The 922,746-nt window shown below is 33.6% G+C and carries 813 protein-coding genes, 19 tRNA genes, 1 other RNA gene, 21 pseudogenes, 3 CRISPR repeat arrays, 3 riboswitches and 1 other annotated feature (2 of these 861 running past the window's edge); of the genes and pseudogenes, 564 read left to right on the top strand and 290 right to left on the bottom strand.

Annotation, left to right across the window (positions count from 1 at the left end; translation table 11 throughout):
- From RAM17_RS11920 to RAM17_RS11900, 5 genes are all read left to right on the top strand, one after another.
- On the top strand, positions 1 to 1,200 hold the 3' portion of the coding sequence (locus tag RAM17_RS11920; protein WP_220000017.1) for an extracellular solute-binding protein. The gene continues 756 nt to the left of window position 1, outside the view; only the last 1,200 of its 1,956 coding nucleotides appear in the window; its start codon lies off the left edge, out of view; the stop codon is at positions 1,198 to 1,200.
- A 1-nt stretch (position 1,201) separates the two neighbouring features.
- Positions 1,202 to 2,290, top strand: coding sequence for a microcin C ABC transporter permease YejB (locus tag RAM17_RS11915; protein WP_110447102.1), 1,089 nt, complete (start codon positions 1,202 to 1,204; stop codon positions 2,288 to 2,290).
- Positions 2,290 to 3,321, top strand: coding sequence for an ABC transporter permease (locus tag RAM17_RS11910; protein ID WP_110447103.1), 1,032 nt, complete (start codon positions 2,290 to 2,292; stop codon positions 3,319 to 3,321). The genes RAM17_RS11915 and RAM17_RS11910 overlap by 1 nt, the downstream gene beginning before the upstream one ends.
- Positions 3,318 to 5,087, top strand: a complete 1,770-nt coding sequence (gene yejF, locus RAM17_RS11905) for a microcin C ABC transporter ATP-binding protein YejF (RefSeq protein WP_110447104.1) — start codon at positions 3,318 to 3,320, stop codon at positions 5,085 to 5,087. The genes RAM17_RS11910 and yejF overlap by 4 nt, the downstream gene beginning before the upstream one ends.
- Positions 5,088 to 5,160: 73 nt before the next feature.
- The gene (locus RAM17_RS11900) at positions 5,161 to 6,021 is read left to right on the top strand and encodes a hypothetical protein (RefSeq protein ID WP_110447105.1); all 861 of its coding nucleotides are present in this window, start codon (positions 5,161 to 5,163) and stop codon (positions 6,019 to 6,021) included.
- A 65-nt stretch (positions 6,022 to 6,086) separates the two neighbouring features.
- Here RAM17_RS11900 and frdD read toward each other — a convergent pair whose 3' ends face one another.
- The 3 genes from frdD to RAM17_RS11885 all read right to left on the bottom strand — a co-directional run bounded on the left by frdD (position 6,087) and on the right by RAM17_RS11885 (position 7,674).
- Entirely contained in the window at positions 6,087 to 6,440 is a 354-nt protein-coding gene (gene frdD, locus RAM17_RS11895) for a fumarate reductase subunit FrdD (protein WP_110447106.1), read from the bottom strand.
- A 14-nt stretch (positions 6,441 to 6,454) separates the two neighbouring features.
- The gene (locus RAM17_RS11890; protein ID WP_110447107.1) at positions 6,455 to 6,892 is read right to left on the bottom strand and encodes a hypothetical protein; all 438 of its coding nucleotides are present in this window, start codon (positions 6,890 to 6,892) and stop codon (positions 6,455 to 6,457) included.
- Positions 6,893 to 7,089: 197 nt separating this feature from the next.
- Complete coding sequence (locus tag RAM17_RS11885; protein ID WP_110447108.1) at positions 7,090 to 7,674, bottom strand: hypothetical protein; 585 nt, start codon at positions 7,672 to 7,674, stop codon at positions 7,090 to 7,092.
- Between the two features lie 149 nt (positions 7,675 to 7,823).
- Here RAM17_RS11885 and tmk point away from each other — a divergent pair, with 149 nt between their 5' ends.
- The 7 genes from tmk (at position 7,824) to yciH (ending at position 14,441) form a co-directional block, all read left to right on the top strand.
- Positions 7,824 to 8,450, top strand: coding sequence for a dTMP kinase (gene tmk / locus RAM17_RS11880; RefSeq protein WP_110447109.1), 627 nt, complete (start codon positions 7,824 to 7,826; stop codon positions 8,448 to 8,450).
- Positions 8,451 to 8,461: 11 nt separating this feature from the next.
- Positions 8,462 to 9,460, top strand: coding sequence for a DNA polymerase III subunit delta' (gene holB / locus RAM17_RS11875; protein ID WP_181414615.1), 999 nt, complete (start codon positions 8,462 to 8,464; stop codon positions 9,458 to 9,460).
- A gap of 62 nt (positions 9,461 to 9,522) precedes the next feature.
- Positions 9,523 to 10,923 carry an MBOAT family O-acyltransferase gene (locus RAM17_RS11870; RefSeq protein WP_110447111.1) on the top strand — a complete coding sequence of 467 codons (1,401 nt, stop codon included), beginning with the start codon at positions 9,523 to 9,525 and terminating at the stop codon, positions 10,921 to 10,923.
- An 18-nt stretch (positions 10,924 to 10,941) separates the two neighbouring features.
- Positions 10,942 to 12,213 carry an SGNH/GDSL hydrolase family protein gene (locus tag RAM17_RS11865; RefSeq protein WP_110447112.1) on the top strand — a complete coding sequence of 424 codons (1,272 nt, stop codon included), beginning with the start codon at positions 10,942 to 10,944 and terminating at the stop codon, positions 12,211 to 12,213.
- Positions 12,206 to 13,381 (top strand): GDSL-type esterase/lipase family protein, encoded by a 1,176-nt coding sequence (locus RAM17_RS11860; protein WP_181414616.1) that lies wholly within the window; start codon positions 12,206 to 12,208, stop codon positions 13,379 to 13,381. Before RAM17_RS11865 ends, RAM17_RS11860 begins: the two co-directional genes overlap by 8 nt.
- Positions 13,382 to 13,411: 30 nt before the next feature.
- Positions 13,412 to 14,119: an orotidine-5'-phosphate decarboxylase gene (gene pyrF / locus RAM17_RS11855; RefSeq protein ID WP_110447114.1), complete on the top strand. Its 708-nt coding sequence runs from the start codon at positions 13,412 to 13,414 to the stop codon at positions 14,117 to 14,119.
- 1 nt (position 14,120) lies between these two features.
- Positions 14,121 to 14,441, top strand: a complete 321-nt coding sequence (gene yciH, locus RAM17_RS11850; protein ID WP_110447115.1) for a stress response translation initiation inhibitor YciH — start codon at positions 14,121 to 14,123, stop codon at positions 14,439 to 14,441.
- Positions 14,442 to 14,490: 49 nt separating this feature from the next.
- On the opposite strand, the gene tmaR is transcribed toward yciH, so the two are convergent.
- Positions 14,491 to 14,811 (bottom strand): PTS system regulator TmaR, encoded by a 321-nt coding sequence (gene tmaR / locus RAM17_RS11845; RefSeq protein ID WP_065577725.1) that lies wholly within the window; start codon positions 14,809 to 14,811, stop codon positions 14,491 to 14,493.
- A gap of 304 nt (positions 14,812 to 15,115) precedes the next feature.
- Here tmaR and accD point away from each other — a divergent pair, with 304 nt between their 5' ends.
- From accD to RAM17_RS11740, 21 genes are all read left to right on the top strand, one after another.
- The gene (accD, locus tag RAM17_RS11840) at positions 15,116 to 16,006 is read left to right on the top strand and encodes an acetyl-CoA carboxylase, carboxyltransferase subunit beta (protein WP_110447116.1); all 891 of its coding nucleotides are present in this window, start codon (positions 15,116 to 15,118) and stop codon (positions 16,004 to 16,006) included.
- 6 nt (positions 16,007 to 16,012) lie between these two features.
- Positions 16,013 to 17,284, top strand: coding sequence for a bifunctional tetrahydrofolate synthase/dihydrofolate synthase (gene folC, locus RAM17_RS11835; RefSeq protein WP_110447117.1), 1,272 nt, complete (start codon positions 16,013 to 16,015; stop codon positions 17,282 to 17,284).
- A gap of 12 nt (positions 17,285 to 17,296) precedes the next feature.
- The gene (locus RAM17_RS11830; RefSeq protein ID WP_110447118.1) at positions 17,297 to 17,839 is read left to right on the top strand and encodes an SPOR domain-containing protein; all 543 of its coding nucleotides are present in this window, start codon (positions 17,297 to 17,299) and stop codon (positions 17,837 to 17,839) included.
- A gap of 60 nt (positions 17,840 to 17,899) precedes the next feature.
- Positions 17,900 to 18,385, top strand: a complete 486-nt coding sequence (locus tag RAM17_RS11825; protein ID WP_110448014.1) for a CvpA family protein — start codon at positions 17,900 to 17,902, stop codon at positions 18,383 to 18,385.
- Between the two features lie 18 nt (positions 18,386 to 18,403).
- Positions 18,404 to 19,921: an amidophosphoribosyltransferase gene (gene purF, locus RAM17_RS11820; RefSeq protein WP_306240231.1), complete on the top strand. Its 1,518-nt coding sequence runs from the start codon at positions 18,404 to 18,406 to the stop codon at positions 19,919 to 19,921.
- A gap of 470 nt (positions 19,922 to 20,391) precedes the next feature.
- A complete protein-coding gene (locus RAM17_RS11815; protein ID WP_306240229.1) occupies positions 20,392 to 23,115 on the top strand; it encodes an inverse autotransporter beta domain-containing protein in 2,724 nt (907 codons plus the stop codon).
- Between the two features lie 121 nt (positions 23,116 to 23,236).
- The gene (locus RAM17_RS11810) at positions 23,237 to 24,343 is read left to right on the top strand and encodes a hypothetical protein (RefSeq protein WP_306240226.1); all 1,107 of its coding nucleotides are present in this window, start codon (positions 23,237 to 23,239) and stop codon (positions 24,341 to 24,343) included.
- Between the two features lie 176 nt (positions 24,344 to 24,519).
- Positions 24,520 to 24,726 carry a YheU family protein gene (locus tag RAM17_RS11805; protein WP_110447122.1) on the top strand — a complete coding sequence of 69 codons (207 nt, stop codon included), beginning with the start codon at positions 24,520 to 24,522 and terminating at the stop codon, positions 24,724 to 24,726.
- A gap of 84 nt (positions 24,727 to 24,810) precedes the next feature.
- Entirely contained in the window at positions 24,811 to 25,443 is a 633-nt protein-coding gene (crp, locus tag RAM17_RS11800; RefSeq protein WP_110448015.1) for a cAMP-activated global transcriptional regulator CRP, read from the top strand.
- Positions 25,444 to 25,489: 46 nt separating this feature from the next.
- Positions 25,490 to 26,215, top strand: coding sequence for an isoprenyl transferase (locus RAM17_RS11795; RefSeq protein ID WP_110447123.1), 726 nt, complete (start codon positions 25,490 to 25,492; stop codon positions 26,213 to 26,215).
- Positions 26,215 to 27,057: a phosphatidate cytidylyltransferase gene (locus RAM17_RS11790; protein ID WP_110447124.1), complete on the top strand. Its 843-nt coding sequence runs from the start codon at positions 26,215 to 26,217 to the stop codon at positions 27,055 to 27,057. Before RAM17_RS11795 ends, RAM17_RS11790 begins: the two co-directional genes overlap by 1 nt.
- Before the next feature lie 13 nt (positions 27,058 to 27,070).
- Positions 27,071 to 28,393, top strand: a complete 1,323-nt coding sequence (gene rseP / locus RAM17_RS11785) for an RIP metalloprotease RseP (RefSeq protein WP_181414617.1) — start codon at positions 27,071 to 27,073, stop codon at positions 28,391 to 28,393.
- A 25-nt stretch (positions 28,394 to 28,418) separates the two neighbouring features.
- Positions 28,419 to 30,842 (top strand): outer membrane protein assembly factor BamA, encoded by a 2,424-nt coding sequence (bamA, locus tag RAM17_RS11780; protein ID WP_110447126.1) that lies wholly within the window; start codon positions 28,419 to 28,421, stop codon positions 30,840 to 30,842.
- Positions 30,843 to 30,881: 39 nt separating this feature from the next.
- A complete protein-coding gene (locus RAM17_RS11775) occupies positions 30,882 to 31,370 on the top strand; it encodes an OmpH family outer membrane protein (RefSeq protein ID WP_181414618.1) in 489 nt (162 codons plus the stop codon).
- The gene (gene lpxD, locus RAM17_RS11770) at positions 31,370 to 32,398 is read left to right on the top strand and encodes a UDP-3-O-(3-hydroxymyristoyl)glucosamine N-acyltransferase (RefSeq protein ID WP_110447128.1); all 1,029 of its coding nucleotides are present in this window, start codon (positions 31,370 to 31,372) and stop codon (positions 32,396 to 32,398) included. The genes RAM17_RS11775 and lpxD overlap by 1 nt, the downstream gene beginning before the upstream one ends.
- Before the next feature lie 108 nt (positions 32,399 to 32,506).
- Positions 32,507 to 33,808, top strand: coding sequence for a trigger factor (gene tig, locus RAM17_RS11765; protein ID WP_110447129.1), 1,302 nt, complete (start codon positions 32,507 to 32,509; stop codon positions 33,806 to 33,808).
- A 92-nt stretch (positions 33,809 to 33,900) separates the two neighbouring features.
- Positions 33,901 to 34,503: an ATP-dependent Clp endopeptidase proteolytic subunit ClpP gene (gene clpP, locus RAM17_RS11760; protein ID WP_294882269.1), complete on the top strand. Its 603-nt coding sequence runs from the start codon at positions 33,901 to 33,903 to the stop codon at positions 34,501 to 34,503.
- A gap of 20 nt (positions 34,504 to 34,523) precedes the next feature.
- Complete coding sequence (clpX, locus tag RAM17_RS11755) at positions 34,524 to 35,789, top strand: ATP-dependent protease ATP-binding subunit ClpX (protein WP_146208308.1); 1,266 nt, start codon at positions 34,524 to 34,526, stop codon at positions 35,787 to 35,789.
- A gap of 172 nt (positions 35,790 to 35,961) precedes the next feature.
- Positions 35,962 to 38,373 (top strand): endopeptidase La, encoded by a 2,412-nt coding sequence (gene lon, locus RAM17_RS11750; protein ID WP_110447131.1) that lies wholly within the window; start codon positions 35,962 to 35,964, stop codon positions 38,371 to 38,373.
- Between the two features lie 149 nt (positions 38,374 to 38,522).
- Complete coding sequence (locus tag RAM17_RS11745; protein WP_110447132.1) at positions 38,523 to 40,391, top strand: SurA N-terminal domain-containing protein; 1,869 nt, start codon at positions 38,523 to 38,525, stop codon at positions 40,389 to 40,391.
- Positions 40,392 to 40,543: 152 nt separating this feature from the next.
- Positions 40,544 to 40,846 carry a ComEA family DNA-binding protein gene (locus RAM17_RS11740; protein ID WP_110447133.1) on the top strand — a complete coding sequence of 101 codons (303 nt, stop codon included), beginning with the start codon at positions 40,544 to 40,546 and terminating at the stop codon, positions 40,844 to 40,846.
- Positions 40,847 to 40,886: 40 nt separating this feature from the next.
- Here RAM17_RS11740 and priA read toward each other — a convergent pair whose 3' ends face one another.
- On the bottom strand, positions 40,887 to 43,055 hold the full coding sequence (gene priA / locus RAM17_RS11735; protein WP_110447134.1) for a primosomal protein N': 2,169 nt from the start codon (positions 43,053 to 43,055) through the stop codon (positions 40,887 to 40,889).
- A 188-nt stretch (positions 43,056 to 43,243) separates the two neighbouring features.
- Here priA and moaC point away from each other — a divergent pair, with 188 nt between their 5' ends.
- The 5 genes from moaC to RAM17_RS11710 all read left to right on the top strand — a co-directional run bounded on the left by moaC (position 43,244) and on the right by RAM17_RS11710 (position 47,170).
- Entirely contained in the window at positions 43,244 to 43,735 is a 492-nt protein-coding gene (moaC, locus tag RAM17_RS11730) for a cyclic pyranopterin monophosphate synthase MoaC (protein ID WP_110447135.1), read from the top strand.
- A 4-nt stretch (positions 43,736 to 43,739) separates the two neighbouring features.
- Positions 43,740 to 43,985: a molybdopterin synthase sulfur carrier subunit gene (moaD, locus tag RAM17_RS11725; protein ID WP_110447136.1), complete on the top strand. Its 246-nt coding sequence runs from the start codon at positions 43,740 to 43,742 to the stop codon at positions 43,983 to 43,985.
- A gap of 4 nt (positions 43,986 to 43,989) precedes the next feature.
- A complete protein-coding gene (moaE, locus tag RAM17_RS11720) occupies positions 43,990 to 44,433 on the top strand; it encodes a molybdopterin synthase catalytic subunit MoaE (protein ID WP_110447137.1) in 444 nt (147 codons plus the stop codon).
- Between the two features lie 53 nt (positions 44,434 to 44,486).
- Complete coding sequence (locus RAM17_RS11715; RefSeq protein ID WP_110447138.1) at positions 44,487 to 45,185, top strand: Bax inhibitor-1/YccA family protein; 699 nt, start codon at positions 44,487 to 44,489, stop codon at positions 45,183 to 45,185.
- Positions 45,186 to 45,349: 164 nt separating this feature from the next.
- Entirely contained in the window at positions 45,350 to 47,170 is a 1,821-nt protein-coding gene (locus RAM17_RS11710; RefSeq protein ID WP_110447139.1) for a DUF3413 domain-containing protein, read from the top strand.
- Positions 47,171 to 47,209: 39 nt separating this feature from the next.
- Here the strand turns inward: RAM17_RS11710 and sppA are convergent, their stop codons facing one another.
- The 6 genes from sppA to pcnB form a co-directional block, all read right to left on the bottom strand.
- Positions 47,210 to 49,027, bottom strand: coding sequence for a signal peptide peptidase SppA (gene sppA / locus RAM17_RS11705; RefSeq protein ID WP_110447140.1), 1,818 nt, complete (start codon positions 49,025 to 49,027; stop codon positions 47,210 to 47,212).
- Positions 49,028 to 49,049: 22 nt separating this feature from the next.
- On the bottom strand, positions 49,050 to 49,865 hold the full coding sequence (gene apaH / locus RAM17_RS11700) for a bis(5'-nucleosyl)-tetraphosphatase (symmetrical) ApaH (protein WP_110447141.1): 816 nt from the start codon (positions 49,863 to 49,865) through the stop codon (positions 49,050 to 49,052).
- A 4-nt stretch (positions 49,866 to 49,869) separates the two neighbouring features.
- On the bottom strand, positions 49,870 to 50,667 hold the full coding sequence (gene rsmA / locus RAM17_RS11695; RefSeq protein WP_110447142.1) for a 16S rRNA (adenine(1518)-N(6)/adenine(1519)-N(6))-dimethyltransferase RsmA: 798 nt from the start codon (positions 50,665 to 50,667) through the stop codon (positions 49,870 to 49,872).
- On the bottom strand, positions 50,660 to 51,973 hold the full coding sequence (gene surA, locus RAM17_RS11690) for a peptidylprolyl isomerase SurA (protein ID WP_110447143.1): 1,314 nt from the start codon (positions 51,971 to 51,973) through the stop codon (positions 50,660 to 50,662). The genes rsmA and surA overlap by 8 nt, the downstream gene beginning before the upstream one ends.
- A gap of 60 nt (positions 51,974 to 52,033) precedes the next feature.
- Positions 52,034 to 54,415 (bottom strand): LPS assembly protein LptD, encoded by a 2,382-nt coding sequence (gene lptD, locus RAM17_RS11685; RefSeq protein WP_110447144.1) that lies wholly within the window; start codon positions 54,413 to 54,415, stop codon positions 52,034 to 52,036.
- Positions 54,416 to 54,489: 74 nt separating this feature from the next.
- Entirely contained in the window at positions 54,490 to 55,791 is a 1,302-nt protein-coding gene (pcnB, locus tag RAM17_RS11680) for a polynucleotide adenylyltransferase PcnB (RefSeq protein WP_372339515.1), read from the bottom strand.
- Positions 55,792 to 56,212: 421 nt separating this feature from the next.
- Here pcnB and oxyR point away from each other — a divergent pair, with 421 nt between their 5' ends.
- The 4 genes from oxyR to RAM17_RS11660 all read left to right on the top strand — a co-directional run bounded on the left by oxyR (position 56,213) and on the right by RAM17_RS11660 (position 58,996).
- On the top strand, positions 56,213 to 57,139 hold the full coding sequence (gene oxyR, locus RAM17_RS11675) for a DNA-binding transcriptional regulator OxyR (protein ID WP_110447146.1): 927 nt from the start codon (positions 56,213 to 56,215) through the stop codon (positions 57,137 to 57,139).
- A 33-nt stretch (positions 57,140 to 57,172) separates the two neighbouring features.
- Complete coding sequence (fabR, locus tag RAM17_RS11670; protein ID WP_110447147.1) at positions 57,173 to 57,817, top strand: HTH-type transcriptional repressor FabR; 645 nt, start codon at positions 57,173 to 57,175, stop codon at positions 57,815 to 57,817.
- Between the two features lie 147 nt (positions 57,818 to 57,964).
- Entirely contained in the window at positions 57,965 to 58,252 is a 288-nt protein-coding gene (locus tag RAM17_RS11665; RefSeq protein ID WP_110447148.1) for a hypothetical protein, read from the top strand.
- Between the two features lie 318 nt (positions 58,253 to 58,570).
- Positions 58,571 to 58,996 carry an alpha/beta hydrolase family protein gene (locus RAM17_RS11660; protein ID WP_110447149.1) on the top strand — a complete coding sequence of 142 codons (426 nt, stop codon included), beginning with the start codon at positions 58,571 to 58,573 and terminating at the stop codon, positions 58,994 to 58,996.
- A 64-nt stretch (positions 58,997 to 59,060) separates the two neighbouring features.
- Here RAM17_RS11660 and pntB read toward each other — a convergent pair whose 3' ends face one another.
- Together pntB and pntA are read right to left on the bottom strand one after the other, a co-directional pair.
- Positions 59,061 to 60,449, bottom strand: coding sequence for a Re/Si-specific NAD(P)(+) transhydrogenase subunit beta (pntB, locus tag RAM17_RS11655; RefSeq protein WP_065650792.1), 1,389 nt, complete (start codon positions 60,447 to 60,449; stop codon positions 59,061 to 59,063).
- Between the two features lie 15 nt (positions 60,450 to 60,464).
- Positions 60,465 to 61,997: a Re/Si-specific NAD(P)(+) transhydrogenase subunit alpha gene (pntA, locus tag RAM17_RS11650; RefSeq protein WP_110447150.1), complete on the bottom strand. Its 1,533-nt coding sequence runs from the start codon at positions 61,995 to 61,997 to the stop codon at positions 60,465 to 60,467.
- Between the two features lie 363 nt (positions 61,998 to 62,360).
- Here pntA and rbsK point away from each other — a divergent pair, with 363 nt between their 5' ends.
- The 9 genes from rbsK to RAM17_RS11605 all read left to right on the top strand — a co-directional run bounded on the left by rbsK (position 62,361) and on the right by RAM17_RS11605 (position 77,943).
- Positions 62,361 to 63,554, top strand: coding sequence for a ribokinase (gene rbsK / locus RAM17_RS11645; protein ID WP_110447151.1), 1,194 nt, complete (start codon positions 62,361 to 62,363; stop codon positions 63,552 to 63,554).
- 24 nt (positions 63,555 to 63,578) lie between these two features.
- Positions 63,579 to 64,532 carry a uridine-preferring nucleoside hydrolase UriH gene (gene uriH, locus RAM17_RS11640; protein WP_370527995.1) on the top strand — a complete coding sequence of 318 codons (954 nt, stop codon included), beginning with the start codon at positions 63,579 to 63,581 and terminating at the stop codon, positions 64,530 to 64,532.
- A complete protein-coding gene (uriT, locus tag RAM17_RS11635; protein WP_110447152.1) occupies positions 64,529 to 65,917 on the top strand; it encodes a uridine transporter UriT in 1,389 nt (462 codons plus the stop codon). Before uriH ends, uriT begins: the two co-directional genes overlap by 4 nt.
- Before the next feature lie 535 nt (positions 65,918 to 66,452).
- Positions 66,453 to 67,775 (top strand): chromosome partition protein MukF, encoded by a 1,323-nt coding sequence (mukF, locus tag RAM17_RS11630; RefSeq protein WP_086353907.1) that lies wholly within the window; start codon positions 66,453 to 66,455, stop codon positions 67,773 to 67,775.
- Between the two features lie 43 nt (positions 67,776 to 67,818).
- The gene (mukE, locus tag RAM17_RS11625) at positions 67,819 to 68,550 is read left to right on the top strand and encodes a chromosome partition protein MukE (protein WP_081298793.1); all 732 of its coding nucleotides are present in this window, start codon (positions 67,819 to 67,821) and stop codon (positions 68,548 to 68,550) included.
- 2 nt (positions 68,551 to 68,552) lie between these two features.
- Positions 68,553 to 72,971: a chromosome partition protein MukB gene (gene mukB, locus RAM17_RS11620; RefSeq protein ID WP_110448016.1), complete on the top strand. Its 4,419-nt coding sequence runs from the start codon at positions 68,553 to 68,555 to the stop codon at positions 72,969 to 72,971.
- A 930-nt stretch (positions 72,972 to 73,901) separates the two neighbouring features.
- Complete coding sequence (locus RAM17_RS11615; protein ID WP_110447153.1) at positions 73,902 to 74,150, top strand: hypothetical protein; 249 nt, start codon at positions 73,902 to 73,904, stop codon at positions 74,148 to 74,150.
- Between the two features lie 396 nt (positions 74,151 to 74,546).
- Positions 74,547 to 75,839 carry an HlyD family secretion protein gene (locus RAM17_RS11610; RefSeq protein ID WP_181414619.1) on the top strand — a complete coding sequence of 431 codons (1,293 nt, stop codon included), beginning with the start codon at positions 74,547 to 74,549 and terminating at the stop codon, positions 75,837 to 75,839.
- Positions 75,832 to 77,943, top strand: coding sequence for a peptidase domain-containing ABC transporter (locus tag RAM17_RS11605; RefSeq protein ID WP_306240211.1), 2,112 nt, complete (start codon positions 75,832 to 75,834; stop codon positions 77,941 to 77,943). Before RAM17_RS11610 ends, RAM17_RS11605 begins: the two co-directional genes overlap by 8 nt.
- Before the next feature lie 234 nt (positions 77,944 to 78,177).
- Here the strand turns inward: RAM17_RS11605 and lepA (RAM17_RS11600) are convergent, their stop codons facing one another.
- A complete protein-coding gene (lepA, locus tag RAM17_RS11600; protein WP_110448018.1) occupies positions 78,178 to 79,974 on the bottom strand; it encodes a translation elongation factor 4 in 1,797 nt (598 codons plus the stop codon).
- A gap of 133 nt (positions 79,975 to 80,107) precedes the next feature.
- Here lepA (RAM17_RS11600) and RAM17_RS11595 point away from each other — a divergent pair, with 133 nt between their 5' ends.
- Positions 80,108 to 80,539, top strand: coding sequence for a MerR family transcriptional regulator (locus RAM17_RS11595; RefSeq protein ID WP_158092448.1), 432 nt, complete (start codon positions 80,108 to 80,110; stop codon positions 80,537 to 80,539).
- 268 nt (positions 80,540 to 80,807) lie between these two features.
- On the opposite strand, the gene RAM17_RS11590 is transcribed toward RAM17_RS11595, so the two are convergent.
- The 4 genes from RAM17_RS11590 to secG form a co-directional block, all read right to left on the bottom strand.
- A complete protein-coding gene (locus tag RAM17_RS11590) occupies positions 80,808 to 82,145 on the bottom strand; it encodes a 5-methylcytosine restriction system specificity protein McrC (RefSeq protein ID WP_110447155.1) in 1,338 nt (445 codons plus the stop codon).
- Positions 82,142 to 83,953 carry an AAA family ATPase gene (locus RAM17_RS11585; RefSeq protein ID WP_110447156.1) on the bottom strand — a complete coding sequence of 604 codons (1,812 nt, stop codon included), beginning with the start codon at positions 83,951 to 83,953 and terminating at the stop codon, positions 82,142 to 82,144. The genes RAM17_RS11590 and RAM17_RS11585 overlap by 4 nt, the downstream gene beginning before the upstream one ends.
- Before the next feature lie 903 nt (positions 83,954 to 84,856).
- A tRNA-Leu gene (locus RAM17_RS11580) sits at positions 84,857 to 84,942 on the bottom strand.
- 8 nt (positions 84,943 to 84,950) lie between these two features.
- Complete coding sequence (secG, locus tag RAM17_RS11575; RefSeq protein WP_065651629.1) at positions 84,951 to 85,346, bottom strand: preprotein translocase subunit SecG; 396 nt, start codon at positions 85,344 to 85,346, stop codon at positions 84,951 to 84,953.
- Between the two features lie 178 nt (positions 85,347 to 85,524).
- Here secG and thiI point away from each other — a divergent pair, with 178 nt between their 5' ends.
- The 4 genes from thiI (at position 85,525) to trmL (ending at position 89,727) form a co-directional block, all read left to right on the top strand.
- Positions 85,525 to 86,973 carry a tRNA uracil 4-sulfurtransferase ThiI gene (thiI, locus tag RAM17_RS11570; protein WP_110447157.1) on the top strand — a complete coding sequence of 483 codons (1,449 nt, stop codon included), beginning with the start codon at positions 85,525 to 85,527 and terminating at the stop codon, positions 86,971 to 86,973.
- A gap of 126 nt (positions 86,974 to 87,099) precedes the next feature.
- Positions 87,100 to 87,819 (top strand): response regulator, encoded by a 720-nt coding sequence (locus RAM17_RS11565; RefSeq protein ID WP_110447158.1) that lies wholly within the window; start codon positions 87,100 to 87,102, stop codon positions 87,817 to 87,819.
- A gap of 30 nt (positions 87,820 to 87,849) precedes the next feature.
- The gene (gene cpxA, locus RAM17_RS11560; protein WP_110448019.1) at positions 87,850 to 89,223 is read left to right on the top strand and encodes an envelope stress sensor histidine kinase CpxA; all 1,374 of its coding nucleotides are present in this window, start codon (positions 87,850 to 87,852) and stop codon (positions 89,221 to 89,223) included.
- A gap of 21 nt (positions 89,224 to 89,244) precedes the next feature.
- The gene (gene trmL / locus RAM17_RS11555; RefSeq protein WP_110448020.1) at positions 89,245 to 89,727 is read left to right on the top strand and encodes a tRNA (uridine(34)/cytosine(34)/5-carboxymethylaminomethyluridine(34)-2'-O)-methyltransferase TrmL; all 483 of its coding nucleotides are present in this window, start codon (positions 89,245 to 89,247) and stop codon (positions 89,725 to 89,727) included.
- A gap of 205 nt (positions 89,728 to 89,932) precedes the next feature.
- On the opposite strand, the gene efp is transcribed toward trmL, so the two are convergent.
- Positions 89,933 to 90,499 carry an elongation factor P gene (efp, locus tag RAM17_RS11550; protein WP_034901106.1) on the bottom strand — a complete coding sequence of 189 codons (567 nt, stop codon included), beginning with the start codon at positions 90,497 to 90,499 and terminating at the stop codon, positions 89,933 to 89,935.
- Between the two features lie 32 nt (positions 90,500 to 90,531).
- Here efp and epmB point away from each other — a divergent pair, with 32 nt between their 5' ends.
- From epmB to nudC, 6 genes are all read left to right on the top strand, one after another.
- Complete coding sequence (gene epmB, locus RAM17_RS11545; protein WP_110447159.1) at positions 90,532 to 91,557, top strand: EF-P beta-lysylation protein EpmB; 1,026 nt, start codon at positions 90,532 to 90,534, stop codon at positions 91,555 to 91,557.
- Between the two features lie 160 nt (positions 91,558 to 91,717).
- Positions 91,718 to 91,858 (top strand): 50S ribosomal protein L34, encoded by a 141-nt coding sequence (rpmH, locus tag RAM17_RS11540; RefSeq protein ID WP_025314679.1) that lies wholly within the window; start codon positions 91,718 to 91,720, stop codon positions 91,856 to 91,858.
- Between the two features lie 11 nt (positions 91,859 to 91,869).
- A complete protein-coding gene (gene rnpA / locus RAM17_RS11535; RefSeq protein ID WP_110447160.1) occupies positions 91,870 to 92,226 on the top strand; it encodes a ribonuclease P protein component in 357 nt (118 codons plus the stop codon).
- Positions 92,227 to 92,273: 47 nt separating this feature from the next.
- Positions 92,274 to 92,516 (top strand): membrane protein insertion efficiency factor YidD, encoded by a 243-nt coding sequence (yidD, locus tag RAM17_RS11530; protein WP_232350107.1) that lies wholly within the window; start codon positions 92,274 to 92,276, stop codon positions 92,514 to 92,516.
- Complete coding sequence (gene yidC / locus RAM17_RS11525) at positions 92,516 to 94,141, top strand: membrane protein insertase YidC (protein ID WP_110447162.1); 1,626 nt, start codon at positions 92,516 to 92,518, stop codon at positions 94,139 to 94,141. Before yidD ends, yidC begins: the two co-directional genes overlap by 1 nt.
- Before the next feature lie 60 nt (positions 94,142 to 94,201).
- A complete protein-coding gene (gene nudC, locus RAM17_RS11520) occupies positions 94,202 to 95,005 on the top strand; it encodes an NAD(+) diphosphatase (RefSeq protein WP_110447163.1) in 804 nt (267 codons plus the stop codon).
- A gap of 23 nt (positions 95,006 to 95,028) precedes the next feature.
- On the opposite strand, the gene RAM17_RS11515 is transcribed toward nudC, so the two are convergent.
- Positions 95,029 to 95,943, bottom strand: a complete 915-nt coding sequence (locus RAM17_RS11515) for a hypothetical protein (protein ID WP_110447164.1) — start codon at positions 95,941 to 95,943, stop codon at positions 95,029 to 95,031.
- 427 nt (positions 95,944 to 96,370) lie between these two features.
- Positions 96,371 to 97,381 carry a porphobilinogen synthase gene (gene hemB, locus RAM17_RS11510; protein ID WP_110447165.1) on the bottom strand — a complete coding sequence of 337 codons (1,011 nt, stop codon included), beginning with the start codon at positions 97,379 to 97,381 and terminating at the stop codon, positions 96,371 to 96,373.
- 182 nt (positions 97,382 to 97,563) lie between these two features.
- On the opposite strand from hemB, the gene rpsU reads away from it, so the two are divergent.
- The 14 genes from rpsU (at position 97,564) to RAM17_RS11440 (ending at position 113,429) form a co-directional block, all read left to right on the top strand.
- The gene (gene rpsU / locus RAM17_RS11505) at positions 97,564 to 97,779 is read left to right on the top strand and encodes a 30S ribosomal protein S21 (RefSeq protein ID WP_034882800.1); all 216 of its coding nucleotides are present in this window, start codon (positions 97,564 to 97,566) and stop codon (positions 97,777 to 97,779) included.
- Between the two features lie 133 nt (positions 97,780 to 97,912).
- On the top strand, positions 97,913 to 99,694 hold the full coding sequence (dnaG, locus tag RAM17_RS11500) for a DNA primase (protein WP_110447166.1): 1,782 nt from the start codon (positions 97,913 to 97,915) through the stop codon (positions 99,692 to 99,694).
- A gap of 82 nt (positions 99,695 to 99,776) precedes the next feature.
- A complete protein-coding gene (gene rpoD, locus RAM17_RS11495; protein WP_110447167.1) occupies positions 99,777 to 101,615 on the top strand; it encodes an RNA polymerase sigma factor RpoD in 1,839 nt (612 codons plus the stop codon).
- A gap of 63 nt (positions 101,616 to 101,678) precedes the next feature.
- Positions 101,679 to 102,650, top strand: a complete 972-nt coding sequence (locus RAM17_RS11490) for a bile acid:sodium symporter family protein (RefSeq protein WP_110447168.1) — start codon at positions 101,679 to 101,681, stop codon at positions 102,648 to 102,650.
- Between the two features lie 68 nt (positions 102,651 to 102,718).
- Positions 102,719 to 104,233 (top strand): inorganic phosphate transporter PitA, encoded by a 1,515-nt coding sequence (gene pitA / locus RAM17_RS11485; protein ID WP_110447169.1) that lies wholly within the window; start codon positions 102,719 to 102,721, stop codon positions 104,231 to 104,233.
- A 64-nt stretch (positions 104,234 to 104,297) separates the two neighbouring features.
- On the top strand, positions 104,298 to 104,750 hold the full coding sequence (uspA, locus tag RAM17_RS11480; RefSeq protein ID WP_034901127.1) for a universal stress protein UspA: 453 nt from the start codon (positions 104,298 to 104,300) through the stop codon (positions 104,748 to 104,750).
- Between the two features lie 122 nt (positions 104,751 to 104,872).
- On the top strand, positions 104,873 to 105,625 hold the full coding sequence (locus RAM17_RS11475; protein ID WP_110447170.1) for an SDR family oxidoreductase: 753 nt from the start codon (positions 104,873 to 104,875) through the stop codon (positions 105,623 to 105,625).
- A 143-nt stretch (positions 105,626 to 105,768) separates the two neighbouring features.
- Positions 105,769 to 106,098, top strand: a complete 330-nt coding sequence (locus tag RAM17_RS11470; RefSeq protein WP_034901131.1) for a hypothetical protein — start codon at positions 105,769 to 105,771, stop codon at positions 106,096 to 106,098.
- 323 nt (positions 106,099 to 106,421) lie between these two features.
- Positions 106,422 to 108,878: a bifunctional aspartate kinase/homoserine dehydrogenase I gene (gene thrA, locus RAM17_RS11465; RefSeq protein WP_110447171.1), complete on the top strand. Its 2,457-nt coding sequence runs from the start codon at positions 106,422 to 106,424 to the stop codon at positions 108,876 to 108,878.
- Positions 108,879 to 109,817 (top strand): homoserine kinase, encoded by a 939-nt coding sequence (gene thrB / locus RAM17_RS11460; RefSeq protein ID WP_110447172.1) that lies wholly within the window; start codon positions 108,879 to 108,881, stop codon positions 109,815 to 109,817. It begins immediately after the preceding gene.
- Between the two features lie 77 nt (positions 109,818 to 109,894).
- Positions 109,895 to 111,184, top strand: a complete 1,290-nt coding sequence (gene thrC, locus RAM17_RS11455) for a threonine synthase (protein WP_110447173.1) — start codon at positions 109,895 to 109,897, stop codon at positions 111,182 to 111,184.
- A 161-nt stretch (positions 111,185 to 111,345) separates the two neighbouring features.
- On the top strand, positions 111,346 to 111,798 hold the full coding sequence (nrdR, locus tag RAM17_RS11450; protein WP_086363835.1) for a transcriptional regulator NrdR: 453 nt from the start codon (positions 111,346 to 111,348) through the stop codon (positions 111,796 to 111,798).
- Positions 111,799 to 111,818: 20 nt separating this feature from the next.
- Positions 111,819 to 112,922, top strand: coding sequence for a bifunctional diaminohydroxyphosphoribosylaminopyrimidine deaminase/5-amino-6-(5-phosphoribosylamino)uracil reductase RibD (gene ribD / locus RAM17_RS11445; protein ID WP_110447174.1), 1,104 nt, complete (start codon positions 111,819 to 111,821; stop codon positions 112,920 to 112,922).
- Between the two features lie 33 nt (positions 112,923 to 112,955).
- Positions 112,956 to 113,429 carry a hypothetical protein gene (locus tag RAM17_RS11440; protein ID WP_110447175.1) on the top strand — a complete coding sequence of 158 codons (474 nt, stop codon included), beginning with the start codon at positions 112,956 to 112,958 and terminating at the stop codon, positions 113,427 to 113,429.
- A gap of 244 nt (positions 113,430 to 113,673) precedes the next feature.
- Here RAM17_RS11440 and RAM17_RS12645 read toward each other — a convergent pair.
- Together RAM17_RS12645 and RAM17_RS11430 are read right to left on the bottom strand one after the other, a co-directional pair.
- A pseudogene (locus RAM17_RS12645) lies at positions 113,674 to 114,594 on the bottom strand (1-phosphofructokinase family hexose kinase).
- A gap of 8 nt (positions 114,595 to 114,602) precedes the next feature.
- Entirely contained in the window at positions 114,603 to 115,457 is an 855-nt protein-coding gene (locus tag RAM17_RS11430; protein WP_110447176.1) for a tagatose bisphosphate family class II aldolase, read from the bottom strand.
- Positions 115,458 to 115,792: 335 nt separating this feature from the next.
- On the opposite strand from RAM17_RS11430, the gene RAM17_RS11425 reads away from it, so the two are divergent.
- Complete coding sequence (locus tag RAM17_RS11425) at positions 115,793 to 116,611, top strand: DeoR/GlpR family DNA-binding transcription regulator (RefSeq protein ID WP_110447177.1); 819 nt, start codon at positions 115,793 to 115,795, stop codon at positions 116,609 to 116,611.
- A 5-nt stretch (positions 116,612 to 116,616) separates the two neighbouring features.
- Complete coding sequence (locus tag RAM17_RS11420) at positions 116,617 to 117,582, top strand: sugar kinase (protein ID WP_110447178.1); 966 nt, start codon at positions 116,617 to 116,619, stop codon at positions 117,580 to 117,582.
- 229 nt (positions 117,583 to 117,811) lie between these two features.
- Here RAM17_RS11420 and hemW read toward each other — a convergent pair whose 3' ends face one another.
- Positions 117,812 to 118,945: a radical SAM family heme chaperone HemW gene (hemW, locus tag RAM17_RS11415; RefSeq protein ID WP_110447179.1), complete on the bottom strand. Its 1,134-nt coding sequence runs from the start codon at positions 118,943 to 118,945 to the stop codon at positions 117,812 to 117,814.
- Between the two features lie 187 nt (positions 118,946 to 119,132).
- On the opposite strand from hemW, the gene RAM17_RS11410 reads away from it, so the two are divergent.
- The 21 genes from RAM17_RS11410 (at position 119,133) to yfbR (ending at position 141,847) form a co-directional block, all read left to right on the top strand.
- Positions 119,133 to 120,005: a D-hexose-6-phosphate mutarotase gene (locus tag RAM17_RS11410; protein ID WP_110447180.1), complete on the top strand. Its 873-nt coding sequence runs from the start codon at positions 119,133 to 119,135 to the stop codon at positions 120,003 to 120,005.
- Positions 120,006 to 120,191: 186 nt separating this feature from the next.
- Positions 120,192 to 120,476, top strand: a complete 285-nt coding sequence (gene rplY, locus RAM17_RS11405; RefSeq protein ID WP_034901157.1) for a 50S ribosomal protein L25 — start codon at positions 120,192 to 120,194, stop codon at positions 120,474 to 120,476.
- A gap of 192 nt (positions 120,477 to 120,668) precedes the next feature.
- Entirely contained in the window at positions 120,669 to 122,129 is a 1,461-nt protein-coding gene (gene zwf / locus RAM17_RS11400; RefSeq protein ID WP_110447181.1) for a glucose-6-phosphate dehydrogenase, read from the top strand.
- Between the two features lie 13 nt (positions 122,130 to 122,142).
- On the top strand, positions 122,143 to 122,841 hold the full coding sequence (gene pgl, locus RAM17_RS11395; protein ID WP_110447182.1) for a 6-phosphogluconolactonase: 699 nt from the start codon (positions 122,143 to 122,145) through the stop codon (positions 122,839 to 122,841).
- 381 nt (positions 122,842 to 123,222) lie between these two features.
- Positions 123,223 to 123,669: a division/cell wall cluster transcriptional repressor MraZ gene (mraZ, locus tag RAM17_RS11390; protein ID WP_110447183.1), complete on the top strand. Its 447-nt coding sequence runs from the start codon at positions 123,223 to 123,225 to the stop codon at positions 123,667 to 123,669.
- Positions 123,670 to 123,684: 15 nt separating this feature from the next.
- Positions 123,685 to 124,620 carry a 16S rRNA (cytosine(1402)-N(4))-methyltransferase RsmH gene (rsmH, locus tag RAM17_RS11385; protein ID WP_110447184.1) on the top strand — a complete coding sequence of 312 codons (936 nt, stop codon included), beginning with the start codon at positions 123,685 to 123,687 and terminating at the stop codon, positions 124,618 to 124,620.
- Positions 124,613 to 124,993, top strand: coding sequence for a cell division protein FtsL (gene ftsL, locus RAM17_RS11380; RefSeq protein WP_110447185.1), 381 nt, complete (start codon positions 124,613 to 124,615; stop codon positions 124,991 to 124,993). Before rsmH ends, ftsL begins: the two co-directional genes overlap by 8 nt.
- Positions 124,993 to 126,771: a peptidoglycan glycosyltransferase FtsI gene (gene ftsI / locus RAM17_RS11375; RefSeq protein WP_110447186.1), complete on the top strand. Its 1,779-nt coding sequence runs from the start codon at positions 124,993 to 124,995 to the stop codon at positions 126,769 to 126,771. Before ftsL ends, ftsI begins: the two co-directional genes overlap by 1 nt.
- Positions 126,772 to 126,784: 13 nt before the next feature.
- Positions 126,785 to 128,332, top strand: a complete 1,548-nt coding sequence (gene murE / locus RAM17_RS11370) for a UDP-N-acetylmuramoyl-L-alanyl-D-glutamate--2,6-diaminopimelate ligase (RefSeq protein ID WP_110447187.1) — start codon at positions 126,785 to 126,787, stop codon at positions 128,330 to 128,332.
- The gene (gene murF, locus RAM17_RS11365; RefSeq protein WP_110447188.1) at positions 128,329 to 129,693 is read left to right on the top strand and encodes a UDP-N-acetylmuramoyl-tripeptide--D-alanyl-D-alanine ligase; all 1,365 of its coding nucleotides are present in this window, start codon (positions 128,329 to 128,331) and stop codon (positions 129,691 to 129,693) included. The genes murE and murF overlap by 4 nt, the downstream gene beginning before the upstream one ends.
- A 4-nt stretch (positions 129,694 to 129,697) precedes the next feature.
- A complete protein-coding gene (gene mraY, locus RAM17_RS11360; RefSeq protein ID WP_065578128.1) occupies positions 129,698 to 130,780 on the top strand; it encodes a phospho-N-acetylmuramoyl-pentapeptide-transferase in 1,083 nt (360 codons plus the stop codon).
- A 24-nt stretch (positions 130,781 to 130,804) separates the two neighbouring features.
- Complete coding sequence (gene murD / locus RAM17_RS11355) at positions 130,805 to 132,139, top strand: UDP-N-acetylmuramoyl-L-alanine--D-glutamate ligase (RefSeq protein ID WP_110447189.1); 1,335 nt, start codon at positions 130,805 to 130,807, stop codon at positions 132,137 to 132,139.
- Positions 132,136 to 133,287 carry a cell division protein FtsW gene (gene ftsW, locus RAM17_RS11350; RefSeq protein WP_198200847.1) on the top strand — a complete coding sequence of 384 codons (1,152 nt, stop codon included), beginning with the start codon at positions 132,136 to 132,138 and terminating at the stop codon, positions 133,285 to 133,287. The genes murD and ftsW overlap by 4 nt, the downstream gene beginning before the upstream one ends.
- Positions 133,287 to 134,339 (top strand): undecaprenyldiphospho-muramoylpentapeptide beta-N-acetylglucosaminyltransferase, encoded by a 1,053-nt coding sequence (gene murG / locus RAM17_RS11345; protein ID WP_110447190.1) that lies wholly within the window; start codon positions 133,287 to 133,289, stop codon positions 134,337 to 134,339. The genes ftsW and murG overlap by 1 nt, the downstream gene beginning before the upstream one ends.
- Positions 134,340 to 134,481: 142 nt before the next feature.
- Complete coding sequence (gene murC, locus RAM17_RS11340; protein WP_110447191.1) at positions 134,482 to 135,930, top strand: UDP-N-acetylmuramate--L-alanine ligase; 1,449 nt, start codon at positions 134,482 to 134,484, stop codon at positions 135,928 to 135,930.
- Between the two features lie 2 nt (positions 135,931 to 135,932).
- Positions 135,933 to 136,841, top strand: coding sequence for a D-alanine--D-alanine ligase (locus RAM17_RS11335; protein WP_306240176.1), 909 nt, complete (start codon positions 135,933 to 135,935; stop codon positions 136,839 to 136,841).
- A 14-nt stretch (positions 136,842 to 136,855) separates the two neighbouring features.
- Positions 136,856 to 137,689, top strand: coding sequence for an FtsQ-type POTRA domain-containing protein (locus RAM17_RS11330; protein WP_110447193.1), 834 nt, complete (start codon positions 136,856 to 136,858; stop codon positions 137,687 to 137,689).
- A gap of 21 nt (positions 137,690 to 137,710) precedes the next feature.
- The gene (gene ftsA / locus RAM17_RS11325) at positions 137,711 to 138,964 is read left to right on the top strand and encodes a cell division protein FtsA (RefSeq protein ID WP_110447194.1); all 1,254 of its coding nucleotides are present in this window, start codon (positions 137,711 to 137,713) and stop codon (positions 138,962 to 138,964) included.
- Between the two features lie 80 nt (positions 138,965 to 139,044).
- On the top strand, positions 139,045 to 140,193 hold the full coding sequence (ftsZ, locus tag RAM17_RS11320; protein WP_110447195.1) for a cell division protein FtsZ: 1,149 nt from the start codon (positions 139,045 to 139,047) through the stop codon (positions 140,191 to 140,193).
- Positions 140,194 to 140,258: 65 nt separating this feature from the next.
- Positions 140,259 to 141,173, top strand: coding sequence for a UDP-3-O-acyl-N-acetylglucosamine deacetylase (gene lpxC / locus RAM17_RS11315; RefSeq protein ID WP_110448021.1), 915 nt, complete (start codon positions 140,259 to 140,261; stop codon positions 141,171 to 141,173).
- A gap of 80 nt (positions 141,174 to 141,253) precedes the next feature.
- Entirely contained in the window at positions 141,254 to 141,847 is a 594-nt protein-coding gene (gene yfbR, locus RAM17_RS11310; protein ID WP_110447196.1) for a 5'-deoxynucleotidase, read from the top strand.
- Positions 141,848 to 141,911: 64 nt separating this feature from the next.
- Here the strand turns inward: yfbR and RAM17_RS11305 are convergent, their stop codons facing one another.
- From RAM17_RS11305 to RAM17_RS11275, 6 genes and pseudogenes are all read right to left on the bottom strand, one after another.
- Positions 141,912 to 142,583, bottom strand: a complete 672-nt coding sequence (locus RAM17_RS11305; protein WP_110447197.1) for a response regulator — start codon at positions 142,581 to 142,583, stop codon at positions 141,912 to 141,914.
- 4 nt (positions 142,584 to 142,587) lie between these two features.
- Entirely contained in the window at positions 142,588 to 144,147 is a 1,560-nt protein-coding gene (dcuS, locus tag RAM17_RS11300; protein WP_181414620.1) for a DcuS/MalK family sensor histidine kinase, read from the bottom strand.
- A gap of 174 nt (positions 144,148 to 144,321) precedes the next feature.
- Entirely contained in the window at positions 144,322 to 145,479 is a 1,158-nt protein-coding gene (locus RAM17_RS11295) for an NAD(P)-dependent malic enzyme (protein ID WP_110447199.1), read from the bottom strand.
- 120 nt (positions 145,480 to 145,599) lie between these two features.
- Positions 145,600 to 146,893, bottom strand: a pseudogene (locus tag RAM17_RS11285) (2-hydroxycarboxylate transporter family protein).
- Between the two features lie 681 nt (positions 146,894 to 147,574).
- Positions 147,575 to 148,159 carry a hypothetical protein gene (locus tag RAM17_RS11280; RefSeq protein ID WP_110447201.1) on the bottom strand — a complete coding sequence of 195 codons (585 nt, stop codon included), beginning with the start codon at positions 148,157 to 148,159 and terminating at the stop codon, positions 147,575 to 147,577.
- A gap of 190 nt (positions 148,160 to 148,349) precedes the next feature.
- Positions 148,350 to 149,054 (bottom strand): lipopolysaccharide core heptose(II) kinase RfaY, encoded by a 705-nt coding sequence (locus RAM17_RS11275; protein WP_110447202.1) that lies wholly within the window; start codon positions 149,052 to 149,054, stop codon positions 148,350 to 148,352.
- 268 nt (positions 149,055 to 149,322) lie between these two features.
- Here RAM17_RS11275 and RAM17_RS11270 point away from each other — a divergent pair, with 268 nt between their 5' ends.
- Positions 149,323 to 149,628 (top strand): GIY-YIG nuclease family protein, encoded by a 306-nt coding sequence (locus RAM17_RS11270; RefSeq protein WP_110447203.1) that lies wholly within the window; start codon positions 149,323 to 149,325, stop codon positions 149,626 to 149,628.
- A 13-nt stretch (positions 149,629 to 149,641) separates the two neighbouring features.
- Here the strand turns inward: RAM17_RS11270 and RAM17_RS11265 are convergent, their stop codons facing one another.
- The 3 genes from RAM17_RS11265 to argD all read right to left on the bottom strand — a co-directional run bounded on the left by RAM17_RS11265 (position 149,642) and on the right by argD (position 152,528).
- Positions 149,642 to 150,628 (bottom strand): serine/threonine protein kinase, encoded by a 987-nt coding sequence (locus tag RAM17_RS11265; RefSeq protein WP_110447204.1) that lies wholly within the window; start codon positions 150,626 to 150,628, stop codon positions 149,642 to 149,644.
- A gap of 9 nt (positions 150,629 to 150,637) precedes the next feature.
- A complete protein-coding gene (gene yihA, locus RAM17_RS11260) occupies positions 150,638 to 151,240 on the bottom strand; it encodes a ribosome biogenesis GTP-binding protein YihA/YsxC (protein WP_086358306.1) in 603 nt (200 codons plus the stop codon).
- Between the two features lie 76 nt (positions 151,241 to 151,316).
- Complete coding sequence (gene argD, locus RAM17_RS11255) at positions 151,317 to 152,528, bottom strand: bifunctional acetylornithine/succinyldiaminopimelate transaminase (protein ID WP_110447205.1); 1,212 nt, start codon at positions 152,526 to 152,528, stop codon at positions 151,317 to 151,319.
- A gap of 193 nt (positions 152,529 to 152,721) precedes the next feature.
- Between argD and RAM17_RS11250 the strand changes: the two genes are divergently transcribed.
- The 5 genes from RAM17_RS11250 (at position 152,722) to pflA (ending at position 158,481) form a co-directional block, all read left to right on the top strand.
- Positions 152,722 to 152,991: an oxidative damage protection protein gene (locus RAM17_RS11250; RefSeq protein ID WP_110447206.1), complete on the top strand. Its 270-nt coding sequence runs from the start codon at positions 152,722 to 152,724 to the stop codon at positions 152,989 to 152,991.
- Between the two features lie 8 nt (positions 152,992 to 152,999).
- Entirely contained in the window at positions 153,000 to 154,070 is a 1,071-nt protein-coding gene (gene mltC / locus RAM17_RS11245; protein WP_110447207.1) for a membrane-bound lytic murein transglycosylase MltC, read from the top strand.
- 193 nt (positions 154,071 to 154,263) lie between these two features.
- Positions 154,264 to 155,112: a formate transporter FocA gene (focA, locus tag RAM17_RS11240; RefSeq protein ID WP_232351491.1), complete on the top strand. Its 849-nt coding sequence runs from the start codon at positions 154,264 to 154,266 to the stop codon at positions 155,110 to 155,112.
- 64 nt (positions 155,113 to 155,176) lie between these two features.
- The gene (pflB, locus tag RAM17_RS11235; protein WP_086364102.1) at positions 155,177 to 157,459 is read left to right on the top strand and encodes a formate C-acetyltransferase; all 2,283 of its coding nucleotides are present in this window, start codon (positions 155,177 to 155,179) and stop codon (positions 157,457 to 157,459) included.
- Positions 157,460 to 157,704: 245 nt separating this feature from the next.
- Positions 157,705 to 158,481 carry a pyruvate formate lyase 1-activating protein gene (gene pflA / locus RAM17_RS11230; protein ID WP_220000025.1) on the top strand — a complete coding sequence of 259 codons (777 nt, stop codon included), beginning with the start codon at positions 157,705 to 157,707 and terminating at the stop codon, positions 158,479 to 158,481.
- 48 nt (positions 158,482 to 158,529) lie between these two features.
- Here pflA and rarD read toward each other — a convergent pair whose 3' ends face one another.
- Both rarD and serS read right to left on the bottom strand, forming a co-directional pair.
- Positions 158,530 to 159,426, bottom strand: a complete 897-nt coding sequence (rarD, locus tag RAM17_RS11225; protein ID WP_306240167.1) for an EamA family transporter RarD — start codon at positions 159,424 to 159,426, stop codon at positions 158,530 to 158,532.
- 71 nt (positions 159,427 to 159,497) lie between these two features.
- The gene (gene serS / locus RAM17_RS11220; protein ID WP_110447209.1) at positions 159,498 to 160,790 is read right to left on the bottom strand and encodes a serine--tRNA ligase; all 1,293 of its coding nucleotides are present in this window, start codon (positions 160,788 to 160,790) and stop codon (positions 159,498 to 159,500) included.
- 757 nt (positions 160,791 to 161,547) lie between these two features.
- Between serS and RAM17_RS11215 the strand changes: the two genes are divergently transcribed.
- Positions 161,548 to 161,817 carry a DUF4190 domain-containing protein gene (locus tag RAM17_RS11215; RefSeq protein WP_110447210.1) on the top strand — a complete coding sequence of 90 codons (270 nt, stop codon included), beginning with the start codon at positions 161,548 to 161,550 and terminating at the stop codon, positions 161,815 to 161,817.
- A 628-nt stretch (positions 161,818 to 162,445) separates the two neighbouring features.
- Here RAM17_RS11215 and RAM17_RS11210 read toward each other — a convergent pair.
- The 8 genes from RAM17_RS11210 to recA all read right to left on the bottom strand — a co-directional run bounded on the left by RAM17_RS11210 (position 162,446) and on the right by recA (position 167,663).
- Positions 162,446 to 162,522: transfer RNA gene (locus RAM17_RS11210), tRNA-Arg, on the bottom strand.
- A gap of 19 nt (positions 162,523 to 162,541) precedes the next feature.
- Positions 162,542 to 162,618 (bottom strand) — tRNA-Arg (locus RAM17_RS11205).
- 18 nt (positions 162,619 to 162,636) lie between these two features.
- Positions 162,637 to 162,713, bottom strand: a tRNA-Arg gene (locus tag RAM17_RS11200).
- Between the two features lie 17 nt (positions 162,714 to 162,730).
- A tRNA-Ser gene (locus tag RAM17_RS11195) sits at positions 162,731 to 162,823 on the bottom strand.
- A 123-nt stretch (positions 162,824 to 162,946) separates the two neighbouring features.
- A complete protein-coding gene (gene csrA, locus RAM17_RS11190) occupies positions 162,947 to 163,147 on the bottom strand; it encodes a carbon storage regulator CsrA (protein WP_110447211.1) in 201 nt (66 codons plus the stop codon).
- Between the two features lie 144 nt (positions 163,148 to 163,291).
- Positions 163,292 to 165,925, bottom strand: coding sequence for an alanine--tRNA ligase (gene alaS / locus RAM17_RS11185; protein ID WP_110447212.1), 2,634 nt, complete (start codon positions 165,923 to 165,925; stop codon positions 163,292 to 163,294).
- Positions 165,926 to 166,116: 191 nt separating this feature from the next.
- Positions 166,117 to 166,578 (bottom strand): regulatory protein RecX, encoded by a 462-nt coding sequence (locus tag RAM17_RS11180; RefSeq protein WP_181414621.1) that lies wholly within the window; start codon positions 166,576 to 166,578, stop codon positions 166,117 to 166,119.
- A 38-nt stretch (positions 166,579 to 166,616) separates the two neighbouring features.
- Positions 166,617 to 167,663, bottom strand: coding sequence for a recombinase RecA (gene recA, locus RAM17_RS11175; RefSeq protein WP_110447214.1), 1,047 nt, complete (start codon positions 167,661 to 167,663; stop codon positions 166,617 to 166,619).
- Positions 167,664 to 168,099: 436 nt separating this feature from the next.
- Between recA and RAM17_RS11170 the strand changes: the two genes are divergently transcribed.
- From RAM17_RS11170 to RAM17_RS11160, 3 genes are read left to right on the top strand one after another with little or no spacing between them, the layout of a single operon-like run.
- Positions 168,100 to 169,344 carry a PqiA/YebS family transporter subunit gene (locus RAM17_RS11170; RefSeq protein ID WP_181414622.1) on the top strand — a complete coding sequence of 415 codons (1,245 nt, stop codon included), beginning with the start codon at positions 168,100 to 168,102 and terminating at the stop codon, positions 169,342 to 169,344.
- A gap of 15 nt (positions 169,345 to 169,359) precedes the next feature.
- Complete coding sequence (gene pqiB, locus RAM17_RS11165) at positions 169,360 to 170,997, top strand: intermembrane transport protein PqiB (protein WP_110447216.1); 1,638 nt, start codon at positions 169,360 to 169,362, stop codon at positions 170,995 to 170,997.
- Positions 170,997 to 171,581, top strand: a complete 585-nt coding sequence (locus RAM17_RS11160) for a PqiC family protein (protein ID WP_110447217.1) — start codon at positions 170,997 to 170,999, stop codon at positions 171,579 to 171,581. The genes pqiB and RAM17_RS11160 overlap by 1 nt, the downstream gene beginning before the upstream one ends.
- A gap of 61 nt (positions 171,582 to 171,642) precedes the next feature.
- Here RAM17_RS11160 and pabB read toward each other — a convergent pair whose 3' ends face one another.
- Positions 171,643 to 173,382 (bottom strand): aminodeoxychorismate synthase component I, encoded by a 1,740-nt coding sequence (pabB, locus tag RAM17_RS11155; RefSeq protein WP_181414623.1) that lies wholly within the window; start codon positions 173,380 to 173,382, stop codon positions 171,643 to 171,645.
- A 1-nt stretch (position 173,383) separates the two neighbouring features.
- The gene (locus tag RAM17_RS11150; RefSeq protein ID WP_110447219.1) at positions 173,384 to 173,956 is read right to left on the bottom strand and encodes an anthranilate synthase component II; all 573 of its coding nucleotides are present in this window, start codon (positions 173,954 to 173,956) and stop codon (positions 173,384 to 173,386) included.
- A gap of 300 nt (positions 173,957 to 174,256) precedes the next feature.
- Between RAM17_RS11150 and manD the strand changes: the two genes are divergently transcribed.
- The 5 genes from manD (at position 174,257) to yccX (ending at position 179,595) form a co-directional block, all read left to right on the top strand.
- The gene (manD, locus tag RAM17_RS11145; protein ID WP_034902860.1) at positions 174,257 to 175,471 is read left to right on the top strand and encodes a D-mannonate dehydratase ManD; all 1,215 of its coding nucleotides are present in this window, start codon (positions 174,257 to 174,259) and stop codon (positions 175,469 to 175,471) included.
- A 22-nt stretch (positions 175,472 to 175,493) separates the two neighbouring features.
- On the top strand, positions 175,494 to 176,828 hold the full coding sequence (locus RAM17_RS11140) for an MFS transporter (protein ID WP_110447220.1): 1,335 nt from the start codon (positions 175,494 to 175,496) through the stop codon (positions 176,826 to 176,828).
- A gap of 51 nt (positions 176,829 to 176,879) precedes the next feature.
- A complete protein-coding gene (locus RAM17_RS11135) occupies positions 176,880 to 178,391 on the top strand; it encodes a mannitol dehydrogenase family protein (protein ID WP_110447221.1) in 1,512 nt (503 codons plus the stop codon).
- Positions 178,392 to 178,549: 158 nt separating this feature from the next.
- Positions 178,550 to 179,233: a GntR family transcriptional regulator gene (locus tag RAM17_RS11130; RefSeq protein ID WP_110447222.1), complete on the top strand. Its 684-nt coding sequence runs from the start codon at positions 178,550 to 178,552 to the stop codon at positions 179,231 to 179,233.
- A gap of 83 nt (positions 179,234 to 179,316) precedes the next feature.
- Positions 179,317 to 179,595 carry an acylphosphatase gene (gene yccX / locus RAM17_RS11125; protein ID WP_110447223.1) on the top strand — a complete coding sequence of 93 codons (279 nt, stop codon included), beginning with the start codon at positions 179,317 to 179,319 and terminating at the stop codon, positions 179,593 to 179,595.
- A 98-nt stretch (positions 179,596 to 179,693) separates the two neighbouring features.
- Here yccX and RAM17_RS11120 read toward each other — a convergent pair whose 3' ends face one another.
- Complete coding sequence (locus tag RAM17_RS11120) at positions 179,694 to 180,287, bottom strand: CHAP domain-containing protein (protein ID WP_110447224.1); 594 nt, start codon at positions 180,285 to 180,287, stop codon at positions 179,694 to 179,696.
- A 419-nt stretch (positions 180,288 to 180,706) separates the two neighbouring features.
- Between RAM17_RS11120 and lptC the strand changes: the two genes are divergently transcribed.
- The 4 genes from lptC to RAM17_RS11100 are packed head-to-tail and all read left to right on the top strand — an operon-like array spanning position 180,707 to position 183,979.
- Positions 180,707 to 181,273, top strand: a complete 567-nt coding sequence (gene lptC / locus RAM17_RS11115) for an LPS export ABC transporter periplasmic protein LptC (RefSeq protein ID WP_110447225.1) — start codon at positions 180,707 to 180,709, stop codon at positions 181,271 to 181,273.
- 3 nt (positions 181,274 to 181,276) lie between these two features.
- Complete coding sequence (lptA, locus tag RAM17_RS11110; protein ID WP_110447226.1) at positions 181,277 to 181,831, top strand: lipopolysaccharide transport periplasmic protein LptA; 555 nt, start codon at positions 181,277 to 181,279, stop codon at positions 181,829 to 181,831.
- Positions 181,832 to 182,557 (top strand): LPS export ABC transporter ATP-binding protein, encoded by a 726-nt coding sequence (gene lptB / locus RAM17_RS11105; protein ID WP_110447227.1) that lies wholly within the window; start codon positions 181,832 to 181,834, stop codon positions 182,555 to 182,557. It abuts the gene before it with no gap.
- Positions 182,558 to 182,563: 6 nt separating this feature from the next.
- Complete coding sequence (locus RAM17_RS11100) at positions 182,564 to 183,979, top strand: RNA polymerase factor sigma-54 (RefSeq protein ID WP_110448024.1); 1,416 nt, start codon at positions 182,564 to 182,566, stop codon at positions 183,977 to 183,979.
- A 38-nt stretch (positions 183,980 to 184,017) separates the two neighbouring features.
- Here the strand turns inward: RAM17_RS11100 and RAM17_RS11095 are convergent, their stop codons facing one another.
- The 6 genes from RAM17_RS11095 to RAM17_RS11070 form a co-directional block, all read right to left on the bottom strand.
- The gene (locus RAM17_RS11095) at positions 184,018 to 184,782 is read right to left on the bottom strand and encodes a class I SAM-dependent methyltransferase (RefSeq protein ID WP_110447228.1); all 765 of its coding nucleotides are present in this window, start codon (positions 184,780 to 184,782) and stop codon (positions 184,018 to 184,020) included.
- Between the two features lie 39 nt (positions 184,783 to 184,821).
- Entirely contained in the window at positions 184,822 to 185,424 is a 603-nt protein-coding gene (gene leuD, locus RAM17_RS11090) for a 3-isopropylmalate dehydratase small subunit (protein WP_110447229.1), read from the bottom strand.
- 10 nt (positions 185,425 to 185,434) lie between these two features.
- Complete coding sequence (leuC, locus tag RAM17_RS11085) at positions 185,435 to 186,844, bottom strand: 3-isopropylmalate dehydratase large subunit (protein WP_086363823.1); 1,410 nt, start codon at positions 186,842 to 186,844, stop codon at positions 185,435 to 185,437.
- A 65-nt stretch (positions 186,845 to 186,909) separates the two neighbouring features.
- Positions 186,910 to 187,989, bottom strand: a complete 1,080-nt coding sequence (gene leuB, locus RAM17_RS11080; protein WP_086363822.1) for a 3-isopropylmalate dehydrogenase — start codon at positions 187,987 to 187,989, stop codon at positions 186,910 to 186,912.
- Positions 187,990 to 188,058: 69 nt separating this feature from the next.
- Positions 188,059 to 189,606: a 2-isopropylmalate synthase gene (leuA, locus tag RAM17_RS11075; RefSeq protein ID WP_110447230.1), complete on the bottom strand. Its 1,548-nt coding sequence runs from the start codon at positions 189,604 to 189,606 to the stop codon at positions 188,059 to 188,061.
- A 283-nt stretch (positions 189,607 to 189,889) separates the two neighbouring features.
- Positions 189,890 to 191,536, bottom strand: a complete 1,647-nt coding sequence (locus RAM17_RS11070; RefSeq protein ID WP_110447231.1) for a hypothetical protein — start codon at positions 191,534 to 191,536, stop codon at positions 189,890 to 189,892.
- A gap of 369 nt (positions 191,537 to 191,905) precedes the next feature.
- Here RAM17_RS11070 and nfsB point away from each other — a divergent pair, with 369 nt between their 5' ends.
- Positions 191,906 to 192,550, top strand: coding sequence for an oxygen-insensitive NAD(P)H nitroreductase (gene nfsB, locus RAM17_RS11065; RefSeq protein ID WP_110447232.1), 645 nt, complete (start codon positions 191,906 to 191,908; stop codon positions 192,548 to 192,550).
- A gap of 56 nt (positions 192,551 to 192,606) precedes the next feature.
- Here the strand turns inward: nfsB and RAM17_RS11060 are convergent, their stop codons facing one another.
- Positions 192,607 to 193,476, bottom strand: a complete 870-nt coding sequence (locus tag RAM17_RS11060) for a YcxB family protein (RefSeq protein WP_110447233.1) — start codon at positions 193,474 to 193,476, stop codon at positions 192,607 to 192,609.
- Positions 193,477 to 193,697: 221 nt separating this feature from the next.
- Between RAM17_RS11060 and ettA the strand changes: the two genes are divergently transcribed.
- Entirely contained in the window at positions 193,698 to 195,365 is a 1,668-nt protein-coding gene (ettA, locus tag RAM17_RS11055; protein ID WP_086320926.1) for an energy-dependent translational throttle protein EttA, read from the top strand.
- A 71-nt stretch (positions 195,366 to 195,436) separates the two neighbouring features.
- On the opposite strand, the gene RAM17_RS11050 is transcribed toward ettA, so the two are convergent.
- The 4 genes from RAM17_RS11050 to RAM17_RS11035 form a co-directional block, all read right to left on the bottom strand.
- Complete coding sequence (locus tag RAM17_RS11050; RefSeq protein ID WP_110447234.1) at positions 195,437 to 197,059, bottom strand: DUF2813 domain-containing protein; 1,623 nt, start codon at positions 197,057 to 197,059, stop codon at positions 195,437 to 195,439.
- A 15-nt stretch (positions 197,060 to 197,074) separates the two neighbouring features.
- A complete protein-coding gene (rfaP, locus tag RAM17_RS11045; RefSeq protein WP_110447235.1) occupies positions 197,075 to 197,878 on the bottom strand; it encodes a lipopolysaccharide core heptose(I) kinase RfaP in 804 nt (267 codons plus the stop codon).
- On the bottom strand, positions 197,871 to 198,992 hold the full coding sequence (locus tag RAM17_RS11040) for a glycosyltransferase family 4 protein (RefSeq protein WP_110447236.1): 1,122 nt from the start codon (positions 198,990 to 198,992) through the stop codon (positions 197,871 to 197,873). Before RAM17_RS11040 ends, rfaP begins: the two co-directional genes overlap by 8 nt.
- Positions 198,993 to 199,524: 532 nt before the next feature.
- Entirely contained in the window at positions 199,525 to 200,451 is a 927-nt protein-coding gene (locus RAM17_RS11035; RefSeq protein WP_110447237.1) for a TIGR01212 family radical SAM protein, read from the bottom strand.
- A gap of 370 nt (positions 200,452 to 200,821) precedes the next feature.
- Between RAM17_RS11035 and glyA the strand changes: the two genes are divergently transcribed.
- Complete coding sequence (gene glyA / locus RAM17_RS11030; protein WP_110447238.1) at positions 200,822 to 202,078, top strand: serine hydroxymethyltransferase; 1,257 nt, start codon at positions 200,822 to 200,824, stop codon at positions 202,076 to 202,078.
- 60 nt (positions 202,079 to 202,138) lie between these two features.
- Here glyA and RAM17_RS11025 read toward each other — a convergent pair whose 3' ends face one another.
- Positions 202,139 to 204,310, bottom strand: coding sequence for a MerC domain-containing protein (locus RAM17_RS11025; protein WP_110447239.1), 2,172 nt, complete (start codon positions 204,308 to 204,310; stop codon positions 202,139 to 202,141).
- Between the two features lie 199 nt (positions 204,311 to 204,509).
- Here RAM17_RS11025 and RAM17_RS11020 point away from each other — a divergent pair, with 199 nt between their 5' ends.
- Positions 204,510 to 206,444, top strand: coding sequence for an ABC transporter ATP-binding protein (locus RAM17_RS11020; protein WP_110447240.1), 1,935 nt, complete (start codon positions 204,510 to 204,512; stop codon positions 206,442 to 206,444).
- Between the two features lie 27 nt (positions 206,445 to 206,471).
- Here RAM17_RS11020 and RAM17_RS11015 read toward each other — a convergent pair whose 3' ends face one another.
- On the bottom strand, positions 206,472 to 207,638 hold the full coding sequence (locus RAM17_RS11015; protein WP_372339529.1) for a sugar transporter: 1,167 nt from the start codon (positions 207,636 to 207,638) through the stop codon (positions 206,472 to 206,474).
- A gap of 245 nt (positions 207,639 to 207,883) precedes the next feature.
- Here RAM17_RS11015 and RAM17_RS11010 point away from each other — a divergent pair, with 245 nt between their 5' ends.
- Both RAM17_RS11010 and RAM17_RS11005 read left to right on the top strand, forming a co-directional pair.
- Entirely contained in the window at positions 207,884 to 208,186 is a 303-nt protein-coding gene (locus RAM17_RS11010) for a DMT family protein (protein ID WP_110447242.1), read from the top strand.
- Positions 208,187 to 208,454: 268 nt separating this feature from the next.
- On the top strand, positions 208,455 to 209,195 hold the full coding sequence (locus RAM17_RS11005; RefSeq protein ID WP_110447243.1) for an acid phosphatase: 741 nt from the start codon (positions 208,455 to 208,457) through the stop codon (positions 209,193 to 209,195).
- A gap of 76 nt (positions 209,196 to 209,271) precedes the next feature.
- Here the strand turns inward: RAM17_RS11005 and apbC are convergent, their stop codons facing one another.
- Positions 209,272 to 210,339 carry an iron-sulfur cluster carrier protein ApbC gene (gene apbC, locus RAM17_RS11000; protein ID WP_110447244.1) on the bottom strand — a complete coding sequence of 356 codons (1,068 nt, stop codon included), beginning with the start codon at positions 210,337 to 210,339 and terminating at the stop codon, positions 209,272 to 209,274.
- A gap of 253 nt (positions 210,340 to 210,592) precedes the next feature.
- Between apbC and metG the strand changes: the two genes are divergently transcribed.
- Together metG and RAM17_RS10990 are read left to right on the top strand one after the other, a co-directional pair.
- Positions 210,593 to 212,620, top strand: coding sequence for a methionine--tRNA ligase (metG, locus tag RAM17_RS10995; protein ID WP_110447245.1), 2,028 nt, complete (start codon positions 210,593 to 210,595; stop codon positions 212,618 to 212,620).
- An 851-nt stretch (positions 212,621 to 213,471) separates the two neighbouring features.
- A complete protein-coding gene (locus tag RAM17_RS10990; RefSeq protein WP_110447246.1) occupies positions 213,472 to 214,962 on the top strand; it encodes a hypothetical protein in 1,491 nt (496 codons plus the stop codon).
- A 436-nt stretch (positions 214,963 to 215,398) separates the two neighbouring features.
- Here RAM17_RS10990 and RAM17_RS10985 read toward each other — a convergent pair whose 3' ends face one another.
- Positions 215,399 to 216,178 (bottom strand): SDR family NAD(P)-dependent oxidoreductase, encoded by a 780-nt coding sequence (locus RAM17_RS10985; protein ID WP_110447247.1) that lies wholly within the window; start codon positions 216,176 to 216,178, stop codon positions 215,399 to 215,401.
- A 231-nt stretch (positions 216,179 to 216,409) separates the two neighbouring features.
- Between RAM17_RS10985 and RAM17_RS10980 the strand changes: the two genes are divergently transcribed.
- Entirely contained in the window at positions 216,410 to 217,300 is an 891-nt protein-coding gene (locus tag RAM17_RS10980) for a LysR substrate-binding domain-containing protein (protein WP_110447248.1), read from the top strand.
- 112 nt (positions 217,301 to 217,412) lie between these two features.
- Here the strand turns inward: RAM17_RS10980 and tolC are convergent, their stop codons facing one another.
- Positions 217,413 to 218,759, bottom strand: a complete 1,347-nt coding sequence (tolC, locus tag RAM17_RS10975) for an outer membrane channel protein TolC (protein ID WP_110447249.1) — start codon at positions 218,757 to 218,759, stop codon at positions 217,413 to 217,415.
- Between the two features lie 140 nt (positions 218,760 to 218,899).
- Here tolC and nudF point away from each other — a divergent pair, with 140 nt between their 5' ends.
- On the top strand, positions 218,900 to 219,529 hold the full coding sequence (nudF, locus tag RAM17_RS10970; protein WP_110447250.1) for an ADP-ribose diphosphatase: 630 nt from the start codon (positions 218,900 to 218,902) through the stop codon (positions 219,527 to 219,529).
- Between the two features lie 172 nt (positions 219,530 to 219,701).
- On the top strand, positions 219,702 to 220,520 hold the full coding sequence (gene cpdA / locus RAM17_RS10965; RefSeq protein WP_181414624.1) for a 3',5'-cyclic-AMP phosphodiesterase: 819 nt from the start codon (positions 219,702 to 219,704) through the stop codon (positions 220,518 to 220,520).
- Between the two features lie 33 nt (positions 220,521 to 220,553).
- On the opposite strand, the gene cls is transcribed toward cpdA, so the two are convergent.
- From cls to fldA, 5 genes are all read right to left on the bottom strand, one after another.
- A complete protein-coding gene (gene cls / locus RAM17_RS10960; protein ID WP_110447252.1) occupies positions 220,554 to 222,017 on the bottom strand; it encodes a cardiolipin synthase in 1,464 nt (487 codons plus the stop codon).
- Between the two features lie 5 nt (positions 222,018 to 222,022).
- Positions 222,023 to 222,481 carry an acyl-CoA thioester hydrolase YciA gene (gene yciA / locus RAM17_RS10955; RefSeq protein ID WP_110447253.1) on the bottom strand — a complete coding sequence of 153 codons (459 nt, stop codon included), beginning with the start codon at positions 222,479 to 222,481 and terminating at the stop codon, positions 222,023 to 222,025.
- A gap of 27 nt (positions 222,482 to 222,508) precedes the next feature.
- Complete coding sequence (locus tag RAM17_RS10950) at positions 222,509 to 223,051, bottom strand: inner membrane-spanning protein YciB (protein ID WP_110447254.1); 543 nt, start codon at positions 223,049 to 223,051, stop codon at positions 222,509 to 222,511.
- 68 nt (positions 223,052 to 223,119) lie between these two features.
- Positions 223,120 to 223,578: a ferric iron uptake transcriptional regulator gene (gene fur / locus RAM17_RS10945; RefSeq protein WP_086364310.1), complete on the bottom strand. Its 459-nt coding sequence runs from the start codon at positions 223,576 to 223,578 to the stop codon at positions 223,120 to 223,122.
- Positions 223,579 to 223,656: 78 nt separating this feature from the next.
- Complete coding sequence (gene fldA / locus RAM17_RS10940) at positions 223,657 to 224,169, bottom strand: flavodoxin FldA (protein WP_110447255.1); 513 nt, start codon at positions 224,167 to 224,169, stop codon at positions 223,657 to 223,659.
- A 176-nt stretch (positions 224,170 to 224,345) separates the two neighbouring features.
- On the opposite strand from fldA, the gene sucC reads away from it, so the two are divergent.
- The 11 genes from sucC to hslU all read left to right on the top strand — a co-directional run bounded on the left by sucC (position 224,346) and on the right by hslU (position 234,157).
- Positions 224,346 to 225,518: an ADP-forming succinate--CoA ligase subunit beta gene (gene sucC / locus RAM17_RS10935; RefSeq protein WP_110447256.1), complete on the top strand. Its 1,173-nt coding sequence runs from the start codon at positions 224,346 to 224,348 to the stop codon at positions 225,516 to 225,518.
- A 24-nt stretch (positions 225,519 to 225,542) separates the two neighbouring features.
- Positions 225,543 to 226,409, top strand: a complete 867-nt coding sequence (gene sucD, locus RAM17_RS10930) for a succinate--CoA ligase subunit alpha (protein ID WP_110447257.1) — start codon at positions 225,543 to 225,545, stop codon at positions 226,407 to 226,409.
- A 107-nt stretch (positions 226,410 to 226,516) separates the two neighbouring features.
- Entirely contained in the window at positions 226,517 to 228,088 is a 1,572-nt protein-coding gene (locus RAM17_RS10925) for a cytochrome ubiquinol oxidase subunit I (RefSeq protein ID WP_110447258.1), read from the top strand.
- Positions 228,089 to 228,107: 19 nt separating this feature from the next.
- A complete protein-coding gene (gene cydB / locus RAM17_RS10920) occupies positions 228,108 to 229,244 on the top strand; it encodes a cytochrome d ubiquinol oxidase subunit II (protein WP_110447259.1) in 1,137 nt (378 codons plus the stop codon).
- Positions 229,245 to 229,253: 9 nt separating this feature from the next.
- Positions 229,254 to 229,364 (top strand): cytochrome bd oxidase small subunit, CydX/CbdX family, encoded by a 111-nt coding sequence (locus RAM17_RS12640; protein WP_110447260.1) that lies wholly within the window; start codon positions 229,254 to 229,256, stop codon positions 229,362 to 229,364.
- A gap of 183 nt (positions 229,365 to 229,547) precedes the next feature.
- Positions 229,548 to 229,943 carry a tol-pal system-associated acyl-CoA thioesterase gene (ybgC, locus tag RAM17_RS10915; protein WP_110447261.1) on the top strand — a complete coding sequence of 132 codons (396 nt, stop codon included), beginning with the start codon at positions 229,548 to 229,550 and terminating at the stop codon, positions 229,941 to 229,943.
- 51 nt (positions 229,944 to 229,994) lie between these two features.
- Positions 229,995 to 230,615, top strand: coding sequence for a protein TolQ (gene tolQ, locus RAM17_RS10910; protein WP_232350151.1), 621 nt, complete (start codon positions 229,995 to 229,997; stop codon positions 230,613 to 230,615).
- 2 nt (positions 230,616 to 230,617) lie between these two features.
- A complete protein-coding gene (gene tolR, locus RAM17_RS10905) occupies positions 230,618 to 231,037 on the top strand; it encodes a colicin uptake protein TolR (RefSeq protein WP_086364301.1) in 420 nt (139 codons plus the stop codon).
- Positions 231,038 to 231,060: 23 nt separating this feature from the next.
- A complete protein-coding gene (tolA, locus tag RAM17_RS10900) occupies positions 231,061 to 232,107 on the top strand; it encodes a cell envelope integrity protein TolA (RefSeq protein WP_110447263.1) in 1,047 nt (348 codons plus the stop codon).
- Positions 232,108 to 232,273: 166 nt separating this feature from the next.
- Positions 232,274 to 232,801: an ATP-dependent protease subunit HslV gene (gene hslV, locus RAM17_RS10895; protein ID WP_025316169.1), complete on the top strand. Its 528-nt coding sequence runs from the start codon at positions 232,274 to 232,276 to the stop codon at positions 232,799 to 232,801.
- A gap of 27 nt (positions 232,802 to 232,828) precedes the next feature.
- A complete protein-coding gene (gene hslU / locus RAM17_RS10890) occupies positions 232,829 to 234,157 on the top strand; it encodes an HslU--HslV peptidase ATPase subunit (protein WP_110447264.1) in 1,329 nt (442 codons plus the stop codon).
- A gap of 76 nt (positions 234,158 to 234,233) precedes the next feature.
- On the opposite strand, the gene asmA is transcribed toward hslU, so the two are convergent.
- From asmA to mltA, 3 genes are all read right to left on the bottom strand, one after another.
- Positions 234,234 to 236,138 carry an outer membrane assembly protein AsmA gene (gene asmA, locus RAM17_RS10885; protein WP_110447265.1) on the bottom strand — a complete coding sequence of 635 codons (1,905 nt, stop codon included), beginning with the start codon at positions 236,136 to 236,138 and terminating at the stop codon, positions 234,234 to 234,236.
- Between the two features lie 33 nt (positions 236,139 to 236,171).
- A complete protein-coding gene (dcd, locus tag RAM17_RS10880; RefSeq protein ID WP_065650757.1) occupies positions 236,172 to 236,753 on the bottom strand; it encodes a dCTP deaminase in 582 nt (193 codons plus the stop codon).
- Between the two features lie 68 nt (positions 236,754 to 236,821).
- Entirely contained in the window at positions 236,822 to 237,901 is a 1,080-nt protein-coding gene (gene mltA / locus RAM17_RS10875) for a murein transglycosylase A (protein ID WP_110447266.1), read from the bottom strand.
- Positions 237,902 to 238,101: 200 nt separating this feature from the next.
- Between mltA and cycA the strand changes: the two genes are divergently transcribed.
- The gene (cycA, locus tag RAM17_RS10870; RefSeq protein WP_306240139.1) at positions 238,102 to 239,475 is read left to right on the top strand and encodes a D-serine/D-alanine/glycine transporter; all 1,374 of its coding nucleotides are present in this window, start codon (positions 238,102 to 238,104) and stop codon (positions 239,473 to 239,475) included.
- 48 nt (positions 239,476 to 239,523) lie between these two features.
- On the opposite strand, the pseudogene RAM17_RS10865 reads toward cycA, so the two are convergent.
- Positions 239,524 to 240,547: pseudogene (locus tag RAM17_RS10865) on the bottom strand (TerC/Alx family metal homeostasis membrane protein).
- 179 nt (positions 240,548 to 240,726) lie between these two features.
- Here RAM17_RS10865 and dacB point away from each other — a divergent pair.
- Positions 240,727 to 242,160, top strand: a complete 1,434-nt coding sequence (dacB, locus tag RAM17_RS10860; RefSeq protein WP_110447269.1) for a serine-type D-Ala-D-Ala carboxypeptidase — start codon at positions 240,727 to 240,729, stop codon at positions 242,158 to 242,160.
- Positions 242,161 to 242,209: 49 nt separating this feature from the next.
- Here dacB and RAM17_RS12635 read toward each other — a convergent pair.
- A pseudogene (locus RAM17_RS12635) lies at positions 242,210 to 244,044 on the bottom strand (ABC transporter ATP-binding protein).
- A 258-nt stretch (positions 244,045 to 244,302) separates the two neighbouring features.
- Positions 244,303 to 244,986 carry a LexA family transcriptional regulator gene (locus RAM17_RS10845; protein WP_110447271.1) on the bottom strand — a complete coding sequence of 228 codons (684 nt, stop codon included), beginning with the start codon at positions 244,984 to 244,986 and terminating at the stop codon, positions 244,303 to 244,305.
- Between the two features lie 655 nt (positions 244,987 to 245,641).
- Between RAM17_RS10845 and tatA the strand changes: the two genes are divergently transcribed.
- Entirely contained in the window at positions 245,642 to 245,818 is a 177-nt protein-coding gene (gene tatA, locus RAM17_RS10840) for a Sec-independent protein translocase subunit TatA (RefSeq protein WP_081300038.1), read from the top strand.
- 12 nt (positions 245,819 to 245,830) lie between these two features.
- On the top strand, positions 245,831 to 247,015 hold the full coding sequence (locus RAM17_RS10835) for an FAD-dependent monooxygenase (protein ID WP_110447272.1): 1,185 nt from the start codon (positions 245,831 to 245,833) through the stop codon (positions 247,013 to 247,015).
- 43 nt (positions 247,016 to 247,058) lie between these two features.
- Here the strand turns inward: RAM17_RS10835 and RAM17_RS10830 are convergent, their stop codons facing one another.
- From RAM17_RS10830 to raiA, 5 genes are all read right to left on the bottom strand, one after another.
- Positions 247,059 to 248,099, bottom strand: coding sequence for an NADH:flavin oxidoreductase/NADH oxidase (locus RAM17_RS10830; RefSeq protein ID WP_110447273.1), 1,041 nt, complete (start codon positions 248,097 to 248,099; stop codon positions 247,059 to 247,061).
- Between the two features lie 134 nt (positions 248,100 to 248,233).
- Positions 248,234 to 249,430 (bottom strand): MFS transporter, encoded by a 1,197-nt coding sequence (locus RAM17_RS10825; RefSeq protein WP_110447274.1) that lies wholly within the window; start codon positions 249,428 to 249,430, stop codon positions 248,234 to 248,236.
- Between the two features lie 74 nt (positions 249,431 to 249,504).
- Positions 249,505 to 250,542 (bottom strand): A/G-specific adenine glycosylase, encoded by a 1,038-nt coding sequence (mutY, locus tag RAM17_RS10820; protein WP_110448025.1) that lies wholly within the window; start codon positions 250,540 to 250,542, stop codon positions 249,505 to 249,507.
- An 8-nt stretch (positions 250,543 to 250,550) separates the two neighbouring features.
- The gene (gene pheA, locus RAM17_RS10815) at positions 250,551 to 251,702 is read right to left on the bottom strand and encodes a bifunctional chorismate mutase/prephenate dehydratase (protein WP_110447275.1); all 1,152 of its coding nucleotides are present in this window, start codon (positions 251,700 to 251,702) and stop codon (positions 250,551 to 250,553) included.
- A 96-nt stretch (positions 251,703 to 251,798) separates the two neighbouring features.
- Complete coding sequence (gene raiA, locus RAM17_RS10810) at positions 251,799 to 252,131, bottom strand: ribosome-associated translation inhibitor RaiA (protein WP_110447276.1); 333 nt, start codon at positions 252,129 to 252,131, stop codon at positions 251,799 to 251,801.
- 308 nt (positions 252,132 to 252,439) lie between these two features.
- On the opposite strand from raiA, the gene trmJ reads away from it, so the two are divergent.
- On the top strand, positions 252,440 to 253,120 hold the full coding sequence (trmJ, locus tag RAM17_RS10805) for a tRNA (cytosine(32)/uridine(32)-2'-O)-methyltransferase TrmJ (protein WP_232350150.1): 681 nt from the start codon (positions 252,440 to 252,442) through the stop codon (positions 253,118 to 253,120).
- A gap of 56 nt (positions 253,121 to 253,176) precedes the next feature.
- Here the strand turns inward: trmJ and cysS are convergent, their stop codons facing one another.
- The 5 genes from cysS to mog form a co-directional block, all read right to left on the bottom strand.
- A complete protein-coding gene (gene cysS / locus RAM17_RS10800) occupies positions 253,177 to 254,568 on the bottom strand; it encodes a cysteine--tRNA ligase (RefSeq protein WP_110447278.1) in 1,392 nt (463 codons plus the stop codon).
- A gap of 226 nt (positions 254,569 to 254,794) precedes the next feature.
- Positions 254,795 to 255,037 (bottom strand): GlsB/YeaQ/YmgE family stress response membrane protein, encoded by a 243-nt coding sequence (locus RAM17_RS10795; RefSeq protein WP_065578554.1) that lies wholly within the window; start codon positions 255,035 to 255,037, stop codon positions 254,795 to 254,797.
- Between the two features lie 342 nt (positions 255,038 to 255,379).
- Entirely contained in the window at positions 255,380 to 256,741 is a 1,362-nt protein-coding gene (lysC, locus tag RAM17_RS10790; protein WP_110447279.1) for a lysine-sensitive aspartokinase 3, read from the bottom strand.
- A gap of 75 nt (positions 256,742 to 256,816) precedes the next feature.
- Positions 256,817 to 256,991: riboswitch (Lysine riboswitch) on the bottom strand.
- Between the two features lie 111 nt (positions 256,992 to 257,102).
- The gene (gene argR / locus RAM17_RS10785) at positions 257,103 to 257,561 is read right to left on the bottom strand and encodes a transcriptional regulator ArgR (RefSeq protein ID WP_034905059.1); all 459 of its coding nucleotides are present in this window, start codon (positions 257,559 to 257,561) and stop codon (positions 257,103 to 257,105) included.
- 192 nt (positions 257,562 to 257,753) lie between these two features.
- Positions 257,754 to 258,332, bottom strand: a complete 579-nt coding sequence (gene mog / locus RAM17_RS10780; RefSeq protein WP_110447280.1) for a molybdopterin adenylyltransferase — start codon at positions 258,330 to 258,332, stop codon at positions 257,754 to 257,756.
- Positions 258,333 to 258,482: 150 nt separating this feature from the next.
- Here mog and RAM17_RS10775 point away from each other — a divergent pair, with 150 nt between their 5' ends.
- Both RAM17_RS10775 and RAM17_RS10770 read left to right on the top strand, forming a co-directional pair.
- Positions 258,483 to 259,427 carry an ABC transporter ATP-binding protein gene (locus tag RAM17_RS10775; RefSeq protein ID WP_110447281.1) on the top strand — a complete coding sequence of 315 codons (945 nt, stop codon included), beginning with the start codon at positions 258,483 to 258,485 and terminating at the stop codon, positions 259,425 to 259,427.
- Positions 259,420 to 260,190: an ABC transporter permease gene (locus RAM17_RS10770; protein WP_110447282.1), complete on the top strand. Its 771-nt coding sequence runs from the start codon at positions 259,420 to 259,422 to the stop codon at positions 260,188 to 260,190. The genes RAM17_RS10775 and RAM17_RS10770 overlap by 8 nt, the downstream gene beginning before the upstream one ends.
- Before the next feature lie 55 nt (positions 260,191 to 260,245).
- Here the strand turns inward: RAM17_RS10770 and RAM17_RS10765 are convergent, their stop codons facing one another.
- From RAM17_RS10765 to accB, 3 genes are all read right to left on the bottom strand, one after another.
- A complete protein-coding gene (locus RAM17_RS10765; protein ID WP_110447283.1) occupies positions 260,246 to 260,884 on the bottom strand; it encodes a bifunctional 4-hydroxy-2-oxoglutarate aldolase/2-dehydro-3-deoxy-phosphogluconate aldolase in 639 nt (212 codons plus the stop codon).
- A gap of 66 nt (positions 260,885 to 260,950) precedes the next feature.
- Positions 260,951 to 262,297 (bottom strand): acetyl-CoA carboxylase biotin carboxylase subunit, encoded by a 1,347-nt coding sequence (gene accC, locus RAM17_RS10760; RefSeq protein WP_110447284.1) that lies wholly within the window; start codon positions 262,295 to 262,297, stop codon positions 260,951 to 260,953.
- 41 nt (positions 262,298 to 262,338) lie between these two features.
- Complete coding sequence (accB, locus tag RAM17_RS10755) at positions 262,339 to 262,794, bottom strand: acetyl-CoA carboxylase biotin carboxyl carrier protein (protein WP_110447285.1); 456 nt, start codon at positions 262,792 to 262,794, stop codon at positions 262,339 to 262,341.
- A gap of 371 nt (positions 262,795 to 263,165) precedes the next feature.
- Between accB and RAM17_RS10750 the strand changes: the two genes are divergently transcribed.
- From RAM17_RS10750 to RAM17_RS10720, 6 genes and pseudogenes are all read left to right on the top strand, one after another.
- The gene (locus tag RAM17_RS10750; protein ID WP_065562215.1) at positions 263,166 to 264,209 is read left to right on the top strand and encodes a rod shape-determining protein; all 1,044 of its coding nucleotides are present in this window, start codon (positions 263,166 to 263,168) and stop codon (positions 264,207 to 264,209) included.
- A gap of 115 nt (positions 264,210 to 264,324) precedes the next feature.
- Positions 264,325 to 265,167 (top strand): rod shape-determining protein MreC, encoded by an 843-nt coding sequence (gene mreC / locus RAM17_RS10745; RefSeq protein ID WP_110447286.1) that lies wholly within the window; start codon positions 264,325 to 264,327, stop codon positions 265,165 to 265,167.
- On the top strand, positions 265,154 to 265,645 hold the full coding sequence (gene mreD / locus RAM17_RS10740) for a rod shape-determining protein MreD (RefSeq protein WP_110447287.1): 492 nt from the start codon (positions 265,154 to 265,156) through the stop codon (positions 265,643 to 265,645). Before mreC ends, mreD begins: the two co-directional genes overlap by 14 nt.
- Positions 265,646 to 265,657: 12 nt before the next feature.
- Positions 265,658 to 267,133, top strand: coding sequence for a ribonuclease G (gene rng, locus RAM17_RS10735; protein ID WP_110447288.1), 1,476 nt, complete (start codon positions 265,658 to 265,660; stop codon positions 267,131 to 267,133).
- 101 nt (positions 267,134 to 267,234) lie between these two features.
- Positions 267,235 to 268,693 (top strand): annotated as a pseudogene (tldD, locus tag RAM17_RS12630) (metalloprotease TldD).
- 30 nt (positions 268,694 to 268,723) lie between these two features.
- The gene (locus RAM17_RS10720; RefSeq protein WP_110447290.1) at positions 268,724 to 269,413 is read left to right on the top strand and encodes a DedA family protein; all 690 of its coding nucleotides are present in this window, start codon (positions 268,724 to 268,726) and stop codon (positions 269,411 to 269,413) included.
- A 2-nt stretch (positions 269,414 to 269,415) separates the two neighbouring features.
- Here RAM17_RS10720 and rnpB read toward each other — a convergent pair.
- The 3 genes from rnpB to RAM17_RS10705 all read right to left on the bottom strand — a co-directional run bounded on the left by rnpB (position 269,416) and on the right by RAM17_RS10705 (position 270,841).
- Positions 269,416 to 269,804, bottom strand: an RNA gene (gene rnpB / locus RAM17_RS10715) — RNase P RNA component class A.
- A 184-nt stretch (positions 269,805 to 269,988) separates the two neighbouring features.
- The gene (gene bamE / locus RAM17_RS10710; RefSeq protein ID WP_110447291.1) at positions 269,989 to 270,351 is read right to left on the bottom strand and encodes an outer membrane protein assembly factor BamE domain-containing protein; all 363 of its coding nucleotides are present in this window, start codon (positions 270,349 to 270,351) and stop codon (positions 269,989 to 269,991) included.
- A gap of 217 nt (positions 270,352 to 270,568) precedes the next feature.
- Positions 270,569 to 270,841, bottom strand: coding sequence for a helix-turn-helix domain-containing protein (locus tag RAM17_RS10705; RefSeq protein WP_110447292.1), 273 nt, complete (start codon positions 270,839 to 270,841; stop codon positions 270,569 to 270,571).
- A gap of 178 nt (positions 270,842 to 271,019) precedes the next feature.
- On the opposite strand from RAM17_RS10705, the gene RAM17_RS10700 reads away from it, so the two are divergent.
- The 8 genes from RAM17_RS10700 (at position 271,020) to RAM17_RS10670 (ending at position 277,236) form a co-directional block, all read left to right on the top strand.
- Positions 271,020 to 271,376: a DNA-binding protein gene (locus RAM17_RS10700; RefSeq protein WP_110447293.1), complete on the top strand. Its 357-nt coding sequence runs from the start codon at positions 271,020 to 271,022 to the stop codon at positions 271,374 to 271,376.
- A 66-nt stretch (positions 271,377 to 271,442) separates the two neighbouring features.
- Entirely contained in the window at positions 271,443 to 271,979 is a 537-nt protein-coding gene (gene proQ / locus RAM17_RS10695) for an RNA chaperone ProQ (protein ID WP_110447294.1), read from the top strand.
- A 9-nt stretch (positions 271,980 to 271,988) separates the two neighbouring features.
- Positions 271,989 to 274,061 (top strand): carboxy terminal-processing peptidase, encoded by a 2,073-nt coding sequence (prc, locus tag RAM17_RS10690; RefSeq protein ID WP_110447295.1) that lies wholly within the window; start codon positions 271,989 to 271,991, stop codon positions 274,059 to 274,061.
- A 29-nt stretch (positions 274,062 to 274,090) separates the two neighbouring features.
- On the top strand, positions 274,091 to 274,180 hold the full coding sequence (cydH, locus tag RAM17_RS12625) for a cytochrome bd-I oxidase subunit CydH (RefSeq protein ID WP_110447296.1): 90 nt from the start codon (positions 274,091 to 274,093) through the stop codon (positions 274,178 to 274,180).
- A gap of 67 nt (positions 274,181 to 274,247) precedes the next feature.
- A tRNA-Ser gene (locus tag RAM17_RS10685) sits at positions 274,248 to 274,335 on the top strand.
- 150 nt (positions 274,336 to 274,485) lie between these two features.
- Complete coding sequence (prmB, locus tag RAM17_RS10680) at positions 274,486 to 275,379, top strand: 50S ribosomal protein L3 N(5)-glutamine methyltransferase (protein ID WP_110447297.1); 894 nt, start codon at positions 274,486 to 274,488, stop codon at positions 275,377 to 275,379.
- Between the two features lie 34 nt (positions 275,380 to 275,413).
- Positions 275,414 to 276,481, top strand: a complete 1,068-nt coding sequence (gene aroC / locus RAM17_RS10675) for a chorismate synthase (RefSeq protein WP_110447298.1) — start codon at positions 275,414 to 275,416, stop codon at positions 276,479 to 276,481.
- A 2-nt stretch (positions 276,482 to 276,483) separates the two neighbouring features.
- Entirely contained in the window at positions 276,484 to 277,236 is a 753-nt protein-coding gene (locus RAM17_RS10670; protein ID WP_110447299.1) for a TSUP family transporter, read from the top strand.
- 280 nt (positions 277,237 to 277,516) lie between these two features.
- Positions 277,517 to 278,024: a CRISPR direct-repeat array (repeat unit 28 nt; unit sequence GTTCAACGCCGTATAGGTGGTTTAGAAA).
- A 52-nt stretch (positions 278,025 to 278,076) separates the two neighbouring features.
- Here the strand turns inward: RAM17_RS10670 and RAM17_RS10665 are convergent.
- Entirely contained in the window at positions 278,077 to 279,441 is a 1,365-nt protein-coding gene (locus tag RAM17_RS10665) for an MFS transporter (protein WP_181414625.1), read from the bottom strand.
- 319 nt (positions 279,442 to 279,760) lie between these two features.
- On the opposite strand from RAM17_RS10665, the gene RAM17_RS10660 reads away from it, so the two are divergent.
- The 14 genes from RAM17_RS10660 to RAM17_RS10595 all read left to right on the top strand — a co-directional run bounded on the left by RAM17_RS10660 (position 279,761) and on the right by RAM17_RS10595 (position 298,296).
- Positions 279,761 to 280,615, top strand: a complete 855-nt coding sequence (locus RAM17_RS10660) for an AraC family transcriptional regulator (protein WP_110447301.1) — start codon at positions 279,761 to 279,763, stop codon at positions 280,613 to 280,615.
- Positions 280,616 to 280,985: 370 nt separating this feature from the next.
- The gene (cas1f, locus tag RAM17_RS10655; protein WP_110447302.1) at positions 280,986 to 281,939 is read left to right on the top strand and encodes a type I-F CRISPR-associated endonuclease Cas1f; all 954 of its coding nucleotides are present in this window, start codon (positions 280,986 to 280,988) and stop codon (positions 281,937 to 281,939) included.
- A complete protein-coding gene (cas3f, locus tag RAM17_RS10650) occupies positions 281,936 to 285,259 on the top strand; it encodes a type I-F CRISPR-associated helicase Cas3f (RefSeq protein ID WP_110447303.1) in 3,324 nt (1,107 codons plus the stop codon). Before cas1f ends, cas3f begins: the two co-directional genes overlap by 4 nt.
- A 439-nt stretch (positions 285,260 to 285,698) precedes the next feature.
- Complete coding sequence (locus RAM17_RS10645; RefSeq protein ID WP_144063943.1) at positions 285,699 to 286,022, top strand: hypothetical protein; 324 nt, start codon at positions 285,699 to 285,701, stop codon at positions 286,020 to 286,022.
- Between the two features lie 68 nt (positions 286,023 to 286,090).
- Positions 286,091 to 287,011 carry a type I-F CRISPR-associated protein Csy1 gene (gene csy1 / locus RAM17_RS10640; protein ID WP_306240109.1) on the top strand — a complete coding sequence of 307 codons (921 nt, stop codon included), beginning with the start codon at positions 286,091 to 286,093 and terminating at the stop codon, positions 287,009 to 287,011.
- On the top strand, positions 286,929 to 287,471 hold the full coding sequence (locus RAM17_RS10635; protein WP_306240994.1) for a type I-F CRISPR-associated protein Csy1: 543 nt from the start codon (positions 286,929 to 286,931) through the stop codon (positions 287,469 to 287,471). The genes csy1 and RAM17_RS10635 overlap by 83 nt, the downstream gene beginning before the upstream one ends.
- Positions 287,471 to 288,388, top strand: coding sequence for a type I-F CRISPR-associated protein Csy2 (csy2, locus tag RAM17_RS10630; protein WP_110447305.1), 918 nt, complete (start codon positions 287,471 to 287,473; stop codon positions 288,386 to 288,388). The genes RAM17_RS10635 and csy2 overlap by 1 nt, the downstream gene beginning before the upstream one ends.
- A 35-nt stretch (positions 288,389 to 288,423) precedes the next feature.
- Positions 288,424 to 289,437: a type I-F CRISPR-associated protein Csy3 gene (gene csy3, locus RAM17_RS10625; protein WP_110447306.1), complete on the top strand. Its 1,014-nt coding sequence runs from the start codon at positions 288,424 to 288,426 to the stop codon at positions 289,435 to 289,437.
- Positions 289,438 to 289,441: 4 nt separating this feature from the next.
- Positions 289,442 to 290,011 (top strand): type I-F CRISPR-associated endoribonuclease Cas6/Csy4, encoded by a 570-nt coding sequence (gene cas6f / locus RAM17_RS10620; RefSeq protein ID WP_110447307.1) that lies wholly within the window; start codon positions 289,442 to 289,444, stop codon positions 290,009 to 290,011.
- A 272-nt stretch (positions 290,012 to 290,283) separates the two neighbouring features.
- Positions 290,284 to 290,551: a CRISPR direct-repeat array (repeat unit 28 nt; unit sequence CTTCAAGGCTGCATAAGCCGTTTAGAAA).
- A 981-nt stretch (positions 290,552 to 291,532) separates the two neighbouring features.
- A complete protein-coding gene (locus RAM17_RS10615) occupies positions 291,533 to 292,456 on the top strand; it encodes a LysR family transcriptional regulator (RefSeq protein ID WP_065651727.1) in 924 nt (307 codons plus the stop codon).
- Between the two features lie 147 nt (positions 292,457 to 292,603).
- Complete coding sequence (rpsO, locus tag RAM17_RS10610; RefSeq protein WP_065578587.1) at positions 292,604 to 292,873, top strand: 30S ribosomal protein S15; 270 nt, start codon at positions 292,604 to 292,606, stop codon at positions 292,871 to 292,873.
- A gap of 317 nt (positions 292,874 to 293,190) precedes the next feature.
- A complete protein-coding gene (pnp, locus tag RAM17_RS10605; protein WP_110448026.1) occupies positions 293,191 to 295,305 on the top strand; it encodes a polyribonucleotide nucleotidyltransferase in 2,115 nt (704 codons plus the stop codon).
- A 24-nt stretch (positions 295,306 to 295,329) separates the two neighbouring features.
- Positions 295,330 to 296,181, top strand: a complete 852-nt coding sequence (nlpI, locus tag RAM17_RS10600) for a lipoprotein NlpI (RefSeq protein WP_110447308.1) — start codon at positions 295,330 to 295,332, stop codon at positions 296,179 to 296,181.
- A 348-nt stretch (positions 296,182 to 296,529) separates the two neighbouring features.
- Complete coding sequence (locus tag RAM17_RS10595; protein WP_110447309.1) at positions 296,530 to 298,296, top strand: DEAD/DEAH family ATP-dependent RNA helicase; 1,767 nt, start codon at positions 296,530 to 296,532, stop codon at positions 298,294 to 298,296.
- Positions 298,297 to 298,346: 50 nt separating this feature from the next.
- On the opposite strand, the gene RAM17_RS10590 is transcribed toward RAM17_RS10595, so the two are convergent.
- Positions 298,347 to 299,744, bottom strand: coding sequence for an MFS transporter (locus RAM17_RS10590; protein ID WP_110447310.1), 1,398 nt, complete (start codon positions 299,742 to 299,744; stop codon positions 298,347 to 298,349).
- Between the two features lie 151 nt (positions 299,745 to 299,895).
- Here RAM17_RS10590 and RAM17_RS10585 point away from each other — a divergent pair, with 151 nt between their 5' ends.
- The 4 genes from RAM17_RS10585 (at position 299,896) to RAM17_RS10570 (ending at position 306,632) form a co-directional block, all read left to right on the top strand.
- Complete coding sequence (locus RAM17_RS10585; protein ID WP_065651730.1) at positions 299,896 to 300,192, top strand: YfcZ/YiiS family protein; 297 nt, start codon at positions 299,896 to 299,898, stop codon at positions 300,190 to 300,192.
- Between the two features lie 25 nt (positions 300,193 to 300,217).
- Positions 300,218 to 300,661 (top strand): phosphohistidine phosphatase SixA, encoded by a 444-nt coding sequence (gene sixA / locus RAM17_RS10580; protein ID WP_220000029.1) that lies wholly within the window; start codon positions 300,218 to 300,220, stop codon positions 300,659 to 300,661.
- Positions 300,640 to 304,125, top strand: coding sequence for an exodeoxyribonuclease V subunit beta (gene recB / locus RAM17_RS10575; protein WP_110447312.1), 3,486 nt, complete (start codon positions 300,640 to 300,642; stop codon positions 304,123 to 304,125). Before sixA ends, recB begins: the two co-directional genes overlap by 22 nt.
- Positions 304,126 to 304,889: 764 nt before the next feature.
- Positions 304,890 to 306,632, top strand: coding sequence for a carbohydrate porin (locus RAM17_RS10570; protein ID WP_110447313.1), 1,743 nt, complete (start codon positions 304,890 to 304,892; stop codon positions 306,630 to 306,632).
- Between the two features lie 98 nt (positions 306,633 to 306,730).
- Here the strand turns inward: RAM17_RS10570 and RAM17_RS10565 are convergent, their stop codons facing one another.
- Positions 306,731 to 307,735 (bottom strand): substrate-binding domain-containing protein, encoded by a 1,005-nt coding sequence (locus tag RAM17_RS10565; RefSeq protein ID WP_110447314.1) that lies wholly within the window; start codon positions 307,733 to 307,735, stop codon positions 306,731 to 306,733.
- Positions 307,736 to 308,751: 1,016 nt separating this feature from the next.
- Between RAM17_RS10565 and RAM17_RS10560 the strand changes: the two genes are divergently transcribed.
- From RAM17_RS10560 to RAM17_RS10535, 6 genes are all read left to right on the top strand, one after another.
- On the top strand, positions 308,752 to 309,366 hold the full coding sequence (locus tag RAM17_RS10560; RefSeq protein WP_110447315.1) for a TIGR04211 family SH3 domain-containing protein: 615 nt from the start codon (positions 308,752 to 308,754) through the stop codon (positions 309,364 to 309,366).
- Positions 309,367 to 310,464 carry a multifunctional CCA tRNA nucleotidyl transferase/2'3'-cyclic phosphodiesterase/2'nucleotidase/phosphatase gene (locus RAM17_RS10555; RefSeq protein WP_110447316.1) on the top strand — a complete coding sequence of 366 codons (1,098 nt, stop codon included), beginning with the start codon at positions 309,367 to 309,369 and terminating at the stop codon, positions 310,462 to 310,464.
- Between the two features lie 117 nt (positions 310,465 to 310,581).
- A tRNA-Met gene (locus RAM17_RS10550) sits at positions 310,582 to 310,658 on the top strand.
- Between the two features lie 37 nt (positions 310,659 to 310,695).
- A tRNA-Leu gene (locus tag RAM17_RS10545) sits at positions 310,696 to 310,780 on the top strand.
- A 26-nt stretch (positions 310,781 to 310,806) separates the two neighbouring features.
- A tRNA-Gln gene (locus RAM17_RS10540) sits at positions 310,807 to 310,881 on the top strand.
- Positions 310,882 to 311,012: 131 nt separating this feature from the next.
- A tRNA-Gln gene (locus RAM17_RS10535) sits at positions 311,013 to 311,087 on the top strand.
- Between the two features lie 251 nt (positions 311,088 to 311,338).
- Here the strand turns inward: RAM17_RS10535 and RAM17_RS10530 are convergent.
- From RAM17_RS10530 to RAM17_RS10520, 3 genes are all read right to left on the bottom strand, one after another.
- Positions 311,339 to 312,844 carry a hypothetical protein gene (locus tag RAM17_RS10530; RefSeq protein WP_110447317.1) on the bottom strand — a complete coding sequence of 502 codons (1,506 nt, stop codon included), beginning with the start codon at positions 312,842 to 312,844 and terminating at the stop codon, positions 311,339 to 311,341.
- Positions 312,845 to 313,077: 233 nt separating this feature from the next.
- Entirely contained in the window at positions 313,078 to 313,878 is an 801-nt protein-coding gene (locus RAM17_RS10525; protein WP_181414626.1) for a YdgH/BhsA/McbA-like domain containing protein, read from the bottom strand.
- 300 nt (positions 313,879 to 314,178) lie between these two features.
- Positions 314,179 to 314,802 carry an NUDIX hydrolase gene (locus RAM17_RS10520; protein WP_110447319.1) on the bottom strand — a complete coding sequence of 208 codons (624 nt, stop codon included), beginning with the start codon at positions 314,800 to 314,802 and terminating at the stop codon, positions 314,179 to 314,181.
- A 108-nt stretch (positions 314,803 to 314,910) separates the two neighbouring features.
- Between RAM17_RS10520 and RAM17_RS10515 the strand changes: the two genes are divergently transcribed.
- The 20 genes from RAM17_RS10515 to RAM17_RS10420 all read left to right on the top strand — a co-directional run bounded on the left by RAM17_RS10515 (position 314,911) and on the right by RAM17_RS10420 (position 355,261).
- On the top strand, positions 314,911 to 317,382 hold the full coding sequence (locus RAM17_RS10515; protein WP_110447320.1) for a class I adenylate cyclase: 2,472 nt from the start codon (positions 314,911 to 314,913) through the stop codon (positions 317,380 to 317,382).
- A gap of 201 nt (positions 317,383 to 317,583) precedes the next feature.
- Positions 317,584 to 318,156, top strand: coding sequence for an RNA polymerase sigma factor RpoE (gene rpoE / locus RAM17_RS10510; RefSeq protein ID WP_086362192.1), 573 nt, complete (start codon positions 317,584 to 317,586; stop codon positions 318,154 to 318,156).
- 35 nt (positions 318,157 to 318,191) lie between these two features.
- Positions 318,192 to 318,752 carry an RseA family anti-sigma factor gene (locus RAM17_RS10505; RefSeq protein ID WP_110447321.1) on the top strand — a complete coding sequence of 187 codons (561 nt, stop codon included), beginning with the start codon at positions 318,192 to 318,194 and terminating at the stop codon, positions 318,750 to 318,752.
- A gap of 99 nt (positions 318,753 to 318,851) precedes the next feature.
- Positions 318,852 to 319,760, top strand: coding sequence for a MucB/RseB C-terminal domain-containing protein (locus RAM17_RS10500; RefSeq protein ID WP_181414627.1), 909 nt, complete (start codon positions 318,852 to 318,854; stop codon positions 319,758 to 319,760).
- 127 nt (positions 319,761 to 319,887) lie between these two features.
- Positions 319,888 to 321,684 carry a translation elongation factor 4 gene (lepA, locus tag RAM17_RS10495; protein WP_065578602.1) on the top strand — a complete coding sequence of 599 codons (1,797 nt, stop codon included), beginning with the start codon at positions 319,888 to 319,890 and terminating at the stop codon, positions 321,682 to 321,684.
- A 20-nt stretch (positions 321,685 to 321,704) separates the two neighbouring features.
- Positions 321,705 to 322,706 (top strand): signal peptidase I, encoded by a 1,002-nt coding sequence (gene lepB / locus RAM17_RS10490; protein WP_110447323.1) that lies wholly within the window; start codon positions 321,705 to 321,707, stop codon positions 322,704 to 322,706.
- A gap of 11 nt (positions 322,707 to 322,717) precedes the next feature.
- Positions 322,718 to 323,392, top strand: coding sequence for a ribonuclease III (gene rnc / locus RAM17_RS10485; protein WP_110448027.1), 675 nt, complete (start codon positions 322,718 to 322,720; stop codon positions 323,390 to 323,392).
- The gene (gene era / locus RAM17_RS10480; RefSeq protein ID WP_110447324.1) at positions 323,389 to 324,294 is read left to right on the top strand and encodes a GTPase Era; all 906 of its coding nucleotides are present in this window, start codon (positions 323,389 to 323,391) and stop codon (positions 324,292 to 324,294) included. Before rnc ends, era begins: the two co-directional genes overlap by 4 nt.
- Before the next feature lie 174 nt (positions 324,295 to 324,468).
- Positions 324,469 to 326,061 carry a bifunctional phosphoribosylaminoimidazolecarboxamide formyltransferase/IMP cyclohydrolase gene (gene purH / locus RAM17_RS10475; protein ID WP_110447325.1) on the top strand — a complete coding sequence of 531 codons (1,593 nt, stop codon included), beginning with the start codon at positions 324,469 to 324,471 and terminating at the stop codon, positions 326,059 to 326,061.
- 27 nt (positions 326,062 to 326,088) lie between these two features.
- A complete protein-coding gene (gene purD / locus RAM17_RS10470; protein WP_110447326.1) occupies positions 326,089 to 327,378 on the top strand; it encodes a phosphoribosylamine--glycine ligase in 1,290 nt (429 codons plus the stop codon).
- Positions 327,379 to 328,420: 1,042 nt separating this feature from the next.
- On the top strand, positions 328,421 to 343,303 hold the full coding sequence (locus RAM17_RS10465) for a non-ribosomal peptide synthetase (protein ID WP_110447327.1): 14,883 nt from the start codon (positions 328,421 to 328,423) through the stop codon (positions 343,301 to 343,303).
- 63 nt (positions 343,304 to 343,366) lie between these two features.
- Positions 343,367 to 344,032, top strand: a complete 666-nt coding sequence (locus RAM17_RS10460; protein WP_110447328.1) for a 4'-phosphopantetheinyl transferase family protein — start codon at positions 343,367 to 343,369, stop codon at positions 344,030 to 344,032.
- A gap of 185 nt (positions 344,033 to 344,217) precedes the next feature.
- A complete protein-coding gene (gene aspT, locus RAM17_RS10455; protein ID WP_110447329.1) occupies positions 344,218 to 345,918 on the top strand; it encodes an aspartate-alanine antiporter in 1,701 nt (566 codons plus the stop codon).
- Positions 345,919 to 345,947: 29 nt separating this feature from the next.
- The gene (locus tag RAM17_RS10450; RefSeq protein WP_086363303.1) at positions 345,948 to 347,549 is read left to right on the top strand and encodes a bifunctional aspartate transaminase/aspartate 4-decarboxylase; all 1,602 of its coding nucleotides are present in this window, start codon (positions 345,948 to 345,950) and stop codon (positions 347,547 to 347,549) included.
- Between the two features lie 221 nt (positions 347,550 to 347,770).
- The gene (locus RAM17_RS10445; protein ID WP_181414628.1) at positions 347,771 to 347,944 is read left to right on the top strand and encodes a hypothetical protein; all 174 of its coding nucleotides are present in this window, start codon (positions 347,771 to 347,773) and stop codon (positions 347,942 to 347,944) included.
- A 205-nt stretch (positions 347,945 to 348,149) separates the two neighbouring features.
- Positions 348,150 to 349,364: an MFS transporter gene (locus tag RAM17_RS10440; protein WP_086359347.1), complete on the top strand. Its 1,215-nt coding sequence runs from the start codon at positions 348,150 to 348,152 to the stop codon at positions 349,362 to 349,364.
- 59 nt (positions 349,365 to 349,423) lie between these two features.
- Complete coding sequence (locus RAM17_RS10435; protein ID WP_086363302.1) at positions 349,424 to 350,188, top strand: ABC transporter ATP-binding protein; 765 nt, start codon at positions 349,424 to 349,426, stop codon at positions 350,186 to 350,188.
- Positions 350,185 to 351,093, top strand: coding sequence for an iron-siderophore ABC transporter substrate-binding protein (locus tag RAM17_RS10430; RefSeq protein WP_086363301.1), 909 nt, complete (start codon positions 350,185 to 350,187; stop codon positions 351,091 to 351,093). Before RAM17_RS10435 ends, RAM17_RS10430 begins: the two co-directional genes overlap by 4 nt.
- Positions 351,094 to 351,097: 4 nt before the next feature.
- Positions 351,098 to 353,071, top strand: coding sequence for a Fe(3+)-hydroxamate ABC transporter permease FhuB (gene fhuB / locus RAM17_RS10425; protein WP_110447331.1), 1,974 nt, complete (start codon positions 351,098 to 351,100; stop codon positions 353,069 to 353,071).
- A 153-nt stretch (positions 353,072 to 353,224) separates the two neighbouring features.
- Positions 353,225 to 355,261: a TonB-dependent siderophore receptor gene (locus RAM17_RS10420; RefSeq protein WP_110447332.1), complete on the top strand. Its 2,037-nt coding sequence runs from the start codon at positions 353,225 to 353,227 to the stop codon at positions 355,259 to 355,261.
- Between the two features lie 144 nt (positions 355,262 to 355,405).
- Here the strand turns inward: RAM17_RS10420 and RAM17_RS10415 are convergent, their stop codons facing one another.
- Positions 355,406 to 355,993 (bottom strand): hypothetical protein, encoded by a 588-nt coding sequence (locus RAM17_RS10415; RefSeq protein ID WP_110447333.1) that lies wholly within the window; start codon positions 355,991 to 355,993, stop codon positions 355,406 to 355,408.
- Positions 355,994 to 356,325: 332 nt separating this feature from the next.
- Here RAM17_RS10415 and RAM17_RS10410 point away from each other — a divergent pair, with 332 nt between their 5' ends.
- The 3 genes and pseudogenes from RAM17_RS10410 to RAM17_RS12620 all read left to right on the top strand — a co-directional run.
- Entirely contained in the window at positions 356,326 to 357,681 is a 1,356-nt protein-coding gene (locus tag RAM17_RS10410) for an SWIM zinc finger family protein (RefSeq protein ID WP_110447334.1), read from the top strand.
- On the top strand, positions 357,671 to 361,066 hold the full coding sequence (locus tag RAM17_RS10405; RefSeq protein WP_110447335.1) for a hypothetical protein: 3,396 nt from the start codon (positions 357,671 to 357,673) through the stop codon (positions 361,064 to 361,066). The genes RAM17_RS10410 and RAM17_RS10405 overlap by 11 nt, the downstream gene beginning before the upstream one ends.
- Before the next feature lie 564 nt (positions 361,067 to 361,630).
- Positions 361,631 to 361,792: pseudogene (locus RAM17_RS12620) on the top strand (KilA-N domain-containing protein); the annotation flags it as partial.
- Positions 361,793 to 361,820: 28 nt separating this feature from the next.
- Here RAM17_RS12620 and RAM17_RS10400 read toward each other — a convergent pair.
- On the bottom strand, positions 361,821 to 362,639 hold the full coding sequence (locus RAM17_RS10400) for a helix-turn-helix domain-containing protein (protein WP_110447336.1): 819 nt from the start codon (positions 362,637 to 362,639) through the stop codon (positions 361,821 to 361,823).
- 337 nt (positions 362,640 to 362,976) lie between these two features.
- Here RAM17_RS10400 and RAM17_RS10395 point away from each other — a divergent pair, with 337 nt between their 5' ends.
- Entirely contained in the window at positions 362,977 to 363,456 is a 480-nt protein-coding gene (locus RAM17_RS10395) for a 4'-phosphopantetheinyl transferase family protein (RefSeq protein ID WP_110447337.1), read from the top strand.
- A gap of 16 nt (positions 363,457 to 363,472) precedes the next feature.
- Here the strand turns inward: RAM17_RS10395 and RAM17_RS10390 are convergent, their stop codons facing one another.
- Positions 363,473 to 365,002: a DHA2 family efflux MFS transporter permease subunit gene (locus RAM17_RS10390; RefSeq protein ID WP_110448028.1), complete on the bottom strand. Its 1,530-nt coding sequence runs from the start codon at positions 365,000 to 365,002 to the stop codon at positions 363,473 to 363,475.
- An 8-nt stretch (positions 365,003 to 365,010) separates the two neighbouring features.
- Positions 365,011 to 366,186: an HlyD family secretion protein gene (locus RAM17_RS10385; RefSeq protein WP_110447338.1), complete on the bottom strand. Its 1,176-nt coding sequence runs from the start codon at positions 366,184 to 366,186 to the stop codon at positions 365,011 to 365,013.
- 627 nt (positions 366,187 to 366,813) lie between these two features.
- On the opposite strand from RAM17_RS10385, the gene RAM17_RS10380 reads away from it, so the two are divergent.
- Positions 366,814 to 367,065, top strand: a complete 252-nt coding sequence (locus RAM17_RS10380) for a hypothetical protein (RefSeq protein WP_146208310.1) — start codon at positions 366,814 to 366,816, stop codon at positions 367,063 to 367,065.
- A gap of 167 nt (positions 367,066 to 367,232) precedes the next feature.
- Positions 367,233 to 368,003 (top strand): MBL fold metallo-hydrolase, encoded by a 771-nt coding sequence (locus tag RAM17_RS10375; protein WP_110447340.1) that lies wholly within the window; start codon positions 367,233 to 367,235, stop codon positions 368,001 to 368,003.
- Between the two features lie 797 nt (positions 368,004 to 368,800).
- Here the strand turns inward: RAM17_RS10375 and RAM17_RS10370 are convergent.
- From RAM17_RS10370 to RAM17_RS10270, 21 genes are all read right to left on the bottom strand, one after another.
- Positions 368,801 to 369,817, bottom strand: coding sequence for a tyrosine-type recombinase/integrase (locus RAM17_RS10370; RefSeq protein WP_110447342.1), 1,017 nt, complete (start codon positions 369,815 to 369,817; stop codon positions 368,801 to 368,803).
- A 2-nt stretch (positions 369,818 to 369,819) separates the two neighbouring features.
- Positions 369,820 to 370,038 (bottom strand): DUF4224 domain-containing protein, encoded by a 219-nt coding sequence (locus RAM17_RS10365; protein ID WP_110447343.1) that lies wholly within the window; start codon positions 370,036 to 370,038, stop codon positions 369,820 to 369,822.
- A 12-nt stretch (positions 370,039 to 370,050) separates the two neighbouring features.
- Positions 370,051 to 370,665, bottom strand: a complete 615-nt coding sequence (locus RAM17_RS10360; RefSeq protein WP_110447344.1) for an MT-A70 family methyltransferase — start codon at positions 370,663 to 370,665, stop codon at positions 370,051 to 370,053.
- The gene (locus RAM17_RS10355; protein WP_110447345.1) at positions 370,655 to 371,443 is read right to left on the bottom strand and encodes a polymer-forming cytoskeletal protein; all 789 of its coding nucleotides are present in this window, start codon (positions 371,441 to 371,443) and stop codon (positions 370,655 to 370,657) included. Before RAM17_RS10355 ends, RAM17_RS10360 begins: the two co-directional genes overlap by 11 nt.
- Before the next feature lie 11 nt (positions 371,444 to 371,454).
- Positions 371,455 to 371,751: a hypothetical protein gene (locus RAM17_RS10350; protein WP_110447346.1), complete on the bottom strand. Its 297-nt coding sequence runs from the start codon at positions 371,749 to 371,751 to the stop codon at positions 371,455 to 371,457.
- A gap of 1 nt (position 371,752) precedes the next feature.
- Positions 371,753 to 372,499, bottom strand: coding sequence for a DNA-methyltransferase (locus RAM17_RS10345; protein WP_110447347.1), 747 nt, complete (start codon positions 372,497 to 372,499; stop codon positions 371,753 to 371,755).
- A 5-nt stretch (positions 372,500 to 372,504) separates the two neighbouring features.
- On the bottom strand, positions 372,505 to 373,104 hold the full coding sequence (locus RAM17_RS10340; RefSeq protein ID WP_110447348.1) for a hypothetical protein: 600 nt from the start codon (positions 373,102 to 373,104) through the stop codon (positions 372,505 to 372,507).
- A 9-nt stretch (positions 373,105 to 373,113) separates the two neighbouring features.
- Positions 373,114 to 373,338, bottom strand: coding sequence for a hypothetical protein (locus RAM17_RS10335; protein WP_110447349.1), 225 nt, complete (start codon positions 373,336 to 373,338; stop codon positions 373,114 to 373,116).
- A 32-nt stretch (positions 373,339 to 373,370) separates the two neighbouring features.
- Positions 373,371 to 373,595 (bottom strand): hypothetical protein, encoded by a 225-nt coding sequence (locus RAM17_RS10330; RefSeq protein ID WP_110447350.1) that lies wholly within the window; start codon positions 373,593 to 373,595, stop codon positions 373,371 to 373,373.
- Positions 373,582 to 374,001 (bottom strand): hypothetical protein, encoded by a 420-nt coding sequence (locus tag RAM17_RS10325; RefSeq protein ID WP_110447351.1) that lies wholly within the window; start codon positions 373,999 to 374,001, stop codon positions 373,582 to 373,584. Before RAM17_RS10325 ends, RAM17_RS10330 begins: the two co-directional genes overlap by 14 nt.
- A gap of 61 nt (positions 374,002 to 374,062) precedes the next feature.
- Complete coding sequence (locus RAM17_RS10320; protein ID WP_110447352.1) at positions 374,063 to 374,443, bottom strand: single-stranded DNA-binding protein; 381 nt, start codon at positions 374,441 to 374,443, stop codon at positions 374,063 to 374,065.
- Between the two features lie 3 nt (positions 374,444 to 374,446).
- Positions 374,447 to 374,710 (bottom strand): hypothetical protein, encoded by a 264-nt coding sequence (locus RAM17_RS10315; protein ID WP_110447353.1) that lies wholly within the window; start codon positions 374,708 to 374,710, stop codon positions 374,447 to 374,449.
- 4 nt (positions 374,711 to 374,714) lie between these two features.
- The gene (locus RAM17_RS10310) at positions 374,715 to 374,897 is read right to left on the bottom strand and encodes a hypothetical protein (RefSeq protein WP_110447354.1); all 183 of its coding nucleotides are present in this window, start codon (positions 374,895 to 374,897) and stop codon (positions 374,715 to 374,717) included.
- A gap of 18 nt (positions 374,898 to 374,915) precedes the next feature.
- A complete protein-coding gene (locus tag RAM17_RS10305; protein WP_110447355.1) occupies positions 374,916 to 375,596 on the bottom strand; it encodes a ribonuclease H-like domain-containing protein in 681 nt (226 codons plus the stop codon).
- Positions 375,583 to 376,458, bottom strand: coding sequence for an ATP-binding protein (locus RAM17_RS10300; protein WP_110447356.1), 876 nt, complete (start codon positions 376,456 to 376,458; stop codon positions 375,583 to 375,585). The genes RAM17_RS10305 and RAM17_RS10300 overlap by 14 nt, the downstream gene beginning before the upstream one ends.
- Positions 376,445 to 376,606, bottom strand: coding sequence for a hypothetical protein (locus RAM17_RS10295; protein ID WP_181414629.1), 162 nt, complete (start codon positions 376,604 to 376,606; stop codon positions 376,445 to 376,447). The genes RAM17_RS10300 and RAM17_RS10295 overlap by 14 nt, the downstream gene beginning before the upstream one ends.
- 180 nt (positions 376,607 to 376,786) lie before the next feature.
- The gene (locus tag RAM17_RS10290; RefSeq protein ID WP_110447357.1) at positions 376,787 to 377,452 is read right to left on the bottom strand and encodes a hypothetical protein; all 666 of its coding nucleotides are present in this window, start codon (positions 377,450 to 377,452) and stop codon (positions 376,787 to 376,789) included.
- A complete protein-coding gene (locus RAM17_RS10285; protein ID WP_110447358.1) occupies positions 377,445 to 377,684 on the bottom strand; it encodes a hypothetical protein in 240 nt (79 codons plus the stop codon). Before RAM17_RS10285 ends, RAM17_RS10290 begins: the two co-directional genes overlap by 8 nt.
- A 93-nt stretch (positions 377,685 to 377,777) precedes the next feature.
- Positions 377,778 to 378,419 carry a DUF3560 domain-containing protein gene (locus RAM17_RS10280; protein WP_110447359.1) on the bottom strand — a complete coding sequence of 214 codons (642 nt, stop codon included), beginning with the start codon at positions 378,417 to 378,419 and terminating at the stop codon, positions 377,778 to 377,780.
- A gap of 39 nt (positions 378,420 to 378,458) precedes the next feature.
- Positions 378,459 to 378,740: a hypothetical protein gene (locus RAM17_RS10275; protein WP_110447360.1), complete on the bottom strand. Its 282-nt coding sequence runs from the start codon at positions 378,738 to 378,740 to the stop codon at positions 378,459 to 378,461.
- 654 nt (positions 378,741 to 379,394) lie between these two features.
- Positions 379,395 to 380,072 carry a S24 family peptidase gene (locus tag RAM17_RS10270; protein WP_306240078.1) on the bottom strand — a complete coding sequence of 226 codons (678 nt, stop codon included), beginning with the start codon at positions 380,070 to 380,072 and terminating at the stop codon, positions 379,395 to 379,397.
- 123 nt (positions 380,073 to 380,195) lie between these two features.
- On the opposite strand from RAM17_RS10270, the gene RAM17_RS10265 reads away from it, so the two are divergent.
- The 10 genes from RAM17_RS10265 (at position 380,196) to RAM17_RS10220 (ending at position 384,403) form a co-directional block, all read left to right on the top strand.
- Positions 380,196 to 380,396 (top strand): transcriptional regulator, encoded by a 201-nt coding sequence (locus RAM17_RS10265; protein WP_110447362.1) that lies wholly within the window; start codon positions 380,196 to 380,198, stop codon positions 380,394 to 380,396.
- A 50-nt stretch (positions 380,397 to 380,446) separates the two neighbouring features.
- Positions 380,447 to 380,896 (top strand): YmfL family putative regulatory protein, encoded by a 450-nt coding sequence (locus tag RAM17_RS10260; RefSeq protein ID WP_306240076.1) that lies wholly within the window; start codon positions 380,447 to 380,449, stop codon positions 380,894 to 380,896.
- Between the two features lie 5 nt (positions 380,897 to 380,901).
- Positions 380,902 to 381,126, top strand: a complete 225-nt coding sequence (locus RAM17_RS10255; protein WP_110447364.1) for a helix-turn-helix domain-containing protein — start codon at positions 380,902 to 380,904, stop codon at positions 381,124 to 381,126.
- Complete coding sequence (locus RAM17_RS10250) at positions 381,126 to 381,845, top strand: replication protein (protein WP_110447365.1); 720 nt, start codon at positions 381,126 to 381,128, stop codon at positions 381,843 to 381,845. The genes RAM17_RS10255 and RAM17_RS10250 overlap by 1 nt, the downstream gene beginning before the upstream one ends.
- The gene (locus RAM17_RS10245) at positions 381,845 to 382,528 is read left to right on the top strand and encodes a replication protein P (protein ID WP_110447366.1); all 684 of its coding nucleotides are present in this window, start codon (positions 381,845 to 381,847) and stop codon (positions 382,526 to 382,528) included. The genes RAM17_RS10250 and RAM17_RS10245 overlap by 1 nt, the downstream gene beginning before the upstream one ends.
- 168 nt (positions 382,529 to 382,696) lie before the next feature.
- Positions 382,697 to 382,885: a hypothetical protein gene (locus RAM17_RS10240; protein WP_110447368.1), complete on the top strand. Its 189-nt coding sequence runs from the start codon at positions 382,697 to 382,699 to the stop codon at positions 382,883 to 382,885.
- Between the two features lie 72 nt (positions 382,886 to 382,957).
- Positions 382,958 to 383,401, top strand: coding sequence for a recombination protein NinB (locus tag RAM17_RS10235; protein WP_110447369.1), 444 nt, complete (start codon positions 382,958 to 382,960; stop codon positions 383,399 to 383,401).
- Complete coding sequence (locus RAM17_RS10230) at positions 383,398 to 383,700, top strand: hypothetical protein (protein WP_110447370.1); 303 nt, start codon at positions 383,398 to 383,400, stop codon at positions 383,698 to 383,700. The genes RAM17_RS10235 and RAM17_RS10230 overlap by 4 nt, the downstream gene beginning before the upstream one ends.
- Positions 383,697 to 384,050, top strand: a complete 354-nt coding sequence (locus RAM17_RS10225; protein WP_110447371.1) for a RusA family crossover junction endodeoxyribonuclease — start codon at positions 383,697 to 383,699, stop codon at positions 384,048 to 384,050. Before RAM17_RS10230 ends, RAM17_RS10225 begins: the two co-directional genes overlap by 4 nt.
- Positions 384,050 to 384,403 carry an antiterminator Q family protein gene (locus tag RAM17_RS10220; RefSeq protein ID WP_110447372.1) on the top strand — a complete coding sequence of 118 codons (354 nt, stop codon included), beginning with the start codon at positions 384,050 to 384,052 and terminating at the stop codon, positions 384,401 to 384,403. Before RAM17_RS10225 ends, RAM17_RS10220 begins: the two co-directional genes overlap by 1 nt.
- Positions 384,404 to 384,515: 112 nt before the next feature.
- Here the strand turns inward: RAM17_RS10220 and RAM17_RS10215 are convergent, their stop codons facing one another.
- Entirely contained in the window at positions 384,516 to 384,704 is a 189-nt protein-coding gene (locus tag RAM17_RS10215) for a ribbon-helix-helix protein, CopG family (protein ID WP_110447373.1), read from the bottom strand.
- A 281-nt stretch (positions 384,705 to 384,985) separates the two neighbouring features.
- Between RAM17_RS10215 and RAM17_RS10210 the strand changes: the two genes are divergently transcribed.
- From RAM17_RS10210 to lysC (RAM17_RS12690), 6 genes are all read left to right on the top strand, one after another.
- On the top strand, positions 384,986 to 385,681 hold the full coding sequence (locus tag RAM17_RS10210; protein ID WP_110447374.1) for an endonuclease: 696 nt from the start codon (positions 384,986 to 384,988) through the stop codon (positions 385,679 to 385,681).
- A gap of 57 nt (positions 385,682 to 385,738) precedes the next feature.
- On the top strand, positions 385,739 to 386,428 hold the full coding sequence (locus RAM17_RS10205) for a hypothetical protein (RefSeq protein ID WP_110447375.1): 690 nt from the start codon (positions 385,739 to 385,741) through the stop codon (positions 386,426 to 386,428).
- A gap of 225 nt (positions 386,429 to 386,653) precedes the next feature.
- Complete coding sequence (locus RAM17_RS12615) at positions 386,654 to 386,878, top strand: HP1 family phage holin (protein WP_220000030.1); 225 nt, start codon at positions 386,654 to 386,656, stop codon at positions 386,876 to 386,878.
- Positions 386,838 to 387,362, top strand: coding sequence for a lysozyme (locus RAM17_RS10200; protein WP_110447377.1), 525 nt, complete (start codon positions 386,838 to 386,840; stop codon positions 387,360 to 387,362). Before RAM17_RS12615 ends, RAM17_RS10200 begins: the two co-directional genes overlap by 41 nt.
- A 76-nt stretch (positions 387,363 to 387,438) precedes the next feature.
- The gene (locus RAM17_RS10195) at positions 387,439 to 387,759 is read left to right on the top strand and encodes a DUF2570 domain-containing protein (RefSeq protein WP_110447378.1); all 321 of its coding nucleotides are present in this window, start codon (positions 387,439 to 387,441) and stop codon (positions 387,757 to 387,759) included.
- The gene (gene lysC, locus RAM17_RS12690) at positions 387,680 to 387,928 is read left to right on the top strand and encodes an Rz1-like lysis system protein LysC (RefSeq protein WP_444848745.1); all 249 of its coding nucleotides are present in this window, start codon (positions 387,680 to 387,682) and stop codon (positions 387,926 to 387,928) included. The genes RAM17_RS10195 and lysC (RAM17_RS12690) overlap by 80 nt, the downstream gene beginning before the upstream one ends.
- Positions 387,929 to 388,592: 664 nt before the next feature.
- On the opposite strand, the gene RAM17_RS10190 is transcribed toward lysC (RAM17_RS12690), so the two are convergent.
- Entirely contained in the window at positions 388,593 to 388,835 is a 243-nt protein-coding gene (locus tag RAM17_RS10190; RefSeq protein ID WP_110447380.1) for a hypothetical protein, read from the bottom strand.
- A 618-nt stretch (positions 388,836 to 389,453) separates the two neighbouring features.
- Between RAM17_RS10190 and RAM17_RS10185 the strand changes: the two genes are divergently transcribed.
- The 19 genes and pseudogenes from RAM17_RS10185 to RAM17_RS10095 all read left to right on the top strand — a co-directional run bounded on the left by RAM17_RS10185 (position 389,454) and on the right by RAM17_RS10095 (position 403,783).
- A complete protein-coding gene (locus RAM17_RS10185) occupies positions 389,454 to 390,155 on the top strand; it encodes a KilA-N domain-containing protein (protein WP_110447381.1) in 702 nt (233 codons plus the stop codon).
- 29 nt (positions 390,156 to 390,184) lie between these two features.
- A complete protein-coding gene (locus tag RAM17_RS10180; RefSeq protein ID WP_110447382.1) occupies positions 390,185 to 390,706 on the top strand; it encodes a terminase small subunit in 522 nt (173 codons plus the stop codon).
- Positions 390,707 to 392,224, top strand: coding sequence for a terminase (locus tag RAM17_RS10175; protein ID WP_110447383.1), 1,518 nt, complete (start codon positions 390,707 to 390,709; stop codon positions 392,222 to 392,224).
- On the top strand, positions 392,224 to 393,606 hold the full coding sequence (locus tag RAM17_RS10170) for a DUF4055 domain-containing protein (protein WP_110447384.1): 1,383 nt from the start codon (positions 392,224 to 392,226) through the stop codon (positions 393,604 to 393,606). Before RAM17_RS10175 ends, RAM17_RS10170 begins: the two co-directional genes overlap by 1 nt.
- Before the next feature lie 3 nt (positions 393,607 to 393,609).
- Positions 393,610 to 394,668: pseudogene (locus tag RAM17_RS12610) on the top strand (hypothetical protein); the annotation flags it as partial.
- A gap of 658 nt (positions 394,669 to 395,326) precedes the next feature.
- Positions 395,327 to 395,512 (top strand): hypothetical protein, encoded by a 186-nt coding sequence (locus RAM17_RS10160; protein ID WP_110447385.1) that lies wholly within the window; start codon positions 395,327 to 395,329, stop codon positions 395,510 to 395,512.
- Positions 395,513 to 395,585: 73 nt separating this feature from the next.
- Positions 395,586 to 396,356: a hypothetical protein gene (locus RAM17_RS10155; RefSeq protein ID WP_110447386.1), complete on the top strand. Its 771-nt coding sequence runs from the start codon at positions 395,586 to 395,588 to the stop codon at positions 396,354 to 396,356.
- Positions 396,357 to 396,370: 14 nt separating this feature from the next.
- Positions 396,371 to 397,399, top strand: coding sequence for an Ig domain-containing protein (locus RAM17_RS10150; RefSeq protein WP_258334354.1), 1,029 nt, complete (start codon positions 396,371 to 396,373; stop codon positions 397,397 to 397,399).
- Between the two features lie 30 nt (positions 397,400 to 397,429).
- The gene (locus tag RAM17_RS10145) at positions 397,430 to 397,909 is read left to right on the top strand and encodes a DnaT-like ssDNA-binding protein (protein ID WP_110447387.1); all 480 of its coding nucleotides are present in this window, start codon (positions 397,430 to 397,432) and stop codon (positions 397,907 to 397,909) included.
- Positions 397,909 to 398,262, top strand: a complete 354-nt coding sequence (locus tag RAM17_RS10140; RefSeq protein ID WP_110447388.1) for a hypothetical protein — start codon at positions 397,909 to 397,911, stop codon at positions 398,260 to 398,262. The genes RAM17_RS10145 and RAM17_RS10140 overlap by 1 nt, the downstream gene beginning before the upstream one ends.
- A complete protein-coding gene (locus RAM17_RS10135) occupies positions 398,263 to 398,712 on the top strand; it encodes a hypothetical protein (protein WP_110447389.1) in 450 nt (149 codons plus the stop codon).
- A gap of 3 nt (positions 398,713 to 398,715) precedes the next feature.
- Positions 398,716 to 399,120, top strand: a complete 405-nt coding sequence (locus RAM17_RS10130) for a phage tail terminator-like protein (RefSeq protein WP_110447390.1) — start codon at positions 398,716 to 398,718, stop codon at positions 399,118 to 399,120.
- Positions 399,121 to 399,133: 13 nt separating this feature from the next.
- Entirely contained in the window at positions 399,134 to 399,793 is a 660-nt protein-coding gene (locus tag RAM17_RS10125) for a phage tail protein (RefSeq protein WP_110447391.1), read from the top strand.
- A 10-nt stretch (positions 399,794 to 399,803) separates the two neighbouring features.
- Positions 399,804 to 400,115, top strand: coding sequence for a phage tail assembly chaperone (locus tag RAM17_RS10120; RefSeq protein WP_220000034.1), 312 nt, complete (start codon positions 399,804 to 399,806; stop codon positions 400,113 to 400,115).
- Between the two features lie 113 nt (positions 400,116 to 400,228).
- Entirely contained in the window at positions 400,229 to 400,420 is a 192-nt protein-coding gene (locus RAM17_RS12605; protein WP_372339514.1) for a DUF1799 domain-containing protein, read from the top strand.
- 331 nt (positions 400,421 to 400,751) lie between these two features.
- A complete protein-coding gene (locus RAM17_RS10110; RefSeq protein WP_110448029.1) occupies positions 400,752 to 401,912 on the top strand; it encodes an AAA family ATPase in 1,161 nt (386 codons plus the stop codon).
- Positions 401,913 to 401,915: 3 nt separating this feature from the next.
- Positions 401,916 to 402,641 carry an HNH endonuclease gene (locus RAM17_RS10105; protein ID WP_065578853.1) on the top strand — a complete coding sequence of 242 codons (726 nt, stop codon included), beginning with the start codon at positions 401,916 to 401,918 and terminating at the stop codon, positions 402,639 to 402,641.
- A gap of 101 nt (positions 402,642 to 402,742) precedes the next feature.
- Entirely contained in the window at positions 402,743 to 403,318 is a 576-nt protein-coding gene (locus RAM17_RS10100; protein WP_110447394.1) for a hypothetical protein, read from the top strand.
- Positions 403,319 to 403,351: 33 nt separating this feature from the next.
- The gene (locus RAM17_RS10095; protein ID WP_110447395.1) at positions 403,352 to 403,783 is read left to right on the top strand and encodes a hypothetical protein; all 432 of its coding nucleotides are present in this window, start codon (positions 403,352 to 403,354) and stop codon (positions 403,781 to 403,783) included.
- Between the two features lie 51 nt (positions 403,784 to 403,834).
- Here RAM17_RS10095 and RAM17_RS10090 read toward each other — a convergent pair whose 3' ends face one another.
- Entirely contained in the window at positions 403,835 to 404,236 is a 402-nt protein-coding gene (locus RAM17_RS10090) for an Arc family DNA-binding protein (protein ID WP_086362147.1), read from the bottom strand.
- Between the two features lie 121 nt (positions 404,237 to 404,357).
- Here RAM17_RS10090 and RAM17_RS10085 point away from each other — a divergent pair, with 121 nt between their 5' ends.
- The 14 genes from RAM17_RS10085 (at position 404,358) to RAM17_RS10020 (ending at position 420,804) form a co-directional block, all read left to right on the top strand.
- A complete protein-coding gene (locus RAM17_RS10085) occupies positions 404,358 to 404,540 on the top strand; it encodes a hypothetical protein (RefSeq protein WP_306240056.1) in 183 nt (60 codons plus the stop codon).
- Entirely contained in the window at positions 404,527 to 405,381 is an 855-nt protein-coding gene (locus RAM17_RS10080) for a phage antirepressor KilAC domain-containing protein (RefSeq protein ID WP_220000035.1), read from the top strand. Before RAM17_RS10085 ends, RAM17_RS10080 begins: the two co-directional genes overlap by 14 nt.
- Positions 405,382 to 405,449: 68 nt before the next feature.
- Positions 405,450 to 405,635, top strand: a complete 186-nt coding sequence (locus RAM17_RS10075) for a hypothetical protein (RefSeq protein ID WP_110447397.1) — start codon at positions 405,450 to 405,452, stop codon at positions 405,633 to 405,635.
- Between the two features lie 95 nt (positions 405,636 to 405,730).
- Positions 405,731 to 406,003: direct repeats of the CRISPR family, unit length 29 nt; unit sequence GTGTTCCCTATACATATAGGGATAAACCG.
- 281 nt (positions 406,004 to 406,284) lie between these two features.
- Positions 406,285 to 406,758 carry a hypothetical protein gene (locus RAM17_RS10070; RefSeq protein ID WP_065578852.1) on the top strand — a complete coding sequence of 158 codons (474 nt, stop codon included), beginning with the start codon at positions 406,285 to 406,287 and terminating at the stop codon, positions 406,756 to 406,758.
- Between the two features lie 627 nt (positions 406,759 to 407,385).
- Positions 407,386 to 408,210, top strand: coding sequence for a phage antirepressor N-terminal domain-containing protein (locus RAM17_RS10065; protein ID WP_181414633.1), 825 nt, complete (start codon positions 407,386 to 407,388; stop codon positions 408,208 to 408,210).
- 365 nt (positions 408,211 to 408,575) lie between these two features.
- Positions 408,576 to 409,016 (top strand): hypothetical protein, encoded by a 441-nt coding sequence (locus RAM17_RS10060; protein WP_110447398.1) that lies wholly within the window; start codon positions 408,576 to 408,578, stop codon positions 409,014 to 409,016.
- 70 nt (positions 409,017 to 409,086) lie between these two features.
- Positions 409,087 to 412,128: a phage tail tape measure protein gene (locus RAM17_RS10055; protein WP_110447399.1), complete on the top strand. Its 3,042-nt coding sequence runs from the start codon at positions 409,087 to 409,089 to the stop codon at positions 412,126 to 412,128.
- A 4-nt stretch (positions 412,129 to 412,132) separates the two neighbouring features.
- Complete coding sequence (locus tag RAM17_RS10050) at positions 412,133 to 412,471, top strand: phage tail protein (RefSeq protein WP_110447400.1); 339 nt, start codon at positions 412,133 to 412,135, stop codon at positions 412,469 to 412,471.
- Positions 412,472 to 412,533: 62 nt separating this feature from the next.
- The gene (locus RAM17_RS10045) at positions 412,534 to 413,268 is read left to right on the top strand and encodes a phage minor tail protein L (protein ID WP_110447401.1); all 735 of its coding nucleotides are present in this window, start codon (positions 412,534 to 412,536) and stop codon (positions 413,266 to 413,268) included.
- Between the two features lies 1 nt (position 413,269).
- Positions 413,270 to 413,992 (top strand): C40 family peptidase, encoded by a 723-nt coding sequence (locus RAM17_RS10040; RefSeq protein WP_110447402.1) that lies wholly within the window; start codon positions 413,270 to 413,272, stop codon positions 413,990 to 413,992.
- Positions 413,982 to 414,599, top strand: coding sequence for a tail assembly protein (locus RAM17_RS10035; protein ID WP_110447403.1), 618 nt, complete (start codon positions 413,982 to 413,984; stop codon positions 414,597 to 414,599). Before RAM17_RS10040 ends, RAM17_RS10035 begins: the two co-directional genes overlap by 11 nt.
- Positions 414,600 to 414,606: 7 nt before the next feature.
- Positions 414,607 to 418,638, top strand: coding sequence for a TipJ family phage tail tip protein (gene gpJ, locus RAM17_RS10030; RefSeq protein ID WP_306240049.1), 4,032 nt, complete (start codon positions 414,607 to 414,609; stop codon positions 418,636 to 418,638).
- Positions 418,639 to 418,679: 41 nt separating this feature from the next.
- Positions 418,680 to 420,266, top strand: coding sequence for a hypothetical protein (locus RAM17_RS10025; RefSeq protein ID WP_220000036.1), 1,587 nt, complete (start codon positions 418,680 to 418,682; stop codon positions 420,264 to 420,266).
- 1 nt (position 420,267) lies between these two features.
- The gene (locus RAM17_RS10020) at positions 420,268 to 420,804 is read left to right on the top strand and encodes a tail fiber assembly protein (protein WP_110447405.1); all 537 of its coding nucleotides are present in this window, start codon (positions 420,268 to 420,270) and stop codon (positions 420,802 to 420,804) included.
- Between the two features lie 210 nt (positions 420,805 to 421,014).
- Here the strand turns inward: RAM17_RS10020 and RAM17_RS10015 are convergent, their stop codons facing one another.
- From RAM17_RS10015 to RAM17_RS10000, 4 genes are all read right to left on the bottom strand, one after another.
- Positions 421,015 to 421,572 (bottom strand): MucR family transcriptional regulator, encoded by a 558-nt coding sequence (locus tag RAM17_RS10015; protein ID WP_110447406.1) that lies wholly within the window; start codon positions 421,570 to 421,572, stop codon positions 421,015 to 421,017.
- The gene (locus tag RAM17_RS10010) at positions 421,569 to 421,916 is read right to left on the bottom strand and encodes a hypothetical protein (RefSeq protein WP_110447407.1); all 348 of its coding nucleotides are present in this window, start codon (positions 421,914 to 421,916) and stop codon (positions 421,569 to 421,571) included. Before RAM17_RS10010 ends, RAM17_RS10015 begins: the two co-directional genes overlap by 4 nt.
- A 32-nt stretch (positions 421,917 to 421,948) precedes the next feature.
- The gene (locus RAM17_RS10005) at positions 421,949 to 422,155 is read right to left on the bottom strand and encodes a hypothetical protein (protein ID WP_110447408.1); all 207 of its coding nucleotides are present in this window, start codon (positions 422,153 to 422,155) and stop codon (positions 421,949 to 421,951) included.
- A gap of 313 nt (positions 422,156 to 422,468) precedes the next feature.
- A tRNA-Ser gene (locus RAM17_RS10000) sits at positions 422,469 to 422,556 on the bottom strand.
- A 193-nt stretch (positions 422,557 to 422,749) separates the two neighbouring features.
- Between RAM17_RS10000 and RAM17_RS09995 the strand changes: the two genes are divergently transcribed.
- The 6 genes from RAM17_RS09995 to RAM17_RS09970 all read left to right on the top strand — a co-directional run bounded on the left by RAM17_RS09995 (position 422,750) and on the right by RAM17_RS09970 (position 426,253).
- Complete coding sequence (locus tag RAM17_RS09995) at positions 422,750 to 423,067, top strand: TusE/DsrC/DsvC family sulfur relay protein (protein ID WP_034902173.1); 318 nt, start codon at positions 422,750 to 422,752, stop codon at positions 423,065 to 423,067.
- A 21-nt stretch (positions 423,068 to 423,088) separates the two neighbouring features.
- Positions 423,089 to 423,379 (top strand): cell division protein FtsB, encoded by a 291-nt coding sequence (gene ftsB, locus RAM17_RS09990; protein ID WP_110447409.1) that lies wholly within the window; start codon positions 423,089 to 423,091, stop codon positions 423,377 to 423,379.
- A 68-nt stretch (positions 423,380 to 423,447) separates the two neighbouring features.
- Positions 423,448 to 424,086 carry a 2-C-methyl-D-erythritol 4-phosphate cytidylyltransferase gene (gene ispD, locus RAM17_RS09985; RefSeq protein ID WP_220000075.1) on the top strand — a complete coding sequence of 213 codons (639 nt, stop codon included), beginning with the start codon at positions 423,448 to 423,450 and terminating at the stop codon, positions 424,084 to 424,086.
- Between the two features lie 12 nt (positions 424,087 to 424,098).
- A complete protein-coding gene (gene ispF / locus RAM17_RS09980) occupies positions 424,099 to 424,572 on the top strand; it encodes a 2-C-methyl-D-erythritol 2,4-cyclodiphosphate synthase (RefSeq protein WP_065614554.1) in 474 nt (157 codons plus the stop codon).
- Between the two features lie 26 nt (positions 424,573 to 424,598).
- Positions 424,599 to 425,621: a tRNA pseudouridine(13) synthase TruD gene (gene truD / locus RAM17_RS09975; RefSeq protein ID WP_110447411.1), complete on the top strand. Its 1,023-nt coding sequence runs from the start codon at positions 424,599 to 424,601 to the stop codon at positions 425,619 to 425,621.
- Between the two features lie 5 nt (positions 425,622 to 425,626).
- Positions 425,627 to 426,253, top strand: a complete 627-nt coding sequence (locus RAM17_RS09970; RefSeq protein ID WP_110447412.1) for a protein-L-isoaspartate(D-aspartate) O-methyltransferase — start codon at positions 425,627 to 425,629, stop codon at positions 426,251 to 426,253.
- 71 nt (positions 426,254 to 426,324) lie between these two features.
- Here RAM17_RS09970 and pnuC read toward each other — a convergent pair whose 3' ends face one another.
- Both pnuC and nadR read right to left on the bottom strand, forming a co-directional pair.
- The gene (gene pnuC, locus RAM17_RS09965) at positions 426,325 to 427,029 is read right to left on the bottom strand and encodes a nicotinamide riboside transporter PnuC (RefSeq protein ID WP_110447413.1); all 705 of its coding nucleotides are present in this window, start codon (positions 427,027 to 427,029) and stop codon (positions 426,325 to 426,327) included.
- Positions 427,030 to 427,034: 5 nt separating this feature from the next.
- The gene (gene nadR / locus RAM17_RS09960) at positions 427,035 to 428,267 is read right to left on the bottom strand and encodes a multifunctional transcriptional regulator/nicotinamide-nucleotide adenylyltransferase/ribosylnicotinamide kinase NadR (protein ID WP_065614557.1); all 1,233 of its coding nucleotides are present in this window, start codon (positions 428,265 to 428,267) and stop codon (positions 427,035 to 427,037) included.
- A 231-nt stretch (positions 428,268 to 428,498) separates the two neighbouring features.
- Here nadR and RAM17_RS09955 point away from each other — a divergent pair, with 231 nt between their 5' ends.
- Together RAM17_RS09955 and recD are read left to right on the top strand one after the other, a co-directional pair.
- Positions 428,499 to 430,076 (top strand): DUF4139 domain-containing protein, encoded by a 1,578-nt coding sequence (locus tag RAM17_RS09955; protein WP_110447414.1) that lies wholly within the window; start codon positions 428,499 to 428,501, stop codon positions 430,074 to 430,076.
- Positions 430,077 to 430,100: 24 nt separating this feature from the next.
- A complete protein-coding gene (gene recD / locus RAM17_RS09950) occupies positions 430,101 to 431,957 on the top strand; it encodes an exodeoxyribonuclease V subunit alpha (protein ID WP_110447415.1) in 1,857 nt (618 codons plus the stop codon).
- 75 nt (positions 431,958 to 432,032) lie between these two features.
- Here recD and RAM17_RS09945 read toward each other — a convergent pair whose 3' ends face one another.
- From RAM17_RS09945 to rsfS, 9 genes are all read right to left on the bottom strand, one after another.
- Entirely contained in the window at positions 432,033 to 432,758 is a 726-nt protein-coding gene (locus RAM17_RS09945) for an amino acid ABC transporter ATP-binding protein (protein ID WP_110447416.1), read from the bottom strand.
- Positions 432,755 to 433,456: an ABC transporter permease subunit gene (locus RAM17_RS09940; RefSeq protein ID WP_110447417.1), complete on the bottom strand. Its 702-nt coding sequence runs from the start codon at positions 433,454 to 433,456 to the stop codon at positions 432,755 to 432,757. Before RAM17_RS09940 ends, RAM17_RS09945 begins: the two co-directional genes overlap by 4 nt.
- A 1-nt stretch (position 433,457) precedes the next feature.
- Positions 433,458 to 434,192 (bottom strand): amino acid ABC transporter permease, encoded by a 735-nt coding sequence (locus RAM17_RS09935; protein ID WP_110447418.1) that lies wholly within the window; start codon positions 434,190 to 434,192, stop codon positions 433,458 to 433,460.
- Positions 434,193 to 434,274: 82 nt separating this feature from the next.
- Positions 434,275 to 435,183, bottom strand: a complete 909-nt coding sequence (locus RAM17_RS09930; protein ID WP_110447419.1) for a glutamate/aspartate ABC transporter substrate-binding protein — start codon at positions 435,181 to 435,183, stop codon at positions 434,275 to 434,277.
- A 226-nt stretch (positions 435,184 to 435,409) separates the two neighbouring features.
- Positions 435,410 to 436,951, bottom strand: a complete 1,542-nt coding sequence (lnt, locus tag RAM17_RS09925; protein WP_110447420.1) for an apolipoprotein N-acyltransferase — start codon at positions 436,949 to 436,951, stop codon at positions 435,410 to 435,412.
- Complete coding sequence (gene corC / locus RAM17_RS09920) at positions 436,944 to 437,816, bottom strand: CNNM family magnesium/cobalt transport protein CorC (RefSeq protein ID WP_110447421.1); 873 nt, start codon at positions 437,814 to 437,816, stop codon at positions 436,944 to 436,946. The genes lnt and corC overlap by 8 nt, the downstream gene beginning before the upstream one ends.
- 86 nt (positions 437,817 to 437,902) lie before the next feature.
- On the bottom strand, positions 437,903 to 438,367 hold the full coding sequence (gene ybeY, locus RAM17_RS09915) for an rRNA maturation RNase YbeY (protein ID WP_110447422.1): 465 nt from the start codon (positions 438,365 to 438,367) through the stop codon (positions 437,903 to 437,905).
- A 13-nt stretch (positions 438,368 to 438,380) separates the two neighbouring features.
- Positions 438,381 to 438,851 carry a 23S rRNA (pseudouridine(1915)-N(3))-methyltransferase RlmH gene (rlmH, locus tag RAM17_RS09910; RefSeq protein ID WP_110447423.1) on the bottom strand — a complete coding sequence of 157 codons (471 nt, stop codon included), beginning with the start codon at positions 438,849 to 438,851 and terminating at the stop codon, positions 438,381 to 438,383.
- A gap of 4 nt (positions 438,852 to 438,855) precedes the next feature.
- Positions 438,856 to 439,170, bottom strand: coding sequence for a ribosome silencing factor (gene rsfS, locus RAM17_RS09905; RefSeq protein WP_232351485.1), 315 nt, complete (start codon positions 439,168 to 439,170; stop codon positions 438,856 to 438,858).
- 664 nt (positions 439,171 to 439,834) lie between these two features.
- On the opposite strand from rsfS, the gene RAM17_RS09900 reads away from it, so the two are divergent.
- Positions 439,835 to 441,079 (top strand): hypothetical protein, encoded by a 1,245-nt coding sequence (locus RAM17_RS09900; RefSeq protein WP_110447425.1) that lies wholly within the window; start codon positions 439,835 to 439,837, stop codon positions 441,077 to 441,079.
- Positions 441,080 to 441,247: 168 nt separating this feature from the next.
- Here the strand turns inward: RAM17_RS09900 and cydC are convergent, their stop codons facing one another.
- The 5 genes from cydC to RAM17_RS09875 form a co-directional block, all read right to left on the bottom strand.
- Positions 441,248 to 442,879, bottom strand: a complete 1,632-nt coding sequence (gene cydC / locus RAM17_RS09895; RefSeq protein ID WP_110447426.1) for a heme ABC transporter ATP-binding protein/permease CydC — start codon at positions 442,877 to 442,879, stop codon at positions 441,248 to 441,250.
- Complete coding sequence (cydD, locus tag RAM17_RS09890) at positions 442,873 to 444,612, bottom strand: heme ABC transporter permease/ATP-binding protein CydD (protein WP_110447427.1); 1,740 nt, start codon at positions 444,610 to 444,612, stop codon at positions 442,873 to 442,875. The genes cydC and cydD overlap by 7 nt, the downstream gene beginning before the upstream one ends.
- A gap of 15 nt (positions 444,613 to 444,627) precedes the next feature.
- Complete coding sequence (gene trxB, locus RAM17_RS09885; RefSeq protein WP_110447428.1) at positions 444,628 to 445,581, bottom strand: thioredoxin-disulfide reductase; 954 nt, start codon at positions 445,579 to 445,581, stop codon at positions 444,628 to 444,630.
- A gap of 545 nt (positions 445,582 to 446,126) precedes the next feature.
- Complete coding sequence (locus RAM17_RS09880; protein ID WP_181414634.1) at positions 446,127 to 446,780, bottom strand: NAD(P)H-dependent oxidoreductase; 654 nt, start codon at positions 446,778 to 446,780, stop codon at positions 446,127 to 446,129.
- An 8-nt stretch (positions 446,781 to 446,788) separates the two neighbouring features.
- Positions 446,789 to 448,051, bottom strand: coding sequence for an AmpG family muropeptide MFS transporter (locus RAM17_RS09875; RefSeq protein WP_110447430.1), 1,263 nt, complete (start codon positions 448,049 to 448,051; stop codon positions 446,789 to 446,791).
- A gap of 266 nt (positions 448,052 to 448,317) precedes the next feature.
- Between RAM17_RS09875 and RAM17_RS09870 the strand changes: the two genes are divergently transcribed.
- From RAM17_RS09870 to RAM17_RS09845, 6 genes are all read left to right on the top strand, one after another.
- Entirely contained in the window at positions 448,318 to 449,307 is a 990-nt protein-coding gene (locus tag RAM17_RS09870) for a 2-hydroxyacid dehydrogenase (protein ID WP_110448032.1), read from the top strand.
- Between the two features lie 55 nt (positions 449,308 to 449,362).
- On the top strand, positions 449,363 to 450,436 hold the full coding sequence (gene mltB, locus RAM17_RS09865; RefSeq protein ID WP_110447431.1) for a lytic murein transglycosylase B: 1,074 nt from the start codon (positions 449,363 to 449,365) through the stop codon (positions 450,434 to 450,436).
- Between the two features lie 766 nt (positions 450,437 to 451,202).
- The gene (locus tag RAM17_RS09860) at positions 451,203 to 452,537 is read left to right on the top strand and encodes a hypothetical protein (RefSeq protein WP_110447432.1); all 1,335 of its coding nucleotides are present in this window, start codon (positions 451,203 to 451,205) and stop codon (positions 452,535 to 452,537) included.
- A gap of 607 nt (positions 452,538 to 453,144) precedes the next feature.
- Positions 453,145 to 454,527, top strand: coding sequence for a hypothetical protein (locus RAM17_RS09855; RefSeq protein WP_110447433.1), 1,383 nt, complete (start codon positions 453,145 to 453,147; stop codon positions 454,525 to 454,527).
- A gap of 497 nt (positions 454,528 to 455,024) precedes the next feature.
- Entirely contained in the window at positions 455,025 to 456,353 is a 1,329-nt protein-coding gene (locus RAM17_RS09850) for a hypothetical protein (protein ID WP_110447434.1), read from the top strand.
- Positions 456,354 to 456,906: 553 nt separating this feature from the next.
- The gene (locus tag RAM17_RS09845; protein ID WP_306240027.1) at positions 456,907 to 458,394 is read left to right on the top strand and encodes a hypothetical protein; all 1,488 of its coding nucleotides are present in this window, start codon (positions 456,907 to 456,909) and stop codon (positions 458,392 to 458,394) included.
- 141 nt (positions 458,395 to 458,535) lie between these two features.
- Here RAM17_RS09845 and RAM17_RS09840 read toward each other — a convergent pair whose 3' ends face one another.
- On the bottom strand, positions 458,536 to 459,342 hold the full coding sequence (locus RAM17_RS09840; RefSeq protein WP_110447436.1) for a sulfite exporter TauE/SafE family protein: 807 nt from the start codon (positions 459,340 to 459,342) through the stop codon (positions 458,536 to 458,538).
- Between the two features lie 276 nt (positions 459,343 to 459,618).
- Between RAM17_RS09840 and RAM17_RS09835 the strand changes: the two genes are divergently transcribed.
- The 3 genes from RAM17_RS09835 (at position 459,619) to RAM17_RS09825 (ending at position 462,812) form a co-directional block, all read left to right on the top strand.
- Positions 459,619 to 460,038: an OsmC family protein gene (locus tag RAM17_RS09835; protein ID WP_110447437.1), complete on the top strand. Its 420-nt coding sequence runs from the start codon at positions 459,619 to 459,621 to the stop codon at positions 460,036 to 460,038.
- A gap of 112 nt (positions 460,039 to 460,150) precedes the next feature.
- Positions 460,151 to 461,497 (top strand): APC family permease, encoded by a 1,347-nt coding sequence (locus RAM17_RS09830; protein WP_110447438.1) that lies wholly within the window; start codon positions 460,151 to 460,153, stop codon positions 461,495 to 461,497.
- Positions 461,498 to 462,185: 688 nt separating this feature from the next.
- On the top strand, positions 462,186 to 462,812 hold the full coding sequence (locus RAM17_RS09825) for a LysE/ArgO family amino acid transporter (protein ID WP_173795321.1): 627 nt from the start codon (positions 462,186 to 462,188) through the stop codon (positions 462,810 to 462,812).
- Positions 462,813 to 462,848: 36 nt separating this feature from the next.
- Here the strand turns inward: RAM17_RS09825 and RAM17_RS09820 are convergent, their stop codons facing one another.
- The gene (locus RAM17_RS09820) at positions 462,849 to 463,805 is read right to left on the bottom strand and encodes a tetratricopeptide repeat protein (protein WP_146208311.1); all 957 of its coding nucleotides are present in this window, start codon (positions 463,803 to 463,805) and stop codon (positions 462,849 to 462,851) included.
- 395 nt (positions 463,806 to 464,200) lie between these two features.
- Here RAM17_RS09820 and RAM17_RS09815 point away from each other — a divergent pair, with 395 nt between their 5' ends.
- Entirely contained in the window at positions 464,201 to 466,162 is a 1,962-nt protein-coding gene (locus RAM17_RS09815) for a glycoside hydrolase family 3 protein (RefSeq protein ID WP_110447440.1), read from the top strand.
- A 115-nt stretch (positions 466,163 to 466,277) separates the two neighbouring features.
- On the opposite strand, the gene RAM17_RS09810 is transcribed toward RAM17_RS09815, so the two are convergent.
- From RAM17_RS09810 to RAM17_RS09795, 4 genes are all read right to left on the bottom strand, one after another.
- Positions 466,278 to 466,895 carry a tetratricopeptide repeat protein gene (locus tag RAM17_RS09810; protein ID WP_110447441.1) on the bottom strand — a complete coding sequence of 206 codons (618 nt, stop codon included), beginning with the start codon at positions 466,893 to 466,895 and terminating at the stop codon, positions 466,278 to 466,280.
- A gap of 784 nt (positions 466,896 to 467,679) precedes the next feature.
- A tRNA-Lys gene (locus RAM17_RS09805) sits at positions 467,680 to 467,755 on the bottom strand.
- A 16-nt stretch (positions 467,756 to 467,771) separates the two neighbouring features.
- Positions 467,772 to 467,847: transfer RNA gene (locus RAM17_RS09800), tRNA-Val, on the bottom strand.
- 35 nt (positions 467,848 to 467,882) lie between these two features.
- Positions 467,883 to 467,958: transfer RNA gene (locus tag RAM17_RS09795), tRNA-Val, on the bottom strand.
- Positions 467,959 to 468,158: 200 nt separating this feature from the next.
- On the opposite strand from RAM17_RS09795, the gene RAM17_RS09790 reads away from it, so the two are divergent.
- The 6 genes from RAM17_RS09790 to tusA all read left to right on the top strand — a co-directional run bounded on the left by RAM17_RS09790 (position 468,159) and on the right by tusA (position 472,442).
- Positions 468,159 to 469,106 (top strand): PilN domain-containing protein, encoded by a 948-nt coding sequence (locus RAM17_RS09790; protein WP_110447442.1) that lies wholly within the window; start codon positions 468,159 to 468,161, stop codon positions 469,104 to 469,106.
- The gene (locus RAM17_RS09785) at positions 469,099 to 469,572 is read left to right on the top strand and encodes a hypothetical protein (RefSeq protein WP_110447443.1); all 474 of its coding nucleotides are present in this window, start codon (positions 469,099 to 469,101) and stop codon (positions 469,570 to 469,572) included. Before RAM17_RS09790 ends, RAM17_RS09785 begins: the two co-directional genes overlap by 8 nt.
- The gene (locus tag RAM17_RS09780; RefSeq protein ID WP_110447444.1) at positions 469,569 to 469,940 is read left to right on the top strand and encodes a hypothetical protein; all 372 of its coding nucleotides are present in this window, start codon (positions 469,569 to 469,571) and stop codon (positions 469,938 to 469,940) included. The genes RAM17_RS09785 and RAM17_RS09780 overlap by 4 nt, the downstream gene beginning before the upstream one ends.
- Before the next feature lie 29 nt (positions 469,941 to 469,969).
- Entirely contained in the window at positions 469,970 to 471,262 is a 1,293-nt protein-coding gene (locus RAM17_RS09775; protein WP_110447445.1) for a secretin N-terminal domain-containing protein, read from the top strand.
- Positions 471,263 to 471,378: 116 nt separating this feature from the next.
- Positions 471,379 to 472,185, top strand: a complete 807-nt coding sequence (locus RAM17_RS09770; protein WP_110447446.1) for a Cof-type HAD-IIB family hydrolase — start codon at positions 471,379 to 471,381, stop codon at positions 472,183 to 472,185.
- 26 nt (positions 472,186 to 472,211) lie between these two features.
- Complete coding sequence (tusA, locus tag RAM17_RS09765) at positions 472,212 to 472,442, top strand: sulfurtransferase TusA (RefSeq protein ID WP_110447447.1); 231 nt, start codon at positions 472,212 to 472,214, stop codon at positions 472,440 to 472,442.
- A 39-nt stretch (positions 472,443 to 472,481) separates the two neighbouring features.
- Here the strand turns inward: tusA and RAM17_RS09760 are convergent, their stop codons facing one another.
- A complete protein-coding gene (locus RAM17_RS09760; protein ID WP_110447448.1) occupies positions 472,482 to 472,886 on the bottom strand; it encodes a protein YgfX in 405 nt (134 codons plus the stop codon).
- 446 nt (positions 472,887 to 473,332) lie between these two features.
- Here RAM17_RS09760 and RAM17_RS09755 point away from each other — a divergent pair, with 446 nt between their 5' ends.
- The 5 genes from RAM17_RS09755 (at position 473,333) to RAM17_RS09735 (ending at position 477,859) form a co-directional block, all read left to right on the top strand.
- On the top strand, positions 473,333 to 475,873 hold the full coding sequence (locus RAM17_RS09755) for a penicillin-binding protein 1A (RefSeq protein WP_220000037.1): 2,541 nt from the start codon (positions 473,333 to 473,335) through the stop codon (positions 475,871 to 475,873).
- Between the two features lie 13 nt (positions 475,874 to 475,886).
- The gene (gene rsmD / locus RAM17_RS09750) at positions 475,887 to 476,450 is read left to right on the top strand and encodes a 16S rRNA (guanine(966)-N(2))-methyltransferase RsmD (protein WP_110447449.1); all 564 of its coding nucleotides are present in this window, start codon (positions 475,887 to 475,889) and stop codon (positions 476,448 to 476,450) included.
- Positions 476,450 to 476,707, top strand: a complete 258-nt coding sequence (locus RAM17_RS09745; protein ID WP_086364237.1) for a DUF1145 domain-containing protein — start codon at positions 476,450 to 476,452, stop codon at positions 476,705 to 476,707. Before rsmD ends, RAM17_RS09745 begins: the two co-directional genes overlap by 1 nt.
- Before the next feature lie 71 nt (positions 476,708 to 476,778).
- A tRNA-Gly gene (locus RAM17_RS09740) sits at positions 476,779 to 476,854 on the top strand.
- A 729-nt stretch (positions 476,855 to 477,583) separates the two neighbouring features.
- On the top strand, positions 477,584 to 477,859 hold the full coding sequence (locus RAM17_RS09735) for a hypothetical protein (protein ID WP_110447450.1): 276 nt from the start codon (positions 477,584 to 477,586) through the stop codon (positions 477,857 to 477,859).
- 797 nt (positions 477,860 to 478,656) lie between these two features.
- On the opposite strand, the gene RAM17_RS09730 is transcribed toward RAM17_RS09735, so the two are convergent.
- The gene (locus RAM17_RS09730) at positions 478,657 to 479,586 is read right to left on the bottom strand and encodes a LysR family transcriptional regulator (RefSeq protein WP_110447451.1); all 930 of its coding nucleotides are present in this window, start codon (positions 479,584 to 479,586) and stop codon (positions 478,657 to 478,659) included.
- 111 nt (positions 479,587 to 479,697) lie between these two features.
- On the opposite strand from RAM17_RS09730, the gene RAM17_RS09725 reads away from it, so the two are divergent.
- The 3 genes from RAM17_RS09725 to RAM17_RS09715 all read left to right on the top strand — a co-directional run bounded on the left by RAM17_RS09725 (position 479,698) and on the right by RAM17_RS09715 (position 481,596).
- Positions 479,698 to 480,444 (top strand): SDR family NAD(P)-dependent oxidoreductase, encoded by a 747-nt coding sequence (locus RAM17_RS09725; protein WP_110447452.1) that lies wholly within the window; start codon positions 479,698 to 479,700, stop codon positions 480,442 to 480,444.
- A 189-nt stretch (positions 480,445 to 480,633) separates the two neighbouring features.
- A complete protein-coding gene (locus RAM17_RS09720) occupies positions 480,634 to 481,155 on the top strand; it encodes a DUF2867 domain-containing protein (protein WP_110447453.1) in 522 nt (173 codons plus the stop codon).
- A 159-nt stretch (positions 481,156 to 481,314) separates the two neighbouring features.
- A complete protein-coding gene (locus RAM17_RS09715; RefSeq protein WP_110447454.1) occupies positions 481,315 to 481,596 on the top strand; it encodes a YciI family protein in 282 nt (93 codons plus the stop codon).
- Between the two features lie 113 nt (positions 481,597 to 481,709).
- Here RAM17_RS09715 and RAM17_RS09710 read toward each other — a convergent pair whose 3' ends face one another.
- Genes RAM17_RS09710 through RAM17_RS09700 form a run of 3 tightly spaced genes read right to left on the bottom strand, consistent with a single transcriptional unit; the run spans position 481,710 to position 485,659 of the window.
- Positions 481,710 to 483,134 (bottom strand): hypothetical protein, encoded by a 1,425-nt coding sequence (locus tag RAM17_RS09710; RefSeq protein ID WP_110447455.1) that lies wholly within the window; start codon positions 483,132 to 483,134, stop codon positions 481,710 to 481,712.
- Positions 483,135 to 483,137: 3 nt separating this feature from the next.
- Positions 483,138 to 484,508, bottom strand: coding sequence for a DUF6384 family protein (locus tag RAM17_RS09705; protein WP_110447456.1), 1,371 nt, complete (start codon positions 484,506 to 484,508; stop codon positions 483,138 to 483,140).
- Positions 484,508 to 485,659: a merozoite surface protein 3b gene (locus tag RAM17_RS09700; protein WP_110447457.1), complete on the bottom strand. Its 1,152-nt coding sequence runs from the start codon at positions 485,657 to 485,659 to the stop codon at positions 484,508 to 484,510. Before RAM17_RS09700 ends, RAM17_RS09705 begins: the two co-directional genes overlap by 1 nt.
- Before the next feature lie 724 nt (positions 485,660 to 486,383).
- Here RAM17_RS09700 and RAM17_RS09695 point away from each other — a divergent pair.
- Positions 486,384 to 491,492 (top strand): autotransporter outer membrane beta-barrel domain-containing protein, encoded by a 5,109-nt coding sequence (locus tag RAM17_RS09695; protein ID WP_110448034.1) that lies wholly within the window; start codon positions 486,384 to 486,386, stop codon positions 491,490 to 491,492.
- Between the two features lie 105 nt (positions 491,493 to 491,597).
- Here the strand turns inward: RAM17_RS09695 and RAM17_RS09690 are convergent, their stop codons facing one another.
- A complete protein-coding gene (locus RAM17_RS09690; protein ID WP_110447458.1) occupies positions 491,598 to 492,446 on the bottom strand; it encodes an aldo/keto reductase in 849 nt (282 codons plus the stop codon).
- 670 nt (positions 492,447 to 493,116) lie between these two features.
- Between RAM17_RS09690 and RAM17_RS09685 the strand changes: the two genes are divergently transcribed.
- From RAM17_RS09685 to acuI, 6 genes are all read left to right on the top strand, one after another.
- Entirely contained in the window at positions 493,117 to 494,352 is a 1,236-nt protein-coding gene (locus RAM17_RS09685; protein ID WP_110447459.1) for an NRAMP family divalent metal transporter, read from the top strand.
- Between the two features lie 8 nt (positions 494,353 to 494,360).
- Positions 494,361 to 495,143, top strand: a complete 783-nt coding sequence (locus RAM17_RS09680) for a LamB/YcsF family protein (protein WP_306240011.1) — start codon at positions 494,361 to 494,363, stop codon at positions 495,141 to 495,143.
- A gap of 102 nt (positions 495,144 to 495,245) precedes the next feature.
- Positions 495,246 to 496,853, top strand: coding sequence for a 5-oxoprolinase/urea amidolyase family protein (locus tag RAM17_RS09675; protein ID WP_110447461.1), 1,608 nt, complete (start codon positions 495,246 to 495,248; stop codon positions 496,851 to 496,853).
- Positions 496,846 to 498,594: an acetyl/propionyl/methylcrotonyl-CoA carboxylase subunit alpha gene (locus RAM17_RS09670; RefSeq protein WP_220000038.1), complete on the top strand. Its 1,749-nt coding sequence runs from the start codon at positions 496,846 to 496,848 to the stop codon at positions 498,592 to 498,594. Before RAM17_RS09675 ends, RAM17_RS09670 begins: the two co-directional genes overlap by 8 nt.
- A 483-nt stretch (positions 498,595 to 499,077) precedes the next feature.
- Positions 499,078 to 500,310, top strand: coding sequence for a serine/threonine transporter SstT (gene sstT, locus RAM17_RS09665; protein ID WP_110447462.1), 1,233 nt, complete (start codon positions 499,078 to 499,080; stop codon positions 500,308 to 500,310).
- Positions 500,311 to 500,466: 156 nt separating this feature from the next.
- The gene (acuI, locus tag RAM17_RS09660) at positions 500,467 to 501,459 is read left to right on the top strand and encodes an acrylyl-CoA reductase (NADPH) (RefSeq protein WP_110447463.1); all 993 of its coding nucleotides are present in this window, start codon (positions 500,467 to 500,469) and stop codon (positions 501,457 to 501,459) included.
- 64 nt (positions 501,460 to 501,523) lie between these two features.
- Here acuI and RAM17_RS09655 read toward each other — a convergent pair whose 3' ends face one another.
- Positions 501,524 to 502,648 (bottom strand): DUF3829 domain-containing protein, encoded by a 1,125-nt coding sequence (locus tag RAM17_RS09655; protein ID WP_110447464.1) that lies wholly within the window; start codon positions 502,646 to 502,648, stop codon positions 501,524 to 501,526.
- 293 nt (positions 502,649 to 502,941) lie between these two features.
- Between RAM17_RS09655 and RAM17_RS09650 the strand changes: the two genes are divergently transcribed.
- The 13 genes from RAM17_RS09650 to ggt all read left to right on the top strand — a co-directional run bounded on the left by RAM17_RS09650 (position 502,942) and on the right by ggt (position 513,262).
- A complete protein-coding gene (locus tag RAM17_RS09650; protein ID WP_110447465.1) occupies positions 502,942 to 503,169 on the top strand; it encodes a ChaB family protein in 228 nt (75 codons plus the stop codon).
- Positions 503,170 to 503,282: 113 nt separating this feature from the next.
- A complete protein-coding gene (locus RAM17_RS09645; protein WP_110447466.1) occupies positions 503,283 to 503,567 on the top strand; it encodes a YciI family protein in 285 nt (94 codons plus the stop codon).
- 261 nt (positions 503,568 to 503,828) lie between these two features.
- Complete coding sequence (locus RAM17_RS09640; RefSeq protein WP_198220647.1) at positions 503,829 to 504,005, top strand: hypothetical protein; 177 nt, start codon at positions 503,829 to 503,831, stop codon at positions 504,003 to 504,005.
- On the top strand, positions 503,969 to 504,064 hold the full coding sequence (locus RAM17_RS12600) for a hypothetical protein (RefSeq protein WP_372339513.1): 96 nt from the start codon (positions 503,969 to 503,971) through the stop codon (positions 504,062 to 504,064). The genes RAM17_RS09640 and RAM17_RS12600 overlap by 37 nt, the downstream gene beginning before the upstream one ends.
- A gap of 102 nt (positions 504,065 to 504,166) precedes the next feature.
- Complete coding sequence (locus RAM17_RS12595; protein WP_370547565.1) at positions 504,167 to 504,358, top strand: sigma factor-like helix-turn-helix DNA-binding protein; 192 nt, start codon at positions 504,167 to 504,169, stop codon at positions 504,356 to 504,358.
- A 222-nt stretch (positions 504,359 to 504,580) separates the two neighbouring features.
- A complete protein-coding gene (locus RAM17_RS09635) occupies positions 504,581 to 504,919 on the top strand; it encodes a carboxymuconolactone decarboxylase family protein (protein WP_110447468.1) in 339 nt (112 codons plus the stop codon).
- A gap of 246 nt (positions 504,920 to 505,165) precedes the next feature.
- A complete protein-coding gene (locus tag RAM17_RS09630) occupies positions 505,166 to 506,602 on the top strand; it encodes a 6-phospho-beta-glucosidase (RefSeq protein WP_110447469.1) in 1,437 nt (478 codons plus the stop codon).
- A gap of 25 nt (positions 506,603 to 506,627) precedes the next feature.
- A complete protein-coding gene (locus tag RAM17_RS09625; protein WP_110448036.1) occupies positions 506,628 to 506,945 on the top strand; it encodes a PTS cellobiose transporter subunit IIB in 318 nt (105 codons plus the stop codon).
- A 148-nt stretch (positions 506,946 to 507,093) separates the two neighbouring features.
- Positions 507,094 to 509,103, top strand: coding sequence for a BglG family transcription antiterminator (locus RAM17_RS09620; RefSeq protein ID WP_110447470.1), 2,010 nt, complete (start codon positions 507,094 to 507,096; stop codon positions 509,101 to 509,103).
- A 2-nt stretch (positions 509,104 to 509,105) separates the two neighbouring features.
- A complete protein-coding gene (locus RAM17_RS09615) occupies positions 509,106 to 509,447 on the top strand; it encodes a PTS cellobiose transporter subunit IIA (protein WP_110447471.1) in 342 nt (113 codons plus the stop codon).
- 11 nt (positions 509,448 to 509,458) lie between these two features.
- Positions 509,459 to 509,956 carry a hypothetical protein gene (locus RAM17_RS09610; RefSeq protein ID WP_086364132.1) on the top strand — a complete coding sequence of 166 codons (498 nt, stop codon included), beginning with the start codon at positions 509,459 to 509,461 and terminating at the stop codon, positions 509,954 to 509,956.
- 14 nt (positions 509,957 to 509,970) lie between these two features.
- Positions 509,971 to 511,308, top strand: a complete 1,338-nt coding sequence (gene celB, locus RAM17_RS09605; RefSeq protein ID WP_110447472.1) for a PTS cellobiose transporter subunit IIC — start codon at positions 509,971 to 509,973, stop codon at positions 511,306 to 511,308.
- Positions 511,309 to 511,558: 250 nt separating this feature from the next.
- Positions 511,559 to 513,262: a gamma-glutamyltransferase gene (gene ggt / locus RAM17_RS09600; RefSeq protein ID WP_110447473.1), complete on the top strand. Its 1,704-nt coding sequence runs from the start codon at positions 511,559 to 511,561 to the stop codon at positions 513,260 to 513,262.
- Positions 513,263 to 513,387: 125 nt separating this feature from the next.
- Here the strand turns inward: ggt and rplI are convergent, their stop codons facing one another.
- Genes rplI through rpsF form a run of 4 tightly spaced genes read right to left on the bottom strand, consistent with a single transcriptional unit; the run spans position 513,388 to position 514,770 of the window.
- Positions 513,388 to 513,837 carry a 50S ribosomal protein L9 gene (gene rplI, locus RAM17_RS09595; protein WP_065579335.1) on the bottom strand — a complete coding sequence of 150 codons (450 nt, stop codon included), beginning with the start codon at positions 513,835 to 513,837 and terminating at the stop codon, positions 513,388 to 513,390.
- Between the two features lie 22 nt (positions 513,838 to 513,859).
- Positions 513,860 to 514,087 (bottom strand): 30S ribosomal protein S18, encoded by a 228-nt coding sequence (gene rpsR / locus RAM17_RS09590; RefSeq protein WP_025314965.1) that lies wholly within the window; start codon positions 514,085 to 514,087, stop codon positions 513,860 to 513,862.
- Positions 514,088 to 514,091: 4 nt separating this feature from the next.
- Entirely contained in the window at positions 514,092 to 514,418 is a 327-nt protein-coding gene (priB, locus tag RAM17_RS09585; protein WP_372339512.1) for a primosomal replication protein N, read from the bottom strand.
- A complete protein-coding gene (gene rpsF / locus RAM17_RS09580; protein WP_065579333.1) occupies positions 514,387 to 514,770 on the bottom strand; it encodes a 30S ribosomal protein S6 in 384 nt (127 codons plus the stop codon). The genes priB and rpsF overlap by 32 nt, the downstream gene beginning before the upstream one ends.
- Before the next feature lie 370 nt (positions 514,771 to 515,140).
- On the opposite strand from rpsF, the gene RAM17_RS09575 reads away from it, so the two are divergent.
- The 23 genes and pseudogenes from RAM17_RS09575 (at position 515,141) to RAM17_RS09465 (ending at position 534,501) form a co-directional block, all read left to right on the top strand.
- Positions 515,141 to 515,488, top strand: coding sequence for an HIT domain-containing protein (locus RAM17_RS09575; RefSeq protein WP_065579332.1), 348 nt, complete (start codon positions 515,141 to 515,143; stop codon positions 515,486 to 515,488).
- Positions 515,489 to 515,493: 5 nt separating this feature from the next.
- A complete protein-coding gene (locus RAM17_RS09570) occupies positions 515,494 to 516,111 on the top strand; it encodes a penicillin-binding protein activator LpoB (RefSeq protein ID WP_110447475.1) in 618 nt (205 codons plus the stop codon).
- Positions 516,111 to 517,157: a beta-N-acetylhexosaminidase gene (nagZ, locus tag RAM17_RS09565; RefSeq protein WP_110447476.1), complete on the top strand. Its 1,047-nt coding sequence runs from the start codon at positions 516,111 to 516,113 to the stop codon at positions 517,155 to 517,157. The genes RAM17_RS09570 and nagZ overlap by 1 nt, the downstream gene beginning before the upstream one ends.
- A gap of 352 nt (positions 517,158 to 517,509) precedes the next feature.
- Positions 517,510 to 518,379: pseudogene (locus RAM17_RS09560) on the top strand (sigma 54-interacting transcriptional regulator); the annotation flags it as partial.
- 154 nt (positions 518,380 to 518,533) lie between these two features.
- Entirely contained in the window at positions 518,534 to 519,613 is a 1,080-nt protein-coding gene (locus tag RAM17_RS09555) for an acyltransferase family protein (RefSeq protein WP_181414636.1), read from the top strand.
- A gap of 200 nt (positions 519,614 to 519,813) precedes the next feature.
- Positions 519,814 to 520,236 carry a sugar 3,4-ketoisomerase gene (locus tag RAM17_RS09550; protein WP_110447479.1) on the top strand — a complete coding sequence of 141 codons (423 nt, stop codon included), beginning with the start codon at positions 519,814 to 519,816 and terminating at the stop codon, positions 520,234 to 520,236.
- Positions 520,229 to 520,465, top strand: a complete 237-nt coding sequence (locus RAM17_RS09545; protein ID WP_110447480.1) for an acyl carrier protein — start codon at positions 520,229 to 520,231, stop codon at positions 520,463 to 520,465. The genes RAM17_RS09550 and RAM17_RS09545 overlap by 8 nt, the downstream gene beginning before the upstream one ends.
- Positions 520,466 to 520,469: 4 nt before the next feature.
- Positions 520,470 to 522,071, top strand: coding sequence for an HAD-IIIC family phosphatase (locus RAM17_RS09540; protein WP_110447481.1), 1,602 nt, complete (start codon positions 520,470 to 520,472; stop codon positions 522,069 to 522,071).
- The gene (locus RAM17_RS09535) at positions 522,064 to 522,486 is read left to right on the top strand and encodes a VOC family protein (protein ID WP_181414637.1); all 423 of its coding nucleotides are present in this window, start codon (positions 522,064 to 522,066) and stop codon (positions 522,484 to 522,486) included. Before RAM17_RS09540 ends, RAM17_RS09535 begins: the two co-directional genes overlap by 8 nt.
- A 7-nt stretch (positions 522,487 to 522,493) precedes the next feature.
- Entirely contained in the window at positions 522,494 to 523,570 is a 1,077-nt protein-coding gene (locus RAM17_RS09530) for a 3-oxoacyl-[acyl-carrier-protein] synthase III C-terminal domain-containing protein (protein ID WP_110447483.1), read from the top strand.
- Entirely contained in the window at positions 523,563 to 524,693 is a 1,131-nt protein-coding gene (locus RAM17_RS09525; RefSeq protein WP_110447484.1) for a 3-oxoacyl-[acyl-carrier-protein] synthase III C-terminal domain-containing protein, read from the top strand. Before RAM17_RS09530 ends, RAM17_RS09525 begins: the two co-directional genes overlap by 8 nt.
- A gap of 5 nt (positions 524,694 to 524,698) precedes the next feature.
- The gene (locus RAM17_RS09520) at positions 524,699 to 524,917 is read left to right on the top strand and encodes an acyl carrier protein (RefSeq protein ID WP_110447485.1); all 219 of its coding nucleotides are present in this window, start codon (positions 524,699 to 524,701) and stop codon (positions 524,915 to 524,917) included.
- Between the two features lie 3 nt (positions 524,918 to 524,920).
- Positions 524,921 to 525,664 (top strand): SDR family NAD(P)-dependent oxidoreductase, encoded by a 744-nt coding sequence (locus RAM17_RS09515; protein ID WP_110447486.1) that lies wholly within the window; start codon positions 524,921 to 524,923, stop codon positions 525,662 to 525,664.
- Positions 525,657 to 526,187, top strand: a complete 531-nt coding sequence (locus RAM17_RS09510) for a GNAT family N-acetyltransferase (RefSeq protein ID WP_181414638.1) — start codon at positions 525,657 to 525,659, stop codon at positions 526,185 to 526,187. The genes RAM17_RS09515 and RAM17_RS09510 overlap by 8 nt, the downstream gene beginning before the upstream one ends.
- 66 nt (positions 526,188 to 526,253) lie before the next feature.
- A complete protein-coding gene (locus RAM17_RS09505; protein ID WP_110447488.1) occupies positions 526,254 to 527,669 on the top strand; it encodes a glycosyltransferase family 2 protein in 1,416 nt (471 codons plus the stop codon).
- Between the two features lie 11 nt (positions 527,670 to 527,680).
- A complete protein-coding gene (locus tag RAM17_RS09500; RefSeq protein WP_110447489.1) occupies positions 527,681 to 528,769 on the top strand; it encodes a DegT/DnrJ/EryC1/StrS family aminotransferase in 1,089 nt (362 codons plus the stop codon).
- On the top strand, positions 528,756 to 529,730 hold the full coding sequence (locus tag RAM17_RS09495) for a glycosyltransferase (RefSeq protein WP_110447490.1): 975 nt from the start codon (positions 528,756 to 528,758) through the stop codon (positions 529,728 to 529,730). The genes RAM17_RS09500 and RAM17_RS09495 overlap by 14 nt, the downstream gene beginning before the upstream one ends.
- 4 nt (positions 529,731 to 529,734) lie before the next feature.
- Positions 529,735 to 530,091 carry a holo-ACP synthase gene (locus RAM17_RS09490; protein ID WP_110447491.1) on the top strand — a complete coding sequence of 119 codons (357 nt, stop codon included), beginning with the start codon at positions 529,735 to 529,737 and terminating at the stop codon, positions 530,089 to 530,091.
- A 40-nt stretch (positions 530,092 to 530,131) separates the two neighbouring features.
- The gene (gene rfbB / locus RAM17_RS09485) at positions 530,132 to 531,199 is read left to right on the top strand and encodes a dTDP-glucose 4,6-dehydratase (RefSeq protein ID WP_110447492.1); all 1,068 of its coding nucleotides are present in this window, start codon (positions 530,132 to 530,134) and stop codon (positions 531,197 to 531,199) included.
- Positions 531,200 to 531,207: 8 nt separating this feature from the next.
- Positions 531,208 to 532,077 carry a glucose-1-phosphate thymidylyltransferase RfbA gene (gene rfbA / locus RAM17_RS09480; protein ID WP_110447493.1) on the top strand — a complete coding sequence of 290 codons (870 nt, stop codon included), beginning with the start codon at positions 531,208 to 531,210 and terminating at the stop codon, positions 532,075 to 532,077.
- Between the two features lie 2 nt (positions 532,078 to 532,079).
- Entirely contained in the window at positions 532,080 to 532,613 is a 534-nt protein-coding gene (gene rfbC, locus RAM17_RS09475; RefSeq protein WP_110447494.1) for a dTDP-4-dehydrorhamnose 3,5-epimerase, read from the top strand.
- A 4-nt stretch (positions 532,614 to 532,617) separates the two neighbouring features.
- A complete protein-coding gene (gene rfbD, locus RAM17_RS09470) occupies positions 532,618 to 533,475 on the top strand; it encodes a dTDP-4-dehydrorhamnose reductase (RefSeq protein WP_110447495.1) in 858 nt (285 codons plus the stop codon).
- Between the two features lie 18 nt (positions 533,476 to 533,493).
- Positions 533,494 to 534,501 carry a hypothetical protein gene (locus tag RAM17_RS09465; protein WP_110447496.1) on the top strand — a complete coding sequence of 336 codons (1,008 nt, stop codon included), beginning with the start codon at positions 533,494 to 533,496 and terminating at the stop codon, positions 534,499 to 534,501.
- Positions 534,502 to 534,510: 9 nt separating this feature from the next.
- Here RAM17_RS09465 and RAM17_RS09460 read toward each other — a convergent pair whose 3' ends face one another.
- Positions 534,511 to 535,533: a glycosyltransferase gene (locus RAM17_RS09460; RefSeq protein ID WP_110447497.1), complete on the bottom strand. Its 1,023-nt coding sequence runs from the start codon at positions 535,531 to 535,533 to the stop codon at positions 534,511 to 534,513.
- 249 nt (positions 535,534 to 535,782) lie between these two features.
- Between RAM17_RS09460 and msbA (RAM17_RS09455) the strand changes: the two genes are divergently transcribed.
- Entirely contained in the window at positions 535,783 to 537,519 is a 1,737-nt protein-coding gene (msbA, locus tag RAM17_RS09455) for a lipid A export permease/ATP-binding protein MsbA (protein WP_110447498.1), read from the top strand.
- A 13-nt stretch (positions 537,520 to 537,532) separates the two neighbouring features.
- The gene (gene msbA, locus RAM17_RS09450; protein WP_220000040.1) at positions 537,533 to 539,299 is read left to right on the top strand and encodes a lipid A ABC transporter ATP-binding protein/permease MsbA; all 1,767 of its coding nucleotides are present in this window, start codon (positions 537,533 to 537,535) and stop codon (positions 539,297 to 539,299) included.
- 105 nt (positions 539,300 to 539,404) lie between these two features.
- Here msbA (RAM17_RS09450) and RAM17_RS09445 read toward each other — a convergent pair whose 3' ends face one another.
- Entirely contained in the window at positions 539,405 to 540,685 is a 1,281-nt protein-coding gene (locus RAM17_RS09445; RefSeq protein ID WP_110447499.1) for a phosphoethanolamine transferase, read from the bottom strand.
- Positions 540,686 to 541,030: 345 nt separating this feature from the next.
- A complete protein-coding gene (locus RAM17_RS09440; protein WP_110447500.1) occupies positions 541,031 to 541,981 on the bottom strand; it encodes a glycosyltransferase family 8 protein in 951 nt (316 codons plus the stop codon).
- A gap of 153 nt (positions 541,982 to 542,134) precedes the next feature.
- Here RAM17_RS09440 and RAM17_RS09435 point away from each other — a divergent pair, with 153 nt between their 5' ends.
- The 4 genes from RAM17_RS09435 (at position 542,135) to tsaB (ending at position 547,037) form a co-directional block, all read left to right on the top strand.
- Positions 542,135 to 543,112, top strand: a complete 978-nt coding sequence (locus tag RAM17_RS09435; protein WP_181414639.1) for a glycosyltransferase family 8 protein — start codon at positions 542,135 to 542,137, stop codon at positions 543,110 to 543,112.
- 35 nt (positions 543,113 to 543,147) lie between these two features.
- Positions 543,148 to 544,134 (top strand): glycosyltransferase family 8 protein, encoded by a 987-nt coding sequence (locus RAM17_RS09430; protein ID WP_110447502.1) that lies wholly within the window; start codon positions 543,148 to 543,150, stop codon positions 544,132 to 544,134.
- A gap of 291 nt (positions 544,135 to 544,425) precedes the next feature.
- Positions 544,426 to 546,360 (top strand): ATP-dependent DNA helicase, encoded by a 1,935-nt coding sequence (locus RAM17_RS09425; RefSeq protein ID WP_110447503.1) that lies wholly within the window; start codon positions 544,426 to 544,428, stop codon positions 546,358 to 546,360.
- Complete coding sequence (gene tsaB / locus RAM17_RS09420) at positions 546,357 to 547,037, top strand: tRNA (adenosine(37)-N6)-threonylcarbamoyltransferase complex dimerization subunit type 1 TsaB (RefSeq protein WP_110447504.1); 681 nt, start codon at positions 546,357 to 546,359, stop codon at positions 547,035 to 547,037. Before RAM17_RS09425 ends, tsaB begins: the two co-directional genes overlap by 4 nt.
- Positions 547,038 to 547,089: 52 nt before the next feature.
- On the opposite strand, the gene RAM17_RS09415 is transcribed toward tsaB, so the two are convergent.
- Positions 547,090 to 547,356 (bottom strand): GrxA family glutaredoxin, encoded by a 267-nt coding sequence (locus tag RAM17_RS09415; protein WP_065579308.1) that lies wholly within the window; start codon positions 547,354 to 547,356, stop codon positions 547,090 to 547,092.
- A gap of 281 nt (positions 547,357 to 547,637) precedes the next feature.
- Here RAM17_RS09415 and RAM17_RS09410 point away from each other — a divergent pair, with 281 nt between their 5' ends.
- The 4 genes from RAM17_RS09410 to RAM17_RS09395 all read left to right on the top strand — a co-directional run bounded on the left by RAM17_RS09410 (position 547,638) and on the right by RAM17_RS09395 (position 550,559).
- A complete protein-coding gene (locus RAM17_RS09410; RefSeq protein WP_181414640.1) occupies positions 547,638 to 548,330 on the top strand; it encodes a DUF2884 family protein in 693 nt (230 codons plus the stop codon).
- A gap of 71 nt (positions 548,331 to 548,401) precedes the next feature.
- A complete protein-coding gene (gene folD, locus RAM17_RS09405) occupies positions 548,402 to 549,253 on the top strand; it encodes a bifunctional methylenetetrahydrofolate dehydrogenase/methenyltetrahydrofolate cyclohydrolase FolD (RefSeq protein ID WP_110447506.1) in 852 nt (283 codons plus the stop codon).
- A 69-nt stretch (positions 549,254 to 549,322) separates the two neighbouring features.
- Positions 549,323 to 549,814 (top strand): peptidylprolyl isomerase B, encoded by a 492-nt coding sequence (gene ppiB, locus RAM17_RS09400; protein ID WP_110447507.1) that lies wholly within the window; start codon positions 549,323 to 549,325, stop codon positions 549,812 to 549,814.
- Positions 549,807 to 550,559 carry a UDP-2,3-diacylglucosamine diphosphatase gene (locus RAM17_RS09395; RefSeq protein ID WP_110447508.1) on the top strand — a complete coding sequence of 251 codons (753 nt, stop codon included), beginning with the start codon at positions 549,807 to 549,809 and terminating at the stop codon, positions 550,557 to 550,559. The genes ppiB and RAM17_RS09395 overlap by 8 nt, the downstream gene beginning before the upstream one ends.
- On the opposite strand, the gene modC is transcribed toward RAM17_RS09395, so the two are convergent.
- Genes modC through modA form a run of 3 tightly spaced genes read right to left on the bottom strand, consistent with a single transcriptional unit; the run spans position 550,538 to position 552,679 of the window.
- Positions 550,538 to 551,218: a molybdenum ABC transporter ATP-binding protein gene (gene modC / locus RAM17_RS09390; protein WP_086364029.1), complete on the bottom strand. Its 681-nt coding sequence runs from the start codon at positions 551,216 to 551,218 to the stop codon at positions 550,538 to 550,540. The two genes, RAM17_RS09395 and modC, sit on opposite strands and share 22 nt — an antisense overlap.
- Before the next feature lie 6 nt (positions 551,219 to 551,224).
- The gene (gene modB / locus RAM17_RS09385; RefSeq protein ID WP_110447509.1) at positions 551,225 to 551,914 is read right to left on the bottom strand and encodes a molybdate ABC transporter permease subunit; all 690 of its coding nucleotides are present in this window, start codon (positions 551,912 to 551,914) and stop codon (positions 551,225 to 551,227) included.
- A gap of 12 nt (positions 551,915 to 551,926) precedes the next feature.
- Complete coding sequence (modA, locus tag RAM17_RS09380) at positions 551,927 to 552,679, bottom strand: molybdate ABC transporter substrate-binding protein (protein WP_110447510.1); 753 nt, start codon at positions 552,677 to 552,679, stop codon at positions 551,927 to 551,929.
- Positions 552,680 to 552,887: 208 nt separating this feature from the next.
- Here modA and RAM17_RS09375 point away from each other — a divergent pair, with 208 nt between their 5' ends.
- The 9 genes and pseudogenes from RAM17_RS09375 to amtB all read left to right on the top strand — a co-directional run bounded on the left by RAM17_RS09375 (position 552,888) and on the right by amtB (position 563,060).
- Entirely contained in the window at positions 552,888 to 553,664 is a 777-nt protein-coding gene (locus RAM17_RS09375; protein WP_181414641.1) for a TOBE domain-containing protein, read from the top strand.
- A gap of 15 nt (positions 553,665 to 553,679) precedes the next feature.
- Positions 553,680 to 555,140: a molybdate ABC transporter ATP-binding protein ModF gene (modF, locus tag RAM17_RS09370; RefSeq protein ID WP_110447512.1), complete on the top strand. Its 1,461-nt coding sequence runs from the start codon at positions 553,680 to 553,682 to the stop codon at positions 555,138 to 555,140.
- Positions 555,141 to 555,535: 395 nt separating this feature from the next.
- A pseudogene (gene uvrB, locus RAM17_RS09365) lies at positions 555,536 to 557,538 on the top strand (excinuclease ABC subunit UvrB).
- A 24-nt stretch (positions 557,539 to 557,562) separates the two neighbouring features.
- Positions 557,563 to 557,913 (top strand): RidA family protein, encoded by a 351-nt coding sequence (locus RAM17_RS09360; RefSeq protein ID WP_086359936.1) that lies wholly within the window; start codon positions 557,563 to 557,565, stop codon positions 557,911 to 557,913.
- A gap of 201 nt (positions 557,914 to 558,114) precedes the next feature.
- Entirely contained in the window at positions 558,115 to 558,615 is a 501-nt protein-coding gene (gene purE / locus RAM17_RS09355) for a 5-(carboxyamino)imidazole ribonucleotide mutase (RefSeq protein WP_110447513.1), read from the top strand.
- A 7-nt stretch (positions 558,616 to 558,622) separates the two neighbouring features.
- The gene (purK, locus tag RAM17_RS09350; RefSeq protein WP_110448038.1) at positions 558,623 to 559,687 is read left to right on the top strand and encodes a 5-(carboxyamino)imidazole ribonucleotide synthase; all 1,065 of its coding nucleotides are present in this window, start codon (positions 558,623 to 558,625) and stop codon (positions 559,685 to 559,687) included.
- Between the two features lie 23 nt (positions 559,688 to 559,710).
- Entirely contained in the window at positions 559,711 to 561,195 is a 1,485-nt protein-coding gene (gene dgt, locus RAM17_RS09345) for a dGTPase (protein ID WP_110447514.1), read from the top strand.
- 225 nt (positions 561,196 to 561,420) lie between these two features.
- On the top strand, positions 561,421 to 561,759 hold the full coding sequence (gene glnK / locus RAM17_RS09340; RefSeq protein WP_086359933.1) for a P-II family nitrogen regulator: 339 nt from the start codon (positions 561,421 to 561,423) through the stop codon (positions 561,757 to 561,759).
- Positions 561,760 to 561,779: 20 nt separating this feature from the next.
- Positions 561,780 to 563,060, top strand: a complete 1,281-nt coding sequence (amtB, locus tag RAM17_RS09335; RefSeq protein WP_110447515.1) for an ammonium transporter AmtB — start codon at positions 561,780 to 561,782, stop codon at positions 563,058 to 563,060.
- An 81-nt stretch (positions 563,061 to 563,141) separates the two neighbouring features.
- On the opposite strand, the gene RAM17_RS09330 is transcribed toward amtB, so the two are convergent.
- Positions 563,142 to 563,618 (bottom strand): hypothetical protein, encoded by a 477-nt coding sequence (locus tag RAM17_RS09330; protein ID WP_110447516.1) that lies wholly within the window; start codon positions 563,616 to 563,618, stop codon positions 563,142 to 563,144.
- A 1,056-nt stretch (positions 563,619 to 564,674) separates the two neighbouring features.
- On the opposite strand from RAM17_RS09330, the gene dsdC reads away from it, so the two are divergent.
- Positions 564,675 to 565,616: a DNA-binding transcriptional regulator DsdC gene (gene dsdC / locus RAM17_RS09325; RefSeq protein ID WP_110447517.1), complete on the top strand. Its 942-nt coding sequence runs from the start codon at positions 564,675 to 564,677 to the stop codon at positions 565,614 to 565,616.
- Between the two features lie 61 nt (positions 565,617 to 565,677).
- On the opposite strand, the gene RAM17_RS09320 is transcribed toward dsdC, so the two are convergent.
- The 4 genes from RAM17_RS09320 to fdhD all read right to left on the bottom strand — a co-directional run bounded on the left by RAM17_RS09320 (position 565,678) and on the right by fdhD (position 570,083).
- Entirely contained in the window at positions 565,678 to 566,577 is a 900-nt protein-coding gene (locus RAM17_RS09320; protein ID WP_110447518.1) for an EamA family transporter, read from the bottom strand.
- Positions 566,578 to 566,752: 175 nt separating this feature from the next.
- Complete coding sequence (locus RAM17_RS09315) at positions 566,753 to 567,991, bottom strand: nucleoside permease (protein ID WP_110447519.1); 1,239 nt, start codon at positions 567,989 to 567,991, stop codon at positions 566,753 to 566,755.
- Between the two features lie 75 nt (positions 567,992 to 568,066).
- Complete coding sequence (locus tag RAM17_RS09310; RefSeq protein WP_306239975.1) at positions 568,067 to 568,885, bottom strand: purine-nucleoside phosphorylase; 819 nt, start codon at positions 568,883 to 568,885, stop codon at positions 568,067 to 568,069.
- 385 nt (positions 568,886 to 569,270) lie between these two features.
- The gene (fdhD, locus tag RAM17_RS09305) at positions 569,271 to 570,083 is read right to left on the bottom strand and encodes a formate dehydrogenase accessory sulfurtransferase FdhD (RefSeq protein ID WP_110447520.1); all 813 of its coding nucleotides are present in this window, start codon (positions 570,081 to 570,083) and stop codon (positions 569,271 to 569,273) included.
- A gap of 198 nt (positions 570,084 to 570,281) precedes the next feature.
- On the opposite strand from fdhD, the gene RAM17_RS09300 reads away from it, so the two are divergent.
- Positions 570,282 to 570,812 carry a DedA family protein gene (locus tag RAM17_RS09300; protein ID WP_065651821.1) on the top strand — a complete coding sequence of 177 codons (531 nt, stop codon included), beginning with the start codon at positions 570,282 to 570,284 and terminating at the stop codon, positions 570,810 to 570,812.
- On the opposite strand, the pseudogene mscM reads toward RAM17_RS09300, so the two are convergent.
- Positions 570,809 to 573,292: pseudogene (gene mscM / locus RAM17_RS09295) on the bottom strand (miniconductance mechanosensitive channel MscM); the annotation flags it as partial. The gene RAM17_RS09300 and the pseudogene mscM sit on opposite strands and share 4 nt — an antisense overlap.
- A gap of 138 nt (positions 573,293 to 573,430) precedes the next feature.
- A pseudogene (asd, locus tag RAM17_RS12590) lies at positions 573,431 to 574,280 on the bottom strand (archaetidylserine decarboxylase).
- Positions 574,281 to 574,505: 225 nt separating this feature from the next.
- Here asd and rhaB point away from each other — a divergent pair.
- From rhaB to rhaM, 6 genes are all read left to right on the top strand, one after another.
- Positions 574,506 to 575,915, top strand: a complete 1,410-nt coding sequence (gene rhaB / locus RAM17_RS09280; protein WP_372339528.1) for a rhamnulokinase — start codon at positions 574,506 to 574,508, stop codon at positions 575,913 to 575,915.
- A 10-nt stretch (positions 575,916 to 575,925) separates the two neighbouring features.
- Positions 575,926 to 577,179, top strand: coding sequence for an L-rhamnose isomerase (locus RAM17_RS09275; protein WP_306239966.1), 1,254 nt, complete (start codon positions 575,926 to 575,928; stop codon positions 577,177 to 577,179).
- A 10-nt stretch (positions 577,180 to 577,189) separates the two neighbouring features.
- The gene (rhaD, locus tag RAM17_RS09270) at positions 577,190 to 578,014 is read left to right on the top strand and encodes a rhamnulose-1-phosphate aldolase (RefSeq protein WP_110447525.1); all 825 of its coding nucleotides are present in this window, start codon (positions 577,190 to 577,192) and stop codon (positions 578,012 to 578,014) included.
- 31 nt (positions 578,015 to 578,045) lie between these two features.
- Positions 578,046 to 579,080, top strand: a complete 1,035-nt coding sequence (gene rhaT / locus RAM17_RS09265) for an L-rhamnose/proton symporter RhaT (protein WP_110447526.1) — start codon at positions 578,046 to 578,048, stop codon at positions 579,078 to 579,080.
- A gap of 16 nt (positions 579,081 to 579,096) precedes the next feature.
- A complete protein-coding gene (fucO, locus tag RAM17_RS09260) occupies positions 579,097 to 580,251 on the top strand; it encodes a lactaldehyde reductase (RefSeq protein ID WP_110447527.1) in 1,155 nt (384 codons plus the stop codon).
- Positions 580,252 to 580,319: 68 nt separating this feature from the next.
- Entirely contained in the window at positions 580,320 to 580,634 is a 315-nt protein-coding gene (rhaM, locus tag RAM17_RS09255) for an L-rhamnose mutarotase (protein WP_110447528.1), read from the top strand.
- Positions 580,635 to 580,704: 70 nt separating this feature from the next.
- Here rhaM and RAM17_RS09250 read toward each other — a convergent pair whose 3' ends face one another.
- The 3 genes from RAM17_RS09250 to RAM17_RS09240 all read right to left on the bottom strand — a co-directional run bounded on the left by RAM17_RS09250 (position 580,705) and on the right by RAM17_RS09240 (position 584,677).
- Complete coding sequence (locus tag RAM17_RS09250) at positions 580,705 to 581,550, bottom strand: helix-turn-helix domain-containing protein (RefSeq protein ID WP_110447529.1); 846 nt, start codon at positions 581,548 to 581,550, stop codon at positions 580,705 to 580,707.
- A 17-nt stretch (positions 581,551 to 581,567) separates the two neighbouring features.
- Positions 581,568 to 582,386, bottom strand: a complete 819-nt coding sequence (gene rhaS / locus RAM17_RS09245; protein ID WP_110447530.1) for an HTH-type transcriptional activator RhaS — start codon at positions 582,384 to 582,386, stop codon at positions 581,568 to 581,570.
- Positions 582,387 to 583,258: 872 nt separating this feature from the next.
- Positions 583,259 to 584,677: a sodium:proton antiporter gene (locus RAM17_RS09240; protein ID WP_110447531.1), complete on the bottom strand. Its 1,419-nt coding sequence runs from the start codon at positions 584,675 to 584,677 to the stop codon at positions 583,259 to 583,261.
- Positions 584,678 to 584,879: 202 nt separating this feature from the next.
- On the opposite strand from RAM17_RS09240, the gene rlmF reads away from it, so the two are divergent.
- The 3 genes from rlmF (at position 584,880) to RAM17_RS09225 (ending at position 587,626) form a co-directional block, all read left to right on the top strand.
- Positions 584,880 to 585,839 carry a 23S rRNA (adenine(1618)-N(6))-methyltransferase RlmF gene (gene rlmF, locus RAM17_RS09235; protein ID WP_110447532.1) on the top strand — a complete coding sequence of 320 codons (960 nt, stop codon included), beginning with the start codon at positions 584,880 to 584,882 and terminating at the stop codon, positions 585,837 to 585,839.
- Between the two features lie 406 nt (positions 585,840 to 586,245).
- Positions 586,246 to 587,034 carry a siderophore-interacting protein gene (locus RAM17_RS09230; protein ID WP_181414642.1) on the top strand — a complete coding sequence of 263 codons (789 nt, stop codon included), beginning with the start codon at positions 586,246 to 586,248 and terminating at the stop codon, positions 587,032 to 587,034.
- Positions 587,035 to 587,050: 16 nt separating this feature from the next.
- Positions 587,051 to 587,626 carry an acyl carrier protein phosphodiesterase gene (locus RAM17_RS09225; protein ID WP_110447534.1) on the top strand — a complete coding sequence of 192 codons (576 nt, stop codon included), beginning with the start codon at positions 587,051 to 587,053 and terminating at the stop codon, positions 587,624 to 587,626.
- Positions 587,627 to 587,782: 156 nt separating this feature from the next.
- Here the strand turns inward: RAM17_RS09225 and RAM17_RS09220 are convergent, their stop codons facing one another.
- A complete protein-coding gene (locus tag RAM17_RS09220; protein ID WP_306239959.1) occupies positions 587,783 to 589,753 on the bottom strand; it encodes a 3-hydroxybutyrate oligomer hydrolase family protein in 1,971 nt (656 codons plus the stop codon).
- Between the two features lie 63 nt (positions 589,754 to 589,816).
- Entirely contained in the window at positions 589,817 to 590,719 is a 903-nt protein-coding gene (ilvY, locus tag RAM17_RS09215) for an HTH-type transcriptional activator IlvY (protein WP_110447536.1), read from the bottom strand.
- Between the two features lie 199 nt (positions 590,720 to 590,918).
- Here ilvY and prfC point away from each other — a divergent pair, with 199 nt between their 5' ends.
- The 12 genes from prfC to RAM17_RS09155 all read left to right on the top strand — a co-directional run bounded on the left by prfC (position 590,919) and on the right by RAM17_RS09155 (position 606,170).
- Positions 590,919 to 592,511: a peptide chain release factor 3 gene (prfC, locus tag RAM17_RS09210; RefSeq protein WP_110447537.1), complete on the top strand. Its 1,593-nt coding sequence runs from the start codon at positions 590,919 to 590,921 to the stop codon at positions 592,509 to 592,511.
- A gap of 338 nt (positions 592,512 to 592,849) precedes the next feature.
- The gene (ptrA, locus tag RAM17_RS09205; protein ID WP_110447538.1) at positions 592,850 to 595,729 is read left to right on the top strand and encodes a pitrilysin; all 2,880 of its coding nucleotides are present in this window, start codon (positions 592,850 to 592,852) and stop codon (positions 595,727 to 595,729) included.
- 100 nt (positions 595,730 to 595,829) lie between these two features.
- Entirely contained in the window at positions 595,830 to 596,702 is an 873-nt protein-coding gene (locus tag RAM17_RS09200) for a helix-turn-helix domain-containing protein (RefSeq protein WP_110447539.1), read from the top strand.
- A gap of 27 nt (positions 596,703 to 596,729) precedes the next feature.
- On the top strand, positions 596,730 to 598,013 hold the full coding sequence (gene aroA / locus RAM17_RS09195; protein ID WP_110447540.1) for a 3-phosphoshikimate 1-carboxyvinyltransferase: 1,284 nt from the start codon (positions 596,730 to 596,732) through the stop codon (positions 598,011 to 598,013).
- Position 598,014: 1 nt separating this feature from the next.
- Positions 598,015 to 598,695, top strand: coding sequence for a (d)CMP kinase (cmk, locus tag RAM17_RS09190; protein ID WP_110447541.1), 681 nt, complete (start codon positions 598,015 to 598,017; stop codon positions 598,693 to 598,695).
- Between the two features lie 127 nt (positions 598,696 to 598,822).
- Positions 598,823 to 600,505 (top strand): 30S ribosomal protein S1, encoded by a 1,683-nt coding sequence (gene rpsA, locus RAM17_RS09185; RefSeq protein WP_110447542.1) that lies wholly within the window; start codon positions 598,823 to 598,825, stop codon positions 600,503 to 600,505.
- Between the two features lie 99 nt (positions 600,506 to 600,604).
- Positions 600,605 to 600,874 carry an HU family DNA-binding protein gene (locus RAM17_RS09180; RefSeq protein ID WP_306239954.1) on the top strand — a complete coding sequence of 90 codons (270 nt, stop codon included), beginning with the start codon at positions 600,605 to 600,607 and terminating at the stop codon, positions 600,872 to 600,874.
- Between the two features lie 242 nt (positions 600,875 to 601,116).
- Positions 601,117 to 603,402, top strand: a complete 2,286-nt coding sequence (locus RAM17_RS09175) for a DNA internalization-related competence protein ComEC/Rec2 (RefSeq protein ID WP_181414644.1) — start codon at positions 601,117 to 601,119, stop codon at positions 603,400 to 603,402.
- A gap of 90 nt (positions 603,403 to 603,492) precedes the next feature.
- Positions 603,493 to 604,506 (top strand): tetraacyldisaccharide 4'-kinase, encoded by a 1,014-nt coding sequence (gene lpxK, locus RAM17_RS09170; protein WP_110448039.1) that lies wholly within the window; start codon positions 603,493 to 603,495, stop codon positions 604,504 to 604,506.
- On the top strand, positions 604,503 to 604,688 hold the full coding sequence (locus RAM17_RS09165) for a Trm112 family protein (RefSeq protein ID WP_086359461.1): 186 nt from the start codon (positions 604,503 to 604,505) through the stop codon (positions 604,686 to 604,688). Before lpxK ends, RAM17_RS09165 begins: the two co-directional genes overlap by 4 nt.
- Positions 604,689 to 604,709: 21 nt before the next feature.
- Entirely contained in the window at positions 604,710 to 605,474 is a 765-nt protein-coding gene (kdsB, locus tag RAM17_RS09160; protein WP_110447544.1) for a 3-deoxy-manno-octulosonate cytidylyltransferase, read from the top strand.
- Positions 605,475 to 605,477: 3 nt separating this feature from the next.
- Positions 605,478 to 606,170, top strand: coding sequence for a DUF2461 domain-containing protein (locus RAM17_RS09155; protein ID WP_110447545.1), 693 nt, complete (start codon positions 605,478 to 605,480; stop codon positions 606,168 to 606,170).
- 44 nt (positions 606,171 to 606,214) lie between these two features.
- Here the strand turns inward: RAM17_RS09155 and RAM17_RS09150 are convergent, their stop codons facing one another.
- On the bottom strand, positions 606,215 to 606,877 hold the full coding sequence (locus RAM17_RS09150; protein ID WP_133052222.1) for a MarC family NAAT transporter: 663 nt from the start codon (positions 606,875 to 606,877) through the stop codon (positions 606,215 to 606,217).
- 111 nt (positions 606,878 to 606,988) lie between these two features.
- On the bottom strand, positions 606,989 to 607,885 hold the full coding sequence (locus tag RAM17_RS09145; RefSeq protein ID WP_110447547.1) for a DMT family transporter: 897 nt from the start codon (positions 607,883 to 607,885) through the stop codon (positions 606,989 to 606,991).
- Positions 607,886 to 608,060: 175 nt separating this feature from the next.
- Between RAM17_RS09145 and RAM17_RS09140 the strand changes: the two genes are divergently transcribed.
- On the top strand, positions 608,061 to 608,795 hold the full coding sequence (locus tag RAM17_RS09140) for a helix-turn-helix domain-containing protein (RefSeq protein ID WP_220000043.1): 735 nt from the start codon (positions 608,061 to 608,063) through the stop codon (positions 608,793 to 608,795).
- Between the two features lie 101 nt (positions 608,796 to 608,896).
- On the opposite strand, the gene RAM17_RS09135 is transcribed toward RAM17_RS09140, so the two are convergent.
- The gene (locus RAM17_RS09135) at positions 608,897 to 609,412 is read right to left on the bottom strand and encodes a single-stranded DNA-binding protein (RefSeq protein WP_110447548.1); all 516 of its coding nucleotides are present in this window, start codon (positions 609,410 to 609,412) and stop codon (positions 608,897 to 608,899) included.
- Between the two features lie 216 nt (positions 609,413 to 609,628).
- Here RAM17_RS09135 and corA point away from each other — a divergent pair, with 216 nt between their 5' ends.
- The 4 genes and pseudogenes from corA to RAM17_RS09115 all read left to right on the top strand — a co-directional run bounded on the left by corA (position 609,629) and on the right by RAM17_RS09115 (position 612,418).
- A complete protein-coding gene (gene corA, locus RAM17_RS09130; RefSeq protein WP_110447549.1) occupies positions 609,629 to 610,570 on the top strand; it encodes a magnesium/cobalt transporter CorA in 942 nt (313 codons plus the stop codon).
- A 198-nt stretch (positions 610,571 to 610,768) separates the two neighbouring features.
- Positions 610,769 to 611,728, top strand: a pseudogene (locus tag RAM17_RS09125) (glucokinase).
- Positions 611,729 to 611,750: 22 nt separating this feature from the next.
- Complete coding sequence (locus RAM17_RS09120) at positions 611,751 to 611,999, top strand: YcgL domain-containing protein (protein WP_086363790.1); 249 nt, start codon at positions 611,751 to 611,753, stop codon at positions 611,997 to 611,999.
- Positions 611,996 to 612,418: a YcgN family cysteine cluster protein gene (locus tag RAM17_RS09115; RefSeq protein WP_086363791.1), complete on the top strand. Its 423-nt coding sequence runs from the start codon at positions 611,996 to 611,998 to the stop codon at positions 612,416 to 612,418. Before RAM17_RS09120 ends, RAM17_RS09115 begins: the two co-directional genes overlap by 4 nt.
- 27 nt (positions 612,419 to 612,445) lie before the next feature.
- Here RAM17_RS09115 and RAM17_RS09110 read toward each other — a convergent pair whose 3' ends face one another.
- Complete coding sequence (locus tag RAM17_RS09110) at positions 612,446 to 613,003, bottom strand: YggT family protein (protein WP_110447551.1); 558 nt, start codon at positions 613,001 to 613,003, stop codon at positions 612,446 to 612,448.
- 36 nt (positions 613,004 to 613,039) lie between these two features.
- Positions 613,040 to 613,741 (bottom strand): YggS family pyridoxal phosphate-dependent enzyme, encoded by a 702-nt coding sequence (locus tag RAM17_RS09105; protein ID WP_110447552.1) that lies wholly within the window; start codon positions 613,739 to 613,741, stop codon positions 613,040 to 613,042.
- Positions 613,742 to 613,777: 36 nt separating this feature from the next.
- On the opposite strand from RAM17_RS09105, the gene RAM17_RS09100 reads away from it, so the two are divergent.
- The 5 genes from RAM17_RS09100 (at position 613,778) to cspE (ending at position 618,674) form a co-directional block, all read left to right on the top strand.
- Entirely contained in the window at positions 613,778 to 614,722 is a 945-nt protein-coding gene (locus RAM17_RS09100) for a type IV pilus twitching motility protein PilT (protein ID WP_110447553.1), read from the top strand.
- A gap of 464 nt (positions 614,723 to 615,186) precedes the next feature.
- Positions 615,187 to 616,596: a hypothetical protein gene (locus RAM17_RS09095; RefSeq protein ID WP_110447554.1), complete on the top strand. Its 1,410-nt coding sequence runs from the start codon at positions 615,187 to 615,189 to the stop codon at positions 616,594 to 616,596.
- A 141-nt stretch (positions 616,597 to 616,737) separates the two neighbouring features.
- The gene (locus RAM17_RS09090; RefSeq protein WP_110447555.1) at positions 616,738 to 617,292 is read left to right on the top strand and encodes a hypothetical protein; all 555 of its coding nucleotides are present in this window, start codon (positions 616,738 to 616,740) and stop codon (positions 617,290 to 617,292) included.
- Positions 617,293 to 617,363: 71 nt separating this feature from the next.
- Positions 617,364 to 618,173, top strand: coding sequence for a pyrroline-5-carboxylate reductase (gene proC / locus RAM17_RS09085; protein ID WP_110447556.1), 810 nt, complete (start codon positions 617,364 to 617,366; stop codon positions 618,171 to 618,173).
- Between the two features lie 291 nt (positions 618,174 to 618,464).
- Positions 618,465 to 618,674, top strand: a complete 210-nt coding sequence (gene cspE, locus RAM17_RS09080) for a transcription antiterminator/RNA stability regulator CspE (protein ID WP_065579252.1) — start codon at positions 618,465 to 618,467, stop codon at positions 618,672 to 618,674.
- A gap of 417 nt (positions 618,675 to 619,091) precedes the next feature.
- Here cspE and RAM17_RS09075 read toward each other — a convergent pair whose 3' ends face one another.
- The 4 genes from RAM17_RS09075 to RAM17_RS09060 all read right to left on the bottom strand — a co-directional run bounded on the left by RAM17_RS09075 (position 619,092) and on the right by RAM17_RS09060 (position 622,104).
- Positions 619,092 to 619,574: a thermonuclease family protein gene (locus tag RAM17_RS09075; protein WP_110447557.1), complete on the bottom strand. Its 483-nt coding sequence runs from the start codon at positions 619,572 to 619,574 to the stop codon at positions 619,092 to 619,094.
- A 93-nt stretch (positions 619,575 to 619,667) separates the two neighbouring features.
- Positions 619,668 to 620,189, bottom strand: coding sequence for a bifunctional 3-hydroxydecanoyl-ACP dehydratase/trans-2-decenoyl-ACP isomerase (gene fabA, locus RAM17_RS09070; protein ID WP_065579250.1), 522 nt, complete (start codon positions 620,187 to 620,189; stop codon positions 619,668 to 619,670).
- A 138-nt stretch (positions 620,190 to 620,327) separates the two neighbouring features.
- Positions 620,328 to 621,599 (bottom strand): Lon protease family protein, encoded by a 1,272-nt coding sequence (locus RAM17_RS09065; RefSeq protein ID WP_306240989.1) that lies wholly within the window; start codon positions 621,597 to 621,599, stop codon positions 620,328 to 620,330.
- 46 nt (positions 621,600 to 621,645) lie between these two features.
- Complete coding sequence (locus RAM17_RS09060; RefSeq protein ID WP_306239945.1) at positions 621,646 to 622,104, bottom strand: hypothetical protein; 459 nt, start codon at positions 622,102 to 622,104, stop codon at positions 621,646 to 621,648.
- Between the two features lie 190 nt (positions 622,105 to 622,294).
- Here RAM17_RS09060 and RAM17_RS09055 point away from each other — a divergent pair, with 190 nt between their 5' ends.
- Positions 622,295 to 624,067, top strand: a complete 1,773-nt coding sequence (locus RAM17_RS09055) for a DUF3413 domain-containing protein (RefSeq protein ID WP_110447559.1) — start codon at positions 622,295 to 622,297, stop codon at positions 624,065 to 624,067.
- A gap of 25 nt (positions 624,068 to 624,092) precedes the next feature.
- Here RAM17_RS09055 and lipA read toward each other — a convergent pair whose 3' ends face one another.
- Positions 624,093 to 625,052, bottom strand: coding sequence for a lipoyl synthase (lipA, locus tag RAM17_RS09050; protein ID WP_110447560.1), 960 nt, complete (start codon positions 625,050 to 625,052; stop codon positions 624,093 to 624,095).
- Positions 625,053 to 625,062: 10 nt separating this feature from the next.
- Positions 625,063 to 625,683 (bottom strand): lipoyl(octanoyl) transferase LipB, encoded by a 621-nt coding sequence (gene lipB / locus RAM17_RS09045; protein ID WP_110447561.1) that lies wholly within the window; start codon positions 625,681 to 625,683, stop codon positions 625,063 to 625,065.
- Positions 625,684 to 626,059: 376 nt separating this feature from the next.
- On the opposite strand from lipB, the gene aceE reads away from it, so the two are divergent.
- The 7 genes from aceE to RAM17_RS09010 all read left to right on the top strand — a co-directional run bounded on the left by aceE (position 626,060) and on the right by RAM17_RS09010 (position 636,263).
- Positions 626,060 to 628,726 (top strand): pyruvate dehydrogenase (acetyl-transferring), homodimeric type, encoded by a 2,667-nt coding sequence (aceE, locus tag RAM17_RS09040; RefSeq protein ID WP_110447562.1) that lies wholly within the window; start codon positions 626,060 to 626,062, stop codon positions 628,724 to 628,726.
- Positions 628,727 to 628,739: 13 nt separating this feature from the next.
- Positions 628,740 to 630,329 (top strand): pyruvate dehydrogenase complex dihydrolipoyllysine-residue acetyltransferase, encoded by a 1,590-nt coding sequence (gene aceF / locus RAM17_RS09035; protein ID WP_110447563.1) that lies wholly within the window; start codon positions 628,740 to 628,742, stop codon positions 630,327 to 630,329.
- Between the two features lie 15 nt (positions 630,330 to 630,344).
- Positions 630,345 to 631,769 (top strand): dihydrolipoyl dehydrogenase, encoded by a 1,425-nt coding sequence (lpdA, locus tag RAM17_RS09030; RefSeq protein WP_306239942.1) that lies wholly within the window; start codon positions 630,345 to 630,347, stop codon positions 631,767 to 631,769.
- 583 nt (positions 631,770 to 632,352) lie between these two features.
- The gene (locus tag RAM17_RS09025; RefSeq protein WP_110447565.1) at positions 632,353 to 633,654 is read left to right on the top strand and encodes a PTS sugar transporter subunit IIC; all 1,302 of its coding nucleotides are present in this window, start codon (positions 632,353 to 632,355) and stop codon (positions 633,652 to 633,654) included.
- A 27-nt stretch (positions 633,655 to 633,681) separates the two neighbouring features.
- The gene (locus RAM17_RS09020; RefSeq protein ID WP_110447566.1) at positions 633,682 to 635,109 is read left to right on the top strand and encodes a glycoside hydrolase family 1 protein; all 1,428 of its coding nucleotides are present in this window, start codon (positions 633,682 to 633,684) and stop codon (positions 635,107 to 635,109) included.
- 10 nt (positions 635,110 to 635,119) lie between these two features.
- On the top strand, positions 635,120 to 635,440 hold the full coding sequence (locus RAM17_RS09015) for a PTS sugar transporter subunit IIB (protein WP_110447567.1): 321 nt from the start codon (positions 635,120 to 635,122) through the stop codon (positions 635,438 to 635,440).
- Positions 635,441 to 635,507: 67 nt separating this feature from the next.
- The gene (locus RAM17_RS09010; protein WP_110447568.1) at positions 635,508 to 636,263 is read left to right on the top strand and encodes a GntR family transcriptional regulator; all 756 of its coding nucleotides are present in this window, start codon (positions 635,508 to 635,510) and stop codon (positions 636,261 to 636,263) included.
- Between the two features lie 116 nt (positions 636,264 to 636,379).
- On the opposite strand, the gene RAM17_RS09005 is transcribed toward RAM17_RS09010, so the two are convergent.
- From RAM17_RS09005 to RAM17_RS08990, 4 genes are read right to left on the bottom strand one after another with little or no spacing between them, the layout of a single operon-like run.
- Positions 636,380 to 637,204, bottom strand: coding sequence for a PTS system mannose/fructose/sorbose family transporter subunit IID (locus tag RAM17_RS09005; RefSeq protein ID WP_086359482.1), 825 nt, complete (start codon positions 637,202 to 637,204; stop codon positions 636,380 to 636,382).
- A gap of 14 nt (positions 637,205 to 637,218) precedes the next feature.
- Positions 637,219 to 638,049, bottom strand: coding sequence for a PTS mannose/fructose/sorbose/N-acetylgalactosamine transporter subunit IIC (locus tag RAM17_RS09000; protein WP_110447569.1), 831 nt, complete (start codon positions 638,047 to 638,049; stop codon positions 637,219 to 637,221).
- Between the two features lie 24 nt (positions 638,050 to 638,073).
- The gene (locus RAM17_RS08995) at positions 638,074 to 638,565 is read right to left on the bottom strand and encodes a PTS system mannose/fructose/N-acetylgalactosamine-transporter subunit IIB (RefSeq protein WP_110447570.1); all 492 of its coding nucleotides are present in this window, start codon (positions 638,563 to 638,565) and stop codon (positions 638,074 to 638,076) included.
- A 27-nt stretch (positions 638,566 to 638,592) separates the two neighbouring features.
- Positions 638,593 to 639,012 (bottom strand): PTS sugar transporter subunit IIA, encoded by a 420-nt coding sequence (locus RAM17_RS08990; RefSeq protein ID WP_110447571.1) that lies wholly within the window; start codon positions 639,010 to 639,012, stop codon positions 638,593 to 638,595.
- Positions 639,013 to 639,193: 181 nt separating this feature from the next.
- On the opposite strand from RAM17_RS08990, the gene deoC reads away from it, so the two are divergent.
- Complete coding sequence (gene deoC, locus RAM17_RS08985; protein ID WP_110447572.1) at positions 639,194 to 639,904, top strand: deoxyribose-phosphate aldolase; 711 nt, start codon at positions 639,194 to 639,196, stop codon at positions 639,902 to 639,904.
- A 56-nt stretch (positions 639,905 to 639,960) separates the two neighbouring features.
- Here the strand turns inward: deoC and RAM17_RS08980 are convergent, their stop codons facing one another.
- Positions 639,961 to 640,689 (bottom strand): GntR family transcriptional regulator, encoded by a 729-nt coding sequence (locus tag RAM17_RS08980; RefSeq protein WP_110447573.1) that lies wholly within the window; start codon positions 640,687 to 640,689, stop codon positions 639,961 to 639,963.
- A 111-nt stretch (positions 640,690 to 640,800) separates the two neighbouring features.
- Positions 640,801 to 641,988, bottom strand: coding sequence for a mannose-6-phosphate isomerase, class I (gene manA / locus RAM17_RS08975; protein WP_110447574.1), 1,188 nt, complete (start codon positions 641,986 to 641,988; stop codon positions 640,801 to 640,803).
- A gap of 776 nt (positions 641,989 to 642,764) precedes the next feature.
- Here manA and prfA point away from each other — a divergent pair.
- From prfA to RAM17_RS08950, 5 genes are all read left to right on the top strand, one after another.
- Complete coding sequence (gene prfA / locus RAM17_RS08970) at positions 642,765 to 643,850, top strand: peptide chain release factor 1 (protein WP_086359489.1); 1,086 nt, start codon at positions 642,765 to 642,767, stop codon at positions 643,848 to 643,850.
- Positions 643,847 to 644,683, top strand: a complete 837-nt coding sequence (gene prmC, locus RAM17_RS08965) for a peptide chain release factor N(5)-glutamine methyltransferase (protein WP_065579243.1) — start codon at positions 643,847 to 643,849, stop codon at positions 644,681 to 644,683. Before prfA ends, prmC begins: the two co-directional genes overlap by 4 nt.
- Positions 644,684 to 644,700: 17 nt before the next feature.
- Positions 644,701 to 645,555: a 3-deoxy-8-phosphooctulonate synthase gene (gene kdsA / locus RAM17_RS08960; protein WP_110448040.1), complete on the top strand. Its 855-nt coding sequence runs from the start codon at positions 644,701 to 644,703 to the stop codon at positions 645,553 to 645,555.
- Positions 645,556 to 645,986: 431 nt separating this feature from the next.
- Entirely contained in the window at positions 645,987 to 647,411 is a 1,425-nt protein-coding gene (locus RAM17_RS08955; protein ID WP_110447575.1) for an OprD family outer membrane porin, read from the top strand.
- 9 nt (positions 647,412 to 647,420) lie between these two features.
- Positions 647,421 to 650,099 carry a beta-N-acetylhexosaminidase gene (locus RAM17_RS08950; protein WP_110447576.1) on the top strand — a complete coding sequence of 893 codons (2,679 nt, stop codon included), beginning with the start codon at positions 647,421 to 647,423 and terminating at the stop codon, positions 650,097 to 650,099.
- Positions 650,100 to 650,166: 67 nt separating this feature from the next.
- Here RAM17_RS08950 and rraB read toward each other — a convergent pair whose 3' ends face one another.
- On the bottom strand, positions 650,167 to 650,562 hold the full coding sequence (gene rraB / locus RAM17_RS08945) for a ribonuclease E inhibitor RraB (protein WP_110447577.1): 396 nt from the start codon (positions 650,560 to 650,562) through the stop codon (positions 650,167 to 650,169).
- Between the two features lie 28 nt (positions 650,563 to 650,590).
- Between rraB and rnm the strand changes: the two genes are divergently transcribed.
- The 6 genes and pseudogenes from rnm to RAM17_RS08910 all read left to right on the top strand — a co-directional run bounded on the left by rnm (position 650,591) and on the right by RAM17_RS08910 (position 657,482).
- A complete protein-coding gene (gene rnm, locus RAM17_RS08940) occupies positions 650,591 to 651,463 on the top strand; it encodes an RNase RNM (RefSeq protein WP_220000045.1) in 873 nt (290 codons plus the stop codon).
- 102 nt (positions 651,464 to 651,565) lie between these two features.
- A pseudogene (locus tag RAM17_RS12585) lies at positions 651,566 to 652,185 on the top strand (L-threonylcarbamoyladenylate synthase).
- A gap of 71 nt (positions 652,186 to 652,256) precedes the next feature.
- A complete protein-coding gene (rluB, locus tag RAM17_RS08925) occupies positions 652,257 to 653,261 on the top strand; it encodes a 23S rRNA pseudouridine(2605) synthase RluB (protein WP_110447578.1) in 1,005 nt (334 codons plus the stop codon).
- Positions 653,262 to 653,544: 283 nt separating this feature from the next.
- Entirely contained in the window at positions 653,545 to 654,930 is a 1,386-nt protein-coding gene (locus RAM17_RS08920; protein ID WP_110447579.1) for a hypothetical protein, read from the top strand.
- A gap of 25 nt (positions 654,931 to 654,955) precedes the next feature.
- Entirely contained in the window at positions 654,956 to 656,122 is a 1,167-nt protein-coding gene (locus tag RAM17_RS08915; protein WP_146208312.1) for a hypothetical protein, read from the top strand.
- Positions 656,123 to 656,147: 25 nt separating this feature from the next.
- Complete coding sequence (locus RAM17_RS08910; RefSeq protein WP_110447581.1) at positions 656,148 to 657,482, top strand: hypothetical protein; 1,335 nt, start codon at positions 656,148 to 656,150, stop codon at positions 657,480 to 657,482.
- Between the two features lie 97 nt (positions 657,483 to 657,579).
- On the opposite strand, the gene RAM17_RS08905 is transcribed toward RAM17_RS08910, so the two are convergent.
- Entirely contained in the window at positions 657,580 to 658,596 is a 1,017-nt protein-coding gene (locus RAM17_RS08905) for an amidohydrolase family protein (RefSeq protein WP_198200306.1), read from the bottom strand.
- A gap of 443 nt (positions 658,597 to 659,039) precedes the next feature.
- Here RAM17_RS08905 and RAM17_RS08900 point away from each other — a divergent pair, with 443 nt between their 5' ends.
- Positions 659,040 to 659,333 (top strand): putative quinol monooxygenase, encoded by a 294-nt coding sequence (locus RAM17_RS08900; protein WP_110447582.1) that lies wholly within the window; start codon positions 659,040 to 659,042, stop codon positions 659,331 to 659,333.
- A 59-nt stretch (positions 659,334 to 659,392) separates the two neighbouring features.
- Here RAM17_RS08900 and argS read toward each other — a convergent pair whose 3' ends face one another.
- Positions 659,393 to 661,126 carry an arginine--tRNA ligase gene (gene argS, locus RAM17_RS08895; protein ID WP_110447583.1) on the bottom strand — a complete coding sequence of 578 codons (1,734 nt, stop codon included), beginning with the start codon at positions 661,124 to 661,126 and terminating at the stop codon, positions 659,393 to 659,395.
- 161 nt (positions 661,127 to 661,287) lie between these two features.
- Positions 661,288 to 661,396, top strand: a riboswitch (TPP riboswitch).
- Positions 661,397 to 661,436: 40 nt separating this feature from the next.
- On the opposite strand from argS, the gene thiB reads away from it, so the two are divergent.
- From thiB to dinB, 6 genes are all read left to right on the top strand, one after another.
- Positions 661,437 to 662,435 carry a thiamine ABC transporter substrate binding subunit gene (gene thiB / locus RAM17_RS08890; RefSeq protein ID WP_110447584.1) on the top strand — a complete coding sequence of 333 codons (999 nt, stop codon included), beginning with the start codon at positions 661,437 to 661,439 and terminating at the stop codon, positions 662,433 to 662,435.
- Between the two features lie 13 nt (positions 662,436 to 662,448).
- The gene (thiP, locus tag RAM17_RS08885) at positions 662,449 to 664,029 is read left to right on the top strand and encodes a thiamine/thiamine pyrophosphate ABC transporter permease (RefSeq protein WP_110447585.1); all 1,581 of its coding nucleotides are present in this window, start codon (positions 662,449 to 662,451) and stop codon (positions 664,027 to 664,029) included.
- Positions 664,007 to 664,702, top strand: a complete 696-nt coding sequence (gene thiQ, locus RAM17_RS08880; protein WP_110447586.1) for a thiamine ABC transporter ATP-binding protein ThiQ — start codon at positions 664,007 to 664,009, stop codon at positions 664,700 to 664,702. Before thiP ends, thiQ begins: the two co-directional genes overlap by 23 nt.
- Positions 664,703 to 664,951: 249 nt before the next feature.
- The gene (locus tag RAM17_RS08875) at positions 664,952 to 666,682 is read left to right on the top strand and encodes a hypothetical protein (RefSeq protein WP_306239914.1); all 1,731 of its coding nucleotides are present in this window, start codon (positions 664,952 to 664,954) and stop codon (positions 666,680 to 666,682) included.
- 1,234 nt (positions 666,683 to 667,916) lie between these two features.
- Positions 667,917 to 669,623, top strand: coding sequence for a phosphoethanolamine transferase CptA (gene cptA / locus RAM17_RS08870; RefSeq protein WP_110448043.1), 1,707 nt, complete (start codon positions 667,917 to 667,919; stop codon positions 669,621 to 669,623).
- Positions 669,624 to 669,703: 80 nt separating this feature from the next.
- Entirely contained in the window at positions 669,704 to 670,759 is a 1,056-nt protein-coding gene (dinB, locus tag RAM17_RS08865; protein ID WP_110447588.1) for a DNA polymerase IV, read from the top strand.
- A gap of 129 nt (positions 670,760 to 670,888) precedes the next feature.
- On the opposite strand, the gene RAM17_RS08860 is transcribed toward dinB, so the two are convergent.
- Both RAM17_RS08860 and RAM17_RS08855 read right to left on the bottom strand, forming a co-directional pair.
- A complete protein-coding gene (locus tag RAM17_RS08860; RefSeq protein WP_110447589.1) occupies positions 670,889 to 672,325 on the bottom strand; it encodes a 6-phospho-beta-glucosidase in 1,437 nt (478 codons plus the stop codon).
- A 13-nt stretch (positions 672,326 to 672,338) separates the two neighbouring features.
- The gene (locus RAM17_RS08855; RefSeq protein ID WP_110447590.1) at positions 672,339 to 674,210 is read right to left on the bottom strand and encodes a glucose PTS transporter subunit IIA; all 1,872 of its coding nucleotides are present in this window, start codon (positions 674,208 to 674,210) and stop codon (positions 672,339 to 672,341) included.
- 173 nt (positions 674,211 to 674,383) lie between these two features.
- On the opposite strand from RAM17_RS08855, the gene RAM17_RS08850 reads away from it, so the two are divergent.
- The gene (locus RAM17_RS08850) at positions 674,384 to 675,088 is read left to right on the top strand and encodes a GntR family transcriptional regulator (RefSeq protein WP_110447591.1); all 705 of its coding nucleotides are present in this window, start codon (positions 674,384 to 674,386) and stop codon (positions 675,086 to 675,088) included.
- Positions 675,089 to 675,174: 86 nt separating this feature from the next.
- Here RAM17_RS08850 and RAM17_RS08845 read toward each other — a convergent pair whose 3' ends face one another.
- The 3 genes from RAM17_RS08845 to rph form a co-directional block, all read right to left on the bottom strand.
- The gene (locus RAM17_RS08845) at positions 675,175 to 676,281 is read right to left on the bottom strand and encodes an SIMPL domain-containing protein (RefSeq protein WP_110447592.1); all 1,107 of its coding nucleotides are present in this window, start codon (positions 676,279 to 676,281) and stop codon (positions 675,175 to 675,177) included.
- A 144-nt stretch (positions 676,282 to 676,425) separates the two neighbouring features.
- Positions 676,426 to 677,073 (bottom strand): orotate phosphoribosyltransferase, encoded by a 648-nt coding sequence (pyrE, locus tag RAM17_RS08840; RefSeq protein WP_086354000.1) that lies wholly within the window; start codon positions 677,071 to 677,073, stop codon positions 676,426 to 676,428.
- Between the two features lie 13 nt (positions 677,074 to 677,086).
- A complete protein-coding gene (gene rph, locus RAM17_RS08835; protein ID WP_086363570.1) occupies positions 677,087 to 677,803 on the bottom strand; it encodes a ribonuclease PH in 717 nt (238 codons plus the stop codon).
- 163 nt (positions 677,804 to 677,966) lie between these two features.
- Here rph and RAM17_RS08830 point away from each other — a divergent pair, with 163 nt between their 5' ends.
- From RAM17_RS08830 to RAM17_RS08820, 3 genes are all read left to right on the top strand, one after another.
- A complete protein-coding gene (locus RAM17_RS08830) occupies positions 677,967 to 678,833 on the top strand; it encodes a YicC/YloC family endoribonuclease (RefSeq protein ID WP_110447593.1) in 867 nt (288 codons plus the stop codon).
- Positions 678,834 to 678,844: 11 nt separating this feature from the next.
- A complete protein-coding gene (locus tag RAM17_RS08825) occupies positions 678,845 to 679,732 on the top strand; it encodes a DMT family transporter (protein WP_110447594.1) in 888 nt (295 codons plus the stop codon).
- 257 nt (positions 679,733 to 679,989) lie between these two features.
- On the top strand, positions 679,990 to 680,676 hold the full coding sequence (locus RAM17_RS08820; protein WP_110447595.1) for a tetratricopeptide repeat protein: 687 nt from the start codon (positions 679,990 to 679,992) through the stop codon (positions 680,674 to 680,676).
- Between the two features lie 146 nt (positions 680,677 to 680,822).
- On the opposite strand, the gene RAM17_RS08815 is transcribed toward RAM17_RS08820, so the two are convergent.
- Complete coding sequence (locus RAM17_RS08815; protein WP_110447596.1) at positions 680,823 to 682,202, bottom strand: MATE family efflux transporter; 1,380 nt, start codon at positions 682,200 to 682,202, stop codon at positions 680,823 to 680,825.
- Between the two features lie 183 nt (positions 682,203 to 682,385).
- Between RAM17_RS08815 and yejK the strand changes: the two genes are divergently transcribed.
- From yejK to RAM17_RS08790, 5 genes are all read left to right on the top strand, one after another.
- Complete coding sequence (gene yejK / locus RAM17_RS08810; RefSeq protein ID WP_110447597.1) at positions 682,386 to 683,393, top strand: nucleoid-associated protein YejK; 1,008 nt, start codon at positions 682,386 to 682,388, stop codon at positions 683,391 to 683,393.
- A gap of 13 nt (positions 683,394 to 683,406) precedes the next feature.
- Complete coding sequence (gene nfo, locus RAM17_RS08805) at positions 683,407 to 684,252, top strand: deoxyribonuclease IV (protein WP_110447598.1); 846 nt, start codon at positions 683,407 to 683,409, stop codon at positions 684,250 to 684,252.
- Positions 684,253 to 685,216: 964 nt separating this feature from the next.
- The gene (locus RAM17_RS08800; RefSeq protein ID WP_181414645.1) at positions 685,217 to 688,954 is read left to right on the top strand and encodes a DUF4132 domain-containing protein; all 3,738 of its coding nucleotides are present in this window, start codon (positions 685,217 to 685,219) and stop codon (positions 688,952 to 688,954) included.
- Positions 688,948 to 689,226: a hypothetical protein gene (locus tag RAM17_RS08795; protein ID WP_110447600.1), complete on the top strand. Its 279-nt coding sequence runs from the start codon at positions 688,948 to 688,950 to the stop codon at positions 689,224 to 689,226. Before RAM17_RS08800 ends, RAM17_RS08795 begins: the two co-directional genes overlap by 7 nt.
- A 458-nt stretch (positions 689,227 to 689,684) precedes the next feature.
- Positions 689,685 to 690,140 (top strand): hypothetical protein, encoded by a 456-nt coding sequence (locus tag RAM17_RS08790; protein WP_110447601.1) that lies wholly within the window; start codon positions 689,685 to 689,687, stop codon positions 690,138 to 690,140.
- 10 nt (positions 690,141 to 690,150) lie between these two features.
- Here the strand turns inward: RAM17_RS08790 and yccS are convergent, their stop codons facing one another.
- Positions 690,151 to 692,229 (bottom strand): YccS family putative transporter, encoded by a 2,079-nt coding sequence (yccS, locus tag RAM17_RS08785; RefSeq protein ID WP_220000046.1) that lies wholly within the window; start codon positions 692,227 to 692,229, stop codon positions 690,151 to 690,153.
- Between the two features lie 355 nt (positions 692,230 to 692,584).
- On the opposite strand from yccS, the gene RAM17_RS08780 reads away from it, so the two are divergent.
- Genes RAM17_RS08780 through hisM form a run of 3 tightly spaced genes read left to right on the top strand, consistent with a single transcriptional unit; the run spans position 692,585 to position 694,795 of the window.
- On the top strand, positions 692,585 to 693,373 hold the full coding sequence (locus RAM17_RS08780) for a lysine/arginine/ornithine ABC transporter substrate-binding protein (RefSeq protein WP_110447603.1): 789 nt from the start codon (positions 692,585 to 692,587) through the stop codon (positions 693,371 to 693,373).
- A 3-nt stretch (positions 693,374 to 693,376) separates the two neighbouring features.
- Entirely contained in the window at positions 693,377 to 694,060 is a 684-nt protein-coding gene (locus RAM17_RS08775; protein ID WP_110447604.1) for an ABC transporter permease, read from the top strand.
- Between the two features lie 12 nt (positions 694,061 to 694,072).
- Positions 694,073 to 694,795 (top strand): histidine ABC transporter permease HisM, encoded by a 723-nt coding sequence (gene hisM / locus RAM17_RS08770; RefSeq protein ID WP_110447605.1) that lies wholly within the window; start codon positions 694,073 to 694,075, stop codon positions 694,793 to 694,795.
- A gap of 48 nt (positions 694,796 to 694,843) precedes the next feature.
- On the opposite strand, the gene RAM17_RS08765 is transcribed toward hisM, so the two are convergent.
- A complete protein-coding gene (locus RAM17_RS08765; protein WP_110447606.1) occupies positions 694,844 to 695,218 on the bottom strand; it encodes a hypothetical protein in 375 nt (124 codons plus the stop codon).
- 50 nt (positions 695,219 to 695,268) lie between these two features.
- Entirely contained in the window at positions 695,269 to 695,895 is a 627-nt protein-coding gene (lexA, locus tag RAM17_RS08760) for a transcriptional repressor LexA (RefSeq protein ID WP_110447607.1), read from the bottom strand.
- Between the two features lie 359 nt (positions 695,896 to 696,254).
- On the opposite strand from lexA, the gene coaE reads away from it, so the two are divergent.
- From coaE to tsaD, 4 genes are read left to right on the top strand one after another with little or no spacing between them, the layout of a single operon-like run.
- Positions 696,255 to 696,869, top strand: a complete 615-nt coding sequence (coaE, locus tag RAM17_RS08755; RefSeq protein WP_110447608.1) for a dephospho-CoA kinase — start codon at positions 696,255 to 696,257, stop codon at positions 696,867 to 696,869.
- A complete protein-coding gene (gene zapD / locus RAM17_RS08750; protein WP_181414646.1) occupies positions 696,862 to 697,599 on the top strand; it encodes a cell division protein ZapD in 738 nt (245 codons plus the stop codon). Before coaE ends, zapD begins: the two co-directional genes overlap by 8 nt.
- A gap of 24 nt (positions 697,600 to 697,623) precedes the next feature.
- Entirely contained in the window at positions 697,624 to 697,842 is a 219-nt protein-coding gene (yacG, locus tag RAM17_RS08745; RefSeq protein WP_110447610.1) for a DNA gyrase inhibitor YacG, read from the top strand.
- Positions 697,842 to 698,870 (top strand): tRNA (adenosine(37)-N6)-threonylcarbamoyltransferase complex transferase subunit TsaD, encoded by a 1,029-nt coding sequence (gene tsaD, locus RAM17_RS08740; protein WP_110447611.1) that lies wholly within the window; start codon positions 697,842 to 697,844, stop codon positions 698,868 to 698,870. The genes yacG and tsaD overlap by 1 nt, the downstream gene beginning before the upstream one ends.
- A gap of 73 nt (positions 698,871 to 698,943) precedes the next feature.
- On the opposite strand, the gene RAM17_RS08735 is transcribed toward tsaD, so the two are convergent.
- Complete coding sequence (locus RAM17_RS08735) at positions 698,944 to 699,270, bottom strand: DUF4282 domain-containing protein (protein ID WP_110447612.1); 327 nt, start codon at positions 699,268 to 699,270, stop codon at positions 698,944 to 698,946.
- A 124-nt stretch (positions 699,271 to 699,394) separates the two neighbouring features.
- On the opposite strand from RAM17_RS08735, the gene ycaO reads away from it, so the two are divergent.
- Entirely contained in the window at positions 699,395 to 701,158 is a 1,764-nt protein-coding gene (gene ycaO, locus RAM17_RS08730) for a 30S ribosomal protein S12 methylthiotransferase accessory factor YcaO (RefSeq protein WP_110447613.1), read from the top strand.
- A 362-nt stretch (positions 701,159 to 701,520) separates the two neighbouring features.
- Positions 701,521 to 702,477 (top strand): carbohydrate kinase family protein, encoded by a 957-nt coding sequence (locus RAM17_RS08725; RefSeq protein WP_181414647.1) that lies wholly within the window; start codon positions 701,521 to 701,523, stop codon positions 702,475 to 702,477.
- 488 nt (positions 702,478 to 702,965) lie between these two features.
- Here RAM17_RS08725 and RAM17_RS08720 read toward each other — a convergent pair whose 3' ends face one another.
- Positions 702,966 to 703,796 carry a shikimate 5-dehydrogenase gene (locus RAM17_RS08720; protein WP_110447615.1) on the bottom strand — a complete coding sequence of 277 codons (831 nt, stop codon included), beginning with the start codon at positions 703,794 to 703,796 and terminating at the stop codon, positions 702,966 to 702,968.
- A 72-nt stretch (positions 703,797 to 703,868) separates the two neighbouring features.
- Between RAM17_RS08720 and RAM17_RS08715 the strand changes: the two genes are divergently transcribed.
- The 6 genes and pseudogenes from RAM17_RS08715 (at position 703,869) to tkt (ending at position 710,957) form a co-directional block, all read left to right on the top strand.
- Positions 703,869 to 704,210, top strand: coding sequence for a nitrous oxide-stimulated promoter family protein (locus RAM17_RS08715; protein WP_086363911.1), 342 nt, complete (start codon positions 703,869 to 703,871; stop codon positions 704,208 to 704,210).
- A gap of 234 nt (positions 704,211 to 704,444) precedes the next feature.
- On the top strand, positions 704,445 to 704,684 hold the full coding sequence (locus tag RAM17_RS08710; protein ID WP_110447616.1) for a FeoA family protein: 240 nt from the start codon (positions 704,445 to 704,447) through the stop codon (positions 704,682 to 704,684).
- A pseudogene (gene feoB / locus RAM17_RS08700) lies at positions 704,681 to 707,007 on the top strand (Fe(2+) transporter permease subunit FeoB). Before RAM17_RS08710 ends, feoB begins: the two are co-directional and overlap by 4 nt.
- A gap of 31 nt (positions 707,008 to 707,038) precedes the next feature.
- Positions 707,039 to 707,275, top strand: coding sequence for a FeoC-like transcriptional regulator (locus RAM17_RS08695; RefSeq protein ID WP_110447618.1), 237 nt, complete (start codon positions 707,039 to 707,041; stop codon positions 707,273 to 707,275).
- Between the two features lie 610 nt (positions 707,276 to 707,885).
- Positions 707,886 to 708,836 carry a transaldolase gene (gene tal, locus RAM17_RS08690; RefSeq protein WP_065613207.1) on the top strand — a complete coding sequence of 317 codons (951 nt, stop codon included), beginning with the start codon at positions 707,886 to 707,888 and terminating at the stop codon, positions 708,834 to 708,836.
- A 114-nt stretch (positions 708,837 to 708,950) separates the two neighbouring features.
- A complete protein-coding gene (gene tkt / locus RAM17_RS08685; protein ID WP_110447619.1) occupies positions 708,951 to 710,957 on the top strand; it encodes a transketolase in 2,007 nt (668 codons plus the stop codon).
- Positions 710,958 to 711,039: 82 nt separating this feature from the next.
- Here the strand turns inward: tkt and RAM17_RS08680 are convergent, their stop codons facing one another.
- The 5 genes from RAM17_RS08680 to RAM17_RS08660 all read right to left on the bottom strand — a co-directional run bounded on the left by RAM17_RS08680 (position 711,040) and on the right by RAM17_RS08660 (position 717,772).
- Entirely contained in the window at positions 711,040 to 712,614 is a 1,575-nt protein-coding gene (locus tag RAM17_RS08680) for a phosphoethanolamine transferase (RefSeq protein ID WP_110447620.1), read from the bottom strand.
- 208 nt (positions 712,615 to 712,822) lie between these two features.
- On the bottom strand, positions 712,823 to 714,211 hold the full coding sequence (locus RAM17_RS08675) for an MATE family efflux transporter (RefSeq protein WP_110447621.1): 1,389 nt from the start codon (positions 714,209 to 714,211) through the stop codon (positions 712,823 to 712,825).
- A gap of 9 nt (positions 714,212 to 714,220) precedes the next feature.
- Positions 714,221 to 715,543, bottom strand: coding sequence for a 30S ribosomal protein S12 methylthiotransferase RimO (gene rimO, locus RAM17_RS08670; RefSeq protein WP_110447622.1), 1,323 nt, complete (start codon positions 715,541 to 715,543; stop codon positions 714,221 to 714,223).
- A 542-nt stretch (positions 715,544 to 716,085) separates the two neighbouring features.
- Positions 716,086 to 716,667, bottom strand: coding sequence for a hypothetical protein (locus tag RAM17_RS08665; protein WP_110447623.1), 582 nt, complete (start codon positions 716,665 to 716,667; stop codon positions 716,086 to 716,088).
- Between the two features lie 184 nt (positions 716,668 to 716,851).
- A complete protein-coding gene (locus RAM17_RS08660; RefSeq protein WP_110447624.1) occupies positions 716,852 to 717,772 on the bottom strand; it encodes an ABC transporter substrate-binding protein in 921 nt (306 codons plus the stop codon).
- Between the two features lie 170 nt (positions 717,773 to 717,942).
- Between RAM17_RS08660 and RAM17_RS08655 the strand changes: the two genes are divergently transcribed.
- The 3 genes from RAM17_RS08655 to RAM17_RS08645 all read left to right on the top strand — a co-directional run bounded on the left by RAM17_RS08655 (position 717,943) and on the right by RAM17_RS08645 (position 721,659).
- Positions 717,943 to 719,940 (top strand): TonB-dependent receptor domain-containing protein, encoded by a 1,998-nt coding sequence (locus RAM17_RS08655; RefSeq protein ID WP_110447625.1) that lies wholly within the window; start codon positions 717,943 to 717,945, stop codon positions 719,938 to 719,940.
- A 193-nt stretch (positions 719,941 to 720,133) separates the two neighbouring features.
- Positions 720,134 to 720,427, top strand: coding sequence for a PRKR-interacting protein 1 (locus RAM17_RS08650; RefSeq protein WP_146208314.1), 294 nt, complete (start codon positions 720,134 to 720,136; stop codon positions 720,425 to 720,427).
- A gap of 260 nt (positions 720,428 to 720,687) precedes the next feature.
- A complete protein-coding gene (locus tag RAM17_RS08645; protein ID WP_110447627.1) occupies positions 720,688 to 721,659 on the top strand; it encodes a sugar-binding transcriptional regulator in 972 nt (323 codons plus the stop codon).
- Positions 721,660 to 721,723: 64 nt separating this feature from the next.
- Here the strand turns inward: RAM17_RS08645 and pssA are convergent.
- Together pssA and ydiK are read right to left on the bottom strand one after the other, a co-directional pair.
- Positions 721,724 to 723,080 (bottom strand): annotated as a pseudogene (pssA, locus tag RAM17_RS08635) (CDP-diacylglycerol--serine O-phosphatidyltransferase).
- A gap of 138 nt (positions 723,081 to 723,218) precedes the next feature.
- On the bottom strand, positions 723,219 to 724,271 hold the full coding sequence (ydiK, locus tag RAM17_RS08630; RefSeq protein WP_110447629.1) for an AI-2E family transporter YdiK: 1,053 nt from the start codon (positions 724,269 to 724,271) through the stop codon (positions 723,219 to 723,221).
- Positions 724,272 to 724,375: 104 nt separating this feature from the next.
- Between ydiK and eco the strand changes: the two genes are divergently transcribed.
- The 8 genes and pseudogenes from eco to RAM17_RS08590 all read left to right on the top strand — a co-directional run bounded on the left by eco (position 724,376) and on the right by RAM17_RS08590 (position 734,172).
- Positions 724,376 to 724,870 carry a serine protease inhibitor ecotin gene (gene eco, locus RAM17_RS08625; protein WP_258334356.1) on the top strand — a complete coding sequence of 165 codons (495 nt, stop codon included), beginning with the start codon at positions 724,376 to 724,378 and terminating at the stop codon, positions 724,868 to 724,870.
- 312 nt (positions 724,871 to 725,182) lie between these two features.
- Entirely contained in the window at positions 725,183 to 726,292 is a 1,110-nt protein-coding gene (locus tag RAM17_RS08620; protein WP_110447630.1) for an extracellular solute-binding protein, read from the top strand.
- A 143-nt stretch (positions 726,293 to 726,435) separates the two neighbouring features.
- The gene (gene potG, locus RAM17_RS08615) at positions 726,436 to 727,530 is read left to right on the top strand and encodes a putrescine ABC transporter ATP-binding subunit PotG (protein WP_110448045.1); all 1,095 of its coding nucleotides are present in this window, start codon (positions 726,436 to 726,438) and stop codon (positions 727,528 to 727,530) included.
- A 327-nt stretch (positions 727,531 to 727,857) separates the two neighbouring features.
- Positions 727,858 to 728,727 (top strand): annotated as a pseudogene (gene potH / locus RAM17_RS08610) (putrescine ABC transporter permease PotH); the annotation flags it as partial.
- A 243-nt stretch (positions 728,728 to 728,970) separates the two neighbouring features.
- Positions 728,971 to 729,729 (top strand): ABC transporter permease subunit, encoded by a 759-nt coding sequence (locus RAM17_RS08605; protein ID WP_110448047.1) that lies wholly within the window; start codon positions 728,971 to 728,973, stop codon positions 729,727 to 729,729.
- A gap of 106 nt (positions 729,730 to 729,835) precedes the next feature.
- A riboswitch (FMN riboswitch) is annotated at positions 729,836 to 729,974 on the top strand.
- A gap of 147 nt (positions 729,975 to 730,121) precedes the next feature.
- Positions 730,122 to 730,760 (top strand): 3,4-dihydroxy-2-butanone-4-phosphate synthase, encoded by a 639-nt coding sequence (gene ribB, locus RAM17_RS08600; RefSeq protein WP_110447631.1) that lies wholly within the window; start codon positions 730,122 to 730,124, stop codon positions 730,758 to 730,760.
- 131 nt (positions 730,761 to 730,891) lie between these two features.
- Positions 730,892 to 731,821, top strand: a complete 930-nt coding sequence (locus RAM17_RS08595; RefSeq protein ID WP_110447632.1) for an alpha/beta hydrolase — start codon at positions 730,892 to 730,894, stop codon at positions 731,819 to 731,821.
- A gap of 116 nt (positions 731,822 to 731,937) precedes the next feature.
- Entirely contained in the window at positions 731,938 to 734,172 is a 2,235-nt protein-coding gene (locus tag RAM17_RS08590; protein WP_110447633.1) for a TonB-dependent siderophore receptor, read from the top strand.
- A gap of 47 nt (positions 734,173 to 734,219) precedes the next feature.
- Here the strand turns inward: RAM17_RS08590 and RAM17_RS08585 are convergent, their stop codons facing one another.
- From RAM17_RS08585 to RAM17_RS08575, 3 genes are read right to left on the bottom strand one after another with little or no spacing between them, the layout of a single operon-like run.
- Positions 734,220 to 735,320 carry a M20 peptidase aminoacylase family protein gene (locus RAM17_RS08585; protein WP_110447634.1) on the bottom strand — a complete coding sequence of 367 codons (1,101 nt, stop codon included), beginning with the start codon at positions 735,318 to 735,320 and terminating at the stop codon, positions 734,220 to 734,222.
- A 14-nt stretch (positions 735,321 to 735,334) separates the two neighbouring features.
- Entirely contained in the window at positions 735,335 to 735,808 is a 474-nt protein-coding gene (locus RAM17_RS08580) for a YjiG family protein (protein WP_110447635.1), read from the bottom strand.
- On the bottom strand, positions 735,801 to 736,457 hold the full coding sequence (locus tag RAM17_RS08575; RefSeq protein ID WP_110447636.1) for a nucleoside recognition domain-containing protein: 657 nt from the start codon (positions 736,455 to 736,457) through the stop codon (positions 735,801 to 735,803). Before RAM17_RS08575 ends, RAM17_RS08580 begins: the two co-directional genes overlap by 8 nt.
- Before the next feature lie 613 nt (positions 736,458 to 737,070).
- Between RAM17_RS08575 and RAM17_RS08570 the strand changes: the two genes are divergently transcribed.
- The 5 genes from RAM17_RS08570 (at position 737,071) to RAM17_RS08550 (ending at position 739,887) form a co-directional block, all read left to right on the top strand.
- Positions 737,071 to 737,394 carry a DMT family transporter gene (locus RAM17_RS08570; RefSeq protein WP_110447637.1) on the top strand — a complete coding sequence of 108 codons (324 nt, stop codon included), beginning with the start codon at positions 737,071 to 737,073 and terminating at the stop codon, positions 737,392 to 737,394.
- A gap of 24 nt (positions 737,395 to 737,418) precedes the next feature.
- On the top strand, positions 737,419 to 737,733 hold the full coding sequence (locus RAM17_RS08565; protein WP_110447638.1) for a DMT family transporter: 315 nt from the start codon (positions 737,419 to 737,421) through the stop codon (positions 737,731 to 737,733).
- A gap of 105 nt (positions 737,734 to 737,838) precedes the next feature.
- Positions 737,839 to 737,914 (top strand) — tRNA-Lys (locus RAM17_RS08560).
- Positions 737,915 to 738,106: 192 nt separating this feature from the next.
- Positions 738,107 to 739,342, top strand: coding sequence for a tyrosine-type recombinase/integrase (locus tag RAM17_RS08555; RefSeq protein ID WP_110447639.1), 1,236 nt, complete (start codon positions 738,107 to 738,109; stop codon positions 739,340 to 739,342).
- Positions 739,343 to 739,386: 44 nt separating this feature from the next.
- On the top strand, positions 739,387 to 739,887 hold the full coding sequence (locus RAM17_RS08550; protein ID WP_181414648.1) for a helix-turn-helix transcriptional regulator: 501 nt from the start codon (positions 739,387 to 739,389) through the stop codon (positions 739,885 to 739,887).
- Between the two features lie 47 nt (positions 739,888 to 739,934).
- On the opposite strand, the gene RAM17_RS08545 is transcribed toward RAM17_RS08550, so the two are convergent.
- Positions 739,935 to 740,321, bottom strand: a complete 387-nt coding sequence (locus tag RAM17_RS08545) for a hypothetical protein (RefSeq protein ID WP_110447641.1) — start codon at positions 740,319 to 740,321, stop codon at positions 739,935 to 739,937.
- Between the two features lie 17 nt (positions 740,322 to 740,338).
- Positions 740,339 to 740,779 (bottom strand): hypothetical protein, encoded by a 441-nt coding sequence (locus tag RAM17_RS08540; protein WP_110447642.1) that lies wholly within the window; start codon positions 740,777 to 740,779, stop codon positions 740,339 to 740,341.
- Between the two features lie 302 nt (positions 740,780 to 741,081).
- On the opposite strand from RAM17_RS08540, the gene RAM17_RS08535 reads away from it, so the two are divergent.
- The 3 genes from RAM17_RS08535 to RAM17_RS08525 all read left to right on the top strand — a co-directional run bounded on the left by RAM17_RS08535 (position 741,082) and on the right by RAM17_RS08525 (position 743,684).
- The gene (locus tag RAM17_RS08535) at positions 741,082 to 741,318 is read left to right on the top strand and encodes a hypothetical protein (RefSeq protein WP_110447643.1); all 237 of its coding nucleotides are present in this window, start codon (positions 741,082 to 741,084) and stop codon (positions 741,316 to 741,318) included.
- A gap of 136 nt (positions 741,319 to 741,454) precedes the next feature.
- The gene (locus RAM17_RS08530; protein ID WP_110447644.1) at positions 741,455 to 742,012 is read left to right on the top strand and encodes a 3'-5' exonuclease; all 558 of its coding nucleotides are present in this window, start codon (positions 741,455 to 741,457) and stop codon (positions 742,010 to 742,012) included.
- Between the two features lie 553 nt (positions 742,013 to 742,565).
- Positions 742,566 to 743,684 carry a site-specific integrase gene (locus RAM17_RS08525; RefSeq protein ID WP_110447645.1) on the top strand — a complete coding sequence of 373 codons (1,119 nt, stop codon included), beginning with the start codon at positions 742,566 to 742,568 and terminating at the stop codon, positions 743,682 to 743,684.
- Between the two features lie 126 nt (positions 743,685 to 743,810).
- Here the strand turns inward: RAM17_RS08525 and RAM17_RS08520 are convergent, their stop codons facing one another.
- Positions 743,811 to 744,707 carry a hypothetical protein gene (locus RAM17_RS08520; RefSeq protein WP_110447646.1) on the bottom strand — a complete coding sequence of 299 codons (897 nt, stop codon included), beginning with the start codon at positions 744,705 to 744,707 and terminating at the stop codon, positions 743,811 to 743,813.
- A 642-nt stretch (positions 744,708 to 745,349) separates the two neighbouring features.
- Between RAM17_RS08520 and RAM17_RS08515 the strand changes: the two genes are divergently transcribed.
- The 5 genes from RAM17_RS08515 to RAM17_RS12685 all read left to right on the top strand — a co-directional run bounded on the left by RAM17_RS08515 (position 745,350) and on the right by RAM17_RS12685 (position 750,480).
- Complete coding sequence (locus RAM17_RS08515) at positions 745,350 to 746,330, top strand: replication initiation protein (protein ID WP_110447647.1); 981 nt, start codon at positions 745,350 to 745,352, stop codon at positions 746,328 to 746,330.
- A 1,411-nt stretch (positions 746,331 to 747,741) separates the two neighbouring features.
- Entirely contained in the window at positions 747,742 to 748,368 is a 627-nt protein-coding gene (locus tag RAM17_RS08510; protein ID WP_146208315.1) for a hypothetical protein, read from the top strand.
- A gap of 661 nt (positions 748,369 to 749,029) precedes the next feature.
- Entirely contained in the window at positions 749,030 to 749,230 is a 201-nt protein-coding gene (locus RAM17_RS08505; RefSeq protein WP_086364385.1) for a hypothetical protein, read from the top strand.
- A gap of 388 nt (positions 749,231 to 749,618) precedes the next feature.
- The gene (locus RAM17_RS08500; protein ID WP_110447649.1) at positions 749,619 to 750,047 is read left to right on the top strand and encodes a hypothetical protein; all 429 of its coding nucleotides are present in this window, start codon (positions 749,619 to 749,621) and stop codon (positions 750,045 to 750,047) included.
- 250 nt (positions 750,048 to 750,297) lie between these two features.
- Positions 750,298 to 750,480, top strand: a complete 183-nt coding sequence (locus RAM17_RS12685) for a phage integrase (RefSeq protein WP_444848744.1) — start codon at positions 750,298 to 750,300, stop codon at positions 750,478 to 750,480.
- 904 nt (positions 750,481 to 751,384) lie between these two features.
- Here RAM17_RS12685 and RAM17_RS08495 read toward each other — a convergent pair.
- Both RAM17_RS08495 and RAM17_RS08490 read right to left on the bottom strand, forming a co-directional pair.
- Positions 751,385 to 751,546 carry a hypothetical protein gene (locus RAM17_RS08495; RefSeq protein ID WP_181414649.1) on the bottom strand — a complete coding sequence of 54 codons (162 nt, stop codon included), beginning with the start codon at positions 751,544 to 751,546 and terminating at the stop codon, positions 751,385 to 751,387.
- On the bottom strand, positions 751,539 to 751,814 hold the full coding sequence (locus RAM17_RS08490; RefSeq protein WP_110447650.1) for a hypothetical protein: 276 nt from the start codon (positions 751,812 to 751,814) through the stop codon (positions 751,539 to 751,541). The genes RAM17_RS08495 and RAM17_RS08490 overlap by 8 nt, the downstream gene beginning before the upstream one ends.
- 508 nt (positions 751,815 to 752,322) lie before the next feature.
- Here RAM17_RS08490 and RAM17_RS08485 point away from each other — a divergent pair.
- Positions 752,323 to 752,655, top strand: a complete 333-nt coding sequence (locus RAM17_RS08485) for a DMT family transporter (RefSeq protein WP_110447651.1) — start codon at positions 752,323 to 752,325, stop codon at positions 752,653 to 752,655.
- Between the two features lie 127 nt (positions 752,656 to 752,782).
- Here the strand turns inward: RAM17_RS08485 and RAM17_RS08480 are convergent, their stop codons facing one another.
- Together RAM17_RS08480 and srmB are read right to left on the bottom strand one after the other, a co-directional pair.
- Complete coding sequence (locus RAM17_RS08480) at positions 752,783 to 753,385, bottom strand: peroxiredoxin C (protein WP_034902551.1); 603 nt, start codon at positions 753,383 to 753,385, stop codon at positions 752,783 to 752,785.
- Between the two features lie 123 nt (positions 753,386 to 753,508).
- Positions 753,509 to 754,819, bottom strand: coding sequence for an ATP-dependent RNA helicase SrmB (gene srmB, locus RAM17_RS08475; protein ID WP_110447652.1), 1,311 nt, complete (start codon positions 754,817 to 754,819; stop codon positions 753,509 to 753,511).
- Positions 754,820 to 755,088: 269 nt separating this feature from the next.
- Here srmB and trmA point away from each other — a divergent pair, with 269 nt between their 5' ends.
- The 3 genes from trmA (at position 755,089) to RAM17_RS08460 (ending at position 758,623) form a co-directional block, all read left to right on the top strand.
- Positions 755,089 to 756,186, top strand: a complete 1,098-nt coding sequence (trmA, locus tag RAM17_RS08470) for a tRNA (uridine(54)-C5)-methyltransferase TrmA (protein ID WP_110447653.1) — start codon at positions 755,089 to 755,091, stop codon at positions 756,184 to 756,186.
- Between the two features lie 360 nt (positions 756,187 to 756,546).
- Positions 756,547 to 757,233, top strand: coding sequence for a heavy metal response regulator transcription factor (locus RAM17_RS08465; RefSeq protein ID WP_034902561.1), 687 nt, complete (start codon positions 756,547 to 756,549; stop codon positions 757,231 to 757,233).
- Complete coding sequence (locus tag RAM17_RS08460; RefSeq protein WP_181414650.1) at positions 757,220 to 758,623, top strand: heavy metal sensor histidine kinase; 1,404 nt, start codon at positions 757,220 to 757,222, stop codon at positions 758,621 to 758,623. The genes RAM17_RS08465 and RAM17_RS08460 overlap by 14 nt, the downstream gene beginning before the upstream one ends.
- Here the strand turns inward: RAM17_RS08460 and RAM17_RS08455 are convergent.
- The 5 genes from RAM17_RS08455 to RAM17_RS08435 all read right to left on the bottom strand — a co-directional run bounded on the left by RAM17_RS08455 (position 758,616) and on the right by RAM17_RS08435 (position 762,920).
- Positions 758,616 to 758,816 (bottom strand): YaeP family protein, encoded by a 201-nt coding sequence (locus tag RAM17_RS08455; protein WP_110447655.1) that lies wholly within the window; start codon positions 758,814 to 758,816, stop codon positions 758,616 to 758,618. The two genes, RAM17_RS08460 and RAM17_RS08455, sit on opposite strands and share 8 nt — an antisense overlap.
- Before the next feature lie 37 nt (positions 758,817 to 758,853).
- Positions 758,854 to 759,816 carry a lipopolysaccharide heptosyltransferase RfaC gene (gene rfaC, locus RAM17_RS08450; RefSeq protein WP_110447656.1) on the bottom strand — a complete coding sequence of 321 codons (963 nt, stop codon included), beginning with the start codon at positions 759,814 to 759,816 and terminating at the stop codon, positions 758,854 to 758,856.
- 2 nt (positions 759,817 to 759,818) lie between these two features.
- Complete coding sequence (rfaF, locus tag RAM17_RS08445) at positions 759,819 to 760,865, bottom strand: ADP-heptose--LPS heptosyltransferase RfaF (RefSeq protein ID WP_110447657.1); 1,047 nt, start codon at positions 760,863 to 760,865, stop codon at positions 759,819 to 759,821.
- Positions 760,866 to 760,875: 10 nt separating this feature from the next.
- Complete coding sequence (rfaD, locus tag RAM17_RS08440) at positions 760,876 to 761,802, bottom strand: ADP-glyceromanno-heptose 6-epimerase (RefSeq protein ID WP_110447658.1); 927 nt, start codon at positions 761,800 to 761,802, stop codon at positions 760,876 to 760,878.
- A gap of 122 nt (positions 761,803 to 761,924) precedes the next feature.
- Positions 761,925 to 762,920, bottom strand: a complete 996-nt coding sequence (locus RAM17_RS08435; RefSeq protein WP_110447659.1) for a KpsF/GutQ family sugar-phosphate isomerase — start codon at positions 762,918 to 762,920, stop codon at positions 761,925 to 761,927.
- 240 nt (positions 762,921 to 763,160) lie between these two features.
- On the opposite strand from RAM17_RS08435, the gene RAM17_RS08430 reads away from it, so the two are divergent.
- The 4 genes from RAM17_RS08430 (at position 763,161) to RAM17_RS08415 (ending at position 767,922) form a co-directional block, all read left to right on the top strand.
- Positions 763,161 to 763,916, top strand: a complete 756-nt coding sequence (locus RAM17_RS08430; protein ID WP_086360826.1) for a DeoR/GlpR family DNA-binding transcription regulator — start codon at positions 763,161 to 763,163, stop codon at positions 763,914 to 763,916.
- Between the two features lie 84 nt (positions 763,917 to 764,000).
- The gene (locus tag RAM17_RS08425) at positions 764,001 to 765,299 is read left to right on the top strand and encodes a four-carbon acid sugar kinase family protein (RefSeq protein ID WP_110447660.1); all 1,299 of its coding nucleotides are present in this window, start codon (positions 764,001 to 764,003) and stop codon (positions 765,297 to 765,299) included.
- 75 nt (positions 765,300 to 765,374) lie between these two features.
- On the top strand, positions 765,375 to 766,376 hold the full coding sequence (pdxA, locus tag RAM17_RS08420; RefSeq protein WP_065651908.1) for a 4-hydroxythreonine-4-phosphate dehydrogenase PdxA: 1,002 nt from the start codon (positions 765,375 to 765,377) through the stop codon (positions 766,374 to 766,376).
- Positions 766,377 to 766,581: 205 nt separating this feature from the next.
- Entirely contained in the window at positions 766,582 to 767,922 is a 1,341-nt protein-coding gene (locus RAM17_RS08415) for a GntP family permease (RefSeq protein WP_363317448.1), read from the top strand.
- Between the two features lie 50 nt (positions 767,923 to 767,972).
- On the opposite strand, the gene cmoM is transcribed toward RAM17_RS08415, so the two are convergent.
- The gene (cmoM, locus tag RAM17_RS08410) at positions 767,973 to 768,749 is read right to left on the bottom strand and encodes a tRNA uridine 5-oxyacetic acid(34) methyltransferase CmoM (RefSeq protein WP_110447662.1); all 777 of its coding nucleotides are present in this window, start codon (positions 768,747 to 768,749) and stop codon (positions 767,973 to 767,975) included.
- A 21-nt stretch (positions 768,750 to 768,770) separates the two neighbouring features.
- A complete protein-coding gene (locus tag RAM17_RS08405; protein ID WP_110447663.1) occupies positions 768,771 to 769,499 on the bottom strand; it encodes a 1-acylglycerol-3-phosphate O-acyltransferase in 729 nt (242 codons plus the stop codon).
- Between the two features lie 86 nt (positions 769,500 to 769,585).
- On the opposite strand from RAM17_RS08405, the gene mnmD reads away from it, so the two are divergent.
- Positions 769,586 to 770,299, top strand: a complete 714-nt coding sequence (gene mnmD, locus RAM17_RS08400; protein WP_181414651.1) for a tRNA (5-methylaminomethyl-2-thiouridine)(34)-methyltransferase MnmD — start codon at positions 769,586 to 769,588, stop codon at positions 770,297 to 770,299.
- 49 nt (positions 770,300 to 770,348) lie between these two features.
- Here the strand turns inward: mnmD and tamB are convergent, their stop codons facing one another.
- The 5 genes from tamB to dapB all read right to left on the bottom strand — a co-directional run bounded on the left by tamB (position 770,349) and on the right by dapB (position 777,888).
- Positions 770,349 to 774,149 (bottom strand): autotransporter assembly complex protein TamB, encoded by a 3,801-nt coding sequence (tamB, locus tag RAM17_RS08395; RefSeq protein WP_110447665.1) that lies wholly within the window; start codon positions 774,147 to 774,149, stop codon positions 770,349 to 770,351.
- Between the two features lies 1 nt (position 774,150).
- Positions 774,151 to 775,833, bottom strand: coding sequence for an autotransporter assembly complex protein TamA (gene tamA, locus RAM17_RS08390; protein WP_181414675.1), 1,683 nt, complete (start codon positions 775,831 to 775,833; stop codon positions 774,151 to 774,153).
- Between the two features lie 53 nt (positions 775,834 to 775,886).
- On the bottom strand, positions 775,887 to 776,426 hold the full coding sequence (hpt, locus tag RAM17_RS08385; protein WP_306239856.1) for a hypoxanthine phosphoribosyltransferase: 540 nt from the start codon (positions 776,424 to 776,426) through the stop codon (positions 775,887 to 775,889).
- Positions 776,427 to 776,586: 160 nt separating this feature from the next.
- The gene (gene tadA / locus RAM17_RS08380; protein WP_110447668.1) at positions 776,587 to 777,057 is read right to left on the bottom strand and encodes a tRNA adenosine(34) deaminase TadA; all 471 of its coding nucleotides are present in this window, start codon (positions 777,055 to 777,057) and stop codon (positions 776,587 to 776,589) included.
- Positions 777,058 to 777,066: 9 nt separating this feature from the next.
- Positions 777,067 to 777,888 (bottom strand): 4-hydroxy-tetrahydrodipicolinate reductase, encoded by an 822-nt coding sequence (gene dapB / locus RAM17_RS08375; protein ID WP_110447669.1) that lies wholly within the window; start codon positions 777,886 to 777,888, stop codon positions 777,067 to 777,069.
- 134 nt (positions 777,889 to 778,022) lie between these two features.
- Here dapB and RAM17_RS08370 point away from each other — a divergent pair, with 134 nt between their 5' ends.
- Positions 778,023 to 779,216 carry an MFS transporter gene (locus tag RAM17_RS08370; RefSeq protein WP_110447670.1) on the top strand — a complete coding sequence of 398 codons (1,194 nt, stop codon included), beginning with the start codon at positions 778,023 to 778,025 and terminating at the stop codon, positions 779,214 to 779,216.
- 37 nt (positions 779,217 to 779,253) lie between these two features.
- On the opposite strand, the gene RAM17_RS08365 is transcribed toward RAM17_RS08370, so the two are convergent.
- Positions 779,254 to 779,865 (bottom strand): FKBP-type peptidyl-prolyl cis-trans isomerase, encoded by a 612-nt coding sequence (locus RAM17_RS08365; protein ID WP_110447671.1) that lies wholly within the window; start codon positions 779,863 to 779,865, stop codon positions 779,254 to 779,256.
- 210 nt (positions 779,866 to 780,075) lie between these two features.
- On the opposite strand from RAM17_RS08365, the gene bamE (RAM17_RS08360) reads away from it, so the two are divergent.
- The gene (bamE, locus tag RAM17_RS08360; protein WP_110447672.1) at positions 780,076 to 780,543 is read left to right on the top strand and encodes an outer membrane protein assembly factor BamE; all 468 of its coding nucleotides are present in this window, start codon (positions 780,076 to 780,078) and stop codon (positions 780,541 to 780,543) included.
- A gap of 80 nt (positions 780,544 to 780,623) precedes the next feature.
- Here bamE (RAM17_RS08360) and RAM17_RS08355 read toward each other — a convergent pair whose 3' ends face one another.
- Positions 780,624 to 780,998, bottom strand: coding sequence for a DUF5362 family protein (locus RAM17_RS08355; protein WP_110447673.1), 375 nt, complete (start codon positions 780,996 to 780,998; stop codon positions 780,624 to 780,626).
- Positions 780,999 to 781,123: 125 nt separating this feature from the next.
- On the opposite strand from RAM17_RS08355, the gene dusA reads away from it, so the two are divergent.
- The 3 genes from dusA (at position 781,124) to RAM17_RS08340 (ending at position 784,546) form a co-directional block, all read left to right on the top strand.
- Positions 781,124 to 782,050, top strand: coding sequence for a tRNA dihydrouridine(20/20a) synthase DusA (gene dusA, locus RAM17_RS08350; protein WP_110448048.1), 927 nt, complete (start codon positions 781,124 to 781,126; stop codon positions 782,048 to 782,050).
- A 96-nt stretch (positions 782,051 to 782,146) separates the two neighbouring features.
- On the top strand, positions 782,147 to 784,162 hold the full coding sequence (rep, locus tag RAM17_RS08345) for a DNA helicase Rep (protein ID WP_110447674.1): 2,016 nt from the start codon (positions 782,147 to 782,149) through the stop codon (positions 784,160 to 784,162).
- Between the two features lie 307 nt (positions 784,163 to 784,469).
- Positions 784,470 to 784,546 (top strand) — tRNA-Arg (locus RAM17_RS08340).
- A gap of 79 nt (positions 784,547 to 784,625) precedes the next feature.
- On the opposite strand, the gene RAM17_RS08335 is transcribed toward RAM17_RS08340, so the two are convergent.
- Positions 784,626 to 784,790 carry a hypothetical protein gene (locus RAM17_RS08335; protein ID WP_181414652.1) on the bottom strand — a complete coding sequence of 55 codons (165 nt, stop codon included), beginning with the start codon at positions 784,788 to 784,790 and terminating at the stop codon, positions 784,626 to 784,628.
- A gap of 207 nt (positions 784,791 to 784,997) precedes the next feature.
- Between RAM17_RS08335 and RAM17_RS08330 the strand changes: the two genes are divergently transcribed.
- The 12 genes from RAM17_RS08330 (at position 784,998) to RAM17_RS08275 (ending at position 790,398) form a co-directional block, all read left to right on the top strand.
- Positions 784,998 to 785,417, top strand: coding sequence for a hypothetical protein (locus RAM17_RS08330; protein WP_110447675.1), 420 nt, complete (start codon positions 784,998 to 785,000; stop codon positions 785,415 to 785,417).
- Between the two features lie 293 nt (positions 785,418 to 785,710).
- Positions 785,711 to 785,959 carry a hypothetical protein gene (locus RAM17_RS08325; protein ID WP_110447676.1) on the top strand — a complete coding sequence of 83 codons (249 nt, stop codon included), beginning with the start codon at positions 785,711 to 785,713 and terminating at the stop codon, positions 785,957 to 785,959.
- Positions 785,950 to 786,198 (top strand): hypothetical protein, encoded by a 249-nt coding sequence (locus RAM17_RS08320; protein WP_110447677.1) that lies wholly within the window; start codon positions 785,950 to 785,952, stop codon positions 786,196 to 786,198. The genes RAM17_RS08325 and RAM17_RS08320 overlap by 10 nt, the downstream gene beginning before the upstream one ends.
- Positions 786,199 to 786,421: 223 nt before the next feature.
- On the top strand, positions 786,422 to 786,865 hold the full coding sequence (locus RAM17_RS08315) for a hypothetical protein (RefSeq protein ID WP_110447678.1): 444 nt from the start codon (positions 786,422 to 786,424) through the stop codon (positions 786,863 to 786,865).
- 187 nt (positions 786,866 to 787,052) lie between these two features.
- The gene (locus RAM17_RS08310) at positions 787,053 to 787,469 is read left to right on the top strand and encodes a hypothetical protein (RefSeq protein ID WP_110447679.1); all 417 of its coding nucleotides are present in this window, start codon (positions 787,053 to 787,055) and stop codon (positions 787,467 to 787,469) included.
- A gap of 162 nt (positions 787,470 to 787,631) precedes the next feature.
- Positions 787,632 to 787,997 carry a hypothetical protein gene (locus tag RAM17_RS08305; protein ID WP_110447680.1) on the top strand — a complete coding sequence of 122 codons (366 nt, stop codon included), beginning with the start codon at positions 787,632 to 787,634 and terminating at the stop codon, positions 787,995 to 787,997.
- 589 nt (positions 787,998 to 788,586) lie between these two features.
- Positions 788,587 to 788,880 (top strand): hypothetical protein, encoded by a 294-nt coding sequence (locus RAM17_RS08300; protein WP_146208316.1) that lies wholly within the window; start codon positions 788,587 to 788,589, stop codon positions 788,878 to 788,880.
- 192 nt (positions 788,881 to 789,072) lie between these two features.
- Positions 789,073 to 789,213 (top strand): hypothetical protein, encoded by a 141-nt coding sequence (locus RAM17_RS08295; RefSeq protein ID WP_181414653.1) that lies wholly within the window; start codon positions 789,073 to 789,075, stop codon positions 789,211 to 789,213.
- A 125-nt stretch (positions 789,214 to 789,338) separates the two neighbouring features.
- Positions 789,339 to 789,506, top strand: coding sequence for a phage tail tape measure C-terminal domain-containing protein (locus tag RAM17_RS08290; RefSeq protein WP_110447683.1), 168 nt, complete (start codon positions 789,339 to 789,341; stop codon positions 789,504 to 789,506).
- A 129-nt stretch (positions 789,507 to 789,635) separates the two neighbouring features.
- On the top strand, positions 789,636 to 789,812 hold the full coding sequence (locus tag RAM17_RS08285) for a hypothetical protein (protein WP_181414654.1): 177 nt from the start codon (positions 789,636 to 789,638) through the stop codon (positions 789,810 to 789,812).
- Between the two features lie 38 nt (positions 789,813 to 789,850).
- A complete protein-coding gene (locus RAM17_RS08280) occupies positions 789,851 to 790,006 on the top strand; it encodes a phage tail protein (protein WP_110447684.1) in 156 nt (51 codons plus the stop codon).
- Complete coding sequence (locus RAM17_RS08275) at positions 789,985 to 790,398, top strand: hypothetical protein (RefSeq protein ID WP_110447685.1); 414 nt, start codon at positions 789,985 to 789,987, stop codon at positions 790,396 to 790,398. Before RAM17_RS08280 ends, RAM17_RS08275 begins: the two co-directional genes overlap by 22 nt.
- A gap of 442 nt (positions 790,399 to 790,840) precedes the next feature.
- On the opposite strand, the gene RAM17_RS08270 is transcribed toward RAM17_RS08275, so the two are convergent.
- Positions 790,841 to 791,077, bottom strand: a complete 237-nt coding sequence (locus RAM17_RS08270; RefSeq protein ID WP_110447686.1) for a hypothetical protein — start codon at positions 791,075 to 791,077, stop codon at positions 790,841 to 790,843.
- Positions 791,078 to 792,002: 925 nt separating this feature from the next.
- Here RAM17_RS08270 and RAM17_RS08265 point away from each other — a divergent pair.
- From RAM17_RS08265 to RAM17_RS08225, 10 genes and pseudogenes are all read left to right on the top strand, one after another.
- Positions 792,003 to 792,452, top strand: coding sequence for a hypothetical protein (locus tag RAM17_RS08265; RefSeq protein WP_110447687.1), 450 nt, complete (start codon positions 792,003 to 792,005; stop codon positions 792,450 to 792,452).
- A gap of 207 nt (positions 792,453 to 792,659) precedes the next feature.
- Positions 792,660 to 792,926 carry a holin gene (locus RAM17_RS08260; RefSeq protein WP_110447688.1) on the top strand — a complete coding sequence of 89 codons (267 nt, stop codon included), beginning with the start codon at positions 792,660 to 792,662 and terminating at the stop codon, positions 792,924 to 792,926.
- Entirely contained in the window at positions 792,923 to 793,198 is a 276-nt protein-coding gene (locus RAM17_RS08255; protein ID WP_110447689.1) for a D-Ala-D-Ala carboxypeptidase family metallohydrolase, read from the top strand. The genes RAM17_RS08260 and RAM17_RS08255 overlap by 4 nt, the downstream gene beginning before the upstream one ends.
- A 161-nt stretch (positions 793,199 to 793,359) precedes the next feature.
- Positions 793,360 to 793,689 (top strand): hypothetical protein, encoded by a 330-nt coding sequence (locus tag RAM17_RS08250; RefSeq protein ID WP_110447690.1) that lies wholly within the window; start codon positions 793,360 to 793,362, stop codon positions 793,687 to 793,689.
- 165 nt (positions 793,690 to 793,854) lie between these two features.
- Entirely contained in the window at positions 793,855 to 795,885 is a 2,031-nt protein-coding gene (locus tag RAM17_RS08245) for a phosphodiester glycosidase family protein (RefSeq protein WP_110447692.1), read from the top strand.
- Between the two features lie 165 nt (positions 795,886 to 796,050).
- Positions 796,051 to 798,252, top strand: coding sequence for a tail fiber domain-containing protein (locus RAM17_RS08240; RefSeq protein WP_110447693.1), 2,202 nt, complete (start codon positions 796,051 to 796,053; stop codon positions 798,250 to 798,252).
- A 168-nt stretch (positions 798,253 to 798,420) separates the two neighbouring features.
- Positions 798,421 to 798,528: pseudogene (locus tag RAM17_RS12580) on the top strand (Rha family transcriptional regulator); the annotation flags it as partial.
- Positions 798,529 to 798,543: 15 nt separating this feature from the next.
- Positions 798,544 to 798,717: a hypothetical protein gene (locus RAM17_RS08235; RefSeq protein WP_110447694.1), complete on the top strand. Its 174-nt coding sequence runs from the start codon at positions 798,544 to 798,546 to the stop codon at positions 798,715 to 798,717.
- Between the two features lie 649 nt (positions 798,718 to 799,366).
- Positions 799,367 to 800,422, top strand: a pseudogene (locus tag RAM17_RS08230) (terminase small subunit).
- Positions 800,423 to 800,745: 323 nt separating this feature from the next.
- Entirely contained in the window at positions 800,746 to 800,997 is a 252-nt protein-coding gene (locus tag RAM17_RS08225) for a hypothetical protein (RefSeq protein WP_110447697.1), read from the top strand.
- A gap of 212 nt (positions 800,998 to 801,209) precedes the next feature.
- Here the strand turns inward: RAM17_RS08225 and RAM17_RS08220 are convergent, their stop codons facing one another.
- From RAM17_RS08220 to RAM17_RS08195, 6 genes are all read right to left on the bottom strand, one after another.
- Positions 801,210 to 801,458: a hypothetical protein gene (locus RAM17_RS08220; RefSeq protein WP_146208317.1), complete on the bottom strand. Its 249-nt coding sequence runs from the start codon at positions 801,456 to 801,458 to the stop codon at positions 801,210 to 801,212.
- 866 nt (positions 801,459 to 802,324) lie between these two features.
- Positions 802,325 to 803,995: a TonB-dependent receptor domain-containing protein gene (locus RAM17_RS08215; protein WP_306239839.1), complete on the bottom strand. Its 1,671-nt coding sequence runs from the start codon at positions 803,993 to 803,995 to the stop codon at positions 802,325 to 802,327.
- A 2-nt stretch (positions 803,996 to 803,997) separates the two neighbouring features.
- A complete protein-coding gene (locus RAM17_RS08210; protein WP_306239837.1) occupies positions 803,998 to 804,627 on the bottom strand; it encodes a TonB-dependent receptor plug domain-containing protein in 630 nt (209 codons plus the stop codon).
- Positions 804,628 to 804,717: 90 nt separating this feature from the next.
- Complete coding sequence (locus RAM17_RS08205) at positions 804,718 to 805,569, bottom strand: heme/hemin ABC transporter substrate-binding protein (RefSeq protein WP_110447700.1); 852 nt, start codon at positions 805,567 to 805,569, stop codon at positions 804,718 to 804,720.
- Between the two features lie 366 nt (positions 805,570 to 805,935).
- Complete coding sequence (locus tag RAM17_RS08200) at positions 805,936 to 808,239, bottom strand: TonB-dependent receptor domain-containing protein (RefSeq protein ID WP_110447701.1); 2,304 nt, start codon at positions 808,237 to 808,239, stop codon at positions 805,936 to 805,938.
- A gap of 104 nt (positions 808,240 to 808,343) precedes the next feature.
- On the bottom strand, positions 808,344 to 809,195 hold the full coding sequence (locus RAM17_RS08195) for a heme/hemin ABC transporter substrate-binding protein (RefSeq protein ID WP_181414655.1): 852 nt from the start codon (positions 809,193 to 809,195) through the stop codon (positions 808,344 to 808,346).
- A 251-nt stretch (positions 809,196 to 809,446) separates the two neighbouring features.
- On the opposite strand from RAM17_RS08195, the gene hutW reads away from it, so the two are divergent.
- The 8 genes and pseudogenes from hutW (at position 809,447) to RAM17_RS08155 (ending at position 817,650) form a co-directional block, all read left to right on the top strand.
- Entirely contained in the window at positions 809,447 to 810,862 is a 1,416-nt protein-coding gene (gene hutW / locus RAM17_RS08190; RefSeq protein ID WP_110448049.1) for a heme anaerobic degradation radical SAM methyltransferase ChuW/HutW, read from the top strand.
- 15 nt (positions 810,863 to 810,877) lie between these two features.
- Positions 810,878 to 811,377: pseudogene (gene hutX / locus RAM17_RS12575) on the top strand (heme utilization cystosolic carrier protein HutX).
- A 17-nt stretch (positions 811,378 to 811,394) separates the two neighbouring features.
- Entirely contained in the window at positions 811,395 to 812,033 is a 639-nt protein-coding gene (locus RAM17_RS08175; protein ID WP_181414657.1) for an NAD(P)H-binding protein, read from the top strand.
- Positions 812,034 to 812,056: 23 nt separating this feature from the next.
- Positions 812,057 to 813,043, top strand: a complete 987-nt coding sequence (locus RAM17_RS08170; protein WP_258334358.1) for a FecCD family ABC transporter permease — start codon at positions 812,057 to 812,059, stop codon at positions 813,041 to 813,043.
- Between the two features lie 58 nt (positions 813,044 to 813,101).
- A complete protein-coding gene (locus RAM17_RS08165) occupies positions 813,102 to 813,833 on the top strand; it encodes a heme ABC transporter ATP-binding protein (protein WP_232354888.1) in 732 nt (243 codons plus the stop codon).
- An 88-nt stretch (positions 813,834 to 813,921) separates the two neighbouring features.
- Entirely contained in the window at positions 813,922 to 814,923 is a 1,002-nt protein-coding gene (zntB, locus tag RAM17_RS08160; RefSeq protein ID WP_181414658.1) for a zinc transporter ZntB, read from the top strand.
- Positions 814,924 to 815,349: 426 nt separating this feature from the next.
- The gene (locus tag RAM17_RS12570) at positions 815,350 to 815,544 is read left to right on the top strand and encodes a GNAT family N-acetyltransferase (protein WP_110447707.1); all 195 of its coding nucleotides are present in this window, start codon (positions 815,350 to 815,352) and stop codon (positions 815,542 to 815,544) included.
- Between the two features lie 189 nt (positions 815,545 to 815,733).
- Positions 815,734 to 817,650: a DNA topoisomerase III gene (locus RAM17_RS08155; protein WP_306239829.1), complete on the top strand. Its 1,917-nt coding sequence runs from the start codon at positions 815,734 to 815,736 to the stop codon at positions 817,648 to 817,650.
- Positions 817,651 to 817,707: 57 nt separating this feature from the next.
- Here RAM17_RS08155 and RAM17_RS08150 read toward each other — a convergent pair whose 3' ends face one another.
- Complete coding sequence (locus RAM17_RS08150; RefSeq protein ID WP_110447709.1) at positions 817,708 to 818,394, bottom strand: hypothetical protein; 687 nt, start codon at positions 818,392 to 818,394, stop codon at positions 817,708 to 817,710.
- A gap of 698 nt (positions 818,395 to 819,092) precedes the next feature.
- On the opposite strand from RAM17_RS08150, the gene mgtA reads away from it, so the two are divergent.
- Positions 819,093 to 821,801, top strand: coding sequence for a magnesium-translocating P-type ATPase (gene mgtA / locus RAM17_RS08145; RefSeq protein WP_110447710.1), 2,709 nt, complete (start codon positions 819,093 to 819,095; stop codon positions 821,799 to 821,801).
- Positions 821,802 to 822,185: 384 nt separating this feature from the next.
- Here the strand turns inward: mgtA and RAM17_RS08140 are convergent, their stop codons facing one another.
- The gene (locus RAM17_RS08140; protein WP_110447711.1) at positions 822,186 to 822,401 is read right to left on the bottom strand and encodes a YdcH family protein; all 216 of its coding nucleotides are present in this window, start codon (positions 822,399 to 822,401) and stop codon (positions 822,186 to 822,188) included.
- Positions 822,402 to 822,509: 108 nt separating this feature from the next.
- Here RAM17_RS08140 and RAM17_RS08135 point away from each other — a divergent pair, with 108 nt between their 5' ends.
- Both RAM17_RS08135 and RAM17_RS08130 read left to right on the top strand, forming a co-directional pair.
- Positions 822,510 to 824,027: a helicase HerA-like C-terminal domain-containing protein gene (locus RAM17_RS08135; RefSeq protein WP_110447712.1), complete on the top strand. Its 1,518-nt coding sequence runs from the start codon at positions 822,510 to 822,512 to the stop codon at positions 824,025 to 824,027.
- A gap of 49 nt (positions 824,028 to 824,076) precedes the next feature.
- Positions 824,077 to 825,162 carry an AI-2E family transporter gene (locus tag RAM17_RS08130; RefSeq protein WP_110447713.1) on the top strand — a complete coding sequence of 362 codons (1,086 nt, stop codon included), beginning with the start codon at positions 824,077 to 824,079 and terminating at the stop codon, positions 825,160 to 825,162.
- Positions 825,163 to 825,447: 285 nt separating this feature from the next.
- Here RAM17_RS08130 and RAM17_RS08125 read toward each other — a convergent pair whose 3' ends face one another.
- Entirely contained in the window at positions 825,448 to 825,732 is a 285-nt protein-coding gene (locus tag RAM17_RS08125) for an ArsR/SmtB family transcription factor (protein ID WP_110447714.1), read from the bottom strand.
- Between the two features lie 479 nt (positions 825,733 to 826,211).
- Between RAM17_RS08125 and RAM17_RS08120 the strand changes: the two genes are divergently transcribed.
- Positions 826,212 to 827,738, top strand: coding sequence for an MFS transporter (locus tag RAM17_RS08120; protein ID WP_110447715.1), 1,527 nt, complete (start codon positions 826,212 to 826,214; stop codon positions 827,736 to 827,738).
- Positions 827,739 to 827,891: 153 nt separating this feature from the next.
- Here RAM17_RS08120 and bcp read toward each other — a convergent pair whose 3' ends face one another.
- The gene (gene bcp / locus RAM17_RS08115) at positions 827,892 to 828,365 is read right to left on the bottom strand and encodes a thioredoxin-dependent thiol peroxidase (protein ID WP_110447716.1); all 474 of its coding nucleotides are present in this window, start codon (positions 828,363 to 828,365) and stop codon (positions 827,892 to 827,894) included.
- Between the two features lie 69 nt (positions 828,366 to 828,434).
- On the bottom strand, positions 828,435 to 829,724 hold the full coding sequence (hemL, locus tag RAM17_RS08110; protein ID WP_110447717.1) for a glutamate-1-semialdehyde 2,1-aminomutase: 1,290 nt from the start codon (positions 829,722 to 829,724) through the stop codon (positions 828,435 to 828,437).
- Between the two features lie 158 nt (positions 829,725 to 829,882).
- On the opposite strand from hemL, the gene erpA reads away from it, so the two are divergent.
- From erpA to RAM17_RS08055, 11 genes are all read left to right on the top strand, one after another.
- Positions 829,883 to 830,221 carry an iron-sulfur cluster insertion protein ErpA gene (gene erpA / locus RAM17_RS08105; RefSeq protein WP_034914816.1) on the top strand — a complete coding sequence of 113 codons (339 nt, stop codon included), beginning with the start codon at positions 829,883 to 829,885 and terminating at the stop codon, positions 830,219 to 830,221.
- A 201-nt stretch (positions 830,222 to 830,422) separates the two neighbouring features.
- A tRNA-Leu gene (locus tag RAM17_RS08100) sits at positions 830,423 to 830,510 on the top strand.
- Positions 830,511 to 830,527: 17 nt separating this feature from the next.
- Positions 830,528 to 830,603: transfer RNA gene (locus RAM17_RS08095), tRNA-Gly, on the top strand.
- A gap of 502 nt (positions 830,604 to 831,105) precedes the next feature.
- Positions 831,106 to 831,570: a PTS sugar transporter subunit IIA gene (locus tag RAM17_RS08090; RefSeq protein ID WP_065578056.1), complete on the top strand. Its 465-nt coding sequence runs from the start codon at positions 831,106 to 831,108 to the stop codon at positions 831,568 to 831,570.
- Positions 831,563 to 831,853 carry a PTS sugar transporter subunit IIB gene (locus RAM17_RS08085; protein WP_065578057.1) on the top strand — a complete coding sequence of 97 codons (291 nt, stop codon included), beginning with the start codon at positions 831,563 to 831,565 and terminating at the stop codon, positions 831,851 to 831,853. Before RAM17_RS08090 ends, RAM17_RS08085 begins: the two co-directional genes overlap by 8 nt.
- Before the next feature lie 17 nt (positions 831,854 to 831,870).
- Positions 831,871 to 833,130, top strand: a complete 1,260-nt coding sequence (locus tag RAM17_RS08080; protein WP_065578058.1) for a PTS ascorbate transporter subunit IIC — start codon at positions 831,871 to 831,873, stop codon at positions 833,128 to 833,130.
- Positions 833,131 to 833,205: 75 nt separating this feature from the next.
- Entirely contained in the window at positions 833,206 to 833,802 is a 597-nt protein-coding gene (locus RAM17_RS08075; protein WP_086362265.1) for an SIS domain-containing protein, read from the top strand.
- Entirely contained in the window at positions 833,796 to 834,677 is an 882-nt protein-coding gene (dapA, locus tag RAM17_RS08070; protein WP_110447718.1) for a 4-hydroxy-tetrahydrodipicolinate synthase, read from the top strand. The genes RAM17_RS08075 and dapA overlap by 7 nt, the downstream gene beginning before the upstream one ends.
- An 18-nt stretch (positions 834,678 to 834,695) precedes the next feature.
- Positions 834,696 to 835,334, top strand: a complete 639-nt coding sequence (locus RAM17_RS08065; RefSeq protein WP_065651934.1) for a ketohydroxyglutarate aldolase — start codon at positions 834,696 to 834,698, stop codon at positions 835,332 to 835,334.
- A gap of 51 nt (positions 835,335 to 835,385) precedes the next feature.
- Complete coding sequence (locus tag RAM17_RS08060; protein WP_306239812.1) at positions 835,386 to 837,446, top strand: BglG family transcription antiterminator; 2,061 nt, start codon at positions 835,386 to 835,388, stop codon at positions 837,444 to 837,446.
- Positions 837,447 to 837,770: 324 nt separating this feature from the next.
- Positions 837,771 to 838,229 carry a hypothetical protein gene (locus RAM17_RS08055; RefSeq protein WP_110447720.1) on the top strand — a complete coding sequence of 153 codons (459 nt, stop codon included), beginning with the start codon at positions 837,771 to 837,773 and terminating at the stop codon, positions 838,227 to 838,229.
- Positions 838,230 to 838,482: 253 nt separating this feature from the next.
- Here the strand turns inward: RAM17_RS08055 and RAM17_RS08050 are convergent, their stop codons facing one another.
- From RAM17_RS08050 to RAM17_RS08025, 6 genes are all read right to left on the bottom strand, one after another.
- Positions 838,483 to 839,034: a TetR/AcrR family transcriptional regulator gene (locus RAM17_RS08050; protein ID WP_110447721.1), complete on the bottom strand. Its 552-nt coding sequence runs from the start codon at positions 839,032 to 839,034 to the stop codon at positions 838,483 to 838,485.
- A gap of 585 nt (positions 839,035 to 839,619) precedes the next feature.
- On the bottom strand, positions 839,620 to 840,831 hold the full coding sequence (locus tag RAM17_RS08045) for an MFS transporter (protein WP_110447722.1): 1,212 nt from the start codon (positions 840,829 to 840,831) through the stop codon (positions 839,620 to 839,622).
- Positions 840,832 to 841,083: 252 nt separating this feature from the next.
- A complete protein-coding gene (locus tag RAM17_RS08040) occupies positions 841,084 to 841,941 on the bottom strand; it encodes a methylated-DNA--[protein]-cysteine S-methyltransferase (RefSeq protein WP_110448051.1) in 858 nt (285 codons plus the stop codon).
- A gap of 336 nt (positions 841,942 to 842,277) precedes the next feature.
- The gene (locus RAM17_RS08035) at positions 842,278 to 843,210 is read right to left on the bottom strand and encodes a DUF1848 domain-containing protein (protein ID WP_110447723.1); all 933 of its coding nucleotides are present in this window, start codon (positions 843,208 to 843,210) and stop codon (positions 842,278 to 842,280) included.
- Positions 843,207 to 843,902, bottom strand: a complete 696-nt coding sequence (locus tag RAM17_RS08030) for a DNA alkylation repair protein (protein ID WP_110447724.1) — start codon at positions 843,900 to 843,902, stop codon at positions 843,207 to 843,209. The genes RAM17_RS08035 and RAM17_RS08030 overlap by 4 nt, the downstream gene beginning before the upstream one ends.
- 207 nt (positions 843,903 to 844,109) lie before the next feature.
- Positions 844,110 to 844,205: a TetR family transcriptional regulator gene (locus RAM17_RS08025; RefSeq protein ID WP_146208318.1), complete on the bottom strand. Its 96-nt coding sequence runs from the start codon at positions 844,203 to 844,205 to the stop codon at positions 844,110 to 844,112.
- 115 nt (positions 844,206 to 844,320) lie between these two features.
- On the opposite strand from RAM17_RS08025, the gene RAM17_RS08020 reads away from it, so the two are divergent.
- Entirely contained in the window at positions 844,321 to 844,860 is a 540-nt protein-coding gene (locus tag RAM17_RS08020) for an HPP family protein (RefSeq protein WP_110447725.1), read from the top strand.
- Positions 844,861 to 844,898: 38 nt separating this feature from the next.
- Here the strand turns inward: RAM17_RS08020 and RAM17_RS08015 are convergent, their stop codons facing one another.
- Both RAM17_RS08015 and RAM17_RS08010 read right to left on the bottom strand, forming a co-directional pair.
- Positions 844,899 to 845,231 carry a hypothetical protein gene (locus RAM17_RS08015; RefSeq protein ID WP_258334359.1) on the bottom strand — a complete coding sequence of 111 codons (333 nt, stop codon included), beginning with the start codon at positions 845,229 to 845,231 and terminating at the stop codon, positions 844,899 to 844,901.
- Between the two features lie 5 nt (positions 845,232 to 845,236).
- A complete protein-coding gene (locus tag RAM17_RS08010; RefSeq protein ID WP_220000052.1) occupies positions 845,237 to 845,413 on the bottom strand; it encodes a hypothetical protein in 177 nt (58 codons plus the stop codon).
- Between the two features lie 205 nt (positions 845,414 to 845,618).
- On the opposite strand from RAM17_RS08010, the gene RAM17_RS08005 reads away from it, so the two are divergent.
- Complete coding sequence (locus RAM17_RS08005; protein WP_110447726.1) at positions 845,619 to 846,281, top strand: DUF421 domain-containing protein; 663 nt, start codon at positions 845,619 to 845,621, stop codon at positions 846,279 to 846,281.
- Between the two features lie 61 nt (positions 846,282 to 846,342).
- Here RAM17_RS08005 and RAM17_RS08000 read toward each other — a convergent pair whose 3' ends face one another.
- Positions 846,343 to 846,615, bottom strand: coding sequence for a DksA/TraR family C4-type zinc finger protein (locus RAM17_RS08000; RefSeq protein WP_110447727.1), 273 nt, complete (start codon positions 846,613 to 846,615; stop codon positions 846,343 to 846,345).
- A gap of 153 nt (positions 846,616 to 846,768) precedes the next feature.
- Between RAM17_RS08000 and msrA the strand changes: the two genes are divergently transcribed.
- The 3 genes from msrA to msrB are packed head-to-tail and all read left to right on the top strand — an operon-like array spanning position 846,769 to position 848,349.
- Positions 846,769 to 847,317, top strand: a complete 549-nt coding sequence (gene msrA / locus RAM17_RS07995; protein ID WP_110447728.1) for a peptide-methionine (S)-S-oxide reductase MsrA — start codon at positions 846,769 to 846,771, stop codon at positions 847,315 to 847,317.
- Between the two features lie 3 nt (positions 847,318 to 847,320).
- Positions 847,321 to 847,851, top strand: a complete 531-nt coding sequence (locus tag RAM17_RS07990) for a cytochrome b (RefSeq protein ID WP_110447729.1) — start codon at positions 847,321 to 847,323, stop codon at positions 847,849 to 847,851.
- A gap of 60 nt (positions 847,852 to 847,911) precedes the next feature.
- Positions 847,912 to 848,349, top strand: a complete 438-nt coding sequence (gene msrB, locus RAM17_RS07985; RefSeq protein ID WP_110447730.1) for a peptide-methionine (R)-S-oxide reductase MsrB — start codon at positions 847,912 to 847,914, stop codon at positions 848,347 to 848,349.
- 216 nt (positions 848,350 to 848,565) lie between these two features.
- On the opposite strand, the gene lptG is transcribed toward msrB, so the two are convergent.
- Entirely contained in the window at positions 848,566 to 849,630 is a 1,065-nt protein-coding gene (gene lptG, locus RAM17_RS07980; protein WP_110447731.1) for an LPS export ABC transporter permease LptG, read from the bottom strand.
- A gap of 10 nt (positions 849,631 to 849,640) precedes the next feature.
- Positions 849,641 to 850,744: an LPS export ABC transporter permease LptF gene (gene lptF, locus RAM17_RS07975; RefSeq protein ID WP_110447732.1), complete on the bottom strand. Its 1,104-nt coding sequence runs from the start codon at positions 850,742 to 850,744 to the stop codon at positions 849,641 to 849,643.
- 138 nt (positions 850,745 to 850,882) lie between these two features.
- Here lptF and RAM17_RS07970 point away from each other — a divergent pair, with 138 nt between their 5' ends.
- The 5 genes from RAM17_RS07970 to RAM17_RS07950 all read left to right on the top strand — a co-directional run bounded on the left by RAM17_RS07970 (position 850,883) and on the right by RAM17_RS07950 (position 858,315).
- Complete coding sequence (locus RAM17_RS07970) at positions 850,883 to 852,367, top strand: leucyl aminopeptidase (RefSeq protein WP_110447733.1); 1,485 nt, start codon at positions 850,883 to 850,885, stop codon at positions 852,365 to 852,367.
- A 13-nt stretch (positions 852,368 to 852,380) separates the two neighbouring features.
- Positions 852,381 to 852,836 (top strand): DNA polymerase III subunit chi, encoded by a 456-nt coding sequence (locus RAM17_RS07965; RefSeq protein WP_110447734.1) that lies wholly within the window; start codon positions 852,381 to 852,383, stop codon positions 852,834 to 852,836.
- Positions 852,837 to 853,446: 610 nt separating this feature from the next.
- On the top strand, positions 853,447 to 854,943 hold the full coding sequence (locus RAM17_RS07960) for a hypothetical protein (protein ID WP_306239799.1): 1,497 nt from the start codon (positions 853,447 to 853,449) through the stop codon (positions 854,941 to 854,943).
- Between the two features lie 583 nt (positions 854,944 to 855,526).
- Positions 855,527 to 857,362 carry a hypothetical protein gene (locus RAM17_RS07955; protein WP_146208319.1) on the top strand — a complete coding sequence of 612 codons (1,836 nt, stop codon included), beginning with the start codon at positions 855,527 to 855,529 and terminating at the stop codon, positions 857,360 to 857,362.
- Positions 857,363 to 857,655: 293 nt separating this feature from the next.
- On the top strand, positions 857,656 to 858,315 hold the full coding sequence (locus RAM17_RS07950; protein WP_110447737.1) for a DUF7424 family protein: 660 nt from the start codon (positions 857,656 to 857,658) through the stop codon (positions 858,313 to 858,315).
- Between the two features lie 244 nt (positions 858,316 to 858,559).
- On the opposite strand, the gene RAM17_RS07945 is transcribed toward RAM17_RS07950, so the two are convergent.
- Entirely contained in the window at positions 858,560 to 858,883 is a 324-nt protein-coding gene (locus RAM17_RS07945) for a YnfA family protein (RefSeq protein WP_086364555.1), read from the bottom strand.
- A 479-nt stretch (positions 858,884 to 859,362) separates the two neighbouring features.
- Between RAM17_RS07945 and RAM17_RS07940 the strand changes: the two genes are divergently transcribed.
- The 4 genes from RAM17_RS07940 to RAM17_RS07925 all read left to right on the top strand — a co-directional run bounded on the left by RAM17_RS07940 (position 859,363) and on the right by RAM17_RS07925 (position 864,962).
- The gene (locus RAM17_RS07940; RefSeq protein WP_110447739.1) at positions 859,363 to 860,208 is read left to right on the top strand and encodes a Rossmann-like and DUF2520 domain-containing protein; all 846 of its coding nucleotides are present in this window, start codon (positions 859,363 to 859,365) and stop codon (positions 860,206 to 860,208) included.
- The gene (gene panB, locus RAM17_RS07935; RefSeq protein ID WP_110447740.1) at positions 860,205 to 861,047 is read left to right on the top strand and encodes a 3-methyl-2-oxobutanoate hydroxymethyltransferase; all 843 of its coding nucleotides are present in this window, start codon (positions 860,205 to 860,207) and stop codon (positions 861,045 to 861,047) included. The genes RAM17_RS07940 and panB overlap by 4 nt, the downstream gene beginning before the upstream one ends.
- 18 nt (positions 861,048 to 861,065) lie before the next feature.
- Entirely contained in the window at positions 861,066 to 861,911 is an 846-nt protein-coding gene (gene panC / locus RAM17_RS07930; RefSeq protein ID WP_110447741.1) for a pantoate--beta-alanine ligase, read from the top strand.
- Positions 861,912 to 862,103: 192 nt separating this feature from the next.
- Positions 862,104 to 864,962, top strand: coding sequence for a valine--tRNA ligase (locus RAM17_RS07925; protein WP_110447742.1), 2,859 nt, complete (start codon positions 862,104 to 862,106; stop codon positions 864,960 to 864,962).
- A gap of 53 nt (positions 864,963 to 865,015) precedes the next feature.
- On the opposite strand, the gene RAM17_RS07920 is transcribed toward RAM17_RS07925, so the two are convergent.
- The 4 genes from RAM17_RS07920 to RAM17_RS07905 form a co-directional block, all read right to left on the bottom strand.
- Positions 865,016 to 866,536 (bottom strand): glycoside hydrolase family 43 protein, encoded by a 1,521-nt coding sequence (locus RAM17_RS07920; RefSeq protein ID WP_110447743.1) that lies wholly within the window; start codon positions 866,534 to 866,536, stop codon positions 865,016 to 865,018.
- Positions 866,537 to 866,580: 44 nt separating this feature from the next.
- A complete protein-coding gene (locus RAM17_RS07915) occupies positions 866,581 to 867,966 on the bottom strand; it encodes a glycoside-pentoside-hexuronide (GPH):cation symporter (protein ID WP_110447744.1) in 1,386 nt (461 codons plus the stop codon).
- A gap of 359 nt (positions 867,967 to 868,325) precedes the next feature.
- Complete coding sequence (locus RAM17_RS07910) at positions 868,326 to 868,997, bottom strand: OmpW/AlkL family protein (protein WP_110447745.1); 672 nt, start codon at positions 868,995 to 868,997, stop codon at positions 868,326 to 868,328.
- Positions 868,998 to 869,583: 586 nt separating this feature from the next.
- On the bottom strand, positions 869,584 to 870,996 hold the full coding sequence (locus tag RAM17_RS07905) for an EmmdR/YeeO family multidrug/toxin efflux MATE transporter (protein WP_110447746.1): 1,413 nt from the start codon (positions 870,994 to 870,996) through the stop codon (positions 869,584 to 869,586).
- 225 nt (positions 870,997 to 871,221) lie between these two features.
- Between RAM17_RS07905 and RAM17_RS07900 the strand changes: the two genes are divergently transcribed.
- The 10 genes from RAM17_RS07900 to RAM17_RS07855 all read left to right on the top strand — a co-directional run bounded on the left by RAM17_RS07900 (position 871,222) and on the right by RAM17_RS07855 (position 885,214).
- Positions 871,222 to 871,650, top strand: coding sequence for a hypothetical protein (locus RAM17_RS07900; RefSeq protein WP_110447747.1), 429 nt, complete (start codon positions 871,222 to 871,224; stop codon positions 871,648 to 871,650).
- 899 nt (positions 871,651 to 872,549) lie between these two features.
- Positions 872,550 to 873,254, top strand: a complete 705-nt coding sequence (locus tag RAM17_RS07895; RefSeq protein ID WP_110447748.1) for an OB-fold protein — start codon at positions 872,550 to 872,552, stop codon at positions 873,252 to 873,254.
- A gap of 1,188 nt (positions 873,255 to 874,442) precedes the next feature.
- On the top strand, positions 874,443 to 875,159 hold the full coding sequence (locus RAM17_RS07890) for an epoxyqueuosine reductase QueH (protein ID WP_110447749.1): 717 nt from the start codon (positions 874,443 to 874,445) through the stop codon (positions 875,157 to 875,159).
- A gap of 212 nt (positions 875,160 to 875,371) precedes the next feature.
- Positions 875,372 to 879,646 (top strand): acyl-CoA dehydratase activase-related protein, encoded by a 4,275-nt coding sequence (locus RAM17_RS07885; protein WP_110447750.1) that lies wholly within the window; start codon positions 875,372 to 875,374, stop codon positions 879,644 to 879,646.
- A 21-nt stretch (positions 879,647 to 879,667) separates the two neighbouring features.
- Positions 879,668 to 880,285 (top strand): CDP-alcohol phosphatidyltransferase family protein, encoded by a 618-nt coding sequence (locus tag RAM17_RS07880; protein ID WP_110447751.1) that lies wholly within the window; start codon positions 879,668 to 879,670, stop codon positions 880,283 to 880,285.
- A 3-nt stretch (positions 880,286 to 880,288) separates the two neighbouring features.
- A complete protein-coding gene (locus RAM17_RS07875) occupies positions 880,289 to 882,046 on the top strand; it encodes a bifunctional alpha/beta hydrolase/class I SAM-dependent methyltransferase (RefSeq protein ID WP_110447752.1) in 1,758 nt (585 codons plus the stop codon).
- Between the two features lie 2 nt (positions 882,047 to 882,048).
- Positions 882,049 to 883,371: a phosphatase PAP2/dual specificity phosphatase family protein gene (locus RAM17_RS07870; RefSeq protein ID WP_110447753.1), complete on the top strand. Its 1,323-nt coding sequence runs from the start codon at positions 882,049 to 882,051 to the stop codon at positions 883,369 to 883,371.
- Positions 883,365 to 883,829 (top strand): hypothetical protein, encoded by a 465-nt coding sequence (locus RAM17_RS07865; RefSeq protein ID WP_110447754.1) that lies wholly within the window; start codon positions 883,365 to 883,367, stop codon positions 883,827 to 883,829. The genes RAM17_RS07870 and RAM17_RS07865 overlap by 7 nt, the downstream gene beginning before the upstream one ends.
- A 35-nt stretch (positions 883,830 to 883,864) precedes the next feature.
- Positions 883,865 to 884,806 carry a phosphatidate cytidylyltransferase gene (locus RAM17_RS07860; RefSeq protein WP_110447755.1) on the top strand — a complete coding sequence of 314 codons (942 nt, stop codon included), beginning with the start codon at positions 883,865 to 883,867 and terminating at the stop codon, positions 884,804 to 884,806.
- Between the two features lie 144 nt (positions 884,807 to 884,950).
- Positions 884,951 to 885,214, top strand: a complete 264-nt coding sequence (locus tag RAM17_RS07855) for an HPr family phosphocarrier protein (protein WP_034913021.1) — start codon at positions 884,951 to 884,953, stop codon at positions 885,212 to 885,214.
- Between the two features lie 123 nt (positions 885,215 to 885,337).
- Here the strand turns inward: RAM17_RS07855 and RAM17_RS07850 are convergent, their stop codons facing one another.
- Together RAM17_RS07850 and RAM17_RS12565 are read right to left on the bottom strand one after the other, a co-directional pair.
- Positions 885,338 to 886,720 carry an APC family permease gene (locus tag RAM17_RS07850; protein ID WP_110447756.1) on the bottom strand — a complete coding sequence of 461 codons (1,383 nt, stop codon included), beginning with the start codon at positions 886,718 to 886,720 and terminating at the stop codon, positions 885,338 to 885,340.
- A gap of 363 nt (positions 886,721 to 887,083) precedes the next feature.
- Positions 887,084 to 888,767 (bottom strand): annotated as a pseudogene (locus tag RAM17_RS12565) (amidohydrolase).
- Between the two features lie 148 nt (positions 888,768 to 888,915).
- Between RAM17_RS12565 and matP the strand changes: the two are divergent.
- The 3 genes from matP to cysB all read left to right on the top strand — a co-directional run bounded on the left by matP (position 888,916) and on the right by cysB (position 893,159).
- A complete protein-coding gene (gene matP / locus RAM17_RS07835) occupies positions 888,916 to 889,380 on the top strand; it encodes a macrodomain Ter protein MatP (RefSeq protein WP_110448052.1) in 465 nt (154 codons plus the stop codon).
- Positions 889,381 to 889,409: 29 nt separating this feature from the next.
- Positions 889,410 to 892,010, top strand: coding sequence for a type I DNA topoisomerase (gene topA / locus RAM17_RS07830; protein ID WP_110447758.1), 2,601 nt, complete (start codon positions 889,410 to 889,412; stop codon positions 892,008 to 892,010).
- 177 nt (positions 892,011 to 892,187) lie between these two features.
- Positions 892,188 to 893,159, top strand: a complete 972-nt coding sequence (gene cysB, locus RAM17_RS07825) for an HTH-type transcriptional regulator CysB (RefSeq protein ID WP_110447759.1) — start codon at positions 892,188 to 892,190, stop codon at positions 893,157 to 893,159.
- 65 nt (positions 893,160 to 893,224) lie between these two features.
- Here cysB and hisIE read toward each other — a convergent pair whose 3' ends face one another.
- From hisIE to RAM17_RS07775, 9 genes and pseudogenes are all read right to left on the bottom strand, one after another.
- Positions 893,225 to 893,824, bottom strand: a complete 600-nt coding sequence (gene hisIE, locus RAM17_RS07820) for a bifunctional phosphoribosyl-AMP cyclohydrolase/phosphoribosyl-ATP diphosphatase HisIE (protein WP_110448053.1) — start codon at positions 893,822 to 893,824, stop codon at positions 893,225 to 893,227.
- A 20-nt stretch (positions 893,825 to 893,844) separates the two neighbouring features.
- A complete protein-coding gene (hisF, locus tag RAM17_RS07815) occupies positions 893,845 to 894,621 on the bottom strand; it encodes an imidazole glycerol phosphate synthase subunit HisF (RefSeq protein WP_110447760.1) in 777 nt (258 codons plus the stop codon).
- Complete coding sequence (gene hisA / locus RAM17_RS07810; protein WP_110448054.1) at positions 894,603 to 895,340, bottom strand: 1-(5-phosphoribosyl)-5-[(5-phosphoribosylamino)methylideneamino]imidazole-4-carboxamide isomerase; 738 nt, start codon at positions 895,338 to 895,340, stop codon at positions 894,603 to 894,605. Before hisA ends, hisF begins: the two co-directional genes overlap by 19 nt.
- 17 nt (positions 895,341 to 895,357) lie before the next feature.
- Positions 895,358 to 895,945 carry an imidazole glycerol phosphate synthase subunit HisH gene (gene hisH / locus RAM17_RS07805; RefSeq protein ID WP_086363954.1) on the bottom strand — a complete coding sequence of 196 codons (588 nt, stop codon included), beginning with the start codon at positions 895,943 to 895,945 and terminating at the stop codon, positions 895,358 to 895,360.
- Entirely contained in the window at positions 895,946 to 897,013 is a 1,068-nt protein-coding gene (gene hisB, locus RAM17_RS07800) for a bifunctional histidinol-phosphatase/imidazoleglycerol-phosphate dehydratase HisB (protein ID WP_110447761.1), read from the bottom strand.
- A gap of 11 nt (positions 897,014 to 897,024) precedes the next feature.
- The gene (hisC, locus tag RAM17_RS07795; RefSeq protein WP_110447762.1) at positions 897,025 to 898,080 is read right to left on the bottom strand and encodes a histidinol-phosphate transaminase; all 1,056 of its coding nucleotides are present in this window, start codon (positions 898,078 to 898,080) and stop codon (positions 897,025 to 897,027) included.
- Positions 898,081 to 898,089: 9 nt separating this feature from the next.
- On the bottom strand, positions 898,090 to 899,391 hold the full coding sequence (gene hisD / locus RAM17_RS07790) for a histidinol dehydrogenase (protein WP_110447763.1): 1,302 nt from the start codon (positions 899,389 to 899,391) through the stop codon (positions 898,090 to 898,092).
- Positions 899,392 to 899,395: 4 nt separating this feature from the next.
- Positions 899,396 to 900,296 (bottom strand): annotated as a pseudogene (gene hisG / locus RAM17_RS07785) (ATP phosphoribosyltransferase).
- 39 nt (positions 900,297 to 900,335) lie between these two features.
- Positions 900,336 to 900,461, bottom strand: a sequence feature (His leader region).
- 195 nt (positions 900,462 to 900,656) lie between these two features.
- Positions 900,657 to 901,049: an Lrp/AsnC family transcriptional regulator gene (locus tag RAM17_RS07775; protein ID WP_110447765.1), complete on the bottom strand. Its 393-nt coding sequence runs from the start codon at positions 901,047 to 901,049 to the stop codon at positions 900,657 to 900,659.
- A gap of 106 nt (positions 901,050 to 901,155) precedes the next feature.
- On the opposite strand from RAM17_RS07775, the gene RAM17_RS07770 reads away from it, so the two are divergent.
- Entirely contained in the window at positions 901,156 to 901,707 is a 552-nt protein-coding gene (locus tag RAM17_RS07770) for a cysteine hydrolase family protein (protein ID WP_110447766.1), read from the top strand.
- 314 nt (positions 901,708 to 902,021) lie between these two features.
- Positions 902,022 to 902,303 (top strand): hypothetical protein, encoded by a 282-nt coding sequence (locus RAM17_RS07765; RefSeq protein ID WP_146208320.1) that lies wholly within the window; start codon positions 902,022 to 902,024, stop codon positions 902,301 to 902,303.
- A gap of 7 nt (positions 902,304 to 902,310) precedes the next feature.
- Here the strand turns inward: RAM17_RS07765 and waaZ are convergent, their stop codons facing one another.
- Positions 902,311 to 903,066 (bottom strand): 3-deoxy-D-manno-oct-2-ulosonate III transferase WaaZ, encoded by a 756-nt coding sequence (waaZ, locus tag RAM17_RS07760; protein WP_110447768.1) that lies wholly within the window; start codon positions 903,064 to 903,066, stop codon positions 902,311 to 902,313.
- Between the two features lie 227 nt (positions 903,067 to 903,293).
- On the opposite strand from waaZ, the gene RAM17_RS07755 reads away from it, so the two are divergent.
- Positions 903,294 to 904,235 carry a zinc-dependent alcohol dehydrogenase family protein gene (locus RAM17_RS07755; RefSeq protein WP_110447769.1) on the top strand — a complete coding sequence of 314 codons (942 nt, stop codon included), beginning with the start codon at positions 903,294 to 903,296 and terminating at the stop codon, positions 904,233 to 904,235.
- Positions 904,236 to 904,502: 267 nt separating this feature from the next.
- Positions 904,503 to 905,378: a DUF4261 domain-containing protein gene (locus tag RAM17_RS07750; protein ID WP_110447770.1), complete on the top strand. Its 876-nt coding sequence runs from the start codon at positions 904,503 to 904,505 to the stop codon at positions 905,376 to 905,378.
- A 68-nt stretch (positions 905,379 to 905,446) separates the two neighbouring features.
- On the opposite strand, the gene RAM17_RS07745 is transcribed toward RAM17_RS07750, so the two are convergent.
- From RAM17_RS07745 to RAM17_RS07735, 3 genes are all read right to left on the bottom strand, one after another.
- Entirely contained in the window at positions 905,447 to 905,863 is a 417-nt protein-coding gene (locus tag RAM17_RS07745) for a DoxX family protein (protein WP_110447771.1), read from the bottom strand.
- Positions 905,864 to 906,116: 253 nt separating this feature from the next.
- A complete protein-coding gene (locus RAM17_RS07740; RefSeq protein ID WP_086364579.1) occupies positions 906,117 to 906,950 on the bottom strand; it encodes a phosphoenolpyruvate hydrolase family protein in 834 nt (277 codons plus the stop codon).
- A gap of 11 nt (positions 906,951 to 906,961) precedes the next feature.
- Positions 906,962 to 908,173, bottom strand: coding sequence for a Tm-1-like ATP-binding domain-containing protein (locus RAM17_RS07735; protein ID WP_110447772.1), 1,212 nt, complete (start codon positions 908,171 to 908,173; stop codon positions 906,962 to 906,964).
- Between the two features lie 219 nt (positions 908,174 to 908,392).
- On the opposite strand from RAM17_RS07735, the gene RAM17_RS07730 reads away from it, so the two are divergent.
- The gene (locus RAM17_RS07730; protein WP_110447773.1) at positions 908,393 to 909,019 is read left to right on the top strand and encodes a TetR/AcrR family transcriptional regulator; all 627 of its coding nucleotides are present in this window, start codon (positions 908,393 to 908,395) and stop codon (positions 909,017 to 909,019) included.
- A gap of 606 nt (positions 909,020 to 909,625) precedes the next feature.
- On the opposite strand, the gene RAM17_RS07725 is transcribed toward RAM17_RS07730, so the two are convergent.
- Together RAM17_RS07725 and crcB are read right to left on the bottom strand one after the other, a co-directional pair.
- On the bottom strand, positions 909,626 to 910,024 hold the full coding sequence (locus RAM17_RS07725) for a cell division inhibitor SulA (RefSeq protein ID WP_110447774.1): 399 nt from the start codon (positions 910,022 to 910,024) through the stop codon (positions 909,626 to 909,628).
- Between the two features lie 105 nt (positions 910,025 to 910,129).
- Positions 910,130 to 910,507 carry a fluoride efflux transporter CrcB gene (crcB, locus tag RAM17_RS07720; protein ID WP_086357986.1) on the bottom strand — a complete coding sequence of 126 codons (378 nt, stop codon included), beginning with the start codon at positions 910,505 to 910,507 and terminating at the stop codon, positions 910,130 to 910,132.
- Positions 910,508 to 910,701: 194 nt separating this feature from the next.
- On the opposite strand from crcB, the gene RAM17_RS07715 reads away from it, so the two are divergent.
- The 10 genes from RAM17_RS07715 to hxlB all read left to right on the top strand — a co-directional run bounded on the left by RAM17_RS07715 (position 910,702) and on the right by hxlB (position 918,937).
- The gene (locus RAM17_RS07715; RefSeq protein WP_110447775.1) at positions 910,702 to 911,310 is read left to right on the top strand and encodes a riboflavin synthase subunit alpha; all 609 of its coding nucleotides are present in this window, start codon (positions 910,702 to 910,704) and stop codon (positions 911,308 to 911,310) included.
- Positions 911,311 to 911,411: 101 nt separating this feature from the next.
- Positions 911,412 to 911,966, top strand: a complete 555-nt coding sequence (locus tag RAM17_RS07710) for a YbhB/YbcL family Raf kinase inhibitor-like protein (protein WP_110447776.1) — start codon at positions 911,412 to 911,414, stop codon at positions 911,964 to 911,966.
- A gap of 25 nt (positions 911,967 to 911,991) precedes the next feature.
- Complete coding sequence (locus RAM17_RS07705; RefSeq protein WP_110447777.1) at positions 911,992 to 912,792, top strand: AraC family transcriptional regulator; 801 nt, start codon at positions 911,992 to 911,994, stop codon at positions 912,790 to 912,792.
- A 226-nt stretch (positions 912,793 to 913,018) separates the two neighbouring features.
- Positions 913,019 to 914,995, top strand: coding sequence for a BglG family transcription antiterminator (locus tag RAM17_RS07700; RefSeq protein WP_110447778.1), 1,977 nt, complete (start codon positions 913,019 to 913,021; stop codon positions 914,993 to 914,995).
- On the top strand, positions 914,985 to 915,440 hold the full coding sequence (locus tag RAM17_RS07695; RefSeq protein ID WP_034883655.1) for a PTS sugar transporter subunit IIA: 456 nt from the start codon (positions 914,985 to 914,987) through the stop codon (positions 915,438 to 915,440). Before RAM17_RS07700 ends, RAM17_RS07695 begins: the two co-directional genes overlap by 11 nt.
- A 29-nt stretch (positions 915,441 to 915,469) precedes the next feature.
- Positions 915,470 to 916,807 carry a PTS galactitol transporter subunit IIC gene (locus tag RAM17_RS07690; RefSeq protein ID WP_086364285.1) on the top strand — a complete coding sequence of 446 codons (1,338 nt, stop codon included), beginning with the start codon at positions 915,470 to 915,472 and terminating at the stop codon, positions 916,805 to 916,807.
- Positions 916,808 to 916,821: 14 nt separating this feature from the next.
- Entirely contained in the window at positions 916,822 to 917,106 is a 285-nt protein-coding gene (locus tag RAM17_RS07685) for a PTS sugar transporter subunit IIB (protein ID WP_034901958.1), read from the top strand.
- 96 nt (positions 917,107 to 917,202) lie between these two features.
- Positions 917,203 to 917,718 carry a YjbQ family protein gene (locus tag RAM17_RS07680; RefSeq protein WP_086357980.1) on the top strand — a complete coding sequence of 172 codons (516 nt, stop codon included), beginning with the start codon at positions 917,203 to 917,205 and terminating at the stop codon, positions 917,716 to 917,718.
- A 15-nt stretch (positions 917,719 to 917,733) separates the two neighbouring features.
- A complete protein-coding gene (locus RAM17_RS07675) occupies positions 917,734 to 918,390 on the top strand; it encodes a ribulose-phosphate 3-epimerase (protein ID WP_220000056.1) in 657 nt (218 codons plus the stop codon).
- A 10-nt stretch (positions 918,391 to 918,400) separates the two neighbouring features.
- Positions 918,401 to 918,937 carry a 6-phospho-3-hexuloisomerase gene (hxlB, locus tag RAM17_RS07670; RefSeq protein ID WP_086360713.1) on the top strand — a complete coding sequence of 179 codons (537 nt, stop codon included), beginning with the start codon at positions 918,401 to 918,403 and terminating at the stop codon, positions 918,935 to 918,937.
- A 270-nt stretch (positions 918,938 to 919,207) separates the two neighbouring features.
- Here hxlB and mmuM read toward each other — a convergent pair whose 3' ends face one another.
- The 3 genes from mmuM to RAM17_RS07655 all read right to left on the bottom strand — a co-directional run.
- A complete protein-coding gene (gene mmuM / locus RAM17_RS07665) occupies positions 919,208 to 920,152 on the bottom strand; it encodes a homocysteine S-methyltransferase (RefSeq protein ID WP_110447780.1) in 945 nt (314 codons plus the stop codon).
- Complete coding sequence (gene mmuP / locus RAM17_RS07660; RefSeq protein ID WP_110447781.1) at positions 920,152 to 921,543, bottom strand: S-methylmethionine permease; 1,392 nt, start codon at positions 921,541 to 921,543, stop codon at positions 920,152 to 920,154. Before mmuP ends, mmuM begins: the two co-directional genes overlap by 1 nt.
- A gap of 68 nt (positions 921,544 to 921,611) precedes the next feature.
- A protein-coding gene (locus RAM17_RS07655) for a YdgA family protein (RefSeq protein WP_110447782.1) crosses the window boundary here: on the bottom strand, positions 921,612 to 922,746 show its 3' portion. 251 nt of this gene lie beyond the right edge of the window; 1,135 of the gene's 1,386 nt are visible here — the last part of the coding sequence; the start codon falls outside the window, past its right edge — the gene reads right to left on this strand; its stop codon occupies positions 921,612 to 921,614.

The raw sequence follows: 922,746 nt of genomic DNA, 5'->3' as shown, positions 1-922,746 counted from the left end.
AGTACTCCTCCTATTGGCAGTGGTCCTTATTATATTAGTGATTATAAAATGGGGCAGTATGTAGTTTATAAGCGTAATCCTGACTATTGGGCAAAAGATTTACCTGTTAATAAAGGTTTAGATAATTTTGATGAAAAACGTATCGATTATTATATGGATACGAGTATATCTTTAGAGGCGTTTAAAGCTGGAGAATACGATTTCCGAGGTGAAGGGCAACCGAAAAACTGGTTTACTCAATATCAAGGAAAATACTTTGATTCAAAGGATATCATAAAGCAAGAAAAAAACGTCGAAACCGCTGTAGATACTAAATGGTTAGCGTTTAATTTGCAGAAAGATCTTTTTAGAGATGTTAGAGTTCGTCAAGCAATAACCTTAGCTTTTGATTTTGAATGGCTTAATCACGCCTTTTATTATGATAGTTATAAAAGACCGTTTAGTTTTTTTGAAAATACTATTTATGCTGCAAAAGGTAAACCTAGTGAACAAGAACTTAAATGGTTAACACCATATAAAGATATTATTCCCGAGCAAGCTTTTGATGAAGCCTACACTATTTCGAAAAGTGATGGACAAGGTTTTAACCGCAATAACTTATTAACTGCAGCTAAATTATTAGAAGAAGCGGGTTGGATCATTAAAGATGGTAAGTTAATTAATGCTAAAACTGAGCAACCTTTTGCGTTTGAATTGTTGACTTATCTAGGTGATGATATTAAATATGCGATTCCATTTCAGCAAAATTTAGCCCGTTTGGGGATTACAATGAAAATAACTTCATTAGATTATGCCCAATTGACGCGCAGAATGCGTGAGCGTGATTATGACATGATGCCACGTAATTATAATGCAATAGATTATCCATCCTCAGATTTAATAATTTTTTGGGGAAGTGAATATTTAAATTCTTCTTATAATGGTTCAGGATTACATAATCAGGCAATTGATTCGATTATTGCTGAAATAATCAAAAATGTAGGTAATCAAAGTGAGTTAATTTCACTGGGACGAGCGCTCGATCGTATTTTAACTCAAGAATATCCGATGATTCCAATGTGGTATAACAGCAAAACTTATTATGCATATTGGAACAAATTTGGGCAACCAGCCATACAGCCAACTTATGCAATAGGTATTGATAGCTGGTGGTATGATGCAAACAAAGCAGCTAGTTTGACAAAGAATAGAGTACGTTAATATGTTGAATTATTTTATCCGTCGATTATTGCTAATTATACCAACCTTATTAATCATTTTGACTATCAACTTTTTTATTGTGCAAATTGCACCAGGTGGCCCCGTCGATCAAGCTTTAGCTATGATAGAGAATGGCCCTCAAGCAGGGCAAGTATTGCTGCCTGGCAGTGAAAATAGCCCTGCTAAGTTGACCGAACCAAAAAATGAATCAAATTATCGTGGTGCACGCGGTTTAGATCCAGAAATTGTGGCAATGATTGAAAAACAGTATGGATTTGATAAACCGCTTTGGGAACGCTACATCAATACGTTAAAGCAATATATCCAGTTTGATTTTGGTAACAGTTTTTTTAAAAGTGAATCAGTATTAAGTTTAATTGCAAAAAGTTTACCTGTTTCTATTTCATTGGGATTATGGAGTACATTAATCATTTATTTAATCTCAATCCCATTAGGGATTCGTAAAGCGGTTAAAGATGGTTCAAGATTTGATTTTTGGTCAAGTACGTTAATTATCATTGGTTATGCAATACCTGCTTTTTTATTAGCCGTATTATTAATTGTTTTGTTTGCAGGTGGCAGTTATTGGGATATTTTCCCGCTGCGCGGATTGATTTCTAATAATTTTGAACAATTAGATTTTTGGGGCAAAGTAAAAGATTATGCATGGCATATTTGCTTACCGACTATCGCTATGGTAGTAAGTGGTTTTGCCACACTAACCATGTTAACCAAAAACTCATTCTTAGATGAGATTCGTAAACAATATGTTGTCACTGCCAGAGCGAAAGGGTTAAGTGAAAGGCAAATTCTGTATAAGCATGTTTTTCGTAATGCGACCTTGCTTATTGTATCGGGTTTTCCTGCTGCATTTGTTGGCATTTTATTTACCGGTTCAGTATTGATTGAAGCTATTTTTTCGCTTAATGGATTGGGTCTTCTCGGTTATGAAGCAATTATTCAGCGTGATTACCCAGTTATTTTTGGTTCATTGTATATATTTACATTGATTGGGCTTATTACCAAACTCTTATCAGATTTATCTTATATGATAATCGATCCACGTATTGACTTTGAGGCTCGCAACTGATGACTACGCACTATTCAATTAATCAGCTACGTTGGCAACGATTTAAACGCAATCGACGTGGGTATTATTCATTATGGTTATTTTCAATATTATTTATAATCAGCCTATTTTCTGATTTTATATTTAATGATCGACCAATATTTATCAAGTATCAAAATAACTATTATTCGCCAATATTCCATTTTTATCCGGAAACTGAATTTGGTGGGCAATTTCAAACACAAACTAATTATTTAGATCCGGCGGTACAAAATAAGATTGAGTCTGATGGTTGGATACTTTGGCCTCCATTTCGTTATACCCATAATACAGTGATTCATGACACAACCAGCACGTTCCCTACACCACCATCAAAAAACCATTTGCTTGGCACCACCGATGCTGGGTTTGATGTTTTAGCAAACATTGCCTATGGTTTTAGAGTATCAATGTTTTTTGCCTTGTTTCTTACCTTTTTCACCTCCATTATCGGCGTGCTAATTGGCGCGATTCAAGGTTATTATGGTGGAAAAGTTGATCTATTAGGACAACGATTTATTGAGATTTGGAGTGGTTTACCTGAGCTATTTGTGATAATTCTGCTTGCCAGTATTTTACCGCTTAATTTTTGGTGGTTATTAGGTATTACGGTGTTATTTGGCTGGATGGCATTGGTCGGTGTTGTTCGAGCAGAATTCTTGCGAACCCGTAACTTCGATTATATTCGAGCCGCTAAAGCTATGGGCGTAAGCGATAGTAAAATTATGTTACGACATATGCTACCAAATGCGATGGTGGCAACATTAACATTTTTACCATTTATTCTTTGTGGTTCAATTTCAACACTAACGGCACTTGATTTTCTTGGCTTTGGTTTACCAATCGATTCACCATCTTTAGGGCGATTATTACTACAAGGCAAAAATAATTTGCAAGCGCCTTGGTTAGGAATGAGTTCTTTTTTAGTTATTTCCATCTTATTGTCACTGTTAATATTTATTGGTGAAGCAATTAGAGATGCATTCGATCCAAACAAAGGAGTATATCAATGAGTTCTCCTTTATTATCTATCATTGATTTAAGTATTGCCTTTAAAACTGGCCAGCATTCACAAAATCAAGTTGTTGACGCTATTAGTTTTGATATTAATGAACAAGAAACAGTAGCATTAGTCGGTGAGTCAGGCTCTGGTAAAAGTGTAACAGCACTGTCAATATTAAGGCTGTTATCAAAAGAGCGAGTGATTTATCCTTCAGGAGATATTATTTTCGAAGATAAATCATTATTACATGTCTCTGAAAAACAATTGCGTAAAATTCGCGGTAATGAAATTAGTATGATATTTCAAGAGCCAATGGTATCACTTAATCCATTGCATACCGTTGAAAAACAACTTTATGAAGTCTTATCTTTACATCGGGGTATGCGACGTAATGTGGCTCGAGGTGAAATCTTACAATATCTCGATCGGGTTGGCATTAAAGATCCTAAAAGCAAACTGGCTTCTTATCCTCATCAGTTATCTGGCGGTGAGAGGCAACGTGTAATGATTGCCATGGCCATTTTAACTCATCCAAAATTATTAATTGCTGATGAACCAACTACTGCTTTAGATGTTTCTGTTCAGGGACAGATTATTGAATTACTCAAAGAGCTCAAAAAAGAGCTTAATATGAGCATGTTATTTATTTCACATAATTTGGGCATAGTAAAAAAATTGGCAGATAAAGTAGCGGTAATGCAGGATGGCCAAATTGTTGAATTCAATAATAAACAACGTATCTTTTTGCGTCCACAGCATGAATATACTCAAACATTATTAAATTCTCAGCCTAGTGGTGAACCGGTTCCTTTACCTGATACTCCTGGTATATTGCTGAATGTGAATCATCTTGATGTTGAGGTCGTTACTCAAAAACGATTATTTAGCAGCAAAAAGAAAAAAATTGTTGATAATATTGGTTTTGCGGTACATCAAGGTGAGACAGTTGGTATTGTTGGGGAGTCAGGCTCAGGTAAAAGTACCACTGCACTAGCTATTTTACGTTTAATAAAATCAAAAGGCGATATCCTATTCGATAGCCATCCTATCCAGAATTTATCTGGTAAGAAGTTATTACCATTCCGTAGCCGAATTCAGGTTGTATTTCAAGATCCATTTTCATCACTTAATCCTCGCTTTAATGTTGAGCAGATCATCAGTGAAGGTCTAATGACGCACAAAAAATTGACTAAAACAGAGCGAGAACAAGCGGTAATTGATATTATGCTAGAGGTTGGTTTGGATCCTGAAATGCGTTTTCGTTATCCAAATGAGTTTTCTGGTGGACAACGGCAAAGAATAGCGATTGCTAGAGCTTTAATATTGCAGCCGGAACTATTAATTTTAGATGAGCCAACGTCATCTTTAGATCATACAATTCAAAAACAGATAATTAATTTACTTAAATCATTGCAAGAGAAACATCACCTTAGCTATCTGTTTATTAGCCATGATCTTGCGTTAATCTATTCAATATGTCATCAGATTGTGGTTATGAAAGACGGTAAAATTGTTGAACAAGGTTCACGAGAAAAAGTGTTTTATACGCCGGAATCAGAGTACACTAAAGTTTTACTATCATTTTTAGATAAACCACCGAGAAAAGCGACTAAGACGTTAATTCACGCGGATATTATCGAAAAAACTCAAAAAACAGGATCATCTGAAAATGTAGAAAAAGATGGACAGTCTGATGAAAAACAACAAGCTCAGCAAGAGCATAAACAAGAACAAAAGGTTAATTGGGAAGACGCATTATTAATGCGAAAAAAATAAATGTACAACTTTGTGGCTTAGCTATAAGCCACTATTAAATATTTAGTTTAGTAAACGAGTTAACAGGTTCATTATGCAAAAAAATATATTCCGTTTTTTAACCGCTTCATGTTTATCATTTATCTCAATAAATGCAATGGCATTGACATGTTCAGATAATCCCGAACAAAATAAAGTTGAGGCAAATAACTATATTTTTAAAATATTAGACTTTATTGATTCAACAGCTAAAGGGATTAAGCAAGAAGTGAGAACTTCAACCATTACATCAGATACTGGTACGATACGTTCAATTGTCAAACATAGTTTAAATTATGATCCAAATGGTTTGATTACAGAAAGTCATTACGATCTTTATTCCGGTGATAATGAAAAACTCTATTCTGAACATCTACAAAAAAACGAATCTGGCTGGCAAAATGTGATTGAAGATATTGAGGATGAAACAAGGAGCACCACTCAGTTCAAAATCGATACACAAGGTAGAGTTATTGCTTCTGAACAGATAAAACAAGCGCCCGATTTTACCTTTATTGAGAATGATAGTTATCAATTTGATAATAACAATTGTTTAATTAATAAAAATGTGCAATGGCAGCTAAAAGAGTTGGATGCTAATGGTCAAGTAGTAGGAACAGAGCAAAAAGGTGCTTCGATTTATGCATTTGGTTATCAAAATCGCCATCTAGCAAAGGTCTCGGCGCAATATAGTAATAAAACTAAAAATGAAAGCGATTTTTCTTACCAATATGATGATAAAAATCGATTAAATGCAATCCAATCGACTTATTCAATAGTTGGAAAAAATACCACTCATTACATGACTGAATTTTTAACTTTTAATGAGAAAAATGATTGGCTGAGTGCAACACAATCAAAACAAAATAGAAAAACCAAACAAACTAATATAGTTCGGCAGATTACGTATTATTAATCAATTAAACATGGCGTTATCACTAGTGAACTCGATAACGCCAATGAATAAACATCACTCTAGTTTTATCTTACAAATAAAATATAAATCGCATGAGCTGTCCATGCTAACGCTAAACCATACGTAAGTAGCTTTTCTCGCTTTGGATAGATATTAAATTGATGTAACAAAGTTAGAATCTGTTGCAATCCACACCAAATTGGTAGCGAAATCATTAAGCACAAAAATAATTTACCTAATTCAGTATTGGCTAACTTTAAAATATATGAACGCGTTATTGCGTCACCAAAAGGAATGATAAACGCAACAATGATTAATACCACTGGTGCGAAAATAGCTGCCCAAAGCCCACCTAAAGAAAATAATCCTTTTGCCACTTTTGAGTCAGACTGTATTGGTTGAGTTTCTTGATTTTTCATTGATCAAATACCACTTATTTAATTATCAATAATACTAAGCAATATGAAAGTAAAATTGTTACACCCCATAAGCCAATAATAAGTAAATATCCTTGTTTCTTTTTATGAATATTTTGCTTAAAAATAATCTTTGGCATTAACCTAAACCAGTTTATTGAATGAAATAAAGCGAGTAGTAATGCAATACAGTTTAGCACTACAACAACTGGGCTTTGTAAGAAAAAAATAAAACGATAAAACTCATCTTGTCCCATTTTATTTGTATACATACAGATAACACCATACATCAACACCAAACTAACCCAAATCATGGAAAAAGGCGTTAATTTATCAATGATTGACAGAAACAACGGCTGTTTTGTCTGTAACGATGTGATCTCGGACTGTGTACCAGTATTGTTATTATTTAAATCTTTATTTGCTGGATAATTATCATTATTCTTTTTAATCATAACTTTCTCAATGTGAGTAACATTATTATGTAATTAACGTTTCTAGGGCTGAATGTTTAATGTTGTATTATAAACATTAAGTGATTCAAATCGTCAAATTAAAGTCCTGCATAATATCGGTTTTTAAGGTAATAACACTAGGCAGAAAGTGCGTTGAAATGGTTTACATGATATTGCAAATGTGATTAATTAGTAAATTATTTGCTAGTAACAAATAACTTATAATCAATTAAGTATGAGCCTATTGGTGTTTCTTTAACTCTTACTTGAGCTTTAGTACCATATTTGATTTTGTCATTTAAATTTATACATAGAAAAAAGAAATAATTGTTATCTTTATCAAGAATCTTTAAACCATTTTTACAATGCCCATGTTTACCTCTACTTGGCCCTGGTGCGGTAATTTTATATTCAGTGGTATAAATTTTAGATTCAGTAGGATAGAAATAAATAATATCTATTGGTATACCTAAAAAAATTAGGAGATTAAAAGAAAAAATCATAAAAGCACGTGCAAGGTACTGTTTAATTCGTTCTAAAAATGGTTTTTTCAACATTTTTTTTCTAGAAAAAGCGAGAAGAAAACTAAGCATGATGGCTACAGAAAAAAATGAAAATTCAATTTTAGGGAAGATAATAGTTCTTTGGTGTACTCGCAAAGCAAAAAGAATATTAAGAATAAACAAGAGTGCCACTGAAAGCTGTACTATTGCTGTTATATTTTTCTTTAATACAACTTTTTTTAATAGATCTTGATTATAATTTTTAAAGTTTTGTGGCATATAAGATCTCTATCATCTCTTCTTAATAAAGTTTATTTTTACTATATCATTAATAGCTAATTTTTAGCTAAACTAAAATAATTATTAAAAATAGCGTACAATACTCAACATTAATCATCAATTCATTATTAATCATTTAGGAATTTTGTATGACAGGTAAATTTATTGTCATCGAAGGTTTAGAAGGTGCAGGCAAAACAACCGCCATCAATACTGTTGCACGTATTTTAAAACAACATCATATTGCTGATTTACAATTTACTCGCGAACCTGGCGGTACTCCAATTGCAGAAGCATTACGAAATATTATTAAAAATGGTTTAGATAATGAACCGCTAACCGATAAAGCGGAATTGCTAATGCTTTATGCTGCTCGTATACAATTGGTTGATAATGTAATTAAACCGGCATTAAAAATGGGGAAATGGGTTATTGGTGATCGACATGATTTATCAACTCAAGCTTATCAAGGTGGTGGGCGACAGATCGATAAGGTTTTTATTGAAACATTACAAGCTCAGGTTTTGGGTAAATTTAAACCTGATTTAACATTGTACTTAGATGTTGCGCCAGAACTCGGTTTAATGCGGGCCAGATCCCGCGGGCAGCTTGATCGCATTGAACAACAATCATTACCATTCTTTGAGCGTATTCGTCAGCGTTATTTACAACTAGCTGAGCGTGATAATACTATTGTGACCATCGATGCCAATCAATCTATAGAAGAAGTGACAGCTCAAATTGAAACTATTTTGAATTCATGGCTAATAAATTAGGTTTTGGTTTTATGATTTTTAATAAATATCCTTGGCTTGCATTACCTTTTCAGCAACTTGCTGATACGATTGTTAATAATCGGGCACATCATGCCATGTTAATTAATTATATTCAGGGAAGTGGTGAAGAAGAATTGATAAATCTACTGGTTAATCGATTAATTTGTCAATCTTCACAACAATTAGAGCCTTGTGGTAATTGTCATAATTGCCAGTTGTTTTTATCTCAGCATCATCCTGATTATTACGTAATTACACATGAGCAAGGTAAACAATCAATTGGTATTGATCAAATACGTAGTATTTCGACTAAAGTTTATGAAAAATCACAGCAAGGTGGCAATAAAATAATTTGGATCAAACATGCGGCTTCAATGACGGAAGCTGCAGCTAATGCATTGCTAAAAACATTAGAAGAGCCGCCAGAAAATACCTATTTTATTTTGAGTGATGAGCATAATAGCCAATTTTTACCCACAATTCACAGTCGTTGTTTTAGTTATTTTTTACCTATTCCAAAATTAGAACAATCCATTGATTGGTTAAAAAAACAACACAATCACCTATACAGCGATAATGAGCTTGCCACTGCATTATTATTGAGCGAAAATGCGCCACTAAATGCAGCAATATTACTTCAACCTGAAAAATGGCAGCAGAGAAAATCATTTTGTGAAAATTTATTAGAAATCTTACCGCAAAATAATTTTTGGCAATTAGCAAAAACTTTTAATCATGAAGGTTTTTTTGAGCACATTACTTGGTTTTGTGCATTGTTAAGCGATGCCTTAAAAGCCAAACAAAAAGTAGGTCGATACATAGTTAATCGCGATCAAGTGCCTTTAGTCAGGCTACTTGCGACAAAGAATAATGATGAAATAGCTTCGTTGTATCAAATTTGGTTACAAGCGAGGAATTTATTGTTATCGGTCACTGGATTAAATAAAGAATTGATTATCTATAATGCTTTAGCTCAATCACAACTAATTGGCTATCAGCAGCAGAATTAAGAGAGTAATAATATAGAAATAAAGTTTTGGTCAACGGTATATTTACAGATGAAAGGATTGCAGTGAGTTATTTATCGATTGAATTTGGTCTAATTTTTGTGGGTTTCTTTGCGATATATTGGGCTTTTAGATTATTACCAAAATTTCAGAATATATTACTTTTGATTTCAAGTTATCTTATTGTTGCTAGTTATAGTTTTCAGTTTGCTGTTATCCTTTTTATTTATACCTGCGCGATATATTTTGTTTCTGTGATGATTGCTGGTTCCAAACATCATGCTAAGCGATGGTTGATATTAGGATTGGTTGCGGCAATCATCAATTTAGCATTATTTAAATATTTTGATTTTTTTCGATATGAGTTACAGTCATTATGTAATTATTTAAACTTATCAATTTTGATACCTGTTGTTACTGTTCTTATTCCAATAGGCATTTCATTTTATACTTTCCATTCTGTAAGTTATTTAGTATCTATTAAAAAGAGAGAATTACCGGTAGCGAGATTTTGGGATTTTGCTTTGTTTTTAGCTTTTTTCCCCAGTTTAATTGCCGGTCCAATCAATCGAGCAAAAACGTTTCTACCTCAAATAGCGGTAAATCAACCTAGAGATATATTAGAGCCCTTTCGCGCTTTTACATTAATTATTTTAGCCGTCATAAAAGTTTATTGTCTGGGCGGATTAATTAGTGAAAATTGGGTAACGCCAATTTTTTCAAACCCTTTAGAATATAGTGTTATTGATTTATTAGTTGGCTTATATGCTTATGCTATGCAAATTTATCTTAACTTTTCTGGTTATACTGATTTAGTGACAGGGATTGCACTTTTATTAGGTTTTCGGTTGCCGATTAACTTCAATTTTCCTTATTTAGCCTTTAATTTACGTGAGTTTTGGGATCGCTGGCATATTAGCTTATCTCATTGGATTAGAGATTATATATATATTCCTCTCGGTGGCAGTCGTTGTGGTTTTGTTCGCACTCAAGTTAATGTGATGTTAGCGATGTTGCTGTCTGGATTATGGCATGGAGCTGGGATTAATTTTATTATTTGGGGGGCCTGTCACGGTATAGGCATTGTCTTTCTTAATATTTTAGATCGTTTTATAGGTAGAGGATGGATAACGCAACGTTCGCCAACTGTTGCTCGATTATTATCTTGGCACTATATCTGTTTTACCTGGCTATTTTTCTGTTGTGAGAGCTTCACTGATGCATTAGATTACCTATATGCTTTATGCCACAATTTTACCGTAGATTCACATTATATCGGGGCATTTATAAGTATAGGTATCGTATTTTTTATATATCCAATATGTAAAAATATTCCTACTTGGAGTGCGGTACAGTTTAGTAAAATAAATAGTGTTTACCTGCCAGTTTTTTTTATCCTTATATTATGGCTAACAATCTATTTAGCACCTTCTGGTGTACCAAATTTTATTTATGCTAATTTTTGATTATGATGAAAAATTAAAATGACATACAAAAAAACATTTTCGAAAAATAGAAGAAATAGGTCTAGAAAAGTTAGGCCACAAAATAAATTGTTGAAAAATAATACTTTTAATAATAAGAGAACTAAAAACAATTTTAAAAAATCAGATTGTTTACTAGATAAGCAAGATACGCTTTCTGCAAAAAAAATTTTTTTCCTATTATTTATTACCGGTATTGCATTAATTGCAATTTATCAACGATCAATTTTAATCTATTGGCAACAAACTTATCATTCCGATCTTTTTAATTCAGAAAGTGTTACTCAAGACTTCATAAAAGAAGATTCTGACGAACCTATAGATGAAATTTTATTAGGATCTCAAACAACAACCGTTGAACAGAATGATAACTTAAAAGATGTTAATATTCATTTGGTTAAAGATGTTCTAATTATTTCACAACCAGATGTTGTTAAAATAAACAATACGACTAAACAACAAATACATAATCAATCCATTCCTAATAATAAAGATGTTACTCAATCAAAAAATCAGCCAAATGAGCTAGTAAACAATCAAGCATCTTTATTAACTGATATTGAAACACCTAAAGTGCCAAAACATGATATCCCATTAATTCATGAACCATTACCAATAGTATTAACTGAAAATGATAAGGTCTTTTTTGCCGGTGATTCATTAATGCAAGGCGTTGCACCATATGTTAAAAAAATGTTATTCAAACAATATAAAATAGAAAGCATTGATCTTAGTAAACAAAGCACGGGCCTTGCTTACCCAAAAGCCTTTAATTGGCCAAAAACAATTAGTGATAACTTAATTACCGATCCTTCTATTAAATTACTTGTGGTATTTCTGGGGCCTAATGACCCGTGGGATTTTCCCTTAAAAGGATACCCTAAATACGTTAAATTCAAATCACCTATATGGGAAGAAGAATACCGTTTGCGTATAGCTGCTATTTTAAATAGTGCTTATGAGCATGATGTACAAGTCCTTTGGCTAGCAGCTCCTTGTATGCGTAAACCGAAACTCAATGAAGGCATGGTGTATTTAAATATGTTGTATCAATCTGAAATAGAAAAAGTACAACAACATTTTTTAACTACTAATCAGTTATTAGGTTGTACTTATGAGAATTTTACAAGTTTTGTTGAATCCGATAAAGGAAAAATAAAAGTAAGGGTTGATGATGGCGTCCATTTTACCACCACCGGCCAGAAAATTTTAGCCACGGCTATTATGGAAAAAATCATTTTTAAACAATTAGAGGACAATGATAGTGATTAAACTTTTAAAGTATATTCTTACTGTAATGATTGTCACTGTTTCTGTTGGTTGCAGTGTCGCTGAAAGTAGAACAAGTGCACTATCCGGTATTGTTGACTTTGGCGATCCCAATAGCAAACAATTTATCCAACGATTAAACTCATTGTCCAAAAATACAAATAGTAATCAAGTAGTGAATATCACTCAACTTGGCGATTCTCACTCTGCAGCAGATTTTTTTACTGGTGAATTTCGAACTTTGATGCAACAAAAATATGGTAATGCAGGGATTGGCTGGGTCACTCCGGTTGCGATAAAAGGTCAAAGCCATGCAGGGGTAAGTTGGAAAGTAAAAAACTGGAATGTATTAAGTAGCCGTACATTAAGTAATTTAGATTTCCCGATGGGAGGATTTATTGCTAAGCCAACCAAAGATGTAGCGACTATACAGCTGATACCTAAAAATGCAGGCAACAAAAATTGGCGAGTACAATTAACCGTTAAAATTTTAAAAAATAGTCCTAATTTGTTGAATATTTATGATGCTAATGATAAAAAAATAGATATTAGCTATTCATCCAAAAGTAATGTCTGGCAGACAATATCTTTTATCACTAAAGCACCTTTTTCTATCAAAGCAACTAACGATATTGAAATAGGTGGTATATGGTTAACTCGTTACCAACAATCTGGCGTTGTTGTCTCTTCGATTGCAACTAATGGTGCCAAACAGACAATATGGCAGAAGTGGGGCCCTAACTGGTTAAATGAATTATCGGCATCAAAAAGTGATTTGATTATTCTTGAATATGGTACAAATGAAAGTTTTGATGAAACTTTAGATGCGAATGCTTATCGTAAAAACTTGGTGAAAAATATTCGTCAAATTCGCAAATCCTCACCAAATTCGGTAATATTATTAATGACGCCACCAGATACAATGTTAAATGAAAAGAATTTTCCAAAGTCTTTTGCTAAAGTAATGAGTATCCAAAAACAAGTTGCTAAGTCAGAGAAAACGCTATTTTGGGATTGGCAACTGGCAATGGGCGGCCCTCATTCTATTAAAGATTGGCGTAGGCGAGGCCTTGCTCGTCCAGATTTAGTACATCAAACATTACAAGGTTATAAAGAAAGTGCTCGTATATTCTATGCTGATTTAAGTGAATTTATTAAAAAGAATAGTTAAAAATTTATAATTAAAAGGAATAACTAAGTTATGTCATCTCCAATTATTGTTGCTGTTGATTTTTCTGATACAAAGTCCGCATGGAATTTTATTGATAAAGTTGAACCTAAAGATTGTCGCCTTAAAATCGGTAAAGAATTATTTACTCATGCTGGTCCTGATTTTATTAAACAGATACAACAAAAAGGTTTCGATATTTTTTTAGATCTCAAATTTCATGATATTCCTAATACGGTAGCCAAAGCGGTAGCTGCTGCTGCTGAGTTAGGTGTCTGGATGACAAATGTTCACGCCAGTGGTGGAGTGCGCATGATGGAGGCGGCGAAAGATGCCCTTTACCAATATGGAAAAGATGCACCTTTATTAATTGCGGTCACTGTACTAACGAGTATGGAATCTTCAGATCTTAAAGAAATTGGTATTGAGGTATCGCCATTAGAACAAGCAACTCGTTTAGCATTATTGGCCAAAAACTGCGGGCTTGATGGTGTAGTTTGTTCAGCTAAAGAAGTACAGAGCTTTAGAACGCGACTTGGTAGTGATTTTAAATTGGTTACACCTGGTATTCGTCCGGCCGGTTCTACACCTGATGATCAGCGACGAATTATGACTCCACAACGAGCGCAGGCAGCTGGTGCAGATTATTTAGTCATAGGTCGTCCTATAACGCAAGCGGATGATCCAAGCAAAGCATTACAAACTATTTTATCAACACTTGATTCATCTAAGAGCAATTAGTATGTCAGATAATCCAATTGTTTATTCAACTGAGCATGGTCGAATAACACCTGAAAAAGCCACTAAGCTTCGTCCTAAAGGTGATGGTATTATTCGTATTTCACGTCAGACATCGGGCCGAAAAGGAAAGGGAGTTTGTGTGATTGATGGTTTTGACTTAGATGATGGCCAATTACAGCAATTAGCCGCCGATCTTAAAAAACGTTGTGGTTGTGGCGGTTCGGTTAAGGATGGAAAAATTGAGATTCAAGGTGATAAACGCGATCTATTAAAATCACTAATAGAAGATAAAGGATTTAAAGTTAAACTTGCTGGAGGTTAGTAACCAGAAAATAATACCCTTTTAAAAAAGGGTATTATTTGAAAAGAAATTAATTAGAACGGTAACCACGCATTTTTTTACTGATGTCACGACGTTCCTTAGAAATTTCAGCATTTTTGATGATGTAATCATCAACACGATCATCGTAATCGCTCTTCATGTTGGCAATAATAGCTTGAAGCTCTTCGTAAGTCATATCAGGTTTAATATAATCACTTAAATTTTCAAGTAATAATACGCGCTTTTGGTTGTCACGAATTTTCTTCTCGTTATCTGAGATTTCGCGTTTTAATTTGTTTAAACGACGTGACAAACGAATGTATTCAAGAACATCTTGAAATGATGGTGCGGCTGATTTTTCCTTGTCCATCTATAACCCCTTATTTCTGAAAAAATGAAAAACAATTATTCTTTAATTATATACCAATAATTTTTTGTGGTCATATTAAATATAGTTTTATTGTTAAATGTTATAGTTAAAAATTAATTTTGATGATTATTTTTGTTTTGTCTGAACTTTTTTAAAGTTTGGTTGTATATTATTTTTAAGTAATATCAAAAATTTTATTGAATTGCGGATAAATTGATATAAAAGCAAAAACAAGTATTAAGAATTATTGCAAAGTATTATACAATACGTCGTTAATTATAGAGTACCGAATGAGAGAATCATAATGAGCTGGATTGAAAAAATTCTGAGTAAAAATAATATATCGTCAGATCATAAAAAGGCGAATATTCCAGGTGGTGTTTGGACTAAATGTAGCAATTGTGAGCAGGTCATTTATCAAGCTGAACTTGACCGAAACTTAGAGGTCTGTCCGAAATGTGATCACCATATGCATATTCCTGCCCGAGTTCGCTTATATCGTTTCTTAGATGAAGGATCTGATGTCGAAATTGGTGCAGAACTTGCTCCGAAAGATATTTTAAGATTCAAAGATACTAAAAAATATAAAGATCGTTTAACTGCGGCACAAAAAGAAACTCACGAAAAAGAAGCTATGGTCGTTATGAAAGGAACACTACTAGGCATTCCGGTTGTCGTAGCTTGTTTTGAATTTGCTTTTATTGGTGGATCAATGTCATCGGTGGTTGGCGCTTTATTTACTCGTGCTGCTGAACAAGCAATTGCAGATAAATGCCCACTAATTTGTTTTTCAACCAGTGGTGGTGCTCGTATGCAAGAAGCACTATTCTCATTAATGCAAATGGCAAAAACGAGTGCTATTTTAGCTAAAATGCAAGATGAAGGATTACCATACATTTCAGTAATGACCGATCCAACAATGGGCGGTGTATCTGCAAGTTTAGCTATGCTAGGCGATATTAATATTGCAGAGCCTAAAGCATTAATTGGTTTTGCTGGCCCTAGAGTAATACAACAAACTGTACGTGAAACATTGCCAGAAGGATTCCAACGTAGTGAGTTTTTACTTGAAAAAGGCGCAATTGATATGATTATTCATCGTCGAGATATGCGACCAAAAATTGCTGGTTTATTGGCTAAGTTAATGAAACTTCCTAACCCTTTTGATAATGTCGTTAATGATGAAACAATTTAATTGATCATGCAAAATAAAATCCCTGATGCCATGTCAGATCTTGAGACATGGCTTTGTTACTTGGAACAGTTACACCCTTCAAGCATTGAATTAGGGCTGGAAAGGGTAAAATCAGTCGCTGAGCGATTAGATTTATTACAACCAGCACCTTATATTTTCACTGTAGCAGGCACTAATGGCAAAGGGACAACTTGTCGTACGCTAGAAATGATTTTACTTGCTGCTAATAAGCGTGTTGGTGTTTACAGTTCTCCACATTTATTACGTTTTACTGAGCGAGTTAGAATCAATAATCAAGAGTCAACCCCATCAGATACTGTTAAGGCATTTGCTGCGATTGAAAAGGCCAGAGGCGATGTTTCATTAACCTATTTCGAATATGCAACACTGGCGGCTTTATATCAATTTAAGCAAGCTCAACTAGATATCGTTATTTTAGAAGTGGGGCTAGGTGGTAGGTTAGATGCCACCAATATTGTTGATGCTGATATTGCAATTATAACGACAATCGGTATCGATCATGTTGAATATCTTGGCAATACCCGAGAAAGCATTGGGCAAGAAAAAGCGGGTATTTTTAAACCTAAAAGCATCGCTGTAGTTGGCGAACCTGAAATACCATCTTCCATTTTAGACGTTGCCCATGCTATAAATTGTCCTATCTTTGCTGTAAACAAAGATTGGTCTTATCAACAAATTGATAAATTATTCTGGCAATTTCATTCTTCGATAAAGCAGTATAAAAATCTTCCGATTCCACATGTACCTCTAGCTAATGCTGCAACAGCAATTGCAGCCCTTAGTTATTCACCATTTTCTATTACTCAAAAACAAATAGACAGTGCTCTTGAAAAAACTAGCTTGATAGGACGTTTTCAAATCATCCAATCATCACCAACAGTAATCGTTGATGTTGCTCATAACCCTCATGCGGCCAGTTATTTAGTCAAGCAAATTGAGTTATTAAAACAACAACAATTAAAAGTTGGAAAAGTGAGATTTGTGATAGGAATGCTTAAGGATAAAGATATTAAAAGTACTTTATCTATATTTAATGCTGATCAGTGGTATTGTGCTTCACTTTATGGTGAACGGGGATGTAATGCTGATATATTAAAGCAGTTTTTACAAGAAGAAAATGTAGCGAACATTGCAACGTTTGATTCGGTATATGAAGCATATCAAAAGGCTATGCAAGAAGCTAAAGAAGATGATATTATTGTCATTTGTGGTTCATTTCATACCGTTTCTGCCGTTTTGGATACTGTAAGCAACTAGGCAAATGTGAACATGGATAATAATCAAGAGAAAATTAAATGTGGCTCAAATAAAGTTAGAAATCAACTTATTGGTTTTGCTACATTTTTATTAATAATTGCTATTATTGCTCCAAATATAATCACGGATAAATCTAATTCGCAAACATCAACAGTTCCTATATTACAATCAGGTGTAATAGATGAACAAAATCAAGATGTTGCTCTGAAAAATGATTCTTCTTATACACCTGATTCAGATCAATATCCTAGCCCTTTAGCTTCACCTGATATTATTGATGAGAGTTTTGATTCTCAAATAACGACATCTTCTGAACAAACTGATAAACCCTATATGATTCAGCTTGGTGCATTAAAAAATAAGAAAAAAATTGAGGAACTAGTTGCCTTATTAAGGCTGAATAACTATAACGTTAGAGTGATACCAAATAATCCTGGGCCAAATCAACTGATAAAATTACAAGTGGGTCCTTATGCGAAAAGAGAACAAGCTGAACAGTTGATTAGTAATTTAAATAATTTAACTAAGTTAAAAGGTGTAATTATTACTAATTAACAACCATTTTATGATGTATAAAGATTAAAAAATATTAATATAAAATTGTGAGTTATTATGATGAATTGGGTTGATTTTACGATTATCGGTGTGATTCTTTTATCAGCACTGATTAGTATTATTAGAGGTTTTGTCAAAGAAGCGCTATCTTTAATTAGTTGGGTGCTAGCGTTCTTTATTGCCAGTCGTTTTTATATGTACATTACTAGTTATTTGACTTATTTTGATAGTGATGTAATTCGGATTGCAGTTGCTATTGCGATACTTTTTATTTCGACATTAATTGTTTGTGCAATCGTCTCTTATATTATAGGTCAATTAGTCCAAAAAACAGGACTATCAAGTACCGATCGAGTATTGGGAATTTGTTTTGGGGTATTAAGAGGTATTTTAGTTGTTGCAGCAGTGCTCTTTTTTGTTGATACCTTTACACCTTTATCTCAATCTCCATATTGGGTGCAATCACAACTTATTCCGCATTTCCATTTTATTATTCGCTGGTTTTTTGATTTTATACAGCAGTCGTCTTCATTTTTAGTTCAATAAGTTTGAGGTAATCATTGTATGTGTGGTGTTGTTGGTATTGTAGGATGTAGTACTGTTAATCAATCTATTTATGATGCTTTAACTGTTTTACAACATCGTGGACAAGATGCAGCTGGGATTGTAACCATTGATGAACAAAATCGCTTTCGTTTACGTAAAGCAAATGGTTTGGTAAAAGATGTATTTCAAGAACATCATATGCAACGTTTACAAGGTAATCTAGGTATAGGTCATATTCGTTATCCAACCGCGGGTAGTTCAAGCCCTTCAGAAGCTCAACCTTTCTATGTAAATTCGCCATATGGCATAGCATTGGCTCATAATGGTAATTTAACTAATACTGAACAGTTACGAGATAAGGTGTTTGAATTAGCAAGACGTCACATAAATACTAGCTCAGATTCAGAAGTATTACTTAATATTTTTGCTAGTGAGTTGGATAAATTTCCGACTTATCCGTTAACTGCAGATAATATCTTTAGTGCTGTCCATCAAGTTCATCAAATTATTAAAGGAGCTTATGCTTGTGTCGCAATGATTATTGGTCATGGGCTGGTTGCTTTTCGCGATCCATTTGGTATCCGACCATTGGTTATTGGTAAAAAAGTTATTGATGATCAAAAAACAGAATATATGGTTGCCTCTGAAAGTGTCGCTTTAGATATTCTCGATTTTGAATTTATGCGAGATGTAGAGCCAGGCGAAGCTATTTATATTACTCAAGATGGTCAGCTTTATTCTAAACAGTGTTCTGATAATCCGCAATATTACCCATGTATTTTTGAGTATGTTTATTTTGCTCGACCTGATTCATTTATGAATGGTGTATCTGTTTATCAATCACGGATATTAATGGGGCAAAAACTAGGACAAAAAATAGCTAGAGAGTGGAAAGATATTGATATTGATGTCGTCATCCCTATTCCAGAAACATCTTGTGATGCAGCTCTTGAAATTGCTCGTATTTTAGATAAACCTTATAGACAAGGATTTGTTAAAAATCGTTATGTAGGGCGCACCTTCATTATGCCTGGACAAAATGCTAGAAAACTTTCAGTAAGAAGAAAACTTAATGCTAACCGTATTGAGTTTGAAGGTAAAAATGTACTTCTTGTTGATGATTCTATTGTCCGAGGGACGACCTCTGAAAAAATTCTTGAAATGGTTCGTTCTGTTGGCGCTAAAAAAGTTTATTTAGCTTCGGCTGCACCAGAAATTAGATATCCTAATGTTTATGGTATCGATATGCCTGTTGCTAGTGAGCTAATTGCTTATAATCAATCAGTAGATGAGATTGCAAAAGAAATCGGAGCTGATAAATTAATATTTCAAGATCTCTCTGATTTAATTGATTCTATTAGAGAACAAAATCCCAAAATTCACCATTTAGAATGTTCTGTATTTACTGGCAACTATATTACAGAAGATGTTGATGATAATTATTTTAATCAATTAGAGAATAATAGAGCAGAAACTAAAATATCTTTGCCAATTAAAGAATCTGAAAATCTTGAAATTTATAATGAAGAACAATAGCAGTTATTTAATATTGCTAAAAATTATGACAAGATTATAATAAAAAAATCTGAAGTAGTAATTTCAGATTTATTTATTGAAACCAATCAGTTTAATTAGTTTGAAATTTGAACGTATCGATTAATTGTTCATTAGTAAAAAACTATATTTTTCAACAAAGTAATAAAAAAGCTAATTTATCCTAAAAAACTCTCTAATATAACCTTATGAAAAATAAGGATAAAATCTATCTTTACAAAAAAAATCAAAAAAAAGAATAAAATATTTTGATAAATGACTTTTTTGTAATAAAATTCTTATAAATTTAATCTTTTTGTAAAGAAATATTAATTTTGTAAAAGTGATTTAATAATATATAAACTTAATTAAAAGCTAATAAATAATCACAACTATTAATGACAATGGTGTAATGCTAAAAAACATAAAAAAAACATTCTAATATTGTCAGAGGAATATAAGGAATAATTAAGATGAGAAAGAGTCTTAATTTAAAAATTATCTCAGCTTTCGTAATTGCAACGTTGTCTTTGCAGCCTGTTTATGCTACAGACTCGGAGACAGCATCAAACGCAGTTGATAGTAATAAGATAATTGAATTAAAGAACGGCACTAAAGCTCGAGAAATGATAAATAATCAACAGCGTAGTCTATATCAGATTGCGCTATTAAGTAGTATTTCGATTTCAGAGCTAAGAGCGATGAACGCTGGTCGATTTGACAAGAAAGATGTTGTTGATGTTGGTGACCGTTTAATTTTGCCAGAAAACTCTCCTTTATTACCTGCTATAAAAGTTAGTAATGATAAAAAGGATCAACATCCGAATTTACCAAAACTAAGTTCTGATGATAATTACGATGTAAAAAAAGATAAAGATGCTTTAGCCACGCAAGTCGCTTCTACATTACAGACTCTCGCTACTCAAGACTGGAAGCAAATTACTTCATCTGATAACGGCGGTATATCAGGTCGTTTGAAAGACAAAGGTAAAAATTACGCTGAAAGTTATGTTCGTAATGGCGTTAAGACGCAAGTTGTTGATCCAGTTCGTAATGCAGCACAGGATTTCTTAGGTCGTTTTGGTACAGCTCAGTTACAGTTTGATTTGAGTGATAAAGGCCAATTTAATAACGTTAATTTAAAATTATTTAGCCCTTGGATTGACACCGAGGATATGTTGATATTTAGTCAGATTTCATTTCAAGAATATGAACATAATCGCCGCATAGGTAATATTGGTATTGGTCAACGTTGGGATGTTGCCGATAAAAAATGGTTACTCGGTTATAATGTGTTTTGGGATCACGACTTTCAACGAGATCATAACCGTTTAGGTATTGGTGCCGAAGCATGGAGTGATTACATGAAATTTGCGGTCAACTATTATCACCCATTATCGGATTGGAAAGAATCTAAAGATTTTGATGATTATTTAGAGAGAGCAGCTAAAGGTTTTGATATTCGTTTTCAAGGTTATTTGCCGCAATATCCACATTTAGGTGGTTCATTAATGTATGAACAATACTTTGGTGATAAAGTTGCATTATTTGGTAAAGATAACTTACAAAAAGATCCTCGAGCGATAACTGTTGGCTTGGATTATACTCCTGTCCCTCTATTCACGATAAAAGCGCAACATAAACGAGGGCAAGATAACAAAAAAGCTACTACAGCAGAATTAACCATGAATTATCGAATTGGTACGCCATTAAAAGATCAATTAGATCCAGACATGGTACAATCAGCTCGCTCTTTAAAAGGCAGTCGATATGATTTAGTTGATCGTAACAACTATATTGTTCTTGAATATAAAGAAAAACGAATGACTGTGGATTTAGGGTTAGAATCTGTTCAATTAATTGAAGGGTCAACATCTAATATTACTATAGGTTTGCATAATGCTAAAGGTCTATCCCAATTAGAATGGTCTGGTAATATGCAAGATATTGATAATGGTGGCGGTTTCTTATGTTCTGCAACGGGAACTTGTACTGCCTCTTCATGGCTTAACCCACCAGCGAGTATTGATAATTGGAAAATAGTTGCGCCAAGGTATCTTGATAAAAACGGTCAACGTCAACCAGTTAGCACCAATGGTATTTATTCTTTATCGGTGACTGTAACTGATGGTAAAGGAAAATCAGCAACATCTAATAGTGTCTCATTTGAGGTTCTACCTAATACTGAACTACGCAAAGTGGGGGTTTGGGCTATTGATAAACTTGGTAAACCAAGTGCAGATCCTATTCAAAATCCAGCTAATGGTTTAGATGCGGTTACGGTAATGGCAACATTGATCATGCCAAAAGATGGAGTAGGAAGCCGAAGTTTGACTGATTATAATGGATTTAGTGATGATATCTTAATGGATAGTATTTCCAATACGTTTGAAGCTTCTGTTACCAATTTGTGGATAGCAACTAGTAATGGTAAACAAATTAATTTAATTGATGGAACTTCTGGAAAAGTGAAATCTTGTCCAACTACAAATCCTTGTGTCATCGTTAAATCATTCGAAAAAGTTAAGATGGGACAAAAAGTATCTAGTAATGCTGCGACTGCTAAGGATATAGAAGTAATTGGTGATACCTATGCCATTGATGTTGCTTCAAATATCACAGGTACAGTTGATTTTGTAGCTAAGTTAAATAAATATGGTCAATCTTTGAACCATGCTGTTGTTTACTTCAATGGAGGACAAGCAGGTAAGCTTGAGGTCTATCGAAGTGAAGGTAATGTATTAGTCGCAACCAGTGATAATAGTTCTTATCTAGTATTTAATCCAAATGGTCCGAAAGAATGGAAAGTTCACAGTGATTATTATGTAGTCGCTTATGATATGGCGGGAGAAGTAATTCAAGATCCATTTGTTGTCTGGTCACTTGTTGGATCAAATGATAGTGCATGTCCAGGTGATAAGATGACACATATAAAAAATGATTATACTAATCCGGATTATCGAAATGGACCATGGTTCAACGTAAGTATGGGTAGAAATGCACATTATAAGATTCGAGGAATTAAATCGAAAATAAATGGCAGTAACAGCGATGGTGAAGATAGCTACGCGTTTATAGGTACTAGTATTGAAAAAGTTGATGGTGCACCTGAGTATGTGAATTGGCAACAAGTCTCTATTTCTGAAAAAGCATGTGCTGGTGACCAAGGCTTTTTATTACAAGTTACTGCTTATTAAAATTAGAAGAGTTTTTAATTGTCGCGATTTATCGTTGATAATTTAAAAGGGAACACCAAAAAAATGGTGTATTTATATAAATACAACATGTTAATTTATCAAAGAAAATAGGAAGTTAAACATGAAAAATCTAACAATCAAAAAAGTCGCATTAGGCTTGTTCTTAGCTGGTTATGCAGCTAGTAGTGCCTATGCAGTAGATTTAAAAAGTACAACAAGCAAAGAAATACTAGGTAATGCACCTGTTATTTATTCTGACAAAAGTAAAGAAGAACGACAAGTGACTGTTCGTATTTCAGCAGACGAAGCAGGTGTAACTGCTGGAGGCCCTGATAGAAAAGCAGAAGTTGGTGATTTTATTCACGTCTTTTATGAATTAAGAGATTTAGATGGCGATCTAGATGAAAATGGTGTAGTAAAAGATACACTAAAAGTATGGATTAATGATGGTACAAACTGGGTCAAAGTGAACACTGCTCTTGATATTAAATTCTCCAATGATGGTGAAAGAGGTCACATATATTTCCAAATCCCTGAAGATATGGCCGGTGCGGTGAAAGTTGGTTTACAACTTCAAGAGAAAACTACATTTGGTAACCCAAATACAAACCAATGGTTAGACATTGCTGATATTTGGAGTAATAAAACTCCTGAAGTAAAACCAGAAATTGGTGACAATGACAAACCAACCGACGAAACTGGTCCTGGTGATACAAATCCTGATAACCCAGTGGGACCAATCGTTTCTAAAGAAAGTACAAAATTGGGTATTTTCAAATATGACACAGATGGTGCACTTGATATGACTGTAAATTTAGCTAGTTTGTCAAAACCAGAAGGCATTACAGATGATGTGTGGGCTCAAAAATCAACTCCACGCTATGGGGATCGCTTAGCTGCTGTTGTTTGGCAAAAAGTGAAAGGTGATACAACAGCTACTTCTGTACCAGGTGCTAACGATAGAATAATTACTGCTTCATATAGCTTTACATGGAATCTTTCAGGTCCTTCTAACGACACAACTGGTAATGTAGATTCTTCAGAAAAAGTTACTGCAGGTGTGTATTCTGTAACTGCTGCTAATAATAATGATTCAATTGCTTTAGGTGCGGTTAACGCAGCAGGAGGCAAGGTTGCTTTAACAGGAGCAAAACATAACTCAGTATATAGTATCGCTGGTACTAAAGCTGGTATTCAAGGCTTCAAACTTCAAGTTACAGCAAACTAATTATTCATTAGTTATGAAATTAATAAAAACCACTCTTTTGGGTGGTTTTTTTTTGATTAAATGAACTTAATTCAAACTCAATTGCTAAAAGTTTTGGTTAATATAATATTTAATTGTGCACTTCTCAGCATTAAATTGCTACAATAATTAATATAGTCAAATTGATAACTACACTCATGATTATTCCTTGGCAACAACTTGAACCTCAAACATTAAATAATCTTATTGAATCTTATGTACTTCGAGAAGGTACTGATTATGGCTTGCAAGAAAAAACACTTGTAGATAAAGTTAACGAGGTTAAACTTCATTTAATTAATGGAACTGCGGCAATTTTTTGGTCTGAATTACATGAAACAATCGATATCAAAATTATAAAATAATGATTAAAATCGTTTTATTGAGTATATGATTTATTGTGTAACTTTGTTATAGTGTAATTGTAGTAATTGAATGGAGAGGACGGAATAATGATTGGTAAACAGCAATCAGATACAACATTAGAATGGTTTTTATCTCATTGCCATATTCATAAATATCCAGCTAAAAGTACCCTTATTCATCAAGGAGAAAGAGCCGAAACCCTCTATTACATTTTGAAAGGATCTGTTGCTGTATTAATTAAAGATGATGAAGGTAATGAAATGATTTTGTCTTATTTAAATCAAAATCAATTTCTAGGTGAATTAGGTCTTTTCGAAGAGGGCACGGAGCGTAGTGCTTGGGTTAAAGCGAAAACAAGTTGTGAAGTAGCTGAAATCTCCTATAAAAAATTTAAACAGCTTGTACAAGTTAATCCCGATATTTTAATGCGACTCGCTAGCCAAATGGCGAGTCGATTACAAGTTACATCAGAAAAAGTGAGCAACTTAGCTTTTTTAGATGTTGCTGGACGAATTGCACAAACCTTATTGAACTTAACTAAACAACCAGATGCAATGACTCATCCTGACGGTATGCAAATTAAAATTACACGTCAGGAAATTGGTCAAATAGTTGGTTGTTCACGTGAAACAGTAGGCAGAATTTTAAAAATGCTTGAAGACCAACATTTGATTTCAGCACATGGCAAAACAATTGTGGTTTATGGTACCCGTTGATTATCGAAATTGTAATTAAAATGATTGAGATATTACGAGATATTAAATGACACAACAAAGATACATTCCGAATCATGTCGCTATTATAATGGATGGTAATGGTCGTTGGGCTCAACAACGTAATCAATTAAGGGCGATTGGCCATCGAGCTGGTTTAAAAGCGGTTCGTAAAATTGTTACTCATGCTGCAAAACTAAATATCAAAGTACTGACTTTATATGCTTTTAGTAGTGAAAATTGGAAGCGGCCATCTAATGAAGTTTCAGCATTAATATCACTTTTTATTTATGCATTAAATCGAGAAATTAAAAGTTTAAATAAACATAACGTCCGTTTAAATATTATTGGTGATATCTCAAAGTTTAATGAACATCTTCAAAAACTGATTATTGATGCTCAATGTTTAACACAAAATAATACCGGCTTGGTTCTCAATATTGCGGCTAATTATGGTGGTCGCTGGGATATTGTACAATCAGCACAAAAAATGGCAACTGAGGTTTTGCAAGGAAAAATGAAAATTGAAGATATTAATGAGGATAGTTTTGCATCAACTATTAGCATGAGTGATTTGCCTGAAGTTGAATTAGTTATACGTACTGGTGGTGAATATCGAATGAGTAACTTTTTATTATGGCAAAGTGCCTATGCTGAACTCTATTTTACCGACACACTATGGCCTGACTTTAATTCAATATCCTTTGATGAAGCGATAAATGTATTTAATACTAGAGAACGACGTTTCGGCGGTGTTCAAAATGAGGAACTTTAATGTTAATTCACCGTATTTTAACTGCACTAATACTTATTCCACTGGTAATTATTGCTTTGTTTTTTGCACCATTATCAATATTTTCTTATCTAATGATCGCTGTTTGTGGAATGGCTGCATGGGAATGGACTAATTTTCTCGCTATCACTAAACCATTAAATAAAATTGTTTTTACATTTTTTGTTGTAATGTTATTAAGTTTAGTTTACTTAATTCCAAATACAGAATTAATAAAATATAGATTATTCAATTATATAATTTGTTTATCGATTATTTGGTGGTTAGTTGCGTTATTGCTGGTAATTGGTTATCCAAAATCAGCAAAATACTGGTCTAACTCTTTAGTTATTAAGTTATTATTTGCATTTTTTACACTGGTTCCTTTCTTTATCAGTATGATTGAACTGCGATCAATTAATTATACATTAAATACTTATACCGGTGCTGTTTGGTTGCTATATGTATTTGTGGTAGTATGGGCCACCGATACTGGTGCATATTTTGTTGGTAGAGCGTTAGGTAAACGCAAATTAGCAGCAAAAGTATCACCCGGTAAAACGATAGAAGGCTTTTTAGGTGGGGTTGGCTCTGCTATTTTAATTAGTATATTTGTTTATTTAACTGGCTATTTTCAATTGAGTTTCACTGCCTTTATGTTGAGCTCTTTATTGGCTATTTTGGTTTCAGTATTGGGCGATTTGACTGAAAGTATGTTCAAAAGAGAAGCTGGTATTAAAGATAGTGGTAATTTAATACCTGGACACGGTGGCATTTTAGATCGGATTGATAGTTTAACTGCGGCAGTTCCGATGTTTGCGGCACTATCTTTATATTTACTTTAAAAGGTTATTGATTTTGCTCTGGTCACTGTTGTTATTTATTATTACTATCAGTATATTAGTCACTGCACATGAGTTTGGGCATTTTTATGTGGCTAGGTTATGTAAGGTCCAGGTAGAATGTTTTTCGATTGGTTTTGGTAAAAAAATATGGGCGCGTAAGTTTTCAAGTGGAACTGAATTAGTTATTGCTATGATTCCACTAGGTGGCTATGTTAGAATGCTTGATAGTCGAGCTAGTGAACTAGCGCCTAATTTTGAAAAATTTGCTTATGACAAAAAGAAATTGTGGCAAAGAGCAGCAATTATTTTCGCTGGCCCATTTGCCAATTTTGTTTTAGCCGTGTTTATCTATTGGATTATCTTTTTGATGGGAGTCGTAGAGTACCCTGTTATAGTAAAAAATGTTATACCTTTAACCCCGGCTGCAACCTTAAATATTCCAGCTGATTCAGAGTTAAAGATGATAGATAATGCAAAAATTGATAGTTGGAATGATGTAAATATTGCATTGATTACCGCTTTAGGAAATCAGAATATTAATGTTACCTATATAGATAGTTCAAATGGCGATAAAACACCAGAAGAAGTGACTAAAAATGTTAATATTAGTCATTGGTATTTTGATATAGAGAAAGATTCTGCTATAAGAGCTTTTGGTTTTATACCTAAACAGTTGGAAATTTATCCAATTGTAAGTAAAATTGTGACTGATTCAGCTGCAGAGCAAGCGGGTTTGCAAGTTGGAGATAAAATTATCAGTTATAATAATCAGTTATATACAAATTGGATTGATTTTACTAATACAATAAAAAAAGCTGAAATCATGGTATTGAAAGTGGATCGTGATGGTAAAGATATCAATCTAACTTTAACACCCAAAATAAATAAAAATGGAGAGGGTGTTGCTGGATTTTACCCGACATCCGATTCAGTAATTAGGCAGTATAGTTTTTTAAATGGATTTGGCAAGGCGATGGAACAAACTATATTAACAACCAAGTTAACTGTTCGATCTCTTTATCAATTAGTAACAGGTGTTATTGGCCTTAAACACTTATCAGGACCAATAACTATAGCAAAAAGCGCAGGGCAAACAGCAAGTTATGGTTTTACTCCTTACTTATATTTTCTGGCTTTTATTAGTATAAGTTTAGGTGTAATCAATCTTGTTCCATTACCAATGTTAGATGGCGGGCAGTTGCTTTTTTTATTATTTGAAAGAATAAAAGGAAATGCCTTATCAAATAAAGCACAAGAGCGTTTTTTTCGTATCGGATTTGTTTTATTAATGGTAATAATGGGAATTGCACTATTTAATGATATTTTACGATTGTAATGGGATGAGGTTATAAATATATACGATGAAAATAAATAACTTACTTATAGCATCTTTGCTGTTTAGTACTACAGCAGTATATAGTTCCAATGCATTTTGTGTTGATGATTTTGTAGTTAAAGATATCAAGTTTGAAGGCCTACAGCGAGTAACTGTTGGTGCTGCCATGCTTGAAATGCCAATCCAAGTTGGTGATTATGTAAATGAAGCTGACTTAGGTCGTATTATTAAATCTCTCTACTCAAGTGGTAATTTCGATGATATCACCGTATCAAGAGATGGCGATAGGCTAATTGTACATGTGCAAGAGCGTCCTACTATTGCCAGCATTACTTTTTCCGGTAATAAATCTGTTAAAGATGATATGTTGAAAAAGAATTTAGATAGTACAGGTATTCGAGAAGGTGATGCATTAGATCGCACCATGCTCTCAGGTGTTGAAAAAGGTTTAGAGGACTTCTATTACAGTGTAGGTAAATATAATGCTCAAATTAAAGCTGTAGTTACGCCATTGTCTCGTAATCGTGTTGATCTAAAATTAGTTATTGCTGAAGGCAAATCGGCGTTAATTGATCAAATCAATATTGTAGGTGCAAAAGCTTTTTCATCAGAAGAACTGATTTCTCGTTTTACATTACGTGACGAGGTTCCGTGGTGGAATATGCTAGGAGACCGTAAATATCAAAAACAAAAATTAGCAGCTGACTTAGATGAATTACAAAGCTTTTATCTAAATCGAGGTTATGCTCGTTTTAATATTGAATCAACACAAGTTAGTTTAACTCCAGATAAAAAAGGTATCTATGTAACTATTAATATCCATGAAGGTGAGCAATATAAATTATCCGAATTGGATTTTAAAGGTAACTTTGCTGGTCATAAAGAAGCAGTAACCAGAATAGCCAAAGAAAAACTGACTGTTGGCGACCTTTACAGTGGTAAAAAAATTACTGATATTGAAGATAATGTTAAACGTTTATTAGCTAATTTTGGTTATGCTTACCCACAAGTATCTATTCAACCAGAAATGGATGATGCGTCGCATACTGTTAAATTAATAGTACTAGTTGATGTTGGTCAACGTTTCTATGTCCGTAATATCAAGATTGTTGGAAATACGGTTACTAGTGAAAGTGTTGTTCGTCGTGAGCTTCGTCAAATGGAAGGTTCATGGTTAAGCAATGGATTGGTTGAACTAGGTAAAGATCGTTTAAATCGACTTGGATTTTTTGATACTGTCGAAGCCAACACTGAACGTGTTCCGGGAGTCGATGATCAAGTTGATATCATTTATAAAGTTTCTGAACGAAATACGGGTAGTATTAAATTTGGAGTTGGTGTTGGATCAGATAGTGGTGTTAGTTTTAATGCTGGTATTTCTCAAGATAACTGGTTAGGTACTGGTAATAGTGTTTCTTTTGATATTAATACTACTAGCAATGATAAAACAGCATCAATATCGATTGTTGACCCATATTTTACGGTTGATGGTGTCAGTTTAGGCGGTAGTGTTTATTACAATACTTATAAAACTGATAGCGATGATGAAGAGTCAGAATATTCAAGTAAAACTTGGGGTGCGACAGCTAATTTAGGTTTTCCGATAAGCGAAAATAATTTCCTCCGATTTGGTACAGAATACGCTAACCATAAATTAACTGATATGAGTGCTCAGTATAATATGTGGCGTTATTTTAACTCTATGGGTGAAAATATGAAAAATAAAGATAAATCTTTTTCATATGATACCAACGATATATTATTAAGTGCTTATTGGACATATAATTCATTAGATCGCGGATACTTCCCAACTGATGGTCTAAAAGTAACAGCAAATTTAAAAGCGACAGCGCCAGTCTTTGATAATCGATACTATAAAATGGTTACTGATGCATCTTATTACTATCCAATTGACGGGGATCATAATTGGGTGTTCTTAGCTCGTGGTCGATTAGGCTATGGTGGTGGATTTGGTGGCAAAGAGTTACCATTTTATGAAAACTTCTATGCTGGTGGTTCAACTGTTTTACGTGGTTTTAAATCAAATACTGTTGGCCCTAAAGCAGTATATTTTAACAAAAATGGTTGTCGAACTCTAAATGATACATCGGGATGTGAAAAATCTAAAGATGCTGTCGGGGGTAATGCGTTAGCATTTGCCAGCACAGAATTGGTTGTTCCGACACCATTTGCCAGTGAAAAATATGCTGATAGTATTAGAACATCAGTATTTTTTGATGCAGGTACTGTTTGGGATACGGAATGGGATCTAAAAGGAAAAAATATTCCTGATTATAGTTCCCCATCGGATATTAGAATGTCAGCTGGTCTTGCTGTTCAATGGATGTCTCCATTAGGCCCATTGGTATTTTCTTATGCACAACCATTTAAGAAATATGATGGTGATTCAGCGCAACAGTTTCAATTTAATATAGGTTCAACATGGTAATGCCAAGTTGTGAATAACTAAAATATATAGGTGAATAAAGTGAAAAAAATTATATCTGTTCTTGGTCTTAGTGTTGTATTACTTTTTACTGGCGCAGCAAATGCCGAAATTAAAATTGGTGTTATTGATGTTATGTCAGTGTTACAACAAATGCCCCAACGAGAAACGGTTGGAAAAGCTTTAGATAAAGAATTCGAAGCTAGAGCGAAAACATTACAACAAGAAGAGAAGAAAGCTAATGATGCGGCAGCGCGTTTAAAGAAAGATGGTTTAACTTTATCTTCTTCTGAAAAAACAAAATTAAATAAAACTATTTCTGATTTTGAAAATAAAGCAAAAGCTTTCTCAAATGATTATCGTAAACGAGAAACAGAAGAAGCCAGTAAATTATTAACTAAAATTCAAGAAGCTGTTAAAAAAATAGTTGAAGAAGAAAAATATGATTTAATATTAAAAGCAGAAGCAACTTTATCGGCTTCAGATGCAGTTGATATTACAAATAAAGTTTTGGAAAAGGTTAAAAATTAATGTTTGCTTTTCGTTTAGAGCAATTAGCTGAACAGTTGGGTGCTACCTTATACGGTGATGGTGAATTAATCATCACTGGTGTGGCATCAATGACAAGTGCAAAGCAAGGTCAAATAACTTTTTTGTCCGATAAGAAATTCCAAAATAATTTATCTAGCTGTGATGCATCAGCTGTTGTCATGACTGAAGATAGTCTTAAATATTGGAGTGGGGCTGCTTTAATCGTAAAAGATCCTTATTTATGTTATGCAAAATTAGCCCAAATTTTGGATACCACTCCTTTGCCTGCTAGAGATATCGCGGATTCAGCCGTTATTGATTCAACAGCACAACTAGGTAACAATGTTGCTATTGGTGCCAATGCCGTTATCGAAAGTGGTGTTGTTCTTGGTGATAATTGTATTATTGGTGCCGGTTGCTTTATTGGCAAGGATACAATTATCGGAGCTGGCACTAGGCTATGGTCTAATATATCTATATATCATAACTGTGTTGTTGGTGAAAATTGCTTAATCCAATCAGGAACTGTAATTGGTGCTGATGGGTTTGGTTATGCTAATGATAAAGGTAAATGGATAAAAATTCCTCAACTTGGCAGAGTTGTAATAGGTAATAATGTTGAAATTGGCGCCTCAACAACTATAGATCGTGGTGCTCTAGATGATACTGTTATAGGCAATGGTGTCATCATTGATAATCAATGTCAAATAGCTCATAACGATATTATCGGTGATCATACCGCTGTTGCTGGGGGGGTAATCATGGCTGGAAGTTTAACTATTGGTCGTCATTGTTTAATTGGTGGTGCAAGCGTCATTAATGGACATATGGAAATTTGCGATCAAGTTACAGTAACAGGAATGGGAATGGTAATGCGCCCAATTACCGAACCTGGAGTATATTCATCGGGAATCCCATTACAACAAAATAAAGTATGGCGTAAAACAGCTTCATTAGTATTACATATTGATGAAATGAATAAACGTTTGAAAGCACTTGAGAAGAAGCTGTTAAATATCTCGACGTAGTCGATTACGGTCGGTATAATGCTTTCCTATTTTGTAAAATTAATTAGCTCAATTATTGTTTATAATATGATTATGAGCGAGTATATTTAATAATTTCGAGGTATAAAGATGCAAGTTTCGGTAGAAACAACACAAGGTTTAGGTCGTCGTTTATCAATTACTATTAAATCAGAAGATATCACTAAAGCAGTTAATAAAGAACTTTTAAATACTGCTAAGAAAGTTCGTATCGATGGTTTTCGTAAAGGCAAGGTTCCTTTAAAAATTGTTGAGCAACGCTATGGTGCTTCTATTTTACAAGATGCTTTAAGCGATTTAATGCAACGTAATTTTATCGATGCTATCATTCAAGAAAAATTAAACCCAGCTGGTGCACCAGTATATACTCCAACAGAATATAAAGATGGTGAAGATTATACTTTTACCGTTGAGTTTGAAGTTTATCCAGAAATCAAAATTAAAGATTTAGATAAAATCGAAGTTGAAAAACCAGTTGCCGAAGTTGTGGATGCAGATGTGGAAACAATGATTGAAACTTTGCGTAAACAACAAGGTTCTTGGAAAGTTGTTGAACAAGAAGCTAAAGAACAAAACCGTGTTACTCTCGACTTTTTAGGTAAAGTTGACGGTAATGAATTTGAAGGTGGTAAAGCTGATGATTTTGCTCTTGTTTTAGGACAAGGTCGTATGATTCCTGGTTTTGAAGATGCAATTATTGGTCATAAAGCTGGTGATCAATTTGATATCAATGTAACTTTCCCAGAAGATTATCATGCTGAAAACTTAAAAGGTAAGCCTGCGGTATTTGCTGCTACACTTAAGAAAGTTGAAGAGCTTGAACTTCCAGAACTTACTGAAGATGTGGTTAAAAAATTTGGTATTGCTGATGGAACTGTTGAAAGTTTACGTGCAGAAGTACGCAAAAATATGTTACGTGAACTTAATGCTACAATTCGTAATAAAATTAAATCACAAGCTATTGATGGTTTAGTTAAAAATAACGATACTGAAGTTCCTGCCGCTTTAGTTGATCGTGAAGTTGATGTGTTACGTCAACAAGCGGTTACTCGTTTTGGTGGTAATGCTAAACAAGCAATGGATCTTCCTAAAGAGTTATTTGAAGCAGAAGCTAAACGTAGAGTATTAGTTGGATTGCTATTTAGTGAAATTATTGAAAGCAATAAATTACAAGCTGATGATGCTAAAGTTCAATCGTTGATTGATGAAATTGCAACAGCTTATGAAGATCCAAAAGAAGTAGTAGATTATTACCGTAAAGATAAGAAAGCAATGGATAATATCCGTTCAGTTGCACTAGAAGATCAAGTAGTTGATTTATTATTAGCTAGTGCTAAAGTAACAGAGAAAACCTATTCGTTTTCTGAATTAATGAATCAGCAAGTTGCATAAGCAATTTGTTATTTTATTTAATTAAAAAATTTTTTATAAAGCCCAAATAAGGATTAACTGTTTGGGCTATTTTGTTTAATTAGGAGATGAAAATGCCTTTAGAACCATGCATGAGTGTGATTCCAATGGTTGTTGAGCAAAGCTCTCGAGGAGAAAGAGCTTATGACATTTACTCACGACTATTAAAAGAAAGAATTATATTTTTGACTGGACAAGTCGAAGATAATATGGCGAATCTAATAATAGCTCAAATGCTTTTTCTTGAAGCAGAAAATCCTGAAAAAGATATTCATTTATATATTAACTCTCCTGGTGGAGTTGTAACTGCTGGTATGGCTATATATGACACGATGCAGTTTATTAAACCAGATGTTAGTACTATCTGTTTAGGACAAGCATGCTCAATGGGCTCTCTACTTTTGACAGCTGGAACTAAAGGTAAACGTTACTGTCTACCGAATGCTCGTGTTATGATTCATCAACCGTTGGGTGGTTTTCAAGGTCAAGCATCCGATATTCAAATTCATGCTCAAGAAATTTTGCAAGTTAAAAGTCGATTAAATAATATCTTGTCAATGCATACAGGGCAGGATATAAGTGTGATTGAAAAAGATACAGATCGAGATAATTTCATGTCAGCTGAAAGAGCGGTTGAATATGGATTAGTTGATGCCATATACAATAAGCGTTCTTAAATATTAAATAGGTGGTAAAAGTGGATAAAGAAAACTCAGAAAAATTACTCTATTGTACTTTTTGTGGCAAAAGTGAGCATGAAGTCCGTAAACTAATTGCTGGGCCATCATCTATTTATATTTGTAATGAATGTATTGGTTTGTGTAATGATATTTTAAAAGAAGAGAGTAAAAATTTTTTATCTCATGAAGAATTCATAAGTAAACCATTGCCAACTCCTCATGAAATACGTGATCATCTTGATGAATATGTCATTGGTCAAGAACGAGCAAAGAAAGTATTATCTGTGGCTGTTTATAATCATTATAAACGTTTGCGTAGTTACTCTATTCGTAGTGATGTAGAGTTAGGTAAAAGTAATATTTTATTAATCGGTCCAACAGGTAGTGGTAAAACACTATTAGCTGAAACATTAGCGCGCTTTTTAGATGTTCCTTTTGCTATGGCGGACGCAACAACTTTAACCGAAGCAGGTTATGTTGGCGAAGATGTTGAAAATATTATTCAAAAATTATTGCAAAGTTGTGATTATGATGTAGAAAAGGCCCAACGAGGAATTATCTATGTTGATGAAATAGATAAAATCTCAAGAAAATCAGATAATCCATCTATCACACGAGATGTATCAGGTGAAGGGGTACAACAAGCATTATTAAAAATAATTGAAGGTACAGTGGCATCGGTTCCTCCTAAAGGTGGACGTAAGCATCCGCAACAAGAATTTTTACAAGTTGATACCTCGAAGATTCTTTTTATTTGTGGTGGTGCGTTTAGTGGCTTAGATAAAGTTATTGAAAATCGAGTTTCTACTAATACTGGTATTGGTTTTGGCGCAGATGTAAAAAGTAGCAAAAATAAAGCAACAGAGTCTGAATTACTAGCTCAGATTGAGGCAGAAGATTTGGTCAAATTCGGTTTAATTCCAGAATTTATTGGTAGACTACCTGTCATTGGTACTTTATCGGAACTAGATAAAGATGCTTTAGTCAATATATTGACAGAGCCTAAAAATGCCTTAACTAAACAGTTTAATGCATTATTGGAATTAGATGGTGTAGAACTAGAGTTCACGAAAGAGGCTTTAGAGGCAATTGCCATAAAAGCGATGAAACGTAAAACAGGTGCTAGAGGATTACGTTCAATTGTGGAAAATATATTGTTAGATACAATGTATGATTTACCATCAATGGATAATGTAAAAAAAGTACTTGTTGATAAAGAAACGGTTGATCAGTTGCAATCACCTAAATTAATTTATAGTGAAAATGCAGAATTGTCGGCTTAATAGGTAAAATAATAAATTTTTTAAGCAGATTAGTTACAGTTAATGTTCAGCAGCCTAAAATACGTAGGTGCTTTAGTTGTGCTTACGTATTTAAAACGTCAAAGGAAAAGCTTGAATATCTTTAAATGGCCCCAATATAAGACAGATAAGTTTGTACTACCGAGAGAATAAAATGAAGACAAAACAAACTAAACAAATGATTATGCCTATTTTACCATTACGTGATGTTGTTGTATTTCCTCATATGGTGATTCCTCTCTTTGTTGGTCGAAATAAATCAATTCGTTGCTTAGAAAGTGCAATGGAAATGGATAAGCAAGTTTTCCTTGTTACGCAAAAGCATCCTTCCCAAGATGAACCAAATGTTGAAGATTTATATGAAGTAGGTACCGTAGCTAATGTCTTACAGTTACTTCAATTACCTGATGGTACAGTGAAAGTACTGGTTGAAGGGGTTACTCGAGCTAAAATTGTTGATATTGTTGAACGAAAAGAAGATGATTTTTTAATAGCCAATATCAAACCATTAAAAGAGTCGAAGAAAACAGATAAGATCAATCAAGCAATGACAAGGGTACTACTGTCAAACTTTGATGATTATGCCAAACTTAATAAAAAAGTAACACAAGAAGTTGTTGATTCTATTCATCTTATAAAAGAACCATCACAACTTGCTGATTCCATTGCCGCAACCTTGTTTATAAAAGTTGAACAAAAACAAGATATTTTGGTTACGGCGGATTTAGAAAAACGTTTTGAATTACTTATTTCATTAATGGAAGCTGAAATCGATTTGTTACAAGTAGAAAAAAATATTCGTCAACGAGTCAAGCAACAAATGGAAAAGGCTCAAAAAGAGTATTATCTGAATGAGCAAATTAAAGCAATCCATAAAGAGTTAGGTGATATAGATAATAAACCTGATGAGTTTGAAGAGTTAAATTTAAAAATTTCTAAGGCAAAAATGTCTCAAGAGGCCAAGGAAAAAACGCTATCAGAACTGAATAAACTTAAAATGATGCCGGCCATGTCGGCTGAAGCGACTGTTGTTAGAGGTTATATCGACTGGATGCTACAGTTGCCTTGGCATAAACGTAGTAAAGTAAAAAAAGATATCCAAGCAGCACAAAAAGTATTAGATAAAGATCATTATGGGCTTGAGCGTGTAAAAGATCGAATATTGGAATATTTAGCCGTACAGGGGCGTGTTAATAAAGTAAAAGGTCCAATTTTGTGCTTAGTAGGCCCTCCTGGTGTCGGTAAAACGTCATTAGGCCAATCTATTGCGAAAGCAACTGGACGACAATATGTGCGTATGGCTCTAGGCGGTGTTCGTGATGAAGCAGAGATTCGTGGTCATAGAAGAACTTATATCGGATCCATGCCGGGTAAATTAATCCAACGTATGGTTAAAGTTGGGGTTAAAAATCCCCTATTTTTGTTAGATGAAATTGACAAAATGGCTTCTGATATGCGAGGTGATCCAGCTTCTGCATTGCTTGAAGTGCTTGATCCTGAACAAAATAATGCATTTAATGATCATTATTTAGAAGTAGACTATGATTTATCTGACGTAATGTTTGTGGCAACAGCTAATTCAATGAATATCCCAGCCCCATTACTTGATAGAATGGAAGTCATTCGACTGTCTGGTTATACTGAAGATGAAAAACTAAATATAGCTAAACAACATTTAATATCTAAACAGATTGCTAACAGTGGTTTAAAAGCCAAAGAAATAGATATTGATGACTCCGCTATTATTGGTATTATTCGCTATTATACTCGTGAAGCTGGCGTGCGAAGTTTAGAAAGAGAAATAGCTAAAATCTGTCGTAAAGTGGTTAAACAATTAGCTTTAAATAGTAAATTACGTAAAGTGAATATTAATCAAGACAATCTAAAAGACTTTTTGGGTGTACAACGTTTTGATTATGGCAAATCAGAAAGTGAAAATCGAATTGGTCAAGTTACTGGTTTAGCATGGACGGAAGTCGGCGGCGATTTATTGACAATAGAATCGGTAAGTGTTGTCGGGAAGGGGAAATTAACTTATACCGGCTCTCTTGGTGATGTAATGCAAGAATCGATTCAAACTGCACTGACTGTTGTTCGTTCGCGAGCAGAAAAACTTGGTATCAATAACGATTTTTATGAAAAACGTGATATACATGTGCATGTTCCTGATGGAGCTACGCCTAAAGATGGTCCAAGTGCAGGTATTGCGATGTGTACCTCGTTGGTATCAACTTTAACCGGTAATCCAGTTCGTTCTGATGTCGCGATGACCGGTGAAATAACTTTACGAGGTGAAGTATTACCAATTGGTGGATTAAAAGAAAAGTTATTAGCCGCTCATAGAGGTGGTATTAAAACAGCATTGATTCCTATTGATAACGTTAAAGATCTTGAAGATATTCCAGATAATGTGAAATCTGAAATTAAGATTAAACCAGTAAAATGGATTGATGAAGTATTAACTATTGCCTTACAAAATAATCCATTTGGTATTGAACCTGTAACAGGAAAAGCGAAAACCAAAAAAGCTAGCGCAAAATCTAGTAGAACTACTAAAAAAGTATAAATGTGTTTGCTAAATTTCTGAAGTGAGATGAATAAAAAGTCAACCGTGTGTTGACTTTTTTTATCGACTTTTAATTGAATAATAGCCTATTTTAGCAAATATGCTATACTTGCGAAATTCAAATTCAGGTGTATGGAGAATAGCCAGTTATGATGGAAACAATTAGAACAGCAGCAAATAGTGTTGTTGTTAAAATAATCTTTGCAATCATTATTTTATGTTTTATTTTTACCGGCGTTGGATTTTTTGGTTTTGGTGGTAGTAGTAATAGCGCCAATGATGAGCAGTTATACATTGCTAAAGTTGATGGTGAAGGTATCAGCCGAGCAGGATTTGAAGAGCAAGCAAAACAGGCGATTGCAAACGCTTCTGGCGATGCTTCTCTTATCAAAATGTTGCGTCGAAATATTTTATCTCAGCAAATAGATAATTATTTAGCTTATCAGTTTGCTCACAACATTAATACTGCTATCAGTAACGAGAATATAAAAAACTATATTAAACAACAAAGAGTTTTCTTTATAGACGGTAAATTTGATAATCAGAACTATTTAGATTTACTAGCTGAAAATGGTTTCACTCCTGATAGTTATGCCGAAATATTGAAAACATCATTACAACAACAACAAGTTATTGATGCTTTAGTTCAATCGAGTTTTGTTTTACCATCTGATTCCGAAATTGGATTATTAAAAAATCAAACGAGAAATGTTTATGCGACGGTAATTGATTCATCAATCGATGATAATAAAGATATAAATATTTCTGAAGCTGATGAACAAAAATATTATGATGAGCACAAAAATAATTTTCACAAGAAAGAACGTGTAAAAATTAAATATATTTATAATTCTAAAGACCTTATAGCTAGAGCAGTTAAAGTCAATGAAGATGAAATTAAAGCGGAATATAATAAGAATATCCGTGACTATAGTTATCCTGCACAAAAAGCTTTTAGCGTCATTTTTGTAACAGATAAAGCACAAGCTTATAAAATTACTAAAGAATTAGCTACAGGTGCTAATTTTGAACAAATTGCACAAATGCTTAATGCAAATAATGATATTTCACCTTATGGTAAAAATGGTTCATTAGGTTGGTTTTCTGAAGATAATTCTTTACCTGAGTTATTTAAAAAAGCAAAATTAAAAAAAATTAACCAAATTTCAACACCAATACCTACAGATGATGGATTTGCGATAATAAAGTTAGATGGTGAGAAACCAGCGCAAAGCATGGCTTTTAATTTAGTCAGAGATAGGATTGAAGCAAATATAGCTAATCAAAAAATACAAAATGAATTTAATGCAATTGAAGATAAAATTAAAGTTGCATTAAGTGAATCACCGAAATCTCTTGAAGAATTAGCCGAGAAAACAGGACTTACTGTTAATACTACTGGTTGGACAACTTATCAAGATCCTTTTTCAATCATGAACCATCCTGAAATAAGCGATTTAGTCTTTAGTGAAGAAATGATAGCTGATGGTCAGTTAACTCATAAAATATCTGACTTAATTCCAATTGAAAGAAAACATGGTAGTTATGATTTTGTTATTCAAGTTATTGATAATCGTCCTGAAGGGATAGCGCCGTTTGATGAAGTTAAAGATAGCATTAAACAACAGTTAACTAAAGATATATCCGATAATCGTTTTAAATCTAATGTTGAAAATCTATTAACTGAATTAAATACTACTGGCAAATCAGATAAAATTCGATTAAGTCAAAGGTATGAGTTAAAAAGAGACTCAACCGATTTAGATAAACAAGTTGTCGATATGGTATTTAATTTAGAGCAACCGATTAAAGGTGTTAAATCTATGGTTTATGGAGCAAAACTATTAGAAAATAATACAGCTTATATTGTTGCATTAACTAAAGTAAATACTCCAACTGAGTATCAAGATATTTCATCAGAATTATTACCATTATTTGCTGCTGATACTTATTATTATCTTCGCGATGATATTCGTTCTAAATCAAAAATTGAAATAATGCCTGATGCTAATATGTGATTGAGATCGAAATAAATTTCTATTAGCTGTAATTAAAGCAAAGCCACTTAGGTGGCTTTTCGCATTTCTATTATAAGTAAAATTCATTTTATTAACTTAGTGAGATAGTTAACTTGCAAGTTTAGTTGCATAATTATTTTGGAGTTAATCAAATGAAAATTTTTACAATATTATGTTTTTTATTCTCAAGCATCTTTTTTCCAACTATCTGTTTTGCAGAATCAAAATCAGAAACTACTACAGCGGTAGAAAAACAAGTTGCTCAAGTTAATATTAACACGGCAACAGCTGAAGAATTAACTAAAGAGTTAGTTGGTATTGGTATGAGTAAAGCTCAGAAGATTATTGAATATCGAGAAAAATTTGGTCCTTTTATTTCTATAGAGCAGTTAAAAGAGGTTTCAGGTATTGGTCAAGCAACACTTGATAAAAATATAGGAAAAATTACATTATAAATTTAGTCTCTTCCAACAAATTGCCTGTTGGAAGAGTTATTTAATTATCAATTGGATCAACATCAATATTCCATCTTACTTTTGATGCTTCGTTCCACTGAGTGATATTCATAAGAAGATTATCTAATATTTGCTGTAATAATTGTCGGTTGCTATGTTGCAAGAGTAATTGCCAACGATTATAGCCCGCTTTTTTCGGTTGGCTTGCAGGCATAGGGCCAAGTTGCCATAAATTTTGATCATAATTCGCTTTTAGCCAATCATGAATACGCTGTAAAAATTTTGGTGCTTGCTGGTTATTACGATCAGCGGCACGAATTAACACTTGATAGCTAAATGGAGGTAATAATGTTTGCTTGCGTTCTTGTAAGGTTTGTTTGGCAAATGCTTGATAACCTTGAGTTAGTAATATATTCAATAATGGATGTTCTGGATGATAGGTTTGTAGAATAACCTCACCAGCTTTTGCTTCCCGACCTGCTCGTCCTGACACCTGGGTATATATTTGTGCAAATCTTTCTGTGGCTCTAAAATCACTTGAAAATAGAGCTCCATCAACATCCACTATTCCAACTAATGTAACATCGGGAAAATGATGTCCTTTAGCCAGAATTTGCGTACCAACTAAAATATGAGCACCGCCTTCTTGGATGTCATGTAAATAAGTGTTTAATGCCTCTTTTTTGGTTATTGTATCGCGATCAATACGAGTGATTTTTATATTCGGAAATAATATATTGAGTTGTTTTTCAAGTTGTTCTGTTCCAAATCCAATAGGTAATAATTGCGTTGAACCACATTTAGGACATTGTTGGGGAATGTCTCTAGGTGTATCACAATAATGACAAATTAGTCTATTTTGTTTTTTATGAAAGGTATAAGGTCGATCACAGCGTGGGCACTCGGCAATCCAACCGCAATCATGACAAATGATTAATGGCGCAAATCCCCTACGATTAAGAAACAACATAACTTGATTATTATTATCTAAATGTTCTTTTATCTGGGCAATTAATGGCTGGGAAAGTCCAGAAGCCAGAACCATGCCACGAATATCTAAAATAGATTGTTTGGCTAATCTGGCATTGCCAGCCCGTTGTGTAAGCTTAATTTGCTGATACTTATGGCTTTGGGCATTATTAATGGTTTCAAGAGAAGGGGTCGCCGAACCTAAAACTATAGGTATATTTTCAATTTTAGCTCGGATAATTGCTAAATCTCTGGCATTGTAACGCCAGCCTTCTTGTTGTTTGTAGGAACTATCATGTTCTTCATCAATAATAATGATACCTAAATCTTGAAATGGAGTAAAAAGTGCTGATCGTGTACCTACGACGATAGCATTGTCACCAGCTTTACTTCTTAACCAAACTTCAAAACGTTCCTTATCGGTAAGGTTTGAATGTAAAATATCAATTGGTGCATTAAAACGTTGTTTAAAACGTTTGATAGTTTGTGGTGTTAAACCAATTTCAGGTACTAATACTAAAGCTTGTTTCCCTTGCGCTAAAACATCAGAAATGATATTTAGATAAACTTCCGTCTTACCAGAACCTGTTATACCATCAAGCAAAAATACACCAAATTGTTTGTTTTGTTTATTAATAGTTGTGATTGCATTTAATTGTTCATGATTTAATTGGATAGTTGCTTTGTTGGTTGAATAATTTGTATGCCAACAAATTTTATCAGGTTGACGATAAACAATCTCAATAAGTTGTTTTTTCTGTAATTCTTGATAGATATTAGAATTAAATTCACTTTCATTCAAACAGTTGTTTCTGAGTGAAGATATTAATAATTTCTGTTTTGGTGTTCGTGATAGTAGGTTTAAATCAATTTGTTGCCCTTTTGGTGTTAATTGCCAATGTTTTATGCCATCTTTGATAGCTGGGCGACCTTGTCTTAATAGGATCGGCATAGCATGAAATATTACTTCACCAATAGGGAAGTGATAATAACTGGTTGCCCAATTTAATAATTGCCAAACTGGTTGAGGAAAGAGGTTTTTTGTATCAATAATTTCTATAATAGGTTTTAAATTTTCGATATCAAAAGTTGTTTGCTGATCAATCTTAACGATGATTCCAATCATTTCTCGTTTACCAAATGGCACTTTAACTCGCATACCAATTTCAGCTTGCGTAGTAAGTGTGTAATCAAACAGTTGATAGAGAGGCACTGGTAAGGCTACATGGGCTATCAGCATTAACAATCACTATTACAGTTATAAAAATTGCTATTGTACGCAGATTTTATTTAACTCGCAAAAATTACGCAGATTAATTATTTCAAAATTAAATATTCAAAACTTTATGTAGACGCTAGTAGTATCAATAAACAAAATTTGTTATCTTGAGTGATAAATTAAAATATAATGTTTAAGGGTGTTTAAAAATGTCAGCGTCATTTTCACATATTAATCAACGTGGTGATGCTCATATGGTGGATGTTTCAGAAAAACAGATAACCCATCGAGAGGCTAGGGCTGAATCAATAGTATTAATGAATGCAGAAACATTTAATATGATTATTGAAGGAAAACATCATAAAGGTGATGTGTTTGCGACAGCTCGAATTGCCGGAATTCAAGCTGCAAAACGGACTTGGGAGTTAATACCACTTTGTCATCCATTACTACTTAGTAAAATTGAGGTTAACATTGAACCTCTATTTGAAAATCATAGTGTAAAAATTGAATCAATCTGTAAGGTAACAGGTCAAACAGGCGTGGAAATGGAAGCGTTAGTTGCTGTTTCTGTAGCTGCATTAACTATATATGATATGTGCAAAGCTAGTCAGAAAGATATGATTATCAATCAAGTTAAATTATTAAATAAAGTTGGTGGCAAATCAGGTGAATATAATTTAAACAAAATAGAACAATAAAAGTATGAATAAAATTTATTTTTTTGCACAAATTAGAGAGTTGTTAGGCATTGAATCTTTGGAATTAATGGTAGATCAAATGTCGATAGCTCAACTTTTAGAGCAACTTAGTTTACGAGGTGACAAATGGGCATTAGCTTTAAAAGAAAAAACCGTATTATGTGCGGTAAATCATGCATTAGTTGATTATCATCATATTATTCGATGTGGTGATGAAATTGCGTTTTTTCCACCGGTAACTGGTGGGTAATAATATGAATATTATTGAAATAAGCCAATCATCTATTGATATAAATTCATTGATAAAATGGTTAAATGAGTTACCTCAAGATGGTGCCGTAGTTACTTTTATGGGTAAGGTGCGTAGTTTAGAAAATCAAGTGATTTGTTTAACATTGGAACATTACCCTCAAATGACGGAAAAAGTGTTTAGCAACATTATTCATCAAGCCAGAGAGAGATGGTCAATAAATCGAGTTGCATTAGTTCATCGTGTGGGCAAAATTAATGCTAATGAGAGAATTGTTTTTGTTGGTGTTAGTTCGGTACATCGCAGAGATGCTTTTGCCGCAACTGAATTTATTATGGATGTATTAAAAAATGAAGCGCCATTTTGGAAGAAAGAACAAACTACTAGTGGTGAAAATTGGGTAGAAGCAAAGCAATCTGATGTAAATGCCTTGAAGAAATGGTATTAATCCCTATTTAATATATAATAGAGTCGTTATGTTATTTTTATGAGAGGAAAGAGATGTCAAGTTATACGCCGAATGGGTCAATTATAGAACAGGCTAGTAGTCGTATACAAACATACATGAGTCAAGTGTATGGTTGGATGGCTGTTGGTTTACTTTTAACTGCTTTTGTTGCTTGGTTCGCATCAACTAGTTTTGAGTTTCTCATTTTATTATCACGAGTAATGTGGGTACTTTTAATTGCTGAAATTGGATTAGTATTTGTTATTTCAGGAATGATTAATCGTTTATCTGGTGCTGCCGCGACAACTTTATTTATGCTTTATTCAGTAATAAATGGTTGTACTTTTTCTATATATTTTATTTATTATACGTCATCTTCTATTGCCAGTGTCTTTTTTATTACCGCTGGAATGTTTAGTGCGTTAGCATTTTATGGTTATACGACTAAACGTGATTTATCTGGTTTTGGTAGTTTTTTATTCATGGGATTAATTGGTATTGTTATCGCCTCTCTAGTTAATCTATTTTTGCAAAGCGAACCTTTAATGTGGGCGGTCACCTATATTGGCGTATTTATTTTTGCTGGATTAACCGCTTATGATACACAAAAACTTAAGCAATTGGGTATTAACTTATCACAAGACGATCAAAATATGTTTAGGCGTTATGTGATATTAGGTGCATTAACACTCTATCTTGACTTTATCAACTTATTTATTATGTTACTGCGCATCTTTGCTGATCGAAGATAACCATTCTTAACAAAAAGGGCTCTACAAAGAGCCCTTTTTGTTAATTTTATATTAATTTCTATACTTTTATTGTTTTTTTGTTAAAAATTTTTCGGAAAGCAATAAATCAAAATAAAAAAAATATTATTATTAAAAAATTTCAGCTTTTTACCTAATGGATTTCTATGAAAAAACTTTATTTGTTCCTGTTAGTAAATATTTTAATTTCGTCAGTAATAACAGTTCGATATTTTTTGATTCCTGGGGCGTTGTTTACATGGGATGGTTGTCTTTTTTCATTCATCGCAGTTCTGGGGCATTTTTTCTCAGTTTATTTATTGTTTTTTGTTTTATCACTTCCAACTCTTTGGATGAATAAAAAATTAACTAATATCTGCTTGGCTTTTATATTCAGTTTATTTCAGATTATTTTATATATAGATACTATTGTTTTCCAGCAATATCGATTTCATATTAACGAATCGGTATTATCAATGGTGTTTTCTGGTCAGGTTGTGGATTTTTCAGCTATGACTTATATATTAATATTTTTGTTGATATTCGTTTTTTTTGCAGCGGAATATTTAATTCTGTATCTACTTGATAAGAAATTTAATCTTAATAATATTCGATCTAAATTATTAATTATACCGACAGTTTTTCTTGTTTGTTGTTTGGTTATCAGTCATCTGATACATATGATTGCTTTTTATTATGCCTATTCACCGATTATGGTTGTTAAAGAATATATTCCATTATATCGCCCATTTACTTCAAAAAAGATAATGGGGTATTTTGATAAATCAGGACAACGTAAAGTACACATTGAAAGAGATAATAAGCACGCAAGTATCTACTATCCAAAAAGAGAACTTCTGATTAATCCTGATAAACAAGCAACACCCAACATTGTGTTTATTGTATTGGATTCTTGGCGTTATGATACTTTTAGTCCAGATATTTCTCCCAATACCTATCGTTTTGTTCAACAGAATGATGGTATAATTTTTAATAATCATTATTCTACAGGTAATGCAACTCGTACCGGTATTTTTGGTCTTTTTTATGGTATTCCCGGCACATACTGGGATTCATTTCTAAGAAATCAAATTCCATCATTATTTATAACTACCCTACAAAAAGAGAACTATAATATCGGTATTTTTACTTCAGCCAAAGTTTCATCTCCTGAATTTGATCGTACTGTTTTTTCAACTATTAAAAATTTAAGAATTAGTAGTAAAAAAGGCCCTGCATCAAGTCGTGATAAACAGATAACTGATGACTGGCTAAATTGGTATAGATCTAGGGATAAATCCAACCCGAGTTTTTCCTTTTTATTTTTTGATGCGCCACATGGTTATGATTTCCCAAATGATTTTGAGGTAAAATTTAAACCGGTTGGTGATCTCAATTATATGACGTTAAATAATAATACGGATCCCGGTCCAATTTTTAATCGTTATAAACAGAGTGTCTATTATGATGATTATTTGTTGCAAAAAGTTTATGATGAACTTAAACAGTCTGGTTCATTAGATAATACATTAATAATTATTACTGGTGATCATTCACAAGAAATGAATGATAATAAATTAGGTTTTTGGGGGCATAATGGAAATTATACGGATGCTCAAACCAAGGTACCTTTTATTATTGTTGGAGCAAAAGATCTTCAACACATGAGCGATAACATAAATAAATTTACTAGTCATGAAGATGTAGTACCAACAATAATGCGCCATTATTTACATGTAAAAAATGATATTACTGACTATTCGACTGGATATGATTTGTTTAGCCCAATAAAAGATCGAGACTGGTTACTAATGTCAAATTATAGTTCTTATGCTGTACGGACTAAAGACAACATTTATTTTGTTAATCGTCTCGGTATTAGTCATTATTTCGATACTTATAATAATGAAGTAAATGAAACTCCTAATTATAATCTCATCCATGCTGCAATGAATAATATGCGTTATTTTTTCCAAACAGAACAATAAGAATTAATAATAATCCACCATTAAGGTGGATTATTGGAATTATTTTATATCAGCACAGTTTATGCAGTAAATATAACGATTTTGTCCATCTTGGAACTTGTCCCAGAACGAAACTTGTTGTTTGATCTGTTTTATTTCTGGTAGTTGTTCGAACAATACTTCTGCTGTTGATTTTGGCATCATTGCAATCATATCTGAATATAAAGCATTGATCCAATTACCTTCTTGTTTTTGCCAATCTATTTGGTAATCTGAAATACTAGCTAATGTGGCTGCCATTTCAATTGCATCATCAAAATCACCTAACTTATCAACTAAACCGTTTTTACTTCCTTCTGAACCCAGCCACACTTGACCTTGGGCTATATTATCTACTTGTTCGATAGTCATATTTCGTGCTTTTGCTACTAAAGAAATAAAAGTCTGATAACCATGATCAATATTCATTTGGATGAATTGGTTCATTTCATTGGATAAGTTCTGAGTTATGCTTCTATGTGCTAACGGTGATGTTGATACTCCATCATTATAGACTCCGATATGAGAAAGTGAATTTTCAATGGTTGGTACTATACCGAAGATGCCAATGGATCCAGTTATAGTATTTGGGCTGGCAACAATATAGTCTGATGCAGTTGATATCCAATAACCGCCAGATGCAGCCATTCCTCCCATGGAGACAACCACCGGAATTTGGTAACTACGTAAAGCCTCTAATTCATTGCGAATTGCTTCTGAAGCATCAACACTTCCACCAGGACTATTTACCCTAACTATGACAGCTTGTATATTATTTTTATTTAAATTTTTACGAATGTTTCTTAATTGCGCAACAATATCTTGGCTTCCGGCGACGTTGCTGCTATTTTCTCCGTTGGTAATTGTTCCATTAACAAAAACAACTGCTATTTTGGGTTCATTAGTTGTTGGCTTCACATTTTCTTTTAGCTGGTAATCATAAATACTTACTCTATTTTTTATATTGATTTCAAGTTCGAACTCGTGATTAGTCGCTATTGCATCAATCAACCCATTTGCTAAAGCGTATTGTGCCATGTTGCCATTAGCCGCTTTTAATTCTGATAACATGTCTTTAGGTAAAGGTACTAATTGTGTCGGCGTTTTTTTTCGTTCTTCTGAAATATCGCCAAGGTAGTTATTCCACATTAGATTTAGCCATCGAGAGGTGTTGCTTCTGGCTTCATCCGACATATTGTCTCGAATGAACGGTTCAATAGCAGATTTATAAGTACCAACACGAAAAACATGAGTATTTATCTTTAAATTATCTAATAATGTTTTGTAATATAAGTTATTGGCTGATAATCCAAATACGCTTACAGCGCCTAATGGCGTTAAGTATATTTTATTAGCATAACTGGCTAAATAATATTGACTTTGATTAAAGTTTGAACCAATGGCATAAATAGGTTTATTGGCTGCTTTGAAATTCGTTAAATATTTTCCAATATATTGTAGAGAACTCATGTCAGCACCAACAAAATTATCTAATTTCAATACCATACTTTTAATATTAGGATCTGATGTGGCTTGAGATATCTTTTGCACTAAATCAAATAAGCTATTTTCACGAGATAGATTTACTCTTTTGCCATAAATCTTATCTTGTATTTCATAAATTTCATCACTATAAAGTGAGTTGTCAACGACAACACCCTCAAGATCCATAATTAAAGTGCCTGATTGAGGAATGACTTCTTTCTTGTTTACTTCTTTTATTAATGCGATACCACTAAAAATCAATAGAATAATGATTAAGAAAACGAGATTAAGAAAAATTTCTCTGATTAAATTGATAATTTTCCAAATTGATTTGATAACAGATAGTGCAGACATAATAAAATAGCCTTTTTCTAATTTAATTGGTTTCTATATTTCTCTTTTTGAAGTATTTTTTGTCTTCAAATCGTAAACAAGTTAATTTGCCACCCCAACAACATCCTGTATCAAGCGCGTAAATATTCTCAGGAGTCCCTTTTCCATTCAGTGCTGCCCAATGACCAAAAGCTATACTATAATCTGAGGGGATTTTTCTTGGCAGAGCAAACCACGGTTTAAGCTTTGAGGGAGCTTGATCTGGTTGGTTTTTGTAATAAAAATCGAGTCGGCCATCTTCGTAGCAATAACGCATTCGCGTTAATGCATTGGCAATATATCGTAATCGATCTAATCCTTGTAGATCTATTGACCATTCATCGGGAAAATTACCATACATTTTGTCAAGGAAAAGGGGATAGGAATCACTGCTTAAAATGACATTTAGATCATGGGCACATTTTTTTAATGTTTCCATATCCCATTGTGGTGATATTCCAGCATGAGTCATAATGAGTTTTAGTTTTTCATCTATTTGGACTAGTGGTTGTTTACGTAACCAGTTCATTAATTCATCAAAATCATCTGCATGAATTAATTCATCAAGGTTATCCTTCTTTTTAGGAGGGGTAACATTGGCATAGATTGATAACAGATGTAAATCATGATTACCTAACACTAATCTAATTTGTTCGCTATTTTGTTTAACAAATCTAATAACTTCCAGTGATTTAGGCCCCCTAGCAACTAAATCACCAGTTAACCATAACGTATCCGATGATGAAAAACCTGCTTTTTCAAGTAAACGCATAAATTCATCATAACAACCATGAATATCACCAATTATTAGATTTGCCATAAGATTATTTCCAAGCGTTTGCCAATAGACAATAATGTTTTACCGTCAAATTTTCCGCCCGTAAATTAGGGTCAATATCTAATTCGAGCATTTGTTCTGGCGTAAATAAATTACCTAAGCTATTGCGTATGGTTTTACGTCTTTGATTAAATGCTTCTGTAGTAATACGTGAAAGTACTTTGACATCATTAACTAAATAAGGTTTTTGCTTATAAGGGATTAGTTTCACTACAGCGGAGTCAACTTTAGGCGCGGGTTTAAAAGAAGTTGGTGGCACTTCTAAAACAGGGATAATTTGGCAGTAATATTGTGCCATCACACTTAAACGGCCATAATCTTTACTATTTGGCGCTGCAACTAGACGAGTAACGACCTCTTTTTGTAACATAAAATGCATATCAGCAATAATTGGCGCGTATTCAAATAAATGAAACATTAAGGGCGTCGAAATATTGTAAGGTAAGTTACCAAATACTCTTAATTGCTGACCTAATTGCTCGAATAATAGATTAAAATCAAATGTTAATGCATCTTGTTCAATCACACTAATTTTATTTTGTAAAAAAGGATTTTCGACCAATCGACTAGCTAAATCCCTATCAATTTCTATCACAGTTAGATGATCAACATGTTTACTTACCGGTATAGTCAATGCAGCAAGTCCTGGGCCTATTTCAACTAAAGCTTGCCCTTGTTTAGGTTGTATCGCTGCAACAATACTTTCAATAATATAATCATCATGTAGAAAATTTTGACCGAATCGTTTGCGAGCAAAATGCCCTTGATGAACACGACTATTCATTCTTTCCTTCACCTGTAATTTTAATATAAGCATCACCTTTAAGTTCTTGAATCCAAACTTGTGCTTCCTCGGCAAATTTTCGGTTAAAAATAAGTCGGTACGCTTGATCTTTTTTAACCATATTAGTACCGTCAGTCTGTCTGGTATCAATTAGTTGAATTAAATGCCAACCGTAAGATGATCTTATTGGTTGACTGATTTCACCTTTTTTCAATTGTAATAATGCACTTTTAAAACCATTATCATAAACTTCAGGTCTATTCCAGCCTAAATTACCGCCATTGTCTTTAGAACCGGTGTCTTCAGAATTCGCTTTTGCCGCCGCCGTGAATGTTGTTGCTCCACTAGTAATGGCTTTACGGATATCCGTTAATTTTTGTTTAGCAACTTGATCGGTAACTAATACGTTAGTTTTAATTAATATATGTCGAGCATTCACTTCTTGGAGGGTAATTTTTTTCGGCGCTTCAGAACGAGTATCATCAACTTTTATTATATGAATACCGACACCTGAACGGATAGGCCCTACTACACTACCTTTTGCTGCACGAATCAGACGTTCTTCGAAAATAGTTGGTAGTTCATTGAGTTTTCGCCATCCCATAGAACCACCTTTTAGTGCTAGGTCATCATTAGAATATGATGTGGCTAATTTAGCAAAATTTTCCCCTTTTTTTGCTCGATTAATAATATCCATGGCTTTATTTGTGGCACTGTCAACTTGTTGTTTAGATGCTTTTTCTGGAATGGAGATTAAAATATGACTAATTTTGACATCAATATTGTTGGTTGGTTGATTAGTCATTGTCTTGGTTAATTGTTCTACTTCTCGAGGTGAAACTTTGATTCTCGGTCTAACCTCATGCATACGAGCTTGCTCAATCAACATATCATTATGAATGCGTTCTCGATAAGTACTATAGCTAATTCCCATCGCTGATAATCTACTTCGTAGTTGATCGATGGTCATGCCATTTTCAGCAGCGATACCATCAATTGCACCAGTTATTTCATCATCACTAATAGTAATTTTAGCTTTAGCAGCTCTTTGTAAAATTAAATTTTCAACGATTAAACGATCGATGATTTGTTTTCGGAGCACTTTGTCACTAGGTAAAGTTCTTGGGTCGGCACTAGCTTTAATGGTTTTTAACATATCATTAACGTCACTTTCTAAAATGACATTATTATTAACCACTGCAGCAACTTGCTCTATAACTTTTGGAGCAGCATGAGCAGAAATTGGTGTAAATAGTGCTACGTTAATACTTAAGTTTAATGCGATAAAAAGCTTTAATAATTTCATATTTATTCAACTCATTATTGTTGTGATATTAATTTTATCACTATAAATTTATTAGTTAGTTTATTCAAATGTTGATATATAAGGTAATTTACCAAAATCTAACATTTTGGCTGTACTATCATTATTATTTCCTAAGCCTTGTAATTCAAAATTAATTGAAAGTTTATTTTTATATTTACTTATATGCGTTGTATTATCCCAATCGGTTAGTTTTCGGCCATATTGCATGGTCACTCCCCAACAACAGTCACTATAATGTAAACCAATAAAGCTATCAGCAATTTGGTCTAACTTAGTATCATAATAATAAGAACCAACAGCATTTATTGTTTCTGATAATGGCCAACTAGCCATAACTCCCGCCTGAGACAAATCTTGTTTATAAAGTTTATCTGATGAACGTTTATACCTTTCGTCTACTGTAGCAATATAATCATGGTTTGCATATCGATAAGATAATCGTATAAATTTATCACTAGTAGGATGATACTCAAAAGTTGTATTGGCTAAAGCAATAGTATCAATCCGAGTGTCATATTGGATGCCACTACGAAAAATAATATCATTACTGATACGCCAAAAATTATCCGTTGCCCATGTAATACTACCAGTATCTGAATTTTTATCTAATTCATTATTATTCTCACTCGTTTTAGATTTAGTGAAATAAGTAATTTGACCAAGGGATAAGTTAAATTTTTCAATCTTATTACTATCATAAAAACGTGTAGTCACGCCTGTAGCGAGTTTATTTGTTGATGCTATACGATCTAGACCACTATAAGACTGTTCTCTAAATAAACCGACATAATCAGCTTGTAAAAAGCTTGAGTCGTAATTATTGATATTGGATTGATTGCGATAGGGGATATAGGTATATTTAATACGAGGTTCAAGTGTTTGATTATAACCATCCATAAACTTAAAATCTCGTTCGAAAATAACTTTACCATCTAGGCTAAATTTAGGTATGAAACGATTCACATTACTATCTAACTTTTTATCTGAACTTTTATTTACCCTATTATATCTTTTAAGATTTTGTTGTTTGTAGTGAGTTGCCATCAAACCTGTTTCAGTTGCTAACGAAGACCAAGAATTTGTTACTGTATAATTGAGAGTTGGTTCAATATGAGCTCGCCATGCATTGGGTTTATTTTTGGCTTCGTTTATAAAATGAGACACCTGTGAAAATGTCTTGAATTTTAGTGGACCCAAATCGTAATTATAGTAGGTAATGTCCAATTGAGGTTGAGTTTGGTAAAGATTTTTATAATGAAATTGTTGAAAATGTTTATAACCTAGAGCAATATCCCAATTTTCATTATTATATGCTAATTTATAAAATTGTGTTAAGTATCCAGCTGTTTGAGAAGCGTATTTAGGATTAAGATCAGTTAAATACTGGTTATCACTAACCCGTGTAACATCAGTAAATAAGCGCCAATTATAGTTTATTAATTCATCATTTTTCCAATGGAATAACCATCGATTATTATTATCATCATAATTATTACCATTTAATAATATTTTTCTATCTTCTCGGTATTTTTTATCATGTTGTAACCAGTCAAATGCGATAGTTCCTAATCCTAATTGATTCAAGTATCGGAATTCGGTTTGTAATTGCACACCACGATGTTGGAATACTCTTGGTGTTAATGTTGCATCATAATTTGGTGCAATGTTCCAATAAAAAGGTAAAGCGAAATCAATACCATCGGTACTATCATAATTAAAGGTTGGCATTAATAAACCAGAACGTCTTTTATTGCCGGTAGGTAATTGTAAATAAGGCGAATATAGAACAGGGACTTTACCGATGCTAAATATTGCATTCCAAACTTCAAGTAATTGTTCCTCGTTATCATGAATTACAGTAGTACCTTTAATATTCCAAGTACTATCATCTACCGGACAAGAAGTAAAACTACCATTTTTTAGAATTATATAGCGATTTTTTTCCAATTTCATTTCATCAGCTTTACCTCGTCCAAGCCGATCAACTAAATGATATTCACTAGGATTCATATTTGAATCATTATTATTGAGGTTTATCGCCGCATGATTACCTTTCATTTTTATCAAATTATCTTGATAAGTGATGTTTCCATCCAATATTGCCATACGGTTATTTGCATCTTTAGAATCAATAGTTACTTTATCTGCTAAAACGGTGCGGTTACCCTGTTCAACATACACATCGCCACTATAGATAGCTAAATTAGGATAAATTGCTTCAAATTTATCAGATTCTGCATTAACCGGTAATGAATTTATATCACCGTTTACTATTGGGCGATCAAATTTTGGTACATTAATAAGACACTGAGGATTGCTCGTTTCGTTTTTAGGTATGCCAATTGCATAGCTAGTACTATCATAATTATACAAAGAAAATGAAACAGCTATAGCAATAAGAGAGAGTGATAATTTTTTCATCAATGATTAGAGTGTAATTATGATTATTTTAATTAAAACATTATAGCGGTTATTTGTAAAAGTGCGAATGAAAATTAACGTTTAATACGTCGTTTATTGCTTTTACCAAGTTGTTTAACCATAGATATTTTTCTTTCGGTGGATACATGTTGAAATTCATCCCACCATTTGGCTAAATCTAACAATTCACCTTTTTCAATAGATGATCGCATTTCTAGTAAATCATAAGCGGCACGAAATTTTGGGTGTTCCAAAATCGCAAAGGCGCGTTTCCCCTCACGCTTTCTCATTCTTAATTGTAAACGCCAAATGTCACTCATTACATTTGTTAATCGTTTGGGTATAGCGATAATTCGGCATTGTTCGCTTAATACATCATTAATGGCCATAGAAAAAGAATCATAATACTGTAAACCGCTTTCAATACTGTTAATCTGAGTCTGTTCTATAATTGGATACCAAAAAAAGGCAGCGTATAAAAAAGCTGGATTGACACGTTGCTTGTTTTCTATTCGATAATCAGTATTTTTTAATACGTGAGCAATAATCTTTTCCAGATTACCATTATTATTTTGTACAAATAAGCGTTCAATTACTGGAAAAAGTTGTTCAAATAATTGGTACTGTTTTAATAAAATATAAGTATTGTAACCATGACCAGATTGCAATAATTTTAAAGATTCATCAAAAAGTCGTGCTGATGGAATATTATTTAATAATGGCGCAAGTGTTTTTATGGGATCTGCCGTTGCTTGATCAATTTTCATGTTAAGTTTCGCCGCGAAACGAATTGTTCTTAACATTCTAACTGGATCTTCACGATACCTTGTTTGCGGATCACCAATTAATCGAATAATGCCATTTTTTAAATCATTTAATCCGCCACAATAATCACGGATACTAAAGTCTTTCACATTATAGTAAAGGGCATTCATCGTGAAGTCACGGCGAATAGCATCTTGTTCAATCGTACCGTATACATTGTCACGTAATAGCATGCCAGATTGTGAACGTTTAGATATATTGGTCTGTTCACTTTGGCCATCATGGTCACCACGAAAGGTAGCGACTTCAATTATCTCTTTACCGAACATAATATGAGCTAGGCGAAAACGTCTTCCGATCAAGCGACAATTACGAAATACTTTTTGAATTTGTTCTGGAGTTGCATTTGTGGCAATATCAAAGTCTTTAGGTTTTTTACCTAAGAGAAGATCTCTAATACATCCACCAACTAAATAAGCTTCATATCCTTGTTTATTTAAGCGATAAAGAACTTTTAAGGCATTTTCGCTTATATTTTTACGAGAAATATTATGTTCATTACGAGAAATGCAGACATAGTGCGATTTTTGCTGTTCTTCATGCTGAAACATTTTACGATAAAAGCGAGAAACTTGTTTAAAAATAGCACACCTCAAATTAATAATAGTCTATATAGCAATCTAGCGCGCGATTATATCGCAATTACTTTTAACTTTCCATTTTTCTTAGTATGACTATGGTAAGTAGAATGATGGGATTTAGTTTATAATCATCAAAGATTCTATTTGATTTTTTAAACATAATTATCAACAATAGCAATTTATATAGTACAATTAATAAAGTTAGCCTATTAAGCATCAAGAAATTATGCATAACAACAGGTTTTATCTGTATTTAAATGACTAATTAATTTTACTGAATTTGATACTCTTATTTTATAAATGATTTTTATACAAAAAACAGTAGTATTTTATATCTATTTATTATATTTCTGAGTATATAACCATTAACTGATAATTTTTTGGGGACACTATGAATATTCGTGATTTGGAATATTTTGTATCGTTAGCTGAATTTCGGCACTTTCGTAAAGCAGCAGATGCTTGTAATGTTAGTCAACCAACATTAAGTGGTCAAATCAGAAAACTTGAAGACGAATTAGGTGTAATGTTACTTGAGCGAACTAGTCGCAAAGTGTTATTTACCCAAACCGGCATGATGCTTGTTGAGCAAGCCAAAGAAATTTTACGTAATATACAAATTTTAAAAGAGATGGCTAGTCGTCAAGGCGAAGAGATGTCTGGCCCGATGCATATAGGTTTGATTCCTACTATTGCCCCCTATTTATTACCACATGTAATTACGGTATTACATGAATCTTTTCCTCAATTAGAACTTTATTTACATGAAGCTCAAACCGCCAATATTGTTGCTCAACTTGAGAGTGGGAAGCTGGATTGTGCGATTATTGCTCAAGTAAAAGAAACGGCACAATTTATTGAATTACCACTATTTAATGAACCTATGTTTCTAGCCGTTCCAGCAAATGACGAATTAGCCACTAAACAAACAGTTAAACTTTCTAATTTAAAAGGGCAAAAATTTTTAATGTTAGAAGATGGTCACTGTTTGCGTGAACATGCAATGGGATATTGTTTTCAAGTAGGAATCGATGAAGACAAACAATTTAAAGCAACAAGTTTAGAAACATTGCGTAGTATGATATCAGCTGGCCGTGGAATTACCTTATTTCCAGAGCTGGCAGCTCCGAATGAGCGTACTCGCGATAATATTTGTTATATTCCTTGTAATGATCCTATACCGACGCGAAGTATTGCTTTGATTTATCGACCAGGTTCTCCATTAAGAGCACGTTATGAAACTATAGCTAAAACTATTCGTGATCATATGCCAAAAGTATTTGCAGAAAAAGAGCGATTATTAGGTCAAACAAACTGATAACTTATATTTGTATCATGATGAATTTTGAAAATGAAAAACATTAAACCCGGTGGTGTCAGAGCGCAGCAAAAGGAAAGAACGCGTAGAAGTTTAATTGATGCTGCGTTTAATCAACTTAATGCTGAACAGGGTTTTGCTAGTTTAAGTTTGCGTGAAGTTGCTCGTGAAGCAGGTATTGCCGCCACCTCATTTTATCGACATTTTCGTGATATGGATGAATTAGGTTTAGCGATGGTTGATGAAAGTGGTTTAACGCTTCGCCAATTGTTAAGACAAGCTCGAAAACGTATCGAAAAAGGTGGCAGCGTGCTTCGGACTTCTGTAACCACCTTTATTGAATTTATAGATAAAAACCCTAAAGTATTCTTGTTATTACTGCGTGAAAAAGCCGGAACATCTTCTGATTTTCGATCGGCTATTGCTCGTGAAATTCAGCATTTTATCGTCGAGCTTGTTGACTATTTAGATCATGCTAATCAAATGCCACATCATTATAATGAAGCTCAAGCAGAAGCGATGGTTACCATTGCTTTCAATGCTGGTGCTGAAGCGCTTGATTTTGACACTATTCAACGTCAAAAATTAATAGAAGATCTTATTTTTCAACTTCGAATGGTTTCTCGAGGGGCTTATTACCTTTATCATAAAGAACAAGTAAAACTTGAAAATCATTGATCATTTCTTTCATTTTATATTTATTTTAGACTGTAATTTAGAGCTCAATAATAATTGTCATTAATAAACTTTATTAAATCATTTTATAATGATTTTAATTTTTTTTATTTAGAATGTTAATAAAAATGATCTTGTTAAGGATAATGTATGGTAAAGCCCCTTTTCTTAGTAATTAATTTATTTATTGTGCTTTTTCCTCTTATTTCCAACGCATCAGAACATATTGGTTTCAAGCGAATTTACTATGATATACAAGATGGAAGACCATTAGATATTGCTGTTTGGTATGCAACTAATAATAAGCAAAATTTAATAACTATAGCTGATAATGCTATTTTTTGGGGGTCTGAAGTTATTACTGATGAAATACCGGAAATAAAGAGCACTCAATCTCCATTAATTTTACTTTCACATGGTTATGGTGGCAGTTGGTAAAATTTAAGCTGGCTTGCACATGAATTAGCTGCAAAAGGATATATTGTTGCAGCTCCTAATCATCCAGGAACAACTATATTTGATAAGAATACTGAGCAGTCAGCTAAACTATGGTTACGTCCGCAGGATTTAAGCAAAACTATTGATGCTCTGGCTGAAGATCAAATATTCACAAATATTATTAATTTTAATCAGATTGTCGCTATAGGCCATTCGTTAGGTGGTTGGTCAGTAATTGCACTGTCTGGCGCTAGATTTAATACTGACACTTTCAATGAGGATTGTAAAAAGTATTCATATTTAAAAGGTTGTCATTTGATGTCTGAACTTGGTTTGGCCAATCCAGAACTAAATAAAAGTATGTTAGACCCTAGGATAAAGGCATTCATATCTTTAGATGCTGGTTTGACAAGAGGATTCACCGTAGATAGCTTAGAAAAAATTAAAATTCCTGCTCTTATTATTGGAGCTGGAATAGATATAGATGATACGGATGCCAAACTTGAGTCAGGTTATGTACAAGAATTTCTACCAAAATCGTCCTCAACTTATATTATTATTCCAGATGCAATGCATTTCAGTTTTATTCAAATTTGTAAATCCAATGCATTAGATATCTTAAATCAAGAAAAACAAGATGAAAGTATTATTTGTAAAGATGGTGGTTATCGTGCGAGAGGTGAGATACATCGTGAAGTTACAGATCTCATTATTGGCTTTTTATCTAAAACATTCAAAAAATGAAAATTGTCATTAAACAAACTGCGACTTAAGTCGCAGTTTGTTGTTATTTTTAATGGTTACATTATTATAAATTTTGCAACACTTTTTCAACACTATCTTTAGCATCACCAAATAACATGTAGCTATTTTCTTTAAAGAATAGTGGGTTTTGCACGCCAGCATAGCCGGTGTTCATTGAGCGTTTTGAAATAATGACAGTTTTTGCTTTCCAAACTTCTAGAACCGGCATTCCTGCGATAGGACTATTAGGATCTTCTTCTGCCGCTGGGTTAACTGTATCGTTAGCACCAATTACCCAAACAACATCTGTATCAGGGAAGTCATCATTAATTTCATCCATTTCTAATACAATATCATAAGGGACTTTTGCTTCAGCTAATAATACGTTCATATGGCCAGGTAAACGTCCTGCAACTGGGTGAATACCAAAGCGAACTTCTATACCCATACCACGAAGTTTTTCAGTAATGTTACTTACTGCACCTTGAGCTTGCGCAACGGCCATACCGTAACCAGGTACGATTATTACTGAACGAGCTTCTTTTAAGGTTTGCGCAACTTCTGCTGGTTGCATTTCACGGTATTCACCTTGTTCTTCTTCTGAAGAGCTTGATGAACTGCCATCACTACCAAAACCACCGGCAATTACGCTGATAAACGAACGATTCATTGCTTTACACATAATGTAAGAAAGAATTGCACCAGAAGAACCCACTAATGCACCAGTTACAATTAGAAGATCATTTTGTAACATAAAGCCAGCCGCTGCTGCCGCCCAACCAGAATAGGAATTAAGCATTGAGATAACAACAGGCATATCCGCACCACCAATTGATGCTACAAGGTGGAAACCAAACACTAATGCTATAATTGTCATGATAAGTAAACAAACTAAGGCTCCTGCGCCAGTTTGTACATTAATAAATATAAACATCAAGATAACTGATACAACTATTGCTGCTAGATTTAGGTAGTGTTTATATGGGAGAGATAATGGTTTTGAACTAATTTTACCATTTAACTTTCCAAATGCTACAATTGATCCTGAGAAGGTAACAGCACCGATAAATACACCTACAAAAATTTCAACTAAATGAATTGTTACTTCATTCGGTGCAACCATGTGCGGATCTAAGAAGCTGTTTATACCAACAAGAACGGCCGCCATACCAACAAAACTATGGAGAAGCGCAACCAGTTCTGGCATTTGGGTCATTTCTACTTTTTTAGCTAGATAAAGACCGATAGCGGCACCAATAACCATAGCAATAATGATCCAGTGTAGTCCACCTTTGATACTAGCAACAGCAGCAATAAGCGCAATTGCCATACCGATCATGCCATAAATGTTTCCAGATTTAGCTGATTCTTGATTTGATAGGCCTCGTAAACTAAAGATAAATAGTAATGCAGCAATAACATAAGCTGCTTGAATGATTCCATGACTTAACATTATCAATAATCTCCTTTACTTGCCACGTTGGAACATTTTCAGCATTCTTTGAGTAACAAAGAATCCACCAAAAATATTGATACTAGCAATTAAAATAGCAACGAAGGCAATCGCCGTTGTTAAGCCATTATCATCACCGACTTGTAATATTGCACCGACTAATATAATACCCGATATAGCATTAGTAACTGACATTAGTGGTGTATGTAATGAATGGGTTACATTCCATACTACGTAATAACCAACAACACATGATAAAGCAAATACGGTAAAGTGACCTAAAAAGCTCTCAGGCACAGAGTTTGCTAACCAGAAATAGGCAATAATTAATAAAGCTAAAATGCCATATTTTTTGGCTGGTGACATTGGTTTTGGTTCAGGTTTAGCCACAGGCTCAACCGCTTTTTTCTGTGGTTGTGCTGAAACTTGAATTGGTGGAGCGGGCCAAGTTATTTCTTTGTCTTTAACTACAGTTACACCACGAATCACTACATCATCAAAGTTGATGTCAATATTGCCATCTTTTTCTTTAGCAAGTAGTTTTAATAAATTAACAATGTTAGTACCGTATAATTGTGATGCTTGTGCAGGCATACGGTTAGCTAAATCAGTATAACCAACAATTTTAACATTATTATCAGTTTCGAATACTTCACCTGGTTTAGTTAATTCACAGTTACCGCCAGTTAAGGCTGCTAAATCAACAATAACACTGCCTGGTTTCATCGATTCAACCATCTCTTTGGAGATAAGTTTTGGTGCAGGTTTACCTGGAATTAATGCTGTAGTAATAATGATGTCAACATCTTTCGCTTGTTCAGCAAATAATGCCATTTCTGCTTCAATAAATGCAGCAGACATTTGTTTAGCATAGCCATCACCGGAACCAGCTTCTTCTTCGAAATCTAATTCTAAGAAGTCAGCACCCATACTATTAATTTGTTCTGCAACTTCAGGTCGGGTATCGAATGCACGAACAATAGCACCTAAGCTAACTGCCGCACCAATTGCAGCAAGGCCCGCTACACCCGCACCAATTACCAACACTTTTGCTGGTGGTACTTTACCTGCTGCTGTTACTTGTCCAGTAAAGAAACGACCGAACTGGTTTGCTGCTTCAATAACTGAACGGTAACCAGCAATGTTCGACATTGAACTTAATGCATCAAGTGATTGAGCTCGTGAAATACGAGGTACACAATCCATCGCCATTACAGTGATATTTTTAGTTGCAAGTTTTTCTAAAAGATCTTTATGTTGAGCAGGATAAATATAGCTGATAAGCGTTAATCCCTCTTTCATTAGAGCGATTTCTTCATCAGTTGGCGCATGAAATTTTAAAATAAGATCATTTTGCCAAATATCCTTTGTACTTTGAATAGTGGCTCCAGCATCAATAAAAGCTTGGTCTTCGAAATGAGCAGCATGCCCAGCACCTTGTTCTACTGAAACTGTAAATCCTAGTTTTAACAGTTGTCCAACGGTTTGAGGTGTTGCTGCAACTCTAGCTTCATTGGCTAACCGTTCTTTTGGTATACCGATATGCATTGCGTTACATCCTTATGTTAAGAAAGATTATTCATGTTTTGCGATTTTAGCATAAATTAGCGACAGTGCGAGTAAGGAATTAATTTTTTATTATCAAAATTAGATTATTATTTTTTATGATAACTTGATATAGCGTTATGAGTTATAGCAAAAGTATAGTTGTTTTGCTGATAGTTATTACTAATAGATGTGACAATAATAAAATGAATAGTTTTCATTAAATTTTGTTATTTTTAAAGCAGTCGAGTCCAACCTATCTTAGTTCCGTTTGCTTCTGTTTTATCTCATAAGTTATGATTATTATCACTCTTTTAATGATTTAATCCAGCTATACTTTGATTTAATCATCAAGAGGTTTACTTTATGTTCTTAGAAGAAAGACAAAAAGCTATCTTAGCTTATTTAGATAAACATGAAAGATGTAGTGTTCAATATTTTTCGGAAATATTTAAAGTATCTAAAGAGACTATTAGAAAAGATCTCTCTACACTGGCGAAACAATTATTAGTTATTCGTTGTCACGGTGGTGCCATGATAAAAAGGCACAGATTAGTAAGCAATGTTACTGATAAAGAGTGTATTACCTCATTAATGACGAGATATGAAAAACAGAAATTTAAAAAACTAGGAGACAGAATGAACGGTAATGTTTGTATTTTAGGTTCATTTAATGTTGATATTGTTGCGCAAGTAGCAAGATTTCCAAAAGGTGGTGAGTCAATTCTGGCGCAAAAAAGTATGATTGGTCCAGGTGGAAAAGGTGCTAATCAAGCACTTGCTGCAAGTCATGCCGATGCAAAAGTTCATTTTGTCGCAAAAGTGGGAACCGACCAATTTAGTCAATTTGCTCATGATCATCTTTCTTCATCGAAAATTAACTCATTTACTTTGTATCAATCAGATAAAGAACCTACTGGCAATGCTGTCATTTATGTTTCTGAAGAGAATGGCGAGAATATGATAGCCATCTATCCGGGTGCAAATTTAACAATTACTAATAAAGAAATTGTAATGTTAGAAAGTTATCTTAAACAATCTGATATTCTATTAGTTCAACTTGAAAATAATATTGATGCTGTTTTAAATGCAATGAAATTAGCTAAAGCAATGGGGGTAAAAGTGGTGTTAAACCCGGCGCCTTATTCTAAAGATATTCAGCAGTTATTGTCTTATATCGATATTGTTACTCCGAATGAAACTGAAGCAAGTTTAATGTCAGGAGTTGAAGTTAATGATTTCGATAGTGCTAAGCTTGCAGCAGAAAAAATCTATTCATTAGGGATTCAAACAGTCATTATTACTTTAGGTAGTAAAGGCTCTCTTGTCTATGATGGAAAACATCATCAACATATTAAGCCTTTTTTAGCTGTTCCTGTTGATACAACTGGTGCTGGTGATGCTTTTAATGGCGCTTTTTGTGCTTCATTGGCTAAAGGAGAAACCCTTTATCAAGCAGCAATTTATGCTTCAGCTTTTGCATCTTTAGCCGTTGAGCGCGAAGGTGCATCAAATATGCCATCGCATCAAAATGTGCTTAAACGAATGGCAAATATATAAATTTACTTGAGGAACCGATTTATGATGAATCAGCCAAAAAAAATTATCCTTGATTGCGATCCCGGTCATGATGATGCTATCGCACTTTTATTAGCTCATGGTAATCCAAATATTGAATTGCTAGCGGTAACTACGGTTGTTGGTAACCAAACATTAGAAAAAGTAACTCGCAATGCATTATCTGTTGCACGTATCGCTAATATTACAAATGTACCTTTTGCTGCAGGAGCGGTAAGACCTTTAATTAGAAATGTAGAAGTGGCACCTGATATTCATGGTGACTCTGGACTTGATGGCCCCGTTTTACCTGAACCGGCAATTCAATTAGATAAAAGGCATGCTATTGATTTAATCATTGATACCATTATGTCACATCCCCCTAAAACAGTCACATTGGTTCCAACTGGAGGTTTAACTAATATTGCAATGGCGGTACGTAAAGAGCCGAAAATCGTTGAGCGAGTAAAAGAAGTTGTTTTGATGGGTGGTGGGTATCATGTTGGCAACTGGAGTGCTGTTGCTGAGTTTAATATCAAGATAGATCCAGAAGCAGCTCATATAGTATTTAATGAAAAATGGCCTGTTACTATGGTTGGATTAGATCTTACCCATCAAGCATTAGCTACACCAGAAGTAATTGAAAAAATATCTGCAATAAAAACAAAACCAGCTAAATTTGTTTTGGAAATGCTGGAATTCTTCGGAAAAATGTATAAACAAGCTCAAGGTTTTACTTATCCGCCAGTGCATGACCCTTGCGCTGTTGCTTATGTTATAAATCCTGAATTAATAAAAACTAAACGAGTGCCAGTTGATATTGAATTGACAGGTACATTAACTTTAGGAATGACCGTGGCTGATTTTCGTTTTCCTCCTGATGATAGTTGTCATACTCAGGTTGCAACTGAACTTGATCATACTGGTTTTTGGGATTTAATTGTTGACTCCCTAGAACGAATAGGTGAGGTTAATCTATGATTGAAAAAAGTAAAGGTAAATCCAGTGTATTTACACTGATGATGGCTTTGCTTGCTGCATGTGTTGCTTTCCAACTTAATGCTAGTATGTTAAGCCCTGTATTAGTAACCATAGCAAAAGAGTTAGGAACGAATGATGCTGCTGTTGGGCTATCGCAAACCTCATTTTTCACAGCAGCAGCTTTATTTTCATTATTTTTACCACGATTAAGTGATATAAAAGGGCGAAAAAAAGTCTTAACTGCTATGTTATTAATCATGACATTAGGTACAGTTTTAGCTGCTGTTGCACCAAATATTGAAGTGTTATATGCCGCGCGGATTATTCAAGGTGTCTCAGGACCAGTCGTACCTCTCTGCTTGTTAATGTTAAGTTTTGAAGTAAAAGATGTTAAACAATATGGTATGTTAATGGGAATAATAACAGCAGTAAATGGTGGTATAGCTGGTGTTGATGCGATAGCAGGTGGTCTACTTGCAACTCATTTCGGTTTTCGTTCTGTATTTTGGGTTATAGCTATAGTGGCTGCAATTTCCACTTTCTTTGTTCATCGTTTTGCCTCTGAATCCAAACCATCGGCAGGCACCAAAATGGATTGGTTAGGTGTTTTGCTAATTGTCTTAACCATAGCTGCGCTATTACTCGCGCTTAATGAAGCGGGTAAACTGGGTAATGCAAATTGGTTGATTGTGGTAGGATTAACACTATTTGCTATCTTATGTTTTATTCTGTTTTGGCATGTAGAAAAAAGAAATAAACAACCACTTGTTACCACCAATCATTTGAAAAAACGTGCTACATGGGCTTTATTATTAACAACAACTTTAACCATGACAGGTATTTTCGCCATTGTTAATGGTTTGGTCATGTCAATTGCTCAAAATCATGAGATTGGCTTTGGATTAGAAGCGGATTGGGCTTCACTCATTTTTCTTACTCCTTATGCTTTAATTGGTTGGTTTGTGGGACCATTTTCCGGAAGGTTGGCACCAACAATGGGTTATAACAATGTGTTAAAATTAGGTCTTGTGGGCTGTGTTATTGGCATTCTAGTTATTATGTTTTATGGCATTCATTCTCTACCTATTTTATCGGTAGGGGTTATTGTGCTAGGTATTTTCTACGCAGGCATGGCCAATATTATCTTAAATGGCTTAGGTGTTGTTTTATCTCCTAGCGAAAACCCAGGTTTTCTACCAGGAATGAATGCTGGTGCATTTAATTTAGGCGCAGGCTTAAGTTTTGCTTTATTACCAGCAATTCAGATGATGAATGGTAGTTCAATTGATGGTTATTTTAATGGCATGTTACTTGGATTAGCGATTACGGTATTAGCTCTAATTTGTAGTTTTCTTATACCTCGTCCAATTAATGCTGAAGTTTAATCAGATGATTAATAATAAACGGGATAATAATCCCGTTTTTTAAATATAAATTAATCTTGTGTCGCTAGTTGGTTATTTTTTACTAGAAAGTCAATTTTAATCCAATAACATTTGACCTTTGATTTGGTATAATAGTTGCTTATCCTTTATCATTGGATATTTCTGTTTTATCTAAATTATTAACTACATCAACAATGACAGAAGTACTGGTCAGCAGTTTACCCTCTTTATTTGCAGTAATTGATAAGTTGTCACTGCGCTTCAATTTTGTTGGATTTATAGAAGGCACCAGTTGTAGGTTAATATTCTATTATTTTTGTATCTATAGAAGCCAATTTGATTAAGGTAATAAAAGTAATTTGAGAAAATGGAATATAGTATATTACATCTAATAATAAATCCTAAACTTAGCTATTTTTAACTACTACAATTTGTTATATAATCGATAAAATTTTGTCCATAACACAATATATTGTGTTTCTCATATTATTTTAAGATGTCAGGCTTTCTGGACATCCTTAATTAAGGAATCACTATGATGGATTTTTCCCAATCAGTGCCAGAACTGGTCTCTTGGGCAAAAAAAAATGATTTTTCAATTGCTTTGCCTGTTGAGCGATTAGCCTTTTTGTTGGCAATAGCTGTATTAAACAGTGAACGCTTTGATGGTGAAATGACTGAATCTGAATTAATTGATGGTTTTAGACATGTTTCACACATTTTTGAGCAAAGTGAAGATACTATTACTGTCCGTGCTAATAATGCGATTAATGATTTAGTACGCCAGCGTTTAATCACACGTTTTGCTAGCGAAATGACCGATGGTTATTCTATTTATCGATTGACACCGTTGGGAATTGGTATATCTGATTACTATATTCGTCAACGAGAATTCTCGACTTTACGTTTATCAATTCAGCTTTCAATTGTGGCACAAGAGTTAAAACGTGCCGCAGATGCTGCTCTTGAAGGTGGTGATGATTTACATTGGCATCGTAATGTTTTCGCACCTTTAAAATATTCAGTAGCTGAGATCTTTGATAGCATTGATATCACTCAGCGAGTGATGGATGAACAACAAGCTGATGTAAAACAAAATATTTCTGCATTATTAAGTCAAGATTGGCAGGCGGCAATTAGTAGCTGTGAGGGCTTACTGACAGAAACATCGCAAACCTTACGTGAATTACAAGATACATTAGCAGCGGCTGGCGATAAGTTACAAGCTAGTTTGCTTTTAATACAAGATGCGACTTTGGATAATCCTGAGTTAGATAAAATTAATAATGTAGTTATTGATTTACAAGGTAAATTAGACCGAATCATCGGTTGGGGACAAAAAGCAATAGACCTATGGATAGGTTATGATAGGCACGTTCATAAATTTATTCGTACTGCAATTGATTTAGATAAGAATCGAGTTTTTTCTCAACGATTACGCAAATCGATCCAAAGCTATTTTGATTCACCATGGTCACTTACTTTTGCGAATGCTGAACGTTTACTGGATATGCGTGATGAAGAATTGGCATTACATGAAGCTGAAGTGACAGGCGAGTTACCTTCCGAACTCGAATTTGAAATGATTGAAGAAATTCAAGAGCACATAGTTGCACATATTGAACAAAATTTATTGATCTTTAAACAAGAAAATAAACCACTTGATATGAGTATTGCTATTCATAGTTATTTAGCACAGTTCCCTCGAGAACAGCATTTTGATATTGCAAGATTGTTTATTGATCAGGCTATTCGATTAGGTATTGCCGAAAGTGATTTACTTGGTATTCCTGCCGAATGGAAACCTATTAACGATTATGGAGCTAAGGTACAAGCACATGTCATCAACAGATACTAAAGATATAGAAATGGAACAAACTGCTCATCATCTTGATGAAGTCATGGGACGTATTGCTGCAAGTTCTCAAGCGTCTATAGATAAATATATGCCAGTTAAATTGGCTCAAGCTATTGCCAATCCAATTTTCCCTGAACTAGATAGTTTATTACGCTCAGGTCGCCATATTGGTATTGATGAGCTGGACAATCATGCATTTTTGATGGATTTTCAATTTGAACTTGAACAGTTTTATCAACGCTATAATGTTGAGCTGATTCGTGCACCAGAAGGCTTTTTTTATCTTCGTCCTCGTTCAACCACTTTAATTCCCCGTTCAGTTCTTTCTGAATTAGACATGTTAGTGGGTAAAGTATTGTGTTATCTCTATTTAAGCCCAGAACGATTAGCGCATGAAGGTATCTTCACTTTGCAAGAACTTTTTGATGAGCTGGTTTCCTTAGCGGATGAAAGTAAATTGTTGAAATTAGTTAATCAACGTTCAACGGGATCTGACTTAGATCGTCAAAAACTGTTTGATAAAGTAAAAACCGCATTAAATCGCTTACGTCGACTAGGTATGATCTTTTTTATTGTAGGTAATGACAGTAGTCGTTTTCGTATAAATGAATCTATTTTCCGCTTTGGCGCTGATGTTCGTAGTAGTGATGATGCGCAAGAAGCGCAATTACGCTTAATTCGTGATGGTGAAGCGATTAAAATAGAATCATCACTTATTTTGGATGATGATAATAGTGAAGAACAAGATGAAGATGTTAATGAGGAGATTGAATAATGATGATGGGACACGGTAAATTTCACTCATTAACCTTAATTAACTGGAACGGTTTTTTTGCTCGAACCTTTGAGCTTGATCAGCTGGTTACCACGCTTTCAGGTGGTAATGGAGCGGGTAAATCAACGACTATGGCTGCATTTGTCACAGCGCTAATTCCTGATTTGACTTTATTACATTTTAGAAATACCACTGAAGCGGGTGCAACTTCAGGTTCTCGAGATAAAGGTTTACATGGTAAGTTAAAGCCTGGTGTTTGTTACTCAATGCTAGATGTTATCAACTCTCGTAATCAGCGAATTATCTGTGGTGTACGTTTACAGCAAGTAGCAGGGCGTGACAAAAAAGTAGATATTAAACCTTTTTTAATACAAGGTTTACCAGTCAATATTAGTCCAACTGAATTGGTAACGGAACGTTTAAATGATAAACAGGCTCGAATTTTATCACTACCAGAATTAAAAGATAAAATTGAGTCAATGGAAGGCGTTATTTTTAAACAATTTAACTCTATTACCGATTATCATTCAGTCATGTTTGATTTTGGTATATTACCGAAACGGTTACGTTCTTCATCTGACCGAAGTAAATATTATCGCTTGATTGAAGCTTCTCTATATGGGGGGATTTCAAGTGCTATTACACGATCATTACGTGATTATTTGTTGCCGGAAAATAGTGGCGTCAGAAAAGCCTTCCAAGATATGGAAGCAGCATTACGTGAAAATAGAATGACACTTGAAGCTATTCGAGTAACACAATCGGATCGTGATTTATTCAAACATCTTATTACTGAGTCTACAAACTACGTTGCAGCTGACTATATGCGTCATGCTAATGAACGTAGAGTCCATATCGAATCGGTTTTAGGATTGCGTCGTGACATGTTTAAGACGCAAGATCTGCTGATTAGTAATCAATTCCGCCAAGTTGAAATGGCAAAAGAATTAAAAGAATATCAAGATGCTCAAAGCGACTTAGAAACGGATCTTCAGGCTGCCAATGATCATCTTAACCTTGCGCAAACGGCTTTACGTCAACAAGAAAAAATAGACCGTTATCAAGCGGACTTAGATGATCTGAATTTGAAACTTGAAGAGCAAAATGAAGTTGTCCTCGAAGCCAATGAACAGTATCAAACTTACCGTGATCAGGTTGAGCAGACTGAGCAAGAAGTTGATGAAATAAAAACTCAATTAGCTGATTATCAACAAGCTTTAGATGTGCAGCAGACTCGGGCAATCCAATACCAACAAGCTATTCAAGCTTTAAAAAATGCTCAACAACTATGCCAATTACCAAAATTAGGTATAAGTAACGTTGAAAATCATTTTGAAATTTTTGAAGAAAAACAAAAAGAAGTTACTGAACAACTGTTAGAATTAGAGCAAAGACTAAGTGTTTCTGATGCCGCAATTAATCAATTTGATAGAGCTTATCAACTAGTTGTTAAATTAGTGGGGGACGTGGTGCGTAGTGATGCTTGGCGTGCCGCCAGAGAAGTATTAAAGCAGTGGCCTTCACAATGTTACCAAGCCGATCAAGTAGAACATTTACAACTACAATTAGATGAATTAGAGCAACGCTTTTTTGAGCAAAAAGAAGCTGAATCATTATTAACTCAATTTTGTAAGCGTTTTGGTCGTCAACTTAACTATGATGAGCTTGATGAATTCAAACAAGAGCTAGAAGTTCAACTAGATCAAAATGCAGAGCTTGCCAATGAATCAAGTGAAAAACGTATTGAATTTAGACAAGAGCTAGAGCAAATTCAAACGCAAATTGGTGCTTATCGACAAAAAGCACCTGTATGGTTAAAAGCCCAAGATGCACTTATCGCATTGCAAGAACAAACAGAGCAAACGTTTACTAACAGTCATGCTGTCACGCAACATATGCAACAATTGCTTGAACAGGAACGTACTTTAGTTACACAACGAGATCAAATAAACTTCAAACGCAATCAACTTGATGCACAAATTGAACAACTCAATCAACCAAGTGGTGTTGATGATGGTCGTTTATCGACGTTAGCGGAAAGGTTTAATGGTGTATTACTTTCTGAAATTTATGAAGATGTAACCATTGATGATGCACCTTATTTTTCAGCATTATATGGCCCATCAAGACAAGCTATTGTGGTACCTGATTTATCACTGGTAAAAGCTCAACTAGAAAGCCTGACAAATAGTGAAGAAGATTATCCAGAAGATATCTATTTTATCGAAGGTGATCCATCTTCATTTGACGATAGTGTTTTTGATTGTGAAGAGATGACTAAATCAGTATTAGTTAAAACCGGTGATCGTCAATGGCGCTTCTCCAGTTTTCCTAAGGTCCCTTTATTTGGCCGAGCAGCACGTGAAATTCATCTTGAAAAATTATCGGTAGAACGCGATGAACTACATGAACGTTATGCAACAATTTCATTTGATCTGCAAAAATTACAACGTATTGAGCAAAATGTTGGCCAGTTTATTGGTGAATATCTATCTGTAGCATTTGATATCGATCCTGAAGCCGAAGCGCAAAAGTTATCGACAAGACGTAATGAAATCGAACGTCAGCTCTTGGCACAAGAAAGTATTGATAAACAAAATCAACAACAAGTTGCAAATTGTAAAGAGCAGTTAATCACTGTAAATCGATTGGTAGCTCAAATGCATTTATTGGCTGATGATGATTTAGCGGATCGGGTTGATGATCTACGTGAGCAAGTTGCTGAAGCGCAAGAGGCCGCGCAATATGTTAGTCGTCATCGCCATACTATTGCAGAACTTGAACCCATTATTGCAGTATTGCAAAGTGATCCTGAGCAAAATGAATCGTTACGTGAGCAGTACAATACGGTTAAAACTCAGCAGCAAACCATTCGCCAACAAGTTTTTGCTTTAACGGAAGTGATGCAACGTCGTGCACATTTTAGCTATGAAGATTCAGCGGGTATGTTGAATGAAAATAGTGATCTCAATGAAAAATTACGTGCTCGATTAGAAGTTGTTGAAGGACAACGAGGTGAAGCTCGTCGTCAAATGCAACAGTATCAAGATAAATATAATCAATACAATCAAACATTAGCATCCCTTAAAAGTGCATTTGAAACTAAGCGAGACATGCTTAATGAATTGCATAAAGAGATCGAACAAATTGGTGTTAAAGCGGATGCAATCACTGAAGAGCGAGCTCGTATCCGTCGTGATGAAATTCATCAAAAACTCAATAGTAATCGTCAACAATGTACGTCTTTGGAAAAACAACTTATTATGTGTGAAAGCGAAATGACGCAAATGCAAAAACGCTTAACACAAACACTGCGTGATTATAAACAATTACGTGAACAAGTTGTTGAAGCAAAAGCTGGTTGGTGTTTAGTGTTACGACTTGTTAAAGAAAATAGTGTAGAACGACGATTACATCGACGAGAATTGGCTTATCTCAGTGCTGATGAACTACGTTCTATGTCGGATAAGGCACTTGGTTCATTGCGTTTAGCGGTAAATGATAATGAACACTTACGTGATATATTAAGATTATCCGAAGATCCGAAACGACCAGAACGTAAAATCCAGTTTTATATTGCGGTTTATAAACATCTACGTGAACGAATTCGCCAAGATATCGTCAAAACTGATGACCCAATTGAAGCCATTGAACAAATGGAAATTGAGTTGTCACGCTTAACTGAAGAGCTTACTTCACGAGAACAACAATTGGCCATTAGTTCAAAAAGTGTGGCTAATATTATTCGTAAAACTATACAACGTGAACAAAACCGTATTCGTATGCTTAATCAAGGATTACAATCAGTGGCATTTGGTCAGGTTAATGGTGTTCGTTTGAATGTTAGTATTCGTGAGGCACACTCTTCATTATTAGCTGCATTAGCTGATGATCAAAATGAACATCAGGATCTATTTAGTAATAATCGTATTACCTTCTCTGAAGCGTTAGCCAAACTTTATCAACGTTTAAATCCACATATTGATATGGGACAACGAACTGCACAAAATATTGGTGAGGAGTTGCTAGATTATCGAAACTATTTAGAGATGGATGTGGAAGTTAATCGTGGTGCTGATGGTTGGTTACGTGCTGAAAGTGGTGCTTTATCAACCGGTGAAGCGATTGGTACAGGTATGTCTATTCTACTAATGGTAATTCAAAGTTGGGAAGAAGAGTCTAAACGTCTACGTAATAAAGATATTTCACCATGTCGATTATTGTTTTTGGATGAGGCCGCTCGTCTTGATGCCAAATCGATTGCTACACTCTTTGAGTTATGCGAACGATTAGAAATGCAGCTTATTATTGCTGCACCAGAAAACATTAGCCCAGAAAAAGGTACAACCTATAAACTAGTTCGTAAGGTTATCAATAACCAAGAACATGTTCATGTTGTTGGCTTGAAAGGTTTTGCTTAATAAAGTTAGCTATGGTATTTTATAAAAATATTGCTGGTATTTACCAGCAATATCTTATTTTGATATAAAAATTCATAAAGATATATGGATTTATCTGCAATATGAATATTGGATGTAGTTGTATTTTATAGATTAGTAGATAGCTTTAAGTGTTAATTATATAAATTCACTGAGTTTGTACTTTCTAAAAAGTGAGCCAATGCTTAACTTGTCCATTACATTCAAATCAATCAAATAGTCGTTTTCAATAGATCATAATTAAACATGATTTCTTATCTAGTAATATTGGATAATTTGCGTCATAAAAGAAATGCTTATTTTAATCTATTGAAAATGAAAACTGTCGAAATTTCTCGTTTAGATAGTCTTTAAATCGATTATTTAGCTTGCAAATTGACACTTTTAATGACAATTTAATATTTTTATCTGATGATATTTTATTAACTATATTGTGACTATAGTTTTTATTATGGGATAAAAAATAAAAAATTTAATAAAAAGGTTAGGCTAATTTTTGTCTAAGTTTAAATTAGCTTAGCTAGTTGCATCTGATGTATAAAAATTATCACCAAAACAGCTAAAAATGAAGAAAATATACGTCACAATTTCGGTTAAAAGCGTTGTTAAGAATTTCTATTTTGGTTTCTGAATGAGAATTAACCAAATTACCTATTTTGTTACTGATTTCGTTAAAACGAGTGATTTTTAATCAGCATAATTTGTTAACGTTTACACTAATTTGTTTGATTATTTGCCTTATTTTATTGAAATAATTAAATTATTTATAAATAAGGTTTTTTTTGTTAAAATTTGACTTGATCGGCATTTTATTTTCTGCTTAAATAAAAAGGAATTTAAGCGATACCATGTGTTAATTGGTATCGGTTAGATTTAAATTTAAAATTAATTTTTTGGAATAAGGAAAACAAAATGAAAGAATTAAACAAAGTAGAAGTTGAACAAGTATCTGGTGCTGGTTTCATCGCTGATGCAGGTGGTGCTTTAGGTAAAGGTATCGGTTGGATCATTGATGCTAAAAATCCAAACAATGGTGGTTTAGGTCAACAAGCTGGTGGCGCTTTAGGCCAAGGTATCGGTCAAATCGTTGAAGCTGGTATCGGTGCTATTAGCCAAATTATCGGTGCAGGTTTAGGCCTAATCGGTCTTGGTAAAAGATAGTAGTAGCTGATTGTCCTTAATTTATATTGTTTAAAGTGGTAAAACGGGAAGCGAGATTCGTTTCTCGTTTTATTTTGAAATGTCATCTAGTGAATTGAAACAAAGCCATCTTAAACTAAGATTTAGCAATTTTTCAATAAGTCATTATCTTTAAATTATAAAATGCCAAATTAATTTAGATGCTAGTTTTAATTATTTTAAAAATTAATTAACACTCTCTAATTGGTTTGTTTATACATTAAGAAATAGAAATATCACAGTAAAGTCGAAAATAATTAGCATATTTTCAATATGATAGTCTTATAAAAAATAAAGTTTACATACTTAACTATATAAATAGAAATAATAAATATATCGTAGCTACTTAATGGTAAGGAAAAATAGGTAACATATTGTATGGAAGATAATCGATTGTTTCGTCAAGAAGCTGTTAATTACCAAAAAGCTAAATGGATGGGAAAGGCATTATTACTTAAAGGATGTTCAGCATGGTTAGTTTTCTTATTATCAATTATCTTTATTATCATTTTATTACTCACGGTAATATTCGGCACCTATACTCGACGAATTAATGTCGCTGGTGAAATTACCACTCAACCAAGAGCTATTAATCTATTTGCACCACAGCAAGGTTTCATTACTAATAGTCATGTTAAAGTTGGCGATATAGTTAAAAAAGGCGATCCTATTTATGAATTAGATGTAAGCCGAACCACACAGTCAGGTAATGTAACCCAAATAACAGTTGAAGCAATTAATAATCAAATTAATAATATATCGAAAATTATTGCCACACTAACTGAAAACAAGCAGATCACATTAAATGCGCTACAGCAACAAATAGACGAGTATAATAAATCCCATCAAGAATCTTTATCTTTGGTTAAAAATGCCGAAAAAGGTATGACAGATATGTATGAAAGCATGCAGAACTTTGCTGTTTACCAAAAGAAGGGACTTATTAATAATGAACAATTTAATAATCAAAGATATTTATACTATCAACAACAAAACGCCTATCAATCACTACAGAATCAAATCATCCAAGAAAAATTAGGCATTATTCAGCTCAACAGTGAATTAGTGACCAAGATAGCTGATTTTGATAACAAAATATCTGAATACCAATATCAATTAAATGATTTACAACGTCAATTAACTGAAGTTAACGCCAGAGGAATGTTAATTATAAGTGCGCCTAGTGATGGTCGTATTGAATCACTAAGTGTTACAGAAGGGCAGATGGTAAAAAATGATGATAGTCTTGCGCAAATTATTCCTGCGAACACTAATGGTTATTATTTAGTGCTTTGGGTTCCTAATGATAGCGTTCCTTATATCTCGGTTAATGATAAACTTAATATTCGTTATGAAGCTTATCCATATCAAAAATTCGGTCAGTTTTCCGGTAAAATTATGTCAATATCTAAGGTGCCGGCTTCTAATCAAGAAATGTCGACTTATAGCAGTTCTCCACTATCGCAAAACACCATTAATTACCAAGCATATTACAAAGTAATGGTATCGCTTGATAAACAGCAAATGGCTAAGTTCAATAAGAAGATTAAATTAACTAATGGTATGAAAGCTGATATTACTCTATTTTTAGAGAAAAGACCTATTTATCAATGGATGCTATCACCTTTTTATGATATTCAGAAAAGTATTACAGGACCAATCAATGGCTAGAAATCAATTTCAGCATATACTTCAAAGTTTACATTTTGGATGGCGAAGAAAAATACCACAAATTTTGCAAACCGAAGCTGCTGAATGTGGTCTAGCCTGTTTAACCATGATTTGTCGCTATTATGGCATGAATGTCGATTTATTTAGTTTACGAAATCAGATAGGGGTTTCATCACATGGTGTCACTCTTGCGACATTAATTAATATGTCGGCTTGCGTTCAATTACAAAGCCGTCCTCTTTCTTTAGATTTAAATGAGATAAACCAGTTAAAAACTCCCTGTATCTTACACTGGGATCTTAACCATTTTGTGGTATTGGTTGCCGTTAAAAGAAACAAATTTATTTTACATGATCCAGCATTTGGTCGTCGAGAAGTGGGTATAAATGAAATGTCAAAGCATTTCAGTGGGATAGCACTTGAGTTATGGCCAGATAAAGAGTTTCAACCACGAACACAACGTAGTCAGCTTAGTTTGCTAAAAATGTTGTTTCAAATTGATGGTTTAAAAGGGTTTTTAGTTAAAATTCTGTCACTGTCTCTGATTATTGAATCCATTAATTTATTACTTCCGATTGGAACGCAATTGGTTATGGACCATGTAATTATTGCCAAAGATCATAGTTTATTAGGTTTAATCTGCATTGGGTTACTGTTCTTTATTTTGTTTAGAACTTTTATTGCGATGTTACGATTTTGGTCATCATTAGTTATGGAATCTTTAGTCGATATTCAATGGAAAGCAGGACTTTTTGGGCATCTAATGAAGTTACCTTTAGCCTATTTTGAAAAAAGAAAACTAGGTGATATACAGTCTCGTTTTGTTTCATTAGAGGTTATACGTTCAACGCTAACAAAAAGTATCGTGAGTAGTATTATTAACATTTTGATGACAATCGGTGTCTTTATCATGATGCTACTGTATGGTGGCTGGTTGGTTTGGATTGTCTGCGGTTTTACTCTAATTTATATAATATTAAGAGTGGTAACTTATCAGCGTTATCGACAAGCATCTGAAGAAAAGATTGTGAAAGAGGCCAAAGCTAATTCCCATTTTATGGAGAGTTTATATGGTATTGATACACTAAAATCATTAAAACTCACTGAGTCTAGAGCTCAATATTGGCTTAATATGAATATTGATACAACTAACGCCAATATTCGCCTAACCAAATTAGATATGATATTTAATGGTGTGAATACATTAATTATGCTGGTTGAGCAAACTTTAATATTATGGGTTGGTGCATCGCTGGTAATGAATGACAAAATGACACTTGGTATGTTTATCGCATTTACTGCATACAGATCTCAATTTTCTGAACAAGCAGCAAATCTGATAAATATGGTATTAGATTTGAAAATGCTAAATTTACATACCGAACGATTAACCGATATTGTATTGACTAACACTGAAAACGATATTGAATCAAAAAATCAATTACCGAAAGATATCCCTGTTGAATTTGAACTGAATAATATAGCTTATCAGTATGATAACCTTTCGCAGCCTATTTTTTCTAATATAAATATGAAAATTAAGGCTGGTGAGAGTGTCGCAATTATTGGTCCATCAGGTGCAGGAAAGACAACCTTGATGAAAGTCATGAATGGCCTACTAGAACCAACTCAAGGGGAAGTTCTGATAAATGGTATTGATATTTATAAGTTTGGTGTCAATAATTATAGAGATATTGTTGGAAGTGTATTACAAAATGATAAACTTTTTGCAGGGTCTATTTCTGATAATATCGCCAGTTTCGATAATGAAAAAAATCATGAATGGCTGGTTGAATGTGCTAAGCACTGTAACATCCATAATGAAATTATGAAAATGCCCATGGGATATGAAACCTTAGTCAGCGAATTAGGTAATAGTTTATCAGGTGGGCAAAAACAGCGTTTATTGATTGCTAGGGCATTATATCGTAAACCTTGCTTGTTATTTCTTGATGAAGCGACAAGTCATTTAGATGAAGATAATGAAGCTAAAATTAATAATGCAATATCTTCATTAAAAATAACACGTATCATTATTGCTCATCGAACATCAACAATAGCAAGTGCCGATCGAGTGATTGATATCACATCAGTGAATCATTAAAGATCAGGATATTAGATAAGAATGAACTTAGTATGGTAAATTTTATTGCTAGTTTATCGCTACTAAAATCTAGCAATTAGTTTAATAATTTTTCTTTATATTAAAGATTAATTAATCCAAACAAAAACGCATTAAAAGATTTCACCGACGGTCGTCGGTGAAATTATCTTTTCAACCGCTGTTTATAATAAGCTAATAAGTCAATTTTAATGAGGATATCAGTATCCAATCACGCTAATGGATATCTAATACTGCATGGAATGCTTCTTGTGGAATATCAACACCACCAAATTTACGTTGCCTTATCTTATTCTCTTTAATATTTTTAGCGATTTTTTTCTTTTTCGATGCCGAACCCGAATAGCCACGACCGGTGACACTTTTACGTAATGGTGGAATGTCTTCCCGAGCAATGACTTTATTTTCGACTACCGATTGAACCGGCATAGGATAGAGTTTACGAGGAATAACATGTTTCATCTTTTGAACAATTTGTTTACCTCGTTCAAAACTTTTATCTCGAGGTAAAATAAATGAAAATGCATCCACAATTTCATCATTCAACCAAATATCCATTTTTACCAAATCCGATGCAATATAACTTCTATCACGATAATCTATAGATGCATAGCCATGAGTAATCGATTTAAGTGAATCATAAAAATTGTATGCAATCTCTGAAATTGGCAGTTTAAAGGTCAACTCTGCCATTTTATTATTCAGATAAATCATATCGACGTAGATACCTCGTTTTTCCTGACAAAGTTCCATAATTTCGCCAATATTTTCCATAGGAATAATAATTGCTGCATCTATAAATGGTTCTTCAATATAGTCAATTTTTTCAAAACTCGGTAACAACATAGGATTATTAACATTGATGATTTCACTATTTTTTAATGTTACACGGTATTCAACACTAGGAAAGGTAGAGAGTATTTCGATACCATATTCTCTTTCAAGTCTTTCTTGAATAATCTCCATATGTAAAATGCCTAAAAAACCACAACGGAATCCTGCGCCAAGGGCCATTGAGTTTTCTTGTTTATAAATAAATGCAGAATCATTTAGGGACAATTTTTCAACCGCATCTTTAAGTTTTTCTTGGTCTTCATTTTTTATTGGAAATAAGCCAGCATAAACCATAGGTTTGACTTCTTTATAACCAGGTACTGCTTTGGTATTTGGGTGATTAGGATCAATTAGGGTATCACCGACTTTGACATTTGCGACGATTTTAATATTAGTCGAAATATATCCAACTTCACCTGAATCAAGTACATCAACAGTTTTCATTGCTGGTAAAAATACGCCAGTTTGTAATGCTTCAAATTCAATATCACTTTTGAGCATTTTAATTTTCATTCCAGTATGAATGGCACCGTTAAAAACGCGTACATGTAGCACGACACCGCGATACACATCATAATGAGAATCAAAGATTAACGCTTGCAGTTGCTTATCTTTATTACCTTCTGGCGCAGGAATGTTTTCAACGATTGATTCTAAAATATTATCAACTCCTACGCCGGTTTTAGCTGAAGCTAAAATAACTTTATCTAAGTTTATGCCATCTAACTCTTCGATTTCTTTAATCACGCTGTCAACATCCGCATTTGGCATATCGACTTTATTGATAACTGGAATAATAGTTAAATTCTGCTCTTGAGCCAGTTTTAAATTAGCGATTGTTTGTGCTTGTACGCCTTGGGTTGCATCAACTAGCAACAAAGCTCCTTCACAAGCAGCTAAACTGCGTGAAACTTCATAATTAAAATCAGTATGTCCAGGGGTATCGATGAGATTAAGTTCATATTCAATATTATTAGAAGCTTTATAGTACATGCGTACAGTTTGTAACTTAATTGTAATACCACGTTCTCTTTCAAGATCCATGTTATCTAATAATTGCTCTTTCATATCACGTTCAGAGACAGTATTGGTCATCTCAATTAATCTATCTGCCAGTGTTGATTTACCGTGATCGATATGGGCAATAATACAAAAATTTCTTATATTATTTGGGTTCATGTTAATTTCTCCCATACTTTTCTTAAATGTTGGCGTGAACTATAATGGTTAGAGTAACTCTAAGTCAAGTTTGGCCAAATTATCATACTTGCTAATCTATTTAATTGATTTTTATGAAAACATGGGTATAAATATGGTAAATATAAATGATTGTATTGCATCAATTGCACAAAATGGTGAATTAAACCAAACACCTAAATACTCTGTGACTAAAGCAGCTAAAATGTTAGGCTTATCTGTGCATACATTAAGGTATTATGATTCATTAAATTTATTTCCATTTTTGCAACGTGACCAGAATGAAAAACGACTTTTTTCTGATGCCGACTTACAGTGGGCAAAGCTAATTGAATGTTTACGTAACGCGAATATGTCAATTAAAGATGTTCAACACTATGTCAAGCTGTGTCTTAAAGGTGATGAAACATTGGATGAGCGCCTAACTATCATTAATCAACAAGAAAAGATATTAATCGATACTATAACTCAACTAAATGAGCAATTGGCTTTATTGAGATTTAAAAAACAATACTATAAAGCCGCTCATCAAACAACAAATAACTAAGCTTTTCCAATGAAAACTTTTCCTATGAAAAAATTTTGAGGAAAGGGGTTTTTGCTTCTTTCCCCATTCCGGTTTATTTTATAACCGTTTCCTGACTAATTAAATGTTCGTAAGATGGTATAGACTTCTCAATTATTTTTACAACAAACCAATAAATTAAAATAACCGTTATCTAAAAGCAATTAGGGAATTAACTGCTAAAAATTGTGAAGAATTTGGAACGAATACTATTTAGTATTAATATGGTAAAAGAATAAAGCTACTTTTATTAAAGTATCTCAGGAAGCTTAATTCCTAATTTGTAGATATTAACATAGCCTGATTCTTTTTTTAGTTTTTGTATATTAGACTTAGGTATTTCATTTTGATCATCTAAAATAAAGTGGTTAATCGTAAAATCTTCATCGCTCTTCTGATGAGAATATATAATTAAACAATCGATATTTTGTCGATAATCTGTTACTTTTAATTCTTTATAGACTTTTTCAATTCTTGCATAACCACTTATTTGTCTAATGTCCTCAATAATTACTGATTGATTGTGGTATTTAGGTTTATATTTAGTATCAATTACAAATTTGAAATCTGCTTGGTTAGTAAATTTTAAGATAAAATCTAATTCCTGATATTTTGCTTTATAGTGATATTTTACTTCCTTTGATGTAAATATATTTCTCAGTTTTTTATAAACATATAATTCAAACAATTTACTCATATCAATCCAGAAAGGTGGGGTCATGATTCGTTGTTGTTCGGTATTACTAATATTGTAGGCGTAACGTTTCAAAATCAGTAATGCTAATTTGATCGCTTGATCATACTCTTTATATAACGGATTACTTCTGAAGGTTTTTATTTTTGTTATATCAATATCATCAGATACCTGCTCAAAAGCAGGGTGAATGTAATTAATCCACTGCAATAATGGTGTTTTATCAAATCCGTTTTCAAATTTTTGAATGACGCGTTGGGAAAAACGATAGGCTTTTTTTAGAATTTTATTTTCATCACAATTAACGCCAAATTCTTGATATTGGCAGATTGTGTTAATTTTTTTACCACTAACTAAATTCTGTTTGATATTTTTACTGACAAGAATTTTTCCTTTTACGCGGGCATTAAGATTTTCGATTTTAGAATAATAAGATTTTTTTAAGCCTTTTTTTACAATTTGTTTCATAACTTTAAGAAACAGGGCTATTAAGAACGGAGAAAGTAAATCTTGCTTTTGTGTTATTGGGATATGAGGTTTATCAAAATAAATATATAACAAATCATCTAGATGCTTTAGATTTTCGGGCTCTTCAATCGCATCTAACAACATTCGCATATAATCAATCTGCGTTGATTCATTATTTAATTTTGGTTGTATATATATTGGGAGTTTATTTTCAACAATCCAATTGATTCCAACAAAATAAGACGTTTTGAAATAGAATAACTCTTTCTCGCAATTTATTGAGTAGCAGGACTGTTTTTCACCTTTTCGCAAAACTTGGTATTCGTATGAGTCTTTTTCCTTTAAAATAGCAATATAATTGTCACACGCATTAATACAGTGATCTTGTTTTAAAAGTCCATCATACTGTTCAAAAAGTTCAATCATGGTTGATTCGAGTATTTATTTTCGATTTCTTTAATTTTAGTTTTTACACCATCGACATCTTTAAAAATGCCATCCTTTATATATTCCTTCAAAATAGGAATTATTTCATATTGAAGGCGTGTTTGAGTTATATTCTTTTCATCTTTACCATTTATTATAAAGTAGCTTTGCCCTAACCAAACATCTTCAACTCGAAATTCATCAGACAAATATATTGATGGATTCAATATTTTATTTTTTTCATATTCTTCATAACTTTTAATAAATAATTCAGAAATATCTATGAATAAATCCTTTTTAAAATTGGCTTGTAAAGATGTTGGTAATATGTCAATAAATGCAAAACGACGACGAATAGCATAATCAATCTGTCCGACACTGCGATCAGCAGTATTCATTGTGCCAATAATATAAAGATTAGGAGGAATGGTTAGCCTATTATCATCATTAACCGCATACATACTTTCGACTTGTTCGCCTCGATACTCTAGTGCATAAATTAATTCGCCCAATACAGCAGGAAGATTTGCTCGGTTTATTTCATCAATGATCAAAATATATTTTTTTTTAGGATCAGCCGATGCTTTTTTAGCCATTTCTATAAATAGTTTATCTCTCGTAATATATTGAGGTTGGCCATTTTCTGTTTTTACTTCAATTCCTCGCACAAAGTCTTCATAGGTATAGGCAGAATGAAATTGGATGAGTTTAAATTGTTCATGAGATCGTAAATTAGATGCTTGCTCATTTTTATCTGAAGAGACCTTGCCAAAAATGAGTTGTTCAGCAATATTTTTTGCTGTATAGGTCTTTCCAGTTCCAGGAGCACCTTGAAGGATAATTTGTTGTTTATTTTTGAGTAACTCAATATATTTTTTTAAATCATTCATATCATTAACGTTTTCTATATTTTCTTTAAATAGATAATTTAATATACATCCGGGAATAGTTTGTGACTTAAATAGTGTCCCCAAAGGCGGCCATATAGTTTCTGGTTCAGTAATCTTTAAGTCCGAAGATTTAATATACTCATTTTTAGTAGCATCATAGCTAAGCCAAGCAACATCTACATAGTGTGAATAGAAACAACGGTTATTTTGTTCATCTTCTCCTGCAAAATGAATATTTTTTTTATATCGGTAGGAAGATAGCGCAACACCAATACCCCATAATCCATGATTATTGTTTGTAGTGCAAATTATATCGCCATATTTGATATCTTTTATATTTTTAAATGCTTGAATTGCTGGTGATTTTTCCGGATAAGAATTTTTTATTTCTTCAGCTGTAGAATTAGAATAATCTTCATCTTTCCAACCAATAGCCATAATCTCATTGTTCAAAAAACTATTCCATGCTTTTTTTTTGAATTTAGAACAATGAGTCGGAGAAATAAAATAACAAGCGCTATTAGCATTTAAATCAGAAAGGTCAATATTATTTGGTATAAAGAATTTTGTTTTCTCTATTCCTTGCGTAAACGGGCTAATAAATTTTTGAAATTGATTAATTAAAAATTCATTATCCTCTATTTTTGAATAAAGTAATCGTTTTAATAAAATTTTATTTGTCTGCCTGCCATCTTTATTCTTATTATTTTTATGGATTTCAATGGAATTGTTTTTATAACCTACGAAACGGCTTGGTCCAAAAAATAGTTTGTTGCCAATTTTTTCAACAGCAAACCATTCCCCCCTACTATAAAGTTTTAAAACGTCAGTTTTGTTATTGCCACTAATCAAACTGTGATAAAGGGTTAGAAAATTTTTGATAACATCACTTCTTTTTTCTACGAATTCTTCTTGCATAGCATCTGGTCTTCAACAGTTAGGAAACAATATCGAAATTTATATAATCTTATATATGATTATATAAGAATAAGATTGTTTATAAGCAAAGGCAATATTTTTGTGTAGTTAATATAATTTTGTATCTTGAGAGGATTTAGACTTCATTTATGGGATGTAAATTATTAGTAAATTGTAGATAGGCTATACTAATTCATACCAGTTTTATAACGTTATTCTTATGATAAATTAAAAATAAAAAATTGATTTGTCTTGAACAATAATTTATTTGCTTTGTTAACCACAGCATTAAAAATGAGACTGTATTTATTTTTTTATTCTAAATAAAGAAAAATATAAATAAAAAAACATGATAGAGAGTATACCAAAAGTAATATCTCATAATTTTAGATAGGTAGAAATATTCTCTAAAGAAGACCTATTTATTTCTAATAACCTTAAAGAATATGCCACCCCTATAATAATTCCTTCATTTTGAAAAAGTCTTAACAAACTTCCAATGGTGGATTGTTTATCTTTTTTTTTGAGCCATTGCTATCTGAATTAATGAACTTTGAAACAGTCCTTCACCTAAACCATAGCTCATAGTAGCTATAACATAATTAAAGACTGAAATATTAAAACTTATAAATAAAAGTAAGGCGAAAGCAAATAGCATAAACGGTAAAGCATAAATTAGTATTATTTTATTACCACTTGAATTTATGATTTTTGGGGCAAAGACATTTAACTGTTTCTTATTTATTATTTAAGGGTTGTTTTTCCTAATCATATAACTAAAAATTACTGATAGTAAATGTATCTTACTGATGCTTAATGAATAACAAAATAGGCTTTAAGCCTTGTATTTGTTAGTTTTGATGTGTTTTAAAGGATTTAAAAGAATGTTAATGAATATTGAATTGGTGCCGTGGGCGGGACTTGAACCCGCATGCTCTTAGAGCACTACCCCCTCAAGATAGCGTGTCTACCAATTTCACCACCACGGCGCCGTTTTTTATTCTGGAATATCTGATGTAGGATTAATATTCTGTGGTTGAATAACTGGGTCAGCAGTTGGAATTACTTCTCCATTATTACCGCTAGTACTTTCAGTATTTTGTTGCGTAGTCGCTGGAGCACTATCTCCAATATTTTTGAACTCATCACTTGAAGTTGTGTTTTTTGAGCTGCCAAGATTTGATAAAATAATGCTTAACACAAAAAATAACACACCAAGTATTGTTGTTGTGCGAGTTAGAAAATTGCCACTTCCTGATGAACCAAATAAAGTTGCAGAAGCGCCAGCACCAAAAGATGAGCCCATGTCGGCACCTTTACCGCGCTGAATTAGCACTAAAACGATTATCGCAAGTGCGATAAATAAATAACCTATAATTAAAAGTTCGTACATTTCAACCTGTCAATTTTTATGTTATAGAACAGAATTTATTGATGCGAAATATTAGCGAAAGAGTGAGCAACAAGCAAGTATATTTTATTATTTTCTGTATTTATCATAATCAATTGTACGTTTTTAAGGGAAAAATCAGTATAATGTCGCCATTTTTATTCTTGGCAAATGCAGTTGTATGAAATTTATAGTTAAACTTTTCCCCGAAATTACCATCAAAAGTGAGTCCGTTCGTTTACGTTTTATTAAAATTCTTACTAGTAATATTCGTAATATTTTAAAGAATGCTATTAATGATGTGGCAGTTATTCGTCATTGGGATTTTATTGAGGTTCGCCCTAAAGTTGAAAATAGTGAAAATCAAATATTAGAACTATTAACAAGAATTCCAGGTATCCATCATATTTTAGTAGTTGAAGAACTTACTTTTACTGATTTACATGATATTTATGAAAAAGCGTTTAATCATTATGCGCCTTTAATTGAGAATAAAACATTTTGTGTAAGAGTTAAACGACGAGGTAAACACGAATTTACCTCAATTGAGGTAGAGCGTTATGTCGGTGGTGGTCTTAATCAACATGTTGCTACTGCTAAAGTCAAATTAACACGTCCAGATATTACTGTTAATCTTGAAATTGATAAAGATAAACTTCTACTAGTTAAAGAACGGCATGCCGGAATAGGTGGTTTCCCAACCGGAACACAAGAAGATGTCATTTCTCTTATTTCTGGTGGATTTGATTCTGGTGTTTCTAGCTATATGCTGATCAGACGAGGCTGTCGAGTCCATTATTGCTTTTTTAATTTAGGTGGCAAAACCCATGAAATTGGCGTGAAACAGATGGCTCATTATTTGTGGGATAGATTTGGAAGCTCTCATAAGGTTCGTTTTATTGCCATTGACTTTTCAGATGTTGTTGGCGAGATTTTAGAAAAAATTGATGATGGCCAGATGGGGGTTATCTTAAAACGAATGATGATTCGTGCAGCCTCTAAAGTTGCACAGCGTTATAATGTTGAAGCTCTGGTTACAGGCGAAGCGTTAGGTCAAGTATCAAGTCAAACCTTAACTAATTTGCGTTTAATCGATAATGTCAGTGATACATTAATTTTACGCCCACTTATCACCCATGACAAAGAAACGATAATTAATCTAGCTCGTCAGATAGGTACTGAAGATATTGCTAAGACTATGCCTGAATTTTGTGGTGTCATATCAAAAAGTCCAACAGTAAAAGCAGTTAAAGAAAAAATAGAGATTGAAGAGCAAAATTTTGATTTTTCTATTTTAGATAAGGCTGTTGCAGAAGCTGAAAATATTGATATTCGTGAAATAGCTAAACAAACTAATAATACTATTACTCAGGTTGATACCGTTACAACATTAGAAGATAATCACGTTATCATTGATATTCGGGCGCCAGAAGAGCAAGAGGAGCATCCACTGGAAATCGAAAATGTTGAAGTTAAGCTTATACCATTTTATAAATTGGCAACTCAATTTGGTGATTTAGATCAATCAAAGCAATATTTACTTTATTGTGCTAAAGGAGTAATGAGTAAACTACAAGCGCTTTATTTAATCGAGCAAGGTTTTAACAATGTTAAAGTATTTAAACTGTGAATCTTAACAATTATTTACGATATTTTTCTCATATATCTATATAATATTTCCTAAAATATAAAATCTAGTTATCGTCTATTTAATAGATATAAAAACTAAGGATTTTATTACTTATTGAGGATTATAATGAGCAAATTACTTGTAGTTGATGATGATTTAGAAATTGCTTCGTTGTTATGTGAATTATTAGAATTGGAAGGATTTACCGTTGAAGTTGCAAATAATGGTATTGAAGCGTTAGAAAAGTTTGATGATTCCATCGATCTGGTTTTACTTGATATTATGATGCCAGAAATGAATGGATTAAGTGTTTTGTCTTCATTAAGAAGTAAATTCACCGTTCCTGTTATCTTCTTAACAGCTAAGGATAGCGAACTCGATAAAATCAATGGACTTGAACTTGGCGCTGATGACTATATTCTTAAACCTTTCAATGATAGAGAATTGATTGCTCGAATTAACGCTTTATTGCGTAGAGCTAGATGGGATACTGTTGGTAATGAAAGTAATGAAAAACCATTACAATACACTATTGATAAACTTGTGGTGAATACCAAACAGCAATCTGTTTATTTTGATGACAAATACATCGAATTAACTGGCACTGAATTTCAAGTATTACTTAAATTACTTGAAAATAAAGGGGTGACAATTTCAAGAGATACTCTTAGTGAGACTGTGTTGGGGAAAGAATTTATCCCATTAGCACGCTCAATTGACGTTCATGTCTCTAATTTACGTAAAAAACTTCCACCTCGAAGTGATGGCTTACCATGGATTAAAACCTTGCGTTCAAAAGGATATCTATTTGTTGTAGATCAAAATGATAATTTGTTGCAAAATTAGCTTTTTTCAATATGGTAAGAATCTATGTGGATTTTTGATCGTCTGACAATTAGAATTTTCACAATATTCTTACTTACTATCGCTTTTTTCCTTGCGCTTGTAATGGTATTACCCGAACTCGACTCACGTAATTTAACTTATTTGGCGAATAAAGATAAAGAGAGTGGTAAAGTTCTTGCAAGCCAGATTGAAAAGGATCTCGCTAAGATACCGAAAGATAGTTTTCGCTGGTGGATGAGATTTATCGTAGTAATGGATAATTATCAAAAAACTGGTCAAGTCCTATTTATTGTTACACCTAATCAGCAAATTATTACTGCGGATACTAAAAATATTGATTTAGTAAAAAGCTTTAGTGAAAAATCGCATGATGTTGATGATCCAGCTAAGAAAATTTATGATAACCAAGAAATTATCGGTCCTTTCCTTATTCATTATGCTAATGATGAATATCAACTGTTTTTGTTACAGCCTGCATCAGATATTCAATCTCAATTTGTTAATTTGATTTTTGATCATCCTTTCTTACTTTTGACATTAACCATGTTAGCCAGTTCACCATTTTTGTTGTGGTTATCTTGGAGTATTGCTAAACCAGCAAGAGGGTTAAGATTGGCCGCAGAACAGGTTGCAAATGGTAATTTACAACAGTGGCCTGAGCTTGAAAAAGTTGGTTCTTATGAATATAAAGCCACAGGAGCAAGTTTTAACCATATGCTCAGAGAATTGAAACGGCTGCAAGATCTACAGCAACGGCTGTTTTCTGATATTTCCCATGAATTACGTACTCCATTGACCCGATTGCAATTGGCAACTTCGTTATTGCGCCGTAAGCAAGGTGAAAGCAATGAAGTTTTGCGGATAAATAATGAAGCTTTAAAGCTTGATTCGATGATAGGTGACTTATTATCCTTAGCAAGGAATCAGCATGATAATAATGAAGTTCGTGAATTTAAACCATTAGATGTATTATTTAAAAATGTACTGGATAATGCGACTTTTGAAGCCAATCAAATAGCAAAACAATTTTCTATACAAAATTTTCCTTCTAACCATACAATTTTGTGCTATCCAGAGGCGCTATGTAGTGCGCTTGAAAATGTGATAAGAAACGCATTTCGTTATTCAAATCAAAAGATTGTGGTGAATTTCACTATTCAACAACAAAAAGTTGTTATTACCATTGATGATGACGGTCCAGGTGTTGCCGATAATGAGCTTGAGCAAATTTTTAGACCATTTTATCGTACTAATGAAGCTCGAGACCGAGAGTCGGGTGGTACTGGGTTAGGATTAGCTATTGTGGCGAATGCTATTACTCGAGATAATGGCACAGTTAAAGCTGAGAAAAGTCAGTTAGGTGGGCTGAAAATTGTGATAGTATTACCACTTCAAAAATATTAATTGTTAAGAGAAATTATTGTGTTGAATGCGCCTTTAAATATTGTGTTGTTTGAACCTGAAATTCCGGCTAATACGGGTAATATTATTCGTTTATGTGCTAATACTGGTTTTAATTTACATATTATCGAACCAATGGGATTTTTTTGGGACGATAAAAAACTAAGGCGAGCAGGACTTGATTATCAAGAATTTGTTGATGTAAAACGTTATAAAAATATTGATCATTTTTTAGAGGCAAATCAGCTTGATTTGGCTTCACAAGTTTATGCTTTAACCACAAAAGGCCAAAAACCACATAGTGAAGTTAATTATAAACAAGCAGATTTTTTAATGTTTGGCCCTGAAACTCGAGGTTTACCAAATCGCATTCTTGATGAGCTACCACAAGATAGAAAAATTAGAATTCCAATGGTCGCCAATAGTCGCAGTATGAATTTATCTAATTCTGTTGCTGTAGTTGTTTATGAATCATGGCGACAACTAAATTATATTGGTGCTAAATAAACTAAAATTCTTAATTTAGATATTGTTAGTTTATTGCCATTCGCTGGTTTGATTGAGTGCTGGATAGGTAATTGTCGAAAAGCTGTGCCTCATTATTGAAATAAAAACCCCTTTCCTGAAAATAAATATTAACTTTCTTACTTAGTAAATAAAAAAGAGGTCATGTTGACCTCTTTTTAAAAATAGCTTTTATATCTCGTTAATATTATTTAACACGTGAAACGTATTCACCAGAACGAGTATCAACTTTAAGTACTTCACCAATTTGTACAAATAATGGAACACGTACTACAGCACCAGTTGATAGTGTCGCTGGTTTACCTCCAGTTCCTGCAGTATCACCTTTTAGACCTGGGTCGGTTTCAATAACCTCTAGTTCAACAAAGTTTGGTGGCGTTACCGCAATTGGTTGACCATTCCATAAAGTTAAAATACATTCAGCTTGATCAACTAACCATTTAGCATTGTCACCTACAGCTTTAGCATCAGCAGAAAGTTGCTCAAATGTATCGTTATTCATGAAATGCCAAAATTCACCATCAGTATATAAATAGGTTAAATTCATATCAACAACATCAGCGGCTTCAACGGATTCACCTGATTTGAATGTTTTATCAACAGTCTTACCTGAAAGTAATTTTTTTATTTTTACGCGGTTAATTGCTTGTCCTTTTCCTGGTTTATAAAATTCATTTTCAACAATTACACACGGTTCGCCATCTTGCATTATTTTAAGACCGGCTTTAAACTCATTAGTACTAAAAGATGCCATAAAAGCTCCAACTATCATTCTGAATTACAAAAATGAGCCACATTATACAGCAAAATATTGAACAACCAAATAAAGATGAGTGGATTTTTGAACTTGCCAATGTCGTTACCGATATCAAAAAGCTTTATCGTTGTTTGAATTTAGATCCTGAGGCAATTTCTCTGCCTATGTTGCAAGCGAGAAAGCAATTCCCGCTTCGGGTTCCTATGGCTTTTATCAATCGGATGAAAAAAGGCGATAGTCAAGATCCATTGTTGCTACAAGTTCTTTGTGATGAAAAAGAATTAATTAATGTAGCGGGTTTTAGTGAAGATCCTTTAGAGGAGCAAAATAATACTATTCCGGGATTACTACACAAATATCATAATCGTGCGTTATTAATGATTAAAACTGCATGTGCGATTAATTGTCGATATTGTTTTAGGCGACATTTTCCTTATCACGATAATCAAGGCACTAAAAAAAATCTTGGTGCAGCATTGGAGTATATTGCAAGTCATCCAGAACTGGATGAAATTATCCTTTCAGGTGGTGATCCGTTAATGGCTAAGGATCACGAAATGGCTTTTTTAATAACCGAATTAGAGAAAATACCTCATATCAAGCGTTTACGTATTCATAGCCGTTTAGCTGTGGTGATACCTAATCGTATTACTAGCGAACTGTGTCGGTTATTTGCTAAAACCAGGTTACAAATTGTATTAGTTACTCATATTAATCATCCAAATGAAATTGATGATAATGTTACTAATGCTATCAAGCGTTTAAAGGAACATCAGGTAACGGTTTTGAATCAAAGTGTGTTATTGAAAAAAGTTAATGATGATGCTGATGTATTAGCTTGTTTAAGTAATAAATTATTTTCAATAGGCATTTTACCTTATTACATCCATTTATTGGATAAAGTGCAAGGAGCTGCTCATTTTTTAGTGGATGATGACAATGCTAAGCAAATTATGAGACAACTTGCGAAAAATGTATCGGGTTATCTTGTGCCAAAATTGGCTCGTGAAATCGGTGGTGAAAAAAGTAAGCGAGTCATAGCGATTAATGATTAATAAGGGCGATATATTCATTTAATACAGTCCTTACAATTTATATATCAAAATCTCATTGACGAAAAATAAAATAGCCTCTATAATTCGGGCCTCTTTAATTAATGCTGTGGAGTTTATACTCTACAACTTGTTGATAAATTAGATTTGGATATAAATCGTCATGAAACGCACATTTCAACCATCAGTATTAAAACGTAATAGAACTCACGGTTTCCGTGCTCGTATGGCTACTAAAAACGGTCGTCAAGTTCTTGCTCGTCGTCGCGCTAAAGGCCGTGTTCGTTTAACCGTTGCTAGCTAATTTAAAGTTGAGTGACTAAACTCACTTTTCCTCGGGAGTTACGTTTGTTAACTCCCTTCGATTTTAATCGCGTCTTTCAAGAATCTATTCGTGCAGGTTCGCCTTTTCTTACTTTAGTTACACGGAAAAATGATCTGGCTCATGCTAGATTAGGTTTTGCTATAGCTAAAAAACAGGTTAAACGAGCACACGAGCGTAATCGAATTAAACGATTAGCTAAAGAATATTTTCGTCACCATCAACATCAGTTTCCTAATATCGATTTTATTTTGATGGCTAAACAGCCTGTTATACAATTGAATAATCAACAATTAGTTGAGACATTAGACAAACTATGTCAACAAATCATCAAAAAACAAAGAAACTGAATAAATTAATATTGATATTTAAACAGCATATTTATGCATTTAAATATTTGATTATTAATATTTTTGTTTTTGTCATTAAAATATACCAGCGTATTATTAGTCCTTTATTAGGGCCTAAATGTCGCTTTACTCCATCTTGTTCTCAATATGCTGTAATTGCATTAAGACGCTTTGGATTAATAAAAGGTAGTTGGCTAACTGTCAAACGTGTATTAAAATGTCACCCTTTACATGAAGGAGGTGAAGATTTTGTACCTCCTAAAACTAAAACCGATAGAGAAAAACACTAATGGGATCTCAACGTAATATTTTAGTCATTGCTTTACTTTTCGTCTCTTTCCTGCTTTGGAAAGCATGGGAAGAAGATCATGCACCAAAACCGCCAGTTGCTAATCAATTGACGCAACAAATAGGTGAAGATTCACCAGCGGATTTCGCACAAGGTAAAACAATTACGATAAAATCTGATGTATTGTCATTAACGGTTAATACCTATGGTGGCGATGTACAAGCTGCACAATTGTTAAAATATGAGCAGTCTCTTCATTCTGGTACGCCTTTCCAATTATTAACATCTAAACCTGACTTTATTTATATTGCTGAAAGTGGCTTAACAGGTAAAGATGGTCCAGATAATGCAATTCAAGGAAGTAAACGTCCAGTATATCAAACTGCTCAATCTGAATATGTTTTAGCTGATGGTGTAGATGAGTTGAAAGTTCCATTAACGTATCAAGTTAATGGAGTAACTTATACTAAATATTATATTTTACATCGTGGCAAATATGCTATTGATGTTCAGTATGATATTGATAACCAAAGCCAAAATCCTATAGAAGTATCGATGTATGGTCAGTTAAAACAAACTATTGATTTACCAGATGATGCTGTTACCGAAGGTGGTGGCGGATTAGGATTAAGTGCGTTCCGTGGTACCGCTTATTCCAGTGCTGATACTAATTATAGTAAATATAGCTTTGGTGATATCAAAGATAAGGCTTTATCTGTTGAAACTAATGTTGGTTGGGTTGCTATGTTGCAACACTATTTCGCTTCTGCTTGGATCCCGGTGCAGGATCAAAACAACCTATTTTATTCACGTGCTACGGCTAAAAATTCCCAAGCTACGATTGGTTTTAAAGGTGAAACAGCCGTTATTCAACCAGGTAAAACTCAATCAGTTAGTGCGAAACTATGGTTAGGTCCTGAAATCCAAAGTCAGTTAAAAGAAACCGCTAATCATCTTGATTTAATAGTTGATTATGGTTGGTTATGGTTCTTATCGCAGCCACTGTTCTATTTATTGAAATTTATTCAAAGCTTTATAGGTAATTGGGGCTTTTCAATTATTGTTATCACCTTTATTGTGCGTGGTATTTTATTCCCACTAACACGAGCACAATATCGTTCAATGGCTAAAATGAAGTTATTACAACCTCGTTTACAAGCATTAAAAGAACGTTATGGTGATGATAGACAAAAAATGAGTATGGAAACAATGGCTCTTTATCGACAAGAAAAAGTTAATCCTCTTGGCGGTTGTTTACCATTGTTGATTCAAATGCCGATCTTCTTATCACTGTTTTATATGTTAGGTAATACAGTAGAGTTACGTCATGCTCCATTTGCTCTTTGGATTTATGACTTATCAGCGCAAGACCCATATTATATTTTACCGTTATTAATGGGTGGTACCATGTTCTTAATTCAGAAGATGTCACCAACACCGGTTACCGATCCATTACAGCAAAAATTAATGACATATATGCCATTAATCTTTACGGTGTTCTTCTTATGGTTCCCATCAGGTTTAGTTTTATACTATATTGTAAGTAACTTATTTACGATTGCTCAGCAACGTATAATTTACTGGGAACTTGAGAAAAAAGGTCTTCATGAGAAGAAAAAGAAATAGCTTGATGGAAAGGAGGAGTAATATCCTCCTTTTTAATATTTAATTTTTGGTGTTGATGTTATGGATATACAAAAACAATATAATTTAATCGGTAACGAAAAAGGCTACTGGTTTGTGAGTAAAAATGGTCGTTTATGGTTACCTAATGGCGAAGTTCCCAACGGTAGCGCCAGTGAATTAGGATTTACCAATAAACTCGCTCAACCTATTGGTGAATGGAATGGACAAACTGCGTGGTTAATTTGTCAAGAAATGAGTAGTTCCATGGGCTCGATTAGACCTTTACTTAGTGGAGCTGATCAGTCTTTGTTTAATATGGCTGGTAGAGCGGTACAATTGTCTGAGTTTTATCGGTCTCATAAATATTGTGGCTACTGCGGTCATGAGATGTATATTAGTCAAACAGAATGGTGTTGTCTATGTGATCATTGTCATCAACGTTATTATCCACAAATTTCACCATCAATTATTGTCGCTATTCGGAATAAAAATAAAATTTTATTGGCAAAACATGTAAGGCATAATCAAGATAATTTATATACTGTATTAGCGGGTTTTACTGAAATTGGTGAAACAATGGAAACGACAGTGGCCAGAGAGGTCTATGAAGAGTCAAAAATAAAAATTAAAAATATTCGTTATGTCGGTTCGCAATCTTGGCCATTTCCTAATTCTATGATGATGGCTTATTTAGCAGATTATGATAGTGGTGAGATTACTATCGATAAAAATGAGTTAGTAGAAGCTGATTGGTACCATTATTCTCAATTACCAAAAATACCTGAATATGGCACGATAGCAAGGCGTTTAATTGAGGATACAATTATACTTTGTCGTGAATATGATGAGTTTGGTGAAAACTGATCATATTCACTTTATTTAATAAGTTATAGATACTCAATGGTTCTGGTTAAATTAATTTTACTTGAACCATTCCCCGTTGTTTCACAAACAGCTTTGGTCCAGTCATTATTTTGGTTATATTCAGAATAACTACAAGTTTCAGTAGATTCTAATTCTTGTTCATTTTTATCATTAATGATGACTTCACCTTTAGCAGACAATTTGAAGGTACGAGTAATCGTTTTTTCTAATTGTTTGTCTGCATTATAAATAACATCTTTTTCTCTTACTAAAACGGGTAATTGTTTTTTATCATCCATTTTTACATAAGCGTTATATAAGACTTGTTCGACCAGATCATTTTCATAAATAATCTTACTGGTAAAATTAATATTATTATCAGCGAAGTTAGATAAAGTGGTTTCAACTAAACGGCCTTGCTCGTCAAATTCATTAATAGCAACAATTTCATCATTACTATTTTTCATACCAATGATATTTTTCGATTCATCGAAAGTAATGTCATAACTGTTTCTGGTATCTTTCATACCATAAATGTATTTAGCTGTATCATAATTTATTTCGCCATATAATCCTTCCAAGTCATAATCTTTAACATAACCTTGATCGTTATAATTAATAGACTTTTTGTCCGAACTTTGAATTGTTTGCTGTTTAATGAGTTTCTTATTAGGTAATAACTCAGGTTCGGTATGAAATAGATAGCTATTAGTTACTTGAGTTGGTAACTGTGATTTATTTTCACTACTAGAATTTATTGTATTGTCTTCATTTTTGTTTGTTGTACTGGTCGTTTTATCAGTTTGCGTATCAGTATTAACTTCGTTATTTTGATTAGTCGATGGAGTTGCATCAGATGATGATTGGCTGTCTTTTTTATCATCACACCCAGTTAATAAGAGGATACTTAATAAGAAAAGATAGATATAATTTTTCATAATATTGGCTTCTTAATGTTATTGGTTAAAATTTTATTTATATCTAATAGCGATATTAATATTTCGATTCATCAGTTTATTCTAGCTATGGCAATAATATTTATATTATTGAATAGTTACTTGATCATCATATCAGACAAATCTTCACTCTCATCACCTAATTTGTAATTTTTAGTGCCAGAATAAGTAACTTAATATATTTTATCCATAAATTAAGATTTTGTAATTGATTTAGTTTAATATTTATTAAAAAATTAAAATATTAATGATGTTATTAATTATGGAAAAGCTTGATTGAGCTAATTTGGGGTATTTTTTAATCTAAAGAGATTCGATTTTGCTTTAAAAAGTTGTGCTTGTTTTTCCGTTGTTAATCATATCAATTCACTATAATTAGTAAATTGATATGATATATATAATGCAGCTATTACTGGTTATTAAGCCATTGAGCTACTTGCTTAGCAAAATAAGTTAACACGCCATCGGCACCTGCTCGTTTGAAACAGAGTAGAGATTCCATGATAGTAGACTTTTCATCTAACCAACCGTTTTCGATTGCAGCCATTAACATTGCATATTCTCCTGATACTTGATAGGCAAATGTAGGTACTGCAAAGGTTTCTTTTACTCGGCGAACGATATCTAGATAGGGCATACCAGGTTTAACCATGACCATATCTGCGCCTTCACTTAAATCTTGATAAATTTCTTGTAAGGCTTCATTGCTATTTGCTGGATCAAGTTGATAAGTTTTTTTATTGCCACCTTTGATATTATTGGCTGAACCAACTGCATCACGGAAAGGTCCATAAAAGCTAGATGCATATTTTGCCGAGTAAGCCATAATTTGGCTATTAACAAAATTATGTGATTCTAGCTCTTTACGTATTGCACCAATTCGGCCATCCATCATATCACTTGGTGCAATAATATCTGCTCCAGCATCTGCTTGTATTAGTGCTTGTTTTTTTAAAGCTTCGACAGATATATCATTGAGAACATAACCGTTGTCATCAATAATGCCATCTTGGCCGTGTGTCGTATAAGGATCGAGAGCCACATCGGTTAAAATTCCGAGTTCTGGTATTTCTTTTTTTAATGCTCGAATTGCTTTAGGTACTAAACCTCTTTCATTATAAGCTTCTTCGGCTAATAGTGATTTTAGGGAGGGCTCAATAGCAGGAAACAATGAAAGTACCGGTATACCTAATTTAGCAACTTGTTCAGCTTCTTTCACCAATATATCAATACTCATCCGTTTTACATTCGGCATTGATGACACGGGTTGGCTGATATTGTTACCCTCAACGATAAATACTGGATAAATAAGATCATTAACCGTCAAATGGTTTTCAGCTACCAGACGACGACTAAAATCTTGTGCACGGTTTCGACGTAAACGTTTTTGTGGATATTGACCAGTAAAGAAAGACGACATAAAACACCTATATATCTTTAATTAAACTATTTTATTATCTGACTCAAAAAGTAGATTAGCAAATTAATTTATCATATAGTAATTATACGATATTTTACTTTACAACCCATATCAATTAGGAGTAAAATTGCGCACTAATTTTAGTCCTTTGTGATATTAAACAAATTTGAGGTGAGAGGCACATGCCAGTAATTAAAGTACGTGAAAATGAACCTTTCGATGTAGCATTACGTCGTTTTAAACGTTCTTGCGAAAAAGCAGGAGTATTAGCTGAAGTTCGTAATCGTGAATTTTACGAAAAACCAACAACTATTCGTAAACGCGCAAAAGCAGCTGCTGTTAAACGCCATGCTAAGAAATTAGAAAGAGAAAACGCTCGTCGCACTCGTCTATATTAATTTTTATACTGAAAATTTAAATTGTTTAAAAAAAACAATTCATTTATATTCTAGATATAAACAATTTTAACAAGCCGTATTATTATTACGGCTTGTTGTCTTTTCATAATGCCATAATTGGTTGAATTTTATCATGAAAGGTCTTATTCCTCGCGATTTTATTTTAGATTTGCTTGCCCGCACAAGTATTCTTGATGTGATAGGTAAGCGCGTTAAAATGAAAAAAAAGGGAAATAATTATTTCGGTTGTTGTCCTTTTCATGATGAAAAAACTGCTTCTTTTTCATTAAATGAAAAAAAACAAATTTACTACTGCTTTGGATGTGGTGCATCAGGCTCTGCTGTAAATTTTTTAATGCAGTATGAACGATTAACCTTTCCTGAAGCCATTGAAGAAATTGCTAGTATGCAAGGCATTCGTGTTCCTTACACGGAAGATGATAGTAATCAAGCTGACCAATCAAAGCAAATTGAATCACGTAATTTGCGTCGTGATCTCTACTCCTTGATGGCAAAAATCACCGATTTCTACCAACAACAACTAGCATTATCAACTTCAAAAGATGCTCATATGTATCTTGAGCAACGTGGTTTAAATCAAGAAATTATAACTAGGTATAAAATAGGTTATGCTCCTAATGAGTGGCGTTTAACTTCACAAAATGTAGTAAAAACTAAAGCTGAAACGAAATTATATAATCAAGCTGGCATGTTAGTTACCAATGATAGTGGTAATCAATATGATCGATTCCGTGGTCGTATAATGTTTCCAATTCGCGATAGACAAGGTAATGTCATTGCTTTTGGTGGTAGAACGATTATCAATGATTCAGCTAAATATATTAATTCACCCGAAACACCTATTTTTCATAAAGGTTTTCAATTATATGGTCTTTATGAAGCGCAAGAGGTTAATCGAAATCCTGAACAGCTGATTGTGGTTGAAGGATATATGGATGTCGTTTCACTGGCCCAATACGGTATTGATTATGCAGTTGCTGCATTGGGTACATCAACCTCTGAAGAACATATTAAATTATTATTTAGAGCAACTGATTCTGTCATATTTTGTTATGATGGTGATAATGCAGGGCGAAGTGCTGCTTGGCGAGCACTGAACGTATTACTACCTTGTTTGATTGATGGTAAACAAATTACTTTCGCTTTTTTACCACAAGATGAAGATCCTGACAGTTACGTACGTAAAGTCGGTAAAGATGGTTTTGAAAATTATGTAAAAAATGCACCTAATCTCTCTGAATTTTTGTTTGATGAGTTATTAAAACAAGTTGATCTAAAAACCGCTGAAGGTAAAGCTAAATTGAGTTCACTGGCTATACCTTTGCTTGATCAGGTCAAAGCAAAAGCATTTAGACTTAACTTGCTTCAGGAATTAGGTCGTTATTTAGGCCTACTTGATATATCACAAATAGAACAACTCATAGCCACTGATCAAAACAAAGGTGAAAATAAACCTATTGAACCAGTATCTGCACCGCAGATGAAATTAACTACCATGCGAATTTTGATTGGTTTATTACTGCAATATCCTGATATGGCTAAAATGGTTTCAGATATTAATGTTATGCGACAAGTTAATTTAGCTGGCATAGATATATTTATTGAGCTACTTGAATTATGCCAACAATACCCAAATATAACTACAGCACAGATATTAACAGAGTGTATCAGTCGACCATTTTATAAACAGCTAAGTCGTTTAGCTACATGGGAGTACCATTACCAAGATGATGAAATAGAGTCAATTTTTTCTCATACTTTAAAAGAGTTATATGATAATATACTCGCCCAAAGGCAAGATGAACTGATCGCAAAAGAAAGAGTCTCCGGATTAAGTACCGCAGAGAAAAAAGAATTAGCGACATTAATACTTGTTTTATCAAAAAAAGACTAAATATACAGGGTATATGTAGAAAATTATTTTCTATTCTACATATATAATATACATGACCGAATAACTAAATGTGGATACCTTTATGGAGCAAAATTCTCAATCACAGTTAAAACTCCTGATCATCCGAGGAAAGGAGCTAGGATACCTGACCTATGCTGATGTCAATGATCACTTGCCGGAAGAAATCATTGATTCAGATCAGATTGAAGATATTATCCAAATGATCAATGATATGGGCATTCAAGTACTTGAAGAAGCCCCAGATTCAGATGAATTATTACTTTCCGATAATGTTCCGGATGAAGAGGCCGTTGAAGCAGCTACAGCATTAGTTTTATCTAATGTAGAATCAGAAATAGGTAGAACGACAGATCCTGTCCGTATGTATATGCGGGAAATGGGTGCAGTTGAATTACTAACCCGTGAAGGCGAAATTGATATTGCCAAACGTATTGAAGATGGTATTAATCAAGTTCAAACCTCTGTATCTGAATATCCAGAAGCGATTACATATCTTTTAGAACAATACAATTTAGTGGAAAGTGGTGAAGTTCGCTTATCTGATCTTATCACCGGTTTTGTTGATCCTAATGCTGAAGAATCAACCGAAGAGCTTCCAGAAGAGTTGGAAGAGAGTGAAGCTGAAATCGATATTGATGATAGCGATGATGAAAGTGAAGAAGATGGCGATTCTTCCGCTGATGATGATGTTTCAATTGATCCGGAAGTGGCAAGAGCGAAATTTTCTGAACTTAAAGAACAACATGATAAAACCTCAGCTGCAATAAAAAAATATGGCCGAGCCCATAAAAAAGCACAACAAGAAATTGAAAATTTATCTGAAGTTTTCAAACAATTCAGATTAGTAGGTAAACAATTTGATATTCTTGTTAATAACATGAGAAGCATGATGGATCGCGTAAGAGCACATGAACGTGTCATTATGAAGATCTGTGTTGAGCAGTGCAAAATGCCGAAAAAACAATTTATGACGCATTTTAGTGGTAACGAAAATAACATGAGTTGGTATAAAAAAGCCGTTACTGGTAAAGGCGCTTTTGCTGCTAATTTAATGGAATTTGAAGCGCCAATTGAGGCTGAAATTAATTGTTTACAACAAATAGAAACGGAAACTAATCTTTCTATTGAGCAAATTAAAGATATTAATAGACGAATGTCTATTGGTGAGGCAAAAGCTCGACGAGCAAAGAAAGAGATGGTAGAGGCCAACTTACGTTTGGTAATTTCAATAGCGAAAAAATATACCAATCGTGGCTTGCAGTTCTTAGATCTTATTCAAGAAGGTAATATTGGCCTGATGAAGGCTGTTGACAAGTTCGAATATCGCCGAGGATATAAATTCTCTACATATGCGACTTGGTGGATTCGACAAGCAATTACACGTTCAATTGCTGACCAAGCAAGAACAATACGTATACCAGTGCATATGATTGAAACAATCAATAAGCTAAATCGAATTTCACGTCAGATGTTACAAGAAATTGGTCGTGAACCAACGCCAGAAGAACTATCTGAACGCATGCAAATGCCTGAAGAAAAAATTCGTAAAGTATTGAAAATTGCTAAAGAGCCTATTTCAATGGAAACACCAGTAGGTGATGATGAAGATTCACATTTAGGTGATTTTATTGAGGATACAGCTCTTGAGCAACCATTAGATGCCGCTACATCTGAAAGTCTGCGTAGTGCAACACGTGATATTTTATCTGGCTTAACACCGCGCGAAGCGAAAGTATTACGCATGCGATTCGGTATTGATATGAATACTGACCACACTCTTGAAGAAGTTGGTAAACAATTTGATGTAACGCGTGAACGTATTCGTCAGATTGAGGCTAAAGCATTACGTAAATTACGTCATCCAAGCCGATCTGATGTACTGCGAAGCTTCCTAGAATAACAGCATAACTTTAGATATATCGCCACTTTTGTGGCGATTTTTTTAACTAATCGAACTAATATCATGAATATACTTCAACGTTTTAAAATTGATTCATTCTTGCTGATTTTGATTTGTGTTGTGATGACGGCAAGTATTTTTCCATGTGAAGGACAAGCTAAGGTTGTTTTTGAGGATCTCACCACTTTTGCTATTGGCCTATTATTTTTTATGCATGGAGCAAAATTGTCATTTGATGCAATAGTTATTGGTATAAAAAATTGGCGATTGCATTTATTGATATTTATTATTACTTTCGTGGTTTTCCCTATTCTAGGGATGATGATGCAACTACTTGTACCAACATTTTTATCTGAAGATCTTTATCTAGGTTTTGTTTACCTTTGTGTTTTACCCGCTACGGTCCAGTCTGCAATTGCTTTTACATCAATAGCAAAAGGTAATGTAGCTGCAGCAATTTGTAGCGCATCGGCATCGACATTATTAGGTGTATTTATTACTCCTGTATTAGTCGGCCTATTAATGCATACTCAAGCGGCTGACTCGATGAATATTTTAGATGCTATAGAATCTATTATGCTTAAACTAATGTTACCTTTTGTGGTTGGTCATTTATCTAGACGTTTTATTGGCAAATGGGTGGATAAATATAAAAGTGTTATTTCAAAAACTGATCGTATATCAATATTATTAGTTGTTTATGTTGCTTTTAGTGATGCGGTAGTCAATGGTATTTGGGCTAAAGTTAGTTTGTTATCTCTTTTAGAAATTATTTTTTATTCGATAATTTTGTTAACCATCGTATTATTAATTACTACTTATAGCTCGCGATTATTCGGTTTTAGCAAAGAAGATGAAATCACAATTGTATTTTGTGGCTCTAAAAAAAGCCTCGCAAGTGGTATTCCTATGGCTAGTGTAATTTTCCCTATGTCTATAACTGGAATAATTATTTTGCCGTTAATGATTTTTCATCAAGTTCAATTAATGATCTGTGCTGTATTAGCTTCCCATTATGCGAAACGAAAAATGTAAAAATTGTTTTGCTCATTATGGTATTCTCAAGGATAATAGAGCCGCTATTAACAACAGAAAGATATATTATGTTTCATCTATTTGCTGATTTAGACTTTTCAACCATTATATTACTAGTTTTAGCACTATTTTTTGTTCTTTTTTACGAGGCAATTAATGGCTTTCATGATACCGCAAATGCAGTTGCGACAGTAATATATACTAGAGCATTAAAAGAACAGCTTGCTGTTTTTATGGCTGGCATGTTTAACTTTTTTGGGGTATTGCTTGGTGGACTTAGTGTTGCTTATGCAATTGTGCATCTTTTACCAACTGATTTATTATTGAATGTAAGTTCTGCACATGGTCTGGCAATGGTATTTTCGATTTTATTTGCCGCTATTATATGGAACTTAGGTACATGGTATGTAGGTATACCTGCATCAAGCTCACATACTTTAATTGGTGCAATTATTGGTGTAGCATTGGCTAATGCATTTATTATGGATACTTCTATTATTGATGCACTTAATATTCCTAAAATGATCCAAATCTTTTTATCATTAATCATTTCGCCTGTTGTTGGTCTTGTGATAGCTGGATTAATGATTTTTTTACTGCGAAAATATTGGACTCGTAAAGGTCAAAGTAAAAAACGTAGTAAAAAAAGAGAGCGTATTTTTATGACGCCAGAACAACGCGAAAAACTCTATGGTAAGAAAAAACCACCATTTTGGATTCGTATAATGTTGATCATTTCTGCTGCTGGGGTAAGTTTTTCTCATGGCGCTAATGATGGACAAAAAGGTATTGGTTTATTAATGCTAGTATTGATGGGAATTGCGCCTGCTGGCTTTATTGTAAATATGGGAGCATCAACCTATGAAATTACTAATACTAGAAATGCCATTCATAATATTGAAGAATATTTTATTACTCATAATGATGAACTTAATACTGTAATAGGAAAACAGTCTGTTGCAGATACTTCTATTCCTGTAAATGATTTGAATCAATATCATTGTGATTACTCTCGTTCGTTTACTACATTAGGGATTGCTAATAATTTGTTTAATAAAATGAATGATTATGGTTCTCTTAATGTAGATCAACGCTCTCAGGCTAGACGTATTTTATTATGTTTATCCGATACGGTATCTCATGTTGCTAAACAACCAAATGTCCCTGCAGAAGATAAGCAATACTTAAAATCGCTAAATAATGATTTATTAAAAACTGTAGAGTACGCGCCAGTTTGGATTATTATCGGCGTAGCTTCAGCGCTTGCTGTAGGTACTATGATAGGTTGGCGACGGGTTGCAGTAACCATTGGTGAAAAAATCGGTAAAAAGGGGATGACTTATGCTCAAGGTGTCTCTGCACAAATTACGACTGCGTTATCAATCGGTATAGCCAGTTATACTGGTATGCCTGTATCAACAACCCAAGTCCTTTCCTCATCTGTCGCTGGTACGATGATTGTTGATGGTGGTGGGGTACAAAGTAAAACAATTAAAAATATTGCATTAACTTGGATTCTTACTTTGCCAATTTCAATTTTGTTATCTGGGTCACTATTTTGGCTTGCTCAAAAATTAATTTAGTAGTAAAAAGGAAGTATAAATTCTAATTTAATTAGAGCGTCAAAAATAGGAAGGAGTGAATATTATGGCTTATAAACATATTTTAGTCGCAGTGGATTTATCACCAGAAAGTGAAGTTCTTGTTGAAAAAGCAGTCTCTATGGCTAGACCATATAATGCTCAAATATCACTAATTCATGTTGGTATCAACTATTCAGACCTTTATACTGGTTTAGTTGATATTAATATGAATGATATGAAAGATCGTATCACTGAAGATGCCCATATTGCATTGAATAAACTTGCTGATGATGCCGGTTATCCAATTGCACATACTCTTTCTGGCAATGGTGAATTCGGCCAAGTATTAATTGAAGCTATCCATGAATATGGCGCAGATCTGGTTGTTTGTGGTCATCATCAAGATTTCTGGAGTAAATTAATGTCTTCTGCTCGACAATTGATTAATAATACCCATATTGATACGTTGATTGTTCCTTTGAAAGATGAAGAGCCTTCCGAAGAACCGGCTAAATGAAATATTGGATGTCAACCCGCTACGTAGCGGGTTTTTTTATATTTAATGCAGAATAATTTATCATTTATTTCAATATTATAAAGGTAAATTCAGACAATTATCATGAGTAAAGGGGATTGAATATGAATATCGCTTTAGTTACTGGGGCTTCTTCTGGTTTTGGTCAAGCTATTTGTCGAAAGCTTATTGCTGACGGTTATAAAGTAATAGGTGCAGCTAGACGGAGTGATAAATTACAGAAACTTGCTGATCAGTTGGGGGATAATTTTTTACCTTTAACGTTTGATGTCACCAAAAAAGATGCAGTCGAAACTATTTTGTTGCAACTACCAAAAGAATTTCAACCAATTGATATATTAATCAATAATGCTGGATTGGCATTGGGATTAGAACCTGCTTATGAGGCGAACTATAATGATTGGGAAACCATGATTCAAACAAATATTATTGGCTTAATTCACCTAACACATCAAATTTTACCGAGTATGGTTGAACGTAATTATGGTTACATAATAAATCTTGGATCGGTGGCGGGTACTTATGCTTATAAAGGTGGTAATGTTTATGGTGCCTCTAAGGCATTTGTTAAGCAATTTAGTGCTAATTTACGGACAGATTTACTGGGTAAAAGAATCAGAGTAACAAATATTGAACCAGGATTATGTGGTGGAACAGAATTTTCAAATATACGATTCCATGGTAATGATGAACAAGCTGCGACAGTTTATAAAGATGTTGATTATGTTACTCCTGAGGATATTGCTAATACGGTGTCATGGTTAGTAAATACACCTAATCATTTTAATGTGAATTCAATTGAAATTATGCCAGTTGCCCAAGCTTCGGCAGGATTATCTGTTTGTAAGCAAGTTTAACATTTAACAAAACTTACATTGATATATATCAATGCGTTAAACAAAAAATAATAAAAAAATAGAATTGAAAATCAAAATAGACTTGCACTTATGTTAATGGATTGCTATTCTTTTCGCTTGTGATTTTGATTGAGGTTTTAGCAATGACATTTTCAGACGTAACAAAAACATTTGCGACAAGCTTACCTGGTACCGATTCGTATGTAAAATTACGTAAGGCTATGAGGACTTTAATCCAAGATGATCCAAAAAATGCATCAGTTTATTTTTTAATCTTTGGATTTGCGCGTACTTATGTCATGTTATATGAAGATCAGGAAGTTTCACCACAATTTGCTGAAGACAATCAAAAACTGATGTTATCGTATCTCAATATACTTGATGAAGCATTAAAAAAACAGGATGCAGAAAGTATCTACCAAGCTTTAAATAAGGTAGTGAATGAATACGAAAACAGCAAAAAAGTTTTTTAATTTTTACAGCCTGACATGAAAATGTCGGGCTGTTTTGTTTAGGGATTTTTTAGGAAAAATAATGAAAACTGTGATGATGATGATTTCAGGTATTATTGGCACCACCGGCACTATTATTAATTATAGGGCGGGTTGATTTTTCCTTAAAAAATATCGAAAAACCCGCCAAAAAAGGCGGGTTTTTTTGTTTTATAAAATAAAAAATGTTCAAAAACATTAATAACAGAAAAAAAGAATTCAAAATATTGATTTTATAGGTAATTTAAAAAAATTGCATTTTGAATTGTCATTGGCATAAATTAGAAAAATAAGTAAGGTGTGATATGAAAGTTTTAAAATTTGGAGGAACATCTGTTGCCAACGCAGAACGCTTTTTGCGTGTAGCAGAGATTATTGAGAATAATGCTAAACAAGAACAAACAGCAACAGTTTTATCTGCACCAGCTAAAATTACCAATCATTTAGTCGCAATGGTTGAAAAAACTGTAGCACGGCAAGATATACAAACAAATATTTATGATGCAGAAAAAATCTTTGCGGATCTCTTAGCAGGAATATCACAAGTACTGCCTAATTTTGCCTATGAAGAGATGAAAAAATTTGCACTCAATGAGTTAAATAATGTCAAACAATTGTTAGAAGGTATTCGATTATTAGGTCAATGTCCTGATAGTATTAATGCTACTATCATTTGCCGAGGTGAAAAACTTTCAATTGCAATCATGCAAGAGGTGCTAAAAGCAAAAGGTCATGCAGTGACCGTAATTAATCCGGTAGCAATGTTAATTGCCGAAGGTGATTATTTAGAATCAACGGTTGATATTGTTGAATCATCTCATCGCATCAGCGAGATGCGTATTCCACCAGAAAATATTATTTTGATGCCAGGTTTTACTGCTGGAAATGAAAAAGGTGAATTAGTTGTTCTTGGTCGTAATGGTTCTGATTATTCGGCATCAGTTTTAGCAGCATGTTTACGTGCAAATAGCTGTGAAATTTGGACCGATGTTGATGGAGTTTATACTTGTGATCCTAGAATTGTACCTGATGCCAAATTACTAAAAACCATGTCTTATCAAGAAGCAATGGAGTTATCTTACTTTGGTGCTAAAGTACTTCATCCAAGAACAATTTTGCCAATTGCCCAATTTCAAATTCCATGCTTAATTAAAAATACCAATAATCCAGATGCTCCAGGGACTTTAATTGGTGCAAATGTTGTGGATAGTTCAACTCCAGTAAAAGGTATAACCAATTTAAATAATATGGCGATGATTAATGTATCAGGACCAGGATTAAAAGGTATGGTTGGTATGTCTGCTCGAGTATTTTCTGCTATGACTTATGCTGGGATTTCGGTGGTACTAATTACCCAATCATCATCTGAATATAGTATTAGTTTTTGTGTTCCTCAAACTGAACTATATCGTGCTGAAGAGGCATTAAGTGATGAATTTTATTTAGAATTAAAAGATGGCTTACTAGAACCTATCGAAGTGATTGACAAATTGGCAATTATTTCTGTTGTTGGTGATGGTATGCGTACGTTACGTGGTTTATCTGCTAACTTCTTTACTGCATTAGCTCGAGCCAATATTAACATTGTGGCAATTGCACAAGGTTCATCTGAGCGTTCAATTTCGGTTGTGGTTGATAATGATGTTGCTGTAATGGGGGTACGTGTAACGCACCAAATGCTTTTTGGTACAGATAAAATGCTAGATGTGTTTGTTATTGGTGTTGGTGGTGTTGGTGGTGCATTGGTTGATCAAATTGGTCGCCAACAAAAATGGCTCAAAAATAAACAGATAGATTTACGGGTTTGTGGTTTATTCAATTCCAAACATTCTGTACTGAATCGTGATGGTATTGATTTAGCTAATTGGCGTGATCAAATAAAACAAAGTGATACAGATTATACTTTAAATAGTATTATTGAATTTGCTAAAAACAATCGATTACTTAATCCAATCTTAGTTGACTGCACTTCAAGTAGTGACGTATCAGATAAATATGTTGATTTCCTTGCTAATGGCTTCCATGTGGTTACACCAAATAAGAAAGCTAATACAAGTTCAATGGCTTATTACCTTCGCTTACGGCAAGAAGCGGCCAATAGTAAGCGTAAGTTTCAATATGATACCAATGTTGGTGCTGGTTTACCTGTAATAGAAAATTTACAAAATCTGCTTAATGCAGGTGATGAACTGATCAAGTTTTCCGGCATATTATCTGGATCGTTATCTTTTATTTTTGGTAAATTAGATGAAGGTATGTCATTATCAGAAGCGACTAAATTGGCGAAAGAAAAAGGCTTTACCGAACCAGATCCTCGTGATGACTTATCTGGGACCGATGTAGCTAGAAAATTATTGATTTTAGCTAGAGAAGCAGGATTACAACTGGAATTAGATCAAATTAAAGTTGAATCTGTTCTTCCTGCGGAATATTCTCAAGGTAATATTGATGAGTTTATGTCAAAACTGCCACAACTAGATGCTGAATTTAAAGAAAAATCAGAAAAAGCATCCAAAGATGGGAAAGTATTACGGTATGTAGGTAGTATTGATGATGGTCAATGTAGCGTCAAAATAGAAGCTGTTGATGCAGATGATCCACTTTATAAAGTTAAAAATGGTGAAAATGCGTTAGCATTTTATACTAGGTATTATCAACCAATTCCATTAGTATTACGTGGTTATGGCGCTGGTAATGATGTAACTGCAGCAGGTGTTTTTGCTGATATTTTACGAACCACATCGGGAAAAATTGGAGGCTAAATGAGTCATAAATCATTAACTGTTTATGCTCCTGCATCAATGGCAAACATTAGTGTTGGTTTTGATATTTTGGGGGCGGCAATCAATCCAATTAGTGGTGCAATGTTAGGTGACTGTATTACTATTGAGTCTGCAACTGAGTTTAACCTTACTTGCAAAGGGCAGTTTGTCAAAAAACTGCCAAAAGATCCCAAGTTCAATATTGTTTATCAATGTTGGCAGCGTTTCTGTAAGGCTATGAATAAAACATTACCTGTGAGTATAACTCTTGAAAAAAATATGCCAATTGGTTCTGGTTTAGGCTCAAGCGCTTGCTCAGTAGTTGGTGCTTTTGTTGCATTAAATAAGTTTTTCAATGAACCATTTAATGAGTTTGAGATGCTTTCGATGATGGGAGAGCTAGAAGGGCGTATATCTGGTAGTGTCCATTATGATAATGTGGCACCTTGTTATTTAGGTGGTATGCAACTTATTTTAGATGAAATGGGTGTTATCAGTGAGTCGATTCCTCACTTTGAAAATTGGTATTGGGTAATGGCCTATCCTGGTATTAAAGTTTCTACAGCAGAAGCCAGAGCTATTTTGCCTGCTCAATACCAAAAAGCTGATTGTGTTACTCATGGTCGCTATGTCGGTGGTTTTTTACATGCTTGCTATACTAAACAACCTAAACTTGCTGCGGCAATGTTAATTGATAATATTGCAGAACCTTATCGTAAACAATTGCTACCTAATTTTGACGAAACACAAAAGAAAGTAAAACAACTTGGCGCATTAGCTTCAGGGATATCAGGATCTGGACCGACGATGTTTGTTGTGGCGGATAATCTTGAAACGGCACAGCAGATAGAGTCATTATTAAAAAGCTCTTATCTACAAAATGAAGATGGTTTTACCCATATTTGTAAAATAGATCCACAAGGTGCAAGAGTGATTTAAGTTAATTGTTATTAAATTGGACAATAAGATTAAATCAAAAAGAAAACAATTAAAGTATAAAATAGTTGGAACAAATTATGAAACTGTATAACTTAAAAGATCATTCTGAACAAGTTAGTTTTGCTCAGGCCGTACAACAAGGATTAGGTAAAGGGCAAGGATTATTTTTCCCAGAGCAATTACCAAAATTTTCAGATGCAGAAATAGAGTCATTGCTAAACATGGATTTTGTTACTAGAAGTGCCAAAATATTATCGGCATTTATTGGTAATGAAATTAATGATAACGATATGCATCGATTAGTACAAAATGCCTTCCAATTTCCAGCTCCAGTTAAATCAGTAGAGGATGATATTGGTTCACTTGAACTGTATCATGGCCCAACATTAGCATTTAAAGATTTTGGTGGCCGCTTTATGGCACAAGCATTAGTTCAAGTCGCTGCGGATAAAAAAATCACAATCTTAACGGCAACCTCTGGAGACACAGGTGCAGCTGTTGCGCATGCTTTTTTTCACTTACCTAATATTCGCGTAGTGATTCTATATCCAGAAGGTAAAATTAGCCCTTTACAAGAAAAACTATTTTGTACTTTAGGTGATAATATCCACACCATTGCTATTCAAAGTGATTTTGATGCTTGCCAAGCATTAGTTAAAAAGGCGTTTGATGATGAAGAGTTAAAAAATATTATTGGTTTAAACTCAGCAAACTCCATTAATATAAGTCGGCTTTTAGCTCAAATTTGCTATTATTTTGAAGCTTATGCTCAATTGACAGCAAAACAACGAAAACAATTAGTTATTTCTGTGCCAAGTGGTAACTTTGGTGATTTAACTGCCGGATTGCTGGCTAAAACTATGGGGTTGCCAATTAAACGTTTTATTGCAGCAACTAATGCCAACGATACTGTTCCTCGTTATTTAGAAACCGGTAAATGGGAGCCACATAAAACTGTAGCTACACTATCTAACGCTATGGATGTAAGTCAACCTAATAACTGGCCAAGAATTGAGGAAATTTATCAACGAGAAGGTTGGGTATTAAAATCATTAGGTCATGCAGCTGTTTCTGATGAGGTTTCTGTACAAACTGTTCAAGAATTGGATAAAAAAGGTTATTTATCTGAGCCTCATGGTGCTATTGCTTATCGAGCTTTACGCGATCAATTGCAAGAAGGGGAGTATGGTTTATTTTTAGGAACTGCACATCCAGCCAAGTTTAAAGAAGTGGTAGAAGATATTCTTGGTAGGTCTATTCCATTACCACCAGCATTAGCTGAAAGGGCTGAGATGCCATTGCTTTCTCATTATATGCCTGATGATTTTGCAAAATTACGCGATTTTTTAATCTCATTAACATGGTAAATCAATTTTCCGTCACCGAATAGGTGGCGGAAATTTAACATTCATTTGAGTTTACTGCCATTAGAAATAGTATGCAGAATTTATATTACTTAGCTTAAATCTTGTTTAAAATAATAATTTCGGCTATTGTAATGTAAGTTAAACGTTTTCAGGATATATTTATGCACTGTCCGTTTTGTAATGCTGATGATACAAAGGTTATTGATTCTCGATTAGTTGGTGAAGGTTTTCAAGTTCGTCGTCGTCGACAATGTGTGGAATGCAATGAGCGTTTCACAACCTTTGAAGTGGCTGAATTAATTATGCCTAATGTTATTAAAAGTAATAAGGTTCGAGAACCTTTTAATGAAGAAAAACTTCGTAATGGTATAAAACGAGCTCTTGAAAAACGTCCGGTTAGTTTTGATGCAATTGAAGATGCTATTACACGTATTAAATCAAAACTTAGAGCTACAGGCGAACGTGAAGTGCAAGCAAAATTAATTGGTGATTTTGTAATTGAAGAGCTCAAAAATCTTGATAAAGTTGCTTATATTCGCTTCGCTTCTGTTTATTTCAGTTTTGATGATATTGAACAATTCAGTAATGAAATAGCGAAGTTGCAACAAAAATAATCTTAATTTAAAAGATAGCTATGGATAAAGATCTATATTATATGCAGCAAGCTATTGAGCTTGCTGAACTCGGTCGCTTTACCACTACCCCTAATCCTAATGTTGGTTGTGTTATTGTTAAAAATGATCAGATCATTGGCAAAGGTTATCATCAAAAAGCTGGCCAACCCCATGCCGAAGTTTATGCATTAAGAATGGCTGGTGACCAATCAAAAGGGGCAACGGCTTACGTAACATTAGAACCTTGCAGTCATTTTGGTCGAACTCCACCTTGTGCTGATGCTCTTATTCAAGCTGGCATAACGCGGGTAATTATTGCTATGCAAGATCCTAATCCTAACGTTGCTGGTAATGGCATTAAACGATTAAAAGATGCTGGAATTGAAGTTCAAGTTGGCATTTTAACTGAGCAAGCTGAGGCAATTAATAAAGGTTTTTTAAAACGCATGCGGACCGGCCTGCCATACGTCCAACTTAAAATGGCCGCTTCATTGGATGGTAAAATTGCTATGGCCTCCGGTGAAAGCAAATGGATCACATCAGCATTAGCAAGACAAGATGTACAACAATATAGAGCTCAAGCTAGTTGTATATTGAGCACCAGGAAAACAGTTCAAGCTGATAATGCCAGTTTAACTGTTAGATTTAATGAATTGCCTGATTCAATTAAAGAAATTTATCCTTTCGATGAAGTTCGTCAACCCGTACGAGTGATAATCGATAGTCAAAATCAAATGATTGGTAATGAAAATATTTTCAACAATTCTGGTGAAAATTGGATTGTTCGTAAGCAAAATCTGCCAATATTATCTTCAAATAGCAAACTTATCATTGAATCATCAACTAATCATCAAGTTGATTTATCAGAGTTGTTATCCATATTAGCTAAGCAACAAATGAATTCTGTATGGGTTGAAGCTGGATCACATTTAGCCGGTGCGCTAATTGAACAAGATCTGGTTGATGAATTAATCATATATTATGCTCCTAAATTGCTAGGTCATAATGCCCAAGATATGTGCGTATTGCCTAACCTACAAAAACTTTCATTCGCGCCTCAATTCCAATTTGAGTCTGTTGACGTTGTCGGTGATGATTTACGAGTGGTATTAAAAAGAAAATAATAACCTATTTTCGCTGAAAATAAGGATTAAAAAATGAATCGTGATATTGGCAATATGTATGAAAAGCAACGGTTTACAACTCTTGATATTGAGCAATTTCTTAACACAAATGAATACCAGGTAATTGATGATTTTTCTTATGCCGAAATAGAAGGTATTGCCAAGGTCTGTGGTTATCAAATTGTATTTTTTTATCTTTCAGACAATATCGCGGTATTATCGATTGATGATGTTGTAGGGAATCCTTTTTTAGTTGATAAAGCCAATCAAATTTTAAGTTACCTTGACTTTGAGTTTAAAATTGGTCACCCATTTGAATTAACAGAACAATTTAATCATAATTACATATTTAAATATTCTATTTATGAAGATGAAATGAATTATTACTATGACTTTCAAGGAATGTTGTTAGTTTTAGGCATCAATTGGCAAGGTGATTTAGTTTCATTTGAATTAGTTAAGGATGAAAGTATTATCAATAATCGTCTAGAGATTTTTGCTACTTAAAAGGATTTTAATTTCTTTAAATCTAAGCACCATTTTGTTAACAGGTATCATTGATATCGAGTTTAATAGTATGTGGCAAAAAGATTTGCATATTCTTTTTATTAATAATTAATTTTCTTCAAATATTATTTACCTTATTTTGTATATTGCTATATTGATTAAATTATCTAATAAAAACATGGAACTAATCACTGAACTATAAAAATGGATTAACTAATTACCATGGTTTTAATTTTGCAACCTATTATTTTATCTGCACTACTTCAAGTTGATTGATATAGAGACTAATTTTATCTAGTAGCCCTAAACCATCTGATTCGGCAACATTGGTACCAGTTGCTGATGCTTTTTTCATGGCTAGTTCATAGTTGCTTTGAGTAGGAAACCATTCGCTAAGAAATGCGGCCAGTGATGCATCTCCTGTACAAGCTGAACTTAATTGTTTTATGGATACTGAATTACAGAACCAAATATTCTTGCATTTGAAAAATAAAGTCCTTTTGAGCCCATCGTTAATAATATATTTTGTGCGCCTTTCGAATTTATATACTCTAAGGTTATAATAATTCGTTTAGTTATTTCAATGGTTAAACCAAAAATCTCTGTCAATTCATCATTATTAGGTTTGATAAGTAGAGGTTTATATGTTAATAAATCTTGTAATATAGGATGACTAATATCTAGAATTATTTCGATATTTTTACTTTGGCAAATTTTTAAAATGGATTGAAAATATTCTGGTTTGATATTTTGTGGTAAACTTTTACTAATAACTAACTAGCTATCATTATTGAGAGACTCAATAATAGTTAGCATTTCGGTTTTTTTGTGGTCGGGAACGAAAGGTCCTTTTCCTACCAATTTGTATTCATCTTTCCCATTGCTAATGAAAACATTAATTTGAGTAATATCATCAATTAAGCAAGGGATAGTTTGTATTTGCATCTTGGCTAATTCATCGAGAATATACTTTCCCGAAAATCCCCCAAAAAAACCTAATGCACAACTCGCTTTATTAAATTTATGCAATACAATTGAAACATTGATTGCTTTACCATTTAGGACTATATTCAGTATATGATGTTCGGTTTACTGAATTAGGTTTTAGGTCGTTGCAATAAATATTCATATCAATTGCAGTATTCAGCGTTAAAGCATATATCATTTAACGCTCTATAATTTACCTGCACATCCACAAGTTGTAATGATCTTTTTAACAATTTCTTTCATTGCCGCTTTAGCAGGTTTCATATAGTGCCGAGGATCATTAGCATCTGGATTTTCAATAAAGTATTGTTTTAGGGCATCAGAAAAAGCAATTTTTAATTCTGTTGCAACATTAACTTTACAAATACCACGTTTTATACATTCACGAACATCTTTATCAGGAACGCCTGAAGCGCCATGTAAAACTAATGGAATATCTACTACTGAACGAATTTCTGATAAACGTTCAAAATCAAGTTTTGGTTCTGATTTATACATTCCATGTGCTGTACCTATCGCAATAGCTAACGAGTCTATGTTTGTTTTCTTAACAAATTCTATAGCTTGTTGTGGATTTGTATATAATGCATCTTTAGCATCGACAACAAGATCATCTTCGACACCACCAAGGCGACCGAGTTCAGCTTCAACACTTACATCATATCGGTGAGCATAATCAACAACCCGTTTTACAAGGGCAATATTTTCATCGAAAGGAAAGTGTGAACCATCAATCATTACCGATCTAACACCGGCATTTATTTTGTTAGTTATATCATTGAATTCTTCATGGTGATCTAAGTGTACAGCTAATGGAACATTATGTTTTCTTGATAATTCATTAGCAATAGCAATGATATTTTCAGTTCCTGCATAACTATATGTTCCTGGCGTACCAGCTAAAATGACCGGAGATTGACATTCAGCCACTGTTTCAACAATTACTTGCATTGTTTCTAAATTATGGATATTGAAGGCGGGAATAGCATACTGCTCTTTTTGGGCTTTTTTTAACATATTATGACTTGAGATAATACTCATTTTACTGCTCCTTAACTATAGTGAACCTCATAATCTTTAGTTTCTTTCAAATTGGAATTATTTTTTGTTAATTATGATTGCAAAATGAAAGTTATACTAGTGTAAATATTGTGAGATGGATCACAAATACTGACTTTTATCTCTGAATAAGAAATGTAATTGAGTATTTTTTTTGTCAAATATTTTCGATTAACCTAGAATAGAGAATAACTCTTCATATATATGAAAATTATATAGTTACAGTTTTAAACGGTTATGGTTTGTTGTAGATCATTTATATGATGAGGTTTATGAGTCTTGTACGAAGTATTTACCATTAACATAGGAAGTGAAAATTGGCTAAAGCATCTTCAGCTCTATTGAAACGTCGATTGGATATCGCAAAAATTGTACGCCAAAATGGTGAAGTAAAAGTTGATGAGTTGTCTGATCAGTTAAAGGTTTCTCATGTTACTATCCGACAAGATTTAACTTACCTTGAACAACAAGGATATTTAAAACGTTCATTTGGTGGCGCTATTTATATTTCTCCTGAGGGGCAAGTTCACAATTCTGTTGCATTAAATTCAAGTCAAACTAAGGGCAATTCTGATATTGATTTAGCAAAAGCGTGTTTAAGTTATATTAATGATGGTGATACTATTTTTTTAGGACATGGTTTTTTAACTCGGAAACTAATTCCTTTTTTACATAAAAAAAAATCATTACGTATCATTATGAATGATATAAGAAATGCACAATTAGTACGTGAATTTTCCGATGCAGAAGTCATTTTAATTGGTGGCGTTTTATGTGAAGGAAATATTATAAAAAGCTGTAATGAATTGATTAGCATTGGCAATAAGTATGCCATTTCTCATTTCATTATCGAATTAGCAGCCATAGATGGAGATAATTCTCTGATTATTGAAAATTGTGAACAAAAAGAAATATATCAACAAATCTTAAAATATTCTAAACATACTATTGGCCTTTTATTAGAAAGATCTTTACTTGCTGATAATCATAGTATTGGTAAATTAAAACATATAGATGTCACAATATTATCTAAAGCAGCGGTGACTGAGTATCATCACCAATTGTTAAATTCTAATTTTAAACAAATTGCGATTAATAAATATTGTATGACTTATCATAATCTATTGGGGACATAACTAATATGGAATTTAAAATTTGTACTGTAGGTGAATTGCTGGTTGAATTTTTGGCAAAGGAAAATAATCAACGCTTTGATCAAACAGGTGAATTTATTGGTCCTTATCCAAGTGGTGCTCCAGCAATATTTGCTGATCAAGTCGCTAAATTAGGTTTTCCTGTCATTTTATTTAGCTGTGTGGGAAAAGATAGTTTTGGAAAAATGTGCATTAATCGGCTTAAAAAAGATGGGGTGATTATTGACGGTATTACTTCACATAGTATGGCTAATACTGGTAGTGCATTTGTTAGTTATCAAGACCATAGTGACAGAGATTTTATTTTTAATATTCCTAATAGTGCATGTGGTTTACTATCATTTAATCATATTGATGAAAAATTGTTAAAAGATTGTAATCATTTGCATGTTATGGGGTCTTCGTTGTACTCTTTTCGAGCTATTGATGCGATGAGAAAAGCCTTGGATCTCATTAAAAATAAAGGTGGAACAATTTCGTTTGATCCTAATTTACGCAAAGAGATGTTTAACATTCAAGAAATGGAACAATCTTTTGGTTATATTATGGAGTATACCGATATTTTCTTACCTAGCGAAAATGAGGTTTGTTATTTTGCTCAGAATGATGAAAGTGAACAACAAACTATGTCAAATTTGCTAAACAATGGTATTAAGCATATTGTTGTAAAAGGTGGTGCTAAAGGAGCCAATTATTATGGTTTAGATGAACAAAAATGCTTAAAAATGATTCATGTAGATGGTTTTAATGTCGATTCAGTCGATCCAACTGGCGCTGGAGATTGTTTTGGTGCGACATTTGTGAGTTTATTATTAGCAGGGTACACTGTTGAAACCGCACTACAATTTGCTAACGTGAGCGGTGCATTGGCTGTATCAAAACAAGGGCCGATGGAAGGAACGTCTTCACTTACCGAAATCCAACAGTTTTTATCACAACATACAACTATTTAATTTGGTAACGAAAACTTAATTTTCCTTATTACAAAAAAATCCCAATAACATTGTTATTGGGAAAACATAAGGAATAGGAAAAACAATGAAATAAATGCATTGTAGAAGTTAGTATGCTCTTTTTCTGAAAAAATGTAAGTAAAGAAATTTATATATTTGTTTAAATATTTAGTATCTTTTTTGTTAATATATAGTAAATAAAATTGTTGTCTTATTTTAATTAATTTTGTTATAAGAAAATTTCTAGCAATGAATTTAAGAATAACTTGCCGTGATCTGTTATTTGCCAAGTTTTGTCATCTTCAACTAAATAATTTTTTTCTATAGCAAGAGAAATCGGTTGATCAATAGATTGCATAGGTAAAAATGTTCTTTGCTCAAACTCGATTTTAGGTGTTGGTTCAAATAGTCTGAATCTATTCATAAAAAATTCAAAGGCTAATTCATCTTTAGCTACAGTATAAGAGCGCTCTAAATAACGTCCTTGCATATATCCTTGTGGATGTTTTGTTTTCACCGTACGAATAATGGTACCGTCATTTTGTGTTAGTTTGCCATGAGCACCACAACCAATACCGATATAATCGCCGAATCGCCAATAATTTAGATTATGTTGGCATTGATAATTTGGTTTTGCATAAGCCGATGTTTCATATTGCTGATATCCATGGTTAGTTAGCAATTGGTGTCCTTGTTGATAAATATCCCAGAGCATATCATCATCAGGTAAAACAGGAGGTTTAGAACCAAACAAGGTATTCGGTTCAATTGTTAGTTGATACCAAGATAGATGTGGTGGAGCGATTGCAATTGCCTGTTTAAGATCATGCAATGCATGCTGAATTGTTTGATTTGGCAAGCCATGCATTAAGTCTAAATTAAAGCTTTTTAAATTTAAATCATGGGCTAACTTTCCTGCATCTATCGCTTCTTGTGGATTATGAACTCGTCCTAATTTCTGAAGTTTATCTGATTGAAAGCTTTGTACTCCAATCGATATACGGTTGATACCTGCTTGCTGATATCCTTTGAATCTTTCAACATCAACGGAATTAGGATTTGCTTCAATAGTAATTTCTGCATCATGATTAATTGGTATTATTTTGTTTATATTTGCCAATAAGTTATTAATTAATTCTGCAGAAAACAGGCTTGGGGTTCCACCACCTATGAAAATTGAATGAATGGAACGATCATGAGAAAGCAATACATCTTGTTTTAAATCATTAATTAAATGATCAATATATGCAGAGTAATCCGGCACACTCTTCATTTTGTGTGAATTAAAATCGCAATATGGACATTTTTGCACACACCATGGCATATGTATATATAAACTCAGTGGAATTTTATACTGAAACATATGCCTTTCCTCAAATTTTTTACAAAGCGTGAGTAACTGATAAGAAATAGCTGGCTATATTACTCCAATTTAGTAAAAAAAGCTTTTATTGTCTGTATTCCGTTTTTATAATTCGAGTAATATGCATACAATTAGATATAGATTATAGGCAGTATTCGCCAAGCAAATTAAATAGTTAGGAGTAAATATGAGTATTATTAAGCAGATTTTAGATAGTTATGCTACCGGTTCGTCATTGAGTTTATCAGTCCATCAAAATATATTTGGTGAATTACCTGTCTTAGTGATTAAACATCCTACATGTTCAGCAGCAGTATCGTTACAAGGTGCTCATTTACTATTTTGGCAACCTTCAACAGAAACTACTCCTGTTATTTGGTTGAGTCAAAAAGCGAATTTTAAAAAAGAAATGGCAATTAGGGGTGGAGTGCCAATTTGTTGGCCATGGTTTGGTAAATTGGGTGATCCAATGCATGGTTTTGCTCGTTTAGTTCAATGGCAATTAGATTCTTGTAAAGAAGACAATAATGGTGTCGATTTAACTTTATCATTAACCAATAACCAACAGACAGAACGTTTTTTCACAAAACCTTTTCAGGCATGGTTAACCATCCATGTGGGACAAACTTGTGAAGTGACATTATCTTGCCAAGGCGATTTTGAAGCAACAAGTGCATTACATACTTATTTTGGTATTAATAATATTGATAATGTTACAGTTAAAGGTTTAGGGGATTCTTATCAAGATCGCTTACCAGTTGAAAATAAACCGACTATTCTAGGACAACTAACCTTTAATCAAGAAGTCGATCGTGTTTATACTGATGCTGATGAAGCAATAACCGTCTTTGATGGTAAGCGAACCATTAAATTAACTAATGTTAATGCAAGTGATGTCGTTACTTGGAATCCATGGATAGATAAAGCTAAAGCAATGGCTGATTTTGCTGATCAAGAATACCAATCTATGGTATGTGTTGAGACTTGTCGTATTAATAAACCATTAAAATTAGCGGCAACACAAAACTCAGTATATGGGTTTAAGATTGAAGTGATTTAACCATTATCTTTTGATTATTATAAATGCAATCAATATGTGATTTTATCTTTATAGGATTGATTATTTGATTGCGTTTACTAGCATAACACTTTATAATCCCTAGCGCTTTTTAAAGCACTAATTTTATAACCAACTACTGGGTCGCCTGTAATTGGTTTTTATTTTGAATAAATAAGAGAAATCAATATGTTTACATTTAAAGCTGAAGTAAGAAAAGAGCATGGTAAGGGTGCGAGCCGCCGCCTGCGTCACGCTGGTCAGTTCCCAGCTATTGTTTATGGTGGAACAGAACCTGCAGTTTCTATCGTGTTAGATCACAACCAAGTGTTCAATATGCAAGAAAAACCAGAATTTTATTCTGAAGTATTAACTATTGAAATTGATGGTAAAGCAGTTAAAGTTAAAGTACAAGCAGTACAACGTCATCCATTTAAGCCAAAATTAGTTCATATGGATTTTGTACGCGCATAATTACTTATTTGTTGAATTATTATTCAATACATCTTTAGATAAAAGGTCACCAATTTGGTGGCCTTTTATTTTTTTATTTGAGTCTAAAAAAGACAAGTATCTATTATTATGATTTATTCTATTAACTTGATGTATACTGGTAGTCAAACATAATAAAATAAATTGTAGATGACACCATTTTAGGAGAACTTCATGTCTGATATCCCAGCTTGCGATTTAGTTATTTTTGGCGCTAAAGGGGATTTAACGAGGCGTAAACTTTTACCGTCTCTATATCAATTAGAAAAATATGGAAAGTTACCAAAACAGACAAAAATTCTAGGTGTAGGCCGTGCTGATTGGGATCAAAAGGCTTATGCTGAAGTAGCTAAAGATGCGTTGACCTCATTTATGTCCGAGCCTTTAGATGAAAGTGTTTGGCAACGACTTTGTCAGCGTCTAAACTTTCATAAATTAGATGTTAATGATATATCAGGCTTTGATTCTTTGAAAAATAAACTTGAAAAATCGCATCCTGCTATTTTTTATTTTGCTATGCATCCGAATGCATTTGGGACTATCTGCCAAGGCTTAGCAGCTGCAGGTTTGAACCAATCTCAAAGTCGAATTGTCATGGAAAAGCCATTAGGTTTTGATTTACAATCATCGAGAGAGATTAATGATTCAGTTGCAAAATTTTTTAGTGAGTCACAAGTTTATCGTATTGACCACTATTTAGGTAAAGAGTCAGTTTTAAATTTACTTGCATTACGCTTTGCTAACCCTGTGTTTGCTGCATTTTGGGATAGAAATTCAATCGATCATGTTGAAATAACTGTTGCCGAACAAGTTGGAATTGAGGGCCGCTGGGGGTACTTTGATAAAGCTGGACAAATGCGCGATATGGTGCAGAATCATTTATTGCAAATTCTTACTATGATTGCCATGTCTCCTCCAGCAAATCTTGACGATAATAGTTTGCGTAGAGAAAAGATTGCTGTACTTAATGCATTACGTCCAATTAATAAAGCTAATATTCGTGAAAAAGTAGTTAGAGGACAATATACTGCCGGATTTGTTAACGGTATCAATGTCCCCGGTTATTTAGAAGAAGATGGCGCAAATAAGCAAAGTAATACCGAAACATTTGTTGCTATTCGTGTAGATATAGACAATTGGCGTTGGGCTGGGGTTCCTTTCTATTTAAGGACAGGTAAACGCTTACCGAGTAAATGTTCTGAAGTAGTCGTTTATTTTAAATCTTTGCCTCTTAATTTATTTAGCGAGTCTTATTCAGAATTACCACAAAATAAACTAACCATCCGTTTACAACCAGATGAAGGTATGGACATTGAAATTTTAAATAAAGTACCTGGATTAGATAGTACTCATAATTTACAAACCACTAAACTCGACTTAAGTTTTAGAGAAACATTTCATCAACATAGTGCTGATGCTTATGAGCGTTTACTATTAGAAGTGATGCGTGGCAGACAAGCTTTATTTGTTCACCGTGATGAGGTTGAAGCAGCATGGAAATGGGTTGATTCAATTATTAGTGCTTGGAATGTAGATAATGAATCACCAAAAACCTATCCTGCAGGTACTTGGGGGCCAGTCGCTTCAGTGGCTTTGATCACCAAAGATGGTCATTCATGGCATGAGTTTGAATAGAGGAATTGCGAAAATGTTTACATTAAATAAATACTCAAACAGTCAACTATTGATTGAAGATTTAGCCGCCCATATTGTCAAAGAACTAAAAAAGGCTATTGAGAAAAAAGGACATGCTTCTATTGCCGTGTCTGGTGGAAAAACACCTATACCACTATTTAAATTACTAAGCCAACAAGATTTAGATTGGCATAAGGTTTTTATTACATTAGTTGATGATCGATGGGTAGCTGATACTGATGATGCGAGTAATGAGAAGTTAGTATTAACTTATTTACTACAAAATAAGGCTAAATTAGCTAATTTTGTCGGCTTGAAAAATAGTTGTGATAATCCATTCGACGGCGCAGAAATTACCGATAAAATATTAAATAAAATTCCGATGCCATTTGATGTGTTAATTTTGGGAATGGGTGAAGATGGACATACTGCCTCGCTTTTCCCTGGTGCAGCTAATTTAATGGCGGGCTTAGATATGAAATCCGGTCGCAAAGTTATCGGTATGACACCATTAACCGCTCCACTTGATCGTATTACCTTAACATTACCTACTATTTTAGATAGTGAAAATATCTATTTACATTTAGTCGGTGAAAGTAAGATGCAAGTGCTTGAGCAAGCAGAACAAGGTGATGATATTAATCAAATGCCTATTCGTGCAGTCTTGCAGCAGAATAGAGTCAATGTTATTGGTTTTTGGACCGCTTCTTAACTAAATCAACCTTGCTAGTTTTGACTGGTAAGGTTCTAATTGACAGTCAGGTACTAAAACCTCTTGTTACCTAAATCATTGGCTCTTTATATCTATAATATATTGATAAATAGAATTTTTTATTAGAAAGCATCAATTTTGTATTAAAAACTATATCCATAATTCCTTTTAATATTCTTTACTACTTTATTTCAGTTGTTAGGATTTACTAACAGTTATATACATTTTTTACATTGGTAGAAATAAATTAATTAAACATCTATTATTTTATTAACTTTTGTGGTAAAAAGTGGGGTAAAGTGGTAAAAAATAGGATTGCAATTAACATATTGATTTTTTTATAATTTAAAAATAATAAAAATTGTTAATTATGGTGCTTTCATGTTTAGTGGTGCAATTTTAGTCAGTTTAGATAGTAAAGGGCGAATAGCAATTCCTACTCGCTATCGTGATTTTTTGTCTGACGGCTTAGTTTGTACCATTGGTTTATATCATCCTTGTTTAACACTTTATTCAATGTCTGAATGGCAAAAAATTGAATTACAACTATCAACATTGTCAACTATTGTTGAAGTAGAAAGAAGAATTAAAAGGCTACTATTAGGTTATGCAACGGAATGTAATTTAGATAATGCTGGACGTATTTTACTACCACCAACTTTACGTACTTATGCAAAACTAGAAAAACATACTATGTTTGTCGGCCAATCCAATAAATTTGAGATTTGGGATGAAGGAATATGGTATCAACAAATTAGTGATGATATTGCTGCGTTACCAACAGATATTGAAAACTTATCAGATAATTTAAAAAATCTAACAATTTAATAAGAGTAAATAACAATGGATTATCAACATAAAACAGTTTTGTTAAATGAAGCTGTAACGGCATTGAATTTAAAAAAAAACGGTATTTATGTTGATGGGACTTTTGGTCGTGGCGGTCATTCTCGTTTGATCCTCGAACAATTAGGGGATAAAGGGAAATTAATTGCAATTGACCGTGATGAGCGAGCTGAACAAGCAGCAGCTAAGATAAATGATCCTAGATTTACTTTTATTCGTGGTGAGTTTTCTAATGTTTATCAATATATTAATGAATTAGGGTTGTTAGGCAGCGTTGATGGTTTTTTGTTAGATTTAGGTGTGTCATCACCTCAATTAGATGATCCAGAAAGAGGATTTTCGTTTATGAGAGATGGACCACTTGATATGCGAATGAATAATCATAAAGGTGTAACTGCAAGTGAGTGGTTACTAAATAGTGATGAAAATGATATTGCATGGGTATTAAAAACTTTTGGTGAGGAAAAATTTGCTAAACGTATCGCACGTGCAATTGTTGAGCAAAATAAGGTGGCACCAATCACTCGAACTTTAGAGTTAGCGAGTTTAATTGAAAAAGCGACCCCGAAGAAAGATAAAAATAAACATCCTGCAACACGATCATTTCAAGCTATTAGGATTTACATAAATAGTGAACTAGAGGAAGTTGAACAAGCATTAAATAGCAGTTTATCGATATTGGCTAATCAAGGCAGACTGGCTGTGATTAGTTTTCATTCCTTAGAAGACAGAATTGTAAAACAATTTATTAATAAACAGAGTAAAGGCCCAGATTTACCTGCAGGGTTACCATTAACAGAACAACAAATTAAACAATATGGTAATGCTAAACTAAAATCACTTGGCAAAATTAAGCCGAGTAATGATGAAATATATGGTAACCCGCGTTCACGTAGCGCAATATTAAGGGTAGCAGAAAGGAAAAATGAATAGTAATCAAAACAATGAAATTTACAATAGAACTGATGTAGAAATACACAATCAAAAAAGACCAAGCAAAAGTTTATTTGGATTAATCCTTAATGATTTGCTTGGCCATCAAAAAATTTCATTATTGTTATTGTTACTTATTATTATTTCTGCTGGTGCTGTATTAATAACTACTCAGCAGGTACGTAAACAATTATTTGAACGTGAACAATTATTGCTTGAACAAGATGTATTAGAAAGTGAATGGCGTAATTTAGTTATTGAAGAAAATGTTCTTGCAGATCCCAAACGGGTTGAAGAAAAAGCTAAAAATCAATTAGGAATGTCTTATGTGACACCACAAAATGAAACCGTTATTGTGATAAAGAGTAAATAATGAAGTTTGCCAATAAAAATAAAAAAGATAACGTAAGACTTAATACGAAATCGAATAAAGGAAATAAATTAAACAGTAAAAAACAAGTTTTTACGCTTAATAGATTCTACCTTGTATATGGCTTTATTATTTTAGCAATTATTGGTTTGTTGGTGAGATTGGCTGTTTTACAAATAATAGAACCCGATAAACTTATTGCTGAAGCCAATAAACGTTCAATTCGTCATCAAGAAATGAGTGCGCCGAGAGCGATGATTACTGATCGTAATGGAAGAGCTTTGGCCGTTAGCGTTCCAATGTATGATGTTTGGGCTGATCCGAAAATAGTTGTGCAAAAAGGTGGTGTTGATGTCAATGATATTCGTTGGCAAGGATTAGCGAAAACGTTAAATATTCCAATATCGACATTAGAACAAAAATTGAGTAATCCATCGATGCGTTTTGTTTATTTATCTAAACAAATTACACCAACCATATCGGATTATTTAAAAAAATTAAAATTACCTGGAATATCGTTTGCTAAGACTTCAAAACGTTATTACCCTGCAGCAGAAAATATTGCCCAATTAATTGGCTTAACTGATATCGATGAGAACGGTACTGAAAAAGGTTCTGAAGGTATTGAAAAAAGTTTTAATAAATGGCTTATTGGAGAATCGGGACAACGTATAGTTAGACGAGATAGAGTTGGTCGTGTTATTGAGGAGCTCGAAAGAACAGAAAGTGAAATTGCCTCTGATTTAACGTTAAGCATTGATGAGCGTTTACAGTCGCTAGTTTATAGCGAGCTTAGCCAAGCAGTAGCATTTAATAAAGCTGATAGTGGTACAGCTGTTTTGATCGATGTTCATTCTGGTGAGATTTTAGCGATGGCAACCAGTCCATCCTATAATCCAAATAATCGAACTTCAATTGATTATAATTTGTTACGAAATCGGGCCATAACAGATGCATTCGAACCGGGTTCAACAGTTAAACCTTTAGTTGTTATGGCTGCATTAGAAAAGAAAATAGCCGACTTGAACACTATCATAGATACTAGACCTTTTTTAGTTAACCGCTATGAAATAAAAGATGTCTCTTATCAAAAAGCACTAAATTTGGCTGGTATTTTGGAAAAATCAAGTAACGTAGGGGTAAGTAAATTAGCACTACAAATGCAATCAGGTGATCTGGTTGAGTTTTATAGTCGTTTTGGCTTAGGTCAACCAACAGAACTTGGTTTAGGTGGTGAAGTTAGTGGTTCTATTGCTGCCGATAGGACGAGAAAATGGGCTGATATAGAGCGTGCAACATTTTCTTTTGGTTATGGTTTAAGCGTTACTCCATTACAATTGGCGAGAGCTTATGCAACTATTGGTAGCTATGGTGTTTATCGACCAGTTTCAATATTGAAAGTGAACGAACCAGTAGAAGGTAAACGGGTTGTAAGCGAAAAAATAGCTAAAACTGTAGTGCAATTGATGGAAGCTGTAGCCGTAACCGGTGGCGGTACTAAAGCTTCTGTTCCAGGGTATAGTGTCGGTGTTAAAACAGGGACAGCTAAAAAATTAGCTGGTGGTCGATATGTTAACCAGTATTTAGCTTATACCGCAGGTATTGCACCGGCAACAGGGCCAAAATATTCACTAGTTGTGGTAATTGATAATCCAAAAGCAGGGCAATATTATGGTGGCTCTGTTTCTGCACCTGTTTTTAGTCGAATTATGGGGGGCGTTCTTAGAACAATGAACGTTAAACCAGACCGCCAAGTAGATGGCCAAATGATCGTATATTAGTAGGTAACAAATAATGGTAACAAACACATTTAAAACGTTATATAAATTATTAGGTGGGAGTGATCTGGAAATAGATGATTTCTCACTTAATCATTTGGTTATTGATAGTCGAAAAGTAAATAAAGATGATGTTTTTATTGCTATTAAAGGGTATACCGTTAATGGTCGGGATTTTATTCCGCAAGCTATCTCATCTGGTGCTGCTGTAGTTCTAATTGAAACAAATAGAAAATCAAATGATTTGAAAATTGATTATCTTAAACAAAAAAATAAGAAAGTTATTCCACAAATTAGTATATTTCAGCTTTCTCAGAAATTATCAAAAATTGCAAACGATTTTTATTTTTCACCATCTAAAAATTTATCGGTTATTGGTGTAACTGGAACTAATGGTAAAACAACGGTAACTCAGCTTATCGCACAATGTGTAACTTTATTAAATCAAAAAGCTGCGTTATTGGGTACGATAGGTAATGGTATTTATAATCAACTTGAACCTTCAGTAAATACGACTTTATCTGCTATTGAAGTTCAATCAGCTTTAGCGGAATTTGTTACGCAACAAGTTCAAGTTGTCGCCATGGAAATTTCGTCCCATGGTTTAGCGATGAATCGAGTAAAAGCACTAAATTGTGCGGCAACAGTGTTTACTAATTTAAGCCGTGATCATCTTGATTATCATAAAACCATGAATAAATATGCTAAAGCAAAATGGTCATTATTCAGCGGTAATGAACACGAAAAGCAAGTTGCTAGTTCAGGTAAATCAATTATTAATTATGATGATGAATACGGACGGCGTTGGATAGATAAATTATCAAGTGTTACGGTTGTGTCATGTCAGCCTAAATCATTGCGCCGTTTAAAAACATTAGATAAAACCTATGTTGGTGTATCAATGATTGAATATCATGATAAAGGGGCCAAAATTCATATGGAATCGAGTTGGGGTAATGCTATTATTCACAGCCGATTATTAGGCGAATTTAATGTATCAAATGTACTGTTAGCAATCGCAACCTTGTTGACTCTTGATTATCCATTTTTTGCTGTTGTTAATATGGCATCATATCTTAAGCCGATCTGTGGTCGTATGGAAGTGATACATATAAAAAATAGTCCAACAGTCATTATTGATTATGCACATACCCCAGATGCATTACAAAAAGCATTACAAGCAAGTCGTATTCATTGTAAAGGCCAATTATGGGTGATTTTTGGTTGTGGTGGCGATAGAGATACCGGTAAAAGACCTTTAATGGCCGAAGTCGCGGAACAATTTGCTGATAAAATTGTATTAACAAATGATAATCCACGTACTGAAGATGAGACTAAAATTATTCATGATATAGAGCAAGGTTTAAGCAATATTAAAAATATACAAGTTATTACTGATAGAGTTACAGCTATTCGAGAAACGCTTGCTCAGGCTAAACCTGATGATGTTATCTTAATCGCCGGAAAAGGACATGAAGATTACCAAATTATTGGTAAAACCAAGCATCATTATTCAGATCAAGAAACTGTAAAACAGATTTTAGGAGTAGAGAATCTATCATGATTCCTTTAGTTATTAAACAAATTGCAACAATCGTCAATGGTACATCTTATCATCTTCCAGATGAAGAATTGGCTATTAATGAAATTTGTACTGATTCACGAAAAATTACTGATCAATCACTATTTATTGCATTGGTAGGTGAAAAATTTGATGGTCATTTATTTGCTAAACAAGCTATTGACGATGGTGCTATTGCGGTAATTGTAAATCGTAAAATCGATGATGATATTCCTCAAATAGTGGTCAATGATACTTATATAGCATTAGGTCAACTAGCTGAATTTGTAAGAGATCAAAGTTCAGCAAAATTTGTTGCGTTAACTGGTTCATCGGGCAAAACCTCCGTCAAAGAAATGACTGCCAATATTTTACAACAATGTGGTGAGACTCTTTATACTCAAGGTAATTTTAATAATGATATAGGAGTGCCACTAACTTTACTACGATTAAAGAAGCAAGATCAATTTGCGGTTGTTGAGTTAGGTGCTAATCATATAGGTGAAATTGCTTATACTACACGCTTAGTTAAACCAAACAGTGCACTAATTAATAATATAGCTTTGGCGCATATTGAGGGATTTGGTTCTCTTGATGGTGTAGCAACAGCTAAAGGTGAAATTTTTGAAGGATTAGCTGATAACGGAATTGCAATTATTAATTTGGAAAGTTGTTCTGATAACTGGTTAGCTATGCTCAAAAATAAAACTGTCTGGACCTTTTCGATACATAATTTTTCTGCTGATTTTTATGCTAGTAATATTGAAATTATGGATCAGACTACTTTCACATTACACACCCCAATTGGTGATAGTGAAATTACCTTACCATTAGTTGGTGAGCATAATATATCAAATGCAATAGCTTCATCTGCTTTAGCAATATCTGTAGGAGCAACCTTAACACAGGTAAAAAAAGGTTTAGCTGAGTCAAAATCGGTAAAAGGGCGATTGTATCCTGTTAGGTTAAATCAAACGCAGTTAATTTGGGATGATTCTTATAATGCTAACGTAGGTTCAATGTCTGCAGCTATTCATGTTTTAGCAACACAGCCTGGGTATAAAGTATTAGTCGTTGGTGATATGGCTGAATTGGGTAATGATGCAAACATTTATCATCAACAAATCGGCGAGTTAGCTAAACAACAAAATATTGATTGTGTTGTTAGTGTCGGCCAGCTAAGTGAATTAATCAGTCAATTTAGTGGTGTTGGCCATCATTTTATTGATAAACAAAGTGCTGTAGATTATTTATTAAACTTACTACGTCTACATCCAACTTTAACTATGTTAGTCAAAGGATCACGTAGTGCAAAAATGGAAGATCTTATCGTGGAAATTCAAACAAAAATAGGTCGGGATTAAAATTATGTTGGTGTGGATATCAGAATATTTAGTTAAATATTTTACTTTCTTTAATGTTATTTCTTATCTTACGGTAAGGGCTATTTTAGCGCTATTAACTTCATTGACCATTTCGCTAATTATGGGGCAAAAAGTCATTGATTGGTTACAAAAATTGCAGATTGGTCAAGTTATCCGTAATGATGGTCCGGAATCTCATTTAAGTAAAAAAGGAACACCAACAATGGGGGGAACGCTTATATTGGCCTCCATTTCAATTTCCGTATTTTTATGGGCTGATCTGCGAAATCCTTATGTTTGGGTAACATTATTTGTATTACTTGGTTATGGTATTGTTGGTTTTGCAGATGATTATTTAAAAGTTATACGCAAAAATACTGCGGGGCTAATTGCTCGATGGAAATATTTTTGGCAGTCAGTTATTGCATTAATTGTTGCTTTTGGTCTTTATGCTTATGGAAAAGATAGTTCTGTTACAGTTCTAGTTGTTCCATTCTTTAAAGATGTGATGCCACAATTAGGATTGTGGTTTATTTTACTAACTTATGTCGTCATAGTTGGCGCTGGTAATGCAGTAAATTTGACCGATGGTCTCGATGGATTGGCAATTATGCCAACAGTTTTTGTTGCTGCTGGTTTTGCACTTGTTTCTTGGGCAACTGGTAATGTTAATTTTGCTGCCTATTTACATATTCCATATATTAAATTTAGTGGCGAATTAATGATTGTTTGTACTGCAATTATTGGTGCTGGTCTTGGTTTTTTATGGTTTAACACTTATCCGGCAATGGTCTTTATGGGCGATGTCGGTTCATTAGCTTTAGGTGGTGTGTTTGGTATCATTTCTGTTTTGCTTAGACAAGAGTTCTTATTGTTAGTTATGGGGGGAATTTTTGTTATTGAAACCTTATCTGTAATTTTACAAGTAGGATCCTTTAAATTAAGAGGTAAACGAATTTTTCGAATGGCACCAATTCATCATCACTATGAATTAAAAGGTTGGCCTGAACCAAGAGTTATTGTTCGGTTTTGGATTATTTCACTGATGTTAGTGGTAATTGGGTTATTAACTTTGAAATTACGCTAAAGAATATTAGAGCAGGATTAAATCATGGTTGATTATCAAGGTAAAAAAATTGTTATTATCGGATTAGGTATTACAGGATTATCCTGCGTTGACTATTTTCTTGCTCAAAATGTTATACCGAAAGTAATTGATACTCGTACCTCTCCTTCTGGATTAGAACAATTAGATGAGCGTGTTAGGTATCATTTAGGTAATTTAAATACTGATTGGTTGTTTGAGGCTGACTTGATTATTGCCAGTCCTGGTATTGCTTTATCTACACCTGAATTACAAAAAGCCGCAAAACTCGGAATTGAGATTATTGGCGATGTTGAACTTTTTTGCCGTGAAGTCAATCAACAAAAAAATAAAAAAGTTATTGCTATTACTGGGGCAAATGGTAAAACGACTGTCACAACTTTGGTTGGTGATATTGTAAAAGCCGCGGATATAAAAGTTGGTGTGGGTGGCAATATTGGTGAACCCGCTTTATCATTATTGCAACAAAACTGTGATGTTTATGTTCTTGAACTATCAAGTTTTCAATTAGAAACAACATCAAGTTTACAAGCTTCAGTGGCAACGATTTTGAATATTTCTGAAGACCATATGGATCGTTATCCACTAGGATTGATGCAATATACTGAAGCGAAACAACGAATTTATCATAATGCAAAATGTTGTGTTATTAACTATGATGATAAATTGACTAAACCGTCTGGTAAACAACACCATTGTGTCTCATTTGGATTAAATAGTGGAGACTATCATTTAGATGAGAAGTATGAACATTTAATTGCAAAAAATCAGCCTGTTTTATCAACTAAATCAATGAAACTAATCGGCTGTCATAATTATCTGAATGCATTAGCAGCCTTAGCTATTGCTGATAATTTACAAATCCCACGTGATTCAAGCTTACAAACAATTTCTAATTTTCAAGGTTTACCACATCGTTTTGAATTAGTCTTTGATTGCAATAATGTCAAATGGATTAATGATTCTAAAGCCACTAATGTAGGTAGTACCGAAGCGGCATTGAAAAGTGTTATATGTAATGGAAAACTATTTTTATTGTTAGGTGGCGATGGTAAATCAGCAGACTTTACCCCTTTGATTCCTTATTTAAAAAGTAGGAATATCGAAATTTTCTGTTTTGGCCGAGATCGAGATTTGCTAGCAAATTTAGCTCCTGAAATCACAACTGTTACGCGAACTATGTCCGAAGCCATGCAGTGTATAGCTAAAAAAATAGTCGCAAATGATGTTGTATTACTCTCACCTGCTTGTGCAAGTTTAGACCAATTTAAAAATTATATTGAGCGTGGAAATCTATTTGCACAACTTGCCAAACAGTACGGTTCAAGGAGTGATGAATGACATTATTTTGGATAAAAAAACAAGTGAATCCAAATATTCCATTTGATAACCAATTACTTTGGACTGTAATTGGTTTAATGGTATTTGGTTTAATTATGGTGACATCTTCATCAATGGCGTTTAATGAGAGTGATCCATTCTTCTATACGCAACGAGAGTTGATTCAAATTGGAATGTCGCTCTTTTTAATGTGTATAACGTTATATATTCCGATGCAACGTTGGCAACAATTTGGATCAGTTTTATTAATTCTTTCAATTGTTATGTTGATAGTTGTTTTAGGGATTGGCTCTTCAATTAACGGTGCGTCTCGTTGGATCCCATTAGGTGTTTTTAATTTTCAGCCAGCTGAACTTTCTAAATTATCGTTATTTTTATTTTTAGCTGGTTATTTAGCCCGTAAGTCAGAAGAAGTCCAAAGCGGCTTTTGGGGCTTTTTTAAACCTATGGTTGTTATGGCGGTTTTGTCAATTTTGTTACTCAAACAACCTGATTTAGGTACTGTAATTGTATTATTCATGGTAACAATAGGCATCTTGTTTATTGCTGGCGCTCAATTATGGCAATTTATTGCGATTTTACTAACTGGAGTTGGTGCTGTAGTTTGCCTTATTTTATATGAGTCTTATCGTTTAACACGTTTAATGACTTTTCTTGATCCGTGGCAAGATGCAACTGGTGCTGGTTATCAGCTAGTTGCATCGTTAATGGCAATTGGTAATGGTGGTATTACTGGACAAGGCATTGGTAATTCTATTTTTAAATTACGTTATTTACCTGAATGTCATACCGATTTTATTTTCTCAATTATTTCAGAAGAGTATGGATATATTGGTGTTGCTGCATTATTGTTATTACTCTTCTTTTTAACTTTTAAAGCATTAGCAATTGGTTATCGAGCTTTGAATGAAGGTTCCCAATTTTCAGGCTATTTGGCTTGTGAAATTGGTATTTGGTTTGGATTTCAATCTTTTGTTAATGTCGGTGTCACCTCCGGTATGTTACCGACAAAAGGTTTAACCTTGCCGTTTATTAGTTATGGAGGCTCAAGCCTTATTGTGATGAGTATTGCGGTTGCAATATTACTGAGAATAGATTTTGAGTTTAGACAACAACAAACTCAAGCAAGAATAAGGTCGATAAAATAATGAAAAAATTATTAGTCATGGCTGGTGGAACCGGTGGTCATGTATTTCCAGGTATTGCCGTTGCTCATTATTTAATGAAGCAAGGTTGGCAAGTGAGATGGCTAGGCACTGCTGATCGTATGGAAGCACATTTAGTGCCAGAAAATGGTATTGATATTGATTTTATTCAAATATCAGGCTTGCGAGGAAAAGGTAAAATGGCCTTATTAAAGGCGCCTTACAAAATATTAAAAGCGGTTTTGCAAGCAAGAAAGATCTTAAAAAATTATCGTCCTGATGTCGTTTTAGGTATGGGAGGATATGTTTCCGGACCGGGAGGAATTGCGGCTAAATCTCTAGGTATTCCAGTTGTATTACATGAACAAAATGGTATAGCAGGTTTAACTAACAAATCCTTAGCTAAAATTGCGACCAGAGTTTTACAAGCTTTTCCAACAGCATTTCCTAATGCAGAAGTTGTTGGAAATCCTGTTCGTAGTGATTTATTAACAATTGAAGAACCACGCGAAAGATTTAAAGATCGACAAGGCCCAATTAGAGTCTTGATTATGGGCGGAAGTCAAGGAGCTAAGGTCATTAATGATGTTGTACCTCAAGTAATTACAAGATTATCTGATAAGTATGTTGTTTGGCATCAAACAGGAAAAGGTATGTTAGATGAAGTACTTAAATCATATCAGCATGGTGATATGACAAATAATCGTGTGACAGAATTTATAACAGATGTAAAAGAAGCTTATGATTGGGCTGATATCGTAATTTGCCGTAGTGGAGCATTAACTGTAAGTGAGATTGAAGTTGTTGGTATTGGAGCTATTTTTGTACCATTTATGCATAAAGATCGCCAACAATTTTGGAATGCGAAATCTTTAGCAGATATTGGTGCGGCAAAGATAATTGAACAACCAGATTTCAATGTTGATTCTCTATTTTCGTTACTTGAACATTTGAGTCGCGAAGATTTAGTTGAAATGGCTATTAAAGCAAAAAGTTTATCAATTATAAATTCGACGGAAAGAGTAGCCGAAACGCTTATTTCGGTGGTAAAATAGTGAATTTTATATATAATTTTAAGTAATTGTCTTGTTGATGTGTTTAATATTTAATCTTAATTTATTTGATAAATGATTGTCCAATAAATTTTTAAATACCAAATACTAAACAAGAAGTAACTAACTAGTTAGGGGTTTAAGTGTGAATACTAAGGAATTAGCTGAATTAAGAGCAATCATTCCAGAAATGAAACGAGTCAAACATATCCATTTTGTTGGTATTGGTGGCGCGGGCATGGGCGGTATTGCTGAAGTTCTTGCTAATGAAGGATATCAAATTAGCGGTTCAGATATTGCTGAAAATCCTGTAACTCAGCATTTAGAAACATTAGGCGCTAAAATTGTCATTGGTCATGCTGCTGAAAACGTCCTGAGTGCTAGTGTTGTGGTTATCTCTTCGGCGATTTCTCAGGATAATATAGAAGTTATTGCAGCTAGAGAGGCTCGGATACCAGTGATTCAAAGAGCTGAAATGTTAGCTGAGTTAATGCGTTTTCGATATGGTATTGCTATCGCTGGTACCCATGGTAAAACAACCACTACAGCAATGGTTACTTCTATATATGCAGAAGCTAAACTTGATCCAACTTTTGTTAATGGTGGATTAGTAAAAGCGGCAGGAACACATGCTAGACTAGGTAGTAGCCGTTATTTTATTGCTGAAGCGGATGAAAGTGATGCTTCATTTCTACATTTACAGCCTATGGTCTCTATAGTTACTAATGTCGAACCTGACCATATGGATACCTATCAAGGAAGTGTAGAAAATCTTAAGCAAACCTTTATCTCTTTTTTACGCAATCTTCCTTTTTATGGTTTAGCCGTAATGTGTTATGACGATCCGATTAATCGCGAGTTATTACCAGTGGTTGGTCGTAAAATTATCACCTATGGATTTAGCGAAGAAGCCGATGTAGTAATTAAAAATTATCGCCAAGAAAGAGGTGTTAGCTATTATACCGTTTGCCGTCCAGATAGAGATGATTTACACATTGAATTGAATGCTCCAGGCAAACATAATGCTTTAAATTCTGCGGCAGCGATTATTGCGGCAACAGAGGATGGAATTGATGATGATTCAATTGTACGTGCGCTGGCTAAATTTGCCGGTACTAGTCGACGTTTTGATCTATTAGGTATTTTTCCTTACGGAAATGATAAAGATATAATGATGGTTGATGATTATGGACATCACCCTAGCGAAGTTAATGCTACAATTCAAGCGGCTAGAAATGGCTGGCCAGATCGGCGTTTAGTTATGTTGTTTCAACCGCACAGATATACACGAACTAGGGATCTATTTGATGATTTTGCCCAAGTACTTTCTCAAGTTGATGCATTAGTGATGTTAGATGTTTATTCTGCCGGAGAACAACCTATTGCTGGTGCTGATAGTCGTTCACTTTGTCGTTCAATTCGTAATCGAGGGAAAGTGGATCCAATTTATGTTTCAGATTTAGATCTTGTACCGGAAATTATGAAAGAAATATTACAAGGTGGAGATTTGTTATTAACACAAGGCGCAGGTAGTGTTGGTCGGATTGCCCGTCAATTAGCTGGCAGCCAATTATTTTCAAAAGGGGTTTTATAATAATGGTTGATAAAGTTGCTGTATTGTATGGAGGAACCTCTGCTGAACGTGAAGTATCACTAAAATCAGGACAAGCTGTTCTAGCAGGATTAAAAGCAAATGGTATTGATGCTCATCTTGTTGATACAAAAGAGTATTGTATAACTAATTTAAAACAAGATGGTTTTTCAAAAGCATTTGTTATTTTGCATGGACGAGGTGGTGAAGATGGTATTACCCAAGCTATTTTAACTTATCAAAATATTCCTTATACCGGAAGTGATGTTTTATCCTCAGCATTAACTATGGATAAGTTAAAAACCAAACTAGTGTGGAAATCACTTGGTTTACCTGTTGCTGATTATGTAATGGTTGATAAATCACAATCAATTGATGTTGATAATATAATTAAACAACTTGGCTTACCATTGTTTGTTAAACCTAGCCATGAAGGTTCAAGTGTCGGTATGTCAAGAGTTAATCAAGCAGATGAATTAAAAGCAGCTGTTGATATTGCCTTTAAATATGATAATACTGTAATGATCGAATCATTTTTAGCTGGTCCAGAGTTTACTGTAGCTATTGTTGGTGATGATGTTTTACCTGCAATTTACATTAAACCCGCTACCAATTTTTATGATTATGATGCAAAGTATTTGTCAGATAAAACCCAATATTTTTGTCCAAGTGGATTAAGTGATGCTAAAGAACAAGAAATTCGTAAATTGGCATTAGACGCTTATAAAGCCGTAGGATGTAGAGGTTGGGGACGAGTCGATATTATGTTTGATGAAAATGAAAAGCCATATTTGCTTGAGGTAAATACTGCTCCAGGCATGACAAATCATAGCTTGGTTCCAATGGCGGCAAAAGAATATGGCTGGTCATTCAGTGATTTGGTTAACCGTATTTTACAATTAGCAACCATTTAATTGGCTTTATTTTTATGAAAAAAGTCCGACAAGCAGCGCATAAACATCAAAACCAGAGTAGAAGAAAGTTGCTTGTTTTTCGCAATACAGAACAAATGCTAGGCTTTTTGTTCTTACTTGTAATAGTTGTTATTTGTGGATGGGCTGTCAATTGTATTAAAGATTGGATGGAAGATCCTGATCAGATGGTATTATCACAATTGACCTTAAGTGGTGATTATACTTATACGACAGAAGATGATCTTAGACAAGCAATTCTGGGATTAGGTTTACCAAATACTTATATTGGCCAAGATGTTGATGATATTCAGCAAGAAATTATGCGATATCCTTGGGTAAAACAAGCAAGTGTTCGTAAACAGTGGCCCGACAGGTTGATTGTATACATTGAAGAATATAAACCTGCGTTTTACTGGAATGATTTATATTTACTTGATAAAAATGGTAGTACTTTTAGTGTGCCATTGGATCGTTTGAAAGATTTATCATTGCCGAGACTTTATAGTCCTGAAGGTAAAGCCAAGTCAATGTTAGAAACTTATTTTAGATTAGAGGATATCTCTAAAAAATGGGCTAATAATAAATCTACTTTGACAATTCAGGCGGCAATATCGGATGAACGTAATGCATGGCAATTAATGGTAAAGCAATGTAAAGTTGATTTATGTTCTGAAAATGAGGAAATAAAATTGATATTAGGTAGTGAAAAAATAGAACAACGTTATCAACAATTTATCAAATTATTTCCAGAAATTCAGTCAAGAATACCCGATGGTGAAAAAATAACGGCTGCTGATTTACGTTATGAAAATGGTATTTCAGTGCAACGAGAAAAAATCTCTCAATAAGGAATAAACAAAGGCTGAAGTATGAAAGCAACAGAGAAAAAATTGGTTGTTGGACTTGAAGTTGGCACCTCGAAAGTTCTTGCCCTCGTTGGTGAAGTTCTTCCTGATGGTATTGTCAACATTATTGGTGTTGGACATTGTCCATCAAAAGGCGTTGATAAAGGTGGTGTGAACGATCTTGAATCAGTGGTTAAATCAATCCAACGAGCCGTTGATCAAGCTGAATTAATGGCTGATTGCCAAATATCTTCTGTTTATTTAAGTCTGTCAGGTAAACATATCCGTTGTCAGAATGAAATTGGAATGGTGCCGATTGCAGATGAAGAAGTGACAGCAGAAGATGTTGAAAATGTTGTTCATACCGCTAAATCTGTGCGTATTTTAGATGAACACAGAATTTTACATGTTATTGCCCAAGAGTACTCTATTGATTTACAAGAAGGTATTAAAAACCCAATTGGATTATCTGGTGTAAGAATGAAAGCGAAAGTTCATTTGGTCACCTGCCATAATGATATGGCAAGAAATATAGTTAAAGCAGTAGAACGTTGTGGATTAAAAGTTGATCAGCTTATTTTCTCTGGTTTAGCATCGAGTTATGCCGTATTAACTGATGATGAAAAAGAGTTAGGTGTTTGCGTCATAGATATAGGTGGCGGAACAATGGATGTCTCAGTTTATACTGGTGGAGCATTACGTCATTCTGTAGTTATTCCTTATGCTGGTAATGTTGTTACCAGTGATATTGCTTACGCATTTGGTGCACCACCAATGGATGCAGAAAATATTAAAATTCGTTATGGATGTGCTGTTGGTTCACTAGTAGGTAAAGATGAAGTTATTGATGTTCCAAGTGTGGGTGGACGTCCGTCTCGTTCATTACAGCGACAAACATTAGCTGATGTCATTGAGCCTCGTTATTCAGAGCTTTTATCACTAGTCCAAAAAGAGCTATTAGTATTACAAGACGAGCTTAAAAGACAGAATGTTAAATATCAATTGGCAGCAGGAATTGTGTTAACAGGCGGTGCTGCTCAAATTAAAGGTATGGTTGAATGTGCTGAAAAAGTTTTTCAAAATCAAGTGCGTATTGGCCAACCTTTAAATATTTCAGGATTAACTGATTATGTACAAAAACCATATTGTTCAACAACTGTAGGGTTATTGCATTATGGTAAACAAAGTTTATTACATGATGATGCTAAAGACAGCAATAAATCATCATTAAAAGGGATAGCTAAACGTTTGACCGGTTGGTTCAAAAAAGAATTTTAGCTAATATATTTAATAACTTCGTAGACATTGTAGCTGGTTATCTGTACAATGTTCTTAGATCGTAAATTTGGAGATAAGTTATGTTTGAGCCTATGGTTGCGGATGATGAGCCAGCAGCTGTCATTAAAGTTATTGGTGTCGGTGGCGGCGGCGGTAATGCTGTTGAGCATATGATTGCTGAACATATTGAAGGCGTTGAGTTTTTTGCAGCAAATACTGATGCACAAGCATTAAAAAGAATAAAAGTTGGTCAAACTATCCAAATCGGAAATAATGTTACCAAAGGACTTGGTGCTGGCGCTAATCCAGAAGTTGGCAGAAACTCAGCAGAAGAGGATCGTGATGTTATTCGTAGTGCGATTGAAGGTGCCGATATGGTCTTCATTGCAGCCGGTATGGGTGGCGGAACGGGTACTGGTGCTGCACCAGTTGTTGCTGAAATTGCTAAAGAATTAGGTATTTTAACTGTTGCTGTAGTTACAAAACCTTTTGGATTTGAAGGTAAAAAACGCATGGCTTTTGCTGAGCAAGGTATTGCTGAGTTAGCTAAACATGTTGATTCTCTTATTACAATTCCAAATGATAAATTATTAAAAGTTTTAGGTCGTGGCGTTAAATTATTAGATGCATTTGCAGCAGCAAATGGCGTATTAAAAGGCGCAGTGCAAGGTATCGCCGAACTAATTACTAAACCTGGTCACATCAACGTTGACTTTGCTGACGTTAGAACTGTCATGTCAGAGATGGGCTATGCGATGATGGGTTCTGGTCGTGCAACTGGTGATAATCGAGCTGAAGAAGCAGCTGAAATGGCTATTTCAAGTCCTTTACTTGAAGATATTGATTTATCAGGTGCTCGTGGTGTATTAGTTAATGTTACCGCAGGCCTTGACCTTGGTCTTGAAGAGTTCGAAACAGTAGGTAGCACCGTAAGAGCATTTGCTTCTGATAATGCTACTGTTGTTGTGGGTACAACTTTTGACCCAGATATGTCAGATGAGATTAGAGTGACTGTGGTTGCTACAGGTATTGGAATGGATAAACGTCCAGAAGTTAAAATAACTAAACCAGCTGCTCATCACGGCTCATTGTTTGGTCAAACTAGTCATTTGCCTTTACAACAAGAAGAAGCATCAATATCTAAGGTTGTAAACGAACCTGATGTATCTCCTATTGAGGAGCGTAAAATTTTAGATATTCCTGCATTTATTCGTAAGCAGGCTAATTAGTATTGAACTTATTTGATTTATTATTGTCTAATGCAATAGTAACAAATAAAAAAAGTAGGTGCGAAGTGAAACAAAGAACATTAAAAAAGACAATTCAAGCAACTGGTGTCGGTTTACATACTGGTAAAAAAGTTACTTTGACATTACGTCCTGCACCGGAAAATACAGGTGTTATTTATCGTCGTACAGATTTAAATCCGTATGTTGATTTCCCTGTGGATGCAAAATCAGTGCGAGATACAATGCTTTGTACCTGTTTGGTTAATGAAGATAATGTTCGTATTTCAACTGTCGAACATATTAATTCAGCATTAGCTGGACTTGGTATCGATAATATTATTATTGAAGTAAATGCTCCGGAAATTCCAATTATGGATGGTAGTGCAAGTCCGTTTATCTATTTATTACTAGATGCTGGAATTGCTGAACAAAATGCATTGAAAAAGTTCTTACGAGTAAAAGAAACTGTTCGTGTTGAAAATGGTGATAAATGGGCCGAAGTGCGACCATATAGTGGTTTCCGTTTAGATTTTACTATTGATTTTCGTCATCCGGCTATTGATAGTAGTTCGCAACGTTACCAACTGGACTTTTCTTCTGAATCTTTTATTCGCCAAATTAGTCGTGCAAGAACTTTTGGCTTTATGCGAGATATCGAAGCTTTACAATCTAAAGGCTTATGTTTAGGTGGTAGTTTAGATTGTGCGATTGTTGTTGACGATTATAAAGTTCTTAATGATGACGGTCTCCGTTTCGAAGACGAATTTGTACGTCATAAAATGCTAGATACCATTGGTGACTTATATATGAGTGGCCACAATATGATTGGTGAAGTTGTTTGCTATAAATCAGGTCATGCATTGAATAACCAACTATTGCAAGCTTTATTGGCGAAACAAGATGCATGGGAATATGTCACATTTACTGAAGAGCAAAGTGTTCCTGTTGCTTTAGGTACTAAACAACTTGTTCTAGCATAAGTCTTTAAACGAGAATAATCGCTTTATTAACGCTTCCGAATTGGAGGCGTTTTTTATTTTTATAATTATGAGATATTAACATGAATAATAGCCATTTCTTTGCTCATTTATCACGTTTGAAATTAATTAATCGCTGGCCTTTAATGCGTAATGTGAGAACAGAAAATGTATCTGAGCATAGCCTACAAGTTGCTTTTGTTGCACATGCATTAGCAATCATTAAGAATAAAAGATTTAATGGCAATGTTAATCCTGAGCGAATCGCATTATTAGCGATGTACCATGATGCATCAGAAGTATTGACGGGTGACTTACCGACACCAACTAAATATTATAATCCGCAAATCACATCTGAATATAAAAAAATTGAAAAAATAGCTCAAAATAAACTCATTAATATGTTGCCTAAAGAGTTGCAAGATGATTTTAGATCATTAATTGATGATGATTATTATAATGAGTCTGAAAAGAATATCGTAAAACAAGCAGATGCTTTGTGTGCATACCTTAAAACCATCGAAGAACTTAGCGCTGGCAATAATGAATTCAAGTTAGCTGAGCAACGTCTGAAAAAAACATTATCTGAACGCAATAGTCCTGAAATGGATTACTTTTTAGATATATTTGTACCAAGTTTTAGTTTATCTTTAGATGAAATCACTATGGATAAATAGCTTTATCTATTTTTTAATAACTAATTTATTACATAGTAAGACAAAAAATTAAAGTGTATCTTATCTATTTTTGATAAACATAACGCTTTACTGGACGACCAATTGGTAAGTAAGTCAAATGACTTTCTATCTCTCCCAGTTCTTCTAAGTAATCAAGATATTTCTTAACTGATATTCTAGATAGTGAAATTAATTCAACAATATCACTCATTGAAAAATCTTGTTGATAATTAGCGATCACCTCTCGTACTGATTGTAATGTTTGTGAATCGATACCTTTAGGTAACCTAGTTGAAGAATTAACGTGTTTGGTAAAAATCCGATCATCTAATTGATCTTGATTTAGTATTTCTGATGATGATAACAATCGAACTCGTTCTTGATAGGAGATTAAGGCTGTGCGAAATCTTTGAAAAGTAAAAGGTTTAACTATGTAATCAATGACTCCTAAACGTAATGCTGTCTGAATGTCGTTGGTATTACATGCTGCTGTTACCATTATGATATCTATTTTGGGATAACTAATGCGAATGTATTTTAATAATTCAAGACCATTTAATTTTGGCATAAATACATCAAGCAGTAACAGGTCAATGTGGTTATCATGAATAAAATGTAGTGCTTGTTCTCCATTACTAACAACAGATGCCAAATTGAAACCAGGTAACATTTGTAAATATTTTTTATTTAATTGAGCCACCATTGGATCATCTTCAACGATTAAAACTTCTACCATTTGCTTATTTATTCCTATATATCTCTTTTAGTGGTAATAGTACCTTAAAACAAGTCCCTTTTTTATTATTAAGATCACATAATTGTATATGCCCATCTAATTCATCAATACTAGCCAATACTAAATAGAGTCCAAAGCCACGGTTATCACCTTTAGTCGAATAGCCTTTTTGAAAAATATATTGAATATCTTTTTCTGAAATACCTTCTCCGTTGTCATTAATTTCTATTTCAAAATTAGAGTTATCTATGACCAAACTTACTTTTATTTGTTTATCATCTAAAAACTGTACAGCATCCAACCCATTATCAATTAAATTACCAAGTATTGTGACTAAACTATGAATAACAGAAGTGTCTGTTATGGGGGCTAAAACACCATCAATATTGAACTCTAACGTAACATTTAATTCCCGTGCTCGACTAAACTTACTATTTAAAAAACCGGCAATAATGGGATCTTTTATATATTGACTAACAAGTTGAGATTCAGCCTGTTGATTGCCAATAATTTGTTCAAGGTAATCCATTAATTCTTGTTTATTATCATTGAAAGCTAAACCATAAATAACATGTAATTTATTATTGAATTCATGTGATTGTGAACGTAAGGCATCAGCATATCGATTTACCCCTGTTAAATTCTCCGCCAATTTACGAACCTCTGTCATATCTCTAAATGAGGCAATGGCTCCGACTAAAGCATCATTAACAAATAAAGGTGTTCGATTGGTGAGTATTACCACTCCATTGATATTTTGTTCACAATCATATTCAGCATTACCACTCATCATCACTTCATGTAGACGAGTATTAGGAATGAAATTGTTAATAGGTAAGCCAATAATATTTTCTTTATCATCATCTATACGCAAAATTCTAATCGCTTCATCATTAATTTGGGTTATTAAACCGTTGCGATTGATAACGACAATCCCTTCTTTTACTGTTCTAATAATTGCATTTCGTTCTGCAAATAACTGAGCCATTTGAATTGGTTCAAGACCATACAGGATCTTCTTGATATTATGGGATAACAAGTAGGCTAAAATAATAGCGATAGTTAACGAGGCAAATAAGGATAACCAAATCGGTTGGCTTGTTCTCGATGCTAAATGATTAATTTTCTGCAACGTCTGACCAACTAAAACGGCACCTATTTGTTGATGTTTTTCATTCATGATCGGTTTAAATGCTCGAACAGAATCCCCTAACGTACCCTTTGCGATTGAAGTATAAGACTCACCATTTAACGCTCGTTGTTCATCTCCTCCTACTATAGTTTGGCCTATTTTATTTTTATCTGGATGTGAGTATCTAACACCTTGCATATTGAATATAACAATAAAATCGGTTTGAGTGAGAGTCCTAGCTTGCTCTGTGGTTGCCTGAATGGTGGTGATATTTTGTAAAGTAGGATTTTGTATTTCATCAATGATAGTCTGAGAAGTTGAGATAATACTGGCAATATTTTCTACACGTTGTCGAGAATTAATAAGATATTCGTTATTGACTACATGAATAATATAAATGTTTTGTGCAATAACTGAGAGTATAAAAACCAAACAAATTAAGCTTATTAGCTTAACTTTCAATGGTAATTTGTTAAATAGGTATCTCATTATCATTTAATATATAAAAAATAAACGTCTAACTATATTAACTGATTAACAGGCAAAACCTACTAATAAATTTATTAGTAGGTTTTTTAGTTAATCTAATTTATTTTCAAGTTATCATTACAGTTTTGCTGCATTTTTGACGCTCTCAGCAACAACTTTCGCTACATTGGGTTCGAAAGCATTAGGTAATATGCAATCTACTGAAAGTTTTTCTGGTGTAATGATATTAGCTAATCCTTTGGCTGCGGCTAGTTGCATGGCTAATGTAATATTTTTTGCTCTAGCATCTAAGGCTCCTCTAAATATGCCAGGGAACGCTAACACATTATTGATTTGATTTGGGTAATCACTACGCCCAGTTCCAACAATATAAGCACCTGCAGCTTTGGCCTCATCAGGGAATATTTCTGGTGTAGGGTTTGCCATAGCAAAAATAATCGATTTTTCGGCCATTGTTTTAACCCATTCAGGTTTCAGTACTCCCGGCGCAGATACACCAATGAATACATCAGCACCTTTAACTGCATCTTCTAATGTACCTTTTTGTTTAGTTTTATTGGTTCTTTTCGCCATAGCTAAATGATGAGGCGGTAACGAAGTATCATCTTCAGATAATATGCCAATTTTATCAACAATTTTAAGATCGGAGACGCCAGCAGCTAATAACATATCGGCGATCGCTAAACCAGCTGCTCCTCCGCCATTAATCACAACTTTAGCTGATTCTATCGATTTGCCAGCAACTTTTAAGGCATTATATAGTGCTGCTAATACCACAATTGCTGTGCCATGTTGATCATCATGGAAAACAGGTATATCCAATATTTCTTGTAATCTTTTTTCAATTTCAAAACATCTTGGTGCACTAATATCTTCTAGATTTATTCCACCAAATGAAGGAGCCAATGCAGCAATATGTTTAACTAACTCATCTGGATCTTGTGTATTAATTGATAGTGGTATTGCATCAACATTAGCAAATTGTTTGAATAAAATTGCTTTTCCTTCCATTACTGGAATAGCTGCTTCTGGTCCAATATTTCCTAAACCTAATACAGCAGAACCATCTGTAATAACAGCTACTAAATTACGTTTACTCGTATATTCGTAAACTGATTCAGGATTTTTAGCTATTTCAGTACACACTGCGGCAACCCCAGGTGTATAAGCAACACTAAGATCTGCCATTGAATTAACAGGCACTTTAGAATGAGTTTCAAATTTACCATGCATTTGCTTACTGATTGCTAATGCTTTTTCTTGTACTGTTGTCATAATATTTACCTTTTTAAATATATTAAATCTATGTTAGATATTTTGTAAGATTAAATTAACGTAATAATTTATTTCAAACTTTTTATAAATTAACTAATTAATTCTCTATTTTATATAAATTTACATATGTAAATAACGCATTAGTGCTGTAGTACATATCACCATCAAAGCTCCTCCTAATCTGGTTGCGACCTGAGCAAAAGGCATTAAGTTCATTCTATTTGCTGTGGAAAGTATGGCAACATCACCTGTCCCGCCCATACCGCTTTGGCAAGATGAAATAATAGATGCTTCAACAGGATACATTTTTAAGAAGAAGCTACAGACAAATCCTGTCATTGAAACAGTAAAAACAATAGCGATAATGGTAATAAAATACGGGATAGTTAATACATTAACTACACTGGCTAAATCGATATAAAGTAGACCTAATCCAGCCATTAAAGGGAAAGTAAAATTGCCCGAAATAAATTTGTACCATTGTTGGCTACCACGTTCTACACTTTCTGGTAATAAACGGAAGTATTTAACTACTGCAGTAGCAATAATCATTAAAACAGCCAGGGAAATGAATCATTTTTTCTAAAATCATTCCAAAAATGAATAAAGTGGCTAAAATCATTACTGCACCACTCATTGATCGAGCATCAAGTGGCGTTTTATCATCTTTTAATGCTTCAGCTAATCCATCAAACTCAATTTTTACCAATTGACCATGACCACTTAAATGAGGTTTAACTTCACCAATTCTGCTCATAATGGCTGTAAAGGTAATTGCAAAAAAATTACCAACTACTGTAGCTGGAATTAATGCACTAACGAAACTATCATAATCTTGATTTAGGATATTGCTATAAGCATTAGAAAGTTGTAAAACACCTTCACCAATTCCTCCAGCCATTACTGGTGAAACAGTATAGAAAAAGGCGTGTTCCCAAGTATCACCAAAAGCTACAGCGACAGCTACACCAACTAGTGCTGCTAAACACATTCCTAGTAACATTGGGATCATCATGCGAATAAAGCCTTGAACTAAAATGACTCTATGCATACCAAGAATACTACCACATACTAAACTGGCGATATAGAAGAGCAGAAAGTTAGATTCTTTCATTAACATTTTTGTCGCCGATAGGGTATTTTCATCAAATACACCATAGTAAACTAATAATGAAGGAACAATTAATGACAGAATAGCAGGGGCTCCAAACTTTTTGAAAAATGGAATATTTTGTCCGACAGTTCCCAAAAACCAACCTAAAGGTAATATCACGGCAAAACCACCAATTAATGTTTTTGGTAGCATGTCCAGTTGGGCGGCAATAATAACTATAATGGAACAAACTAAAAATATAGGAAGGGGGAGAGAACCTATATACATCTTATTTTCTTTTATATCTTGAAGTATGCTCATAACTAAACCTCTTTATGTTTTTATAGTACATAAGCAGTATAGTTAGGTAGATATAAATCAGAAGAATAAGAAAGTTATCTAACTAATTTTGTAATTAATGTAAGTATGTTACTAATATAATTATTGATTTATAAAGATATTTATATTTAAACCATTTTTAAAATACTAAAATTAGTAATGACTAATTTATTAGGATGCTCTTATATTCATTAAGCTAATGAAATCAACCAATCCTTAATTTTTGCCCCTTTTAGGTATATCAAAACTTGTTCCTTAATTTTTTATAGATTAATTATTAAGCTATTTGGGCTTTATTTGCTTTACAGCAAATGAATATCTAATTTAGAATTCATGGAAAAATAATGGGGAAGTGTTGTTGTAGTCCATTTGATGTAATTAAAAGAGAAATATTACTCTCTGCTAGGCCTAGTATTTAATAAATCGCTTTTTATCATTTTACAATTTAATGAATAGATATCTCGAATAAGTCTGCTTTATCATTTATAACTTGACTAATTTCCCAAAAGTAATTTTTCAAAAATTACTTCAATAATCATATCCATTTTTACATTAATAATTTATTGAACTTTTTGATAATATTTAAAAAATCAACAAAATTTTGTATTAATTTTATATTTCCTAACCCCTTTCCTCGAAAATTTTTCAAGGAAAGAGTGGAGATTAGCGTAATAAGCAAGCTTGAATTTTATCGACTTCTTTATTAAGTGCATCAATAACTAAATCTGGATGTGATCTTTCTAGCGTTTTTACATTTTGAAATCCATCATTAGCGATCGATCCGGTATATTGTTGAGCTTGTTTGATGTTACTAAATAAATAATGAATATTTTTAGCATTACGAGTAGTTGTTAAGGTATAACTGATAAAGTACTTAGATTGTGATTGATAATCGGTAACCGCATTGGCAACAATATTATTACCTTCAACTAATTTGATGGTATCACCACCATTGATGGTAATGGCTTGTTGCGTAGGCATATTATAGTATGGCCACCATGCTGACCCCAAATAGTTGTCGCTATTTAAAACCACAGGGCTGTTATCAAGTTCTTGGGCAATACAAACTGATAATGAAGAATGAAGAACAGTAATAGGACGAGAAATACTATATTTATTTATTATATCAACACCGTCAGCATTTTGGGCAATTTCTACTCCTTGAGCTTGATAGATTGATTGCATCTTTTGAGAAGCACAGCCAGTTAGTAACATTACTAAAACAGTAAAACCAATTAACTTTCTCATATCTCATCCTAGCTTGATTAACTTGTTTAATTCTAGCTGGTTATACAAGGATTTACTAGTATTTAAAAGATGAAAATATAAATATTTTTTAGTATTAAAAATTAGTCAGTAATTTGTTTTACATAAAATTAAAATAATAATAATATTGGCGAGAAATTGAGAGAAATTAGTTTTTCTCTCAATTTTATTATTAGTCTTTTTTACCACGAATTTTTCGTGATAATCGTTTAAAACCATGGGTGAATTTTTTTATTGTCATTGCTATAACTGGTACTTTAATTTTAATACCAAAACGTTCACGCAACTCAATAGCATCATTAGCTTTGGTAAGCCAAATAAAACCAGAGTTAGTTAAATCGATCGCTTTGATTGTTCCTTCTGGTGTTAAAATAAAATTTCCACCATGAATGTCATTGGAAACTAAATTATAACTATGTAATTTCTCAATGCAGTTTTTTATTTGTTCACCATAGGTTGCCATTTCTTCCCATTTTAATGATCGGCCTTCAATAAAATTAAAAATCATATAATGGCGTTTAGTCACTTTATCAAATGCGACTAGATAAAGTTCATAAGCTATATCACATTTGTCCAATGATATTTTTGCTAGCTTATGAATTAAATTGAAATAAAAGTCACCAGTGAGTTTGGCTATAATACGGCGTTCTAAACGATGTTCAACACCACCATCAATTTTAAAAATGAATTTAGTTTTCTCATGATTGATCAAATAAGTATATCGCTCAATTCTATCACTTGGATCAAGTAATTCATGATGGCCTTCTTCAGCCAGAAATTGGTCAAAAAGGTCTAAATAATTGATTTCATCATTTTGCACATAGGCAAACTTTATATTGCCGCGTTCAATTTCAATAATTTTTGCAAAGTTATTCAAATTTTGTAGTCCTAAGCGAGATAAAAAATTAAGCTATCTTAAACATTATCCCACTTAAAGTAAATCAATCACTGACAGTTATTAATACATACTTCGAAGTTAAATAAGCAGAATATTAAATAGTTTTAAAGCCTTTCAACTAAACTAATATAAGCAAATTTTAGTAAAGTGAGTAACCTAGTTAGTTTAATAGAAAAAATAGATTTAACTATTTATAAAAATTAACTTAATGATATGATCTGTTTATTATTAACAGCGACTATTTTTTATGCAAACCAAAGCTGCTGTGTGGTTTTTATATATCATAAGAACCGCAAAACAATCTTTATATACTGGTATCACTACTGATGTTACTCGAAGATTACATCAACACCAAATGGGTAAAGGGGCAAAACATCTAAAAGGACACAAGGATCTTGTTATTGTCTATCAACTAAGTGTTGGCGATAGATCAACTGCGTTGAAAGTAGAATATCGTATTAAACAGTTAACCAAAATTCAAAAAGAAAAGTTAGTTTCTATCTCTCCAAATCTCAATGAGTTATTTATTTTTCTGAATATGAAAACTATTTAATATTATTTGTTGTCTACATAATTGATAATAACTGTAATGGCGGAGCTTTAATTGCTTCAATTTGTTGGTTAAATTGTTTTAATTGTTGTTGCCAAAAATCAATATCGGTTAACCAAGGGAAAGCACGAGGAAACGCTGGATCTTGCCAGCGTTCGATAATCCATGCCAAATGATGGACTATTCGCATCGCCCGTAACGGTTCAATTAATATTAATTGATCATGATTAAATGGGAAAAATTCTTCATAAAGTTCAATAAAACTTGATAATTGAATTCTCTGCTGTTGTTGATCACCATTGAGTAGCATCCAGATATCTTGTATTGCAGGGCCATTTCTAGCATCATCAAAATCAACAATAATAGCTTTATCATGCCATAAAATATTTCCCGGATGACAATCGGCATGTAATCGAATTGGTTGCCAATCGTTATGCCAATATTGTTCAACAGTTTTAATTAAATTGCGGAGGATGATTTTAAGATCTGTTTGGATTTTATTCGGGACGATTGCGTTAGATAACAAAATTTCTTGAGGTTGATAAAGATATTCTTGCAAACCTATGGTTGGACGGTGTTCAAAAGGTTGTTTTGCGCCAATTTGATGAATTCGACCGAGCATAGTTGCGACGGAATCAAATTGCTCTAAATTATCGATTTCATATTGTCGTGCGCCAACGCTTGGAAATAAAGTAAAAAGATAACCTTGATATTCATGCACGGTATTATTATTAATTGTTGTTGGTGCAATGGCTGGAATATCGGCTTGGACTAATTGCTGAGTAAATTGATGTTCTTCAATAATTTGTAATTTATCCCAGCGATGAGGACGATAATATTTAACGACATAACGAGTGCGATTTTCATCAGAAAATTGATATACACGATTTTCATAGCTATTTAAAGCCGTAAGGCCTGAATCAACGTAGATACCTATGACGGCTAAGCTATCAAGAATCAGCTCCGGCGTTAATGTTTGGAAAGAAAATGCACTGTTATTCATAATGTTCCATTATTGTTGGCTAAACCATTCATCTAGTTTTTGCTTTAAAGCTTCTAAACCAACACGTTTTGGCGATGAGAAAGGAGCAACAGTAATATCACCTTGAAAAGGTAAAATGGCTTCTTTGACCATATTAACTTGTTTTTTTTGTGCACCAGAAGCCAGTTTATCGGCTTTAGTTAATAATAACATTACAGGAATATTTACTGATACAGCCCATTCAATCATTTGTTGGTCCAAATCCTTTAATGGGTGTCTAATATCCATTAAGACAACTAAACCTTTTAAACTTTCTCGTTTTTGCAAATACTCACCAAGTGATTTTTGCCACTTGCGTTTAATCGCTTCAGGAACTTGCGCATAACCATAACCAGGTAAATCTACTAAGCGACAGTTTTCTTCAACTTCGAAAAGGTTGATTAGTTGTGTTCGTCCTGGTGTTTTACTGGTTCTTGCTAGGGCTTTTTGATTGGTTAATGTATTGAGTGCACTTGATTTACCCGCATTGGAACGTCCGGCAAATGCAATTTCAACGCCAGTATCAATTGGTAAATGTGTAATGTCAGGGGCACTTAAGATAAAATGCGTTTTAGCATAATTTAATGGTCGAATGTCGGTCATAAACAATATCCTTTAAGTGCATTAACGGCACTTAATCACTTAAAATGCCGTTACTGTATAGAAAAACTTAAGAATTGACAACTTTTTCGACTGCTTTGCCAAATCGGTTCATGCCTTCTTTTATTTCATCTTCCGAGATAATTAAAGATGGCGTAAAACGTAGTACATTTGGCCCTGCATTTAGTATCATTACTTTATACTCGGTAGCAACATTTAAAAAATCTCGTGCCTTACTATGAAATTCAGGTTGTAATTCAGCACCTAAAAGCAAGCCTTTACCTCGATACTCTCGAAATACTTTGAATTTATCATTAATAGTTTCAAGTTGTTCAATAAACATTGCCCGACGTTTTTGAACACCTTCAAGTACTTCTGGGCTATTAATGATATCGAAAGCAGCACAACCAACGGCACAAGCCAGTGGATTTCCACCATAAGTGGTACCATGAACACCAGGATGCATTACCGATGCAATCTCATTTGTAGTTAGCATTGCACTAATAGGAAAGCCACCACCGAGAGCCTTAGCGGAAGTTAAAATATCAGGAATGACATCATATTGTTGATATGTATATAAACTGCCTGTTCGCCCCATACCGCATTGTACTTCATCAAAGACTAATAGGGCGTTATTTTGATCACAAAGTGCTCGTACACCTTTTAAAAACTCTGGTGTGGCAGAAGTTAATCCTCCTTCACCTTGCACTGGTTCTAAAACTACAGCACAAGTATGATCATCCATTACGGCTTTAACAGCATCTAAATCATTAAAAGGAACATGAATGATATCAGCAGGTTTCGGCCCAAAGCCATCGGAGTATTTAGCTTGCCCGCCGACTGATACAGTAAAAAAAGTACGGCCATGAAAAGATTGATAAAATGCGATAATTTTCGTCTTATATGGACTATACTTTTCAGCAGCATAATATCTTGCTAATTTAAAAGCTGCTTCATTTGCTTCGGCACCTGAATTAGCAAAAAACACACGTTCAGCAAAAGTATTTTCAATAATTTTTTGGGCAAGTCGTAGTGCCGGTTCATTGGTAAAAACATTACTAACATGCCATAATTGTTCGCTTTGTTGCTGTAGAGCATTGATCAACTGAGGATGACAATGACCGAGAGCATTGACAGCTATACCTCCAGCAAAATCGATGTATTCTTCACCATTTTGATCCCATACTCGACTACCATTTCCTTTCACAGGTATAAAGTTAGCGGGCGAATAAACGGGTAGAATTACTTTATCAAACAGATCTCGTGTAATTTCGGGCTGCATTATTTAATCCTTATTTAAACCAACGATCATTTTATATTTTATGTTATTTAATAAGATAGTAAAGTTAATATTTATTCATAATTATTGAATTTATATGCATTTAAAAGAAAGTTATATATTTTGTTCTTTTCTATAATTATTTTCGGGTATAATCAACGGTTAATTAATAATTGTCGATAAGATAGGAATAAATATGAGTCGCATTGTTTATTGCCATTATTTAAAAAAAGAATCCGAAGGATTAGATTTTCAGCTTTATCCAGGTGAATTGGGTAAACGTATTTATAATGAAATTTCAAAGATTGCATGGCAAGAATGGCTTAAAAAACAAACAATGTTAATTAATGAAAATAAATTTAATATGATGAATTTAGAACATCGTAAAAAAATTGAAACTGAAATGGTTAAGTTTTTGTTTGAAGGTGAAGACGTTGTTGTTGATGGGTATAAACCTGAAAATTGAGAGCTAAAATGAAAAATAATTATAAAATTATTACGTTACTCGTTTCCGTAACTTTATTAACAGCTTGTCCTGGTTCAAAAAACAAAAGTACCGATGAAGATTATTATATAAAGGATACCAATGCATTTAATATTTTAATCAGTCAGTATGCAAATAATATAGAACAAATTTGGGGGCCTAAAGAAATTCTTATTGCCGGACCAAAAGATTATGTTCAGTATGAAGATAATTTGCAAACACGCGTCCACATCAATTTTGTTTCAGGCGTAATAACAATTGAGACTTTATCTGATACCCCACTTGCCCATTTAAAAGATGCTATTGTTTCGACGTTACTTATGCCAGAACCGGTTGATATCATCCGCCGTGATAAAATAAGTCAGAACTTATCAGAAGAACCATTTTTATATAATCAGGTTCTTGACCAAGAAAGACAACCCATTCGTTGGAGTGGCAGGGCGAACAGTTTTGCTGATTATTTACTTGCCAATAATCTAAAAGCTCGTTCATCTGGTTCTCATAAAATTACCTATGTTGAAATCAAGTTAGTTCCAAATCATATTAATGAACGTGCAAGAAAATTCTTACCACTTGTTACTGAAGCATCAAATCGTTATTTTATTGATGAACGATTAATTTTAGCCATTATGGAAGTAGAATCTGCATTTAACCCTTATGCAGTCAGTCGTACTGATGCGTTAGGATTAATGCAAGTTCAACAACATACCGCTGGTCGAGATATATTTAAATCTCGAGGCAAATCAGGCGAACCCAGTCGCCAATTTTTACTGGATCCACGTAATAATGTTGATATGGGAACCGCTTATTTATCACTGTTAAAAAATAAATATTTAGCCGGTATAAATAATCCAATTTCATTAAGATATGCAATGATAACTTCCTATAATGGTGGTGCTGGTAGTGTATTACGTACTTTTTCTAATGATAGGAATGAAGCCATTAATATTATTAACTCAATGACACCCCAACAAGTTTATCGAAAATTAGTGACCTCACATGTTTCCCAAGAATCACGTAATTATTTGGTGAAAGTGAGTAAAATCTTAGATAACAAATAATTGATGATTATTAGCCACTTTTTTAAATCTGAATAAAAGATATGAAGAGTGGCTATTTTATATACATTTCACAATGTTAATAACTAATGATTTTTTAAGTTTTAAAGATTTTTAATAAAAAAAACGTGATCTACTTCAATTTTTGAGTATACTATGCGTCTCATAAAACCCTAGTTTTTTTGAGGATGTCAACTTGAGTAATGATAAGCTTGTGGACTCATTTTCTCCTGCACAAATGACCCAAATTGCCGAAGAAATTGGCAATTATAAAGTAAATAAACACCCTAGTAGTACTATCTTATCTGCCATCATCGCTGGTGTATTCATATCAATAGCTTTTGTCTTTTATATCACTGTTACGACTGGGACAGCTACAGTTGCTTTTGGTTTGGCTAAATTAGTTGGTGGTATCTGTTTCTCGTTAGGATTAATGTTAGTTGTCTGTTGTGGCTCTGATCTTTTCACTTCAACAGTATTAACTATATTACCTAAAATGACCCATAAAATTAGTTGGACAAAAATGATTCGTAATTGGATTTTTGTCTATATTGGTAACTTTATTGGTGCTATACTGTTTGTAACAATTATTTGGTTTTCTGGACAATATATGGTAGCCAATGGTTTGTGGGGATTGAATGTATTACAAACTGCAGATCATAAATTACACCATACCTTTATTGAAGCCGTATGCTTAGGTTTACTCGCTAATTTAATGGTTTGTTTAGCGGCTTGGATGAGTTATGCGGGTCGTAGTTTACTTGATAAAATGTTAATTATGGTATTACCTGTAGCTATGTTTGTCGCCAGTGGTTTTGAGCATAGCATTGCAAACATGTTTATGATTCCGATGGGCATTGTCATTAAAAACTTTGCATCACCTGAATTTTGGACGGCGGTAGGCGTATCTGCTGATACGTTTAATTCATTAACAGTTGAGCATTTTGTCTTAAATAATTTAATCCCGGTAACAATTGGGAATATATTGGGTGGTTTAGCTGTAGCGCTACCTTATTGGGCTTTATATCTTCGTAAGCCACATTGATTTTATAATATTTACCCTTATATAAGAGTAGATAGGTATTTATGTAAACCTGAGGTTAATAATTATGAGTAATTTAAACGAAGTACAAGCAAAAGCTTGGAAAGGATTTAAAGAAGGTGATTGGCAAAATAATGTCAATGTTCGTGATTTCATTCAAACAAATTACACACCTTATGAGGGTGATGAATCTTTCTTAGCTGGCGCTACCGATGCTACCACTAAATTGTGGGATAAAGTTATGGAAGGCATCAAATTTGAAAACTCCACTCATACACCAGTTGATTTTGATACCAGTGTAATTTCAACTATTACTGCCCATGATGCAGGTTATATTGAAAAAGATTTAGAGAAAATTGTTGGTTTACAAACTGAAAAACCACTAAAACGTGCGATTATCCCGTTTGGTGGTATCAAAATGATCGAAAACTCTTGTAAAGCTTACGACAGAACTTTAGATCCATTAGTCAAAAAAATCTTCACTGAATATCGTAAAACTCACAACCAAGGTGTGTTTGATATTTATACTCCAGATATTCTTCGTTGTCGTAAATCAGGCGTTATTACCGGTCTTCCTGATGCTTATGGTCGTGGTCGTATCATTGGTGACTACCGTCGTGTAGCTCTTTACGGTATCGATTACTTAATGCAAGATAAATTTGCGCAATTCACTTCATTACAAGCTGACTTTGAAAATGGCGTTGATTTACCAATGACTATGCAACGTCGTGAAGAAATTGCTGAACAACATCGCGCACTAGGTCAAATTAAAGAAATGGCAGCGAAATACGGTTTTGATATTTCAGCACCAGCAACTACAGCACAAGAAGCTGTTCAATGGACTTATTTTGGTTATTTAGCGGCGGTTAAATCTCAAAATGGTGCGGCGATGTCTCTTGGTCGTACTTCAACATTCTTCGATATTTACTTCCAACGTGATCTTGCAGCTGGCTTAATTACTGAAGAAGAAGCACAAGAAATTGTGGACCATTTCGTTATGAAATTACGTATGGTTCGTTTCTTACGTACTCCTGAATATGATGAATTATTCTCTGGTGACCCAATCTGGGCAACTGAATCTATCGCGGGTATGGGTGTTGATGGTCGTACATTAGTGACTAAAACATCATTCCGTTTCTTAAACACTTTATATACCATGGGGCCTTCTCCAGAGCCAAATATGACAATTCTTTGGTCTGAACAGTTACCTTCTGGATTTAAAGAATTTGCTTCAAAAGTATCCATCGATACATCTTCATTACAATATGAAAATGATGATTTGATGCGCCCTGATTTTAACAACGATGATTATGCTATCGCATGTTGTGTAAGCCCAATGATTGTTGGTAAACAAATGCAATTCTTTGGTGCTCGTGCTAACCTTGCAAAAACTCTTCTTTATGCAATCAATGGTGGTGTGGACGAGAAATTAAAAATGCAAGTTGGGCCTAAAGAAGATCCAATTACAGACGAATATTTAGATTTTGATAAAGTATTCGCTCGTTTAGATCATTTTATGAATTGGTTAGCTAAACAATATGTAACTGCGCTAAATGCTATTCACTATATGCATGATAAATATAGTTATGAAGCTTCATTAATGGCGTTACATGACCGTGATATTATTCGTACTATGGCATGTGGTATTGCAGGCCTTTCTGTTGCAGCTGACTCTTTATCTGCAATTAAATATGCGAAAGTAAAAACTATTCGTGATGAAGATGGTCTTGCAGTTGATTTTGAAATCGAAGGTGAATATCCACAATTCGGTAACAATGATCCACGAGTTGATGACATTGCTGTTGATTTAGTTGAACGTTTCATGAAGAAAATTCAAAAACTTAAAACTTATCGTAATGCAATTCCTACACAGTCTGTATTAACCATTACTTCAAACGTTGTATATGGTAAGAAAACAGGTAACACTCCAGACGGACGTCGTGCAGGTGCTCCATTTGGACCAGGCGCTAACCCAATGCACGGACGTGACCAAAAAGGTGCGGTAGCTTCATTAACTTCTGTTGCTAAATTACCGTTTGCTTATGCGAAAGATGGTATTTCATATACTTTCTCAATCGTTCCTAATGCATTAGGTAAAGATGATGATGCACGTAAACGTAATCTTGCCGGCTTAATGGATGGTTATTTCCATCACGAAGCAACTGTGGAAGGTGGTCAACATTTAAATGTTAACGTATTAAATCGTGAAACATTATTAGATGCAATGGAACATCCTGAAAAATATCCACAATTAACTATTCGTGTGTCTGGATATGCAGTACGTTTTAACTCATTAACTAAAGAACAACAAAAAGACGTTATTACACGTACTTTCACTCAATCAATGTAATTAGTTAATAATAAACTTAACTTAAATAGCGTCCTTTAGGGGCGCTATTTTTTTGTTATTGAAATTTTTTGCTCAAAACACAATATTAAATTATACAAGGCCATTTTTCTTAATGGTCTTAATATAAATTCGTTATAATTGAATTTATATCGTTTTTCACTTATTGGTGTAATTGGTGAAAGCATTAGCATAACTGAGTTAAAATAAGAAAGAAGAGCAATGTAAGCAATTATCAGAGAATTGTTATGGAAAAAAATATTATTATGACAACAGAACAACCGATTAAAGGTCGTATTCACTCTTTTGAGTCTTTTGGTACAGTTGATGGACCGGGAATTCGCTTCATTGTTTTTTTTCAAGGATGCTTAATGCGATGTTTATATTGTCACAATCGTGATACATGGGATCTAAAAGCAGGACGTGAAATTACTGTCGCTGAGCTGATGAAAGAGATCATCACTTATAAAAATTTTATTATGCCTAATGGTGGTGGCGTAACAGCATCTGGTGGTGAAGCAACCTTACAATCAGAATTTATCACTGAGTGGTTTAAAGCTTGTCATGCTGAGGGTATTCATACCTGTTTAGATACTAATGGTTATGCAAGACAACTTGATCATACCGTTGAAGAGTTAATGGAAGTAACTGATCTTGTGATGCTTGATTTAAAACAAGTGAATGATGATATACACCAAAAATTGGTAGGTGTTCCAAATAAACGGGTTTTAGAATTTGCTAAATATCTTCAAAAAATAAATAAACGAACTTGGATCCGCTATGTTGTTGTACCAGGATGGACGGATGATGATAATTCAGCCCATTTACTTGGTCAATTTATTCAAGGAATGGATAATATTGAAAGAGTTGAATTACTCCCATACCATAAGCTCGGTGCATATAAATGGGATACACTGGGTGATAAATATATGTTAGAAGGTGTAGAAGCTCCACCACGAGAAACATTGGATCGAATTCAAGCAATTATTGAAAGTTATGGTCAGTATGTGACATTTAGTAAATAAAGTTAATTAACTAGTAAAAAGGCATCTATTATGGAGCCTTTTTATCTACTATTTTAATCTTTTTCGTTTTACTGTTCGTAGTATATAAATAGTTCCCTCCAGAGCTAGCACACAAACTGATAACCAAATAAGCCCATATGGTAAAATATGCTCTGTGGATATTGATTCATGTAAAAATAATACAGAAACAACAGTAAGTAATACGGGCTCTACATATCCTAGTAATCCAAATAGTCCAAACGGTAACAGCCGTCTAGCGACAAAATACATAGCAAAGGCGATGGCAGTAATAATACCGAGCATTGGAATAAAAATATGAAAATGAGATAAGTCACTTATAATCTTATTACATGGATAATGTAAAAGAAAATAAATCAGACAGCCTATAAATATAAAAAAGAAGTCCGAAAAGGTTCCGGCAATACCTTCTATCTGTAATTTGCGTCGTGTCATAAAGTAAATAGGATAACCCAAGGCGATGACAGCAGTTTCCCAAGAGAAAGCGCCAGTAATATAGACTTCTGATATAACACCTATGCTAGCGAGTAATACTGCAATTTTTTGAAAAATACTTAGCCTTTCTTTATAGAAAATTTGCCCAAAGACCACCATACTTAATGGTAATAAAAAATAGCCAAGTGAAGCCGATAATCCATGACCATTAATTGGTGCCCAAATAAAAATAAGCATTTGAATAGTTAGTAGAAAAGAAGAAAATAATAACCCAACTAAAAGAAATGGCTTATCTTTAATTCGAATAAAAAGGGCAGATATAGATGACCATTGCTTTTCAATCAGAATTAATACAATAATAGCCGGAAAAGATGTTAACAATCGCCAGCAAAAAATATCTACTACAGATAAAGGTTGCAATAATACTGGATAGTAATACAGCAAGCCAAAAAGACATGATGCTAGGATTGATAATGCAACACCTTTTATCATCTTATTTACCTTAATTAATAAAAAAATAGCGCTAATGAATAGCGCTACAATGAATATTTGAAATTATAAAACTAACCAATAACTTCAAGGCCATTCATATATGGTACTAATACTGATGGTACTTTAATTGTTCCGTCTGCTTGTTGATAATTTTCCATTATAGCAACCAGTGTACGTCCAACGGCTAAACCTGAACCATTTAGGGTATGTACTAAATAGGTTTTATTATCAGCTTTATTGCGATAACGAGCTTGCATACGACGTGCTTGGAAATCCCACATATTTGAGCATGAAGATATTTCACGATAAGTATTTTGTGCTGGTACCCAAACTTCTAGATCATAGGTTTTGCAAGAACCAAAGCCCATATCCCCAGTACAAAGTATAATTTTACGATATGGCAATTCTAATAATTGTAAAACTTTTTCAGCATGTGCAGTTAATTCTTCTAATGCTTGCATTGATTCTTCTGGTTTAACAATTTGCACTAATTCGACTTTATCAAATTGATGCATACGAATTAAGCCACGGGTGTCTTTACCATATGAACCAGCTTCAGAACGGAAACAAGGCGTATGAGCTGTCATTTTTAATGGTAATACGCTTTCATCAAGAATTTCATCACGTACTAAATTAGTAACAGGTACTTCTGCAGTGGGAATTAGTGCATAATTACTGCTTTCTGACTCTTCATCAAGCGGTTTGGTATGGAATAGATCTCCCGCGAATTTAGGTAATTGACCTGTTCCAAAAAGCGTAGCTTGATTCACTAGATATGGTACATAAATTTCAGCATAGCCATGTTGTTCAGTATGTAGGTCTAGCATAAATTGCGTAATTGCACGATGTAAACGGGCTATTTGTGATTTCATTACCACAAAACGAGCGCCAGTTAGTTTTACACCAGCAGCAAAATCAAGACCACCAAAACGTTCACCTAATGCAACATGATCTTGAATAGGAAAATCGAAGGTTCTTGGCGTGCCAAAACGAGAAATTTCAACATTATCATTCTCATCTTTACCATCTGGCACAGCATCATTAGGAATATTGGGAATGTTGGCAGAAATGTCTTTAATTTGGTTGAGGAGCTTATCAAGTTCTGTTTTTGCACTGTTAAGCTTTTCACCTAATTTGTTTACTTCTTCGCGCACAGTTGAAATATCTTCACCGCGTGCTTTTGCTTCACCAATTGCTTTCGAGCGAGCATTACGCTGCGCTTGTAAGTTTTCTGTTTCAACCTGTAGTGTTTTACGTTTTTCTTCAAGTTGTCGAATAGTCTCAACATCTAATTTAAATCCACGGCGAGCTAATTTGCTAGCAACGAGATCTAATTCATTTCGAAGTAAATTTGGGTCCAACATAAAAAGAGTCCATTATTGTTTATAAATGTTATTTAATTTCTTATTTTAGTACAGCTAACAAAACATATAAATAAAAAAGTATGATTAATAACACATATGAAATTCGTGAGTTAAGTATACTAGAATTGTTTCGGGATTCAACCGGAGTGGCTGGTCCGAACAATGCTAAATGATATTTATAAATTTATTTTTTGGATAAGAAAATAATTACTCGTTATATGTCAAAATTCTATACATATAAAATTTATTATTTTTGTGTTTGTTACTGCTGCGTATCTTACTTGATATTTTAAGGTGACTATTATTATTAAAAGCAAATACAAATACAAGTTATTAACAGTTATTTTTTAGAAAATATATAATATTAAAAACGTTGTTCTATAGGTAATCTTTTATTCTATTTTTCAACAGTATTAAATCAAATTCCAAATAATTTATTTACTGCAGGAACTATATTTTTCTAATTTATCTCTCATTAAAATTTTAAGCTGTATCGTTTGGATTATTATTCTGAATAATTTTTTCCTCAAAATCCTATATAAAAGTCAAAATAATCAATGAAAAAAGCCAAAATGCTTTTTTAGATTCTTTTCTCATCAACTATCCTTTATAAGTTTTTTGAGAAATTTAGTGAGATATTTGATAATTGGTGATAGTTCGCCTTGAATGGATCTTATATTGATCTGCAAAAATGACAAGATTATACTTAACTGCTATTTATTTTAACTTTTCAAAAATTTTACAGGGTAGAAGGTAAATGGAACAAGAACAGAACAAGGCAACAAGTGGTTTTGCTATAGCAGGAATGGTTTGTGGGATTGTATCATTAATTCCTATGGGGCTTTTTAGTATTGCTGTGGCTATTGTTGCTATAGTGTTAAGTGCTATTGCTAAGAGTGATATAAGAAATAATAATAAAAATGGTGCAGGTTTTGCTACAGCCGGGATGGTTTGCGGAATTATTGCTATTGTACTATGGGTTTTATTGATAATTGTGATTAGTACGGCAATATTATCATTTGCCTAATTATATAACTAAAAGATAAAATCATTATTAATTAAAGCTGACAAAGTCGGCTTTTTTTAATCTAAAAGTAAAATATAATAAATTTGTTACTTTTCTCTCTTTGCCAATCTACATTCGTATTTATGTTGTAATCTTTTTAATAATAAAACTATTTCTTTTTAATCCATAAAACGTTTTATCTAGAGTTTTTTGCATGTTTAAAGAGTGCCTTTTGAGCTTTTTTATTTATCTCGCCCTATTCGAATTTTATAGCAATGATTAGGGGCGGATAAGGTTAAGAATATAGCTATAGATTAAATGCTTTGTAAAAGGCTCTAAATGAGCATTATTAGCCGTTTTTGTGTCAGTTAAGGGATCTTGGATAGGGTAGTGAATCAAGTGTATTATATTTAGTGTTTTATTGGATATATATTTAAAGCATGATTCTTTAATACTTGTCATTTTAATTCATAAACTGAGGTGATGAGTATAACAAAATAATTTTCATATTTTAGTATTCTATTTTTATCAAAATATACAAAGAGAAATATCTAATGAAAATTAAGTCATTGCTATCAGTTAAGCTGATAGTTGATATAAATCATTATTTTTTTGATTATAAGAAATCGAAATGCTTTTGGATGCTTAATGGCGCACCCGAAGGGATTCGAACCCCTGACCGCTCGGTTCGAAGCCGAGTGCTCTATCCAGCTGAGCTACGGATGCGTGTAAGTTCGTAAAAAAATGGTGCATCCGAAGGGATTCGAACCCCTGACCGCCCGGTTCGTAGCCGGGTACTCTATCCAGCTGAGCTACGGATGCGTATTGAATATTTTAAAATGGTGCATCCGAAGGGATTCGAACCCCTGACCGCCCGGTTCGTAGCCGGGTACTCTATCCAGCTGAGCTACGGATGCATATTTTAATTTTTAAATGGCGGTGAGAGAGGGATTCGAACCCTCGATGCAGCTTTTGACCGCATACTCCCTTAGCAGGGGAGCGCCTTCAGCCTCTCGGCCATCTCACCAAAACATTATGACTTTGCTTCAACAACAAAATCATAATGTGTGGCGCACATATTACGTTCTAGAAAAAATAAGTCAAACATTTTTTTTAGAACTCGTGCTAGTTGTTTATTTCGTACCCAATATTACTCTTTGGGCTGAACTGATTCATCACTTTTATCTTGCGATTGATGAATTCTGTTGTATATTTCTTCTCTATGAATAGAAACTTCTTTAGGTGCATTAATACCGACTCTGACCTGATTACCCTTCACGCCTAAAACGGTAATAACAACATCGTCACCAATTATAAGTGTTTCACCTACTCTCCGAGTTAAAATTAACATTAGATCTCCTAATATCAGTTAAGTATATATCCAAACAATTTTAAGATATAGCTTCGTCAGCCCCCCATCAATAAGATAGAAAGACGGAATTTTACAGAAATACACTAATGTTTAATTAACAAACAAACACTGGAGCACATCTGGCTAACTTGCTTGTAATTTATTACTGATTTCTTTTTTTACAGAAGATAACGCTTCTGGTAACGCTGAAAGATCCATTCCACCTGCTTGAGCGAAATCAGGCCGCCCACCACCTTTACCACCTACTTTTAATGCTAATTGAGATACTAATTCGCCAGCTTTAACAATGCCTAATAAATCATTAGTTACACCAGCAGCTAAATTGATTTTGTCTCCATTAACAGCCGCTAAAATAATTACGCCGGTTTTTAATTGATTTTTCAAATCATCAATCATTGTGCGTAACATTTTTGCTTCGACATTATCAAGTTTAGCAATTAGCAAGTTTTTATTATTTATTTTTTCGCATTGATCAAGCAATTGCCCACTTTGTTGGCTAGCTTGTTGGGCCTTCAGTTGCTCCATTGCTTTTTCTAATGCTTTATTTTGATCGAGCAATTGCTCTATTCGTGATAACACCGCTGATTTATCACTTTTAACCAATTGTCCAATTTGGTTTAATAAATTGGATTCATGATGTATGTATTCCATCGCATTTTGTCCAGAAGTGGCTTCAATACGACGTACCCCTGAGGCAATACTTGATTCAGAAGTAATTTTAAATAGGCCTATATCTCCAGTTCTATCAACATGTGTGCCACCACAAAGTTCGATAGAGAAATCGCCCATGGTTAATACTCTAACAATATCTTCGTACTTCTCACCAAATAATGCCATAGCACCTTTATTTTTAGCCTGATCAATTGGCATCAGTTCTATGTCAACTGGCAAGTTACGACGTATTTGTTGATTAACTAGATTTTCAATTTCAACAATTTGATCTTGCGTAATAGGTTGATTATGCGAGAAATCAAATCGAAGGTAACTGTCATTAACTAGTGATCCTTTTTGATGTACATGATTTCCTAAAATACGTTGTAGAGCAGCTTGCAATAAATGTGTCGCCGAATGGTTACGACGAATACGTTCTCGTATTTCTACATCTATTGCAGCGGTTACGATATCACCAACTTTTAATGTACCTTTGGTGACTTTACCAATGTGACCAATACTTTTACCATATTTTTGGCTATCAGTCACACCGAATACTAGATTAGCTGAGCTTAATACACCTTTATCACCAACTTGACCACCTGATTCACCATAAAATGGTGTTTTGTCTAAGATGACAATTGCGGTATCGCCGGCATTGATAGCATCAACTTTATTCCCATCTTGGAAAATTGCAATGACTTTTCCTGATGATTCGGTTAGTTTATAACCTAAAAATTCAGTTTTATCATCAAGTTTAATCATATTACTATAATCAACAGTAAATGAACTTGATTCTCTAGCTCGTTTTCGTTGTTCTTCCATGCATTGATTAAAACTATCTTCATCAATAGTGATGTTTTTTTCACGACACACATCAGCAGTAAGATCTAATGGGAAACCGTAAGTATCATATAGTTTAAATGCAACATCTCCCGGTAGTATTGCATTAGTAATCTTACCTAGCTCTTGATCAAGTAAAAATAAGCCCCGTTCTAATGTTTTTAAGAACTGTTCTTCTTCTATTTTTAGGGTTTCTTCAACTAATTTTTGGTTATTTGCTAATTCATTAGCGGCGCTTCCCATTACATCAATTAATGGTTTAACTAACTTATAGAAGAAAATATCTTTAGCACCTAGCATATGTCCATGACGTACTGCTCGGCGTATAATTCGACGTAATACATAACCTCGGCCTTCGTTTGAAGGTAACACTCCATCGGAAACTAAAAAAGCACAAGAACGTATATGATCAGCAATAACTCGTAATGATTTACTTTCTAAATCGTTGGTTTGGATGATTTGTGCAGCATCTTTTATTAATTTTTTAAACAGATCAATATCGTAATTTGAGTTGACATGCTGTAACACTGCCGCTATGCGTTCAAGTCCCATGCCTGTATCAACGGAAGGTTTAGGTAACTGTTCCATTGTACCATCAGCATGACGATTGAATTGCATGAATACGATGTTCCAAATTTCAATAAAACGGTCACCATCTTCTTCCGCACTTCCTGGAGGTCCCCCCCAAATATGATCACCATGATCATAAAAAATTTCAGTACAAGGTCCACAAGGTCCAGTATCGCCCATTTGCCAAAAGTTATCAGACGCATATGGCGCACCTTTATTATCACCTATACGAATAATACGCTCTTTCGGAATACCAATTTCATTTTCCCAGATTGCATAAGCTTCGTCGTCGGTTTCATACACGGTTACTGTTAAGCGATCTTTTGGCAGATTAAACCATTTTTCACTAGTTAATAATTCCCATGCAAAATGAATCGCGTCATGTTTGAAATAATCGCCAAAACTAAAGTTTCCTAGCATTTCAAAAAAAGTATGATGCCGAGCTGTATAACCTACATTGTCAAGGTCATTATGTTTGCCTCCAGCACGCACACAACGTTGTGATGTTGTTGCTCTGGTATAAGATCGTTTATCGATACCAAGAAAAACATCTTTAAATTGATTCATTCCCGCATTGGTGAATAAAAGTGTTGGATCATTATGTGGAACAAGGGAACTACTTGCAACAATTTCGTGTCCTTTGCTATGGAAAAAGTCAAGAAAATTTTGACGAATTTCTGCAGTGCTTTTCATTTATGCTTCCATATTAAACGATAAATTTTTAGACATAGTAATATACCCGTTACAACTTAAGTTGAAAAGTAAATATTCTTAATACAGCGATTGATCTAATTACTATTAGTAAGGAATAAAATTAAAAGATCTTGAGAGCTTTTTACGCAATGGGCATTCATAATGCTTAGTATTGTAGGGACTATAATGGTTTAAGTCAATAAACTATACGCAGTTTTTATATCATTTTGTGTAAAACCTCTGGAGGTTAAAAAATGTACTACCTTTTGTTTTTGTTGATTATTTTTAGAATCGATAACTTTAAACTTTTTCAACAATTGTTGATAAGCTATCTCAGACCAATTAATATCAGCTATATTTAAGAGCTTTTTATTAAGATCAGATGATAAACCTCGTTGCTTTAATTCTAAACTAATTTTATATTTTCCATACCCTTTATTAGCACGCATAAATATATATTTTTCAATATATTGCTCATCATCCATCCAATGTTTCTGGGTACAATGTTTAATGACATGCTCTATTTGTGTCTTTAATTGAGTTAATTGTTCTGGGTAATCATCTTCTGCACATTTTATTTTTTTACTAAAAAATAAAGTTAATTTTCTGGTAAGTTCATATGAAGAGTGATCACGCTGTGCAAGTAATTGCACAGCTTTGGCTAAAATTAATTTATTAAGATTGTGTGACATTATTCGAAATTTTCATCTTCTATTGTAGATTCTTCGTCCTCTGCAGAGAAAACAGCAGGGCTATTTAATAATAAATCACGTAATTTTGTTTCAAGCTCGGTAGCAATTTCAGGATGTTCTTGTAAAAACTTAATTGAATTAGCTTTACCTTGTCCAACTTTCTCGCCATTATAGCTATACCATGCGCCGGCTTTATCAACTAATTTATGTTTAACACCCAAATCAATCAATTCACCTTCTTTTGAGATACCACATCCATAAAGAATTTGGAATTCAGCTTGTCTAAATGGCGCAGCGACTTTGTTTTTAACCACTTTTACCCGAGTATCACTACCGATAACATCTTCGCCTTCTTTTACTGCACCAGTACGGCGGATATCTAAACGCACTGAAGCATAGAATTTTAATGCGTTACCGCCAGTAGTTGTTTCAGGATTACCAAACATAACACCAATTTTCATACGAATTTGGTTGATGAAAACGACAAGGCAATTCGCATTTTTGATGTTAGCGGTTAACTTACGTAATGCTTGAGACATTAAACGTGCTTGTAATCCCATATGAGAATCACCCATTTCGCCTTCAATTTCCGCTTTTGGTGTTAATGCTGCGACAGAGTCGACAATAATGACATCTACAGCGCCAGAACGAACCAATGCATCACAAATCTCAAGAGCTTGTTCACCAGTGTCTGGTTGTGAAACTAATAAATCGTCAACTTGTACCCCTAATTTTGCAGCGTAGATTGGATCTAAAGCATGCTCAGCATCGATAAATGCACAGGTTTTACCTTCTTTCTGTGCTTGTGCAATAACTGATAATGTTAATGTCGTTTTACCTGATGATTCAGGTCCAAAGATCTCAACAATTCTGCCCATTGGTAAGCCACCAATACCCAATGCTATATCTAATCCTAAAGAACCAGTTGAAACGGCGTCCACATCTAAAGTTTGTGTGTCGCCTAAACGCATTATTGAACCTTTACCAAATTGTTTTTCGATTTGACTTAATGCTGCTGAAAGTGCTCGTTGTTTGTTTTCATTCATATAATTAAATTCCAATAAGTAAGGATATGAGATACATTATACTGTATTGTTATACAGTATCAAGTTTTTTTTATAAACAGTATTAAATTGATTAATTATGTGAAATTATTCACAAATTTTCTTAATATTTATTACTAAATCCCGTTATGCAATTAATTAAACATTATCTTGAGAGTTATTTAGAATAACGATCTTCAAATCGCCATTTGAAAAATGATAATAATCAAATTATGCTAATTTAATTAGGTAATACTTTCATAAAAAAGAAGCATTTGATATGATTGGCATCTAGAAGCTTTTTGGCCATTATTAATTTATTAAATTAATTACCACAGAACATAATCGTTTAACAAATATTGGCAATTTTATATATATAAACGTTATGCTAATCAAAAACATCTTTACTAATTAGTACACAATCAAATAAAGGAAAATGATGACTGTTGATAATCAAAATTATGTATTGTGTTCCCATTGTGATTTGGTTATCGGATTAACAGATGTTGCAATTGGACATAAAGCTACTTGTCCTCGCTGTACTACGACATTGTTTAAAAATCAGAACAATATGAAATTTCGTGCGGCAATGTATGCATTTTGTTCATTAATTATGCTTATCGTCGCTTGTGGGTTTGTGTTTATTGATATTAATTTAGTCGGTAATGTTAATGGTGTAAGTGTTTTAGATATACCCAAAATACTTTTTTTTGATAGATATAGCTATATTTCCGCATTATTTGTTTTATTTGTGCTTGTTTTTCCATTACTCAATTTATCTATTATTGTATTACTTTGCTCCAAAATAAAACTGACTAAATATCGAAAAAGAGATCTTTTGATTGTTTATGAAAAATTTCAGCATTGGTGTATGCCTGAGATTTTTTTGACAGGAATTTTAGTTAGTTTTGTTAAATTAATGAGTTATGGCAGCCTTGGTGTTACAGGGACCTTTTGGGCATTTTGTTTATTTGTTTTCTTTTATATCAAAGCAGTAGTTATTTTTACACCAGGTAAAATATGGAATGAAATCCATCGTAATAATTTTACTTTAAAACCATTAGAAGTAGGTAAAACGGGAATTTATCAAAATATAAAATTGTGCAGCTGTTGCCATGCAATTATTCCTGCTGAGTATGCTAAATGTCCAAGATGTAAACAAAAAAGTCAACTTAGAGGAAGAGATAAAGTACAGTGGACGATTGCACTTTTAGTTACTTCACTGATTATTTATATACCAGCTAATTTATTTGGCATCATGATTACTGAAGTTTTTGGTGCACCATCGAGTTCGACGATTATGGATGGAGTTATCTATATGTGGCAAGCAGGGGATGTGCCGGTAGCATTAATCATTTTCGCTGCTAGTGTAGTTATCCCTATTTTAAAAATTATTTCTCTTAGCTGGCTTTGTTATTTTGCTTTGGCAGTTAAGAATAAGAAAAAACGTAATTGTCTAAAAATGAAGAAATTATATAATGCTGTTGAATTTATTGGTAAATGGTCAATGATCGATATCTTTGTGGTTTCGGTAGTGTGTTCTTTAGTGAGAAATCAACAAATGATGGGCGTATATCCTGATATAGGGGTAAGTTTTTTTGCTACTGTCGTTATCATTACAATGATTGCATCCCAAAAATTTGATCCACGTTTGCTTTGGGATCGAGTACCAACTAGAAAATAAAATAATAGGAATAATATGGCAAGCTCAAATAAATCAGCAAAAATAATTAAAATTAGAGCAATTTCAGCAATATGGATTATTCCCATAGTTACCGCAGTTGTTGGTTTATGGATTATCTATGCCCATTTTGCTGATCGAGGTACTCCTTTTACCTTATTGGCTAAAGATGCAAGTGGTATTGTAGCTGGTAAAACAGTCATAAAAAATCGCAGCGTTGATGTTGGTATTGTTGATGAAGTGACATTATCTGATGATTACAAACAAGTCGTAATCAAAGGTCGAATCTATAACGACATGAATCCGCTTTTGAAAAATGATTCAATATTTTGGGTGGTTAAACCTGAAATTGGTCGTGATGGTGTGACAGGGCTAGGAACTATTTTATCGGGTGTCTATATTGAGCTTGTTTCAGGGAATGATACTCATAGCTTTAAAAATAATCCATTTATTCTATCTGATGCACCGCCCTTATCAGATCCAAGCATAAAGGGAATTCGTTTAAATTTAGATAGCGATCAAAGTGGTGTTGTGCCACGCGGTGCTAAAGTGATGTTTCGTGGCTATCATGTTGGTAATGTTGAAACGTCACAGTTCGATGTTGAAGCGCGTAAAATGAAGTATCAAATTTTTATTACGACACCTTATGATGCATTAGTTACTGAAAACGTACGGTTTTGGAAAGAAGGGGGAATCAATTTAACGTTATCTTCTCGTGGTGCCAGTTTAGATGTGCCTTCTTTAGATGTTCTAATGTCAGGCGGTATTAGCTTTGATTTACCTGATGGGGCAAAATTAGGACAACCGGCTAAGCAACATGATGTATATAAATTATATGAAGATAGAAAGTCGATTCAAGATTCACAATATACTGAATATAAAGAATTCCTACTTATGATTACGGACTCAATATCGGGATTAACCGAAGGTGCACCAGTTGAATATCATGGCATAAGGCTCGGTACAGTAAGTAAAGTACCGTTTTATACCACAGAAATGTTGCAAGAAAGATCAATTCTTAATCAAAGAGTACCGATACTAATTAAAATCGAACCTGACAGATTAGCTGAATTGGTAGAAGATAAGATAGATATTGGTAATTTAATTATAAATGAGCAAAAAAATGGTTTGCGAGCATCATTAAAGACTTCAAATATGTTTACGGGGGCACTTTATATTGATTTAGATTTTTATCCAGAGTTAAAAGATAAATATGATAGTAAATTAGCTAAACAATATGGGTACGATACGATTGAAACTACATCAACTGGATTTGCACAAATACAAGCAAAAATCCTGCAATTATTAGATAATTTTAATAGTTTACCTGTTAACAATACTATGGAGCAATTTAATAAATCCTTAGAATCGAGTCAACGCTTAATGAATACCATAAATCAAATTATGGCAAGTAAAGAGATGCAAAATATGCCTAAAGATTTACAAAGAGCTATGCGTTCATTAAATGAAGCGATGAAAGGAATACAACCAGGTTCACAACTTAATACACAAATGAATGAAAGTTTACAGAAAATTCAGCAAATGATGGATGAATTAACTCCTTTACTTCATACGCTAAATAATAAAAGTAACGCATTGATCTTCTCTTCACCAAACAAAAAAGATGAAGAACCAAAAGCCAGAGGAAATAAATAATGTTCAAATCGATTCGATGTTTTAAAATTACACTATTGATAGCATTATTAGCGGTAATGGTGGGTTGTTCATCAAATACCGAAAGAAAAAATTATTTTCAATTAACGAGTAATTTAGTTAATGTTGATTCAGTGACGACTCGCTCGACCAATAAGTTTATTTGGATTGAGTCTATTGAAGTAGCCAGTTTTTTAAATAAATCAGGCATTGTTTTACAAACACAAGATATAAAATATGTTACAGCAACTAATAATTTATGGGCCTCAACATTGTCTCAACAATTTGCAGATAGATTATCGCAGGATCTAACCCAACTTTTACCTAATTATTTAGTCTCAACCAAATCTATTACTACACCTACCTTAACAATTAAGCTTTTTATTGATGGTTTCCATGGTAGTTATAAGGGGGATGCAGTGATAAAAGGGCGCTGGGTAGTGACAGATAATAAAGGACAAATTAGGACTAAAGTTATTGAACGCAGTGTTCCGTTGGCAAAAAATGGCTATAGCGCACTGGTAAAAGCCTTATCGCAAGGCTGGCAAGATGAAGAGTTAGAATTTGCGAATTCAATCAAATATTAGTTATTGTTTAACATTCCGCCGATATAATGGCGGAATGTCATAGATAGTTAATTTCAAATGATCATAACTGTTTTTTCAATTCACTAAATACCTGCTCTTCAATTTCAACCCAACCTCGAACACTATTAATAAATGCTATTTTATCGGCCTGTAAAATATCTTTTTTGTTTATCGTTTTCTCAATTAATTTATGCTGATCTAAATAATGTTGTCGCATAGTGCCAGCTAATAGTCCTGATGTAATGGCAGGCGTTATCCACTTATCATTAATTAATAGGGCGATATTACCATTAACAAACTCGGTAATTTCATCATTTTGATTATAATTGATATATTCTTGATCAACTGTCAATTGAGGAAAATGTTGTCGATTGGTTGTTTTATGATAGAGAAAAACATTATGTTTATCGACACTTTTAGGCGCAAAAGCTATATTATTAATCACCATTGAGGTGGTAAGCAAATCTATACTTATTTCTGATTGTCCTGATTTTGATTGCAGAAGTCTAACTTTATATTTTCCTAATGGATATTTTTTGGCTAGCTTCGTTAATGTCTGTTTGATTGTTTGAATATCACTTGTAAAATCAAAATATTGTGTTGAGTTGTCCAATCTGTCCAAATGTGCATTAAGTAACAAAAACTCTCCATTTTCTAACAATAAGGTTTCAATAATATATTCAGGTATAGATAAAGTTCTATGCAAAATAGCTGTTTTCGCTAGGACTTCGTTATATTCATCATTGGCGCTTGAATCCCAGGTAATGCCTCCACCAACACCATAATTCAACTGTTGATTATTAATGGTTAAGGTACGTATTGGAATATTAAATATCGCCTTTTTCATAAAAGGGTCAATATAACCAATTGCGCCACAATACACGCCACGAGCTGAATTCTCAATATTACTAATAATATGCATGGTACTTGCTTTAGGTGCTCCAGTGATTGAGCCACATGGGAACAGTGCTTGCAATAGTTGATATAGGTTAATATTATCTTTTAATATTCCTTGAATTGTCGAGGTTAGTTGCCATACGGTTGGGTATTTTTCTGCGGTAAATAAGTGTGGGACGGTGATCGATCCTGGTTTTGAAATTCTGCTCAAATCATTACGCAGTAAATCAACAATCATCATATTCTCTGCAAGATTTTTTTCTGATTTCAACAACTCTACTTGTTGTTTATCTTGTTGTGTCGTCAATCCTCGGGCGGTAGTACCTTTCATTGGTTTCGTTGTAATAGTTTTATCTTCTAATTTAAAAAATAGCTCAGGAGAAATAGATAAGATATGATAATTTTCAAATTCTATATAGGCACAATAATTGGCAAGATTATTTTTTTGTAGAAAGTAATAATAATCTAAAGGATTACTATTAAATGGTGCACTAAATTGAATGGTATAATTGGTTTGGTAAGTATTACCTAATTCAATTTGCGAGTGAATATAGTCAATTTTTTGCTGATATTCGTTAATATCAGTATCACAAGATAACTTTAACGATAGTGGTGAAAAGTGATTTGAATCTGGAATTGGCTCACTCGTATACTTATCAAAAATACCAAATAATAGTAATGGTAAATCAAGATTTGAGCTTTTTATAACTTTGGTTTTATTGTTTTCACTAAACCCCATAGCACTTTCATAAGCAAGATAACCACAAGCGTAATAACCTTTATTTGTGAAGCTTTCTATTTCATCAATGCGTTGTTTAATAGCTCTATAATCGTTTGATTTTATAATTTTGATTGGATCACAAAAATATTTACGTTCACCTTCAAAATCGATATAAATTTTCATATTAATTACCATTAACAAAGTTACTAATTATTTTTAAACCAGATTCTGTCTTAATTGCCTCTGGGTGAAATTGTACCGATTCAATTGGCAGTGTTTTATGTCGTAATCCCATAATCAATCCTTGTCTATTTTTAGCGGTAACTATTAAAGGTGACTCATTTAATGGCAAATTAGGGTGGGCAATTAGAGAATGATACCTAACCACGGAGAGTGGATTTTTAATCCCGACAAATAAGCCTTGCTCATCATGTGTAATTTCATCAATTTTACCATGCATTGGTACTGGGGCTTTAACAATGCTATAACCAAAATATTGGGCAATCGCTTGATGACCTAAACAAATGCCAAGTATTGGGCAGTGATTAGCAAAACAATTGATCGCCGATAATGATATTCCGGCATTATCGGGTGTTCCCGGCCCCGGAGAAATGACCATTTTGGAAAACGATAATCGCTTTAATTCATCAATAGATTTTTCATCATTTTTGATGACCATAACTTCGGCTCCTGCACGGCAAAGGTAATCATAGATATTAAAAGTAAAAGAATCGTAATTATCAATTAGAAGAATCAAAATAGTACCCAATGCTTAATAATTATAAATAAAGGAGGTTTTAACGAGTGACTGGTGATTTTATTATAAAAAGCGATGCTATATAAAGTAATTAATTACTTATTAAAAAAACTATCTACGACTATACTAGACATTTAAAAACCCTGTTCCTCAAAAATTTGAGGAGCGGGGTTTTTTATTACTTATTTCTCATAAAGTTAATATTTATGTGATCAATATCACACAATTTTTCTAATCTACTTGTATGGTAGTATGATTAGAATTAAAGTTTACTCATTAATCATTTTTCAGAGGTATCAAATGAAAATCGTAAAAGCAGAGGTTTTTGTGTGTAGTCCAGGAAGGAACTTTGTCACATTAAAAATCACTACAGATTCAGGCGTATATGGAGTTGGTGATGCGACACTCAACGGACGAGAATTATCTGTCGCATCATATCTCAAAGATCATCTTTGTCCACAGTTAATCGGCCGAGATGCTAGTCAAATTGAAGATATATTTCAATATTTCTATAAAGGTGCTTATTGGCGTCGAGGGCCAGTGACCATGTCAGCGATATCAGCAATTGATATGGCGTTATGGGATATCAAAGGTAAAGTAGCCAATATGCCACTTTATCAGTTATTAGGTGGAGCTTCACGTACTGGTGTCATGGTCTATTGCCATACCACTGGTAAAGATATTGAAGAAGCGTTGGATGATTATGCCAAACATAAGGAAATGGGGTTTAAAGCCATTCGTGTTCAGTGTGGAATACCAGGAATGAAGACCACATACGGCCAAAGTAAAGGTAAAAATTTAGCTTATGAGCCGGCTACTCGAGGTAATTATCCTGAAGAGCAATTTTGGGCAACCGATAAATATCTTGATTTCACACCAAAATTATTTGAAGCAGTAAGAAATAAATTTGGTTTTAATGAACATTTATTGCATGACATGCACCATCGTTTAACCCCAATTGAAGCAGCACGATTTGGCAAAAGTATTGAAGACTACCGACTATTTTGGATGGAAGATCCGACACCTGCAGAAAATCAAGAGTGCTTCCGTTTAATTCGTCAACATACCGTAACACCAATTGCTGTCGGTGAAGTATTCAATAGCATTTGGGATTGTAAACAATTAATTGAAGAACAACTGATTGATTATATTCGAACCACGATAACTCATGCTGGTGGTATTACACATATGCGCCGGATTGCTGATTTTGCGGCTCTTTATCAAGTTAGAACTGGTTCGCATGGTCCATCTGATTTATCACCAATTTGTCATGCCGCGGCGCTGCACTTTGATATGTGGGTACCTAACTTTGGTGTACAAGAATTTATGGGCTATTCCGAACAGATGTTAGAAGTTTTCTCGCCTAATTGGACCTTTAATGATGGTTATATGCATCCAAGTGACAAACCCGGATTAGGAATCGATTTTGATGAAAAACTTGCAGCAAAATATCCATACAATCCTGCTTATTTGCCAATTGCTCGTCTAGAAGATGGCACATTGTGGAATTGGTAATTAAAAAATGAAGGAAATTAATATGTCAACTTTAGAAACAATGGAAGAAAAAGAAAAACGGAATATTATAAGGCGTGTAGCTGTTGCATCATCTATTGGAACTGCTGCAGAATATTATGATTTTTTTGCATATGGAACGGCAGCAGTACTCTTTTTTGGTCAACTGTTCTTTCCTAGTAATGATCCTTTTATTAGCACTCTTGCAGCATTTGCTACTTATGCAGTAGGTTTTTTTGCTAGACCTATTGGCGGTATTGTTTTTGGTCATATGGGCGATAAAGTAGGAAGAAAAAAAGCGTTAGTCATTACTATTTTAATTGTTGGATTAGGAACATTCGTTATTGGTTTATTACCAACTTATGCATCAATTGGTTGGTGGGCACCTGTAATTCTAATTTTAATTAGAGTTCTACAAGGATTTGGTGTTGGTGGCGAACAAGCAGGTGCGGTGTTGATGACAGCGGAATATTCTCCGCCTGAAAAGCGCGGATTTTTCTCTAGTTGGGTGCAAATAGGGGCACCACTTGGTTTTTTGTTACCTTCAGCGCTTTTTGCTTTATTAACATCATTACTTTCAGAAGAACAAATGCTTGATTTTGGTTGGAGAATACCATTTTTATTAAGTTTACTTTTAGTTATATTGGGATTATTTATCCGATTACGTATTGACGAATCACCTGTTTTTGAAAAAATTAGACAAACTAAAGCTGTTGAATCTTCAATGCCGTTGAAAGATGTTATGAAAAATTATCCGGGGATTGTTGCTAAAGGGGTTGGTGCAAAACTAATTGAAGCATGTTCATTTGCCATGTTTACAGTGATTGTTTTAGCCTATGTAAATGTAAATCAATTTAATAAAAGTTATGTATTAGATGCAATAATTGTTGCTGTAGTCATCGAGATTTTTACTATCCCGTTAATGGGCGCTTTATCGGATAAATGGGGAAGAAAAAGAGTCTATATACTTGGCGCTCTTCTGCAAGTAATTTTTATAGTTCCATTTTTCTTAATGGTCAATACACAGAATTATATATTAATTCAGTTAGCAATGATAATTGTTTTACCTATAGGTCATGCTATGTGTTATGCACCACAAGCATCATTCTTCCCAGAATTATTTCCGACAGCAATTCGTTGTAGTGGTATAGCGTTGATATGGCAGGTTGGTTCATTAATTGGAAGTGGTATTTTAGGGCTTTGTGCAGTTAAGATTTTACAAATGTGTAGTGGACATTATTCTGGATTAGCCTTATATGTTGGTACATTAGGTATTTTATCTGTTATTGGTATTGCGTTATTGCCTGAAACAGCACCTAATAAAATTAAAAAAGAATATCAGCAATGGGTAGGAAAATAAAACTACAAAATAAATGATTATTGTTTAATTAATTATTAATTAGAGACTTTTATGAGATTATCAAATCAAACTTTATCACAACTACCTAAGGGGGTAGTTGTTCCAACTTATGATAGAAGCAAAATTAAAACCAAAATTGTTCATCTCGGTTTTGGCGCTTTTCATCGTGCTCATCAAGCTGTTTATACGGATATACTAGCTGCACAGCATGATAGCGATTGGGGATACTGTGAAGTTAACTTGATTGGTGGTGAAGCTCAAATTCAAGATTTAAAACAACAAGATTGCTTGTTTAGTGTTTGTGAAATGTCTTATGATAATTGGAATACCCGCGTTGTTGGTATTGCAAAAGAAGCATTACATGCAGATATTGATGGAATACAAAAAGTCTTAGCAGTGATGACTCGTCCTGAAATTGCGATTGTATCGATAACCGTAACTGAGAAAGGTTATTGCTATCTCCCTTCGACGGCATCCATAGATACTAATAATCCATTAATTAGTCATGATATTTCTTATCCTTATGCACCTAAATCTGTTCCGGGTGTCATTGTTGAGGCGTTACGTTTACGTAAAGAACAAGGACTAAAACCATTTACGGTAATGTCTTGTGACAATATGCCTGAAAATGGGCATGTTACACGTAATGTTGTTTTAGCATTGGCTAAACAGCGAGATCCTGATTTAGCCCAATGGATCAATGATAATGTTACATTTCCATCTACAATGGTTGACCGAATCGTACCAGCTGCAACGCCTGAAACTATGGTAAAAATAAACAAACAACTAGGTGGTATTGATGACCCTGCGGGCATTGCTGGTGAACCATTTAGGCAATGGGTTATTGAAGATAATTTTGTGGCAGGGCGCCCCCAATGGCAAAAAGCAGGTGCAGAATTAGTTAATGATGTATTGCCATATGAAGAAATGAAGTTACGCATGTTAAATGGTAGCCATTCTTTTTTTGCATATTTAGGCTATCTAGCCGGTTATTTACATATAGATGAATGCATGCAGGATAATAATTATGTTACAGCTGCTAGACATTTAATGCTAAATGAACAAGCAACAACGTTGCGAGTTAAAGATGTTGATCTTTCTGCTTATGCTGATTCATTACTTGATCGTTATCGAAATACCGGTTTAAAACATCGTACATGGCAAATTGCAATGGATGGAACATTGAAGCTACCTCAACGAATGCTTGATTCAATTCGTTATCATGTAGCTAATAATAATACTGTATTTGATTGTCTTGCTTTAGGTGTTGCTGCTTGGATGCGCTACGTTAGTGGGGTTGATGATGCGGGTAAATCTATTGAGGTAAGTGATCCTTCAATTATGCAAATAAACGAGCTTGTCGCAAATAGTGCCGATGATGAAAATAGAGTAAAAGCGTTATTGTCTTTAACTCATGTGTTTGGTAGTGACTTACCGCATAATCAACTTTTTGTCGATAAGGTAACAAATGCTTACCTAGCATTGCGAGATTTAGGTGCTAAACAGACAGTTAAAAATTTAACTGAACTTTTTAGTACTATAAATGCAACTAACAATAATTGATAATAACTAAGGTGTAATAGCTTATTTTAGTCATTACACCTTCTATAATCATATTTCTAGTTATTTAATATATATAGTATTTTTTAAAAAAACTTTTCTTATATTTAAAAATCACCTACTATTTATTGTAATTTAATTTTATTACATAAAAATGGTATATGTTTAAACTTATTGAATTAAATATTTCTGAGCCGGTTAATCAGCAAGTTTATCGTGCATTAAGAAGAGCGATTATTACTTGTCAGGTGTTACCGGGAGTTTTACTTTCTGAAAAAGAGATCTCAAGTCAATTCAATGTATCACGTCAGCCAGTTCGTGAAGCATTTATCAAGTTAGCCGAAGCTGGCTTAGTTAAAATTTTGCCACAGCGAGGCACATTTGTAACAAAAATCTCCATTAAAAAAGTGATTGATGGGCAATTTATTCGTGAAGCCGTTGAGTGTGCAATTATTAAACGAGTAGCACAAGAAATTACCGAATCCGATCTGGTATTATTGGATAAAAATCTTGCCGAACAAATAGATGCCAATAAGCGAAAAGATATTCGCTCTTTTTTGGAAAAAGATGACGAATTTCACCAAATTATAATGAATGTTATCGATTGTCCAATGGCTTGGGAAACGGTCGAAAATATCAAAGCAATGATGGACAGAGTTCGATATCTCACCTTAGAAGATATTTCTCCACCAGAAGACTTAGTAAAGCAACACAAAAAAATCGTTATGGCACTAAAAAAACATGATCCGGAAATGGCGGCATTGGCGCTGCATGAACATTTATCTACTATTCTACAAACCATAAATATAGTCTCACAACAGCGTAATGATTGGTTTGTTGATTAGCTTAGGTAAATAATAAGGTTAAGTTAAGAAAAAATATTTATAATGAGATTAATTATTATAAATAATAATTGAGACTTTCTATTATGATACGACAAGTTAAAATTCGAGTGTGTGGTCGTGTACAGGGTGTTGGTTTTCGCTTCTTTACTTATCAACAAGCTACCAAACTGGGTTTAGTTGGTTATGTTAAAAATTTAGATAATGGTGATGTAGAAATACTAATACAAGGGGATAGCATATCAATTGCTAAATTAATACAATGGCTTGAACAGGGCGGACCAGTTTCAGCCCGTATAACGGCGATAAATGTTACAGAATTAATTCCTGAAAACCAATTAAATGCTTTTAATATCAAATATTAATTTTATACCTAATAAGGTATTTTATAATAATAGCCTATTGTTAAACAAAGTTAACATTGATAGGTTTATTATTTATAAACCATTATTTAATTAATTGTTTAACGTTTACGCAAATAACCGAAAACACGATAACCTTCTATTTTCCATAATCCATCTTTATAAATTAACGGAAAAGTCACCCGACTGCTTGCGTTAGGTCCTGGATTTTGCTGAACAATTTCGATCTCATTGTCGCTAACTTTACTGATAATAGCAACATGGCCATATTGAGACCAGCCTAGAACAATAATATCGTCTACTTTAGGTTTGGTGGTTGATCCATTATGGAACTGAAGTAGATTTCGCCTAGTATTCATTTTGCCATCAGGAATAGAATCATCGAAAAAATCTTTTGCATGGCCATAACTATCCGGCATTTTATGATTGAAACGTTCATAATAGTAACGTTTAATAAATTCAACACATTGATATTTAAGACCTAAATTATAACCATCTTTAGCTACATTGCGACTACTGACATGATTTATATTGCCATTATAGTAAACTTTAACTCCATTGAATTCGTCGACAACTGTGCCAATTTTACTCTCATTAACATTTAAATCAGCATAAGCATAATGATAAAAACTAGCTACTTCCAGCATTAATAAAACAGTTAATAAATAGAGACTGTTTTTTAATCTAAATAACATATTGATTTCCTATTGATATTTTTAATCATTATTAAATGATTATAGCTAATTTTCAGACTTAAAAATTAAACATAATAGATCTATATTACTAAAAATTTTATATATTAATTGATATATTATAGTAAATAATTAATCAATCAATCAATGAAGAGCATTATATTTTCTTTAAATTCAAATAGATGATAATTATTATTAATCTATTATCAAATACATTAAAATATATTTATTGGTATATTTTGAGGTATTTATGGTATTAATATTAAAGTATCTGAATTATTATCAGAATGTCATTTAACTTCTTGCAATGTCAGATATTAATTTAATAAAAAATAAAGTAAAATAAATTAATATTTAGATGATTTGTCATAATGGTGTGCCTACGTTATTGATTAATCTTATTCAGGTAATTAACGTAAACTATGAATAAAAAAAATTTAATCTGTCTATTACTTCTTATTTTGATAGTTGGTGTTTATTATAGTTATCAAAAAAATGATGATGTGTTGAGTACGCCACCAAATGCAAATCAGCTTGAAACGCCAATTTATCAAAGTGATGATATGGTTACTAATGTTTATGATTTGTCCGGTAATGTAGTATATAAAATTGAATCGGGCAAAGTAAAACATTTTGATAATAATGAAAATACTGATTTTGATTTACCTAATGTTACACTTTATGATCAGGATCACGCTGCTACATGGCATATTCAAGCAAAACGAGCGACTTTGACAAAAGATAAACTAATTTACCTTTATCAAGATGTGACATTAACTAATTTAACACCTGATTCTCAGTTACAGCAAGTATTAACCGATGATGCAGTAGTTGATTTAACAACGCAAATTGTAACATCTAAAGACCCGGTAAAAATTAGAGGAGTTGGTTTTTTCTCAACTGGTTTGGGATTAATTGGTAATTTACGGGAAAAAACGGCTAATATACTTGAAAATATAAAAACTTTTTATAATAGTGAGGCTCAATAAAAAATGAGATCAAAAAAACAAACATTTTTTCCATTATTTTTTATGCTATGCGCATCATTTGCTTGTTTTGCTGATGAACCTAATGTTGTCACGTCATCTGCCTCACAAAATCAAAAAATGTTTGCCGATAATAAACCCATCACAGTTGATGCTGATAATCAGCAAATAGATATTGAAAAAAATATTATTACTTTTAATGGTAATGTCCAGATTATCCAAGAAGGTTTGACGATATGGGCAGATAAAGTTGTAGTTACTGATATGCAAGACACAAGTAAACAGAAAATAACAGCATATGGTAAACCGGTAAAATATAAACAAGTTCTTCCTCAAAATAATAAAATTGTGACCGGTCATTCACAACAGGTTATCTATAATGTTAAAGAAAATAATATAGTATTACAGGGTGATGCAGAATTATTTCAACAAGATAATCATATCAGTAGTTCAATTATTACTTATGATGTGAAAAAACAGCAAATAGTGGCTCAACCAGGTAAAAAAGGCCGAGTAAAAAGTACTATCATTCCAAGTCAAGTAAAAGAGATGAATAAATAAATGGCAATTTTAAAAGCGGAAAATCTTGCTAAAGTTTATAAAAAACGACGAGTTGTTGAAGATGTTAGTTTAACAGTAAACTCTGGCGAAATAGTTGGTTTACTTGGCCCTAACGGTGCCGGTAAAACTACCACTTTTTATATGGTAGTTGGCATTGTGACTTTAAATGCCGGAAAAATTTACCTTGATGATCATGATATCAGTATTTTACCATTACATGAGAGAGCGCAAAAAGGAATAGGGTATTTGCCTCAAGAGGCGTCAATATTTAGGAAACTTTCTGTTATTGATAATATTATGGCTATTTTAGAAACTCGCAATGATATTGATAAAAATGAAAAGATTAATCGAGCAGAAGAGTTACTCGAAGAATTTCATATTACCCATATCCGAGACAATATTGGTCAATCATTATCCGGAGGAGAACGGCGACGAGTTGAGATAGCTAGGGCATTGGCTGCAAATCCTAAATTCATTTTACTCGATGAACCATTTGCGGGTGTAGATCCCATTTCAGTAATTGATATTAAAAATATTATTAAACACCTACGTGATCGTGGTTTAGGCGTACTGATTACCGATCATAATGTTCGTGAAACACTTGATGTTTGTGAACGAGCCTATATAGTGAATAAGGGACATTTAATTGCTGAAGGTACACCAGATAGTATATTAAATAATGACTATGTTAAACGTGTTTATTTAGGACATGAATTTAGATTATAGATTATGATGAAACAAGGCTTACAACTGAAGGTTTCGCAACAGTTGTCAATGACGCCACAATTACAATTAGCTATTCGATTGTTGCAATTGTCGACTTTAGAATTACGTCAAGAAATTCAAACTGTACTCGAAAACAATCCATTATTAGAGATTGCCGATCAGTATGATGAAATTAATGTTGAACAAGATGAACTAAACGAAAATATTGATACTCGTGAAGCATTAGATAGCCAAGAAATCCCCGAGGATATTCCATTAGATGCCTCATTAGATGATATTTACACAGCTGGTACTCCCTCAGGAACTCACTCAGATTATCGTAATGATGAGTTACCAATCTATCAAGGTGAAACACATGAAACATTGCATGATTACTTAAAATGGCAATTAGATTTAACACCATTTAGTGACATTGATCGTGCAATTGCTGTTTCGATTATTGAAGCTATTGATGACAGAGGTTATCTAACCGTTTCAACTGAAGAAATTCTAGAAGAACAAGGCAATAGTCAAATTGAACTTGATGAGGTTGAGGCAGTTTTAAAGCGAATTTGGCATTTTGATCCAATCGGTGTTGGAGCGAGATCTTTACAAGAATGTCTATCTATTCAAACTCAGCATTTAACTCCGCCAGTATTAGTTAAACAGATTATTGATAACTATTTAGATTTATTAGCAAATCATGATTATCGAACATTGAAAAAACGCTTAAATGCTACGGACGAACAGTTAAAAGAAGCCATTAATTTTATCCAGCATTTACAACCTTATCCTGGTGATTCGGTCAATACCTTACCTCCGGATTATGTTATTCCTGACCTTGTGGTTAAAAAGATTGATGGGAAATGGATTGCTGAATTAAACAGCGATACCGTTCCGACACTGCGCATTAATCAACAATATGCGGCAATGGAAAAAATTAGTAATGAAAATGATAGCCAATACATTCGCGCGCATTTGCAAGATGCAAATTGGTTTATTAAAAGTGTCGAAAATCGTAATGAGACACTATTAAAAGTGAGTCAATTTATTGTTGAGCACCAACAAGAATTTTTTGAAAATGGTGCTGAATATATGAAACCAATGATTTTGTCAGATGTTGCTATGGCGATTGATATGCATGAATCAACAATTTCACGCGTTACAACGCAAAAATATTTACAATGCCCTAATGGTATATTTGAGTTGAAATTCTTTTTCTCTAGCCATGTTAATACTGAATCTGGTGGTGAAGCATCATCGACAGCAATTCGGGCTTTAATTAAAAAATATATTTCTGAAGAAGATGCTAAAAAACCTTTAAGTGATAGTAAACTAGTTTCAATTTTAGAAAATCAAGGGATTATTATTGCCCGTCGAACGGTTGCTAAATATCGTGAATCTTTATCGATACCACCGTCAAATCAACGAAAACAGCTTTGATAATAATTGGCTGTTTTCGATTATTTTACTATTAATTTTTAAATCACTTTTTGTGTTTCGATAGTCATCATATCAGAGGTAAAAGATCCATCTGATTGTAATTCGAAGTAAGATTTTGTATCTTGAGATGCACTTATTTGATAAGTTCTTATCGCATCCACTAAATTATTCGGTGTACGCATACGTTTTATCCAACTATCAAAAGTCAAGGGTAAACGATGGCGTTGAATCTTATCAATAGTAAATCCAGCTTCGCTTAAAAATGTCAGCCATTCGCCAGGCGTATAGTCGCGTACGTGGGATGTATCACGTAGTGCTTCAACTGTTTGTAACCAAATATCTAAAATAGGTTGACCAGGAGAAACGACATCCATAATAATTAATTTACCATTTGGTTTGGTGATCCGATGTAATTCACGCAAACTTTTACCCACATCCTGCCAATGATGGGCAGAATAACGGCTGACGACAATATCAAAATAGTTATCGTCAAATGGTTGATGTTCAGCATAACCTTGTACGGTGGTAATATTTTTTAAGTTACGTTCATTCGCAGTTTGTTCAACCACCGCTAACATTTGCTCTGATAGATCGTAAGCTGTGACGTGTTTAACCTGTTTTGCTGCAATAAAACTGACATGGCCTGCTCCACATCCCATATCTAAAAATTCAGCATTAGGATAATTAGTTAAAAAACTGGCTAGATATTCAAGATCAGCACCTTGAGCATGAACTTTACTGGTTAAGTAGGCGTTAGCTTGCTGGCCGAACTGTTGATTTACTTTATCGTGATGGGTTGTCATTAATTATTCCTATACAAGGCGCTTGCGCGCCTAAATAAATTAATTTAAGAATGTAGGAATTTTATGCTCAAAAGAGCTGATAGCATCTTCATGTTGCAGGGTTAAGCCAATGTTGTCTAAACCATTTAATAAACAGTGGCGTTTGAAGGCATCAATTTTAAATGAATATTGTTTATCACCCGCGATCACGACTTCATTTATTAAGTCGATAGTGAATTCGATTCCATCATTGGCTTCAACCAATTTAAACAACTCATCTACTTCTTCTTCAGACAAGTTAACTAATAATAGTTGATTATTGAATGAGTTATTATAAAAGATATCAGCAAAGCTCGAGCCAATAATAGTTTTAAATCCATAGTCAGTTAATGCCCATGGTGCATGTTCTCGAGATGAGCCACAACCAAAGTTTTCACGAGCTAATAAAATACTCGCGCCTGCATATCGTGGTTTATTTAGTACAAATTCAGGATTAGGTTTTTTACCGGCATCATCTAAAAATCGCCATTCATGAAACGCATGTTGTCCAAATCCAGTACGAGTAACTTTTTGTAAAAATTGTTTAGGAATAATTGCATCGGTATCAACGTTCGCTGCATCTAAAGGAACGACTAATCCTGTATGTGTTGTAAATTTTGCCATGACAGCCTCCTTAAAATGGTTTGCGAATATCAGTAAAATGACCAGTAATGGCTGCTGCGGCTGCCATTGCAGGGCTGACTAGATGTGTTCTTGCATCACGGCCTTGTCGACCTTCAAAATTACGATTACTGGTAGATGCACAGCGATCACCTGGTGCTAATTTATCATCATTCATCGCTAAACACATTGAACATCCTGGTAAACGCCACTCAAATCCAGCATCGATAAAAATTTTATCTAATCCTTCCGCTTCAGCTTGTTCTCGTACTGGACCTGAACCTGGTACGACAAGGGCCTGAACTCCATCGGCAACTTTACGACCTTTGGCAACTTCAGCTGCGGCGCGAAGATCTTCAATACGGGAATTAGTACATGATCCAATAAATACTTTATTGATCTTAATATCAGACATTTTAGTTCCAGCGGTTAACCCCATATAGGCTAATGCACGTTCTGCTGAATGTTTTTCAATTGGATCAGAAAAATCTTGAGGATTTGGTACTTGAGAATCAATAGCGGTTACTTGGCCGGGATTAGTTCCCCAAGTTACTTGTGGCGCAATATCTTTACCTTCCAAAGTAACAATGGTATCAAAGTGTGCACCTTCATCGGTTTTTAAGGTTTTCCAATAGGCGACAGCTTGCTCAAAGTCATCGCCTTTAGGAGAGAATTGTCGTCCTTTTAAATATTCAAAAGTGGTTTCATCTGGTGCAACTAATCCAGCTTTAGCCCCCATTTCAATTGCCATATTACATAATGTCATTCGGCCTTCCATTGATAAAGAAGTTATTGCTTCTCCACAAAACTCAACTACATGACCAGTACCACCTGCACTGGTTGTTTTACCAATGATCGCTAAGATAATATCTTTTGCGGTAATACCATCAGCTACTTTACCTTTGACTTCAATTTTCATTGTTTTAGCTCGACCTTGTTTCAACGTTTGAGTGGCTAAAACATGTTCAACTTCCGATGTCCCAATACCAAAAGCTAATGCGCCAAAAGCACCATGTGTTGCTGTATGAGAATCACCACAAACAATGGTCATACCAGGTAATGTCATCCCTTGTTCTGGACCAACAACATGCACAATACCGCGTAATGGACTTTGTAACCCATATAAAGATACACCAAATTCTTCTGCATTCTTGGCTAATTCAGTTAATTGGATTCGCGCCATTTCACTACAAGCACTTAAATCATTGCTTTTCGTTGAAGTATTGTGATCCATAGTAGCAAATGTTTTGTGTGGTTGACGAACTTTACGATTCATTGCTCGTAAGCCATCGAATGCTTGTGGAGAAGTAACTTCATGGACTAAATGGCGATCAATATATAAAATAGGCGTTTCATTAGGTGCTTCATAGACAACATGTGCATCGTATAATTTTTGATACAATGTTTTTGGTTTTGTAGACATTGCTTATATTCCTTTAATATTCTTGCAAAAGGGTTAATAAGATATATTAACCCTTACTTTAAAAATTAAATTAAACGACAAATAGTATCGCCCATTTCATCGGTAGAAACATAACTACCACCACGAGCAAGATCAATAGTACGAGTACCTTGTTCTAAAGCTTTATTCACTGCATTTTCAATGGCTTTAGCAATATCATCACGTTTTAAACTATAACGGACTAATAGTGCTAATGATAAAATTTGTGCAGCAGGATTAGCAATATTTTTACCTGCAATATCTGGTGCACTACCACCGGCGGGTTCATATAAACCAAAGCCATCTTCATTTAAACTAGCAGAAGGTAACATTCCCATTGAGCCAGTAATCATGGCGCATTCATCTGATAAGATATCACCAAATAAGTTAGAACAAAGTAATACATCAAATTGTGCAGGATCTTTCACTAATTGCATAGTGGCATTATCAATATACATATGCTCTAATGTGACATCAGGGTATTGTTTAGCTACTTCACTTACAACTTCACGCCACAAAATGGAAGTTTGTAGAACATTTGCTTTATCTACAGACGTTACTTTTTTACGACGGATTTTGGCTGCTTCAAATCCCATACGGGCAATTCGTTCAATTTCAAAGCGGTGATAAACTTCAGTATCAAAAGCACGCTCTTGTGGACCTGTTCCTTCACGACCTTTTGGCAAACCGAAATAGATACCACCAGTTAACTCGCGCATACATAAAATATCAAAGCCACGCTTAGCAATATCTTCACGTAACGGACATAATTCTTCTAAACCTTGATATAAACTAGCAGGGCGCATATTGGCAAATAATTTAAAATGTTTGCGTAATGGCAGTAGAGCACCGCGTTCAGGTTGTTGGTCTGGTGGTAAATTTGTCCATTTTGGACCGCCAACTGAACCAAATAAGATAGCATCGGCTTTTTCACATCCTTCTAGTGTTTCTTTTGGTAGCGGGCAACCATGAATATCAATTGCAGCACCACCTACATCATATTCACTAGTTGTAATGGCTAGGTTATATTTTTGTCGAATAACATCTAACACTTTATAGGCTTGTTTCATCACTTCTGGGCCTATACCGTCACCAGGTAATACTGCAATATGGTAATTTTGTGACATATCTATTCCTTAACAATCTAATTATATTTTAAGTATTTCGTTATTAAGTAACGAAACAATGTTTACTTTTTAGTCTTGCTGCAATTTCTGTTTTTGTTCTGCAACCTGATTTGCTCTATAAACATTATTTAACACATTAATTAATGCTAATGCTGATGAATGAACAATGTCGGTAGCAAGCCCAACTCCATGGAATTTACGTCCTTTATATTCGGCAACGATATCGACTTGACCCAAGGCATTTTCACCCTGTCCTTTAGATGCTAATTGGTATTTCACAATTGAAATAGGTTCGTCAGTAATACGATTTATCGCTTGATAAACAGCATCAACAGGGCCATTACCTGTTGCTGCATCTGAATATTTTTGATCGCCGATGATCAAACTAACTGAAGCTGTTGAAACGACAGTAGAGCCAGATTGTACATTAAAATAATCCAATACATAATGCTCTTCATCATCTTTTAGTTGATTAATGAAAATCAATGCTTCTAAATCATAATCAAAAACTTGGCCTTTTTTATCGGCGAGTTCTAAAAAAGCTTGGTAAACTTGATCTAAATTATAATCATTATCTTGATAACCTAATTCCGCTAAGCGATGTTTTACCGCTGCCCGGCCTGAGCGTGAGGTTAAATTTAGTTGAATTTGATTTAAGCCAATTGATTCAGGGGTCATTATTTCGTAGGTTTCACGATTTTTTAGCACACCATCTTGATGAATTCCTGAGGAATGAGCAAAGGCATTACTACCAATTACCGCCTTATTAGAGGGTATTGGTGTGTTAGTAATTTGGCTGACGATTTGACTGGTACGATAGATCTCTTGATGATTAATATTTGTGTGAACGTTTAAGATATTTTGGCGGACTTTAATCGCCATAATAACCTCTTCTAAAGCGGTATTACCAGCTCGTTCACCTAAACCATTCATCGCCCCTTCAATCTGCCTAGCACCTTCTTGAATCGCGCTAATCGAGTTAGCCACCGACATGCCCAAGTCATCATGGCAATGAACAGAGATAATCGCTTTATCAATGTTCGGGACACGTTCAAATAAGGTATGAATAATGCCACCAAATTGATAAGGGACAGTATAACCGACAGTATCCGGTATATTGATCGTGGTTGCCCCTGCTTGAATTGCTGCTTCAACAATCCTACATAAGTTATCAATTGGGGTACGGCCTGCATCTTCACAAGAAAACTCCACATCATCTGTATAATTACGTGCACGTTTAACACAGTGCACTGCCTGTTCAACGACATCATCAAATGTCATTTTTAATTTGTCTTTAACATGTAACGTTGATGTTGCCATAAAAGTATGAATACGAAATTGATCGGCTACTTTTAAAGCTTCAGCTGCTACATCAATGTCTTTATCAATACAACGAGATAATGCACAAACACGACTATTTTTAATGGTTTTAGCAATAGTTTGTACTGATTCAAAATCACCTGGAGATGAGATTGGAAAACCGACTTCCATTACATCTACTTGCATTCTTTCTAATGCTAAAGCTATTTGTAGTTTTTCTTTAACACTCAAACTTGCTTGTAACGCCTGTTCACCATCACGTAATGTTGTGTCAAAAATAATAATTTGATCGCTCATTGTTATTTCCTTTATATTTTAGCGCTATCCCGGTATTTCAAGTTAAGAAAACAAAAAACCCGCACTTTAGCGCGGGTTCTTGTAAATTTGTTGAGTCAATTATTAAATCACTTTTACTCCACACACAAGCTATCCGCGCACACTAATGCGAGGAGGAGGCTGAGTAGGAGGTTAGTACATTTAATCATTAACTTCTCAATTATTGTGTTATGTATAAATATTGATACTATTTCTATCAAAAAAAAAACTTAATGTCAATAATAAATATTGATTAAATCAAATATTAATCAGATACACAAATTACTCTTAAGCCTTCGGTTTCTTTTGGCATCTTTTTAATACTACCATCATTGAGATCAAGTGCGTAAAAATGTGTATAGTAGGGGTCGTAATCACGTGGTTCCCCCTTGCATTCGTCATCGTCATCGTCATCGTCATCCCAGCCATCATCATCCCAATCATCATCGTCGTCATCGTCACCAGTAATACGTAATTTTGGTTTAACTTTATGACTTTTTCTAATTAAATTGTTGTAATCATCATCGTAAACTCTACTCGATGTCCAGACCATATTTGACATCACATTACCTAAATCATCACTAGGGTAAACTTCATTAATTGTATTACCCCATTCACCTAAGAGAGTTTCGGTTGTACGGATATAATTATTTCTATTATTTTCTTCGTCAATTTCGGTGTGATAAAGAGCATTGGTTGCCTCATATCTTTCTGTAGGATACATAGCGATTCCCCCTTTACACTGACAATATTGATTAGCATATTTCAAGCCTTTGACAGTGTCAGTAGAGATAAAAAACCAATACTCTAATTCAAAACTATAAATAACCCTATTACCTACTTTTAATGAAAACCCCAGATCCCATAATTCATCAAGAATGGCATCGTCAGGTTTTTCACTAAAAGTTGGACCACTAAACTCAACCCTAAGTATATTGTTTTTACCGCTTAATTTTAATCCAACAGCCTGACTTTCTCGACTTTTTGTATAACTCACATCCTGCCATTTTGCACCTGATAACACAACATTAAAATATAATTTATCTGCAGCGGTAGTTGGAAAATTTGCCCAAGGGCGTTCTAAGTGTTTTTCGGCCGGCTTAAACCCTTTAGTTGGCGACCAAACTGTGGTTTGGTCTTTATAACGTGGCCATTCATTGAAATAATCATCATATTCTTGCTGTGTATAGGAATAGGGAGGATAACCTTTTTCTAATGAAGGTTGTAACCAACAAACATGGGGTAAGCCACCACTTAATGATCTAACATAGTAAGTTTTGCTAGCACTAGGATAGTTTTTATTATTAGGTAAACCATAAGTGGTTGAAAGTTCTGAATCTGAGGTAGTTAAAGTTACAGCATAAAAGCCAACGCAATCATCTAATTTATCACTTAATTTAACAGCCTTATTGTCACTATCTTTAATCTCAATTTTGAACGTCCCTGTTGCTTTAAATCCATCATCACCATCATTATCTTCAAAATATTGTTTGTCAGTTAAAATTGTTTCGAGCTCTTCTTGTTCCTTTTTATAATCAGATACCAACGTGATAATTTTATCAAATGTGTCAATAGAACTAGGCAAGTCGATTAATTCATCAGGGGAAGAGTTAAAATCAGGGCGATAATAGATTAAATTTGGATCTTCAACTGGTCCTTGTTCATTAGTGGACGGTGCTATTTGCGTTTGGTTATCGTCTTTTTTTACTGCTATCCAGAGTAAATCAATTATATCGGAAGGAGATCTATCTTGATTTATTGTAATATAGGGTGAATTACCATTTATATTAGAAGCGGTTACTTCATTTAATGCGAGAACAGGGATGCTATAGAATAGACATAGTATAATAACAAGTATGTATAATTTTATTGCTACAGCTTTACTCGTAAAAATAACGTATTTTCTATCCATGATAACGTCTTCTAATTAGCGCATTTTCCATTGCATTGCTTTTAAACGAATATGCTTATTAAGCACTTATATTATAATAATATTAATTTTTGTTAATGTAAATGATTTCATCGTTTATTTTGTTTAAATTATATTCTTAAAAAAACTAAAATGGTTTGTATCTTTTAGCAACGATGAATTGTTTAAGTAAAAAATATTTCTATATAATAATATTCAATTATGATAACTAAGTTGCTACTAATTAAATTTGATTGGTGCTATATTTCTATAAGCATTTAGATCGTAATTTTGACTAAGATATCTGATTAATCAAATTTAAAATTCATACTAACTATTATTTACTCACAATTAATAAGATGGGGTCAAAAGATGAACATTGTCGAAATTTCTCAAAAACGTTATACCACCAAACATTATGATAAAAGTAAAAAAATTCCCAAAGAAAAAATAGAACAATTACTTACAGTTTTAAGAAACAGTCCATCTTCAGTTAATTCACAACCTTGGCATTTTTATATTATTGATAATGATGCAGCTAAAAATAAAATTTTACCAGCTATAGCTGAATTTAATCAGCCACGAGTAACCGATTCATCTCATACTATTTTATTTTGTATTAAATCACCTTTAGAAGATGCCCATTTAGTTAATTTGCTTAACCAAGAAGAGAAAGATGGCAGATTACCATCATCCGAACTAAAACAAACTCAGGATGAGTCAAGACGTTTCTTTGTCACTAAAAATAGTAAGACAATTGAGTCACAACAGAGTTGGGAAGGTAAACAAACTTATTTAGCATTAGGACAATTACTTTTTGCCGCTGCTGCTATTGGTGTTGATTCTACCGCAGTGGAAGGCTTTGATTGTGAAAAAATGGATGAAATTTTAAACTTAAAACAAAAGGGGCTAAAAAGCCTAGTTATTGCAACATTAGGTTATCGTTCTGAAAATGATGGTAATGCCCATCGTCCAAAATCACGTTTACCAGAAGAACAAATCTTCACTTTTTTATAACAAATTACCGCTATAACTTATCCCACCAGATGAACAGTGGGGTAAGTTTACGAGTGTTATTTTAAATAAAAATTATTATATTGCATTAGTTTATCTTCAAGAACTTGTCGTTGTTGGGATGTAAAATCCTCGTTATAAAATAGATAACCACTATTACAATTTATAATAAACAGATAACCTTTTTTTATTTTTCTTATTTTGTGTAATTGATCATACTTTATAACTGTGGTGCTTAATTGGGTTTTACTTGTCATTGTAAATCTATCTTCATAAAAAATGACCTTTGAATAAATAAAAATTTTATTACTTGTCTTACACCAATTTTCAGCTGAACATTTTAAACCAGGTTTGATACTGAAGTAGATTGCAATTGAATATATAATTGTAATACAAACGAAAAATAATGCATGGCTAGAATCTTTTATTAAAAGATAGCATGGTAAAAACATTATGAGTATATAAATAGGGGTCATTATAGATTTTTTAAATAGTAAATAATAAAAACAATAATAGATTCTATTAATATCCATTTTATAAGTGTCTATCTCTGCTATTTGTGTTTCTAAATTTTTTCCTAAATAATCACATAAAAAATCATGAATAATTTCTAGTTCATCTGATTTGAAAGACTGTTGACTAACAAAATAAAAATCTTGATTATTGATAAAAAATAAATAGCCGTCTTTAGTTTTATTAATGCAATATAAATCTTGATAGTAGAAAGTGTTGATTTCATTTTTATCTTTATTAAAAATGACCAATTTTTCATTATTAAACGACATAGTAAAGTATCGCATATTATCTGGTGTTGAATCATTCAATTTTTGCGCGAACTCATGATCTAATACGCCATATTTTGCATAATAAGCATCTAACCAATACTGGGTATTAACATAATATTCAATAACTACAGTTTGTTTTTCCATTTTATTCCTTATAAATTATTTAGTATGCTTATACAGATTATTCAGTAAACAATCATAAATTAATTGAATATTGAATTATATGTTAGTTGATAGTTTTTCTACATTTATAACATAATTCATAAATAACCCTAGACCATACAGCTAGAATCATTACAATATAGGCCATCAATCACATAGCATTACTTTTTGCTAGTTTTAATTAATTAAACGGATAATGTTTTATGGCGCAATATGTCTATACCATGAACCGCGTGGGGAAGATTGTTCCTCCTAAACGCTATATTTTAAAAGATATTTCTTTAAGTTTTTTTCCGGGAGCTAAAATTGGTGTTCTTGGTTTAAATGGAGCAGGGAAGTCTACATTACTACGAATTATGGCTGGAGTAGATACCGAGATTGAAGGTGAAGCTCGTCCTCAACCAGGCATTAAAATCGGTTATTTACCTCAAGAACCTAAACTTGACCCTAAACAAACCGTACGTGAAGCAATTGAACAGGCTGTTGGTGATGCTAAAAACGCATTGGCCCGCTTAGATGAAGTCTATGCCGCTTATGCCGATCCTGATGCCGATTTTGATAAATTAGCGAAAGAACAAGCCGAGCTTGAAGCAATAATTCAATCGCAAGATGCCCACAATCTTGATAACCAATTAGAGCGTGCAGCTGATGCCTTACGCCTACCAGATTGGGATGCTAAGATTGAGAACTTATCCGGTGGTGAACGACGTCGTGTTGCAATTTGTCAATTATTACTTGAGAAACCTGACATGTTATTAATTGATGAACCAACCAACCATTTGGATGCAGAATCTGTTGCTTGGTTAGAACGCTTTTTACATGATTATGAAGGAACCGTAGTTGCAGTTACCCATGACCGTTATTTCTTAGACAATGTTGCTGGTTGGATTTTAGAGTTAGACCGTGGTGAAGGTATTCCATGGGAAGGTAACTACTCATCTTGGCTTGAACAAAAAGATCAGCGATTAGCTCAAGAAGCGGCAACCGAATCGGCTCGTCGTAAATCAATTGAAAAAGAATTGGAGTGGGTACGCCAAAATCCAAAAGGTCGTCAAGCAAAAAGTAAAGCTCGTTTGGCACGTTTTGAAGAATTAAATAGCAATGATTACCAAAAACGTAATGAAACTAATGAACTCTTTATTCCACCTGGGCAACGTTTAGGTGACAAAGTCATTGAGGTGGCTAATTTAACTAAATCATATGGCGATCGCGTATTAATTGATAATCTTTCTTTTAGCATACCGAAAGGAGCCATTGTGGGTATTATTGGGCCTAATGGTGCTGGTAAATCGACGCTATTTAGAATGTTATCAGGTAAAGAGCAACCGGACTCCGGTACGATCACTTTAGGTGACACAGTACAACTTGCCTCTGTTGATCAGTTCCGTGACAGCATGGATGATAAAAAAACCGTTTGGGATGAAATTTCCAATGGCCAAGATATTATGCGTATTGGTAATTTTGAGATCCCAAGTCGTGCCTATGTTGGACGCTTTAATTTCAAAGGCGTTGATCAGCAAAAACGTGTTGGTGAGCTGTCTGGTGGTGAACGCGGGCGTGTACATTTAGCTAAATTATTACAAGTTGGTGGTAATGTACTATTACTTGATGAACCGACTAATGATCTTGATGTCGAAACCTTGCGTGCGCTTGAAAATGCGTTATTAGAGTTTCCGGGCTGTGCATTAGTCATCTCGCATGACCGCTGGTTCCTTGACCGTATTGCTACTCATATTTTAGATTATCAAGACGAAGGGCATGTTGAGTTCTTCGAAGGTAACTTTACTGAATATGAAGAGTGGAAAAAACGTACCTTAGGGGCAGAGGCGCTTGAACCTAAACGAGCTAAATATAAACGAATTAGCAAGTAGCTTTTAAGTTCTATTTTATCTACCGCCGATGTTATCGGCGGATTGTCTTATCATAGCCATATAATCAACTTTTAAAGCAATGATTTTGATGTTTTAACTAACTTAGCGAAGGTATCGGTTAATAATCTAGGAATGGCTGTAATACCACGAGCTTTTGCATCATCACAAACGGCAATCGCTAAATCTGGTTTAGAACTTTTGTGGATCGCTTTTTGAATAATTTTTGGTACCGACATATCAATATGAGCAATGGTATTATAAGCAGCTAATTTATATACGTGACTAAAACCATGTTTAAATAGAAAATTTTCAATGTCACGGGCTGGTAATACGGTGATATAGTCATTTAAATTTTCGCCGGTTGCACATTGTGATTGTACCGTCTCAGCATATTTTTTCCCTGCCATATCACCATCAGTAATGACATACCAGCGGATCCCCATTTTGTTGGCATAGTGAATTAATGGTTTTAAACCACATTGTGCAAATTCTAACAATTGGATCCCCTCTGAACTCAGATGATAGCCACTTTGTTCGGCAAGCTCTCTGAGTAACCATACTTCAGTCTCACCTTCAACCAGCAACCAACAACGGGCAAATAGCGCAGTAGGGCGTCGATAAAGAACATGGAACAAAATACGTCGGCTATCGCCAACACTTAATGAATGAGGAGCAATGTACTTACTCACAATTTGATCGGGTTGGCGGATCAATCGGTTAATACTCTCTAATGGAAACAGAGAAACTAAATCACTTGAGTTAGAGGTAATGATTTTTTGGGTAGGTAAATTTTTTAACAGTCGGAAGCCAACCGATAAAATAATTGGATGTAACTGACTTTCTGGTTCTTCTAAAACTAAAATTGGCACTGAACTATGAGAGAGAGGATTATCCCCTTTAGCATTAACAATCGAACCAAATATACCTAAAAGTGCGGTACGAAGATAATCATTATCTAAATCATCTAATACATTATTGATTCGTTCGAGCGAATTCCAATCTTCAGTTTTTGGATTACTTTTTTGTACTAATTGTTTATAGTTAAATCGTTTTTGAGAATCAACAAAATAGTATTCTAATAACGAACGAGCAGCTTGTAAGCCACGATTAAGCTCATCTTGACTTAATTGTGCCGAGTGTGCTTTTAATTGATCAGATAGTTGTTCAATAAAGTATTGTGATAAAGGTTCATTTGTGACAGGTAAATCCTTAGCATTCACTGAATTTTTTAGCGGCATGACCGGATTTAAGTTAATCAAAATAGCGATTAATAATTTTGGATTATCCAGATTTAACGTTTCGCCATGTTCATTCAGCAAATTATGTTCAGTGATAATAGTATCACCATTTTTTTGGGCATTAATCTGGTAAGTAATTCGATATAGATTATCTGCTGGTGAGCGATAACTAACTGCTGTCAAAGGTTGATAAGCTTGTTCAGTTAATTGAGTTGCATAAGATTCACAATAAACAACATTTATTGAGATGTGATTACCATCATCTTTATCATAATAGAAATCTGAATTAACAAATTGATAAAATTTATTATCAAGAGTTAGCAATTTTAATGCACTGATTAAACTCGATTTACCCCATTGGTTTTCACCAATAAGTACACTAGATTTAGCATTAAGCCTTAATGAAAGTTGCTTAATCCCCCTAAACCCTTTGATATCAATTTGTTCAATAAACATGTCATTTCCTTATGATTAAAGATGATATTTTTCAGTTCTTTTAGCGATGTGCTCAGCTTTTCGCTTAGCACTATCAATTAATTTATGTTCATCGCGCAAAATGGTTTTAATTGGTTTATTAAAATAGTTTCTTAAAAAACGCCAAATATCACGTTGGTTAAGTCCAATATTGGTTGATGAAAAATAGAGCCCAATTAAATCTTTATCACGCCAACGGATTGGAACTTTTTTACGTGTTTGTGCACGATGAAGATCAATCACAGAAAGTTTTATTTGCTGATTCTTTTCAAACAAAGGTAAATCCAATAAAAAATGACATAAATAACAATCACGATGATTTACGCCAGCACCATGCATTTTAGCGGTCATATTTGCTAAATAAATAGTTAATGAGCGTTTTAAATGATAACTAGGTGGGTTGGTTAGCCATGGTTTAGTAAAATCTTCTAAACTAATAGTCGGATTAAGGTCTTTGGTAATAATAAATGAATGCCGAGTAAGTGGATTTAATCCTTTCCGTCCAAAAGCTCGCCCATCCATGGTGTTGACACCAACTTGTTCTAAACGATGAATTGCATCCCACTCTTGTTTAGCATCTAAAACCGGTAAACGTAGTGAAATAAGGTTTTTTACAATCTCTTTTACCGTTGTACCACGATGAATTTTAATGAAATATGATTGATCTTCTAATTGAAAATTAAGGGTTTTACGTTGTTTGACTGCGCGGTAAACTTTACCTGAAATTAATTCCACTTCATTAAATGGATCTTTACCTTGCCATAATTGTTGAAAGGGGGATTTAAGTTTAATCTCATTCATAATGACATCCTAAAATAATGTCTGCTGCTCGTTGGGCTAAATGATATAAATCTTCATTATTACTATAAGTAATGGCATTGTTATGCCAATTAAGCCATTGCTCTTTATCTCTAATTGATTGTTCTAGCGCTTGATCTAAAATGTTTTGCTTATAAGGTTCTGATAATACAATACCAGCATTAGCTTGGCTAATGTGATAAGCATATCCGGAAATACCTGATACGATCACAGGAACCCCTGCCGCTAACGCTTCAATCAAAACCATACCGGCCGCTTCTTGCCTTGCAGGATGTAGTAATAAATCAGCTGAAAATAAGAAATCAGGGATATCATTGCGACCAGAGAAGAATCTCACCTGTTTAGCAATACCTAATTCATCTGCTAACTTTTGATATGCCTCTGGTTTATCTTGCCCAACCACCAAATAAGTAACTTTTTGTTTTAGTTCATTAGGTAAGGTTGCGATCGCTTTCAAAGAGCGATCAACGCCTTTACGTTTAAAATCAGAGCCAATTTGCACAATCACAAAATCATCTTGGCCAATTTGATTAGATTGTCGAAATTGTTCACGTTTTTTAGGGGCATCAACGTTATATTTACGATCTAAAGCAATGCCGGGTGGTAATAAAAAGAATCGTTCATCTTGAGTATGATAGTGGTTTTTAAAATCTTGAATCTGTTGTTTGGTTAACGCCATAATCTTAGTTTGTGAACTAGGGGAAAATACCGCTTGCTCAAAAGCTAAATAATGTTTGCAACGTTTCGACAGTTTATAAAAAAAGCCTTTGTGTGCGGCTTTTTCAGCAAAACATGTATCGCCAGCAAAATAGACATCCAATCCAGGCATTTTGTTAAAGCCTACCACACAATCTACAGGATTGCTTTGTAAGTGAGCCTTTACCCAATGGTAATAAGCTTGATTACGGCTATGGTTAGATAATCCTTTTTTAGGAACGATGATGATATCAAAACCAGCTGGTTTAGCGCCTTGCCAATCCAATACATACACACGGATTTGATGACCTCGAGCTTGGCAAGCAGTAGCAATTTGCAAAAAATCGCGTTGCAAACCGCCAAAAGGGAAAAATTTATAAATACAAAAAGCTAGTTGCATGCAGATTATCTCAAATGATAAAACATCATTATATACTTGTTGTTAACAAAGGTACAAAAATACGCGCATGTTAATAATTATTTCAAACATATTTCTATGTAGCAATATACAATAAACCTATTGTTTTAACAGCAACGAAACGAAAAAACACTAGATTAAATAGCCGATTATTCCTAATATATAGTTATATTTTAAATTATTATTTTTGATTAGCATCTTTGCTATCTAATAGTAATCGATAAAAATTAAAGCTTTTATTTTGAACGGATGTTATTAGTAGTAGGTAGGTTAAAGTTAGCCATAATAGTAAAAGTAAATTGACTATAGTATTTTGCTGATTTTATTTTCAAAACGTATTCTGATGAATTTATAAGTTCAATATTTAACGAGTAAATATGTCGGCTAAAAAATTTGAGGAAAGGGGTTTTTGAAGCGGAAATTTATATAATTTAGTTAACAAATGTAATTGTTATCGCAATTATAAGGACTAAAAATAGGCTTTCCTCAAAATTTTTGTCATGTTGATGGTATTTTATTGTTTGAAAGAGTAAATATCACCAATAGCACTACCTTGTGCACCAAACTGTCGTAAATTATGATCAACTGCATTCATTGATTGCCAATGGTTTTCACACCAATCAGGGGCCAGTAAGGTTGGTTTTCTGGCATTGGCTGAAATCCGATGATATAAAATATTGGCTGGTGTTTGTCGAATAATATCACCGGCAATATCGACATAATCTTCAAGAGATAACACATTGATCCGCCCAGCTCGCCATGCTTTGGCCATAATACTGCCTTCAACAATATGTAAAGGATGAATTTTTAAACCATCAACGCCACTGTCTAAGACTTTGTTTAAAGTGATGAGATTGTCAGATTTATTCTCTTTGGGTAAGCCAATAATAAGGTGAGAACATACTTTAATGCCTAATTGCCGTGCTTTTTGTACCGTTTGGTGATAATCCGCAAAAGTATGACCTCTATTAATATGGTGTAATGTGTTGTCATGTGCGGTCTGTAACCCGAGTTCTAACCAAACTTCATAACCGCTAGATTGGTAATGTGCCAGCAAATCAAGAGCTTCATCGGGGACACAATCTGGTCGTGTGCCGACGCAAAGCCCGACAATATCTGCACTATTCAGCGCTTCTTCATACATATTCTTAAGAATTTCAACTTCAGCATAGGTACTAGTATAAGCCTGAAAATAAGCAAGGTACCGTTTCGATTTTTTCATCTGTTGCGCTTGCGACATAAGCTGCTGTGAAATTGATTTCACCTGTATAGACTCATCAATGATTGACGCTACATTGCAAAAGGTACACCCACCTTGCCCAATGGTACCATCACGATTGGGACAGCTAAAACCACCGTGTAAAGTGAGCTTATAGATTTTTTCACCATAGCGACGTTGTAAATCGGAACCAAATGTATTAACGACTAAATGAAGTTGCATGCTATACCAAATAAAATTTTTGCTTATTCTACCAAGATATTCCAGATACTCAATTGCAATTGAGCTAGTGATAATGATTAATAAGATTATTATTCTCTAATAGATTGTTTGCATTATCAAACTAGATAATTTATCAATGATAATGGTTTTAAAAATTTTGAGGAAAGGGGTTTTTAGTAGGCTAAATGATATTGTGCTGTAAAGCATTTTAATTATTATTCTAACTATCTATAAATATTATTTATAACTTCAAAAAAAGATTGAAATTAAAGGTCGATTAAGTAAGGATAGTAACCCATGATGTTTTTTTGTGCTAATTAAATACAGTAACAAGTCGTTACGTTGATGTAATTGCCTACAAGGAGCCAATATGTTTACTAAACAAATGACAATTGCCGATTATGATCAAGAGCTATGGGATGCCATTAAAGGCGAAGAACAACGCCAAGAAGATCACTTAGAACTTATTGCATCGGAAAACTATACAAGTCCAAGAGTGATGCAAGCACAAGGTACTCAACTAACCAATAAATATGCTGAAGGCTATCCTGGTAGGCGCTACTATGGCGGTTGTGAATATGTTGATATTGTTGAGCAGTTAGCTATTGATCGTGCTAAAGAACTATTTGGTGCTGATTATGCTAACGTTCAACCGCATTCTGGCTCACAAGCCAATTTTGCTGTTTATATGGCATTGTTAAAACCGGGTGATACGGTGCTAGGCATGAACTTGTCACAAGGAGGGCATTTAACGCATGGTTCACCAGTCAGTTTTTCAGGTAAGCTGTATAATGTGGTTGCTTATGGCGTCGACGAAACTGGACATATTGATTATGAGCAATTAGCGAAAATTGCTTCAGAGTCAAAGCCAAAAATGATTATAGGTGGTTTTTCTGCTTATTCTGGCGTAGTTGATTGGCAGCGCATGCGTGAGATTGCTGATAGTGTAGGAGCCTTTTTGTTTGTTGATATGGCTCATGTGGCTGGTTTGGTGGCGGCTGGTGTTTATCCAAATCCAGTGCCTTTTGCTCATGTTGTGACGACAACTACGCATAAAACACTAGGCGGACCACGTGGTGGACTTATTTTAGCCAAAGGTGGTAGTGAAGAACTTTACAAAAAATTGAATTCTGCTGTATTCCCAGGTGCACAAGGTGGTCCATTAATGCATGTGATAGCGGCAAAAGCAGTTGCTTTAAAAGAGGCGATGGAGCCAGCTTATAAAGAATATCAACAACAAGTTGTGAAAAATGCCCAAGCGATGGTTGATGTGATCATCAAACGTGGTTATAAAGTCGTATCTGGTGAAACAAAAAATCACTTATTTTTAATAGATTTAGTTGATAAAAATATCACCGGTAAAGAAGCTGATGCTGCTTTAGGTAGTGCTAATATTACCGTGAATAAAAATAGTGTGCCAAATGATCCGCAAAGTCCATTTGTAACATCTGGTGTGCGGATTGGTACACCTGCAGTGACTCGTCGTGGTTTCAACGAAGAAGAGTCTCGTGAATTAGCTAATTGGATTTGTGACGTATTAGATAACATTGATGACGAACAAGCTATTCAAGCGGTTAAACAAAAAGTGTTGGCGATTTGCCGACGATTACCTGTTTATCAACATTAATCATAAAATATTCGCCGACGTAATGTCGGCGAAAAATTATTAAGTATAATTCAATAGTTGCTATTGCTTTTCAGTAGTATTATTTTGTTGCTGACTTAACAGCTGTTGCTGCTGTTTAAAATAATTGGCAATATCATTTTTAAACCAAAAAGCCGTACCGACGATTACTATGCCTAGTAAAATTGCTGACCAAAATAGTATTCGCGCTTTTTTATTACGTTTTTTTAAAGGGTCAGTTAAATTACGTCTTGCGTTGGCTGGTAATTCGGCTTTACTGGTCAGCAGACCACCAAGCAGTAAATTGATTTTAACTTGTCCATTTATCGCCCAACCAGAAGCTTCAAGTAGTGGCCCAAGTGTTCTTCTTCTTAATTTTAACCAAGCCAATATTACTGATGGTCCAGATATAATCAAGAACAAACCTAAAATTACTAATGGGAATTGCCACCATGTAAGTGAAAAGATAGCTTGAAAAATAGTCGCTAAAGCGGTACCAATGGCGCCAACAGCTAAACCAATAGCCGCAAAGATACCAACACTTTTACCAATATCAAATTTGCTTTCTGGATTTTGTACCGCTTGTGTACTGGTTTTCTCAATGTCAGCATCTTTATTGCTTGCCCATTTATTAATTTGTTCAGTAATTAAACGGCCAATACGTTGATAAGGTGCCCAAATAGCTTGTTGGATACTAATTGGTTTAGTAATCATCTTAACAACACTTGCATCCCAATCATTGCCTTCATTATCAATAAAAACGCCATTGCGGCCTTCCATTAATAAATCACCTTGTCCAGCGGTAATTGCTGCAGCAATTGTCTGCTTTTTACCATGCCTTGTACATTCACAATATAATAAACATAGTTCAGAATAATTAGCCATAGTTGAATGTTTAGCTATATTATCTACGGCAACACAGAGGGTAGCACAACGACCGTCAATATAAAGTTTTCCTAATTGAAATGCCGCATAATGGTCAAGTGAAAAGAATTCAGCAAACGAAGCAAAGTTAATCAATAAACGATAGAGATGTTTTTGAAATAAGACTAGCTTTTCTAATACAAAAACATCTGAGGCTGAAATTGGTGTTTGGTTATCCTGTTCAACCATGCTTTCAAATTCGTTTAGTAAATTATCATCAACTAAATTAGCAATTTGATTGCCAGTAAGATCCTCAATGCTAGCGGTTGGTTTAGTTGTTACACTTAATTGTTGCATCTCAGGTTTAGAACTGATTAGTGTTGTGTAAGCATTAAGATCTGCCTGAATATCTTGCCATTCTTGTGCAGTTAGTTGTTTGGGATCGGCTAAGTGTGAAGCGATTAAATCTCTAAATCGAATGATTTTAGTTTTCCACAGTGGATTAAGGCCATTAACCAGATCTAATGTGTTATTGGTATCTATTTTAGATAGAGGTAGCTCAGATAAAGCTTCATCAGAAAGTAATCCGTTTTGGGATGGGACAATATATTTCTCGTCAACATTTAACGCCGTTTGTGCTTGAGGTGCATATTGTGCTAATTCAACACGCAAAAAGTAGTCATCAATTTTTGGCTTTAATTCTTGAACTAATTTCCATATTTCTGAGCGGTTTTCGCCAAAAGGTGTTTGGGTATTACTGATATCGTTTTGCCATTTTTGCCAACTTTTTAAGTTTTTAACAAAAGTTTGCGCAATCTCTAGATTAATTCCATCCTGACCACTCATATCTTTTTCCGCACCAGTTGTTTTTATTGCTGCTTGAATAAAATTTTGCAGCTCTGGCGATAATTCGGCTGAAGGAGGAAAAATTAAATCACCATTGTAGAGTTTGCTGGCATTAATTTTAAGTGATTGTTGCACATCATCTTGCGTTAAATAATCAGCTTGGTTTTTATTTAAGTTCGCTAAAATGCTATGGGCGGTAATTAATAATTTTTTACCTTGTTCGTTTGAATCATCAATTTGCGATAATGATAAAGTTTGTGATGATTGAACAATATTATCAAAAGAAACTATTTTATCTTTAAGCCAATTAATTGCCTCTAAAATATCGGGAATACGAATGCGACCATCGTTATCTGAATCTAATAATTGTAATGTTCTTTGATCAAAATCTAGCCCTGTGGTTGGGCAACTGAGTGCAACCCATAATTTAGGATCTAAATTGGGTAAATTGATAATGTCATCGGCATTTTTTAATACGACTTGATCTAATCCACCAACACGTTGAAATGTCCAAGTATGACTCATAATCACCTCCATACCGAAATATTATTAATATATTCAATTATTAATAATTATAACAGTATTCATTTTTTTAGAAGAGAATTGGAATGCTCACGTTTTAAGAGCTGTTAATTGTATCTTTGATAATTGATTTTGGTTGCCTACCGCAACTTTATGATAGAATACCGCCTTATTATTTAATATCCAAATAAAAACCACAAATATGTCATTAATTAATCTTACCAATGCCTATTTATCATTTAGTGATGCTCCACTTCTTGATCATATTGATATGTCGATAGAAACTAACGAGCGCGTCTGTCTTGTTGGTCGTAACGGTGCCGGTAAATCAACTTTGCTAAAAGTGCTGAATAAAGAAGTACCGCTCGATGAAGGACAAATTGTTTATGAAAACAACGTTATTGTCTCTCGATTGCAGCAAGATCCCCCTCGAGATATTCAAGGAAATGTTTTTGATTTTGTTGCGGAAGGTTTAAAAGAACAAGCGCAATTATTAAAAGATTACTATGCATTGTCACACTTAGTTGAAACTGATCCAAGTGAGGGTAATCTATCTAAATTAGCTAAAATGCAAGAACAGCTAGATCATCAAAATGGTTGGCAATTGGATAATCGTATTCGTAATGTCATTTCCTCATTATCGTTAGATGGTGAGGCATTATTGTCTTCGTTATCGGGTGGTTGGTTGCGTAAAGCGGCATTAGCAAAGGCACTAGTTTGCCAACCATCAGTATTATTATTGGATGAACCAACTAACCATTTAGATATCGATACCATTAGATGGCTGGAAGAGTTTTTAAAAAGCTTTAATGGCAGTATTGTTTTTATATCGCATGACCGATCCTTTATTCGGCAAATGGCGACTCGGATTATTGATTTAGACCGTGGTAAGGTTGCTTCTTGGGGCGGTGATTATGACAGTTATTTGCTAGGTAAAGAAGAAGCGCTGCGTGTTGAAGAGTTACAAAATGCCGAATTTGATAAGAAGTTAGCACAAGAAGAAGTCTGGATCCGTCAAGGTATTAAAGCTCGTCGAACTCGTAATGAGGGTAGAGTGAGAGCATTAAAAGCGATGAGACAAGAATATTCACAGCGTCGTCAAGTCATGGGCAATGCGAAAATGCAGATCGAGGAAGCACTGCGTTCAGGTAAAATTGTCTTTGAGCTAGATAATGTCAGTTATCAAATCGATGATAAAGTGTTAGTTAAGGACTTCACGGTACAAGTGTTACGTGGTGATAAAATTGCTCTAATAGGCCCCAATGGTATTGGTAAAACCACATTATTAAAACTGATGCTAGGTAGTTTAGCACCGACCTCAGGAAGTGTTCATTGCGGAACCAAACTTGAAGTGGCTTATTTTGATCAGTATCGATTAGAACTTGATCCAGAAAAAACCGTTATGGATAACCTTGCAGAAGGTAAGCAAGAGGTGATGGTAAATGGTCGCTCAAGACATGTGCTTGGCTATTTACAAGATTTCCTATTTCCACCAAAACGAGCTAGAACACCGGTTAGAGCACTCTCGGGTGGTGAACGAAATCGTTTACTATTAGCAAAATTATTTTTAAAACCAAGTAATTTATTGGTGCTTGATGAACCAACTAATGACCTTGATATTGAAACTTTAGAGCTATTAGAAGAACTTGTGAATGATTATCAAGGAACGGTTTTATTAGTTAGCCATGATAGACAATTTGTCGATAACGTGGTTACTCAGTGTTGGTTTTTTGAAGAACAAGGACGAATTGGTATTTATGCTGGTGGTTATACAGATGCATTACAGCAACAACAGCAAGCTAAACCTGTGAGTACTCAAGTCACCAGTAGTAAGAGCAATGAGTCAACTAAAAGTGACATCAACAAAACCAATAGCTCAAACCAAACGCCAGAGCAAGCGGCTAAAAAGAAGGTTAAATTAAGCTATAACGAACAACGAGAACTCGCCCAGTTACCTAATAAAATCGAGGAATTAGAAACAGCTATTGCGGATCTTCAAGCACAAATTGGTCATAGTGACTTTTTCAATCAACCTCATGAAGTAACGAGCCCAATATTGCAATCTTTAGCCGATAAAGAAGCCGAGCTTGAAGTGGTATTTGAACGTTGGGAACAGTTAGAAGCATTAACTCAATAAGCGCTCAATGTGAGCGCTTATTCATGACTACCAAGTTTTTCTTGATAAAAAGTAAAAAAGTATTAAGGCAATAATCACAAAAATAGCGCCAACAAAGCCAATATAATTGGTTGATAAGTAAACTAGCACTTGGCTACCGACAAAGGCGCCACCACCTATACCGATATTATAAATACCCGAATAAACTGAGGTCGCAATATCGGCAGCATCAGGTGCAGCATCGATAACTTTACTCTGCATCACCATACCAATAATAGTAATCGCAAGCCCCCAAACCATACCTTGTAGTATTGCGGTTATGAGACTAAAAGAACAAACATAAAGCGATAATAAACAGATAATTAATAATATCACCGGCATGACTAAGATGGCGGTTGGGTGAGGTTCAGCATATTTAGCAAAAATTAAACTACCTATCATGCCTGAAAAACCGACAGCTAATAATAAGCTCACGACAATTTGTTCGCTAAAGCCACCAACATTAAGCATAAATGGGGTTATATAAGTATAAGCGGTAAAATGGCCGGTAATAATAATAGCAGTTAACAAATAAATGTTTAGTAATACAGGTCGTTTAAGTACTTTAGGAATGGCTTTTAGTGAAATTGTGTTCATACTAGGAACAGCTGGTAATAAATAAAGTAATGAAGCCATTACACAAAATGCGATAAACCCGATACATAAAAATGTGACTCGCCAGCCAACTAATTGGCCGATCATTGTTCCAATAGGAATCCCTAATACTGTTGCCATTGAGGTGCCAACTACAATAAAGCCCATCGCTTTAGCTTTTTTACCATTGGGTGCTAATCGAACCGCTAAAGGCGTGGTAATTGCCCAAAATACAGCATGGGCGCAAGCAATGCCGATTCTAGCAACCATTAAACTATAAAAACTCCAAGCAAAGCCAGCCAAGATGTGACTACCAATAAATAAACAAAATAGAAATATAAGTAGTTTACGGCGTTCCATTTTTGCGGTTAATACCGTTAAAGGTAAAGATAATAACGATACAGCCCAAGCATAAATAGTTAATAATAGCCCGGCATGCGCAACATCCATCGAAAAACTTTCAGCAATATTCGGCAGTAATCCAACTGGTACAAACTCTGTGGTATTGAATATAAACGCAGCAAGGGCAAGGCAGAGAATCGACGACCAGATTCGAGACCGTTTATTAGCATTATTCATGATTAATGTTATAGAAGGGATTGAGATTCAATAAGCTGATTATAGCTGAATATTATTGACTATTAAACAACGATGGCAAATAAATCATCAGATTAAATTAGTTATTTTTTTGTTTAATCAGTAAGCTGTTTTTCTACATTAAAAAATATAAAGGTATATAATATCGCCACCTACAATGAATCGTTCGATTAAATATCAAGAATCAACTTTTGATCACAGTTTGTCTACTAGCCTGTTGTAATATTTTTATGACTTTTGCTTGGTACGGTCATTTACGGTTTTTGCATAATCAAGTTTGGATTGTCGCCGTATTTATCAGTTGGGGTTTTGCACTGTTTGAATATTTACTACAAGTCCCTGCAAATCGGATTGGCTTTCAAGTCGCCAGTGCCGGGCAATTAAAGATACTTCAAGAAGTGATTAGTTTGTCTGTATTTATTCCCTTTTCAGTTTACATTCTAAAAGAATCATTTAAAACCGATTATATTTGGGCGGGTTTATGTTTGCTCGGAGCAGTATTTTTTATGTTCAAGGATAAAATTATCTCTTAATAGCGATATTCATAGTCGGGATATTATACAATATGTTTATCCATCGCCATAAATTATTCGGTTATCAAAAATCTTAAGTAATAAATAGTAATGTGCTGTTCTTCATAAAAATATTTTTGCTAACTAATGTTTACTGTTTTATTATCAAACAGTGCTGTATTTATAATAATTATTGCTAATCTCATTATATATAAAACTTGTTGTTTCTTTATTTGTTCTATTAAGTTGCGTTGTCATCACTAATTAAAATAGTACTTAGGAGATATCTATGCGTAAAAATTTTTTATATTTATTAGTAGTATCTATTTTATTTTGTTTTAGTGTCTATGCCATTGACGTTAAAGATGTAACCACGAATCCGAATGATTTTTATCTTACCCAAGAACAAGCACCAGATAGTTTACATTTGCTACCATCACCGCCTGCATTTAATAGCGTTGATTTTTTAAGAGATAAAGCAATGTATGATTGGGGAAAATCTATGAGAAATACTGAGCGAGGTAAACAAGCTTATCTTGATGCTGATTCGAGTAAAAATAATGTTACTAAACAGTTTTCAGCCGCTTTTGGATATGATATTTCAATTGATACCTCGCCTGAGATTTATAAACTTATTACCACAATGAAAGAAGATGCTGGTGATCTTGCTACTCGATCGGCTAAACAGTATTACAACCGCATTAGACCATTCTCATTCTTTAATGAAGCCACTTGTCGACCAGAAGACGAAAAAACATTATCGACTAATGGCTCATATCCTTCCGGACATACTACAATGGGATTCGCTATAGCCTTAGTTTTAGCTGAAATACATCCAGAACGGCAAAATGAAATTTTAAAACGAGGTTACGAAGTTGGTGAAAGCCGAGTTATTTGTGGTTATCATTGGCAAAGTGACGTTGATGCTGCAAGAGTCATGGCGGCGGCAGTAGTTGCACAATTACATACTAATTCGGCATTTATTGAGCAATTAGCTAAAGCAAAAGCTGAACTAAATCAATTTCTATAACTATAGGGTGTTAATGGACAACTAAATGATTTATTTATATTGGTTGTTATTCTTTAACAACCAATATAAATTTCCGTTATAACGCCTTAAATGATATATCTGGCAAAATTGTTTCTCCTTGCCAATACAGTTGACTAGCAACTTGTGCGGCAATATTACAATATAGTTGTGTAAATTCACTATCAGGATGGTTGACTACTGTAGGTTGTCCAGAATCGAGATCTTGGCGTAATAAACGATGAAGCGGCATTTGACCAAGTAATTTTGTTTGGTATTTTTCAGCTAATCGCTTAGCTCCATCCTCACCAAAAATCGCTTCATGGTGTCCACAATTTTCACAGATGTGATAACTCATATTTTCAATAATACCAATGGTTGGAATATTTACTTTATTAAACATCGTGATGCCTTTTTGCGCATCAATTAATGCAATATCTTGTGGTGTGGTAACAATAACTGCTGCTGTAACAGGAATGTTTTGTGCCAATGTTAATTGGATATCACCAGTGCCTGGAGGCATATCAATAACCAAATAATCAAGTTCAGGCCAGAGTGTATCTTGTAAAATTTGCAAAAGCGCTTTACTTGCCATTGGTCCTCGCCAAACCATCGCACCATCGGCATCAACTAAATAGCCAATAGAATTACTAGCAAGGCCATAAGCCATAATCGCTGACATATGTTTATTGTCAGGCGTTAATGGTTGTTCTTTTTCAGTGCCAAGCATTGTTGGGATTGACGGGCCGTAAATATCAGCATCTAAAATACCCACTTTAGCCCCTTGTTTTTGTAACGCTAAAGCTAAATTAACTGCAGTTGAGGATTTACCAACTCCCCCTTTACCGGAACTTATCGCAATAATATTTTTGATATTATTAATAGCATGATGACTATTTGCTCGCTTTAATGTGGCAATATTATAGTTAATATTCCAATTCACATTTTCAACTTCATCTAATTCAAGTAATAATGGCGTAACTGTTGTTTTCAGATCTTCAAAACCAGTTTGCCAAGCAAAAGGCATGGTCAAGCTAATCATTAGTTCTTGATTAACCCGTTCACATTGGGAAATAGCCCCAAGTTCAATCAAATTTTTCTGTAGAGTAGGGTGACGAAAATTTTCAAGAATTTTTTTTGCTTCCATGTTAATAGACCTTGTATCTAACTCGTTGGTATATATTTAGTTATTTTACTTCAATTTGTTATAGATATTATCAATAACTTTAATGGACAATAAATTACAAAATTATCTTTTTTACATTCCAATAAAAACACAACCAGTTCAAAATTGATTGGTTTTATAAAGAAATTTAGGCAAATTATGGCATAAATCTAGCGATAATCACACGATTGTTGTACTATTTCTGCCATTATGAAATTAAAGGTAATAATTTAACATGACAACTCAACGCAAAATATTGGTGACTTGTGCGCTTCCATACGCAAACGGTTCAATTCACTTAGGTCATATGCTTGAACATATTCAAGCTGATGTATGGGTTCGCTACCAGCGCATGCGTGGTAATGAAATCTATTTTATTTGTGCCGATGATGCGCATGGAACGCCGATTATGCTAAAAGCTCAGCAATTAGGCATTACTCCTGAGCAGATGATCGCGGAAGTAAAAGTCGAACACCAACGTGATTTTGCCGGATTTAACATTAGTTTTGATAATTATCATTCAACCCATAGCCCTGAAAATCGTGAAATATCAGAACAAATATATAAACGTTTAAAAGAGAATGGTTATATTAAAACGAAGGTTATTTCACAACTGTTCGACCCTGAAAAACAGATGTTTTTACCTGATCGTTTTGTAAAAGGTACATGTCCTCGTTGTAAAGCCGCAGACCAATATGGTGACAATTGTGAGGTTTGTAGTGCTACTTATAATCCTACTGATTTAATTGATCCTAAATCGGTTGTTTCTGGTGCGACGCCAATTTTGAAACAATCTGAGCATTTCTTCTTTGATTTACCTGAGTTTGCCACAATGTTACAAACTTGGATACGTTCAGGGACTTTACAAGAACAAGTTGCTAATAAAATGCAAGAATGGTTTGAAGCTGGTTTACAACCTTGGGATATCAGTCGTGATGCACCATATTTTGGTTTTGAAATTCCTGATGCGCCAGGTAAATATTTTTATGTTTGGTTAGATGCGCCAATTGGCTATATGGGCTCTTTCCTTAACTATTGTAATAAAAATAATAAAGCGATTTTTGATGAATTCTGGAATAAAGATTCAACGACAGAGCTTTATCATTTTATTGGTAAAGATATTGTTTATTTCCATAGTTTGTTTTGGCCAGCAATGTTAGATGGTAGTGAACATCGCAAACCATCAAATATTTTTGTACACGGTTATGTAACCGTTGATGGCGCTAAAATGTCAAAATCACGTGGTACTTTTATTCAAGCAAGTACCTATCTAAAACATTTGGATCCAGATTGTTTACGTTACTATTATGCCGCTAAATTGTCGCCACATATTGATGATATCGATCTTAATCTTGAAGATTTTGTTCAACGAGTTAATAGCGATTTGGTGAATAAAGTGGTTAACATCGCATCGCGTTCGGCTGGATTTATCAGTAAAAGATTCGACGGCAAATTATCTGATAATATTGCTGCACCAGAACTTTACGCCTTATTTGTGGAAAAATCGCAAGTTATTGCTGATGCTTTTGAAAAACGAGAATCAGGTAAAGCGGTACGTGAAATTATGGCTTTAGCTGACGAAGCTAACCGCTACATTGATGAAAAAGCGCCGTGGGTGGTTGCTAAACAAGAAGGGCAAGATCAGCAGTTACAAGATATTTGTTCAATGGGGATCCATTTATTCCGTATTTTAATGACCTATTTAAAACCTATCGTACCTTCATTAGCTGAACGTAGTGAAGCATTTTTAAATAGTCAATTACAATGGCATACAATTGATAAAGCCTTAACCGGTCATAAAATTAACAGTTTTAAAGCGTTATTCAACCGAATTGATATGGATAAAATCACAGCCATGATTGAAGAAACTAAACAGCAAGCGGCAGCAACCACACCAGCAAAAGAAAAGGTAGCCGAACCAATTGCGGAAACTATAAATTTTGACGATTTTGCTAAAGTAGATATGCGCGTTGCCTTAATCAAAAACGCCAGTTTTGTGGAAGGCTCAGATAAATTATTGCAATTAACGCTAGATATTGGCGATGAAACCCGAAACGTCTTTTCCGGAATTAAACAATACTACCCAGATCCGCAAGTATTAATCGGCCGTTTAACCATTATGATTGCTAACTTGGCACCTCGTAAAATGCGTTTTGGTGTTTCAGAGGGTATGGTGCTTTGTGCTAGTGGTAAAGATGACAATGAAGGTGTTTATCTATTATCACCAGATAGTGGTGCTAAACCGGGGATGCGAATCTCGTAAAGATATGTAATCAATTCTTTAATCTGTATCTTAACAAGCTATTAGGCTTGTTAAGATGCTTAAATAAAATAATATTACAAGTATAAGTTTGTTCTGTTACTCAATTGATTGTTTGCTAAAATAATAATTTGCAACCATTTTAGTTTTGCCTTCAAAGCGAATAAAATCCCATTTAATTGCTATAGTTAATCAGAATCCCGATAATATTCAAGAACCAATAACCAACTAGTCACTATAGTTTTCATCATATATCGTTAAAATATTTCAGAATTTAAATAAAAAATTTTGAGGAACGGGTTTTTTTAAGTCAAAATCTAGCCAATGAATTGCTAAAGTGGTTATAGAATTTGTTAGTGCCAATAATAAAAGTTTATTTTTATAAATCAGTTTGGTGTAATTATTTTAGCAACATCAGCAACATGCTGACAACAGAGAGATGTTAGCATGACAAACAGGAAAGTTTGGCCAGGTTATTGGTTTATCAGGAACAAAGCACAGAAGGTGCTTTAAACGCGAACGAAGGTGGAAAGCAGTTACATTGTGACCATTTGCGTAGTCGCCGCGGGAGTTGGTAAAGAGAGTTGCTCAAATGTGCTTTACTCGGACGTAATCACCATACAGAACTTGCCACAAAACAGTAAAACGTCCGAAACTCAACGAACAAAAAAATAGATTTTAAGACGTAATATTGCATTAAACTTTACAAAAGTTAACAATTAAACGGTTAAAATAGGTTGCATGGTTTTTTTCAATCACTATACTTTTATAAAATATTTATATGAATGGATGAGTTTTTATGCAAAAGGATTTAAAATTTCAAACAAATCATTAGGTTAATAACGGCTTCGGGTATGTATTATAATTTACAACACCAAACCTGTCCAATCTCTAAATTAACGTTAGTAAAGTTAAGCTCGCATCGTCTAGTACTTCACTATAGTTTATTTTTCCAGCAACTTCGGCAAAATTTTTCAAAATTTATTGGTTTAGCTTTTTTATCTCGGCAAGTTTTTTTTGTGTTAACTATGGTTGTTTTATTACCTATCTCTTTTTCTAATCACGCATTAACCTCTGAAACTGCTAATATCATACATGGCTCAGCCCCATATTTAACGTTTGATGGAGGGCGTACACGAATGACTGATACTGACGGTCTGCTTGGAATATTTTTATCTAATGGTGAACAATATACACCATCGGATACTAATTCCAGTATAACAAAACCAATTGAATTGCCTATTGCGGGCCAAACTTTTGCGGATATTGGTATGTTAGTGCCAACAAATACTAATTCTATTGCATTAAGTTCACTTATTGGTACGCCTTATAATTATTGGGGTGATGATGATGGTGATGGTCAGGGGATTAATGATATAACCGCGACAGGTAGTTTAAGCTTAACCATTGTTGATAAATATAATCAGGCTGTCGCCCGTAATGAAGTGCTGACTATTTGTAAGTCCCCGTATAAATTAACCTTATCTAATACTGGTGGTACATTAAAAACACGTTATGGTATACCTAATGAAAGTCGTTTTAGTGCCAGTAATGCCACTTATTATATTAATCCTAAGGCAACACCAGTGATTTGTTTTGTCAAGCCTAACTTGGTTAATGGTTCTTCATATTACACTGGTCCTGCTAACATTTGGAACCCTAATAAAGGATTTCTTACTCAGTCAGTTACGCCATCGTCTTATGGTTTAAACTTTCCGACTACTGGCGCTCATAATTTGTTTTTTGATTTGGATATTGCAGGTAATAATCAGGCCTTATATTGGAAGGCGGTTTCTCCTAATGGTGATATTAAGGCTAAGATGACCAAATCAACAAAAAATAGCGTTCGTGTCACCCTAACTGGTCCTGCCGTTACAGACTCTTCGCAACAGCGTTCAGATAATCCACGTCGTATCAAAAGGCCATCTTTGCCTCAGACTTTCGAGTTAGTTGGTCGTGATAGAAAAGGTAAAGCGGTTGTCAAGTATGGTTTTGTATTAAAGCAGTGGTTCGTCAATCGTGGTAAGGTTTATTACACTTATTCGAGTACATCGTCGTGGTGTACAAAAATTGGTGATTATCGGGTGCCTACTGTTAAGGATTTAACTAATACGATTTGTCAGGATTCAAGTTCTTGGAAGTGTCAAGATGCTGTCGGTGTTAAATCATCGTCACCTAATGATATATACCAGCGTCATATTGAAGCAGGGTTCTTCCCAGAATGGGGGAGCATGTACACTTACACAGGTGCTGGCTTTGGTAGTAATTCTTATTGGACGAGTGATGCAAATAGTAATAACCCGTTTGTCGTTTTTCTCGCGCACGGGTTATGTGTATCACTTTAGTTCGAGCTACTACGGGCATTGCCTTGCTAGGCAATTATTTTTTAATGTCCTAACGCTATTTTTCATATCTTCAACTCAACAGCTCAATGACTAAGGACTAAAAAATAAGGATAGGAGCAATGTGCTGACAACTGAGAGAGATTAGCATGGCAAACATAGATGTTTGGCTGGCTTGTTGTTTGTCAGGAACAAATCACCGCCGGTGCGTTAACAGCGAACGAAGGCGGAAGGCAGTTACATTGTGACCATTTGCTTAGTCGCCGCGTGAATTGATAAAGAGAGTTCGCTCAAATGCTCTTTACTCGGACGTAATCACCATATAAAACCAACCACTAAACAACAAAACGTCCGAAACTAAAATAACAAAAAATTGAGGAACGGGGTTTTTGAAACCCCAAAATCCTTTATATAAATAACTTTAATTGTTATTAATTATTTATTTCTGATTTTCTGCTGGATTACCCGAATAAGGTAATATATTATTTTTTAAACTGAATGAGAAATCCTTCGTGCTGATCTCGCCAATGATTTTGTCGCTATCATAAAGGGCTAATAAAAACTCAGCCATTTGATCAGCAGAATGATATTTAGCAAAACTTTTATCATAATCATATTTATCAACATTATTGGCTTTTTTGCCAAATTCCGTTTGTGTTGCGGCCGGAGCTAGTACTTTTGCTCTTAATTGAGCCTTAGCCTGTATCAGTTCTTGGGCAAGCCCTTCAGTGAAAGCATTAACATAAAATTTAGTGGCACAATAGGTAACAGCATTTGGCACAATAGTATAGCCACCTCGAGATGATATATTAATCAACTGAGTATTTGCTTGATCTTTATATTTACGTACATAAAGCGTTGATAGAATGGTTAATGCTTCAATATTTAAATGCAGCATTGATTCAATCTTTGTTAAATCTTGATCGTTTACACTGCCATAATGACCAAAACCGGCATTATTAACCCAAGTTTCGATAAAATAATTTTCTAATTCATTAAATAAATTATAATTAGACTGTATGTTGGTTAAATCGTAAACTTTTATAATAACTTCAATTTTTGGATTTATCTCTGCAATTTGTTGCTGTAATGATTCTAAATTTTCTTTTCTTCGAGCAATTACGATCAGATTTTTGTTTCTTTTGGCAAATGCGATTGCTGTTGCATAACCTATTCCTGAGCTAGCGCCAGTGATAAGAGTAAATTTTTTATTTTCCATTTTTAATCCTTTTGTTACTTAGATTGGTAGCTATATTTTAATGAGTTGACATCACTAGATAATTAGCTGACATAAAAATAGTTATGCAAATTTAATCAGCAAAACTTTGTTTAATGATGATTATATGCTCACTAAATTTCCGTATTTAATTGAAGATCTATATTATATTCATTGATAAAATGACAATAAATAATATAAAAATTGATTTATTAACAACTGAGGGTTACCAATATGGATTTAGTTAAATGTATGGAAGCATTTGTTATAACAGTAAAAACAGGCTCTTTTGCTGCAACGTCAATTTCATTAAATACCTCCCCACAAATGATTGCTAAATATATTCTTTTTTTAGAAAATTATTTGGGTCTGAAATTGCTTAATCGAACGACAAGATCGCAACATTTAACTGAATTTGGCAAACAGTATTATGAACGATGTTTGTTTATTCTAGGTGAAATCAAAAGCACAAAATCATTAGCCCAACAATTTAGCCAAGAGCCTAAAGGAAGGTTAAGGATTAGTGCCCCGATTAGTTATGGTCAATTTAATTTGATACCAGTAATAAGTCGCTTTATGAAATGTTATCCGAAAGTGAATATTGATATGCAATTAAGCGATCGTTATGTTGACTTAGTTAAAGATGATTTTGATGTGGTGTTTCGAATTGGCTCGTTAAATGATTCAAGTTTAATTGCTCGTAAACTAAGTGACTTACAGCTGATTTTTGCTGCTTCACCAAGCTATTTAGCTCAGAATGGCATACCATCAATACCTGATGATTTGAAGAAACATCAATGCTTAATTTATCAATATGTCACTCCGACCAAAAAAGATAATTTTTGGCCATTTACTATCAATGGTAAGTTAACTAATATCGCTATTTCTGGCGCATTTCAAAGTAATAATACCACTGCATTGGCTGCAGCCGCTATTGAAGGATTAGGTATCACGATGTTACCTGAGTCAGTATTGAATGAGTCGATAAAACAAAGCAAATTAATTCCTATTTTACAAGATTTTTTGCCACCGCCTAGAGAAACTCATATTTTATATACAGCAGATAAGCAAAGGTTACCTAAACTTAATATTTTTATTGAGTTTATGGTTAATGCTATGTCTTGATAAATATTGCAATACACTTAGTAATTGAATTAAATTAGATAAATTAATCACCCAAAATAGAAAAAGCGATCTGATGATCGCTTTTTTATGTCTAATTTAACTTTATAATTTATTATTTTATTGTTGCAATAGTACTAACTTCTTTACCTAACATGTTGTTTAAGTAAACTAAATCATTTGCAGTTAAAGTACCAACAGCATATTTCAACTGTAGTAAACTCGTTAAATAGTTGTATTTAGCATCAGATAGATTTCGTTTTGAGCTATAAAGTTGTGTGGTGGCATTAAGTACATCAACAATGGTACGCGTACCTACTTGATAACCAGAAGATGTAGCTTCTAATGAACTTTGTGCAGAAACAACCGCTTGTTGATATGCTCTAATCGCACTAATTGATGACGAAATATTGTTATAAGATGAACGAACTTGGTTAATCACACTACGATTAGTACTTTCAAGTTTTTCACTAAAACTGACAAAATTATGCTGTGCTTGTTGAACTTGTGAAACGGTCGCGCCACCAGAGAAAAGCGGTAAGCTTACACTAACTCCAATTTTGTTATCACCTGAATATGTTTTCCCAGCGGTATGTCGTTGATAATTTTTATTACCATAACTATCAGATTTATTTAAGTTAGTTGATGCATCAAGACTTGCTGTAGGCATATAACCTGATTGTGCCATTTTTATTTGATCACGAGCAATCTCTTGATTTAACTTCATAGTTAATAAGTTAAGATTGGCTGTTTCAGATTGTTTTAGCAATGTATTAATTTGTGTTGGCGCTTGAGTTTTAAAGGTTTTGGTATCAACACTTGCTAGCTTAGAGTAAAAGCGACCACTAACTTGACGCAATGCTTCAATAGCGTTATTTAAGTCATTTAATGCATTAACTTGTTGCGCTACTGTTAAATCGTAGTTTGCTTGTGCATTTTGTACGTCTGTAATGGCAACTAAACCAACTTTATGTTGTTGGCGAGTTTGTTCTAATTGACGACCAATTGCTTTTTTCTGTGCATCGATAAAGCTTAATGCATCAAGACATTTAAGTACATTAAAGTAAGCTACAGAAGTGTTTAAAATCAATGTTTGGCCTTGATATTGATAAGAAATATCTGCAATAGTTGCTTGTTTTTTTGTGATATCTAAAGCTTTCCAATTAGAAAAATTGAAGATACTTTGCGATATGGCGACTTGATATAAGCTACCGTTTTTACTGTTCTTTCCGCTGCTCTCTCGACGCCCATGCGTTACACCATAAGAAGCACTTAGACCAACTTGCGGAAGTAAACTTGCACGAGAACCTGAAATTGCTGAATAAGCTTTATCTTTTTCAGCCAATGAACTGCGTAAGTCTGGATTGGTTTCTTTTGCTTGTTCATAAACTTGAACTAAGTTTTCAGCAAACACAGATTGACTTAATGCTAAGCCAATTAAAAAGGTTAAAGTTTTTTTCATCAATCTTTCTCTTTAAAAGCAATAAAATAGAATAATATTTTTCAATTGCGTAATTTTAACAGATAATTAGCATATAGAAAGTGCCCATATTGGTTATTCGCACTTTTTATTAAAATTTAGCTTAAAATCGAGAACTTAATATGAAATATAAATCTACCCCAGTAATTTTTAACAAAAAAGATGTGTTTAATTTAACTAAACGAATTTTATATAAAGGTTTTTTCTCGTTGTTTGAATATCGTTTTCAATATCGTAAGTTTGATGGTTCTGTAAGCGAAATGGTTTCGCGTGAAATTCTAGAACGCGGTCATGCTGTGGTGCTTTTAGCTTATGATGATAAACGAGATGAAGTTGTCCTTATAGAACAAATTCGTATCGCAGCTATTGATACTCAAGCTAGCCCATGGATATTAGAATTAATTGCCGGCATGATGGATCATGATAATGAGTCGACTGAAGAAGTAGCAAGACGAGAAGCGATGGAAGAGGCAGGTATTGTTATTGGACAATGTAAGCCGATCATTAGTTATTTAGCTTCACCAGGCGGCTTAACTGAGCAGTTGCATATTTTGGTTGGTCAAGTTGATTCTTCGACCGCAAAAGGTGTACATGGTTTGGCCGAAGAAAACGAAGATATTAAGGTTCATGTAGTAAGTCGTGAACAAGCGTATAAATGGGTTGAAGAAGGAGTAATTAATAATGCCGCTTCAATTATTGCACTACAGTGGTTACAACTTAATCATCTAACACTAAAGAATGAGTGGAAATAAGCAGTTTTTTGTTAAACTAAGCAATTATTACTTTCCTAAAAATAGAATTTATTTTACAATTTAGTATAACATCATGATTTAAAATAAAAATTGTGATGTTGATCACAATATCAATTCTATTACTGGCATGATTTCATATAATAAATGATAGAGGTAGATTTTGGAGTCACTTTTGAAGCTTCAAATACGTAATAAGCATTGTGCAAAAATACTGCATATTACTGATACACATCTGTTTGCTGATGATAATGGCGCATTGCTAGGTGTTAAGTCAAATGCCAGTTTTTTATCAGTTATTTCTGAAATTGAGCGCAGCAATAAGAAATTTGATTTGATTGTTGCAACGGGTGATTTTGTCCAAGATGGTGCTAAAAAATCATATGCACGCTTTGCAGAGCAAATTCAAAAATTTGCTACACCGTGTGTTTGGTTAGCCGGTAATCATGATAACTATAGTTATATGCAAGAGGTATTTTCGAATTATCAACTTGCTGAAAATAAAAGTATATTACTCGGCGATAACTGGTTAATTGTGTTATTAAATAGTCAAGTTGTAGGGCAGGCTTATGGAATGTTGCCTGAATCTGAATTGCAGTTTTTAGAAAATACTTTAACTGCGCATGCCGATAAAAATGCACTAGTATTTTTGCATCATCATCCGATTTCCTCAGGTTGTGATTGGCTGGATGAGCATATTTTAAAAAATAGTTACAAACTCGAAGAAATCATCAAGCATAATCCTATTATAAAAGGAGTAGGTTGGGGACATATTCACCAACAACAAGATCATATTTGGCATAATTGTCATGCATTTTCGACGCCTTCTACATGTTTTCAATTTAAACCTAATTGTTATGATTTTCAGTTATCTAATGAAGATGCACCTGGGTGGCGAGAAATTATTCTTAATCAAGATGGGGTGATTGAATCTAAAGTTTTTCGTATCGCGGATAATCAATTTCTACCTGATATATCACAAAAAGGCTATTAAGGGCTCTTTTGCCTGTTAATTATCTAAAATTACCTAGAGTAAAGGGGCAAAAAAGTAGAATAATCGTTCAATCACACGTTGCCAGATTGGTCGTTTATTCCATTTTTGGATATTAATTTCTTCTGACTGTGATAAATATTGTTTTAGTAGCTGTGATAGTGATTTGGCAAATTGAGCGTCATCAATTACAGTAGTGATTTCAAAATTCAACCATAAACTGCGCATATCTAAATTAACGGTTCCAACTAGGCTAAGTTGATTATCAACTAGAACACTTTTTGTATGTAATAAATTATCATTAAATTGATAAAGTTTAACGCCACTATTTAATAATTCTGAAAAGAAAGCGCGACTAGCCCATTTTACCATTAATGAGTCGTTCTTTTTCGGCGTAATGATAATAACCTCAACACCACGTTGGGCGGCAGTGCAGATTGCATGTAAAATATCATCACTAGGTACTAAATAAGGTGTAGTAAAAATAATTTTTTCTTGAGCAGAATAAATTGCTGTCAATAACACTTGATGGATCATGTTTTCGGTATAACCAGGACCAGAAGGAATAAGCTGCATAATATGTTTCTTTTCTTCTGGTGGTTCAGCAAAATCCGTAATTTGTGGTAGAGCTAAATGTTTCCCTGTTTCAAGTTCCCAATCACTCGCATATATAGCTCCCATTAAGGTAGTAACTGGTCCATTCATTCTGATCATGATATCAACCCATTCTCCAACATGCTTGTTTTGTTTAAAGAATCTAGGGTCAACAATATTCATACTTCCGGTATAGGAGATATAATTATCTATAATGGCTACCTTACGGTGCTGACGCAAATCAAGTCGTCTAAACATAAATCTTAATAGATTAACTTGTAACGCCTCTATAATGATAATACCTGCATCACGCATTCTTTGGCAGGCTTTCGATCGAATAAAATGTCTACTTCCTGCTGAGTCAATCATTAATCGACAGGTAACGCCTCTTTGCGTAGCTTGTATTAGTGCTTGTTCAACATCATCTGCTTTACCGCCTTCATTCCAGATATAAAAAACCATTTCTATGTTGGAGTTTGCATTATTGATATCTTCAATAAGACGATTGAAAATGGTGTCGGTATCACTTAATAATTCAATATGATTGCCTTTTATACCGTCAAGTCCTGTTTGATGTTTACAAAGTTGAAAAATAGGCTTACTAACTTGACTGACTTTAGCGGTAAAAATATCAGGAAAAGCGCATAATTGCTTAATAAATTTGGTGATCGTTGGGCGCATTTTTTGCGCACGCTTAGCTCGCTGTTGCCCTAAATGGGTTTCGCCTAAGGCGAAGTAAAGAATAATGCCAATAATAGGTAATATATAAATGACCAACATCCATGCAATCACGTAAGTAGTTGGTCTTCTTTTGAAGACAATACGTAGCGTGGTCGACACAATAAGCAACCAGTAAACGAGAAAAATTAATGTACTTATTAATGCATGGAATGATGTAAATTGCATATTTATCAGCTATAAGTTAAGTTTAATTTGCTAATAGGATCTTTAGTACAATCATAATGTTGAAATATTTCTGGCAAAGGTTTTGGATTATTGTGTTTATCTACAGAAACATAAGTAAAAGTAGCATCAGTGATACGAAAACGCTGCGTAGCAATTTCTGAATCGGTTACTTTTTTAATCCAAACTTCAATCTCGATGGTAATCGAGGTAGTGCCAGTTTTTATACAATGAGCATAACAACATACTACATCCCCAACCATTGCCGGTTTGTGAAAAGTAATACTACTTGCATTAACTGTCACTACTCTTCTTTTGGCAATTTCTTTAGCTAAAATACCTCCAGCTAAGTCCATTTGCGACATGATCCATCCGCCAAAAATATGGCCATGTGGATTAGTGTCTGCCGGCATAGCTAAGGTTCGTAATACTAATTGTCCCTTAGGGATGTTGTCATTTTGTGTCATGTTGATAATACTCCTACCTATATAATTTTATCCGTTGTCAGTGGCCTTACTCATATTTCGGTAAATATAAATACCCGAGATCAAAGACATTATTAAAGATACAGCCGGTAAAATAAATACTTTAAAAATCCAGAAGAAGTCATCTGTTGCATAATATGTTGCAATTAAACTGAAAGTTCCACAGGCAATAAAAAATACAATCCATATTAGATTCAACTTATTCCAGACTGTTATATCAAGCTGTATCTCTTTACCTAACATTTTTTGTATAAGATTTTTCTTGAAAATAAACTGACTAACAGATAAAGCAGTAGCAAATAAAAAGTTAATAATGGTTACTTTCCATTTGATAATATTAGGTTCGCGAGTTAACAATGTCACGCCACCAAAAATCATTACCATCAGATAAGATATCAGCTCAACTTTGTCAATTTTTTTATACATAACAAGAATAATTAAAAAGGATATTGTTGAGGCAATCATTAATGCTTGGACGCCGACAAAAATATCGTAAATTGTTAAAAATATAAAAAATACGATAAGTGGGATAAAATTTAAAAGCTGCTTCATGTGATTATTAACCTGACAGATAAAAGTATGTATTATTCTCAATAAGTAAAAAAGCCTATAAAATAGGCTTATTTTTTAGTATGAAGTTCGGGATGAGCTTTACAGTTACCAGCTTTACAATGTCCGTAAAGATATAAGCTATGAAAAGTGAGGGTAACGCCATATTGTTCTGCAATTTCTTTTTGACGTTGATTAATTGTTTCATCTCGAAATTCAAACACTTCGCCACAATCTAAACAAATTAAATGATCGTGGTGTTTTTGTGAAGCAAGTTCGAAAACAGCTCTGCCACCTTCAAAATTGTGTCGAGTCACAATTCCGGCATCGTCAAATTGATTCAATACTCGATAAACCGTTGCAAGGCCAATTTCTTCACCCATATCAAGTAGTTTTTTATAAAGATCTTCTACAGTAATGTGTTGGCATGAAGGGTCTCGTAATAATTCTAAAATTTTTAATCGTGGTAAGGTAACCTTTAAGCCGGCACTTTTCAGTGCTGCATTATTATCTTTATCATGATTCGTCATATTACATTCCAGTTGAGTTGTTTAATAAAACATATTATAAAAATATGTACGGAAAATAAAATAAATCACTTTGATAGATCAAATATTCATTTCGGTTTTTACTTGTTTCACCCAATTATTAATGCGTTCTTCGGTTAATTCTGGTTGACGATCTTCATCAATGGCTAAACCAACAAAATGATTATCATCAACTAAACTTTTCGATGCTTCAAAGCTGTATCCTTCTGTTGACCAATGACCAACAATTTTTGCTCCTTTAGGTTCGATAATATCGCGAATCGTTCCCATCGCATCACAAAAATATTCAGCGTAATCTTCTTGATCACCACAGCCAAAAATTGCTACAGTTTTACCATTAAAATCAATTTGTTCCAAATTAGGGAAAAAATCGTCCCAATCAGCTTGAGATTCGCCATAATACCAAGTTGGGATACCAAAAAATAAGCAGTCATATTTTTCGATATGTTCTTTTGTAGTTTTTGCAATATCGAAAAGATCTGCTTTATCTGTACCTAAAATTTGTTGGATTTGTTTAGCTACATTCTCTGTATTACCGGTGTCACTACCAAAAAAGATTCCAACTTGTGTCATATTTTTACCTTTACTGTTTTTACAATATCAATATATTTTTGAGTATATCATTGTCGGTAGTTATCAGCAATAATTCTCAATTACTATAAACATAAGTAATTATTTACTACACAATCTTTACATCTTGAATTAAAATTAGCCACTATTTTTGGCAATCAAAGCTTTGGGATTTATTTATGAACCTGCATGAGTATCAATCGAAACACTTATTTAAACAGTATAATTTGCCAGTGCCTGAAGGTTATGTTTGTAACTCTATCGATGAAATACAAGATACATTGGCTGAACTTTCCTCGCAAACAACGACGAGCGCTTGGGTGGCAAAATGCCAAGTTCATGCTGGGGGACGAGGTAAATCTGGCGGGGTCATTTGTACTAAGGATTTTAATGAAATAAAGCTTTTTGCTGAAAAATGGCTAGGCCAGTATTTAGTCACTTATCAAACAACATCTAAAGGTCAACCCGTTAATCAGATTTTAATTGAGAAGGCCTCCAATATAGCTAAAGAGCTTTATTTAGGTGCAGTAATTGATCGTAGTAGCAAACGTATTGTGGTGATGGCATCGACCGAAGGTGGCGTTGATATTGAAAAAGTTGCTGAAACCTCGCCGCATTTAATTCACAAGATATCGCTTGATCCATTAACAGGACCATGTGGCTATCAAGGTCGTGAGCTCGCATTCAAGCTCGGTCTTAGCGGTAAACTCGTCAACCAATTTGCCAAATTATTTGTCAATTTTGCTAATCTTTTTATCAATAATGATGTTTCATTAGCTGAGGTAAATCCTTTAGTTATTACTGATTCACAAGAATTAATTTGTTTAGATGCTAAAGTTGTTTTAGATGATAATGCTATGTTTAGACATCCTGAATTAGCAATATTAAGAGATACAACCCAAGAAGATGAACGTGAATCAATAGCAGCTAAACAAGGCATTAGCTATGTTTCACTGGAAGGTAATATCGGTTGTATGGTTAATGGTGCCGGCCTTGCGATGGCAACTATGGATATGATCAAACTTTATGGTGGTGAGCCAGCGAACTTTTTAGATGTAGGTGGTGGCACAACGAAAGAGCGCGTAGCGGAAGCGTTCAAATTAATTTTATCAGATAAAAATGTCAAAGCCATTTTAGTCAATATTTTTGGTGGTATTGTTCGTTGTGATCTTATTGCTAATGGCATAATTGATGCAATTAAAGAGATAGGTTTGACCGTGCCTGTTGTTGTTCGTCTTGAAGGTAATAATGCTGAGCTAGCAAGAGAGATTTTGGCTAAAAGCGAATTGAATGTTATCACAGCAAAAGGTTTAGTCGATGCAGCCCAACAAATTGTTGCTGTTGCACAATAATAGGATGGGTGGAGAAAAATTATTATGTCAATTTTGATTAATAAAGAAACAAAAGTGATTTGTCAGGGATTCACAGGCAGTCAAGGTACTTTCCATTGTGAGCAAGCAATTGCTTATGGAACAAAAATCGTCGGTGGTGTAACGCCAGGTAAAGGCGGTACCATGCATTTAGGCTTACCTGTGTTTAATACAGTTAAAGAAGCCGTTCTGGCAACGGGTGCAACCGCAACGGTAATTTATGTCCCTGCTGCATTTGGTAAAGACTCGATTTTAGAAGCGATTGATGCAGGTATCAAACTAATAGTATGTATTACAGAAGGTATTCCAACTTTGGATATGCTTATCGTTAAACAAAAATTAGTTGAAAATGATGTTGTTATGATAGGGCCTAATTGTCCTGGAATTATTGTACCTGATGAGTGTAAAATAGGTATTATGCCTGGACATATTCATTTTGCAGGAAAAGTAGGTATTGTTTCTCGTTCGGGTACTTTGACTTATGAAGCTGTAAAACAGACTACCGATATCGGATTAGGCCAATCAGTTTGTGTTGGAATTGGCGGCGATGCTATTCCGGGTAGTGATTTTATCTCCATTCTAAAATTACTTCAGCAAGATCCTAAGACAGAGGCTATTGTTATGATAGGTGAAATTGGTGGTAGTGCCGAAGAAGAAGCTGCTAATTACATCAAACAAAATGTCACTAAGCCTGTTATCGCTTATATTGCTGGTGTTTCGGCACCTGTAGGTAAACGTATGGGCCATGCTGGGGCAATCATTTCTGGAAATAAAGGGACTGCTGCCGATAAAACTAAAGCATTACAAGCCGCAGGAATCATTGTCGTAAATAGTTTGGCTGAAATCGGTGAAACGGTAAAAAAACACCTTTAATTTCATTTTTTTGACATTCATCAAGTTTTATTTTTACAATAATATTGTAAAATACAATAAATAACGACAAAAAATTTGTGGGTATTTAAGGATAAAGGGAGCACATTATGTTTGATATTGTAGAATTATCAAGACTTCAGTTTGCACTCACCGCAATGTATCATTTTATTTTTGTTCCATTAACGTTAGGTATGGCGTTTATGCTTGCAATTATGGAAACAGTATATGTGGTTAGTGGCAAGCAAGTTTGGAAAGATATGACTAAATTCTGGGGTAAACTGTTCGGTATTAATTTTGCCGTTGGTGTTGCTACCGGTTTAACCATGGAGTTCCAATTTGGGACTAACTGGTCTTATTACTCGCATTATGTTGGTGATATATTTGGTGCACCGCTTGCGATTGAAGGATTAATGGCATTTTTCTTAGAATCAACGATGGTTGGTTTATTCTTTTTTGGCTGGGATAGATTAAGTCGTGGTAAACATTTAATGGTTACCTGGTGTGTAGCTTTTGGTTCTAATTTCTCAGCACTTTGGATTTTAGTTGCCAATGGTTGGATGCAATTTCCAATCGGTTCAGACTTTAACCCAATTACCTCTCGTATGGAAATGGCCAGTTTCTTTGAATTAATTACTAATACTGTTGCACAATACAAGTTTGTTCATACTGTTGCAGCAGGATATTTAACCGGTGCAATCTTTGTTTTAAGTATTAGTTCGTATTATCTACTAAAAAAACGAGATTTGCCTTTTGCAAAACGTTCTTTCGCTGTAGCAGCTGTGTTTGGTTTTATTATGTCAATTGTTGTCGCAATCATGGGGGATGAGGCTGGTCATGAGTTGACAACTGTACAACCAGCAAAACTTGCGGCAATTGAAGGTGAATGGGAAACTCAACCTGCACCTGCATCATTTAATGTTATCGCGTTCCCGTCACAAGAGAAGAAAGAAAATTTATTTGCTCTTGAAATTCCTTATATAATGGGAATCATGACAACTCGTTCATTCGATACCCAAGTTACTGGTTTAAGAGATATCTTAACTAATAATGAAACTCGAATTCGTAATGGTATTCTCGCTTATACGAATTTGGAAAAAATTCAGAAAGGTGATCAGGATCCTACTGTCTTAAAAGCCTTTGAAGATAATAAAGTTGATTTAGGTTATGGTTATTTAGTTAAACGTTATACTGATCGTGATAATTTAACAATTCCGGAAGCGACTGAACAACATATTAAAGCTGCAACTGAAGATTCAATTCCTACTGTATGGCCTCTGTTCTGGGCATTTAGAGGTATGGTTGGTTTGGGCTTATTAATGATTTTAGGTACTGGACTTGCTGTATGGACAACCTATAAAGGCCGAATTGGTGAAAAACGTTGGTTATATCGTTTACTTCTATTATCTTTACCATTCCCTTGGTTAGCATGTGAATGTGGTTGGTTTGTTGCTGAATATGGTCGTCAACCATGGGCAATTCAAGATATTTTACCAACAGGTGTCGCTAATTCTTCGCTAACCGCAGGTGAGGTATTATTTACTATGGTGCTAATTTGTGGACTTTATACTCTGTTCTTGGTTGCTGAACTGTTCTTGATGTTTAAGTTTGCACGATTAGGGCCTAGTTCATTAGGTACTGGTAGCTACCATTATGAAAAAACACAATCAATATCGGAATAAGGCATAGGGAGTATATACAATGATTGATTACGAAATTGTACGCGTCATCTGGTGGGTGTTGATTAGTGTTGTTTTAATCGCTTTCGTTATCACTGATGGCTTCGATATGGGTGTCGGTATTTTATTACCTTTTATTGGCAAAACCGATACTGAACGCCGAATCATGATAAATGCAATCGCACCACACTGGGATGGTAACCAAGTTTGGTTAATCACCGGTGGTGCAGGTATTTTTGCAGCATGGCCTACGGCTTATGCGGTATCTTTTTCAGGTTTTTATATTGCGATGGTTTTAGTGCTCTGTTCGCTATTCTTTAGACCAATTGGTTTTGATTACCGTAGTAAACTGGAAAATTCTAAATGGCGTAATATGTGGGACATAGCAATCTTTTTCGGTAGTTTTGTGCCAGCACTTGTTTTCGGGGTTGCATTTGGCAATTTATTAGAAGGTGTACCATTTAGATTTGATATTAGTAAACGTGCTTTTTATGATGGTTCATTCTTTGAATTATTGAATCCATTTGCAATATTAGCTGGTATTGTGAGTTTGATGTTAATCGTTGCTCATGGCGGTGCTTGGTTGCAAATGAAAACCTCAGGTGAACTTTACTTAAGAGCGAGAAAAGCAACGCAAATAGCAAGTTTGATTATGCTAATTGCTTTTGTATTGGCTGGTGTTTGGGTTGCATTCGGTATTCATGGCTATGAAATTACAAGTGCTATAGATCATAATGGAGTATCAAATCCATTAGTTAAAACTGTATCAACAGATTCTTCATGGTTAAACAATTACATGAATTATCCTATTTTATGGGCGGTTCCAGCATTAGGCGTATTATTACCATTATTAACTATTTTCTTTTCTAGTATGAATAAAAATGGCTTAGTGTTTTTATCTTCTTCACTAACTATTGCTTGTGTATTACTTACCTATGGAATTGCAACATTCCCATTCATTATGCCATCAAGCATTATGCCAAACGCTAGTTTGACTATTTGGGATGCAACTTCTAGTCAATTAACACTTAATATTATGTTTGGTGTTGTAGTAATCTTTTTACCAATTGTTCTTTTCTACACTATCTGGTCTTACATTAAAATGTTTGGGCGTTTAGATAAAAACCATATTGAAAATAATAAACATTCACTTTATTAAGGATTAATTATGTATTACGTTTTATGGTTCATTGGAATAATTGCAGCTTGTATGTTAGCTGTTGTTACTGGACTTTTGGTTGAAAATTCTAGTAATGAAAAAGAAACTAACAATAAATAATATAATAAAATAACGAATATAAAGGTGGCAAATTGTCACCTTTTTACTTATAGGTCTGAACGAAATATAAATAATTCACAAATGATAATTGTTTTCATTTAACTATTTTTATATCATAGTGCAGCGAATTTCATATTAATATATAATATGGTCAATTTTTTAGGCTAAATTAGATCGAACAATATGAAACAATTCAGTTGGAATGCAAGAGTCTATTATGAAGACACAGATGCTGGTGGAGTAGTGTATCATGCTCGGTATCTTGCTTTTTTTGAACGAGCTAGAACAGAAATGCTTAGGCAACTTGATATTAGTCAACAAAAGTTGCTGCAAGAAGGTATTGCTTTTGTTGTTAAAAAGATGGATATTAGCTACGACTTTCCAGCACGTTTAGATGATATGTTATCTATCAGCACTAAGATTGAACAAATTCGTAAGGCGTCTATTATTTTTAAACAGACAATTTTAAACCAGAATAAGCAAATTATCAGCAGTGCTGATGTGGTGATTGCTTGTGTCAATATGACTAAAATGAAGCCTTGTGCGCTTCCAAAGTCATTATTTTTGGAGTTAATTTAAGTGAATATTATTGATCTATTTTTACAGGCAGGACTTTTAGTACAAGGCGTTATGCTATTGTTACTCATGTTTTCTGTTATGTCTTGGGCTTTTATTTTTCAACGTAGTAGCGTTTTAAGCAAGGCTAAAAAACAAGTTGAGCAATTTGACAATAGTTTTTGGGCTGCTGATGACTTAAATGTGCTCTTTGATAAAGCAAAATTCAATAAAGAAGAGATCTGTGGTACAGAACATATTTTCTATTCGGGATTTAAAGAGTTTTCTCGTTTATATCAAATTAATCCAAATATGCCAGAAGCAGCGTTAGATGGCGCATCTCGTTCAATGCGTTTAGCGATGAATCGTGAATTAGACAATTTAGAATTGCATATACCTTTTTTAGGTACTGTAGGGTCAATTAGCCCATATATTGGTTTATTTGGTACTGTTTGGGGAATTATGCATGCTTTTATTTCACTTGGCGAGGTCAAGCAAGCAACATTGCAAATGGTTGCTCCCGGTATTGCTGAAGCGTTAATTGCGACCGCTATTGGTTTATTTGCCGCGATTCCTGCTGTTTTAGCTTATAACCGATTATCATTGCGTGTAAGTCGAATGGAACAAAGTTATTTGAATTTTATTGATGAGTTTTCATCAATTTTACAACGTCAAGCAGTAGCTGTTAGGAAATAATTATGAGCAGACGTTCACGTTATTCAACCAAATCAGAGATCAATATTGTACCTTTGTTAGATGTATTATTAGTATTGGTGTTGATTTTTATGGCTACAGCCCCAATAATAAGCCAAAGTGTTGAAGTTGATCTTCCAGAAGCAACAGAATCAAAAACTGTTTCGCCTTCTGATAATAAACCTATAATTATCGAAGTATCTGGGGTTGGGGTGTATGCAATTATTATAGATCAGAATCGACAATCGAATATTCCTCAAGAGCAAATTGTTGCGGAAGTTAAGCAGCAAATGTCGCTTAATGATAAAGCTGTTTTTTTAGTTGGTGGTGCGAAACAAGTTCCTTATGAAGAGATTATAAAGGCTTTAAATTTGCTTCAATCAGCAGGTGTCAAATCTGTTGGTTTGATGACTCAACCAATTTAACTTAATAATTATTAAATATAAAAATGTCAGCAATGTCTAGTAAGTTAAACTCAAAATTAAGTTTACCGGTTATCATTTCCATTCTTTTACATGGCATATTAATTATTGCCTTGGGATATAAGTTTGTAAGTGATACTGGTGAAAACTATGGTACTATCAATGGTAATTCGATTGATGCTATCATGATTGATCCATCGGTTATGACCGAACAATATCAAAGACAATTGCAGACTAAAACTAATCAACAAAAAGCAGATCAAAAGAGTCAAGAACTTTTAGATAAACAAATAAAAGAACTCACTGAAAAAGCGGAAGCAGAGAAAGCAGCCGCTGAAAAAGCTGCCGCAGAAAAGGCAACTGCAGAGAAAGCCGCCGCTGAAAAGGCCGCAGCAGAGAAAGCTGCCGCTGAAAAAGCCGCCGCTGAAAAGGCAGCAGCAGAGAAAGCCGCCGCTGAAAAGGCAGCAGCAGAAAAAGTCGCTGCTGAAAAAGCAGCAGCAGAAAAAGTCGCTGCTGAGAAAGCAGCAGCAGAAAAAGTCGCTGCTGAGAAAGCCGCCGCTGAAAAGGCCGCCGCTGAAAAGGCAGCTGCAGAGAAAGCTGCCGCTGAAAAGGCCGCAGCAGAAAAAGCAGCAGCAGAGAAAGCTGCCGCTGAAAAAGCAGCAGCAGAAAAAGCTGCTGCCGAAAAAAAAGCCAAACAGAAGGCTGAGCAAGCTAAAAAAGATAAAGCTCTCAACGATCTTTTAGGTGGGCTTACCTCAGGAACACCAAGTTCTGGAGGAGTTGCCAGTCGTAAAGGTGTATCCGATGGTGAGCTAGATAAATATAAATCGTTAGTACAAAATGCAATAAGTAATAAATTTATTAATCCACCAAATGTTTATCGTGGCAAAACTTGTGAATTACAAATTCAGATAGCACCTGATGGACTATTGCTTAATGTCACTTCAAAAGGTGGTGATGCTGATCTATGTAGAGAAGCGCTTGCTGCAACTAAATTAGCGGTTATACCAAAACCAGCAAGTAGTTTTTATAGTGAAGTAAAAACCATGAATATCGAATTTCAACCAAAGTAAATAATTTGATAGTTATCTGATTTTTAAAATTTATTTATGTTATGTCATTTATTGATGAATAAATATTCCGCATCTTGATAATCTGATATTGAAAATTTACTAATCACCCCAATATATTCTCTATTCATTTCCGAATTAAGTTTTTATGTAAAAGAAGGAGCAGAATATGACAACAATTGTCAGTGTTCGTCGTGAAGGTCAAGTCGTTATTGGTGGCGATGGACAAGTTACATTAGGTGAGCGCATTATTATGAAAGGTAATGCTCGTAAAGTTCGCCGATTGTACAACAACAAAGTGATTGCAGGATTTGCTGGAGGTACTGCTGATGCTTTTACGCTATTTGAATTATTTGAGAGAAAGCTAGAAATGCATCAAGGTCATTTAACTAAGGCTGCTGTAGAGCTAGCTAAAGATTGGCGGACAGATAGAATGCTTCGTAAATTAGAAGCACTACTTGCCGTTGCAGATGAAAGCGCATCGTTGATTATCACCGGTACTGGAGATGTAATTCAACCAGAAGATGATTTGATAGCGATTGGATCTGGTGGACCTTATGCTCAAGCAGCTGCAAGAGCCTTATTAGATAATACCTCATTATCTGCACATGATATTGTGCAAAAATCTCTATCAATAGCGGGTGATATTTGTGTTTACACAAATAACTTCCAAACTATTGAAGAGCTTAATTACTAATTAATCTGATTTAAGAGAAATACTACTATGTCTGAAATGACTCCTCGCGAAATTGTAAGCGAACTAAACCAACATATTATTGGACAAGATAAAGCAAAACGTTCTGTTGCCATTGCTTTACGTAATCGCTGGCGTCGTATGCAACTTGATGAAGCATTACGTCATGAAGTTACGCCAAAAAATATTCTTATGATCGGCCCTACAGGGGTAGGTAAAACTGAAATTGCTAGACGATTAGCTAAATTAGCTCATGCACCTTTTATTAAAGTAGAAGCTACCAAATTTACTGAAGTTGGTTATGTCGGTAAAGAAGTTGACTCGATTATTCGAGATCTTACTGACTCTGCTGTGAAAATGATTCGCCAAGAAGCTATCGAAAAAAATCGTAATCGAGCTGAAGAACTAGCTGAAGAGCGTATTTTAGATGTGCTTGTTCCACCAGCTAAAGATGGTTGGGGGCAAGTTGAAAATAATAATGATTCAACAGCTAGACAAGCATTTAGAAAAAAATTACGTGAAGGTGCACTTGACGATAAAGAAATTGAAATTGAAGTAGCTGGCGTCAATATAGGTGTAGAAATTATGGCTCCTCCAGGTATGGAAGAGATGACTAACCAACTACAGTCGATGTTCCAAAATTTAGGTGGTCAAAAAACTAAAGCGCGTAAAATGAAGATCAAAGATGCCTTCAAACAGCTAATAGAAGAAGAGGCTGCGAAGTTGGTTAATCCTGATGATCTTAAACACGAAGCCATTGAAGCTGTTGAGCAAAATGGAATTGTATTTATCGATGAGATCGATAAAGTGTGTAAACGAGGTAATTCATCTGGACCGGATGTTTCTCGTGAAGGTGTGCAACGCGATTTACTACCACTTGTTGAAGGTTGTACCGTTTCAACTAAACATGGTTCAGTAAAAACTGATCATATTTTGTTTATTGCATCGGGCGCGTTCCAAACTGCTAATCCATCAGATTTAATTCCTGAGTTGCAAGGACGTTTACCAATTCGAGTTGAATTACAAGCGTTAACAAGCGAAGATTTTGAACGAATTCTAACTGAACCGAATGCATCATTGACAGTCCAATATAAAGCATTAATGGCAACTGAAGGTGTTAATATTGACTTTACACCAGATGGTATCCGTAAAATTGCTGAATCTGCATGGCAAGTTAATGAACAAAATGAAAATATTGGTGCTCGCCGTTTGCATACAGTGCTTGAACGTTTAATGGAAGATGTCTCTTTCGAGGCCAGTGAATTGGGTGGTCAAACTATCACAATTGATGCTAAATATGTTAGTGATCATCTAGATAAGCTTGTTGCAGATGAAGATTTGAGCAAGTTCATTTTATAATAAAAGATGTTGTTAAATTAAAAGGTGAGTTAGATAACTCACCTTTTTTATCTTTATTATTTAGTTAATGAGAAATTTATTTCTTTAGTAATCCGCCTAATATATCGACTGCTTTAGACTTTAATTTGTCTTTGTCTTTGTCTTTGTCTTTGTCTTTATCCTTGCCATTGCGATTTTCTAATTTATCACGTAGTTTATCTAAACGCTGTTGTAATTTATCACTAAACACATCGGACAGTATTTGAGCTATATCTAACTGATAGCGTAAATTAGAAAACTGACCATATATACGTAGTGGTATAGTCACTTTCTGTAATTTGGCAATGGTGTCGCTTTTACTATTCCAACCACCAAGCAACTTGATATTTAAATTAACATCCAAATCATGATTAAGCATTCCCACTTTGCCTGAACCACTTATTATATCTAAGGTTTCTGAATTGGCATTGAGCAAATTAAGTTCTATATTACCTTGATTTAAATAAGCATTGGTGTTGATTTTATGAAACTCAGTATATTTCTTTTGATTACCCGATTTGTCATTGCCGTTGCCATATTTTGCAGCTGCACTTTCGATAATATTTTGAATATTAATGTTATTCAATTTAGCATTGGTAATGACGATATTCGCATTACCTTTGAGACTTTCTAATAATTTATTTGTTGTTAAGCTATTGGTTTCTAATATCCCTGAAGCATTAAATATACCATCTAGATCATACGCCATATCCATTTGGGTAAAAAAAGAATTTAAATTAATATTGTTAATTTTGGTATTAAGTTTAATCTGCGGTGTTTTCTGTTTGCCGTTAGCAGTGCCAGTTGCGGTTATATGTCCATTAGCAAAATCAAAATTTAAATCTTTAAATGTCGCTATTCCATCCTGATTATCAACGTTTAGTTTAACATTGTTCATGATGATTTTATTTGCTTTAATTTCCTTGATATTTATCGTTGTTTTGCCATCAAATGCATTAAGAATACTTAATTGATTATTATCTTTGGCAACACTAGAAACAACAGGTGAAGTTTGTTGTACGGGAATGTCTTTGTTTGATTTTGCATTTTGTTGTAAAAAAGGCGTTAAATCTAATTTTTCTGAACTCAATTGTAAATCGACGTATGGTTTATTATCAAAACGAGTATTGATTTTACTGGTAAAATTATTGTCATTAACGGAAAAAACTAAGTTTTGGCTATTTAATTGCTTAGGGCTTTGTTGATAATTAAATACACCAGTTGCACTTCCTTTGAGTGCTTTGTTTGAACTCGCAATGCCGTTATAGCTGTAATCTAACTTTTTAAGGTCGATAATGGCTTTTTCTGGGAATTGAGTTAAATCGACATTGGCATTAACCGAATAAAATAGATCTTGCTGATTTTTATCAATATTTCCTTTTAATTCGATTGAAAGATTCTTATCGTTATTTTGTTCTAATAACAAATTGATATTTCTGAAATTTATCAAATCATTATTATATTGTAATGCCACCGTACTATCGGCTATTTCAAATTTATTTAAGCTGAATTTCCAATTAGATACATTCTTTTTATTTTCAGATATATCTGTGTTTGGTTGCGATGGAGGAGTTAGAGTTTGGGTATATTTTTTAGCATTATCACCTTTACTTTCGTCAGTAATATTGATTAATGCTGATTTGATAAATACATTTTTAATCGCTAAATTTTTTGAAAAAAGCGGTAGAAGTTCAACATCAAGTCGCATATTGTCTGCAGTTAATAGCGGTTTTGTTGCACCGTTATCAGATAATTTAACTGCATCAGTTAAGATGCTGACCTGAGGCCAGATATGCCAGCGTAAGTCACCTTCAATAGTTAATTCATAACCAGTTTTATCTTTTACTGTTTGAGATATATATCCGCGAAAATGATTTGGATCAACAAACACAATAAGAGAAACAATGCTGATAACAATAACCAAAATTAAGATAAATAGAATAACCAGTATCTTTTTTATCATATGAATGTTCCTATATTAAGGTGATAAATGTTATTAATCTTTATCAATACGACTGGCAACAGCGCCATGTTGGTCTTTATATTTAGCATCTTGTCTTCGATTATATGGTCGTGCAGCTGGGCCACTAAGGGTTTCAAAACTTAGTGCACCAATGGTCATACCTGGTCTTAATGCTACTGGGATTTTTCCAGAATTGTAAAATTCTAAAACGATTTGTCCATGCCAGCCTGGATCAATGCGATGGGCAGTAACGTGAACCATAAGTCCTAGACGCGCTAACGATGAACGCCCATCTAACCAACCAACTAAATCATCAGGGATGGTTACCGATTCAAGCGTTACGGCTAAAGCTAACTCGCCAGGATGTAAATAGAAAGCATCACCTTCAGATAGTATCATCTCTTCGCTCATGACACGCTCTAAAACAGCAGAAACTTCTTCTTTTGGACCACTTAAATCAATATAGGGGGTAGTATGTTCTTTAAAAGTACGAAATTGATTACCAAGTCGAACGTCAACAGTTGCACCATTAATACAACTCAGTTCTGGTTGTGGCGTGATTTTTAATTTACCACTATCTAAATATGCTTCAATATCACGGTCACATAATCTCATAAGTTATCCTTAATTCTGCTTTTTAACGTATTCTAGCAGGTTCTTTTGTTGACGTCGATGTTGGTAAATTAAGGTTTGATAACCCAAGCTCGGCCAAAATGATTATAGTAACCAGCTTGTTTACCAGCTTTATCACCAATGCCTAAATAAAGATCAAAATGATGGCCTTTAATTGCACCACCAACATCAAGTGCCACCATCAATCGTACTTCTCGTCTACCACGATACTGACCATCATTATCGAGAAGTGGTACATCCACTAATACGACAGAACCTGTTGGTACTAATAATTTATCTGATGCCACTGAAGCATTAGCAATTAAAGGTACTGCGGCAGATCCTTTTACTTCAGCATTATATTGTGGTTTAAAAAAGACAAATGATCGATTTTGAATCAATAGCGTTTTAAGTTGTTTTTCACTTTTATTTTTAGCCCAATTTTTAATTGCTTGAATGGACATATCTTCCTTGGCTATTTCTCCCTGCTCAACTAATAAACGCCCGATACTTGAGTAACCGTGACCATTTTTACCACCATAACAGAAGAAAACTAATGGTGTGCCATCTTCAAAATCAATATAGGCACTTCCTTGTACTTCCATTATAAAGTTATCCATTAATGAATTACTGTAAGCAATTTCGAGCCCTTTACCGGTTAATGCTCCATTATAGATTTGTTCACGACTTGGTAAGCGACCTTTAGACTTAGCTGGCATTCTATAAATTGGATATTTAAATTCACCGGTTGGTTGGTGTCTAGCTTTGATTACCGGAGTATAATAACCAGTTAAATGAACATTGCCATATCCATCTTTACCTGCCATTTCATAGCTTTTTAGCCCTACTTTATGGAATTCTGCTGAACCTAGCGAGCGATTAATCCAAGCGTCAACAGCTTTATAAATATGTTCATTTTTCTGATACAGTGAAGGTGATGTAGTTCTTAATTTTTCAACTTGAATAGTATAATCAGAAATATTGACTGGAACGGCTAACTGCGGATGGCTGATATTGAAATCATTGGCTAGTTTTCCATCTCTAAATTGCTTACTTTTTGCATTTGAATCACTTTGACACCCAGTCAATAATGATAGAATTAATAAAATAGATAATATGAAAATATTAGATTTACAGTTGTTTTCTTTCATTTTGAATAATTTATTGTAGTTAGTTATATGATATAGTTGGTTATGCTACACAATTATATTATAAGAGACTATCAATAATTATTAGAATGTCATAAAAAGTTTTGATAACGATTCAGCTTGCGATTTGAGGCTATTAACTTTATAGTCATCTATTCCACATAAAAATAGAAAAATTGTAAAAACGATAGGTAATCAATAAGATGAACACTACGTCTTCAAATCAAGATCTTAAACGAAATCTCTCCAGCCGACACATTCAATTAATAGCAATTAGTGGTGCAATTGGTACGGGTTTATTTATGGGCTCAGGAAAGACGATTAGTCTTGCTGGACCATCTATTATTTTTGTCTACATGATTATTGGGTTTGTTTTATTTTTTGTTATGCGAGCAATGGGCGAAATTTTATTGTCCAATTTGAATTATAAATCTTTCAGTGATTTTGCTAACGATTTATTAGGTCCGTGGGCAGGTTTTTTTACTGGTTGGACCTATTGGTTTTGTTGGGTTATTACTGGAATTGCTGATGTTGTGGCTATCGCAGGATATGCACAGCATTGGTTTCCTGAGCTACAAGCGTGGATCCCGATGCTACTTACTGTCATCGTTCTATTAACCTTGAATTTGTTGACGGTAAAAATGTTTGGTGAAACTGAGTTTTGGTTTTCGATGATTAAAATTGTCGCTATTTTAGCTTTAATTGCTATTGGACTTGTTTTAGTTGTTACCGCCTATCATTCGGAACAAACTAATACTACTGCTGCATTTTCTAATCTTTGGCAATATGGTGGTTTCTTCCCTCATGGTACTATGGGTTTTTTTGCAGGTTTCCAAATTGCAATTTTTGCTTTTGTCGGGATTGAGTTAGTTGGAACGACGGCAGCTGAAACCCTCGATCCGAATAAAAATTTACCTCGAGCGATCAATTCCGTGCCAGCCCGTATTATTTTCTTCTATGTCTTTGCGTTGATTATCATTATGAGCGTAACGCCTTGGCAGTTTATTTCACCAAATAAAAGTCCATTTGTTGAGTTGTTTACGTTAATTGGCTTACCTGCTGCAGCCAGTATTATTAACTTTGTGGTACTTACTTCAGCTGCTTCTTCTGCTAATAGTGGTATTTACTCAACCAGTCGAATGTTATTTGGCCTTGCTAAAAAGCAGGATGCACCTGAACCATTTGGTAAATTATCAAGACGTTCTGTTCCTGCTAATGGCTTGCTATTTTCATGTACTTGCTTGTTTGGTGGGGTAGTACTGATTTATTTAGTACCTAATGTTATGGAAGCATTTACCATTGTAACGACTATTTCTGCAATATTATTTATGTTTATTTGGTCGATGATTTTAATTTCTTACATTGCCTATCGTCGTAAAAAAGCTAAATTACATCAAGAATCACAATTTAAGATGCCGGGGGGCGTTTTAATGTGTTTTATTTGCCTTGCTTTTTTTGCTTTTGTGATTGTGTTATTAACTTTTGAAACAGATACTTGCCAAGCACTTATGGCAACACCTATTTGGTTTGTTATTTTAGGTATTAGTTACTATATTCAATCATTAAAACGGGTATAACTTTTAATTCTTAGTCGGCAGGTTGCCTGCCGATTATCTCCTCATATCTTATTTTTTTGTTTGGTTAGGCCAAATAACACTCGCAATAATACCTAACAATAATATACCTAATACCACATAAAGACTGGTGGTTGGGCTAATACTAATTCCATAACCAAATAGATGTTCAGTTGCATTTAAAGCAAGTTTTGCGGCAATAAAAAATAATAGGCAAATTACTGCTTTACCTAAATGAACAAGATATTGTTGCATTGCCTCTAAAACAAAATACATGGTTCGTAAGCCTAAAATAGCGAATATCATTGCACTATATACAATTAATGGCTCTTGGCTAACCGCAATTACTGCAGGGACCGAATCAAATGCAAACATAACATCACTTAACTCAATCACAACGATACACAAGAAGAGTGGTGTTGCATATAATGCACTTTTGGGCATTTTGTTGATCAGTTCACTATTCTCTGGTTTGGCTAGTTCGATGTTGAGTTGTTTTTGTGTTAATAAGAAATGGTGCCCGACTATTTTAGGGTAGGAAGGAAAAATACGTTTAGCAATACGATAAGCAAAATGTTCTGAATAATCTTTTATCTCATCATCATTGCCTTGGTTTTTTAGCATCATCAATCCAGTTAAGGCAACCACGACAGAGAAAACCAGCTCCATCCAAGGCCCTAAGGATAATAGACCAGTACCAATAATGACAAAAACAGCTCGGAAGATGATTGCACCAATTACTCCCCAATAAAGTAACCGATGTCGATAATTGTTGGGGATAGCAAACCAAAGAAAACAGTGCCATAATAACAAATAAATTATCAACAGAGAGTGCTTTTTCAAGTACATAACCAGTAATAAACAGGCTAGCTATTTCACTACCGTGATGTATATACAGATACAGCGCAAATCCTAACGCCACGAAAATCCAAAATAAAGACCACATAACTGCACTAGTTAAGCTAATGGGCTTATCATTATGATGAGCGTATAAATCAATTATAATCGCAGCTAAAGCCAAAACGATAAACATCAGCACGGTTTCAATGGGAAAGCCTAATGAATGTTGAATCATAGCTATGTTACCTATATTAAGTTATTTTTTTGAAATAAATAGAAAAATATTATGAGTATTGATATTTGGAACATATTTTTAAAAGTGATTGAGTATATATTGATAGGCCAAGCAAAAAAAGATATATTTATCATCTTTACTTAACTATCATTATTCAATACTCATGTGAGCATACGTTCATGACTAATATAAAGGTATCTTTTTTCTTCATTGTTACTTTTTTTTCATGTTTATTACCAGCACAGTCAGTGGAACCATATATCTCATCCTTACCTAAAGGAAGTGATTTATCCATTTTAGTGCAAACTGTTGAGGGAAAACCTAAAACTTTAGCAAAATACAAAAGTGATCAATTTAAACAACCTGCTAGTACGCAAAAAGTAATAACGGCATTAGCTGCACAACTTGAACTTGGTGACAATTTTCGGTTTATTACTGGTATGTATACCAATGGTTCTCTAAATAATAAACAGCTTAGTGGTGATCTTATTATCAAGTTGAGTGGGGATCCAACTTTTAATCGTGCTAGGTTAAAGAATATGATTACCGCTTTACGTCAAAAAGGCGTAGAAAAGATCTCAGGTAATGTTATTTTAGATACTTCTATTTTTGCTAGTCATGATAAAGCAGAAGGTTGGTCATGGAATAATTTAACTGCTTGTTATAATGCCCCTGCATCGGCAGCAACAATTGATGATAACTGCTTTGTTGCAACCATTACTCCAGGTAAAACTGGTTCCAAAGCTTCGATATCAGTATCACCTAATATACCGGTTATGGTTACAGGTGATGTCAGAACAATTGCTGCCAATAGCAAAGATTTAAATGATAGATATTGTGAACTTGATGTTAGTGCTGATAAAAATCGTTACCATTTATCTGGTTGTATCGCGTCGAATGCTGATAAAACACCATTAAAGTTTGCGGTAATTGATCCAACCGAATATTTTTCAACAATTTTAAAAAATGAACTAAAACAACAAAAAATTACTTTTAATGGTCGAGTTGTTGAAAGAAAACAAAAAGTAGCAGGTGGGTTAACATTACTGGCTTCAAGCCAATCAGCGCCACTTTCAGAGTTATTAACCGTCATGCTCAAAAAATCAAATAATTTATATGCTGATACTATTTTTAGAACCTTAGGTGCGCATTATTATAATGTGTCTGGAACTTGGCGTAATGGTGGTGATGCGGTAAAACAAATTTTACGTAAAAAAGCCGGAATTGATTTAGAAAATTTAGTTATTGCCGATGGTTCTGGTTTATCACGTCTAAACTTGGTTAGTGCGAATAAATTAATGGAGATTTTGCAATATATTTCTGTACATAATAATCAATTAGCTTTTATTGAAAAATTACCGATTGCTGGCGTAGATGGAACGTTACAAAATCGTAAAAGTTTTAATCAAGCTCCATTTAAAGAAGCAGTTATGGCTAAAACGGGTTATATTCAAGGTAGCTATAATTTAGCTGGGTTTATTCAAAAATCAGATGGTCGTTATATTGCCTTTGTTCAGTTATTATCCGGCTATCGAGCTGATAGTCAAGGTGAGCCAAAAAATGGTGCAATTATGCGATTTGAATCTGAATTTTATAAAAACTTTATTAATTAATATATAGAATTAGTATAAGGGCGATGTTTAATCGCCCTTATATTTTTAGTTAGAAATTATCCGCTAGGAAGCCACCACTTTGATGTTTCCAAAGTTGTGCATAAAGACCATTTTTACTGAGTAATTCTTGATGTGTTCCTTGTTCAATGATTTTACCTTGATCTAAAACGATTAATCGATCCATTGCTGCGATCGTTGATAAGCGATGGGCAATAGCAATAACCGTTTTACCTTCCATTAAGGTATATAAACTTTCTTGGATGGCTTGTTCAATTTCAGAATCCAGTGCACTTGTAGCTTCATCTAATAACAGTATTGGTGCATTTTTTAAAATAACACGAGCAATAGCAATCCGTTGACGTTGTCCGCCAGATAATTTAATTCCTCGTTCACCAACAAAAGCATCGTAGCCAGTTCTACCATTAGCATCAACTAAACCTTCAATAAAACTGTCAGCATGGGCTTTTTGGGCAGCGATTATCATCTCTTGTTCAGTAGCATGATTATTTCCGTATAGTAAATTGTCTCTTACTGAACGATGTAACAGCGACGTATCTTGGGTTACCATACCAATTTGAGCACGTAAACTCTCTTGATTTACTTTAGTAATATCCTGACCATCAATGGTGATCTCACCATGTTGTAAATCATAAAATCGCAACAGTAAGTTGATTAATGTTGATTTGCCAGCTCCAGATCTGCCAACTAAACCAATTTTTTCCCAGGTTTGATGGTTAAATTTAAATTCTCAATAATTGCATTATTTAGTTTTTCATCGTAACTGAAATCTATCTGTTTAAATTCAATTTTACCTTCAGTTACTTTAAGTGTAGGTGCATTTGGTTGATCAACAACCGTTTTCGCTGCAGAAAATGTATTAATACCATCTTTAACTACGCCAATGTTTTCAAATAGTGAAGCCATTTCCCACATAATCCAATGTGAAAATCCATTTAATCTTAGCGCTACTGCGGTTGTGGTTGCAATTGCACCGACACCAACGAAATCATTGCTCCATAACCATAATGATAAGCCGGTAGTGCCCAGTACTAGGAAAATAGACAATAAATGATTAACAATTTCAAAGCTACTGACTAAACGCATTTGCTTATTAACTGTAACCATAAATTCATCCATCGATTCTTGTGCATATTTTGCCTCATTACCTGCATGAGAAAACAGTTTTACCGTCATGATATTTGTGTAAGCATCTGTTACACGGCCAGTCATGGTTGAACGCGCATCTGCTTGCATACTTGCTACTTTACTTAATCGTGGAATGAAGTAATACATAGCAATGCCATAAAAAAAACACCAGACTATAAATGGAACTAATAACCAAAGATCTAATTGACCTATGATTGTTGCCATGGTGATAAATGAAATTAGAACATAAATAAAGATATCAGCGACTAAAAAGCAAGTATCTCTTACAGCAAGTGCAGTTTGCATGACTTTTGCTGATATTCTACCGGCGAATTCATCTTGAAAAAAACGCATGCTTTGATTTAGTACTAATCTGTGCAAATTCCAACGTAAACGCATTGGAAAATTTCCAGCTAAGCATTGATGCTTAATGATGGTTTGTAAGGCAATAATAATCGTGCTAGCTAATATAATGATGGCAAATACGATTAAAGTTGTTTTTTCTTGTTGCCAAAATTGATTTGGTGATGCAGCAGCAAGCCAATCAACAACTTTACCAAGTGCTGCATATAAAAATGCCTCAAATGCACCAGCTAGCGCACTCAATATTATTAATAGTAATAAGAAACAGCGAGTTCCTTTAGTGGATTGCCAAATAAAGCTAAAAAAATCTTTAGCCATTGGTTGTGGTTCATCTTTGGGATAAGGTGATACCAATTTTTCAAAAAATCGATACATAGTTGACCTAATTAGTTAAAAGGTTATTCACTGATAATTTATCAATGATATAAAAAGTGAGGTTTGTGTTGCTAAATACTTATTGCTGTAGTTGCAAACATAAATCTGAAATTAGTAAATTAAAATCACTTGAATATATACCTATTAAACTGATGTTATGTGTTATGAAAAACGTAACGTTTTGAGGAAAGGGGGTTTTTATACTTTCCTCATGTAATAAATTATATCTTGAAAAATTTTAGATTACTAATAATTGTCTTAAAAGACATCTTTGATAACTTGCACTACTCTGCCGACAATGTTGTATTTTTCAAAATGAGCTTTAGGTACTTCAATTGTTGGGTATTGATCATTATTACAGATTAATATCCAATTACCGAGAGTTAAGCGTATTTTTCTTAATAATGTAAAATTTTCATATTCTAATAAATAAATAGCACCATCAATAATTTCGTTTACATCGGTATTAATAATTAAGCCGTTATTATTTTCGATATCAGGCGCCATCAAATCACCTTTAGCCCAGTAAAGAATTAATTTTTTAATATCTAAACCGCGATGAGATGCCCAACCTTCAATTACAGGATAATTCATCACAGGAGGAGTTTCGCGAACATAACGTTGGTTTTGTGCTTCTTCTTTAGTTGGTAACTGTTTTTTATAAACGGGAATACGATAGATATTTTCATTATAGACTTCATCATCATCTTTAGGATTTAAAATTTCTAGCTTATAACCTGTTGCTAACCAGTTAAATGATACGTTACATTTCTCGGCAATCACTTCTAAACGGGTCAATGATGGATAAGTTTTTCCTGACAAATAATCACGAATTACTGTTTCTGACATATCACATTTTTTTGCAAAAGCGGATACAGATAGACCTTGCATTGAAGTATGGAGTCTGTCTTTAAAAGTTTTGACATTTTTATTTTTAATCATATTTATTTTTGTCTCGTTTTTATTTATTCATCCGATTTATGATTATATTGTATTTTTTATGAGTTTTATATAAGTGATTAAATGAATATTCTTAACATTATAGTTTTTAAATATGAATATTCTTTAAAGTTCGTTTTATATTTTGTTATTTTATTGAATTTTCATATAAAAACAAACGTTTTTTGTTTTTTTAATAAATTTATTTTGTTGTTTTTTTTGTTGTATTTCTTTGTTTTTCCGCGAGGTTGTTTTCCGATTTATGGGCTAAAAATGGCTTTTTTTAGTGAGTAAGTATTGAATAAATATGCTTAAATTACATTTGTGTCATTTTCTGTTTGTTTTGTTAATATTTTATTAACGCTATTTATTATTCGTGTAAATTTGATTATTTTCGCTAAAATCCAAATAAAAACGTTGACTGAGGCGAAAAAAAATGGATAATAAGCTGCGTAAGGATTTTTCATTGTTTTCTTTCCTTATATTCCTTATATTTCATGTTGGCCTGCATAATTTTTATGCAGGTCTTTTTTTTATTTAAATTTAACTTGTCATGAAATCCCAGCTTAAAAAGAGTATAATTAATTCCATTATTTAAAATCTATTTGCTGAGTAACAGAGTCCAAATAGAGATATATCTTTAAAAGAGGTTTTAATTATGTCATTTAGCATCCCACATCTTTTGGTCTTTCTAGCTGTAGTTGTGTTAATTTTTGGAACCAAAAAATTACGCAATTTAGGTTCTGATCTTGGCTCAGCATTAAAAGGTTTCAAAAAAGCAATGAATGATGATGAAGTTGAAACCAAAAATGATAATAAGCTTGATAAGCAATAACAAAATATTGATATGAAAACGCAATTCGATGTCGCCATTGTTGGTGGTGGGTTAGTCGGTTTGGCTACAGCCTGTGCATTAAGCAGATACGATATAACGGTAGCCATTATTGATACTAAAGTTGATGAATGGCAAGATTTTAAGTTTGATGACATAGGTATAAGAGCGTCGGCGATAAATGGTGCCAGCCAGAGATATTTTTCTCAAATTGGTATTTGGCATGATCTTTGTGCTAGCAATCGAGTTCATTCATTTAGTGAAATTGGTGTCTGGGAAAAGAATGGTTTAGCTCATCTTTCGGCTCATGCTAAAGATTATGGTTATGAAAATCTCGGCTATATTATAGAAAATAATCTCATCGCTTACCATTTGTATCAACTTGCGGCAGCAACAGATAATATTACTATTTTCAATCAGGTGGCTATAGATAATAATTATACTGATGATTATGCCTTTTTGACCTTAGCAGATAATACGACTTTACAAGCTAAATTAATTATTGGTGCTGATGGTGCTCATTCTTGGTTACGTAGACATGAAAAAATATCAGTATTTGAGCGTAATTATCTTCACCACGCAGTGATTACTACTGTTGAAACACAATACCCTCATCAAGCATGCGCCAGACAGATTTTTTACCCGAATGGTATTGTTGCATTTTTACCACTTTGGCAAGCTAATAAAAGCTGTTTGGTATGGTCAACTAAACCTGCACAAGCAGAAATTTTAACATCGCTGACAGAATCCGATTTTTGCCACGAATTGTTCAAATTAGCCGGTGATAAAGTAGGGCAATGTCAGTTGGTTAATCCACGAATGGTCTTTCCATTAAAAGCTCGTTTTGCCAAACAATTTATTAAACACCGATTAGCCTTAATTGGTGATGCTGCTCATACTATTCATCCATTAGCAGGACAAGGCGTTAATTTAGGTTTTCAAGATTCTGCATTGTTGGTGGCTACTATCAAAAGGCTTATTGATGAGAAAAAAGATATTGGTTTAATGGAAAACTTAAAATCATTCCAATTTACTCGTCGTAAAGATGCATTAGTGATGCTAACAGCTATGCGGACGATTCAAGATATGTTTAATGGCGATAATACCTTTAAAAAGATGGTTAGGACGGTTGGTATGAATGCTATTGACAACTTTTCACCAATAAAGAAACAGTTGATCAAATACGCCATGCAAATTTAATCTATTACTCATCCTGTATTTGTGAACACAGGATGAGTAGCTATTATTTGAAAGATATTTGATAAGAAGTTGGTATAAATGGTGACGATGGAATTCGTAACGGCCAATAAGGATCTTTCAATAAACCTCGACCAATTCCAACTAAATCAGCATCCCCAGTGCTTAGCACATAATCGGCAACATAAGGATCTTCAAGCATACCAACAGTGATAATCGGTAAATCGGTTACCTGTCTAATTGCTCGGGCTAGATAAACTTGGTAACCAGCATGAAAATCAGGTGTGTGTTCTGGATCCAGTTTTCCATCTCCACCACCACTAACATCTAAAACATCGGCACCAGCTTGAGCTAATCGTTTGGCAATTTGGCAGCCATAATCAATATCATAACCGTTAGTACCGTATTCTTTAGCCGAAAAGCGCACAATTAATGGCATATCTTTTGGCATAACAGATTTTGCAGCTTTAATAACTTGTTCAGCGAATAATAATTTATCTTGACCATATTCATCGGTTCTTAAATTCGTTTTTGGCGAACAGAATTGGTGAATTAAATAACCATGAGCACCATGTAATTCAATGGCATCAAAACCTGCTTCCACTGCTCGTTTCGTTGATTGTTTAAATTTTTCGATGATGTCGATAATTTCATCTTTGGTTAATTCTCTTGGCATTTGGTATTGCCATTCCGGATTAGCTTCGACATTGCCATCATAGCGGGTTGCAGAACATGAAACCACATCAGACTCACCTAAAGCTTTTCGACCAGCATGGGCAATTTGAATAGCTATTTTACCATTTTGTGCATGAACAGCATCGACAATACCTTTCAGTTGATCGCGTTGTTTATCATTCCATAATCCCAAACAGTTAGGTGTGATTCGCCCATTAGGCGCTACATTGGTCATTTCTAAAATAATTAAGCCGACACCACCAATCGCCCGAGAAACGTAATGAACAAAGTGCCAATCATTAGCTAACCCATCTTTTGCTTGATATTGACACATTGGTGGCATAACGATGCGATTTTTGAGTGATAAATTTTTTACTTTAAATGGCGTATTAAGATAAGATATTTTTGCCATAAGTAACTCCTGTTTTAATAATGGTTCAAATACTAACTAGTTATATTAACAGATAAATAATATATGGTGTTTAATATCTGAAACTTAAAGAGGATAATGGTTAAAAACCCCGTTCCTCAAAATTTTTAGTTTAATTAAGCCTTATGTTTAGGATGGTGAACGGTTCTAAGATAATAGACCCAACAGAGTATACCTAAGAGTCCTAAAACGGTTCCGGAAATAATTATTGCTATCCAACCATAATTGCTATACAAGTAAGTAGAAGCAATAGAGCCTAACATACCACCGATAAAATAACTGACCATGTAACCAGTATTCATACGGCTACGTGCTTCTGGACGAATTTGATAAATAGCATTCATATTGGATACATGGGTAACTTGCACAGCAAAATCTAATAAGATTACACCAAAAATTAAGGCCACGAGAGAATACTTGGCAATAGAAAGCGGTAGCCAAGCAGCAAGTAATAATGTCAAACCAATGGAAGTGGCTAACCAGCCTTTTCCTTGATCTGATAATTTGCCGACTATGGGTGATCCTAATGCGCCTGCTGCGCCAGCCAAACCGAACAAACCAATAATAAAGTCAGAATAATGATAAGGAGCATCACTTAATAAGAAGGCCAGCGGTGTCCATAATAATGAAAATAAAGCAAAGGAAATAATCGCTAACAATGACCTGATGCGTAAAACAGCTTCTTGTTTGTACAATGAACCAATTGACAATAACAGTTGGAAATAGTTAATGTCGATGTTGTTTTTATAAGTTGGTAATGATAACCAAAGTAATAAAGTGACTAAGGTCATAATTGACGAGGCAATCCAATAAACATAATGCCAATCGGCTATTGATGAAACAAAACCCGCAAATGTTCTACCTAGTAGAATACCAAGTAACATACCGCTCATTAGTGTGCCGACAATTTTACCTCGATGTTCAGGACGTGATAGCGTTGCAGCAAAAGGAATGAGTACTTGGGCAACGGTCGAAAATAGGCCTGTCATTGCAGTACCTAATACCAACATCCATAAATTCTTTGATATCGCACTAATTATTAGTCCACAGATTGATAATATCATTAATGTAAGTATTAGCTGTTTACGTTCAATTTTATCTCCGAGTGGGGTGATAAATAGTAAACCAACAGCATAACTAAATTGAGCGGCCATAATGATTAAACCTGCATGTTTAACTGCAATATGTAAATCATCAGTTATTGAATGTAATAGCGGTTGTGCATAATAATTACTGGCAACTGTAATGCCAATGGCAAAAGCCATCAAAAAAACTAACCACGCAGATAGCCCTTGGGATTGTTTGCTACTCATAGTAAAAAGATAAGAAAATAAATAATGACTAATTATATATCAAAAGTTTATTAGATACTGTTAAATACTTGTGTTTAAGCTAATTGATTCAATAAATTATAAACAGGCGTAGCTAAGCCAATTTTGGTATTCTCCGAGTTAAGTTTATACCAATAACCATTTGAATCTTCCAAACACTTAGTGTTATTTTTTATCTCACAGTAAATTGGGATAATATCTAAGTGAAAATGGCTAAACGTATGACGAAAGGCTATTAACTGTTTAGATTTGCTGGATTCAATACCATGCTTTTCCAGCCAGTCAGTTAATGCTTGCTCGCTTGAGAATTGTGGTAAACAATATAAACCCCCCCAAATCCCAGCCGGAGGTCTTTTTTCTAGCCAAATAGCTTTATTATGTTCAAGAATTAGAAAATAGGCCATTTTTTCAGGTATAGATTTTTTAGGTTTTTTGGTTGGATATTGTTGCCAACTGTCATTCTGATAAGCAAGGCATGAATAGTTTAATGGGCACAAATTGCATTTTGGTTTCGAACGTGTACAGACCATTGCGCCAATATCCATCATTGCTTGATTAAATTTTGCAACGTTATGTTTAGGTGTCACTTGTTCACTTAATTGCCAAAGTTGATTCTCAACAATTTTATTCCCTGGCCAACCTTCTATTGCAAAAGATCGGGTTAAAACTCGCTTAACATTGCCATCAAGTATCGGGTAATGTTGATTTTGTGATAGAGATAGAATGGCACCAGCGGTTGAACGCCCAACTCCCGGCAAGGCAATCACATCCTCAAATTTAGTTGGAAATTTGCCATCAAAATTTTCAGCGATAACCTGTGCTGCTTTATGTAAATTGCGTGCCCTAGCATAATAACCTAGCCCCGTCCAAAGATGTAATATGTCGTCAATTGGCGCTTTAGCTAAATCAGTAATTTTAGGAAATTGTGCAATAAAACGCTTAAAGTATGGAATAACCGTTGCTACCTGTGTCTGCTGTAACATGACTTCGGATAACCAAACATGATAGGGGCTTTTTTCAATTTGCCATGGTAGTGATTTTCTACCGTACTGTTCATACCAATCAAGTACAGCATTTGCAAAATTTTTTGTCATGCTAGTCATTACATAATAGCGGTAATTGAATCACTAGGATAACAGCCAAGTACTTTGGTATATAAAGTGATTGCAGCTAATTCTTTAAGCGCGACTTGCATTTCATAATCATGAACATTACCTTGTAGATCAATATAAAACATCTCTTCCCATGGTGTACCATGGATAGGTCGTGATTCAAGTTTTGTCATAACAATATTATGATTACGTAAAACGGATAGGGCATCAACTAGAGCACCTGCTTGTTGGCCAGTTTTCATTAAGATCGTGGTTTTAGCTGGAATTTGTTCGGAAACTTCGATTGGATCGCGCGCTAAAACAATAAAACGGGTAATATTCTCTTTTTGATTAGCAAAATTGTGCTCAAGAACCTGTAAACCGTATAATTCACCCCCGTCTTTGTTACCCATAGCAGCAATATTAGGTTGATTTAATTTAGCAACAGTTTCCATTGCTGATGAAGTGCTATCACAATAAACAATTTTCCAATGTGGATAATTTTCTAGGAAATTACTGCATTGTTGGAAAGGTTGCGGGTGGCTATAAATGGTATCTATTTGCTCAAGTTTAGCACTAGGAATGGCTAAAACGCAGTGATCAATCGGTAATGATAGTTCACCAATAATATGTAAATTGGTTTTTTGTAACAAATCATAAACTTCATTGATAGAGCCGGAACTAGAATTCTCTATCGGCAAAATTCCATAATCAACAACTTTTGACTCGATCTTTTCAAACACATCTTTAAACGTACTGCAGCTTGATTCAGTTAACTGATCAAAGTGGGTACTCGCATAACGGCGGGCTGCTGAATGTGAATATGATCCTTTGGGTCCTAAAAAGGCAATATTTGCTGAGGAAATAGCCCCTTGATTCAATTTTTCTTGTAAAAGTTTCTGTTGTAGTAGCACTGAATCTTCAATAATAATTTGATACAGGCGCTTAATTAAAATATCATCAAGATTGTATTGTTTACCTTGTTCGATTAATGCCTTAATGAGTGAGCGTTCACGAGCTAAATCACGTAAAGGTATGTTAGCCGCTATTTTAGTTTGAATAACTTCGGTTGAAACTTGACGTCTTTCAGCAAGGATTTCAATTAATTTTTGATCGAGTCGGTTAATTTTTTCGCGTAAAGGCAATAAAGGATTGGTAGTCATATTCATTAATATAATAAGAAATAGATGGCAATATTATAGCAAGCTAAAAAATAAAGGCACTATTAAAGTGCCTTTTTATGACTTTTGAATTATTAATTAATATTCTTCTTCAACTACTGTATTTTTTATACTGTCAAATGCACGGCGAGATTCGCCTTTATGTTGGATTTTATTCAGTTGTTTTTCAAGTTTAGCAACTAAGTCATTAATTGCAGCATACATATCTGAGTGTTTAGCGGAAGCAACTAGTGGCGAACCTTTGGTTGCAATTGTCGCATCAACAATAAATCCATCAGGTTCTTTAGATAAAATAAAGTGAGGGTTAATTAACAGTGCTCTCCATTTATCTAATTTCGAAAACTTATCTTCTAGATAGCTACGAATTGCAGGGGTAATATCCATTTGTTTACTGGTAATACTTAAAGTCATAATTGACCTCCACTATGTTTACTTACAAATTGAGCTAATATAATTATTCTATTGATTACATTGACAAATTTTTTGCAATTCGTCAATAGGTTATTTCAATTTGATTAAACTTTTTGTGAACTTTGTCTAAAATAATGAATCTCTAGTTACGATTAACCTTTGTGAAACTGCTTTTAAACTATTTTTTATTATATACTGTAGTTTATTTGTGTTAATTTGAAGTATAAGTTGTGTTATTTAATGAGGAATATGTGAACTATTTAAATAATGTTAAGATTGTTTTAGTTGAAACTTCCCATACTGGTAATATGGGTTCTGCAGCTCGTGCAATGAAAACCATGGGATTAACTAATCTCTGTTTGGTTAATCCGATAATAAAGCCAGACTCTCAGTCTATTTCTCTGGCAGCTGGAGCCAGTGATATTATCAAACAGGCACAAATATTTTCCTCTTTAGAAGAAGCTGTTGCCGATTGTTCTTTAGTTATTGGTACTAGTGCTCGGCCACGAAGCTTACAATGGCCAAATTTAACACCAAAAGAGTGCGGGGATAAAATAATTGCCGAAGCTTCTCATCATGCTCAAGTGGCTTTAGTTTTTGGTCGGGAACGAGTTGGGTTAACTAACGATGAATTACAAAAATGCCACTTCCATGTCGGTATACCTGCTAATCCTGACTATAGCTCTTTAAATTTAGCAATGTCAGTACAAGTTCTTTGTTACGAAATCAGGATGTCGATGTTGTCTGCTCAAGACTCATTATCACAATTAGTTGATCAGAATGTAAATGACATACAATATCCTAAAGATCAAGATATTGAACGATTTTATCAGCATTTAGAGCAAACCTTATTACAAACAGGTTTTATTAATCCTAATCATCCGGGACAAATTATGGGGCGTTTACGAAGATTATTTACTCGTGCCCGTATTGAACAACAAGAACTGAATATATTAAGGGGAATTTTAACCTCAATAGATAAAAAATAGTTAATCTATCCCCTAGTAATTTTTTATTAAATCTAGGGGATTTTAGGTTTATTGCATTAACTTTTTTTACGCCAAGTTGTGCCGTTAGCACCGTCTTCTAAAATAATATTCATTTGATTGAGTTTATCTCGTGCCTCATCAGCTAAAGCCCAATTTTTACTAGCACGAGCATCATTACGTTGTTTAATTAATGCTTCAATGAGTTGTGTTTCACTATCATCCTGATTACTACCTTGTAAAAATTTAACTGGATCTTGTTCAAGTAAACCAAGTACAGAAGATAAATAGCGTAATTCAGCAGCAAGTTCATTGGCTAATTGCATATCATTTTCTGCTTTAGCTTTATTTATCTCTCGAGCTAAGTCAAATAAGGTTGAATATGCTTCTGGAGTATTGAAATCATCATTCATTGCCTGACAAAATTGTCGATAATAATAACTATCAGGCGTGTTATGTGGATAATTAGTATCAGTATCTCGTAAAGCAGTATAAAGTCTTTCTAAAGCAGTTCTAGCTTGCTTTAAATTTTCCTCACTATAATTAAGCTGGCTACGATAATGACCTGATAATAAAAAATAACGCACAGTCTCTGCATCATAATGCTCTAATACATCACGAATGGTGAAAAAATTATTAAGTGATTTAGACATCTTTTCTTGGTCAATCATCACCATACCTGAGTGCATCCAGTAATTTACATATTGACCATTATGGGCACAGGTTGATTGGGCGATTTCATTTTCATGATGTGGGAACATTAAGTCAGATCCGCCACCATGGATATCAAAATGATTGCCTAACTGATGACTATTCATAGCCGAGCATTCAATATGCCAACCTGGTCGGCCTTTACCCCATGGAGAATCCCAACTCGGTTCGTTAGGTTTTGACATTTTCCAAAGCACAAAATCCATTGGATTGCGTTTTACATCAACGACATCAACGCGAGCGCCTGCTTGTAACTGTTCTAAATTTTGACGTGATAAAATGCCGTAGTTAGGATCACTATCGACAGAAAACATGACATCACCATTATCAGCGATATAAGCATGCTCTTTTTTGATTAACTCTTCTACAAGCTCGATAATTTGCGACATATGACGAGTTGCACGAGGCTCTACATCAGGTCGTTTTATATTCAGTGCGTCAAAATCGGCATACATCTCTTTTAACATGCGATCTGTTAATTCATCGCAGGTTTCGCCATTTTCAAGCGCACGTTTAATGATTTTGTCATCGACATCGGTAATATTACGCACATAAGTCAGATCGTAACCTAAAAAACGTAAATAGCGAGTAACAACATCAAATGCAACAAAAGTACGACCATGGCCAATGTGGCAAAGATCATAAATGGTAACGCCACAGACATATAGTCCAACTTTATTAGCTGTAATAGGTTGAAATATCTCTTTTTCTCGAGTTAGTGTATTAAAGATTTTTAACATTATAAATTACTGCTCATGTCAGATTGTGATTAATCGTTAATATAACAAAAATCAGAGTATGGCGGAATGACTTTTGCTAATCTTAAAGATTAAAAACAGTACAAATAGTGATTGTATTAAAATTGTTTATGGTTTAATCAGTGCAGATTAAAATTGTTAGAAGAGGATTTGATTGAATCTGATATAAAATGACGAGTAAATGTCCTCGTCATTTTATTAAATAATTCTATTTTATTAACCGATAAATATAAATCAATAAAATAGCGCCAAGAACCGAAATAAATAAACTTGGGAAGTTAAAACCAGTTACACTACCCCAACCGAAGAATGTACTAATGTAACCACCAACTAATGCACCTGCCACACCAAGTAGAATGGTTTTAAGCACACCAACTTGTCCTAATGGCATAAAAAACTTAGCAATCCATCCAGCAATTAATCCTAGAATAATCCAGCTTAAAATACCCATGATAGTTTCCTTCGTCTAATTAAGTTAAAAGTTACTTTTTGTATAGCTTAAAACATATTGAAGATGAAAATAATCGTTGTGAAAGATATAACTAATTAATAAAACGTAATATTTACAGCTTTAAAAAAATTGTTATCAAAGAATGAAGAAAAATGATTAATACTAAGAACTGTGTAGCGATAAATGTATGTCACAGCATTACCAACAATAGCCTTCCATACAAATATTGAGTGTAGTTTACAATTATTTTTTCAAATATTCTAGAAATTTTTAGTATTGCTTAAGTGAAGATTAATATCATTATTTGCAAGGAGCGATAATATAATCGCTCCCATTAAGTCATTATTCAAAAATAGTTTTGTGTAAAACTTTGATCACATCTTCTGCATCATTACTTCTTGCTAGTAAGCAAAGATTATGCGTACTAGCACCGTAACAACATAGACGAATAATAAAATCATCTAAAGCACCGAAAACTTCTTTTGCTATACCTTTAGTTGAGGTCAGATTATTACCAATTATAGCAATCAACGCTAAATCTTCTTCAACTTCAACATGGCAAACCGTTGATAACTCATCAAATAACGCTTTAGTTAATAAGCTGTTACCATTGGTATTTGTGCCTGTGGTATCAATGGTTAATGCAATGCTGACTTCAGATGTTGTCACTAAATCGACCGAGATATTGTGTTTTGCCAATATATTAAATACATTAGCTAAAAAGCCTTGTGCATGTAGCATATTTAAACTGGTTAAAGTCAATAATGTCTGTTGACGACGAAGTGCTAATGCTCTGAACGAAGGTAATGAAGATTTAATACTATGAGTATTATAGACAATAGTTCCTCCGTCTTGTGGTGCTTTGCTTGATCCAACAAATACCGGAATATTGCTACGCACTGCTGGTACTAGTGTTGCTGGGTGCAAAACTTTAGCTCCAAAAGTGGCCATTTCAGCGGCTTCGGCAAACGATATTTCATCAATACGTTTTGCAGCAGAGGTAATCCGAGGATCGGTGGTATAAATACCAGCAACATCGGTCCAGATATCAATTTGGGTAGCATTTAATGCTTCGCCAAGTAAAGCAGCGGTATAATCGCTTCCGCCTCGACCTAAAGTTGTGGTTTTACCTGAACTTTCACTGCCAATAAATCCTTGAGTAACGACGATAGTTTCTGGGTTGAGGGATTTTAAATGTGCACAACAGAGTTGTTTGATTTCATCAATTTTCGGTACTGCTTTACCAAATTTATCATCGGTGCGCATTACTTTACGGACATCAAACCAAATGGCATTTTTTTGTTGATGTTTTAGTATCTCAACAAACAGTTTTGATGACATTATTTCACCATGGCTAACTAATTCATCGGTTAATGCCGGTGAGGTTGCTAAACTTGCGGCTTCAGATAATGAAGCAATATTGGCAATAATTTGGTCAATTTCAGTGCGTAGAGCTTGATTTTCAGGTAGATTTTCTAAGATATTATATTGAATTGATTGAATTTTGGCGATGTGTTTTGCTCTGACATTGGCATCACGACCCTCAGCTAATGCTACCAATAAATTGGTTATACCTGCTGAGGCAGATAATACGACAACTTTGACATTAGGATTAGCTAGAACAATATTGGCACTGTTGACCATTGCTGGATAATCTGCAACGCTAGTACCACCGAATTTAGCAATTATAAATGATGTTTCCATGGATTCCTCATATTAAAAATTCTTATTTTTAACAGAGATAGAGCGGGCATGCATTACTACCGTTTAAAAAAACACATACCGTGAAGCGCTCCACCTGTTAGGGTGACAACCCAAGGGATTCAGCCCTTGTAGCCGATTCAATTGCTTTCTGGAATAACAATCGAACCTCGGCATTACACCCCCTTAATCATCTTTTTACGGCTCCAGTTCCTAAAATGATCTACCTGAGTAATGCGCCTCTTCTTTTTTTTGTAATATTGGTTACAAAATCAGTGTTATATAGGATTAACGATTTAACCAAGTGTGTCAATAGCTTAAATATTAAAAAAAATTATTGGTCTGGCTTAAAATAAATTCTTTTTTATAAGCTTCGCTCAAATAATTCAATAATAGTTTGATACAGTTTCTTAACCGAACAATCTTTAGTTGGAGTGCTAAAAATCGTATCATCACCAGCAATAGAGCCTAAAATTCCCTCTGATTTACCAATTGAATCTAAAAGTCTAGCAATTAGTTGAGCTGCGCCAGGACTGGTACGGATAACGACCATTGAACTATTGTAATCAATATCCAATACTAAATTCTTCAGTGGACTACTAGTGGTTGGTACGCTCATTTCGGCTGGTAAGCAGTAGACCATTTCAGATTTTGCATTGCGAGTTCTTACTGCGCCAAATTTGGTTAACATTCTGGATACTTTGGACTGATTTATATTATCAAACCCTTGTTCCTGTAAGGCCTGTACGATACCTATCTGAGAACTAAACTTTTCTTGTAATAACATTTCTTTAAAAGTTTTAGTGAGATCATTTTGTTTCATACTGTTCCTTTAAATTAAATTTATGGCCTATTACGCCAGTAGTGTTTATTAATCATATTAACTCGTTATCTAAAATTACCTAATTATCATCTTAAATAACGTCATTATTTGCCATTGAGGTAATGTTGCTATTATCATACCAGCGCTGTTAAAAGATTAATTTACATAATTATGCATGATGTTTGCATAAAATTAAAGATTAGATTTGCTAGCATTTTTAGGTCGGAAAGCTTGAACAACATGATTATGAGTTTCGATATAAGGACCATCTAATAAATCAATACAATATGGAACACTTGCAAAGATACCTGTGACAATAGTATTTCCTTGTTCATCTTTCACGCCTTCAAGGGTTTCTTTAATTGATTTAGGCCTGCCTGGTAAGTTTAAAATTAAACATTGCTTTCTAATGACACCCACTTGTCTGGATAAAATTGCCGTAGGAACAAAATGCAAACTAATTTGCCGCATTTGTTCGCCAAAACCTGGCATTAATCGGTCAGCAATTGCTAAGGTTGCATCTGGAGTAACATCTCTAATTGCTGGCCCTGTACCGCCAGTAGTTAATATTAGATGGCATTGCAACTTATCTACCAATTCGCATAAAATCTCTTCAATGATTAGTTGTTCATCAGGAATAATACGTTGTTCGGTAATAAATGGTGTTTTTAAGGCTGTCTGTAACCATGATAACAGCGCTGGAATACCTTCATCTTGATAAACACCTTGTGATGCTCTATCCGATACTGAAACCAAACCAATTTTGATCATAACCTGCAATCCTTAATCTTATATTTATCTAATAATTATATTGTTAGCATTAAAAATTGAATTAATCTTAAAATCATAACAATATTGTCGATCGGTCAAACATGATATCATATTATATAAATAACAAATTAAAGAGTTAGGATTCATTTTATGTCATCAACGCCCGCACTAGAGCTCATAGCGCTCAAGAAAAAATATAAAAATGGTGTAGAAGCATTAAAAGGAATTAATTTAACCGTGCAAGCAGGGGATTTTTACGCTTTGCTCGGTCCTAATGGTGCAGGTAAATCAACCACCATTGGTATAATTAGTTCTTTAGTTACCAAAACCTCTGGGCAGGTTAAAATCTTTGGATATGATTTAGACCGCGATGTTGTTAATGCAAAAAGGCAATTAGGTCTGGTCCCGCAGGAGTTCAACTTTAACCAATTTGAAGAAGTCTTACAAATTGTTACCAATCAAGGTGGTTACTATGGCTTGCCACGCAAATTAGCTTTGCAACGAGCAGAAAAATATCTACGTATTTTGGATTTGTGGGATAAACGACACAGTCGAGCCTGTATGTTATCCGGTGGAATGAAAAGACGGCTGATGATAGCTAGAGCACTTATCCATGAACCAAAATTACTCATTCTTGATGAACCAACCGCAGGGGTTGATATTGAAGTACGCCGTTCTATGTGGGATTTTCTACGAGAAATTAATCGTCAAGGTATTACCATTATATTAACGACTCACTATTTGGAAGAAGCTGAAATGCTATGTCGCCACATAGGTATTATTCAGCGTGGTGAATTAGTTGCTAATTCATCAATGCGTGATCTGCTAGCAAAAAGTCAATCCGAAACAATCATCATTGATTATGTACCAACAGCTACACCAATCTATCTTCAAGGTTATCATTATACCGAGGTCGAATCGGGAATGTTAGAAGTCAGTGTAGATAAACAACATGGATTAAATCAACTATTTGAACAACTCAATCAACAAAATATTAAAGTGATTAGTGTTCGTAATAAAGCCAATCGACTAGAAGAATTATTTGTAGATTTATTACATAACGATACAAAAGCTAAAGGAGCTATTGATGAATAATTTATATTGGATTGCCTTAAAAAGTATTTGGCGTAAAGAAGTTACCCGATTTTTAAGGATTTGGATCCAAACATTGATTCCTCCAGTTATTACTATGTCACTTTATTTTGTTATCTTTGGTAATTTGATTGGTTCTCGAGTTGGAGACATGGGTGGTTTTAGCTATATGGCATTTATTGTCCCCGGTTTAATTATGATGTCGGTAATTACAAACTCTTATACTAACGTTTGTTCTTCATTTTTTAGTGCTAAATTTCAACGTAATATAGAGGAGCTATTAGTTGCACCAGTGCCTACTCATATTATTATTTTGGGATATGTCGGTGGCGGTGTCATGCGTGGCTTATTAACAGGCGTTTTAGTTACTATTGTGTCGCTATTGTTTGTAAGATACCAAGTTTATTCATGGCCTTTTGTCATTTTCACCTTATTACTAACCTCAATTTTGTTTTCATTAGCAGGGTTATTAAATGCAGTATTTGCCAAGACATTTGATGATATTAGCATTATTCCGACCTTTGTACTGACTCCGTTAACTTATTTGGGGGGCGTTTTTTATTCAATCACCATGTTACCCACTTTTTGGCAATGGGTTTCTAAACTTAATCCAATTGTTTATATGATTAATGGTTTTCGTTATGGCTTTTTAGGTGTTAGTGATGTGTCATTGATAGTTACTTTTTCAATGTTATTACTGTTTGTCAGTATATTATATCTGTTAGCGTGGAAATTTATTGAAAGTGGCAGAGGGCTTAGAAGTTAATTAAATCAGAATAGCGAATCAAAATAAACCGCCGACCAATGTCGGCGGAAAAGTATTATTTAGCACCGGCAACCGCTTCTTTAGCCATTTCAGTGATTTTAGCAAAATCACCTTTAGCTATTGCATCGGTAGGGATAAACCAAGTTCCACCAACACATAGTACATTATCAAGAGCTAGATAATCGCGATAGTTTTTCGGATTTACACCGCCAGTTGGGCAAAACTTCATATAACCACAAGGACCAGCAAAAGCTTTTAACGCCGCAACACCGCCATTGATTTCTGCTGGGAAGAATTTTAATGCAGTCAAACCATATTCTTGAGCGGTTAATAATTCTGAAATTGTTGCTATTCCAGGAATAACAGGAACTGTCCCTTCAACTGCTGCTTTTAAAATTGAATCTGTAATCCCTGGTGTAATAATAAATTCAACACCAGCTTCAGTTACTTGTTTAAGTTGTTCAACAGTGGTTACTGTTCCTGCACCAACTACAGCTTCAGGCACTTCCTTGATGATTTTTTTAATGGCATCAAGTGCACATTCAGTTCTTAATGTAACCTCTAGAACTTTAACTCCTCCAGCAATTAATGCTTTTGCTAATGGAACAGCATCTTCTAAACGTTCAATAACAATAACCGGTACAACAGGGCCTAATGTTAAGATTTCCTCAGCGGTTTTTTTCCAACTCTTCATATGTGTTACCTATACTTTATTTACTTCTATACAGCAATAAGCCCTCAACGTAGTGAGGGCTTATTTTTACTCATAAATACCTAATTTCTTTTCTAAATAATGAATGTTTGTGCCACCTTTCATGAAGCCTTCATCATTCATAATTTCTATATGAAGTTCGATATTGGTTTTTATTCCATCGATAACCAGTTCTGCTAATGCATTTTTCATGCGGGCAATAGCAACTTCTCGAGTCTCTCCATAAGCGATTAACTTACCAATCATTGAATCATAATAAGGTGGTACCGCATAACCAGCATATATATGAGATTCCCAACGAATACCAAACCCACCAGGTGCATGGAAGCGAGTGATTTTACCTGGAGATGGCATAAACGTTTTTGGATCTTCAGCATTTATTCGACATTCAATGGCATGACCTTTAATTTCAATATCGCTTTGCTTGATAGATAAAGGTTGCCCAGCAGCAATAAGAATCTGCTCACGAATTAGATCAACGCCTGTCACCATTTCAGTAACTGGATGTTCTACTTGAATACGGGTATTCATTTCAATGAAATAGAATTCACCGTTTTCAAATAAAAATTCAAAAGTACCTGCACCACGATAACCAATTTCAATACATGCATTTACACAACGTTCGCCGATGAATTTACGCATTTCTGGTGTGATGCCAACAGCCGGTGCTTCTTCAACGACTTTTTGATGGCGTCGTTGCATTGAACAGTCACGTTCGCCTAAGTAAACGGCATGACCTTGACCATCAGATAGCACTTGAATTTCAATATGACGTGGGTTTTCAAGGAATTTTTCCATATAAACCATGTCATTATTAAACGCTGTTTTCGCTTCAAGTTTAGTCATTTTGATTGATTGTTCGAGGTCTTTTTCTTCTCGAACAATACGCATTCCGCGGCCACCACCACCGCCAGATGCTTTAATAATCACTGGATAACCAATTTTTTTCGCAATCTGTTTGTTGGTGTCCATATTGCTACCAAGTGGACCATCAGAACCAGGAACACAAGGTACACCGGCTTTCTTCATTGCTTCAATTGCCGATACTTTATCGCCCATTAAGCGGATAGTATCTGGTTTTGGACCAATAAATATAAAGCCAGAACGTTCGACTTGTTCAGCAAAGTCTGCATTTTCAGATAAAAAACCATATCCTGGATGAATAGCTGCTGCGCCTGTTACTTCGGCGGCAGAAATTAAGGCAGGGATATTAAGATAACTTTTGGCAGAAGCTGCTGGACCAATGCAAACCGTTTCGTCTGCAAGTAAAACATGTTTTAAATCTTTATCTGCCGAAGAGTGAACAGCGACAGTTTTAATTCCAAGTTCTTTACATGCTCGTAAGATGCGAAGAGCAATCTCTCCGCGGTTAGCAATAAGAATTTTATCAAGCATATTCAATCTCTTAATCGTCTAAGTTAATTAATAATTTCTGATTATTCAATAATGAATAGCGGTTGATCGAATTCAACTGGTTGACCATTTTCAACTAAGATAGCTTTAATAGTCCCTGCTTTTTCTGATTCAATTTGGTTCATCATTTTCATCGCTTCAACAATGCAAAGCACATCACCAACATTTACCGATTGGCCGACTTCAACAAATGCTTTCGATTCCGGACTAGGGGTACGATAAAATGTACCAACCATTGGTGATTTTATTGTTGTACCATTAATTGTATTGGTATCTGCGATGACTTCTGCTTCAACCGTTGGGGCAACCACAACTGGAGTTGGTTGAGGAATTTGAATATTTTGCACTGGCGCAGAATAGTTTGCGGCAGGCATAGCTCGACTAATCCGAACTGATTCTTCACCTTCAGAAATTTCAAGTTCAGAAATACCTGACTCTTCTACTAATTCAATTAACTTTTTAATTTTGCGTATATCCATGAATTACACCGTGTTTATTTGAAATAAATAAAAATTATTTTAATGTATACTTAATACTTTAAAAGTTACCTTTTAATTCGATACTAAGTTTGTAACTCAACATTAACGCGGAAGGATACACTGTAAATCGTAATTTGTCATTATATATCTCCTTTACAAACACTTGTTATACTATTTTCTAGGTATTATTTTAGAATTGCGATACAATAGTAACCCTTAATTATAATTGAGGCTGGCTGTGGTTTTTATCTGCTAAATAATCTCTTATTTATCGGATAAAATTTAGAAATATATATTCTGTAGATGCCTTAGTTTGCTTCTAAATACTCAAATATATACAAACAAGATTAATTCTAGGAAGAGTTTTTATTATGTTCAAAAAAGTTCGCGGCTTGTTTTCAAATGATTTATCGATTGATTTAGGTACAGCCAATACGCTTATTTATGTTAAAGGGCAAGGCATTGTACTTAACGAACCTTCAGTTGTTGCCATTCGTCAAGATCGCTCTGGAACACCTAAAAGTGTTGCTGCAGTTGGCCATGCTGCGAAACAGATGCTAGGACGAACACCTGGTAATATTGCAGCGATTAGACCAATGAAAGATGGTGTAATTGCAGACTTTTCCGTAACTGAAAAAATGTTACAGTACTTTATCCGACAAGTTCATAGTCATAGTTTTTTAAGACCAAGTCCGCGTGTACTAGTTTGTGTACCTGTAGGTGCTACTCAAGTTGAACGCAGGGCTATTCGTGAATCAGCATTAGGTGCTGGCGCACGTGAAGTTTATTTAATTGAAGAACCAATGGCTGCGGCTATTGGCGCTGATTTACCTGTTTCAGCACCGACTGGCTCAATGGTGGTTGATATCGGTGGTGGTACAACTGAAGTCGCCGTTATTTCGTTAAATGGTGTGGTTTATTCTGCGTCGGCACGTATTGGTGGTGACCGCTTTGATGAAGCAATTATCAATTATGTTCGTCGTAATTATGGTGCATTAATTGGTGAAGCAACTGCTGAGAAAATTAAGCACTTTATCGGTAGTGCTTATCCTGGTGATGAAGTACTTGAAATTGAAGTGCGTGGCCGTAATTTAGCCGAAGGTGTACCACGTAGCTTTACCTTAAATTCAAATGAAATATTAGAAGCATTGCAAGAGCCATTAAGTGGCATTGTTAGCGCGGTTAAAGTAGCGCTTGAACAATGTCCACCAGAACTTGCTTCAGATATTTCTGAACATGGTATGGTATTAACTGGTGGCGGTGCATTATTACGTAATATTGATAAATTGTTATCCGCTGAAACTGGTATCCATGTTGTTGTCGCTGAAGATCCACTAACTTGTGTAGCGCGTGGTGGTGGTAAAGCACTTGATATGGTTGATATGCATGGTGGTGATCTCTTTAGTGAAGAATAACATTAAATAATTACTAATAAGTAACCAACTATTTCATTTTATCCGCCGACATTGTCGGCGGAGTCATATATTAGAATAGTTAACTACTAAGTATATAACAGGTAAATACTGAACAATGAAATTACTTTTTTCTAAGCGTTCGCCTCTGAGTGTACAATTATTTATTGCGCTAACACTCGCTCTGGTGCTAATCGTATTAGATATTAATTATCGTCCTTTTAAAGAGGTTCGTTATTATTTAGATACCATAATTTCACCACTTTATAATGTTTCAAATGCGCCAAAATCATCATTTGACTCCCTTTATGAAATGTCAAAAACACAAGAAGCATTAATTAATGAAAATACCAAATTGCAAGAAACGTTAATGCAACAGAAAAGTGATCTACTATTACTTGAACATTTAAAACATGAAAACGATCGCCTTAGAGGATTATTAGGCTCACCGTTAAGGCATGATGAACATAAAATGGCTGCTCAAGTTTTACTTGCTGATACCGATCCTTATGTTTATCAAGTTGTTATCAATAAGGGGAAAAATAATGGTGTTTATGTTGGCCAACCAGTTGTAGATGAGAAAGGAATTGTTGGACAAATTTATCAAACAGCCCAATCAACCAGCCGTGCGATATTAGTCTGTGATTATCAACATGCAATCCCTGTACAAGTACTAAGAAACGATATTTCTATGGTGGCAGTTGGTAATGGATGTAGTAATGATTTAACCCTTGATTTTTTACCTAACAATGTTGATATCAAAGTTGGTGATGTTTTAGTTACTTCGGGACTTGATGGTCGCTTCCCTGAAGGCTATCCAGTGGCAGTGGTAAGCTCTGTGAAACTTGATATTAGTGATTCAACCCCAATTATTTCTGCTACACCTACAGCGGATTTAAAACGTTTACGTTATTTATTATTACTATGGGGCGAGCAAGGAGTAAAACATGAGGGGGAATAATCGATTTAGTATTTTGATTATCTGGTTTACACTGTTGATTGGTTTATGTGTGCAGATTATTCCATGGTCAGCTGATTATAATATACTTAAACCGCATTTATTAATGTTAATTATGGCTTATTGGTTAATAGCACTTCCTCATCGTATTGGAATGGGCATGGCTTTTATACTAGGCATAGTCTTGGACCTATTTTCCGGATCTATTCTCGGTATTCATGCGTTTATTTTTTCCTGTATGGCTTACTTGCTACTATTTAAATTTCAATTAATTCGTAATTTAGCGCTCTGGCAGCAAGCAATTGTCATCTTTGCTGTATCACTTTGTTACAATTTTTTAGTATTTATGTTTCAGGTTACTATTTATCACACCATAACGATTTCGCCTTTAATTTTAGTATCTAGTTGTGTTGATGGGCTACTATGGATAGTGATTTATCTATTCTTACGAATAATAAGACGGAACTTTGCTATCAATTAAAAAGGAATCATTATGTCTGTTGAATTATTAATGAATGTGACACCTTCAGAGACTCGTGTTGCTTATATTGAAGACGGTATTTTACAAGAGATCCATGTTGACCGTGAGTCACGTCGCGGAATTGTTGGCAATATTTATAAAGGAAAAGTGATTCGTATCTTACCGGGTATGCAGGCCGCTTTTGTGGATATTGGGCTTGAAAAAGCTGCTTTTTTACATGCTTCAGATATTATGCCACATACTGAATGTGTCTCCGATAGCGATCAAGAGCAATTTCAAGTTAAAGATATTTCTGAACTGGTTCGCCAAGGTCAAGATTTAATGGTGCAAGTGGTTAAAGATCCTTTAGGAACTAAAGGTGCAAGGTTGACTACTGACATAACTTTACCTTCACGGTATTTAGTTTTAATGCCAGGACCAAATTCGACTCATGTTGCTACATCGCAACGAATAGAATCTGAAGAAGAGCGAGAACGGCTGAAAAAAATCGTTGAACAGTATGTCTCTGATGAAGGCGGCTTTATTGTTAGAACCGCGGCAGAAGGGGCAAACGCCCATGAGCTTGAACAAGATGCTAATTTTTTAAAACGGCTATGGACAAAAATTCAAGAAAGAATGGCTCGTCCGGTTAGTAAAAATTTAGTATATGGAGAGCTAGCTTTATCGCAACGAGTATTACGAGATTTCGTTGGTGATCCAATCGAACGTATATTAGTTGACTCGAAATTAACTTATGACTTGTTACTTGAATTTACTCAGGAATTTATGCCTGAAGTAACTAGTAAACTAACCCATTATCGTGGCAATATTCCAATTTTCGATCTTTATGATATTGAAAATGAAATTCAAAGAGCACTAGATAGAAAAGTTAAATTAAAATCTGGTGGTTATTTGATTATCGACCAAACCGAAGCCATGACTACCATTGATATCAATACTGGTGCATTTGTCGGTCATCGTAATTTAGAAGAAACCATTTTCAATACCAATATCGAAGCAACGATTGCAATTGCTCGCCAATTAAGATTACGTAATTTAGGTGGCATTATTATTATCGATTTTATCGATATGCAAGAAGATATTCACCGTGAGCGGGTATTACAATCATTACAAGATTTTTTAGCTAAAGATCGAGCACGAACATCCGTTAATACTTTCTCTGGTTTAGGGTTAGTTGAAATGACACGTAAGCGTACACGTGAAAGTATTGGCCATATTCTTTGTGAAGAATGTCCCTCTTGTAAAGGTCGTGGTATTGTTAAATCTGTCGAGACAGTATGTAATGAAATATTGCGTGAGATTGTCCGTGTTTATAAAGCTCATCGCTCGGAGTACTTCTTAGTTTATGCATCAGCCGCAGTAGCTAATGCATTAACCAATGATGAGTCTCATGCTTTAGCCGAAGTTGAAGTCTTTGTGGGTAAACGAGTTGAAGTAAAAGTTGAACCACTTTATATACAAGAACAGTATGATGTTGTACTTATGTAATTAGTTTAATTGTATTAACCATAAAACTAAGTAAAATCTATTGATAAGTGATAGTCAGAAACAAATTTTTTTATTTTTATAATCAGTAAATTAAGGAATTTATGAAAGTAACTCAAGTGAGTGAAAGGTTACTCCACCCAAATAACTTAAATCAACAAAATATAGCGAATTTACTTGATATGTTAAGTTCAAGAAAAATTGATTTTGGTGATTTATATTTTCTATCCGGTTATTATGAAAGTTGGTCACTTGAAGATAGTATAATCAAAAATGCTTCTTTCCATCGTGATCAAGGTGTAGGTGTGCGAGCAATTATTGGTGAAAAAACAGGTTTTGCTTATACCGATCAATTATCATTAGCTCGCTTAGAACAAAGTGTATTGGCTGCTAATTCAATTACTAAACAGCAAACGCCTATAGCAGTTACACCATTTAAAACTGCGGAAAATATTACGCTCTATCCTTCGATAAATCCAATAAACAGTTTTGCTCAAGAACAAAAGATTGCCATATTACAGCAAGTGGATAAATTAGCTCGATCGCTCGATTCAAGAGTAATCGAAGTATCGGCAAGCTTAATTGGTAGTTATGAAGATATCTTAATTGCGGCTACTGATGGTACTTTATGTGCGGATGTTCGTCCATTAGTTCGCTTATCGGTATCAGTTCTTGTAGAACAAGATGGTAAACGTGAACGAGGTAGCAGTGGTGGCGGTGGCAGATTTGGTTATGACTATTTTTTAACGACTAACGTTAAAACAGGTGAAAGCCATATTGATAGTTATACTCGCGAAGCGGTGCGCCAAGCTTTTAGTATTGCTTTCAGCTAAGCCTGCACCGGCAGGCACTATGCCAGTGGTGTTAGGCGCAGGTTGGCCCGGCGTATTACTACATGAGGCAGTAGGTCATGGATTAGAAGGTGACTTTAATCGTAAAAATAGTTCGGTATTTTCCGATAAAATTGGTCAACAAGTTACCTCAGAACTTTGTACGATAGTTGATGATGGTACCATCGCTCATCGTCGAGGTTCGCTTTCTATTGATGATGAAGGTACACCTAGCCAAAAAACGGTATTAATTGAAAATGGCATTTTAAAAGGTTATATGTTTGATAAGCTTAATGCAAAATTAATGAATTGTCTTTCGACTGGTAATGGTCGTCGTGAAGGTTACGCATACTTACCAATGCCTAGAATGACAAATACCTATATGCTTGCAGGGACATCGAGCTTTGATGATATTATTCAAAGTGTTGATTATGGTTTATACGCACCTAACTTTGCTGGTGGGCAAGTTGATATAACTTCGGGTAAATTTGTTTTTTCAACTTCAGAAGCTTATTTAATTGAAAAAGGTAAAATTACTACGCCGGTTAAAGGTGCAACACTCATTGGATCAGGTATTGAAACTATGCAACAGATTTCAATGGTAGGGAATGATTTAGAATTAGATTCAGGTGTTGGCGTTTGTGGTAAAGCAGGGCAAAGTGTACCGGTTGGTGTTGGACAACCGACTTTAAAAGTGAATAATTTAACAGTAGGTGGTACTATTAACCACTAACAATAATACATTAATGAGAAATTAAGCTAAATGGATACAATCATTACACTCTATCAAGCATTTGTTCATATGGATCTTGCAACACTCTCAAATCCAGATGTGTTATGGATATTATATGGCATGCTTTTTGTTATCATTTTATTAGAAAATGGTGTATTACCGGCAGCCTTTTTACCGGGAGACAGTTTACTGTTTCTAACCGGTGTATTGATTAGTCTTGATGTTTTTCATTTTGGTCTAATAAACTTAATTCTAATTGCGGGCGCCGCATTTGGTACATGGCTTGGTTATGCGCAGGGGCGCTGGCTTGGCAATACTAAAATTGTGCAAAATTGGATGGCACATTTGCCCGAAAAATATCATCGTAAATCAGAAGTTTTATTTCATAAATACGGATTACAAGCTTTATTTATCGGACGATTTATTGCATTTGTGCGTACTTTATTACCGATGATGGCGGGATTATCGGGTTTACATAGTCGCAAGTTTCATATCTATAACTGGATTAGTGCGACATTATGGATTTTCTTAATTGTTACATTAGGTTATCTATTCGGCTTATCGCCGGTTTTCAAAACCTATGAAAAGCAAATCATGTCGTTGCTTATGTTAATTCCGGTAATTTTATTGCTATTAGGTTTACTTTTTACAATTTGGCTAGCATTTAAACGTTGGTTGAATAATAAAAAGCAAGTGAAACAAGATACAACAGAAAAGTAAAAGAGCGAAATTAACCGATAAGCCGGGTTCTGTCGTGGACAATCATTCCTCTAGGCTAATACTCACGCATTAGCTCAAGCAGTCTACCCGGATTCAACGCGGGCCGCGCCAATGAATCCCTATTTGACCTTGCTCCGAGTGGAGTTTACCGTGCCACAACTGTTACCAGTTGCGCGGTGCGCTCTTACCGCACCCTTTCACCCTTACCTGATCTTATTACTAAGCCATCGGCGGTATACTCTCTGTTGCACTAGTCGTGAATTTTAGCTCTCGCCAAAACTCCCCAGGCGTTACCTGGCACTCTGCCCTATGGAGCCCGGACTTTCCTCCCCTCTGTTTGTCTCCCTTTTGCAAAGGACTACAACAAAGCAGCGATTGTCTGGTTAATTTCGGCAAAGAGTATAACCTAATCGTTATTTTTGTCCAGAACAGAATAAGTATTATGGCTGCAATCTGTGCAAAAGTATTAATTTAAGCATAATTAAATTAGTGTTTGCTGAATAAGCCGTGTAGTCAGAGAAAATAAAGCAAAAAGCACATCAATGTGATGTGCCTTACTTAATACGTAATGAGAATTACCATTTTTTCTGTTTATTATTTTGATCATAGTTAAACCAAGTCACCACACCTTGGTTAACAATAACTTCTAATGTACCTTCAAGAATATTGTAATTGGTTTCACCTAATAAAACGTGACTAGTTGAACTTTTTTTCAGATATTTATAAGTCCATTTAGTTTCATTACTATTGATAACTGTTTTAGCTGTTGGTTCACCAAATATATGTAAAAGCTGTGCTTCAGTAGTTGATCCTTCCACTATTTTATTCACCTTTTCGTGATTAAGAGGAGTACCTTGTTCATAATAATTTTTTTGTGAACATGCTGCTAATGCCAATATTGAAAAAAGAACGATCAAGATTTTACTAAGGTTTTTCATGGGTTATTGCCTATTAATTATGATTTTTAACAAAAGATAGCTAATCATAACATAGCTTTACAGTTGTAGAAAATGACGAAATCAAAGATTTCAACAATAGCAATTAACAGCAATTATTAACATAAAAAGATAAAATGAATATATGGAAACATATAATGTTTCTTGATGTTTCCAATTGTTTTTAAAATGGATAAGATATTTATATCTATTTATTGTTTTATGCGGTATCGTCTCGTTTTTTTCTTAATACTCGTTTAATTGGTTGTTTTGTCATGGAATTAATATAACGACTAGGCCAAATTTGCGAAGGTTTCAAATTAAGTGCTTTGGCTATAATCGTTTCTCCTTTGGTCCATGGTCTCACCAATGCATTGCTTAATGTTGATGAACTTAAACCTGATTTGCGAGATAGTTCTGCTAGAGTTGTGCCTTTCTTTTTTAATGCTGCAATTATATCTGCTTTGTGCCAGTCGTTAGATTTTATTTCCATTTTTTCTTCCTTCTTAGTTTATAACATTAAATATCTATGTTATGCTTTCATGTTATCAAAACCAGTAAGTTTATAATTTAACTTTTAACATCATTAATAAGTTGTTTCTTATTATTGTAACAAAGTTTCTTTAATTTCTATAACTTTTTTCTTGTTTCTTAAAAGTAGGGTAATTAAAATGAAAGAATGGTTTTCTCCCAAAGAATTGTTAAGCATTGCTGGAATGCCTTCAACAACACAAGGGATTAACCGTAAAGCAAGAGCTGAAAAGTGGACTTCTCGAAAACGATCTGGTGTTCGTGGTAAAGCACTTGAATATCATATAAGTAGTTTATCGATAGATGTGAAAAAAGCTTTATGTCTTGAAGAAGAAAGTGCGACTTATGTGGTTTCGCCGATTGATCCACTACAACTTTGGATAACTGCATTTGAGCAGTTATCTACTGAAGAACGAACAATTGTCAGTTCATGGCTAATGCGTAATGGTATTAAAGATTTCATTACCTTTATTAATAAACATAAAAAAGATAATTAGTGTTATTGTATAAGCTGATATATACTTTAACGTCAGAAAATTTTAGTTGCTACTATGGAATAACCAATGGAAAATCAGTTTCAATTAACGAATAGTAAAGAGATTATTATTTATTTAGCTCAACAGTTTCCGAATTGTTTTACAATTGAAGGGGAAGCCAAACCTTTAAAAATTGGCATCTTTCAAGATATTCTTTCTCGTCTTGAAAATAGTGAAGTACTAAGTAAAACGAAACTCCGTGTTGCATTAAGAGGTTACACAATGGGGTGGCGTTATCTATATAGTATAAAAGAAGGCACACATCGAGTTGATTTAGATGGTAACCCAACTGAAGTTATCACCAAAGAACAAGAGGAACATGCTCAACAGCAATTGAAAGAAAGCAAAGAACAAGCTAAAGAACGAGCAAAACAAAAACGTAAAGCGGCCCCAAAACCGGCTAGAAAGCCACGAGCTTTGAAATTAGGTGATTTTGTCAAAGTTAATGTTGGTAATAAACCAATAAAAGGACAAATCATCACAATTGAAAAGGAACATATCAAAGTTAAAGTAGGCGCTGGAATGGAATTAATGGTCAAACCTGAGCATATTATTAACAGATAGAGAATTTATATGAATAAGCTACTGAAAAGTTTTGTTAAATTCGGTCTCATTTTATGCATAATTAGTACTGCCGCTCAGGCTAAAACGTCGGCAACAGAACAAATTCCTGTTTTAAAGCAAGACGAAGTACATCAAGTGGTTGCCAAACGCGTGACCAATTTTTTTACGCAATCACATTACCGTGACTTTTCGTTAGATGGTGCTTTTTCTGCTAAAATTTTCGATCGTTATTTCAAATTGTTAGATGGTAATAAGACCATCTTTCTTCAAGATGATGTAAATAAATTTCGTAATCGCCAGGAACAATTGGGGCAAGAACTCATGGATGGCGATTTAAAAACTGCATACGATATTTACAATCTTTTCTTGCAAAAACGTTATAATCGTTACCAATATGCGCTTGAGGTCTTACAGCGTCCGATGGACTTTAATACTAAAGACCAAATAAATTTCAAGCGTGAAGATATGGCGTGGCCAACCTCTGAAAAAGAGCTTGATGAATATTGGGATAAACGGGTTAAATATGATGAGTTAAATTTATCTTTAACTGGTAAAAATGAAGGCCAAATTCGTGAAGTTCTAACCAAACGTTATCAACGAGTATTAAAAACCATTGTCCAATCCAATAATGAAGATTGTTTCCAAGTATTTATGAATGCCTTTGCGCGAGAAATTGATCCTCATACTAGTTATTTAGCGCCACGTAAAAAACGTGATTTTGATTCAGAGATGAGTCTTTCTTTTGAAGGTATTGGGGCAACGCTTAGTCAACAAGATGATTATACTGTGATTATGTCTTTTGTGACTGGAGGCCCAGCCGAGAAAAGTAAATTATTATCAGTCGGCGACAGGATTATTGGGGTAGGACAAAGTAATTCTGCAATTGAAGATGTCATCGGTTGGCGTTTAGATGATATTGTTGACAAAATACGTGGACCTAAAAATACCGTAGTTAAATTAGAAATTTTACCCGTTGGTAATAACAGTAAACCGAAAGTCATTGAAATCACTCGTGATAAAATTCATTTTGAAGATCGTGAAGCTAAATTAAAAACTATCGATAATAGCCGTGGAAAAATCGGTGTGATTGAAATACCGAGTTTTTATATTGGTTTAACCAAAAAAGTTGAATCTTTAATTATAGAAGCCAATAGCGCAAAATTACAAGGTTTGGTTATCGATTTACGTGATAACGGCGGTGGTTCATTAGCTGAAGTAATTGAATTAACAGGATTATTTATCGATAGTGGTCCAGTTGTACAAGTACGTGATAATTTACAGAAGATCACCACTTACAATGATAAAAATAAAGGTATTGAATATGCTGGCCCAATTGTTGTCATGATTAATCGTTATAGTGCATCAGCATCAGAAATTTTTTCAGCAGCGATGCAAGATTATGGTCGAGCTGTTATTGTTGGTGAAACTACCTATGGTAAAGGTACAGTACAAACTTCTCGTAATATTTCATACCCAGTAGATGCCAGATTGCATCCTAAATGGCCAGAACTTGGTGGTGCGCAATACACGGTACAAAAATTTTACCGTATTAACGGTGGAAGTACTCAGTTAAAAGGTGTCGTACCTGATATCGAGATGACGAAAAGTCAATATGTTGATGAAACTGGAGAACGCTTCTTAGATAATGCTATGCCGTGGGATAAAATTCCATCCGCTGATTATCTCACTGTTGCTAATATTAAACCATTGCTAGCTAACTTAAAATCTCAGCATCAAGCTCGTATAGCTAATAATCCTGAATTTAATTATATTGAAGAGGATATTAAGCGATTTAATGATAAAAAAGATAATGAATATTTGGTTTCTTTGAATAAAAATGAACGAGAAACAGAACAAAAAGCTAACGATGATCGTGATTTAAAAAGAATGAATGAACGTTTAAATCGTGCTGGGTTAGCACAAATTACCAAATTAAAAGATTTGCCTAAAGATTATAAACAACCAGATGCATTTTTAGATGAGGCGGTCGAAATCCTACTTGATTTAATACCAAATTATCCTAGCATTGAAGCTAGTAAAATTAGAGGTGGATTTCTTTCTTTAGATAAACCAATTGAATAGTGATAAACAAAAAGTAAGGAATAAGTATTATGAGTATCAATTTAAAATATGCTTTAATCGCAACGGTTCTTGTTTTAGCTGTTTTTGCTGTATTTGGAACCATCGTTTGCATGAATTAACACTTGATTAATTGTTTGCAGATAATTATAGTATGCACCCTGCTTTCAAAAAGCAGGGCTAAATTAAGGTGAGGTGTCCGAGTGGTTGAAGGAGCACGCCTGGAAAGTGTGTATACGGCAACGTATCAAGGGTTCGAATCCCTTCCTCACCGCCATAAATATTTATTTAGTCATCGAAGGAAAGAGCCATTAGGTTCTTTAGCATTGCCAATAAAATCTATTAATATGGTCTTGGCATTTACCTCAGCTTTAATGACCTGACGTGACGATTAATCTCTTCCTCTCCACGATCTTTCGGAGTTACTATGGAAAACTTACGCACTGTTCAGGATTATATACGCTGGACCACTTCGCAACTTAGTCAATCGGATATCTTTTTAGGCCATGGCACCGATAACCCTATCGATGAAGCTAAACAACTTATCTTAGCTACGCTAGGCTTATCACTATTTATTCCTCCAGAATTTTATGCTGCAAATCTGACTAATGATGAAAAACAACAACTAAATGAGATCATCAACAAACGTATTAATGATCGCTTACCAACACCTTACCTAACTAATCAAGCGTGGTTCTGTGGTCATAGTTTTTACGTTGATGAACGGGTCTTAATTCCACGTTCTCCTATTGGTGAACTGATTAATAATCAGTTTAAAGATATAATCAGTAGTGAACCAAAAAATATTTTAGATCTCTGTACTGGTAGTGGGTGTATTGGTATTGCTTGTGCTTATGCATTTCCTGATGCTCAAGTTGATATTACCGATATTTCATTAGAAGCATTAGATGTCGCTCAAACTAATATTGAATTGCATGATATGCAATATCAAGTTACACCAATTTTATCAGATCTATTTAATCAATTAGAGAATAAAAAATATGACCTAATTGTGACTAATCCTCCTTACGTCGATGATGAAGATATGAGTGATCTTCCTGACGAGTTTTTATATGAGCCAAAATTAGCACTCGAAGCAGGATTTGATGGATTAGACTTAGCAAAAAGAATTTTACACGATGCTTGTGACTATCTAACACCGGATGGTGTATTAGTCTGTGAAGTTGGTAATAGCTGGGTGTCTTTACAAGAACAATATCCAGATGTACCCTTTAATTGGATCAGTTTTGAGCAAGGTGGATTCGGCGTATTTGCAATCACGCAGGCTGACTTGAAGACTTATCAGCACTATTTTAAATAAATTAACTATAAAATAAAAAATTGGAATAAGAACTATGGCTGGAAATTCAATTGGTAAATTATTTAAAGTCACTACCTTTGGTGAATCACATGGTACTGCATTAGGTTGTATTGTTGATGGCGTACCACCCGGAATGAATTTAAGCGAATCCGATATGCAACACGATCTTGATCGCCGCCGTCCTGGTTCATCTCGTTATACTACGCAACGTCGAGAAGCTGATCAAGTAAAAATCCTATCCGGGGTATTTGAAGGTGTGACTACAGGTACAAGTATTGGATTATTAATTGAAAACACCGACCAACGTTCACAAGATTACAGCAAAATAAAAGATATTTTTAGACCGAGCCATGCCGATTATACCTACCAAAAAAAATATGGTATTCGGGATTACCGTGGTGGTGGTCGGTCATCGGCACGTGAAACAGCCATGCGTGTTGCGGCAGGTGCTATTGCCAAAAAATATTTACATGAAAAGTTAGGTATTACCATTCGTGGTTATTTAGCTCAAATGGGTGATATCCAGTGTCAATTAAATGATTGGCAACAGGTCGATCAAAATCCTTTTTTCTGCCCAGATGAAAGTAAACTAGAAGCACTTGATCAACTATTAAGGCAGCTTAAAAAAGATGGCGATTCAGTTGGCGCTAAAGTCTGCATTGTGGCAGAAAATGTTCCGGTCGGTTTAGGAGAGCCAGTCTTTGATAAATTAGATGCTGATCTTGCCCATGCATTAATGAGCATTAATGCAGTAAAAGGGGTTGAAATTGGTGATGGTTTTGCTGCGGTTAATAAACGTGGTAGTGAAAATCGTGACGAAATAACCCCGCAAGGATTTTTATCAAATCATGCTGGTGGTATTTTGGGGGGAATTAGCTCGGGACAAACTATCATTAGCAGCATAGCATTAAAACCAACTCCAAGTATTGAGATTGCTGGACAATCAATTAATATTAATGGAGAAAGTGTTGAAGTTTCAACCCATGGTAGACATGATCCTTGTGTCGGTATTCGAGCAGTGCCTATTGCTGAAGCAATGGTCGCGATCGTATTAATGGATCATTATCTTCGCTATCGGGCCCAATGTAGTGAAGTAAAATAATCATGAGTTACGAATTACTGGTTTTACTTTTTTTAATTGCGACGTTAGCAGGCTTTATTGATTCAATTGCTGGTGGCGGTGGACTATTAACAGTACCAGCACTACTTGCTGTAGGATTACCACCAGCTAGTGCGTTAGCCACTAATAAATTACAAAGTTGTGGCGGTTCGTTTTCTGCTAGTTTCTATTTTATTCGCCAGCGTATGGTTGATTTAAAACAGCAAAAATGGGCGATTGCTTGTGCATTCATTGGGTCCGCTCTTGGTACATTATCAGTCATGCATATACAAGCGGATTTCTTAAAATTATTGTTACCAATATTAACCATTAGCGTAGGACTTTATTTTCTACTATCACCAACAATCGGAGATAGTGATCGTAATAGTCGGCTTTCGGTTTTACAGTTTGCTTTGATTCCTGCGTTGATTATTGGCTTTTATGATGGTTTTTTTGGGCCCGGTGCAGGATCATTCTATGCACTCGCATATATTACTCTGGCTGGATTCAATTTAACTAAAGCAACCGCTCATACCAAAGTACTCAATTTTACCTCTAATTTAGCAGGATTAATCTTCTTTATTGCTGGCGGTGAAGTGGTATGGTCAATTGGTTTAGTTATGTTAGTTGGCCAATTTATTGGCGCAAGATTAGGTGCAAAAATGGTTATAGCTAAAGGACGAAAATTAATAAGACCAATGTTAATTACCGTTTCAACCATTATGAGTGTCAAATTAATCTATGAAAACTTCTTTTAATCATCGCTAATAAAATTTAGAATCAGTTTTAGTACAATCAATAAGCTAACAACCAAGAATACATTAGCCAATTAAAAACCCCGTTCCTCAAAATTTTGAGGAACGGGGTTTTTGCATTTCCCAAAGTCTATATTTTAAATCAATGATAAACCCTTTTTTTTACATCAAAATTAATCTGATAAAAATCAGATAGTTGAAATTAACCGCAAAAAAAGGGTTTTTAATATCAAAATTATCATTTACCTTTATTTGAACAATGATTATATTATATTGGTTTCTAGTTCAACGCCGTATAGGTGGTTTAGAAAAGTTAAGTTGTGATTATACCCGCAAATTAAATGTTCAACGCCGTATAGGTGGTTTAGAAAAGTCAAATTGCTGTCTGTGTCAGCGAAAATAAGTTCAACGCCGTATAGGTGGTTTAGAAATTGACAACTCAAAATTACACGATTCGGATCAAGTTCAACGCCGTATAGGTGGTTTAGAAAGGCTCATTTCGAAATATGCCAGTTACTGATTTGTTCAACGCCGTATAGGTGGTTTAGAAAAGTACGAGGGGCACCCATAAACTGCAAAGTACGTTCAACGCCGTATAGGTGGTTTAGAAATCTTTTAGTAAAATCAGTTAACCCTTCATTAAGTTCAACGCCGTATAGGTGGTTTAGAAATAGCCTCGAGAGAGACCGACTAGCCATCAAGTGTTCAACGCCGTATAGGTGGTTTAGAAACATTCATGTTAGCACCAGAATTAACAGATGATGTTCAACGCCGTATAGGTGGCTTAGTGGTATTGCTAAATAAGCTAAAAAACTGAACTCACATGTTCAGTTTTTTTGTATACTAACTTTTTGTATTCACTCGATAAGAGAAAATATAGGCAATAACAGCAATAATACCAAATACAAGAGATAGAAAAAACATTATCTGATAGGCGCAATTTACTGAAATTATTTGATCTAGAGTTAGGTTGATTAATATTCCTGATAATACGCTTCCAAATGCACCTCCAATTTGCTGTATCACACGAGTGATAGCACTTGTATCCTTAATCTGATTTTTTTCACAAAACTCAAATGGAGAAGAGAGAACAGCAATCGTAGCAACACCTAATCCGGAGCCTCTAACAGTAAAACCGATGATTTCAGAGGCGTTTCCACCTACTTGAATTATTAATATACTTATTGCTGATATTATTAAACCTATACCAATAATTAGAAATGAATTTATCTCTCTTAAAGATTTATAAATAAATTTTCTCGCCAACCAAGCTCCTACACCTTGTAGGGCAAGTAGCATCCCAATATAAGTAATGGATATATTTTCATTTATTGCTTGTATTAAAGGAAAAAAAATCATGAAACCGAAAAAGATAAGTGATGTCAGAAATCCCATAATTATTGCCAGAGAGTATTGATAGCAATTAAATGCACTTAAATCGATTAGTTTATTGTCTGACTTATTATTAGTAATAAGCGAAACCATCATCAAACCAATTGCGAAAACCAGCATAATAATATTAGAAGTACCAAAAAAATGTTCTGTCGTGATATTTTTAATTGAGATGAAAAATAGGATTAAAGCAATTAAAAATGTCATAAATACATAAATATTCATATTATATTTAGATGTTTTAGTCTCTGGTATTGTTGTCCTACCAAAGAAAAAAGCTAAAAGCGCCAAAGGTATGTTGATAAAAAAAGCAATTCTCCAATTTAATTGTTCCGATAGGATTGCGCCAAAAATTGGTCCTAGTGCTGGGGCAAAGACTGACGGAATAGCAATCAATGCCATAACCGGCTTTAGCCTTTGCTTAGCAAAATGAGTTGCTATTATCGATTGAGTGATAGGTATTAATATTCCTGCACCAAAACCTTGTAGGCATCTGAACAAGATTAAAGAAACCAGATTATATGAAAATCCAACCATTATAGAACCAGCAAGAAAAACAAAAATTGAGCCGATCCATGCTTTCTTAAGCCCAAAATTTTTATGCACATAAAGTGATAGTAATATACCAGCTGCGCAAGCAAGCATATATATGGTAACCGCCCATTGTATATAAGCATAAGAGGCATTAATGTCATTCGAAATAGCGGGTAAAATAACATTAACAATACTGCTATCTAATAATGGTAATATACTAGATAGCGTCATCGCAAATACCAACTTTCTTTCTGAAATGGTCAGGTCTAGCGATTGTTTCATATTAAATCCTTTCCATATTATATTTAGTTGCGCCTTGTGTATATATTCCATTGAATGTTGATGATGTAATTTCTTTATAATTTTTATGTTTTTCTTTCATGTATCTGTTTCCTTATTAAAACCAGACTATTAAGCAATTAATAAATTTGAAAATTACCAATTAATTTGTCTAAAAAACGATTATTTTGTTGATTTACAACTTATCTATTTATTGCTAACGTGTTACCTTTAACTTAATTGAGAAGACTTTAGGATAGCCAGTAGAATAGCGTTTTACTAGCCAATTTAAGCCACAAAATATCCCATTGGGGCCATATAAATGAATACTCCACTCATTTCTCCACAGTTTGCTTCTTCTGATAGCGAACCGATGATCATATCAACAGCCAGCCACTCTTCACAAAGAGTGACACAACGTCATGGTCATTCGAGAGGACAGTTACTTGGTACATTACAGGGATTAATTTCAATTGAAGCAGAAAGTAGTCAATGGATAGTGCCCGCAACTCATGCAGTCTGGATCCCCCCGAATGTACAACATAGTCTTCTTGGAACGCATGGACAATTTGAAGGATGGAGTATCTATATACAAAAAAATGCATGTGCTAAACTACCTATCAAACCATGCATTTTAGAATTATCTGACTTATTGCGCGAAGCAATTAACCGAACCATGTCATGGCATAATTCAGAACTGCAACCAGAACAGAAGCGATTAATTGCCGTGATACTTGACGAGATTAGAACCAGCCCGCAAGTTGAGTTAGCACTGCCAATGCCAAAAGATATGCGTCTGTTAAAAATCGCTTTAGCTTTGTCTGATAATCCTAGTGATGATAGAAACATTAATGAATGGGGCGTTTGGGCTGGTATTTCCCGACGTTCATTAACACGTCGATTTACCAATGAAACCGGATTTAATTTCACCGAATGGCGTCAGAAACTGCGCATGTTAAAAGCGTTAGAATTGCTTGCTGCTGGAAAACCAATTACAGAAATATCTTTATATTTAGGTTATGACAATATTAGTGGATTTATTGCTATTTTCCGGCGGAATTTTGGGGTAACACCAGGTAATTATCAAAGAGCCATGCGAAACCGTCTCTCATGGCGAAACTTTACTTATACTTCTATTCAAAATGATAATCATATTAATGATAAATTAATCAAATAAATTTTTTCTAAGTCTCGTAATGTAATTAGCAATAAAAGTCGGTTTTAGTAAATAGATCAATTTTTAGAGCAATATAATTTTTTTAATAGAAATAAAAAACTTGTACTTGATAAGTTAATCCCAAAATACCTTCAGATTTAAAAAATCATCTAAGCTATTCAATAATAATTAGCAAAAACCTCAATTAAACAGTTTATTATATGATTTAAGTATTAACTTAAAAAGAAAATAACTTACTATGAGATTCATGCCGTATAGGCGGTAAAATCATTTATTAAATCTCTTAGATAATTATTTAAAAGACTCGTTTTATAAATAAAACAATGTTAATTTATTGCTATCTAGAACTTGAGTTTATTTACTTATTATCATGGATTTGATTCATTCGTCTGATCTTAAAACGATTTTACATTCTAAGCGTGCTAATATCTATTATTTGGAGCATTGTCGAGTTTTAGTCAATGGTGGTCGAGTTGAATATGTGACCGATCAAGGTCAGCAGTCATTATATTGGAACATTCCAATAGCTAATACTAGCTGTATTTTACTTGGTACCGGCACTTCATTAACTCAAGCTGCAGTGCGTGAACTTTCCCGAGCAGGAGTTATGATTGGCTTTTGTGGGGGAGGGGGAACGCCTCTATTTTCCTCAACAGAATCGGAATTTGCCTGCCAATTTTTTTCACCGCAAAGTGAATATCGTGCAACCGAATATCTGCAAAGTTGGTGTCAATTCTGGTTTGACGATAATCTCCGCCTACAAGCTGCGAAAACTCTTCAACAACAGCGACTCAAAATCATTCAGCAATGTTGGCCGAAATTTGATTGGCAAATTGACGATAAGCAACTCACTACGTTGTTAAACGATGCTGAAAAACAATTTCAAGATGCGGCAACGAGTCAAGCATTGTTAGCTGCTGAAGGGCGCATCAGCAAACGCCTTTATGGCATGGCAAATCAACTGACTTTACAAGATGATAATTTTAAACGGCAGCAAGGCTCACGCGGCAAGCATTATGATCCTGCTAATCAATTTCTAGATCATGGTAATTATTTAGCTTATGGATTAGGAGCAACAGCTTGTTGGGTATTAGGCTTACCACATGGTCTGGCTATATTACATGGCAAAACCAGACGTGGGGGGCTAGTATTTGATGCTGCTGATATTATTAAAGATGGCATAGTGTTACCACAAGCTTTTATATCAGCTAAACAAGGTGATAGCGAAAAAGAGTTCCGACAAGCATGTATTTCTCAATTTGCTCAGTTAGGTGCGCTGGATATGATTATTGATACATTGAAGCAGATAGCAGATAGAACATGAATATTTTACTGGTTAGCCAATGCAAGAAAAATGCATTAACTCAGACTCGTCGTATTATCGATCAGTTTGCTGAACGTTGTGGTGAACGAACTTGGCAAACGCCGATGACTGCCGATGGTTTACAGACACTGTATAAATTATTACGTAAAACAGCACGAAAAAATACTGCCGTTGCTTGTTACTGGACGCATGGAAAAAATCTAACCGATCTACTCTGGATTGTTGGTGATAAAAGCCAATTTAATCAACAAGGCCGAGTGCCAACTAATCGTACTAAGCGCAATATATTACGCAATGATAGTGAAAATAGTTGGCAATATGCCACATCTATCCAACTTATCGCAACCATTGCTGCGCTATTGCATGATTTGGGCAAAGCGACAGTCGGTTTTCAAGATAAATTACGTAAAAGTCGACTGGCAGGTGATCCGTTTCGCCATGAGTGGATTTCATTACAGTTATTCTTATTGATGATTCGTGATTGTAATACTAATCAAGAGGTTTTAACCCGTTTAGCTAATTTTGCTGATCATCAACAAATTACACCTGATTGGTATAAAGAGCTAGCAAAGACAGAAAAAAACGATCTCTCTCAATTGCCATTATTAGCCCAATGGATTGGCTGGTTAATTGTGTCACACCATCGCATGCCTTTTTTAATGCCAGTTAGATATAAAGATTGTCAAAATAAGCAAAAAGATGATTTCGATATTTCGGGTCTCACAATAAAAAGCTTTTTTAAAACATTTAAAGCAGTTGAACAATGGGTTAGAAATTTTAATATTGAAGACAGTGCCGATTTTTGGCAACTTAAAAGTGATATAACCTTAAGCCAATCTTGGCTTAAAAAATTAAGTCGCTATGCAAGCAAGGCAATTAATCACCCACCTTTAATGCAATTAACCAATATTGATTCATTATTATTACATCTATCACGATTAAGTCTTATGGTTGCTGACCATAACTATTCCAGCATATCAATCAATGACGAAGAAGCCCAAAAGGTTGAAGATATTCTTATCGCCAATACCAATAAAAGCCAGCAAGCCAATCAACGATTGGATGATCATCTATTAGGTGTTGCTAATCTTACCGCTCGTTTTGCTCGCTTATTACCTAAAATGAACGCTGAATTACCAGCAATTAATCAGCATAAACCATTTACGCAGCGCACTACCATTAAACGCTTTCAATGGCAAAACCATGCTTTTGATTTGGCTAAAAGTTATCAACAGTTAAGTGATGATAATGGTTTTTTTGGCGTCAATATGGCATCGACTGGCTGTGGTAAAACCTTAGCTAATGGTCGAATTATGTATGCATTATCAAATCCACAGCGTGGAGTACGATTTACGATTGCTTTAGGATTACGAGTATTAACTTTACAAACAGGTAAAGCGTTACGAGAAAGATTGCATTTAACTGATGAGCATTTGGCTATTTTGGTTGGGGGTCGAGCAACAAAGACCCTATTTGAGTTAGAAAATCAGCCGAAAATTACTAAAAATGAAAATGAGATAAATCAAGAAACTCTTGGTTGTGAATCGATAGAATCATTAGTCGATGAATATATTGATGTGGCAGAGAGTGGTATTGCTGACTGTGAGCTTGGTACCATTATCGAAAACAGTAAGGCTCGTCAGTTGATCTATGCGCCGATTGTGACATGTACCGTTGATCACTTAATGCAAGCTAGCGAATGTCTCAGAGGCGGCAAATATATTGCCCCTACCTTAAGGTTGCTTACTGCTGATTTAATTTTAGATGAACCGGATGATTTTGATCAGCGAGATTTACCTGCTTTGGCAAGGTTAGTTTATTTAGCCGGGCTTTATGGCAGTAAAGTGTTACTCTCATCAGCCACCTTAACGCCAGACCTTATTGGTGGTTTATTTGATGCTTATCAAGCCGGTCGAAAAATTTGGAATCAGAATACAGGAAGATCTAATCAGGGGATTATTTGTGGATGGTTTGATGAATATCAGCAGTCATTCGAACAAATAGCTGATACGGTTAATTTTAAACATCATCATACGAAGTTTATCGAAAAAAGAATAGATAAGTTGCAACAAGGGACAATTCGTCGTCGAGGACAAATTTTAGAATTATTAAATTACCCATTCAATAAAAAAGAAAATTCAGAACTAGGCTATGCTCTATTGGCACAACAGTTATTAGATCAAGCTTATCATTTTCATTTACAGCATCATCAACAAGATCCGCAAACCAACAAAAAAATTAGTGTCGGTTTAATGCGCTTTGCGCACATTGATGATGTGATGTCGCTCACTAAGCAAATCTACCAGCAAACTGAGTTACCGGCAAATGTTCAATTTCATCTGGTGGTTTATCATGCCAGACAACTGCTACTATTGCGCAGTCAATTAGAAGAAAAATTGGATAGAATTTTAAACCGTAGTGATGTTAATAAATTATTTCAACAACCTGAAATCCGTGCAGCAATAAAAGACAGTGATAAACAACATCACATATTTATTGTCATCGGCACACCGGTTACTGAAGTTGGACGTGATCATGATTATGATTGGGCAATTGTTGAGCCATCTTCAATGCGTTCAATTATTCAGTTAGTAGGACGAGTTTGGCGCCATAGACCGGAAAAAACGGCCGAAAGTGCCAATGTGGCGATTCTAGGCAGTAATTTAGAAGCGATGAAGAATGGCAACAATTTAGGTGTTAATAGCGCTTGTTTTACTAAACCGGGATTTGAGCAAAAACCATTATTTTTATTAAAAACCCATAAGACTGAGCAACTGATAACATCAGAACAATTAGCGAATATTAATGCGGTTCCTCGTATTATGACTGATTTGCAAGCAGGCTTAACACTAGCAGAATTAGAACATAAGGTTATGGCAAATTTGTTTCCAATCAATGCTAGTAAAAGTAATTATGTTACCAGTTATTGGCAAACTGATTTGGCACATCACCATTGTGTTCATCTACAGTTAATCTCGCCTTTTAGGCTGCAAGAGCAACCACAAGATGAGTATATTTGCCAACTTGATGATAACGGTAAATACCGATTTAGTTATGCCGAAATCGCTTGGCAAAAGCCAAACGAACAGTGTGAGGATACACAAAATTACAATTTTAAATATGATAATTGGCAATTTACCAATCCATTGATACAGCCATGGCTTACCAATACCGTTGAGCAAGCGATTACTCAAATAGCGGAATATTTTCCAGATAAAAATCATTATCGGCTAGCTAATGAATTTTGTACAATTAATGTGAATAGCGAAACACGCTGGTGCTTTCATCCCTATTTTGGTTTTTATAAAGATAGAAGCTAAAAGAAGAGGTTATTTATTATTTTTTAGAAAAATTTTATATTTAAAAAAAGGTGTTTCCTCAACTATTTTTATAGAAAATAATCAGCTGAGTAGTGCATGCTAGTAATGCTTGAATAATTACTCTATACTTAACTGCACTGCCGTATAGGTAGTTTAGAAATATGAAATTAGGTCTAATATTTCGCTTAATCATTACCGCCGAATAGGCGGTTTTTCTTATTAGTTTGCAATAAATTATTATCAAATAATTACATTATCCCTATGATATTAGATCTAAAAATATTGACTTTTACTGATTAATGTATAGAATGACAAACATGTAATGAAAATTACATGTTATTATTTCTATAAAATTAGATGTAATATAAAAGAAAACCCCAAATGTTCGAGATTTGGGGTTGTTTAAAATTTATCCAAAATATAATGGGAGGACAAAATTTTGTTTAAGGATAAAACGTTGACAATGCAATGTCAAATTTCAATTGACCAATTTGTATTTAATAAATTACAAAAATTTGTAATTGATAAACAAGCTGCAAATGATGAAGTTATTTTAAGTTTAGCATCAAATTCTAATTATTATTCAGTAAAAGATATTATGAAAATACTTAATATCTCAACTAGAAAAGAAGTTGAATTATTGATTAAAAACTTAGCGCTCAATCAATCAAAATATAGACATTTAAACACTAATAATCAATGGCTATATAATAATGAAGCACTTAATATATTAAAGTTATATTTAATTTATAAAGTAGCATAAAAATAAAAGGCTTATACTTAATTGTATAGGCCTTTTTGTTTAGTATATTGAAAATATAAGGAGGGCCAATGAATAATATTTCTTGGCAAGATATAAGAAAGGTTATTATCGACTTTCTTCAGCAACGGCTTGCTAATAACAGCAGTTATAAAAGTGAACTGACCAAATTAGAAAAAGCTAAACAAGCGGGCGATCAAAAGGCTGTTAATGAATCTCAACAGAAGATGTCAGAACTGAGTAAAAGATTTGATTTTGAAAATTGGATGGAAGATGCTGCAACGCGTAGATTGTTTTGGATATCCATTTGTCACCACTCTTCTAAGGCCATTCATTCTTCAAGTTTAGGTGATAACGTTAACAATTTTACAATTACCAAACCAAATGAACAGCAATATGTATCTTCATCAACACCAACACATTTAGTAGCTGATAGTTCAGGAAATGCTGCCGGTTTAGATATATTTTCTCTATTGAATCAATGTATTAATGGAGATAAAACATTATTAGAATTAATTATTGACGATCATCCAGCTGTACTAAAAGCGCTATCTGATGATGAGCAGAAAGCAGCAATCTATTTAGCCAATTTTAAAAAAGTTATTTTTAATGATTTTGAAAAACCGAAAGCTGACGAACTTAATAAGCAACTTTATTGGCCGAATAGTGAAGAGAGTTATTTGTCACAACAAGAAGATAATTATCGTTTGCTTGTTCCTCTGCATCCCACATCTTTGTGTAATGTCGTCTATCAAAAAGTACAAACCCGCTTTTCCGAAGAAAATAAAAAAGCTCGTGAACAACGGCGCTTGAAGGGAGCCGAACATCAACCTTATTTTACTTTTCATGAGCTTGCGGTGGTTAAACTTGGAGGGAGTAATCCACAAGGGGTAAGTCAATTAACTAGTAATCAAGGCGGTCGTAATTTTTTATTACCTTCAATGCCACCTAAATTCGAGCGATTCTCGATTTCCGTCAATCAGCTTAAATAAAAAAAATGTATTTGACCATTCCTTACAGTATTTCTGTCGATTTGGTTTTCGATTATTGTTCGATATGGTTGCTGCACCCAAAAATGTAGTTGAAGAGCGGGATAACCGAAAAGATGCCTTTGCGGTTATTTTAACTTTATTGCTTAAATTTGCTCGGAATATACAAACTTCCATGCCGGCAGGTTGGAGTCGTGATTATTCGTTGCCAATGTCACAAAAACTTTGGCTTGATCCTAATCGGGCTGAACTTGAAGATGAAGAAAACTTTAAACATCAGTATGAGCAAGGTGATTGGTTAGGGGAGTTAGAGCTTGATTTTGCTTCCTGGATTCAAAAAGCCTTAAAAAAGAAATTCAAAAATATTGAAACACAATTTTCTGATGTTGAATATCGAGAATGGTGTCGTGAATTTCACGCGGCAGTAAAAGCAAGTCAACGTAGGAAGGAGGGGATCTTCTAATGGCATCTTTAAAATTCTATCTTCTATTTGACCATGTCAAAATTCATAATGCCAATGCCATCTCCAGTCCATTAACTTATGGTTTTCCGGCTATCTCTGGCTTTTTAGGGGCGATTCATGCTTTAAATCGAAAAATTGAGTCGGATGATCCTATCTATCTGGATGGTGTATTAATCGCTTGTCATGATTGTGATGTACAAGTTTATCGACCTAATAATTATGCGGATTATACATTTCGACTCACTCGCAATCCGTTAGCTAAAAATGGTGATACCCGCTCGATTATCGAAGAAGGACGGGTACATCTAGATGTGTCTTTAATTGTTGAGGTAAAAATTGAGGATCGTGAAACCCTCGATGATGTTAATGATCAAGAAAAATTTATTAACATGATAACACAAAAGCTCTATCAGCAACGTATTGCTGGTGGTCAAGTTATTGAGATTGAATCAGTAGGATTATATTCAGCTTCAGAATCTCTTGATGATTTAACTCAAGCTTTATTACCTGCTTTTGTCTTAGTTGAAGCGCAGCAAGATTTACAGGAAATCACTGCGGAGCTACAACAAAAAGATCCGAATGCCACTGCACTTGATGCATTAGTTGAAACTGCCATGTTGCACCATCATCCACAAGAAAAAGATCAGTGGCAAACCACATCGGTCAAGCAGGGACGAGGTTGGTTAGTGCCAATACCCCTTGGTTATCAAGCTATTTCACCACTGTTTGAAGCAGGAAAGGTTGAACATGCCCGTAGTAATGAGCATCCAACGCAATTTGTCGAATGTATTTATGGATTAGGTAAGTGGGTATTTCCACTAAGGTTACAAGACAATTTATCTCAAGCATTTTGGCGTTATAAATGCAGCGAACTGCAATCGAATGACGCAGATATATATATTATTAATCAAGATTAATTAAACAAGTTTAGCATTGAAAAAAGGAATGAATTATGAGTAAAGATAAAATCACCACCGCATCAGTATTAGCCTTTGAACGTAGTTTTGATATTTCTGATGCCATTTTTGCCCAGCAAAATAGCCATGATGACCAAAAATTAACACCAGTTTTATTATCTGAAAAATCTGTTCGCGGTACCATTTCGAATCGGCTTAAAAATGCTTTAGCAAATGATCCGGCTAAATTAGATGCTGAAATTCAAAAAGCTAATTTACAAACAGTCGATGTTGCAGCGCTTGATGCCGATAAAGATACCTTAGTGGTTAAATGGAGCTGTAAAGTACTACCTTTCTTAGGTTCGCCATCAGTTTGTAATAATGTTGACTATCAAGATGAGTTAACCAAAACGACTCAAAGCTATATCAAATCAGAAGGGTTGCAAGCACTAGCCAAACGTTATGCAATTAATATTTTAAATGGTCGTTGGTTATGGCGTAATCGTATGGCTGCTGAACAAATCAGTATTAGCATTACTCGTAAAAAAGATGACAAAATAGCAACGATTGAAGTGAGTGATGTTAAGCAATATCAATTAAATTCATTTGATTGTGATGACAAATCGGTAAATGACCTCGCTGCTTTGATTGAAGCTGGCTTATTAGGCAAAGAGTTTGTTATTTTCGATATTCAAGCCAAATTAAAAATGGGATTAGGGCAAGAGGTCTATCCATCACAAGAATTGATTTTGGATACTGGTAAAGAAAAAAGTAAAGTCTTGTATGAAAAAAACGGTCAAGCAGCAATGCACTCGCAAAAAATCAGCAATGCCATTCGAACTATTGATACTTGGTATGCTGAAAACGCCGAGTTTCCGATTGCCATTGAACCTTATGGTGCAGTTACCACTATGGGACATGCTTTTAGACAACCTAAACAAAAACAGGATTTTTATACCTTATTTGATAATTGGGTACTGAAAGGTGAAAAACCAACGCTTGAACAACAACATTATGTTATTGCAGTTCTGATTCGTGGTGGTGTATTTGGTGCTAGTGGTAAGGAGTAATATTATGCTTACTCACTATTTTGAACTACGGGCAATTCCACAACTGGAGATAACTGAAACTGAAGTGATTAATCAAGTTATGCAATCACTGCATCAGGTGTTAGTTAATCATCAAGGCAATATTGCGGTTAGCTTTCCTTGTTATAATGTCCACAGAACATTAGGTGGGATTATCCGGTTATTTGGCGATGAAGCGCAGTTACAACAATTTAAAACGGCCTTACAGCAGCAGGCCGTAGTTAGTGATTACACGTTAGCTTTGCCAATAGCATCTGTACCGACAAGTGTTAAAGGTTACCTACGCTTAATTCGTATCAATCCTAAAGGACAAAGTGCTTTAAGACGAGCCGAAAAACGTTTAACCGCACAAGGTAAATGGTCAGCCGAGGTAAAAAACAAAATGGTTGAAAAATGGGGCAGCCTTCATTTGAACTATCCACACCTTCATTTTGCTAGCAAAAGCACTGGGCAACATTTTATTATGTGGCTGAAACAACAAAAATGTGCAACGGCTGTTGAAGGAACATTTAATAGTTACGGACTCAGCAAAACAGCAACTGTTCCTGATTTTTAACTAAATAATAAGGGCATTATTATAATGCCCTTAGCTGCCAATAATTAACAATATTAACGGCACAAATTTTGAGGAGCGTACTTTTTAAAGCTAAAAAACTTGAGGAAGGGGTTTTTGGAACCTAAATACCATGCAGTGTTAACCCTTTTTTTTAACTAAAAATAAAATTTCTAAAAATCAATTAATTGAAAAGCCACCCAAAAAAAGGGTTTTTGCAAAGTAAAATAGACTTTGCCTTTTGCACAACAATGTTTATAGTATTTGAGTTTCTACTTCAAGGCTGCATAAGCCGTTTAGAAACTGGAACATGTCCCCGTCACCGCGATTTTACCCTTCAAGGCTGCATAAGCCGTTTAGAAAAGTACGAGGGGCACCCATAAACTGCAAAGTACCTTCAAGGCTGCATAAGCCGTTTAGAAAAGCGCAAGTTCTTTGATTTCGTCGAATGTTGTCTTCAAGGCTGCATAAGCCGTTTAGAAAATGCAAGAAGTGGGGGAAATCCCAGATGGTTACTTCAAGGCTGCATAAGCCGTTTAGAAACAACTTATCAAACGCCCAAAGTTCAAGGCTGTAAAAGTGGAAAATTTTGAGGAGCGGGGTTTTTAAGACTAAAATCCATCCGATAAATCACTAAAATTAGTTATAACATCAGCTAGGGTCAATAATAAAAGTTTATTTTTATCAATTAGTTTAGTGCTTCTCATTTAGCGACTTTAGCAATGTGCTGATAACTGAGTGAGGTTAGCATGGCAAAAGGGAAGTTTGACAAGGCTGTTTTTTTGTTAGGAACAAATAACCGCTGGTGCTTTAAGAGCGAACGCAGGCGGAAGGCAGTCACATCGTGACCACTTGCGTGGTCGCCGCGGGAGTTGGTAAAGAGGGTTTGCGCAAACCCTCTTTACTCGGACGTAATCTCCGTATAGAACTAGCTATTAAACAACAAAACGTCCGAAACTCACCGAATAAAAAAATTTGAGGAGCGGGGTTTTTAAGACTAAAATCCATCCGATAAATCACTAAAATTAGTTATAACATCAGCTAGGGTCAATAATAAAAGTTTATTTTTATCAATTAGTTTAGTGCTTCTCATTTAGCGACATGAGCAATGTGTTGATAACTGAGTGAGGTTAGCATGGCAAACAGGGATGTTTGACAAGGCTGTTTTTTTGTTAGGAACAAATAACCGCTGGTGCTTTAAAACGAACGAAGGCGGAAGGCTGTCACATCGTGACCACTTGCGTGGTCGCCGCGGGAGTTGGTAAAGAGGGTTCGCGTGAACCCTCTTTGCTCGGACGTAATCGTCGTATAGAACTAGCTACCAAATAAAAAAACGTCCGAAATCCACCGAATAAAAAAATTTGAGGAGTGGGGTTTTTAAAGCCTAAAATCTTCTAAAAAAACAATTCTACGGTATTAGGTTGCGCAAAAACAGCTATTTGCCTTTTGCTGTACATTATTCCAGACAATGTTTATAGTAGTTTATATTCTGAATTAATATTGGTTTTAATTACTAACGATATTATGAAGCTTCAACAGTTACGTTACATTTTAGAAATTGCCCGCTCAGGCTCAATCAATGAGGCTGCTAAAAATTTGTATATTACTCAACCAAGTTTATCAACTGCAGTGAAGGAGTTGGAAGCTGAATTTGGTATTGAAATTTTTGTACGGACATCTAAAGGAGTTTCATTATCGACTGATGGAGTTGAATTTTTAGGTTATGCAAAACAGGTTTTAGATCAAGCTCAGCTACTAGAACAGCACTATGCCAAAAAAGTACCTTCCAAACAACTGTGTAGCATTTCAACCCAACATTATGCATTTGCGGTAAACGCTTTTGTTAATTTAATCAAAAAGAATCATACTGATGAATATGAGTTTACCCTACGTGAAACTCGCACTTACGATATTATAACTGATGTTGCTAATTTACGTAGTGAAGTAGGTATTTTGTATCTAACTGATTTTAATCAAAAAGTTATTTTACGCTTGCTTAAAGAACATCGTTTAACTTTTAATCCACTATTTGAGGCTGATCCACATGTATTTATCAGTACCAATCACCCTTTGGCGGCTATGAAGTCTTTAACGTTAGATGATTTAGAGGATTTTCCCTATCTTTCATTTGAACAAGGCGAATATAACTCTTTTTATTTTTCCGAAGAGATTTTAAGTACTGTGTATCATAAAAAGAGTATTCATGTCAGTGATAGGGCAACGTTATTTAATTTATTGCATGGATTAAATGGCTATACAATTAGTACCGGTGTGCTCAGTACTGATTTAAATGGTTCAGACATTCTATCTATCCCTTTAGATGTCGAAGAAAAAATATTAATTGGTTGGATAACATCACAAAAAGCACAGCTAAGTTTATCGGCACAAAATTATATCGAAGCGTTGAAAAAGCTTATTCAAGAAGAGTATGGTTTTAAGCTTAAATAAGCGTTTGCGATTAATAAATCAAATTGCTATTTTAGTAAATTCCAGTATAATTGCGCACGATTCATATATTTATTATATGGATGCCGAGGAATGTCTGAATTAGAGATCGGTCATTCCATTTTTTATATTTATTTTAAGAGGTTTATTATGTCTCTAACTGTAGAAGCTAAAGCGAAAATCGTTGCTGAATATGGTCGTGGTACTAACGACACTGGTTCAACTGAAGTTCAAGTTGCTCTTTTAACTGCACGCATTAATGACTTACAAGGTCATTTTTCTGAGCATAAAAAAGATCACCATAGCCGCCGTGGTTTATTACGCATGGTGTCTAGCCGTCGTAAATTATTAGATTATTTACGTCGTAAAGACTTTGAACGTTATAGCCAATTAATTCAAAGACTAGGTTTACGTCGCTAATTATTTATCTACTTGAAAAGAGGCTTAGGCCTCTTTTTTCGTTGTGAAAATTCAAGGCTTTGATATAATGCAGAGTCCGAAAAGCTAAATAAATGCTTTGAAGATAGAAATTAATAAAATAAAAGATTGTATCTCATGTTTCGCGCGACTAATGAGAGCTCTATAGTTTATAGATTTGTCATTAGTCGTGACAGTGAAATAATCTTTTGTTTAGTATCCCACACATAGTTGAAGTGTGTATCAATATGTTCCAGCGTCATGCTGCTTCCTGTCGAAATATCAAACTTCAACGTGATTTATTACAAGAGGACATTATTTTGTTTAATCCGACATATCAAAAATTCCAATATGGTCGCCATACTGTTACTTTAGAAACGGGTATTATGGCGCGTCAAGCAACTGCTGCAGTTATGGTTAACATGGACGATACTGCGGTATTTGTCACTGTAGTTGCTAATAAAAAAGTTAAAGAAGGACAAGACTTTTTCCCTTTAACCGTTAACTATCAAGAACGTACTTACGCTGCTGGTCGTATTCCTGGTGGCTTTTTCAAACGTGAAGGTCGCCCTAGTGAAGGCGAAACATTAATTGCCCGTTTAATCGACCGTCCACTTCGTCCATTATTTCCTGAAGGTTTTGTCAATGAAATTCAAATCATTGCAACAGTGGTATCAGTGAATCCTGAAGTAAGCCCTGATTTAGTTGCTATGATTGGTGCATCAGCAGCACTTTGTTTATCTGGTGTTCCTTTCCATGGCCCAATTGGTGCTGCTCGTGTAGGCTTTATCAATGATGAATTTGTGTTAAATCCATCAGTAAAAGAATTAGCGACTAGTCGTTTAGATTTAGTTGTAGCTGGTACTAAAAGTGCTGTATTAATGGTTGAATCAGAAGCTGATTTATTAACTGAAGACCAAATGTTAGCGGCAGTGGTATTTGGGCATGATCAACAACAAGTTGTAATTGATAATATCAATGAATTTGTTGCTAAAGCGAATTGTGAAAAATGGGATTGGGTTGCACCAGCTAAAAATGAAGAGCTATTTAATGCGGTTTCTGAATTAGCTAAAGATCGTTTAGGTGAAGCTTATCGTATTACTGAAAAACAAGCTCGTTATGCGCAAATCGATTTAATTAAAGAAGAAGTGTTAGCAGCACTTAAAGAAAAAGATGAAGAACTTGACGAAAATGAAGTTATTAACATTATTGTTGATTTAGAAAGCCAAATTGTTCGTCAACGTGTTATTGCTGGTGAACCACGTATCGATGGTCGTGAAAAAGATATGATTCGTGCTCTGGATATTCGTACCAATGTATTACCAAGAACTCATGGTAGCGCATTATTTACTCGTGGCGAAACGCAAGCATTAGTTACCGCAACTTTAGGTACTGAACGTGATGCACAGATCATTGATGAGTTAACTGGTGAATATACCGAACGTTTCCTTTTACATTATAACTTCCCTCCATATTCAGTTGGTGAAACAGGTATGGTTGGTTCACCAAAACGTCGTGAAATTGGTCATGGTCGTTTAGCAAAACGTGGTGTTGCTGCGGTAATGCCAAGCAAAGAAGAATTTCCATATACTGTACGTGTAGTTTCTGAAATTACTGAATCTAATGGTTCTTCTTCAATGGCTTCAGTTTGTGGCGCATCATTGGCATTAATGGATGCTGGTGTTCCAATTAAGTCTTCTGTTGCTGGTATTGCAATGGGCCTTGTTAAAGAAGGTGATAACTTTGTAGTATTATCTGATATTTTAGGTGATGAAGACCATCTTGGTGATATGGACTTTAAAGTAGCTGGTACCCGTGAAGGTGTAAGTGCACTACAAATGGATATCAAAATTGAAGGTATCACTAAAGAAATTATGCAAGTTGCATTAAACCAAGCTAAAGGGGCACGTTTGCATATTTTAGGGGTAATGGAACAAGCGATTAATAAACCTCGTCAAGAGATATCTGAATTTGCTCCTCGTATCTATACGATGAATGTTAATCCAGATAAAATTCGTGATATCATCGGTAAAGGTGGTGCAACGATTCGTGCATTAACTGAAGAAACCGGTACTACTATTGAAATTGCAGATGATGGTACAGTGAAAATTGCAGCATCTGATGGTAATAAAGCACAAGATGCAATTGCACGTATCAATAATTTAGTTGCTGATGTTGAAATTGGTAAAATTTATACCGGTAAAGTCACTCGAATTGTTGATTTTGGTGCTTTCGTTTCAGTTATTGGTGGAAAAGAAGGACTTGTTCACGTTTCACAAATCGCTGATCATCGAGTGGAAAAAGTTGCTGACTACTTAAAAGTAGGTCAAGAAGTGAATGTTAAAGTACTAGAAATTGATCGCCAAGGTCGAATTCGTTTAAGTATGAAAGATGCAGTTGAGTCTACACCAGAAGTTACGCCAACTGCTGAATAAAATCTGATCCACTAGGAGCTTAATATGAGATTATTCAACCTGAGAATGTTGTGCTGTATTTTTGCAGTCATTATCTTGTCAGGTTGTTCTAATTCTCTACCTTTACTTGCTGTTCCTGAGCAAGTTTCGTATGATGATGAGTTGAAAATAGCTGAAATAAGTCAACAGTTATCAAGACGAGATCTTGATACTGTTTCTCGAATGCAACTGATTTTCGAACGAGGAATTGTTTACGATTCATTAGGTTTTAAAGCATTTGCACAAAGTGATTTTAATCACCTTTTAAGTTTTAATCCTGAAATACCTGATGTTTATAATTTTCTTGGTACTTATGCACTAAGAGATGGTGATTTCGATAATGCTATGATGGCATTTAATACTACACTAGAAATAGATCCATCTTATGCTTTTGCTTATTTGAATCGTGCAATTACTTTATATCGTACAGGACATTATCAAGCTGCACAGCTTGATGCACAAAAATTCTATCAATATGATGTCAACGAACCTATTCGTGTTTTATGGCTTTATTTGATTGAAAAAGAAATAGATAAACAAGCTGCCCTAGCTCAGTTGCAAAATCGTTACGATAAACTAAACGATAAAATGAGTTATGGTGGTGATATCATTGCATTTTATTTAGGTAATATTAGTGAATCTAAATTAATGCAAAACCTTCAACAAGGTGTTGAAAATGACCGGCAATTAGCCGAACGCCTATGTGAAGCGTACTTTTATTTAGGTAAATATTACCTAGGTAAAGGTAACAATGAGCGTGCCAAAATATTATTTAAATATGCTTTAGCTAATAATATTTATAACTTTGTTGAACATCAACAGGCACTCTACGAAATTAAGTTACTTGAAGAAAAGTAACAAGGGTCATGCCAGTTTTAAAAGTGAAAATATTGTTATAGCGTAGTTCTGATTTGCCCATAATATTCTCAATTATTTTTATGCTATCTATCTTTTGTATTAAATAAAGTAATTATTTAAGCAACAGTTATGCATATTTGATTGTGTGATTATTGGCAGTTAGTTATTGGGGTGAGTTGTAAATTTTCAATTTAGTGAGCTGGCATAAATTTATATAGTGTTTTATTTAGGTAATGTAATATTTTATGAGCAATATTGTAATCCTCATAAATTATCTTGATTAGTAATTATCAGGTTTGTTGCTAACTTAAAATTAAGCCTATATATCCAATTTGCAAGCGAGTTTACATGACAACAGAAATATCTTTTATTGACCTTGGTTTATCTGAGGAAATCCTTAACGCATTAAATGATCTTGGTTTTACTAAACCATCACCAATCCAAGCAGAATGCATTCCTTTACTTTTACAAGGGAACGATGTGTTGGGTATGGCACAAACTGGTAGTGGTAAAACTGCTGCTTTTTCCATTCCTTTTTTGATGAATATTGATGCTAATTTAAAAGCACCACAATTATTGGTTTTAGCACCAACTCGTGAATTGGCAATTCAAGTTGCTGATGCCTGTGCTGAATATGCAAAATATGTGAAGGGAGTAAAAGTTTTACCACTGTATGGTGGTCAACGTTATGACGTGCAATTACGTGCATTAAAACAAGGTCCACAAATTGTAGTGGGTACTCCAGGTCGATTGTTAGATCATTTAAATCGTAAAACATTAGATCTTTCAAACCTTAAAGGTTTAGTTTTAGATGAAGCCGACGAAATGTTAAGAATGGGCTTTATTGATGATGTTGAAAGTATTATGGCTACGATCCCAGAAGATCATCAAACAGCACTATTTTCAGCAACAATGCCGGCACCAATTCGTCGTATTACTAAACGTTTTATGCATAACCCGAAAGAAGTACAAATTAAAGGTACTAATCAAACTGCACCAGATATTGATCAAAGCTATTGGTTAGTACGCGGTATGCGTAAAAACGAAGCAATTGTACGTTTTTTAGAAGCTGAGGATTTTGATGCAGCAATTATTTTTGTTCGTACCAAAACAGCAACATTAGATGTCGCCGAAGTATTAGAAAAAAATGGTTATAGTTGTGCTGCTTTGAATGGTGATATGACTCAGCAACTTCGTGAGCAAACCCTTGATCGTTTACGTAATGGCCGATTAGATATCCTAATTGCAACTGATGTGGCTGCTCGAGGTTTAGATGTTGAGCGTATCAGTTTAGTTATTAACTATGATATCACTCTTGATTCAGAATCTTATGTTCACCGTATTGGGCGAACTGGTCGTGCAGGTCGTGCAGGACGAGCAATTTTATTTGTTGATAGTCGTGAACGCCGTTTACTTAAGAATATTGAACAAACAATTAAAAAGCCGATTCCTGAAGTAGCATTACCATCTAAAGAGTTGCTTGAAAAACGTCGTTTAGCGAAATTTAGTCAGAAAATTCAGCAACAATTAGAAAGTGCCGATTTAGATCAATATCAAGTGTTATTAGAGCAAATCCAAGCAGATAGTGGCGCAGATCTTGAAACGATTGCAACAGCATTATTGAGATTAGCTCAGAGTGATCGTCCGTTGATTCTACCGCCAGATCCAGTATTTAAACCATCAAGAGAATTTCGTGATCGTGATAATCGAAATGGTGAACGTCGCTTACGTGGCGATAATCGTGAATCACCAAAACGTCGTGAACGCCGAGATGTGGGTGAAATGGATATGTATCGTATCGAAATTGGTAAAGAAAACGGTGTTGAAGTGCGTCATATTGTTGGTGCAATTGCTAATGAAGCCGATATTAGTAGTCGCTATATTGGTAATATCAAACTTTATGAAACTTATTCAACCGTTGAGTTACCAAAAGGCATGCCGAAAGATATTCTTAAGCATTTTGAACGGGTTAGAGTACTTAATCAACCAATGAAAATGAGCTTGGTAGCAGGTAAGCCATCTGAAGCTAAACGTGGACGTAAAAGTAGTAAAACAGAATCTAATGACAAAGGTTTTGCGAAAAAACGTGGCCGTCCTAGCGCACCTAAGTTCTAATATTTTTTAGGTTTGCTTCTTAAGAACCTCTGCCAAATGGCAGGGGTTTTTTATTGCTTATCTTTTAGATTGTTACCTGCATTTTTCGGCAAGGTAATAAAGTCAATCATTGCTAACAAGGTCATTCCTGCTACCATTAATAGTGCTAACCTAAAATCTTCTACCATTAAACCAGTTTGGCTATGGCCATTATAGCTAGATGCAATAAATAGAAATAAAGCACTTAACACAATGCCGAGTACGTTATTTAGCTGCTGGAAAATGGTAGATAAAATGTTAGCGCTCTGTATTTCTGTTTTATCAATTTCTGAAAAACTAAGCGTGGTGATGGTAGTAAATTGAATAGAACGAGCACCACCGGAAAAGAATAGCACTAATATAATCCAGATGATAGGTGTTTGTGGCGTGAAAAGCGCACATAACACAAAACTTGAAGATAATAACAGCCCATTGATAATCAGAATTTTGCGGAATCCAAACTTATGAATTAAAGGTGTGTTTACTGTTTTAAGCAGGATATTGCCGGCAAATAATGATAGCAGTAGTGAACCTGCAGTTAACGGTGACCAACCAAAACCGACTTGAAACATTAGCGGTAAGATAAACGGAGCACTATTTAAGCCAATACGTATTAATGAACCACCAAAAAAGGTCATTCTAAATGTACGTTTAGAAAAAGCATATAGACTAATTAATGGATGTTGAGTATGAGCTAAATGATAGTAGGCAAAGATTAATATTAGGCTACCGACCAAAGATAGTGTTACGCCTACCCAGAGACTACTATTTGAATGAGAAATCATTTCAAGCCCATAAACAAATAGTAGTAGGCCTAAACCACAGGTGATAAATCCAACACTGTCAAATGTACGTTTTTCAGGTAATTCTTTGGGTAATAATCGATGAGCGAAAAATAGGGCGATAAAACCTAATGGAATATTAAGAAGAAATATCCAGTGCCATGTTAGATATTGAGCAAAGAAGCCACCAATAATCGGCCCCATTAATGGCGCAATTAAGCCTGGCCAAACTAAAATAGAAATGGTGCTGACTAAATGTTGTTTTTCCGTTCGACTTAATACCACCGTTCTGCCTACAGGCACCATTAATGATCCACCTAAACCTTGAATTAATCTTGCGATGGTAAACATGGTCAGATTAGTCGATATGGCACACAATATTGATGCTAACATAAATAAAATAATCGAAATCGAAAAGACTCGATAGGCGGTGAAACGGTTAGCGATCCAGCCACTGGCAGGTAAACCAATTGTAAGTGCTAGCATATAGGCGCTAATCCCAATAGATAAATCTTGAGGATTGGTTAAAAATGATTTTGCCATAGCTGGAATTGCCGTGGTGATCACTGTAGCGTCTAGATTTTCCATGAAAAACGTCGCAGCGACTAAAATCGCCATTTTTCGGACGTGACTATTTTGTTGCATCATGTGGTTTGATTAATTCAGAAAAATAACAATAAAACTTTAATATACGCCAAAAATTTGTGTTGTGGTAAAGGTTTTTAACATTTTGCCCTTAATTGTGATTAAGAGTATACTAATGCCATATTAATCGGTAAAACAGAGGTAGAGGTACACAATGACAGATTCTTTAAATAAATGTAAAGCTAACGAAACACCTGCATGTTGTTGCGTTGATGTAGGTACAATTATAGACAATGAAGATTGTAGTGCAGAATATGAGCATGTTTTTACATCTGAATCAGAAGCAAATGCCAAATTAGCTACATTAACTCAAGCTGCAAAAGCTGTTGAAACAGAGCCTTGTGAAATTAACAGCAGCATCGATAAAGTTGAAAATGGCTATAAATTAACAGCTAAATTTACTTTCTGCTGTGGCGCTGAATGTATGATTTTTCAATTGAAATTACGTTAATTATTCATTTATGAAAGTTTGTATTATGAGACATGGTGAGGCAGGTTTTGCTGCTTCATCTGATGCAAGTCGTACTTTAACTGATTATGGTTTAAAACAAGCCTGTCAAGCTGGACTATGGCTTAATCAACAAAATTTTAAATTTGATTTAGGGTTAGTCAGTCCTTATTTAAGAGCCCAACAGACTTTCACTGAATTATCCTCTCACTGCCGAGTTTCTCAATTGGAAACTGATAATCTTTTGGTACCTGGTGGTAGCCCTTCTCATATTGCTGATTTATTAATGACACTGCCCGATCGTGGTATCGAAAATGTGATTATTGTTTCGCATCTACCTCTAGTTGGTTATTTGGTTAATGAGTTATGTCCAGATGTATCACCGCCAATGTTTCCTACAGCTGCTATTGCTTGTGTTGATTTATCCGCCAATACGGCAGGGAAGCTAGAATGGTTTCATGTAGTGGAATAAAAAAGCTTAACTTATTTGATTTGCCTTTAACTGGTCGAACGCTAATCGAAGCGTCAGCAGGAACGGGTAAAACCTATTCGCTCGCATTTATTTATCTGCGATTATTATTGGGGATTGGTAAAAACAGTTATCCCACACCTCTTGATGTTAATCAGATTTTAGTGGTGACCTTTACTAAAGCCGCTACTCAAGAACTGCGATCTCGTATCAGGCAAAATATTCAAGAATTACGATTAGGGTTGTTAAAAGGTCATCATGATGATCCAATTTATCAACAATTAATTGATTTAGTTGATGATAGCAACCAAGCAATACAGAAATTAACCCAAGCACAACAATCAATGGATGATGCGGCGATTTATACGATTCATGGTTTTTGTCAACGTATATTGACTAGTCATGCTTTCGAATCAGGTGTACTGTTTGAACAAACATTGATAACTGATGAACAAGATCTAAAGTTACAAGTTGTGCAAGATTTTTGGCGTCACTACTTTGTTCCTCTCGACAAAGCATTAGCCTACCTGATTCTTGACTATTGGCAGGATCCAGAAAGATTGCTATCCGATATCAGACCTTATTTAAATTTTGAATTTGATGAGCAGCAAGAAGAACATATTGATATCAGTGGCAAGATTCAGCAATTTTATCAAAAATATTTTCAGCAGATCAGTCTGATCAAAAAACAGTGGTTAGATTCAATTGCCGATCTGCCAGAAATAATTGCTCAATCAGGCGTTAATAAACAATCCTATAGTAGCCGTAATTTACCTAATTGGTTGGCTAAAGTTACTGCCTGGGCGCAGATGCCAATCCGTTCATTTAAACTGCCTAGTGAGTTAACTAAATTTAGTCAGTCGATTTTAATTGAAAAAACTAAGCAAGGTAAAAATCCTCCGACTCATGCCGTTTTTGAGCGTATTGAAGCGCTATGTAATAGTTCTATTGATTTACGTGGCGAAGTTCTAATGGATATCGTTAAAGTCATTCAAAAGCGTATTTATATTCAGAAGATCAAACGTGGTGAAATGAGCTTTGATGATCTCTTAAGCCAGTTGAACCGAGCTCTACGTGCTAGAAATGGTAATCGATTAGCAGAGAGTATTGCGAAAAAATACTGTGTAGCGCTGATTGATGAATTTCAAGATACAGATCCGGTGCAGTATAAAATTTTTGATCGTATCTATAATCGTTATCCGAAAGAGACTGGGTTACTGTTTATTGGTGATCCTAAACAAGCGATTTATAGCTTCCGTGGTGCAGATATTTTTACATATCTAAAAGCAAAATCATCAACCGGTGAAAATAATTTTACTATGCAGGTCAACCATCGTTCTTCATCATCGATGGTGAATGCGGTTAATGCATTGTTTAATCATCATGATAATCCGTTTATTTTTGAAAATATTCCATTTTTACCAATGGAAAGTGCCGAACGTAATCAACAAAAAGGTTTAATTATCAATAATCAAGAGGTTAATGCTTTAACTGCATACTTATTACCTGATGAAGTTAGCTCAAAAACGGATTATCAGGAACATATCGCTAACTGTTGTGCTAAGCAGATTGTGACGTGGTTGATGGATCCGACCATTTTATTGAAGGATAAAAATGGTCAACGACCAATTACAACTGCTGATATTGCCATTTTAGTCCGTACCGGATACGAAGCTGAGATTATCCAACAAAAGTTAACCAGTGTTGGAGTTAAAAGCGTTTATTTATCTAATCGGAGTAGTGTCTTTCTGGCTAAAGAAGCACAGGAGGTCCTGTGTTTATTACAAGCAGTGCTTATGCCAGAAAACGAATCGGCTCTACGCTTAGCTTTAATGACGACACTGTTGGGTCAAACCATGACTGAACTTGAGCAAATAACCGACGATCAAGATATATGGGAAGGTTTGATAGAGGAGTTTAAACAGTATCAGATTATCTGGCAATATTATGGTGTGTTAGTCATGTTGCGCCGGATGATGAAAAAACGTCAGTTAGCTGAAAATATATTAGCTAGCCCAAATGGTGAACGTACTTTAACTAATTTGATGCATCTAGGCGAGCTATTGCAAGAAGCGGCCGACGAACTTGATAGTCCACATGCTTTGGTTCGTTGGTTATCAAGACAAATTGTCAGTCCTGATGCAAATTTAGAAAATCATGAGCAACGATTAGAAAGTGATGAAAATTTAGTAAAAATTATTACTATTCATAAATCTAAAGGTTTAGAGTTTCCTATTGTTTGGTTACCATTTGCAGCTCAATTTCGAAATTCAGATAGTCAGTTTTATCATGACAAAAATAATGACTATCAACCAACTTATGCTTGGCTATTAACCGATGAAATAAAACAACAGATTGAAGATGAACGTTTAGCCGAAGATTTACGTTTACTTTATGTTGCTATGACACGTTCAATCTTTCATTGTAGCGTTGGGTTAGCATCATTAAAAAACAGTCAATCAGCGATTGATTATTTATTAAAAGGTGACTTACGTTCAATTGCTAAATTTGCTAATTTGGTTGAATTACAATTACCTATTTTAGGTGAGCAGTATAATCCTGAATTAGCCGCCAATCTTTCACTTGCCGCCAATGTATTTAAACGTAAATTATCTAATAGTTGGCGTGTAACCAGTTATACCGAATTACAAAAGCATAATAATTTGGTTGGTCTTAATTCAACTATGATTAGTGATTGGCGTGAAAATATTCCCGAATCCGCCGATTCATTATCTACTGAAGAGCAATATGATATCCATCATTTTCCAAAAGGTGCATATGTGGGTACATTATTGCATTCCATTATGGAAAATCTAACGCCAACTAATGCCGATGATTTGTGCGCTAATACGATTAAAAAATTGAGTTTATCACCACATTGGTTAACAGTGCTAAGTGATTGGTTGCAACACGTTTTAGCAACGAAACTAAATAAAAAAACAGATCAAACTCAAGAGGGCCCGTTATTAGCCGATATATTAAATAGCCAATGTATTAATGAATTACAATTTTATTTTCCCATTCGCAGTGCAGTGACCAGTAAGCAATTAGATAGTTTATGTAAAGAGTATGATGATTTATCCAAACAATGTCCTTCATTAGATTTTGAAACTGTACAAGGTATGCTAAAAGGATTTATCGATTTAGTGTTTGAGTATCAGGGTAAATATTATATTGTTGATTATAAATCAAATTGGTTAGGTGACGGGGTGGAGGCTTATACCGAGTCAGCCTTAAATCAAGTTATGTGTGAGCATCGTTATGATCTTCAGTATCAAATTTATTGTTTAGCCCTGCATCGATTTTTACGAAGCCGTTTAGCTGATTATCGATATGAAACTCATTTTGGTGGTATTTATTATCTATTTTTACGGGGACTTCCTAAACAAGGGATATTTTATCATCGACCAAAGCAACAGTTTATAGAAAAACTCGATAAGTTATTTGATGGGATAGATTTAACTTAAATAACGAGGCACAAATATTTGTGATTTTGCGATATCTGGACAACAAAATCGTGTTGGTTTTATCGTTAACTATCTATTTATTATGATGATTTTTTTAGTCAGTACATATTCACTTTTATCATTTGATTGGTAACCGCCAATACGATAATGCATACTTATTTTCAATTATTGTAATATGGCCATTAAGTTAGCAGTTGCTGAGAATTTTTACATGCCTAAACAAATCACTTATAGATAAAATCATACACACAAATAAATATTGTTGTTCATTGTTCTTCCTGCTTTCTATCGTGATCATTTTTTTGATGAAAATACTGATAAATAATCTTTATTTTTGTCTGTTGACCATTTCAGCAATAATCAAATTATTAGATTGTCTTTTCAATAGTTTGTAGTTTAACAATTGTTAATTAATATTATGATTTTACTTGCTAAGCATAAATATTTGTTTGCTAAAAAATAGTTTTACCAATATTTTTTGTAATCGATTACATTAAATTTTATTTAAAAATATTATAAAAAACAATGAACTTTGACAGACGTAAAATATTAATGTGACAAGTGTCACATTCCAAAGATTTATTTGTTAAATGATCAAGTTTATTGGTTATAGTAAATAAGCTTATTTAATAAGCGTTGGATTGCTACCGTAGCAGTATAACGGGCAAAACCTAAAGCATAGATTATTAATCTACGCTTTAGGTTTTTTTTTGTCTCAATTTTTTGAGACTTCTTTAATCTCTATTAAATAATGAGTAGAAAAAATGAAATATTTAACTAAAGCAGTATTAAAAGTAAAACCTAAACGAATTGTTTTAATTACTTTACTTGGCTTGTGCTATATACCGAACTCTTTTGCTACTACTCAAGATGAGTTAGAGGCTAGAATATCAATGTTAGAGCAAAAATTATTAGCACTATCTCAAGAGTCAATAGATTTAAAAAAACAAGTTATTGAATCGAATAAACAACTCGCACAATTGAATAAAAATATTCAACAACAACAGGTTGTAATTAATAATCAACAGAAAACATTGAAAAAACAGAGTGTTGCTGTAGCAAATGTTCAAAACAATGCCGATTCTAAAGTTGTTACACAACATCAGCCCGCACTCGATAATCAAATTGTGTTAATTAATGACACCAAAGCAAACGGTAGTAAAGACCAGTCAACAGCAACTAAAACAATTAAAAATGCCTATACCCTTTCTGAGTTTAAAGATTTTATCAAAGATGAAATTGGTTTTTCATTTAATGGTTATTTCCGTGGTGGTTGGTCTACTTCAAAAAATGGTAAACCAAAAAATTATGCTGAAGGAGCCCTAGGTAGATTCGGTAATGAGTATGGTGGTTGGTATGATTTGGTATTCAAACAAAAGGTGTATGATGAAGATGGTCATAGGGTTGATGCCATTGTTATGATTGATGGTAATGTGGCTACGAATAAGGCTGCTGGTTTGTTTAATACCCAAGATGATAATATCATGCAGTTTTCTGATATCTATTTATCGACTAAAGGATTTATCCCAGGTTTTCCTGATGCAAATTTATGGGTAGGTAAACATTCACTTCCATATAATGAAATTCAAATGTTGGATTGGAAAACGCAAAAAACCCCTGCAGGTGGCGGAATCGGTATTGAAGGTTTAGATGTTGGCGTTGGTAAACTTGATTTAGCTTTAGTAAGAGCTGATGTTAATGTCAAACAAACTAAAAAAACCGAGGTTGTTGAGAACGGTAAAACTGAAATAAAAGAAGTCACTAAGCGTGAAGAAGTTGATTTAAACGAAGTAGAGTTTCGCTATCGAGATATTCCTTTATGGCAAGATGCAACCTTGGCGATTAATGGCCGTTACTCGGCACCAAATAAATCGAAAATCCAAGATAGTGTTAGTGTCAAAAATGCTTGGTTAGGTAGTTTTGTTCTAAGACAAAATAATTTCTTTGGTGGATTTAATCAATTAACCTTACAAACTGCAACTAATTCAGTGGCTTCTCAATTAGCTAATATTAATACTAATAACCCTGAATTTGCAGCTAATTCTGATAACGATTATATTGGTACACATACTGGCGGTAAGGCTTATCGTTTAGTATCTGAAGGTGAGGCTTATTTAGCTGATAAAGTCATAGTCGCTCACGCTTTAGCACTTACAACAGGTAACGATGTCTATTCGTATGATTTGAGTTCAGCTCATACCGATTTTACTAGTTTCAAATCGGCAATCAGACCTGCTTATATTTGGGATACTTACAATCAAAGTGGTGTCGAGTTAGGTTACTTTAAACAAAAAAATAAAGTTAAAGGTAAAAATTATACTGAGGAAGGTTTTAAAACAACACTCTTCCATTCGTTTAAAGTGGGTGAGAGCATTTTAACTTCAAGACCTGATATTCGTTTTTATGTTTCGTATATAGAATCAATGCAAAATGAAATTAGTAAATTTGACTTTAATGGCAAAGAAAACCAAATTAGCTTTGGTGTGCAAACCGAAGTTTGGTTTTAGATAATCTTGTCAGGGTGAAATATAATATTAATGTCGAAAACGATAATTATAGGTTTTCGACATTTTCTAAGAGATTTGTTAGCTTTAAACTTAATATATTAGCCGATATTGTTAACTGAGTATCGCTTTGTTAACGTTGGAATAAATACATTAATTAAGTTCGTCGGAGGCGGCTCTCCTTTTGCTAATCGTAATGCAAGTTCAGCAGCTTGTTCGGCCATTGTGTGTAGTGGATAACGAATGGTTGTTAGCTTAGGATGTAGATACCGAGCAATTAAAAGATCATCAAAGCCAATAATTGAAACATCATTCGGAATTTTTATATCATTATCATATAATACTGACATAGCCCCAGCTGCCATTGAATCATTGTAACAGGCAATTGCCGTAATTTGTCGATTTCGTTCTAAAAGAGACATCATGGCTTGTTCTCCACCTTCTTCATTAGGCGAAGCGAAGGCAATAAAGTTATCATTAATATCAATATTATGTTCGATTAATGCATCTTTATAGCCCTGCAATCTATCTATTGCATCAGATATGCTATGTTTAGAACTTAAATATCCAATGTTGGTATGACCATGCTGAATTAAATGTTTAACTGCTAGGTATGAGCCATAACGACTATCAAGCGCAATACAGCGTTTTTCAAAACCTTTTAATATCCGATTAATTAGGACCATACCAGGTATTTGTTGCATTAATTTTATTAATTGATCATCGGGTAACATTTTTGCATGCACAACTAAAGAAGAACAACGATGTTCTATAAGATTGGTTATAGCTCTATATTCTTGCTGTTTATTATGATATCCATTACCAATTAGCAAAAAATGGCCGTTTTTCGCTGCAACTTTTTCAACAGTACTAATCATTGCGCCAGAAAATGGATCGGATAGGTCTGCTACCACGATGCCAATAGTATTAGAGTTTTGTTGGGATAACGCTCGGGCGTTAGCATCAGGATAATAATTTAATTTTTCCATGGCTCTTTTTACTGTTTCACGAGTCTTATCACTTACATTGTCAGCGTCATTAATTACCCGTGATACCGTTGCAACGGAAACTTTTGCTAGCTTTGCAACATCTTTTATTGTCGCCATAAAAAATCCTTTTAACTTTTTAACTCATTGCCAATATAGAGTTTTTAGATTATCGATTGGTTAAAATAAATATCTCGTAAATTGGCGGAAAACCTAAGATTCAAATATTTCGATTATATTCGCTATTGATACAACCTTTAATATTCTGAATATCTACTTAACTGGTTATAATAGAACAAAATTTTTAGTTTGCCAATAAGCTCATTTTTATATGAATCGTTTCAGTAAAAAAATATTAATGTAGCAGATTGAATATATTAAGCTGTAAAATTTAATGAAAAAATTAAACATCTTAGTTTGTTATTACTCCTATTAACATGGTGTAATTAGGTTTAGTTCTAGTAATAGTAAATAAATATTCATTAACCAATGGTGTTGGATGATAGATTGCATAGCATAATTATTGATTATTAACTCGATATTTTGCTGAGTTCTAAAATTTTAATCTGGTGTAGTTCATTAGTAATCATATTAGTGATGCTAATTTAGCTCTCAAAGAATCAGTTTTTTATGTAAATTTAGCAATGATAAATTTATAAATATAGATATTTTTTGATGCCAATTTGCTACATGATAATTTTATATTATAAGACTGCTGTCAAGCGTTAATTAGATGCTCTCCCCTTTAAGAAATAGCTTATTTCTATGTTAATTGGTAAATCCCTTACAGTTACTATTAGTACAATTATCAGGTAGATATTTATTTTAATGTAATCGATTACATTTTAAGTTATAAATAGCATAGGTTTGACTGACTAAAATGCTCCATATATCTAGGTTATTTAAGATAGATTATCTATATTTATCATTATTTTTCTAATATTAATATTATGATTTTTAATTGATTAATATCATTGAGGTGTTGTTTTTTGATTCATATAGTGAATCGATATATTCGATTTTATTTTGTTATTAATAAAGAGTTAAACTTCACAAATTTTTATTACAAATGGTTGTGCGAAAAGCCTACATTTTGTGTTATTATGTTTTTATTGTGGGTAAAAATTTAAAATATCATGAAAAAACAGAATATTATTACTTTACTTTCTTTTATTGCTGTAGCTTTTAGTGCCAATGCTGTTGATAAATATGTTACTGAAAATGTTGATATTTATTTACGTCGTGGCCCAGGTTCACAATATGCCTATTCAAACGCAGTTAAAGCCGGTCAAAAAGTAATTGAACTTGAAAAAAGTGCTGATGGCAAATATACCAGGATACAGCTTTCTAATGGTAATTCAGCTTGGATTGAGTCTAATAAATTAAAAGATCAACCTAGTTTTAAAGAACTTGTGCCATCATTAGAAGCACAACTCGCTGAGTATAAAGATAAAGTTGATAATGCAGAAAAAAATCAACAAAATGCCATCCGAGATTATGCGGAAAAACTACAAAAAGCTGAACAAACGATTGAAAGCCTACAAGCTAAGAATAATGAGTTAGAACAACTTAATAAACAGCAAGATATGAAGCTTGAGTCTATGTTAAATCAAGTTGATGATAAGCGCCGTGATCTGATTGTAACTTGGTTTACTTATGGTGGCTTAGTTGCTGGTGGTGGTTTCCTTCTAGGTCTTATTTTGCCGGCTATTATGCCTGGTCGTCGTAAAAAAGATCGTTGGATGCGTTAAATGAGTAAAATCTATCTTGTTGGTGGTTCAGTTAGAGATAGATTGCTACATCTCCCTGTTGTTGATCGAGATTGGGTTGTGGTTGGTGCAACCCCAGATGAACTTCTGGCATTAGGTTACCAACAAGTTGGTAAAGATTTTCCTGTTTTTTTACACCCCAAAACTAAAGAAGAGTATGCTTTGGCTCGAACAGAGCGGAAATCAGGTAAAGGCTATACAGGCTTTATATGTGACTTTAGTAAAGATATTACTTTAGAGCAAGATCTTATTCGACGAGATCTTACTATAAATGCGATTGCCATGGATCAAGAAGGCAATATTGTCGATCCTTATCATGGTGTTAATGATATTAAGCTTAAATTATTACGCCATGTTTCTCCTGCGTTCAGAGAAGATCCGCTACGAATTTTACGTGTGGCTCGTTTTGCTGCCCGTTATCACCATTTAGGTTTTAGAATCGTTGCTGAAACGAGTAATTTAATGAAAGAGATGGTCTCTGCAGGTGAAATAAATACCCTTACAGCAGAAAGAGTATGGAAAGAGACTGAAAAGGCGCTAGCGACTGAGGATCCTCAAGTTTATTTTCAAGTATTGGAACAATGTGGTGCTTTAGCGTTATTATTTCCATCTCTCAAACTTTCCTGCACTATTACTGATGCATTAAAAAAATCGACTTTATTGACTGATGATTTGACTGTGCGCTTTGCAGTCTTGTGCGGTGAGTTTGCATCCAAAACTGAGCTAGAAAAACTTTGTTTACAAATTAAAGCCCCCAATCAATATACGAAATTAGCAATTATGGTGCAGCAATTTCACAATAGTGTTGCTAATGTGATACAGTTAACTGCGGAACAAATTATCGAATTGTTCAATAAAATAGATGTATGGCGCAATCCAGCCCATCTTAATCAATTGATAATTGCTAGCCAATCTTATGCTAAAACGGAATTATTTCCTCAAGCTCAATACCTTGAACAAGCATATAAATTAGCTCTAGCTGTCGATGTTCAAAATATTATTGCCGAAGGTTATACTGGAAAGTTAATTCATAATGAGTTACAAAAAAGGCGAATTGAAGTGTTATTAAACGGTATTTGATTGCATCTTAATCAATCGTCACTTTTTTTTAAAATATCTAAAAAAAAGGGTTGACGATTTGCCGTAACACAAGCATAATGCGCCTCGCAGTGTTGGTTATGACGTTGCGAATGAAATGGCTACGTAGCTCAGCTGGTTAGAGCACATCACTCATAATGATGGGGTCACAGGTTCGAATCCCGTCGTAGCCACCATTAAGGTTAGTTTGTATCTTTACCGAAAGTATACAGTGCGGGTGTGGCGAAATTGGTAGACGCACCAGATTTAGGTTCTGGCGCCGCAAGGTGTGTGAGTTCAAGTCTCTCCACCCGCACCATTTTAATCTTAATGTCTATCCTTTATTGGGGTATAGCCAAGCGGTAAGGCAGCGGGTTTTGATCCCGCCACGCCCAGGTTCGAATCCTGGTACCCCAGCCATTCCAATCTGCTCATATTTTTATATCTGACTTTTTAGTCTATTTTTTATATTGGAACTTTGCCACTATAATCAATTCTATAAAAATATGCGGAATTAGTAGATTTACTAGATATCTAATCTCCATTCATATTGGGGTATAGCCAAGCGGTAAGGCAGCGGGTTTTGATCCCGCCATGCCCAGGTTCGAATCCTGGTACCCCAGCCATTTAATTTTCAAACATTATCTATGTATCACTTTTTTGAGTGAATTAATAATCATCTTTGAAAAATCAGCCACTATTTATTTTTTGATTAAGTTTACTTGTCTTATTTAGTATATAAATGATGAGTTGCTTTTAACAGTAAATACTAAAGTAGATTATCTGCTTTTTAAAAGCTAAATTAGAATTATTCTAACTATAATAAGAATAAAAATTGCGCTATACCTTCTTATAACGCAATTTATGAATGTATTTTCTATTTCAGCACACAAACAAAATATAATTCATTATCTTTTAACTGCCATTCAATAGCGCCTTTTGTTGCACCTACTGCATATTGGTTATTACTATCTCTTTCGTCCGAAGTCCAATATAAACGTCCTTTAGGGAAATGGTTACCGGGATAGGTGTGATGATAATAGTTTTCTTCGTTAGTTACATCACCCCATTCAGCTAAAAGATTGTTTCCAACCCGACGATAATAGTGATTTGTTGTAATAGCTAGACAATTATCTGAGTTATTATCAGACTGGCAAGCACCACCACTCGTTATAAGACTTTGGTCACTGTTGGTTAAATCTTCAATAGATGGAATGATATAGTTTCCCTGACAAATACTTCTACGTTGATTATAAGGATAAAAATCTTGGCTGGGTGCGGAAAACCATTTCTTAATAGTAAACGAATAAATATCTTCACCGTTGGATTTTATAGAAAATGTAGGATTTGCTTCAGTGGCTTCTCCTAGCAATTTGACTTGAACAGCCGTGTTAGCTAGGTGGCTATCTACATCATTATCACTAATTTTTTTTATCTCTACATTTACTCCCTTTGAACTATTTGATGATGTTATTGTCGATAAATCAAATGGTACGCCAGCTATAAACATGAGAAATCGTGCTTGATCAAACCCTGTATTTGGAAAACCACCAGAACTGACTTTATTAACGAAACCAGAATCAACTATGTATTGATTGTTATCGCCCCAAGTTAAATGGGCCCAGTCGCCAGTATAATCTCTATTTTCGAAAGGAAATGAGTTTACAATTGATGGTCGATTGGCACAAACGGTAGGTTTGATCGCATTGTAAATCAAAAAATCACTCTTGGGCGTAGAATAAATTGTATAATTTGGTATGCCATATTCAGAGACTAAAGCAATGGTGCCTGAAATTCTGATATACGGATTCCACCCCAACCGTGCTAGTTCACAAAAGGTTCTATCTCTATCTGGTTCCAATAATAAATAAGATATATTGGCTGCTCGATAGAACCAATCTATTTTAAAACCGTCATCAGGTGGGGTTATTTTGGCTATAACATCGCCGTCATCATCAGAGACATTCTGGCTATCAATTGGATTAGTAGGTGAAAATGGCATTATTATAGGTTCAAAACCATAATCAGACTTTAACATCGTTAACAATTGATTGGGTGTGGTGGTATTAGGATCAACCTGAGGGAAATTTATGGATTTTATTGTGTCATTTAAACTATTCAATTCAGCGTTTATTGTAGTTTGTAATTTTACTCCAAAATAGTGAAAGTTTTGTTGATTATATTCTCGAGATCCATTTATGCCTATCGCATCTGGGTTAATAAAATAGGGGGCAGAACCATGAATAACTGCTACTGTTTTTGCATCCAAAGCCAAAGCTAAATCGTTCATTAAAAACACTGAAATTAAAAAGAATATGATAAATCGTGTTAACCATGGAAATTGAGAAAACAGAATAAATTTAAATCCTTTCAATAACATCATCTTACCTTACCTTTTAATTCTTAAATTTAAATAAAAAATACATTTATTGTGTTTAAATTATGCTGATACTTATTACTACAAACTTAGATCGTAAAAAGCTTAATTCTTGGATAAAAATGTTTTTCTTATGAATTGCATTATTAGGTAGAGCTTGAAACTAAAAGTTTAGTTACGTAAAAAATCCATGTGTGAAAATATGGCATTTAACACATGGATAATTATGTAGTGGATCGTTATTTATATAAATTTACATAAACTGTTTGAGCTGTGTCGGCACGATTGGCAGAGACTTCTTTAACATAATAGAAATGAGCATCATTAGCGATAGCATATTTTTGTGCAGCGGCACTAATTTCGCTAGTATTATTAAATGTGCCATGGAACACAATAGTTTGATAAGGTTTCATTACTTTGAAAGCATCACTAGTGATTTCATAAGCATCTTGACCTGCAATTGCTTTAGAGATAATAAAGTCACGGACAGGTGCATCTTTTTTATATAAAGCAACATCGATTTCCTGCTCATTATTTTTAACATCATCGGCAGTAATTGAATACACATAAAATGCATAAGCATTTTTTTCAGCAGCTATTTTACTTGCTGAATCCATTATTTCAGATGTGTTGTTGTAGCTACCTTTGAATTTGACTATTTCAAATGGTAAATAATAAAGAGCTTTAGATCGTGGATAAAGTACAATGCCGTTATGGGTAGCTTCATCTTTGCTCACAGCAATTGGAGCATTTGATAAATAAATATCAGCATAAACAATAGCACGATCGGTTGAAGTTCCAGTAGCTGGTTGTTCAATACCAGTGATATGATAATATTTTGCTCCAGCTTCATCAGCAGCTTTAGATATATCATCTGCTGCATTTTGTGCTTGTAAATAGCTACCAGTTACTGAAATTTCTTTGTAAGGAATGAGGTTATTACTTTCTTCAGCTGTTAATGGTAATGCCGCATAAGTATTGGCAACAGGTAGAGATAATAGTAAAGTTAATGCAATAGATGATTTATTAAAACGTTTCATAATAATGTCCTTCATATTTATGTTATAAAAATTAAAAAACAATTTGTAACGCTTATTCTATGAGGGTATTGCATGAGAGTTTTTTAAACAAGAATAACGCTCTCGAAATAATTTTTTTACTAATTCTTTCAGACAGCTAGATAAAACAGGGTAGAAATGATAGAAATGAGAAATAACCGATTAATAGTATATATTAATCAAAATATTTGTGTAGGTACCACTTGGTTTTTTTTGAAAAAATTTTTCTTAAAGCATTTTATGTTAAAGTCAAAACTGAATCATATTTAATTTAGCTGTAATTTATAATTGGGCATTACATTTGATGGTTCTTATAAAACTATTAATAATTTGTGCAGTTAATCCCCAAATAACAAAATTTTCATATTTATAAAAATAAACATCATGTTGTGACTTTTGTTGCCAATTTGCTGTTCGATTAGGTACCAATTCAAATGGAAAATTGTCGTCAGGTTTAAAACCAACTAACATAGTGGCTTGTTTCGGTTGATGGTTAATAAACCATTCAAGTGGAACCGTAAAAATAGATTCAACTTCATCTTGATTAAGTAGCAAATTATCTAAAGATTCAATTTTTGCGACAAATGGATAAATCATCATTCCTAACGAAGCAATAAATTTCGGTAATTGTCCTAAAATAGTTATTTGATCAATAGTAATGCCTAACTCTTCAAAGGTTTCACGTTTAGCTGTATATTCAGGGTTATCATCAGTTGCTTCAACGCGACCACCAGGAAAGCAAATATCACCGGGTTGCCATTTAAGTTTCTTTGAACGTACTTGAAAGAGTAGGTGTAATTGATTTTCGATAGTTATAATTGGGATTAAAACAGCAGCTTTATTGATAGTATGAAATTGGTTTTTGGTTTTTTTTAAAGATTGTGATATTTTTTTTATTGTGGTCATAATATTTATTTCGTTTTATTTTTAGATTTACATTCTTTTTACGTTATAATATAAACTTATTGGAGAAATTGTTCGTCAATAGTACATCTGTTTCACCTGAATCATACTATGCAATACGATATTAATAACATAAAAAAAGAACTTGATGATCTTGCTATTCTGAAACATGAGCGAGCTCGGAGTGGAATGCCTTTGGAATTCCAACGAGTTTTTTCATTGTTACCAGTGCTTTTTCATTTTCATCATCCAGATCTTCCAGGTTATCTAAATATAGATACGCCATCAGGTATTGCATACTATCAACCTTCAAACGAGATTATTGAACAACTACAACATTGTTTCAATTTTAATAACACTACACAGAAAAAATATTCTGATATATCTGCACTATATTCAATGGGTAGTACTTGCTCTATAGGACAGGCAGTTACCTCGGATCTTGATATATGGGTTTGTATCGAAAATAATTTATCTAAAGTTAAAAAGCAAGCTTTAATAACAAAGTGTCGATTGATTGAAGAGTGGGCTGAAAAACTTGGTGTAAAACTTACTTTATTTGTCGTTGATGTCGATCGATTTATCAACCAACATCATGAATGTTTGATGGGTGAAAACTGTGGTTCAGCACAACATATTTTATTGCTTGAAGAGTTCTATCGTTCGGCCAATCTTTTAGCTGGTAAACGACTGCTATGGTTTGCAGTTCCAGCTGATTTTACAATTAATGATGTTACTTACCCAACTTATGAAACATGTGTTCAAGCATTGGTGGTTGCTAATATAATCAAACGTGAAGAATGGATCGATTTTGGACCACTTACAGGATTGTCTGCAGAAGAGTATTTTGGTGCAAGTTTATGGCAACTCTATAAAAGTATCGATTCACCATTTAAAGCTGTATTAAAAACATTACTACTTGAAGTTTATTCTTCAATCTATCCTGAAAATAGACCAATTGCTTATGAAATGCGCGAGTATATTCAAAAAGGTGAAATTCACGTTCATCATTATCTTGATTCATACTCTATGTTGTTAGATCGAATTTCCAATTATCTAATTGAAATTAGAGATTTTCAACGTCTTGAGTTGGTAAGACATTGCTTTTATTTAAAAGTAAATGAAAAATTATCAGATAATGATCAACCATCATCATGGCGTCGTAAAATATTACATGAATTAGTTCAACAATGGGGATGGAAGCATAAGTTATTGGTAAAATTGGACGCCAGTAAAACATGGAAAATAGAACAAGTACGTGAAATACACGAAATAATGCTCCACACAATGATGACAGGTTATCGTAATTTACTCAATTTTGGGCGTCGTAATAACTTAGATTCACTTATTAGCCCACAAGATTTGGCCATATTGACTCGTAAATTATATGCCTCTTTTGAAGTTTTACCGGGTAAAATTTCAACATTAAAACTTAATATTTCGGATAATCTGCAAGAAGAGGTATTAACTTTTATTCATGTCAAAGAAGATCGTATTAATCGAGCCGGTTGGTATGTTTATAATCAAACACCTAAACTAAATTCTATTATCGGTCATCAATACTTAGAATATAGTAAATACTTAGTCAAATTAGTTGGTTGGTGTTACTTTAATGGTTTAATTTCTGATTCAACCAATTTTTATTATTACGATGGTGATGAACGAGAAAATCAAAGAATAACCAAGCTCATCGAAGATCTGAAAAATTATTTTCCGATAGATGTACCTACCGCAACTGAGGAACAGTTATATGGGCCTTGTGAAATACGCCATTTAGCTATTATCTTGAATTTAGAAGATGATCCAACTATTAATTTAGAACTTGAGGATGAAATTAGTACTAATGTTTTAAATTATGGCAAGCAAGAATTAAGCTTAGTTGGTTCTATCGATTTACTTTATCGTAACTCATGGAATGAGATTCGAGTGTTACATTTTAGCGGTTCTTTATGTGTACTTGAAGCTATAAAAGCATTACTTAATCGTATGCATAAAGATGCTGATTTACCTAACTCAGTCGAAATTTTCTGTTATAGTAAACATCTTAGTCATGAAATCCGTAAACAAATGAAAAAACTGATGGATGACTGTGTTGATTTACGATTAACTACTACTAAAAATAATTTAACTCAAGTCAAACCACTTAGAATCGATGGTGCTTCATGGTATCTATTTTTTGAGCGGTTTGGCGTTTCATTTCATCAGTTTGAAAATGCTATTGATTTTTATGGAGCGGTATCGAATAATAAGGTTCAAGGTAGGCCGTTAAATATCTTAGATGAAAGTAATGAATTACCTAAAGAGATAGATAGCGTCGCTTATGAAGGTATTATTCAATTCTTCTTTGAAGATACCACTTCAGGATTTGATTTATATATTTTAAATGAACATAATCAAATAGAAATATACCGTAATTGTAATGGTACTAAAGAAAATATGGTTAAAGATATTAATGATTTTTATGTATTATCTGATGACCGTTTTACTTTCACTACCAGTAGCTCAGTTAATTTTAATTTACCGCAATTTTATCAGATCACGTATAATGATGCGGGTGAGCGCGAAATCTTCTTATTGAATTAATTATCTAAAAAAATTTATCCAAAAATTTAATAAAATCATTATTTTTTAGTATATAAATAATTAAAAATGAAAATGATTGATTAAAAAAATGAAATTTCTATTAAAATAATGGGAACTTTTTTTAAATTTACGAATCTAACTGTTAGAGTGCACAGTTTTGGGCCAACTAATAGTTATTAACATAATAAGGAATGGCCTTTAATGGGGGAGCAAATAACAGACCAAGTTTTAGTTGATCGCGTTTTAAACGGAGATAAAAATGCGTTTAATTTACTTGTTGTTCGTTATCAAAATAAGCTAGCTCATTTGGTATCACGTTACGTTTTACCTTCTGAGGTCCCTGATGTTGTGCAAGAAACCTTTATCAAAGCTTATCGTTCGTTAAGTTCTTTTAAGGGTGAAAGTATTTTTTATACTTGGTTGTACCGAATTGCGGTTAATACAGCAAAAAATTATTTAATTTCGCAAGGTCGACGACCGCCATCTTCGGATATTGATGCTAGTGAAGCTGAAAGTTATGAAGGTGCCGACTCATTGAGAGATGTCGATAACCCAGAAAGTTTAGTTCTTTCTAAAGAAGTTGAAAAAGTTGTATTTGATGCAATTGAAGCATTACCTGATGATTTGAGAACAGCTATCACATTACGTGAAATTGACGGTCTAAGTTATGAGGAAATTGCCGAAATTATGGGAACACCGGTTGGAACAGTTAGATCACGTATTTTTAGAGCTCGTGATGCTATTGATGAAAAAATTAAACCTTTAATTGGTTAAATAAATTAAGTAGCAAGACATTTAAGGTATCTACTATGCAAATAGAACAGAAACAGCAACTTTCATTATTAATGGATGGTGAATTAACAGATCAACACGTTGTTGAGATGGTTAGCCATAATGAAAGTTTGCAATCCTGCTGGCATCGTTATCATATTGTAAGAGACGCAATGCGAGGAGAATTGCACGGTAGTTCATTAACATTAGATATTACTAATCAAGTTGCTATGGCGATTGCTGATGATGATTTATATCCACAATTAACTGAGCAACCATCTCAAAGTGAGATTTTAATTCCAAAAGCCGAAAATCTATTCTGGATTCGAATGAAAGATATTATGGCTAAAGTTAGTCAAGTTGGATTAGCTGCTTGCGTTACATTAGCTATTATTGCTGGAGTCCAATATCATCAAGGTCAATCAGATGAAGTTAGTGGTGCGCCTACGCTAAATACTATCCCTATGGGAGTAAACGTTGCGCCTGTTGGTGGTATACAACAACATAATGATCAACAACTTCTTGAAAAAAGACAATATGATAAGATTAGGTTGTTGGTTCAAGATTATGAATTACAAAAAAGGTTAAATGCCCGTTAACTTAAAATGAATTTTCTTTATTCTTTGATAACACTTAAGCTGAAACAGAGTAACAATTTTATTATTACTCTGTTTTTTATATTTTTCTCCGCATCAGTTATGGCTGAAGAAACACATGATGCACTGAGTTTACTCAATAAAATGACCAAAGCGGTGCAGACACGAGATTATCAAATTCATTTTGTTGCCCAAGATAAAGATCAATATGCAACTACTTTTGAATATAATCATTTAGGTGCTGATAAGAAAGAGAATATTAATGCTCAACTACTTTATCTTGAAGGTCCAGCTAAAGAGATTATTTTACATAATAATACTACTAGTTATTTTCAACCAGATAGTCCTTCTTTTTCGATTTCAAGTTCCCGCATTACAGAAGCTTTTCCTGACGTTGTTTATAATGATTTTAATTCATTAGCTAATATTTATGATTTTATTTTATTAGGAAAAGCTAGAACGGCTAACCGAGGCGCTCAATTAGTCAAAATTATTGCTAAAGATAAAGATCGTTACAGTTATGTTATATGGATCGATGATGAAAATTTTTTACCTCTACGCATTGATTTACTAGATGAAGATAATGATATTGTTAATCAATTAAAAGTGGTTGATCTCGATAAAGACTTTGATGCAAAAAAATTTAAAAATTATATTGATAATCGAACCTACCCAATTTTATTATCAATTGAAAAACAAAATAATCTTCTTGATGCTTGGCATTTAGCATGGTTACCTAAAGGGTTTAAAGAGATAGCTGCTTATAATGTAAATTTTTATAGCTCTGATATAGCAACTAAGCTGTTTTCTGATGGTGTGTTTTCATTTACTGTAAATGTTTCTTTAGAGCAGGCCAGTCAATTAAATCAAATTATACAGCAAGGTGGCCGAACGATTTTCTCAACTAACATGGGTAATAAAAATATTATAATTATTGGCAATTTACCACAAGTGACAATAGAAAAAATTGCACAAAATATTGTTGAGAAATCATCGGAAAACTCTCGATAACACTATGCTTACTCACTATTAATGTGTAGAATGTCTGCTTTCAAATTCGTGATTATTTGACTTGTTATTTATAACCAATAACATTAATGATAATTAACAGTACATAACTAAAATATAACTTATTGATATGAATAAAAATATCCGCAATTTTTCAATTATTGCTCATATTGACCATGGTAAATCAACGCTTTCTGATCGTATTATCCAAATTTGTGGTGGACTTTCTGATCGCGAAATGGAAGCTCAAGTTCTAGACTCGATGGATTTGGAACGTGAACGAGGGATTACGATTAAAGCTCAAAGTGTTACTTTAGATTTTCATGCTAAAGATGGCCAAACATATCAGCTGAATTTTATTGATACTCCTGGACATGTCGACTTCTCTTATGAAGTATCACGCTCGTTAGCTGCATGCGAAGGAGCATTATTGGTAGTCGATGCTGGACAAGGTGTTGAAGCGCAAACACTTGCCAATTGTTATACGGCACTCGATATGGATCTAGAAGTCGTGCCAGTACTTAATAAGATCGATTTACCTGCGGCTGAACCTGAACGAGTGGCAGAAGAGATTGAAGACATTGTTGGTATAGATGCTAGCAATGCAGTCAGATGTTCAGCGAAAACCGGTGTTGGAGTAGTTGATGTACTTGAACAACTTGTTCATGATATTCCTGCACCCGAAGGTGATTCCAATGCACCATTACAAGCGCTAATTATTGACTCATGGTTTGATAACTACCTAGGTGTTGTATCACTAATTCGTATTAAAAATGGTGAACTGCGCAAAGGTGAGAAAATCAAAGTTATGAGTACCGGAATGACTTATAATGTTGATCGTTTAGGTATCTTTACACCAAAACAAGTTGATAAAGACTGTTTACATTGCGGTGAAGTAGGATGGGTGGTTTGTGCTATTAAAGATATCTTAGGTGCACCAGTTGGTGATACCTTAACATCAGCTAGAGCACCTGCTGAGAAAGCATTACCAGGTTTTAAGAAAGTTAAACCACAAGTCTATGCAGGTTTGTTTCCAACTAGCTCAGATGATTACGAAGCATTTCGTGATGCATTAGGTAAATTAAGCCTTAACGATGCTTCACTTTTTTATGAACCAGAAAATTCAGGTGCATTAGGATTTGGTTTCCGTTGTGGTTTCCTTGGCTTGTTGCATATGGAAATCATTCAAGAACGATTAGAGCGCGAATATAACCTTGATCTTATTACAACAGCTCCAACGGTAGTTTATGAGGTTTTAACCACTCAAAATGAAATCATTTATGTTGATAGCCCTGCTAAACTACCGGCCGTAAATAATATTCAAGAACTGCGTGAGCCGATAGCTGAATGTAATATTTTAGTACCACAAACTTACTTAGGTAATGTAATAACATTATGTGCTGAAAAACGTGGTGTACAAGTTAATATGGTTTATCATGGCAATCAAGTTGCATTAACTTACGAAATACCAATGACCGAAGTTGTGTTGGATTTCTTTGATAAACTTAAGTCGACTTCACGTGGTTATGCTTCCTTAGATTATAGTTTTAAACGTTTCCAAGTTGCTGACATGGTAAGACTTGATGTATTGATTAATGGTGAACGAGTTGATGCATTGGCACTTATCACGCACAAAGATAATGCACCTTACCGTGGCCGAGAATTAGTGGAAAAGATGAAAGATCTTATTCCTCGTCAACAGTTTGATATAGCAATTCAAGCGGCAATAGGTAATCATGTAATAGCACGTTCTACAGTAAAACAATTACGCAAAAACGTATTAGCCAAATGTTATGGCGGTGACGTTAGTCGTAAAAAGAAACTTTTACAGAAGCAAAAAGAGGGTAAAAAACGCATGAAGCAAGTAGGTAATGTTGAACTGCCTCAAGAAGCGTTTTTAGCAATTTTGCATGTAGGAAAAGATTAATCAGTTAAAGAGGAAAACAAATGGCTGGAACATTTGCCATCATATTAACACTAGCAACCTTTATTACCGCAATCTTCTGGTTTTTAGAAAAATTTAGATGGAAACCAGCTAGACAACGTAAAGTAGAAGAAGTGCGTAAAGCCCATAATGGTGAGGTTGATGGGCGAATCCTTGCTGAGGTTGGAAAACCAAAAGGTTGGGTAGAAAGCTTAGCATCTTTTTTTCCGGTTTTATTCGTAGTTTTTGTTATTCGTTCATTTATCTATGAACCCTTTCAAATTCCTTCAGGGTCAATGATGCAAACTTTATTAATTGGTGATTTTATTGCTGTAGAAAAATTTTCTTATGGCTTAAAAAATCCAATTAACAATAAAGTACTAATTGCTACAGGAAAACCCCAAAGAGGTGATGTTGCTGTATTTAAACACCCTAACATACCGCAAATGGATCTAATTAAACGTGTGGTTGGTTTACCTGGCGATAAGATTGTTTATTTGGTTAATGAAAAGAAAATAGTTATTTATCCTGCGTGTCAAACAGCGGATAATAATTGTGTTGGTCAACGATCTGAACCATTAGATTTGCACTATACTCAACCACAACCAAGTAATTGGAAACAAGTACACGAAAAAGATAAATCTAACCCAAGTTTTTATACCTTGGAACAATATAAGGACAAAGGTATTGTTGATTCTCAATCCATGAGAACGTTTGATATAAAAATTCAACAAGAAACCTTGGGTAACAAGTCGCATGATATTTTAACCACGTCAGGAATAGAGGAAGATCCGAGTTATTATTATCATCAAAAAGGTCAACCGGTTGCTACTTGGGTAGTACCACAAGGTAATTACTTTATGATGGGTGACAATCGTGATAATAGTGGTGATAGCCGATATTTTGGTTTTGTTCCCGAAGAAAACTTTGTTGGTCGTGCAACCGCCATTTGGATTAGTTTTGAAAAACAACCTGATGAATGGCCTACAGGAATTCGATTCAGCCGTATCGGTGGGATCCACTAACAGTGATAACTATGAAAAATTTGAATCAAATACAACAATCGATTGGTTATCATTTTAATGATACATCTTTACTGCAACTCGCACTAACTCATCGCAGTGCGAATAAAATGCACAATGAGCGGCTAGAGTTTTTAGGTGATTCAATCCTTAGTTTTGTTATTGCTGATGAACTTTATCATCGATTTAGCAAGCAAGATGAAGGTGATCTTAGCCAAATGAGAGCAAGTTTAGTTTGTGGTCAAACTCTTGCTGAAATGGGTAAAGCGTTTAAATTAGGTGATTACCTTATCTTAGGTCAAGGCGAATTAAAAAGTGGTGGTTATCGCCGTGAGTCGATTATTTCTGATGCCGTGGAAGCTATCATCGGTGCTGTTTATCTAGATAGTAATATTGAAAATATTCGTCAGTTAATTTTAGCTTGGTATACAACACGTTTAAACGAAATTAAACCGGGCATTAAGCAAAAAGATGCTAAAACACGATTACAGGAATATTTGCAAGGTATTCGACATGAACGACCATGCTATTTAATTCTTGAAGTTACTGGTGATAATCATGAGCAAGAGTTTCTCATTCAATGTAAAATTGACAATGATGATCATCAATATTTAGGACGAGGTTTAAGCCGTCGTAAGGCTGAACAAGCCGCAGCTCAAGAAGCACTAAACCAATTAGGTATAAAATGACAGAATCAAAACAACATTGTGGATTTGTTGCCATCGTCGGTAGACCGAATGTCGGCAAATCAACTTTATTAAATCAACTACTTGGCCAAAAAGTATCAATAACTTCACGCAAGGCACAAACTACACGCCACCGTATTGTAGGTATTGATACTCAAGGTGACGATCAAATTATCTATATTGATACCCCCGGTCTTCATATTGAAGAAAAAAGAGCGATTAACCGTTTAATGAATCGTGCTGCTAGCAGTTCAATTGGTGATGTTGAATTGGTTATCTTTGTTGTTGAAGGCACACACTGGACTGATGATGATGAAATGGTTGCAGGCAAACTTAAAGATTGTAAGGCACCCGTATTACTGGTGATCAATAAAATTGACAATGTTACGGACAAAACCCAGCTGTTGCCTCATATTCAAGAAATCAGCCAAAAGATCAACTTTTTGGATGTTGTGCCTATTAGTGCTGAAAAAGGCGAAGGCGTTGATATCATCAAAGACATTGTAAAAAAACATTTACCTGTTGGTGAACATCATTTCCCAGAAGATTATATTACTGATCGTTCACAACGGTTTATGGCATCAGAAATCATCCGTGAAAAACTAATGCGCTTTTTAGGTGATGAACTACCTTATTCTGTCACGGTTGAAATAGAACAATTTAAAGTCGATGAACGTACTGGCATGTACCGTATCAATGGTTTAATTTTAGTTGAACGTGATGGTCAAAAGAAAATGGTCATTGGTAATAAAGGTGAAAAAATCAAAAAAATTGGTATAGAAGCACGTAAAGATATGCAATTATTTTTTGATAATAAAGTTCATTTAGAATTGTGGGTAAAAGTTAAAGCCGGCTGGGCTGATGATGAGCGAGCACTTCGAAGTTTAGGCTATAGTGACGATTAATCCAAATTCTTTTGTATAAAAATCAGGCAAGATTTTGCCTGATGATTACTTTCTAATTTATTAACTCCTGTTCCGATTTATTTTTCAAAAGTTAATGCTAAACATCTACTCTGGTTTTATATATAATAGCCTCTCACTGACTTGGATTTAGAATTTTAATTTCGGAGCTTTTTCATGCAGCAGTTTCGTCCTATCCGTCGTGCTCTACTTAGTGTTTCTGATAAAACAGGAATTATTGAATTTGCCAAAGCCTTATCAGAGCGTAATGTAGAACTCCTTTCCACTGGTGGTACCGCCAAACTATTAATTGACAACCATATTCCTGTTACAGAAGTATCTAATTATACTGGTTTTCCTGAAATGATGGATGGTCGAGTTAAAACCTTACATCCTAAAATACATGGTGGTATTTTAGGCCGTCGAGGTGTTGATGATGACGTCATGCAACAACATCAGATCGATCCAATTGATATGGTTGTTGTGAACTTATACCCTTTTGCAAAAACTGTTGCTGATCCAAATTGTAGTTTAGAAGATGCGATAGAAAATATCGATATTGGTGGGCCAACCATGGTACGTTCTGCCGCCAAAAATAATAAAGATGTTGCGATTGTGGTTGATTGTCAAGACTATAACACAATCATTGATATGTTGGATAATCAACAAAATTGCCTCTCCTTTAAATATCGTTTTAGTCTAGCAATAAAAGCTTTTGAACATACAGCTCAATATGACGGCATGATTGCTAACTATTTTGGTAAACTTGTCCCACCATATTATGGTGACACTGATAAGCCTGCTGGAGAGTTTCCTCGAACTTTAAATCTGCAGTTTATTAAAAAACAAGATATGCGCTATGGTGAAAATGCTCATCAACAAGCTGCGTTTTATGTTGAAGAACAGCTTGAGCAAGCCTCTATTGCAACCGCTAAACAGCTACAAGGTAAAGAATTATCCTATAATAATATTGCCGATACTGATGCTGCATTGGAATGTGTAAAATCCTTTGATGAACCTGCTTGTGTAATTGTCAAACATGCCAACCCTTGCGGTGTTGCAGTAAGTGATAATATTTTAACTGCATATTTAAATGCTTTTAAAACTGACCCAACCTCTGCATTTGGTGGCATTATTGCTTTTAATCGCCCTTTAGATGCTAAGACCGCCCAAACTATTGTCGATAAACAATTTGTTGAAGTGATTATTGCACCTTCAATTGACCAAGAAGCATTAGCTATCACACAAACTAAAAAGAATGTTCGTGTACTTGAATGTGGTAGTTGGTCGAGTAATTCTACAACTAGTTTAGATTTTAAACGTGTTAATGGTGGGGTTCTTGTACAAGAAAAAGATTTAGGTATGGTTACTAAAGATCAGTTAAAAGTTGTTACCAAACGCCAACCAACTGAAAAAGAACTATCCGATGCGCTATTTTGTTGGAAGGTAGCAAAATTTGTTAAATCTAACGCCATTGTTTATGCCAAAGATAATATGACAATTGGTATTGGTGCAGGGCAAATGAGCCGTGTTTATTCAGCGAAAATTGCCGGCATCAAAGCAAAAGATGAAAATTTAGAAGTTGCTGGTTCGGTGGTTGCTTCTGATGCTTTCTTTCCATTTAGGGATGGCGTAGATGCGGCCGCTGCGGTGGGCGTTACTTGCGTTATACAACCTGGTGGATCGATTCGTGATGATGAAGTGATACAAGCTGCAAACGAGCATAATATTGCGATGATTTTTACCAATATGCGTCATTTTAGGCATTAATCTTTAAAAGTATTGAAAGGACCTTGTATGAAAGTTTTAGTTATCGGTAATGGTGGGCGTGAACATGCCTTAGCATGGAAAGCTGCACAATCACCATTAGTGACCAAAGTATTTGTTGCACCGGGTAATGCAGGTACCGCACTTGAAGCAAATTTAGAAAACATCAATATAAAAGCAACTGACATTGCTGGACTATTAAATTTCGCACAGGAGCAACAAATAGACTTAACCATAGTCGGACCAGAGGCGCCATTAGTTATCGGCATTGTTGACAGTTTTCAAAAAGCTGGATTGAAAATTTTTGGCCCATCTAAAGCGGCTGCACAGTTAGAGGGATCAAAAGCTTTTACTAAAGACTTCTTAGCTCGTCACAATATCCCAACGGCTGAATACCAGAATTTTACAGAAATTGAGCCTGCTATTGCATATATTCGCCAAAAAGGTGCGCCAATTGTGATAAAAGCCGATGGTTTAGCTGCTGGTAAAGGTGTGATTGTCGCTATGACACTAAAAGAAGCTGAAGATGCTGTACATGATATGTTAGCTGGTAATGCCTTTGGTGATGCTGGTCATAGAGTAGTCATTGAAGAGTTTCTTGATGGTGAGGAAGCCAGTTTTATTGTTATGGTCGATGGTAAACATATTGAACCAATGGCAACCAGTCAAGATCATAAACGAGTAGGGGATGGTGATACAGGTCTTAATACTGGTGGAATGGGTGCATATTCACCAGCGCCAGTGGTAACTGATGATGTATTTACTAAAGTGATGGAACAAGTCATCTATCCAACAGTTAATGGCATGGCACAGGAAGGTAATGTGTATGTTGGCTTTCTTTATGCCGGTTTAATGATTGATAAACAAGGTAATCCAAAAGTTATTGAATTTAACTGTCGATTTGGTGATCCTGAAACCCAACCAATAATGATGCGAATGCAATCTGATTTGGTTGAACTCTGTTTAGCTGCTGTAGAGGGTAAATTGAACACAGTTAAATCTCAATGGGATCCAAGACCTGCTTTAGGGGTAGTTCTTGCTGCAGGTGGATACCCTGGTGATTACAATACTAAAGATGTCATTTTAGGCTTACCTGCTGAAATAGATCAAGATTGCAAAGTCTTTCATGCTGGAACCAGCTTAGAAAATGGACAAGTATATACTAATGGTGGGCGAGTTCTTTGTGTTACTGCATTAGGTAACACGGTATCTGATGCTCAACAATATGCCTATGGACAACTTAAAAATATCTATTGGCATGGTTGTTACTATCGTCATGATATTGGTTATCGAGCTATTGAACGAGAAAAAAATAGTTAGAAGACTAATCAATAAAAATAGCGCTGTATAGCGCTATTTTTTATCTGTTAATAAGTTAAAAAAAATTGAGGAGAGGGGTTTTTTAACCCCCAAATCTCATTATCACTTTTTCAAACATTATTTGGGCCTTTTTATATTTAATTTATTATTGATATTAAATTTTATTATTCACTGTTTTTGACAATATAATGTGATTAACTGTGAATTAGAACATGATAGATAATAACAAAATGGTAAGATAAATGGGATGTAACAAAATAAAAGGGAAATAATGAAATTGTTTTTTGAAATAGTTTTACTAAATATGAAATAAAAAATTGAATTGTTGAACGCTTCGTAATGACCATGTTTAATGTTGTATTATAATCTTTATTATTGATATAAGCCGCTCGCAAGAAAGGTTGTATTCTCATCCTCTAGTCTAATCATTATTATTATTGGACTTTTTGGTAGGTCATAAGCCTAAAAATCAAGCTGATTTAATTAATTTGTCCCCAATATAGCTTATAAATAATATTATTGCTTATATTGAAGAGAAAAACATAATTAACCCATCACCATGATACTCAATACACATAAAAGAGTTTTGTTTGGCGTTTTCTAACTGATGAATAAAGCCGTTATCACTTTCATTAGTTGATTAAAAATACAGCAAACTCACTGTTTTCCATCTAATAAAAACTTTAGCATAAAAATATAAAGTTTTGTTAATATTTTTAAATTATATTAAATATTTGTTTTTTGTGAAATATTTCTTTTTGCCAAAGAAAATCCATTTTAACAACTCGCTAAAAAAATTGACTTTTATAAAATTGATGTAAAAAACATAATTAAAATCACAATATTAACATAGTTTGATTGAAACCGTTTACACAAACAGATAATATATATAGTATATAAATTAAAAAATATTTCTAATTTATCAACGTTAGTTATTAGGTTTTCATAAAGGAATCGAAAACTTGTGTAGTAGCCCAAAAAAGGAGTAGTACGAAATGATTGTAATTTTATAAAACAAATACTATTTTTATAGGCAAGAAAGATGAAGAAAATAAGACTTACTCCCTATCAATCAATTTTTTATTATGAATGGTTAGCAAACCCATCAAGAAGTGATTACAACATTGTATGTGATAATATAATCTCTGGAGAACTCAATCGAAAAAAACTTTTTGAAAGTTTTAAGAATGTGGTTAATGAACATTTTGTTTTCAGGAGTTTCATTGTAAATCAGGAAGATGGTATTTTCTGGCAAAAAAGAGAGTCAATCACAGAAGATAAATTAAAAACATTATTAGTTTATCACGATCAGCCCTTAACTAACGAAGATATCAGTAAAATAGTTTCGGAACCCTTTGATTTAGAAAAGGATATTTCTGCGAGACTTCATGTTATTCGAGTTGACCATCAACAATATCGAATTATTTTAGTATTTCATCATATTTTAGTTGATGGAGTAAGTACACAAGAGTTTTGGGATAAACTAAGTCAATATTATAACGATATACCTTATGAGCTACCGTCATATGAAGCACAAGCTCAATTGCATGAAAAACTTAATGATTCGTATCATGAAATTTTAACAACGCAAAAACAGCAGATGGAAGATTTCTGGAAAGAAGAGTTACAAGATGTAAAAAATATCGACTTTACTTTCTTAAAGTTAGCAACCGAAAAACCAAAGCAATTAAATCAATTTAAACCTCATATTAGTGAATTTACTTTTAGCTATGATGAAAACATTTATAATCAAGTTAAAGCAATACGACGTAAATATAAGATAACACCTTACTTATTCGGTCAATTAGTAGCGGCGTTGTTATTAAACAAAATGACGTCTCAAAGCGCAATTCCTCTTGTTTATCCAATTGCTTTTAATGAAGGTAAAGAATTAATCTACGGCGCTCATATTAATACATTACCGGTTGTTTACCATTTTGAAGAAAATTCAACTTTAGAATCTGTTATACAAAATATTTTGCTTCATTATAAAAAGGTTAAACAAACTGGCGCTAGATACTTACCAGTTTACGATATTATGCAATTTGCTGAGAATGCTAATATTCTAGATGTGGCGTTTGTGCAAACCTTTGTTCGAGATCATAAAATGAATCTGAATGGGATGATTGATGAAGCTGTTAATCATGAATTTCAAATAGATTTATCTAATAAATTGGTGTTTGAGCAAGAAGAACATAACAACCAAATTAACTATCGCGTTAAATTTAGTGAACAGCAATTTGATAAACAACTGGTTGAACAACTTGTGATGTTCTATCAGAGATTGTTTATAAAATTACTTAACTATTTAAGTAATGATCAAGCCGATATTTTAGTAAATGATATTGAGGTACTGGATGAAGATGAATTAAAAGTTTTAATTCATGATATAAATCAAACTCAACAACCTTATAAAAGGGATAAAATAATTGCTCAATTATTTGAAGAGCAATGTCAAAAAACACCAAACAATACCGCTGTGTTATTTGAACAAATTGAGATGTCCTACTCTGAATTAAACAACAAAGCCAATCAATTTGCTCACTACCTTCAAGATCACTTTTCTATCAAACCAAATGATTTAGTGGGCCTTTATTTAGATCGTACTGAACAAATTATTGTTGCTATTATAGCAGTACTTAAATCTGGAGCCGCCTATGTTCCGATCGATCCAACTGCACCTCCTGAACGTAATAAATATATTTTAGAGGATGCCAATATTCGTGCAGTTATTACACAATCTCATTATGTTGATAAACTGAATGAGTTAATGCCAACTGTTGCAAGTGTTCCGGTTGATGATCCATCTTTTATTGCAACCTTACAAAATTATTCAACAGATAATACTGTTATCGAAACTAAACCTAATGATTTAGCTTATGTTATTTATACTAGCGGAACAACGGGAAATCCGAAAGGAACATTAATTGAGCAACACTGTGTTAATCGTTTAGTCGTTGATGCTAATTACGTCGAAGTTGATGAGTCAGATCGCATATTATGTATTGCAGGATATCATTTTGATGCATCAATTTATGAAATATTCATGGCTTTACTCAATGGTGCTGGCGTCGTTATTACCGCTAAAGAAAATCTCTTAGATTTAGATAAATTTAATCAGTTAATTGAGCAATATGATATTACCAATATCCTAGCTATATCAACATTTTTCAACACGTTAGTTGATGCTCAGTTACCTAATATAGCAAAATTACGCTATATTCTAGCAGCAGGAGAAGCTTTATCAGCGGTTCACGTAAATAAATGCCTTAAGTTATACCCAAATGTTAACCTATTGAATGCTTATGGCCCAACAGAAACGACTTGTCTTGCTACAACTTATCTAACTAATCAATGTCAAACATCATTCGTTAACAATGTTCCTATTGGTGTAGCCTTACCAAATACCTCTTTATATGTTTTAAATCCACAACGTCGCCCATTACCTGTTGGCTGTATTGGTGAGCTTTATATTGGCGGTGCAGGAGTCGGTCGTGGTTATCTGAACAATGTTGAGATGACTAATAAAGTATTCATTAAAAATCCATTTCAAACTGAAGATGAACGAAAACAAAACTATAATGATCGTATTTATAAAACAGGTGATTTAGTCCGTTTGTTGCCTGATGGTAATATTGAATATATCGGTCGTAATGACTTCCAAGTAAAAATCCGTGGTTTCCGTATAGAGCTTGGTGAGATCGAAACGCATTTAATGATGCATCCACAGATCAAACAAGCCACGGTATTAGCACTAAATAATCAAGGTGGTTATAAATATTTAGCAGCATATTATGTCGCTGATAATGAACTTGATACAGAAGAATTAGTAGCGTATTTAAACAATGTGTTACCTGAATATATGGTTCCTTCAGCATTTGTTCATTTACTCGCTATGCCTATGACGATTAATGGTAAAACTGATCAAAGAGCATTACCAAAACCAACCTTAATGACCCAAACTAGCTATCTTGCACCTAGCTCAACCACTGAGCATTCAATTGTAGAGGCAATCGCCAGTTTATTAGGATTTGAAGAGAGTGCTATCAGTATCACAGATGACTTCTTCCGTTTAGGTGGTAATAGTATTTTAGCTATCAAATTATCAAGTAAGTTGACTCGAGAATTTGATCGTTCTATTCGAGTGGCTGATATTTTTACTTTACGTACCACACAAAAAATAGCTCAATTCATTGATAAGAACCAAGAAAAAAGACAGATAATTAATGTCATACCTGTTGAACATATTGAGCAACAATTATTATCTTTTGCGCAAGAACGTCTATGGTTTATCGATTCTTATGAAGGTGGTAGTAATGCTTACAATGTTCCATTGGCATTTAAACTAACAAGCACGACAGATATTAATCTACTTGAAAAAGCAATATACGCAATTATCGAACGACACGAAGTTTTACGTTCTTTAATTAAAACGAATGCACAAGGTATTGGCTATCAGCAAGTTATTGATTTACAAAAATTCCCATGGAAGATTAATAAACAAAACTGTTCAAACAAAGCAGAACTTGAAGCGACAATTTATGAGGATCTGCATAGAATATTTAATTTATCCGAAGAATTACCGATTTATGTTTGCTGTTATCAATTTGCTGGTGAAAGTTATTTAAGCATTGTCATTCATCATATTGCATTTGATGGTTGGTCAACAGATGTCTTTTTAGACGAGTTAGTTAATCTTTATCATTATGTTACGGCTTTATCTCAAGGAGATAACCAATACGCTGAAACATTACGCTTACCGGCAGTCGAAGTTCAATATAAAGATTTCGCTTTATGGCAACGTGATCTTTTAAAAGGTGATTTTTTAAATAATCAATTAAATTTCTGGAAAAGACAGTTAGAAGATTTTGAACAACTTAATCTGCCTACTGATTACCCTCGTCCACGTGAGATTGATTACACTGGTCATGATATTCCTTTTGAACTTAATGAACAAATAAGTCAACAAATCCGTTCATTAGCTAATGAACTTAATGTGAGTGTCTATTCGGTATTGTTGAGTGGTTTCTATCTATTATTAGGTACTTTTAGCAATCAGAAAGATGTAGTTGTTGGTTCTCCAATTGCGGGTAGAAATTATTCAGGTATTGAAAATACTATAGGCTTTTTTGTTAATACTATCGCACTACGTAAATGTATTGATCCGAAAGACAGTTTAAAATCATTCATTTTACAAACCAGTGAGTTAGTCACCCAAGCTCAACAATATCAAGATTTGCCATTTGAACGATTAGTTGATGCATTAGCTATTGAAAAAGATTCTTCACGGCATCCAATATTCCAAGTAATGTTTGGTGTACAATCATTTGGGTCAGCGATACATAATGGTAAAATTGAAGAGCTATTAAGTTTATATCAAAGTGAAATTGTTAATTATCAATCTGCTAAGTTTGATATGACGGTAATGCTTGATGACTCTAAATCAGCTATTACTGGTCTATTTAATTATGCTTGCAAACTCTATCGCCAAGAAACAATTGAGCACTACATCACTATTTATCAAACTATTTTAGAACAGTTTGCTCAACTGTGTCAGTTAGAACAACCGTTAACTGAAATGCGGTTAGTTGATGCGGCTACTTTCGATAGATTGGTCTTTGATAAAAATAAACCGTTTCAACATTATGCAAGGGACAAGTCTATTGCAGAATTGTTTGAAGAAAAAGCTCAGCAAATACCTGATAATATTGCAGTCATTTTCCAAAACAATGAACTGACTTATCAACAAATTAATGAGCAATCCAATCAGCTAGCGCGTTACCTTAAAGAGCATTTTGATATAAAACCTAACGATTTGATTGGTCTTTATCTCGATCGTTCACAATATATCTTGATCTGCTTCTTAGCTATTTTGAAGGCTGGTGGCGCCTATGTTCCATTGGATCCTAATGCGCCAGATACACGTAACGAATTCATAATGCAAGATGCGCAAGTTAAAGCAGTTCTTACAACCGAAAATCATTGTAATAAATTAACTGGTTTAGCCCCTAATTTATCCATAGTAGCTGTTGATCAAGCTGATTTTGTTGACAATCTACAACATTATGCGAAAGATAATCTTTTGATTAAAGTGAAACCGCATGATTTAGCTTATGTTATCTATACGAGTGGAACAACGGGAAATCCAAAAGGAACACTCATAGAGCATAGAAATCTTAATAACTATATTGTTAATGCTAATTATGTCAAAATCAATTCTGATGATCGTTTACTAAGTATCTCAGGTTATCAATTTGACGGTTCTGTTTATGATTTTTACACACCTATACTTAATGGTGTACCGTTAGTTATTATTGAAAAAGAGACATTTTTAGATTTAGAACAGTTTAATGAGTTAATTGCTGATAAAAAAATTACTAATTTCTTCTGTACAACCACCTTTTTCAATGCGTTAATCGATAATGAAGTTGCTAATTTAAAATTATTAAATTACATACTTGTCGGTGGTGAAGCTTTATCGGCACATCATATTAATAAATGCCATCAACTTTATCCGCATGTCAAAGTGGTTAATGGTTATGGTCCAACCGAAACCACTGTATTTGCTGTTACTTATTTAACTAATTTAGCTCAAGAACCATTTATTTACAGTGTTCCTATCGGTAAAGCGTTGACAAATACTTCATTGTATATTTTAGATGAACAACTTCGTCCAGTACCTGAAGGGGCAATTGGTGAACTTTATATTGGCGGGGAAGGTGTTGGTCGTGGTTATTTACATAAACCAGAACTGACAGATAAAGTATTTATTCAAAACCCATTCCAGACTGTTGTTGAAAAGGCACAAAATTATAATGCGCGAATCTATAAAACAGGTGATTTAGTTCGTTATTTAGCTGACGGCAATGTTGATTATATTGGTCGTAATGATTTCCAAGTTAAAATTCGTGGATTCAGAATTGAACTTGCAGAAATTGAAGCTTGTTTAATTAGTCATCCAGATATTCAACAAGCTGCTGTACTAGCTTTGAAAAATAGTGCTGGAGCTAAATATATTGCAGCTTATTATGTGGCTAAACAACCATTGACTCAAGATCAACTAATTGATTATTTACAGAAGTCTCTTCCTGAATATATGATCCCAGCTGCGTTTGTTTATCTTGACGCTATGCCAATGAACATGAATGGTAAATTGGATCGTAAAGCGTTACCAACACCACAGCTTCTTGATGAGCAAAACTACGTTGGTCCAACAAATGAAACTGAAGCTATTTTTTGTCAAACCTTTGCCAATATACTTGGTTTACAAGCCAATGAAATCAGTATTCATGATGACTTCTTTAAACTCGGTGCGGACAGTATTAGCAGTATCCAGCTTACCAACCGAATTAAACAGGCTCTTAATTATTATCTATCTATTAAAGATATTTTTAATTTAAGAACGGTAGAAGCTTTAAGTAACCATGTGATTAATAATCGCCATGAATCAAAAGCCAATGTGGAAACCGAACAAGGAATTTTAACTGGAACTCTTGAACTTTCACCTATTCAACAGTGGTTCTTTAAAGAAGTTGAAGTTGGCCGATTCCAAGACTATCACCATTGGAATCAAGCCTTTTTGCTTAAAGTTCCAATGCTAAACGTTGATTTACTCAAACTAAGTGTCCAAAAATTGCTTGAATATCATGATATGTTACGGGTTAATTATCATGATTCAGCCGCAACATATCAATCATTGCCTGATCTGTTGCCATTTTCTACTCAAAATATATCTGGTTGGTCACAAGATAAGATTCAACAATTATTGACTGATTGGCAAAGCCATTTTACCTTTAATCAAGGGGCGTTATGTCATTTTGGTTATTTAACTGGTTTTGATGATAATTCTGCTCGTATTCATGTCGCTGCACATCATTTAAATATTGATGTAGTAAGTTGGCGTATCATTAAAGATGACCTAGAAGCTATTTATCAATATTTAAGCCAACAATCATCCGTTGATGCCAATATCAATGTTAAAGATATTCTTGGTGAAAAAGGTAGTAGTTATCGTCAATGGGTCAATAAACAACAGCAGTATTCAACGCTAATTGCCAATGAGCAAGAATCTGCTTATTGGCAAACTATATTGGCTGATATTAATCAGTATCATAATCACCTTGATCAACATCGTGTTGATACGCTATATCAAGCTAAAATGCAGCTATCTAAGACGCAAACATCTCGTTTACTTAGCCAAGTTAATAAGGTATATGGCACAGAAATTAACGATATTTTATTAACAGCGCTCGCGCAAGCGTTAAAATTGGTATTCAGTGGTAATGATCACTATATTTTATTAGAAGGTCATGGACGAGAAGATCTCTACAGTGAAATTGATATTAATAACACGGTTGGTTGGTTTACCAGTATGTATCCAGTTAAACTAATGGTAAATAACCAGAATGTTATTAATAATGTTGCCATGATTAAAGATACCTTAAGACAAATACCTAACCATGGTGTAGGTTACGGTTATTTGGTGGGGTATATTAAACAAGCTTTACCAGCGATTAGTTTTAACTATTTAGGCCAATTTGATAGTACTGAAAAAGCTAATAAATGGCGATTTAGCGATGAAGATAGTGGTTTAGAAATGTCTCCAAATAATCGCATGACTGACTTTTTATCCGTTAATGGCGGTATTTTGGATGATCAATTACAATTTGCTATTACAGGATACGTCAATAATGTACATGGTGAAGCTTTAGTTACGGCATTTACTCAGCAGCTTAATGAGCTCATTAATCAACTAGTACTGATTGAACGAAGCTATTTGACACAATCTGATATTAATAACGTGATCTCTCCAACACTGCTTAATTCATTACAAAGCGATAAAGAAATAGAGGCAATTTATCCTGCAAATAGTTTACAGCAAGGGTTTATCTATCATGCTGTTTCGCAGGGAGATTCGGATAATGCTTATCGAATTCAGATGATTTGGGATTATCACAATTCACTAGATATCAATTTGCTTAAACAAGCATGGCATCTTACACAGCAAAAATTCCCATCATTACGATTACGTTTCTCATGGGTGGAAGAGCTGGTACAGATTATTGATAAACAATCTGATTTTGCGTGGCAATTTGTTGATCTTAGCAATCAAACTCAAGAGCAACAACAAGTCAGTATCAATCAATTGATTAAACAAGATGAACAAATCGGTTATGATTTAATGAAAGGCCAACTATTTAGAGTGACTTTAGTTAAATGTTCTGATGAGTATTATCGATGTTTATTTAATAATCATCATGCTATTTTAGATGGTTGGAGTTTACCTATCTTACTTAATGATGTACATCAAAATTATTTATCTTTATTACATCAAAAAGAGGTTATTATCCAAGAAGATAGTAGCTATTTAGCTGCACAATCTTACTTACAAAGTAAAACCAATGAGACGGCATCATTCTGGAAACAATACCTTAATGTTGAACTTGAACCTGAAAATCTAGAGAGCTTACTTAAAGCGGATTTAGGGCATATTAATTTATCTGACCATAAATATGTTGAAGATCCACAAGAAATTTCGATAGAGATTGGTTCCCAACAATGTGAAGAATTAAAATCTTTATGTAAAAACAATGAGTTTACATTAAATGCTTTGGTTCAATATTGCTGGCATCAACAATTAAGCATTTTTGGTAATAGCAACACTACCGTTGTTGGTATGACATTATCAGGTCGTAATTTACCGATTGACGGTATAGAAAACTCTATCGGACTTTATATTAATACATTACCTGTAATTTTAGAGCATACTGATGGTAGCGTCATTGAAACTATCAAAATGTTACAATCACATATTAATAATGTGAATAATAACAGTAATATGAATCTGATTGAATTACAAAAATCTGGTACACGTTTATTTAACTCATTATTCGTATTTGAAAATTATCCATTATCAGAAAGCGAACAAGATGAATTAAAAATTGTGTTTCAAGGTGGTCATGAAAAACTTGATTATCCTCTCGGAATTGTGATCTTCGAGAGTGCAGGTAAGTTATCGATTAAAATCAAATATGCTGGAGAACTCTTTAATGACACAGCTATAGAACGTGTATTGAAAGGAATAGAATTAACCTTAACACATTTAGCTAAAAATCCAGCTATAGAGGCATCTAAGCTTAACTTATTAACTGAGCAAGAGTATGACCAATTAATCGTTAACCAACAAAAAAATATCGTTCCATTTGAAAATCATAAACTGGCGAGCCGATTGTTTGAAGAGCAAGTTCAGAAAACACCTGACTCTATTGCAGTTGTTTATGAAGGGATAACATTAACCTATCAAAGTTTGAATGAACAAGCGAATCAACTGGCAAATTATTTACGATCTCAATTATCAATTCAACCTGATGATTTAATTGCGTTATATTTAGATAAATCGCAATATATGATAGTAAGTATTTTAGCTGTGCTGAAAGCAGGAGCGGCTTATGTGCCGATTAGTCCAAGTACGCCAGCAGAACGAGTAGAGTTAATTCTTAATGATACTAAAGCGAAAGGAGTGTTAACTCACGCTCATTATGCTAAAGAATTAATTCAATTAAAAACGGAATTGCAACCAGAAGTTATTGCTGTTGATGATCCATCAATGGCTAACAAACTTTCACAGTTTGATAAGCACAATCTGGTTACATCAACACAAGCCCATCATTTGGCGTATGTAATTTATACGAGTGGTACCACCGGACTACCAAAAGGGGTAATGATCGAACACCATGGAATAGCTAATTTAGCAACAGTTCAGCAAGACATTTTAGATCTACAGCCATGTCATCATGAACAAGAACAAAAAAATGTTCTGTGGTATTCAAATTATATTTTTGATGCACATGCTTTCGAAATATATAACGCCTTACTTAATGGTCATCAGTTGCACATTCTGTCAGAGGATAAACGTTTAGACTTTATAGCATTATCAAAATATACCCAAGATCAACATATTGATTTTGCCTTTATCCCACCAGCTTTACTTGATCAAGATGAACTACTTTCTGTTCCTGTATTGACAGTGGGTGGTGAAGCTGTTAATGCTAAATTAGTTAATCTTTACTGCCAGCAGGGTATCAAGTTAATTAATGTTTATGGACCAAGTGAAACGACTGTTTGGGCTATGGCTCATCGTTATAATAAAGATGACTTAAATACAGATTTGGGAACAGCCATTAAAAACGTAACTTTATATGTTCTTGATGAATATTTACGTCCTGTGCCTCCTGGTGTTATTGGTGAATTATATATTGGTGGTGCTGGTGTTGGTCGTGGTTATCTAAATAACCCTGAATTAACAAATCAGACATTTATTGCAAATCCATTCCAAACCAGTGAGGAAAAAGCGCAAAATTATAATGCTCGAATCTATAAAACGGGCGATCTGGTTCGTTATTTACCAAACGGTCATATTGAATATATTGGTCGTAATGATTTTCAGGTTAAAATTCGTGGTTTCAGAATTGAATTAGGTGAGATTGAAACGCGATTAATCAGTCATCCTCAAATTAAGCAGGTACTTGTTGTGGCGCTGACTAATAATCAAGGTAATAAATATCTTACTGCTTACTATGTATCTGATACAGCAATAGATCAGACTGAATTAACCAGCTATTTAGAAAAAACATTACCTGAATATATGGTTCCTGCAGCCTTTGTACACCTAACGGTTATGCCTGTTAATGTGAATGGTAAAATTGATCGTAAAGCATTGCCAAAACCTAACTTTGTTATGCAAGAAAGTTATGTTGCTCCTAGTACAGTGACTGAACAACAGTTAGTTGCTGATATAGCTGAATTATTAGATATGGATATTGACTCAATTAGTGTAGTCGATGACTTCTTCAGATTAGGTGGTAACAGTATTTTAGCTATTAAGTTGTCAAGTAGAATAGCCAAGACTTTTGAACGTGATGTGCGTGTAGGTGATATTTTTACATATCGTACCATTCAGGAAATTGCGAAATTTATTGACAGTAATCATCAAAAACGTCAATCAATTACCATACAGAAGGTGGCTAATGAACAAGAACAGAGATTATCCTTTGCGCAGGAACGCTTATGGTTCATCGATTGTTATGAAGGTGGTAGCAACGCATACAATATACCACTAGTATTTAAACTTCTGCCAGAGACTAATATCTCGTTTGTTGAGCAAGCTTTACACGAAATTGTTCAGCGCCATGAAGTATTGCGTTCATTAATTAAAAATACAGCAGATGGTGTTGCCTACCAACAAGTGATAAGTTTGCAACAGCAACCGTTGGTAATCGAAAATCATTATTGTGATAGCCAAGCTGAATTAGATAAAGCGATTCATAATCATATATACAAAGTAATAATGTTATCTCATGAGTTACCGATTTCGATTTGTCGCTATCAATTAGCTCAAGAGTATTATATGAGTATTGTGATCCACCATATTGCATTTGATGGTTGGTCAATTGATCTGTTCATTAATGAGTTCAGACAGTTATATCAATACTATGAGGTTTTATCTTTAGGTGATAGTAATCAAACGGTAACACTTAACTTACCACCTGTCGACGTGCAATATAAAGACTTTGCTTTATGGCAGCGGCAGTATTTGCAAGGTGATATTTTGAATCAGCAATTGCAGTTCTGGCAAGATCAACTAGCTGATTTTGAACCGCTTAATTTGCCGACTGACTATGTTCGTCCACAACAAATTGATTATACAGGTCAAAATGTTATGTTTGAGCTTGATTATGATGTCAGCCAACAAATACGTTCATTGGCAAAAGAACTCAATGTTAGTGTTTATTCTGTACTACTCAGTGGTTTCTATTTACTACTTAGTTCATTTAGTAATCAAAAAGATATTGTCATTGGTTCACCAATTGCAGGAAGAAATTATCAGGGTACAGAAAATACCATTGGCTTCTTTGTTAATACATTAGCATTAAGAAAATGTATTGAACCAAGCGACAGTCTAAAAATGTTCATTTTGCAGACTAGTGAATTAATTACACAAGCTCAACAATATCAAGATCTACCATTTGAGCGCTTAGTGGATGCGTTATCTATTGAAAAAGATACTTCGCGACATCCTATTTTCCAAGTAATGTTTGGCGTACAGTCATTTGGTGAAGATGGGAAAGAGGGTAATTTATTGCAGCGTTATAATAATGACAATGCAAGTTATCAAGCTGCTAAGTTTGATATGACCGTGATGCTTGATGATTCTAAACCAGCGATAACTGGCTTATTCAACTATGCGACTAAACTCTATAAGCCGCAGACTATTGAACACTATATCACTATTTATGAATCAATCTTGCAGCAATTTACAAAGATGTATCAACAGCAACAAGTTCTGTCAGATTTACGTTTAATTGATAACTCAACTTATCAAAAAGTGATCTTTGATTGGAATAAGACGCGTTGCGATTATCCAACAGATGTGACAATGCATCAATTGTTTGAAAGACAAGTATTAAAAACACCAAATAATCTAGCTTTAGTTTATGAAAATGATCGCTTGACCTATCAAGAACTTAATGAACAAGCTAATCAGCTAGCACATTATTTGCGTGAAAACTTTGATATTCAGCCTGATGATTTGGTGGCAATCTGTCTTGAACGTTGTAAATACATGTTAGTAAGTATTTTAGCTATCTTGAAGGCAGGAGGAGCTTATGTACCAATGGATCCTAATATGCCAGAAGATCGTCTCAGTTATATGATCGAAGATACAAAAGCTAAGGTTGTATTAACTACTAACTTAAGTTATGAAAAAATCAATTCGTTAGTTTCTAAGGATCAAGTTGCATTGAACTTGCAATCCTCACAAACTATTGATTGCTTAAGTAAATATCCAACAACTAACCCAACACCATTAGCTCAGCCTAAAAACTTAGCTTATGTGATTTATACCAGTGGTACGACCGGTATGCCAAAAGGTGTAATGTTAGAGCATCAAGGCGCGGTTAACCGTATTATTTGGATGAATAACGAATATCCGATTACTGAAAAGGATCATATTTTACAAAAAACGAATTATACCTTTGATGTCTCGGTGTGGGAGCTATTTTGGGCGAATTGGTATGGTGCTTGTATTGTCTTTGCTCATTCAGAACTTTATAAAGATAATGTCTATCTTGCAGAGTTGATTGAAGCTGAACAAATCACCGTATTACATTTTGTGCCATCTATGTTAGTTGCATTTGTGGAAACATTAGAAGCACAACCTAATTTGGTTCCAAAAGTTCAGGGATTAAAATATCTGTTCTGTAGTGGTGAAGCACTTAACCTTTATGAAGTGAAAAAATGTCAAGTGTTGATGCCAAACTGTGAGATACACAATCTTTATGGACCAACAGAAGCAACCATTGATGTACTTTATTATGATTGTAATAATCCGAATATTTCACAAGTATTAATTGGTAAACCTGTTGCTAATACTTCAGCTTATGTTCTTAATGAATTATTACAACCAGTACCTATTGGCGGAATAGGTGAGTTGTATGTCGGTGGTGATAATGTTGCTAGAGGTTATCTAAATAACATTCCATTATCGAATGAACGTTTTATTGCTAATCCGTTCCAAACGGAAGTAGAAAAAGAGCAAGATTACAATGGTAGAATTTATAAAACTGGCGATCTTGTTCGTTCTTTAGCTGATGGTAATATTGAGTATTTAGGTCGTAATGACTTCCAAGTTAAAATTCGTGGATTCAGAATAGAACTTGGTGAAATTGAAGCTCGATTAACCCAATTTAATGGAATCAAACATAGTATCGTTATCGCTTATGAACAGGCTTCGGGCAGCAAGTATTTGGTTGCTTATTATCTTGCTAATGAGGAGATTGATAGCCAATTATTACAAGCTCATTTAAGTGAAACTTTACCAGGATATATGATTCCGTCAGCATTTATATATTTAACTGAATTACCAATTACCTCAAATGGTAAGTTAAATCGTCGAGCGCTACCAAAACCAGAGCTTACCGATAAGGTTGAGTATGTTGCGCCAGAAAATGATGCTGAAAGAACATTATGTGAAGTCGTTGCTAATATCCTTAAAATTCCTGCTGAAGAAATTAGTATGCAAGATAGTTTCTTCCGATTAGGTGGTAATAGTATCTTAGCTATGATGCTTAATAACCGAATTAATGATGCATTTAAAGTTAAAATGCGTTTAGTTGATATTTTAAGCGTTAATACAATTCGGGAGTTAGCGAAAAAAATCTCAACGACTCAACAGCAGTTTAATCCTATTGTGGAATTAAGAACAAATCATGAAAAACCACAAATTTTCATGATCCACCCAGGATTAAGCGGTTGTGATGTTTATCAATCATTAGCGAATAAGTTATCCTCAAAATACAGCTGTTTTGGTGTAGATTCTTACAATTTATATCATGACAAACCTATCGAGGATCTCAATGTATTAGCGCAATATTATCTGGATCATATCAGTAAAGTTGCAACAAAAGATCTGCCAATAAAATTATTTGGTTGGTCTTTAGGTGGCAACATTGCGTTACAAATCGCAGTACTACTTGAACAGCAAGGAATCGAAAATATTGAAGTTTATCTATTGGATTCTTGGCTATTAAAAGAGCGGGATTTAGATCAATATAAGCATCCAGTTAACATTACTCGTGCTATGGATCGATTAAATATACCTGCACATGTACGCGGTGAAATTGAGAATTTTGCAAAAATTGATAACAAGCTCGTTGTACAGCCATTATCTGCTCAATTGAAACAGACTCAAGTAGTGTTGTTTAAAGCTACACAGATTGAACAAGGTGGAGATATAGCTGAAAAATATGTATTAAATAATATTGATACTTATTTAGAAGATAATTCTCAATTAAAATTGGTTAAGTTAGATTGTGGTCACTACACAATTTTATCTCATGAACAAGAGATCTTAGCTCAGATTTTATAACCTTAATGTTAATTATCCCCTTAAAAAATCTTATTTTAAGGGGATGCTTTTTAGGTAAAGATAATGAACTTTATTTATTTAGCGAATATCAATAATCTGTCGTGGTCTGTTTTAAAAGATCAAAAAAAAATACTTAGCCACTCTGCACAGTTAGATATCGAGAAATTTAGATTTGATCGAGATAAATGTCGCAATTTAGTTGGCAAACTGCTGTTGCTTTATTCTTTGCATCGTCATGAAAAATTTGAACAATCCTGTTTACCCGTCATTGATTACGGTCCTTATCGAAAACCATTTATTCATTCAATGCAAGGACATTTCAATATTTCACATGCTCATAATTGGGTTGCTTGTGTATATAGTACTAATGGCGAAGTTGGCATTGATATTGAATATATTACGCCAATTAACATTATTGATTATCAGAATGTTATGACTGAAAATGAGTATCAAATTGCACTTAATAATCCACATTTTGATTTCTTTCAATTATGGACATTAAAAGAAGCAATTATGAAAGCTCAAGGGCAGGGGTTTTATCTTTCACCATCTTCGTTTGAGTTACCATTCCCTTTTTGTAATGATGAGATCGTTGAAATTAACCACACAAGCTGGTTCGTTTATAGTCAAAGCTTTGCCAATGAATATCGGTTGTCTTTGGCTTCTTTATATCCAATAGTTGGCAATGTGCAAGTTATTCCTTTACAACTTGATCAATTTTGGCAGTAATCAATTATCACGCCTTACTTCATTACTGACAATAATATTAATCGTTAAAATTAACTATCTATTCTTGGTATTGAAGTTTAAAATATATCCATATTCATAAATAAGTATGAATATTATTCAAGTTCCAATCTTTTCTTTTCTATCTTTTTCTATTTCATAAATCTTAGCACTTGAGGACAATTATTATGTTTCAATGGCTTTCAAATTGGATTTTAGATGGACTTAAGCATTCACCCGAAATACTTTTATTTCTTTCTTTAAGTTTAGGGTATTTGATTGGTGGAATTCGAATCGGTAAATTTCAATTAGGTGGCGTTGCTGGTTCATTATTGGTGGCAGTGGCATTAAGTGTATTTGGTGTTACTGTCGATGCTGGCGTTAAAGCTGTGCTTTTCGCCCTATTTATTTATGCTGTCGGGTTCGAAAGTGGACCACAATTTTTCCGTTCATTAGGAGTTAAAACTCTGCGTGAAATCTTTTTAGCGTTATTTATTGCTGTTGCTGGTTTTGTAACGGTAGTAGTTTTAGCCAAATTATTCAATTTAGATAAAGGCCTTGCTGCTGGTTTAGCTGCAGGAGGATTAACACAATCAGCTATTATGGGTACAGCATCTGACGCGTTGACTCAGCTAGGTTTAAGTCCAGAAGAGTTAAGCAGATTACAAGGTAATGTGACCATTGGTTATGCTGTGACTTATATCTTCGGTTCACTTGGCGCTATTATTGTCTGTGTAAATATTTTGCCGAAAATTATGGGGCGTGAAATTAATGATGATGCAATTCAGGCCGAAGCAGAACAATTACATGGTTCGCTTTTATTAGGTAATGGCCAGAATTTTGCTTTGTCTGATGTAACTGGTCGCTTATACCGAATTACTAATAAGGTTAATCAAACCGTTGAAAGTTTAGAAAAGGTTATTAATGGTATTAGTATTGAACGAATCAAACGTGGCAATCGTATTATTGAAGCTGCACCTGAAACCTTATTAAAAGCCAAAGATATTATTTTAGTTGTTGGTCATCGGGATGCCATGATTGCTGCAGCTGATTTATTGGGTGAAGAAGTGAATTCAGCACAAGGTATGGATGTGGTGATGAATACTCAAGATGTTGAAATGCGTAATACTCGATATGTCGGTCAAAATTTAACGCAAGTGCTTTCATCTGACGAAGTGATGAAGTTAAAGCATGGTATTTATTTAATTGCTGTTCATCGTGATGGACAACCATTGCCATTAAATAATGATATGGTATTTAAGTTAGGTGATGTCATTACTATTTATGGTACTGATGGTGACTTAAGACGTGTAGTAGATAGAATTGGTGCGCCGATTACCAAAAGTGAAAAAACTGATTGGATATTCCATGGTTTAGGTCTTGTTGTTGGACTTATAATTGGTCTTATTGTGATTAGAGTCAGTGATATTCCAATCACTTTAGGTGCAGGTGGTGGTGCATTATTATCAGGATTATTGTTTGGTTGGTATCGCTCCTTGCATCAAACTGTTGGAAATATTCCAACCGGAGCTGTGCAACTACTTAAAGATTTTGGCTTAGCTGGCTTTGTAGCAGTGGTTGGTCTTAGCTCAGGTTTACAAGCCATTAATACGATTAAAGATCAAGGTCTTTCATTATTCTTAATTGGTGTTGTAGTGACTTTATTGCCGATGTTACTTGGCATTTATTTTGGCAAGTATGTACTAGGTTATAAAAATTCAGCGGTATTTGCTGGCGCTTTAGCTGGCTCTCGTAGTGCGAATCCTGCTTTTGGTGAAGTACTTAATAAAGCTGGTAACTCAACGCCTACCAATTCTTTTGCTATTACCTATGCTTTAGCTAATGTTTTCCTAACATTATTGGGACCATTAGTTGTTGCTTTTGTTTAATTGACATCTCAAATTAAGGATACATGGTTATGAAAAGTAATAATGAATATGCAAAATATGCGAATTTAAGTCCTTTTGAATTGAAAGATAACTTAATTAAACTAGCACAAAGCCATACTGACCGTGTGATGTTAAATGCAGGGCGTGGTAATCCTAATTTTTTGGCAACATGGCCACGACAAGCATTTTTTCAACTTGGTGTTTTTGCGCTACAAGAATCCGAAATGTCATTTTCATATATGAATGAAGGTGTTGGTGGTATGCCAATTAAGGCTGGTTTAACTGGTCGTTTTGAACATTTTGTTCGTCAAAATTATCAAACACCTGGCGTGTCATTTTTAGGTAAAGCATTTTCTTATATTCGCGATCAGCTCGGCCTAGATGAAAATGCATTTTTACAAGAGATGGTGGAAGGTATTTTAGGTTGTAATTATCCTGTACCAGATAGAATGTTACGCTTTAGCGAAGAGGTAGTTAAAGCATATGTGCTTACACAAATGGGAGCACAATATCTTGGTCGTGATGATCTTGATCTGTTTGCCGTTGAAGGTGGTACTGCAGCAATGGCTTATATTTTCAATTCTATGAAAGAAAATAACTTAATCGAAAAAGGCGACAAAATTGCGATTGGCGCACCTATTTTTACACCATATTTAGAAATTCCAGAGCTTAATGATTATCAATTAGTAGAGGTATTAGTTAATTCTGATCCTGATGCGAATTGGCAATATCCAGAAGCTGAATTACGTAAATTAGAAGATCCTACTATTAAAGCTTTTTACTTAGTTAATCCATCTAATCCCCCATCAGTAAAAATTGATGATAAAAGCTTGCAGATCATTGCTGATATTGTGAAAAAACGTCCTGATTTAATTATTTTAACTGATGATGTTTATGGCACATTTGCCGATAATTTCCAATCTTTGTTTGCTATTTGTCCAAAAAATACGATTTTAGTTTATTCATTTTCTAAATACTTTGGTGCAACTGGTTGGCGTTTAGGTGTTATTGCTACAGCACGTGATAATATATTCGATAAAAAAATTAAGGCATTGCCTAGCAAAACGAGACAAATTTTAGATAAACGCTATAGTTCTATTGTAACTGATCCTGAAAATTTAAAATTTATTGATCGTTTAGTGGCCGATAGTCGTGCAGTTGCACTAAATCATACCGCTGGGCTTTCAACTCCACAACAAGTACAAATGGTGTTATTTGCATTGTGTGAAATGATGGATACCGATCAAAGTTATAAAGCAGCATTAAAATCATTGATCCGTCGTCGAGCGGCTTCGTTATATCAACATTTAGGACTTACGCATCATACTGATGAAAATAGTGTTGATTACTATACCTTAATTGATCTAGAACATATTTGTCGTGAGCTTTATGATGACAAATTTGCTAAATGGATCTTAAAAAATAAAAATCCATCTGAAATGTTATTTAGAATTGCCGATGAAGCTGGCGTTGTTTTATTGCCAGGTAAAGGATTTGCTGTACAACATCCTTCGGCTCGAGCTTCATTAGCCAACTTAAATGAATATCAATATGCAGCGATTGGTTTATCAATGCGAAAACTTGCTCAAGAGTATTATGCTGAGTATCAAAGTAAAGCTAAGAAAAAATAGTTAATCATTTAGATTAATTCATCTGTCTACATATCAAACCCTAGTTTAACTAGGGTTTTTTATTTTATATATCATTTAACTTGATTATAAATTTTAGTTATTCCTTCTGAATAAAATCAAGTTAATTTAATAATATTGATTTTTTTTAAACAGTAATTTGACAGCTTATTTTCCAATCTATATGATCGCAAATGAAAATCATTATCAACTGTGCGATTCGGATGAAAAAAATAACTGCAAAATTTAATTTATTTAGCTTGTGCCTTATAAGCTGTTATAGCTCTATTGTTCTAGCTGAAAATAAAATTAAAAATATCAAGGAAGATAATGAAAAAGATAAATTGGAGACAATTACTGTTACTGGCGAAGGGGGACAACGTAGTGAATTGACATAGTAAGCCTTATGTCCTCATATTCTCGATATAGCACTTATCAGCAACCACGACAAGTAGGTATTTCTGCACAAATAAACTATTGATAAATCAGTTAAATATTATATGTACGAAAGGTCTAAATTTGTTTTATTTTTTACTACTAAAGAATGGTATTAATGAAAATATTATGACCACAAAATAGGTACTGCAAAAGGAAAATTAGTAAATGAATGACAAAGCAACAATTAAATTACCTAAAAATGTATGGTTATTATTTGTAAGTCTTTATATTACAGAATATGTTGGTATTGGCTTTTTGACTATCGCCTTAGCTTTAATCCTAAGAAAAGATGGCATGGAGTTAGACCAATTAAGTCTTATTCCTTTAATGATGTTACCAATTGGTTTAAAAATTTTATGGGCACCTGTTATTGATAAATATTTAAAAAGACGAATATCTCATTATCGCAATTGGTTATTTATCTCTTTAACGCTAATGTTAGTATGCTTAATCTTTATAGCTTTGTTAGATCCTATAAAACAGTTTTATATCATTTTACCCATCATTTTTATTTTTTCGACCATGACTGCAACTCAAGAATTAGCCATATCAGGATTAGCCTGTAATATTTTTTTAGTTCAGCAACGTTATCTAATTTCAAGTATCAAAACCAGTGGTTCTATGATAGGTAATATTTTAGGTGGCGGAGTAATTTTACTACTTTATGCCTATATTGGTTGGATGGGTTGTTTATTATTAATTGCTATTTTAATTGGATTTACATTAATTCAACTTTTCTTTTTTGAAGAGTACCGTTACTGTCAAAATAAACCAATATATGAAAATATGGATCCTAAATATTGGAAAGATCTGATTATCATCTGGAAAGGTAGAATTAATTGGTTAATTATTTTGATACTTATGCCGTTTAGTTTCTTACCGGCTTATAATCTATTATCACCAATACTTGTCGATGATGGTTGGGCATTATCAGATATTGCTATTTTATTAAAAGTATTTGGATCCATTGTTAGCTTAGTGGCTGTTATATTAGTTGCAAAAATCCTCAAGCGATTATCTAGGAAACAAAGTTTAACATATTCATTACTTTTTCATGCTTTTGGTTTACTTGCATTCATCCCGATCTCGTTAGGTTATGTTAATATTTTTAATGTCTATTTAGCCTGTTTTCTTTACTTCTTTAGTTTACCTTTAATGTCTATTGCGATTACTGCCATCATAATGGACAACTCAGATAGTTCACAGGCACGTTCTACTGCTTGTAATGCTCAATCAGCGCCAAGTTTTATATGTGGATTTATCGTAATATCACTAAGTTATTATCTTGCACAAAAATTTGGTTATTTTCCAGTTGTAATCGGCTCAATAGTATTGGCATTTTTAAATGCATTTTATGCAAGTCGAACAATGGGAAAATAGTATCAGAATAGGTAGATAGGATAACTTTAAAGCGTAATTGGATGGATAATTAAATTAGTATGCTTATTGCTCAAGATATTGAATACCAAATTCAAGATACCCTTGTTGTTAATCATGTAACGACTCAATTTCAACCAGGGCTTGTCTATGGTATTGTTGGTCATAACGGTTCTGGCAAATCGACATTTATTAAATTATTAGCAAAGCAAATTGCCGCAACATCTGGTGTTATCACATTAGATGAAAAAGAACTGACTCACTATTCACATAAACAGCTCGCGAGAATACTGAGTTATTTACCACAATATTTGCCTACTGACATTAATCTGCCGGTTAAAGAACTGGTTAAATTAGGGCGATTTGCATGGCATGGTGTACTTGATCGCTATACGGAAAAAGATTATAAAATTGTTGATCAAGCATTAATACAAACAAATACTGCACATCTTAAAGAACGCTACTTAAGCTCACTGTCAGGAGGAGAACGTCAACGAGTTTGGTTATCCATGTGTTTAGCTCAGCAAAGTCAATATCTTTTACTTGATGAACCTCTTTCAGCGTTAGATATTAATTATCAAATTGAAGTAATGAAATTACTTCGACAGCTGGCCCAAAAGCATCGAATAACCACTATTATTGTTCTTCATGATATTAATTTGGCCAGTGAGTTTTGTGACCAGCTATTAGCTTTTAAACAAGGTCACTTAATTTTTGATTTACCGACAAAACAGATGATTACACCATCGATTTTACAGAAAATTTATGGTGTTCATTTTGAGATCATTGATCATCCTACTCGAAGTCATAAGGTTGCTTTAGCATGAAGTTCAAAATAACCCTAATTAGCCTTGTGATTGTAAGCTCTATTTTATGGATAACGCATTTACCTGATAGTAATCAGGATTATGCACAATTTGATAACCCAACTAGAATTATCACTACGGATTGGACTATTGCAGAAACATTATTAGCTTTACAAGCACCGTTAGTGGGAGTAGGTGATACAAAAGAGTATGCCACGTGGGTAAGTGAACCTGTCTTAAATGATAATATTGTTGATTTAGGGTTACGATCACAACCTAATTTAGAAGTGATTGCTAATTTAAAACCGACTCTATTGATAAATTCAACTTGGACACAAAATCTGATCCCTAAAAATATTATTCCCATAAATTTAGCTGCAATTGATTTTTACACAAATGAAGGTACAAGTTGGTCGCACATCGTGCAAACAACAGAAAAATTAGCGCAACTAGTCAATAAAACCACACAAGCTCAGATATTGATAAGCCAGACCGAAAAACAGTTTACCGATAATATCCAACGCTTAAAGAAAATACCAAAACAGTCCTATGCAGTTGTGCAATTTATTGATTCTCATCAATTACGTATCTATGGCGCCAATAGTTTATATGGTGTGGTATTAACCAAATTGAAATTAGATAATGCATGGCAACATTCGACAAATGCATGGGGATTTAGTCAAATTAGTTTAATTGACTTAACGACATTACCTAAAAATACGAGTCTTATTATTGTTAAACCTTATCCAGCTAATGTTAATCAGCAATTAGAAAAGAATTCATTATGGCAAAAGTTGCCATTTAGTCAGCAGGGAAATTATTATATTTTACCCTCCGTGTGGGGATTTGGAGCGTTACCTTCAATGCAACGGTTTAGTTATTCATTAACTAACGCTTTAACTAAGCAAACAGTGAATACATGGTGATTGTATGTCGGCATTGAAGAAAATCATCTTAATTAATTTATCTCTTTTTTTACTTGCACTGATAGCAATCGTTTGGATTATTGTGCATGAGTTACATCAGCCTTTTTTGCAAGTTGATTTAATTCAAGTAAGTGTATTAAAACGTATAATTCTTGTCGATAACTGGTTACCTCGCTTTACTATGGCTTTATTGGTTGGAGGGGCATTAGGTATTAGTACCATCATTCTACAGCAAGTTACTTATAATCCCTTAGCCTCTGATTCAACGTTAGCTGTAAGTAGCGGTGCTTATATTGCCCTACTGGGCACTCATCTTTTTATACCATCATTATTACTTTGGTTAAGTAGTGCAATGATTGCATTCTTTGGTGGACTTGCCAGTTTACTGCTTGTGTTTATGATGTCTTATCGTAATCAATTTTTACCAATCAGAATGCTACTGTCAGGTTTGATATTAAATTTATATTTGGGAGCATTAGCCACAGCATTAGTTATATTCCATCCTGAAGCGGCTAAAAATATTTTTGCTTGGCAAGCTGGCTCATTAATTCAAGATAGTTGGCATGATGTCAAACAGATAGTTATTGTCTCTTTGATTGCATTTTCCATCCTGATTTTATTATTGCGCGCATTTGAAGTTATGCAATTAGGTGAAACTCAAGCAAAAAGTTTAGGTGTACCGGTAGTGGTGATCCGTGTTGTCTGTATTTTGTTTGTCGCTTATTTATGTGCTATAACACTAAGTTTAGTCGGGATGATTGGATTTATCGGCCTAGCCGCAGCTACCATGATTAATCAATTGCAGTTAACTAAAGCCTGGCACAAGCTTCTCTTTTCATATACAACAGCAGGATTAATTTTATTATTAACAGATTGTCTTTTAGTTATTATCCAGTTCTATTGTTCTTTTTATTTGCCTGTCGGCACAGTCAGTGCATTTATTGGAACACCTTTATTACTTTATTTAATTTTCAAAGCATTACCTACAACAATTAGTATATCAAGTAATAACTCTTTAACTCGATGTGATTTATTAACGCCTATAAAAACAAGGGGACACTGGATATTAGCGATATTAATAATCTTAATATTATTATGGTTTAGTTTAACAATCAGTAATACACAATACGGTTTTATATCGACTGGTTGGAATCATTCTCTTATAAACATTAAATTACCAAGAATTATCACCGCCATTTCGGCTGGAATCATGTTAAGCACGTGTGGCGTTTTACTGCAATGCATGACCCATAATTCTCTGGCTAGCCCTGATTTGTTAGGTATTAGCTCAGGTGCAGCTATTGCTATTATTGTCACAGTTATGACGATGGGGTCTGACATCATGCCACTTTGGTTGCCGGGATTATTGGGTGCTCTACTGACCTTTTTATTTATTATTGCAATTAATATTAAAAATAAATTCCAACCTGAAAAAGTGGTTTTAACGGGAATAGCTTTTGCCGCTTTTTTAACGGCTCTGATTCAATTATTTTTAGTTACTGGCGATCCGCGTATTCAATATTTATTAATATGGTTATCGGGATCAACATACAGTAGTGGGCTACTAAGTAGTGTGGTGATATTTTTAGTAGCATTATTCATTTTATTTATATTATTAATATTTTCACGGTCAATAAGCTTGTTGGAATTGCCAGAAAATATGAGTAATGCATTAGGAATGAATAGCAATATTGTCCGTTTTTTATTAATTGTCGTTTCGACCATTTTAATTACTTTAGCCACATTACAAATTGGACCACTTAGTTTCATTGGTCTACTTGCGCCATTAATGACTCGGATTATTGGTTTTCATTTCATCCGTAACCAATTACTCATGTCATCGCTAATTGGAAGCATATTAATGATCGCTGCTGATTGGTTAGGTCGTAATATTATGTTTCCTTATGAAATTCCGACAGGAGTTATGGCATCACTGATTGGTGGGTCTTGCTTTATCTATCTAATAAGGCGTTCTTGATAATGTCGGCTTTTTTGCAAACTTTTAAACCATATGGTCATACTATTTTTGCTATTAGTCATGATAACAATATTTTGAGCATACTGATGGCATTATTGAGGAGTTCAATGATCAACTACATGAACTCAGTTCATCACCAAAAAGGAGAAAACTATGAGTTATTCAACTCATTTTAAACCTAAAAATCGCATTTTAGCTTGTTCTATATTATCTGTTTTACCTATCATCGCATATGCTGAAACAACCGATACAATGGAAGTTGTTGGTTCAATGGCTAAAACAGGCACGGTCAAATTTTATGATACGCAATCGACAGATTCTATTGATGAAAAGCAGATTAAAGATAAAGACTATAAAAAAGTTGACGAAGCACTATCTTATACTTCTGGCGTATTGAATAGTTCATATGGTCATGATGGCCGAACAAATTGGTTGAAAATTAGAGGGTTAGATGCTTCTTTTACTTTAGACGGTATGCCTCAATTTACTTATAGTTATTTTGGTTCAACACCTGAAATTTTCGGACTGGAAAAAATAGAAATATTAAAGGGCGCAAGTTCTCAACTATATGGTTCATCTAAACCTGGCGGTACTGTCAATATGATAACCAAACGCCCCAAAAATACTCCGGCTGGTGAAGTTAATGTGTTTTATGGAACACATGCACAAGTAGGAATAAATGGAGATTATAGTGGCATATTAACTGATGATATACGATATCGAGTAGTGGGTGCCTATCGAGATGAAAATGGACAACAAACTAAAACTGGATTAAAGCATTATTATTTTGCGCCAAGTTTAACATGGGACATAAATGAACTAACTTCTTTAACTTTATTATCAAGTTTCCAACGTGATTTTGGCATTCCTGAAAATGGATTTTTCCCTGCTTATGGCACGCTATTTCATTCTAAATATGGGAAAGTAGCAAGGGATACTTATTATGGTGATAAAGATTTTGATAATTTTAATCGTAAATCAGAAACAGTCGGTTATGAATTTAGACATCAATTTAATAATGGATTTGTTTTTACACAAAACTATAAATATGCTCATCAAGATTTAGATTTATCAGGTGTTTATGGTATGGATTTCACACCAACAGTTGATGGAAAAAATTATTCACGTTTTGCATATTCTCAAATAGGTATTAACAATACTCATACAATTGATAATCGCCTTTCTAAAGATTTTGAATATGGAAATTGGCGAGACACATTATTAATTGGAATTGATTATTTAAATACCAATATGAGTGGAAATAATTTTAGTGGCAGCGCTAGTACAGTGAATCGTTTTAAACCAAGATTAACCCATTCAAATATTACAGGTAGTTATTCGCCTTTTAAATTAAAAGCACAAGAATTAGGTGCATATGTACAAAATAAACTGACTTTTGATAATAAACTGATTTTCAATCAAGGTATGCGTCATAGCAAAATAAAAAATGATGGATACTGGAGTGGTTCTGATTTTAATCGTGATTATAACCACAATGCCTACAATGCAGGTTTAATGTATATTTTTGATAGTAATATCGCACCTTATATAAATTATTCAGAATCATTTTTGCCAGTGTATGGTTATGATAGTGTCAACAAAACAATGTATCGACCTTATGAAGCAAAACAGTGGGAAGTAGGGGGGAAGTATGAGCCTGATTGGTTTAATGGTACATTCACTCTGGCCTATTTTGATATTAAATCTCAGAATTCATTTGTTTCTAATGGGACAGGGCAAGCATCACAAACATTAGAAACACGCAGTAAAGGTGTAGAGTTACAAATAAAGGCTGATATTACTAAAAGTATAGATATGGATTTTGCTTATACTTACACTCATGCTAAAACAGATCAAACAGCTTCATTGACAACACGTAGTTCATTAATTCCAAAACATGCTGCTTCAGCTTGGGTAAATTATAAATTTGATGGTCAGTTTGATGGGTTAACTGTTGGATCAGGGCTTCGTTATATTGGTAAAACTGTTGATGAAGTCTATTATCCAAATGAAAGTGTACCTAGTTATACCTTATGGGATGCAATGGTTAAATATCAGTTTAATAAATCATGGTCAGTACAAGTTAATGCAACTAACTTAACCGACAAAAAATATATATCAGGTTGTAGTTATTGGTGTTATTACGGTGCGGAACGCAGTGTGGTTGGAACGCTTAGCTATAAATGGTAGCTATCAACTTTAAACTAATAAAATGCAAACAATTGTTTGCATTTTTTATACTATTTAAAAAGGTATCATTAAAATAAGACAGTTAGAAAGTTCATCCTTGTTGGTTTATATTTGAACAGTTTAAAATGAAATTAGCTTTCTATATTATGGTTTGACTTTAGGTCCATAACTCCAGTCTAGAATGTATGGTTTATAATTAATATCTTGTTCATTATACTTTATAGAAGAGTCCATATCTTCCTCTTCATCTGAAGGAATTTTACCAACAAAATCATTCAAATCACCTACTTTAGGTATTGTAGCAAATTCTTCAATAGTGACTAATTTATCGTTTTTAACGTAAGTGATCTTCCAAATGTAATCTGTAGGCTCTTCACCTCGATAAAAAGTATCAGCAAATTTTTCTACCGTAGTTAACAATGTAAATAACTCACCACATAGATCTGATTCATCAACACAAAACTCAACCGAAACTACACGATAAATATTGTTACCGATGATATATCTTGCGACCGCTTCTCTGGAATAATCGTTTTTATCAGAATAATTATTAATAATAAATACAAAGCGACCATCATCAATATCTGCTGAGTAAGTTAAATATTCTATTCCATCATTTAAAACTTCTTTCTGTTTTTTAAATATGGATATATTTTCAGTATTTGGGGTGGCAAATAATGGAGCAGCAAACAACAAAGATAATATAGTGATTTGTTTTAATAGTTCTTTCATGTGTCATATTCCTATATTTTTATATGCAACAAATTATCTAAATATGCATTTCAGTAAAGATCGCCGTTTATTGCATTTCAATTTGGTTATTGTAGAAATGTTTGGCGCTCAATATTGCCAACACAATGGACAGATAAGAGTAAAAAACAGATATTTTTCATAAAAAACCGAACATAAATAATCTTCTAATAAATAAATGCTAAAAGCAATGTTTCCCTTTAAAAAAACTCACTTTTTTGGTGTTTTTTGATAAACTAATTATTAATAAACAATATAATCGTAACAGATATAATATGTAGTATTTGTTTTAATTTTTTTATTTAGGAAAAAACGTGCGAGCTTTTTTTCAGCAATCAAATTTTACTGATGGAGCACTAGCTTTAGCGCTTTCTCCTGCATTGACGCCAACAGGTATTGTTAATCATCCGGTATTTTTTTCTGGTTTTGCTCTTTACCCTCAAATTATTGCAAGAGGATTGCTTGTATTAGCAGACATTACTTCTACGAACTATTTCCAGTATAAGCCTGAGTTTCAAAAAGATCCGGTACTTTCAGCGCAAGGCGATCGTGTAAGAGCAGAGTGTTTTTCTGCCTGTAATGGGGTATATGCACGTTTAGATTTATTAAGAGAAGGCCTTGATGGAGAGATTTATCGAGGTACTACTAATGTTGATATTGGTATTGGTTTAAGACAAGCTCTTGCTAAGGTTAATAGTAAAGACAGACTTCATTTAAATATAGGTGATCAAGGGTTAGTAACACGGCATATAGAGGATAAAGGCAATCATCTCAAAGGGTTAGATAAAATCATTTTACAACGGCCTGTTCAAATGCCTAATCGGTGGATAAGAGCTTTAGGCAATATCGCTGAAATCCATAAAAACATGAAGCCAGTTTTTACAATAAAAGGACCTCAAGCACAAATGTTTGTGAGTACTCTACCTAATGTAACGAGTAAAAATCAATCTGGTTGGCTTGTACTATCGCGTTCAGGTATTAAATTAATGCCTAGAAGCGATACGCATAGTGTTTATATATCTGGCTTGCATCGTCTTAATGCACTTAAACGTCTAATAACTAATATTATAAGTTTAACCTTTTACTGTTTGCAAAATAACGAGCAGGGGCCATGCATGATTGAAGTAAGCCTTTTGGGCGCTCGTTTAACACTCAGCTTAACAGCTGAAGCATGGCAAGGATATTCTGGTGAAGGAGTATTGTTAACCTCTTTAGTTTCATCAGCAGAACAAAAAGATTCAAAAATAGTGAATGATCTTTTACAGTTTGATGCGCTTATTAATAAAGAACAATTGTCAAATGCTTCAGCATTAGAGGATTATCGCATTGAGCGGGCACTTGCTTATCTTGCCGTTTGTGGAAAACTTGGGTTTGATGCATATGAAGGTTCTTATTTTCATCGCGAGTTACCAGAAGATCCGAACCGAGTTTTAAAAGATAACCCACGGCTTATTGGTGCGCATAAATTAGTTGATCGGATCGAAAAAATTGATGAGATGACATGGATAGTCAATTCTACAGATGATAGTTATCGAGTGTCTATTCCAACAAATCAATTGAATTGCAATCCTCAATGTACATGTAGTTGGTATCTTAAAAATCAACAGAAAAAAGGCCCCTGTAAGCACGTTTTAGCTGTACAAATCAAGGAAGGTATTTATGAACTCTAAGCTTGAAGAAGCCGTCGCTATTTTTAACTCTTTGGGATGGGAAAAAGTAACTATAGATACCATATTACAGCAACCACTAGGAACAAAAGAACAACAAAAAATTGCGCTGAATGGTCTAAAAAATGGAGACTGGGAGCGTCTTATTAAAAGAGAAGCGAACAGTACTTACACCAATGAAGGATATATTGAATGCAATCTCAAACATATTACATTGTATGCTATTAGGATTGGAGTTTCTATCACCCGTGCTCTAGAGTTTGCTTATTTTGCTGATAGGCCATTATTACTGCCTATTATTAAGGATAAGGGTGAAAAGTATGCGACTAACTTTATCAGCAAAGCTTGCGTATCCAGAAGAAGAGTATTTGAACACTCTTCAAGTGTATTTGGTGATATTGCAGTTCAACTTGTTGATCAGTTAAATTTAGCTATTCCTGAAAGCTACGAATATATGAAAGATTGGGCCGTTTATGCTGCTTTGTCCATGGGATTACCTGCTGAAGACTATTCTAGAGCAGTATCGACACAAGAGTTACCAACACAAGAACAAATAAAACGCAGGTTTTCTGAGCATATTAAAATAGGGATTGCCGTCAATGTACCTGCAACCGGACCATTCTTTTCTGTATTTATCGAAGGTGTTAAACAAGGTTGGCTCTCAAAACACGATGCAATAGAGTTTATCTTTTTTGCGTTAGATAATGCTATTCGACCTGGGGATAGAAAGGTTTGGGTTAGTGCTATAGATGAGTTGGGGATAAGTACTACAACGTTACATGAAAGAGCAGCAATTTTGATTCCTTTACTTGCCAAAGGTGAATCAAGTGTAATTGCAAAAATTGCGCCTATATTGATTGAGAATGTTGATGATGAACTTTTTAATGAGGTAATGATAGCCTCATTTTCAGCAAAGGTTAAATCAACAAAACAGTTAGTTTTAAAAACAGCAATGACAAGAGTAGCCCCTAATGATGTAGCGCAACTCACACCATGGCTGGCGATATGGTGTGACGATAAAGATAAATCTATTGCAAAGTTAGCTCGTCAATTGGCTAACCATTGGCAACTCAATTATGCACAAATTGAAGAAAGTCATACACAGGACATTAAACATCTTTGGCAAAAAACACCATCTTTATGGATATGTCCTCAATTTGATTGGGGAGAAGTTACACCTCAAGCACTAACAGAGCTTGCCAGTGAACTGGTTAATCGAAGAGAGTTTGTTTGTGATACTGTTGCTGAAAGATTTTTAGCTGTTGCAAATAAGATCGCTTATACCGATCCTCAATCGGCTAAAACAAGTTTGGCTGGATTGAAAACAATATCTTTTGATGTGCTATTTTATTTAATTGCTTGTTGGGTGAAAGGAATCGAACCTGAAGGCTATTGGGGCGCTGATCAGAAAGATATGGTACATGAAGTATTGCATGCTCGTAATTATGTAGTTTGTAAAAATTTAGATCAATTACCTTGTATTTTATCAACTCCCAGTAAGAGTGATCTTTCAATTACAGTTGATGATCTTTGTAAACGGCTAGAAAAATATCAGAAAAATAATATTCATGCACTTGAAGCAGATATATTTTTAGCTTTAACTCGTTTGGATACCAAAACACAAAGTAGTAAAAATTTAAACTTATTAAAAACGTTAAAGGTTGATGTCATTTTACAATCAGGTAAAAAAATGCCTGTTAACGCTGGTGACATAGTTTTAGCTTATCTTGATTGCCCTGTAAAAGAAGTTTTATTAGATTATAATGAGGAATATTTTGGGGATATAAAAATTCCAACCACTCCATCATTACAATACTTTCCTAAACGGTTTGATTCTTTACGTGATTTGACTACTAGTGCATTTTCTGTGTTTCCGCTCTGGGGTGATGCGGCTATTCGACTGAGTGTTTCCTCATTCAATGAAATGGAGCATGCCAAAGGCCTCATTTTTAGGCAAATTGCAAAACGGCAAATACCGTTTACTGCTGGTGTTGCAATGAATATTCTCGCTGCACAGCGTTCAGCATCACCCCGTGCTATAGCTGATATAGCCTTAGCCGTGAATGAGGCATGGGAAAGAGGTTTGCTTATACCAGGAATTGCTGATGTTTTCTTACTAGACTGGATAAATAGCACTCCTTCTAAATTAGTTAGCTTAGTTGCAACGCTGTCAAATATTGCTCAGCAAGGGCTTTTATCTGTTGTATGGCCAATTTTAGACGAATTAATTTTAGCCTCTTTAAAAGCGCCGAGATTACTAGTGGGAACTGATGAAATTGTAAATGCTATAGCAGAATTTTTACCCGAAGTTCAGTTTGCAGTTACCAATGGACTTGCGTCGCCAAATCAACTGGATCTTTTAGGTTTGAGAACTTTAGCTGAAAAAACAGGCAGTTCACGGGTAATCAATGTAGCAAAATATATTATTACTCAATTACCAGACATTAAGTCTGTTAAATCAAAAAAATCTAATGAAGTTAATGTAACTGATTTTGATAAAATTTGGCCTAAAAAAGAAAAAAACATTCCGGTACTTGATGATGGCGCTATTATCTCAATTGATTTATTTGAGCAAAGCAAATCTAATTCCGCTTTCATTTTTACATTGAAACTACCAGATATTAATGACCGAGTTTTTCATATAGTAAAAACAAATTGGTTTTATGATTTAGAAGAAGGGCAATGTCAAGCATATCCAGCCCCCATAGAACAGCCTAAATTTACAACGGATAGCCAGAAAAGTGTTTATTTGCATTGGGATAATGATAAAAAAGCCTTACTGGTCAGCAAATATCGAAATTGGTTAAAAAATGAAGATGGCCCATTGTCTAGTACAAAAATACCAGCATTATCAAATGTTTCATTATTTCTAAATTGGCTAAGTAATAAATATGAACCATTATCTAGTACAGAAATACCCGCATTATCGAATACTTTATTAATGGTTGTTATTGGGCTTCTTGCTCAAGATGGCGAGGGTGCCTATTTTGCTGAAAATTATGTTTTAACGGGTCGTATTGATGAAGGAACTGTTCGTAGAGCAATTTTACTATTTTTAAAAAATCCCATTGTAAGTCCTGCAAAACTTATTAGGTCATTAGAAAAAGAAATTAAATTTTTACCGCTACTTTGGCCTATTTTAATTGAATGTGTTCGTTTTGTTGGTAATCTTGTTAGTCGAGGGGAAAAAATACCAGTCTGGACAAATCGTATTTTAGATATATCGTTACAGTATGCTGCTTATTTGAAAGAAGCTGCATTGCGTGGTTACATAACAAACAAAGATGCTAAATGGGAAGGTCTGCACGAAATAGCTTCATCAAAATTAAAGTCAACAGCAGTTGCGAAAGCAAAACAGTTGCAAGAAGATTTAAATATTAACCTTTAATCAAAGACTGTTTCAGTACTATTAAATCTATATTTATTTTGTTATTTCTAGTACATCATGAACTTTAATGCCTAAATAGGATGTTATACTTTTGTAGTAATATGTCTCTTTAGGCAATAGTTTGTTAGTTAGAATGAGCCTTAAGCATAGCTAACTCCTTTATCCATAATCATCCAAACGAGAGTGCTTTATTAATCCCCAAATATTAATTTGATGGTATACACTCCTCAATTATTTTTACAAATAAATGATGAAGTGATACTACAGGGAAGAAAGATAACTAACACTACAATAAAAATGACTTATCCTGAAATCAGTTATTTCTTTACCAAAAAATTCCAGATAGAATACTTGCAAATATATATTTTTTATATAGTTATATTCTCGGTTAAACGTATATTGATTAAATTTAATTTTTTATCATAATAACGATGTGTATGAGGAATAGGTGTTCCTCTAGTTTTGTACTCAATATGAAAATGTAACATACTATCTTCAATATTTATCAAGTGTATTTTTTCCATATTCGGATGCATTGTTAATTGTTTACATAATGATTCAAAAGAGCAATTAGTCATTTTATCTAATTTGGAAAGTATTAACTCAGTCTTAATTCATCAAGGTATAAGTGCTTGCGAACGCTTGATACAGCTCAATGGTATTGCGATTAATCAAATGCAATCTTTGGTCAATATTTCTGAAATGAAGAATCTTATATTCAGTTAGTAGTATATAAACGATAATACAGTGTATTTTAGGTATGTAATGCCTGAAATACGCTGTACAAACAGTAATGTTTTCCGCATATAGTGTCTTTATTATCAATTATTAAAGCTCGTTTCAGTTGTGATGGTCTCAGCCCCAAACTAGATAAACATGTTCTGCTAAAATGAGCCGAATCAGAAAATCCCATATCATTGGCTAATTTTGTCAGTGTTGTAGGGGAGTCGAGTGTATCAATTACATCCTGTAATCTTTTCCACAATAGATAACCCCTGAAATTAATACCCAACTCAGAACGAAAAAGATGAAGAAAGCGACTTTCAGAAAGGTGTATTTTTTCGGCGATTTCCCTCGATGAAATTTGCTTTATGGGTAATGATGAAATAATGGAGACTGCTTTATTAATGCGGTTATCTTGATCACATGAACAATTAGGATCTGACTCACGTAATAACTTATAGACGTGATAAAGATCAAATGGTTGGCTAATCGTAACAGATTTCATAAAATAACTGGCAATTTTTAATGCTTCTTCTTTAGTTAGAAAATAAACAGGATTAGTTTCAGTAAAATGCGATAATAAGTGATAATAGGGATTTTCTGGGTCAATAAGCAAATTAATACAACAGACATCTGGTGCGCTCAGTTTATGAGGAACATTTGATTGAATAATAAAACCAAACACATCTTTTTTTTCATCTGGTGTTTCTAGTTCAAAAGACATATTGTGCAATGATATTGTCAATTGAAGAGAAGGGTGACGATGCCAATCCGTCGTGATATTGTTTATAAAAAGCAATGTAGATAAATTTTGTCGGTGCACTTTAACTAACAAATCATTGTCTAACATGATATTTTATCCTTGCTAAATAAACATCCTTGTCATCAAAAACAGTAACATAAACCATATGTAAAGACTATATATACGTAATTCGATTAACTAAAACTAACTAAAGGATAACACATATCATATATAAAGTTAATCAAGAACAATACAAACGTATTTTTGGCTATTTTAAACCTATCACCAAAAATTTTATTATAGGATCTCAAAATATTTCGCAATCTTTTTGCCATTTTCAGTAGATAATTTTAATATTAATAATTTTGATGATTTACCATTAAAATTAAAAAAAGATGTTCAATAATTTCCAGTAAGAAGAAAAATAGAGTTCTTAGCTAGTAGAATGTGTTCAGCTACGGCATTAGAAAACTTATTGCGTGATGGAGAATATTACTGGAGACTAAAAAGTTCCAACGGAGCCGTTTTATGGCCTAAAAACATAGCTGGTTCAATATCTCAATCTAATAATTTTGTAACTGTGGTTACAATAAAACACTCAAATGAGGTTGAAAGCATAGGAGTTGATATAGAAAAAATAATGTCCACTCAAAAAGCAATTGATTTAAGTCAAACGATCCTAAAATGTCCTACTCCCAGTGATATCATAATGGACATAACACATTACATTACTTTAGTATTTTCAGCCCAAGAGAGTTTATATAAGGCGTTTAGCTCAATTGGTATTATACTTTCATATGAAGATATTTTTTGCATAGGTATAAACAAAGAAAAAACATGTACATTGCATGTAGATAATCCCATCAATAAAGTTTTTGAAGTTCATTTTTATTTTTCAAAATATTATAATCTTGTTATTAATTAAGTACTTACCCAACCAACTATTTTTCTATTTCATTCTTTGATGTAATAGTTGATTTTGCAAACCAAACAACTATGATTAATAGTAGAAAAATAATTCCATATAGCCAAAAAATTTCGTTGGTTGCGATTACCAGCCCTTGATTAGTAATATTTTGTGCTAGTTTTGCCGAAACTTGAGTTTCAGACAAACCTTGCAACTGAAACTGCTGATAAGTGTATTCTAGCGTTTGTATATTTTGATTCATTAGATCAGTTAGTTGGTTGTGATGAATTGCTTCACGATGTTCCCATAATGAATTTGTTAAAGAAGTACCAATGGAAGTAGATAATGTTCTAAAAAAATTAAATAAACTTCCTGCTGCCGCTAACTTGTGAGAAGGTATATCAGTTAAAATTATTATATTCAAAGGCATAACAAAGCAAGCTATCGCAAATCCTTGAAAGAATTGGGGCCATGCAGAACTCGAAAAATCCATATTAGGCTCAAACGAGTAAGCTCTCCAAAAAAAGCACAAAGCAAAAACAATGAAACCAAAAGTCACAAGCTTCCTCATATCTAAATAAGGAACAAAACGGCCGACTATTGGAGCAAGAACAATAGGAACTAAACCGATGGGAGACAATGCTAATCCTGCCCACGTTGCAGTATAACCAAAAACTCGTTGTAATAGCTGTGGTTGCATAACTAATGTCCCTATATGTAGCAAAAATGCCAAACTTATGCAAATCGTCCCTACTGTAAAATTTCTTGATCTAAATAAAGATAGATCAACAATAGGATGATTCGATGTCATTTCCCAAAGAACAAAAAAAGAAAGTGTTACTAACGCTATCACAGATAAAATAATAATTTCAGATGAATTAAACCAATCCAGTTCTTTTCCTCTATCTAAAATAAGCTGTAAACTACCAACACCAAATATTAATAAAGCAAGCCCGATAGTATCTATTCGAGATTTACTTATTTCTGTTTCTCGTCCTTTTAATAATATTCTAATACTTATCCATGCTATTAGACCAATTGGCACATTTAGTAAAAAAATCCAGCCCCAAAATAAATTGTCACTTATCCATCCACCCAAAATAGGTCCGCAGACGGGAGCAATAATAATAGTCATCGACCATATTGCTAAAGACATATTTTTTTTGGAATCTGGAGAGTTAGCTAATAATAAGCTTTGAGAAAGAGGAATAATTGGTCCAGAAACCGCACCTTGTAGTACTCGTGAAATAATTAACATTTCAAGGCTGTTAGAGACACCACATAGCCAAGAGGCTAAAACAAACAAAAAAATTGAAAACAAAAATAATTTAACTTCCCCAAAGTACTTAGCTAGCCATCCAGATAAAGGAATTGAAATGGCATTGGATACGGCAAATGATGTAATTACCCATGTTGCTTGACTACTTGATGTTCCTAGGTTTCCAGCAATAGTAGAGAGAGCTACATTGGCAATTGTTAAATCTAAAATTTGTAAGAAGGCCACTGTTGCCAATGCAACAATAAGCCCAATTAATTTTGCACCTGATAGATATAATGGTGACATTTTATGATTCACTGAATATTACTCTCTAAAATTAAGTTATTTTGCATAATTTCTCGTACTAGTTGCTCGAATTCATCTAAGTCGTAAGCAAGTACATCTGTTTGATATTTAATTTCTTGAGGTGAAATATCAGTAAGTAATTTTCCACTTACATCACTGGTATCTACTGTTACATACATAGATAACCCTACCCGTAATGGATATTCCTTAAGTTGCTCTTTATTCAATTCAATACGAACAGGTAAACGCTGAACTACTTTAATCCAATTTCCTGTTGCATTTTGTGCTGGTAATAACGAAAATGCACTTCCCGTTCCCATAGCAATTCCTGTAATCACCCCGTCGAATTTAATATCATCTCCATAAAAATCACTAGTTAACTTAACTTTTTGTCCTATTCGAATGTGTTTTAATTGAACTTCTTTAAAGTTAGCTTCTACCCAAACTTGATCCAAAGGAACAATAACTAATAATCGTTCTCCTCTATTAACCTGTGTTCCAACTTGGACTTGGCGCCTCGAAACATATCCAGTGACAGGGGAAACAATTGTTACTCGTTTTAAGTTAAGCCAAGCTTCCTTTAGTTTAGAAATAGCTTGCTGAATACGTGGTTGTTCTAATAATGAATTCTGCATTAATAGGGCATTATTAATTTCTAACTCTTGCTTGGAAATTTTTAAGTCATTTAACGCAATTAATACATCTTGCCTAGCATGCTCTATTTCTTCTTTTGAAATAGCATTACGAGACCAAAGGCCTTCTCTCCGAGCTAAATCTTTTTCTAATTTATCTAATGTCGCTTGCTTTAATTGAATACTTGCTGACAATTTTTCAGTTGTCAGTTTGATCTGTTGAATTTCTCTTATTACCTTGGCTAATTCATTTTTTGCATAACTAAAATTATTTTCAGCATCAATTGATTCTAATTGAGCGATAACATCTTTTTTTCTTACAAAGTCATTATCATCAACGTAAATGGAGGAGATTCCTCCGCTTATTTGAGTATGAATTGGAATTTGATTTCCCATAACATACGCATTATCTGTAGATTCTGTAAACCGAGAAAACATGTACCAAAAAATGAAATATCCTATCCCTGAAACAAGGAAAATAACAGATAAAATAATCAATTTTTTATATCGTGTTAAACCATTGAATTGTCGGCCATCGGTGTTGTTTTCCATCGTACACTCCATTTACATCTTTTATTTTAATCATTGCTTCTATGAACAGCATCACAAAATACTGTTTCATTAAGCAGACATTCCACCATCAATAACTAGAGTTTGACCCGTAATATAATTACCCTCACAACCGAGTAAAAAATTCACAGACATAGCCACTTCCATATTATTTTTTATTATGTTACTCCATCTCTTGTTTGGTTATTAGATTGTGAAAAGTTAACGACATTATATAAATGGGTGACTAATATTGTCTTGAACAAATAAGCTGACTTCATTTTATAAAATAAAATTATTGATTTATTTAACTCTTTATATTTCAAATGGTTATTTATTCCTTGACAATTATTTTCATTTAAAAAAAAGAATGAGAGATCTAATATAGCTAGTTTATTCAATTAAATAACCTTTGAATTGATACATGCTCACCCAACATATATCTATTAGAGGATAAAATTCATGACTTACGACTGTGTTTAGCATCATTTCTGACTAAAAAAATATCACTGTTCTTATATTAGAAATGGAAATACATGATTTTTACATGGAAAAAGTGACGGAGAAGAAATTGATGGCTCTAATCACTATAGAAAACAAGCTGTATCGCCTTACGTTATGCCTATATATGTGAATAAATTAATAAGAAAAATAAAAAAAGATTCTAAAGTAGATATAAAATCATTCTATGTTAGTGAAAAAAATATGGCCGATAGATTTAAAAGAGATATAAAAAGCAAAATAACATCCAATCCTGCTTTCAGAAAATCAAACCAAGACGTTTTTATGGAAGTCGGTGGGGAGAATTTTCTGGTTATTAAAAATAATAAGCCTACATGTGCAACAGGAAATGCAGCAACATGTAGAGCAATAAGATATTAAGTGACATCAAATAAAATTTTTGATAATTATATATCTCATATTGGAGTTTTCCCTCTTTGTTCATTGGATAATGTATTAAATGGGTATGGAGCTGCTACTTCTTTCTTTGGAAATCTCAATTTACCATGCTTGTTAGTTTTTTTGGAAAATCATGTTTTGAGTAGTATATGAAAATAAAATTATTAATTAATGATATTAGAGGCTTCAAATTAAGCCCCAATAAAGGTGTTAGTTTTTATATTGAAGATGATAATACAAAAATTCTAATGGATTGTGGATCTGAATGGAGTGAAAATTTAACTCTAAATAACATAACTTATATAGTTTTATCACACGGTCATTATGATCATTCTGGTGGAATAAAACATGTAAATATAAATCAGGATGCATTAGAAAAAATAACGCTAATAGCGCATCCTGATGCATTAGAAAAAAGATATGCCATCAATCCACTAAAAATTCGATCGGATGGCAGGTTATCCTTGGAAAAATTGAAAACAAAATTTGATATAAAGTTAACAACAGAAGCTATTTGGTTAACAAAAAAAATGGTATTTCTTGGTGATGTTGGTGGATGCAAATTACCCACAGGAATTATTAAAACTGATAATAAAATAAGGTTAGACTATATTAATGATGATTCTAGTTTAGTTTATTGTTCAGAAAAGGGATTAGTCATTATTACCGGATGCAATCATGCTGGTTTGAAGAAACATATAAATAAAGCTATCAGAATAACTGGGGATAAAAGAGTTTATGCAATAGTTGGTGGATTACATTTTAATGGGCTTTCTGTATTAAAATTACCATTCGTGCTTAGAATTTTAAAAAAAACAAATACGACTAATTTTTATACATGTCATTGTACAGGTAAAATTGCAGAAAAAATATTAAATTCAAAAAAAATGTCTACTGGTGATATATTAGAGTTTATATAATCTATATTTTTTGTCTTAATGATAGTGCGGTTATGTTAAACACTTTAAATATGTGATGGCTTGTTTGTCGATCAATCACTTTACGTCCAAATAAATATAACCATCCTTGTTTTCTTCAACTGTTTTTTCACTTAACAACTTTCGACAGTTGCGCGCTTCTTCTCTTACTTCTGACAAAGAAACAGTATGTGTAGCGCCAAGTCTGATTCAATGCGCTCTTTTTTAAATTAACACGAAAAATCCAAGATTTGGCTCCCGCATGACTAACGCAAAGCCAAAGTCCACCTTCATCACTATAACAATCAGCTGTATTTATTTTTTTCACAGATAAAGCTGTCAGTTTTTCAATTAGCCTTGCCATGAATAATCCCCCAACATTTTTTTAATGTGTTGAATTATGTAGAACGAGATAGGCGCATTTAATAAAAAATACAAAACAGTCCAGTATTTTTAGGTAGATGTTTTGGTACAAGTTCTAAGCGTGGATTGAAATGATTTACTCGGGATGAGCATAAGATTAATGAAAAAGTGGAAATAAAAAAATCCACGTAACCTCATGACTACCAAGATTCTAGTGGATTCTATTACATTGCAGTGGATTCTGCCATAAAAATAAATGGCGGAAGCGCAGAGATTCGAACTCTGGGAGGGTCGCCCCTCGCCGGTTTTCAAGACCGATTATAATTTATTATAAATCAATCAATTACAGAAAAAAGTTGTAATATACAGTGGTTTTTATGTGATAGAAACCGTTTTAATGCAATGGGTTACAGTTTTATATTTCCGTATATTACAACCTATTTTGTCACTTTTGGCAGGTTTAAAGTAGGGGATTTTTTGACCTTGCGATCATATACGAGCACTTGCGATTCTGTTTTATGTCCACTAAACATTTGTTTATCTTTAGTCGCTCCCTCAAAATCAGAAATGCCTTTAGCTTTTAAATCGTGAAATGTGAAAGTAATTTCTTTACCTAAAATTTTTTCAGCCTCCTTTTTGTCTTCGTTCCAATGCTCGTTAAAATTTTTATAGCTGTACTCAACGCCATTTGAATTTAATATCAAAAATGAATCCTTATCATTAGGTGGGAAATGTTCGCGGGCATATTCAAAAACATCTTTTAATCTATCTGTCCATAGTTTTATTTGTTTTACGCCTGTTTTCCCCTGTTTAGCAAACAATCCTTCATCTAGTATTTGTGAATACCGAATTTTTAGGATATCACTCACTCGCATGGCGCATAGATATGCGATTTCCATAGCGATCCTAACTGACGGTCTTGCGATTTCTAATATTGTGTAATATTCGTCGTCCTCAGCATATTTATCTCTAGCCTTAACCTTTAGCTTAGAAATTCCCTGACAAGGATTACCTTTAACATAACCGCGCTCATATCCCCAACTATAAACACGTGACATACTGGACTTTTCGTGATTAGCTTGGGTTTTGCTTTGTTTCCCTCTTAAATCTAAATACCTCCATATATCCTCTGGTTTAATGTTATCAGGATCAACATTACCAAATACTTTTAGCAATTTTTTACTATGTTGCTGATAGTCCTTTTGCGTTCTCGGTGCTAATTCTGAAAAGTAGGCGCTATCTAAGAACAACGCCCACAGCTTAGAAAAGGTTAGTTTGTAATGTGTTTTTGCGATTTCATTATTATATTTAGCCCATAATTCAGCCATACTTGCGCTAATCGGACATAATGTAACTTTTTTACCTTGTCTCGGTTGGTAAACGTAAGAATATTTGTTTTTATACACACGCTCTGGCAATCTATTATCGGCTTTATCTTTTCGACTTCTGCCCATTGCTACAGCGCCTCAAAATTAGGTTTTTTACTAATTACCGTTATGTTATTACTTGAATTTTGACCCCCAGTTAGTGTTGAGCGTAACACTACTGGTTTTTGTGCTCCATTAACATAATGACTAATATTATTATTTTCTAACCATCTTATTTGTTTGCTCGCTATCATGTAGCCGGTTAACGATTTTAATTCATTTTCAGTTAATATGATTGATTCGCCCATAATAGTACCTCTTTATAATTGAATATCATTTTTACACTCATTGCCCCATGAGTGCCAACCATCCACGTTTTGACGAGCAAATAGCTCAATACGTGGGATATCACCATATAACAGCTCCAACCGATCCCTTGCCTCTTGTGGTTTTTCACTATGCCGACCGATTGGCGCTAAAATGATTTGACTTACCGAGTTATTGATGCGCCTAACGCCTTTCCCTTTTACTGCAATCAAACAATCTTCACTATTAGCACGAGTATAATTACCCATGCCAAACCTCAGTTGATCACTGATTAAATTAAATACATCATTAGCATTCATACAACCTAGTTTTTTCATGCTGTTAGTAATGTTCTGACGATAGTTTTTATTGAGTTTAACCCATGTAAAAAGCTTCATCTTCTTAACTTTAAATCCCCACGCTTTTGACAGTTCGATCGCCTCTTTAGCGAATGTATCTGTATACCACATGATCAACACGCTGTTATCATCTGCTAATGATTTTATGTTTAGTGATTTAAGGTCTTGGATTGAGAGGGTGGGGTAGTGATTGTTTGTTGCGGCTCGTGTTTTCTGGTTTTTATACTGCCAAGGGGGATCGCAGTAAATTATTTTGTATTTATTTTTCATGATTTTTCCCACCTTCATTTATCTTGAAAAACTGCTTTATAAATGAGATAGTCGCTATGTATTGATCCAAATATAAATCATTATTCCGATATCTCTCGCAAGCGTAATGAGTAAACTCGCTAATAGTTCCATGATAGCACCCTAAGCTTACTTCGATACCACCTCGCTTACTGCGATATACTGTTAGAATATCGTTTCGTGATCCTATTGGTCCAATAACTAATACATCGTTTGGATCAGAAATTAATGCATCGCCATGTATAAAGGCTTTGGTTTCTAAAAATGATTCAGGCGTGCCTACTGCTATTTCAGCATTGTGAGATACGTACGTAATTCCACCAACAAACGAATGTCTGCTTACAATGGCATTTTCATCTATCCATGCGTGATCGGATATTTCAGCGTGATCTTTTATAATAGCCTTTCCACTGACAAATGCGCGTCCATTCACCGATGCAAAATCAGCTATTATTGCTCGTTCAAATACTTGCGCATCCTTGCTCACTAAGGCGCTTTTACTTATAATCGCTTTGCCATATACCTTCGCATTGCGCATAACCTTAGCATTTTCTATCACACGTGCACGTTCATAAACTTTAGCATCGCCATACACCCAAGAATCACCATAATGAGACAGGTTTGCTTCGCTCTGCACAAATCCGCCCAATGCTCCTTTTTTGACATTTCCAAAATCTCGCAGTGCTCTAATTCTATATAGAGTCCCGCTAGACCATTGTATTGAATCGTCGGTTAATTCATATTTTTTATTGTCTGTCATGATAATCATTCCTACTTTAACACTAATTTATAAACCAAACTTTCAGCGGTTGGCTCAATAGGATAAACTTGCATAGATGCTTCTTTTGCCTTCTCCAGACACTCAATATCGCCCGTTTCCACATTACAGATTAGAAATAGTTCATCAAATTTTTTAGTTGTGATGCCTAATTTTTCACATAGGCTTTGTGAGTAATTTAACAACATTAAAATGCAACTATCATTACTTGGATGACATACAAAAAATGCACCTGACGGTAATTCTGATAAATGCTGTGGTTTGGGTTCAAGTAATGTTATTTTGTACATACTACGCCGTCCTTTTTATCTCTAATTGATTACGATATTGCTCAATTCGGGATTTTGCTAACTCAAAATATTTATCGTCTTTTTCAATTCCAATAAATTTACGATTCATATTTAAACAGGCTATACCAGTGGTCCCACTACCCATTGTGAAATCGAGTATTACATCGTTTTCATTTGAATATGTTTTTATAAAATATTCACACAACGAGACTGGCTTTTGAGTTGGGTGTAAACTAATCAACTGCTTGTCACTTGGAAAAATAATAACATCACGCGGATACCTGCTCGTTGAATCATAATGTTGCATTTTTATTGCATCGCCATAACACTCTGAATTAACATTTTTTCTTGATGCAGTTTTTCGAGGGTGTCCATGTGTTATTTGTGGGTTATATGTTGGTTTTTTGCGATAAAATACAATAATATTTTCGTGAGCACGCAACGGTTGGATTTTTGCATTTAAAAAACCAGTAGCTGTAGTTTTTTCCCATATCCATTCAGTTCGGTAATTTTTTAAATTGCTATTTATTAATACGCTGGTGAATGGTTGAGCTGAGAATAGACATACTACCGCATTGTCTTTCGTTATTCTGTTAATATGATTCCAAAGCTTACCGAGATTTAGAGTCGTGTCCCATTTGCATTTGGTTGTGCCGTACGGGGGATCGCATAGCACCATATCAATACTATCATCAGGAATTGCCTCCATTAATTCTAGACAATCCCCATTCAGTAAATTGTACTCCATGACTGTTACTCACTTGTTGCATCATCAAATTTCTTTATACCCCAAACGATTGCGTAACAGAGCCAGATGTAGTGACCTGTGAATTCTCTGTAATCAGATTCCCAAAACTCGTCAAATTTAAAGTCTTTAAAACTAAAATTCCTGATCGCTTCGACTATTTCATATTCATCCTCTGAATATAAGATTTCAAACTTAAATTCTTCTAGCAAGTCCTCTTTATCGTCTTCTGATAGATTATTGTCTTGTATGTACTTATTTAAATATATTTTTGCATTTTCCTTGACTTTATCTGTGTCAAATTCTGAGTAGCTTTCAATTCTTGCATCCCATGATGTTGATCGAATTTTTTCAGCCCAGTAATCAGGGTTTATTTTTAAATCATCAGACCGAAAAAAATCAAACATGTCATGTAGTCGTGAAAACACTAATGCGCCCATATCTCCAGTAATTATTAGATAGTCAGGAAACGTAGTAATATTAAAATATTGATTGCAATCATTAGGGTTTTTAAATGTTAGATGCCGATAAACTCCATTATTTTTATGAATAGTTAACTCGTGATTTTTAACGTCATTTAAAAATTGTTCTAGTGTTGGTAGTGTCATAATTGTTACCTATATCATTTTATTAATATTTAAATGCATAATCATATTTGAGGCATTGCCATATATTCGTTTGCTTTCTAGAATGAAATGATTAGAGTAGGGATTGAATAGCATTTCACCCCAAATTGTTTTTATTTGAATCCATTCATTGTCTACAGTTTCGTAATCTAATTTTTCGTCATTTATTTTTGACATATTTCGTTCAAATCGTTTTAAACGTTTATCATCCGTCATAATTTTTCCTTGATTTGGATAGGTTAGGGTGGTTAGCCATTGTCCCGAACGGCTTTTGCTTTAACTAATTTAACACTCTCAATTTCCATTAGGTATTTTGCCTCGCCATCACACAATCTAACTGCATGATATTCTGTTGGTCCAGAGTGCAATGCTTTAGATTTTATGTACAGATGATTCATATAGATAAATGAATCACCACAATTTAATTTGCCAAACTCTATGGTTATATCGTAAACGCTACTATCTATATTCATCTTTGTTTTCCTTGTTCAATAATTCATCTAACCCGTCTTGTAGCTCCTCCTCAAAAACTGTTCCACCGTTATAAAACATGCTAACAAAATCAATAGAACCATCGTAATTTTTAATGAATTTATTACCATAGCAGCACTCCTCTGCAACGTAATTATCAAATCTGTAGATTACATTTTTATAAAAACAATATTTAGGCAATCCATTCATATCATTAGATGCACATAGTAACATTGGCGATTTTTCAGTTGTCACATCTGTTATACCGTCATCATCTAAATAAATTTCTATAGATGATGCTAAATAACCTGTTAATTCATTTTCATAAACAAAATCGATAAATCCTTGATGGTTGTTGATAGTTTTAACTGGTGTTAATGTACCTGTATGTAATTCTGTATAACTCATTTTGTTCTCCAGATATTAAAAAACCGCTACAAGAGCGGTTATGTTTAGTTAAATATTTGATTTAAAAAGGTATATCGTCCTCTAGTGGTTCTTCTTGCTCTTGCGCTTGTGCTTGTTGCTGGGCTTGAATATCAAGCTTTTTAGTCGGCTGAATTTGATTTACTCGCAAGCAAGGTTTGATATGTGTCACGCCGTCCTTAGTCCATTCTTCGACATAAAACTCACCACTAACAACTAGTAAATCACCTTTTTTGATGTTTGGAGCATATGCTTCAGCTACTTTTCCCCATAGCACACACTTAACCCACGATGTTTTTTGATTATCACCGAATCCTTGCTTAACAGGTAAATTAAATTCACCAATAGCTGTACCTTGTTGTGTGTAACGTAATTCAGCATTTGCACCTGCATTACCTGTTACTGTCATTGTATTAATAGACATCACTTATTCCTTCATATTTAAATTAGATTTTATTTGAGCTTGTATTTTTTCTATTTGAATTTTCAAACGAAAATTCACAGCCTGAATTACATCAGATAGACTCATAAAAAATATATAATGCTTTTTATCAAAACAACTTTTACCACAATAGAACCTATGTTCTGTGATTTTTGATATAATCAATCTCATCGGTTCTACAACTTCTTGAGATGCAAGCCACACTACATCACCAACCTTTAGCTTTTGCCATTCTTCTACTGTAATCATGCTATTACTCGTCAAATTTAATCTCTTCAACAACACGCGCTTGTTCATTGATCGGGCAACCAATATTTAAATAACTAAAAGGATAACGTTTAATTTCTTTGCGAACATCTTCTTCTGTGTTTGCTTCAACGTCAAACTTATATACATACTCTACAACTTGCACAAACGTGCCTGTAAATTTAGCCATAATTAAATCCTAGTGAAACTACTTAGTATCTTGAAAAGTCAAACGCTTATGAATAGCACGAACCTTTTCGACATCATCACCGCAGTAGTCCGCAACCCGTTTTAAGTTGCCTGCTTGCACAAAATCCCAAACCATAGAACCATCAATCTCATTATCTTTTGGCGGAATATTGAGAGACAGGCACACTTCATTAAGTGATACATAATTTCGCTTTCCTGCCCACTCCGTCATAGTGTCAAATATATGCATATCATTAAATGATTTACTATTAAGTGGTAGAATTGATGGAGGATTTACACCTAAAACGATTGCACGTTGATAAATAAAGCGCAGGTCAAAATTTTCTATATTATGACCGATAAATCGAGGTGGAATATCACGGTTAGGTTTATAAAGCTCTATTAAATCATTAAAAAATTCTTTTAAGATTTTTACCTCTGATGTTGCCCAATCATCAAAATAAATAGTTTTGACAGGATCATCATTTATTGCGTAACCAATACAAACAATCTGACCAAAACCACCATTTAAGGCGGTTTTTCGGTAGGCTAAATCTTTGTTTTCTTTAATCCATAAATCGATTGATTCTTGCTTCTTGTAATTTGCTGGAGGAGTTAAATTTGTTTGTACGTGATTTTTTAGGTGTTCTGATTGAGTGGGTATAGTTTCGATATCGAAATAAATATTAAACTGTTGCATTTTCTTCCTCCGTAGTGAATTTTTCCTTTAATTTGTCATAAATGCTTTTTGCTTCTTCTTGTTCAGGAAAACCCATCAAATTTTTATATGCCGTTTGAAATGCGATTTTTAGCTCATTAATATTTTGAGCATTGTTTGCTTTTTCTTTGAAGTTGTTTAGCTCCGCCATCTCTTTGGATACACCATCATTTAGCCATTCCAGTAATTGTTCGCCAGTTTGAGATGTTATCTTGAATATGTTCCCATCAAATAGACGCGTTCTGTCTTTTGTTGCGGTAGCATTGTGATTAATATCAATATCAAACATTACCGTAAACTCATATTCCATTCCGTCACGCTGAACTGGAGCTAAACCGACCTTTTTAGGTGCTTGTTTACCATTACCGTTGTCTTGTAGAACGTAATCCTGCTTGCTTCTCATTGTAGCAATGATATGACATGGACTTGCTAGCATTGTATTAACAAGCGCATTGTGCTCTGGCGTAATAGTTCTCCAAGCTGTGTAGCCATTCCCCTTGCCGCTATCTGCGATTTTCCCTTGCTTATCCAATAAGCCACCATCACCAGCCCAAGCATGGGAAAGGCTATCAATAATAATTACGTCATAATTAGCTTGCTCGAACGCCTTAATTGCTTGTAAATATTTATCAATAGTGTAGGGCGCTTGAATTTGAATAATGTCATAGTCTCCCAAGTCAGCATATAAATCACCGCTACCTTGTTCCGTGTCAATTAACCCCACTTTTTGACCCAATCCAAATGCTAATAATAATGATGAATATGTTTTGCCAGCACCGCTCGGAGCAGCCATACCCAATCTTAATTTTGCCTTTTTCCTAACCGCCTTTCTAATCTCTACCATATCGAACCTCATTTGAATATGTGTCATTTTCTTGTTTTTGGACTTGTAAATTAGCTAATTTTATTAAATCAACCCTGTGCGCTTCAGCTATATCAATTATTAATTTTTCTTTAGTTGATAATGAATTGTATACTTCTTCCCATTCCATAAATCACCTTAAAGCCTCTCTAATCATCCATTGAAACAACATAAATAAACCGCCGAACGTTGTTAAAAGGACACAAAAAAGGGCGTAAATTTGTTCGCCCTTCGTTAACTCATAATTGATTGCCATTCGGTCTGTTTGTCGAACATTACAGCCGACATGATCGATAGGTATGCTGTTCATCTATATATCCTCTGGTCGTTCTGTTAATGATGTTTCCCAGTTAATACCGTTAGAATCAAAAATAAGAGGACTTTTTACGTGGTCAACTTCAGATAGAAGCCACGCCCCATCAAATCTTTTAGGCGCTTTTTTGCAATGATAAAAGTGCTCATTTTTATCCATAACTATGAATCGAAATTCTTTATTTATTTTCTTCCATGTCTTACGAGAAACAGGGATAGGTGTTGGTGTTGGTTTTATACGGTATTCATAACCCATGTCAGGGAATAAAATGGTCGATGTTCCCCATTCACCACCAATATTAACCTCAACAGGAATTTTTTGCATTATAGCTAACAGAATTTGCACCATATGCTCTTGCTCTGCGTTCTGTGGTATTAATTTGCTGTCATTATTTTTTATGGCATTAAAGAACCAATCGGTGATGTTTTCGTTCTTACTTTCCTTATAATATTTTATGGCGTGAGTTATCCTATTGTCCTCACCACAAAAACCAATATCTACTGGGTAGTTAGATGGTTTATATTCCGTTGCTTTATCACCATCACGCCATTTTATTCTCGCCTCATCACAAGCTTGTAAAACTAAATCAGCATCTTGTTCAGCCTTGCACTCAACATACCAATCACCTTTCTTCAATCGTTCAATAACTTGTTCATTAATCATTGCTTTCTTCCTCGAAATAATCTATTAACCATAATTCAAAACTTTCTTTGACTGCCTGTTCTGGTAGTGTTACTTCCCAGTGCCCGAAATTAGCATCAAACCCACTACGTTCTAGTAATTCAATCACCAGTTCATCTATGTAATCTTGCGTGTAATTTTTTGAATACTCATGTTGTTTTATTAGCTTAATCAAAAGTTCTAAATATTCTTGTTTCCATTCTGTGTAATTCATTGTTTTAACCCTCTAAAAAAGCCCTCAAAAGAGGGCAAAGGATGTAGGTAGTAAATAAACAGCGCTTTCGAGGCAGGCGCCAAGCCTTAACTTTTATCCCCACAACTTAATCGCTAAATCGTAGTTTTTTTGTTGCTCATTCACATCTTTCTTTGCGTATGTTAATGAGTACATGTGTTGTTTGGGGTATTTACCGCTTTTTAAGCCTTGATGATATTCTTTTGCTTTTTCTAATTTGTAGCTGTAATACTCGATGCATTCAGGCATTGAAAGATTGATAACATCTTGCTTTTTCTCCCAGTATTCGGCTTTTCTTTCGTGTTCTTCGGCTTTTTTAGTCATTTTCACCGCATTACCGACTCTATCCCAATTTCGAACAATGAGCGCTCTATGTCGTTTTTCGCTGTGATGTCCAATTTTAATTGGCTCAGCAAGTCTTAAAAATTCGGCTCCTTCTTGTGAAGCCTTCATATATGCGCTACTTTTTTTATGAGCAGATAAAGCCCATTCATCATATTTTTCAGCTTTACGCTTAGCTCGTTCTTGAACATTAAATCCGTCAGCTCGCACTATTGAATAGTAGAAAAATCCATCTTTTTCAAATACAAGATTAAACACAATCGATTCATTATCTTTACCGTATTTAGTGGTTACCTCAATAATGTCGCCTTTGTTGTGTTGCTCAGAACATTTTGCCAAAAAAACATTTGGTGCATATTTATGATAAGTATTCATGCTGTTTATTCCGTTGCTAATGTTGCTTTAAAAAGCCTGCTAGTAACAGGCTTTTTGATTGTTGATTAAGCTAGTTGCTTTTATATTAAATAGTGTTTCAAGCGCTTCTTCGACGCCATCAGAATCGATATATTTTTCACCGAAGATCTCTAAAATGATATTTTCCATCTTAAAATAATCATCATCACTCATATCTTTGCGTAATGATTTTGCTAATGAGTTGATTTCTGCATCTCTTTTATCTTTAGCAGTCGTTGTTCTCATCATGTTGCAATATGCTCTTTCGTGATTATTCGCCACTTGTTGATCTAAAGTTTTCATAGCTAATCCATCCTTTTATCCATTCAAACTCAAGCCCACTTGTTTAAATGGGCTTTGATTTGAATGCTCAGTTATCTCTAGAGCAGAGTTTTTGCGCCTCAGTTAACCTTTCGCCAGTGTTGCCTTTTTCCGTAAGTTATCGAAAGGTCTTCTCGACAAGTTCGGGCGATTTTTTACGCTAGGGTCTAAACAGTAATAACAGTGCCGCTAACACTATTAGCGGTTAACTAAATCCGACTTTGCTAATTTTTAAAGAGCTAACAACTTGTTGGTAAGTTGATTTGTTTTGATGTGATCAAGTTTAGTAAATAATAAACCATAAGTAAAGTAAATAATTTAATAAACACTAAACTTTTTGTGTGTTAGATTATTTTTCCTTATTAAATCAATAAGTTAAAAATTAAAAATAATTGTTTGATTGGTTGTTTTTTGAGCTGTAATTGGTTTTTATAGATGGTGTGTTCTAAATTTTTATGTGTATATTGTTATTTTTAACTATATTAAAACTTTAAAAAAAGAGGGATATTTGAGGGTGCTATTATTATATTTGATATTAGTAAGCTATTACTGTATATAGATTATCGGCTTTATATTGATTAATATTAAAAGCCATGAATTTCGTTTAATAAAAATAATTATGACAATACGGCCATATCAACCATGTTTTCTGAGCATCATTGATTGACTTAACATTACTTTTCCATGTATATACAACTGATCAAATTCATCAGTTGTTATCTCCCAATCTCTATATTGTTTGTTATCAGATAACACAACGAGTTTATTTTTTATCATTTGAAGTCGTTTTACATACAATCCATTACCAAACGTAAACACATATATACCGTCACTTTGGAATTGATTTACTGTAATGTCTATATAAATAGCATCTCCACATTCAAATGTGCCTTGCATCGAATCACCAGAAACATTTATTACCTTTAGGTTACTAGATGGCATACCATTAAATAATGTTTTTGCTTGATCATTATCATATTCGATACATTTTATAACTTCTATTATATCGTTATTCAAAAAACCATGTCCTGCACTTGCTGTTATATTTAAAACTTCTATTACATAATTGTTATTTTTATTGTCATTGTCATAAACGTTATCAATTTTACTTGAATCATCGATGTTTGATTTATCCAAATAAAACGGGGGCATACCATAATCAGACTCTAAACGACGAGCTGATTTCTCGCCAAAAGAAGCCTTACCACTAATTAACTGTGAAATATAGCTTTTTTCTTTTTGCGGTATTGTTTTATTTAAAAACCATTGTTTTAAATTTTTAGCTCTAAGATTTTTTAGTTCGTTTCTGTTCATAGCATCTCCTGTTTTTTATATTTTATTTAGTAATTGCTAAACAAGCAAAAAATAAACTTTACTTTACTTTTGGTTTAGTGTTAAATAAACCAAGTTTAATTTTAACTAAACTTTAGAGGTAAAATGAAGCTATCAGAATATTTATCCAAACTTCCTCGGGGTGGTAAAAGTCAACTTGCCGAAAAAGTCGGTGTGTCTAAGTCTTTTTTGCGTCAGATGGAATCGGGAGCAGCCAAAATCCCAATACATGTTGCAAAAAAAATCGAATTATACACTTCAGGTAACGTGTCAAAGAATGAACTACGTCCTGATGTATGGGATTAATAATACAAACAAAATTTTAATAATGTAACCCAAATGAAAGGCTAATAAATATGGGTAATAAGAAAAAATTAATTAACGACTTGCTCAATCGTATTGATGGTGGAGTAGAAGTGGCCGCAAGTTATCTAGGATTATCAATATCAGCGTTTAATGATTGCAGGTATGAAAACAAAGGCACAAGGTTTTTTAGTGGTGATGAACTGCTGGCTTTGCAAAATTTAAGTAAAACCGCGCTAGTTGCTGAGTTTTATGCTGAACAGGCTGGTTGTCTAGTTGTAACTAAAATGAAAGCAGAACAGCTCGAAAATTTCGACCTATACATGATGAGTCTTGAAGCCGCAAAAGCAAATGGTGCTGTAGCAACAGCAATCCATGATGCCATTGCAGACGATGGTGTTATAGATGAACAAGAAGCAAAGGACATTAGGCATAAAACAGATATCGCTAACAAGCTTAATAGAACGCTATCAGAAAATACAATTAATTTACATAAGAAATAATAAATATGGGCACATTAAGAACTAAAAAAACACTGAGCCAATGCGATCGAATATTAATTCATTTGCAGAGTGGCAAGACAATTAACCCATTACAGGCGTTGAATCTATATGGCTGTTTTAGATTGGGTGCTCGCATCTATGATCTTAAAAAAGCTGGTTTTGATATTGATAGCCGCTTAGTCCATAAGAATGGCGTTCAATACGCTGAATATTCGATGAGAGGTGAGTAATGAGTCAGTTTATAGCTAATTCCTTTCAAGTTCCTAACGCTGTCGTTGATGAGTTAATGGCGAAAATGTCAGCCAATGCGTTGCGCTGTTATCTATTAATAACTCGTAAAACTACTGGCTGGGGTAAAAGTAGCGACAAAATTAGTGCTTCACAATTTATGGATTATTTAGGAATTAAGGACAAGCGGACTATTTACACAGCTCTAACTGAATTAGCTAATTTAGGGTTAATTAATACCATTAAAAATAATGGTGGAATAACTGAATATTCACTAGTTTTAGAGCTGTCCGAACCAGTAACAAAAAATGCAGGTACAAAAAATGCTACTAGTAGCAAAAAATGCACTGAACCAGTGACAAAAAATGTACCTACCACCAGTAACAAAAAATGTCACTCTACAAAAGACAATATAAAAAACAATATTACAAAAAAAAGAAATACTGTTTTTGATCCGATTTCTGTCAAACCTCAAAATGTGAGTTTGGATGTTTGGTGTAACTGGATTGATTACAGAAATTCGTTAGGTAAAAAACTACAACCACAATCGTGGATAAAACAATCCCAAATGTTAGAGGAACAAGAAAACCCCGAAGCCATGATAAACCGATCCATTATGAACGGTTGGCAAGGTCTTTTTCCACTAAAAAACGCCCTAACCACAGGAAGCCCTGTTAGTGACACTTCGTGGATAAATGATCTTAATGGAGAAATGTTTTAATGAAAAATATCACCGAATTAGTTCCGCAGTTCAAGCCTGTTAGTATTGCTGATGATTCAAATAAACAACAGCAGAAAGAACAAGTTGCCGAGATTGTAAATAAATTATTTAAACAGCTTAAAGCGGCATGTCCTGCGATGTTCCACACTTTAAATAACAATGATGAGAGTTCAATTAAACGTCAATGGATAATTGGTTTTATTGAAAATGGCATCAATCCAGCAATGATTAATGCAGGTATGCGTATAGCCAGACAACAAAGTAATCCGTTTATGCCATCGGTAGGGCAATTTATCGGGTGGTGTGAAAAAGGATTAGTAGAGGAATATGGACTACCAACCGCAGAAAGTTTGACTAAAGCGGTTATTGAATTTGGTAAATACAAAGGATTTGATGATTTTTGCGATTACGATTACGGAAGTGATGCTAATTATTGGTTGATAAATGATCTCCACCGAATAATGCAAGATGAAAATTTAGGGATAGAAAAATTACAGTTAAGAGCGGAAAAAATGATTGCCGAAATGGCAAAAAAAATAATGAAAGGCTATGTAATCCCAACGCCTAACAAGGCTTTACCTAAAAAAATCGAAGAAAGGCCGCTATCAAATGAAATGCAGTTATCCAAGCTTGAAGAAATAAAACGACGATTTGGTTTTAGTTATGCGAAAGCTGCTAGTTAATCACTGCTCACTCGGTCAATATCACATGTTGGACAAAATAGCGTATGACCATGTGACAGAAATCCGAAAACGCGGCGCAAATGTAGCAAAAATTAAATATGAGTTATCAGAAAGAGTAAAGAAATTTACTGATGAAGAAAGGAATAAATTGAGGGAGTTAATAAAAAAATGGCTAGAAAATATCAAATAACAGCAGAAGTAAAAAAGGGTTGGCAAGCGTGGGGAACAATCGTATTGCATCGTGATTCAAAACTCACAGAAAAAGGTTTAATTAACACGCTGGCTACAGTTAAAAACTCATTCGGCAACACTAAAGTTGATGTTGAGGTACGTAATTTTCAGTGCGTGACGGTTTAGTATGAGTGATAAAACAATATTTTATATAGCGCTATTAGTTTTTTTTGCATTTGTCATCTGGAGAGTGACTAAGTGATAAAAGAAATCAGATTAACACATGAACTAGCGCGCACTACAGCGATTGACGTAATAAGCCAATTACCAGTTGATAGTGAACACCCTCTAAGAATTGTGATTGATGAAGACAAGCGAACACTAGCACAAAATCGCATGATGTGGGCTGTTTTAAATGATATAGCAAAACAGGTTAACTGGAACGGAGAGCAGCTAACTGCTGAAGAATGGAAGCATCTAATTACCGCCAATTTACACGGGCAAAAATGTTTTAAAGGTATTGGTGGTGGGCTGGTGTTTATGGGGCTATCAACTCGCAAAATGAATAAAAAAGAATTTGCTGACGTGGTGACATGTGCTGAACAATTTGGTGCGGAAAATGGCGTTAAATTTAGTAATGATGCGTTGGAGGCTATACAACTAGCAGAACAGTACAAAGACCAGTTATCAAAGGTGGCATGATGATAAAACAGGTTATTTATCGAAACTCAAAATGGCTCGATGCTGTTAAATCAATAGAATATTGCGTCTTATGTGGTTGTTATTGTCAAACTCAGCCTGCGCATAGAAATGAAGGCAAGGGAATGGGTATGAAAACGGATGACTGTGCATGTGCCGCATTGTGTAATCAATGTCATTATCAGATTGATAACGGTAAAGAATTAACAAGAGAAGAAAGACGAATTTTATTGGATAAAGCAATAGTATTAACAATTATTCAGTTAGCAAGGCGAGGGAAAATAGGGGTAATGAAAGCATGATTACACTAACACTTCCTTATCCTCCAACGGTTAATCATTATTGGGGAACGGCAGGAAAGCGAAGATACATTAAACCTGACGGCATTAAATTTAGAAACGCCGTTATAGCTATCGTATTGCAGAATAAAGCTAATAAGAAGTTATCTGAAAGGGTAATGGTTGAAATTAAAGCTTATATGCCAGATAGAAGAAAACGAGACCTAGATAATATAAATAAGGCTATTTTTGATGCATTAATTCATAGCGGTGTCATTTTGGATGATGAGCAAATAGATGTATTACACAGTGAAAGAAAAGAAGTTATCAAGGGTGGCAGAATAGAATTATCTATAAGTAAATTGGGGGCGTAATGAGAGAAACTAAAGATATTCTGACAGCGTGGAAGAATACACGCATTTTAAAAAGAATGGGAACTGAGTATCCGTCGAAATCTGCTGGCATTGAAGGTGCACCTAGAGATTTTGATTATCGTCAGTATTTAACCGAAGAAGAGGCAGAGATTGTTGATAATGCTGTGTTAACCCTCAAATCTGATAATTATTCACAATGGATTGTATTAACTGCTTATTATTTGCGTAATATTTCTTGTAATGCTCAAGCCAAGGCGATCGGGAAAAGACCTCATGATATTATTAATTTATTAAATCAGGCGGAAATGTTTATAAGAGGTAATATTTACGATTTTTTCAAAAAAGCGGCATAAAATTCAAAAAAGTGTTATTAAAATACTGGACTTTGCGCAAATGCGCATATATAATTGGTGCAAGATGCGGTTTAAAGCGCATAAAATACAGTCAAGTTAAAAAGAAAGCCTCTCATGAGGCTTTTTTGTTTTCAAGATAAAATTTAATTGCATCAATAATCAATTGCGACTGCGATACATTTAATTTATTACTTGCTTCTTCGATTAAAACAATATCATCGACATGAAGCTTAAAGCCTTTTGTTTTCATGCCTCTTTTTTCGTCGCTTTTTCTTTGAATCTCGGCTCTAGTTAATACCATACAATCACCTTGATTTTTAAATACATAGTTGTTATATTTAAGGTCATCGGAGAGGTTTCCCTCTCCTTTGAACTACTTTAGAATGCTGGCGAGCTTATCAAAAGTAGCAGAATTAAAATGAGTATTTTAGATTTCATTTTACTTCTCCTTAAGCCCTCATCGAAAGCTGAGGGTTTACTTTATCAACTCCCTGTTGATGGTTATAATTATAGGTTAACCTACTTTAAAAATCAACTTATTTATTCAAAAATTTAAATATTTTTTTAGTCTTACTGGTTTAAATGAAGTCCTTGAAGAATTACTTTTTATTAGCTTTTTGTTTATTTTCTACTGCTACATTTGCATATCAGCAAAATTTCAATAATGCTAAAACTAATTTAGTTAAAATCTATAAATCAAATCCAGAACAAACCACATTCTATTGCGGTTGCGAGTTTTCATTTGACGGTAAAAAAGGTTCTGTAGATTTCAGTAAATGCGGTTATACACCGAGAAAAAATGAGGCGCGCGCATCTCGCATCGAGTGGGAACATGTTATGCCAGCCGAAAACTTTGGTAGACACTTGCAATGCTGGCGTGACGGTGGTCGCAAAGAGTGTAAAAAGGATGTAACTTTTAATGCAATGGAAGGTGATTTACATAACTTACAGCCTGCGATTGGAGAAGTAAACGGTGACCGATCTAATTATCGCTACTCACAATTTACAAAAGAATTTACTCAGTACGGGCAATGTCAATCAGCTGTAGATTTTAAAGAGCGAAAATTTCAACCTCGTGACGAAATTCGAGGCATGATTGCACGCGCATATTTTTATATGCGTGATAAATATAATATCAATTTATCAGATTCTGAAAGTAAGTTGATGACAGCGTGGAATGAGATGTACCCGCCCGAAGGCTGGGAATGTGATAGAAATCGACAAATAGAACGAATTCAGGGTAATGACAACAAGTTCATTACCGAAAAATGTAATTAATTTGATTATTTTGTGTTTAAATTATATCCTCAAATATCACCGGAGGATGTAACCAGAATGAATGATTTATTAGCCGAATATGTTAGAAAATTACCATTTGCGTTGGAAACAATAATTATATTATTGTTTTTTATATTATCGTTTTTCACAAAAGCGATAATGCCTATCACATCGTTTATTTCAGAAAAAATACTTAATAAATACAAAAACAGCCTATTACAGGTTTTATCAGTCGCCAAGCTAGATAAAGATTTGATTTCGGAATCAGAGAAAGAACTGTCAATCATGCTTAAAATTGAATTAACGCAGTGTAGAGATAGACAACAAGCGCTTTATTTTTATGAATTAAGTAACGAATCAAAACATGTTTTCCCATATAATAAATTTAAGCGTTTATATCCATATTTAAAATTTCAAGGCAAAGATATATTAATAAATAAAAAAGAAATTAAATTTACAAATTTAATATATTTCATTTTTAGTTTAGCTTTTTTAATCGAATCTTTGTTTTTTTTTGTGATGTCAATCTCAAATATTATTAACCATTCTCAAGAATTTTTTTTTAATTATTTTTATTACATGTTAGCAATGGTAATTCTTATTATGCTGTCCGCTTTTTTTAAGAAATTAATAATAAAGAAGTCTGAAATAAATCAATTCAACCAAATTAAGAATATTTATCATAAAAAAATTATCGCTAGATTAACAAAATATTATAAAGATATGTATTTTTCAAAATTTAATTAACTAGTTTAAATTTACATAACTAACCGCTTAATTGCGGTGTTTTTATGCCCAATTTCATGCAATCAGCATTAATTCATCGCAAACACTATATTTTCGCTGGTTGCTATTTTTATTTAACGCCTCGATTCTGAGGTTTCACAGTATAGACAGCAACGCTAGACACACACACTACTAATCATTAGCTAGTACGCTGTCACTCTATTAACTAAACAATCGTAAATTCATATGGATAAATACACGTCACCTATTTCCTATTTTTGGGGAGTCACATGCTCTATGTTTGGAGTTCTGAGTCTAAATGATATCGCTATTATTATCGGTATTATTATATCAATAGCCACATTTATCATTAATTGGATTTACAAACGCAGAGATTTTTATCATAAAAAAAATTTGAGAGAGCAATACTATGCGAAATATGAGAAAAATCACCACGACTGCGATTTGTAGTGTTTCAGCTATTATCGGTATTGTTCTAACAAATTACTCAGATGAAATTAGGACGAGCAGAGCAGGGTTAGAGTTAATAGGCAATGCCGAATCCTGCATTAGAGAGCCCTATTATTGTCCTGCAAATATCCTAACCGTTGGAATTGGTTCAACTGGCAACGTCGAGCAAAAACGCTATACAGACGAGGAAATCGCTAGACGCTGGGTAGATGATATCAAAACAGCGGAGCAATGTGTCAATCGACACGCTAACGGGTTTCATTTACCTCAACCAGTATTTGATGCAGTAACCTCAATCACGTTCAATGTGGGCTGTACCAAAATGCGCACCTCTACAATGTTTAAATACCTGAATAACGGAAATTATCGAGCTGCATGTAATGAGTTTCCTCGTTGGAATAAATCCAACGGAGTAGTTTTAAATGGGTTAGTTAAACGTCGAGAACGGGAGAAAGAATTATGTTTTTCGCATGTTTTGCTATAGCTGCAATTCTGGCTATCGGTGGTATTCGTGGTTGGGGTTGGTTTTTATTTGTTTCGTTATTTTTAGGTATTCACTAATGAATAAATCAAAAATATTAGGTATCGCATTAATTGTCGTTGGTTTTGTGCTAGCTGTCTATTTCGGTTACAACAATTATCAAGAGAATAAGCAGCTCAAAAAAGATAAAGCTGAACTATCTAGAAAAATCGAACAGTTGAAACAAGATATTGCTAAAAACAATCAAATCATAGCGCAACGAGAGCAAGAAAAAGCTCAAGACGCTATGTCAATTAAACAACTTCAAGAGCAAATGAAAGATGCGCTTAAAAATAATCAATGTGCTAATGATTTTATGCCCAGCAATATTTCTGACTGGATGCGGAACGGTAAAAACTGAGTACGTTTATCAATGCAATATTCCTGCATCATTAACACAGCCAAATAACGAGCCTCATATTGATAAGAGAATCACTTGGGGACAATGTCCAGTTCTGTACGCTGAATTATTGAACGAGTTGAGGCAGTGTAATGGCGATAAAAGGGCGATAAGAGAGATTAGTAAATAATGTTAATAAATTTTATGATTTAATAGATAATACTAGAAATGTATGTTGCCATGTAAATTATTATTAAATAGGAGCGTATTAATGAAATGCTTATGGTCTTTTATGAAATTATCGTTTAATATATGGAAAGATTTATTAGTATATAATTTTTTTATAAAAATGGTATTGTACCTGTCTGTGTATTTTTGTGGTACGTTGTTTTCTATTCCAATTTGTTTGAAATTTAGTAAGCATTGGATGCTTTTTATTCTATTCTATTTAATTCCTTATTTTTTTATTTTATACAATCGTGATCCAGGACAACGAAGAGAGGAAAAACTACTAAAGCTACCAAAACAACTAAAACTATTAGAAATACCATTAGGATTTTTAAAAAAACATAGAGTATGTACAATTGTTTTTTATACGTTACTTCTTTTCCTGTTTGTATTTTTATCTAATCACTCTAAATCATATTGTGTAGATAATATATCTTTTTTGGACGTACTTGAAACAATTTTAATTTATTAGCAATGGCTTGAAATTAAACTTGATCATTATTTGCCGCTTAATTGCGGTTTTTTTATATTTAAAGGGAAAATAAATGAAAAAGGGAAATAAGAGAAGTCATCAAATGAATTTAGCTACCTTATCAATGTTAACTAACACATTTGATGACATATTTTTAATTGTTATCTAATTTTTCCAAATCTTCAAAAAGTGATGGGAATTTTTCGTGATATTCATCAAGTTCTTCCCATGTTAAATGCTGTGCGCTGGTTTTATTAAAATGCCATTTTATTATGGGAGCTAAGACATCCCGCAAATATCTGCGATTTGATCTGCTACCGCTATATTTGTTTTTAATTAACCAATCTCTTATTTCATAATATTGATTAAAGTTGATTTGTTTATGATCACTAATCATTTTAAACTTCGCAATAAATAATTTTTGAATGATGGTATGTTATTCGGAATAAGTAGTGGTGCATAGTCAAATTAATCAATTATGTGACTAATGTGTCAATAATTTTCAAATATTTAAATAAAATCATGAATGTATACAATAACTCTCGCTGGCGTAAAGCAAGGCTAGATGCGAGCCCGTACATTGAAAATCATCTAGCTACAGTAACCGTGCCCTGTTCCTCTGTTTGTATTCGGTATCGAGTATTTTCACGACAGGGTCTTTTAAATAATCAATTGTTTTTAAATGATTTAAAAAATAATTTAATTTTGGTGTTTGCAAACGTCAACTTTTTGGGTTAAATTTTAATACAAATATATATATTGCCAATAAACCGCCTAGAGCGGTTTTTTTGTATCTAAAAAACATATAGCCACCTAATCGGTGGTTTTTTTGTGCCTAAAATGTTTGTAATCCACAAACCCAATTCACTTTTCAACCAATCATAATGCCATCACACGGCAATTAACAACAAGAGCCACTTAGGAATGAGTTTTAGAGGGCACCAGATGGTTTTCATGGTTACCTCTCTTGACTGGTTCCCTGTGTGACTAAAACTCATTTCTAATGGAGAATACCATGAATATTACAATTTTAAATACTGCAATAAAACAAGATAAAAAAGGGCTATTTTGTATCAATGATATACATAAAGCTAGTGGAAATGATAAAAGTAAACAGCCATCAAACTGGTTACGCCTTGATTCTACTCAAGAACTAATCCAAGAATTGGAGGACTCCTCAGATATGAGGAGTGGACAAAAAGCAATTGAGGTTATAAATGGTGGTAATTATCGAGGTACATATGTATGCAAAGAATTAGTTTATGCGTATGCAATGTGGATTAATGCAAGGTTTCATCTTCACGTAATTAGAACATTTGATAAAGTAATCCAACAAGATTATCAACGCCAACGATTAAGAGAATTAGCAAAGGTTGAATATAAGCCAATGACTGATGCAATAAAATTTGAGAAGGAGCATCAAGGAAAGGAAGTTAAGTATTACCACTTTAGTAATGAAGCTGATTTAATCAATCGTATAGCGCTAGGCATGACATCCGCCAAATTTAAAGTGCATCATGACATTAACAAAAACGAATCTATTCGAGATTATTTAACCCCATGTCAGATTAAATGCATTACCGATCTTCAAAGAGCTAATACTACTTTTATCCAATTAGGTATGGAATTTGAAGAAAGGAAATTAAGGTTAATGGAATTATTCAAACGCAATCACATCATACAGTTATTTGATGAACAGCAAAGAATAGCCGCTTAGTGCGGCTTTTTATATCTAAAGGGAAACATATGACAAAGCTCACAGACAAACAGGAGCTGTTTTGTCGTGAGTATCTAATCGATTTAAACGCGACACAGGCAGCAATAAGGGCTGGATATAAGGAAAGCTCGGCACAAGAACAGAGTAGCAGGTTGTTATCAAATGTTATGGTGCAAGGTTATATCATGGAGTTAAAGCAACAGCGCAATGACCGCAATAAGATAGATGCCGACTATGTACTAAAGCGATTAGTTGAGATTGACCAGATGGATATATTAGACATCCTCGCTCCATCGGGTGACTTCCTCCCAATTAAAGAATGGCCGAGAACATGGCGAACAACATTATCAGGATTGGATATCGCCATTATTGGAAGTGGGGACACTGAAGCGATTATGAAAAAAATTAAGTGGCCAGATAAAACAAAGAATCTTGAATTGTTAGGTAAACATATAAGTGTGCAAGCATTTAAAGAGAAGACCGAAACTACAGTTAACATGGCTGATGAAATGGCGTCACTAATGAAGGAGATATCCGACGAGGCAAATTAAATGGCAGAATCGAAACAATACTTTGATGAATTAAAAAAGAACCTCAAAGATAGATTCTGGCGCTTAAATCATTTGTATTACATAACAGATAAAACAGGTAAGAAAATTAAATTCAAAATGACACCTGAGCAACTCGAGTATTTTAACGGGATGCATACAAGGAATATCATTTTAAAAGCTCGCCAACTCGGTTTTACTACCGAAGTATGTATTATTCAGTTAGACGCCGCATTATTTCAATCTGACAAATGCGCATTAATTGCTCACAATCTTGAAGATGCAAAAAGGCTGTTTAGAGAAAAGGTTAAATTTGCCTATGACAACCTACCTGAAATAATTAAACAAGCCAACCCAGCAAAAAATGATGCCGCTCGTGAATTAGTTTTTAATAATGGTGGCTCTGTTTATGTAAACACTTCATTTCGTGGTGGCACATTAAAATATTTACATGTTTCTGAGTTCGGTAAAATCTGTGCTAAATTTCCCGATAAAGCAAGAGAGATTGTCACAGGTGCTTTTGAGGCTGTAGCAACAAATTGCTTCATAACTATAGAAAGCACAGCCGAAGGTAAAGCTGGTTATTTCTATGATTACTGTAACACTGCGGAAAAGGCGTTTATTTTAAGTAAGTCTTTATCTGCGCTTGACTGGAAATTTTTCTTCTTTTCGTGGTGGAAAAATCCTTTATATGCAATCAAGCCTGTTGAAAAACTGCCGCAAAGGTTAGTTGATTATTTCGACAAACTTAAATCAAAACACAACATTAATTTAACAGAAGAGCAAAAAGCTTGGTATCACGCTAAAGAGAAAACACTGGGTGATGATATGAAGCGTGAATATCCATCTATTCCAAGTGAAGCATTTGAGCAATCAATCGAGGGTGCTTACTATGCAAGGCAATTCAGAGAACTATACAAAGAAAAACGCATTACCGTACTACCTGATAATAGCCATTTACCTGTTTATACCTATTGGGACTTGGGTATCGGTGATTCAACCGCTATTTGGTTTGTGCGTAAAGTGGGTGAAGAATTTCACATCATCGACTACTACGAAAATAGTGGTGAGGGTCTCAGGCACTACATGAAAGTTCTTAAGGATAAATCACAAAAACTTGGCTATGAATATGCTGAGCACTGGGCACCGCACGATATTGATAATCGTGAATTATCGGGTGATGGTAAGAGCCGTAAACAGATAGCAAAAGAAGGCTATGAAATTGACGGTGAAAAATACAGCATTAAATTTAATGTGGCTCCAAGGTTAGGCGTTGATGATGGTATCGAATCAGTTCGTGAAATTCTTCCTCTTTGTGCATTTGATTCAAGCAAATGCGAACAGGGTATTGCTAATTTAGAAGCCTATAGAAAAGCATGGGATGATAAAAACGGCTGTTGGCGAGATAAACCGCTACATGATCACACATCGCACGGCGCGGATGCGTTTAGATATTTTGCTGTGGCTAATCGTAATAGACGTAGACCAGCTTACACTATTAAAATGGATACAACATTCTAATGAAACATGATATTACATTCATTCGACCTGAGCATAAACAGGCATCAATACATTGGGAAACAATGCGAGATGTTTGTGCTGGTGCTGAAATAGTTAAATCAAAAAGAAATAAATATTTACCTTTTCTCGATCCTACCGATGAAAGCGAACGAAATAAGCGACGAAACCAAGATTATATCAAGCGAGCTGTTTTTTATAATATTACTGGTAATACTAAAATAGGGTTAATTGGAATGGCATTTCGAAAAGACCCAACGGTTAGCATTCCTGATAAGTTAGAATACCTTAAAACGAATGCTGATGGTGCAGGAACAAGTATTTACCAACAATCACAGGCTACTCTTGAATCAGTGTTAGAGGTTGGAAGGCATGGGTTATATGTTGATTACTCCGATGATTCTAATGAGGCAATGATTTTGGTTTATAAGGCAGAGGATATCATTAATTGGCGAACCAAGCGCATTAATGGTAAAGATAAACTTGTTTTAGTCGTTTTACGTGAGGTTGTCGAAGAACCTGAAGATTATGGTTTTAAAGACATAACTCAGTATAGAGAATTAGCAATAGAGGATAATAAATTTATATGTCGTGTTTGGCGTCGAGCAGGAGAAAATAACAGCGGACCATTTGAAATTAGTTCTAATTATCTTCCAAAACCTAAAGGTCGTGAGCATTGGGATGAAATACCTTTTACTTTTGTAGGAGCACAAAGTAACGACCAAACAATAGATGATTCGCCGTTATCTTCACTAATTGAAATCAATTTAGGACATTATCGGAATAGCGCTGATTATGAGGACAGCTTATTTTTCTGTGGGCAAGTGCAACCAGCTATTAGTGGGCTTGATGAAGGGTGGCGAGATCATTTGGAACAAAACGGGGTCAAAATAGGCTCTCGTACTCCATTAATGTTACCTCAGGGTGGTAGTTTTATCTATGCTCAAGCGCAACCTAACTCATTAGCGAAAGAGGGCATGGATGACAAGCGCAATTACATGGTAGCTCTCGGCGCAAGGTTAATTGAGCAAAACTCATCGGTAAAAACAGCTACTCAAGCCAATGGAGATCAAACAGCATCAACATCGGTACTTGGCATTTGTTGCTCTAATATTTCAGAAGCTTATACAACTGCTCTAAGATGGTGCGCCCAATATCTTGGATTAAATGGCGATGATGTTACTTATACAATCAATCAAGAATTTATTTCTAAAGTTGCTGATGCAGGAATGATTACAGCCATTGTTAGTTCATGGCAATCTGGAGCAATTAGATACGAAGATATGATTAGAGCGATGCAAAAAATCGATATCATTGACCCTAGTGCCGATCCTGAACTAGTTAAGCAAGAACTAAAGGATACAGAACCTCAGTTTACGGGGTAGTTTATGACAATCAATAAAAAGCTCCGCAATGAAGCTATTTATCATCGGGTCAATCTTGTTGGCTATGAGAATAATCTAATCAGAGAATCACTGAAATTACTGGATATTGTTGACAAAGAGTTAACAGCGCAACTTTACGTTGCACTAGAAGACCTATCACCGAGTGATTTTAAAATATCTCGTCTTGAATCCATGTTAGCAAGCTCTAAATCTCTTAAATCTATCACTGATTACTTATTTGGTGAATTGAATTCACTTAGCGAGCATGAAAGCAACTATCAATATTCATTATTCGAATCATTGTTACCTGATATTGTTAAAAGCAAGTATCCGCTAATGCAAATATCACCAAATCAGATATTTACGGCCGTTAAAGCTAAACCCTTTCAGGGGCGGTTATTATCTGAATGGGCGAGCAATATCGAGGATGATAGACTTAAACGAGTAGCTAACGCCGTTCGGACAGGTTATGCAACAGGTGAAACTACTGAGCAAATAATTAGGCGCGTAAGGGGGACAAAAAAGAATAATTATAGAGACGGTATATTAGAGGCTAGTAAGCGAAATGTGTCATCTGTAATTCGTTCTGCTGTCTCTCACACTGCGGCTATTGCTCGTGAATCATTTGGAAATGCTAATAGCGATATAATCAAAGGTAAACAATGGCTATCAACGCTTGATACTAGCACTACGCCAATGTGCATGATTCGTGATTTAAAAGAGTACACACTAGATAACAAGCCGATAGGGCACATCATTCCATATGGCGATGGACCGGGCAAACTACACTTTTGTTGTCGCTCAGTTGAGACCTTCATTCTAAAAAGCTATAGAGAATTAGGAATTAATATTGACGAAGCACCAAGTGGTACAAGAGCGTCAATGGATGGGCAAGTACCTGCTAAAACCTCCTATCTTGAGTGGTTACAAGCACAATCAAAAGAAAGGCAAGAGCAAATTTTGGGTGTAGAAAGAGCAAGATTGTTGAGGAATGGTGAGATAGCACCAGAAAATTTCTTTACTCGTGACGGGCATTTATTAACGCTTGAACAGTTAAAAAATAGAGAATGCATTGTTGATTCAACCGTTAACTTAAAAACGATTGAAGATATTGAAAATTGGATGGTAAAGAAAAAGATAGCTGATAGCGTTCAATTCCCTAAGGGAACTTCATTAGAAAGTGCGAAAGAAGTTGCAGAAATATCGTCAGATATTATTAGACGGTTTAATTTACCTAAATTATCATGGCTTGGGACAAAAGAGGATTTTTCAGATAGTGCAGCAGGAGCCTATTATATATCCCAAAATTCTATCCATATGGCATCGTGGATGTTAGATGCAAACGAATGGGATGCAATTGCAGAAAATGCAGCTATGCTTGGGTATAAAGATGTAGTTATCCATGAACTTGCTTTATCACCAGATAAAAAACAGTTAGCTAAAATAATTTCTAACTTAGATGTCCTACCTTATGCTTCAGTTCAAAGTATTAAAGGTACGATAGCTCATGAGTTTGGACATTATTTATATTACCAAGATGAACGATATCTATCTCAAATAACTCAAACTGCATATAATGATAAATGGGCTTATGTGCTCAGTTATTATTCATCTGATTCAAATGAAGAGTTATTTTCTGAAAGTTTCGCTTTATATATGTTAGGTGATGAAAAATCAAAAAACCGTATCCATCCATTAATACTTGAGTGGTTTAAAAAACATGACAAACGATAATCTTAGAAAAGTACATGAATTGATTCAAAATAAGCCGTGGGCTGATGATATATTGGAGCAGATTCAAGCATTGATCGATAAAGAATCAAGCGTACCAATCAAGCGTATGATGTCAATGAGTATGAGCTCAGTAATAAATAAACTCGAAAATCAGAAAGTAAAACACAAATAAATTAAAACAATCCAATTTAAGGTCGCTATATGCGGCCTTTTTTATTTTAAAAAAACGATCCTAAGGGGACATCATGTTATTACAAAAAATTAATCGAAAGTTTTATTCACAAGCAGAAGAAGGCGGAGAAGCAGGCAGTGGAAGCTCTTCAATTTCGCCAGAAATTCAAGCGATGATTGATAAAGCTTCTGATGAAAAAACGCTAGGTTTAAAGAACAAAAACAGCGAATTATTAGGAAAGCTAAAAGATACGACAGAAAAACTTAAACAGTTTGAAGGTATCGACCCTGATGCGGTCAAAGCTATCTTACAGCGATTTTCAGATGATGAAGAAGCCAAACTAATTTCAGCAGGAAAAATTGATGAAGTTTTAAGTAAACGAACAGAGCGTTATAGAAACGAGTTCGATAAAAAACTTAAAGCAGAACAAGAAAAAGCTGATAACGCACAAAAGAAAGCTGAGAAATATAGTTCAATCGTTCTGAGCAACAAAATGACTAGTGCCGCATTAAAAGCAGGTGCGTTACCAGAGGCATTAGAAGATATAAGTTTACGTGCTAAGGGCATGTTTGTTTTAAGCGATGATGGCGAGGCTGTCGCAGTAGGACAAGATGGTGAACCTTTACTTGGCAAAGATGGTAAAACCCCTTTAACACCACAAGAATGGGTTGAATCATTAAAAGATAATGCACCGCATTTATTCCCAAAAGCTGAAGGCACTGGAGGTGGCGGTCATAAGTCTGGCGGTTCTAATTTAGTCCGTTCAAAGATGACCAGTTTGGAAAAACATAATTACATCCAAAAATACGGTCAACAAGCATATTTAAAATTACCAAAAGAATAAGAGGAAGCTAAATAATGGCAACAACTATAAACAATGATTTAATCATCTATAACGACTTGGCGCAAACTGCTTTTTTAGAACGTCGCCAAGATAATTTAGAAGTTTTCAATACTGCATCTAATGGTGCAATTTTAATCGATAACGAACTGATTGAAGGAGATTTCCGTAAACGAGCATTCTATAAAGTGGGAGGAACAATTGAATCTCGTGACGTTAACTCAACTAACAAAAAGCAAGGCAAAAAAATTGGAGCCGGCGAAACTGTAAGTGTAAAAGTCCCGTGGGCGTATGGACCGTATGAAACCACAGAGGAAGCATTTAAGCGGCGAGGTCGTGATGTGTCAGAGTTTTCCGAAGTAGTCGGTATTGATGTTGCTGACGCAACTACAGAAGGCTATGTTAAATACGCCATTCATTCTTTGATTGCGGCAATTGAATCTAACCCATCAATGATAACTACTGCGGATATCGCGACTGACGGTAAAAAAACCTTAACTAAAGGCTTGCGCAAATATGGAGATAAATTTGAACGAGTTTCTTTATTTGTTATGCATTCAACGACCTACTTCGAGATCATTGATCAGGCAATAAGCAATAAAATCCATGAAGAAGCGGGAGTTGTTGTATATGGAGGTCAACCCGGAACATTAGGTAAACCTGTTCTTGTAACAGATTGCGTGCCTGTCGATGCTATTCTTGGCTTAGTCGCTAATGCCGTAAAAATTACTGAATCACAAGCTCCGGGATTCCGTTCATATGACGTTAATGACCAAGAAAACTTAGTTATAGCTTATCGCGCTGAGGGCACAGTAAATATCGATTTACTAGGTTATAGCTGGGATACGTCAAAAGGTGATAATCCTGATTTAGCAAAACTTAGCGATAAAGAAAACTGGAAGAAACATTTTGACAGCGATAAATCTACGGCTGGTGTTTTAATTAAATTAGAAGCTCCAACTCTGAACAGGAAAGCTGGAAAAGCCACAAAAGCTGAAAAAGATGGAGAAGATGGAGAAACTAAAAAAGATAATGGTCAAGAGTAAGGGCGCAAGCCCTTATTTTGGAGGCTATGAATGATAAACACCGATCCTAATTCTAGCGACTTTAACAGTTATGCAAGCATTGAAGAGTTAGAAGCATTCGCTCAGGCTAGAGGCATTACTTTACCTGACAATAAAGAATCCTTACTTATTAAAGCTATGGACTACTTGAATGGGATTAATTGGGTGGGTAAAAAAGCTAAGCTTGAACAGCCTTTGTCTTTTCCAAGAAAAGATATTGTGCTAGACGGTTACCTTTTACCTAGCGGTGTTATTCCAGTTCAGGTTGTAAAAGCACAATGCATGCTAGCTATTGAAGCTATTGCAGGTGATTTACTTTCCAGTGTTAGAGATGCGCCAATTCAATCTGAATCAATAGCTGGAGCACTAAGTGTTACTTACGCTATAGATAAATCAGGCTTTATACCACGATATCCTGCCGTTATATCAACTCTTAGAGGGTTGGTAATAGGTGAGGGATTTTCTATAAATTGCATTGCTGAGAGGGGGTAATGGGTACTTTATATGGTCGCTCATTGAGCACCACATCAAGGCTACTTGCAAAATACGGCGAAAAATACCGCGTACACAGAAAAGGCAAGGTCTCTATTGTAAACGGTAAAGAAGTTGTGACAGAAAGCGTCATGTTCACCGCGATAGGCATAAAAACCAATTATAACCCGATTGAGATTGACGGAACAGTTATTCAGTCTGGAGATATTCAAATGGTATTTTCTGCCGATACCGAACTGAATATAAATGATTTAGTAACTATCGACGGTGAAAAATATCTGATTAAACAGCCAAATCCAGTAAAACCTGCTGATGTTCTTATATGCTATAAATCACAGCTAAGGAAAGCTTAAATGTCGAATAGTCAAAATTTTCTATTGTCTATCAATGCGTTTGTAGATAAAGCGAAAGCAAAAAATGAGCTTGTAGTTAAAAAGGCTAGTATCAAAATATTGCAAGACATTATCAGAATGTCACCAGTTGGACAGCCTGAATTATGGCTAGGTTATGCACCCAAAGGCTATGTTGGTGGGCGTTTTCGTGGCAACTGGCAAGTTACCTTTAATGTGCCTGCATCTGTTGAACTAGATAGAGTTGATCCATCAGGAATGGACACGCTAAAAGATGGTATCGAGCAAATTGGACGGTATACTTATGGCATTCAGTCAATCTACTTTACTAACAACTTACCTTATAGTGTGAGATTAGAATTTGGACACTCTAAACAAGCGCCTAACGGCATCGTTAGAATTGCCGCCTTAAACGCTCAAGCTCATTTCGACAACGCCGCAAAAGGAGGTTAACACTTGATTTCAACAATCTCTGAATTGCTTGAATCACACCTTTATACTATCGCTAATCAACTGAATTTACAGATTGTCTACAAGAACATAGCAGCAACACCCAACGATGAAATTTACCTTAAATCTAATATTCTGCCAGCTATTACAACCTGCTTTGATTTAGACGGCGAATCACGGATTTATAAAGGAGTTTATCAAGTTAGTGTTGTTGCACCTATTAACACTGGCAAATCACGTTCTCAGCAAATAGTAGAATCAATAATCAAGCATTTTCAACTTAACCTTGAATTAAAAAAAGGTACCTTTTCACTTTACATCAATTCTGTACCAAGCGCCTATCCAGCTATTACAGATAAAACCACTTACACAATACCAATCAGCATGAATTACCGTGCTGACACAATTTAATTGGAGAATTTATATGGCATTTGCATTACCTAACGGTTCACGTGTTTACGTGCAAAAATCAAAAGATACAGCATTGGAATTTGAAACTATTTCAAATGCTAAGGAGGCTGTAGCGACATTAAAAGCTAATCATGGGTTAGCGGTTGGCGATGAAGTTATTATCACATCTGGATGGTCAAAAATTAATAATGCAGTAGCTAAGGTGACTAAAGTTAATAATACGGATGTTACGCTTGGTAATATTAATACTAGCGATACCAAATCATTTCCAGAGGGAGAAGGAAAGGGCACTTTAACTAAAGTTACCGCATGGGAGCGCTTACCTCAAATTAAAGAAGTTGCAACTGAAGGTGGTGAACAACAATTTACTCAAATACAGTTTTTAGATGATGACACAGAGCGACAATTACCGACAATCAAATCAGCTAAAAGCAAAAGTTTTACCATTGCACATGACAGTTCTCTACCTATTTATCCATTATTAGAGGAATTGGACCTTACCAATGAAGTTGTCGCAATGAAAATGTATGTTCCGAAAGCAAAAGAAACTCGTTATGATGCTGTTCGCGTTTCTTTTGACCCAACCCCAGCGACCACAATTAATGAGATTGAAACTGTAAAAATCAGCATGACAGTTGAATCACCGGCAATCACTTTCTACAAAGATAAATAAGGACTAAATAATGGCAAAATTTAAATTAGTTGCAGAGCCAACTTTTAAATGCAAAGTTTTAATTCCACGAGCTGGGCAAGAGGACGGTGAAATCGAATTTACGTTCAAACACTATATTCCCAAAGAACTGGAAAATTTTGAAACCGAGTTTAAAGGCAAGCCTCTGGTTAGTTATCTATTGAAAATCATCACAGGCTGGAGTTTAGATGATGAGTTTAATGAGGCTAATCTTGATACACTCCTCCAAAACTATCCAGCATCTGGCAGCGCAATAATCAAAACTTATTCTCGTGAATTATTCGGCGTACGAGAAAAAAACTAATAGCGCTCGTTACTGCACTATATACCCCTGAGCCGTCAAAAGAAGAGCTGGCGGCTTTCGGGTTAACTGAATCGGATTACGATGATGAATATGTAGAGATATGGCAAGACAATTTGGATGCTTTCAAGTTGTTTAAAGCCATGTCTACGCAGTGGCGAACGAGCATGAGTGGAGTGTTAGGTCTTGATTATAACTGTATGGAATGGGTTATGAAGATCAACAATATTGCAGAAAGTGAAACTATTTTTAACGACATTCAAATAATGGAAAGTGAAGCCCTGAAATTAATGCACAAATCAAAATAATTGTTAGTTTAAAGGGTAACATTTGAAAAGTCACCCATCAGTCACCAACAACAATCCAAGCCATTGAGCATAATGGACAGCTTTATGTTTCAATGCGCCCATTTGTAAGAATATTGGTTTGTAGTGAGGATCTCAGTATAACCGTATCATGCGTGACGAAGTAATGAAACCTGCGTCTTCATTATGAAGACTGAGATTCTATAACCCTCTAATTTCTTCTTGGTTTATTAATAATATGAAAAAATCCATCACCTTTAAGAGGTTATTTAATGATCAACTTATCGAAATATTATGCTATTATTCTGACGATAAAAATAAACAGGATAATGCAATGAAAATTGAATCACTAAAAATAGAAAATGTTGGCGGTATATCTAGCTTGTCGTTAGATAGTTTTGACCCCAATTTAAATATTATTTGCGGTGAAAACGGAATAGGTAAAACAAATATTTTGGATTCAATTGCATCATTGTTTTCAGGTTATGAACCGATATCTATTAGTGTTAAATCAGGTTTTGAACAAGGATGCATAAAAAGCTCAGTAGATGGAAAAATAATTTCGCGACCAATAAAGAAAAAATATACAAATCTTACCTATACAAAATGGGAATCTGTTAATGATGATGAAAATGCAAATTTCAATTTACTATATTTAAAAGTTAATCGCGTTTTTAAATATAGGCGAGAAAGTAGTATTAATTCAGACCCAGACGTTACCAATAGAACATCGCAAAACTCTGAAGGTTTAGATAATGATGATATAAAACAATGGTTTGTTTCTAGATATTTGCATAGCGCGCATGTTAATAATTTAACTGATGTTCAACAAGAAAACATTAAATTAGCAATAAGCTGTTTTTCGTTACTTGATAATAAGGTTACATTTTATAAAACTACTACTCAAAATGAGATAATTGTAAAAACACCTACAGGAGAAATATATTTTGAGCTTTTATCTTCTGGATTTAGGTCTATTTTATTTATTTTATTGGGCATAATTAAAGAAATTGAATATCGATTCCAAAACAACAATGTTTTAGCATCAGACTTTAATGGAATTATTCTAATTGATGAGATAGAGTTACACCTTCATCCTGAATGGCAAGGTAAAGTTTGCAGCGTTCTTACAAAAACATTTCCGAAAGCCCAATTTATCATCAGTACGCATAGCCCTCACGTTATTCAAACCGCCGAAGCGAACGAAGTTATAGCTTTATCAGGAGAAAATGGTCATTTAGAAAAAAGAACCTTAGATATCGCCCCACATGGCTTTAAAGGATGGACGATAGAAGAAATTCTTACCGATGTGATGGGAATGAAAGACCTTCGAACACAATTATATGAAGATATTAAAAAGAAATTTGATAATGCTCTTAAAAATAAAGACGTAAAAGCTGCTGCAGACGCCTATGATAAATTAGATCAAATACTTCATCCTACATACCCTTTAAGAGCCCTTTTTAAAATGCAATTGGATGCGCTTAAGGGTTAATCCATGATTAAGCTAGAGAAAGGGGATAAACCTCCTTATTTAAAGGAGGAAAAAGTTAAAGAATTAACTGAAAAGTTTAAATTAAACCAAAAATCTACCGTATGGAAACATACTGAAATAATAGAGTATTTGTTAAAAAGTAGTAACTTTAAATGCGCTTATTGTGAATGCCAATTACAGATTGAAGATTCATACATGGAAGTTGAGCATTTTAAATGCAAAAGCTTATATCCAGACAATGTTGTAGATTGGAACAATTTATTACCATCATGCGAAAGATGTAACAAGAAAAAAAGAAATTTAGATGTTGTTGCTACTCCAATTATTAACCCTTATGAAGAAGATCCTAAACTATATTTATCTATAGAAAATTATTATTTGTACGCTAAAGGCGGTGAGGATTCTAAAGGTCAAAAAACTATAGACTGTTTAGATTTAAATGATGAAAGATTGGTTTTAGCCATATTTAATGTATGTAAAAATATAAACCGAGATATGATTAAATTAGCTCGTAACATAGATGATATTATATTAGTTAGAAATGGTATAAGTACAACATTACAGCTTTGCCAACCAGATAAAGCTTTTTCTGCTTTTCTCGCTTTTACTTTGCTTAATAACAAAGATACAAAAATAATCAAACAAGTTTTAATCGATAATGACTTATGGGATGATGATCTTAATGAAATGTATGAAACCTGCAAAAAAATAGCCCTAGACTCTAGATAACTTATCGTTAACCAACCAAATTCAATTAAACCACCTGCGGGTGGTTTTTTATTGCTCCGAACCCTTAAATAACATACCATTACCCAAAAAAAGGAGATGGTATGAAAAAGTTTATTTTGAGGTGTGTCGCTTTAATTGTGATACTAGCAGCCATAGGATGCATTATCATTTTTAATCATATTACTAGATATGTTCACGATGATGATTTGCTATATTACAAGTCCGCAGAATATTGTTCATCAATAATAAAAAAAAGCATTAATTCAGAGTCATTTTATTCTCCTAAAAAAATAACGGTCATAATTAAAAAAGCTAATGATGATGAACTGAAAAAATATATTTCTAAGAAGAAATTTGGATTGTATGAACAAGATTACAATAAAAAACTTTTAAGTCTATATAATTATAACGTACTACTGGATTATGATGACCAAAAAATATTTAACATAAATCCTGAATCTCTTGTACTGTGTGAATTTAGCGTAATCCATGCTGATAATTATGGTTTTTACTTACCAAAGCTAGAAGCTATTACATTTAACGTAGAAAGATATTCGGGGACGGATTTATTGTTAATGTTCCCAGAAACCATTAAGCACAAAGAGCTAAATAAATCTAATTTTTGGGATAAAATAGATTATTTATTAAACAATAAACTTAGAATCATAAATGAATAACAGTTTTTAAAGCAACTAAGAATAGGACGTGATATGAAAAATTTATTGTTAATAAGTTTAATTGGATTAACATTATTTGGTTGTGAAGAAAAAAAAATAACTGAGGAGATGTTGCTTGGTGAATGGAATTGTAAACTTAGCACACAAGAAGCAGAATCAAAGAATGGTAAGTTACAAGATTTTGGTGATCCTGAAATTGGTGAATATAAATACATCTTTATCAAAAAGGATGGGCAGCTTTTTTGGGGTTTATCTGAACATGTAGATCATTTATTTCCTTTTAATCTGGAAGATATTTACAAAAAAACTGAGTATACGGTAGATGACAGACAAATATCGCAAAAGATTGAATATCTATCTAACGATAGTTTTAGAATGACTGATGTAACTGCAACCATCGATAAAAACAATAAACCAACCAGTAAAACAAAAGATAAATTAGTTTGTGAGCGAATTAAAGAATAAGATAATTTTCTATCGACTATAAAATCAGTTTAAACCCTCTTAGAGGGTTTTTTATTGGTTATTTTTTTGAGGAAAAATGGTTCTAAGTTCTTCTACTCCAGAAGTTATATGATTCAATGCTCGCTCCATTTTCATTCTAACAATATCTTCGTTTGTGTCACCAGAAAGAGAAAATGCTTTTGCTAATTCGCTTTTTAATGAATCGTATGAATCTTTTAATTTAATAAGTTCATTTCTAGTACACTCAAGCTCATTTTTATAGCTATCAAGTTTTAATATGTCATTTATGATTTCACGTAAATCTGAATGGGTTATCGTTTCAATAACTTTTGTGACCTCAAGCCGATCAACTAACTCATTATTCAAACTTCTTTTATTTGTATTCGCTTTGTCCTCTAAATAACTTCTCAAATCTGATGGCAATCTTGTTGGAAAAGGTTTTATTGTGTTCATAGTGTGATTCCTTTTGACTCATTGCAATAATATAGTTTTTATAAGAAGTATTGACAACTGAATCATTATGATCCAAAATAAGCTTGTAAAATAAATGTAAACACAAAAAAGGAGGATCATTTTGATTCATGAAGTAAGCAAAATTAAACCGTTCCCGACAAGAATGCCTGATGATTTAAGGGAATGGTACGAGAAAGAGGCTGAATGTAGCCGACAATCGCTAAACTTTGTGATAGTTGAAGCTTTAGCAGAACATAAAGAAAAGAAAATTAAACAAAGAGAGGTAAAAAATGCAAACATCTAGAAAAACAAAAACCCCAACATCGGCAAATGTTGAGGTTCAATCATTAATCCCACAGCAAAGAGGAATCAAATCTATGAAAAATGATATATCAGTATTACACAAAAGTCAATTAACGATGTCTAGTCGTGAAATAGCGTCTTTAACCAATAAACGACATGATAATGTTTGTCGAGATATAAGAGCTATTTTAGTGGCGTTGCTTGGTGGTCAAGATTCTGATTACGTCCGTAACTCAAATCTGAGTTACCTTACAAATCAACATGTTAGCTGTAATCAATACGATTTTAATAACCCGAATGCTTGGGAATACCACATATCTAGACGATATACTGAAATATTAATTACTGGATATGATATCAAGCGCAGAACAGCGGTCATTGATAGACTTTATGAACTGGAAGAAGCAAACAAGCAACCTCAAGTAAGAATTCCAACCAATAAAGAACTCGCTTTAATGGTTATTAAAGCCGAAGAAGAAAATGAACGACTCTCACTTGAAAATAAAACATTAGGATCTCAAGTCGAAGAAATGAAGCCAACTGTTGCCGCATTTGATCGTATAGCGACTAAAACGGAGGGCAGTATGTGTGTTACAGACACAGCTAAACATTTGCAAGTTCAGCCTAAAAAGTTTTTTCAAGAGTTACATGCTATGGGGTGGATCTACAAACGAACAGGTGTCCATCATTGGTTAGGCTATCAAGATAAAGTTAAACAAGGATTGCTTGAACATAAGATTACTACAGTCTCAAGAAGTGATGGTAGTGAAAAAATAGTAGAACAAGTGTTAGTTACACCTAAAGGTTTGGCGAAACTTTCACAAATGCTAACAGCACACTAACCAATTACAACAAGCCCCTTTTGGGGGCTAATTGAGGATGTAGAAATGAACAGAACGAGGATAGCAGCATGAAATTTGTAATTGATGGTGACAACTACGAAATGATAGTTAAAAATCTGGGTCAAGCTAAGTCTCTGGCTTATATTCTTGGGAGCAATACAGCTGAGGATGAGGACAAATCTAATGCGTTTTGGGTAATACAGGATCTGGTTAACTACGCATTACATTTAGTAAAAGATTCTGAAAAAGTTTAAATGATTCCCCTTGTAACAATAATTAAAGTTATAAGGGGATTGGTAGAAATTTTTAACTAATTATTTCAATTATAAAACAATAGGTTATAATAAGAGTGTTCCCTATACATATAGGGATAAACCGAGCCTGTTCCTCTTTCAGCTCTAGATTGATCCGTGTTCCCTATACATATAGGGATAAACCGGAACAAGCTCAAAGCATTTTAGAACAGATGGAGTGTTCCCTGTGCATACAGGGATAAACCGTATACCGGTCACGATAGCGAATTTAAATGTGAGTGTTCCCTATACACATAGGGATAAACCGCACATAGCACAAAACGGGTTACGATGTAGATAGTGTTCCCTATACACATAGGGATAAACCGAACTCACACCGAGTTGCGCTGCTTGATAACTTCTGTTCCCTATATACATAGGGATAAATTATGCAATCGGTTTTTGAACAAAGTTTATTGTGTATAATGTTCTAGTTCACTGCCGTGTAGGTAGTTTAGAAATCTGATATAAAAAAATACTCCATTTTCCTTTAGTTCACTACCGTGTAGGTAGCTAAAAATTCACACCAACCACCTTCGCGTGGTTTTTTATTGCTCCGAATCCTTAAATAACATACCATTACAAAAAACTCAAAGATTAAGGGAATGGTATGAAGAAGATTATGTTGTGTTTGTTGTTATTTCCACTTTTTGTATTTGCCAAAGAAATTAAGTATAAGGAATGGAGTGTTAGAATCAACACTGATCCAATAACAGATGAAAAAAAAGTGTCAATGACTTCAGTTTATGTATCAGACAGCACTTCAATAAGTAGCGCTTTTTTTACAGTTGGTTGTGATTTAGTCGTTATTACTCCATTCTCCGTCGATAATAATCTGAAAGGTTATGAGGATGGGCTAATTAAGGTTATTTTCAGAGCAGACAAAAAAGCTCCAGTAGAGATGGAATGGGAGATAAAAAATGGCGTATTAATAACTAATCAAAAAGATTTTTTAAATAAAGAAATTCAGGATGCTAAAAAGTTCATTATTAGAGTTGGATCTAAATCTACAGTAGATTTAAAATTTCCTTTAGCCGGCTATAAAAAAGCGTACGAAAACTTAGAAAAAGAATGCTCAAATTAAAGAACAATTAACTTAATATTAGCGGTTTTTGCATCCAACTTTTATGATCGGGAGTGCAACTAATATAACACCTTTAATGGGAATACGTCCGCTGACTCGTTGCAGTTTTGAGCTCCCGATCGCCCATTGAGCGATCTAAGATGTTGTCACGATGACAATAACCTCGAAAACCATCTTAAGTCTTATTTGCATTATTGACATTAATTTACATTAGATATATATTTTACTACAAGGTGTCGAAACCTTACAAAGACGGAATTCACCCCGCAGTGTGATTTTTTTATGCCTAAAATCTATGCCGAGAGGGTGAGGAATACAATACTCGTAAGAGGAATAACTCCAGCCTTTCTTTGTAGGCTTTCGAACCTCTTGGCGCCTATTAATAATAGTTGACTTTTCTTATTAAATTAATATATATTCTAAAAAGGTGCTTCAACACACCATCTCAAAGCGGAAACCGCGCCCGAAAGATAAGCGGCATTTTTATGTCCAGATTTTATGATCGGGTGGCGTGCTAAATACAAAACCGCAAGGAAACTAAGCAGGCTGACTTTGAGCAGTGTTGAAGCACCCGATCGCCCTCAATCAACATGGGGGATATAAAAATAAAACTCAAAGGATGTAGAAATGAACAACACAAAACTAGAAACAATTCAGTTTCACAATCAATCTTTAATCGTACTCAACCACGAAAATAAACCATATATTGCCATTAAGCCGATTTGTGAAAATATAGGTTTAGACTGGGAAGCTCAACGTCAAAGAATTAAAAGAAATGAGATACTTAACTCAACTGCCTGTATGATAAAGGTAGTTGCAAAAGACGGTAAAAACAGAGAAGTTTTATGTTTACCGTTAGGTTATTTAAATGGTTGGCTTGCAGGAATCGAATTAAGCAGAGTTAATCCACAAATTAAACCACTTTTAAAACAATACCAGTTAGAATGCTTCGATGTTCTATATAATCATTTCATGCCGAAAGTTGCTCAACAATACCCTAATACTATTTCAGTTGAACAACAGCAGGCGATCAAACAAGCGGTCAATGAGCGTTCATATCGAACAGGTGAACATCACCAAGCAATTTACACTAAATTCTATCAGCAATTTAAGATACCACGTTACCAAGATTTGCCTGCTAGCAAATTCGATGAAGCTATTCAATGGCTTGGTGGTGTACATGCTCGAAATGGATTATCTGATGAAGATTGGTACGACTTAGCTTGGCTTTATAAAGTAGCAGATAGAATGCGTTCTCAAATAGAATTAGTAGAACCTGCATTACGAGCATTAGATTCTAGTTTTGTCAGTGCGTTTCACTCAATGGCAATCGAGTACAAACGAAATTTACATAGTGCAAAATTAATTATTGAGCGAGAAACAGCGCATATTAACGCAAAAAATATAATAGACAAATGGAATAATGTATTGCCTGTAATTAGACATCATTAATTAGTTAACCCTTTTTTTACCGACAAATATAATTTATTTAAAATCAAACAATTATAAATGGGTGTAAAAAAAGGGTTTTTAGCTACAAATTGGTTATTATTCTTTTTCTGAACAAAGTTTATTGTGTATAATGTTCTAGTTTACTACCGAGTAGGTAGTTTAGAAATCATGCTCACACCAAATTAATGCTTGGTACAAGTTTACTACCGAGTAGGTAGTTTAGAAATTTTCGATAATTAATCGTGCTGATTCAATATCGTTTACTGCCGTGTAGGTAGCTAAAAATTCACACAAACCGCCTTGTGCGGTTTTTTATTGCTCCGAATCCTTAAATAACATACCATTACCCAAAAAAGGAGAATGGAATGAAAAGAATTGCGTTATTGGGGTTAGCTTGTTTTGCATTGTCTGGCTGTGGTGATGAAGGCGGGAAGAAAATAACCGAGGAGATGTTGCTTGGTGAGTGGAATTGCACAGTTAGCACACAAGAAGCAGAATCAAAGAATGGTAAGCTACAAGATTTTAGTGAACCTGAAATTGGTGAATATAAATACATCTTTATCAAAAAGGATGGACAGCTTTTTTGGAATTTATCTTCATCTAAAGATAATTTAATGCCTTTTAACCTAGAAGATTTCTACAAAAGACCTGAGTATACGGTAGATGACAGACAAAGGTCTCAAAAGATTGAATATCTATCCAACGATAGTTTTAGCATGACCGCGATATATACAACTATCGATAAAAATAATAAACCAATAAGTAAAATTAAAGATAAATTAGTTTGTGAGCGAATTAAAGAATAATTAATTATTTAAGATAATCGAAATTAAATTAACCCACCATGAGTGGGTTTTTTTATGTCTGGAGAAAACAATGGCAGAAGCAATTACATCACTAACACTTGAAATCAATACACAAAGCGTTGACGAAGCAAGCAGAAAATTAGATGCATTTAGTAAAAAAGCAGAAGATGCGGCATCAGCTACAGATGAATTAACTGCCGCAAAAAAACGTTCACTAAATGTAACCGATGAAGAATTAAAAGATTTTGAGCGTGTTTATCAGAATGCAGTTAAAGGTGCTAAAGCTTCTAGAATTGCGGCAGAACAGGAACGAAAGCTGGCGACAGCTAGAAAACAACTTGTTGAATCTGGTGATAGGCTTTATACCAGCTATAGAAATCAAATTGACGGATTAAAAAATGTCAGTACCGCATCAAAAGAGCTAGAGAAAATAACTGGGCAGGTAAGGGCTTCATATAAAGCAGGTACTCTTGATATCAACAATTATAATCAATTGCTATCTGATGTTGCAGTAAAACAAAAAGAAGTAACAATCGCAGAAACACTCGCAACTAAAGCCAAAACTGACTTTATCAATAAACTAAAAGCGCAATTGGCAACCCAAAATTTAACGAAACAACAGTTATTGAGTTATCAGGCCGCTCAACTCGGTGTGAGTTCTTCTGCTGACATTTATATTAAAAAAATTGCGCAAGCTTCTAATGCCACTAAAAATTACGAGAATACAACAAGAGCGGCAACGCATCAAGCCGCTATTATGCAGACGCAATTAATGCAAGGTAACTTTTCAGGATTGCGGAATTCTGGCATGTCGATGATCATGAAAAATGGTGTCGGCAACACTTTTAGCACGCTATTAACATCGCTAAACCCTTTAAATATTGGTATTTCAGCGATGGTCGGCTTACTCGGCAGTATGATTCCAAAATTGTTTGAAACGGAGAACGCAACAGAACAATTAGCGGCCGCGCAAGAGCGACTAAATACTGTTATGTCAAAAGATAAACAGACTGGAAAATTTTTTCTGTCTGACGACATGATGAAATTACTCAAAAAAAATAAATTTTTAGTTCAGGCAGCACTTAAATCGAGTGAAAAAGATCTAAAAACAGTAGTATCTAGTGCGAAAAAAGAACTACAGGATGGGTTAAAAAGCCTTGAAGACGCAGGTAAGGAAACTGTGACAAGACTAAGCTCACTTAGCGAAAAAACTGGATTAGATAGTGTTCTGGTAGCGATTCAAGAGATCAAAGCAAACGGAAAAGATTTGAATTCTTTGCTTAAATCAACAGATGCTCTTACTGTAAGAAGCGTGGAAGGTATAAAAGCCAAAATAGAAAACTATGCGATTTACTTCGGTACAACAAAAGAACAAGCTCAAAGCATACTTGAACAAATGGCTGAGATACGGGCAGAGACAGATTCACTGCAAGCTACTGAAAAAATTAACAAGTTAATTGAAGAGGTTAGTCGATTATATGTAACATCAAACAACGGTTCAGACAAATTAAAATCGTTTATTGATTCATTAGTTGAGATAGCAGCGAAAGCTGGGAATGCAGCGCTTCAAGTTGAGTGGTTAAAACTTCAACAAGAGAATTTAGACAAAGCTACAAACCCAAAAAAAAGTCCGTTTTATTACTACTCTCAAATGAAGATGACTCCCCGACAACGAGCGGATGCAGAAATAAAAGATATGGAAGCAGCCGCAAAAATAAATAATGAAATGTTTGGACCAAATAGTCCAAATTATGCTTCAGAGCAGGACATTAAATATATCGCAAAAGCAATCAAGGCTCGCCATCTAAAAAATGGCGCTAGCAGAGCATCAACAACAGACCAGCTTCAATCATCAAGACAGCAAGAAATCAGCTTGATGAATCAGCTTAAATCATTACGTGAACAATCATTAACAGTCAACACTATCACATCTGAGCGTAAAAAATACTTTGATTTACAAGCGCAAATCGAGGTGCTGGAGAGCAAAACCGATAAAAGCAAACTTACTGCACAGGAAAAGTATATTTTAGGTCACAAAGAGGCGTTGTTAGCTCAACAAGCGAAAAATGCGGCTTTAAGTGAAGAAATTGCACAATACGAAGCAACAAAAGCGCTTCGTAAAATGCAGGAATATTCAACTAATTTAGTTGCAAAATCTCAAGCTGAACAGGCTACCTTCGGAATGACTTCTAAAAACGCAGGTCGTTACAATGAAATGTCAGAGTTAAATGCTCAACGTGATATTGCATTGAAAGGAACAAGTAATCCGAATGAAATAGCTAAGGTTACTGAGGAATACAACAAGGCAAAAGAGGCACTACAACAAAGCTGGCAATTGGAAGACCAAAATCAAGGTGATTGGCTAACTGGTTTGAAAGTGGGAATGTGTGAATTTGCGGAAGATGGACAAAATGTATTCAAGGGATTTCGTGATGTTGCTAATAATGCTATGAACTCAATTAGTCATTCATTAACTGAATTAGTAACAACAGGGAAAATGGATTTCAAATCATTAACTAAATCCATTTTAACTAACATTATTGAAATTATTAATAAGTTATTAGTTGCACAGGCTATTCAAACATCAATGAAGTGGATGGGCATGGGAGGGTCTGGAGCCGCCACAGGGGGGTATCAGCAAGCTTATACTGGTGGAGTAATTGATGGTTATGCTAACGGTGGGGGCGTCGGTTATAGCGACGAACCTGGTGGGTTTACTGGAATTGGCAATAAATATCAACCAGCTGGCATTGTACATAAAGGCGAATTCGTTTTTACAAAAGAGGCGACTAAACGTCTTGGCGTAGCAAATTTATATGCATTAATGAGAGAAGCTCAGCATGGTTATGCTAATGGGGGAGGCGTCAATCTTAGCCCAGCTTCACCTATAGCGTTTACTAGTAAACCAAATAATTCATCAAGCGCTATTAATGTGACTACAAACGTTGCGATTAATATGCAGTCTAATAGCACTTCACAAGCACAGACTGGCAATATTGATGGAAGAGCACTTGAAGCGCAGATTAAACCGATTATCCAAAAAAATATAGGTGAAGCTCTTCAAAAATCTACATCACCAGGTGGCGATTTATATATTCTGTTAAATAGGTAACTTTATGGAAGATAAATTCATATGGCGCACTATGGGCACTCCGAAATGTACCGATTCACAAAACATCAATGAAGCTCGCTTCGGTGATGGTTATACTCAATTATCGAGTAATGGAATTAACAATAACAGCGAAACATGGGAGTTAACATATATAGGCGAAAAAGAGGAGATATCAAAAGTTAGGGCATTTCTAAATTCGCACATTATTGAATCTTTTAAGTGGATAAACCCCTACGGTGAGGAAAAGCTATATCGAGTTGTCAATAAATCAATCGAATCTGAATTTGTTGGTGGTAAAGTTGTTTCGCTATCGTTTCAATTTGTACAATCCTATTCGCCTTAATTACCATATTAATTCCTACCAAGCCCACACATGTGGGCTTTTTTATTATTTGGAGAAAATAAATGTCTATAACTCAAGATTTACAAGCACTTGAAGGTAATCAGTTAATACAACTCATAGAAGTTGACGGAACTAAGTTTGGACTTGATGAAGTTTTAAGATTTCACGCACATAACATACCGTCAGAAGGTTGGGCTTCTTTTGTTGCCGATAATTTACCGTCAATTCGTTGGCAAGGTAATGAGTATTTACCGTTCCCATATGAATTAAGCGGTATCGAATTAAGTAGTACAGGCTCACAACCGACACCAGAACTATCCGTAGGTAATATTGATGGCAGAGTAACTCGGCTTTGTCTTGATTATGATGATTTAGTGCAAGCTAAAGTCAAGATTCATACCACAATGGCTAAGTATCTTGATTCGGATAACTGGAAAGAAGGTAATCCACAAGCCGATCCGCTCCAAGAACGAGTGCAGTTATTTTTTATTAATAAAAAGAAAGAAGAAAGCAAAACGGTAATCAAGTTTGAACTTTGTTCACCATTTGATATTCAAAACTTGCAGCTTCCAACTCGCCAAATCGCTACTGTTTGTACGTGGTGTATGCGAGGTTGGTATCGAACTGGTACAGGTTGTGATTATGTCGGTAATAACTATTTTAATAAAGATGGAATGCCGACAGACGACCCTGCAAAAGATGAATGCGGTGGTTTATTAAAAGATTGCAAAGCAAGGCATGGTAATGATCCTCTTCCGTTCGGTGGTTTCCCCGCGGCTAATCTTCAAGGTAAGTAATATGCGACAAAAATTATTTGATTCAATTTTGAAACATGCTGAAAACGAGTATCCAAATGAGGCTTGCGGATTAATTGTTGACACTGGCAAAACACAAAAATTTATACCATGTAAAAACATGTCAGATAATCCAAAAGAGCATTTTCTAATTTCACCCGATGAGCAATTAGAAGCTGAAAAGCAGGGTGAAATTATCATGATAATTCATTCTCACCCAGATTCACCAATGTTAGTGCCGTCTGAATTTGACCGTATTCAATGTGATTATTCAGGCATTGAGTGGGGCATTGTGTCTTATCCTGAGGGTGATTTCTGCACAATTTCACCACGAGTTAATCGAGATTATACAGGTCGTCAATGGTTACTTGGTTATGCCGATTGTTGGGCTTTAATTATGGACTACTATCAACGCGAATTCAATATCACACTCAAAAATTATTCGGTTCCGCATGAATGGTGGGAAGACGGAAAAGAAAACATTTACGACGACAACTGGCAGGCTGAGGGATTTATTGAGGTTGATTTAAAAGACATTAAGATCGGTGACATTATCATGATGAAACTTAATTCAAACGTGACCAACCACGCCGCTCTTTATGTTGGTGATAATCTCATTCTCCACCATTCATACGGTCAATTATCCTCACGAACTCCCTACGGTAAATATTTTCGAGATAGAACAGTCCGCATTGTGCGAAACAAGGAGCGATTCGATGCTAAGTAATTTAACATTCAAAGGAGCAATGGCTAAACAATTTGGTAAAAATCATCAATACGATGTCCAAAATATTAAAGAGTTATTGAGAGCATTATGCGCAACAAAAAAAGGTTTCGAAAAATACATGTCCAGCGCTCACTTAAACGGCGTCAAGTTTGCTTTTTTTGTGGATGGTAAAAATATTGGTATTGATGAGTTTGATATCAATGCGAATGGTAAAAACTACATGATTATGCCCGTATCACAGGGTTCTAAAAGCGGTGGGATGTTGCAAATTGTCATCGGCGCAATAGCATTAGTTGCAGCATTTTTTACAGCAGGGGCATCATTAGCAGCATGGGGTGCAGCAATGACAGCGGCTACCATTTCTGCCACTTCGATTTTAACAGGTATCGGTATCAGTATGATGCTTGGCGGTGTTGTTCAAGCATTAAGCCCACAGCCTAAATTTAATGCGGGCACATCATCTCACGCAGAAAATAAACCCAATTACGCATTTGGCGCACCAGTTAATACTAACTCCGTTGGCTATCCCGTTCCTATTTTGCTTGGTGAACGTGAAATTGGTGGTGCATTTATTAATGCTGGTATTTATACAGAAGATCAACAATAGGTGAATTATGCAAATCATTGAAGGTCAAAAAGGTGGGAGTAAGAAACAACACAAGCCTTACGAACAGCCAGACAATTTACTTTCAACCGCCAAGCTTAAAGCCTTAATCGCGTTGAGTGAAGGCGAAATAAAAGGTGGATTAACAGCAGAAAATATATTTATTGATAACACGCCACTTGCAAATGCTGACGGCTCTCTTAATTTTAAAGGCGTCAAATGGGAATTTCGTAATGGCAGTCAAACGCAAGACTATATTCAAGGAATGCCTGAGGTCAGCAATGAATTAAGAGCTAATTATAAAGTAAAGTCCAACAAACCTTGGGTACAATCTTTTTCTAACTTAGACCTTGATGCAATAAGAGTTAAATTAAACCTCCCCGTTCATGTCGAATATAAAGATAATGGCGATTCACTCGGAACTATTACACATTATGCTATAGATTTATCAACTGATGGCAGCGCATTCGAAACTGTCGTGAATGGTAAATTCGATGGCAAAACGATGTCTGAATATCAACGAGATCACCGAATTAATCTCCCTAAAGCAATTGAAGGTTGGACAATTCGTGTTAGACGAATAACGCCTGATTCAAAATCAAGTAAATTAGTGAACGATTTTGGTGTTTTTTCTTATGCTGAAATTATTGATAGTAAATTACGTTACCCAAACACAGCGCTACTTTATATTGAACTTGATGCAAGTCAATTTAATGGGTCTGTACCAAAAATAACATGCAAATTGAAAGGAAAATTGGTGCAAATCCCAGATAATTACGATCCTGTATCTCGAAATTATTTGGGAGAATGGAATGGCACTTTCAAAATGGATTACACGAATAATCCAGCTTGGTTAGCTCATTATTTAATGCGTGATGAGATAGCAGGGATGGGATTAAGGATTGATTCCACAATGGTTGATAAATGGGCAATTTATCAACTTGGGCAATATTGTGATCAAATGGTGTCAGATGGCAGAGGAGGTAAAGAACCTCGGTTTGCTTGTAATGAGTATATACAAAGCCAACGAGACGCATACACAGTCTTAAAAGATTTGATTGCTTCGTTTCGAGGAATAAACTTTTGGGGCAACGACCAAATCTATTTAACAGCAGATATGCCGCAAGATGAACCTGATTTTATTTATCATTCATCAAATGTTATTGGTGATTTTGTTTATTCGGGTGGCTCTTATAAAAATCGCTACACATCGTGCATGGTCGCATATTCAAATCCTGACGATCATTATTGTGATGATGTCGAAGCCGTCTGGGATCATGATTTAATGCGCCGTTATGATGTTAACGTCATGAAGTTAACTGCTATCGGTTGTACTTCACAAAGTGAAGCTCAACGTCGAGGTCGATGGGCATTGCTTTCTAACGTAAAAGATGGTGTTGTGACATTTACAGTTGGTCTTGACGGTTATATTCCACTGCCTGCTCGTATCATTGGTATTGCCGATCCATCACGGTCTGGAAAGGAAAATGGCGGGCGAATTCATGCAGTAAATGGGAAAAAAATTACATTAGATAGACCTGTTGATTATGAGGCAGGCAATCGACTGGTAATTAATTTACCCGATGGAACTGCACAAAGTCGAACTATAAAATCAATTAGTGATGACAAACGAACAGTCACTGTAACCGCAAATTATAAAATTCTCCCTGTCGCTGGCGCAGTTTGGTGTATTGATAGTGATAACATTGCTATTCAGTATTATAGAGTTACGGGTATATCAGCCAGAGAAAATCAACAATTCACTATTACTGCGATTCAGCATGATCCTGACAAATTTAAATACATTGATGACGGCGTAAGGTTAGAGCCAAAACCAATAACCGTGACTCCGCCTAGTGCTATTTCTGCGCCTAAAAATATCATTATTTCTGAAAGTAGCTATGTGTCACAAGGTTTGTCAGTGGCTTCTTTAGAAGTTGGTTGGGATAAAGTGGATGGCGCTACAAATTACGTTGCACAATGGAGGAAGGATAATTGCAACTGGATTAATGTCGGACAAACTAACGGAACAAGTTTTACTGTCAGCGGTGTTTATTCTGGTGTTTATGATGTTCGTGTCCGAGCGATTAATGCGGTTGACGTTTCATCAGCGTGGTCTTATTCAGAACCCACCTCAATTAAAGGTAAGGTTGGAAAACCTGATAAACCTATTAATTTCACTGCTTCAGATGATGTGATATTCGGTATTGATTTAAATTGGTCATTTCCAAAAGACAGTGGTGACACGAGCCATACAGAAATTCAATATTCAATTAACGAAAATGAGGATGATGCGTTATTACTGAGTAATGTGACATATCCTTGTAAAAGTTATTCACAAACTGGATTATCTATTGGACAAACATTTTTCTACCGAGCGAGGTTAGTTGATAAAATTGGAAATGTTAGTGATTGGACAGATTGGGTTAAAGGTATTTCAAGCACTAACACAAATGAGTTAACAGACCATATTTTCAATGAAATCAAAGAAACTGACGCTTGGAACTCATTAGTAGATAAAACCGATAATAACGCAAATTTAATAGGGCAATATTCTGATGAACTAAACGAGCAATCAAAGCTGTTAGTTGAAAATGCATTATCAACTGTTGAAAATGCAAAATCCATTATTGAAAATGCATTAGCGAACGATATTAATGCACAAAACTGGCGAAAAGAGCTTGGTGGAACTAATGCAGAAATTAAAGAAACTAGGGCGCTCATTGTCAGTGAAAGTGAAGCAACTGCTATTAAGCTAAATGAAATGTCATCAAATTTAGATGGCGCAAATAGCAATATAAATGAGTTAAAACAAACCACATCAAAACAAGGAGAAAAATTAAGTACTCAATCTGATTTGATTAACACACTAAATAGTAGCATTACGGATACACAAAAGAATGTTACAGCAAATGCAAATGCTATTAACGCATTAAACACGACAACTAAAAAACAAGGCGATTTAATCGAATCACAAAGTAATACATTGACACAATTATCATCATCAATAGATAAAGCTCAAAAATCTGCTGACACAGCTAATAATAATGCTAAAAATAATGCAACAATTATTAGTCAAATGAAAACGAACGTTACTCAGCAAGGTGAACAAATTACCGCACAAGCGAACTCTATCAATACAATAAAAACTAATATTAATAATGTTTCAGCGAATATTAGTGATGTATCAAAAGCAATTCAAGATACTAACGGCAAATTATCAGCATATCGAACAATGAAAGTTCAAGTCGATAATAAAGGTCAACAGTATGTCGCTGGAATGACGATGGGAGTTGAAAATACCAATAGCGGCATGCAGTCAAATGTTATCTTTTTACAAGACCGTTTTTCAATCATGAATGCCGCTGACGGTAATCCTCAAACGGTTTTCACAACACAAGGCAATCAAGTTGTTATTAATGATGCTGTTATAGGTAATGGAACAATAACAGATGCAAAAATAAAAAACGCATCAATTACTAGTGCAAAGATTAGTAATGTTATTCAATCTGATAATTTTCAAGATGGGAAATCTGGTTGGCAATTATCAAGAGATAACGGCAAGTTAAAAGCTGTTGATGTTGATATTTCGGGAAGGCTTAAAGCGACATCAGGAGAGATGAATAACGTTGTTATCAATGAAAATTGTCAAGTTAGGGGTAAATTAACAGCAGAGCAAATAGTGGGTGATATTGCGAAAATTATTTATTTCCCTACGGGCAGTTCAATAACTGTTGAGCCAGAGCCGTTTAACAGGGTTATAAGCACACCTGCAGTTATTGTTCACTCTAATTCGGGTGATATGATGCAGACCTCTATCTATACAATTGCTACTTGTAACGATTTTACTTGCGAAGATGGCAAAGTTATTAAAAGAGGCAGAGCTTTATTTGAAATCAGTGTTACAGCTAGTTACAACAAGTCTAAATCCTATAGTTCGGCGTGGTATTTTAGATTACCCGCTAACACAAAACTCCAGCTAAGAGCAGATGGTTATGGTCAATGTCCGAATGCTATTAATTTATTTATTACTAAAGAATAAAAATCAAATAGCACAAATTTTAACTACCAAAGGGGATAAATATGTCGTGGTACAAAATAGGTACAGTAAATGTAACAAAAAACAGTAATGTAGTAGTTGGCGAGGGCACTAAATGGACAAATCCATTTATTGGCATTTGTGCTGGACAAATGCTGATATTAAAAACTCAAAATACAATTGAGATACACGAAATTGCCTCGGTACAATCTGATACAGAATTAACATTAGCCACCCAATATAGTGGCGAAACAAAATCAGGTTTAAAATACGAAATACCAACTACCCCAAAATTATCAATTGAATCGTTGGCATTACGGATATCTGAAATGCTCAACTATTATCAACAGCAAATGGAAGGCTGGCAGACAGTATTAACAGGAGAGGGGGAGGTGACGTTAACCGCACCTGATGGGCGAGTTGTTACAATTAAATCTCAATACTCGATACAAAAAGAACTAATACAGTTGGTTGAACAATCCAAAAACTTTGCTAGCTCTGCTAACAAATCAGCGGCAACAGCAATTGATGCAGCCACAACATCTAATGCTAACGCAGTAACAACAAAAACAAACGCAGACAATGCTATTCAGTCAGCTAAACAAGCGGTAGATAGTGCAATAGCGGCTAAATCGTCTGAATCTAATGCAAGTAATTCAGCTAAAGTAGCTAAAGCTTCAGAGGATAACGCAAAAAAATGGGCGTCTACAATTGATACATCGACGTTAGTAAAAAAATCTGGCGATACAATGACTGGAGAATTATATATAAACGGTCAACCAGTATTAACTAAACGAGCATTCGGTCTCGGCGTTTCACATGTGCTCGGTGATGAATCTATCGATGAAACAAAAAATCAATATAGTGGTTTTTTATTCACACAGCAGCAATCAAAAGGTGAAAAACCGTTCAATTACAGTCACGTGATGCGGTCTGCTGTTAGCGACTCATTTGCTGATATTGCAATTGACATATTGAGCAGACGTGCAAAATTTCGTGGAGTGTTAACTGATGAAAAAAATGCTGCGTATACAGGCGATTATTCGTGGACTGAATTTATAACTACTCAAAATATATCTAATTATATTCCTATCGGCGAGTTTCGATTAATGCCGTTTCGTGCTAATGAATTACCGTTCGGATGGTATTTCAGAAACGGGGATAACTATTTGCTAAATTCACCACAGGGGCAGGTTTTAAATCGATTATCTAATAATTATAAGCGCGATCATCAAATAACAATCAAAACAATAAACGGTCAGCAATATATTAATGTACCGTCAGCATTTGCGCCCGATGGACGTGGTTTTTTTGAACGTGCGGTTAATGGAACTACTCGGCAGGTAGGTAGCGCTGAAGATGATGCCATTCGTAATATTAAGGGCGGTTTACCTTCTGGTAATTACAAAGCTCTGATTGGACACGCAAAAATCGAAACTGGAGATAAAAACGGTGCAATATCAATACTATCGGCTGGCGATGACTATCTCGCAAGCTCTGCGTCCAGTACGAATCCCCGACAATTACGCTATATGTTTTTTGATTTTGATGCGTCGAGAGTCGTTCCTACAGCTAACGAAAACAGATCTTTAAATATTGGTATGACACCTGTTATTTATCTTGGAGTTTAATATGATTAATTATTATTTCGATAACACAAATGAACTAAAACCATTCACACATGAATTAGAAGCAAATGATGACACATTACCGCCAGACAATGCATTACGAATAGCACCTGAATTCAAAGATGGTTATTGGCCATGCGAAAAAAATGGTAAATGGGGATTAGTCGAGGACAACAGAGGTAAAACAGTTTACAGTATCGAAACCAAAGTACAGGATAAAATTGATTATCTGGGTAAAATCAAGAGTGGGTTTACTGAGTTAGAACCTTTTGAGTTTTGTAAATGGAACGGCGAAAAATGGGTTTTAGATGAAGATGAACAAAACGCATTTAAAATAAAACAAAACAAAATGTTAAAAAGCTCACTATTGAATGAAGCTAATGAAAATATATCTATTCTTCAAGATGCAATTGATCTCGACATGTCAGAAGACGGTGACGAGGAAAGGCTAAAGGCTTGGAAAAAATATCGAGTTTTATTGAATCGCATTGACGCATCAGATATCAACGTTATTTTTCCAACAAAGCCTGAATTGAGCTAACAACCATCGCATCAATCTTCAACTTACAATACTCTACAGCATCCGACAACATCACAAAATCTGCGATATCATACATAGTTTTATCATCTTGATAGAACACGTAATTGTGCTCGTCGTCGCTGTTGATAATGTAGCATTCGCCCGTGATTTCATTTTCGTAATCGTCGGGCGTCATTCGTACATAAATCGGTATAGTGTATTTGATTGTTATCATTTATGCCCGACTTTTGTACGAGGTGATTTCAACCAAATTTGATTTTTTGTGACATTTTCACGTTGTCTGTCTAATTCATAAGTTGCTCTTTTCCCTCGACCTGCGAATTTGGATTTTTCAATCGCATCTTTGAGATGTTCGTGTACAACGATGCCATCTTCAATTAATTTATTCATTTTAGCTCGATGCATCTCTCTATATTTAACTCCAGCTAACGGAGTTTGTGCAGGTAAATCATGTTTGATTCTATAATCAATTGAATCAATTTGATGAATTCTGTTTAAATGAACTGGCAGAAAAGGGAACCATTTGCCACATTCTAAACATTGAATTAAATCATATTTGATATATTCATCAACATCAGCAAGAGAGGTTATTTTTTCATTAAAAAAGGATTTCGCTTGAATTGGTTTTATATTGTTATCATCAAGCGCGCGAATTTTGCTATATATCGCATTGTATGATCTACGTGGTAATAATTTCATCAAATCTGCAATAGGCAAATGACAATTTAACGTTAAAATTTCGACTTCTTCAGTAGCCCAATTTTTCATTTTTTTATTCGTTCAATTGTAGCCAATAATTGCATATAGTTAGCAGATTTAAATTTGTCGGCTAGTGATTTAGCTATTTCATTGCCCGCTAAATATTCGTCACTATCAATGATTTCTGAATATAAATTATCAATTAATACAGGATCAATAAATGTCCCGTTTAAAATCGAATTTAATAAATGAATTTCATCAATAGATAACTCTAATGATTGCGTTCTAATAATATACTCGTACCTATCCCATATTTGATTTAATCTATATGTAACGCCGTTAGAATTACTATTTAAATCATTTCGTAATTGAGGGGAAGGGGTAAAACTTGGGTTTCTTGATATTTGTTTCATATGTCACCTAAAAAAGCCCTTTCGGGCTTTATTTATTCAATTTCAATATTGAGAGCTTCGCATTGCTCAACGGTTAACACAATTCCGCTAGCGTGCTCATATCTAGTAGATAATGAAGAATCAACTGGATAAACACCGTCTACATTCAAACGTGTAACTCTATCACCATCATTGATGAATAGAATGTCAACATTTCCATCGTTATTTTTTCTTCCAAAAACTTCGTTTAAGTTAGTCATTTTTTTCTCCTTCGCCTCTCTCGAATTTTCGCTTCGGCTCTCTAAGTTAGTGTTGTTTGTTTCTATGTGATTATAGTATTACATCTGTCATACAGTGTAAAGAGATATTTTTAACTTTTTGTGCTATTTTATTTAATTATATTTGAGGTAATAAATTAATGGTTATTAAAGAGGGATTTTTAATAGGTCAGGATAGGGAAAGTGACAAATATATTACAACTGTATATTACAACTTATTACAAGCTTGATTGTTTGATAGGTTTGTGGAAATTGATGGATTAGATGTAACTATTTGATAATAAAAGAAAGAAGATGGCGGAAGCGCAGAGATTCGAACTCTGGGAGGGTCGCCCCTCGCCGGTTTTCAAGACCGGTGCTTTCAACCGCTCAGCCACACTTCCGCAATGGCTGTGAATATTAAAGGAGACGGACTTGTTTGTAAATAGTAAATTTAATATTTTTTATCGACTGCTTTAATTTTCGCCAAATTCGGGCGAAATTCAGCAAAACTAGATTGTTTACTCGCCAAAACTAGTGTTGCAATCTTATTAATCGAGTATAATACGCAGCAAATATTAAGTTATGTTTTGAAAAATGTTAAATCAAATAGACACTGATGATAAAGGGTATTTAAAAAATTGGCAGGATTGGACTGTTGATTTAGTACCTGAATTAGCTACTTTAGAATCTATAGAGTTAACTGATGCTCACTGGGAAGTGATTTTATTTGTTCGTGATTTTTACTTAGAATATAAAACTTCACCGGCAATTCGAGCATTGGTTAAAGCAATGGAAAAAAAATTTGGTCCAGAAAAGGGCAATAGTCGCTATTTATATAAGTTATTTCCTGATGGTCCAGCTAAACAAGCAACTAAACTAGCAGGCTTACCAAAACCTGTTAAATGTATTTAAGTTAAGAGATAAATTAAACTCATGATTAGGTGGAAAATTCCATTTTTATTACTACTAGTGCTGGGTTATTTACAGTACTCATTGTGGTATGGGAAGAATAACATTTATGATTATCAAGAAAATGTGCAAATATTACAGAATCTGCATCGAGAGAATGATATGTTGAAAGCACGTAACGAACAGATGTTTGCGGAAGTTGACGATTTGCAGAAAGGCTATGAAGCGATTGAAGAAAGAGCGCGCAACCATTTAGGTATGGTTAAAGCCAATGAGTATTTTTATCGAATAATTATTGATTCTAAAGCAAAATAATAAGGTATTACGTGACAAATAATAGTGATATTATCGCAATCGTTCCTGCGGCAGGAGTGGGTTGTCGCATGAAAAGCCAATTACCTAAACAATATCTAAAAATTGGTCCAATGACAATATTGGAACATACTATACAAAAATTGTTAACTCATCCCAATATTTCCTGTGTAGTGGTGGTCATCAGTCCTGAAGATAAGTTTTTTAATACACTTGAACTCGCTTTGCAAGACAATGTTAAAGTGGCTTATGGCGGTGAAACTCGAGCTGATTCTGTATTAGCTGGTTTGAATTTAGTTAATGATCACCAATGGGCCTTAGTTCATGATGCCGCAAGGCCATGTGTGACTCATGAAGATATTACAAAATTAATAAATCGAGTATTACAAGAAAATAAGGGTGGAATATTAGCAACACCACTAAGTGATACGATTAAACAAGCTTATAGAGATAATCAAACTGTTATTGATCACTCTATCGATCGAACTTATTTATGGGGAGCTGCTACGCCGCAATTATTTAATGCTGGTGAACTTAAAATGTGTTTAAGTGAAGCATTAAAAAATAACATTGCAATTACTGATGAAGCATCGGCTATAGAGTATTGTGGTGGTCATCCATTATTGGTGGAATGTCGTCGAGATAATATAAAAATTACTCGACCAGAAGATTTAAACTTAGCATCATTTTATTTAACTAATCAAAATTAATATAGGTAGATTATGCGAATCGGTCATGGGTTTGATGTCCATAAATTTGGTGGTGAAGGACCAATTACATTAGCTGGAGTGAAAATCCCTTATCAGTTTGGTCTTGTTGCTCATTCTGATGGTGATGTGGTATTACATGCTATTACTGATGCTTTGATTGGTGCATTGGCTTTAGGAGACATTGGTAAATTGTTTCCAGATACAGATCCTAAATACAAAGGTATAGATAGCCGATTATTATTGAAAGAAGTGTATGGTATTATCCAATCTAAAGGTTATAAATTAATTAATTTAGATACGACCATTATTGCACAAGAACCGAAAATGAGACCTCATGTAGATCAAATGCGGGTTAATATTGCTGAAGATTTGCAAGTACATTTTGATCAGATTAGTGTTAAAGCAACGACGACTGAACAATTGGGTTTTACTGGCCGTAAAGAAGGTATAGCTTGTGAAGCCGTAGTGTTATTAGCAAAGAAATAGAGACAAATTAGACAATAGGCGATTAAGTGTTAGCAGAACTCAATTATTTTTATGGTAAACCAACAAGCTATGGTTTATATAAGCAACAATATGAAGATTTTATTGTTATCGAAGAACTAGGTTTTGATTTAACTGGTGAAGGTGAACATGTTTTAGTTTATCTTGAAAAGAAAGATTGTAATACAGTCTTTGTGGCTGAACAGTTAGCTAAATATGTTGGCATTTCAGCGAAAAATGTCAGTTATGCAGGCCTTAAAGATCGCCAAGCAGTCACCCAACAATGGTTTAGTCTACATATGCCTGGCCAAGATACTCCAGATTTTTCACAATTTGATTTAACTGGCTGTCAAATATTGCAGGTTACTCGGCATAATAAAAAATTGAAAATAGGGGCTTTAAAAGGTAACCGATTTAAAATTGCTTTAAGAAATTTGACTGATAAAGAAGAAGTCGAATCAAAATTAGACTTAATTAAACAGCATGGTGTTCCTAATTATTTTGGCGAACAACGATTTGGACGTGAGCAAAATAATATTAATCAAGCAATAAAGTGGGCCAATGGTGAAATTTCAGTTAAAGACCGTAAAAAAAGAAGCTTTTATCTTTCTGCGGCACGAAGTGCTATTTTTAATGATATAGTCAGTCAAAGGATTCAACGACAGATTCAGCAAACAGTTATTGATGGGGATATATTACAATTATCAAAAAGTAATAGTTGGTTTTTGTCTAAAACTGAGGAATTATCACTTTTACAGCAACGTTTACAAAATGGTGAGATTAATATTACCGCTCCTTTGGTGGGCGATTCAGGATTAGGTACTGAATCTATTGCTTTAACATTTGAACAAAGTTGTTTGGAAAATTGGTCTTGTTTTACTGAGTTATTTAGAAAGGAACGCGTTGAAACGATGCGACGCTCAATATTGTTGCGCCCTGAGCAACTAGAGTGGCAATGGCGAGATGAAAATAACTTAGACATCAGTTTTTATTTACCTTCAGGTTGTTATGCAACAAGTGTATTACGTGAATTGATTATTGAAAATGAGTAACTAAAATGCAAAGTTTAAAAAGGCAGCGGTTGATTGACTTATTACGCCAGCAGGGCATAAAAGATGATCGTGTTTTAGAAGCTATAGCTTCAATACCACGTGAAAAGTTCGTTGATGAAGCGCTTTCACATCAAGCTTATGATGATTGCTCGTTACCTATTGGTAGTGGTCAAACTATTTCTCAACCTTATATTGTTGCTAAAATGACGGAGTTATTAAACTTAACGCCTAATGCAAAGGTACTTGAAATCGGTACTGGTTCAGGATATCAAACGGCAGTTTTAGCCAAGTTAGTAAATCATGTTTGTTCAGTAGAAAGAATTAAAAGTTTACAATGGAATACCAAACGAAGATTAAAATTACTAGATATCCATAATATTTCAACTCGTCATGGCAATGGTTGGCAAGGTTGGCCAGAACGTGGGCCATTTGATGGTATAATTGTAACTGCAGCGGCAACGGAAGTGCCTTCGAGTCTGCTGACACAACTAGCTGATAAAGGGCGGTTAGTATTACCTGTAGGTAAAAATCAGCAAACGTTACAATTAATTGAACGCGATGGTGATAATTTTATTACCAAGAATATAGGTGAAGTGAAATTCGTACCGCTTGTAGATGGCGATATAGAATAATGAAAAAGAAGCAAATAATTTGATTATTTGCTTCTTTTTCAATTTAACTATTCTCTTTCATTTATTAAAAATTAATTTTTCTTCTCTTTTTCATTTTGTTCGGAAAGTTTCCACTCACAAATACCGTATATTGCATTAAACAGATAAATTAAATACTGGGTTGCGATAACAATATTGTCAGTATAAATATTTAAACTAATAACTAATACATTTAATAAGACCCATAAATACCAATTGAAAGCATATCTCATCATTAATAAAAGTTGAGCAACTACGCCCAGACCGAATATAAAGCAGTTAGTAATAAGTTGGTAGGAGGTATTTATTGCGCCGATTTCATTAGTTAAATAAATATTGAAAAAAGCAGCCGCAATGAGGAATATCAACGCATATAAAAAGGCATTTTCATTTAAAGTACGAACTTTAACGCTTTTATTATTATCTAGATTTTTTTGCCAAGTTAATATGCCATAAATATGTGAGCCAAAATAATAAAACGTTGGCAAACCCGCCCCAATATTACCGCCAAGGAAATTTGCACAACATTCAGCAATTACCGCTAGCATACCAAGCACATTACCTAAATTTTTTCGTTTTGCTAATAAGATCACACATAACAAGCCTAAAAATGCACCAGCATATGATACTGCATAGCGTAAATTGAAATCATTAATTGGATCCGTATATATATATGCTCCGGTGACACAGATAATACAAAACAATGGATAAAATTTATTGCGGCCAATAGCTATGGCAAAATGGCTTAATTTATTCATAATTATTACTCTTCATCATTAATAAGTTGATTGACTAGTTCGATACTTCGCAAATAACGCTCTTCATAATCTGGTGAATCAATTTGGATGTATTTGATATGATTTTTTTCTAACAATGAGATCAGTAATTGTTGAAAATCTTTTCGTTGTTTTGGACTGCCTAAACTTCTTAATCCATCAGCAACCCACGGTGTGTTATTACCTAATAAGATAACTAAATCGAATCGATAATTATTGATCATAGCTTGTAAAAAAGGATGTTCTTTACCTTCATATTTTTTACAAAATGCTTGAGTGGTAATAAAATCAGTATCAATAAATGACACTTTATTAGCATGTTTGATAGCAAAATCAATATATTGAGCATGCCCTAATGCAATTTTATCATAGTCAGCATATTGCAATGCACGTTCATCGCCACCAAGATGAGAAAATACATAATCACGGCCATATTCCCAAGCACTAGTGGTATTAAACATATTGGCTAATTTATTTACTAATGTCGATTTACCGCTTGATTCACCACCAAGAATAGCCACCGTTCTCACAAAAAATGGTCTCACTTCTGTTGGTATATATTGCCAATTTTTTAATGGGGCTTGACGAATTTGAGTACCACTGACTTGCATAAATTGCCGAGTAGGATCGATAAGTACTGTGTCTAAATCGAATAAATCTTTATACATGGCTACATCTTGTGGTTCACTTGAATAGACGCAACTAGGATTAATGCCTTTTTCTTTAAATAATTTTTTGACTCTATCACTCCATTCATTCCAACCATTTGGATAAGCCGGAATACCATCTTCTTCTAAAAGTTCAATATGGATATTTTTTTGATATTTGAATGTTTGTAACAACCAACGAATCCTATCATTGATCGTTGGTTGGCGTGACATAGCACTTTCTTCAAATAACGCCATATCCCGGATGGTGTCGGAACAAAGAATAATATAAAGTTCATCAACTTGGCTAATTGCACGTTGAATCAAATAAATATGACCAGTATGCAATGGATAAAATTTTCCAAAAATCACTCCAACTTTTTTATTTTTGCTGGCTAAGTCTATTTGTAAATAATGATGCAGTGATTGTAATTTCTGTGCGCTTGGATTTTTAATTTTATCATTAATCAATTGGCTCAAATAACCTTTAGTCATTTGACAAGCATCAGCAACAGTCTGTAATGATAAGTTTTTGCGTTTTATGGCTGCTTTTAAATAATTGAAACCATCCATACCGCCTCCTTTTCGTTTTTTATTTGTTACAAAATCTACATTATTTTTTATAAATGTTCAATATACTAAACAAAAAATAAATATTTTTGATTTGTAATTTAAATCTTATGCTGATTAAATATAAAATAATGAATATTTTTATCATAAAAAAACTGTAGATAATTATATTTTTAATTACATTAATTTAGTAGATTAATAAATAAAATCATGGTGATATAGGGAAATGCTAATATGAAAATTCATAAAATTGCATTGGCGATTGCATTAATTTCAGGGAGTGCTTTGGCAAATAATAATGTTACATTAAATAAAGTAACTTTGTTTTTACAAGGTGCCGAATTACAAGGTCAGTCAACTGTTTTATTAACTAAAGGTGAAAGTGAAATCATATTAACAGGTATCGCTAATAATGTTAAGCCTGATTCAATCAATGTTGGTTTTGGTAATAATGATGTCAAAATATTGTCGACATCATTAAATAATAAATATGCTGGAAGTATTAATAATGATCAGGATATTCAAAAAGTTATTGATAAACTGCAACAACTACAAGAAAAGCATGATATTGTAGAAATTCAATTAAAAGTGGTGAATGAACAAGTTTCACTTTTGCAAGGTAATCGCTTAGATAGTTTAGTTAAAAGTGGATCTGCTGATTTAGTTGCCATGAAAAATGCACTTGATTTTGTGAAAGCTAATCTAATTTTGACATTAAATGAACAAAGTCGATTACAAAAAGAAATTGATTTGTTAGATGAACAAATTAAACAATGCCAAACCCAAATAGATGAAATGCAAGAAGCTGACAAATTACATAATGCGGTTGTTGTCAAAGTCATTTCCAATAAAGATATTACATTACCTATTACACTTTCATATGTTACCTCTGAAGCTGGTTGGGAACCGATTTATGATGTCCGAGTTGCCGATATTAATTCGCCTTTACAATTGACCTATAAAGCAGCAATTTATCAAAACAGTGGTTTAGATTGGCAAAATGTCGATTTTAGTTTATCAACCTCTAATCCAAGTAAAGGTATATCTGCCCCAGAAATTAATCCATGGTATATTGATGTTTATAGTGAAAAAAGTGGTCTATTTTTTTCCAAGTCCGAGAAAGAAGAATATTACGAACGAGAATCAAAATCAAGATTGGTAGAGCCTGGCCAAAATACCAAAGTTAATACTTTAGGTATCAATACCCATTTTGATGTTAAATTACCTCATACTATCAAAACCAATAGTGAAAATAATATTCTTACATTGCAGACAAAAGAAGTTGAAGCTAGTTATCATTATATTTCAACGCCTAAATTAGATAGTAGTGTTTATTTACTAGCACAGATAAGAGACTGGGATAAACTGAATCTATTCTCAGGAAAAGCCAATATCTTCTTTAATGGAGATTTTGTTGGTGAGACAACTATCTCAACCCAAAGTGCTAAAGAGACATTGGATTTTTCATTAGGACGTGATAAAAACATTTTAATCGCCCGCAATCGTAATGTTAAAGAAACCTCAACTCCATTACTATCTGGTGATGATATTTCACAAAAGTATGCTTATACTATTGATGTCAAAAATAATAAAACATTGCCAATTGATATAGAAGTTAATGATCAGCTACCGGTAATTTTAAATAAAACCGTAATACTTGCTGATACCAAATATGATGGTGCTCAATATGATAAACAAACTGGATTATTAACTTGGCGATTTACTTTAAATCCAAATGAAACTAAAGATCTTAATTTAGGTTTTAAACTCACTTATCCAAATGATAAAGAAGAAGATATATATGGTTTATAAACCTCATAAAATAAAGTATAACCTATGTTAACTAATTGGTTCGAGCAATTTAAGCAAAACAGTCAGATCAGTTTACTTGATCTTCATTTGGCCCAATTTTTGGTCAATAAAGTTGATGGCAACGATGAAATTATTAGCAAACGTTTTGCCTTTTTAATTATATCGTTAAGTCAAGAAGTCAGGTCAGGTCATGTTTGTCTTGATATTACTCGCCTGAATCAACAAGTTATTGATCCGCAACTTTGGCAGGAGCTCAATACTCCAACCGTTGAAGATTGGGTTAATGTACTCAGTGTAGCTTCAAATAAACAAGTAGTAAGTGATGGAGAACAACTTGCACCACTTATTTTTATTGAAAATAAACTTTATTTTCAACGTATGTGGCTAGATGAACGTCATGTTGCTCAGTATTTTAATCAACCACAATTGAATATTGCATCAAGTAAACCGATCGACTTAAAAAATATTCTTGACCAACTATTTGTTGATGATAATACAACTGTTGATTGGCAAAAAATTGCGGTTGCGGTGGCACTAACTCGTAAAGTAGCCATTATTTCAGGTGGCCCAGGTACAGGTAAAACAACAACAGTAGCTAAAATTTTGGCCGGAATAGTGTTAAATGATCCTACCACGCGAATCGTGGCTGCAGCACCAACAGGGAAAGCTGCATCAAGGTTAACCGAATCTCTTAGTCGAGCAATTGAACAGTTATCTTTTGAATCATTAAATATTAAAACCGAAGCAGTGACTCTGCACCGTTTATTAGGTGCGAAAACCGATAATCGCTCATTTAATTATAACAAACACAATCAATTACATATTGATGTTCTTGTGGTTGATGAAGCTTCAATGGTTGATCTGAATATGATGGCAAGAATTATTGAAGCTCTGCCTGATTGTGCTCGCTTAATCTTGTTGGGTGATAAAGATCAGCTATCTTCTGTGGAAGCAGGTGCGGTATTTGGAGACTTATGTGACTTTATTTTAAATGGATATAGTCAATCTAGGGCAGATGAACTAAGTCGATTAACTGGCTATGCTATTCCAATCGCAGACCAACCTGCAAGCATGATCACCGATAGTATTTGCTTATTGAAAAAAAGTTATCGTTTTAATGAGTATTCAGGAATAGGCTTGTTGGCTAATGCGGTGAAAGAAGGTCAATTGCAAGCGGTTAAAAAACTGCTAGCCAATAAATCTTTACCAGATGCTTGTTATTATGAATTATCTTCAAGTCAAACTTACCAAGCTGTTTTAGATGATTGTGTCGCACATTATAAAAATTATCTAAATGCTATTAAACATCATCAAAATAATGATATTGCCAGTATTTTAGGCAAATTTGCTGAGTGTCGTTTACTGTGTGCTTTACGTGAAGGTAAGTTTGGGGTAGGAGGGTTAAATAAACAAATTGAGTTATTATTGACCAAACATAAATTGATTAAATTAAATAATCGTGATCAATGGTATATTGGCCGACCAATTATGATCTTACGTAATAGTACCGCATTAGGTTTATATAATGGTGATATTGGTATTACACTTAGGGCTGAACATGATCACTCAAAACTACGGGTTTATTTCCCTTTTTCTGATGGTTCTATTAAAGGCTTTTCTCCCTATCGATTACCCGAGCATGAAACAGCCTATGCAATGACGATCCATAAATCTCAAGGTTCTGAATTTGATCATGTCAATATTATTCTACCAACAGAATTTTCACCATTACTTAATCGATCATTGCTCTATACTGCAATAACAAGGGCTAAAAAAACAGTTTCAATTTATGCTGATGCTAAAATTTTAGATCGTGTAGTGAAAAGTCAAATACATCGAGAAAGTGGCTTAGTGGAACAGATAAAAAATGTTTTACAATAGTATCGACACTTAAATTATTGCTGATAAAGATAAAGCACCAACTTATTGTATTATAGTTGGTGCTCTTTTTATTTATTAGTGGATGATCTTAGCTAAAAAGTCTTTAGCTCGATCTGATCGTGGATTGGTAAAGAATTGTTCTTTTGAGGTATCTTCAATGATTTCACCTGCATCCATAAAGATTACTCGGTGTGCAACTTTACGTGCAAAGCCCATCTCATGGGTAACAACCATCATTGTCATGCCTTCATAAGCTAATTCAACCATAACATCTAGTACTTCATTAACCATTTCTGGATCAAGAGCCGAGGTTGGTTCATCAAATAGCATAACGACAGGATCCATACATAGTGCTCGAGCGATTGCAACACGTTGTTGTTGACCGCCAGATAGTTGAGCAGGGAATTTATCCGCATGAGCTAATAAGCCAACACGATCTAATAGCGTTAGCGCTTTTTCACGCGCTTCTTCATTTGATCGGCCTAATACCTTAATTTGAGCAAGTGTCAAATTTTTCAAAATTGTTAAATGAGGGAAAAGCTCGAAGTGCTGAAATACCATTCCCACTTTTGAACGCAGTTTTGCTAAATTAGTCGATGGATTTGTAATCTCAGTACCATCAATAATAATTTTACCTTGTTGAATAGGTTCTAGAGCATTTACGGTTTTGATTAGTGTTGATTTACCTGAACCAGAAGGCCCACAAACAACAACAACTTCACCTTTACCTACTCTTGTAGTACAGTTTTTTAATACTTGAAATTTTCCGTACCATTTTGATACATTTTGTAAGGAGATCATCGACTTATCCCTTTCTTGAAATAATTAACTAAACGAGAAGCAGTATAACAAATTATAAAGTAACTTATTGCTGCAAAAATAATCATTGAATATTTAACTGTGCCACCCTGAACCGTACCGATTTGGGTCACACTGGCACCAAATAAATCAATTAAGCTCATCACATAAACCAAAGAGGTATCCTGGAACAAGATAATACCTTGCGTTAACAACAATGGCACCATTGATCTAAATGCTTGTGGTAATATTATCAAACGCATTGCCTGACTTTTGGTCATACCTAATGCGTAAGCTGCATGATATTGACCTCTAGCAACCGCATTAATTCCTGCACGTATGATTTCAGAATAGTAAGCTGCTTCAAATAAAGCAAATGCAATCATTGCTGAAACAATCCTAACATCAGCATAAGGAGGTAAATTAAATATATGTTTAATAACTTGTGGTAATGCTAAATAGAACCATAACAAAACTAACAGTAATGGAATGGAACGGAATAAATTGACATAACATTTAGCAAAAATATTTAGTATTTTATTATTTGATAAACGCATTAAAGCTAATACTGTCCCCCAAACAATACCAAATACAACGGCAGTAAATGTAATTTTAGCGGTTAACCACAATCCACTTAATAGTAAATGATAATTGTCTAATACCAATGAAGGTATATCTGCAATCCAATTTAGTAGTTGCATATTATCCTCCATGACTCATATTAGGTAAGCGGGTTTGTTTTTCAACAAAACGCATAATGGTAAGTACGGCATAGTTTATCAACATAAATGCAATTGTTACTCCACATAATATTTCAACAATGCTGTTGGTTGCATCATTAATGCGATCTATTTGACCAATCAAATCTATCAATCCAATGGTGGATGCAACTGATGAATTTTTAATGATATTGGTCATTTCAGACGTAAGTGGTGGAATAATACGACGATAAGCGTTAGGTAGTAAAACATACATATATGCTTGTCGATTTGTTAAACCAAGTGCAATAGCGGCATAACGTTGACCTTTAGGTAAAGTTTGAATACCGGTTCTAACTTGTTCCGCAATACGCGCAGAAGTAAACAAGCCTAAAGCAATTGCTGCCGTAATAAATGCACTAACATCCGGTGATAAGCCAGATATAAACCATGTTTTTAAACTTCCAGATAGAATTTCTGGAAATAACATGTACCATAAAAACATTTGTACTAGTAATGGGATATTACGGAATAGTTGGATATAACCGGCTGCAAAACGATTTAGAAATTTATTTTCTAATGTTCTACAGATTCCCACTAGTGATCCTAGTATGAATGCAATGATCCAAGCAGTAACCGCTAATGAAACGGTTACAATAATACCGTCCAAAAGCCAGTTTAAGTAAATTCCATCACCATACGGGGTGGATTCAAGAAATAGTGTCCAATTGAAACTCATAATATATTTATTTCACTAAATTAGATTATGTACTAAATGTAACGACCATTTAGTACATAGGATTAGAAAGATAAGAAAAGTATTAATCTAATGCTTTATCATTTGGATTTGCAAAAAGCTCAACCATTTTTGGTGAAATTTCTAGAGCCATATTCGCTCCTTTTGGTGGAACAGGTTGAGTGAACCATTTGTTATAAGATTCTAATGCTTTTCCTGATTTTTGGGCATCAGCAATGGTTTTATCCATTAATTGTTTAAATTGGGTATCACCTTTTCTTAACATACAACCATAAGATTCATAAGATAATGGCTCACCGACAATTTTCCATTCTGCAGGATTAATTGCACGTGAACGTTCGCCCGCTAAAAGTGCATCATCCATTAAAAATGCTACAGCTCGACCAGTTTCGAGAGCATTAAATGCATCACCATGATCTTTTGGTGTAATAATACGAATACCCAATTTTTCTTTATTGTTGATTTGATTTAAACGGACTTCAGATGTAGTACCAGCGGTAGTCACCACATTTTTTCCTTTTAAGTCTTCAATACTATTGATATTACTATCTGCTTTAACAAGGAATCGGGTACCTACAATAAAAATACTGTCAGAAAAATCTACAGTCTTTTGACGTTCAAGATTGTTTGTTGTAGAACCACACTCAAAATCATAGGTATAGTTATTTAGTAATTGAATTCGAGTCTTAGAGGTAACAGGTAAATATTTAACTTTAAGATCCGGTAAGTTTAGTTCTTTTTTGACTGCATCTACAATTAAGTTAGAGTAATCTTGAGAATAACCGATAACTTCTTGTTTTTCACCATAGTAGGAAAATGGGATAGAAGACTCTCGATGACCAACAACAATTACACCGCTTTCTTTGATCTTAGCCAATGTACCACTTAGTTCTTCTGCAACTGCGGCACCACTCATTAGGCCTAGCATTGCTAATGATAACACTAATTTGGTTAGTTTTGTCTTTTTGTACATACTCATCTCCTACTGTTTAATTTGTATCATATTAAATAAATTTAATATTTTTACAAAGGGCGTATATTATAACTTATTTTTTAGCATAAAAGTACTTTTTACTGTTTATTTATCGTTTAAAAGGACAAGCTACAGTCAAGAAATTCTATGATCTTTATCAATTCTTAACGTAGCCAATTTTCTGAATTTCAATAATATAGAAGCAATATTTATGCCAAAATATTGCTTAGCGACGGTTTTTTACAAAAATCAGAATAAATAGTATTGAAATAATTAGGTAATAGGAAAGGTTTCCAAACCTTGCATAAGGGGTTAAACCAACGGTAGGGGATAATTTGTAATTTAAAACCTGAGTTTGAAATTGTGGTAATTGTTTAACAATTTGACCGTGATGATCAATAATTGCTGTAATGCCTGTATTGGTACTACGAATCATTGGTCTGCCAAATTCTAAGGCTCTTGCTTGCGCCATTTGTAAATGTTGTTTGGGGCCAATACTGTTACCAAACCAAGCATCATTAGATACAGTTAGTAAAAAATCTGTGTCTGCCGTAAAGTTTTTCAATATTAAGTCGGATAAAATAACTTCATAGCATATTGCTGTAGTAAATTTAAAGCCTTTTATCTCAAGTGGTGGTTGTTTTTCAGCCCCCGCTTGCATGGATGACATTGGGATATCAAGCATTTGCGCAATAGGATCAAGTAATGATTCAAAAGGAGTAAATTCACCGAACGGCACTAAATGATGTTTCTGATAACGATTGGTGTTAGGGTATTGATATGGTGTTTTTCCACCTAACACTAGCAATGTGTTATAAATATCAGGATTTTCTTGATAACCGTAATTTTCTAAACGGTAATCAATAATACCAACAGCTATTTCACTATTATTTGCTCTTGCTTCGTTGTCTAAAAATTGGAGGAACGGTTGCTGATTAATTTCGTAATCTGTGATACTTGCTTCAGACCAAATAATAATTTTATCTTTAGCAAGATTTTGTTCGGTTAATGAACCATAAGTTTGCAGAGTATTATTTAGTTGCTCTCTGGTCCAGCGAAGAGATTGTGAAATATTACCTTGAATTAAGCTAAAATCAGCAGAACGGCTGTGGTCAATTGTTGTCCAATTAATTAAATTGAATGATATTGGTGCAATAAAGAGCGTAAATAGTGCGAATATTGCACCAATTGGGTGCTTTTTAGTCGAGCGGCTTAATGCCATATTTAAACAATAGATGACCAAACCACAGCAGATAGTCAATATTAATGTGACACCATTTATTCCAACTATTGGGAAGTAGCCTCTTAATGGACTGTCTAGTTGACTATATCCCACTTCTAACCAAGCAAAACCAGTTAAAATATAACCACGTAAAAATTCAGTAAGCTGCCACAATATAGGGGCCAGGAAAACCAATTGTTTTATTGAGAATTTTGGTGCGAAGCTGTCACATACTCTTAACAATAATGCAAATAACATAGGATAAAATGCTAAGTATGCGATTAGAAGTCCTAAAATAATTACCGCTACCGGAGTTGGTACTTCACCATATTGTTTAATGCTTATATAAACCCAATGAGCACCAGATAGAAAATAGCCAATTCCCCAGCTAAAACCAATAAGCATTGCTTTCTTTTTCGGTTTATCAGCAATTAACCATAAAAGGCTAGCAAATGCTACAAAAGCAAGTGGCCAGATATGAAAGGGCGCATAGCTGAATACAGCAATTGCACCAAAGATAAAGCTCAATAAAATCTGCTTAAGCATTTTCTGATTGCTCTAAATTAGGTATAGCGGCATTTTCAGGGATTGTGACATGCAATTGAATAATTCGTCTTCGGTCAGCAATGGTTACTTTAAATTGATAACCATCAATAGTAATCGTTTCGCCACGGATTGGTAAACGGCCAAAATGTTGCATGACGAGTCCGCCAATAGTATCCATTTCATCATCACTAAACGTGGTAGCAAAAATTTCATTAAAATCTTCTACTGAAGTAAGGGCTCGGACAGAATAAACTGATGGTGATAAACGGCGAATATCACGATCTTCAACTTCATCGTATTCATCCTCAATATCCCCAACAATAAGTTCCAAAATATCCTCGATAGTGACTAAGCCTGAAACACCACCAAACTCGTCAATTGCCATCGCCATATGATAGCGTTGCATGCGGAATTCTTTTAACATATGGTCAACGCGTTTACTTTCAGGAACGACAACAGTTGGTCTTAGGATCTTTTTCAAATCAAAATCGTTTACACCTTGTCGAATATAAATGAGTAAATCTTTGGCTAATAGAACCCCTTCGATATGGTCTCGATCTTCACTAATTACTGGATAACGTGAATGGCCATGTTCAGAAATAATATCTAAACATTCATCAAGGGTGAAATTATCTTTGATTGTTACAATTTGAGAGCGGGGTATCATGATATCACGAACGCGTTGATCGGCTATATCCATTACACCTTCGATCATATCAAGGGTATCAGGATCAATGAGTTGATTTTCTTCAGCCTCACGAATAACTTCAATCAGTTCTTCTTTATCCTTTGGTTCTGAATTGAATAATTGACTTAACCATAATGTAAACCCTTTTTTGGGTCTCCGGTGATTATCATCACTCATTTTGCTCTCTTCCTTTTGTAATACCAAATATAATTGGATTTATTGTTATTGTTCTAATATCTAAACAGATTATTAGTCACATTTATTTAATCAATTAGTTGATAAGGATTATCAAAACCTAATTGTGCCATGATGTCGATTTCGATATTTTCCATTTCTTCAGCTTCTTCGTCAAGAATATGATCATATCCTAATAAATGCAAACATCCATGGACAATCATATGTGCCCAATGTGATGTTAATGATTTATGTTGTTCGCTAGCTTCGATTTCAACCACTTTTTTACAAATCACTAAATCACCGAGTAACGGCACATCAATTTCAATTGGTGATTCAAATGGGAATGATAAGACATTTGTCGGTTTATCTTTATTACGATAAGTGTAATTAAGATGTTGGCTCTCTTCTTCGTCGACAATACGTATAGTAATTTCGGCATTATCCATAAATTGCGGTAAGATCACTTCTAGCCATTGCATAATTTGTTGTTCTGTTGGTAGATTCTCATGATGCTCACTAGCAATTTGCAAATCTAAAATAATAGTGCTCATTTTATAATTCGACCTATTCACGATGATAAGGATGATTAGCCGTTAAACTCCATGCACGATAAAGGCTTTCAGAAACAATGACTCGTACTAATGGATGAGGCAATGTTAAAGGCGATAATGACCAACTTTGGTCAGCAGCCGCTTTACAGGCTGGCGACAAACCTTCAGGACCGCCAATTAACAAACTGACATCACGACCATCGGTTTTCCAACGTTCAAGTTGTTTTGCTAAATCATGGGTCGTATAAGGTTTGCCTGGAATATCCAATGTGACAATGCGATTACCTTTGCCGCATGCAGCTAGCATTAATTCACCTTCTTTATCTAAAATTCGCACAATATCGGCATTTTTAGTCCGTTTTCCTGCTGCTATTTCGATAAGTTCTAAAGGCATATCTTTGGGGAAACGGGATTGGTAATCATTAAAAGCAGTGGTTACCCAATTGGGCATTTTATTGCCAACAGCAATAAGCTGTATTTTCACGTCACTAACTCCAAAGTTTCTCGAGTTCGTAAAGTTGTCGGCTCTGTTCTTGCATGATATGTACAATGACAGAATCCATATCAACTACCACCCAATCAGCATCATTTTGGCCTTCACTTCCTAATACAAGATGGCCTTGTTTTTTTGCTTCATCAAGTAAGTGTCTTGCTATTGATGCTACATGACGGCTAGATGTGGCTGTGCAGATAATCATATAATCGGTAATACTTGATTTACCACGAACATCTAGAGTAACTATATCTTCTCCTTTGAGGTCATCAATTTTATCAATAATAAAATCTTGTAATGATTGTTGCAAAATAATCTCTCTACAATTTTAAATAAAGCATTAGTATAACATATTTTTTTTTAATCGCCTTGAAAATAGCGTTTCTCTGAAATAACTCTCTATTTTTAAAAAGTCACAAAAAAAATTTTAACAAGAGCTATTTTAATCAAAAAAATAAAGAAAAGGGGTTTTTAACGGATTGAAAATATGATTTAACTGGTTATCTCACTAATAATATTTACAAAAGTTAACAATTTAACTTTTAAAAAGCAGTTGCATTGGTTATTTTCAGTTACTATACTTTTAGCAGATTTTAAGTACAATACTCGACGAGTATTTAGTCGAAAAGAATTAAAAAAACCAAATAAAACATAAGATTATTTGACAGGATTGTCGCTATGCATTATAATTTACAACACCAAACACCAAACACCAAATCTGCCCAACCTATAATTTAAAATTATTTCATTATTGCAATCAGAGTTTTATATTTCTCAATATTTTAATTTTTCCTCAATTTATAAGATTTATTTTATTCTTACCGTTTTTTTTAGTTATAGCAGTTGTTTTAGTTTTATCCTTTTCACCATGTAGTTATGCATTATCAGTATATACAACTAACGTTATTCATGGTAGTGCACCATATTTAACTTTTGATAAAGGTCATACTCGTATTACTGATACAAATAATCTATTGGCAATAACCTTATCTGATGGTAGAAAAATTACACCTGAAACAAATGATTCATTGATAACGCCAATTGAATTACCCCGTGTTGGTGATAGTTTTGCTGATATAGGTATGTTAGTTCCGACCAATATTAATAAAATTGCAATGAATACACTTATTGGGGCACCTTATAACTATTGGGGCGATGATGATGGTGATGGTCAAGGAAGTAATAATATTTCAGCTACTGGCGATTTAACTTTAACCATTGTTGATAAAAATAATAGATCTGTGCCTCGTAATGAAATACCATCAATTTGTAATTCTCCGTATAAACTATCATTGAGTAGTTCTGCTGGTTATTTAACTACACGTTATGGTTTTCCTAATCGAAGTAGTTTTAGTACTGGTAGTGTCAGCTATTATATTAATCCTAAAGCATCACCATCCGTTTGTTTTGCAAAACCCAACTTAAAATATGGTGGAGAAAAGGATAGGGTTAATGGTGATATTGTAGACTATCGAGGTCCAGAATGGATGTGGAATACCTATAAAGGTTTTTTAACCCAGTCAACGACACCATCATCTTATCATCTAAATTTTCCTACAACTGGTGCTGATCATCTATATTTTGATTTAGACATTGGTGGTTATAATGGGCCTTTGACATGGACACCCGTTACGCGAAGTGGCATTACGGCAACTATGAGACCTAATTCAAACAATACTAGTGTTCGTGTTACATTAACCGGCCCTGTAGCTTCCGCTTCTCAATGGAACACAAGTTCTCCTGACCCGATAACTCAACCTGATTTACCACAAACTTTTGAATTAGTTGGTAAAGATAGCAATGGTAAAGAAGTAGTAAAATATGGTTTTGTGCTACGACAGTGGTTTGTCCAGCGTCGTATTAATAGTACTTATTCTCAAGCGTTGTACTGGTGCAAAAATATTGGTTATCGTCTTGCACAAGTTAAAGATTTAACCAATGCTTCTTGTCAAGGCACTTTATCTGACGATCGTTGTGTAGGCGCTATCGGTGCAACGCCATCATCACCGAATAATCGTTATCAACGCACAATCAATGCTGGTTTTTTCTCGGAGTGGGGATTTATGGATTACTATGTTGGCGCTAATTTTTCTAATACTTTTTATTGGACAATTGATTTACAAAGTTCAAGAACTGGGTTTGTGGTATATTCAGATGATGCAGATGTTCATCGTAGAGATATTACTACAAAAACTTTGGCCGTCTGTGTTACGCCTTAGTGTTAATTATATATTGATTAGCTAATTGCCATAATAAACCACCCCATATCATCCAAAGATGGTATGGGGTGTATTTAATAATCACAGTTAGTTAATTGAGAGTCATTTTGAGGATAAATTTTACTCTATTAATTAATATGTCCTGAATCGGTTATCTAAATCTAAAACTTACAATTCAACCACTCGATCAAACAATGGATTATCGGTTAATCTATGGGTGACCATTAGTAATGTTTTATTTTTACAGATTTGTTTAATCAGCTCGATGATCTGTTGTTCGGTTTGTTGGTCAAGGCTTTCAGTTGGTTCATCCATTAGGATTAGTGGTGAGTTATGTAATAATGCTCGAGCAATGCCGATACGACGAATTTCCCCGCCAGATAGAGCGCGCCCACCTTGTCCTAATGGTAAATTCAAACCTTGATCAGTTGCTAACAATTTTGATAGTTCAACTTGATGTAATACATCGCTCAACTGTTGGTCAGATGCCTGTCGGTTACCAATTAGCAAATTCTGTTTAAGTGTATCACTAAAAATAGTAATAACCTGAGGTACAACCGCAATGGTTTGGCGGAGTGTAGCTTCATCAAGTTGATCAACTGGAATATCATTGATCAAAATTTTTCCAGAATTTGCTTCCCATGTGCGAGTAACTAAATTAAGCAGTGTTGATTTGCCGCAGCCAGTTTTACCTATTAAACCAACATGTTGACCGGAATTTATGGTTAATGAAAAGTGACTTAAAATAGCAAAAGGTTGATTGGGATAACTAAAACTAATGTCATCGAATTGTAGTTTAGCAATAGATAAATCGATAGTTTTGCCTTGTTCAATAAATTTGATATCAGGTGTTTGGTTAAATAAAGTTGTTGTGCGTGTTGCGGATGTTAATACCTGTCCTAAAAAGATAAATGCTCCTGGTATGGGCGCTAGAATTTCACTACTAGCCAAGCAAACAAAAACAAATAAGGCAACTAAAGGTGATAATGTGTATTGAGTGATCAACCACAGTACCAATAAAGTTAAAAAACCAGCAATCAATACGACGAGCGCACTTGATAGTGCCATTAATGTTGATTGGCGTTGTTGATGAAAAAGCCAGTCTGATTCAAGTTTATCTAGTTTTGTACGATAACGATGTTGCGCATTAAATAACGTTAGTTCAGCTTGACCTTGTAAATAATTAATTAATAACGCCCTATATTCACTTTGTTGTTTAGCTAATGTTTCTCCTAACTGTTTGCCTGCATGATAAAAAATGACAGGTATAGCAAGTAAGGTAATTGTTAACACGATAGTAATGATTAAGGCAATGGGTAAATTGATATAACTTAGCCCGACAAACAGCAACAAAATCATGACTAATGCTGTAACAATTGGTGAAAATAGTTTTAAGTAGAGATGATCAAGTGCATCAATATCGACAATAAAGCGGTTAAGTAAATCAGCTTTTTGATATTGAGCTAATTGGTTAGCACTGAGTGGTAAAATCTTTCTAAATGCTAACGTTCTTAAATAAGCTAAAATTTTAAAAGTAGTGTTGTGATCAACTAAGCGCTCAACATAGCGTGATGCTGTTCGGGTAATTGCTGCTGCTCGTACACCAGCTGCAGGTAACATGTAATTAAAAGTATATAAACCGGCAACACCAACAACGGCTGTAGAGGCTAAAAACCATCCCGATAATGAGAGCAAAAAGACACTGGCAAATAGCGTAAGAATAGATAAACTAAGCCCAATAACGATTTGCCAAAAGTAGTGCTTATAAAGAGCAATATAAGGGCGTAATAGCGTTAGCATGAACTCTCCTTAATGGCATTAATTTGTCCTTTTGACAGTTTCCAAACTAGCTCAAAATCATGCATATCATCATGTTGATGAGTTATGGTAATACTGTTAGTGGCAATATCATATGGTGCTAACAATTCTACTGTCTGTTTATCTAAACTTGCGGTTGGTTCATCTAGGATTAGTAATTGGCAAGGTTTTAGCATTGCTCTGGCAAGTGCTACACGTTGGGCTTGTCCTACTGATAATCGTACCGCATCTTCACCGACCTGTGTCTCCACTCCTTCAGGCAGTTTAGCGATAACATCAGATAATTGTGCTTTGGCTATCACTTCATCAAGCTCACTAGAGGTTGCTGTGGGTTTACCAAGTAGAATATTTTCACGAATTGAACCGTTAATGAGATAAGGATTTTGGCCAATCCAACTTATTTGTTGTTGCCAACTCTTTAAATCTAAATGATTAAATTCAATACCATTAATTTTGAGTGAACCTTGATAAGGCAAAAATCCAAGTAATACTTGCATGAGCGAGCTTTTTCCTTCACCACTAGTGCCAATTAAGGCTAGTTTAAAGGGTGCATGTAATGAAAAGCTAAGTGGCCCAACAATCGGCAGAGCTTCATTGGATAGTACGATCAGATCTTTGGCTTCAATTGTTTTTAAAACCCCAATATCTAGATAATTGTTTGCTTGCAATTGATTCAAGTTAGTTTTTGGCTGAGCGTTATCAACTTGTTGCGGTAAACTTTTATTTAAAAAAGTTTCGATATTATCAGCAGCAGCAATAGCTTCGGCTTTAGCATGATAATAGACTCCGAGATCTCGTAAGGGTTGAAAATACTCAGGTGCTAAAATTAGTGCAAAAAAACCAGCAAATAAAGTAACAGTTCCATTATAGGCGCCAAAATCAAATTCGCCTAAATAAGAAAAACCAAAATAGACTGCCACAATAGCAATTGAAATTGAGGTAAAAAACTCTAACACAGCAGAGGATAAAAAGGCCATTTTTAACACTTGCATGGTTTTAACACGGAAATCTTCAGATGCTTGAGCGATTTCTTCCGTTTGTTGTTCTCCTTGATTGAATAAACGAATGGTGTTAAGTCCTTTTAATCGATCTAAGAAATGGCCACTTAAATAAGCTAACGCTTTAAAATGGCGTCGATTAATATCAGCTGCTCCCATTCCCACTAAAATCATAAAAATAGGGATCAGGGGGGCTGTGCAAAGCAAAATAACGGCAGCAGCCCAGTTGAAAGGGAAGATAGCAATACAAATTAATATTGGTACCATGCTGGCTAAACGCATTTGCGGTAAATAACGAGCAAAAAAATCATGTAAATTATCGACTTGTTCAATAACTAACGTACTCCATGCTCCGGTAGTGCTTTGATTTAAATAAGCAGGACCAAATAATTCAAACTGATCGATTAATTTTTGTCTAATTTGCTTACGGATCTTTTGCCCTAAAGCAAAGTTAATCTTTTCACGAAAATAAATTAACGATCCTCGAGCCAGTAAAATGAAAATTAAAGATAAAAAGTAAGGAATAACCGTCAAAAAAGACTGTTGTTCAATAATTAATCTTTGTAAAATAATCGCCAAAAAAGCTGCTTGAGCAATCATTAAAATACTTAACATAAATCCAGTTAAAACCGAAGCCCGTAAATCTGACTTGTGTATTTTGGTGTGTTGTTTTAACCAGTTAAGTAAATAAGTTTGGCGTTGTTTATCTAAAGACATATTATTTAGCTGATTCTATTTTAAATTGTCTAAATAATGTTCAGCATCTAACGCTGCCATACATCCCGTTCCAGCTGATGTAATTGCTTGTCGATAAATATGATCCATAACATCACCGGCAGCAAAAATACCCTCAATGCTAGTTTGAGTTGCATTACCTTGTGTGCCTGATTGCACTTTTATATAGCCATTATTTAGTTCAAGTTGGCCGTCAAAAATAGCAGTATTAGGTTTGTGACCTATAGCAATAAAAACGCCCATTACATTAATTTCTTCGCTAATATTGGGATCCTGGTTACTACGAATTCTAACACCTGTTACGCCCATATTATCACCTAGAATTTCATCAATAATTTGGTGAGTATGCAATATAACTTTACCTTCTTGCACTTTTTCAGATAAGCGGTCCATTAATATTTTTTCAGCCCTAAAACTATCACGACGATGGATCAAATGAACTTCACTAGCGATATTGGCTAAATAAAGAGTTTCTTCAACAGCTGTATTGCCTCCACCGACAACAGCAACTTTTTGGTTACGATAGAAGAAACCGTCACAAGTAGCACAAGCTGACACTCCTTTACTTTTAAATGCTTCTTCCGATGGTAAACCAAGATATTGTGCTGATGCGCCTGTTGCTATGATTAATGCATCACAACTATATTCTGTATCACTGCCAAAAAGTTTGAATGGTTTTTGGCTAAAGTCAACACGGTCAATATGATCTAAAATGATTTCTGTATTAAATCGTTCCGCTTGCTGTTGCATTTTTATCATTAATTCTGGCCCAGTAAGTTCCGAATCGCCAGCCGGCCAGTTTTCTATTTCGGTGGTTGTAGTAAGCTGTCCACCTTGTTGCGTACCAGTAATTAATACTGGTGATAAATTTGCTCGTGCAGCATAAACAGCAGCTGTGTAGCCAGCAGGTCCTGACCCTAGTATCAATAAACGGGCATGTTTGGTCTTCATGTTATATCCTTCTTTATTCTAATATTCTGGCTAATTTGAATATGGTTAGCGCAATTTATAGTTGATAAGTCTAACATTATCAAGCTTTATCGTGCAAAAAAATTGGTTATCATAGCGATAGGTAGCGGTGATAATTTGAATTGCTATTGAATTTTTTATTTCTTTATATTTTTATTTTTTTTATTAGGTTTTACTTTTAAACGTTTTGTGTTGTTTATATTAATTTTTTAAGTTTTCAATTAGATCTTAAAGATTATTTTTATTAAATAATGAGATTAAATCAGTTTCATTTAAAAGCAAATACTATGATCACATCCTCACAATAAACAGTGGAAGCTCTGTTAGCTAAAATAAAGTAGGTAAAAAATTCTAAATTCCACGCAAAAGATATTAGTGATCTGTAAATTGGTAATATTTTATTTGGTATTAAATTTATTTTGCAGTCGCTATCGTTAATGTTGCAATATTGTATCCGTTGATGAATTGATTTTTTAGATATTGGCCTTCATGCCGCCGGTTGGCGACAGAAGGAAATTTGTAATTGATTATGATAAATAAGTGGTTACATCTTGAAGTGACCAGCGGATATGTGGTTGTTGCTCATTAACTCGATAACCAAATGCTAAACAGAGTCCAACTCCAAAAGTTTCACCACTAAACTGTGGAATATGTTTTTCTAAAATCTGTATGACTTTATCATGTTCAAATCCACCAATAGCACAAGAATCTATACCTCGATAAGCAGCTGCTGTCATCATATTTGCTGCAGCTAGATAATCTTGCATTTCTGACCAATGATTTACAGTTAAACCATTTGCTAAACCAAATTTAGTAAAATTAATAAAATCTTGGCAAGCAATATCAATTGCGGTTTGATCATTTTGATCAGGTAACGTTCTCGCTACAGCTTGACGTAAATAATGACTTTGTGAAGTAAAGTTACTGGCTTTCCGATAAAGTACAATCACATAGTGTGAGCAACTAGTAACTTGCTCTTGGTTATAACAAATAGCACGTAATTCAGTTTTAATATCTGCATTATCGACAACGACAAAATGCCAAGGCTCCATCCCAAATGATGAAGGTGATAAACGACCAGCCTCTAAAATTGCTTCAAGATCTTCATGATTAATTTTTTTTGATTCATCAAACCGTTTACAAGCGTGTCTAAACTCGAAAGCTAGAGATAGTTTATCCATAGTGTCTCCTAAGATTTTAAATTCCATGGCGCAACTTTTAATAATAACACCATACCAGGTATGGCTAGCATCGTACATAAACCGAAAAAGCTTGTCCAGCCTAAATAATCGACCATAATTCCTGTTGTCGAATTAATAAGTGTTCGAGGAATAGAGGCAATACTGGTAAATAACGCAAACTGTGTTGCAGTATATAATGGATTTGTGGTCTTAGCGATAAAAGCAACAAATGCTGCTGAGCCAAGGCCTACACCTAATGCTTCAAATCCAATGACTAATGCTAATAAAATTTTTTGATGTGTATTGATCTCATCAAAAGGCCCTTCGATCGATAACCAAGCAAAACCTAAAATAGAGATAACTTGGACAAAACCAAAACACCATAAAGCGCGATTAATTCCTATTTTTATCATTAATATACCGCCAATTAGAGCACCAAAAACACTTGGCCATAATGATGCATTTTTAGCAATCCAACCCACATCAAAACGGCTAAAGCCCATTTTTAGATAAAATGGGGTAGCTAAGGACGTTGCCATGCTGTCCCCTAATTTATATAAAAAGATAAAAGCTAAAATCAATACGGCACTTTTAACACCTTGGCGTGTAATAAATTCACTAAAAGGTTTAATAATAATTTCATCTAAACTATGAGTCTTGGGAATTTGATTGATTGGTTCTTTGACCAGTAATGTCATAATAATTGCTGGTAACATAAATAATGCAGTAATGAGAAAAACACTGTTCCAAGGTAAATAATTTGATAGTATTAATGATAGTGAGCCTGGCACCAATCCGGCAATACGATAAGCATTAGTATGAATACTGTTACCTAATCCAAGTTCTTTATCGAGTAATAATTCACGTCGAAAAGCGTCTAAAGCAATATCTTGGGTTGCTGAAAAGAGTGCGATAATAAAACAGATATTAGCGATTAACCAAATATCTAACGTTGGAGAGAAAATACCTAAAATCGCAATCGAAAAGAGTAAAACTAGTTGTGAAATAAACATCCAACCTCGACGTCGCCCAAGTTTGAATAGAGAAATATTATCCATAAATGGCGCCCAGATAAATTTGAAAATATATGGCATCTGGGTTAAAGAGAAAATGCCAATGGTTTTTATGTTGATATCTTCGCTAGCCAGCCATGCAGGTAATAGTTGAATTAATAAATAAAAGGGCAATCCGGATGCAAAACCAGTGAAAATGCAGATTAGCATTTTTGTATTAAAAATAGTTTTGAAAATAGAATCTTGCGGATTATTCATTATTTAATATTATTGGTGAGTTTTTAGTGAGGTGCTATCATAGCATAATAATATAAAAAGTAATTGCTAAAGCCATCATAAAACGTTTTACTATAATATAGATTTGTTGATGCCCAGTTTTTTTAAGGCTAAAAAACCAATTAAATCAAATTTCAGTATTCAATGTTGTCAAAATTAGCATGTGACAATGTTTTTCAATCATCATTTAAAATAAAAAATTATATATAAAGTTACCTTAAAAGGGAGTAGCCGTTATGAAAAAAACTGTGAAAGTTGCTGTTTTTAGCAGTAAACATTACGACAGAGAACATCTAGAAATTGCAAATAAACATTTCGGATTTGAAATTGAATATTATGAACATAAATTAAGTCATAAAACGGTGGTTACTGCTGAAGGATATGATGCTGTATGTGTTTTTGTAAATGATGAAGTGGATAAACGAGTATTACAAAAATTGGCTCATTATGGAATCAAAATTTTAGCTTTGCGCTGCGCTGGTTTTGATAATGTCGATCTAGCTGAAGCTAAAAAATTAGGTATTACTGTAGTGCGTGTTCCTGCTTATTCGCCAGAGGCTGTGGCTGAACATGCTGTTGCATTAATGATGACATTAAACCGTAGAACACATAAAGCTTATCAACGTACACGTGATGCCAACTTTTCTTTAGAAGGATTGACAGGTTTTAATATGCATAATCGTACCGCTGGGGTTATTGGCACAGGTAAAATAGGTCAAGCTGTTATTCGTATTCTAAAAGGATTTGGCATGAATATTTTAGCTTATGATCCTTATCCTAATGATATCGTTGTTGAGTTAGGTGCACAGTATGTTCAGTTAGATGAACTGTATGCTAAATCAGACGTGATTACTTTACATTGTCCGATGTCACCAGAAAATTATCATTTGCTCAATAAAGAGTCATTTAACAAAATGAAAAAAGGTGTGATGATTATTAATACTAGCCGTGGTGGTTTATTAGATGCAACAGCAGCCATTGAAGCGTTAAAACAAACTAAAATTGGTGCATTAGGGATGGATGTGTATGAAAACGAACGTGATCTGTTTTTCGAAGATAAATCCAACGATGTTATTTTAGATGATGTATTCCGTCGTTTATCATCATGTCATAACGTGCTATTCACTGGTCATCAAGCATTTTTAACCCAAGAAGCATTGTTAAATATTTCCGATACAACATTAAATAATATTGCCCAAATTTCAGAAGGCAAAGAATGTCAAAATATTGTTAAATAACAATAAATAATTTAATATGTCGCCGTTATTTTAATTAATTAAATATGGATGATTTATGCAACGTATCGTTATTTGTCTCATGATGATTTTATGGCTTGCTGCTTGTTCTAGTGGCGGTTCTTCTAAAACTCCAATGCAGAAACATCGAGGACATTCAGATGTAAAAGGTGGTGTTTATTTAGAGAAACAGCATGAACAGCCGAAACCTGATAGTGCACCTTTATCTGTTGATAAAGAAAAGTTTATTGCCATGATGGTAAAAAAACATGGTTTTAATCGTCAACAACTTCGTACAGTTTTAGAACAAACAAACAAACTTGATTGGGTAATTGGTTTAATGGATAAACAAGCACCTAAATCAGGCTCTTCAAATGTACCGAATGGCGCTTGGATTCGCTATAAAAATAAATTCATTACACCAAATAATTTGCCTAAAGGTGTTGATTTTTGGAATAAATATGACAAAGATTTACAACGAGCATATAAAGAATATGGTGTACCACCTGAAATTATCGTCGGTATTATTGGCGTTGAGACAGGTTGGGGCCGAGTAATGGGCAAAACAAAGATAATCGATGCATTATCAACGCTAGCTTTCCACTATCCAAGAAGATCACAATATTTTGCTAAAGAATTGGAAGATTTTTTAATTATGTGTCGTGATGAAGGTGTGGATCCCTTTGATTTAAATGGATCATTTGCAGGCGCTATGGGATATGGTCAGTTTATGCCATCAGCATTTAGAAATCATGCGATTGACTTTAATCATGATGGCCATATTGATTTATGGGATCCTGTTGATGCGATCGGTAGCGTGGCTAATTATTTCAAATCACATGGTTGGCAACGCAATAGAAAAGTTGCTGTAGTTGCTGATGGACAAGCGCTTTCTCTTGATACAGGTTTTAGTACCAAATATTCAATTGAGCATTTGGCTAAATCAGGACTAAAACCGAAAAGCTCCTTAGAAGGCCATAAAGAAGTTAGTTTGTTACGTTTAGATATGGGTGATAGTTATCAATTTTGGTATGGTTTACCTAATTTTTATGTCATTACTCGTTATAATCATAGTACACATTATGCGATGGCGGTATGGCAATTAGGATTAGCGGTTAAACAAGCCAGATAAAATAACGCAAAATCCAAAAACTGTAGGTCGCAATTTGCGACCTTTTTTATTAATTCCTGTAAACGCCACTCAAAAATTGAGGAGAGGGGTTTTTACAACCTGAAAATTAGTTAAATCAAAGTAAATAACTATTCTAGATGCTTGCAAAAATACTATCGATTCCCACAATATTTTATTGCTAAAAAAATAATGTTCTGAGGTTTATGTTTTTACGTGTGCTGATAATCAATGGCATTTAGGATGGAAAATATCAAAGAATGCTTTATTAGAACTTAATAAAAAAATAATTAATCATATAATGATTATTTTTGTTTAGCTGTATTAATAATAATTCTACGAAAATAAAATAATCTAGCTAAAACTTAAACTCTTTTAATAATCAAACTTAGAACGATAAAATGGTTTAAGATTATCTTAATAGCTTAGAATTAAGATCGATTCATTCTGCATCGAAACAATTGTTTTTTACAAAACTTAACAATTTTTAGCCTAAAAAATTGTTGCATAGTTTTTCCCAGTAATTATACTTTTCTCGTTCACTACTAAAAGTGATTAGATAGATTGTGATTTAGCTATTTGAGCAAGGAAAGTTCAAATTAAACATTAATTTAATTGACAGGATTGTCGCGATGCATTATAATTTTAACACCAAACACCAAACACCAAACCTGTAAAACTAACTTTATTTTCAAGTTTATTTTTATCAAGTCCACTCTATTTAGTTCCAGTACTATTTTTTTTATCACTTCCATTTAATAGCTACGCTTTGACGACGAGTACAACGAATTTTGTTCATGGTAATGCACCTTATTTAACTTTCGATGATGGTCAAACTCGCGTTACTGATATGAGTAATTTACTTGGTATCAGCTTATCTGATGGTAGAACTTATTTACCAAATAATAATTCAGCGACCAATCCGATTGTATTGCCGGATATAAATGAAACATTAATTAATGTTAATATGTTAGTACCAACCAATGTGGACTCAATCGCATTAAATACGCTTATTGGCGCGCCCTATAATTATTGGGGAGATGATGATGGCGATGGCCAAGGCAGTAATGGTATTGCAGTGACTGGTAATTTAACGCTCACCATTACTGATAAAAATAATCAAAAAGTACTGCGTAATACCGCATTAGATATCTGTAATGCACCTTATAAAGTGGTATTGAGTAGTGATGGTGGTACATTATCTACCCAGTATGGTATGCCTAATAGTAGTGATTTTAGTGGTGGTAGTGCGACTTATTACATTAATCCTAAAGATCGTCCAAAGACCTGTTTTGCTAGGCCAATATTAACATATGGTTCAAATACTGAGATTAGTGACATAGACTTTCGCGGTCCGGCTTCAATGTGGGATCCAAGTAGAGGTTTTATTGTGCAGTCTACGGATCCATCATCTTATGGTTTGAATTTCCCAACAACTGGTGCTAATAATCTATATTTTGATTTAGATATTGGTGGTGTAGGGGCATTGAGATGGGATCCGGTTACTCATGATGGAATAACCGCTACCATGACGCCGAACTCTTCCGGTAGCTATGTTCGTGTTACACTTACCGGTCCTGCAGCAAACCAAGTTCAATCGGAATCGGATTCTCCCGGTATTATATATAGACCTTCTTTACCTCAGACATTCGAGTTGGTTGGTAGAGATAGTTTAGGTAATGCAATTATTAAATATGGTTTTCAGTTAAAACAATGGTTCGTTAATCGTAGAACTGTTTATCGCAATTATTTTAATACATTATCATGGTGTGACAGTATCGGTTATCGGATGGTACAGGTTAAAGACTTAACTAATGCTATTTGTACTGGCGTATGGAGCGGTAGTCATTGTCAAGGTTCTGTCGCGGCTAAACCACCATCAACTGGTAATAATTACCAACGTAGAATCGGTTCAGGTTTTTTTTCCGAGTGGGGGTACATGGATTTTTATTTTAATGCCAGTGTTGATGATTATCGATACAACTATTGGACTAGCGATATTACTTCGGATGGTATCCAGTTTTCAGTTTATCCTAACAATGGTCATGTAAATAGGAATCATTCTAGCGAGACAACCTTAAGGGGGACGTGTTCTATGCCTTAAGATTGCATTATTAGCTATCATAAATCGATATGAATATTTAATGGTTAACTTTAGGACAGAATGCTAAAGATCAAGGAAATCAATTAGAAAAAAATGAACAGTTATTATATTAATAGTGATTTTTATTGTGTATTAGTCATTAGTGTCTATTTTTTTCAAATTACATAATTAAGATGCCTAGAAATATTTGGAAATCATATTAAAAAGCAACAATCTTTGAGAATGACATCAAAAAAATAATAATAGGTTCAATCGTTTAAATCTTATAAAATAAATACTTACTTGATAAGTATATGAGCAATTATTTACAAAAGTTAACAATTTTTAGGAAAAAAAATTGTTGCATAGTTTTTCCTAGTAATTATACTTTTCTCGTTTACTCACAAAAAGTGATTATATAGATTATTATTTCGCTATTTGAGCAGGGAAAGTTCAAATTAAACATTAAGTTACTTGACAGGATTGTCGCAATGCATTATAATTTTAACACCAAACACCAAACACCAAACCTGTAAAACCAATCTTATTTTTAAGTTTATTTTTATCAAGCCCACTCTATTTAGTTCCAGTACTATTTTTTTTATCACTTCCATTTAGTAGCCATGCTTTGACGACGAGTACAACGAATTTTATTCATGGTAATGCACCTTATTTAACTTTCGATGATGGTCAAACTCGCGTTACTGATATGAGTAATTTACTTGGTATCAGCTTATCTGATGGTAGAACTTATTCGCCAAATAATAATTCAGCAACCAACCCAATTGTATTGCCCGAAATGAATGAGACATTAATTAATGTCAATATGTTAGTACCAACCAATGTGGACTCAATCGCATTAAATACGCTTATTGGAGCGCCCTATAATTATTGGTGGGATGATGATGGCGATGGTCAAGGTAGTAATGGTATTGCAGTTACAGGTAATTTAACCCTTACCATTACTGATAAAAATAATAAAAAAGTACTGCGTAATACCGCATTAGATATCTGTAATGCACCTTATAAGGTCGTATTAAGTAGTGATGGTGGTACATTATCTACCCAGTATGGTGTACCTAATAGTACTAATTTTAATGCTAGTCGTGCGACTTATTACATTAACCCTAAGGCGCTGCCAAAATTATGCTTTGTTCGTCCTGAATTGAAATTTGGATCGGATAAGGTTATTAAAGGTACAGACTTTGGTGGTCCAGCTTCAATGTGGAATCCGAATAAAGGTTTTATTCCGCAGTCTAAGGATCCTTCATCTTACGGTTTAAATTTCCCTACAACTGGTGCTAACAATTTGTATTTTTATTTAGAATTAGCTGGTAAAAACTCTTTATCATGGGCGAGTCCTATTTCTCGAGGAGGTATTACTGCTACCATAACACCTAATTCATCTGGTACTAGTGTTCGTGTTAAATTGACAGGTCCTTTTGCGAATGAATCACAATGGAGGTTAGATTCACCAGCTCGTATTACAAAACCAACATTACCACAGACATTTGAATTAGCTGGTAAAGATAGTAAAGGTAATGTAGTGGTTAAGTATGGCTTTCAAATAAAAAAATGGTTCGTTAATCGTGGAACTGTTTATCAAAACTATTCAAATACATTGTCATGGTGTAATAGTATCGGTTATCGTATCGTAAAGGTTCAGGATTTAACTAACGCATCTTGTAATGGCAAAGGTTCTGGTTCTCATTGTCAAGGTGCAGTGGGTGTTAAACCATCATCACTTAACAATAATTACCAACGTAGAATTGGTGGGGGATTGTTTTCGGAGTGGGGCTACATGAATAACTACACGGGAGCTAACTTTGACTCAGACTATCATGATAGTAATGCTCAAGGTAAGCAGAATAGTTCTAATTCAAGCATTGGCCATGCCTATTGGACAAGTGATCCTATCGGTAATGATAATTTTGTCGTATCCTCTAGTAGTGGTTATATCAATCGTTTTAGTTTGGATTATGGTCACGATGGAGTGTGTACCTATCCTTAATGATATGGAGCCTCAGAGCCCGAGCAGCCAATAAATAATGGCTGCTTAAAATTCAATAGAACTGGCATATTTCTATTTCGATTTAGGGTGATTAAATTTTGAGGAACGGTGTTTTTAGATACAAAGATCTTTAAAATCTAAAATCACCACAATATCATGTACCAATAGTAATTTCATTAATATACTAATTGAGTATATTTACAAAAGTTAACATTTTTTAGAAAAAAATTGTTGCATAGTTTTTCCCAGTAATTATACTCTTTCCGTTCACTACAAAAAGTGATTAGATAGATTATTATTTAGCTGTTTGAGCAAGGAAAGTTCAAATTAAACATTAATTTAATTGACAGGATTGTCGCAATGGATTATAATTTTAACACCAAACACCAAACACCAAACCTGTAAAACTAACCTTATTTTCAAGTTTATTTTTATCAAGTCCACTCTATTTAGTTTCAGTACTATTTTTTTTATCACTTCCATTTAGTTGCCACGCTTTGACGACGAGTACAACGAATTTTATTCATGGTAATGCACCTTATTTAACTTTCGATGATGGCCAAACTCACGTTACTGATATGAGTAATTTACTTGGTATCAGCTTATCTGACGGTAGAACTTATTCGCCAAATAATAATTCAGCGACCAATCCGATTGTATTGCCGGATATAAATGAGACATTAATTAATGTTAATATGTTAGTACCAACCAATGCGGACTCAATCGCATTAAATACGCTTATTGGCGCGCCCTATAATTATTGGCGGGATGATGATGGCGATGGTCAAGGCAGTAATGGTATTGCAGTAACAGGTAATTTAACGCTCACCATTACTGATAAAAATAATCAAAAAGTACTGCGTAATACCGCATTAGATATTTGTAATGCACCTTATAAAGTGGTATTGAGTAGTGATGGTGGTACATTATCTACCCAGTATGGTGTACCTAATAGTAGTGATTTTAGTGGTGGTAGTGCGACTTATTATATTAATCCTAAAGATCGTCCAAAGGTCTGTTTTGCGAAACCTACATTGAGATATGGTTCAGATACTGAGATTAGTGGTATAGACTTTCGTGGTCCGGCTTCAATGTGGGATCCGAATAAAGGTTTTATTGTGCAGTCTAGGGATCCATTATCTTATGGTTTGAATTTCCCAACAACTGGTGCTAATAATCTATATTTTGATTTAGATATTGGTGGTGTAGGGCCATTGAGATGGGATCCGGTTACTCACGATGGAATAACCGCGACCATGACGCCGAACTCCTCCGGTACCACTGTTCGTGTTACACTCACTGGTCCTGTTGCTAACGAAGCCCAATGGCAATCAGATTCTCCTGGTATTATATATAGACCTTCATTACCTCAGACATTCGAGTTGGTTGGTAGAGATAGTTTAGGTAATGCAATTATTAAATATGGTTTTCAATTAAAGCAATGGTTTATCAATCGAGGCGTTAACAAATACATTTATGAAAGTACTTCTTCATGGTGTAGTAATATAGGTTATCGTATTCCTACAGTAAAAGATTTAACTAATTCAGTTTGTGAGGGTATATGGAGTCACTCTCGTTGTAAGGATATGGAAGGTGGGATGCCTCCTTCCTCCGGTAATCATTACCAACGCACAATAGGGGCAGGATTTTTTTCTGAATGGGGATTCATGTATTATTACACGGACGCTAATTTTGGTCATAGTGATTACTATTGGACGAGTGAACTTGGGGGTAACGAACGGTTAGATGTTAGCTCTGATGGTGGGCATGTGTTTTGGGCTGGTTATTCATCTTACAGTGTTTATGGTATTTGCTTATTACCTTAGTTATCAATTCTAGGTTTGATAAGTAATATAGTACAAATAGAATCAAATAGAATTATTCGAGTTTAAGATAAATAAAATTATCATATGGATAGATGATCGTACCGGTAATGATAATTTTGTCGTTCTCGCTAGTAGTGGTTATATTAATCGTTTTAGTTTAGATTATAGTCACGATGGAGTGTGCACCTATCCTTAATGGTATGGAGCCTCAGAGTCCGAGCAGCCAATAATGGCTGCTTAAAATTCAATAGAACTGGCATATTTCTATTTCGATTTAGGGGGATTAAATTTTGAGGAACGGTGTTTTTAGATACTAGGATCTTTAAAATCTAAAATCACATGAAATATCATGTACCAATAGTAATTTCATTGAAACACTAATTAAGTATATTTACAAAAGTTAACATTTTTTAGAAAAAAATTGTTGCATAGTTTTTCGCAGTAATTATACTTTTGCCGTTCACTGCAAAAAGTGATTATATAGATTATTATTTCGCTATTTGAGCAAGGAAAGTTCAAATTAAACATTAAGTTACTTGACAGGATTGTCGCGATGCATTATAATTTTAACACCAAACACCAAACACCAAACACCAAACCTGTAAAACTAACCTTATTTTCAAGTTTATTTTTATCAAGTCCACTCTATTTAGTTCCAGTACTATTTTTTTTATCACTTCCATTTAGTAGCTATGCTTTGACGACGAGTACAACGAATTTTATTCATGGTAATGCACCTTATTTAACTTTCGATGATGGTCAAAGTCGCGTTACTGATATGAGTAATTTACTTGGTATCAGTTTATCTGATGGTAGAACTTATTCGCCAAATAATAATTCAGCGACCAATCCGATTGTATTGCCGGATATAAATGAGACATTAATTAATGTTAATATGTTAGTACCAACCAATGTGGACTCAATCGCATTAAATACGCTTATTGGCGCGCCCTATAATTATTGGCGGGATGATGATGGTGATGGTCAAGGCAATAGTGGTATTGCAGTTACAGGTAATTTAACGCTTACCATTACTGATAAAAATAATCAAAAAGTACTGCGTAATACCGCATTAGATATTTGTAATGCACCTTATAAAGTGGTATTGAGTAGTGATGGTGGTACATTATCTACCCAGTATGGTGTACCTAATAGTAGTGATTTTAGTGGTGGTAGTGCGACTTATTATATTAATCCTAAAGATCGTCCAAAGGTCTGTTTTGCGAAACCTACATTGAGATATGGTTCAGATACTGAGATTAGTGGTATAGACTTTCGTGGTCCGGCTTCAATGTGGGATCCGAATAAAGGTTTTATTGTGCAGTCTAGGGATCCTTCATCTTATGGTTTGAATTTCCCAACAACTGGTGCTAATAATCTATATTTTGATTTAGATATTGGTGGTGTAGGGCCATTGAGATGGGATCCGGTTACTCACGATGGAATAACCGCGACCATGACGCCGAACTCCTCCGGTACCACTGTTCGTGTTACACTCACTGGTCCTGTTGCTAACGAAGCCCAATGGCAATCAGATTCTCCCGGTATTATATATAGACCTTCTTTACCTCAGACATTCGAGTTGGTTGGTAGAGATAGTTTAGATAATGAAATTCTTAAATATGGTTTTCAATTAAAGCAATGGTTTATCAATCGAGGTAATAAAAGTTCTAATTATAGTTTAGCATTATTATGGTGTAACAGTATTGGTTACAGTGTACCTCAAGTTAAGGATTTAACTAATGCGGTTTGTTCAGGGCCATGGAGTGGTGATAACTGTCAGGGTGCTATCGGAGCCATACCTTCATCTACTGGTAATCACTACCAGCGTCGAATAAATGCTGGATTTTTTACTGAATGGGGATACCTAACCAACTACATTGGTGCGGGTACAGGTCACTATTATTTGTATTGGACTAGAGATCAATCAGGAAGTGAGCAGTTTATTGTTTACCCGTATGGAGGGGATGTTTATATGTACAATCCAGCTATTGACTTTTACGAACCCTACAGTTTTTATGCTCTGTGTACTTCATCTTAGTTGTTGTTTCTTGAATCGAGATTGAATAACTAAAATAGAGTCACGTAAAATTATTCTTGTTTAGGATAAATAGAGAAGTCATATTAACCGCTCTAAATAAGAGCGGTTAATATTTTTGAGAACAGGGATTTTAAGTATAAATTAAGAAACGATTAGTTTGACTGAAATTAATAATAAGAAGATACCAAAATATCTAATTAGTTTATTTATTGATAATTTTTGAGCAATTTGAACTCCGACTTTTGCCATGGGTATGCTAGCTAACATAATTGATAATACTGCGGGTAAATAGACGAAACCCAAACTGTATTCTGGCAGTTCTTTGATATTCCATCCAGCAATGATATAACCAATAGTACCACCTAAGGCTACAGGTAAGGTAAATGCCGCAGAAGTACCGATCGCTTTTCGCATATCCACGCCGCATTTCTTTAAAAAAGGTACCACTAACACACCACCACCTACACCAACTAATGCGGCGAATACACCAATTAATCCGCCGATGAAGATATAGATTGTGTTAGGTAATAATGTCGCTTGGCTATTTTGTTTTTTCGCAACTTTTCCAGTTTTTAGAATAAATTTACTGCCTGTATAGATGAGGAAAACAATAAAAATCCATTTGAGCCAAATACCGGGAATATAAGGTGTCATGTAGGATCCGCCAATAGTGCCAATAATGCAACCTAATACCATCTTTTTTAAGATCGACCAGACAATATTATTATTTTTATTCTGAACCCAACTTGATGATAAGCTAGTACCAATGATCGTTGCTAAAGATGAGGCCACTGTGATATGGTTTATCCATTGCCCACCATGACCAAAATAATCGAGTAGCATAAGTAATGCTGGCACAATTAATGCTCCACCACCAATACCGAACATACCCGCAAGTAATCCAGCCAATGCGCCTATACAAAGCAAGATAATAAATTCAACAATCATACTCTATCCTTAAGTTGTGCATTCATAAAACTAATTATTTGATTATTTAATAGTTATAATAAGTTTTTTGGCAAGTTTATTTAAAATAGTATTGGTTATGTAATATGGCAATATTGTACTGAGGCTAGCTAAAAATACTAGTAGCTAGTTAATTATTGATGACTTATATCAGAAAAAATAATTCAAAAGATGACATATCGTTTAAAAAGACTTATGTTATTTAGCAATTAATATGAATAAATATGTTTAGTTAATTTTTGATGAAAGGGGAAAATAATGAAAGATCGTTTGAAATGGATTGATGAGTTTGGTTTTTTAGCTGAAACTGCAAGTGGGCACTCCTTAGTAATGGATGGCGGTATTGAACATGGTGGTCGAAACCGTGGTGCGAGACCTATGGAGCTTTTGTTACATGGTGCTGCAGGTTGTATGGCTTACGACATTATTGCTATTTTGAAAAATAATAAAAAGGATGTTCGAGATCTTTGGATCGACATTGATAAAACTCAAGCTACCTCTTCGCCAAAAGTGTATACCTCAATTAATTTTCATATTGTAATTACTGGTAATAATATCGATAACGAGGCTGTTGAAAAGGCGATTAAACTTGCATCTGAAAAATATTGTAGTGCTTCAATTATGTTAGGTAAGACAGCCAAAATGTCCTACACTTATGAAATAAGGGATCATGTTTAATAACTTTTTTATAACTGATAGTTATAAATAAATAACCGGCTGATATTAGTCTGAATTGCATTAATCCTTTAAGATTTCATCCTTTATCAGGAAGAAAACAACGAGAGTGATTATGCAACAATTAAGTAAAAATATGCGGTTTCGAGATTTAGTTATTTTGGGATTGCTTTTTATTGGCCCCGCAGCTCCAGTAGGGCTATTTGGAGTTTTAGATGTTATAAGCGATGGTGCCATTGCACTAGTTTATATTGTTGCGACTTTTGTGATGGCGTTTACGGCATTTTCTTATGCAAGAATGTCAAATGCTTTGCCCCATGCAGGCGCTGTATATGCTTATTGTTCTATTGGTATTCATCCTAATGCTGGATTTCTTGTAGGTTGGTTACTTCTACTAGACTATCTGTTTATTCCTGCTGTTGCCTATTTGTTTAGTGGTATTTCATTAAATGCCTTAATTCCAGAAGTTCCTGTTTGGATATGGACCTGTTTTGCAGTAGTTATCACTACCATGCTTAATTTAATTGGTGTTAAAAAATCGGCTAGAATCACATTAGTTATCTTAGTCGTTGAGATTGCAGTCATGTTTGCTGTGCTTTTAGTTGGTATTTGGATTATTACCACGCATGGAACTAAACAAGATTGGCTTACTCCGTTTATTGGTGGTGAGTTATTTAATTGGAGTAGCCTTTTTAATGCGGTCTCTATTGCTGTGCTTTCTTATTTAGGGTTCGATGCTATAGCAACTTTTTCAGAAGAACACAGTGGTAAGCGAAACTTAGTAAGTAAAGCTATTATTAGCTGTTTAATTCTTGCTGGTTGTTTATTTGTAATACAAATTTATATTGGAGCTTTACTTAATCCTTATGATAGCGAATATTTACGTAACCATCCTGAGCTACAAGGCAAAGCTTATTATAATATAGTTAATAATGAAATTAATTTATGGTTAGGATGGTCTCTTAGTTTAATGAAAGCTGTCGGGGCATCGTTTGCCGCTATGGTCGGTCAAGCTGCGGCAAGTCGTCTATTATTTAGTATGGGGCGAGATAAAAGATTACCTGCTTTTTTTGCTAAGATTGGTAAGAAAAGTGGTGTGCCTTCGAGAGCAATTTTATTTTCTGCATTGTTTAATCTATTGTTGGTATTTATTGCTGCCAATCATGCTAAGGGATTACCAATGTTAGTTTCATTTGTCGATGTTGGTGCTTTATGTGCATTTATTATGTTACATGTATCAGTAATAGGTTATTTTAAATTTAAAAAACGTTCGAATGGTTGGCGAGCTAATTTATTTGATATTTTAATCCCTATTATTGGCATTGTCGTATTGTTACCTGTGTTGTTACATATTGATAATTATGCAAAAATTATTGGTGGTATTTGGTTAATTATAGGAGTGATTATTCTTATTTTAAGTAAAAATCAAGGCCAAATCGGTTGGTTAGAAGCAAATAAATAATCAAGATTTTGTTTAATCATTTTAGATGCAAAATTTTTTATAAAATCTGAAAAAATTGTCTGTTATATCTATTTAGCACGGCAATTTACTTTTTGCTATTTTTTGGGGTTAATGGTAATTTTTTATTGATGAGTAAGAGTATTGATGACAGCTAAATGATAATTATGGATATTCATCTTCTATTTAATGCTTTATTGTTGCTGTGTTAATGTTTAATCAAGCTGTTAGTTGTCTGAATTTATAACGGATAAAATGTTTTAAAAGCATTTTTAAGCCAAAAAATTTGAGGAAAGGGTTTTTTTAACCTCTTCCTCAAGTAATCATAAGTTTTACTGTAACGAATAACAGGAAGATAGCAAAATAGTTAATCAGTTTCTTTATTGATAGTTACCTTGCAATTTATCTAACAATGTTTGCTATAAGCTTAATAGAGAATACTACCGCTTTTACCAATCTACAAATAAGCTGATAATTGTATTTGTGCTAAATAAGATAATAAACTCAAAGATAATAAAACTTTCTTGTGTACTTTTTTAATTAATCATATTTTGATTAGTTAACTTCTAGATTTTTAATAATTAATAATTGTATCACTGTTTTTTTATAAAGGATGCATAATCATTGTTGTTTTAATAGTTATACTCATAACCTTTTTGTATAATGCTTCTTATTTACGATGTTAAGTTCAATGCTGACAGAAATATTACGTGGCTCGATGATTTCGGCAAGTTTGATTATAGCTATTGGTGCACAAAATTTGTTTGTACTTAAACAGGGGTTATTAAAAAATCATATCTTTTTTGTCGCTGGTATTTGTTTTATCTGTGATTTTACTTTGATGGCTATCGGTATTTGGGGAGTCGGAGCATTTATTAGTCGTAATCCTATCATAACCGACGTGCTTGCCATTTTAGGCGCTTTATTTTTGATTTGGTATGGATTTAATGCCTGCAAGAGTGCAATACAAGGTAACAGCACTATGCAAATTGATTCTACTCAGCAACAAAAGAATGCGTTAACTAAGGTTATATTGTCTACTTTGGCTGTTACTTTACTTAATCCCCATGTTTATTTAGATACAATTGTAATTGTTGGTGGTATAGCTGGCACTTTATCAACTGAGCAAAAATGGGCATTTTTAATTGGTGCTGTTTGTGTTTCTTTTATTTGGTTTTTTGGTATTGGTTACGGTGCTAGGTTACTTATACCATTATTTAAACAAAAAAGAATGTGGGTTATATTGGACTCAATTGTAGGCGTCGTAATGTTCTATATTGCTTACCGACTTATTTTTTATGTTATTTATGGCAGTTGAATGTTGTTAATTTCCCCACAACATTCAACTTGAAAATCAATTAGCATTAGCTTGAGTACAACTTTCTTCATAGCCATTTTGGCAAGCTAGATAATAATAATGTTTGGCTCGTTCTGGATCTTTATCAACTCCCAGCCCTTGTTCATAGATAATTGCTAACATGTATTGGGAGCCTGCTTCGTTTTGAGCGGCTGCAAACTCAAATGATTTTCTGGCTTTGGTATAGTCTTGCTTAAAATAAGTACCTTCATAGAAAAATAAGCCTAAATTGTATTGTGCTAATGGTGATCCTTGTTTGGCAGCTTCGATATCCAATTTTACACCTTTAGCCAAATCTTTGGTTAGTCCAGCATAACCATTGTAGTACATTATAGCCAAATTATGCTTTGCATGACGATCACCACCTTTTGCAGCTATTTCATAATATTTTCTTGCTTTAAATTCATCTTTTTCAACACCACGACCATTTGCATAAAGAACGCCTAAATTATAAGTTGCTTGCATATTTCCTTGTTGTGCGGCTTTTTCATACCATTCTCTAGCTTTGACAAAGTCTTGATAAAAACCACTATCATCTATATTTTTTTCAATTCCTTTGTATGTCTTTTGGGGTTCGGCTTCTTCATATAGAACACCAAAGTAAAATTGACCGATGGGATCTCCACTTAATGCTGATTCTTCAATCAGTTCTTTACCTTTTTGTTTATTTTTATCAATTCCATAACCAAAAAAGTACATTGAACCCAAAACTGCTTGTGCACTCATATGATGTTGTTCTGTTGCTTTTTCAAACCATTCCTTTGCCTTGGTAAAATCTTGTTTAACTCCTTCACCCTTTAGATACATGCGGCCTAAATAGAATTGAGCTTCAGCATCATTTTGCTGCGTTGCTTTTTTATATTGCTCATCAAAAAAAGCCTCAATATTTTCAACTGCAAAGCTGGTATTTATTGCAAATAAAAATAAGCTAATCATTACTATTAATCTGGTCACTGTTTCACCTTATTTGTCCCTAAAATTTAATATTTATTGTTACTAAATACATTTATATATGGATCTTTAATAAACTAATTGGCATTAAAAATTATTACCATTACATGTATAACTAGAATATGCTGAAATTATCTAATAATAACGTGATATTTATCACAATTATAATATTTTTTGTTTATAACAAAAGTAAGTTTTTAATATTATGCTAATTTATAAATTTGGATTGTTACTGTTTAGTTGACATAACTATTCGGGCAAAACCTAAACATCTTACTCAATGAGGTGTTTAGGTTTTTTTGCTTTAAGAAAGCCAAATATATTAACAACTAGGGAATATCAGTTTTAGCGGGTATGCAAAATTAATTGGATACTGAGTAAATAGACAAGGAGTTCTTATGACAAACAAACGAGTGAAATTAGCATTATTGGTTAGTGCAGCTTTGGCTGTTGGTCAAGCAGTTGCTATTGAGCAGGTTGAGATTAAAAGTCATCAATTAAAAAAAATTGTAATTGATAATCTAGAATTTAAAGACTTTGATAAAGATGGCAAATTGTCTCCTTTTGAAGATTGGCGTTTGTCGCCTGAAGTTCGTGCTAAAGATCTACTTAGCAAATTGTCGTTAGAAGAAAAAGCAGGGCTGATGATGCATGGTAATGCCAAAAGTTTAGGCGATGAGCTTGGTCATGGAGATAAGTATAATTTAGAAGAAATTAAACAGTTAGTGCTTGATGATAAGGTAAATAGTCTAATTACTCGTTTAGAAGTGAATCCAAAAGATTTTGCTGAGCAAAATAATCAATTACAACAAATTGCAGAGTCCTCTCGTCTGGCTATTCCTCTGACCATTAGTGTTGATCCGCGAAACACTTTCTATTATGGCAATAAAGTAACGAGTAACGCTGGATTTAGCCAATGGCCAGGAACATTAGGCATGGCTGCGATTGGTAACGAGTCTATTATAAATGAGTACGGAAACATTATTCGACAAGAGTATCGTTCACTAGGGGTAACTCAGGCTTTATCTCCCATGGCAGATTTGGGAACCGAACCACGTTGGTCTCGTTTTGAAGGTACATTTGGCGAAGATCCAATGCTAAGTAAAAGTATGGTGCGAGGTTATATTTCAGGTATGCAAAATGGCAAACTTGGCTTAAATTCACAAAGTGTGGCTGCCGTCGTTAAACATTGGGTTGGTTATGGTGCTGCAGAAGAGGGGTTAGATAGTCATAACTCTTATGGTAAATATGCACTCTATACTCATAAAAACAGTTTAGAACAACATATCATACCATTCACTGGCGCATTTGAGGTCAATGTAGCTGCAATTATGCCGACTTATTCTATTTTAAAAAATGCCCAATTAAATGATCATAAAATTGAACCTGTCGGCGGAGGTTTTAATCGCTATTTATTGAAAGATCTATTAAGAGATACTTATCAATTTAAAGGGGTGATTATTAGTGATTGGAATATTACAAAAGATTGTAATGAAGTTTGTATCAACGGTAACCCACCTGATATAGCGCCTAAAGCGGAAGGAATGCCATGGGGAGTAGAAGATCTCACTGTTGAGCAACGTTTTATTAAAGCTATTCAAGCCGGTGTTCAACAATTTGGTGGAGTGAGTGATAGCTCTGTTATTGTGTCAGCTGTAAAAAACAATAAACTGGATGAAAAAACTATTGATAGTGCAGTTTTAGCAATCTTGACGCAAAAATTTGCTTTAGGACAATTTGAAAATCCTTATGTTGATCCTACTGAAGCAAGCCGTTTTGTTGGTAATCAAGATTTCCAAAAAGTTGCTGATAAAGCGCAATTTGATTCATTGGTTTTATTAGAAAATAAAGATAAGATTCTGCCATTGAAATCCAGTAGTAAAGTCTATTTATATGGTTTTACTGAGGATGCTAAAAACTCCTTAAAAGGTAAAATTACTATTGTTGATAAATTGGATCAAGCTGATGTGGTTGTTGCTAGAGTTAATGCGCCTTATGAACAAAAACATAAAAATTACTTCTTTGGTGCAAGATATCATGAAGGTTCATTAGAATATACTGCTGATGATAAAGATATAAAATTTATTAATGAAGCAAGTAAAAAACATCCCGTTGTTGTCACTGTTTATTTAGATAGACCGGCAGTTTTAACTCCAGTAAAACAAATAGCAAATGCAGTGGTTGCAAATTTTGGTGTAAATGATGATGTGTTATTTAAACGTTTATTAGATAGTAAACCATTCAGCGCTAAATTACCATTTGCATTACCAGACTCAATGGATAGTGTTATAAAACAATCTTCTGATTTAGCAAACGACATGCAGGCATTATATCCATTAGGTTATGGTTTAACGCTTTAAGTCGTCTATTTTGTGCTATTGAATTAAGTTAAGGCAATAGCACAATTATTATTTTCAGTAGAGTTTTTAACTATAAATAAGCAATAAATTGAAAAATATGATAATTTTTTCAACATTAACTACATCCACAATCAACACTGCTAGTTTTTTGTTTTTTTGCTTGATTATTTTTCTTGATAATTGCTTGAACTTTTTTGGAAACTACTGATAAATGGTCTTTAGAATCTAAATAGTTTTGTTCTGCGGCTTTAGCAAACCATTGTTTTGCTTTAAAATAATTCTGTTTAACACCGGTGCCTTTATAATACATAATTGCTAAAGTATATTGTGCTACAGGATCTCCTTTTTGCGCTGCTTTAGTGTCCCATTCAATACCCTTTAGATAATTTTGCTTAGTACCTTGTCCGTTATAATACAACATAGCTAAACTATGTTGAGCGCCAATATGCCCTTGTTTAGCTGCTTTTTCAAACCATTCTTTTGCTTTGCTATAATCTGGTTCAGTTTTTTGTTCGTGTTCATCAATTGCCCCTTGTTCAATACCTTTAAATACACGTTTTTTAACTGTATAACCATTAAAATACATTATTCCAACATGATATTGAGCCTCAGGATCATTTTGTTCTGTAGCTTTTTGATATTCACTTTCAAAATTTAATTCAGGTTGTTCATCAGCAAAAACCGAACCATAAGTGAACAAACCTAATGATAGGATTAGAATTAATTTTTTCATTATATACCCAGTAATTTTATTACTGTAAAAGGACTGTAACGAATTTATTCGTTATAGATAAATCTATTGTCGTTATGTAATTTAGCTATTTTATAAGCAAGTTTACAAAATTATCAATAGTTTTCTTTTGGGCAGTAAAATGGTGATGGGTGAGCTAGATTATTCGGCACATCGTGTGCCTGACCCTTTCAGGGCCAACACTTTGTGTTGTTTAAATTCGTTCCAGACGAATTAGTCGAACGCAAGCGCTATCATCGCTGAGTAATTTATCTGTAATGGAATAGGTGAAAGAGAAAAAAGTGGTGGGTCGTGAGCTAGATTATTCGGCACATCGTGTGCCTCACCCTTTCAGGGCCAACACTTTGTGTTGTTCAAATTCGTTCCAGACGAATTTGTCGAACGCTAGCGTTCTCATCGCTAAGTAATTTATCTCTGTAATGGAATAGGTGAAAGAGAAAAAAAGTGGTGGGTCGTGAACTAGATTATTCGGCACATCGTGTGCCTCACCCTTTCAGGGCCAACACAAGTGTTGTTCAAATTCGTTCCAGACGAATTAGTCGAACGCTAGCCGTTCTTATCGCTAAATAATTTATTCGTAATGGAGTAAGTGAAAAAGAAAAAAATTGGTGGGTCGTGAGCTAGATTATTCGGCACATCGTGTGCCTCACCCTTTCAGGGCCAACACTTTGTGTTGTTCAAATTCGTTCCAGACGAATTTGTCGAACACTAGCGTTCTCATCGCTGAGTAATTTATCTGTAACGGAATAGGTGAAAGAGAAAAAAGTGGTGGGTCGTGAGCGATTCGAACGCTCGACAAACGGATTAAAAGTCCGCTGCTCTACCGACTGAGCTAACAACCCATTAAGATAGTAAAAGTGGTGGGTGATACCGGGTTCGAACCAGTGACCCCCTCCTTGTAAGGGAGGTGCTCTCCCAACTGAGCTAATCACCCCAAGTGTTTTATTTCTAAAACATCACGGTAAGAATTGGTGGGTGATACCGGGTTCGAACCAGTGACCCCCTCCTTGTAAGGGAGGTGCTCTCCCAACTGAGCTAATCACCCTTACCGTGTGGATGTGCATTATAAGGCACGTCTTATTTCAGTCAACCTTTTTTTTTAAATTTTCTTAAAATTGACCCTGTTCGGTTTAATTTTAGACATTTTTTGGATGATACTTCGCAAATATGCATATTGTTGGCTTATATCCAGCTAATTATGATTATGATTTTTGATATCACTAATCAACATTATTTAAGATACATATGATAGTTTTTAATAAAAAATGTGCTGTTATTACAATCGAACCAGAAATATTACGCTATCAAGTGGTAACTGTTAAAGCCCTTAACGGACATTCTAATAATGAAAATTTAGCTGATATTCCTTATCAAAACTCGACTGATATTGAGCAACTGATACAAAATTTAAAAAAACAGCAGCCAAAATTAACTGCAATAGCACTGAATTTAGGCCAAAGTTACGTTCAGTTTCAGAAAACGGCTTATCCTGAGGTGAAATTAAATTCAGCAGAATTAACTTTATATGTAAAAGCAATAATCAATAAACTATTTCAATTACCGGCAAACAATATGTTTTTCGATTTTGTGTCATTAGCAGGCCCTCAAAAAACTATTATGATTGCTATTTGTGAGAGTGATACAGCTAATTATTGGATAGATTTATCCAAAAAGCATGGTTTAACTTTGCTTTCTATTAATAGTAAGTTGGAAAATATAAGATTTAATTTTTTACCGTGGCGCCAGCAAAAAGCAAGGCAGCACCAGTTTCAATTACTACTTTTCATGGTTAGCTTCATTGGTTTACTGAGTTGTTTCTTCTTTTATCTTTTACTTGATAGCCAAACTACATTTAGTCAATATTCGAAACAGCTATCAACACAACAAGTGCTAGAACAGCAATTGTCTGCTCAATTAGCAAGTTTTATTCCTAATCCTTCACCTAGTCAAAAACAGATTCAACAATCGCTACAAATGTTTGCAGAAATGCTGCCAGAGACAATCTGGTTAAGATTGTATGAATATGAAGCACAGCATATAAAAATTATCGGTCAAAGTATTAATTATGTCGATATTATTAATTTTAATCAGCAACTTTTATCCAGTCATGAGGTAAATAGTAGCTTGGTTAAAAATATCGAAAATAGTGGAGATAGTTTGTTGTTTCAACTGGATATTGAATTAAATGAATAATGATTTTTTTTATAGACCTATTTGGCAACAATACTTAATCAGCTTTTTGCTACCTTCAATTGTGTTTTTCATCTGTTATCAGTTTTTTATTCAAGAACTAAAACAACAAACAGAGATGCAAATTACAATATATGAAGAAAAGAAAACGGCAATTAAATTACTTCAATCAAAAATTGAACGTTATCAATCTGCTAAAAAAAGTTCGTTAACTTTACTAACAGAACTTGAGTTTGCTAAAGCAATCAAACGTAATCAATTGCACTTAACTTCCTTTAAATATGAGAAAAATGAATTGTCAAGTTATTGGCATATTGAGCTACGAGGGCAGTTTATTAATTTTATGCAATTTATTAGTGAGTTAAATGACAATTTTTATTATTTAAATTTTCAGAATTTTACTATTGATAAGCAAGATACTTATTTGCAAATTAAATTTAACATATTGATTAAAAGGGATATTAAATGAATTATTATCTTATTATCAGTTATTTTTTATTAATGATTTATTGTTTTAATGTTAATGCAGATATTCATTTAACAAGGGATCCTTTTTTACAAACTATTAATTTTAGTTGTCAGGAGCAGACAGATCTCCTTAATAAACAGATCCAAGTTTGGCAATATAAAGGTTATATCCAACGCATAGAGAACCATTACCAACAATTATGGCTTTTTTCTGAAAATAATTGGTTAGCAATTACTGATAATACCGTACCGCATATTTTGTTTCCATGGACTGTAAGTGCTGTATTAGACGATAAACTTTTATGGCAAGCAAGTTTACCTAACTATTGCAATCATACTGTGTTATGGACAATGCCTTTGACAAAATAAGTGACTATTCTAGTTTAAGGATATAATTAATGTTTAAAATTAGCCAAATATTAAAAAGTTTAGCAAAAAAATATTTAAATATTGTTATATTAGTTATGCTTTTTTCTATGTCATGTTGGGCAAATCCTAAAACTTTATCAAGCGCTGAATCGGACGATCTAATTTCTATAAATTTTTATCAAACAGACATTGCTATAATTTTGCAAGCACTTGCTGACAATAAACAGATGAACTTAGTTATGGTCGATGATTTGTCAACCAAACAAACCATTAAACTGCAAAATGTTAAATGGCAAAAAGCATTAACAGTTGTTTTAAATTCTGCAAATTTACGCGCTGAAATTGACGATAATATCTTATTTATATCAAAAGCTGTTGATCCAGAGGTGTTGCTTCAAAAAAAATTACTAGAACAAAAAGAGTTGCAATTAAATAAGCCATTAAATTTGCTGACTATTCCAGTTAATCATGCCGACCTTAATAATCTAGTTGAAACTATTCAATCACAAGGATTATTATCCGAACGAGGAAAAGCGATTATCGATAAAAGAACTAACTCAATCATTATTACCGATATGTCTACACAATTTTCCAATATCAAAAAATTAGCTAAAAGTTTGGATCAGCCAATTCCTCAAGTGCATATTTCGGCTCATATTGTCACAATGAATAAGCAAAGTATGGATGAGTTAGGTATAAAGTGGGGATATACTGGGCACTCATCACAAGTATTAAGTAAGTTTGATGTTGACTTTGGTGTCACCAATGCAGCATCTTCTGTCGGTTTCAATTTAGCAAAACTTTCCGGTAGTTTGTTAAATCTTGAACTTTCGGCATTAGAATCAGAAAACCAGTTAGAAATTATAGCAAGTCCGAATTTGTTAACGGCAAATCAAAATATGGCTTCAATAAAGCAAGGTACAGAAATTCCTTATGAAGTTTCAAATGGTGGTAATGGAGCTACATCTATTGAATTTAAACAAGCTGTATTAGGTTTAGAGGTTACCCCAAAAATTATTGCTAACGATCAAATGATATTAGATTTATATATTACGCAAAATACGGCTGGTCGTTCAATAAAGCGACGTGATGGGGGCGAAGCGTTAGCTATTGAAACACAGGAAATTAGAACGCAAGTCAAAATTAAAAGTGGCGAAACTGTTGTATTAGGTGGAATTTTCCAACAAATTAATAATGTTAGTAAAAATAGTGTTCCAGGCATTAGCAATGTACCCATTATCGGTAATGCTTTTAAAAATAAAACAAAAAAACAACAAAAACGAGAATTAGTTATCTTTATTACTCCGCAATTAGTTGAGTAAATAGCCATGGAGTTGTATCATACTCAATCTTATTTTGTTACTTTGTTTTGAGCCTATTAACTCAATGCAAAATATAGTCACTAGAATTACAATTTATTATAAAAGTTGAGAATATCATGTTTCATTTTGTCGCTTCTGATTTAGATGGCACTTTGCTAAATACTGAGCATAGCTTATCGCCATTTACTAAAAAAATTCTTCAAGCTTTACGTCAAATGGGGATTCACTTTGCCTTTGCTACTGGTCGACATCATATCGATGTTGGTCAAATGCGTGAAAATATGGAAATCGACGCTTTTATGATAACCTCAAATGGTGCTAGAGTTCATGATAGTCGAGGTAATTTAGTTTTTAGTCGTAGCTTTGAGCCTAATCTAGCCTGTGAGTTAGCACAAATTTGTCAAGACAGTTCATATATTTATACGCATGTTTATCGTGGTGATGATTGGTTAATTAATAAACCAGATGCATATTCGCTTAGTTTTTTTACTGACACGCAATTTAAATATCAATTTTTCGATCCGCGTAATTTTGTCGCTGATGATATTGCCAAAATTTATTTTACCACTTCTGATGTTGCACATAACCATCATTTGGTTGAACTAAAACACAAAATTGAACAACAATTCGGCAAAAAAGTTAGTATCGCTTTTTCTACAGCAAACTGTCTTGAAGTGATGGCGGAAAATGTAACTAAAGGTAGTGCATTAAAATTAGTGGTTGAAAGTTTAGGTTATCAGCTTAAAGATAGTATTGCCTTTGGTGATGGAATGAATGACTATGAAATGTTAAAAATAGCAGGGAAGGGTTGTATCATGAAAGATGCAAGTCCTGAACTTAAGTCATTACTTCCTGAACTTGAAGTAATTGGCTCTAATGCTGATGATGCTGTACCTCACTATTTAGCTAATCTTTTACTTTAATTTGAATAGTTATATTAACCATAAATATGATTGTTGATAAAGATCTTAATACTCTGGGCTTGCGTTGCCCAGAACCCATTATGCTGGTTCGTAAAGCGATTAGAGAATTAGCTGTTGGTCAAATCTTACATGTTATAGCTGATGATTTGGCTACAACTCGTGATATTCCTAGCTTTTGTCGGCATATGGATCATCAATTAGTTAATGCTCAGATTGAATCTATACCATTTGAATATTGGATTAAAAAATCACATTAATAAATTGATCTGAATAATTTTCAATTAAATTCATTTTTATTACGATAAATCAATTTGTTTTAAATGATAGTGTAGTGTGCGCCAATCATTAGGTGCAAGATTATCGATCATTAAAAATAATACTCTTCTTTTGCCATCACGACATGATTTTAAATTTAAAATTACCATATAACGTAAAAGCAGTGGTTTTCGCATTAAATGCCAACGTTGTTTATGCCAATAAATTTGGTGTATATATTCAAATAATGCCAATTCACCTTTAATAGTTCTGAAATAATTGACACTACGCCACCATTCAACGATTAAAACTAAAATTAAAATATAGATATAACAATTCAAGAATGTATCGGCTAACTGAATAAAACTTATCATAATTAAAATTAAATAAAAACAACTAGAACCCAATAATTGTAAAAAAGATCGAGTAAGATTTGTGCTCCACATATTAATATTCTTAAATTGATGTAAAGCACAATTATTTAATTGTTTTATCTGTTTTATTTAAAAATATAAAAATATTGTGAGATAATACGCAAAATTCTTGAATAATTTAGTAATAATACGGTTAACATCGTCAATTTATTAGCTATTTGGTTGTTGTTTTATAACGTATTGGTTGTAGTAATTTATTAATCAATGTATTAGTAACGATGTATAAAAATGGCAATTAACTTTAACTTTAACTTTAATTTAAATTTCTTGTTTAAATTAAAAGAATTAATGGTTAAAAATTTGATTCAAGTATTATTTGCAATATAGATAATTATTGCTTTTTATTTTGAGTCTTATCGAGTAAGTAGTATACTCGTCGGTTAAAAATGATATTAATAAATATAACAACAGTTTTATTATCTTTCTTTGATTAAAAATCAATTGGATAGGAATGATTTGTGATAATACTAAAAATATTAAAATTTTGCCTTAAACTTTTTATAGGTTTATTTCTTTGTGGTTTAATTATTGGCATAGCTGGTTATAGCTATTATTCAAAAGATCTACCGGATGTTGCAACATTAAAAGATGTTAGATTGCAAACACCTATGCAAGTTCTCAGTAAAGATGGTGAATTGATCGCTGTTTTTGGTGAACGTCGACGAATACCATTAAAATATGATCAAATTCCACCTGTTGTCGTAAATGCTGTTATCGCTACTGAAGATGCTCGTTTTCATGAACATTTTGGCATTGACCCAATTGGTATTGTGCGAGCAATGTATGTAGGATTAAAGCAAAAAGGTTTTTCACAAGGTGGTAGTACTATCACCCAACAAGTTGCTAAGAACTTTTTCTTAACACCTGAAAAAAGCATATCTCGTAAAGTAAAAGAGATGATTATTGCTATACGTATGGAGCAAGAATTATCTAAAGACGAGATAATGGCATTATATCTTAATATGATCAATTTTGGATCACGAGCTTATGGTATAGCAGCCGCATCATTTACTTTTTTTGGTAAAACTCCAGACCAGTTAACCATAGATGAAGCCGCATTGCTTGCTGGTTTACCAAATGCACCTTCAGCATTCAATCCGATTTCTCATCCAGATAAAGCGTTAATTAGACGCAACTGGGTATTGGGACGAATGTTAGACCAATCTTATATTACTCAAGCTGAATATGATGAAGCAATTAAGCAACCATTAAATGCAAGTTACCATACACCAAATATTGAATTTTCTGCGCCATATGTTGCTGAAATGGCGAGACAATTTATGTACGATAAATTTGGTGAAAATGCTTATACTGATGGTTACAAAGTTTATACGACAATCTCTAAAACAGATCAAGTTGCAGCAACTGAAGCAGTTCAAAAACATATTATTGATTATGATATGCGACATGGCTATCGTGGCCCTGAAAAAATCTTATGGGAAAATAATGAGCCAGCCTTAGATGAAGATCAAATCCAAGCAGCCTTACATAAATATATCTGCTACAGCGGTATGTGTCCAGCAGTGGTATTAGAATCGAATGATAAAGAAGCAAAAGCTGTATTATCTGATAAAAGTAATATTACCATTGCTTATCAAGATATGAAGTGGGCAAGAAAGTTTATTAATGATAATCAACAAGGTGCTTCACCAAGAAAAGTTAACGATACATTAAAAGCAGGTCAATTAATTTGGGTGAAAAAATCTGGTGATAATTGGGCTTTAGCGCAAATACCTGCTGTTAATGCTGCATTGGTTTCTCTTGATTCGGATAATGGGGCTATTAAGGCTATTGTTGGTGGTTACGATTTCAACTTAAGTAAATTTAATCGTGCAACACAAGCATTACGTCAGTTGGGCTCTAATATTAAACCATTTATCTATACAGCAACGTTAGAACAGGGCTTAACTATGGCAACTCTGCTTAATGACGCACCTATTGTGCGGACTACTGGTAGTGTGACATGGCGTCCTAAAAATTCACCGCCAACCTACGCAGGGCCATTAAGAATGCGAATCGGTTTAGGAATGTCTAAAAATGTGATGATGGTAAGGGCACTACGTGCTATAGGTATCGACTATGCGGCAACCTATTTAGAACGTTTCGGATTCCCGAAAGAAAATATTTCTCATAATGAATCATTAGCCTTAGGTTCAGCATCATTTACACCTTTACAAGTTGCTAGGGCATATTCAGTAATCGTGAACGGTGGTTATTTAATCACACCATATTTAATTGAAAAAATTGAGCACGATAATGGCAGTGGAGTGTTTTATCAACACCAACCATTGATTGCTTGTCATAATTGTAAAGATGAGGTTGTGAAATTTGATTCAGTTTCAGTATCGTTAGATAATGTTGAAAACGAATCGAATGAACTTGGTAATGAAGAGCCTGAAGAGGCTAATCTTAAGTCAGAAGATAATCTAATCTTACCTGATATTAATAATGATAACAAAACCGCTGATGTAACACCTAAATATGCGCCACATACGGTTGATAGTGGTATTGCTTATATTATGAAAGATGGTTTACGTACCATCGTGTTTGGTGGTTCTGATTGGCAAGGTACAGCGTGGCGTGTAAAAGCCTTGGGTCGAAGAGACGTTGGTGGTAAAACAGGTACTACTAACCAATCGAAAGATGTTTGGTTTTCTGGGTTTGGTGGCAACATTGTAACATCGGTTTGGATGGGCTTTGATGATCACCGTCGTGCTTTAGGGCGGACTTTCCGTGCCGAAGCTGGTGCAGTTACAGCTAATCCAGTCTGGGTTGATTATATGAAAGTTGCTCTTAAAGATGTACCAGAAAAACAAGATGTAAAACCAGATAATGTGATTTCAGTGACAATTGATCAACGAACAGGCATGTTACCAGGTTCTGGTGCAAGAACAATGTCAGAATATTTTATTAAAGGAACTGAGCCAACTACATATGGATCACAAGAAGTTGGTACTAGTGTGACGGATTCACAAGGCAATACTCAAGAACTATTCTAAGTAAGGTTATTATATGAATGGTTCAATAAGAATTATTGGTGGTAAATGGCGCGGTAGAAAATTGTCGGTTCTTGATAAGCAAGGCCTGCGCCCAACCACAGATAGGGTAAAAGAAACTTTGTATAATTGGTTAATGCCAATTATACAAAATAGCAATTGTTTAGATTGTTTTTCAGGTAGTGGTTCATTAGGTTTTGAAGCTGCATCACGTGGAGCTCAATCAGTCACTTTATTAGAGAAAGACAAGCAGGTAGCTAATCAGCTGAAAAAAAATAAACAACTCATTGCAAGTGATAATATTGACATTTATGCAACCGATACTTTTCAATGGTTAGATAAACCTGCGCAAAAACAATTTGATGTTGTTTTTATCGATCCACCTTTTCATCAATCATTGATTGAAAAGACAATAACACTACTTGAAAATAATCATTGGTTTAATTCATCCGCTTATATTTACATCGAGTCTGAAACCACTCATGATCTAACTAGTTATATTCCATCAAATTGGTATTTACATAGAGAGAAAACAGCCGGACAAGTTCATAGCTATCTATTTATACGAGAAGACAAATAATGTTTATACTTTTGGGTAAATTAATCTATTCATTTATATGGTTATTTTTATTATTTAACTTAGTTCATCCATTTCCAAAGCCAGCCAATGTTGTTGCATACGTTGGATTGGCCGCTTTTGTTATAACACATGGCTTACAAGCTTGGTTATTACAATCAACGATGACCAATCAAGAAAAGCAGCAGGATAAATTTAAAGCACTTAGACTTTTTATTTTTGGTGTTTTTGAAACACTTAGCTGGAAGAACAAAAAATAACGATTAAAAAAGGTTGCCATACACGAATATTTTTGTATAATGCTCACCACTTCTTTCGAAGCATTCAATATGCGGGAATAGCTCAGTTGGTAGAGCGCAACCTTGCCAAGGTTGAGGTCGCGAGTTCGAACCTCGTTTCCCGCTCCAATTTAAGATTTATAGTATCCTATAATCAACAGTTAACATATTTCCCTTTTTGGAACTGTCAATAATTGCCATCTCTGTGTCTATATAAGTACGTAAATGAAATGCATCAATTCTACTACAGACATACCGACTCAACAATTGGTATACTCATAGAACTCACTAATCAACAAAGTACTATCGTTTTGTGAGCCAATTATAAAACATGGTGTAAAGTTGATAGCTTATGTATCAATAAAATTGAACAAAACCTAAAATATCAAAGCTAATATTTTGGTGAAGAAGCCAGATTATATTACGAAACTTTTAAGTTTTATGAGAAGTAAATAGGGAGATTTATCACTCCAAATCCGATTATGTTATTGGTTGGGATTAACTTATATTAGTATACTTCTAATCCAATAGTTTGGTTTGATCCTTTTGGAATAGATTCTATGTCAGATAAAGTCATTGTTTGTAGAAGATGAGTTTGTTTTCCAGATTGATTGGCGATAAAATAGACACAAAGAAAATTCGTAAAATGTTTCTGTTAACTATAGATTTACAAAAACATTAGATAATTAGGTAATGGAATATAACGTAATAATGTTGGTGACATACGAGCAACAGGAGGGAGATATCCCCTCCAAATGCTTCTAATCCACATCATGCAAGCTTATAAGGAATGAATCGTTAAAAAGCGGCATAGTTAATGGATATTTCAAAATTATTGTAGAAGAAAGGTAATTTTTAATGAAAAGTATACTTACAGATCAGGAACTTAAAGAAATATCAGATCGTTGTAGTAAAGCAACAAATGGTCCTTGGATTTCTTATGTAGAAGGAAGGGATCACGTTAGTGGTTCAAATTTTATCATGACTGGTTTAGATGATAATAGAGGTGAAGATATAGAGTTATTCGGCGCAACAATCGATGATCAAGATTTTATTGCTCATGCTCGACAAGACATTCCAAAATTATTAGCGGAAATAGAGTCATTAAAGAAGCAACTTAAAATAATAAGTTAATAATTATGGTATACAGGACTATGCTGCATAAGCAAAATAGAGAAACTTACTTCTATAAAATAGGTAGCTACACCCAGTTAGATCTATTGATACCAAATACAAAATAGATCAAGTCTATTACAACCATAATGGCGGATCGGTTCATCCATATCCCTCATTAATGAATAAAGAACAATCGTTTGATAAGTCAATTACAAAGCATGAGGCGAGATAGATAGTTTTTGCATTAATGAAATAGAGAAAAATCTGCGTTCTCAAAGCAATGACTTTGATGGAAAAACTGAGTTACATTACAATATCTTTAGGTATTATGATAAGCATTTACTATTGAAAGACGCGATTGGTTATTAGAAAGGAAGAATCTTTGCTTATAAACCTGATCCTATTACTTAAATTGATTAGCGTAGATTATTATTGATAATTTAAAAGACCAAACCGAATACAGAAACTCACCATAATACTACACCCCATAAGTTAAATAGAGTGTTTAACCAAAAGATAGCTAATATCGCATAAGTAATCGTATCAAAATGATGTTTGTTCTTTACTTTTTTGTAATTTGTATTGATATACTCGCCATATCACTAATTGAATTATTATTCATAAATTAAAAAACTCTGAAAGCATAGACTAATGACAATATTTTTATTGTTTCTTTATACCTATCTATTTTATCGCCTTATCTACTCTTATTGAGGTCAGAAGTTTGGTATTGGTTACGCGAATTTAAAAGAAGTAAGTCCCAACTATGAATCGATTGTATTTCTATTATAGAGTAGAATAGTTTTTTTATTTAATTATAAATAATCTTGTTTTGTTAAGCTCATATATTCTATTAAACTATCAACAAATAACCTTACATTCAGCGGTAGGTATTTGGCATGTGGGTATAATAAAAAGAATGGCCGTGTTGCGCCATTAAATTCCTTTAATACCTCAACGAGTTCACCACTTTTTAATTCTTTTTCTATTGAAAAACGATAAACTTGCATAAGGCCGGCATGATTTTTGACTAATTCATTAGTTGCCAAAAAATCATCCAATATAGTAAAGTTGCCTTTTATTTCTAACTCTATTGGTTTTCCTTTTTTACAGAAGTGCCATGAGATTTTACGTCCTGTACTCGGTAATTCAAATTCAATACAATTATGTTTTTTTAAATCTTCTAACATAACTGGGATCCCCATATTTTGTAAATATGTTGGGGTTGCCACAACAATTAATTCTGAATCCTCTAATTTTCTGGCGATTAGATTACAGTCTTTCGGTTTTTGTCCTCTTATTGCTATATCAAAATTATCTTCGGAAAAAATTATATTGCGATTACTAGAATGTATATCAATATGGATATTTGGATACTTTTTCTTAAATAGTAGCAAAAAGGGAATTAGTCTAAAATGGGTAAATGGTGTTGGTGCACTTATTCTTATCAAACCGTGCAATGAACTTTGTGTGTTCTTTATTGTAAGTTCTGCATCATTTAACTGATTTAACGCTTGTCGGCATTGCTCATAATATGCTTGCCCGAAAGATGTAACGCGCAATTGGCGTGTTGTTCTGACAAACAATCGGACATTTAATCTATCTTCTAAACGAGCAATTGATCGGCTAACCGCTGCTGGTGTAATACCTAGCATGTTTGCAGCTGCTGTAAAACTGCCTTTCTCAACAGTAAGGCAAAAGTGTTCGATACTACTTAACTGAAAATCTTTGTAATGACGTGACATAATTCCATTAATTACATTATGTAATAACTGTAATTAATTATAGCCTGTTTTTCAATTTTAAAACATAGATTACAGTATTGCTAAATGTTAAATATATTACTGGAGAGTTTTATGAGTATTTCAAATAAAACAGCTATTATTACTGGCGCTGCTGGGGGGATAGGTTCAGCACTTGTCAAAGCATATCTAGAGTTAAATTATAATGTTGTGGCTAATGGCCGTAATAGTGCTAATTTAGAGGCTATGGCTGTTAAGTTGGGTAACCCTGAGCGTTTACTTCTTATTTCTGGCGATATCGGTAAACCAGAAACTTCGAAAAAATTATTTGCCAAAGCGATAGAGCGTTTTAATAAAGTTGATGTTTTAATTAATAATGCAGGAATTTTTATTGCCAAACCTATCATTAATTATACTGAGGAAGATGTTGATACAATCATCAATACCAATTTGAAAGGCTTTTTTTATCCATCACAAACAGCTGCTAACCATATGATGAACAATGGCGCTGGTCATATCATTAATATAACTGCATCAATTGCTATTCAGCCGAATGCTAAGTTACCTACATTATTACCTGTATTGATTAAAGGTGGAATAAATCAAGCTACGCGAGCATTAGCTTTAGAATTATCTTCATCAAATATACAAGTGAATGCCATTGCTCCAGGTGTAATTGATACCCCCCTTAATGCAATTCATAATGCACAAGATAGAGAAAATTTAGCTAAAATGTCTCCCATGGGAAAAATTGGCAATCCGCAAAATATCGTTGATGCAGCTGTTTATTTAACGCAAAGTGAATTTGTGACAGGAACGACAATGATTGTAGATGGTGGCGCCTCAACGGGTGTTTGGTAGAAAAATACCTAAAATTAAATAAAACTTCAAGTAGTGACTATTTATATATTATTGATTGATAAATGTATAATCATACTGCAAAATTAACCAATAATTTTATTTACTTGCCAATTGAATTATTAGTTAAAAATGTATTTTTTATGCTTTTAATCTAATTAATAAGTAAGTTACAACACAATTGAGTTAGTGATGAATATTAGAAAAACAAAAATTATTAATAAATTAAATAGTTTATTAAACCGTCAGGTTGCTTTAATTGCGGAAGATATTGATTATTTAAGTTACCAAACAGCCTCTATTCCTAGCGATATTTCTGCTTATGACGCTTATAGAATGATGACTCAATCTCAACCTAAATGGCTTAAAATATTATTTAAGATGAGAGATTTTTTAGGCAGAATGGTAGGAATTAGAACAATAAAAGGTTTTGAACAGTTAAGTAAAAATATACCTAATGTTGGCGATAAAGTGCATTTTTTTAACGTTATTGAGTTAGAAAAAGATAAATTAACTTTAATCATTAGAGATCATCATCTAGATGTTTGTTTACACCTTCGTTTAATTGATGATAATGATAAACAAAATAAATTGTATGTAATTACATCAGTCAAAAATCATAATGTTATCGGCAAGATATATATGGCACCTGTGTCTGTTCTACATCCATTTATTGTTAATAGACTATTGATTAATCTTAAAGCTAAAAAATAAATGTATTAGTAAATGTTGGTTGAATTTGATTGCATAATTAATCATTTTTAACTTTATTTCGTGTTATAAAAAACAAGTCAGAATAAGTAAAAGTTTTTAGCTCTGAAAAATTTGGCTAAAGATTTATGCAAATAATTTGAAATATATAAGGAGTGTATAATGATAATTGTAACTTTTAAGTTTAAAAAACCTTTGGAAGAATTGTTAGCTAAATTTGAAGAACATAATAAATTTTTAGATGAGTATTTTGCCAGCAATAAGTTTATTGCGTCTGGTCCTTTAGAGAATAAAACAGGTGCGATTATTGTAGCAATGAGTGATTCACTTGAAGAAGTTAAAAATATTATGAAATTAGATCCATTTTGTATTTATGATCTTGTTGATTTAGAATTTACCTTATTTCAAGCGAATAAAATTTCGCCTAACTTATTAAGTAATTAAATTTACATTACCTGGTTTGATGGGTTAAAAGTAGGTTGCATTCAATGCACCTACTTAATCGAATAATTTAGTAAATACTAAAAAACTTACTTCAATAAAAGTATTTTGGCTATCTAAAAACTATCCGTAGTACGATATCCACCGCCACCAGATGAAGAGCTCGATGAATAACTATTCCTACTGGATGAGGAACTTGAAGAACTTGATGAAGTTCGACTACTATTAGATGACCAGCTTGATGAGCGACTTGAGCGCCTAGAAGATGATGAACTTGAGCTACTTAATATCGACCAGCCACTATTTGTACTTGAGGAAGTTGTATTATTTCTTAGTACGCGTCTAGCTAAAAGCTCCATAACGATTTTTTCAGGAGAATCACCATATTCTATTAAGTTATTTAGTAGGTTATTAAGTGTGTTTGAAGAAATTTTATATTCATAAAAAGAACTAGGTATATTATTTTGCCTAAATAAATTCAATGTTTGATTAAAGCGAATAAAAATATCTTCAAGGTTTCCAATTGATTGTTGAAAATGTGGAATACGTTGTTCAAGTTTTTTTATCTGTTTATCTAATTCAGGAATTTTTTTAAGTAATATATCATCTTCTTTGGATTTAGTTTGTAAGGTTAGCTGCTCAAGTTTTTTAATTGACTGATTTTCTAGTAACTTAGCTAGCTTTGAAGATAAATTTTTAAACTGAACGCTTTGTCCTGATTGTGTGTCATTTAATGTATTATAAGCCTCTTGCTTCTGGCATTCAGCTTTATCTAAATCCTGTTCAATTTTAGCTAATTCAGTTTTTAATTGCGGTAGCTTCAAACTGTTTTCAACCAGTTGTTCTTTGTTATTTTTTTGTTTTAAGGCCAAATCGTATAATTTTTTCTGATTATCGTATTTAAATTGCGATTCTTTCATTAAAGATTCGAGTATTTTTTGGTTTTTATAATTTTCATTAAAATGAACAAATTCAGCTAGCGATTCATCCAGATTTCTAAAAATCCAACGACCTTTATAATTATCTTCGCCATAGTTTCTTTTGATTAAATAATTGTAATAGTTATTTTTACTGTACTCGGCTAATTTTTTTGAGAATTCTTTTTGGCATACTTCATAATCTTTGGTTATTTTTTCTAAATTTTCTTGTTCGATAGTAAAACGATTAAACGATGAAACGTAATCAGGATCGCTTTCCAGTTGTAGCACCTTTTGGGTAGTAAGTTCATCTAACTTTGCAAGAGTATTTGTTAATTGCTGTTGATATTGACCAGTTTGTTTTTCTAATTTACTAAGCTTGCTAGTTAAGTCACTATATAGTCCCTGCAATTGCTTAATAATATTTTGGACTTGAGAATCACTATTTTCCGGTGATTCTTTTAAATAGATGGTAGCAATTTTTTGATAAATACTCGCCTGTTCATTCTTCAAATTCAAAATTTTATCAAGGGTATCTTGTCTTTCTTTATAAGCCGTATCTAAAGTGGCTTTAATACCCTGTGCTTGTTCATAAATTTTATTTTCAATTATTTTGGTCTGCATGGTTTACCACTCTAAAATCCTTCCAGATTTCACTGATTTTGGACAATTGAAGATTAAACGTCCTTTCGGTTTGGTACAAAGTTTATTGTTATCAATATGCCCATCTTGCATTTTATCGCTTTTAACACTGTTATATTGTTCTAAAGTGACTTGTTGGCCAAATGTATTTACCAATTTTGATTCTCCAGTTTCAATACTTTGTACCCATAATGAATCTGAATGGTTATTGGTTGTCATCGGTCTGACAATCAAGTACCACGATTTACCATTAGTATTGTCATGAGTACGCTCCACTCCCGATTTATAATCTGGATGATCAACAATAGTTAACGTTAAATTGGTTTGAGCTAGTTTTATATAGTAAGCCATCATTTCTTGATAATGTTCGACATGCTCAAAATTCAAATTTTTTAAATCAGCAGTTAAGGCATTTTGTAAAGTAATAACTTCACTCATATCAGAGTTAGGTACGTTTAATGTTTGTAGTTGTTTAGTATCAGATAGAATTTTATTTTCAAGAGCTTCAGCACGTCCAACGGAATGAAAAAGTGTTTCTATTGGTTCAACATCAATATCTTGTTGTCCTTGATTGAGATTATCAAGAATTTTATCAACTGAAATTTGTAAAATAGGATATTTTTTAGTTGCCTCTATAAACTCTTTACTTTGAATTAAGTTGGCCAATTTTTTATCCTTTTCAAGTAATTCACTTAATTCTGTTATTTGTTTTGTGATCTCAGGTAAAGTAGAGGAGATTGAGTTATCAAGTTCTTTTAGATCATTAAGTGTTTTCTGATTCATCTCAAACGTTGGCGATGAAATCTCCGTTGATTCAGTAACATGAAGATTAATCTCTTGATTGAGTAAATGAGTAATTGAGTCTTTTAATTTTTTTACGGGAACTTGTGCAAAGTAAACAGGAAGTTTATCAATTTGCAAAAATTTATTGTTAAGATCATTTAAGGTATTTTTTTGGGATAAAATATGACTATAAGTTGTATCGATATTATCATTAATTTTTAGAATATTTTTTAATATGCTGAAGTTGAGCAACAATAAAATAACTAAGATCACACCGATAAAAGGATAAAGTATATTTCTTTTTATGTAACAAAAAGCAAAAAAACGAATTAACCAACTACGTTTAGGTGCAATAAATTGTAATCTTTGGTTAAACCAAAGATTAATTCCCTTTTCAATGATTTCGTCATTAACAATTTGCCCCTTAGCTTGATAATAATTTTTTATATTTTCTGCTAAGTTTGTACGCAAAGCGTTATGATCAAGGTGCCCAAGTAATAATTGTTGCTTTTGATAAAGTTCGTCAATGATTGCCATTGCACCTAGTTGGTCACTAAGCTTAATATTTGACATTAATTATTAGCCTTTAAAATAATATTATTAAAGCGTTGTTTACCATCTTCAACAATACGATCTATCTCTTTCGCATTATCAATTGATTCATTACGTAATTCGGCAATTAGCTGCTGACTTGATTCTTGATAATTGACAATTGCGTCGACTAAAGCACGTAACGAATCAGCTTTAATGGTTGAGCTATATCCAGCACGTAAGCTTTCTTCTAATTGTTTATTACCCGCAGATGCAATGCTTTCAATACCTTTATTCATGCCATCTTTCATCGCGTCTAACGTTTTAGTACTTTCGCTTAAACCAGTTAAAGAAGTGATTGATGCACTTAATGCAGTAAAAACAATTTCATTGGTGGAAAAAAAGCTTACACTTTGTTGATAAACTCGTTCTTTCACTGAGGTTGTTTGTTGTATACGGGCAAAGACTGCTTCTGCTGAATTATAAGAAACGGTTAAATTATTGGCTAAATCCAATATTATTTGGTAACGACTGTCTTCTTGTTGAACATTACGTAATGCTTCATCGCGGATAAGCTCTAAACGCGCTTTTGCCACATGATCATCTTCTTTAAAATTATCCACATCGGCAATGGCTAAAGATAATTTATTTTTACATTCTTCAAGACGAGCGGTTGCTATTTGAACTAATTCTTCGGCAGTGATTTGAGCTTGTTTCAATCCAAATCGAAAATCTTGATAGGCATTTAGAATAATATGCTCACGCTCAATTTGATTACCAGTTTCTTGCGATACCTGTAAATAGGTCTTTTTTATCAGATTGAATCGGTCGGGAATAGAGCCTCGTTGAAGTTTCATCCAACCTATTTTTATTCTTTCAAAAAAATCTAATCGACCATCATCAAGCCAACCTAGCATTTTTTCCATATCCGTTCGGATACTATCAAAATGATTAACAATTTTGGTGTAACGTTGTGAAACTTCAACACCATCTATTTGTTCGCGAACCACTTGGTTAAAAGCACTTTGTTGTTGTAAGGTTCGTGCTATTGCGATAACTCGATTTTTATCAATTTCGGCAACATTATCCAATAACTTTAAAATTGGTGCATCGGCTTGTGGTTTAATAATAATTCCGATTTTATTTAATAATTGTACTGCTCTATCAATATAAGGTATGACCTGGCTAGACATTTATAAATCCTTTAATTTTTATTATTACATCGACAAATCTGCTAAATTATATCTTAATATATTGTTTACAACAATTTATCTCAATATTCTTTATGATTCTAAAAAGAATTATTAAAACTAAGAATTTTGAGCATAGTAGGATATTAATTATAAAATAGTTTATTTAATGGGTAGTTTTTTTGCTTGATTTTCTATTTTAATTTTTGAGTAAAATTGTTATTTTAGAATTTAAGTTATTGCAATCGGCTATAATCTTGCTTAACTTATTAAATAATTAAGTTTACATTATCTAAGCCAATTAGCTAAAAGACGATTGCATATAATGGATTGAATAATTTAGGAAATACTAATAAAGCCACCGATATAAAACTCATTTTCTTTTTACACACATTAATATATTTTATTCTTTTAATTGCCAATTTACCTACTATGTGGTAAAAATGAGCGTTGTTCCAGTCAGTTTTCTTTTTGTGATAATCAAATTATCTATAACATAGTTTTTCTTTTTCTATTTTAAATTATTTACTAATTTAGTCTTATCATTTGATAAATAAAGTCTTTTTTATTTGTTCGAAATTTTTGCCACGCTCCACAATTGTCTTGATTTTTTAGCTGTAAAAAGCAAATTGTCATGCACTTAATAGCATTACTTAAAAATTCTCTATTAGATTTTTCAAATAAAAATGTTGTTTTACCAATATAGATTTATTTTGGAGAGGAAATAATGAATAAAGTATTTAAGTTAGTTTGGAATGCACAGCGTCAGGCGTACGTCGTTACATCAGAAAAAGCACAATCTAAAGGTCGATTGTTTTTACTTAATTTAGTTTCAGCTATCAGTGTAACATTAGTCATGACACCAATGAGTTATGCTCAATGTGATAGTTCGTTACTAAAAAATAATTGTGCCCGAAACGTTACTAATGAGATTGTTAATAAAAATTTATATAATAATCAATTTATTAGTAAACAAATTAGTGTTGATGTTAATTCACTTTTTGGTGCTACTAACTTCAACAACTCAGTAGAAATATTATTATCTAAGCATATTGAATCTGTTGATGATGGCTATAACTATATTAGTGATAATAGTGTTAGTGACATAACTTTACATCAATCTGCAGGAGATATTATTGGTGGTAAAAATGGTATTAATCTTAACCATAATGGTAATGGTTCAAACGGTATTACGATTTCAGGTGAGGTCACGGGTAAACAGGGTGATGGTATAAGAACTATAAATAGCACCTCGACTCAAGATCTAAATATTACCGAACTTGTTGGCGCCAATGTTCATGGTCAAGGCAATGGAATTAACGCCTTAAATAATGGACACGGTATAACAATAATTTCAACTGCGGACTCGGTTATCGGTGATGAGCTTGATGGTATTTTGGCTGTAAACGATGGTGATACTCAAGGTTTAAAAATAATCCAATCAGCAGGTGATGTTCATGGGAAAAAAAATGGTATTAATGCTGATAATAAAGGTAAAGGTAGAACCAATATTACTTCCAATGGAGAGGTGGTTGGTGATGAAAATGACGGTATTAATGCCGTTAATGAACAAAATGCAGGTGATTTACTGATTTCACAAAATGGTGGCTCTATTACTGGTGGACTTAATGGTATCAAAGCTAATAATCTGGGCAATGGTTCTACTACAATTGCGGTTTCAGCTAATATTCTTGGTCAACAAAATGATGGGATCTATGCCAATAATAGCAGCAACACTCATGATTTATCGGTGACTCAAAATTCAGGCGTTATTAATGGTAAATTAAACGGTATTAATGCTGTTAATAATGGCAATGGATCAACTATTGTCACAACTTCAGGTACAGTTACTGGTAATGAAAACGATGGGGTAAATATTACTAATCAAGCCAATACGAATAAATTAACTTTTAATCAGTTAAAAGGTGAAATTACAGGTAAAGAATACGGCATAAATATAGTTAATAATGGTAATGGTATAACTTCGATTTCAAGTCATGGTGCGATCGAAGGACAACAAAGAGACGGTATATTGGCTACAGGTAGTGCCAACACAACTGATTTAAACGTTAATCAAACCAGTGGTAGTATAAAAGGTGCAATTAATGGAATGAATCTCACTAATCAAGGTACTGGTTCAACTTTAATTACTACTAATGGTGAGGTCATTGGCCAACAAAATGATGGCCTTTATGCCGTTAATCAAGCTAATACCCACGATATGACGGTTAATCAATCTGCAGGCACGATTTCTGGCCAATCTAATGGTATTTATATTCACAATGGTGGCAATGGATCTTCTATTATTGGTAGCTCTGGTGATATAACCGGTGAGACTAATTATGGTATTGTTGCTGTTAATGAGACCAATACCAAAGATCTTACAATTATCCAATCGTTAGGTAATATCAATGGTAACCAAGATGGCATTAATATTGAACATAGAGGGACTGGGTCAACCACAATTTCAACTGCAGGACAAGTATTAGGCCATCAAGGTAATGGTATTTATGCTGTAACTCAAACAAACAGCCAAAATTTAACTGCAAAACAATCATCTGGCCGTATCTATGGCAAAAAAAGTGGTATTAATTTTAATAATAATGGTAATGGATCTACATATGTGAATACTTTTGGTGATGTCACTGGTGAAGAGAATGAAGGGATCTTAATTAATAATGACAGTCATAGCCAAGATGTCAATGTGATGCAGACATCAGGCCTAATTAAAGGTAATACTAATGGGATTAATATTAATAATAAAGGTAGTGGTAAAACAACAGTAACTTCATCTGGTGACATTATTGGTAATCAATATAATGCCATTACATTACTCAATGATCAAAATAGCCAAGATATCACCGTGTCACAATTAGATGGTAATATGCAAGGGGAGTCATATGGCATGTATATCACTAATAATGGCAAAAGTACTACAGCGATTACTACCTCAGGCAATGTAACTGGCGCTGAGAATGATGCAATCCGTGTGTTTAACAATAATAGTGCTACGGATTTAAAAATCAATCAATTAAAAGGCTCTATTACCGGTAATCAAGATGGTATAAATATAGAAAATGATGGCCAAGGATTAACCAATATTACTACTTCAGATAACGTCATCGGTAAACAACGTGATGGTATTGCAGCGAAAAATGGTACTAGCTCTAAAAGTCTTAATGTTATCCAATCAGCTGGTGAAATTAATGGTCATCGCTATGGAATATATGCGGTCAATAGTGGTCAAAGCTCTACGGTAATTAGTATTGCAGGTAAAGTGATTGGTAATAATAGTGACGCCATTTTTGCTGTTGCTGAGTCAGCTACAAACAATTTACTTTTTAGTCAAAATAAAGGTAGTGAGATTAATGGCAAGCTCAATAGTGTCAATCTTACCAACAATGGGCAAGGTTCAACGAATATTAAAGTTGCTGGTCAAATTGTTAGTCAAACTTTAGATGCCATTATTGTAGCTAATGATGCCAATACGAGTAGTCTATCCTTTAGACAAGAAGCGGATAGTAATATTCAGGGAGAGATGAATGGCGTTAATCTTACCAATAATGGACGAGGTTTAACGAATATTATAGCTGAAGGTGATATTAGTGCTAATCAAGGTTCAAGCATATTAGCCGTTAATGGTGATACCGCAACAGATCTATTTGTTAAACAATCTAATGGCATTATCAATGGTTTTGATAATGGTATTATGGTGACCAATAATGGCACAGGTATGACTGTACTTGATATATCAGGAAAGGTAGTTGGCCAAAATAATATCACTGGAATAGGCATTAATACTTCTGGTAAAGAAGGTCTTAAAACTTATATTAATTTAAATCAGGGCGCTGATATATCTTCTGCTAGTGGTATTGCGATTAAAAATGAAACAACTGATTCAATTATTTCCCTCAATGATGGTTCTAAAGTTAGTGGTCAAATTAGATTGGGTACTGGCAATGATACCTTATTTATCAATGAGGGTGCAGATATATCGCAATTGACTGTTGTTGATGGGGGCAATAAATTACTTCGCGTAGATGGATCGTCTGATGTTGATAGCCTTAACCTTAATACACATCTTATTGGTTCATCAACCTCTAATGGTACGATAGGTGATGTGGCTATTATTGGTTGGGAAAATATTAATCTTAGCAGTATTGCTAGACTAACACTCACTGGCGATTTAAATACTGATAAATTAACCATTAATTCAGGAGCTATGGTGGATCTTAAAACTGGTCTGCACCAATCTAATATTAGTGGTAGTGTTTATAATAGTGGTGTGATTACCCTCGGTAATCAATTTGCAGGTGACCGTTTAACGATTGCAGGTGATTATATTGGAGATAATGGTAAGTTAATCTTTGACACGGTTGTGCAAGATAGTGATAGTCCAACCGATCGATTATTTGTACAAGGTAATGTTTCGGGTAATACTTTTATAGAGATTAATAATATTGATGGTTTAGGTGCTGATACTAGTAATACTAATGGTATTGAATTAGTGCATGTTGATGGAGCGAGTAGTAATGATGCTTTCAAAATGCAACAAGAGCATCTAGATGTGGGTGCATATGAATATTATTTACATAAAGGTGATCTTAATAATCAAAATAATAACTGGTATTTACGTTCTTACTTACCTAATAACCCAACTGACCCTACAGAACCAACAGATCCTAATGAACCGACACATCCAGTTGATCCAGTAGATCCTTCAACTCCAATTAAACCAATCGATCCAACTGAACCAACGAGACCAATAGATCCTAATGAACCGACACATCCAGTTGTTCCAGTAGATCCTTCAACGCCAATTAAACCAATCGACCCAACTGACCCTACGAGACCAATAGATCCTGAACCAGAAAAACCAGCCAGAATAAAAACTTATCGTAAAGAAGTATCAATGTTTGGTGCAATAGCTGAACAACTTCGTTTAGCAGATAACCTTATGCAAAGTAATTTACATCAACGTATTGGTAATGCGCCATTGCAGGATTCATCAATAGGGTGGGGAAGAATTATCACTAAACGTATTAATGTAAAACAGAATGGTACTGCAAATGCACACAGTAAAGGCAACTACTCAGGTTTCCAATTGGGCAGTGATATTTGGCAAAATAACGATTGGCGAATAGGGGGATATTTCGGTTATCTACATGGTAATTTAAGTGTTGATGGCTTTGCTAGTGGTAGATATGGGCGTGTAGGTAGTAATGGTATTAATTCATACTTTATGGCTGCTTATGGTACCTATATGCAAAACGATGGCGGGTATTTCGATATGGTTTTACAAGCTGCTCGTCACCGAGTTGATGTAAATCCAAATAGTAATAAAAATAGCAAACAAAAAGCAAATAGTTTGAATGCCTCCATGGAAACAGGTAAACCATTTGATTTATTTGATAGTAATTGGAAAATCGAACCTCAAGCGCAAGTAATTCACCAATGGTTAGATTTAAAAGATAGCCATATCAATGGTAAAACTAAAGTAAAACATAGTGATAATAATGCTTGGCTATTCCGTATTGGGGCTAGATTTGAAGGTGACTATAAAGCTGATAATGAATTATGGCGCCCTTATGCACGGGTAAACCTTTTCTATTCACCAAGTGGTGCTGATCATGTCACTTTTGCTAGTAAAAATGCGGCTACTGAATTTAGTAATGGGGTTAAATCATTTAGTTCTGAATTAGCCATTGGCGGTAGTTATGAAGTTAATAATCAAATTAATGCATATAGTGAAATAGGGCACACGTGGACTCATGGTGGCGATGCCAGAGTTAAAGCTCCAATTAGTGCTTCTATAGGTATCCGTGCTAATTGGTAATTGTTAAATAAAATTTCGTTAACTTAGCTAAGCCGATATTACTTAGTAAATATCGGCTTATTTAATTATTTTTAGTTCTTTTTCAAACTTTCTTTTAATTGAAAATTAAATATTACGGTTACGTTTAGTTAGCCACTCGACAATTGCTGGATCACGATGTGAGAAGAATGCACTAGTTGCAGTATCAATTGCGGTAATATTGATGAGATCTTGATTTGAAAGTTCAAAATCAAAAACATTAAAATTTTCAGCCATTCGTTCTTTTCTAGTTGATTTTGCTAAGCAAACAATTTGTCTTTGTATTAACCAGCGTAAAATAATTTGGCCAACTGATTTATTATGTTTATTGGCAATAACAGTTAATACAGGGTGATTAAAAATATCGTTTTTTCCCTCAGCGAATGGCGCCCACGCTTCTGGCTGAATAGTTCTACTTTGCATCCAAGGTACTGTCTGCAATTGTTGATTAAATGGATTAATTTCGATTTGATTGATGGCTGGCTTAATTTTATTAAAAGCTATCAAGTCAGCAACACGGTCTGAATGAAAATTACTTACACCAATGGCTTTAATTTTTCCTTGTTGATACAACTCTTCCATTGCTCGCCAAGCGCCATGTATATCACCAAAAGGTTGGTGGATTAAATAGAGATCAATGTAATCTGATTGTAGTAAATTTAGCGATTGTTCAAATTGAATTTTAGCACCGTCATAGCTAGCACGATTTAACCAAAGTTTGGAAGTAATAAAAAGATCTTTTCGGTTAATTCCACTCACTTTAATCGCATTTCCGACTTGGCGTTCATTTTGATAAGCTGTAGCGGTATCAATTAGGCGATAACCAACATCAATTGCATCTAAAACCGCTCGCTCACACTGTTTTTCATCAATTTGATAAACACCAAAGCCTAAAATAGGCATTTCAATGCCGTTATTTAATTTTGTGCTTTTCATAATGCACACCTCTAATATTAAAATTAACTGAAAATATTAACGGTTGTCTTTTCGAATGATTATTTATTAATCTCACTATTAAGTAAAGCGGAAATGTTATCTCATTAGCCAACAAATAACTTGTTTTATGGTATTTTTCTAGCTATCTATCTTTATGTTTATCTTCAAAAACTCCTCTCCTCAAAATTTTTAAGTCTTAAGTAAATTATTATTTAGTTAGTAAAGTGATTATTACTTAAATAAAAATTATTTATTTAAAAAGTGTATTAAATAAAAAAAAAGGATTGTTGATGGATAAAAAACTAGCTGAGTGAATGGATCAGTTATCGTGCAATGGTTATTTTGTTTGGTTTACAAATTATTATAAAAAAATTATTTTTGAAAAAAATATGATATTTATTTTTAAAATATTAGTAATTATTATTTAGTTTTTTGTTAACTTCATTAAGTTATATCATGATTATTAAATGATTTTAGATATCGCTATAAGTTTATTCTTTGCACATCATTAATCATTATAATTTTTTTTAATTAGTTTGTTGTTAAAAAAATAGTAATTATATTTGCTATTGTTTTTTGAAATATGTTAGAAATATTGGCATAGTAATTGCATACATTAATATCAGATTAATCATAATTACAGAGAAGTTTAGTAAAGAGGAACATGCGTATGGAAAATCATAGCAGCAGTACCGTTGCTTTTGTAAAAAATAGGCGAGCATCGCTGATTAGTGCAATCTTTTTGATGGCAACTTCGGCAATTGGCCCCGGTTTTATCACTCAAACAGCTACTTTTACCGTGACACTTGGCACTGCTTTTGGTTTTGGTATTTTGGCCTCTATCATTATAGATTTTGTGGTTCAGCAAAATATTTGGCGAGTAGTTGCATTAACAAAAATGAACTCATCAGATATCGCTAATAGTACTATACCTTTTAGTGGTTATATATTAGCAATACTAATTATATTTGGTGGTTTAGTTTTTAATATAGGTAATATAGCTGGAGCCGGTTTAGGATTAAATGCATTAGTTGGCCTTGATCCTAAGTGGGGTGGGGCAATTAGTGCTCTAATGGCGGTTTATATATTTTCATCACGTAAAGCGAGTAATTTTATTGATCGCCTAATGATTGGTTTAGGTTTATTGATGATCATTTTGACAATGTTTGTGGTCTTTGCTTCTCATCCTCCTGTTGGTGAGGCTTTCAAAGAGACAGTAATACCATCAAATATTGATTTTGCTTCAATTACAACTATTGTTGGTGGTACTGTTGGTGGTTATATATCCTATGCTGGTGCTCATCGCTTACTTGATAAAGGTATGGTTGGCGTAGAACATATAGACTATGTATCTGGTGCAGCAACAAAAGGGATCATGGTAGTTGGTTTAATGCGTTATATTTTGTTTTTAGCCATTCTAGGTGTAGTAGCTAGTGGCGTAACAATCGATATTTCGAGTTATGCCGCTAATCCGGCATCACAAGCATTCCAAGCGGCTTTAGGCGAATTAGGTTTGCGTATTTTTGGTTTGATACTATGGGCAGCTGCCATCACGAGTATTATAGGTGCCGCTTATACCTCAATGACTTTTATTACACCTTTTAAACGTAATATCAGTGAAAAACAACGCCAATTTGCTACTATTGTTTTTATTGCAGCCTCATTGGCGATTTATTTAATTATGGGTACCGCGCCTGTATCATTGCTGGTTTTTGCTGGTGGGTTTAATGGTTTAGTATTACCGCTTGGTTTAACTATCTTTGTTTACATAGGATGGAAACGGGCTGATTTAATGTCTGGTTATCATTATCCTAGATGGCTATTGTGGTCAGGACTTTTGGTTTGTGCTATCACGTGGTATATGGGAGCAATGTCTGTTTTCACTATTTTTAATTATTTAAAATGAAGGGCATCATGATTACTAATAAGATTATTGATTTAAACAGTGATTTTGGCGAAAGTTTTGGTCAATGGCAAATGGGTAATGATGAGGCAATGCTGAAAGTTGTTAGCAGTGCCAATATTGCCTGTGGCTTTCATGCCGGTTCGCCAGAAGGAATTTTAAAAACATTAAAAGCAGCCAAGTTAAATAATGTAAGTATTGGTGCTCATGTGGGATATCCTGATTTAGTTGGTTTTGGCCGACGAAATATGGATATTGGCTCTGAAGAATTAATTGCTGATGTTATTTATCAGATAGGCGCATTAACTGGATTAGCAAAATCTATTGATGCTGAAGTTAGTTATGTTAAACCGCATGGTGCTTTATATAACACGATAGCGCATGATAAGCGCCAAGCAATGGCAACGATTGATGCTATTCGACTGATTAATCCTCATCTTGTTTTAGTCGCTTTGGCTGGATCACCATTAATCAGCTGGGCTAAAGAAAGTGGCTTGAATGTTGTTGCTGAGGCATTTGCTGATAGAGCTTATCATACCGATGGTACCTTAGTTTCTCGTAAGGAGGTTGGTGCCGTCTTACATGATCCAGATATTGTTGCCAATCGTATGTTACAACTTGTTAATGAAGGTGGTTTGATATCAATTGAAGGCGAGTTTGTTGAGATTGATGCTGGATCAATTTGTGTTCACGGTGATAGTATGGGCGCTTTAGCGATGGCGCAAAGAGTTAGCCAACAATTACAAAATAATGGTGTTAAAATTGCTTCATTTACTGATGTTATTAATGAGTAATTTGCAGTAGATATTGTAACAATATAATTCAATTATTTGCCGTAATTATCAAATAAAGATTTACTTATAATCAATCTTTTTTGCGGTGTTTAGAGGTGCATAATGCGTTTTTTACCAGTTAATATTGATGCTCTGCTTGTCGAGTTAGAGACTCTAGAACAAGTGATGGCATTAACTGATGCATTACAATATAAAAAAGATGTATGGAATATAAATGAAATAATACCAGCAGCTCGGACAGTGTTAGTTCGATATAATTCCATTATTATGGATGGAAATAAACTTGCCCAATATATCGCTCAATTAGATGTATCCTCAGGGCAATTAAGAGCTGGTGAATTAGTTACCATTCCAGTTAGTTATAATGGTGAGGATTTAGGCTTTGTAGCAGAATATTTAGGCATTAGCGTTGCTGATGTTATTTCTAGACATACAAGTAATGAATATCAGGTTGCTTTTTGCGGATTTGCACCTGGTTTTGCTTATATGGTAGCGAAGGATATTCAGCTTAATGTTCCTCGCCGTCAATCTCCCCGGGTTCGTATTCCTGCTGGCTCTGTAGCCTTAGCTGGAGAATTTAGTAGTGTTTATCCACAAGCAAGCCCCGGCGGTTGGCAACTGATTGGTGTTACCAACGTTAAAGTCTGGAATATTTATCGTGACGAGCCAGCACTTTTTAAACCAGGTACACGAGTAAATTTTATTGATGTAAGTAAGACTGCTACTAAATATAGCTTACCACAATCGAAAAAAGTAACCCCACCGGTTGAACAACAAGTGCAACCGCAAGATATTGAGATATTAGCCACTGGAATTCAAACTTTATTACAAGATAATGGCCGCATAGGACAAGCTGAATTAGGTATTTCAGAATCAGGTGCAATGGATAAAGCAGCTTTGCATAGTGCCAATCGTATACTAGGTAATCCGACTAATGAGGCTGTTTTAGAAATAACTCAAGGTGGTTTTAAAGCTCGTATTAATAGCGCTATGTTAATTGCTGTGACAGGGGCGTCATGTGAGATTAAAGTTACTACAATTAGCGGTGAAAGCTATTTTGCTCATATGTATCAACCGATCCAATTAGAAGAAGGGGATATTGTTCATTTAGGTAACGTACAGTATGGTGTACGTAGTTATGTTGCTGTGCGTGGTGGTTTGCAAATTCAACCAATTTTAGCGAGTTGTTCTTTTGATACATTGGCGCAAGTCGGCCCTAATCCGCTAAAAGTTGGTCAAACATTGGCGATTAAGAATAGTCAGACTTTTAATGCGCTTTCATTAAATGAAACTCCCGTTATCTCTTATCCGTGTAAAGATGATGTTGTCGAATTGAATATAATGTTTGGCCCTCGTACCGATTGGTTTACACAACAAGCTATACAACAATTAACTTCACAATTGTGGCAAGTGACCCCTGCATCAAATCGTATTGGTTTACGTCTTTTGGGGGAAATTCCTTTAGAGCGCGAAAAACAACAAGAATTACCAAGTGAAGGCACTTGTATGGGGGCAATACAAATTCCTGCTAATGGTCAACCCGTACTATTTTTAAATGATCATCCTCTAACAGGCGGTTATCCGGTTATTGCAGCAGTATGTAATTATCATTTGGATTTGGCTGGTCAAATTCCAGTTAATGCCAAAATAAAATTTAATCCGATTGGAGTTTTTAAAGAATTTGAAGGGAGCCATGTTAATCATGTCTGAAATTAATAAACAAGTTGCACACAAAGTATTGATTGCTAATCGTGGTGAAATTGCCGTTCGGATTATTCGTGCTTGTCGAGATATGAATTTTGCATCGATAGCGATTTATGCCGATGTTGATATGGATGCACTGCATGTGCAAATGGCTGATGAGGCTTATGGATTATCAGGTAATACACCGAGTGATACCTATCTAAATATTGATAAGATTATTGCGATTGCGCAAAAATCTGGAGCGACAATGGTTCATCCCGGTTATGGCTTTTTGTCTGAGCGAGTTGAATTCGCCAAAGCGGTACAAGATGCTGGTTTAATTTGGATTGGTCCTAACCCTGAAACAATAGCTGTTTTGGGCGATAAAGTAAAAGCGCGACAACTTGCTATCGAAGTAGGGGCACCACTAGTTACCGGTACGGATAAACCTGTACAAAATGCCAAAGAAGTTGTTGAATTTGCACATAAACATGGATTACCAATTGCAATTAAAGCAGCATTTGGCGGTGGAGGCCGAGGACTTAAAGTTGCTTGGCAAATGGATGAAGTAGAAGAACTCTATGATTCAGCTGTGCGTGAAGCAACGGTAGCATTTGGACGTGGTGAATGTTTCTTAGAACAATTTTTACATCATCCTCGACATATTGAAGCACAGGTTATCGCTGATGCACATGGTAATGTTGTTGTAGTTGGTACTCGTGATTGTTCTTTACAGCGTCGTAATCAAAAGTTGATAGAAGAATCACCTGCACCTTTTTTAGATGAAAAAATAGAAAAACAAATAGTTAAAGCATCAATCGATATCTGTGCTAAAGCAAATTATATTGGCGTTGGTACCGTTGAATTTTTACTGAGTCAGGATGGTAAACTGTCTTTTTTAGAAGTAAATACTCGATTACAAGTTGAACATCCTGTGACGGAAGAAACAACAGGAATTGACCTCGTGATAGAACAGTTACGAATAGCGCAAGGATTACCTGTTAGTATTAAACAAATGCCTCAACCACAAGGGCATGCTATTGAATTTCGCATAAATGCAGAAGATGCTGCTAATGGTTTTTTACCGGTGGCCGGAACGATAACTCATTTTGATATACCGACAGGCCCTGGTGTTCGCTTAGATAGTGGCGTTCATGCAGGATCAGTAATTCCTGCTACATTTGATTCACTCATGGCTAAACTTATTATTGTTGGTAATAATCGCCAACAGGCTTTGGCAAGAGCTCGTCGTGCATTAGCTGAGTTTACCATTAAGGGAGTTGCTAGTGTGCTACCATTTGATCGAAAAGTGCTAGACCATCCTGATTTTTGCCAGCAGTTTAATGTGCATACTCGTTGGATTGAAACGGACTTTAATACTGAACTTGAACCAGCAAAAAGGCAACTTCCGCAGCAAGAAGATATATTGACCCATACCTTTATTGAAATTGATGGTAAGCGTTGTAAGCTTGGTTTGCCTGCGAAACTATTTTCAGGATTATCTATCAGCCAGACCAATAGTGAAGCCCAATTAGTTGTAACCACTAACACAAATCTTGATTTAATTGTTCCAGCTCCAGTGTCTGGTAATTTGTTTAAATGGTTGGTTGAGGATAATCAAAAGGTTGAACAAGGTGATATGATTGCAATTATCGAGGCAATGAAAATGGAAATTCAAGTAATAGCTCATCGTGAAGGTATTTTGAAACATTCTCATATCGAAGGTACGTATGTTAATGCTGATGATCCTATTGCTGAAATTATTTAGTATTAAAAATAATTTATAAATTAATAATAACAATATGTTTTATTAGATTTTTGCAGTAAGTAAAACATATTGTCTTTTATATTAAGATTATTAGTATTGCCTTTTCGAAACAGTTATATCGGCGATTAATATGTAATTTAAATTTCCTACTGTTTTTGATATTAACCTCTCTAATCTTATTGTTTGGGATCTTAACTGATAAATTAAACGATATAATATCTAGTATTCATCTCTAATTTGAATTAATTACCCATTGCTATTCTCGTTTTATCATTCTCAAAAACCCCTTTCCTCAAAATTTTTTATTGAAAGATAATAGTTATTGGCGACTCTCTCTAATCCTTATATAGATTCAGGATAATAATTAAACTTAATAATTGAACAAAGTAATATAAAAAATAGTTATCATGATAATTTTTTTATAGTTTTAGTTTTAATTTATGATAAGGTTGCCGTTTTGTATTTTATACATAGGGAAGCACTATGACACATTCAACCAATAAATTGGTTCGTTTTTATTTCAAAGTAGGATTAATACCACAAATTATTTTGGGGTTAATCTTAGGTATTGCATTAGCGGCAATTTCAAAAGATGTCGCATTAGATATGTCCTTTATTGGATCACTTTTTATTAATGCTTTGAAATCAGTAGCCCCAATCTTGGTACTTATTTTAGTTATTGCTTCAATATCTAATCACCAACATGGTAAACGGGCCAATATGGGAGAACTATTGGCTCTTTATTTTGCAGGGATGATGTTAGCGGCTTTATTAGCAACTGTTGCTAGTTTTATCTTTCCTTCTGATATCTCTTTAGGTGATACCGCTAATCAAACTAAATTGACACCGCCTGGTAGCGTTATTGAAGTACTAAAAACTTTATTTAACAAGATGATCGACAATCCAATTAATGCGCTGGTTAACGCTAACTATATCGGTCTTATTATTTGGGGTGTTGGTATTGGGATTGCATTAAGACATTCAAGTGAAACCACGAAAACAATGATGAATGATCTTTCTGTAGCTATTTCATTTATCGTTAGAATTATTATTCGTTTTGCGCCATTAGGTGTATTTGGTTTAGTCGCTTCAACTCTTGCTGAAACAGGCTTTGGAGAATTACTTAAATATGCCCATTTAATTCTTGTATTGGTGTCTAGTATGTTAATTGTAGCATTGATCATTAATCCATTACTGGCGTATATGGTCATGCGTAAGAATCCGTATCCATTAGTATTAACTTCATTAAAAGAGAGTGCTATTCCAGCCTTCTTTACCCGAAGTTCGGCAGCAAATATACCGGTTAATATGGAAATTTGTCGAAAACTAAAAATGGATGAAGATACCTATTCCGTCGCGGTACCGTTAGGGGCAGCCATTAATATGTCAGGTGCAGCTATCACTATTACTATTTTAACCTTAGCAACTGTTAATTCATTACATATAGAAGTTGATGTTCTTTCTGCCGTATTGCTTTGTATTGTAACGAGTGTTTGTGCTTGTGGAGCATCGGGAATTGCTGGTGGTTCATTACTGTTGATTCCTGTTGCTTGTAGTATGTTTGGTATACCTAATGAAATTTCAGCAAAAGTCATTGGTATTGGTATTGCAATTGGCGTAATTCAAGATTCAGTTGAAACAGCACTTAATTCATCAAGTGATGTGGTATTTATTGGTGCTGTTTCAGAGAAAGTACAGCGTAATAAAGCAAAATAGAATCAATTTATTCGTTAGCCAATTTATAATGACTATTAAGCCTGATAGATATCAGGCTTTTTTATAAATTGAAAACAGAATCAGTAGCTCAATGATTGCATTTACTCTGATGAATATTTATCATGATTTACATATTAAATGTATTAAGGAATTATCATGTCATTCAATGCAATTATGTTAGGGAAAGATGAGGTTACTGGATTTTCGAATTCCTTAAAGACTATTACTAAACAGCAGTTATTGCAGCAGCAGGGAGATACTTTAGTCCAAATTCATTATTCAAGCATCAATTATAAAGATGCTTTAGCCTTGACGAATAAAAGTCCTATAGTTCGACAATGGCCAATGGTACCGGGTATTGATGGTGTGGGTACCGTCATTGAGTGCCATAGTGGCCGTTATCAAGCAGGTGACTTAGTTATTTTAAATGGCTGGGGATGTGGAGAAACTCATTGGGGATGTTTAGCACAATATGCCTATCTAAAATCAGATTGGTTAATCCCTCTACCTAATAACCTTACTAGTTATCAGTCAATGGCTATGGGCACAGCCGGTTATACCGCTGCACTTTGTGTAAAACGCATTATTGATTATGGCGTTAAACCAGAAGATGGCAAAGTTTTAGTTACTGGTGCAACAGGTGGTGTTGGTTCTGTGACCATTGCATTATTGTCTAAATTGGGTTTTAACGTTACAGCATCAACAAGTAAAACTTCTGATAAAGAGTATTTATCAAAACTAGGTGCGGTTGATATTATTGATAGTCAATCATTGAAAAAGCCGAATAAACCGTTACAAAAAGAGTTATGGTCAGCTGCAATAGATGTCGTTGGTTCAAACACATTAGCTAATATTTGTGCTCAAACTCAATATGGTGGCATAGTCGCATGTTGTGGTTTGGCGCAAGGTATGGACTTACCTGCAACCGTGGCACCATTTATTTTACGCGGCGTAACACTATCGGGAGTGGATAGTGTGATGGCAAGTTATGATAAACGGGTTGCAGCTTGGCAATTAATAGCAGAAAACATGGACGAGAAACTGTATACTCATATAGCTAAAATCATTACTTTAGATCAATGTTCTGAGATAGCACATAAGATGATCGCTGGTGGAATTAAAGGACGCTTTGTGGTTGATGTGAATTAGTGAACTTTATACTTAAATAAGCAGAATAAATATGCAGCATAGATTAATGCTGCATATTTATTAACTAGTTGGTTGAATTATTGTATAGTTGAATTAAAGAGTTTTCAGTTGTATTTAATGATTTAATTTCTTGGTTAACATCTTTATCATCTAACTTATTTAAAACAAGCTTGATTTGCGTAATCATTTTCGGTAAATAATCAACAAATCCATCATAGTAAATGCGATTTAAGCCTTGTGTTTTTATTACAGAGTCATTACCTTTATATTTTTTTAAATTATCAGAAATATCTACAATTTGTTGAATTTTCAGTTCAATAGCTTGTGTATCTAAATTTTTGAAATTGTTTTTTTCATCAAACGTATTATTAATTAATCCGACAATTTCTTTTGTTATGTCCATTATTTCCATACAATCATATTGAAGAGTTAATCCTCTTTTTTTAAAATCCAATTTTTGAATATCATGTATTTCATTGTATAATTTATTATAAATAAGTTTAGCTGAGTGTTGTGTTTGCATAAACTCATTATATGAATTAGCTAGTTGATTAAAAAGTTTCGGTGCTTTTTGGTAATTATCTGATTGATATTCACCATTAAGAGCGTATTTTTGTAGTTCATGCAAAACTAATGCTAATTTGACATAATTTTCAGCAAATTTTTTACCTTCTATATCTAATTCGAGTAATCGTGGTTCACTTTTTTCTAATTCATCAATTAATAGTTTGTAGTTATGTAGTAATTTTTCAGAAGGTAGAGATAAATTCAAAACAAGAGAAAAATTTTTTAAAGGATCCTTTTTGATTGCTTCCAATGTACAGGCATTATTTTTTTCGCCACAATTTTGAAGAACTTTTTTTGCCTTTTGATCTAAATTAATTAAAGTAGAAGTATTTTTTACGTTTTTATTTAACTTTCGTCCAAAATAACCATAATCATAATTAAATACGGATAGCCAAAGGTTCATTTTCTCGGATTGAGCATATGCTTGACGCGTATTTTCATCCATTGTTTGTTCTATTGATTGAGAAGGTTCTGATTCTGAAGTAGGAGTAGGAGCTTGTTCTATCGCTGATATATTGGTAGATTCTACAGGTTGTTGGTCAGCTGGTTGTTGTTTTGTTTTATCATCGCAACTAATTATTAATAAACTAGCTAAAATTAAAGTGAATATTTTTGTTGTCATTTAATTCTTCCATTTAATATAAATAATAACATCAACTAGTTAAGCTTTTTGTATGTAATAGTTTATTAAATAATCGACATTAACTCAATTTGTTATTTTTTAATCAATAAGTAAACCTATTTAGGCTCTTTTGTATCAAATTAAGGTTTATATTAATAACAATATATTTCGAAAAATTTTTTTTCAGTAAAATCAGATTAGATTCAATCTAACTTAACTATTTTGCAGTGATGTTCGTAGTTACCAATCAAAGTTATCAATAATCTGTGATTAATTTCGAAGGGGAATATGATATGCCATATCAAACAAGAGATGATTTACCTGAATCAGTCCGACATGTTTTACCTACCCATGCTCAAGATATTTTTAAAGAAGCTTTTAATAGTGCTATAAAAGAGTATCAAGATCCGAAAAAAAGACGCGATAAAAGTGATGCTGAACAAGTTGCTTTTCGTGTTGCTTGGTCAGCGGTTGAAAAGGTCTATCATAAGGATGAGCATGGCAAATGGGTAGCTAAATAAAACTTAAAACATTTTAGATAGCTTGTTTTATTATTTAATAATGCTATAAATAAGAATAAATGCTAAGCTGACATGGATAGTTGGCTTATTCATATTTAAATTAAGGAGTTATGATGTTCATTTTTTCTCTTTCTTATCTCAAACCTATTAGTCAAGTTGAAAAATATTTACAAGCACATATTGATTATCTAGAGCGTTATTATCAATTAGGACATTTTATTGCTTCAGGTCGCAAAATTCCTCGCACTGGTGGTATTATTATTTGTCGTGCTGAGAGTCATGAACAAGCCATGTCTATCATACAACAAGATCCATTTTATATTCACCAAATTGCTCAATATGAATTAATTGAATTTGTTCCTAGCAAATATGCCAAAGGGTTTGATGATTTTATCTAATGATTATCTAAAACATTAACAATGCTATTAGTGAAATTGATAAACATATTGTTAATTATCGCAAAGCAGCTAAATTCATATTAGCTTATTTAATTATTCCTATTCTTAAATCCTCATTTCAACAAAACTAATAAAAAATTTGAACCTTTTTTATATTTTTTAACCTCTATATAAGTATGGTCATTTTATCAATGAAGTTATATTAAACTCATTTAAACTTAATATTTCATTACGATTTTATTAGCTAGAGATTAAAAACTAATGAGTAAAAATAAACAACAACTCATCGAATTAGCTTGTAAGGGCGATAAACAAGCACTGGAAAAATTGCTAGTCATTTGTCAACCAGATAAAGATTTGCAAGACGAACCTGTTCAAGCTCGGAAGATATTGATGATGCGGTGCAAATTGCACTATGGCAGTTATATCGAAAAATAAGCATGTTGAAAACGGTGGCTACCTTCAGTAGTTGGTTATTTCGAATTGTCGAACGTTAATGTTATCGATTATTCAGAATTAGGAATTAGGAAAATATTGATTCAGGTTTTGATTTCGATAGCCTCAAAACAGCATATACAGATATTGATCTCAAAATTGATTTGATCAATGCAATTCTTGTTTTGCCAATAATCTATCGAGAAGTTCTAATTTTAAGAGATATTAGGGAATATTCATCCCCAGAAGTCGCTGACCAACTAGGTATTAATGTTGAGGCGGTAAAAAGCCGATTGCACCGAGCTAGAATGCTAATAAAAGAAAAAATTAATTCACGAAAACTTTCAAGATTTTAAATAACATGTAGGAGAACTCAATGTATTGTCGTAACTCAATCATTTTACATTTAATAAGAGGTATAGCTGCAATTTCGTTGATATTTGCTGTATTTTTATTTCAACTTCCGCTTTTGCTTAAATTGTTTTTGGTTGTGGGTGCCATTTTGCTGTTACGAGGTTGTCCTGCCTGTTGGTTGTTAAGTTTAATAAATAAATTACAAACTCAAAAAGGAAAACAATATGAGTGATTATCAATCGAGAGAAGATTTTAAATATTTAGCATGTTTATTGAAATCAGCTCCAAATGAAACACAAGCATTTATTGATTTTGATCAGCAAACGATTAAGCGAAATGATGGAAATATTCCAATAAAAATTCGAGAGTTAATAGCTTTAGCTATTGCACTAACAACGCAATGTGCTTATTGCATTGATGTTCATGTCAAAGGTGCAAAACGAGCAGGAGCTAGTTTAGAAGAGTTGGCTGAATTAATTTCCATTTCCGCATCGGTAAGAGCAGGTGCAACTATGGCGCATGGTTTGTTAGCAACGCGATTATTTGAACAAAAAAATGGTTAACTCCTTAGTATTATTGTTTAAATGGCAGTTATTTAGTCAAAAATTAGCTGCCAAATTTTTATTCTCTTAAATTTAAATTTACAACTCCCTGTTTTCTTCCTGAATCTCTTTGTTATCCAAATTTAAGATAAATTTTCCTTATTCTATTTACAATTTTCCTTATCAATACGGAAAAAGTTGGTTAGTAATTATTTATTTTTCCTTTTATACTAAATTTGAATCATCAATAAACATAGGTAATTGATTATGAATAATAAAGGTTTACCAAAAGATTTTCTATGGGGCGGTGCTGTTGCTGCTCACCAATTGGAAGGTGCTTGGCAAGTTGGCGGCAAAGGTATGAGTGTTGCTGATGTGATGACAGTTGGATCGCCGAAAAGCTATCGCAAAATCACTGAAGGTATTATTCCTGGTGAGTATTATCCTAATCACGAAGCTATCGATTTTTATCATTATTATAAAGATGATATCAAGTTATTTGCTGAAATGGGGTTTAAGTGTTTTCGAACTTCAATTGCTTGGACGCGAATTTTTCCAAAAGGTGATGAGCTTGAACCAAATGAAGAAGGTTTAAAGTTTTACGATGATTTGTTTGATGAATGTTTAAAATATAACATTGAACCTGTGGTCACTCTTTCTCATTTCGAATTACCTTATTATTTAGTAACCGAATATGGTGGTTTTCGTAATCGTAAATTAATCGATTTCTTTGTTCGCTTTGCCGAAGTCTGTTTTGATCGTTATAAAAATAAAGTCAAATATTGGATGACCTTTAATGAAATTAATAACCAAGCTAATTTTGACGAAGATTTTGCTCCTTTCACTAATTCTGGTATCTATTATAAAGAAGGTGATAATCGTGAAGAGATCATGTATCAAGCCGCTCATTATGAATTAGTTGCCAGTGCAAAAGCAGTTCAAATTGGTCATGCGATTAACCCTGATTTTCAAATTGGATGCATGATTGCACTAGTGCCAATCTATCCTGAAACTTGCAAACCAAGCGACATCCTAATGGCACAAAAAGTTATGGAACGTAAATACTTCTTTACTGATGTTCATGTGCATGGCAAATACCCAAATTACATTAAAAAATATTGGCAACGTAAAAATATCAAGTTAGATATTACTTCGCAAGATTTAGAAGAGTTAAAGAAAGGAACCGTAGACTATATTGGCTTTAGTTATTACATGTCCAATGTTGTTAGGCACAATCAAGGCAATGATCATTATGATTATAATGAAAAAACTGATTTAGTTGGTAATCAATATGTTAAAAAATCAGATTGGGGTTGGCAAATTGATCCAGAAGGCTTACGTTATACCTTAAATTGGCTAACTGACACCTATCAATTACCGCTATTCATTGTGGAAAATGGTTTTGGTGCTTATGACAAAGTTGAGTCTGATGGTAGCGTTCATGATAATTATCGAATTGAATATCTACGTGAACATATAAAACAAATGAAGTTAGCCATTATTGAAGATGGCGTTGACTTGATGGGGTATACACCATGGGGTTGTATTGATCTCGTTTCTGCTGGTACTGGTGAAATGGAAAAACGTTACGGTTTTATCTATGTAGATAAAGATAATAAAGGCAATGGTACCTTAAAACGTAGTCGTAAAGATTCTTTTGCTTGGTATAAAAAAGTCATTGAGTCGAATGGTGAAATTTTATAACGATTTAGATTCATTAGGAGAAATTATGAAAAAAGCGTTAATTATTTGTGCAGCAGGTATGTCATCATCACTTATGGCTAAAAAAGTTACTGAATTTTTTGCTAACCAAAATAAAGCTATTGAACTTGATGCGGTATCGGCAACTGAAGGTAGTAATAAGATTAAAAATAGTGATTTTTCACTGTTCTTAATTAGCCCTCAAACCATGATGATGTTTGATAAATTAAAAGCATTAGGTGATGAAGTAGGAAAACCAGTGGTGAGTATTCCTTTTCAGGCATATATCCCAATACCATCTGGTATTGAACAATTAGCTAAATTAGTCGAGGATAATATTAACTAATATTCAAGAAAATCTTTGTTCTACCGATCTTAATATGATGCGATTTTTTTATGAATGATCGCATCATAAATGGCTTAAGTTTCACATTGCCATTTTAGTAACTTAACCCTTTGGATAAATTTCATTAATAGTTAAGGTGTAGTAGATAATGATAAAACAAAAACAACGAGAACTAATTAGTTTACTTGTTCGTTCTAAAAATGAATATAAAAGTAGTCAAGAACTAGCTACGCAATTATCGTTATCTGATCGTACCGTACGTACCTACCTTAAAGATTTAAAAACTATAGTTGAAAGTAATGGCGGTAATATAATAAGTAAACAAGGTTACGGTTTTCAATTACAAATTGAAGATCGAAATGCATTTAATTTATTTTTAATTGAACACCATTTATTAGATAAAAATGTTGAACAATTTCAATGTCGAGAAGCGAGTGAACGAAAACATTATATTTTGAATTTATTGTTATTAGAGAGTCAAAAAATTGATGTTGAAGCATTATCAGAACAACTATTTATCAGCTCATCTCAATTAAATAAAGATATTACCGAAATTAAATCTCAATTACTTCCTTATGAACTAACGATTAAAAAAAATTATTCACTAGTTTTTGTTGATGGTGAAGAAAAAGCTAAACGTCATTTTATAATGAGCTATTTTTTTCATGAGGATTCAATTAATTTTCTACACCATTTGTCCTATTTTAATCAAGCTTTTGAAACCATTAGTTTTGATTCATTAACTATTATTATTTTAGATGAATGTCGTGAGGCAAATATTAAATTATCAGATGTGATGATACAAAATATTGTCTTGCATTTATCATTAAGTATTAAGCGGTTACAATCGGGACTTTCGATTCAAAATCTTGATTTGCCTGTTTCAACAAATTCGTCACTTGAATACCAAGTTGCCGAGCGAATTATCGCTCGCATTGAATCGATTATTGGTTTTCATTTTCCTAAAGAAGAACAGATGTACCTTACTCTCCATTTGATGAGTAAATCTAATTTAATCCAAGATGATCTGGATGATGATTTAGGTTCGTCACTAACAAATTTGCTATTAAAGATCCAACAAGAAACAGGCTATCCTTTTTTGCATGATGAACAATTAAAAAATGGATTAATCCAACATTTAAAACCAATGTTAGTGCGTTTACAACAAAATATTAAATTAGATAATCCATTAATAGATGAAATCAAACGTCAATACTGTGAGGTCTTTGGGTTAGTTAAGCGTTATTTCAATCAATTACCCAATTTACAACAATATGAAGTGGATGATGATGAATGGGGATATTTAGCGCTGCACTTTTTAGCATCACTAGAAAAGCTAAAAAGTGAACAGAAAGCAAAAGTGTTAATTATTTGTGCAACGGGTCTTGGTAGTGCTCAATTACTTAAAAATCGAGTAGAAAGTGAATTTGATGAAAGAGTGAAAATTGTGGCAACGCGAGGTTATTATGAAATTGATCCAGAAATGTTAAATGACATCGATTTTATTATTTCTTCGGTCGATTTATCGTCAAAAATATTTAAAGTTCCAGTATTTCATGTTTCAGTATTTTTTTGTGAAGAAGACGTTCAAGCGATTCGCCGTTATCTTTCCCATAGACAAAAACCTAATTCATTGCCAAAAAATTCATTTGTGACAACGTTTGATGATAAACAGCAAAATCATTCGCATTATATTAGCCAAATCTTTGATGATATTGCCGCAGATTATTTTTATTTGTGCTCAAACAAACCATCTAAACAAGCTGTTTTGGATCATTTGCTTGATCTCTTATCTATTAATGAGGCAAAAAGCTTTAAACAAGAAATGCAAAAGCAGATGGAAAAACGGATGGTTATTGGTGAGATACTTTTTAGTCCAACCATAGTGGTTCCTCATCCTGCCATTCCAGTAGGTAAAATAGCTAAAATAGCGATTGCCATTATTCCAGAAGGGCTTTGTTGGGATGAAAACTACCCAGATGTAAAATTCGTTTTTATGATTTCACCGTCAATTTATCAAAATTCTCATTTAGCAATGATGACTAAAGCAATTGTCAATTTAATCGATGATTCGGTCATGCAACAAGCCATGTTAAAAATTGCAAATTTTAACCAGTTTAAATCACTTTTTATCCAACTTATTGAAAAAGGAGCGTAACAATGAATGACCAAATGAGCTCAGAGGATATTCAAATTACCGCATTTAATATTATTTTACATAGTGGTAATGCCAAAACCAAAATTCATGCTGCTTTCAAAGCAATGAGAAACGCAGAATTTGATACAGCAAATCAGCTCTTAGAAGAGGCCAATGAGGAAATATTAGAAGCACATAAATCGCAAACCGATCTTCTACAATCTTATGCTAATGGTTGTAAAATTGAGATGGAAATTATCATGGTGCATGCTCAAGATCATCTAATGACAACAATGACGTTGCGCGAAGTTGCCATTGAGATGTGTTATCTCTATCAAAAAAACTATCAGTTATCAAATCAATAAAGAGGTTAGCGATGAATACTCCACTAGAAAGCCAACTTAAAATGCATAAAAAAGTCAGTTTGACTAATCTTTATTTTAATCGCTTTTTAGCGGTTCGTTATGCGACAGCCTTCTTTCTATTTATTAATCTTTATTGGGCTGTCTTTCTGTTGGGTAGCTTATCAATTGCTATAGCACTACCACTGTTGCTTATCGTGATGGCTACATTAACCAGTTTTGAGCAAATTAAGCTTTATCGTAATCATAAAAATCATTTACGTTATGCCCGTTTATTGTACCGAACATTATTAATATCCATTATCGTGTTAATGGTTTTGATTTATACCCCATTGTTTCACTTTTTCTTTCCATTTCTAAAAAATTCACCGGAGGCGGTAAACATTATATTAGGCATTTTGGCAGCAAGTTTAGTTTTTACTATTTTTATATTAATAAAACTAAAAAAAATTGAGCGTAATGAGGATAAACATTTTAAAAGAATCCAAGCTTATCAAGAAATCATCAATTGAATGAGGAAAACAAAATGAATACCGGATTTGTGTTGTTACAAAAGTATCTAATGACTCCGATGGCAAAAATATCGCAGTTTAAGATTGTTCGAGCAGTAATGGCAGCTGGAATGGCGTCAGTACCTTTTTGTATAGTTGGATCGATGTTTTTGGTGTTTAATACTTTGCCGATGACATTTACTGGCTTAGAAACAGTATTTGAAAATACTATTTTCAAAGTAAGTGATCTTTATATGATAGCAAATACAGCAACAATGGGGATATTAGCACTCTATTTTAATATTGTTGTTGGTTATGAATTAACTAAAATTGAAGAAGAAGAAACTGGTTTAAAAGTAAATGCACTTAATGGTGCTATGTTATCGGTATTTGCTTTTGTTATGACTCTACCTGAATTGGTGATGCAAAGCGGTGCAATGGTTTTACTTAATGACCAAAGTGAATTAGTTTTTAATGGGTTACGTTTAAAACCATTTGTTTATCGCTTAGGTACATCTGGTATCTTTATTGCCATTGTTATGGCGATTATTGCAACACAGTTGTATTTCCTTTGTGTACGTCGTAATTGGGTGGTTAAAATGCCGGAAACCGTTCCATTAGGCGTATCTCGATCATTCACTGCATTAATTCCAACTTTTGTTATTGCTTTCACAATTCTTATTCTAAACGGAATTTTGGTGTATTTTGGTACGGATATATTTGATATTATCGGTGTTCCATTTACCTTTGTAACCAATTTAACTAAAAGTTGGCTTGGTATAATGGTGATTCTATTTTTAATCCATGCGCTTTGGGTTGTTGGTATTCACGGTGCTAGTATAATTGGGGCATTCATTACGCCTATAATGCTTAGTAATATGAATGAAAACGTTGGCGGCGCACATATTCCATTTGCTGGTGAGTTCAATAATTCATTGGTAATTTTAGGCGGTTCAGGTTCAACGTTACTTATGACTTTCTTTATTGCTTTTTGTGCTAAATCGAGTCAATTAAAAATTTTGGGTCGAGCTTCAGCTGTCCCGGCAATTTTTAATATCAATGAGCCAATTATTTTCGGTATGCCGATAGTATATAACCCATATCTTGCCTTACCGTTTTTATTAGCACCAATGGCATGTGGTACTTTAGGTTATTTTGCGATTAGTAGTGGGTTTATGAATCCAATTATTGCATTAATACCATGGCCATCACCAATGGGATTAGGGGCGTTTATTGGTACTGGTGGGGACTATCGAGCTATGTTTGTTGCGATACTTTCAGCAATTTTAGCGTTAGTAATTTACCTACCTTTTGTCAAAATGTACGACAACAAGCTTTATAAAGAAGAACAAGCTAAATCAGACAATCAATAGCTTAATTTATTACTTCATAGATTAAAGCATGAAATTAATTCAATTTCGTGCTTTTTGCTTTGTAATATACTCAATTATAATCATCGCTAAACTAATATTAGTTTTTTTCATGGTTAATCTCTGAACGATACAGCCATTTTCTATGCTATATTTAAAATTCCTTTTGATCAAATAATGAATAAAAATCTGAATTTTTTTATCAATATTAGAATAGAAGGGAATAATTATTTTTTTAATAAGGAGATGTGAAATGTACTGTATCAAACACAAGTTAAGAAAGTATTGTTGCATTATCTTTCTTCTATCAATAAGTCAATATGTAGCGGCCATAGAAAATGTAAAACATAAGTTTGAAGCTGGTGCTGTGGCTTCTCCCGATTATTATGGCGCCATCGCCGCAGAAGAAATCTTAAAAAAGGGTGGTAATGCTGTTGATGCCAGTGTCGCTACTGCATTTGCTTTAGCTGTAACCTACCCAGAAGCGGGCAATATCGGTGGTGGCGGATTTATGACCATTTGGATGGAAGGAAAACCTTATTTTATCGATTATCGAGAGACAGCACCTAATCAAGCCTCTAAAGATATGTTTCTTGATAAACAGAAAAATGTAGTAGCTGATTTAAGCTTATATTCGCATAAAGCATCAGGTGTTCCAGGAACAGTAGCAGGAATGTGGGCGGTTCATCAGCGATTTGGCAAACTTAGTTGGCAAGAAGTGATAGCACCAGCTATTCGGTTTGCAAACCAAGGTTTTACGGTTGATAAACAGCTGATTACACGTTATCAGGAAGTACAGGATCTGGCACCGACCAATGGACATTTTAAACAGTACTTTGGTGCTATGCAGGAAGGAAAAATTTTCAAGCAACCTGAATTAGGTGCTGTGTTAACGCGTATCGCAAAGGACGGTGCTGATGAATTTTACCGAGGTAAAACAGCCCAATTAATTGTGCAAGAAATGGCAAAAAATGGTGGTTTAATCACACAAAATGATTTAGCTAACTATCAAGCTAAATGGCGAGATCCGATCCTAGCCAATTGGCATGATATGCAAGTAGTAACGGCACCACCGCCAAGTTCAGGTGGCGTTGGGTTGATTCAATTATTATTAATGAAACAAAAATTAGCTGATGATTTCAAAGATGTTAAAGTAAACTCTGCTCAGTATGTCCACTTATTAGCAGAGATCGAAAAACGTGTTTTTGCTGACCGCGCTGAATACATGGGTGATCCTGATTTTGTTAATGTACCAGTTGCTAAATTAATTGATGATAGTTATTTAGCTAATCGGGCTAAATCTATTAATGCCAATGCGGTTTCAATTACTGAGCAAGTAAAACCTGGACTAGATAATAATCATGAAAAATTACAAACTACTCATTTTTCAGTTGTAGACAAATGGGGAAATGCTGTTTCTAATACATATACTTTAAATGGTTGGTTTGGATCTGCTGTTGTTGTAGAAGGAACCGGTATTGTTTTAAACAACGAAATGGATGATTTTAGTAGTAAGCCTGGTATTGCCAATCAATTTGGTGTTGTAGGTAAAGATGCTAATGCGATAGAGCCAAATAAACGTCCACTATCATCTATGTCACCAAGTATTTTAGTTAAAGATAATGAAGTGGTTATGGTTATTGGTACCCCTGGTGGTTCGAGAATATTCACTTCTATTTTTCAAGTTGTAACAAATATTTTTGATAATAACATGACATTAAAATCGGCTATGGATGCACCACGTTACCACCATCAATTATTACCAAATAATGTGATTTTTATCGAGCCTTTTCAGGCTGAAGTACCAATTGATCTAAAAAATCAACTTGAGAAAATGGGATATCAATTTGAAAAACAGGATTTCAGTGGTGATATTCAAGCAATTAGAATTATTAATAATAAACCTCAACCGGTATCTGATCCACGTGGCAGAGGAACGTCAATTATTGTTAAATAATCGAGTGAATATTCCTTAACAAAGAAATATAGAATATCCAATTTTAACTTTATTTTTAGCTAATAACTAAATAGTATAAAAAAACCCGTTTAATTAAACGGGTTTTTTATACTGTTATTTGATGATTATTCAGGAATAATATCAACAATAACTTTTGCAAAAGCTTCGCTGTGTACTTGGAATAACACTTCGTGTTCACCAGTAGTACGCAATACACCATTTGGTAAACGAACTTCGCTTTTTGATACTTGAATACCACGAGCTTTAACTGCATCAGCGATATCACGAGTACCAATTGAACCAAATAAACGACCTTCATCACCTGCTTTAGAAGTAATAGTTACTTTACCTAAAGCATTGATTTCAGCAACGCGTTGTTCAGCTGCTTTTAATGTTTCAGCTAATTTTGCTTCTAATTCAGCACGACGAGCTTCGAAGAATTCAATATTCTTTTTAGTTGCTGGTACTGCTTTACCTTGTGGAATCAAAAAGTTACGAGCGTAACCCGCTTTAACATTAACTTGATCACCTAAGCTGCCTAAATTAGCAACTTTATCGAGTAGAATAATTTGCATTATATGTTCCCTCTGTTGCTAATTACTGATGATTGTCAGTATATGGTAATAATGCCAAGTAACGAGCGCGTTTGATAGCGCGAGCTAGTTGACGTTGATATTTTGCGCTAGTACCAGTAATACGGCTTGGTACGATTTTACCACTTTCTGTGATATAGCTTTTTAATAAAGAAACATCTTTATAATCAATTTCTTTAACGCCTTCTGCTGTAAAACGGCAGAATTTGCGACGACGGAAGTAACGTGCCATTTGGCTATTCTCCTAATAGTTTAATTTGGTCAGCATGTAAAACTATTTGACTGGTTTTATCTCGTTTAGTATGTGTACTAATAAAGCCACTTACCAAAACTTTGCTGCCTTTTTTAATACTGTAACTTAACTCGTGTTGTCCACTGACAATAACGGGCATTATGCACCATGCTTGTCTTGAGAGTCCTGCTTCGATTTGTTCAGAAACATGTTCTAAATAAAACTGACAGTGTGATATCCCACTTGGACTCATTTTTTTAATCGGGGTTTTAGTAATCAATCCCGATAAAACTAAACGATTATTCTTCCGAATCATCGTCCATGTTTGCATCGCTAAAATCTTCTTCAGAACTACGACGTTCATCTTTAGCTTTTAGCATTGGTGATGTTTCAGTTACAGAATGTTTGGTACGCATAATTAAACTGCGAATTACTGCATCATTGAAACGGAAGTTATCTTCAAGTTCATTTACTGCTTCTTGAGTAGCTTCAACATTCATTAACACATAATGTGCTTTATGCAATTTTTCGATAGGATATGCTAATTGACGACGACCCCAATCTTCTAAACGATGGATTTTGCCACCATCAGTGGTTAACGTACCAGTATAACGTTCGATCATACCAGGTACTTGTTCACTTTGATCTGGGTGAACCATAAATACAATTTCGTAATGACGCATTATCGCTCCCTACGGATTAATCAGCTTTCTGTCGGGGCAACCGCAACCCATTGAAAGCAAGGAACATGAAAATTAAGCGGTTGAAATCGACGGCGCATTATATATCAAAATAATTACTTTAACAAATGAATAAATATTAAAAGTGCTATTCGTTTTTTATAATAAAAATAATCTATTAATCATAACTAAAAAATTTAACTAAAAATCGATTATAAATAGGATAAAAAAAACTTTTCGACAAAGTTTTTACTTGAACGGGTGAATTAGGTGTAAAAATGTAACGATATCTATACATCTTTGTCATTAAAATATGTTATTCTTTATAAGATAAAAGTTTAATGTTAATAGCTATTTTTAAAGGAGTGTTTATATGGCTGAAGAAACCATTTTTAGTAAAATAATTCGCCGTGAAATTCCTGCTGATATTGTTTTTCAAGATGATCAGGTTACTGCCTTTCGGGATATTTCTCCTCAAGCCCCTACACATATTTTAATTATTCCCAATAAATTGATTCCAACCGTAAATCATATTGCAGAGTCTGATGAAGCTCTGCTTGGTCATATGATGGTTGTTGCGGCTAAAATTGCCAAGCAAGAAGGTATTGATGAAAGTGGTTATCGTTTAATAATGAATTGTAATAAAGATGCAGGACAAGAAGTTTTTCATATTCACATGCATTTATTAGGTGGTAAAAATTTAGGGCGATTAATAGGTTAGCTTATATGAAACAGTTTAAACGTATCATTGGAATGAGCATGCTTGCTTTTAGTTTAGCTGGATGTCAACTTCTCGGTTATAATCAAAAAACTGAAGTCAATCCGCCAGTAGAAATCCCAGATAACACTGGAGTGGTTGATACTCCTCCACAGATAGTTAAAACAACTGATTGGAATGATATATTATCTCCAGTTGTAAATAAAATATTGCAATCTTCATCAGCAATTGAAGGTAATAAAGTGTTGTTAATTAGTGATATCCAAAATCGTAGTGGTGATTATTTAGCAACAAATCAGATTGATACAACTTTACATAATATACTGAATAAGCAAAGTATTTTCTCTGTGGCTGATAGACAATCGATCAGTCAAGCTAAACAAGCGTTAGGTATTTCTGTTGATGATAAACTTGTTTCTCGCAGTAAAATGATCGGTTTGGCAAAGTCAATAAATGCTGGGTATGTGCTTTTTACCACACTTTATAAGTTACCAGCCGAAAATGAAGATGCCAACCTTTCTATGGAATTACTTTCAACCCAAACGGGTGAAATTTTACAACGTGTGACAACAAAGGATATCCAATCCCAAAATTCTGTTAATCATGCTCAAGGAGCTGCTGAATAATGGGGCCTTTATTGATCGATGTGCCGAGTACATCATTAACCAATGATGATATATCGCTTTTAAAAAATCCAATGGTAGCAGGGATTATTTTATTTAGTCGTAATTATCAGTCTCCTGAGCAATTGACTGATTTGATAAAGCAAATTCGTTCAGTAACATCAGAACGTTTATTAATTTCGGTTGATCATGAAGGTGGTCGAGTTCAACGTTTCAAGCAAGGCTTTACTCTAATTCCTCCTGTGCAATCTTTTGCTTTGCTTAATGATTTAGAAAAAGCGAAATCATTAGCATTTGACGCGGGTTGGTTACTAGCGATGGAATTGATTGCCTACGACATTGATTTAAGTTATGCACCTGTACTTGATTTAGGTCATGATTGTTTAGCCATTGGAAGTCGATCATTTCATCATGATAGTTATATTGCTTATCAAATTGCATCGTCAATGATTGATGGTATGCATTCGGCAGGCATGAAAACAACTGGTAAACATTTTCCTGGCCATGGCCATGTTATTGCTGATTCTCATAAAGAAACACCAATCGATTATCGTTCGAAAGAACTCATTGAAAATGATATGCAGATTTTTGCCAAATTAATCGCTGAAAAGAAACTCGATGCAATTATGCCTGCTCATGTTATTTATCCTGAATTTAATGATAAACCAGCTAGCGGGTCAGTGTTTTGGCTAAAAACAGTGTTACGTGAAAAGTTACATTTTGATGGTGTTATATTTTCTGATGATTTATCGATGGAAGGAGCTTCTGTTTTGGGGGATCACGCTGAACGAGCTAAAGCAGCGCTTAATGCTGGTTGTGATTTATTATTGGCTTGTAATAATCGAAATGGCACATTAGCTATTTTAGATACATTAACTCGTTTAAATGAAAAACAGCCATTATTAACCGATAAAGCAAAACTACTATTAACTAATACCAAAGTAAATTATGCCGATTTGATAAAGAGTCATGATTGGCAGAATCGTCATCAAAATTTAATGAAGTTGAATGAAAAGTGGGAGCATTATAATGCAAGCAGCCATCATTAAAATCGACAATAATACACATTTAGTTGCTTATAATGATGCAGCAAAAGCATTATTTTCTAGTAATTTATTAAGTTTAGATCAGCCATTTGATTATCGAAATGCATTTAGTTTGGATGCAACATTTGATTTATCCGAATATGACGATACGATTATTGTATTAAACTCCCAGTATTTTTTATTGCAGAAAATTAATGAATCATCTCTTATTACCTTTGTTTTGCAACCAGTTGAATATCTAAAAAAACGGTTATCAAAAATTAATGTTGTTGGAAGTCATGCTTTTGATATTTTTGCTGTTAAAAGCCAATCAATGCAAAAATTAATTGCTCAAGCTAAAGCTTTTTCAATGCAAAGAGAACCATTACTAATTACCGGTGAAACTGGCACAGGTAAAGATTTGTTGGCTAGTGCATGTCATCAATATAGCCCTAGGGGGGATCAAACTTTTTTAGGTCTCAATTGTGCCGCTATGCCTGATGATGTTGTTGAAAGTGAGCTTTATGGCCATGCCGCAGGGGCTTATCCAGGAGCACTTGAAAGCAAAAAAGGTTTTTTTGAACAGGCTAATGGTGGTTCTGTATTACTTGATGGCATCGATGAAATGTCATTCCAAATGCAAACCAAATTATTGCGTTTTATTAACGATGGCTTTTTTAGACGAGTCGGCGATGATAACGAAGTTTATGTAGATGTTAGAATCATCTGTGCCACTAAAGTTGATTTAGCTGAATTGGTGGAACAAGGAAAGTTTAGGAAAGATCTTTATTATCGCTTGAATGTGTTGTCCTTAAATTTACCTTCACTACAAGAACGTCAGGAAGATATTGCACCGCTCACACAAATTTTTATTGATGAATTTGCTAATAAGCAGGGAATTACACCGCCAACAGTTAATCAAGATGTTATTCCTTATTTAGCTCAATACTCATGGCCAGGTAATGTAAGACAGCTTAAAAATGTACTTTATTCAGCATTGGCTCAGTTAACATCTTCACAATTGACGGTAAAAGACATTGTTTTACCAGCAATAACTTCAACTCAGATCTCATTGATTAGGGATATTGACAATAAAACGCTAGATGAAATGACGAAAAACTATGAAAAAGAAGTCCTAAAAAGTCTCTATGTCAAATATCCAAGCTCAAGAAAACTTGCCAAAAGATTAGGGGTATCCCACACCGCAATTGCAAATAAACTTCGGGATTATGGGATAGGGCGGTAAATATCTAATAATATTTTAAATATCTACAATAATGATAATTAGAATGCTATCATAAATGATTATTATTAATAATATAATGGGTTGTTATTAATTTTTTATTTAAGAAGATTAGTAAAGTTGGAAAAATACAATTGATAGTACGGTAATGAAATATATGGATTCTGCAACATTTGATAATTTAAGAAAGGTTAATTCGATTCATCTTTTAAGAGGCATTATTATAATTCTGATTGTGATATGTCACTGCTATGGAATATTATGGTCTTCAGGGATCTGTAAAAAAATGGGTTCAAATCAAAGTTATTTTTATTTTTTTTCCTCTCTTACTCTTAATTGGACTGTTGGCTTTGTCTTGATAGCAGGATATTTATTTCAACATCTTTCTTATAAATTTAAATTAAAAAGATATTATTTATCAAAAATTAAAAATGTGATTATCCCATATACTGTAGTTTCTTTTGTAATTTTTGTGTTTTGTTATTGGGACTACATTAATGACAATTCAATATATCAAAGTTTTAAAAAGTTTTTCATTGAATGGAAACGGGGTAGTTTATCTATACCTTTTTGGTTTATCCCTATGATAACTGTTATCTATTTATTAGCACCAATTTTAAAATTTTTATCTGGTAAAAATTTGACAACTTTATCAATAATATCTTTTATTTTTGTTAGTTTATACCCTAGACCTCATGACGGCTATAAGTTATTATCAATTTCTTTGCATTTTCTGCCTGTATATATAATAGGTATGGGAATAAGACAAAATCATCTTAATATCATGAAGATAATAAAAAGAAATTTTTTTATTATTATAATGTTCTTTAGTGTAGTTTTATTACTGATTGCGACAATGTATGAAACTATTCCTAATTTTAGTTTAAGAGGTGTGATGTACACGCCATTTAAAATAATGATATTTATGTTGTTATTATATTTTTGGGATTATACCAACTCGAATTTTACTAAAAATAAATTCAACTCTATATTATCATATATAGCTAATATAAGTTTCCCTATTTTCTTTATTCACTATGCTATATTAGAGAGTATATTCTATTTATTTTTAAAAAATAATAATTATTTTCAGCAAGTAACCCAAAATTGTTCTGGTTTTTTAGAATTAATAATTGGCATAACTATGGCTTTAATAACGTTATTCTTATCAATAATAGTAATTGAAGTAGTGAAAAAAATGACAAAAAATAAATCGCGTTATTTTATTGGATGTTAATATTTATTGAAGAAAAATTGATTTTTTATTACAATTACGGATTATTTTCTTTTTATATTCAAAAATCTTAGCATTGCTGATAAATTGAAAAATTTGTTAAAATGATTCGTAAATACTTATAGCATGACATTTTTATTTAATTTATCACATTATTTATCAACTAATATATTAGTTATATTCTTTTTTATCAGGATTTTTAAATGATTGAACCTAGAGTTGAGTTTGTAAATTTTAATATTATTGGCGATGAGAGAGGCTCTTTGATTTCACTTGAAAATAGCCACAATATCGGTTTTGATATTAAGCGTATGTATTATATTTATGGTACTCAAAAAAATATTTCTCGAGGTTTTCATGCGCACAAAAAATTAAAGCAATTGTTGATAGCTGTATCAGGAACAGTTGATATTTATTGTGAGTATCAAAATGTAAAACAGACATTCTCATTAAATTCTCCAAGTATTGGTTTAATCATTGAAGGACCGGTTTGGCGTATTATGCAAAATTTTTCAGAGGATTCTGTTCTTATTGTTTTAGCCGATGGTTTTTATGACGAAAATGATTATATAAGAGAATATGACCATTTTTTATGTGAAACACAAAAAGGATATAAAAATGCCTAACTTATACGAAGATATGGTTGCTAAAATTTTTTCAACATTATTTAAAAAAGAAATTAATAGTAATGATGATATATCTATGGAATCTGAACCTAAATGGGATTCTATGAAACATATTGAAATAATCATGGTTTTAGAAGAGGAATTAGGTATCTCTTTTAGGCCAGAATCAATTCCAGCTTTAACTTCAATGTCTAAAATTATTGATGAAATTAAAAAAATTAAAGGTTAATTAATTGAATATAGATATCTGCTTTAATGCGCTTTTTGATAATGAATTGAAAAGGTTAGATTTATTATCAATAAAACCTAACTTAAAATGCTGCAATTTAAAAATTGCTGTTTATCGAAATCATTCTTTTGAAATGATCGCTAGTGTTTTGAATTCATTTTTAACTTTTTCTGAATTATCTGCAGATTTTATATATAGTAGCTATGATGATAGTTTAAATTTCCAAAATATAGATGCAGATTTGAACTTAATTTGGTTAGATGTAACTCGTTACAAGCTTGAAGATATATCCAGTTTTGTTAATGAACGAGCGCTTGCATTAAGAGAATTATCAAATTCACCGATTATTTTTATCTGTATCGGTAATAATTTAGAAGTTAAATTATTTGATAATATACCAGACTGTTACCTATTTTCCTTAAATGATGAATTAGAAAGGATTGGTGATTCGGCATACGATTTAGCAAAAGAACCCTACTCAGGAACTCGCCTCTCTAACAAGGCAAGTTTACGTTGTGCTCGCGTAATTGGATTGCAGTATATACCAGCAATTTTTAAACCAAATATAAAAGCGGTTGTTTTAGATTTAGATAATACATTATATCGTGGAATTTTGGGTGAAGACGGTATTAGCGCTTTGGAACCCAATATAGAATTACAAAAAGCAGTCAAACAATTACATCAAAACGGTATATTTCTCTGTATAGCTTCTAAAAATGAAGAAGCTGATGTTGTTGAATTATTCAAGCAACGGACTGATTTTGCCCTTAGAATAGATGATTTTACCGCAATAAGAGTAAATTGGAATTCAAAATATGACAATATAAAAAGTTTAGCAGATGAGCTTAATATTGGTTGTGATGCCATGCTTTTTATTGATGATAATCCTGCTGAAATAGAAAATACTAGAGGATTAGGTCTCAAAACAATATTAGCTAATGATCCAAATCGTACAGTTCAAACACTGAAATATTTTCCTGGTTTATTAAAATTGAAAAAATCAAAGGAAGATAATATTAGGGATAAAGATATTCGGGCCAATAAAGAAAGAAGTATCATGGCAAATACTTTGTCACCAAAAGAGTATTTTAAAAAATTAGGAATAAAACTTCATTTTTCTATAAACGATCTTAATCAAATAGTACGATGTTCTGAGCTTTTAGGAAAGACTAATCAATTTATTTTGAATTATAAAAGATATAGCGAGTTGGATTTAATAAATATTATTAAAAATAAGGGATGTTTAATAACTGCAGCTATGTCTGATAATTTATCAGATAGTGGTATTATTGCTGTATTGGTTTTATCGAAAGATTCTAAAGAATCAGTGTTAAATTTAAATGAGTTAACAGTTAGTTGTAGAGCTTTAGGCCGTCATTTAGAGTCGATAATGATTCCTTTTATGTTTAAATTAGGTATGAATAAATTAAATTCAATTGATAAAATTAGAATTAATTATCGACAAGGTGAACGTAATATTCCTGCATTAAATTGGTTAAAAGAATTTTCTCAAAAGGAAACAGAACAATATGGCAATATTATTTGTTCTATTCCAAATGAAATCGTTACTGAAGGAATTTCTATTGAGGTTAGTGATAATGGTTGATTTAGCCGAGTTAAATTTAAAATTTCATCATATTGGAGTTGCAACTCGAAATATTGAGAAAGAAATGAGCTATTATAAAATGCTAGGCTACAAGGAATCATCAGATTACTTTAGCGATCCTATACAAGGGATTAAAGGGATATTCATTGAAGCTGAAGGGCAGCCACCGCTGGAGTTATTAGAAAATTTAACTGATAAAGGTCCATTAACATCATGTTTGGAAAAAGGTATTAAGTTTTACCATTTTGCTTATGAGACAAACAATATTGAAGAAGCAGTTAATTCTTTGTTGACTACAAATAAGGCTATGGTTGTAGTTCCAATAACCAATGCGACCTATTTTGATAAAATTTGTTTTTTAATGTTAAAAAATATGATGATGGTTGAATTAGTGCAGGTTAACAAAGAAAGGTAAATTTAATATGGCTAAATCCAGTTTTTTTAATGCTAAAATAAAAGGAATGTCAATAACATTAGGTGAAAATAAATGTAATATTGAGGACGAACCATTTTATTATAACAATGATGAAGCGTTTCTAGGGCGACTAAAAAAAACAGTAGGTTTTGGAACCCGTTATGTGGCTTCGAAAGGAACAACTACCTGTGATTTGTGTTTGGATGCAGCTAAAAGGTTGCTTAATGAAACTAATACATCTGTGAATGATATTGATGCCATCATTTTTATTACCCAAACTCCAGATTATTATATGCCCGGTAATGCTCATATAATTCATGAAAAATTAAATTTTCCTAAAGAAACTTCCGCATTAGATGTTGAATTAGGTTGCTCTGGATTTGTATATGGTCTTTGGTTATCTTATATGATGGTTTCAGCTGGTCTAAATAAAGTATTACTATTAACTGGTGATACGCTAAGTAAATCAGCAAATCCAAAAGATAGAACGGAGTACCCTCTATTTTGTGATGCTGGGGCTGCTACAATCATAGAAAAATCCAAAAATAGTTCACCATCCTATTTTATCCTCAAGTCTGACGGTTCTGGTGTTAATCATATGCTACAACCAGCTGGCGCTTATAGACAACCATCTTCAGAAGAAACAAGAAAAGAGGTTGCTGACAAAGATGGAAATATAAGAAGCCAAGAAAATATTTATATGAATGGGTTTGAGATATTTAATTTTACTTTAACTGAACAACCCCCATTATTACAAGATATATTAAAATTATCTAATAAGAATAAAGATGAAATCGACTATTTCTTATTCCATCAAGGAAATAAATATATTGTTGATACAATCTCTAAATCAGCTTTATTACCTAAAGAAAAAGTACCAGTAATTTTCCCTGATTTCGGTAATCAAAATAGTGCAGCTATCCCCGGAACAATTTGCGCAACTTTGTCAGATAAGATCCGTTCTCCAATTAATGTTGTAATTCAAGGTTTTGGTATTGGTTTATCATGGGGAGCCTGTCAGTTAATACTTGATGATATAACTATTTTACCCCCTCAAGTATATTGCGGAGATAACGATGAGTAATGTTTGTTTAAAACATAGCTGTATCAAAGGTATTACTACTGTTGTACCAGAAAATATTATTAATATTGAAGATGAAATAAATTATTTTGATAATAATCCTAAAAAACTTCAACGAGCAAAAAAAATGATAGGTTTTGGAACTCGTCATGTTGTTAGGGACGGTACTACAGTAATTGATTTATGTGAAGTAGCTGCTAATAATTTAATACGAGATATGAATATTGCTAGGGATGATATCGACGCATTAATATTGGTTTGTCAAAGTCCTGATTATTTATTACCTGCTTCATCATGTATCTTACACGGTAGACTTGGGTTAAATTCAAATTGTGCAACTTTTGATGTCGGATTAGGGTGTTCAGGATATGTTTATGGATTATGGATGGCTCATTCTTTAATTGCTAGTGGGTCGGCTGAAAAAGTATTATTATTGGCAGGAGATGCCCCAAGTGTTCATTCCAATATCGCAAATCGAAAATGTAATCCTTTATTTGGTGATGCAGCTTCGGCAACTTACATTACTTATACGCCTGAAGACAATCCTGCATATTTCTCAATTGGTACCGATGGAAAAGGGTGGGATAGAATTATTGTTCCAGCTGGAGGAAGAAAACTGCCGATAAAAGAAGATATAGTAAATATAACGGCAAAAGATTCGGCTGGTAATATATGGTTTGTTGGTGATGAAATATTACATGGTATGGACGTATTCAATTTTACCATGGATGTTGCACCTAAAAATATAAATCAAGTATTAGAGTTTTCTGATACCAATTCATCAGAAATAGATTATTTTGTAATTCATCAAGCCAATAAACAGATCGTTGAAAATGTTGCAAGAATTGCTAAAATACCATTAGATAAAACATCTTCAGAAACTTTTTCTAAATACGGTAATAATTCGACTAATTCTGTTGCAACAGTTATTTGTGATCAATTGTATAATAAAAATGTAGATAAAATACTAATTTCGGCTTTTGGAGTAGGATTATCATGGGGAGCTTCTATTGTAAATATTAAAAATATTCATAATGGAGGTATTTCTTTAATGAAAAATCCAACTGAAAGTCATACACGTGTGGAACAAATTTTATATTGGGCTAAACAATTTCAAGAGGGATAAAAGTTATGACTAGAGAAGAATTTTTAGAGAAATTTCAAGACATTTTACAAACAGAAGATGAATTATCCTTTGGTATGAGTTTAGATGATATAGAAGAGTGGGATTCTCTAGCTAAATTAGCAACGGTAGCTTTTCTTGATCAAAATTTTAATGTGAAAGTTGTTTTTGATGATTTTCAAAATTTGAAAACAATAGATGATGTAGCTAAAAAGGCAGGTATTTAGTCTATGATTTCTTTCTCAAAAGAACAAATATTTATTGTGACTGGTGCTAGTTCTGGTATTGGAGAAGGTATTGCTCTTCTAATTAATTCATTAGGCGCTACAGTTATAGCTATAGGAAGAAATCAAGAAAGATTATTATCATTGAAGTCTAAATCAAAAAATCCAGATTCTTTATTTTTAGAACAAAAAGATTTAACCGAGAATATTAGTGAGCTACCGAACTATATTAGAACTCTTAAAGATAAATATGGTAAGTTTACTGGTCTTGTTTGTAGTGCAGGGATGGATATGCCTTCACCATTAGTTGCATTAGATCTTAACAATGGTAAATCATTATTTAATATTAATTATTTTGCTCCTATTTTTCTAGCAAAAGGATTTGTTGATAAAAGAGTCAATATTGGATTAGGCGCCAGTATCGTATTTATCGCTTCTACGGCTGGAGTTTACCCAGAGAAAGGACAAACATATTATGCAGCTTCGAAAGCAGCATTAATTGCAGGTGCAAAATCAATCAGCAAAGAAATTTCACATCGAGGTTTACGTTGTAATTGTATATCCCCAGCTTTTGTTGACACACCTATGTATCAGAAAAACAAGGAGTCAATAGGGACTAATTTATCAAATTATGCATTAGGTATTGGAAAACCATCTGATTTAGCTGATATGACCGTTTTTTTATTATCGAACAAAGCGCGTTGGATTACAGGACAAAACTATATTTTAGATGGGGGATGTTTTGGCTAAGCACAAAAAAGTAGAACTTATTATAGGAAAACATGTAGATCTACGTGAAGTTGAGCTTTCAGATGCCGAATTTATTTTGTCTTTGAGAACAGATGAATTGAAATCAAAATTTTTGCATAAAACAGAAAATGATTTACAAAAACAAATAGAATATCTTAAAAATTATAAAACATTGGATAATGAGTATTATTTTATTATAGAAAATAAGAAAGGAAATCCATTAGGAACGGTTAGACTTTATAATTTAAAAGAAAATCAATGTACCGGCGGCAGTTGGATAATGAAAAGCGGTTCTACAGTTCAAGAAGTAATAGAAGGTGATTTATTGTTACAACATTTTGTTTTTAATATTCTTAATTTAGAAAATAACTATTTTGATGTTAGAAAAGGTAACAATAAAGTTATCAAATTTCATAAAATGAAAGGTGCCAAAGAAATAAATCAAGATGAAAAGAATTTTTACTTTGTATTAAATAAAAGGGATTTTGAAAAATCTAAAGACTTTTTCTCTAATCTTCTATAAATTAAAACATTAAAATTCTCTTATTATTAATATATATTTATATCTATATCTTTAGGATTAGTTTATATGAAAAAAAAAGAGTATCCCTTAATTTCTGTAATTATATCAGCTTATAATCATGAAAAATATATCAAAGAAACAATTGACTCAATAATTAATCAAACTTATCCTAATTTAGAATTAATTGTGATAGATGATGGTTCTACAGATCAAACTTATAATAACTTATTAAAACTAAAAAAAACATGTGATAAACGATTCCTCAGAACTGTTTTTAAAACTCAAGAAAATAAGGGCGTTGCATATAATTCTAAACAACTAATATCGATCGCTAATGGCGAATATGTTTATATGATAGGTTCTGATGATGTTGCAAAACCACATGCAATTAGTTTTTTATATGAATTCTTATCTAAAAATAAAGATTATGGTTTAGCATCGGGTGATAATGAACTTATTGATTCGAATTCAAACAAAATTTACTGGGACTATAATAGAAATATTATTTATGATAAAGAACAAGCTATTTATTCTACGCTTCAAACATTTTGGGTTGATGAAATATACCGAGTATGGCCCCATTTAATAGGAAAAATGCCACCTGAATTAGAATCATCAGGAGATGTTTCATATGAGTGGTTTTGGTATAACAATGTTGTTGCCAATGGATATTTAGTTCGTAAAAGTGTTCTTAACTTAATAAAACCTCATACTGTAAATGTTCCGATTGAAGATATTTTCCTTCATTTTCAAATTACGAAATATTCAAAAGAAAAAGTATTTCCAGATATTTTAGCATCATATCGGTGGCATCAGAAAAATACTGTAGGATCAATAAAACACGATATTGGTTGTATTGCAACTCGAATGTATGAATTGTATCTAATTGAGGAATACTATCCTGAGATAAATAATAAATATAATCTAACACAAAGCCCAATGTATTGTTACTGGTTGGAAAGATGGAATATAGTTAAAAAATCTAAATTATGGGATGAAAAATACTATTGCAGAAAATATCCGGAAATCATTGAGGAGGGGTGGATACCGTTGGTTCATTATGTAAGCTTTGGTTCTCATGAAAATTATTACCCATCAGCTTTTTTCGAAAAATTTCCAAATTTTCTAAATTTTGAATTAACCCATTTTAATTTATCAAAAGGCCGGAGATTAAAATTAAAAATCTATTACAGGTTATGGAAATTTTTGGATGTAAGATATAGTAATATTGAAAGTAAACAAAAAAGTTCTTATTTGGAACTTTGGGCTAATAAAGTTTATAAAATTGTTTCATATAAATTAAGAAAAAGTCATACTCCAATTCCAAAAAGTAAATCATTATTTGGTATTAAGGAACGCATGAAAAATATTTTCTACTGTATAATGATTATAATTGGACAATTACCATTTTTTGATATGGTTATTAATAAAAATAGAAAGAATAAATATATCTCAAAGGTATATGAAAATAATAATTTATAAAGGTTTTTATTATGATACATTTTCTAAATTTACAAAAGATAAATAATTTTTACAATGAAGAAATTTTAAAACGGATAAATACTATTTTTGAAAAAGGTTGGTATTTACAAGGCGATGAAAATCATATTTTTAATGAAGCATTTGCTACTTATTGTGGAGTGAAATATGCTGTTGGTGTAGCAAATGGTTTAGATGCACTTAATTTAATAATTAAAGCATACGGTTTTGGTTCAGATGATGAAATTATTGTTCCTGCTAATACTTATATAGCATCAACACTAGCCATCTCAGCAAATGGCTGTAAACCTGTGTTGGTTGAACCCGATCTTAATACATATAATATTAATCCAGATTTAATTGAACAAGCAATAACACCTAAAACAAAAGCTATTATGGTTGTTCATTTGTATGGTCAAGCTGTTGAAATGGAAAAAATCTGGAAATTAGCTGAAAAATATAATTTAAAAATAATTGAAGACTCTGCTCAAGCTCATGGTGCTATGTATAAAGGACGTAGGGTTGGTAATTTAGGTGATGCTAGTGGTTTTTCTTTTTATCCTGGAAAGAATCTAGGTTGCTTAGGTGATGGTGGCGCAGTAACTACAAATGATGAAGAATTATATTTGAAGATTAAGGCTATTGCTAATTATGGGTCTAATAAAAAATATGTCAATCTTTATAAAGGAGTTAATTCTAGATTAGATGAGCTACAAGCAGCAGTCATCAATGTTAAATTACCTCATTTAGACGAAGATAACAATAAGCGTCGTAAAATTGCTAATTATTATATTGAAAACATAAATAACCCATTAATTATTTTACCAAAATTGTTGCATGAGGATATGCATGTATGGCATCTGTTTGTCATAAGAACTGAAAACAGGGATGAGCTACAAAACTATTTAAAATCAAATGGAATACAAACAATTATTCATTATCCAATTCCAATACATAAGCAAGAAGCATATAAAGAATGGAATCATTTAAATTATCCAATTACTGAGAAAATACATAAAGAAGTTTTATCTTTACCTATTAGTCCAGTAATGACGGAGGTAGAAGTACTTAGAGTTGTTGATGTTATAAATGAATACAAATAAATTACCGTTAGTTTCTGTGATTATATCAGCATATAATCACGAAAATTATATCCAAGATACTATTAAATCGATTATTAGCCAAACATATGAAAAAATTGAACTAATAATTATTGATGACGGTTCTATTGATTCAACTTTTGAAAAAATTCTTGAGATGGAAAATATTTGTAAGGAACGTTTTACAAATATCATCTTTCAAAAACAACAGAACCAAGGTATTGGGGCGACTTCTAATAAGTTAATCAATTTGTCCCAAGGTAAATATATATTTTGTATAGCTTCGGATGATTTAGCTAAATCTGAAGCGATATATGAAGAAGTGTCATTTTTAGAAAAACATAGTGACTATGCATTGGTAGTTGGGGATAATGAAATTATTGATCAAAATAATATAGTTTGTTATTGGGATAAAGAAAGAAATATAATTTATGATAAGAACCTTGCCAATTACCAAACATTTGCGGATTTTCTGAAAATTAAAAAATTAGGCAATAATTTTGGAAGATATTTATACTTATATAGAGGAAATCATATACCAAATGGTTATTTAGTAAGAAAGTCTATATATGATAAGGCTGGCCTATATAATGTGAATGCGCCATTGGAAGATTGGTTCATGAATCTTCAAATTTCTAAATATAGTAAGTTTAAATATTTAGATAAAATTCTTTTTTCTTACAGATGGCATCCCCAAAATACTATAAAACAAAATAAAAAAATTAATGATATGTTTAAGCTGACCTTACAATATGAAAATATTTTGCTCAGTAATATTGATTTTAAAGATTATGATAAAGATCTATTCAATTGTTTTATGTTTGGTAAATTAACTAAAAGATTTATTATTATTCCTAATATTTTTGAATTACGTAGATACAGAAAAAACAGTGTGAAAATGTCAGTTTTACATTTTTGGGGTATTGATTTTATTCTTAATAAAAAGTTTCTTCAAATTGGATAAACATATGTTTGCAGTTGGTTGCGATGTTGAAAAAATTGATAGGTTTAATGATAAAGTTTCAAATTTCTCTTTTTTGAACAAAATTTTTACAAAAATAGAGTTAAATTATTGTTTATCTAAATCTTATCCCGCACAGCATCTTGCAGTAAGATTTTGTGCAAAAGAATCAATTATTAAAGCACTTTATAATTTAAATATTATTGATGTATTGGTTAATGAAATTGAAATTGAAAACGATAAAGCAAAAAATCATCCTATAGCAAGAATATTAAATAATAAATATGATTATCTAAATATTCGAATTAGTTTGTCTCATGATAGAGATACTGCTATGGCTGTTGCTATCATTTATACCAATTAATTTTTGAATAAATTTATTGTATACATTAGGAAAATAACACATGAAATTTATTGTTACTGGAGGTGCAGGTTTTATTGGTTCCGCGGTCGTTAGACTGATTATCAATAATACTGATGACGAAGTTTTGGTTATAGATAAATTAACATATGCTGGTAATTTAGAATCATTATCCGAAGTTTCTGACAAAGGAAGATTTCATTTTAAACAAATTGATATTTGCGATCGAAAATCTATCGATATGATAATTAATGATTTCCGTCCTGATCTTATTATGCATCTAGCAGCAGAAAGTCATGTAGATCGTTCAATTGATAATCCTTCAACTTTTATTGAAACTAATATAATTGGTACCTATACACTTTTAGAAGCAGCATTAGCGTATTGGAAATCATTGGATATAGTTAAAAAAGAAAGCTTCCGTTTTCATCATATTTCAACTGATGAAGTCTATGGTGATTTACATGGGACAACAGATTTATTTACTGAAAAAACGCCTTATTCACCAAGTAGTCCTTATTCTGCTTCAAAAGCATCAAGTGATCACCTTGTTCGAGCTTGGCATAGGACTTTTGAGCTACCAATAGTTATTACTAATTGTTCAAATAATTATGGACCTTATCACTTCCCAGAAAAATTAATTCCATTAATGATCTTAAATGCATTAGAAGGGAAACCTTTGCCTGTTTATGGTAATGGTCAACAAATCAGAGATTGGCTATATGTCGAGGATCATGCTAGAGCTCTTTATTTAGTTGCGACTCAAGCCAAAGTTGGAGGAAATTATAATATCGGTGGTTACAATGAGCAAAAAAATATTGATGTTGTAAATCTAATATGTGATCTACTTGAAGAATTGGTTCCTAATAAACCGAATGGTGTTATTAATTATAAAGATTTAATTTGTTTTGTTACTGATAGACCAGGGCATGATCAACGTTATGCTATTGATTCTTCAAAATTATACCATGATTTAGGTTGGAAACCACAGGAAACATTTGAGAGTGGTATGCGTAAAACAGTAGAATGGTATTTAAAAAATAGTGAGTGGTGCAATCATATAAAAGATGGTTCATACGCTAGACCAAGGCATGGTATTTTTAAAAAATAGGGTAAATTATGAAAGGTATTGTATTAGCAGGTGGCTCAGGGACTCGTCTTTATCCTATAACAAGGGGGATATCAAAGCAATTATTACCAATATATGATAAACCTATGATATATTATCCTTTATCTGTGCTTATGTTAGCTGGAATTCGTGATATTTTGGTCATTACTACACCAGATGATCTACCAATGTTTAAACGGTTATTAGGTGATGGTAGTAGATTTGGTATTAAACTTAGTTATGCCCAACAGTCAAAACCAGAAGGATTGGCACAAGCTTTTATCATTGGTGAAGAATTTATTCAAAATCAGCGATCTGCTCTAATTTTAGGTGATAATCTTTTTTTTGGCGAAAGCTTTGGTAGGAAGTTAGGAAAAGTTGTATCTCATAAAGACGGTGCTACAATTTTTGGCTATCAGGTAGTTGATCCAGAACGTTTTGGTGTTGTAGATTTCGATGAAAATTTTAAAGCATTATCAATTGAAGAAAAACCAATCAAACCAAAATCGAATTGGGCTGTAACTGGACTCTATTTTTATGATGAAAACGTAGTTGAGATGGCAAAACAAGTTAATCCTTCAAGCCGTGGAGAATTAGAAATAACAACACTTAATCAAATGTATTTAGATTCTGGTTTATTGAATGTAGAGATACTTGGTAGAGGATTTGCTTGGCTAGATACTGGAACACACGATAGTTTGCTTGAAGCATCATCGTTTGTTCAAATTATTGAAAAAAGGCAAGGATTAAAAGTTGCTTGCTTAGAAGAAATTGCCTTTAGAAATGGTTGGTTGAGTGTAGAACAGATAAGAAAAGAAGCAATAGATTCGAAAAAAACATTATATGGCCAATATCTATATCAACTTGTTGAAAAGATTTAATTATGCAGATTTTTGAAACTAAAATTAACGGAATCAAAGTTATTCATCCTAAAGTAATAAATGATAATAGAGGTTATTTTTTTGAAACCTTTCAAAAAGAACGCTATCAAAAATTGTTAGGTATAAATTATGAATTTGTTCAAGATAACTTTTCTCGTTCTTTTAAAAATGTACTTAGGGGAATGCACTTCCAAGTAGATTACCCGCAAGGTAAATTATTACGAGTTGTTCAAGGTAAAGTTTTTGATGTGGCTATTGATATTCGTAAGGATTCTCCAACCTTCGGTCAATGGGTGGGGATGATTTTATCTGCAGAGAATAATAAGCAATTATGGGTTCCACCTGGATTTGCTCATGGTTTTTTAGTTTTATCGGATATTGCTGATTTTGAATATAAATGTACAAATTATTATGACTCAAAATCAGAAAGATGTTTGTTATGGAATGATCCTACAATAAACATTAGTTGGCCAATATCTAATCCAATATTATCCGCTAAAGATAAGTTAGGTAAATCTTTTGAGGAACTATTTTAAATAAATGAAAGTTTTACTAACTGGTTCAGAAGGTCAAGTAGGTCAATGTTTGAGAAATATATTTCCTTCAAGCTGGCGATTAATAGCAGTTAATCACCAACAATTGGATATCAGTAATTATTCAGCTGTTGATGATTTATTATCATTATATCAACCTGAGTTTATTGTAAACACCGCCGCATATACGGCGGTAGATAATGCAGAAGTTGAACAAGAATTAGCTTATAATGTTAATGTATTAGGCTCCAAAAATTTAGCAATCGCATCAAATAAATATCACCTAAGGCTTATTCACCTTTCAACCGATTATGTTTTTGATGGTACTAAAAATTCACCTTATTTAGAAACTGATTTAACTAATCCCATTAATGTATATGGTCAAACTAAACGTAATGGCGAATTAGCAATCCTTGAAACTGATCCTTCAGCAATAATAATTAGGACTTCATGGCTATTTAGTGAATATAACAATAATTTTGTTAAAACTATGCTAAAGTCAGCTTCCTCAAAAAAAAAATTATCGATAGTAGATGATCAATTTGGTAAACCTACCTATGCTGGTGACTTAGCAAAAACAATTGTCAAGTTATTGCGAAAAAACATTGATGGTGGAATATATCACTATTGTGGAAATGAACCCACAACATGGTATTTATTTGCTAAACAAATATTTGATATCGCTTTAAAACAGGGTACTATAACTGAAATGCCTAAAATTCTACCTATTCATACTAAAGATTTTGGTACTAAAGCATTAAGACCTTTATATTCAGTTTTATCTACTAAAAAAATAATTCAATATGGTATCAAAGATTCTGATTGGAAAAAAGAATTAGCAATATGTATTTCCAAAATTAAATAATTATAAGGTGTCATGATAATGACTGTTTACTTTTCGGAATGGAATGCTGACTATGAAAAATATATGGTTAACTCCCTAAAATCTGAATATGATGTAGTACTTTTTAATAAATTAATGAAACATTTTAGGAATATTAATTTTTCATTAGAAAAAAGAAATTTTCCTCGTCAATGGTTTATTAATCTTAATCGATATATAAAATTAAAAAACCTAAAAGCTGAAGATATTTTATTGTGTAGTGGCTTTGCTATATCAGGATTTATAGATTTAATTAAAGATGTGAATTGTCATCGAGTTTTAGTTTTAAGAGATACTATAGATGTTTTAAACAATAGTATGAAAAACAAAAAAAAATGGCTACGTCAAGATGAAGATTATATAACTAAAATTACTCCTCATTTCGATAAAATATATAGTTTTGATTTCGATGATTGTAGAAAATATAATTTTACCTATTTGAACCAGTTTTTGCCTTTTACTTTTTCTGAAATGAAAAAGATTAGAATCGAATTAGATAATAAAAATCTTTCAAAAAACTGTTTTTTTATTGGCGAGTATTTGGAACATCGAGTTGAAATAATTAATAAATTAGCACCTAGATTGCAAGATGATAATTATAAAATTGATTTTAATTTGATTAATTATGACATAGTTAAAGATATATCATCGACTTTGAAAGAATCAAACTTTTATAAGTTAGGGAAAAAAATTAGTTATTTTGAAAATATAGAAAAAGTAAAAGAAAGTGATGTTATTCTGGAAATAGGACAAATAGGTCAAACAGGAATAACATTAAGAGCTATAGAAGCGATCTTATTTAATAAAAAATTAATAACTACTAACAAATCTATTAGAGAATATAATTTTTACAATCCAGAACAGATTTTTATTCTTGAAGATGAAAATTATATGAATATTTCAGTATTTTTACAGACAACGTTTTCACCTATTTCCTTAGACATTTTATATCAATACAGTGCTGATGCAATGTTAACTAAAATTATTAATGATATTCATATAATATAGAAAAAATTATCAGCTTTTAGTTATTTTTTTTAGATAATATAGGATATTGCAAATTATTCCAGAAAAATATTTTTTCTGATGCATTTTATGTTTTGAGCAATATCTCATTTGATTAGCATTCGTAGCTGATAGTAATGGTATTGATTTTAAGGGAGATCGTTCTTTAACGGTTATAAAATATTGTGAGCATTTATAATCTTTCGCCCATGTATGCCAAGGTTTAGTTGGTCCGATATAATGGATTAATATTGTTTGATCTAAAATGGGAGAATAAATTTTATTTTTAGTCTTATATTTTAGTTCATAATTAACACTAACTTGTTGATTATATTTACTATCAAGATATTTAACTTTTTTTAATAATAGTAAATTTAAAACATCCTGATCAAGGTGAGTCAGTTTTTTTGATTTATTAATATCAGATAGCATTTTCAATGCTTGGCTATTTATATTTAATTCATTCCATTTATTTAAATTAATTAGTAAAAATCCTGCATTAAAATAACCTTTAGATAAATTGGGTTCATTTAGCCGAATTGCACATTTATTCCACCATATAGCATCTTTGTCTTTTACTACATAAGCAATATTGTCATCAAATTGCAATGAAAATAATTCTTCTAAGGAGCCTTTACATATAATATCTGCATCAATATATAGAATTTTATCAATTTTTTGATAAAAATAATTAGCTACTATAAATCGAAAATAAGTCGCTATAGTCCAAATTTTTGTAGTTGGTAGTTCAGCAAAAGTATCATCATCTACTAAATAAATTGTTATGTTCACGTTAAATTGTTTATTTAATAATTTCATGATCCTTTCGAATTCAGATGATAAACTGTTAGTGAATACATGAAATGAAAAATTAAATTTAGAGTTAAATAATAAAATCGAGGAAATGGAAACTGCACAGCCTAGAAAAAAATTACGATCAATTCCATATGCTATATTTAATGTATCAGTATTATTATTGCTGTTTGAAAAAAATTCTATTTTTTTTTTAATAATCTTGTTAGCATTAAAATACATTGATTATTTCCTATCCTTAAAAATCTACAAATAAAGTAATTGATTTAGAATATACTTACAATTGATGTAAAATTTCAATATAAACTAATAATTAGATAGACTATAAGCAAAAATGGAGTTTATTTCTAATTATTATATAGGTAATACAAATTAGTGCTACTACTAGTTGAAAAAGAATTGTAATAATATTTAAACTAAAGTGTCATAATGTATAGTATAATGGAAACAAAATAAATTTTTTTAATCCTTATGCTAAATAAATATAACTCATTAAATACTATTAAACAATTGTGGCCATTTATTTATCCACATAAAAAAGCTCTAATTGTTGCTATTATAGCACTTTTGGTAAATGCTGCGACTGATGCAACTTTAATTTCATTAACAAAACCATTGTTAGATAACGGTTTGATGGATAAGAACTATGAACTTTTAATTCTTTTTTCAATTGGTATTATTGGTTTGATGACTTTACGCGGATTATCTAATTATTGTTCAACTTATTGCCTTTCATGGCTTTCTGGTAAAGTTGTAAATAAATTTCGACAATTAATTTTTAATCACTTATTAAAAAGTTCTATAAGTTTTCTTAATAAAAATACTATAGGAGAACTGGTAACTATTATAACCTATAATACTCAATTGTTATCTAAAGCATCATCTGATGCCCTCATTATATTGGTGAGAGAAATTACATATGCTATTGGTTTAAGTATTGTAATGTTTTATGGAAATTGGAAATTAGCGCTAGTTTTACTTTTTCTTGTACCGTTGGTTATCTTTATTGCCCAGTTTATAGCGAAAAAGTTTAGACAGACTCTTATCTTTATGCAGAAAGGAGTTGGAGACATTGGTATTGCTGCTGATGAAATGATCAAGGGACATAAAGAAATATTAATTTTTAATGCCCAAAATTATGAAAAAAATAACTTTTACTCGATTAATAAATCTTTTAGAAGAAGTATTTTAAAGATTGTTTTAGTATCAGGTTTATCATCTCCAATTATTCAATTAGTTACAACTATAGCTTTAGGTTTTATATTATATTTAGTTGCAAGTCAAGCCTTAGATATTACCCCAGGCTCGTTTACAGTTGTTTTTTCTGCAATGGTTGCTTTTATGCGTCCATTAAAAGAATTAACTAGTGTTCATCTTGAATTACAAAAGGGGGCTGTTGCTTGTGAATCATTATTTAATCTTTTAGAATCAAAGATCGAAGAGGATAGAGGAATAATTGAATTAACAAGCGTTGAAGAAGGCATTGATTTTAAAAAAGTTACATATACATATCCAGAAAATACGGTACCATCATTAAAAAATATTAGTTTCAAGGTTAAAAGGGGAGAAACTATAGCTTTAGTCGGTCGCTCTGGTGCTGGAAAAACAACTATAGCAAATCTAATACCACGATTTTATGATATTGTTGACGGTGAGATATTAATCGATTCAATTAATATAAAAGAATATACGCTAAGATCATTACGTAATCAAATTGGATATGTATCTCAACAGGTTCATTTATTTAGTGGAACAATTGCTGATAATATTGCATATGGTGCTAAAAATAGGTATACCAGAGAAGATATTATAGAGGCAGCTAAGCAGGCTAATGCCATGGAATTTATAAATAAATTAGAAAATGGAATTGATACTGAAATTGGTGATAATGGAATTTTATTGTCTGGAGGACAGCGCCAACGAATAGCAATTGCAAGGGTATTACTCCGTAATAACTCAATTTTAATTTTGGATGAAGCCACCTCTGCTCTGGATAATGAGTCAGAAAGATTTGTGCAACAAGCAATTGAAAATTTAAGGAAGAATCGTACCTCTATTATTATTGCCCATAGACTATCTACCATTGAACAAGCTGACCGAATTTTGGTTATTGATCACGGAGGACTTGTAGAGGAAGGGACTCACCAAACTTTATTATCCAAAAATGGTATTTATGCCTCAATGTATCATTTACAATTTAACTCTTAATCAAAATTATATTATGAAAAAAAATAGCACAACTATTAATAACGATATCGATCGAGATTTTTCTACGTTATATACATTTTCTAAGTTATGGCCATATATAGCTAAAAATAAATTGTTGCTTTTTTTTGCAATAATATTATTAATTACTAGTGCATTTGCTGATACTTCACTTATAGCGATATTACAACCTTTGCTTGATAAAGGCTTTGTCGAAAATGATCAGAATTTTTTATTTATGGCGCCAATATATATTTTCGGCTTAGTTTTACTTCGTGGCGTCGCTAATTACGCGTATTCTTTTTTTCTTTCCCTAATTTCAACTAAGGTTGTACTTAAAATACGCCAAAGACTTTTTAACCATTTTGTTGATTCTCCTGTAAGTTTTTATGATAAAAATTCAGCTGGACGATTATTATCCCGTATAACATATGATACAGAGCAAGTAGCATCCTCGTCTTCAGATGCTTTGATTACTATTGTTCGAGAATCTGCATTCATTTTTGGATTATTTTATACAATGTTTAGCAATAGTTGGCAACTATCATTATCTCTGATTTTTATTACCCCTATTGTAATTGGTCTAATTACCTTTGTGTCAATAAAGTTTCGAAAAATGGCAAAAAACATGCAAAACTCAATGGGTAATGTCACTATGTCTGTTGAACAAATGTTAAAAGGTCATAGAGAAATTCTTCTTTTTGGTGCTCAAGATGAGGAATCAAATAACTTCGAAAAGGTTAGTAATAAATTTCGTAGAGATACTATGCGCCTAGTATCTATTTCCGCTCTATCTACACCAATTATTCAGCTTATTATTTCATTTGCGATTGCTTTTGTTTTGTTAATGGCTAGTGACCCGGAATTGAATATTACACCGGGACAATTTATTGTTGTGTTTTCTTCACTTGTTGCTTTAATGCAACCGATCAAAAGTTTAACCAATGTTAACGCTGAATTTCAAAAAGGGATGGCTGCATGTCAGACTTTATTTTCAATATTTGAACAACCCATTGAAAAAGACAGTGGTGATATTACTATTGAACGTGTGAAAGGTAATGTTGAATTTAAAAATGTTTCTTTTACATATGAAACAAGACAAGAGCCAGCATTAAAAAATATTAATTTTAAAGTAGAGCATGGTAAAACTGTTGCTTTAGTTGGGCGTTCAGGCTCCGGGAAGACCACAATAGCAAGTTTAATTACTCGCTTTTATGATATTGAAGATGGCCAAATTCTAATTGATAATTTAAATATCCAAGATTTCACATTATATAGTTTACGAAACCAAATTGGTTTAGTTTCTCAAAATGTTCATTTATTTAATGATACCATAGCAAATAATATTATTTACGGACGAATGGGGGAATATTCACAAAGTCAGATTGAAGAAGCAGCAAAAAAAGCTTATGCCTATGATTTTATAACAGGACTTGAAAAAGGTTTTGATACTATAGTCGGAGAAAATGGTACACGATTATCTGGAGGCCAACGTCAACGTATTGCCATTGCTAGGGCTTTATTACGCAATACTCCAATTTTAATTTTAGATGAAGCTACATCAGCATTGGATTCGGAATCAGAAAATGCGATACAGAAAGCATTGGATGAATTACAAAAAGGTCGCACATCAATTGTTATTGCACATAGATTATCTACAATTGAAAAAGCTGATAAAATTATAGTTATCGATAGCGGTGAAATTATTGAACAAGGAAACCATCAAGAATTATTATCGCAAAATGGTTTATATGCAAAACTTTACGAAAGTAAATTAAATTAGGTGATTAATTTGCTCAATTTAATTTATATATATATAAATGATAACAATTAAAATTTAAATAGACTTTTATAAAGGGTTTCACCAAAAGTCTATTTAGTTTGGAACTTATTGATACTTTTTAATAAAACTCTGATATTCATAAGGTTGTCCATCTACAGATAATATTAAATCATTCATTATTAATGAATGATCAATATTTACTGAATAACCCAGTAGTTTACTAAATAAATAGACAATATTTGAGGTATTTACCATTTTTTCATTATTTCTGTAATTTTCTATCTCATTACAAGGAAAATCATCGTATGTTGAATATATCATTAGCGGCACTTCAAATTGGTTACTAAAACTTTCTGATTTTCTTAATAACCCATGCCCTAAATCAACAATTTCACCATGATCAGGTGTATAAATTAAAATGAAATTATCCAGATTCACTTTTAAAGTATTATAAATTTTTTCTATCACTCTATCTGTATGATGTATCGTTAAATCGTAATTATCTACATTAGGTAGATCTTGTAAATCTAACTGATCGTAACCAAGATTATAAGGTTTATGGCTTCCAGCTAAATGAAGAACAATGAAATTATTTTCATTTTTTTGAAAGTTAGTTTCAATTAACTTCTCTGGTAGTTCAAGATCATCTTCTAAATTTTCGATAAATGTATTGCTAAGTTTAGCAATTATTGAATATTTACTGCTATGAGGGCCTGATTCTCGAGTTTTTGAAATCCAAGATGTATGATATTTTTGTGTATTTGCCATTTCAATAATATTTTTTTCTTCTAATAAAGGCAATTCATTATTGGGTTTAGCAAATGACAATAACATTGGAATCGAATCTCTTGTTATTGAAGCTGGTGAATGTGCTTTTTCTATAACACAACTGTTTTTTTGTGAAAAAATTTTGCTCATATTTGGTGTTGTATTTTTTTCGTATCCATAAATACTATGTCGACCTCTGTATGCGGACTCACCAAGAATGAGAATAATATTTTTATATTTTCCATAACTAATTGAATTATTATCTATTATTGATTGATTATATTTTTCGTGTTCAATTACATTTGTGTATTTTTCTTTAAAACCAAAATAGGAAGCTAATAATATAGAAGTGTTTCCAATTACGATAGGATATTTCATCCGAATTGATTTATTCATCGAAAAGAAAGGATCTATTTGAAAATCTCTTACATGACGTTTATCTGATATATAATAGTAGAACGTATTTTTGAATAAGAAAAAGCAACAAATAAAAATCGAAGTCCAATATAAAAATTTATTATTTAAATTTAATTGAATTTTATTATAGATATTAAAAGTAAATATTATTGAAAATAGTATCGCTGGAATTATGATCGGAAAGATTTCTTGTTGAAGCATTGTAACACTTTGCTCGGAGTCATTTTCCAAGGCTGATTTTAGAAGCGATTCCGAAATGTATCCATATTTAATACTGAAAAATAATTCAATACCTAAAATAAAGTTGAACACAAGAAATATAGAATTTCTTATCCAACTATATTTTTGGGGAATGAGTAGAAAAAACAAATATATAAGAAAAGTATAGTTAAAATTTTTTAGATTTTGAATGTTTATGATGTAAAAACTTATCAAAATAACTAAAAAATAAAAAATGATGAGCAGTTTTTGATTTTTATGATTAAAAAAATCTATTTTTTTAAGTGATTGAACATTAAATCCCTTACAAATTTTTAAAAAGTTATTTTATTTACATAATTTTATTAAATAAGTTATGTAATATTTAATTGATTGAATTATTTTTCCTCTTTTTAAGAATTGCTTTGCGTATATCCTATAATCTACAGAACGCATTTTATTTTTATAGGATTTTAATGATTGAGTGGACCAAGGAGTAAAATGTTTATAAAAACAATAAATATTTTGGGCTATCCCAGTATGTTCTTGATACCATATTTTTCTTGCACCAGTAAAATGCACAAAATAAGGTAATGATTGTTTATTATGGAAAAAAGATTCTTTTTCTTGGTCATCCATCCAAGTAAATAAATAATTCCATTTTACATCAATAAAATTAATTTGTTTTTGCAAAACAATGTTTAATGCATCTTGATCTGGGTATATAAAATTATAATTTTGCGGAGATAATAATATTTGGTTAGCTTTATTTTCTGTATCAAATTTTTTCCAATTTTGAGTATTTATGTATAAAAAACCAGAGTTAAAATATTTTTCAGCAGCTAAACCTAAACGGTTTGTATTTTGTAACATATTATTTACGTCTAAAGAGTCGGCCGTTACAGCACAAACTACCGAATCAATATCGATATTCAAAATAGAAGATATATCACTGAAGCATAGTATATCTGCATCTAAATAAATAAACTTATCAACATAATCAGGTAATAATCTTGGTACAGATAAGCGGATATACATTGAGCGATTTATATGCTTTATCTTATCATTCTGAATTTCAGAATATTTATCTAACTCATCTGTCGGGATAGAATAAAGATTAATTAAAGGACTAATTTCCTTCAGCTTGTTTTTATCTTCTTCTGAAACATCATATAAAAAAACATGAAAATGAATATTATGATTTTTATTATTAAGTATGATTGAAGTAATAGATACACCAACATGTTCTAAATAATTCGGGTCAGTACAATATACAACATTAATAATACTATTATTCATTTCAAATACTCATTAATACATTATTCTAAAATATAACATAGCTATTTTGTTATTACAAAATAGTTATATAAAATTATGTTCATATTTAATTTTTTCATAAAAATTGATTATGTTACAATAAACCAAATTTCAAATTTTGGACATCAAGCTTTCATGTTAGCAGAAAATCTTTTTATTAGTAAGGTCACTACTTTATTTAGTCATACAATTGAATCACAAGAAACAGTGCATATTGCTTTTTGTTTTGATGATAATTATGCAATGCCAGCAGGTATTGCTATGTCATCAGTTATGATTAATAATTCCGATAAAAATTTGGTTTTTCATTTATTTGCCAACAGCGTATCTGATGAGAAAATACAAAAATTTCATCAATTAAGTGAAAAAAACACCACAATAATCTGTTATGAAGTTAGCGATGAGTTTTCTATAAATCCAGATACTTTAGTGTTACATGTTTCTGCGTCAACGTGCTTACGTTTTGTAGTGCCACAAATGTTAAATAAAATAACATCCAGAGTGTTATATTTAGATTGTGATATTCTTTGTACTAACAATCTGAATCATTTAATCAATACCGACTTATCCGATAAATATGCCGCTGTAGTGCCTGATGTAGAGAAAACTCAAGAAAAACAATGTTCAGCCTGTGATATTCCATATGGCGAATATTTTAATGCGGGTATGATTTATATCAATACTGATATGTGGGTAGATAATAATCTTACCGAAAAAGCTTTTGCAATGATAAATAGTGGTAAAGTTTACAAATTTGCCGATCAGGATGTTCTGAATATATTAATGCAAGGTAAAACTCAGTTTCTACCTAAGATATTTAATCAACTTACATCGCTTACAGTTGGTGGAAAGGAAGATAGCGTTTTAAGTGATGATACGGTTATAATTCATTACGTAACTGGCAATAAACCATGGTACCAATTATATTTAACCCCCCTTTATCAACGCTATATTGCTGCTTCACCATGGGCTAACCGAAAATTATTATTAGCTAACGAGAATGCGCCCTCAACTACTAGACGTTATGCAAAGTTGTTAGCTAGTAAGCATCAATATTTCAAAGCTTTTAAATATTATTTTTTATATTTAAAACACAAAGTATTTAAAAAGTAATTTATTATAACAAATAGAATAATGGTTTTAGTTGTATGGAAAATAATATGCACTATAGTGATAAATTTTTAAAAAATACATTAGTTTTAAATAAAAAAGCACAGATTACTGAAGGATATCATATTGCTTATTGTTTCGATGATAATTATGCAATGCCTGCTGGTTTATCTTTGATGTCTGTTATTGAAAATAATCCGAATATTGCCATTAATTTTCATTTATTTACTAATAATCTTTCTAAACAAAATTTATCTAAATTTGAAACATTAGCGAAACAACTTAATTGCACCATAACTTGTTATGAAATTGATAGTAATTTCTCAGTAAATTCCGATACATTAGTTTTAGGAATATCAATTGCAACATGTTTAAGATTTATTGTTCCTGAAGTTTTAGAAAAAATAACAAGCAAAGTTTTATATTTAGATTGTGATACCTTATGTGTGGGTAATTTAGAAGAGCTTTTCAATAAAGATTTAAATAATAAATTAGCAGCAGTAGTTGCAGATATGGAGTATATGCAAGATAGCCAAGGTAAAATGTATGATATTCCTTATGGTGAGTATTTTAATGCAGGCGTTATATATTTTAATACATTATTGTGGAATAAAAATAAATTAACAGAAAAAACATTTAAGTTGATTAATGACGGTAATGTATATACATTTGCAGATCAAGATGTTTTAAATATTGTTTTAAAAGAGAAAACATTATTATTATCTTCTGATTTTAATAATTTAACAGCTTTATCTGTTAATGGAAATGAAGATGCTAAAGTTGAAAAAAATACTAAAATAATTCACTATATAACTAAAAATAAACCATGGCATCAACCTTATAAAACTAATTTATTTAATCATTATTTTACTAACTCTCCTTGGAAAAGTATGTTATTACCTTTATATAACGATAACAAAACTTCTTCAATCCGTGCTTATGCAAAATTAATGTTTAGGCAAAAGAAATATCTAGCAGGAATAAAACATTATATTATTTATTTGAAAACTAAATTTAAAAAATAATATTAGGTTAATAATTTTGTTTCTTTCAAGCTTATTTAGTTAATAGATTAGAAAAATTTCAATCTATTTCTAATTAAGCTTTTTATTTATAGTTAAAGTTCATGTATATATTTTTGCCTTGGTTATTGGTATAGTATACCTCGTTGTCTTGATGGTTAATTATCCAATTTCATGACTATTGTTTCATGTCTATTTTAAGAGGACGTTATATTTTACTAACGTTAATTATTTCTTTAACAAATTTTCTAGAAGATATAAATAGGGCTTATCTTTTGATTAGGTGTATTTTAAGTGATTGATGATTTTGCAGAAAATGGTTTACTTGCGACAGCTATTGATGGGTTTGTTGCAAGATCTCCACAAAGACAGATGGCAAATAAAGTCACTAAAGCAATACAAGCACAACAATCACTGGTAGTTGAAGCGGGAACCGGTACAGGTAAGACCTTTGCTTATTTAGTTCCTGCATTACGAAGTGAAAAGAAAGTCATTATTTCAACTGGCTCAAAAAATTTGCAAGAACAGTTGTATAGTAAAGATTTGCCGATTATCAAAAAAGCTTTGGACTATACCGGTAAAATTTCACTTCTTAAAGGTCGAGCCAACTATCTCTGTTTAGAACGTATGTATCATCAATATGCAGCTGCCGGTGATTTAGATAAGAATTTACGTACAGACCTTGTCCGTGTCAAAAATTGGTCAATTAAAACCAAAGACGGTGATATTAGTAAATGTACAACGGTAACCGAAGATAATCCAATTTGGCCAATTTTAACTAGTACTAATGATAATTGTTTAGGAAGTGAATGCGAGCACTATAATGATTGTTATGTGGTTAAAGCTCGTAAGCGAGCGTTAAATGCTGATATTGTTGTGGTCAATCATCATCTGTTTTTAGCGGATGTAGTGGTAAAAGGTACAGGGTTTGGTGAATTGATTCCTAAAGCTGATGTGATGATATTCGATGAAGCTCATCAACTTCCAGACTTAGCATGCCATTATTTTGGGGAACAGTTAACCAGCCGACAACTTTTTGATTTAGCCAAAGAGATAAATTTAGCTTATCGAACCGAAGTCAAAGATATGTCTCAGTTACAGCAATGTGCTGATAAACTACAAAAATGTACCCAAGATTTACGATTATTAATAAATCAGCAAAATAATAAAGGCAATCTACGTTATTTATTTAATCAAGCTAAAATTAAACAAGAATTATCTTATTTATTTGATGCTCTTGATTTTTGCAAAGAAGTTCTTTTATTAGCAATAGGGCGCTCTACTACCTTAGATAATTGTTTTGATCGCGTTAACCAGTATCAACTATTGCTAAAGCGTCTAACAGAAACACATGTATCTGGTTTTAGTTACTGGTATGAAAGCTCATATAGTTCTTTTTTATTCGCATTAACACCATTGTCGGTAGCTGAAAAATTTGCAGAGTTATTAATCGAGCGCAAAGGGAGCTGGATCTTTACATCAGCAACCTTATCCGTTGATAATCAATTAGATTATTTCACCAAACGTTTGGGGTTAACCAATTCTGACTCATTGATTTTAGAAAGTCCTTTCGACTATAACAACCAGACAATAATGTGTGTGCCGCGTTATATTCCATCACCAAATGAACAAGGTAATGCTGAAAAACTGGTTGATATTTTATTACCCGTTATTGAAGCTAACAAAGGTCGCTGTTTTTTCCTCTGTACTTCATATGCTATGATGAATGCCTTAGCGACACAGTTTCGAGAATTAACCAAACTACCTGTTTTAGTTCAAGGTGATACCAGTAAAGTAAAATTATTGGAACAGTTTATTCATAGTGGTAACGCTCTATTAATTGCAACTAGCAGTTTTTGGGAAGGAATAGATGTTAGAGGTGACACACTTTCTTGTGTTATTATTGATAAATTACCTTTTACTTCACCTGATGAGCCTTTAATTAAAGCTCGAATGGAAGATTGCCAAATGCAAGGTGGTGATGCATTTAATGAGGTCCAATTACCTGAAGCTGTTATTACCTTAAAACAAGGAGTAGGGCGATTAATTCGCCATCACAATGATCGTGGAGCAATTATTATTTGCGATAATCGATTAGTCATGCGACCATATGGCGCAACATTTATTAATAGCTTACCACCTTCGCCAAGAACGCGAGATATAAATAAGGTCATCAATTTTTTATTATCTAACAGTGAATCGATAATCGATAATTTGGAAAACAAATGAGTACTATTTTAGCCATTGATACTTCAACAGAAGCTTGTTCAGTCGCATTATTTTATCAAAATGAAATCACTCATGATTTCATTATTTCAGAGAGAGATCACACCAAGAAAATCTTGCCTATGGTTGATAATATTTTGCATCAAGCTGGGTGTAGTCTTTCACAATTAGATGCCATTGCTTTTGCTCAAGGTCCGGGTAGCTTTACTGGAGTGCGAATAGGGATTGGAGTAGCTCAAGGCTTAGCTCTCGGTATTGATGTACCAATGATAGCTGTATCGACATTGCAAACTTTAGCACAAGGTGCTTATAGAACTAAATATGCAACTAAAGTTATTCCAGCAATAGATGCTAGAATGGGAGAAGTCTATTTAGGACAATACCATTATCAAGATCAACAATGGCAAGCGATCACTCCTGAATGTGTAATTAAACCTGAAGGTGTGGTAACTAAAATCAAAAGTATTGATAATGAAGATTATTCGGCTGGCACTGGCTGGCAAACTTATCCTAATATGTTAGCAATGATTAAACCAAGTGAAGTGTTGTTACCTGAAGCACAAGATTTGGTGGTTATCGCTCAGCAAAAATGGTTAAGAAAGGAAGTGGTTAAAGTTGAAGATGTTGAGCCAACATATTTGCGCAATGAAGTTACATGGCAAAAATTACCGGGTCGATAAGAGCAGATAAGCGCTCGAAATGCGTTATCTGCTGTGAAATTAGGTTTACTGCTTATTCTTGAAATAATCCCAAATTCGCTTTGGCATATGCTTCAAAATCAGTACAACCACCAATTGGTTTTTCGTCAATAAAAATTTGGGGTACGGTTTCAACTGGTTTACCAACACTTTTTGAAAGATCTTCTTTGGTAATACCTTCAGCATTGATATCAACGTAACGATATGAAAAATCATCTCGTTCTTGTGATAATTTTTCTGCTAACTCTTTAGCTCGCACACAATATGGACATCCTTGACGTCCGAAAATTACAGCATACATAGTTCACCTCTAATAGTTAAATTTAATTGTTGGATCAACTATACTTCAGTTTTAAATAAAAAAAAGTAGTTAAATCTAGTTGATATAATAGATTATACCTATTGATATTACGCTTGCAAAGTTAGCAAGGTATACGTTTTAATCATTTAGATACTTTATTGAATATTTTACCTGTTATAACAAAAAAATATTGAGGAAAGGGGTTTTTTAAGCCTCAAAAATAGTGCTAATTTGATATTACTCGCTATAATTTTAATTTCAACCATTAAATGGATGTCAGTATGTTAAAAAAAATAATATTTATTTTGTCATTAACTTTATCGATAACCACGTTTGCAGCACAAAAAGAGTGCCCTGTAAAACCAAGTTACGACATTGTAATAAATAAAGACAATATCCATATATATAATAAATCTAATGATTTATCTATTATGAATGATGGTCAGGTGATATTGAATAAAAAAATAATATCACTAAATCCATCATTGCGAAAAAAACTTGATCAGTTTCAAAAAGGTTTACGCTCACAATTACCTCAACTAGAGCAGCAATCATTAAGCTTATTGTCTGAAGTAAAAGTTGCTTTTGATCAGGCAATCACCAAAAAGTTGAGTGATGATCGTGAACTGCATAGCGAATTAAATAAATTATATAAAAGATTAGTGAAACTATTACATGGTTCCCTTATTAGCGAGAATGGCAGCACAAAATTTTATTATCAAAATTTTAATAAGTTAAAAAAAGATGGGCACGATATTGGTGAACGTATTTTTTATAATGTTATCGGCGGCAGTATTTTAGAGTTTAATTTATTTAAAAACATCGCCGCTATTAAAGATATTTCGAAAAATGAATGGAAGGCTCAAAAACCAAAACTTAAAGCCTTTGATGCACATATTTGCTCGGTTATTACGGATGTGGACCAACAATATCAACAGATTTTAACAGAACTTAGTCAATCGGCCGACAAGTGAATAGACAATAATCAAAACTTTTGCGAGAATATCTTAATCTACAATCATCAGGTAAAAGAAGTAATCGGCTTATGACTGCAAATATAATTGATGGCAAAGCGTTAGCATTGCAAATACGCAATGAAATTGCTCAAAAAGTAAAAAAACGTACTGAACAAGGTTTATCTGTTCCCGGCTTGGCTGTTATACAAGTTGGTTCGGATCCCGCCTCGAAAATTTATGTGAAAAATAAACAAAAAGCTTGTGATGATGTTGGTTTTGCTTCTTTTGCTTATGATTTTCCATCGTCAACCACTGATGAATTATTAGCATTAATTGATGAATTGAACCAACGCTCCGATGTTCACGGTATCTTAGTTCAATTACCTTTACCGGATAATATTGATAAAACTAAAGTGCTAGAGCGTATCGATCCTCGTAAAGATGTCGATGGTTTTCATCCTTATAATATTGGCCATTTATTACAACGTGATCCAATACTACGGCCATGTACACCATATGGGGTTGTTAAGATGTTAGAATCAACCGGTATTAATTTATCGGGTTTAAATGCAACAGTTGTTGGTGCATCGAGTATTGTTGGTCGCCCTATGGCATTAGAGCTATTACTTTTAGGATGCACAACCACAATCACCCATAGTCGAACAGTGGATGTAGCAAAGCATGTCGGTAATGCTGATATTGTTGTGGCAGGTGTCGGTATACCTAATTATGTCAAGGGCGAATGGATAAAACCGGGTGCTATTGTGATTGATGTTGGTATTAATCGTTTACCTGATGGGAAATTAGTTGGTGATGTGGAATTTGATGTTGCTAGCCAGCGAGCCGGCTGGATCACGCCAGTACCCGGCGGTGTTGGGCCGATGACGGTAGCAATGTTAATGAGTAATACATTAGAAGCATGTGAAAGATTTAGTGAGTAAGCATATTAAAAGATATTGCTCACCTTTTTAACAATTTTTACGTAATAAAATGAAATTAAGGAACATTTTATGATTATATTTCATACTTCATTAGGCGATATTAAGATTAATACTTTTGAAGATAAAGCTCCAGAAACGGTAAAAAATTTTGTTGAATATTGCCAAGAAGGTTTTTATAATAATACCATTTTCCATCGTGTCATTAATAATTTTATGATTCAAGGTGGTGGTTTTGAACCTGGTATGAAACAGAAAAAAACTAAAGCTCCAATTAAGAATGAAGCTGATAATGGTTTAAAAAATAATCGTGGTACATTAGCCATGGCTCGTACTAGTGATCCTCATTCTGCTACAGCACAATTTTTTATCAATGTCGTTGATAATGATTATTTAAATTATCGCTCATCGGATATCAATGGCTATGGTTATTGTGTTTTCGCTGAAGTTGTCGATGGTATGGATGTGGTTGATAAGATTAAAGCGGTTAAAACTGGTCGTAGTGGCATGCATTCTGATGTTCCTGTAGAAGATGTCATAATTAAGAGTGTAACGGTTGAATAATCCGGTTCGTTTTTTTATTGCAGATATTCATCTTGCAGACAATCAGCCTGCTGTAGATCATTTTGATATAACAGCAGGTTTTTTGTCTTTTCTTAAGCAATTACCTAATCAATGTGAGCTTTATATACTTGGTGATTTATTCGATTATTGGGTAGGTGATGATGTACAGTCAATATTATATAATCAAATTGCTGATGCCTTAAAAGAACTCTCCTTACGTCATATTAAAAAATTCTTTGTACATGGGAACCGTGATTTTTTAATTGGTAAGCATTACGCTAAACGCTGTGATATGAATTTATTAAGCGATATTAATTGTTTAGTTAATCAGAATAAAAATATTGTATTTCTGCATGGTGATTTGCTTTGCATTGATGATCCTCAATATCAAAAATTCCGTAAAATCATGCATAAAAAATGGCTACAAAAATTATTTCTATTACTGCCATTAAAAATACGTTTAAAAATTGCCACTAAATTACGCAAAGAGAGCAGCCAGCATAATCAAATCAAATCTGAAACTATTATGGATGTAAATCCAAAAGCTGTCATTGATATGATGATTGCTAATAACGCTAGTATTATGGTTCATGGACATACACATAAACCTGCTACACATCATCTTTATATTAATGACGAGCCAGCAACTAGAATTGTGTTAGGCGCTTGGCATGATGGCATTTCGTATATAAAACAAGAAAAAAATAGCGCTACTTTAGAACTTTATAACCACTCTTTCAAATAATCACTTTGTAGAATTTGTTCAGTATCACCATAGGTTTGTAATTTCCCTTGCTCTAAAACCGCTACGTGTTGTGCAATGCGTTTAACTTCATTGATATTGTGCGTTACATAAACAATAGGGATATTGAGATCATTTACTAGTTTATCAATATAACTTAATAGCTCTTTTTTACGAGGCATATCTAAAGCTGAGAGTGGTTCATCCATTAGTAATAATTTTGGTTCAGCTAATAGCGCTCGACCAATGGCAACACGTTGTTTCTCACCACCCGATAACATTGCTGGATAACGATTAAGAAGTGAACCAATGTTGAGTACCGAAACTATTTCGTCAAATCTTTCTGTATTCAATGATTTTGCACCATAAGTTAAGTTTTTTAAAACTTTATAATGGGGAAAAAGCAATGCATCTTGAAAGACAGTACCAATTTGTCTTTTTTCTGGGGTTGTAAAAATTCCTTTTTCAGTATCAACCAAAGTAGTTTGATTTAGTTTAATATAACCGATATCTGGTTTAATCAAACCATTAATAAGGTTAATCAGTGTTGATTTCCCTGAACCGGAGACACCTAAAATTGCCGTCACGCCATGACAGTGAATTTCATGTTTAAACTGGAAAGCATACGAGGCGAGTTTTTTGCTCACATTTATATTTAACATGACGAACTATCCTGTTAACTTCTTTTTATGCCAACGATTAAGCATTTCTGATAAAAATAAGGCAATTAATGATAATACTATCGAAACAATGCAAAGCCGTAATGCACCGGACTCGCCATCAGGGATCTGTAATAAGGTATACATAGCCAAAGGAATTGTACGAGTTTCACCTTGAATATTTGAAACGAAGGTAATTGTTGCGCCAAATTCACCTAGACAACGCGCGAAACCAAGTACGGTTCCCATTAAAATGCCCGGAAATGCTAATGGTAAAGTAATGGTCATAAAAACACGAAATGGTTTAGTGCCAAGGGTTCTTGCGACTTTTTCTAATCTTGAATCAATTGATTCAATCGCTAATCGAATCGATCTGACCATAAGAGGGAATGCCACCACAGCAGAGGCTAAGGCAGCACCTTGCCAATTAAAACTGAAACTGAGATGGAAATAGTTATTTAGCCATTCACCAATAATACCATGACGTCCCATCGTCAAAAGTAGTAGATAGCCTAAAACAACAGGCGGTAAAACTAATGGAAGATGAACAATACTATCAAACAATGATTTACCTATGAATTGACATCTTGCTAAAATCCAAGCAGTTAAGATCCCTAATGGTAGGCTAAAGATTATTGCTGCTCCAGCTATTTTTAAGCTTAGCAATAATGTTTGCCATTCAAATTCAGTTAATATCATCTTTTCAAAATACTATTTAGTTAAAAAACCATATTTTTGGAAAATATTTTGTGCTGTTTGTGAATTTAAATATTGATAAAACTCTTTTGCTTCAGGTTTCAATAATGTTATTGGATATTCAATAGCTTTAAATGTATCGGCAGGAAAATTACCAACGATCTTCACTTTATCACTTACTTTTGCATCAGTGCTATACACAATCCCTAAAGCAGCTTCGTTGCGTTCAACTAACATTAACGCATCACGAACATTACTTGCTGGAGCCATTTGTGGTAACAATTTATCAAATACGCCTAAATTAGTTAAAGACTCTTTAGCATAAAGTCCCGCAGGGACATGGTCAGGATCACCGATAGCTAATCTTTCGCCTTTGGGTAAAATTGTTTGCCAGTTAGTCTCTGCATTGATATCTACTTTGTCTAATTTAGATTGTTTTGGCGCTATTAAAACTAAGCCGTTTTTTAACAAATTTTGTTTTTCTGTTGTAATTTTATGTTCAATAAGATAATTCATCCATTTTTGATCTGCTGACATAAAAATATCTGCAGGAGCACCTTGTTCAATTTGTTTAGCTAATACTGAAGAAGAAGCAAATGAAAATACGATTTCGGTATCTTTATGCTCTTTTTTATAACTAGTTGCGATATCTTGCATTGCATTCGTCAATGAGGCTGCAGCAAATACTGTAATTTTTTGACTGGCTGTTGCTGATAAGCTGACAAGTAAAGTTGTTAATGATAGTAGTAATCTAATGATTTCTTTCATGTTATTCTCTATATTCGTCATATAATATAATATATAACGATGCTATCAAACTTTACCTATAATGTACAATTAATCTTTAATCGTTAGCGAAATTTTATTGATCATAAAACGATATGAGGACAATTTTTGGTGAAAAATAAAAAAACGTCTACAATAGAACAACATTATCATGAATAATGGTTCATTTAATCTAATAAGGCACGAAGTAATGTTGTCACCAGAAATTTTATTAACTTTAAATTTAAATCAGCAACTATTTACTGACCCACGGCGAATAGCCTTACTAAAAGCGATAGAGCAAACTGGCTCATTAAGTCAAGCAGCCAAACAAATCGGTATAAGTTATAAAACAGCATGGGATGCGGTTAATGAAATCAATAGTTTGGCACCAATCCCCTTTTTGATTACTGCCACAGGAGGAAAAAATGGTGGAGGAACCAAGCTTAGTGCTTACGCAGTTAGATTTATACAACTTTATGATCTATTAACTCAGCTACAATATAATGCATTTAATATTTTAAATGATGACAATATTCCGTTGGATGATATTTTAAAAATTACTGCTAAATTATCATTGCAAACCAGTGCTCGTAATCAAATTTATGGCAGTGTTGTAAGTATTGAAACCAATAATATTGCTGGATTTGTAAAGGTTAAATTAAATGATAATCAAACAGAACTAAAAGCTTATATTACTCAGCAAAGTGTTGAACGCCTAAAAATAAATATTAATAAAACTGTGCTATTACTTATCAAATCACCTTTGATTGAATTGAATGATTTAAATGAAAATCAATTAACAGTTCAAGTAGAAAAAATAGCCACTGATGGTCACTTTTCTGAAATTTCATTTTCGTTACCATCAGGAATGATACTTTACGCAAGCAAATTAACCAGCGAGGTTAATCGTGTAAAGTTAATTGAAGGTCAGCAAACAACCATATCAATCGATCCTCAGCATATTATCATTGCCACATTAGTTTAGTCATTTGAGGTATTTATGTTACAAATTGAAAATACAATATATAAAATTAGTGATTTCCGCGTTTTTACTATCGAATCTTTGATGATTAATGCTGGCGATATTGTTGCTTTTGTCGGCCGAAATGGATCGGGTAAATCAATATTAGCCAAAGCGTTAGCTGGTGATCAAACAATATTATCTGGGAAAGTAATTAATCGTTTTAAATCAATTGCCCACATCTCCTTTGAGTACTTACAAAAAATAATCGATGATGAATGGAAACGAAATAATACTGACATGCTAAGTGATAAAGAAGATGATACTGGATTAACTACGTCTGAGATTATTCAAGAATATAATCAAGATCAAACGCTTTGTGAAAATTTAGCATTACAATTTGGTATAGCACATCTTTTAAATCGTCGTTTTAAATATCTTTCCACTGGAGAAACACGTAAAACCTTAATTTGTCGCACATTAATGAGTAAACCTGAACTATTAATTTTAGATGAGCCATTTGATGGTTTAGATGTTGCTTCTCGAGCTAATTTAGCTGAAATACTTAGCCAACTATCAAAACAAAATATTACTATTGTAATGGTATTAAATCGTTTTAATGAAATTCCGCTATTTGTTAAATATATTGGATTACTGGCTAATTGTCAGCTATTGAAATATGGCACAAAAGACACCATATTAGATGACGTAGCCGTCAAACAACTTGCTAATTTAGAACATTTATCTAATTTTACTTTACCAGATTCAGATGAAATTTCTGTGCCATTACCTAACGATTTAGATCGGATTATTTTAAATAATGGTTTTGTTCAATATGATGGTAAAGCAATTATTAATGGATTAAGTTGGCAAGTTAGAGCTAATGAAAATTGGCAAATTATTGGCCCAAATGGAGCAGGTAAATCCACATTACTCAGTTTAATAACTGGCGATCATCCACAGGGCTATAGTAATGATTTAACACTATTTGGACGTAGGCGAGGCTCAGGTGAAACTATATGGGATATCAAGCGTCATATTGGCTATGTAAGTAGTAGTTTTCATCTTGATTACCGAATTAGTTTAAGTGTAGAAAATGTATTGGCATCGGGTTATTTTGATTCAATTGGCTTATATCAAGCACCTAGTGATAAACAATTAAAATTAGTTAAACAGTGGTTGCAATTATTGGATTTAACGGAGTTAGCTGAGAAACCATTTCAATCACTTTCATGGGGTTTGCAACGTTTAGTCCTAATTGCTAGGGCTTTAGTTAAACACCCAACGCTACTTATTTTAGATGAACCATTACAAGGACTTGATTATTTGAATCGTGAACTGGTCAAAAGTTGGATTGATAATTTAATTGATAGAGGTAATACACAATTATTGTTTGTTTCCCATCATACAGAAGATGCGCCAAAATGCATCACTCATCGATTAACTTTTGTGCCTAATGAGCCTGTTGGCTATCAATACAAAATAGAAAGTATGAAATAATTTCTTAGGCAAAAACTATTAAACTAAGTTTTAAAAATAGAAACAACCAATAAAAAAAATTTTTAAAACTGTGCGAAATTTAGTCAAAATCCGGAAAAAAGTTTATATTGACTATACTTAGCAAGTTATCCCCTATGCCTGTGGATAAGTCTGTGAGTAGTTTATTGAAAAGTGTGTTAACCTCAATGTTCATCAGGTTTTTATTTGATTTGATTACAACTTAAGCATGATTTTAAATATTTATATATATCAATTGGTTATAATAAATCAAGGGTTGTTTGTTAAGACGTCTTTACATTCTTTTAGCTTAACTGAGCAAAAAATATAACATTTCTAAAGGTCAAGTGTTTTTGGGGATAATTTTTATTAATAGGTAAAATTTTAGGTTGCGAGTAATGAGAAAATTTAAATTATGTTCTGATTTTAAACCTGCTGGTGATCAGCCTGCGGCAATTGATCGGATAAATCAAAATCTTGATGATGGGATTGCACATCAAACATTATTAGGTGTTACAGGCTCAGGTAAAACATTTACTATGGCCAATGTCATTGCCAAGCATAATCGCCCAACTATTATTTTAGCACCTAATAAAACTTTGGCGGCGCAGTTATATGGTGAAATGAAAGCATTCTTTCCAGATAATGCAGTGGAATATTTTGTGTCTTACTATGATTATTATCAACCAGAATCATATGTGCCTTCTACAGACACATTTATTGAGAAAGATGCCTCAATTAACGAGCATATTGAGCAAATGCGTTTATCGGCTACTAAATCGTTATTAGAACGCCGTGATGTAGTGATTGTGGCTTCAGTGTCTGCTATATATGGATTAGGTGCGCCTGAAACTTATATGTCCATGATTTTACATTTGGCAAGAGGTACCATCACTGATCAGCGTTCAATCTTAACGCGTTTAGCGGAATTACAATATACCCGTAATGAAATTGGTTTTAGTCGTGGTACGTTTCGGGTACGAGGTGATGTTATTGATATATTTCCTGCTGATTCTGATGAACTAGCTGTACGTGTTGAGCTTTTTGATGATGAAGTTGAACGGATAGTTATGTTTGATCCATTAACTGGTAATGCGATTAATGAGGTACCTCGTATTACAATTTATCCCAAAACGCACTATGTCACCCCAAGAAATATTATGGACAATGCGATTGCTGAAATTAAGCAAGAGCTTCAAGAACGCCAAAAAGTTTTGTTGGATAATAATCGACTTTTAGAAGAACAACGATTAACTCAGCGGACTCTATTTGATATAGAGATGATGACTGAACTTGGTTACTGTTCAGGAATCGAAAATTATTCCCGATATTTAGCTCAACGTAAAGCAGGAGATCCGCCAGCAACATTATTTGATTATTTGCCGGCTGACGGATTATTATTTATTGATGAATCTCATGTGGCAATTCCGCAATTAGGGGCGATGTATAATGGTGATAGATCACGGAAACTTAATTTAGTTGAATACGGTTTTCGTTTACCATCAGCATTAGATAATCGACCACTAAAATTTTCAGAATTTGAAAACATAATGCCACAAACAATTTATGTTTCAGCAACACCAGCTAAATATGAAATTGAAAAATCGGGTGGTGAAATTATCGAGCAGGTTGTTAGACCTACAGGCTTATTAGATCCAATTATTGAGGTTAGGCCGGTAGCTACTCAAGTTGATGATCTATTATCTGAAATTAAAGTGAGAATAAATCAAGATGAGCGAGTATTAGTCACCACTTTGACTAAACGTATGGCTGAAAACTTAACTGATTATTTATCTGAACATAATGTTAATGTTAAATATTTGCATTCGGATATTAATACCGTTGAACGAATGGAAATTATACGCGATCTTCGTCTTGGTAAGGTTGATGTGTTAGTCGGTATCAACTTATTACGTGAAGGATTGGATATTCCCGAAGTATCATTAATTGCAATTTTAGATGCTGACCGAGAAGGATTTTTGCGTTCAGAAAGTTCATTAATCCAAACGGTTGGTCGTGCAGCTCGAAATGTGAATGGTAAAGCGATTTTATACGCCGATAAAATTACTCCGGCTATGCAGAAAACGATCGACGAAACAGCGCGCCGTCGTAAAAAACAAGAAGATTTTAATGAAGCTCATGGTATTACACCAAAATCAGTACGTAAAGAAATTAAAGATGTTTTAGATGCTGGTTTGAGCACGAAAAAAGCTACGGCTAAAGTACAAGCTTTTAACCAGGTGGACAGTATAATTATGTTTCGGTCAAAGAAGTTCAAGCAAGAGTTAAAGAGCTTGAAGCTATGATGTATGAAGCCGCCCAAAATCTAGAATTTGAAAAAGCAGGTGTTTTACGTGATGAGATCAAAAAATTACGAGCTGATTTCATCAAAGTATCTTAATAAAAAGTTTTTAAGGAAAATATAATGACAATTACTCGTATAGATCCCGAAGATAGATGGTCGGAAGCGGTGATCCATAATAATGTGATCTATTATACAAGCGTACCAACAGATTTGCGTGATGATGCTTATACGCAAACCCAAAGTGCCTTAGCTGAAATAGATAAAATTTTAGCAAGAGCGAATAGTGATAAAAGTCGCATTTTAGATGCAACCCTTTTTTTGGTAAATAAAAGTGATTTTCCAGCCATGAACAAAGCTTGGGATGAATGGGTAGTGAAAGGGAAAGCTCCAGTTCGTTGTACTGTTCAGGCAGGATTAATGAAAAAAGAGTATTTGATTGAAATTAAAATCGTTGCTGCCGTTAATTCATAAATTTATATGATTATCCGCCATATATTGGCGGATTTAATAACTTTGTATTATGAGATTAACTGTTTTATTTATGCATTAGCTTAAATTGTCCGAATATTGAGTTTAACTTATTGATAAGAAGTCATAGTTCTTGCTATCCCATTTATCGAATTTTAGTGTATACTTTCGACACTTAATATTTACATCTCCTTATAATCATCTATGCATACTCAACCAAAAATTGCCATTGTAATGGGGTCGAAAAGTGATTGGGCTACTATGCAGCATGCTGCTGATATTTTAGATACTTTAGCCATTACTTATCATGTTGAAATTGTTTCTGCCCATCGTACTCCAGATAAATTATTCGAATTTGCTGAAAATGCTAAAACAAAAGGCTTTGATGTTATCATCGCTGGTGCAGGCGGTGCAGCTCATCTACCGGGGATGTTAGCAGCAAAAACCTTAGTTCCTGTTTTAGGCGTGCCGGTTCAAAGTGCAGCATTAAGTGGTGTGGATAGTCTTTATTCAATCGTGCAAATGCCAAAAGGCATTCCTGTTGGAACTTTAGCTATTGGTAAAGCTGGAGCTGCAAATGCAGCCTTATTAGCTGCGCAAATTCTGGCATTACATAACCAAGAAATTTATCAACGTTTATCTAATTGGCGATTGAGTCAAACTGATGAAGTTTTAAATAATCCTGATCCGAGAGTAGCGATATAATATGACAATTCGATCTGTTTTTGTATTAGGAAATGGCCAGTTAGGGCGTATGCTTCGACAGGCAGGTGAACCATTAGGTATTCATGTTTATCCTGTAGGACTAGATGTTGAACCGGCATCAATTCCTTATCAAAATTCTGTTATTACTGCTGAAATTGAACGTTGGCCTGAAACGCAATTTACGCAAATTTTAGCTAGTCATCCTCAGTTTGTTAATCGAGATGTATTTCCTATTATTGCGGACCGTTTAACTCAAAAACAGCTACTTGATGAACTGAAATTACCAACAGCTAAATGGTTTGCTGTTAAAAATCAGTATGATTGGCCGAGTTTTTTTGAAAAATTAGGTGATTTACTAATTGTTAAGCGTCGATCCGGTGGTTATGATGGTCGTGGGCAATGGCGACTTTCAGTAGGTGATGACATCACTGTGCCAAATGACGTTTATGAAAATGCTATTGTTGAACAAGCCATTCCTTTTGAAAAAGAGGTGTCGTTGGTTGGGGCTCGAAATGCCAAAGGGGAAACAGTTTTTTATCCTTTGACTAATAATTTGCATCAAGATGGCATATTAAAAATGAGTGTTGCTATCCCATGTGAAAATGAGACATTACAGATAAGCGCTGAGCAGATGCTAGCAAAGATTATGCATAAACTTAATTATGTTGGTGTTATGGCAATGGAATGTTTTGTCATTGGTGATAGCTTATTAATTAACGAATTGGCCCCAAGGGTACATAATAGTGGCCATTGGACGCAAAACGGTGCTTCTATTAGCCAGTTTGAATTACATTTACGGGCTATTTTAGATTTACCGTTACCTAAACCAGATGTTTTTTGTCCATCAGTGATGGTGAATTTAATTGGTACCGAATTCAACATTAATTGGTTAGCGGTAGATTTAGTTCATTTGCATTGGTATGAAAAAGAAGTAAGAGTTGGGCGTAAAGTTGGTCATATCAATTTAAGCCATCAACATCGCCAAAAATTGATTGAAGCCTTAAATCAACTTGATTCTATGTTACCAGCAGAATATGGTTCACCAATCGAGTGGGCAAAACAGAAATTATAGCTGATTGAACCTCAGGTTGCGATATGATCGATTTTAATAAAAAAATTAATTATCAACGATATGCCAGTAAACAACGACAAGCATCTGATGAATATTCTGTCTTGCGTTTTTTTGAAAGTGATCGTGGTCGCATTCTTAATTCAGCAGCTATACGGCGTTTACAGCAGAAAACACAAGTATTTCCTTTAGAGCGTAATTCTGTTGTGCGAACTCGGCTTACTCATTCAATGGAAGTACAACAAGTTGGTCGTTATATCGTCAAGGAGATTGTCAATCGTCTTAGTCTCTCTGGAAAATTAAAGACGTTTGGCCTAGATAAATCTGTCATGTCTATAGAAAGCTTAGTTGAAATGGCTTGTTTAATGCATGATATTGGTAATCCACCATTCGGCCATTTTGGTGAAGCAGCGATCAATCAGTGGTTTACTACGCGTTTGGGAATTAATAATGATTCAAGCTATCCAATACTTAATATTAATGAGACCGATGAGCAATCACTCAAATCATTAAAATTAAAAATTCGCCAAGATCTTGCAAATTTTGAAGGTAATGCTCAAGCAATTCGATTGGTGCATACAATTCTTCGACTTAACTTAACTTATTCACAAATCGCTTCAATTCTAAAATATTCCAAACCTGCTTATTGGTCTAATGATATTCCAGATGAATTCAGCTATTTGATGAAAAAACCTGGATACTATCTGTCTGAAGAATCTTTTGTTAATGAATTATCACAGCAACTGGATATTCAACCATTTCACCGCTATCCTCTTACTTATATTATGGAAGCGGCGGATGATATTTCCTACTGTATTGCCGATCTGGAAGATGCTGTAGAAAAGAAAATTTTGACTGTGCAACAGCTTTATCACTATTTAAAAGAAGCATGGGGCCCAGTTAAAAAAGGTGATTTATTTGATGAAGTTGTTAATAAACCTTATGACAATTTGAAAAAAAATGAATTTGAAGCGATAGGTATTGACCAATTCTTTATGTATTTACGGGTAAATACTATTGCTAAATTGGTACCACATGCGGCAGAACGATTCATTGAAAACATTGAAACAATCTATCATGGTTCATTTAATCATGCTTTACTTGAAGATCATGAAGCTGAGTATAAATTACTGAATATATTCAAAACAGTTGGATTTGAACATATCTTTAATCATGAGATGGTTGAAAATATTGAATTACAAGGTTATCGAATAATCACGGGTTTATTGGATATTTATAGTCCACTGCTAAATATGTCAACAGATGATTTTATTAACTTAGCCAAAACAAGTAATCATAAAAACTATCCTATCGAAACAAGGTTGTATCATAAATTATCGGCAAAACATTGTGTTGCTTATCAACAAGCTATTGCATCATTGGACAAAGGGCATTGTAACTTTAAATGTTGGGAATTTTATTATCGTTGCCGGTTAATTCAAGACTATATTAGTGGTATGACTGATCATTTTGCTTATGACGAATATCGCAAACTAATGGTAACATTCTGATTATTAATATCTATCGGCACCAAAAATAGGCATAAGCACCAAATTGGTGCGATAGAAAGCTTATTTTTATCTTTAAAAACCCCTTTCCTCAAAATTTTTTACTTAACAATAATTACCGACCAATTTTAAAAATAGCAAATATTTCAATGGTTAATCATTCTATACTAATTTTGGCATGCTCCTTGCATTAACTTAAATAACATTAATAGTAATAAGGAGTAATGGATGAAATTTGTCACCGTAGTTATAAAACCTTTCAAATTAGAAGAGGTTAGAGAATCACTATCAAATATTGGAATTACTGGTTTAACCGTAACTGAAGTTAAGGGATTTGGGCGACAAAAAGGTCATGCCGAACTATACCGTGGGGCAGAATATAATGTCAACTTTCTACCTAAAGTAAAAATTGAGCTAGCAATTAGTGATGAATTGCTCGATGAGGTAATTAGTACCATTACTAAAGCTGCTTATACAGGAAAAATAGGGGATGGGAAAATTTTTGTTACTCCGCTAGAACATGTTGTTCGTATTCGTACCGGTGAAACTGATGAGTCAGCACTGTAATTATCAATAAGGATATCATTATGTTGAAAAAATTTATTCTCTGTTTCGGATTCGCTTTAGCAAGTCCAGTGTTTGCTGATGAAGTGGCAATTGCAGATAAAGCTGACAATGGTTTTATGATGATCTGTACTGCATTAGTTTTATTTATGTCAGTACCTGGTATTGCACTTTTTTACGGTGGCTTATTAAGATCTAAAAACGTTTTATCCATGCTTTCACAAGTATTAGTAACATTTTCGTTGATTGCGGTGTTATGGATAGTTTATGGCTACTCTTTAGCCTTTGGTGAAGGTAACTGGTTTTTTGGTAACTTTGACCATTTTTTATTGGTTAATGTTGGTATTACTGATATTTCTGGTTCGATCTATGAAATGATTTGGATTGCATTTCAAGGTTCTTTTGCTTGTATCACATGTTGTTTAATCTTGGGTGCATTTGCAGAAAGAATTCGTTTTTCGGCAGTTCTTATCTTTATGGTGTTATGGTTCACTTTCTCATATATTCCGATGGCTCATATGGTTTGGGGCGGTGGAATTCTTGGTGATGAAGGGGCATTGGATTTTGCTGGTGGTACTGTGGTACATATCAATGCAGCTGTTGCTGGTTTACTCGGTGCTTATCTGCTTAAAAATCGTATTGGTTACAATCGAGAACCATTAAAACCGTTTAACTTACCTTATGTTTATTTAGGTGCAGCTATCTTATATATCGGTTGGTTTGGTTTCAATGCCGGATCGTCAACACATGCTGATGAAATTGCTGGTTTAGCTTTTATTAATACCGTTGCCGCAACTGCTGCCGCTGTTTTAGCGTGGTCATTCGCCGAATGGATATTACGTGGTAAACCATCATGTTTGGGGGCTGCATCAGGCGTGATTGCTGGATTAGTTGGTATCACTCCAGCAGCAGGATTTGTTGGTGTTGGTGGTGCAATGTTAATTGGTCTTATTTGTGGGGTTGCCGGTGTTTGGGGTGTTTCATCTTTAAAAAGGATTTTAAAAGTTGATGATACCTGTGATGTATTTGGTGTACATGGCGTATGTGGTATTGTTGGTTGTCTACTAACTGGGGTTTTTGCTTCTGAGTCATTAGGTGGAACAGGTTATGCCGATGGTATCACTATGACAAGTCAAGTAGGTATACAATTAATGAGTGTCATCACTTGTGTCATTTGGACGGCAATAATAGCTTATATTGCGTATAAAATTGCTGATCTTAGTGTTGGTTTGCGAGTTTCTGAAGAGCATGAACGTGAAGGACTTGATATTAACAGTCATGGTGAAAGTGCATTTAACAGTTAAGATTATTTAGAAGGTTAAAATAAAAAATCTACAGTATGTCAATACTGTAGATTTTGCCTTATTAATTATTGTTAAGTTTTTTTAGTCATCCCAAAGCATAATAGTATTATCCTCAGTTAAGACTAAAGGTGGAGCGAAAAGGTAATCTTTAAATCTAGTTGGTAGCGATTGAACATTGTTCAAGTTAAATTGTATTTCAGGGTAAAACTTCGCAAATTCCTTTAAACGTTCATTTAGCAATTTCTTTACTCTATTTGATTCTTTGGCAATTAATATCTCGTCTTTTAACATGCCAATTTGCTTTTTATGATGTTCTGATTCAAATATTTCTTGAAAAATAAAAGAAAAACCTGACTTGTTATTATTTTGTTTATCATCATGATATTCCCTATATTCAGAATGGTGAAGTTTCAATTCTTTAATACGTAAACCAATAACTTCATCAATATGATCTGTATAATCATTTAATGTTGGGTCAAGATACGCTAAGGTTTTATGCTCAGGTATAGCATCATTGCTATGCACCAAGGTAAATAATGGTTTTTTATATGTCTTCATTCTGTAACTTCCTTTTAATTCAGGGTAAAAATAGAACAATAAATTTGACAACTAAACAGCGTTAATACTCATTATTGTCAAGGCATATCTGTTTAACTTTATGCTTACACATATAAAACAACTAATACTTTTACTATACTGCTATTTACAACTGACTATTAAAACTAATGATTTAATAAAAAATCATCTTGTTACGATATAAATAAGACTAACATGCTATTTGATAGCTTGTTTTAAACCTACTATTTTGCTGTGCCTCCTGTAATGTTATATAAATATTTATTAATAAAAATCTTTAGTTAATATTTACTATATCTAACGGAGATATAGTAATAACTATATAGCTTTACTTGATTGGTTTAAGATAAATTGAATAAATCTTAATATGCTTGTTTATCTAGTTATTAATCTATAATAATAAACTGCATGTCTTAGGATGGTGATTTAGATTTGAGATATATTGATACCTCGAATTCCAATCACTGGTTGATATAAGTCCATTTTAGAAGTATCAAATCTTCTGGAAAATGTTTACTAAAAAAGGATAGACTTTATTAAGTTATCATATCGGACTTAATTTTTATGTTATTACGCTACTAAAAATATTTTTTGAAAACAACTTATTTTTATTCTTTTAAAAGCAACGCTAATCATTCTTAATTGAGAATATCAATAGTGATATTGAGACCATCAATAAACTTTTCAATACCTACAGATAACATTACTTCATTTGTGTCATTTTACTAAATGTACTAAATAACAAAATATATCAACCACGGTAAAGACTTTATTTTATAGATGCTAAAACTTATAAAAAATATAGATTACTTTTCTTTGCTATTTTTGATAACACTATACTTTTTTATGCTAATAGATACTAGTATTTTTTATGTTTTTTGTCCAGTATTTGACAAATGATCTATTATTAACTTTGCATGAGCTAAATTGTTGCAACATTATCTTTACGTAAAACTGATAAAAAACAGTGGCTTTCTGAATGGTAATAGATTAGATTAGTAAGATGATCTTGTATGGTGTTCTTTGGAATCACTGTAAATGAATAGTGAAGATAAAGTGTCAAATAGTAGCCGTTTTATTAACCGTTATCAGTTATCAAAGTTACATACATTTGAGTCTGCTGCTCGCCATTTATCTTTTGCTTCCGCCGCAGAAGAGCTCTGTATTAGTCCAAGTGCTGTAAGTCATCAAATCAACAAACTGGAAGAAGAACTGAATTTTAAATTATTTAACCGATTTCATCGAAGGATAACTTTGACCAATGATGGTAAAAATTTATTTGCAGTGGTTAAGAAGTCATTAAGTATTTTAAATCAAGAAATTGTTGATATTAAAAATAAAGATGTTACCGGTGCTATTACTATCTATTCTTGCCCATCTTTTATTCAAGAATGTTTAATTCCAAAGTTATCGCAATTTACGGAATCTTACCCCTATATCATTTTGAATATGATATCAGGCAATACCCCAATTAATTTTAACCAATATCCAGTTGATTTAGCAATCTATTATGATTCTTTGCATTATGATGAATTAGATTGTGAACATTTAATTAGTGAAACACTTATTCCAGTATGTACCCCTGATTATGCTAAGCAATTTAATCTATATAATAATATCGAAAATTTAAAAAAATGTACTTTATTACATTATAACACAGGCGATATGTTAGATTTTAGTTTTGATGAATGGCAAACATGGGCAAATTACTTTTCGTTATCTTTTGATTTTATTAAGATGCAAAATTTGCTATTCGATCGTTCAGACCATGTTATTGCTGCAGCAATCAATAATGCTGGTATTGCTATAGGTAGAAAACAGACTCTCAAGAAATATCTAGAATCTGGGAAACTGATTGCCCCTTTTTTAGATATGGAAGCACCATGTGCACAGCGTTATTATATTTGCCGATCACATGAAAGATATAATCCTAAAATAGATGTTTTTGTGCAATGGCTTAAAAGCCATATACAAGAATAATTATGATTCAGACAATTAAGTGCAGTAATTCTATTACTACACTTAATACATTGTAGGATTATTATTTTTTTAGGTGTTTTAAATTAGGTAAGGCAATGGCCAACAAAATAATGATCACTCCAATCCATTGGTTGAAATATACCGATTCTCTCAAATAGAAATAAGAGCATGTTACTGCAACGGGAAGTTCTGCTGCTGATAGAATAGCACTTAATGAAATGCCAATTTTTGGAATACCTACCGAGAATAAAAAAGGTGGTAAGACAGTTCCTAATAATGCCAGTAAAAAACCTAATTGGTAAATTTTATCACCAATACTGAATTCAAAGAAAAATAGTGGTGGAAAAATAATAAAGGTGACAATACAAGCTCCGGTTATCATGAGTGCACTTTTTTCTAATTTTGGTAATTCGTTACCAATATTGCTACTAGTGGTAATAAATAGCGAATACATTAATGCGGCTAAAAAACCAAATAAACATCCAGTTAAATTCAACTTAATGGTTTGATTGAATATACCTGCGGCTAAACAACTACCAATGATAATTGTAATGATTGTTACTAACTGAATAGGCGTTGGTTTATTTTTAAAAATAACAAAATCAATAATGACACTTATCCATAAATATTGCATAAGCAAAATAATAGCAATAGATGCAGGAACCAATTGCACGCATTGATAATAACAAATCCCAACTAAGCCTGGAAATATACCAACGGCACACATATGCCATTTTTTAGTTGAGCTTTTTTTGTGTTTATTCGTTACTTTATTTTTATTGGTGGCTTTTACTATAAAATGGATCCCCCATAGTATCAGCATACCAAAGAAACATTGAACTCCAGTCACTTGGCCTAGTGTATAACCTGATTTATAAGCGGTCTTTACAATAGAAGAGAGAACGCCGAAGCTACAAGCGCCTAAAAAAACTAATAAACCACCTAAAAATTTTTCTTTCATAGCTAAATCTCATTACTTTTAAAACTATATGTGTCGTCAATTATTGGCACATAAAAATTATAACCAACAAGAAATATCCTGTGGCTTTATGTCACTATTTTTACGGTATGGGAATACTCAAAAAAACAGAGGATAAATAAGGGATAAGTTATCCCTTATTTATATTGATAAGTTATTACTTCGCAGATTCGGTTTTATGTTGGTCATAGTTAAAGGTAAAATAAAACACTATACCTAAAACTAATGCATAAGCTGCAAAACTTAACCATATTGAGTGCCAATCTTTTAATCCATCATGTGTATTGATATCAACCACAATACCACTAATAAATGAACCTATAATAGCACCGATACCATTAACCATGGTCATAAATAACCCTTGGGCACTAGCACGTATATTAGCATTAACTTCTTTTTCAATAAAGATGGATCCTGAGATATTAAAGAAGTCAAATGCACAACCATATACAATCATTGATAGCATCAATAATACAAAACCAAATGGTGTTGGATCACCAAAGGCAAAGAAGCCAAATCTAAGTGTCCAGGCAATTAAGCTGATCATGATGACTTTCTTTATGCCAAATTTATTAAGAAAATATGGAATAGTCAAAATAAAAGCAACTTCTGCCATTTGCGAAACAGATAATAATATCGCTGGATGTTGAACAATTATGCTGTCTTGAAATTCGGCAATTTTGCCAAAATCTTTTAAAAATGCACCACCAAAGGTATTAGTGATTTGTAATATAGCACCTAATAACATCGAAAACAGAAAAAATATCAACATTACTGGTTTTTTAAATAACACAAATGCATCTAAACCTAAACGTGAAATCCATGATTGTTGTTGGTTTTTGGTGATTTCAATATTGGGTAATGTCGCACTATAGATAACTAAAATAATGGAAGCCGCACAAGCAATATAGAGTTGAGCATTGCTTATATCGAATTTTAGTAAACTTATGGTCCACATTGCGATAATAAAACCTACCGTTCCAAAAACACGGATTTTTGGGAAAACCGTAACAGTGTCTAAATTACTTTTATCTAAACAGTGATAACTTAATGAATTAGATAATGCTATAGTTGGCATAAAAGCCATTGCATTAACCAGCATCACCCAATACAGTTGATTTGGTGTTGTTACTGAGGCTGCATAAAATAACGCAATAGCACAAATAGTATGACAAAGCATAAATAAGTATTTAGGTGGAATAAATTTATCGGCAATAATACCAATAATAAACGGCATAATTAATGCAGCAAAGCCTTTAGTACTGTAAACCAAACCAACGTCATAACCAGAAAAATGCAACGTATTGATCAAATAAATACCAAAAGTCGTTAACCAGCTTCCCCAAATAAAATATTGGAAAAACATCATGACTTGTAATCTATGTTTTATGTTCATTATTTATATCCAAAATAAAGTGAACTGCTAATATAAAATTATAAAAAATTACTTTTTAGAATTACTTATTAAAAACTAAAAACGAGCAATTGTTTTAGTAATCAATTGTAAGAAAGTTGATTTAACTCGTTCAGCGGTTTCAATAACTTCTTCATGACCTAAAGGTTGATCTAAAATGCCACAAGCCATATTGGTTAAACATGAGATTCCGATGGTTTTAATACCTGAATGATGAGCAATAATTGCTTCTGGTACGGTTGACATACCAACAGCATCAGCACCTAATACTCTGATCATTCTAATTTCTGCTGGCGTTTCATAAGTCGGGCCAGTCCACCATGCATAAACACCTTGTTGTAACGTGATATTAAGTTCTTTAGCAACTTCGCTAACTGTTGCGCGTAATTGTTTATTATATACTTCGCTTACATCAAGAAAACGTACACCTAATTCAGGATTATTCGGCCCCATTAATGGGTTATTAGCGGTTAAGTTAATGTGATCTGTAATTATCATTAAATCACCCGGTTTAAAGCTGGTATTAACCGCTCCACAGGCATTGGTAATGATAAGTTTTTCTACGCCAAGCATTTTCATTACCCGAACAGGGAAGGTAACTTGATCCAATGAAAAACCTTCGTAATAATGAAAACGCCCTTTCATGGCAACAATGGTTTTATCGCCACAGTTACCAATAACTAATTCATTAGCATGACCGACAGCAGCAGATTTGGCAAAATGAGGGATATTGTCATAAGGAATATGTACTGCATCTTCAAGAGTATCGGCAAAAGGGCCTAAACCAAATCCAAGTATAATTCCAATTGTAGGTTTTTTATCTGTTTGTTGTTGAATATAGTTTACTGCTTGTTGTATATCTGCTGTTTGATGCATGACTCTATCCTTTCAAATTTAAGTATACGCTTAATTGATAACACGATTAAAAATCATTATTTAAGAAACTTTTTTACTAATGCTTTAATTTTAAATTCAAGAAAATCATTATGATTATTAATCAGTTATGTAAAATTATTTATAATATCAATAACTGACAATTGATTAAAATTAGAACAATCTTTTAAAAAAGAATATATAATAAAAACAAAGTTGTTCTTATTTTCGGCGTATATTATGATGATCTTCGATAAATAAAGAAAGATGTGAAATAATATATATTGAACTAAATTTATTTTTATATCAAAAAATCAATAAGTTGAATGGTTAATTATTTTATTGGTTATGTAAAATAATTGTTTAGTCTGAATTTATTATTGATAGCTTATTTCTCAGTGATTCGTTCACTATCGGTATAAATTACTCCTTGGGTGTTTCTAAAAAAACCAACTAAAGTTAAATTACTTTGTTTGGCTAGTTCAATTGCCATTGTCGTTGCTGCTGATACGGCAAATAGAATTTCTACACCACAACGAGCTGTTTTTTGTACCATTTCATAACTAGCTCGGCTTGAAACAAGAATTATTCCTTGTATGTTTTGCTTAGTTTCTTGTTGTATTTTTGCTCGATAACCTAACAATTTATCTAATGCAACATGTCTGCCGATATCTTCAAATCCAGCAATAAAATTACCAGTTAAATCCAACCATACAGCCGAATGCGTACAACCGGTTTGTCCCCCAACAGTTTGAACTTGCGTTAGATAATCAAGGGCATGATGAAAATCAGATAAACGGATTTTATCGTTTGATAAAAGAGGTGGAATAAATTGACAAACTTGCTCTATTTGTTCTGTGCCACAAATACCACAACCAGTACGACCGGCTAAATTGCGACGCTTTTCTTTTAATTGCATAAACCGTCTTGACGATAGTTCAATATGGACTTCAATACCTTGTACTGTTTCAATAATATCAATGCTATAAATTTCACTAACTGATTCTATAATTTTTTCAGTTAATGAAAAACCAATAGCAAAATAATTGAGATCTTTTGGGGTTGCCATCATGACGACATGAGAAATACCATTATAAATTAGTGCCACTGGCTTTTCTGTGGCTACCGTATCATCTTCTGATGGTTGCAATTGACCATGTTTAAATTTATTTACATTAAAGTTTTTAATGCCCACTGTCATGGTTTATCTCGTAATAATTGTATGACTAAATCTAGCTATTATTTTAAATATAATAACTTAGCTTAGTATCAATAAAAAGGCCAATATTTAGGTTAGTTGATTTTGTAAGATTCTACCAATGGTTAATCCCATTAGAATTATCATATATTTGTTGTGTTAGAATAAAGCCTATCCAAAATGATTATGCGAGGCAACTTTATGTCATTAAATGAAATTACGCATACGATTATGCAGTTTATTGAAACTCATCAAGTGTGGTCTCTGCCAATTATTTTTTTATTAGCATTTGGTGAATCATTGGCTATCATTTCTTTACTAGTTCCTGCTACAGCAATTTTATTAGGAGCCGGAGCTTTGATTGGAACTGGAGTGATTTCGTTTGTTCCAGTTTTGGTTGCGGCATCGTTAGGAGCTATTATTGGCGATTTAATTTCTTACTGGTTAGGTAAACATTATCATCAACAGGTAATTGCCTCATGGCCATTGAATAAATACCCGAAAATGGTGTTTCGTGCTGAACAGTTTTTTCAGCGTTATGGGACATTTGGGGTGTTTATTGGACGATTTTTTGGTCCTTTGCGGGCAGTCGTTCCTTTGATTGCTGGCACCATGCATATGCCAGCAACAAAATTCAATATTGCCAATGTGGCTTCTGCTCCTATTTGGGCATTTGTCCTATTGGCACCGGGAGCTTTTGGGGTGCCATGGTTAGAAACAATTTTTGGCTAAACTGTGCCAATACTGTAACTTCGGCGGCCACTTTTACGACCAAGCGCTTCTAAGTTCGTTTGTAGTGGTGGAAATGGTAAGGTCAAGTTATGACGTCGATAAGCATCTAAAATGAGTTTATGTATGGCACTGCGTAGTTTCATTCGATGTCCCATTTCTGCCGCAAATACGCGTAATTCAAACAGTTGAATTCCTTCTTGAATATCAACTAAAAAGACTTGTGGTTCTGGATCGTTAAGTACAAATTCACACTCTTCACAAGCTTGTTGTAAAAGTTTCATAACCAGTTCACTATCTGCATCAATGGTTGCTGGTATGGTTAATACTATACGAGTTATTGAATCGGATAAGGACCAGTTGACTAATTGTTCTGTGATAAACGCCTTATTAGGCATGACAATTTCTTTACGATCCCAATCGACAATTGTAATAGCTCGTGTACTAATTTTAGTGATATTACCAGTTAAATCTCGAATCGTAACGGTATCACCAATCCGCACTGGTTTTTCAAACAAAATAATTAAACCGGAAATAAAATTAGCAAAGATCTCTTGCAGACCAAACCCTAGACCAACACCTAGTGCTGCAATTAACCACTGAATTTTTGCCCAATCTATACCAATGAATGAAAAAGCAATCATACAACCTATCATCAAAATAATGTACTTCGATACCGTTGTAATCGCATATCCAGTACCCGGCGCTAAATCTAAATGTTGTAAAATGCCTAACTCAAGTAATGCGGGTAAATTTTTAACCAATTGAACAGTAATGGTCATGACTAAAATAGCGATACATACCGCACCAAGCGTGATATGTTGTTCAATCTCAGTACCATTGATAATGGTACTTGTACCCCAAAGCTTTATATTATTCATAAAGGCAAAAGCCGAATGAAGTTCCGACCAAAGTAAGATCATACTGATTAATGCTATAAGCATAATAATTGATCTGACTAATTGTAATGATTGGGCACTAATCGCATCTAAATCGATAATAGGTTCATCAACACTATCATTGATTGAGTTTATATCTTCTTCGATGCCTTTGGCGCGTTGCATACGCTCTAATCGGCGTTGTTTAGTCCGTTCGAATTCAATACGACGTTTTTGTATCCACATCCAACGGCGAATCATAAAATAGATAACTAACAAGCCAAACCAGATTATGACTGAGGCTTCTAATCTGCCTAATAAAACTTCTGCCGTCGATAAATAACCTAAACAAGCAGCAATAATAGCTAGCCATGGTGCACTTAATAGCATAAACCACAAAATATGACTTAATACGTTATCACCCGAACCTTTCTTATCAATATAAAGAGGAACGCCAGCTCGATGAATTGAGTTAGTCATAAATACTAAAGCAAAACAGAGGATAATAAATGCTATACGACCGATAGTTGCAGCAAATTGGCGATTACTAAACTGATCAAAACTCATCACAACGACAACTAATGGAATCACGACCCAAACAGATAGTTGATAGTATTTCATTGCGTGACGAACATTTTGTTTTGCCCAACCAAAGTGAGTAATAAATAATCCATTTGGAGATGCAAAGTGTGCCGTAATGATGAATACCCACAAAATAGGCGCAGCGGCATTGACACCATAACCTAAAGCAACTGCGACAGGGTAATCCCAATTAATTTGTAGCGCATAACCCAATGCTGCCCACAAAATAGGTACAGGTAATGCCATTATCAATGAAAAAATAATGACTTTTAAAGTTAAAGAATAATTATCTTGAGTGACTTTGCCGACTCGAGTAGCTGATTTATTTAAGAATGTGTTGTATTTGCCTCGCATTTTAAAATGCACATATACAAACATTATCGATAATACTAAAAAAAATAGTGGTTTTGGGGCACTAAGCACTTCTAAACAAGCATTGTAGAGTTGTGATAGTGTATCGATTGAAACGGTGATATACACCACATCTTTGGCTAAGTCTAAAGGAAAACTAAGTGAAATAGGGTTAACATCCGCAACCCAAAAGAAGTAACGATGAGCGGCATCATTAACTTCATCGATAGCATTGGTTAATTGATTATTGGAAATTTTTAATTTAGTTAATTCAAGAATCGTGGTATCAGTTCCTGAAATTAATGTTTTAAGTAGTTCACTTTGTTCGCGTAACAATCGTCGATATTGACTGGCTGATTTAAGATTACTTAAAGCAACGCTTAGTGTTGGATAATTTTCTAAGCCATTTAAGCTATTTGAATAATTAAGTTGTTGTACTTTCGCCTCAGCGATTTCTGCATCAAGTGGTTGTGACTTAGGTTTTTCTGGTAATCGTAATAGTTGTTGGCGCAAAGTTTCACCTAGGGCGGTTGAAAAACTTAACCATTCGCCTTGTTCAGCAAGCGTGGCAAGGGTATTTTGAACATGTGAAATTTGGGTATTAATATTATTTTGTTCATTAATGATGCTGGTTAAATGTGATTTTTGGTACTCCATATTCTGACGAAGATCTTCATTTTTTTCATCAAGTTTAGTGATCACTTCTGCAAGTTGATCTTCATTATCAATAACAGGTATTGATTCTTCAGCTACAGCAAAGCATGAAATAGCAAGTAATATCCAACACAAAAAACCACGCATCAACATAGATTAGATCCTTTCTGCTAGTTTTTGACCTACTCGGGTAATATCACCATGTTTTAGATGGCTATCAAATTCAACAGCGTTGGAGGCAAATAAGGTGATAACGGTTGAGCCTAATTTAAAGCATCCCATATCTTGGCCTTTTGCTAATTTAACTTCACCAGCATAAGTCCAACGTTTCATCACTCCATCACGAGGTGGTGTAATTATACCAGCCCAATTTAATTCAATACTACCAACGATAGTCGCGCCTACCATAATTTGAGCCATTGGTCCAAATTCGGTTTCAAATAAACAAATTACTCGTTCATTTCGGGCAAAAATATTTGGAATGGTTTCAGTTGTTGCTTTGTTAACTGAAAACAGAGAAGCCTGGAACATAAATCATTTCACGTAATATACCATCACAAGGCATATGAAAACGATGATAGTTTTTAGGTGATAAATAAGTGGTAGCAAAAGAGCCATTTTTAAAAAACTTTATCATATCCGGATGACAAGCAAGTAAAGATTCTAATGAGTAAAAATGGCCTTTAGCTTGTAATAATAAATTATCTTGAATATTACCGAATTGACTAATTACACCATCTGCTGGCATGACAATTGAACTTGCCGCAGGATCAATAGGTCTCGCATCTTCATTGAGTTCACGAGCAAAAAAATCGTTAAATGTTGGATAATCTTTAGCATCAGTTAACTTCGCTTCACTTAGATCAATTTTGTATAGCTTACAAAAACCAATAATCATCCATGTTGTGACTTTTCCTAAACGTTTGTTGGCTAACCAACCAAATATAACTGTTAATAACTGTTTAGGTAAAAGATACTGAATTATTGCTTTTAATTGATTTAACATAAATAGCTCTCAATTTATTTACTAAATGAACCATTATATCAATATTTATTATGAAAGTATAAAAACACCACCTTTGTTCTTATTTTGTGGTACAGATCACAAGCATTTTAAAAATTTTGCCAAACTTATTTAACAATGGCCATCGATTAAAAGTGTAAATAAAAATAGTTCACTAGACTGTCTTCATTAGTAAAAGTGAGGGTAGTTATAATGGCAAATAGATATATTGCTGCAATTGATCTAGGCGCATCAAGTGGCAGAGTCATGTTGTCGAGTTATCGATCTCAAACAGGAAAATTAACACTAACTGAGATACATCGATTTAGTAATGGATATAAAAGTGATGGTAAAAATTTTTGTTGGGATTTGACGTACTTAGAACAAGAAATCATAACCGGATTAAACAAAATTATCCAACAAGATATCAAACTCGATAGTATCGGTATTGATACATGGGGGGTTGATTATGTGTTGCTTGATAAACAAGGTCAAATTGTCGGCCCTACTTACTCTTATCGAGATCATCGTACTGACAACATTATGTCAAAAGTACAAGATGACATTGGTCTAGAAAATATTTATCAAAAAACGGGAATTCAGTTTTTAACCTTTAACACACTTTATCAACTTAGGGCAATGATGCTTGAATCACCAGAATGGTTATCACGAGTAACTGATTTTGTCATGATTCCTGATTATCTGATTTACCGATTAACCGGTGTATTAAATCGAGAATATACCAATGCAACCACCACACAACTTGTCAATGTGACGACTCAAGATTGGGATAAAGATTTACTTGATTATCTTGGTATACCACGCAAATGGTTTGGTGATATCAGTAAGCCTGGAAATCAAGTTGGATATTGGAAAAGTGCCAAGGGTGATCATATCCCTGTAATTGCAGTCGCAAGTCATGATACTGCTAGTGCGGTTATTGCTGCACCAATCATCAATTTACATAGTGCTTATTTATGTTCGGGTACTTGGTCATTAATGGGATTAGAATCAAAACAACCACTGATAAGCAAACAAGCATTAAAAGCCAATATTACCAATGAAGGTGGTGTAGATGGTAATTATCGAGTATTAAAAAACATCATGGGATTATGGTTATTTCAACGGGTTTGTGCTGAAAATAACGTTAAAGATATTATTGAATTAATCGCATCGGCAAAACAAGAACAACCCTTTACGTTTCTTATAAATCCCAATGATCCACGGTTTTTAAATCCGGACTCCATGACAGAAACCATTAAACAGGTTTGTTTAGAAAACAGTGGTCAAACGCCTAAAAACCTCGCTCAATTAGTCAGATGTATTTTTGACAGCCTAGCTCATTTATATCGAGATGTATTACACGAATTATCGACACTGAGTGGTAATCCTATTAAGACATTACACATTGTCGGTGGAGGTTGTCAAAATGCTTTTTTAAACCAGTTATGTGCTGACTTATGCAATGTTAATGTCACCGCTGGGCCTATTGAATCTTCGGCATTAGGAAATATTGGCTATCAGTTAATTTCATTAGGTGAAATTGCGGATATTGATGCATTAAGACAGTTAATTTCACAGAATTTTGACACTAAATTTTATCAGCCAAATTTTATTGAAAATTTTTATATTAATTAAGGAGTGCTACATGAACACAATTGAAAATGCTTATCAGATCGCTAAAGCAAGATTTGCTGAAATTGGGGTAGATACAGATGCTGCAATAGCAGCAATGGCAAAATTACCGATTTCAGTTCATTGCTGGCAAGGAGATGATGTTGGTGGTTTTGAAAAGCAAGAAGGTGAATTAACTGGTGGTATTCAAGCAACTGGTAATTATTCAGGTAAGGCTCGTACAGCTGATGAATTAAGAGCAGATTTAGATAAAGCCTTTAGCCTTATACCAGGCCCTAAACGACTAAATCTACATGCTTCTTATTTAGAATCAGATCAAAAAGTCGATCGTAATGAAGTTAAACCGGAACACTTTGCCAATTGGGTCAAATGGGCTAAAAAACATCAAATCGGTTTAGATTTTAATCCAACTTATTTTTCACATCCTTTAAGTAATGAAGGCACTTTAACCCATGTTAATCCAGAAATTCGTCAATTTTGGATAGAACACGGCAAAGCATGTCGTAAAGTATCAGAATATTTTGGTAAAGAATTAGGTACACCTTCTGTTATGAATATCTGGCTACCTGATGGTATGAAAGATATTACTGTCGACAAATTTAGTCCTAGACAACATTTAGTTGAATCATTGGATGAAATTATTCGTGAAAAAATTGACCCAAAATATCATATTGATGCGGTTGAAAGTAAATTGTTTGGTATTGGTCTCGAATCTTATACCGCTGGTTCAAATGAATTTTATTTAGCTTATGCGACATCACGTAAAACTGCATTATGTTTAGACGCTGGGCATTTCCATCCAACGGAAGTGATTTCCGACAAAATTTCTGCCGTTATGCCATTTGTTGAACATCTATTACTTCATGTTAGCCGCCCTGTACGTTGGGATAGTGATCACGTGGTACTTTTCGATGATGAAACGCAAAATATTGCAAGTGAAATCATCCGAAACAAACTATTTGACCGTGTGCATATTGGTCTAGATTTCTTTGACGCTTCTATTAACCGTATTGCAGCATGGGTAATTGGTACTCGTAATATGAAAAAATGCTTATTGAAAGCATTATTAGAACCAACAGAAAGATTAAAAAAATATGAACATGATCGTGATTTTACCTCACGACTCGCATTACTAGAAGAACAAAAATCATTACCTTGGCAAGCAGTTTGGGATCAGTACTGTTTATTAAATGAAGTTCCAGTTGGTGGTCAATGGCTAGATGAGGTTCGTCAATATGAAACAACTGTCTTAACTAAACGATCATAAGGAACATAAAATGCAACAGATTCTTTCTTCTTGGTTTGTAAAAGGAATGATCAAAGCCACTTATGATATGTGGCTAAAAGGCTGGGATGAGCGTAATGGTGGTAATGTCAGTTTAAGGTTACTTGAAAGTGATGTGATCTCTTTTCAAAATGATTTTTATGAAAAACCACGTCATGTATCTTTGACGCAAGATGTCACTAAACTTGCTAACCAGTACTTTATTGTCACTGGATCTGGTAAGTATTTCCGCAATGTCATATTAGATCCTGCTGACACGTTAGCTATTGTTAAAATCGATGAACAGGGCAAAGGTTATTACATCATGTGGGGATTGATAAATGGTGGTTTACCAACTTCTGAACTAGCTGCTCATCTTCAATCTCATATTGTAAGAATTGAGCAAAGCCAAGGAAAAGATAGAGTCATCATGCACTGTCATGCAACTAATTTAATTGCTTTAACATATGTCCTAGAGCTTGATACTGCGGTAATTACCAGATGGCTGTGGGAAATGAGCACTGAATGTTTAGTTGTATTTCCTGATGGTGTTGGTGTGGTGCCTTGGATGGTTCCGGGTAAAGATGAGATTGGTTATGCCACTGCAAAACAGATGGCAAAACATAGTTTAGTTTTATGGGCTTTTCACGGTGTATTTGGAACAGGTCCAACCTTAGATGAAGCTTTTGGCTTAATTGATACAGCTGAAAAATCGGCAGAAGTTTTAGTCAAAGTGTTATCAATGGGAGGCAAACGTCAAACTATCACTTCGGAAGAGTTTAAATTGTTAGCTGAGCGTTTTGGTGTCACTCCATTGGAAGATGCTATAAAACAGTAAAAATTGCTAATAAAAATATAAGGATAAGGATATGGGTAGTTCAATTATTTTAGGCATATTCTGGCACTTTGTTGGTGCTGCTTCTGCTGCTTGTTTTTACGCACCACTTAAAAAAGTAAAAAACTGGTCATGGGAAACCATGTGGTCAATCGCAGGGTTATTTTCTTGGATTATATTACCATGGACAATAAGTTATTTTTTATTACCAGATTTTTGGGCTTACTATGGTTCGTTTGGTTCAGACATATTAATTCCGGTCTTCTTATTCGGCGCAATGTGGGGAGTCGGTAACATTGGTTATGGCTTAACAATGCGTTATTTAGGTATGTCGATGGGAATAGGTATCGCTATTGGGATAACCTTAATCGTCGGCACTCTAATGACTCCAATATTACAAGGTAAATTTGGTGAATTATTGGCCTCGACTGGCGGTAAAATGACATTATTAGGCGTAGTCGTTGCTGTTATTGGGGTTGCTATAGTAACTTACGCCGGCTTATTGAAAGAAAAAACCTTAGGTGTACAAGTTGAAGATTTTAACTTAAAGAAAGGCCTTCTTCTTGCCATCATGTGTGGTATTTTCTCGGCTGGTATGTCATTTGCTATGAGCGCTGCAGTACCTATGCATGAAAAAGCGGCTGAGCTTGGTGTGGATCATTTATACGTGGCACTTCCAAGTTATGTCATTATCATGGGTGGGGGGGCAATTATTAATCTCGGTTTCTGTATATGTCGACTCTGCGTTAAAAAAGACTTATCCTTCAAAAAGGATATCTCTGTTGCCAAAGCCTTATTAATTAGCAATATTCTTTTTGCTATCTTAGGTGGTGCAATGTGGTATCTCCAATTCTTCTTCTATGCTTGGGGGCATGCAAATATTCCAACAGAATATGGCTTTATGAGTTGGATGTTACATATGAGTTTCTATGTACTTTGTGGTGGGATTGTTGGTTTAGCACTAAAAGAGTGGTTTGGTACCGGTAAAAAACCAGTACGTATTCTTTGTATTGGTTGTTTAGTAATCATTGTTGCTGCCAATATTGTTGGTTTAGGAATGACTAGTTAATTAAAAGGAAAACATTATGGCTTATAGAATGATTTTAAATGAAACATCTTATTTTGGTGCAGGCTCAATCAGTCAAATCGTAGATGAAGTTAAAAAACGTGGTTTTAAAAAAGCGTTAGTAGTTACGGATAAAGATCTAATCAAATTCAAAGTAGCAACTAAAGTAACACAATTACTAGATAACAATGGTTTTTCTTATCAAGTATTTGATGAAGTTATGCCAAATCCAACCATTAGTATTGTTCAAAAAGGGGTTGAAGTTTTCAAACAATCTGGTGCAGATTATTTGATTGCGATTGGTGGGGGGTCCCCCCAAGATACCGCAAAAGCTATCGGTATTATCATCAATAATCCAGAATTTGCGGATGTTCGTAGTCTTGAAGGCGTTGCGCCAACTAAAAAAACAGCAGTACCTACGATCGCAATTCCTACGACAGCAGGTACAGCTGCTGAAGTGACCATTAATTACGTAATCACAGATGAAGAAAATAAACGCAAATTTGTCTGTGTTGATCCACACGATATTCCGGCTGTTGCAATTATTGATTCAGATATGATGACAAGTATGCCTGCTAGTTTAAAAGCAGCAACTGGTGTTGATGCCTTAACTCACGCGATTGAAGGTTATATAACTAAAGGGGCGTGGGAATTATCAGACATGTTCCACTTGAAAGCGATTGAAGTTATTTCTCGCTCATTACGTGACTCGGTAAGCGGGATCGCTAAAGGTAGTGAAGACATGGCATTAGGACAATATATTGCTGGAATGGGTTTTTCAAATGTGGGCTTAGGATTAGTTCATGGAATGGCACATCCATTAGGAGCTTTTTATGGTACGCCTCATGGTGTGGCTAATGCCGTCCTTTTACCTCATATAATGGCTTACAATGCTGAATTTACTGGTGAGAAATATCGCGATATCGCCAAAGCAATGGGAGTCGCTTTAACGGAAAACATGACAATCGAACAAGTGAGAAAAGCTGCTGTTAATGCAGTTAAACAACTTAACATTGATGTCGGTATTCCTGCAACATTAAAAGAGATCGGTGTAAAATTAAATGATATTCCTGCGCTAGCCCAAGCTGCTTTTGATGATGTTTGTACCGGAGGTAATCCTCGCGATACTAACGTAAGAGAAATTGAGCAATTATATCATTCTATTTACCAATAAAAATGACACAATGAAAGTGAAATAGGTTAAACATAAAGTTAACCTATTTCAAGTAAAAAGGAATTATTATGATAAGAAAAGCGAGTATTATGCAGGTTCATCCTGATAAACATGCAGAGTATAAGAAGCGGCATGATGAAATATTTCCTGACTTAGTGAAAGAACTTAAATCACATGGAGCTCACAATTACTCAATCTTTTTAGACAGCAAAAGAAATTTACTTTTTGCCTATGTCGAAATTGAATCTGAGGAACGTTGGGATGCTGTAGCTAAAACAGCTGCTTGTCAAAAATGGTGGGCATTTATGAAAGATATCATGCCAAGCAATTCTGATAATAGCCCGATTAGTGAATCATTAACTGAAGTTTTTTATTTATTATAAAATATTCCTCTCTTTAATACACATCAAAGAGAGGAAACTAAAAATATAATCATTTCTACACACTCAATTATCACTTCTTATCGTTAAATAGGGCTCGATATTCGGAAGGAGTCTGATTGGTCAGCTTTTTAAACACAGATGAAAAATAGTTACTATCATCATAACCACATTCTGCCGCAATCATACTAATCGAATAATCAGTAGTTCTAAGTAAAGACATTGCATCACATAGACGTCTTTTTTGTAAGTAGCCAGTAATAGTCATCCCTGTTTGACTTTTAAATAAGCGACTAAGTGAACGGCTTGCGATATGATTGTCTTTGCAAAAAACATCAATATTAAATGGGGTTGCTATACTGTTATGAAGAGCAGTGAACAATAAATCCAATTGATGAGTAGCAGTAGGTAGAGCTACCGTAGGAACTTGTTTAATCCGGTCTAACAAAATAACCAACTGCAAAAAAAGAGCCTCAGATAAATGAACGGAGGCTAAATTGTTTTTCTTAGACTCAACATCTAACTGTTCAATAAGTGGTGATAAAAGTTTAAGGGATGAAGGTTGAATACGCCAAGACCGTTCATTATGTCTAGCAGTCACTTTAGGTAAATAAGACTCAATAGTGGATGATAAAAATAGTGATTCTCTCAAATATAAAATATTATCCAATCTAAGGTCATTAACAGATTCATAGCCATGCACATCTTTCGGATTAATATATAAAATATCACCACTGGTAATCGGATAAACATATTCATTCCAATGATGTAGCCCATTACCAGAACAGACAATCACAATTTCATTAAAATCGTGGTTATGCAAAGGAAAGGGTTGTTGATGATCACGTCTTTCGACAGTAACAGTATTTATCTCCGAAATAAAATAGTCTTGTTTATATAAACGTAAACATTTTTCCATAGACTGTTCCTGATTGATTAATGATAACGTTTATCTGGATTATTACGTAATGTTTGTGGCGAAAACGTAAATTCTTGTTTAAAACAGGTTGAAAAATAAGCACTATCATTAAAACCACATTCTTGTGCAATAGTTGTGATGGATTTATTGCTGTAAATTAACTGTGTGTAAGCATTAGCCAACCGTAGTTTTATTAGATATTTTTGTGGTGTGATACCAATTTCATTCTTTATATGTCGATGAAAAGAGCGTAATGATAATGAAAATTGCTCAGTTAATTGTGCCCAATTAATTTGCTCCTTAAAATTGATTTGTAACCAACGTAGAAGTTGTTTAACGCGATTATCATAGGAACCAGAACCCTGATTAACATAAAGATTATTATTAAAAATCAAAAGTAATTGTAAAAATAAACTCTCCTGAATAGCATTTGATTGATTTGGCGTTAATTGCTTAATAATCGATTGAATATTTTCATAAGATTTTTTATCAAAAAAGTAATGCGATTGAATTGGATCAGGATTTGGAATTAATTGATTTATTCCATTGATAAAATGAAAATTTTTAGGATCTCTAAACAAAATATTGGTCAAATGCAAATCATGAACGCTCTCGTACAAATGACAGTCGGAAGCCTTAATATAAAACATCATGCCTGGATACAAATCAAAAAGTCGCCCATTCAATATGTGTTTACCGTATCCACTAGTTACAATAACGATCTCATTGAAATTATGGGTATGTTCAGGATAGACGGGTTGTGGTGTTCGAGGCTCAATGGCGATATTTTGATCGCTAGACGAGAAAAAATCTTTATCAAGTAACATTTCAATCATTCTGAACCTCACTTCTTTTTAAAACTTACAACCACATTCTAAAAAGTAAATCGAAATCTCACCTTTAATATTTGGACAGCTAACATAATATTTTGGCTATAAATTATAGCTATGCAGGACTTTTTATTAAAAATGTGCGAAGCTTCACATTTTTAAAATTTTTCCGTTTAAAAGTTCATCAGAACGCGATTGAATACCAAGCAGTTGAAGTTTTTTTATAGAATAAAAATTCTAAAATTTTTATTTGTTTCGATAACGTTAGTTATGATATTTATTGTTTGCTATAAATTGATTTATAGTAAAAATAAAAAATATATATGGTGATATTAATTATTTTTCTGACTTGGTGAGGGTGTTTTTTATACAAAATAGCAGAGCATTTTTAATTATCATCAAAACTTTCAGGTATATCTGTTTCTTTCAAAATTCAAAAAAATAATTAACCGTGAACTAAAAAACTACTCCAGTTAGTCTGACTTATTATGGAGGTGCTCATTTTTTTAGTTATAGTTTATAGAGCGATGATAGCAAAGATAATAAAAGAGAAAAATATCACTTGTGCAACACTTAAGGGAAGCCAACAGAAAGAGCGGTTGAATGTTAGCCTATCATAGTTACCTACACAAATTCATTGATGTTGCAATTGAAATTTATCTTAATTATTCATAACGAACAATGGAACATTTTACCACTGGGAGAAAATGCGACCAAAGTTATAGGATACGCCAAATAGTTAACCATAATGATTCAACCGTTGGTTGGCTATCAGGAATTTTCATTTAGTACATCACTTCACTTCTGAAAAAGTTTACCGATACAGTATTGCTTAATTACAGCCTCAATTAAAGAATTTTATATTCATCTTATTTTAGCTAACACAATACAAAAAATACCAAATTATCAATAATAAATATTGGAATTAAAATCCCTATTGACCATTTCATATAGCCAAAAAAGCTTGGCATATTAATTTTATGTTGTGTGGCAATACTTTTAACCATAAAGTTAGGTGCATTACCAATGTAACTTAATGCGCCCATAAATACAGAACCCATTGAAATTGCCAATAGTGTGTCTGCATAAGTGGTCATTAATGTAGTTGCATTACCCGAAGCTAAATTAAAAAACACCAGATAAGTTGGTGCATTATCTAAAAATCCTGACAATGATCCCGATAACCAAAAATACATACTGTTTATTGGTGTGGCTTGTTCACTGGTGACCAATGATACTACAGAACTCAAAGCACCGTCATTGCCGGCACGCAAAATTGCCAGAACGGGCACTATAGTAATAAAGATACCAATAAACAATTTGGCAACTTCTTTGATTGGATCCCAATTAAATTCATTGCCAGCTCGTACTTGCTTTGGCGTGATCAGTATTGAAAGAATCGTTATAGCAATAAAAAGGCCATCACGAACTAGATTTTCTAATTCAATTTGCGATCCTAATAGCGTGAAGTTTATCGCTGGATGCCAAATGCCAGATAAAAGCACACTAGCAATTATCGCCATTAGCAAGCCGATATTTTTTAGACCGTATAATTTAACTGCTTCTGAACTATGGGAAAGAGTAATATTGCCATATTGCTTACAATAATAATATCTATCGATAAAATAATAAATAATGAGTAATAAACCGGATGTCAAAATAACTGGCAATAACATTTGTTTAACAGTCCAGAAAAAATCCACTCCTTTTAAAAAACCAATAAATAATGGTGGATCACCTAACGGCGTCAAACCACCACCAATATTGGCGACTAAAAAGATAAAGAAAATTACTGTGTGGACTGAATGGTGTCGTTGCCGATTAGCTCGCAGTATTGGCCGAATCATTAACATAGCTGCGCCAGTTGTTCCCATAATTGAAGCTAATACCACACCAATGGCTAATAAAATAACATTTGATTTTGGCGTACTTATTTTATCACTTTTGATAAGAATACCACCAGAAACAGTGAACAATGCCAAAAGTAATAATATAAAGGGGATATACTCTTCAATAATGGCATGAGCTGTTAATTGAATTGTGGTAGATAAACCAAAAGAAAATAACGCAGAGCCTAGAAATAGTAACGACCAAACCAGAACAATTTTGCCATAATGATGATGCCACAGCCGTGCTAGAAATAATGGGCATAATGCGATAGAAAGCAAAATTCCAACAAATGGGATAGCCCAAAATAACGATAACTCCTGCCCATTAAACTCGCTTGCATGCAGTTGAAAAGAGATTAGCATTAAACTAATAAATGGTATTATTGATAATTTGGATAGACGTTTCATTGCGTTATTATGTGAATTAAAAGTGGCAGATTATAACAAATCCACAGTTAATTTTCGAATTAGTTACGCTTAAATAAATTTTAGTTTAACAGTAATAAAAAATTTGAGGAAAGGGGTTTTTACTATCTAAAAGCTTTGGCTATTTTCGCATATTTGTGTAAAAAGGCTATAATGGCCGGCAATTTTTCATATTGGATTATTCATGCAGACAACATCGCCAACAATTAACAAAGATGTTTTACATCATCGTAATAAGCATATTAATGGCTACCCATTTGATTTACTTATTAAAACTTTACCAGCATTATCTAATTTTGTTAAACCTAACCAATATGGCTGGGTAACGATTGATTTTTCTAATCCTATTGCCGTGAAGATGCTAAATAAAGCACTTTTATTGCACTATTATCAACTCTCTTATTGGGATATTCCAGACGATTACCTATGCCCTCCAATACCAGGTCGAGCAGATTATATCCACTATTTGGCTGATTTATTAGCTCAAGATAATCAGAATAATATCCCTAAGGGTAAGAGAATTAGCATTTTAGATATTGGGGTTGGTGCAAATGCCATTTATCCGATTATTGGCTGTGCTGAGTATGGTTGGTCATTTGTTGGCAGTGATATCAATCCAACATCATTCAAGGTTGCGTCGTTAATAGCAAAATCTAATGAATTATTAAAAAATAGCCTACAATGTCGTTTACAACCCAACAGTGATGCTATTTTTGAAAATATCATTAAACCGAAAGAATTTTACTTGGCAACTTTATGCAATCCTCCTTTTCATAATTCAAAGCAACAGGCTCAAGCGAGTGCTTATACAAAACTACAAAAATTGGGTAAATTAAGTTCAGAAAAAGATCAAGTTATACTTAATTTTGGTGGACAACATGCTGAACTTTGGTGCAAAGGAGGAGAAAGTGCATTTATAACCAAAATAATTGCCGAAAGTGTTAACTATAAAACACAATGCCTATGGTTTACTTCGTTGGTTTCGAAAAAAGAATCACTGACAAACATAAAAAAACAGTTAAAAAAATCATCTGTAACTGAATACAAAATTATTCCTATGGCTCAAGGTCAAAAAATAAGCCGTTTTGTTGCGTGGACGTTTTTTGATCGAGAACAACGACAAAAGCAGATCAAAAAATTTTGAGGAAAGGGGTTTTTATGTAATAGCTTAATAACGATATCGTTAATTAACTATAAATTAACTTACACTTCCATAGTCAAAATTAATAGTATTAGATATTTTTTGAGAATATTAAGTTCTATATGATATTTATCTCACTGAAGGCCGATATAATAATTTTGAGTTTTAGCAGTATTATTCTTATTTAGTGATTCTGGTTTTTGAACTCTGTTTAGATTAACGAAAATTAGTTTAATGATCTGTATTATCTAATCTATTAATCATATTTAATCTTTAACTTTACTTCCTTAATTCTGACAATAAACGATATTAATTATTTTGATTATTTTCTTATTTAAAAAATATCCTAATCTAATCTATTTTTTGTTGTATGATGTTTCTGTTATATCAGCAATATAAGGATCATCACATGCAAGAGAAACCAAGAAAAGCAATTATTAATGCGCTATTAACAGTTATCAAAGTTGAACAGTTATCCCGTAGTTTTTTACGTTTGCATTTTAGCTGTGATAAACCATTGATGGTCAATCCGCGTTGGATTTGTCCTCATTTAAAATTACTCTTTGCAGATCCTTTGACTGGTGAAATTACTTTTCCGCAATTAGATGAAAATAATAAAATCATGGTCAGTGATCGAATTCGCCAGTTAGCACGTAGTTACAGTATTCGTGGTTATGATGAATCCACTAATCAACTAATAATTGATTTTGCTATTCATTCTCAAGGATTAGCGACGGTTTGGGCTCAAAAGGCCAAAATAGGTGATCAAGTTGGTATTGTAGGTACTGCTGGTAAATTAGAATTTGATAATCAATTTTTAGTTTTGATGGGCGATATTTCTGCAGTACCGAGTATCTGTTATACGCTTGAAAATTTGCCTAGTTCTCAAACAGCATTAGCTTTTATTGAAGTTAATCACAAAACGGATATTGTTGACCTACCAATCAATAAAAATGTAAAAGTTCAATGGTTTGTTAAGGATTTAAATGCTCCTAATCAATTAGTTGACGCGGTGATGAACATCAATTTTAGTGATCAAGATAATATATTGTTTTGGGGGGGAATGGAAAGATCATTGGCACAACAATTACGTCATTCAATCAAAGATAAATATCCCAATTTAGAACCTAATGCTATTCAGATTACCAGTTATTGGCGAGAGGGATTTGCGGAAGGAGAATTTAAACATCGTGATTGATTGTTGGTAGAAAGTTGTGAATATACTTGCGCATTTACATTTAGCAACAATTGCCAATAGCTCGCTAATTGGCAATACTGTTGCTGATTTTGTAAAAGGTGATCCTTATCAGCAATTTCCAACTGAGATAGCTGATGGTATTATGTTGCATAGAAAAATTGATAGTTTTACTGATAGTTTTCCTACTGTTAAACAAGCAAAATTGTTATTTCGAAATAGTCATCAACGTGTTGCTCCAATAACGCTTGATATTGTTTGGGATCATTTTTTATCAAAGTATTGGCATGATTTTGGTTCAAGTCAAACTTTATCATCATTTAATATTATGACTAAAAGGTATATCCAACCTTATATCACTAATTATCCTACAGATTATCAACATTTTATGAATGCGATGTGGCAAGAATCATGGTTAGAAAATTACGCTTCAATAGATTTTATTGCGAAAGTATTAAAAGGTATGGCTCAGCGAAGACCAAAACTTTATTTATTGCAAGAAACCATTATTGATATTAAACAAAACTATAGTGCATTAGAATCACATTTTTTTGATTTATATCCGAAAATATGTTCAGGTATAAAATCGGTATAAGCTTATAAGATAATAGTTATCGAATAATTTAACTACATAAATTCATTCGATAACCATTAAAGAATTGAATAGTTTTATTTAGGTAAACTGATTTTTCTATCTTCAATCATAATCAAGTTACTGCTATCCGGTTTTTGGGCTATTGGTACCAAATTTTCAAGTGTTGCTTGCGGAAGCTTGGCTAATGCTGCCACCTCTTGGCTTAGTACGAATTACCTGACTTTCAGGTAATGTAGTATTGTTAGTTAGATTGGCCCATAACCATTCGATGGCATCTTCACCGTAATAGTCAATAGCTAATAGTGTGTTATCAAATGGTGATTTTCCGTCGAGATAACTAGCATTTTCAACTTCGATATAACGTAGTTGCGATTCTTTTCCTTCTACTCCGCTATTTAAAGCAACATACGGGCGAGATGTATGATTTATTAACTGTTTGACATTATTTTGGCCATGTACAATAAATGTTTTAATTTTATTTAAATTTCCGGTTGCTTGTACTTGTTTTAGTCCATCATTAACTCGTTTCTCGGTTATTTTCTCTCGTAAACAAATAGCCCCTTTAGTACCATAATCTATCTGATTTTTAATTTCAGAGCTTGAGAACCACTCTCTTCTTGGTGAATCGATATCCTTATTTGCGACAAGATCGATTGCGGTAACATCTTTATTGGCCCAAACAGGTAAATGACCATTAGATAGTGACCAGATTTCAGAGAATTTTACTTCTTTTAATGGCATTACTTCACCAAAATTATAAAGTGGATCTTGTTGCGTACTGGCAACAGAATAATCACACATGTTTTCTGTAACATCAAAGCGACCATATGAACTAATATATTGATACGGAAAAGCAATTGATTCTTCAGTATAAAAATAAGGTAACTGGATTTCCATCTCTGGACGCCAACCATAACTATGTAACTTTTCTAGAGCTTCTTTAGGGGTACCTTTAGTTAATAAATTAGCTTTTTTTAGTGCATCACAGCGATTTTGCGAATAAAAATATTTTGACGCATAAGGAACATAACTGTCTGCTTTATTGGGCTCAATTGCTGGGATGGCACAAGGAATGTAAAGCGCAGCTGTAGTAGCATAATCAGGGATTGAATTATATTTGAAACTTCTTACACTAGTTCCTTCTTGGATAGTAAGTGAGGCAATCTCTGGATTGGGTTGTATTTGTGGATTAACCGCAACAATACCATTAATGGTTCCGATCTTATCTAATTCACCGGCATTCAAGGCTGCACTAGCACCATCCTCGGCACCATAGATCAATATCAATGTATTATAGCTGGTAAAGTTTCGAGTATTTGTGGCTGAAAATCTATCATTGATTTCATAAAGTGCAAATTCAATTGACTGTAAAACATATTTGCCCCAATTATGTTCAGGGTTCTGTTTTGAGTGTAACTGTTTAACAGCATATCTATTGGGGTAATTTTTTATAAAATTTTCTCTATTTTTGATCTTAGGATTAAATAATAGATTATCTTTTGCAATTTTTCCTTCTATAGTAAAGCCTTGTTGACTACTAATATCATAAATACCATTGCCCAATCCTTTATCGTTATAAACTACTGCACAATTGTGTTTTAATCCCCAAAGCCCGCGAATTTGTATATCTTTGGCGTTATATAAACCGTCATAATTGCTAGCTGGAATGGCAACAATACATGGTTTTTTCTTATCAAAATCAACCGGAATGTGTAATAGTACACCGACATTTCCTTCTTTAATTGTCGCTAAAATTTCGGTGCCGGCTATTTTTCCATCGAACAATGGTGACAAGTTTTGTTGTCTAAAGCCAAATAATTGACCTTCACCGGTTTTTGTATCAATAAAGCGATTTAATTTGGCTTGACGGAGCTCACGAGTTGTTGGATTATCAGGATCAGCAAATTTGAATTTTTGTATCATTGATGATAAAGGTGTAAAACCAATGCCGGCTGTAACTAGATCGTCGCTATCTCCATCATAGTAGTTTGAACTGTGAATAGTAATCCATTGTGGTTTTGGATTGTAGGGATTATTTTGATCAGTATAGCCAATATTTGGAATTGCAAGTATTGGTAAAAATAGTAATGATGTTAAAGTTTTTATATTTTTGATTATCAAAGTCATTACACTAACTTCCCATTTTTTAATTAACTTAGTTTTCCATATCATGGATGATAATTATATAATTTATCCGTTAGATGGTAAATTTTTGCTACCAAGAGCCCAAAAGGCTGAAATAATTTTTTCAGATAATCGCCTTTTTTGGACGCATATACCCACATCAAATGGTTCCATTAAATTGGTTGACCATTCAGTAATTCGTTCGCGAACTCTTTCTGGACTGTTTTCCATTACCACTTTTGGCAATAATGCTACACCGCATCCTAAAGCAACCATAGATACAATTGCTTCATGTCCTGCAACTGTTGCATAAATTCTAGGACTGGTTATTTTCTGTTGTTTGAACCATAAATCAATTCTCTGTCGGCTGGGGCCATGTTCTGGCAAAATGAAAGGAATATTATGCCAATCTGGCGTTTTTTGATGTAATTTATCACTAAATGAGCTATTGAGCTTAGGAATTAATAAGACCATTTCGATCTCGCCTAATTTTATAAATTCAACACCAGCCGGTAATTGTTTAGGTTTGCCTGCAATAGCGAGATCAGCCTGATTAGATTGAATTTTTTCAACTGCATCAGCAGCATCACCAGTAGATAGCTTAATTTCAACTAGTGGATAATGAATGCGGAAGCGATCTAATATATCAGGTAAATGACTATAGGCCGCCGTTACTGAGCAAAATAGGGTTAATTCGCCAACCAATTGTTGATCTGATTGATCTAACTCTTGCTTTAATTGTTGATGTAGATTTACAACTTGTAGAGCAAAACGTTTTACTTTTTCGCCTTCATGAGTAATTTGAACTTGTCGGTTGTCGCGTACAAATAATTGATGCCCAAATTGTTCCTCAAGGCGTTGGATTTGCCTTGAAAGCGTGGAAGGACTTACATGCATTGCATCAGCGCTCATGCCAAAATGGCATGTCTCACACAAATGTAAAAACAATTTTAGGTCACGAATATTCATATTAATGGTTATTTTCAGATATTTCTAATATTAAACACTATTATCAAATAGTGATTATATCATCATCAGTATTAAATGCCGCTATTATTCACAGATATATCAATAAGGCAAATAGCAAAATAGTCTTCTTCAATGGCAATATAGATGTAGACCTGTTAGAATACGCCATTATTTTTGCTTAGCTAAATTGATTAATTTTATGACAGAACAAGCTTATTTAGACGAAGTTAATGCTCGTCGTACTTTTGCTATCATCTCTCACCCAGATGCGGGTAAAACGACTATCACCGAAAAAGTATTGTTGTTTGGACAAGCGATTCAAACTGCGGGTACAGTTAAAGGGCGTGGTGCTAATGCTCAACACGCTAAATCAGATTGGATGGAAATGGAAAAACAGCGTGGTATTTCCATCACCACATCGGTCATGCAATTTCCTTATAATGATTGTTTAGTTAACTTACTTGATACTCCTGGACATGAGGACTTCTCTGAAGATACTTATCGAACGTTAACTGCTGTTGATAGTTGTTTAATGGTTATTGATGCTGCGAAAGGTGTCGAAGATAGAACACGTAAATTGATGGAAGTAACGCGTTTACGTAATACGCCAATTTTGACTTTTATGAATAAACTTGATCGTGATATACGAGACCCGATGGAGTTGCTTGATGAAGTTGAAAACGAACTTAATATCATGTGTGCACCTATTACTTGGCCAATTGGTTGTGGTAAATTATTCAAAGGTGTCTATCATTTAGCGAAAGATGAGACCTATCTTTATCAAACAGGTAAAGGTCATACTATTCAAGAAGTTCGTATTATCAAAGGTTTAGATAATCCAGCACTCGATACCACAATTGGCGATGATTTAGCACAGCAGCTTCGTGATGAGCTTGAATTAGTACAAGGTGCATCAAATGAGTTTGATCTGGAAGCTTTTCTATCTGGTGATTTAACTCCAGTATTTTTTGGTACTGCATTAGGAAATTTTGGTGTTGATCATATGCTTGATGGGTTGACTGCTTGGGCCCCGACGCCTCAACCCCGCCAAACAGATAAACGAGAGGTTGCAGCTACTGAAGAAAAATTTACTGGTTTTGTATTTAAGATACAGGCCAACATGGATCCTAAACATCGTGACCGAGTTGCCTTTATGCGTATTGTATCGGGTAAATACGAGAAAGGTATGAAGTTGCGTCATGTTCGTATCGCAAAAGATGTGAATATATCTGATGCATTAACCTTTATGGCTGGAGATCGAGATCATGTTGAACAAGCTTATGCTGGTGATATTATTGGTCTACATAATCATGGCACTATACAGATTGGTGATACTTTCACTCAAGGTGAAGATCTTAAATTTACCGGTATTCCTAACTTTGCCCCTGAGCTATTTCGTCGTATTCGTTTAAAAGATCCTCTTAAACAGAAACAATTATTAAAAGGTTTAGTTCAGCTTTCGGAAGAAGGTGCAGTACAAGTATTCCGTCCAATTGCTAACAATGATTTAATTGTTGGAGCGGTAGGGGTGTTGCAATTTGACGTAGTTGTTGCGCGTTTAAAATCTGAATACAACGTAGAAGCGATTTATGAACCAGTAAATGTAACAACGGCTCGTTGGGTTGAATGTAGTGATGCTAAGAAACTTGAAGATTTTAAACGAAAATGTGAGCAAAATTTGGCACTAGATGGTGGTGATAATCTATCTTATATTGCGCCAAGTATGGTTAATCTAAATCTAACACAAGAACGTTATCCAGATGTTGAATTTAGAAAAACACGTGAGCATTAATTGGTTACTCGGTAATTAAGATTAACAATGAGAACACTATTAATGATCTGATAATGAGGAAGGGCTATTTTTAGCCCTTTTTTATTTATTAATTTGTTGTATTTTTAATACGATAATGTTAGTTTAACCATATCTTTTAGATAATTGCTATTTTTATGCAAAATCGATTATCACTATATTGCTCTCTTCTATTAATAAAGCTGTAATTAATCATACCTTCTATATACCTTTATATTCTTGAATTTTGACTGTAATTTTGAATTCCAAATAATAAATTTTTCTTTTTCATTTATATTTATATTTCGATTATACTGTCTTTTAAATTAGGCGAGAATTCTATGAATAACATGAAAACTAAAACACTATTTATTACTGCATTAACCGTTTTTACATTTAATAGTTCATTTGCTATTGAGAATAAGCATGAACATTCTGTATTATCAAATAAAGTTCACCAAAGCGAACGAGATGATCGTCAATATGAAGTGATTGAACTTAATAATAAAATGCGAGTTTTATTAGTTTCAGATCCGAAAGCAACCAAATCACTCGGATCAATAGCATTGCCTGTTGGTTCACTATATGATCCAGTACTTCAACAAGGATTAGCTCATTACACAGAACATATGGTGCTAATGGGTTCGAAAAAGTATCCTCAACCGTCAAGCTTTACTGAGTTTTTGTCACGACATGCCGGTAACTATAATGCTACTACCAGTGGTAATCGGACTGCATTTTTCTTTGAAGTTGAAAACGGTGTGATTAATACTGCATTAGATTATTTAGCTGATGCGATTGCTGAGCCAATTTTTGATCCTAAATTTGCTGATAAAGAACGTAATGCCGTTAGTTCTGAAATGACGATGTACCGATCGAGTGATGGTTTCCGCATTCAGCAAGTTGATTCTGAAACGATTAATCCTAATCATCCAGCAGCACAATTTTCTGGAGGCAATTTAGAAACATTAAGTGATAAAGATAATAGTAAATTGCAAGATGAATTGGTTAATTTTCATGATAAATATTATTCAGCTAATATTATGGTTGGGGTTATTTATAGTAATCAATCCATTGAAAAATTAGAAACTTTGGCTGAATCTACTTACGGTCAAATTCCTAATAAAAATATTGTTGTTCCACCAATTACTAAACCAGCGATAACTCAGGAGTTTACTGGTAAAGAAATTACCATGATACCAGCTCAACCTAGAAAAATGTTGTCTCTAAAATTTCCAATCGAAAATGACATCGATAAATTTGCAGATAAAACCAATGAATATCTTATCTATTTAATTAGTAATAATAGTAAAAATACCTTAGCTGATCAGTTACAAAAACAAGGCTTGATTGAAGCTATTCAAACAACTTGTGATAGTAAATATTATGGTAATAGTGGGACATTTAATATTAATGTTATTTTAACTGATGAAGGTTTGGCACAAAAAGACAAGGTGATTGCAGCTATATTCAATTATTTACAATTAATTGAAAAACAGGGCGTTTCAGAAGCTTATTACGATGAGATAAAAAAAGTTTTTGCTTTGTCGTTTAAGTATAAAGATGTTAACCGCGATATGTCTTATGTTGAATGGTTATCTGATCAAATGCTGCTTTATCCAGTTAAAAATGTATTAGATGCGGATTATGTTGCTGAACATTTGAATAAAGAAGCTATCATCACTCGAATCAAAAGTTTTACTCCCGATAATGCTAGAGTTTGGTTGATTGCTCCAAATCAAACCACCGATAAAACTGCATATTTTCTTAATGCGCCTTATAAGGTCGATAATATTACAGATGAATTAAAAGCAACGTGGACTAATTTAGCTAAAGATTTTTCGTTTAGTCTGCCTGAATTAAATCCTTATATTCCTGATAATTTTAGTATAATTGCACAAAATGAAGATCAGATTCAACCAGCTACATTTAGTAAACGTGGTAATCATATTCATTTTGTTAGTCGTCATTTTAGTAATGATCCTAAGGCTGTGATTGCTGTTTCTTTACGTAATAATCAGGCTTTTAAAGATGCAAAAACGTCAATTGCTTTTGAGTTACTTGATTACATAGTTAGTCGTGATTTAACTCAATTACAATTTCAAGCTGGTAATGCCGGAATGTCATTATCTACTGGTACTGATAATGGTTTAATGATAACAGCTGCTGGTTTTAATCAACATTTACCAGAAATGGTATTGGCTATTCTTAATAGTTATCGTCAAGTGACTATTGATGAACAAAGTTTAGCATTAGCTAAATCATGGTATCTGCAACGACTTGATGGGGCAGATCATTTCGAAAGTATTCGATTAGCGTCCGAGCCAGTTCTTGCATTATCTAAATTGCCGCACTATTTTGAACGAGACGAAAGACGACAAATTACAAATACTATCACTATTAGTGATGTTGAAGCTTATCGTGATAACTTGATGTCTCAATCGATACCTTACATGATTAGTTTAGGTAATATTTCAAATGAAGATTCTCTGGATCTTTATCATGCAGTGCAAAAGACATTAAAACGCAATGTTGAATTTACGCCTTTGGATGATATAGCAATTAAAACTTCGTTTACAGCGAGAATCACCCAACAAGCGAAAAGTACCGATAGCGCATTGTTAATGACTTATTTCCCAACTAATTATGATCCAACTAAAAGCCAAGTAGTTGGCTATACATTAGCTAATATTATGTCACCATGGTTTTTTGATCAATTACGGAGCAATGAACAATTGGGATATCTTGTAGGTATTTTTCCATTTTTCATCGGTGAATCAGTAGGGCTGGGTTTTGCTGTGCAAACTAATCAGTGGGATCCTGCTTATCTATTACAACGTTATCAAGCCTTTTACCCAGCAATGTTAAATAAATTAGATGCGTTAACTGATGAGGATATTGAAGAGTATAAAAGAAGTATCATTGATGAACAGACAATGCCTCCGCAATCCTTAGATGAAGAGTTTGAACGTTTAATTTCAGATTATCGTTTATCTCGTTTTCAATTCGATTCTCGTGATAAAAAAATAGAACTACTTAAGAAAATCACTAAACAAGATTTAATTGATTTTTATAAAAATACCGTTATTGAACAAAAAGGTTTAGTAATAGCATCACAAGTGATAGGAAAAACGGAAAAAGAAGAAAAGCAACCGGAAGCTATCACTGACTATACTGAATTTAAAAATGCATCATCATTACAAAATGAATTATTAAAATAAAAGACTCAAGCATGTATTTAGTCTGAAATATCATTACATTAAATTGGCATTGTACCTACCATATGGTACACTGCCAAAATCCCAATAGTTTGAGTATATTATGATTACTGGATCGATTGATTATTGTGCTATCGGACAGCGATTGCGGGCTTACCGTATCGCTGCTTCTCTCAGAGCTGAAGATGTTGCAGAAAGTCTTAAAATCTCTAGAGCTGCAGTTTACCGTTTAGAAAAAGGCGAAATTGTCAAAATAGAAACGCTTGAACGTTTAGCCTCATTATTAGATACTTCATTTGCTAGTTTGCTTGGCATTGACACTGAATACTATTCGAGTGGTGATGGTTTTTTTGAACGCATGCGTCAATTAGAAGAACAATCTACGCACATTTATTCCCATTTTGATCCTTTTTCTTTTCTATTAACTTCATCTGATTATCTTGCTCATTTAGGTATGATGTTAAATGAGTCGAGTGAATCCATTGCAGCGCAAAGATATGCAACATCATTATCGATTTTAAATGAGCGTAAGACACAGTTTTATCAATCTGTACCAAAAGTGATTAATCTAATCAGTTTGCGTAATGTTGAGCGATTTTTGCACATCGGTTTGGTTGGCAATTTAACTATTTCTCCAGGCAAGAAATCTGAAAGAATGTTGTTAGCTCGTAAAGAAATTTATCATTTGATCAAATTGATAGAAGATCAAGCTTATGCGCCAACAATTGCGATTACGGAACAGGCTATCCCATCCATCGCTTTTCAAATATTTTATCAAAATAAAGATGCGTTAGCATTGGCAATGAGTCCTTTTCGATTAGGTGAACTACCTAATATAACCACAGGGATTGCCTCAATAACATCTTCAGAAGATGCAATTAAACGTTATCGCCACTTATTTGATAAGTTATGGCAAAATAGTGCGAAAGATCATAAAGCAATCGATCTATTAAAAACCACCTTAGAAAATTTTTAAAGAATATTAAAATTACTAAAGAGAGTCATTATGTTATCTTTAACATTACAACCGATAAAAAAATTTAGTGGTACCATTAATTTACCTGGTTCTAAAAGTGTATCAAATCGTGCACTATTATTATCTGCACTTAGTCAAGGTAAAACAAGATTAACTAATTTACTTGATAGTGATGATGTTCGCTATATGCTTGATGCTTTAAAAGCGTTGAACATCAAATATCATCTGTCAGATGACCGAACAATTTGTGATATAGAAGGGGTAGGTGGTAAATTACATTCTGCTCACCCATTAGAACTATTTTTAGGAAATGCCGGGACAGCTATGCGTCCTTTAGCTGCAGCACTTTGTTTAGCCGATAATAATATTGTATTAACGGGTGAACCTCGTATGAAAGAGCGTCCAATTGGTCATTTGGTGGATGCATTACGTCAAGGTGGCGCTAAAATTGATTATCTTGAAAATGAAGGTTATCCGCCACTTCATATCCATGGTGGTTTTACTGGAGGTAAGATTGCTGTAAATGGCTCAGTATCAAGTCAATTTTTGACTGCACTATTGATGGCCGCCCCTTTAGCTAGCAATGATACTGAAATTACTATTATTGGCGATCTAGTTTCTAAACCATATATTGATATTACAATAAAAATGATGGCAATGTTTGGTGTATCGGTTATCAATAATCAATATCAGACATTTGTCATTAAAGCTAATCAAACTTATCAATCGCCTGGTAGTTATTTGGTAGAAGGTGATGCCTCTTCAGCATCCTATTTCTTAGCGGCAGCAGCAATTAAAGGTGGCACTGTTCGTGTTACTGGAGTTGGTAAAAAAAGTTTACAAGGAGATACTCAATTTGCCCATGTGCTTGAAAAAATGGGTGCCAAAATAACTTGGGCTGATGATTATATTGAGTGTACTCGCGGTGAATTAAATGGTGTCGATATGGATATGAATCATATTCCTGATGCTGCGATGACAATTGCAACCACTGCACTCTTTGCTGATGGAACAACGACAATTCGAAATATTTACAATTGGCGAGTAAAAGAGACCGATCGCTTATCGGCTATGGCCAACGAATTACGTAAAGTTGGTGCTACTGTTGAAGAAGGAGAGGATTATATTACTATAACTCCTCCTGCAAAACTCAATCATGCAGAAATCAAAACTTATAATGACCATCGTATGGCTATGTGCTTCTCATTAGTTGCACTCTCTGATACGCCGGTAACTATTTTAGATCCGAAGTGTACAATGAAAACATTTCCTGATTATTTTGAACAATTTAAACGATTAAGCGAAATATAACATGACAAAAAATATTCCTGTTATTGCTGTTGATGGTCCAAGTGGTGTAGGTAAGGGTACATTATGTCAAGCGTTAGCAAATCACTTCAACTGGCATCTTTTGGATTCAGGTGCTATCTATCGTGTGTTAGCGCTAGCGGCGTTAAAACAAAATATTGCTTTAGATGATATTATTCAGCTAACTGTGCTCGCATTGAATTTACCGTTAACATTTGATAGCAGTCATGGTGATGTCAAAGTATTGTTGGCTGGGGTTGATGTTTCAAAAGAGATTCGTACCGAACAAACTGGTGGAGCAGCTTCAGAAGTAGCTGCAATAAATGAAGTAAGAACAGCCCTATTACAGCGTCAACGTGATTTTCGACAATTGCCTGGATTAATTGCCGATGGTCGTGATATGGGCACAGTCGTGTTCAGCGATGCCCCTGTAAAAATATTTCTTGATGCTAGCGCTCAATCAAGAGCAGAAAGAAGAATGAAACAGTTGCAAGATAAGCAAATTCATGCTAAATTCCCCGAAATTTTGCAGGAGATAACTGCGCGTGATGAGCGAGATCGAAATCGAGCGGTTGCGCCCTTAAAGCCTGCAGTTGATGCATTAATAATTGATACCACATCTCTCTCTATCGAAGATGTTTTTAATCAAGCTATTATGTATATAAAAGAAAAACTTGCGCTATAAGTTTATATTGTATGTAAACTTATTGTGTAAACGAAGCTCCATTATAAGGATGTAAGTGGAGTAACATAAACAACCCCACAAGACAGGATGTAATGTGGACGTTAATATTAATTTAAGTATATAAAATATGACTGAATCTTTTGCTCAACTCTTTGAAGAGTCTTTAAATCAACTAGACACTCGTTCTGGTAATATGATCCGTGGTACTGTCGTTGCAATCGACAAAGATGTTGTTTTAGTTGATGCTGGTTTAAAATCTGAATCAGCAATTCCAGTAGAGCAGTTTAAAAATGCCCAAGGTGAATTAGAAGTTCAAGTTGGCGACGTTGTAGACGTTGTTCTTGATTCTATTGAAGATGGCTTTGGCGAAACAATCTTATCTCGTGAAAAAGCTAAACGTCATGAAGCGTGGCTAACATTAGAAAAAGCAGTTGAAGATGCTGCAACAGTTTTAGGTGTTATCAATGGTAAAGTTAAAGGTGGCTTTACGGTTGATCTTAATGGCGTTCGAGCGTTCCTACCAGGTTCGCTTGTTGATGTTCGTCCATTACGCGATACTTCTCATATTGAAAATAGAGAGATCGAATTAAAAGTTATTAAATTAGATCAAAAACGCAACAACGTAGTTGTTTCACGTCGTGCAGTAATTGAATCTGAAAATAGCGCAGAAAGAGAACAACTTCTTGAAAATCTACAAGAAGGTTCTGAAGTTAAAGGTATTATCAAAAATCTTACTGATTACGGTGCATTCGTTGATCTTGGTGGGGTTGATGGTTTACTACATATCACTGATATGGCTTGGAAACGTGTTAAACATCCAAGCGAAGTGGTTGAAGTTGGTCAAGAATTACTTGTTAAAGTTCTTAAATTCGATAAAGACCGTTCACGTGTTTCTCTTGGCTTAAAACAATTAGGCGAAGATCCTTGGGTTTCAATTGCTAAACGTTACCCAGAAGGTACTAAAGTAACTGGTAAAGTAACTAACTTAACTGATTACGGTTGTTTCGTTGAAATCGAAACTGGTGTTGAAGGTTTAGTACACGTTTCTGAAATGGATTGGACTAACAAAAATATTCATCCATCTAAAGTAGTTAGCTTAGGTGATGAAGTTGAAGTTGTAGTTCTTGAAATTGATGAAGAACGTCGTCGTATTTCTCTTGGTCTTAAACAATGTAAACCAAATCCATGGTTACAATTTGCTGAATCACACAATAAAGGTGATAAAGTTAGCGGTAAGATCAAATCAATCACTGATTTCGGTATCTTCATCGGTTTAGATGGTGGTATTGATGGTCTAGTGCATCTTTCTGATATTTCTTGGAATATGCCAGGTGAAGAAGCTGTTAAAGCTTATAAGAAAGGTGACGATATTGAAGCTGTTGTTTTACAAGTTGATGCTGACCGTGAACGTATTTCATTAGGTATCAAACAACTTGAAGACGATCCATTCAGCAGCTTTGCATCTAACTTCAAAAAAGGCGCAATTGTTAAAGGTAAAGTTACTGCAGTTGATGCTAAGGGTGCAACAGTTGAAATCGCTGACGGTATCGAAGGTTACTTAAAAGCACAAGATATTGCTCGTGAACGTATTGAAGATGCAACTACTGCATTAAATGTTGGTGATGAAGTAGAAGCGAAAATCGTAAATATCGATCGTAAAACTCGTGCAATTTCACTATCTGTACGTGCTAAAGATGAAGCTGATGAGAAAGAAGCATTAGCAGCTGTAAATAATACTGCAACTCAAGAAGATGCATCATTTACTAATGCAATGGCTGAAGCATTTAAAGCAGCATCAAAAACTGAGTAAAAAATATTTATTCAAAGAGTAAAGAGGGCTTGCCCTCTTTTTCTTTTGTGGTATAAAATGAATAAAATATATACCACATAAAATAAATTAGGAGTGACCATGAACAGATCCGATTTAGCAGAAAGAATAGTCAACTGGCGGGCACACCTTCCTGTGCAACTTGTTGATGATGCTGTTAGAGACATTATTGAACAAATTGCTTTAGCGATGGAAAGTAATGATCGTGTTGAAATACGCGGTTTTGGTAGTTTTAGTCTTAACTACCGCGCTCCACGTAAAGCTAGAAACCCTAGAACAGGAGGAAATGTTGAGGTTAAACACAAATATATCCCTCACTTTAAACCTGGAAAGAGTTACGTGAACGTGTAAATAATGCAGCTAAAGCATAATTTCAATCCATTTAATAAAAAAGCCTTTGAGTAAAATCAAAGGCTTTTTTATTAATTAGATGAATGATTCTCAATAGAAACAGAAATAGTAATTTTTAAATTGGAATGTAGCTCTAAAATTAAAGGTAAAATAATCCATAGAAAGTTCTAACATATTAGATTGAATATTTGAACAATATTAATATGTAGAAATTGATGCGGCATTACGGTTCAATAGATTTAATGGCAATTGTATTCACCTTAGGATGTGTGTCATTAATGTTTTTGCCATCATTGCCTTCAGAAACAAGTTGGCTTGTTTTGGCTGGGGTATTCATTGTTATTATTTTAGTATGGTCAATACGACGCCATTACTATCTTTGTGTGATTGCTGTTTTTATATTAAGTTTTCTCTGGTCTACAGCAAATGCAAAACAATATTTAAGCCTAATTGAACCATATATTGACCAGACATTAGTCGTCACAGCAAAAGTTGAAACTATTAATACTCAAATTTATTCCCCCAAAAAAAACAATCCGTATTATGCAAAATTTTCCATTTTAAAAATTTCAGATCAGATTTTATCATCACCAATACCTATTATTATTTATTGGCAACAATCAGATTTAATTAAAGCTGGTCAAATTTGGCAATTAACAATAAAAACTAAAGTGACGCAAAGTTATTTAAATGAAGGCTCATTTGATAAACAACGTTTTGCCATTGCAAATCATACTTTGTTAAAAGCTAAAGTTATTAAATCAGTTTTGCTCGAAAAAAAGTTTAATATTCGACAAAGTATTGCTGATAAATGTTTAGCTTATATTAATCTGTTTAGTTATCGAGGCATTTTATTAGCATTAGGATTTGGTGACCGTTCACAGATTTCTGATCATAATCGTTTAACTATGATGCAAACCGGTGTAGCTCATTTAATGGCAATTTCAGGAATGCATATTCTGTTAGTATTCTATATTAGTTGTTTTTTGCTAAAAGGATTACTGTTTTTTTTTCCACAACGCTATAGCCATTTATTATTACCCATATTAATTGGTTGGTTAACAACGTTATGTTATACATGGTTAACTGGTTTTAATCCTCCAGCATTACGAGCTATTTTAGCATTATCAATTTGGATATATTTGCGTTATAAAAATAATCACATCAGCGCGTGGCAGAAAATTAACCGTATTATAGCGTTATTATTAATTTTGGATCCGCTAATGATACTATCTGAAAGTTTTTGGATGTCCTGTTATGCTGTGGTTAGCTTGATTTTTTTATTTGAATGGTTGCCATTAGCTAGCACGTTAAAAAATAAAAAACGATGGTATTTTATTAGATTATTACATTTACAATTTGGTTTAACATTATTATTGCTTCCTATCCAATTATTTATTTTTCATGGTATAAGTGTTGTTGCGTTGTTAACTAACTTAATTGCAATTCCTATTGTTTCGTTAATCACCTTTCCCGCGATTTTATTGGCATTATTATTTAGTCTGATGGACTGTTTTTATCTTGCTTTATGGTTATGGTTTGTTGCGCAAACTTCGCTAGAATGGCTTTTTTATTGCTTAGAATATTTAAATATTTTATGGCTAAATATACCAGCGGATTTTTATTTGTTTAGTAGTATTGGATGGTTAACTATTATCATTATTAGGATAGAATTTTGGCGACGTTTCAGCTTTTCTATTATTATTGTTATGACAATATTATTTTCGCCAATTTATAAACAACCCGATTATCTATGGCGAATGGATATGTTGGATGTTGGACATGGATTGGCCATTGTGATTCACAATGGTAAATCAGCCATTTTGTATGATACTGGTGCAAAATGGGAAAATAGTTCAGCGGCTGAGCAAGTAATCATCCCTTTTTTACAATGGCATAATCTGAATGTTGAAGGCATTATTATTAGCCATAGTCATAATGATCATATTGGTGGTTTAAGCTATTTACGACAACGTTATCCTGATGCGTGGTTAATGAGTTCATCTTCAAGTTTGAGTAATGATTATAACTGTTTAGCTGATCATAAATTTCATTGGCAACATTTACGCTTTAATGTGTTATGGCCGAACAAATTAGTGAGTGATCCTAATAACGGCGATTCATGTGTAATACAAATTACTGATGGTCAATTTTCAGTGTTGTTGACGGGTGATCTAGAACGTAAACAAGAATATGATTTAGTGGTTAAATATAAACGTAATCTACATTCAACCATTCTACAAACTCCTCATCACGGTAGTACTACTTCATCAAGTTATTCATTCTTAAATTATGTTAATCCTTTTAATTCACTAACTTCAACATCACGTTATAACCCATGGAGATTACCTTCCAATAAGATAACTAATCGTTATAAAGCGCTAAATATTAATTATTATGTTACAGGTAAGGAGGGGCAAATAAGTCTATTTTTTTATCCAACATCATGGCAACAAAAAACTATGCGACAAGATATCAATCCAAGATGGTATCATGATTGGTTTGGTAGTTTATCATTTTATGAGTAAAATAGAATTATTGTTAGTATGGTTTATAAATTATGTATTTATCCACTATATAAAAATAAAATTATTGGAATTAGAGAGCATAATAAAGTTATGATTGAGAAACTATGGTATGGTAAAAATAAATCATTTTGGTTGTTGTTGCCATTTTCATTATTGTATGGATGTATTAGCTTTATTCGTCGTCAATTATACAAGTTTGGTATATTCAAAGCATGGCAATCTCCAATTCCCATTATTGTCATTGGTAATTTATCAGCAGGAGGTAATGGTAAAACGCCTCTGGCAATCAGTTTAATTGAAGCCTTAAAGGCTAAAGGCCTGAAAGTTGGATTAGTCTCTCGTGGTTATGGTGGAAAATCCGACCATTATCCATTAATTTTAGATGAACATACTACCACTGCTCAAGCTGGTGACGAACCAATTTTAATTTATCAAAGAACTCAAATACCAATTGCGGTCGCACCTAAGCGAGTCGAGGCAGTTAAAGAATTATTAAAATCATATCAATTGGATGTTGTTTTAACTGATGATGGTTTACAGCATTATGCATTAGCTCGTGATATTGAGATCGTAGTCGTTGATGGTAAACGACTATTCGGAAACGGTTGGTGGATCCCAGCAGGTCCTATGAGAGAGCGAACAAATCGGTTGAAATCAGTAGATTTAATTATGATAAATGGTGACAGCTCGTGCGATATATCAAATCAGTATCCAGATAAAACTTATACTATGCAATTAACCCCTAGTTACGCGGTAAATCTACTAACCAATGAAAAAAGCCAATTATCGGCATTACATCATATTTGTGCCATTGCTGGTATTAGTAATCCAAAGCGATTCTTTGATATGTTAATAAAAATGAATGCAGATTTGTTACATACAGAATCTTTTGCTGATCATCAAAATTTTAGCCTGCCATTGTTAGAGAAAATAGCTGAAAGTAATCAAACACTTTTAATGACCGAAAAAGATGCAGTGAAATGTCGACAATTTGCATTACCTAATTGGTGGTATTTACCAATTGATGCTACGATACCCAATCAGGCTATTGAAAAGATTTATTCACTATTTGTAGAAAGAAAATTACAAAGAGAAAAAAAATGAAACAACTGTTATTAAGTGCTATTGCTTGTCCTAAATGTCATGGACAATTAGAATACGATAAGCAACATCAACAATTAGTTTGCCAAAATGATAGGTTAGTTTACTCAATAAAAGAAGGGATACCGGTATTATTAGCAAGCGAAGCAAATTCACTAAATCAATCTAATTGTAATAAAGAATAATTAAAGTTTTGAGGTAATTTTATGAGTTTTACAGTAATTATTCCTGCTAGATATGCTTCAAGCCGTTTACCGGGAAAACCCCTTGCTGATATCCATGGCAAACCGATGATAATTCGAGTAATGGAACAAGCGCAAAAGTCATCGGCTAGTCGAGTTATCATTGCCACTGATAACCAACAAGTTTTTGATGTAGTGCAAAGCTATGGTGGTGAGGTCGTTTTAACGAGTGATAAGCATAACTCAGGAACTGAACGTTTAGCTGAAGTCATTAATACTTTTCAACTGGCTGACGATGAAGTTATTGTAAATGTTCAAGGTGATGAACCATTAATTCCACCGATTATTATTGATCAAGTTGCTGATAATTTAGTGAAATACAAGACAGGAATGGCAACTTTAGCTGTGCCGATTGCTTCCGTTGAAGAAGCATTTAACCCAGGTGCTGTAAAAGTGGTTATGGATAAAGATGGTTATGCACTCTATTTTTCTCGGGCGACTATTCCGTGGGAGCGTGATCGTTTTGCTCAATTGAGTGAACAAAATAAACTTGATTCGATTGGTGACTTTTACCTACGTCACATTGGTATTTATGCATATCGTGCGGGTTTTATTCGTCAATATATTCAATGGGCACCTTCTGCTTTAGAACAGATAGAAATGTTAGAACAATTAAGAGTTCTTTGGTATGGTGAGAAAATACATGTAGCGGTGGCCAAACAAGCTCCGGCTATTGGGGTTGATACCCAAGAGGACTTAGATAAAGTTAGAGCATTATATCAGGAATAAAATATGGCAAATTTTACTGGCTTTACTCAAGAAGGGTTAAATTTTTTACAAGATGCTTGGATTAACAATAGTAGAGTTTGGTTTGAAGAGCATAGATCAATTTATGACAATGATTTGATCAAACCTTTTCGATTATTGGTTGAGCAACTAACACCAACCATGCTTAAAATTGATGAATGGTTTGAAACGCGTCCAGCTATAGGTAAAACAATTTCACGAATTCATCGTGATACGCGATTCTCTAAAGATAAGTCATTATACCGTAGTCGTTTATGGTTGACGTTTAAACGCCCTAATCGTGATTGGAAAGAAGCTCCAGCCTATTTTTTTGAAATTGGTCCAGATAGCTATAGATATGGTTTAGGTTATTATTGTGCTTCAAAATCTACTATGGATATCTTTAGAGAAGAAATACTAAATGACCCCTCTAAATTTTTGGCGGTAATTAATTGTGTTAAAAAACCATTTGAATTAGTAGGGGAAATGTATAAAAGACCATTAATCAAAGATCAAGATGAAAAATTATCGACATGGTACAATCGAAAGAACATTGCTGTAATGGTAACCAATAATCATATTGAAGATGTTCTAAATGGTGATTTACCGAATAAACTTGCTAAAGGTTTTAAACAACTTTTACCTCTATATGATTATTTGATGCGAGTAGAAATGATAAAAAATATCCCAAATCTATAGTTAATCAATAAGATAAAAAAATTGTAATAAAAAAATAGCCTTTTTCAAATATTTGGGAAGTTTAATATTAATTCTTTAACGCCATTTATAATAAATTGTGTACCAACACAGACCAGTAAAAAGCCCATTATTCTTGATGTGGCTTCTATACCACTTTTACCCATAAAGCGCATTATGCTACCAGCACTACGCATACAGAACCATAAAATAATACATAATAATAAAGGGACAAGTATTGATGAAGTATAAACAACCCAAGTCGATACATTATATCCACCACTTTTTACAGTGGAAGCCATACTGATTATCATAGCAATTGTTCCCGGTCCAGCAGTACTTGGCATTGCAAGTGGAACAAAAGCGATATTATTGGAAACTTCTTTCTTTTTTGCATCTGCTTCTAATGTTTTATGCGAGGGTTGTTGAGGAAAAAGCATTCTAAAACCGATAATGCCAACAATCATACCACCAGCGATTCGTAAACCAGGGATAGATATACCGAATGTGCTCATGACCAATTGTCCACAATAAAATGAAACAATCATGATGATGAAAACATAAATACAAGTCATTTTCGACTGGTAATTACGTTCCTCATTGGTCATATCTCCAGATAGACCTAATAGCAGTACAACGGTAGTTAACGGGTTTGTTAATGGAATAAACAGAATTAAACCAAAACCGACTGTTTGTATAAGTTCCAACATAACATCAATCTAAATCGTAATAAAAGTTCTAATTAAGTATAGATGAAATTTATAAAAAAGATACATTAACTTAGGTGAAAACTAAATAAATATTAGTGCAGTACTGTTTAGTTATGAATCTTTATTTGAAGTCTTGATTTTAAACAATGGTGCTTTTAAGTTTTGTGCTAATATAACGCCGATAAATGACATACCGCCACCAATTAAATGGTAACTACACAGTGTTTCATGCAAAAATAGTATTGAAATTATTGCAGTGATAACCGGTGTTAAATTTAAGAAAAGGGCGGTTTTATTTGCACCTAATTTTTTTATAGCTATAATCCAAGCAAATGGTGCAATAATTGAAGCCGGTATACCTGCATAAATAACAAGCCAAACATTGTCAGAATTTACAGTTAAATTGTTACTCATTAAAAAGCCTGGCAATAACATTAATGTACCAAACAAAATTTGAACATAGACTGAGTGCCAATTTGTGATTTTCATTGTCCATTTTTTGGTTAATACTCCATAAAGTGCATAAGACAGAGCAGCCATTAACATTAAAATTTCACCTTGACCAATCCCAAGTTCGAGAAGCCTAGTTGGCTCACCACCACTAATCAGCCAGATTAATCCAATAAAAGATAAAATACTGCCAATTAGCACCCCTTGAGTTGGTGGTGTTTTTAAAATGAATATGCTTAATAGGATAGTTAACAAAGGAATAATAGACATAATGATCCCCATCGTTAACACACTAATTGTTGCCGCTGCATAATAAGCAAGGCATTGATATAAAGCCATACCTAATAAACTAAGCACCATTAATTTAAGAGCTTGAGGAAAGATTTGCGGTAAGTTCTTAATAATTCCTCTTAGAAAAAATGGGGTTAATAGAATAAGTGCTAAAAACCAACGGTAGAAAGAGATAACCTCAGGTTCAATTGCGCCGACAGATAATTTATTGACAACTTGATTGCCAGCCCAAATAAATACTGCCATCAATGGGTATAAATAAGCCATATATTTCTTATGTAAACAATAGTAAAAGTTATTCGATGTAGTTTAACTTGTCTTAATTTATAAATATCACTAGAATCAGACAAAAAGAGCTATTATAAGACAATATTTATATTATTTAATTACCATGAATTTAATTTTTTAAACTAATTTGAATGATAAGGAATCTAAAAGATTTATGTTTCTTCATGATGAAGCATTTAATGCAGAGACTGAATATTCTTCTCATCAGCATAATTGGGGGCAAATTATATGTGTTAAGTCAGGTATTTTTGTCTTGAAAGTTCAAGGGCAAAGATATTTGGCTCCTTCAGGATTTGCATTATGGATTCCGCCATATACCGAACACGCATGTTACAACAAAGAATTAACATGGTTTCGTACAATTAATATAACTAATTGCCAAATTATGCCTGATTACACTTGTTTGTTTGGTTTAAATAAAATCAGCCATGCTATTATTGATTCATTCTTTGAGCGAAATATTCTGGAGCCAGAAAGTGAACAGGATCTTCGTTTAGGACAAGTGTTAATCGATCAGCTCTTAATAGAATCTAACCTCACATTCTATTTGCCAAGTTCGAACGATAAATATTTAGCTCCTATTTTAAAAGAGTTAGAATTAGACCCAGCTAATAATAAGACTCTAGAACAGTGGGCTCAAACAGTATTTACAACCGAACGAACCCTTGCAAGACGTTGCCAACAAAAATTAGGTATGTCATTTAGAATGTGGCGTCAACGGTTACGATTTTTGTATAGTATCTCGCTTTTAGAACAAGATAAATCGATTCAAGATATCGCATTTTCTGTTGGTTATAGTTCAGTATCCGCTTTTATTACTATGTTTAAAAATATCGCAGGAGTTACACCTGATCTTTACCGTTCTAATACAGGTTTTAAGAAAAGTTAAATACAATAAATTGTTATTATTTGATAAAAGCATGTATGAATATGCATTGAACAAAGGCGTAATTTATACGCCTAGGTAATATAGAATTGAATAAATAACCATTAAAATGGAATATCGTCATCGAAGTCCATTGGTGGTTCAGGCATAGTTGGTTGACTAGCTGCTGGTTCATTTGCTGTTGAAGAACGTGGTGTACTAGGAGCAGACGAAGTATTATTAGCACTTTGTCCCCAGTTTTGTGAGCCATCATTAAAACTATCACCAGATCGAGAGCCTAAAATCTGTAATGTGCCACCTACAGCATTTATCACTACTTCAGTAGTATAACGATCATTACCCGCTTGGTCTTGCCATTTACGTGTTTGTAATTGTCCTTCTAAGTAAACTTGAGTACCTTTTTTGACATATTCGCCAGCAATTTCAGCTAATTTACCAAATACAACAACGCGATGCCATTCGGTACGATCTCTGTTTTCACCAGTTTGTTTATCTTTCCAAGATTCTGATGTGGCAACACTAAAATTTGCGACAGCGTTACCGTTTGGCATGTAACGAATTTCTGGATCCTGACCTAAATTACCTACTAAAATGACTTTATTAATACCTCGGTTTGCCATTATACACTCCTAACAATTACATAAATATCTGATATGCATTATTGTATCATGAGACTTAATTAACATCACCGAATTTAATTTAAATTTGGAATTAAGTATCCAAAATTTTAAAATACAGAAAGATTCGCTTTATCATAGGAATTTTTTACTATAACGAGTATAATGCCTGCCATTTGTAGATGTTATATCTTAAATATTTTTTCTCTTGGAGGCCTTATGATTAATGCGTTTGGATTAAAAAACAAACAATTAGTAAAAATTAATGAAGGCGATATTAAAAATGCGATCTGGATTGACTTAATTGAACCAGAAGAAGCTGATCGTGAAGTGATTTTGACTAATTTAGGCCAAAATCTAGCGACAAGTATTGAACTTGATGATATTGAGGCATCAGCCCGTTTTTTCGAAGATAATGAAGGACTACATGTTCACTCGTTCTTCTTTTATGAAGATGCGGAAGACCGAGCCGGTAACTCAACAGTTGCATTTACGGTACACAATGGTCGCTTGTTTACATTACGTGAACGTGATTTACCAGCTTTCCGTCTGTACCGAATGCGTTCACGTTATCAAGGCATGAATGATGGTAATCCATACGAAGTGTTATTGGATTTATTTGAAGTTAAAGTTGAGCAATTAGCTGATCAGATTGAAAATATTTATAGTGAGCTTGAAGAGTTAAGCTTAATTATTATGGATCGCTCAGCTCAAGAACATTATGATGAGGCTATTACATCTTTAGCAGAACTAGAAGATACTGCGTGGAAAGTACGGCTTTGTTTGATGGATAGTCAACGTGCGGTTAACTATTTAGTGCGCCGAGCAAAGATGCCTACAGATCAGTTAGAGCAAGCACGAGAGGTAATACGAGATATTGAATCATTGGTACCTCATAATGAATCTTTGTTCCAAAAAGTAAACTTTTTGATGCAAGCGGCTACCAGTTTTATCAATATTGAGCAAAGCCGAATAATTAAAATTTTCTCAGTTGTTTCGGTTGTATTCCTACCCCCAACTGTGGTTGCATCGGCTTATGGAATGAACTTTGAAAACATGCCTGAATTGAAGTGGGAATATGGCTATCCTTTATCCTTATTATTGATGTTGCTAGCAGGTGTTGCCCCTTACATTTACTTTAAAGTTAAAAAGTGGTTATAGTTGGTTATTTCCTCCAAATTTCAAATATTAGCCGCTAATATTTTATTAGCGGCAATAATTCCATTAGTGAATTCAGTTAAAGCAATCTAGTTAAATCAATCTAAATAGTCCATAATATTACTCATTATGTTATAGCATTAATTGAATTGATTAAATTAATGGTTATCTAGAAAGATTTTATTTTTAAAAGGGAATCACATGAGTAAATATGCACTAGTTACTGATATTGGTGGAACCAATGCCCGATTTGCACTTTATAATTTAGATAGTAATGAATTATCAGCGATAACTAAAATCCTCATTTCAAAAGATGATGTATTGCTCAATCTTATTAAGACTTATTTAGCATCACAATCTGTAACTATTGAGATGGCTTGTATTGCTATAGCATGTCCAATTAATGAAGGTGATTTAATTGAAATGACGAATAATAATTTGTCATTTTCTCGCTCTGAACTGATTAGAGAATTGAGTTTAACTAAGCTTGAAGTTATCAATGATTTTACTGCAGTGTCGTATTCCATCCCTCGATTATCATCAAATGATGTGGTAAAAGTTGGTGGTGGTGAAGCTAATCTTAATTATCCAATAGCAATCTATGGTGCAGGAACGGGCTTAGGCGTTTCACATTTAATCAAATTAAACGAACATTGGCTTAGTTTATCCGGTGAAGGTGGGCACACTGAATTACCAATGATTAATGAAGAAGAAGATTGAATTTTACAACAGTTACGTAACAAATTTGGTCGGGTGTCTTCAGAAAGATTTCTATCTGGTAATGGTATTGTTAATATTTATCAAGCTTTGTTACAAATCAATAATCAACCGATTGAAAATATCACTCCAGATATAATCGTTAATAAAGCATTGTCTAATAGTTGTCCGCTCTGCTTAGCAACTTTAAATTATTTCTGTACTTTTATGGGACGATTTGGTGGCAATTTGGCTTTAACTCTTAATACCCAAGGCGGTGTGTATATTGCGGGTGGCATTGTTCCCCGATTCATCGAATTTTTTAAATCATCGCCATTTAGAGAAGCATTTGAACACAAAGGTCGTATGTCTTTTTTAGTTAAAAAAATTCCTGTTTATGTCATAACGCATAAAGATCCGGGATTATTTGGTGCTGGTGCTTATTTACAAAATAGCCTGAAATAATTGAGAGGTAAGATGTAATTTTATGATGTGGTGTTATATCTATAGAAGTAGCAAAAAAGAAAACTGTTATTTATATATGGAACGTGAAAATGATTTTTCACATATACCAGAAAAGATAATGTCAATTTTTGGTGCGCCTGTCTTTGTTATGAAAGTATTGCTTGATGGTAAAAGGCGTTTTGTTGTTGGAACAGCAAATGAAATTGAAGAAAAGATCAAAGAGGATGGATTTTTTTTACAAATGTTAAATGAAGATGATTTTAAAGTATGATTGAACCTTTTTGGGAACATAAAACCTTAGATCAGATGAGTGATGATGAATGGGAACAACTTTGTGATGGATGTGGCCAGTGCTGTCTAAATAAATTAATGGACGAAGATACTGACGAAATCCTATATACTAATGTTGCCTGTAATTTGCTTGATTCAAATACTTGTCAATGTAAGCATTATCATACCCGTTTTGATTATGAGCCTGATTGTATAAAATTAACACGGGAAAATTTACTGACTATTGAATGGTTACCAGAAACTTGTACTTACCGTTATTTTTCCGAAACAGGAGTATTACCAGAATGGCATCCGCTGATTGTCGGTAATAAAAAATTAATGCATAAGTTAAAAATATCAGTTAAAAATAGAATTGTTTATGAAAAGGATGTTATTTTTTGGGAAGATCATATTATTTAAAAGAGAGCATAGGCTCTCTTTTATTTTTTAGAATGCTAGCCACAAATTACCGAGAAAATCGATTGCTAATAAATTCAAAAACATCAATATAAACACAACAACCATAAATGAAAGATCAATCATGCCAATTGGTGGAATAATCCGGCGAATTGGCGCAACTAATGGTTCTGTCAATTGAGCAAGTAATTCATCTGCGACTGATTGACCACGACTAACCCAACTTAAGATAGCTCTAAAGAATAATAACCAAAATAATAAATGACCAAAAGCATGCACCATGGCAGCTAAAGCAAATAAAAGATAATAAGGGCTCCAAATCGGTGCATCTATGCCCTCGAAACGATAAATAAATATAACTTTAAGTAATGCAAACAGATAAAAAATGAGCCAAGTTGCTGTATCAATACGTCTGATAGATGGCATTAATCTACGTAATGGACCAATTACCGGTTGGGTAATACGCACAATAAATTGGGTAAATGGGTTATAAAAGTTGACTCTTGCCTGTTGCATCCACAACCGTAGAATAACGACGTATAAGCAAATAGTTAAAACAGCTCTTCCTAAGAAGATTAACGATATCATTGATTACTCCTAAAATATAACTTGCTCAGCAATATATCATACATATTGTCTAGCACCAAAAATTGCACTGCCAATACGAACCATTGTACTTCCAGCCTCAATAGCAGCGTGCATATCACCAGACATCCCCATAGATAATGTATCTAAAAATGGATAATCAGTTTTTAAAGAGTCCAAAAGCTGACTCATTTGTTTAAACACAGCAAATTGTTTCGCAAAATCATTTTCAATTTCAGGGATAGCCATTAAACCACGTAATCTTAAATTAGGTAATGTAATAATTTGTTTTATCAAATCAGCTACCTCATCTATTGCAACGCCGGATTTGGTCTGTTCATTGCTAATATTTACCTGAATAAGGACATTTAATTTGTCCATATTTGTTGGGCGTTGTGAATCAAGGCGTTGGGCAATTTTGAAACGATCAATGGTATGCATCCAATCAAAATTTTCAGCCACTAATTTAGTTTTGTTCGATTGTAATGGGCCGATAAAATGCCAGACAACAGGGATATCAGGCATACAATGTTTAAAGTGTGTAATCTTCTCAACACCTTCTTGAACATAATTTTCCCCAAATGATAATTGACCAGCATTTATCGCTTGTGAGATTAATTCTACAGGTTTGGTTTTACTAACTGCAATAAGTTCGATTGACTTGGGATCTCTATCGCAATCTAAAGCAATTTTGTTAATTTTGTTTTTAATTGTTATTAAATTGTCATGTACTGTGTTCATGTGAATTCCCAATAAAAGAATGGTTAATTAAAAATAATGTTAAATTCAATGTTGGCCTTTAGTTTAACGCAAAAAGCCTCTGATTTGCATCTTTCTAGTGGTGAAGCTCCGTGCATTCGCATTAATGGAAAATTGAAATTTATCTCAAGTGATAAATTATCACCAATTAAGCTAAAAATTGAGTTATTAAATCTACTTGATGATGAGCAAAAAGTAACTTTACAACAAAATCAACAGATTGATTTTGCTTATTATCTTAAGAATGTGGGAAGATTTAGGGTAAATATTTTCTATCAACAACGTGGAATTTCAGCTGCATTTAGAATTATTAACCAACAAATCCCAACTTTATGTGAAATTGAGGCACCAGAAATATTGAAAAAACTGGTAAATGTAGAATCAGGAATTATTTTAGTTACTGGTGCAACTGGTAGTGGGAAATCAACAACATTAGCGTCTTTAATTCAATATATTAATCAGGTTGCAGCTAAACATATTATCACATTAGAAGATCCTATTGAGTTTATTTATCAAAATGAAAAATCTCTAATCCAGCAAAGAGAAATCTCACATTTTGGTGAAGTTATTGATAGCTTATTAAGACAAGATCCGGATATTATTATGTTAGGTGAATTACGTAATAAAATCACTATTCAAGCCGCATTAACTGCTGCCGAAACTGGGCATTTAGTTTTTGCTACTCTACATACTAATTCAGCAATTCAAACGATTAATCGAATAATTGATGTATTTGAATACGGATCACGTGAGTTAATTCGAACACAATTGTCTAGTAGTTTACAAGCAATTATCTGTCAAAAACTAATCTCATATAATGATACTCGTAAAGCGATATTTGAAGTACTTATCAATACACCTGCAGTGAGTAATTTAATTAGTGAAGGAAAAATAAAGCAAATATTGTCATTAATGCAGACTGGTCAAAAAAGTGGAATGAAAGTGATGAGTGAAGAAAAATAATAACTTTAAGAATCTTAAAAAAAATTAACAAATTGAGTTTGCCAGATTTTGCAAATTTAATTATAATTTAGACTTGATTATATTATGAAAATTTGATCAAGTCGTAAAATTAACATTATGACAAAGGACTGAAAATATGTTAAAATACAGTTGTTTAGAGGCCAGCCAGCCAGCCAGCCAGCCAGCCAGCCAGCCAGCCAGCCAGCCAGCCAGCCAGCCAGCCAGCCAGCCAGCCAGCCATTAATGATCCATCATCGAATTTAGTTTCTTGTTCTTTTTATAGAATTCTAATCGAATTCCTGCAATTTTTACAAAAAAAGATAGTTCCAAAATTTAATAATTGTTTATTTTCTATATTTAATTCTAGCATCTGTTTTTTATTATCTAGCTTATTAAGCAACAAAATTTATACATTTTGTTTTACATTTCAAAAAAGAACTATTAATAAGCGAAAATTTTTAATTGTGTTATTTATTGTATTATCTTTTAGTTCATTAACTATAGATGCTGTATTTGCTTTGACTTCTCACACTGTTAATGTGGTACATGGTAGTAGCCCTTATATTAGTTTTGATGGAGGGGATACCGCTACGGATTCTGTCTTGCCATTAATATCAATAACATTACCAGAGGATAAGGTAATAAATTCTGCAGAAGATAGATCAACACCATCAAATCCTATATTTATAGATAAAGTTTCTCCAATATTCAGCGATATTAATACTTATTTGCCCCATGATAAATACCCATCAGTGGGGTTGTCTAATGTAATATTCACCAATAATTTTTGGGCGGATAATGATGGAGATGAATTGAATATTATTACTGGCAATTTAAATGTGAAATGGCAGAACTCATTAGGTGAGGATATAACTGAGTTTGTCAAATCAAACCCAAATAGTGATTTAGATGCTTGTAAATCTCCTTATAAATTAACAATTACCGTAGATGATGGAATTTTAGTTACTAATTATGGTATTCCTAATCAAGGTACTTTTATCGGAGGTAGCCATAGTTATTATATTTCTACAAATTCACCAAAAGCATGTTATGCAAAACCAAGTATTTTAAATGGTACAGGAGTTTTTTTAGGTCCTCCTGAACAATGGGATGCAAATAAAGGTTTCAAACGACAAAATATTGGAATTCCTGATAGCAATTTTCCGACTACAGGTTCACATGGTTTAGATTTTGAACTATTACTTGAGGGAGTAACTTCTCAACAAGTGATATTAGTTAATGGTACAACTATTTCGCCGATATCAGGAAATGGCGTTTCTTTATTATTAACACCTAAAAGTAATAATGTACTAAATATTAAATTACTTGGCCCTAATCATAAATCGGCATCTAAAATATTTTCACCATCATTATTTAAAATTTATGCCGATAATGCAAAAAAACAGCTATTGTATAGTTTTAATCTATCTCGTTGGTATATCGCTAATTCTGAAGGACCAAGAGAAAAAGGGGATGTCAATACAACCTTTGAGACTGCTAAAATTTATTGTCAGCAGTTAGGCGCCTATCGATTGCCTAGTGTTCGAGATTATAGCAATGGTAATAGTGCAGACTGGCATGAAGGGATACCTAACTTTAATCATTTTGAATATCAACGACGCATTAGTTATAAAAATACTCAATCACAATGGGTTGGTGGCATTTTTAACGAATGGGGGATGACTTATACTGATGAAGGTGAATATATAGATAGTGATTGGCTTTATTGGCATGGCTATTGGAGTAGTGATGTATATGTTGATGGAAATCCATATTATGTCGATCCAAGTGATTTAGGTGGCGGTAGTGGTATTGTTCATACCTATCCTGCTACTTATACAAATGTCAGAGTTGCATGTGTAAATGCATATTAGTATATCAGTTAGTAAGCTTGTAGTGCGTAGCACACCAAGCGTTGAATTTAGTAACAAATGCATAACGAACCTTATTGTGCATAGCACGGTAAGGTTCGTCATGTCATCTACTTAAAAAATATACAGTGAAAATAATGAGTAATGAATATTGAAGATAAAATTAAATTAACAGAACAATCTTTAGCGATATACTTTATCAAGGATAGTGGGCTATTTTGTCGAATGTATAATCAGTCAGCGTATATAGTGACCCATTTACTAAAGCATAAACTAAAATTACAAGTCAAACAAATTAAAAAAATGAATAACCAATTTATTATTAGTTGTGGGCTTCCAATAGATAGCGTTTTAAACCGTTTTCCTGATGTAAAAAAGACTGACTGGGGATATATTTTATCGAAAAAGTTTGATATGAGTTGTTATCAAGACTGGCGTTTATATCATATTCATCAGGCAAAAGCTAAAATGGTAAAAGATAGCCAATATTCTCAATATGAGAACGTATATAATAATCATAAAATCAATAGGATAGAGTTATTAAGTGAAAACTTTAGATTAACATCGGAACAAATAGTATATTTATTAAAGCGAAAAGAGGGTAAGTATCCAACCAATTTTGATCATAACTTTTTATCGGAGCTAGCATTAAATATTAGATCATTTTCTCAAAAACATTTATCGGGTAAAACTAAATAGCAAACTTTGAGTATTTATTGAAAAATGTACTATAATTATCCAACTGACTTTTTTGATAGAGGTGTAAATAAATGGAACAGCGTATAGGTTTTATCGGTATAGGTAATATGGGGAATGCTATTTTACAGGGTATTTTGGTAAGTAATATTGTACCTGGCACGCAAATTTATGTTTATGATCCTCACCTTGAAAAAGGCCAAGCATTAAATCAGTCTTATTCAATTAATAACTTGACTTCGGCAAGGGATGTGGCACGAGAATCGGATATTGTGTTTGTAGCCGTCAAACCCAACATTATTGCTGATGTATTAAGTGATATTCAAAAAGAATTAAAAAAGAATACTATTGTTATCTCCATTGCCGCTGGTGTAACAATTAAAACTATAGCGAAATGTGTTGGTTATGAGCAAAAAATAGTGAGAGTAATGCCAAATACTCCAGCATTAGTCAATGCCGCAATGTGTTCAATAACACCTAATACCGAAGTTACAGATGAAGAATTAGCTGTTGTGCAGAAATTATTAAATTGTATCGGTGAAACAGAAGTCGTACCTGAGTATTTAATTGATGCCGTAGTGGGAGCGAGTGGTTCCTCACCAGCTTTCGTATTTATGTTTATTGAAGCGCTTGCCGATGGAGCGGTTAAAGGTGGTTTATCTAGAAAACAAGCGTATAAATTTGCCGCGCAGGCGGTATTGGGCTCGGCAAAATTGCTACTTGAAACAGGTAAGCATCCTGGTGAGTTAAAGGATATGGTTTGTTCACCCGCCGGTACGACAATTGAAGGTGTACAAATGCTAGAGGCAAAAGGGTTTAGATCTGCCATAATTGAGGCTGTAGATGCTGCTATTAAAAAATCTAAAGAATTAGCAGAAAAATAAAAAAATTAACATGATTAATAACAATTGGTTACTAATCATGTTAAGAATATTTGCAAATTAATAAAAACATTGCTTGTATTGATCATCTTTTTATGAGTTAATAGTCACCAGCATATTACATGCAGATTTATTTTGTAACATTTAGATTTATGCAGTTTGTAGTTTACTTTAATCACGTTTGTATTAGTTTTCTTCAGTCTTGTCTTCTCTTTGTTAATAAGTAGTCTAGGTTTTATGTTTTTAAGTATTGCCTTTTATGGTAGAGATTAATTTATTTATAGGAAGATTATTATGTCTAAAAAAACTGGTCAAGTTAAATGGTTCAATGAAAGTAAAGGTTTCGGTTTTATTTCTCCTTCAGACGGAAGTAAAGATGTGTTTGTTCACTTCTCTGCAATTTCTGGTGATGGTTTTAAAACTCTAGGCGAAGGTCAACAAGTAGAATTTTCTATCCAAGATAGTGCTCGTGGTCCAGCTGCTGCAGATGTTACAATCATCTAACTGATTGTTTAATCTTACCAGTAATATTTTTACTGGTAAGATTCTCTTCTACTATAGAACTTGCCTTATTCCATTCTTTATTCTCAGATTATCCCTAGAACATAAATAAAATTTTATTTTTATAAAATTATTAATTTAGAAATAAAAATTCTAAAAAAATAAGTCCTATTTTTGACTTTGTTTCGTTTCTCTTCGCTCTGTATGGATGAATTAATTGAAAATTGTAAAACTTATTTTGATTAAGTGTATAGTATCTGATGATAAAGTTAATTACCGACAAATGGCTTTGAATAAGTTAAATTTAGAATCAGTTAAACAATGTATTTCGACGAAGTTAGTTGAGAGTCAAGAAGAAGGTTATTAGCAATTAGAAGAAACATTGCAACTATTGGAAGCTATTAGCAAAAAAATTTAAAATTATTTATTACGATAACGAAATTCCCATGGCGCTATCGGACGTTTATCTTTCCATAACCCTTTTTTATTTTGTTTGGCTTTTGACTCAAGTTTCAGCATATTGTTATTATTGACGACGCCTTTATAGCGATAAGCCCACGCAAAACCATTTGCTACCATTTTGGCGTTAATATTGATTTGTTCTAGGTATATGGTTCCTAATGTACGTTGATAGATATCTTTATTACTTTCTTGAACAAAAACATTTTTTCCGGCAATTAATGAGGCTAAGTATTTTCTTGAAGCCTTACCATATGCTTGTTGGCTTTCTGGTGCATCAATATCAAGCAAACGAACGCGAATTTTTTGTTTTTTCGGGGTGAGTATATCTACAGTATCACCATCAATAACTTTAATCACTTTACCATTGAAATCAGCGTGAACTTGGCTAATTACAGTTAAGAATAATGCAATTGAGAGTAAAAATTTGCGAAGAAAATACATTATAGGCCAGCTTTAGAATAGCAAATAAAAAAATACTCCCTGCCAATATTCAGTTAATCACTGACACTAAACAAGGAGTTCTATTTTCAGAAATTAAAATTCAGAAGTATCTTTGAATAATCCAACTTTAAGATCAGTTGCTTCGTAAATTAATTTACCATCAACATAAACTTCGCCATCACCGATACCCATAATTAATTTACGGTTAATAACGCGTTTAAAATTAATTTTATAAGTAACTTTTTTATTATGAGGTAATATTTGGCCTTTTAATTTTAATTCACCAACACCAAGTGCTCGACCTTTACCTTTACCACCGATCCAGCCTAGATAAAATCCAACTAATTGCCATAATGCATCAAGGCCAAGACAACCAGGCATTACTGGATCATTTTTGAAATGACATTTAAAAAACCATAAATCAGGGTTAATATCTAATTCAGCTTCAACATAGCCTTTACCAAAACTACCACCGTCTTCGTTCATTTCGATGACACGATCCATCATTAGCATTAAATCAGAAGGTAATGGCGGTCCATCATGACCAAATAATTCACTATTGCCTGATTTAATCAAATCTGCTTTATCATACGAAGATTTACGTTCAAATGTCATAAAAAAAACCTTTTATTTTGTTGTCATTACCTGATTGCTTATAAAAGCATATATTTAATATAAAACAAATAACTATTATAAGCTGTAAAGTTTTACATTATTATCTTTTGATTCCATCAATGGAATTTTGGTCTCAGTTTATTGTGTATTGTTACTTTTTGCAATTTTTTTCCAGCGACCAAACCAACTATCGTGTTTTCTCTCTTGAACTAACATTGATTGCATACGCGCATGAATCAATTTATAAAGACTAATTTTGTTTTCATCTTTAAAAGGAATACCGGTTAATAAATAGAGTGCATCTGCGACATGTTCGACAGCCCAAATTGAAAATTTATTATTATTAATGGCATCAATAACTTCATCACTTAGACTCAAATGACGTTGATTGCTAGCAGGAATGATTACACCCTGTTGACCAGTTAAACCTTGATGCTGACAAACAGCAAAAAAGCCTTCGATTTTTTCATTTACGCCACCAATTGATTGAACATGACCAAATTGATCAACTGAACCTGTGACAGCTAATTGTTGATCGATAGGTTGATTAGACAGTGCACTAATAAGGGCGCAAAGACCTGCAAGCGAGGCGCTATCGCCATCAATCTCACTATATGATTGTTCAAACACCAAAGATGTAGAAAATGGCAGTTGATGATTAATTGCAAACTCCGACATAACAAATGCTTGCATAATCATCATTCCTTTAGAATGAATATTACCTGCAAGATCGGTTTTACGTTCAATATCAATCAATTCACCGTCACCAAAATGAACTAAACAGCTTAAACGTGTTGGTTCGCCAATGGCTTTAGGATAGCCCGGGTACTCGATAACCGATAATCCATTAATCTGGCCAACCACTTGCGACTTAGTATCAATCATGATTTGATTGGTAAAGAACTCATCATGGAATCGCTCGGTTAAATAATTTTCTCGCCATGCTTTCTGTTCTAAAGCTTTGCTGACTGCTAATTCATCAATATTCTCATTTTGTACAAAATAAGATGAATTTAGTAATAGTGATTGAATCCACTCAATGCTGAGCGGTAGGTAATATTGATCACCGGTATATCTTGTTGCATGCTTGTAAATTTTAGCAAAAGCTGTTTTTTCAATTGTTGATAATGCTAGTTTGCGACTAATAAATTGTAAATAATTCATCCAATCATTGATTTGGGCAGATTCAGTTATTTTTAATTCACTTTCAAATTCAGCATAAATAGATGATGAATAAAATTCAGGTTCAAATTCCTGTAATTCTGCTAAAGATAATCTATCACCAACTAAGATGATACGTAGATCTAACGGCATGGCAGGAATCGATAATGGTAATGGGTGCGAATCATCTGCTGAAAACCATTCAAAGGTTTGCGACATAACCATTTGTTTTAATTTAGTCCAAACAATTGGTTGAGCAAGCAGAGAACGTAAGCCTAAAATTAAAACACCACCATTAAGCTTGGTGAACTAATCCCGCTTGTAATTTAATTGGACTGTTTTCTGGTTGGCGTACACAACCAAAAAGTTTTTCAATATCAACTACTGTTGCTGTTAAACAATTATCTTGAACAGCAAAATTATCTTGTTTACTTCTCGCTTGCGTTAATGTGATTTTATTTTCACTAAAATAATAACTATAACCTAGCGTTGTAGAAGTTAAACTTGCTTTAACCGATTGTTTAAGGAGATCAAAAAAAAGTTCGCTTTCAGAAGCTTTTAGTAGCATAAAACGCGAGCGATAATGTGTATTATTATTTTTACACAATAGTGACACGGCTGCGGCAACGCGAGGTTGCCATGATAGTACATTTGTTAATCCATCACTGAATAAATCTGTTTTAATATCGTTATTATTTAAAATGTAATTTATATCAGGTTGGACTTCTTGAGAGTTGAGTTGTTTGATTGCCAAAGTATTGTCTTTTCTATTAGCTATATTATTAAATTAAATTATAACAAGTATCGATTATAACGCCAACAAATAACCAATCTCTTTGTGCTAACAAATAAAAAAATTACAGAAAGATTTTTAAAAATCAGTTAAACTGTTGGGTAAATTTAGTTTAGTTTTTCTTGATTACTACCACTAACAACAATTAAATATGCTCAAACTCAAAAATAATCATATCAAAGATGATCAAACCTCGCAGATAGTCAGTTGGGGGCATTGGTTTACCCTATTTAATATTTTTGTTGTTATTGTACTTGGTAGTCAATATTTGTTAATTGCTGATTGGCCTCGAACTTTTATGGGGCGTTTTTATGCAATCATTAGTGCTATAGGTCATTTTAGTTTTCTCACCTTTATAGCCTATTTGATTTTGTTGTTTCCATTAAGTTTTTTTATTCACTCTTCGCGTTGGCAACGAATTATTGCTACTGTGATCGCCACAATAGGTATTAGTTTACTTCTGATTGATATTGAAGTGTTTTCTCATTTCAGAATGCACCTTAATCTATCTATATGGCAATTATTTACTTCGGACAAAACGTCTTTTTTAAATAGTGCTTTTATTCTTATTCCTTTTATTCTTTTAATTGAGATATTATTTGCCATATGGAGTTGGAAAAAGCTACGTAGCTTAAGTAAACGGAAACGTTATGCTAGACCAGTAGTTATTGGTTTTATTCTTTGTTTTGTTTCATCGCATTTAATTCATATTTGGGCCGATGCTAATTTTTATCGCCCAATTACTATGCAACGTTCAAGTTTACCGCTCTCTTATCCATTAACTGCTCGCCACTTTCTGGAGCGTTATGGATTTATTGCCGAAAATGATTACCGAAATAGAACTATTCAGGAAGGTAATCCATTTGCAATTGCTATTGAATATCCACTCGCTCGAATTAGTTTTGATGAACAACAAAATAAGAAAAATGTTTTAATAATCAACATTGATGGTTGGAATAATCAATTATTGGCGAACAATATGCCTTGGCTTAAGGAATTTGCTAATCAGAATACTAATTTTACTAATCATTATGCTACTAGTAGTCAGGCTTATTTAAATAATTTCTCACTATTTTATGGATTAGATCCTAATTACTATAATAGTATCCTTGCCGGTCATAAGACATCGGTTTTATTCGATACAGTAACAAAACAGCATTATAACATCGGTTTATTCTCTGCTGACGGTTTTTCTGAACCACTTTACCGTTATGCGTTATTGTCTAATTTCTCAATTCCTAATGGTAAAAAACAAACTAATAAACTTACCACTGATTATTGGATGGCATGGCATGACGAACAAAATAAACTTGAGAATCATGCGCCTTTATTTTCTGTCATTCAATATTCTTTTGCGACTAAAAATAAAAAAATACCAATGGTTGAATTAGAAGCAGAAGCTAAAAAACTCGATCAATATTTAGAATCTTTGATTGCTTATTTAAAATTATCTAATGCATATGAGAACACGATAATAATCATTACTGGTTCAAATGATCTAAAAATAGATGAAGCCAAAAAATTAGTACAACGTAATACTGAAAATAGCTTTAATCGTGAGGTATTAAAAGTACCATTGATTATTTCATGGCCAGGAAGGGAAATAAAACAAATTAGTACTATTACCTCACAAACCGATATCTTAAGAACATTAATGCAAGATGCATTTAAAGTTACCACCCCAGCGCAGCAGTACAGTCAGGGGCGAAATTTATTTAATGAGTCTACTCGGGAATGGATTTTAGCAGGCAGTGAAAATCAAATTGCTGCGCTTTATGATTATAAAACAGTGGTAATTGATGCATATGGACGGTCTAAAATTTATGATTTAAATGGTAAGCAATTGAAAGACGAAAAAATTAGCTTACCAATCTTCTTACAAATTGTTACTGAAAATCGCCGTTTTATTGTTGTCGATAATTAAATACTAAATTAATAGGAGGTGATATTTATTTCACCTCTTTTCCCATTGCTTGTAAATCGGCATGATAAGAAGAACGGACAAACGGCCCACAAGCAGCGTGGGTGAATCCCATTGCTAAAGCAGTCTGTTTTAATTCTTCAAATTCTTGAGGTGATACATAACGTTCAACTGGTAAATGATATTTACTTGGTTGTAGATACTGACCTAAAGTTAACATAGTTACGCCATTACTGCGTAAATCTTTTAATACTTGAATGAGTTCTTCATTTGTTTCACCTAATCCAACCATTAAACCTGATTTAGTCGGAATTTTTGGATGTTTTTCTTTAAAAGAAGCAAGTAATTTTAATGATCCCTCATAATTAGCACCGGGGCGAATTTTTTTGTATAAGCGAGGAATGTTTTCTAAATTATGGTTAAACACATCTGGTGGATTTTCGCTTAAAACCTCTACTGCTTCATCAATACAACCTCGGAAATCAGGTGTTAATGTTTCAACTTTGATATTCGGGCTTAATGCGCGAATTTCTTGAGTACAAGCTGCAAAATGGCTAGCTCCTCCATCTTTTAAATCGTCTCGGTCAACAGATGTGATGACTACATAACGTAATTTCATCTCTTGAATAGTTAAGGCTAGTTTGCTCGGTTCTTCACGATCAGGTGGTAATGGACGGCCATGTGCAACATCACAGAAAGGACAACGGCGAGTACAAATATCGCCTAATATCATAAAAGTTGCTGTACCGTGATTAAAGCATTCAGCCAAATTTGGGCAAGATGCTTCTTCACACACAGAATGTAATCCATGCTTACGCATAGTGTTTTTAATATGGGCAATATTATCGTTATGAGCAGATAATTTAATTCTCATCCAATCAGGTTTTTTTAATGGAGCGATATCCTCAACTGTAATGGTTGGAATGAGACGCGTTTTATCAGCGTCACGATATTTGGAACTGCGGATTTGATTTTCAGTATTTTGCATATTTAATATCTTAGTTGTTTGGTAACTGATTAATAAAATTATCAGTTAATAACTGGTTAATCTCTTGACGATCAATTTGTGCAATATAATGCTTCATGTGAGTCATTTTTAAACCTGCATAGCCACACGGATTAATATAATTAAACGGTGTTAAATCCATATCAATATTAAGTGCTAAACCATGTAATGTACAACCATGCTTAATATGTAATCCTAGTGAGCAGATTTTTTGTTGATTGATATAGACGCCAGGTGCATCCGATTTTGAATAAGCGGTAATGTCATAGTGCTGTAAAGTTTGAATAACACTATTTTCTAAATAACTAACCACATCTCGTATACCTATTTTACGTCTTTTTAAATCAAACAAAATATACATAATTTGTTGGCCAGGGCCATGATAGGTAATTTGACCGCCACGATCAGTTTGCACCACTTGAATGTCAGTAGTGGTCAGTAAATGTTCAGGTTTACCTACTTTACCTTGAGTGAAAACCGGTAAATGCTCAACAAGCCAGATTTCATCTAAGGTTTGCGCATCACGCAGTTTAGTAAAATCGTGCATAGCTTGATAAGTTTTTAGATAAGGCAACATACCTAATTGTTTAATAACAACGTCTTTATTTGGCATATCCAACACTGGTTAAGTTGTAATTTATCAATAAATTTACATCTATATAGCAGATTTTGCTATAACTTGACAACCATCACTCATTCAATGTATAACTCATAACACAAGATTCTTACTATACCCACAAATTAAATTTGATTTTTATCAAATAATTATCATTTTTATCAAATTAATAATTGAAATAGTTGATTAATTTAATAGGAATTAACATTCTTTTATAACCGTCAGTTTACTTTACTTTTTTTAGGAAGATGGCAGACTTATAGCAATAAAGCATCCGTAATGCAAAGTTGGAGCTTATTGAGTTAGTTATGGCGTCTGTTATAGCTAAGGATAGCAAAAACTGCATTTTTTAAAACAAAAAAGAGGTTTTTATATGTCGGACATGCAAGTGAATGATATTGATCCAGTAGAAACGCAAGATTGGCTTAAAAGTTTAGAGTCAATTATTCGTGAAGAAGGCGTAGAACGAGCGCAATATATTATTGAACAAATTGTAAATAAAGCCAGAGATGGCGGAGTTCCTTTACTATTTGGTTCATCAACTAGTAACTATATTAATACTATTCCTGTCGATGAACAACCTGCCTATCCAGGTGATTGGGAAATTGAAAGACGTATTCGTTCTATTGTTCGCTGGAATGCAATGATGATGGTTCTTCGCGCTTCTAAAAAAGATTTAGAACTGGGTGGTCACATGGCATCATTCCAATCTGCAGCGACATTTTATGAAGTCTGTTTTAACCATTTTTTCCGTGCTCGTAATGAAAAAGATGGTGGTGACTTAATTTATTTCCAAGGTCATATCTCTCCAGGTGTTTATTCTCGCGCATTTATTGAAGGACGACTAACCGAGGAACAATTAGATAATTTCCGTCAAGAAGTACATGGAAAAGGATTATCATCTTATCCTCATCCAAAATTAATGCCTGAGTTTTGGCAATTCCCAACTGTTTCAATGGGATTAGGTCCAATTAGCGCTATTTACCAAGCTCGCTTTTTAAAATATCTGAATCATCGTGGATTGAAAGATACTACTGAACAAACAGTTTATGCATTTTTAGGTGATGGCGAGATGGATGAGCCAGAATCAAAAGGTGCAATCACAATTGCTACACGTGAAAAATTGGATAACTTAGTATTTGTAATTAATTGTAATTTACAACGCTTAGATGGGCCAGTTACCGGTAATGGCAAAATTGTTAATGAATTAGAAGGCGTATTTGCTGGAGCTGGCTGGAATGTAATTAAAGTGCTTTGGGGTGATCGCTGGGATAAATTATTACAAAAAGATAAATCAGGAAAATTAATTCGCTTAATGAATGAAACGCTTGATGGGGATTACCAAACCTTTAAATCTAAAGATGGTGCTTATGTTCGTGAGCATTTCTTTGGTAAATATCCTGAAACTGCAGAATTAGTAAAAGATATGTCTGATGAAGAAATTTTCAGACTTAATCGTGGTGGTCAAGATCCTGAAAAAATGTTTGCTGCATTTGCTAGAGCAAAAGAAACCAAAGATCGCCCAACAGTGATTTTAGCACATACTATTAAAGGTTATGGTATGGGTGCAGCAGCAGAAGCTAAGAATATTGCACACCAAGTGAAAAAAATGAATATGGACGGTGTTCGTCATGTTCGTGATTTCTTCAATATCCCAGTTACAGATGATGCACTAGAAAAATTACCTTACATTAAATTTGAAGAACATACTCCTGAATACAAATATATTCATGAACGTCGTCAAGCCTTACATGGTTATGTGCCGTCAAGATTGACTAAATTCTCAGGAACTGTATCAATTCCTTCTTTAACTGAATTCGCACCATTACTTGAAGCGCAATCGAAAGAAATTTCAACCACAATTGCTTTTGTACGTGCACTTAACATTATGTTAAAAGATAAAGAATTAGCGCCTCGTTTAGTGCCGATTCTTGCTGACGAAGCTCGTACCTTTGGGATGGAAGGCTTATTCCGTCAGATAGGAATTTATAATCCACATGGTCAACAATATACTCCGCAAGATAAAGAACAAGTTGCTTACTATCGTGAAGATGAAAAAGGCCAAATCTTGCAAGAAGGTATTAATGAATGTGGTGCAACAGCATCGTGGTTAGCAGCTGCAACTTCTTATAGTACTAATGATTTACCAATGATTCCTTTCTACATTTATTATTCTATGTTTGGTTTCCAACGTATTGGTGATTTAATGTGGGCGGCAGGCGATCAACAAGCTCGCGGCTTTATGATCGGTGGTACTTCTGGTCGTACTACATTAAATGGTGAAGGATTACAACATCAAGATGGTCATAGTCATATTCAAGCGTTAACTATCCCTAACTGTGTATCTTATGATCCAGCTTATGCATATGAAGTTGCTGTTATTATGCAAGATGGTTTACGTCGCATGTATGGTGAACAAGAAAATGTTTACTATTATATTACTACACTTAATGAAAACTATGCTCAACCTGCAATGCCAGAAGGGGCTGAAGAGGGTATCCGTCGTGGTATTTATAAATTAGATACTGTTGAAGGACAACAAGGTAAACCTACTGTTCAATTATTAGGCTCTGGTTCAATATTACGCCATGTTCGTGAAGCTGCAGATATCCTAGCTAAAAATTACGGTATTAGCTCAGAAGTGTATAGTGTAACTTCGTTCACCGAATTAGCTAGAGATGGTCAAGATTGTGAACGTTACAATATGTTACATCCGAGTGAACCAGAGAAAGTTCCTTATGTTGCTCAAATAATGAATAATAATCCAGCAGTTGTTTCAACTGATTATATGAAAATTTATGCAGAACAAATTCGTGGATTTGTACCGGCAGAAAGCTACAGAGTATTAGGTACTGATGGATTCGGTCGCAGTGACAGTCGAGAAAATTTACGTCATCATTTTGAAGTCGATGCATCTTATGTTGTGATTGCAGCATTAGGAGAACTAGCTAAACGTGGTGATATTCAAACAAGTGTTGTTGAAGACGCGATTAAAAAGTTCGACATCAATGCTGATAAGCTCAATCCACGTAATGCATAAGAGGTAAAAAATAATGACTATTGAAATAAAATTACCCGATATCGGAAGTGATGAAGTTGAAGTAACAGAGATTTTAGTTAAAGTTGGCGACAAAGTTGAAGCTGATCAATCGTTATTAACGGTTGAGGGCGATAAAGCATCAATGGAAATTCCTGCTCCACAAGCAGGAATTGTAAAATCAATCATTGTTAAAATCGGCGATAAAGTTACCACTGGTGTAAGTATTATGGAATTTGATGACAGCGGAACAGAGGCTGCAGCAGATAAACAACAAACGGCCGCACCAGTTGCTGCACCATCAGCCCCAAGTGCCAGCCAAGTGGTTGATGTTAATGTACCTGACATTGGTGGTGATGAAGTTGAGGTCACTGAAATTTTAGTTAAAGTTGGTGATTCAGTTTCCGTTGATGATTCACTTATAACAGTAGAAGGCGATAAAGCCTCAATGGAAGTGCCTGCTACTATTGCTGGTGTTGTGAAAAGCATTTCAGTAAAAATTGGTGATAAAGTTAAAACTGGCTCAAAAATTATGGAATTTGAGACAGTTGCTAGCAGTGCACCAGTAAAAACTGATGTTGCACCTGTGGCAGCAGAAAAACCAGCTATTGCAACTCCAGTTGCGAATACTAACAATAATTCTGCTGCGCCAGCCGCATCTGCAAATACCAATGAATTTGTAGAGAATGATGCTTATGCACATGCAACTCCTTCTGTTCGTCGTTTAGCTCGTGAGTTTGGTGTTAACCTTGCTAAGGTACAACCTACTGGCCCTAAACATCGCATTTTACGTGAAGATATTCAAGCTTACGTAAAAAATGCTGTAAAACAGATAGAAAATGGTGGTACCGGTGGTGCATTACCTGGTTTATTACCGTGGCCTAAAGTTGATTTTAGTAAATTTGGTGAAGTTGAATCATTACCATTAACTAAAATTCAAAAAGTATCTGGTGCAAACTTACATCGTAATTGGGTAATGATTCCACATGTTACTGAGTTTGATGAAACAGATATCACTGAATTAGAAGCTTTCCGTAAACAACAAAATGCCGAAGCTGAAAAGAAAAAACTGGATCTGAAAATTACGCCACTAGTGTTTATTATGAAAGCAGTAGCCAGCGCTTTAACAGCTTATCCTCGTTTTAATAGTTCATTGTCTGAAGATGCACAAACTCTTATCATCAAAAAATACATTAATATCGGTGTAGCCGTTGATACACCTAATGGTTTAGTTGTGCCGGTATTTAAAGATGTGAATAAAAAAGGCATTATTGAACTTTCTCGTGAACTTGCAGAAATTTCCAAAAAAGCTCGCGATGGCAAACTTACCGGTAGTGATATGCAAGGTGGTTGTTTCACCATTTCTAGTCTAGGTGGTATCGGAACGACTTCATTTACACCAATTGTAAATGCACCTGAAGTAGGTATTTTAGGTGTATCTCGTTCAAGTATGAAACCAGTTTGGAATGGTAAAGAATTTACACCACGCCTAATGTTACCTTTATCATTATCATTCGATCACCGAGTAATTGATGGGGCTGATGGTGCACGCTTCTTAAGCCATATTGTTAATGTTTTATCCGACTTACGTCGATTAGTGATGTAGTGGGGGAAATTAATTATGAGTCAAGAAGTTAAAACACAAGTTGTTGTCTTAGGAGCTGGTCCAGCGGGTTATTCCGCTGCCTTCCGAGCTGCCGATTTTGGATTAGATGTTACCTTAGTAGAACGTTATTCAACTTTAGGTGGTGTTTGTTTAAATGTTGGTTGTATACCATCTAAAGCATTACTCCATGTTGCCAAAGTAATGGATGAAGCAAAATCATTGACTGAACATGGTATTCATTTTGGTACGCCTAAACTTGAATTAGATAAAGTTCGTGGTTGGAAAGAAAAAGTTATAAACCAACTAACTAATGGGCTTGCTGGTATGGCTAAAATGCGTAAAGTCAATGTTATTCAAGGTGAAGCACAATTCACTGGCAGTCATACTATGGATGTTACTTCATCCAAAGGTATAACTAAAATTACTTTTGATAATGCCATCATTGCCGCGGGTTCAAGACCAATAACTTTACCATTTATTCCACATGAAGATCCTCGTATTTGGGATTCGACAGATGCATTAGCATTAACTACTATTCCTAAAAAACTACTTTTAATGGGTGGTGGTATTATCGGTTTAGAAATGGGGACTGTTTATCATGCATTAGGCTCAGAAGTAGATGTGGTTGAAATGCTTGATCAGGTTATTCCAGCTGCTGATAAAGATGTGGTAAAAATCTTTACTAAACAAATTCAAAAGAAATTTACTTTGAGATTAGAAACTAAAGTAAGTACTGTTGAAGCTAAACATGATGCAATTTATGTCACCATGGAGAAAAAAGATGGAACCATTGAAACTCATACTTATGATGCGGTATTAGTTGCAATAGGCCGTACTCCAAATGGTAAACTAATCAACGCTGAAAAAGCAGGTGTAAATGTGACTGATCGTGGTTTTATCGAAGTAGATAAACAGATGAGAACGAATGTGCCTCATATTTATGCTATTGGCGATATTGTTGGTCAACCGATGCTTGCGCATAAAGGTGTTCATGAAGGTCATGTGGCAGCAGAAGTTATTGCGGGTAAAAAACATTATTTTGATCCAAAAACTATACCATCAATTGCTTATACTGAACCTGAAGTTGCTTGGGTTGGCTTAACTGAAAAAGAAGCTAAAGCAAAAGGTTTAGATTATGAGGTTGCTATATTCCCATGGGCTGCATCAGGTCGTGCGATTGCTTCTGATTGTTCAGAAGGGATGACTAAATTAATCTTTAATAAAGCTGACAATCGTCTTCTTGGTGGTGCTGTCGTAGGGGCAAATGGTGGCGAATTACTTGGGGAAATTACATTGGCAGTTGAAATGGGTTGCGATGCTGAAGATATTGCATTGACCATTCATGCTCACCCAACGTTACATGAATCAATAGGCTTAGCGTCTGAGATTTATGAAGGATCAGTAACTGATTTGCCGAATGCAAAAGCAGTTAAAAAATAAAAACTATTTATTTTATTGTTATCATTGAAATAATGCCGTTAGTTTGCTAACGGCATTTTATTTTTCTAATCAAGATTTCCAATATTTCTAAGTTTACCCGAAATAAGTGTATAACCGTAATAACTTTCAATTTCAATAATCATCTTGCTAAAGCGCTAACTTAATCTTTTAATTATTCATAAAATTATTGTTTATGATTGATTTAAAACTCATTTAATCTTAATAGAAAATTTTGAGGAAAGGGGTTTTTAATTAAAAATAACTGACTAATTATTAAAATAAATATTAAAAAACAACCTTATATTAACGATTATTCGTTTATTACGCTATCAAATCCAATAGATTGAATATATTGTCATACCAAATTTCCATAATTTTCTTGTGCTAAACATCTTTTGTCACGGTTTTGTAATTTGTTTTTTGCATTTTGGTATGCCAATAAATGACATTTATCACATTTTTAGATATTAATGGAATTCCAATTTTGAATGTTGTGAGTAGGATCACAGATTACCTCCCTTATAAGTATTATTTTTTGATTGTCAAAGAATCTCACCTTTCCCCCTAATTGGAGATTGTAAATATGTCTAGAGTAAATGAAGTTATTGATAAACTAGGTAAATTTGCCAATAAATTTAATAGTTTAAGATATATAATGGCAATTAAAGCGGCATTTATTACTTTAATGCCAGTGATAATCGTTGGCGCTTTTGCGGTGCTAATGTCAAATATTGTTTTTGATAAACAAAATGGATTAGCTTATTTTGATTGTTTATCTTTTTTAGCAGTATTAAAGCCCATTGCTAGTAATTTAAATTATGCGACATTGAATTTTCTAACCATTGGCGCTGTGTTTTTAATCGCTATTGAATTAGGACGCATAAATGGTAATAAAACCTTATTTCCTGGATTGTTGGCTATTATATGTTTTATTTCCGTACAACCAACATTTACAGACGTTGTAGTTGAAGGCCAAAAATTTCAAGTAACTAATGTATTAGCACGGCAATTTACTGATACTAAAAGCCTTTTTCTAGGTATGTTTATCGCTATTATATCGGTAGAAATATACTCTAAATTATTAAAAGTAGATAAGCTAAGAGTAAAAATGCCAGATAGTGTTCCATCAAATGTCTCCGCTTCATTTTCAGCACTTATTCCAGCAATAATTACTACTTCAGTCGTAGCGGCTTTTGGTTTTGTATTCTACAAATTAACTGGAATGTATTTGTATGATGCTATCTATATGGTGGTGCAACAGCCGCTTGAGTCTGTCATGCAAAGCCTACCGGGATTATTGTTATTAATGTTTGTCGCACAAATATTTTGGGTTATAGGGATTCATGGTAATCAAATGATAAAACCAATTCGCGAACCCTTATTACTTGGTGCAATAATGGTTAACATGAGTGATTTCGAACAAGGTATTGAGCCAACCAATATTATTACTATGCCGTTTTGGGATGTTTACATGAGTATAGGTGGTTCAGGTTGTACGATTGGATTGTTGATGGCTATTTTTATTGCAATAAAACGCAAAGAAATGAGAGAAATAGCAAAATTATCACTGGGTCCAGGTATTTTCAATATCAATGAACCTGTAATTTTTGGTTTACCAATAATGTTAAACCCGATTTTAGCCATTCCATTTATTATTACACCGTTAATTACTGGCACAATAGGTTATATCGCAACAAGTATTGGTTTTGCAGGTAAAGCCGTGGTTATGGTGCCGTGGACTACGCCACCAATAATTAGTGCTTACTTATCAACAGCCGGATCCTTAGGTGCTGTTGTTACCCAGATCTTCTGTATTATTATTGCTATTTTCATTTATTTACCTTTCCTAAAAATAGCGGCTAAACGTTCTGAAATTCAATCCTAAATTGAATCAACATTCAAGGAGTCAATAATGAGTAAATTAACAATGGATATCCCTAAAAACTTTATTTTAGGCGCTTCAACATCGGCATGGCAAACTGAAGGTTGGTGTGGTAAGAAAGAGAATCAAGATTCATATTTAGATCTTTGGTATAAAAACGATCGTGATGTATGGTATGAAGGTTATGGTCCTGCAATTGCTACTGATTTAATTAATCGCTATCAGGAAGAAGTAGATCTAATGAAAAAGGTAGGACTTACACACTATCGAACATCAATTAACTGGTCGCGTTTTTTAACTGACTACGAAAATGCAATTGTTGATGAAGATTATGCTAAGTATTATGACGATTTTCTAACAAAAATAGTCGAAAACGGTATTGTTCCAATGCTTTGTCTAGAACATTACGAAGTTCCTGCCGAACTATTCAATAAATATGGTGGCTGGAATTCGAAACATGTAGTTGAACTATTTGTTAAATTTGCTGAAAAAGTTTTTGAACGTTATCATAATACCGTTAAACGGTGGTTTGTCTTTAATGAACCAATTGTCATTCAAACGCGAGTGTATCTTGATGCTGAACGTTGGCCTTATGAACAAAATACCAATAAATGGATGCAGTGGAATCACCATAAAAATTTAGCTACGGCCAAAGTTGTTCAGCTATTTCGTCACAAAAATTATCAAGGAAGCATTGGCACTATTATAAATCCAGAGGTGACTTATCCTCGTTCTTCCTCTAAAGAAGATCAACAAGCTGCAAAAATGTATGATCTTTTTTATAATCGAGTTTTTCTTGATCCGGCTTTTAATGGTGAATATCCTCAAGAGCTTATTGATTTATTGGCTAAACATAAAGTTCAGTGGGATTATACCAATCAAGAACTTGAAATAATTAAAAAATTTCCAGTTGATGAAGTTGCTATTAATTTATATTTTCCTCATCGTGTTAAAGCACCTACAAAACAATGGCACAAAGATGCGCCATTTCATCCCGCGTTTTATTACGAATCCTTTGCATTACCTGGAAGAAAAATGAATAAATCTAGAGGTTGGGAAATTTATCCTAAAATTGTTTATGATTTCGCAATGCGAGTTAAACAACAATATAACAATAAATCATGGTTTATTTGTGAAAATGGCATGGGTATTGAAGATGAGCAACGATTTAAAGATGATCAAGGCATGATTCAAGATGATTATCGAATTGATTTTATTTCGAAACATCTTTATTGGACGTTAAAAGCTATCAATGATGGAGCTAATTGTGGTGGTTATATGCTGTGGGCATTTACAGACAATGTTTCACCAATGAATGCATTCAAAAATCGTTATGGACTAATCGAAATTGATCTTGAACAAAATAGAAACAGAAGGTTGAAGAAATCAGCGTTATGGTTCAAAGATTTATCTAAAACAAGACAACTAATTGTAAATCTAGATGATGAAGATAAATAAGGAGTAAAAGATGAAACAAGTTATTTTTGCCTGTGCCGGTGGTATGTCAACCTCATTATTAGTCAACAAAATAAGAAAAGAAGCACTAGAACGATCGTTAGATTTTGATTTTATAGCAATAAGTGAGCAACTTTTATATCAACATCTTAATAGTGATAGTGATAAAATTATCGCGGTATTATTAGGACCACAAATGAGATTCGCCTTAGATGAGAGCAGAAAACAAACAGAAAAATATGGCATACCAATTGACATTATTGATCCAGTTGCTTATGGTACAATGAATGCTGGTAAAGTTTTAGATCAAATTTTGCAAATGATCGAAGCATAATCATAGGAATTAATACAAACATTAGAATATTCGATTTTAATGTTTGTATTTTTGTAGGAACAGGTGAATGTTAACGGACAATATATCGAATCAATATTCTAAAAAACAGTATCAAGAAATAGCAGAACTATTATTGGATAAAATTAGAATGGATGAATATCCATTAGGTTCTAAATTACCACCAGAAAGAACTATTGCCGATGCCTATGGCGTAAGTCGTACTATTGTTCGTGAAGCGTTAATCGCATTGGAAGTAAAAGGTTTTGTATCGATAAAGCAAAGTTCAGGTATTTATGTTATTAATAAACCTGATTCAAATTATTCTCGAGTACTCGGTCCTTTTGAACTACTACAAGCTAGCCAACTGATTGAGACTAATATTGCTTCTTTTGCTTCTCAGATGATAACCATTGCCAATATAGAAAGCTTAAAGAAAATATTAGAGCAAGAATTGCATGCGACTATGAATAACGAATTCAATAACAATAATGATTTCAATTTTCATCTCAATATCGCCGAAGCAACCCAAAATCAGATGTTAGTGAATTCACTTAAGAATTTATGGGAACACAAACAGAACTCATTTAATTGGCAGCAACTTACTGAACATACTAATACTAAAGGCTATCGACTAAAATGGTATGCTGATCATCAACAAATCTTAGCAGCACTATGTCGTCGTGACAGTGTTGGGGCTTATAAAGCCATGTGGCAACATATTGAAAACGAAAAAAATATTTTAATGAATTTATCTGATAAAACATCTATTGATTTTGATGGCTATATTTTTTCATCGATCAATTTATTTGAAAACTTTATCTAAAATATTAATTAGTATTTTAAAATTAATAATCCAATTAAATAAATCCCCATAGTATTACAAAATATTATGGGGATTATTAAATTGTTCAATAAAACAAATGTTGTTAATTAATTATTTTAAAATACGCCAAGTACTACACCAACTGCTGCGATTGCAGTCAAAATTAAAATAACTTTGGTTGCAGACATCTGTTTAGCTGATACTAACCACCATGCTAATAACACCATGGATAATGGCAGTATTTTTGGAAAGATGCCATCAAGTACACTTTGTAATGATCGCATGCTTTCTCCCATCGGAATTTCCAATACTGAATTAAGTACAATATTACCGGCAGCTAAACCACCAACCACCATAATTCCAAGTATGTTAAATGCGTCGGTGATCCGTTTGACGTTATCACCAATAATATTATCAATTGCATTAACGCCTAATTTATAACCGTAATGGAAGCTAAGATAGGAAATTAAAGGGCCTAAAATACCATAAGATAAAATATAGAAAATAGGGCCTATAGCATTACCTCCTGCTGCCATTCCCATAGCAATTGATAACAAAATTGGCACAATAATACCTTGAATCAATGAATCTCCAATTCCAGCTAAAGGGCCCATTAGTGTCGCTTTAATATTTACAGGTAGTTCTTCTGGAACATTTTTGCCTAAAGCAATCTCTTCTTCCATTGACGCAACAATACCGTTAATAATTTGACCGGTTTGTGGTTCAGTATTATAAAACATAGAATGTCTAACTAATAAACGGCGTTTTGCTTCAGGATCATTCTTATAATATTTTTCGGCAAAAGGGATATAGGAAAAAGCCCAAGCATGTGCTTGTAATTTCTCATAGCTCATTGATGACAAATGAGTAAAGCCCCAACGATACCAAATTTGGCGTAATTCTCGTTTTGTTAAACGTTGTTCCTCAATTAATTTATCCATTTTAGTTCTCCTTTTTAGAACAAATCATCATCTTCAAAAACATCTGAATTTGGTGAATTTGTTTCTTTAATTGGTGTTGTTGCCGATTTATTGCTTGCAATAAAGTATAAGTAAGCAACTAAAGCGGAGATGAATACTAGTGCTATCATACTTAACCCTGCAAAAGCTAATAACACGAAACCAGCGAAGAAAAAGATCAGCTGAATTTTCGATTTAATCACGATATTCATAAGCATAGCGATACCTAATGCAGGAAGTACACCACCTAACACTGAGATAATCTTGGTAATAACTTCAGGAACATTAGCTAATAACCATTCAACTAAACCAGAGCCAAAATAGATCGCTAAAAAGACTGGAACGGCACGTAATAAGAATGTTGTAACTTGAGGATAAAATAGATGATTTAGAACGATACCTCGGGTATTGTTAGTTTCAGCTGCATGTTGTGCTTTATTATTCCAGAACGAGTATAATGCCATTCGAGTATTGTAAAATATCAAACCGAAAGTCTGGCCCAATAAAACCGAAAGAGTTACCGCGACAGCAGGATCTTTAGTTGTGGCAAGTGCTAAACCAATTCCACCATAAGCTGCATAGGTTATTTCACTATTTGTTGCCCCTCCAGTTGATAAATTTGCAATAAAAACAGCTTGTACCGCTAAACCACATAATACACCGGCTTGTACATCACCAAAGGCTAAACCAACTAATAACCCAGCAACTAGTGGCCTACCAACTATATAAAAACCACCTGACATACCAAAAAGCCATGGTGATTCAATCGCGCCTAAGTAACAAAATATCCCTGTTAATAAAGCGGGAATAAAAAGAGTTGTTTCCATAATTTTTCCCTCTAAATATGAAAGTTATAAAGTGTCATATTTCTTTTTCATTACGTTCCAATTTTTAGCTTCATCATCTGGCAACAATTGAAATTCAATTTTAATTCCTTGACTTTCAATGTAATCAAATGCTTTATAATCATTCTCATCAATGGCAACAGTTCGTCCTAATACTTTTGCTCCTGCTCGAGTATTCATACAGCCAATATTTAAAGTTGATGGTAATTTAGCACCCGCTTTTAACAATTTTTCAAATGTTTGTGGTGAATCACTAATTAAAAAAAAGTTTTTATTTGACTCTGTACCTTGTTTTATTTTCTCTACACCTTGTTCTACTGTGTAAATACCAATTTTTAATGTTCCCGCAGCCGCTTTTAATACTCGTTTGCGTAACTCATCTGAAGCGATATTGTCACCCACTACAAGGATGCCATCGACAGGTCTGACTTTTGTCCAACGCGTCATGATTTGACCATGAATAACACGATCATCGACTCTGGTTAATGTAATTGCCATATTTATTCACTCCTATCGTCTCACTAATTAAAAATCTAAATCTTCACTACTATTTTCGGTTATTGGTGCAATGGATATTGAGGCTTGACCTGCTTCCAGAATTGAATTAATAGCTTCATCTATATTGGGCTCATTAATTATTGTTGCTGCTTGAATTAACATTGATAAATTTAATCCAGCCATAAGATAAACTTTATTTGGATTAGCCAGCATATAACGGAAAGTTTCGTTATAAGGTGTACCCCCCATGATGTCACTTAAAACAATGACAACTTCATTTTTCATAGTTTGTTCATCTAACACGGTTGTTAATCTTGAAGAAAAGTCGCTAATTCCCTTATCGTCAAGTTTGACAGAGATAAATTGTGATATATCACCCGCAATCATTTGATAACTTGATAAGATCCCTTCGCATAATTCGCCGTGAGAAGTAACTACTATTTTCATTTGCAAGTCCCTCTTAAAATAATATTTAAATATATATTTACATATTTATTTTTTAAAACAAATATATTAAGAGTTATTTTTAATGAAATGAGATGTTTATCACATATTTTATCTATTTTAATTGACGATAAATAAATTTTATTTAAAATATGTAATTACATATGAGGTTGAGGTAAAAAACATGAAAAATTATTCTTTACGAGATTTAAGTCGACTTATTGATCACACTAATTTAAAACCAGATGCAACAACGGCCATGATGAAAAAGCTATGTCAAGAAGCTATTGACTACCATTTCAAGATGGTTGCAATCAATCAAGTTCAGTCAAAATTGTGTGCTGAACTACTAAAAGATACTGATGTAGATATTGGTGCAGCGATAGCATTTCCTTTAGGCCAAACAACGATAGAATCAAAATGCTTCGAAACGAAAAATGCAATTGAAATTGGGGCAACTGAAATTGATTACGTAATTAATATTTCTGAATTAAAGGCGGGAAATTTGAATTATATTGAACGGGAAATGTCAGAAATCGTTAAGATTTGTCGTCAATATAATGTTACATCAAAAGTGATTTTTGAAAATTGTTATTTAACCGATGAAGAAAAAATAGCACTTTGCCAAATTGCAGTTAAAGTTAAACCAGACTTTATAAAAACATCAACAGGATTTGGTCCTTCCGGTGCGACACTTGAAGATGTTAAATTAATGAAGCAACATGTAGGCGATGTTGTAAAAGTGAAAGCTGCTGGCGGTATTCGTAATGCCGATACATTTAAAAAGATGATTGCAGTGGGGGCGGAACGAATCGGAACAAGTGCCGGTATTGCAATTATTGAAGAGATAAAAAAAGATTTACAAACAACACAAGCGCAAACAATCAAAATTTAAACTTTAATATTTTTGTTGATTAATATACCCACTTATTAGTGGGTATATTTATTATATTAGCTGGAATGATTTAACTCAAAGATAAATGAATTAATATCACCACGATATTTAGATATTGAATATTCGATTGGAGTTCGATCGTGGCTATATCCAATAGAATGGAAATAGAAAATAGGATCTCCTTCTTCAATATCTAATAGATCACTAGTTGTTTCATCGGCTTTTAATACATCTAATTTTCGACGTATTTGGAGAATTGGAAAATTCATTTTTTCTAAAACTGAATACAGTTTTTCTTGTTTAAAGTCATTATCTAAAAAATTAGGCAATGCTTTTACTGGTAAATAAGTTGTCACAAGTACTATTGGCTTGTTTTCGGCATAACGGAGACGCACTAATTTGTACACAGCTTCAAATTCATTGATGTCTAAATGTTTAGCAATATCACCGGTCGCTTTATCCAATTTAAAGGTTAAAACTTTTGTTTTAGGGTGAAGTCCCTTGCGATTCATTTCAGAATCATAACTTTCGATAATATGGGTAAATTCTTGATTAATCTTTTGTTGCTTAACTATTGTTCCTCGACGTTTGCGACGTTCAAGGTATCCATCGTTGACCAAAAACTGAATAGCTTGGCGAACAGTTGGCCGACTGACTTGATAAATATCTGTTAATTCAGATTCTTTAGGAATTAATTGCCCTTCAGCATATTCACCTGACTTGATTTTTTTTAATAAATCTTGCTGAATAAACAAATGGCGTGGAATTTTATTATTAGAATCCATGATGCTTATTTTTAATTATTATATTACTACATATTAATATATTAGTGTAAATATGTAAAACAACCATATTTAACCTATTAAAAAAACTTAATTTTTATTTTTATCCAAAAGCTAATCAAATGCTTTAGCTAATACGCCTAAACCTTGATAATGATATACATCAGTTTGGTAAGCGATTAAAGCCGATTCACCTTTGTGTAAAGTTAATGACTGTGATTCAGTTGATAAGGTGATTTCTCCATCAAGACATAACACAATTTGCGCACTATCTACTTTTTCACAATGCAAATTTTGGTCACTTTTTATGATCTCAAATTTAAAATCATCAACCGGTACGGGAAAATCAATTTTATTATCTTTGATAACTGGTTTAGTTAATAATTGATCTAACGCCATACTTTCAAAATTAGTATTATTAATAAGTTCTAAACTATCAATATATTTATGGGTGAGGCCAGCTCTTAATACATTGTCGGAATTAGCCATAACCTCTAAACCGGTTCCAGATAGGTAGGCATGCGGTGTTTTAGCTGATAAAAACATAGCTTGTCCCGGTTTCAGTTCAATTACATTTAATAATAGTGGCATAAATAAACCAATATCATCAGGATAATCTTTAGCTAGAGTCTTAATGGTTAAATAGGGTTCGTCATTAAAAGTACTGATTTTCATCAAAAGCTGTTTAATTAACGCGGTCTTTGTTTGAGTTGGAAGAGTTAATAAGTATTCAAAAAAATGTTTTAATTGGTCAGGATGACGGTTGTTTTTTAATTGTGATATTGGGATAGTTAAATCGGATAAGGCAATTTTTTCAAACAACATGATAATTTCATCAATAGCACGGAATGAACGCATAGCTTTGAATGGAGTTAATGCATAAATAAGTTCAGGTTTATGATTGGGATCTTTATAATTTCGATTGGGTGCATCACTAGCAATATCTAGTTGGTTCTCTTTTGCAAAGCCAATTTTGGCATTTTCCAATGTTGGGTGAACTTGAATAGATAATGCTTTGTTTGCTGAAAGAATTTTGAATAAAAAGGGGAGTGAACCAAAATGCTGAAAGGTTTTATTACCTAAAATTTGCTGTGGATTGTCTTTTATTAACTTATCAAGCCTTATTTTACCTAGCTTTTCATCAATTGCTAAAGAGCAACCAAGTGGATGCATGCCCATCCAAATTTCAGCCATAGGTTCCGACGTCGGATTGGGAATAGCAAATAAATTGGTTATGCCATCGATACTCCCCCAATCATAGTGTTTGATAGTATTGTCTAGTTTCCATATAGTTTGGTTCATTTTCGCATCCTTTTAAAATTTTTTATCACAGTAATCTCCACCGGATATAACATAACTATACACTTGATATAATAACTTTCAATCAGTAATAAAAAACATTTCAGAATTCACTTATTAATCTGATTTTTAAGATATTAATTTAGATTAATCAATAAAAGTATTTTGATTTTATACCAATAACTTAATGCTTATCTTAGTAGTAAATGTCATTTATTTCTATCGGCTAAAAAAAGTGAATCAGCTATTTCATTAGCAGTCAGTTTAATCATGATTATAGATTCTGTTTTCGCGATTGGTTTTAATAATATTCGCCTTTGAAATATTACTATTTTGTTCAGATAAAAAAGGGTATAGACAGAGTTATTTTTCTTAATGACTTTATAGTTATGATAAATCCCAATAGCTATTTGACTTTAAGCAATCAGGCTATGGGAGATAAATCATAAAATTAAATTATGGAATGATTAATGTGTTTAGCGAGATTTATCACTTTAAAAATCATTTTTCACTAAAAAGTGAAAGCTTTAATTAATATGGTTTTGCTTGATTTATTTTTGAATATCTAAAAATATTAAATCGTTTTGAAACTAATAAATAGAAAAATCGCTGATACATATAATCATTATTTAAAGAGACAATTAATTATTTAATACCAATATGTTGTTATTCATTGATTAATTTAGCTTCGTCATAAATAAGTAGGAACTGTATTTTACAGGCAATTAAGTATATAATGCCGAGCTAATTCATTTAATCATTAGCAAAAATACAGAGTTATGAAACCTTCAATTATCAGTAAGTTGGAAACGCTACAAGAGCGTTATGAAGAGGTTCAAGCATTACTATCTGATGCAGCGGTTATTGCCGATCAAAACCGATTTCGTACCCTTTCAAAAGAATATGCACAGTTAACCGATGTGGTTAAATGCTTTGCTAATTGGAAGCAAACACAAGAAGATATTGAAACTGCCAAAATGATGCTTTCTGATCCGGAAATGAGTGAAATGGCTCAAGAAGAATTAAACGAAGCATTAAGCCAAGTAGAGCAGCAAGAAAAACAATTACAAGTTCTATTGTTACCTAAAGATCCAAATGATGATTATAACTGTTTTGTTGAAGTGCGGGCTGGTACTGGTGGTGATGAAGCGGCTATTTTTGCTGGTGATTTAGCGAGAATGTATACTAGATATGCTGAATCTCGCAATTGGCGTGTCGAAATCATGAGTTCAAATGATGGAGAACATGGCGGATATAAAGAAGTTATCATGTTAGTAAGTGGTGATGGTGTATATGGACAGTTAAAATTCGAATCTGGTGGTCATCGAGTCCAACGTGTACCAGAGACTGAATCACAAGGACGAATTCACACTTCGGCATGTACTGTTGCTGTTTTACCAGAAATTCCAGAGGCTGAAATGCCAGAAATCAATCCTGCAGATTTGAAAATTGATACTTATCGATCATCAGGTGCTGGTGGTCAGCATGTTAATACTACCGATTCAGCAATTCGTATTACCCATATTCCAACTGGAATTGTAGTTGAATGTCAGGATGAACGTTCACAGCACAAAAATAAAGCTAAGGCGATGTCAGTATTAGCTGCCCGTATTCAAGATGCTGAAATGCGTAAACGTCAACAAGAGGAAGCGTCAACCAGACGTAATTTACTCGGTTCAGGTGATCGTTCGGATCGTATTCGAACTTATAACTATCCTCAAGGCCGAGTTACCGATCATCGTATTAATCTTACTATTTATCGTCTAGATGAGGTCATGGAAGGTAAATTGGATATGTTGATTGAACCAATTGTACAAGAATATCAAGCAGATCAACTTGCAGCTTTATCGGAACAGGATGAATGACCTATTTACAATGGCTTAAATCTGCATCACAAACTTTAACCGACAGCGAAAGTCCAAAACGTGATGCTGAAATTTTATTAAGTTTTGTCACACATAAAACACGTACCTTTTTGATGGCTTTTAGTGAAACATTATTAACTGATGATGAACTAATTGCTTTAGATGGCTATTTAAAAAGACGTCAAGAAGGGGAGCCCATTGCCTATATCACTGGAGAAAAGGAGTTTTGGTCATTGAAATTTAATGTTTCAAATTCGACCTTAATTCCAAGACCTGATACAGAAAAAGTTGTTGAACTAGGTTTAGAATATTTGCCGAAAGTCCCTTGTGAAGTTTTAGATTTGGGAACAGGAACTGGTGCTATTGCTATTGCTATGGCTACTGAGCGACCAGATTGTTTATTTACTGCAATTGAGAAAAATAAAGATGCTTTGATTTTAGCCCAAAAAAATGCCAATCAAATAGGCGTAAACAATGTTTATTTTTTGCAGGGTGATTGGTATAAACCAATTAAAAATCGTAAATTCTCAATGATAACTAGTAATCCACCCTATATCGAGCCAACTGATATTCACTTATCTCAAGGCGATGTTCGCTATGAACCTAGAAGCGCCTTAGTTTCTGAGGATGATGGCCTTGCTGATATTAAAGTCATTATTCAAGGGGCAACTAAGCATTTAAATCAATATGGTTGGTTGCTTATCGAACATGGTTGGAAGCAGGGTTTAGCGGTACAAACTATTTTTAAACAACACGGATTTCAATTAGTTGAAACCATCACCGACTATAGTGGCAATGACAGAGTCACCCTAGGTCGTTGGTTTAAACCTTAACTAGGAATAAATTTATGATTAAACAAAAAAGAGTAAAAGTCGGTAATATTACGGTAGCAAATGATTTACCCTTCGTGTTATTTGGCGGTATGAATGTGCTCGAGTCTCGCGATTTAGCGATGAGAATATGTGAGCACTACGTAACGGTAACCGATAAATTAAATATTCCTTACATTTTTAAGGCTTCTTTTGATAAAGCGAATCGTTCATCCATTCACTCTTATCGAGGACCTGGATTAGAAGAAGGAATGAAAATATTCCAAGAATTAAAACAGCAGTTAGGGGTTAAAATTATTACTGACGTTCATACTGAAGAACAGTGTCAACCTGTGGCTGATGTTGTTGATGTTATTCAATTACCGGCTTTTTTAGCAAGACAAACTGATTTGGTTGTTGCAATGGCTAAAACAGGTGCTGTAATTAATGTTAAAAAACCCCAATTTGTTAGCCCTGGCCAAATGGGTAATATTGTCGAAAAATTTGAAGAAGCAGGTAATGACCAAGTGATTCTCTGTGATCGTGGTAGTTGTTTTGGTTATGATAATCTAGTTGTTGATATGCTCGGTTTTAATGTCATGAAAAAAGCCAGCAATGGCTCGCCAGTAATTTTCGATGTTACCCATGCTCTACAATGTCGTGACCCAATGGGCGCAGCATCTGGTGGTCGTCGTGGTCAAGTTACTGAGCTTGCTCGTTCGGGAATGGCTGTTGGTATTGCAGGACTATTTTTAGAGTCTCACCCAGATCCGAGTAGTGCAAAATGCGATGGTCCTTCCGCATTACCATTAGCAAAACTTGAACCTTTCTTAAAACAGATGAAAGCAATTGATGAATTAGTGAAAAGTTTTGAAGAATTGGATACCGAAAATTAAAACAACTGTTTTCATTTTTATCTAAATCAATTATCAAGAGAAATGTTATACATTTCTCTTTTTTATTATTTGTTTATTATTGTTTTTATTCAGATATATATATTTTATAAGTTGGTTCCTTTTAAATTTTTTGGTTGAAGAATAATTAATTTTTTGTGTAAAAAAAGTGAGGGTGATTTTACTTTTAAAAGTTAAAAATTAATTTTTTTGGTGATTTAGATCACGGATTTAGATTAATTAATTTGCGAACTAAAATATGTTTATGCATTATAAAAATGCATATTTATCCTATTTCCACCTTAAGTATGTTTCATAAATGTTGTCTAGATAGCAATTCAAAGCAGTAATACATTCAGTTTGACTTATAAAAACCAATTAAATATTAGGGAATTTTGTGGTCAGTTACACAGTATAATTTTAGGGAAGCAACTATGAATCATAATAATTTACCGATTTTACCTTATCGTTTTAATCTTTTTACTAAGCTTTTATTATCTATTACCGTATTAACCTGTATATGTCCTGCACAAGCCGAATATACTAATAATTTTATTGATGATGCGTCATTAACTGGTAATGTATTTTTCTGGAATCGTGATCGCGAAAGAAAAAATCTTCTTGAACATAAATATGAAAAAAACCTCAGACATTCGTCATTTAATACTAATTTAGATTTTAGATCAGGTTATATCGCTGATCGACTCGCTATTGAGTTGGGCGGTTATGGTGCTTGGGAAGTCAGTAATGGCGGTAAAGGGCATCCAAATGAAATTGGTTTTAGTGGTGCTTATAGTCCTTATGAGAAAAATTTAGAAAAACAAGCTAAAGATGTCAGTGGCTTAAGTTTTTATAAAGCGCAACTTAACTTTAAGATTGATGAATTGTTTTGGATCAAAACTGGTTATATTCAACCGTCTGGGCAAACTTTACTAGCTCTACACTGGAGTTTATTACCCGGTACCTATCGTGGAGTAGAACTTGGTAGCGTTATTGATTTTGACGATGCGGGTGCTTTATCTATGTCCTATATGTGGGCGGATAAATACAAAGCACCTTGGTATAAACGTCTTTATGAATTCAAACGTTGGCAAAATGGTAAAAAAATCGATTTTTTACACTCAGCCGGTATGAAATATGATTTTAAGAATGATCTTGTACTTGAAAGCGCCTTTGGCCAAGCACAGAATTATATGAATCAATTTTTTGCGAAAGCTTCTTATAAAACGGATGTATTAAATAATCCATTAACAATGAGTTATCAGTTTTATGGCGCTAAAGACCAATCTCATAAAGGTGCTAATGTTTATGATGGCTTAGCATGGTTACAAGCAGCTACTTTAGGTTACCAAGTTGGTCCAGTTGGTTTACGACTTGAAGGGGTGTCGGTAAAAGCAGAAGGTGAACAAGGGTTCTTTTTACAACGTATGACGCCAGATTATGCCTCATCTAATGGTCGGTTAGATATTTGGTGGAATTCGCGTTCTGATTTTAATGCCAATGGCGAAAAAGCCGCATTTTTTGAGGTGACATATGATTTAGGTCATCTAAATCATTATTTGGCTGGTTGGAGAACCGGTGCATCTTACGCTTATGGTTGGAATGCCAAACCAAATTCAACAGTCAAAAAACAGAAGAATCGTTTAATTGAATCAGCTTATAATTTTGATTTGGGGTATACCGTCCAAGATAGTTGGGCTAAAGATACTTCATTCCAATTACACTATACCCAATATAATAATCATGAGAATCATATCAACAGCTGGGAAGGTGGTTATGGCAACATTTTCCAAGATGAACGTGATATTAAATTTATTGTCACTATTCCATTCACTGTATTCAATGCTCAACAAAAATAGGTAATCGTTATGAAAAAGTTTAAATCAGCTATGCTTGCTACTTCGATCGCATCATTATTAACTCTAGGAGCTATGCAATCGGTTAACGCATCACAAAAAATTGTTGACACGCTTAGTTCACAACTGCGTTTAAATTATCAAATAGTCGATAATAATGCCGTTAATGATGGGGTAGATTGTGCTGCATTAGGTGCAGATTGGGCTGCTTGTAACAAAGTTACTTTAACGCTTAAAAACACTGGCCCAGCAATAACAAGTAAAGATTGGGCAATCTATTTTCACAATATTCGAATGATTTTAGCGGTTAATAATGACCAATATAAAATTACCCACGTCACCGGCGATTTACATAAATTAGAACCAACAGATAGATTTACCAATATTTCCGCCAACTCAGTAGTAACTATTCCATTTATTGGTGAATATTGGCAAATAAGTGAAAGTGATGTGATGCCTCGCTGGTATGTAACTTCAACTGATGCTAAACCTAAAATAATTGCCAACACCAATACTGATTCTGATAATTTGTCGGCATTTGTGGCTCCATTAGGTGAACAATGGAAGATATCACCTAATGATCATAATATATTAATGACCCCAAAAAACCGCTATCAACGTAATAATGATATTCAAAAAATTGATGCTGATTTATTAAAAGGTCAAATTTTACCAACACCAGTTAAATTAACGGTTGGTAAAGAATCTATTACCCTAAATCAAAGTGGTGTTAATCTCATACTTAATGGCTTAGCAAAACCAAGCCAATTAGTGTTAGAAAATCATTTCAAACAATTAAATATTGCTGTGACAAAGCAAGGGTTCAAAGTCAATGCATCAATTGATAAAACTGCATTTGAAAAAGGTGTAAATGGCAGTTATAAACTAGATATAACCCCACAAGGTGCAACTATCGTGGCATTTGATGAAAGTGGGATTTTTTATGCTGTAGAATCGATATTATCGTCAATAACAGTTAGTAAACCGCAAATTATTAACACACTTTCAGTTGAAGATGCTCCTCGTTTTGAGTATCGGGGTATGATGCTAGATATCGGTCGAAACTTTAAAAGCAAAAAAGCGGTATTACAGTTACTTGATATGATGTCAAAATATAAGATGAATAAATTCCACTTCCATTTAAGTGATGATGAAGGGTGGCGAATTGAGATTCCCGGCCTACCAGAACTCACTGATTTTGGTAGTAAACGTTGTCATGATTTAACTGAAAAACAGTGTCTATTACCGCAACTTGGATCTGGGCCAAACAGTGATAATAATGGCAGTGGCTACTTTACTCGCGCAGATTATATCGAAATTGTTAAATATGCCAATGCGCGATTTATTGAAGTTATTCCAGAAATCGACATGCCAGCACATGCCAGAGCAGCTATTTTGTCAATGGAAGTGAGATATCAACGCTTAATGAAGCAAGGAAAAACCGAAGCTGCGAATGAATATCGATTACTTGATCCTACAGATACTTCGAATACTACTACGGTGCAATTCTACAATCGCCAAAGTTATCTAAATCCATGTTTAGATTCTTCGAAAAAATTTGCTAATAAAGTTATTAGTGAAATTGCCAAAATGCACGTTGAAGCTGGACAACCGATTTCAACATGGCATTTTGGTGGTGATGAAGCGAAAAATATTCACTTTGGCAACGGTTATCAAGATATCCATGCAGCTAAAAAAGAGGCAGGTAAAGGCTTAATAGATCAAAGCGTTGAAGATCATCCATGGGCAAAATCACAAGCGTGCCAAACTATTGTTAGTAAAGGTGTTGTGGAAAATATCGAGCATTTGCCAAGTTATTTTGCTATCGAAGTAAGTAAAATCATTAAAAATAATGGTATTAATCGCATGCAAGCTTGGCAAGATGGCGTAAAATTTGCTACCAATGCAAAAGCTTTTGCCACTGATGATGTTGTTGTCAATTTCTGGGATAACTTATATTGGGGAGGATACGATTCAGTCAATGAGTTTGCCAATAAAGGCTACAGAGTGATAGTTTCAAATCCTGATTATGTCTATTTAGATATGCCTTATGAAGTTAATCCTAAAGAAAGTGGCTACTATTGGGCTGCGCGCTTCAATGATGAACGCAAGATTTTCAGTTTTGCACCGAATAATTTACCACAAAATGCTGAAACTTCGTTCGATCGTAATGGTGACGATTTTGCAGCCAAAGGTACTATGGATTGGCCAGGAGCCTATGGATTATCAGCACAAATCTGGACTGAGAATATTCGTACAGATGATAAAATGGCTTATATGATCTATCCAAGATTGCTTAGTGTTGCAGAGCGTGCATGGCATAAAGCTGATTGGGAAACCAATTATCAAAAAGATCGCGAATTTGAAAAAGGTAAAACAAAATATGTTGATCAGCAAAAACTGCTAAATGATTGGAATCAATTTGCTAATTTAATTGGCCAACGTGAGTTAACTAAATTAGATCTTGCAGCTATTGACTATCGTTTACCATTACCTGGTGCCAAAATTGAAAGCGGTAAATTAATTGCAAATGTTGTTTTTCCGGGCTTAACTATCGAATATTCGACAGATCAAGGTAAAAATTGGTATTCTTACAATGGCCCTGTAGCGATAAATAACAACGCTTCGGTTTCGCTTCGTACTGCAACGGCTGATCACAAACGAACTAGCCGTGTTGAACAACTAAATTAAATGTTAACACTATTCTTATCCGTCTGGTGGCGGATAAGAATAGTCATAATTAACAGTTGATTATTTATTAATGAATGGTCTCGCTAACGTCATCTTCATCGAATTGGTCATCACTACCATCTTCAAAATAGGTTCCCCAACCGTCATAATTAACACCAAATTGGTTTGCCAGAGTTATAATTTCGGCGATTTGAGCATTAATTAATTCCGCATTTAACGGACTTTCAGTAATAATATCAAAACCAATTACCACATTACCTGCATCGTCAACATCTTCATCAGGGTCGGTTGCTTCATAGCCTAATTTATAAGCTTCAACAGCGACTTTTTCTAGTTTATCAAAGTCTTGTGATGAAATATGATGTTCAATAATATACAGAGCATGTGGATCACTTCCATCTTCTAAAAGTTCTTGAATAATAGCTAGCGTATCTTGCTGAGCAAGCAGAATTTGATCTTTCATAATATACCTTTTAGTGGTCGTGCAAATTGTGTGGTATATTACACGTTTAAAAATAATTTTCGAGAAAAAAGTGATTGTTGACTTACATTCGCACACAACAGCATCAGATGGAATTTTAACGCCAAGTGAATTGGTCAAAAGAGCTGCTGATAATCAAATCAATATGCTAGCGATTACCGATCACGATACTATCAAGGGATTGCTAGAAGCGAAAGCGGCCATAGAACGAGATAATTTGCCGGTTAAATTAATCTATGGGGTTGAAGTGTCAACAATGTGGAAGAATAATGAAATTCATATTGTTGGTTTGAATATCGATATTCAAAATTCTCACTTGCTTGAATTATTAACTGCACAAGAACAAAGTCGTATTGATAGAGCAATCAGTATTAGTGAAAAATTAGCTAAAGTAAGCATAGACAATGCTTATGAGCAAGCTCAACAATTTTCTAAAGGTGATATTGTATCTCGAGCTCATTTTGCGCGCTTTTTAGTCGCTAATAATTATGTTAAAGATATTAAACGAGCATTTAAAAAATATCTAGGTAAAAGTGGTTATGCTTATGTTCCTGCCAAATGGTGCAGTATTGCTGATGCGGTTAATGCGATACATGCGGCAGGTGGACAGGCGGTTTTAGCTCACCCGACACGCTATGATTTGACCTTAACTAAACTAAAATTATTAATTAGTGAATTTAAATCATATGGTGGTGATGGTATTGAAGTTTCTCAGAGTCGCCAAACTCAAGATGATTTACAACGATTAGCAAAATTGGCTAATGAATTTGAATTACTTGCGTCACAAGGTTCGGATTTCCATGATTTGCTTAATTATCTGGATCTTGGTAAAACTACACCATTGCCTGGTAGCGTTACACCTATTTGGCAGAACTGGATATAATAAATATATTGAACTAAAATAGTATCAATTAGCGCTATAAACGGTGATGAAAAAGCCCTTTCCTCACATTTTTTTAACCTGCTATCAATAAAGAAGAATATTATGAGCCAAACTTTTTATATTCATCCTGATAACCCTCAAACAAGGTTATTAGATCAAGTCGTCAAAATATTAAATGATGGTGGCGTCATTGCATTTCCTACTGATTCAGGTTATTCGCTAGGTTGTTTACTTGATAATAAATATGGTGTAGATCGTATTTGTCAAATCCGTAATCTGGATAAACACCATAACTTTACCTTAATGTGCCGTGATTTATCTGAGCTTTCTTCTTATGCTTTTGTTGATAACACTACCTTTCGATTATTAAAAAATAATACCCAGGTAAATATGTTTTTATCTTACAAGCGAGCAAAGAAGTACCACGACGTTTGATGAATGAGAAACGTAAAACAATTGGATTGCGTATTCCTGATAATAAAATTGATTTAGCGCTTCTTGAATTATTGGGACAACCTTTAATGACAACTACGCTTATTTTACCTAATGAAAACGAAGCTCAATCTGATCCCGAAGAAATTGAAGATAAAATTGGTCACCAACTAGATGCTATCGTTCATGGTGGTTATATTAGTGAACAGCCAACAACCGTGATTGATTTAACTAACGATTATCCAGATATTATTCGTCAAGGTAGTGGTGATATCAAACCATTCGAGTAAACACATTAATAACATATCAATGAGTTATTGAGTTAACAAATGATACCTGAGAAGGTAACAGTGAGGATTATATGAAACAAAATAGATCTGCATTTTCCAAAAAACAACGTGGAGCAGATAAACTAATTGAGCAAGAAAGTGATATCGCTCGTAAAAAAAATACCAAATTAAGCCAAACGTCGAATCGTAAAAGTTCACAATCAGATAATACTGAAAAATTACAAAAAGTATTAGCCAATTTAGGCAATGGTTCACGTCGTGAAATTGAAGCTATGATTGTGGCTGGAAAAATTAGTGTTGATGGCAAAATCGCGACTTTAGGTGATCGCGTAGATGTCAATGCTAGTCCAAAAATTCGTATCAATGGTCATTTAGTTCAGTTAAGAAGTAAAGAAAAAGAAGTTTGTCGTGTTCTAGCTTATTATAAACCTGAAGGTGAAATTTGTTCTCGAAATGATCCACAAGGGCGAGCAACAGTGTTTGAGCGATTACCTCGCTTAAAAAACGCACGCTGGATTAACATTGGTCGACTTGATATAAATACCTCGGGTTTATTGCTATTCACAACGGATGGCGAATTGGCAAATCGCCTCATGCATCCACGGCATGAAATTGAACGTGAGTATGCTGTTCGAGTATTTGGTAATATTACCGATCAACAACTTAATCAACTTCGCAAAGGCGTTCAGTTAGAAGATGGGCCAGCTGCATTTAACTCAATTAAACCTCAAGGTGGTGATGGATTGAATCAATGGTTCAATGTTGTTATTACCGAAGGTCGCAATCGAGAAGTCCGCCGTATGTGGGAAGCAATTGATGTTCAAGTTAGCCGTTTGTTACGCATTCGTTATGGTAATATTACTTTACCAAAAGGTTTATCTCGTGGCACATGGATGGAATTAGGTATTGATTCTGTTAATTATTTACGTGAGTTAGTTGGTTTACCTGCTGAAATAAAAAGCTTTACAACCAAATCTTCCGCAGACAAACGGATTGTTAGACCAAAACGTATTAAACTCAATCAGAACAGCAGAACTGCTCGTCAAAAGGTAAATAAAAAACCAACTCGAATTTAACATTTTGCTGACCCTTAAGTAAAATGGTTATTTTATTTAAGGGTTAAAATCATCCCATCCCATTTAAACTAATCATTTTATAAATCCTAATAAATCAGTTAATAGCATTAATTGTTAATAATTAACAAATAACAATTTGATATTAGCAAAAAAGGTTAATAAATACCTTCAAGTTTATAATAAACTCAGCTGACAGTTTTTCTTTAAACTGATAATAAATAGCCATTTTTAATAAAAAGATGGAAATATAGAGTAATGAATGGAACGTTTTGAAAGGTGATTTATGCGCACGATTATTGCTATTTTTTGTATATTTTTATTAACGGCATGCCACACTCGAACAGCAGAAGATGCATTTAAGGAAGGTCGCTATATAGAAAGTATCAATCTTTTAGCTGCTAGTTTGGATGAAAAAGGGCCTGCAAAGTTTGATCAAGAGGATGTTAAACGACTACAAACTATTGTTAGTAGTGTAATGCAGTTTTACGAAAAAGACCTAAATCACTTCCATAAATATGATTATCCACAAAAAATAGATGCATATAAGCATTTATTAACTATGAAAGAGATATTAAGTAATCGCTTTTATTCTGATCAGATCAGTTTTTTCAATGACAAGTATGACACTAGGCAATTAAAGCAAACGCTTGCTAAAGAATATTATGATTATGGTAATTACATCACAGGCACTGACAGTGAAAGTTATCGAACAAAAGCTGAATTATATAAAAATAGTTTGTCATACGACAATTATAAAAATGCCGCTACTTTATATAAAAATGCCAATACCAAATATATGCAGATGGCAGCCAAAAGTTACTATGAGCAAGGAAAACAATTCGAACAACAAGGAAACTATAAAGCTGCTGCTCAAGCTTTTAATCAGGCTTCATCAATACATAAACCATTAGGTAAATATAAAGATAGTGACAAACGCGCGATAGATAATGACAAAAAATATGCTACCCAGCAGGCCGAAGAGGCTTACCGAGAAGCCAAACAACTGGCAATGAATGCGACAAAGCGTTATGAATATCGGGAAGTTGCCAAGTATTATGCGCGAGCAGCATCTATTTATCGGCCATATGGACAATATTTTGATGCGAGTTCATTAGCTGAAACTTATGAGAGAAAAGGAATAATTAAAGTATATTGTTATTCTTCTTATTTCATCGATGAAATAAGAAACCGATTAAATGCGAATTATATTAAATTTGTTAACTACTCTCGGGATGCAGATATAGATATAAAAATTGATTATGACGACGATTTTGTCGCTAATGGGAAGTCGGTAGAAAACGAAACTAAAATTGAGCAAATATTTGATAAATATGTTGAAGTTGAAGATAAAGATGGCAACAAAACTCAAGTAAAAACTTATAAAGACCAAAGATATAACTTGCAAACGGTAACGCATAGTAACAAATTAACCTTTACAACCAGCATCGAGGCTCATGGCATCTATAGTTATAGTAAATCCTTTAAGGTTGAAGAAACCTCATTTAAATATGACTATATTTATAGTGGTGATGTGCCAGCAAGATTTTATAATCACAGTAATGGTCGATTAAAATCGAAAGATGAATTATATACACAAGGAAAAAGAAATCTATTAACTCAAGTAAACTCAATATTAGACAATATTGCTAAAGATTTATCATACCTATAATGGACAATTTTCAATAAGGATATACATGATGAGAATTATTATTGCAAGTTTATTAATGTTTTTATTAGTGAGTTGTACTCACGAACGCACATCTCAAAATGCTTATGCTGAAGGAAACTATCTTGAAAGCATCAATCTATTAGCTGCCACAATAGAAGAAAAAAGTGAAGCAAACTTTAAGCAAACTGATGCCGCACAGCTGCGTCAGTTAGTGACTGATGTAATGAACAAATATGAGGATGAATTAGCAAGCACCAATAACACAGATTATAAAAAGCGCATTGAAATCTATGAAAAACTGTTAGAGATGAATAAGCGTTTAAGTAACCGTTTTTACAGTGCGGAATTAGTAAACGTTTTAGATAAATATCCTGATGAAAATTTGAGACAAAACATTGCTAAAAATTTGTATGACCAAGGTGTAAATTTCGAAACCCAAAACGACTATAAAGCTGCATCTGAGACATTTAGTCAAGCATCATCAGTATATCAACCTCTAGGTAAATATAAAGACAGTGACAAACGTGCGTATAATAATGGTAAAAAACAGGCTACTTTAATGGCTGAAGAGGCTTATCAGCAGGCAAAAATGCTTTCAGAAATTGCAATGCAACGCCTAGAATTTCGTCAAGTTGCCAAATATTATGAGCAAGCCGTGGATGCTTATCGTCATTATGGACGTTATAAAGATGCTACTTCTTTAGCTAACACCTATAAACGCAAAGGGATAATAAAAGTTTATTGCTATGCTTCCGAATACTGCTCTGAGGTAAAATTGGTACTAAATAAGGATTATATCACCTTTGTTTCTTCTCCAGTTGGTGCTGATCTCAAAATTAAAATAACTGTTGATAAAGAATATAACAATACAAGATCACAGATTGACATACCAAACACCCGAAAAGTATTTGATAAATACATAGAACATATCGATGCTCAAGGGAATAGGATTCAAATCCCAACGTTAAAAGATGAAACTTACTATACGAAATTGGATACTAATAACAATAGTTTAAGTCTAGAGACAGTAGTAAGGATGGAAGGAATTATTGACTTTTCTGACACTATCTATGCAAGAGCTTCAAGCTATTATGAAAATGAAGATGATTTACTACCAGTAGCAAAAAGAGAACAGATCACTAAATTAAGATCATTGCTAGAAAGTACTGCTCAAGATCTTTCTTCCCTTTAATGGACAATTTTCAACAAGGAAAAACATGATAAGAATTATTATTGCCGGTTTATTAATGTTTTTATTAGTGAGTTGTAGTCACGAACGCACATTTCAAGAAGCGTACGCTGAAGGAAGTTATATTGAAAGTATCAATTTATTAGCGATAAAAATAGAAGAAAAAAGTGAGGCAAACTTTAAGCAAACTGATGCAGCCCAGCTGCGTCAGTTAGTTACCGAGGTGATGAACAAATATGAAAATGAATTAGCTAATACCACAAAGACCAATGATGAACAACGCCAAGAAACATATGAGAAATTATTAGAGCTTAATCAGCGGTTGAGTGATCACTTTTACAGTTCCGAATTAGCATTCTTTTTGGATAAATATCCTAGTGAACGTTTAAAACAAAATATTGCTAACTTTTATACTCAACAAGCAAATGCTATCCCAACTAATTCTGCTGGTGATTATGAAAAAAAAGCAGCGCTATATAAAAAATCTTTAGATAGATATTACGATAAAAATATCGAAAAAGCCTATATTCATGCGGATACTAAATATAGGCAACTTGTGGCACAAACATTATACAATCTTGCTAAACAGGAAATACGCAGAGGTGATTATAATGCAGCGGTAGCTTGTTTTAGAACTATTATTGATATTTATAAGCCATTAGGTCATTACAAAGATACTGAAAAATTAGCTCATTACTATGAAAAAAAAGCGATCAGCCAAGAAGCGTTTAATTCTTATTCTGAAGGTGAAAAAATAGCTAAAAATGCGACTCGGAGTTATCAATATCGACAAGCAGCAACAAATTATCAACATGCCGCGAATACTTATGCAAAGTATGGTAATTATCGAGATTCGGAACAAAAAGCAAGAGACTATGCTAACAAGGGTAAAATAAGACTATATGTGACAGGAAATGCAAATTCATTTTCTAATTTTGTTGAAGATTATTTCAAAAATGATGATGCTATTATATTAGTTTACAACAGCAGTGATAGTGACATTACTATTAATCTTAGTGAAGATGAGCGATATTCTGAAGATGGCGGTTCAGTAACAAATGACACTAAAAAGAATGGTGAAAAAGAATATAACTTAAGAACTGAAACATTAGTAAATAATTATAGTTTAAACCTTAGCATAAATATATTTGGATTAATTGGTTATTATGACAAGTTTTTAGCTGAAAAAAGTTCAAGGCAAGTTAAGTATACTTATACTGGTGATAAACCTAGTTATGAATTTGATCGTACAGATGGTAATTATTATTCTAGAAGTGAATTAAGACAACAAGCTGAAGATGAAATAAAATCAAGACTTAGCAATTACTTTTCTCGGGTTTCTTCAGCAATTCATCAATTATAAATGATCACCAATAAATAAAATCCCACTCAGTTATTCTCTAGGTGGGATTTTTATTATTAAAAATATTTAAATCTCAGTTAAATTTTTAATCAAATAATTATGCAAGACCTAAAACCATTCGTCCATTTCGTGTAGCAACATTAACTACATTATCTAAATCTGTATAACGGCATCCAGTCACCAATAATTTAAGTTCCTCCCACATATTACCGGTTGAAAAAGGTAACATATAATCACTGACGTTATCAGTCCCAATAGCAACAGGTATCCCAGCTGCAGCAAGTTCATCGACTGGCGTTAATGAATTTCGGGTAGGGCCATGTTCTTCACGGCGCGGGCTATCGATCCAAGCAAATGGGCAAGCAATTACCATCATTTTAGCTTCTTTCATTTTTTGATAGAGTTTTTGACGATATTCCAAACTATGAGCGGTAATTGAAATACTATGAATAGCCACCACGCGACCATGCATACCATGCTCAATGGTTTTATCAGTAAGTTGCTCGGTTTCGATTTCATCTGATGAGTTAAATTGGTCAACATGGACATGTACCATTTTGCCTAATGTTTTACCGGTTTGCATTAACACATCTAAATGTTTTAATCCCATGCCTTCACCATGATCTCGCTCATCACGACGCGGCAAACCACCAATAATATCCACTAAATCAGCACCTTTATCAAACCAGTATCGGGCTTCTTTATCAATGACTCCTTTAAGAGTTTGATTGACTAATTTAATCGTAATATCGTTTTTATATGTTTCACGAGCGCGCAGAGCTCCTCTAATTGCTCGCTCTTCGGCAATCGGATCAATATCAACAAATGAACCCATGGCAGTAACACCTTGTTCAATCATGCGTTCAACCGCCATGCTAAAATGTCGATAATAATCATCTTCGGTCATTGCTGCTTTCACTTTATCAAGCGTGTCCCATTTTTCAATTAAAGTCTGTTTTTGGTAGACATCAAAACTATCTACAGAGATAGTAAAAGCACGATCAGCATGCATATGTGAATTAACCCAACCACCATTTTGTTTAATTTTGTTCATCAAATATGCTTTTAAGCTCTGATCTCGACTAGTTGATAACATTTGTTTATTATCGGTCATAATGCGCCTCTAAAATTTGGTTACTATTAAGTTTTAATTAAAAATGGATAAAAAAAATCCCCCAAAAAGGAGGATCACAATAAACCTGTTAGGATATTTCTTATAGTAATGAAAATACAAGTTGTCATGGAAGTTTACACTTTATTATTATTCCTAAGTGGGAGAGATTTTAATGGATTCATTGTTAAGATCAAGTATTTTAATTTTGAAAATATTTAAATAAATGAAATGGTTAAAGTATTATTTTTTAGATTTTTCAAACTAAAAAAAAGTCTATTTATCATCTCAAAGAGTAAACTATTAAATTACATATACCTAACTTACTATTTAATAATAAGTATAATGGTCGAAAAAATGAGATTAGCATGATTATTAAAAAGCTGTTTATTCTTAACAGTAGGATTTCAATCATTACAAAACAAATTTACTTATAAGGGTGAAATATGTCACAACTAAACATTATTGCCACTATTACGATAAAACCAGAGTATCATGAAGCATTTAGACCGATATTTAAACGATTAGTTATCGGTAGTCGAGCTGAACACGGCTGTGTTCGTTATGAGCTGAATCAAAGTATTGAGAATCCCAATATTTATATAGTAGTAGAAACGTGGCAATCACAGCAGGCGATTGACTTACATAATACAACGCCACATTTTGTTGAATTTGCTAATTTTGCTAAGAAGCATGTTGATGGATTATCGATTTGTATAGCTAAACAGGTTGATGTCTAAGCGGATAACTAAACACCAACAAAACCACCGATATTTAATCATATCGGTGGCAAATGAGCTTACATTTTGTCAACGGTTTTAATGCCAAGCATATCTAAACCCGTTTTAAGCGTTTTGGCTGTTAATGAGGCCAGTTTCAATCTGCTAACTTTTAAACTTTCATTTTCCGCGGCCAAAATTGGGCAGTGTTCATAAAAACTTGAAAATAGGGTAGCGATATCATACAGATACGCACAAAGAACATGTGGGGTACCTTCTGCGGCAACAGTTGTGATTGTTTCATCAAATTGATTCAAACGAATTGCTAACGCTCGTTCCTTTTCAGTTCCTAAATCGATATGACCATCTAGATTGTCTTCATTGATATTCGATTTTTTAAATACTGAAAGTACACGGGTATAGGCATACTGTAAATAAGGTGCTGTATTGCCTTCAAATGACAGCATATTATCCCAATCAAATACATAATCAGTTGTTCTATTTTTGGATAGATCAGCATATTTAACCGCACCAATGGCAACTGCATCAACCACTTGAGCAAGCTCGGCATCAGAAAGATCAGGATTTTTGCTTTTAATTAATGTTGCTGCTCGCTCTGTTGCTTCATCGAGTAGATCATTTAGTTTAACGGTATCACCTGAACGCGTTTTAAATGGTTTACCATCTTTACCTAACATCATACCGAACATATGATGTTCAAGTTTTAAAGATTCTGGGACATATTTTGCTTTATGCACAATCGCCCAAACTTGTTCTAAATGTTGGTGTTGGCGTGAATCGGTATAATATAAAATACGATCCGCGTGTAAGGTTTCATAACGATATTTTGCACAGGCAATATCGGTTGTTGCATAAAGATAACCACCATCTCGTTTTTGGATGATAACACCCATTGGTTCGCCTTCTTTATTTTTATACTCATCTAAAAACACAACAATAGCGCCTTCACTTTCAACGGCTAATTTTTTCTGTTTAAGATCGGCAACAATGCCCGGTAGCATGCTGTTATAGATACTTTCACCCATGGTATCTTCTAGTGAAAGTGTGACATTGAGTCGTTTATATGTGGCAATATTTTGCGTCATGGTAATATCAACCAGTTTTCGCCACATGTCACGGCAATACTCATCACCACCTTGAAGCTTAACGACATAATTACGGGCTTTTTCAGCAAAGACCTCATCTTCGTCATAATGTTTTTTGGCTGCACGATAAAAAGATTCTAGATCCGATAGATCCATATCGTTGGCCTGTTCATTTTGCATTTTTTCAAGGTAAGCGATTAACATACCAAATTGAGTTCCCCAATCACCAACGTGATTAGCTCGAATCACATTGTGACCAAGAAAATTTAAGACTCTAACACTCGCATCACCAATAATCGTTGAGCGTAAATGACCAACATGCATCTCTTTTGCTACGTTTGGTGCTGAGTAATCAACCACAATAGTTTGTGGTTTAGCCGGTAAGGTGATATTCAATTTATCGCTACTTAATGCTACTTCGTTCTGCTCGGCAATCCAACTATTTTTTAAAAAGATATTAATAAAACCCGGTCCAGCAATTTCTACTTTATCGGCAATATCTTCAATATCCAGATGTTGTAATACTTTTTCTGCCAATGCGCGTGGTGGCATACCCAATTTTTTAGCGGTAGCCATGATACCATTTGCTTGATAGTCACCAAATTGAACTTTGGCTGATTGCTTGATTAAAGCATCACAGTTTTTATCTGCACCAGCCATAATCATTGCTTGCGAAACTCGTTGCGTTAATAGTTGTTGAATGTTCACATTGTACCTAATCAATAATCATAAAATGAGGCATATAATACCGACAAACACAACAATTGTCACTGATTGCCTGTAATCTTACCTTGTTTTAATTTGTCTAAATTTGTATTTATCAACACATCGCCTGTTTACAATTCTATTTGCTACCACTAAACTACTCATCGTTCTCAACGGGGTGCCCTGAAGGGCTGAGAGTGTCAGAAAAACTGACATAACTCGTCGAACCTGAACTGGATAATACCAGCGGAGGGATTTGAGTTATTATATCTGCTCAAACCTTTTGTCTTTTACACATTACTTTGGAGGCAAAATGTTTCGTAAAAACTTTTTACTATCTGTTATATTTTCATTTTCACTATTTAGTCATCTAGCTAATGCACAACAACCAACTCTAACCGTTTATAGTTACAATTCATTTATGTCACAGTGGGGGCCGGGTGAAACAATTAAAAAAGGCTTCGAAGCGCAATGTCATTGCCAACTTGATGTTGTCACATTGGGAGATGGCGTATCTGTTTTAAATCGGATTCGCCTCGAAGGCGACAAAACAAATGCTGATGTTATTTTAGGATTAGATAACAACCTATTAGCACAAGCCAAGCAAGCGGATATCTTAATTCCGCATCAAATTAGTAAACCCGATAATCTCAATACCGATTGGTGGGATGATAGTTTTATTCCTTATGATTTTGGCTATTTCGCTTTTATCTATAATCAAGATAAAATTAAAAATCCTCCTCATTCATTACATGAATTGATCGAAAACAAAGCTAATTGGAAAATCATTTATCAAGATCCTAGAACCAGTACTCCAGGATTAGGTTTTTTGTTTTGGATGAAAAAGGTCTATGGTGACGAGGTGGCAAATGCATGGCAACAAGTGGCTAAACATACGGTCACAGTAACCAAGGGTTGGAGTGAAGCTTATGGTATGTTCTTAAAAGATGAGGCTGATTTGGTATTAAGTTATAGCACATCGCCGATAGCACATATTATTAATGAAAATAATCATAGCTACGCAGCCGCGATTTTTGATGAAGGTCACTATCGCCAAGTCGAAGTGGCTGGCATCATTAAATATAGCCAAGAAGTCGATTTAGCTCGACAATTTTTACGTTACTTACTAACACCCGAGATACAACGACAATTTGCTGAAAAAAATGTGATGTATCCAATAATTAAAACGGATCTACCCGATGCTTATAAGCAAATTAATACCATTGATAAATCGCTAGAATTTACACCGGAAGAGGTTGAAAAACATCAAAAAGGCTGGATTCGTGAGTGGCAGTCAGCAATAAGTAAATAGTTAAGTATTATTAATGTTAAAATTCAGATCATTATTACCAGGTATTAGTGCTGCTAGTTTAATTTTAATCATATTAAGTTCAGCACTTCTCGCTATCTGGAAATTTGCCTTGCAGTCAGGAAATTTAAGCATCTATTTTGATAGTTACATATTGCACATTATATGGATAACTTTTTACCAAGCTGTATTGTCGACATTATTATCACTAATCACAGCCATATTAATGGCTAAAGCATTATCTTTAGTGGATTTTAAAGGTAAAAACTTGTTATTGAAAATGATGCCTATTACCTTTATCTTACCAACACTAGTTGTTGTGACTGGTTTACTATCGGTTTACGGGCGACAAGGTTTATTATCAAATATCTGCCAAATATTACACATACCATTCTCATTTTCAATTTATGGTTTACAAGGCATTTTATTGGCGCATGTATTCCTGAATTTCCCTTATGCCTGCTGTCTATTTTATCAAACCTTACAAAGCGTACCTATTGAACAAAAACATTTAGCTGCACAATTAAATTTTACTAATGTAACCTTTTTTAAAATTATTGAATGGCCATTACTGCGTAGACAAATATTACCTATGGCGGCATTAATTTTTATGTTATGTTTTTCAAGTTTCGCCATTGTGTTAGCACTAGGTGGAGGGCCTAAATATACCACGCTTGAAGTTGCTATTTATCAAGCAATTCGTGATTTTGAACTGTTACAAGCAGCATTACTTGCCTGTCTACAATTAGTTTGTTGTATTGCCTTCATTGGATTAATGCAAAAGATAAACAGAATCGATAAAAAATTAACGGTAAACTTTACTCAAACAGACTATCGTTTACCTTTACCCAAAGGATTAAAAATTGTTAGTTCAGTGCTAATTTTGATCGGTGGATTATTTATATTGTTACCTATGCTGACTATCCTGTTTCAAGGTATCTATTTCTTTCAATTCTCATTGTTGACCTTTTCATTACAGCAAGCTTTACTTTTTTCAATCATTATTGCTTTTGGTTCATCAATTATTGCCATGATACTGGGGTTACTATTACTTTGGACCAATAGTCGATTACTGATAAATAGACAACCTCGATTGAGTAATGGACTATTATTAATTGCATCACTTATTCTAGCCATACCAAGTATGGTATTGGCATCAGGATTATTTTTATTACTATTTGACTATAGTAATAATGCCATTTTTATCTGCTTATTGATGATGGTTTGTAATGGATTGATGGCGTTACCATTTATTATAAAAAATCTTGCCGTACCAATGTATGATATTACCGCTCGATATTGGCGACTCACCCAATCACTGAATATCAATGGTTTAACTCACTTTTATTTAATTGATTTTAGAGGATTAAGAAGAATAATATTAATGAGTTTTGCATTTGCTGGCATATTGTCATTGGGCGATTTTGGTGTAATTGCCTTATTTGGTGGGCAGTCAGTCACCACTTTACCTTATTATTTATATCAACAGATATCGCATTATCATTACAAAGAAAGTATAGTAACAGCGGCAATTTTATTAATTTTATCATTTAGCTTATTGGTTGTTATGGATTATGATCGAACTTCAAAAAACTGAGTATCAATATGATAACTTCAACATGCACTTTGTGCTTAATATTGCCGCTAAAGAAAGAGTGGTCATTGTTGGCCCAAGCGGTGCAGGCAAAAGTACATTACTCAGTTTAATAGCCGGATTCATTTTTCCCAATGGCGGACAAATCATTCTCAATCAGCAAAATGTTACTACCACTTTACCGGGTAAACGACCCGTATCGATGCTATTCCAAAACAATAATTTATTCAGCCATCTTACCGTAGAACAAAATATAGCGTTAGGTATTAAACCATTATTAAAACTTAGCCGAGCAGAACAGACAATAATTGGTGACATATTAGTGCGTGTCGGATTGGAAGGCTTTAACCAACGTTATCCCGAACAACTTTCAGGAGGTCAACGGCAACGTGTTGCACTGGCACGCTGTTTAATACAACATCGTCCAATTTTACTCCTTGATGAACCATTTTCTGCGCTTGACCAAGCATTACGTTTTGAAATGCTAGCTCTTGTTAATCAAGTTTGTAGCGAATTCAACCTTACTTTAATGATGGTCTCGCATTATTTGGATGATTCTCTTCACCACTTCTCACGTTGCCTCGTTATTGATAATGGAAAAATTATTTTTAATGCAGCTCCAAATCAGCTTAATGAAAATCAAAAGATAGCGGAGTTATTAGGTATTGAAAGTTAGGATTTTAAGTTGAAAAAGTTGAGGAGAGTTTTTTAAATAATTAAAAACTGTGATTTAGCTGGTTATCTTACTAATAATATTTACAAAATTTAACAATTTAGCCTCAAAAAGTGGTTGCGAGGTTTTTTTATGTCTTTATAATTTTAAACAATTTTCAGTAGGATTATCGATCATTATTTAGTTAATCAAACTAACAATTGAAGATAAAATATCAAATTAAACATAAAGTTAATTGACAGGATGTCGAATATGCATTATAATTTAAAACACCAAACACCAAACACCAAACACCAAACCTGCTCAACCTATAATTTAATTACAGCTAATTACCTCAATCCAAGTTTACTTTTTCACGATAATTTATATTTTCACAGAAAATCCAAGTTAATATCTAGTCTTAGTCCATATCAATTTAGTCAAAGAACAAAAAAAACAAAACGCTGTTTAGTTCAGCTTTCACCTGGTGGAGATTTGATAGCAAATACAATGTGTTGTATTTTTTCTTTAACAAATTCTTCATTATTATCCGTTTGTTTATCTCTGGTTAAACCGTTTATTTATATTTTATTTATTTTATGCTTTTTAGGCGTCAGTCAAAAAAGCCTAGCACTTACAGCACATAGTATAAATGTCATTATTGGTAATAAACCGAAAGTTGTCGGTATTGAAGGGGCATCGAAAAAACATGGTTTTACTGTTAATGGTGTTTTATATAGTTCAAATACCAATAACTTAAGTGACACACAAATCAATCAGTTTGATGGTAATTTAACAATTAAGGACTTTATTATTAAAGATTATGCAATGAATGATTTAGATGTGACGGCTAATTATGATGATACCGATGGTGATGGCATTCGCAATAACACTCCGTTCACCGTAGAAAAAACAACCTATAGTTGGTTTGATAATAAAGGGATAAAAATCGAAAATAATGAAAAAATAATTGGTTGTGCTAGTGACATTTCCATGCCGTTAACTTTAACTATTACAACGAAAGTAAAAACCTATTCCGAATATGGTGTTCCTAATGAAAGCGAATATGTTGATATCACTCAAAAATATAAAATTATGGCTAAACCTGAAATCTGTTATGCTAAACCTTATGGAATGATACTGTATCCACAATATGTTTGGGGAAGTGTTAGACCAGTACCATATCAAGGAAGTCTTGATTGTCTTTTATCTGGTTATGCTGAGCATGAATTTGAATTATCTATGGATGAAAATTTTGTAGATCTTAGAGAGACAAGAGGTTGGAATTATGATAATAGCCGAGAAAGGGATAGCTATTGCGGTGGTGGTTATAATGCGAATGTTTTTGATCCAGTTAATGGTTTTAAAGTGTCAGCTTCTCCTCATTTCCCTACCACAGGCTTTCCAGGAGCAAAATTTCAATTAATTATGACAGGTCATCAAGATGATTTTGAATATACGTTTTCGGCAACGCCAAATGATAGTATTACGGTTGATAAACAAGGTTATGTTATGTTGATTAAAAAGCCGATAGGTCCTGTCACAATAACTGCAAAATTTAAACATGATGAACAAATTCCTGAACAAAATTATACTTTCAATTTAACCGGTATATGGGCTTTACCTCAGGGACAAATTGATAAAGTTTATACTTATCAGCAAGTCGTTAATATGTGCGGAGGGGAGTCTAAATTGCCTACTCGATCCGAAATGTCTAATTCGCCGAATGCCCCTGCTTCTTGGATTAAATATCCTTATAAATGGGATGCTTTTACACGTGATATAGGACAAGGACTTTTGAGTGAGTGGGGAATGACAAGCAAGGAAACTTATCCTGATTCAAATTGGTTCACACATTACTTTTGGTTTTACTCTAAAGACAAGTATCTAGGTCCTTATGGTGATAATAACCATCTATTTGATAGATTTGCCATTGATGCTTGGATTGGGCAAATAGGTGTTTGGGCCTACGCTCAACAACTAAGAGGCGTATGTATTCAATAAGAGAATAATATTAATAAAATACAATGTGGATGAATTTTGGTGATAATTCTCGTAGATGATTTTGATACATGGAGTGAAATACGTTATTAAACAGTCGGTTAAGTGTCTAATAGTTAATGCATTTTCGAAAATATGGATTTTAGTTAAAAGTACTTATCATTTGAAACTTTTATTTATAAATTATTCCTCATAAAACCATCTTTTTCGGATGGAGGTCGTTATTGGCGTCATATTGATGGAGGATTATTTAGTGAATCGGGGATGTCAATTAAATATAGCTATCCCGATTCTGACTAGCCGGACAGTGGATTACTTTGGTTTTATACAAGAGATCAATATGCAGTATCATCAGATATAGCTGCAGGCTTATCTGATCGGTTTGCTGCTGACGCATGGATAGGACAAATACAAGTTTGGGAAAAAATCAGTCTTTACGAGCGGTCTACAAAGAATAAATACATATTTAACTTAATATTACTATTAGAAAGTTTTAGTATAATTGTTACAAATAAAAAGGGTAGTAATGAATTTTATTCAAAAATTAGAAGAACAATCACAATTTGAAGGTGTTTTATGATTTAAAGAAGGGGTGTTTTTACGTGCATATAATCAAGGCGTGTATATATTAACTGAATTGCTAGGTTATTCATTTAAAGTACGGGTAATAAAATTAAAAACACTTAAAAACAAATCGATAACGACCTGTGCATTTCCACTGAATACACTAGCCACTAGCAAAACGGCTATCTAACGTTAATATCACTGAATTTGGGGTAAGTTATCCGTATGCTTATAATCGTGAAAGTTATAGTTTGTGGTTTCAGCGACATTGTCATGAAGAGATCTTTGCAAACGAAAAGGCAATAGCCCGCCGTGAGCCATTGAAAATGCGCGATCGGCGGGCGTCGGCGCTAGCGATTAAAAAATCGCACTATAGAGAAAAATACTAACAGTATCTATCTAAAATTAAATCAAAAACAAATTAATTATCTTTCAAATTAGCAACAAGGCTGTTATTCGCTTGAAGTAAATTATGCATTTATCCGAAGTTTAAAAAATAAGCTTAATTCTCGATCTAAAAATGGTGATATTGATTATTAACGTAAATCTAATCTATCCAAATTGTTTATATATTATTTAGCCACTTTTTCGGGGGCTTTTATTTGCTCTTAAGGTTTTGTTAATCTGCATTTGTTAGTTTAGTGACCATTATTAATTGTGAATAATGGCAGCTATGCAAAAGTTAGATAATTCTGGAAGTTTTAATTGGCGTTCATTGATCTATGTAATTTTATTTTTTTGTTACTTTTCTTGTAGTTTGCAACTCTATATTGTTTTGTCTGGACATGCTAATTTTATTGGTTTACGCGATTCAATTATTTACAGCATGATTTGGTTGGTACCGGTATTATTTTTCCCTCGTTATACAAAAAAAATTGCTACTGTTTATGGCATTATAATTGGGGGATTATCATTAATTTCTATTGGTTATTTCACCATATATCGACAAGAGTTTTCACAGAGTGTTTTTTTTGTAATGGCCGAGTCCAATTATAATGAATCACATGAGTTTATCTCTCAATATTTAAGCATTAAGTTAGTTATAGTATTGCTGATCTATATTTTGCTTGGTTTTTTTCTATGGCTTAAAGTCAAACCTATTTATGTTAAAAATATGACTAAATGGTTAGTGTCTATATTCATTGTTGTTTATGCATTAATGCCGCTTTGTATTGGTGTTGTAATAAAAAAAATGTCATTTGCACAAGCCACTCAACATTTACAAGAACGTATGGAAACTACAGTGCCGTGGCAATTGATCAACAGTTATTTAGCATATCGTTCACAATTGTCGAATATGGAGAATATTTTAAATCATTTGCAAACATTGCCTAAGTTTGAAAACTTAACGGATGCTAATGGTGATACACCAAGAACATTAGTATTGGTGATTGGTGAATCGACTACACGTAATCGTATGGGGATTTATGGTTATGAACGCAATACTACACCGTTGATTGAACAATTTAAGCAAGATAATCCTGATTTTGTTGTGTTTAATGATGTAGTTTCATCAAGACCTTATACTATTGAAATATTACAGCAAGCCCTAACTTTGGCAGATGAACAAAATCCAGATTTATATCTTAGCAAACCATCTCTTATTCACCTTATGAAGCAAGCTGGTTATAAAACCTTTTGGATCACTAATCAACAGACTATGACAAAACGTAATACGATGTTAACTATGTTTTCTAAACAAGCTGATGAACAGTTTTATATGAATAACGATCGTAATCAAAGTTCACGACAATATGACTCATCGGTATTTGAACCATTTAAAAAAGTATTACATGATCCTGCTGAAAAGAAATTTATCGTCATTCACCTGCTTGGTACGCATATGAAATATGAATTGCGCTATCCTCAAAGTACTGATTATCAGCGTTTTAATAATAGATCAGATTTAGCATTTAAACTTGATGATGATAAGTTAAAGGTTTATAACAGTTATGATAATGCAATAACCTATAATGACTTTGTAACAACCAAACTATTTAATTTATTTAAAGATAGTCAGGAAAATGGTTTTATGTTGTATTTTTCTGATCATGGTGAAGATGTTTATCAAACCCCTCCGCATGATATTCTAGGTCGTAATGAAAAAGCGCCTACTAAGGTGATGTATACTGTACCATTCATGCTATGGCAGTCACCAAAATGGCTAGCTAGTCATCCCAATCACTATCAGTCCTATGTGAATAGAAAATTCAGTACTCAAGACTTGATTCATACTTGGTCTGATTTAGCAGGGCTTAGTTATAAATCCTATGCTCCAGAAAAAAGTATAGTAAATCCGAAATTTGAACAATCGATTCGTTGGATTGGCGATCCTCATGATAAAAAAGGCTTATCTGATTTTGATAAGTTAACTAAATAATAGTGAGTAATTTGCAGATAAAGTTAAGGTGTGATATTGTATATTTATACAGTTATTTTTTTAATGCTATTACACCTATTATGCGAAAAATTATTCATGTCGATATGGATTGTTTTTATGCCGCTGTCGAAATGAGAGACAATCCCCGTTATCGCAATATTCCTATTGCGGTAGGGGGGGATCCGCGTAAGCGAGGTGTGGTATCAACTGCAAATTACTTAGCTCGTCAATTTGGTGTCCATAGTGCGATGTCCATGGCACAGGCAATTAAGCTCTGTCCTAATCTTAAAGTTATCCCCGGTCGGCATGCTGTTTATAAAGAAGTTTCTAATCAAATTCAGCAAATCTTTAAACGATATACGCAAGCTATTGAAACACTCTCCCTTGATGAAGCTTATCTCGATGTGACTGATTGTAAACTTTTTTACGGCTCAGCTACTTTAATTGCTCAAGATATCCGCCAAGCGATATATAAAGAACTCGAACTCACCGCTTCGGCAGGTGTTGCTCCACTTAAGTTCTTAGCCAAAATAGCTTCTGACATTAATAAGCCTAACGGACAGTATGTAATTACACCTGAACAAGTAGGGAGTTTTATTGAGCAGTTACCGCTAAAAAAAATTCCTGGTGTGGGTAAAGTAACTGAGAAAAAGCTAACTGAATTGGGATTATATACTTGTAAGGATGTGGTCAATTATGACCTAACAAAATTGCTTAATCAGTTTGGTAAGTTTGGTCGAATTTTATATGAACGTTGTCAAGGTATAGATGAACGTGAAGTTTGTAATGACAGACAACGTAAATCCGTAGGTGTAGAGCGTACTTTAGTTGATGATATTCATAGTTGGGATGAGTGTTTAGCTCAATTTGAACCGTTATTTGATGAACTCGAAAAAAGATTAAGCAAAGTTCGTGCTGATTTATCGATTGCAAGGCAAGGTGTCAAATTTAAATTTGATGATTTTCAACTGACAACCCAAGAACATGTATGGTCAAAATTGGATAAGGATGATCTGATTGAACAGGCTTATAAAGTGTGGTCAGAAAGACGAAATAATCGAGGTGTAAGATTAATTGGTTTTCATGTCACTTTAATTGATCCTCAAGTTGAAAAACAGCTAATTTTTCAATTTTGATTGCTAACTGACGATCAAATAGTTATTTTTTACTGTTAGATCATGGTGAGATTTTTTAATGATAAAGGATCTGATTTAATTTTGATAAATCAGATCCTTGATTGTTATTTTGAATATATAGCTAAATGATTATTTTAAATTTTGACCATTAGTCTTAATCACATTTTTATACCATTCAAATGATTCTTTTTTATAGCGTTTCATACTGCCGTTACCTTCATTGTCACGATCAACATAAATTACGCCATAACGTTTTTTCATTTCACCAGTAGTGAAAGATACTACGTCGATAATTCCCCATGCTGTATAACCAATCACATCAACACCATCGTAATCCATCGCTTTTTGCATCGCTTTGATATGAGCGCCAAGGTATTCAATACGTGGTTTATCATGAATTTGGTTATCATGTTCTAGTTCATCGATCGCACCAAAACCATTTTCAACAATGAATAGTGGTAATTGATAACGATCATATAAACGGTTAAGTGTATAACGCAATCCTTCCGGATCGATTGGCCATCCCCAGTCACTGCTTTTAATATATGGATTTTCTACCGCGTTTGGTAGCGCACCATTAACAATATTGTCACGATGTTCATTTTTAGCATCAGCTTTTACCACTGTTGACATATAATAACTAAAGCCAATGTAGTCAACTGTTCCTTGTTTTAAACAGGCTAAATCATCTTCAGTGATATCAAGTTTGTAACCTTCTCGTTCAAACTCTTTTAATGCATAAGCAGGGTAATAACCACGTACATGTACATCAGGGAAGAAGAAGCGTTGATGCATAGCAATTTCTGATGCCATCATATCTTCAGGATTACAAGAATATGGATAGATTGGCACATGCGAAATCATACAACCAATTTCAAAATTAGGATTAATTTTCTTACCAGCAATCACTGCTTTAGCACTGGCTAACAATTCATAGTGAGCCACTTGATAAAGTACTTCTTGTGGATTTTCACCAGGTTCAACTTGCACACCTGAATTAGTCCAAAAGAAGATTGGATTACTGGTATCCATTTGATTATTAATCTCGTTGAACGTCATCCAATATTTGACTTTATTTTTATAGCGCTCAAAACAACTAATTGCGAAACGTTCGAAAAACTCAACGGTTTTGCGATTTCTAAATCCACCATAATGACGAGCAATATGTAATGGAATTTCAAAGTGTGAAAGGGTGATAACCGGTTCAATTCCATTAGCAATAAGTTCATCAAACACATCATCATAAAACTGTAGGCCAGCTTCATTTGGTTCTAACTCATCACCATTAGGAAAGATTCGTGTCCAAGCAATTGAAGTACGTAAACATTTCAAACCTAATTCAGCAAATAACTTAATATCCTCTTTATAATGATGATAAAAATCAATTGCGGTATGATTTGGATAAAATTTACCAGCTTCGATATCTTGAGTGATTTGTCTTGCAACGCCATGAGCACCAGCGGTCATGACATCAACCACGCTTGGTCCTTTTCCTCCTTCATTCCAACCGCCTTCAAATTGGTGAGCAGCTAATGCGCCACCCCATAAAAATGGTTTCTTAGTCATTTTTGGTTCCTTGTTATTGCTTAATTTCGAATATGATATCGTCAAGATTTACGTCTTTATTTTCAGTTAATGTGATCAATTGGTACTGATCAGTATTAACAATAATAATTGGTGTGATTAATGGGTAACCAGCTTGTTTAATTGCTTGTGGATCAAAGCTAATTAATAAATCACCCGTTTTAACTTGTTGTCCCATACTCACATGGTAACTAAATTCATTGTTAGTTAGATTAACAGTGTCAATACCAACGTGAATTAATAATTCTACGCCATTATCTAAACTTAAACCGATAGCATGTTTTGAACTTTCAAAAACGGCGGTCACTTTACCATTATAAGGTGCATAAATATGGTTCTCAGTTGGTTCTATTGCAATTCCTTCCCCCATCAATTTCTGAGCAAATGCTGGATCTGGTACTTCACTCAGAGGTAATGCTTTACCGATCATGGGACTAGTAATATTGATTTTATCAAGAACAATTTTGGGCGTATCATTTTCAATTTTTCCATTATTTTGGTTATTTTCATTGGTACCAAAAATTTGTATAAGAATAACTGGTCCAAATAACGCAATTAACGAACCAATGGATACACCGATTACTGAATTATAATGTTCTGGATTAATCGTATTAACAATAGTTAATGGACCAGCTAATGGGGCATAAGCGTAGAAGTAAGGTGTAAAGAAACCAGCGACAATACCACCAATTGATGCACACGCACAACCGTAAATAAATGGTTTTTTGAAGCGTAAGTTAACCCCATAAATTGCTGGTTCAGTAATACCAAATAGACCAGTTACAAATGCTGATATTGATACCCCTTTCATCTCGGAAGAACGTGTTTTGATATAGAATCCAAGTGCCGCACCAACTTGACCGATTACGGCAATAGTTTGATAAGCTTGGAATGAATCTTGACCATTTAGCTTCATGTTTTCTAAAACTATTGGAGTTATTCCCCAATGGACGCCGAATATAACAAGTACTTGCCAGAATGCCCCAATAATAGCACCAGCTAACCATGGAGCAAAATCAACTAAATAGTTGTATCCGATTGATATATAGCGTGCAGCCCCAGCAGTAAGAGGTCCAACTACTAGTAACGTTAGTGGTACCATGATAACTAAACAGATGAATGGCATGAACAATGGTTTAATAATGCTATGTAATCTAGGTTCTAAGAAACGTTCTAAATAAGACAGCAACCAAACTAAAAATAGTGGTGGTAATACGGTAGACATATAAGTGGTTTCAGACAGTGGTAAACCAAATAAATCAAATGTTCCACCTTCCTTAATAAATTTTGCTATCTCTGCCCAGGTCGGTGAAAGCAGCGCAGCACAACACGCTACCGCAATATAGATATTACAACGGAAATGTTGCGATGCGGTAATGGCAATAAATATAGGTAAAAAAGTGAATGGAGCCCAAGAGATAAAACTAAATACTTGACAAGTGCTCGTTTTATCAAAACCAGGGAAGGCCAGATTAATTAAAATCAAGATACCTTGTAATATCCCTGCACCAGCTAATACATAAACAAATGGAGCAAAAACGGCTGACATAGTGGCAATAACACGGTTTAAAATGCTACTTTTACTATTTACATCTACTTTATTACCACTTTTCAGTAATTGGGTAAAGGCATTATAGACTTTATCTACATTAGTACCGATAACAATTTGAATTTGTCCACCTTTTTCAACTACCGTGATAACACCCGAAAAATTGGCAATTGTTTCTTTGGCATTTTCGGGGGTAGATTGTGTCACCACACGCAAACGAGTGGCACAACGAGCTACGGTAACAATATTATCTTCACCGCCTAACTCATTTAAAATATCAACGGCCAATTTATTATAATCTCTAATTTTGGATGACATTAACTAAGCTCCTTTTCATAGAATAGTGAGCTTATATTATCCTTAAATGAAAAATTGTTAATGACCAATTTTATTGTTTGTGATCTAGATCCCGTTTTCTCGCAATTTTGATTTAATAATTAATTTACAGGTATAGAATAAAAACTATTTATAACAATAATAAAGAATTACAAATGTTAAAATATCAAGATGTAGCGAAAAAAATCCAGCAAGCGATTTATCAGCAAAATTTGCCTAAAGGTACGCAGTTGCCTAATATCGAAGGTTTAATTCAGCAATATCAAGTCAGTCGAACCACTATTATTAAGGCACTAAATCGTCTTGAAAGACATGGCGTAATTTATCAAATCCAAGGTAGTGGTATTTTTGTTCGGCAACCCAAAAAACAAGGTTATCTAAATTTTTTAGAAAGTCATGGGTTTAGTGTCGATCTCAATGATTTACCTGGCTCATCGCAAGTATTTAATGTTGATGTTATGCAACCTAATGTCAAAGTTAAAGAATACCTCCAGTGTGAAGATGATGAGTATGTTTATTATATAAAACGGTTGCGTTTGGTTGAAGGTAAAGTATATGGCTTTGAACAATCTTATTATCGAAAAAAAATTGTTTCTTATTTAAATAAAGAAATTGCTGAAAACTCAATTTTTAGTTATGTAAAAGATATTTGTAAGGTCAATATCGGTTTTTCAGACAAATATTTTAAAGCTATAAAATTAGATGAAGATATCGCGCCTTATTTAGGTTTAAATGCTGGCGATCCTGCTCTATGTGTTGAAGAAATCTTTTATACTTCTTCTGGTGAACCTTTCGATTTTTCACAAATTATCTATCATTACGATAATGCGAAATTCTTCGTTCAAAGTCATTCAAAATAGTCTGCAAGATTTCATTTAGTTAATAAATTATTAACCAAATGAAATCTAATCAATCTAAAGTACTTTATATATAAACTTACATCAAATTAGTTTTGCTCCACCTTTTTAAGAGTTTCGAATGAGCCTGATAAGGTTAGGGTGATTTCATATTCAGGTGGTGTATAAATATCAACATTACTATAGTTCTTCATTGAAACCATTTTGAACATCATTTGATCACTACTAGAGTTATTTCTTTCATAAATTGCTTCAGGATATCTTGATTGAATTTCAAGTGAAATAGGTGCACCAACGACATATTGTTTAGCCATTAAACGTTGAACTTTAGTAGTTAATTGGTTTAATAAAAGAGTTTCATGCTCTTTTACTGCAGTTTGAATGGCTTCTGGTGATACGCTATAAGAGATGTCATTATTGACTTTCATTTTTAACTCTTGTGCTTTGGCAATAATCTTACCGATAAGATCGAGTCTATTTATTTTTATTTTTAAAGTGTTATTAACAAAATAACGTTGCTCATTAATTTTGTCTGTATCAATTTGTCTGACAAACGAGCTCTTAATTGAAACATTTGTTAAACCAATATTTTTTAAATCATTCGCGATATTAGTATATTTTTGGTATAGATCTTCTTTTGCTTTACTTTCACTATTAGCGACTGCAGTAATTTGGAATAGATAATAGTTAGTTAACTTCTCTTCTTCAAGCTGAGAAATATCATTTATATTATATTTATCAAGGGCTTTATTTAGATTGATAAAACTGTCATTATCATCAATAGTTAATACAATATTAAGAAACGCTTGATAATGGTTATCTTCTTGATTGTTTTCTTTCGCAATTGTTTTAACTCTGTTTTTGTAGTCTATGGTGACTAAATTATCATCGGTGATATTAAGAGTGTTTAGGTAATTTTTTAATTTCTTCATTGTCTCAACGTTAAGATCTGAAGCTTCAGTAGGTGTTGCACCTTCTGTTTCTAAAGTAATAGAAAATTCAACTGTATCAGGTTTTAATTTAATGCTATCAATAATACTTGAATTAATTTGCCCCACAGGAATGAGATCTTTTCCATATTTTAATTGTTGCAGTTCTAAATAAGAGTTACTAACGTTTAACTCGTTATAGTTTGCCTGAGATGGAAATATGGTGCTTATATTGAGTAACAAAATTAATATAAATGTTTTTTTCATTTTATATCCTTAATTCAGTCTAGAGAAATGGGCTTAAGTAAATTAATGTAGAAAGATAAGACAAATTATAATTAATTTAATTGAAAAGTTGTCAAATAATTGTAAAAACTTGCAAATATAAAAAAAGCGTCTTACGACGCTTGGTTATTTAATGCCATATTCAGAACGATATGCTTCGACTTGGACTACTTGGTCTTTACGTGATGGATCACGATAAAGATATTGGATCAAATCATCTAAAGTGATAATCGAAATTACGTCACAACTATAAGTTTGTTTGATTTCTTGAATAGCGGATAATTCACCTCTACCTTTTTCTTGACGATCAAGACAGATTAATACGCCAGCAAGTTTAGATTGATTATCTTCTAAAATTCGCATTGATTCACGAATTGCAGTACCAGCGGTAATTACATCATCAACTAACATGACGCGTTGTTGATAAATAGAACTACCAACTAAATTACCACCTTCACCATGATCTTTAGCTTCTTTTCGGTTAAAGCAATAAGGTACATCAACATTGTGGTGCTCGGATAAAGCCACAACTGTAGATGAGACAATTGGGATACCTTTATAGGCAGGACCAAAGATGACATCATATTTTAAATTTGCATCCATTAATGCAGCGGCATAAAAACGACCTAATAACGCCAAATCCTTTCCGGTATTAAATAGTCCTGCATTAAAAAAATAGGGACTTTTCCGTCCTGATTTTAAGGTAAACTCACCAAATTTTAATGCTTGCCTATCTAAAGCAAATTCTATAAATTCACTCTTATATGATTTCATCGATCCTCTCCAATTAATCTTTTAAAGCTTGTTTTTGTGCTTCTATAATGGTTGTAATGCCATTTTTTGCCAGTTCTAATAAAGTTAATAATTCTTCATGACTAAATGGTTCACCTTCGGCAGTACCTTGAACTTCAATGATACGACCATCATCAGTCATTACCACATTCATATCGGTTTCGGCATTAGAATCTTCAATATATTCTAAGTCGCATACCGCTTCACTATTAACAATGCCTACCGATACGGCAGCCACTAAAGATTTAATTGGGTTTTGCTTGATTTTACCACTTTCTAACATCATGTTTATTGCGTCAACTAATGCCACACTAGCACCAGTTATTGATGCTGTTCTAGTGCCTCCATCAGCTTGGATAACATCACAGTCTAATGTAATGGTATATTCCCCTAATAATTTTAGATCAATCATTGCGCGTAATGAACGGGCAATAAGGCGTTGGATTTCCATCGTACGGCCTGTTTGTTTTCCTTTTGCCGCTTCACGTTGAGTTCTTGAATTGGTTGCTCGAGGCAACATACCATATTCAGCGGTTACCCAACCTTGATTTTGACCTTTTAGAAAGCGAGGTACAGATTCTTCAATTGTTGCATTACAAAGTACTTTTGTTTCACCAAACTCGACTAATACAGAACCTTCTGCATGCTTAGTGTAATGACGGGTTATTTTGATTGGGCGGACTTGTTCCGCGGATCGACCAGACGGGCGCATGCAATTCTCCAGCAGTTTTATTTTAAAATTTATCTTTGAACTTATTAAATCATTTAGGAGGACATCAACAAGAAAGCGTTGATGTTTAGCCTAAGCTAAGAGCACATTATACAGAATTTGTGATACAATGCCCAGCAAGTTTTTTATAAATTTAGGACCTATTATGATTTCTAGTATGACCGCATATGCGCGAAAAGAGTTGAACCAATCATGGGGTAGTGCTTCTTGGGAGTTACGTTCGGTCAATCAACGCTACCTAGAAACCTATATTCGTTTACCCGAACAGTTTCGTTCTCTGGAGCCAATTATTCGTGAACGACTTCGTGCACGATTAACGCGCGGAAAAGTCGAATGTAATTTACGTTTCGAATTAGATCCAGCAGCACAACATCAAGAATTGTCATTAAACATTGAACTTGCTAAACAAATATTAGCTGCTGGTGACTGGATAAAACGTGAGTATCAAACGGGACAAATAAATCCGCTTGATGTTTTACGTTGGCCTGGTGTCATGTCAAGCAAAGAACAAAATTTGGATACTATTTCGCAAGAAATTTTGGCTTTACTTGAAACCGCTATTGATGAGTTTATCGCCGTTAGGGAGCGTGAAGGTAAAGCGCTTTGTGAATTAATTACTCAACGCTTACAAGCGATAACCGTGGAAGTTGATAAAATTCGTACTTGGATGCCGCAGATTTTAGAATGGCAAAAAGAACGATTAAAAAGTAAGCTTGAAGAAGCTAATATTGATCTTGATAATTCACGTTTAGAACAAGAAATTGTTATGGTTGCCCAAAAAATTGATGTCGCTGAAGAACTAGATCGGTTAATGACGCATGTTAACGAAACATATTCGATCTTAAAGAAAAATGAGGCAGTAGGTCGTCGACTCGATTTTATGATGCAAGAGTTCAACCGTGAATCTAATACTATTGCTTCAAAATCAATTAATGCTGATGTAACCGCTAGCGCGATTGAACTCAAAGTGTTGATTGAGCAAATCCGCGAGCAAGTACAAAATATCGAATAATTTACTTGTTGATGAATAAGTATCTCGGTATTTTTGCTGTTATTTTGGCATCGCTATTATGGGGCACAACTGGCACAGCAGCCACTTTTGCTCCTACTTTATCTCCTTTATTTGTTGGTTCATTCGCAATGGGCATTGGTGGGATATTGCAATGCGGCTTAGCTATTTATAATATCAAGCAAAACCACTCATTATTAATAGCTCATAGCCGTTTTTTAGTGGTAGGAGCCTTAGCCGTGGCTATCTATCCTTTGGCATTTTATTCATCGATGCGTTTAGCGGGTGTTACTATCGGTACGGTTGTTTCTATAGGATCAGCGCCAATCTTATCAGCCATAATTGAATATATTAGTCGTGATTTCCAAGTGACTAAACAATGGGTTATTGGCGCTTTATTGGGTATTATCGGCATGACTATGTTAGCATTTTCTGAAAATGCTTCGATCATAATTGAATATAATCATGTTGGTTTGGGAATTTTATTAGGACTTATTGCTGGTTTTACTTATGCTCTTTACTCATGGTCAGCACGACAATTAATGTTAAAAGGTATAGATAGCAAAGCGGCCATGGGTGCTACATTTGGTTGTGGCGGTTTATTACTGATTCCAGTGATGCTAATAACGGGAACGACATTTTTTGCAGCATGGAATAATATTGCAGTTGGCTGTTATATGGCATTGATTCCAATGTTTTTAGGATATCTATGCTATGGATATGGATTATCGAAAATATCTGCCAGTTTAGCAACTACTATTAGTCTATTGGAACCGGTTATTGCTGCAATTCTCGCTATGATAATTGTTGGCGAATTGCTGTCATTAATAGCTTGGATTGGTATGTTATTTATCTTTGTCTGTTTGATTATAGTTACATTATCAAGCGTCATTAATAATTAAAAACGATATTATTAATTGAATTTAATTGAACGATTGAATTATTGAACTAAAGACAATAATTTCACTAATCTGATCATTGATTTGCTGATAACTAAGAATAGATTAATTTTCTAATTTGACTGTCTTGTATTCCTATTTTAAACCTCTAAAATCTATTTTTTCTTCTACTTGAAAATCAATTAAATATTGCTAATATAATGATATTATTTTTGTTGTAAATATATAAAAATATTAAAGGATGAAAAGGAATAACTAATATGAAAAAAATGCTTACAAGTGGTTTATTAATTTTATTTTTTGCATGTTCGGTTAATGCAGCTAAATATGATAATGTACCATATGATGAAGTGCTAAAAATTGCCACCGAGCAAAATGATCCAGTTGCACTAAATGAGTTAGGCTATAGATACCTCAATGGGGTAGATGGTGTTGAAAAAGACTATGTTAAAGCGAGAGAATGGTTTGATAAAGCTATTGCACTAGGCAATGGAAGAGCCGAATCCAATGTAGGTACTATGTATGATAAGGGTAATGGCGTTGAACAAGACTATGCTAAAGCGAAAGAGTGGTATGAAAAAGGTGTGGCAAAAAATGATATGTATGCGCAATTAAATTTAGGTGGCATGTATAAAGAAGGACGAGGAGTTGAAAAAGATCTATTAAAAGCAAAAGAACTACTTGAAAAATCAGCAGAACAAGGTTTGTCTTATGCTCAATCTTTTTTAGGTGATATGTATTTTTTTGGTCAAGGTATTAAAAAAGATGCAATTAAAGCTCGATACTGGTATGAAAAAGCAGCTGAACAAGGTATACCTGAAGCTCAGTTTAATTTAGCTGTCATGTATGAAAATGGTATGGCTGGCTTAAAAAAAGATCACAATAAAGCGATGGATTTATTTGAAAAAGCTTGTGAAGGCGGTGTGGAGCATCCAATTTGTCAATAATTGTTGGTTAATTAGAATTTAGTTTTAGTGAGAATTAACTAAACTACAGTTAAATTCAAATGAAAAAGGCGGACCAAGTCCGCCTTTTTCATTTTTTAGAGTTATAAAATCAATCTTCATCAACTAATTGCTTAATATAAACCTGCTTAAGCTAATCGATGTCTTCTTTTTATCGATTTAAAATACCAATATAACGCAGCATAAGCGATACCCGTTGATAAAAGGTCTGCAGTTGGTGATGCTGCCCAAACGCCATCTAAATCGAAGAATAATGGTAGAATATAAAGTGTTGGTAGTAAAATTAGAAGTTGTCTTGAAAGGCTTAACAAAATAGAAATCTTTGCCATCCCGATACATTGGAAAAAACTAGTTGTTACCATCTGAAAACCGACTAATGCAAATGAAAACGTAGTATAACGTAATGCAATAGCCGATATCGCCACTAAATCGACATCAGAACTAAACGCTCTAACCAGCACCTCAGGAATAAAGCAACCAAATATAAAGCCAACACTGGTGATAACTGTGGCAATTCTAACTGCATAGATAAACGTTTCTTTCACCCGGACATAATTTTTAGAACCGTAATTATAACCAATAATCGGTTGCATACCTTGATTTACACCAATCACAATCATGATAATCAGTGTAATTAATCGGTTAGCGTTAGAGTAACCAGCAATCGCATCATCACTTGAAACATGTGAAATGGGGGCATAACGGGTTAACTGCCAGTTTATAAAAACAACTACCACTGAGGCGGCAACTTGCATAGCAAATGGTGACATGCCAATCGACAAAATCGACTTAATGTAAGTAAAATCGAGCCTAAAGTTACGACGATATAGCTTTATATTACTGTTTTTGCTAATAAAGTGCTGCATCACAAATAAAAAGCTTATGAACATTGCGAGAGTGGTAGCAAAAGCTGCTCCTCTCATTCCCCAACCTAAAGCAATAATAAAAATTGGTGCAAGAATAATATTCGCAATCACACTAATAAACATAGTCACCATGGCTTTAAAAGGATAGCCACTGGCGCGCATCATATTGTTGTAATTAAATGTTAATGTGATAAATATACTGCCCGGTAAAAACACCTCTAAAAACTCACGAGCATAAATATGGTTGGTTGGGCTTGAACCAATAAAGTGTAAAACAGGATCGATAAAATAGAGTAGTAAGGCTAAAGTGATGCCACTAAGTACGGCAGTTAACATAAAAGAAGTTCCTGCTACTTTTTCTGCTTTATCGATTTCTCCTCTGCCTAAAAAGATAGATATTCGGCTGGCAGAACCAATACCTACTAGCATGCCAATGCCCGCAGCAAGATTCATTACCGGTAAAATAATACCTGCGCCACTCAGTGCTTCACGACCAATCCAATGGCCAATAAAAATTCCATCAATAATGTTATACAGCGTATTCACTGTTGTGCCGATAATAGATGGAAGCGCATATTGCCAAAACAATAAGCTGATTTTTTTATGTTTAAAATCATCATAAATATCGTGTGAGTTTGTCATTTTGATTCACATTGATAAAAGGTTAAAAGTTATAAAGAAGTTTTAGAACAAGGATACGTAAAAGTATAAAATTGACAATAAGAATGTTGCTTAGTTTAGCAGAGTTATAAATTGATGATAGCACTTTTTTAGTGCTTTGTTAAAATATACCCCATTAAATTATCGATCCAAATAGGAATCTCCATGAGCGTACAAATTGAGAATATAGTTCTACATAAATTAATTAGAAAAAGTGATACTGAAATTGAACTACAACTTCGTGATTCACTCCTCGGTAATGAACAAGCTGTTGCTAACTTGATTGAAGATATTAATAGAATTTACAACAATAAAAGTAAAGCATATGGTTTATTTAGTAGTGAAAGCCTTTTTGAACAATCACTTAAAGAGTTACGTTTAGGTAATCAAGATTTTCTTAATTTTAGTCAAGAATCAACCAAACAGCTGCGTAATGAATTAGCTAAATATCCATTTGCAGAAGGTGGCACAGTTGTTTTTTGCCACTATCGATACCTTGCAGTTGAATATCTAATTATTGCTGTATTAAATAGTTGCTTAAGCATGTTAGTGAATGAGGAGCTTAATATCTCTGAAACCCAATATCTAGATATCGATCATGCTGATATTATTGCCCGTATTGATATTACTGAATGGGAAACCTCAGCAGAATCAAAACGTTATTTAACTTTCTTAAAAGGCCGAGTAGGGCGAAAAGTATCTGATTTTTTCATGGACTACTTAGGTGCCAGTGAAGGATTAGACGCAAAAGCGCAAAATAAAACCCTTGTTAAAGCGGTAGATGATTACTGTCAAGAGATGCAATTTGACAAACAAGATAAAACTAGTGCTCGTGAAAATGTCTATAACTATTGTCAAGCTCAATTACAAGCAGGGGAAGAGATAGAGCTGAAAAATCTGGCTAATGAATTACCAACAAGTGACGAAAACAACTTTATGGAATTTGTAAAAAATAGCGAATATGATTTAGAAGATACATTTCCAGTTGATCGTAGTGCCTTACGTCAATTGAAAAAATTCTCAGGCAGTGGTGGTGGACTAACCATAAGTTTTAACTCTGACCTATTAGGTGAACGTATAAAATGGGACCCACAAACTGATTCACTCGTTATTAAGGGCGTTCCACCTAATTTACGTGATCAACTTCAACGCAATAGTGGCTCAAACGAATAATTAGGGGAAAAATATGAAATACATTGGTGCACATGTGAGTGCAGCTGGCGGTGTGGATAATGCGCCAATAAATGCCTATCAAATTGGCGCTACAGCTTTCGCTCTATTTACTAAAAATCAGCGACAATGGCATGCAAAACCGCTTGAAACTGCAGTGATTGATAGTTTCAAAAAACGTTGTGAACGATATAGATTCACCAGTAAACAAATTCTACCACATGATAGTTATCTAATTAATTTAGGTAGCCCAGATAGTGAACAATTGGCAAAATCTCGTACTGCTTTTTTAGATGAGATGCAACGTTGTGAACAATTAGGTTTAACGTTACTCAATTTTCATCCAGGTAGTCATTTACAAAAAATTTCAGTTGATGAATGTTTATCCCGCATTTCGGAGTCAATCAATATTACCTTAGATAAAACTAAAGATGTCGTTGCGGTTATCGAAAACACTGCTGGACAAGGTTCTAACTTAGGCTATAAATTTGAACATCTTGCGCAAATTATCGATAAAGTAGAAGACAAAAGCCGTGTTGGCGTTTGTATTGATACTTGTCACGCTTTTGCTGCCGGTTATGATTTGCGCAGCGAAAAAGCCTGCAAAGAAACTTTTGATGAATTTGAAAAAATTGTTGGTTTTAAATATTTACGTGGTATGCATTTAAATGACGCCAAAAGTGAACTCGCCAGCCATGTTGACCGTCATGACAGCTTAGGTAAAGGTACCATTGGTGAAATCGCATTTAAATTTATTATGCAAGACTCGCGAATTGATGAAATACCACTTATTCTTGAAACGATTAACCCAGATATTTGGGCACAAGAAATAGCATGGTTAAAAGAACAAGAAAACAGATAACTAACTAGTTTATATATTACAACCTAGTTTTAGCTTAATACAGTCATGTTGGTTTGAACTAATATTATTAAATATGCTGATAGACTTTTTGAGTAGGGATAACTAAATTGATATCGGTATTAATAGTACATTAAATAATCTTCAAACAAAAAGAATGTTTTGCTAAAACTAGGTGCTTTGAACAAACATTTGTAATGAAAACCATAGAAGTTAAACCAATAAAAATAGTTTTCCATTTATCTATATAATAAATTACTCACTATTATCAAGCTAGCAATAAATTCAGCGAAATTAATTGTGATACTTATCTGATTACAGCTGTAGCTTTATTTTTACTTTCTAATTATTAAAACTCATTCGATAATCAAATCTACCTTCAATTTTTAGCTTACAAATCATATTTGGTCATGAAAATATGATGGATTTTCTACGTTACTAATAATGAATTATTTTAAATTATATATTGGTCAACTAATTCTAAATAAGATAAAATAAATCAAAATGATAAATTTCTTGCTAGTTTATGTTGAACACTAATTAGCATAAATTAAAGATAATATTGTTTGATGCGATATCACTATCATATAGGTAATTTTTTACCAACTAAAAAGATTGATTTTATCTTCTGATAAAGATATGGCTAATCAGGTAATTGGTGGTTAATTGTTCTCATTATTAAGTAATTAGAAAAGCGAATTTGATAATCATTATTTTTGTAAGATGACAAAATTTTGCCAGAGGTCATCGGACAAGGAGAAAGGCTGAAAAATAGATTAACAAAACAACAAAGATTTTTGACTAAACATAACTAGCTTATTGATGATGAAGGAATGAATTATATTGATAATATTTATAATGATTTAAATGGCAAAATTGAATCGGAACAATTAGCGAATAAATATAATGCACAATACTGTTGCAAAGGTATGCCAAAGTTTTGATGTTTTATGTGAGAAAAAGGAATATGAAAAAAATAGAACAATTATCACCAGAACAATTAATTAAGACTATTTTTGAACCATTAAGCGTACAGGATCAAAGCTTACCATCCCGTATTAGCCAATATATTTTACAAGCTTATGAACTAGAGGTGTTGGACGATTTTGATAAATTATGCCAAACTTCTAAAACAGCTTATAAAATCTATGAATATATGCGCAGGCCTTGCGAGCTTTATAGCGTTGCTACTTTTAGCAAAACTCATGAAGCAGAACAAGCTCGTCTTGAGTTTTATCGCCGTTGGACTGGAACTTTTTCGCCAGAACAAATAATTCGCTTTGCTCGCGTCTTTGCGACCTTATGTGACCATTTACCTTTCGTTAAAGTGTCTAGTGAGAAATTACCAACATGGTTCATCTATCTGTTATATGATGGACTTATTACCACGTTACCAACTTATTGTGAAAACGAAGAAAAAATTGATCAACGTGAAAGTTGGACAATTCAGCAATTACATCAATTACTTGAAATTGAACAAATAGGTTTAGGCGAAAACTTACTGTTTGCAATCTTTGATCGGCAAAATATTAGCGTTCTATCTCATAGCCACTTCAAATACTTTTTTATGATAAATGGTTTATTGCCCTATATTCAGAAGCATATAACATTATTTAAGCAACTACCGACTCAAGGGTTAGCGATCTTAGGGCAAATAGATCAGTTAAAATATATTCAAAAGCATATGGAACTTCAATTGCCTTTGGCTGATTTTATTACCATGCAGGCATTAAATACTAATAAGCAGATCAATCAATTAGCTACTGAAATTCTGTTTAGCTTACCAAGCGATATTATTCAAATTCAGTTACAATCTTTTTTAACATCTGGTTCAGTTAAGCAACGTAGTAATGCGGCTGTCTTACTAACTAGAATTGTTGCTGATCCTATAATTTTAAAACAAGCATTGGCAGACGAAACCAATAAAACGGTAATTACTGCGATTGAAAGTGCTTTAACACGATTGGAAAGTGCCAATACGGTTAAAAGACAATCTGATTTAGTTATTCCTGGTTTTGAACCTCTTATTGACACGCCATTGTCAATAAGTGCTCGTGATTTGTTACAGCAAAATTTTCAAGAATTTTTGATCGAGTGTGAAAAGGATGCACAAAAAGAGATTGAAAATAATCAAAAAAATGGTTTGCCGTGGGTTCATTTGCAAGAACGTTATCAATTATTGAAAAAAACTACCAGCAAAGATTTAGATAATATCTTTGAATATTTGAATGGTAAAATAGAACATTCAATATTAGTAAAAAAAATCAAAAAAAATATCGATTTTCGATTTTTGTTGAGAAAAAAAAGATTACAAAATTTACCTGAGTTTACTTTATTTCACTTACTTCGTGCGACTATATTAGTTGAAGGTCCTACTAATATGAATAGTAAATATTGTTTTCTAAATATATATAGAAAATATGATGTAATAAGAAATTTTGATCTTCGACAAATCGCCGATATCTTTGAAAAGTTAAACTACTATAAAGGTATTCAATCCATTAAACATATTCAACATATTATCGCAATACCATTTTTAACCAGTGATATTTTTCATGATTCTTATGAAACTGAACCATACAAATTATGGGCTTTTTTTGCTGAGAATGAATTTTTATTGGACGAAGCATTAGGATTTGCTCGCCAACAAAAATACTGGTTCGACTCTTATGTTGATAGAATCAATGCGATAAAAATATTAACCCTTTTTCCAATTATTCCAGTTAAATATGTAACTTACCTATTTGAATTAGCTTTAGATGAACCTAAACAAATTCGTCACGCTGCACAGGATGTGCTAAGCGCAATCCCAAATATACATAATCAAGTTGAACAAGCTTTATCATCGGCTAAACAAGAAGTTCGTCTTGCTACTGCTGAATGGTTAGCAGAACTAGGCAATAAAAATTCCATTGAAGCCTTAATTGTAGCTTTGAAAAAAGAGAAGCGTGAAATAGTGCAAGCAGCAATATTAATCGCATTGGAAAAAATGGATGAAGACATTAGTCGATATTTAACCGCGAAACAATTATTGACTGCAGCTCAAAAAGGTTTGAAAGGCAAAAAGTCAGCTGATTTTGATTGGTTTGATTTTAACTTAATACCCACTTTGACTTGGCAAAATAGTGATAAAGTTGATCCTCAAATTATTGAGTGGTGGATCTGTTTAGCATTTAAATTAAAAGATCCTAGTCATCCGCTATTCATCACTTATACTCAATTATTAAGTAAACAAAGCCAACAACAATTAGGCGAATTTATTTTACAAAGCTTTATCCAACAAGATACCTTAATGCCAACGATCGAGGAAGCAGAAGCGCAAGCGAGTTCATTAGCTGATAAACGTCTACAACAATATATGAGAGCTTATCAACGTTATCCAAAGCACTATCCTCATTATAATAATATTACTTATGAACAAGTTTTTGACGAAATTAAAAATGAAATACTGGCCAATTATCTAGGTTCAGCCATTAAAGCCAAAGGGATACTATCTTTAACAAGCGGTATTAAAGGGCAGGTTGCTGTATCATTAATAACCCGTTTTATGAGAGAGCATTCTCAACGGCGAGCTCAGATCGAAGCGATACTAGAACCTATGGCGTACAGTAACGATCCTTTTATCATTCAACTGTTATTATCATTAGCGCGTCGCTATCGTACAGCTTCAATTCAAGACAAGGCCAGAAATTCAGTAGAACATATTGCTAAGCGTAGTGGTTGGAGTACTGATGAGCTAGCCGATCGTACCATATCGACCGCAGGTTTAGATGATAATGGCTTGTTAATTCTTGATTATGGTGAGCGTATTTTTATTGCTAGTTTGGATGATAAATTTAAATGGCAATTAAAAAATGCTGAAGGAGAAAAGCTTAAAGCATTACCTGAAGCACGTAACAGCGAAAATCCTGAACTTGTCAAAGAGGCAAAAAAACAGTTCAACAACAGTAAAAAAGAGCTTAGCCAATTGCTGACTATGCAAAATAGCCGTTTTTACGAAGCCATGTGTGCCCAGCGGCAATGGCGAGTGGAAGATTGGCAAAAATATTTACAGCATCATCCAGTTGTAGGTCGATTAATTCAAGGTTTAGTTTGGTTACAATTAGATAAAAGTGGCCATATCGTTAATAGTTTTAGACCAACGGAAAATAGTCGTTTAGTGACTAATCAAAACGATGAAATCTTCGTTGATCAAAATCACTTTATTACACTAGCCCATTCAGCATTAATGTCCAGTACGGATATTGCACAATGGCAAGTGCATTTTAAACATCACAAACTCAATCAGTTATTTGATCAGTTTAACCATCCATTACCTGACATCAGTAAAATTGACGACGGTATTATTAATGATCGGCTAGGTTGGTTAACAGATAGTTTCACTATACGAGGTATTTTAACTAAATTAGGTTATAGACATGGTGATATCGAAGATGGAGGCAGTTTTTATGGTTATTATAAATATTTTGCCAATTATAAACTTTATATCAATATTGACTTTAGTGGTAGTATGCTGCCAGAGGAAAATATTCCTGTCGTGCTTTATAATCTTTATTTCAGCAAAACACCAAGTTTTATCGAAAGTGCAATTGCACTAGATAATCTACCAAAAGTGTTATTAGCCGAAGGTTACGCTAATTATATGGCGGTAGCTGATGCATCGAATGGTTTTGATCCTAATTGGCAGGATAAATTAATATGGTAAAAAATAACCGAGAACTGATGGAACAGGTCATTCTTGATTGTTTTACTGGTTTACATGATTTAGAACCATCAATGCCTGAACGGATTTGTCATTATATTTTATATGGCAAAGATCCCATGGTTCTTGATGATCTAAATAAATTAACAAAATCTAATACTTCTAATGAATATGATAAACAGGTTTATAGTTTACTAGGTTGTCCTAGTTTTGTTCTTTTTGCTTATTTTGATGACAGTAATAAACCACAGCAAAATAAAATCATTCAAAAATAATATTATGATGGTATAGACTCCTTAATATTTTTTACAAGCTTATGGATTAATTTTGGAGTTAATAATTACATTAAACATTACTATTAGCTTTATTAAATAACGAAAAAGAGACGCATAAATATTAACCATATTTTACGAGCGGATAGTCTTTGCTATTTGATCAATGAAATCCAATATCAATCGCCAATTGTAATAACAGAAAATGAGGAATAAACAAAAATCAACTAACGCCAACTAATAAAATAATTACAACCAAACAAAATAGATTAGCTAATCATTTTGTTATTGAGTTTTTAATGAATAACATGGAAGGTAACTATTTAAAATTATTCATAAATACTATTATGATGGCATAGACTCCTCAATATTTTTTACAAGTTGTCTGATTTAATAGTTATATTGAAGAAATTGCATTAATATAACGTTGTTTATTTCATTGCAAAAGATAACAACAGTTTATGATAAATTTTAATTTGCAATCATGGCAAGAGGAGATGAGTGGACTTACTTTTGAGTTTACTTTACCTACTTTTAAAGATGAACGTAGCAGTAAAACGTCAAAATATTTAGCTGAAAGTGCATTTAGTTTTATTGAAGGTATATTTTTTAATCATCTACCTAACTATCAGAACTTTGGTCATTGGGGAACAACCGAAGTGAGTAATCAACAATGGTCTCATATCAGACCTGTATTGCAAACGTTGAATAATAAACTTGAACAAGCAGAGAATTTCTACCAGTTAAAAACCGATTTGTATGATTTTCAATTCATTTTCGATGAAGATTGGCGACAAGATATGGTCATAAAATTTGCCGAATACAAAGTTAACCTCTCTCAGATGATTAACCAGATTATTGAGTGGTTTGATAAAAATATACAAAAATATAATGCTGTCTTTATTAATGGTATTTAAAACAATCCTATTAAGCAGTCTTATTATTCAATTCACAAATAAGAGAAATTATTTCAGGCAATATATCTAAGATTAAGGCTAATTGCTGCATAACAAGCAGATCATTATTGCTTTGGTCATCATTGGTTGATAGTGATTCAATATAATCAGCAACCACTTTTTTCAATGGTTGATATTCAGAATCGATTTTTTGGTCACTTAGCATAGTAATTATATAAACCGATATATCATCAAAAATTTCCAAAGTATGCGGTGAAATACTTTTATCACGATGCGCCCCCAAAGTAGATAGATAACTAATTAAGGTGTGATTAAGGGTCAATAATCTAAAACCTTGGTCTATCACATCTTGTTTAACATGTGGTTCTTTAGTCATTAAGCTGATTAAGGAGGATAAATCTGCATTACTATCATGAGCCGCGCGTCGTGCAACACGGTATTTGGGATCATTAGTTTTACCGGAGACATATTGACTACCTATTACTGCTAAATAGTGGCTATCTTCGTGACAGACTCGATCAAGTAATTTAGGTAAATTTCTAAACTTCCAATCAGGCCAGATAAAACTTACAGCAAACCAAGCAATAAAACAGCCAATTAAGGTAGCTATAATGCGTGAAATAGCAACAGAGATACTGCTTTCACCGATTAAACTAAAACTGAAAAATACTAATAAGGTAATAAAGGCAGTGGCATAAGCATATTGTGAGTTTTTGAATAGGAAAAATAACCATCCAGTTATAATGATCAATACTAATTGCGCTTCAATACTAGGAAACAAGTAAGTTAAAGGAATACCGGCAATTATTCCTAAAATAGTACCAAAAACACGCAATTTTAAGCGATATTTCGTAGTTGAATAGTTTGGTTGGCAAACAAATAAGCTGGTTAAAATAATCCAATAACCATGTGAAAGGTTAGAAAAATAAATCACCATATATCCAACAAATAACACAATACTCATACGAATGGCATGTCGAAAGAGTGACGATTTGATGGTTAAGTTTTGCTTAATTTTGGCAAAAATATCATGAAAACGGGTGAGTTCTCCATCAATTAATTGGTTATCATCTTGGATTTTCGATAAATGTTGTTCTGTATCGATATGGGCTAATAATAAATCGATCGCTAGCAGATTTTGATATAAATTTTGTAATGATTTGATGAGTAATAAATTAGCCTTATTTTGTTGTTGATATTCATTTATTGCTTCTTCAAGATAGGCAAAGTAGCGAGCAAATAATGGATCATGTTGGTAAGTTTGATTTAACTTAATTGACACAGCCAATTTAGCACAGGCTTTAGCTTGTAAATTTAAGATTCTGGCAAAGCGAAATAAAAGATCACTATGTTTAAAATGGTGGCTTAACGCTTTATAATCGCCATGTGATGAACTGGCTCGTTCATGAATATCTTGAGCGACAAAATAGTAACTAAGCATCTTTCTAATATAGCCTTGTCCACGAAAACCTTTTAGTCGATTAAATAATGAACGTTTAGCGTCATTGAATACATTAATAACCTGAGTATTACAGGTCGTTAGCTCAAGAGTTTGTCGCTTAAACCCATCTGTTTCATCAGGATCGAACATTGCTGCTTTTGCATCAAGATAAAAACTTAATTTTATAAAACAATTGGCTAAAGTTTGTTGTGTAGTGCGGATAGGTTGCACAATTGATTCAATTAGTGAAACAAGGTTATACCAAAGTGCACCTAACAATAAAAAACAAGGAAGAGTGTAATTATCAGCAAATAAATTATGTCCGAGCATGGTATAAGCTGCAATTAATAAGGAGCCAAAGGCAATAACACCATAACGTTGCCCCAATGAACCGAGCATAATAAATAGAAACGTTGAGCTAACTAAGCCAATAATAAACAATAGTGGATCATGGAATAGAAATTCGACCGAAAATGTCGCAATTGCAAAACAAATTAGTGTTAATAATATATTAATACAACGGCTTAATAAGCGTGTATCAATCTCTGTCAATCCTGCTGCAACTACTCCCAATGTGAGTGGGATCACTAAAGGTACTGAATCAAAGTACCATGGTACTAATGTAGATCCAGTCAAACTAACCAGCATACGAATACTAAACAGTAAATTACTGCTATAAAAAACTTTGCGTAAGGATAGGATAAATGAATGCACGTTGTTTAGTGTTTGAATTGAGTTGTCATAATAATAGTAAGAATACTATATTGTTATCTTTAGCGAAAGCAAATAAGTATGACGATAATAATTATTTAAATTAGTAGCTTACTGTTTTAACTATCTATCTTATTTAAAATAGAATTAACTTTATATTATCTATTAATTTAACTGCTGTAATTATAATCACGGCATAAGTAAATCAGATAGTCTGATAATTTTTTTTTATTATAAATTAATTTAAGAAAACGTTATATTATGCCTTCAAAAATCATTATGGGATGAAAACATGAAAAACTTATTTAAAGTGGTATCGGCGTTAGCATTGTTAAGTTGCGCTTGTCTAAGTGATGCTAAATTACCAGAATCAATCAAAATTGGTTCGGATACATCTTATGCTCCATTTGATTTTATAGATAAAAATGGTGAAATTACTGGTTTTAATATTGAAATTACCAAAGCACTTTGTGAAAAAGCTAATATTAAGTGTGAATTTCAATCGACTGATTTCGATGCATTAATTCCATCTTTATTGTCACGTAAAATAGATATGATTTCATCATCATTAATGATGACTGAAAAACGCAAAAAACAAATTGCTTTTTCAGATGAAATTTTTCTTACCAATTCTCGATTAATTACTAAACAAGGTGCTAATTTATTACCAAATGTTGAGTCATTAAAAGGCAAAAGAGTAGGCGTTGAACAAGGTACTTCACAGGAACACTTTGTTAATGACAAATGGCGTCCAAATGGCGTTATCATTGTGCCATATCAAAATCAATTACAGGTATTCTCAGATTTAGTAGCAGGTCGTTTAGATGCCGCATTACAAGATGAAGTAACAGGAAGTTACGCATTTTTAAAACAACCACAAGGAAAAGATTTCGCTTTTGCCGGAGAAATTTTAAGCGATAAAGGTTATTTTGATGTTGGTGTCGGTTTAGGATTCCGTAAAAAAGATGATGAACTGCGTGAAGCTTTCAATAAAGCACTAGTTGAAATTTTAAATGACGGTACTTATCAAAAAATAAATGACAAATATTTTGACTTTAACGTTTATAGTAATAAAAAATAGTTCATGCAAGGTTATCGTTCTCTAATATTACAAGGTGCCTTGATCACTATTGAATTAGCGATTTTTTCGCTAATTCTTGCTATTATTATTGGCGTTATTTGTGCACTTGGTAAATTATCAAAAAGGTCAGTATTACGACTAGCTTGTCAGGCTTATACATCATTGATTCGCGGTGTGCCGGATTTGGTTTTAATGATGTTGATCTTTTTTGGCCTTCAATTTTTATTAAATAACATTACCGATTTTTTTGATGTAGATATGTTGGAAATTGATCCATTTGTGGCAGGTATTATTACGTTAGGTTTTATTTATGGTGCCTATTTTACTGAGACGTTTCGTGGTGCATTTCAAGCTGTTCCAAAAACATTAATTGACGCAGCAACTGCATTAGGTATGAATAAATGCCACACCTTTATATATGTCAGGTTCCCATTAATGATGCGTTTTGCTTTACCTGGCATTGCTAATAATTGGTTAGTGATTTTAAAAGCAACAGCATTAGTATCATTATTGGGATTGTTTGACCTTGTTAAAGCCACTAAAACAGCTGGTGAAGCAACATATCAACCGCTATTTTTTGCACTTATAGCTGGCGCTTTTTATCTATTTTTCACCTCTATTTCAAATATTATTCTATGGTGGCTTGAAAAGCATTATTCCACCGGTATCACTAAAGCTAAATTATAAACGAGCAATGTTATGTTAGAAATCCTTCAAGATTATTGGAAAGCTTTGTTATGGTCAGATGGCTATCATATTACTGGATTAGCAATGACCTTGTGGATCTTGATTTTATCCGTATCTTTAGGAGGATTATTTGCATTAGTGTTAGCGGTAGGCCGTAATTCAGAATATTTTTTTATAAAATGGCCTATTTGGCTATTTACTTATGTTTTTCGTGGAACGCCATTATATGTACAGTTATTAATTATCTACACGGGTATATATACATTAAGTTTTGTTAATCAACATCAATCTTTAAATGACTTTTTCCAAAGTGGATTAAATTGTACTATTTTAGCCTTTACTTTAAATACTTGTGCTTATACTACAGAGATATTTGCTGGTGCTATTCGCAACGTTCCTAATGGTGAAATTGAAGCTGCTACGGCACTTGGTTTTAATCGTTGCCAATTATATCGATACATTATTTTACCCAGAGCCTTCCGAATTGCATTACCAGCTTATAGTAATGAAGTCATTTTTATGTTGCATTCGACAGCTTTAGCTTTTACTGTGACAGTTCAAGATTTGATGAAAATCGCACGTGATATCTATGCCGAAACTTATCAACCTTTCCATGCTTTTGGTATTGCGGCGGTGATCTATTTATGTGTAAGTTTTGTTTTGATTTTTGGTTTTAGACAACTTGAAAAACATTACTTGCTTTATATGAATATTAGTGGGTCAAAGACTTGTTAAAATAGTAACAGGCAATATTCAATATTGCCTGAAGATATATGAATAAAATTAATTAATTAAATTATCAGCAGGAATTCCATTATCATTGCTATCATGATCTTTTGAACCTGGTAATGCGCGAGTACGATCAATAGGTAAATAACTACCATTTGTTGTTTCGATTTGACATTCACTCCAAAAGATTGAATATTTCGTATTTGCATGCATACTTTCGCCACGGAAATAACAACGGGCTGCATTATATAAATCGCCCCGGCAAAGTATAGCAATTAATAACCAAACGCCAACAACGCTCCATGCAACCCATTTCAAATTATGCCATAAGAAAGACCAAAAACCTTTTTTACTGAAATGGCAATAAGCAAAAATTAATAGTATAACGCCAACAAATCCCAAAAATTCATACAACCAAAATAGCCACATATGGTTAACTCCTAAGCAACAGTACTTAGTATTCTATACTATCTTTAAATTTACATCCACGAACCATTGCGAATAATACCAACAGCAATACCTTCAATAGCAAAACTTTGTTGTTCTAAGTCGACATCAATTGGCGCAAACTCCGCATTTTCAGCTAATAATTTAACGTGACGACCTTTTTGCGATAATCTTTTAACAGTTACTTCATCATCGATTCGCGCAACAACAACTTGGCCATTTTTAACGTGTTGAGTTTTGTGAACGGCAAGTAAATCACCATCTAAAATACCAATATCTTTCATTGACATACCCTCAACTCTTAATAAAAAATCGGCTTGAGGTTTAAATAAACTTGGCGATACTTGATAATGACTTTCGATATGTTCTTGCGCTAAAATTGGCGATCCGGCTGCGACCTTACCAATTAGCGGTAAACCTTCAAGTTCATTGGGATCATCAGGTTGTTCTAATAATAAACGAATTCCACGTGATGAACCGGCAATCATTTCAATAGCTCCTTTTTTAGCTAAAGCTTTAAGATGTTCTTCAGCTGCGTTAGCTGAACGAAATCCTAATTTTTGGGCAATTTCTGCTCGCGTTGGTGGCATTCCGGTAGTTTGAATGTTTTCTTTAATCAAATCATAAATTTGTTGTTGTCGTTCGGTTAATGGTCTCATGGCAAATTCCTGTTTTTATATACAGATATATGTGATTATATACAGCTAAAAAAACAAAACAACTGTTTTATCTATTTTTTTTTAGAATAATGGATAAAAATGGTAACTAAAGTGAGATTTTCGATCTAAATCACATAATAGTATGGAAAATTTTCATAAAACTATTTAAAAAAACAATTTTATGCTACAAACAATCTATCTATCTATCTATCTATCTATCTAGCTAGCTAACTAACTAACTAACAAAGTAATGCTTAGCGTAAATTTAATGGCTAATTTAGCAATTTATTGCCATGTATTCTGTTTAATAGTTGTATGATATAATTATTATTAAAATGATTATTTATTGGAAGTAGTGTATGTCTTATATTGTTGCACTTAGTGGTGGCATTGCCAGTGGTAAAAGTACCATTGCCAATCTATTTGCGCAATTAGGTACACCAATTATTGACGCTGATGTAATTGCTCGTAAAGTTGTTGCTACAGGTTCCTTTGCTCTAACACAGATTGTAAAGCATTTTAGTCTAGAGATCTTGTTAGAAAATGGAGAGTTAGATCGAAGTCAATTAAGAGAAATTATTTTCAACAATGATCATGAACGGTTATGGTTGAACAATTTATTGCATCCGATTATTGCACAAGAAACCCAAAAGCAGATTGCAAAACAAACAGCTCCTTATATTATTTGGGTCGTACCATTATTAATTGAAAATAATCTACATCAATTAGCTGATCGGGTGTTAATAATTGATACTCCAGAGGCGTTACAACTTGAGCGCTTAATCGATCGCGATAAAATAAGTGAGTCATTAGCCAAGAGAATGATTGATTCACAAGTTTCATTAAGTGATCGTTTAGCATTTGCGGATGATATTATTGTTAATGACGGTAATTTGGTGTCATTAAAAATGCAAATAGATGATTTACATGAAAAATATTTGCATAACTCTAAAATTAAGAATAGCTATGAATAATATTGTTTTTGAACATCCATTAAATGAAAAAATGCGTACTTGGTTAAGACTTGAATTTTTACTTAATCAATTAAACACGCATCATCATTTCGAGCAAAATAATGCTTTATTGTTTTTTCATGCTTTATCTGAATTACTCGAAATTATTGAACGAAATGATGTTAAAGGGGATTTGATTAAAGAGATTGAATCGCAAAAGCAAAAATTACTTTCTTGGATTGATATTGATGGTGTTGATAAAGAATTGCTTGGTGACATGATTAACCAATATGAACTGTTTTTAACTAAATTTAATTCAAGTTTACGTTTAGGGCAGCCGCTTAAAGATGATCGATTTATCATGGCAATTCGTCAGCGTTTGATGATTCCCGGTGGATGTTGTAGTTTTGATTTACCATCTTTCCATTTGTGGTTAAATCAACCGCAAGAAAAACGTAATATGCAAGTTGATAACTGGTTGCAGCATATTACAATACTTGATGAAACGTTAAAAGCATGTTTACAGTTTATTAGGCAACTAGGTGAATTTAAAACTTTTATTTGTACTAATAATTTTTTTCAAGAAACTAATGGTGATGTAAATTTGATTCGAATTCGTGTTGCTTTCGAGAAAAATGTTTACCCACAAGTTTCTGGTCATATGTCTCGTTATAGTATTCGTTTTTTACCCCTTTATGCTGGCGATAATAGTAATATTGATGCAATTGAATTTGAACTTGCATGTTGCTAGCCCAATTAATTTAAGAGTGTTTAGATGAATAAAAATACTGTTACTATTGTAAAGTGTCCAACCTGTCAAAAAAATGTTGAATGGTCTGAAAAGAGTTTATACCGACCATTTTGTAGTAAACGTTGTCAATTAATTGACTTAGGTGATTGGGCTGCCGAAGAGCATCGCATTGCGGATAAGGAACTGACTGAACAAGATCTTTGGAGTGAAGATGATCTTGCCGATTTAGTGAGTAAACATTAATGAAGATTTTAGGTATTGAAACATCGTGCGATGAAACAGGCATTGCTATTTATGATGATAAGCATGGACTTATTGCCAATCAGCTCTATTCGCAAATTAAATTACACGCCGATTATGGTGGGGTTGTACCAGAGCTAGCCTCTCGAGATCATATTCGTAAAACTGTACCATTAATACAAGCTGCACTACAAGAAGCTAATTTACGTGCCAGTGATATAGACGGTGTGGCGTATACTGCTGGCCCTGGTTTGATTGGTGCTTTAATGGTTGGCGCATCTATTGGACGTTCACTGGCTTATGCATGGGACGTACCCGCTATTGCTGTGCATCATATGGAAGGTCACTTGTTAGCTCCTATGCTAGAAGATAATCCTCCCGAGTTTCCATTTGTCGCTTTGTTAGTGTCAGGCGGACATACTCAGTTAATTAAAGTAACTGGTATTGGCCAATATCAATTACTGGGTGAGTCAATTGATGATGCTGCAGGGGAAGCATTTGATAAAACAGCTAAATTGTTAGGTCTTGATTATCCTGGTGGAGCCAAATTATCGAAATTAGCTGAACTTGGTGATGCAACACGCTTCCGTTTTCCTCGACCGATGACGGATAGACCCGGCTTAGATTTTAGCTTTTCAGGGCTTAAAACCGCTGCTGCAAATACCATTCATCAACAGAGTTGTGGTCAGGATCTTGATGATCAAACCAGAGCAGATATAGCTAAGGCTTTTGAAGATGCTTTAGTTGATACTTTATTAATAAAGTCACGTCGAGCATTAGATCAAACAGGCTTTAATCGATTGGTTATTGCTGGTGGAGTGAGTGCTAATAAAACTTTACGTCGCCAACTCGCCGAGCTTATGGCTCAACGTAAAGGACAAGTTTATTATCCACGTTTAGAATTTTGTACTGATAATGGTGCGATGATAGCTTATGCTGGAATGATTCATCTTAAAGCATCCCAATTTGTTGATCTAGCTATTGAGGTTAAACCTAGATGGCCACTAAGTGAATTAAACGCGAAAGAATAATATCAAATTAAAAATTAATATTATAGAATTTTATTGTGGGGTAAATTCCCCACAGGTTTTCTTAATATAATACTTATTGATTATCTTCAGTTGATTTATCTAAAGCTAGTTTTTCGATATTTCGGTTAATACTGAATAAAACACAAATTAATTCATATCCGATACGGGTGAATATAGAACCACCAATGATGGTTACAAAACCACTTAGTATGCCTAGTAGTGCAGAACCAAAACTATAACGCATTAGTAGAAAACTTGAGAAGATGAGAACTAGGCCTGAAAATACAATAAAAACTAAGCTAATCCAATAAATTACAGTAATAATTTTAGGAGTGAACATTTTATCAAAAAAGAAAAAATCTTTAAAAGAAAGTCCACTGGTATCTACTATTTTTTTCATTTTATTTCCTTAATTAAGTTTTATTTATTTTATTGCTTTGACTTTGGTCAAAAAACCGATACATTTAATATCAAATAAATCAATAAAGCAACGTTATTTTTAAAAAGGTTTTTAAAATTTCAATATGAAAACATTCATTCCCGGTAAAGATGCAGCACTTGAAGATTCCATTAACTATTTTCAGCAACAATTAGATAAATATGATTTGGCTGTTAAAGAGGCCTCTTGGCTTAATCCAGTACCTAATGTATGGTCGGTACATATTCAAAACACAAAATGTCCACTATGCTTTGCTAATGGCAAAGGAGCGAGTAAAAAAGCTGCATTAGCTTCTGCTTTAGGTGAATATTTTGAGAGACTTTCAACTAACTACTTTTTTTCTGATTTTTATTTAGGAGATAAAGTCGCTAATGGTGAATTTGTTCACTATCCGTCGGAAAAATGGTTTGCAATTCCTGATGATAATAGTTTACCTAAAGGTTTATTATCGCAAAAGTTACATGATTTTTATGATCCTGACCATGAATTAAAGGCAACGGATCTCGTTGATTTACAGTCTAGCAATGAGGAGCGAGGTATTTGTGCTTTGCCATTTGTTCAACAATCAGATGGCAAAACTATTTATGTACCAGTGAATTTAATTGCTAACTTATATGCATCAAATGGAATGTCAGCAGGAAATACACCAAATGAGGCACGAGTTCAAGCTTTATCTGAAATATTTGAACGTTATACCAAAAATAAAATTATTGCAGAAGCTATTAGCTTACCACTTATACCCGAAACAGTAATTAATCGTTATCCTACTGTATTAGCGGCTATCGAAACACTTGAAAAGGAAGGTTTTCCGATATACTGTTTTGATGCTTCTTTAGCTGGCGAATTTCCGGTGATTTGTGTTGTGCTATTTAACCCTCAAAACGGTACATGCTATGCCTCATTCGGTGCTCATCCTAATTTTGGTGTAGCACTTGAACGAACAGTGACTGAATTACTACAAGGTCGAAGTCTTAAAGATCTTGATGTTTTTTCACCGCCAAGTTTTGACAATGACGACGTAGCTGATCTAAGTAATTTAGAAACGCATTTTATTGATTCTAGTGGCTTAATTTCATGGGATCTTTTTAATCAAAAATCGGATTATGAGTTTGTAGATTGGGATTTTTCTGGTACAACCGAGCAGGAATTTACCAACTTAATGGCGATATTTGATCGTCACCAAATTGAAGTATTAATAATGGATTACCAGCATCTTGGGGTTTATGCTTGTCGAATTTTAGCTGTTGGTATGTCAGAAATTTATCCGCCAGAGGATCTGTTAATTGCTAATAATAACATGGCGATCCATCTCCGTGAGTTGATTTTGTCTCTTCCACATCAAAAACGATCTGACAAACAATTACTCGACATTATTGAACTTTTTGATGACGAAGGTTTAGATGATTTTGCTCGAGTTCGCGAATTACTAGGTATTGCAACAGGTAGAGATAATGCATGGTTAACATTGAGAATTGGTGAATTAAAAGCTATGCTGGCGTTAGCTGCACAGGATTTACCGCAAGCTAAATTATGGATAGATTGGACGATTGAAATGAATGAGTCTATCTTTAGTTCTGAACGCAATCATGCCTATCGTTGTTTGCAAACTTTAGTTAATTTTATTATAGAGCGAGGTGCAAACCAATTTGATAATTATCAATCTGCTTTTAGTAAAATGTATGGCAATTCATGTGTAAGTGAAATGTGGTTGTATGCAACAGCAAAAAAACAATTTTTTGGGCTAACGGATTTAGATCACTCTGATGCAGATAGCGATAGTTTACTAAATCAATTTACCATGCATAAAAAGCTTTTAGAGGTATATCACAAATTAAATCAAATTATGTAGTAGTAATTATTATTAATCATCAGCAAAGGCTAACCAATAATAGTTATTGCTGATGATTGCAATAGTTTATATTAAAAAAAATTCATTTAATACTTATCAAATTGAACTAAATAGCATATTATATAAGTGATCTTTAATTAGATCGGTTAGATGAGTAAGTTGTCAAAATTTAGATTTACATATCCAAAAGATCTTTGAGGCATTGTTGTATGATATTAAAGCAGTAAGTTTACTTCCCTTATTGCTTTCTTTTTCTCTCTCAATTAGTAGTAATCAATAGCACAATTACGTTCAACATCGCTAAGTTTATTTATTTTCAATATTTGTTTTTTTTAAATTATATAATTTATTAAGGATAAATGATGACAATACTTACCGTTGGTTTTGCTTGTTTAGATTTATTGTGTTTCACTTCATCTAGTTTGGAACAAAACGGTTCTATTACCTCCGATAATTTTGTCCATTGTGGTGGTGGGTCGTGTGCTAATACGGCATATCTATTAGCTCTATGGGGAGAAGATATTTATCATATTGGTCATCTCAACAATGATCATCATGGCAATCAAATTGAAACAGAACTTGCTAATGTTGGCGTTAATACTCGGCAATTTATTTTTTCGGAGAAAATGATCACACCATTAGAAGCCATCACCATTAATGAGCAAAGTAATACCTACAGCATTATATCGCATCGTTTGATGCAACCACCTAAATTGACAATAACAGAAAAAGATAAATTAGCTCACTTTATTCGGACCGTCAGTGAAAATAAACACGAGATAGTTATGTTAGCTGATGGCTATGAGGCAGAATTGAGTGAGTACCTAATTGAGCATTTACCCAAAGTCAAAGTGATTATGAGTGTCGATAATCTATCAGCTAATAGTCTGTACTTAGCTCAACAAGCTGATTATTTAATTGTAACAGAACAATTTGCTAGTGCTTTTGTCAAATTAAAAGCTTTCTATAATAGCGAGCAGATCAAAAATGCATTGAAAAAATTACGCAATTTAACTAACGGTAAAATTATTATTCGTATGTATAATAAAGATTGTGTATATCTGGATCATCAACAAGTTGTGATAATCTCTGGCTTTAATAAACAAACTGCTGATAACATTACTGAAAATGATATTTTTCAAGGGGCTTTTACTTATGGTATCAGCTATGGTTGGCCGTTAGCGAAAACGATATTGTTTGCCAATCTAGCAATAGCTGCAGCCAATAATCAGAAAAGAGGGCGTAGTGCAATGCCTAACTTGGTTGACATCAATCTAGCAGGTAAAGATCTTATTAAAGATTTTAAATACTTTTTTTGAGTTATCACTAAAATCATTGATCGCTCAAATTGTTCTATTTAAGCGATTTCTTGACCTCTTAAACGGCTTTTCTTTACTTATTATAAAGGATATTAAGTTTTTATTTTTCTTTTTCTCTTATTTAAGGAAAATCTAAATTTTTTATGCTCGTTTTATTAAGTTTATTTCTTTTGAGCAGAGCGTGTTTACACGAGGCCACTTTATCAATCACTGTTATCATTCTGGTATATTTTCTAAAACTTTTTTCTCTTATAGGCAACTTTTGCCAAAATATTTGTCAAAAATAGCTAATATAAAACGGTCGGCTTATGGCAGCCTTTTATCGTTTAGTTCTAACTGTCTGAAGGTTATTTTCAATATAAACGACAATTTTGTTAAACGTCCTTGTTTAACATGTTAACCAAACCTAGCTGTTAATTTTTTGCATCGTTATTAACTTAGACGTTCCAGTCAATTAAAATCCATTTCAGGACAATTCTATATTGTGATTAAGCTTGTCTGGCGAATTCGCCTGCTTGCTGGATCAATTCTTCGCTAGGGGTGACGCCGGTATATAAAATAAATTGCTCAACTGCTTGTAACACGGCAACGTCAGCACCGGAAATAATCTTTTTATTCAAGTTGTTAGCATACTTTATAAGTGGTGTTTCAACAGGTAAGGCAACAACATCGAACACAATATCAGCATGATTAATTATTGTTTCACTAAATGCCAGTTGGTTCGCTTCGCTACCGCCTTGCATACCAATTGGCGTCACATTGATAATCAATTTTGCTTGTTCCGGTGTAATAGTAGATTCATCTTTTTGCCATTGGTAATGATAACGCTCAGCTAAAGCTTCCCCTTTTTGCTGATTTCTGGCACAGACTATGCCATGTTTAAAACCGGCATCGTAAAACGCTCCAATTACAGCATTGGCCATACCACCACTACCTTTTAAAACAAATGGTGTCTTATTACTGATATTATTAGCCTTAATTAGTTTTTCCACAGCAATATAATCAGTGTTGTAGGCCTTCAAATAGTGATCGGTATTAACAATAGTATTAACCGCTTGAATTGATTGTACCGAAACATCTAATTCATCAATAAATTCAATGCACGCTTGTTTATAAGGCATTGAGATAGCACAACCACGAATTGATAATGCTTTAATTCCATTAATAGCATCTTTTAAATTATTGGTTGTAAAAGCTTTATATAGATAATTTAAATCTAATTTTTCATATAAAAAATTGTGAAAACGAGTACCAAAATTACTTGGTCTTGCTGAAAGTGACATACAAACAATAGTATCTTTATTGATAATTCTTGCCATTAACCAAAATCCTTGTGATCATAATAACTAATTCTTTATTCTATCATCTTTTTAACTAGCATATATTTGATTATGGTTGCAAACAATACTGGTCCGAAAATAACTCAAGAAAAAGTTACCGTAGAAGTGATGATACACCTATATTGTCACCAAAAACACCATACTCCTAAAAAACAACTATGTGCTGAATGTAGTGATCTCTTACAATACGCCATGCAACGCTTAACAATGTGCCGATTTGGTGAAAAGAAAACCACCTGCGAAAAATGTCCAAAACATTGTTATCGCAAAGATTATAAACAGAAAATTAAAGAAGTAATGCGTTATGCAGGGCCAAGAATGATGCTCCATCATCCAATCATGGCGGTTAAACATTTGTATAAAAATTTAAAAACCATTTTGAAGGTATTTTAACAAAAGTATTTTTTCACAATTAAAAAAGTTGAGGAGAGGGGTTTTTGGCTTATTTTTATCACTTATTTTTTTGATTTCATCAATGTTGCATTCGTTTTTTCTATCAATACAATAATTTTCACTTATTTTAGATGTTTTTTGCAATTTACTCGCAGTTAAATGCTAAAAATGCGAATGATTATCTTTTAAAATACTGTCATTTTTAAAATACAACCTTATTTGATAGGAAGTATAATGTCTGCATTTACGCTTGATCACCTTTCTCAAGGACGTGAAGCTGTTATTAAACGTCTATTACCTGACTCTTTACCTTTTCGTCAAAAGCTTTTAGCTATGGGAATGACGCCCGGATGTAAGTTGACTGTGATGCAAATCGCTCCATTAGGTGATCCAATTGAAATTAATTTGCGTGGTTTTCTATTGTGTTTACGCCGTCGTGAAGCGGCTGCAATTGAAGTTGAGATGGTCGTATGAAAATTGCATTAGTCGGTAATCCCAATTGTGGCAAAACGACATTATTTAATTTATTAACTGGTTCAAAACAGCGTGTAGGTAATTGGCCAGGGTAACCGTTGAGCACAAATCTGGTTCGTTTGCTTATCAAAAGAACCACTATGATATTGTTGATTTACCGGGAACTTACTCTGTTGAGCCAGATCCAATCGGTATTGCTCAAGATGAATTTATTACTCGGCAGTTTCTATTAGCTGATAACAATAGCTTGATAGTTAATGTTATTGATGCAACAAATTTACAACGCAGTTTATATTTAACATTTCAGTTAATTGATATGCAAGTACCTATGGTAATTGTGCTTAATATGGTTGATGCACTTAAAGCTATGGGAGAAAGATTAAATATCGATAAATTAACCAAAGCTTTAGGTTGTCCGGTTATTGCGATTTCGTCTACGCGAAAAACTGGATTATCAAAATTTTATCAGCAAATTGAAGTTAGCTCATCGAATTTAAAGACTGCAATGCCAACCATTGATACGTTAAGTAGTGATGCACAAGCTGTATTTAACCGATATTTAGCTGAATTGCCTGCAACCAGTAGGATACAACAATTTAATCGTTGGCAGTTAATTGAAGCCTTGCTTAATGGGGCAAATGAATCTTTAGATTTTTTAGAAAACGAAAAGTTAGCTGCTTGTCGTTGTTTATTGTCTATCAATTTCGATAATCAGATTGACGTAGCACTTGCAAGTGCACGTTATGATACGATTGATACGCTTTGCAAGATGGTGATTGATAAGCCTAGAGAAGCCAATATTAATCTTACTGAAAAATTGGATAAATTAGCTTTAGGACGTTTTACTGGTATTCCATTCTTTTTACTCGCAATGTATAGCATGTTCTTTATTGCGATTAATTTTGGTTCAGTTTTTGTCGATTGTTTTGAAGGGGTATTTAGTACCATTTTTGTTAATGGCTTTACTTATCTCTTAAATATGCTAGATACACCAACTTGGTTAACGGTTATTTTAGCTGATGGGGTTGGTAATGGCATCACCACGGTATCGACTTTTATACCGGTTATTGCGGCGATGTTTTTTGTGCTATCTTTTTTGGAAGATTCAGGTTATTTAGCGCGAGCAGCAATGATTGTTGATCGTTTTATGCGATGCATTGGTTTACCCGGTAAAGCGTTTGTACCCATGTTAATGGGGTTTGGTTGTGGAGTACCCGCAATTATGGCAACAAGGACACTTGATAGCCCTCGTGATCGTATTTTATCAATTTGTTTAATTCCGTTTATGTCTTGCAGTGCTCGATTACCCATTTATGCTTTGTTTGCTGTAATATTTTTTCCTAATCATGCATCGATTATTGTCTTTATGCTGTATTTGCTGGGTATTTTAGTAGCTATGCTAACGGGATTTATATTAAAAAATACTCTGTTACAAGGTGAATTAACGCCATTTATTATGGAAATGCCCGTTTATCGTCTTCCGACATTACGGAGTATGTTGAGAATAACTTTTCAACGTTTGAAAAGCTTTGTTTTACGAGCAGGAAAAGCTATTGTCGTTATGGTAACCGTGCTTAGCTTCTTTAATTCCTTAGGAACTGATGGTTCATTTGGGAATGAAAATTCAAATCACTCTGTGTTATCAGTTATGGGACAAAAAGTTACTCCTGTATTTACACCTATGGGAATTGACAAGCAAAATTGGCCTGCAACAGTAGGTATTTTTACCGGGATTTTTGCTAAAGAGTCCGTTGTGGCAACTTTAAATTCACTCTATTCAATGGATCATCAAACGGAACAACCAGCGCAATTTTGTTTTTATAATGGTATCAAGTCCGCGTTAGAAACCATTCCAGATCGTTTTATTGATTTAATTAACGCAATCGCTGATCCGCTAGGTCTATCAAGTATTAATCAAGATGAAAATAATCTACGAAATGAATTGTCTGTCGACTCGACGACGGTATCGAAAATAAGTGGTTCATTTGTTACATCATCTTCAGCTATTGCTTATCTTATTTTTGTGTTGCTTTATACACCTTGTGCAGCAGCATTAGGCACAATCTATCGTGAAACAGGGCTAAAATGGATGATATTTGTTGCTATTTGGACCTTTGTTATAGGTTGGTTGTCTGCAACGATTTATTACCAATTTAGTTTATTAGGCCAATCTTCATATGCGCCTTATTGGTTGATAGCTATTGGAGGATTTATTACTTTCATTTTTATCGTTATGCGTAAAATCGGTCGTTTACCTTGCTTTAATCAATATTACTTACCAAAACCACGATCTCACAAAAAACAATCAGCTTGTTGTGAATAAAATTATTGGTTAATGTTAAATATTGAATAATATGTTAATTACTGCAATTCGTGATTATATTCAGTTACAAGGACGAGCTAATCTACAAGATGTGGCTCGTCACTTTCGTTTGTCTACCAGCGCTGTTGAACCTATGCTAAATTTTTGGGTTAAAAAAGGGTTAATAAAATTAATTAAACGTGATTTATTAACTTGTGCAGGTAAACAGTGTTCAACGTGTATAAGTTGTAATTTAGACGCTTATGCAAGCTATGTATGGATTGAGTAGAATAGCTTATACAATCAATTGATGGCTAAAATTAATTTGATTGTATCAAAAGTATTAGTATCTAACCTTTGATAAATTCCAGCCAAATTATTTTAATTTTTTGCTTTTTTTAGAGTTGAATCCACTTTTTTATCCGCCATTAAAAAATTAAATTATCTTTTATTTGCTATTTTTTTGCGACTTATGTCACAAAATTAAATTTATTTGTATCTCAAAATTACAAATGATATTAATATGAACTTATGTTCATTTTGGTGAAAAAAAAGAAAAATATAAAACCGATAAAAGTAATAAAAAGATATCCTTGGTTTGAATTTAATTAAAAAAGTGACTAACTATTGAATTAGATAATTAGATAAATATTAAGAGTCAACTTGTTACATTAATTACTTGTTGATTTTGATGTGCTAAAAAGTTAGTTAATGTTTATGGAATAAAAATATTTTTTGTTTTTATCGATAGCTTATTCAGATCAAATTGTAGTTTTATCGTTCTTGTTCATTTTTAGCCAAAAAGACCTTAACCGAAACGACGAAACCTTGTCGTTTTATTACTTAATAAATGTTATTATAACCGTGTTTAAAAAACATGTAGTAGAGGAATTAGATGTATGAGTCAATTAGATGAATTCAAAAAATTAACTGTAGTTGTTGCTGATACTGGTGATATCGATTCGATTAAACAGTTTTCTCCTGAAGATGCAACAACTAATCCATCGCTTGTTTTAAAAGCTGCTCAACTTCCTCAATATCGTTATTTAATTGATTCTGCTATTGAAACAGCTAAAAAACTAGGTGGTAGTAAAGCTGAGCAATTGGTTAATGCCTGTGACCAAGTAGCGGTAAACATTGGCGCTGAAATTCTAAAATCTATTCCGGGGCGAATCTCGACTGAAGTTGATGCAAGGTTATCATTTGATACCCAAGCTTGTATTGAAAAAGCTCGTCGAATTGTTGAACTTTATAAACAAAAAGGCATTGATAAATCAAAAATTCTGATTAAAATCGCTTCTACATGGGAAGGTATTAAAGCTGCTGAAGTTTTAGAAAAAGAAGGGATTAACTGTAATTTAACTTTATTGTTTTCTTTCGCTCAAGCGCGTGCTTGTGCCGAGATTAATGCCTTTTTAATTTCACCATTTGTTGGTCGTATTTATGATTGGTATCAAGCTAAGAAACCTATTGATCCTTATATTGCTGACCAAGATCCTGGTGTAGTTTCAGTACGTAATATCTATAACTATTATAAACAACACGGTTATAAGACTATTGTCATGGGGGCTAGTTTTAGACAAGTTGATCAAATTTTAGCATTGGCGGGTTGTGATCGTTTAACTATTTCCCCTAATTTATTGTCTGAGATGCAAAAATCAAGTGCCCCAGTAGTGCGTAAATTAGATCCAAATCAAACCTTAGTTGAGCGTCCAGCATTAATGACTGAAGCTGAGTTTAGATGGCAGCATAATAGTGATGCTATGGCCGTTGAAAAATTAGCTGAAGGCATCCGTGCATTTGCTGTCGATCAGGGTAAACTAGAAGATATGATCGGAGCACTACTTTAATTAATAGAATAGGGGAATATATTCCCCTTTTTGTTTTGTTACGAAAGCGTTTTATTTGTCTACTATTTGTAGACAATCAATGAATATTTAAAATATATTTTGGAGAATATGAACATGAATGTAACCACACTATCCCACCGCGAACTAGCCAATGCGATAAGAGCATTAAGCATGGATGGCGTGCAAAAAGCGAAATCAGGCCATCCAGGTGCGCCGATGGGGATGGCAGACATGGCTGAAGTCCTTTGGCGAGGATTTTTAAAACACAATCCTACCAATCCTAATTGGGCTGATCGGGATAGATTTGTATTATCAAATGGTCATGCATCAATGTTAATTTATAGCTTATTACATTTGACTGGTTATAACGTAACGCTCGATGACATAAAAAACTTTCGTCAATTAAATGCTAAAACCGCAGGTCATCCTGAATTTGGACATCTTCCGGGCATTGAAACAACAACAGGTCCATTAGGTCAAGGTATTGCTAATGCTGTCGGTATGGCTATTGCTGAAAGAACATTAGCAGCTCAATTTAACAAACCTGCACATACCATTGTTGATCACCATACTTATGTATTTATGGGTGATGGTTGTATGATGGAAGGGATTTCCCATGAAGTATGTTCATTAGCTGGTACACTTAAATTAGGCAAATTAATTGCTTTTTATGATGATAATGGTATTTCAATTGATGGTGAAATTGAAGGTTGGTTTACCGACGATACCGCTAAACGTTTTGAAGCATATGGCTGGCATGTTATTCGTGGTATTGATGGCCATGATGCTAAGGCATTAGCTGAGGCTATTGAGCAAGCACAAGCTGTAACTGATAAACCATCATTATTAATGTGTAAGACTGTTATTGGTTTTGGTTCTCCAAATAAAGCTGGAAGTCATGATTGCCATGGCGCACCACTTGGTGATGCTGAAATAGAAGCAACTCGTAAAGCTTTAGGTTGGTCATATCCTGCATTTGAAATTCCAAAAGATTATTATGATGCATGGGATGCAAAAGCTACTGGTAAACAACGTGAAGATGAGTGGAATGCTCGCTTTGATGCATATGCAAAAGCTTATCCAGAATTAGCAAAAGAATTCAAACGTCGTATGGATGGTGATTTACCAAATAATTGGCAACAAGTTGCTAAAGATTTTGTTAATAAGCTACAAGCAAATCCAGCAACAATTGCTACCCGTAAAGCTTCGCAAAATGCCATTGAAGCTTTTGCGCCTGTGTTAACTGAATTTTTAGGTGGTTCAGCTGACTTAGCACCAAGTAATTTAACTATGTGGTCAGGCTCTAAAGAGATTTTAGCTAATCCAGATGGTAACTACATTCATTATGGTGTCCGCGAATTTGGTATGTCTGCAATCATGAATGGTATTTCTTTACATGGTGGCTTTATTCCTTATGGTGCAACTTTCTTGATGTTTATGGAGTATGCGCGTAACGCAGTCCGTATGGCCGCTTTAATGAAAATTCGCTCTTTATTTGTCTACACGCATGACTCAATAGGTTTAGGTGAAGATGGTCCAACTCACCAACCTGTTGAACAGATGGCAAGCTTACGAGTTACTCCAAATGTTAGTACTTGGCGTCCTTGTGACCAAGTTGAATCAGCCATTGCTTGGCAATATGCTGTTGAACGTAAAGACGGTCCAACTGCGTTAATTTTCTCTAGACAAAATCTTAAACAACAAGAACGTACCGAACAACAATTAGCCAATGTTTATCGTGGTGGCTACATTTTAAATGATTGTAATGGCACTCCTGAACTTATTTTAATTGCAACTGGTTCTGAAGTCGAACTAGCAGTTGAGGCTTATCATAAACTTACTGAAGCAGGTAAAAAAGTACGTGTTGTTTCAATGCCATCAACCGATGCATTTGATAAACAAGATCAAGCTTATAAAGAATCAGTTTTACCATCTTCAGTCTCTGCACGAGTTGCTATTGAGGCTGGCATCAGTGACTATTGGTATAAATATGTTGGTCTAAATGGTAAGATTATCGGTATGACAAGCTTTGGTGAGTCAGGTCCAGCAGAACAATTATTTGCTAAATTCGGCTTTACAGTTGAAAACGTTCTAGAACAAGCAAATAGTTTATTAAAATAATAAAGTTATTTTAATAGTAAAAAGCCACCTTATCGGTGGCTTTTTTTAATCTAATTAAATTAAGAGACTATAATTTGAATTATTAATCATTAAATGGATTTGGATCTTTTTTAAGATTATCAAATGGATATAACTTATTTCTCCAATCTTTAATTTGAATGTCTTTTTGTTCTGGTATATCAATTAAATTGTAGTGCATATAATCGCTTTGGACATTCAATTTAATCCCCATCCAATGGCTTAATAAATAAACAAATTGATAACCAGAGATCTGTTTATTTATCTTTATTTGAGCTGTTTGTGGCGAATTAAAAAATATCAATGGAACTTGATAGCTATTTTGGTATTCCCAGTTATGTCGTAAATCTTGATATTTTTCCGTATGAGATAGGCCATGGTCTGCAAAGTATACTACAGAATAATCTTGATTATGCTTTTTTAAGATATTTATAGCAGATTTAATAAAATCATCAGTTTCTTTAATACTGCTGGTATAGCAAGATAAATTTTTATTATTGAGATCGAATTGGGGCTCAAATTGTAATCTCTTACAGAAATGTGGGTGAGAACCAATTAAATGCATAACAATGAGTCTAGGTTTATCTTGTTTTTCAGATAATAAAGAATCTAATTGTGGTAAAAGTAAAGTATCGTATTTGCCACGCGAGGATTTACCATTATATTCTCCTTTTTTAGTATAGAAAATATTCTTAGCATAAGCAGTAATCCGAGGTACGGTTATTTCCATTCGCCCTAATTTACCTTGATTAGATAACCAGTAAGTCTCGAATCCAGCATCATTAGCAATAGTGATAATGTTATTATTTAGTTGAGCACTGACTTCATCATTATCTAAATAACTAGATTGACTAATTAAATGTGGTATTGATGATTGGGTATTCGATGCTGGGGCAATTAATCCATCCCAAATTATTGAAGCATTTTCTTTAGTAAAAGGTGTATTATCATATTTGAATCCATAAGCACTCATATAATCTTTACGAACACTTTCACCAATGATAATAACGTAGGTTTTATGCTTAGGATCAACTGAAACTATCGGTATTGTATTAGTTTTTTGAATTTGATTAAGTTGTTCTTGTTTCTCTGTTAAATAAATATTAGCACTTTCGTATAAATCAATAGCAAATTCAAAAATTGGATATTTAAAATTATCTAAGATTGTTGAGGTGACCGAAGTAACTGTGTTGGGTTGATATTTGATAATAGCTTTAATTGGTCGATATAAACAGATTAATAATGCAACAGCTATAATGTAGTAATTTTTTATTTTAGGAAACTTTATCTTTCTGAAAACAATTACAAAAATTATGATTAAGATTAATGGAATTAAATAGCAATAGAATGGTAATTGCGTACAGAACTCTTGAATTTCATCAATGTCAGTTTCAGAAATAGCACTAATGACGGCAACATTTGGTGAGCCATAATAAAATCCAATTGGGAAATAAAGTGCGGCTATAATAAATAATAGTCCAAATAAATAACGAAAAAATGTAAATCTAGCAAAAAAAATTAGTGAAAAATAAGTAAGGAGTATTCTATCAAATCTTTGAGGATAACCTAATAAATAAACTAATAATACGGAAAGGAAAATGCAGACAAGATGTGATATAAATAAATTATTTTTGAACATTAAAAATCAAATCCATTCTAAAACTATTTGTTAAAAATTCGTTAAATTATATAGCCTATCAAATTTTAAGCAACTTATATTCTTTCATTTTTGATAATTATCAAATTAAGATAACATATAGCTTAGGCGTCGTTATTAATTATTTCTAATAGACTTTTACCAAACTACCTATAATTAATAGTTAGTTTGGTGATATTATAAGGTTTAATTATCTGGATGCTCGTTTTAATATTATTTCTGTTGGTTGCTTTTGTAGATAAACCATTCTCGCAATTAACAGAAATGCAGCAACAGCAAGTCCTAATATAATCCCTATCCAAAATCCAGCAGCACCAATTGGCTGCATTACCAGATCTGTTAAGCCTAGAATATAACCAACTGGTAATCCAACAACCCAATAAGACAATAAAGTAATAAAAAAGATGCTTTTTGTATCTTTGTAACCACGTAATACATTACTTGCCACTACTTGTAAATAATCTGAAGCTTGGTAAATAGCTAATAGGATGATGAGTTGTAGACAAATAGCTATAACCGCAGCCTCCTTAGTAAATATTGTAATAATAGGTGTTCTAAATACCACTAAAATTAGTGCTACAATAACAGCAATGACTAACGATATGAGCAAACTGATGAAAGCTGTTTGTTTAGCTAAACTTGGTTTTCCTTTTCCTAACAGATAACCGACGCGAATACTGGTTGCCACACCAAGAGATAATGGAATTGCAAATGTTAAGCTACTAATGGTAAAAATAATTTGATGTGCAGCCACCGTTATTTGTCCGAGAGGGGCAATAAGTAAAGCAACGACAGCAAATAAGCTCATTTCAAAAAAGTAAGCAAGGGCTAGAGGCATTCCTAAAACCACTATTTTTTTGATAATGGAAAAGTCAACAAGCTTTGTTAATGGTGTTTTACGAATATCTCGTTGGCTAGCAGTAGTTAAAGTATATAAACGGATTAAAATGAACATTAACCAGAAAATTATTGCTGCAGTAATGCCACAACCAACACCACCAAACGCAGGTAAGCCTAATTTGCCATAAATCAAAATATAGTTAATTGGAATATTAGCTAGTAAAGCAATGAATATAATCACCATGGCAGGTTTTGTGTTAGATAAACCTTCACATTGATTGCGGTAAACTAAAAATAGTAGAAATGCAGGTACTCCCCACATAATTGCACGTAAAAAAGAGACGGCAACTTCGACCATTTCTGGATCAATCGGGTTATCATTAGAGCTTCTTAAACTAATTATTTTATCTGAATGATAGAGAATTAACATTATGATCACCGATAAAATTAATGCGATCACCACACCTTGCCGTGTATGATCGGCAACTTGCTCACGTTTAGCTGCACCATTTAAGTTTGATATAATAGGGGTTAATACAGTCAATAGCCCTTGACCAAATAAAACTGTAGGTAACCAAATGGATACCGCAATAGCAACACCTGATAAGGCTGTTTTACTGTAATTGCCAGCCATAATTGTATCAACAAACGTTATTGCTGTTTGTGATATTTGGGCAATCATGACAGGAATAGCTAAGGTGATTAAATTATTAATTTCACTTCGATAATGTAATTTCATTGATTGTATTTACTGTTGTACAGTTCCCCATAAATCGTATTCATCTGAATGTTCAATATTGACTTGAACAATATCACCAACTTTAACAGCTTTTTCTTCATTTAGATAGACAACGCCATCTATTTCTGGTGCATCAGCCATACTCCGTCCAATTGCACCTTCATCATCCACTTCATCGATAAGCACAGACAATGTTTTACCAATTTTGTTTTGTAGCTTACAGGTTGAAATTGTCTGTTGTAATTGCATAAAACGATCGAAGCGTTCTTGTTTTATATGTTCAGGTATTTGGTCGGCTAATTGATTAGCTGCAGCACCTTCAACTGGGCTATATGGGAAACAACCGACACGATCTAACTGTGCTTGAGAAAGAAAATCAAGCAGTAATTCAAAATCTTGTTCGGTTTCACCTGGATAACCGACGATAAAAGTTGAACGTAGGGTGATTTCTGGACAAATATCTCGCCACTTATGAATTCTTTCAAGTGTTCTTTCAATTGTACCTGGTCGCTTCATTGATTTTAATACTGTAGGGCTAGCGTGTTGTAATGGTACATCTAAATAAGGTAAGATTTTGCCATCAGCCATTAATGGAATTAAATTATCCACACTAGGGTAAGGATACATATAATGTAGACGTACCCAAATACCAAGACTAGATAATTGTTCACAAAGGGTATGAATATCGGTTTTTAACGGCATACCATTCCAAAAATTGGTTCGGTTTTTTATATCAATACCATAAGCCGATGTATCTTGAGCTATAACTAATAGCTCTTTTACTCCTCCATCAACCAAACGTTTTGCTTCATCAAGCACATTACCAATCGGTCGACTGATCATTTCGCCACGTAATGAAGGGATAATACAGAATGAACAACTATGGTTGCAGCCTTCTGATATTTTCAAATAAGCATAATGTTTTGGTGTTAGTTTTACGCCTTGTTCGGGCACTAAACTAATAAATGGATTATAGGAAGGTTTTGGCGCATATTTATTAACATGTTCAAGAACAGCTTCATAACTGTGTGGTCCTGATATTTCAAGTACTTTAGGATGCACATCACGGATTTGATCTTCTTTTGCGCCAAGACAACCAGTCACAATAACTTTTCCATTTTCATTTAGCGCTTCGCCAATGGCTTCTAATGATTCTTGTACCGCACTATCAATAAAACCACAGGTGTTAACAATTACTAAATCTGCATTATCGTAGCTAGGTACAACTTGATAACCCTGTGTACGTAATTCAGTTAAAATTCGCTCAGAGTCAACTAAATTTTTAGGACAACCAAGGCTCACAAATCCAATAGTAGGGGATGATGTATTCATAATATTTATAATAATTTAAAATTTATTGAGGTATTTATCGAGAATTTAAAAGTTTGCCAATTTAGATTATGACAACAGGCGGGCATTTTAACATATTTAATTTGAACCAAATAAAAAATTTTTAGCGAGTTATTATCTGAATTAATATAATTTCTTATGGCATGTATTATAACACGCCATCTATCGTAAATAAGTTGAAGTGTATCCGTAATAAAGGATGCTTCAATGTCTGTAATTTAATCTTATTGGTTGATTATGTGTAACCGATAATATCGATAAACCGTATTTGTCGGTTTACTAATATTAATATCCTTTGCATCTATTCTTTCCTTTCAATATTCAATTATTACATTATTTTTATAAGCTCTATATTATTGGGCTACTTTATCTAACAAGATTTGACTTATTGTTTAATTATTTTTATTTTCAATATGTTAGATGAATATGAGGTAACTTATTAACTTAGTTTTTAATTCTAATTAATATCAATTAAAAATATCCTCTCTAACCATATCAAATTAAGAGTTATTAAAACTGTTTTATTAAAGCCCTTCATAAATTTTACTTTCTTCTTGTATGTCTTCATTCCCATAATATTCGAAGAAAAGATCGGATTCATATATAATTTTCAATTTACCTTCTGCATGGCTATTTCCTTCTAGCAGTAAACTAATACCAGATTGTTTGAAGTTAGAAAAATAGACGCCACAACCTTGATACCCTAAACATTGATAAAATTCGTCATTTTCTCTATATACTTTTAGGCCAATTTCTTCAAGAGATTCCGCTTTGCCATATTTTTTGGTTAATGCTTCTTTATATTTAAAATATGCATTTTTACCTTCAACTCCATAGGGATCTCTTGTAATTTCCTCACTTAATACTACTTTTATCAAACCTAATTGCTTGTGAGCTAATAATTTATATGAAGTAAAATTAGGTAACGTTATAGGAGGGTTAGGTAATTCATATATGATCAAATCATTTTGTTCAATTATTTCTTTTGCTTTATATTTTGAAACAATGTCCGATATTGGTGCCCCCCATGTTAAACCTATTGGAGCATCCGCACGCGCGTGAACCATAAAAGGAAATAATACTGCAACTAACAATAGTTTTTTCATTAATGTTTACTCACCTTATATTAAATTGGCGTGTAATAATAAACAATAAAAAACATTTATCAATCATTTGATAGGGAGTATGTGAAATATTCTGAGGAAGGGCAAGGCAAAGCTATTAATTAAAAAACCCTTATAATGATAAGGGCTTTTGTGAAAGGAAGTTAATTTATCATAAAAAATCAAATTATTTTAATGCATTAATTACTTCATCAATTTGACGATCTAAACTTTCAGCTCCACCACCTGATAAATACCAAAGATCTGGTGTTAAATAAACAACTTCCGTTTTGCTTTTCGCTAATACTTTTGCATTGAAGAAGTCATCTTTCATCGCAGACTGACCAATTGCTTTACTGCGGTCTACAACATAAATAATGTCTGGTTTGACTTTACTAATGTAACTATTATCAATAAAAGTTGGTTTTGGTTTTCCAATACCATTGGTTGGTTGTGGCGCTAATGGCACTGCCCGTTTTACATGTAACACATCATGGATTAATGCTGCGCTAGAGCTTGCATTAATAAGGATCATTTTACCGTCATTATGAATAGCTACAATTGCTTTTTTATTACTTGCTTGAGCAACAGATTGTGCATTGTTAACTTTGGCATCTAGTGATTGAATCAGATTGTTAGCTGTTTCTTCAGTACCAGTGATATTTGCTAATACATTGATATGATTTTTGGTTGATTCAAGATAGTTTTTGGCATCAACGCTTAAATTAATGACTGGAGCAATTTTAGTGAATTCTTCCGTATGGCTTGCTTGTCGGCCGTCAATGATAATTAATTGTGGTTTAGCTTGTTTGATTGCATCAATATTTGGTTCTTTCATATTACCTGTATCAATAACGTTTGCATTTTTATATTGTTGCAGATAAGTCGGAAGAACAGAAAGAGGTGTTGCTGTTACAATTGATCCTTTACCTAAAGCATCTAATGTATCTAAGGCTCCATAATTCATCACTACAACTTTATTTGGTGATTTAGGTACAACAACTGATTGTTTATTATCAGGATTTACTGTAATTGACGATTGACAACCAGTCAAACCTAACATTAACGCTGCTAAGCTACTTAATAATAGTTTTTTCTTAGTATTCATAATTAGTTCCTATATGTATGATGCAAATGATAACTATTATTGTTTAAGGCATGTTAATTGTCTAGTAATAAATAATTTTTCGTAAGGATATTGATAATTATTCTCATATAGTATATTGTTATCGGCAGATTTCTTTGCAAAATATCAATATAATTAATAGGGTTATAACAATGAATACGAAGTTTAAGTTGGCTACACATGTCTTAAATACAAGTATTTTATTATCATTATCAGGTTTAGCGATGGCGGCTGATGATAAAAATACTGATACTATGGTGGTGACAGCATCAGGATTTTCACAACAAATTAAAGAGGCTCCTGCAACAATTTCAGTGATCACACCGGAAGAAATTAGCAAAAAGCCTTATCGTGATGTCACCGATGCTCTGAAAGATATTCCTGGTGTTACTGTATCTGGAGGTGGAGATAAGACTGATATTAGTATTCGTGGTATGGATGCTAAATATACTTTATTATTAATTGATGGTAAAAAAGTGAGCACTCGTGAAACTAGACCGAACGGTGATAATTCTGGTTTTGAACAAGGTTGGTTGCCTCCACTAACTGCTATTGAACGTATTGAAGTTGTTCGTGGACCTATGTCATCCTTATATGGATCAGATGCTATGGGTGGGGTAGTTAATATTATTACTAAAAAGGTCTCAAATACTTGGCATAGTGGGTTACGTGTTGAATCAATTATGCCTTATCGTTCAGATGAGAAAAATACCTATGTAGGAAGTTTTTCAACGATGGGCCCGATTATTGATGATATTCTAGGTATTCAATTATATGGTCAATATTCAAACCGTCATGAAGATAAATATTTAGGCGGTCATGCACAACAAAAACTAAGAAGTATAAATGGAAAGCTATCACTTAATGCTTTTGATACACAAAAATTTGATTTTGATTTTGGTCACGCATTACAAAATTCAGGCTCTACTGATAAAAAAACTTTAGAAAAAGGTAGAGGAGATATTAATCGTGATAATCATCGTAATTCATTTGGGATTACACATAATGGATTATTTGGTAATGTAACAACAACTTCTTATATTTCTCATGAAGAAAATAATAATTTAGCTAGAAAAATGAAAATTCGTAATACTGATGTAGATTCTCGAGTGACGATTCCTTTTAGTATTAATATGCTAACGATAGGGGGTAAATATAATTACCAAGAGCTTCATGATAAAGGTAATGAACTTACTAGTGATATTACTAAAATTGATCGCTGGAGCTATGCATTATTTGCGGAAGATGAAATAAGTATTATCGATAACTGGAGCATAACAGCTGGTTTGCGTTATAACAAAGATGAAAACTATGGTAGCAACTGGAATCCAAGAGTCTATAGTGTCTGGAATATTAATGATAACTTTACCTTAAAGGGTGGTTATTCAACAGGTTTTGCAACACCTCAACTACGTCAAGTTGTACATGATTGGGGGCAATCAACAGGTGGTGCAGGCAAGAATGGTAAAAAAGGGGTAATTCTTGGTGAACCTAATTTAAAACCAGAAAAATCTGATAATTTTGAAGTTGGTTTTGGATATACTAATGATTATGGTATTGATGCTTCTGCAACAGCATTTTATACCAAATATAAAGATAAAACACAAAGTTATTATATTTGTAATGATGAATCAAAAAAGCAACGATGTAGAGTAGAAGGTTCCAACAAAAAATTTGATTTCGTTCAAAAATGGCAGAACGTAGATAAAGCTGATCTTAAAGGTTTAGAATTATCATTTAAAACACCTTTATTTACCGATTTCTTATTAAGCTCTAACTATTCGTGGACTAAAACAGAACAAAAAACTGGTGAAAACAAAGGTAGAGCGCTAAATCGTACTCCTAAACAAAAATTCAATGCTCAGCTTGATTGGAATCTAACTCAGCAATTAGATTTGTGGACGAAAATGGCATATTATGGAATAGAGCATGCAACCAAAAGAGTAAGAGAGGGAGGAGAAACTAAAATTAAACACGTAGTTTATGCAGGTTATACCTTCTGGGATGTTGGTACCTCTTTTCAAATAAATAAAAATGCTAAGATTTATGGCGGTGTTTATAACTTGTTTGACAAAGAAGTGACGAATGATGACTTTGGTAAAACCTTAGAAGGTCGTCGCTATTTTATTGGTACTGAAATTAATTTCTAATTAATATTCATCAATAAAACTGTTATTATAAATATTGAGTGGCTGTTAATTCAGCCATTTTTTATTAATAATATACTATACATAAATATTTTAGTTTATTCGTTATGATTTCGGATTATTTCAAAAAGGGATTTTAAATTAATTCATGTCCAAATTTGGTTGTAAAATTATATTTATTGTTATATTGTTTTTAATGTACTCACCTGTATATGCTAATAATATTGTATTAGTTAATCTATCTAGATCTAAATTTGTCTTTGACCCGTATGCAGCAATATTTGCGGTAGTTTTACTTTTTGTTTTATGGCAAGTGTTTAAAATATGGTCAACATGGAAGGTTAAGCAATGGGAAAAAGAAGAACAGCAACAGAAGCTGCAAAAGAAAGTTGAAAGAGATCGATTATTTGCTGAGTCAAGAGCAAGAATGCGCTTAAAAAAACAATTAACTAAACAAAAATCACGAAAGAAAAAAACACCAGAAAAGTAATATCCGCTCTTAGTCGGTATTTATTCAGTTCAGCTAATTTTTTCATTATAAAAATTTTGAGGAAAGGGGTTTTTAGACTTTAAATTCATCAAGATTTCCTCACAATTATCATTGATAGATAACAATCTTATCAAGTTTAATTAAATATCATATCTTATTGAATTATTTATTGGTCGTAATACATAGCAAGCTAAAGGATTTTGTAATATATTATCTGTCATGAATGCAAGAAGTTGCTAAAGTGTTGAAAGGCAAATTTAATGGTTATATTTGAAGATAAACAAGAGTCGGAACTACTTACAGAAATTGCAGTTGCATATTATGAGTATGAACAAACTCAAGAAGAAATCGCTCAGCGATTTGGTCTTTCACGCATTAAAGTTGGTCGTTTGCTAAAAAAAGCTAGAGCAGAAGGAATCGTTGAAATAAGTGTTAAATATCATCCAATATTTAGTTCTCGAATTGAACAGCAATTTGTTAACCATTTTGGTATTAAACGAGCTTTAATTGCTTTAGATCATCAAGACGAAGAGGAGCAACGTAGACAAGTTGCTGCACTGGTATCAAATTATCTGTCTAGTACTTTAAAAAATGGTATGACAGTGGCCGTGGGACAAGGGCGTAATGTTGCTGCTATTGCCAGCCATGTTGGTGTGTTTCCTGAAAAACAGTGTAAATTTATTTGTGGCATAGGTGGTACTCAGCGTGTTGGTGAAATTATTGATGCTGACCACATTAGTCGAAGTTTAGCCAGAAAATTTAGTGCAACTAGTGAGACTTTGTATGCACCAGCTTATGTAGAAAACAGTGAACTCAAAAGGGCATTTACCCAAAATCGGGTTATCAAAGATACATTGGAAAGAGCGGCTAAAGCCGATATTGCTTTAGTTGGTATTGGCGATATGAATGAAAACTGTTATATGGTGCAATTAGGGTGGTTTACTCCACAAGAAGTGACCTATGCAACATTAAATCAAGGTGTGATTGGTGATATTGCCGGATATGGATTTTTTGATATCAATGGCAACCCTATCGATACAACCATGAATGATCGAGTGATTGGTTTAAGTATTGAAGAATTACGTAATATTCCATGTGTTATTGCTATTGCTTCGGAAAATACTAAAGCAACAGCAATTTTAGGTGCACTACGTTCGGGCGTAATTGATATCATTGCGACAAGTGCTTCAAACGCTAGAACTATATTAAGTTTACAACAAAATAAAATCTAATTTAGCTAATAAGCTATTTGTATACACATTACAAATAGTCTTGATTAATCTAAATCGAATTTAATTATAATAATCGCTTAATAATTCTATCCACTCTAATCCGGCTTAAACGTTTAATTAATTTATGTACCTGTTTGGGATAGAATTGGCTTGCTTGAATTTGTTGGAAATGGGTGACGATTGTTGTCTTTTCACGAATAGTTGTGAGTTCTTGTTTCATCTGTTGCTGTAATTCATGTTTAGGATCATGAACAAGTATGGCATTTTCCAGATCTAAACGCCAAGCTTCTTGGATTAAGGTTATTACCTGTAATCATCATCCACTCATCATCAACCCAAATACCTTTTAAATGATAAGTTTGATCTTCATCTTTCCATAATCTAATAGTTAATTGTTGTTTATCTATATAATTTTGTAAGCGTTCAACAAAATTTCTTAGGTTAATTTCGTATAAATAAGGTAAACCACCGGAGATGTTGAATGGTTTATCTTCTGGAATATAAAAATCATTAGCTACTTTATCACCAATAATGATTTCAACTTGCTTACCTTTTCTTAATAAACGGATGATGTCACGCACTAATATATTAGGTAAGTTAAAATAAGGCGTACAAAATGTGACTTTTTGTTCAGTCGTGTTTATTAGATGGTGAATAATTTTATTTAGCTGATTATTTCGGCCAAGACCTACAATTGGTGCAATGGATAAAGTATGGTTATCACAATTTCCCGTATATTGATAATTAGCATCCATAAGATGTTGGCGCAGTTGTTTAATTTCTGACTTAATTTGTTTACGTGTTTTATGTTCACTAACATCTAACCGTTGAACGCCATCAAGTGGCAGAAAATTATCATTAACATAATTTACCATTGTATCCGCTAAAACTTTATTAGTGATAAAGTGATATCGGTCATAACGGTATTTATCAAGTTTATGTAAATAAACATTATTAATGCTAGCACCACTATAGATTACAGTATCGTCAATTATGAATCCTTTTAAATGTAATACACCTAGAACTTCTCGACGATTAACCGGCACACCATAATACGGAATATCAATAGATGGATGTTGTTGTTTCAAATCATAATAGTAACGCGCATTGGTTTTAGTTTTATCTTCACCAATTCGACCTCGTTGAGCACGATGCCAATCAACAAAAATTTTGATGTCTAAATTTGGTTGTTGGGTTTTGGCTTGATAAAGTGCATTAAGAATTTCACGGCCAGCTTCATCTTGTTCTAGATAAAGTGCAACAATATAGATACGATGTTGAGCTTTTTTAATCTGTTCAAGCAACGCAACTCTATAAGATTTAGGATCGTAAACAATTTGATATTGTTCGGCTTTTTGTTCAAGCTTGGCTAATTCATTTAAATGTTTTTGATGATTATATTTTATAAAGGGTATTCGCATGTTCTAAATATCATTAAAACTGACACAAAGTGTAGAATACCACAATTTGCGTCAGAACATAATACTCCTATTATTCAGGGGGTAATCTATAATTTAATAGATCGGTTTATTGATTCTTTTTTATACCTAATTATGTTTTTATGCTTGTTCATTAACCCATTGTTGAATAATTTTATAGCTTAAGGCTAAGACTACTGGGCCGATGAATAAACCCATAATTCCGAAGGCTAGAATTCCGCCAATTACCCCAAATAAGATAAGTAAGAAGGGGAGATCGGCGCCTTTCTTTATCAAATATGCTCGCATTACACTATCAAGGGTGGTTAAAATGATAGCCACAACAATTAAGACTATGCCTGATACAATATGCCCATCCCAAAATTGCCAAATGATACAGCCTAACATGACAATAACAGGTCCAATTTGAGCGACGCAGCAGATAAATAAGATTAATGTTAAAATGCCAGGAAATGGCATTTTGGTAAAGATAAAACTCATTCCGCCAATTAATGCTAATGTAATAGCTGTGACAACTACGCCTAATGCCACCGCTCGTATTGATTGGCCTGCTAAGGTAACAGTGGTTGTGCCGTATTGTTTAGAAAGACGATTAGCCAAAACATAGACATATTTAGTGATACTTTCGCCTTTAAGAAACAGTAATAGGCTAAAAATAATCATGACACCAGCATGGAAAATAAAAACTCCAATGTTGGTTACTTGCTCTAAAAGCCAACCAATCATAATACCTATATAAGGTTGAATATCGGATATTAATTGTGAACCATCTGTTTTGATAAGCTCAAGCCATTTTTGGTGAACTTCTTCGCCAAACATAGGAATATTGACCAACCAGTCGAAGGTAGGTAATTCTCGATGTGATAAGGTTTTAACCCATTCGACCAGATAGTGACCATTTTGAGCAACACTACTAATGATTAAAATAAAAGGAATAACGCAGACAAATGCCAGAATTATTGCCATGACTAATAAAGATAGCCAACGTTTATTAAAGAGTTTTTGTTGGATTTTGATCATTAATGGCCAAGTTGCAATAACCACCATTACTGCCCAAAAAAAGCCAAATAAAAATACTTCGATCACTCGATAAGTTAGAACAATAAGTAAGCCTATTAAGAGTAAATTCAGAATTAATTTTAATAAATCATCAGTTTTTTTTTCTGCTGGCATTTTTATCTCATATTCATTAATCTAGATAATGTTATTATACGCATTATGTTCTAAAAAGCATACGTTGACGTATTAAGTTAGACAATTTTATTGGAGAAATAAACATGAAAAAATTAATGTTATTAGCATTGATGGGTGTGGCATTATCTGCTTGCGCAAATACGCAAAAAGCCCCGCAAGAGGTGCAAAAACTAAATGAAATTGCTCCCTATCCGGATGCAAAAGTAGGTTCTACTCGTTATGTTATTCATCTACCAAACTTAAAAGATGAAGTTAGTGCTAAAGTAGAGATTTTAATTGGTAAAGAGATGAAAGTTGATTGCAATACTCAAAGTTTAGGTGGAATTGTTAAAGAAGAAGAGCTTAAAGGTTGGGGGTATTCTTACTATGTCGTTGAAGAAACTAAAGGTAGCATTTCTACAATGATGGCTTGCCCTGAAGGTGCTAACGAAAATAAATTTGTTTCTATCAATCATAAGTTAGGTTTATTGAATTATAACAGTCGGTTACCATTAGTATTCTATGTTCCAAACGATTTGACGGTTAAATATCGTGTATGGCAACCAGAAGCAAAAATTTTGCAAGCTAGCGCCGAATAAAAAAAGTAAATTAATTGTTAATAACTAGCTAAAAAAGGGTTGATTGATTAAAATATAGTCACTCAGCCCTTAATCTTAGAATATTTGATTTTTTAAGTAGACATCTGAAAAAAAAAAGGTATTTTATCCCTCGTAATGCAAGGTTAGCTCGACATGTTCATTAATTATATTAATGACTTGTGATTGCCTGATTACCTCGGTTTCACCATATTATTTAATTAGTAATAATGGTAAAATTTGGGGGTCCGTTGTATTAAACAATGGGCTTGTGTCTAACATGTAATATCCCTAACTAGAGGAGAAGTGGTGAGCATGTTTACTCAACGTAAAACAATTCTTTCAATCATCGCTGGTGTATCACTAGCACTATCTCAATCTGCTATAGCAAAAGACCGTGTGGTGCATTTTTATAATTGGGCAGGTCAAATTGGTAATAGTACAATCTCTGATTTTGAAAAATCAACTGGTATTAAGCTGGTTTATGATGTGTATGATTCCAATGAAGCGCTTGAAGGTAAATTAATGGCCGGTCATTCTGGTTTTGATGTAGTTTCACCTTCAGATAGTTTTTTAGCTAGACAGATTAAAGCTGATATTTATCTACCGTTAGATAAAAGTAAATTGCCTAATTGGAAAAATCTTGATCCTAATTTAATGAAATTAATGGCTAACCATGATCCAGATAATAAGTATGCAATCCCTTATGTATGGATGACTACTGGTATTGGTTATAACATTGATAAAGTTAAAGAACGTCTTGGAGAGGATGCTCCTGTTGACAGTTGGGATTTAGTTTTCAAACCCGAAAATATGGAAAAACTTAAAGATTGTGGTGTGGCATTCTTAGATGCTCCAACTGAAATCTTAGCAAGTGCTCTTCAATATTTAGGTAAAGATCCAAATAGTACTGATGCAAAAGATTATACTGGTGCAGCTTACGAATTGTTGGAAAAAGTAAGACCAAATATCCGTTATTTCCATTCATCTCAATATATTACTGATTTAGCTAATGGTGATATTTGTGTGATTTTAGGTTGGTCAGGTGATATTTTACAATCCCGTGATAGAGCGAACGAAGCTAAAAATGGTGTGCATGTTGGATATCAAATTCCGAAAGAGGGCGCATTAGTGTTCTTTGATACTTTTGCTATTCCAAAAGATTCTGCAAATCCTGATGAGGCTCATGAGTTTTTGAACTTTGTTATGAAACCTGAAATTGCAGCTCAAGTTACTAATGATGTTAATTTCGCTAGCGCTAATAAAGTTGCAAATGATCAGTTTGTTAAGCCAGAAGTGAAAAATGATCCAGCGGTTTATCCAAAACCAGAAGTGATGGAAAAATTATTCACTTTAACGGTGAAAGAACCTAAACTTGAACGTGTGATTACTCGCACATGGACAAAATTGAAAACGGGTAAATAACCGTTTGAAAATGTCAACTAATTGACTTATATATTCTAGACGGGGAGATTTTAAATCTTTCCGTCTCGTTTTTTTTGGCTTGTTGTTATGAGGAAAAAAGCGTGAACGATAAAACAACAAATCAGGTACAGCCTAAAAAAAAGATGATAACTCCATTATTGGAGATCAAAAATTTAACTAAAGTTTTTAATGATGATTATTATGCCGTTGATGATGTCAATTTAACCATTTATACCGGAGAGATTTTTGCTTTATTGGGCGCTTCTGGTAGTGGTAAATCAACTTTATTGCGGATGCTTGCCGGTTTTGAACAACCGACTTCTGGACAAATTATTTTAGATGGTAAAGATTTATCACAAGTACCTCCTTATAATCGTCCTATTAATATGATGTTTCAATCGTATGCTCTTTTTCCTCACATGACGGTTGAGCAAAATATTGCCTTTGGGTTAAAACAAGATAAATTAGATAAAAATGAAATTAAACATCGTGTTGAAGAGATGTTGGCGCTTGTACATATGGAGCAGTTTGGCAAACGTAAACCTCATCAACTATCAGGTGGTCAAAGACAACGCGTTGCATTAGCTCGAAGTTTAGCTAAAAGACCAAAATTACTATTGTTAGATGAACCAATGGGGGCATTGGACAAACAACTTCGTGATCGAATGCAGCTTGAAGTAGTTAGCATTTTAGAACAAGTAGGCGCAACCTGTGTAATGGTTACCCATGATCAAGAGGAAGCTATGACCATGGCTGGTCGTATTGCGATTATGAATAAAGGCCAATTTGTGCAAATAGGTGAGCCTGAAGAAATCTATGAACATCCAAACAGCCGTTATAGTGCCGAGTTTATTGGTTCAGTAAATGTTTTTGATGGCATCTTACAAGAAACCTTAGAAGATGGATTAATCATCAGTTGTCCGATGATTAAACATCCATTAAAAGTTGATTATGATTCACCTGCAGTAGAAGGTGTACCAATTCAAGTCGCATTACGGCCTGAAAAAATTAAACTTTGTGATGAAATTCCAGACAATGGTTACAATGTTGCAACTGGTGAAGTAGTTGAAATTGCCTATTTAGGTGATCTTTCTATTTATCACGTTAAATTACAAAGTGGACAAATTATTATTGCTCAACTACAAAATGAACATCGTTATCGTAAAGGAATGCCAACTTGGGGTGATATTGTTAATCTTAGTTGGGAAATTGATAGTTGCGTTGTGCTTACCGAATAAACACAAGAGGATATATTGATGCGATCCATTTTATGGGGTTTGTTGTTAAATGCCTTAGTGTTACTTGGTGTTTATTTACGTTTTGTAACAATAAATGCATTTGACAATCTGTTTTTAGATGCGTTATTCACGGCAATGGTATTAAGTCTATTATTATCCTGTCTAGGCACATATTTGGCACATTATAAGCCATCTAAATTTGCTTATCGGCTAATTATAGCAGGTAGTATTGTCTATATACCTGCAGGGTTAGGTTTAGTTGCGATCTATTATGCTTATCGAAAGATGCGATTACAACGTGATGAATCCGACCTGATGACACTATATGGCCGTTTATTGGTAATAGCTATTCCATATTTTTGGATGTTGTTATTATTCTTATTACCGTTTTTGATTGTATTTCGAATCAGCTTTTCTGAAGTAGCGATAGCCGTGCCACCTTATACCGAACTGTTTAGTTATGAAGATGGCCTAGTTAATATTGTTTTAAACGTTGGTAATTATTTTAATCTACTGGAAGATACAATTTATCTAGACTCGTATTTACAATCATTAAAAGTTGCTGCAATTTCAACTTTGTTATGTATTTTGATCGGTTATCCTTTAGCTTGGGCTATTTCGCAATGTAAACCGTCAACCAGAAATATTTTATTACTATTAATCATATTGCCATCATGGACTTCGTTTCTAATTCGGGTTTATGCATGGATTGGTATTTTAAATCCTAATGGTCTATTAAATAATTTCTTGATGTGGTTAGGGGTTATTGATCAGCCATTAATCATCATGAAAACTTACCTAGCTGTTTATATCGGTATTGTTTATTCTTACTTACCTTTTGTGGTATTACCAATTTATACCTCATTAAGTAAAGTCGATACAACGCTGATTGAAGCTGCGTTAGATCTTGGTTGTAAACCAATTAAAACTTTCTTTAAGATTATTGTACCGTTAACTAAAAATGGAGTGATTGCCGGTGGGATGTTGGTCTTTATTCCTGCGGTAGGTGAATATGTTATTCCTGAATTATTAGGTCCTTCTGATGGTCTAATGATTGGTACCCAATTATGGGCTGAATTCTTTAATAATCACGATTGGCCAGCCGCTTCAGCCGTTGCAACAGTGATGTTATTGATATTAATTGTGCCTATTTACTACTTTAATAAGTTTCAAAACCGACAAATGGGAGGTAAATAAATGAATAATTTACCATTAGTCATGCGCTCAGCATTGATTGTTTTTATCTCTGCATTATTAGGTTCAATAGTGCTATCGGTTTTGATTTCTGCATCAGGATTTGCGTTATTAGGTAGTGGTAGCTTATATGTAGGGTGTTTTCTATTTAGCCTTATTTTAACAACTATTGTAACAATCGCGTTATTAGTGAGATGTTTAAAAGGGTTAATTCTCATAGTAGTTTTTTCTTTTTTATATATCCCTATGGTCATTTTAATTGTTTATTCGTTCAATAGCTCAAGGCTAGTGACGGTTTGGGCGGGATTTTCAACTAAATGGTATGTTGAATTAATACATAATGAAGCTTTACTTAAAGCGGTTGGATTGAGTTTGTCTATTGCCGCAGGCGCAGCTTCTTTGGCGATTATTCTTGGTACTTTAGCCGCTTTTGCCGTCATTCGGTTTAGACGATTCCGTGGTTCTAATTTGTTCTCGTTTATGACTACAGCACCATTAGTTATGCCTGATGTCATTACTGGTTTAGCTTTGTTATTGCTATTCGTAGGTATGGGACAAGCGATTGGTTGGCCAAAAGAGCGCGGTGCAATGACTATTTGGATGGCTCATGCAACATTTTGTACCGCTTATGTAACAGTTGTTATTAGTGCAAGATTACGAGAGTTAGATAAGTCAATTGAGGAAGCAGCTTTAGATCTTGGTGCCAACCCATTGAAGGTATTTTTCATTATTACCTTACCGATGATTGCACCGGCACTGGTTTCTGGTTGGTTATTGGCATTTACTTTATCACTTGATGATGTGGTTATTGCTAATTTTGTTACAGGACCTGGTGCAATGACATTACCGAAACTAGTATTTTCTAAGGTTCGTTTAGGTGTCGATCCACAAGTTAATGCCTTAGCAACAATTATTTTATTAATAGTTGGTATTATTGGCTTTATTTCATGGCTTTGGATGCGTCGAGCCGAAAAAAGACATTTGCGTGAAATTCGTATGCGATAATCTATCGATTAATTATTGCCGCTTAATGCGGCAATTTTTTATCTTAATAAAATATCCGTGTTTTTTTACCTATTTTATATTATAGTGTTTGCAGTCAGTTTACTGACAAAATTCTCAGGGCGGGGTGTAATTCCCCACCGGTGGTATAGCCCACGAGCGCTTAGTAAAAGTCGATTTTATTAAGGACAGCAGATTTGGTGAGATTCCAAAGCCGACAGTTAAAGTCTGGATGAAAGAGAGTGACTTATCTTTTCTATAATTAGCGTTATAGCTAAATCACTATGGTCAAGCACTTGCCCTGATTCTGGTATTTAATATATTTAAAACTTAATAAATTTTTAATACTTAAGAATAAATATAATTAGTTTAATAAAACAGGATAGGTATCTACCATGAATCAGTTTAATTTAAATGAATTTGGCACATCAATCGAGCGAGTAAACAAAGCAATTGCTTCAATCAAGGCTGGATCTGGGGTGTTAGTTTTGGATGATGAAGATCGGGAAAACGAAGGTGACATTATCTGGGCAGCACAAACTATTACCACTCAGCAAATGGCATTAACGATTCGTTATGGCAGCGGTATAGTTTGTTTATGTATGCCACAATCTTATTGTGATAAATTAGAATTACCGATGATGGTAGCAAATAATACTAGTAAAAATCATACTGCTTTTACTATTTCTATCGAAGCGGCAAAAGGTGTTACAACAGGGGTATCTGCAGCAGATCGAGTAACGACTATCAAGGCAGCGGTAGCTGATGATGCTAAACCAACAGATTTAAATCACCCTGGTCATGTATTTCCGCTAGTTGCCAAAGAAGGTGGAGTACTAAGCCGCCGAGGACATACTGAAGCGTCGGTTGATTTAGTAACATTAGCGGGGTTTAAACCAGCAGCAGTAATTTGTGAAATAACTAATGATGATGGTTCAATGGCAAGAGCCCCACAAGTTGTCGCGTTTGCTAAACAACACCAACTACCAGTGGTAACCATTGAAGATATTGTCGCTTATCTTAAATCAAAGTAATTGTAACCGACTATTAGCTGTCGGATTAATTATTCGACAGTACTCTCAGTTTTATTTAGTTTATTATTGGTAAATTGCTCTTATTTAGCATATCTTATACTTCTTTGATAATTGAGATTCTGGCGTAATTTATGTCACGACTAAGTTTTTTGTATATTCTAATGATTTTTATCCTAACTGGCTGTCAGTCAAAATCTAATCTATCAAAAAATGTGATTGTTCCAAACACAAAAACTGAAATATTTCATTCAAAATCAAATGGCGATTATAAAGTAACTATTTATACCCCTAATAAAACCACTCCCGAGGGTGGTTGGCCAATTATTTATTTACTTGATGGTGACAGCTACTTTTTAACAACTAACGAGATAATTACCAATCAGGCTTGTGAACGTTGTGTTATTCAAGAAGGTATAATTGTCGCCATTGATTATTTTAATCAAACCCGTCGTGATCTTGATTTTCTCCCCAAACCTGAGAATTATGTTTTTGAAGTTTTACCTAATAAGCAAATTAATTTATCAGGTAAATATGGTGGTGCTGATGCCTTTTATGATTTTTTAACTCAAGAACTTAAACCTGAAATAGAAAAGCGCTATGTTATTAATCCTAATCAGCAAGCCATTTTTGGTCATTCATATGGAGGATTATTTAATTTATACATTTTTTTAACTAAACCTGCCATTTTTAATACCTATGTGATATCAAGCCCATCTTTATGGTTTAGTGATGGTTATATGTTTAGTGTATTATCAAAATATCTACTAAATCATCAACATTCTTTAAAACAACCTGTTAATTTGTTGATCTCTGTGGGTGGAGCTGAACAATCTTTATTGCCGATTGATTATAATTTACCAGAACAAAAACGAAAACTTTTACTAAAACATCGTCAGAATCGGAAAATGGTTGATTATTCAAAACAATTATTTACTCGATTAAAACAGGCTAATATTCATAACCTAACGATAAGTTACAAAATTTATCCTGAACAATCCCATAAAACTGCTGCTGTCGTTGCTCTGCAAGATGGTATTCAATTAAATTTTAGAGTTAAATAAAAACTTATTTAGCCAAATATTCAGAATCAGCTTGAATATAGATAATTTTAATTTATATTACTCCGACCTAATTAATAATGATAACCATTATTAATAAAAATTGTCAGGGATAATATATGAATACAAAATATAAATCGACTTGTTTGTTAGCAGCACTTATCGGTTTTGCTTGTCACAATGCATATGCAGATAATGCTCATTCATCAGTTAATAACAACAGCGATTCAGATGAGGTTATGATCGTAACTGCGGCTGAGCAGACCAAACAAGCTCTAGGTGTTTCAGTGATTACGCAAAAAGATTTAACTAAAATGCCACCCAAAAATGATATTTCAGAAATCATTCGAACCATGCCTGGTGTCAGTTTGACGGGTAACTCAACTAGTGGCCAACGGGGTAATAACCGACAAATTGATATTCGAGGTATGGGGCCAGAAAACACATTAATTTTAGTTGATGGTCGACCAGTAAAAAGTCGTATGTCAGTTCGCTATGGTTGGCGAGGTGAGCGGGATACTCGAGGGGATACCAATTGGGTACCTTCTGATATTATCGAAAGAATTGATGTCCTTCGTGGTCCAGCCGCTGCTCGTTATGGTGATGGTGCTGCCGGCGGTGTAGTGAATATTATCACTAAGCAGCCAACCAAAGAGTGGCATATTTCGTGGAATAGCTATTTAAATCTACCTTCACATAGTAAAGAAGGGGCAACCCAAAGAACAAATATCTTATTAACAGGTGGATTAACGGATAATCTAAGTATGCGTTTATATGGTAATCTCAACAAAACTGAGGCTGATGATTGGGATATCAATAAAAAACATCAAATTAATCCAAGTTCGGTTAGTGCAGGTCGTGAAGGTGTGCGTAATAAAGATATAAATGGCATTCTTCGTTGGGATATCTCTGATAAACAATCACTAGAATTTGAGACAAGTGTTAGTCGTCAAGGTAATATTTACGCTGGTGACACTCAAAATAATAATCCTAATGAATTGGTTAGTCGATTTTATAACGATGAAACTAATAGAATGAATCGTCAAAATTACTCAGTTACTCATCGTGGTTATTGGGACAATGGCGTAAATACCATGTCTTATATCCAACTTGAAAAAACACGGAATACTCGTTTGAATGAAGGTTTAGCTGGTGGCACTGAAGGCCGCTTTAAAGATGATAATTTTTCAACGATTAAATATAATAATTTTACCTTACATAATGAAACTAATTTTCCTTTAACCATCCTGTTACCACAAACCATGACTATTGGTGGTGAGTATAATCATCAAAAGATGAAAGATCCAACTTCAAATACACAAACTTTTACAGAAGGTGAAAGTATACCATGGATTAAAAATAAATATCGTAGTGAAAATGCCTCAGCTAATCTTTGGGGTGTTTTTGTTGAGGATAATATCGAACTGACTCAAACTACTATGCTGACACCAACGATACGCTATAATCATCAAAGTCAATCAGGTAGTAACTGGAGTCCAGGTTTGAACTTATTTCAGGAAATAGGTGATTATTTTAGTTTAAAACTGGGTATTGCTAGAGCCTATAAAGCACCTAATTTATATCAAACTAACCCTAATTATCTGCTTTATAGTCGTGGACAAGGCTGTTATGGTGCGGGTGGTAGTTGCTACTTAATAGGTAACAAAAACTTAAAAGCGGAAACAAGTGTAAATAAAGAAATTGGTTTAGAGTTTCACAATAATGAAGGCTTAATTGTTGGCTTAACTTATTTCCGTAATGATTATCATAATAAAATAGATTCTGGTATGAGTCCCATTGGGCAAACTGAAGGTAATACAAATTCTAATATTTTTCAGTGGCAAAATGTACCTAAATCGGTGGTTGAAGGACTGGAAGGTAGTTTAACTATTCCTGTTACTTCAAAAATTAATTTTCGTAATAATCTAACTTGGATGTGGCAGTCAAAAAATAAAAAAACGGGTGATTATTTGTCAATCATTCCAAAATACACTATAAATTCTTCAATAGATTGGCAAGCAACTGACAAATTTTCATTGTTAACTGCTGTTACTTGGTATGGTAAACAACGACCGAGAAAATATGATTATTTTGGTGATAAACTTACTGATAGTTCAACTAATCAACTAAGCCCTTATGCTCTTTTAAATCTAAGTGGGCAATATCAATTTAACAAGCATTTTACATTTACTGCTGGTGTTGATAATTTGTTTAATAAACGTTTATTTAGAGAAGGTAATTCTTCAACAGTAAGAAAATCACGAAATGGTGATATAACTGTTATTGGAGCTGGTGCAGCAACTTATAATGAACCAGGTAGAACGCTATTTATTAATACTAACATCTCATTTTAAAGTATTATTTACAAGGAACCGCCGAAGTAATCGGCGGATTTATTCGCTTAACCTAAAACCTTCAAAGCACAAGTTTTAGTAATTTTTACACCATTTTCTAATGCTGATGTATCAAAAGTCATATCAGGATGATGTAAACCTGGTGTTAAATCGACACCTAAGCCCCAAAAACCAGATTTTACATCTCTTTCACGTGGATAATTGAAGAAATCTTCGCCACCAGGTGTGAAAATAGGATCTTTTAATCCCTCTTTTCCGAGTACATCGGTAATAGATTCAGCAATGATTTTAGTTACTTCATCGTCTATTTCGGCTGCTGGAATTTCTTTCGATACTTTGATATCAGCTTTAGCACCAATGGATGCTACACTTAATTCAATCGCTTTGAGTGTTTTGGCTTTTAATTCATCCATAGCTGGGTTGGTTGGTGCTCGTAAATCCCAACAAACATAAGCCTCTGACGGAATAGCATTTGTTACACCTGCATCACATATACAACGTGTTGCTTTGACGCTATACGTTAAACTAGGAGCAAGATGAATGGTATTTACTGCTTGAATAGCCATAGTTGCCGCATCTAAAGCGTTAACGCCTAAATGAGGTCTTGCCCCATGAGCAGGAATACCATGAATATCTACTTCAACTGTGGTTGAAGCGGAATAGAACATAGCAGCTGATGCAAAGCCTTTAGGGCATTCATCTTTAGGGCGAACATGTAAACCGATGATCATATCAACATCATCAATTGCACCGCCTTCAATCATAGCCAGTGCACCAGAACCTAACTCTTCAGCTGGTTGAAAAATCAATTTTAGTTTACCTTTTTTGATATTTCCTTCTTTGATAAGCTCTTGAGCTGCGGTCAATAACATTGATGAATGGCCATCGTGGCCACAAGTGTGTCTGGCACAATGTTGGCCATCAATAATGTGTCCTAAGGCATCCATATCCGCACGTAATGCCAGTACAGGACCTGATTTACCAGTGTCATATTCTGCAACAATACCCGTAGTATTATTTATATTACGGGTTACTTTATAGCCAGCTTCTTCTAGTTTATTTGCTATATAGTTTGATGTTTTAACTTCTTCAAATCCTAGCTCAGGAATTTGGTGCAAGTAGTGATAGTGCTCGAGTACATTCGACATAGATATCTCCTTTATCACACAATAAATCGCATAATGATCATAGCTATTAACGCATTAACAATACTATTAATCATTAATAGTGGCCAATATTTTTTAGGCACATCAGCTACACCAAGTAGACGGCCCATATATTGTAATTGTGAGCCCATTAAGAAGATAGCTGGTGCTATAATAGTGATATCAGTACCAGTGAGAATACCACCACTAATTAAATTTACAGCAACACCAGTTCCAGCGGAAGCTGATAACCAAGCTGTCAATAAAACGGTAATTGCTTCACCAGGTAATCCAAATAGTCCCATGACTGGGGCAAATACTTCACCAATTAATTGCATTAGACCGAGTCTTTTTAAGATTTCGGTAATAACAAATGCCATAATAATATTTGGCATTAAATTGTTAATGGCAATATTAAAGCCCTTACGAGCGCCAATTACAAAAATATCTAAAGGGTTGTTAGTCTGTTTTTGATTGCTTGAATTACTCATTGATGAAATCCTTTTTGTAAACTGAATTTAATACAAGGCGGACAAAAATTGCACCGACAAATTTCAATACAATCATAATGACCAATGGCGTAAATATTGCAACAGACATCGACGCAAAAAGCGCTGAGCCAATAGAAAAATAGTTATTTATTAACCCTGCACCAGAATATTGCCATGCACTAATAATGACGAGATCTTTTTTAGTGATCTGTTTTTCATCGTATAATTCTTTGGTTAACACCGCACCAGCATCAGTACTTTGTAAATCCGTAATTAATGCCAAACCTGTTTTACCCGGAACGCCTAATATAGGTTTAAGTAATGGTGTTAACAATTTGTGAGCCGCACGGATCGTACCATAGTGGGTAAAGATTTCTAAGACACCTAATGCAAGCATTACAGTTGGAATTAATGAAAGAGCGAAAATAAAGCCGGCTCTGGCGCTATTACCACCTTCACCAACAAATGTATTTTTCTCCGGATGGAGCATTGTACCAAACTTACCACTTAAACTGGTAAAATCAAATGCGCCTAACCAAGCTTTTCCATCTACGTTATAAAATAGTCCGGAAAAGAACAGTATGGCCACAATAAGTGACACATAAGCCTTTATGCCGACTTTAAATTCATTGTCCGATTTTTTTGACATTGTCGATTCCTTTTGATTTATTTGATTTATTCTTTAATCGCAGTATTAAATAAGTTTATTCAATGGACCTTATTTGTTTTGATTCTCAGAGTTAAATAAAGTGCCAAGTTTTGTATTCTATATTGATTTTATTTTAAAAAAACCCCTTTCCTCAAAATATTTTATAAATTAATTTATTTTAATATTCCTAACTTGCCTTGATAATTGGGTTACAAGCAAACTATCTAAATTAAAATTGAAAAATGCAATTACAGCTTTTGATAGGTTTCTTAATAATAACAAGATTGGCTAAATGAAGGTTTCAAAATATCTTATTCTTAATAAGAAAGTTATTTAAAAGCATTGAATTATCAATAATTATAGACTTGCCATTTTTTATCCTTCGTTATAAAATTATTTATGCAGGATAAAAAATGATAATGAAATATTACAAAAATATTTCAATAATTATCTTGCAATTTATATAAGGTTGAATTGTTTTTCTGCATAAACATCATAATCTTTAGGTGGCAAACGTTCTTGTTTGCGAACCATCATTTGTTTCATTGAACACATTAATGAAAAGACAATACTAAGCAATAAAAATTGAAAATAATTAATCGATGAGGTCGTTATGAACAGCAGGAATAAAGAGTGGGCATTTGTTGTTCTCACCTGCTTTTTTGAATTGTGTTGGGTATTTGGTTTCACTACTGCAAGTCAGTGGTGGCATTGGGTTATTGTCATAATGGTAATCGTTGTTGATTTTACCTTTTTAACCAGTGCATGTAAGACTATTCCTACAGGTACAGTGTATGCGATTTTTTCTGGTGTAGGTGCGATTGGTTCATTAGTTATAGATATGGTCTTGTTTGGTAAAGAAATCAAACTTATTGAAATATTTTTTGTTGCATTAATTATTATTGGTGTTGTGCAACTTAAACGAGCTGATAGCTAATTAACTAAAATTTGGATATATCATATGGGATGGTTATTTATTTTAACTGCTGCAATATTTGAAGTTATTGGTGCTATAGGTCTTAAACTTTATTCACAACAAAAAAATTTATTCCGATTAACGCTATATTGGGGCGGTTTTTTTATTTCGTTTTCATTATTTTATTTTTCATTAAAGTATCTGGATTTAAGTATTGTGTATCCAGTATGGGTAGGGCTAGGTACTTCAGGTGCAGTATTGGCTAATATGTTTATTTTTAAGGAACCGAAAAATTTTAGTCGAATATTCGGTCTTACTATAATTGTGGTTGGTATTGTAGGTTTGCATTTAACTATGTAATTAAAAAATAATTTATTTTTTAAAATTAGTTAGTTAGGCTGTATTTATTTTAGAGTATTTGCATTAAAACCTAAACTTCTATACAATAGCTTTTATTCCTTTAGTGGGTTGTTAGCTCAGTCGGTAGAGCAGTTGACTCTTAATCAATTGGTCGCGGGTTCGATCCCCTCACAACCCACCATTCCTCTTTTTTAACTTCATGTATAATCATTAAAAATTCCTTGTAGCACAAGGCTTTGTGCTGAAAACATTACTTGCATTTCATTGCGTAAAATTGCGTCAAATTGCACTAAATTGCATATGCATTTGTATACGTTTTTGTATACGCTTATAATATTCATATAAACGTATACAAATATGGTAGGGAAAGCTTGTGGCAATTAACAAATTGACAGACCTAAAAATTAAAAATTTAAAAATTAAAGATAAAAATTATGAAGCAAGTGACGGTAATAGTTTATCTATATTAGTAAAAAGAAGTGGGTCTAAAATTTGGCGGTTTAGATATTTAAGACCCGATACAAAAAAGCCTAATCAGCTAAGCTTGGGGGAATATCCTTTCATTTCTCTTGCCGAAGCTAGAGAAATAAGAGATGAATTTAAAACCCTAATATCAAATGGTATAGATCCCGTAAACATCAACGAACTACAAGAAGAACAAAAACAAAAAGAAGAAAAATTTAAATTTGTAAATATATTTTGGGAATGGGTAAATCATCAAAAATTGAATTTTTTAGATCTAGGAGAAATTACACAAGGAACATTTAGAAGAAACACAAATATAATAGTAAATCATATTCTTATTCATGAAAATTTAGTTAATAAAAATGTAAATGAATTAATACCAGCAGACTTTAGAGAATATTTACAGCCACTTATTAATCAAAATAAGACAGATTTAGTAAACCGAATCTGCCAAGTTATAGGTCGAGTTTTTGAATATGCTAAAACAATGGGATTTATTGAATATAATAAGTTTGATAAGCTAAAATTTGTCACACATAGATCTAAAAATATGCCAACTTTACCGCCAGATGAGTTACCATTAATTCTAAAAGCTATTAATGAATATCCCGCTACACAACAAACTAAATTACTTGCTTATTTTCAGCTTTTAACTATGGTTAGACCAAGCGAAGCGGCTACAGCGAAGTGGTCAGATATTGATTTTATAAAAAAATTATGGATTATTCCGAATGATAATATGAAAATGCGCAGAGAGCATATAGTGCCATTATCTCCACAAGCTTTAAAAATTTTAGAAAAAATGAAAGCTATAACACCACCCAACTATAAATATGTATTTATAAATAGAAAATATTTAAATGATAAAAACAAGCATACTAGCAAAGAAACAGTTAATACAATGCTTAAAAGAATCGGTTATAAGGACAAATTAGTTGCTCATGGTTTCAGATCTATTGCTTCAACTGTATTAAATGAAAGTTTAGAATTTCATCAAGATCTAATTGAAATATCATTATCGCATGTAGATAAAAATAAGGTCAGGGCGATTTATAACAATGCTAAATATATTGATAAACGATTCGAATTAATGATATGGTGGAGTAATTATGTTGAAAAAGCTAGTAATATTTCAATTTTGTAATATTATATTTAATATGTTATTTATTGTTATTTCGAATGTTTTTTATGAAAAAATACTTATCAGATTTTAAAGTATCTATACAAACAATAAGTTTTGCGGAGCTTGCTAATGCACTTGGTTGTAATGAATCTACAATTTATAGATGGTTGAATGATGAGACTATTAAACTACCTAAACCAATACAGATTGGTAAAAAAAAGATGTGTTTTTTGTATGAAGAAATAAAAGATTGGCTATATAACAGACCCAGATTTAATAGTTTTTATGATGCAAATGAAGATAAAATTGTTGTTGAGAATACGCAAAATTTAGAAAAAGAATTAGATATAAATAGATTGATTACTAAACAAACAGCTTTAAAAGAATTACAAAAATATAAACATAATTTTTTAACTAATAAAGGTTTTGTTATGCCGTGTATAAAAATTGATGAAGTTGATTTGTTTTTTGCTGGTAATGTAGAAAAATATATTGTTTTAAATGAAGTTTTACCAAAAAAAGATAATTCATCTTCAAAAAAACTTATATTAAAAAAAGTCTTATGAAAAAGAGGGTAAACCCTCTTTTATATTATTGTTAAGATGTTTTTTTGTTATTTGTCAGGTCTTACAATTATATAACTTAACGCCCAACAAATAATACCTGTAGCAAATAAGTAAAAACCAACAAAAACAAACATTTGTGTACCAGATCCCAGACCTGCAAAAATTTTTATTATTTTTATTGGATTAGCTGTATTAAAAATTGAACTAAATATAAATGTAGTTAATAAATACTCAAAAACAAAAATTAATAACCAAAATATTAAGTTTTTTCTACAAATTGCTTTTTGTTGTTCAATTCTATTTTTCTCTAATTTTTTTTTAAGTTCTAATTTTTTTTGTTCTTCAATTTTTTGTTGCTCTAGCTGTTGTTTCTGTTGTTCTTGTTGAGTTTTTTCATAATTAATAATTAGATCATCTATTCCATTATAGCTCATTACCTTTTATCCTTATATTATTGAAAATTAGGAAAATTTAGAACTGGGTTATGTTTGATTTTGTCAGGGTTTTTAACTTCCCAAATTAGTTTTTCTGAAAAATTTTCTTGATAAACCCAGTTTTTGAATTTTTGTTTATATTGTTCATCAGCTTCTTTTTCTGATTTAACTTTATTCAAAAAATTAATAAAAAATTGCTTTGTTTGATGATCAGTCTCTGTTAAAAATTGATTAATTGCTATTAGTAAAAAATCCCTTTGAAACAATAAGTTATAAATGACTTCTGTATCATTTTGAATATTTAATTGATAATTAGCAATTTGATTTGTCATCATCTTAACTTTTTTTTCATATTCTTCACTACCATCATCGGCTGGAATGGTATAAGCCAATCTTTGTTTTTGTTTTTCTATTTGATATTGAATATCTTTAACGACACCACTATAACTGTAAGGCATTTTCGCCTCCTTTTTTTTGAAAAATTTAAGTTAAATAAAAATAAATAAATTATATATCGATCGGTTTTGCAGATCAATTTAATATATTATGATAGTTTATTTCTATCATAAAGGGTGTGACTGATCGTTCAAATCTTTCAAAAAAAATATTAAAAAGTAACAACTTATAAATAATAAGTATAAAAAATGATTTATTTGCTTATACGACAAAAAAACTTTTTAAGTTGTGTTGACAATATTAAAAAAATGAATAAATAAATATATATACATAATAAAAACAATAAAAAAAGAGGTATATATATATGGAATTAACATTTATAAATTTAGGTATTATTGTGTTTTTTTTGGGCTGGGCTTTTTTACTAATTTTAAAAAGTTGCGGAGCTGATATAAGAGATCAGGATGAAGAAGAAGCATGGCAAAAATACGTTGAAAGCAGAGTTAAACGAAATAAATTTGATGAAAATAAACAAATGAAAGAATTACGTGAACAAAAATTGATTAATAGAGCAATAGAAAAAGCTAAAAAAATTAAATAAAAAAATTATTAAAAAGACACTTAATTGTGTCTTTTTTTTATTCAAATTTTTACAAAAAATAATTTTGATTAAATAAAAATTAAATAATATTTTTATTAAATATTAATAATAACAATAATAAAAAAGAGGATATTTTATGAATAAAAACAATAAAGAATATTTAGTTATGCATGCACATACAATGGGGTTAAATGAAAATTTTGATGATGAAATTGTAGAAATAGCAATAGTAAATAACAATGAAAAAGTTTTATTAAACACACTTGTAAAACCCAAAAAGAATATATCTGATTCTGCTATACAAATTCACAAAATAACTGATGAAATTGTTAAAAATTCACCCACATTTTTAGATATTTATGATGATTTAAAAAGTATTTTATGTAATAAAAAAGTATACATTTATAACGCATCATTTTTATTAGATATTTTAAAAAGTACATTGAATATTAATAAACTTGAATTAATAAATTTTGATGCTAAATGTGTAATGAATTTATTTTCAAACAATGTATATAAAGACTGGAATAAAGATTATGGTAATTATACTTTCCAATCTCTTCTAACTGCATATACACATTATTATAAAGATGATGAATTTAAACTTTTAAATGAGCAAAAAAATAGAACATATAAAGCATTAAATGATTGTTTGATGACAAGCAAAATAATCAAAAAAATAAATCAAAAATAAACATAAAAAATAAAAAATTAGGTACTTGTTAGTGCCTTTTTTTTGCTTTTTTTATGTAATTTTTATTATTAATTTGTGTGTTTTGGGTGTTGACAAAACGCAAAAAATTAATAAAAAAGTATATGTTGAGGGTATAAAATCCGACAAAATTTTTTCATTAAATTAGACAATTATAAATACCTTATTCAGACAAAACAATTTGTCTGAATAAGGTGGTAAGTGTTCAGTTTTTTTACTTTGAAGTGAGACGAAAAGTAAAAAAATTGACGAGCGATGAGCTCGAACTTACCCATTATTGTGATGAGCATTGAGAACGAACAAGTGAAACGAGTTAGTGAACTTTGCGAAATCAAAATAATTTGAGCATGTTTTTTTTATTATTTTTTTAATTTGATGCTGTAGCGAAAAATAAAAAAATAATAAAAACAATATAGCGAACAATACAAGCTTTGCTTGTATTTACAATGCTTAATATGCCCTCAAAACTCTATTTTTTTAGCAAAACAGCTAAAAAATAAAACAAAAAAGTTAATTGAAATGATAAGGGGGCATTATGGAGCTAACAAAACAACAAAAAGACTTGCTAGAATTTTATGAATTAAAAGCTGAAGTACTGGCATTAGATTCAAAAAGACCATTAGGACTTTGTAAAAATTATTATATTAATCAAATTTTAGACGAGTTAGATTTACATACGACTAAAAATGAAAAAACATATAAACAATATTTGAATACTTATAAAAGATTATTAAAAAATAATAATATTGAAAAAAATGAAGTTAATTTATTACTGCATAAAGCAAAAACTATAGCATGTTATGACTTGTACAAAGCATCTTTAAAATTTGGTTTAATTAGTGAAATTAAAGAATTACAAAAGCGTAGCGATAACGCACGAAAACAAAAAAATATGGAAGATATGATTAAATTAACTGATGAAGCTTTTAAACTTTCGGTCTTATTTAAAGAACAATTTGCTATTAATAAACAAAAACCAAAATTAAACAAAAATAATAGTAAAAAAAAGACATTAAAAAAACTTGAAAATATTGAAAAAATTATAAATGAACTTTCCGAAAAACAAAAAAATAAATATACAGAACAGTTATTAGTATATAGTCTTTTTGGGCTAAGACCAGCAGAGTTTAAAAATGGTATAGAATTAAAAGCAATTAAAATTGATAAAAAATATTATATTGAAGCGACAATTTGTGGCGTTAAAGTTAATGATTATGCGGGACAAAAACTAAGAACATGTAAAGTAAGTGTTGATTTTGAAAGTGATTTATATAAACAATTTTTTATAAAAATTGTTAGAAGTAATTTTAGTGGTAAAAAATACGAAATTAAACAATCAGAGAAAGATTATAATAGTTTAACTAAAATTTTTTATAGAAAATATAAAAGTGATGTGTCACTTTATAGTTTTCGTCATAAAGTAGCCAGTGACTTAAAAAAATCAAAAATTGATGATGATACAATTGCAAAGTTTTTGGGGCATAGAACAGATAAAAGCCAAGTTGAGTATGGCAATTATCAGCACGGAACACGTAATAAAAGTTTTTCTGCTACTGCAACACATAAAATTAAACACACAAAAAATAGAGATTTTACTTATATTTATAATAAAAACAAAGCATTAAATAATGATAAAACGTTTAGACCGTATTAATTAATATAGCAATCTTTAAAAATAATAAAATAACGAAGTTATTTTGTTGTTTTTGAAGATTAGAAGCGTAGCGGAATTTAAAAACCCTTATTTTATAAGGGTTTAATATTGTTAAAAAGGTTTAAATTACTTTATTTTAAATTTTTTTGGTTTTGTTTTAGCTAACTCATTAAATGCTTTATTTACTAAATCAATAACATCTAATTCATTATTTTTTATAATATTTTTTTGAATAAAATTTATTAAATCATTTTTATTATAATTTTCTTTCAATAATTCTTTTATAATTAGCAAGTATTTGTCAAAACCTGTTATATCTTTATGTTTAATATCAATAATTTTTAATTTTTCTTTCCATTTTTCTTTTGTTATAGTTGTTCTATCTTCATTTTGTGTGTCTATTGTTTCTTCTATTTTTTCTTCTTTTATAAGTTTTTTAATTCTTTTTACTAATAAATCAATATGATATGTTTGTCTAATATAAGTTGCGTAAATTCTAAATTTTTCTTTTTCATCATCTTCATTTATTTCTTCATCAGTAAAATTATTAATAACAAAATCATCAAAAAAACAATAAAAACCATGCTCATTTTCTTTTTTAGTTTTACTATATTTTTTAATTAAATATTTGTATATTAATAAATAATCTTCTTCTTTTAAAACTAATTTGTCAAGTTTTAATAAAACTTGACAGTGAGTTTTACTTGTATATACAACTAAGTTTATAAAAATTGAGCTAAGTAACTTTTTTATTTCATCTAATTTTTTTATTTCTACTTCATCTAAAATCATGTAGTAAAAAAAACGATTAATGGGCTTTATATAAATATTCCACTTTTTTTTATTGTTTAAAATTCTTAATTTTTTAATTAGTTCTTTATGTGTAATTAAATAATTTGCAATTTTGGATTCTGTAATTAATGGATTTTTAAAAAACTTGTCTTTTTTAATTTTTGTAATAATAAAATGTTCTGCTTCCAGAACTTCATTTATTGTTGTTTCACAATCATCAAACGTATACATATATACACTCCTTTTTTTGTTATTTTTATTATGTATATATATTTATTTATTCATTTTTTTAATATTGTCAACACAACTTCAAAAGTTTTTATGTTATGTGGTTAGTTTTTGTTGTCGCCAATTCTTTTTTATTGTTATACCTCATTCACATCGGTGAATGGGGGCTTGAGATTCGCTAGAAGCGAATCTAAACAAAAAACAAAAAAATAAATAAAATACTCTTCGCAAGAAGATAAGCCCCCATGCGTGGGGGTTTGGGGGTTGGTAACATGACGTGATTTTTTGTAAAAAAATTACGACATTATTTTTATATACAAGTCTTATTTTTTAAAGTGTTTATATTTTCTATTTTTATTTATTTATTACTTGTTTATATATTTAGACATATTACAAAGCCTTTTAGCGTAAGGGTTTAAAAATCATGTTGACATAAAAAACTAACTTGAACGACACAAAAAACTAACTACACAACAACAAAAACTAACTAATACAACATAAAAAACTAACCTACATAACAACAAAAACTAACCACATGACATAAAAAACTAACTGCATGACAAAAATAAATTTGTTTTTATGTTGACAAACACATATATTTTTTTATAACAAAATTATAAAAACAATAAAAAATGGAGAATAATTATGATAATAGATAATAGTAATAATGCTTTTGATTTATTTGATGATGATGATGATATTGATTTTGATAATGAAATAATTAAAGAATTTGATGAAGCAGTTGCTAAAAACAGTGTTATAACAACGAGCGCAGAACAAACAAAAAATAAAAAAAATAATGATGTTATAAGACAAGTAAAAACAGAAGAACAACAACAAAAATTACTTGTATACAAAAGTAATTATTTAGTTAATGCTAGTTATAAGCTAAGTTTAAACGAACAAAGAATTATTTTATTAGCAATATCTAAGCTTGATTCACGAGAAGAATTTTGCGAAAGAACAATACAAATAAAATCTAATGAATTTTGTGATAGATTTAAAATTAAAAAAAGTGACTTTTATAACACAATAAATTTAACGTTAGATTCACTATTTAATAGAGTTGTGAGAATTAAAAATGATGAAATAAAACATGAATTTAGATTTATTTCATCAAAAAAATATTACAATAATTTAAGCTATTTTGAAATAACATTTAGTAATGAAATTATGAATTATCTTATTGATTTAAAAGATAATTTTAGTAAATATGACTTAAAGCATGTTGTTAATTTTAAAAATAAACATTCTGTACGAATTTATGAAATGTTAAATGAGTTTAAATATAAAAACATTAAAAAAAGAGTTATAAAAATTGAAGAACTAAAAGAATGTTTAGACTTAAAAAATGAATATTTAAGATTTAATTCTTTTAGAGAAAGTGTTATTGATAAAGCAGTAAACGAAATTAATAAGTATACAAATATAAGTGTTAGATATAATAAAATATATAATAGCAGTAAATATGTTGAAGCAATTGAATTTATTTTTAACTTTAAATACTCTGATGTAGAAAATAAAGCAAAAATAAATACTGATAAAAAATTTTATAACAAAAGAAAAATGGAAGAAAAAAATAGTGATATTAAAGCAAAAAAAATAGGTATGGGACTAGTCTTGTGATTTTTGAAAGGTACTATTAAGTACCTTTTTTATTATGTTATACTAAACACATTGTTATGAATATAACAGAAAAAATTGTATACGTTTTTGTATACGGTAGGTTGAATTGGTGAAATTAATTAAATATAATTAATATGATATTTTTTAAAGTGATGCCCTCACAACCCACCATTAAAATTCTATAAAATCAATAACTTACCTGTTGCCTTTCCTTCCGATAAAATCTTAAAAAATATTAAGTGGCGGTAACTATATTTTTAATATGGTTTATATTTTGCCTGTTTACCTAATCTTAAATAACCCCTGTCATAAAAATACTCTTTTGTTAAATTGGATTAATGCTAGCAAAATTTAACGTCGAGATTGACCTCTTGTTAGTTCAACGGTGTATAAACCACTTAAGTGGAATTTTTATGCGTAAAGCTTAGTCACGTCTATTTATGGTGGGCTGGTAAAGGGCTAGAAAGAGCGCCGTTTCATTGAGTGGTAAGACTAACCTTGTTCTGTTCTCAAAATAATATTAATTATAGTACGTTTATTCATCATAAGTATCTATTTCGCTAATCATTTGAACGAATAGAAAATGATTATTTAATTTTAGGAAATTGTTATTTAGGAAAACGCGCAAACATGATGAGGCAAATCGATGGGTTAAAAATAACGTTGGCAAAATATACCCGTGAGCCGTTGAATCAAGCCAATATTGGTACATATATCAAAATTTTGAGGATCACGAATTCAAAAAGGCCCGATATGGAATATGTTAGCGCCTGATATCAATCAAGACATTTATGAATTATCCAAATTTCTAGCTCCCATTAATTCGATTTGGCTGGATAACCTAGAGATAGTATTTAGGCAGCGTTATGTTAAAAATGATTCGCATGCCTAATTTATTTTATATTTATCAAATCAATTACGTAATGAAAAAGATATTGATGAACTAAAAAAGGCGATACAAACAGTCGCGGACTAGGTAACTTTCGTAATTTATTAATGTATGTTCCTAATGGTAAATAGGATGATTTAAAACTTATTCTAGTTGGTGGGGTTGCAGCTAAAGATAACTTTATCGATATTAAATCAGTCATTCAAGATGATGTCTTAACAGCACACCGAGTACCACCATCACTGATGGGGATCTCTCCTAAAAATACGAGTGGATTTGGTGATCCAGAAAAGGCATCAAAAGTATTTGCCCGAAACGAAATTAAACCACTTTAGGTCAGGTTTTTACAACTCAATGATTGGATGGGAGAGGAGATTGTAATATTTGAACCTTATTTACTTGATTAATTAGCAATATTTATATATAAGAGATAATCGAAACAGATGTAATTAGCATCTGTTTTTTAATCTTAATTTAGGTATAGATAATATGATATGTTTTTGTTGTAAAAAAGAGATACCATTGGATTCAACATTTTGTTGCTATTGTGGAGAAAAACAAAAATCTCTTAATCAATCAATAATAAATCACAATAAAATAAACGGCGATAATAATATAAATAACAATATACTGGGAAATAATTATGGTCCAATAGTTATCAATAATCCTCAAGTTGCTAAAAATGATTGTTTTATGAGTCGAAATAGCATTAAGAAACTAAGTATTGTAGGGAAAACAGTAAAAACAAAATGGATAAGTATTATTAGTGCTATAGGTTTATTAGCTGATATTATAACCATTTTTACAAATGCTTTTACAGATATTTTAAATGTAAACTATTTTGTGATTTTTCTGTTTATACTGTTTTTGGGGATTTTGGCGGTAACTTTTGTAATTGGGTTATTACTAATTAGATGCCGCTTTCTTCTTTTACCATTAGGGTATAGCCTTGAATCAAATAGATATGGAGCGGTTTTTATTACAAAAATTACAGGGAAATGTAATGTACATAAATGTGATGGAAACTTATCACTTAGACAAATAAAAATAAATAAAAATTATAGTGAAAATATTGTGCAATGTAATAGAAATCCAAGTCACAAATGGAAATTCGATTATTCTATTTTTGATGATTCTGATTTGAAATAATGACCTATCTTTCTATAACGATACCTGTGAGATTTTTTTATATATATACAGTTTGTCAGAATTTAAAATATTGTTTGATCCTCCGTTGATCTTTCGTTTTCGTGCAGTGTAGTCATACAGTTCAAAATTACAACTTTATTTATACAAAAATGAAATTTATGATATAACTTTTATATTGATTTTTAGAAAGAATTAGTAAGGAGGTAATAAAATGGCATATACAAACAAAGAAAAAATAAAGTTTGAAAGATGTTTATTTAAAATTGCTGAACCAGAGTTAAAAAAAATTTATGGTGATTTCAATATTGTTGAAAATCAAACAGATACTTAACACAGCTATTATATTAAATAATATAGTAGAAGAATTAGCATTGAAATTGTAACAGCTGACTCTAAAGAATTAATAGAGAACTTAAATGGAATACGGATGGCTAATCAATTAGCAGTACAACGAGTTATAAATGGTAATCAGATTGCGACATTGATAACTAAAGTAAGAGATAGTTTTAATAGTAACTAGTTATTTCCTAAATACACGTCATCCGCATTTTATAAACTGCCATATTTTAACTACTATAATTATGCTTTTAGAAAAAATTTTCTTTACGATAAATTAATTTATGTTTAATATCAAAATAACTCTGAACTAGATGGAGCTATTTTGATTTTCGATAAAAATAAAGAGTATGCTCTTAATTATTTATCAACTTACTGTCAATTATGTAAAAGCTTGTTTTCAGAAGACGAAATGAAATTAATGGTCAAAGTAAATACGGAAGTAAATATAAATAACATTGCAGCAGGATCATCAATTCAAGAAAAGTTAATTGAACAGCGATTAGATCAAAAAAGAAAAAACTGAAATAAGTATTAATTCACTTTCTTAATTTTATTATTATTAACCGTAAATTAGTAATTCAGCTTAGTGAAATTGAGAATTTGCTTATATTGATATAGGTGTAATCACTACAATCACAATTTGGCAGTGAACTGAACAAGGTTGGTATACCGCTTTTACGAGAACACGGCGAGCGTTTCAGCTCTCAGGGATTAATCTCAAATGGCTATATACAGGTAAAGAAAGCCCTAACATCAATGACAACATATAGAAAAATCTATTGAATTTTCAAACGATGATTTGGAGAAATTAAAGCGTATTTCGAAATTAAAAAAAGAAGAAGCAATAGCAGATGATGAATATATGCTATTAAAAAATAGTATTTTTAAGAACTAAAAATAAGGATAGGGAGATGAAAAAAATTATTGCATTAGCTTTACCTTTGGCTGCATGCATTTTATTTACATCACCAAGTTTTGCTGATAAAAGCGATGTACTAAGAGAACTAGCTGAAATTGCAAAAAAAAATTATGAAAAAAAATTCGGTGATTTTCCAATAGAAGTTGACGATAAGATGTCATTAAGAAATATAATTTCATCCGATGAATCAATAATTCATGATTACCGTTATAAAGGTAGCATAGATGAATTTCTTCAAAAAGATGTTGATATATATGCAGATATATTTTTTGATAAAAAACTCTGTAAAAACGAAAAATTTGTATCATCTTTTGAAAACTATCTTGTTGATCTTGATCTTTTATATACATTTAACGATAAGACATCGGTATCAACGTTCAATATTAATGGGCTTTGTGAATATTTATATAGCGACGACTAACAATTATGTCTATCAGAAAACAAAAAAATGGCAAGTGGCTTTTTGAGAAATATCTGGAAGATGGGTGGTGCATTCGAAAAACGTTTGTCACAAAAGGCGAGGCCGCATACGAAAACTATATAAAGGAGCAAGCAATAACTAAGCATTAGATTGCTGAAAAAATGATAGGTGGTGCTTATTAGCTCTAATCGAAATTTGGCTCGACGCCCGTGGTAAGGCGTTAAGTGATGGTGAAAATGTGTAAACTAGTTTGCTATTTATTTCTAAAAGCATTAATAATCCACTAGCTAATAAATTTACATCGAAAATTTTTACAGACTACCGCACCAAGCGGCTGAATGGTGAAATATATCGCCCAGAACGAGTTAAAACCGTTGTACCTCGAACGTTAAACCTTGAGTTAGCCTATATAAAATCGATGTTTAATAACTGATACTAATGGGATAATAGAAACATAAAAAACCGGTTGAGCGCATCAGACAATTTACAATTGATGAGCAAGAAATGGCGTACCTGCTCCCAGACCAAATAAAATTGTTACTAGCATCAGCGGAGTAGAGCAAAGCAAAAGATTTAACGGTCATTGTTAAAATTGGTTTAGCAACTGATGCCATATGGAGTACAGTTGAAAGTTTAAAAAGCTCTCAAGTCAAAGACGGGAAAATTACCTATATTAATACTTAAGGCAAGCATAACCCCCGTCCCTATAAATGATGAACTTTTTAATTAAATTCCAAAAAAATGTTCAGCTTTTTACTCCGTATTACTTGGCTTTCCGTTCTGCCATTAAAAGAGCTGAAATAGAGTTACCAGATCAGCAATTATTGTATGTTTTGCGTTATACCTTTGTGACCTTTTTATGATGAATGGTGATAATATATTACTATTGCAAAAAATACTTGGTCATACAGATATTAAAATGACAATGCGTTAGGCTCAATTTGCACCCAATCACTTTGAGGATGCCATTAGACAAAATCCATTTAATAACATCTAAGTGGTGGTAAAATGGCAGCCGTAATTGGTTTTATTCGGTTTTGGTCGGTTATTAATATTATTTTAATATGATTGTCTTCAAAATTTTTTTACTGACTGTTTCTGCGATCTTTTTATAAGATAAATGATTTCGGTTGGCATAAATTGCGATTGATACGTCATTCAGTGTCATTCTTGAGATGTAGTGGGAAAATTAAAATCTTTCACAATTGTATATTTACTATGATTCTGGAGTCTATCAGATCAATCGAATTATCTCTAAACTCTGTGATTACAATTGATTGCGCGAACGATTAATCAATAATTATTTTATCTTTTTTTTAATTTTTCATCTAATAGCTCTAACCCGGCAAAAATAGCTTTTTTTGAGTCCCGCAGATTGTGGCTAATTTTTTGAGGAGTTCACTCTCTTGTTCTGTTAAATATTTACCTGGCAAACGAGGGCGTCCAGCGTTCCTGTCTCGATAAGCTTGTTCATTTTTTCGTTGTCTTTCTCTATTCATAATTTAACTCTGTATCAGATGAAATATAACATTCATCGCCGGGAGATGATTGATAACGATAAATGTATAACTTTTTGCTATTGCAAGTCATTAATAATAGATGCTTATTATCATAGTGCGTATTATACAATTGCCAAAAAGCGGCTTTTGCTAGCTCAAAGTTTGTTGTGTTTGTTCTCGTTTCTAGAAGTACTTCACTTCCGCCTTTTCTTTGTTTTAATACATAAATGCGGTAGTTTTTTAAATCTTGAGGTGCAACTAATTTCATTCTCTTAAATCGTTGTAACTTTCTGTTATTGTACTGAACTTGTACTTTAATGACACTGTATAATAATAAATTGGTCTAGGGTTATTCCTTCACGATCTACTATTAAACATCTTCCTTTTTAAGGATCTTCAAAAAATTAACAATCAAATTCAAATATAACATATTTTCGTTTTTGAAATTTATATTATTAATTAACATTATTATTAGAATAAAAAACTTTAGATTTGTACAATCTAAAAAGGCACTGCTAAGTCACTAAATTTTAGGTATAATGAATAAGTCATATAGAAATAGCTGACTTTTTGTATTTATTTTTGTAAATAGTGGCAAATTGCTATTCATATTAATTGGTTATTAATAGTTATTGTAAAGCCACCATTTTACACATGTAATATTTCATAAATTATTAACGATTTAGCTCGCTTAATTATCTCAATTGTTCACAAAATATATCATAACAAGTCTATATTCTATTTATTAAAATTTTAACCAATTTGAGAGTAAAACTATGAACGCATATCTGCTACTTTTCGCTGCAATTATCTGTGAAGTGATTGCAACATCTTCACTCAAATTATCTAATGGATTTACTAATCTGACTTTTTCAATAATTACCATAATTGGTTATAGTGCTTCTTTTTATATTTTATCATTAGCTTTAAAAACGATACCGGTTGGTATTGCTTATGCAATTTGGTCGGGAATAGGGATTATCATTATTAGTTTAATTGCTTGGATTTTTTTAAAACAGTCATTGGATCTTGCTGCATTGATTGGTATGGGATTTATTATTTTTGGAGTAGTAATTATTAATCTTTTTTCAAATATTTCAGGACATTGATATAGATTTAAACCCTAATAATAAAAATATTAATTAAGTTTTTTGCATTTTAAAAATAAAAAAACCGGAGTTAAACTCCGGTAAAAGTTAGAAGAAAGGTATGTAAAAATATCAACTTTGAATAAAATTAGATTTCACTTGCGTGTTGTTTTAAGTAGCTAGCAACACCATTTGGATTTGCTTGCATACCTTGTTTACCTTTAGTCCATTGTGCAGGACAAACTTCACCATGTTCTTCGTGGAATTGGAAAGCATCAACAATACGTAGCATTTCATCAACGTTACGTCCAATTGGAAGATCATTGATAGTTTCATGACGAACAACGCCTGATTTATCAATAAAGAATGAAGCACGAAGTGCAACACCTGCTTCAGGATGTTCAACACCGTAAGCTTGCATAATGCTATGTTTGATATCTGCAACGATAGGGAATTTTACTTCGCCAATACCACCTTTATCTTGTGGAGTATTGCGCCATGCATTATGGACATATTCAGAATCCATTGATACACCAATAACTTCTACACCACGTTTTTTGAATTCTTCAAGACGGTGATCAAAAGCAATGATTTCTGATGGACATACAAAAGTAAAATCCATAGGCCAAAAGAATACGACTGCATATTTGCCTTTGATATGTTCGGCTAAATTAAAATTATTTACTATTTCACCAGAACCAAGCACTGCAGATGAAGTAAAGTCTGGTGCCTTACGAGTTACTAATGTCATAAAATGTCTCCTTGTGTAACTAAATTTGTAATTTATTTGCGGTGAATTATAGCAGTATGTATCAATACGCCAAGCTGTTATCAGCGATTGATTTCATAAGTTTAAACTATGATAAATAAATTATTATTCGGTTTTAATTATCGTTTTCTTTGGTTTACCTTTGTTTTTAGTATCTCGATGACGCTGTTTTACCTTTTTCTTTTTCGTATCTTCTTGCTTTTTAGCTACACTTTTTTGTTTAGCTTTTTGTGACGGTTTCTTTTTGGTCACAGGTTTAGGTGCTTTAGTTTTTGGTCGCAATTCATCAATGGTTCTTAATTTAATCGGTTCACGTATATAACGTTCAATTTTTAGTAATAACTCATTATCGTGAGCTTCAACTAACATTATTGCGGTACCTTTTTTTCCAGCACGAGCAGTACGACCAATGCGATGTAAGTAAACATCAGCGGTTTTAGGCGCATCGAAATTGATAACATGGCTTATATCGTCAATATCTATTCCTCTAGCGGCAACATCTGTTGCAACCAACACATTTACGGTGTCATTACTAATTCTTTTGATTGCTTCATTACGTTTGGCTTGAACCATTTCGCCTTCTAGATAACAACTTTGAATACCTGCTTGATGAAGTAATGTTACTAATTCATGTACTCTTTCCCGTTTACGAACAAAGACAATCGTTTTTTTCACTTCTTCTTGTTTCAATAAATGCGTTAATAATGCAACTTTATGGGTAAAATCATCAGCGCGATAATAAAATTGCAAAATCTTTTTTCGTTCTTTTCGTGAAGGGTCGGCATTGATTTCGACGGGTTGTTCAAGAATACGATTAGCAAAGCTATGTAATCCATCACCTTCAAGTGTAGCTGAAAATAGTAACGTCTGTTTGCGCCAACGAGTTTCTGCAGAGATAGTTTCTACATCCTGAGCAAATCCCATATCTAACATGCGATCTGCTTCATCCAATATTAACATTTCAACCGCACGACAATCGAAGTTTTCTTCTTTAATATACTGTAATAATCGACCCGTAGTGGCTATGACAATATCTTGATTTTTACTAAACACTTCAGCATGGTTCATATAAGCAACTCCACCAGTAATGGTGGCGATACTTAGGTGAGTTGATTGCGTAAGCAATTTTGCTTGCTCAGCTATTTGGATTGCGAGTTCTCGAGTAGGGGTTAGTATCAAAATTCGTGGTGGTCCTGGTTTTCGACGAGGAAAATCAAGTAAATGTTGTACCGCTGGAATCAAAAAAGCTAAGGTTTTACCGGTTCCTGTTGGAGCCGATCCTAAAACATCCTTACCGTCTAATGCTACTGGTATAGTTTGTGCTTGGATTACCGTTGGTGTATTAATATTTTGTGTTTGTAGATTGTCAATTAGGATATCATCTAACTGTAAATCGGAAAAAGTTTGTGTAGTCATAGTGCTCTTTTATCTATCATTTTGTCCCACATTATAACGGCAATTGTTATAACTACAATGTTTATCCTTAACTAACATAATCTTTAAGTAACAGAGCCGAAAATAGGTAAGAATAAAAAACAATTTTTCATGATTACCATATTATTTATTGGCCAACTATGAATGGTTAAACTTATCATAATTTATGGTTTATGCTAAAATAACTAAAATAACAAGGTAGCAAACTTAATACTATTCTTTTTAGTTAAATTGATGATCGAATTATAAATATGACAGAATCTTTTTCTAACGACAAATATAACCAGCAGTTACAAAATAAAATAACCAATTTAAAAAAATTATTATCTGATTTTTCATTACCCGATTTACAGGTTTTCTCTTCACCAATTAGTCACTATCGTATGCGAGCTGAATTTAGAATTTGGCATAGCGGTGAGGAGCTTTATCATATTATGTATGATAAAAAAACTAAAAAAAGAGTAAGAATTGATAGTTTCCCAATTGCATCACAATTAATTAATCGTGCCATGCAAACAATTTTACCGTTACTTCAATATAACGATAAGTTGCGTCATCAACTTTTTCAGATTGATTATTTTTCCACGTTGAGCGGCCAGTTATTAATAACACTCTTATATCATAAAAAATTAGATGACCAATGGATAATAGAAGCTGAGCGTTTAAAACAACAATTAGCGGAGCGGGGTATTATTGCCAATTTGGTTGGTCGAGCTAGTAATCAAAAAATTGCTGTAAATGTTGATTATGTCGATGAGACTTTACCCATATTTGATAATAACTTTAGTTATCGACAAGTGGAAAACAGTTTTACCCAACCTAATGCGGCTATCAACATTAAAATGTTGGAGTGGGCAATATCGGTTACTAAAGATTCTAAAGGTGATCTTCTCGAATTTTATTGTGGTAACGGTAATTTTTCGATTGCATTAGCACAAAATTTTAGGAAGGTGTTGGCAACTGAAATCGCAAAAGCATCGGTTTATTCTGCACAACATAATATTAAAGTAAATAATATTGATAACTTAATTATTGCCAGATTATCGGCCGAAGAATTTACCAGTGCAATTAAAAAAGAACGACAATTTAATCGATTGCAGGGTATTAATTTAGATGATTATCAATGTCAAACCGTATTAGTCGATCCTCCACGAGCAGGATTAGACGATAATACGCTTGAGATTATCCAAAGTTATCAAAGAATTATTTATATTTCTTGTAATCCTAATACGTTGAAAAATAATTTAGAACAACTTACTAAAACGCATCAAATTGAACATTTTGCGATGTTCGATCAATTTCCTTATACCGATCATATTGAAACCGGTATTGTTCTTCGTAAAAACTAACATCAACCATATTCAATTACGGTTAAATTTGCTAAAATGAAATTTGTTTTATAGTGAATTAGCCGTAATCCATGGATAAATTTACGTCAGTAAGTATTAAAGTCAAAAAAAAACCCTAGATCAACTAGGGCTGCATTAAATTGCAAGGAATGGATGAAAGGAAATAAAACAATGAAACAATACTGTCTAGCCTCATGAATCATTGTGGCGATACTATAACAAATCTAACCCGACTATTTAATGACCATTAGATTACAAAATAGTCATTAAATTGTCATGATGCCATTTCCCTTTTTCATATATCCTATTACTGCATTATGCAATTTCGATAACCTGATAGAACATTAAGGAATATTCAATATGAAATTGTTAGTTGTTGAAGATGAACAAAAAACAGGTGAATATCTACGCCAAGGATTAGTTGAGTCAGGATTTATTGTTGATCTCACAGATAATGGCTTAGATGGCTATCATCGAGCAATGACTGAAGATTATGATTTAATTATTCTTGATGTCATGCTTCCCGATATTGTTGGTTGGAAGATAGTGCAGTCTTTACGTGAAGCTGGTAAAGATACGCAAATTATTCTGCTGACGGCAATGGGGAGTGTTGAAGATAAAGTTAAAGGTCTAAATTTAGGCGCTGATGATTATTTAGTAAAACCATTTTCTTTTGCTGAACTATTAGCAAGAGTTAAGTCATTATTAAGACGAAATGTACCACAGGTTAATAATTATCAATTAAGTATTGCTGATCTTGTTATGGACTTACCTAAACGAACAGTAACCAGAGGTGATAAAAGAATTGATTTAACCAATAAAGAGTTTTTATTACTGGAATATTTTTTACGTTATCCTGGTGAAGTGCTTCCTAGATCATTAATCGCATCCCAAGTATGGGATATGAATTTTGACAGTGACACCAATGTTATTGATGTGGCAATTAGGCGCTTACGGAATAAGATTGATGCTGATTTTGAACCGAAATTAATTCATACAGTCCGAGGAATGGGATATAAATTAGATGTATTGGATGAAGAAAACTAATATCATATCATTTCGTATACCACTTATTGTATGCCTACTGACCTGTGGGCTACTTTATTGTTTTAGCTATCTTATTGAACATACTTTTGAAAAAATTTCGATTCAGCAAAATGTCACCGAACTCAATTCTGTCATTACCTCAATCGAGCGTGAGCTGACCTATTATTCACCCGATGAAAATCGTGATGAATTCTTTCAAAATCTTTTACTTATTTTAACTGGTCATCATCATTTATTTGTTTATATTATTGATGATTCAGGAAAAATTGTCTATCGCACACGAGGTCCAAATTTATCAATTGCTTTATCACAAGAACATTTTGATCGTTTAATTACTGAAAATAGCACTGCAATTTGGAACATTGATAAATCATCTTATCGTATCGGAGCCTCTAGAGTATTGTTGGACGAAGGCCGCCAATATACGACAATAGTTGCAGTAGCCCGTGATTTACAGCTTGAATTTATTAAGCGACTAAGAAATGGTTTAGGTTTACTTATCGTTATTGCTTGTGTCTTAGCTTTAATTGGTTCATTAATTTCAATATATTTTACGCAAAAACCAATTAACCGTTTAATCAAAAAGATTGAAGGCATTAATATGAAAAGCTTAAATTATCGTATTTCAACCAAGTCAGTACCGGTGAAATATGTTAGTTTGGTTAAAGCTTTTAATAATATGCTTCATCGAATGGAAGATGTTTTTGATCGGCAACGCAATTTTACTGCTGATATTGCTCATGAAATGCGCACACCAATTACTAATTTAACCACACAAACGCAAATAGTATTAAATAATGCGCGATCAACTGATGAATATCGAGAAATTTTATATTCTAATTTAGAAGAGTATGAAAAAATGTCTCAAATGATTTCTGATATGCTGTTTTTAGCTCAAGCAGATAATCATCAATTAGTTCCTAATCTTATTGATATTGATCTTCATTCAATGATTAGTTTGATGTGTGAGTATTTTGAACCTTTAGCCGATGAAAAAAATATAACTTTTGAAATAGAAGGTAGTTGTTCTCATATAGAAGGGGATAAAATGATGTTAGGGCGAGCGATAAGTAATATATTATCCAATGCTATTCGATATACTCCTGCAAATCAGACAATTAAAATTAGCTTGAGTCAAGTAAATCAAAAACGAATCCAAATTATTATTGCTAATCCAGGTAAAAAGATTGAAAGTCGCCATTTACCACATCTTTTTGATCGCTTCTATCGAGTTGATGAATCACGGCACCGTAGTGGTAAAGATAGCTCGGGAACAGGGATTGGTTTAGCAATCGTTAAATCTATTATCGACACGCATAGAGGTCATATTCATGTCGAATCTGATGATTTATCAACTCGATTTATTATTAAACTTCCTACAGTTATTTAACGTCAAAATCACTGATTAGTAGATTAGCTGCAGCATATGCGGCTTTTTCTCGTAATTCAGTTGGTACTTGTTGATTATCAACTATCTCATTGAGAACTGTCATTACTGCACCTAAAGCATCATCAATATAACCTAAATCATTACTACCAATTTGTGCGTATTTTTCTTGAATTAGCTCACTGTATTTGTTCATTTTACTATCCTATAGATTAAAAAAATTTAAATATGATTTAAATAAACGTTATTAACTGTTGATAAACTTCGTCAGCTGTTATGGTTTGCATCATTTTATCTGCTGAAATGATGCTATGCTGGTTTTTTCCATATCCACCAATAAGCTTCGGATCGGTATTACCAAATAAAGTAATATTAGGTCTATCTAATGCTGCTGTTAAGTGGCTTAATCCTGTATCGACTGATACTACAGCTTTGGCACCAGCAATAACCGTTGCAATTTCATTGAGAGATAATTTAGGCAATACTTCAACGTGTTCGAATCCTTGAGCTAATCGCAATGCACGTTCTTGTTCATGCGGTGCTCCCCATGGAAGTTTAATTTTAAGGCCAGTAGGCTCAATTAATTCAATTAAATTACGCCATGCCGATTCTGTCCAATGTTTTTCATCCCGGGTAGTTGCATGTAGGAAAATCAAGTATTTTTGGTTATCAGGTGGTAATGATGTTAAAAAATGATCAGCAATAGCATAGTCACCAATCGAATCTGGTTGTGAGTAATTAAGACTTTTAGCAAATAACATACGGACACGTTCAATAGCATGCATTTGCTTAGGGACATGATGTTTTACATCATAAAACCAACTAGCAATTGGTTCTTTTATGCTTTGGCGATCCAAACCATGTTTAATACCTTTCGCTTTACGAGTGATTAAAAACGCACTTTTAATTAGCCCTTGAGCATCAATAATGCAATCATACTGTTTACGTTGTAAGTGTGCTATAAATTGATGGCGTTCTTGGCGAATAGACTTAGCGAACCAGTTTTTTCGCCAACGCCTGATTGCGACCGGAATGATGTCATCTACTGCGAAATGCCAACTGGGAATTTGACAAAAGTTTTCTTCAACCACCCAGTCAAATGTTATGTTAGGTATGCTATTAGCAGCATCAGTTAAAGCAGGTAAAGTATGCAATACATCACCCATAGATGAAGTTTTAACAATTAACACGCGCATAATTAACAGCTCTTTTCACAGCGAACGATAAGATTCATTAATGTTTCAAATACTAAATCTGGTTTTATATCAATAAGGCTTTGATGATAGCCTTGTTCAGCATCACCTTTACGAACGCGATGATAGCCAGTGATTAAACGGATTACTTCTGCTTTATTGGATAGTGGTGGGGTAAAATCAGGACTACTTGGCCCATAAAGTGCGACTAAAGGTTTATCCAGCGCTGCTGCTACATGCATTAGTCCTGAGTCGTTGGTGACGACAGCTTTACACGCAGCAATCAGATTTATTGCTTGTCCTAATTCCGTTTGTCCAGCAAGGTTAATACATTGTTTTCCATGATTCATTTTAGCAATGATTTGTTCGCCAACTATTTTATCTTTTGCTGAACCGAAAATAATAATTTTAGCGTGTTGTTTAACTATCTTATCGGCTAATGCTGCATAATGATAATCAGGCCAGCGTTTGGCTGGGCCAAATTCGGCTCCTGGGCAAAAACCAATTAATGGCTCATCATTTGTAATATTAAATGTAGATAATGTTTGTTCAACCTCATTGGTTAAAACATTAAGTTTTGGCCATAAAATTGGCTGAGGTATATCTTTTGCTGAATGGATATTCTGCTTAGAATAGGCGAGAGCGACATAGCGTTCTACCATTAATGGAAAGGCTTGTTTATCCAGCACTCGTAAATCATTTAATAAGCCATAACGCATCTCACCTTTCCAACCAGTACGTTTAGCAATTTTAGCAAAAAAAGGAATGAGTGCTGATTTAAAAGAGTTAGGTAAGATGATAGCTTGATCGTATTGATTATTGCGTAATTCCTTTCCTAACTGATAACGTTTGCTTAAAGCAAACTCACCATGGCTTATAGGCATAGCGATTGACTGATTTACTTCAGGCATTTTATCTAATAAAGCTCGGCACCAAGCTGGTGCCATCACATCAATTTCAATAGATGGATCTAACTGTTTTAATGTGCGATATAAGCTTTGTGACATCATCATGTCTCCAACCCATGAAGGACCAATAATCAACGTTTTCATTGAGGTTCCTTTATTGTTGGTTTAACCATTGCATATATTCAGTTGTTCCTTGAGACACTGTTTTGAACTCAATAGGACAACCTGTTTTCCTGAATTTAGTCAGATCAGCTTGAGTAAAGCTTTGATAGCGTCCTTTTAAGTGTTCAGGGAATGGAATATAATCGATTTCGCCTTTTTTATGATAATCTAAAACTGCATCAGCAACCGATTGGAATGATTCTGCACGACCAGTTCCACAATTAAAAATGCCAGAAACTTTATTTTTCCAGAACCATAAGTTAACTTCAACCACATCGCTAACGTAAATAAAATCACGTCTAAAATTATCACTACCAGCAAATAATTTTGGCTTTTCGCCTTTGGTTATTTGTTCATTCAAGTGATATGCAACGCTAGCCATGCTACCTTTATGATTTTCACGAGGTCCATAAACATTGAAATAACGGAAACCGCAAATTTGCGAATTTGCATTTGGTAAAATTTTTCGTACGTATTGATCGAATAAAAACTTTGAATAACCATATACATTTAAAGGTTTTTCATAAACTCTATCTTCAATAAAATTGTCACTGCGTCCTCCATAAGTTGCGGCGGAAGAAGCGTATAAAAAAGGAATATCAAAATCTAAACAATAATGAAGCAAATCTTTTGAATAGTTGTAATTATTTTCCATCATAAATTTGCCATCCCATTCAGTAGTAGATGAACATGCTCCTTGATGAAAAATAACTTCAATGTCCAGATTTTCACCGGAGACTATTGCTGAAATAAACTCATCTTTATCCATATAATCAGCAATATCTAAATCTGCTAAATTGGCAAATTTAGTTCCATCGGTTAAATCGTCTACTACTAAAATATCTTTTCGGCCTAAATCATTTAAACCTTTAACAATATTACTTCCAATAAAACCGGCACCACCAGTAACAACTATCATAATTACAACCTTTAGCTAATGAAATTAATGACACTATAATAACGATTTATTGGCAAATTTTCGAGTTCTCTTTTAGTTATCTTAATTTTGTTTGTTGTTTCTAGATGATCATAAAATTTGATTTAGTGATATATATCTGTGATATGTATCATGCCAATAAATTGTTTTTTATTATCAATCACAGGTAAAACGGTTATTGGCCTAGGTTTATGTTGTTCCATTTTATATAAAGCCTCTGATACATATTGGCTATGTTCAATGGTTATTGGTGTGGTTATCATTAACTCAGAAACTTGAATATCTAACAAATTAGGTTGGTATTGTAATTGTCTACGAATATCACCATCTGTAATTATACCAAGTAATACATTATTGTTATCAACTATCGCAACAGCGCCTATCCCCGAATTCGTCATAGCAAAAATAGCGTCAGAAATAGATTTTTCTGTGGTAATAGCAACCTTTCTATTATGTTTTTCAACTAACTGTTGCACTGTCATTAAACGTATTTGGCCTAGATTTCCGCCTGGATGATAAAAAGCAAAATCTTGTGAGCTGAATTTCTTTGCATGCATCACTGATATTGCCAATGCATCAGTTAAGGCTAATTCTACCGTTGTACTTGTTGTTGGTGCTAAATTGAGAGGGCATGCTTCTTTGGATACATGGGCATCTAAATTGTAGGTCGCAAAGCGAGCTAAAGTTGATAATGGATTACCACAAATTGAGATTAACGGAATATTAATTTGTTTTATGGTCGGTAAAATATTAATAATTTCGGCTGTTTCTCCACTGTTTGAGAGGGCAATAATAGTGTCATCTTTGGTAATGCAACCTAAATCACCATGAATAGCTTCTGCTGGATGCAAATAAAAAGACGGAGTACCGGTGCTCATAAATGTAGCGGAAAGTTTACGAGCAATATAGCCAGGTTTTCCCATTCCTGTCACGATAACTCTTCCTTTGGTATGCAAAATTAATTCTACTGCATGTAAAAAAGTTTCATTAATTGAGTTAACAATTTCTTCTATTGCAGCAGCTTCTTGTTTTAAAACTTGTTTGGCAAGTTGCAAAGTTTCATTTTTGCTTACCAAAGAACTTTCTGATTTTGTTGTCATATCCAAATTATCCTTATTTATGAATTAAATTAACTCTGGTGAAGATTGAAAAAATAGAAGCATAAATTGTATGCATAAAACCGAAAATAATTTTATTGATTCACAAAAAACTAACCAAGAAAAAGTGAAAGTTTGATTCAGATCACATTTGTTAAACTGGGTTGTGAAAGTGTTAAAAGATTAACATTTTGTTGATTATTTTATTACTACAATGGCGCCAACTTAATTGGGAAACTCACTATGAAACAAGAATTACCAAGATATAAAAGAATTTTAGAGTACTTAGATGAATATGATGTTGCCAATATCAATTTACTATCTAATTTATTTTCCGTTTCACATATGAGTATCAGACGGGACTTAAAACTTTTACAAGAAAAAGGATTAATCAAAGTATCGTATGGAGGTGAAATAAAAAGAAGTTTTTTAAATGGCACCCCCCTATATAACATCAAACAGAATCGATTTTCTGAAGGTAAGAAAAGAGTAGGGAAAATAGCGGTAAGTTTATTACAACCAGGGATGGTAATTTTTATTGATGCAGGAACAACGATGCGTGAATTTGCCTTGAATATCAATGTTCCAATTACAGTGATTACTTTAGATTTACATGTGGCTTTGGAATTATCTTCCCGGCCAGAAGTAAACACGATTATTTGTCCTGGTGAAATACAAACAACAAATGCGTCAGCTTATAACACTCAAGCCATGAAGTATCTATCAGAGCAGGTTATTGATTTAGCCTTTATTGGTGCGGATGGTTTTAATCTAGAAGATGGTGCATTGACCACTACACAGATTAAAGCTGACTGTAAATGGATGGCATTATCTAGATCTATTCAATCGGTTCTATTGGTTGATAGCAGTAAATTGGGGCTTAGATGTCGTTTTAAAATCTGCGATTTAAATCGATTTAATTATCTTATAACTGAAAAGCAATTTCCTAGTAATTTTGAAAAACAATTAATAAAACAGGATATTAAATATATTTATTAAGTGATGTAACTAATAGTTAGTTAATTTTGGTAGATGTATAAAAAGTTCATTTATTGAGCTTAATTTTTGAGAGGAAGCAAAAATATGAAAGTTGCCGTTGTAGCTGATGATTTGACAGGTGCTAATGCTACCTGTGCTTTATTAAGCAAAAAAGGGTTTAATGCAATTACATGTTTAGAAAAATTTAATGAAGATCTTTCTAGATTTGATGTGATTTCATTTGCAACTGATTCACGTTCAATACCTTATAAAGAGGCGTATTCACGGGTTGTCGATTGCATAAGCCAGTTTAGCAAATATCAACCTTTAATTAGTAAACGTATAGACTCCACGCTGCGAGGTAATTTAGGGGCAGAAGTTGATGCGGTTATCGACAATGATCCTAATCTAATGGCTTTAGTTGTTCCTGTGTATCCATCTAGTGATCGAATTTGTGTTGGCGGATCTTTATTAGTTAATGGTATCCCATTACAGAATACAGCAATGCGTAATGATCCTAAAAATCCGATGACGGAGTCTTCAATTTTAGAATTATTTCGTTGCCAGTCTCGATATCCAGTCTCACATATTGCTCTCAAGGATGTTTTAGAAGGTAAAGATAGAATTGAGCAGCGTTTAAAACAAATATATCAACAAGGTGGTCGAATTGTCATATTTGATGCGACTACGGATACTGACATTAGTGTGATAGCGCAAGCAGCGAATAATGTTAATTTGCCTGTTTTTTGTGTTGATCCGGGGCCATTTACTGCCCAGTTTGCTGATCTACGTTATTCATCAGAACGAAAGATGGCTAACAAAGTGTTTGTCGCAATAGGCAGTGTGTCTGATCTTACTCAAAGACAAATAAGAAAATTGAAATATGACCGAAAAGTTTGGTTAGAAACGATATTGGTTGATGAATTGATAGAAATTTCTAAAGACATCAAGAAAGCTAAACCAATTGTAGATAAATTACTGGAAAAGGTTGATCAATTTGATGTGATCGGCATTGATACCGTTGAAATGCCAGAGCATGTTTGTGATTTAGCTAAGTTAGCTGCTAACAATAATATGAGTATGAGTGAAATTAGTAATACTTTGAATCAGGCTATTGCCGAAATAACTGCTCAAGTCTTATTCCACCCTGAATCTATTATTAGAGGTATTTATACCAGTGGTGGAGATGTCACGGTAAATGTTGTAAATCGATTAGGAAGTAGTGGTTTCTTACTTAAAGATGAAGTTGAGCCATTAACGGTTTATGGACACCTTGTCGGAGGGAAATGTGATGGTTATTCGATAGTAACAAAAGGTGGATTTGTCGGTAACGATAATACTTTAGTTCATTGTATCGACTATTTGAGTACCAAGATTTCATCACATGAAAGCATGAAGCATTAATACCTTATAACTAGTTCAACTTAGATAAAACAACATAAGTTGAGCAAATTTTGAGTAATTTTAAAGGAGTAATAAATGAAACGTCGTTGTTTAATCGGAGTTCCTATGGGCGATCCGGCTGGTATAGGCCCTGAAATTGTCGTGAAAAGTATTGCAGCACCAGAAACATATGAATATGGATGTGTACTGGTAACAGGCGATAAAAAGGTGTTAGCTGATGCGTGTAAGTTTTCAAAAGTAAACTTACAAATTAATGAAATTACCGATCTAACTCAAATACAAGATAAACCTAATGTATTGAATCTTATTCAGTGTGGCGAATTAAATTATGAAACGTTTAAAATTGGCCAAATTGAAGGACAATGTGGTCAAGCAGCATTCAACTATATTAAAGTTATCACTGAGCTTGCTATGGAAAAAAAACTTGATGCCATTGCAACAACACCTATCAATAAAGAATCCCTTAAAGCTGGTAATGTTAACTATATTGGTCATACCGAGATATTAGCAGATCTTACTGGCAGTCAAGACCCACTTACTATGTTTCAAGTTCGAGATTTAAGAGTATTTTTCTTAACTCGTCATTTAGCATTGGTCAAAGCTATTGAATCATTAACGCCAGAAAGAGTCTGTGATTATGCTATTCGTTGTAACGATGCATTGGTTAAATTGGGGATCAATAAACCGAGAATGACGGTTGCCGGTATTAATCCACATTGCGGAGAACATGGTCTTTTTGGTCATGAGGATGATGATGTCTTATTACCAGGTATTGAAATGGCTCGTAAACAAGGGATTGATATTAATGGCCCTAAACCAGCTGATAGTGTTTTCCATTTTGCTATGGGTGGTGGCTATGATGCTGTTTTATCTCCGTATCATGACCAAGGTCATATCGCAACGAAAATGGTTGATTTTCATCGTACCATTTCTATCACTAATGGAATGCCGATTCTTCGCACATCTGTTGACCATGGCACAGCAAATGATATTGCCGGAAAAGGAATCGCTAATCCAGTAAGTTTGATTGAGGCTATACGTTTAGCTGCGCTATACGCACCAAATTTCAAACGTTAATAAGTAGCTATTCTTACTTATAACAATTTATTTTTCGGTAATGATTATGTCATTATCGAAGGAGGGTTTGCATATGTCTAAAAAAGAAAATAATAATAAATCACTTTATCCTTATGTCTTATTAAATGGCATTATTTTAGTGGTTGTCGGATTAATTGTTTTTTATCTAGGAAGTTTACATAGTATTGAAAAGAGCAGCTGGCGAATGGTTGCCGGTCTACTTGTTGCAATTACTTTGTTACTATTTATGATTTTGAAAACAAGAATTCAGGCATTTCCTGCATTGATTATATCCGCTTTAATTACTGGCTCACTCGGTGGTATGCCTGGTGAATTTATGATCGCAACGATTAGTAAAGGCTTTGGTAATACGCTCGGTAACATAGGGATCGTTATTGGCTTTGGCGTTATGATGGGGTCAGTTTTGCAGATGAGTGGTGCAGCGCAAAAAATGGCTCAAGTTTTTATTAACCTTTTAGGAAAAGGCAGAGAAGAGTTAGCATTAGTCATTATCGGTTTATTAGTGAGTTTGGCTGTATTTTGTGATTCAGCATTTATTGTTCTATTACCGTTAGTGAAAGCTATTTCGCGTAGTACCGGTAAATCTGTAGTCGGACTTGGTTCAACATTGGCTATGGGACTTGTTATAAGCCACAGTATGATTCCACCAGCGGTAGGACCATTTGGTGTAGTTTCACAATTTGGTATTGGCCTTGGTGAATATATGCTATGGGCAATGGTTGTCGCTATACCTATTACTATTGCTGGATTTATTTATACTCGCCATGTTGGTCGTAGTATTTATCAAATTCCTACGGAGGATGGTGAGAATTTTACCCGTGAACGTCTAACAGTTACTTCGCAAAATTTAGAAGATGATCAACAATTACCAAGTGCATTAGCATCGTTTGCACCAATTGTCACTCCGATTATTTTGATATTAACCGCTACTTTAGTAAATGAAATGAAATGGGATAATTCTATTGCCATTATGTTAAAAACAATTGGACACCCAATTGTAGCTGTGGGCATTGGTTTATTAATTGCTATAATGGCATTAACTAACTCATTTCCTCGAAAAGATGTTGTGCATCAAATGGAAAATTCAATTCGTTCTGCTGGTATTATATTGCTTGTTATTGGCGGTGGTGGCGCATTAGGAATGGTGTTACGTGACTCAGGAACAGGTCAAATTATTGCTGAATATATTGTAAAAATTGGTGTGCCTGGTATTTTGTTACCATTGACAATTTCAACTTTGATTCGCTTAATTCAAGGTTCTGGTGTAGTTGCCATGATTACCGCAGCAAGTATTACTGCACCAATGATTGGAACATTGGGGGTAAATCCGATTATGGCTGGATTAGGCTGCTCTATTGGTTCATTTATGTTTTCTCATTTCAATGATGCTTATTTTTGGGTAGTGAATCGTTCACTAGGCGTTACTGAAGTTAAAGAACAAATTAAAGTTTGGAGTATGACAACTACCGTACTTTGGGCTGCAGGAACAGTGACATTATTAATTGTTAATGCCATTTTCTTCTAAGAAAATAGGGGAGTGTAAAGGAATATGCTTCCCCTAATCTTTTCTCTAAATTAGTTGTTATTAATTTTTGCGGTAACTAAAATATACCTTGCCAAACTGAGATAGGGTTCAGTTTGGCAAAACTGTTTTTCAATTTCTAATAATTGCTCAAAATGTGTTTCGGCTTTTGACTTATTGGTTAAATAGTCATGAAATAATCGAATACCTATTTTATTGATGATCTCAAAATTTTGTTGGTTCAACCATTGATATACTTGATTTGGATCTCGAGGATAATCGGGAGATAAAGTTTTCTTTTTACGTTTATTAAGACCGGTTTGAGTATATCCAAAATTACCTAAAGTCACTGTTTTAAATAATAGCCCGTGATAGTTATAGAACATTAATGACAAATAACCATCTTGTTTAAGGTATTGTTTGAGCGACTGTATTATTTGGATTGGATCGGCTACCCATTCTAAAACGGCATGACAAATCACAATATCAAATTGTATTTTAATGAATTGCTTTAGATCTTGAATAGGGCAATGAATAAAATTTAAACTTAGATTTTCTTGTTCGGCTTGCTTTCTTGCTAATTCCAGCATTTGCTCGGAAATATCACAAACAGTAATGTTATGACCTAATTTTGCTAGTCGACAAGCAATCTGACCTTGTCCACCGCCTGCATCTAAAATAGTTAATGGTTTATTCGATGGATAGCTAGCTAATATATTTTCTAGCTCTTGCCAAACGATAGCTTCTCGAATCTTACCTTTGTTTGTGCCATAAATGTTTTTGGCAAATTTATGGCTGATATCATCAAAATTACGATCAATTTTTGTCATAGTATAGAGTTATTATTTCAATTATTTGTTATTTAATTTAGTCACTTCTAAATTAATTTGGGCAATTTTTTCTGTCATCAATTGATAGCACTGTTCCATTAATATTCTAGCATCTTCTTTACGTAGATTTTGGGTTTCGATTGGCGGAAGCATCTCAACGATCATATGGCCATTATTAAGGCGGTTAAGTTTTATATTATTGGTATCTGATACGCAAATTGGCACAATAGGAACGCCAGCGGCTATAGCAGCTTTAAAGGCACCAGTTTTAAATGGTAATAATCCGCGTCCACGACTTCGAGTACCTTCGGGGAACATCCATATAGATATTCCTCGTTTTTTTATTTCGTTAACAACTAAGTTAATAGTGTCTCGAGCTTTTGATTTATTATTACGGTCAATCAAAATATTGCCTGTTAAGTAATAAAGTTGTCCAAAAAAGGGAATCAAAGCAAGGCTTTTCTTACCCACTGTAACGGTTTTGGGTTGTACAATGTCAGCAGCAACCACCATATCATAGTTGTTTTGGTGATTAGCAATAAATACGCAACTGCCTAAATTGTTAATATTTGCTTGTCTACGTGTATCAACCTTTACACCTAAAATTGGTTTGAAGAAAAAACTAAAAAGATGGGCAAATCTAGCCACATTTTTAGGATTACGAGGATTGAATAAACAAAAAATAACGCCTAGCACACAAGTTATAATACCAATAAATAACACACTGATTAAGCGAAAAAGAAAAACCATAATTTACCTCATAAGTTAACTTAGCGTATTATATACGTAATCTATATGAATATACAGTTTGTTAAATATCGCTTTAAAGGATGTTTATGTTCGAATCAACTATCATTTGGGATGATAATGAAATTCCACTCTCTCGTTACTTTGATGATGTCTATTTTAATACTGACGGTGCAGTAGATGAAACTCGTTATGTTTTTATTGAAGGGAATTGTTTATATGAGCGATTTTTACAACATCAGCAAGAGACTTTTACTATTGGTGAAACCGGTTTTGGTTCAGGTTTAAGTTTTTTAGTTGCTTGGCAAACTTTTAAACAATTTAGACAGAAAAATCCAAATAGTAATTTGAAAAAATTGAATTTTTTTAGTGTTGAAAAATATCCTTTATCTGCCAGTGAAATATCAAAAATTCATGATAAAGTTATTAATAGTGAAGATTCTCTATCGCCATTATCTAAGCAATTGCAAGATTTCTTAATAAAATCCGATGTTGGCAGTTTAGATGAAACGAATTTATTGATATGTTATGACGATATTAGCTGCTTTGCCGATTTCCTAGTTCAAAAAAATAGTTTAATTGATGCATGGTTTTTTGATGGATTTTCGCCAGCCAAAAATCCTGATATGTGGAATGAATCTTTATTTAAACGTTGTTATCAATTAACGAGAGAAAAAGGAACATTTGCAACTTTTACCGCAGCAGGTTTTGTCCGACGTAATTTAATTAATGCTGGATTTAATGTTGAAAAACGGAAAGGATTTGGTCTAAAACGTGAAATGCTAATCGGCCAAAAAATCTAAATTAGTTCGCCAATTTAACTTTTGGCGAACTAATACGAATTAACTACTATTAATTAAACTCGAATTGATAGATAAGATCTAGTGTTTGCGCAATACCAGAAGCTGCTTCGACATATAAATTTGGCAATAAACGATAACGCAAGGTAAATGTAGCTAGTGAGTCAAATATACCTACACCATATTTTAGCTGTAGATGAGGTAATATATAACCACTTACTACCACTTTTGAATTATTTCCTGCCCCTTGAGTGTCTAAAGAGAGATTCTTAATGCCAAATGCATTACCTATATCACCAATAAATTGTCCTGTTTTGGCGGTTCCAACACCAACTAAAAACGCTGTCATCATATCATTATCACTTTGGTCAGAACTATCAAGACCTTGACCTCGAATTAGATAAGAGAGTGCTTCTTGTTGTGACATAGCCGGATCGGAGAAAATCTCAATTTTAGGATCTGTTGATGATCCTTTAACGCGAATACCTGCCGTAATATTACTATTATCCATTGCTTCAGGATTACGAATGGCTTCTATGTCTAACATAGCTTGGTCCGTTGGACCAGAAAAAGTGATAATGCCTTTATTAATGATTAAGTCTTGACCATAAGCATGAAATCGACCGTTAGGAATTAATATTTCACCGTGTAAGTCTAGTCCTTTATTCGTCTGTGTTGCAATGAGTTTACCTTTTAATGAGGCTTGCAAACCAAAAGCATCTACCGTGACTTTATCACCGATATTGATTTCAATATGACTATTAATTTTCATACCAAATTTTTGTGCTTGAACCTGTTTGTGGTTTCGATCCAACATGACTTCATCTGGTGACACATCAATACTTGACGGTGGAAGCGAATCAACAGTGATTTTACCTTTAGGAATTGAAACTTTACCAAGAATTGTCAGTTCATCTTGTGTTGCTTCTATTTTAATATCTGGAATGACTGACATGACAATCATTGGTGGTACAGTGACATCCATGGCCGCACCATTAACATTTAAGGTTGCTTGCCATTTTTCCAAATTATTCCAACTGGCTTGGCCATTAATATTAATATTACCTGATTTAGTGGCTAAAATTCCTTTCATTGTTGAAGTTTTACCATTGAATTTAATATCAAGCATAGCCGATTTGATATCGATTGGTAATTGGCTAGATTTTATGTCACTATGTTTTAAATTGATACCACCGGTTAAACTAGGATCGATTAAAGAACCAGAAAATTTAACCATACCATTGATGGCGCCATTAGCATATTCATCTTTACTCAATAGAGGATTAATAATTGCTAGGGCTAAATTATCGATATTGAGTTGACCACTTAAATCTTTCTTCCCAGTTGGATCATTTATTGAAAGATCACCATTTATTTTACCTAATTTATTTAACCCAAAACGCCAATCTAATTTAGCTTGTTGTTCATTAAATTCTGCATTGATATTGAACATATCAAATGGAATTGGTAGAGCTTGATTATTGATCATCTGTTTAATATAAACTCTATTACTGGTTATATTGGCTTTGATACTTGGAATTTTGCTAGCATCATTGAATTTAATATCTGCTTTGCCATTAATAAAACCATTAATTTTTGTTTCACCATCAGTAGGTATAGGTAATTTAGCAAGATCAATATCTTTTAGTGTTATAGTTGTCTGATTATTGTTAGTTATTGACAAAGATTTATCTAAACAAATACTAGAATTATTGCTACGCCAACAATGTGCACCTATAGTTGGAACGTGGTTGGTAATATCATAAGATAGAGAGATAGGTTTAGCTAATTGCCAACGATTATTATTAGCTAATGTAAGTAAACTATGCGGTATATTTGCGGTCCATTTGTTCTGTTGTTTATCTAATTGTCCACTCAATGATGTTACCATCGATAATGGGCTACCTTCAAAACTTATATTTAAAGCGTGGCGAGCTTCATTACCTGATAGTTCAATATTAGCTTTTTTAATATTTTGGTTAGCGATATCGATATTTTGAGCAATTAGCTTCAATTGCCCGCTAAGTTGATCGTTGTATTGGATTTTGCCTGATAGATTTGCTTTAGCGATTGAAATATTTTCATAATTTAAATCGTTAATATTTATATTGTTTTCAATAACAGGTGAGGCTTTATTACCTGTCATTCTAATATTTCCTATGATGGCGCCATTTAGATTATCAGCTAATAATGACAAAGACTTTAAATTAAGTTGGCTATTTAAATTACCTTTGTCAGTAGAACCACTAATATTTAATTGGTTTTTTCCCCAAAGCATAGTTAAATTTTTTGATACTAAAGTACGATTAGAATCGATAAATAGATCGCCATTAGCTGAAAAATTAGCTTGTTTTACGTTACCTTTTAATTCAATATCAGGAATATTTAAATGCCATAAATCACCTTCGAGCATACCCGAAGTTTTTAGTTGACCGGCTAAGCGAATAGGAAAGGTTGGTAACTCTTTAGTTATATCAACATTATTAAGTTTAACACTAGCATCCCATTTAAGAGCTTTTTGCCAATCTAATTGACCGGTAAGATTAATATCACCTTGTGGGAACTTGATATTGGCATGCTCAAAAGAGGCAGATTGGTTGGTACCATCACCAATAATATCAACAGAGGTATCAGGTAAGTCATCTCCCTTAATCAAACCTTTAGCAAGCATATTATATTTTTGTGCATTGCCATTTAAGCTTATAGCAAAATTATCAAGCTGATATTGCGGAGTTCCCTCAATTGGCCATTGGATATGTTTACCTTCTAGTTTTGTAATTAATGGTAAATATTTTTCAATAAAATTTATCTGCCCTTCAATAGCAATTTGATTTAACCCAGCAATATGAGTATAAGTTGATAATTTACCTAATAAGTTTCCTGAAAACTGCCCATTAAGATGATTTTTCTCTGTATCGGCCTTAACATAAGCAAAAATAGGCCAATTATCACCTAAGGTTATTTCACCTGATACATAAGCATGACCACTCGCATAAGGTGTTATTGCATTGGTGTCGACATGTTTAACCATAATATGATTATTAATCATCTCTGTTTTGATATTCACTTGATTGAAATGATAATCTTGCCCTGCAATGTGTAATAACCAATTGCTCCCGGTTAAACTTGTAACATTAATATCGAGTGGAATACTAACTTGTGGCAGTGAGTTTATTAAAGGTTGATTAAATAGTTGCCTAATTTGTTGGTCAAGCGGTAGATTATCATCTATCTGGTTATTAGACTTTTTTGCAGGATAATCTGCAAATATTGCCTGTAAATCCATAGCAATAGCAGGATATACATAGATTTTTTCATTGACCCAGTTAGCTTTGCCTGTAAATTCTGACATACCAAATTGCATATCGTTAACTTTTACTATGACATCTGAAATATGGGTTTGTTTTAATTCAATAGGTAATGGTGTTTTAATTATTTGTCGTTTTTCTGACGTTGATTCATCAGGTGAAAGTTCTATTTCGTCAGTATTAATTACAACATTAACCCCATCAGCATCAAATTGTTTAACACAAATTTTTGTCTGTATTAAACATAAACCAGACAATTTGAATGTTGCATCTTTCACCTGTACATTGACACCAGGTAGTTCAAGTGACAGTCCTTTAATATGTAAATCATGGAATGTGCCTTCAACTTGTGCTATTTTTAATTCAGGTAAATATTTATTAAGAACATAGGTTGTTAGTTTTACACCTAAAGAGGTGTAAATCATTAAAATTATAAACGTGGTAAGGAAAACAAAAATGGAAAGCACGACAATGCTACGTTTTTTCCATTTACGTATTCGTTTTATTTTTTCAGCCTTTTTCGCTCTTATTGGATTTTTTGCCATTTTATAGTTCGCTTCCTAAACCAATATATAGGTGTATTGAGCCTTTATCTTTTTTATTTAGTGGTGTTGCTAAATCAAACTTAATTGGCCCAACAGGAGAAGCCCAGCGAATACCTAGGCCGGTACCGGTATAAAATTTAGCTGTATCGACTTTATCTATTGCTTCTCCAGTATCAACAAAAGCAGCACCCCACCAAGAACCGGTTAGGTTGTATTGGTATTCCGCTGATCCTGTGATCATTTTTGAAGCCCCCTTAAGTTTACCTTTTTTATCTTTAGGTGAGATAGATTGATAGCTGTATCCACGAATACTGCGATCACCACCAGCAAAAAATCTAAAAGAAGGTGGCACTCTATCAAAGTTACTTGCTTGAATAATGCCGAAATTACCTCTAGCTATAAAACGATGTGATTGTTTAATTGAACGAATCCACGTTTGTTGGGCTTGAAAACGGACTAAATTAATATCAGATCCTAACGATTCGGCAGCGCCTTCAACCGAATAACGTTGAGAGTCGCCCCACATAGATAATAAATTACCGTCATTACGAATACGCGAAATACTAAGTGATGGATAGTATAAAAAGGTTTTAAAACTTGCATCCCCTTGAGTAAAGTCGTCATGTAACATATTAAAACCTAGAGCTGTTTGCCAACCATCAAAGTTATCCCAATTACGCAGAGCACCTAAGGTATAAGAGCGCGAGTAGGTATCATTATTATCAATTTTTTTATAACCACCTTGAATGGTATAGTATTGTTCAATAGGTGATTTTTTCAAAGGTATTTTATAACTCATCGTAATAATTTGCTCAGGTGATGATAGAGATAAATTACTTTGAAAACTATGTCCTCGGCTATTGATCCAAGGTTTATTCCAACCAATTTTACCATGCACGCCGTTATCTGTTGAAAAACCTAAACCCAGATCCATGGCATTTTTTTTACGTGGCGTGGTTACCACATCAATAGGTAACGCTTTGTCTGCTGTTAGATTAGGAAAATCCGGTGTAACAACCACTGAGTTAAACCAGTTTGTTGAACTAAGGCGTCGGTTTAATAATGATAGCTGTTCAGCCGAATATTCATCCCCCTCTTTAAAAGGTACGATGTTGGCAAGATAATCTTGGCGAATTTTTGCGTCTGGAAATTTAACCTCGCTAAACTTATAGCGTTTACCGGTATTAAAATCGATATTCCAAAAAGCTTGATGATCGTATTGAGATACAGCTAATTGATGGGTTGGCATTTCAGCATCAAAATAGCCTTTTTTTAATGATAAGCTTTCTAAGCCTTTTTTGAATGCTTCGTAAGTGCCATGATTTAAAATTTCACCGATTTTAGGCAGTTGTTTAGCTAATAATTCTTGAAAATCTTTATCTTGTTTACCTTCACCATTAATATTAATATTTAATTGTTTAATTCTAACCGGTTCGCCAAGTGATACTTTAACAACGAGGATTTTAGGATCACTTTCGTCGTAACTAAAAGTAGGGGAATAATACCCTAATGCTCGGAGGGCTTTTTGTGCTTCACTTTCAAAATATCGCTTAAAACTAGACGAATTATTGATTTTATCTGGTGTGATTAACGAAATGCGTGCATCAACGTTTTCCGCAAGTTCTCCCGACAATCCTTTAATTGATAACTTCATATCGGCATAACTTGATGTGGCTGTTACCATTAAAAGTACGCATAATGAGCGAGAAAATCGTGACACATACACCTCGATAAAGTTTAGGATTCAAGTAATTTTACATGCCCAATATATGGTAAATGGCGATAATGCTGCGCATAATCTATACCATAACCTACTACAAACTCGTCAGGAATTGAAAAACCGATATACTTTACAGGTACTACAACTTCACGGCGTGAAGGTTTATCTAATAATGTACAAATCTCGATACTACGAGGATGACGTAGTTTTAAAATAGCCATTACCTTGCTAAGCGTATTGCCAGTATCAATAATATCTTCAACAATCAGTACATCTTTGTCACGAATATCTTCATCTAAATCTTTTAAAATTTTGACATCTCTATTACTTACCACTGCATTGCCATAACTTGAGGCCGTCATAAAGTCGACTTCGTGACCAACGCTAATTGCTCGGCTTAGATTTGCCATAAAGATAAAAGAACCTCTTAACAAACCAACTAAAATAAGCTCATTTTGACTGCCTGCATAATCTTGACTTATCTGTTGACCTATTTCATTTACCCGCTTTTGGATATCTTCAGCAGATATCATGGTTTCTAATGTATGTTTTTTCATTAATAATGCTCAGTATATATCTTAAAAAATCAGAACAGATTTTAGCAATTTTCGCAGGTAAAAAGAATAACTAAGCCAATATTTTATCAAATAATTAACAAATGATTTATAGAATTCATTTTTTAATATTAAGTCAATGGTTAACTGTAATATGACAATATTATTTATTTTGTTTTTTTTCTAAACGACGTTTTTTGAAAAAGTTGCTTAACATTGAGCTACATTCACTAGCTAAAACACCACTAGTTATTTGGGCAAAATGATTAATGCCCGTTCTGGAAAGAATATTGATATAAGAACCAGCAGCACCAGTTTTATAATCACTAGCACCATACACTACACGTTTGATTCGACTATGTATAATAGCACCTGCACACATAATACAAGGTTCAAGAGTAACATACAATGTTGTATTGACTAAACGGTAGTTGTGTAAAAATCGACCTGCTTGTTCAATCGCCATGATTTCTGCATGAGCAGTTGGGTTATGCTTAATAATTGATTGATTAAATCCTTCACCAATAAGTTGTCCGTTTTCATCAACAATTACTGCGCCGACCGGAATTTCTCCTATAGATTCAGCGCATTTTGCTAATTCTAATGCATGACGCATCCAAATTTCATCTGTCATGCTTTAATATTATAAATTATTTAGATTAAGTACATCACGCATATCATAAAGTCCAACCGGCTGCTTAGCAAGCCATAATGCAGCACGTACTGCTCCATTAGCAAATGTCATTCGACTTGAAGCTTTATGACTAATTTCAACTCGTTCCCCAACATCAGCAAAGATAGCAGTATGTTCACCTACAATATCACCAGCTCGAATAGTAGCAAAACCAATTGCACCTTTTTGTCTTTCTCCGGTATGGCCTTCTCGGCAATAAACTGCACGTTCATTTAAGTTACAACCAAGTGCATCAGCAATAGCTTCGCCCATAGCAAGAGCGGTACCTGATGGGGCATCGACTTTATGACGATGATGGGCTTCGATAATTTCGATATCAGTATAATCACCCATAATTTGGGTGGCTTTTTCGAGTAATTTAAGTACTAAGTTAACACCAACGCTGAAGTTAGCAGCAAATACAATTGCAATTTGTTGTGCGGCATTAGCAATTGCTTGTTTACCTGCTTCATCAAAGCCAGTTGTGCCGATTATCATCATTTTCTTATGTTCGACGCAAAAAGTTAGATGTGCTAGAGTCCCTTCAGGACGAGTAAAATCAATTAATACATCAAACTGATCTTTTGCTTTTAATAGATTATCAGTGACTTTTACACCACACAGTCCAATACCAGCAAGCTCACCAGCATCACTACCTATCAACGATGATCCTTCTCTTTCAAAAGCAGCGCCTAAAGTCACACCTTCAATTTGGGATACGGCTTGAATGAGTTGACGACCCATCTTACCTCCAGCGCCAGCAATAGCGATGCGAATCATACTTGTAGACATATAACTTTCCTTACATTATCACCTTATATACATAAACAAATATTATAGCGGAAAACTATTAAGTTATATACCAGCTAAAAGGCAAAATGTTATACTTTGTTCCTATTATTCTTATAATAAAAATAGGATACGTTATGTGTTGTAAATGGTATTTTGGATGGAACATTGTTATTGCTGCTGCATTGTTAACACTGCTCTCAAGCGGATTACGGATGAGTATGGGGGTATTCTTTTTACCTATCGCCAATGATCTGCAATTTAGTCGTAGTACTTTATCAAGTATTATTGCTATTGGTATGCTGTTTTCAGGAATTGCGATGCCAATAGCCGGCTATTTAGTTAGCAAATATGGAACACGCTTTGTATTATTATTAGGTTCACTAATTATTATTATTTCGTCTGTTTGGGCAGCTAATATAACTGATTATTGGAATTTTTTGTTATCCTTTGGGATCGCGTTATCTTTTGGTACCTCGTTTGTCGGTTCGGTAAGTTTTACACCGATTGTTGTTCGTTGGTTTAGCAAACATCGCGGATTGGCCTTGTTTATTTTATCGAGTGGCAGTATGGCGGGCATTGCCGTTATGTTACCTGTATTTGCTTATTTTATTCCACTTTATGGATGGCAAACTACATTGATAGCATTTTCACTATTTTTTATGCTGTTAGCTTTACCGATAGCGCTCTTTATTATGAAAGATAAAAAAAGTGATACTGATACAACTGAGAATAATCATGATTTAAAACCTGAAATGACGTTAGGTCAAGTCTTAAAAACGCGACCTTTTTGGCTACTTAGTTTTGGTTTGTTTACTTGTGGATTTAGCATGAATTTACTTGGGACTCACGGTGTTCCTATGTTAATGGATCATGGGTTTGATTCAATAACCAGTTCTTCTGGACTAGGTTTAATTGGTCTGGTGGCAATATTTAGCACATTACTGCTTGGCTATATTTCAGATATTGTGCCACGAAAATTTGTATTAGCTATGATCTATTTTGTTCGGGGTATAGGATTTATAGCATTAGTTATTGCAGCAACGCAATGGCAACTTTATACCATAGCCTTATTAGGTGGGTTAGTCTGGGCTGGCGCTTTATCTTTATCAAGTGCCATATCTGCTGATATTTACGGTGTAAAAATTGTTGGTTTGCTTTCAGGTTTAACCTATTTAGGTCACCAAATTGGCGCAATGATTGGTTCGTGGTTGGGTGGATGGGCCTATGACACATGGCATAATCACTTTATTGCCTTTGGTATAGCCAGTGCTTTATTATTGTTAGCTGCGTTATGTACTTGCTACTTACCTAAAATACGTAATAGTTAAATATAACAAAAATGGACGCTATCTACGTCCATTTTTATTAGAGAACCTTTAACAATTCAACATCAAAAATTAGAGTACTATATGGTGGAATCGACGCTCCTGCACCTTGAGAACCATAAGCTAATTCTTGAGGAATATATAACCGCCATTTTGAGCCTTCAGGCATTAATTGTAACGCTTCAACCCAACCACGAATAACACCATTAACAGGGAATTCAGCCGGTTGACCTCGTTCAACTGAACTATCAAATACCGTGCCATCGATTAGCTGTCCAGTATAATGAACTTGCACTCGGTCAGTTGCTTTTGGATATGCGCCAGTACCTTGTTTAACTATTTCGTATTGTAAACCTGATTCAGTTGATTTTATGCCGTCTTTTTTAAGATTTTCCGTTAAAAAGTCTTTTCCTGCTTGGGCAATTTTTTCAGCTTGCTTCGCTTTTTCTTTAGAAGCTTGTTCATGAACGTGACGAAGAGCATCATGCAATTCTTGTAAAGGTAAAGCCGGTTGGTTACCACTTAATACATCTTCCATAGCTAATTTTAGTGCATTAAGTTCTAAATTATTTAAGCCCGACTCTTTCAGTTGCTGGCCAATTTGTAGTCCAATTGCGTAACTTGCTTTTTGCTCAATAGTATCTAATTTCATTTTTTACCTGTCATATTGTTAATATTAAGTTAGTTATTATAGAGCATTACGATTAAAGATAAGAAGAAAAATATCTACTCCTATTAATTATCATCAATATAACAATGCTTTCTAATATAAATTTAGAGAAGAATTTACTATTTTATCTAGCGCTTAGTTAAAATATCAGCGATAATAAGTTTTATTGTATTTTTGAATGGATGATTTTAAATGCCGTTTCGTAAATCTATTTCGCTTGCTATTGTGACCAGTATGTTACTAACTGGTTGTTCACTTGTTGATCGTTGGGTTTATCGACCTGATATCAATCAAGGTAATTATGTAACAAAAGATGCAATAGAATTATTACAAGTAGGCCAAAGCAAAGAGCAGGTGGTATTTATTATGGGATCGCCAATGTTAACCTCATCTTTTGGGGATAATGTTTGGTATTATGTTTTTCGCCAACAGCCACGCCATGGTAATGTGAGCCAAATCACTTATGCCGTTTATTTTGATGGGATGGGGGTAGTGAGTGATATTAAAACTTCTACATTAGAAGGTTCTTTGTCATTAGAGGAAATGAATAAACAGGAAATTTCAGATCCTATTGACATTAAGTCTGAAGATGACAATGATAATCTAACTAATCAACAATCATCGGAAACTTCATCAGAACTCGAATCGGAATCAGAATAGAATCAAAAAAACCTCGTTATTATAACGAGGTTTTTTTATGTCTATGTTCAATCAATGTCAAATTCGATTAAATCGGTCTATTAGTAGTGACCACCAATAGAAGAAATAAGCGCTACTATAAGAATCATATAAATGATGAAAAATAAAATAGAACAAATAAAAGCAATTAATGTAAACTTCCAATAGCCATGTAAATTTTCAATAGCTTCAACAAGATTTCGTTCGTTATCAAAATTTGCAGCCATACCAAATGTGCTGCCTGATTTGAATAGTTTTACACCAGCTAAAATTACCGGAATACCGATGATAGCAGATATTATCCCTAAACAAGATAAGGCGCCGATAATTATCATTATAACTCCATAGATTTGTTGCATTATTGCTATAAATTTCATCTGTTTTTTTAACATTTCAGTTGAATTAATAGTAATACTTTTCGGTTGATTAAGATCCATATTTATTCCTTACATTATATATTGTTGTACTATCAAAAAATGCCGGATAGAATAACATTTTATTTTTTTATGTCGAGGCTAATTTGCAAAAAAAATCTATATTAAATCGTTTTTCAATAGCTCCCATGTTGGATTGGACGGATAAACATTGTCGTTATTTTCATCGTATTTTGACTAAACAGACGTTACTTTATAGTGAAATGGTAACTACAGGGGCAATTTTATTTGGTAAAGGCGATTATTTAGCTTTCAATAGCCAAGAACACCCTTTGAGTCTTCAACTAGGTGGAAGTGATCCTATTGCATTGGCTAAATGTGCAAAATTAGCCGAAGAACGAGGATATGACGAAATCAATCTCAATGTCGGATGCCCTTCCGACCGCGTACAAAATGGTATGTTTGGTGCCTGTTTAATGGCGAAAGCTGATTTAGTCGCAAATTGTATTGATGCCATGCAAAATGCTGTTAGTATTCCCGTTACGGTAAAAACACGTATTGGTATTGATAATCAAGATAGTTATGAATTTTTATGTGAATTTATTGATAAAGTCATGCCTTATAGCGAAACATTTATTGTACATGCTCGTAAAGCTTGGCTTTCCGGACTTAGTCCAAAAGAAAATCGCGAAGTGCCACCACTTGATTATGAGCGAGTATATCAATTGAAACGTGATTATCCTCATCTAACAATCGCCATAAATGGAGGAATTAAAACCATTGATGAAATCAAGCAGCATTTAACTTTTGTTGATGGTGTTATGGTTGGTCGTGAGGCTTATCAAAATCCTATTCTATTGACGCAAATTGATCAACAAATCTTTGGTTCTGATGCTCCAATTCCTGATCCTATAGCTGCAATACAAGAACTTTATCCTTATATTGAAACGCAGCTAACTCAAGGCGCTCAGCTCAATCATATTATGCGTCATACCTTAGGTATCTTTAATGGTAGAAAGGGGGCTAAACAGTGGCGACGCTATTTGAGTGAAAATGCCCATAAAAAAGGGGTAGGAATAGAAGTTGTTGAACAAGCATTAACTTTTATTCAATAGCGACAAATGTTATGAGATGTTTCGAAGTATGCTTGATTGCACATGCTCGACGGTTCAGTATATACTAGCGAACAATTTTACTTAGGGTTCTCTTCTGTGCGTTTAAATTCAAGTCAACAACAAGCTGTCGAATATGTTTCAGGGCCTTGTCTGGTACTAGCAGGTGCGGGTTCAGGTAAAACTCGAGTAATTATTAATAAAATTGCTTATTTAATTCGGGTAAAAGAATATTTGCCTCGACATATTGTTGCTGTTACTTTTACTAATAAAGCGGCTCGGGAAATGAAAGAACGCATAGCCCAATCGTTGAGTAAGCCTGAGGCAAGAGGGTTAAAAATTTCAACCTTCCATACCTTAGGACTGGATATTGTACGTCGAGAATATAAACATCTTGGTATTAAAGCTAATTTTTCACTATTTGATGATCATGATCAATTCGCTTTGCTCAAAGAGCTTACCCAGCAATGGTTAGATGGTGATAAAGATCTTATTAATCAGTTACGTTCAACTATTTCGAATTGGAAGAATGATATTGTTGATTCAACCATTGCAATGGCGAGAGCACAAACTAATAAAGAAAAGCTATTTGCTCATTGTTATCAACTTTATGAAAAGCAACTTAAAGCATGTAGCATATTAGATTTTGACGATCTTATTTTATTACCGACATTGCTATTAAAAACCAATGAAGAAGTTAGAGAAAAATGGCAAAACCGTATTCGTTATCTATTAATTGATGAGTATCAAGATACCAATACTAGTCAATATGAATTTATTAAATTATTGGTAGGTAGCCGAGCTAAATTTACGGTTGTCGGCGATGATGATCAATCAATTTATTCATGGCGTGGTGCCCGTCCTAAAAATTTAGTTTTACTCAAGCAGGACTTTCCTCAACTAGAAGTAATTAAGTTAGAACAAAATTACCGATCATCAGGAAGAATATTAAAAGTTGCCAATATTTTAATTGAAAATAACCCTCACATCTTTGAAAAGAAATTATTTTCCGAACTCGGTTATGGAGAACATCTAAAAGTTATATCAGCTGATAATGAAGAACATGAAGCAGAAAAAGTGGTTAATGACTTAATTGGACATCGATTTGCCAATAATAGCCAATATGGTCAATATGCCATTTTGTATCGAGGTAACCATCAATCTCGTTTAATTGAAAAAATGCTAATGCAATATCGAATTCCTTATCGAATTTCAGGCGGTACATCTTTTTTTGCTCGAATTGAAATCAAAGATTTAATGGCCTATCTTCGATTATTAACCAATCCTGACGATGATAATGCATTTATTCGGATTATTAATACCCCAAAACGTGAAATTGGACCTGCAACCATCCAAAAATTAGGGGAGAGGGCAAATCATCGTGGAGTTAGCTTATATCAAGCAAGCCATGATATGGGATTAACGGAATTACTTTCAGGTAAACGCATGGAGACATTGCATACCTTTATTCACTGGTTTGATTCTTTGATTGAAAAATCACATATAGAGCCGATGGCTGCCATTCATGAACTCTTACATGGTATTCATTATGAAAGTTGGATCTATGAAACCTCATCTTCGCCAACGGCTGGGCAAATGCGCATGCGTAATGTAGAACAGTTGGTGAGCTGGTTAAATGATATGTTACAGGGTGATGATATCGATGAAGGATTAACTTTAGAGCAGGCTGTAGCTAGATTTACCTTGCGTGATATGTTAGAGCGTAATGAAACAGAAGAAGAACTGGATCAAGTACAATTAATGACATTACATGCTTCTAAAGGGCTTGAGTTTCCTTATGTATACTTAATTGGCATGTCAGAAGGGTTATTGCCACATCAAACCAGTATAGATGAGGATAATATTGAAGAAGAACGACGGCTTGCTTATGTTGGCATCACTCGAGCACAACGGGAATTAACCTTTTCATTTAGTCGACAGAGAAAACAATTTGGTGAAACAGTTTATGTAGAACCAAGTCGCTTTTTACTTGAACTTCCTCAAGACGATTTAGTATGGCAAGATCAGCGTCATGAATTATCACCTGAGAAAAAGATGCAACAAGGGCAAAGTCGTTTAGCTATGCTAAAAGCACAAATAGCCAATGCTAAATAAAAGACTAATATTTCAATTAAGATAATACAGCAATCGAATTGCTATCATGATTTATAATTAAATCAGACTAAATTAACAATAATATAAAAAAATTGAGGAAAGGGGTTTTTTAGGCTTAATAATAAATACATTTTTATTTATTTTTAGCAAAATACCCGATTTTTTATTAGAAAAATTTTCAATATAGCGATTATGCCATTAAATTGATGATATTTTGACTATATAACCTAATAATCGATTAAAAAGCATTGACGGATCAAAATAGCTTTATATAATACTCTGCGTTATATTAATTCTGCTACTTAATGTCTCCTTAGCTCAGCTGGATAGAGCAACGGCCTTCTAAGCCGTAGGTCACAGGTTCGAATCCTGTAGGGGACGCCATTTCAACAACGATCCAGCCCGATTGAAGACGATTAAACCCTTATCAAATAAAGATTATCAACAAGATTAGAACGATTAATTACGACCTAAAACGATTGACAACGCCAATCTTTTCACGGTATTTTTCAAGCCAAGCAACACAAATACCGTAAATTATGTTAACAATAAAAGCAATTGAATCCGCAAAACCAAAAGATAAGCCGTATAAGCTACCAGATTTTGAAAGTTTATATTTATATATCACACCGTCAGGTACTTTTATACATAAATCTAGCTATATCCTTTCTATGGTGGGCTGGACAAGGGAGCCGAAAGGCTCGCCGTTTTCCTCGTGCAACGGTACTGAGAACCTTGTTCAGTTCATCACCAAATTTCGCAGGTTTGGTGGTGATTAAGTGTTCCCTATACACATAGGGATATACCGAATAGTGGTTTCTGAACAAAGTTTATTGTGTATAAGGTTCTAGTTTACTGCCGTGTAGGTAGCCAAAAATTTAGTTTAAAAATATCTATTGTTCAATGGAGAAACAAATCTGAAGAGATTATCCATCTTTGCGATGAAAATGGATTCGTTTTAGGTGAGCGAAAGATAAAAAATAAACTAAGAGTAAATCAAAAAAATATTTCGGTTTATGCGGCATCAGATTATTTTAAAGAATTATGTAGTTCAGGAACGTTGGAAACTGATTTAGATCCAGATTCGAATGAAATTTTAGAGATAATTGAAGATAAAATTAAAAAACATTTTGTTGATCAAGACTTAAAAAATAAATCTAAAATTATTGAAAATTGGATTAGTGAGGGTATCTATCCTTATAATCGTGAAGACATCAAGTGTTGTTTTAAAAAATGCAGAGAGGCAAATTTTTGATATCTTGGCTGTTAATGTTGCAAATCATCTTGATAAATTTGAAAGGCAAATAAAAAAAGTAAACAATTCACTTTTACCTTGTTAAAACAAGCGATTGAAAATAACCCTGAATCAGTTCAAAAAATAATAAGTGAAGTGTTGGGGCTAAAAAAAGAAGAGCAGGATGATTTAGCAAACTTATTAAAGCAAACAACTTTATCATCAGTAATTAAATCCTCATAAATTATAACTGACCGATTAAATTTTATTAAAGTGCTTGAACAGTTGCTTTTTGATAAAGAGACAAAAAAACTTTGCTGGAAAGAGATCCGCTTCATAAAATTTTGGAGCGAGAATCATGGATTTTTAGAGAAGATTTTGCTCTAGCTGGAAGTGAGGATACTTTAAATGAACTTCTTGAAAAGCATATTACGTCTCTTAAAAAAGATGATATTGATTTATCAAATAAAGTAATTCAAGCGAACGGGAAATTAGGACGTGTTGATTTGTTTTTTCTACATCTCTACAACCTAGAGAAGGGGAGTTTGAACATTTGGTTGTAGAGCTTAAGAGACCTTCAAAAAAAATAGATCAGGAGGTTCTTGGACAAATAAAGGGCTATGCTGGAGCTATATCGAAAGATGAACGGTTTGATCAAAGTAAAACTAAATGGATATTTATTGCTGTATCAAATGAGTTAGATGATTCTGTAGAAAATGCTGTTAATCAGTTAAATAGGCCTAGAGGGCTAGTACTTGCCCCCCTAATCATAGCGTTTGGATTTATACGTGGGGTGAAATAATTAATCAGGCTAGATCTAAATATACGTTTATTAGTGATCAGCTAAAATATAAAGCAACAAGAGATTCAGCAACTGAATACTTAAAAAAAATTCACGGACAATTCATTTCTAAACTTGCTGATAAACCTTAAAATTACATTAAATTCACACATACCACCTACGGGTGGTTTTTTATTGCTCCTAATTCTTAAATAAAATACCATTACCTAAAAAAGGAGATGGTATGAAAAGAATTGCATTGTTAGGTTTAGTTTGTTTCGGTTTGTATGGTTGTGGTGATGAAGGTGGTAAGAAAGTAACTGAGGAGATGCTTGTAGGGGATTGGGAGTGCACAGCTAGCACACAAGAAGCTGAATGGAAAAATGGTTTATTTCAGGATTACTCGACACCTGTTAATCAAGGAAAATCGTTAATTGTATATATAAAGGAAAACGATGCTCTATTTGTAAAATTGCCCGATAGTGATAGAAAAATAAAGCTGGATTTTAAAAAATTAAATGATGAATATAGCAATACTTTCGATGACACAAAAATAACTGGTTATAACAAACTCGAATATATATCAGATGATGAGTTTAAAATGACTACTGAGACATCACAGATGTTTACTGACTCGGAATATAATAAAAAGAACAAAACATTAATGCACTGTAAAAGAATGAATTAATTCTTTATTCAAAAATATAATTTCTAAATAAAACTCTCTAACGAGGGTTTTATAACATGTACCCTGTAGGTACAGAGATAAAATACAAAACTATTATAAACCGGCCTAGTGGCGGTTTTTTATTGCTCCGAATCCCTAAATAACTTACTATTGCCTAAAAATAATTTAATGTATTAGGATGAATGGTATGAAAAAAATTGTTTTTTTGGGGTTAATTGGTTTTACATTGATAGGGTGCTCATCGTCACCAGTGTCAAATGATGCGGCATTAAACGTTCCTGAGCAGCGGATATATAACCAGGATATTTTTGTAAAAAAAGAAAATTCAGGAATGGTTATTATAAAAAGAGATAAAGGATTTGTAAGTAGCGCTTGCTCTGATTCTCTTTTTGTTGACGGAGTTAAAATTGCTGATTTAAACCCTGCGGAAAAAGTTGTTATTTATCCGCTCTTAGGGAAAAGAATTTTTAGCATGGTGGCAAATGGAATTTGCGGCGGAGGAATGGTTGAAGTTGAAGGGGATATTGAGAAAAGTCAAGTTTTAACATATAGGATTGCTCATTCCTTAAATGGTGGATATGGTATTTATAGAACTGCGTTCTAAATAGACTAATCATTTATAGAGTATTTTATTATCTGGAGAAAATATGTTGTCACAAATACAATCCGATAAATTATTTAATTTGCATTAAATTCATTATTGTATTTAAAAACAATTAATCAAAAACTTAATAAATAAGACCGCCTAATTGCGGTTTTTTTATGTTTGGAGAAAATAAATGGCAGAAGCAATCAATCTCTTACGCTTGAAATCAACACTCAGAGCGTAGACGAAGCAAGCAGAAAATTAGATGCATTCAGTAAAAAAACAGAAGAAGCAGCATCAGCTACTGATGAATTAACAGCAGCAAAAAAACGCTCATTAAATATAACTGATGAAGAGTTGCGTGAATTTGAGCGTGTTTATCAAAATGCAGTTAAAAACCCAAAAGCGACACGAATAGCTACAGAACAAGAACGAAGGCTTGTGGTGGCGAGAATACAACTTGCTGAGTCTGGTGACAAACTTTATGCTAGCTATAGAAAACAGATTGACGGATTAAAAAATGTTAGCACTGCATCAAAAGATTAAGAGAAAATCACTGAGCAGGTAAGGGCCTCATATAAAGCTAGCATGCTTTATATCAACAATTACAATCAATTGTTTGCAGATGTAGCGGTAAAGCAAAAAGAAGTAATATTTGCAGAGACATTAGCAAATAAAGCTAAAACTGACTTCATCAATAAACTAAAAGTTTAAACGCTTTTCTTGATTCAACAGATGCGCTGACCGCAGGAAGCACTGCTGACATAAAGATAAAAATAGAAAATTATGCTGAATATTTTGGTACAACTGAAAAACAAGCTCAAAGTATTCTAGTACAAATGGCTGATATACGCGTCGAGACAGATTCACTGCAAGCTACTAAAAAATTAACAATTTAATTGAAGAAATAAGCAAGTTATACACAACATCAAACAACGGTTCAGAAAAATTAAAATGATTTATTGATTCATTAGTTGAAATAGCAACAAAAGCTGGGGATGCAGCTTTCAGGGTTGAAATACTCAAAGCGTAGGAACAGAATTTCAACAAAGCAATCGACCCGAAAAAGAGTAAATTTTATTATTCTCAAATGTCAATGACAAGAGATGAGAAAATAGAAGCTGAAATTAAAGAAATGAATCGGCTTGCAGATGAACCGAATAAAATCTTTAAACCGGCCGGTGAAGGATATGCAACAGATGATAAAAGAAAGACAGTCGCAGCAGCAATTAGGCGTAACAACAGCGATAGAGGCGGAAGAGGGACATCAACAACTGACATGCTTCAATCATCAAGACAGCAAGAAATTAGCTTGATGAATCAGTTTAAATCATTACGTAAACAATCGTTAACAGTCAACACTATCACATCTGAGAGCAAAAAATACTTTGGCTTACAAGCACAAATCGAAGAGCTAGAGCAAAACTGATAAAAGCAAACTTACAGCACAAGAAAAGTATATTCTAGTCACAAAGCAGCATTATTAACTCAACAAGCGAAAAATGCGGCTTTAAGTGTAGAGATTGCACAATACGAAACAGCCACAAAAGCGCTTCGCAAAATGCAAGGGTATTCTACTAACTTGGTTGCTAAATCTCTAGCTGAACAGGCTACCTTCGGAATGACTTCTAAAAACGCAGGTCGATACAATGAATTGTCAGAGTCAAATTCTCAACGTGATATTGCATTGAAGGGGGCAAATAACCCGAATGAAATAGGTAAGGTTACTGAGGAATACAACAATGCAAAAGAGGTTCTATAACAAAGTTGGCAACTGGAAGACCAAAATCAAAGCGATTGGCTAACTGGTTTGACCGTGGGGATGTGTGAATTTGCAGAAGACGGCAAAATGTATTTAAAGGTTTTCGTGATGTTGCTAATAATGCTATGAACTCAATTAGTCATTCATTAACTGAATTAGTAACAACAGGGAAAATGGATTTTAAATCATTAACTAAATCCATTTTAACTAACATTATTGAAATTATTAATAAATTATTAGTTGCACTGGCTATTCAAACATCAATGAAGTGGATAGGCATGGGAGGGGCTTGAGCCGCCACAGGAGGGGATCAGCAAGCTTATACTGGTGGAGTAATTGATGGTTACGCCAATGGTTGGTACGTGAAGGGAAATGTTAATCTTTCACATCTTCGAAATTCCAGCTCCTCAACGAATGTTAATATGAGGACCAATGTGAAAGTCATTGCAGTGTCGAATGAACAACGAGAGTCGGAACAAGATAAGCAGCGATTAGTTAAGGCATATAAGGAAACCATTAACCAAGCTGTGATAGAAGGCATTGATAAAGCACTAGCGCAAAACGGGGCGATTTACAAAGCGATGCAATCAAGGAATTAAATGTATTTTGTTCAAACTTATCTACAGGAGGGGAATCGATGGATATATTTACGTGGAAAACGCAATTACAAGACACAATAGAAATGTCATATGGTCAAAATGTAAGAGAGGTTAATTTTGGTGACGGATACACTCAAGTAGCTGGACTTGGAATTAATATTCATAATGAAAAATGGGCTCTGACTTTAATATAGGCATATTGAAATTCCATGCCTATGATGTTCCATACTCGGACGAGGAGATTGAACAATACGGTAAAGATAAAAATGATTTATCTGCAAAATCTATTTGGTGGAAAGGGAATGAATATAAAGCGTGGCCATATCAAATAACAGGGATTGAATCTTCAACCGACGGAACTGTAGCAACGCAAAAACTAAAAGTATCAAATATAGAAAATTCCATTACTCCTTTATTCTATGAAAACTTCAAGATACCACGTTACCAAGATTTACTTGCTAGTAAGTTTGACGAGGCTATTAAGTGGTTGGGTGGGGTTACAAAAACAAGAAAAGATAAGATTGAGGTAAGCAGAACCAACCTAATTTGTTTAGTTCATCACATGCTTTGGTTGAATGATTTCTAAATAGACAATCGCTTATACGATGTTTTTAAAATGCTGGGGTCTAATTTCGGTGTAAGAATGCACGATCATTTTGGCGGCGGTGCTTTTATTGACTTGATGTTTAAACAACAGCTAGAAAAGAAACAATTACGGCAAGTATAAAAATGGTATTTTTATCATAAAACTAATATTAAATACTTGACTGTTTAAACGTTTAAAGGGATAATGTACCTAAGATGCTGTTTTAAGCGCATAGAATTTAAGCACACTAAAATAGTTGGGCTTTTTATTAACTCAATATTTCAGCTAATCTGTATTGCATTTTTGTGAATAATTCTATATTAGCTGAATTTAAAACTTTTCTTTTGTATTTGTCTGTTGTCATTAGATTTTCCAATAAAGCGTCAAGTGTTTTTGGACTAAATCCGTACATTATTAAATGTCGAAGACTCTGAAAACATTATTATTGAGTTTTATAACTGATATGAAAATTGATAGTATTCTCAGCGTCATCCTTCTTTAATAATCCGGTTTTATTCAAGTTAAAGCTATATATTGATAGAACAGATAAAACGGCATCAGGTAGTAGGAGTTTATTATCAAATAAATTTAAATTATCTATATTATTTATTTTATTTTTTACATCATTAATATATTGGCAAATTATATCGCTACCATGATAGTTTTTCTCAATAGCCAAAATCTGTAACCATTTTTCACCTTCCTTTTTTTTCCCACTTTTGAAATGTACATGAGAAAATCAGGGTAATTAAAGCGGAACTTACAGCAGTGATAAGGGTTAAAATGATTTTTTGTTTAAAAGAGTTATTAAAATAATTATTCATAAAGTTTCCTTTAGATTAAATTTTGTAATATATTAAGGTTATTAGATAAGCCTCAATTAAGAGGCTTTTTTGTTATCAAGATAGAATTTAACAGCATCAATAATAAGTTGAGCTTGTGTTATATTTAGGTTTTTACGTGCCTGTTCAATTAATGCTATATCATCAACGTGTAGTTTGAAGTCTTTTACTTTAACTTCTCGTTTTTCTGTCGCTTTTTCTTTGAATCTCAGCTCTAGTTAATACCATATAATCACCTTGCTTTTTAAATAAGCAGTTGTTATATTTAAGCCCTCATCGAAAGCTGATGTTTTACTTTATCAACTCCCTGTGGATGTTTATGAATATAGGTTAACCTATGATAAAAGTTAATACTATTTATCTGAAAAATTTTAATTTTATATGGATTTTATGAAAAGTTATTTATTCTATTAATAGAAATAAATCATGGTAATGATAATAAGTTTGTTACTCAGCAGTGTAAATAATTAGATAGGATATATGACTGCCACATGATAATATATAAATTATATATATTTTTAAAGATAACATATTCAGTTTCAATTAAAATATGACTAAAAATAAATTTAAAAAAAAAATAAAAAAAATTTAACTGTAAGCGAAAAAGTTAATATATGTTCAATTGTAGTTAATGTCTTCTTAACAATTTTTTTAGTATATTTCGCTATAAGACAGTATCAAATCGATAAAATCTCCAATGAGCCATTCTTTATAGTAAATGAAACTCTAATTAAAAAAGGAAATATATATACCGATCGAGTATTGCAACTTGAAAACATTGGCGGTCCACTGAGAATTTCAGAACATCCAACAGTGAAATCTTTTATTGTTTTGAATCAATATGGCAATAATAAAATTAAAATACCACTGAAACTTTATAATAACTCTATTCATAGAAATTCATCCACCGGAGTCGTGTATGAATTTTTCACACCTAATAATAATTCTTTAGTTTATGAATTAAACAAAAAATCAAACCATTGTATTTCAGGTAAAATAGAAAATTATATTGAAATATCGTATTCAACTTTTGAAAATGAATCAAAAGTTGAATGGTTTCATAATAATGAGTTATTATCATCTAAGCCGGATGAGTTAAAAAAAGAATTTATTACTCCTATAATTAATGTTGAAGATTCAGAAAGATTTTCAATAAATGGAATTAAAGACTATTTAAAGTCGGAAGGAATCAATTATGACTGTGATTTTTAATAATACAGAAAATTGACAATGTATTTTTTACCTAATTAATTCAATGTGATTTTATACTAAATAGCCTCAGCTAACTACTGGGGCTTTTTTATACCTAAATTTTGAGTAATTCACTCAACATCTAATCGACAGCAACGCTAGATACACACACTACTAATCATTAGCTAGTATGCTGTCATTTCTATTAACTAATATGAAGATTTAGTCATGCCAATAAAAGACCCAAACAACATCAATTGGACGGTTGTTGTATATTTACTTTTTATCACTTTATTAGGTTCATTAGCTAGCTATTACTATCACATTATGAATGGCGACACGTTCCGCATTGGCACTTTGCTGGGTGCTAGTTATTTCAATCTAGATTTCAAATTAGCTGGTGGCGTTGCTGGGCTGGCTGGTTGGTCAGGTGCAACGCTAATTAAAGCGCTGGAAGAGAGACTAATCAAAAAGGCTAGAGGGAATGATCAATGAAATTAACAGAGCATTTTACATTAGATAAATTTACTCGCTCAACAACAGCTCTCCGATTGAAAATAGATAATCGAGTACCAGATGAGTTAATGGCAAATATTCAACTGACAGCTATTAAACTTGAATTAGTCAGAAAAGCGCTAGGCAAATCTATCGTCATTACATCTGGATATCGTTGTCCAGTATTAAATGCAGGGGGCGGTGTATCAATTAGCTCTCACACCAAAGGGCTAGCTGTTGATTTCCATAGTTCGTTTGGAACACCTAAATAAATCTGTCAGCAACTCATTGATGATGGTGTTCAGTTTGATAAATTAATTCAGGAACACAATCAATGGATTCACATCGGGTTTCGTTCAAGTAACAACCGTCAAATCGTTCTAACAGAAGTTTAACAGGGTGGAAAAACAGTTAACTTAAATGGGTTAGTCTAATGGATAAATTAAAACAAATTTATCGATTGTCACCAATAGTTCTATTAGTTATTACAGTTTTTGCTAGCTGTTTTGCTTATCAATGTTTTGAGGATGAACAAACTGCAAAAAAACAACTAACAGAACTAACCTCTCAATTGGAAAAACTACAGCAAGTTATCGAAAAAAATAATCAAATCATAGCACAACGAGAGCAAGAAAAAGCCCGAGACGCTATATCAATTAAACGACTTCACGAGCAAATGAAAGATGCGCTTAAAAATAATCATTGTGCTAATGAAATTATGCCTAGCAATATTTCTGACTGGATACGGAATGGCAAAAACTGAGTATGTTTATCAATGTAATATTACTGCTTCGCTAACACAGCCAAATAATGAGCCACATATTAATAAAAGAATAACTTGGACACAGTGTCCAATTTTTTACACTGAGTTGTTGAACGAACTCAGACAATGCAATGATGACAAAATGACTATTATGGAGATAATTAAATGAATTCATCACAAGAGTATGATAAAAAATCAAATATTGTTTCAGTTAAAGACTTCGGAGCCGTAGGGGATGGGCTACAGGATGACACCTTAGCTATTATTAAGGCAATTGATGAAACGTATAAAAATGGTGGAATTTTATTATTCCCGAGTGGCACTTATATTATTTCGTCAGATATTGAATTAAAAAGACAGTTTATTTCCACTGGCGTTGTTTCTTTTAAGGCTCCTGACAATGAAGATCTTTCCCCTAGTGTGGTTTTTTATATTGGACGTAGAATGAATGTTTCAAATGTAACATTTAATAATCTAGTAGTGAAAATTGCGCCAAAAGATAATGAACAAATCTATATTCCTGTTGAATTAAACGGTGTGAATTTTTTACATTCGAGCCTTCAAATTGGTCAATCGCGTACCATAACAAGTGGATATTCTATTCGTTGTTGTAAATTTACTTCGATTAAGAGCCGAGCATTCAATGGATTAACTGTTCTAAATGCTAATCACGTATTAATCGACAATTGTGAATTTCAAGAATTCCTAAATGGAATCTATATTGAACCTACAATGTCATTTGCCGCTAGTGAAATTCGTATTTTAAATACCCGTATAGCAAATTGTGTCGCTTCTAGTATATCTTTAATTGGTACGAGTACAGCAAGATTATCTAAAATAATTTTAGATAATTTGGTTATCACAGGTTCATTGCGTGATAGGGAGATGTTAAAGCATGGCGGGATTAGAGCATACTTTTGTAATGGACTTATGATTAATAATATTACAGCCAGTACAATAACAGACACTATAAAATTAGAGGCCTGTACTGATGTAAAAGTTCATAACTCAAATTTAACTTCTAACCAAAGAGCGAGTAATATTAGGGCAACGGGATGTGTTAATGTTGATTTATTCAATTGTGTATTTGATCGTGGTATTGAATCAGGTTATGCCGTTATTATTGGTGATGCCAATTTCAATGCACAAACAAAAGGAAATACTTATCCAAGTAAATTTTGGCGAATACATGATTGTAGATTTCATTGTATATCAGTAGCCGTAAAAATTGAATCCACTGATAGTGTTTTTATTTTTAATAATAAATTTCACACAGATATTGCAAAAACAAATACAGCATTATTATGGTTTAGTAAGGAAGTAACAAATGGTCAATACTATAACAATGAATTCTATGCTTCAGGAGAAATAAAAACCATTAGAAATGATTCTTCTGCTAACGTAACAAATACTTATAATGAGCAAAAATTAAATATAATTAAGCCGTCAAGAAATGATTATATTTCAGAACCAATTATAAAAGAGAGTGATTCAGATCTTAATGATGCAACCTCATACCTTATTGAGTTTCAAGTCAATGATTACCGAAAAATACAACAAGCAGCTAATAGCTTTGATTTTAAAACACTATCAGACTGGATGAAATCTATTGATAATGCAACCCTAGCATGGAATAGCAGTTCTTGGAATGTTCCAAGTAAAAAACTTGGTGATATCGTTGTAAATGGGACTGTATATGATACTTATGGAACAGAAAATTTTTGGTGGGCACGTAGCATGCTTGTCATTGATAGATACAATAGATTAACATGTCGCGATTTCTCTACACCTAACTATAGTTCCAATAACCCATTAATGATTGCCTCAGCTAGCATTGCTGAAAATGCATGGCAAACAGCTACATTCCAATCTCCACTTGTTGTCGATGGTGAGGTATATGACCCGCTTCCATATGAGTTGGTAACTCATTATGGTTGGTTTAAAAATTTATCCGCTAGAATGTGTTTAGGACAGAAAAATGATGGAAGTTATATATTGCTTGCGGTTGATGGCAAATCTGGAATTGCTGGTTGTACAATGGATCAAATAGCTAGAAAATTGAGAGCTCTTGGTTGCATGAATGCATTTAATCTTGATGGAGGTGGTAGTGCATCATTGTGGTACAAAGGGAAAATTATAAATAACCCTAGTTTAGGTGAAGGAGAAAGAAAAATACCTGCAATCATGTATATTTAAGTTAATTTAAGGAAATATTATGAAAAAGGGCGATAAGAAAAAAGTAGGTCGCCCAAGTGTAGCTGGTTTAGCTTGTTATTTAGGTAAACACAAAGCATCAATGTAGAACTATTCCGAGCAAAGCACAGAATTTTTCGACACTTTAGAAGCCAAAGGAGATAAATAGTGTCAGTCTCTAAGCAACAAACCAAAATTGAATATATAGCAGATGGTAGTACTGCTGTTTTCCCATTTTTATGCCAAATAGTCAATGCATCAAATCTTATTGTGAAGGTTAAAGGTATTCAGGTTAACAATTATCGCATTGCGGGTTTAAATAACCCATTAGGTGTCAAAATAGTATTTAATAATGCTCCAATTAAAGGTAGTCAGGTAATATTAGAACATGTTACTCAATCAAATTTAAGTAATATTAGTTATGATGTAATAGATGATACCAACATTATGGTAAAACATTCATTTCCTGACGCAATTGTTAGAACTCTACATGATAAAAATGCTGATAATATTTCCGTTAAAGATTTTGGCGCTATTGGTGATGGTCTAACAAATGAAGATAATGTATTCCGTAAGATTGAAGAAACTTTAAAAGATAAACTTATTGATTTATGTGGTTTGACGTATCTTGTCACTAAAGTTTATACAGGTAATAAATATTGTAATGGCTTCTTTCGTAGAAAAGATGGTACTTTAATCCCTGCTTTGTATCATTCGATGTCTATTCGGTCAGGAAGATATATACAAGCTATTGGACAGGATGCGTTGAGTAAAATAGAAGAAACACCAAATGGCGCAATAGGTACAAATCTAATTGCAATTGGGCCGAGAGCTATGTTTAATGCTATTAATGTTAAAAATAACTACGCAATCGGATATCAAGCACTCTATTCAATGGAGAATGGTGTTTATAATACCGCTTTTGGTTTTGAAAGTTTATTTAGTAATAACGGCACTGGAGATAATGTAACTGGTAGTCGCAATGCTGCTTTTGGCGATAATACCATGCGTTATAATACAACAGGGTATAACAATATTGCCATAGGCAGAAATGCAGGGCAAACTAATGTAACTGGAAATAGTAATATTCATATTGGTGTAGCATCAGGGGCTGGTGATTGCCCTGTCAATTTTGATAAAAAAATAATTAATACTTTCCCTACGGATAAAAATAACTGTGTAGCAGTGGGAGCGTCAACACTATTTTATACACATTCAGATGGACATACTGCATTAGGTGATAAATCTTTACAATACCTCAAAAGAGGATTGAATAATACTGCTGTAGGTTTTTGTGCTGGTAGATTATTAGAATCCAATGTCAGTCCGACAGGGAAAGAGTTAACAAATGAAAAGGCAAATGGTGAATATACTGTTTCAAATGGCATAATTTCTATTACACAACCAAATCATGGTTATACTTCTGGATTTACAGTTAAAATTTTATTTAAAACGGGAATATTAAATTCTATAACTGCAGATTATCTCTGGTTAGTTATAAACGTTATCGATGAAAATACATATATTTGTACAGCTCCTGAAAATATTGTTGGTGAAGGAACAACGTTAGTCGTTAATTATTTTTCAGAAATCGATTCAACTACTAATTGCAATTACAATACAATTGTTGGATATAACGCTTTAGCATCTGGTACTACAGCAAAAAATAGCACAGTTGTTGGAGCTGGGGCATTAACTAGTGGTGGTAAATCTGATAATACAGCTATAGGTTTTCGTGCTTTAAACTTTCTGGGTGAAAATGGTAATCAAATAAGAAATACAGCAATTGGCTCTAGAGCAATGGAGTTTATGATAGATGGTTCAGAATGTACTAATGTTTATAATTCAACAGCAATAGGATATAAATCATCAGTAAAAGGCAGTAATGAAATTCAACTAGGTAATTCATTCACAACACCTTATGCCTATCAATCTTTGCAATTACGTTCAGACATTAGGGATAAAACTGATATTAGAGATTGTGATTTAGGTCTAGATTTTATTTTAGGTTTACGTCCCGTTCGTGGAAAATGGAATATAAGAGATGATTATTTTGATGATCATAAAATTCAAGTTGGCTTAGATGAAAATAAACAACCAATCTATAAAACAAAACTAGAGTTTAATGAGGCTGATTATTTAGCAAAAACTAAAAAACGCACTCGTGAACACGAATGGTTTATAGCTCAAGAAGTAGAAGCTCTTTGTAAAAAAATGGGAGTTGATTTTTCAGGATTACACCATGCCTCAGTTAAAGGAGGAAGTGATGTTTATTCATTGAGCTACGATTCATTTATTCCTCCGATTGTAAAAGCGATACAGGAATTATCAAAAGAAATTGAATCGTTAAAAAAAACTAACAAACAATAAACAACTGCCGCCTAGAGCGGTTTTTTTGTGCCTAAAATTCAGCAAATTTAACTTCAATCGGTGCGAAAACGCACCGCTATCAATTCTACAATCTACGTCAATCACACTGACAATTCTAATAAAGGATCACTTAGGAATGAGTTTTATAGGGCCTTAGATGGCTTTTCATTTTATAAAATGACTAAAGATGGTTTTGTATTCTTAGTTATGGGATTTACAGGCAAAGCCGCTTCTCAAATAAAAGAGGCATACATTAATGCATTTAACTGGATGGCTGAATAGCTCATTAAAATGCAACATAGCCACATCAAGCAATATAATGACCTAATGCTGGAATATATGAAAGAAAAAGATATAGCCAGTTTATCGGGTCGTTTACTTAGGAAACGGCAAGATAAGAAGCTTGCATATCAATCAAGAATGAAAGAATTGGAAGAACAAGATCAGATCAAATTATTGGTTTAATATATCGTTTAATTACCGATGATTGGTAGAAATTGGATAACATTTTGATTTGTAAGGTAACTAATTAATTATTGTAATAAAAATTTACAAAATTAAGTTATTAGAATTTATTAAGCACAACGTATAATTTCCCTCCATTTTTTAAAGTTAAAAAAGGAGTGAATATGCAAGAAGAAAACAATTTTTTATTTCAGTTAGCCAACAATATAATTGAAATATTTAATAAATTATTTAACCTCTGTTTTATTTTAGCTATATTTTTATTTTTATCAAAAATCCTTAATAATAAGATATTATATGGATTATCTGTATTATTTTATTCTTTTCTATTATTTTATATAGTTTACTGTAGTCATCGCTTCTACAAAAAGGAAGATAAACAGTCCAAAATTAGAGACCTTGTTGGTTTTGTTCTATGCATAATATTGAGTACATCACTTTTAGGCTTAACATACTCTGCTACATTTTTACTCAATATGTTATCTAGTAATTTATAAAATTTTTATGTTATACATAAACTTTATATAGCCGCTTAGTGCGGCTTTTTTATTATCCAAAAAATAAAGGTATAAATATGACAAAGCTCACAGACAAACAGGAGCTGTTTTGTCGTGACTATTTAGTAGCTCTCAGTGCGACATAAGCAGCAATCCGAGCAGGATATAGTCAAAAGACGTTTGCACAATTATCTTACCAATTACTTCAGAAAACTTCAGTTCAAAACTCTATTCAAGAACTTAGGCAACATCGCAATGAACGTAACAAAATAGATGCCGACTATGTGCTAAAGCGATTAGTTGAAATAGACCAGATGGATATAGAGGATTCTCTCAATAGCTCGGTTGTCTTCCTCCCGATTAAAAAATGGCCGAGAACTTGGCGAACTATATTATCAGGATTGGATATCGCCATTATCAGAAGCGGTGACTCTGATGCGATTATGAAAAAAATTAAGTGGCCAAATAAAACAAAGAATCTTGAATTGTTAGGTAAACACGTAAGTGTGCAGGCATTTAAAGAGAAAACGCTAGGCAACGATATGAAGTGTGAATATCCATCTATACCAAGCGAAGCATTCCAACAATCAATAGAGTGCGCTTATTACGCAATCTTAGCCCAAATCGCATCACAACATTATCCGATTAGTCATTTGGATGTTTATACATACTGGGATTTAGGTGTGGGAGAATCAACAGCTATTTGGTTTGTGCGTAAGGTTGGTGATGAATTTCATATCATTGACTACTATGAAAATAGTGGTGAAGGATTGAGGCATTACATGAAAGTGCTTAAGAGCAAAGATGAAGAGTTTGGCTATAAGTATGCAGAGCATTGGGCACCTCATGATATTTATAACCGTGAGTTGTCGGGTGATGGTAAAAGCCGAAAACAAATTGCTAAAGAAGGTTATGATATTGACGGGGAAAAATACAGCATTAACTTTAAAGTTGTCCCAAAAAACAACGTTGATGACGGCATCGAATCAGTTCGTTAGTTATTACCAATATGTGCATTTGATTCTGACAGATATGCGCAAGGTATTGCTAGTTTAGTTGCGTATCGTAAAGCGTGAGATGATAAAAATGGTTCTTGGCGAGATAAGCCACTCCATGACCATGCATCACATGCCGCTGATGCATTCCGTTATTTTTCTGTCTCTAATCGTAATAGACGAAAACGAACCGCAGGTTTATTTATGAGGTAATAATGAATTATTAAAACCGACAGATGATCAGCTAATGGTTTCTAACAGCAGTCAAGACATTAGTAGACAAAGATTAGCATATGCATCATCGGGTTTGGTAAATAATACAAAGCGCGCATTTATCGACCGTGAATTTGGTTATCCTGAACATTTAACATTCGGTGATTTTTATAAGGTATACAAAAAAACAGGTGGCGCTCGTGGATTTGTGGATAGGATCTGCTGGTTAGATTACCCCCAAATTTATTGACGGTCATATTCGAGAACAAGACACAAAACTAACAACGTGAGAAAAAATTGTAACGGACCTATTTAATGATAAATTGTGGTCATCAATAGTCGAAGCCGACAAGCGAGGTATTGTTGGTCGATATTCTGCGTTAATTATTCAGTTACGAGACGGTCAAACATGGGATAAGCCTGTTGATACCAAAGTTATAAACCGATTATCACCTCAAGATGCTATTGTTAAGTTAATTCCTGCTTGGGAATGTCAGTTAAAACCATGTGAATGGAATCAAGACGAGACTGACGAAAATTATGGCCAAGTCACGAAGTACCAGTTTGACGAGTAGTCAATCAATAATCAATCCATCAAGCCACGAATATCACGCAAAATCCATCCAGACAGAGTATTTATACTAAATGAAACATCAGTAATTAACTCAATCGATGATGGAGAATCTTAATTAGAGGTTGGCTATAACGATTTAATGGATATGATGAAATATTCAGGTGGTAGCGCTGAAGGGGGTCTCAAAAATGCCAGTGGGCAGGTTTATGTTAATTATGATGCTGATATGGAAGAGCTTGAGAGAACATTACGCAAGCGTGGTTTTGAACAACCAGCTCTGACATAATCACCACATATTGAAAAAAAATATTCTTCACCTAATATAATGAAAATTGATACAGGTAAATCAGTACTAGTCAAGTTGATATCTTTTAGGTCTGCTTTCTCCCCATTTTCGCCACAAGAAAAGATCCAAATTTTATGCTTTTTCAATATTTCATTCATTTCATTACTGTTCGTCAATTCACCACGTTTTAGTTATTCATTCGTTAGTTCAATGATAAAATTATAAATGTGATTTTTTTAACATTCATGCTGTTTTATATCTTAATTAAAAGCTCTAATATTTTGCACCTAACTGCTTATTATTTTTGCTTTAATTCTATAATGCAAATTGTGCTCAAATTTGAAAATTAGCTTAAGTGTTGTGTATTTTAAAAAGCTTTTTTTATCATCTCCAACATTTAATTCATTTTGGCGAATTAATTGTGTCTAGTTTTCAGTTGCTTTGATACTCATATTGTAGTTTGGTTGTTATTAACACAATTATAGCTTTAGATTTGTTTTATAGTGACTTATTAATAATATCTATTTTTCACATGCTTTTAAATTTTTCAAATAATGATAGAATCTATGGCAGTAGATATAAAACGATTTAAAAGGAATTAAATATGGTGTTAAATGGTTGGGGAGTGTTTTTACTTACCTTGATTATTTATTGGTGGGTTTATTTTGCTGTATTAGCGATTGGTATATTGCTTTTATTCTCATCTCATAAATTTTTAAGAATTACCGGGATATTTTTTATAATTGTTCCTATATGTTGTTATCTTTTCATGTTTCTCTTCTTAATTTTTGCACCTAGATTTTCAGTTGGATAAAAAAGAGCATAATATAACAAAGATTACAATAATCATGTAATTATTTGATTTAATTAAATGATTAAATAGTTTATTTTTGCTTGAAATTAAAGTATAGCTAAAAAGATTAAACTGATTTTGCTATATACTCTTATTATTCAAAAAATAAAGTTAATCAATAGTTATATCAGTTATGATAATCAAATACCCCGCAAAAGCGGGTTATTTGATTCTTGGGATAATTTGATTTTAGAAATCAATGTCTAAACCTAGTTGGAATGTACGGCCAGGTGCAGTAAACATATCTAGGTATTTATGATCTGATGTACTATATAATTTATTATTACTTAGATAATCCCAATATTTTTGATCAGTAAGATTGTAGATCCCTCCATTTAGTTTCACATTTTTGGTGATATTGATATAACCTGTTAAATCAACAATACCATGACCAGCAATTCTAAAGTAATCATCTTTAGATTTAGCAATTGGTTTACCATCATTACCATAACTTTCACGAGATGTTGCTTCAGTTTTTTTGCCTTTTTGGAAAGTTGCCGTAATCGCTACACCATAAAATTTGTTCGGATCGTCCCATGCTAAGCCGATAGTGCTTTTCATTGGGGCAATAGAATCCATTTCAATATATTTATCCCCTAAATAACTCGATTTTGATTTGCCTTGGTTATAACCAATTGCGAATCTGGCACTTAAACCATTAACCGGTTCAATCCATTTTCCGATATTGAATTCACTGCTTAGTTCAGCACCATAAATATAGGCTTTATCACGGTTCTCTGCTTGATAAACAATACGGTTACCAACGCCAACGAAGTTTTTATTATAGCGAGTATAAGCGATAAAGTTTTTATATTTATTATAAAAAGCTGATGATGAAAGTGTCACACCTGATACAGGTTGCCCTTTTAAACCTAATTCAAAGTTGTCACTAGTTTCAGTTTTTAGGTTTGAATCTCCCACTAATACATACTTAGTGCTATGTGCTAAATAAGAGCCATAAAGTTGGTTCTGATTTGGCATTTGTGCAGCTCGCTTATATTGTAAATAAGCAGTAAAATCAGGGGTAATATCATACATAAATGCCATGGATGGTAATACTTTAAAATCGCTATTGCTATTGTATTGTTTACCCAATTGACTACTATTTATTTTTGATAATGACATATTTTCAAGGTTGCGAGGTTTAGTATTTTGGTAAACAGCTCTGACACCGGGAACTAAATAAAAATTATTACTGTCATTAACATTAAAGTTTATCCGATCTTCGAAGAAGCCACCGAGTTGATAACTACGGCTATCGGCTTGAGGTTTACTATAATCTCCATCAGGAAAAAATGATGCATTTGGAGATTTAGCTGATGAGAAGAATGGCGATTCATCTTCGCTCCATTTACCATTTAAACCAGCACTAATGCGTTGATTATCATAACTTTTGATTAGAGTCGTAATAAAGTTATAAGATTTCGTGTTATAGTTAGTTTGGGTATTAAAATTGCCTTTAGTTTTATGACGGAGGTCGGTACTGTCATAAACATTAGTTCGTTGATAATTCAATTGTGTGGTTAAACTATCAATCCAACTGATATTTGTCGGTTTCCATTGATCTTTAATTGCAAGATTGAAACGATTGTTTTTGCTTCTTTGTTTATCAAATGATTCAACTTTTTTACCATATCTATCCCAAGTATCATAATGAGAGTTTTTGGTTTTATTATTGTAATCGATTGTGGTATTGATTAAATGTTCATCGGTCATTTGCCAACCAAAACCAGCTAAGATTGAATTAGAATGCCAATTTTCCGGATAGCTACTGATTGAATCGCCATGATTACGCGTTTGTTGCCCATCGCGTCGGCTTAATACTAAAATACCATTGAGATACTCATCACCACCAGCCATGGTTAAACCTTGGTGATAACTTCGGTCGGCACTGTCATAGTTGTTTTGAAAACCGAAATAGCTGGTTTTCCTGGATAAAGATAATAACTGGCGGTTTTAGTTTGAAATGATACGGAGCCTCCTAAAGCATTGTTAGCGTTACTTACCGAGGTTGCGCCAGATTGGATATCAACTTTATTATACATATAAGTATCAATATAATCTCGCCCGATACCATAAGAACCAAATCCTGCCCGACCAACACCATTAACTCGACCTTGGGCAATAGGTAATGGCATACCATCAATATCGATTGAAACACGGTTAGCATCTAAACCACGGATGTTATAACCAGTAAATCCACCTCGGTCCCAACTGCTTTTGCCACTACCTGAGCCGGAAATACTACCAGATGCTGATATCAGCGGTTGATAACGCATAATGGTGCCAAAATTAGTCCCACCATCACGGCGAATATCTTGTTCCGAAATTTCGGTATTTGTTCCGGGTTTTTTCGTTGCTTCATGAGCGGTAACGGTAATAGTATCAATATCGTTTTGCTCATTAGGTTTATCAGCAGCAATAGCAGGTAACGCTAAGGTTAAACCTATTGCTAATGAACTGGTATTTTTTAAATATTTAAACTTTAACATGTTAGTCCTTTCAAATCTGATATACTAAATAATAAAGTGCACATCTATTGCTTCAATTATTAAAAATTTTATTAAATTCTTTAAAATAACTTATTGTGGATAAAAACTTTGGAAAAGTATTTTGGCTGCTTCATCAACTCGTGGGCCAATGCCGAACAAATAGCTATCATCAATAATGGTAATTCGATTATTTTTAAACGCTGCAGTTTCAATAATACCTGGAATAGTATTAACTTTATCTAGTCCGCCTAGTTGATCAATTGAATGTTTATTCAATATGATGACTTCCGGATTAAGAGTAATTAATGATTCGGCAGTATAACTTTTAAAGCTATTATGATTAGCAAGATTTTCACCACCAGCAATGGTAATTAATGCATCAATAGTTGTGTTTTTCCCTGCTACTGAGTTAGTTCCTCCCATGCTCATTAAAGCTAAAACCTTAGTTTTTTGTGGGTGTGTAGTAATTTTCGTTTCTAGGTCAGCAAGATTCGTCCTGATTTGATTGATGAGCACTTGACCTTCTTTTTGTTTATCTAATTTAACTGCAATTTTATTAATATTTTCGTAAAGTAATTCAATTGTCCCTGGTACACGTTTCAACGCTAGAACATCTACTTTTGACTGATTAACTTGATCAATAATATTTTCAGGTTCAACATCATTTAACGTGATAAACAGTGATGGTTTTAACGATAAAATGCCTTCAATGTTTAATAATTTCCAATAACCAATTTGTGGCAATTGTTTAACTTTTTCAGGAAAACTACTTGTTTTATCTACGCCGACAACCTGATCACCAGCACCCAGAGCAAACACAATTTCAGTAAGGGCGCCGCCGGCAATAACGATTCTTTGACTAGCTGAACAAACATTAATAAAGCTATTAATACTGAAAATTAGCAAAAATAGCACCAATTTTCCCATAAACTTCTTTTTCATGATTTATGTACCTACCATGGCTTAAAAATTAGACTGGATAATATAGTGAAAATGATAACCATTATCAACATAAAATCTATAGGGATTTGCTGTAGCAGGGCAAAAAAAAGCAAATTTAAGAATAAAAATAAACTTTTTTTTAAATAAATAATAAATTTATAATCAATAAATTATAAAAATAAAATTGAAAAAATTTTTTCAAATACTCCCAATTATTAGCTAAATAATCAACAATTACAGCTATAAATGCAGGTTAAGTCATCATTTGATGATAATTAATAATGAATTTTAGTTGTTATTTTTTTTCTGAAAAAAACTATTTTTATCAACTCCACCAATTATCGGTGGAGTGATTATTTTTTAAGATTAAAAATCAATATTTAAACCTAATTGGAAAGTACGACTTGGTGCAGTAAACATATCTAGGTATTTATGATCTGATGTACTATATAATTTATTATTACTTAGATAATCCCAATATTTTTGATCAGTAAGATTGTAGATCCCACCATTTAGTTTCACATTTTTGGTAATATTGATATAACCTGTTAAATCGACAATACCATGACCAGCAATTCTAAAGTAATCATCTTTGGAATTAGGGATAGGTTTACCTTCATTGTTATAAGTTTCACGAGATGTAGCTTCCTTTTTTTTGCCTTTTTGGAAAGTTGCCGTAATTGCTATACCATAAAACTTATTTGGATCATCCCATGCTAAGCCGATAATGCTTTTTATTGGAGCAATAGAATCCATTTCAATATATTTATCCCCTAAATAACTCGATTTTGATTTGCCTTGGTTATAACCAATTGCGAATCTGGCACTTAAACCATTAACCGGTTCAATCCATTTTCCAATATTGAATTCACTGCTTAGTTCAGCACCATAAATATAGGCTTTATCACGGTTCTCTGCTTGATAAACAATACGGTTACCAATGCCTAAAAAATCTTTTTTATAGCGAGTATAGGCGATGAAGTTTTTATATTTATTATAAAAAGCTGATGATGAAAGTGTCACACCTGATACAGGTTGTCCTTTTAAACCTAATTCAAAGTTGTCACTAGTTTCGGTTTTAAGATTTGAATCACCAACTAATAAAGCGATACTGCTATGGGCTAAATAAGAGCCATAAAGTTGATTCTGATTTGGCATTTGTGCTGCACGTTGATACTGCAAATAGGCAGTAAAATCAGGGGTAATATCATACATAAATGACATCGAAGGCAATACTTTAAAATCGCTGTTACTATTGTATTGTTTACCTAACCGATTGCTATTAATATTCGTCACTGACATATTTTCAAGATTACGCGGTTTAGTATTTTGGTAAATGGCTCTGACACCAGGAACTAAATAAAAATTATTACTATCATTAACATTAAAGTTTATTCGATCTTCGAAGAAGCCACCGAGTTGATAACTACGACTATCGGCTTGTGGTTTACTATATGGACCATCGGGAAGAATAATGATATTTTCTGATTCAGCCGATGTAAAAAATGGTGATTCATCTTCACTCCATTTACCATTTAATCCAGCACTAATGCGTTGATTATCATAACTTTTGATTAAAGTGGTAATAAAGTTATAAGCTTTGGTATTGTAGTTCGTTTGGGTATTAAAATTACCTCTAGTTTTATGACGGAGGTCGGTACTGTCATAGACATGGGTTTGTTGATAATTCAACTGTGTGGTTAAACTATCAATCCAACTGATATTTGTCGGTTTCCATTGATCTTTAATTGCAAGATTGAAACGATTGTTTTTGCTTCTTTGTTTATCAAATGATTCAATCTTTTTACCATATTTATCCCAAGTATCATAATGAGCGTTTTTGGTTTTATTATTGTAATCAACAGTGGTGTTGATTAAATGTTCATCGGTCATTTGCCAACCAAAACCAGCTAAGATTGAATTAGAATGCCAATTTTCCGGATAGCTACTGATTGAATCGCCATGATTACGCGTTTGTTGCCCATCGCGTCGGCTTAATACTAAAATACCATTGAGATACTCATCACCACCAGCCATGGTTAAACCTTGGTGATAACTTCGGTCGGCACTGTCATAGTTGTTTTGAAAACCGAAATAGCTGGTTTTTCCTGGATAAAGATAATAACTGGCGGTTTTAGTTTGAAATGATACGGAGCCTCCTAAAGCATTGTTAGCGTTACTTACCGAGGTTGCGCCTGATTGGATATCAACTTTATTATACATATAAGTATCGATATAATCTCGCCCGATACCATAAGATCCAAATCCTGCCCGACCAACACCATTAACTCGACCTTGGGCAATAGGTAATGGCATACCATCAATATCGATTGAAACACGGTTAGCATCTAAACCGCGAATATTATAACCAGTAAATCCACCACGATCCCAACTGCTTTTACCACTACTTGAGCCGGAAATACTACCAGATGCTGATATCAGCGGTTGATAACGCATAATGGTGCCAAAATTAGTCCCACCATCACGGCGAATATCTTGTTCCGAAATTTCGGTATTTGTTCCGGGTTTTTTCGTTGCTTCATGGGCGGTAACGGTAATAGTATCAATATCGTTTTGCTCATTAGGTTTATCAGCAGCAATAGCAGGTAACGCTAAGGTTAAACCTATTGCTAATGAACTGGTATTTTTTAAAAATTTAAAATTTAACATTCTAGTCCTTTAATCGATAATGTAATAAATAACAAGAACGCTCATTTATTGCTTCAAATGATAAAAATATTAATAAAAAATATAAAAATAGTTATTCTAAAAATTTATTGAGGGTAAAAACCTTGAAAGAGTATTTTTACTGCATCATCTACTCTTGGGCCAATGCCGAACAAATAGCTATCATCAATAATGATAATTCGATTATTTTTAAATGCCTCTGTCTCTGAAATACCAGGAATAGTATTGATTTTATCTAAACCACCTAATTCATTGATTGAATGTGTGGTTAAAATAATAGCTTCTGGATTCATAGCAATTAAGGATTCAGTTGTATAAGTTTTAACACTGTTATGAGTAGCAAGATTTTCACCACCAGCAATAGTGATTAAAGCGTCTGTAGTCGTATTTTTTCCTGCAATCAAAATGCTTCCCCCCATATTCATGATACACAACACTTTTATTTTATGTGGTTGCGTCGCTATTTGAGTTTGGATATTAGAAAGATTCTTTTTGATTTGATTGATTAGTTCTTGGCCTTTTTCTTGTTTATCCAATTTTACGGCAATCTTATTAATATTTTCATAAAGTAAATCAATTGTGGCTGGTACACGTTTCAACGCTAGAACAGCAACTTTTGCTAGGGTTATTTGCTGAAGAATATTATCGGTTTCAGTATCATTGAAACTAATAACTAGTGAGGGATTAAGAGATAGTATTGACTCAATATTTAGTAATTTTAAATAACCAATTTGAGGAAGTTGTTTTACTGTTTGAGGAAAGTGACTGGTGCTATCAACACCGACAACCTGATCACCAGCACCCAGAGCAAACACAATTTCAGTCAGTGCGCCACCAGCGATAACAATTCTCTCATTTGCATAACTGAAATTAGTAAAGTTATGTACACTAAAAATGAATATGAATAATAAAATATTTGCCATAAATTTCTTTTTCATTCTGTATTTTCTCATTAAAAGTTTACAAATAGACCAATCAATATATTGAAAATGATAATCATTATCAATATGTATTAATAATAATTTATAAGAAGTTTTAAAAAAATAGGAACTAAAGCTAAAATAATTTTATTATTCAAATAAATAGTAAATTCATATTACATAACAAATAAATAAATAATGAAAAAAATATTGATAAATGAGAATAATTATTATTTAATTCTGCAAGATTATTTTTATGAATGGAAGTTATGAAATCATTTGATGTAAGTGCCTATTACGCTTTAAATTCAGTTTTACCCTTTAAAGATCGTTGGGCTGTAATGCCATTACAAGCCAGTTTACCTGTTCCGCCTCCAGAATTAGAGCAACAATGGAATAACCTACTAAATTCAAATTTAGCTGGCAAAAAAAGGTTAATTTATCTACATATTCCTTTTTGTTATATTCATTGCCAGTTTTGTGGTTTTTATCAAAATCCATTACGTAAGTTTGATACCAAAACTTATATAGACTATTTACTACAAGAAATATCTTTAGAAATCAATAGTAAAGCAATGCAGTCGGCCCCAATTCATGCTATTTATTTTGGTGGTGGAACACCTTCAGCATTGGCGACTGGACAATTAGCTCGAGTAATTAGTTATTTTAAACAACATGCCCCTTTAGCGCCTGATTGTGAGATTACCGTAGAAGGTCGAATTTCTGATTTTGATGATGAAAAAATTGATAGTTATATTGAGTCTGGAGCTAATCGTTTTTCGATAGGTGTACAAACATTTAATACTGAAATTAGACAAAAATTAGGGCGCCAATCATCGGAAAAGGAGATTATTCAACGTTTCGAAAACATTGCTTCACGAGATAGTGTGGCACTAGTTTGTGATTTAATGTTTGGTTTACCTAATCAAACAACGGCTACATGGCAAAGAGATTTAGCAATTGCCGATCAACTTCCGCTTGATGGCGTTGATCTTTATTCTTTAAATCTTTTGCCAACTACTCCTTTAGCGAAAGGGGTTGAAAATAGAAGAATTGAATTACCATCGGTTATTGATAAATGTGGTTTTTACCATCAAGGTGCCGAGTATTTAGCTAAACAAGGCTGGACACATTTAACTAATGCTCATTGGGCTAAAACCAGTCGTGAGCGCAATTTATATAATTTTCTCATAAAGCAAGGCTCACATTTTTTTGGATTTGGTTCTTGTGCTGGTGGTAAATTAAATGGTCAATCCTATATGATCCATCGTGATTTAAATCAGTATTATGCATTATTAGACCAAGGTAAGAAACCAATAATGATGTTAACAGATAAACCATTACTTGGCGATTGGTTACATAAATTACAAGCTGGCATCGAGAAAGGCCGAATTGATTTAACACAGTTAACCGATCGTGCAGAATTGTTTGATCCACTAATCAAACAATGGCATGAAGTAGGGCTATTACAAAATGAAGATCACTGTTTACGACTTACCTTATCGGGACGATTTTGGTCGAGTAATCTATTACAAGCCTTACAGCAACTGTTATTACAACTTAATAATCCTGAACATCTCGAATTACAAAAACAAATGGCACAAGCTAGACAAAACATGCAAAAAAGTAATGGTGTAGCTAAAGCTCATCCTCATATGCAAAATATCCATTTAAAAAACAAATGATTAAAGGAAATTACTATGGCAGATAAACCAACTGTTTTAAATAATCTTGCAACTTATATGCAATCAAATCCAGAAGAATTATTAGAAAAAATCGCGCAAGATTATAAAGTGACACTTACACAAGTAATCCAAGCAATACCTGATGTTAAAATTGTTGATGGTAGCAATTTTGATATGATTTGGGAGGAGGTAACAACTTGGGGTGACGTATTATTTTTAATTCATACTGGGGATATTATTGCCGAGATTTCTGGAGAACTGCCCCTGGAACGCATAGTCAAAAATATTTTAATTTACGTCATCAAAAAGGCTTAAGTGGTCATATCAAAGCGGAACATTGTCTACATATTGCGTTTATCGAACGAAAATTTATGAAAATGTCGACAGCATCGATAATTTTCCTTAATCATTTAGGTCAATCAATGTTTAAAATTTTTGTCGGTCGTGATGAAAAACATCAATTAAAAGCAGATCAACTTGAAAAATTCCGAGCATTAGCCGAAAAAATCAATTAATTTTAAGAATTATGCAAATGAAAACATTAATTATTTTTGGTGTAAGCGCACATCTGGGTACTGGCTATCAAGTATCTCAATTAGTAAAACAATGCCATCCTCAGTGGCGTTGTATTGTATTAGTTCGAGATGCTGTATTTGCTAAACAATTAGCGGAACAAGGTATTGAAACTCATGTTGGTGATGCAACCGATAAAGAACTAGTTAAAAAGATCTGTCAGCAAGCAGGGCCTGAAGCTATTATTATTTCAACGCTAGGTGGTGAAACGGGGAATTATATTGCTCAACGTATTATTATCAATTGTGCTGAACAAGCTGGTGTTAAACAGATGCTTTTAGTCACTTCACTTGGTTGTGGCGACTCATGGATAACACTATCCCTACGTGCTAAACAAGCTTTTGGTTATGCTGTCCGGGAAAAATCACTAGCTGAAGTTTGGTTACAAACAAGTTTATTAAATTATGTGATTTTAAGACCTGGTGGTTTGCGTGATGGCGAGATAACCGGTAAAGGTCAGTGCTATACCGCGCAAGAAGTTCATGGCGTTGTATATCGAAAAGAATTAGCCAGAATAATCATTGATAAAATTGCTAATCAACAATTTGATAACTGTATATATAGTGTTGTCGACCCAAATCTAACAGTAAATTATTAGTATTAAATATATGAGGTTAATTGGTGCACAAATCTAGCCAAGCAATATTATTATTGGGATTATTTATTTTGCTATTAATTTTAATGATCTATTCTGCAAACACAGGAGCATTAAAATTATCATTTACACAACTAATGAATTTGTCATTTGATGATCCTTTATGGAATATCTGGTGCAATATTCGCCTTCCAAGAATTATTTTAGCGATAATTGTTGGTATGGCATTAGCAAGCGCAGGAGCTGTGATGCAAGGGTTATTTAGAAATCCTTTAGCTGATCCTGGTTTGTTAGGTATTAGTAGTGGAGCAAGTTTAATGGTTGGTATGACAATTTTATTTCCTGCTGTTTTCCCGCCAATTATGATGCTTTACGGCAAAATGGTTGCAGCATTTGCTGGTAGCTTATTTATTTGTGCACTTATTTATCTTTATAGCCTTAATGAACAATGTAATCTAGCTAAAATGATTTTACTCGGTGTTGCTATTAATGCCATCATTGGGGCAGTAATGGGCGGCTTGAGTTATATCAGCGATGAATCTCAACTAAGACAAATTTCTTTATGGTCAATGGGCCATTTAGGTAAAGGTTCATGGGATCTGGTGATTGTGTCGCTATCGTTAATTTTTCCAGCATTATTGTGCTTAATTAAGCTAGCTCACCAGCTTAACATATTACAATTAGGTGATGAAGATGCCCATTATTTAGGCATTAATGTTGAACGCACTAAACGCTATCTTTTACTTCTTTGTGCTGTGTTAATTGGTACATCAGTTGCGGTAAGTGGCATCATTGCTTTTGTTGGTCTAGTTGTTCCGCATATGATTCGTTTGCAAATTGGAGCAAATCATAAATGGTTAATTCCTGGATCTGCATTAGGTGGAGCCTGTTTACTTCTGTTAGCAGATACCTTAGCTAGGACGCTAGTTGCCCCGACAGAAATTCCTGTTGGTCTCTTAACGAGCCTTATTGGTGGTCCATATTTTCTTTGGCTTATTTTAAGACATAAATAATTGGTGGAACTTTATAGTGTTAATTGCTAAAAATCTGACATTTGCTTATAGCAGCCGTATGATAATTGACGATGTTTCTTTATCGATAAAATCTGGTGAAATTGTTATTATTATTGGCCCTAATGGTGCAGGTAAATCAACCTTGTTACGCCTATTAACTGGTTATCAAAAACCATCTTCTGGTGAATGCTATTTACTTGACCGTCCCTTGTCCCAATGGCCTCAGAAACAATTGGCTAAAACAAGAACAGTGATGCTGCAACAAAGCCAACTTACTTTTCCATTCAAGGTAAAAGAAGTTATTGCTATGGGGCGAGCCCCTTATGGTAAAGTCCATTTTAATGAAGCAATTGATGAAGTTATGTCACAAACAGATTGTTTGCAATTTGCTGAACGTGATTACCGAGGATTATCTGGCGGAGAACAACAAAGGGTACAATTAGCCAGAGTTTTAGCACAATTATGGCAACCGGAACCTAGTGAAAAATTATTGTTTTTAGATGAACCTACATCAGCTCTCGATCTCTATCATCAACAACATACATTACGATTATTAAAGCAATTAGCAGTTAAACAAAAATTAGCCGTTTGTTGTGTTTTACATGACCTTAATCTAGCAGCCTTATATGCGGATAAAATAATTTTGCTTAATAAAGGTAAAATTGTTGAACAAGGTGCCCCGTCACAAGTACTGACAGTGGAGAATATTCAACGTTGGTATGGGGTTGATTTAGGTATTTTGGTTCATCCTAGCCAATCATCAATACCGCAAATCTATTTGAATCCTTAATAGTAAAAAATATCGATTACTAATCATTCGCTGCATTTTAACGCAAAATCAGTATATAATTAAGCAAACTTAATAAATGGGGCTGATGATGACTAACGAAAATAGTGATAACTCTATTCTGGTTTCAGATCTACTTGCAGCACAACCTGTTTTTAGTTGCCAATTAGATGGTAAAGGAAAAGCAAATCCTTTAAACGATAAAACTAAAGCTTCTACTAAGCAACCATATTGGATTCATCTGGATTTTGCTAAAACTGAAACTATTAATTGGGTTAATCAAACAAATTTAATACCGGAACTTGTTAAACATGAGTTGATTAAAGCTAATCAATTTCCAAAGGAGATCCGTTGTGATTCAGGTATTTTAGTGGTCTTGAAAGGGGTAAACTTTACTCCAAATGAATTACCTGATCCTATTGTTACTTTTCGTTTTTATATCACCGATAATTTAATCATTTCAACCAGACATCAAAAAATAGATGCAATCATTAAATTAAAAGAAAATTTAGAAAAAGGTATTGGCCCTGTTGATGTTGCCGATTGGCTGATACAACTTTCAGAATTAATATGTGATCAAGTGAATTTATCTTTTGATGGTGTTCACAATAAAATAATAAAATTAGAAGATTTATTATTAAATCAGCGAATATTTTCCCATAAAGAAATCGGTAGGGTGCGCAAACAACTTTTCATACTGCGTCGTCTACTTTCGCCACAGCGTGATATTTTTGTAAAAATTTCCACCGAAAGAATATCTTGGATTGATGATAATGATCGTCAACGGCTTCATGATATTTCCAATCAACAAAATCATTATGTTTCTGAAATTGATAGTTGCCTAATCAGGATTGGTTCAGTTATGGAGCAAATAAATAGTATTTTGGCTGAATCGACCAATAAGCGTATCTATTTAATGTCACTATTTACCATTATTTTTACGCCAATTACATTTATAACAAGTTTACTTGGGGTTAATTTGGCTGGTATTCCTTTCAATGAAAAAGAGTGGTCTTTCATTGGCTTAATTCTACTATTAATTGTGATTAGCATAGTTTCTGTTTTATGGCTTAAGCTAAAAAAATGGTGGTAAAGGGACTGACTTTTAAAATAAATAAAAAATGGTAAATATTCATGAAATTAGGAATAAACAGAAAATAAAGTTGTTATTTGCAAGCGTACCACAAACACTTTTACCCGCTGATATGAAAAGAGATCTAAGCAATGCTTATATAGATAACAAATTACAAGATAATTCTGTAGTAATCAATATTGGTTGCTTGTTTTGTAGATGTTAAACCGAAACCTTAACTGATTAGTTATATTTCACAAAGATGTAATAAGGATGATACTAACATTGTTCCAATTAATAAATTATGGAAAATTTAATTGAAAGCACCTATAACTATAGTGATGAAAAAATAATTGGCTACAGCTTTCATATAAATCTGTTAATTACTATAAATAGATGAATCTTTATTCATGCAAAATTGCTGAAAAAATTATCAACTAAAACTAATTGCTAAATTATTTTCAGCAAATTCTTAGACTTGAATGGACTAAAAAGTTGTGTAACAATCTCAATTTCTATGCAAAATTGGTTAATGCTGGCGTAAGACTTCTCATTTTAACAAATGAAATTATAGTTGCAGATATATTATCTTATTTTGCTAATAATGAGATTATGAAAATAGACGTTGAATCTATAGAATAGGTGAAAGGCGAGGAGCGAGTGCTAATTAGTTCAGCAAAGCTGATCTTAGCTTGGTTACTAAATCATATATCATTTTATTGCAATGCAAGTAATCAGGCTGCTATTAAGCTTACTAGCAAATTAAGTTATAGTTTAAATAAACCAGATAATGGGTACGTCGTTTAAAATTTATGATTAATAATAATTATTATGCAATCTAATCAATCTTTTCGCTTATTTATTGCCGAAAAGCCCAGCTTAGCTAGGGCTATTGCTGATGTTTTGCCGAAACCTCATCAAAAAGGGAATGGATTTATAAAAGCCAGTAATGGTGATATTGTTAGTTGGTGTATTGGCCATTTACTAGAACAAGCCACACCTGAAGTATATGATGAACGATATAAAAAATGGGCACTTGATGATTTGCCTATAGTACCTGATAAATGGATATTGATGCCTAAAAGTAGTACTGAAAAGCAATTCAATATTTTAGTGGATTTGATTAAATCTGCAGATCAGATTGTTCATGCTGGTGACCCAGATCGAGAAGGGCAGTTATTGGTGGATGAAGTACTAAACTATTGTCAGCTAACCCCGGAAAAACGTAAAACTATCCAGCGTTGTTTGATTAGTGATTTAAATGCCAGTGCTGTTGAAAAGTCACTTGAACAGTTACGTAGTAATCAAGACTTTATTCCTTTGTCCACCTCGGCATTAGCTCGAGCGAGGGCTGATTGGCTGTATGGCATGAATATGAGCCGAGTCTGTACTCTGGTTGGTCAACGTAATGGTTATCGAGGCGTTTTATCAATTGGCCGAGTACAAACTCCTATTTTAGGCTTAGTCGTTAGGCGTGATTTAGAGATAACTCAATTTGTTCCTAAACCATTCTATGAAGTATTTGCTATATTGCAAACCAAACATAACGAAATATTTAAAGCCAAATGGCAACCAAGTGAAGCTTGTGCACCTTATCAGGATGAAGAAGGTCGTGTATTGGTTAAACGGTTGGCTGAAAATGTTTGCCAACGAATAAAAAATCAGTCGGGCATTATTGATAAAGTCAGTAACAAAAAGAAAGAATTAGCGCCACCAATGCCGTTTAATTTATCGGCCCTACAAATTGAAATGGCAAAAAGGAATGGTTTAAGTGCACAAGAAGTACTTGATATCTGCCAATCTTTATATGAAAAACATAAGTTAATTACTTATCCTCGTTCAGATTGTCGTTTTTTACCAGAAGAGCATTTGAAACAGATTAATGGTGTAAAAGCTGCCATCGAGAATAATTGTTTAGAACTGCAAACTGCGGTTAATGATGCTGATTTCACTCTACGTTCTAAAGCATGGAATGATAAAAAAGTTGAAGCACACCATGCCATTATTCCAACTTTACGTAAAACCAAAATGGATAATTTATCTTCTAACGAGCAAGCAGTATATCAAGTGATAGCCACACAGTATTTGGCACAATTTTATCCTGTTTATAAATATGCCGAATTACAAATAGATGTTGATATTGGTGGTGGTAAGTTTACTTCTAAAGCCAATCAAATGTTAGATGAAGGTTGGAAAGTTTTATTTAGAAGTAAGAACTATCAAGCCGAGAGTGATAAAGATAGCAACGAGAATAATGGCTTATTAACCAAATTAGTTAAAAAAGGCGAATTGGTACAATGTATTGATACAGAGTTACTTAGTAAAGAAACACAACCTCCACGACCTTTTACCGATGCAACTCTACTTTCAGCAATGACGGGTATAGCAAGATTTGTTAAAGACCCTGAGATAAAAAAAATATTACGCGAAACAGATGGGTTGGGCACTGAAGCGACACGTGCAGGAATAATTGAACTTTTATTCAAACGGCAATTTTTGACCAGACAAGGTAAATCAATACGTTCAACACCAATTGGTCAAAATTTAATTCTATCATTACCTGAAAGTGTCTCAATGCCAGATATGACTGCACATTGGGAGTTACAACTAGAAGAAATCAGTAAAAAGGAGTTTAGCTATCAGCAGTTTATGCATCAATTAAATTCATCTTTGCTGAGTCTGGTTGAACAACTAAAACATTCACGATTGAAAATTCAATCTGTATCCCCAAATATGAAAAAAGGATAGTCAATAATATCGTAATTATTGATTATCCTTTTAATGGATAAATCCAAATAATTTTAATTAGTCTGTTGTTTCTTCATTTGCAACTTCTTGTGAAACGATAGACTCATTTAGTTCGTGATTTTCAGCAAGTATATTCGTAAATTCTTGATTTGCTCTGTTTAAAAAGTCACTATCTTTCAAAATTAAGCGATAAGTATTTAATCTTTTTAATGGTCCTTTAGCAAATTGACTAATTATAAAAATCATAATAAAAATTGTTAAAAGAGAAATAATCACATTAATAATCCAAGCTGATTTAAAGATAGTATGCAAATTGGTTATTAACATAATAAATGTAAACAGACAAACAGCGGAACTTAAAATTACCTCTTTAATTAAAAAAGGTTTTAGTAGCGTAATTCGATTTTGTTTGATAGCAAAATATTGAGTGAATTGATTTAATTGTAATAGTTCAATAATGTTATGTTTATCCGCATTAACCAATGAGATAGCAATTCTCTCTTTATTAATATTACCTGATTTATAGAAGCAGACTTTTTCCCAAATTAGTTTCTTCTTAATGTTATTTAAATAATCTTTTTGATAATTTGGTTGTGGTGCTTTTTCTAAAATATCTGCATATTTAATAATATTGTCAAAGTAGTTTTTTGGCGTGTTTTTTTTATAAATAAAGCCAACAAAAGAGAGTGTAAAAATAAGAAATAAATTAAACCAATTATCTTGTAATAGTTGTGTAAGATCCATTCAGATTAACCAATGTTGATGACAATTGGGCAATTGTAACTGATATTGTATAAAACAGGTATTAATTCTATACAATATTTTTTAATAACCGCATTATTAGTGCTGTTTTTAGGCAGTTATAAGTCTATTTTTACATATTATGTTGACTTCTTAAATTTAAAAGCGTATAAAGTGCTCGCCTTTGAGCTTTTCTTACTTTTTTAACTATAAGGTGGTTAAAAATGATGGTTAAGAAAAGTTGAAATACAAAGTGATGAGTTCAATTTACAGGAGAAATATGGACACTCAATCGGGTCACCCCAAAATGTGGGGAGATAAATTCAAATACATCATTATCGGTTAATGAACCTGTCTAAATAGTAATTTTTTCAGTTCACGAGCCGAAATTGATAAAAACGGTAACGGTGAACGATATGCAATTTTCTACACGCTATCACACAAACTCAAAACATCATTGTGCTCATAAAGTACTTTTACGAGTATTGTATCTTACTGATAAACATTTAGAGCCACCTAGTTGTATCTAATTCTTAATTAAATTTATTTTTCAATAATTTTATTTCGTGCCAAGCATTAGCTTTATTGGCTACTTATTGCTTTGCATTTAAATTTTGGTCAATTAAAACTTATTAATGCCTTGTTATGTTTAACTAAGGAATAGGTTTCTTTTGTCTAAAAAATATAGATAGGTACCAACTATGATTAAAAACAAATTTAAAGTAAAGACAGAAAATACTTTAACTATAAAAGCACTTGAGGAAGCTCAAAACAGTCTAGATAACATTTTATCTAAATTTCAATCAAGCCTTTCTGGTTTAACCCAAGAAAATGCAAAATCAAGATTGGAACAATATGGTAAAAATGAAGTAGCTCGGGAAAAAGTTCCTTCGGCTTTTGTTCAGTTGTTACTAGCATTCAAAAATCCATTTATTTTTGTCTTGTTGACATTAGCTATAGTTAGTTTTGTGACTGACTATTGGTTACCACTACAAAGTGGTGAAGAGACTGATCTAACAGGCATTATTATCATTTTAACCATGGTAACATTAAGTGGCTTACTCCGTTTTTGGCAGGAGTTTCGCTCAAATAGAGCTGCCGAGGCACTCAAATCGATGATTCGAACCACAGCTACAGTTCTACGTCGGCCAAATAAAAATATGCCAGCTGAACATATCGAAGTGCCTCTAAGTGATATTGTCCCCGGTGATATTGTATTGTTATCTGCCGGCGATATGATTCCAGCGGATATTCGTTTAATCGAATCAAGAGATCTATTTGTCAGCCAAGCAGTATTAACCGGTGAATCAATTCCAGTTGAAAAATACGATACCTTAGGTGCGGTATCACAAAAAACGTCAGAAGAAGTGAATCCATCTGAAATTAATAAAGATAATGTTCTTGATGTCAATAATATCTGTTTTATGGGTACCAATGTAGTCAGTGGCACTGCAAAAGCGATTGTTGTGGCAACTGGTGCAGATACACATTTTGGTTCGTTAGCAAAATCCATTGTGGGCTCCAGAGCTGAAACTTCCTTCGATCGGGGCGTAAATAGCGTGAGTTGGTTATTGATTCGCTTCATGTTAGTAATGGTTCCGATTGTATTATTGATAAATGGTTTTACTAAAGGTGATTGGGGAGAAGCTGTATTATTTGCCTTAGCAGTGGCGGTTGGTTTAACGCCTGAAATGTTACCGATGATTGTTAGCGCCAACCTAGCCAAAGGTGCGGTAGGAATGGCAAAACGCAAAGTGGTGGTTAAACGGTTAAACGCAATACAAAATTTTGGTGCGATGGATATTTTATGTACTGATAAAACCGGTACCTTAACCCAAGATAAAATTATTTTAGAACATCACTTAGACATTAACGGTCAAGTTGATCCATCTGTGTTACAACTTGCATGGCTCAATAGTTACTATCAAAGCGGAATGAAAAACTTGATGGATAAAGCAATCATCCGTTTTGCAGAAGAAAAAACCAGTGTTAAAAAAGTCGGCGTTGGTCTTTATCGTAAGATAGATGAATTACCGTTTGATTTTGTTCGTCGTCGTTTATCTGTAGTTGTGCAAGGCAATGATGATAATCACTTAATGATCTGTAAAGGTGCAGTTGAAGAAATGTTATCTATTTCGGATTTCGTTTATGAAAATGGTGAATATTTACCACTAGATGAAAAACGAAAACAAGCATTAATTGAACTGGCTCATAATTATAATAAAGACGGTTTTAGAGTATTAGCTGTTGGCGTCAAAGAGATTTCAGCAGAACAAACTAAAACGCAATACAATGTCCAAGATGAGAAAGCATTGGCTATTCGTGGTTTCTTAACCTTCTTAGATCCACCAAAAGAGAGTGCTTATGAGGCTATTTCAGCATTAAATGAACATGGTGTTGCGGTTAAAGTTTTAACTGGTGACAATGAAATTATCACTATTAAAGTGTGTCGTGAAGTTGGCTTAGAGCCCGGTATTCCTTTATTAGGTACTGAAATTGAAACAATGGATGATGCAGAGCTAAAAGTAGAAATTGAACAACGTACTATTTTTGCTAAGTTAACTCCGTTACAAAAATCTCGCATAATTCGATTATTACAAGATAACGGTCATACAGTTGGTTTTTTAGGCGATGGTATTAATGATGCTCCAGCGTTACGCGATGCCGATGTTGGTATTTCGGTGGATACTGCAACGGATATTGCTAAAGAATCAGCCGATATTATTTTGCTGGAAAAAAGCTTAATGGTATTAGAAGAGGGGGTAATATGTGGTCGTGAAACCTTCGGTAATATCATGAAATACCTTAATATGACGGCAAGTTCTAATTTTGGTAATATTTTCTCGGTATTAGTTGCGAGTGCATTTTTACCATTCTTACCAATGTTGGCGATTCATTTACTTATCCAGAACCTGTTATATGATATTTCACAATTATCATTACCATGGGATAAGATGGATGAAGAGTTTTTACAAAAACCACGTAAATGGGATGCACCAAATATTGGACGCTTTATGATCTGGATCGGTCCAACATCTTCCATTTTTGATATTACAACTTATGCATTAATGTGGTTTGTCTTTGGTGCTAATAGTGTAGCAGCTGAATCGCTGTTCCATTCAGGTTGGTTTATCGAAGGATTGTTATCCCAAACCTTAGTAGTACATATGCTAAGAACACAAAAAATTCCATTTATTCAAAGCACAGCAGCATTCCCAGTGATTGTTATGACTATGCTAATTATGGCGGTGGGTATTTATATTCCATTTTCACCAATTGGCAGCTTAATTGGTCTTCAACCATTACCATGGTCCTATTTCCCATGGTTGGTTGCAACATTATTGAGTTACTGTGTTGTTGCCCAAATAATGAAAAAGATTTACATCAAACGCTTTGGACAATGGTTCTAAAATAATATCCTTGATGTAAGTTATGCTTACATCATTAACTAAAAAATGTATAAATATCGAACTATTATGTTATAGTAATGACATCATTGAAAAAGCGATTAAACATTATTATTAATAAACTAATATTTATACATTTAATCAGCATCTTTAAAATATTTTAAGGAGCATTCATTTAACAATAACAACAAGAGGAGTAAAAAATGAAAACCCCACACAAAAATTTAATTACACTAATTAAAAACCGTAAATTGAAAAAAGCACAAGAACAAGTCAATAAACAATAAACGGTAGATTAGAGGCAAAAGATAAATTGAGATAAACCCCATAATTTGGGGTTTTTTTATAGCTTAAAGTAGAATTAATCAAGATTATTGTTTTGAAATATCAGGCTGTTGCTTTTTTCAAAACTTCATAAATTTGGTCTTTTAATTTTAATTTCTGTTTTTTCAAACTTTCAATCGTTTCAGAAGTATCAACGGTAATACCCGTTTCAATATTCTTAATTTTTTGGTCGAGTTGATTGTGTTCTTCAAACAGTTTTTGAAAATGTAAATCAGTGTTTTTTAACTTAGAGATTAAATCACGATATTCTGGAAACATACTGCCCCCTTACAAGATGAGTTAAAATAATAACAATAGCAGTTATTACTATTTCAGCTTACAATATTCTTGATTGTTTTAATAGCAATTTTTGAACGGGAGATGTTTATGAGTGAAAAGATCGTTATTGCAAAAAGTGAAGGTAATGATTTATACATCCTTGCATCGTTGGCAAATCGCCATGGTTTAATAACTGGTGCGACAGGTACCGGTAAAACTGTAACCCTACAAAAGATAGCAGAAAATTTTTCGCAAATTGGTGTACCGGTTTTTCTGGCTGATGTTAAAGGTGACTTGACTGGCTTAGGAGAAAAAGGGGTACTATCTGACAAATTACAATCTCGATTGGCAAATATAGGCGTAACTGATTGGCGCCCTGATTCATCACCTTTAGCGTTATGGGATGTATTTGCTGAAAAAGGGAACCCAGTTCGTAGTACGGTTTCCGATATTGGTCCTATTTTATTGGCTCGATTATTAAATCTGAATGATGTTCAATCAGGCGTTTTACAACTTGTATTTAAAATAGCGGATGATAATGGTCTGTTATTGCTTGATTTTAAAGATTTACGCACTTTAATACAGTTTATTGGTGATAATGCCAAAAAATTTACTACACAATATGGCAATATTAGCGCCTCATCAATCGGTGCGATACAACGAGGATTATTATCACTTGAACAACAAGGTGCCGAATTCTTCTTAGGCGAACCTATGTTAGATATTAATGATTTACTACAAGTTAATGAACACGGTCGTGGCATTATTAATATTTTATCGGCAGATAAACTTTATAATTCGCCTAAACTATATTCAGTATTTTTATTATGGTTATTATCTGAATTGTTTGAGCATTTACCGGAAGTTGGCGATCTTGATAAACCGAAACTGGTTTTCTTTTTTGATGAAGCTCATTTATTGTTTAATGATATTTCCCCAGCTTTATTAGAAAAAATCGAACAAGTTGTTCGTCTTATTCGTTCTAAAGGTGTTGGTATTTATTTTTCAACACAAAGTCCAACAGATATTCCGGAAACTATTCTTGGCCAGCTAGGTAATCGCGTTCAACATGCATTACGAGCTTTTACACCTAAAGATCAAAAAGCGGTTAAAGTAGCAGCGCAAACCATGCGAGCCAATCCAAACTTTGATACAGAAAAAGCGATAATGGAACTTGGAGTTGGTGAAGCATTAATTTCATTTTTAGATGAAAAAGGGCGTCCTAATGTAGTACAAAGAGGGATGGTAATTGCTCCAGAATCGAAAATGGGAACCATGACTTTAGAAGATCAATTAGCAATAATCCATCAATCCCGCTTTTATTCTAAATATTCAAACACTATAGATCGTGAATCAGCTTATGAAAAACTCAAACAAGGTTTCACGATTAATAGCGAAAATAATCAATATTCTGCAGAGATAAATTCAGAGCAGAATCAATCAAATAATGACCAACATGGTGGTGTAATGGATTTTCTAGGATCACTAATTTTTGGTTGGAAAGGCGCTAAAGGCGGGCAACATGATGGTGTCGTGCAAAGCGTAGCTAAAAGTGCTACTAGGCAAGTCGTTAATCAAATAGGCAGGCAAATTACTCGAGGGATATTGGGTGGTTTTAAAAAGTAAGTTTAATTAACAACAAATAGACTAATAAAACAACAAGAAGGAGTTATAGATGTTAAAATTGTTTATTGAATGGTATAAAAAACGCTTTAGCGATCCTCATGTGGTATCGTTACTGATTGTTATCATTGTGTTATTTTTTATCATCTATTTCTTCAACAAAATTTTACTACCTATCTTAATTGCGATTGTTTTATCTTATCTACTCGATAGGCCGGTTAATTATTTGCAACGCAAAAAGGTTCCTCATACATTAGCCGTCGTGATCGTGCTGCTACTATTTATGTTTGTCGGATTAACCGGCATTATGATTTTGTTACCGCTAATTTGGCAACAAAGTGTTAGCTTAATCACTAATATTCCCAATATGTTGAATTTTGCAAATAAATTTATTACATCTTTACCAGAACACTATCCTGAATTAATTGATGTTGGTCTATTCGATTCAATAATTCAGAGTATAACCAGTAGAGTTGTGCAAACAGGCAATTCACTATTACAGTTTTCAATTAGTTCTTTATTTAGCTTAGTTTCAGTGGCCATTAATGCAGTTTTAGTACCAATTATTATGTTTTTCTTATTGAAAGATAAAGCGAAAATATGGGGTTACTGTTCTAAGGCATTGCCTAAGAATCGTACCATATTAAATAAAGTCGCCTCTGAAATGGATATGCAAATTTCCAACTATATAGTCGGCAATGTTTTACACATTGTTATATTAACTATCTGTGTTTATATCCCATTTTGGTATTTTGGTTTAGATTATGGCTTATTATTAGCTGTTTTAGTTGGCCTTTCCGTACTGATCCCTTATATTGGTATTATTATCTCTAGTATTCCGGTGGTATTAATCGCACTCTTTCAATGGGGCTTCACGGCACAATTTGGTTATTTAATTTTCTTCTATATTCTAATTCAAGCTCTTGATGGTAATTTATTGGTTCCCTATCTGTTTTCTGAAAAACTCAATCTTCATCCATTGGTTATTATTGTTGCTGTTATTATATTTGGCGGCTTATGGGGATTTTGGGGTGTATTTTTTGCCATACCGCTTGCGACATTAGTTAAAGCTATTATTAATGCATGGCCAAATCTTGAAGAGATAAATAATATAAAAAGCGAAAAAAAAGCCGATTAATTGGATAATCGGCTTTAGTTGAAAAATTAATAATGGTTTGGTTGGCTTTGATTTAGACTAATTAGAGGATCTCTTTTTATTGCCTCTTATATATTGAAATTATTTAATAGGAATACTGTTTTTTACTTTCTAGATTATTCAAAAAGCTGTATTGTCAGTTTTTGAATATTTTACAGATGTATAAACTCTTTGAAAATAAAAGGTTTTGCGAAAGTTAGTTTTTTTTAAAAAAATAATTTTTAAAATGTTATTGCTAAATATTACTATAAGAAAACTTTAATTCTTTTACATAGGTTGCCAGTTAGTCGAAATTAATTCCAATAATCCAGGAAACTCTTTTTCAATTTCCTCGCGTCTTAAAGTTGCTAGAGAACAATTTCCCCTGTCTACCTGTGATATCAGTCCTGCCTCTCTTAAGATTTTGAAATGATGTGAGCGAGTCGCCCTTGTTAATTGCAATCCAAATGATGTGCAATGTCGCTCAGCTCCAGGTTCATCTTCTATTAGACTTTTAATGATCAATAAGCGATTAGGATCGCTTAATGCTTTAAATATTTGAATTAAATTCATTTTATTCTTATAACTTCATTTTCTTATTTAATTAAAATTATACTTTCGTCAAAAAATAATCATTAATATCAAAAAAAATTGACATGAGCAAAAAGCAGATTAATAATATTCATGTTCGATAATTATCGAACCTATCATATTAATGGAACGTTATCTGCCGATAGTATTATAAGGTCATTAAAACAGAATTAAAATTTTAAGTATATTGCTTGAAATAGTAAAGGAATAAAGACTATGTTGAATAAAACTAGGTAAAAGTTTTAAATTGCAAAGTGTAATAATCAAGGAAATAGTCATTTTTAACGAATACAAAACCTAAAGTCCTAATTATTATCTATTGCTATGTTATTTTGGCAAGTCTACATTCCTAATGCATATGCTTTTTTGTATTAAAGAATCGTTTTTTGATGCTCTCTAATAGATTACCCATTCAGATTTAATTTTTAACCAGTTATAAAATATTTCTAGAGAATTGACATATGAACTCAAGAATTGAAAACTCTAAAAAAACCATTGTTTTAACCTCCATATTACTAGCTGTATTTGTAGTGCCAACCTCCATTTCAGGAACGGCAATTGCTTTGCCTTTTATTGGTGCAAATCTTTCTGCTAACTCAACCTCACTACAATGGATTGTTAATAGTTTTAATTTAACTTTCGCTTGTTTTACTTTATTGTGGGGAGCATTTGCTGATAATTTTGGTCATAAAAGAGTCTTTATAATTGGCGCCATGGTTTACACAATTGCTTCTTTATTATCCTCTATCTCTATCAACCCTCTAATGCTGGATATAGCTAGAGGCTTCGCAGGTGTTGGTGGTGCAGCTATATTTTCATGTGGAAGTGCTATACTCATCAAAACATTTAGTGGTGAGAAGAGAACTAAAGCTTTTGCATTTTTTGGCACCACGGCAGGTTTAGGGATTACATTTGGACCAACAATTTCTGGGTTTTTATTGGATATATTTAGCTGGCGTGCTATTTTTATATTACATACTGTTGTCTTGACAATAGTTATATCTATGACGCCAGCTATTACTAAAGATAGTTTAAATAAATATAAAACTCCATTTGATAAAATTGGTTCAATAATTTTCACTATAGCTTTGTTTTTGTTGATGCTTCTTATTAGCAACAGCACTGAACAAGGTGGGGTAAATTTAAAAACCTTACTATTAATAGCTATGACGATTCTTTTGGTCTTTACCTTTGTAATTTATGAAAAATCTATTACCAATCCAGTCTTGAATCTCAATTTATTAAAAAATAAAAAATACATGGGGTTGATTCTTGTGCCTGTTGTTGCAAGTTTTAGCTTTGTTACTTTGCTTACCTATTACCCAAGCTATTTAACGGGGGTGATGCAATTTAGTCCCACTTATGCTGGTATAATTATGATCACATTGACGGTCCCTGTGTTATTTTGTCCTTTGCTTGCTGGAAAAATTGTTTCATGTGGTATATCTGCAATATCTATTATTATTGTTAGTTTAGCTTTAATGATTTTGGGCGCAATTTTATTATTTTTTGGTGGTGGTGTTGATGGGTTAATATATCTGATCTGTTTGGCCTTATTTATGATTGGAACAGGTATGGGGCTAACTGCAGGACTTGTTGATGGTCTAGCGTTAAGCTGTGTTAATCCTGACCAGACCGGTATGGCTGCTGGCTTATTAAACACCTTCCGATTAGGTAGTGAAGCTATCGCTGTTGCACTTTATGGCTCATTATTATCTGTTAAGCTTAATGATGTATTACCAAATCTATTAATAAAATATAGTTCATCAGTCGATGAAATCAATGACTGGATAACTTCTGTGGCTAGTGGGAATCTTGCCTTACCACTATCTAATATTCCGACAGATATGCAGTCAATTATGCTTAGTGATATTATTGGTAGTTATCATAAAGCCTTTAATGGTACTTTAATTATATTAACCATTATCAGTGTAATAATTAGTTTATTTTGTTTACTGCTTTTGAAAATAAAAGAGAATTTAGATTAAATAATGTATAATTTTTAGAATAAATATTGATAATGACAATGGCGATTTGTCGTTATGAGCTGATTATTGATGGTTGATCAAATTTTGCAAAGATAAATAATATGAAAAGCGAAAGAAAGCCGTTTAATTAAATAATCGGCTTTAGTTGAAAAATTAACAATGGTTTTTAAGATAATCTAAAACCACGGTATGATGATTGGCGGTTTTGAAGTCATCGAAAACTTTTTCGATCTTACCATCTTTACCAATCAAGAAACTTATGCGGTGAATTCCGTCATAAGTTTTCCCCATAAATTCTTTTTCACCCCATGTACCAAATGCTTCGCAAGTTTTATGATCTTCATCGGAAAGTAGGGTGAAATTTAATAATTCTTTATCAACAAAACGTGATAATTTTTCTGGTTTATCTGTACTAATACCAATAACAACTACATTATATTTTTTAAAATCGTCAGCACTATCACGTAAATTACACGCTTGTACTGTACAACCTGGTGTCATCGCTTTTGGGTAAAAATAGAGCAAAATTCGCTGACCTTCAAAATCATTGGAACTTACTAGTTCACCATCTTGGTCAGGTAGAGAAAATTGAGGTGCTTCTTCACCTTCTTTTATCGGATTAACCATAAATTTATTACCTATGTTTTAGTTTAAAATTTTAATCGCTATGGGTATAAATTACTTTATTTTATCAACTTAACTTAAATTTTTAAAAAAATGACTAGCTACATCAATCGTATGATTGATTTCTTTATCTGTGTGCCTAAGTGACATGAAACCTGCTTCGAAAGCGGATGGTGCAAAATAAACACCTTCAGCGAGCATATGATGATAGAATTTTTTGAATAATTCAATATCACAATTCATAACATCTTTATAACTGCTCACTTCTACAGCATTTGTAAAGAAAAAACCAAACATAGCTCCGGCATGATTGACAATAAAAGGAACATTGAAACGTTTTGCAGCAGATAACAGGCCATTAACTAAGTAAGAAGTTTTCTCTTCTAATTCCTGATAAATACCAACATCCATCAATTTTTTCAAAGTAGTATAACCGGCAGCCATTGCAACTGGATTACCGGAAAGCGTTCCCGCTTGATAAATTGGGCCAGTTGGTGCTAATTTTTGCATTATTTCCGAACGTCCACCAAAAGCACCGACCGGCATTCCGCCACCAATGATTTTACCTAAACAAGTTAAATCAGGAACAACGCCATAGTATTCTTGAGCACCACCTAAAGCAACTCTGAAACCTGTCATTACTTCATCAATAATAAGTAATGCACCATAATTGTCGCATAAGCTTCTTAATCCTTGTAAAAACGCTTTTTTAGCTGGTACACAATTCATATTACCAGCAACTGGTTCAATAATTATTGCCGCTATTTCGTTGGGATACAGCTCAAATTGTTTTTTGACGGATTCTAAATCGTTATAATCACAAACTAAAGTGTTTTTAACAAAATCTTCAGGAACACCGGGTGAAGTAGGGTGACCAAAAGTTAGTGCTCCGGATCCAGCCTTAACTAATAAATAATCCGCATGACCATGATAACACCCCTTAAATTTAATAATTTTATCACGGCCGGTATAACCCCGAGCAAGGCGAATAGCACTCATAGTCGCTTCAGTACCTGAATTTACCATACGCAGCATCTCAATAGATGGCATCAGCTCAGTCACTAGATTGGCCATTTTAGTTTCAATCTCAGTTGGCGCACCATAGCTTAATCCATTGCGTACCGCATTAATAACAGCATCGGCAACATCAGGATCATTATGTCCTAAAATCATCGGCCCCCACGATAAAACATAATCAACATAAGCTTTTTGATCAACATCATAAATATAAGCACCATCAGCCCTTTCGATAAATAATGGCGTACCACCAACGCCATTAAAGGCTCGTACAGGTGAGTTAACGCCACCAGGCATAAAAGCTAATGCTTCACGGTAAAGTTTTTCAGATTTAAATGTATGCATAATCGTGATTATCTCTATAGTTAAGGTTGTGGTATTTATTCACAAAATTAAGCTAAATTCAAGCTAGCTAACGCAAATTTATCTAATCGACGTTTTCGTTTTGTATTTTCTTTTTTCAAGGGTATATAATATAACAGTAATAAAAGTAGGAGAATAAAATGAGCGATGCGTTACCAATTAACTTTACTGATGCGGCAGCAAATAAAGTTAAATCTCTAGTAACAGAAGAAGAAAATCCGAATCTAAAATTGAGAGTCTATATAACTGGTGGTGGTTGTAGTGGCTTTCAGTATGGTTTCACATTTGACGAAAAAGTAAATGAAGACGATCTCGCTATCGAAAAAAATGGTGTGTCTTTGGTTATCGATCCGATGAGTCTGCAATATTTAGTTGGTGGCACCATAGATTATGTTGAAGGTTTACAAGGTTCACGGTTTGTCGTCGATAATCCAAATGCAACGACTACTTGTGGTTGTGGTTCTTCATTTAGTGTTTAATTTAAGTCAGATTATTAATCTAATTTTTGATTTTTAATCCTTGAAAATCTGAATTTTAAGGGAATTGATTAAAAATTCCCTTAAATGTGACAAACATTGAGCAATTAGACAATTATTTTAAATTTTCTATTGACGTAAAAATTAAGATCGGTAAAATGCACAGCATCCAAAACACAGTTACATCTCGGAACTAAGTTTTGAGCCCGGGTGGTGAAATCGGTAGACACAAGGGATTTAAAATCCCTCGGCCTTTTTGGCCGTGCGAGTTCAAGTCTCGCCCCGGGCACCATTTAAAACAATTCTCATGCGGGAATAGCTCAGTTGGTAGAGCGCAACCTTGCCAAGGTTGAGGTCGCGAGTTCGAACCTCGTTTCCCGCTCCAATTTCAAATATCAAAAAATTCAATAATAAAGAAATGTTTCAGTTATTTTATCCAACATTTTCCTTTAAAAGATTATCGAAATATTGTTGATTCTATAATTTTGGTGTCAATAACTTCGATTCTACAATAATATTGGACTAGTAATTCTCAATTTTTGCTTATATTTAAACATAAAAAGTTCTCTAACAAGGCGATTTTATTATTTTAATAATTGTTTATGAACGTCAGTTATTCTGTCATTATTCTGCAATTAATCTTCTCTAAGTTCTAGATGAACAATCAGTATCAAACAAAATCTAGATAAATTCGACTGACTTGACCTTTTGTTTGTAGCAATAAAATTCTTAGACAGCATCTCCGATTATCTATTTTTTATTTTTACGAGTCACATTTTGTTTTTTATTTGTTTTTTCTCAACAAAAAGTAATCCCAATAATCATTGTCTAATATCAAGGCCTTCGTATAATCAAATTGAAATGGATTTTGTAAAAGGAGAAAACCTTTGTTAACTAAACTTATCAAAGCTTCTTATATTCAACTTGATATTGAAGCTAGTAGCTTTGAGGAAGCAATAGAATTAGCGATGTCACCATTAGTTATTGATGAAGCTGTTACGACAGATTACGTCGATAAAGTTATCTCTATATTAAGAGAAATTGGTCCTTATATTGTCATTACCAAAAATATTGCTATCCCTCATGCTCCATCGGATTCTGGCGCTAAAAAACTTGCTATAGGATTTACCAGACTGAAGAACGCTATCGTTTCAGGAAATTCAGCCAATGACCCAGTCAAGTTTTTGTTCAGCTTAAGTTCACCCACGGGAGATGATCATTTATCCGCATTATCAGAATTAGCATCTTTGTTTAGTGATGAGAAATTTTTGGCTTTTATACAAGATGTGAAAAAACCGCACGATTTTATAGATTTTTTAGAAAACTTTGAAAGGAGTATAGAAAATGATTAAAGCATTAGTTGCCTGCCGTGCAGGAGTTGGGTCAAGTTTAATGTTAAAAATTAAATTGAATGAAGTCATCAAAGAAAATGCCTTTCCAATTGCCCTAGAGCACTCTTCATTAGATGGTGTTCCTGGATTTAATGGTAAATATATCATTACGTTACCTGATGTTGCCGAAGATTTAGAAAAGAAGAATCTTCCACAACGTATTATCGGAATCAAAAATATTATGGATAAAAATGAAATAAAAGAAAAATTAGAGCTTGCGCTTAAAGAAGATGGATTAATTTAATTGAGAAGAGGTCTAAAATGGATTTTATAATTAGTTTTCTTAGCACTCCAGCTGTTTTACTCGGCGTAGTTGCGTTTGTTGGCTTATTAGCCCAAAAGAAACAGTTGGTAGAAGTTTTTACTGGCACATTTAAAACAACCATTGGTTTTTTAATTTTTAGTGCTGGTGGCGCTCTTATGACAGGTGCTCTACAAAATTTTAATAAATTATTTCAAGAAGGTTTCCATATCGTTGGTATCGTTGCATCACCAGAAGCAGCTGCTGGTATGGCGCAAACAGAATATGCTTTAGTGACTTCTGTTACGTTAATATTAGGTTTTGCAATGAATTTAGTTTTTGCCAGAATCACACCATTTAAAAATATTTTCTTTACCACTGGCCATAGTCTATTCTTTGCTTGTGTATTATCACTAATCCTAAAATCTTATGGTTTATCTAATACTGCAGCAATTTTAATCGGTGGAACGATTTTAGGTTTCGCTTCAAGTGCATTGCCACAATTATGTCAACCATTTATGCGAAGAATTACTGGCAGTGATGTGCAAGCAATCGGTCATTTTAATATGTTTGGATATGCACTTTCTGGTTTATTAGGTAAGGTATTTAGCAAATATAGCGACAAAACAACAGAAGATATTCATTTCCCTAAATGGTTATCTTTCTTCCGTGATTTTTTAATGGGCGTTGCAGTTGTTATGCTCGTCTTGTTCTATATTTCAGCATTTAAAGCAGGTGAGACCTTTACTCAAGGATTAGCTGGTAAAGTACATTGGTTAGTATTTCCTTTCATTCAAGCATTTACTTTTACTGCAGGAATGTCAATTTTAATGACTGGTGTAAGAATGTTCTTAGCAGAAATCACCTCAGCATTCGTCTCTATTTCTGAAAAATTCATTCCAAACTCACGTCCTGCGTTGGATGTCCCAACTGTATTTCCTTTTGCGCCAACAGCTGTAATTATCGGTTTCCTTTGTTCTTATGCTGCTGGTTTAGTTGGTGTAACCATAATGGTTGCATTGGATTTTCCAGTTGTCATTATTCCTGCTGCTCATATCTGTTTCTTTTCTGGTGGTACCGCAGGTGTATTTGGTAATTCAACAGGTGGCTGGCGTGGCGCTATGTTAGGTTCTTTTGTGGTTGGACTCTTGTTAGCCTTTTTACCTACCGTTTTATATCCGATATTTGGCAATATGGGAATAGAAGGCTCAACCTTCCCAAATATTGACTACAACGTTGTTGGCATTTTGTTGGAAAAAATACTTCATTTCACCATGTAATGTATGAGGGTTTGATTAAAGATGATTTGAAAAGTAATCATCTTTTTCAAACCATTGAGTAAGTAGAGGAATTGTATGTTAGAAAAATATATTGATTGTATCAAATCGGAATTGTCAGAATATATTAAATATATTGGTGAAGAAAATTTAAATAAAGCAAAGGATTTAATTATCAGCAAAAAAAATGAAGGCAGTCGGGTACATGTTACAGGAATCGGTAAACCTTCTTATGTTGCTCATTATATTGCTTCGTTATTCTCATCAATAGGAATACCTGCTTATTTTTTAGATGGAACTGAAACTATTCATGGTTCGGCAGGGCAAGTTTTACCTGGTGATATCGTGATTGCGATTTCTAATAGTGGTGAAACTGAAGAGTTAAAAAAAGCAATTTGTACTTTGCAAAAACTAGGTACAAAAATTATCGGTGTTGCTGGGAATAACAATTCTTGGTTAGCACAGCATTGTGACATATTTTTATTTGCTGGAGTAAAACAAGAAGGGGACAACTTAAATAAACCTCCGCGAATATCAATACTTGCTGAAGTCATTATTTTGCAGTGTTTATCAATAAAACTTCAAGAATCCGTAGGTCTAACCGAAAATATGTATTATCAATGGCATCCAGGTGGCAGTTTAGGTGCTTCTATAAGAGGAGGAAAAGTATGTTAAATGGAATTATAACTGCAATGGTTACACCATTCGAATCCTCTGGAAATATTGATATTAAAGCAACAGAAATTTTAATTGAAAAATTAATTGCAAATGGTGTTCAAGGTATTTTCGTATTAGGAACCAATGGCGAATTTCATGTTATAGAAAATGATATGAAAATTAAATTTGCTAAAAAAGTTGTAGAAATAGTGGCTAAAAGAGTTCCGGTTTATGCTGGCGCTGGTGGTAACTCCACTGACGAAGTCATTAAACTGGGTAAGCATATGATAGCTGTCGGGGTGGATGCGTTATCGGTAATTACGCCGTACTTTGTTTTATTGAAAGAAAATGAATTATATAATCATTATAAAATGATTGCCGAAAACCTTGCTATTCCAATAGTCCTTTATAATATACCTAAAAATACCGGAATTAATTTATCCTTTGAGCTAGTTTCTAAACTGTCTAAAATCAGTAATATCATTGGTATAAAAGATAGTAGTGGTGATATTAATAATATTGCTGGCTATATAGATAATACATCTCGAGATGAGTTTTCAGTTCTTTCTGGTTCTGACTCCCTCATCCTAAAAGCATTGAAAATAGGTGCTACTGGTGCTATTTCAGCTACATCTAATTTACTAACCACCAACAATGTTGAAATATATAAGCAATTTATTGCCGGTAATTTAGATAAAGCTGAACAATGGCAACAATCTCTTGAAGAATTTCGCCGGATTTTAAAATACGCTTCCATTCCTTCTGTTCTTAAACAAAGTTTATCTTTATCTGGTATTGAAGTTGGCGTACCTCGATTACCTGTCTTACCTGTCACGAATCCAAATGATAACCAAGACATAGTCAATACGATAAAAAACTATTATCACTTATAAATAGAGTGGGGAATTATCATGTTTAAAACCAATATACTTACTCGGTTAGAACAAAGTAAATTTTTAGTGATAGCTAGAGTTGAAACATTCAAAAGAGCTCAAGAAATCATTGAGGGTATTTTAGCCGGTGGTATTGATTGTGTAGAAATTAGTTACACAAACAATAACGCTGGGCAAATAATTCAGCAACTTAACCAAGAATACGGTGACAAAATTTTAGTTGGCGCAGGGACAGTTCTGGATAGTGAAACCGCTCGATTAGCAATTCTTGCTGGTGCCAAATTTATCATAGCACCTAATTATAGTGAAGCAGTATGCAAAATATGCAATCGTTATCAAATACCCTATATGCCTGGTTGTACCACAATGACAGAAATTGTCACTGCTTTAGAGAATGGTGCTGCTATGATCAAAGCTTTTCCTATTTCAAATTATTATGGCAAATCTTTAGTTAATATCATTAAAACACCGATGCCTTATGTGCCTATTATGTCTTCGGGTGGCGTTACGTTAGAAAATGTTGATGATTGGCTAAATACGGATATTGAATGTATTGGTATTGGTTCCTTATTAACTAAAGGATCGGTTGAGGAAATAAGTAAAAATGCAATTAGCCTTGCAAATGCATTAAAGAAATATAAGGAAAAACATCCGTGATATTACTAATAAATTATGTAATTCATTGATATTTTTAGTAAGGAAGAAGGTATGATTGACTTAAATTCAAAGAAAATTATCCTAACTTTGATTGAAAAATCTTGTGATCAGGAGTATTTATTGAATTTATTGAATATAACTAAACGACAATTACATTATTCAATTTTAAAAATTAATGCATACCTCTCTTCAAATGAACAAAGTGTGGTTGTTCAAAATGCCCTGTATTACTCTTTGCCTGATAAAAGTAAAGCGTTTCTAATTAAGAATTTAATTAACGGAAAAATTGGCAAAAATTATATTTTTTCAACAGAGGAAAGACAAAAATATATTTTTTTAATGTTGCTCTATCATGTAAATACTTATCTTTCATCATTACATTTTTTATCAGCATTAAATATTAGTAAAACAACTTTAAACAATGATATCAAACAGCTAGAACTTTTATTAAGTTCCGAAGACATTTTAATCACTTATACTAGAGAAAAAGGTTATTCATTAGTTGGAGATGAATTATCGATCCGTAATTTTTTTCTAAGAAATTTACTCAAAGATTTATCCAATAATTTAGATGATACATTCCTATATGATTTTTTCTTAAACCAAGAGAAGGTTGACTACCTTGATATCAAAAACGATATCAATCAAATTATGCTAAAAAATGAAATTTTCTTAGGTGAAAAGAGGAAAAAAGAATTTATCTATACAGTGATATTCTTATTGCCAAGAATGACTAAAAAACTGGAATATATTCCTGTTATCTCAATTCCAAATAAAATCATAATAAAGTTGAAAGAGTATCATATATCATCAGAATTGCTGAAATTATATAAAATAGATGATAACACTTATGAAGTGCAATACTTAACTTCTCTACTACTGGGCAATTCGGTTGGCAATCGTGATATAAAGACAGTTGATCAGGAGTTAATTTTAAATATTGTGCAAATTATTCTATCGAGATTTGAGCAGCTTTTAGGCATAAAGTTTGATAACAATGATGATATTTCGAAAAAACTCTATAGCCATTTTAGACCCGCGTATTACCGAATACTTTTCCGTTTGCCAATCATTAATCCAATTTTAGATAAAGTAAAAGAAGAGTTTAATAAACTATTTTTGATTGTAAAAGAAACCTTAAAAGTTATCTATCCGATCATTAATAATGATATTCCAGATGATGAAATATCTTTTTTAACCATCTATTTTGCGGCAATTCTAGACGAAAATAAAATATCAACTAATCAGCAAATCGTTGCCGTAATTATTTGTCAAAATGGTATTGGCAGTTCTTCAATTGTCTATAATAGATTAAAGTTTCTTTTCCCTGATTTTCTATTTTTAGGGCCAATGGAAACTGCAGAAGCTTTAGAGTTAACCAATTTTTTCGATATAATCTTTAGTACTGTAAATAATTTGGTTTTTTATAACCAAAATAAACCGTTTTTTATCGTATCGCCAATCATGTCCGATGAAGAAGAGTATTTATTGCTGGAGCGCGTTTATTCGCAAATTAACTCTTATTTGACCTATCCGAAGATAACTGACTTGATCGATATTTTTAAAAAATACGGTACAATTTCCAATGAAAATGGTATTAAAAAAGAGCTTTATCAGTATTTTTATAAAACAGATAAAAATACAACGATAGAAAATCAAAGTTTAGGCATTCGCCATTTGATCCAAGAAGATTTGATTCAAATAAATGTCTCTGCTAACGATTGGCAAAGTGCCTTATTTACAGCTGCATTGCCATTATTACAAAAGAACTATATCAACCGAAGTTACATAGAGAAAATTATTGAAAATGTTAATTCAAATAGAACAAGTTTTTTGATAACCAAAAATGTCTCTCTTGCTCATGCTAAACCAGAAGATGGTGTTAATTCTCTGTCGTTAAGTATAACGGTATTGAAAAAACCAATTATTTTTAAGAATGATAAAATTCCCACGCAATATATTTTTACTTTAGCAGCAGTTAATAAAACCAGCCATATTAACGCAATGTCAGAGCTGGTTGCTTTGCTTGAGATGCCCGATTTTTATGAAATATTAAACACTGCAACTCAAGCAAACGATATTCTGACATTTATAAGATCTCGATTTCCTTAAGTAATTCGATAAAAGTATGCTCCTCAACATTTTTTATAACTATTTAAGGGCGCTTTACTCTACAATAACTAAAAATATGCCCTAAATCATTTTTATATAGTGGGTAATATTGGATCAATGAACGATCGATATTTGTATTTAAAAGTTTAAAGTTAAGTTATTAAAGGATTCCGTTGCTATTCAAATTCTGTATTTTTTCTACGCCTCTCTCTGTTACGTAATTATCAAAATTCTATTAGCAATTATACAATTAATTTAGAATATGCTATAAAAACAATTAAATAAGGACACATCAAGATGATATTGGATAATTAGGATTTATTTATGAGAATATTAGGTTACAGTTTTTCTCTTTTAGCAACAGTAATATTATTATCTGGTTGTATTTATGGTGATATAGATAAGAGCATTCGATATTTTGTAACTACTGGGGCGACGAGATATTGTGAAGCTAATCATTATCCATATTGTGAAATTTATGCACAATGCTATAGAGATTTTTTAGAGCAAATGCCAGCAAAAAGAGATTCTTTATCAGCGCTTTCGGCTATGTCAACAAATCTTGATTATAAAGAAGAACCCAAAAAAGCAATGGATAATATTTACGCTAAAATAAAAGATAATGAAAAAAAAGGTAGAGAAGATTTAAGTTTAGATGATAGTTATCTATTATTTCCGCATAATAGATGTTCATCGATTATTAATGCTAAACAGTATGATATTAGCAATTATCAAGAAGCGATCGATAAAGGGATGAAAAGCTATAAACTCAATAATGAATAAACTGTTTTAGGATTTTCTTAATACTGCTTTGAAAGTAATAGATATAAATTAAATTATAAAATTATACATATTTGTTGGCTAATAAAAATATGCAAAATAACTGTTTTTATCCTTTGAATAAGATTCGTTTTCTTTAATCAATAATTATTCGATATTATTTAGCTCAATTATTGATAATATTTTCAGTAGATTCTAATTTATTATTCACATTCATCATTACTTGAATAGCTATAAAATTGAGTATGTTTACCTATTAGTTACAAAGAAGATTGGTAATTAAAGCAAAACTATCATTAATCATCGCATCATAAAGTGTTTTATCATCTTTGTAGACAACACTAATATTAAGTAATCCTTCTAATACTACCATTAATTGGTTAGTTAAAGTTATATGTAGTGGCGTTTGAGGGAGTTGTTGACTAATGAGTTGACGAATAAATTCTTTATGTTCAATTGCTAGTTGCTTGATAGCCTGATCATGATGAAGCTCTTCGTTTGCTCTTATAAATAAACAGCCATTAAAATTATCTTGCTTAAACCAAGTTAGGTGCCATTTGAATATCTGAATGATTGCATCATTTTGGTCGAGATCTTTAATCGCCGTGCTAAGATCTTGTTGAAAGCGCAAATTCCTTATCTTCAAAACCTCAAAAATTAAGTTATCTTTATTACCAAAATGTTTATATAGCGTTGTTTTAGAGCAACCTGATTGGTCTCGTATCTCATCAACACCGACATTAGCAAACCCTTTTTGATAAAAGAGTTGTTCGGCAGTATCCGCTATTAATTTAGGTGTTTTTTTCATTTTTGATCCAAAGAGTTTGATATATGAACAGATCTGTACCAATATAAAAGTGTGCAAAGTTGTTCATTTTTCGGCGTTGTACATATATTTTACTCATTTAATAGGATAAAAGAATAATGAAATCATTTTTTTTCAGCAAGTAAAAGTTGCCACCAAAATCTAAAAATATTGAATTATTGCAAAATTTAGTTATTGATTTTGATTCTATAATATTCCTTATTATTTTTAGCCAATTTACACATTACACCATTTATGATGCACCTTTTGTAGCAAGTTATGTAATTTTATTGGCGTTATTTCAGCAGCCATTAGCCTAATCCAGAATTAGGCATTAATTACCGTTTTTGTTAAATTAGTTTTTTAAAATTAATTGGTTATAATACCATTCTAAAGTGTTGTTAGCTTTGGTCGGAGAACGTACATTAAGCTAGTTTGTAGGAGAGTTAATATAATAGGTAGTCTTATATTTCAATTGATAACTAGAGTCCTGTGGATGTAATTAAATTTAAGGTCAGATTAGTGAGCACGGCCAAAATATTGGACATTGCTCACCTCTATAATATTATTATTTAATTAATACAGTTTTTATTTTTCTGCATCAGATAAATTTTTTAATTTGGCCGGTTTTGAAAAAAGAATGATGATCAACTGAATTAAAAAACCGATTAAAACCGCAGAAATACAAGCTTTAACACCAAAATTTGCACTTATGTACACACCTAAAGCAGCTCCCAAGGGCCGAGCTCCAAATGTAACTGTCATGATCACCGATGATATTTTAGCTATCATATTACTAGGTGTAACTAGTTGTCTTAGTGATACTGTTGATATAGTCCATATAATAGGCCCAAACCCGAAAAGGAAAAAAGCAATAAAAACTAGTGATTTGGAATGGTATATAATGGTTAAGAACATCAAAATGGATGCCATAAAAGCAGATAAAGGTCCTAAAGTCAGTTGAAAACCAAAATTTATTTTTTTCGATATAATTTTATATAAAAATGAGCCTATTAACATTCCTAAACCGATTAGACTTAATGAAGCTCCAACTTCAAAAGAAGTAAAGGATAGATTATTGATAACGTAATAAGCAAAAATAGATAATAACAAGTATTGCGATAAATTAAATACAAAAGCCGTGATAGTTATTGGCATAAGATATTTATTTTTAACTAAAAAAATCAAACCATCATAGAGTTCTTGAAGTATATTTCTTCCAGATTTTTTTAAAATTGGTTCCTTAGGTAAACATATCAGAAAAATAGCACTTACTATTGAGAGTAAAAAAGCTAAGATGAATGCTAACCCGCCAGATAAATAACTAGTAAGAATACCACCTAAAGCTGGCCCGGCAGTAAAAGCCACGCTTTTGGCAATTTCTATTGATCTATTGGCATTAATCAGTTGTTCTTTTATGATGAAAGATGCTACTAAAGCCGGACTTGCCACACTATAAATAACTGTACCCATGGCAATAAAAAAACCGAATAATGCAATTTTATTGATTGATAGACTTCCAGAGAACGTCAAATAAAATAATAGAAATATAGCCGTTGCTCGAACTATTTCTATTAGGATCATTAGTTTTTTTCTTGATACTCTATCTGCAATTACTCCCATAGGAATAGAGAGTAATAGAAAAGGCAAAGTATTTATCATTTGTATAAAAGCTGTTTCAGCTGCTGAAGCATTCATAGATAGCACAGCTATAATCGGCAGTACTGCTATTATTATTTGTTCGGAGAACTGCGCACATAAATTTGAATAAGAAATCTTATGAATTAGTAATTTATTCATCTTCTCTTCCCATTATTTTTTTATTTTTAACATTTTCCATTTGTCCTATTCCTTATTTGTACTCTATTGTTTATTTTTAGGTTATTGTAAAATTTGTTCAGCCTAAAAAAATTTTATTTTCAGTTTTCATGTGCATTTCTGAATTGCAGTTTAGCTTTTCGTAGATATTTTATTTTTAATAACAATCAAACTTTATTGGTTCTGTCTTAATTCTTTTTGTTACTTTTGTATGAAGCTCACTTTGATTTTTACTTAGCTTATAGATGTTGAACCATCTGTTTTAGCTCCTTCCCAACCAATCATTGCGGCTTTGCGATCACATCCCCAATGATATTGTCCTAGTAATCCTGTTGATTTTATAACTCTATGGCAGGGAATTAAGAATGCTACCGGATTATCACCAATAGCCGATCCAACCGCACGGCTAGCCTTTGGATTATTTATTTTGTCTGCTATGTTGCTATAGGTTGAGAGTTTTCCCATAGGGATAGTCAATAAAGCCTGCCATACCTTCAGTTGAAAATCGGTACCTTTGATATGTAACTTAATTTTATCTAGTCTTGACCAATCTTGTGTAAATACAAGGATTGCATTTTGTTGAATCTGATCTCTATGTTTTTGGAATTGAGCATTAGGATATTGGTCTTTTAATAATTTAAGTGATGACACTTCATCATTAACAAAAGCAATATAACAAATCCCCTTTGTTGTTGATGCAACGATGGTTTTTCCAAAAGGGCTTTCAACAAAACTATAGTTAATTGCTAAGTTTTCACCGCCATTTTTATACTCTCCTGGAGTCATACCTTCAATATCAATAAACAAATCATGTAACCGGCTTGTACTCGACAATCCCAACTCATAGGTGGTATCCAATAATGAGGCTTTTTCTTCTATTAGAAGTTTTTTAGCGTGAGTTATACTGATGTATCTTAGGAATTGTTTAGGACTAACACCTGCCCAGCTAGAAAACATACGTTGAAAATGATAAGGACTTAAATGTACATGCTCTGCGGCTTGTTCAAGTGTTGGTTGAAATTTATAGTTTTCATTCAAATATCCGATAGCTTTTCTTATTCGAGCAAAATCGATTTGTTCTTGTTTTTGCATCATGAATACTCCATTTCACCGAACTAAGGTTGCTACATAGAAAGTTATTATTTATTTGAATATTGACCGACTTGTTCTTACTCACGGAATAACAAACTTTATTCACAAAAAAACATATGCGTCAATACCTCAATTGGTAGTAGTTCCAAACTTTCTTCTTAAGTTTTTTCAATGTAAGTTACTTAAATTTCTTTATTAACATGTGCCTTATAACACTACTATCAACCAGTCTTAAATAAACACTTTTAGATAACTTTTTCATGCTTTCTTTATTTTAATTAATGATACATCTCATAATATTTAAAGTTTCAAAAATTAAAAATCCGAATCTTGCTATTAAAATAATTCATTTTGTAAAGAAAATAACGATCGCATTGGCTTATCTTTGATTATGTCTGTTTCAAGTAGATCCCCCACTAATTTCGGTGAACATTGATTATATAGACGCTTATTTGCTTGTACTTTTCTCTTTGAAGTGGTTGCATAACAATATAAACATCCAAAAGAACAGGTATCATATGTTCCAATATCAATACTTTCTAAACATTGGCAGTTGTTTCGCTGATTTTTATCTTTCTTAGCCAATAATAAGCGGCCGGTTATTTTTTCAATACGTGTTTTATCGATACAAGCACCATGAGAAATATTGCAATTCAACAACTCAATTTCCTCAGCACATGTTTGTAAAGTTAGTTGATTATCACTAGCAATTTCAGATAATGAACTGCAAAGATTTAATATGTCAACTACCTGTAATCGATTGATATCTTCTTTGATTAGTGATTGTTGTATGTGCGGATAATCATCAATAAAACTAATGATACAACTATCCGTGTAGCCGCGAAGAGAAGAAGCAATTTGATTAAAAAAATCGATGTGATAATCAATGGTATAATGTTTATTAATTAATATAGGATCATATCGCCAAATAACACGATCTTGTCCAACATGCTCAGCTAATTGCTTGAATATAGCTATTCGTTTTTGCAAAGCAGGAAGATGTTTTTCAATGTCTGCTTCATAAGCTGTTAATGTAAACTGAAAATAAAAAGGATACTCAGAAAGCTTTACCAGTTTATGTAACATAGAAGATGGGTTTTTAGTCCAAAATACAATACAATCAACTATATCGGGTGATAGAAAAATGCGACTTAACTGCTTTGAATTCCTCGGATTAGGAACCAGTACAAAACCATCTTTTAGACGGTTAAAAAACCACGAAGAGTAAAAAGCAGGAATATCTGTTCGGCGGCTAGCACTAATAATCATAATTTATTTTTCTTTCTTTTCATGGTTCGAATGATGATTTTTGTATTAAAATCCACTTTCAAAGATTCAGTTATTTTTTGTAATGCTTTATTATAAGTCCAATCATCTAGTTGATTTTTCTGTAAGTATGCCATCGTTAACTTAGGTAACTCTCGGAAGTAGATAGAAATAGCCCATGCAACAGCCATCTTAACATAGTAATCATCGTTTTTGATTTGGTTGAACAAAGTAAATACTTTCTGCAAATATTCATCATTCACAAAATGAAAAAGCAACATGACGACAGCAAAGCGAATATCATATGGGGCATCTGATGCAAAATAGGGTTGTAGAAACTGCCATACAATCTCTTTTTCTGAGGCTTCAAACTTCAATCCACAACAAAAACTATCACAGATTGACCAATTATTAATTTTAGAAGTAAAGTGTTTCACATAACGTGAACGTTCATTCCATGGTAATTTTATTTCACCTATAATCATACCTTGTAACATCACTTCCTCGAAGTATAAGGGATCATCCATCGCAAGGTAGTATTCATAGTCGAGCTGTGCTATTTTTTTTGCTATTTTACGGAGTCTTGGTAATCTCACACCTAATAAATTATCAACATTAGGAATCAGCTTTGTAGCAAAGATTCGATAATTTTCTTCTGCTATTTTTTCAAGCTCTATGCGTATTTTTTCTCTCATAATAGGATTTTATAAATTCTATTATGTATTACAATCTGAATCTTGCTATTTGATAATTATATTCTTTATATTGTAAAAAATGTCTGCGTTTCGCTCAAAACTGACTATCAGATTTAATTTTTCTAATCAAGAATTACGTTAAAATTTCAAAATTAGATTATCTTTATTACCAAAATGTTTATATAGCGATGTTTTAGAGCAATCTGATTAGTCTCGTATCTCATCAACTCCGACATTAGCAAACCCTTTTTGATAAAAGAGTTGTTCGGCGGTATCCGCTATTAATTTAGGTGTTTTTTTCATTTTTGATCCAAAGAGTTTGATATATGAACAGATCTGTACTAATATAAAAGTGTACAAAGTTGTTCATTTTTGGTGTTGTACATATATTTTACTCATTTAATAGGATAAAAGAATAATGAAATCATTTATTTTCGGCAAGGAGAAATTGCCACTTAACCCCAAAAAAATTGAGTTGTTACAAAGCTTTATAGGTGGTTTTGTTAGTATATTGTTTCTTATTGGCTTAAGCCATTTAACTGGTTACACTTATATCATGGCGCCATTTGGAGCTAGTTGTGTAATTTTATTTGCGGTATCTTACTCGCCCTTAGCCCAACCAAGAAATGTCATCTTTGGTCATTTGATATCGGCTTTTGTTGGATTAGTGTTTCTTAAATTATTCGGTAACGATATAATTGTTGCTGCGTCAGCTGTGGGGGTTGCAATTGTCGCAATGCAATATTTTCGTTCTGTGCATCCGCCTGCAGGTGCTAATCCATTAGTTATTTTACTAACTGCAGATAAAATAGATTATGATTTTACTTTTCTTTTATTTCCGGTGTTGTCTGGTGCAGTAATATTAGTTGCTATTGCTTATATAATTAATAATCTTTTCAATAAAAAACATTGGCCTATTTACTGGTTGGCACTATTTAATAATAACAAGGAATCATAGTTTATTGATATAACTGCTATTAGCAAAAAAACAGCATACTATTCAATTTTAAACAATTTGGTTTGTTGATCTAAATAGGTAAGTAAATCTGGCATGCGATGTTTGCCTGCCATAGATTTAATATGATCTGCAGTTTTAGTTAACTCTATTCCTAATGTCTTGATGTATAAAGGTTTATTACTTTTGCTGCGTGTCACTTCTATCACATATTGGCTATTATCAGCAAAGAACTTTTTAGCAACACCAATAATAGGTATCTTTTTATCAAGGGCTTGATATAGATGACCACCTAAGCCAAGCTTACCGTCATTTAAATGAACATAACCGTCAACAATAATCGTATCAATTGTATTGAGATCGACCTGAGACAATAACGCTAATATGCAAGGTAATTCACGTTGATAAAAATGGCCTGATTGATATGGGCAACATTTGATTGGTAATCAGTGATAACGGATTTTATCTCCTTGATTCTGTCAGCAAACTGTTCAAATAAAATACCGACCGTTTTCGCTTTATCATCTAAATAGTAAAAATCTATGACAAGTATCATATTTTTTTTAAATCCTTTTTAGAGTAAAATAGCAATGCTTTCATTTTATTGTCAAATCACCATTAGAAAATAATCTGTCTTTTGTTTCAAATAAATAAAAATTTAGCTAGTCCTTAATACATCTTGTTTAACTGTTACTTATTCGATTACACCATATTTAATTAATGTTGGTCATTGTGGTTGGATATACACTAGGAGGTTGGAAATGTATTTACTCGAAATGGCTCCAAAATTTTTAGTTGCTCTTATTATTTTACTTATTTATGTCAAATTATCTGGTAAAAGCCAAATAGCGCCTATGTCGCAATTAGATCAAGTAGGGAGTATGGTTATTGGTGCATTAGTAGGAGGAACGTTACTTAATGCTAATGTCTCCGCGTGGGAGTCAGCTGGAGCTGTAGCGATTTGGGCGGGACTGCTTATTTTAGTTCGATTCATCAAATCTAAAAACTCAAAATTACGCGATGCTATCGACGGTGAACCGATACAATTAGTTAAAAATGGCAATATGCTCTCTGAAAATTTTATTAAAGCGAATTTACCTGTTAGAGATTTCGAAACATTAATTAATATTCAAGGAATTTGCGCATTTAGTGAATTAAAACAAGTTTGGTACGAATTAAATGGCTCTTTAACTATTATCAAAAAAGGCGATAAAGATATCGCGGTATTGGTGATTGAAAATGGGGCGATTAGTCAGGATAATCTTGAACAATTACATAAAAATGAAACTTGGCTTAAGCATGAAATTAAAAAACAAGGATATAAAGATATCAAAGATATTTTTTGTGCTGAATGGTTTGATAGTAAATTATTAGTTTATCCCTATGATGAAGTGCGTAAAGCTGAACATGATAATAAAAAATAATTAATAACAGTAAACAATAATAAAGGGAGGGACCATTCTCTCCCTCCCATCAACAGATAGATTATCGAAGTTGACTATCTTTACTCCCACGACGGTTATATAAGATTGCCGACTTAGCCAATTGCTTATCCATTTCTTGTTGGCAATTAACACAGTATTGTACGCCAGGCAAAGCAAGTTGTCTTGCTTTAGCAATTGCATCACCACATTCAACACAAAAATCAGTACTTGGTTTATCGTGTTTTAGTTGGCGTCTGGCAAGTTCAATAGCATCAATAATTGTGCTTTCAATTTGTTGGTTAACAGCATCATCAGATGCCCAGCCACTAGCCATTATTTCACCTCCTAAACAATTATATTAGATTAATAATATGGTGATTATTTGACCAGTTTCAAGTAATATAACCGCAAAGCTATCAAGTAAAAGTAAGTGTTGTGCTTTAAAATAAAGATCATTTCTATTAATATCATTTAATTGGAGGTTTTTATGCAGCAATATGAGCAAGCAACATTTGCCGGTGGTTGTTTTTGGTGTATGGTAAAACCTTTCGACAAATATGAAGGTGTGATTAGTGTGATGTCTGGGTATACGGGAGGCCACACGGTAAATCCAACTTATCAACAAGTTTGCCAAGGTAATACTGGTCATACTGAAGCTGTGCAGATAACGTTTGACCCAACTATGATCAGCTATAAAAAATTACTAGAAATTTTTTGGCAACAAATTGATCCAACTGATTCTCAAGGACAATTTGCTGATCGGGGCGATTCTTATCGACCGGTGATTTTTTATCATAATAAATTTCAACAGCAGCAAGCAATCGCATCTAAACAAACATTAGAAGAAAGTAAACGATTTAATCATCCCATTAATGTTGCTATAGAGCCAGCAACAACATTTTATCCGGCAGAAGATTATCATCAAGATTACTATAAAAAACAACCAGAACATTATAACCGTTATTATCGCTTATCTGGACGAGCCAATTTTATTGCTGACAATTGGCAAGATAAGCCTGCAACAAAAAGTGAGTAAGCAATGCAAAGTTATCCACAGTATAGCAATAAACAAAAATGGATCCATTGGTCATCAGCCTTGTTAATCGTGATTGTTACTTTATTGCTTTTAGCTAAAGTGACAATGTCGAATATTTTAGGTGGTATGCCAATTGTTTATTTATTGCATAAATCTTTGGGTGTTGTTGTTTTGCTATTAATGATATGGCGAATAATAGTAATTCGAGACCAAGGTGTACCTGATGTTTTACTTAAAGAACAAAAACTACAACGGATATTGTCTAAATCTACTCAAGGATTCATCTATATTTTACTGCTTATTGTACCGCTATCTGGTTATTTGATGAGTGGCCGAGATTTAAATGTCTTTGGTCTAATATCTGTTCCGGCCATAGCTATGCCAAATTCAATACATCAAATGTTTCATTCAATGCATCTAATCACTGCTTACGCTTTAGCAATATTGGTTATTATTCATATATTAGGTGCGTTGTATCATTATTTTTGGCTTAAAGATAAAGTATTGCAATCGATGTTGAGCCGTAACGACTAATATCAACTTAAAATTGGTAATATTAATAGCATCTATAACGTAACGTGAGGCAGATAAATCATGAATAAATCAATGAAAGATAAGGCTATATCAGCATTAACTCCTATGCAATATCATGTTACTCAACAAAATGGCACTGAGCCCCCATTTGATAACCAATACAATGCCAACCATCGGCAAGGTATCTATGTCGATATCGTCTCTGGGGAACCTCTATTCACGTCATTAGATAAGTTTGATTCTGGCTGTGGTTGGCCCAGTTTTTCTAAACCGATTAATCAGCAACAAATTATAGAAAAAGAAGATAACAGTCACGGCATGAACCGGATAGAAGTGCGTTCATTAGAGGCTGACTCACATCTTGGTCATGTATTCACTGATGGTCCTGCAGCGTTAGGTGGATTACGTTATTGTATTAATTCTGCTGCGTTGAAATTTATTCCAAAAGAAGAACTTGAAACGCAAGGTTATGGTGAATATTTAAGGCTATTTAAATAAATTAATTTAATGGATCTTTTATCAAATTAATAGATGCTGAAAAATAAAATTACCTGAATGAATTTCTACTCCTAATAAACAAATATATAAGTAAATCTGCTTATATTTGCTGTGAACATTTTGCTTGTTTGATATGAAAGATAATATTGGCATATATCAGAGCATTGTATATGCCAATACCATTTTTAATGAGTAATGATAATTCTCATAAATATGCTAATTTTTGCGCTTAAATAAAATATAACTAATTAATAAAAACACTAAGCTGGTTAGCATTGAACCTACAATAGGATAAATTCCCATTACAATACTGACTTGAGCAAAAAGATTATCGGCAATATAGAAAATAAATCCAAAACTAATACCAATAATCACTCTAACCCCCATCGAAACACTACGTAACGGGCCAAAAATGAAAGATAAAGCCAATAGTAACATTACCGCTACTGACACAGGTTTAATCAGTTTTTTCCAAAATAGTAGGTCATAATATTTGGTATCTTGCCCAGAATCTTTCAAATATTGTGAATATTGATATAAACCAGATGCGGATAAAGATTCTGGATCAAAGGCGACAATACTTAATTTATCTGGAGTAATATTGGTTTTCCATTGCATCGTCAACATATTGATACTAGTTACTTGGTTGGAATTGCTTAAATCGTTTTTTTCAATTTCTGACAAAGTCCAAACACCATTCTCAAATGCACCTCTGTTAGCATGGGTGATCGAAAGAAGTTTATTTTTATCTACGCTATAAATATCAATATTCGATATTGAGCTGTCATTATCAACATGGCCAATATAGACATAGTCATTACCATCTTTAGCCCATAAACTACCTTGCCGAGCTAATAACGAATTACCATAAAGTCTTTCTGAACGCATATTGCGAGCAGTTTGCTCACTAATTGGTGCAACCCATTCGCCAATGGCCATAGTTAAAATAACTAAAGGTAAGGCTGTTTTCATTACGGCTAAAGCAATTTTAAATCGACTAAACCCTGACGTTTCCATGACAATTAGCTCACTACGTGAGGCTAATATTCCTAAACCGATTAAGCCTCCCAACAGAGCTGCCATAGGAAAAAATACTTCTAAATCTTTTGGCACCATAAGTAGAGAATAAAAACCAACAGAAAAAGCATCATAATCCAATTTTATTTTTCTGAGTTGATCTATAAAACGAATAATACCTGATAGACTAATTAATAAAAATAAACAAATTCCAATGGTATTTAATATAGTTTTACCAATATAACGATCTAAAATCGAAAACATCGTTCTCCCCTTATAATGCACTATATTTTAAACGAAGTTTACGCATAAATAAGTTATCCCAACAATTTAAGATCAAAGCTAGAATAAAATAACCCATATTAATGAGATAAAACCACAAAGCAGGATCTAGTCGGCCTTTGCCTGCATTAGCTCTAATCGAACTGGAAATTAAAAAATAGACTAGATAAAGTAATAAAGCTGGTAGAATCTGTGCTAATCTACCTTGTCTTGGGTTTGAAACACTTAATGGTATGACTAAAAAAGCCATTAAAGGAACAGAAATAATCAGCGTTAAGCGCCAATACAATTCAGCTTGGGCCTTAGCGGTAGGATTCTGCTGTAGTTCAAGTAACCCTAATTGTTGCACATCAGCTTTATCATCATAAACACTTGTATCTAATTCTTTAGGTTTTATGATCCCCAAATAGTTATGAAAATTCGATATACGAAAATCTTTTAGCTGGACAGTGCCTTCATAACGATTCGCATCTTCAAGGGTGATGATTTGATTACCATCGGCGTCTTCTTCTGTTTTTCCTTTATTGGCAATAATGATAGACGGGCGCTGATTATTTCTAGGATTGATCTGGGCAATAAATACGTTGTCTAACTTATTGTTATCGACATTGCCAATATAAATTACTGAATTGCCATCCGGTGTTTGTTGAAATTGTCCGGCAAGTAGGCCTGCTAAACTTGGATTAATTTTTGCGTTCTCAACTAGTTGATCCTCTTTTACGCTAGACCAAGGGCCAAACCAAAGACTATTAAGTGCAGTTACTGCACATGTTATTACACAAAGTAAAAATACGACTTGATAGTTAAGTCGCTTTTTTACGCCACAAGCATGCATCGCGACCATCTCGCTATCAGAATAAAGTCGACCAAAGGTAACAAGTACACCTAAAAAAAGGCTTAATGGCAAGATAAGATCAGCCATATTTGACACACCTAACAACAATAATGGCATAATCAAATCTCGAGGAATGCTGCCATCGATTGCGCTGGATAAAATTCTGATTAATTTTTGAGAAAAGAAAATTAGCAATAATATAAACAATATTGCCCCTTGTGTTTTCAGTGTCTCTTTAATTAAATATCGGCGAATTATCACTTTATTACCTATCTGTCCGTCTTATCAAATCCCATTATTATAATCCGATTTGTGTTGTTTCGTTATCTTTTTGTTGCTATCGTTTAATGAACCGATAAAATGTTATTATTCACATTCGATACTTTTTAAGAGAAGCCTATGCAATACGCAATTAAAAACAACCTTGCTATAACTAAACAAAAAGAAGAATGTTTAGTTATTACTGTCCAATTAGGTAAATTACAATCTAATTTAATCAAAGAGATAGATGAAGAAAATAATGGTTTGATTAGTCAATTGATAAAATCAGGTGATATTAATTGTCAGTTAGGTAAAACTACATTTTTATATACATTGGCAAATTCAACCAAACAAAAAATATTAGTTGTGGGGTGTGGTGACGCAAAAAGTTTTGATTTAAATGCTGCCAAAAAAGTGATTCAAGCTACAATTAAAGAGCTTGCGAGCAAAAAAGTTAACCACATATGTTGGGATATTTTGACCTTAAATTCAGCAATAAGTTGTGAAATTGCTAAGCAACTACCGCAAATTGTTAGTGAATTAACTTATTGTTTTGATGAGTTCAAATCAACAAAATCAGAACAACCGAGCCTACAAAAATTGACACTACTTTATGGTGACAAAAAGACAGTCAACCAAGTTGAAGGCCAATTATCGCAAGGGCAAATTATTGCCAACGCTATTGTTAGTACGAAAAATATAGCTAACATGCCATCGAATGTTTGTAATGCTAAATACTTAGCTGAACAGGGTAAAAGTTTAGGTCAACAACATACTAATTTAAAAGTCACCTGTTTTGGCGAAAAAGAATTAGCAAAACTCAACATGAATGCTTATTTAGCTGTAGGACGAGGATCTACTAATGAATCAATTATGACGGTGATTGAATATCATGGCGCTAAAGACAAAAAAGCCCAACCTTATGTATTAGTCGGTAAAGGATTAACCTTCGATTCAGGCGGTATATCTATTAAACCTTCTGCTGGTATGGACGAAATGAAGTATGATATGTGTGGTGCGGCAACCGTGTTTGGCGTAATGCAAGCAGTAGCCGAGCTGAAATTACCAATCAATGTCATCGGTGTAATGGCTGGTTGTGAAAATATGCCTGATGGTAACGCTTATCGTCCAGGTGATATTTTAACGACCATGTCAGGTATTACTGTTGAAGTGATTAATACCGATGCTGAAGGCCGTTTAGTCTTATGTGATACCTTAACTTATGTTGAACGTTTTAACCCCAAAACAGTCATTGATATTGCGACATTAACCGGTGCTTGTATTGTGGCTCTTGGTCACCATTACACTGGTGTAATGGGTAACAATCCACAATTGGTGGAACAACTTATTACTTCATCAAATAAAGCTGGTGACAAAGCATGGTCTTTACCGATTGATAGTGATTTCCAAGAACAAATCAAATCGACTTGCGCTGATATTGTTAATGCTGGTGGTCGAGATGGCGGTACAATTACTGCTGCTTGTTTCTTATCACGCTTTACTGAAAAATATCAATGGGCACATCTTGATATAGCAGGTACAGCTTGGAGATCAGGTGCCAACAAAGGTGCAACTGGCCGACCAGTTGCGATGTTAATTCAATACTTACTTGATCAAAAATAAGTAGATAAACATCATGAAAAAAGTGATTTTCTATTTACTGGAAAACTCAGCCCCAGCTAATGATGCTGGGGTATTATTTCAAGAAAAATTAGCCTGCGAAAAAATTGTCGAAGCATGGCACAGCAAACAGCGTGTGCTGGTTGCTTGCCAAGATCAAGCGCAAGCTGAGCGAATTGATGAATATTTATGGCAACTTGATACCGATGATTTTGTTCCACATAACTTAGCTGGTGAAGGTTTAAAAGGTGGATCGCCAGTTGAAATCTGCTGGCCACAAAAGCGCAGTAGTGGTGCACGACATTTATTAATAAATTTACAACAACAATTTCCAGAATTTGCCAGTGTTTATCGTGATATTATCGATTTCGTTCCTGTCGACGAACAACAAAAATCATTAGCTAGAGAAAGATATAAAGTTTATAAAGAAGCAGGTTTTAATCTCAAAACTATTCCAATTACATGTCGATGATCAAAAGTATTAAAAATTGACTTCAGCCAAACTAATTTATAGAAATATGATAAATAAAATATAAAAAAACTAATGAAATACTTTTTATTTACTCCGACATAATCACCATATAGAACTAATCATCAAACAAAAAAAACGTCCGAAAAGCAAAGAACCAAAAAATTCGAGGAACGGGTTTTTTAACGCTACTAATTGATGCTTTAAAAATCTAATGTATTAATAATATTTACAAAATTTAACAATTTAGCCTCAAAAAGTGGTTGCGAGGTTTTTTTATGTCTTTATAATTTTAAACAATTTTCAGTAGGATTATCGATCATTATTTAGTTAATCAAACTAACAATGGAAGATAAAATATCAAATTAAACATAAAGTTAATTGACAGGATGTCGAATATGCATTATAATTTTAAACACCAAACACCAAACACCAAACCTGCTCAACCTATAATTTAATTTCAGCTAATTACCTCAATTCAAGTTTACTTTTTCACGATAGTTTATCTTTTCACAGAAAATCCAAGTTAATATCTAGTCTTAGTCCATATCAATTTAGCCAAAGAACAAAAAAAACAAAACGCCGTTTAGTTCAGCTTTCACCTGGTGGAGATTTGATAGCAAATACAATGGGTTGTATTTTTTCTTTAACAAATTCTTCATTATTATCCGTTTGTTTATCTCTGGTTAAACCGTTTATTTATATTTTATTTATTTTATGCTTTTTAGGCGTCAGTCAAAAAAGCCTAGCACTTACAGCACATAGTATAAATGTCATTATTGGTAATAAACCGAAAGTTGTCGATATTGAAGGGGCATCGAAAAAACATGGTTTTACTGTTAATGGTGTTTTATATAGTTCAAATACCAATAACTTAAGTGACACACAAATCAATCAGTTTGATGGTAATTTAACAATTAAAGACTTTATGATTAAAGATTATGCAATGAATGATTTAGATGTGACTGCTAATTATGATGATACCGATGGTGATGGCATTCGCAATAACATTCCGTTCACCGTAGAAGAAACAAATTATAGCTGGTTTGATAATAAAGGGATAAAAATCGAAAATGATGAAAAAATAATTGGTTGTGGTAGTGACATTTCCATGCCGTTAACTTTAACTATTACAACTAAAGTAAAAACCTATTCCGAATATGGTATTCCTAATGAAAGCGAGTATGTTGATATCACTCAAAAATACAAAATTATGGCTAAACCTGAAATCTGTTATGCTAAACCTTATGGAATGATACTGTATCCACAATATGTTTGGGGAAGTGTTAGACCAGTACCATATCAAGGAAGTCTTGATTGTCTTTTATTTGGTTATGCTGAGCATGAATTTGAATCATCGCTTTTTGATGACAGTAAACACTGGGTTAATGGTTGGAATTATGATAATAGCCGAGAAAGGGATAGCTATTGTGGTGGAGGTTATGATGCTAAGGTTTTCGATCCTAATAATGGTTTTAAAGTATCGGCGGTGCCACACTTTCCAACGACAGGTTTTCCAGGAGCAAAATTTCAATTAATTATGACAGGTCATCAAGATGATTTTGAATATACATTTTCGGCAAGTCCAAATGATAGTATTACGGTTGATAAACAAGGTTATGTTATGTTGATTAAAAAACCGATAGGTCCTGTTACAATAACTGCAAAATTTAAACATGATGAACAAATTCCTGAACAAAATTATACTTTCAATTTAACCGGTATATGGGCGGTACCATATGGGAATGACTATTATACTTATCAGCAAACCGTTAATTTGTGTGGTGGAGAGTCGAATATTCCCTCAAGGGCTGAAATGTCAAATTCTCCAAATGCACCAATGTCATGGACAGAATGGCCACTTGAATGGGATGCCTTTACTCGTACTATAGGACAAGGACTTTTGAGCGAATGGGGTATGACAATTAAGAATACTTACCCTGATTCAAATTGGTTTAGTGGATTTTTGTGGTTTTATTCTCGAGATCAATATATTGATCCTGTGAGTGATTCAGACTATTTTATGGATAGATTTGCTATTGATGCTTGGATTGGGCAGATTAAAGTTTACAAAAAATCAAACGATTTACATGCAGTTTGTAAACAATAAAAAGTTTATTGAAAAATATTATTAATTAAATGAAAACATGCAAGTACTCTACCATTTACTCTTCTTTATTTTTGAATTTGAGAATAAAGAAGAGGATTATTAAGTTGCTAAATGCACAACAAAAATGTTTTACGCAAGCGTAAGCTTTATTCAGAAAAAGCTAACATCTAAATAAACCCCAAATACAACAAACGCTTTTTATAAAAAACTGAAAAATTTTGTGTAAAGGGTATATTTTTCTTAAAAAAAATGGCATTATTTAAACCGACATAGCTTGATTTATCAATCAAGTTTTAGAACTACCAAGCTACTCGTATTATTTATGTGAAAATAAGTAATAAACCGATCCACAAATATTAATGCAATTCTTAATTTCAAAGTACTATAAGAGCGTTTAATTCGTCATAAAGATATCAATAGTTGTATTGTCAAACATAAAATAAGTTTTTGGTTATTCTGTATTTGTCTGCTTAATTAATATTTATTATTGGTATTGTTATATCTTGATTACTGAATTTTTTAACAATTTAAAATTTCTGTTCGTGCTTTATTTTTTATAAAAACATAAGGTGGAGCCTTACAAATGTTAAAATACAGTCGGTTAATGACATATCTATACGCTACTAGAAAATTAGCGACTAATTTCGGGATTAAATCTGCAAGATATACCACAAGATTTCATATTCGATATTACTCATTATTTCATTTACTTAATCAATATTCCAAAAGGCTACTATTAACGCAAAGATTATATGATTTTAGTCGTTTAATCTTTATTGTTAATATTATTCTGGCGACTAATGCTTATGGTTTAAATGTAATTAATATAACGACATCCAACGCCATTCAGGGCCACGAACCCTATTTTACTATTGATAATGGTGCCAGCAAACTAGATAAGTTTGATGATTTTTTTTGGATCACTTTATCAGATGGTACAACTATCCAAGCTTCACAAGATACTTCTAGCTTCAATAACCCGATAGAATTACCATTAGACATGGAAACCTTTGCTAGTATCAAAACTTTTGTTCCTTTATCTAGTGCCGGTGATGCCAGTTATCCCAAATTAGATATGGCGGAGTTGTTAAAAACACCTTATAGTTATTTTGGTGATGATGATGGTGACGGTTACGATACTACTGGAGAAATTACCGCCACAGCAACAGGTAATCTCAGTTTAAAGTGGGAATCGCCGTATCCTGGGCAATCCACCTTTTATGACATTACGCCAATAGTTCAACAAAATATCAATGCATTAATGAATAACTGTAATGGCCCGTATAAATTAACCATCACTGCCAGTGATACCACATTAATCACACCTTATGGTGATCCCCAACAAAACACTATTCCCTCTAGTAGCCATTCTTATTACATCAAACCGAATAAATTATTAGCAACGACTTGTTATGCTCAACCTAGTTTGGTTTATCATAATCAAATTCTTCCATCAGGAGGTTATGACGTATCAGGTACATTATGGGACGAAGGTTTTTCATCTAATGATGGAGGAATAACACGTATACCAGGTAGAGGATATAAAGTTATAAGTGCCTCAAATAGCGGTGATTATGATGGTGCAAATCAGATAATTAAGAACAACTTTCCCAGCACTGGCTCTCATGGGTTATATTTTTATTTAATATTTGGTGGCGTTGATCCTCAAACTGTCTTAAATGCTAATGGCCAAACAGTAAACGCAGAAGAAGGGGGAAATGTGACCTTATCACTGAGTGCTGGCTCGACTGAGAAATGGGAATATTTTGGTGGTTCCTTTGGAATAATCGAACCTGCTTTAAAAGTAAAGTTAAATGGTCCACGTTACAATTCAAATGATAAACTATTTAGGCCATCCACTTTTAAAATATATCTTGATAGGGCTAAAACTAAGTTACTGTATGAATTTAGATTAATGCGATGGTACATTCCTCAACCAGTTGTCAATTATGCCAAGAGTACATCGTCTTTGTCTGAAGTTATTGCTGCTCAAAATAAGGCTAAAGAATATTGTAGCAATTTTGGTTTTGGTTATCGTTTGGCTGAAGTGAATGATTATGTCAATACACTGACTCCAAAAAATGGATGGAATATTGGTATCCCTAATCGAAATGGTACATGGTATTCTCGTCAGTTAAGTTATCGAGATAATGGACAATGGATCGGTGGAATTAATAGCGAATGGGGATGCATGGTTAATGATTGGAATGCGACAACGCAATATTCACTTCAGTGCTCAGGCTATTCGGGCAGTGATTGGGATTCCTATTATTACTTAACCGCCAGTCAAGCAAGCAATGCAACCGTATCAGCCAATAATGGCAAACCAATCATTAATCATTTGAATTTTGGTATACCGCTTGTGTATGACTTTAACCAATATGGCGATATATACCGTATTGCTTGTGTAACACCTTAGTCTTAAATTTAAAAATTAAGCAAAGTCTATTTGTTAATTTTCTATTTTTTTAACTGTAAATAGAACATTCATGGCAGCGGAAAAATTGACAATTATTAAATTAATTTTCAAATGAGCTTCAATTTCAATAATATTATAAATATGAAGGTTATACAAAATATTATGAAATGTAATCATTATTCAGTTTATTAAAGTTGTTTAGTAATGCTTAATTAGTCTATATATAGGACATTGAAATGGGGTTTTGATTTTGTTATTTTGTCGCGCTTTTAAACATGAATAGGAAATAACATATGAAGAAAGTATTAGTAACACTCTCAATAGTTATGTCGTTAACTGGCTGTAAAGTCGAGCTTGCACCAATAGTAAATCTAAGTGACATTAACAGTGAATCGGCTAAAACAGTACAATCAAAATTAATTGTTGAAGTTATGTCATGTAAAAGTTATGAAGATTCAAGACAAGAGTCATCAGATGTAAAGGATGCTAAAGAAGCTATTGCTAAAGTGTTTAATAATGCTAAATATATTGAATGTTATACTGAAAAAATGGATTCAAAAGCGTTATTTGAAATTCCGATAACGGTTGGAGGTAAAAATCCAGTTGATGGTATTCAAATTACCAATACGGATATTGGCGGTGGAATGGTAATTAAAATGTCAGATAATTTAAGACATAATTTTGAACGTCAAAAAAAAGCATCATTTATTGATATAAATCCACTAATAAAAATAACCATAAATAATGACATCAATAAAGATCAAGATATTGTTGTTCATGGTATTTTGGCAAATAATAAAACTTACCTTCCTTATTCATGGTATAATATAAAAGCAAATGAAAATCAAATATTTAATCTATCTGATGTTTCGGTATCTTCGTTGATTCAAAATGGGGAAACTCTGGTATATGAAGATTTTGATAAACGTGTTGAGATAACAAAACCAGAATAATAAATAGTCAAAAACCCTCATCAGAGGGTTTTATATTATCTTAACTGAATCAGTTTTGACGATCTTTTAGCTCAATTATTAAAATAACCATATGAAAAATATTTAATTATAATTATTTTTGCATGGTAATTAAAATAATTACTGTAACAAGTGAATATTAATAATAGAAAATTTCCTTTATTTTTTAGCAAAAGCTTTTGATAAAACTTAAATAATCAGAGTTAGTTAACTATTTTTCATAAAATCATGAGCGCCAGCCGGAAATAATAACCACAGTTCCCAATAAAATAATACCCGCGCCAATTAAGTCAAAACTAGACAATTTAACATTATCAACCAATCTAAGCCAAATCATTGATACGATAATATAGATACCGCCATAGGTAGCATAAATACGGCCACTTGCTTCTGGATGTAATGATAGTAACCAAGCAAATAACATTAAACTTAGTATAGCTAATCCCAAAAAACAATGAGATGCTGTTTTTTTGAACCAAATATAGACACAATAGCAGCCAAAGATTTCAGCTAAAGCAGTTAAAAAGAAAAGACTAATAATTTTCAGCATAATGTAATCCTAAAAGAATCAATATAACTATTTTATCATAATGTGTTGTATTACTGGTTGGCGATTTACAGGCATGCATTTAGCATTGAAAAGCAATATGCTAAAGATTATTTATTATCGATTGGGGCAATACCGACCCAAGAGGAGAAAAAATTCCTATGTATATTAAAGTTACAAGCATGGGATAAGATAACTAAGCAATACCAAAAAGTTCCATTTATTCTTTATCCAGGTAAATAATTATTTACATTATTCTAAACCGCTTATAAAGCGGTTTAGAATTGATTACCGAGATAAAAAACTGACAACAAATTAAATTCTTCTATTTAAAAAATCCCACAGCAAATTCCCCCCAAAAAAATTAAGAAGAGGGGTTTTTAATCATAGTTAATCCTATATTGCTTGGTCTTTCTGGTTAAAAATTGAATCTATATCAAATTAGGCTATAATGCCGCATCGTTTAATTTTTGTTATTAAAGATGAATATTGGTTTTATTGGCGCAGGTAAAGTGGGTTGTACTTTGGCTAAATATTTTAGTCTTTGTGGTCTGCAAATTACTGGTTTTTATAGTCGTGATTATCAACAAACACAAGCGGCAAGTGAATTTATTGGTAGTGAAGCATATGTAACTTTATCTAACTTAGTAGAGGATTGTGATTGTCTATTTTTGACAGTGCCGGATAGTCAAATTAGTTCTGTATGGCAAGAGCTTAGTCGATTGCCGATTGAGAATAAATTAGTTGGCCATTGCAGTGGTTTGCTGACATCGCAGTTATTTACTATCGATCATATTGTTCATCCTTTAGCATTTTCGCTACACCCTTTATCGGCAATTTATGATCGTTTTATCTGCTACAAGGACATGGCTAAGGTATCTTTCACTTTAGAAACCAATAATCCCTTAGCATTAGCTAAATTACAACAGATGTTATCACCTTTGGTTAATGCGATAGCAATATTATCGGCAGAACATAAAGCGCTTTATCATGCTGCTTGCGTTATGCTAAGTAATCATGTCATTGCCTTAGCTCAAGTTGGCAGTGATATGTTGGCATGGTGTGGTTTAGATCCCCACTTTTGCCAACAAGCATGGCATGATCTATTTTTAGCGAATGCCAAAAATATTTGTAATGTTGGTACTATAAATGCATTAACAGGTCCGGTTGAACGCAATGATGCAAATACTATAAAACAACATTTACTCAACTTACCTGCTGATATAAAACCTTTATACCAACAATTATCGACAGTATTACTTAATCTTAGTCGGCAAAAACATCCTAATAGGGACTATCATCAATTAGAACTGGAGCTGTTACCTTGAAAAATACAATTCTAACTTTACAACAACGCAAACAAAATCAACAAAAGATCACCATGTTAACTGCTTATGACTACACAACGGCAAAATTGATGGACGATAGCGGTGTAGATTGTTTATTAGTTGGTGATTCATTAGGAATGGTGATGCTAGGTTATGAAAGTACGGTTTCTGTCACCATGGAAGATATGATTCATCACTCTAAAGCTGTGGCAAAAGGCGCTAAAAACGCGTTAGTTGTGACGGATTTACCGTTTATGTCTTACCATGCTTCTATTTATGATGCTGTACATAATGCTGGCCGTTTGATTCAAGAAGGCAATGCACAGGTTGTAAAACTAGAAGGGGGGCGAGCATTTTGTGAACATATTAAGATGATTGCTCAAGCATCGATTCCCGTTATTGCCCATATTGGTTTGATGCCACAATCAGTATTAGCATTAGGCGGTTACAAAGTACAAGGTAGAGATTACCAAGCGGCTAAAGATATAATTTTGGATGCATTAGCAGTTGAACAAGCCGGTGCTACAGCTATTTTACTCGAATGTGTACCTGCCGATTTGGCTAAATTTATTACTGAACTTGTTAGCATACCAACGATCGGTATTGGTGCTGGTCATGGTTGTGATGGTCAAGTGTTAGTTTATCAAGATATGTTGTCAATGTATGATGGCGTATCATCTAAATTTGTTAAATCTTTTGCGCCAATCGGTGATCAAATGAAGCAAGCATTTGCCGATTATTGCCAAGAGGTAAAACAGCAACAATACCCAGCATCAATGCATGAGTTTGCCATTGACGGTGAGATTATGATTCAACTCAAATCTGAATTTTCAAAATAGCCAGAAAGGATAATAATTGTGAAAGTTGTAACAACAATTGATGAAGTTCGTCAGCAGGTTAAATCGTGGCGTAAAAACGGTGCAACCATTGGTTTAGTACCAACTATGGGGTATCTGCATGAAGGTCATCAGAGCTTAATGGCTGCGGCTAAACAAGATAATCAAAAAGTGATTGTCACCATTTTTGTCAATCCAATGCAGTTTGGCCCGAAAGAAGACTTAGCCAGTTATCCTCGTGACTTAGAACGCGACAAAAACGCCTGTCAACAAATGGGGGTTGATCTGATCTTTTGTCCATCAGCCAGTGAAATGTATGATGCCAATTTTAATAGCTATGTGAATGTTAATGGCCTAACTGATGCTCTTTGTGGCAAAAAGCGACCCGGCCATTTTAAAGGTGTTTGTACTGTGGTTACTAAGTTATTTAATATCACGCAACCTGATCGAGCCTATTTTGGTCAAAAAGATGCTCAACAACTAGCGGTTATTCAGCGTATGGTAAGTGATCTTAATATTGACATCGAAATTATCGGTTGCCCAATTGTGCGTGAAAGTGATGGACTAGCTAAAAGTTCTCGCAATAGCTATTTATCGCAACATGAACGTTTAGCCGCTATCTGTTTGTATCAATCAATCGAGTGTGCCCAGCAAATGATTCAAACCGGTGAAAAATCAGTACAAACCATCTTAACCGCGATGAAGAATATTATAAATGCACAGCCGTTAGCTAAAATTGATTATATTGAATTTGTTGATTATGCAACATTAACCGCGGTTGATCGTTTAAATCAAGATAGTTTATGTGCTTTGGCAGTTTATATTGGTAAAACCAGATTGATTGATAACTTTATCTATCATCATTAGTATTTACCATTCTAATCGTTCATAACGTTAAGACCACTTGCTAACAAGTGGTTTTTTTATACTAATTTCATTGTTATCTGATTTAAATTTGATTTAATCAAACACTTTATTCGTCTAGTAATTTATTGTTAAATCATTTTACGGTAGAATAATCACATTTTTATGCCTTGAATTAGGATTGATAGCTTTATTATGAAAAACACGACTTATAATCCACAAGAAATCGAACAACCTATTTATCAACATTGGGAAGAAAGTGGTTACTTTAAGCCTAATGGTGACAAATCTCAGCCAAGTTATTGTATTGCTATTCCACCACCAAATGTAACTGGTAGTTTGCATATGGGACATGCTTTCCAACAAACCATTATGGATGCGCTAATACGCTATCATCGAATGCAAGGCAATAATACACTATGGCAATCTGGCAGTGATCATGCCGGCATTGCAACGCAAATGGTGGTAGAACGTAAAATTGCTGCTGAAGAAAACAAAACTCGTCATGACTATGGTCGTGAAGCTTTTATCGAAAAAATTTGGCAATGGAAAGCAGAATCAGGTGGTAGCATTACTAAACAGATGCGACGTTTAGGCGATTCGGTTGATTGGGATCGTGAACGCTTTACTATGGATGAAGGTCTTTCAAATGCGGTTAAAGAAGTTTTTGTAAGACTTTATCAAGAAGACCTAATTTATCGTGGTAAACGCTTAGTTAACTGGGATCCTAAATTACGTACCGCAATTTCTGATCTTGAAGTAGAGAATCGTGAAGTAAAAGGTTCAATGTGGCATTTACGTTATCCATTAGCGGATGGTGTTAAAACTGCAGAAGGCAAAGATTATCTAGTTGTCGCTACAACTCGCCCTGAAACATTATTTGGTGATACTGGTGTTGCCGTTAATCCAGAAGATCCTCGTTATAAAGATTTGATTGGTAAATTTGTCATATTACCATTTGTTAATCGCCGAATTCCGATTGTTGGCGATGAACATGCGGATATGACAAAAGGTACTGGCTGTGTAAAGATTACTCCTGCGCATGACTTTAATGACTATGAAGTTGGGCGTCGTCATCAATTACCAATGATTAACATCTTAACTTTTGATGGTGACATTCGTGCTCAAGCTGAAGTGTTTGATACTAATGGTGAGCCAAGTACTGCACACGCAACCGATATTCCGGCACAGTTTCAAAATTTAGAACGCTTTGCTGCGCGTAAATTAGTTGTTGCAGAGTGTGAAGCTCAAGGTATTTTAGAAAAAATTGAACCGCATGACTTAACTATCCCTTATGGCGATCGTGGTGGTGTGGTAATCGAACCTATGTTAACCGACCAATGGTATGTGAGAGCAAAAGTATTAGCGCAACCAGCTATTGCGGCGGTAAAAAATGGTGATATCCAATTCGTGCCTAAACAATATGAAAATATGTATTTTTCATGGATGAATGATATTCAAGATTGGTGTATTTCGCGACAATTATGGTGGGGACACCGAATTCCAGCTTGGTATGATAATCAAGGCAACGTCTATGTTGGTCGTGATGAGGCTGAAGTTCGCCGTGAAAATAATCTTGCAGCAGACATCGAATTGTCTCAAGATGACGATGTTCTTGATACATGGTTTTCTTCAGCACTATGGACATTTTCAACTTTAGGGTGGCCAGAAAAGACTGATGATTTAGCTACTTTCCATCCAACTAATGTGCTAGTGACAGGTTTTGATATTATCTTCTTCTGGGTTGCTAGAATGATTATGATGACCATGCATTTCATTAAAGATGAACATGGTAAACCACAAGTACCGTTTAAAACGGTATATGTGACCGGGCTAATTCGAGATGAAGAAGGGCAAAAAATGTCTAAATCTAAAGGTAATGTTATCGATCCTTTAGATATGATTGATGGTATTTCACTTGCTGATTTATTAGAAAAACGTACTGGTAATATGATGCAGCCACAATTAGCGGAAAAAATTGCTAAACGTACAGAAAAACAGTTCCCGAATGGTATTGAAGCGCATGGTACTGATGCCTTACGTTTTACCTTAGCCGCGCTTGCATCTACTGGTCGTGATATTAATTGGGATTTAAAACGTTTAGAGGGTTATCGTAACTTCTGTAATAAACTATGGAATGCCAGCCGTTATGTACTGATGAATACCCAAGACCATGATTGTGGCTTTAATGGTGGAGAGTTAGATTATTCATTAGCGGATAAATGGATCTTGGCGGAATTTAACCAAACCGTGAAAACTTATCGAGAAGCATTCGATACTTACCGTTTTGATTTAGCTGCTAATATCCTATATGAATTCACTTGGAATCAGTTCTGTGACTGGTATTTAGAGTTAACTAAATCAGTATTGGCAAATGGTGAACAGAATCAGCAACGTGCTGCTCGCCATACCTTAGTAACGGTACTTGAAGCCTTACTACGTTTGGCTCATCCAATCATTCCATTTATTACTGAAGCTATTTGGCAAAGTGTCAAACCACTAATGGCAATCAAAGCTGATACCATTATGTTACAACCAATGCCAGCATTTGATAGCAAATTAGTTGATGATAAAGCGGTTGCCGATATCAATTGGATTAAAGACGCTGTCATTGCGGTTCGTAATATCCGTGCTGAAATGAATATAGCACCAAGCAAACCATTACAGCTATTGATTAGAAAAGCATCACCAGCTGTACATCGCATAATTAGTGACAACGTCACGTTTATCGAGTCATTAGCAAGATTATCAGAAATTGTCTTGTTAGATGAAGGTGAAGTAGGGCCATTATCAGTCACTAAATTGGTTGATGGTGCCGAACTCCTCATTCCAATGGCTGGGCTTATTAATAAAGAAGATGAGCTAGCTCGTCTTGAAAAAGAAATCGCTCGTATTGATGGTGAAATTGCGCGTATTGATAATAAATTATCTAATGCTAGCTTTGTAGATAAAGCGCCCGCGGCAGTCGTTGCGAAAGAGAAAGAAAAACAACAAGGCTATATTGTTGATAAAGCCAAATTGCAAGAGCAGCATGCAGCCATAAAAAGTCTTTAACAACTTGAATAAAAAACCTCTCATATGAGAGGTTTTTTTATCTAATTAAACCGTTAACTAATCTTGAAGTAATCAAAATGGCAATAGCCAATAGTATTATCTGCTTCTGTTGCGGCAAAAATTCCTACTTTAGCTCCCACCCATTTACCTTTTCCTGAAGCGAAGCTAGGTTCAATTGAAATCCAGTCTGTCTCATGATCTTTATAGTAAAATTGACAGATACCATTCAATCCCACTTCTACTTTAAGTTGACAATTCTCAGAAGATAATTGAGTGATAATTTGTTGATATTCGTCAACTTGACCTGAATCTTTCATCCAGCCATATCGATAATAAAGCTTATACTGTCCATTATCATAACCGATCATAATTGCTGCATAACGTTCACCATAAACGATTAAACCACCCAAATCACCTGTCTGTTTAGCATTCATTCTAAGTTGAGTTTGCGCCGTAAATTGCCATGCTGAAAATTTTTGCAGTAATAAGTTTGCTGCAAAATAGAGTGTTTGTTGTTGATGACGAATAGGTAATGGATAACAACTTAAGGTTAATCCTTGATCACTTGCTATTAGCCAATCTGGATTAGGATTAGCCTGCCATTGCCACTGTAAACCAAATTTACCATGCTGGAAATCGTCACTTGTTTGTATTCTATACTCTTCTGAGTGATGGGACACAGTTGGTTTTTTATATGATAATACAGGTTGTCCTGTAGAGTCATTATTGATACTCTCACCAATGCGAGGCCAATCATCATCACCCCAATACATTGGCTGTAAATGAACAATACGACCATATAAATGGGCATCTTGAAAATGCACAAACCAGCACTCATTGTTGTCCAATTCGACCCATCCTCCTTGATGAGGGCCATTGATTGTCGTATTGCCTTGAAATAGCACATTGCGTGCAGTCCAAGGGCCAGTTAAATCTCGGCTTCGTAACACAGATTGCCAACCATTTTCAACACCACCAGCAGGTGCAAAAATGTAATACCAACCATTGCGCTTATAAAGTTTTGGTCCTTCAAGTGTCGGTAAATCAGCGGTACCATCATAAATAATTTGACCTTCGCCGATTAATTTTGACCCATCGTTGGCCATTTCAAACAGCTGCAATTTATGTTTTACACCACAACGACTTTGCGCAAAGGCATGCACCAACCATGCTCGACCATCATCATCCCAAAATGGACAAGGATCAATCCAACCTAGTGCTGGTTGTAAGCAGTGTGGTTTGCTCCATTCGCCCCATGGATCAGTGGTATAAGACATAAAAATACCTTCATCAGGGGTACTAAAAAACACCCAAAGTTTTTCATCATGATAGCGAATCGATGGCGCCCAAACTCCTTTACCAGGTTGGACTGCATCATAACCGGGTAAGTCAAGTGCATCAAAAACATGATTGATAATTTGCCAATTTACCAAGTCTTTTGAGTGTAGAATCGGTAATGCTGGCATATGGTTAAAGCTAGATGAAACCATAAAGAAATCATCATTTACTTTGACAATATCGGGATCTGAATAATCACCGCAGATAATAGGATTTTGGTAATAATCTAAACTCATATAATTAACCTTTAATTGTAACTATTACTTATCGACATTCTATCTTAGTCATCACTATCTTTATTTTGTTGTCTAGCAAGTAAATCACTTTGAATTTTTTCCATCATTTTGTCATCTAATTTATAAAAACGCATTAACCACCAAAGTAATAAATATGAAAATGCTGGTCCAATAGTTAAAAGACCAATAATGCCCATTGTGGCTAATGGTGTTTGTTCATTTACACCAGCTTGATAACCTAATAAACCTAAACTAATTCCGACTAAAGCCCCCGCGATTGCCATGCCAAGTTTTAAGGCAAATAAATTACCTGAGAAAGATAGACCAGTTGCTCGGCGTCCAAATTTCCATTCACCGTAATCAGCAGCATTGGCCATCATATTCCATTTGAATGGTTGATACATGGAATGGAAAAAGCCAATTAAAAAATAGAGTGGGAAAATAACCGCTAACCACACAGGTGGAACAAAAAACATCACCACACCAATAACAAACAACGTTAAATTAATATTTTTAAAGAGTTGAATAGCAGTAAAACGTTTAGCAAAATAACCAGCAGCCATCGCGCCTAATATAGTACCAACCACGGATGTTGACACAAAGGCTGATTTCATCGCAGTACCCGCTGCTGAGCTAACGCCACCCATCATCAAGTAAGTTGCATAGTAAAGCGTTGCTGAACTACGCATAACGCCAGCCATACTTGAAAAGAAGGTAATAAGAGCCACAATACACCACTGATCATTGCCTAATAAGCATTTTAAATCTTTTTTAACACTGACATTTTTATCTTCAATTGGTACCACTCTTTCTTTAGTGGTTGCAAAACAGAATACTAACATACCAATTGCAATAACGCCCATTATCGCCATGGTTAACTGAAATCCGAGTTGCTTATTTTCTTTTCCTAACCAATCGACTAAGAATAATGTACCGATTGATACCATAAGCCCTGATGCCGATGAAATAGTAAACCGATAGGATTGAGCAGATAAACGATCTTTCTCATCACGAGCAATAACACCACCTAGAGCACAATAAGGGATATTAATAAATGTATAACAAAGCATTAATAATGCATAGGTAATGTATGCATATAAAAGTTTACCTGAATAACCAAAATCTGGTGTTGTATAAGTCATAACAGCTAGTACAGCATAAGGAATAGCAAACCAAATTAACCATGGTCTAAATCGTCCCCATCTTGTTTTAGTACGATCAGCGACCATACCTGTAATCGGATCGATAATAGCATCGAAAATTCGTGTAGCGAGGAACATTATGCCAACCGCAGCAGCAGAAAGGCCATAAATATCAGTATAAAAATAGGTCAAAAACATCGTCACTGAGGAATAGACAATACCACAGGCTGCATCGCCCATCCCAAAGCCGATTTTTTCCATGACTGATAATTTTTTATTATTATCCATCATAAACTCCTTTTAGTTATCAAAATATGATTTGCATAAAACTGTCATTATTTAATTATCGGTTGCGTTAACAACTTATTGAAAAAATAACAATAAATAGAGTTTATAAAATTCATTTTCAAAACAGTATTATGATTTTACATACCTTAATTACGTTATATGGTTAATGTGATAGATATCACAAATTTATAACGCCATTTTGGACACAAATAATGTAGGAGGTATCGATATTTGACGAGCTTTAATGGCAAGAAGAACTGAATTCTCGAGGTTTATTTTGATAATTTAGATTAATTGTGGTAGAGCATTGAATAATGTATTAAAAAACCTCTCATGGAGAGGTTTATTTATTAATTACATTAAAATTTATAACCAACACCAAGCATCATCACCCAAGGATCAAGTTTATACTTTGCAGTTACTTTAGTATTGCCCAGATGAGTAGTGGCTTTAGTTTCAATATCAATATAACGGACTTGAGCATTGACTAGCCAATTATCGTTAAAAGTATAATCGGCACCGACTTGAGCAGCCCAACCCCAAGAACTATCCAAATCTAGACCATGAAAACCTGCTTTTTTGGCTTCGCCACTGAGTTTTTCATCAAAGAAGAAAGTGTAATTGACACCGAGTCCTACATAAGGTTGGAGTTCATAATTACCATCAAGTGGATACCAAATTGCACTTAATGTCGGTGGTAAATGTTTAATTTTACCTAATTTTGCGCCAGCCAATCCGGTAGAATTACCTCCGCCTAGTTTAACTTGATGACTAAATGGTGTTGCGCCTAATAATTCAATACCGAAATTATCAGTAACCATATATTGAAAGTTTAGCCCAAGTTGCGTGTCATTATTAGCTTTGGCTTTAAGATCGCTTTTTGCTCCACCAACTTTAACATGATCACTTTTATCTTGTGGATGAACATAGACTGGACCGCCACGAATAATGATTTGATCAGCACTATGAGCGAAAGCTGCTGAACTGGCTAATCCAAATGTGACTAGCATAGCTATTGACGTTACCTTCATTTATTATCTCCTTATGTTACTTATATCTACTGACAATTTAACCAGAAATACGAGTTTAATTATCAGACCTTGCTGAAGTAAAAATCTTAATCAATTGAAGAAATATAGCTAAAAGTAATTAGTGATATGTTATCACTATAATTAGTGTATTGATATGCTGTTGAAATAATTTTCATCTAAAAAATTGTTTATTAATTGCATAATTGATTCAGAGTCAATTGGTCGATATTGAATTTGTTTAAAATCACTTTTTGTAAACGAATTTAGGGCTTTCTAGGATGGATTTTAGGCTTTTAAAACCCCGTTCCTCAAATTTTTTGCTTGGTTGAGTTTTGGACGTTTTGTTATTTGGTGGCTATTTATATATGTTGTTTCCGTTTGAATAAAGAGTGTTTAAGTGAATGCTCTTTACCAACTTCCACGGCGACCACGCAAGTGGTCACGATGTGACAGCCTACCGCCTGCGTTCGCTTTTAATGCGTCTATGTTTGTCATGCTAACTTCACTCAGTTGTCAGCACATTGTTGATATCGTTAAATTAAATACTCCAAACTTATTTGTAAGAAATAGATTTTCAGTATTGGTACTAGCTGATTTTTTGATGACGCCATAGCCATTTACCACTAATAAGTCGATAATAAAAGAAAATACTTCTAATAATCCAATCTAAAAACATACCGAACCAAACGCCAATAACTCCAAATCCAAAATAGACGCCAAAAATATAACCCACAACAATCCGACACATCCACATACTAGCAATAGCGACCCACATGGTATAACTTGCATCTTTCGCACCTTTAAAACCATATGGTAAAACAAAGGATGAAGCCCAAAAAGGGGTAAATAAGGCATTAAACCAAAGTAAATGTTTGGAGATTTCTATAACTTCTTTATCATTAGTGTAAAGCGAGCTTAATAATCCTGCGAATGGGATCGATAAAAAGGCTAAAAAACAGAGTAATAAACTGGTTAGATGAAAAATAAATTTAAGTTGCCGTGTTGGTTGATAAATTTGTCCCATACCAATACGTTTACCTACAATAATTGTTGATGTTGCACCAAGTGTTCCACCTGGTAAATTAAGCAATCCGGCAATTGAAAACGCAATAAAATTAGCAGCTATAGTTGAGGTGCCCATACCTGCGACAAAGGTTTGCGTAAGCAATTTTCCGATATTAAACATTACCGATTCCACACTAGCAGGAATTCCAATACTTAAAATATCAATTAAAATTTTGCCATTAAATGAATGAAAATAACTACGGAGGGGAATAAATAACGCCCGACTTGGTTTTATGGTTAAGACTAATAAAATAAAGAACATGCCGCAATAGCGTGAAATTGTTAAGCCGATACCTGCGCCAATAAAACCTAATCCTTGCCAACCAAAAGCGCCGTAGATTAGCACATAACTGATCGTCAAGTTTAGAATGTTCATGATAATGTTTAAGTACATTGGTAATTTGGTATTGCCAGCACCACGTAATGCACCACAACCAACTAAAATAAAAGCAAGCGCAGGGTAGCCTAAAACGGTTAATCTTAGAAAAGTAAGCGTTAATTCCTTCACTTCAGGATCGGCTTTACCTGCAATAATTTCGACAATCCAATAACCAGAGAACTCGACAAACAAAAACAGTAAAATCGAAATTATTACTAATAACGTAATGGATTGCCTTGCTGCGACCACCGCTTTTTTACGATTATGTCGTCCTAAGCTAAACGCCACCACCACAGATGTCCCTAGTGCAACTGCCATAAAGAAGGACATGACAATCATATTAAAGCTTTCCGCAAGACCGACGGCAGCCATCTCGGCCTTACCAATCCAACTCACTAAAAATGTACTAAAAATCCCCATCAAAATGACTGACAAATTCTCAATCAAAATTGGCATAGCTAAAGGGTAAATTTCGCGCCAGAACAGCACATTATTTGAACGTCGTTTTTTATAAAGTTGAAGATTCTTTAATCGACTAACAAGTTGAAAATCCAATTTCAGGCCTAAAATTTTATTTAGAAAATTGAGTATATTATAACGCCTTTATTTGCTAAAAATGAAATTAAGTTTTATAAAAGAATCAAAATTAATAATTATCATTATCAATAGAGCGTAGCTCTATTTCAAGGCTTATAAATTATAAATAAATTGAGGAATGGAGTTTTATTGTCAAAATTAAATAAATAAAATACCATTGCTAAAAATTTTTGGAGGAAAGGTATGAAGAAATTATTGGTTGGTGGCTTTTTAACCTTAGTTTTAATTGGATGTTCTACTAGACCACCAGCTGAACATGAAATAAAACAAGTACCAGAAGCAAGAATATTCAATCATCAAACTAAACTAGATAATAATGCGACATTAGTGTTTATCAGAGATAAAGGATTGACTGGTAGTGGATGTTACATAAATTTATTTTTAAATGGGCAAGAAGTTGCTAAGTTTGAAACTAAAGAAAGGGCAACTTTTTATCTGCCTGCTGGTGAAGTTATTATTGGTGCATCTATACAAGGTCACGGATTGTGTAGTTTTAATGCTCCCCGTCGTGAACGTGATTTTAATTTAAATAACAATGAGAAAAAAATCTTTAGATTATTTATAGACCAAAATGGAAACACTGACATAATTCCAACAACTTTATATCAATGATTCAAAAGTTTAAAAAGAACCTGTATTGCAGGTTCTTTTATTTCTTAAATTATTATAAGTAAATCAAAATTTAAATAATCAAATCAGATAAAAGTATATTACTTTATTACAAATCAATATGATGAGTCTTGTTTAGTGACATTAGCAAAGTGCTGACAATTGAGTGAGATTATCATGACAAAGCAGTTGTTTGTCAGGAAAAAATACAGCCAGTGCGTTAAAAGCGAACGATGACGGAAGACAGTTACGCAAACCTTCTTTACTCGGATGTAATCGCCGTATAGAAATAGCCATCAAACAGCAAAACGTCCGAAATAGATCGAATAAAAAATTTGAGGAACGGGATTTTTGAAATCTAAAACATCCTATTACTAATTATTTTTTTGACTTAAAATAAAATATTTAAAAATCAACATATTGAAGAATAGCTCAAAAAAAGGTTTTTATTGGTAAAATTAGACTTTGCCTTTTTACCAACAACATTTATAGCATATTGTGGTCTAGTGCATTGCAGTATAGATAGTTTATAGAACAAACAATAACATCGATAGGTTTATTTAAGATTAGGCGCTTGTTGCTATTCCAAAAGATAAAGCGCTTGCAAATAATGAACGGTACATAATGTCAATGACAAAAACAATCATAGGCAGGCCACAAAAATGATAAAGGTATCGAAGGAACAACGCATTGTAATCCGCAAATCGCATTGATTTGCTTATCCTAGTTGAACCGAAACTATCCAAAGTATAATGGTGACAATAAATTCAAATCTATTGAGTACAATAGGGATTTATACGCTACTTATTGGCATAAGTAAATAAATTTGCGTGGAAGAAAAATTTGAAAAACAATGATTTTTTTGATATTTTGTTTCCATTTGTTTTGAATGGAAATGAAACATGAAAAAAATAATTGTTGTCTCTATATTGACTTTACTTAGTTTTAATTCATTTGCTAATGATAATGCAAAAAGACTCACAGAACAGATTTTAAAAGGTGATATTTCCATTTTTAGAAATGAAGGAAATTCAAATATTCGTCATGCGATACCTACTGTAAATGCTTTACAATTAATTAGCGAGTATAACAACAACCAATATAAATATGAAAAGACATATAATAATCAAAATGTTAATATTAAAACTTCAGCTTCAGGCTTAAAAACTGATTTAAGTGGTGAACCCTTCGTCGTGGCAAATGGTAAAAATCAATTTGAATATGTATTGCTAGAGTTGAAAAATAAAGATGATGCGAAAGAAATTAGTGAAGGTAACAAATTAGATTTAATCTGCGTCGGTACTAAAGATAATCTCAGTTTTCCGATATTAAAAAATTGTGTTAAGTCTGACGATTATTTTCAAAAATATTTTGAAGTAACAATGTCAAAAATCAATAAATTAGAAAAAGACGATAAACCGTCATCACCGATAGAGACCTTTTATTTAGCATTATGGAAATTCGATATTCAAAAACCTAATACATTAGACAAATATAAAACATTTAGTGAACTTATGCAGAATAAATCAGATTTCGATGAAGTAACAGCATTAGTTAAAGCGAATATTACAGAAGAAAACCGCACTACTACAATGCCAACACCATGATTTTAGTTAACTACAGATTAGGTCGTTAAAAAATTTACTCAAACCGCCAATAGTGCGGTTTCTTATTGCTCAAATTATTATAAATAACATGCCGTCACAAAAAATTAATTTAATATTTTAGTATAAATGGTATGAAAAGAAAGTGTTAAAGACAGTGAATATTCAGGGAACAAATTCAAAAATCGATAGCTACCAACTTATCAATTTGTTTCATTATATTAAATATAAAGCCAAGTATAGATTTAACGCAAGTATAAATACATATTATTTTGATGCTTTTTTATCGAAAATAAAAGTTTTTTAAATCTGTTTTTTACAAAATAATCATGATCAAATCATGCTCGCAATTTTTTATTTGATGATGATTGATATGACTTATCGTGGTTATATGGATATTAGAAAGAATGCATTCTCAAATAGAATTAATAAAGCCTGCATTATGAGCACTAGATTCGAGTTTTAAAGACTCTTTTTTACTCAATGTCGAACTAGCCCAAAATTAATTATTGAGCGAGAAACAGCGCATATTAAAGCAAAAAATATAATTGATAAATGGAATAATGTTTTGTCTGTAATTAGACAACATTAGTAAAACAACCCTTTTTTTACCGACACTTATAATTCATTTAAAATCAAACAATTATAAATGGGTGTGAAAAAAGGTTTTTTAGTTATAAATTGGTTATTATTCTTTTTCTGAACAAAGTTTATTGTGTATAATGTTCTTGTTCACTGCCGAGTAGGTAGTTTAGAAACTTGGGGGTATCTTGATTTTGTTCAATTGCGAGTTCACTGCCGAGTAGGTAGTTTAGAAACCTACCAATGAGCAAATAGCATCATCCGACAAGTTCACTGCCGAGTAGGTAGTTTAGAAAAATTAACAGCCAAAAATAAATAATTAAATGTTGTTCACTGCCGCATAGTTATTCAAAAATTTTCTAGAAACAGTTTATTAAAAATGTCTAACTCATGATTTAGGCATTTGTCACTTTTTGACTGCTGCAAAATGATGAAATTGGCATTTAAAAATTTGAGGAAAAGGGTTTTTAATAACCGCAAATTTAGCGAAAAAATTAAATGTTAATTCCGAAAAACAAAATTGTAACTTAAACTTGAACGCTTAAGCAGATCACTATATTATACGCGCCTTAAAATTCATCAATCAGCCATATACTTGAAAGAGTCCTAATGTTAATTAATGCCAAAGATATTCTTGAAAAATTAAATCCACATAATAAAGTAAACTACGATTCAGTTTTGAAAGAGGTGATTGCTGATTGGCAGTTAGCATCAGCGCGACCAAAGTTACTTATTCATAGTTGCTGTGCACCATGTAGTACTTATGTACTGGAGTATTTGGCTCAGTATGCAGATATTACTATCTATTTTGCTAATTCGAATATTCACCCGCGAGTAGAATATGAGTATCGTAGTGTTGTGCAACAAAAATTTATTGCTGATTTCAATCAAAAAACCGGCAACAATGTTCAGTTTTTAGAAGCTCCGTATCAACCAGCAGAATTTATTAAAAAGGTTGAGCATCTACGTGATGCACCAGAAGGTGGTGAGCGTTGTCATCTTTGTTATAAGATGCGATTAGATTTAGCGGCGATTAAAGCACAAGAGTTGGGCTTTGATTATTTCGCTAGTGCTTTAACGCTAAGTCCAAAAAAGAATAGCCAGAAAATTAATCAAATTGGTTTTGAGATTCAAGAGCTTTTTTCGGTAAACTATCTGCCTTCTGATTTCAAGAAGAATAATGGTTATAAACGATCTATCGAACTTTGTAAGGAGTATGATGTTTATCGTCAGTGTTATTGTGGTTGCATTTTTGCTGCAAAAGCACAAGGGGTTGATTTAAAGAACGTTATTGCCACGGCAAAGCAAGGTTTGGCAAATGCATAACGTTAATTTAGCGGATTTTGTATTTGAAACTCCGTTGAATTTTTATTAGTCAAAAAATATCCAAAAATATCCAAAAATGTCATTTTTTAAACAAATAGATTAAAAATTAGAAAGATTTCGCTATAATAATTCCACAATAAAAATATAGTTATTTAGTAATATTTGTGACCCTTTTATAGGTTAAGTCTAATTTTGCAAATGTGAGTTTGTTTATGCCAAAAATGTATAGACTTGGATTGGATGTCGGATCTACTACAGCAAAATGTGTCGTGCTTGATAAGCAAGATAATTTTGTTTATACCAATTATGTTCGCCATAATACCCATATTGTTCCAACAGTTTTATCACTATTAGATGAAATTAAACAACAATTGGGTGAAGAGATTGTATTATCGGTCAAGGTGACTGGTTCTGCTGGGATGGGTATTTCAGAAAAAGCCGATATCGCCTTTATTCAAGAGGTGGTTGCCGCTTCGGAAGTGGTGCAGCGCAAATATCCAGAGGTTAGAACGTTAATCGATATTGGCGGTGAAGATAGTAAAATGATCTTCTTTTTTCCTGACCGCCCGCCTGATATTCGAATGAATGGTAGTTGTGCTGGAGGTACTGGGGCATTTATCGATCAGATGGCGACCTTGCTCAATACTCCAGTACAAGAATTTGATCTTCTAGCAACTCAACATGATAAAGTCTTTCCTATTGCATCACGTTGTGGTGTATTTGCTAAGACTGATGTGCAAAATTTAATTAGCCGTAATGTATCAAAAGAGAATATTGCCTATTCAGTTTTACATGCTGTCTGTATTCAATTGGTCAATACGTTAGCTCGTGGTTATGATATCGTACCCAAAGTAATGTTGATTGGTGGACCGTTTTCGTTTATTCCAACGTTAGGCAAGGCCGCGTTAGAGACACTAAAGTTAAATGAAGACCAGATAGTTACCACCGAGCATCCTACTTTGTTGTCCGCTTGGGGCGCAGCGATTCATGCAATTGAACGTAGTCAACTTACACTTACTGAATTTATTGATAGATTAAATGCCTCAACCAAGATTCAAGTCAATCAGTCTTTTAGGTTAAAACCACTTTTTAATCAAGCCTTGTCTTTTGATGATTGGCAACAAAAACGCAACTATATTCAAATCCCCCGTCTAGCTTTAACAGCTTACCAAAAACAGAAAGCGTATTTGGGAATTGATAGCGGTTCAACTACCACTAAAATTACCTTAATTAGTGAGGATGACGAGCTACTTTTTACTTATTATGCGCCTAATAATGGCCACTCAATCACCGCATTAATTAAAGGGTTAACGGTATTAAAGGATGAGATTGCTGCATCAGGTAAAGAGATTATTATTGCTCGCACAGGTGTCACTGGTTATGGTGAGGAACTACTAAAAGCCGCTTTTGCGATTGATGATGGTCTAGTCGAAACAATGGCGCATTTTGCTGCTGCTAAACATATTGAGCCTAAGGTCAGTTTTATCATGGATATTGGTGGTCAAGATATGAAAGCCATCTTTATTGCCAATGGTGTCGTAAATCATATTGAGTTAAATGAAGCATGTTCTTCTGGCTGTGGTTCATTTATTGAAACCTTCGCAAAATCACTCAATTCAAATACTATTGATTTTGCTGACGCAGCATGTAAGTCCAATAATCCCTGTGATCTGGGTACCCGTTGCACAGTTTTTATGAACTCAAAAGTGAAACAGGCACTGCGTGAAAACGCAACAATGGGCGATATTTCTGCAGGGTTGGCTTTTTCAGTGATTAAAAATGCCATTCATAAAGTACTGAAATTACATGATATGCGCAAATTAGGTGATCATATTGTGGTGCAAGGAGGGACGTTTAAAAATCCTGCGGTGTTTCGTGCCTTAGAGCAGTTAACTGGGGCTCAAATTGCTAGTTCAAATATTCCTGAACTCATGGGGGCTTATGGTGCAGCATTAGTGGCAAAAAACCATTATGAGCAACAACCAACACCTTCGCAATTTATTGGATTAGATAATCTACATAAAGCTGAAGATAATAAAGCGAAACCATCACGCTGTAAGGGGTGTGAAAATAAATGTGATATTATGATTTATCGTTTTGCCAATGGTCAGCGTTATTATTCTGGTAATAAATGCGAACGCTTTTTGAGTAATAATCAATATCAAGATAAAAATGCATTTAATATGTTTGATTATAAAAATGCGTTATTATTTGAGCGAACCAATATCCATAATACTGAATCTAAGCTCAATGTTGGTATTCCTCGTGTTTTAGGACAATACGAAAATTTTCCATTTTGGCACACGTTGTTAACCAATAGTGGTATTAATGTAACGTTATCACCATACTCGACGCATGAGATTTATGAAAAGGGCGCAGGTACAGTAATGTCGGATAGTATCTGTTTTCCTGCCAAATTGGTTCATGGGCATATTATGGAGCTGATTGAGCAAAAGGTTGATCGTATTTTTATGCCGATGGTGGTGTTTGAATCTGATCAGTTTACTAATGCAGTTAACAGCTATAACTGTCCAATTGTCAGTAGCTATGCTGAGGTGGTAAATAGTGCTATCAATCCTAACCAAAAATATAACGTGCCACTGGATTATCCAGTGATCAATTTCAGTAATCAAAAATTATTGAAAAAGGGCTGTATTAATTATTTAACTTCGCTTGGTATTGCAGAAAAGATAGCTAATCAAGCATTTTCTGATGCATTAGCTGCTCAAGCGGAATATAAAAAATCGCTGTATAGCAAAGCGGTTGAAGTACTGAATAATGCTAAACAAACGGGGCGTTATGTATTTATTTTGGCAGGTCGTCCTTATCATAGTGATAGCTTAATTAATCATAAAACGCCAGAGATCTTAAATGCGCTTGGTTGCGATGTAATAACCGAAGATTCAGTGTTAGGTGCGATCAGCCAATTATCACCCGAACTACAAATTTGCTCACAATGGAGTTATCCAAATCGCTTATATGCAGCAGCTAGTTTTGTTGCTGAACAACCGAAAAATATTCAGTTTGTACAACTTAATTCGTTTGGTTGTGGCCCTGATGCGATTGTCACCGATGAATGTAAAGCAATTTTAGAGTCTAAAGGTAAAACGTGCACCATCATTCGTATTGATGAGATCACGGCAACAGGTTCGGTACGATTGCGATTACGTTCGATTATTGAGTCAATCCGTATGAATCACCAACAACCGTTAAAAGTTGTTGAGCGTAAAAAGACGGCTATTTTTGCTAAACAAGATAAACAGAGACGGACTATTTTAGCACCTTATATCTCCGATTTTTATTCACCACTATTACCGCCGATTTTTGCGTTGTCAGGTTATAAACTTGAAACCTTGCCAAAACCAGATAAAAGTTCGGTTGATTGGGGACTTAAATATTGCAATAACGAGATATGCTATCCAGCGACCATTATTGTTGGTGATATTATTAAAGCACTTAATTCAGGTAAATATCAACGTGATGAAGTGGCTATCGGCATTACTCAAACGGGTGGACAGTGTCGAGCGAGTAGTTATCTTTCTTTAATTAAGAAAGCAATGATTAGTAATGGTTTCGAAGATATTCCTATCGTGTCACTCAGTACCGGTAATATTAATGAAATTGAGCAACCAGGTTTTAGAATTAATTGGCTAAAAACTTTACCAACGACGTTTTTTGCGATGTTATTTACTGATTCGATTTCGAAGATGTTCTACTCGATTGCGCCTAGAGCCAAATTTAAACAACAAGCTAATCAATTGAAAGAGCTTTATATTAGAAAATTACAACAACTTATCAATCAACATAAAGGCAAAAAGGCGATCTTTGCGTTGTTAAAAGAGGCGGTAGAGCATTTCAATCAAATCGAGACATTAAATAAAGATTGCCCACAAATTGGTATTGTTGGTGAAATTTATGTTAAATATAACAGTTTTGGTAATCAACATAGTGTTGATTGGCTAGTTGATCAGGGTATTGAACCTGTTATTCCGCCAATGATTGAGTTTTTTGCACAATGTTTTGTTAACTATGATAGTAATGTTGACAATTATATTGTTAACAAGAGTTTCGTCGCTTATTTTGTTCACTTTTTTGAAAAGGTAGCGCAAAAGTATATTGATCAAACTAATCAGATTTTATCTGATTTTAAACACTATCAACCATTTCATAATATTCGTGATATGGCGAAAAAGGCAGAAGAAATTTTAAATTTAGCCAATCAATATGGTGAGGGTTGGTTAATTCCTGCAGGAATTATGACCTTTGCTGAGCATGGCATCAATAATGTTATTAGTTTGCAACCATTTGGCTGCATTGCTAATCATGTTGTTTCTAAAGGGGTTGAGAAACGTATGCGTGATCTTAATCCAAAATTGAATCTACTCTATTTGGATTTTGATGATGGCGCAGGTGAAGTCAATGTACTCAATCGTTTGCATTTTATGGTAAGTTCATTAAAGTATGCTCAATTACAAAGAATTGTATAATTATATATTAAGGATCGATTTGTGTTTTCTATTTATCAATTAAAATCTCGCTTTCAAACATTGCTTCGTCCTTATGTTAATTCGCTTTATTATTCACGAATAACCGCCAATCAAGTCACGTTAGCTGCTTGTGCTGGATCGATATTGATTGCTTTATTAGTTGGCTTTTTTGCCGATCATCAATGGCCGTTTTTGTTAATACCCGTATGGATGTTTATCCGGATGGCTCTTAATGCTATTGATGGTATGTTAGCCAGAGAATATCGTCAGAAATCCAATTTAGGAGCCTATTTAAATGAGATTTGTGATGTGATTTCCGATTGTGCTCTGCTGTTAATCTTTACTCAAATAAATCAAGTTAATACCAATTTAATGATATTAGTAATCTTGTTATCATTTCTAACCGAATACGCAGGCGTACTAGGTGTGATGATTGGTAGCTCTCGACGTTATGATGGACCTATGGGGAAAAGCGATCGAGCTTTAGCTTTCAGCCTAATTAGTTTAGGAATTGCAACCTATTTATTGCCTCTTGAATGGCTAAATGTTCTATTGTGGTTTATCACCTTTTTGTTATTAATTACTGTGATTAATAGAGTGAAAAAAGGATTGCAAGAAGCGAAAAATAATAAGGAATAAGGAATGCGTGAACAGCAGCAAAACACATTTATTAGTCATGATGACTGTCAATTATTTTATCGTTATTGGCCTGCAGTCGATAGTGATACTAAAACGCCTTCAAAAGCAATTGTACTTTTTCATCGTGGGCATGAACATTCAGGACGAATTGCCCATTTAGCTGAAGAGCTGGAATTACCTGATTTCCATATTTTTGCTTGGGATGCGCGAGGAAATGGCCAATCTGATGGTCAACGTGGTGATGCGGTAAATTTTGCCACTCTGATAAAAGATGCTAACTGTTTTATACAGCATATCATTAAAGAATATGCGATTGAAATGCAAGATATTGCTATTATCGCTCAAAGTGTTGGAGCCGTAATTGCTGCTGGTTGGGTGCATGATTATGTACCGAATATTCGCGCTTTAGTTTTAGGTGCTCCAGCTTTTAGCGTTAAATTATATGTGCCATTAGCGGTACCTGGACTTAAGTTATTATATAACTTGAAAGGCAATTTCTTTGTAAATAGTTATGTCAAACCGAATTTACTAACTCATGATGACAGTCGAGCAGATTCTTTTAATAAAGATCCTTTAATTACTAAACCCATTTCGGTTAGATTACTGCTTGATTTGTATGCGGTAGCGGATCGAATTGTTAAGGATGCCAACGCGATCACTGTTCCTACACAGTTATTAGTTTCTGGTTGTGATTTTGTGGTGCGACGAAAACCACAACAGGCGTTTTATGATAATTTAGGAACCAATCAAAAAGAGTTTCATATCCTACCAAAATTTTATCATGATACCTTTGGTGAAAAAGATCGTTATATGGCAATTGATAGAGCAAGGCGATTTATTCAAGGTTGTTTTGCTAATCAACCCAATGTTCCAAAGTTAACTAATGCCGATCGGGTAGGTTATACTCGATCCGAAACCGATAAGTTAGCTTTACCACCTTCGGGTTGGCTTAAACCATGGTATTGGAAGTTAGTCAAAGCGACCTTGAAATATGCTAGTAATATGTCGGATGGAATTAAACTAGGATTTGAAACAGGTTTTGATTCCGGTAGTACACTTGATTATGTTTATCGAAATGAGCCATCCGGCACTTCAAAATTGGGGCAATTTTTTGATTATCTCTATTTACAATCTATTGGTTGGCGAGGGATTCGACAACGAAAAATTCATCTTGAACTGCTCTTAAAGCAAGCTATTGAACTGTTACAACAACAATCTACTGAAGTAAATATTGTTGATATAGCCGCAGGGCATGGTCGATATATTTTAGAAACCATTAATCAAATCGCTAATAAACCTAATTCGGTTTTGTTGCGCGATTATAGTGATATTAATATCCGTGATGGACAAGCACTAATTGAGCAACAAGGTTTAAGCGACATCGTTCGTTTTGAAAAAGGCGATGCATTTAACCGTGAGCAACTCGCACAATTATCTCCGCAGCCTAATTTAGCTGTGGTATCAGGATTGTATGAATTATTTGGTGATAATCAACTGTTACAGCAATCTTTATCTGGCTTGGCTGATGCAATTCCACAAGGTGGGTATTTACTTTATACCAATCAACCTTGGCATCCTCAATTAGAGTTTATTGCTAGAGCGTTAACTTCACATCGGGAAGGGCAACCATGGATCATGCGACGCCGAACACAGATCGAGATGGATCAGTTAGTTGCCGAAGCAGGTTTTAGTAAAGTGACCATGTTAGTAGACCAGTGGGGGATTTTTACCGTATCACTGGCACAACGAACTTCGCATTGATTATGTTAAAACTCTTTAGCCGACTTAATGTCTATAAATGTGTATGGTTAGCCGGTTTATCAGTATTCTTTTTTGCTAGCTATAATTTTGCCAACTGGCTATCATCTCAACGTGAGGATGTAACAAGTCTATTTTTTAGTTGGGAATATTCTATTCCACTTTGGTCATGGACGATAATTCCTTATTGGTCTATCGATCTGATGTATGGATTAGCTATTCTTTTAACATCTTCTTGGCAATCACTTAAAAATCTTGGTTTACGGCTGTTAACGGCACAAGTGATTTGTATCACCTGTTTTCTAATTTTCCCGCTTAAGTTCTATTTTGAACGCCCAGCTTTGGATGGATTTTTGGGCTTGATGTTTGATATTTTAATGGGATTTGATAAACCATTTAATCAAGCTCCTTCATTACACATCACATTATTAGTTATTTTATGGCAATTTTATGTTCAATATTTTAAGGGATTAGGGCGTTATATATTACATTTTTGGTGTTTTTTAATTGCACTTTCGGTTTTAACGACTTGGCAACATCATTTTTTCGATATTCCAACTGGATTATGGGTAGGGTGTTTTTCTCTTTGGTTATGGCCCGATAATATGACGACGCCGTTAAAACATCGACCATTAACTAAAAACTATATTTGGGCGATGATCTATTTTTGTTTATGCCTACTGTCATTCACTATAGCTATTTACATTTCTGGCTGGGCACTCTGGTTGTTATGGTTGGCTGGTGCATGGTTATTGATTGCAACTAATTATTTGTTGTTTGGCGCCTCCGGTTTGCAAAAACAGCAAAATGGTCATTTTAAGTTAGCCGTTTATCTGCTCTATTTGCCATTTTTTGCTATTATGTGGCTCAATTCAAGGTTATGGACAATTAAACATCCAACTGATGATTTGATTATTGATGAAGTTTATTTAGGTCGCATTCCATCCTCAAAAACGCTAAATCAAAATCATTTTATATCGGTTGTCGATCTTTGTGCCGAGTTGCCAATTGGATTTTTTAACGGTAACTATAAGCTTATTCCTGTTTTAGATATGACCCCCTTATCACAACAAGAGTGTCAGCAGGCTGCACAAGCTATCGAATATTATCGACAGCAGGGTAAACTATTAGTCTGTTGTGCTTTAGGTTATTCGAGAAGTGCAACTGCAGTTATTGCATGGTTATTGTGGACTAAAAGAGCTAATACTCTGCAACAGGCGATAGGAATAGTAAAAGAACAGCGGAATTCAATTGTAATTTCTAGCCAGCAACAACTGATTTTATCCAATTGGTTGGTTAACTTTAAAGATGAGATAGCGATATGTTGAGTAGTAATAATAGGTCGCAAAATAGTGTAACTAAAATAGATATAGTAACGTTTTGTTGTTTTTTATCGATAAGTAAACATATTGATCTTTTTTCGATACTATTAACCATATTAGCTGCTATTGTCGCTTTGATTCATATTTCTCTAACATCATTAACTATCAGTTGTCTAATCATTTTTATTCTAGGTTTAATGAGTAAGTATTATGCAATAAGGATAGATTTTGATAGAAAATTGTTTGAATATTTATCTGAGCATGTTGATCATTTACCAGAAGAGCTGCTAGCTATGGACATAGCATTAGCCAATTTGCAACTAATCAAACCTCATCAATCATCAAGAACGCTGTCTGAACGGCAAAAAGGGATTTTATCACTGTTTAAAAGGCAGGTAGTACTATTTTTATTACAAAATTGTTTAATCGTTTTTATAATGATTAATGCTATTATCACAAGTTAATAGATTACCACCACAGCAATATAAGGAGCGCTGAAATGTCCCATTTCCAATATGATACACTATTATTATTTTTGGGCATCGGCTTGTTTTTATTAGTGGCAACAATTATTGGTCAATTGTTAAAATATCGTCTTACATCGCCTAATAGTGTTATCGATAATTTAAATACTCGCATCAATGCGTGGTGGGTAATGGTTGCCATTATTGGTTTAGCATTTTGGTTTGGACAACTGGCAGTAATTTTTTTGTTTTTTGTTATTTCAGCTTTAGCATTGCGAGAGTTTCTTATTTTAACGCCTATCAATCACTCTGATTATTTTGCCCTAATATTTGCTTTTGCAGTTGCTTTACCTATGCAATATATTTTGGTCGCCTTAACATGGTATGGTTTATTTAGTATCTTTATTCCTGTTTATGCTTTCTTGTTTCTGGCGATATTTGCCACAATAACTGGTTCAACCGCTAATTTTTTGGCGAGAATAGCCGATGTGCAATGGGGATTAATGATTACGGTATATAGTATCTCGTGTGTGCCAGCATTATTAGTATTAGATATCGAAAATTACCAAGGCCGTAATCTATTACTCATTGCTTATTTAGTATTAATCGTTCAGTTATCTGATGTGTTGCAGTACGTATTTGGCAAATTGTTTGGTAAACATAAAATTAGCCCAAACGTATCACCATCAAAGACGATTGAAGGCTTTATTGGTGGTGTTTTATCTGCTAGTTTTATTGGTGCCTGTATGTGTTGGATCACTCCGTTTACTTTTATACAATCAGGACTTATTTCTTTAATGATCACTTTGTTAGGATTTATGGGTGGTCTAGTTATGTCTGCTATTAAACGCGATCGTGGCGTAAAAGATTGGGGTAAACTAATAGGTGGTCACGGTGGAATACTTGATCGTTTTGATTCTATTTGCTTTGCTGCGCCGATATTTTTTCATATCGTAAGATATTTTTGGGTAGTATAGCTTTTAATGTGATGAAAAATATTAGCAAAACTATCAGATAATCAAATAATTTCAAAAATTGATGCTAAAAAAGAGCAAAAAAAGTTAATTTATGATATAAATACATCCATTGTATTAACGTTAGATATATGTAAGGACTATAATATGTTAAAAGAGCAAATGGTAGTAAAAAATTCAACTGGTTTACATGCACGCCCAGTAACAACGCTTGTTAAATTAGCTGGCCGTTATAAATCATCAATTGAACTTGTTTATAACGACAAAGCCATTAAATTAAAAAGCATGATGGGTTTACTTGGTGCTGGCGTTAAAGGTGGTTCAACTGTTGAAATCATCTGTGATGGTGAAGATGAACAAGCAGCAATGGATGAAATCCGTGAATTATTTGCTACAGGCTTTGGTGAATAATTTTAAGCGATTTTAACTTAGCTTATTTTATTTACTGAGAAATGAAAATTCCGTCGACTAAAGTCGACGGAATTGTTTTAAAAGGGCATCAACTAAATACTTTTAAGTAGACCTAATAGATTACTAATCTTTGATGATTGAATCCAATTCTGTATGATCAATAGAAGGCAATGATTTGGTAAAACATCGAGTTAAATAAAGCAAATAACAAAATCCAATTACTAACCAAATTAAACCTACCGTCATCGCTGTCGTTTCAAGACTGGTCCATAGCCATAACGAAAGTGATACGCCAATTGCTGGCATTAATCCATATTTTAAAAGCATTGGTACTGTTTTTTCCGTACCACTTAGGTAGCTTTTGATTACGCATAGGTTAACGAAGGTAAAGGCTACTAAGGCGCCAAAACTGATCATTGAAACGACTAAACTTAAATCAAGTACCAAAGAGAGTAGTGAAAAACAGGAAACAAAAATAATTGATAAATAAGGTGTTCGAAAACGAGGATGAATTTTATAGAAGATCTGTTTTGGTAACACACCTTCACGCCCCATTGCATAAAAGATTCGTGACACACTAGTTTGTGCGGTCATTGTAGAGGCAAATACACCTGTCAAATAAGCGGTTTGGAAGAAATTATACATAAAATCATTACCGTATTTGCCAAGTATACTGGTTAGATGACTTATGCTATCAACTTTACGCATTACATCTAAACTGGCAGTATCTTTATTATCAACAAAATCTGTCCATTGTGGGTAAGCTAAATGTGCACAATATGAGACAACTAAAAATATACAACCAGCAATCAATACGGTGCCGATAATTGCTCTTGGTAAGGTTTTTTTCGCATCATTGGATTCTTCTGCTAGTGTTGCTATAGCATCAAAACCTAAGAAGGCAAGACATAATATGGCAGCTCCAGAAAATAAACCACTAAAATCATCGGTTGTGACGGATATTGGTTTTAACATTGTTTCAGGTGTCAAATGAACATTTGTCAATGTCAAAATAATAAACAATACGATGAATAATGCTTGAAAGAAATTCAAAGTAATATTGGCCCAATTAATTAACTTGATTCCAAGGTAATTTAATACACTTACACCTATAATCGATGCCAATACATATACATAAGCTGGAATACTATCATATAGTTCATGTAGATAGATCCCTAAAACCAAATAATTTAATATTGGTAAAAATAGGTAATCAAGAATTTGTGCCCAACCAACTAAGAAACCTGCTTTTCCACCAAACGTTCGTTGTACATAGGTATAAGCCGAACCAGCAATAGGCAGTTTATTTGCCATTCGGCAATAACTTAATGCTGTGAAAAAGATCATGGCAAGGGTGATGATATAGGCTACAGGCAAGTGTCCATTACTGACAACGGTAACTTCCCCATAAGTGGTAAAGATCCCTAAAGGAACCATATAAGCTAAACCAAATGCAATCAATGCAGGTGTGGTTAAAACTCGTTTCATTTTTATTGCGGACATGATTTAATTTGCTCCTCTGTCCCAAAAAACAATAAAAAACTACTAAGTATAGTTTTGCCTTTTTACCCGCTTAAAGCGGCAGGGAATTCTCCCACATTATTATAATTATGCAAGCTAATTTTTAGTAAAGATCATAAGTCCGCATAATTTGTGAGCTTTTTTTTATAAAAAAAATAAGTCAGCTCGTTAATTGTGTTCAATAAATACTAAATTTGAATAATTTAATTGGCTATTTGATGGCTTTATTGTTGTTTGAAAAATGTATTTTCCAATCGATTGTTGCACAGGTTTGATATTGATTAGTTATAAAAAAACACCCTGCCAATGGCAGGGTGTTATATTTTTTAAAACAATAGGTTAGTTCAATTATGCTTGTTGGTAAACTGTTTTGCCGCCTACAATTGTGGTTAATACTTTGACGTTTTGTATACCTGTTGCCGGAATGGTAAAAGGATTACGATCTAAAATAATTACATCAGCAAACTTACCTTTCTCAATAGATCCGATATAGTCTTCTTGTTTTAAAACATAAGCAGCACCGATGGTCGCACAGCGTAGTACTTCAAGTGCTGTTAAATTGCGATCACTGTTTAAACGTGGATGTTCAGCATCAATCTGTCTAGTCATAGCTATTTGGAAATCATACCATTCATTAAGCGGATCAATTGGCCAATCACTACCAAAAGCACAAGTTACCCCAGCATCAATATATTGACCGTGTGCTTCTAAACCATTATAACGTTCAGCACCAAATAATGTTTTATACTGTTCAATCATTGCAGAACTACAGCCGGCCCACTGGAATGAAAAAACAACATTTGCATTTAATTGTTTATAACGGTCAAATTGATGCATCGCACTAAGTTCATTATGCGCTGTGCTTGGTCTAATATCTGCATTGGGTAGTGCTTTACGCATTTTTTCAATCGCATTAAGCACCACTTCAATGGCTCCTTCGCCAACGGTGTGCATGTGTGGATGAAAGCCTGCCCGTGATGATTCTAAAATTAATGCATCAAGCATTTCTATCGAATAATATAGGTCACCATAGCGATCTTTTTCATTTTCTAATTGATAAGGTTGTAATAAACGAGCTGTCATTAATGGAGCTTGCATTACACCATCGACAAATAATTTGGTATGAGATACTTTAATTCCTGGTTTTTGGTTGCCAGTTTTTGTCATTATAATGCTCAGCAAATTGTTTAACGCGATCAATAACTGCCGGAATATCTTCTATACTACCAACATCATCAGGTGGTAATTCTCGGGCTCCAAATAATCGGATCGACAGTTGGTCTTGTTGTTGTAATTTTAGAAATGCATCAGCTTGGGTTTCTGTTATCCGCGCATCCATTACCGCTGTTACACCTTGCTTATTTAATTCTTCTTGTGATAATTTAGCAATGTTTACTGCTTGTTCGTCGATAAGTTTGGAAATACTGTCAAATGCACGCATTGCAGGGGCATCTTCTAATATACCGTTTAAATCACCATCCTGAGTACGCCCAATTTTGCCATCAGATGGTTCAGGTGTATTACGATCAAGGCCAAATTTTTCTAATGCAATGCTGTTGGCAACTAGCGTATGACAGTCATTTGAAAATAGAATGATAGGACGCTGAGTATTAAGTTTATCTAAATCGAATCGAGTAATATCTGTACCAATTGGTAAAACTTCTTGGCGCAACCAGCCTCGAACTTGTAACCAACTACTACTATTGTGAACGGAATCATTGTCTAAATATTGTTGAATAATGGCTAAAGTATCATCTACAGTTAAACTCTGGTAATTTAGATTACATGAGGATAATTGCATGCCGCCCCAAAAGGTATGTAAATGGGCATCAATAATCCCTGGCATCATAGTTTTACCTTGTAGGTCATAGATTATCGTGGAATTATCAACATATTGACTGTTATTTATCTCTTGCGTGCAGCCGGTTGCAATAATATAGCCATTTTGAATTGCAATCGCTTCACAAACCGTATCGTGTTGGTCAGCAGTATAGATGTAACCATTAATATAAATAACATCGGCTTTTGCCATTATTTTTGATTCCTTAAAAAAGATCTGAAATTAAGGGTGAACGATATCAGATTTATAAAAAATTTGTCAAATGCAATAATTTTCTTTATTGTGTGTCAAGATTATGTTACAACTAACATATTTAGTTACAGCGTCACAAGGTGAACCGATGAAATACCAGCAGTTAGAAAACCTTGAATGCGGTTGGAAGTGGCACTATTTAGTAAAAAGGCATTTGGAAGGGGAGCTTATCACTCGTTATATTGAAAAGAGTGCTGCTCAACAAGCCGTAAATGAATTATTGTTATTGGAACACAGACCGACTGCGGTTATTGATTGGATTAAGCAGCATCTAAATCCAGATTTAGATAATCGTATGAAGCAAACCATTCGAGCACGACGAAAACGACATTTTAATGCCGAACAGCAAAATACACGTAAAAAGTCTATTGATTTGGAATTTCTAGTCTGGCAACGATTGGCAAATTTAGCTAAGCGCCGAGGATGTACGCTGTCACAAACAATTACACAACTAATTGAAGATGCAGAGCAAAAAGAGCAATATGCTAGTAAAGTATCGACAATTAAAGATGATTTACTGTCATTACTTGATGTCAATATAGACGGTAAATAACTTAAACTACAGGATAAATAGGTTTAATTATGGGAAAATCCCTTGTTATTGTGGAATCACCAGCCAAAGCAAAAACGATTAATAAATATCTTGGCAAAGATTTCGTAGTTAAATCAAGTGTCGGACATATTCGCGATCTTCCAGTGAGTGGTAGTAGTCAACGCACTGAAAAAACAAGTAAAGATAAAGCCGAGAAAAAAGTTAAACGATCGGAAAAACAAGTGTTAGTCGATCGTATGAGCGTTGATCCTTACAATGGCTGGCAAGCGCATTATGAAATTTTACCTGGCAAAGAACGAGTGGTTGCCGAACTTAAAAAGTTAGCCAAAGATGCCGATATGATTTATCTCGCAACCGACTTGGATAGAGAAGGGGAAGCTATCGCTTGGCATCTAAAAGACGTTATTGGTGGTGATGATAATAAGTATCGTCGAGTCGTATTTAACGAGATAACCAAAACGGCGATTAAAAATGCTTTTAATCATCCAGCCATGTTGGATATGGATCGGGTTAACGCTCAACAAGCAAGACGATTTATGGATCGTGTGGTTGGCTTTATGCTATCACCACTACTTTGGAAAAAAGTTGCTAGAGGCTTATCAGCAGGCCGTGTTCAATCAGTTGCGGTACGCTTAGTGGTTGAACGTGAGCGAGAAATTCATGCATTTATTCCTGAAGAGTATTGGGATCTTTATGCTGATTTAAAAACTGCTCATCAAGAACAATTAACAATGCAAGTAACGCATTATAAAAATGATGCGTTTGAACCTAAAGATCGTGTTGCTATTGATATTGCTTTGGATGAATTAAATAAAAGCCAATATCAAGTCACTAATATTGAAGAAAAACCGACTAAAAGTAATCCAACAGCGCCGTTTATTACTTCAACTTTGCAACAAGCAGCAAGTACCCGTTTAGGTTTTGGTGTTAAAAAAACGATGATGTTAGCACAACGCCTATATGAAGCTGGTTATATTACTTATATGCGTACCGACTCGACTAATTTGAGTCAAGATGCGTTAACCATGGTTCGGGACTACATTGGACAAAACTTCGGAGAGAAGTATTTGCCTAAATCAGCTAACGTTTATAGCAGTAAGAAAAATTCGCAAGAGGCACATGAGGCAATTCGTCCATCGGACGTGAATATTCTAGCGGATAGTCTTGGTGATGTTGAGGCTGATGCAGCTAAATTATATCAATTAATTTGGCGTCAATTTGTGGCTTGCCAAATCACATCAGCCGAATACAACTCAACAACTATTACAGTTAAAGCGGGTGATTTTACCTTAAAAGCTAAAGGTCGAACCTTACGTTTCGATGGTTGGACAAAAGTGCAACCACAATTAACTAAAAATAATGAAGATAAGATGTTGCCAGCCGTATCTATGCAAGATATGTTGGAATTAATTGGTTTAGATCCTAATCAACACTTTACTAAGCCTCCCGCTCGTTACAACGAAGCTTCATTAGTTAAGGAACTTGAAAAACGAGAGATTGGTCGTCCTTCTACTTATGCAACGATTATTTCAACTATTCAAGATCGTGGTTATGTACGATTAGATAATCGTCGTTTTTATGCGGAAAAAATTGGAGAAATTGTCACAGATCGCTTAAGTGAAAATTTCAATGACTTAATGAGTTACGATTTTACTGCTCGCATGGAGCATGCACTTGATGAAATTGCCAATAAAAAGCAAGAATGGCGTGAAGTTTTAGATCAATTTTTTGATGATTTCAGCCAACATTTAACCATTGCAGAACAAGATCCTAATCGTGGTGGCATGCAACTTAATCCACTTGTTTTAACACCAGAAATTAAATGCCCTAATTGTGGCCGTGAAATGGGCATTAAAACTGCGGGTACCGGTGTATTTTTAGCGTGTTCTGGTTATGCGTTACCTCCTAAAGAGCGTTGTAAGCAAACAATTAATTTAATTCCCGAATATGAAACCTTGAATATTTTGGAAGAGGCAGAGACAGCCGAAACTGACGCGCTAAGAGCACTTAAACGTTGTCCTAAATGTCATACGGCTATGGACAGTTATTTGCTCGATAATGAGCGTAAATTACATATTTGTGGTAATAATCCAATCTGTGATGGTTCATTGGTTGAAAAAGGCACATTTAAGGTAAAAAGCTATGAAGGTCCAATTATTGAATGTGAAAAATGTGGATCAGAAATGCATCTTAAATCAGGCCGTTTTGGACTTTACATGGGATGTACCAATCAAGATTGTAAAAATACTCGTAAAATCTTAAAAAATGGTGATGTAGCGCCACCTAAAGAAGATCCTGTTGATCTGCCTGAGTTAAAATGTACTAAGTCAGATGCACATTTTGTATTACGAGATGGTGCTTCAGGTATCTTTTTAGCTGCACATAATTTTCCAAAATCAAGAGAAACTCGTGCACCACTAATTGAAGAACTACAACGTTTTAAAGATCGTCTACCCGAAAAATTTATTTATTTAACGCAAGCGCCGAGTCAAGATCCAGAAGGTAATCCAGCTATTGTGCGATTTAGTCGTAAAAGTAAACAGCAGTACGTTACTTCCGAAGTCAATGGCAAATCGACTGGCTGGGTAATGCAATACGTTGATGGTAAATGGGTTAATAGTAAAAAATAGGTAAGAACACCTGATGATTTATGTAAAATCGCTCAGGTTAAGGAATCGTTTTAGTATAAAAAGCTGTTTTTTGTTTGTGCTAAAGTGTGAAAGGAATTACCTTACGATTTCCCTCTTTTTGACTTTTTATATAGTTTTATAAAGGGGGAAAGGTATACAGTTAAAGGAGCCTTTGTCATGAAGTTGCAACAACTGCGTTATATTGTTGAAGTCGTCAATAACGATCTTAATGTGTCACTTACCTCTGAAAAACTGTATACTTCTCAGCCAGGGATCAGTAAACAGATCAAATTATTGGAAGATGAACTTAATGTGCAAATTTTTACTCGTGTCGGTAAACATCTTTCCGAAGTTACCCCCGTTGGTGAGAAGATTATTGCTTTAGCTAAAGAGATTTTAACTAAATCGCAAGATATTAAAATTATTGCTAAAGAATTTAGTCAGCCTAATCAAGGCTCATTAACCATTACTACAACTTATACTCAAGCTCGTTATACTTTACCAATTGTTATTCAGCAATTCATGCAACAGTATCCTAGTATAACGCTCCATATGGAGCAAGGATCATCTCCGCAATGTCTTTTACAAGCGCAAACAGGCCAAGCTGATTTTGCTATCATAACTGATTTATCTGAACTTAGCGATGATATGATTGCCATACCTTGTTATCATTGGAACCAAGCTGTGATTGTAATGAAAGATCATCCATTAGCTAAAAGTAGTTTAATTACTATCGATGAATTGTCTAAATATCCTTTAGTCAGTTATGATTTTTCTAATGATGGGTCTGATTTGAATCAAGCTTTTATCAAAGCTAATCAAATTCCTAATATTGTTTTTAGTACTACTGATGCGGAACTGATCAAAACTTATGTTAAGTTAGGGGTTGGCGTTGGCATTGTCGCTAAAATGGCGGTTAATGAAAGCTCTGATAGTGATTTTGTGGTACTTAATGCTGGACATATATTTCCATATAGTACCACTTATATTGCCTTTGCTCGTTCGCTATTTTTACGCAATTATATGTATGATTTTATTAATCAGTTTTCGGCACATTTAAATAGGCAAACAGTTGATAGACTTATCTTATGTGAAAATAATGTGGCAGTACAGGCAATGTTTAATGGGATCAAGTTACCTGTTAGGTAATAGGAAAATCTTTTGCTTATAAATATTAAACACCAAGCACAACAGATTGTGCTTGGTGACTAATGTTATTTATGTCTAGCTTTTAAAATAGCAATGACATCTTGCATTGAGAGATTCTGATCTTGTAGTAAGACCAATAAGTGATAAATTAAATCGGCTGATTCATTTTTTAACTCTTCTTTATCGTGTACTGTAGCTGCAAGTGCCGTTTCAACACCTTCTTCTCCCACTTTTTGGGCAATACGCTTCGTACCATCATGGTAGAGTTTTGCCGTATAAGATGATTTAGGATCAGCATTTTTACGAGCACCAAGCAATTGTTCTAAATCGTATAAAAAACCCCATTCAGTTTGGTTATTGTTAAAACAGCTATTTGTTCCAGTGTGACAGGTAGGACCAATTGGATTAACTAAAATCAGTAGGGTATCATTATCACAATCAGTCGAGATGCTTACCACATTTAAAAAATTACCTGATGTTTCACCTTTGGTCCATAAGCGTTGTTTGGTACGCGAATAGAAGGTTACTTTGCCACTAGATTGTGTCTGAGTTAATGCCTCTTGATTCATATAGCCAAGCATCAGTACTTGACCAGAAACATAGTGTTGTATGATAACAGGCATTAAATTATCAACTTTTTGCCAATCAAGTTGTTTAGTGTCTATTTGCATTTGGAAATGTTGAGTTAACATAATCGGATTTCTACTCCATGTTGAGTTAAATATTGTTTAAGTTCAACAATATTAATTATTTGTTTGTGAAAGACGGAAGCGGCTAATGCACCATCAACATTGGCTTCTTGAAAAGCTTGCAAAAAATGCTCCATCGTACCAGCACCACCAGATGCAATCAGTGGTACATGACAAACTTCTCTAATTGTTTTGAGTTGTTTTAGATCGTAACCATTACGGACACCATCTTGATTCATCATGTTTAGCACTATTTCACCTGCGCCGCGTTTTTGTACTTCTTGCACCCAATCAAGTGTATTCCATTTGGTCGCCACAGTGCGCTTTTCATCGCCGGTAAATTGATAAACATGATAACTATCGGAATCTTTATCATACCAAGTATCAATCCCTACCACGATACATTGCACTCCATAACAATCGGCTAACTCAGTAATTAAACTCGGATTAGCTAACGCAGGAGAGTTGATTGAAATTTTATCAGCACCGAAAGTTAAAATTTGTCCTGCATCTTCAACCGTTTTTATACCACCAGCGACACAAAAGGGGATATCTATTACTTCAGCGACTTTTGCCACCCAACTTTTATCAACTACTCGACCGTCGGAGGAGGCTGTAATATCATAGAATACCAATTCGTCAGCCCCTTCTTCGGCATAGCGTTTGGCTAATGGTACAATATCACCAATGATTTCATGATTACGAAATTGTACACCTTTTACAACTTGTCCATCACGGACATCTAAACAAGGTATTATCCTTTTTGCCAACATGAAATCGCCTCCTGAACTGTAAATTTACCTTCTAATAATGCTCTACCGACAATAACACCGGCAACACCACTATCTTTTAATGCTTTAACATCATCTATTTGACCAATACCACCAGAAGCTTGAAACGCAATTTGTGGATATTTTTGGCTGATCTCTTGATAGAGTTTTACATTAGAGCCACTTAGCGTTCCATCTTTAGAAATATCTGTACATAGTACATGTTTCAAGCCATAGGGTAGATAGTCATCAATAACTTGTTCCAATGTCTGTTTAGAATCCTCTTGCCAACCATGGATAGCGACGTTTTTGTTACCTTGTTGGTCAATACGAACATCTAAGGCTAATACCAACGATTCAGGGCCATAAGTATCAAACCATTTTTTTACTAAATCAGGTTGTTTAATAGCTGTTGAACCAATAACTACTCGAGTTGCACCTGCGGATAATAATGCTTTAACATCTTCTTCTGTCCGAATTCCACCACCAATTTGTACTGGAACTTGTACACCATTAATCAGGGATTTTATCAATGAGATTTGTCGAGCTTTCGGATCTTTAGCTCCAGTTAAATCAACCAGATGTAATAGTTTCGCACCTTGCTTTTGATAATCTTGTAGACGAGCTAAGGGATCATTACCATAATCTCGTTTTTGGTCATAATCACCTTGATGTAACCGCACAACAGTACCATCAATTAAATCAAGCGCGGGAATAATAATAGGATAAACTGCCATAGTTACATCTCCAAAAAGTTTTTGAGCAATTTTGCACCGGCTAAGCCAGAACGCTCTGGATGAAATTGCACACCGTAAAAATTGTCTTTTTGTACGGCAGCAGTAAAGCTTTCGCCGTAATTGGTTTCTGCGATAGTTGATGAGCATAATGGTAAGGCGTATCCATGTACAAAGTAAAAGTAAGCACCATCAGGAATATCTCTAAATAGATGATGTCCGGCTTTGGGATTGACTTGATTCCAGCCCATATGTGGTAGTGGTAATCCACAATCAGGAATTTGTACTACTTTTTCGTGAATAATACCTAAGGTATCGACATGACCTTCATTACTATAATCAGCTAAAAGTTGCATACCCAGGCAGATACCTAATACTGGTTGAGTACAGACTTTGATAAGCTCAATTAAATTACGTTCTTCTAATTTTTGCATTGCAGCAGAAGCTGAACCGACACCTGGTAAAAACAGTTTGTCTGATTCGAGTACGGTATCAGGATCAAGGCTGATAATTGGATTATAGCCTAATCTCTGTATTGCATATTTGACTGAGGAAAGATTAGCACAGCCAGTATCTAGAATGACAATTTTCATCTATAACACTCCTTTCGAGCTAGGTAATCTATCACTTTCAATTTTAATCGCCTGTTTGAGTGTTCTGGCAAAAGCTTTAAATAAGCTTTCGATACGATGGTGGTCATTATCACCAGTTGTTTCAATGTGCAAGGTAATTGCCATAGTATAACTTAGAGAATAGAAGAAATGTTCAACCATTTGTGTACTCATATCGCCAACTTTCGGATCACTGAATTGTGCTGAAAACTTGAGGTAAGGCCGAGCTGAAATATCCATTGCACATTTTGCTAAACACTCATCCATTGGAATAACTGATGCATAACGAGTGATACCTCGTTTATCGCCAAGTGCTTTTTTTAGTGCTTCGCCTAAGGCAAGACCTGTATCTTCAATAGTGTGGTGATCATCAATATGTAAATCGCCTTCTACTTGAATGTTTAATTTGATACCACCATGAGTGGCGATTTGGTCAAGCATATGATCAAAAAAACCAATGCCAGTATTAATTTGACTGCCACCTTGTCTATCTAACCAAACTTCAACTAAAATTTTGGTTTCTTTTGTATTTCGTTCGACTTTGGCATAACGATCTGCAGTGGTTAAACGTTGGGCTATTTCATTCCAATTAAGTGATTCTGGATTATAGTGTAATCCTTTTATTTGCATATTTTCAGCAAGTTGCATATCTGTGACCCTGTCACCGATAACGTAACTATTTTGTTTATCTAACTTACCACTGGTTAAATAAGGTAGAACTAAAGTGATTTTCGGCTTACGACATTCACAATTATCTTGAGGAAAATGAGGGCAGATCAGTACATCTTCAAAGTTAACACCTTGTGATTCGAATATTTGCATCATTAAATTATGCGGTCCATCAAAATCAGCTTGCGGATAACTACTGGTTCCTAATCCATCTTGATTGGTAACCATAACCAATTTGTAACCAGCAGCTTGTAGTTTTAGTAGTGCTGGGATCACATTAGGTTCAAATGCAAGTTTTTCAAAACTATCAACTTGATAATCAATAGGAGGTTCAACTATTAATGTTCCATCACGGTCGATAAATAAATATTTTTGTAACATACTTGCTCCTATTATATCGCTTTGAGTGCTGTTATTACTGCTTCACATTCTGCTTGTGTACCAATCGAAATTCGAATAAACCCATCTTGGCCAATTGATTTGCTTTGATCACGCAAAATAATGCCTTCATTCCATAATTTGCTAAATACCTCTTTATTGCTTTGGAATTTAACACATAAATAATTAGCTTCGCTAGGATAAACTTCTTCAACGATTTCTAAAGCCGAAAGTTGATTCGCTAATTTCTCTTTTTGATTATTGAGATTGATAACATGTAACTTCATGGTATTTATACCATCTTTACTTAATGCTTGGGTTGCTATATCAGCAACCGGTGTTGCTAAAGGATAAGGTGCAATGACTTTCTGTAAAGCATCTATTACTGGTTTATTTGCTAAAGTAAAGCCGCAACGTAGTCCTGCTAGTGCAAAAGCCTTCGATAAAGTTCGTAAAATAACTAAGTGAGGATAATTTGCAAGCCAGCTCACAACGGTTGAATTTGGAGAAAACTCAATATAAGCTTCATCAATAATCACTAAAGCGCGATTTTCAGCTAGTTTAAGTAAAGTTTTAATATCATCTTGGTCTATCATATTACCCGTTGGATTATTAGGTGAACATACATAGATCAATTTAACATTGTCTAGATTTTGTTTAATTCCGTCTAAATCTAGTTGCCAATTAGATTTAGTTGGTACGGTTTTGGTTTTTATACCTAGTGTTTCGGCACTGACTTGATACATACCATAAGTTGGAGGGCAGTAAAGCACTGTATCGGTTTCAGGTTCACAAAAAGCTCGCATTAATAATTCTATTGCTTCATCGGCCCCCCGACTAACAATCACTTGCTCTGGAGTGACACCCGCATATTGCGCATAACGATTAATCACTTGTTCGGGTTGTGCTTCAGGATAGCGGTTTAAGTTTTGCTCAGTTAACTGAAAATTGGGTGCAACAGGGTATTCATTGGCATTTAGCCATACATCACCATTACCACCTATACGCCTAGCTGATTGATAAGGAGTCAACTTTTGTACGTTCTTTCTGACTAATTGATTAATGTCCATTTTATTCACCTATTTTTCAGAATCTGAGTTAAGTTTAGCTAAACGAATAGTTACGGCATTTTTGTGGGCGGTAAGTTGCTCAGCTTGAGCCATTAGCTCAACAGCATTACCGATTGCTTGCAAACCTTCAGCAGTCAATTTTTGTACTGTCATACGTTTTTGAAAATCAGCTAAACCAAGGCTCGAATAAGTAGCTGTATAACCATAAGTAGGTAAAACATGATTAGTACCCGATGCATAGTCACCTGCTGATTCCGGTGACCAATCACCTAAAAATATCGAGCCAGCGCTATTAATTTTATCAACTAATTCATCAGCATTTTGCGTTTGAATAATTAAATGTTCCGGTCCATAGCGATTACTAATACTCACACATTCTTCTAAATCTTTAGTAACAATAAGTCGGCTTTCTTGTAAAGCTTTTTCTGCGATCTCGTGGCGTGACAGTTGTGCTAATTGTTTATCTACTTCAATTGAAACAGCTTGAGCAATTTTTTCATCAGGTGTTAGTAGTACTACTTGAGAGTCTGGACCATGTTCAGCTTGAGAAAGTAGATCAGCGGCAATAAATGCTGGATTAGCAAAACTGTCAGCAATCATCAATACTTCTGAAGGTCCAGCTGGCATATCTATAGCTGCACCATCTAGTCTTTGACTAACTTGACGCTTTGCTTCGGTCACATAAGCATTACCTGGGCCAAATATTTTATCAACTTTTGGTACTGATGCAGTACCTAATGCCATTGCAGCAATTGCTTGCGCACCACCTAGCTGATAAATCTCGCTCACTCCACATAGTTCTGCTGCATATAAAATTTCATCAGCAATAGGTGGTGGTGAACATAAAATTACTTTACGGCAACCAGCAATTTTAGCTGGTATTGCTAGCATCAATACGGTAGATAATAAAGGTGCCGAACCTCCTGGTATATACAGTCCTACCGAATCAATTGGTCTGGTGACTGACTGACATTTGATGCCCGGCATCGTTTCCACAGTTATAGTTTGTCTAACTTGTGCTTGGTGGAATTTTTCGATGTTACTTACAGCTAATTGCATCGCTTGTTTTAATTCTGGTTTAACACGGCTTGTCGCAGTTTTTATTTCATCTTCTGTTAATTTGATTTGCTTAATTTGTACTTTATCAAATTTATTACTTAATTCTTTTAGGGCTTCATCACCATTTTGTTTTACTTGCGTTAAAATATCTTTAACCGCGTGACTAATAGAATCAGAAGCAGCTATAGCAGGGCGAGTCAGTAATTCTGCTTGTTTTTCTTTTGAACATTGTTGCCAATATGATAGTTTCATTTAATTACTCCATCATTTTTTCAATTGGTAATACAAGGATTGAGCTTGCTCCTAAATCTTTCAATTTTTCCATGGTTTCCCAGAATAATGATTCAGTACTCACCATATGTAGAGCTACCCGATTTTGTTCACCCGTTAATGGTAAAATGGTTGGATTTTCTGCGCCAGGTAATAATGATACAACTTGATCTAAAACGGCTGTTGGAGCGTGTAACATAATGTATTTGGATTCACGAGCTTGAATTACCCCTTGAATACGCGTCATCACTTTGTCGATTAATGCTTGTTTCGTTGGTGACATTTCACCTTCTCGTTGAATTAAACAAGCCTTCGATTTATAAATAACTTCAATTTCTTGTAGACCATTAGCTTCAAGTGTGGCCCCACTAGATACTAAATCACAAATTACATCAGCAAGGCCTGCTCGTGGTGCAACTTCAACAGAGCCATTAAGTAAACAGGTTTTGAAATTCACATTATATTGTGAAAAATAACGTCGGAGTAGGTGAGGATATGTGGTTGCAATACGTAAATTATTTAAACATTCTGGGCCACTGTAAACAAAATCACGAGGAGCAGCAATTGATAAGCGGCAGCCACCAAAATCAAGACGACGCAAGGTTTTATATTGTGGATTTTCACCTTCGGCTCTTCTATCAAGAACTTCTTCTTCTAACACATTCTCACCGACAATACCAATATCGACAACACCATCAATCACTAGTCCAGGAAATATCGTCATCGCGAACTCGTAAAATATCGATTGGCATATTTTCGGCAAAAGCAATTAAGCGTTGTTCTTGCAAATTGATTTTTACGCCACATTGAGCCAATAATTTTTTCGACTCATCGCTTAAACGTCCCGACTTTTGCATTGCTATACGTAAACGTGAATTATCCAACATATTATTCTCCAACTTGTTTAAATAAATTTATAAACCACAAATAAAAAACCCTCGGAAGACTGATCTTCCGAGGGTTCTCTAAATGCTTTTGCGATATCACCGGAAGACCTTTTGTCTTCCAGCACCAATCGCCCGAAGACTATTCAGGAATGATGGTGATGATGATGTTTAGTAACGAAAACACAAAAACAATTCATAAAAAATAAAACCTTTAAATTTAACTGTTGTACAACATATAACACAAATGACTAACTCGCAACTTATTTTTGTCGATTTATTAAAAAAATATAAAAAATTGAAATTTTTTAATTATCTATCTTATTTATTTTTGTCATGTTTAAATAACAGAAATAGATTAAATTATAAAATTTGCTTTAATTTATGGCTGATCTTATATCGGCCAAAGTTCGAGATTTTTGTTAAGAAAGCATCTAATGCATCATTTTCAAAACAGCTAAGAATCATATAACAACCGTCACCAGTAATCTTATAAAACTCAGAAATTTCATTAACAGATTTTACTAATTTTTCAAAAGATTCAAATTGATTTGAGTTCATGTAAATAGTGATAAATTGTAATTGATGTTTTGGTTCTTTAATTGTGAACTTTTCTATAATATGATTATTTAGCAACTCTTGTACACGTTGCCCCACAGCTTGACTTGATAAGAATACCTTCTCGCCGATCTCGCGCCAGGATTGACGACTGTTTTGTCTTAATTCATTTAAGATAGCGTGATCTTTTTTATCCATATTTTCAATTTGAAAGCTGACTGAGGTTTATTACTTTAATTTGCTATGTCATTTAGAGGTTGATTATTTCAAAATAATAACACAAAACATTACAAAGGAGAGCAAAATGACTCAAGCATTGATGATTATTGATGTACAAAATGATTATTTTCCCAATGGAAAATACCCATTAAACAATACCGAACAGACATTGCAATGTACCTTAAAGCTACAAAATTATTTCCGCCAAAAGCAATTACCGATTATTTATATCCAGCACATAAACCAAGATGATAATGCTGTTTTCTTTGTTAAAAATAGTTATGGTTGTCAGTTACATCCTAAATTACTTCCTATTCAAGAACATAATGAACTTGTGATTGAAAAGGCTTATCCGAATAGTTTTTATCAAACACAATTACAGCAGAAGTTAAAGCAAGCAGAAATAACCCAGCTGGTCATTTGTGGCATGATGAGTCATATGTGCGTTGATTCTACAACTCGTTGTGCATATGAACTCAATTACCAACCAATTTTAATTCATGATGCTTGTACTACCCGTGATCTTGAATTTAACGGTAATATTATTTCATCGTCAGATGTTCATAATAGCTTTATGTCGGCATTGATGCGATTTGCAACAGTAATGAATATTGAATCATTCATTGAAACAAATTAATAAGTTAAAATACTTTTTCTTAATTTTTGAGGATTAATAAAAAATCCTCATTTTTTGACATAAATATTTATCCGTGATAATCCTAACTGAAAGGAATTTTGTTATAGCTAGTTTTATAAATTGGATTTTATATGGCTCATCCTGCTAATCATATTAATAGTTATATTTTTTTGGGTTTTTCATGCTACCATTTTTTCATGGTATTTATACGTTTTCGTTAATATTTATATTTGTACGGATGCATTGGATTATCAAAACCATTTAATAATGGCATCGAATTACATAGATTTTATCCACATCAAAACACCCTAATTATGACTCAAGTAGATTGGTTACCTTCGCAAACAGAAGCTTTAGAAATTAATTTCTATCGTAAAAGTGTTTTAAGGTGTACTTATATTTATGAGTATAATCAAGATTGGAATGTATCAGTTTTCTATATATTTAATATTAGAGATAGTATCGAAAATGAAAATGACGACGATAATATGCCAATTTATGATCAAACTTTCATTGATATGAATTTAGAAGGGGCACAAAAAGCTTATCAAATAGTAGAAGATTTTATTGAATCATTAATGATAAAAACACAATAAATTTATTTTATATGGTATTAACGTTAACAAAAGGAATAACTTCATAAGGTATTGCAGTTTCTTCTGATAAATTATAAATATTTCCGTATTGCTTTTGCATTAAAAAAGAAAATGATTTTAATATTAAATCAAAATCTTTTTGAAGACTTGTTGGTTGAGCTATGTCTTCTTTATAAAATCTTTGGCATTTTCCTTTCATATCCAAACCTGAAAAGTAAATGTTTCTAAATTTTAACGTTATAGCTAGTTGCAATGCTGTAAATGCAACTGTAGCACTGCCAAATTGGCCATAAGAAATATCAGTTGAAAATCCAATAGTTTTTACTTTTCTTAAAAAAGAACATTTTATAAAAATATTCTTGTAAATTAGGGATTTGATTGTATATCTAACTTTCCTACCTGGTCCTCCCCTAGATTTGCAAAGATCTTTCATTATAAAACACGTGTTTAATAATTTTTCCTTTTCAGAGGGAGTTGCTCTATTAAAAACATTTGGACTAATAAAAGTGTATTTGCTATATGAGGAATATTTAAAAAATAAAGATTTGTTATTTTCGTAATATGAACCATCACAGACAATATAGGCAAAAACAGGTATATTATTAGTTTGTAAAAAACCAATACTTCCATTTACAGCTATAATACTCTTTTTGCGTAATATTTTTTCAGGAGTCTTTAATGAAGATGGGCCAGATAAATAAATAATACATTCATCACTAATGTCATTTTTTAATAATTGTAATACTTTGTTCGTTATCTTCATTGTTTTACTCAAAAAATATATTATCTATTATACTAACATTAGAGAAACAAAAATGTAATGTTGCATATATTATTTTAGTTACTAAATATAATATCTTTTAACAAAGAATTGATTATTATAAATAAAATAGCTAATTTACGTTAAGGTTTTATTGACGCTCTAAGTGTTAAATGAATTAATATTATACTTTTTAGTCATAGTAAATTTAAAAATAGGAATAAGCAAACTTGAATGCAGCTTTATTTTATAGAAAATTTGGACTACCAGAACAAGTATTGACACTTGAATATTCAAATAACCCTTTTTTAAAAGAAAATTACATTAGAGTTCAAATGCTATATGCACCAATTAATGCCTCAGATCTTATTCCAATTACTGGCGCTTACCAACATCGTATCACACTGCCGCAAATTGCTGGTTATGAAGGCGTAGGTAAAGTTATAGAAGCTCCACTATCTTATCAACATCTGATAGGAAAACGAGTTTTACCTTTAAGAGGAGGAGGGACGTGGCAGAATTTTGTCGATTTACCGGCAGAATTTGCTATTGAAGTTCCCGATTCAATTAGTGATATTACGGCTGCCAGAGCCTATATTAACCCAGTTGCAGCATGGTTAATGCTGAAACATTATTCGCCACAAGGAAAGCATATTTTAGTTACTGCCGCGGGATCGGATTGCGCAAAATTGTTATGTAACTGGGCAATAAAATTTGCAGCTTTATCTGTTACAGTTATCTGTCGTTCTGATAATCATGCTCAATATTATAATAAACATACAATTAAACATATAAAGCAAGATGATAAGCAAACTATCGAATATTTTGCCAGACAAGCTGATATTGTTTTTGATGCTGTTGGTGGTGAGCTTGCCGAAACAATTTTGGCGCATATGCCTGAGTCAAGTGAATTTGTCTCTTATGGTCTGCTTTCAGGTGCTTTTTTTCAACCTAAAAAACGATTACCAAAAGTTCATTGGTTTCATATTCGTCACTATTTAAAGCAAATAAGTCAAAATCAGTGGCTAAAGATGTTTGATGACATATGGCCCATACTAGATGCAAATGATTTAAATGTAGCAAATTTATTTGAATTTTATGATTGGCAGGCGGCGATAAAAAATTATAGACAACCCTATAGAAACAATAAACCATTATTAATATTTGATTAAACCATCGATGTTTTAATATTCATTAATTAAGATGATTTAAATATTTATGCTATTTACCCAAGTCGCAAATTATTACCACTTAGAACTCGATGTTTAATTGATTTTTTTAATTATTGAATTAAAAAATTTACAATGGTGAAAATTGATAAATAAAATATTTACTTAATATATGTAAGTGGATATTATTGTTTAAGTTTTATATCGTCAATTACTATAAAATGCACAAAATTTGATTTAATTTAGAATAGTTGTCATAAGGAATATGAAATGGGTATATTTTCTCGTTTTTTTGCTAAAAAAACAGAATCAAAACAGATGGATAATTCGATTGTCCCAAATCCTGATATTGAAAATGCCATTAGCGTAAGTATTGTATTTAGCGGTGCGCTTAATATTAATAACGATGAATTATTAGCAAAACTTAAATCGATTGAGCCGACCATAAAAGATATTCGATATGAAACTCCGTTCGGACAACTTGAAGAAGGTATGTGTATTTTAGTCAGTTGGGGTAAACATGTTATTAGAGTATTTGGTCTTAATGCTCCTTATCCTAAAGCTGTATTAGAAACATGTGTTGCACCAGCAAGTTATAGTCAAGAAATAAAACAACAAGTTTATGAAAGTGATAGTCATTTATTATTATATTATGTCGGCTATGAACAAAATGTATTAGAGCAATACTTAGCTTTAACTCGTTTAGCGGTATGCTTTGAACAATTTAATGCGTTAGCAGTAATTAATGAGGATGCCCATACTTCATTACCAGTTAACTTTATTAATTCACTAGCTTCGGAAAAAGATGGTTTAACCACTTTAGGGGAGTGTTTACCTTTGTTGTTTTGTGGTTTTGTTAAATATGAGATAGAAAATATTAAAGGGATTTGGATGCGCACTTATGGTGCTAATAAATTTGGTTTACCTAATTTTGCTGCATTAGCCAATAGTTATGAGGAAAGTGAATATTATTTTGACATGTTTAGTAACATTTTAAACTATTTGCGACAAAGTCAAGCGACAATGAATCCTGGCGATACCATGGAAATGGGTGATAATCGTATGATGTCATTACGAGCGCCTCAAGATGAGGAATATTTCTTAAAAGATCAGGGTGATCTTTTAGTAATTGAAATTAATAACTAATTTATACTTTTCAAGTTTTAGGAAAGGTAATAAATATTTGTCTCAACCTTTCCTAAATACTTAGCATCTTATTGTTGAATCGTTTGTGGATATTTTTTACCTGCTAAAACACTAAATCGACCTGTCCCTAATAATGCCAAACTAAAAGCAGTTAGTGACATAAAAGCTGGATATTCCCAACCTCCACCAGGATTGGTAAATGACCAACCATTAGTCCAATGTACAATGGTTATTATTGCTAGTTGAAAAAAAGCAATTAGCGCTACTGCACGGGTTAAAATACCGAGTAACAATAGTGCGCCACCACCAATTTCAAAAACGATAACGATATAAGAAAAAAAGCTAGGAAAGCCAAGAGTATGAAAATACTCGGCGGTACCTTCAGGGGTTAGAACAAGTAGTTTGGTAAAACCATGGGCTAAAAACATCATACCTAAAGCAATTCGTAATACAAATGCAGCTACATCAGTTTGATATTCTTTCATTTTGGTTTCCTATATTAAGTTAGCAAAATAACAATAATGAAACTCATAAAGATTTCTTAAAAACGTTATTACTCTTTTAAAACATAGGATACTGCAATTAAGATTGTCTCACAGTTAACAATCAATAGTAAAGTAATAGACAATTATCATCAATTTTTATAACTGAAAATTAAGATGATATAAGTATAATTTGCTTATGTTTGTGAATAGAAAAAATAGCAGTGCGACGAGTCGTCGCACCGTTATTGCTTACTTATTGTTGGTGTCGAATAGACTTAAATCTTTCTGTTGTCTGAGTTAATGCTGTTTCTGTAGGCAAACGTTCCATTGAACTTGCGCCGTAAAAACCATTACAATCAGGACAATTTTGTAAAATATATTCTGCATCTTCAGGGGATGAAATAGGTCCGCCATGGCAAAGTATAATAATATCTGGACGAATTGCTTTAGCTGCTTTAGCCCATTGATTGATTAAAGGTACACAATCCGCAAGTTTTAATGCGGTTTGTGCGCCAATACTACCACCGGTGGTTAAGCCCATATGTGGAACTAAAATATCCGCTCCAGCTTTGGTCATATCAATAGCATCTTGCTCACTAAATACATATGGTGTAGTTAACAGATCTTTTTCATGTGCTTTGCGAATCATCTCAACTTCTAACGCATAGCCCATACCTGTTTCTTCAAGATTAGCTCTAAAATTACCATCAATTAAACCGACAGTAGGGAAGTTTTGTACGCCAGCAAAACCGGTAGCTTTAATTTGATCTAAAAACTGATCAAATTGGCAGAAAGGATCGGTGCCATTTACACCAGCTAAAACAGGAGTATGTTTTACAACCGGTAATACTTCTTTTGCCATATCCATAACAATTTCATTGGCATTGCCATAAGCTAATAAGCCAGCTAGCGATCCGCGACCCGCCATACGATAACGACCAGAATTGTAAATTACAATCAGATCAATACCACCAGCTTCTTCGCATTTCGCCGATAATCCTGTACCAGCTCCTCCACCGATGATAGGTTGACCTTTAGCAATCATATCATGGAATTTTTTTAATAATTGAGCACGTTTACTACTCATAATTTTCTCCATTATTTAATTATATTTTTAAATTCGTTAATAACTAAATTACAAAATTCTGGTGAATTAATATGATGCGAGGTTTTTATTAACCGTCGTTTTTCAGTTTGAATAAAGACTTTTTCAAACTCATCTATGAAAGCTTGATCCGCTTGCGGTGACCAAAAATCCCCATTTTCAATATCAAGTGCAGAAAAACCACTTTCAGGAATAATAAAAACGACTTCACCTTGACATTTATTTAGTTTAGTAGCGATCCAATTTGCCATGATTTTATTCTCTTCTGGCGTGGTTCGCATTAAAGTAACTTGTGGATTATGAGGATAAAACAGACGATCTCGATATTTTTCTGGAATAGTATCTGGACTACCGAAATTAACCATATCAAGGGCGCCGCATGATCCAATATATGGGACTTCGCTTCTTGCGATGGCTTCAAATCGGTCATCATCACAAGCAAGTACTCCATCAAATAGATGATCACAAACTTCCGTTGTCGTAATATCAAGTACACCTTTTAATAAATGGCTATCAGCTAATTTTTCCATTGCCTTACCGCCACTACCCGTTGCATGAAAAACTAAGCAATCGTATTTATCATTTAATTTTGCTGAAAGTGATTGAACACACGGGGTAGTAACACCGAACATGGTTAATCCAATTGCTGGCTTATCTTCAACTTGTTCTTGCGCTTTAAATAACACTGAACCTGCGATAGAATTAGCTGCATTGGCGAGTACTTTTCTTGAGATAACATTTACGCCAGCAATATCTGTAACGGAATAGAGCATGGCAATATCACTTGCACCGATATATCCTGATATATCACCTGAAGCCATAGTTGAAACCATCAACTTTGGTACGCCAATAGGCAGTGCTTGCATAGCTGGAGTGATTAATGCGGTACCACCCGAACCACCTAAACCGAGTATAGCGTCAACATCATTTTGCGCTATTAAAAATTGTTTAAATGCATTAGCCATTGCAACGATAGCCTTTCCTCTATCGGTGACAAAAACAGCTTTTTCACCCTCGGGATGATATTTAGCAACAGTGCTAGCACTAATATCAGCAATGTGATTAAAAGAATGTGGTTGCTTAGTGGAGATATCAACGATTTTACTTTCAACATTTCTTTTACTAAGTAAATGTTTGACGTAAACAATCTCTTCTCCTTTTGTGTCTAGTGTCGCGACCAAGTAAACCATATTATGCGATGCCATTTATTTCTCCTTAACAGATAAAATAGAACTCGATACTTCTTACTCAACTATCAGCGATTACTACTTTGACGATTATAAGCTAAAAATGAGACATTAGTCTCATTTTTTTTAAATTTTTTTAAAAATTTTTTTAATATTATAGTTATGTTAAAAAAAGTTGTATAATTTACAAAAGTTTACTAATTGGCAATAAATAAAAATATGAATATAGATAGCTTAATGATTTCTAAGAAATATTCTGGAGCCAAAAAAAGAACTTACGATCGTCTTATCGAAACTGCGATTGAGGCTTTAGAGCAGGGTAAAGAGATATCTATCACTGAATTATCAGATAGAACAGGTATTTCTAGAGCTACTGCTTATCGCTATTTTCCGACTAAAACCGATTTAATATCAGCGGCTGTTGAACAATCACTTAGTCCAATATTCTTATGGCAATCAGATAAAGAAAATGTCGAAGATCGGATAAATGATTTTTTAGCTTTTGCTTTGCCACAAATGTTAAAACATGAGGGAACATTACGCGCAGCTTTAAGCCTCTCTTTAAAACAATGGGCAGATGAACGGTCACAATTAACTGAAAAGACTAAAAAACTTGTGCGAGGTAATCGTAAGGAAATTCTTACCAATTTATTACAGCCACTCAAAACACAATTATCTGATGAGCTTTTTGATAAAGTTATCTACTCAATTTCAATCATATATGGTTCTGAAATATTCATGGTGTTAAAAGATATTTGGAACTTTGACAGTGAGCAAGTAATAGATCTTTCACAATGGATTGTTAAAGCTATCATTAATCAAGCTAAACAAGAAGTGCAAGATGAATTGAATACTGAATCTTGATTGTTCTAAATTCGGTTAAAATTTTTTAATTACATTTTAGCAATAGTTTTAACTAAAATTATAACTTATATTTAAAATACAGTAAGTTATGATACGCTAGTTTAATTTATGCATTAAGTATAAATAAGTCTAATACAGAGTAATCTTAAATTCCCTCTTTTCGATAACAATATTTAACCTATTATCAATTTTAATCTTAATTAGAATAATAAATACAGTGTCTTATTAGGTAAGTTTAAAAATATTTTTAATAACAGCATTCAATTCATTAGAAACTTTAAAGTCTTGTAGCGCAATTTACCATTATTTTCTTAAATAAAAACCAATATTAGTTTGCCAACCTTTTGATGGTTTTAATGTTATTCGTTTGTTAAAAAAGTGATTAAAAACTTAATCCAACATTTAATAAACTTTTTAAAAGCTCGCTTATTCTTTCACAGTAGTAAACAATTTAGTTTATCAGGTGATTTAACATTAATGATCGGATAATAAATAAAAAAGACACTGCTAGATTAGACAGTGTCTTTTTATGATAATTGAAGTTAGTAAAGAAAATAATTAAATTGTATGCCAAATACTTTTATATTTGAAAGGTTAATTTTCAAATTAGTGGTATTGAACAGATTGCTGACTTTGCTCATCGTGAACTAAAAATAAACAAGTATCGCTGGTTAAAACGGCTTGTTCTATACGTTGTTTATCTTGCTCATTAAGATCGTTAATACAAGCAACCACATAACTACAGGTTTTACTTTGTAATGCCTTTTCAATAGTCGAGACTAAATTATTATTAGTTAGGTTAGCTAAATGTACGACTTTTTGTTTATCAAGCCCAGCAATATTCAGCCATGAACGTTTTAACATTGGACGATCTGATAGCCATAATTGCCATTTCTTTTCTTTATTGAACGAACGTAATAAAGGTCTCTGCTGTTGCAACACTTGTTGAAAAGGTGTTTCAAAATTGATAGCCATAAGTTGTGGTGATGAATGTTCAATAAGCATAATAATCTCTACACTGTTTGTTTATACAGTGTATATTAATACAGTATTTTGAGGTTGTAAATACCGTTTTGCTCATTTTTTATATTATTATAGTGTAATATATCTTCATGAACGAAAATATTGATAGGTCAAAATCCCTAAAAACGTCATTAATACTGAACCTGCAACATGAATAGCGATGGTAGTTAATCCCCAACCAATACGTCCTTCTTGAAGAAAATTGACAATCTCAGCTGAAAAGGTGGAGAAAGTCGATAATCCACCACAAAAACCAGTAATTATTAACAATCTCCATTCAGAAGATAGGGTAGAGTGATTAAAAAAGGCAATGGCGAAACCAATAATATAACCAGCAATTAAATTAGCAACTAATGTCCCTAACGGAATAGTAAAAGCAATCACATTTAACTTTAACGATAAAAACCAGCGTAATAAACCACCAGCAACTGAACCGACCGAAATTGCTAAAATAAGTTTTAACATAAATGGTAAACCTTTAAATCATTAATTAACCATGATCATATCAGTAGACTAATAAAATGGGTATCTTTTTGCTGAGTAAATTATTTCATTTATTAGCTAGGCTAACCAAAATCATTTGATTGTAATCATTATTATTTTTTATTGGTTTGCGTTAAAATAGCTGATAATAATGATGAATTATAAAGGTTAAAATAATGTTTACAGGAATCGTTCAAGGTGTTGGTCAAATTATTGATATCATCGATCAAGATAAATTACGTACTTATAAGGTAAAATTACCAGCAAAATTAACACCGAATATCGAAATTGGTGCATCCATTGCTAACGACGGATGTTGTTTAACCGTGACCGATTTTAAAGATGATTGGGTTACTTTTGATATTATGCAAGAAACGTTAGCCTTAACAACTCTCGGTAGTAAAAAGTTAAATGATTTGGTAAATATTGAACGAAGTGCAAAATATGGTGATGAAATTGGTGGTCATGTAATGTCAGGGCATGTATCTTGCCGAGCCACCATTATTGACATCCAAAAAACAGCAACTAACTGTCAAATGACGTTAGCCATGCCAGAAAAATTTATGAAATATGTTTTATATAAAGGTTTTATTGGTATAGATGGTGCAAGTTTAACGGTAGGAGAAGTAAAAGATAATCAATTTAATATCCATCTAATTCCTGAAACATTAGCGATTACCTCTCTAGATAGTAAAAAAATTGGTGATGAAGTAAATATTGAAATTGACTCACAAACTCAAGCTATCGTTGATACGGTGGAAAGGGTATTAGCAACGAAAAAATAAAGTTAAGCTAATTTGTACCTAAATTGGCTGATAGTGTACTGATTGTTAGTTAATAATGGTTTATTGTTAAACATTCATACGTTAATAAAAAAGGAAACAACATGTTTATAGTAAAACATTTTAAACCATTATTATTAAGCATGGCGATGCTTGCACCTTTTAATTGTTTAGCCGATCAATTAAAATTAATCATTCCACAATTAGCTAAAGATGGATTTACTAGTAAATTTATTTCCAATCAATTTGGTTGTACTGGCGATAACATCTCACCGCAAATTGAATGGCAGAATGTTCCAACTAATGCTAAAAGTTTAGTATTGACCATGTATGATCCTGATGCACCGACGGGATCCGGTTGGTGGCATTGGCAGGTGGTAAATATTCCTGTGCAAAGCCAACTTATTACTGAATCAGCTGGTAATCAACCTAAATTATTACCTAAAGGTAGTCAATTAATTCGCAATGACTATGGTACGATTAATTATGGTGGTCCATGCCCACCGGAAAACAGCAATCACCGTTATCAGTTTACACTTTATGCTCTTGATATTGACCATATTGATGTGACTGATCAAACAACACCCGCGATGATAGGATTTATTGCAAATGCACATCAAATAGCCAAAACAAATATCACTTATCATTACACTCGTTAGGCAATAATTAATAGGTTAGACTAAATTGGATTTTAAATTAATCGGGCAGATTATTCATATTACTCAACATGGTAACCATAAGTTAAAATATATTGAAAACAGTCAGCCGTTACTGGTATATGTTATTAGTGGTGAAAAATTAGTTGAGTGGAATGGTGAAACACTTAGTGTTAAAGCAGGGCAGATTATTGCTATTCCTGCGAATACCATTTTGAATATGACTAATTTGTCGATTAATAATACACCTTACCAAGCAATATGTTTTAGTTGGTATGATGAATTACTAAATCAATTTGCATCTTCTAATAAACAAATTATTCCTAAACCCCTTAAAAAGATTAAAGTCGAAACTGATTTAAGAGATAATTTTATTAATCGTTTATCACAAATAGAATCTGAATTGATAAATAGCTCAGTGAACGATTCTAGGATGAATTTGATGTTAGTTAAACATCTATTTTTAGAATTATTAATCAGGTTATCCTCAATAGGCATTGTTTTTAAAGCCAATAATAACACTAGCATCAGTTACCAGATAAGACAAATGATTAGCCAACAACCTGATAAAAAATGGAAACTAAGAGTTATCGCTGATCAATTTGCAATGAGCGAATCAACTTTAAGGCGTTATTTAGCTCGAGAAGGGCAAAATTTATCACAAATTATTTTAGATGTACGTTTAAATTATGGGTTGGTCTTATTACAAACTACCCAAAAATCAATATTAACTATTGCTCAATCAGTTGGTTATGATAGTGGTTCTCGCTTTACCCATTATTTTAAAAAACGCTTTGGCATTTCGCCTAAGATGTTACGTTCTGAATAAGTTTCTATCTCAATACCCACCAATTATTGGTTATCTACATTAAAACAAATACCCCATCTTAAGCTTGATATTCAGTCAATCTCATTATTTTACATTGATTAAGATCACATTCTATTCCAGATTAATCTGGAAAAAAATGTAATCGTCTTATTTATTTAACTAACTATACTTTAAATCATCAAGTTATGAATGTATTGCAACAACAATTAGAAAAAGGAGTTGAGTAATGGAACGACAAATCAAATTACTTAAACTACTTTTTAGCCAATCGGAATTTAAACCGGCTGCTTTTTTTAGTTCAAAATTATCAATTTCAACTAAAACTGTATATTACGATATTGAAAAACTAAATGAACAGTTAATAACGGTACCGAATACGGATATTCGAATCGAAAAGTCTCCCCGTAAAGGGCTAATGCTAGTAGGTGAAAAAACGGATGTTGAGCCGATTATTAGCTATTTAGAACAAAAAAATAGTCATAGCTATTTCAATCAAAAATCACGACGCTTAAGTCCTGAATACCGTCGATTAGATATCGTAAAACGCTGTTTACTTAAAAGCGAATCAGTATCATTGGAACAATTATCTGATGATTATTTAGTCAGTAAAACATCGTTACACAAAGATATTGAATTTATTAATCGGGCTCTTGAGCAAGAAAATATTCTATTAAATGTCACTCATAAAGGAATTTGTATTGACGGTAATGAAAATCAAATTCAACGAGCGATTAAACATTTCTTATCTTTGTATATTCATAAACAAGATGATTATTATCTCAATCAATTGATGAAATCATTTATTGGCGATAACTCTTTTGAACAGATAACTCAGTTATTATTTGAACGTTTTGAATCGGTAGTCGTACAATCTTCGGAACATTATTTATCTTCATTACTGATATCCATCACCATTCAGCTAAAAAGATTGTGTTTAGGTTATTCAATTCCGGAAGAGAGTGATTTCTTATTTAATCATATCCGATATATGCAATCTTATTTGATTGCCTCGGAACTGGCTAAAACGTTAGAGTTAACTTTTACTGTGACGTTTTCGACCAATGATATTAAATACCTAAGTAAATTGTTTTTTGCTCATCGCATTATTGATGAAAATGTCATTGTTGATGATAGTTTTTATGAGCAAATTATTCGCAGAATTATCAAAAAAATAGGCGATATTGAAAGTGTCGATCTCTCTGGTGATGGAAAATTATTTCACTCATTATTGTCGCATTTCCCACCGATGATTACTCGGTTGCAAAAGCAAATTCGTATTATTAATCCAATATTAGATGAAATAAAACAGGAATATTCGAAATTATTTAGTGTGTTATGGTATGCGCTTTCAGACTTAGAACGTAAATTTGATATTCATTTAAATGATCATGAAATTTCATTTTTGTTGATTCATTTCCAAATAGCCTTAGATAAAGCCGCTGATGCCAATAACATCGTTATTATTTGTCAATATGGATGTTCATCATCAAATTTAATCTTAAATAAAGTCCGCAAATTTTTGCCATCTAAAGATAATATTGAAGTGTATTCTGTGGCTAAACTGAATTCGACTAAGCTTAGTAATGTCGACTTGATCATCACCACTCTGGATATCAAAAATATTAATAAACCGATGGTCAAAATATCATCTTTGTTGAACAAACAAGACTATCAAAATATTATCCAAGCTTACGCTAACTATGTCTTGAATAAACAATCCGATTTTTCAGACAAAGGTAATTATTACCCATCTACCGCCAAATTTGTCAATGCGGATTTAATTGAATTAAATGTTGATATTCAACATAAAAGTGAATGTCTTAATTTGCTGATAAGTAAGTTAGAAGATAAAGGCTTAGTGACTAAAAACTATCGTGACTCAGTTTTATATCGAGAAGAAATCGGCGACACTTCAATCGAAAACGGTATTGCTTTACCGCATGGTTCGCCAATGTTTGTTATTAAATCGAGTATCTCAATTATGACCCTCAAACGACCAATAAAATGGGGCATGATTGATGTCAGTATTATTATTATGGTTAGTCTTTCCGAAGACAATATCAATAGCATTAATGACGTTTTTACCGAAATTTATGAAATTGTTTCAAATAAACAAGCAATTTCATCCTTAAAAAATCTCACAAATTTTAAACAACTTAAACAATTTTTGGATAATCAAAGAGGAATCAAGAATGTACTTTGATCAACATTTATGCCTATTTAACATTGAGGCAAAAACCAAAGAAGAGATCTTAACCACAATGGCACAAATGTTATTGTCACATGGCATTGTTAAACAAGATTATTTAACAGGTATTTTAGAAAGAGAACAGCAATACCCTACTGGTTTATTAGTTAATTCGATTGGTTTTGCAATTCCCCACACCGATTCCTCAAAAGTGAATCAATCACAAATTTGTTTTGCATCACTAAAAAATCCGGTGATTTTTTCTGGTATGACCGATGATAAAGAGCAAATACCGGTCAAATTTATTTTCATGTTAGCAATGAAGCAACCACATGAACAAGTTGAGAATTTACAAAATTTAATCGGCTTATTTCAAAATGAGGAGCAAATAAAATTATTAGAACAATGTCAATCAACTAACGAATTTATCTCTATTTTAAATAGCGCTGGTGTTAAATAGGATGGATTATTTTTATTAAGGAGTTACAAATGGATAGTGTCATTAATATTTTTCAATGGCTAATAAATTTAGGTGGGGTCGTTTTTTTACCTATCATCATTTTTATTATCGCCTTGTTTTTCAGAGTTAGCTTTTCCAAAGCGATGATGTCTGGTATTACCGTCGGTATTGGTATTGTCGGTCTTGGTTTAGTTATTGGTTTATTATCAGATACGTTAGGTGTTGCGATTCAAAAAATGGGTGAGCAATATGGAACGTCATTAAGCATCATGGATATTGGTTGTGGAGTAGGTGGCCCGTTAGCATTCTCAACCACATTGGGATTATTACTCATTCCTGCTTCATTAATTATTAACTTTTTATTTATTTCACTCGGTTGGACTAGAACGTTAAACGTTGATATCTGGAACTTCTGGTTTGCAATTTTCCTCGGCTTAGTGGCTTATTCAGTAACCGGTGAATATTGGGTTGGTATTATTGGTTGTATCACTGCAGTAATGTTGCAATGGTTTTTAGCTGATCTTTTACAAAAACCAATTAGTTCCTTCTTTGGATATCCGGGTATTGCCGTTACTCACCTTATGGCATTATCAGGGGCAATTGTTGCAATTCCATTAAATTGGATATTTGACCGCATTCCAGGACTAAATAAATTAAATGCTGATTCTGAAACATTAACCAAACGATTTGGGATTTTCGGTGATACAGTGGTAATTGGTTTAATCATCGGTATTGTTGTTGGCATCTTAGCTAATTACGATGTTCCACAAATTGGTAAATTAGCGATTTCAACTGCTGCAATCATGAAAATTATGCCGAAAATGGTTGCAATGTTTATGGAAGGCTTACTTCCAGTTGCTGATGCTGCTCGTGAATTTACCAGTAAAAAACTCAATGGCAAACAAGTTAACATCGGCATGGATGCTGCGTTAACTGTTGGTCATCCTGCGGTAATGGCAACTGCGTTAATTATGGTACCTGTTTCATTATTATTAGCCTTAATTTTACCGGGTAATAAAGTACTACCTTTTGGTGATTTAGCTTTCTATGCCTTTGGCATCTGTTTAATGGTACCGTTTTTCAAAGGGAATATTATTCGTTCAATTTTAGGCGGCACCATCTATTTGGTCGTCTGCTTATATATGGCAACATGGCTTGCTCCAGTTATTACTGATGTATTCCATTTGGCTAATTACGATGTAGGTACTGCTGGTATTGTTACTGTCATTTTATGTGGATTATGGCCAGTAACCTTATTCGTACTGTTGTTAACTCAGCTTGGTTTTATTGGTCTAATCGGTTTAGCGTTAGTTATTCTTTGCTTGCTTATCTATATCAACAAAATCAAAAAAATTGAAATGTATTAAAAGGGAATAATAATATGAAAAATTTACTTATCATGTGTGGTGCAGGGCATGCAACTTCGACTATCGCAGTAAGCAAAGTGAATAAATGGCTTAGTGATGAAAAATTAACAGATCAGGTAAAAATTTATCAATCTAAGATTGCTGATGAACTTAATAAGATTGACTCTTATGATGTGGTTGTAAGCACAACTATTGTACCTGATTCAATTAAAGCAAAAGTAATTAATGGGTTACCACTACTTACTGGTGTTGGATTAAATGAATTTTTTGCTGAATTGAAAAAGCGTTTAGCTATTTAATTTAAATTCAACTTTAAGTTTTGATAATGATCGCCTCATTTATTTTGTGAAGCTTAGCTACAAAGTAGATGGGGCTATAATAAGGAATAAACTATTATGAATATTATTCATCATGCCATTGAAATCAACACGGTTGCAGGTAGGCATTCATACCACGATATTACTGAGCAATTAAAACAGTTTGTAAAGCAATCCAATATCCAAAATGGTCAATTAACGATAGCTACTAGCCATACAACATGTTCACTTTTTTTTGAAGAATGTATGCACGATACTAATTTTTTTGGTGATGAATTTCTGCAAGTTGATATCAACAATACATTAGAAAAAATTGCTCCACGGATGACCAGCGAAAATCAATATAACTCACCGGGTCCAAAGCATGTTGAATTTGGTTTAAGTCTTAGTGATCCTAATTATCCAGCTGAAAAATGGGTTATGTTAAATACCGATGCTCATATCAAATCATCACTGTTTGGTCATTTTTCAATAGTATTAATTATCAAAGATGGTCAGCCATTATTAGGGCAGTTAGGACGAATTTATTTTGTCGATTGGGATGCACTACGTGAAAGAAAACGTAATGTGAATTTTATGCTGATGGGTCGTTAATAAAAGGAGATAATTATGATACTGTCTCCATCGCTATTTAATTCTGATCTTTATCAGATCAAAGAAACTCTAGAAAATCTACAAACTTTAGGTATTCGCCAACTACATATTGATGTAATGGATAATCATTATGTACCCAATCTAGGCTTTAATGCTAGTTTTGTTAAAAATCTAAAAGCGCATACTGATTTTATTTTAGATTGCCATCTAATGGTTGAAAAACCTGAATTAGCCATAGTTGATTTTATTGATGCTAAAGCTGATATTATTACCTTTCATTATGAAGCAACGGCGCATCATTCATATATTATTAATAAAATTAAAAATAGTAATATTAATATTAAAGTCGGTATAGCTATAAACCCTTGTACACCAGTTGAAAATCTGAAGCTGTTATTACCTCAGGTCGATCAGGTTTTAGTCATGACGGTCAATCCTGGCCAAAAAAATGAAAGTTTTTTACCTTTTACGTTACCAAAAATAGAACAATTGAAAAGTATAAAACAAATCGGTAATTATCATTACGATATTCAGGTTGATGGCAATATTAGCGATCAAAACATATCTTCATGTGTTACGGCTGGCGCAAACAGTATCGTATCGGGGGGATTTATCTTTAACAATAATCCGCTTGAAAGCAACATAGAAAGATTAAAAGCGGCAATCAAATAGGGAAATAATAATGGATACCAAAGATGTATTATCAAAAATATTAACTGAAATATCAGCACAAGTAAGCTCCATCAATGAGGAACAACTTAGCCAATTTAAAAATGCCATTATTGCAGCAAAACACATCTTTCTTGCTGGGACCGGTCGCTCTGGGTTAATGATTGGGGCATTTGCTAATCGATTAATGCATTTGGGCTTGAATGTTAGCTTGATAACTGAAATTAGTAAACCAAAAGCAAATGTCGGTGATTTATTAATTTTAGGATCGAGTTCCGGTGAAACCAAAAGCTTAATTGCTTATGCTAATCAAGCAAAAGCACTTGGCGTTAAAATAATACTATTTACTACCAATGGTAACTCTAGCTTAGCTAAGTTAGCGGATAATATTGTGGCAATTCCAATAAAAGTGCTTGAACTAAATCAACCGATGGGCAGTACGTTTGAACAACTATCATTACTCACTTATGACAGCATTGTTTACAGTCTAATGACAGAATTGCAACAGACGCCAGAATTAATGAAAAACCGTCATGCTAATATTGAATAGAATACAAACTAAACTTACACCCTTGAGATAAAATTCTACTTATTACAGTAGTTCCAATCTTAAATGAGAACGATAAATATTTCATTATTAAATTTGAGCCAAAAAATTTTGAGGAAAGCACTTTTTTGAAGCAAAAAATTTGAGGAGAGGGGCTTTTTAGGTTATGAAATTCTTAATTATATAACAAAACACCGTTAATTTATCTTATCGATTTAATTAACGGTGCTGATTTATTGGTCTATAGCTATAAATGTAAACTATCGATTATACTTAATTAGCTGCTTTTAAATAATGAGCAATTTGTGCAATATCATTTGGAGTTGTTTGACAGCAGCCACCAATCAATTTGGCCCCTAACTTGATCCAAACTGGCAATTGATTATCAAAGCTACAATTATGTTGATGATCTTTGTGCCATAGTTTAGTGGTTGGATCATATTGCTCACCTGAATTAGGATAAACAATTAAAGGTTTCGCCGTGAGTGTTTGTAATTCGGTTAATGCTAGAGAGACCTTTTCTAAGGCAATACAATTAATACCGATACTGACTACCTGATCAATCTGATTTAGATAATCAATCACTTCGACAAGTGGAGTTCCATCACTAAGGTGATTGGCATCTTTTAACGTTAACGAAAACCATGCTGTCATTGTTGGATATTGTTGTAGCAATTTAGCTAACGCTTTTATTTCAACAAAGTTGGGTAGGGTTTCACAAGCTAAAATATCAACTTTTGCTTCAATGAGTGCTTGCATTCTGGCCTGATGAAAATCAATAAACTCATTTTCACTAAGTTGATAATTACCAGTATATTCTGAACCGTCTGCCAAATAGGCTCCGTAGGGCCCTACCGAACCAGCGATAACTAATAACTTATCTGACTTAATTTGATCTAGATATTGCTGCTTGGCTTGTTGAGCTAGTGCTACACTTTGTTTTATCAAATTTATTGATTCGGCAAGTGATATCCCTTTTTGGGCAAAACCTAATGGTGTCGCTTGATAGCTAGCGGTAATAGCACAATCCGCCCCTGCATTAAAATAGTCATAATGAACTTGTCTAATTAGATCGGGTTGATCAATTAATACTTTAGCTGACCATAAGCTATCATTAAGATCACAACCACGGCGCTGAAGCTCACTTGCTAAAGCACCATCAATAATTACGTAGTTATTTTGGTTTAATAACTGCGAGAGAGGATTTTCTTTTGACATTATCGATTTACTCGTTGTTGATAAGCTCGGGTAATATGATAGGCGATATAGCAAACCACTACAAATGGAATACCACAATAAAGGGCAATCCGTTGTTCAGGATCGAAAGCCAGTCCAATACAAGCAATTAAACATAATATAAACCCTAAAATTGGCACTAATGGATAAAGTGGGGCTTTATATTTTAGTGATTGTATTTCAGATGTTGAGAGTTGTTTTCTAAAAAAGTAATGTGAAGCACAAATACTTAACCAAACAGCAACAACGGCAAATCCTGAAATTGCCGTTAAGCCTACAAATACAGTATCGGGAGCAATAACACTGGAGAACAAAGCTAATAATCCTCCAATCATACTAACGGCAATAGCAGTAGTTGGAATACCTTTTGGATTTAATTTACCAAAGCATTTTGGCAATGTACCTTGATTAGATAGCGACCATAACATGCGACCAGATGCATATAATCCAGAGTTAGCTGCGGATAAAATAGCAGTTAAAATGACAAAATTCATAATGTCAGCAGCATAAGGAATACCGATACTTTCAAATACTTCAACAAATGGACTTTTAATAACGCCAGCTTGTTCCATTGGTAATAGGGCTGCTAACACAAAAATAGTACCAACAAAAAAGATAATCAATCGTAGAATAGTCGTTTTGATGGCTAGTGGAATGGTTTTTTCCGGTTGATGGGTTTCGCCAGCGGCTATACCGATAAGTTCTGTTCCTGAAAATGCGAAATTCACTGATACCATGGTCATTACAATAGGAATAATACCATTAGGAAACCAGCCATGTTCGGTAATATTGTGCAAAAATGGGGCAGGTAGGTTATTTTTCATTGGAATAAACCCAAAGATAGCCGCACTACCAGCGATGATAAATACAATAATGGTAATCACTTTAATAATGGAAAACCAAAATTCACTTTCGGCAAAAAATTGTGCAGTAATAATATTTAATAAGAAAATCACTACACAGAAAACTAAGCACCAAATCCAAACTGATACTTGTGGGAACCAATATTGCATACATAAACCGGCCGCAGTAAAACTTGAGCCTAATGCCACAGTCCAGGTTAACCAATAGAGCCAAGCAACAGTATAGCCGGTTGCAGGACTAATAAATTTTGATGCATAAGTATGAAATGCGCCAGTTTCAGGCATCGCAACGGCCAGTTCTCCCAAGCAAAGCATAACTAAATAGACAACAATTGCACCAATTAAATAAGCAATAATAGCACCAATAGCGCCAGCAGTAGCGATGATATACCCAGTATTAAAAAATAATCCAGTTCCAATAACACCACCTAGTGATAACATGATTAAGTGGCGTGTCTTCATTGATCGTTTAAATTGATTTTCAGGCACGGCAGAAGAGTTTTTGTTCATATAAGTTTTGGCTCATTAAATTGTGTTTTAAATGGTATTCCGCCTGATGATAGGCGGAATTTTTTAGATTAGAAGTTTAAATTGTTTAGAAATTCTTGTTTGCTAATTTTATTGCCATTGATAGTCACTTGATCGTTTGATTTTAAGTAATCAAGTTCGCTAAATATACCAGAGGTATTACCTTTTTTAAAGGTGACTAATGGCGATCTGCTCAGTGCCATTTGTGTCATTAATTGTAAATTATTGCTTGCTCTTTGTAGCTGATTATCGGTTATTTGTTCTGACTCAGGAGCTTCTATTTGTGACATAAATCTCGCTATTACAGCAAATGGTGCTTCAAGATTTATTGAAAGTTGGTTAATTTTGTCAATGTCTCTATCATAAATTGTCATTTGGTTAAGGTTAGCAATATCAACTAATGCACTAAAATTGAAATCACCAGAAGCATTGTGCCAATGAAATTTTTTAATGTCTATTTTAGTATTGGTGATGTTTGAGTTATTAGCTGAATCTAATAACCAAGATATTTGCTCAAAATTGTCAAAAAATGATTTATCTAACCCTTGAACATTAAGTTCAAAAGTACCATTTCCCATTTGTTGCTTGCCGTAATTAAAAGCATCAATTGCAATATCCATGTTACCTTCAAGGCCAGTTGTTTTATTGGTAAATTTATAGTCCATTGCAAAATTTTTAAGCGCAATTGTTGGTTTATCGGTATTAGCCTTTAAATTAACAAATAAATCATCAACACTATTTTGTGCTTCGAAGAAATAATTTTTATAATCAATTTTATTATCAACTTTTAAATTTTTTAGTTTAATCTCATCACCATCGTGTCTTTTATAATTTAAATTATCAATAACCAATGAAAAAGAAGGTGTTTCAAATCCTAGGTTACCAGACACACTATAATCAATTTGGCCTAGTTCGAGTTTACCTTCAAGAAATTGATAATTAGGATCTTGATCACTCAAAACAATCGGTTGTGTTGTCAGGTTAATGGTTAGATTATCAGAATAAGATAAATTGATATGTCCTTTTGCAAATGGTTTGTTACCAGCAAGTTTCCATAAAATTGGGTTAGATTTTTCTGTACCTTGATACTCAAGCCAAGCCATTTGTGGCGAAAAAGTACCTTGTTTCAAGGCGGCTAGCGGGAATGGTCCATGATGGATGATAACATCTTCATCATATAGCGTG

The organism is Gilliamella apis (assembly GCF_030758615.1).
GTDB lineage: Bacteria > Pseudomonadota > Gammaproteobacteria > Enterobacterales > Orbaceae > Gilliamella > Gilliamella apis_A.
The sequence above is the reverse complement of the archived record's forward strand: the minus strand, read 5'-3'. Positions and strand labels throughout refer to the sequence as shown.

What these genes read in the sequence shown, in the direction of transcription:
- RAM17_RS08545 (WP_110447641.1), bottom strand. Translation starts at nt 740,321, where the DNA reads ATGAGCTATAATGGAATAGATGATCTAATTATTAATTATGAAAAAACT.
- mreC (WP_110447286.1), top strand. Translation starts at nt 264,325, where the DNA reads ATGAAATTACTTTTTTCTAAGCGTTCGCCTCTGAGTGTACAATTATTT.
- rng (WP_110447288.1), top strand. Translation starts at nt 265,658, where the DNA reads ATGTCTGTTGAATTATTAATGAATGTGACACCTTCAGAGACTCGTGTT.
- sucD (WP_110447257.1), top strand. Translation starts at nt 225,543, where the DNA reads ATGTCAATTTTGATTAATAAAGAAACAAAAGTGATTTGTCAGGGATTC.
- RAM17_RS08765 (WP_110447606.1), bottom strand. Translation starts at nt 695,218, where the DNA reads ATGTGGCTATTTTGGTTGTATGAATTTTTGGGATTTGTTGGCGTTATA.
- oxyR (WP_110447146.1), top strand. Translation starts at nt 56,213, where the DNA reads ATGAATATTCGTGATTTGGAATATTTTGTATCGTTAGCTGAATTTCGG.
- RAM17_RS08215 (WP_306239839.1), bottom strand. Translation starts at nt 803,995, where the DNA reads ATGGCTGGTGGTGATGAGTATCTCAATGGTATTTTAGTATTAAGCCGA.
- argD (WP_110447205.1), bottom strand. Translation starts at nt 152,528, where the DNA reads ATGCAGCCCGAAATTACACGAGATCTGTTTGATAAAGTAATTCTACCC.
- RAM17_RS11215 (WP_110447210.1), top strand. Translation starts at nt 161,548, where the DNA reads ATGGAACAAGAACAGAACAAGGCAACAAGTGGTTTTGCTATAGCAGGA.
- RAM17_RS08290 (WP_110447683.1), top strand. Translation starts at nt 789,339, where the DNA reads ATGAACTCAATTAGTCATTCATTAACTGAATTAGTAACAACAGGGAAA.
- aspT (WP_110447329.1), top strand. Translation starts at nt 344,218, where the DNA reads ATGTTTCAATGGCTTTCAAATTGGATTTTAGATGGACTTAAGCATTCA.
- RAM17_RS10065 (WP_181414633.1), top strand. Translation starts at nt 407,386, where the DNA reads ATGAACAACACAAAACTAGAAACAATTCAGTTTCACAATCAATCTTTA.
- ydiK (WP_110447629.1), bottom strand. Translation starts at nt 724,271, where the DNA reads ATGCCAGCAGAAAAAAAAACTGATGATTTATTAAAATTAATTCTGAAT.
- RAM17_RS11025 (WP_110447239.1), bottom strand. Translation starts at nt 204,310, where the DNA reads ATGAGTCATACTTGGACATTTCAACGTGTTGGTGGATTAGATCAAGTC.
- RAM17_RS08155 (WP_306239829.1), top strand. Translation starts at nt 815,734, where the DNA reads ATGCAATCTAATCAATCTTTTCGCTTATTTATTGCCGAAAAGCCCAGC.
- leuB (WP_086363822.1), bottom strand. Translation starts at nt 187,989, where the DNA reads ATGTCACAAAATTACCATATTGCAGTATTACCTGGTGACGGTATAGGC.
- mraZ (WP_110447183.1), top strand. Translation starts at nt 123,223, where the DNA reads ATGTTTAGTGGTGCAATTTTAGTCAGTTTAGATAGTAAAGGGCGAATA.
- tolQ (WP_232350151.1), top strand. Translation starts at nt 229,995, where the DNA reads ATGCTATTGTTACTCATGTTTTCTGTTATGTCTTGGGCTTTTATTTTT.
- tolC (WP_110447249.1), bottom strand. Translation starts at nt 218,759, where the DNA reads ATGAAAAAAACTTTAACCTTTTTAATTGGCTTAGCATTAAGTCAATCT.
- RAM17_RS10280 (WP_110447359.1), bottom strand. Translation starts at nt 378,419, where the DNA reads ATGAATACTTATCATAAATATGCACCAAATGTTTTTTTGGCAAAATGT.
- RAM17_RS09175 (WP_181414644.1), top strand. Translation starts at nt 601,117, where the DNA reads ATGGCAATTGTATTCACCTTAGGATGTGTGTCATTAATGTTTTTGCCA.
- RAM17_RS08165 (WP_232354888.1), top strand. Translation starts at nt 813,102, where the DNA reads ATGATAATTGACGATGTTTCTTTATCGATAAAATCTGGTGAAATTGTT.
- RAM17_RS08915 (WP_146208312.1), top strand. Translation starts at nt 654,956, where the DNA reads ATGATGAGAATTATTATTGCAAGTTTATTAATGTTTTTATTAGTGAGT.
- RAM17_RS10595 (WP_110447309.1), top strand. Translation starts at nt 296,530, where the DNA reads ATGACAACAGAAATATCTTTTATTGACCTTGGTTTATCTGAGGAAATC.
- RAM17_RS09180 (WP_306239954.1), top strand. Translation starts at nt 600,605, where the DNA reads ATGAACAGATCCGATTTAGCAGAAAGAATAGTCAACTGGCGGGCACAC.
- RAM17_RS10245 (WP_110447366.1), top strand. Translation starts at nt 381,845, where the DNA reads ATGAAAAATATCACCGAATTAGTTCCGCAGTTCAAGCCTGTTAGTATT.
- RAM17_RS09155 (WP_110447545.1), top strand. Translation starts at nt 605,478, where the DNA reads ATGGCAAATTTTACTGGCTTTACTCAAGAAGGGTTAAATTTTTTACAA.
- secG (WP_065651629.1), bottom strand. Translation starts at nt 85,346, where the DNA reads ATGTACGAACTTTTAATTATAGGTTATTTATTTATCGCACTTGCGATA.
- RAM17_RS09955 (WP_110447414.1), top strand. Translation starts at nt 428,499, where the DNA reads ATGAAAATTCATAAAATTGCATTGGCGATTGCATTAATTTCAGGGAGT.
- RAM17_RS08405 (WP_110447663.1), bottom strand. Translation starts at nt 769,499, where the DNA reads ATGGTTTTTCTTTTTCGCTTAATCAGTGTGTTATTTATTGGTATTATA.
- gpJ (WP_306240049.1), top strand. Translation starts at nt 414,607, where the DNA reads ATGCAAATCATTGAAGGTCAAAAAGGTGGGAGTAAGAAACAACACAAG.
- RAM17_RS08910 (WP_110447581.1), top strand. Translation starts at nt 656,148, where the DNA reads ATGATAAGAATTATTATTGCCGGTTTATTAATGTTTTTATTAGTGAGT.
- RAM17_RS08570 (WP_110447637.1), top strand. Translation starts at nt 737,071, where the DNA reads ATGAACAGCAGGAATAAAGAGTGGGCATTTGTTGTTCTCACCTGCTTT.
- rraB (WP_110447577.1), bottom strand. Translation starts at nt 650,562, where the DNA reads ATGAAAGATCAAATTCTGCTTGCTCAGCAAGATACGCTAGCTATTATT.
- RAM17_RS08565 (WP_110447638.1), top strand. Translation starts at nt 737,419, where the DNA reads ATGGGATGGTTATTTATTTTAACTGCTGCAATATTTGAAGTTATTGGT.
- RAM17_RS08500 (WP_110447649.1), top strand. Translation starts at nt 749,619, where the DNA reads ATGAAAAAAATTATTGCATTAGCTTTACCTTTGGCTGCATGCATTTTA.
- RAM17_RS08480 (WP_034902551.1), bottom strand. Translation starts at nt 753,385, where the DNA reads ATGACATTAGTAACTCGTAAGGCACCAGACTTTACTTCATCTGCAGTG.
- RAM17_RS11050 (WP_110447234.1), bottom strand. Translation starts at nt 197,059, where the DNA reads ATGTTTATTGAACAAATTGATATCAAAGGGTTTAGGGGGATTAAGCAA.
- RAM17_RS09310 (WP_306239975.1), bottom strand. Translation starts at nt 568,885, where the DNA reads ATGCATCAAACAGCAGATATACAACAAGCAGTAAACTATATTCAACAA.
- RAM17_RS08535 (WP_110447643.1), top strand. Translation starts at nt 741,082, where the DNA reads ATGGAATTAACATTTATAAATTTAGGTATTATTGTGTTTTTTTTGGGC.
- RAM17_RS10135 (WP_110447389.1), top strand. Translation starts at nt 398,263, where the DNA reads ATGTCGAATAGTCAAAATTTTCTATTGTCTATCAATGCGTTTGTAGAT.
- RAM17_RS10015 (WP_110447406.1), bottom strand. Translation starts at nt 421,572, where the DNA reads ATGAAAAATTGGGCTACTGAAGAAGTCGAAATTTTAACGTTAAATTGT.
- RAM17_RS07725 (WP_110447774.1), bottom strand. Translation starts at nt 910,024, where the DNA reads ATGCTTATTGAACATTCATCACCACAACTTATGGCTATCAATTTTGAA.
- sstT (WP_110447462.1), top strand. Translation starts at nt 499,078, where the DNA reads ATGACACATTCAACCAATAAATTGGTTCGTTTTTATTTCAAAGTAGGA.
- RAM17_RS08875 (WP_306239914.1), top strand. Translation starts at nt 664,952, where the DNA reads ATGCATTATAATTTAAAACACCAAACACCAAACACCAAACACCAAACC.
- ftsZ (WP_110447195.1), top strand. Translation starts at nt 139,045, where the DNA reads ATGTTTGAGCCTATGGTTGCGGATGATGAGCCAGCAGCTGTCATTAAA.
- purE (WP_110447513.1), top strand. Translation starts at nt 558,115, where the DNA reads ATGCATACTCAACCAAAAATTGCCATTGTAATGGGGTCGAAAAGTGAT.
- RAM17_RS09745 (WP_086364237.1), top strand. Translation starts at nt 476,450, where the DNA reads ATGTTTATACTTTTGGGTAAATTAATCTATTCATTTATATGGTTATTT.
- RAM17_RS08900 (WP_110447582.1), top strand. Translation starts at nt 659,040, where the DNA reads ATGTCACAACTAAACATTATTGCCACTATTACGATAAAACCAGAGTAT.
- RAM17_RS10385 (WP_110447338.1), bottom strand. Translation starts at nt 366,186, where the DNA reads ATGGAAAACAACACCGATGGCCGACAATTCAATGGTTTAACACGATAT.
- rpsO (WP_065578587.1), top strand. Translation starts at nt 292,604, where the DNA reads ATGTCTCTAACTGTAGAAGCTAAAGCGAAAATCGTTGCTGAATATGGT.
- RAM17_RS10515 (WP_110447320.1), top strand. Translation starts at nt 314,911, where the DNA reads ATGCAATACGATATTAATAACATAAAAAAAGAACTTGATGATCTTGCT.
- purD (WP_110447326.1), top strand. Translation starts at nt 326,089, where the DNA reads ATGAAAGTTTTAGTTATCGGTAATGGTGGGCGTGAACATGCCTTAGCA.
- RAM17_RS08820 (WP_110447595.1), top strand. Translation starts at nt 679,990, where the DNA reads ATGAAAAAAATGCTTACAAGTGGTTTATTAATTTTATTTTTTGCATGT.
- zapD (WP_181414646.1), top strand. Translation starts at nt 696,862, where the DNA reads ATGAATAATATTGTTTTTGAACATCCATTAAATGAAAAAATGCGTACT.
- thiQ (WP_110447586.1), top strand. Translation starts at nt 664,007, where the DNA reads ATGATCGAACTTCAAAAAACTGAGTATCAATATGATAACTTCAACATG.
- hslV (WP_025316169.1), top strand. Translation starts at nt 232,274, where the DNA reads ATGACAACAATTGTCAGTGTTCGTCGTGAAGGTCAAGTCGTTATTGGT.
- RAM17_RS09675 (WP_110447461.1), top strand. Translation starts at nt 495,246, where the DNA reads ATGCGTTTTTTACCAGTTAATATTGATGCTCTGCTTGTCGAGTTAGAG.
- RAM17_RS08080 (WP_065578058.1), top strand. Translation starts at nt 831,871, where the DNA reads ATGGATTTTATAATTAGTTTTCTTAGCACTCCAGCTGTTTTACTCGGC.
- corC (WP_110447421.1), bottom strand. Translation starts at nt 437,816, where the DNA reads ATGAGTGATGATAATCACCGGAGACCCAAAAAAGGGTTTACATTATGG.
- RAM17_RS09545 (WP_110447480.1), top strand. Translation starts at nt 520,229, where the DNA reads ATGCCTAACTTATACGAAGATATGGTTGCTAAAATTTTTTCAACATTA.
- RAM17_RS09835 (WP_110447437.1), top strand. Translation starts at nt 459,619, where the DNA reads ATGAAAGATCGTTTGAAATGGATTGATGAGTTTGGTTTTTTAGCTGAA.
- RAM17_RS09435 (WP_181414639.1), top strand. Translation starts at nt 542,135, where the DNA reads ATGTTAGCAGAAAATCTTTTTATTAGTAAGGTCACTACTTTATTTAGT.
- RAM17_RS07775 (WP_110447765.1), bottom strand. Translation starts at nt 901,049, where the DNA reads ATGGATAAAAAAGATCACGCTATCTTAAATGAATTAAGACAAAACAGT.
- RAM17_RS07710 (WP_110447776.1), top strand. Translation starts at nt 911,412, where the DNA reads ATGTTTATAGTAAAACATTTTAAACCATTATTATTAAGCATGGCGATG.
- holB (WP_181414615.1), top strand. Translation starts at nt 8,462, where the DNA reads ATGATTTTTAATAAATATCCTTGGCTTGCATTACCTTTTCAGCAACTT.
- RAM17_RS10565 (WP_110447314.1), bottom strand. Translation starts at nt 307,735, where the DNA reads ATGGCGACAATAAAAGATGTTGCAAAGCTAGCAAAAGTTTCCGTTGCA.
- moaE (WP_110447137.1), top strand. Translation starts at nt 43,990, where the DNA reads ATGAATATTATTGAAATAAGCCAATCATCTATTGATATAAATTCATTG.
- tatA (WP_081300038.1), top strand. Translation starts at nt 245,642, where the DNA reads ATGTCATTTAGCATCCCACATCTTTTGGTCTTTCTAGCTGTAGTTGTG.
- lepA (WP_110448018.1), bottom strand. Translation starts at nt 79,974, where the DNA reads ATGAACCCAAATAATATAAGAAATTTTTGTATTATTGCCCATATCGAT.
- RAM17_RS08775 (WP_110447604.1), top strand. Translation starts at nt 693,377, where the DNA reads ATGCAAGGTTATCGTTCTCTAATATTACAAGGTGCCTTGATCACTATT.
- RAM17_RS08710 (WP_110447616.1), top strand. Translation starts at nt 704,445, where the DNA reads ATGTCTGCATTTACGCTTGATCACCTTTCTCAAGGACGTGAAGCTGTT.
- RAM17_RS08055 (WP_110447720.1), top strand. Translation starts at nt 837,771, where the DNA reads ATGAGAATATTAGGTTACAGTTTTTCTCTTTTAGCAACAGTAATATTA.
- tig (WP_110447129.1), top strand. Translation starts at nt 32,507, where the DNA reads ATGCAAGTTTCGGTAGAAACAACACAAGGTTTAGGTCGTCGTTTATCA.
- RAM17_RS11010 (WP_110447242.1), top strand. Translation starts at nt 207,884, where the DNA reads ATGACTTTTGCTTGGTACGGTCATTTACGGTTTTTGCATAATCAAGTT.
- RAM17_RS10205 (WP_110447375.1), top strand. Translation starts at nt 385,739, where the DNA reads ATGAATGATTTATTAGCCGAATATGTTAGAAAATTACCATTTGCGTTG.
- recA (WP_110447214.1), bottom strand. Translation starts at nt 167,663, where the DNA reads ATGAATGAAAACAAACAACGAGCACTTTCAGCAGCATTAAGTCAAATC.
- RAM17_RS10440 (WP_086359347.1), top strand. Translation starts at nt 348,150, where the DNA reads ATGAATGACAAAGCAACAATTAAATTACCTAAAAATGTATGGTTATTA.
- RAM17_RS07920 (WP_110447743.1), bottom strand. Translation starts at nt 866,536, where the DNA reads ATGAGTTTAGATTATTACCAAAATCCTATTATCTGCGGTGATTATTCA.
- tamB (WP_110447665.1), bottom strand. Translation starts at nt 774,149, where the DNA reads ATGGCAAAAAATCCAATAAGAGCGAAAAAGGCTGAAAAAATAAAACGA.
- RAM17_RS08135 (WP_110447712.1), top strand. Translation starts at nt 822,510, where the DNA reads ATGAGTGAAAAGATCGTTATTGCAAAAAGTGAAGGTAATGATTTATAC.
- rfaC (WP_110447656.1), bottom strand. Translation starts at nt 759,816, where the DNA reads ATGCGCGTGTTAATTGTTAAAACTTCATCTATGGGTGATGTATTGCAT.
- RAM17_RS11665 (WP_110447148.1), top strand. Translation starts at nt 57,965, where the DNA reads ATGGTAAAGCCCCTTTTCTTAGTAATTAATTTATTTATTGTGCTTTTT.
- RAM17_RS10100 (WP_110447394.1), top strand. Translation starts at nt 402,743, where the DNA reads ATGAAAAAGTTTATTTTGAGGTGTGTCGCTTTAATTGTGATACTAGCA.
- RAM17_RS10020 (WP_110447405.1), top strand. Translation starts at nt 420,268, where the DNA reads ATGATTAATTATTATTTCGATAACACAAATGAACTAAAACCATTCACA.
- RAM17_RS11710 (WP_110447139.1), top strand. Translation starts at nt 45,350, where the DNA reads ATGAAAAAACTTTATTTGTTCCTGTTAGTAAATATTTTAATTTCGTCA.
- ispD (WP_220000075.1), top strand. Translation starts at nt 423,448, where the DNA reads ATGAAAAGCCAATTACCTAAACAATATCTAAAAATTGGTCCAATGACA.
- RAM17_RS10400 (WP_110447336.1), bottom strand. Translation starts at nt 362,639, where the DNA reads ATGTTAGACAATGATTTGTTAGTTAAAGTGCACCGACAAAATTTATCT.
- RAM17_RS10080 (WP_220000035.1), top strand. Translation starts at nt 404,527, where the DNA reads ATGCAAACATCTAGAAAAACAAAAACCCCAACATCGGCAAATGTTGAG.
- thiP (WP_110447585.1), top strand. Translation starts at nt 662,449, where the DNA reads ATGTTAAAATTCAGATCATTATTACCAGGTATTAGTGCTGCTAGTTTA.
- RAM17_RS10040 (WP_110447402.1), top strand. Translation starts at nt 413,270, where the DNA reads ATGCGACAAAAATTATTTGATTCAATTTTGAAACATGCTGAAAACGAG.
- RAM17_RS09625 (WP_110448036.1), top strand. Translation starts at nt 506,628, where the DNA reads ATGAAAAAAGCGTTAATTATTTGTGCAGCAGGTATGTCATCATCACTT.
- nagZ (WP_110447476.1), top strand. Translation starts at nt 516,111, where the DNA reads ATGGGGCCTTTATTGATCGATGTGCCGAGTACATCATTAACCAATGAT.
- RAM17_RS11610 (WP_181414619.1), top strand. Translation starts at nt 74,547, where the DNA reads ATGGAAGATAATCGATTGTTTCGTCAAGAAGCTGTTAATTACCAAAAA.
- RAM17_RS11715 (WP_110447138.1), top strand. Translation starts at nt 44,487, where the DNA reads ATGTCAAGTTATACGCCGAATGGGTCAATTATAGAACAGGCTAGTAGT.
- potG (WP_110448045.1), top strand. Translation starts at nt 726,436, where the DNA reads ATGATAACTCCATTATTGGAGATCAAAAATTTAACTAAAGTTTTTAAT.
- RAM17_RS10055 (WP_110447399.1), top strand. Translation starts at nt 409,087, where the DNA reads ATGGCAGAAGCAATTACATCACTAACACTTGAAATCAATACACAAAGC.
- csy2 (WP_110447305.1), top strand. Translation starts at nt 287,471, where the DNA reads ATGGCATCTTTAAAATTCTATCTTCTATTTGACCATGTCAAAATTCAT.
- RAM17_RS09880 (WP_181414634.1), bottom strand. Translation starts at nt 446,780, where the DNA reads ATGGATAAACTATCTCTAGCTTTCGAGTTTAGACACGCTTGTAAACGG.
- RAM17_RS09685 (WP_110447459.1), top strand. Translation starts at nt 493,117, where the DNA reads ATGGAAAATCATAGCAGCAGTACCGTTGCTTTTGTAAAAAATAGGCGA.
- RAM17_RS09120 (WP_086363790.1), top strand. Translation starts at nt 611,751, where the DNA reads ATGATGTGGTGTTATATCTATAGAAGTAGCAAAAAAGAAAACTGTTAT.
- RAM17_RS09010 (WP_110447568.1), top strand. Translation starts at nt 635,508, where the DNA reads ATGTTAACGGACAATATATCGAATCAATATTCTAAAAAACAGTATCAA.
- RAM17_RS10335 (WP_110447349.1), bottom strand. Translation starts at nt 373,338, where the DNA reads ATGACGGATGATAAACGTTTAAAACGATTTGAACGAAATATGTCAAAA.
- RAM17_RS09655 (WP_110447464.1), bottom strand. Translation starts at nt 502,648, where the DNA reads ATGACAACAAAAATATTCACTTTAATTTTAGCTAGTTTATTAATAATT.
- tolR (WP_086364301.1), top strand. Translation starts at nt 230,618, where the DNA reads ATGAGCAGACGTTCACGTTATTCAACCAAATCAGAGATCAATATTGTA.
- RAM17_RS09555 (WP_181414636.1), top strand. Translation starts at nt 518,534, where the DNA reads ATGGATTCTGCAACATTTGATAATTTAAGAAAGGTTAATTCGATTCAT.
- yccX (WP_110447223.1), top strand. Translation starts at nt 179,317, where the DNA reads ATGATACGACAAGTTAAAATTCGAGTGTGTGGTCGTGTACAGGGTGTT.
- nrdR (WP_086363835.1), top strand. Translation starts at nt 111,346, where the DNA reads ATGCACTGTCCGTTTTGTAATGCTGATGATACAAAGGTTATTGATTCT.
- RAM17_RS09445 (WP_110447499.1), bottom strand. Translation starts at nt 540,685, where the DNA reads ATGCTTCAACAAGAAATCTTTCCGATCATAATTCCAGCGATACTATTT.
- msbA (WP_110447498.1), top strand. Translation starts at nt 535,783, where the DNA reads ATGCTAAATAAATATAACTCATTAAATACTATTAAACAATTGTGGCCA.
- RAM17_RS08460 (WP_181414650.1), top strand. Translation starts at nt 757,220, where the DNA reads ATGAAGAAAACTAATATCATATCATTTCGTATACCACTTATTGTATGC.
- yciH (WP_110447115.1), top strand. Translation starts at nt 14,121, where the DNA reads ATGTCAGATAATCCAATTGTTTATTCAACTGAGCATGGTCGAATAACA.
- nudC (WP_110447163.1), top strand. Translation starts at nt 94,202, where the DNA reads ATGGATATACAAAAACAATATAATTTAATCGGTAACGAAAAAGGCTAC.
- RAM17_RS09135 (WP_110447548.1), bottom strand. Translation starts at nt 609,412, where the DNA reads ATGGCAAACCGAGGTATTAATAAAGTCATTTTAGTAGGTAATTTAGGT.
- erpA (WP_034914816.1), top strand. Translation starts at nt 829,883, where the DNA reads ATGAGCGATGCGTTACCAATTAACTTTACTGATGCGGCAGCAAATAAA.
- recB (WP_110447312.1), top strand. Translation starts at nt 300,640, where the DNA reads ATGGTTTCATGTAGTGGAATAAAAAAGCTTAACTTATTTGATTTGCCT.
- RAM17_RS08125 (WP_110447714.1), bottom strand. Translation starts at nt 825,732, where the DNA reads ATGAATTTAATTCAAATATTTAAAGCATTAAGCGATCCTAATCGCTTA.
- RAM17_RS10705 (WP_110447292.1), bottom strand. Translation starts at nt 270,841, where the DNA reads ATGGAAATAAAATCTAACGACTGGCACAAAGCAGATATAATTGCAGCA.
- RAM17_RS09165 (WP_086359461.1), top strand. Translation starts at nt 604,503, where the DNA reads ATGAAACAACTGTTATTAAGTGCTATTGCTTGTCCTAAATGTCATGGA.
- RAM17_RS08990 (WP_110447571.1), bottom strand. Translation starts at nt 639,012, where the DNA reads ATGAAAATAGTAGTTACTTCTCACGGCGAATTATGCGAAGGGATCTTA.
- RAM17_RS10340 (WP_110447348.1), bottom strand. Translation starts at nt 373,104, where the DNA reads ATGACACTACCAACACTAGAACAATTTTTAAATGACGTTAAAAATCAC.
- uspA (WP_034901127.1), top strand. Translation starts at nt 104,298, where the DNA reads ATGGCTTATAAACATATTTTAGTCGCAGTGGATTTATCACCAGAAAGT.
- sppA (WP_110447140.1), bottom strand. Translation starts at nt 49,027, where the DNA reads ATGTCTGCACTATCTGTTATCAAATCAATTTGGAAAATTATCAATTTA.
- RAM17_RS09005 (WP_086359482.1), bottom strand. Translation starts at nt 637,204, where the DNA reads ATGGATAAATTAATTGAGGAACAACGTTTAACAAAACGAGAATTACGC.
- accB (WP_110447285.1), bottom strand. Translation starts at nt 262,794, where the DNA reads ATGGATATACGCAAAATTAAAAAGTTAATTGAATTAGTAGAAGAGTCA.
- RAM17_RS08595 (WP_110447632.1), top strand. Translation starts at nt 730,892, where the DNA reads ATGTCACGACTAAGTTTTTTGTATATTCTAATGATTTTTATCCTAACT.
- celB (WP_110447472.1), top strand. Translation starts at nt 509,971, where the DNA reads ATGAATACCGGATTTGTGTTGTTACAAAAGTATCTAATGACTCCGATG.
- rpsF (WP_065579333.1), bottom strand. Translation starts at nt 514,770, where the DNA reads ATGCGTCATTACGAAATTGTATTTATGGTTCACCCAGATCAAAGTGAA.
- RAM17_RS07765 (WP_146208320.1), top strand. Translation starts at nt 902,022, where the DNA reads ATGACTCAAGTAGATTGGTTACCTTCGCAAACAGAAGCTTTAGAAATT.
- accD (WP_110447116.1), top strand. Translation starts at nt 15,116, where the DNA reads ATGAGCTGGATTGAAAAAATTCTGAGTAAAAATAATATATCGTCAGAT.
- RAM17_RS10045 (WP_110447401.1), top strand. Translation starts at nt 412,534, where the DNA reads ATGTCTATAACTCAAGATTTACAAGCACTTGAAGGTAATCAGTTAATA.
- leuC (WP_086363823.1), bottom strand. Translation starts at nt 186,844, where the DNA reads ATGTCTACAAAACCAAAAACATTGTATCAAAAATTATACGATGCACAT.
- lepA (WP_065578602.1), top strand. Translation starts at nt 319,888, where the DNA reads ATGAATAAAAATATCCGCAATTTTTCAATTATTGCTCATATTGACCAT.
- RAM17_RS09705 (WP_110447456.1), bottom strand. Translation starts at nt 484,508, where the DNA reads ATGTCAAATATTAAGCTTAGTGACCAACTAGGTGCAATGGCAATCATT.
- RAM17_RS08520 (WP_110447646.1), bottom strand. Translation starts at nt 744,707, where the DNA reads ATGTATACGTTTGATGATTGTGAAACAACAATAAATGAAGTTCTGGAA.
- RAM17_RS08515 (WP_110447647.1), top strand. Translation starts at nt 745,350, where the DNA reads ATGATAATAGATAATAGTAATAATGCTTTTGATTTATTTGATGATGAT.
- RAM17_RS08855 (WP_110447590.1), bottom strand. Translation starts at nt 674,210, where the DNA reads ATGTCATCCAAAATTAGAGATTATAATAAATTGGCCGTTGATATTTTA.
- ggt (WP_110447473.1), top strand. Translation starts at nt 511,559, where the DNA reads ATGTACTGTATCAAACACAAGTTAAGAAAGTATTGTTGCATTATCTTT.
- ettA (WP_086320926.1), top strand. Translation starts at nt 193,698, where the DNA reads ATGGCGCAATATGTCTATACCATGAACCGCGTGGGGAAGATTGTTCCT.
- mmuP (WP_110447781.1), bottom strand. Translation starts at nt 921,543, where the DNA reads ATGAACAAAAACTCTTCTGCCGTGCCTGAAAATCAATTTAAACGATCA.
- yacG (WP_110447610.1), top strand. Translation starts at nt 697,624, where the DNA reads ATGAATAAAAATACTGTTACTATTGTAAAGTGTCCAACCTGTCAAAAA.
- rlmF (WP_110447532.1), top strand. Translation starts at nt 584,880, where the DNA reads ATGCAGACAACATCGCCAACAATTAACAAAGATGTTTTACATCATCGT.
- RAM17_RS08950 (WP_110447576.1), top strand. Translation starts at nt 647,421, where the DNA reads ATGAAAAAGTTTAAATCAGCTATGCTTGCTACTTCGATCGCATCATTA.
- RAM17_RS08660 (WP_110447624.1), bottom strand. Translation starts at nt 717,772, where the DNA reads ATGAATACTAAGAAAAAACTATTATTAAGTAGCTTAGCAGCGTTAATG.
- RAM17_RS09525 (WP_110447484.1), top strand. Translation starts at nt 523,563, where the DNA reads ATGAGTAATGTTTGTTTAAAACATAGCTGTATCAAAGGTATTACTACT.
- RAM17_RS07770 (WP_110447766.1), top strand. Translation starts at nt 901,156, where the DNA reads ATGACTCAAGCATTGATGATTATTGATGTACAAAATGATTATTTTCCC.
- RAM17_RS10140 (WP_110447388.1), top strand. Translation starts at nt 397,909, where the DNA reads ATGGGTACTTTATATGGTCGCTCATTGAGCACCACATCAAGGCTACTT.
- rfaP (WP_110447235.1), bottom strand. Translation starts at nt 197,878, where the DNA reads ATGAATGAGATTAAACTTAAATCCCCCTTTCAACAATTATGGCAAGGT.
- RAM17_RS10315 (WP_110447353.1), bottom strand. Translation starts at nt 374,710, where the DNA reads ATGATTACAGTAGAAGAATGGCAAAAGCTAAAGGTTGGTGATGTAGTG.
- RAM17_RS10010 (WP_110447407.1), bottom strand. Translation starts at nt 421,916, where the DNA reads ATGAAACAAATATCAAGAAACCCAAGTTTTACCCCTTCCCCTCAATTA.
- RAM17_RS10180 (WP_110447382.1), top strand. Translation starts at nt 390,185, where the DNA reads ATGACAAAGCTCACAGACAAACAGGAGCTGTTTTGTCGTGAGTATCTA.
- RAM17_RS09620 (WP_110447470.1), top strand. Translation starts at nt 507,094, where the DNA reads ATGATAAAACAAAAACAACGAGAACTAATTAGTTTACTTGTTCGTTCT.
- hisF (WP_110447760.1), bottom strand. Translation starts at nt 894,621, where the DNA reads ATGTTGGCAAAAAGGATAATACCTTGTTTAGATGTCCGTGATGGACAA.
- RAM17_RS09695 (WP_110448034.1), top strand. Translation starts at nt 486,384, where the DNA reads ATGAATAAAGTATTTAAGTTAGTTTGGAATGCACAGCGTCAGGCGTAC.
- yidC (WP_110447162.1), top strand. Translation starts at nt 92,516, where the DNA reads ATGGGATCTCAACGTAATATTTTAGTCATTGCTTTACTTTTCGTCTCT.
- hemW (WP_110447179.1), bottom strand. Translation starts at nt 118,945, where the DNA reads ATGTTTCAGTATAAAATTCCACTGAGTTTATATATACATATGCCATGG.
- RAM17_RS10990 (WP_110447246.1), top strand. Translation starts at nt 213,472, where the DNA reads ATGTATTATAATTTACAACACCAAACCTGTCCAATCTCTAAATTAACG.
- RAM17_RS11515 (WP_110447164.1), bottom strand. Translation starts at nt 95,943, where the DNA reads ATGAAAAATTATATCTATCTTTTCTTATTAAGTATCCTCTTATTAACT.
- lnt (WP_110447420.1), bottom strand. Translation starts at nt 436,951, where the DNA reads ATGCTTAAGCAGATTTTATTGAGCTTTATCTTTGGTGCAATTGCTGTA.
- modC (WP_086364029.1), bottom strand. Translation starts at nt 551,218, where the DNA reads ATGTTAAATATAAATGTGAGCAAAAAACTCGCCTCGTATGCTTTCCAG.
- RAM17_RS09735 (WP_110447450.1), top strand. Translation starts at nt 477,584, where the DNA reads ATGAAAAGTATACTTACAGATCAGGAACTTAAAGAAATATCAGATCGT.
- RAM17_RS10585 (WP_065651730.1), top strand. Translation starts at nt 299,896, where the DNA reads ATGACAGATTCTTTAAATAAATGTAAAGCTAACGAAACACCTGCATGT.
- RAM17_RS07730 (WP_110447773.1), top strand. Translation starts at nt 908,393, where the DNA reads ATGATTTCTAAGAAATATTCTGGAGCCAAAAAAAGAACTTACGATCGT.
- priB (WP_372339512.1), bottom strand. Translation starts at nt 514,418, where the DNA reads ATGCAAACATGGACGATGATTCGGAAGAATAATCGTTTAGTTTTATCG.
- RAM17_RS10035 (WP_110447403.1), top strand. Translation starts at nt 413,982, where the DNA reads ATGCTAAGTAATTTAACATTCAAAGGAGCAATGGCTAAACAATTTGGT.
- RAM17_RS10285 (WP_110447358.1), bottom strand. Translation starts at nt 377,684, where the DNA reads ATGAATTACACAGAATGGAAACAAGAATATTTAGAACTTTTGATTAAG.
- rsmA (WP_110447142.1), bottom strand. Translation starts at nt 50,667, where the DNA reads ATGAATAGTCGTGTTCATCAAGGGCATTTTGCTCGCAAACGATTCGGT.
- RAM17_RS09995 (WP_034902173.1), top strand. Translation starts at nt 422,750, where the DNA reads ATGTTAAATCAAATAGACACTGATGATAAAGGGTATTTAAAAAATTGG.
- RAM17_RS11120 (WP_110447224.1), bottom strand. Translation starts at nt 180,287, where the DNA reads ATGTTATTTAGATTAAAAAACAGTCTCTATTTATTAACTGTTTTATTA.
- RAM17_RS11660 (WP_110447149.1), top strand. Translation starts at nt 58,571, where the DNA reads ATGTCTGAACTTGGTTTGGCCAATCCAGAACTAAATAAAAGTATGTTA.
- RAM17_RS11595 (WP_158092448.1), top strand. Translation starts at nt 80,108, where the DNA reads ATGGTAAATATAAATGATTGTATTGCATCAATTGCACAAAATGGTGAA.
- murG (WP_110447190.1), top strand. Translation starts at nt 133,287, where the DNA reads ATGAAAAAATTATTAGTCATGGCTGGTGGAACCGGTGGTCATGTATTT.
- uriT (WP_110447152.1), top strand. Translation starts at nt 64,529, where the DNA reads ATGATTGAAAAAAGTAAAGGTAAATCCAGTGTATTTACACTGATGATG.
- RAM17_RS08860 (WP_110447589.1), bottom strand. Translation starts at nt 672,325, where the DNA reads ATGACTAAGAAACCATTTTTATGGGGTGGCGCATTAGCTGCTCACCAA.
- RAM17_RS08800 (WP_181414645.1), top strand. Translation starts at nt 685,217, where the DNA reads ATGAAAAAAATAGAACAATTATCACCAGAACAATTAATTAAGACTATT.
- RAM17_RS09090 (WP_110447555.1), top strand. Translation starts at nt 616,738, where the DNA reads ATGAATATTGAAGATAAAATTAAATTAACAGAACAATCTTTAGCGATA.
- cydH (WP_110447296.1), top strand. Translation starts at nt 274,091, where the DNA reads ATGAGTATCAATTTAAAATATGCTTTAATCGCAACGGTTCTTGTTTTA.
- ftsL (WP_110447185.1), top strand. Translation starts at nt 124,613, where the DNA reads ATGAATAGTAATCAAAACAATGAAATTTACAATAGAACTGATGTAGAA.
- RAM17_RS09315 (WP_110447519.1), bottom strand. Translation starts at nt 567,991, where the DNA reads ATGAACATAAAACATAGATTACAAGTCATGATGTTTTTCCAATATTTT.
- alaS (WP_110447212.1), bottom strand. Translation starts at nt 165,925, where the DNA reads ATGAAAAGCACTGCAGAAATTCGTCAAAATTTTCTTGACTTTTTCCAT.
- RAM17_RS10300 (WP_110447356.1), bottom strand. Translation starts at nt 376,458, where the DNA reads ATGGTAGAGATTAGAAAGGCGGTTAGGAAAAAGGCAAAATTAAGATTG.
- RAM17_RS07695 (WP_034883655.1), top strand. Translation starts at nt 914,985, where the DNA reads ATGTACTTTGATCAACATTTATGCCTATTTAACATTGAGGCAAAAACC.
- hemB (WP_110447165.1), bottom strand. Translation starts at nt 97,381, where the DNA reads ATGTCGTCTTTCTTTACTGGTCAATATCCACAAAAACGTTTACGTCGA.
- RAM17_RS10160 (WP_110447385.1), top strand. Translation starts at nt 395,327, where the DNA reads ATGACAAACGATAATCTTAGAAAAGTACATGAATTGATTCAAAATAAG.
- nfo (WP_110447598.1), top strand. Translation starts at nt 683,407, where the DNA reads ATGAAATACATTGGTGCACATGTGAGTGCAGCTGGCGGTGTGGATAAT.
- RAM17_RS11410 (WP_110447180.1), top strand. Translation starts at nt 119,133, where the DNA reads ATGAGTATTATTAAGCAGATTTTAGATAGTTATGCTACCGGTTCGTCA.
- RAM17_RS09610 (WP_086364132.1), top strand. Translation starts at nt 509,459, where the DNA reads ATGAATACTCCACTAGAAAGCCAACTTAAAATGCATAAAAAAGTCAGT.
- RAM17_RS09945 (WP_110447416.1), bottom strand. Translation starts at nt 432,758, where the DNA reads ATGATCTCCTTACAAAATGTATCAAAATGGTACGGAAAATTTCAAGTA.
- RAM17_RS08045 (WP_110447722.1), bottom strand. Translation starts at nt 840,831, where the DNA reads ATGAATAAATTACTAATTCATAAGATTTCTTATTCAAATTTATGTGCG.
- RAM17_RS09440 (WP_110447500.1), bottom strand. Translation starts at nt 541,981, where the DNA reads ATGAATAATAGTATTATTAATGTTGTATATTGTACTGACCCGAATTAT.
- RAM17_RS07990 (WP_110447729.1), top strand. Translation starts at nt 847,321, where the DNA reads ATGCAAAGTTATCCACAGTATAGCAATAAACAAAAATGGATCCATTGG.
- RAM17_RS10500 (WP_181414627.1), top strand. Translation starts at nt 318,852, where the DNA reads ATGGCTGAAGAAACACATGATGCACTGAGTTTACTCAATAAAATGACC.
- RAM17_RS08490 (WP_110447650.1), bottom strand. Translation starts at nt 751,814, where the DNA reads ATGAAATTAGTTGCACCTCAAGATTTAAAAAACTACCGCATTTATGTA.
- RAM17_RS10290 (WP_110447357.1), bottom strand. Translation starts at nt 377,452, where the DNA reads ATGATTAATGAACAAGTTATTGAACGATTGAAGAAAGGTGATTGGTAT.
- RAM17_RS10925 (WP_110447258.1), top strand. Translation starts at nt 226,517, where the DNA reads ATGTTTGATATTGTAGAATTATCAAGACTTCAGTTTGCACTCACCGCA.
- RAM17_RS11910 (WP_110447103.1), top strand. Translation starts at nt 2,290, where the DNA reads ATGACTACGCACTATTCAATTAATCAGCTACGTTGGCAACGATTTAAA.
- tal (WP_065613207.1), top strand. Translation starts at nt 707,886, where the DNA reads ATGAGTCAATTAGATGAATTCAAAAAATTAACTGTAGTTGTTGCTGAT.
- csy1 (WP_306240109.1), top strand. Translation starts at nt 286,091, where the DNA reads ATGAATAATATTTCTTGGCAAGATATAAGAAAGGTTATTATCGACTTT.
- hslU (WP_110447264.1), top strand. Translation starts at nt 232,829, where the DNA reads ATGTCTGAAATGACTCCTCGCGAAATTGTAAGCGAACTAAACCAACAT.
- RAM17_RS07940 (WP_110447739.1), top strand. Translation starts at nt 859,363, where the DNA reads ATGAATATTGGTTTTATTGGCGCAGGTAAAGTGGGTTGTACTTTGGCT.
- RAM17_RS08655 (WP_110447625.1), top strand. Translation starts at nt 717,943, where the DNA reads ATGAATACGAAGTTTAAGTTGGCTACACATGTCTTAAATACAAGTATT.
- cydC (WP_110447426.1), bottom strand. Translation starts at nt 442,879, where the DNA reads ATGCTAACGCTATTACGCCCTTATATTGCTCTTTATAAGCACTACTTT.
- RAM17_RS08620 (WP_110447630.1), top strand. Translation starts at nt 725,183, where the DNA reads ATGTTTACTCAACGTAAAACAATTCTTTCAATCATCGCTGGTGTATCA.
- csrA (WP_110447211.1), bottom strand. Translation starts at nt 163,147, where the DNA reads ATGTTAATTTTAACTCGGAGAGTAGGTGAAACACTTATAATTGGTGAC.
- RAM17_RS10775 (WP_110447281.1), top strand. Translation starts at nt 258,483, where the DNA reads ATGTCATCAACGCCCGCACTAGAGCTCATAGCGCTCAAGAAAAAATAT.
- RAM17_RS09640 (WP_198220647.1), top strand. Translation starts at nt 503,829, where the DNA reads ATGAGTAAAAATAAACAACAACTCATCGAATTAGCTTGTAAGGGCGAT.
- RAM17_RS09495 (WP_110447490.1), top strand. Translation starts at nt 528,756, where the DNA reads ATGAATACAAATAAATTACCGTTAGTTTCTGTGATTATATCAGCATAT.
- aceE (WP_110447562.1), top strand. Translation starts at nt 626,060, where the DNA reads ATGTCGGACATGCAAGTGAATGATATTGATCCAGTAGAAACGCAAGAT.
- nfsB (WP_110447232.1), top strand. Translation starts at nt 191,906, where the DNA reads ATGAACATTGTCGAAATTTCTCAAAAACGTTATACCACCAAACATTAT.
- manD (WP_034902860.1), top strand. Translation starts at nt 174,257, where the DNA reads ATGAAAATCGTAAAAGCAGAGGTTTTTGTGTGTAGTCCAGGAAGGAAC.
- RAM17_RS08295 (WP_181414653.1), top strand. Translation starts at nt 789,073, where the DNA reads ATGACTTCTAAAAACGCAGGTCGATACAATGAATTGTCAGAGTCAAAT.
- corA (WP_110447549.1), top strand. Translation starts at nt 609,629, where the DNA reads ATGATTAATGCGTTTGGATTAAAAAACAAACAATTAGTAAAAATTAAT.
- hisH (WP_086363954.1), bottom strand. Translation starts at nt 895,945, where the DNA reads ATGAAAATTGTCATTCTAGATACTGGCTGTGCTAATCTTTCCTCAGTC.
- RAM17_RS10090 (WP_086362147.1), bottom strand. Translation starts at nt 404,236, where the DNA reads ATGAACACAATAAAACCTTTTCCAACAAGATTGCCATCAGATTTGAGA.
- RAM17_RS09635 (WP_110447468.1), top strand. Translation starts at nt 504,581, where the DNA reads ATGAGTGATTATCAATCGAGAGAAGATTTTAAATATTTAGCATGTTTA.
- RAM17_RS10415 (WP_110447333.1), bottom strand. Translation starts at nt 355,993, where the DNA reads ATGAAAGAACTATTAAAACAAATCACTATATTATCTTTGTTGTTTGCT.
- modA (WP_110447510.1), bottom strand. Translation starts at nt 552,679, where the DNA reads ATGAAAGAAATCATTAGATTACTACTATCATTAACAACTTTACTTGTC.
- eco (WP_258334356.1), top strand. Translation starts at nt 724,376, where the DNA reads ATGAAAAAATTAATGTTATTAGCATTGATGGGTGTGGCATTATCTGCT.
- rpoE (WP_086362192.1), top strand. Translation starts at nt 317,584, where the DNA reads ATGGGGGAGCAAATAACAGACCAAGTTTTAGTTGATCGCGTTTTAAAC.
- RAM17_RS08355 (WP_110447673.1), bottom strand. Translation starts at nt 780,998, where the DNA reads ATGGATCTTAATCAACCGAAAAGTATTACTATTAATTCAACTGAAATG.
- rpmH (WP_025314679.1), top strand. Translation starts at nt 91,718, where the DNA reads ATGAAACGCACATTTCAACCATCAGTATTAAAACGTAATAGAACTCAC.
- rfbB (WP_110447492.1), top strand. Translation starts at nt 530,132, where the DNA reads ATGAAATTTATTGTTACTGGAGGTGCAGGTTTTATTGGTTCCGCGGTC.
- RAM17_RS12640 (WP_110447260.1), top strand. Translation starts at nt 229,254, where the DNA reads ATGTATTACGTTTTATGGTTCATTGGAATAATTGCAGCTTGTATGTTA.
- RAM17_RS07885 (WP_110447750.1), top strand. Translation starts at nt 875,372, where the DNA reads ATGCCAAAAATGTATAGACTTGGATTGGATGTCGGATCTACTACAGCA.
- RAM17_RS09725 (WP_110447452.1), top strand. Translation starts at nt 479,698, where the DNA reads ATGAGTATTTCAAATAAAACAGCTATTATTACTGGCGCTGCTGGGGGG.
- RAM17_RS08830 (WP_110447593.1), top strand. Translation starts at nt 677,967, where the DNA reads ATGATTTCTAGTATGACCGCATATGCGCGAAAAGAGTTGAACCAATCA.
- RAM17_RS11865 (WP_110447112.1), top strand. Translation starts at nt 10,942, where the DNA reads ATGACATACAAAAAAACATTTTCGAAAAATAGAAGAAATAGGTCTAGA.
- RAM17_RS11585 (WP_110447156.1), bottom strand. Translation starts at nt 83,953, where the DNA reads ATGCAAGAAGAATTCGTAGAAAAAAGAAGTGATGTTATCAAAAATTTT.
- RAM17_RS10555 (WP_110447316.1), top strand. Translation starts at nt 309,367, where the DNA reads ATGAGTAAAATCTATCTTGTTGGTGGTTCAGTTAGAGATAGATTGCTA.
- mltA (WP_110447266.1), bottom strand. Translation starts at nt 237,901, where the DNA reads ATGAAAGAAAACAACTGTAAATCTAATATTTTCATATTATCTATTTTA.
- rsmD (WP_110447449.1), top strand. Translation starts at nt 475,887, where the DNA reads ATGAATGGTTCAATAAGAATTATTGGTGGTAAATGGCGCGGTAGAAAA.
- RAM17_RS08150 (WP_110447709.1), bottom strand. Translation starts at nt 818,394, where the DNA reads ATGGATCTTACACAACTATTACAAGATAATTGGTTTAATTTATTTCTT.
- RAM17_RS08415 (WP_363317448.1), top strand. Translation starts at nt 766,582, where the DNA reads ATGGTTGCCGGTCTACTTGTTGCAATTACTTTGTTACTATTTATGATT.
- RAM17_RS10060 (WP_110447398.1), top strand. Translation starts at nt 408,576, where the DNA reads ATGAAAAGAATTGCGTTATTGGGGTTAGCTTGTTTTGCATTGTCTGGC.
- RAM17_RS08680 (WP_110447620.1), bottom strand. Translation starts at nt 712,614, where the DNA reads ATGTTCAAAAATAATTTATTTATATCACATCTTGTCTGCATTTTCCTT.
- RAM17_RS09630 (WP_110447469.1), top strand. Translation starts at nt 505,166, where the DNA reads ATGAATAATAAAGGTTTACCAAAAGATTTTCTATGGGGCGGTGCTGTT.
- RAM17_RS08085 (WP_065578057.1), top strand. Translation starts at nt 831,563, where the DNA reads ATGATTAAAGCATTAGTTGCCTGCCGTGCAGGAGTTGGGTCAAGTTTA.
- cysS (WP_110447278.1), bottom strand. Translation starts at nt 254,568, where the DNA reads ATGTTAAAAATCTTTAATACACTAACTCGAGAAAAAGAGATATTTCAA.
- RAM17_RS08195 (WP_181414655.1), bottom strand. Translation starts at nt 809,195, where the DNA reads ATGAAAAAGAAATTTATGGCAAATATTTTATTATTCATATTCATTTTT.
- RAM17_RS09760 (WP_110447448.1), bottom strand. Translation starts at nt 472,886, where the DNA reads ATGTGGAGCACAAATCTTACTCGATCTTTTTTACAATTATTGGGTTCT.
- RAM17_RS09100 (WP_110447553.1), top strand. Translation starts at nt 613,778, where the DNA reads ATGTTAAATTCAATGTTGGCCTTTAGTTTAACGCAAAAAGCCTCTGAT.
- aroC (WP_110447298.1), top strand. Translation starts at nt 275,414, where the DNA reads ATGGCTGGAAATTCAATTGGTAAATTATTTAAAGTCACTACCTTTGGT.
- ppiB (WP_110447507.1), top strand. Translation starts at nt 549,323, where the DNA reads ATGATTATATTTCATACTTCATTAGGCGATATTAAGATTAATACTTTT.
- nudF (WP_110447250.1), top strand. Translation starts at nt 218,900, where the DNA reads ATGAAATATAAATCTACCCCAGTAATTTTTAACAAAAAAGATGTGTTT.
- RAM17_RS11020 (WP_110447240.1), top strand. Translation starts at nt 204,510, where the DNA reads ATGTCATTAATTAATCTTACCAATGCCTATTTATCATTTAGTGATGCT.
- cydB (WP_110447259.1), top strand. Translation starts at nt 228,108, where the DNA reads ATGATTGATTACGAAATTGTACGCGTCATCTGGTGGGTGTTGATTAGT.
- raiA (WP_110447276.1), bottom strand. Translation starts at nt 252,131, where the DNA reads ATGACTTTAAGTATTACCAGTAAACAAATGGATATTACCCCTGCAATT.
- dnaG (WP_110447166.1), top strand. Translation starts at nt 97,913, where the DNA reads ATGAAAGGTCTTATTCCTCGCGATTTTATTTTAGATTTGCTTGCCCGC.
- lon (WP_110447131.1), top strand. Translation starts at nt 35,962, where the DNA reads ATGAAGACAAAACAAACTAAACAAATGATTATGCCTATTTTACCATTA.
- RAM17_RS10175 (WP_110447383.1), top strand. Translation starts at nt 390,707, where the DNA reads ATGGCAGAATCGAAACAATACTTTGATGAATTAAAAAAGAACCTCAAA.
- epmB (WP_110447159.1), top strand. Translation starts at nt 90,532, where the DNA reads ATGAGCCACATTATACAGCAAAATATTGAACAACCAAATAAAGATGAG.
- lpxD (WP_110447128.1), top strand. Translation starts at nt 31,370, where the DNA reads ATGTTTGCTTTTCGTTTAGAGCAATTAGCTGAACAGTTGGGTGCTACC.
- RAM17_RS10225 (WP_110447371.1), top strand. Translation starts at nt 383,697, where the DNA reads ATGATTACACTAACACTTCCTTATCCTCCAACGGTTAATCATTATTGG.
- RAM17_RS09020 (WP_110447566.1), top strand. Translation starts at nt 633,682, where the DNA reads ATGAGTAAATTAACAATGGATATCCCTAAAAACTTTATTTTAGGCGCT.
- pyrE (WP_086354000.1), bottom strand. Translation starts at nt 677,073, where the DNA reads ATGAAATCATATAAGAGTGAATTTATAGAATTTGCTTTAGATAGGCAA.
- RAM17_RS08260 (WP_110447688.1), top strand. Translation starts at nt 792,660, where the DNA reads ATGCCAATAAAAGACCCAAACAACATCAATTGGACGGTTGTTGTATAT.
- RAM17_RS10250 (WP_110447365.1), top strand. Translation starts at nt 381,126, where the DNA reads ATGAGTCAGTTTATAGCTAATTCCTTTCAAGTTCCTAACGCTGTCGTT.
- RAM17_RS09775 (WP_110447445.1), top strand. Translation starts at nt 469,970, where the DNA reads ATGTTTAAAATTAGCCAAATATTAAAAAGTTTAGCAAAAAAATATTTA.
- RAM17_RS09645 (WP_110447466.1), top strand. Translation starts at nt 503,283, where the DNA reads ATGTTCATTTTTTCTCTTTCTTATCTCAAACCTATTAGTCAAGTTGAA.
- RAM17_RS10700 (WP_110447293.1), top strand. Translation starts at nt 271,020, where the DNA reads ATGAAAGAATGGTTTTCTCCCAAAGAATTGTTAAGCATTGCTGGAATG.
- RAM17_RS10075 (WP_110447397.1), top strand. Translation starts at nt 405,450, where the DNA reads ATGAAATTTGTAATTGATGGTGACAACTACGAAATGATAGTTAAAAAT.
- hxlB (WP_086360713.1), top strand. Translation starts at nt 918,401, where the DNA reads ATGGATACCAAAGATGTATTATCAAAAATATTAACTGAAATATCAGCA.
- mraY (WP_065578128.1), top strand. Translation starts at nt 129,698, where the DNA reads ATGTTGGTGTGGATATCAGAATATTTAGTTAAATATTTTACTTTCTTT.
- RAM17_RS10505 (WP_110447321.1), top strand. Translation starts at nt 318,192, where the DNA reads ATGCAAATAGAACAGAAACAGCAACTTTCATTATTAATGGATGGTGAA.
- lpdA (WP_306239942.1), top strand. Translation starts at nt 630,345, where the DNA reads ATGAGTCAAGAAGTTAAAACACAAGTTGTTGTCTTAGGAGCTGGTCCA.
- lipA (WP_110447560.1), bottom strand. Translation starts at nt 625,052, where the DNA reads ATGCAAAATACTGAAAATCAAATCCGCAGTTCCAAATATCGTGACGCT.
- ilvY (WP_110447536.1), bottom strand. Translation starts at nt 590,719, where the DNA reads ATGAATATTCGTGACCTAAAATTGTTTTTACATTTGTGTGAGACATGC.
- RAM17_RS08205 (WP_110447700.1), bottom strand. Translation starts at nt 805,569, where the DNA reads ATGAAAAAGAAGTTTATGGGAAAATTGGTGCTATTTTTGCTAATTTTC.
- RAM17_RS09615 (WP_110447471.1), top strand. Translation starts at nt 509,106, where the DNA reads ATGAATGACCAAATGAGCTCAGAGGATATTCAAATTACCGCATTTAAT.
- RAM17_RS09840 (WP_110447436.1), bottom strand. Translation starts at nt 459,342, where the DNA reads ATGATTGTTGAATTTATTATCTTGCTTTGTATAGGCGCATTGGCTGGA.
- nlpI (WP_110447308.1), top strand. Translation starts at nt 295,330, where the DNA reads ATGAGATTATTCAACCTGAGAATGTTGTGCTGTATTTTTGCAGTCATT.
- RAM17_RS11745 (WP_110447132.1), top strand. Translation starts at nt 38,523, where the DNA reads ATGATGGAAACAATTAGAACAGCAGCAAATAGTGTTGTTGTTAAAATA.
- cspE (WP_065579252.1), top strand. Translation starts at nt 618,465, where the DNA reads ATGTCTAAAAAAACTGGTCAAGTTAAATGGTTCAATGAAAGTAAAGGT.
- RAM17_RS09650 (WP_110447465.1), top strand. Translation starts at nt 502,942, where the DNA reads ATGCCATATCAAACAAGAGATGATTTACCTGAATCAGTCCGACATGTT.
- RAM17_RS07915 (WP_110447744.1), bottom strand. Translation starts at nt 867,966, where the DNA reads ATGGATAATAATAAAAAATTATCAGTCATGGAAAAAATCGGCTTTGGG.
- RAM17_RS08585 (WP_110447634.1), bottom strand. Translation starts at nt 735,320, where the DNA reads ATGTCGAATGTACTCGAGCACTATCACTACTTGCACCAAATTCCTGAG.
- RAM17_RS09490 (WP_110447491.1), top strand. Translation starts at nt 529,735, where the DNA reads ATGTTTGCAGTTGGTTGCGATGTTGAAAAAATTGATAGGTTTAATGAT.
- RAM17_RS11475 (WP_110447170.1), top strand. Translation starts at nt 104,873, where the DNA reads ATGAATATCGCTTTAGTTACTGGGGCTTCTTCTGGTTTTGGTCAAGCT.
- RAM17_RS08010 (WP_220000052.1), bottom strand. Translation starts at nt 845,413, where the DNA reads ATGATACTTGTCATAGATTTTTACTATTTAGATGATAAAGCGAAAACG.
- RAM17_RS10320 (WP_110447352.1), bottom strand. Translation starts at nt 374,443, where the DNA reads ATGTCTATTAATACAATGACAGTAACAGGTAATGCAGGTGCAAATGCT.
- frdD (WP_110447106.1), bottom strand. Translation starts at nt 6,440, where the DNA reads ATGAAAAATCAAGAAACTCAACCAATACAGTCTGACTCAAAAGTGGCA.
- RAM17_RS10845 (WP_110447271.1), bottom strand. Translation starts at nt 244,986, where the DNA reads ATGATTAAAAATAAAAATGTCAAAACTTTTAAAGACAGACTCCATACT.
- RAM17_RS08780 (WP_110447603.1), top strand. Translation starts at nt 692,585, where the DNA reads ATGAAAAACTTATTTAAAGTGGTATCGGCGTTAGCATTGTTAAGTTGC.
- RAM17_RS09575 (WP_065579332.1), top strand. Translation starts at nt 515,141, where the DNA reads ATGGCTGAAGAAACCATTTTTAGTAAAATAATTCGCCGTGAAATTCCT.
- RAM17_RS11060 (WP_110447233.1), bottom strand. Translation starts at nt 193,476, where the DNA reads ATGGAAAAACAAACTGTAGTTATTGAATATTATGTTAATACCCAGTAT.
- lysC (WP_110447279.1), bottom strand. Translation starts at nt 256,741, where the DNA reads ATGGAAACATCATTTATAATTGCTAAATTCGGTGGTACTAGCGTTGCA.
- RAM17_RS08540 (WP_110447642.1), bottom strand. Translation starts at nt 740,779, where the DNA reads ATGCCTTACAGTTATAGTGGTGTCGTTAAAGATATTCAATATCAAATA.
- RAM17_RS10980 (WP_110447248.1), top strand. Translation starts at nt 216,410, where the DNA reads ATGGATTTAGTTAAATGTATGGAAGCATTTGTTATAACAGTAAAAACA.
- RAM17_RS07925 (WP_110447742.1), top strand. Translation starts at nt 862,104, where the DNA reads ATGAAAAACACGACTTATAATCCACAAGAAATCGAACAACCTATTTAT.
- waaZ (WP_110447768.1), bottom strand. Translation starts at nt 903,066, where the DNA reads ATGAAGATAACGAACAAAGTATTACAATTATTAAAAAATGACATTAGT.
- tusA (WP_110447447.1), top strand. Translation starts at nt 472,212, where the DNA reads ATGATTGTTGATAAAGATCTTAATACTCTGGGCTTGCGTTGCCCAGAA.
- RAM17_RS09320 (WP_110447518.1), bottom strand. Translation starts at nt 566,577, where the DNA reads ATGAAAGAAAAATTTTTAGGTGGTTTATTAGTTTTTTTAGGCGCTTGT.
- bamE (WP_110447672.1), top strand. Translation starts at nt 780,076, where the DNA reads ATGCCGTTTCGTAAATCTATTTCGCTTGCTATTGTGACCAGTATGTTA.
- RAM17_RS10765 (WP_110447283.1), bottom strand. Translation starts at nt 260,884, where the DNA reads ATGAAGAGTTGGAAAAAAACCGCTGAGGAAATCTTAACATTAGGCCCT.
- RAM17_RS11825 (WP_110448014.1), top strand. Translation starts at nt 17,900, where the DNA reads ATGAATTGGGTTGATTTTACGATTATCGGTGTGATTCTTTTATCAGCA.
- RAM17_RS08955 (WP_110447575.1), top strand. Translation starts at nt 645,987, where the DNA reads ATGAATCATAATAATTTACCGATTTTACCTTATCGTTTTAATCTTTTT.
- rimO (WP_110447622.1), bottom strand. Translation starts at nt 715,543, where the DNA reads ATGAATACATCATCCCCTACTATTGGATTTGTGAGCCTTGGTTGTCCT.
- RAM17_RS09075 (WP_110447557.1), bottom strand. Translation starts at nt 619,574, where the DNA reads ATGTATTTTCTTCGCAAATTTTTACTCTCAATTGCATTATTCTTAACT.
- RAM17_RS08650 (WP_146208314.1), top strand. Translation starts at nt 720,134, where the DNA reads ATGTACTCACCTGTATATGCTAATAATATTGTATTAGTTAATCTATCT.
- mukE (WP_081298793.1), top strand. Translation starts at nt 67,819, where the DNA reads ATGGGACGTATTGCTGCAAGTTCTCAAGCGTCTATAGATAAATATATG.
- RAM17_RS11590 (WP_110447155.1), bottom strand. Translation starts at nt 82,145, where the DNA reads ATGATTGAACTTTTTGAACAGTATGATGGACTTTTAAAACAAGATCAC.
- RAM17_RS10345 (WP_110447347.1), bottom strand. Translation starts at nt 372,499, where the DNA reads ATGGAGTACAATTTACTGAATGGGGATTGTCTAGAATTAATGGAGGCA.
- RAM17_RS09115 (WP_086363791.1), top strand. Translation starts at nt 611,996, where the DNA reads ATGATTGAACCTTTTTGGGAACATAAAACCTTAGATCAGATGAGTGAT.
- hisD (WP_110447763.1), bottom strand. Translation starts at nt 899,391, where the DNA reads ATGAAACTATCATATTGGCAACAATGTTCAAAAGAAAAACAAGCAGAA.
- RAM17_RS11430 (WP_110447176.1), bottom strand. Translation starts at nt 115,457, where the DNA reads ATGAGTATTATCTCAAGTCATAATATGTTAAAAAAAGCCCAAAAAGAG.
- RAM17_RS08005 (WP_110447726.1), top strand. Translation starts at nt 845,619, where the DNA reads ATGTATTTACTCGAAATGGCTCCAAAATTTTTAGTTGCTCTTATTATT.
- rpsA (WP_110447542.1), top strand. Translation starts at nt 598,823, where the DNA reads ATGACTGAATCTTTTGCTCAACTCTTTGAAGAGTCTTTAAATCAACTA.
- rpsR (WP_025314965.1), bottom strand. Translation starts at nt 514,087, where the DNA reads ATGGCACGTTACTTCCGTCGTCGCAAATTCTGCCGTTTTACAGCAGAA.
- RAM17_RS11740 (WP_110447133.1), top strand. Translation starts at nt 40,544, where the DNA reads ATGAAAATTTTTACAATATTATGTTTTTTATTCTCAAGCATCTTTTTT.
- RAM17_RS08425 (WP_110447660.1), top strand. Translation starts at nt 764,001, where the DNA reads ATGAAAGTTGCCGTTGTAGCTGATGATTTGACAGGTGCTAATGCTACC.
- lptC (WP_110447225.1), top strand. Translation starts at nt 180,707, where the DNA reads ATGAATAAAAAAAATTTAATCTGTCTATTACTTCTTATTTTGATAGTT.
- RAM17_RS08030 (WP_110447724.1), bottom strand. Translation starts at nt 843,902, where the DNA reads ATGAGAGAAAAAATACGCATAGAGCTTGAAAAAATAGCAGAAGAAAAT.
- RAM17_RS08675 (WP_110447621.1), bottom strand. Translation starts at nt 714,211, where the DNA reads ATGAAATTACATTATCGAAGTGAAATTAATAATTTAATCACCTTAGCT.
- RAM17_RS11335 (WP_306240176.1), top strand. Translation starts at nt 135,933, where the DNA reads ATGGTTGATAAAGTTGCTGTATTGTATGGAGGAACCTCTGCTGAACGT.
- RAM17_RS10305 (WP_110447355.1), bottom strand. Translation starts at nt 375,596, where the DNA reads ATGCAACAGTTTAATATTTATTTCGATATCGAAACTATACCCACTCAA.
- RAM17_RS09230 (WP_181414642.1), top strand. Translation starts at nt 586,246, where the DNA reads ATGCAAGAGAAACCAAGAAAAGCAATTATTAATGCGCTATTAACAGTT.
- RAM17_RS11470 (WP_034901131.1), top strand. Translation starts at nt 105,769, where the DNA reads ATGACATTTTCAGACGTAACAAAAACATTTGCGACAAGCTTACCTGGT.
- RAM17_RS09875 (WP_110447430.1), bottom strand. Translation starts at nt 448,051, where the DNA reads ATGAATAATCCGCAAGATTCTATTTTCAAAACTATTTTTAATACAAAA.
- RAM17_RS10240 (WP_110447368.1), top strand. Translation starts at nt 382,697, where the DNA reads ATGGCTAGAAAATATCAAATAACAGCAGAAGTAAAAAAGGGTTGGCAA.
- uriH (WP_370527995.1), top strand. Translation starts at nt 63,579, where the DNA reads ATGAATCAGCCAAAAAAAATTATCCTTGATTGCGATCCCGGTCATGAT.
- RAM17_RS08285 (WP_181414654.1), top strand. Translation starts at nt 789,636, where the DNA reads ATGAGGACCAATGTGAAAGTCATTGCAGTGTCGAATGAACAACGAGAG.
- RAM17_RS10230 (WP_110447370.1), top strand. Translation starts at nt 383,398, where the DNA reads ATGATGATAAAACAGGTTATTTATCGAAACTCAAAATGGCTCGATGCT.
- RAM17_RS09690 (WP_110447458.1), bottom strand. Translation starts at nt 492,446, where the DNA reads ATGAAAAGCACAAAATTAAATAACGGCATTGAAATGCCTATTTTAGGC.
- RAM17_RS07900 (WP_110447747.1), top strand. Translation starts at nt 871,222, where the DNA reads ATGAAGAAATTATTGGTTGGTGGCTTTTTAACCTTAGTTTTAATTGGA.
- matP (WP_110448052.1), top strand. Translation starts at nt 888,916, where the DNA reads ATGAAATACCAGCAGTTAGAAAACCTTGAATGCGGTTGGAAGTGGCAC.
- cmoM (WP_110447662.1), bottom strand. Translation starts at nt 768,749, where the DNA reads ATGACAAAAATTGATCGTAATTTTGATGATATCAGCCATAAATTTGCC.
- cls (WP_110447252.1), bottom strand. Translation starts at nt 222,017, where the DNA reads ATGCAATTTACATCATTCCATGCATTAATAAGTACATTAATTTTTCTC.
- RAM17_RS10395 (WP_110447337.1), top strand. Translation starts at nt 362,977, where the DNA reads ATGTGTTCAGCTACGGCATTAGAAAACTTATTGCGTGATGGAGAATAT.
- mmuM (WP_110447780.1), bottom strand. Translation starts at nt 920,152, where the DNA reads ATGTCAAAAGAAAATCCTCTCTCGCAGTTATTAAACCAAAATAACTAC.
- accC (WP_110447284.1), bottom strand. Translation starts at nt 262,297, where the DNA reads ATGCTTGATAAAATTCTTATTGCTAACCGCGGAGAGATTGCTCTTCGC.
- RAM17_RS07895 (WP_110447748.1), top strand. Translation starts at nt 872,550, where the DNA reads ATGAAAAAAATAATTGTTGTCTCTATATTGACTTTACTTAGTTTTAAT.
- nadR (WP_065614557.1), bottom strand. Translation starts at nt 428,267, where the DNA reads ATGGATGGTTTCAATTATTTAAAAGCAGCCATAAAACGCAAAAACTTA.
- dcd (WP_065650757.1), bottom strand. Translation starts at nt 236,753, where the DNA reads ATGAGATTATGTGACCGTGATATTGAAGCATATTTAGATAGTGGTAAA.
- RAM17_RS08905 (WP_198200306.1), bottom strand. Translation starts at nt 658,596, where the DNA reads ATGACCGATAATAAACAAATGTTATCAACTAGTCGAGATCAGAGCTTA.
- RAM17_RS09940 (WP_110447417.1), bottom strand. Translation starts at nt 433,456, where the DNA reads ATGCAACTACTAAATTGGATTGCAGATATACCTTCATTGGTATTAGAC.
- purH (WP_110447325.1), top strand. Translation starts at nt 324,469, where the DNA reads ATGCAGCAGTTTCGTCCTATCCGTCGTGCTCTACTTAGTGTTTCTGAT.
- RAM17_RS09670 (WP_220000038.1), top strand. Translation starts at nt 496,846, where the DNA reads ATGTCTGAAATTAATAAACAAGTTGCACACAAAGTATTGATTGCTAAT.
- dapB (WP_110447669.1), bottom strand. Translation starts at nt 777,888, where the DNA reads ATGTCTACAAGTATGATTCGCATCGCTATTGCTGGCGCTGGAGGTAAG.
- argR (WP_034905059.1), bottom strand. Translation starts at nt 257,561, where the DNA reads ATGAAACAAAATGATCTCACTAAAACTTTTAAAGAAATGTTATTACAA.
- bamA (WP_110447126.1), top strand. Translation starts at nt 28,419, where the DNA reads ATGAAAATAAATAACTTACTTATAGCATCTTTGCTGTTTAGTACTACA.
- rhaD (WP_110447525.1), top strand. Translation starts at nt 577,190, where the DNA reads ATGCAACAGATTCTTTCTTCTTGGTTTGTAAAAGGAATGATCAAAGCC.
- RAM17_RS09520 (WP_110447485.1), top strand. Translation starts at nt 524,699, where the DNA reads ATGACTAGAGAAGAATTTTTAGAGAAATTTCAAGACATTTTACAAACA.
- RAM17_RS09700 (WP_110447457.1), bottom strand. Translation starts at nt 485,659, where the DNA reads ATGTCTAGCCAGGTCATACCTTATATTGATAGAGCAGTACAATTATTA.
- RAM17_RS08815 (WP_110447596.1), bottom strand. Translation starts at nt 682,202, where the DNA reads ATGACAAACTCACACGATATTTATGATGATTTTAAACATAAAAAAATC.
- RAM17_RS07715 (WP_110447775.1), top strand. Translation starts at nt 910,702, where the DNA reads ATGTTTACAGGAATCGTTCAAGGTGTTGGTCAAATTATTGATATCATC.
- RAM17_RS09810 (WP_110447441.1), bottom strand. Translation starts at nt 466,895, where the DNA reads ATGAAAAAATTAATTCTAATCCTATCATTAGGTTTGTTCACTTATGGT.
- tsaB (WP_110447504.1), top strand. Translation starts at nt 546,357, where the DNA reads ATGAGTACTATTTTAGCCATTGATACTTCAACAGAAGCTTGTTCAGTC.
- rhaT (WP_110447526.1), top strand. Translation starts at nt 578,046, where the DNA reads ATGGGTAGTTCAATTATTTTAGGCATATTCTGGCACTTTGTTGGTGCT.
- msrA (WP_110447728.1), top strand. Translation starts at nt 846,769, where the DNA reads ATGCAGCAATATGAGCAAGCAACATTTGCCGGTGGTTGTTTTTGGTGT.
- pyrF (WP_110447114.1), top strand. Translation starts at nt 13,412, where the DNA reads ATGTCATCTCCAATTATTGTTGCTGTTGATTTTTCTGATACAAAGTCC.
- RAM17_RS09720 (WP_110447453.1), top strand. Translation starts at nt 480,634, where the DNA reads ATGAATATTAGAAAAACAAAAATTATTAATAAATTAAATAGTTTATTA.
- RAM17_RS11270 (WP_110447203.1), top strand. Translation starts at nt 149,323, where the DNA reads ATGCAAACCAAAGCTGCTGTGTGGTTTTTATATATCATAAGAACCGCA.
- RAM17_RS07950 (WP_110447737.1), top strand. Translation starts at nt 857,656, where the DNA reads ATGAAGAAAGTATTAGTAACACTCTCAATAGTTATGTCGTTAACTGGC.
- ycaO (WP_110447613.1), top strand. Translation starts at nt 699,395, where the DNA reads ATGAAAACATTCATTCCCGGTAAAGATGCAGCACTTGAAGATTCCATT.
- RAM17_RS07955 (WP_146208319.1), top strand. Translation starts at nt 855,527, where the DNA reads ATGTTAAAATACAGTCGGTTAATGACATATCTATACGCTACTAGAAAA.
- RAM17_RS09150 (WP_133052222.1), bottom strand. Translation starts at nt 606,877, where the DNA reads ATGTTGGAACTTATACAAACAGTCGGTTTTGGTTTAATTCTGTTTATT.
- ptrA (WP_110447538.1), top strand. Translation starts at nt 592,850, where the DNA reads ATGAATAACATGAAAACTAAAACACTATTTATTACTGCATTAACCGTT.
- RAM17_RS10405 (WP_110447335.1), top strand. Translation starts at nt 357,671, where the DNA reads ATGAACTCTAAGCTTGAAGAAGCCGTCGCTATTTTTAACTCTTTGGGA.
- RAM17_RS10670 (WP_110447299.1), top strand. Translation starts at nt 276,484, where the DNA reads ATGAGTTACGAATTACTGGTTTTACTTTTTTTAATTGCGACGTTAGCA.
- folD (WP_110447506.1), top strand. Translation starts at nt 548,402, where the DNA reads ATGACTGCAAATATAATTGATGGCAAAGCGTTAGCATTGCAAATACGC.
- csy3 (WP_110447306.1), top strand. Translation starts at nt 288,424, where the DNA reads ATGAGTAAAGATAAAATCACCACCGCATCAGTATTAGCCTTTGAACGT.
- RAM17_RS10450 (WP_086363303.1), top strand. Translation starts at nt 345,948, where the DNA reads ATGAAAAGTAATAATGAATATGCAAAATATGCGAATTTAAGTCCTTTT.
- sucC (WP_110447256.1), top strand. Translation starts at nt 224,346, where the DNA reads ATGAACCTGCATGAGTATCAATCGAAACACTTATTTAAACAGTATAAT.
- RAM17_RS10145 (WP_110447387.1), top strand. Translation starts at nt 397,430, where the DNA reads ATGATAAACACCGATCCTAATTCTAGCGACTTTAACAGTTATGCAAGC.
- rfaF (WP_110447657.1), bottom strand. Translation starts at nt 760,865, where the DNA reads ATGAAAACGTTGATTATTGGTCCTTCATGGGTTGGAGACATGATGATG.
- RAM17_RS09790 (WP_110447442.1), top strand. Translation starts at nt 468,159, where the DNA reads ATGATAGTTTTTAATAAAAAATGTGCTGTTATTACAATCGAACCAGAA.
- modF (WP_110447512.1), top strand. Translation starts at nt 553,680, where the DNA reads ATGTTACAAATTGAAAATACAATATATAAAATTAGTGATTTCCGCGTT.
- thiI (WP_110447157.1), top strand. Translation starts at nt 85,525, where the DNA reads ATGAAATTTATAGTTAAACTTTTCCCCGAAATTACCATCAAAAGTGAG.
- RAM17_RS10025 (WP_220000036.1), top strand. Translation starts at nt 418,680, where the DNA reads ATGTCGTGGTACAAAATAGGTACAGTAAATGTAACAAAAAACAGTAAT.
- RAM17_RS09815 (WP_110447440.1), top strand. Translation starts at nt 464,201, where the DNA reads ATGACAAACAAACGAGTGAAATTAGCATTATTGGTTAGTGCAGCTTTG.
- RAM17_RS08020 (WP_110447725.1), top strand. Translation starts at nt 844,321, where the DNA reads ATGAAATCATTTATTTTCGGCAAGGAGAAATTGCCACTTAACCCCAAA.
- RAM17_RS11900 (WP_110447105.1), top strand. Translation starts at nt 5,161, where the DNA reads ATGCAAAAAAATATATTCCGTTTTTTAACCGCTTCATGTTTATCATTT.
- RAM17_RS10200 (WP_110447377.1), top strand. Translation starts at nt 386,838, where the DNA reads ATGCGAAATATGAGAAAAATCACCACGACTGCGATTTGTAGTGTTTCA.
- RAM17_RS09430 (WP_110447502.1), top strand. Translation starts at nt 543,148, where the DNA reads ATGGAAAATAATATGCACTATAGTGATAAATTTTTAAAAAATACATTA.
- RAM17_RS08455 (WP_110447655.1), bottom strand. Translation starts at nt 758,816, where the DNA reads ATGAACAAATACAGTGAGCTAATTCAAGAAAAATACGCACAAATTGGT.
- RAM17_RS10720 (WP_110447290.1), top strand. Translation starts at nt 268,724, where the DNA reads ATGGATACAATCATTACACTCTATCAAGCATTTGTTCATATGGATCTT.
- ybeY (WP_110447422.1), bottom strand. Translation starts at nt 438,367, where the DNA reads ATGAGCACTATTATTTTAGATTTGCAAATTGCTAGTGAGCATCATGAG.
- RAM17_RS11810 (WP_306240226.1), top strand. Translation starts at nt 23,237, where the DNA reads ATGAAAAATCTAACAATCAAAAAAGTCGCATTAGGCTTGTTCTTAGCT.
- RAM17_RS09770 (WP_110447446.1), top strand. Translation starts at nt 471,379, where the DNA reads ATGTTTCATTTTGTCGCTTCTGATTTAGATGGCACTTTGCTAAATACT.
- topA (WP_110447758.1), top strand. Translation starts at nt 889,410, where the DNA reads ATGGGAAAATCCCTTGTTATTGTGGAATCACCAGCCAAAGCAAAAACG.
- RAM17_RS10270 (WP_306240078.1), bottom strand. Translation starts at nt 380,072, where the DNA reads ATGAACAGAAACGAACTAAAAAATCTTAGAGCTAAAAATTTAAAACAA.
- RAM17_RS09570 (WP_110447475.1), top strand. Translation starts at nt 515,494, where the DNA reads ATGAAACAGTTTAAACGTATCATTGGAATGAGCATGCTTGCTTTTAGT.
- dinB (WP_110447588.1), top strand. Translation starts at nt 669,704, where the DNA reads ATGCGAAAAATTATTCATGTCGATATGGATTGTTTTTATGCCGCTGTC.
- RAM17_RS11440 (WP_110447175.1), top strand. Translation starts at nt 112,956, where the DNA reads ATGAATCGTGATATTGGCAATATGTATGAAAAGCAACGGTTTACAACT.
- rfbC (WP_110447494.1), top strand. Translation starts at nt 532,080, where the DNA reads ATGCAGATTTTTGAAACTAAAATTAACGGAATCAAAGTTATTCATCCT.
- yciA (WP_110447253.1), bottom strand. Translation starts at nt 222,481, where the DNA reads ATGACACAAAATGACAACATCCCTAAGGGACAATTAGTATTACGAACC.
- RAM17_RS08025 (WP_146208318.1), bottom strand. Translation starts at nt 844,205, where the DNA reads ATGAAAAAAACACCTAAATTAATAGCGGATACCGCCGAACAACTCTTT.
- RAM17_RS10360 (WP_110447344.1), bottom strand. Translation starts at nt 370,665, where the DNA reads ATGAAAAATAAATACAAAATAATTTACTGCGATCCCCCTTGGCAGTAT.
- RAM17_RS08315 (WP_110447678.1), top strand. Translation starts at nt 786,422, where the DNA reads ATGAAAAGAATTGCATTGTTAGGTTTAGTTTGTTTCGGTTTGTATGGT.
- lysC (WP_444848745.1), top strand. Translation starts at nt 387,680, where the DNA reads ATGCGCTTAAAAATAATCAATGTGCTAATGATTTTATGCCCAGCAATA.
- RAM17_RS08035 (WP_110447723.1), bottom strand. Translation starts at nt 843,210, where the DNA reads ATGATTATTAGTGCTAGCCGCCGAACAGATATTCCTGCTTTTTACTCT.
- RAM17_RS08050 (WP_110447721.1), bottom strand. Translation starts at nt 839,034, where the DNA reads ATGAAAAAAACACCTAAATTAATAGCGGATACTGCCGAACAACTCTTT.
- RAM17_RS11100 (WP_110448024.1), top strand. Translation starts at nt 182,564, where the DNA reads ATGAAACAAGGCTTACAACTGAAGGTTTCGCAACAGTTGTCAATGACG.
- pgl (WP_110447182.1), top strand. Translation starts at nt 122,143, where the DNA reads ATGTTTACATTAAATAAATACTCAAACAGTCAACTATTGATTGAAGAT.
- RAM17_RS10370 (WP_110447342.1), bottom strand. Translation starts at nt 369,817, where the DNA reads ATGGGCAGAAGTCGAAAAGATAAAGCCGATAATAGATTGCCAGAGCGT.
- coaE (WP_110447608.1), top strand. Translation starts at nt 696,255, where the DNA reads ATGTCTTATATTGTTGCACTTAGTGGTGGCATTGCCAGTGGTAAAAGT.
- RAM17_RS09845 (WP_306240027.1), top strand. Translation starts at nt 456,907, where the DNA reads ATGCATTATAATTTTAACACCAAACACCAAACACCAAACACCAAACCT.
- RAM17_RS08845 (WP_110447592.1), bottom strand. Translation starts at nt 676,281, where the DNA reads ATGAAAAAAACATTTATATTAATTTTGTTACTCAATATAAGCACCATA.
- RAM17_RS11605 (WP_306240211.1), top strand. Translation starts at nt 75,832, where the DNA reads ATGGCTAGAAATCAATTTCAGCATATACTTCAAAGTTTACATTTTGGA.
- hisC (WP_110447762.1), bottom strand. Translation starts at nt 898,080, where the DNA reads ATGGACATTAATCAATTAGTCAGAAAGAACGTACAAAAGTTGACTCCT.
- RAM17_RS11805 (WP_110447122.1), top strand. Translation starts at nt 24,520, where the DNA reads ATGATTATTCCTTGGCAACAACTTGAACCTCAAACATTAAATAATCTT.
- RAM17_RS10095 (WP_110447395.1), top strand. Translation starts at nt 403,352, where the DNA reads ATGAAAAATTTATTGTTAATAAGTTTAATTGGATTAACATTATTTGGT.
- RAM17_RS09015 (WP_110447567.1), top strand. Translation starts at nt 635,120, where the DNA reads ATGAAACAAGTTATTTTTGCCTGTGCCGGTGGTATGTCAACCTCATTA.
- RAM17_RS07750 (WP_110447770.1), top strand. Translation starts at nt 904,503, where the DNA reads ATGGGTATATTTTCTCGTTTTTTTGCTAAAAAAACAGAATCAAAACAG.
- efp (WP_034901106.1), bottom strand. Translation starts at nt 90,499, where the DNA reads ATGGCATCTTTTAGTACTAATGAGTTTAAAGCCGGTCTTAAAATAATG.
- RAM17_RS10050 (WP_110447400.1), top strand. Translation starts at nt 412,133, where the DNA reads ATGGAAGATAAATTCATATGGCGCACTATGGGCACTCCGAAATGTACC.
- yejK (WP_110447597.1), top strand. Translation starts at nt 682,386, where the DNA reads ATGAGCGTACAAATTGAGAATATAGTTCTACATAAATTAATTAGAAAA.
- tmaR (WP_065577725.1), bottom strand. Translation starts at nt 14,811, where the DNA reads ATGGACAAGGAAAAATCAGCCGCACCATCATTTCAAGATGTTCTTGAA.
- RAM17_RS10615 (WP_065651727.1), top strand. Translation starts at nt 291,533, where the DNA reads ATGAAGCTTCAACAGTTACGTTACATTTTAGAAATTGCCCGCTCAGGC.
- RAM17_RS10350 (WP_110447346.1), bottom strand. Translation starts at nt 371,751, where the DNA reads ATGTACAAAATAACATTACTTGAACCCAAACCACAGCATTTATCAGAA.
- RAM17_RS11005 (WP_110447243.1), top strand. Translation starts at nt 208,455, where the DNA reads ATGCGTAAAAATTTTTTATATTTATTAGTAGTATCTATTTTATTTTGT.
- RAM17_RS10110 (WP_110448029.1), top strand. Translation starts at nt 400,752, where the DNA reads ATGAAAATTGAATCACTAAAAATAGAAAATGTTGGCGGTATATCTAGC.
- zntB (WP_181414658.1), top strand. Translation starts at nt 813,922, where the DNA reads ATGACTAACGAAAATAGTGATAACTCTATTCTGGTTTCAGATCTACTT.
- RAM17_RS10825 (WP_110447274.1), bottom strand. Translation starts at nt 249,430, where the DNA reads ATGAGTAGCAAACAATCCCAAGGGCTATCTGCGTGGTTAGTTTTTTTG.
- fucO (WP_110447527.1), top strand. Translation starts at nt 579,097, where the DNA reads ATGGCTTATAGAATGATTTTAAATGAAACATCTTATTTTGGTGCAGGC.
- RAM17_RS08465 (WP_034902561.1), top strand. Translation starts at nt 756,547, where the DNA reads ATGAAATTGTTAGTTGTTGAAGATGAACAAAAAACAGGTGAATATCTA.
- RAM17_RS08590 (WP_110447633.1), top strand. Translation starts at nt 731,938, where the DNA reads ATGAATACAAAATATAAATCGACTTGTTTGTTAGCAGCACTTATCGGT.
- RAM17_RS08850 (WP_110447591.1), top strand. Translation starts at nt 674,384, where the DNA reads ATGTTAAAATATCAAGATGTAGCGAAAAAAATCCAGCAAGCGATTTAT.
- srmB (WP_110447652.1), bottom strand. Translation starts at nt 754,819, where the DNA reads ATGACTACACAAACTTTTTCCGATTTACAGTTAGATGATATCCTAATT.
- RAM17_RS07970 (WP_110447733.1), top strand. Translation starts at nt 850,883, where the DNA reads ATGCAATACGCAATTAAAAACAACCTTGCTATAACTAAACAAAAAGAA.
- trxB (WP_110447428.1), bottom strand. Translation starts at nt 445,581, where the DNA reads ATGAAGACCAAACATGCCCGTTTATTGATACTAGGGTCAGGACCTGCT.
- RAM17_RS10430 (WP_086363301.1), top strand. Translation starts at nt 350,185, where the DNA reads ATGAAGTTCAAAATAACCCTAATTAGCCTTGTGATTGTAAGCTCTATT.
- RAM17_RS09505 (WP_110447488.1), top strand. Translation starts at nt 526,254, where the DNA reads ATGAAAAAAAAAGAGTATCCCTTAATTTCTGTAATTATATCAGCTTAT.
- RAM17_RS07735 (WP_110447772.1), bottom strand. Translation starts at nt 908,173, where the DNA reads ATGGCATCGCATAATATGGTTTACTTGGTCGCGACACTAGACACAAAA.
- RAM17_RS10530 (WP_110447317.1), bottom strand. Translation starts at nt 312,844, where the DNA reads ATGATGTTATTGAAAGGATTTAAATTTATTCTGTTTTCTCAATTTCCA.
- RAM17_RS08120 (WP_110447715.1), top strand. Translation starts at nt 826,212, where the DNA reads ATGAACTCAAGAATTGAAAACTCTAAAAAAACCATTGTTTTAACCTCC.
- RAM17_RS11095 (WP_110447228.1), bottom strand. Translation starts at nt 184,782, where the DNA reads ATGACAACCCATCACGATAAAGTAAATCAACAGTTCGGCCAGCAAGCT.
- acuI (WP_110447463.1), top strand. Translation starts at nt 500,467, where the DNA reads ATGTCATTCAATGCAATTATGTTAGGGAAAGATGAGGTTACTGGATTT.
- RAM17_RS09000 (WP_110447569.1), bottom strand. Translation starts at nt 638,049, where the DNA reads ATGGAAACAACTCTTTTTATTCCCGCTTTATTAACAGGGATATTTTGT.
- msrB (WP_110447730.1), top strand. Translation starts at nt 847,912, where the DNA reads ATGAATAAATCAATGAAAGATAAGGCTATATCAGCATTAACTCCTATG.
- tadA (WP_110447668.1), bottom strand. Translation starts at nt 777,057, where the DNA reads ATGACAGATGAAATTTGGATGCGTCATGCATTAGAATTAGCAAAATGC.
- RAM17_RS08530 (WP_110447644.1), top strand. Translation starts at nt 741,455, where the DNA reads ATGAATAAAAACAATAAAGAATATTTAGTTATGCATGCACATACAATG.
- mltB (WP_110447431.1), top strand. Translation starts at nt 449,363, where the DNA reads ATGCAACGTATCGTTATTTGTCTCATGATGATTTTATGGCTTGCTGCT.
- RAM17_RS11035 (WP_110447237.1), bottom strand. Translation starts at nt 200,451, where the DNA reads ATGCAACTTCATTTAGTCGTTAATACATTTGGTTCCGATTTACAACGT.
- tkt (WP_110447619.1), top strand. Translation starts at nt 708,951, where the DNA reads ATGAATGTAACCACACTATCCCACCGCGAACTAGCCAATGCGATAAGA.
- bamE (WP_110447291.1), bottom strand. Translation starts at nt 270,351, where the DNA reads ATGAAAAACCTTAGTAAAATCTTGATCGTTCTTTTTTCAATATTGGCA.
- mnmD (WP_181414651.1), top strand. Translation starts at nt 769,586, where the DNA reads ATGTTCGAATCAACTATCATTTGGGATGATAATGAAATTCCACTCTCT.
- dacB (WP_110447269.1), top strand. Translation starts at nt 240,727, where the DNA reads ATGACTAATATAAAGGTATCTTTTTTCTTCATTGTTACTTTTTTTTCA.
- RAM17_RS10525 (WP_181414626.1), bottom strand. Translation starts at nt 313,878, where the DNA reads ATGAAACGTTTTAATAAATCATCTATTGCATTAACTTTACTATTATCT.
- RAM17_RS10190 (WP_110447380.1), bottom strand. Translation starts at nt 388,835, where the DNA reads ATGATTAGTGATCATAAACAAATCAACTTTAATCAATATTATGAAATA.
- RAM17_RS11790 (WP_110447124.1), top strand. Translation starts at nt 26,215, where the DNA reads ATGTTAATTCACCGTATTTTAACTGCACTAATACTTATTCCACTGGTA.
- RAM17_RS09220 (WP_306239959.1), bottom strand. Translation starts at nt 589,753, where the DNA reads ATGACTTTGATAATCAAAAATATAAAAACTTTAACATCATTACTATTT.
- RAM17_RS09785 (WP_110447443.1), top strand. Translation starts at nt 469,099, where the DNA reads ATGAATAATGATTTTTTTTATAGACCTATTTGGCAACAATACTTAATC.
- rpsU (WP_034882800.1), top strand. Translation starts at nt 97,564, where the DNA reads ATGCCAGTAATTAAAGTACGTGAAAATGAACCTTTCGATGTAGCATTA.
- RAM17_RS07875 (WP_110447752.1), top strand. Translation starts at nt 880,289, where the DNA reads ATGCGTGAACAGCAGCAAAACACATTTATTAGTCATGATGACTGTCAA.
- pdxA (WP_065651908.1), top strand. Translation starts at nt 765,375, where the DNA reads ATGAAACGTCGTTGTTTAATCGGAGTTCCTATGGGCGATCCGGCTGGT.
- aceF (WP_110447563.1), top strand. Translation starts at nt 628,740, where the DNA reads ATGACTATTGAAATAAAATTACCCGATATCGGAAGTGATGAAGTTGAA.
- zwf (WP_110447181.1), top strand. Translation starts at nt 120,669, where the DNA reads ATGTCTGATATCCCAGCTTGCGATTTAGTTATTTTTGGCGCTAAAGGG.
- RAM17_RS08720 (WP_110447615.1), bottom strand. Translation starts at nt 703,796, where the DNA reads ATGGCAAGAATTATCAATAAAGATACTATTGTTTGTATGTCACTTTCA.
- lexA (WP_110447607.1), bottom strand. Translation starts at nt 695,895, where the DNA reads ATGAGACCATTAACCGAACGACAACAACAAATTTATGATTTGATTAAA.
- tamA (WP_181414675.1), bottom strand. Translation starts at nt 775,833, where the DNA reads ATGGTAACAGCCACATCAAGTTATGCCGATATGAAGTTATCAATTAAA.
- lipB (WP_110447561.1), bottom strand. Translation starts at nt 625,683, where the DNA reads ATGCCAAATAAAGACGTTGTTATTAAACAATTAGGTATGTTGCCTTAT.
- cas6f (WP_110447307.1), top strand. Translation starts at nt 289,442, where the DNA reads ATGCTTACTCACTATTTTGAACTACGGGCAATTCCACAACTGGAGATA.
- RAM17_RS07700 (WP_110447778.1), top strand. Translation starts at nt 913,019, where the DNA reads ATGGAACGACAAATCAAATTACTTAAACTACTTTTTAGCCAATCGGAA.
- RAM17_RS10770 (WP_110447282.1), top strand. Translation starts at nt 259,420, where the DNA reads ATGAATAATTTATATTGGATTGCCTTAAAAAGTATTTGGCGTAAAGAA.
- RAM17_RS11280 (WP_110447201.1), bottom strand. Translation starts at nt 148,159, where the DNA reads ATGAGAAAGTTAATTGGTTTTACTGTTTTAGTAATGTTACTAACTGGC.
- RAM17_RS08255 (WP_110447689.1), top strand. Translation starts at nt 792,923, where the DNA reads ATGAAATTAACAGAGCATTTTACATTAGATAAATTTACTCGCTCAACA.
- RAM17_RS08300 (WP_146208316.1), top strand. Translation starts at nt 788,587, where the DNA reads ATGAATCGGCTTGCAGATGAACCGAATAAAATCTTTAAACCGGCCGGT.
- RAM17_RS08715 (WP_086363911.1), top strand. Translation starts at nt 703,869, where the DNA reads ATGGTTGCAAACAATACTGGTCCGAAAATAACTCAAGAAAAAGTTACC.
- RAM17_RS11265 (WP_110447204.1), bottom strand. Translation starts at nt 150,628, where the DNA reads ATGAATAACAGTGCATTTTCTTTCCAAACATTAACGCCGGAGCTGATT.
- prfA (WP_086359489.1), top strand. Translation starts at nt 642,765, where the DNA reads ATGAAACCTTCAATTATCAGTAAGTTGGAAACGCTACAAGAGCGTTAT.
- RAM17_RS09465 (WP_110447496.1), top strand. Translation starts at nt 533,494, where the DNA reads ATGACTGTTTACTTTTCGGAATGGAATGCTGACTATGAAAAATATATG.
- crcB (WP_086357986.1), bottom strand. Translation starts at nt 910,507, where the DNA reads ATGTTAAAACTTATTTTAGCAATTTCGGTCGGTTCAGTTGCTGGTGGT.
- ybgC (WP_110447261.1), top strand. Translation starts at nt 229,548, where the DNA reads ATGAAACAATTCAGTTGGAATGCAAGAGTCTATTATGAAGACACAGAT.
- RAM17_RS08000 (WP_110447727.1), bottom strand. Translation starts at nt 846,615, where the DNA reads ATGGCTAGTGGCTGGGCATCTGATGATGCTGTTAACCAACAAATTGAA.
- RAM17_RS11130 (WP_110447222.1), top strand. Translation starts at nt 178,550, where the DNA reads ATGTTTAAACTTATTGAATTAAATATTTCTGAGCCGGTTAATCAGCAA.
- RAM17_RS09460 (WP_110447497.1), bottom strand. Translation starts at nt 535,533, where the DNA reads ATGTATTTTAATGCTAACAAGATTATTAAAAAAAAAATAGAATTTTTT.
- RAM17_RS11565 (WP_110447158.1), top strand. Translation starts at nt 87,100, where the DNA reads ATGAGCAAATTACTTGTAGTTGATGATGATTTAGAAATTGCTTCGTTG.
- RAM17_RS09730 (WP_110447451.1), bottom strand. Translation starts at nt 479,586, where the DNA reads ATGTCACGTCATTACAAAGATTTTCAGTTAAGTAGTATCGAACACTTT.
- RAM17_RS07680 (WP_086357980.1), top strand. Translation starts at nt 917,203, where the DNA reads ATGAATATTATTCATCATGCCATTGAAATCAACACGGTTGCAGGTAGG.
- RAM17_RS10310 (WP_110447354.1), bottom strand. Translation starts at nt 374,897, where the DNA reads ATGGCTAAATTTACAGGCACGTTTGTGCAAGTTGTAGAGTATGTATAT.
- RAM17_RS08665 (WP_110447623.1), bottom strand. Translation starts at nt 716,667, where the DNA reads ATGAAAAAACTATTGTTAGTTGCAGTATTATTTCCTTTTATGGTTCAC.
- fur (WP_086364310.1), bottom strand. Translation starts at nt 223,578, where the DNA reads ATGACGAATCATGATAAAGATAATAATGCAGCACTGAAAAGTGCCGGC.
- RAM17_RS10660 (WP_110447301.1), top strand. Translation starts at nt 279,761, where the DNA reads ATGAATACTCCACTCATTTCTCCACAGTTTGCTTCTTCTGATAGCGAA.
- ftsA (WP_110447194.1), top strand. Translation starts at nt 137,711, where the DNA reads ATGAAAGCAACAGAGAAAAAATTGGTTGTTGGACTTGAAGTTGGCACC.
- RAM17_RS09240 (WP_110447531.1), bottom strand. Translation starts at nt 584,677, where the DNA reads ATGAAACGTCTATCCAAATTATCAATAATACCATTTATTAGTTTAATG.
- dapA (WP_110447718.1), top strand. Translation starts at nt 833,796, where the DNA reads ATGTTAAATGGAATTATAACTGCAATGGTTACACCATTCGAATCCTCT.
- rhaS (WP_110447530.1), bottom strand. Translation starts at nt 582,386, where the DNA reads ATGATTGAAATGTTACTTGATAAAGATTTTTTCTCGTCTAGCGATCAA.
- RAM17_RS11615 (WP_110447153.1), top strand. Translation starts at nt 73,902, where the DNA reads ATGAAAGAATTAAACAAAGTAGAAGTTGAACAAGTATCTGGTGCTGGT.
- lptB (WP_110447227.1), top strand. Translation starts at nt 181,832, where the DNA reads ATGGCAATTTTAAAAGCGGAAAATCTTGCTAAAGTTTATAAAAAACGA.
- hisB (WP_110447761.1), bottom strand. Translation starts at nt 897,013, where the DNA reads ATGTTACAAAAATATTTATTTATCGACCGTGATGGAACATTAATAGTT.
- RAM17_RS08580 (WP_110447635.1), bottom strand. Translation starts at nt 735,808, where the DNA reads ATGAGTAATTCAAGCAATCAAAAACAGACTAACAACCCTTTAGATATT.
- lpxK (WP_110448039.1), top strand. Translation starts at nt 603,493, where the DNA reads ATGATTGAGAAACTATGGTATGGTAAAAATAAATCATTTTGGTTGTTG.
- priA (WP_110447134.1), bottom strand. Translation starts at nt 43,055, where the DNA reads ATGCTGATAGCCCATGTAGCCTTACCAGTGCCTCTCTATCAACTGTTT.
- fabR (WP_110447147.1), top strand. Translation starts at nt 57,173, where the DNA reads ATGAAAAACATTAAACCCGGTGGTGTCAGAGCGCAGCAAAAGGAAAGA.
- rplY (WP_034901157.1), top strand. Translation starts at nt 120,192, where the DNA reads ATGTTTACATTTAAAGCTGAAGTAAGAAAAGAGCATGGTAAGGGTGCG.
- RAM17_RS08370 (WP_110447670.1), top strand. Translation starts at nt 778,023, where the DNA reads ATGTGTTGTAAATGGTATTTTGGATGGAACATTGTTATTGCTGCTGCA.
- RAM17_RS09025 (WP_110447565.1), top strand. Translation starts at nt 632,353, where the DNA reads ATGTCTAGAGTAAATGAAGTTATTGATAAACTAGGTAAATTTGCCAAT.
- RAM17_RS07910 (WP_110447745.1), bottom strand. Translation starts at nt 868,997, where the DNA reads ATGAAGGTAACGTCAATAGCTATGCTAGTCACATTTGGATTAGCCAGT.
- RAM17_RS10985 (WP_110447247.1), bottom strand. Translation starts at nt 216,178, where the DNA reads ATGGAAAATAAAAAATTTACTCTTATCACTGGCGCTAGCTCAGGAATA.
- RAM17_RS10070 (WP_065578852.1), top strand. Translation starts at nt 406,285, where the DNA reads ATGAAGAAGATTATGTTGTGTTTGTTGTTATTTCCACTTTTTGTATTT.
- metG (WP_110447245.1), top strand. Translation starts at nt 210,593, where the DNA reads ATGACAACTCAACGCAAAATATTGGTGACTTGTGCGCTTCCATACGCA.
- bcp (WP_110447716.1), bottom strand. Translation starts at nt 828,365, where the DNA reads ATGGTTAATCCGATAAAAGAAGGTGAAGAAGCACCTCAATTTTCTCTA.
- RAM17_RS11915 (WP_110447102.1), top strand. Translation starts at nt 1,202, where the DNA reads ATGTTGAATTATTTTATCCGTCGATTATTGCTAATTATACCAACCTTA.
- RAM17_RS10185 (WP_110447381.1), top strand. Translation starts at nt 389,454, where the DNA reads ATGAATATTACAATTTTAAATACTGCAATAAAACAAGATAAAAAAGGG.
- leuD (WP_110447229.1), bottom strand. Translation starts at nt 185,424, where the DNA reads ATGGCAAAATTTACAACACATACAGGATTAGTCGTTCCTTTAGATGCA.
- thrC (WP_110447173.1), top strand. Translation starts at nt 109,895, where the DNA reads ATGAAACTGTATAACTTAAAAGATCATTCTGAACAAGTTAGTTTTGCT.
- RAM17_RS09145 (WP_110447547.1), bottom strand. Translation starts at nt 607,885, where the DNA reads ATGGCTTATTTATACCCATTGATGGCAGTATTTATTTGGGCTGGCAAT.
- apbC (WP_110447244.1), bottom strand. Translation starts at nt 210,339, where the DNA reads ATGGAAGCAAAAAAAATTCTTGAAAATTTTCGTCACCCTACTCTACAG.
- cydD (WP_110447427.1), bottom strand. Translation starts at nt 444,612, where the DNA reads ATGTCTTTAGATAAACAACGCCAAACTTATTTACTTAACTGGTTAAAA.
- rfaD (WP_110447658.1), bottom strand. Translation starts at nt 761,802, where the DNA reads ATGATAGTTGTTACTGGTGGTGCCGGTTTTATTGGAAGTAATATTGTT.
- tolA (WP_110447263.1), top strand. Translation starts at nt 231,061, where the DNA reads ATGTCAGCAATGTCTAGTAAGTTAAACTCAAAATTAAGTTTACCGGTT.
- RAM17_RS07740 (WP_086364579.1), bottom strand. Translation starts at nt 906,950, where the DNA reads ATGAGTAGTAAACGTGCTCAATTATTAAAAAAATTCCATGATATGATT.
- apaH (WP_110447141.1), bottom strand. Translation starts at nt 49,865, where the DNA reads ATGGCAAATCTAATAATTGGTGATATTCATGGTTGTTATGATGAATTT.
- RAM17_RS08275 (WP_110447685.1), top strand. Translation starts at nt 789,985, where the DNA reads ATGGGCTCTGACTTTAATATAGGCATATTGAAATTCCATGCCTATGAT.
- mreD (WP_110447287.1), top strand. Translation starts at nt 265,154, where the DNA reads ATGAGGGGGAATAATCGATTTAGTATTTTGATTATCTGGTTTACACTG.
- yejF (WP_110447104.1), top strand. Translation starts at nt 3,318, where the DNA reads ATGAGTTCTCCTTTATTATCTATCATTGATTTAAGTATTGCCTTTAAA.
- ribD (WP_110447174.1), top strand. Translation starts at nt 111,819, where the DNA reads ATGGATAAAGATCTATATTATATGCAGCAAGCTATTGAGCTTGCTGAA.
- RAM17_RS08980 (WP_110447573.1), bottom strand. Translation starts at nt 640,689, where the DNA reads ATGGATTCTAATAATAAAATTCCACGCCATTTGTTTATTCAGCAAGAT.
- RAM17_RS10795 (WP_065578554.1), bottom strand. Translation starts at nt 255,037, where the DNA reads ATGGGTATTTTAAGCTGGATTATTCTAGGATTAATTGCTGGATGGATT.
- RAM17_RS09200 (WP_110447539.1), top strand. Translation starts at nt 595,830, where the DNA reads ATGATTACTGGATCGATTGATTATTGTGCTATCGGACAGCGATTGCGG.
- rpoD (WP_110447167.1), top strand. Translation starts at nt 99,777, where the DNA reads ATGGAGCAAAATTCTCAATCACAGTTAAAACTCCTGATCATCCGAGGA.
- cas1f (WP_110447302.1), top strand. Translation starts at nt 280,986, where the DNA reads ATGGATTTGATTCATTCGTCTGATCTTAAAACGATTTTACATTCTAAG.
- dsdC (WP_110447517.1), top strand. Translation starts at nt 564,675, where the DNA reads ATGAATAGTGAAGATAAAGTGTCAAATAGTAGCCGTTTTATTAACCGT.
- RAM17_RS08995 (WP_110447570.1), bottom strand. Translation starts at nt 638,565, where the DNA reads ATGGCAATTACATTAACCAGAGTCGATGATCGTGTTATTCATGGTCAA.
- sixA (WP_220000029.1), top strand. Translation starts at nt 300,218, where the DNA reads ATGAGACATGGTGAGGCAGGTTTTGCTGCTTCATCTGATGCAAGTCGT.
- clpP (WP_294882269.1), top strand. Translation starts at nt 33,901, where the DNA reads ATGCCTTTAGAACCATGCATGAGTGTGATTCCAATGGTTGTTGAGCAA.
- RAM17_RS08825 (WP_110447594.1), top strand. Translation starts at nt 678,845, where the DNA reads ATGAATAAGTATCTCGGTATTTTTGCTGTTATTTTGGCATCGCTATTA.
- RAM17_RS09415 (WP_065579308.1), bottom strand. Translation starts at nt 547,356, where the DNA reads ATGTATGCTGTAATTTTCGGACGTCAAGGATGTCCATATTGTGTGCGA.
- mukB (WP_110448016.1), top strand. Translation starts at nt 68,553, where the DNA reads ATGATGGGACACGGTAAATTTCACTCATTAACCTTAATTAACTGGAAC.
- rbsK (WP_110447151.1), top strand. Translation starts at nt 62,361, where the DNA reads ATGTTCTTAGAAGAAAGACAAAAAGCTATCTTAGCTTATTTAGATAAA.
- RAM17_RS09375 (WP_181414641.1), top strand. Translation starts at nt 552,888, where the DNA reads ATGTTGTCACCAGAAATTTTATTAACTTTAAATTTAAATCAGCAACTA.
- dusA (WP_110448048.1), top strand. Translation starts at nt 781,124, where the DNA reads ATGTTGGATTGGACGGATAAACATTGTCGTTATTTTCATCGTATTTTG.
- RAM17_RS08310 (WP_110447679.1), top strand. Translation starts at nt 787,053, where the DNA reads ATGAAAAAAATTGTTTTTTTGGGGTTAATTGGTTTTACATTGATAGGG.
- RAM17_RS08430 (WP_086360826.1), top strand. Translation starts at nt 763,161, where the DNA reads ATGAAACAAGAATTACCAAGATATAAAAGAATTTTAGAGTACTTAGAT.
- pabB (WP_181414623.1), bottom strand. Translation starts at nt 173,382, where the DNA reads ATGAAAATTTATATCGATTTTGAAGGTGAACGTAAATATTTTTGTGAT.
- yccS (WP_220000046.1), bottom strand. Translation starts at nt 692,229, where the DNA reads ATGCTGGTTAGTTTGACTGGATCTACATTAGTACCATGGTACTTTGAT.
- hpt (WP_306239856.1), bottom strand. Translation starts at nt 776,426, where the DNA reads ATGAAAAAACATACATTAGAAACCATGATATCTGCTGAAGATATCCAA.
- RAM17_RS11040 (WP_110447236.1), bottom strand. Translation starts at nt 198,992, where the DNA reads ATGCAACTAGCTTTTTGTATTTATAAATTTTTCCCTTTTGGCGGTTTG.
- RAM17_RS10560 (WP_110447315.1), top strand. Translation starts at nt 308,752, where the DNA reads ATGAAAAAACAGAATATTATTACTTTACTTTCTTTTATTGCTGTAGCT.
- RAM17_RS08065 (WP_065651934.1), top strand. Translation starts at nt 834,696, where the DNA reads ATGTTTAAAACCAATATACTTACTCGGTTAGAACAAAGTAAATTTTTA.
- RAM17_RS10210 (WP_110447374.1), top strand. Translation starts at nt 384,986, where the DNA reads ATGAAGTCCTTGAAGAATTACTTTTTATTAGCTTTTTGTTTATTTTCT.
- RAM17_RS09935 (WP_110447418.1), bottom strand. Translation starts at nt 434,192, where the DNA reads ATGAGTTTCAATTGGACACTATTTCTTGAATCCACCCCGTATGGTGAT.
- rplI (WP_065579335.1), bottom strand. Translation starts at nt 513,837, where the DNA reads ATGCAAATTATTCTACTCGATAAAGTTGCTAATTTAGGCAGCTTAGGT.
- RAM17_RS09715 (WP_110447454.1), top strand. Translation starts at nt 481,315, where the DNA reads ATGATAATTGTAACTTTTAAGTTTAAAAAACCTTTGGAAGAATTGTTA.
- RAM17_RS09275 (WP_306239966.1), top strand. Translation starts at nt 575,926, where the DNA reads ATGAACACAATTGAAAATGCTTATCAGATCGCTAAAGCAAGATTTGCT.
- RAM17_RS11305 (WP_110447197.1), bottom strand. Translation starts at nt 142,583, where the DNA reads ATGGTAGAAGTTTTAATCGTTGAAGATGATCCAATGGTGGCTCAATTA.
- RAM17_RS07890 (WP_110447749.1), top strand. Translation starts at nt 874,443, where the DNA reads ATGTTAATTAATGCCAAAGATATTCTTGAAAAATTAAATCCACATAAT.
- mog (WP_110447280.1), bottom strand. Translation starts at nt 258,332, where the DNA reads ATGATCAAAATTGGTTTGGTTTCAGTATCGGATAGAGCATCACAAGGT.
- pntA (WP_110447150.1), bottom strand. Translation starts at nt 61,997, where the DNA reads ATGCATATCGGTATACCAAAAGAACGGTTAGCCAATGAAGCTAGAGTT.
- RAM17_RS10220 (WP_110447372.1), top strand. Translation starts at nt 384,050, where the DNA reads ATGAGAGAAACTAAAGATATTCTGACAGCGTGGAAGAATACACGCATT.
- pheA (WP_110447275.1), bottom strand. Translation starts at nt 251,702, where the DNA reads ATGACTACCAATCCTTTATTGCCTTTACGCGAAAAAATTAACCGACTC.
- RAM17_RS09110 (WP_110447551.1), bottom strand. Translation starts at nt 613,003, where the DNA reads ATGATATCGTTAATCTTCTTAGGAAGAGCTGTTTTAACTATTTGCTTA.
- RAM17_RS11250 (WP_110447206.1), top strand. Translation starts at nt 152,722, where the DNA reads ATGAGTCGCATTGTTTATTGCCATTATTTAAAAAAAGAATCCGAAGGA.
- RAM17_RS11795 (WP_110447123.1), top strand. Translation starts at nt 25,490, where the DNA reads ATGACACAACAAAGATACATTCCGAATCATGTCGCTATTATAATGGAT.
- RAM17_RS11135 (WP_110447221.1), top strand. Translation starts at nt 176,880, where the DNA reads ATGAGATTATCAAATCAAACTTTATCACAACTACCTAAGGGGGTAGTT.
- RAM17_RS10950 (WP_110447254.1), bottom strand. Translation starts at nt 223,051, where the DNA reads ATGAAGCAGCTTTTAAATTTTATCCCACTTATCGTATTTTTTATATTT.
- murE (WP_110447187.1), top strand. Translation starts at nt 126,785, where the DNA reads ATGGTAACAAACACATTTAAAACGTTATATAAATTATTAGGTGGGAGT.
- RAM17_RS10170 (WP_110447384.1), top strand. Translation starts at nt 392,224, where the DNA reads ATGAAACATGATATTACATTCATTCGACCTGAGCATAAACAGGCATCA.
- RAM17_RS08575 (WP_110447636.1), bottom strand. Translation starts at nt 736,457, where the DNA reads ATGTCAAAAAAATCGGACAATGAATTTAAAGTCGGCATAAAGGCTTAT.
- RAM17_RS08075 (WP_086362265.1), top strand. Translation starts at nt 833,206, where the DNA reads ATGTTAGAAAAATATATTGATTGTATCAAATCGGAATTGTCAGAATAT.
- RAM17_RS10275 (WP_110447360.1), bottom strand. Translation starts at nt 378,740, where the DNA reads ATGAAAACTTTAGATCAACAAGTGGCGAATAATCACGAAAGAGCATAT.
- mukF (WP_086353907.1), top strand. Translation starts at nt 66,453, where the DNA reads ATGATGGATTTTTCCCAATCAGTGCCAGAACTGGTCTCTTGGGCAAAA.
- yfbR (WP_110447196.1), top strand. Translation starts at nt 141,254, where the DNA reads ATGAATAATAGCCATTTCTTTGCTCATTTATCACGTTTGAAATTAATT.
- mgtA (WP_110447710.1), top strand. Translation starts at nt 819,093, where the DNA reads ATGATTAAAAACAAATTTAAAGTAAAGACAGAAAATACTTTAACTATA.
- RAM17_RS09250 (WP_110447529.1), bottom strand. Translation starts at nt 581,550, where the DNA reads ATGGAAAAATGTTTACGTTTATATAAACAAGACTATTTTATTTCGGAG.
- pcnB (WP_372339515.1), bottom strand. Translation starts at nt 55,791, where the DNA reads ATGTTTCAGCATGAAGAACAGCAAAAATCGCACTATGTCTGCATTTCT.
- RAM17_RS08250 (WP_110447690.1), top strand. Translation starts at nt 793,360, where the DNA reads ATGGATAAATTAAAACAAATTTATCGATTGTCACCAATAGTTCTATTA.
- RAM17_RS08280 (WP_110447684.1), top strand. Translation starts at nt 789,851, where the DNA reads ATGGATATATTTACGTGGAAAACGCAATTACAAGACACAATAGAAATG.
- RAM17_RS09300 (WP_065651821.1), top strand. Translation starts at nt 570,282, where the DNA reads ATGTCATTAAATGAAATTACGCATACGATTATGCAGTTTATTGAAACT.
- RAM17_RS11140 (WP_110447220.1), top strand. Translation starts at nt 175,494, where the DNA reads ATGTCAACTTTAGAAACAATGGAAGAAAAAGAAAAACGGAATATTATA.
- RAM17_RS10265 (WP_110447362.1), top strand. Translation starts at nt 380,196, where the DNA reads ATGAAGCTATCAGAATATTTATCCAAACTTCCTCGGGGTGGTAAAAGT.
- RAM17_RS08645 (WP_110447627.1), top strand. Translation starts at nt 720,688, where the DNA reads ATGGTTATATTTGAAGATAAACAAGAGTCGGAACTACTTACAGAAATT.
- RAM17_RS10365 (WP_110447343.1), bottom strand. Translation starts at nt 370,038, where the DNA reads ATGGGCGAATCAATCATATTAACTGAAAATGAATTAAAATCGTTAACC.
- pflA (WP_220000025.1), top strand. Translation starts at nt 157,705, where the DNA reads ATGGAAAAAAATATTATTATGACAACAGAACAACCGATTAAAGGTCGT.
- asmA (WP_110447265.1), bottom strand. Translation starts at nt 236,138, where the DNA reads ATGATAAAAAAGATACTGGTTATTCTATTTATCTTAATTTTGGTTATT.
- rfbA (WP_110447493.1), top strand. Translation starts at nt 531,208, where the DNA reads ATGAAAGGTATTGTATTAGCAGGTGGCTCAGGGACTCGTCTTTATCCT.
- lepB (WP_110447323.1), top strand. Translation starts at nt 321,705, where the DNA reads ATGGCTGGAACATTTGCCATCATATTAACACTAGCAACCTTTATTACC.
- prmC (WP_065579243.1), top strand. Translation starts at nt 643,847, where the DNA reads ATGACCTATTTACAATGGCTTAAATCTGCATCACAAACTTTAACCGAC.
- ispF (WP_065614554.1), top strand. Translation starts at nt 424,099, where the DNA reads ATGCGAATCGGTCATGGGTTTGATGTCCATAAATTTGGTGGTGAAGGA.
- deoC (WP_110447572.1), top strand. Translation starts at nt 639,194, where the DNA reads ATGAAAAATTATTCTTTACGAGATTTAAGTCGACTTATTGATCACACT.
- murF (WP_110447188.1), top strand. Translation starts at nt 128,329, where the DNA reads ATGATTCCTTTAGTTATTAAACAAATTGCAACAATCGTCAATGGTACA.
- msbA (WP_220000040.1), top strand. Translation starts at nt 537,533, where the DNA reads ATGAAAAAAAATAGCACAACTATTAATAACGATATCGATCGAGATTTT.
- thrB (WP_110447172.1), top strand. Translation starts at nt 108,879, where the DNA reads ATGAGTCATAAATCATTAACTGTTTATGCTCCTGCATCAATGGCAAAC.
- thiB (WP_110447584.1), top strand. Translation starts at nt 661,437, where the DNA reads ATGTTTCGTAAAAACTTTTTACTATCTGTTATATTTTCATTTTCACTA.
- moaC (WP_110447135.1), top strand. Translation starts at nt 43,244, where the DNA reads ATGTCAGCGTCATTTTCACATATTAATCAACGTGGTGATGCTCATATG.
- RAM17_RS11170 (WP_181414622.1), top strand. Translation starts at nt 168,100, where the DNA reads ATGACTGTTGATAATCAAAATTATGTATTGTGTTCCCATTGTGATTTG.
- RAM17_RS08525 (WP_110447645.1), top strand. Translation starts at nt 742,566, where the DNA reads ATGGAGCTAACAAAACAACAAAAAGACTTGCTAGAATTTTATGAATTA.
- ftsB (WP_110447409.1), top strand. Translation starts at nt 423,089, where the DNA reads ATGATTAGGTGGAAAATTCCATTTTTATTACTACTAGTGCTGGGTTAT.
- RAM17_RS10215 (WP_110447373.1), bottom strand. Translation starts at nt 384,704, where the DNA reads ATGGTATTAACTAGAGCCGAGATTCAAAGAAAAAGCGACGAAAAAAGA.
- RAM17_RS09410 (WP_181414640.1), top strand. Translation starts at nt 547,638, where the DNA reads ATGTTAAAAAAAATAATATTTATTTTGTCATTAACTTTATCGATAACC.
- RAM17_RS07745 (WP_110447771.1), bottom strand. Translation starts at nt 905,863, where the DNA reads ATGAAAGAATATCAAACTGATGTAGCTGCATTTGTATTACGAATTGCT.
- rhaM (WP_110447528.1), top strand. Translation starts at nt 580,320, where the DNA reads ATGATAAGAAAAGCGAGTATTATGCAGGTTCATCCTGATAAACATGCA.
- cptA (WP_110448043.1), top strand. Translation starts at nt 667,917, where the DNA reads ATGCAAAAGTTAGATAATTCTGGAAGTTTTAATTGGCGTTCATTGATC.
- RAM17_RS09550 (WP_110447479.1), top strand. Translation starts at nt 519,814, where the DNA reads ATGATTGAACCTAGAGTTGAGTTTGTAAATTTTAATATTATTGGCGAT.
- RAM17_RS12615 (WP_220000030.1), top strand. Translation starts at nt 386,654, where the DNA reads ATGGATAAATACACGTCACCTATTTCCTATTTTTGGGGAGTCACATGC.
- fhuB (WP_110447331.1), top strand. Translation starts at nt 351,098, where the DNA reads ATGTCGGCATTGAAGAAAATCATCTTAATTAATTTATCTCTTTTTTTA.
- modB (WP_110447509.1), bottom strand. Translation starts at nt 551,914, where the DNA reads ATGATATTAACTGAATTTGAATGGCAAACATTATTGCTAAGCTTAAAA.
- RAM17_RS09535 (WP_181414637.1), top strand. Translation starts at nt 522,064, where the DNA reads ATGGTTGATTTAGCCGAGTTAAATTTAAAATTTCATCATATTGGAGTT.
- cycA (WP_306240139.1), top strand. Translation starts at nt 238,102, where the DNA reads ATGAACACTACGTCTTCAAATCAAGATCTTAAACGAAATCTCTCCAGC.
- RAM17_RS07945 (WP_086364555.1), bottom strand. Translation starts at nt 858,883, where the DNA reads ATGCTGAAAATTATTAGTCTTTTCTTTTTAACTGCTTTAGCTGAAATC.
- RAM17_RS09680 (WP_306240011.1), top strand. Translation starts at nt 494,361, where the DNA reads ATGATTACTAATAAGATTATTGATTTAAACAGTGATTTTGGCGAAAGT.
- RAM17_RS09825 (WP_173795321.1), top strand. Translation starts at nt 462,186, where the DNA reads ATGCTGACAGAAATATTACGTGGCTCGATGATTTCGGCAAGTTTGATT.
- RAM17_RS07675 (WP_220000056.1), top strand. Translation starts at nt 917,734, where the DNA reads ATGATACTGTCTCCATCGCTATTTAATTCTGATCTTTATCAGATCAAA.
- trmA (WP_110447653.1), top strand. Translation starts at nt 755,089, where the DNA reads ATGACAGAATCTTTTTCTAACGACAAATATAACCAGCAGTTACAAAAT.
- fabA (WP_065579250.1), bottom strand. Translation starts at nt 620,189, where the DNA reads ATGACATTTGAACGTAAATCTTCGTATGATAAAGCAGATTTGATTAAA.
- RAM17_RS08175 (WP_181414657.1), top strand. Translation starts at nt 811,395, where the DNA reads ATGAAAACATTAATTATTTTTGGTGTAAGCGCACATCTGGGTACTGGC.
- pitA (WP_110447169.1), top strand. Translation starts at nt 102,719, where the DNA reads ATGTTTCATCTATTTGCTGATTTAGACTTTTCAACCATTATATTACTA.
- hemL (WP_110447717.1), bottom strand. Translation starts at nt 829,724, where the DNA reads ATGCATACATTTAAATCTGAAAAACTTTACCGTGAAGCATTAGCTTTT.
- recD (WP_110447415.1), top strand. Translation starts at nt 430,101, where the DNA reads ATGTTAACTAATTGGTTCGAGCAATTTAAGCAAAACAGTCAGATCAGT.
- RAM17_RS11295 (WP_110447199.1), bottom strand. Translation starts at nt 145,479, where the DNA reads ATGACAACAGTACAAGAAAAAGCATTAGCAATCAGTAAGCAAATGCAT.
- RAM17_RS08605 (WP_110448047.1), top strand. Translation starts at nt 728,971, where the DNA reads ATGGTCATTTTAATTGTTTATTCGTTCAATAGCTCAAGGCTAGTGACG.
- RAM17_RS10750 (WP_065562215.1), top strand. Translation starts at nt 263,166, where the DNA reads ATGTTCAAAAAAGTTCGCGGCTTGTTTTCAAATGATTTATCGATTGAT.
- RAM17_RS09780 (WP_110447444.1), top strand. Translation starts at nt 469,569, where the DNA reads ATGAATTATTATCTTATTATCAGTTATTTTTTATTAATGATTTATTGT.
- RAM17_RS10295 (WP_181414629.1), bottom strand. Translation starts at nt 376,606, where the DNA reads ATGGAATGGGAAGAAGTATACAATTCATTATCAACTAAAGAAAAATTA.
- RAM17_RS09830 (WP_110447438.1), top strand. Translation starts at nt 460,151, where the DNA reads ATGCAACAATTAAGTAAAAATATGCGGTTTCGAGATTTAGTTATTTTG.
- cas3f (WP_110447303.1), top strand. Translation starts at nt 281,936, where the DNA reads ATGAATATTTTACTGGTTAGCCAATGCAAGAAAAATGCATTAACTCAG.
- surA (WP_110447143.1), bottom strand. Translation starts at nt 51,973, where the DNA reads ATGAAATTATTAAAGCTTTTTATCGCATTAAACTTAAGTATTAACGTA.
- RAM17_RS10150 (WP_258334354.1), top strand. Translation starts at nt 396,371, where the DNA reads ATGGCAACAACTATAAACAATGATTTAATCATCTATAACGACTTGGCG.
- pflB (WP_086364102.1), top strand. Translation starts at nt 155,177, where the DNA reads ATGAGTAATTTAAACGAAGTACAAGCAAAAGCTTGGAAAGGATTTAAA.
- hisM (WP_110447605.1), top strand. Translation starts at nt 694,073, where the DNA reads ATGTTAGAAATCCTTCAAGATTATTGGAAAGCTTTGTTATGGTCAGAT.
- RAM17_RS10830 (WP_110447273.1), bottom strand. Translation starts at nt 248,099, where the DNA reads ATGGCAAAAATATCTTATCTTAATACGCCATTTAAAGTAAAAAATTTA.
- RAM17_RS10460 (WP_110447328.1), top strand. Translation starts at nt 343,367, where the DNA reads ATGAACTTTATTTATTTAGCGAATATCAATAATCTGTCGTGGTCTGTT.
- RAM17_RS10355 (WP_110447345.1), bottom strand. Translation starts at nt 371,443, where the DNA reads ATGACAGACAATAAAAAATATGAATTAACCGACGATTCAATACAATGG.
- RAM17_RS10105 (WP_065578853.1), top strand. Translation starts at nt 401,916, where the DNA reads ATGATTAAGCTAGAGAAAGGGGATAAACCTCCTTATTTAAAGGAGGAA.
- RAM17_RS07865 (WP_110447754.1), top strand. Translation starts at nt 883,365, where the DNA reads ATGTTGAGTAGTAATAATAGGTCGCAAAATAGTGTAACTAAAATAGAT.
- fdhD (WP_110447520.1), bottom strand. Translation starts at nt 570,083, where the DNA reads ATGACAGTGGGCATTAAAAACTTTAATGTAAATAAATTTAAACATGGT.
- cmk (WP_110447541.1), top strand. Translation starts at nt 598,015, where the DNA reads ATGACAAAAAATATTCCTGTTATTGCTGTTGATGGTCCAAGTGGTGTA.
- RAM17_RS09360 (WP_086359936.1), top strand. Translation starts at nt 557,563, where the DNA reads ATGACAATTACTCGTATAGATCCCGAAGATAGATGGTCGGAAGCGGTG.
- serS (WP_110447209.1), bottom strand. Translation starts at nt 160,790, where the DNA reads ATGTTGGACCCAAATTTACTTCGAAATGAATTAGATCTCGTTGCTAGC.
- RAM17_RS09530 (WP_110447483.1), top strand. Translation starts at nt 522,494, where the DNA reads ATGGCTAAATCCAGTTTTTTTAATGCTAAAATAAAAGGAATGTCAATA.
- RAM17_RS09140 (WP_220000043.1), top strand. Translation starts at nt 608,061, where the DNA reads ATGTTTCTTCATGATGAAGCATTTAATGCAGAGACTGAATATTCTTCT.
- RAM17_RS10445 (WP_181414628.1), top strand. Translation starts at nt 347,771, where the DNA reads ATGAAAAAAATAACTGCAAAATTTAATTTATTTAGCTTGTGCCTTATA.
- RAM17_RS10330 (WP_110447350.1), bottom strand. Translation starts at nt 373,595, where the DNA reads ATGAATATAGATAGTAGCGTTTACGATATAACCATAGAGTTTGGCAAA.
- tsaD (WP_110447611.1), top strand. Translation starts at nt 697,842, where the DNA reads ATGAAGATTTTAGGTATTGAAACATCGTGCGATGAAACAGGCATTGCT.
- RAM17_RS11815 (WP_306240229.1), top strand. Translation starts at nt 20,392, where the DNA reads ATGAGAAAGAGTCTTAATTTAAAAATTATCTCAGCTTTCGTAATTGCA.
- proQ (WP_110447294.1), top strand. Translation starts at nt 271,443, where the DNA reads ATGGAAAATCAGTTTCAATTAACGAATAGTAAAGAGATTATTATTTAT.
- RAM17_RS09970 (WP_110447412.1), top strand. Translation starts at nt 425,627, where the DNA reads ATGCAAAGTTTAAAAAGGCAGCGGTTGATTGACTTATTACGCCAGCAG.
- rnc (WP_110448027.1), top strand. Translation starts at nt 322,718, where the DNA reads ATGAAAAATTTGAATCAAATACAACAATCGATTGGTTATCATTTTAAT.
- RAM17_RS10420 (WP_110447332.1), top strand. Translation starts at nt 353,225, where the DNA reads ATGAGTTATTCAACTCATTTTAAACCTAAAAATCGCATTTTAGCTTGT.
- prc (WP_110447295.1), top strand. Translation starts at nt 271,989, where the DNA reads ATGAATAAGCTACTGAAAAGTTTTGTTAAATTCGGTCTCATTTTATGC.
- RAM17_RS10835 (WP_110447272.1), top strand. Translation starts at nt 245,831, where the DNA reads ATGAAAACGCAATTCGATGTCGCCATTGTTGGTGGTGGGTTAGTCGGT.
- manA (WP_110447574.1), bottom strand. Translation starts at nt 641,988, where the DNA reads ATGAACCAAACTATATGGAAACTAGACAATACTATCAAACACTATGAT.
- RAM17_RS08725 (WP_181414647.1), top strand. Translation starts at nt 701,521, where the DNA reads ATGACAATACTTACCGTTGGTTTTGCTTGTTTAGATTTATTGTGTTTC.
- RAM17_RS11885 (WP_110447108.1), bottom strand. Translation starts at nt 7,674, where the DNA reads ATGCCACAAAACTTTAAAAATTATAATCAAGATCTATTAAAAAAAGTT.
- RAM17_RS10255 (WP_110447364.1), top strand. Translation starts at nt 380,902, where the DNA reads ATGGGCACATTAAGAACTAAAAAAACACTGAGCCAATGCGATCGAATA.
- RAM17_RS10155 (WP_110447386.1), top strand. Translation starts at nt 395,586, where the DNA reads ATGTTATTACAAAAAATTAATCGAAAGTTTTATTCACAAGCAGAAGAA.
- RAM17_RS10665 (WP_181414625.1), bottom strand. Translation starts at nt 279,441, where the DNA reads ATGAAACAATCGCTAGACCTGACCATTTCAGAAAGAAAGTTGGTATTT.
- lptG (WP_110447731.1), bottom strand. Translation starts at nt 849,630, where the DNA reads ATGTTTTCGATTTTAGATCGTTATATTGGTAAAACTATATTAAATACC.
- dgt (WP_110447514.1), top strand. Translation starts at nt 559,711, where the DNA reads ATGATCGATTTTAATAAAAAAATTAATTATCAACGATATGCCAGTAAA.
- RAM17_RS08495 (WP_181414649.1), bottom strand. Translation starts at nt 751,546, where the DNA reads ATGAATAGAGAAAGACAACGAAAAAATGAACAAGCTTATCGAGACAGG.
- era (WP_110447324.1), top strand. Translation starts at nt 323,389, where the DNA reads ATGACAGAATCAAAACAACATTGTGGATTTGTTGCCATCGTCGGTAGA.
- pntB (WP_065650792.1), bottom strand. Translation starts at nt 60,449, where the DNA reads ATGTTAAGTCATGGAATCATTCAAGCAGCTTATGTTATTGCTGCATTA.
- ftsW (WP_198200847.1), top strand. Translation starts at nt 132,136, where the DNA reads ATGACATTATTTTGGATAAAAAAACAAGTGAATCCAAATATTCCATTT.
- RAM17_RS10195 (WP_110447378.1), top strand. Translation starts at nt 387,439, where the DNA reads ATGAATAAATCAAAAATATTAGGTATCGCATTAATTGTCGTTGGTTTT.
- thrA (WP_110447171.1), top strand. Translation starts at nt 106,422, where the DNA reads ATGAAAGTTTTAAAATTTGGAGGAACATCTGTTGCCAACGCAGAACGC.
- pnuC (WP_110447413.1), bottom strand. Translation starts at nt 427,029, where the DNA reads ATGAATAAATTAAGCCATTTTGCCATAGCTATTGGCCGCAATAAATTT.
- RAM17_RS08435 (WP_110447659.1), bottom strand. Translation starts at nt 762,920, where the DNA reads ATGACAACAAAATCAGAAAGTTCTTTGGTAAGCAAAAATGAAACTTTG.
- RAM17_RS09105 (WP_110447552.1), bottom strand. Translation starts at nt 613,741, where the DNA reads ATGAACACAGTACATGACAATTTAATAACAATTAAAAACAAAATTAAC.
- pqiB (WP_110447216.1), top strand. Translation starts at nt 169,360, where the DNA reads ATGGCAAGCTCAAATAAATCAGCAAAAATAATTAAAATTAGAGCAATT.
- RAM17_RS10590 (WP_110447310.1), bottom strand. Translation starts at nt 299,744, where the DNA reads ATGATGCAACAAAATAGTCACGTCCGAAAAATGGCGATTTTAGTCGCT.
- mutY (WP_110448025.1), bottom strand. Translation starts at nt 250,542, where the DNA reads ATGACAAAAAATTTTGCAAATGCTGTACTTGATTGGTATGAACAGTAC.
- RAM17_RS08210 (WP_306239837.1), bottom strand. Translation starts at nt 804,627, where the DNA reads ATGTTAAAGTTTAAATATTTAAAAAATACCAGTTCATTAGCAATAGGT.
- RAM17_RS08365 (WP_110447671.1), bottom strand. Translation starts at nt 779,865, where the DNA reads ATGAAATTAGATACTATTGAGCAAAAAGCAAGTTACGCAATTGGACTA.
- lptA (WP_110447226.1), top strand. Translation starts at nt 181,277, where the DNA reads ATGAGATCAAAAAAACAAACATTTTTTCCATTATTTTTTATGCTATGC.
- prfC (WP_110447537.1), top strand. Translation starts at nt 590,919, where the DNA reads ATGACAGAACAAGCTTATTTAGACGAAGTTAATGCTCGTCGTACTTTT.
- RAM17_RS10465 (WP_110447327.1), top strand. Translation starts at nt 328,421, where the DNA reads ATGAAGAAAATAAGACTTACTCCCTATCAATCAATTTTTTATTATGAA.
- RAM17_RS08920 (WP_110447579.1), top strand. Translation starts at nt 653,545, where the DNA reads ATGCGCACGATTATTGCTATTTTTTGTATATTTTTATTAACGGCATGC.
- RAM17_RS10325 (WP_110447351.1), bottom strand. Translation starts at nt 374,001, where the DNA reads ATGAGTTATACAGAATTACATACAGGTACATTAACACCAGTTAAAACT.
- RAM17_RS10260 (WP_306240076.1), top strand. Translation starts at nt 380,447, where the DNA reads ATGGGTAATAAGAAAAAATTAATTAACGACTTGCTCAATCGTATTGAT.
- prmB (WP_110447297.1), top strand. Translation starts at nt 274,486, where the DNA reads ATGGAAAACTTACGCACTGTTCAGGATTATATACGCTGGACCACTTCG.
- RAM17_RS08130 (WP_110447713.1), top strand. Translation starts at nt 824,077, where the DNA reads ATGTTAAAATTGTTTATTGAATGGTATAAAAAACGCTTTAGCGATCCT.
- RAM17_RS11330 (WP_110447193.1), top strand. Translation starts at nt 136,856, where the DNA reads ATGAAAAAAGTCCGACAAGCAGCGCATAAACATCAAAACCAGAGTAGA.
- tmk (WP_110447109.1), top strand. Translation starts at nt 7,824, where the DNA reads ATGACAGGTAAATTTATTGTCATCGAAGGTTTAGAAGGTGCAGGCAAA.
- mltC (WP_110447207.1), top strand. Translation starts at nt 153,000, where the DNA reads ATGAAAAATAATTATAAAATTATTACGTTACTCGTTTCCGTAACTTTA.
- RAM17_RS11160 (WP_110447217.1), top strand. Translation starts at nt 170,997, where the DNA reads ATGTTCAAATCGATTCGATGTTTTAAAATTACACTATTGATAGCATTA.
- RAM17_RS11490 (WP_110447168.1), top strand. Translation starts at nt 101,679, where the DNA reads ATGAATATACTTCAACGTTTTAAAATTGATTCATTCTTGCTGATTTTG.
- folC (WP_110447117.1), top strand. Translation starts at nt 16,013, where the DNA reads ATGCAAAATAAAATCCCTGATGCCATGTCAGATCTTGAGACATGGCTT.
- cysB (WP_110447759.1), top strand. Translation starts at nt 892,188, where the DNA reads ATGAAGTTGCAACAACTGCGTTATATTGTTGAAGTCGTCAATAACGAT.
- RAM17_RS08795 (WP_110447600.1), top strand. Translation starts at nt 688,948, where the DNA reads ATGGTAAAAAATAACCGAGAACTGATGGAACAGGTCATTCTTGATTGT.
- RAM17_RS07870 (WP_110447753.1), top strand. Translation starts at nt 882,049, where the DNA reads ATGTTAAAACTCTTTAGCCGACTTAATGTCTATAAATGTGTATGGTTA.
- RAM17_RS11420 (WP_110447178.1), top strand. Translation starts at nt 116,617, where the DNA reads ATGGAATTTAAAATTTGTACTGTAGGTGAATTGCTGGTTGAATTTTTG.
- amtB (WP_110447515.1), top strand. Translation starts at nt 561,780, where the DNA reads ATGTTGAAAAAATTTATTCTCTGTTTCGGATTCGCTTTAGCAAGTCCA.
- kdsB (WP_110447544.1), top strand. Translation starts at nt 604,710, where the DNA reads ATGAGTTTTACAGTAATTATTCCTGCTAGATATGCTTCAAGCCGTTTA.
- rluB (WP_110447578.1), top strand. Translation starts at nt 652,257, where the DNA reads ATGAAACAAAATAGATCTGCATTTTCCAAAAAACAACGTGGAGCAGAT.
- RAM17_RS10570 (WP_110447313.1), top strand. Translation starts at nt 304,890, where the DNA reads ATGAAATATTTAACTAAAGCAGTATTAAAAGTAAAACCTAAACGAATT.
- murD (WP_110447189.1), top strand. Translation starts at nt 130,805, where the DNA reads ATGGTTGATTATCAAGGTAAAAAAATTGTTATTATCGGATTAGGTATT.
- RAM17_RS08235 (WP_110447694.1), top strand. Translation starts at nt 798,544, where the DNA reads ATGCAACATAGCCACATCAAGCAATATAATGACCTAATGCTGGAATAT.
- RAM17_RS09055 (WP_110447559.1), top strand. Translation starts at nt 622,295, where the DNA reads ATGCTCAAACTCAAAAATAATCATATCAAAGATGATCAAACCTCGCAG.
- RAM17_RS08200 (WP_110447701.1), bottom strand. Translation starts at nt 808,239, where the DNA reads ATGTTAAATTTTAAATTTTTAAAAAATACCAGTTCATTAGCAATAGGT.
- RAM17_RS10120 (WP_220000034.1), top strand. Translation starts at nt 399,804, where the DNA reads ATGGCAAAATTTAAATTAGTTGCAGAGCCAACTTTTAAATGCAAAGTT.
- RAM17_RS08140 (WP_110447711.1), bottom strand. Translation starts at nt 822,401, where the DNA reads ATGTTTCCAGAATATCGTGATTTAATCTCTAAGTTAAAAAACACTGAT.
- RAM17_RS07690 (WP_086364285.1), top strand. Translation starts at nt 915,470, where the DNA reads ATGGATAGTGTCATTAATATTTTTCAATGGCTAATAAATTTAGGTGGG.
- RAM17_RS10435 (WP_086363302.1), top strand. Translation starts at nt 349,424, where the DNA reads ATGCTTATTGCTCAAGATATTGAATACCAAATTCAAGATACCCTTGTT.
- RAM17_RS10005 (WP_110447408.1), bottom strand. Translation starts at nt 422,155, where the DNA reads ATGACTAACTTAAACGAAGTTTTTGGAAGAAAAAATAACGATGGAAAT.
- lptD (WP_110447144.1), bottom strand. Translation starts at nt 54,415, where the DNA reads ATGAAAAAATTATCACTCTCTCTTATTGCTATAGCTGTTTCATTTTCT.
- ribB (WP_110447631.1), top strand. Translation starts at nt 730,122, where the DNA reads ATGAATCAGTTTAATTTAAATGAATTTGGCACATCAATCGAGCGAGTA.
- glyA (WP_110447238.1), top strand. Translation starts at nt 200,822, where the DNA reads ATGTTTACTAAACAAATGACAATTGCCGATTATGATCAAGAGCTATGG.
- RAM17_RS07965 (WP_110447734.1), top strand. Translation starts at nt 852,381, where the DNA reads ATGAAAAAAGTGATTTTCTATTTACTGGAAAACTCAGCCCCAGCTAAT.
- leuA (WP_110447230.1), bottom strand. Translation starts at nt 189,606, where the DNA reads ATGAGCGATCAAATTATTATTTTTGACACAACATTACGTGATGGTGAA.
- RAM17_RS08735 (WP_110447612.1), bottom strand. Translation starts at nt 699,270, where the DNA reads ATGAAAAAAATAGTAGATACCAGTGGACTTTCTTTTAAAGATTTTTTC.
- RAM17_RS09710 (WP_110447455.1), bottom strand. Translation starts at nt 483,134, where the DNA reads ATGCAGACCAAAATAATTGAAAATAAAATTTATGAACAAGCACAGGGT.
- RAM17_RS08040 (WP_110448051.1), bottom strand. Translation starts at nt 841,941, where the DNA reads ATGCAAAAACAAGAACAAATCGATTTTGCTCGAATAAGAAAAGCTATC.
- fldA (WP_110447255.1), bottom strand. Translation starts at nt 224,169, where the DNA reads ATGACACAAGTTGGAATCTTTTTTGGTAGTGACACCGGTAATACAGAG.
- proC (WP_110447556.1), top strand. Translation starts at nt 617,364, where the DNA reads ATGGAACAGCGTATAGGTTTTATCGGTATAGGTAATATGGGGAATGCT.
- RAM17_RS11070 (WP_110447231.1), bottom strand. Translation starts at nt 191,536, where the DNA reads ATGGATAGAAAATACGTTATTTTTACGAGTAAAGCTGTAGCAATAAAA.
- rarD (WP_306240167.1), bottom strand. Translation starts at nt 159,426, where the DNA reads ATGATAAAAGGTGTTGCATTATCAATCCTAGCATCATGTCTTTTTGGC.
- RAM17_RS09500 (WP_110447489.1), top strand. Translation starts at nt 527,681, where the DNA reads ATGATACATTTTCTAAATTTACAAAAGATAAATAATTTTTACAATGAA.
- RAM17_RS09515 (WP_110447486.1), top strand. Translation starts at nt 524,921, where the DNA reads ATGATTTCTTTCTCAAAAGAACAAATATTTATTGTGACTGGTGCTAGT.
- purF (WP_306240231.1), top strand. Translation starts at nt 18,404, where the DNA reads ATGTGTGGTGTTGTTGGTATTGTAGGATGTAGTACTGTTAATCAATCT.
- RAM17_RS09330 (WP_110447516.1), bottom strand. Translation starts at nt 563,618, where the DNA reads ATGAAGACATATAAAAAACCATTATTTACCTTGGTGCATAGCAATGAT.
- hutW (WP_110448049.1), top strand. Translation starts at nt 809,447, where the DNA reads ATGAAATCATTTGATGTAAGTGCCTATTACGCTTTAAATTCAGTTTTA.
- RAM17_RS08550 (WP_181414648.1), top strand. Translation starts at nt 739,387, where the DNA reads ATGAAAAAATACTTATCAGATTTTAAAGTATCTATACAAACAATAAGT.
- rph (WP_086363570.1), bottom strand. Translation starts at nt 677,803, where the DNA reads ATGCGCCCGTCTGGTCGATCCGCGGAACAAGTCCGCCCAATCAAAATA.
- RAM17_RS10125 (WP_110447391.1), top strand. Translation starts at nt 399,134, where the DNA reads ATGGCATTTGCATTACCTAACGGTTCACGTGTTTACGTGCAAAAATCA.
- RAM17_RS11890 (WP_110447107.1), bottom strand. Translation starts at nt 6,892, where the DNA reads ATGATTAAAAAGAATAATGATAATTATCCAGCAAATAAAGATTTAAAT.
- RAM17_RS10375 (WP_110447340.1), top strand. Translation starts at nt 367,233, where the DNA reads ATGAAAATAAAATTATTAATTAATGATATTAGAGGCTTCAAATTAAGC.
- RAM17_RS08245 (WP_110447692.1), top strand. Translation starts at nt 793,855, where the DNA reads ATGAATTCATCACAAGAGTATGATAAAAAATCAAATATTGTTTCAGTT.
- RAM17_RS10390 (WP_110448028.1), bottom strand. Translation starts at nt 365,002, where the DNA reads ATGTCACCATTATATCTATCAGGTGCAAAATTAATTGGGCTTATTGTT.
- RAM17_RS08695 (WP_110447618.1), top strand. Translation starts at nt 707,039, where the DNA reads ATGTTAATTACTGCAATTCGTGATTATATTCAGTTACAAGGACGAGCT.
- trmJ (WP_232350150.1), top strand. Translation starts at nt 252,440, where the DNA reads ATGGGTTCTGCAGCTCGTGCAATGAAAACCATGGGATTAACTAATCTC.
- rsmH (WP_110447184.1), top strand. Translation starts at nt 123,685, where the DNA reads ATGGATTATCAACATAAAACAGTTTTGTTAAATGAAGCTGTAACGGCA.
- moaD (WP_110447136.1), top strand. Translation starts at nt 43,740, where the DNA reads ATGAATAAAATTTATTTTTTTGCACAAATTAGAGAGTTGTTAGGCATT.
- RAM17_RS07855 (WP_034913021.1), top strand. Translation starts at nt 884,951, where the DNA reads ATGTTAAAAGAGCAAATGGTAGTAAAAAATTCAACTGGTTTACATGCA.
- RAM17_RS08060 (WP_306239812.1), top strand. Translation starts at nt 835,386, where the DNA reads ATGATTGACTTAAATTCAAAGAAAATTATCCTAACTTTGATTGAAAAA.
- RAM17_RS08790 (WP_110447601.1), top strand. Translation starts at nt 689,685, where the DNA reads ATGATAAATTTTAATTTGCAATCATGGCAAGAGGAGATGAGTGGACTT.
- glnK (WP_086359933.1), top strand. Translation starts at nt 561,421, where the DNA reads ATGAAATTTGTCACCGTAGTTATAAAACCTTTCAAATTAGAAGAGGTT.
- RAM17_RS09930 (WP_110447419.1), bottom strand. Translation starts at nt 435,183, where the DNA reads ATGTACAAAAAGACAAAACTAACCAAATTAGTGTTATCATTAGCAATG.
- ftsI (WP_110447186.1), top strand. Translation starts at nt 124,993, where the DNA reads ATGAAGTTTGCCAATAAAAATAAAAAAGATAACGTAAGACTTAATACG.
- RAM17_RS07685 (WP_034901958.1), top strand. Translation starts at nt 916,822, where the DNA reads ATGAAAAATTTACTTATCATGTGTGGTGCAGGGCATGCAACTTCGACT.
- RAM17_RS08485 (WP_110447651.1), top strand. Translation starts at nt 752,323, where the DNA reads ATGAACGCATATCTGCTACTTTTCGCTGCAATTATCTGTGAAGTGATT.
- rfbD (WP_110447495.1), top strand. Translation starts at nt 532,618, where the DNA reads ATGAAAGTTTTACTAACTGGTTCAGAAGGTCAAGTAGGTCAATGTTTG.
- RAM17_RS07860 (WP_110447755.1), top strand. Translation starts at nt 883,865, where the DNA reads ATGTCCCATTTCCAATATGATACACTATTATTATTTTTGGGCATCGGC.
- RAM17_RS11830 (WP_110447118.1), top strand. Translation starts at nt 17,297, where the DNA reads ATGGATAATAATCAAGAGAAAATTAAATGTGGCTCAAATAAAGTTAGA.
- RAM17_RS10520 (WP_110447319.1), bottom strand. Translation starts at nt 314,802, where the DNA reads ATGACCACAATAAAAAAAATATCACAATCTTTAAAAAAAACCAAAAAC.